820 protein-coding genes, 19 tRNA genes, 3 rRNA genes, 1 other RNA gene, 12 pseudogenes and 2 riboswitches (2 of these 857 cut by a window edge) are annotated in these 922,746 nt (G+C 71.0%); of the genes and pseudogenes, 443 read left to right on the forward strand and 412 right to left on the reverse strand.

Annotated elements, in window-relative coordinates; translation table 11 throughout:
• From B4N89_RS13335 to B4N89_RS13360, 6 genes are all read left to right on the forward strand, one after another.
• On the forward strand, positions 1-333 hold the 3' portion of the coding sequence (locus B4N89_RS13335) for a nuclear transport factor 2 family protein (protein WP_078976058.1). 108 nt of this gene lie to the left of the window's left edge; the window shows 333 of its 441 coding nt (coding positions 109-441); its start codon lies off the left edge, out of view; its stop codon occupies positions 331-333.
• A gap of 57 nt (positions 334-390) precedes the next feature.
• The gene (locus tag B4N89_RS13340) at positions 391-867 is read left to right on the forward strand and encodes a GNAT family N-acetyltransferase (RefSeq protein ID WP_078976059.1); all 477 of its coding nucleotides are present in this window, start codon (positions 391-393) and stop codon (positions 865-867) included.
• Positions 868-982: 115 nt separating this feature from the next.
• Positions 983-1,180: a hypothetical protein gene (locus B4N89_RS13345; RefSeq protein WP_078979342.1), complete on the forward strand. Its 198-nt coding sequence runs from the start codon at positions 983-985 to the stop codon at positions 1,178-1,180.
• Entirely contained in the window at positions 1,164-1,688 is a 525-nt protein-coding gene (locus B4N89_RS13350; RefSeq protein ID WP_078976060.1) for a DUF6879 family protein, read from the forward strand. The genes B4N89_RS13345 and B4N89_RS13350 overlap by 17 nt, the downstream gene beginning before the upstream one ends.
• Positions 1,685-2,518: a helix-turn-helix domain-containing protein gene (locus tag B4N89_RS13355; protein WP_235618602.1), complete on the forward strand. Its 834-nt coding sequence runs from the start codon at positions 1,685-1,687 to the stop codon at positions 2,516-2,518. Before B4N89_RS13350 ends, B4N89_RS13355 begins: the two co-directional genes overlap by 4 nt.
• A gap of 173 nt (positions 2,519-2,691) precedes the next feature.
• A complete protein-coding gene (locus B4N89_RS13360; RefSeq protein ID WP_235618603.1) occupies positions 2,692-3,912 on the forward strand; it encodes a methyltransferase in 1,221 nt (406 codons plus the stop codon).
• Here the strand turns inward: B4N89_RS13360 and B4N89_RS13365 are convergent.
• The 3 genes from B4N89_RS13365 to B4N89_RS13375 form a co-directional block, all read right to left on the reverse strand.
• Positions 3,879-5,210 carry an MFS transporter gene (locus B4N89_RS13365; protein WP_078976063.1) on the reverse strand — a complete coding sequence of 444 codons (1,332 nt, stop codon included), beginning with the start codon at positions 5,208-5,210 and terminating at the stop codon, positions 3,879-3,881. The two genes, B4N89_RS13360 and B4N89_RS13365, sit on opposite strands and share 34 nt — an antisense overlap.
• Positions 5,211-5,430: 220 nt before the next feature.
• Complete coding sequence (locus tag B4N89_RS13370; RefSeq protein ID WP_078979343.1) at positions 5,431-6,576, reverse strand: CapA family protein; 1,146 nt, start codon at positions 6,574-6,576, stop codon at positions 5,431-5,433.
• An 81-nt stretch (positions 6,577-6,657) separates the two neighbouring features.
• Positions 6,658-7,194, reverse strand: coding sequence for a hypothetical protein (locus tag B4N89_RS13375; protein ID WP_078976064.1), 537 nt, complete (start codon positions 7,192-7,194; stop codon positions 6,658-6,660).
• A gap of 232 nt (positions 7,195-7,426) precedes the next feature.
• On the opposite strand from B4N89_RS13375, the gene B4N89_RS13380 reads away from it, so the two are divergent.
• Positions 7,427-8,104, forward strand: a complete 678-nt coding sequence (locus B4N89_RS13380; protein WP_201260836.1) for a DedA family protein — start codon at positions 7,427-7,429, stop codon at positions 8,102-8,104.
• Between the two features lie 150 nt (positions 8,105-8,254).
• Here B4N89_RS13380 and B4N89_RS13385 read toward each other — a convergent pair whose 3' ends face one another.
• Both B4N89_RS13385 and B4N89_RS13390 read right to left on the reverse strand, forming a co-directional pair.
• Positions 8,255-9,481, reverse strand: a complete 1,227-nt coding sequence (locus B4N89_RS13385; protein ID WP_078976065.1) for an LLM class flavin-dependent oxidoreductase — start codon at positions 9,479-9,481, stop codon at positions 8,255-8,257.
• 238 nt (positions 9,482-9,719) lie between these two features.
• Positions 9,720-10,712: a PP2C family protein-serine/threonine phosphatase gene (locus tag B4N89_RS13390; protein ID WP_143657945.1), complete on the reverse strand. Its 993-nt coding sequence runs from the start codon at positions 10,710-10,712 to the stop codon at positions 9,720-9,722.
• A gap of 548 nt (positions 10,713-11,260) precedes the next feature.
• Here B4N89_RS13390 and B4N89_RS52585 point away from each other — a divergent pair.
• Both B4N89_RS52585 and dnaE read left to right on the forward strand, forming a co-directional pair.
• A complete protein-coding gene (locus tag B4N89_RS52585) occupies positions 11,261-11,614 on the forward strand; it encodes a DUF2277 domain-containing protein (protein WP_078976067.1) in 354 nt (117 codons plus the stop codon).
• 207 nt (positions 11,615-11,821) lie between these two features.
• A complete protein-coding gene (gene dnaE, locus B4N89_RS13400; RefSeq protein ID WP_078976068.1) occupies positions 11,822-15,370 on the forward strand; it encodes a DNA polymerase III subunit alpha in 3,549 nt (1,182 codons plus the stop codon).
• Between the two features lie 111 nt (positions 15,371-15,481).
• On the opposite strand, the pseudogene B4N89_RS13405 reads toward dnaE, so the two are convergent.
• Positions 15,482-15,890, reverse strand: a pseudogene (locus B4N89_RS13405) (winged helix-turn-helix transcriptional regulator).
• Positions 15,891-16,119: 229 nt separating this feature from the next.
• Between B4N89_RS13405 and B4N89_RS13410 the strand changes: the two are divergent.
• Positions 16,120-16,980: an NAD(P)H-binding protein gene (locus B4N89_RS13410; RefSeq protein WP_078976069.1), complete on the forward strand. Its 861-nt coding sequence runs from the start codon at positions 16,120-16,122 to the stop codon at positions 16,978-16,980.
• A 92-nt stretch (positions 16,981-17,072) separates the two neighbouring features.
• Here the strand turns inward: B4N89_RS13410 and B4N89_RS13415 are convergent, their stop codons facing one another.
• Positions 17,073-18,275, reverse strand: a complete 1,203-nt coding sequence (locus B4N89_RS13415; protein WP_078979345.1) for a macrolide family glycosyltransferase — start codon at positions 18,273-18,275, stop codon at positions 17,073-17,075.
• Positions 18,276-18,890: 615 nt separating this feature from the next.
• Positions 18,891-20,102, reverse strand: coding sequence for a helix-turn-helix domain-containing protein (locus B4N89_RS13420; RefSeq protein WP_143657946.1), 1,212 nt, complete (start codon positions 20,100-20,102; stop codon positions 18,891-18,893).
• Positions 20,103-20,297: 195 nt separating this feature from the next.
• Between B4N89_RS13420 and B4N89_RS13425 the strand changes: the two genes are divergently transcribed.
• From B4N89_RS13425 to B4N89_RS13435, 3 genes are all read left to right on the forward strand, one after another.
• Positions 20,298-20,495 carry a hypothetical protein gene (locus B4N89_RS13425; protein WP_078976071.1) on the forward strand — a complete coding sequence of 66 codons (198 nt, stop codon included), beginning with the start codon at positions 20,298-20,300 and terminating at the stop codon, positions 20,493-20,495.
• A gap of 233 nt (positions 20,496-20,728) precedes the next feature.
• Positions 20,729-20,977, forward strand: coding sequence for a hypothetical protein (locus tag B4N89_RS13430; RefSeq protein ID WP_078976072.1), 249 nt, complete (start codon positions 20,729-20,731; stop codon positions 20,975-20,977).
• Positions 20,974-21,558 carry a hypothetical protein gene (locus B4N89_RS13435; RefSeq protein WP_078976073.1) on the forward strand — a complete coding sequence of 195 codons (585 nt, stop codon included), beginning with the start codon at positions 20,974-20,976 and terminating at the stop codon, positions 21,556-21,558. The genes B4N89_RS13430 and B4N89_RS13435 overlap by 4 nt, the downstream gene beginning before the upstream one ends.
• A 50-nt stretch (positions 21,559-21,608) precedes the next feature.
• Here the strand turns inward: B4N89_RS13435 and B4N89_RS13440 are convergent, their stop codons facing one another.
• The 45 genes from B4N89_RS13440 to B4N89_RS13650 form a co-directional block, all read right to left on the reverse strand.
• Complete coding sequence (locus tag B4N89_RS13440) at positions 21,609-22,268, reverse strand: hypothetical protein (protein ID WP_078976074.1); 660 nt, start codon at positions 22,266-22,268, stop codon at positions 21,609-21,611.
• Positions 22,265-22,552 carry a hypothetical protein gene (locus tag B4N89_RS13445; protein WP_078976075.1) on the reverse strand — a complete coding sequence of 96 codons (288 nt, stop codon included), beginning with the start codon at positions 22,550-22,552 and terminating at the stop codon, positions 22,265-22,267. Before B4N89_RS13445 ends, B4N89_RS13440 begins: the two co-directional genes overlap by 4 nt.
• A 30-nt stretch (positions 22,553-22,582) precedes the next feature.
• The gene (locus B4N89_RS13450; RefSeq protein ID WP_078976076.1) at positions 22,583-22,837 is read right to left on the reverse strand and encodes a holin; all 255 of its coding nucleotides are present in this window, start codon (positions 22,835-22,837) and stop codon (positions 22,583-22,585) included.
• Positions 22,834-23,673 (reverse strand): N-acetylmuramoyl-L-alanine amidase, encoded by an 840-nt coding sequence (locus B4N89_RS13455; RefSeq protein ID WP_078976077.1) that lies wholly within the window; start codon positions 23,671-23,673, stop codon positions 22,834-22,836. Before B4N89_RS13455 ends, B4N89_RS13450 begins: the two co-directional genes overlap by 4 nt.
• Positions 23,674-23,739: 66 nt before the next feature.
• Complete coding sequence (locus B4N89_RS13460; protein WP_078976078.1) at positions 23,740-24,225, reverse strand: hypothetical protein; 486 nt, start codon at positions 24,223-24,225, stop codon at positions 23,740-23,742.
• Positions 24,226-24,236: 11 nt separating this feature from the next.
• Positions 24,237-26,948, reverse strand: a complete 2,712-nt coding sequence (locus B4N89_RS13465; protein ID WP_078976079.1) for a hypothetical protein — start codon at positions 26,946-26,948, stop codon at positions 24,237-24,239.
• Between the two features lie 14 nt (positions 26,949-26,962).
• Positions 26,963-28,879 carry a phage tail tape measure protein gene (locus tag B4N89_RS13470; RefSeq protein WP_078976080.1) on the reverse strand — a complete coding sequence of 639 codons (1,917 nt, stop codon included), beginning with the start codon at positions 28,877-28,879 and terminating at the stop codon, positions 26,963-26,965.
• A gap of 156 nt (positions 28,880-29,035) precedes the next feature.
• Positions 29,036-29,446 (reverse strand): hypothetical protein, encoded by a 411-nt coding sequence (locus B4N89_RS13475; RefSeq protein WP_078976081.1) that lies wholly within the window; start codon positions 29,444-29,446, stop codon positions 29,036-29,038.
• An 8-nt stretch (positions 29,447-29,454) separates the two neighbouring features.
• A complete protein-coding gene (locus B4N89_RS13480) occupies positions 29,455-29,967 on the reverse strand; it encodes a hypothetical protein (RefSeq protein ID WP_078976082.1) in 513 nt (170 codons plus the stop codon).
• Positions 29,967-30,377, reverse strand: a complete 411-nt coding sequence (locus B4N89_RS13485; protein ID WP_078976083.1) for a hypothetical protein — start codon at positions 30,375-30,377, stop codon at positions 29,967-29,969. Before B4N89_RS13485 ends, B4N89_RS13480 begins: the two co-directional genes overlap by 1 nt.
• Before the next feature lie 4 nt (positions 30,378-30,381).
• Positions 30,382-31,119: a hypothetical protein gene (locus B4N89_RS13490; protein WP_078976084.1), complete on the reverse strand. Its 738-nt coding sequence runs from the start codon at positions 31,117-31,119 to the stop codon at positions 30,382-30,384.
• A 3-nt stretch (positions 31,120-31,122) separates the two neighbouring features.
• Positions 31,123-31,569, reverse strand: coding sequence for a hypothetical protein (locus B4N89_RS13495; protein ID WP_078976085.1), 447 nt, complete (start codon positions 31,567-31,569; stop codon positions 31,123-31,125).
• Between the two features lie 10 nt (positions 31,570-31,579).
• The gene (locus B4N89_RS13500) at positions 31,580-32,182 is read right to left on the reverse strand and encodes a head-tail connector protein (RefSeq protein ID WP_078976086.1); all 603 of its coding nucleotides are present in this window, start codon (positions 32,180-32,182) and stop codon (positions 31,580-31,582) included.
• A gap of 5 nt (positions 32,183-32,187) precedes the next feature.
• Positions 32,188-32,520: a hypothetical protein gene (locus tag B4N89_RS13505; protein ID WP_143657947.1), complete on the reverse strand. Its 333-nt coding sequence runs from the start codon at positions 32,518-32,520 to the stop codon at positions 32,188-32,190.
• Positions 32,517-32,867 carry a hypothetical protein gene (locus tag B4N89_RS13510; protein WP_078976088.1) on the reverse strand — a complete coding sequence of 117 codons (351 nt, stop codon included), beginning with the start codon at positions 32,865-32,867 and terminating at the stop codon, positions 32,517-32,519. The genes B4N89_RS13505 and B4N89_RS13510 overlap by 4 nt, the downstream gene beginning before the upstream one ends.
• A gap of 75 nt (positions 32,868-32,942) precedes the next feature.
• Positions 32,943-34,361, reverse strand: a complete 1,419-nt coding sequence (locus tag B4N89_RS13515; RefSeq protein ID WP_235618604.1) for a phage major capsid protein — start codon at positions 34,359-34,361, stop codon at positions 32,943-32,945.
• A 140-nt stretch (positions 34,362-34,501) separates the two neighbouring features.
• Positions 34,502-35,308: an HK97 family phage prohead protease gene (locus B4N89_RS13520; protein WP_078976090.1), complete on the reverse strand. Its 807-nt coding sequence runs from the start codon at positions 35,306-35,308 to the stop codon at positions 34,502-34,504.
• Positions 35,305-36,471, reverse strand: a complete 1,167-nt coding sequence (locus tag B4N89_RS13525; RefSeq protein WP_078976091.1) for a phage portal protein — start codon at positions 36,469-36,471, stop codon at positions 35,305-35,307. Before B4N89_RS13525 ends, B4N89_RS13520 begins: the two co-directional genes overlap by 4 nt.
• Positions 36,468-36,644 (reverse strand): hypothetical protein, encoded by a 177-nt coding sequence (locus tag B4N89_RS47685; RefSeq protein ID WP_201260837.1) that lies wholly within the window; start codon positions 36,642-36,644, stop codon positions 36,468-36,470. Before B4N89_RS47685 ends, B4N89_RS13525 begins: the two co-directional genes overlap by 4 nt.
• Positions 36,645-36,657: 13 nt before the next feature.
• Positions 36,658-38,184, reverse strand: coding sequence for a terminase large subunit domain-containing protein (locus B4N89_RS13530; RefSeq protein WP_107504166.1), 1,527 nt, complete (start codon positions 38,182-38,184; stop codon positions 36,658-36,660).
• Positions 38,153-38,398 carry a hypothetical protein gene (locus B4N89_RS13535; RefSeq protein WP_078976092.1) on the reverse strand — a complete coding sequence of 82 codons (246 nt, stop codon included), beginning with the start codon at positions 38,396-38,398 and terminating at the stop codon, positions 38,153-38,155. Before B4N89_RS13535 ends, B4N89_RS13530 begins: the two co-directional genes overlap by 32 nt.
• 276 nt (positions 38,399-38,674) lie before the next feature.
• Complete coding sequence (locus B4N89_RS13540; RefSeq protein ID WP_078976093.1) at positions 38,675-38,968, reverse strand: HNH endonuclease; 294 nt, start codon at positions 38,966-38,968, stop codon at positions 38,675-38,677.
• A gap of 3 nt (positions 38,969-38,971) precedes the next feature.
• Positions 38,972-39,223 carry a hypothetical protein gene (locus B4N89_RS49770; protein ID WP_078976094.1) on the reverse strand — a complete coding sequence of 84 codons (252 nt, stop codon included), beginning with the start codon at positions 39,221-39,223 and terminating at the stop codon, positions 38,972-38,974.
• Between the two features lie 16 nt (positions 39,224-39,239).
• Entirely contained in the window at positions 39,240-39,713 is a 474-nt protein-coding gene (locus B4N89_RS13550) for a hypothetical protein (RefSeq protein WP_078976095.1), read from the reverse strand.
• Positions 39,714-40,280: 567 nt separating this feature from the next.
• Positions 40,281-40,511: a hypothetical protein gene (locus B4N89_RS13555; RefSeq protein WP_078976096.1), complete on the reverse strand. Its 231-nt coding sequence runs from the start codon at positions 40,509-40,511 to the stop codon at positions 40,281-40,283.
• Positions 40,512-40,695: 184 nt separating this feature from the next.
• Positions 40,696-41,514, reverse strand: coding sequence for a hypothetical protein (locus tag B4N89_RS13560; protein WP_078976097.1), 819 nt, complete (start codon positions 41,512-41,514; stop codon positions 40,696-40,698).
• Between the two features lie 164 nt (positions 41,515-41,678).
• Complete coding sequence (locus B4N89_RS13565; protein ID WP_078976098.1) at positions 41,679-41,879, reverse strand: hypothetical protein; 201 nt, start codon at positions 41,877-41,879, stop codon at positions 41,679-41,681.
• On the reverse strand, positions 41,876-42,766 hold the full coding sequence (locus B4N89_RS51355) for a hypothetical protein (RefSeq protein WP_235618605.1): 891 nt from the start codon (positions 42,764-42,766) through the stop codon (positions 41,876-41,878). Before B4N89_RS51355 ends, B4N89_RS13565 begins: the two co-directional genes overlap by 4 nt.
• On the reverse strand, positions 42,763-43,011 hold the full coding sequence (locus B4N89_RS48965) for a hypothetical protein (RefSeq protein ID WP_143657948.1): 249 nt from the start codon (positions 43,009-43,011) through the stop codon (positions 42,763-42,765). Before B4N89_RS48965 ends, B4N89_RS51355 begins: the two co-directional genes overlap by 4 nt.
• A gap of 51 nt (positions 43,012-43,062) precedes the next feature.
• Entirely contained in the window at positions 43,063-43,578 is a 516-nt protein-coding gene (locus tag B4N89_RS13575; RefSeq protein WP_078976099.1) for a single-stranded DNA-binding protein, read from the reverse strand.
• A gap of 32 nt (positions 43,579-43,610) precedes the next feature.
• Positions 43,611-43,859 carry a hypothetical protein gene (locus tag B4N89_RS13580; RefSeq protein ID WP_078976100.1) on the reverse strand — a complete coding sequence of 83 codons (249 nt, stop codon included), beginning with the start codon at positions 43,857-43,859 and terminating at the stop codon, positions 43,611-43,613.
• Positions 43,856-45,181 carry an ATP-binding protein gene (locus B4N89_RS13585; RefSeq protein ID WP_078976101.1) on the reverse strand — a complete coding sequence of 442 codons (1,326 nt, stop codon included), beginning with the start codon at positions 45,179-45,181 and terminating at the stop codon, positions 43,856-43,858. Before B4N89_RS13585 ends, B4N89_RS13580 begins: the two co-directional genes overlap by 4 nt.
• Positions 45,181-46,176: a helix-turn-helix domain-containing protein gene (locus tag B4N89_RS13590; protein ID WP_078976102.1), complete on the reverse strand. Its 996-nt coding sequence runs from the start codon at positions 46,174-46,176 to the stop codon at positions 45,181-45,183. The genes B4N89_RS13585 and B4N89_RS13590 overlap by 1 nt, the downstream gene beginning before the upstream one ends.
• A 79-nt stretch (positions 46,177-46,255) precedes the next feature.
• Positions 46,256-47,941, reverse strand: a complete 1,686-nt coding sequence (locus B4N89_RS13595; protein ID WP_235618606.1) for a UvrD-helicase domain-containing protein — start codon at positions 47,939-47,941, stop codon at positions 46,256-46,258.
• A complete protein-coding gene (locus B4N89_RS13600) occupies positions 47,887-48,318 on the reverse strand; it encodes a hypothetical protein (RefSeq protein WP_078976103.1) in 432 nt (143 codons plus the stop codon). The genes B4N89_RS13595 and B4N89_RS13600 overlap by 55 nt, the downstream gene beginning before the upstream one ends.
• Positions 48,315-48,599 (reverse strand): hypothetical protein, encoded by a 285-nt coding sequence (locus B4N89_RS13605; RefSeq protein WP_078976104.1) that lies wholly within the window; start codon positions 48,597-48,599, stop codon positions 48,315-48,317. Before B4N89_RS13605 ends, B4N89_RS13600 begins: the two co-directional genes overlap by 4 nt.
• The gene (locus B4N89_RS13610; RefSeq protein ID WP_078976105.1) at positions 48,596-48,901 is read right to left on the reverse strand and encodes a hypothetical protein; all 306 of its coding nucleotides are present in this window, start codon (positions 48,899-48,901) and stop codon (positions 48,596-48,598) included. Before B4N89_RS13610 ends, B4N89_RS13605 begins: the two co-directional genes overlap by 4 nt.
• The gene (locus tag B4N89_RS13615; RefSeq protein WP_143657949.1) at positions 48,892-49,104 is read right to left on the reverse strand and encodes a hypothetical protein; all 213 of its coding nucleotides are present in this window, start codon (positions 49,102-49,104) and stop codon (positions 48,892-48,894) included. The genes B4N89_RS13610 and B4N89_RS13615 overlap by 10 nt, the downstream gene beginning before the upstream one ends.
• Positions 49,101-50,654: an ATP-binding protein gene (locus B4N89_RS50705; protein ID WP_201260838.1), complete on the reverse strand. Its 1,554-nt coding sequence runs from the start codon at positions 50,652-50,654 to the stop codon at positions 49,101-49,103. The genes B4N89_RS13615 and B4N89_RS50705 overlap by 4 nt, the downstream gene beginning before the upstream one ends.
• Positions 50,651-51,016 (reverse strand): hypothetical protein, encoded by a 366-nt coding sequence (locus B4N89_RS13625; RefSeq protein ID WP_078976107.1) that lies wholly within the window; start codon positions 51,014-51,016, stop codon positions 50,651-50,653. The genes B4N89_RS50705 and B4N89_RS13625 overlap by 4 nt, the downstream gene beginning before the upstream one ends.
• Before the next feature lie 5 nt (positions 51,017-51,021).
• Positions 51,022-51,324, reverse strand: coding sequence for a hypothetical protein (locus B4N89_RS13630; protein WP_078976108.1), 303 nt, complete (start codon positions 51,322-51,324; stop codon positions 51,022-51,024).
• Positions 51,321-51,578, reverse strand: a complete 258-nt coding sequence (locus B4N89_RS13635) for a hypothetical protein (protein ID WP_078976109.1) — start codon at positions 51,576-51,578, stop codon at positions 51,321-51,323. The genes B4N89_RS13630 and B4N89_RS13635 overlap by 4 nt, the downstream gene beginning before the upstream one ends.
• Positions 51,578-52,585: a hypothetical protein gene (locus B4N89_RS13640; RefSeq protein ID WP_078976110.1), complete on the reverse strand. Its 1,008-nt coding sequence runs from the start codon at positions 52,583-52,585 to the stop codon at positions 51,578-51,580. The genes B4N89_RS13635 and B4N89_RS13640 overlap by 1 nt, the downstream gene beginning before the upstream one ends.
• A gap of 217 nt (positions 52,586-52,802) precedes the next feature.
• Positions 52,803-53,039 (reverse strand): helix-turn-helix domain-containing protein, encoded by a 237-nt coding sequence (locus B4N89_RS13645; protein WP_078976111.1) that lies wholly within the window; start codon positions 53,037-53,039, stop codon positions 52,803-52,805.
• Positions 53,036-53,260, reverse strand: a complete 225-nt coding sequence (locus B4N89_RS13650; protein ID WP_143657950.1) for a helix-turn-helix domain-containing protein — start codon at positions 53,258-53,260, stop codon at positions 53,036-53,038. The genes B4N89_RS13645 and B4N89_RS13650 overlap by 4 nt, the downstream gene beginning before the upstream one ends.
• Positions 53,261-53,492: 232 nt before the next feature.
• Here B4N89_RS13650 and B4N89_RS13655 point away from each other — a divergent pair, with 232 nt between their 5' ends.
• From B4N89_RS13655 to B4N89_RS13660, 3 genes are all read left to right on the forward strand, one after another.
• Positions 53,493-53,966 carry a helix-turn-helix domain-containing protein gene (locus B4N89_RS13655; RefSeq protein ID WP_078976113.1) on the forward strand — a complete coding sequence of 158 codons (474 nt, stop codon included), beginning with the start codon at positions 53,493-53,495 and terminating at the stop codon, positions 53,964-53,966.
• A 2-nt stretch (positions 53,967-53,968) separates the two neighbouring features.
• On the forward strand, positions 53,969-54,283 hold the full coding sequence (locus B4N89_RS48970; protein WP_143657951.1) for a hypothetical protein: 315 nt from the start codon (positions 53,969-53,971) through the stop codon (positions 54,281-54,283).
• 130 nt (positions 54,284-54,413) lie between these two features.
• The gene (locus tag B4N89_RS13660; protein WP_078979349.1) at positions 54,414-55,640 is read left to right on the forward strand and encodes a tyrosine-type recombinase/integrase; all 1,227 of its coding nucleotides are present in this window, start codon (positions 54,414-54,416) and stop codon (positions 55,638-55,640) included.
• Between the two features lie 73 nt (positions 55,641-55,713).
• On the opposite strand, the gene B4N89_RS13665 is transcribed toward B4N89_RS13660, so the two are convergent.
• A tRNA-Lys gene (locus B4N89_RS13665) sits at positions 55,714-55,786 on the reverse strand.
• Positions 55,787-55,945: 159 nt separating this feature from the next.
• Entirely contained in the window at positions 55,946-56,929 is a 984-nt protein-coding gene (locus tag B4N89_RS13670; protein ID WP_078976114.1) for an alpha/beta fold hydrolase, read from the reverse strand.
• A 95-nt stretch (positions 56,930-57,024) separates the two neighbouring features.
• On the opposite strand from B4N89_RS13670, the gene B4N89_RS13675 reads away from it, so the two are divergent.
• Positions 57,025-57,708 carry a TetR/AcrR family transcriptional regulator gene (locus B4N89_RS13675; protein ID WP_143657952.1) on the forward strand — a complete coding sequence of 228 codons (684 nt, stop codon included), beginning with the start codon at positions 57,025-57,027 and terminating at the stop codon, positions 57,706-57,708.
• A gap of 118 nt (positions 57,709-57,826) precedes the next feature.
• On the opposite strand, the gene B4N89_RS13680 is transcribed toward B4N89_RS13675, so the two are convergent.
• The 3 genes from B4N89_RS13680 to B4N89_RS13690 form a co-directional block, all read right to left on the reverse strand.
• Complete coding sequence (locus B4N89_RS13680) at positions 57,827-58,699, reverse strand: DUF72 domain-containing protein (protein WP_078976116.1); 873 nt, start codon at positions 58,697-58,699, stop codon at positions 57,827-57,829.
• Between the two features lie 219 nt (positions 58,700-58,918).
• Positions 58,919-60,013 (reverse strand): NlpC/P60 family protein, encoded by a 1,095-nt coding sequence (locus tag B4N89_RS13685; RefSeq protein ID WP_143657953.1) that lies wholly within the window; start codon positions 60,011-60,013, stop codon positions 58,919-58,921.
• A gap of 8 nt (positions 60,014-60,021) precedes the next feature.
• Positions 60,022-60,159, reverse strand: a riboswitch (cyclic di-AMP (ydaO/yuaA leader).
• A gap of 557 nt (positions 60,160-60,716) precedes the next feature.
• Complete coding sequence (locus B4N89_RS13690) at positions 60,717-61,178, reverse strand: winged helix-turn-helix transcriptional regulator (protein ID WP_078976118.1); 462 nt, start codon at positions 61,176-61,178, stop codon at positions 60,717-60,719.
• A gap of 205 nt (positions 61,179-61,383) precedes the next feature.
• Between B4N89_RS13690 and B4N89_RS13695 the strand changes: the two genes are divergently transcribed.
• Positions 61,384-62,748 carry an MFS transporter gene (locus tag B4N89_RS13695; protein WP_101897083.1) on the forward strand — a complete coding sequence of 455 codons (1,365 nt, stop codon included), beginning with the start codon at positions 61,384-61,386 and terminating at the stop codon, positions 62,746-62,748.
• Positions 62,749-62,824: 76 nt separating this feature from the next.
• Here B4N89_RS13695 and B4N89_RS13700 read toward each other — a convergent pair whose 3' ends face one another.
• Positions 62,825-64,510, reverse strand: coding sequence for an MFS transporter (locus tag B4N89_RS13700; protein WP_235618607.1), 1,686 nt, complete (start codon positions 64,508-64,510; stop codon positions 62,825-62,827).
• Positions 64,511-64,748: 238 nt separating this feature from the next.
• On the opposite strand from B4N89_RS13700, the gene B4N89_RS13705 reads away from it, so the two are divergent.
• Positions 64,749-65,255, forward strand: coding sequence for a MarR family winged helix-turn-helix transcriptional regulator (locus tag B4N89_RS13705; RefSeq protein WP_078976121.1), 507 nt, complete (start codon positions 64,749-64,751; stop codon positions 65,253-65,255).
• 43 nt (positions 65,256-65,298) lie between these two features.
• On the opposite strand, the gene B4N89_RS13710 is transcribed toward B4N89_RS13705, so the two are convergent.
• The gene (locus B4N89_RS13710; protein ID WP_078976122.1) at positions 65,299-66,702 is read right to left on the reverse strand and encodes an MFS transporter; all 1,404 of its coding nucleotides are present in this window, start codon (positions 66,700-66,702) and stop codon (positions 65,299-65,301) included.
• Between the two features lie 156 nt (positions 66,703-66,858).
• Between B4N89_RS13710 and B4N89_RS13715 the strand changes: the two genes are divergently transcribed.
• On the forward strand, positions 66,859-67,407 hold the full coding sequence (locus tag B4N89_RS13715; protein ID WP_078976123.1) for a CGNR zinc finger domain-containing protein: 549 nt from the start codon (positions 66,859-66,861) through the stop codon (positions 67,405-67,407).
• Positions 67,408-67,524: 117 nt separating this feature from the next.
• Here the strand turns inward: B4N89_RS13715 and B4N89_RS13720 are convergent, their stop codons facing one another.
• Complete coding sequence (locus tag B4N89_RS13720) at positions 67,525-69,030, reverse strand: MFS transporter (RefSeq protein ID WP_268812504.1); 1,506 nt, start codon at positions 69,028-69,030, stop codon at positions 67,525-67,527.
• Between the two features lie 153 nt (positions 69,031-69,183).
• Entirely contained in the window at positions 69,184-69,561 is a 378-nt protein-coding gene (locus tag B4N89_RS13725; protein ID WP_078976124.1) for a nuclear transport factor 2 family protein, read from the reverse strand.
• Between the two features lie 209 nt (positions 69,562-69,770).
• Here B4N89_RS13725 and B4N89_RS13730 point away from each other — a divergent pair, with 209 nt between their 5' ends.
• On the forward strand, positions 69,771-72,506 hold the full coding sequence (locus tag B4N89_RS13730) for an ATP-binding protein (RefSeq protein ID WP_078976125.1): 2,736 nt from the start codon (positions 69,771-69,773) through the stop codon (positions 72,504-72,506).
• Positions 72,507-72,519: 13 nt separating this feature from the next.
• Here B4N89_RS13730 and B4N89_RS13735 read toward each other — a convergent pair whose 3' ends face one another.
• Complete coding sequence (locus tag B4N89_RS13735; RefSeq protein WP_078976126.1) at positions 72,520-73,290, reverse strand: hypothetical protein; 771 nt, start codon at positions 73,288-73,290, stop codon at positions 72,520-72,522.
• 130 nt (positions 73,291-73,420) lie between these two features.
• Positions 73,421-73,999, reverse strand: a complete 579-nt coding sequence (locus B4N89_RS13740; protein WP_078976127.1) for a TIGR03086 family metal-binding protein — start codon at positions 73,997-73,999, stop codon at positions 73,421-73,423.
• 90 nt (positions 74,000-74,089) lie between these two features.
• Between B4N89_RS13740 and B4N89_RS13745 the strand changes: the two genes are divergently transcribed.
• Complete coding sequence (locus B4N89_RS13745) at positions 74,090-74,884, forward strand: helix-turn-helix domain-containing protein (protein WP_078976128.1); 795 nt, start codon at positions 74,090-74,092, stop codon at positions 74,882-74,884.
• Positions 74,885-74,940: 56 nt separating this feature from the next.
• The gene (locus B4N89_RS13750; RefSeq protein ID WP_078976129.1) at positions 74,941-76,179 is read left to right on the forward strand and encodes a DUF2786 domain-containing protein; all 1,239 of its coding nucleotides are present in this window, start codon (positions 74,941-74,943) and stop codon (positions 76,177-76,179) included.
• Positions 76,180-76,203: 24 nt separating this feature from the next.
• On the opposite strand, the gene B4N89_RS13755 is transcribed toward B4N89_RS13750, so the two are convergent.
• From B4N89_RS13755 to B4N89_RS13765, 3 genes are all read right to left on the reverse strand, one after another.
• The gene (locus tag B4N89_RS13755; protein ID WP_078976130.1) at positions 76,204-76,740 is read right to left on the reverse strand and encodes a winged helix-turn-helix transcriptional regulator; all 537 of its coding nucleotides are present in this window, start codon (positions 76,738-76,740) and stop codon (positions 76,204-76,206) included.
• Positions 76,741-76,838: 98 nt separating this feature from the next.
• The gene (locus tag B4N89_RS13760; RefSeq protein WP_101897084.1) at positions 76,839-79,148 is read right to left on the reverse strand and encodes a DEAD/DEAH box helicase; all 2,310 of its coding nucleotides are present in this window, start codon (positions 79,146-79,148) and stop codon (positions 76,839-76,841) included.
• Positions 79,149-79,356: 208 nt separating this feature from the next.
• Positions 79,357-80,853 (reverse strand): hypothetical protein, encoded by a 1,497-nt coding sequence (locus B4N89_RS13765; RefSeq protein ID WP_078976132.1) that lies wholly within the window; start codon positions 80,851-80,853, stop codon positions 79,357-79,359.
• Positions 80,854-81,102: 249 nt separating this feature from the next.
• Between B4N89_RS13765 and B4N89_RS13770 the strand changes: the two genes are divergently transcribed.
• Positions 81,103-81,405: a fluoride efflux transporter FluC gene (locus tag B4N89_RS13770; protein ID WP_235618608.1), complete on the forward strand. Its 303-nt coding sequence runs from the start codon at positions 81,103-81,105 to the stop codon at positions 81,403-81,405.
• The gene (crcB, locus tag B4N89_RS13775) at positions 81,402-81,752 is read left to right on the forward strand and encodes a fluoride efflux transporter CrcB (protein ID WP_078976133.1); all 351 of its coding nucleotides are present in this window, start codon (positions 81,402-81,404) and stop codon (positions 81,750-81,752) included. The genes B4N89_RS13770 and crcB overlap by 4 nt, the downstream gene beginning before the upstream one ends.
• Positions 81,753-81,758: 6 nt before the next feature.
• Here crcB and B4N89_RS13780 read toward each other — a convergent pair whose 3' ends face one another.
• Positions 81,759-82,118: a metallopeptidase family protein gene (locus B4N89_RS13780; protein ID WP_078976134.1), complete on the reverse strand. Its 360-nt coding sequence runs from the start codon at positions 82,116-82,118 to the stop codon at positions 81,759-81,761.
• 127 nt (positions 82,119-82,245) lie between these two features.
• On the opposite strand from B4N89_RS13780, the gene B4N89_RS13785 reads away from it, so the two are divergent.
• From B4N89_RS13785 to B4N89_RS13810, 6 genes are all read left to right on the forward strand, one after another.
• Positions 82,246-82,318 (forward strand) — tRNA-Glu (locus tag B4N89_RS13785).
• 105 nt (positions 82,319-82,423) lie between these two features.
• A tRNA-Asp gene (locus B4N89_RS13790) sits at positions 82,424-82,498 on the forward strand.
• 44 nt (positions 82,499-82,542) lie between these two features.
• A tRNA-Phe gene (locus B4N89_RS13795) sits at positions 82,543-82,619 on the forward strand.
• 131 nt (positions 82,620-82,750) lie between these two features.
• Complete coding sequence (locus tag B4N89_RS13800) at positions 82,751-83,644, forward strand: phosphorothioated DNA-binding restriction endonuclease (protein ID WP_078976135.1); 894 nt, start codon at positions 82,751-82,753, stop codon at positions 83,642-83,644.
• A 126-nt stretch (positions 83,645-83,770) separates the two neighbouring features.
• The gene (locus tag B4N89_RS13805; protein ID WP_078976136.1) at positions 83,771-84,502 is read left to right on the forward strand and encodes a VIT1/CCC1 transporter family protein; all 732 of its coding nucleotides are present in this window, start codon (positions 83,771-83,773) and stop codon (positions 84,500-84,502) included.
• An 86-nt stretch (positions 84,503-84,588) separates the two neighbouring features.
• Entirely contained in the window at positions 84,589-84,918 is a 330-nt protein-coding gene (locus tag B4N89_RS13810; protein ID WP_078976137.1) for a DUF6401 family natural product biosynthesis protein, read from the forward strand.
• Between the two features lie 3 nt (positions 84,919-84,921).
• Here the strand turns inward: B4N89_RS13810 and B4N89_RS13815 are convergent, their stop codons facing one another.
• The 3 genes from B4N89_RS13815 to B4N89_RS13825 form a co-directional block, all read right to left on the reverse strand.
• Positions 84,922-85,695, reverse strand: coding sequence for a mechanosensitive ion channel family protein (locus tag B4N89_RS13815; RefSeq protein ID WP_078976138.1), 774 nt, complete (start codon positions 85,693-85,695; stop codon positions 84,922-84,924).
• A 922-nt stretch (positions 85,696-86,617) separates the two neighbouring features.
• Positions 86,618-86,824: a developmental transcriptional regulator BldC gene (bldC, locus tag B4N89_RS13820; RefSeq protein WP_020555617.1), complete on the reverse strand. Its 207-nt coding sequence runs from the start codon at positions 86,822-86,824 to the stop codon at positions 86,618-86,620.
• 534 nt (positions 86,825-87,358) lie between these two features.
• Positions 87,359-88,237 (reverse strand): hypothetical protein, encoded by an 879-nt coding sequence (locus B4N89_RS13825; RefSeq protein ID WP_235618609.1) that lies wholly within the window; start codon positions 88,235-88,237, stop codon positions 87,359-87,361.
• A gap of 154 nt (positions 88,238-88,391) precedes the next feature.
• Here B4N89_RS13825 and B4N89_RS13830 point away from each other — a divergent pair, with 154 nt between their 5' ends.
• Together B4N89_RS13830 and B4N89_RS13835 are read left to right on the forward strand one after the other, a co-directional pair.
• Positions 88,392-89,492: a Glu/Leu/Phe/Val family dehydrogenase gene (locus B4N89_RS13830; RefSeq protein ID WP_078979351.1), complete on the forward strand. Its 1,101-nt coding sequence runs from the start codon at positions 88,392-88,394 to the stop codon at positions 89,490-89,492.
• Between the two features lie 239 nt (positions 89,493-89,731).
• A complete protein-coding gene (locus tag B4N89_RS13835) occupies positions 89,732-89,983 on the forward strand; it encodes a DUF3073 domain-containing protein (protein WP_020555620.1) in 252 nt (83 codons plus the stop codon).
• A 195-nt stretch (positions 89,984-90,178) separates the two neighbouring features.
• On the opposite strand, the gene purM is transcribed toward B4N89_RS13835, so the two are convergent.
• The 3 genes from purM to B4N89_RS13850 all read right to left on the reverse strand — a co-directional run bounded on the left by purM (position 90,179) and on the right by B4N89_RS13850 (position 93,746).
• A complete protein-coding gene (gene purM, locus B4N89_RS13840; RefSeq protein ID WP_078976140.1) occupies positions 90,179-91,252 on the reverse strand; it encodes a phosphoribosylformylglycinamidine cyclo-ligase in 1,074 nt (357 codons plus the stop codon).
• Positions 91,253-91,363: 111 nt separating this feature from the next.
• The gene (gene purF, locus B4N89_RS13845; protein ID WP_078976141.1) at positions 91,364-92,920 is read right to left on the reverse strand and encodes an amidophosphoribosyltransferase; all 1,557 of its coding nucleotides are present in this window, start codon (positions 92,918-92,920) and stop codon (positions 91,364-91,366) included.
• Positions 92,921-92,957: 37 nt separating this feature from the next.
• A complete protein-coding gene (locus B4N89_RS13850) occupies positions 92,958-93,746 on the reverse strand; it encodes a maleylpyruvate isomerase family mycothiol-dependent enzyme (protein ID WP_078976142.1) in 789 nt (262 codons plus the stop codon).
• 147 nt (positions 93,747-93,893) lie between these two features.
• On the opposite strand from B4N89_RS13850, the gene B4N89_RS13855 reads away from it, so the two are divergent.
• The gene (locus B4N89_RS13855; RefSeq protein WP_078976143.1) at positions 93,894-94,250 is read left to right on the forward strand and encodes a hypothetical protein; all 357 of its coding nucleotides are present in this window, start codon (positions 93,894-93,896) and stop codon (positions 94,248-94,250) included.
• Positions 94,220-95,089, forward strand: a complete 870-nt coding sequence (locus B4N89_RS13860; protein WP_143657954.1) for a C40 family peptidase — start codon at positions 94,220-94,222, stop codon at positions 95,087-95,089. The genes B4N89_RS13855 and B4N89_RS13860 overlap by 31 nt, the downstream gene beginning before the upstream one ends.
• A gap of 123 nt (positions 95,090-95,212) precedes the next feature.
• Here B4N89_RS13860 and purL read toward each other — a convergent pair whose 3' ends face one another.
• Genes purL through purS form a run of 3 tightly spaced genes read right to left on the reverse strand, consistent with a single transcriptional unit; the run spans position 95,213 to position 98,399 of the window.
• Positions 95,213-97,462 carry a phosphoribosylformylglycinamidine synthase subunit PurL gene (gene purL / locus B4N89_RS13865; RefSeq protein WP_078976145.1) on the reverse strand — a complete coding sequence of 750 codons (2,250 nt, stop codon included), beginning with the start codon at positions 97,460-97,462 and terminating at the stop codon, positions 95,213-95,215.
• The gene (purQ, locus tag B4N89_RS13870) at positions 97,462-98,139 is read right to left on the reverse strand and encodes a phosphoribosylformylglycinamidine synthase subunit PurQ (RefSeq protein ID WP_078976146.1); all 678 of its coding nucleotides are present in this window, start codon (positions 98,137-98,139) and stop codon (positions 97,462-97,464) included. The genes purL and purQ overlap by 1 nt, the downstream gene beginning before the upstream one ends.
• Entirely contained in the window at positions 98,136-98,399 is a 264-nt protein-coding gene (gene purS, locus B4N89_RS13875; RefSeq protein WP_078976147.1) for a phosphoribosylformylglycinamidine synthase subunit PurS, read from the reverse strand. Before purS ends, purQ begins: the two co-directional genes overlap by 4 nt.
• Positions 98,400-98,894: 495 nt before the next feature.
• On the opposite strand from purS, the gene B4N89_RS13880 reads away from it, so the two are divergent.
• The 3 genes from B4N89_RS13880 to B4N89_RS13890 all read left to right on the forward strand — a co-directional run bounded on the left by B4N89_RS13880 (position 98,895) and on the right by B4N89_RS13890 (position 99,673).
• Positions 98,895-99,221, forward strand: coding sequence for a histone-like nucleoid-structuring protein Lsr2 (locus tag B4N89_RS13880; protein ID WP_020555629.1), 327 nt, complete (start codon positions 98,895-98,897; stop codon positions 99,219-99,221).
• Positions 99,222-99,434: 213 nt separating this feature from the next.
• Positions 99,435-99,506, forward strand: a tRNA-Gly gene (locus tag B4N89_RS13885).
• Positions 99,507-99,597: 91 nt separating this feature from the next.
• Positions 99,598-99,673: transfer RNA gene (locus B4N89_RS13890), tRNA-Gly, on the forward strand.
• A 180-nt stretch (positions 99,674-99,853) separates the two neighbouring features.
• On the opposite strand, the gene B4N89_RS13895 is transcribed toward B4N89_RS13890, so the two are convergent.
• From B4N89_RS13895 to B4N89_RS13925, 7 genes are all read right to left on the reverse strand, one after another.
• Positions 99,854-100,756 (reverse strand): phosphoribosylaminoimidazolesuccinocarboxamide synthase, encoded by a 903-nt coding sequence (locus tag B4N89_RS13895; protein ID WP_078976148.1) that lies wholly within the window; start codon positions 100,754-100,756, stop codon positions 99,854-99,856.
• A gap of 73 nt (positions 100,757-100,829) precedes the next feature.
• On the reverse strand, positions 100,830-102,206 hold the full coding sequence (locus tag B4N89_RS13900; protein ID WP_201260839.1) for a hypothetical protein: 1,377 nt from the start codon (positions 102,204-102,206) through the stop codon (positions 100,830-100,832).
• A gap of 192 nt (positions 102,207-102,398) precedes the next feature.
• Positions 102,399-103,679, reverse strand: coding sequence for a phosphoribosylamine--glycine ligase (gene purD, locus B4N89_RS13905; protein ID WP_078976150.1), 1,281 nt, complete (start codon positions 103,677-103,679; stop codon positions 102,399-102,401).
• Positions 103,680-103,722: 43 nt separating this feature from the next.
• Entirely contained in the window at positions 103,723-104,325 is a 603-nt protein-coding gene (locus B4N89_RS13910; RefSeq protein ID WP_078976151.1) for a hypothetical protein, read from the reverse strand.
• Between the two features lie 89 nt (positions 104,326-104,414).
• Positions 104,415-105,137 carry a GntR family transcriptional regulator gene (locus B4N89_RS13915; protein ID WP_078976152.1) on the reverse strand — a complete coding sequence of 241 codons (723 nt, stop codon included), beginning with the start codon at positions 105,135-105,137 and terminating at the stop codon, positions 104,415-104,417.
• Positions 105,138-105,398: 261 nt separating this feature from the next.
• On the reverse strand, positions 105,399-106,751 hold the full coding sequence (locus B4N89_RS13920; RefSeq protein ID WP_078976153.1) for an aspartate aminotransferase family protein: 1,353 nt from the start codon (positions 106,749-106,751) through the stop codon (positions 105,399-105,401).
• A gap of 111 nt (positions 106,752-106,862) precedes the next feature.
• Positions 106,863-108,155 (reverse strand): adenylosuccinate synthase, encoded by a 1,293-nt coding sequence (locus B4N89_RS13925; RefSeq protein WP_078976154.1) that lies wholly within the window; start codon positions 108,153-108,155, stop codon positions 106,863-106,865.
• A 124-nt stretch (positions 108,156-108,279) separates the two neighbouring features.
• On the opposite strand from B4N89_RS13925, the gene B4N89_RS13930 reads away from it, so the two are divergent.
• Positions 108,280-109,221 carry a diacylglycerol kinase family protein gene (locus B4N89_RS13930; protein ID WP_161500716.1) on the forward strand — a complete coding sequence of 314 codons (942 nt, stop codon included), beginning with the start codon at positions 108,280-108,282 and terminating at the stop codon, positions 109,219-109,221.
• Positions 109,222-109,423: 202 nt separating this feature from the next.
• On the opposite strand, the gene B4N89_RS13935 is transcribed toward B4N89_RS13930, so the two are convergent.
• Both B4N89_RS13935 and fbaA read right to left on the reverse strand, forming a co-directional pair.
• Complete coding sequence (locus B4N89_RS13935; RefSeq protein WP_078976156.1) at positions 109,424-109,840, reverse strand: DUF3151 domain-containing protein; 417 nt, start codon at positions 109,838-109,840, stop codon at positions 109,424-109,426.
• Between the two features lie 83 nt (positions 109,841-109,923).
• Positions 109,924-110,946 (reverse strand): class II fructose-bisphosphate aldolase, encoded by a 1,023-nt coding sequence (gene fbaA / locus B4N89_RS13940; protein ID WP_078976157.1) that lies wholly within the window; start codon positions 110,944-110,946, stop codon positions 109,924-109,926.
• A 546-nt stretch (positions 110,947-111,492) separates the two neighbouring features.
• On the opposite strand from fbaA, the gene B4N89_RS13945 reads away from it, so the two are divergent.
• Positions 111,493-112,119, forward strand: a complete 627-nt coding sequence (locus B4N89_RS13945) for a sigma-70 family RNA polymerase sigma factor (protein WP_101897085.1) — start codon at positions 111,493-111,495, stop codon at positions 112,117-112,119.
• Positions 112,116-113,081 (forward strand): hypothetical protein, encoded by a 966-nt coding sequence (locus tag B4N89_RS48975; protein WP_078976158.1) that lies wholly within the window; start codon positions 112,116-112,118, stop codon positions 113,079-113,081. Before B4N89_RS13945 ends, B4N89_RS48975 begins: the two co-directional genes overlap by 4 nt.
• A gap of 34 nt (positions 113,082-113,115) precedes the next feature.
• Here B4N89_RS48975 and B4N89_RS13955 read toward each other — a convergent pair whose 3' ends face one another.
• Positions 113,116-114,495: an FAD-dependent oxidoreductase gene (locus tag B4N89_RS13955; RefSeq protein WP_078976159.1), complete on the reverse strand. Its 1,380-nt coding sequence runs from the start codon at positions 114,493-114,495 to the stop codon at positions 113,116-113,118.
• 160 nt (positions 114,496-114,655) lie between these two features.
• Here B4N89_RS13955 and B4N89_RS13960 point away from each other — a divergent pair, with 160 nt between their 5' ends.
• Positions 114,656-115,321, forward strand: coding sequence for a DedA family protein (locus B4N89_RS13960; protein ID WP_078976160.1), 666 nt, complete (start codon positions 114,656-114,658; stop codon positions 115,319-115,321).
• Between the two features lie 519 nt (positions 115,322-115,840).
• On the opposite strand, the gene pyrE is transcribed toward B4N89_RS13960, so the two are convergent.
• The 3 genes from pyrE to murJ (B4N89_RS13975) all read right to left on the reverse strand — a co-directional run bounded on the left by pyrE (position 115,841) and on the right by murJ (B4N89_RS13975) (position 119,113).
• On the reverse strand, positions 115,841-116,380 hold the full coding sequence (pyrE, locus tag B4N89_RS13965; RefSeq protein WP_078976161.1) for an orotate phosphoribosyltransferase: 540 nt from the start codon (positions 116,378-116,380) through the stop codon (positions 115,841-115,843).
• A 37-nt stretch (positions 116,381-116,417) separates the two neighbouring features.
• Entirely contained in the window at positions 116,418-117,164 is a 747-nt protein-coding gene (locus B4N89_RS13970) for a hypothetical protein (protein ID WP_078976162.1), read from the reverse strand.
• A gap of 89 nt (positions 117,165-117,253) precedes the next feature.
• Complete coding sequence (gene murJ, locus B4N89_RS13975) at positions 117,254-119,113, reverse strand: murein biosynthesis integral membrane protein MurJ (protein ID WP_235618610.1); 1,860 nt, start codon at positions 119,111-119,113, stop codon at positions 117,254-117,256.
• Positions 119,114-119,251: 138 nt separating this feature from the next.
• Between murJ (B4N89_RS13975) and B4N89_RS13980 the strand changes: the two genes are divergently transcribed.
• Positions 119,252-120,445 (forward strand): lipid II:glycine glycyltransferase FemX, encoded by a 1,194-nt coding sequence (locus tag B4N89_RS13980; RefSeq protein WP_078976163.1) that lies wholly within the window; start codon positions 119,252-119,254, stop codon positions 120,443-120,445.
• Between the two features lie 41 nt (positions 120,446-120,486).
• On the opposite strand, the gene B4N89_RS13985 is transcribed toward B4N89_RS13980, so the two are convergent.
• Positions 120,487-122,061 (reverse strand): polyamine aminopropyltransferase, encoded by a 1,575-nt coding sequence (locus B4N89_RS13985; RefSeq protein WP_201260840.1) that lies wholly within the window; start codon positions 122,059-122,061, stop codon positions 120,487-120,489.
• A gap of 124 nt (positions 122,062-122,185) precedes the next feature.
• Positions 122,186-122,692, reverse strand: a complete 507-nt coding sequence (locus tag B4N89_RS13990; RefSeq protein WP_078976165.1) for a DUF2617 family protein — start codon at positions 122,690-122,692, stop codon at positions 122,186-122,188.
• A gap of 231 nt (positions 122,693-122,923) precedes the next feature.
• Here B4N89_RS13990 and B4N89_RS13995 point away from each other — a divergent pair, with 231 nt between their 5' ends.
• Positions 122,924-124,084, forward strand: a complete 1,161-nt coding sequence (locus tag B4N89_RS13995) for a pyridoxal phosphate-dependent aminotransferase (protein WP_078976166.1) — start codon at positions 122,924-122,926, stop codon at positions 124,082-124,084.
• 77 nt (positions 124,085-124,161) lie between these two features.
• Here B4N89_RS13995 and B4N89_RS14000 read toward each other — a convergent pair whose 3' ends face one another.
• The 6 genes from B4N89_RS14000 to B4N89_RS14025 form a co-directional block, all read right to left on the reverse strand.
• A complete protein-coding gene (locus B4N89_RS14000; RefSeq protein ID WP_078976167.1) occupies positions 124,162-124,512 on the reverse strand; it encodes a hypothetical protein in 351 nt (116 codons plus the stop codon).
• Entirely contained in the window at positions 124,509-124,994 is a 486-nt protein-coding gene (locus B4N89_RS14005) for a prevent-host-death family protein (protein WP_078976168.1), read from the reverse strand. Before B4N89_RS14005 ends, B4N89_RS14000 begins: the two co-directional genes overlap by 4 nt.
• A gap of 148 nt (positions 124,995-125,142) precedes the next feature.
• Positions 125,143-125,634: a YbjN domain-containing protein gene (locus B4N89_RS14010; RefSeq protein WP_078976169.1), complete on the reverse strand. Its 492-nt coding sequence runs from the start codon at positions 125,632-125,634 to the stop codon at positions 125,143-125,145.
• 73 nt (positions 125,635-125,707) lie between these two features.
• Positions 125,708-126,802, reverse strand: a complete 1,095-nt coding sequence (locus B4N89_RS14015) for an RNA ligase (ATP) (RefSeq protein WP_078976170.1) — start codon at positions 126,800-126,802, stop codon at positions 125,708-125,710.
• A gap of 1,121 nt (positions 126,803-127,923) precedes the next feature.
• Complete coding sequence (locus B4N89_RS51360) at positions 127,924-128,043, reverse strand: DUF397 domain-containing protein (RefSeq protein ID WP_235618611.1); 120 nt, start codon at positions 128,041-128,043, stop codon at positions 127,924-127,926.
• A complete protein-coding gene (locus tag B4N89_RS14025) occupies positions 128,003-128,920 on the reverse strand; it encodes a helix-turn-helix domain-containing protein (protein ID WP_235618612.1) in 918 nt (305 codons plus the stop codon). Before B4N89_RS14025 ends, B4N89_RS51360 begins: the two co-directional genes overlap by 41 nt.
• Before the next feature lie 157 nt (positions 128,921-129,077).
• Between B4N89_RS14025 and B4N89_RS14030 the strand changes: the two genes are divergently transcribed.
• On the forward strand, positions 129,078-129,467 hold the full coding sequence (locus tag B4N89_RS14030) for a hypothetical protein (protein ID WP_078976173.1): 390 nt from the start codon (positions 129,078-129,080) through the stop codon (positions 129,465-129,467).
• A gap of 186 nt (positions 129,468-129,653) precedes the next feature.
• Positions 129,654-129,986 carry a hypothetical protein gene (locus tag B4N89_RS14035; protein WP_078976174.1) on the forward strand — a complete coding sequence of 111 codons (333 nt, stop codon included), beginning with the start codon at positions 129,654-129,656 and terminating at the stop codon, positions 129,984-129,986.
• Between the two features lie 228 nt (positions 129,987-130,214).
• On the opposite strand, the gene B4N89_RS14045 is transcribed toward B4N89_RS14035, so the two are convergent.
• On the reverse strand, positions 130,215-130,595 hold the full coding sequence (locus tag B4N89_RS14045; RefSeq protein WP_078976176.1) for a hypothetical protein: 381 nt from the start codon (positions 130,593-130,595) through the stop codon (positions 130,215-130,217).
• Between the two features lie 154 nt (positions 130,596-130,749).
• Between B4N89_RS14045 and B4N89_RS14050 the strand changes: the two genes are divergently transcribed.
• The gene (locus tag B4N89_RS14050) at positions 130,750-131,112 is read left to right on the forward strand and encodes a cupin domain-containing protein (RefSeq protein ID WP_078976177.1); all 363 of its coding nucleotides are present in this window, start codon (positions 130,750-130,752) and stop codon (positions 131,110-131,112) included.
• A 60-nt stretch (positions 131,113-131,172) separates the two neighbouring features.
• On the opposite strand, the gene B4N89_RS14055 is transcribed toward B4N89_RS14050, so the two are convergent.
• From B4N89_RS14055 to B4N89_RS14070, 4 genes are all read right to left on the reverse strand, one after another.
• Complete coding sequence (locus B4N89_RS14055) at positions 131,173-132,132, reverse strand: hypothetical protein (RefSeq protein WP_078976178.1); 960 nt, start codon at positions 132,130-132,132, stop codon at positions 131,173-131,175.
• 1 nt (position 132,133) lies between these two features.
• Positions 132,134-132,985, reverse strand: a complete 852-nt coding sequence (locus B4N89_RS14060) for a hypothetical protein (protein ID WP_143657955.1) — start codon at positions 132,983-132,985, stop codon at positions 132,134-132,136.
• Positions 132,986-133,088: 103 nt separating this feature from the next.
• Entirely contained in the window at positions 133,089-134,072 is a 984-nt protein-coding gene (locus tag B4N89_RS14065) for a hypothetical protein (RefSeq protein WP_143657956.1), read from the reverse strand.
• Positions 134,069-134,833 carry a hypothetical protein gene (locus B4N89_RS14070; protein ID WP_078976181.1) on the reverse strand — a complete coding sequence of 255 codons (765 nt, stop codon included), beginning with the start codon at positions 134,831-134,833 and terminating at the stop codon, positions 134,069-134,071. Before B4N89_RS14070 ends, B4N89_RS14065 begins: the two co-directional genes overlap by 4 nt.
• A gap of 630 nt (positions 134,834-135,463) precedes the next feature.
• Between B4N89_RS14070 and dnaK the strand changes: the two genes are divergently transcribed.
• The 5 genes from dnaK (at position 135,464) to B4N89_RS14095 (ending at position 141,607) form a co-directional block, all read left to right on the forward strand.
• On the forward strand, positions 135,464-137,311 hold the full coding sequence (gene dnaK, locus B4N89_RS14075) for a molecular chaperone DnaK (protein ID WP_078976182.1): 1,848 nt from the start codon (positions 135,464-135,466) through the stop codon (positions 137,309-137,311).
• Positions 137,308-137,901, forward strand: coding sequence for a nucleotide exchange factor GrpE (gene grpE / locus B4N89_RS14080; RefSeq protein WP_078976183.1), 594 nt, complete (start codon positions 137,308-137,310; stop codon positions 137,899-137,901). The genes dnaK and grpE overlap by 4 nt, the downstream gene beginning before the upstream one ends.
• A 121-nt stretch (positions 137,902-138,022) precedes the next feature.
• Positions 138,023-139,195, forward strand: coding sequence for a molecular chaperone DnaJ (gene dnaJ / locus B4N89_RS14085; RefSeq protein ID WP_078976184.1), 1,173 nt, complete (start codon positions 138,023-138,025; stop codon positions 139,193-139,195).
• 1 nt (position 139,196) lies between these two features.
• Entirely contained in the window at positions 139,197-139,667 is a 471-nt protein-coding gene (locus B4N89_RS14090) for a heat shock protein transcriptional repressor HspR (RefSeq protein ID WP_078976185.1), read from the forward strand.
• A 110-nt stretch (positions 139,668-139,777) separates the two neighbouring features.
• The gene (locus tag B4N89_RS14095; RefSeq protein WP_078976186.1) at positions 139,778-141,607 is read left to right on the forward strand and encodes a TIGR03767 family metallophosphoesterase; all 1,830 of its coding nucleotides are present in this window, start codon (positions 139,778-139,780) and stop codon (positions 141,605-141,607) included.
• Between the two features lie 117 nt (positions 141,608-141,724).
• Here B4N89_RS14095 and B4N89_RS14100 read toward each other — a convergent pair whose 3' ends face one another.
• Complete coding sequence (locus B4N89_RS14100) at positions 141,725-142,390, reverse strand: nucleoside/nucleotide kinase family protein (protein ID WP_078976187.1); 666 nt, start codon at positions 142,388-142,390, stop codon at positions 141,725-141,727.
• Positions 142,391-142,555: 165 nt separating this feature from the next.
• Here B4N89_RS14100 and clpB point away from each other — a divergent pair, with 165 nt between their 5' ends.
• The 4 genes from clpB to B4N89_RS14120 all read left to right on the forward strand — a co-directional run bounded on the left by clpB (position 142,556) and on the right by B4N89_RS14120 (position 149,827).
• On the forward strand, positions 142,556-145,174 hold the full coding sequence (gene clpB / locus B4N89_RS14105; RefSeq protein ID WP_078976188.1) for an ATP-dependent chaperone ClpB: 2,619 nt from the start codon (positions 142,556-142,558) through the stop codon (positions 145,172-145,174).
• A 372-nt stretch (positions 145,175-145,546) separates the two neighbouring features.
• Positions 145,547-147,775, forward strand: coding sequence for a (Fe-S)-binding protein (locus B4N89_RS14110; RefSeq protein WP_078976189.1), 2,229 nt, complete (start codon positions 145,547-145,549; stop codon positions 147,773-147,775).
• Positions 147,776-147,960: 185 nt separating this feature from the next.
• Positions 147,961-148,920, forward strand: a complete 960-nt coding sequence (locus tag B4N89_RS48980) for a Yip1 family protein (protein WP_143657957.1) — start codon at positions 147,961-147,963, stop codon at positions 148,918-148,920.
• A gap of 304 nt (positions 148,921-149,224) precedes the next feature.
• On the forward strand, positions 149,225-149,827 hold the full coding sequence (locus B4N89_RS14120; protein ID WP_078976192.1) for a bifunctional DNA primase/polymerase: 603 nt from the start codon (positions 149,225-149,227) through the stop codon (positions 149,825-149,827).
• A gap of 32 nt (positions 149,828-149,859) precedes the next feature.
• On the opposite strand, the gene B4N89_RS14125 is transcribed toward B4N89_RS14120, so the two are convergent.
• Positions 149,860-150,357: a phosphoribosyltransferase gene (locus B4N89_RS14125; RefSeq protein WP_078976193.1), complete on the reverse strand. Its 498-nt coding sequence runs from the start codon at positions 150,355-150,357 to the stop codon at positions 149,860-149,862.
• A gap of 124 nt (positions 150,358-150,481) precedes the next feature.
• Positions 150,482-151,063, reverse strand: coding sequence for a dCTP deaminase (gene dcd, locus B4N89_RS14130; protein WP_020557430.1), 582 nt, complete (start codon positions 151,061-151,063; stop codon positions 150,482-150,484).
• A 137-nt stretch (positions 151,064-151,200) separates the two neighbouring features.
• Between dcd and B4N89_RS14135 the strand changes: the two genes are divergently transcribed.
• Positions 151,201-151,274 (forward strand) — tRNA-Gly (locus B4N89_RS14135).
• 62 nt (positions 151,275-151,336) lie between these two features.
• Here the strand turns inward: B4N89_RS14135 and B4N89_RS14140 are convergent.
• From B4N89_RS14140 to B4N89_RS14160, 5 genes are all read right to left on the reverse strand, one after another.
• Positions 151,337-152,491, reverse strand: a complete 1,155-nt coding sequence (locus B4N89_RS14140) for a tyrosine-type recombinase/integrase (RefSeq protein ID WP_078976194.1) — start codon at positions 152,489-152,491, stop codon at positions 151,337-151,339.
• A complete protein-coding gene (locus B4N89_RS14145) occupies positions 152,491-152,706 on the reverse strand; it encodes a helix-turn-helix domain-containing protein (protein ID WP_078976195.1) in 216 nt (71 codons plus the stop codon). The genes B4N89_RS14140 and B4N89_RS14145 overlap by 1 nt, the downstream gene beginning before the upstream one ends.
• A gap of 214 nt (positions 152,707-152,920) precedes the next feature.
• The gene (locus B4N89_RS52590; protein WP_268812509.1) at positions 152,921-153,055 is read right to left on the reverse strand and encodes a hypothetical protein; all 135 of its coding nucleotides are present in this window, start codon (positions 153,053-153,055) and stop codon (positions 152,921-152,923) included.
• Between the two features lie 185 nt (positions 153,056-153,240).
• Entirely contained in the window at positions 153,241-153,483 is a 243-nt protein-coding gene (locus B4N89_RS14155) for a hypothetical protein (protein WP_078976197.1), read from the reverse strand.
• The gene (locus tag B4N89_RS14160; protein ID WP_143657958.1) at positions 153,476-153,967 is read right to left on the reverse strand and encodes a hypothetical protein; all 492 of its coding nucleotides are present in this window, start codon (positions 153,965-153,967) and stop codon (positions 153,476-153,478) included. The genes B4N89_RS14155 and B4N89_RS14160 overlap by 8 nt, the downstream gene beginning before the upstream one ends.
• A 214-nt stretch (positions 153,968-154,181) precedes the next feature.
• On the opposite strand from B4N89_RS14160, the gene B4N89_RS14165 reads away from it, so the two are divergent.
• Positions 154,182-155,561 (forward strand): hypothetical protein, encoded by a 1,380-nt coding sequence (locus B4N89_RS14165; protein WP_078976199.1) that lies wholly within the window; start codon positions 154,182-154,184, stop codon positions 155,559-155,561.
• A gap of 7 nt (positions 155,562-155,568) precedes the next feature.
• Here B4N89_RS14165 and B4N89_RS14170 read toward each other — a convergent pair whose 3' ends face one another.
• Positions 155,569-156,486 carry an aminoglycoside phosphotransferase family protein gene (locus B4N89_RS14170; protein WP_078976200.1) on the reverse strand — a complete coding sequence of 306 codons (918 nt, stop codon included), beginning with the start codon at positions 156,484-156,486 and terminating at the stop codon, positions 155,569-155,571.
• A 1,283-nt stretch (positions 156,487-157,769) separates the two neighbouring features.
• On the opposite strand from B4N89_RS14170, the gene B4N89_RS48985 reads away from it, so the two are divergent.
• Together B4N89_RS48985 and B4N89_RS49490 are read left to right on the forward strand one after the other, a co-directional pair.
• On the forward strand, positions 157,770-159,104 hold the full coding sequence (locus B4N89_RS48985; RefSeq protein WP_143657959.1) for a HEPN domain-containing protein: 1,335 nt from the start codon (positions 157,770-157,772) through the stop codon (positions 159,102-159,104).
• 348 nt (positions 159,105-159,452) lie between these two features.
• Positions 159,453-159,514: transfer RNA gene (locus tag B4N89_RS49490), tRNA-Val, on the forward strand.
• A 65-nt stretch (positions 159,515-159,579) separates the two neighbouring features.
• Here the strand turns inward: B4N89_RS49490 and B4N89_RS14180 are convergent.
• The 6 genes and pseudogenes from B4N89_RS14180 to B4N89_RS14205 all read right to left on the reverse strand — a co-directional run bounded on the left by B4N89_RS14180 (position 159,580) and on the right by B4N89_RS14205 (position 163,471).
• Positions 159,580-160,086, reverse strand: a complete 507-nt coding sequence (locus B4N89_RS14180; RefSeq protein WP_078976203.1) for a tyrosine-type recombinase/integrase — start codon at positions 160,084-160,086, stop codon at positions 159,580-159,582.
• Positions 160,087-160,176: 90 nt separating this feature from the next.
• Entirely contained in the window at positions 160,177-160,374 is a 198-nt protein-coding gene (locus tag B4N89_RS14185) for a hypothetical protein (RefSeq protein ID WP_078976204.1), read from the reverse strand.
• Between the two features lie 299 nt (positions 160,375-160,673).
• Positions 160,674-160,891: pseudogene (locus tag B4N89_RS14190) on the reverse strand (helix-turn-helix domain-containing protein).
• A 214-nt stretch (positions 160,892-161,105) separates the two neighbouring features.
• Positions 161,106-161,240: a hypothetical protein gene (locus tag B4N89_RS52595; RefSeq protein WP_268812510.1), complete on the reverse strand. Its 135-nt coding sequence runs from the start codon at positions 161,238-161,240 to the stop codon at positions 161,106-161,108.
• Between the two features lie 939 nt (positions 161,241-162,179).
• Positions 162,180-162,731, reverse strand: coding sequence for a YceI family protein (locus B4N89_RS14200; RefSeq protein WP_078976207.1), 552 nt, complete (start codon positions 162,729-162,731; stop codon positions 162,180-162,182).
• A gap of 389 nt (positions 162,732-163,120) precedes the next feature.
• The gene (locus B4N89_RS14205) at positions 163,121-163,471 is read right to left on the reverse strand and encodes a hypothetical protein (RefSeq protein WP_078976208.1); all 351 of its coding nucleotides are present in this window, start codon (positions 163,469-163,471) and stop codon (positions 163,121-163,123) included.
• Between the two features lie 185 nt (positions 163,472-163,656).
• Between B4N89_RS14205 and B4N89_RS14210 the strand changes: the two genes are divergently transcribed.
• Positions 163,657-164,577 carry an alpha/beta hydrolase gene (locus tag B4N89_RS14210; RefSeq protein ID WP_078979353.1) on the forward strand — a complete coding sequence of 307 codons (921 nt, stop codon included), beginning with the start codon at positions 163,657-163,659 and terminating at the stop codon, positions 164,575-164,577.
• Positions 164,578-165,170: 593 nt separating this feature from the next.
• A complete protein-coding gene (locus tag B4N89_RS14215) occupies positions 165,171-165,461 on the forward strand; it encodes an MTH1187 family thiamine-binding protein (protein WP_078976209.1) in 291 nt (96 codons plus the stop codon).
• Between the two features lie 87 nt (positions 165,462-165,548).
• Here B4N89_RS14215 and B4N89_RS14220 read toward each other — a convergent pair whose 3' ends face one another.
• The gene (locus B4N89_RS14220; protein WP_078976210.1) at positions 165,549-165,824 is read right to left on the reverse strand and encodes a hypothetical protein; all 276 of its coding nucleotides are present in this window, start codon (positions 165,822-165,824) and stop codon (positions 165,549-165,551) included.
• 605 nt (positions 165,825-166,429) lie between these two features.
• On the opposite strand from B4N89_RS14220, the gene B4N89_RS14225 reads away from it, so the two are divergent.
• Together B4N89_RS14225 and B4N89_RS14230 are read left to right on the forward strand one after the other, a co-directional pair.
• Positions 166,430-167,212 carry a hypothetical protein gene (locus B4N89_RS14225; protein WP_143657960.1) on the forward strand — a complete coding sequence of 261 codons (783 nt, stop codon included), beginning with the start codon at positions 166,430-166,432 and terminating at the stop codon, positions 167,210-167,212.
• A gap of 76 nt (positions 167,213-167,288) precedes the next feature.
• Complete coding sequence (locus B4N89_RS14230; RefSeq protein ID WP_078979354.1) at positions 167,289-167,762, forward strand: RrF2 family transcriptional regulator; 474 nt, start codon at positions 167,289-167,291, stop codon at positions 167,760-167,762.
• On the opposite strand, the gene B4N89_RS14235 is transcribed toward B4N89_RS14230, so the two are convergent.
• On the reverse strand, positions 167,692-168,675 hold the full coding sequence (locus B4N89_RS14235) for a LysR family transcriptional regulator (RefSeq protein ID WP_078976212.1): 984 nt from the start codon (positions 168,673-168,675) through the stop codon (positions 167,692-167,694). The two genes, B4N89_RS14230 and B4N89_RS14235, sit on opposite strands and share 71 nt — an antisense overlap.
• A gap of 134 nt (positions 168,676-168,809) precedes the next feature.
• Here B4N89_RS14235 and B4N89_RS14240 point away from each other — a divergent pair, with 134 nt between their 5' ends.
• Positions 168,810-169,808 (forward strand): nitrilase family protein, encoded by a 999-nt coding sequence (locus tag B4N89_RS14240; RefSeq protein WP_078976213.1) that lies wholly within the window; start codon positions 168,810-168,812, stop codon positions 169,806-169,808.
• 13 nt (positions 169,809-169,821) lie between these two features.
• Here the strand turns inward: B4N89_RS14240 and B4N89_RS14245 are convergent, their stop codons facing one another.
• Positions 169,822-170,808, reverse strand: a complete 987-nt coding sequence (locus tag B4N89_RS14245; protein ID WP_078979355.1) for a zinc-binding dehydrogenase — start codon at positions 170,806-170,808, stop codon at positions 169,822-169,824.
• Between the two features lie 124 nt (positions 170,809-170,932).
• The gene (locus B4N89_RS14250; protein ID WP_078976214.1) at positions 170,933-171,457 is read right to left on the reverse strand and encodes a PadR family transcriptional regulator; all 525 of its coding nucleotides are present in this window, start codon (positions 171,455-171,457) and stop codon (positions 170,933-170,935) included.
• 307 nt (positions 171,458-171,764) lie between these two features.
• Here B4N89_RS14250 and B4N89_RS14255 point away from each other — a divergent pair, with 307 nt between their 5' ends.
• Positions 171,765-172,136 carry a hypothetical protein gene (locus B4N89_RS14255; protein WP_235618613.1) on the forward strand — a complete coding sequence of 124 codons (372 nt, stop codon included), beginning with the start codon at positions 171,765-171,767 and terminating at the stop codon, positions 172,134-172,136.
• Between the two features lie 114 nt (positions 172,137-172,250).
• Here B4N89_RS14255 and B4N89_RS14260 read toward each other — a convergent pair whose 3' ends face one another.
• The 5 genes from B4N89_RS14260 to B4N89_RS14280 all read right to left on the reverse strand — a co-directional run bounded on the left by B4N89_RS14260 (position 172,251) and on the right by B4N89_RS14280 (position 177,423).
• A complete protein-coding gene (locus B4N89_RS14260) occupies positions 172,251-172,547 on the reverse strand; it encodes a hypothetical protein (protein ID WP_078976215.1) in 297 nt (98 codons plus the stop codon).
• Positions 172,548-172,643: 96 nt separating this feature from the next.
• Positions 172,644-173,630 carry a hypothetical protein gene (locus tag B4N89_RS14265; protein WP_078976216.1) on the reverse strand — a complete coding sequence of 329 codons (987 nt, stop codon included), beginning with the start codon at positions 173,628-173,630 and terminating at the stop codon, positions 172,644-172,646.
• Between the two features lie 3 nt (positions 173,631-173,633).
• Positions 173,634-173,939 (reverse strand): hypothetical protein, encoded by a 306-nt coding sequence (locus tag B4N89_RS14270; RefSeq protein WP_078976217.1) that lies wholly within the window; start codon positions 173,937-173,939, stop codon positions 173,634-173,636.
• 455 nt (positions 173,940-174,394) lie between these two features.
• Complete coding sequence (locus B4N89_RS14275) at positions 174,395-175,351, reverse strand: pirin family protein (protein ID WP_078976218.1); 957 nt, start codon at positions 175,349-175,351, stop codon at positions 174,395-174,397.
• A gap of 884 nt (positions 175,352-176,235) precedes the next feature.
• Positions 176,236-177,423, reverse strand: a complete 1,188-nt coding sequence (locus tag B4N89_RS14280; RefSeq protein WP_201260842.1) for an ROK family transcriptional regulator — start codon at positions 177,421-177,423, stop codon at positions 176,236-176,238.
• 231 nt (positions 177,424-177,654) lie between these two features.
• On the opposite strand from B4N89_RS14280, the gene edd reads away from it, so the two are divergent.
• From edd to eda, 3 genes are read left to right on the forward strand one after another with little or no spacing between them, the layout of a single operon-like run.
• Positions 177,655-179,529: a phosphogluconate dehydratase gene (gene edd, locus B4N89_RS14285; RefSeq protein WP_349679007.1), complete on the forward strand. Its 1,875-nt coding sequence runs from the start codon at positions 177,655-177,657 to the stop codon at positions 179,527-179,529.
• On the forward strand, positions 179,526-180,545 hold the full coding sequence (glk, locus tag B4N89_RS14290; RefSeq protein WP_078976220.1) for a glucokinase: 1,020 nt from the start codon (positions 179,526-179,528) through the stop codon (positions 180,543-180,545). The genes edd and glk overlap by 4 nt, the downstream gene beginning before the upstream one ends.
• Positions 180,542-181,162, forward strand: coding sequence for a bifunctional 4-hydroxy-2-oxoglutarate aldolase/2-dehydro-3-deoxy-phosphogluconate aldolase (gene eda, locus B4N89_RS14295; RefSeq protein WP_078976221.1), 621 nt, complete (start codon positions 180,542-180,544; stop codon positions 181,160-181,162). The genes glk and eda overlap by 4 nt, the downstream gene beginning before the upstream one ends.
• 349 nt (positions 181,163-181,511) lie before the next feature.
• Here the strand turns inward: eda and B4N89_RS14300 are convergent, their stop codons facing one another.
• From B4N89_RS14300 to B4N89_RS14365, 14 genes are all read right to left on the reverse strand, one after another.
• Positions 181,512-182,897, reverse strand: coding sequence for a tyrosine-type recombinase/integrase (locus B4N89_RS14300; protein ID WP_078976222.1), 1,386 nt, complete (start codon positions 182,895-182,897; stop codon positions 181,512-181,514).
• A 64-nt stretch (positions 182,898-182,961) separates the two neighbouring features.
• Positions 182,962-183,147 (reverse strand): helix-turn-helix transcriptional regulator, encoded by a 186-nt coding sequence (locus tag B4N89_RS14305; protein WP_078976223.1) that lies wholly within the window; start codon positions 183,145-183,147, stop codon positions 182,962-182,964.
• Positions 183,144-184,298 carry an AAA family ATPase gene (locus B4N89_RS14310; protein WP_078976224.1) on the reverse strand — a complete coding sequence of 385 codons (1,155 nt, stop codon included), beginning with the start codon at positions 184,296-184,298 and terminating at the stop codon, positions 183,144-183,146. The genes B4N89_RS14305 and B4N89_RS14310 overlap by 4 nt, the downstream gene beginning before the upstream one ends.
• The gene (locus B4N89_RS14315) at positions 184,295-185,176 is read right to left on the reverse strand and encodes a bifunctional DNA primase/polymerase (protein ID WP_078976225.1); all 882 of its coding nucleotides are present in this window, start codon (positions 185,174-185,176) and stop codon (positions 184,295-184,297) included. Before B4N89_RS14315 ends, B4N89_RS14310 begins: the two co-directional genes overlap by 4 nt.
• 34 nt (positions 185,177-185,210) lie before the next feature.
• Complete coding sequence (locus B4N89_RS14320) at positions 185,211-185,900, reverse strand: DNA cytosine methyltransferase (RefSeq protein WP_078976226.1); 690 nt, start codon at positions 185,898-185,900, stop codon at positions 185,211-185,213.
• Positions 185,897-186,145 (reverse strand): hypothetical protein, encoded by a 249-nt coding sequence (locus B4N89_RS14325; protein WP_143657961.1) that lies wholly within the window; start codon positions 186,143-186,145, stop codon positions 185,897-185,899. The genes B4N89_RS14320 and B4N89_RS14325 overlap by 4 nt, the downstream gene beginning before the upstream one ends.
• Positions 186,146-186,228: 83 nt before the next feature.
• A complete protein-coding gene (locus B4N89_RS14330) occupies positions 186,229-186,459 on the reverse strand; it encodes a hypothetical protein (protein WP_078976228.1) in 231 nt (76 codons plus the stop codon).
• A 16-nt stretch (positions 186,460-186,475) separates the two neighbouring features.
• Positions 186,476-186,706, reverse strand: a complete 231-nt coding sequence (locus tag B4N89_RS14335) for a hypothetical protein (RefSeq protein ID WP_078976229.1) — start codon at positions 186,704-186,706, stop codon at positions 186,476-186,478.
• A 36-nt stretch (positions 186,707-186,742) separates the two neighbouring features.
• Positions 186,743-187,024 carry a hypothetical protein gene (locus B4N89_RS14340; RefSeq protein ID WP_078976230.1) on the reverse strand — a complete coding sequence of 94 codons (282 nt, stop codon included), beginning with the start codon at positions 187,022-187,024 and terminating at the stop codon, positions 186,743-186,745.
• Between the two features lie 141 nt (positions 187,025-187,165).
• Entirely contained in the window at positions 187,166-189,355 is a 2,190-nt protein-coding gene (locus B4N89_RS14345) for a cell division protein FtsK (RefSeq protein WP_078976231.1), read from the reverse strand.
• 89 nt (positions 189,356-189,444) lie between these two features.
• Entirely contained in the window at positions 189,445-190,074 is a 630-nt protein-coding gene (locus B4N89_RS52995) for an RRQRL motif-containing zinc-binding protein (protein ID WP_321170689.1), read from the reverse strand.
• Entirely contained in the window at positions 190,074-191,444 is a 1,371-nt protein-coding gene (locus B4N89_RS14355; protein ID WP_078976232.1) for a hypothetical protein, read from the reverse strand. Before B4N89_RS14355 ends, B4N89_RS52995 begins: the two co-directional genes overlap by 1 nt.
• A complete protein-coding gene (locus B4N89_RS14360) occupies positions 191,441-191,866 on the reverse strand; it encodes a DUF3307 domain-containing protein (RefSeq protein WP_078979357.1) in 426 nt (141 codons plus the stop codon). Before B4N89_RS14360 ends, B4N89_RS14355 begins: the two co-directional genes overlap by 4 nt.
• The gene (locus B4N89_RS14365) at positions 191,863-192,132 is read right to left on the reverse strand and encodes a hypothetical protein (protein ID WP_078976233.1); all 270 of its coding nucleotides are present in this window, start codon (positions 192,130-192,132) and stop codon (positions 191,863-191,865) included. The genes B4N89_RS14360 and B4N89_RS14365 overlap by 4 nt, the downstream gene beginning before the upstream one ends.
• A gap of 396 nt (positions 192,133-192,528) precedes the next feature.
• Here B4N89_RS14365 and B4N89_RS14370 point away from each other — a divergent pair, with 396 nt between their 5' ends.
• Together B4N89_RS14370 and B4N89_RS14375 are read left to right on the forward strand one after the other, a co-directional pair.
• Positions 192,529-192,861, forward strand: coding sequence for a putative quinol monooxygenase (locus tag B4N89_RS14370; RefSeq protein WP_078976234.1), 333 nt, complete (start codon positions 192,529-192,531; stop codon positions 192,859-192,861).
• A complete protein-coding gene (locus B4N89_RS14375; RefSeq protein WP_078979358.1) occupies positions 192,851-194,095 on the forward strand; it encodes a helix-turn-helix domain-containing protein in 1,245 nt (414 codons plus the stop codon). Before B4N89_RS14370 ends, B4N89_RS14375 begins: the two co-directional genes overlap by 11 nt.
• A gap of 212 nt (positions 194,096-194,307) precedes the next feature.
• Here B4N89_RS14375 and B4N89_RS48995 read toward each other — a convergent pair whose 3' ends face one another.
• The 4 genes from B4N89_RS48995 to B4N89_RS14380 form a co-directional block, all read right to left on the reverse strand.
• Positions 194,308-195,210, reverse strand: a complete 903-nt coding sequence (locus B4N89_RS48995; protein ID WP_143657962.1) for an S-4TM family putative pore-forming effector — start codon at positions 195,208-195,210, stop codon at positions 194,308-194,310.
• A 12-nt stretch (positions 195,211-195,222) separates the two neighbouring features.
• Positions 195,223-196,107, reverse strand: coding sequence for a nucleotidyltransferase domain-containing protein (locus B4N89_RS49000; protein WP_143657963.1), 885 nt, complete (start codon positions 196,105-196,107; stop codon positions 195,223-195,225).
• A 452-nt stretch (positions 196,108-196,559) separates the two neighbouring features.
• On the reverse strand, positions 196,560-198,125 hold the full coding sequence (locus B4N89_RS53355) for a phosphotransferase (protein WP_107504186.1): 1,566 nt from the start codon (positions 198,123-198,125) through the stop codon (positions 196,560-196,562).
• A 103-nt stretch (positions 198,126-198,228) separates the two neighbouring features.
• Positions 198,229-198,519 carry a hypothetical protein gene (locus tag B4N89_RS14380; RefSeq protein ID WP_143657964.1) on the reverse strand — a complete coding sequence of 97 codons (291 nt, stop codon included), beginning with the start codon at positions 198,517-198,519 and terminating at the stop codon, positions 198,229-198,231.
• Positions 198,520-198,942: 423 nt separating this feature from the next.
• Here B4N89_RS14380 and B4N89_RS14385 point away from each other — a divergent pair, with 423 nt between their 5' ends.
• Positions 198,943-199,809 carry a helix-turn-helix domain-containing protein gene (locus B4N89_RS14385; protein ID WP_078976236.1) on the forward strand — a complete coding sequence of 289 codons (867 nt, stop codon included), beginning with the start codon at positions 198,943-198,945 and terminating at the stop codon, positions 199,807-199,809.
• Positions 199,806-200,006, forward strand: coding sequence for a DUF397 domain-containing protein (locus tag B4N89_RS14390; RefSeq protein WP_078976237.1), 201 nt, complete (start codon positions 199,806-199,808; stop codon positions 200,004-200,006). The genes B4N89_RS14385 and B4N89_RS14390 overlap by 4 nt, the downstream gene beginning before the upstream one ends.
• A gap of 48 nt (positions 200,007-200,054) precedes the next feature.
• Here the strand turns inward: B4N89_RS14390 and B4N89_RS14395 are convergent, their stop codons facing one another.
• Entirely contained in the window at positions 200,055-201,128 is a 1,074-nt protein-coding gene (locus tag B4N89_RS14395; protein ID WP_161500717.1) for a PP2C family protein-serine/threonine phosphatase, read from the reverse strand.
• Positions 201,129-201,374: 246 nt separating this feature from the next.
• Between B4N89_RS14395 and B4N89_RS49775 the strand changes: the two genes are divergently transcribed.
• On the forward strand, positions 201,375-202,001 hold the full coding sequence (locus B4N89_RS49775) for a TetR/AcrR family transcriptional regulator (RefSeq protein ID WP_161500718.1): 627 nt from the start codon (positions 201,375-201,377) through the stop codon (positions 201,999-202,001).
• An 84-nt stretch (positions 202,002-202,085) separates the two neighbouring features.
• Positions 202,086-203,789 (forward strand): N-acyl-D-amino-acid deacylase family protein, encoded by a 1,704-nt coding sequence (locus B4N89_RS14405; protein WP_078976239.1) that lies wholly within the window; start codon positions 202,086-202,088, stop codon positions 203,787-203,789.
• A 236-nt stretch (positions 203,790-204,025) separates the two neighbouring features.
• Here the strand turns inward: B4N89_RS14405 and B4N89_RS14410 are convergent, their stop codons facing one another.
• Positions 204,026-204,424: an SseB family protein gene (locus B4N89_RS14410; protein WP_078976240.1), complete on the reverse strand. Its 399-nt coding sequence runs from the start codon at positions 204,422-204,424 to the stop codon at positions 204,026-204,028.
• 206 nt (positions 204,425-204,630) lie between these two features.
• On the opposite strand from B4N89_RS14410, the gene B4N89_RS14415 reads away from it, so the two are divergent.
• Both B4N89_RS14415 and B4N89_RS14420 read left to right on the forward strand, forming a co-directional pair.
• Entirely contained in the window at positions 204,631-206,457 is a 1,827-nt protein-coding gene (locus B4N89_RS14415) for an acyl-CoA dehydrogenase (RefSeq protein ID WP_078976241.1), read from the forward strand.
• A gap of 1,515 nt (positions 206,458-207,972) precedes the next feature.
• On the forward strand, positions 207,973-209,259 hold the full coding sequence (locus tag B4N89_RS14420) for a M18 family aminopeptidase (protein ID WP_078976242.1): 1,287 nt from the start codon (positions 207,973-207,975) through the stop codon (positions 209,257-209,259).
• Positions 209,260-209,322: 63 nt separating this feature from the next.
• Here the strand turns inward: B4N89_RS14420 and B4N89_RS14425 are convergent.
• Positions 209,323-210,771, reverse strand: a pseudogene (locus tag B4N89_RS14425) (thioredoxin-like domain-containing protein); the annotation flags it as partial.
• A 160-nt stretch (positions 210,772-210,931) separates the two neighbouring features.
• Here B4N89_RS14425 and B4N89_RS14430 point away from each other — a divergent pair.
• From B4N89_RS14430 to B4N89_RS14440, 3 genes are all read left to right on the forward strand, one after another.
• A complete protein-coding gene (locus B4N89_RS14430) occupies positions 210,932-211,483 on the forward strand; it encodes an LURP-one-related/scramblase family protein (RefSeq protein ID WP_235618615.1) in 552 nt (183 codons plus the stop codon).
• A 118-nt stretch (positions 211,484-211,601) separates the two neighbouring features.
• Positions 211,602-211,988 carry a sigma factor-like helix-turn-helix DNA-binding protein gene (locus B4N89_RS53360; protein WP_078976245.1) on the forward strand — a complete coding sequence of 129 codons (387 nt, stop codon included), beginning with the start codon at positions 211,602-211,604 and terminating at the stop codon, positions 211,986-211,988.
• Between the two features lie 39 nt (positions 211,989-212,027).
• Positions 212,028-212,282 (forward strand): hypothetical protein, encoded by a 255-nt coding sequence (locus tag B4N89_RS14440; RefSeq protein ID WP_078976246.1) that lies wholly within the window; start codon positions 212,028-212,030, stop codon positions 212,280-212,282.
• A gap of 51 nt (positions 212,283-212,333) precedes the next feature.
• Here B4N89_RS14440 and B4N89_RS14445 read toward each other — a convergent pair whose 3' ends face one another.
• Positions 212,334-213,107: a carbon-nitrogen family hydrolase gene (locus B4N89_RS14445; protein WP_078976247.1), complete on the reverse strand. Its 774-nt coding sequence runs from the start codon at positions 213,105-213,107 to the stop codon at positions 212,334-212,336.
• 149 nt (positions 213,108-213,256) lie between these two features.
• On the opposite strand from B4N89_RS14445, the gene B4N89_RS14450 reads away from it, so the two are divergent.
• Positions 213,257-214,069 carry a maleylpyruvate isomerase family mycothiol-dependent enzyme gene (locus B4N89_RS14450; RefSeq protein WP_078976248.1) on the forward strand — a complete coding sequence of 271 codons (813 nt, stop codon included), beginning with the start codon at positions 213,257-213,259 and terminating at the stop codon, positions 214,067-214,069.
• 54 nt (positions 214,070-214,123) lie between these two features.
• Here the strand turns inward: B4N89_RS14450 and B4N89_RS14455 are convergent, their stop codons facing one another.
• From B4N89_RS14455 to pdhA, 4 genes are all read right to left on the reverse strand, one after another.
• Entirely contained in the window at positions 214,124-215,458 is a 1,335-nt protein-coding gene (locus B4N89_RS14455; protein ID WP_235618616.1) for an MFS transporter, read from the reverse strand.
• A gap of 88 nt (positions 215,459-215,546) precedes the next feature.
• Positions 215,547-216,890 (reverse strand): dihydrolipoamide acetyltransferase family protein, encoded by a 1,344-nt coding sequence (locus tag B4N89_RS14460; protein ID WP_078979360.1) that lies wholly within the window; start codon positions 216,888-216,890, stop codon positions 215,547-215,549.
• Between the two features lie 32 nt (positions 216,891-216,922).
• Complete coding sequence (locus tag B4N89_RS14465; protein ID WP_414646365.1) at positions 216,923-217,924, reverse strand: alpha-ketoacid dehydrogenase subunit beta; 1,002 nt, start codon at positions 217,922-217,924, stop codon at positions 216,923-216,925.
• Entirely contained in the window at positions 217,924-219,375 is a 1,452-nt protein-coding gene (gene pdhA / locus B4N89_RS14470) for a pyruvate dehydrogenase (acetyl-transferring) E1 component subunit alpha (protein WP_201260980.1), read from the reverse strand. The genes B4N89_RS14465 and pdhA overlap by 1 nt, the downstream gene beginning before the upstream one ends.
• A 39-nt stretch (positions 219,376-219,414) precedes the next feature.
• On the opposite strand from pdhA, the gene B4N89_RS14475 reads away from it, so the two are divergent.
• The 3 genes from B4N89_RS14475 to B4N89_RS14485 all read left to right on the forward strand — a co-directional run bounded on the left by B4N89_RS14475 (position 219,415) and on the right by B4N89_RS14485 (position 220,864).
• Entirely contained in the window at positions 219,415-220,071 is a 657-nt protein-coding gene (locus tag B4N89_RS14475; protein ID WP_078976252.1) for a response regulator, read from the forward strand.
• Positions 220,072-220,147: 76 nt separating this feature from the next.
• Complete coding sequence (locus tag B4N89_RS14480) at positions 220,148-220,552, forward strand: type II toxin-antitoxin system RelE/ParE family toxin (protein ID WP_078976253.1); 405 nt, start codon at positions 220,148-220,150, stop codon at positions 220,550-220,552.
• 6 nt (positions 220,553-220,558) lie between these two features.
• Positions 220,559-220,864: a helix-turn-helix domain-containing protein gene (locus B4N89_RS14485; protein ID WP_078976254.1), complete on the forward strand. Its 306-nt coding sequence runs from the start codon at positions 220,559-220,561 to the stop codon at positions 220,862-220,864.
• Positions 220,865-220,918: 54 nt separating this feature from the next.
• Here the strand turns inward: B4N89_RS14485 and B4N89_RS14490 are convergent, their stop codons facing one another.
• From B4N89_RS14490 to B4N89_RS14510, 5 genes are all read right to left on the reverse strand, one after another.
• Positions 220,919-222,289, reverse strand: a complete 1,371-nt coding sequence (locus B4N89_RS14490; RefSeq protein WP_414646418.1) for a flotillin family protein — start codon at positions 222,287-222,289, stop codon at positions 220,919-220,921.
• Between the two features lie 180 nt (positions 222,290-222,469).
• Positions 222,470-222,670, reverse strand: a complete 201-nt coding sequence (locus B4N89_RS14495; protein WP_201260843.1) for a hypothetical protein — start codon at positions 222,668-222,670, stop codon at positions 222,470-222,472.
• A 91-nt stretch (positions 222,671-222,761) separates the two neighbouring features.
• Entirely contained in the window at positions 222,762-223,385 is a 624-nt protein-coding gene (locus tag B4N89_RS14500) for a hypothetical protein (protein WP_078976257.1), read from the reverse strand.
• Between the two features lie 176 nt (positions 223,386-223,561).
• The gene (locus tag B4N89_RS14505) at positions 223,562-224,494 is read right to left on the reverse strand and encodes a metallophosphoesterase family protein (RefSeq protein ID WP_235618617.1); all 933 of its coding nucleotides are present in this window, start codon (positions 224,492-224,494) and stop codon (positions 223,562-223,564) included.
• Positions 224,495-224,750: 256 nt separating this feature from the next.
• Positions 224,751-225,770 carry a LacI family DNA-binding transcriptional regulator gene (locus B4N89_RS14510; RefSeq protein ID WP_078976259.1) on the reverse strand — a complete coding sequence of 340 codons (1,020 nt, stop codon included), beginning with the start codon at positions 225,768-225,770 and terminating at the stop codon, positions 224,751-224,753.
• Positions 225,771-225,974: 204 nt separating this feature from the next.
• Between B4N89_RS14510 and hisC the strand changes: the two genes are divergently transcribed.
• The 7 genes and pseudogenes from hisC to B4N89_RS51370 all read left to right on the forward strand — a co-directional run.
• Positions 225,975-227,081 (forward strand): histidinol-phosphate transaminase, encoded by a 1,107-nt coding sequence (hisC, locus tag B4N89_RS14515; RefSeq protein ID WP_078976260.1) that lies wholly within the window; start codon positions 225,975-225,977, stop codon positions 227,079-227,081.
• Between the two features lie 271 nt (positions 227,082-227,352).
• Positions 227,353-228,789, forward strand: a complete 1,437-nt coding sequence (locus B4N89_RS14520; RefSeq protein ID WP_078976261.1) for a cytochrome ubiquinol oxidase subunit I — start codon at positions 227,353-227,355, stop codon at positions 228,787-228,789.
• 17 nt (positions 228,790-228,806) lie between these two features.
• Positions 228,807-229,844, forward strand: coding sequence for a cytochrome d ubiquinol oxidase subunit II (gene cydB / locus B4N89_RS14525; protein ID WP_078976262.1), 1,038 nt, complete (start codon positions 228,807-228,809; stop codon positions 229,842-229,844).
• An 81-nt stretch (positions 229,845-229,925) separates the two neighbouring features.
• Positions 229,926-233,541, forward strand: a pseudogene (gene cydD / locus B4N89_RS52605) (thiol reductant ABC exporter subunit CydD).
• A gap of 117 nt (positions 233,542-233,658) precedes the next feature.
• On the forward strand, positions 233,659-235,434 hold the full coding sequence (locus B4N89_RS14535; RefSeq protein WP_201260844.1) for a GAF domain-containing protein: 1,776 nt from the start codon (positions 233,659-233,661) through the stop codon (positions 235,432-235,434).
• 98 nt (positions 235,435-235,532) lie between these two features.
• A complete protein-coding gene (locus tag B4N89_RS14540; protein ID WP_078976263.1) occupies positions 235,533-236,627 on the forward strand; it encodes a medium chain dehydrogenase/reductase family protein in 1,095 nt (364 codons plus the stop codon).
• A gap of 92 nt (positions 236,628-236,719) precedes the next feature.
• Positions 236,720-236,899: pseudogene (locus tag B4N89_RS51370) on the forward strand (ATP-binding cassette domain-containing protein); the annotation flags it as partial.
• A 193-nt stretch (positions 236,900-237,092) separates the two neighbouring features.
• Here the strand turns inward: B4N89_RS51370 and B4N89_RS14550 are convergent.
• Positions 237,093-237,686 carry an NADPH-dependent FMN reductase gene (locus tag B4N89_RS14550; RefSeq protein WP_078976264.1) on the reverse strand — a complete coding sequence of 198 codons (594 nt, stop codon included), beginning with the start codon at positions 237,684-237,686 and terminating at the stop codon, positions 237,093-237,095.
• A gap of 112 nt (positions 237,687-237,798) precedes the next feature.
• Between B4N89_RS14550 and B4N89_RS14555 the strand changes: the two genes are divergently transcribed.
• On the forward strand, positions 237,799-238,641 hold the full coding sequence (locus B4N89_RS14555) for a helix-turn-helix domain-containing protein (RefSeq protein WP_078976265.1): 843 nt from the start codon (positions 237,799-237,801) through the stop codon (positions 238,639-238,641).
• 79 nt (positions 238,642-238,720) lie between these two features.
• On the opposite strand, the gene thiC is transcribed toward B4N89_RS14555, so the two are convergent.
• The 4 genes from thiC to B4N89_RS14575 form a co-directional block, all read right to left on the reverse strand.
• On the reverse strand, positions 238,721-240,484 hold the full coding sequence (thiC, locus tag B4N89_RS14560) for a phosphomethylpyrimidine synthase ThiC (RefSeq protein ID WP_078976266.1): 1,764 nt from the start codon (positions 240,482-240,484) through the stop codon (positions 238,721-238,723).
• Positions 240,485-240,635: 151 nt separating this feature from the next.
• Positions 240,636-240,836 (reverse strand): hypothetical protein, encoded by a 201-nt coding sequence (locus B4N89_RS14565; protein ID WP_078976267.1) that lies wholly within the window; start codon positions 240,834-240,836, stop codon positions 240,636-240,638.
• A 152-nt stretch (positions 240,837-240,988) separates the two neighbouring features.
• Complete coding sequence (gene tenA, locus B4N89_RS14570) at positions 240,989-241,654, reverse strand: thiaminase II (protein ID WP_078976268.1); 666 nt, start codon at positions 241,652-241,654, stop codon at positions 240,989-240,991.
• A 107-nt stretch (positions 241,655-241,761) separates the two neighbouring features.
• Positions 241,762-242,079: a cupin domain-containing protein gene (locus tag B4N89_RS14575; protein ID WP_078976269.1), complete on the reverse strand. Its 318-nt coding sequence runs from the start codon at positions 242,077-242,079 to the stop codon at positions 241,762-241,764.
• A gap of 81 nt (positions 242,080-242,160) precedes the next feature.
• Between B4N89_RS14575 and B4N89_RS14580 the strand changes: the two genes are divergently transcribed.
• The 4 genes from B4N89_RS14580 (at position 242,161) to B4N89_RS14595 (ending at position 245,258) form a co-directional block, all read left to right on the forward strand.
• Positions 242,161-242,538: a phage holin family protein gene (locus B4N89_RS14580; protein WP_078976270.1), complete on the forward strand. Its 378-nt coding sequence runs from the start codon at positions 242,161-242,163 to the stop codon at positions 242,536-242,538.
• Between the two features lie 63 nt (positions 242,539-242,601).
• Positions 242,602-243,723: a cystathionine gamma-lyase gene (locus tag B4N89_RS14585; protein ID WP_078976271.1), complete on the forward strand. Its 1,122-nt coding sequence runs from the start codon at positions 242,602-242,604 to the stop codon at positions 243,721-243,723.
• Positions 243,724-243,797: 74 nt separating this feature from the next.
• The gene (locus B4N89_RS14590; RefSeq protein ID WP_078976272.1) at positions 243,798-244,697 is read left to right on the forward strand and encodes a LysR family transcriptional regulator; all 900 of its coding nucleotides are present in this window, start codon (positions 243,798-243,800) and stop codon (positions 244,695-244,697) included.
• A gap of 99 nt (positions 244,698-244,796) precedes the next feature.
• Positions 244,797-245,258, forward strand: coding sequence for an NUDIX domain-containing protein (locus B4N89_RS14595; protein WP_078976273.1), 462 nt, complete (start codon positions 244,797-244,799; stop codon positions 245,256-245,258).
• Positions 245,259-245,279: 21 nt separating this feature from the next.
• Here B4N89_RS14595 and B4N89_RS14600 read toward each other — a convergent pair whose 3' ends face one another.
• The 5 genes from B4N89_RS14600 to B4N89_RS14620 all read right to left on the reverse strand — a co-directional run bounded on the left by B4N89_RS14600 (position 245,280) and on the right by B4N89_RS14620 (position 252,482).
• Positions 245,280-245,948: a response regulator gene (locus B4N89_RS14600; RefSeq protein WP_078976274.1), complete on the reverse strand. Its 669-nt coding sequence runs from the start codon at positions 245,946-245,948 to the stop codon at positions 245,280-245,282.
• Positions 245,945-247,273: a sensor histidine kinase gene (locus B4N89_RS14605; RefSeq protein ID WP_078976275.1), complete on the reverse strand. Its 1,329-nt coding sequence runs from the start codon at positions 247,271-247,273 to the stop codon at positions 245,945-245,947. The genes B4N89_RS14600 and B4N89_RS14605 overlap by 4 nt, the downstream gene beginning before the upstream one ends.
• 23 nt (positions 247,274-247,296) lie before the next feature.
• On the reverse strand, positions 247,297-249,465 hold the full coding sequence (locus B4N89_RS14610; protein ID WP_078976276.1) for an MMPL family transporter: 2,169 nt from the start codon (positions 249,463-249,465) through the stop codon (positions 247,297-247,299).
• Between the two features lie 586 nt (positions 249,466-250,051).
• Complete coding sequence (locus B4N89_RS14615) at positions 250,052-250,708, reverse strand: sensor domain-containing protein (protein WP_143657965.1); 657 nt, start codon at positions 250,706-250,708, stop codon at positions 250,052-250,054.
• 244 nt (positions 250,709-250,952) lie between these two features.
• Positions 250,953-252,482, reverse strand: a complete 1,530-nt coding sequence (locus tag B4N89_RS14620; protein WP_078976278.1) for a DHA2 family efflux MFS transporter permease subunit — start codon at positions 252,480-252,482, stop codon at positions 250,953-250,955.
• 129 nt (positions 252,483-252,611) lie between these two features.
• Here B4N89_RS14620 and B4N89_RS14625 point away from each other — a divergent pair, with 129 nt between their 5' ends.
• Positions 252,612-253,496, forward strand: a complete 885-nt coding sequence (locus B4N89_RS14625) for a LysR family transcriptional regulator (RefSeq protein WP_078976279.1) — start codon at positions 252,612-252,614, stop codon at positions 253,494-253,496.
• Positions 253,497-253,508: 12 nt separating this feature from the next.
• Here B4N89_RS14625 and dnaB read toward each other — a convergent pair whose 3' ends face one another.
• Complete coding sequence (gene dnaB, locus B4N89_RS14630; RefSeq protein WP_101897088.1) at positions 253,509-254,882, reverse strand: replicative DNA helicase; 1,374 nt, start codon at positions 254,880-254,882, stop codon at positions 253,509-253,511.
• Between the two features lie 401 nt (positions 254,883-255,283).
• On the opposite strand from dnaB, the gene B4N89_RS14635 reads away from it, so the two are divergent.
• Complete coding sequence (locus tag B4N89_RS14635) at positions 255,284-256,720, forward strand: MATE family efflux transporter (protein ID WP_235618618.1); 1,437 nt, start codon at positions 255,284-255,286, stop codon at positions 256,718-256,720.
• Positions 256,721-256,783: 63 nt separating this feature from the next.
• Here B4N89_RS14635 and B4N89_RS14640 read toward each other — a convergent pair whose 3' ends face one another.
• The 9 genes from B4N89_RS14640 to rpsF form a co-directional block, all read right to left on the reverse strand.
• Positions 256,784-256,993: a heavy-metal-associated domain-containing protein gene (locus B4N89_RS14640; RefSeq protein WP_078976282.1), complete on the reverse strand. Its 210-nt coding sequence runs from the start codon at positions 256,991-256,993 to the stop codon at positions 256,784-256,786.
• 144 nt (positions 256,994-257,137) lie between these two features.
• Positions 257,138-258,100 (reverse strand): hypothetical protein, encoded by a 963-nt coding sequence (locus B4N89_RS49780; RefSeq protein ID WP_078976283.1) that lies wholly within the window; start codon positions 258,098-258,100, stop codon positions 257,138-257,140.
• Positions 258,097-259,209, reverse strand: coding sequence for a hypothetical protein (locus B4N89_RS14650; protein ID WP_078976284.1), 1,113 nt, complete (start codon positions 259,207-259,209; stop codon positions 258,097-258,099). Before B4N89_RS14650 ends, B4N89_RS49780 begins: the two co-directional genes overlap by 4 nt.
• Positions 259,206-259,664, reverse strand: a complete 459-nt coding sequence (locus tag B4N89_RS14655) for a DUF4188 domain-containing protein (RefSeq protein ID WP_078976285.1) — start codon at positions 259,662-259,664, stop codon at positions 259,206-259,208. The genes B4N89_RS14650 and B4N89_RS14655 overlap by 4 nt, the downstream gene beginning before the upstream one ends.
• The gene (locus B4N89_RS14660; RefSeq protein WP_101897089.1) at positions 259,661-261,259 is read right to left on the reverse strand and encodes a phenylacetate--CoA ligase family protein; all 1,599 of its coding nucleotides are present in this window, start codon (positions 261,257-261,259) and stop codon (positions 259,661-259,663) included. Before B4N89_RS14660 ends, B4N89_RS14655 begins: the two co-directional genes overlap by 4 nt.
• A gap of 158 nt (positions 261,260-261,417) precedes the next feature.
• Positions 261,418-261,864 carry a 50S ribosomal protein L9 gene (gene rplI / locus B4N89_RS14665; protein WP_078976286.1) on the reverse strand — a complete coding sequence of 149 codons (447 nt, stop codon included), beginning with the start codon at positions 261,862-261,864 and terminating at the stop codon, positions 261,418-261,420.
• A 17-nt stretch (positions 261,865-261,881) separates the two neighbouring features.
• Positions 261,882-262,118, reverse strand: coding sequence for a 30S ribosomal protein S18 (gene rpsR / locus B4N89_RS14670; RefSeq protein WP_020557174.1), 237 nt, complete (start codon positions 262,116-262,118; stop codon positions 261,882-261,884).
• A gap of 69 nt (positions 262,119-262,187) precedes the next feature.
• Entirely contained in the window at positions 262,188-262,790 is a 603-nt protein-coding gene (locus tag B4N89_RS14675) for a single-stranded DNA-binding protein (RefSeq protein ID WP_078976287.1), read from the reverse strand.
• A 74-nt stretch (positions 262,791-262,864) separates the two neighbouring features.
• A complete protein-coding gene (rpsF, locus tag B4N89_RS14680) occupies positions 262,865-263,155 on the reverse strand; it encodes a 30S ribosomal protein S6 (protein WP_020557172.1) in 291 nt (96 codons plus the stop codon).
• A 248-nt stretch (positions 263,156-263,403) separates the two neighbouring features.
• On the opposite strand from rpsF, the gene B4N89_RS14685 reads away from it, so the two are divergent.
• The 3 genes from B4N89_RS14685 to B4N89_RS14695 all read left to right on the forward strand — a co-directional run bounded on the left by B4N89_RS14685 (position 263,404) and on the right by B4N89_RS14695 (position 266,232).
• Positions 263,404-263,733, forward strand: coding sequence for a hypothetical protein (locus B4N89_RS14685; RefSeq protein ID WP_078976288.1), 330 nt, complete (start codon positions 263,404-263,406; stop codon positions 263,731-263,733).
• Between the two features lie 220 nt (positions 263,734-263,953).
• Positions 263,954-265,072: a lipid II:glycine glycyltransferase FemX gene (locus B4N89_RS14690; protein ID WP_078976289.1), complete on the forward strand. Its 1,119-nt coding sequence runs from the start codon at positions 263,954-263,956 to the stop codon at positions 265,070-265,072.
• 128 nt (positions 265,073-265,200) lie between these two features.
• On the forward strand, positions 265,201-266,232 hold the full coding sequence (locus B4N89_RS14695) for an alanine racemase (protein ID WP_078976290.1): 1,032 nt from the start codon (positions 265,201-265,203) through the stop codon (positions 266,230-266,232).
• Between the two features lie 132 nt (positions 266,233-266,364).
• On the opposite strand, the gene B4N89_RS14700 is transcribed toward B4N89_RS14695, so the two are convergent.
• Positions 266,365-267,804: a glycosyltransferase family 87 protein gene (locus B4N89_RS14700; protein WP_078976291.1), complete on the reverse strand. Its 1,440-nt coding sequence runs from the start codon at positions 267,802-267,804 to the stop codon at positions 266,365-266,367.
• 149 nt (positions 267,805-267,953) lie between these two features.
• Positions 267,954-270,347, reverse strand: a complete 2,394-nt coding sequence (locus B4N89_RS14705; protein ID WP_161500719.1) for a transglycosylase domain-containing protein — start codon at positions 270,345-270,347, stop codon at positions 267,954-267,956.
• A 535-nt stretch (positions 270,348-270,882) separates the two neighbouring features.
• Here B4N89_RS14705 and B4N89_RS14710 point away from each other — a divergent pair.
• From B4N89_RS14710 to B4N89_RS14730, 5 genes are all read left to right on the forward strand, one after another.
• Positions 270,883-271,542 (forward strand): PadR family transcriptional regulator, encoded by a 660-nt coding sequence (locus B4N89_RS14710; protein ID WP_078976293.1) that lies wholly within the window; start codon positions 270,883-270,885, stop codon positions 271,540-271,542.
• Positions 271,543-271,590: 48 nt separating this feature from the next.
• Positions 271,591-272,670 carry an inositol-3-phosphate synthase gene (locus B4N89_RS14715; RefSeq protein WP_078976294.1) on the forward strand — a complete coding sequence of 360 codons (1,080 nt, stop codon included), beginning with the start codon at positions 271,591-271,593 and terminating at the stop codon, positions 272,668-272,670.
• A gap of 139 nt (positions 272,671-272,809) precedes the next feature.
• Positions 272,810-274,129 (forward strand): MFS transporter, encoded by a 1,320-nt coding sequence (locus B4N89_RS14720; protein ID WP_078979362.1) that lies wholly within the window; start codon positions 272,810-272,812, stop codon positions 274,127-274,129.
• A gap of 133 nt (positions 274,130-274,262) precedes the next feature.
• On the forward strand, positions 274,263-274,763 hold the full coding sequence (locus B4N89_RS14725) for an LppU/SCO3897 family protein (protein WP_078976295.1): 501 nt from the start codon (positions 274,263-274,265) through the stop codon (positions 274,761-274,763).
• A gap of 144 nt (positions 274,764-274,907) precedes the next feature.
• Positions 274,908-275,570 carry an LppU/SCO3897 family protein gene (locus B4N89_RS14730; protein ID WP_078976296.1) on the forward strand — a complete coding sequence of 221 codons (663 nt, stop codon included), beginning with the start codon at positions 274,908-274,910 and terminating at the stop codon, positions 275,568-275,570.
• 63 nt (positions 275,571-275,633) lie between these two features.
• Here B4N89_RS14730 and B4N89_RS14735 read toward each other — a convergent pair whose 3' ends face one another.
• Entirely contained in the window at positions 275,634-277,121 is a 1,488-nt protein-coding gene (locus tag B4N89_RS14735) for a CCA tRNA nucleotidyltransferase (protein WP_414646366.1), read from the reverse strand.
• A gap of 129 nt (positions 277,122-277,250) precedes the next feature.
• Here B4N89_RS14735 and B4N89_RS14740 point away from each other — a divergent pair, with 129 nt between their 5' ends.
• The 9 genes from B4N89_RS14740 to B4N89_RS14780 all read left to right on the forward strand — a co-directional run bounded on the left by B4N89_RS14740 (position 277,251) and on the right by B4N89_RS14780 (position 289,708).
• The gene (locus B4N89_RS14740; RefSeq protein WP_078976297.1) at positions 277,251-277,712 is read left to right on the forward strand and encodes an NUDIX hydrolase; all 462 of its coding nucleotides are present in this window, start codon (positions 277,251-277,253) and stop codon (positions 277,710-277,712) included.
• Positions 277,709-280,129: a DUF6049 family protein gene (locus B4N89_RS14745; RefSeq protein ID WP_078976298.1), complete on the forward strand. Its 2,421-nt coding sequence runs from the start codon at positions 277,709-277,711 to the stop codon at positions 280,127-280,129. The genes B4N89_RS14740 and B4N89_RS14745 overlap by 4 nt, the downstream gene beginning before the upstream one ends.
• Before the next feature lie 52 nt (positions 280,130-280,181).
• On the forward strand, positions 280,182-282,812 hold the full coding sequence (murJ, locus tag B4N89_RS14750; RefSeq protein ID WP_078976299.1) for a murein biosynthesis integral membrane protein MurJ: 2,631 nt from the start codon (positions 280,182-280,184) through the stop codon (positions 282,810-282,812).
• A gap of 521 nt (positions 282,813-283,333) precedes the next feature.
• The gene (locus tag B4N89_RS14755) at positions 283,334-285,040 is read left to right on the forward strand and encodes a protein kinase family protein (protein ID WP_078976300.1); all 1,707 of its coding nucleotides are present in this window, start codon (positions 283,334-283,336) and stop codon (positions 285,038-285,040) included.
• Between the two features lie 85 nt (positions 285,041-285,125).
• A complete protein-coding gene (gene sigM / locus B4N89_RS14760) occupies positions 285,126-285,839 on the forward strand; it encodes an RNA polymerase sigma factor SigM (protein WP_078976301.1) in 714 nt (237 codons plus the stop codon).
• Entirely contained in the window at positions 285,836-286,789 is a 954-nt protein-coding gene (locus tag B4N89_RS14765; protein ID WP_078976302.1) for a zf-HC2 domain-containing protein, read from the forward strand. Before sigM ends, B4N89_RS14765 begins: the two co-directional genes overlap by 4 nt.
• 165 nt (positions 286,790-286,954) lie before the next feature.
• A complete protein-coding gene (gene trxB, locus B4N89_RS14770) occupies positions 286,955-287,902 on the forward strand; it encodes a thioredoxin-disulfide reductase (RefSeq protein WP_078976303.1) in 948 nt (315 codons plus the stop codon).
• Positions 287,903-287,954: 52 nt separating this feature from the next.
• A complete protein-coding gene (gene trxA, locus B4N89_RS14775; protein WP_078976304.1) occupies positions 287,955-288,281 on the forward strand; it encodes a thioredoxin in 327 nt (108 codons plus the stop codon).
• A 248-nt stretch (positions 288,282-288,529) separates the two neighbouring features.
• Entirely contained in the window at positions 288,530-289,708 is a 1,179-nt protein-coding gene (locus tag B4N89_RS14780; protein WP_078976305.1) for an N-acetylmuramoyl-L-alanine amidase, read from the forward strand.
• Positions 289,709-290,201: 493 nt separating this feature from the next.
• On the opposite strand, the gene B4N89_RS14785 is transcribed toward B4N89_RS14780, so the two are convergent.
• From B4N89_RS14785 to rpmH, 8 genes are all read right to left on the reverse strand, one after another.
• The gene (locus tag B4N89_RS14785) at positions 290,202-291,368 is read right to left on the reverse strand and encodes a ParB/RepB/Spo0J family partition protein (protein ID WP_078976306.1); all 1,167 of its coding nucleotides are present in this window, start codon (positions 291,366-291,368) and stop codon (positions 290,202-290,204) included.
• Complete coding sequence (locus B4N89_RS14790; protein ID WP_235618619.1) at positions 291,365-292,297, reverse strand: ParA family protein; 933 nt, start codon at positions 292,295-292,297, stop codon at positions 291,365-291,367. The genes B4N89_RS14785 and B4N89_RS14790 overlap by 4 nt, the downstream gene beginning before the upstream one ends.
• Before the next feature lie 277 nt (positions 292,298-292,574).
• A complete protein-coding gene (rsmG, locus tag B4N89_RS14795) occupies positions 292,575-293,327 on the reverse strand; it encodes a 16S rRNA (guanine(527)-N(7))-methyltransferase RsmG (protein WP_101897303.1) in 753 nt (250 codons plus the stop codon).
• A gap of 82 nt (positions 293,328-293,409) precedes the next feature.
• Positions 293,410-293,961, reverse strand: coding sequence for a protein jag (locus B4N89_RS14800; protein WP_078976308.1), 552 nt, complete (start codon positions 293,959-293,961; stop codon positions 293,410-293,412).
• 68 nt (positions 293,962-294,029) lie between these two features.
• The gene (gene yidC, locus B4N89_RS14805) at positions 294,030-295,196 is read right to left on the reverse strand and encodes a membrane protein insertase YidC (protein ID WP_078976309.1); all 1,167 of its coding nucleotides are present in this window, start codon (positions 295,194-295,196) and stop codon (positions 294,030-294,032) included.
• 2 nt (positions 295,197-295,198) lie between these two features.
• Positions 295,199-295,543, reverse strand: a complete 345-nt coding sequence (gene yidD, locus B4N89_RS14810; RefSeq protein ID WP_078976310.1) for a membrane protein insertion efficiency factor YidD — start codon at positions 295,541-295,543, stop codon at positions 295,199-295,201.
• Positions 295,540-296,043 carry a ribonuclease P protein component gene (rnpA, locus tag B4N89_RS14815; protein ID WP_078976311.1) on the reverse strand — a complete coding sequence of 168 codons (504 nt, stop codon included), beginning with the start codon at positions 296,041-296,043 and terminating at the stop codon, positions 295,540-295,542. The genes yidD and rnpA overlap by 4 nt, the downstream gene beginning before the upstream one ends.
• A gap of 16 nt (positions 296,044-296,059) precedes the next feature.
• Complete coding sequence (gene rpmH, locus B4N89_RS14820; RefSeq protein WP_010849920.1) at positions 296,060-296,197, reverse strand: 50S ribosomal protein L34; 138 nt, start codon at positions 296,195-296,197, stop codon at positions 296,060-296,062.
• 351 nt (positions 296,198-296,548) lie between these two features.
• Here rpmH and dnaA point away from each other — a divergent pair, with 351 nt between their 5' ends.
• The 9 genes from dnaA (at position 296,549) to B4N89_RS14865 (ending at position 309,419) form a co-directional block, all read left to right on the forward strand.
• Positions 296,549-298,540, forward strand: a complete 1,992-nt coding sequence (gene dnaA / locus B4N89_RS14825; protein WP_078976312.1) for a chromosomal replication initiator protein DnaA — start codon at positions 296,549-296,551, stop codon at positions 298,538-298,540.
• An 836-nt stretch (positions 298,541-299,376) separates the two neighbouring features.
• Complete coding sequence (gene dnaN / locus B4N89_RS14830; protein ID WP_078976313.1) at positions 299,377-300,510, forward strand: DNA polymerase III subunit beta; 1,134 nt, start codon at positions 299,377-299,379, stop codon at positions 300,508-300,510.
• Positions 300,511-300,709: 199 nt separating this feature from the next.
• Positions 300,710-301,651 carry a phosphogluconate dehydrogenase (NAD(+)-dependent, decarboxylating) gene (gene gnd, locus B4N89_RS14835; RefSeq protein WP_078976314.1) on the forward strand — a complete coding sequence of 314 codons (942 nt, stop codon included), beginning with the start codon at positions 300,710-300,712 and terminating at the stop codon, positions 301,649-301,651.
• A 19-nt stretch (positions 301,652-301,670) separates the two neighbouring features.
• On the forward strand, positions 301,671-302,825 hold the full coding sequence (recF, locus tag B4N89_RS14840; RefSeq protein ID WP_078976315.1) for a DNA replication/repair protein RecF: 1,155 nt from the start codon (positions 301,671-301,673) through the stop codon (positions 302,823-302,825).
• Positions 302,818-303,333 carry a DUF721 domain-containing protein gene (locus B4N89_RS14845; protein WP_235618620.1) on the forward strand — a complete coding sequence of 172 codons (516 nt, stop codon included), beginning with the start codon at positions 302,818-302,820 and terminating at the stop codon, positions 303,331-303,333. The genes recF and B4N89_RS14845 overlap by 8 nt, the downstream gene beginning before the upstream one ends.
• Positions 303,334-303,724: 391 nt before the next feature.
• Positions 303,725-305,761 carry a DNA topoisomerase (ATP-hydrolyzing) subunit B gene (gene gyrB, locus B4N89_RS14850; RefSeq protein ID WP_078976316.1) on the forward strand — a complete coding sequence of 679 codons (2,037 nt, stop codon included), beginning with the start codon at positions 303,725-303,727 and terminating at the stop codon, positions 305,759-305,761.
• Positions 305,762-305,842: 81 nt separating this feature from the next.
• Positions 305,843-308,470 (forward strand): DNA gyrase subunit A, encoded by a 2,628-nt coding sequence (gene gyrA, locus B4N89_RS14855; protein ID WP_078976317.1) that lies wholly within the window; start codon positions 305,843-305,845, stop codon positions 308,468-308,470.
• Between the two features lie 504 nt (positions 308,471-308,974).
• Positions 308,975-309,295 carry a DUF3566 domain-containing protein gene (locus B4N89_RS14860; protein WP_414646367.1) on the forward strand — a complete coding sequence of 107 codons (321 nt, stop codon included), beginning with the start codon at positions 308,975-308,977 and terminating at the stop codon, positions 309,293-309,295.
• Between the two features lie 50 nt (positions 309,296-309,345).
• Positions 309,346-309,419 (forward strand) — tRNA-Ile (locus B4N89_RS14865).
• A 76-nt stretch (positions 309,420-309,495) separates the two neighbouring features.
• On the opposite strand, the gene B4N89_RS14870 is transcribed toward B4N89_RS14865, so the two are convergent.
• The 3 genes from B4N89_RS14870 to B4N89_RS51375 all read right to left on the reverse strand — a co-directional run bounded on the left by B4N89_RS14870 (position 309,496) and on the right by B4N89_RS51375 (position 311,924).
• Entirely contained in the window at positions 309,496-310,809 is a 1,314-nt protein-coding gene (locus B4N89_RS14870; RefSeq protein WP_143657967.1) for a hypothetical protein, read from the reverse strand.
• 138 nt (positions 310,810-310,947) lie between these two features.
• On the reverse strand, positions 310,948-311,625 hold the full coding sequence (locus tag B4N89_RS14875; RefSeq protein WP_235618621.1) for an XRE family transcriptional regulator: 678 nt from the start codon (positions 311,623-311,625) through the stop codon (positions 310,948-310,950).
• Entirely contained in the window at positions 311,568-311,924 is a 357-nt protein-coding gene (locus B4N89_RS51375) for a helix-turn-helix domain-containing protein (protein ID WP_235618622.1), read from the reverse strand. Before B4N89_RS51375 ends, B4N89_RS14875 begins: the two co-directional genes overlap by 58 nt.
• A gap of 125 nt (positions 311,925-312,049) precedes the next feature.
• Here B4N89_RS51375 and B4N89_RS14880 point away from each other — a divergent pair, with 125 nt between their 5' ends.
• From B4N89_RS14880 to B4N89_RS14885, 3 genes are all read left to right on the forward strand, one after another.
• On the forward strand, positions 312,050-312,868 hold the full coding sequence (locus tag B4N89_RS14880) for an NAD(P)H-dependent oxidoreductase (protein ID WP_078976320.1): 819 nt from the start codon (positions 312,050-312,052) through the stop codon (positions 312,866-312,868).
• A gap of 239 nt (positions 312,869-313,107) precedes the next feature.
• Complete coding sequence (locus B4N89_RS50710; RefSeq protein ID WP_170222265.1) at positions 313,108-313,245, forward strand: DLW-39 family protein; 138 nt, start codon at positions 313,108-313,110, stop codon at positions 313,243-313,245.
• 134 nt (positions 313,246-313,379) lie between these two features.
• Positions 313,380-313,452, forward strand: a tRNA-Ala gene (locus B4N89_RS14885).
• Between the two features lie 86 nt (positions 313,453-313,538).
• Here B4N89_RS14885 and B4N89_RS49785 read toward each other — a convergent pair.
• Positions 313,539-314,147 carry a DUF5324 family protein gene (locus B4N89_RS49785; protein WP_235618918.1) on the reverse strand — a complete coding sequence of 203 codons (609 nt, stop codon included), beginning with the start codon at positions 314,145-314,147 and terminating at the stop codon, positions 313,539-313,541.
• 201 nt (positions 314,148-314,348) lie between these two features.
• Here B4N89_RS49785 and B4N89_RS49790 point away from each other — a divergent pair, with 201 nt between their 5' ends.
• Both B4N89_RS49790 and B4N89_RS14900 read left to right on the forward strand, forming a co-directional pair.
• Positions 314,349-314,879: a peptidylprolyl isomerase gene (locus B4N89_RS49790; RefSeq protein ID WP_161500721.1), complete on the forward strand. Its 531-nt coding sequence runs from the start codon at positions 314,349-314,351 to the stop codon at positions 314,877-314,879.
• A 62-nt stretch (positions 314,880-314,941) separates the two neighbouring features.
• Positions 314,942-315,823 carry a rhomboid family intramembrane serine protease gene (locus tag B4N89_RS14900; RefSeq protein ID WP_078976323.1) on the forward strand — a complete coding sequence of 294 codons (882 nt, stop codon included), beginning with the start codon at positions 314,942-314,944 and terminating at the stop codon, positions 315,821-315,823.
• 238 nt (positions 315,824-316,061) lie between these two features.
• Here B4N89_RS14900 and crgA read toward each other — a convergent pair whose 3' ends face one another.
• Positions 316,062-316,313 (reverse strand): cell division protein CrgA, encoded by a 252-nt coding sequence (gene crgA / locus B4N89_RS14905; RefSeq protein ID WP_078976324.1) that lies wholly within the window; start codon positions 316,311-316,313, stop codon positions 316,062-316,064.
• Positions 316,314-316,443: 130 nt separating this feature from the next.
• Between crgA and B4N89_RS14910 the strand changes: the two genes are divergently transcribed.
• The 7 genes from B4N89_RS14910 to B4N89_RS14940 all read left to right on the forward strand — a co-directional run bounded on the left by B4N89_RS14910 (position 316,444) and on the right by B4N89_RS14940 (position 323,282).
• Positions 316,444-317,193: a DUF881 domain-containing protein gene (locus B4N89_RS14910; protein WP_078976325.1), complete on the forward strand. Its 750-nt coding sequence runs from the start codon at positions 316,444-316,446 to the stop codon at positions 317,191-317,193.
• A 49-nt stretch (positions 317,194-317,242) separates the two neighbouring features.
• The gene (locus B4N89_RS14915; RefSeq protein ID WP_078979366.1) at positions 317,243-317,938 is read left to right on the forward strand and encodes a class E sortase; all 696 of its coding nucleotides are present in this window, start codon (positions 317,243-317,245) and stop codon (positions 317,936-317,938) included.
• A gap of 61 nt (positions 317,939-317,999) precedes the next feature.
• A complete protein-coding gene (locus B4N89_RS14920) occupies positions 318,000-318,266 on the forward strand; it encodes a hypothetical protein (protein WP_078976326.1) in 267 nt (88 codons plus the stop codon).
• A complete protein-coding gene (locus B4N89_RS14925; RefSeq protein ID WP_078976327.1) occupies positions 318,263-318,901 on the forward strand; it encodes an aminodeoxychorismate/anthranilate synthase component II in 639 nt (212 codons plus the stop codon). The genes B4N89_RS14920 and B4N89_RS14925 overlap by 4 nt, the downstream gene beginning before the upstream one ends.
• Before the next feature lie 353 nt (positions 318,902-319,254).
• Positions 319,255-320,337 carry a class E sortase gene (locus tag B4N89_RS14930; protein ID WP_078976328.1) on the forward strand — a complete coding sequence of 361 codons (1,083 nt, stop codon included), beginning with the start codon at positions 319,255-319,257 and terminating at the stop codon, positions 320,335-320,337.
• A gap of 65 nt (positions 320,338-320,402) precedes the next feature.
• Positions 320,403-321,158, forward strand: a complete 756-nt coding sequence (locus tag B4N89_RS14935) for a class E sortase (protein WP_078976329.1) — start codon at positions 320,403-320,405, stop codon at positions 321,156-321,158.
• A 111-nt stretch (positions 321,159-321,269) separates the two neighbouring features.
• Positions 321,270-323,282 carry an NACHT domain-containing protein gene (locus tag B4N89_RS14940; RefSeq protein ID WP_161500722.1) on the forward strand — a complete coding sequence of 671 codons (2,013 nt, stop codon included), beginning with the start codon at positions 321,270-321,272 and terminating at the stop codon, positions 323,280-323,282.
• 80 nt (positions 323,283-323,362) lie between these two features.
• On the opposite strand, the gene pknB is transcribed toward B4N89_RS14940, so the two are convergent.
• From pknB to B4N89_RS14970, 6 genes are all read right to left on the reverse strand, one after another.
• Entirely contained in the window at positions 323,363-325,264 is a 1,902-nt protein-coding gene (pknB, locus tag B4N89_RS14945) for a Stk1 family PASTA domain-containing Ser/Thr kinase (RefSeq protein WP_078976331.1), read from the reverse strand.
• Positions 325,265-325,470: 206 nt separating this feature from the next.
• Positions 325,471-327,000: a peptidoglycan D,D-transpeptidase FtsI family protein gene (locus B4N89_RS14950; protein WP_078976332.1), complete on the reverse strand. Its 1,530-nt coding sequence runs from the start codon at positions 326,998-327,000 to the stop codon at positions 325,471-325,473.
• Positions 327,001-327,034: 34 nt separating this feature from the next.
• Entirely contained in the window at positions 327,035-328,702 is a 1,668-nt protein-coding gene (locus B4N89_RS14955; RefSeq protein WP_078976333.1) for an FtsW/RodA/SpoVE family cell cycle protein, read from the reverse strand.
• Positions 328,703-328,712: 10 nt separating this feature from the next.
• On the reverse strand, positions 328,713-330,302 hold the full coding sequence (locus tag B4N89_RS14960) for a PP2C family protein-serine/threonine phosphatase (RefSeq protein WP_078976334.1): 1,590 nt from the start codon (positions 330,300-330,302) through the stop codon (positions 328,713-328,715).
• A gap of 5 nt (positions 330,303-330,307) precedes the next feature.
• Positions 330,308-330,847 carry an FHA domain-containing protein FhaB/FipA gene (locus B4N89_RS14965; RefSeq protein WP_078976335.1) on the reverse strand — a complete coding sequence of 180 codons (540 nt, stop codon included), beginning with the start codon at positions 330,845-330,847 and terminating at the stop codon, positions 330,308-330,310.
• A gap of 10 nt (positions 330,848-330,857) precedes the next feature.
• A complete protein-coding gene (locus B4N89_RS14970) occupies positions 330,858-331,745 on the reverse strand; it encodes an FhaA domain-containing protein (protein WP_078976336.1) in 888 nt (295 codons plus the stop codon).
• A 387-nt stretch (positions 331,746-332,132) separates the two neighbouring features.
• On the opposite strand from B4N89_RS14970, the gene B4N89_RS14975 reads away from it, so the two are divergent.
• A tRNA-Leu gene (locus B4N89_RS14975) sits at positions 332,133-332,216 on the forward strand.
• 100 nt (positions 332,217-332,316) lie between these two features.
• Complete coding sequence (locus B4N89_RS14980; protein WP_414646368.1) at positions 332,317-333,699, forward strand: DUF2252 domain-containing protein; 1,383 nt, start codon at positions 332,317-332,319, stop codon at positions 333,697-333,699.
• A gap of 326 nt (positions 333,700-334,025) precedes the next feature.
• Here the strand turns inward: B4N89_RS14980 and B4N89_RS14985 are convergent, their stop codons facing one another.
• Positions 334,026-334,613 carry a TetR/AcrR family transcriptional regulator gene (locus B4N89_RS14985; protein ID WP_078976338.1) on the reverse strand — a complete coding sequence of 196 codons (588 nt, stop codon included), beginning with the start codon at positions 334,611-334,613 and terminating at the stop codon, positions 334,026-334,028.
• Between the two features lie 182 nt (positions 334,614-334,795).
• On the opposite strand from B4N89_RS14985, the gene B4N89_RS14990 reads away from it, so the two are divergent.
• Both B4N89_RS14990 and B4N89_RS14995 read left to right on the forward strand, forming a co-directional pair.
• Positions 334,796-335,602 carry a hypothetical protein gene (locus B4N89_RS14990; protein WP_078979368.1) on the forward strand — a complete coding sequence of 269 codons (807 nt, stop codon included), beginning with the start codon at positions 334,796-334,798 and terminating at the stop codon, positions 335,600-335,602.
• Positions 335,603-335,766: 164 nt separating this feature from the next.
• Complete coding sequence (locus B4N89_RS14995) at positions 335,767-336,099, forward strand: rhodanese-like domain-containing protein (RefSeq protein ID WP_078976339.1); 333 nt, start codon at positions 335,767-335,769, stop codon at positions 336,097-336,099.
• Between the two features lie 42 nt (positions 336,100-336,141).
• On the opposite strand, the gene B4N89_RS15000 is transcribed toward B4N89_RS14995, so the two are convergent.
• Entirely contained in the window at positions 336,142-336,831 is a 690-nt protein-coding gene (locus B4N89_RS15000; RefSeq protein WP_078976340.1) for a PaaI family thioesterase, read from the reverse strand.
• Between the two features lie 161 nt (positions 336,832-336,992).
• On the opposite strand from B4N89_RS15000, the gene B4N89_RS15005 reads away from it, so the two are divergent.
• From B4N89_RS15005 to B4N89_RS15065, 13 genes are all read left to right on the forward strand, one after another.
• Entirely contained in the window at positions 336,993-338,639 is a 1,647-nt protein-coding gene (locus B4N89_RS15005; protein WP_078976341.1) for an AMP-binding protein, read from the forward strand.
• Between the two features lie 124 nt (positions 338,640-338,763).
• Positions 338,764-339,588 (forward strand): DUF5819 family protein, encoded by an 825-nt coding sequence (locus B4N89_RS15010; RefSeq protein ID WP_078976342.1) that lies wholly within the window; start codon positions 338,764-338,766, stop codon positions 339,586-339,588.
• Positions 339,575-340,870, forward strand: coding sequence for an HTTM domain-containing protein (locus tag B4N89_RS15015; protein ID WP_078976343.1), 1,296 nt, complete (start codon positions 339,575-339,577; stop codon positions 340,868-340,870). The genes B4N89_RS15010 and B4N89_RS15015 overlap by 14 nt, the downstream gene beginning before the upstream one ends.
• A gap of 74 nt (positions 340,871-340,944) precedes the next feature.
• A complete protein-coding gene (locus tag B4N89_RS15020) occupies positions 340,945-341,706 on the forward strand; it encodes a TrmH family RNA methyltransferase (RefSeq protein WP_078976344.1) in 762 nt (253 codons plus the stop codon).
• Entirely contained in the window at positions 341,703-342,569 is an 867-nt protein-coding gene (locus B4N89_RS15025) for an NTP transferase domain-containing protein (protein WP_078976345.1), read from the forward strand. Before B4N89_RS15020 ends, B4N89_RS15025 begins: the two co-directional genes overlap by 4 nt.
• Positions 342,570-342,592: 23 nt before the next feature.
• The gene (locus tag B4N89_RS15030; protein ID WP_078979369.1) at positions 342,593-343,789 is read left to right on the forward strand and encodes a molybdopterin molybdotransferase MoeA; all 1,197 of its coding nucleotides are present in this window, start codon (positions 342,593-342,595) and stop codon (positions 343,787-343,789) included.
• Positions 343,790-343,896: 107 nt separating this feature from the next.
• Positions 343,897-344,934 carry a potassium channel family protein gene (locus tag B4N89_RS15035; RefSeq protein WP_235618919.1) on the forward strand — a complete coding sequence of 346 codons (1,038 nt, stop codon included), beginning with the start codon at positions 343,897-343,899 and terminating at the stop codon, positions 344,932-344,934.
• 9 nt (positions 344,935-344,943) lie between these two features.
• On the forward strand, positions 344,944-345,924 hold the full coding sequence (locus tag B4N89_RS15040) for an NAD(P)H-quinone oxidoreductase (RefSeq protein WP_078976347.1): 981 nt from the start codon (positions 344,944-344,946) through the stop codon (positions 345,922-345,924).
• Positions 345,925-346,043: 119 nt separating this feature from the next.
• Positions 346,044-346,757, forward strand: coding sequence for a hypothetical protein (locus B4N89_RS15045; protein ID WP_143657969.1), 714 nt, complete (start codon positions 346,044-346,046; stop codon positions 346,755-346,757).
• Between the two features lie 180 nt (positions 346,758-346,937).
• Positions 346,938-347,708, forward strand: coding sequence for a hypothetical protein (locus B4N89_RS15050; protein ID WP_143657970.1), 771 nt, complete (start codon positions 346,938-346,940; stop codon positions 347,706-347,708).
• Positions 347,709-347,834: 126 nt separating this feature from the next.
• Entirely contained in the window at positions 347,835-348,368 is a 534-nt protein-coding gene (locus tag B4N89_RS15055; protein ID WP_078976350.1) for a bacterial proteasome activator family protein, read from the forward strand.
• A gap of 217 nt (positions 348,369-348,585) precedes the next feature.
• Entirely contained in the window at positions 348,586-349,740 is a 1,155-nt protein-coding gene (locus B4N89_RS15060; RefSeq protein WP_143657971.1) for a protein kinase domain-containing protein, read from the forward strand.
• A 413-nt stretch (positions 349,741-350,153) separates the two neighbouring features.
• Positions 350,154-351,722 (forward strand): protein kinase domain-containing protein, encoded by a 1,569-nt coding sequence (locus B4N89_RS15065; protein ID WP_078976352.1) that lies wholly within the window; start codon positions 350,154-350,156, stop codon positions 351,720-351,722.
• 80 nt (positions 351,723-351,802) lie between these two features.
• Here the strand turns inward: B4N89_RS15065 and B4N89_RS15070 are convergent, their stop codons facing one another.
• The 4 genes from B4N89_RS15070 to B4N89_RS15085 all read right to left on the reverse strand — a co-directional run bounded on the left by B4N89_RS15070 (position 351,803) and on the right by B4N89_RS15085 (position 356,168).
• Positions 351,803-352,777, reverse strand: coding sequence for a phosphotransferase (locus B4N89_RS15070; protein ID WP_078976353.1), 975 nt, complete (start codon positions 352,775-352,777; stop codon positions 351,803-351,805).
• Between the two features lie 169 nt (positions 352,778-352,946).
• Positions 352,947-353,750, reverse strand: coding sequence for an HAD family hydrolase (locus B4N89_RS15075; RefSeq protein ID WP_235618623.1), 804 nt, complete (start codon positions 353,748-353,750; stop codon positions 352,947-352,949).
• 880 nt (positions 353,751-354,630) lie between these two features.
• Positions 354,631-355,518, reverse strand: a complete 888-nt coding sequence (locus B4N89_RS15080; protein WP_078976355.1) for an LLM class flavin-dependent oxidoreductase — start codon at positions 355,516-355,518, stop codon at positions 354,631-354,633.
• Positions 355,519-355,568: 50 nt separating this feature from the next.
• The gene (locus tag B4N89_RS15085) at positions 355,569-356,168 is read right to left on the reverse strand and encodes a TetR/AcrR family transcriptional regulator (protein WP_078976356.1); all 600 of its coding nucleotides are present in this window, start codon (positions 356,166-356,168) and stop codon (positions 355,569-355,571) included.
• A 196-nt stretch (positions 356,169-356,364) separates the two neighbouring features.
• On the opposite strand from B4N89_RS15085, the gene B4N89_RS15090 reads away from it, so the two are divergent.
• The 4 genes from B4N89_RS15090 (at position 356,365) to B4N89_RS15100 (ending at position 359,865) form a co-directional block, all read left to right on the forward strand.
• On the forward strand, positions 356,365-357,756 hold the full coding sequence (locus tag B4N89_RS15090; protein ID WP_101897305.1) for an MFS transporter: 1,392 nt from the start codon (positions 356,365-356,367) through the stop codon (positions 357,754-357,756).
• Positions 357,757-357,866: 110 nt separating this feature from the next.
• On the forward strand, positions 357,867-358,655 hold the full coding sequence (locus tag B4N89_RS15095) for a FadR/GntR family transcriptional regulator (RefSeq protein ID WP_078976358.1): 789 nt from the start codon (positions 357,867-357,869) through the stop codon (positions 358,653-358,655).
• Entirely contained in the window at positions 358,652-359,032 is a 381-nt protein-coding gene (locus tag B4N89_RS51380; RefSeq protein ID WP_235618624.1) for a hypothetical protein, read from the forward strand. The genes B4N89_RS15095 and B4N89_RS51380 overlap by 4 nt, the downstream gene beginning before the upstream one ends.
• A complete protein-coding gene (locus tag B4N89_RS15100; RefSeq protein WP_235618625.1) occupies positions 359,026-359,865 on the forward strand; it encodes an MFS transporter in 840 nt (279 codons plus the stop codon). Before B4N89_RS51380 ends, B4N89_RS15100 begins: the two co-directional genes overlap by 7 nt.
• 669 nt (positions 359,866-360,534) lie before the next feature.
• On the opposite strand, the gene B4N89_RS15105 is transcribed toward B4N89_RS15100, so the two are convergent.
• Both B4N89_RS15105 and serS read right to left on the reverse strand, forming a co-directional pair.
• Positions 360,535-361,332, reverse strand: coding sequence for an HAD family hydrolase (locus B4N89_RS15105; protein ID WP_078976359.1), 798 nt, complete (start codon positions 361,330-361,332; stop codon positions 360,535-360,537).
• Positions 361,329-362,606: a serine--tRNA ligase gene (serS, locus tag B4N89_RS15110; RefSeq protein WP_078976360.1), complete on the reverse strand. Its 1,278-nt coding sequence runs from the start codon at positions 362,604-362,606 to the stop codon at positions 361,329-361,331. The genes B4N89_RS15105 and serS overlap by 4 nt, the downstream gene beginning before the upstream one ends.
• Positions 362,607-362,737: 131 nt before the next feature.
• On the opposite strand from serS, the gene B4N89_RS15115 reads away from it, so the two are divergent.
• Both B4N89_RS15115 and B4N89_RS15120 read left to right on the forward strand, forming a co-directional pair.
• Complete coding sequence (locus B4N89_RS15115) at positions 362,738-363,553, forward strand: phosphatase PAP2 family protein (protein ID WP_078976361.1); 816 nt, start codon at positions 362,738-362,740, stop codon at positions 363,551-363,553.
• Positions 363,554-363,583: 30 nt separating this feature from the next.
• A complete protein-coding gene (locus B4N89_RS15120; protein ID WP_161500723.1) occupies positions 363,584-365,245 on the forward strand; it encodes a diacylglycerol kinase family protein in 1,662 nt (553 codons plus the stop codon).
• 23 nt (positions 365,246-365,268) lie between these two features.
• Here B4N89_RS15120 and pheA read toward each other — a convergent pair whose 3' ends face one another.
• On the reverse strand, positions 365,269-366,219 hold the full coding sequence (gene pheA, locus B4N89_RS15125) for a prephenate dehydratase (protein ID WP_078976363.1): 951 nt from the start codon (positions 366,217-366,219) through the stop codon (positions 365,269-365,271).
• A 185-nt stretch (positions 366,220-366,404) separates the two neighbouring features.
• Here pheA and B4N89_RS15130 point away from each other — a divergent pair, with 185 nt between their 5' ends.
• Positions 366,405-367,190, forward strand: a complete 786-nt coding sequence (locus B4N89_RS15130) for an ABC transporter permease (RefSeq protein WP_078976364.1) — start codon at positions 366,405-366,407, stop codon at positions 367,188-367,190.
• Here B4N89_RS15130 and B4N89_RS15135 read toward each other — a convergent pair.
• The gene (locus B4N89_RS15135; RefSeq protein WP_143657972.1) at positions 367,160-367,978 is read right to left on the reverse strand and encodes a BRO family protein; all 819 of its coding nucleotides are present in this window, start codon (positions 367,976-367,978) and stop codon (positions 367,160-367,162) included. The genes B4N89_RS15130 and B4N89_RS15135 overlap by 31 nt on opposite strands.
• 329 nt (positions 367,979-368,307) lie before the next feature.
• Here B4N89_RS15135 and B4N89_RS15140 point away from each other — a divergent pair, with 329 nt between their 5' ends.
• The gene (locus tag B4N89_RS15140) at positions 368,308-368,625 is read left to right on the forward strand and encodes a hypothetical protein (RefSeq protein ID WP_143657973.1); all 318 of its coding nucleotides are present in this window, start codon (positions 368,308-368,310) and stop codon (positions 368,623-368,625) included.
• Positions 368,619-370,235, forward strand: coding sequence for an alpha/beta hydrolase (locus B4N89_RS15145; RefSeq protein WP_078976367.1), 1,617 nt, complete (start codon positions 368,619-368,621; stop codon positions 370,233-370,235). Before B4N89_RS15140 ends, B4N89_RS15145 begins: the two co-directional genes overlap by 7 nt.
• Positions 370,236-370,239: 4 nt before the next feature.
• On the opposite strand, the gene B4N89_RS15150 is transcribed toward B4N89_RS15145, so the two are convergent.
• Positions 370,240-372,315 (reverse strand): FGLLP motif-containing membrane protein, encoded by a 2,076-nt coding sequence (locus tag B4N89_RS15150; RefSeq protein WP_078976368.1) that lies wholly within the window; start codon positions 372,313-372,315, stop codon positions 370,240-370,242.
• Between the two features lie 95 nt (positions 372,316-372,410).
• The gene (locus B4N89_RS15155) at positions 372,411-373,163 is read right to left on the reverse strand and encodes a TetR/AcrR family transcriptional regulator (RefSeq protein ID WP_078976369.1); all 753 of its coding nucleotides are present in this window, start codon (positions 373,161-373,163) and stop codon (positions 372,411-372,413) included.
• 130 nt (positions 373,164-373,293) lie between these two features.
• On the opposite strand from B4N89_RS15155, the gene B4N89_RS15160 reads away from it, so the two are divergent.
• The 3 genes from B4N89_RS15160 to B4N89_RS15170 all read left to right on the forward strand — a co-directional run bounded on the left by B4N89_RS15160 (position 373,294) and on the right by B4N89_RS15170 (position 375,807).
• The gene (locus B4N89_RS15160) at positions 373,294-374,361 is read left to right on the forward strand and encodes an ATP-binding cassette domain-containing protein (protein ID WP_078976370.1); all 1,068 of its coding nucleotides are present in this window, start codon (positions 373,294-373,296) and stop codon (positions 374,359-374,361) included.
• The gene (locus tag B4N89_RS15165) at positions 374,358-375,182 is read left to right on the forward strand and encodes an ABC transporter permease (RefSeq protein ID WP_201260845.1); all 825 of its coding nucleotides are present in this window, start codon (positions 374,358-374,360) and stop codon (positions 375,180-375,182) included. The genes B4N89_RS15160 and B4N89_RS15165 overlap by 4 nt, the downstream gene beginning before the upstream one ends.
• 136 nt (positions 375,183-375,318) lie before the next feature.
• Complete coding sequence (locus B4N89_RS15170) at positions 375,319-375,807, forward strand: MarR family winged helix-turn-helix transcriptional regulator (RefSeq protein ID WP_078976371.1); 489 nt, start codon at positions 375,319-375,321, stop codon at positions 375,805-375,807.
• 62 nt (positions 375,808-375,869) lie between these two features.
• On the opposite strand, the gene B4N89_RS15175 is transcribed toward B4N89_RS15170, so the two are convergent.
• Positions 375,870-376,277, reverse strand: a complete 408-nt coding sequence (locus B4N89_RS15175) for a winged helix-turn-helix transcriptional regulator (protein ID WP_078976372.1) — start codon at positions 376,275-376,277, stop codon at positions 375,870-375,872.
• 65 nt (positions 376,278-376,342) lie between these two features.
• On the opposite strand from B4N89_RS15175, the gene B4N89_RS15180 reads away from it, so the two are divergent.
• Positions 376,343-377,305, forward strand: coding sequence for an NADP-dependent oxidoreductase (locus tag B4N89_RS15180; RefSeq protein ID WP_078976373.1), 963 nt, complete (start codon positions 376,343-376,345; stop codon positions 377,303-377,305).
• Positions 377,306-377,412: 107 nt separating this feature from the next.
• Here B4N89_RS15180 and B4N89_RS15185 read toward each other — a convergent pair whose 3' ends face one another.
• The 7 genes from B4N89_RS15185 to B4N89_RS15215 all read right to left on the reverse strand — a co-directional run bounded on the left by B4N89_RS15185 (position 377,413) and on the right by B4N89_RS15215 (position 385,271).
• Entirely contained in the window at positions 377,413-377,865 is a 453-nt protein-coding gene (locus B4N89_RS15185; RefSeq protein ID WP_078976374.1) for a hypothetical protein, read from the reverse strand.
• The gene (gene efeB / locus B4N89_RS15190; RefSeq protein ID WP_078979373.1) at positions 377,865-379,184 is read right to left on the reverse strand and encodes an iron uptake transporter deferrochelatase/peroxidase subunit; all 1,320 of its coding nucleotides are present in this window, start codon (positions 379,182-379,184) and stop codon (positions 377,865-377,867) included. The genes B4N89_RS15185 and efeB overlap by 1 nt, the downstream gene beginning before the upstream one ends.
• A 1,175-nt stretch (positions 379,185-380,359) precedes the next feature.
• A complete protein-coding gene (locus B4N89_RS15195) occupies positions 380,360-382,165 on the reverse strand; it encodes a copper resistance protein CopC (RefSeq protein ID WP_078976375.1) in 1,806 nt (601 codons plus the stop codon).
• Positions 382,152-382,793, reverse strand: coding sequence for a copper chaperone PCu(A)C (locus B4N89_RS15200; protein ID WP_078976376.1), 642 nt, complete (start codon positions 382,791-382,793; stop codon positions 382,152-382,154). Before B4N89_RS15200 ends, B4N89_RS15195 begins: the two co-directional genes overlap by 14 nt.
• Entirely contained in the window at positions 382,790-383,509 is a 720-nt protein-coding gene (locus tag B4N89_RS15205) for an SCO family protein (RefSeq protein WP_078976377.1), read from the reverse strand. The genes B4N89_RS15200 and B4N89_RS15205 overlap by 4 nt, the downstream gene beginning before the upstream one ends.
• Positions 383,510-383,680: 171 nt before the next feature.
• Complete coding sequence (locus B4N89_RS15210; protein ID WP_078976378.1) at positions 383,681-384,427, reverse strand: YcnI family protein; 747 nt, start codon at positions 384,425-384,427, stop codon at positions 383,681-383,683.
• A gap of 118 nt (positions 384,428-384,545) precedes the next feature.
• A complete protein-coding gene (locus B4N89_RS15215) occupies positions 384,546-385,271 on the reverse strand; it encodes a hypothetical protein (RefSeq protein WP_161500724.1) in 726 nt (241 codons plus the stop codon).
• Positions 385,272-385,569: 298 nt separating this feature from the next.
• Here B4N89_RS15215 and B4N89_RS15220 point away from each other — a divergent pair, with 298 nt between their 5' ends.
• The 4 genes from B4N89_RS15220 to B4N89_RS15235 all read left to right on the forward strand — a co-directional run bounded on the left by B4N89_RS15220 (position 385,570) and on the right by B4N89_RS15235 (position 390,466).
• On the forward strand, positions 385,570-386,010 hold the full coding sequence (locus tag B4N89_RS15220; RefSeq protein ID WP_078976380.1) for an ATP-binding protein: 441 nt from the start codon (positions 385,570-385,572) through the stop codon (positions 386,008-386,010).
• A gap of 70 nt (positions 386,011-386,080) precedes the next feature.
• The gene (larB, locus tag B4N89_RS15225) at positions 386,081-386,866 is read left to right on the forward strand and encodes a nickel pincer cofactor biosynthesis protein LarB (protein ID WP_078976381.1); all 786 of its coding nucleotides are present in this window, start codon (positions 386,081-386,083) and stop codon (positions 386,864-386,866) included.
• A gap of 164 nt (positions 386,867-387,030) precedes the next feature.
• Positions 387,031-388,224: a nickel pincer cofactor biosynthesis protein LarC gene (gene larC / locus B4N89_RS15230; RefSeq protein WP_235618626.1), complete on the forward strand. Its 1,194-nt coding sequence runs from the start codon at positions 387,031-387,033 to the stop codon at positions 388,222-388,224.
• A gap of 91 nt (positions 388,225-388,315) precedes the next feature.
• Complete coding sequence (locus B4N89_RS15235) at positions 388,316-390,466, forward strand: hypothetical protein (protein ID WP_078976383.1); 2,151 nt, start codon at positions 388,316-388,318, stop codon at positions 390,464-390,466.
• On the opposite strand, the gene B4N89_RS15240 is transcribed toward B4N89_RS15235, so the two are convergent.
• Both B4N89_RS15240 and B4N89_RS15245 read right to left on the reverse strand, forming a co-directional pair.
• Positions 390,378-391,874, reverse strand: coding sequence for a hypothetical protein (locus tag B4N89_RS15240; RefSeq protein WP_078976384.1), 1,497 nt, complete (start codon positions 391,872-391,874; stop codon positions 390,378-390,380). The genes B4N89_RS15235 and B4N89_RS15240 overlap by 89 nt on opposite strands.
• 49 nt (positions 391,875-391,923) lie before the next feature.
• Complete coding sequence (locus B4N89_RS15245; protein WP_078976385.1) at positions 391,924-392,685, reverse strand: glycosyltransferase family 2 protein; 762 nt, start codon at positions 392,683-392,685, stop codon at positions 391,924-391,926.
• Positions 392,686-393,238: 553 nt separating this feature from the next.
• Between B4N89_RS15245 and B4N89_RS15250 the strand changes: the two genes are divergently transcribed.
• Both B4N89_RS15250 and B4N89_RS15255 read left to right on the forward strand, forming a co-directional pair.
• Positions 393,239-393,847, forward strand: a complete 609-nt coding sequence (locus B4N89_RS15250; protein WP_414646419.1) for a bifunctional DNA primase/polymerase — start codon at positions 393,239-393,241, stop codon at positions 393,845-393,847.
• A gap of 262 nt (positions 393,848-394,109) precedes the next feature.
• Complete coding sequence (locus B4N89_RS15255) at positions 394,110-394,733, forward strand: hypothetical protein (protein WP_078976386.1); 624 nt, start codon at positions 394,110-394,112, stop codon at positions 394,731-394,733.
• Between the two features lie 348 nt (positions 394,734-395,081).
• On the opposite strand, the gene B4N89_RS15260 is transcribed toward B4N89_RS15255, so the two are convergent.
• Positions 395,082-397,322, reverse strand: coding sequence for an MMPL family transporter (locus tag B4N89_RS15260; RefSeq protein WP_078976387.1), 2,241 nt, complete (start codon positions 397,320-397,322; stop codon positions 395,082-395,084).
• Between the two features lie 159 nt (positions 397,323-397,481).
• Between B4N89_RS15260 and B4N89_RS15265 the strand changes: the two genes are divergently transcribed.
• Together B4N89_RS15265 and B4N89_RS52610 are read left to right on the forward strand one after the other, a co-directional pair.
• Positions 397,482-398,228, forward strand: a complete 747-nt coding sequence (locus tag B4N89_RS15265; protein WP_078976388.1) for a response regulator transcription factor — start codon at positions 397,482-397,484, stop codon at positions 398,226-398,228.
• A gap of 86 nt (positions 398,229-398,314) precedes the next feature.
• Positions 398,315-400,021, forward strand: a complete 1,707-nt coding sequence (locus tag B4N89_RS52610; protein ID WP_078976389.1) for a sensor histidine kinase — start codon at positions 398,315-398,317, stop codon at positions 400,019-400,021.
• A gap of 126 nt (positions 400,022-400,147) precedes the next feature.
• Here B4N89_RS52610 and B4N89_RS15275 read toward each other — a convergent pair whose 3' ends face one another.
• From B4N89_RS15275 to B4N89_RS15285, 3 genes and pseudogenes are all read right to left on the reverse strand, one after another.
• Positions 400,148-401,119, reverse strand: coding sequence for a DUF5926 family protein (locus tag B4N89_RS15275; protein ID WP_235618627.1), 972 nt, complete (start codon positions 401,117-401,119; stop codon positions 400,148-400,150).
• Between the two features lie 141 nt (positions 401,120-401,260).
• On the reverse strand, positions 401,261-401,734 hold the full coding sequence (locus tag B4N89_RS15280) for an ATP-binding protein (protein WP_078976390.1): 474 nt from the start codon (positions 401,732-401,734) through the stop codon (positions 401,261-401,263).
• A 202-nt stretch (positions 401,735-401,936) separates the two neighbouring features.
• Positions 401,937-402,775 (reverse strand): annotated as a pseudogene (locus B4N89_RS15285) (glycerophosphodiester phosphodiesterase).
• 352 nt (positions 402,776-403,127) lie between these two features.
• Here B4N89_RS15285 and B4N89_RS15290 point away from each other — a divergent pair.
• On the forward strand, positions 403,128-404,651 hold the full coding sequence (locus B4N89_RS15290; RefSeq protein WP_078976391.1) for a S1C family serine protease: 1,524 nt from the start codon (positions 403,128-403,130) through the stop codon (positions 404,649-404,651).
• Between the two features lie 112 nt (positions 404,652-404,763).
• A tRNA-Ser gene (locus tag B4N89_RS15295) sits at positions 404,764-404,852 on the forward strand.
• Between the two features lie 196 nt (positions 404,853-405,048).
• Here B4N89_RS15295 and B4N89_RS15300 read toward each other — a convergent pair.
• Both B4N89_RS15300 and B4N89_RS15305 read right to left on the reverse strand, forming a co-directional pair.
• The gene (locus tag B4N89_RS15300) at positions 405,049-405,348 is read right to left on the reverse strand and encodes a hypothetical protein (RefSeq protein WP_143657975.1); all 300 of its coding nucleotides are present in this window, start codon (positions 405,346-405,348) and stop codon (positions 405,049-405,051) included.
• Positions 405,349-405,350: 2 nt separating this feature from the next.
• Complete coding sequence (locus B4N89_RS15305; RefSeq protein WP_078976393.1) at positions 405,351-407,141, reverse strand: serine/threonine-protein kinase; 1,791 nt, start codon at positions 407,139-407,141, stop codon at positions 405,351-405,353.
• Positions 407,142-407,392: 251 nt separating this feature from the next.
• Here B4N89_RS15305 and B4N89_RS15310 point away from each other — a divergent pair, with 251 nt between their 5' ends.
• A complete protein-coding gene (locus B4N89_RS15310; RefSeq protein WP_078976394.1) occupies positions 407,393-409,186 on the forward strand; it encodes a serine/threonine-protein kinase in 1,794 nt (597 codons plus the stop codon).
• 935 nt (positions 409,187-410,121) lie between these two features.
• Complete coding sequence (locus B4N89_RS53000; protein ID WP_321170691.1) at positions 410,122-410,853, forward strand: transglycosylase family protein; 732 nt, start codon at positions 410,122-410,124, stop codon at positions 410,851-410,853.
• Positions 410,854-411,184: 331 nt separating this feature from the next.
• On the opposite strand, the gene B4N89_RS49795 is transcribed toward B4N89_RS53000, so the two are convergent.
• On the reverse strand, positions 411,185-411,361 hold the full coding sequence (locus B4N89_RS49795; RefSeq protein WP_161500725.1) for a hypothetical protein: 177 nt from the start codon (positions 411,359-411,361) through the stop codon (positions 411,185-411,187).
• 137 nt (positions 411,362-411,498) lie between these two features.
• On the opposite strand from B4N89_RS49795, the gene B4N89_RS15320 reads away from it, so the two are divergent.
• The 3 genes from B4N89_RS15320 to B4N89_RS15330 all read left to right on the forward strand — a co-directional run bounded on the left by B4N89_RS15320 (position 411,499) and on the right by B4N89_RS15330 (position 415,003).
• Positions 411,499-412,935: a VWA domain-containing protein gene (locus B4N89_RS15320; RefSeq protein WP_078976396.1), complete on the forward strand. Its 1,437-nt coding sequence runs from the start codon at positions 411,499-411,501 to the stop codon at positions 412,933-412,935.
• A 177-nt stretch (positions 412,936-413,112) separates the two neighbouring features.
• Complete coding sequence (locus tag B4N89_RS15325) at positions 413,113-414,015, forward strand: MmgE/PrpD family protein (RefSeq protein WP_078976397.1); 903 nt, start codon at positions 413,113-413,115, stop codon at positions 414,013-414,015.
• A gap of 379 nt (positions 414,016-414,394) precedes the next feature.
• Positions 414,395-415,003 carry a hypothetical protein gene (locus tag B4N89_RS15330; RefSeq protein ID WP_235618628.1) on the forward strand — a complete coding sequence of 203 codons (609 nt, stop codon included), beginning with the start codon at positions 414,395-414,397 and terminating at the stop codon, positions 415,001-415,003.
• 53 nt (positions 415,004-415,056) lie between these two features.
• Here B4N89_RS15330 and B4N89_RS15335 read toward each other — a convergent pair whose 3' ends face one another.
• The 4 genes from B4N89_RS15335 to B4N89_RS15350 all read right to left on the reverse strand — a co-directional run bounded on the left by B4N89_RS15335 (position 415,057) and on the right by B4N89_RS15350 (position 418,038).
• Complete coding sequence (locus B4N89_RS15335) at positions 415,057-415,644, reverse strand: hypothetical protein (RefSeq protein ID WP_143657976.1); 588 nt, start codon at positions 415,642-415,644, stop codon at positions 415,057-415,059.
• Between the two features lie 140 nt (positions 415,645-415,784).
• Complete coding sequence (locus tag B4N89_RS15340) at positions 415,785-417,014, reverse strand: helix-turn-helix domain-containing protein (RefSeq protein WP_078976399.1); 1,230 nt, start codon at positions 417,012-417,014, stop codon at positions 415,785-415,787.
• A 382-nt stretch (positions 417,015-417,396) separates the two neighbouring features.
• Positions 417,397-417,469, reverse strand: a tRNA-Arg gene (locus B4N89_RS15345).
• A 480-nt stretch (positions 417,470-417,949) separates the two neighbouring features.
• Positions 417,950-418,038: transfer RNA gene (locus B4N89_RS15350), tRNA-Ser, on the reverse strand.
• A 144-nt stretch (positions 418,039-418,182) separates the two neighbouring features.
• Between B4N89_RS15350 and B4N89_RS15355 the strand changes: the two genes are divergently transcribed.
• Positions 418,183-421,554: a PAS domain-containing protein gene (locus B4N89_RS15355; RefSeq protein ID WP_078976400.1), complete on the forward strand. Its 3,372-nt coding sequence runs from the start codon at positions 418,183-418,185 to the stop codon at positions 421,552-421,554.
• Positions 421,555-421,783: 229 nt separating this feature from the next.
• On the opposite strand, the gene B4N89_RS15360 is transcribed toward B4N89_RS15355, so the two are convergent.
• Positions 421,784-422,092 (reverse strand): hypothetical protein, encoded by a 309-nt coding sequence (locus B4N89_RS15360; RefSeq protein ID WP_161500726.1) that lies wholly within the window; start codon positions 422,090-422,092, stop codon positions 421,784-421,786.
• A 444-nt stretch (positions 422,093-422,536) separates the two neighbouring features.
• Between B4N89_RS15360 and B4N89_RS15365 the strand changes: the two genes are divergently transcribed.
• The gene (locus B4N89_RS15365; protein WP_078976402.1) at positions 422,537-424,192 is read left to right on the forward strand and encodes a long-chain fatty acid--CoA ligase; all 1,656 of its coding nucleotides are present in this window, start codon (positions 422,537-422,539) and stop codon (positions 424,190-424,192) included.
• A 54-nt stretch (positions 424,193-424,246) separates the two neighbouring features.
• Here the strand turns inward: B4N89_RS15365 and B4N89_RS15370 are convergent, their stop codons facing one another.
• The 6 genes from B4N89_RS15370 to B4N89_RS15395 form a co-directional block, all read right to left on the reverse strand.
• On the reverse strand, positions 424,247-425,053 hold the full coding sequence (locus tag B4N89_RS15370; RefSeq protein ID WP_161500727.1) for a DUF1906 domain-containing protein: 807 nt from the start codon (positions 425,051-425,053) through the stop codon (positions 424,247-424,249).
• A gap of 138 nt (positions 425,054-425,191) precedes the next feature.
• Positions 425,192-426,373 (reverse strand): lipid-transfer protein, encoded by a 1,182-nt coding sequence (locus B4N89_RS15375; protein WP_078976404.1) that lies wholly within the window; start codon positions 426,371-426,373, stop codon positions 425,192-425,194.
• Positions 426,370-426,819, reverse strand: a complete 450-nt coding sequence (locus tag B4N89_RS15380; protein WP_078976405.1) for a MaoC family dehydratase — start codon at positions 426,817-426,819, stop codon at positions 426,370-426,372. Before B4N89_RS15380 ends, B4N89_RS15375 begins: the two co-directional genes overlap by 4 nt.
• Positions 426,816-427,943: an acyl-CoA dehydrogenase family protein gene (locus B4N89_RS15385; RefSeq protein WP_078976406.1), complete on the reverse strand. Its 1,128-nt coding sequence runs from the start codon at positions 427,941-427,943 to the stop codon at positions 426,816-426,818. The genes B4N89_RS15380 and B4N89_RS15385 overlap by 4 nt, the downstream gene beginning before the upstream one ends.
• Positions 427,943-428,914 carry a bifunctional MaoC family dehydratase N-terminal/OB-fold nucleic acid binding domain-containing protein gene (locus B4N89_RS15390; RefSeq protein ID WP_235618629.1) on the reverse strand — a complete coding sequence of 324 codons (972 nt, stop codon included), beginning with the start codon at positions 428,912-428,914 and terminating at the stop codon, positions 427,943-427,945. The genes B4N89_RS15385 and B4N89_RS15390 overlap by 1 nt, the downstream gene beginning before the upstream one ends.
• Positions 428,915-428,922: 8 nt before the next feature.
• Positions 428,923-430,104, reverse strand: a complete 1,182-nt coding sequence (locus tag B4N89_RS15395; RefSeq protein ID WP_078976408.1) for an acyl-CoA dehydrogenase family protein — start codon at positions 430,102-430,104, stop codon at positions 428,923-428,925.
• A gap of 246 nt (positions 430,105-430,350) precedes the next feature.
• Here B4N89_RS15395 and B4N89_RS15400 point away from each other — a divergent pair, with 246 nt between their 5' ends.
• Positions 430,351-430,956, forward strand: coding sequence for a DUF4291 domain-containing protein (locus B4N89_RS15400; RefSeq protein ID WP_078976409.1), 606 nt, complete (start codon positions 430,351-430,353; stop codon positions 430,954-430,956).
• Positions 430,957-431,001: 45 nt separating this feature from the next.
• Here the strand turns inward: B4N89_RS15400 and B4N89_RS15405 are convergent, their stop codons facing one another.
• Positions 431,002-431,787 (reverse strand): SDR family NAD(P)-dependent oxidoreductase, encoded by a 786-nt coding sequence (locus tag B4N89_RS15405; RefSeq protein WP_078976410.1) that lies wholly within the window; start codon positions 431,785-431,787, stop codon positions 431,002-431,004.
• A 145-nt stretch (positions 431,788-431,932) separates the two neighbouring features.
• Between B4N89_RS15405 and B4N89_RS15410 the strand changes: the two genes are divergently transcribed.
• The 3 genes from B4N89_RS15410 to B4N89_RS15420 all read left to right on the forward strand — a co-directional run bounded on the left by B4N89_RS15410 (position 431,933) and on the right by B4N89_RS15420 (position 435,165).
• A complete protein-coding gene (locus tag B4N89_RS15410) occupies positions 431,933-432,478 on the forward strand; it encodes a nuclear transport factor 2 family protein (protein ID WP_161500728.1) in 546 nt (181 codons plus the stop codon).
• Between the two features lie 309 nt (positions 432,479-432,787).
• Complete coding sequence (locus tag B4N89_RS15415; protein WP_078976412.1) at positions 432,788-434,239, forward strand: amino acid permease; 1,452 nt, start codon at positions 432,788-432,790, stop codon at positions 434,237-434,239.
• Entirely contained in the window at positions 434,236-435,165 is a 930-nt protein-coding gene (locus tag B4N89_RS15420; protein WP_078976413.1) for a universal stress protein, read from the forward strand. Before B4N89_RS15415 ends, B4N89_RS15420 begins: the two co-directional genes overlap by 4 nt.
• A 50-nt stretch (positions 435,166-435,215) precedes the next feature.
• Here B4N89_RS15420 and B4N89_RS15425 read toward each other — a convergent pair whose 3' ends face one another.
• A complete protein-coding gene (locus tag B4N89_RS15425; protein ID WP_078976414.1) occupies positions 435,216-436,394 on the reverse strand; it encodes an MBL fold metallo-hydrolase in 1,179 nt (392 codons plus the stop codon).
• Between the two features lie 429 nt (positions 436,395-436,823).
• Here B4N89_RS15425 and B4N89_RS15430 point away from each other — a divergent pair, with 429 nt between their 5' ends.
• Positions 436,824-438,254, forward strand: a complete 1,431-nt coding sequence (locus B4N89_RS15430) for a PQQ-binding-like beta-propeller repeat protein (protein ID WP_078976415.1) — start codon at positions 436,824-436,826, stop codon at positions 438,252-438,254.
• 118 nt (positions 438,255-438,372) lie between these two features.
• Here B4N89_RS15430 and B4N89_RS15435 read toward each other — a convergent pair whose 3' ends face one another.
• From B4N89_RS15435 to B4N89_RS15445, 3 genes are all read right to left on the reverse strand, one after another.
• Positions 438,373-440,340: a phosphatidylglycerol lysyltransferase domain-containing protein gene (locus B4N89_RS15435; protein WP_078976416.1), complete on the reverse strand. Its 1,968-nt coding sequence runs from the start codon at positions 440,338-440,340 to the stop codon at positions 438,373-438,375.
• Between the two features lie 284 nt (positions 440,341-440,624).
• Complete coding sequence (locus B4N89_RS15440; protein WP_078976417.1) at positions 440,625-441,056, reverse strand: hypothetical protein; 432 nt, start codon at positions 441,054-441,056, stop codon at positions 440,625-440,627.
• Between the two features lie 124 nt (positions 441,057-441,180).
• A complete protein-coding gene (locus tag B4N89_RS15445) occupies positions 441,181-443,334 on the reverse strand; it encodes a bifunctional glycosyltransferase 87/phosphatase PAP2 family protein (RefSeq protein ID WP_235618630.1) in 2,154 nt (717 codons plus the stop codon).
• A 228-nt stretch (positions 443,335-443,562) separates the two neighbouring features.
• Between B4N89_RS15445 and B4N89_RS15450 the strand changes: the two genes are divergently transcribed.
• The 3 genes from B4N89_RS15450 (at position 443,563) to B4N89_RS15460 (ending at position 445,345) form a co-directional block, all read left to right on the forward strand.
• Positions 443,563-444,138 (forward strand): GNAT family N-acetyltransferase, encoded by a 576-nt coding sequence (locus B4N89_RS15450; protein ID WP_078976419.1) that lies wholly within the window; start codon positions 443,563-443,565, stop codon positions 444,136-444,138.
• 205 nt (positions 444,139-444,343) lie between these two features.
• Positions 444,344-444,640, forward strand: coding sequence for a hypothetical protein (locus B4N89_RS15455; RefSeq protein ID WP_078976420.1), 297 nt, complete (start codon positions 444,344-444,346; stop codon positions 444,638-444,640).
• A gap of 156 nt (positions 444,641-444,796) precedes the next feature.
• The gene (locus tag B4N89_RS15460) at positions 444,797-445,345 is read left to right on the forward strand and encodes a transglycosylase family protein (protein WP_078976421.1); all 549 of its coding nucleotides are present in this window, start codon (positions 444,797-444,799) and stop codon (positions 445,343-445,345) included.
• A gap of 4 nt (positions 445,346-445,349) precedes the next feature.
• On the opposite strand, the gene B4N89_RS15465 is transcribed toward B4N89_RS15460, so the two are convergent.
• Both B4N89_RS15465 and B4N89_RS15470 read right to left on the reverse strand, forming a co-directional pair.
• Positions 445,350-445,421 (reverse strand) — tRNA-Val (locus B4N89_RS15465).
• A 43-nt stretch (positions 445,422-445,464) separates the two neighbouring features.
• Entirely contained in the window at positions 445,465-445,812 is a 348-nt protein-coding gene (locus B4N89_RS15470; RefSeq protein ID WP_143657977.1) for a hypothetical protein, read from the reverse strand.
• Positions 445,813-446,006: 194 nt separating this feature from the next.
• Here B4N89_RS15470 and B4N89_RS15475 point away from each other — a divergent pair, with 194 nt between their 5' ends.
• Entirely contained in the window at positions 446,007-447,260 is a 1,254-nt protein-coding gene (locus B4N89_RS15475; RefSeq protein ID WP_078976423.1) for a metallophosphoesterase family protein, read from the forward strand.
• Positions 447,257-450,766 carry a YhaN family protein gene (locus B4N89_RS15480; RefSeq protein WP_161500729.1) on the forward strand — a complete coding sequence of 1,170 codons (3,510 nt, stop codon included), beginning with the start codon at positions 447,257-447,259 and terminating at the stop codon, positions 450,764-450,766. The genes B4N89_RS15475 and B4N89_RS15480 overlap by 4 nt, the downstream gene beginning before the upstream one ends.
• 48 nt (positions 450,767-450,814) lie before the next feature.
• On the opposite strand, the gene B4N89_RS15485 is transcribed toward B4N89_RS15480, so the two are convergent.
• Positions 450,815-451,252, reverse strand: a complete 438-nt coding sequence (locus B4N89_RS15485) for an ATP-binding protein (protein WP_078976425.1) — start codon at positions 451,250-451,252, stop codon at positions 450,815-450,817.
• Between the two features lie 281 nt (positions 451,253-451,533).
• Here B4N89_RS15485 and B4N89_RS15490 point away from each other — a divergent pair, with 281 nt between their 5' ends.
• Positions 451,534-451,740 carry a DUF397 domain-containing protein gene (locus B4N89_RS15490; RefSeq protein ID WP_078976426.1) on the forward strand — a complete coding sequence of 69 codons (207 nt, stop codon included), beginning with the start codon at positions 451,534-451,536 and terminating at the stop codon, positions 451,738-451,740.
• Positions 451,741-451,743: 3 nt separating this feature from the next.
• Here the strand turns inward: B4N89_RS15490 and B4N89_RS15495 are convergent, their stop codons facing one another.
• From B4N89_RS15495 to B4N89_RS15510, 4 genes are all read right to left on the reverse strand, one after another.
• The gene (locus B4N89_RS15495) at positions 451,744-452,325 is read right to left on the reverse strand and encodes a Dabb family protein (protein ID WP_078976427.1); all 582 of its coding nucleotides are present in this window, start codon (positions 452,323-452,325) and stop codon (positions 451,744-451,746) included.
• Entirely contained in the window at positions 452,322-452,624 is a 303-nt protein-coding gene (locus B4N89_RS49800) for an NIPSNAP family protein (protein WP_161500730.1), read from the reverse strand. Before B4N89_RS49800 ends, B4N89_RS15495 begins: the two co-directional genes overlap by 4 nt.
• Before the next feature lie 47 nt (positions 452,625-452,671).
• Positions 452,672-453,580 carry an LLM class F420-dependent oxidoreductase gene (locus B4N89_RS15505; RefSeq protein WP_078976429.1) on the reverse strand — a complete coding sequence of 303 codons (909 nt, stop codon included), beginning with the start codon at positions 453,578-453,580 and terminating at the stop codon, positions 452,672-452,674.
• A 211-nt stretch (positions 453,581-453,791) separates the two neighbouring features.
• Positions 453,792-454,031 (reverse strand): hypothetical protein, encoded by a 240-nt coding sequence (locus tag B4N89_RS15510; RefSeq protein ID WP_143657979.1) that lies wholly within the window; start codon positions 454,029-454,031, stop codon positions 453,792-453,794.
• Positions 454,032-454,208: 177 nt separating this feature from the next.
• Between B4N89_RS15510 and B4N89_RS15515 the strand changes: the two genes are divergently transcribed.
• The 8 genes from B4N89_RS15515 to B4N89_RS15550 all read left to right on the forward strand — a co-directional run bounded on the left by B4N89_RS15515 (position 454,209) and on the right by B4N89_RS15550 (position 462,152).
• The gene (locus B4N89_RS15515) at positions 454,209-455,375 is read left to right on the forward strand and encodes a glycosyltransferase (RefSeq protein ID WP_078976431.1); all 1,167 of its coding nucleotides are present in this window, start codon (positions 454,209-454,211) and stop codon (positions 455,373-455,375) included.
• 87 nt (positions 455,376-455,462) lie between these two features.
• The gene (locus B4N89_RS15520) at positions 455,463-456,140 is read left to right on the forward strand and encodes a GntR family transcriptional regulator (RefSeq protein WP_371863057.1); all 678 of its coding nucleotides are present in this window, start codon (positions 455,463-455,465) and stop codon (positions 456,138-456,140) included.
• Between the two features lie 140 nt (positions 456,141-456,280).
• A complete protein-coding gene (locus tag B4N89_RS15525) occupies positions 456,281-457,405 on the forward strand; it encodes a TIGR03364 family FAD-dependent oxidoreductase (RefSeq protein ID WP_078976433.1) in 1,125 nt (374 codons plus the stop codon).
• A gap of 56 nt (positions 457,406-457,461) precedes the next feature.
• Entirely contained in the window at positions 457,462-458,139 is a 678-nt protein-coding gene (locus B4N89_RS15530) for a phosphonatase-like hydrolase (protein ID WP_078976434.1), read from the forward strand.
• 27 nt (positions 458,140-458,166) lie between these two features.
• Positions 458,167-459,255, forward strand: coding sequence for a 2-aminoethylphosphonate ABC transporter substrate-binding protein (locus B4N89_RS15535; protein ID WP_078976435.1), 1,089 nt, complete (start codon positions 458,167-458,169; stop codon positions 459,253-459,255).
• A 50-nt stretch (positions 459,256-459,305) separates the two neighbouring features.
• Positions 459,306-460,451: an ABC transporter ATP-binding protein gene (locus tag B4N89_RS15540; RefSeq protein ID WP_078976436.1), complete on the forward strand. Its 1,146-nt coding sequence runs from the start codon at positions 459,306-459,308 to the stop codon at positions 460,449-460,451.
• Positions 460,448-461,362, forward strand: coding sequence for a 2-aminoethylphosphonate ABC transporter permease subunit (locus tag B4N89_RS15545; RefSeq protein WP_078976437.1), 915 nt, complete (start codon positions 460,448-460,450; stop codon positions 461,360-461,362). Before B4N89_RS15540 ends, B4N89_RS15545 begins: the two co-directional genes overlap by 4 nt.
• Complete coding sequence (locus B4N89_RS15550) at positions 461,343-462,152, forward strand: ABC transporter permease (protein WP_078976438.1); 810 nt, start codon at positions 461,343-461,345, stop codon at positions 462,150-462,152. The genes B4N89_RS15545 and B4N89_RS15550 overlap by 20 nt, the downstream gene beginning before the upstream one ends.
• 21 nt (positions 462,153-462,173) lie before the next feature.
• Here the strand turns inward: B4N89_RS15550 and B4N89_RS15555 are convergent, their stop codons facing one another.
• The 4 genes from B4N89_RS15555 to B4N89_RS15570 all read right to left on the reverse strand — a co-directional run bounded on the left by B4N89_RS15555 (position 462,174) and on the right by B4N89_RS15570 (position 465,123).
• Positions 462,174-463,043, reverse strand: a complete 870-nt coding sequence (locus B4N89_RS15555) for a spermidine synthase (RefSeq protein WP_078976439.1) — start codon at positions 463,041-463,043, stop codon at positions 462,174-462,176.
• 52 nt (positions 463,044-463,095) lie between these two features.
• Positions 463,096-464,145, reverse strand: coding sequence for a 5'/3'-nucleotidase SurE (locus B4N89_RS15560; RefSeq protein WP_078976440.1), 1,050 nt, complete (start codon positions 464,143-464,145; stop codon positions 463,096-463,098).
• Between the two features lie 130 nt (positions 464,146-464,275).
• On the reverse strand, positions 464,276-464,728 hold the full coding sequence (locus tag B4N89_RS15565) for a hypothetical protein (protein WP_078976441.1): 453 nt from the start codon (positions 464,726-464,728) through the stop codon (positions 464,276-464,278).
• A gap of 101 nt (positions 464,729-464,829) precedes the next feature.
• On the reverse strand, positions 464,830-465,123 hold the full coding sequence (locus tag B4N89_RS15570; RefSeq protein WP_078976442.1) for a hypothetical protein: 294 nt from the start codon (positions 465,121-465,123) through the stop codon (positions 464,830-464,832).
• Between the two features lie 852 nt (positions 465,124-465,975).
• Between B4N89_RS15570 and B4N89_RS15575 the strand changes: the two genes are divergently transcribed.
• The 4 genes from B4N89_RS15575 (at position 465,976) to B4N89_RS15590 (ending at position 471,470) form a co-directional block, all read left to right on the forward strand.
• Positions 465,976-467,499, forward strand: a 16S ribosomal RNA gene (locus B4N89_RS15575).
• Between the two features lie 346 nt (positions 467,500-467,845).
• Positions 467,846-470,973 (forward strand): 23S ribosomal RNA (locus B4N89_RS15580).
• 126 nt (positions 470,974-471,099) lie between these two features.
• Positions 471,100-471,216 (forward strand): 5S ribosomal RNA (gene rrf, locus B4N89_RS15585).
• The 16S, 23S and 5S rRNA genes sit together here, the layout of an rRNA operon.
• 71 nt (positions 471,217-471,287) lie before the next feature.
• Entirely contained in the window at positions 471,288-471,470 is a 183-nt protein-coding gene (locus B4N89_RS15590; protein ID WP_078976443.1) for a hypothetical protein, read from the forward strand.
• Between the two features lie 150 nt (positions 471,471-471,620).
• Here the strand turns inward: B4N89_RS15590 and B4N89_RS15595 are convergent, their stop codons facing one another.
• Positions 471,621-473,459, reverse strand: a complete 1,839-nt coding sequence (locus tag B4N89_RS15595; RefSeq protein ID WP_078976444.1) for a protein phosphatase 2C domain-containing protein — start codon at positions 473,457-473,459, stop codon at positions 471,621-471,623.
• Between the two features lie 582 nt (positions 473,460-474,041).
• Here B4N89_RS15595 and B4N89_RS15600 point away from each other — a divergent pair.
• Positions 474,042-475,202 carry a tyrosine-protein phosphatase gene (locus tag B4N89_RS15600; RefSeq protein WP_078976445.1) on the forward strand — a complete coding sequence of 387 codons (1,161 nt, stop codon included), beginning with the start codon at positions 474,042-474,044 and terminating at the stop codon, positions 475,200-475,202.
• Between the two features lie 131 nt (positions 475,203-475,333).
• Here B4N89_RS15600 and B4N89_RS15605 read toward each other — a convergent pair whose 3' ends face one another.
• From B4N89_RS15605 to upp, 4 genes are all read right to left on the reverse strand, one after another.
• On the reverse strand, positions 475,334-476,215 hold the full coding sequence (locus tag B4N89_RS15605; protein WP_078976446.1) for a SigB/SigF/SigG family RNA polymerase sigma factor: 882 nt from the start codon (positions 476,213-476,215) through the stop codon (positions 475,334-475,336).
• Between the two features lie 250 nt (positions 476,216-476,465).
• On the reverse strand, positions 476,466-477,020 hold the full coding sequence (locus B4N89_RS15610; RefSeq protein WP_078976447.1) for a PH domain-containing protein: 555 nt from the start codon (positions 477,018-477,020) through the stop codon (positions 476,466-476,468).
• A gap of 4 nt (positions 477,021-477,024) precedes the next feature.
• On the reverse strand, positions 477,025-477,192 hold the full coding sequence (locus B4N89_RS50715; protein ID WP_170222223.1) for a hypothetical protein: 168 nt from the start codon (positions 477,190-477,192) through the stop codon (positions 477,025-477,027).
• Between the two features lie 343 nt (positions 477,193-477,535).
• Complete coding sequence (gene upp / locus B4N89_RS15615; RefSeq protein WP_078976448.1) at positions 477,536-478,177, reverse strand: uracil phosphoribosyltransferase; 642 nt, start codon at positions 478,175-478,177, stop codon at positions 477,536-477,538.
• A 265-nt stretch (positions 478,178-478,442) separates the two neighbouring features.
• Between upp and B4N89_RS15620 the strand changes: the two genes are divergently transcribed.
• From B4N89_RS15620 to B4N89_RS15635, 4 genes are all read left to right on the forward strand, one after another.
• Positions 478,443-478,631 carry a hypothetical protein gene (locus B4N89_RS15620; RefSeq protein ID WP_078979378.1) on the forward strand — a complete coding sequence of 63 codons (189 nt, stop codon included), beginning with the start codon at positions 478,443-478,445 and terminating at the stop codon, positions 478,629-478,631.
• 125 nt (positions 478,632-478,756) lie between these two features.
• Positions 478,757-479,224, forward strand: a complete 468-nt coding sequence (locus B4N89_RS15625; RefSeq protein ID WP_101897096.1) for a tRNA adenosine deaminase-associated protein — start codon at positions 478,757-478,759, stop codon at positions 479,222-479,224.
• A gap of 5 nt (positions 479,225-479,229) precedes the next feature.
• Positions 479,230-479,760 carry a tRNA adenosine(34) deaminase TadA gene (tadA, locus tag B4N89_RS15630; protein WP_235618631.1) on the forward strand — a complete coding sequence of 177 codons (531 nt, stop codon included), beginning with the start codon at positions 479,230-479,232 and terminating at the stop codon, positions 479,758-479,760.
• 10 nt (positions 479,761-479,770) lie between these two features.
• Positions 479,771-479,857, forward strand: a tRNA-Ser gene (locus B4N89_RS15635).
• A 253-nt stretch (positions 479,858-480,110) separates the two neighbouring features.
• Here B4N89_RS15635 and B4N89_RS52620 read toward each other — a convergent pair.
• Both B4N89_RS52620 and B4N89_RS15645 read right to left on the reverse strand, forming a co-directional pair.
• Positions 480,111-480,566, reverse strand: a pseudogene (locus tag B4N89_RS52620) (LytR C-terminal domain-containing protein); the annotation flags it as partial.
• A 145-nt stretch (positions 480,567-480,711) separates the two neighbouring features.
• Positions 480,712-481,008 carry a type II toxin-antitoxin system VapB family antitoxin gene (locus B4N89_RS15645; RefSeq protein ID WP_020556786.1) on the reverse strand — a complete coding sequence of 99 codons (297 nt, stop codon included), beginning with the start codon at positions 481,006-481,008 and terminating at the stop codon, positions 480,712-480,714.
• A 168-nt stretch (positions 481,009-481,176) separates the two neighbouring features.
• Here B4N89_RS15645 and B4N89_RS15650 point away from each other — a divergent pair, with 168 nt between their 5' ends.
• Positions 481,177-482,727 carry a helicase HerA-like domain-containing protein gene (locus B4N89_RS15650; protein ID WP_078976451.1) on the forward strand — a complete coding sequence of 517 codons (1,551 nt, stop codon included), beginning with the start codon at positions 481,177-481,179 and terminating at the stop codon, positions 482,725-482,727.
• Between the two features lie 24 nt (positions 482,728-482,751).
• On the opposite strand, the gene B4N89_RS15655 is transcribed toward B4N89_RS15650, so the two are convergent.
• The 3 genes from B4N89_RS15655 to B4N89_RS15665 all read right to left on the reverse strand — a co-directional run bounded on the left by B4N89_RS15655 (position 482,752) and on the right by B4N89_RS15665 (position 487,130).
• Positions 482,752-484,623: an AAA family ATPase gene (locus B4N89_RS15655; RefSeq protein ID WP_078976452.1), complete on the reverse strand. Its 1,872-nt coding sequence runs from the start codon at positions 484,621-484,623 to the stop codon at positions 482,752-482,754.
• Positions 484,624-484,735: 112 nt separating this feature from the next.
• A complete protein-coding gene (locus B4N89_RS15660) occupies positions 484,736-486,205 on the reverse strand; it encodes a DUF2201 family putative metallopeptidase (protein WP_078976453.1) in 1,470 nt (489 codons plus the stop codon).
• Positions 486,206-486,335: 130 nt separating this feature from the next.
• Complete coding sequence (locus B4N89_RS15665) at positions 486,336-487,130, reverse strand: alpha/beta fold hydrolase (protein WP_078976454.1); 795 nt, start codon at positions 487,128-487,130, stop codon at positions 486,336-486,338.
• A gap of 157 nt (positions 487,131-487,287) precedes the next feature.
• Between B4N89_RS15665 and B4N89_RS15670 the strand changes: the two genes are divergently transcribed.
• Positions 487,288-488,139, forward strand: a complete 852-nt coding sequence (locus B4N89_RS15670) for a helix-turn-helix transcriptional regulator (RefSeq protein ID WP_078979380.1) — start codon at positions 487,288-487,290, stop codon at positions 488,137-488,139.
• Between the two features lie 49 nt (positions 488,140-488,188).
• Here B4N89_RS15670 and B4N89_RS15675 read toward each other — a convergent pair whose 3' ends face one another.
• Both B4N89_RS15675 and B4N89_RS15680 read right to left on the reverse strand, forming a co-directional pair.
• The gene (locus tag B4N89_RS15675; RefSeq protein WP_078976455.1) at positions 488,189-489,019 is read right to left on the reverse strand and encodes an isocitrate lyase/PEP mutase family protein; all 831 of its coding nucleotides are present in this window, start codon (positions 489,017-489,019) and stop codon (positions 488,189-488,191) included.
• Between the two features lie 74 nt (positions 489,020-489,093).
• Complete coding sequence (locus B4N89_RS15680; RefSeq protein ID WP_078976456.1) at positions 489,094-489,684, reverse strand: hypothetical protein; 591 nt, start codon at positions 489,682-489,684, stop codon at positions 489,094-489,096.
• Positions 489,685-489,815: 131 nt separating this feature from the next.
• Here B4N89_RS15680 and B4N89_RS15685 point away from each other — a divergent pair, with 131 nt between their 5' ends.
• From B4N89_RS15685 to B4N89_RS15705, 5 genes are all read left to right on the forward strand, one after another.
• Positions 489,816-491,156: a BTAD domain-containing putative transcriptional regulator gene (locus B4N89_RS15685; RefSeq protein ID WP_078979381.1), complete on the forward strand. Its 1,341-nt coding sequence runs from the start codon at positions 489,816-489,818 to the stop codon at positions 491,154-491,156.
• Positions 491,157-491,404: 248 nt separating this feature from the next.
• On the forward strand, positions 491,405-492,724 hold the full coding sequence (locus B4N89_RS15690; RefSeq protein ID WP_078979382.1) for a sensor histidine kinase: 1,320 nt from the start codon (positions 491,405-491,407) through the stop codon (positions 492,722-492,724).
• Positions 492,724-493,368: a response regulator transcription factor gene (locus tag B4N89_RS15695; protein ID WP_078976457.1), complete on the forward strand. Its 645-nt coding sequence runs from the start codon at positions 492,724-492,726 to the stop codon at positions 493,366-493,368. The genes B4N89_RS15690 and B4N89_RS15695 overlap by 1 nt, the downstream gene beginning before the upstream one ends.
• 422 nt (positions 493,369-493,790) lie before the next feature.
• Positions 493,791-494,444 (forward strand): M20/M25/M40 family metallo-hydrolase, encoded by a 654-nt coding sequence (locus tag B4N89_RS15700; protein ID WP_235618632.1) that lies wholly within the window; start codon positions 493,791-493,793, stop codon positions 494,442-494,444.
• Positions 494,445-494,545: 101 nt separating this feature from the next.
• Positions 494,546-495,994: a M1 family metallopeptidase gene (locus B4N89_RS15705; RefSeq protein WP_235618633.1), complete on the forward strand. Its 1,449-nt coding sequence runs from the start codon at positions 494,546-494,548 to the stop codon at positions 495,992-495,994.
• On the opposite strand, the gene B4N89_RS15710 is transcribed toward B4N89_RS15705, so the two are convergent.
• The 5 genes from B4N89_RS15710 to B4N89_RS15730 form a co-directional block, all read right to left on the reverse strand.
• Positions 495,952-496,647, reverse strand: coding sequence for a response regulator transcription factor (locus B4N89_RS15710; RefSeq protein WP_078979385.1), 696 nt, complete (start codon positions 496,645-496,647; stop codon positions 495,952-495,954). The genes B4N89_RS15705 and B4N89_RS15710 overlap by 43 nt on opposite strands.
• Before the next feature lie 5 nt (positions 496,648-496,652).
• Positions 496,653-498,041 (reverse strand): sensor histidine kinase, encoded by a 1,389-nt coding sequence (locus tag B4N89_RS15715; protein WP_235618634.1) that lies wholly within the window; start codon positions 498,039-498,041, stop codon positions 496,653-496,655.
• A gap of 136 nt (positions 498,042-498,177) precedes the next feature.
• Positions 498,178-500,139 carry an FtsX-like permease family protein gene (locus B4N89_RS15720; protein WP_078976459.1) on the reverse strand — a complete coding sequence of 654 codons (1,962 nt, stop codon included), beginning with the start codon at positions 500,137-500,139 and terminating at the stop codon, positions 498,178-498,180.
• A 4-nt stretch (positions 500,140-500,143) separates the two neighbouring features.
• A complete protein-coding gene (locus B4N89_RS15725; RefSeq protein ID WP_078979388.1) occupies positions 500,144-500,851 on the reverse strand; it encodes an ABC transporter ATP-binding protein in 708 nt (235 codons plus the stop codon).
• 246 nt (positions 500,852-501,097) lie between these two features.
• The gene (locus B4N89_RS15730) at positions 501,098-501,595 is read right to left on the reverse strand and encodes a DUF1772 domain-containing protein (RefSeq protein ID WP_078976460.1); all 498 of its coding nucleotides are present in this window, start codon (positions 501,593-501,595) and stop codon (positions 501,098-501,100) included.
• Between the two features lie 422 nt (positions 501,596-502,017).
• On the opposite strand from B4N89_RS15730, the gene B4N89_RS15735 reads away from it, so the two are divergent.
• The 6 genes from B4N89_RS15735 (at position 502,018) to B4N89_RS15760 (ending at position 509,759) form a co-directional block, all read left to right on the forward strand.
• Positions 502,018-502,704, forward strand: coding sequence for a Crp/Fnr family transcriptional regulator (locus tag B4N89_RS15735; RefSeq protein ID WP_078976461.1), 687 nt, complete (start codon positions 502,018-502,020; stop codon positions 502,702-502,704).
• A 155-nt stretch (positions 502,705-502,859) separates the two neighbouring features.
• The gene (locus B4N89_RS15740) at positions 502,860-503,756 is read left to right on the forward strand and encodes a hypothetical protein (protein WP_078976462.1); all 897 of its coding nucleotides are present in this window, start codon (positions 502,860-502,862) and stop codon (positions 503,754-503,756) included.
• Entirely contained in the window at positions 503,753-506,173 is a 2,421-nt protein-coding gene (locus tag B4N89_RS15745) for a hypothetical protein (protein WP_078976463.1), read from the forward strand. Before B4N89_RS15740 ends, B4N89_RS15745 begins: the two co-directional genes overlap by 4 nt.
• Before the next feature lie 126 nt (positions 506,174-506,299).
• On the forward strand, positions 506,300-507,532 hold the full coding sequence (locus B4N89_RS15750; protein ID WP_078976464.1) for a hypothetical protein: 1,233 nt from the start codon (positions 506,300-506,302) through the stop codon (positions 507,530-507,532).
• Complete coding sequence (locus B4N89_RS15755) at positions 507,529-508,065, forward strand: Pycsar system effector family protein (RefSeq protein WP_078976465.1); 537 nt, start codon at positions 507,529-507,531, stop codon at positions 508,063-508,065. The genes B4N89_RS15750 and B4N89_RS15755 overlap by 4 nt, the downstream gene beginning before the upstream one ends.
• A gap of 734 nt (positions 508,066-508,799) precedes the next feature.
• Complete coding sequence (locus B4N89_RS15760) at positions 508,800-509,759, forward strand: M48 family metalloprotease (RefSeq protein WP_161500731.1); 960 nt, start codon at positions 508,800-508,802, stop codon at positions 509,757-509,759.
• A 140-nt stretch (positions 509,760-509,899) separates the two neighbouring features.
• Here the strand turns inward: B4N89_RS15760 and B4N89_RS15765 are convergent, their stop codons facing one another.
• From B4N89_RS15765 to B4N89_RS15800, 10 genes are all read right to left on the reverse strand, one after another.
• Positions 509,900-510,730 (reverse strand): DUF4365 domain-containing protein, encoded by an 831-nt coding sequence (locus B4N89_RS15765; RefSeq protein ID WP_078976467.1) that lies wholly within the window; start codon positions 510,728-510,730, stop codon positions 509,900-509,902.
• Between the two features lie 589 nt (positions 510,731-511,319).
• A complete protein-coding gene (locus B4N89_RS15770; protein ID WP_078976468.1) occupies positions 511,320-511,544 on the reverse strand; it encodes a hypothetical protein in 225 nt (74 codons plus the stop codon).
• Between the two features lie 425 nt (positions 511,545-511,969).
• Positions 511,970-512,134, reverse strand: a complete 165-nt coding sequence (locus B4N89_RS49805; protein ID WP_161500732.1) for a hypothetical protein — start codon at positions 512,132-512,134, stop codon at positions 511,970-511,972.
• A 419-nt stretch (positions 512,135-512,553) separates the two neighbouring features.
• A complete protein-coding gene (locus tag B4N89_RS49015; RefSeq protein ID WP_143657981.1) occupies positions 512,554-513,978 on the reverse strand; it encodes a hypothetical protein in 1,425 nt (474 codons plus the stop codon).
• On the reverse strand, positions 513,975-514,367 hold the full coding sequence (locus B4N89_RS15780) for a hypothetical protein (protein WP_078976470.1): 393 nt from the start codon (positions 514,365-514,367) through the stop codon (positions 513,975-513,977). The genes B4N89_RS49015 and B4N89_RS15780 overlap by 4 nt, the downstream gene beginning before the upstream one ends.
• 974 nt (positions 514,368-515,341) lie before the next feature.
• Positions 515,342-517,087: a Shedu anti-phage system protein SduA domain-containing protein gene (locus B4N89_RS15785; protein WP_161500733.1), complete on the reverse strand. Its 1,746-nt coding sequence runs from the start codon at positions 517,085-517,087 to the stop codon at positions 515,342-515,344.
• Between the two features lie 978 nt (positions 517,088-518,065).
• Positions 518,066-518,269, reverse strand: coding sequence for an N-(5'-phosphoribosyl)anthranilate isomerase (locus B4N89_RS49020; RefSeq protein WP_143657983.1), 204 nt, complete (start codon positions 518,267-518,269; stop codon positions 518,066-518,068).
• A gap of 398 nt (positions 518,270-518,667) precedes the next feature.
• Complete coding sequence (locus B4N89_RS15790) at positions 518,668-519,474, reverse strand: M48 family metallopeptidase (RefSeq protein WP_078976472.1); 807 nt, start codon at positions 519,472-519,474, stop codon at positions 518,668-518,670.
• Positions 519,475-519,478: 4 nt separating this feature from the next.
• Positions 519,479-523,111 (reverse strand): type I restriction endonuclease subunit R, encoded by a 3,633-nt coding sequence (locus B4N89_RS15795; RefSeq protein WP_235618635.1) that lies wholly within the window; start codon positions 523,109-523,111, stop codon positions 519,479-519,481.
• Positions 523,112-523,219: 108 nt separating this feature from the next.
• Positions 523,220-523,462 carry a hypothetical protein gene (locus tag B4N89_RS15800; protein WP_201260846.1) on the reverse strand — a complete coding sequence of 81 codons (243 nt, stop codon included), beginning with the start codon at positions 523,460-523,462 and terminating at the stop codon, positions 523,220-523,222.
• 26 nt (positions 523,463-523,488) lie between these two features.
• On the opposite strand from B4N89_RS15800, the gene B4N89_RS51420 reads away from it, so the two are divergent.
• Positions 523,489-523,773: a Scr1 family TA system antitoxin-like transcriptional regulator gene (locus B4N89_RS51420; RefSeq protein WP_235618636.1), complete on the forward strand. Its 285-nt coding sequence runs from the start codon at positions 523,489-523,491 to the stop codon at positions 523,771-523,773.
• 117 nt (positions 523,774-523,890) lie between these two features.
• On the forward strand, positions 523,891-524,118 hold the full coding sequence (locus B4N89_RS53005) for a DUF397 domain-containing protein (RefSeq protein WP_321170692.1): 228 nt from the start codon (positions 523,891-523,893) through the stop codon (positions 524,116-524,118).
• Here the strand turns inward: B4N89_RS53005 and B4N89_RS15810 are convergent.
• The 6 genes from B4N89_RS15810 to ffs all read right to left on the reverse strand — a co-directional run bounded on the left by B4N89_RS15810 (position 524,092) and on the right by ffs (position 530,930).
• Positions 524,092-525,303: a restriction endonuclease subunit S gene (locus B4N89_RS15810; RefSeq protein WP_078976473.1), complete on the reverse strand. Its 1,212-nt coding sequence runs from the start codon at positions 525,301-525,303 to the stop codon at positions 524,092-524,094. The two genes, B4N89_RS53005 and B4N89_RS15810, sit on opposite strands and share 27 nt — an antisense overlap.
• Positions 525,293-527,950, reverse strand: coding sequence for a type I restriction-modification system subunit M (locus B4N89_RS15815; RefSeq protein WP_078976474.1), 2,658 nt, complete (start codon positions 527,948-527,950; stop codon positions 525,293-525,295). Before B4N89_RS15815 ends, B4N89_RS15810 begins: the two co-directional genes overlap by 11 nt.
• A gap of 88 nt (positions 527,951-528,038) precedes the next feature.
• Complete coding sequence (locus tag B4N89_RS15820; RefSeq protein ID WP_235618638.1) at positions 528,039-528,653, reverse strand: RloB family protein; 615 nt, start codon at positions 528,651-528,653, stop codon at positions 528,039-528,041.
• 68 nt (positions 528,654-528,721) lie between these two features.
• Complete coding sequence (locus B4N89_RS15825; RefSeq protein WP_078976476.1) at positions 528,722-529,984, reverse strand: AAA family ATPase; 1,263 nt, start codon at positions 529,982-529,984, stop codon at positions 528,722-528,724.
• Between the two features lie 697 nt (positions 529,985-530,681).
• Positions 530,682-530,769: transfer RNA gene (locus B4N89_RS15830), tRNA-Ser, on the reverse strand.
• 62 nt (positions 530,770-530,831) lie between these two features.
• Positions 530,832-530,930, reverse strand: an RNA gene (gene ffs, locus B4N89_RS15835) — signal recognition particle sRNA small type.
• A 101-nt stretch (positions 530,931-531,031) separates the two neighbouring features.
• Here ffs and B4N89_RS15840 point away from each other — a divergent pair.
• The 9 genes and pseudogenes from B4N89_RS15840 to B4N89_RS15880 all read left to right on the forward strand — a co-directional run bounded on the left by B4N89_RS15840 (position 531,032) and on the right by B4N89_RS15880 (position 540,333).
• Positions 531,032-533,199 (forward strand): annotated as a pseudogene (locus B4N89_RS15840) (DNA polymerase III subunit gamma and tau).
• A 129-nt stretch (positions 533,200-533,328) separates the two neighbouring features.
• Positions 533,329-533,673, forward strand: a complete 345-nt coding sequence (locus B4N89_RS15845) for a YbaB/EbfC family nucleoid-associated protein (protein ID WP_078976477.1) — start codon at positions 533,329-533,331, stop codon at positions 533,671-533,673.
• A 121-nt stretch (positions 533,674-533,794) separates the two neighbouring features.
• Positions 533,795-534,394, forward strand: coding sequence for a recombination mediator RecR (recR, locus tag B4N89_RS15850; protein WP_078976478.1), 600 nt, complete (start codon positions 533,795-533,797; stop codon positions 534,392-534,394).
• Positions 534,387-535,007: a DUF5063 domain-containing protein gene (locus tag B4N89_RS15855; protein ID WP_078976479.1), complete on the forward strand. Its 621-nt coding sequence runs from the start codon at positions 534,387-534,389 to the stop codon at positions 535,005-535,007. The genes recR and B4N89_RS15855 overlap by 8 nt, the downstream gene beginning before the upstream one ends.
• A 270-nt stretch (positions 535,008-535,277) precedes the next feature.
• Positions 535,278-536,545, forward strand: a pseudogene (locus B4N89_RS15860) (aspartate kinase).
• Positions 536,542-537,609, forward strand: a complete 1,068-nt coding sequence (locus B4N89_RS15865; protein WP_078976480.1) for an aspartate-semialdehyde dehydrogenase — start codon at positions 536,542-536,544, stop codon at positions 537,607-537,609. Before B4N89_RS15860 ends, B4N89_RS15865 begins: the two are co-directional and overlap by 4 nt.
• A 315-nt stretch (positions 537,610-537,924) precedes the next feature.
• Positions 537,925-538,512 (forward strand): SigE family RNA polymerase sigma factor, encoded by a 588-nt coding sequence (locus B4N89_RS15870; protein WP_078976481.1) that lies wholly within the window; start codon positions 537,925-537,927, stop codon positions 538,510-538,512.
• Positions 538,509-539,498 (forward strand): DUF4232 domain-containing protein, encoded by a 990-nt coding sequence (locus tag B4N89_RS15875; protein ID WP_078976482.1) that lies wholly within the window; start codon positions 538,509-538,511, stop codon positions 539,496-539,498. Before B4N89_RS15870 ends, B4N89_RS15875 begins: the two co-directional genes overlap by 4 nt.
• 43 nt (positions 539,499-539,541) lie before the next feature.
• Positions 539,542-540,333 carry an SURF1 family protein gene (locus B4N89_RS15880; RefSeq protein WP_078976483.1) on the forward strand — a complete coding sequence of 264 codons (792 nt, stop codon included), beginning with the start codon at positions 539,542-539,544 and terminating at the stop codon, positions 540,331-540,333.
• Positions 540,334-540,631: 298 nt separating this feature from the next.
• On the opposite strand, the gene B4N89_RS15885 is transcribed toward B4N89_RS15880, so the two are convergent.
• Both B4N89_RS15885 and B4N89_RS15890 read right to left on the reverse strand, forming a co-directional pair.
• Complete coding sequence (locus B4N89_RS15885) at positions 540,632-542,491, reverse strand: S9 family peptidase (RefSeq protein WP_078976484.1); 1,860 nt, start codon at positions 542,489-542,491, stop codon at positions 540,632-540,634.
• A 58-nt stretch (positions 542,492-542,549) separates the two neighbouring features.
• Positions 542,550-543,020, reverse strand: a complete 471-nt coding sequence (locus tag B4N89_RS15890; protein WP_078976485.1) for a cell wall hydrolase — start codon at positions 543,018-543,020, stop codon at positions 542,550-542,552.
• A gap of 374 nt (positions 543,021-543,394) precedes the next feature.
• Here B4N89_RS15890 and B4N89_RS15895 point away from each other — a divergent pair, with 374 nt between their 5' ends.
• The 5 genes from B4N89_RS15895 to B4N89_RS15915 all read left to right on the forward strand — a co-directional run bounded on the left by B4N89_RS15895 (position 543,395) and on the right by B4N89_RS15915 (position 552,326).
• Complete coding sequence (locus tag B4N89_RS15895; RefSeq protein ID WP_201260847.1) at positions 543,395-546,862, forward strand: HelD family protein; 3,468 nt, start codon at positions 543,395-543,397, stop codon at positions 546,860-546,862.
• 159 nt (positions 546,863-547,021) lie between these two features.
• Positions 547,022-549,952 carry an SNF2-related protein gene (locus tag B4N89_RS15900; protein WP_414646420.1) on the forward strand — a complete coding sequence of 977 codons (2,931 nt, stop codon included), beginning with the start codon at positions 547,022-547,024 and terminating at the stop codon, positions 549,950-549,952.
• Entirely contained in the window at positions 549,949-551,277 is a 1,329-nt protein-coding gene (locus B4N89_RS15905) for an SWIM zinc finger family protein (protein WP_078976487.1), read from the forward strand. The genes B4N89_RS15900 and B4N89_RS15905 overlap by 4 nt, the downstream gene beginning before the upstream one ends.
• Before the next feature lie 520 nt (positions 551,278-551,797).
• On the forward strand, positions 551,798-552,055 hold the full coding sequence (locus B4N89_RS15910) for a type II toxin-antitoxin system Phd/YefM family antitoxin (RefSeq protein WP_078976488.1): 258 nt from the start codon (positions 551,798-551,800) through the stop codon (positions 552,053-552,055).
• Positions 552,056-552,065: 10 nt separating this feature from the next.
• Positions 552,066-552,326, forward strand: a complete 261-nt coding sequence (locus B4N89_RS15915; protein ID WP_078976489.1) for a Txe/YoeB family addiction module toxin — start codon at positions 552,066-552,068, stop codon at positions 552,324-552,326.
• A 270-nt stretch (positions 552,327-552,596) separates the two neighbouring features.
• Here the strand turns inward: B4N89_RS15915 and B4N89_RS15920 are convergent.
• Positions 552,597-552,673, reverse strand: a tRNA-Pro gene (locus B4N89_RS15920).
• A gap of 49 nt (positions 552,674-552,722) precedes the next feature.
• Positions 552,723-553,654, reverse strand: a pseudogene (locus tag B4N89_RS15925) (metallophosphoesterase).
• Between the two features lie 157 nt (positions 553,655-553,811).
• On the opposite strand from B4N89_RS15925, the gene B4N89_RS15930 reads away from it, so the two are divergent.
• Complete coding sequence (locus B4N89_RS15930; protein WP_078976490.1) at positions 553,812-554,267, forward strand: GatB/YqeY domain-containing protein; 456 nt, start codon at positions 553,812-553,814, stop codon at positions 554,265-554,267.
• A gap of 172 nt (positions 554,268-554,439) precedes the next feature.
• On the opposite strand, the gene B4N89_RS15935 is transcribed toward B4N89_RS15930, so the two are convergent.
• Complete coding sequence (locus B4N89_RS15935) at positions 554,440-556,794, reverse strand: transglycosylase domain-containing protein (protein WP_235618639.1); 2,355 nt, start codon at positions 556,792-556,794, stop codon at positions 554,440-554,442.
• A gap of 369 nt (positions 556,795-557,163) precedes the next feature.
• On the opposite strand from B4N89_RS15935, the gene B4N89_RS15940 reads away from it, so the two are divergent.
• A complete protein-coding gene (locus B4N89_RS15940) occupies positions 557,164-557,478 on the forward strand; it encodes a WhiB family transcriptional regulator (RefSeq protein ID WP_020554910.1) in 315 nt (104 codons plus the stop codon).
• A gap of 214 nt (positions 557,479-557,692) precedes the next feature.
• On the opposite strand, the gene B4N89_RS15945 is transcribed toward B4N89_RS15940, so the two are convergent.
• The 4 genes from B4N89_RS15945 to B4N89_RS15960 form a co-directional block, all read right to left on the reverse strand.
• Complete coding sequence (locus tag B4N89_RS15945; RefSeq protein ID WP_078976492.1) at positions 557,693-558,874, reverse strand: ArsA family ATPase; 1,182 nt, start codon at positions 558,872-558,874, stop codon at positions 557,693-557,695.
• On the reverse strand, positions 558,871-559,932 hold the full coding sequence (locus tag B4N89_RS15950) for an ArsA-related P-loop ATPase (protein WP_268812511.1): 1,062 nt from the start codon (positions 559,930-559,932) through the stop codon (positions 558,871-558,873). Before B4N89_RS15950 ends, B4N89_RS15945 begins: the two co-directional genes overlap by 4 nt.
• Before the next feature lie 148 nt (positions 559,933-560,080).
• Entirely contained in the window at positions 560,081-561,376 is a 1,296-nt protein-coding gene (kynU, locus tag B4N89_RS15955) for a kynureninase (RefSeq protein ID WP_078976493.1), read from the reverse strand.
• Between the two features lie 22 nt (positions 561,377-561,398).
• Entirely contained in the window at positions 561,399-562,262 is an 864-nt protein-coding gene (locus B4N89_RS15960) for a tryptophan 2,3-dioxygenase (RefSeq protein ID WP_078976494.1), read from the reverse strand.
• A gap of 168 nt (positions 562,263-562,430) precedes the next feature.
• Between B4N89_RS15960 and B4N89_RS15965 the strand changes: the two genes are divergently transcribed.
• The 5 genes from B4N89_RS15965 (at position 562,431) to B4N89_RS15980 (ending at position 565,426) form a co-directional block, all read left to right on the forward strand.
• Positions 562,431-562,883, forward strand: coding sequence for an Lrp/AsnC family transcriptional regulator (locus B4N89_RS15965; protein WP_078976495.1), 453 nt, complete (start codon positions 562,431-562,433; stop codon positions 562,881-562,883).
• Positions 562,884-562,894: 11 nt separating this feature from the next.
• On the forward strand, positions 562,895-563,059 hold the full coding sequence (locus B4N89_RS50720) for a DUF4177 domain-containing protein (protein ID WP_170222226.1): 165 nt from the start codon (positions 562,895-562,897) through the stop codon (positions 563,057-563,059).
• Positions 563,056-563,523, forward strand: coding sequence for a RidA family protein (locus B4N89_RS15970; protein ID WP_078976496.1), 468 nt, complete (start codon positions 563,056-563,058; stop codon positions 563,521-563,523). The genes B4N89_RS50720 and B4N89_RS15970 overlap by 4 nt, the downstream gene beginning before the upstream one ends.
• Before the next feature lie 124 nt (positions 563,524-563,647).
• A complete protein-coding gene (locus tag B4N89_RS15975) occupies positions 563,648-564,523 on the forward strand; it encodes an NUDIX hydrolase (RefSeq protein ID WP_201260848.1) in 876 nt (291 codons plus the stop codon).
• Between the two features lie 78 nt (positions 564,524-564,601).
• Positions 564,602-565,426 carry an MBL fold metallo-hydrolase gene (locus tag B4N89_RS15980; protein WP_078979394.1) on the forward strand — a complete coding sequence of 275 codons (825 nt, stop codon included), beginning with the start codon at positions 564,602-564,604 and terminating at the stop codon, positions 565,424-565,426.
• Positions 565,427-565,493: 67 nt separating this feature from the next.
• Here B4N89_RS15980 and B4N89_RS15985 read toward each other — a convergent pair whose 3' ends face one another.
• The gene (locus B4N89_RS15985; protein ID WP_078976497.1) at positions 565,494-566,168 is read right to left on the reverse strand and encodes a Crp/Fnr family transcriptional regulator; all 675 of its coding nucleotides are present in this window, start codon (positions 566,166-566,168) and stop codon (positions 565,494-565,496) included.
• 217 nt (positions 566,169-566,385) lie between these two features.
• Here B4N89_RS15985 and nth point away from each other — a divergent pair, with 217 nt between their 5' ends.
• The 3 genes from nth (at position 566,386) to B4N89_RS16000 (ending at position 569,711) form a co-directional block, all read left to right on the forward strand.
• Positions 566,386-567,303, forward strand: coding sequence for an endonuclease III (nth, locus tag B4N89_RS15990; protein WP_414646369.1), 918 nt, complete (start codon positions 566,386-566,388; stop codon positions 567,301-567,303).
• A complete protein-coding gene (locus B4N89_RS15995; RefSeq protein ID WP_078976498.1) occupies positions 567,300-568,028 on the forward strand; it encodes an NUDIX hydrolase in 729 nt (242 codons plus the stop codon). Before nth ends, B4N89_RS15995 begins: the two co-directional genes overlap by 4 nt.
• A 498-nt stretch (positions 568,029-568,526) precedes the next feature.
• Complete coding sequence (locus tag B4N89_RS16000) at positions 568,527-569,711, forward strand: MarP family serine protease (RefSeq protein WP_078976499.1); 1,185 nt, start codon at positions 568,527-568,529, stop codon at positions 569,709-569,711.
• A 428-nt stretch (positions 569,712-570,139) separates the two neighbouring features.
• On the opposite strand, the gene B4N89_RS16010 is transcribed toward B4N89_RS16000, so the two are convergent.
• The 5 genes from B4N89_RS16010 to B4N89_RS16030 form a co-directional block, all read right to left on the reverse strand.
• On the reverse strand, positions 570,140-571,060 hold the full coding sequence (locus tag B4N89_RS16010; protein WP_078976501.1) for an alpha/beta fold hydrolase: 921 nt from the start codon (positions 571,058-571,060) through the stop codon (positions 570,140-570,142).
• A 76-nt stretch (positions 571,061-571,136) separates the two neighbouring features.
• Positions 571,137-571,556, reverse strand: a complete 420-nt coding sequence (locus tag B4N89_RS16015) for a phage holin family protein (RefSeq protein ID WP_078976502.1) — start codon at positions 571,554-571,556, stop codon at positions 571,137-571,139.
• 117 nt (positions 571,557-571,673) lie between these two features.
• On the reverse strand, positions 571,674-572,990 hold the full coding sequence (gene nhaA, locus B4N89_RS16020; protein WP_078976503.1) for a Na+/H+ antiporter NhaA: 1,317 nt from the start codon (positions 572,988-572,990) through the stop codon (positions 571,674-571,676).
• 287 nt (positions 572,991-573,277) lie between these two features.
• Positions 573,278-574,612 carry a hypothetical protein gene (locus B4N89_RS16025; RefSeq protein WP_235618640.1) on the reverse strand — a complete coding sequence of 445 codons (1,335 nt, stop codon included), beginning with the start codon at positions 574,610-574,612 and terminating at the stop codon, positions 573,278-573,280.
• 207 nt (positions 574,613-574,819) lie between these two features.
• Positions 574,820-575,845, reverse strand: a complete 1,026-nt coding sequence (locus B4N89_RS16030) for a sulfite exporter TauE/SafE family protein (protein ID WP_101897097.1) — start codon at positions 575,843-575,845, stop codon at positions 574,820-574,822.
• Between the two features lie 250 nt (positions 575,846-576,095).
• Between B4N89_RS16030 and B4N89_RS16035 the strand changes: the two genes are divergently transcribed.
• On the forward strand, positions 576,096-578,444 hold the full coding sequence (locus tag B4N89_RS16035) for a SulP family inorganic anion transporter (protein WP_078976505.1): 2,349 nt from the start codon (positions 576,096-576,098) through the stop codon (positions 578,442-578,444).
• A 146-nt stretch (positions 578,445-578,590) separates the two neighbouring features.
• A complete protein-coding gene (acs, locus tag B4N89_RS16040; RefSeq protein ID WP_078976506.1) occupies positions 578,591-580,576 on the forward strand; it encodes an acetate--CoA ligase in 1,986 nt (661 codons plus the stop codon).
• A 189-nt stretch (positions 580,577-580,765) separates the two neighbouring features.
• Here acs and B4N89_RS16045 read toward each other — a convergent pair whose 3' ends face one another.
• Entirely contained in the window at positions 580,766-581,746 is a 981-nt protein-coding gene (locus B4N89_RS16045; RefSeq protein WP_078976507.1) for an ATP-binding protein, read from the reverse strand.
• Between the two features lie 202 nt (positions 581,747-581,948).
• Here B4N89_RS16045 and B4N89_RS16050 point away from each other — a divergent pair, with 202 nt between their 5' ends.
• Positions 581,949-582,755: an oxidoreductase gene (locus B4N89_RS16050; protein WP_078976508.1), complete on the forward strand. Its 807-nt coding sequence runs from the start codon at positions 581,949-581,951 to the stop codon at positions 582,753-582,755.
• Positions 582,756-583,232: 477 nt separating this feature from the next.
• On the opposite strand, the gene B4N89_RS16055 is transcribed toward B4N89_RS16050, so the two are convergent.
• Positions 583,233-584,039 carry an HAD family hydrolase gene (locus B4N89_RS16055; RefSeq protein WP_078976509.1) on the reverse strand — a complete coding sequence of 269 codons (807 nt, stop codon included), beginning with the start codon at positions 584,037-584,039 and terminating at the stop codon, positions 583,233-583,235.
• Positions 584,040-584,690: 651 nt separating this feature from the next.
• On the opposite strand from B4N89_RS16055, the gene ssd reads away from it, so the two are divergent.
• From ssd to B4N89_RS16090, 7 genes are all read left to right on the forward strand, one after another.
• Positions 584,691-585,782 carry a septum site-determining protein Ssd gene (gene ssd / locus B4N89_RS16060; RefSeq protein ID WP_235618641.1) on the forward strand — a complete coding sequence of 364 codons (1,092 nt, stop codon included), beginning with the start codon at positions 584,691-584,693 and terminating at the stop codon, positions 585,780-585,782.
• Positions 585,779-587,149, forward strand: a complete 1,371-nt coding sequence (locus B4N89_RS16065) for a TadA family conjugal transfer-associated ATPase (protein WP_235618642.1) — start codon at positions 585,779-585,781, stop codon at positions 587,147-587,149. Before ssd ends, B4N89_RS16065 begins: the two co-directional genes overlap by 4 nt.
• Positions 587,150-588,139: 990 nt before the next feature.
• A complete protein-coding gene (locus B4N89_RS49810; RefSeq protein WP_161500734.1) occupies positions 588,140-588,682 on the forward strand; it encodes a type II secretion system F family protein in 543 nt (180 codons plus the stop codon).
• On the forward strand, positions 588,679-589,392 hold the full coding sequence (locus B4N89_RS16075) for a type II secretion system F family protein (protein WP_078976512.1): 714 nt from the start codon (positions 588,679-588,681) through the stop codon (positions 589,390-589,392). The genes B4N89_RS49810 and B4N89_RS16075 overlap by 4 nt, the downstream gene beginning before the upstream one ends.
• Before the next feature lie 82 nt (positions 589,393-589,474).
• Positions 589,475-589,666: a DUF4244 domain-containing protein gene (locus B4N89_RS16080; protein WP_321170693.1), complete on the forward strand. Its 192-nt coding sequence runs from the start codon at positions 589,475-589,477 to the stop codon at positions 589,664-589,666.
• Between the two features lie 82 nt (positions 589,667-589,748).
• Positions 589,749-590,084, forward strand: a complete 336-nt coding sequence (locus B4N89_RS53010; protein WP_201260850.1) for a TadE family type IV pilus minor pilin — start codon at positions 589,749-589,751, stop codon at positions 590,082-590,084.
• A complete protein-coding gene (locus B4N89_RS16090) occupies positions 590,081-590,638 on the forward strand; it encodes an Rv3654c family TadE-like protein (protein WP_268812512.1) in 558 nt (185 codons plus the stop codon). Before B4N89_RS53010 ends, B4N89_RS16090 begins: the two co-directional genes overlap by 4 nt.
• Positions 590,639-592,471: 1,833 nt before the next feature.
• Here the strand turns inward: B4N89_RS16090 and B4N89_RS16095 are convergent.
• A complete protein-coding gene (locus B4N89_RS16095) occupies positions 592,472-594,829 on the reverse strand; it encodes a DEAD/DEAH box helicase (RefSeq protein ID WP_078976515.1) in 2,358 nt (785 codons plus the stop codon).
• 126 nt (positions 594,830-594,955) lie between these two features.
• Here B4N89_RS16095 and B4N89_RS16100 point away from each other — a divergent pair, with 126 nt between their 5' ends.
• The 17 genes from B4N89_RS16100 to B4N89_RS16180 all read left to right on the forward strand — a co-directional run bounded on the left by B4N89_RS16100 (position 594,956) and on the right by B4N89_RS16180 (position 621,796).
• On the forward strand, positions 594,956-595,297 hold the full coding sequence (locus B4N89_RS16100) for an STAS domain-containing protein (RefSeq protein WP_078976516.1): 342 nt from the start codon (positions 594,956-594,958) through the stop codon (positions 595,295-595,297).
• 79 nt (positions 595,298-595,376) lie between these two features.
• Positions 595,377-595,844, forward strand: coding sequence for an ATP-binding protein (locus B4N89_RS16105; RefSeq protein ID WP_078976517.1), 468 nt, complete (start codon positions 595,377-595,379; stop codon positions 595,842-595,844).
• Positions 595,845-596,127: 283 nt separating this feature from the next.
• Complete coding sequence (locus B4N89_RS16110) at positions 596,128-598,482, forward strand: sodium-translocating pyrophosphatase (RefSeq protein ID WP_078976518.1); 2,355 nt, start codon at positions 596,128-596,130, stop codon at positions 598,480-598,482.
• Positions 598,483-598,629: 147 nt separating this feature from the next.
• Positions 598,630-599,400, forward strand: coding sequence for a hypothetical protein (locus tag B4N89_RS16115; protein WP_078976519.1), 771 nt, complete (start codon positions 598,630-598,632; stop codon positions 599,398-599,400).
• Positions 599,401-599,427: 27 nt separating this feature from the next.
• Entirely contained in the window at positions 599,428-600,960 is a 1,533-nt protein-coding gene (locus B4N89_RS16120) for a DUF7059 domain-containing protein (RefSeq protein ID WP_078976520.1), read from the forward strand.
• A gap of 437 nt (positions 600,961-601,397) precedes the next feature.
• Positions 601,398-604,283, forward strand: coding sequence for a type I DNA topoisomerase (gene topA / locus B4N89_RS16125; RefSeq protein ID WP_078976521.1), 2,886 nt, complete (start codon positions 601,398-601,400; stop codon positions 604,281-604,283).
• A gap of 199 nt (positions 604,284-604,482) precedes the next feature.
• Complete coding sequence (gene tmk, locus B4N89_RS16130) at positions 604,483-607,686, forward strand: dTMP kinase (RefSeq protein WP_078976522.1); 3,204 nt, start codon at positions 604,483-604,485, stop codon at positions 607,684-607,686.
• A gap of 127 nt (positions 607,687-607,813) precedes the next feature.
• Positions 607,814-608,998 (forward strand): DNA polymerase III subunit delta', encoded by a 1,185-nt coding sequence (locus B4N89_RS16135; RefSeq protein WP_078976523.1) that lies wholly within the window; start codon positions 607,814-607,816, stop codon positions 608,996-608,998.
• 181 nt (positions 608,999-609,179) lie between these two features.
• Positions 609,180-610,652 carry an alpha/beta hydrolase-fold protein gene (locus B4N89_RS16140; protein WP_078976524.1) on the forward strand — a complete coding sequence of 491 codons (1,473 nt, stop codon included), beginning with the start codon at positions 609,180-609,182 and terminating at the stop codon, positions 610,650-610,652.
• Between the two features lie 118 nt (positions 610,653-610,770).
• Positions 610,771-612,405 carry an alpha/beta hydrolase gene (locus B4N89_RS16145; RefSeq protein WP_235618643.1) on the forward strand — a complete coding sequence of 545 codons (1,635 nt, stop codon included), beginning with the start codon at positions 610,771-610,773 and terminating at the stop codon, positions 612,403-612,405.
• A gap of 162 nt (positions 612,406-612,567) precedes the next feature.
• On the forward strand, positions 612,568-614,121 hold the full coding sequence (locus B4N89_RS16150) for an alpha/beta hydrolase (protein ID WP_078976526.1): 1,554 nt from the start codon (positions 612,568-612,570) through the stop codon (positions 614,119-614,121).
• Between the two features lie 80 nt (positions 614,122-614,201).
• A tRNA-Thr gene (locus tag B4N89_RS16155) sits at positions 614,202-614,275 on the forward strand.
• A gap of 381 nt (positions 614,276-614,656) precedes the next feature.
• Positions 614,657-615,292 carry a DUF433 domain-containing protein gene (locus B4N89_RS16160; RefSeq protein WP_235618644.1) on the forward strand — a complete coding sequence of 212 codons (636 nt, stop codon included), beginning with the start codon at positions 614,657-614,659 and terminating at the stop codon, positions 615,290-615,292.
• Positions 615,292-615,723 (forward strand): DUF5615 family PIN-like protein, encoded by a 432-nt coding sequence (locus tag B4N89_RS16165; protein ID WP_078976528.1) that lies wholly within the window; start codon positions 615,292-615,294, stop codon positions 615,721-615,723. Before B4N89_RS16160 ends, B4N89_RS16165 begins: the two co-directional genes overlap by 1 nt.
• An 839-nt stretch (positions 615,724-616,562) precedes the next feature.
• Positions 616,563-616,967 (forward strand): hypothetical protein, encoded by a 405-nt coding sequence (locus tag B4N89_RS16170; protein WP_078976529.1) that lies wholly within the window; start codon positions 616,563-616,565, stop codon positions 616,965-616,967.
• A gap of 18 nt (positions 616,968-616,985) precedes the next feature.
• A complete protein-coding gene (locus B4N89_RS16175; RefSeq protein WP_078976530.1) occupies positions 616,986-621,440 on the forward strand; it encodes a DUF6531 domain-containing protein in 4,455 nt (1,484 codons plus the stop codon).
• Positions 621,437-621,796, forward strand: coding sequence for a DUF6086 family protein (locus tag B4N89_RS16180; protein ID WP_078976531.1), 360 nt, complete (start codon positions 621,437-621,439; stop codon positions 621,794-621,796). Before B4N89_RS16175 ends, B4N89_RS16180 begins: the two co-directional genes overlap by 4 nt.
• A gap of 105 nt (positions 621,797-621,901) precedes the next feature.
• Here the strand turns inward: B4N89_RS16180 and B4N89_RS16185 are convergent, their stop codons facing one another.
• Positions 621,902-623,050, reverse strand: a complete 1,149-nt coding sequence (locus B4N89_RS16185) for a Dyp-type peroxidase (RefSeq protein WP_078976532.1) — start codon at positions 623,048-623,050, stop codon at positions 621,902-621,904.
• 277 nt (positions 623,051-623,327) lie between these two features.
• Here B4N89_RS16185 and B4N89_RS16190 point away from each other — a divergent pair, with 277 nt between their 5' ends.
• Positions 623,328-624,518, forward strand: a complete 1,191-nt coding sequence (locus tag B4N89_RS16190; RefSeq protein ID WP_235618645.1) for a right-handed parallel beta-helix repeat-containing protein — start codon at positions 623,328-623,330, stop codon at positions 624,516-624,518.
• A 28-nt stretch (positions 624,519-624,546) separates the two neighbouring features.
• Here the strand turns inward: B4N89_RS16190 and B4N89_RS16195 are convergent, their stop codons facing one another.
• Entirely contained in the window at positions 624,547-625,347 is an 801-nt protein-coding gene (locus B4N89_RS16195; RefSeq protein ID WP_078976533.1) for a hypothetical protein, read from the reverse strand.
• Positions 625,348-625,528: 181 nt separating this feature from the next.
• The gene (locus tag B4N89_RS16200) at positions 625,529-628,099 is read right to left on the reverse strand and encodes an SdrD B-like domain-containing protein (protein ID WP_235618646.1); all 2,571 of its coding nucleotides are present in this window, start codon (positions 628,097-628,099) and stop codon (positions 625,529-625,531) included.
• 335 nt (positions 628,100-628,434) lie between these two features.
• Between B4N89_RS16200 and B4N89_RS49815 the strand changes: the two genes are divergently transcribed.
• The 3 genes from B4N89_RS49815 to B4N89_RS16210 all read left to right on the forward strand — a co-directional run bounded on the left by B4N89_RS49815 (position 628,435) and on the right by B4N89_RS16210 (position 634,872).
• Positions 628,435-628,587 carry a hypothetical protein gene (locus B4N89_RS49815; RefSeq protein WP_161500735.1) on the forward strand — a complete coding sequence of 51 codons (153 nt, stop codon included), beginning with the start codon at positions 628,435-628,437 and terminating at the stop codon, positions 628,585-628,587.
• A gap of 176 nt (positions 628,588-628,763) precedes the next feature.
• Positions 628,764-633,779, forward strand: coding sequence for a DUF3320 domain-containing protein (locus B4N89_RS16205; protein ID WP_235618647.1), 5,016 nt, complete (start codon positions 628,764-628,766; stop codon positions 633,777-633,779).
• A 364-nt stretch (positions 633,780-634,143) separates the two neighbouring features.
• Positions 634,144-634,872 (forward strand): Ig-like domain-containing protein, encoded by a 729-nt coding sequence (locus B4N89_RS16210; RefSeq protein ID WP_143657984.1) that lies wholly within the window; start codon positions 634,144-634,146, stop codon positions 634,870-634,872.
• Here B4N89_RS16210 and B4N89_RS16215 read toward each other — a convergent pair.
• Positions 634,839-635,033: a DUF5708 family protein gene (locus B4N89_RS16215; protein ID WP_078976537.1), complete on the reverse strand. Its 195-nt coding sequence runs from the start codon at positions 635,031-635,033 to the stop codon at positions 634,839-634,841. The genes B4N89_RS16210 and B4N89_RS16215 overlap by 34 nt on opposite strands.
• Before the next feature lie 287 nt (positions 635,034-635,320).
• Between B4N89_RS16215 and B4N89_RS16220 the strand changes: the two genes are divergently transcribed.
• The 3 genes from B4N89_RS16220 to B4N89_RS16230 all read left to right on the forward strand — a co-directional run bounded on the left by B4N89_RS16220 (position 635,321) and on the right by B4N89_RS16230 (position 639,357).
• Positions 635,321-636,148: an ABC transporter ATP-binding protein gene (locus B4N89_RS16220; RefSeq protein ID WP_101897099.1), complete on the forward strand. Its 828-nt coding sequence runs from the start codon at positions 635,321-635,323 to the stop codon at positions 636,146-636,148.
• The gene (locus B4N89_RS16225) at positions 636,148-638,694 is read left to right on the forward strand and encodes an FtsX-like permease family protein (protein ID WP_078976539.1); all 2,547 of its coding nucleotides are present in this window, start codon (positions 636,148-636,150) and stop codon (positions 638,692-638,694) included. The genes B4N89_RS16220 and B4N89_RS16225 overlap by 1 nt, the downstream gene beginning before the upstream one ends.
• 474 nt (positions 638,695-639,168) lie before the next feature.
• Entirely contained in the window at positions 639,169-639,357 is a 189-nt protein-coding gene (locus B4N89_RS16230) for a hypothetical protein (RefSeq protein ID WP_143657985.1), read from the forward strand.
• Position 639,358: 1 nt separating this feature from the next.
• Here the strand turns inward: B4N89_RS16230 and B4N89_RS16235 are convergent, their stop codons facing one another.
• Positions 639,359-640,132 (reverse strand): phosphotransferase, encoded by a 774-nt coding sequence (locus B4N89_RS16235; RefSeq protein ID WP_161500736.1) that lies wholly within the window; start codon positions 640,130-640,132, stop codon positions 639,359-639,361.
• A 73-nt stretch (positions 640,133-640,205) separates the two neighbouring features.
• Entirely contained in the window at positions 640,206-640,538 is a 333-nt protein-coding gene (locus B4N89_RS49820) for a hypothetical protein (RefSeq protein WP_161500737.1), read from the reverse strand.
• 285 nt (positions 640,539-640,823) lie between these two features.
• On the opposite strand from B4N89_RS49820, the gene B4N89_RS16240 reads away from it, so the two are divergent.
• Positions 640,824-641,504 (forward strand): HAD-IA family hydrolase, encoded by a 681-nt coding sequence (locus tag B4N89_RS16240; protein WP_078976542.1) that lies wholly within the window; start codon positions 640,824-640,826, stop codon positions 641,502-641,504.
• Between the two features lie 93 nt (positions 641,505-641,597).
• The gene (locus tag B4N89_RS16245; RefSeq protein WP_078976543.1) at positions 641,598-642,311 is read left to right on the forward strand and encodes a L,D-transpeptidase; all 714 of its coding nucleotides are present in this window, start codon (positions 641,598-641,600) and stop codon (positions 642,309-642,311) included.
• 87 nt (positions 642,312-642,398) lie between these two features.
• Here B4N89_RS16245 and B4N89_RS16250 read toward each other — a convergent pair whose 3' ends face one another.
• From B4N89_RS16250 to B4N89_RS16260, 3 genes are all read right to left on the reverse strand, one after another.
• The gene (locus B4N89_RS16250; RefSeq protein WP_078976544.1) at positions 642,399-643,667 is read right to left on the reverse strand and encodes a TerD family protein; all 1,269 of its coding nucleotides are present in this window, start codon (positions 643,665-643,667) and stop codon (positions 642,399-642,401) included.
• Positions 643,668-643,809: 142 nt separating this feature from the next.
• Positions 643,810-644,733 carry a TIGR03619 family F420-dependent LLM class oxidoreductase gene (locus B4N89_RS16255; protein ID WP_078976545.1) on the reverse strand — a complete coding sequence of 308 codons (924 nt, stop codon included), beginning with the start codon at positions 644,731-644,733 and terminating at the stop codon, positions 643,810-643,812.
• Entirely contained in the window at positions 644,723-645,763 is a 1,041-nt protein-coding gene (locus B4N89_RS16260; protein WP_078976546.1) for an SDR family NAD(P)-dependent oxidoreductase, read from the reverse strand. Before B4N89_RS16260 ends, B4N89_RS16255 begins: the two co-directional genes overlap by 11 nt.
• Before the next feature lie 109 nt (positions 645,764-645,872).
• Here B4N89_RS16260 and B4N89_RS16265 point away from each other — a divergent pair, with 109 nt between their 5' ends.
• Positions 645,873-646,289, forward strand: a complete 417-nt coding sequence (locus B4N89_RS16265) for a MarR family winged helix-turn-helix transcriptional regulator (protein ID WP_078976547.1) — start codon at positions 645,873-645,875, stop codon at positions 646,287-646,289.
• Between the two features lie 100 nt (positions 646,290-646,389).
• Positions 646,390-647,370, forward strand: coding sequence for an LLM class flavin-dependent oxidoreductase (locus B4N89_RS16270; protein WP_078976548.1), 981 nt, complete (start codon positions 646,390-646,392; stop codon positions 647,368-647,370).
• Positions 647,371-647,415: 45 nt separating this feature from the next.
• Here B4N89_RS16270 and B4N89_RS16275 read toward each other — a convergent pair whose 3' ends face one another.
• A complete protein-coding gene (locus B4N89_RS16275) occupies positions 647,416-648,174 on the reverse strand; it encodes a hypothetical protein (RefSeq protein WP_078976549.1) in 759 nt (252 codons plus the stop codon).
• A 118-nt stretch (positions 648,175-648,292) separates the two neighbouring features.
• Here B4N89_RS16275 and B4N89_RS16280 point away from each other — a divergent pair, with 118 nt between their 5' ends.
• From B4N89_RS16280 to B4N89_RS16295, 4 genes are all read left to right on the forward strand, one after another.
• Entirely contained in the window at positions 648,293-649,171 is an 879-nt protein-coding gene (locus tag B4N89_RS16280; RefSeq protein ID WP_078976550.1) for a metal-dependent hydrolase, read from the forward strand.
• 138 nt (positions 649,172-649,309) lie between these two features.
• Positions 649,310-650,029, forward strand: a complete 720-nt coding sequence (locus tag B4N89_RS16285; RefSeq protein ID WP_078976551.1) for a DedA family protein — start codon at positions 649,310-649,312, stop codon at positions 650,027-650,029.
• A gap of 54 nt (positions 650,030-650,083) precedes the next feature.
• Complete coding sequence (locus B4N89_RS16290; RefSeq protein WP_078976552.1) at positions 650,084-651,013, forward strand: hypothetical protein; 930 nt, start codon at positions 650,084-650,086, stop codon at positions 651,011-651,013.
• A 212-nt stretch (positions 651,014-651,225) separates the two neighbouring features.
• A complete protein-coding gene (locus B4N89_RS16295) occupies positions 651,226-652,596 on the forward strand; it encodes a C40 family peptidase (protein WP_078976553.1) in 1,371 nt (456 codons plus the stop codon).
• 119 nt (positions 652,597-652,715) lie between these two features.
• On the opposite strand, the gene B4N89_RS16300 is transcribed toward B4N89_RS16295, so the two are convergent.
• On the reverse strand, positions 652,716-653,207 hold the full coding sequence (locus tag B4N89_RS16300; RefSeq protein ID WP_078976554.1) for an inorganic diphosphatase: 492 nt from the start codon (positions 653,205-653,207) through the stop codon (positions 652,716-652,718).
• A 159-nt stretch (positions 653,208-653,366) separates the two neighbouring features.
• Between B4N89_RS16300 and dacB the strand changes: the two genes are divergently transcribed.
• The 11 genes from dacB to B4N89_RS16355 all read left to right on the forward strand — a co-directional run bounded on the left by dacB (position 653,367) and on the right by B4N89_RS16355 (position 663,967).
• Positions 653,367-654,767 carry a D-alanyl-D-alanine carboxypeptidase/D-alanyl-D-alanine endopeptidase gene (dacB, locus tag B4N89_RS16305; protein WP_078976555.1) on the forward strand — a complete coding sequence of 467 codons (1,401 nt, stop codon included), beginning with the start codon at positions 653,367-653,369 and terminating at the stop codon, positions 654,765-654,767.
• A gap of 113 nt (positions 654,768-654,880) precedes the next feature.
• Complete coding sequence (locus B4N89_RS16310; RefSeq protein ID WP_078976556.1) at positions 654,881-656,032, forward strand: zinc-dependent metalloprotease; 1,152 nt, start codon at positions 654,881-654,883, stop codon at positions 656,030-656,032.
• Between the two features lie 310 nt (positions 656,033-656,342).
• On the forward strand, positions 656,343-657,323 hold the full coding sequence (tilS, locus tag B4N89_RS16315) for a tRNA lysidine(34) synthetase TilS (RefSeq protein WP_078976557.1): 981 nt from the start codon (positions 656,343-656,345) through the stop codon (positions 657,321-657,323).
• A 46-nt stretch (positions 657,324-657,369) separates the two neighbouring features.
• The gene (gene hpt, locus B4N89_RS16320; RefSeq protein ID WP_078979398.1) at positions 657,370-657,936 is read left to right on the forward strand and encodes a hypoxanthine phosphoribosyltransferase; all 567 of its coding nucleotides are present in this window, start codon (positions 657,370-657,372) and stop codon (positions 657,934-657,936) included.
• A gap of 306 nt (positions 657,937-658,242) precedes the next feature.
• Positions 658,243-660,297: an ATP-dependent zinc metalloprotease FtsH gene (gene ftsH, locus B4N89_RS16325; RefSeq protein ID WP_078976558.1), complete on the forward strand. Its 2,055-nt coding sequence runs from the start codon at positions 658,243-658,245 to the stop codon at positions 660,295-660,297.
• Between the two features lie 2 nt (positions 660,298-660,299).
• Positions 660,300-660,908 (forward strand): GTP cyclohydrolase I FolE, encoded by a 609-nt coding sequence (gene folE, locus B4N89_RS16330; RefSeq protein ID WP_078976559.1) that lies wholly within the window; start codon positions 660,300-660,302, stop codon positions 660,906-660,908.
• Positions 660,909-661,016: 108 nt separating this feature from the next.
• Complete coding sequence (folP, locus tag B4N89_RS16335) at positions 661,017-661,901, forward strand: dihydropteroate synthase (protein WP_078976560.1); 885 nt, start codon at positions 661,017-661,019, stop codon at positions 661,899-661,901.
• Positions 661,898-662,362 (forward strand): nuclear transport factor 2 family protein, encoded by a 465-nt coding sequence (locus B4N89_RS16340; protein WP_078976561.1) that lies wholly within the window; start codon positions 661,898-661,900, stop codon positions 662,360-662,362. Before folP ends, B4N89_RS16340 begins: the two co-directional genes overlap by 4 nt.
• A gap of 194 nt (positions 662,363-662,556) precedes the next feature.
• On the forward strand, positions 662,557-662,919 hold the full coding sequence (gene folB, locus B4N89_RS16345) for a dihydroneopterin aldolase (RefSeq protein ID WP_078979399.1): 363 nt from the start codon (positions 662,557-662,559) through the stop codon (positions 662,917-662,919).
• Positions 662,916-663,506 (forward strand): 2-amino-4-hydroxy-6-hydroxymethyldihydropteridine diphosphokinase, encoded by a 591-nt coding sequence (gene folK, locus B4N89_RS16350; protein ID WP_078976562.1) that lies wholly within the window; start codon positions 662,916-662,918, stop codon positions 663,504-663,506. Before folB ends, folK begins: the two co-directional genes overlap by 4 nt.
• The gene (locus B4N89_RS16355) at positions 663,503-663,967 is read left to right on the forward strand and encodes a DUF3180 domain-containing protein (RefSeq protein WP_078976563.1); all 465 of its coding nucleotides are present in this window, start codon (positions 663,503-663,505) and stop codon (positions 663,965-663,967) included. The genes folK and B4N89_RS16355 overlap by 4 nt, the downstream gene beginning before the upstream one ends.
• Positions 663,968-664,010: 43 nt before the next feature.
• Here the strand turns inward: B4N89_RS16355 and B4N89_RS16360 are convergent, their stop codons facing one another.
• Positions 664,011-665,159: an ABC transporter ATP-binding protein gene (locus B4N89_RS16360; RefSeq protein WP_078976564.1), complete on the reverse strand. Its 1,149-nt coding sequence runs from the start codon at positions 665,157-665,159 to the stop codon at positions 664,011-664,013.
• A 168-nt stretch (positions 665,160-665,327) separates the two neighbouring features.
• Between B4N89_RS16360 and B4N89_RS16365 the strand changes: the two genes are divergently transcribed.
• From B4N89_RS16365 to B4N89_RS16380, 4 genes are all read left to right on the forward strand, one after another.
• Positions 665,328-666,068 carry an ABC transporter permease gene (locus tag B4N89_RS16365; RefSeq protein WP_078976565.1) on the forward strand — a complete coding sequence of 247 codons (741 nt, stop codon included), beginning with the start codon at positions 665,328-665,330 and terminating at the stop codon, positions 666,066-666,068.
• Positions 666,065-666,739 (forward strand): ABC transporter permease, encoded by a 675-nt coding sequence (locus B4N89_RS16370; RefSeq protein ID WP_078976566.1) that lies wholly within the window; start codon positions 666,065-666,067, stop codon positions 666,737-666,739. The genes B4N89_RS16365 and B4N89_RS16370 overlap by 4 nt, the downstream gene beginning before the upstream one ends.
• Before the next feature lie 50 nt (positions 666,740-666,789).
• On the forward strand, positions 666,790-667,686 hold the full coding sequence (locus tag B4N89_RS16375) for an ABC transporter substrate-binding protein (protein WP_078976567.1): 897 nt from the start codon (positions 666,790-666,792) through the stop codon (positions 667,684-667,686).
• A 177-nt stretch (positions 667,687-667,863) separates the two neighbouring features.
• Positions 667,864-669,840 carry a hypothetical protein gene (locus tag B4N89_RS16380; RefSeq protein ID WP_143657986.1) on the forward strand — a complete coding sequence of 659 codons (1,977 nt, stop codon included), beginning with the start codon at positions 667,864-667,866 and terminating at the stop codon, positions 669,838-669,840.
• Between the two features lie 30 nt (positions 669,841-669,870).
• On the opposite strand, the pseudogene B4N89_RS16385 reads toward B4N89_RS16380, so the two are convergent.
• Positions 669,871-671,021 (reverse strand): annotated as a pseudogene (locus tag B4N89_RS16385) (NADH-quinone oxidoreductase subunit D).
• 70 nt (positions 671,022-671,091) lie between these two features.
• On the opposite strand from B4N89_RS16385, the gene B4N89_RS16390 reads away from it, so the two are divergent.
• The 3 genes from B4N89_RS16390 to B4N89_RS16400 are packed head-to-tail and all read left to right on the forward strand — an operon-like array spanning position 671,092 to position 674,291.
• Positions 671,092-671,589 carry a PH domain-containing protein gene (locus B4N89_RS16390; RefSeq protein ID WP_101897100.1) on the forward strand — a complete coding sequence of 166 codons (498 nt, stop codon included), beginning with the start codon at positions 671,092-671,094 and terminating at the stop codon, positions 671,587-671,589.
• Positions 671,590-671,606: 17 nt separating this feature from the next.
• Positions 671,607-673,001 (forward strand): PH domain-containing protein, encoded by a 1,395-nt coding sequence (locus B4N89_RS16395; protein ID WP_235618648.1) that lies wholly within the window; start codon positions 671,607-671,609, stop codon positions 672,999-673,001.
• Between the two features lie 36 nt (positions 673,002-673,037).
• Positions 673,038-674,291 carry a CaiB/BaiF CoA transferase family protein gene (locus tag B4N89_RS16400; protein ID WP_078976569.1) on the forward strand — a complete coding sequence of 418 codons (1,254 nt, stop codon included), beginning with the start codon at positions 673,038-673,040 and terminating at the stop codon, positions 674,289-674,291.
• Positions 674,292-675,176: 885 nt separating this feature from the next.
• Here B4N89_RS16400 and B4N89_RS16405 read toward each other — a convergent pair.
• Positions 675,177-676,130, reverse strand: a complete 954-nt coding sequence (locus B4N89_RS16405; protein ID WP_078976570.1) for an SAM-dependent methyltransferase — start codon at positions 676,128-676,130, stop codon at positions 675,177-675,179.
• 106 nt (positions 676,131-676,236) lie between these two features.
• Here B4N89_RS16405 and B4N89_RS16410 point away from each other — a divergent pair, with 106 nt between their 5' ends.
• From B4N89_RS16410 to B4N89_RS16420, 3 genes are all read left to right on the forward strand, one after another.
• Entirely contained in the window at positions 676,237-677,415 is a 1,179-nt protein-coding gene (locus tag B4N89_RS16410; RefSeq protein WP_078976571.1) for a sensor histidine kinase, read from the forward strand.
• A 118-nt stretch (positions 677,416-677,533) separates the two neighbouring features.
• On the forward strand, positions 677,534-678,766 hold the full coding sequence (locus B4N89_RS16415) for a sensor histidine kinase (RefSeq protein ID WP_078976572.1): 1,233 nt from the start codon (positions 677,534-677,536) through the stop codon (positions 678,764-678,766).
• Positions 678,763-679,461 (forward strand): response regulator, encoded by a 699-nt coding sequence (locus B4N89_RS16420; protein WP_078976573.1) that lies wholly within the window; start codon positions 678,763-678,765, stop codon positions 679,459-679,461. Before B4N89_RS16415 ends, B4N89_RS16420 begins: the two co-directional genes overlap by 4 nt.
• A gap of 65 nt (positions 679,462-679,526) precedes the next feature.
• Here B4N89_RS16420 and B4N89_RS16425 read toward each other — a convergent pair whose 3' ends face one another.
• Positions 679,527-680,336, reverse strand: a complete 810-nt coding sequence (locus tag B4N89_RS16425; RefSeq protein ID WP_161500738.1) for an SDR family NAD(P)-dependent oxidoreductase — start codon at positions 680,334-680,336, stop codon at positions 679,527-679,529.
• A 204-nt stretch (positions 680,337-680,540) separates the two neighbouring features.
• Between B4N89_RS16425 and B4N89_RS16430 the strand changes: the two genes are divergently transcribed.
• The 12 genes from B4N89_RS16430 (at position 680,541) to B4N89_RS16485 (ending at position 692,122) form a co-directional block, all read left to right on the forward strand.
• Complete coding sequence (locus tag B4N89_RS16430; RefSeq protein WP_078976575.1) at positions 680,541-680,999, forward strand: 2,4'-dihydroxyacetophenone dioxygenase family protein; 459 nt, start codon at positions 680,541-680,543, stop codon at positions 680,997-680,999.
• Positions 681,000-681,033: 34 nt separating this feature from the next.
• Positions 681,034-682,215 carry a cytochrome P450 gene (locus tag B4N89_RS16435; RefSeq protein ID WP_078976576.1) on the forward strand — a complete coding sequence of 394 codons (1,182 nt, stop codon included), beginning with the start codon at positions 681,034-681,036 and terminating at the stop codon, positions 682,213-682,215.
• A 218-nt stretch (positions 682,216-682,433) separates the two neighbouring features.
• Positions 682,434-682,880 carry a hypothetical protein gene (locus B4N89_RS16440; RefSeq protein WP_078976577.1) on the forward strand — a complete coding sequence of 149 codons (447 nt, stop codon included), beginning with the start codon at positions 682,434-682,436 and terminating at the stop codon, positions 682,878-682,880.
• 64 nt (positions 682,881-682,944) lie between these two features.
• Positions 682,945-683,883: a Rossmann-like and DUF2520 domain-containing protein gene (locus tag B4N89_RS16445; RefSeq protein WP_201260852.1), complete on the forward strand. Its 939-nt coding sequence runs from the start codon at positions 682,945-682,947 to the stop codon at positions 683,881-683,883.
• Positions 683,880-684,740, forward strand: a complete 861-nt coding sequence (gene panC, locus B4N89_RS16450) for a pantoate--beta-alanine ligase (protein ID WP_078976578.1) — start codon at positions 683,880-683,882, stop codon at positions 684,738-684,740. The genes B4N89_RS16445 and panC overlap by 4 nt, the downstream gene beginning before the upstream one ends.
• A complete protein-coding gene (panD, locus tag B4N89_RS16455; protein ID WP_078976579.1) occupies positions 684,737-685,168 on the forward strand; it encodes an aspartate 1-decarboxylase in 432 nt (143 codons plus the stop codon). Before panC ends, panD begins: the two co-directional genes overlap by 4 nt.
• Positions 685,169-685,185: 17 nt before the next feature.
• Positions 685,186-686,814 carry an L-aspartate oxidase gene (locus B4N89_RS16460; protein WP_078976580.1) on the forward strand — a complete coding sequence of 543 codons (1,629 nt, stop codon included), beginning with the start codon at positions 685,186-685,188 and terminating at the stop codon, positions 686,812-686,814.
• Positions 686,811-687,701 (forward strand): carboxylating nicotinate-nucleotide diphosphorylase, encoded by an 891-nt coding sequence (nadC, locus tag B4N89_RS16465; protein ID WP_235618649.1) that lies wholly within the window; start codon positions 686,811-686,813, stop codon positions 687,699-687,701. The genes B4N89_RS16460 and nadC overlap by 4 nt, the downstream gene beginning before the upstream one ends.
• A gap of 104 nt (positions 687,702-687,805) precedes the next feature.
• Complete coding sequence (locus B4N89_RS16470) at positions 687,806-688,594, forward strand: type III pantothenate kinase (RefSeq protein ID WP_078976582.1); 789 nt, start codon at positions 687,806-687,808, stop codon at positions 688,592-688,594.
• Positions 688,595-688,685: 91 nt separating this feature from the next.
• A complete protein-coding gene (locus B4N89_RS16475) occupies positions 688,686-689,642 on the forward strand; it encodes a hypothetical protein (protein ID WP_143657987.1) in 957 nt (318 codons plus the stop codon).
• Between the two features lie 236 nt (positions 689,643-689,878).
• Positions 689,879-691,387 carry a bifunctional lysylphosphatidylglycerol synthetase/lysine--tRNA ligase LysX gene (lysX, locus tag B4N89_RS16480; RefSeq protein WP_078976584.1) on the forward strand — a complete coding sequence of 503 codons (1,509 nt, stop codon included), beginning with the start codon at positions 689,879-689,881 and terminating at the stop codon, positions 691,385-691,387.
• Positions 691,388-691,489: 102 nt separating this feature from the next.
• Complete coding sequence (locus B4N89_RS16485; protein ID WP_078976585.1) at positions 691,490-692,122, forward strand: GDSL-type esterase/lipase family protein; 633 nt, start codon at positions 691,490-691,492, stop codon at positions 692,120-692,122.
• A 34-nt stretch (positions 692,123-692,156) separates the two neighbouring features.
• Here B4N89_RS16485 and B4N89_RS51435 read toward each other — a convergent pair whose 3' ends face one another.
• Positions 692,157-692,435 (reverse strand): M23 family metallopeptidase, encoded by a 279-nt coding sequence (locus B4N89_RS51435; protein ID WP_235618927.1) that lies wholly within the window; start codon positions 692,433-692,435, stop codon positions 692,157-692,159.
• On the opposite strand from B4N89_RS51435, the gene B4N89_RS51440 reads away from it, so the two are divergent.
• The 5 genes from B4N89_RS51440 to B4N89_RS16510 all read left to right on the forward strand — a co-directional run bounded on the left by B4N89_RS51440 (position 692,371) and on the right by B4N89_RS16510 (position 695,850).
• On the forward strand, positions 692,371-692,526 hold the full coding sequence (locus B4N89_RS51440) for a hypothetical protein (RefSeq protein WP_235619002.1): 156 nt from the start codon (positions 692,371-692,373) through the stop codon (positions 692,524-692,526). The two genes, B4N89_RS51435 and B4N89_RS51440, sit on opposite strands and share 65 nt — an antisense overlap.
• 576 nt (positions 692,527-693,102) lie before the next feature.
• Complete coding sequence (locus B4N89_RS16495; protein ID WP_235618928.1) at positions 693,103-693,372, forward strand: BlaI/MecI/CopY family transcriptional regulator; 270 nt, start codon at positions 693,103-693,105, stop codon at positions 693,370-693,372.
• 229 nt (positions 693,373-693,601) lie between these two features.
• A complete protein-coding gene (locus tag B4N89_RS16500) occupies positions 693,602-694,501 on the forward strand; it encodes a DUF11 domain-containing protein (RefSeq protein ID WP_078976587.1) in 900 nt (299 codons plus the stop codon).
• Positions 694,502-694,765: 264 nt separating this feature from the next.
• Positions 694,766-695,275, forward strand: coding sequence for an amino-acid N-acetyltransferase (locus tag B4N89_RS16505; protein ID WP_078976588.1), 510 nt, complete (start codon positions 694,766-694,768; stop codon positions 695,273-695,275).
• Between the two features lie 233 nt (positions 695,276-695,508).
• A complete protein-coding gene (locus B4N89_RS16510) occupies positions 695,509-695,850 on the forward strand; it encodes a histone-like nucleoid-structuring protein Lsr2 (protein ID WP_078976589.1) in 342 nt (113 codons plus the stop codon).
• Positions 695,851-695,932: 82 nt separating this feature from the next.
• Here B4N89_RS16510 and B4N89_RS16515 read toward each other — a convergent pair whose 3' ends face one another.
• A complete protein-coding gene (locus B4N89_RS16515) occupies positions 695,933-696,646 on the reverse strand; it encodes an SCO3374 family protein (RefSeq protein WP_078976590.1) in 714 nt (237 codons plus the stop codon).
• Positions 696,647-697,124: 478 nt separating this feature from the next.
• Between B4N89_RS16515 and B4N89_RS16525 the strand changes: the two genes are divergently transcribed.
• Positions 697,125-699,647 (forward strand): ATP-dependent Clp protease ATP-binding subunit, encoded by a 2,523-nt coding sequence (locus B4N89_RS16525; protein WP_078976591.1) that lies wholly within the window; start codon positions 697,125-697,127, stop codon positions 699,645-699,647.
• Between the two features lie 156 nt (positions 699,648-699,803).
• Here B4N89_RS16525 and B4N89_RS16530 read toward each other — a convergent pair whose 3' ends face one another.
• Positions 699,804-701,984, reverse strand: coding sequence for an MMPL family transporter (locus B4N89_RS16530; RefSeq protein WP_078979403.1), 2,181 nt, complete (start codon positions 701,982-701,984; stop codon positions 699,804-699,806).
• 144 nt (positions 701,985-702,128) lie between these two features.
• On the opposite strand from B4N89_RS16530, the gene B4N89_RS16535 reads away from it, so the two are divergent.
• The 4 genes from B4N89_RS16535 to B4N89_RS16550 all read left to right on the forward strand — a co-directional run bounded on the left by B4N89_RS16535 (position 702,129) and on the right by B4N89_RS16550 (position 705,265).
• Positions 702,129-702,815 (forward strand): TetR/AcrR family transcriptional regulator, encoded by a 687-nt coding sequence (locus B4N89_RS16535; protein WP_161500739.1) that lies wholly within the window; start codon positions 702,129-702,131, stop codon positions 702,813-702,815.
• Between the two features lie 71 nt (positions 702,816-702,886).
• A complete protein-coding gene (locus B4N89_RS16540; RefSeq protein ID WP_078976593.1) occupies positions 702,887-703,639 on the forward strand; it encodes an SDR family NAD(P)-dependent oxidoreductase in 753 nt (250 codons plus the stop codon).
• A 143-nt stretch (positions 703,640-703,782) separates the two neighbouring features.
• Positions 703,783-704,823 carry an NAD(P)-dependent alcohol dehydrogenase gene (locus B4N89_RS16545; RefSeq protein WP_078976594.1) on the forward strand — a complete coding sequence of 347 codons (1,041 nt, stop codon included), beginning with the start codon at positions 703,783-703,785 and terminating at the stop codon, positions 704,821-704,823.
• 52 nt (positions 704,824-704,875) lie between these two features.
• Positions 704,876-705,265, forward strand: a complete 390-nt coding sequence (locus B4N89_RS16550; RefSeq protein ID WP_201260853.1) for a tetratricopeptide repeat protein — start codon at positions 704,876-704,878, stop codon at positions 705,263-705,265.
• Positions 705,266-705,274: 9 nt separating this feature from the next.
• On the opposite strand, the gene B4N89_RS16555 is transcribed toward B4N89_RS16550, so the two are convergent.
• The 3 genes from B4N89_RS16555 to B4N89_RS16565 form a co-directional block, all read right to left on the reverse strand.
• Entirely contained in the window at positions 705,275-705,955 is a 681-nt protein-coding gene (locus B4N89_RS16555; protein ID WP_078976595.1) for a lysoplasmalogenase, read from the reverse strand.
• Entirely contained in the window at positions 705,952-706,818 is an 867-nt protein-coding gene (locus tag B4N89_RS16560) for a sterol desaturase family protein (protein ID WP_078976596.1), read from the reverse strand. The genes B4N89_RS16555 and B4N89_RS16560 overlap by 4 nt, the downstream gene beginning before the upstream one ends.
• Positions 706,819-706,971: 153 nt before the next feature.
• Positions 706,972-708,036: a PRC and DUF2382 domain-containing protein gene (locus B4N89_RS16565; RefSeq protein ID WP_078976597.1), complete on the reverse strand. Its 1,065-nt coding sequence runs from the start codon at positions 708,034-708,036 to the stop codon at positions 706,972-706,974.
• A 317-nt stretch (positions 708,037-708,353) separates the two neighbouring features.
• Here B4N89_RS16565 and B4N89_RS16570 point away from each other — a divergent pair, with 317 nt between their 5' ends.
• Positions 708,354-708,821 carry a GNAT family N-acetyltransferase gene (locus B4N89_RS16570; RefSeq protein WP_078976598.1) on the forward strand — a complete coding sequence of 156 codons (468 nt, stop codon included), beginning with the start codon at positions 708,354-708,356 and terminating at the stop codon, positions 708,819-708,821.
• 15 nt (positions 708,822-708,836) lie between these two features.
• On the opposite strand, the gene B4N89_RS16575 is transcribed toward B4N89_RS16570, so the two are convergent.
• Complete coding sequence (locus B4N89_RS16575; protein WP_078976599.1) at positions 708,837-709,073, reverse strand: hypothetical protein; 237 nt, start codon at positions 709,071-709,073, stop codon at positions 708,837-708,839.
• Positions 709,074-709,489: 416 nt separating this feature from the next.
• Between B4N89_RS16575 and B4N89_RS16580 the strand changes: the two genes are divergently transcribed.
• On the forward strand, positions 709,490-711,328 hold the full coding sequence (locus B4N89_RS16580; protein ID WP_078976600.1) for a hypothetical protein: 1,839 nt from the start codon (positions 709,490-709,492) through the stop codon (positions 711,326-711,328).
• On the opposite strand, the gene B4N89_RS16585 is transcribed toward B4N89_RS16580, so the two are convergent.
• Positions 711,252-712,205, reverse strand: a complete 954-nt coding sequence (locus tag B4N89_RS16585) for an A/G-specific adenine glycosylase (protein WP_078976601.1) — start codon at positions 712,203-712,205, stop codon at positions 711,252-711,254. The genes B4N89_RS16580 and B4N89_RS16585 overlap by 77 nt on opposite strands.
• 181 nt (positions 712,206-712,386) lie before the next feature.
• Here B4N89_RS16585 and B4N89_RS16590 point away from each other — a divergent pair, with 181 nt between their 5' ends.
• Positions 712,387-713,253 carry a hypothetical protein gene (locus B4N89_RS16590; RefSeq protein ID WP_078976602.1) on the forward strand — a complete coding sequence of 289 codons (867 nt, stop codon included), beginning with the start codon at positions 712,387-712,389 and terminating at the stop codon, positions 713,251-713,253.
• A 189-nt stretch (positions 713,254-713,442) separates the two neighbouring features.
• Here B4N89_RS16590 and disA read toward each other — a convergent pair whose 3' ends face one another.
• Together disA and radA are read right to left on the reverse strand one after the other, a co-directional pair.
• Positions 713,443-714,552 (reverse strand): DNA integrity scanning diadenylate cyclase DisA, encoded by a 1,110-nt coding sequence (gene disA / locus B4N89_RS16595; RefSeq protein ID WP_235618650.1) that lies wholly within the window; start codon positions 714,550-714,552, stop codon positions 713,443-713,445.
• 350 nt (positions 714,553-714,902) lie between these two features.
• A complete protein-coding gene (gene radA / locus B4N89_RS16600; protein WP_078976604.1) occupies positions 714,903-716,294 on the reverse strand; it encodes a DNA repair protein RadA in 1,392 nt (463 codons plus the stop codon).
• 133 nt (positions 716,295-716,427) lie between these two features.
• On the opposite strand from radA, the gene B4N89_RS16605 reads away from it, so the two are divergent.
• Complete coding sequence (locus B4N89_RS16605) at positions 716,428-717,942, forward strand: BACON domain-containing protein (RefSeq protein WP_078976605.1); 1,515 nt, start codon at positions 716,428-716,430, stop codon at positions 717,940-717,942.
• Positions 717,943-718,039: 97 nt separating this feature from the next.
• Positions 718,040-719,662: a hypothetical protein gene (locus B4N89_RS16610; RefSeq protein ID WP_143657988.1), complete on the forward strand. Its 1,623-nt coding sequence runs from the start codon at positions 718,040-718,042 to the stop codon at positions 719,660-719,662.
• A gap of 22 nt (positions 719,663-719,684) precedes the next feature.
• On the opposite strand, the gene B4N89_RS16615 is transcribed toward B4N89_RS16610, so the two are convergent.
• Positions 719,685-720,428, reverse strand: coding sequence for a hypothetical protein (locus B4N89_RS16615; RefSeq protein ID WP_101897101.1), 744 nt, complete (start codon positions 720,426-720,428; stop codon positions 719,685-719,687).
• A gap of 106 nt (positions 720,429-720,534) precedes the next feature.
• On the opposite strand from B4N89_RS16615, the gene B4N89_RS16620 reads away from it, so the two are divergent.
• The 15 genes from B4N89_RS16620 to B4N89_RS16690 all read left to right on the forward strand — a co-directional run bounded on the left by B4N89_RS16620 (position 720,535) and on the right by B4N89_RS16690 (position 735,239).
• Positions 720,535-721,461, forward strand: a complete 927-nt coding sequence (locus tag B4N89_RS16620; RefSeq protein ID WP_078976608.1) for a Ppx/GppA phosphatase family protein — start codon at positions 720,535-720,537, stop codon at positions 721,459-721,461.
• A 236-nt stretch (positions 721,462-721,697) separates the two neighbouring features.
• A complete protein-coding gene (locus B4N89_RS16625; protein WP_414646421.1) occupies positions 721,698-722,513 on the forward strand; it encodes a sugar phosphate isomerase/epimerase family protein in 816 nt (271 codons plus the stop codon).
• Positions 722,506-723,138 carry a TetR/AcrR family transcriptional regulator gene (locus B4N89_RS16630; RefSeq protein ID WP_078976609.1) on the forward strand — a complete coding sequence of 211 codons (633 nt, stop codon included), beginning with the start codon at positions 722,506-722,508 and terminating at the stop codon, positions 723,136-723,138. The genes B4N89_RS16625 and B4N89_RS16630 overlap by 8 nt, the downstream gene beginning before the upstream one ends.
• A 156-nt stretch (positions 723,139-723,294) precedes the next feature.
• Positions 723,295-725,148 carry a dihydroxy-acid dehydratase gene (gene ilvD, locus B4N89_RS16635; RefSeq protein ID WP_078976610.1) on the forward strand — a complete coding sequence of 618 codons (1,854 nt, stop codon included), beginning with the start codon at positions 723,295-723,297 and terminating at the stop codon, positions 725,146-725,148.
• A gap of 230 nt (positions 725,149-725,378) precedes the next feature.
• The gene (locus B4N89_RS16640; protein ID WP_078976611.1) at positions 725,379-726,155 is read left to right on the forward strand and encodes an ABC transporter ATP-binding protein; all 777 of its coding nucleotides are present in this window, start codon (positions 725,379-725,381) and stop codon (positions 726,153-726,155) included.
• Entirely contained in the window at positions 726,152-726,895 is a 744-nt protein-coding gene (locus B4N89_RS16645) for an ABC transporter permease (RefSeq protein ID WP_078976612.1), read from the forward strand. Before B4N89_RS16640 ends, B4N89_RS16645 begins: the two co-directional genes overlap by 4 nt.
• Before the next feature lie 115 nt (positions 726,896-727,010).
• Entirely contained in the window at positions 727,011-727,820 is an 810-nt protein-coding gene (proC, locus tag B4N89_RS16650) for a pyrroline-5-carboxylate reductase (protein WP_078976613.1), read from the forward strand.
• Positions 727,817-728,464 carry an HAD family hydrolase gene (locus B4N89_RS16655; protein ID WP_078976614.1) on the forward strand — a complete coding sequence of 216 codons (648 nt, stop codon included), beginning with the start codon at positions 727,817-727,819 and terminating at the stop codon, positions 728,462-728,464. The genes proC and B4N89_RS16655 overlap by 4 nt, the downstream gene beginning before the upstream one ends.
• A gap of 102 nt (positions 728,465-728,566) precedes the next feature.
• Positions 728,567-729,766 carry an MFS transporter gene (locus B4N89_RS16660; RefSeq protein WP_078976615.1) on the forward strand — a complete coding sequence of 400 codons (1,200 nt, stop codon included), beginning with the start codon at positions 728,567-728,569 and terminating at the stop codon, positions 729,764-729,766.
• Positions 729,767-729,798: 32 nt separating this feature from the next.
• Positions 729,799-731,001: an acetoin utilization protein AcuC gene (locus B4N89_RS16665; RefSeq protein WP_078976616.1), complete on the forward strand. Its 1,203-nt coding sequence runs from the start codon at positions 729,799-729,801 to the stop codon at positions 730,999-731,001.
• Positions 731,002-731,059: 58 nt separating this feature from the next.
• A complete protein-coding gene (locus tag B4N89_RS16670; RefSeq protein ID WP_078976617.1) occupies positions 731,060-731,878 on the forward strand; it encodes a phosphatase in 819 nt (272 codons plus the stop codon).
• Positions 731,879-732,024: 146 nt separating this feature from the next.
• Entirely contained in the window at positions 732,025-732,228 is a 204-nt protein-coding gene (locus B4N89_RS16675; protein ID WP_020549639.1) for a helix-turn-helix domain-containing protein, read from the forward strand.
• 119 nt (positions 732,229-732,347) lie between these two features.
• Entirely contained in the window at positions 732,348-732,446 is a 99-nt protein-coding gene (locus B4N89_RS16680) for a 30S ribosomal protein bS22 (RefSeq protein ID WP_012854759.1), read from the forward strand.
• Between the two features lie 596 nt (positions 732,447-733,042).
• On the forward strand, positions 733,043-734,080 hold the full coding sequence (locus tag B4N89_RS16685; RefSeq protein ID WP_078976619.1) for an NAD-dependent epimerase/dehydratase family protein: 1,038 nt from the start codon (positions 733,043-733,045) through the stop codon (positions 734,078-734,080).
• Positions 734,073-735,239 (forward strand): lysophospholipid acyltransferase family protein, encoded by a 1,167-nt coding sequence (locus tag B4N89_RS16690; RefSeq protein ID WP_078976620.1) that lies wholly within the window; start codon positions 734,073-734,075, stop codon positions 735,237-735,239. Before B4N89_RS16685 ends, B4N89_RS16690 begins: the two co-directional genes overlap by 8 nt.
• Positions 735,240-735,335: 96 nt before the next feature.
• Here the strand turns inward: B4N89_RS16690 and B4N89_RS16695 are convergent, their stop codons facing one another.
• The 3 genes from B4N89_RS16695 to B4N89_RS16705 all read right to left on the reverse strand — a co-directional run bounded on the left by B4N89_RS16695 (position 735,336) and on the right by B4N89_RS16705 (position 738,715).
• The gene (locus tag B4N89_RS16695) at positions 735,336-736,568 is read right to left on the reverse strand and encodes a DUF5667 domain-containing protein (protein ID WP_078976621.1); all 1,233 of its coding nucleotides are present in this window, start codon (positions 736,566-736,568) and stop codon (positions 735,336-735,338) included.
• 145 nt (positions 736,569-736,713) lie between these two features.
• Entirely contained in the window at positions 736,714-737,499 is a 786-nt protein-coding gene (locus B4N89_RS16700; protein WP_078976622.1) for an ECF subfamily RNA polymerase sigma factor, BldN family, read from the reverse strand.
• A 310-nt stretch (positions 737,500-737,809) separates the two neighbouring features.
• Positions 737,810-738,715 (reverse strand): HAD family hydrolase, encoded by a 906-nt coding sequence (locus tag B4N89_RS16705; RefSeq protein ID WP_078976623.1) that lies wholly within the window; start codon positions 738,713-738,715, stop codon positions 737,810-737,812.
• A gap of 140 nt (positions 738,716-738,855) precedes the next feature.
• Between B4N89_RS16705 and B4N89_RS16710 the strand changes: the two genes are divergently transcribed.
• The 6 genes from B4N89_RS16710 to hemB all read left to right on the forward strand — a co-directional run bounded on the left by B4N89_RS16710 (position 738,856) and on the right by hemB (position 745,268).
• Entirely contained in the window at positions 738,856-739,125 is a 270-nt protein-coding gene (locus B4N89_RS16710) for a glutaredoxin family protein (protein ID WP_078979406.1), read from the forward strand.
• A 302-nt stretch (positions 739,126-739,427) separates the two neighbouring features.
• Positions 739,428-740,171 carry a redox-sensing transcriptional repressor Rex gene (locus tag B4N89_RS16715; RefSeq protein WP_078976624.1) on the forward strand — a complete coding sequence of 248 codons (744 nt, stop codon included), beginning with the start codon at positions 739,428-739,430 and terminating at the stop codon, positions 740,169-740,171.
• Between the two features lie 58 nt (positions 740,172-740,229).
• Entirely contained in the window at positions 740,230-741,558 is a 1,329-nt protein-coding gene (locus B4N89_RS16720; RefSeq protein ID WP_078976625.1) for a glutamyl-tRNA reductase, read from the forward strand.
• Complete coding sequence (gene hemC, locus B4N89_RS16725; RefSeq protein ID WP_078976626.1) at positions 741,555-742,487, forward strand: hydroxymethylbilane synthase; 933 nt, start codon at positions 741,555-741,557, stop codon at positions 742,485-742,487. Before B4N89_RS16720 ends, hemC begins: the two co-directional genes overlap by 4 nt.
• Positions 742,484-744,091 (forward strand): uroporphyrinogen-III synthase, encoded by a 1,608-nt coding sequence (locus B4N89_RS16730; RefSeq protein ID WP_078976627.1) that lies wholly within the window; start codon positions 742,484-742,486, stop codon positions 744,089-744,091. Before hemC ends, B4N89_RS16730 begins: the two co-directional genes overlap by 4 nt.
• 178 nt (positions 744,092-744,269) lie before the next feature.
• The gene (gene hemB / locus B4N89_RS16735; RefSeq protein ID WP_078976628.1) at positions 744,270-745,268 is read left to right on the forward strand and encodes a porphobilinogen synthase; all 999 of its coding nucleotides are present in this window, start codon (positions 744,270-744,272) and stop codon (positions 745,266-745,268) included.
• A gap of 163 nt (positions 745,269-745,431) precedes the next feature.
• Here hemB and B4N89_RS16740 read toward each other — a convergent pair whose 3' ends face one another.
• Positions 745,432-745,908, reverse strand: coding sequence for a MarR family transcriptional regulator (locus tag B4N89_RS16740; protein WP_235618651.1), 477 nt, complete (start codon positions 745,906-745,908; stop codon positions 745,432-745,434).
• 178 nt (positions 745,909-746,086) lie between these two features.
• Here B4N89_RS16740 and B4N89_RS16745 point away from each other — a divergent pair, with 178 nt between their 5' ends.
• The 3 genes from B4N89_RS16745 (at position 746,087) to B4N89_RS16760 (ending at position 748,789) form a co-directional block, all read left to right on the forward strand.
• Positions 746,087-746,881, forward strand: coding sequence for an alpha/beta fold hydrolase (locus B4N89_RS16745; protein ID WP_235618652.1), 795 nt, complete (start codon positions 746,087-746,089; stop codon positions 746,879-746,881).
• Between the two features lie 887 nt (positions 746,882-747,768).
• Positions 747,769-748,200, forward strand: coding sequence for a DUF4260 family protein (locus B4N89_RS16755; RefSeq protein WP_078976631.1), 432 nt, complete (start codon positions 747,769-747,771; stop codon positions 748,198-748,200).
• Complete coding sequence (locus tag B4N89_RS16760) at positions 748,193-748,789, forward strand: TetR/AcrR family transcriptional regulator (protein WP_078976632.1); 597 nt, start codon at positions 748,193-748,195, stop codon at positions 748,787-748,789. Before B4N89_RS16755 ends, B4N89_RS16760 begins: the two co-directional genes overlap by 8 nt.
• Positions 748,790-751,122: 2,333 nt before the next feature.
• Here B4N89_RS16760 and B4N89_RS16765 read toward each other — a convergent pair.
• Positions 751,123-751,497 carry a Rieske (2Fe-2S) protein gene (locus tag B4N89_RS16765; protein WP_078976633.1) on the reverse strand — a complete coding sequence of 125 codons (375 nt, stop codon included), beginning with the start codon at positions 751,495-751,497 and terminating at the stop codon, positions 751,123-751,125.
• Between the two features lie 221 nt (positions 751,498-751,718).
• Between B4N89_RS16765 and B4N89_RS16770 the strand changes: the two genes are divergently transcribed.
• Positions 751,719-753,281: a class I adenylate-forming enzyme family protein gene (locus B4N89_RS16770; protein WP_078979408.1), complete on the forward strand. Its 1,563-nt coding sequence runs from the start codon at positions 751,719-751,721 to the stop codon at positions 753,279-753,281.
• 77 nt (positions 753,282-753,358) lie between these two features.
• Here the strand turns inward: B4N89_RS16770 and B4N89_RS16775 are convergent, their stop codons facing one another.
• Positions 753,359-753,973, reverse strand: a complete 615-nt coding sequence (locus B4N89_RS16775; RefSeq protein WP_078976634.1) for an isochorismatase family protein — start codon at positions 753,971-753,973, stop codon at positions 753,359-753,361.
• A gap of 98 nt (positions 753,974-754,071) precedes the next feature.
• On the opposite strand from B4N89_RS16775, the gene B4N89_RS16780 reads away from it, so the two are divergent.
• The 4 genes from B4N89_RS16780 (at position 754,072) to B4N89_RS16795 (ending at position 758,857) form a co-directional block, all read left to right on the forward strand.
• A complete protein-coding gene (locus B4N89_RS16780) occupies positions 754,072-755,334 on the forward strand; it encodes an amidohydrolase family protein (protein WP_078976635.1) in 1,263 nt (420 codons plus the stop codon).
• Positions 755,335-755,601: 267 nt separating this feature from the next.
• Complete coding sequence (locus tag B4N89_RS16785; RefSeq protein ID WP_078976636.1) at positions 755,602-756,510, forward strand: SDR family oxidoreductase; 909 nt, start codon at positions 755,602-755,604, stop codon at positions 756,508-756,510.
• Between the two features lie 123 nt (positions 756,511-756,633).
• Positions 756,634-757,821 (forward strand): acyl-CoA dehydrogenase, encoded by a 1,188-nt coding sequence (locus B4N89_RS16790; RefSeq protein WP_078976637.1) that lies wholly within the window; start codon positions 756,634-756,636, stop codon positions 757,819-757,821.
• Positions 757,822-757,870: 49 nt separating this feature from the next.
• Positions 757,871-758,857, forward strand: coding sequence for an acyl-CoA dehydrogenase family protein (locus B4N89_RS16795; protein ID WP_078976638.1), 987 nt, complete (start codon positions 757,871-757,873; stop codon positions 758,855-758,857).
• A 192-nt stretch (positions 758,858-759,049) separates the two neighbouring features.
• Here the strand turns inward: B4N89_RS16795 and B4N89_RS16800 are convergent, their stop codons facing one another.
• Together B4N89_RS16800 and B4N89_RS16805 are read right to left on the reverse strand one after the other, a co-directional pair.
• Positions 759,050-759,799 carry a class I SAM-dependent methyltransferase gene (locus tag B4N89_RS16800; RefSeq protein WP_161500740.1) on the reverse strand — a complete coding sequence of 250 codons (750 nt, stop codon included), beginning with the start codon at positions 759,797-759,799 and terminating at the stop codon, positions 759,050-759,052.
• A 285-nt stretch (positions 759,800-760,084) separates the two neighbouring features.
• Positions 760,085-760,873, reverse strand: coding sequence for a hypothetical protein (locus B4N89_RS16805; protein WP_078976640.1), 789 nt, complete (start codon positions 760,871-760,873; stop codon positions 760,085-760,087).
• A gap of 334 nt (positions 760,874-761,207) precedes the next feature.
• On the opposite strand from B4N89_RS16805, the gene B4N89_RS16810 reads away from it, so the two are divergent.
• Together B4N89_RS16810 and B4N89_RS16815 are read left to right on the forward strand one after the other, a co-directional pair.
• Positions 761,208-761,987, forward strand: a complete 780-nt coding sequence (locus tag B4N89_RS16810; protein ID WP_078976641.1) for an SDR family NAD(P)-dependent oxidoreductase — start codon at positions 761,208-761,210, stop codon at positions 761,985-761,987.
• A gap of 281 nt (positions 761,988-762,268) precedes the next feature.
• Positions 762,269-762,457, forward strand: a complete 189-nt coding sequence (locus tag B4N89_RS16815) for a hypothetical protein (RefSeq protein ID WP_078976642.1) — start codon at positions 762,269-762,271, stop codon at positions 762,455-762,457.
• Positions 762,458-762,464: 7 nt separating this feature from the next.
• Here B4N89_RS16815 and B4N89_RS16820 read toward each other — a convergent pair whose 3' ends face one another.
• Entirely contained in the window at positions 762,465-763,331 is an 867-nt protein-coding gene (locus tag B4N89_RS16820) for an AraC family transcriptional regulator (RefSeq protein ID WP_078976643.1), read from the reverse strand.
• A 295-nt stretch (positions 763,332-763,626) separates the two neighbouring features.
• Here B4N89_RS16820 and B4N89_RS16825 point away from each other — a divergent pair, with 295 nt between their 5' ends.
• The 4 genes from B4N89_RS16825 to B4N89_RS16840 all read left to right on the forward strand — a co-directional run bounded on the left by B4N89_RS16825 (position 763,627) and on the right by B4N89_RS16840 (position 766,623).
• Positions 763,627-764,187, forward strand: a complete 561-nt coding sequence (locus tag B4N89_RS16825; RefSeq protein WP_078976644.1) for a dihydrofolate reductase family protein — start codon at positions 763,627-763,629, stop codon at positions 764,185-764,187.
• A 191-nt stretch (positions 764,188-764,378) separates the two neighbouring features.
• Positions 764,379-764,948 (forward strand): GNAT family N-acetyltransferase, encoded by a 570-nt coding sequence (locus B4N89_RS16830; protein WP_235618653.1) that lies wholly within the window; start codon positions 764,379-764,381, stop codon positions 764,946-764,948.
• A 157-nt stretch (positions 764,949-765,105) separates the two neighbouring features.
• The gene (locus B4N89_RS16835; RefSeq protein WP_078976646.1) at positions 765,106-765,651 is read left to right on the forward strand and encodes an AAA family ATPase; all 546 of its coding nucleotides are present in this window, start codon (positions 765,106-765,108) and stop codon (positions 765,649-765,651) included.
• Positions 765,652-765,969: 318 nt separating this feature from the next.
• A complete protein-coding gene (locus B4N89_RS16840; RefSeq protein WP_143657989.1) occupies positions 765,970-766,623 on the forward strand; it encodes a hypothetical protein in 654 nt (217 codons plus the stop codon).
• A gap of 104 nt (positions 766,624-766,727) precedes the next feature.
• Here the strand turns inward: B4N89_RS16840 and B4N89_RS16845 are convergent, their stop codons facing one another.
• The 5 genes from B4N89_RS16845 to B4N89_RS16865 are packed head-to-tail and all read right to left on the reverse strand — an operon-like array spanning position 766,728 to position 771,235.
• Positions 766,728-767,867, reverse strand: coding sequence for an acyl-CoA dehydrogenase family protein (locus B4N89_RS16845; RefSeq protein ID WP_078976648.1), 1,140 nt, complete (start codon positions 767,865-767,867; stop codon positions 766,728-766,730).
• 12 nt (positions 767,868-767,879) lie between these two features.
• On the reverse strand, positions 767,880-768,353 hold the full coding sequence (locus tag B4N89_RS16850) for a MaoC/PaaZ C-terminal domain-containing protein (RefSeq protein ID WP_078976649.1): 474 nt from the start codon (positions 768,351-768,353) through the stop codon (positions 767,880-767,882).
• Positions 768,350-768,877: an FAS1-like dehydratase domain-containing protein gene (locus B4N89_RS16855; RefSeq protein ID WP_078976650.1), complete on the reverse strand. Its 528-nt coding sequence runs from the start codon at positions 768,875-768,877 to the stop codon at positions 768,350-768,352. Before B4N89_RS16855 ends, B4N89_RS16850 begins: the two co-directional genes overlap by 4 nt.
• Positions 768,874-770,040, reverse strand: a complete 1,167-nt coding sequence (locus B4N89_RS16860) for a CaiB/BaiF CoA transferase family protein (RefSeq protein WP_078976651.1) — start codon at positions 770,038-770,040, stop codon at positions 768,874-768,876. Before B4N89_RS16860 ends, B4N89_RS16855 begins: the two co-directional genes overlap by 4 nt.
• A 13-nt stretch (positions 770,041-770,053) precedes the next feature.
• On the reverse strand, positions 770,054-771,235 hold the full coding sequence (locus B4N89_RS16865; RefSeq protein ID WP_078976652.1) for an acyl-CoA dehydrogenase family protein: 1,182 nt from the start codon (positions 771,233-771,235) through the stop codon (positions 770,054-770,056).
• 315 nt (positions 771,236-771,550) lie between these two features.
• Between B4N89_RS16865 and B4N89_RS16870 the strand changes: the two genes are divergently transcribed.
• Positions 771,551-771,814, forward strand: coding sequence for a hypothetical protein (locus tag B4N89_RS16870; protein WP_078976653.1), 264 nt, complete (start codon positions 771,551-771,553; stop codon positions 771,812-771,814).
• 105 nt (positions 771,815-771,919) lie between these two features.
• Here B4N89_RS16870 and B4N89_RS16875 read toward each other — a convergent pair whose 3' ends face one another.
• The 3 genes from B4N89_RS16875 to B4N89_RS16885 form a co-directional block, all read right to left on the reverse strand.
• Positions 771,920-772,705, reverse strand: coding sequence for an SDR family oxidoreductase (locus tag B4N89_RS16875; protein ID WP_078976654.1), 786 nt, complete (start codon positions 772,703-772,705; stop codon positions 771,920-771,922).
• Positions 772,702-773,886 carry an acyl-CoA dehydrogenase family protein gene (locus B4N89_RS16880; RefSeq protein ID WP_078976655.1) on the reverse strand — a complete coding sequence of 395 codons (1,185 nt, stop codon included), beginning with the start codon at positions 773,884-773,886 and terminating at the stop codon, positions 772,702-772,704. The genes B4N89_RS16875 and B4N89_RS16880 overlap by 4 nt, the downstream gene beginning before the upstream one ends.
• Before the next feature lie 117 nt (positions 773,887-774,003).
• Positions 774,004-774,930, reverse strand: coding sequence for an SDR family oxidoreductase (locus tag B4N89_RS16885; RefSeq protein WP_078976656.1), 927 nt, complete (start codon positions 774,928-774,930; stop codon positions 774,004-774,006).
• Between the two features lie 336 nt (positions 774,931-775,266).
• Here B4N89_RS16885 and B4N89_RS16890 point away from each other — a divergent pair, with 336 nt between their 5' ends.
• The 10 genes from B4N89_RS16890 (at position 775,267) to B4N89_RS16935 (ending at position 784,601) form a co-directional block, all read left to right on the forward strand.
• Complete coding sequence (locus B4N89_RS16890) at positions 775,267-776,193, forward strand: cyclase family protein (protein ID WP_078979409.1); 927 nt, start codon at positions 775,267-775,269, stop codon at positions 776,191-776,193.
• A 798-nt stretch (positions 776,194-776,991) separates the two neighbouring features.
• Positions 776,992-777,126: a hypothetical protein gene (locus tag B4N89_RS52625; protein WP_268812513.1), complete on the forward strand. Its 135-nt coding sequence runs from the start codon at positions 776,992-776,994 to the stop codon at positions 777,124-777,126.
• A 65-nt stretch (positions 777,127-777,191) separates the two neighbouring features.
• Positions 777,192-778,574: a hypothetical protein gene (locus tag B4N89_RS16900; protein WP_143657990.1), complete on the forward strand. Its 1,383-nt coding sequence runs from the start codon at positions 777,192-777,194 to the stop codon at positions 778,572-778,574.
• 245 nt (positions 778,575-778,819) lie between these two features.
• On the forward strand, positions 778,820-779,887 hold the full coding sequence (locus tag B4N89_RS16905) for a Zn-dependent alcohol dehydrogenase (RefSeq protein ID WP_078979410.1): 1,068 nt from the start codon (positions 778,820-778,822) through the stop codon (positions 779,885-779,887).
• 185 nt (positions 779,888-780,072) lie between these two features.
• Complete coding sequence (locus B4N89_RS16910) at positions 780,073-780,450, forward strand: hypothetical protein (RefSeq protein ID WP_078976658.1); 378 nt, start codon at positions 780,073-780,075, stop codon at positions 780,448-780,450.
• Positions 780,447-781,691, forward strand: coding sequence for a hypothetical protein (locus B4N89_RS16915; protein ID WP_078976659.1), 1,245 nt, complete (start codon positions 780,447-780,449; stop codon positions 781,689-781,691). The genes B4N89_RS16910 and B4N89_RS16915 overlap by 4 nt, the downstream gene beginning before the upstream one ends.
• Positions 781,692-781,759: 68 nt before the next feature.
• Entirely contained in the window at positions 781,760-782,215 is a 456-nt protein-coding gene (locus tag B4N89_RS16920; protein ID WP_143657991.1) for a hypothetical protein, read from the forward strand.
• A 176-nt stretch (positions 782,216-782,391) separates the two neighbouring features.
• Positions 782,392-783,072, forward strand: a complete 681-nt coding sequence (locus tag B4N89_RS16925; RefSeq protein WP_078976661.1) for a hypothetical protein — start codon at positions 782,392-782,394, stop codon at positions 783,070-783,072.
• Between the two features lie 300 nt (positions 783,073-783,372).
• Complete coding sequence (locus tag B4N89_RS16930; RefSeq protein WP_078976662.1) at positions 783,373-783,840, forward strand: MarR family winged helix-turn-helix transcriptional regulator; 468 nt, start codon at positions 783,373-783,375, stop codon at positions 783,838-783,840.
• 50 nt (positions 783,841-783,890) lie between these two features.
• Complete coding sequence (locus B4N89_RS16935; RefSeq protein WP_235618654.1) at positions 783,891-784,601, forward strand: DinB family protein; 711 nt, start codon at positions 783,891-783,893, stop codon at positions 784,599-784,601.
• Positions 784,602-784,990: 389 nt separating this feature from the next.
• Here the strand turns inward: B4N89_RS16935 and B4N89_RS16940 are convergent, their stop codons facing one another.
• The 3 genes from B4N89_RS16940 to B4N89_RS16950 are packed head-to-tail and all read right to left on the reverse strand — an operon-like array spanning position 784,991 to position 786,252.
• A complete protein-coding gene (locus B4N89_RS16940; protein ID WP_078976663.1) occupies positions 784,991-785,182 on the reverse strand; it encodes a hypothetical protein in 192 nt (63 codons plus the stop codon).
• A gap of 12 nt (positions 785,183-785,194) precedes the next feature.
• Positions 785,195-785,389: a hypothetical protein gene (locus tag B4N89_RS16945; RefSeq protein WP_078976664.1), complete on the reverse strand. Its 195-nt coding sequence runs from the start codon at positions 785,387-785,389 to the stop codon at positions 785,195-785,197.
• Between the two features lie 11 nt (positions 785,390-785,400).
• Positions 785,401-786,252, reverse strand: coding sequence for a helix-turn-helix domain-containing protein (locus tag B4N89_RS16950; protein WP_078976665.1), 852 nt, complete (start codon positions 786,250-786,252; stop codon positions 785,401-785,403).
• Between the two features lie 285 nt (positions 786,253-786,537).
• Here B4N89_RS16950 and B4N89_RS16955 point away from each other — a divergent pair, with 285 nt between their 5' ends.
• The 3 genes from B4N89_RS16955 to B4N89_RS16965 all read left to right on the forward strand — a co-directional run bounded on the left by B4N89_RS16955 (position 786,538) and on the right by B4N89_RS16965 (position 789,452).
• Positions 786,538-786,963, forward strand: a complete 426-nt coding sequence (locus tag B4N89_RS16955) for an ATP-binding protein (RefSeq protein ID WP_078979412.1) — start codon at positions 786,538-786,540, stop codon at positions 786,961-786,963.
• A 426-nt stretch (positions 786,964-787,389) separates the two neighbouring features.
• Entirely contained in the window at positions 787,390-787,737 is a 348-nt protein-coding gene (locus tag B4N89_RS16960) for a DUF485 domain-containing protein (protein ID WP_201260854.1), read from the forward strand.
• Positions 787,738-787,790: 53 nt separating this feature from the next.
• On the forward strand, positions 787,791-789,452 hold the full coding sequence (locus tag B4N89_RS16965) for a solute symporter family protein (RefSeq protein WP_235618932.1): 1,662 nt from the start codon (positions 787,791-787,793) through the stop codon (positions 789,450-789,452).
• Between the two features lie 63 nt (positions 789,453-789,515).
• Here the strand turns inward: B4N89_RS16965 and B4N89_RS16970 are convergent, their stop codons facing one another.
• From B4N89_RS16970 to B4N89_RS16985, 4 genes are all read right to left on the reverse strand, one after another.
• Positions 789,516-790,070, reverse strand: coding sequence for a flavin reductase family protein (locus B4N89_RS16970; protein WP_078976667.1), 555 nt, complete (start codon positions 790,068-790,070; stop codon positions 789,516-789,518).
• Positions 790,071-790,259: 189 nt separating this feature from the next.
• A complete protein-coding gene (locus tag B4N89_RS16975) occupies positions 790,260-791,123 on the reverse strand; it encodes an enoyl-CoA hydratase/isomerase family protein (protein ID WP_078976668.1) in 864 nt (287 codons plus the stop codon).
• A gap of 680 nt (positions 791,124-791,803) precedes the next feature.
• The gene (locus tag B4N89_RS16980) at positions 791,804-793,999 is read right to left on the reverse strand and encodes an acetate--CoA ligase family protein (RefSeq protein WP_078979414.1); all 2,196 of its coding nucleotides are present in this window, start codon (positions 793,997-793,999) and stop codon (positions 791,804-791,806) included.
• Positions 794,000-794,220: 221 nt separating this feature from the next.
• Positions 794,221-795,738, reverse strand: a complete 1,518-nt coding sequence (locus tag B4N89_RS16985; RefSeq protein ID WP_078976669.1) for a class I adenylate-forming enzyme family protein — start codon at positions 795,736-795,738, stop codon at positions 794,221-794,223.
• Positions 795,739-795,956: 218 nt separating this feature from the next.
• On the opposite strand from B4N89_RS16985, the gene B4N89_RS16990 reads away from it, so the two are divergent.
• Positions 795,957-797,117, forward strand: a complete 1,161-nt coding sequence (locus tag B4N89_RS16990) for an acyl-CoA dehydrogenase family protein (protein ID WP_235618655.1) — start codon at positions 795,957-795,959, stop codon at positions 797,115-797,117.
• 333 nt (positions 797,118-797,450) lie between these two features.
• Here the strand turns inward: B4N89_RS16990 and B4N89_RS16995 are convergent, their stop codons facing one another.
• Complete coding sequence (locus tag B4N89_RS16995; protein WP_078976670.1) at positions 797,451-798,101, reverse strand: TetR/AcrR family transcriptional regulator; 651 nt, start codon at positions 798,099-798,101, stop codon at positions 797,451-797,453.
• Positions 798,102-798,105: 4 nt separating this feature from the next.
• A complete protein-coding gene (locus tag B4N89_RS17000) occupies positions 798,106-798,909 on the reverse strand; it encodes an SDR family oxidoreductase (RefSeq protein ID WP_078976671.1) in 804 nt (267 codons plus the stop codon).
• 214 nt (positions 798,910-799,123) lie between these two features.
• Between B4N89_RS17000 and B4N89_RS17005 the strand changes: the two genes are divergently transcribed.
• From B4N89_RS17005 to B4N89_RS17025, 5 genes are all read left to right on the forward strand, one after another.
• Positions 799,124-799,882 carry an enoyl-CoA hydratase family protein gene (locus tag B4N89_RS17005; RefSeq protein WP_235618656.1) on the forward strand — a complete coding sequence of 253 codons (759 nt, stop codon included), beginning with the start codon at positions 799,124-799,126 and terminating at the stop codon, positions 799,880-799,882.
• Between the two features lie 35 nt (positions 799,883-799,917).
• Positions 799,918-800,787: a CoA transferase subunit A gene (locus B4N89_RS17010; RefSeq protein ID WP_078976673.1), complete on the forward strand. Its 870-nt coding sequence runs from the start codon at positions 799,918-799,920 to the stop codon at positions 800,785-800,787.
• Positions 800,784-801,557 carry a CoA-transferase subunit beta gene (locus B4N89_RS17015; protein ID WP_078976674.1) on the forward strand — a complete coding sequence of 258 codons (774 nt, stop codon included), beginning with the start codon at positions 800,784-800,786 and terminating at the stop codon, positions 801,555-801,557. The genes B4N89_RS17010 and B4N89_RS17015 overlap by 4 nt, the downstream gene beginning before the upstream one ends.
• Positions 801,554-802,666, forward strand: coding sequence for an NAD(P)H-dependent flavin oxidoreductase (locus B4N89_RS17020; RefSeq protein ID WP_414646370.1), 1,113 nt, complete (start codon positions 801,554-801,556; stop codon positions 802,664-802,666). The genes B4N89_RS17015 and B4N89_RS17020 overlap by 4 nt, the downstream gene beginning before the upstream one ends.
• Before the next feature lie 236 nt (positions 802,667-802,902).
• Positions 802,903-805,098 carry an MMPL family transporter gene (locus B4N89_RS17025; RefSeq protein WP_078976675.1) on the forward strand — a complete coding sequence of 732 codons (2,196 nt, stop codon included), beginning with the start codon at positions 802,903-802,905 and terminating at the stop codon, positions 805,096-805,098.
• Positions 805,099-805,191: 93 nt separating this feature from the next.
• Here B4N89_RS17025 and B4N89_RS17030 read toward each other — a convergent pair whose 3' ends face one another.
• Complete coding sequence (locus tag B4N89_RS17030; protein ID WP_078976676.1) at positions 805,192-806,358, reverse strand: acetyl-CoA C-acetyltransferase; 1,167 nt, start codon at positions 806,356-806,358, stop codon at positions 805,192-805,194.
• Between the two features lie 191 nt (positions 806,359-806,549).
• On the opposite strand from B4N89_RS17030, the gene B4N89_RS17035 reads away from it, so the two are divergent.
• Together B4N89_RS17035 and B4N89_RS17040 are read left to right on the forward strand one after the other, a co-directional pair.
• Positions 806,550-807,692: an acyl-CoA dehydrogenase family protein gene (locus B4N89_RS17035; protein ID WP_078976677.1), complete on the forward strand. Its 1,143-nt coding sequence runs from the start codon at positions 806,550-806,552 to the stop codon at positions 807,690-807,692.
• Positions 807,693-807,705: 13 nt separating this feature from the next.
• Positions 807,706-808,734, forward strand: coding sequence for an acyl-CoA dehydrogenase family protein (locus B4N89_RS17040; RefSeq protein ID WP_078976678.1), 1,029 nt, complete (start codon positions 807,706-807,708; stop codon positions 808,732-808,734).
• A 123-nt stretch (positions 808,735-808,857) separates the two neighbouring features.
• Here the strand turns inward: B4N89_RS17040 and B4N89_RS17045 are convergent, their stop codons facing one another.
• Positions 808,858-809,634, reverse strand: a complete 777-nt coding sequence (locus tag B4N89_RS17045; protein WP_078976679.1) for an enoyl-CoA hydratase/isomerase family protein — start codon at positions 809,632-809,634, stop codon at positions 808,858-808,860.
• A 135-nt stretch (positions 809,635-809,769) separates the two neighbouring features.
• On the opposite strand from B4N89_RS17045, the gene B4N89_RS17050 reads away from it, so the two are divergent.
• Positions 809,770-811,401: a FadD3 family acyl-CoA ligase gene (locus B4N89_RS17050; RefSeq protein ID WP_078976680.1), complete on the forward strand. Its 1,632-nt coding sequence runs from the start codon at positions 809,770-809,772 to the stop codon at positions 811,399-811,401.
• A gap of 347 nt (positions 811,402-811,748) precedes the next feature.
• On the opposite strand, the gene B4N89_RS17055 is transcribed toward B4N89_RS17050, so the two are convergent.
• A complete protein-coding gene (locus tag B4N89_RS17055) occupies positions 811,749-812,588 on the reverse strand; it encodes an enoyl-CoA hydratase/isomerase family protein (protein ID WP_078976681.1) in 840 nt (279 codons plus the stop codon).
• A gap of 163 nt (positions 812,589-812,751) precedes the next feature.
• Here B4N89_RS17055 and B4N89_RS17060 point away from each other — a divergent pair, with 163 nt between their 5' ends.
• The 3 genes from B4N89_RS17060 (at position 812,752) to B4N89_RS17070 (ending at position 816,453) form a co-directional block, all read left to right on the forward strand.
• Positions 812,752-813,699, forward strand: coding sequence for a TIGR03619 family F420-dependent LLM class oxidoreductase (locus B4N89_RS17060; protein WP_078976682.1), 948 nt, complete (start codon positions 812,752-812,754; stop codon positions 813,697-813,699).
• 35 nt (positions 813,700-813,734) lie between these two features.
• Positions 813,735-814,523: a glucose 1-dehydrogenase gene (locus tag B4N89_RS17065; protein ID WP_078976683.1), complete on the forward strand. Its 789-nt coding sequence runs from the start codon at positions 813,735-813,737 to the stop codon at positions 814,521-814,523.
• 154 nt (positions 814,524-814,677) lie between these two features.
• Positions 814,678-816,453: an N-acyl-D-amino-acid deacylase family protein gene (locus B4N89_RS17070; protein ID WP_268812514.1), complete on the forward strand. Its 1,776-nt coding sequence runs from the start codon at positions 814,678-814,680 to the stop codon at positions 816,451-816,453.
• Between the two features lie 75 nt (positions 816,454-816,528).
• Here B4N89_RS17070 and B4N89_RS17075 read toward each other — a convergent pair whose 3' ends face one another.
• Both B4N89_RS17075 and B4N89_RS17080 read right to left on the reverse strand, forming a co-directional pair.
• Positions 816,529-816,786: a hypothetical protein gene (locus tag B4N89_RS17075; RefSeq protein ID WP_078976685.1), complete on the reverse strand. Its 258-nt coding sequence runs from the start codon at positions 816,784-816,786 to the stop codon at positions 816,529-816,531.
• On the reverse strand, positions 816,783-817,229 hold the full coding sequence (locus B4N89_RS17080) for a hypothetical protein (protein ID WP_143657993.1): 447 nt from the start codon (positions 817,227-817,229) through the stop codon (positions 816,783-816,785). Before B4N89_RS17080 ends, B4N89_RS17075 begins: the two co-directional genes overlap by 4 nt.
• A 264-nt stretch (positions 817,230-817,493) precedes the next feature.
• Between B4N89_RS17080 and B4N89_RS17085 the strand changes: the two genes are divergently transcribed.
• Positions 817,494-820,091, forward strand: coding sequence for a bifunctional FO biosynthesis protein CofGH (locus tag B4N89_RS17085; protein WP_078976687.1), 2,598 nt, complete (start codon positions 817,494-817,496; stop codon positions 820,089-820,091).
• Between the two features lie 150 nt (positions 820,092-820,241).
• Positions 820,242-821,345 (forward strand): ADP-ribosylglycohydrolase family protein, encoded by a 1,104-nt coding sequence (locus B4N89_RS17090; protein WP_078976688.1) that lies wholly within the window; start codon positions 820,242-820,244, stop codon positions 821,343-821,345.
• A 46-nt stretch (positions 821,346-821,391) separates the two neighbouring features.
• On the opposite strand, the gene nagA is transcribed toward B4N89_RS17090, so the two are convergent.
• Complete coding sequence (gene nagA / locus B4N89_RS17095; protein WP_078976689.1) at positions 821,392-822,534, reverse strand: N-acetylglucosamine-6-phosphate deacetylase; 1,143 nt, start codon at positions 822,532-822,534, stop codon at positions 821,392-821,394.
• Entirely contained in the window at positions 822,531-823,496 is a 966-nt protein-coding gene (locus B4N89_RS17100; RefSeq protein WP_078976690.1) for an ROK family protein, read from the reverse strand. Before B4N89_RS17100 ends, nagA begins: the two co-directional genes overlap by 4 nt.
• Positions 823,497-823,731: 235 nt before the next feature.
• Between B4N89_RS17100 and B4N89_RS17105 the strand changes: the two are divergent.
• From B4N89_RS17105 to B4N89_RS17120, 4 genes and pseudogenes are all read left to right on the forward strand, one after another.
• A pseudogene (locus B4N89_RS17105) lies at positions 823,732-824,522 on the forward strand (DeoR/GlpR family DNA-binding transcription regulator).
• Positions 824,523-825,011: 489 nt separating this feature from the next.
• Positions 825,012-826,334, forward strand: coding sequence for an extracellular solute-binding protein (locus tag B4N89_RS17110; protein WP_078976691.1), 1,323 nt, complete (start codon positions 825,012-825,014; stop codon positions 826,332-826,334).
• A 45-nt stretch (positions 826,335-826,379) separates the two neighbouring features.
• Complete coding sequence (locus tag B4N89_RS17115; RefSeq protein ID WP_078976692.1) at positions 826,380-827,294, forward strand: carbohydrate ABC transporter permease; 915 nt, start codon at positions 826,380-826,382, stop codon at positions 827,292-827,294.
• Positions 827,291-828,214, forward strand: a complete 924-nt coding sequence (locus B4N89_RS17120; protein WP_078976693.1) for a carbohydrate ABC transporter permease — start codon at positions 827,291-827,293, stop codon at positions 828,212-828,214. The genes B4N89_RS17115 and B4N89_RS17120 overlap by 4 nt, the downstream gene beginning before the upstream one ends.
• A gap of 108 nt (positions 828,215-828,322) precedes the next feature.
• Here B4N89_RS17120 and B4N89_RS17125 read toward each other — a convergent pair whose 3' ends face one another.
• Positions 828,323-828,667, reverse strand: a complete 345-nt coding sequence (locus B4N89_RS17125; protein ID WP_078979417.1) for a cupin domain-containing protein — start codon at positions 828,665-828,667, stop codon at positions 828,323-828,325.
• Between the two features lie 160 nt (positions 828,668-828,827).
• Between B4N89_RS17125 and B4N89_RS17130 the strand changes: the two genes are divergently transcribed.
• The 3 genes from B4N89_RS17130 to otsB all read left to right on the forward strand — a co-directional run bounded on the left by B4N89_RS17130 (position 828,828) and on the right by otsB (position 830,847).
• Positions 828,828-829,163 (forward strand): DUF3263 domain-containing protein, encoded by a 336-nt coding sequence (locus B4N89_RS17130; protein WP_078976694.1) that lies wholly within the window; start codon positions 828,828-828,830, stop codon positions 829,161-829,163.
• A gap of 9 nt (positions 829,164-829,172) precedes the next feature.
• Positions 829,173-829,874 (forward strand): LytR C-terminal domain-containing protein, encoded by a 702-nt coding sequence (locus B4N89_RS17135; RefSeq protein WP_078976695.1) that lies wholly within the window; start codon positions 829,173-829,175, stop codon positions 829,872-829,874.
• Between the two features lie 121 nt (positions 829,875-829,995).
• Complete coding sequence (gene otsB, locus B4N89_RS17140) at positions 829,996-830,847, forward strand: trehalose-phosphatase (RefSeq protein WP_078976696.1); 852 nt, start codon at positions 829,996-829,998, stop codon at positions 830,845-830,847.
• Positions 830,848-830,860: 13 nt separating this feature from the next.
• Here otsB and B4N89_RS17145 read toward each other — a convergent pair whose 3' ends face one another.
• Positions 830,861-832,138: a M14 family metallopeptidase gene (locus B4N89_RS17145; protein WP_161500741.1), complete on the reverse strand. Its 1,278-nt coding sequence runs from the start codon at positions 832,136-832,138 to the stop codon at positions 830,861-830,863.
• Positions 832,139-832,525: 387 nt separating this feature from the next.
• Here B4N89_RS17145 and B4N89_RS17150 point away from each other — a divergent pair, with 387 nt between their 5' ends.
• Positions 832,526-834,658, forward strand: coding sequence for a HelD family protein (locus tag B4N89_RS17150; protein ID WP_078976698.1), 2,133 nt, complete (start codon positions 832,526-832,528; stop codon positions 834,656-834,658).
• 540 nt (positions 834,659-835,198) lie between these two features.
• Positions 835,199-835,861 (forward strand): metal-dependent phosphohydrolase, encoded by a 663-nt coding sequence (locus B4N89_RS17155; protein ID WP_414646371.1) that lies wholly within the window; start codon positions 835,199-835,201, stop codon positions 835,859-835,861.
• Positions 835,862-835,924: 63 nt separating this feature from the next.
• Here the strand turns inward: B4N89_RS17155 and B4N89_RS17160 are convergent, their stop codons facing one another.
• Complete coding sequence (locus B4N89_RS17160; RefSeq protein WP_078976700.1) at positions 835,925-836,194, reverse strand: DUF4031 domain-containing protein; 270 nt, start codon at positions 836,192-836,194, stop codon at positions 835,925-835,927.
• 89 nt (positions 836,195-836,283) lie between these two features.
• Here B4N89_RS17160 and B4N89_RS17165 point away from each other — a divergent pair, with 89 nt between their 5' ends.
• A complete protein-coding gene (locus B4N89_RS17165) occupies positions 836,284-836,667 on the forward strand; it encodes a hypothetical protein (protein ID WP_078976701.1) in 384 nt (127 codons plus the stop codon).
• On the opposite strand, the gene B4N89_RS17170 is transcribed toward B4N89_RS17165, so the two are convergent.
• The 7 genes from B4N89_RS17170 to thrC all read right to left on the reverse strand — a co-directional run bounded on the left by B4N89_RS17170 (position 836,631) and on the right by thrC (position 844,523).
• Complete coding sequence (locus B4N89_RS17170; RefSeq protein ID WP_078976702.1) at positions 836,631-837,638, reverse strand: ARPP-1 family domain-containing protein; 1,008 nt, start codon at positions 837,636-837,638, stop codon at positions 836,631-836,633. The genes B4N89_RS17165 and B4N89_RS17170 overlap by 37 nt on opposite strands.
• Positions 837,635-839,155 carry a VWA domain-containing protein gene (locus B4N89_RS17175; RefSeq protein ID WP_143657994.1) on the reverse strand — a complete coding sequence of 507 codons (1,521 nt, stop codon included), beginning with the start codon at positions 839,153-839,155 and terminating at the stop codon, positions 837,635-837,637. Before B4N89_RS17175 ends, B4N89_RS17170 begins: the two co-directional genes overlap by 4 nt.
• 279 nt (positions 839,156-839,434) lie before the next feature.
• Positions 839,435-840,004 carry a Uma2 family endonuclease gene (locus B4N89_RS17180; protein WP_078979418.1) on the reverse strand — a complete coding sequence of 190 codons (570 nt, stop codon included), beginning with the start codon at positions 840,002-840,004 and terminating at the stop codon, positions 839,435-839,437.
• A 223-nt stretch (positions 840,005-840,227) separates the two neighbouring features.
• Positions 840,228-841,856, reverse strand: coding sequence for a chaperonin GroEL (groL, locus tag B4N89_RS17185; RefSeq protein WP_078976704.1), 1,629 nt, complete (start codon positions 841,854-841,856; stop codon positions 840,228-840,230).
• Between the two features lie 492 nt (positions 841,857-842,348).
• Complete coding sequence (locus B4N89_RS17190; RefSeq protein WP_020557826.1) at positions 842,349-842,552, reverse strand: cold-shock protein; 204 nt, start codon at positions 842,550-842,552, stop codon at positions 842,349-842,351.
• Between the two features lie 421 nt (positions 842,553-842,973).
• Positions 842,974-843,252 (reverse strand): MoaD/ThiS family protein, encoded by a 279-nt coding sequence (locus B4N89_RS17195; protein WP_078976705.1) that lies wholly within the window; start codon positions 843,250-843,252, stop codon positions 842,974-842,976.
• A complete protein-coding gene (thrC, locus tag B4N89_RS17200; protein ID WP_078976706.1) occupies positions 843,249-844,523 on the reverse strand; it encodes a threonine synthase in 1,275 nt (424 codons plus the stop codon). The genes B4N89_RS17195 and thrC overlap by 4 nt, the downstream gene beginning before the upstream one ends.
• A 16-nt stretch (positions 844,524-844,539) precedes the next feature.
• A riboswitch (SAM riboswitch) is annotated at positions 844,540-844,693 on the reverse strand.
• Positions 844,694-844,885: 192 nt separating this feature from the next.
• On the opposite strand from thrC, the gene B4N89_RS17205 reads away from it, so the two are divergent.
• Both B4N89_RS17205 and B4N89_RS17210 read left to right on the forward strand, forming a co-directional pair.
• Complete coding sequence (locus B4N89_RS17205; protein WP_078976707.1) at positions 844,886-845,863, forward strand: glucosyl-3-phosphoglycerate synthase; 978 nt, start codon at positions 844,886-844,888, stop codon at positions 845,861-845,863.
• Positions 845,864-846,080: 217 nt separating this feature from the next.
• Positions 846,081-847,547, forward strand: a complete 1,467-nt coding sequence (locus B4N89_RS17210) for an alpha,alpha-trehalose-phosphate synthase (UDP-forming) (RefSeq protein ID WP_078976708.1) — start codon at positions 846,081-846,083, stop codon at positions 847,545-847,547.
• 130 nt (positions 847,548-847,677) lie between these two features.
• On the opposite strand, the gene B4N89_RS50725 is transcribed toward B4N89_RS17210, so the two are convergent.
• From B4N89_RS50725 to B4N89_RS17230, 4 genes are all read right to left on the reverse strand, one after another.
• Positions 847,678-848,886, reverse strand: a complete 1,209-nt coding sequence (locus B4N89_RS50725; RefSeq protein WP_201260855.1) for a hypothetical protein — start codon at positions 848,884-848,886, stop codon at positions 847,678-847,680.
• Positions 848,887-848,927: 41 nt separating this feature from the next.
• Positions 848,928-849,986, reverse strand: coding sequence for a DUF916 domain-containing protein (locus tag B4N89_RS17220; RefSeq protein ID WP_101897102.1), 1,059 nt, complete (start codon positions 849,984-849,986; stop codon positions 848,928-848,930).
• A gap of 639 nt (positions 849,987-850,625) precedes the next feature.
• The gene (locus B4N89_RS17225; protein WP_078976710.1) at positions 850,626-852,017 is read right to left on the reverse strand and encodes a hypothetical protein; all 1,392 of its coding nucleotides are present in this window, start codon (positions 852,015-852,017) and stop codon (positions 850,626-850,628) included.
• A 190-nt stretch (positions 852,018-852,207) separates the two neighbouring features.
• Entirely contained in the window at positions 852,208-853,272 is a 1,065-nt protein-coding gene (locus B4N89_RS17230) for a hypothetical protein (RefSeq protein WP_078976711.1), read from the reverse strand.
• A gap of 729 nt (positions 853,273-854,001) precedes the next feature.
• On the opposite strand from B4N89_RS17230, the gene B4N89_RS17235 reads away from it, so the two are divergent.
• Entirely contained in the window at positions 854,002-856,419 is a 2,418-nt protein-coding gene (locus B4N89_RS17235; protein WP_078976712.1) for a helicase-associated domain-containing protein, read from the forward strand.
• A gap of 33 nt (positions 856,420-856,452) precedes the next feature.
• Here the strand turns inward: B4N89_RS17235 and B4N89_RS17240 are convergent, their stop codons facing one another.
• Complete coding sequence (locus B4N89_RS17240) at positions 856,453-857,298, reverse strand: hypothetical protein (protein ID WP_078976713.1); 846 nt, start codon at positions 857,296-857,298, stop codon at positions 856,453-856,455.
• The gene (locus B4N89_RS17245; protein WP_078976714.1) at positions 857,295-858,281 is read right to left on the reverse strand and encodes an ABC transporter ATP-binding protein; all 987 of its coding nucleotides are present in this window, start codon (positions 858,279-858,281) and stop codon (positions 857,295-857,297) included. The genes B4N89_RS17240 and B4N89_RS17245 overlap by 4 nt, the downstream gene beginning before the upstream one ends.
• Before the next feature lie 191 nt (positions 858,282-858,472).
• On the opposite strand from B4N89_RS17245, the gene B4N89_RS17250 reads away from it, so the two are divergent.
• Complete coding sequence (locus B4N89_RS17250) at positions 858,473-860,119, forward strand: DNA repair helicase XPB (protein WP_235618658.1); 1,647 nt, start codon at positions 858,473-858,475, stop codon at positions 860,117-860,119.
• A 36-nt stretch (positions 860,120-860,155) separates the two neighbouring features.
• Here B4N89_RS17250 and B4N89_RS17255 read toward each other — a convergent pair whose 3' ends face one another.
• Complete coding sequence (locus B4N89_RS17255) at positions 860,156-860,365, reverse strand: hypothetical protein (RefSeq protein ID WP_078976716.1); 210 nt, start codon at positions 860,363-860,365, stop codon at positions 860,156-860,158.
• Between the two features lie 191 nt (positions 860,366-860,556).
• Here B4N89_RS17255 and larE point away from each other — a divergent pair, with 191 nt between their 5' ends.
• Entirely contained in the window at positions 860,557-861,981 is a 1,425-nt protein-coding gene (larE, locus tag B4N89_RS53365) for an ATP-dependent sacrificial sulfur transferase LarE (RefSeq protein WP_414646422.1), read from the forward strand.
• Positions 861,982-861,998: 17 nt separating this feature from the next.
• On the opposite strand, the gene B4N89_RS17265 is transcribed toward larE, so the two are convergent.
• On the reverse strand, positions 861,999-862,235 hold the full coding sequence (locus B4N89_RS17265; protein ID WP_078976717.1) for a hypothetical protein: 237 nt from the start codon (positions 862,233-862,235) through the stop codon (positions 861,999-862,001).
• Positions 862,236-862,438: 203 nt separating this feature from the next.
• On the opposite strand from B4N89_RS17265, the gene B4N89_RS53015 reads away from it, so the two are divergent.
• A complete protein-coding gene (locus tag B4N89_RS53015) occupies positions 862,439-862,822 on the forward strand; it encodes a cold-shock protein (protein ID WP_078976718.1) in 384 nt (127 codons plus the stop codon).
• A 51-nt stretch (positions 862,823-862,873) separates the two neighbouring features.
• Here the strand turns inward: B4N89_RS53015 and B4N89_RS17275 are convergent, their stop codons facing one another.
• Genes B4N89_RS17275 through B4N89_RS17290 form a run of 4 tightly spaced genes read right to left on the reverse strand, consistent with a single transcriptional unit; the run spans position 862,874 to position 866,401 of the window.
• Positions 862,874-863,710 (reverse strand): 1,4-dihydroxy-6-naphthoate synthase, encoded by an 837-nt coding sequence (locus tag B4N89_RS17275; RefSeq protein WP_078976719.1) that lies wholly within the window; start codon positions 863,708-863,710, stop codon positions 862,874-862,876.
• A complete protein-coding gene (locus B4N89_RS17280) occupies positions 863,707-864,357 on the reverse strand; it encodes a futalosine hydrolase (protein ID WP_078976720.1) in 651 nt (216 codons plus the stop codon). The genes B4N89_RS17275 and B4N89_RS17280 overlap by 4 nt, the downstream gene beginning before the upstream one ends.
• Before the next feature lie 3 nt (positions 864,358-864,360).
• Positions 864,361-864,822: a hypothetical protein gene (locus B4N89_RS17285; RefSeq protein WP_078976721.1), complete on the reverse strand. Its 462-nt coding sequence runs from the start codon at positions 864,820-864,822 to the stop codon at positions 864,361-864,363.
• A 10-nt stretch (positions 864,823-864,832) separates the two neighbouring features.
• Positions 864,833-866,401 carry an MFS transporter gene (locus B4N89_RS17290; RefSeq protein WP_078976722.1) on the reverse strand — a complete coding sequence of 523 codons (1,569 nt, stop codon included), beginning with the start codon at positions 866,399-866,401 and terminating at the stop codon, positions 864,833-864,835.
• Positions 866,402-866,535: 134 nt separating this feature from the next.
• Here B4N89_RS17290 and B4N89_RS17295 point away from each other — a divergent pair, with 134 nt between their 5' ends.
• Positions 866,536-867,387: a DUF3027 domain-containing protein gene (locus B4N89_RS17295; RefSeq protein ID WP_078976723.1), complete on the forward strand. Its 852-nt coding sequence runs from the start codon at positions 866,536-866,538 to the stop codon at positions 867,385-867,387.
• 242 nt (positions 867,388-867,629) lie between these two features.
• Here the strand turns inward: B4N89_RS17295 and B4N89_RS17300 are convergent, their stop codons facing one another.
• A complete protein-coding gene (locus B4N89_RS17300; RefSeq protein ID WP_078976724.1) occupies positions 867,630-867,887 on the reverse strand; it encodes a hypothetical protein in 258 nt (85 codons plus the stop codon).
• Positions 867,888-868,134: 247 nt separating this feature from the next.
• On the opposite strand from B4N89_RS17300, the gene B4N89_RS17305 reads away from it, so the two are divergent.
• Positions 868,135-871,260 carry a sacsin N-terminal ATP-binding-like domain-containing protein gene (locus B4N89_RS17305; RefSeq protein WP_078976725.1) on the forward strand — a complete coding sequence of 1,042 codons (3,126 nt, stop codon included), beginning with the start codon at positions 868,135-868,137 and terminating at the stop codon, positions 871,258-871,260.
• 323 nt (positions 871,261-871,583) lie between these two features.
• Here B4N89_RS17305 and B4N89_RS17310 read toward each other — a convergent pair whose 3' ends face one another.
• On the reverse strand, positions 871,584-872,297 hold the full coding sequence (locus tag B4N89_RS17310; RefSeq protein WP_078976726.1) for a creatininase family protein: 714 nt from the start codon (positions 872,295-872,297) through the stop codon (positions 871,584-871,586).
• Positions 872,298-872,311: 14 nt separating this feature from the next.
• Positions 872,312-873,646, reverse strand: a complete 1,335-nt coding sequence (locus B4N89_RS17315) for a helix-turn-helix domain-containing protein (RefSeq protein WP_161500742.1) — start codon at positions 873,644-873,646, stop codon at positions 872,312-872,314.
• Positions 873,647-873,770: 124 nt separating this feature from the next.
• Between B4N89_RS17315 and B4N89_RS17320 the strand changes: the two genes are divergently transcribed.
• Positions 873,771-874,424: an ATP-binding protein gene (locus B4N89_RS17320; protein ID WP_161500743.1), complete on the forward strand. Its 654-nt coding sequence runs from the start codon at positions 873,771-873,773 to the stop codon at positions 874,422-874,424.
• Between the two features lie 268 nt (positions 874,425-874,692).
• Here the strand turns inward: B4N89_RS17320 and B4N89_RS17325 are convergent, their stop codons facing one another.
• Entirely contained in the window at positions 874,693-875,118 is a 426-nt protein-coding gene (locus tag B4N89_RS17325; RefSeq protein WP_235618659.1) for a hypothetical protein, read from the reverse strand.
• 1,348 nt (positions 875,119-876,466) lie between these two features.
• Positions 876,467-879,310 (reverse strand): FAD-binding and (Fe-S)-binding domain-containing protein, encoded by a 2,844-nt coding sequence (locus B4N89_RS17330; RefSeq protein ID WP_414646372.1) that lies wholly within the window; start codon positions 879,308-879,310, stop codon positions 876,467-876,469.
• Positions 879,311-879,491: 181 nt separating this feature from the next.
• Between B4N89_RS17330 and serC the strand changes: the two genes are divergently transcribed.
• Entirely contained in the window at positions 879,492-880,610 is a 1,119-nt protein-coding gene (gene serC, locus B4N89_RS17335) for a phosphoserine transaminase (RefSeq protein ID WP_078976730.1), read from the forward strand.
• 115 nt (positions 880,611-880,725) lie between these two features.
• Here serC and B4N89_RS17340 read toward each other — a convergent pair whose 3' ends face one another.
• On the reverse strand, positions 880,726-881,775 hold the full coding sequence (locus tag B4N89_RS17340; protein WP_101897105.1) for a hypothetical protein: 1,050 nt from the start codon (positions 881,773-881,775) through the stop codon (positions 880,726-880,728).
• Between the two features lie 155 nt (positions 881,776-881,930).
• On the opposite strand from B4N89_RS17340, the gene B4N89_RS17345 reads away from it, so the two are divergent.
• Positions 881,931-882,677 (forward strand): 3-keto-5-aminohexanoate cleavage protein, encoded by a 747-nt coding sequence (locus B4N89_RS17345; RefSeq protein WP_078976731.1) that lies wholly within the window; start codon positions 881,931-881,933, stop codon positions 882,675-882,677.
• Between the two features lie 246 nt (positions 882,678-882,923).
• Here the strand turns inward: B4N89_RS17345 and B4N89_RS17350 are convergent, their stop codons facing one another.
• The 4 genes from B4N89_RS17350 to B4N89_RS17365 all read right to left on the reverse strand — a co-directional run bounded on the left by B4N89_RS17350 (position 882,924) and on the right by B4N89_RS17365 (position 887,741).
• On the reverse strand, positions 882,924-883,697 hold the full coding sequence (locus tag B4N89_RS17350; RefSeq protein ID WP_078976732.1) for a maleylpyruvate isomerase family mycothiol-dependent enzyme: 774 nt from the start codon (positions 883,695-883,697) through the stop codon (positions 882,924-882,926).
• A 108-nt stretch (positions 883,698-883,805) separates the two neighbouring features.
• Positions 883,806-885,233, reverse strand: a complete 1,428-nt coding sequence (locus tag B4N89_RS17355; RefSeq protein ID WP_414646373.1) for an MFS transporter — start codon at positions 885,231-885,233, stop codon at positions 883,806-883,808.
• Between the two features lie 48 nt (positions 885,234-885,281).
• Complete coding sequence (locus tag B4N89_RS17360) at positions 885,282-885,683, reverse strand: MarR family winged helix-turn-helix transcriptional regulator (protein WP_235618661.1); 402 nt, start codon at positions 885,681-885,683, stop codon at positions 885,282-885,284.
• 603 nt (positions 885,684-886,286) lie between these two features.
• Positions 886,287-887,741 (reverse strand): NCS2 family permease, encoded by a 1,455-nt coding sequence (locus tag B4N89_RS17365; RefSeq protein WP_078976734.1) that lies wholly within the window; start codon positions 887,739-887,741, stop codon positions 886,287-886,289.
• Between the two features lie 177 nt (positions 887,742-887,918).
• On the opposite strand from B4N89_RS17365, the gene B4N89_RS51460 reads away from it, so the two are divergent.
• Positions 887,919-888,746: a DUF2530 domain-containing protein gene (locus B4N89_RS51460; protein ID WP_235618662.1), complete on the forward strand. Its 828-nt coding sequence runs from the start codon at positions 887,919-887,921 to the stop codon at positions 888,744-888,746.
• A gap of 105 nt (positions 888,747-888,851) precedes the next feature.
• The gene (locus B4N89_RS17375) at positions 888,852-891,191 is read left to right on the forward strand and encodes an HAD-IC family P-type ATPase (RefSeq protein ID WP_078976735.1); all 2,340 of its coding nucleotides are present in this window, start codon (positions 888,852-888,854) and stop codon (positions 891,189-891,191) included.
• Positions 891,192-891,385: 194 nt separating this feature from the next.
• Here the strand turns inward: B4N89_RS17375 and B4N89_RS17380 are convergent, their stop codons facing one another.
• Positions 891,386-892,039 (reverse strand): ATP-binding protein, encoded by a 654-nt coding sequence (locus tag B4N89_RS17380; RefSeq protein WP_078976736.1) that lies wholly within the window; start codon positions 892,037-892,039, stop codon positions 891,386-891,388.
• Positions 892,040-892,152: 113 nt separating this feature from the next.
• On the opposite strand from B4N89_RS17380, the gene B4N89_RS17385 reads away from it, so the two are divergent.
• Both B4N89_RS17385 and B4N89_RS17390 read left to right on the forward strand, forming a co-directional pair.
• Positions 892,153-893,442, forward strand: a complete 1,290-nt coding sequence (locus B4N89_RS17385; RefSeq protein ID WP_235618663.1) for a transcriptional regulator — start codon at positions 892,153-892,155, stop codon at positions 893,440-893,442.
• 246 nt (positions 893,443-893,688) lie between these two features.
• Positions 893,689-894,132, forward strand: a complete 444-nt coding sequence (locus B4N89_RS17390; protein WP_268812543.1) for an NUDIX hydrolase — start codon at positions 893,689-893,691, stop codon at positions 894,130-894,132.
• Positions 894,133-894,243: 111 nt separating this feature from the next.
• On the opposite strand, the gene B4N89_RS17395 is transcribed toward B4N89_RS17390, so the two are convergent.
• Positions 894,244-895,191 carry a threonine/serine dehydratase gene (locus B4N89_RS17395; protein ID WP_078976738.1) on the reverse strand — a complete coding sequence of 316 codons (948 nt, stop codon included), beginning with the start codon at positions 895,189-895,191 and terminating at the stop codon, positions 894,244-894,246.
• 219 nt (positions 895,192-895,410) lie between these two features.
• Between B4N89_RS17395 and B4N89_RS17400 the strand changes: the two genes are divergently transcribed.
• Both B4N89_RS17400 and B4N89_RS17405 read left to right on the forward strand, forming a co-directional pair.
• Positions 895,411-896,964, forward strand: a complete 1,554-nt coding sequence (locus B4N89_RS17400) for an APC family permease (RefSeq protein ID WP_078976739.1) — start codon at positions 895,411-895,413, stop codon at positions 896,962-896,964.
• Between the two features lie 146 nt (positions 896,965-897,110).
• A complete protein-coding gene (locus B4N89_RS17405; protein ID WP_078976740.1) occupies positions 897,111-897,953 on the forward strand; it encodes a (2Fe-2S)-binding protein in 843 nt (280 codons plus the stop codon).
• 223 nt (positions 897,954-898,176) lie between these two features.
• Here the strand turns inward: B4N89_RS17405 and B4N89_RS17410 are convergent, their stop codons facing one another.
• Positions 898,177-899,289, reverse strand: coding sequence for a citrate synthase 2 (locus B4N89_RS17410; protein WP_078976741.1), 1,113 nt, complete (start codon positions 899,287-899,289; stop codon positions 898,177-898,179).
• A gap of 392 nt (positions 899,290-899,681) precedes the next feature.
• On the opposite strand from B4N89_RS17410, the gene pdxH reads away from it, so the two are divergent.
• Together pdxH and B4N89_RS17420 are read left to right on the forward strand one after the other, a co-directional pair.
• Positions 899,682-900,323: a pyridoxamine 5'-phosphate oxidase gene (gene pdxH, locus B4N89_RS17415; protein WP_107504187.1), complete on the forward strand. Its 642-nt coding sequence runs from the start codon at positions 899,682-899,684 to the stop codon at positions 900,321-900,323.
• 433 nt (positions 900,324-900,756) lie between these two features.
• Positions 900,757-900,945: a hypothetical protein gene (locus B4N89_RS17420; RefSeq protein ID WP_078976743.1), complete on the forward strand. Its 189-nt coding sequence runs from the start codon at positions 900,757-900,759 to the stop codon at positions 900,943-900,945.
• A 16-nt stretch (positions 900,946-900,961) separates the two neighbouring features.
• Here the strand turns inward: B4N89_RS17420 and B4N89_RS51465 are convergent, their stop codons facing one another.
• The 3 genes from B4N89_RS51465 to B4N89_RS17435 all read right to left on the reverse strand — a co-directional run bounded on the left by B4N89_RS51465 (position 900,962) and on the right by B4N89_RS17435 (position 903,929).
• On the reverse strand, positions 900,962-901,759 hold the full coding sequence (locus tag B4N89_RS51465; RefSeq protein ID WP_235618665.1) for a hypothetical protein: 798 nt from the start codon (positions 901,757-901,759) through the stop codon (positions 900,962-900,964).
• 8 nt (positions 901,760-901,767) lie between these two features.
• On the reverse strand, positions 901,768-902,514 hold the full coding sequence (locus B4N89_RS17430; RefSeq protein WP_078976744.1) for a sugar isomerase domain-containing protein: 747 nt from the start codon (positions 902,512-902,514) through the stop codon (positions 901,768-901,770).
• Between the two features lie 80 nt (positions 902,515-902,594).
• Positions 902,595-903,929, reverse strand: a complete 1,335-nt coding sequence (locus B4N89_RS17435) for a cryptochrome/photolyase family protein (RefSeq protein ID WP_235618666.1) — start codon at positions 903,927-903,929, stop codon at positions 902,595-902,597.
• Positions 903,930-904,202: 273 nt separating this feature from the next.
• Here B4N89_RS17435 and B4N89_RS17440 point away from each other — a divergent pair, with 273 nt between their 5' ends.
• Complete coding sequence (locus B4N89_RS17440; protein WP_078976746.1) at positions 904,203-904,892, forward strand: metal-dependent transcriptional regulator; 690 nt, start codon at positions 904,203-904,205, stop codon at positions 904,890-904,892.
• A 125-nt stretch (positions 904,893-905,017) separates the two neighbouring features.
• Here the strand turns inward: B4N89_RS17440 and B4N89_RS17445 are convergent, their stop codons facing one another.
• Complete coding sequence (locus B4N89_RS17445) at positions 905,018-905,674, reverse strand: bifunctional DNA primase/polymerase (protein WP_078976747.1); 657 nt, start codon at positions 905,672-905,674, stop codon at positions 905,018-905,020.
• Positions 905,675-906,119: 445 nt separating this feature from the next.
• Here B4N89_RS17445 and B4N89_RS17450 point away from each other — a divergent pair, with 445 nt between their 5' ends.
• From B4N89_RS17450 to purU, 6 genes are all read left to right on the forward strand, one after another.
• A complete protein-coding gene (locus B4N89_RS17450; RefSeq protein ID WP_078976748.1) occupies positions 906,120-907,496 on the forward strand; it encodes a transcriptional regulator in 1,377 nt (458 codons plus the stop codon).
• Between the two features lie 210 nt (positions 907,497-907,706).
• Positions 907,707-909,095 carry a hypothetical protein gene (locus B4N89_RS17455; protein WP_078976749.1) on the forward strand — a complete coding sequence of 463 codons (1,389 nt, stop codon included), beginning with the start codon at positions 907,707-907,709 and terminating at the stop codon, positions 909,093-909,095.
• Positions 909,096-909,281: 186 nt separating this feature from the next.
• Positions 909,282-910,406, forward strand: a complete 1,125-nt coding sequence (locus tag B4N89_RS17460) for a uroporphyrinogen-III synthase (protein ID WP_078976750.1) — start codon at positions 909,282-909,284, stop codon at positions 910,404-910,406.
• 206 nt (positions 910,407-910,612) lie between these two features.
• Positions 910,613-911,455: a hypothetical protein gene (locus tag B4N89_RS17465; RefSeq protein ID WP_078976751.1), complete on the forward strand. Its 843-nt coding sequence runs from the start codon at positions 910,613-910,615 to the stop codon at positions 911,453-911,455.
• Between the two features lie 201 nt (positions 911,456-911,656).
• A complete protein-coding gene (locus B4N89_RS17470) occupies positions 911,657-912,103 on the forward strand; it encodes an SCO4402 family protein (RefSeq protein WP_078976752.1) in 447 nt (148 codons plus the stop codon).
• A 112-nt stretch (positions 912,104-912,215) separates the two neighbouring features.
• A complete protein-coding gene (gene purU, locus B4N89_RS17475; protein ID WP_078976753.1) occupies positions 912,216-913,124 on the forward strand; it encodes a formyltetrahydrofolate deformylase in 909 nt (302 codons plus the stop codon).
• 21 nt (positions 913,125-913,145) lie between these two features.
• Here purU and B4N89_RS17480 read toward each other — a convergent pair whose 3' ends face one another.
• Positions 913,146-913,364, reverse strand: a complete 219-nt coding sequence (locus B4N89_RS17480) for a hypothetical protein (protein WP_078976754.1) — start codon at positions 913,362-913,364, stop codon at positions 913,146-913,148.
• A gap of 425 nt (positions 913,365-913,789) precedes the next feature.
• On the opposite strand from B4N89_RS17480, the gene B4N89_RS17485 reads away from it, so the two are divergent.
• The gene (locus B4N89_RS17485) at positions 913,790-914,983 is read left to right on the forward strand and encodes an RtcB family protein (RefSeq protein WP_078976755.1); all 1,194 of its coding nucleotides are present in this window, start codon (positions 913,790-913,792) and stop codon (positions 914,981-914,983) included.
• 95 nt (positions 914,984-915,078) lie between these two features.
• Here B4N89_RS17485 and B4N89_RS17490 read toward each other — a convergent pair whose 3' ends face one another.
• The 3 genes from B4N89_RS17490 to B4N89_RS17500 are packed head-to-tail and all read right to left on the reverse strand — an operon-like array spanning position 915,079 to position 917,002.
• Positions 915,079-915,618: a DUF1772 domain-containing protein gene (locus B4N89_RS17490; RefSeq protein WP_078976756.1), complete on the reverse strand. Its 540-nt coding sequence runs from the start codon at positions 915,616-915,618 to the stop codon at positions 915,079-915,081.
• A gap of 38 nt (positions 915,619-915,656) precedes the next feature.
• Complete coding sequence (locus tag B4N89_RS17495; RefSeq protein WP_235618667.1) at positions 915,657-916,136, reverse strand: DUF1772 domain-containing protein; 480 nt, start codon at positions 916,134-916,136, stop codon at positions 915,657-915,659.
• 2 nt (positions 916,137-916,138) lie between these two features.
• Positions 916,139-917,002, reverse strand: a complete 864-nt coding sequence (locus B4N89_RS17500) for an NAD(P)H-binding protein (RefSeq protein WP_078976758.1) — start codon at positions 917,000-917,002, stop codon at positions 916,139-916,141.
• 91 nt (positions 917,003-917,093) lie between these two features.
• Here B4N89_RS17500 and B4N89_RS17505 point away from each other — a divergent pair, with 91 nt between their 5' ends.
• Both B4N89_RS17505 and B4N89_RS17510 read left to right on the forward strand, forming a co-directional pair.
• Positions 917,094-918,119: an AraC family transcriptional regulator gene (locus B4N89_RS17505; RefSeq protein ID WP_078976759.1), complete on the forward strand. Its 1,026-nt coding sequence runs from the start codon at positions 917,094-917,096 to the stop codon at positions 918,117-918,119.
• Positions 918,120-918,309: 190 nt separating this feature from the next.
• Complete coding sequence (locus B4N89_RS17510) at positions 918,310-918,867, forward strand: GNAT family N-acetyltransferase (RefSeq protein WP_161500745.1); 558 nt, start codon at positions 918,310-918,312, stop codon at positions 918,865-918,867.
• On the opposite strand, the gene B4N89_RS17515 is transcribed toward B4N89_RS17510, so the two are convergent.
• Positions 918,834-919,706: a carboxymuconolactone decarboxylase family protein gene (locus tag B4N89_RS17515; protein ID WP_078976761.1), complete on the reverse strand. Its 873-nt coding sequence runs from the start codon at positions 919,704-919,706 to the stop codon at positions 918,834-918,836. The two genes, B4N89_RS17510 and B4N89_RS17515, sit on opposite strands and share 34 nt — an antisense overlap.
• Positions 919,707-919,877: 171 nt before the next feature.
• Between B4N89_RS17515 and B4N89_RS17520 the strand changes: the two genes are divergently transcribed.
• Positions 919,878-921,059 carry a hypothetical protein gene (locus tag B4N89_RS17520; RefSeq protein ID WP_143657997.1) on the forward strand — a complete coding sequence of 394 codons (1,182 nt, stop codon included), beginning with the start codon at positions 919,878-919,880 and terminating at the stop codon, positions 921,057-921,059.
• A gap of 32 nt (positions 921,060-921,091) precedes the next feature.
• On the opposite strand, the gene B4N89_RS17525 is transcribed toward B4N89_RS17520, so the two are convergent.
• Together B4N89_RS17525 and B4N89_RS17530 are read right to left on the reverse strand one after the other, a co-directional pair.
• Entirely contained in the window at positions 921,092-921,706 is a 615-nt protein-coding gene (locus B4N89_RS17525) for a DUF2797 domain-containing protein (protein ID WP_078976763.1), read from the reverse strand.
• Between the two features lie 932 nt (positions 921,707-922,638).
• On the reverse strand, positions 922,639-922,746 hold the end of the coding sequence (locus B4N89_RS17530) for an acyl-CoA synthetase (RefSeq protein ID WP_078976764.1). The gene runs 1,470 nt beyond the window's last position; 108 of the gene's 1,578 nt are visible here — the last part of the coding sequence; its start codon lies beyond the right edge, outside the window — the gene reads right to left on this strand; it ends in the stop codon at positions 922,639-922,641.

Here is a 922,746-nt window from a genome sequence, read left to right on the forward strand (position 1 = left end):
ACCGCCGACGCGCTGATCGACTACTCGGCGATGGGCGGCTCCAAGGGCGGCCTGGCCGAAACCAAGGAGTTCCTGGCCTCGGTGATGCCCGGCTTCGGCGCGTACCAGCACCTGATCGCCAACTCGTCGATCACGGTCGACGGCGACACCGCCACGGGCCGCACGATGTGCCACAACCCGATGGTGTTCAAGGGCGAGGACGACGAGACGCCGGGCCCGACGATGTTCTGCGGCCTGTGGTACCTGGACACCTTCACGCGCGTCGACGGCGAGTGGCGCATCTCGGCCCGCAGCGAGGAGAAGTCCTACATGTACATCGCGCCGACGGCCTGACCTGGGGCGGCCGGAAATTGCGGGAGCGGGCCGGCGGGGGCGGGATAGTTTCGAGGCATGATCCGCGAAGCCACCGCAGCCGACGTCCCGGCCATCCACACCCTGATCCGCGAACTCGCCGACTACGAGAAGCTGCTCCACGAGGTCAAGGCCACCGAGGCGCAACTCCACACGGCCCTGTTCGGCCCGACCCCGGCGGCCTTCGCCCTGATCGCCGAGGACGACACCACCGGCGAATCGGTCGGCTACGCCATCTACTTCCTGTCGTTCTCCACGTGGGAGGGCGTCCACGGCGTCTACCTCGAAGACCTGTACGTCCGCCCCGGGGCCCGAGGCGCCGGCCACGGCAAGGCCCTGCTCAAGCACCTGGCCGAGATCTGCACCACCAGGGGCTACGCCCGCCTCCAATGGGCCGTCCTCGACTGGAACTCCCCGAGCATCGCCTTCTACGACTCCCTGGGCGCAATCCACGAAAAGGAATGGCTCGGCTACCGCCTGACCGGCAAGGCCCTGACCACCCTGGCCAACAGCTGACCCGCCCCCGCAACCGTCACGGTTTCCCGTTGTGTCAATCGAATCGTCTTGACGCCCGCTTCGTCACGCCGGGAGCATCATTCGTGACGGTGTGCAACTCGGCGAGGAGCGGTCCATGTCCGTAAAGATCACAAAACTTGTCGGCTCGTGCGAGGAGGACGACTGCCCCACTCTGTATGTCACGGACCGGGGCACTCTGGCCGTGCAGGGGCCGACGTTGCCGGACCACGGCCTGACCATCCCCGCCCACGAAACCCTCGTCGAGATCCCGATCGACCTGATTCGACGGGCTGTTCGTGACGATCTCATCTAGCAGCTACTCCGAGCTATTCACGTCGTTCCAGCGCGAAGCATTTCGACTGGAGACTCTGGACGACTATGGGCGATCGGGCAATGTGGACGCCTATCGCACCTATCTGGCGGGCGGTCCCAAACCCGACGACTACAACTCCCGGTGGCTGTCGAAGGTAGGCGCACACACCCGCGCGGGAAGGCGCATGTACCGGGTCCACATCGTCGCCCGCCCGCTATCTTCGTACCTCCGGTTCGAGTTCGGCTGGGGATATCTGACCAATATGACCGCCGGAGAGGAGTTCTTCATCCTCGACATCACGGATCACCCGAATCCGCTGCCACGCGTCCCGGACTTCTGGCTGTTCGACACCGAAGTCGCCGCGGTCATGAACTACGACGGCGAGGGTGGCTTCAGCGGCGCCGATGTGCTGCCCCGCGACCGCGCGTCGGAGTTTGCGGCATATCGCGACACGGCGCTCTCACACGCCGTGCCCTTCACTGCATGGTGGGCCGAGTACGGCGAGTGAACAAAGGGCAGCTCGGCGCGGCGCTGCGGGCGGTGCGGAAGGCATCCGGCAAGGAGGCCAAAACCGTCGCCCGCAGCGCACTCATGTCCCAGAGCAAACTGAGCAAGATCGAGAATGCCCGACTGACTCCGAGCGTGACCGACGTCGAACGCATCCTCGTCGCCATCGGAGTCTCGGCGGACATCAGGCACGAGTACCTGGAGGCGGCTAGGGAAGCGGCCTCCGAAACCACCGCCTTGCGCCACCTCAAGCGCGTCGGTGCGCACAAGGGGCAGCAGGCGCTGCAAGCGCTCGACGCACAGATGTCGCTGCTCCGGCTGTTTCAGCCGGCGCTGGTCCCCGGGTTGCTCCAGACTCCGGAATACATTCACGCGATCCTCTCCCGCCACGGCCTCGGCGAGGATGTTCTGGCTCGAACGGTCTCCGGACGGCTGGAAAGACAGCAAATCCTCCACGACACCACGAAATCTCTACGCTTCGTCATCACGGAACCGGTGCTTCGATGGCGAATCGTCTCGGCGGGGATGATGGCCGGGCAGATCGACCGCATCGTTTCCGTGTCGCGGCTCGACAACGTGGACATTCGCCTCGTCCCCATGAACGCCCCGCAGACCGACATCGCCAATCACTCGTTCGTGATTCGCGACGATCGTATGGTGACGCTCGAAACCATGCACGCCACGATAGTCGTCACCGATCCGCGCGATATCGACGTGTATGTTCGAAAGTTCGAGGACTTCGCGGCGAAAGCCTTGTGCGACGAGCACATGCGCTCGGCCCTGGAGGGTATTCGAGACGAATTCTTGCGGGAGCGGGAAATCGATCGGTGAGACCGCCGCCTCGTCGCTAACTTGATGGACATCTCGACGATGAAAGGGATGTCCATGGGAAAACACCGCGATCCAGCGACCGATGACGGGCACAAGCCGGAGAAGCCTGTGCCGGCGCCGATTCCGCCGGACAAGCCGGCCAACCCCGGGACGCCGAAGGGGCGGTGGGGTCGGTGAGTGCCGAGGCGCGGGCGTTGTGGCGGGCTCGGATGGGGTTGCTGCGGCGGGTGGAGGAGGTCGTCGGGGAGTTGCCGCAGGTGTGGCGGCAGGCGTTCGTCGGGGTGCCCCGGCACGTGTTCCTTCCCGACGTGGTGTGGCTGCGGCGGCCCGACGGCGACCGGCACGAGCGGTGCGATCGGGTGCGGGAGCCGGAGCGCTGGTGGGCCGCCGCCTACGCGGACGCGCCGGTCGTCGTGCAGATGTGCGACGGCGGGGCGCCCCGGAGCGGCGGGGCCGAGTGGCCGTCGTCGTCCGCGTCACAGCCCTCGATCGTGGCGGCCATGCTGCTGGCCCTCGATGTGGCCGACGGGCACCGGGTGTTGGAGATCGGCACCGGCACCGGCTGGAACGCCGGACTGCTCGCCCACCGCCTCGACGACGACCGGCGCCTCGTCACCGTCGAGGTGGACGTGAACCTCGCCCGGATCGCCGAAGCCCGGTTGGCGGGCCTTGGCCGGCATCCCGCCGTGGTGTGGGGTGACGGCGCCGAGGGGTGGGCGACCGGCGCGCCCTACGACCGGATCCTGTCCACCGCCGCCGTGACCCACCTCCCACCCGCCTGGATCCGGCAGTGCCGGCCCGGAGCCGGAATCGTCACGCCCTGGGCCACCGCGTGGACCACGAACGGCACCCTCGTGGCCACGGTGGACGAACGGGGCCGCGCACACGGCCGGTTCCGCCCCGGCGGGGCGTTCATGCACCTGCGCGGGCACCGCTCACGCATCACCCACGTGGGTGAGGTTGTCGCCCCGGATCACACCCCCGCACCGAGCACGACGACGCTGTCTCCCTGGCAGGTGGCCGGCGGCGACCTCACCGCCGAGTTCGCGATCGGCCTGATGGCGCCCGGCGTCTGGCACCACTGGGACGAGACCCCCGACATCGACGATGTACACACCCGCCTGTGGGTGGGCGACGAGGCCGGCACCTCGTGGGCGAGCGTCGACTACGACGGCCGGCAACTCACCACCTTCGCCGTCCACCACCACGGGCCCCGCCGGTTGTGGGACGAGATCGAGGCGGCGTGGTCCCGATGGTGCGCCGCCGGCCGCCCGGGCGTCGAGGCGTTCGGCTGGACCGTGTCGGCGAACGGCGCCCAACACGCACGAGTGCCCGAGGCCGACGCCGCCTTCCCGACCGCTCACAGCGCCGACGAACCGTCATGGTCGCTGTGAGTCGACCCGCTTCCGGCCGCCGGCGCGGGCGAAGGTCGGTCGCCCACCCGCCCGGCCGGCCGGCTGCGGCGCCCCGAACTCGCGCCGAGCCCCGCCAGAGCGGCGGCCACGAGGACCGGGAGGGCGGCCAGTACGAACAGCAGCGGCAGCGGGGTGGGGGCGATCAGTACGCCCGTGGCCGCCGCGCCGGCCGAGGAGCCGGCGTTGAGGGTGGTGTTGACCCAGGCGCCGACCCTGGTGCGAGTGTCGGGGGTCGCGGCGGCGTCGGCGATCAGGTAGGCCGTGGTGATCGCCGGGGCCACGAAGAGGCCGGTGAGCGTGGCGGCCGCGGCCAGGACGTACAGGTTCGGGGACAGGCCGGCGGCGGCCAGGGACGCGCCCAACCCGAGTGCGAGCAGCGGCAGTCGGCGGTCGGCCGACACCCGCCAGGACACCGCGCCGTGGGCCAGACCCCCGACCGCGCTGCCCACGGACAGGGCGGCCAGGATCCACGCGACCGCCGCCGACCGCCCCCGATCCTCCGCGAACGCGACCGCGAGCAGGTCGATCCCGCCCAGGGCCACACCGACCCCGGCGGCCACCACCACCGCCCGCCACAGGCCCGCGCCACCCGACGCCGAGCCGCCATCGGCCGGCTCCGCCGCCCCGCCACCGCCGCCGGCCGCCCCCACCCGCCGCACCGCCGGCGACCCCGCGAGCGCCATCGTCCCGACCACGATCAAGGACGCGGCCAGTACCACTCCGGCCGCCGCCGGCGCCCACCCCACGAGCAGGCCCACCAGCAGCGGCCCGGAGGCGAACACGATCTCCTCGGCCACCCCGTCCAGGCTGTACGCCCGCTGCAACAGCTCGCGGCTCGGGGCCAGTTCGCTCCACACCGCGCGCATCACCGGCCCCACCGGCGGCGTACAGGCCCCGGCCGCCGCCACCGCGACGCCCACCCCCACCCCCGAGGCCCCCGGCCGCCACGTGGCCACCGCGATCCCGACCAACAACACCGCGTACAGCGCGACCATCGGCGGCAACACCCGCCGCGCCCCGTACCGATCGACCAACCCGGCCCGCATCGGCGACAACAACACGCTCGTCGCCCCGAACAACGCCATCACGGTCCCGGCCACCGCATACGACCCGGTCCCGGACTTCACCGCGAGCAACAACGACAAGGGGATCGTCCCGTACGACAACCGCCCGAGCATCGCGGCCCCGAACGCCCGCCGCGCGTGGGGCAGCCGCAACACGGCGGCATAGGAGGGAGCCGACCCGGAACACATGTCGGCGGAAGGCATGGCTGTCATGGGGGAATTCCTCCGAAGGATCGGCACGGCCCAGCCGCACCGATGCACCTGCGTGGACGCCGAATCGGCCGCGCAACCCGACGAAGGGGCGCGGCCGGTGCGAAGTCCTACGCACACAGGAGGAACATGGCAACCAACCTAGCAACCCCCATCGACCGCCGACAGCAGACTTACGACAACCGCGGGCCGCCATCCGCCGATTCGGGTGCGCCCCGACGCGCTACTTCTTCGGCGTCGCCGTCAGTCCCGTGCACGGGCGCAGGGTGTCCCGGCGGTCCAGGATGCGCTTCGCCTCGGCGCCGGTCACCGGCATCGGCACGCCGCGGTTGTCGATCGAGGCCGGGGTGAACTTCTCCCCGACGACCTTGCCGTCCTTGATGGTCAGCGTCGCGACGCCGGTGTCGTTCGAGTTCGGGTACGGAGAGGTGCCGTACCAAAGGAAGTTGCCGTAGCCGTAGCCCACATACGTGCTGCCCATCCAGCCCGCGCCCTGCATCACGTGCGCGTGCGTGCCCAGGACGGCCGCCGCCCCCGCGTCGGCGAGCTTGCGGGTCAGGCCGGTCTGATCCTTGCTCGGGCACTTGTCGCCCTCGATGCCCCAGTGCATGTACACGATCACCACGTCGGCCTGGGCCTTCGCGTCCTTCACCGCCCGCACCAGCCGATCGGCCTGGAGCGCGCTCGCGATGCCGGGCTTGCCCGCCCCGGCCCGGTAGAGCTGGTTGGTGATGTCCTGCACCTGGCTCGCGGCCACGAACGCGACCTTGACGCCCTTCACGTTCTTGACGAACGGGCGATAGGCCTGATCGGCGTCCTTGCCGATGCCGACCACGCCGATCGGCGGGTTCTGCACCGCGGCGATCGAGTCGTCCAGGCCGACCTTGCCGTAGTCCACCGCGTGGTTGTTGGCCATGCTGACCACATCCACGCCGACCGTCTTCAGCTCCGTCAACGCCTTCGCCGGCGCCCGGAAGTGGTACGTCTTGTTCTCCGGTGTACCGCGCTCGGTGATCGCCGACTCCAGGTTGACCATCGCCAGGTCCGCGTCCGCGAGGGTGCGCCCGATCGGGCCGAGCGCCCCCTCCGCGCCCGCGTTCAGGCGCGGCACCGTGCGCTCGAAGAAGTGCACATCGCCGGCGAGCGCGACGGTGATCTCCGTACCCGGCGCGGCCTGCGCGGGCGGCGGCGCCGACGCGCCGCCCGGGGCCGCCGAGGACCCCGCCGGATCGGGCATCGCGGCGTTCTCCACCTTCTTCGGGGAGCTCCCGGAGTCGCCCGAATCGGACATCAACCCGCACGAGGCGAGACCGGCGATCAGCAGTGGAGCGAGGCCGAGCGCGACGGTCCGGCGGCGGGGTATATGCACGCGGACAAGGTAGCCCAGCAACGTACGCGCCCGTACGCGCGCCGGAGCGTGACGAGAATTACCCCCTCCGCGTGTGACGCGTCAGCCGTTCAGCGCCTCGTAGACCCGGTCGCACAGCTCCGGGTGCATGTCGAAGTAGCCCTCCTCGTCCACCTCGAACGCCCCGGTCCGGAAGCTCTCGGTGACCGTGCGCAGCATCAGCGGGATGGACGCGTACACCATCGGCTCGTCCGCGCCCTGGACGAAACTGGCCACCTGCACCTCCGTCCCGTCCCAGATCGCCGCGTAGAAGTCGGCGGCCGGCGACACGAGCAGCGGCAACCACCGCACCCCCTCCGGCTGGTCCATCTCGACCTCCTCGCGGAACTCCAGCGCCTCGGCCAGGCTGACCAGGACATAGCCCGGTATGAACGACGCCTCGTCGACCAACTGGTCCGGCTCCTCGCGGGTGCCGTCGGCCCAGCCGAACCAGGAGACCAGTTCGGCGGGCACCCCGGCACCCATCCGGGTGTGCACCGCCTCGGCCGGCAGACCGGGCTCCAGGAGGGCCACCACGGGGCGACCGAGACCGACCAGTTCCGCCCGCACGGCGTCCAGACCTTCGTGAACGGCGTCCATGCCACGTCCCTTGCGTTGTTCGGTGTGTGCTGTTCCACTGCCGGATCGTTCGGCCGCGTCGATGTCGAGCCGAGCCGAACCCGGGGGGATCAAGGGTGACAGACGTTCGAGCGATCGGCGCACCATGCCTTGATTCCGCGCGCGCGGGGTAGCCGCCGAGGAGGGCGGCCCACCGAACAGGCATCCGAGGGGGCCGGGAAACGACACCGCACACACCGGCGAGGGAGCGATCGTGGACGCGTGGTTCGACCCGATCATGGACTTCGCGGGCTCTCCCTGGGCCTACCTGATCGTCTTCCTCGCCGCGCTCCTGGACGCGATGTTGCCGATCCTGCCGAGCGAGAGCGCGCTGATCGCGTGCGGCGTGTTCGCCACCGCCGGCGGGTTCTCGCCCAATCTGTTCCTGCTCATCGTGGCCGGCGCGCTGGGCGCCTTCCTCGGCGACAACATCACCTACGCGATCGGCCGCTGGGCCGAACCGTTCGCGAACAAACACATGCTCAACGGCGAGCGCGGACAGCGGGCCCGCAAGCGGGCGGAGCGTTGGCTGGCCGAACGCGGCGGCGTGATGATCGTGGTCGGCCGCTACATCCCCGGCGGGCGCACCGCGGTCGCGCTGGTCGCCGGGATGGTCGAGTACCCGGTCGCGCGGTTCCGGGCGTTCACCGCGATCGCGGCCCTGGCCTGGGCGACGTACGGCGTACTGCTCGGTTTCTGGGGCGGGAGCGCGTTCAAGGACAACCCGCTGATGGGCATCGCGGCCGGGCTGGCCACCGCGGCGGCGATCACCGTCCTGATCGAGGTCGTCCGCCGCGTCGTCACCGCCCGCAACCGGCGCCGCCGCAAGGCCGCCGACACTCGGCCGGGCGGCGGCGACACGCGCGAGGACGCCGAGTCCTCCGTGTCGTAGGCGTCCCCGATCCGCCCGCGACTCCCGATCCCCGCGCCGACACCGGCGACCGAAACGCACGAGGCCACCGGGACGCCCCGATGGCCTCGTGCTCGTGCTCGTGCGTGCGGTCGTACCCGTACCCGTACCGGTGCGACCGATCGATCTCGGCTACGCCGTGGGGTACGGGAGCGGCAGCACCGCGCTCGTCGGCAGCACCTCGACCTTGAGGTCGGGGTCCGGGCCCGCGCCCTGGAAACGGCCGAACTTCGGCACCGCGTTGCGGCGGTACTTGGTGGTCGAGTGCTCCGGGTCCTTGTCGAACTCCGGGATGACCTGGTTGCCGAAGAGCTCGATCATCTCGAGGTTCTCCTCGTGCGTCATGCCGTCGTTGATCCCGAAGACGAGCTGGTCACAGCCCACCTCCTGGTACGCCTTGACCTGCTCGCACACCTCGTCCGGGGTGCCGACCAGCATGTAGCCGCCCTCGATCAGCTGGTCGAGCAGTTCGTCGCCGCCCATCGAGAGGTCGAAGGTGGGCGACGGCCAGGTGATCGCGTCCGCCGACTTCGGCATGGTGTCGTGGTACAGGTTCACCAGGGTGACCAGGTAGCCGCGGCCCTTGCTGAGCGCGATCTCGCGGGCGCGCTTGCGGTCGGACAGACAGATGACGGCGTTCGTCATCATCACGTTGTTGTTCTGGTAGTCGCCGACGATCTCGACCGGGTTCTCGGCGGCTTCCTTGTAGGCCTCGATCCGGCCCTTGAGGTTGTAGACCGGTTCGAAGTTGAACGCGATCGCGCCGATGCCCATCGAGCCGGCCTTGCCGAAGGTGGCCGGGTTGCCGCAGGCCACCCAGATCGGCGGGTGCGACTCGCCGTACGGCTTCGGGTGGATGTCGTGCGGGGTCGGCACGGTGAAGTGGTCGCCCTCGAACGTGTAGTCGGTCTGCGCCCACATCCGCGGGATCTCGCGAACGACCTCGTCCCACTCGGTCTTCGTCGAGTTCTTGTCCATGATGTTGAACGAGGCCATCTCGTGGCTGCCCGCGCCGCGGCCGGTGCCCCACTCGAAGCGGCCCTCGGTGATGTGGTCCATCATCGCGGCGCGCTCGGCGTAGCGGACCGGGTGCTCCTTGCGCGGCGACAGGCTGTTGATGCCGGTCGCGAGGTGGATCCGCTCGGTCTTCGCGGCGACGTAGCCGATGACGACCTCGGGGGCCGACATGTGGCTGTACTCGACCAGACCGTGGTGCTCGCCGAACCAGGCGTACTTCCAGTTGTGCTTGTCGGCCTTGATGGCCAATTCCATCTCGCGCATGAGCACCAGGTGCTCGCTCGCGCGATCGTGAGCGGCCGGACCGGGGGTGTACCCGTTCAGGAAGATGCCGAACTCCACGTGGAGCCTCCCAAATCGCCTGGTTCAACCGGCGCTGCGTACGCCTGTATGAGGTCTGCGTACGGGACAGTATGCGAGCGTCGGCCCGAACTTTGTTTACACGTGGCTAACGTCACGTCAGATGCCAGGCGCCGCCCGGGACATCGAGCTGACGCATAGTCAGATCCTCTCGCGACAAAGGCCGAAGTTCCAGCAAACGCGGGCTTTGTGGCCCTCGACACCCCCGGGCGTGGGGAGTTCAGCGCACCGTCGTACGCGCCAGCAGCAGCGTCACGTCGTCGCGGTGACCGGTCAGATCGGCGAGTCCGAACAGGCGCTCCGCCGTCGCCTCCAGGTCCAGGCCGCGGCTGCGCTCGAAGCGGTGCGCCAGGCGTTCCATGCCGCGGTCCAAGGACAGCTGCGGGCCCTCGACCAAGCCGTCGGTGACCAGGACCAGCGTCGCGCCCGGGGCCACGGTCAGGGTCGTACACGGATACGCCTGGTCCGCGAGCATGCCCAGCGGCAGGCCGCCCTCGACGTCCTCGATCCGCGGCGTCCCGGCCGGATCGGCGAGCAGCATCGGCGGGTGCGCGGCGCGGGCAACCCGGAGCCGGCCGGTCGCCGGCTCCAGGTAGGCCAGCGTGCAGGTGGCGTGGGCCGGACCGGGGAAACGGTCCAGGAAGTCGTTCACCAGCCCGAGGGCCCGGCCGGGGTCGGGGGTGACCACCGCGTAGGCGTGCAGCAGGGTCCGGATCCTGGCCATGATCGGCGCCGTGCCCGCGCCGTGGCCCTGGACGTCGCCGACCACGAGCGCGACCTGGCCGTCGTCGAGGGTGAACACGTCGTACCAGTCGCCGCCCACGCCGAACTCGTCCTGCGCGGGCCGATGCCGCACGGCCAGGTCCAGGCCGCCCACCGGCTCCGGATGGGACGGCGACACGCCCGCGCGAAACGCCTCGGCGAAGTCGCGGTACGGCGGCGGCGCGACCGGCTCGGCGCCGAGCGCGCGGCTGACCCGACCCGCCACGTCCGGCGGCAGCCCACCGGCGGCCGACGCGGCGGCGGCATCCGCGTACCAGTCGGTGCGGATCGCCATCAGCGTATGCGCCTCCTCCTGCCAGGCGTCCGTACTGACGGTGAGGCTGCCGTCCTCCTGCTGATAAACCCGCCACGCGGTGGCCGGGTCATACCGGTGATCACGCGTCCCCGACGAAACCACCAACCGCCCGGCCCCCGAAGCACCGCCGACCACTCACCACTCCTCCCAGCCCACACCACCACAAACCCCAACGCCCCAACCCCAGGAAGGCAACGCCCATTACGCCATCCCACACCAACGAACTCGCGGGGTCGCGGGGTCGCGGGGTCGCGGGGTCGCGGGGTCGCGGGGTCGCGGGGTCGCGGGGTCGCGGGGTCGCGGGGTCGCGGGGTCGCGGGGTCGCGGGGTCGCGGGGTCGCGGGGTCGCGGGGTCGCGGGGTCGCGGGGGAACGACACCCGACAGCCCAAGTCACGGCCCGACCAGGCCCAATTCAGCCCGTCCGGCGCTTGAGGACAAGCGGGCCGCAGGCCGGCACGGAAGCGTCGGGCTCCCGCAGCGGACGCGTCGGGCCGATCAAACCCAGCCCGTCCGGCGCATGAGGACAAGCAGGCCGCAGGCCGGCACGGAAGCGTCGGGCTCCCGCAACCGACCCCGTCCACCCGACCAAACCCAGCCCGTCCGGCGCATGAGGACAACGCCGCCAAGGACGACCCCCGCCGGCCCAGGCCACATGTCGGCCACCCCGCCTAGCCTGAAAGGCATGTGCCGAAACATCACGACGCTCCGCGGACTCGACCCCGTCGCCACCGACGTCGAGATCGAAGCCGCCGCCCGTCAATACGTCCGCAAAGTGAGCGGCGTCCAGACCACGTCCCCCCGCACAGAGGAGGCCGTGGAGCGCGCCGTCGCCGCCATCACCGAAGCCACCAAGACCCTACTGGCCGACCTCCCCGAACGCCGCCAACCCCCACCCACCCTGCCCCCACTCCGCCGCCGCGAAGCCGCCACCCAGGCCGCCCAAGCGCCCGACCACTCCCACGCCCACCCACACGGCCACACCCACGCCCACCCACACGATCACACCCACGCCCCCACCCCCACCAAATCCGCCTAACCCTCCCCAATCCCCCGCCAAACCCGCCCCAATCGCCCCACAAACCCCGCCGCAGCCCACTCCGGGCCCACCCGGATACGGCGAGGAAACGACTCGGAAAAGCCTTGGCCGAGGCACCGCGGACATCGGCCTCGGACACCCGTTTGCCGCCCCCGGCCGCGTTATGGTGGATGGCCCCCGCCGCCCCTCCGAGGAGCCTCACACACCGTGTCTGACTCGTTCGTTCACCTGCATGTCCACACCGAATACTCGATGCTGGACGGAGCGGCGAAGAACGACAAGCTGTTCGCCGAGGTGGCCCGCCAGGGCATGCCGGCGGTGGCCATGAGCGACCACGGCAACATGTTCGGCGCCTACGAGTTCCAGGGCACGTCCAAAAAACACGGCGTCAAACCGATCATCGGCATCGAGGCGTACGTCGCCCCCAGCACCCGCCACGCCCGCCGCCCCGAGTTCTGGGCCCCCGGCGGCAAACGCGCGCCGGGCGAGGACGGCGAAGGCGGCAAGGACGTCTCCGGCGGCGGCCGCTACACCCACATGACGATGTGGGCGGAGAACCCCCAGGGCCTGCGCAACCTGTTCCGGCTCTCCAGCCTGGCGTCCATCGAGGGCTACTACATGAAGCCCCGCATGGACCGCGAGCTGATCGCCGAGCACCACGAGGGCATCATCGCCACCACCGGCTGCCCGTCCGGCGAGGTGCAGACCCGCCTGCGCCTTGGCCAGTACGACGAGGCGATCAAGGCGGCCTCCACCTACCAGGACATCTTCGGCAAGGAGAACTACTTCCTCGAACTGATGGACCACGGCCTCGACATCGAGCGCACCGTCCGTCAGGACCTGCTGCGGATCGCCAAGGAGCTGAACATCCCGCTCCTGGCCACCAACGACTCGCACTACGTCACCGAGGACCAGGCCGACGCGCACGACTCGCTCCTGTGCGTGGGCGTGGGCAAGAACAAGGCCGACCCGAACCGGTTCAAGTTCGCCGGCACCGGCTACTACATCAAGACCTCCGACGAGATGCGCCGGCTGTTCGCCGAGATGCCCGAGTCGTGCGACAACACCCTCGCGATCGCCGAGCGCATCCAGCCCTACGACGAGGTCTTCGCCGAGGTCAACCGGATGCCGCAGTTCGACGTCCCGGAGGGCGAGACCCAGGCGAGCTACCTGCGCAAGAAGATCGCCACGGGCCTGAAGCACCGGTTCGGCGACAACCCGAGCCAGGAGGTGCTGGACCGGATCGAGTTGGAGATGGGCGTGATCACGCCCATGGGCTTCGACTCCTACTTCCTCGTGGTCGCCGACATCTGCCAGTACGCCCGGGACAACGGCATCCCGGTCGGCCCCGGCCGAGGCTCCGCGGCCGGTTCGATGGTGGCCTACCTGACCGGGATCACCGGCCTGAACCCGCTCGACTACGACCTGCTGTTCGAGCGCTTCCTCAACCCCGAGCGGATCAACCCGCCGGACGTCGACATCGACTTCGACGACCGCCAGCGCGACCAGATGGTGCGCTACGTCACCGAGAAGTACGGGTCCGCGTACACCGCGCAGGTCAACACCTTCGGCACGATCAAGGCCAAGGCCGCGATCAAGGACTCCAGCCGGATCCTGGGCTTCCCGTTCGCCACCGGCGACCGGATCACCAAGGCCTACCCGCCGGACATCATGGGCAAGTCGATGCCCCTGGCGGGCATGTTCGACAAGGACCACCCGCGCTACACCGAGGCCGGCGAGATCCGCGCGCTCTACGAGTCCGACCCCGAAGTGAAGATGGTGATCGACACCGCGCGCGGCATCGAGGGCCTGACCCGGGGCACCGGTGTGCACGCCGCCGCGGTGATCCTGTCCTCCACGCCGCTGATCGACCTGATCCCGCTGCACCGGCGGGACAAGGACGGCGTGATCATCACCGGCTTCGACTACCCGTCGTGCGAATCGATGGGCCTGGTCAAGATGGACTTCCTGGGTCTGCGAAACCTGGGCATCATCGACCACGCCATCAAGATCATCAAGGCCAACCGGGGCATCGACGTCGACATCGAGAAGATCCCGCTCGACGATCCGGTCACCTTCGAACTGCTCTCCCGCGGCGACACGTTGGGTGTGTTCCAGCTCGATGGCGGCCCCATGCGGGCGCTGCTCAAACTGATGAAGCCGACCGAGTTCGAGGACATCTCCGCGGTCTCCGCGCTGTACCGCCCGGGCCCGATGGGCATGAACTCGCACATCAACTATGCGCTCCGCAAGAACGGCCAGCAGGAAATCACGCCGATCCACCCGGAGTTGGAGAAGCCGCTCAACGAAGTCCTGGGCCCCACCTACGGTCTGATCGTGTATCAGGAGCAGGTACAGCGCGCCGCGCAGGTGCTGGCCGGCTACAGCCTCGGCCAGGCCGACCTGCTCCGCCGCGCGATGGGCAAGAAGAAGAAGGAAGTCCTGGAGAAGGAGTTCATCCCGTTCCAGGCGGGGTGTCGCGAACGCGGCTACGGCGACGAGGCGATCCAGGCGGTGTGGGACGTACTGGTCCCGTTCGCCGGCTACGCGTTCAACAAGTCGCACTCCGCCGCGTACGGCCTGGTGTCGTACCAGACGGCCTACCTCAAGGCGAACTTCCCCGCCGAGTTCATGGCCGCGCTGCTCACCTCGGTGGGCGACGACAAGGACAAGATGGGGATGTACCTGGCCGACGCCCGCTCGGCCGGCATCCGGGTGCTCTCCCCCGACGTCAACGAGTCGGTGGCCGACTTCACCGCCGTCGGGTCCGACGTACGGTTCGGCCTGCGGGCGATTCGCAACGTGGGCGACAACGTCATCAACGACATCGTCGACGCGCGCACGAGCAAGGGGAAGTTCAACTCCTTCGCCGACTTCCTGACCAAGATCGGCCTGCCCGCCTGCAACAAGCGCGCCGTCGAATCCCTGGTCAAGGCCGGGTCGTTCGACGCCCTCGGGCACACCCGCCGGGCCCTGGTCGACGTGCACGAGCAGGCGCTCGACGCGGTGGTCGGGCTGAAGAAGCAGGAGGCCGCCGGCCAGTACGACCTGTTCGGCGGCGGCGACGAGGCGGCGGACGAGCCGGCCGTCGGGCTCGACTTCACGCTCACCGACCAGGAGTGGCCGCGCAAGCTCAAGCTGGCCACCGAGCGCGAGATGCTCGGTCTGTACGTCTCCGCCCACCCGCTCGACGGCGCCGAGCACATCCTCTCCCGACACCGCGACACCTCGATCACCGAGCTGAAGAACTCCGGCCGGACCGAGGGCAACGTGCAACTCGCCGGGCTGATCACCGGCATCCAGCGCAAGGTGAACAAGAGCGGCTCGCCGTGGGCGATGATCAACCTCGCCGACCACGACGGCGAGATCGAGGTGCTGTTCTTCCCGCAGTCGTACACCCTCGTCGCGCACGCCCTCGAGGAGGACGTCGCGGTCAGCATCAAGGGTCGGCTCAACGAACGCGACGGCGCGCTCAGCGTGTTCGGCTCGGAGCTGGTCCCGCTCGACATCGGCTCGGCCGAACACGGCGGCAAGGCACCGGTATGCCTGCGGCTGCCGACCACCAAGGTCAACGAGAAGCTGGTGAAGGACATCAAGCGGGTGTTGTCCTCGCACCCCGGTGACAACCCGGTGCACCTGATCCTGGAGAGCGCGCGCATGCGCACCCGCTACAACCTGGACTTCCGGGTCAACCCCGAGGGCGGCCTGGCGGGCGAGATCAAGTCGATGCTCGGCGCGGGCGTCTGGAGCATCTGAGTCCGGCCCGGCCGGATCGACCGAGGGGTCGGGGCCACGGGATTCGCTCCCGTGGCCCCGACCCCTCGGGCGTAGTCGATGCCGGCGCCCGCCCGGCGCGGACCGAACGGCTCAGCCGTGGGCCCGGTCGTACTCCTCGCGGGCGAGCAGCACCCGGGCCATGTGGCCCTCCAGGTGCGCGATCAGGTCGAGCAGCTTGGCCGCCGTCGCACTGCCCATGTCGGTCAATGTGTACTCGACCCGGGGCGGGATCGTGCTGTTGCACCTCGCGGAGCACGAAACCGTCCCGCTCCAGCGCCTGCAACGTCTGCGCGAGCATCTTCTCGCTGACCCCGTCCACCCGCCGGCGCAGCGCGTTGAAGCGCATCGGGCCGTCGTACAGCCCGCTCAGGACCAGCACGCCCCAGCGGCCGGTGATGTGCTCCATGGCCGTGCGCGAGCCGCACTCCTTCGCGAAGACGTCGAACTCGAACTCCGGGGTCGGGTCCGGACCGGTCCTGGTCTCGGTCTCGGCTTCCATCGTTACCCCCTTCGTCGACTGCGACCGCCGCTGCCGGCGCGGCTGCGGCTGCGGCTGCATCTGTCGAGGCTACCGCCGTGTCAGTGCTTTCGAAAGTGACGCACTCTCTACATGCAGGCACTCACCAAACAACTGCACACTCTCACAGGTTGCGCTTTCTAAAAGTTAGTGCAATCGTTTTAGCAGCGACCGGGCGACGGGTTCGGTGCGCGGGAGAGAGGAACGCCTCATGATCGTCGTCACCGCAGCCACCGGGCAGTTCGGCCGCCTCGTCATCGACGCCCTGCTCGACCGGGGCACGCCCGCCTCGGAGATCGTCGCGGCGGTGCGCACGCCGGCCAAGGCCGCCGACATCGCCGCCCGGGGGGTGGAGGTGCGCGAGGCCGACTACACCAAGCCCGAGACGCTGGTACCGGCCTTCACCGGCGCGGACAAGCTGCTGTTCGTGTCCTCCAACGGCCCCGAGGCCGACCGGATCGCGCAGCACGCCGCCGTGGTCGCCGCCGCCACCGAGGCCCGGGTCGGCCAACTGCTCTACACGTCGATCTACTCCGCGAGCGACAGCCCCCTCGGCCTGTCCCGGGTACACCGCGACACCGAGGCGCGCATCGCCGCCTCCGGCCTGCCCAGCGTGCTGCTGCGCAACGGCTGGTACACCGAGAACTACACCGGCTCGCTGGCCGGCGCCGTCGAGCGCGGCGCGGTCGTGGGCTCGGCCGGCGAGGGCCGGATAGCCTCCGCCGCACGCGCCGACTTCGCCGAGGCCGCCGCGATCGTGCTGCTCGCCGACGACCAGGCCGGGAAGGTGTACGAGCTGACCGGCGACACCAACTGGAGCCTGGCCGAGCTGGCCGCCGAGGCGGCGCGGCAGACCGGCAAGGAGGTCGCGTACGCGAACCTGCCGGGTGAGAAGTACGGCGAGATCCTCACCGGTGTCGGCCTCCCGGCGTTCCTGGTCGAACTCCTCGTCGACGCCGACCTCCGCGTCTCCGAGGGTGCGCTCGCCGGCGTCACCGGCGACCTGTCCGGGCTCCTCGGCCGCCCGACCACCCCGCTCGCGGACACGGTCGCGGCCACCCTGAAGGGCTGAGCGGCAACCCGGCCCTTCTCACACGACCAGGCGCCCCGGACCCGGCATCGAGCCGGATGCGGGGCGCCTCGTCGTGCGGACCGGTGTCCGGGTCAGCCCAGCTCGGCCTCGATCAGGTCGGCGGCGCGCCCGGTGCCGCCCTCGGCCCTGGCCCGCTCCCGCAATTCGGCCGAGCGGGCGGCCACCGCCGGGTCGGCGGTCAGCGCGAGGAGGGCGCCGCGCAGGGCTTCGGGTGTGGCGTCGGCGGTGTCCAGCCGTCGGGCCACGCCCAGTTCGACCAGGCGGTCCGCGTTCGCGAACTGATCGGCGGCCTGCGGCACGGCAATCATCGGAACCCCGGTCATCAGCCCCTCGCCGCACCCGCCCATCCCGGCGTGCGTGACGAACGCGTCGGCCTGTTCGAGGATGGCCAACTGCGGGACCCAGGCGTGCAGTTCGACATTGCCCGGCAACTCGCCGAGGTCGGCCGGATCGACGTACCGACCGATCTGCAACACCACATGCCACCCCGGCAAATCGCCGAACGCGGCAAGGCAGTTCCGATAGAACTCCGGCTGCCGGGTGAAGGCCGAACCCAGCGAGATCAGCAACACCCGCTCCGCGTCGGCCGGACGGCGCCACTCCCCCTGATCCGCCCGGCGACCCAGGCACGGCCCGACGAAGTCGACCACGTCGGTGTCGACGCGGTCGGCGAACGGTTGCATGGCCCGCGGCACGGTGGCCACGACCCGCCGGGGCCGACCGCCGAAGCGATCCACATCGGTGGTGGTCGCCCCGGAGCGAGCGAGCCAGTCGGCGAACCGGGCCCAATAGGCATCCGCTCCCGGCAGCGCCTTCATCCCCGGCAACACCTCGTCCTCGTAGCCCTTCCAGGCCACGTACGTCGGCGACAACTGCACGATCGGCCGCCCCTGCCCCTCGGCCAACGCCCGAGCCGCGTAGGCACCGATGTCGTACAGGTACAGATCGGCGGGATCACGGTCGTACACCGCACGCAACTGCGGCAACGCCTGAATCGCATCATCCAAAAAGACCCCCATCGCCCCGATCGCGTCGGCGGGCCAGTCATTGTCCGCAACCGGCAACGTCGACCGATACGCCACGAACTCGACCCCGGTCGGCACAACCAAATCGGCAACGGCCGGATCGTTGGCGTAGGTCACCCGATACCCACGGCCCACCAACTCCCGCAAGACCTCGAGACTCGGCAACACATGGCTGACAGCGGGTATGCCGATCATCGCAATATGAGCGGTTCGCGCGTTTCGCGCAGCATGACCAGAACGACGAGACATCAGCACTCTCTCTTCACATCAACGGCGGGATAACACGGCAGCCCGGCAACCCGACCGGCGGCGCAAACCACAAGCGCACACACGCCCGGCCCGGGCAACTCGGAGGCGAAGCCCCTGCCGCGTCAGCCGTACATCTGAAAGAGGTGCATGCCACCCACCGTATCCAGCCCCCCACCACCAACCAACCAATTTTCCGAGCCCGCGGCGCAAGCCGTCCATCCGCATCCACGCAGCCGACCACGAGAAACCAGCCGACAAAGACCGCTCGAGTCGGTCGAGGATCACACCGAGCCGAACCCACGCCCTTCTGAGACAAAGAGCCGACCCGAGGCCGTAGCGGCGGATCACACGACGCCCAGCGATATGTTCCAATTGCGCTCGCACCCGGATGCGCTCCCCGCAGAGCGGAGCCACAGACCATCCTGACCGGCCGGGAAGGACACAGCGGGGTGGGCCGTCAGGGGATCGAACCCTGAACCCGCGGATTAAAAGCTCGCGAGACCGTTGTACGTATCGATTCGCAGGGGTCCGTATCTGTCTCTGACCTGGGCAAACGGCTGATACGAACTGATACGGACAGCGGCGAACTGCAACCATCGCTGCAACCACGCACCATCACGTATCGTCCGCACCAATGCGTGCGGCCAACTCCTCCAGGCGGCCAGGTCGATGGCGCCGCCGCAATTCGCGAACGACCTCGGTAGCCATGGGCTTGTAACGGAGTTGTTCGGGCGCGAGCTGTTCGGCGGCCAGCAACGTCTTGAGCGCCGGCGTGTCTTGACCGAGCTTGCACTGGGCTCGGGCCACCGTCACCAGGTGGCGAGATTCGCGCCCGGGTGACGACATTGCGCCCGGCTTGATCTTGGCATGATGGCGCAGCGCGACTTCGGGCTGGGACAGATCGACACCGGCTGTCGTTGCGATCATCTGGCAGTTTGTTGGACCGAACAACGTCATGTAGTCGTTTCGGTCTCGACCGAGGCGCCGAGCCTGAACCTCAGCCTCGGCCCACAGGCTCCATGTCTGGAGCCCCTTCTCCAGGCGGGCCGCCGCCACGACGCCCTTGAGCGCGAGTCCGCCGTACAGACTCAGGAGTTCCGGCCGAGCCCGGCCGGTCTCGTCGTGGAGCCGGTTCACCTCGGCCTCAGCGACGTGCAGCGCGTCCGCGGTTCGCCCCTGGGCAAGCAGTACAGCGGCCAGATGCCACAGCACGAGAGGCCGCAGCAGCGGATCATCGGCCTGGTCGGCCGCACCGATGGCACGCTCCAAGGCCAAGTGCGCCAGCTTGAGTTCGCCCACCTGCACGAGCAGACTCTTGGTTGCGCAGTAGACCATTGTCAGAACTGCGGCCGTCTTCGCCTTCGATCCAACGCCAGCAGCGGTGTGTGCAGCCTGGCATCGGGCGATCAGCGACGGCAGGCGCTCGCCCATGGTCGCGTACTCGCCGTCTTGGTAGGCGGCCCAAATCGCTTCGGCCTCCTCCCCCAGGACGGAGACGTCGTAGTCCTCGACGCGATCGGTCGGAGCGAAGGACACGAACAGACTCGTCGGCATCAACGCAGCCTCGATCGCGGGGATACCCATGACCTCGGCGTCCGGTGACTGGATCAACATCTGTGGCTGGCCCAGCATGTATGGCAGTTCCACGCCGAGGGCGTCGGCAAATGCCGCTATGGCTGAGATGCGGTCGAGGATCACGGCACCACGTTCGACCTTCGAAATGTATCCGGCCGTTACGCCCATACGCTCGGCTAGGGCGGGCTGAGACAACCCACGCTGACGCCGTGCCCTCGCTACTCGTTGTCCGATGGATGCCCCGTACTCCATGACCACCGCTCCGTGAGGTTGGGTGCTGTGCGTACTCCCTACCTATTCCACGCTACGGGAATGTGCGTGAAGTTCATCGTCGATCACGAGCACCCCTGGTTCAACTTGAACCAGGACCGCCCTCACCAGGCGTGATTACTCGACTCCAGCGGACTAGCGTCGAATGACACCAGCCGCTGCTGCCCTGGAGTCGCGATGACCGGCCGTTCCAGTACCACGTGCACGCTCGGCGACATCACCGTCGAGGCATCGCCGGATCCAGACCGGCCTGTACGCATACACCTCCCGCAGACCGACCTCACCCGCGAGCAGGCTCTGCACCTGCACTTGGTGCTGGGTGCGCATCTCGCCCAGACCATGCGCGCAACGCCAGTGCGGTCGACGGACGGCTGACCCCCGAGCGCCGCACGAACGGCCAACCATCCCCTGGCTATTCGCGCGGCACCCCGGCCGGGGGTCTCCGCATATTCACCCGGCCGGGGCCCAACAGCCGATCGGCGCAGGGACCGATCGGCAACGAAGAGCGCGGTCGGAGGGGCCCGGCTGGAGGTCTACCCCGCGCCGTCCCGACGGCGGCACCGACCGCGCTCCGCGCCTCCACTCCCCACGATGCGACCGAGGGACCCATGAACACCGACATCGAACCCGCGCCCGCGCCGTGGGCGATCGGCGACTACGTGACCATCCGGATCCACGACGACGGCCGCCGCGACCGAGGCACGATCATCTCGATGGACCACGACGGTACGCAGTGGATGGCCACGATCGAGAACATCATCATCCGCCTGGGTACCGAGACCCTGCCCGCCGCCGATCTGCTGGCGTGGGACCACGGTTGCACCCGCTTCGACGACTACGGCGTCATCGCGCCGTGACCGGCACACCCGCCGAACGCCAGGCCGCACTCGATCGCCTTGCCGCCGCGGCCGCCGAACGCACCCGACTCGCCGCCGCCCAGGCCGCGGGCGGCACGATCGGCGACCGCTCCGACCACCGGCGGCAGCTGCTTGCCGCCGCCGTCGAACTGCACGCCGCGATGCTCGACGCTCACCGCGCCCGCGTTCCCGTGGCCGAGATCGCGCTGGTCGCCGGCACTACGGTTCGAGCGATCACCGTCCTCCTGCGGCAGGAGCGCGAGCAGGCCGAACAGCTGGCCATCGACGACGTTGCCGCAGCGGTACGTGCACACGGCACGGCCCACCCGATCACCCACGCCGCCATCGCCGCCGCACATGCCCGCGGCGTCGCCGTGTCCGCCCTCGCCCGCGTCTCGGGCATCAGCCTGGAGCGGATCAGCGCCATCGTCCTGGCAGCGGGCGGCACGCAGGCATCGCCCGCCGAGGTTGCGGCGATGCGCGACGCGCTGATCACCACGATCGTCACCGGGCCCGCCGCCCAGGCCGCCGAGCAGCGGGGCTACGAGCGCCTGGTTCGCGGCGACAACCCCGACCAGTAGCCGGACACGACGAAGCCGGCCCGCCCCCATGTGGGGCGGGCCGTTGTCGTTCATCGCCGACGTGTTGCCGGCTCGGTGCTCGGCGGCAGCGTCGGCGGCGTGGTCGGTGCGGGCACGCCGTCGCGGCGGCACACCAGCGCCGCCGGATCCCACGCCGGGGCCGTGAGCGAGTACCCGGCCGGGCACATCGGGCCGGGCGCGCCGTCCCGGCCGTCCGCTCCTGCAGGACCCGCCGGACCGTCCGCTCCTGCAGGGCCCGCCGGACCGGCAGGACCCGCAGGCCCTGCAGCGCCGTCGACACCGGCCGGACCGGCAACCGATTCACCCGGCGCGCCCGGCTGCCCGCCCGGCCCGGCCGGCCCCGGGATCGAGTCGCCGTCCCGGCCGGGCGGACCGGCAGGACCAGGCGGACCGGCCGGGCCGCGTTCGCCCGCACGCGCCGGCAGGTCCGGCACCGACGCGCCCGGGTCCGGCACCACCGGCGTGCCGCCGGTCGCCTGCACCTGGGCGCGCATCGCCCGGACATCATCCGCCAGCACGGCGACCGCAGCCGCCCGGCGCTCGGACTCCGCCGCGATCCGGTCCGCGCGGCCCGACTCGGCCGACACCCGGATCCACACCAACAGCACCGCGCCGGCCAGAGTCAGCAGCACCGCGACCAGCGCCAGCCAACGCCACTGCCGCGCGAGTACGCGCTGAGTTCGGGTCACGGTCCACCGCCCAACGCCGCCAGCTGCGCGCGCAACAGCGAGCACTCTGCCTCGAGGGCGGCCTTCGCCGACCGCTCGGCGGCCAGCTCGCGCCGCAGATCCTGGACCTGCTGGCGGAGATCACCGCGCTCCTCCTGGAGCTGATCCGTGAGGCTGTTGTAACCGCCGATCACTCCGCCCTCCCGTTGCGCGCGCCCGGACTGCCGCGATCCGTACATGGCCGCCGCCGCAGCCAACGGCGCGCCCACCAGTGCGGCAATCGCCGTGACCATGGCAGCGTCCATGCACGTACCTCCATCACGCCGGCATGCCGATCAGGCAGTCGGCGGCAGCGTGTGCCTGGTCGACGTCGCCGCCTCGGTCAGGCCCGGTCCGGTGGGTCCGACGCCCGAGAGCACGACCGAGGTCAGTACCGACGCCAACGCGGCGGCGCCCGCCACCGACCCGGCCGCGGCCCAGTCGATGTCCAGCAGGCCGATACCGTCCACGCCCGCGACCGCGAGCAGGGACTGGGCGGCCGTGCGCACCGCGCGCTCACCGGTAGCGCGCCAGAACAGCCGAGTCATCATGCGATCACCTTGAATCCGTGCTTGGCGCCGAGGCGCTCCAGTGAGGTGCGGCCCGGGATGCCGTCCGCATCCGAGCCGGTGTAGCCGAGGCGCCGCTGCCACGCGGCGTACGCGCGGACCGTCGCGGTGCCGTAATGGCCGTCCGCCAGGTCGAGCGCCAGCAGGCCCTCGCCGACCAGAGAGTTCTCCACCTGCCGCACGCCGGAGTACGTCACCGGCGTTCCCGCCGCGGCCGGGTTGGACCGCGCCGCCGCCATCAGCCGGGACAGCGAGATCTCGGGACGATCCGGCGGCGTGGTCGGCACCGACCCGCCATCACCGGACGCAATGCCCGGGAACACCAGATCGTGGAACTGCTCGATCCGCGCGCGACCCGGGCACGCCGTCCCGCCCAACGACCACTGGGCGAACAGGCCGTGATAGCCGTAACCCGGGTCGTCCCAGGTGCGGCAGATCCGCAGCGGCAGGTCATGCCGCTCGTGCAGCCACACGCCCAGCCGGATCAGGCTGTCCACCTGCTCATCCGTCCACGGGTCGGTGTGCTCCAGGTTGCTCGCGCTCTCCACGCTGACCGCGCCGGTGCCGTCGGCCCGCCGGTTCGCCGAGGCGTTGGCGTCGGCGCGGGTCTCGGTGCCGATGTACTGCCACAACCCGCCGTCGTACGCGCAGCCGAAGTGCGACTCCAGGTTGGTCGAGTCGTGCCAGTACTCGTACATCCGTTCGCCGGACCACGGCGCGGCGATCGAGTGGAGGATCAACTGGGTGGGGCGGATGGCGGGCTGGGAGTCGGATTCGGGTTGTAGTTCGCGCTTGCGGGCGCCGGCATACCAGGCCATCGGGGTGCCTCCTTGGGGCATGCGAAATGCCCCGGCCGGCGGCGCGGGGCGTTGGTGGTGACTGGGTCAGGCGTGGGTCCAGCGCATCGACAGGCCGGAGGTGACGTCGGAGGTGACGACGGTGTTGAGGGGTCCGCCGGATGCCTGGCTGCCGCGCAGGTCGACGTAGTCGCCGGCGTTGAGGTACAGGTCTCGGGTCGGTGTGGTGGCGACGGTGACCTGGGCGGGTGTGGGTGCGCAGAACGCGCCGTGGCCGAGGACGGGTGCGCCGTTCTTGTAGAGGAACACGCCGCGGGCGCCGGTGCCGTTGACGGCCCAGGCGATGGCGCCGCAGATGGTGTACCAGCCGGTGAGTTGTGCGGTGTAGCGGGTGGGCGCGCCGATGTTCCAGCCGACGTAGGTGTCGACGGCGGGCGTGGGCCAGGTGATGGCCACCCAGGTGGCGGCGGCGATGGATTGGGCCGCGGCCTGGTTGACGGTGAACAGCGGCGGCGGTGAATTGAGCCGGTTCGCGGTGATGCGCATGCCGGGCTGCCAAACCGTGGTGGACACGGGGGTTCCTCCTACAGGGCGACGACGGTCGGCCGGGCCAGGCGCACGTCCGCCCCGGCGTCCTGGGGTTTGACGACGCCGTTGACGGAGCGCACGACGGTGAACGTCTGCGGCGAACTCGCGCCGCTGATCGCGGTGACGGTCATGACTTCGCCGGCGACGCGGATGTCGAACGGCGTCTCGGTGCCGGCGGTGGTCCACAGCGGGCCGTCGGTGACCGCGACGGACAGGGTCGTGGCGGTCGTCGAGGCGGCGGCGGCGAGTTCGGAGCCGTCGGTGTCGACGCGGTCGGTGTCGGCGATGCCGACGGTCCAGGGCCCGGCGGGTGTGCAGGTGAGTCCGAGGTCCCAGCTGTAGGCGCCGATGGTCTCGGTGTAGCCCTGGGCGATGAGGTCGATGGGGTCGGGTGGCAGCCACGCGGGCGGGTGGGCGATGGTGAGGCGGTCGCCGACGTCGAGGGTGATGGCGGCGGCCGTCAGGTGGGGCGCGGCGGCGAGGTCGACGTGTACGAGGGGGTAGCGGGCCTCGTTCCAGGTGCCCAGGTGCAGGCGCCACCCGGCGTGGTCGGCGGGCTGGGTGTCGTCGGCGAGGTTGAGGGTGATCGCCTCGTCGTAGCGGCCGACGCCGGTCGGCGGCGGCAGGGTCGACAGCGGTGTGGTGGTGTCGACGGCGCGCGCGGAGGAGCCGCCGGCGCGGGTGACGGTGACGTCGTTGCGGACCGCCTGGTCGTCGTCGACCGGCTCCAGGGGCGGCGCGACCTCGCCCGGCGCGGCGTAGTCGAGGGCGAGCCGCGGTGTCTGGTTGTAGAGGGAGGTGCGGGGTCGATAGCACAGGGCGACGGTGTCGCGGGCCTCGTACAGCACGCCGCCGTCCGCGTCGGCGGCGTCCTGCAGGAGCGTGAGGAGGGTGTCGGGGCGTTGGGGTCCCATCGACACCTGGTCGTCGACGTTGCCGTAGACCCGGGCGGTGATGCCTTCCTCGCCGGCCAGGCGGGCGATGCGGGCACCGGCCGTCTCGTGGTTGAACCCGTGGTCGGCGAGGGCGTACGCGTCGGTCGTGTCGGTGGCGAAGACGGCCAGGTGCCCGATGCGCGTCTTGTCGAGTTGGGCGCCGAACACGGTGTCGATGCTGGTGATCGCGCCGGCATCACCCGGGTAGGTCCCCGTCAGTTGGCCGGCGTCGCCACCGATGTTGTCCCACCGGATCAGCCAGTCGACGTCGGACCCGTTCTGGGTGACCGACACCTGTTGACGCACCCACCCGCCGAACTTGCCGTCGACGAGGATCGCGATGTTGACGGGCAGTCCGCCGGCATCGTCGAACGCCTGGAGGAAGAACTCGCCGTCGCGGGCGGTGACGTGCCATCGGATGGCGGTGCCGGCGGAGCGCCAGCCGATGATCTCCGACCCGACGGTGGGGATCGAGTCGGCGGGCACGAAGTACACGAACTCGATGCACCATTGCCCGGTCGGCACGGCGGGGGTGGGCACGGTGGCACTCATCGACGCGGCGGCGTTGATCGTGGGCAGCGCCGACGATCCGGCCAGGGTGTCGTCCGCGGCGAACGAGAACCCGTCGACGGCCAGAGGGTCGACGTTCGCGATGGGCGAGTAGGCGCGGGTCGCGTCGCGCTCCTCCTCCATCGGCCAATAGGCCAGGGGCGAGCGCGACGGGATGCGCCGGCGCAGCGTGGAGTCCAGGGGGGACGCGCCCTGGCCGAGGCGGCGCAGGACGCCGGCGGCCTGGAGCGGCACCCACACGTCCCGGCCGGACACGTCCCACCGGGCGGGCCATGCGGACACCTCGCCGACGAAGCGCGTGGCGCGGTTGCCGACCGCGGTGCCGGTGACGCTCCAGGCGCGGCCGGCGGAGTCGACGAACGAGGTGGTGCCGGCGGCCTGGGCGGCGAATTGCGGGTCCGCGACGATCGTGCCGTTGATGCCGTTGCGGACCTGCGCGGCGTGGACCCGGCCGGATGCCGGGGTGAACGTGAACCCGGTCAGGTCGCCGATCTGGAGGGGTGCGCCGCCGGCGACGAGGGCGGTGGTGCCGGTGGTGCCGGTGACGGGCGCGCCGATCATGGTCCAGGGGCCGGCGATGGTCGGCGCCTGGTAGAAGGTGGCCGTGTATTCGCCGGCGCCGTTGTTGACGTCGAGGGTCGCGCGTACCGCCAGGCGATCGGTCGGGGGGAGGTCGATCGCGGTGGTGGTGCCCGGTTGGAGGAACGCGCCGCCGCTGTCGAACCAGGCGAGGTACAGGTAGCCGCGCTGGACCAGGAGCCGCCAGGCGCGGTCGGTTCCGCTGCCCCATTTCGCGATGAGTTCGACGGTGCCGCCGGTGAACCAGTTGTCCAGGGTGGCGTCGAGGCGGATGTCGATGTCGCCGGTGATGTCCAGGGCGGCGGTGTCGGGTGTCGACGCCCGGGCGCCCGCGGTGCCGGGCAGGTCCAGGGCGGTCGGCCCGGCGGCGACCGTCACCCGGATCGGCGTGTTGCGGCCGATGCGCCCGTAGTAGGGGCTCGTCGGGTTCCGCGGCGAGTACTTCCCGGAGCGGTTGTTGAGGGTGAGGGTGCATTTGCCGGCGTCGACGCGGGCGGCCTCGTCGGCGCGGCCGCGGGTAATGGTGATCGCATCGCGCAGGTACACGTCGCCGGTGATGTCGGTCCAGGTGCCGCCGACGCTGAGGTCGACGCGCACAGGCAGCGGGGTCTGCGGAAACGCCACGGTGCTCGCTCCTTTCAGGTGCCGAATGCGACCTGCGCGCTGCCGCGTCCGTCGACGCGGACCATGCGGCGGATCATGCGTTTCAGGTCCTCGTCGGCGCCGGTGACGTCGAGGACCAGGCGCACGGTCCCGTCGCCTCCCCCTCCCGCGCGCGAGAGCGGTGTGACGCGGGCGCCGGTGGGCAGGTCGAGGACTTCCGGGCCGGCGTCGCCGACGACGACCCGGCCGCCGCGGACGATGTCACCACCGCGCGCCAGGTAGGGGATGTCGGGGGTGCCCAGGGTGAACGACGGGATGCTCACGCCCATGAACGAGCCGCCGCCGACGGTGAAACTGAGCCGGTTCCAGCCGCCGATCACGCCGTTCACGGCGCCCCGGAACCCGTCCGAGATGCCGTTCCACATGCCGGCCGTGGCGCTGGTCACGCGTCCCGGGAGCGCGCCGAGCCAGGACATCACGCCGTTGAAGGTGTCGCGGATGCCGTCGCCCATGGCGATGGCGCCGCCGGCGATCCCGTCCCAGACGGCCACGACTCCGGGCCACAGGGTGCCGGTGAACCAGCCCGCGACCGACTGGATCGTCGACCAGGTCGCGTTCCACGCGCCGGTCACGATCGCGCGGAACGTCTCGCTGTGCTGCCACAGGAGCACGATCGTGGCGATCAGGGCGATGATCCCGATGATCACCCAGGTGATCGGGGAGGCGGCCATGGCCGCGTTCCACAGCCACTGCACGGCGGTCGCCGCGGCGGTGGCGCCGGACCACACGACCTGCGCGGCGGCCCAGGCCATCATGCCCGCCTTGACGATCAGGACCGCCGCGGCCAGGCCCGCCAGGGTCAGCAGCACGGGCCGCATGTACTGCTGGTGTGTCTGCCCGAACTGCACGATCACGCCGCCGATGTCGGCGAGTTTCGCCATCGCGGTGCGCTTGAACGCCTCCAGCTTGCGTGACGGGTCCTTCGAGAGGGTGTCCGTCATGCGGGTGGCGGCGCCGGCGGTGTTGTCCATGCCGGTGGCCGCCGCCGCGCTGGCGGGGTTCAGCGCGAACAGGGCGTCGGCCATCACGGTGCCCGGGTCGCCGAACAGCGCCGTGGCAGCGTTGAGTTTCGTGGACTCGTCCTTGGTGCCGCGCAGCGCGTCCAGGGTGATCTGGAGTGCGGACGCGGCGGTCGGCCCACCCTTGGCGATCTTCGCCGCCATGTCGTCGGCGTCCAGGCCGATGCTCTTGAACGCGTCCTTCGCGGCCTGCCCGCCGGCCAGGGCGAGTTCGCCGAACTGGCCGATGGCGTCGGCGACCTGGTCGATGTCGCGGGCGCCGCCCTTGACGCCCTGGGCGAGCAGCGCCATCGCGGTGGTGCCGTCCAAGCCCAATCGTCTGAACTGGGTGGAGTATTCGTTGATTGTGGCTGGCAGGTCGGCCTGCATGCTCTTGGGCAGGGACTGGGCGGCCGAGGTGATCAGGTCGAACGCCTCGGTGCCGTTCTTGGCCAGGCCCGTCTTGATGAGCTGGCCGGCGGCGGTGGCGGTCTCGCCGATGTCGAACTCGAACACCTCGCCCAGGGCCGTGGCCTGTTTGGTCATCCGCACCAGCTCGGCGTCGCTGGTCGTCCCGAGCGAGCTGACCGAGCTGGTCACCCCGATCAGGGCGGTGTTCACGTCCTGGATGCTCTCGCCGAACCCCGCCTTGAACGCGGTGCCCGACAGGCGGGCGACGCGCGCGGCCTGGTCGCCCGTCAGGTCGAGCTGCGCGGCCATCACGCTGTTCGCCCGGCCCATGTCGAGCGAATCGGCGACGCCCTTGCCGAGGGCGCCGGCGATGCCCGCGCTGATCGCGGTGGCGGCGGCGGTGAACTTCTCCTTCATCGCGTTGAGCTGACCCGACGCCCGGTCCTTCGCGATCAGGTTGAACACGAGCGAGGTGTCCGTCATGGTGCCGTCACCTCCGTCGTGCCTTGTCGATCGCTTCGTCGGTGGCCTTCTTGTAGGCGTCGAGCCACGCCAGGACCTCGTCGGTGTCCTCGACGGTCATGGACGCCCACTCCCAGGGCCGGATGCCGAGCAGGTGCGCCGCGTTGCCGAGCTGCCCTAGTCGGCGGTCGGCGGCGGCGCTTTTCCCTCGTGCGCCCGGTCGTCGTAGGCGGTCTCGATCTCGGTGTCCAACTGCGACAGGACCGCGGCGAGTTCGTCACCGCGCAGGTTCTCGACCGCCTCGGCCCGCAGCGTCAGCAGCTCGGCCCGGGAGAACTCCAGCGTGAGTTCGTCCCAGGCGAAATCGACGTCGCCGAATCGCAGTTTGGGGTGTTCGCGGCGCAGGAACGTGAACAACAGCGCACGCCGGCACAGGGCGTGTCCCTCCACGACGTCCTTGGTGAACTGGCCGAACGAGCGGTCCGTCCGGCGCTCCAGGTCCTCCCGCTCGACGGACATCAACCGGCGCGGGTCGTAGCGCCACCGGGTCGGCTCCTCGGCACCCTCGGGGTGGTAGACCAAGTACACGCGTGCTCCTAGGTGGGTGGGATGCGGTTGGCGATGCGGGCGGCCATGGACTCCATGGCGTCGCGGATGGCCTCGGCGTACAGGTGCCCGCGGCGGGCCATCGCCCGGTCGAACCAGTCGAGCGAGCCGCGCTGTTCGTGCCACACGTCGGTCTTGTAGATCTGCGTGCGCCACGTCTCCTGCTGGGTGCGCTTGGGGGCGTTCGCGAACCCGCGGATGTTCGGCGTCTTGCGGGCCTTGACCCGGGCGCCGGACCAGCGGCCGCCCAGCTTGACCTCGTTGCGGATGCGGCGGGCGATCGAGGCCCGCAGCCCGGGGGACGCGGTGCCCATCCCGGCGGACGCCATGCCCATGATTCCCGAGCGGGCGTCCTGGATCGCCGGAGCCAAGGCGGCGCGCAGGTTCTGCGCGAGTTCCTTGCGGAGTTCCTTGCCGTCGGCCTCGGCGCGGATCGCGCGGACGAGGGCGTCAAGGCCGTCGTGACTGACACTGAGGTCGACCGGCGGGTCGGGCCTGGACATCAGGCCGTCGCCCGAGTGACCGCGCCGGACGTGGGATAGGACACCTTCACGCTCGCGTCGTCGCCGACGCCGCCTTCGAGGGGGTTCCAGCCGTTGATCAGCAGGCTGCCGGTGTATTTCGGGTTCGAGGTGCCGACGGCGGCCTGGTCGGCGCGCACCTCGAACGGCACGACCTGGCCCAGGAGCGGCCACATGATCGAGTCCAGTTTGGTCGCGGCGAAGTCCTGCTTGAACTCCAGGGCCACTTCACCGGACTTGAGACCGCCCAGGACTTCCTTCCACCCGAGCGATGCGTAGGTGGTGACGTCCTTGTCCTCGACCTCGACCGAGACCTCGGCCTTCGTGGCGTAGGAGGACAGGTCGTTGGCGTTGATCGAGACGTAGGCGGCGAGCAGGACCATCTTGGGCATGGGGTCACCTGATTCCGAGGGCGGCGGCGAGCATGAACGAGGGGGTGGTGCCGGTGATGGTCCACGCGAGCCGGTAGTAGGTGTCGGTGATCGCGGTCCCGTCGGTGCGCAGCGTCTGGCCGCCGGGCGCGGTCGCCGCGGTGAACGTGGCGCGGGTGGTGGGGCTGGGGAATCCGATGGCGTCGTCCGACTCGACGCGTGCGGTGATGCTCGGGCCGGCGGTGCCGGCGACCGAGAGCACGTGCAGCGCGGCGTACAGCCGCTTCCCGGCGGGCACCGCGCCGAGCTGCATCGCGGTGCCGACGCCGGTGACCGTGCGGGCGGTGCCGGGCGGATGCGCGATGCTGCCGCGCACCAGGGGCCAACTGGATTTGGCGGTGCCCTTCCAGGGCGCGATCTCGCCGACCTGGTCGCCGAGGCCGTAGTCCGCGCGCAGGGCCTGGGTGAAGTAGGCGAGGTCGCCGACGGCGGCGCCCGCCGGGCCGATCGTCCAGGGCCCGATGCCGCCGAACTGGGCCCACGACGCGTCGTCGACCATGCTCGGGTCGCCAGCCTCCCAGTAGCCCTCGGCGGCAATCTCCGCCGAGGACAGGCCGCCCAGGACTTCCTTCCAGCCGCCGGACCCGTAGGTTGTGGCGTCCTTGTCCTCGACCTCGGCGGAGATCTCGACCTTGGTCGAGGCGCCGGTCAGGTCGACACCGGCGGCGAACGCCCGCACGCCGAGCAGGATCATCTTGGTCATGGGTCAGTCACCGTCCCCGATCACGCGGATGGTCAGTTCGGCGCCGACGTACTGGGTACCGGCGTGCTCGTACCAGCGGTAGCCGGCGATGCGGGTCACGTGAAGGTCGTCCGCGAGACCGCCCAGCGCGGCCTCGCCCGGCGCGCCGCGGGCCGCTTCGATCGCCTGCTTGAGGGACGCGGGTCCGGCGCCGGAGAGCATCGCGTCGAGGTGGCGCTGCGCGGATCGGTCGTCGCCGCGGCCGACCAGGACCCTGCACGTGAACTCGACCTGGTCCTGGCCGCGGCCGAAGACACGGTCGAACTCGACGCTGTACTCGCCGACGAAGAAGTGCGGTTCGACCACGCTGTCCGGGGTGTATCCGGAGCACGTGAGCTTGCCGACGCCGGAGGGCAGGACGACGGCGCGGGCGGCGGTGGCGATGGCCGCGCGCACGGCGGAGATCTGCACGTCGAACCTCCTATCCGAAGCCGGGCAGCCGGAGCGCTTCGAGCAGGCCCGCGACGTCCGGGTCGACGCGTCCCAGACGCATGACGCCCCAGTCGGCGGAGCCGAGCACGCCCTCGGGCGAGTCCTTGCGGCGATACAGCCGCAGCGCCTGGATCTGGGTGGCCTGCACGACGTCGTCCGGGATCGCGGGCCATCCCCATCGGGCGGTGACGCGCACCCGGGACAGGCCGTAGCCCGCGTCCCATTCGCCGGTGCGGCGGCTGAGGGCGGTGATCGGCTCCAGGTCCGTGAGGGCGTTGTCGGGCGTGGTCTCGTAGTTCGTCGTCGTGGTCCAGGACCCGGGCCCACCGAGTTCGACGACCAGGCCGTCGAGGCTGCCGATGTCGTCGACCAGGAGGTGTTCGCCGTCGTGGTCGCGCATCGCCCGCAGCGTCGGCCGGTAGATCCGTTGGACGGGTGCCGGGTCGAGCCAGAACCGGCGGCCGGTCAGCCGCTCGACGAACCGGCTTGCGGTGGCGATGGCTTGGGTGAGCAGCGCATCGGCGGTGGTGTCGTCGGGGTCGAGGCGTAGTTGTGCCTTGAGCGCGACGAGGTTGGTGTATTCGTTGGCCATCGGGGTTACTCGTCGGCGTCGTCGGGTGCCCGGCCGCGGCTGCGGCGGCCGCCGGCCGCCCGGCGCGTGCCGATGGGCCCGGTCGGCGTCGGCACGGGAGCGGCGGTGTGTCGACCGGGGTCGGGGGTGCGGTCGACGGGCCCGCCGCCCGGGTCGGTCACCGGCCGGTCGTCGGTGGTGTCGTCGTGGTGCCCGCGCGCCGCCAGCTCCCGAGTGACCTCGGCGGCGCGGTCGGTGCGGTTCTGCGACAGGTAGACGGCGCGTTCGCGCAGCAGGGCGGCGATCTCGCGTCGGGTGCGGTCGTCGGGGACGTCGGGGGTCATGGTGTCCTCGCTCATTCGGGCACCACCAGCAGGACCGCGCGGTAGGTGACGCTGGGCGTGGTGCCGGCGACGGTCGAGGTGACGCGCACGTAGGGCCGGGTGATGGTGGCGGCGGCAATCCGGTTGCCGACGCCGGTGAGTTGGGCGGTGCCGCTGCCGGGGACCGCGGTCCAGTCGGTACCGTTGCCCGACTCCTCGAGGGAGCAGTCCAGGGTCGGTGTGCCGGATGCGGCGGTGCAATGGACGGTCAGTACAACGTCGGCGGCATAACCGGCGGCGGTGACCGGGCTGCCGGTGTGGGTGCCGGTGGTGCGCGCGGCCAGCGGCAGCGCGACGTCACCGGACACGGGGCGCAGGCCCATCGTGTCGGTCTCCTCCCGAGAGGGGTGTGCGTCGGCGGCCGCGGGCCCGAGGGCGGCGGCCGCCGACGTCGCGGATCAGAACGCGGGCGTGACCAGGCCGGTGCCGCCGACCTTCTGCATGCCGTTCGCGTATCGGCCGAAGGTGTACGCGAAGTAGGAGTAGGCGACCAGGAGCACGCCGAGGTTCGCGGCCGCGGCCTGCTCGGCGCGGATGAACAGCGGCGCGTTCGGGTCCTCCCACAGGTGGCACTCGCTCGCGGGGACGACGTACAGCTCGTCCTCGTTGGTGCCGGTGCCGTAGTTGGTGGCGATGTTGTTGTCGACGATCACCTCCAGCCCGCAGGGCAGGACGCCGCGCGGGCCGCTGCCGTAGCTGCTGGCCGAGTCGGCGGTGCCGCTCGCCTGGACGGGCACTCCCGACCAGTTGATCAGCGGCCAGGTGCTCGACATCTGGCTGGAGAGCCAGTACCAACGGCGCGAGTGCATCACCGCGTGCGTGGGCCGGCCCATCGCCAGCAGCGCGGCCTCCACGCCCGCGGCGGCGCCGAGGATCTTCGGGTACATCTCGGCGCCGGTGGGCGTGCCGTCGGTGTACGCCAGCGCAGTGGCCACGTTCGTCAGACCCGTGGTGGCCTGGTTGAGGAGCGTGGCGTCGAGCTTGGTGGCGACCCGGTTGAACAGGTCCTGCATCGTGACGTCCTCGATGCCGGTACCTCGGTCGATCGCCTGCCGGGACACGGTCTGCTGCCCGGCGGCGGTCTGCACCGGCACGGTCAGCAGGGTGTCGTCCATGTTCGTCTCGGACACCGCCGCGTTCTCCGCTGCCTGGATCTCGGCCGAGGACGCGGTGGTGATGCGCGAGATGTTCACGCTCATGCCCTGCTCGGGCAGCTCGTGGCGGTTGCACACGTCGGCGAACGGGCGCAGGGCGGCGGTGGCCGGCGCGTACAGGTCGGTCAGGTACTGCGGCACGGTCAGACCCGCGAACGCGCCGGTGCCGACCGCGCGCGCCATGTACTCCGCGCGCTCGATGCGTTCCTCGGCCATGTGCCGCGACAGCCGGCCGGCCGCCTCGACGTCCTGAAAGAGGAACTGCCGGCTGATGTCCATCAGGAACTGCTTGCCGCGCCGGTCGGTGTCGGGCCGGTAGGTGCGCTCCTCGGTGCCCACCCGGGCGACGCGGTCGTAGGCCGGCGCCCGGGTCTGCGTCGGCGCGACCTCGCGCTGTGCCGCGGCACGTTCCATCTCCTCCGTCTTGATCTTGTTGGCGTTGGCGAGCTTGTTGCCGATGCCCTCGATGTCGGCGGCGGCCTGGTCGCGCGCGGCGAACAGCTCGGCGACGCGTTCGTCCTCCTCGGCGCTCAGCGCCGAGCGCCCGTCCTGCTGGGCCTTCGCCAGGATGAGCTCGATCTCCTTGCCGCACTTAGTGCGGCGCTTCTTCGCGGCCTCCTGCTCGACCTCGATGGAGGCGATGAGGTCGTCGATTCCGGGCATGCCGAAGTCCTTCCGGTGGATCGGGAGTTGGGTGTGATGCGTGACCCGGTGCGGCACGGGTGATCTGCCGGTCCGCGTCGGGGGTCGCGCCTCCGGGCGATCTGCCGGACGGCGTACACGAAGGGGGGCGGTGCGGTGGCTCAGGTCTCGGCGTCGTCCTGGACCAGCAGGCGGGTGCGGACCATCGCGATCGACCGCCCCACGGGCGCTGCGGCCCGGGCGGCGGGCGCCGCCGGCGCCGGGTGTGCGAGCGGGGCGGTGTCGCCGACGTCGCCGCGGCGGCCCAGGAGCGCGTACGCCTCCTGGGCGACCAGCGGCGGCAGGGTGGGGATCGACGCGAGGAATTCGCCGGACCGTGCGCTGATGGAGGTGTGCGGGTTCGCGCCGTAGGTGACCGGGCCGACGTCGCCGCGTTCCAGGTCGAACGCCTCGATGCGGTACTCGGAGTAGTCCGGGGACCAGCGGCCCGAGGTGATGCGGAACATGAACGACTGCTCGCGCACGTCGTCGTCCTCGATCGCCTGCACCAGCAGTTGCACATCGCTGCGCTTGGGGTTGAGCCAGGCCCGGCAGCCGAGGCCGGCGTCGTCGGCCCACAGCTCCAGCCGGCCGTTGCGGGTGCCGGCCATCGGGGTACCGGCGTGGTTGAACCGGAACACGACCTCGGGGTTCGCGGCCAGCGTCGCGTCCGCGGCGCCGGCGGAGACGATCTCGGTGTAGGGGCCGAACATGTCCCACATCTCGTAGCCCTGCTCGAACGCCGACGCGTAGCCCTCGACCTGGTAGTACTGCAAGCCGTCCCGGTCGACCAGCTTGGCGCGGAGCTTCGCACCGAACCGGAGCTCGGGTGTCTCGGGCCGGTCGCGCGGCACCGCCATCGGGGCGGTGCCGGCGGCCGAGCGGCGGGCGGTCGCGGCGGCGGCGCGCAGGCCGGCCGGTGAGGTCATGACAATGCTCCCGATGTCGCGGTGGTCGGTGTGGTCTTGGGTCCGCCGAACAGCCGGTCGAACTCGGCGAGTTGCGCGTCGGTGAACGGCTGCCGGTCCTCCAGCGCACGCGCCTCGGACGGCGCCAGGACGCGGGCCTCGATCTGCGTCCGGATGGCCTGGGCCCGCGCCGCCGGATCCATCCGCAACAGCGCGTCGGAGTTGAGCTTGACGAACCGCGGCCGCGACGTGAGCCGGGACAGCGCGTCCTCACGGCGGAAGATCGCCGGCCCCAGATTCATGATCAGGAACTGGAGGTTGCGTTGGCTGATGTTCGCGTAGGTCATCGAACTGCCGGACACGCCGGCGTCGATCAGGTCGCCCGGCACGTCGAAGAACCTGGCGATGTCCCCGATCCCGAATCGTTTGGCGTCGACCCAGCCTGCGGCGGACGCCTCGGCCTGGATGGGCTTGTACTCCCAATCGTTGCCGGTGACGAACAGGTCCCGGTTCTGCGTGGCGCTCTTGAACCTGCGCTTGGTCTCGTCGGCCTGGTCCGCCGTGATGGTCTTGGCGGTGTTGCGCAGGTGCGCCGAGGGGATCGCCCCGCCGCCGAACCAGTCCAGGGCGAACTGCTGGATCGACAGGTACTCGCCGATCGACCAGGACGCGTACGCCACCGGCGACAGGCCGACCGGCAAACCCGCCACGGTGTACTGGCGTTCGTGCCACACCTCGTCCGGCTGGTACACGGTGCCGCCGATGCGGTACGTGATCCCGTCGGCCCGGTGGAGCACGCTCACATCCGCCAGCGACACCAGGTCGATACGGGCCGGCAGCCCCAACCCGTCCCGGGCGGTGATCAACCCGAAGCAGTTGCCGGCGCGGTCGAGGTCGAACTGGGTGGCGTAAAGCCACTCCTGAATGCCGACCCGGTCGCCGCCCGGGGTGACCAGGACCGGCGGCGTGGGCACCTCGACCTTCAGACCACCGACCCGGCGGTAGACGTCCACCGGCATCGTCGACACCAGGTTCGCCCGCAGCCGCAGACACGACCAGATCGCACTGTGCCGCAACGCGGTCTCGTTGGTGACGGTCGCAATGCCGACGCGCCGATCGGTGCGGGTGGGAATCAACTGGTCGGCGGTGGGGTGCGGGCCGGACCGGCGCGTGAACAGACTCACGACCGCCCACCCCTCCCGGCGACGCGGGCCGCCGCCGAGGAACCGACCAGGACGACGGCGCCGCTCGCGACCAGACCCGCCCACCCGATCAGGGGCACCAACGCCGCGCCCGCGCCCGCGGCGACCAACAGCAGGCCCAGCACGTCGAGCAAGGTGGTGACGACGTCTCGCACGCGCGCTCCCTTCCTAGAAGACCGATTCGAGAACGTCGTAGTCGTCGGCGACATTGGCCCGGGTCAGCAGCGCCCACCGCGCGAGGGTTGCCGCGACCAGCGGCGCGACGTCGACGGACGAGCCGCGACGGTGCCACGCCCACGCATCGCCGACCGGACGCGTACGGGCGCCGTTGACCGCGCCGGTCAGCGGCGCCTGGTCGAGGTGGACGAGCGTGCCCTGGCGCATCGCGTCGGCGAACTGCCCGCACGCCTCGACGACATCGTTGGATCGCACGATCACCAGGTCACCGCGCAACGGCTCGTCCTGCCCGGTCGCCCGCAGTCCGGCAGCGACCAGGTCGTCGATCAGCGCGGCCGCGGGCGACCCGCCGGCAACCGCCACGGCAACCGGATCCCACAACGCGGACAACCGCACCACGGCGGGCACCAGCCAATCCGTGCCCGGCCGTTGGTCGACGATCTCCACGTGCAGGCGGCCGTCCGGCCGCACCGACGCCACCGCGATCGACGCCGTGTCCCGGCGCCCGGCCACGTCGATCGCGAACGCCACATCGACACCGGCCTGCGACCCGGCGTCGACGAGCCCGGCCCATCCACCCCGCGGCACGTTCGGGTCGGCCGCCGGCTGCTTGACCCGGGTCCTGTTCAGGTAGGCACGGTCGAACTCGGCCGGCTCCAGCTTGTCGAGCTCCGAGCGCACAACCGCCTCGGTGACGGTGTGACCGAGCGCCGGCATGCAGGTGCGCCAGGTCGCCGGGTCGTCCCGCCTCAGCTCGGCCGGCGCGTACCACTCGAAGTACGCCGACGCGGGGTGCTCGCCCGTCTCCCACAGTGCCTCGATCAGGGTGCGGCCGGTCTCGCGCTTGCGGTTGAGCCACACGCTCCGGTCGGTGCCCCCGGCCGACGCCCACCACAACTGACCCATGGCCTTGGTCAGCATCGCCGGGGACATCGCCTGCTCCAAGCGGTCGTCCTCGTGGGCGAACGCCTCGTCGATCACACCCAGATCCAGACTCGGCCCGTGGCCGGCGCGCTCCGTGTTGCTGGTAATGCCCAGCTTCGACCGGGTCGACGACCACAGGATCGCCTCGTTGCCGTTCGTCATCCGCGTGCGGTACCGCCGCCGCAACGACGACACGTCGAGCGTGGCCACGAACTCGTCCTCGAACCGCTGCCGCGCCATCCCCCGGGTCTGCGCGGCGTACACCACGTTCTGCCGCTTCCACGCCATGACCCGATGCACCATCAGGGCCAGGAGCTGCTGCGTCTTGCCCTGCTGCCGCGGCACCGACAGACCGACCTCGCGGTGCACGAACACCCCCGTGACCGGGTCCAGTTCCAGGGCGACGTCGAGGACGTACCGCTGCCAGGGCATCGGCGGATACCCGAGCCGGGTCATCACCGCGGCGACCTTCGGCCCCAGGGTCGGCAGCTCGGGCCGCCGCGGCGTACCCCACCGCGGCGGGCACTCCAGGCCGTACAGCTCGCGCAGCTGCTCGGCGAACTCAGTCGGGTGCCGCCAGGTCTCCGAGGCCATCGTCGTCCTCCTCGACCATCCGACCCGCGAGCAGCGCGGCCAGGGTGGCGCGCAGCTCCCTGTTCAGCCCGGCCAGCAACCGGCCGTCCTCGCCGCCGCCCTCGTCGATGCCCCGGGCCATCGCGTAGGCCATCTCGGACAGGGACGCCTCGACGCCGACCAGGTCACCCAGGGCCTCGATGTCGCGCTGGACGGCCTCCTCGACCGGTCCCATGACCTCTCCCCTCACTGTGTGTGGTCCCCGCCCGGCGGCCCGAGCCGGCTCGGGCGGGAGGTCGGCCCGGCGGCGGGCACCCCGCGGCCCGCCGCTTGACGCAACACCGGCCGGTTGGGGCCCCATGGCCGCCCCCGGTCACCCACCCGCCGAGCCCACCTCGGGCATATGCGCAGGTCAGGGGCCTGCGGGCGGCCCGGCGGCGGCCGCCGCGGGGGGAGAGACGCCAGTTTGGGCGTGGGGCTGGGATGAGCCCTCCCCCAAAGAACGGTTGGCTCAGGCCGGACCGGCGTACCAGTCACGCGACGTGACGAGCCGCGAGACCTGGGCCAACGGCCGGTTGCCCTTGAGGTTGTTGCACTTGCGCCCGCAGGTCGGGCAGCCGGCCACCCCATGGATGGGCGCCAGGTTGTCGCGGTCGACGGCGGCGCCGCCCCGGGAGACCGGCACCAGGTGGTCGGTGGCATCCGACCCGGGATGCCCGCACAGGACACAGGTGTCGTCCTCGGCCAGGACACTCGCGCGCAGGGTGCGGTAGGCGTGCGACGTCAGGTCGGACCGGCCGGCCACCGCTCACACCCCGCCGGCCGGCGGCGTCCACCCGAGCAGCACCAGCGCGGCATGCACCTGCGGCGCCAGGTGGACCTCGACCTCGTCCTGGTCGACCGTGACCTCTTGCACCGCGAGGGTGGCGACCAGCCGGGCCGGCCGGTCGACCTCGACGACCAGGTCGACGCCGGCCACCGCATCCGAGACGTCGACGCCGTCGACCACCAGGGCGTGCCGGGTGCCTCGACCGGTCAGGGTCACCGCGTGCGTGGGCACAGCCGAACCTCCTGCGCTACTTCTTGCCGCCCGGGTCGGGACAGTTCATCGCGATGGTCGGCCACTTGTCCGCCTTGACGCTGCCGCCGGTGTACAGCTTCGACGCCGCCTCGTCCTTGATCCAGCGGCCCGAGCACACATACACCTTGGCGTCCGCCGCGCGGACCACGGTGACCGACACGTCCTTGAGACCGCCGCCGATCCCCTTGGCGTAGTCCCGGATCGCGGCCTGCGCCTGGTCGACCGTGGCGTCGGGAACGACCAGGTCGGCCTTCCCGCTGACGGTCTTCTTCGACTCGTTGATCACGGTGTACGCCGGCACCGCCGCAGCGGCCGGCGTGCTCGCCTTCGGCGGATCGGGTGTGACGGTCGCCGGGCCGGCGGCCTTGACCGGCTCGGCCTTGTCGTCGTCTCCGCCGCAGCTGGTGGCAAGGAGGAGCATCGCCGCCAGGGCGGCGGCGGTCGTTGCGTATCGAGCGGTGCGCTGCACTGTGCCCCCAGGGTGTGGATGTCCTGGGTTAGACCGTCGAGGCGGCCTGGGGGTTGTGCGGGCCCGCCGATCGGGGGATGTCAACGGGCCCGGTGTGGCCGTGCGACGGGGAGACGCGGGCCACGACGGGTCAACGACCGTGCTTCGCGTGGGTTACCCAAGTACGACAGCAAGGACCACGACCAGGCCGAACATGACGAACGGCAGGCAGGAAGCGCACCCGGTTCGGTAGTTGCTCTGGGAAGTGCGGCGGATGAGCTCTCGCTTCTGGCGTCGAGTCAGCCCACCTGAGTGGTTCCCGCGCCGGCTACCTCCGTGCTGCCAACAGCGGTTGGACCAGAGGGTGACCCGGCGGCATCGTCGACCGCCTCGTGTCGTTGCGTTGCATTGCCCCATTCGGCCATCGTCGTGGTCACGGATGGGCGGCGTCTCGGGAACGGGCGAGAGCCCCGACCAGGATTGGCTCGGGGCTCTCGGGCTGTTTCCGGGCATGCCGGATTCACAGGCTGTGGATAACTCGGATCAGGTTAGGCGGCGGCGTCCTGCGCGCGCAACTGATCATCGTGGTCAGTAGTCGAACGGGTTGGTGTGGAAGTCGCGTTCCTCGCCCGACCAGGTGTCCGACGCAGACGCGTGGGACAGCGGTTCGCCGTCCTCGCCGCAGTAGCAGGCGTCGCAGGTGGCGCAGGATCCGCAGCCGAGGCATTTTGCGCGGCGGTGGTGGCCGCAGATCGGGTTGACGTCGTTGTCGGGGGCGTGGGTGTCCGGAATGGCGGGTCCGCCGGTGGGGTCGGTCATGGGTAGCCTCTCGTGTCCGGTGGTGTCCGACGCTGTGGCCGGGTGGTCGCGTTCGCGTCCGATCAACGGGTTGGTTATGTCGCCCAGTTCGCCGCCGAGCCGACCGGTTGGCGCATCACATCCGCACGGTTGGCGGATTCGTGTCCGGGCACCGGCCATGCCGTGTCCGACGCCCGGTGTCCGGTCACGCAGCCCCGGGCGTCAGTTCGTCGTACAGCCGGTCACGCTCGCCCTCGGTCAACCCAGGCGCCCGCCCGGCCAGTTCCACGTCGGTCACCAACTCCGGGCGGTCGGCCCGCAGCGGCGCATCGAGCGCGCGGCCGAGGTCGGCCAGATCGTCCCAGCGCCACATCGGCCGACCCTGGATCCAGGTGGACGACGGCGCCTTGCAGATGACCCGGCGGCCGGTGCACTCGATGTGCGGGCCGAGAGGGTGCGCCGGCCGCGCCATCAGTACCGACCCGCACCACGGGCATGGCTGAAGCAGCCGGATCGGGCGGGCGTCGCCCAGGCCGAGGACGGTGAGGATCTGTCGGGCCACGGGGCGGAGGGTGGCGTCGGCCCACTTGACCCACTCGCCGGTGATCATGGCCCGGTACACGGCCAGGTCCGCACACGCCGCCGGGACCGTCCCGGGGTTGCCGGCGGGGCGACGGTAGAGGGCGAGTCCCAGGGCGGTTCGGATCTCGGCCTCGACGTACAGCACCGCGTGCTCTACGACGCGCATGACGTCGAGGGCGCTCAGGTCGGCGGCGGCCGGGGCGGTGCCGCGGCCGAGCACCGACCGTTCCTGCCGCTCGATCCGGTCGCGTTCGGCGATGGCGTCGGCCAGGTGCCGCCCGATGTGGCTGGCGCGCGGCCGGCGGGTGCCGGGTACGGCGGCGGCCCGCAGGTCGGCCCAGTGCTCGGCGATGACGTCGGCCGGCGGAGCGTCGGCCGGCAGGGGGAGGCTGTTCACGTCGTGCTCCTGGTCGTCGTCGTGCTGGTCTCGGTTGTATCTCAAAGCGGAATTGCAGCTGTCATTTGGACAGTTGGGGCGTAGCGTCCGGGGTCCGGCGCGGCTTCCCCCAGGTGGCACACCGGGACGGGGTCCACGGGCCTGCCTACGTGGACCCCGTCTGCCGGGCCCGCGTCGAACCCCCCACGGACGCGGGCCCGCAGCCTGTCTCAGCTTTCGTCGGGCTGGGTACCGATCCACTCGATGCGGGCGCCGGGGTAGGCGTCCAGCAGGGCCTCGGTGGACGTGGCGGCGGTGATCGGGCCGGTGGTCTCGTCCTCCGCGAAGCACCGGCCGGAGAGGGGGAGTTGGGCGCCGTGGAGAATCCGACCGCCGGCGGTGATGATGCGGAACGGCCGTGCGGCGGTCATGACTGGCCTTCGGGGTCGATCCAGGTGATGACGGTGGCGCCGCCGTGGCCGTGGATAGTGATGGCGTCGTCGATGCTGGACCAGTTGACGGTCGAGGGGCGGGCGCCGCGCCAGCGGACGGTGACGGTTCCGTCGGGCCACAGCACGCCGTCGGCGACCCGGCCGGGGCCGGATGCGCCGGTAACGTCGACCCGGCGGTCGAGGTAGAACCGCCGCTGGTCGCCAGCCAGGCGGGCGGCGCCGATGATGTTCTCCAGGGCGGTTGCGAGATCGTCGGCGTCGACGCCCTCGCCGTCGTTGGAGGCGCGGATCCATTCGGCGGTTGTGGTGACCACTGCTGCGAAGTCGGAGCGCACCCTGGCGAGTTCGGCGGTGAGCCGGTCGCGGTCGGCGTCGGCCGCCTCGATGGTCTCCAGCAGCGATTCCAGCGTCGGCTCGCCGTCGTCCGCCAGGTCGTCGTCCTGGTCGCCGTCGCGGGCAGCCTCGATCAGCGCGGTGTCGAGGCGGGCGTTCTCGGCACGCAGCCGCTGGGCCTCGGCCAAGTCGAGCAGGTCGAGGACGTGTCGGTCGGAGATGCGTTCGAGTGCCTGGAACGAGTCGGTCATGGTGGCGTTGACCAGGCCGTCGCCGTTGGGCGGTGTGGCGGCGGTGTGCAGGTCCGCGATGATCGGGGCCAAGTCGAGCCGGCCGGGCGCGGGAGCCGGGTCGAGGCCGCAGCCGCGGCGGATGGCGGCGATGACCGATTCGGCGTCGTCGGGGCGGATGAACACGCCGACGTCGGCGGCGGTGATGACCACGCCGGGGCCCTCGGCCAGGCTGAGCGGTTCGATGGTGAGTTCGTCTCCGGCGTGGTCGGTGTGGTGGTAGCTGGGGATGCGGTTGGTCATGTCCGGTTCCAGGTGGTTTCGATGCGGTGGGCAATGGCGCGTGCGTCGGCCGGGGTGGCGTGGGGTTTCGGGGTGAGTGCGCTTCCGGCGGTCGGCCTGGGCACGACGGTTGTGTCGTCGGGGACGGCGTCGGCGGCGGCGACGGTGAGCGCGGCGAGGTCGCGGGGCCCAATTGCGAGCCGACGGGCGCGGGCGACGTTGCGGAGTGCGTCGCCGATTGAGTGGCGGATACGGGGTGGGGCCATGGTCACCTCCGGGGTGCCGGGCGCCCGGTGGTGGGCGCCCGGCGGGTCGGGTCAGAACGGGGGTTCCTCGCTGCTGTATTGCGCGCGACCGTAGGGCGTGGCCCACGGGTCGTCGGCGGGTGCGCCGCCACGCTGCTGGGTCTGCTGGCCGTAGCCGCCGCCCTGCTGCCGCTGCCCGCCGCCGCCCTGGCCGCCGCCTCCGCGGCTCGCCTTGGTGACCTTGGCGGTCGCCCACTTCAGGGTCGGGCCGATCTCGTCGACCTCCAGCTCCACGACGGTGCGCTTCTCGCCCTCTTTGGTCTCGTAGGACCGCTGCTTGAGCCGGCCCTGGGCGATGACCGCCGAGCCCTTCGCCAGCGATTCGGCGATGTTCTCGGCGAGTTGCTTCCAGCCCGAGCAGCGCATGAACAGCGCGTCGCCGTCCTTCCACTCGTTGGTCTGCCGGTCGAAGGTGCGCGGCGTCGACGCGATCGTGAAGTTCACGACGGCGGCCCCGCTCTGCGTGAACCGCAGCTCGGGATCGGCGGTCAGGTTCCCGACGATCGTGATGGTGGTCTCTCCGGCCATGTGCTGGGTCCTCCTGGGGTGGTGACGGGTGGTCAGGTGGTGGGCGGGATGTGGATGTCGTGCTGCGCGCCATCGGTGCCGTCGTGCGGGCGGGCGCTGACGTGCAGGCCCTCCGAGGCGGTGGCGGAGTGGTAGAAGGCGTAGACCTGGCTGCCGATGCGGCGGGTCCAGGTGGTGACCCAGCCGTCGTGCACCGAGACGGGGCCGAATCGGCCGGGGATCTGGCGGTAGACAGGCCAGGCGCCGGTGGGTTTGCGCGGGCCGATTGTCAGCCGGGTCACGACAGGGCTCCGGTCTCGGACCGCCCGTGGTGGTCCGCGTCGATGGGGGTGTACGGGGTCCAGGGCCATTCGCCCTCGCTTGTCCAGCCGCCGCGCAGGAACCTCGGCCACAGCCGCTCGTCGCGGGCGCCGCGCCAGGGGACGACGCGTCGGGCGCGGTCGTGTTCGGCCGAGGTGGTGTCCTCGACGGGGCGCAGGCCCATGCCGAACTCGGGCCACCTGAGCCAGAGGCTCGACCCGACCGGGGCCAGGCCGCGCGGCCCGAACCCGCTCGCTTTGGCCGCGTGCGCTTCCATGACGAGCGCACACCCGGCGGTTACCCGGGCCTCGGTGAGCGCGATCGTCACTTTCCGCGCGTGCTCTTCGCTGTTCGGATCGCCGGCGTGGAGCTGGTAGATCGGGCCGATCACCAGGAGGTCGGGCATGACGTCCTCGACGCGCCGCATGAGCCAGGCCCGGCCGTCGGCGCGGGTGAGGTCGACACCCTCGGGTCGGCAGTGGATGTGCAACTGGCCGCGCTTCACGGGCTGGTGGATGGCCGAGGCGGTGTTCATCAGGCCGCGGTACCGCCGACGGGACTGGGCCTCGGAGTTCTCGCAGTCCAACACGAGCACCCGCTTCGGGCCGAGCACGTTCGGCTCCCGGCCGAACGGGAGGACACCGGCCGCCGCAGTGACGGCGAGCTGCCGCAGCAGCACCGACTTGCCGCCGCCCTCGCCCGCCGTCCAGATGACGCGGTCGCCGCGCTCGAGATAGCCGGGCAGCACCCAGTCCGGCTCGTCGTCGGCGACCGACAGGAAATCGTGGATGTCCTGCGTCGGCGTGTCCTGGGCTGCCCGGCCTCGGTCACGAACGGCGCGGGTCAGGGCGACCGCACGTTCGGCCAGGTCGTCCGATCGGCCCGCGGTGCCGTAGCCGTCCTGGGTGATCGCGATGCCGGCCTGGACGATTGCCCGCCGCAGGGCCAGGGCCCGGGTGCGGCGGATGTACCAGTCGACCTCGGCGGCGGGCGGCGGCGCGGCGGTCAGGGTGTGGATGTACGGGGCGCCGCCGGCGCGGGTCAGGTCGCCGACGGCCTGGAGTTCGGCCACGACGGTGTGCGCGTTGATCGACTCGCCCTGGTCGGCGAGCCGTTGCATTGCGCGCAGGACGGTTTCGTGGGCGGCGCGGTACAGGTCGCTGGGCTGGACGGTGCGGAGTACGTCTCGGGCGGCCTGGCGGTAGATCAGGCAGCAGCCGAGTAGGGCCTGCTCGGCCTCGATGTCGTGCGGTTCCATCCGGTCGACGGACGTGATCTCGGGCTGGTAGTCCTCGGGGTCCATCAGAACACTCCGTTGTCGGCATAGGTCTGGTGTGCGGGCTGGCGGGCCGCCGTGCGGGCGGCCTCGGCCGCGGCGCGGTCCCGCTGCTCGACGGCCTTGAGCCGGAGCTGGTCGTACTTCTCGCGGAGCTTGGGCATCGACAGGACGTTGGCGCGCCAGAACGAATCGGCCTGGCACCAGTCGATGGCGGCGAGCACCTGGGCGACGGTGCGGCCGTCCTTGTCGAGGAGGAGTCGGGCTTCGGTGCGCCACCGGGCGGTGATCGTTGGCCGCCTGCTGCCGTTCTCGGCGATGCGGTCGGCCAGGTGTCGGCAGATCTGTTCGACGTCGTCGCGGCTCTCCTGGGGGGCGGCCGTGGCCGCCTCCGACGAAGAGGATGGTTCTACTGGTGGTTCATTGATGGTTCGGGGGGCGTTACGCCCGTGACATTCGGGCGTAACGCCCGTGACGTGCGGGCGTTGCGCCCGTGACGGAGGCTGTTCGGGCGTAACGCCCGTGACCGTCACGGACTCTGCGCCCGTGACGGTCACGGGCGTTACGCCTGTGACGGTCATGCCGTCCGGGTTGGTTACGGGCGCAACGCCTGTGACGGTCACGGGCGTTACGCCCGTGACACGATTTGCCCGTGACCGCCGCTGCCGCTCGGCAGCAGCAGCACGATCGCGCTCCCGCAGCGCAACCAGGTCGGCCCAGTCCGTTGCCGGCCGCCGCTGCGAGAGGTCGAGGTCGTACACGACACAGCCGTCCGCCGTAGTGCCGGTGGGCCTGATCAGCCCGGCCGACTCCAGCCGGCGCAGGGCACGCCGTACGGTCGTCGGGTCGTACCCGGTGCGGTACTGGATGCGGGTTCCCGACGGGCGGGCGCCCCGTCCGTCGCGATCGGCGTGCTCGGCCAGGACCGCGAGGACGAACCTCGCGGTCGCGTCCGGCTTGTGGGCGTCGGTCCACACCGTTGGTGCGTCGTCCATTGCCCAGGCCACCGCCTCGTAGCTCACTCGGGGTCTCGCTCTCGTGCTGTCGGGACGGTGGGTTGGCCGGTGGCCGGCGGGTCGGGTCGCCGCCGGCCACCGGGGTCTAGTCGGTGATGACGATCGAGCCGTCGTGCACCCAGTCGAGGGCGGCGCAGTCGAGCGCGTGGCGGGCCCGCGTGACGGAGACGTACGCCAGGCGGGCGTACTCGCGGCGAAGGACCCGCAGCCCGGTGGACGGGTCCGGCCGCGGCGGGGTGAAGTCGCCGTGCAGCACGACGCGCGACCACTCCCGGCCCTTCGCCTTGTGCGCCGTCGACACCACCAGGTCCGCGCGCTGCTCGGTCACCAGCGCCTCGGCGGCGGCGATCATCGCCTCCGCGCCGAAGTCGTCGATGAGCTTGACCAGGACGCGCAGCGACCCGGCTTCCTCCGCCGCGTACTCCTGGAGCTGGGCCCAGTTCGTGAACCCCATGAGGTCGGGGTGATCGGTCGGCTTGCCGTCGAGCAGGTCGAGCGCCGCGTATGCCAGGCTCTTGATCGCTCCGCCGCCGCCGACCAGGGCGACCCGCCGACCGGCGGCCAGGGCCTCGATCACGACGCCGACGGCGCCCGCGTTCGTGCGGCACAGGATCGCGTCGGCCCGGTCGACCGGGCCCACGACCGAGGCGGTCGGCTCGTGTCCGACCAGCCGCAGGGGAGCCGAGATCAGGTTGAGCCACACGTTCGCCTGCTCGGCAACGGCGACGCCGAAGCGGAACGACTGGCTCAGCGTCAGCGTGTCGCCGGGGAACTTCGCGAGGGCATCGTTCGCGCCGCGCCATGCGTAGATGGCCTGCGCGCTGTCGCCGACCGCGATGCGCTGCGCGTGGTCCTGGTCCAGCAGCACCGAGGTCAAGACGTCGTTCGTATCCTGCGCTTCGTCGAGCAGCACGACGTCCGCCGCCAGCCTGGGGCGGCCGAGCGCCCACGCCTTCATGTAGTGGTCGTGCTCCATCCGCAGCACGCCGTCCGGTTGCATCAGGTCGGCCCAGGCCGCGCGGGCAACAGGCAGCCCGAGCCGGGCGATTGCCGTCCGGGTGTCCGGCCGGGTCAGGTTGTCCACGCGCGGGATGTGCGCGGCCGTGATCTCCGGATCGGCCGAGTAGCACCAGCGCTTGACCGTGTCGAGCGCGAACCGCATGACCTTCTTGCTCGTCATCGCCACGACGCGGGCATCGTCGGCCATCACGGCCTCGGTACTGCGGCCGTCCTCGCCGAGGTCGCGGGCCAGGATCTCGCGGACACCGAGCGCCTGGGCGGCGACGTGCGCGGTCTGGTACGGGATGCCCAGGCGGGCCTGGTGCCGGGGGTCGTACGCGAGCGAATGCCCGGTCTTGCAGGTCGCGTTCGACGGGAACGACTTCGCGGCGTCCACGGCAATCGGCTTGTTGTAGGCGATGTACAGCATGCGGGCGCGGCGGTCGGATCGGGCGACCTCCTTCAAGGTGGTTGACTTGCCGCAGCCAGCGCCGGCCTGCACGGTGAGGTCGATCCCGTCGCCGTAGGCGGCGATCACCTCGGCCTGCTCGGGCGTGGGGTCCATTCGGGCGGCCTCCCTGGCGGCGGCGGTTCGGGCGAGGCGGGCGACGGGCGAGTGGTCGCGGCAGCGGTAGCCGTCCATGTATGGCTGCGCGCCGGCACCACACGGCCCGGCTGGCGTGCCCCAGGTGCAGGTGCGGGCGGCGGTCGCGGTGCTCATGCCGCCGCCCTGGAGTGCCAGCGGCAGGCCGAGCCGAGGCAGCCCTGGCATGCGGCCGGCCTGGCGCCGGTCGCGGTCCGGGCTCGCTGCACGGTGCGCGTGACCACGCGCAGCAGCTCGGCGACCTGCTCGGCGGACAGGCCCTCGCGAACCGTCAGGACGTGCACGGCCGCGCGCCGTTCGGCGGGCGTCATGTCCGCCAGCGGGTCACCGGCGACGGCCCGGTCGACGGCCGCCTGGTCGACGTCGTCGGCCGGCCGCCGGGTCGGCCGCGGCCGCGGCCGGGTGGCCCGGACCCGCGCGCGGTAGGCGCGCATCCGCTCGTTGTGGCACGGCCGGCAGTAGTAGCCGCGCTGGTCGGGCCGGCTGCGGTCGCGGTGGAACGCGTCGAGCGGCAGCAGCTGGCGGCAGGTGGTGCACGTTCTCATCGCGCCCCCGCATCCGCCGTGAGGGTGGCGTACAGCGCCTGACAGGCGTCGCAGTCGCACGTGCGGCGCCGGTCGGACCGCTCGCCGGGCGGGGTGATCTCGGGGATCGGCCGACCGGTCGGCGTCCAGGTCGGCAGCAGTACCGGCGTGGGCTGCGGGTCGTAGCCCGAGCAGCGGCACCCGCCGATGGGGTGGCAGCCGCGGCTGGGCTTGCCCTGCGAATCGGATTCGTGCTGGCCCGGGGTATGCCCGCAGGTGCAGCGGTGGATGATCAGGCTCATCGGTGGTCGTCTCCCTCGGCAGGCCAGTACGGGATGGGGCGGTCGGGGAACACGTCGAGGACCAGACGGCAGGCCGGGCACAGTTCGCCGTCATACCGGCCCGGGTCGGGCGTCGGCGCGCACAACCAGCAGCGGTCGAACCGCGGGTCGACCGCGTGCAGCGGCAGCCGCACGGTCGGCGGGGTGATCGGCGGCGGAGCGGCGAGCGCCGACCCGGACAGCCAGCGCAGGATGACCTCGGCCAGCCAGCCTGCGGCCAGGCCGGCGACGACGGCGGCGAGAACGATCGGGATCAGGTCCACGGGTGTACCTCCCGGCAGGTCCAGCAGCGCCAGCCGCCGCGGGTGTGGGTGCCGAGCCGGCGGGTGCCCCGGCAGGTCGGGCACTGCTGGGTGGTCTCGGCGGGCGGGGCCGCGATCCGGTGCGCGCGGCCGTCGGCGGTGGTGGGGGCCGGGCAGGCCGGGACGATGCTGCCCCGACCCGCCACCACCACGGTCGCCGTCACGCCGCCTGCGACGTCGCCGCCGCGTCCGCGTACCGGCCGAGCGTCGGTTCCCACGTGGGTTCGGGCTGCCCCTGGAGGGCGGACAGGGCCTCGATCACGGTCCCGGCCTCGGCCAGCGACAAGTCCTTCATGGTCGCCAGCGGATTGGCCGCCCGGCCGAGGATGCCGGTCACGATGGCCAGCCTGCGCGGCCGGTCACCCGCGATGCCGAGCGCGCCCAGGATCGTTGCGATCGCCGTGCACTGCGCGGGTGTTGCGCGCCGGGTGTCCTGCTGCGTGCCCCATTCGCCAGGCGGCGGCACCTGGCCGGCGGCGGGCGCCGACTCCTGCGCCGGCTGCGGCCGGGCGCCCGCGAGGTCGCCGAGCCGGCCGTCGATCATCCGGTGCAGCGGGATCGTGCCGCCGTCGCGGGTCTCCACGTCGCGTTCGAGCAGGCCCTGATCGGTGGCGGTCTGCCGGCACGCGGCCAACGACACGTGATCGTTCCACCCGACCTTGATCGCGTCGAGCAGGATCGGCAACTGGTCGGCGGGCGGTGCCGGTGCGGCGGCGGCCTGCTCGGGCACGCGCTCCGGCGCCGCCTCGGTGTGCTGCTCGCGCTCCGGCTGCCGCACCGGGTCGGCCGACGGCGGTGGAGACGATGGCGCCTGTGCCGCCGCGCGAACCTGGTGCCCGCGCTCGACGATCACCGCGCCGAGCGTCGTCGGTACACCGGTCACCGGGTGCAGCACCGCCGACCCGACGAGCTGACGGCGGGTCACCTCGGCGTGCAGCTCGCGCAGCCCCTCCCACGTGGCGTCGGCGGCCGCCGCCCGGTCCAGGTACGTTGCCGGGTCGACGACCTCGACGCCGTCGTTCAGCCAGTCGAGCATGGTCAGCGCCAACGATGTGTCCGGCCGGTTGATCACCGCTCCGTTCAGCGCCGGGCACCTGGTCTTGCCGACGACCAACGTGTTCTCCAGGTCCATGCTGGCGACCAGGTCGAACTCGTATTCCAGGCCCTCGCGTTGCTCGGCCTTGGTCCCGACCTTCTTCGGCTCGGGCTTGCCGTTCTTGTTGGTGCCGATGACCCACTCGGACTTGACCCGCATCGTCACGATGACGTGCCCGGGGTAGGCCACCAGGGCATCGATCATGTCGCGCTCGTACGGCCGGGCTTCCTTCCAGCCGCCGAACCCGCCTCCGCTGCCCTTGCGTTGGCCGATGGCGTCGACGAGTTCGAGCATGCCGCCCTTGCCCATCCAGAAGTGGGAGAGCGAGTCGACGACGACGCATCCGTACCCGGCAGATCCGGCGGTTGCGAGTGCGCCGATCAGGTCGCGCGGGTCGTAGGTGGTCATCTGCAAGGTGTCGAAGTCGAAGCCGTCGCCGCTGCTGCCGCGGGCGTACTTGCTGGCGGAGCCGCGCTCGGTGTCGATGACCGCGACCCGGGGCGACAACGCGCCGGCCAGGGTCAGGGCCGTGAAGGTCTTGCCCGCGCCCGACGGGCCTTCCAGCGCGATGCGCGCCTTCGACTTCTCGCGGGTTGCGGGCGTGAACTCGAACGTCATCGGTTGCTCTCCTCGGCGTTGGCCTGGGTGCGGGTGGTGCGGACGTGGTGTGCGGCCTGCTCGGCGTCGAGGAGCAGGCCGACGGTCGGGCACGGCCACGGCACGCGCCCGTAGGCGTACGAGCAGTGCCGGCAGAACAGGCGCCCGTCGGTGCCCTCGTCCCACTCGTGCAGCCCGACGACGGCGGCGACCTGTCCGGCGAGCCGGTCGTGCTCGGCCAGCACCTCGATGCGGGCGTTGTGGTGCTCGACGGCCTGAACAAACAGGCCGTGCTCGACGGCGTCGGTGAACTGACCGAAGACGTGGCGGCCGCGCTCGGTGAACGTCATGGCGCGGACCACCGCGAGGCGGCTGGCGGACATGGGTTTCATCCGGTACTCCCCGGGATGTGGGCGGTGGCGTGCCAGCGGTCGCCGTCGTGCCAGGCCAGGAGCCACACCGCCGGGTCGAGCCCGGCGGCCTGGTCCTCGGCGCGGGCGATCTCGACGGACTCGATCGCGTAGTGCCGTTCGGCGTGGGCGGGCGAGCCGTGCCGGGTCGGCCGCGCGATCGAGCCGGTGATCCAGCCGTCGGCGGCAACGTCGGCCCGGTGCACCAGACCCCAGGCGTAGGCGGTGCGGGGCGGGGCCGCCGCCCCCGTGGTGGGGGCGGCGGTGGTGGGCGCGGTCACCGGCGGGCCGGACGCAGGTCGGCGAGCGCCCGCCCGACGGCGGCGCACCAGGCCGAGCACCAGTCGCGCGGCGGCTCGGACGACGCGGGCACGTCGGTGCGGTGCCAGCCCTCAGCCAGCGCGGCGCCCTCGGCGAGCCGGCCGCAGCCGTCGACCGTGCACCGCTCCACCACCGGCGCGCCGGCGGCCGGGCGGGACGCGCCGACCTTGCCCTTGTTCCATTCCTTCGGCGTGGTCTTCTTGCGGGCGGCCATCAGTGGTCACCCGCCGTGTGCTGCTCGCCGATCGCGACGGCGGCGGCGACCGCCCACGCGCCGATCACGCGGTCGGCGGCGAGCAGCCCGGCCGCCAGGTCGAGGGCGACCCGCCGGCCGCACGTCCACTCGCCCGGTCCGTACAGGTAGGCGCCGGGCCCCGGGTCGTCGGTCGGGCTGATCTCGGTGTCGTCCAGTTCCTCGACCGCCCACGGGACATCGATCACCGTGCGCTCCCACCGGCCGGCGACGCCGACCTGGGCCCAGTCCGGGTGGGGCTGCGGCTCGTCGCCGGCCGGGTCGACCGGGTCCGGCACCACCTCGGCCGTGTGGGCGTCCCACGCTGCGGTGCGCATCGAGCCCACGGGCGCGATGTGCCGGCCGGCATGTCCGGCAGGGAGTACACACGTGGTCTGGTCCGGGTCGTCGAGCGCGGCCGCGCACAGCAGCTGCTCGACGTGCGCCAGGTCGGCGGGCAGCTCACGCCGAGCGGGCAGCGCGGCGAGCAACGCGGCGGCGGCGGCCGGTTCGAGGATGATCTCCACCGGGCCGGCGTCGTCCCGAGTGATGATGGTGAGCGATCCCGGGCCGCGCTCGACGGCGACCGCCGCCGCGTGCGGGATGAGGATCCGACGCGTCGCGGTCTCCGCCGATGAGCCCGCCGACTGCACCCCGACACCGGTGATGGTGACCGGCGTCGGCCCGGCACCGGGCTCGACCCGGCCGCTGCCGGACAGGTCGATCCGCGCCCGGTAGGTGATGCGCCCGTCGCAGCGGTGCGGTGTCGCCGTCACGGTGGCGTCGAGCGCAGCCGCCCACGCCCCCAGGTCCGTCGCGACGTCGGTGTCCGGCCCGGCGGTGCGGGTGCCGACCACGTGCCCGCCCGGGTCAACGGTCCAGGTCAGCCGGGGCAGGGCGGGCCGGGAGATCAGCGCCAGCATGATGCCGGCGGCGCGCACCTGCGCCAGGTCGTCGGCGGGTTCGCGGTCCTCGATACTGTGATTCACGTTCGTACCACCTGTCTGTGAGTGGTCAGTGGTGCGGGCACAGAGGCCGTGCCGTACGCCAGGACCGGGGGCAACCGGTCGCCGTCGGGGCGGCCTCACCCGCGCGAGGTTTCGAACCGGGGTGCGAAATGCGGGATACTCAGGTGTCCCGCTGTCTCCGCAGCCGGTGGGCCGGCCGTCCCAATCCGGGGCGGCCGTCGGCTGTTTCAAGCCGAAATCAGGCGGAGTCAAGGCCCGCCGACTGTTCGAGGTCGGTCCGCTCGGCGGACAGCAGGCTCGCGACGTAGTCGACCAGCGACGTGTACGGAATGAGCCGCCGGCCAGCGAGCATCGTGGAATCCAGGGCCTGTGACTTGATCAGGCCGTAGACGGCGGTCCGACCGATGCCGAGCAGTTCAGCGGCCTCTTCGACCGGGTGCAACAGTCGGTTCGGGATGACTGTCTGCCGGTTCATAGGGCGTCGCCGACCAGGTCGTCCAGGGTCAGGCCGTATGGCGCGCCGAGGCGGATCAGCGTCTTGAGCGACGGCACGGTGCGGCCGTTGAGCGTTCGACTGATGACGCCAGCGGATACGCCGGTGGTGCGGTGGATCGCCTGACCCGTGTGATCGCCCCGCGCGGCGGCAGCCGAGCGCAACCGGTCGGTTCGCACGCTGTAGCTGATCAGAGTCGGCATGTTCACCCCCATATGTAGAGCGGCCACCAGGCTGTTTGCGGCCGTGCAACTACCGTAGACCTCATCTAGCTTGCACGCAAGCAACTACGGCGATCCGACATGGGGGTGCGTCGAGCGAACATTTGTGCGAATGTGGTTCTACGCTGCACGGTTGGCCGGGAACCTACTGCCCGGCAGATTGCATGCGTGCAATGTCGATTTAGCTTGCGCGCATGCGGGCTAGCCTGCATGCATGCGGAGACACGACAGGGACGAAGCGCTAGTGGGCTTCGCTCGATGGGTATACGACCGAGCCGTTGAATGCGGCTACGACCTCGACAGTCCAAGGGGAGGCGGACGGAGCCAGCTGGCGGCAGACGCGGGGATGTCGGCGAGTGCCGTGGGGCGTCTGCTCAAGGCTGAGACCATGCCCGACCTCGACAGCATGATTGGTCTCGCGCGGGCGCTCGATGTCGACGTGCGGGAAATCCTGATTCGGTCCGGAAAGCTAACGGAAGAAGATCTTCCGCTAAATCCCAGACACCCAACTGGCACACGAGTATCGTCGGATGACCAAATTCTGACCCCCGAGGAGGCCGTCACCCGCGTAGGCGTAAAGGACGCGCGGGTGCGAGAAATGGCAGCTTGGATGCTCCGGAAACAGCTCAACGAGGAGTCCGTCCCAGGCGGCCAGGGCGACCTGCTGGGAGGCGACGCGGGAGGGTGATCGTGGGACGTATCGGGGTCGCTGCCGCATTGGCGGTAGCGGTGGGTGGATTCGGGCTCGTGATCGCGGGCGCGACCAACAACCAGCACACGATCGGGAGTCTCGGCGTGCTGGTCGGCATCACTGGACTGACGTGGCTGGCGCTGACCGTGATTCGGGGATGGATCATCGAGCAGCGGGACCGCGAGTACCGAGCCTATTCGGCCGGCTGGAAGTCAAGGGCGGCAGAAGAATTCGCTGCCGAATATATTCCATCGGAAAGAAAGGGCGCAGTTAAGCCCAGTTCGCCGAATCAAGCAAGGGACACTCGCCAGTAGCAGGCCGTTGTTACTGGAAAGATACCTACCTGGATCAGGGGGAGTAATGGCGCGTCAGTCCGGCCGATCCTCGAATGGGAGATCGAGTATCTACCTCGGCGAGGACGGCCGGTGGCACGGCTGGGTGACGATGGGCGTCAAGGACGACGGCAGCCCAGACCGGAGGCACCGAACAGGTAAGACCGAGACCATCGTGACGGACAAGGTTCGCGCGCTAGAGAAGCAGCGCGACGCTGGCCAGGTGACCAAGACCGGCAAGCCGCTGACCGTCGAAGCGTGGATGATCCTGTGGCTCACGACGATCGCCCCACGCTCCGTCGAGCAGTCGACCCTCGACAGCACGTACCGCCCGAAGGTCATGAACTGGATTGTGCCGCGACTGGGGCGGCATCGGCTCGACCGACTACAACCCGAGCACTTGGACGCGTTCTATCTCTGGCTCCGCAACGAGCAGGGGTTGTCCAAGAACACCATCGTGCAGATCCACCGCATCCTCTCGCGTGCCCTCAAGATGGCCGTGGTCCGCGGCAAGGTCGGCCGGAACGTAGCCACACTCGTTGAAGCCCCGTCGGGCGAAGAAGTCGAGATGGCGCCGCTTGCCCAAGAGGAGGCGCGGCGGGTGCTCCAGCTCGCCGATAGTCGCCGAAACGGCGCCCGGTGGTCCGTCGGCCTCGCCCTCGGCCTGCGGCAGTGCGAGACGCTTGGGATGCGGTGGGAGTACATCGACCTCGACGCGCGCAAGATGCACGTCTGGTGGCAGATCAAGCGCACCAGGTTCAGCCACGGGTGCACCGACCCGCGGACATGCGGTACTCGCTACCACCGCGCTGGGTGCGCAGCCGACTGCGCGAAGCACACAAAGTGCCCGCCGGCCTGCCCGCCGGAGTGCGTGGCCCATGCTCGCGAATGTCCGGACCGCAAGGGTGGCGGCTGGCACTTCGCGCGACGTAAGGGCAAGGGCAAGCGCGGTGGCAACCTGACCTTGACCCTCCCGCCCGCGCTCGTACAGCGACTACGAACGCATCGGGCTTCCCAGGCCCGCGAGCAGCTGGCCGCCGGTGACCGATGGACCGACATGGACTTGGTGTTCGCCGGCACCACCGGTCAGCCGATCGAGCCCCATGCCGACTGGGTCGAATGGCGAGACCTGTTGATCGAGGCCGGCATCGATCACGTGCGCGTGCACGATGGCCGGCACACCGCGGCCACGCTACTCGTCGAGCAAGGCGCGACCGCCGAGATCGTCCAGGAAGTACTCGGCCTCTCGTCGATCACGATTGCTCGCCGCTACATGCACATCTCGTCCACGCTCGCGGCCAAGGCAACGGATAGCGTCGGTACAGCCCTCTGGGGGTAACTGCAACCATCTCTGCAACCAGAAACGACCAGGGCATCCCTAGATGATCAAGGGATGCCCTGGTCGTTGAGGGTGGGCCGTCAGGGGATCGAACCCTGAACCCGCGGATTAAAAGTCCGCTGCTCTGCCAATTGAGCTAACGGCCCCGTCGGGCGTCCGGCGGTGATCCGCTTTTTGCCCACCGGCAGCGTACCGGTATCGGATCGAACATGCTGCGAGTATCCCCGGACACGCCGTGACCTGCGCGGATGTGGACACGGGCGTACGACGTAGACCACAACCGACACCATCCCGACAAAGCACCGCTAGGCCTTGCGGAGGCCCGCGACGGCGGTGACCTCTGCGGCTACGTCCGGCCACAGCGCGGCGGGTAGATCGTGGCCGACTCCGGGGTACGTCACCAGGCGTGCGCCGCGGATCGCCTCGGCGGTGGCATGTGCCGCGCGCACCTTGAGGATCGGGTCCTGTTCGCCGTGCAGCACGAGGGTCGGGTGGCGTAGTTCCGACAGTTCGGCACCGTGCCACCGGGCGCCGATCTGGCGGCTCTGCGCCTTCTTGTCGCGCGGCCCGCTGTCGACTTCGGCTTCGACCCATGCCCGGGCGGCCTCCTCGTCGAAGGGGTAGCCCGGGGACGCGACTCCGCGCCACACCGCGAGTGAGGCCTCGATGTCGCCCTCGCGGCCTTCGGGGAACCTGGTGCGGGCCAGCTTCGCCAGAAGCCCGAAGCGCAGATAGCGCAGCACGCCGAGTCCGCTCACGTCGCTGGGGAGCGCGGCCGACGACGTGACGCTGAGCACGCGGTCGGGGTGCCGCAGGCCGATCCGCTGGGCTATGAGCCCGCCCATCGAGTGCCCGAATATGTGCGCTTGCTCCCAACCGAGTTCGTCCATCACGGCGACGGCGTCGTCGGTCATGTCCTCCGAGGTGTACGCCTCGCCGGGTTTGCCGAAGAGCGCCTTGAACGGGTTGCCGGTCTTCGTGTCCGGCATCCGGGTGGACTCGCCCGCGTCGCGCTGGTCGTAGCGGACGACGTCGAATCCGGCCTCCGCGAACGCGTCGACCAGGCCGTCGGGCCACCAGAAGCGGGCGGTGGCGAGGCCCATCACGAGGAGCAGTGGTGCTCCCGAAGAGCCTTCGAGGCGGTCGTACGCGATGGTGACGTCGCCGTTGCGGGCATATCGCGTCGGCGTCCAGGAGCAGGTCACCGGCTGCGTCGGCACGGCTTCTCCGGTCCCGTCGGCGTGTGCGGGCGTGCCCGCCCGGGCGGATCCTCCGGTCGTGGCGGTCATGGCGCACTCCTCTCCGGCAACTGCGATCGTTGTTCGCAGTTACCGGGCACTACTCTACTGCATACATCGTTCGCAGAAAGAGGGAGGCGTGTGCCGTGGCCGCCGACAGCATCTGGCTCCGTCCGGAGCGAGCATCGCGGGGCCCGGCGCCCGGCTACGACCGCGACGCCCTGGCGGCGGCGGGTGTCGCCCTCGCCGACGCCCGGGGCCTCGCCGCCGCCACCATGCGGGCCGTCGCGGACGCCCTGGGCGCGGGTCCGGCCTCGCTGTACCGGTACATCGCCACGCGCGAGGAGCTGGTGGAACTCATGGTCGACCGCGCCCACGCCGAGATCCGGTACCCGGAGCGCACCGGCACGTGGCTCGACGACCTGCTCGCCCTGGCCCGGGAATCGCGCCGTGTCACCCTCGCCCATCCCTGGCTGCTCGACGCGACCGCGACCCGCACGCCGATGGGCCCGAGCACGGTCGCCTTCCTCGAACACGCCCTCGGCACTCTCGCCGACCTGGACGTTCCGACCCGCGACAAGCTGGAGGCCATCGCGGTGCTGAGCGCCGTGGTGTCGGCGCTCGCGCGCGCCGAGGTGGCCCAGTCCCTCGACGGCCGGACGATCCCCGAGTGGCAGCAGGCCCAGGCCGCCTACCTCGCCCACATCGCCGCCGAGGGCCGACACCCGCACCTGGCCGCCGCGTTCACCCACCAACCCCAGATCCCGGAATCGGTGGACGCCCTGTTCACCCGCATCGTGACCGGCGTCCTCACGGGCCTGCTGCGCTAGATCGTGTCCGGGGGGTATTCGCGCCCCTCACCGTGGTCGGCGCCGTTCACCCTCTCGCCGGGTCACCGGCAATGGTCGAATGGTTATCGTCCGTGGTCGGCGGCACGATCAGGGGTCCCTACCCGTCGAGCAGGTCGCGCATGGTTGTGGCTGCCTGGGCGGCTGCGTCGGCACAACAGTTGTTGAACAGCACGTGTACCCGGTCGACGGATTCGGCCAGCGTGCGCACCCGGGGCACCCACTCGGCCAGTTCCGCGCTCGTATACGTGTGGCGGAACCGTTCTTCCTTCGAGCCGCTTCCCCAGGCCGGGTTGCGGCCGTGGAAGCGAACCACCGCCGCCTCGGACGTGGTGGCCACGGCGACCGGCGGGATGGACGTGGGCAGCGACTGCGCCGTGTCGACCGCCACCGCGGCGACATCGAGGCGTTCGAGGAGAGCCGTCGTCTTGGCGCGGTGTTCGTCCTGCCACCAGAGCGGATGCCGAAACTCGACGGCGAGCGGCCATCCCCGGGCCCGCTCGACGCAGTCGTGGAGGAAGCGGGTGGCGGCCGGACCGGGCGCCAAGGACGGCGGGAACTGGAAGAGCAACGTGCCGAGACGTCCGGCTTCGCGCAACGGCAGCAGCGCCCCGCTGAACCGTTGCCAGACCTCGTCCGACAAACGATCGTCGACAGCACCCGGGCGCACCCGTGGCGGCAGCAGCGACCGCAGCTCCGCCGGCAACGAACCCGGTCTGGTGGGATGTCCGGTGAGCAGCGAGAACGCCTTGACGTCGAAGGTGAATCCCTCGGGCGTACGCTCCACCCACAGCAGACTGTTGCGGGTGCTGGGCAGGGCGTAGTAGGTCGCGTCCACCTCGACCACGGGGAACTGACGGGCGTAGTAACGAAGTCGGTGTTCCGCGTCGTCCCGGCATTCGGCCGGATACCAACCGCTGGAGACCAGGGCGGAGTCGGTCCACGAACAAGTGCCCACCGATATACGGTCCATGGTCCACACGCCTACCCCGGTTCCCGAAACCGACGGCACGGCACGGCAACCCGAGATACCGCGTGCTCCGAGGCACCGGCACCGGCAGCAACCCCGACCCCGGCCCCGATCCGCTCGACGCGTCTCGCCGCCGACCACGATCGGTCCGGGAGGTACGTGTTCGCCCCACTCGGACCGATCGTCGTGCCACAAGCACGTGTTCGCCGGCGGTCGCCGGGCCTAGCCGGGTCGGACGGCCGCGTAGAACGACATCGAGTCCAACGGGGCCTCGGTCACGTTCTTGCCGGGGCGCGGGGCGTGGATGATCTTGCCGTTGCCGATGAAGATGCCCACGTGTGAGTTGTCCGGGAAGAAGAACACCAGGTCGCCCGGCTTGAGCGCGTCCTTGGAGATCCGCGGGCCGTCGTTGACCTGGGTCCACGTGGTGCGGCTGAGCGAGACGTTGGCGGCGCGCCACGATGCCTGGGTCAGGCCCGAGCAGTCGTACGAGTCGGGGCCCACACCTCGCGGCGCGTACGGCTTGCCGATCTGGGCCCGCGCGAACGCGATCGCGGCCGCCGCCCGGCCGGACACCGGGACGTCCTTGCCCGTCGTCGGCGGTTGGTCCGTCTTGCCGCGCGAGCTGCGGTCGGTCTCGGTGCGCGAACCCTCGTCGTTCTTGTGGTCGTTCGAGTCGAGGACTTCCTTCTGCTGCTGCGCGGTGAGCGTGTTCAGCAGGCGCTGTGCCTCGGCGAGCTTGTTCTGGATCTCGCCCTTGTGCCGGTTCAGCTCGGTGCGCAGCTTCTCCAGTTCCGCGAGCTGCGAGGAGGCCTCGGTGCGGTCCTGCTGGAGGGCTCGGGCCTGCGCCGCGATCTGCTTCAGCTTCGCGGCCTGCTGGCCGTCGAGCTGGGACATCATCTGCGACTTCTGCAGGTAACCCTCGGGGTCGCCGCTGAGCGCGAGCGAGAGCGACGGCGGCAGACCACCGCTGCGGTACTGGTTGGCCGCCAGGACACCGATCTGGTCGCGCAGCGTGTTGAGCGCGGCCTGTTCCTCGGTGATCCGGGCCTGTGTCTGGTTCGCGGTGCCCTGCTGCTTGGTGATCTGCTCGTCGACGCCGTTGGCGGCTTCGGTGGCCTTGATCGCATCGCTGTGCAGCTGGTTGACGCGGTCCTTGGTCTGCTGGAACGACTGCGCGGGGTCCGCGCTCGCGGTGCCGGCGAAGGTCATCACACCGGTCATCGTCGCGGCGGCCGTGACGACGGTCGCGGCGGTACGCACGGCGGTGCGGGGCTTGGGCTTGCGGTGCTGCCCTGATCGACGCTGGGACGCCACTGGCGGCGGTCTCCTTCCTCGGCCGCCTACCGGGTTAGCTGACGGGTTCGGGCGGAAGAAGGCGCCCTACGGTGCCGAAGCACCGATTCACCCCAAGGGACTGCGAGGGTCCCCGGTTCCGGCTTGCGTCGCGACGACCGTGGTTGCCCACCGTCACCGAAACCCGTCACCGAATTCGGCGGAGGCGATCGTGTCGACCGGGTGGCCGACCTCGAGCCGATCGCCTATCGCAGAACGATAGTCACAGGGGTGTCACGACCCCCACTCCGGGTCTCTGCATTGCCAAACCTTTACCAAGAGTTCCGTTTCACTCGTCGTCGTATCACAGTAAAAGCACTCGGAATCCCGAAAGTCGATCTTGGACCCATTTGGCAGCGATTGATGGCAAGCATCCGGCGCTCGACCTCCACAAACGTGGCCGCGCCCGGGAAAATGGGCCGACCGCGGGGTTACCACCCGCGAGGCTCCGCTGTTTCGACCGGCTTGCCGGTACTTTTCGAACCGGACATTCGCCGGGACGCCGAACCGAGGCGAATACGCGTCGTCGAACAGGCGTGGGGGCAGACCCCCGAACCCGGTTTCGAAAATCGCCCCGCGGACGGTCGTCGGCCGCCGGGTCTCGACCTCCGAACGGTCACAACCCCGGCCGGCGACCGCCGCCGAACCGCCACCGGGATGAGCGCGACCGGCGCCGCGCCGACGACTACCCCGGCACCGACCGTCCCGCCGCCACCAGGTCGCCTTCCGCTCCCGTACGCGCGTCGTACTCCGCCCGCGCCTCGGCGATGCGTTCCTGATGTTCCTCGGTCCAGGTGACCAGCGAGCGGATCGTGGTGTGCAGCGTGGTCCCCATCGGGGTCAGCGCGTAGTCCACCCGAGGCGGCACGACCGGATAGACCGTGCGCCGGACCAGGCCGTCGCGTTCGAGCTGGCGCAGCGTCACGGTGAGCATGCGCTGGCTGATCCCGTCGATCTCCCGCCGCAGCTCGGTGAAGCGCAAGGTACGGCTCTCCAGGATCGCGATCACCAGAAGCGACCACTTGTCGGCGACCCGGTCGAGGATCTGCCGGACCTCGCACCCCTCGCGCACGTCCCATTGGAGGGCGTCGTAGTCCTCCTGGTTACCCGGGCAGGGGGTCGGTTCCTTCGAAGTGCCTTCTTCCATGGAAGTCGATGCTGCCGAAGGATGGGGTCGGTTACAAGAGGGAACCGGGTTCGTCCGAAGAACCAACCCCCCGGTGCCCCGACCTCACCGCGATCCCACCGCGATCCCACCCACCCGCCTCCCGAGGGGCTGCCGCATGTCCACATCCACGTCCGCGCCCGGCAACGCCACCGAATCCGCCCCCGGCAACGCCCCCGCCGTCCGCATGAGCCCCCGCGCCTGGGGCATGCTGCTCGTCCTCTGCGGCGCGATCTTCCTCGAAGGCATCGACGTCGCGATGCTCAATGTCGCGCTGCCCACCATCCGCGAGGACCTGGGGATGTCCACCGGAGGCGTGAGCTGGGTGATGAGCGCGTACGTGCTGGCCTACGCCGGCTTCATGCTCCTCGGCGGCCGCACCGCCGATCTGCTCGGCCGGCGGCGGACGTTCCTCGTCTGGCTGACCGTCTTCCTGGTCTTCTCCGGCCTGGGCGGATTCGCCACCGAGGGCTGGATGCTGATCGTGGCCCGCTTCGTGACCGGCGCCTCGGCGGCCTTCATGACGCCCGCCGGGCTGTCCATCATCACCACCGGTTTCCCGGAGGGGCCGCAGCGCAACCGGGCCCTGCTCTTCTACGCGGGCACCGCCGCGGGCGGCTTCTCGCTCGGCCTGGTGATCGGCGGACTGCTGACCGCGATCGACTGGCGGCTGGTGTTCTTCGTACCGGTCGCGCTCGCCGCGGTGATCCTGGCGGCGGCGTCGGCGCTGATCCCCCGGGACCGGCGGCCCGAGGCCGGCGGGGGCTTCGACCTCGTCGGCGCGATCAGCGTGACCGGCTCGATGTTGCTGCTGGTCTACGGCGTGGTCCGGCTCGAACACCCCGCCGACGGCCGGGGTTGGACGATCGCGGTCTTCGCGGGCGGGGTCGCCCTCCTGCTCGCCTTCGTGGCCGTCGAACGGCGCGCGGCGCATCCGCTGGTACGCCTCGGCATCCTGCGCTCGGGCGCGCTGATCCGGGCGAACCTGGGCGCGCTGTTGTTCGCGGGCTCGTTCTTCGGCTTCCAGTTCATCGCGGTCTTCTACCTGCAGGAGATCCGCGGCTGGTCGACCCTGGAGACCAGTTTCGCGCTGCTCGCGGTCGGGGCGGACGCGGTGCTCGCACCGACGCTGACACCGAGGCTGGTGGAGCGCTACGGGAACCTGCGGGTGATCCTCGGCGGGATGGTGACGGCCGCCGTGGCGTACGCGCTGTTCCTGTCGATCGACGGCGACACCTCCTACGTGGCGATGTTCCCGACGATGCTGCTGCTCGGACTGGCCTTCGCGTTGGCGTACGGCCCGCTCACCATCGCCGCGACCGACGGCATCGACGAGGACGAGCAGGGCCTGGCCGGCGGACTCCTGTACACCGCCTTCCAGTTCGGCGCGGCGCTGGGCCTGTCGACGGTCACCGCGGTCCTGGCCGGTGCGGGCGGCTCCGAGCTGGACGGCTTTCGAACCGCGCTGATCGTGCCGCTGGTGGGGGTGGTGCTGGGCGCCACGGTGACCGCGTTCGGACTGCGCGGGCGGCGGGCGAGGGCGGCGGCCTAGCCGAGTCGCCATCACCGACGAAGCCGCTCGCCCATCGGCGAGCGGCTTCGTCGCGGTGTCCCGGTCGGATCGGGGTTCAGGCCCCGGCCGAGCCCGCCCCCGGACCGGTACCGGCGGCCACCGTCGCGGCGGATGCCTGCGCCGGCACCCGGCCCGACGCGGTTCCCGGTCCCGACGCCCGAACCGCCGTACCCCCGTGCGGCTTCGCCCGCCGAACCCCGATCGTCAGCACGGTGATCACGGCGGCCGCGAACATGCCCACCCCCGCGATCGTCATGCAGACGTGCATCGCGTCCGCGAAGCTGTCGCCGATCGCGCCGAGCGCCTTACCCGTGGGCTCGGGAGCCAGGCCCAGATGGCCGGCCGCCGACAGGCCCTCGTCCGACACGGCCGCGCGTACGTGTTCGCGGTCGGCGTCGGCCAGTCCGGAGTCGGCCAGGTGACCCGGCAGGACCGCGGTGATCCGGCTGGTCAGTACCGCGCCCAGGACGGCCGGGCCGAGCGCGCCGCCGAGTTGGCGCAGCGTGTTGTTGCCCGCGCTCGCCATGCCGGCCAGGTGGTGCGGGACGCTGCTCACCGCGATCGAGGTGATCGGCGTCATGACGAAGGCGAAGCCGATGCCGATCACCATCAACGGGGCGATCAGCGCGGCGAATCCGGTGTCCGTGTCCAGCGTGTTCAGGGACAGCATGCCGACCCCGGTGAGCACCAGACCGCCGGTCAGCAGCAGCCCCGGGGCGATCCGCCCGACCAGCCGGCCGACGATCGGGCCGAACACCACGCCGAGACCGTTCACGAGCAGGAAGCGGTAGGCGATGTCGAGGGCGCTCAGGTGCTGGACGTTGCCGAAGAACAGGCTGAGCGAGAAGACGATCCCGACCAGGCCGAACATGGTCAGCATGATCACCACGCCGGCGCCGCTGAAGGCCCGCGAGGAGAACAGGTCCAGCGACAACATCGGTGCCGCCGAACGGCGCTCGACCCACACGAACGCCACCAGGCCCAGCACCGCGAGCGCGAACGCGGCCAGGACCGGACCGTGCGTCCAGCCGCTGGTGCCGCCCTCGATCACGCCGTAGATCAGGCCGGAGATCGCCACGATCGCGGTGAGCTGACCCGGGACGTCGATCGCCCGGCCGTGCGCCGAGCGCGAGTCCTCCAGGAGCACTACCGCGATGACCGCGCCGATCAGGCAGACCAGCACGGTCGGCGCGAAGATCCAGCGCCAGGAGGCGTGTTCCAGGATCGTCCCGCTCAGCAGCGGGCCCAGGGACATGCCCAGGCCCAGCGACGCGGCCCACGCGGATATCGCCTTGGCCCGGGTCCGGAAGTCGGGGTAGGCGTGGCTGATCAGCGCCAGGCTGGACGTGAGCAGGGCCGCGCCGCCCGCGCCGGAGAGGGCCTGGCCCACCCAGACCTGGGCCACGCTGTGTGCGGTCAGGTTGATGGCGGCGCCGACGGCGAGCAGGGCGAGGCCGGCCAGGAACGCCTTCTTGCGCCCGTACAGGTCGCCGATCAGGCCGAAGGTCAGGATCAGTGCCGCCATGGGCAGGATGAAGAAGTCGCTGATCCACTGGAGATCGCTCGTGGACGCGTCGAGCCCGCGCTGGATGGTCGGCAGGGACACCGCGACCCCGCCGATGGGCACGTACGAGGCGAAGACCCCGAGACAGGCGAGCACCACGGTGAGCGCCGGCCGGGCCACGGCCCGGGTCGGCGGCGGGCTCGTTGCGGACGGGGTGGACTGCGAGGTCGTGGACATGGTGAGACAGCCTTCCGAGTAATCGAAGGCTGTCAAGTTATCAGAAGACTGAGAACTTATATGCATACTTAAAACATGCATACCCTCTGCGAACATGCGCGTCGTCTGGGAACATGCACCTCACCTGCGAACGTGTACGTCGACGTGGCCCTGCCCGGGGACGAACGTGCCCTACGGTGACCGGTGAGGCACCCACGGGGTGCGGACCCCGGCCGTACGAAGAAGGGAAAGACGTGTGATGCCCGCCCACCGGGAAGTCGCCGCCGCCGCGTGGAGCGAGCAGCTGCCCCATCTGCTCTGGCGCGCCCAGCAGTCGGTACAGCGACTGCTCAACGAACGCCTGGAAGGCATCGGCGTCTCGATCAACCAACTGGGCCTGGCCGGACGGCTCGACGAGAACGGCGCGTTGTCCGCCGCCGACCTCGCCCGCGCGCACCACATCACCCCCCAGAGCGTGACCACCGCGATGCTGGCGCTGGAACGTGTCGGCTGGATCGTCCGCCGCCCCCACCCGGTACACAAGCGGGTGGTCCTCTTGGAGCTGACCGAACTCGGCAGCGCGGGCGTCGCCGAGGGCCGCCGCGTGGTCAAGGACGTCGACGGCATGATCAGCCGGACGATCGGCCCCGAGGCGGCCGAGGTGTTCGCGGAGAACCTGCGGATGCTCAGCGCGATCATCGACGGCCCGGACGTCCCCGCGGGCCGGATGTGGCCGGAACCGCCGCACCGAGGAGGGGCCGGGTGACGCAGGGCCGCCACGTACCACCGCGGCTCACCCGGGGACCCGCCTAGCGTGTCCTCGACTCCTTCGTCGGCGTTTCCTCCGACCCGGTCTCCCCTGCCCCCGTCTCCTCCGCCTCGGGCTCGGGCTCGCGGAATGCGGGGGCCAGACGGGCGTCGGTGACCACTCGCAGGTACGGCGGGATCGTCGCGGCGGCGGCCACGGCGAAGGCCAGGAACGCCGCCCGGACGCCGAACCCCTGGGCGAGCACGCCGATCAGGCCCGCGCCGACGGGGATCGCGCCCCATCCGAGCAGACGGGCGGCCCCGCTGTAGCGGCCCATCATGTGCTCGGGGACCAGGTTCTGCGCGATCAACCGGGCGTTGACCGACCACAGCGTGCCGCCCAACCCGCCGACGAACGCCGCGCCGGCGATCGCCCACATCCCGGTGGTCACCGCCGGCACCGCCATCATCACGACCGTCGCGATCAGGTCGGCCAGCATCACCCGCCGGTGGCCCAGCAGCCGGTTCAGCCAACCCACGAGCACCGCCCCGAGCAGCCCGCCGACGCCGAGCGCGCTCAGTACGACCCCGTACTCCCGGGCGGACATGTGCATCGTGTCGTGCGCGACCAGCGGCATCAGCGCCAGCCACGCGCCCCAACTCGCGAACAGCACGGTGAGGATCAGCGTCATCGTGCGCAGGAGGCGATGCCCCCAGAGATAACGCAGCCCCTCGGCGATCTGCGCATTGACCGTGGCGGGCGCATCGGCCGCATCGGCCGCATCCGGCCCGCCGGACCCACCCTCGCCCTCACCCTCCACCCCCGCCCGCCCAACCGCCCGAAACCGCCCGGTGAGCAGCAGCAGCAACAGACTCGCGGCAAGGTACGCCACCCACGTCGCCCCCAACGCCAGCCCGGTGCCCGCCGCCAGCAGCAATCCGCCGACGAACGGTCCGGCGAACTCGTTCGCGGCCGTCTCCGCCCCGGTGATCAGTGCGTTGGCCCGCTCCCGATCGGCCCTCGGGACGATCACCGGGACCAACGCCGCGGTCGAGGTGAGCGCGATCACCTCGGCCACGCCGAGCACGAGCCCGCCGAGCCCCAGCACGACGATGCCGGCCTCGCCGGCCGGCACGATCGCGAGCAACCCCCCGATCGCAAGCAGCCGCAACCCGCCGGCCAGCCACAACAATCCGCGCCGGTCGACCCGATCCACCAGCACGCCCACGTGCAACGCGACCAGCAACCACGGCAGCGACAGGGCCAGCGACACCAGCGTGACCAGCGCCGGCGAATCGGTGGCTCGGGCGGCCAGTACCGGCAACACGATCTTGGTGATGCCGTCGGCCAGGTTGGTGACCACGGTGAAGGCCAACAGGACGGCGGTGTTTCGCGCCCGAGGACCGCCCTCGCGTGGTGCGGCGGATTCGACGACCCGCTCGGTCCGCACATCCCGCAAGGCCATCGCCCACCCCTAACCACCAAAGCCGTTTACTGGTTGACCCGACTCCCGTGGATCCTGGCACCGATCCGCACGGAGCGTCAACCGGTAAAAGCGTTAGCCGGTTAGTCGCAGTAGAGTGGGACCCGGCGGCCGAATCGACCCAAGACGGAGGCGCCGATGCCCGAGGCACCCGCCACGGCCCTGCTCGTCCAGGCGTTCGTGAACACGATCGACGTCGAACTCGGCACCGACGACGTGGACACACCCGTCCGCCTCGGCGCATGGCTGGCCGATCAGGGGCTGCTCGATCCCGACGTCCCGATCGGCCCCGCCGAGTACGCCGCCGCGCTCGCACTGCGGGCCGGACTGCGCGAACGGCTGGGCGTACCGGTCGGGGATCCGCCCGACCCGGACCTGCTCCGACGCGCCGACGAGGTGACCCGCGCCCTGCCCCTGGTCGTCGAACTGGGCCACGACGAACACCCCGCCGCCCTCGTACCGAGCCCTGAACTTCCGCCCTTCCAGCGGGCGTTGGCCGAGCTGACCATCGCCTGGAACACCCTGGTCGGCAGCGGCGAGGCGACCCGCCTCAAACGCTGCCTGGAGCACGGCTGCCGCTGGGTCTTCTGGGACGTCTCGAAAAACCGCAGCCGCCGCTGGTGCTCGATGCGCGTATGCGGAAACCGCACCAAGGCCCGCCGCTACGCGGCCCGACACGCCGAATAGAACAACCCGCGACACCGAACACAGCGGCGGCGGGACCCATCGGGCCCCGCCGCCGCTCGCCACCCACCCGAAGCCTCAGACCGAGGACCTCACACCAACGACCTCATACCAACGACCTCACGCCGGCACCTCCACCCTGCCCACCGACACCCCCGCCTCCGCCGGCTCCGCCGCCGCGCCCACCGCAACCGAGCCCGCTCGCCGCCCCGGCAGCAACTGCACCAGCGCCGCGACCACCGCGCAGAAGGCCGTCAGCAGCCAGAGCCCGTTCACGAACGCGTCCCCGAAGGTGCCCGTCGTCGGCGCGTCGCCCAGCGTGTCGTAGAAGACGATGCCCACCAGCGCCACCCCCAGCGCCCCGCCCACCTGCTGCGCCGTGGACAGCAGGCCTGCCGCCGAACCGGCGTGCCGGGCCCCGATGCCGGCCAGCACCGTCGCCGCCATCGGGCCCATCACCAGCCCCATCCCGAACCCGGTCAGCGCGAGCCCCGGGATCAGCCACAACGTCTCGTGCGTGTTCGACACCGTCTCCACAAGCACCACCTGCCCCGCGCCCTGCACCAGCGCACCGAGGGCCAGCACCTGCCGACCCAGGCCGGCGGCGATCCGCCCCGAGACCGCCGAGGACAGGAAGTACCCGACCCCGAGCGCGATGAACAGCAGCCCCGAGTCCAGCGCCGACATCCCGTGACCCAGTTGCAGGTACAGCGCCAGGATCAGGAAGAACGCCGCGTTCACCAGGCCGTACACCAGCGCCGTCGTGATGCCCACCGAGAACGGCCGCTCCCGGAACAGCGCCGGATCCACCAGCGGCGCGCCACCGTTGCCGGCGAGCCGGCGCTGGTACAGCGTGAACGCGCCGAGCAGCAGCGGGGCGACGCCGAGCGACAGCCACGTCCACAGCGGCCAGCCCTGCTCCCGGCCCTGGACCAGCGGCAACACCACGGCGACCAGGCCGAGCGTGACCAGTACGGTGCCGACCGGGTCGAGCCGGGTGCCACCCTCGCCGCGCGTCTCCGGAATCACCCTCGGGACCAGCACCAGCGCGACCAGCCCGACCGGGACGTTGATCCAGTAGATGCTGCGCCAGTCGAGCCCGAGCACATCGGCCTGGATCAGCGCGCCCCCGATCAACTGGCCGAACACCCCCGCGAAGCCCATCGCCAGCCCGTACGCGGTGAACGCCTTGACCCGCTGCTCGCCGACGTAGAGCACATTGACGATGCCGAGCACCTGCGGCATCAGCAGCGCCGCCGCCGCACCCTGGACCACCCGGGCCGCGATCAGCATCTCCGCGTTCCCGGCCAACCCGCAGCCCGCCGACGCGACGGTGAACAGCGCCAAACCGATCGCGAACATCCGCCGTCTGCCGTAGATGTCCCCCAATCGACCGGCGGTGATCAGCCCGGCGGCGACCGCGAGGCCGAAGCCCGCGACCACCCACTGGGTCGCGGCCGGCGTGGCATGCAGGTCCTCCTGCGTGGCCGGGATCGCGACGTTGACGATGAAGAAGTCCAGCGTGGTGATGAAGATCCCGGCGAGCAGGACCAGCAGCGCGCCCCACGACTGCCGGGGCGTCGAAGTCGCGGCGTCGGGAGCGATGGCCGTCGTGGTGGCGGACATGGTGATTCCTTCCCAGGGGAGAGCGCCCGGCCGGCCCGAACGGACCGACCCGGATGGCGTCGGGAACGCGAAAAAACGTGAAGAAGAAGGAAGAGCAGACGAAACCCGCGGGGCCGAGCTACCGTCGCCCGGCCCCGAGTCCGGCGCGGCGAATCACAACCCCGCCGGCACCTTGTCCAGGAAGCCGTTGACCCGCCCGATCCGGCCGTCCTCGGCGATCTGGATCACGTCGAAGCCGACCACGATGGCCTCCGCGCCCGCCGGGCCGAGGTTCCACGTGAAACGCGCCAGGTCGTGGTGTCCGTCGACGGCGCCGCCCAGGGTGAAGACCAGGCCCGGGAACTGGCTCTGGACCGCGCCGAGCGTGGCGTCGATCGCGTCGTGTCCGAAGGCCGCCACCAGCGGGTCGACGTACCCGGCGTCCTCGGTGTACAGCCCCTCGACCAGCTTGCGCCGGGCGGCCGGGTCGCTCTCGTTCCACACGGCGATGTAGCGCTCGGCCAGGGCGGTGTAGTCGATGTTCGTGGTCATGGCGACCGTCCTTCGTGGGGTGTTCCGGGCTTCCGGCGGTTCCGGCGAGCTCCGTTGCCCATGAACCTACGGAGCCCCGAACCGACGGGAATCGGTCGCGCATAGGTACTTTGGCGCGCAGGAGTCGGTAGGTCCGTACCGGTATCGACACCACACACCCGGACGGACGGGCCGGCCACGGAGCGGGCGGACATGGGGGGCGCATCGGCATGCTGTACGGACGAGACGCCGAGCTGGGCACGATCAAGGAGTTGCTCGCGGCGGCCGAGGAGGGCCGCAGCGGCGTGCTCGTGCTCCGCGGCGAGCCCGGGATCGGCAAGACCGCCCTCCTCGATCGGGTGGTCGCCGACACCGACCTGCGGGTGATCCGCGGCACCGGCGTCGAATACGAGGCCGAACTCCCCTACGCCGGGCTCAGCCTGCTGCTCCGCCCCGCGCTCGGCGGCCTCGACCGGCTCCCCGACCCCCAGCGCCAGGCCCTCGAAGCCGCCTTCGGCCTGGCGGTCGGCGAGCGCTCGGAGCCGATGTTCGTCGGCCTCGCGGTGTTGTCCCTGCTCTCCGAGTACGCCGGCGACGGACCGCTCCTGTGCGTCGTCGACGACGCGCAATGGCTGGACCGCGCCTCCGCCGACGCGCTGGTGTTCGCCGCCCGGCGGCTGTACGCGGAGGGCGTCGCGCTGATCCTCGCCGCGCGCGACGACCGCGACGCCTTCCCGGTCCCCGGCCTGCCCGAACTGCACCTGTCCCCGCTGCCACCCGAGCAGGCCGGCGCGCTCCTGGACGCGCACACGGAGGATCTGAATCCCGCCGCCCGCCACCGGGTGCTCGCCGAGGCCCGGGGCAACCCGCTCGCGCTGCTCGAACTGCCCGTGTCACTGGCCGGCGAACGGGCCGGGGACACCCTGCGGCCGGGGGCGCTGCCGCTGACCAGCCGGCTGCAGATCGCCTTCCACGGCCGGGTCACCCGGCTCGACGAGCGCACCGGGATGTTGCTGCTGCTCGCCGCGTGCGACGACTCCGGCGACCTGGGCGTACTGCTGCGCGCGGGCGCCGCGTTCGGCGCGGGCGCGGCCGATCTGGCCGGCGCCGAGGAGGCGTCGCTGATCGTCGTCGACGACGACCGGCTGCGCTTTCGGCATCCGCTGATCCGCGCCGCCGTACAGCAGCGCGCGCCGATCGACCGGCGCCTGGCCGCGCACCGCGCGCTGGCCGCCGCGTTCGACGCACCCGACCACGCGGACCGGCGCGCGTGGCATCTGGCCGCCGCCGCGACCGGCGTGGACGAGGCGGCGGCCACCGCCCTGGAGAGCACCGGCGAGCGGGCCCGCGAGCGCAGCGGCCACCTCGCCGCCGCGCTCGCCTACGAGCGGGCCGCCCGACTGACCGAGGACGTCGAGGCGCGCACCCGGCGGCTGACCCTGGCCGCCGAGGCCGCCGCCGAGGCGGGCGAATCGGACCGGGCCCGCACGTTCGCCGAACGGGCCCTGACCGGCGCCGCGGACGACGCCGTGCGGGCCCGACTGCTGCACGTCCACGCGCTGGCCGACTTCTGGCAGGGGGCGTTCCCCAGCGCACACGAGCTGCTGCGCCGGGGCGCCGCCCTCGCCGCCGGGTCCGACCCCGAGCGCGCGGCCCGGATGTTGCTCCAGTCCGTGCACACCGCGTGGTACCTGGGCGAGGGACAACTGCGGGAGAGCATCGACGAGTTGGCCGCACTGACCCTGCCCCCGACCGCCCCGGTGACGCCGGTCGCCGCGTTCGTGACCGCCGCCTTCCCGGCCGACGAGCACACCACCGAGCGCCCGGTGCTCGGCGACCTGGTCCGAGTCGCCCACGACTTCGGCGGCGACGAACAGGGCGCCCTCCTGCTCGCCTGCGGCGTCGGACTCACCCTGGGGCAGGACGTCGACGCACACGACCTCGCGACGGTGCTCGCCGCCGACAGCCGGCGACACGGCGGCATCGGTCGGCTGCCGACGATCCTGTTCTTCCGGGCCGAGACGGAGATCTTCGAGAGTCGGCACACCGACGCGCTGGCCACCGCGACCGAGGCCCTGCGGATCGCGCAGGACACCGGACAGCGGCAGTGGATCAGCCAGTTCGAAAGCGTGCTGGCCTACCTCGCGGGCGTCGCCGGCGACGAGGAGGCGGCACACCGGCACGCCGACGCGGCGCTGACCGGCGGCGTCGGCAGCGCGATGGCCGCCGGCGCACCCTGGTCGGCTTGGGCACTGGGCCTGCTCGACCTGGGCCTGGGCCGCCCCGACGCGGCGCTCAACCGGCTGGAGCAGCTCACCCGCGAACCGATGCGCCATCACATCTGCGCGACCCGCTCCGTCCCCGACCTCGTCGAGGCCGCGGTGCGCGCCGGCGACCCCGACCGGGCCCGCGAGCCGCTGGACCGCTTCGAGCGATGGGCGCACCGGGCCGGCCGGCCGTGGGCCGACGCCCTGGTACTGCGCTGCCGCGCGCTGCTCGCCGGCGACGACGCGGCGGAGCAGTCCTGGCTCGCCGCGCTGGCCAGGCACGAGGGCGAGCGCCGGCCGCTGGAGCGGGCCCGGACCGCGCTGCTGTACGGGGAGTGGTTGCGCCGCATGCGCCGCAAGACCGAAGCACGCGACCGCCTGCGTACCGCCCTGGCCGAGTTCGACCGGCTCGACGCCCGCTCCTGGGCCGATCGGGCCCGGACCGAACTGGGCGCGATCGGCGGCAGTGCCGCCCCGCGCGGCCCCCAACCCGCCGGCGTCCTGGCCCTGCTCACCCCGCAGGAGCTACAGATCACCCGCCTCGCCGCCCAGGGCCTGTCCAACCGCGACATCGCCGCCCAGCTGTTCCTGAGCCCGCGCACGGTCGGACACCACCTGTACAAGGCCTATCCCAAGCTCGGCATCGTCTCCCGCACCGAGCTGACCGCGATCCCGGAGCTGACCACCACGACCGGCTGAACCGGCCGGGGCCTCAACTCCCCGCCCGCATCCGACCCGACCATCCCGCGGCCACCTCGCGCAGCGCCGGATGCTCGGCCCCGCCGGCGGCGCCGATGTGCTCGTACACCCCGCGCAGCACCTCCGCGCCGCCGGCCGCCCACAACTCCTCGGCGGCCCGGGTCAACCGGAAGTGGAACCACGCGAAGTTGACCGCGCCGTGCTCGAACGAGCGCTCCATGTCCGCGAGTTCACGCAGCGGGGCGGCCTCGACCGGCAGGTCGTCCACGGTCGAGGTGAAGGCCCGCAGGACCGGCAGCAGATCCGGCTCGACCTCGTGCGCGTAGCCCACCATGGCCAGATTCGCGTGCAGCTCGGCGATCCACATCCCGGGATACGCCGGCCAGACCTGGTCCTGGAACAGGTGGGTCAACTCGTGCACCGCCACCAGGTCGAAGTACGGCCGCAGCGCGAGGGGTTCCCCGTACACCTCGCGCAGCCGCCCGACCGTGCCGGCGCCCAGGTGCGGCCGCAGGCCCGCGTACAGCTCCGCCCCGAACCAGCCGTCGTCGGCGGCCACCCGCAGGTGGTCCCCGCTCCCCTGCGGCGTGCCGTACAGCGGCACCGTCGCCACCGCGTCCCAGTCGTCCGCGTCCGCCACCGACAGCCGCACCCGCGCCGCGAACCCGAGTCGGTCGGCCAACCACGCCGCGGCCCGGTCGACCCGCCCGGCGACGAACGCGGTCCGCCGCTCCGCCCCCGGGCTGTGCCGGACCGTACTCGCGAAGCCGTCGAGTGTCGCCATCGTTGCCACGCATACCTCCGGAGGGGATCGGCGGCCACCATAGGCACAGCCGATCCGCTCCCGCGCGGATTTGCCGACCCGCGACGGTCCTGCCCGGTCGTCGACGACGCGATCGAGCCGCCGGCCCGGGTCAGGGAGTCCAGCGCGGGTCCCGCCCCGAGGCGGCCAGTGCCCGCTCGAACGCGGTCGCGTCCGCGAAGCCCGGCACCTCCTCGGCGAAACCGGCGTACTCGCGGTACATCTGCGCGTAGTTCGCCACCACGGCCTCGATCCCCTCGCCCAGCTCGGTCGATGCCCGGTAGTCCTGCCCCGTCGCCCGGGCCACGTCCCAGCCGTGCAGGACCAGCTCCGCGAGCAACATCGCGGCGATCTCCGGCGCGGGCATCGTGCCGCCCCCGCCGAAGGCGATCTCGCCCTCCCACACCGCCGGATCGGCCCAGGCCGCCACGCCTCGCCCCAGCTGCGCGGCATACGCGTCGGCCCAGTCCGGCTCGGCGACGAAATCGCGCGCGATCAGGTCCTCGGACAACTCCCGGCGCAGCGCCCGGTGCTCCAGGCCGTGCGAGGTGAACACCACCCAGTGGTTGATCAGCGCGCGCAGGTCGTAGTCGGTACACGGCGTCGGTCCGGCGGCGGGCGCGGGGGCGACACCGTGGGCGATCCGGTCGGCTTCGGCGGCTGCTTCGACGAACAGGTGGTGAATATTCATGGAAACGACGCTATGGCGCGCTTCCGCGACCGGTCTTGAACAAACGCGACAGCCCGAGCCGATGTCACCGGCGCCGGCTACCGTGGCCGGATGAGGCTTCCCTATCGCCCTCGCGGGGTGCTGCGCGCCGGCGCCGCGACCTGCCACCGGGTGAGCCTCTACGAGCCGGCCGCCGACCTGGCGCCGTTCGTCGAGCACCACTGGATCGTGCACTGGGATCTGGGCGGGCGGGCGCCCTTCCGGCAGAAGGTGCTCTCGCACCCCAACGTGCACGTGGTCTTCGAGCAGCCGTTCCCGGCCGTCTACGGCGTGGTCCGCGACGTCTTCGAGCGTGAGCTGAGCGGGGTCGGCCACGTGTTCGGGATCAAGTTCCGCGCGGGCGGTTTCCGGCCGGTCCTGGGCGCTCCGGTGGCCACGCTGACCGATCGGGTGGTGCCCGCGGTCGATCTGTTCGGCCCGGCGGTCGTGGCCGCCGGTGAGCGAGTGCTGGGCGCCGCCGCCGAGCCGGAGCGGGTCGCCCTCGCCGAGGCCTGGCTGCGGGCCGCGTTGCCGGCGGCCGACCCCGATCCCGCGGTGGCCGAGACCGCCGCGATCGTCGCGCGGATCACCACCACACCGAACCTGTTCCGGGTCGACGACCTGGCCGAGGAGGTCGGCGTCCCGGTCCGCCGCCTACAGCGACTGTTCGCCGAATACGTCGGGGTCGGTCCCAAGTGGGTGCTCCGCCGGGCCCGGCTCCAGGAGGTCGCCGAGCGGGCCGAACACGGCGCCGGCATCGACTGGGCGGCACTCGCGGCCGACCTGGGCTACGCCGACCAGGCGCACCTGACCCGCGATTTCACCGCCGCCGTGGGCACCGCGCCCGGCCGCTACGCCCGCGCCTGAGCGCCCCGCCCCCAGTCGTGAGCGAAGCCGCGCGCCGGAAATGCAATGCTTGACGGGTGTCCTCCACGCTCGTCGAAACCCAATTCCATGCCGTCCTGAGCGCGTCCGACGACGCCCTGGCGGACGCGATCGACCTCGGCGCCTCCCTGCTCGCGGCCTCCGCCGCCGACTGGCCCGACGTCTCGCGCGCGGTGCTCGTGCTGTACGAGCGCACCGCCGACGGCTGCCGGCGCCGCGGCTGGGAACCCGCCGACGTGGTCCGCGCGGTCACCCGCGACCTGGGCGAGCGACACGGCCCGATCGCCGCCGACCTGGTCGCCGCGCAGGCCCGGAGCTACGCGGGCACCGGCCGCCGGTGGAGCGCCCAGGTGCGCGAGTTGAACGCGACGACCCCGTGGTGGAGCACCGACGACGCCTACCTCACCGAACTGGGCGCCCGCGAGGGCCTGGACCGTTTCGGCACCGCCGCGCGCGTGCTCGAACTGCTCCGCTCGATCGCCCGGCTGCCCGCCATCGAACCGCTCACCGCCGCGACCTTCCGAGAACCCGCGCAGACCCGCCCGGCCACCGGGGAGGAGCGACAACTCGGCCGCGTACGCGCCCTGTTGGCGAAAGCCGAGTCGACCGAATACCCGGAGGAGGCCGAGGCGCTCACCGCCAAGGCCCAGGAGTTGATGACCCGGCACCGGATCGACGAGGCGCTGCTCGGCGTCGGCGCGGACGCGGCGCACACCCCCGGCGCCTGCCGGATCGGTGTGGACAACCCGTACGAGGGCGCCAAGGCGCTGCTGCTCGACGCGGTCGCCGACGCCAACGGCTGCCAGGCGATCTGGTCGAGTTCGCTGGGCTTCTCCACCGTGGTCGGCTTCGATTCCGACCTGGACGCGGTCGAGTTGCTGTACACCTCGCTCCTGGTCCAGGCCACCGCCGCGATGAACCGGGCCGGCTCGCACCTGCACGACTCCGGCCGCGCGCGACGCACCAAGACCTTCCGCCAGTCCTTCCTGATCGCCTACGCCGACCGGATCCGCGAGCGGCTGACCGCCGCCGAGGAGGAGGCCGTCGCGGACGCGAACGCGGCCTCCGACAACCGACTGCTGCCGGCGCTGGCCGCCCGTGAGGTCGCGGTCAAGGAGAGCACGGAGCGCATGTTCCCCACCCGCACCACACACCGCCTGCGCGGCCGGGACGCCGACGGTTGGCGCCACGGCAAGGCCGCCGCCGACCGGGCCGACCTCGGCACCCGCGACCGCCTGGAACGCGGCGACCGCGCGGGCGAGCCGAGCCGAGGCTAGGACGCGGCGAGCGGGCGGGCGCCGCTACCAGGGCGCGCGCTGCGCCGGCACCGTCGACGGGCGGGCCCCGCACCGCCCCTCGGCCACCGCCCGATGCGCCTGACGCGGCGTCATACCCGGTCCGGTCAACGGCTCGACGTCCTCCAGGTGGAGCGGGTCGCCGCATACCGAACAGACCACCTCGGCCTGCGCCTCGTGCCCTCCCGAGCCGCCGTGCCGATAGACCACGGGCGGCCCGTCCTCGTCCGCCAGCCAGGTGTCGCCCCACCGGCCGATCGCCACGAGCACGGGAAAGAAGTCGCGCCCCTTGGCGGTCAGCACGTACTCGTGCCGGGGCCGCCGTTCCTCATAGGGCACCCGGTCGAGCAGACCCTCCTCGACGAGCAGATTCAGCCGCTGGGCGAGCACGTTGCGGCCGATGCCCAGATTCTCCTGAAGATCCTCGAACCGCCGGACCCCGTAGGACGCCTCGCGCAACACGAGGGGCGTCCATCCGTCGCCGAACAACTCGAGGACACGGGCGATGGAGCACGGCCAGGTTCCGAACGAGGTCCGCTTCATGCCGCCACATTACTGAGCGGGGCGGGATCGATACGCAATCGATCCCGCCCCGCTCCATGACGCGACTACAGCACGGTTACCGTGTGATTACACTCCGCTTACACGTCACGCTTCCAACGCGGCTTGCGGTCGCCCGCACCACCGGCCGGACGGTCGTAGTGCCCGTCCCGACGCGGCGCGCGATCGTGCGAACGCTCGCCCGGGCCCGAGCCGTACGACGGACGGTCGCCGTAGGACGGCCGGTCGCTGCCATAGGTCGGCCGGTCGCCACGCGGGGCGCGGTCGCTGCCGTACGCGGGCCGGTCGGTGCGCGGCGCCCGGTCGCCGTACGACGGACGGTCGCCGCGGTAGCCACCCTCGCGCCGGTCGCCACCGCCGTAGGACGGACGCTCACCGGTACGCGGCGCGCGGTCCCCGTACGAGGGACGGTCACCACGCGGGGCGCGGTCGCCGTAGGACGGACGGTCACCACCTCGCGCGGAACGGTCGCCGCCGTACGACGGACGGTCGTTGTACGCGGGCCGGTCGCCACGGGGGCCCCGGTCACTCTGCGGACGGTCGCCGCGGTAGCCGCCCTCACGCCGGTCGCCGCCGCCGTAGGAGGGACGGTCACCGGTACGCGGGCCCCGGTCGCCATAGGACGGACGGTCGCCACGCGGCGCACTCCCACGACGGTCGCCGCCGCGGTCGCCGTACGACGGACGGTCGCCGCGGTCACCGCGGTAGCCACCCTCGCGCCGGTCCCCACGGTCCCCACGGTCGCCCCGGTCCCCGCGGTCGCGGTCCGGGCGCTCGTAGCGCTCGGTGCGCATCGGGACGTCGCCGTTCTTGGCCGCCTCGGCCAGCTCGGCCGCCTTGCGGCGCAGCTCGGCGGCCTCGGCCTTGAGCTCGACGATGCGAAGCGCGAGCCGCTCCGCCTCGGCCTCGGCCTCGACCGCGGCGTCCGCCACGGACTGCGCCTTGACCTCGGACAGCGTGCGCGCGCCGGTCAGCTTGCGCATCTCCGGGTCGTTGGAGCCCTGCACCCGAAGGCGGGTCGGCTCGACGCCGGCGTCCTCCATCAGGCGGTCCACCGTGCGGCGCTGGTGCGGCAGCGCGAGGGTGACCACCGCACCGGCCTCGCCGGCGCGCGCGGTACGACCCGCGCGGTGCAGGTAGTCCTTCGAGTCGGCGGCCGGGTCCACGTGCAGGACCAGGTCGATGCCGTCGACGTGGATGCCGCGGGCGGCGACGTCGGTGGCGACCAGGACCGGCGTGCGGCCCTCCTTGTACTCGGCCAGGGTGCGGGTACGCGCGCCCTGGGTCATGCCGCCGTGCAGCGCCTCGGCGCGGACACCGGCCTCGCGCAGCTGCTGCGCGACGCGGTCGGCGCCGAACTTGGTCCGCACGAAGATCATCGTGCGCCCGCGACGGGCCGCGATGGCCGCCGTGACGTACGTCTTGTCCTTCGGCTGCACCACGAGCACGTGGTGCGACATGGTGGTGACCGAGGACGCGTGCGGGTCCACCGAGTGGGTGACCGGGTTGACCAGGTACTTGCGGACGATCGCGTCCACGCCCTTGTCCAGCGTGGCGGAGAACAACATCCGCTGACCGCCGGCCGGGATCAGGTCGAGCAGCGCGGTCACCTCGGGCAGGAAGCCCATGTCCGCCATCTGGTCGGCCTCGTCGAGGATGGTGATCTCGACGTTGTCCAGCACGGCCGAACCGCGGTCGACCAGGTCCTGGAGCCGACCCGGGGTGGCCACCAGGATCTCGACGCCGCGTTCGAGCGCGAAGATCTGCTTCGGCATCGACATGCCGCCGGTGACGGTCTTCATCCGCAGGTCGAGGATGCGACCGTACGGCTCGAGCGCGTCGTGCACCTGCATCGCGAGCTCACGCGTCGGGGTGAGGATCAGCGCGAGGGGGCGCCGGGCGCGGGCCTTGCGGCCGGAGAGCCGGGTGAGCATCGGCAGGCCGAAGCCCAGCGTCTTGCCGGAGCCGGTACGACCGCGGCCGAGGATGTCCTTGCCGGCCATCGCGTCCGGCAGCGTCGCGGCCTGGATCGGGAACGGGTGGGTCACGCCGCGGCGCGCGAGCGCCTCCACGACGTCCTTGTGCAGACCGAACTCGGCGAAGCTGGGGCCGGTCGGCTCGGGCTTCTCATCGGCCTCGGTCTCGGCCTCGTCCGAAGCCTCGATCCGCTCGTCGGCCTCTTCGTCGTTCTCGACGCCCGCCTCGGCGTCGGTGTCGGTGTCGGTGTCCTCGTCGGCGTCCGCCGCGGACACGGTGTCGTCGTCGTTCGCGACGACCTCGTCGGCAATCTCGATGGCGATCTCGGTGATCTCCGAAGCGACCTCGGTCACCTCGGCTGCCTGCGCATCCGCCACACCCTCCTGCACCTCGGCACCTTCGGTACCGGGCATGGGCGTAGCAGTGTCATTGGCATAGGGGGGCATGCAAAACCTTCCGGATGCGGCCCGTCTCGAAGGTCCGCAGCCGAAATGTGGTCGCACGAGAAAGCGACACTTCTGCGGAGCACCAGAACGAGCCTACGAGGCGCCGCGACTCGTGGCAGCGCCTGGATATGGGCAAAGCGATTCACCAGCGTACCCGATCACTGCGCGTTTACGCCTATCGGGTGCGTTCGTACTCCACCCTCAGACGTGCGTCCTCGTGCACCACGAGCAGCCTCGGGCGCTGCCACGACCAGTGCTCGGGGAGCAGGAACAGCGTCCCCGGGGCACGCCGCAACAAGCGCAGTCCGGTGTAGCGGTAACGATAGGAAGCACCGATTTCTTCCTCGACCGCGATCCCGTCCTCGGACCGCATCCGCAGATCCTGCACCGAGTAGAGCACCACCCCGGTGCGCCGCGGCAGTTGGTGTGCGACGACCCGGCCGTCGTCGCGCCCCGACACCTTCGCGTACGACCCCGACGCCCAGAACAGGCACAGCACCACGACCGCGGCGGTGAGCAGCGCCGGCAGCGACCACGGCCGCCCGCCCGTGGCGGAACCGCGCCGGTGCGCACCGATCCGACGCGAGAGCAGCACCCCGTACGCGCAGATCGACAGTCCGACCGCGAGCGCCCCGGGCAGCAGCAACGGCTCCCAGCGCGGATCCCGCACCGGCCACCGGTGTGCGGCGAGCAGGACCGCGACCGGCACCACGAACCACGCACCGCGCAGCGTACGAACGCACCATCCGGCGATCCGCCGATGCCGGCGCAGCCACGCCAGCAGCCGGGGGTGCGCCATCCGCGCGGCGAGCAGCCCGCCGGTGACCACGAGCAGCGGCCGATACAGGGTGCACAGACCGTCCGCCAGATAATCCCGGGCCGGCGTGCCCAGCACGCTTTCGTCGAACCCGAGGTAGTCGGACCGGGCCTCGGCGCGGGTCCAGCCGAAGTGGTACAGCAGGCCCGCGAGGATCAGCGCGGGCACCACGAAGAAGGTCGCGAACTCCCAACCGGCGCCGGTCGATCGCTCCTCGGGCAGCCCGCGCGCGACCTCGGCGCGGGCGGTCTCGGCGACCCGGCGGCCCCGGTGCGCGGACCGGTGCCGCCGCGCGGCCCGCCGCTCCGTCGCCACGGCCTCGTGTTCGACGCGGGGCGCGCTCGGGATCACGTCGGGTTCGCCGAACCACTCGGCGAGCATCGACACCGGCTCGCCGCGGGAGACCTCCGAAACCTCCGCCACCTCCGCCACTTCGGCCGTGAGGTTGCCGCCGGTGCGGAAGAGGGCGAAGTCCCCCGCCGGGTCGCCGATTCGACCCGGGTGCGGGATCCGGAGGACCGCATGCCCGACGGTCCCCGCATCCCGCGCCCCCGGTTCGGCCGCCGGGTCCGACCCGAAGTCCTCGACGTCGCCGGAGCCGGCGGCGAGCCGGTCGCGCGGCGGCTCCGGACTCCCCCACGCCTCGCCGGCGACCGGTTCGTACGGCTGTGCGCTCGGCACCGGACGCCGGGCGTCGCGAGCACGCGGCACGGCCGGCTGCCCCGCGTGCTCCGGCTCCGCCCGGGGCGTCCCGGGGTCGCGCGCGGCATCGGCCGACCGCCGATCGGGCTCGCCCACGCGGGTCGACGATCCGGTTCCGGGAAACTCGGGCTCGTCGTCGGCGAAGTCCGTCATCGGCCCGATGCCCCCTGGGTGGTCACCGGTTCAGCATGGCCAGGGAGCAACTCCCGCTCCAATTTCGAGACACCGCCCGTCACCCGTTCGGCGGCGGCGCGTGATGGCGCGCCGGGAGCGTGCACGATCCCGGGCGGCAACCGGGCCCGGGAGTACTAGCGTGGCCCGGGTGCCCCCGTTCCGACTCCTCGCCGTGATCTCGCTCGGCGGCGCCATCGGCGCGTCGGCCCGCTGGGGATCGCGGAGGCGATGCCGCACGCGGGGACCGCCTTCCCCTGGGCGACGCTGATCACCAACGTGCTCGGCTGCCTGCTGATGGGCGTCCTGATGGGCGTGACCCCGCCCGACCCGCTGCTGCGCCCGTTCCTGGGCACGGGGGTCCTGGGCGGCTTCACCACGTTCTCCACGTTCGCGGTCGAGACCCGCACCCTGCTCGCGGGCCACGCGTGGCTCACCGCCTGGCTCTACGCGGCCGGCAGCGTGCTCCTCGGCGCGACCGCGGTCCACCTCGGCCTGGCCGCCGTGCGCCGCTCGCGCGGAGCGGCCGGATGATCCCGCTGATGGTGGTCCTCGGCGCCCTGGTCGGCGCGCCCGCCCGCTACCTGACCGACCGATACGTCTCCACGCGGTGGAAGTCGGCCTTCCCGTGGGGCGTGCTCACGGTGAACGTGGTCGGCTCGCTGATCCTGGGCATCGTCACCGGCCTCGCCCCCGGGGAGCGGGTGGCCACCCTCGTCGGCACCGGCTTCTGCGGCACGCTCACCACATTCAGCACGTTCGCCTACGCGACGGTGGAACTGCACACCCTGGGCCAACGCCTGCTCGCCGCCCTGTACGTACTCTTCAGCGTCACCCTCGGCCTGACCGCCGCCGCCCTCGGCTACGCCCTGGCCCGCTGACCCGCCTCAGCCGTACCCGTGCTCATGCAACCAGGCGTCCCCGATCCCGAAGTGATGCGCCACCTCGTGCACGACGGTCACCTCGACCTCCTCGACGACGTGTTCGTACGTCTCGCAGATCCGCAGGATCGGGTTGCGGTAGACGGTGATCCGGTCCGGCAACACCCCGGCGTACCAGTCCCCGCGCTCGGTCAGCGGGATGCCCTCGTACAGACCGAGCAGGTTGGTCCCGTGCTCCCCGGCGGGGTCGGGTTCGTCCTCGACGAAGATCGCCACGTTGTCCATGAGCTTGGTCAACTCGGGCGGGATCCGGTCCAGGGCCTCGGCCACCAGTTCCTCGAACTCCTCGCGCGACATCTCCAACACCCCCTCATTCTGCGGCCTCCGCCCCCGCCCCGCGGGGCCCCGGTTATCCGCTTTGCAAGCGCCGGCGAAAACCCCGTATAGTTCGGGACGTCCCCGACGGCAACAAGACGCCGGACACGGCCAACAAGCCCCCATCGTCTAGTGGCCTAGGACGTCGCCCTTTCAAGGCGGTAGCACGGGTTCGAATCCCGTTGGGGGCACGCACCAACCCCCTCGGGGGCCGCAACAAGCCGGACAGCCAGTACGGTAGGGTTCAACACGAAACACCGCGAGGGAAACCCGGGAAGCCGGGAAGAGATCGCAGAGGTCCTGTGGAGCAGTTTGGAGTGCTCGTCACCCTGTCAAGGTGAAGGCCGCGGGTTCAAATCCCGTCAGGACCGCAAGATGGAAGATCGGGGCGCCGAAAGGCGCCCTGATCCATCGAGGCCAGGTAGCTCAGTTGGTACGAGCGTCCGACTGAAAATCGGAAGGTCGGCGGTTCGACCCCGCCCCTGGCCACCAGGCGTACCGGCCGAACCGGCCTGCAAGCCCCGAAGCCGTTCACATACGGCAACGGGGCTTTTTTGTCGTGCTCGTGCACCGCCGCAGGCGCTCGGGGTCCGCCCGGCAGCGCCCTCCTATGATCCTGGGCCATGGACTGGTTGGCGCGCGCCGCGACGCTGAGGCAGTGGACGAGCAAGGGCGTCCGTGCTCCGCACAAACCCCTGCTGCTGCTCTACGCCCTCGCCCGACACCAGCAGGACGCGGACCGGGAGTTGGCGTACACCGCCGTCGAGGACGACCTCAAGCGACTGCTCGCCGAGTACGGGCCGCGCGGACGCACATCGCCCGCGTACCCGTTCCACCACCTGGTGAGCGACGGGGTGTGGGAGGTCCGCACGAAAGGCGGCCACGGCAGCCCCGGCACCAACGTGGGTGACTTACGAGCGTCCGGCGCCGCCGGGCGCCTCGCCGCGGACCTGCGCTCGTCGCTGCGGAGCGACCCCGCCCTGCTGGGCCGGATGGCGCGTACCGTGCTCGACCTGCACTTCCCGCCCTCGCTCCACCGGGAGTTGTGCGATGCCGTCGGGCTGGAGATCGAGGACGCCGAGACCCGGCCGCTGATTCCGGGGCAGCGGCGCCGCAGCCCGGCGCTGCGCGAACTGGTACTGACCGCCTACGAATACCAGTGCGCGTTCTGCGGCTACGACGGCCGCATCGGCGCCATGCCCGTCGGACTCGAGGCCGCCCACGTGCGCTGGTGGGCCCTCGGCGGCCCGGACGAGGTGGCCAACGCCGTGTGCCTGTGTTCGCTGCATCACAAACTCTTCGACAAGGGCGTCCTCGGGGTGAGCGACGAGCACCGCGTGATGGTCGCGCAACGCTTCGTCGGACACAGCGCCGCCGCCCGCGATCACGTCCTCGCCCTGACCGGGCGCCCCCTGCTCGGCCCCCAACCCGGGGCCTCGCCGATCGCCCCCGATCACCGGTCGTGGCACACGGACCAGGTCTTCCAGGGACCGGCCCGTCCCGCCGCCGCGGCCTGAGCGGCGCGACCACGATCGCGCCGGCCCCCTCCTTCGCCGGCCGGGGGCCGGCCCACCTGGGTGCAGTGTGCGGTTCGGCTTCGTGTCCCTCGGGTTCGCGGCGGCGGCGGTCGGAATACTGCGGGCATGAGTGCCGCTGACGGGTTCGATCGGGCGTTGCCCGCGCATGCTCCGCACGACGAGGGCATGGGGGCGCGGTTGAACTGGTTGCGAGCGGCGGTGCTCGGGGCCAATGACGGGATCGTCTCCACCGCCGGTCTCGTGGTGGGGGTGGCCGGGGCCACCGACGAGCGCGCGCAGTTGCTCACCGCGGGGCTGGCCGGGCTGCTCGCCGGATCGTTGTCGATGGCCGCCGGCGAGTACGTCTCGGTGAGCACCCAGCGCGACGCGGAGCGGGCCGCGCTGGTCCAGGAGCGCCGCGAGCTGAGCGACGAACCCGAGGCCGAGCTCGACGAGTTGACCGGGCTCTACGAGAAGCAGGGGCTCACCCGACCGGTGGCGCGCGAGGTGGCCGAGCAGCTCACCGCGCACGACGCGCTCGCCGCGCACGCCCAGGTCGAGCTGAAGATCGATCCGGACGAGCTGACCAACCCGTGGCACGCGGCCGGCGCCAGCTTCCTCGCCTTCACCGTCGGCGCCCTGTTGCCGCTGCTCGCGATGGTGTTGCCGCCCGCCTCGATCCGGCTGCCGATCACGGTGGCCGCCGTGCTCGGCGCGCTGGTCCTGTGCGGCTGGAGCGGCGCCCGCCTCGGCGGCGCCCCGCCGACCCGCGGGATCGTCCGCACCACCGCCGGCGGGGCCCTGGCGATGGCGGTCACCTACGCCGTGGGCACCCTGCTCGGCGCCAACGGAGTCTGACCGGGATCCCGGCACCGGACACCCGACGACTGATTCGCCACAAAAAGCTGCGGATTGGTGCCGAAAAATATGTTTAAAGTGGAGACATGAGCCAACTCTTCGACGCCGAGCCGCCCTCCTGCCCCCTCGCGGGGGTCGTGGACGCGTACCTGCCCCGGCTCGCGGAGTTCGCCTTCGAGCCGGGGCTGGTCGCCGCGGTGGACCAGCACGCAGCGGCGGTGCGCACCTCGCTGGCCGCCGACGGCGCGGGGTTGATCCCGCGCCAACTGCGCCGCGAGGACCTCGCCGACTATGTGCTGGGGTTCACCGACGTACTGGCCGAAACCGACTGGCGCGAGCCGGTCGGCTACGACTTCGCCGCGTTGCGCCTGACCGCCGTGTGCTGGCTGGTCCGCGAACACGATCTTTTGGGTTGAGCGTCACCGGCGTTCCTCGCGCGTCTGCGCGGGCTGCCCGGCGATCGCGTCACCGCGGCCCCGCTGGTACGCGTTGACGCTGGCCCGCGCGTTGGCGGTCTCGCGCTCGGCCACATCCAGCCAGCGGTCCCAGCGCTGCCGCATCGGCTGGACCAGGCCGCCGCCGACGCCGACGATCATGATGCCCGCGATGGTGGCGAGCACCGCGGTCAGTACCGGACCGGTGATCGCCCCGGCGATGCCGGCCTGGCCGAGCGCGGCGATCACGCCGAGCGCCACGATGAAGGCCCAGGCGATGGTGCCCATCGTCTTGCCGTACGAGACCGCGCCGAGCGCCGAGCGCACGATGTCGCGCACCGCACCGGCGATGGCCATCGCGACGACCACGATCACCAGCGCCACGATGCCGCGCGGGATCCACAGCACGATGGCCCGGAGCATGTCGCTGATCGGGTTCGGTCCGAACACCCCGAAGCCCAACTGCAGCGTCATCAGCAGGATCGCGTAGTAGACGACCTTGGCGATGATCCCGGTGGCGTCGTATTTGGAACCCTCCAGGGTCTTGGCGACCCCGCCGCGTTCGGCCACCTTCTCGAAGCCGACCTTGCGCAGCACCCGGTCGAGGACTCGCGCGATCACCTTCGCGACGATCCAGCCGATCACCAGGATCACGAGGAACGCGATCAGCTTCGGCACGAACGTCGCGAAGGAGGACCACGCGTCCGTGAACCCCTTGCTGAAGTCGACCGACAGCGCAAGATCCTGAGTCTGTGTCATGGCGTCCCTCTTCACTGAGGTCACTGAGGTTTTCGCGCGTCACAGTGGTCACGCGCGTCCCTCAAGTGGTAACACCGGGTACTCGAACCCGCACGCGGAGCATCGCCCACCTACGCCACAGTGATGACCGCGCCGGATCCGGGCCGGCCGATATCGCTCGCACACAGTCACGAAAGCCGGCGCCGTGGCGGAATCCGGATCTTCCTCTTACGCCCCTGATGATCACTCAGCGTGTTCGACTGCCGATTTCGGTCCCGTCCCGTCGAATCCGTCCCGATCGGCGCACCCCCCGCGCCGGCGGAGTCCGATCCGGACCGTCTCCCTCCACCCCGCGAAGTCCGGCTCTGCCGGTGCAGCGCCATGCCCGGCACTCACGGCGTCGAGCCAGGCCCGGCGGCCCCGACGCCCGCCCCACAGCCCCGGCCCGAGGCACCCGCGGCGGAGCCCGCCACGACCCGGCGGACGGCTCGGATGGATGCCTCGCCGCCGTACCGACGTGGTCCCGGTCGGCAGAGGTTCGAACCATTGGCATCAGGCGCCGAAGCACGCTCCGAAAGGGCCCGTGTGACCAAGGTCACTGTTTCGACCGTCGATCGTCTCCATCGACGGCCGGAAATCAACCGTGCATTCTATGTGATATTTTACTGGACATCGTCATGATCAACTGGTGAAGGCGTCGCCTCGGACGGCCCTCGGCACCTCGCCCGACCCGGCTCCGACCTCGGCAAAGGCAGCGCGCCGACCCCGCGGCCCCAACTGCGTCGAAGCCGCGGCCCGCCCGGGCGCACACCGAGCGCACACGGCGGACGGCAGGCACCGACGGACCCCCGGCAGGCGCGCGTACGGGCGCACAAAAGAGTGCTGCACCGGACCCGGCGGGATCCGGTGCAGCACTCAGGGGAAAAGCTTTTCGACGCAGCCCTCAGGCTTCGCTGCGCTGCTGCGGAATGCCCGCGAGCAGGGCGCGGACCTCCACCTCGCGGTAGCGACGGTGTCCGCCGAGCGTGCGGATCGACGTGAGCTTGCCGGCCTTGGCCCAGCGCGTCACCGTCTTGGGGTCGACGCGGAACATGCTGGCAACCTCGGCCGGCGTCAGCAGCGGCTCGGCATCAGGCGTACGAGCGGTCATGAGCGGCCTCCTCGGGAGAACCGAACCAACACGGTTCTTTCTTCAAATTCTGCACCTTGACCCACGATGTCCTAAATAGTTCACGAGGGCCAAGTCGGTTATAGGACGAACGGCTTGTCCTTCACAGTACAAGTACACCATCCGCCGCACCCGGTTGGTCAAACCGCCGGAATTGGCATCCCAGGGTTCAAGCCACGCGATCCCGAAGGACCAGGCATAGCGGACAGTCACATGACTGTGACGATGAGTCACACGGGCCCGGCCGTCCCCTCGCGTCCACCCCGCCCCACCAGCAACGAAGTATCCCCGATGACCCGACCCGGCCAGACCGACTACATCTGGTTTGTCCTTTTCATCATATACGAACCATTCGCTGGCGTATGCACCTTGTTGTGAGTCGATCTCCGACAACCTGGAGAGCTGGGAGTCCCACAACTCGAACCAGCAGGTTGAGAGGCTTTCAGATCGCGGGGTGACTGAACACGAAAGAGTGACGACGGTCACGCCGAAACTTCATGAAATGCGGACGCTTGCTCAGCTCGCGTGCTCCAGGGCGCGTACCGATTGCCAACGCTCCGTAATCCTGCGGTAGGCCGCCGATGCTCGCGCTCCGTCACCGGATCCCAGTGCGGCGATGCCCTCCGCGACGTCCGCGACGGAGGTGTCGGCGGTCGGATCGGGGGCGACCAGCCGCACCAGCCCGCCGTAGTCCAGCTCGACCATCGCGCGCGGGTGGAACTCCTCCAACCACCGGCCGACGCTCTCCAGGCCGGTGATCAGCGCACCGTCCTCGACCGTCTCGCGCAGCACCTTCAGCGCCCGGGCGATCCGGCGCCTGGCCTGGACCATGGGGGTCCGGTAGTACAGCTCCCCGGGCCCGGCCGAGCCGCCCTCGGCCGCGGGCACCACGACCCGCTCCTCCGGCGCGAACAGCACGAACCAGCGCACCGGGACATGCCAGGTGCTGCTGTGGATGTGCGGATGCACGTCGGGGTGCGCCGACTTCCACCGCTCGTGCTCCAGGTGCGCCTGGTCGATGACCAGCCGGGGCCAGAACACGTCCAGGACGGTCGCCGGGTACTCCCGGCGCAGCTCGGCCAGCGCCGTCCAGCAGCGCAGCCGGGTCTGCCGGGGGCAGACGACCGTGACGCCGTCCAGGACCTGCACGTAGGCGTCCTCGCTCTCGTGCGGCGGCGCGATCACCGGAGGGGTGGCCAGAAGGTTCTCCAGGCCGCTGCGGTGCTCCTGCGCGGTGAGACCGGCGGGCGAGGGCGGTTCGGCCGCCGCGGAGGCGCCGGACGGCCGCGTGGCGGCGTACGCGGCCCACCGGCCGCGCTCCGGCTCGGGAAACGCCGCCAGCGGCTCGTACACCCGCAGATACGCCGCGTAGGGGGCAACCACCGAAGTCCGCACGAACGCATCTTGGCACGTCGCCGATGTCCCGAGGTGGAGAAGGTCCAACCCGGTGATCCGCTCGGGTTCTAGGCTTGAACCGCCGCGCAGATCCGCGCGGCGCAGTGTCATCACGTCACCACGAACCCATGGAGTCACCACAGTGACCGACAGCATGGACGGCCCGCACGACACGACGTCGGGCCTGGTGTTCGGCAGGTCGACCGGCCACGAACAGGTCGTCTTCTGCCAGGACCGCGCGAGCGGACTGCGCGCGATCATCGCGATCCACTCCAGTGCCCTGGGGCCCGCGCTCGGCGGGACCAGGTTCCACCCCTACGACACCGAGGAGGAGGCCGTCGCGGACGTCCTCAACCTCTCCCGCGGCATGACCTACAAGAACGCCCTCGCCGGCCTCGACCACGGCGGCGGCAAGGCGGTGATCATCGGCGACCCGGCTCGGGACAAGTCCGAGGTCCTGCTGCGCGCCTACGGCCGCTTCGTCCAGTCCCTGGGCGGTCGCTACATCACCGCCTGCGACGTGGGCACCTACGTCGACGACATGGACGTGGTCGCCAAGGAGTGCGACTTCGTCACCGGCCGCTCCCCCGAGAACGGCGGCGCGGGCGACTCGTCCGTGCTGACCGCGTACGGGGTCTTCCAGGGCATGCTCGCCTCCGCCGAACACCGCTGGGGCGCCCCTACGCTGCGCGGACGCCGAGTGGGCGTCGCGGGCGTCGGGAAGGTGGGCCGGCACCTGGTCGGGCATCTGGTCGCCGACGGCGCCTCGGTGGTGGTCACCGACGTCGACGAGCGGGCGGTGGCCCGGGTGCGGCACGAGCACCCCGAGGTGGACTTCGTGCCCGACACCGACGCCCTGATCCGCATACCGGACCTGGACGTCTACGCCCCGTGTGCGCTCGGCGGCGCGCTGAACGACGACACCGTGCCGGTGCTGACCGCGGCCGTGGTCTGCGGCGCGGCCAACAATCAGCTGGCCCATCCGGGGATCGAGAAGGCGTTGGCCGAGCGAGACGTGCTCTACGCGCCGGACTACCTGGTCAACTCCGGCGGGGTGATCCAGGTGGCCGACGAGCGGCGCGGATTCGACTTCGAACGGGCCAAGCGCAAGGCATCCGGGATCCGCACCACCACCGCGCGGATCTTCGCCCTGGCCGACGAGGAGGGCGTGCCACCGGCCGTCGCGGCCGACCGATTGGCCGAGCAACGGATGGCGGATGTGGGCCGGCTGCGTGACATCTACCTCCAAAGCTGACCGACAGGGTATCGTCAGACCCGGCAAAGGACCCCAGATCAGGCCCCTGACCAGCTGTAACGGCACAGCCCGGTCGGGGTCCGAGCCCCGCTGTCACCCATGCGACGTACCGTCCGGCAGCGGAAGCAGGTACCGTTAATCCCCTACGGGCCGGTTCTCAAGTGCCATCGAACCGTCTCTGACTATGAACGCGTGTCAAGACCCGGGGCCGTGAGCCCCGTCGTTGAGGGGGTCGAGCCATGGGGCGCGGCCGGGCCAAGGCCAAGCAGACAAAGGTCGCCCGCCAGCTGAAGTACAACAGCGGCGGTACGGATCTGAGCCGTCTGGCTGAAGAGCTGGGCGCGTCGTCGCCAACCGACTTGCCGATCGGCAAGCCCGAGGTTGACGACGACACGAGTGAAGACGAGTTCGACGACCCCTACGCGGGGTATTCGGCTCGCTACAACGATGACGAGGACGAGGAAGACGACGGCCGATCGCGCCATCGTTGACCCCGCACCCCTCGTCGTCGGGCACGGGACGAAACACCCTCTTCAGCCGGGGTGCCCGTGCACAGTGACACCGCCCGGTCCGGGACCGAGTAGGACGACTACTCGACCCCGGGCCGTTTGGCGTGTTCGCGAACACGCCCGCGGCCGAGCCGCCGTCCCGTCGCGGGACGACGGCGGGCGCCGCGGGTGCCTTCGTCATGCCCGGTGATCGCCGCTCAGTACGGCCCGGCCGGAACCGGTGACCACGTCGCCGAGGATCCAGGCCGGCACGCCGCGCTCGGCGAGCACCGCGAGGGCCGCGTCGGCCGCGTCGGCGGCGACCACCGCGACCATGCCCACGCCCATGTTCAGCGTCTTCTCCAGTTCGGACCGGGGCACCTCGCCCAGCGCGCCGACCAGGCCGAAGATCGGCGCCGGGGTCCAGGTCGAGCGGTTCAGGCGGGCGTCCAGGTGGGCCGGGAGCACCCGCGCCAGGTTGGCCTCCAGGCCGCCGCCGGTGACGTGCGAGTAGGCGTGCACGTCGGTGCGCCGGGCCAGGTCCAGGCAGTCGAGCGAGTAGATCCGGGTCGGTTCGAGCAGTTCCTCGCCGAGTGTGCGACCCAGCTCCGGGACGTCGCGGTCGAGGTTCCAGCCGGCGACGGCGAAGAACACGTGCCGGGCCAGCGAGTAGCCGTTGGAGTGCAGGCCGGAGGCGGCCATCGCGATCACCACATCGCCCTCGCGCACCCGCTCCGCGCCGAGCAGGGCGTCGGCCTCCACCACGCCGGTGCCGGCGCCCGCGACGTCGTACTCGTTCGGGTCGAGCAGGCCGGGGTGCTCGGCCGTCTCGCCGCCGACCAGCGCGCAGCCGGCCAGTACGCAGCCCTCGGCGATGCCCTTGACGATCGCCGCGACCCGCTCGGGGAAGACCTTGCCGGTGGCGATGTAGTCGGTCATGAACAGCGGTTCGGCGCCGCACACGACCAGGTCGTCGACGACCATGCCGACCAGGTCGTGGCCGATCGTGTCGTGCTTGTCCATCGCCTGCGCGATGGCGACCTTGGTGCCCACGCCGTCGGTCGCGGTGGCCAGCAGGGGGCGCTCGTACCGCTTGAGCGCGGAGACGTCGAACAGGCCGGCGAAGCCGCCCAGGCCGCCGACGACCTCGGGCCGGGTGGCCTTGCCGACCCATTGCTTCATCAGCTCGACGGCGCGGTCACCGGCCTCGATGTCGACGCCGGCCGCGGCGTAGCTCGCGGTGCGGGGGGTGGGGGTGGACTGGTCGCTCACGGCGGCGGCCCTTTCGGGTCGGGGTGGATCCTTGCGGAACGCCCGTCGCGCCCCCGGGAAGGGGGCACGACGCGGCGCACCGAAAACGGAAACTCGCTGGACTGCGGCGGATCAGGGACGACGGAGCGCGTCCTCCGCGCCGCCACCGCCGAGGAGGGCCTGCACGCCGTCCACGTCGGTGCGGACGGACTGCTCGATGCCTTCGAGCAGGTGCTTGCCCAACCGCTCGGGGTCGGGCAGCTCGATCGGGTATTCCCCGTCGAAGCAGGCCCGGCACAGCCGGTCCTTGGGAATGGTGGTCGCCTCGACCATCGCGTCGAGCGAGATGTAGGCGAGCGAGTCGGCGCCGAGCGACTTGGCGATCTCGTCCACCGAGAGACCGTTGGCGATCAGTTCGGCCCGGGTGGCGAAGTCGATGCCGAAGAAGCACGGCCACTTCACCGGCGGCGAGGAGATCCGCACGTGCACCTCGGCCGCGCCGGCCTCGCGCAGCATGCGCACCAGCGCGCGCTGGGTGTTGCCGCGCACGATCGAGTCGTCGACGACGACCAGGCGCTTGCCCTGGATGACCTCGCGCAGCGGGTTCAGCTTGAGCCGGATGCCCAGCTGCCGGATGGTCTGGCTGGGCTGGATGAAGGTCCGGCCCACGTAGGAGTTCTTGACCAGGCCGTTCCCGTACGGGATGCCGGACTGTTCGGCGTAGCCGATCGCGGCGGGGGTGCCCGATTCCGGGGTCGGCATGACCAGGTCGGCGTCGACCGGGTACTCCTGGGCCAGCCGGCGGCCCATCTCGACCCGGGACGCGTAGACGCCGCGGCCCGCGATGGTCGTGTCGGGGCGGGCCAGGTAGACGTATTCGAAGACGCAGCCCTTGGGCTTGGCCTCGGCGAAGCGCCGGGTGCGCAGGCCGTGCTCGTCGACCGCGATCAGCTCGCCCGGTTCGATCTCGCGGATGAACGAGGCGCCGACGATGTCGAGGGCGGCGGTCTCGCTCGCCACCACCCAACCGCGCTCCAGGCGGCCGAGCACGAGGGGCCGGATGCCCTGGGGGTCGCGCGCGGCGTAGAGCGTGGTCTCGTCCATGAAGACCAGCGAGAAGGCGCCCTTGACCTCGGGCAACACCTGCATCGCGGTCTGTTCCAGGGACAGGTCGGGACTGCCGGCCAGGAGCGAGGTGAGCAGATCGGTGTCGCTGCTGGCCTCGATCCGGCCCTGGTAGGGGTAGTTGAGCTCGCCGCGATCGGGGCCCTGCTCGGCGACCAGACGGGACAGCTCACCCGTGTTGGTGAGGTTTCCGTTGTGGCCGAGCGCGATGCTGCCGGTCGCGGTGGCCCGGAAGGTCGGCTGGGCGTTCTCCCAGACGGACGATCCGGTGGTCGAGTAGCGGGCATGGCCTACGGCCATGTGCCCGCGGAGCGAGCCCAGAGTGGTTTCGTCGAAGACCTGGGAGACCAGGCCCATGTCCTTGAAGACCAGGATCTGGGATCCGTTGCTCACAGCTATGCCGGCGGATTCCGTCCCGCGGTGCTGCAAAGCGTAGAGACCGAAATAGGTGAGTTTTGCGACCTCTTCGCCGGGGGCCCAGACGCCGAAGACGCCGCAGGCGTCCTGCGGGCCCTTCTCGCCGGGGAAGAGATCGTGGTTGAGTCGTCCGTCGCCACGTGGCACGTGATCGAGTCTACGACAGGGCCGGATGGGTCGCGGTTCACCCCATCAGTGGCAGGTATCCGGACAAGTCACTACGTTCGCCACTGGCCAGGACCCGACCGTCGTCGACGGCGTCCGCCCAGGTCAGACGGCCGGTGGCGAGGCGGAGCCAGGTCCTTGGGTCGGTCTCGACCACGTTGGGCGGAACGCCCCGAGTGTGCCGGGGTCCTGTGACGCACTGCACTACGGCGAACGGCGGGACGCGGACCTCGACCGCGTGTCCGGGGGCGCGGACGGCGAGCGCGTCGGCCAGCGCGCGGACCACCGTGCCGAGCGCGTGCCGGTCGTGCGGGAAGGGCTCGCCGGTGGCCCGCTCCAGGTCGTCGCTGTGCACGACGCCCTCGACGAGGCGGGTGACGAGCATGTCGGGCAGGCGCATCGGGCCGATCCGGGTGATCGTCGTGCGGGTGTCCGGGACCCCGTCCAGGGCGGCGATCGCGGCGTCGACGCAGTCGGCGGGGGTGCGGCCGGCCTCGGCCATGTCGTCGGCGATGGCGGAGATGACCGAGGCGTAGGCGGAGGTGCCGTTCGCCCACTGCTCGACGGTGATCGGCGGGCCGGTCGGGACGGGTTCGGCGAGCCAGCGCGGGACCGCCTCGACGCTCGCGGCCAGGTGGCCGACCAGGTTGGCGGTGGACCAGCCGGTCAGCCCGGAGGGGGCGGCCAGTTGCTCCGGGGTCAGCCGCGCCGTGACCTCGGCCATCGCGCGCCACTCGGCGATCAGCGCGGTGCGCACCTTGGCCGGATCGACCTTGCGGGGGCGGGGGGCGGCGGGGCGGTTCGTCATGGGTGCAGCTTAGAGGGCGGCCCGCGGATGGGGTGGACGGTTTTCGGCTGCGGTCGGCGGGATTTCGGCCGAGAGTAGGCGATTCGTTTCTGCACGGATTCGGCCCGCGCTCGCCCGCCGCGGCCGGCGTGCCGCGACGCTGGGGGCATGAGCAATTACGGGGATCCCGGCCGGGTCGAGGCGATCGCGGCCGAGTTGGCCGGGGCGGCGGAGCGGGTGCGGCCCGTCTCGACGGCGGTCGACTGGAGCGGCGGGGCGGCGGAGGCGTTCGCGGCTCGGGCGCAGGTCTGGCGGCGGGAGTGCGCGGCGACGGAGCCGGCGGTGCTGGCCGTGGTCGAGGCGCTGCGGGCGCACGCGGCGGCGATACGGGCCGCGCTGGGCCGGATCGCGGCGAACGAGCGGGCGGCTCGGGAGGCGGCGGGGCCGACGGGGTCGGATGCGGTGGAGCGTTTTCCGGCGTCGGGCAGTGCGGCGTGGTTGGACGAGCGGTGGGCGGCGCGGTGATCGCCGGGTTCGCCGCCGCGCCGGGCGGTCTGGTCGCGCTCGCGGGTCGGTTGCGGGCGGTGGCCCGGGAGGTGTGGGCGTTGCGCGAGCGGGTGGCGGCGGTCGATGTCGCGGCGAGCCGCCCACTGGCGCCGGAGACCTTCGAGGTGCTGCGGAGCAGGCTTCGGGAGGCGGTGGAGACGCTGGATCGGGCCGAGCGCGGCGGGGTGGATCTGGCCGATCGGCTGGTCGACAACGCCCGGTCCTACGCGGAGGCGGACCAAGCCGCGGCCAGCCGACTGCTCGACCTGGCGCCGGCGGGCGGGCGGCCCGCGGGGCTCGGGCCGGCCGACGGGTGGATCCGCGCGGGCGAGCCGTCGTTCGCGCCGCCGGAGGTGTACGACGGGCCGTTCGCGGTCCGGCCGATCGGTCGCGGGGCGGGCGTCGTGCGGGTCGCGGCGCCGGGGCCGGACGGCGAGGAGATCGTGGCCCGGGCGAAGCGGTGGGCCGACCTGGGGTTGGGCTACAGCATGAGCGGCTTCCACGACGGCTACCGCACGGACTGCTCGGGGCTGGTCTCGATGGCGTGGGGGCTGCCGCCGCCCGGGCTGACCACGGTGACCCTGCCCGAGGTGTCGCACCCGATCGGCAAGGACGATCTGCGCCCCGGCGACATCCTGCTCAACACCGCCCCGGGCGCGGCCGGCCACACGCTGGTCTTCGCGGGCTGGGCGGACGCGGCGCACACCCGGTACCACGCGTACGAGGAGAGTTCCGGGAAGGGCGCGCACCACGGCACGATCCCCTATCCGTACTGGCCCGGGCACGGCACGTTCCGGCCGTACCGGCTCGGGGCGTAGGGATGGCGGGGCCCGCCGCAGGCACCGGCGGCGCACCGGGACGGCGGCGCCGGGAGACGACGATGCCCGTGAGGGGTGCACGGGGCACCCCTCACGGGCACGGGGAAGTCACCGCTCGGCCGCTCAGCCGAACAGGGCCTTCAGGGTCTGCTCGTGGGCGGTGCGCAGTTCGTCCAGCGCCACCGTGAAGTGGCCCTGGAAGTCGAGCGTGTCGCCGTCGACCACACCGATCCGGGCGCACGGCAGGCCGCGCACCTTGCACATGTCGGTGAAGCGCATCTCCTCGCTCCTGGGCACCGCGACGATCGCCCGGCCCGCCGACTCGCTGAACAGCGCGACGGTCGGGTCGAGGTCCTCGGCCAGCACCACACGCGCGCCGTGGCCGCCGGTCAGGCACGCCTCGACCAGAGCCTGGGCCAGACCGCCGTCGGCGAGGTCGTGCGCGGCGTCGATCATGCCGTCGCGCGAGCCCGCGATCAGGATCTCGGCGAGCAGCCGCTCGCGCTCCAGGTCCACCCTCGGCGGCAGGCCGCCGAGGTGGTCGTGGGCCACCTGCGCCCACGCCGAGCCGGACAGCTCCTCGTGCGTGTCGCCCAGGAGCAGGATGATCTGCCCCTCCTCGGCGAAGCCGACCGGCGTGCGCCGCTCGACGTCGTCGATCACGCCGAGCACGCCGACCACCGGGGTCGGGTGGATCGCCGTCTCGCCGGTCTGGTTGTAGAACGACACGTTGCCGCCGGTCACCGGCGTGCCGAGGATTTGGCACGCGTCGGCCAGACCGCGCGTGGTCTCGGCGAACTGCCACATCACCGCCGGGTCCTCGGGCGAGCCGAAGTTCAGGCAGTCGGTGACGGCCAGCGGCCTGGCACCGGTGGTGGCCACGTTGCGATACGCCTCGGCCAGCGCGAGCTGGGCGCCGGTGTACGGGTCGAGCTTGCAGAAGCGGCCGTTGCCGTCGGTGGCGAGCGCCACGCCCAGGCCGGTCTCCTCGTCGATGCGGACCATGCCGGAGTCCTCCGGCTGGGCCAGCACGGTGTTGCCGAGCACGTAGCGGTCGTACTGGTCGGTGACCCACGACTTGTCCGCCAGGTTCGGCGAGGCGACCAGGTCGAGCAGGGTCGCCTTCAGCTCGTCGGCCGTGCCCGGTCGGGGCAGCCGCTCGGCCGCGTCGGCCTGGAGGGTGTCCTGCCACTGCGGGCGCGCATACGGCCGCTCGTAGACGGGCCCCTCGTGCGCGACCGTGCGCGGCGGCACGTCGACGATCTGCTCGCCGTGCCAGAAGATCTCCAGCCGGTCGCCCTCGGTGACCTCGCCGACGACGGTGGCGATGACGTCCCACTTGTCGCAGATCTCCATGAAGCGGGCCACGTGGGCCGGCTCCACGACGGCGCACATCCGCTCCTGCGACTCGCTCATCAGGATCTCTTCGGGCGAGAGCGTGTGGTCGCGCAGCGGGACGGTGTCCAACTCGACCCGCATGCCGCCGGATCCGGCCGAGGCCAGCTCCGAGGTGGCACAGGACAGGCCCGCGCCGCCGAGGTCCTGGATGCCCGCGACCAGGTGCTCGCGGAACAGCTCCAGGGTGCACTCGATCAGCAGCTTCTCCTGGAACGGGTCGCCGACCTGGACGGCCGGGCGCTTGGCCGGGCCGTCGGCGTCGAAGGTCTCCGAGGCCAGGACCGATACCCCGCCGATCCCGTCGCCGCCGGTGCGGGCGCCGTAGAGGATCACCAGGTTGCCCGCGCCGGACGCCTGCGCGAGGTGGATGTCCTCGTGCTTCATCACGCCCACGCACAGCGCGTTGACCAGCGGGTTTCCCTGGTAGCACGGGTCGAAGACGATCTCGCCGCCGATGTTGGGCAGGCCCAGGCAGTTGCCGTAGCCGCCGATGCCCGCGACCACGCCGGGCAACACGCGCCGGGTGTCGGGGTGTTCGGCCGCGCCGAAGCGCAGCGGGTCCATCACCGCGACCGGGCGGGCGCCCATCGCCAGGATGTCGCGCACGATGCCGCCGATGCCGGTCGCGGCGCCCTGGTAGGGCTCCACGTAGGACGGGTGGTTGTGCGACTCGACCTTGAAGGTCACCGCATAGCCCTGGCCGACGTCGACGACGCCGGCGTTCTCCCCGATGCCCACGAGCATCGCGTCGTTCTCGGGCATCTTGTCGCCGAACTGGCGCAGGTGCACCTTGCTCGACTTGTACGAGCAGTGCTCGGACCACATCACCGAGTACATGGCCAACTCGGAGGAGGTCGGCCGGCGGCCCAGGATCTCCCGGATGCGGGTGTACTCGTCCGGCTTGAGGCCGAGTTCGGCGAAGGGCTGCTCGACGTCGGGGTGTTCGAGCGCGTTCTTGACGGTGTCCAGGCTCATCAGGCGTTCACCAGGCGCTTCAGGATCGAGGTGAAGAAGGGGAGGCCCTCGGTCGTGGGACCGGTCAGCGGCTCCACCGCGTGCTCGGGGTGCGGCATCAGACCGACCACGTTCCCGGCCGCGTTGCTGATGCCGGCGATGTCGCGACGCGATCCGTTCGGGTTGAGGTCCAGGTAGCGGGCGATCACCCGGCCCTCGGCCTCCAGCATGTCCAAGGTGCGCTCGTCGGCGACGAAACCGCCTTCACCGTTCTTGAGCGGAACGGTGATCTCCTGTCCGGGTGCGAAGTCCGACGTCCATGCGGTGGACGTGTTCTCGATCCGCAGCTTTTGGTCCCGACAGATGAAGTGGAGGTGGTCGTTGCGGGTGAGCGCGCCCGGCAGCAGGTGCGATTCGCAAAGAATTTGGAAACCGTTGCAGATGCCCAATACCGGAAGACCGGCCTGCGCCTGCTCGATCACCGATTCCATGACCGGCGAGAAGCGCGAGATGGCTCCGCAACGCAGGTAGTCGCCGTACGAGAATCCGCCGGGCAGGACGACCGCGTCGACCTGCTGGAGGTTCTTGTCCTTGTGCCACAGGGCGACCGGCTCGGCACCGGCGATGCGCACCGCGCGCCGGGCGTCGTGGTCGTCGAGCGAACCGGGGAAGGTGACGACGCCGACGCGGATCGTCACTTCTCCCCCTCCGCCTCGACGCGGACGGTGAAGTCCTCGATCACGGTGTTGGCGAGGAAGGACTCGGCGGCTTCGCGGATGCGGGCGAGGGCGGCCTCGTCGACCGGTCCCTCCAGCTCCAGCTCGAAACGCTTGCCCTGGCGGACGTCGGTGATTCCGTCGAAACCCAGCCGCGGCAGCGCGCGCTGCACGGCCTGCCCCTGGGGATCGAGGATTTCCGGCTTGAGCATGACGTCGACGACGACGCGTGCCACAGGCACTCCCACTGTGATGGTTCGGGCCGGTCGTCCGTATCGCGGGATACGGGGGGTCGGACCCTGCTGCTGGATCGGGTCGGTCGACGCCGGCACCCGATGGATCGGCGGTATCAGGGTACCGGCCGCCTCCGGGCGACCCGTCCCGGCGCCGAGTTATCCACAGCTTCGGGGTTGTCCACAGGGGGTTCGGCCGGATCCGGATGTCAATAAATCGCCTTCAAACGGGCAATGCGCCCCGCCCTGGCTCATCCGACGGCCGACTCGGCGTCGCGTTGTCCACAGGCTGTGGATCAAACCGGCCGACGCTCGGGACACGCCCGCCCTCGCGCGGCGAGAGGAATATCTCGCGTATCGTGAAAACGAATCGCCGACCGGTAAATTAGCGCTTACCGAACCGAAGAACAGCGGACCACACCGCAACGGTTCGCGTTTAGCGCTTAGACTCGGCAATGAAGTTTTGTTTTTCGCCTCGGTGCTATCACCCGAGAGGACACCGCCATGGCCCAGCGTGTAGTCGTCAGCCTGCACGACGACATCGACGGAAGCGAGGCCACGGAAACCATCCGTTTCGGCCTCGACGGCAAGTCGTATGAAATCGACCTTTCGGAAGAGCACGTTCAGCAGATGCGGGATGCGCTGGCTCCTTATCTCGCGGTCGCGCGACGCACCGCGCGCACCGGAAAGCCCTTCCGCCAGACGACCGTCGCCTCCGACCCCGCGGCGGTACGGGCCTGGGCCCGCGCGCGCGGTATGGACGTACCCGCGCGCGGGCGCATCCCGGCCCGGGTCTACGCGGAGTTCGAGGCCGCCAACACCGCGAACTGAGCGCGCCTCCGCACCGGCAACCCACACCACACGTGTCCGGCCCGGCCACCTCTCGGCCCCCGTCCCCGCCTGCGGCCGAGCGGGGCCGGGGCCGCTCCGAAAGAACTTTCCCCGGCAAAACCGGACATCCGTGATGATCCGACTCCGCAGCGTACTGGGCACCCTCGACGGTCCTATAGAGTTCTCTTGCACCCGGGAAACCGGGGAACACACGCAGGCGTAGCTCAGTGGTAGAGCGCCCCCTTTCCAAGGGGGAGACGCAGTGTTCAATTCCTGTCGCCTGCTCTGCTCGACCCCTCGAACCGAGGTCGGTGGCAACCACCTCCGCGGATCGGGTAGGGTTGGGGACACAACGCGGGGCAGTGCCCCGAGTCGTGCGGACGTGGCTCAGTTGGTAGAGCATCACCTTGCCAAGGTGAGGGTCGCGAGTTCGAATCTCGTCGTCCGCTCCACGAGAAGGCCGGATCACTTATGTGATCCGGCCTTTCTGTCGTATGCGCCGGGTCCGGGCCCACGGGATGCGTGTGGGCTCAATGCGGGCTCGATGCCGCCCCGGATACCGCCCCGACCGTCCCGGCCGTCCCGACGGATGTCGGGACGGCCGGAAATCGGCGTCCGTCGAGCTCGATCGATCAGGCCCAGCGGCGGCCGGTCAGTCGCTCGTACACCTCGACGTACTTCTCGTGCGTGCGCGCGACGACCTCCTCGGGCATGTCCGGCGGCGGGGTGTCCGCCACCCGGTCCCAGCCCGACTCGGGCGAGGTGAGCCAGTCGCGCACGTACTGCTTGTCGAAGGACGGCTGGGCGTGCCCCGGTGCCCAGCGGTCGGCGGGCCAGTAGCGGGACGAGTCGGGGGTCAGCACCTCGTCGGCGAGCACCAGGCCGCCCGCCGGGTCGAGGCCGAACTCGAACTTGGTGTCGGCCAGGACGAGCCCGTGCTCGCGCGCGATGTCCCGGGCCCGGCCGTAGACGGAGAGCGTGGCCCGGCGCAGTGCGTCGGCCAGTTCCGCGCCGTGCCGCTCGGCGACATACGCGAAGGAGACGTTCTCGTCGTGCTCGCCGACCTCGGCCTTGGTGGCCGGGGTGAAGATCGGCTCGGGCAACTCGGAGCCCTCGGTCAGGCCCTCGGGCAGCGCGACGCCGCATACCGAGCCCGAGGCGCGGTACTCCACCGTGCCGGACCCGGCCAGGTAGCCGCGCGCCACGCACTCGACCGGCACCATGTCCAGCCGGCGGCACACCAGGGTGCGGCCGGCCCAGTCGGCGGGGGCGCCGGCGGGGACCTCGGTGGACAGCACGTGGTTCGGATACAGGTCCGCCAGCAGGTCGAACCACCACAGCGACAGGCTCGTGAGGATCCGGCCCTTGTCCGGGATCCCGGGCTCCAGGACCCAGTCGTAGGCGGAGATCCGGTCGCTGGCCACCATCACGAGGTTGTCGTCGGCGTCGGTGTACAGATCGCGCACCTTGCCGGTGTGGATGTGGGTCAGGCCGGGAACCTCGACCGGCTCGGGCTTGGTGACGAATCCGCTCACGGAACCAGCGCTTTCTCGGGGTGTGGTGGGGCAGGGGAAGTCTTTCACGGGCCCCACCGCGGACCCGAGGGCGTCAGGCCGCCGACCCGTCGGGGTGGACCGGCTCGCGGGTGGCGATGCCGATCCGGGCCAGCCAGGCGCGCAGCGGGGCGTCGTTGCGCTCGTCGACGGCACGGGTGATCAGCGTCGCCAGGTCGACCGCGCGGCCGGAGCCGTCGACCAGGACCGGGCCGTCCAGCCAGTCCACCGCCGGGTGCATCCGGCCGGTGTCCAGGGCCGCGCACGCCACCACCGCGAACAGGTGGTCGGCGGCCTTGCGGTGGTCCTCGTCCGGATCCCGGCGCAGCACGGCGAGGGCGTCGTCGACGGGGGCCGCGAACGCCGCCGCGCGGGCCCGCCACACCGGCTCGATGACCGCGTCGGGGTAGTCGGCCCACGAGACCGGGTGCGGGGTGGGTCCGTCGGCGAAGATGCCCGCCGCGAGCCGGGAGATCTCGCCGTCCATGGCGGCCGGATCGGCGAGCAGGTCGCCGGCGGCCCGCTCGGCCAGGCGGGCGCCGAACGCGTCGGCGAGCTTGTCCCGCCGGGACAACTCGGTCAGCGCCGAGACCACGCCCGCCATCAGCGCGTCCGGGCGTCGGCCGATGGCCCAGGCGGGCGCGGCGAGCCGGGTCAGCAGGCGGTCCCAGCCGGCGTAGGCCAGGCCGACCTGTTCGTGAGCGGTGGCGCGCAGTTCGGGCTCCAGCGGAATGGCCAGGGCCGCCGCGCCGACCGCGATCTCCCGCTCCATCAGTTCGGCGTGGCCCTGGCACAGGCCGAGCAGTTGGCGGGCGAAGGAACGGGAGAGCCGGCGGGCCGGACGCAGCGGGGCCGGGCCGAGCGGGCGCCGTACGTCGGCGACCGCGTCGAGGCGGCGGACCCAGCGACGGGCACCGGCGACCACCGGTTCGGCGGACGCCTCGGTGCCCGCCACGACGGGGGCGAGCAGGGCCCGCAACTCGCCCACCCGCAACCACCACAGGAACGGCGCGCCGACCACCAGGACGGTGCGCCGGGGCCGGCGGGGGTCGGGTTCCAGCCAGCTGTCGCATTCCGGGCACAACCGGATGCCGTCGGGCACCGGCACGTCCAGGCGCTCGGCCAGTTCGCGCACCATCGTGTGCAGTTCCGGCGCGTCGTCCGGGGCCAGCGCGACCGCCGGGACACCGGTGCGGCGCACCAGCGCCAGATCGAGCGCGACCCAGCCGAGCAGGGCCACGATCGCCACCGCCAGGGCGGCGAGCAGCGTGCCCGGGGCGCTCTCGCCGAAGCTGCGCGAGGCCCAGTACAGCAGCAGGCCGGCGGCCGTCAGCGCGGCCAGGACGGCACCGTTGCGCACCCACAGCACGGCGCGCGCCCGCGCGCGTGCCTCGGCCAGCGCCAGTGGTTCGGCCGACTCGCCCACACGCATCGCCCCCATCCGATCCTGGATCCGGGGATCACTCGTCCGGGTCGTCGGTCACGACCCGCGGTGCTCGCACGATAATGCGACGAGTTCCGGTGTTCAGCCGCTTCGGGCCGAACACCATCCCTGCGAGTGAGATCCGGGGCCGGACGGCTGTGTTGGTTTGAGCCGACCGGTAAGGGGGCCGAACGGCCGAATTCAGCCCTGGGGCGGGTAGCCGGCGACCGAGATCTCGCCCCGGCTCGCCTTGGCGGCGATGTCGGTGCGGTGGTGCGAGCCGGGCAGGCCGATCAGGGCCACCCCCTCGTACGCGTGGTGCCGGGCCTGCTCCAGCGTCGCCCCGGTGCCGGTGATCGAGAGCACCCGGCCGCCGGAGGACAGCACCTCGCCGCCCTCGCCGCGGCGGGTGCCGCCGTGCAGGACGTAGGTGTGCGGGAGCTTGGCGACCTCGGCCAGGCCCTTGATCGGGTCGCCCGTGCGCGGGGTGGCGGGATAGTTCTCGGCGGCCACCACCACGGTCACCGCCGCGCCCTCGTGCCAGCGCAGCGGCTCCAACTCGCCCAGGCGCCCGGTCGCGGCGGCGTGCAGCACGCCGGCCAGCGGGGTGGCCAGGCTCGCCAGCACGACCTGGGTCTCGGGATCGCCGAAGCGGCAGTTGTACTCGATCACGCGCGGGCCGCGCGAGGTGAGCGCCAGGCCGATGAACAACACGCCGGAGAACGGGGTGCCGCGGCGGCGCATCTCGTCCACGGTGGGCTGGGCGACGGTGCGCACCAGGTCTTCGGTCAGGCCCTGGGGGGCCCACGGGAGCGGGGTGTAGGCGCCCATGCCCCCGGTGTTGGGGCCCGCGTCCTCGTCGCCGACCCGCTTGAAGTCCTGGGCGGGCTGGAGGGCCACCACGTCGTCGCCGTCGCAGAGCACGAACAGCGAGACCTCGGGGCCGTCCAGGAACTCCTCGATCACCACCCGGTCGCAGGACGCGGCGTGCGCGCGGGCGACGTCGAGGTCGTCGGTGACCACGACGCCCTTGCCGGCGGCGAGGCCGTCGTCCTTGACCACGTAGGGCGGCCCGAACGCGTCGAGGGCGCGTTCGGCCTCCTCGGCGGTGGTGCACACGTAGCTGCGGGCGGTGGGCACGCCGGCGGCGGCCATCACCTCCTTGGCGAACGCCTTGGAGCCTTCCAGCCGCGCGGCGGTGCCGGACGGGCCGAAGCAGTCGATGCCCCGCGCGCGCACGGCGTCGGCGACCCCGGCGACCAGCGGGGCCTCGGGGCCGACCACGACGAGGTCGACACCGAGGCGCTGGGCGAGGTCGGCGACGTCCCCGGCGTTGAGGGCGTCGACCTGGCGCAGTTCGGCCACCTGGGCGATGCCCGCGTTGCCGGGCGCGCAGTAGACGGCGGACACCGCGGAGTCGAGGGAGAGCGAGCGGCACAGGGCGTGCTCACGGGCACCGCTGCCAATCACGAGGACCTTCACACGGGCAGCCTAGTGGCACGCCCGGCGGCGGATGCCCCCGCGCTCAGGCGAAGACGACCATCGCGCCCAGGGTCACGCTCTCCTGGGCGGCGGCGTACAGGGTCGCCCAGACGAAACGTTCACGGGCGAACGGGGCGCCGTCGTAGGTCGGCGTCGGCCTGGGCGGGTCGAGCAGGTCCACGCCGATGTACGGGGCCAGGTCCTCCAGCTCGCGCAGCATGCCCAGGCTGGAGCCGAGCGGCCCGCCTTCCTGGGGAAGCGGGTCGTCCATCAGCGGTTGCGGGAAGTCGATCGGCAGGTAGGCGCCGGCGTGGTCGTAGTGCCACACCAGGTGGGAGAACTGGGCGGCGGCCTCGAAGGTCTCCAGGAGGCGGTCGTAGTCCTCGCCCAGCCGCTCCACCGGGGTGACCGGGAACCCCGTGCGGTGCAGCAGGTAGGCGCGGCGCAGGTAGTGCAGCGACTCGTGGTCGAACGCGCCCGCGAGCCGCACCTCGGCGGTGCCCGGCTGCCAGGTGCGCACCGGCACGGCGGGCAGGCCCTGGCCCACCAACGCGGCGTCGTAGGCGGCCAGTTCGTCGCGGAACGGATTCTCCGGGTTGTGACACAGCGCGTCCACCAGCGGAACGAGCCAGACGTCGCAATCCACGGTGCAGCTCCCGGTCCTGTCGATCCCACGCGGCGGTTACCGGCGCCACCGTACCGCCACCGCGCCGGGCGGCATCCCACGGGCAAGCGTCAGTGCGCGTCCGCGAGTTCGCGGGCGAGCCGGCGACCGGCCGAGGTGTAGTCGCGCATCAGGGCCATCGATCCCTCCGCGTCCCGCGCGGCGACGCGGTCGGCGAGTTCGCGATAGCGGCCCCAGCCCGACGCGGTCGGCGGGGCGTCGCGCAGGTAGGGGACGATGTACATCCAGGCCTGGACCCGAAAGACCGCGAGCACGTCGGCGAGTCGGCGATTGCCGCTCCAGCGACCCAGTTCGCCGAAGAACCTCCGGTCGAGCAGCGCGACCTCGGACACGTCGCCGTTCCAGTGCGCGCCGTCGAGTCGGGCACCGAGCGCGCGCAGCACCGGCATCGCCTCGTCCGGCGCGGTCCGGGCGATCCGGCCGATCAGCGGCACGCCGAGCAGTCGGCGCGACTCGACGATCTCGGCGAAGTCGGTCCAGGTGAACCGGCAGACCTGGAAGCCGCGATGGTGGCCGCCGAGCAGCAGGCCCTGCGCGGCCAGTTGGATCAGCGCCTCGCGCACGGGGGTCGCCGACACCCCGAAACGTTGCGCGGTCTCGTTGACGGTGAGCGAGGTACCGGCCGGCAGCCGGCCCGTCACCAGGTCGTCGCTCAACACCTCGGCGATCTCCTGGCGCAGGCTGATCCGCCGCAACGGAGCCTGCGCACCGCCGGGATCGGCCGGGCCGGGAAGCAGGCCGCCGTCTAAAACACTGCCCTGTGCCGACTGCACGCGGTCTCTTCTCGCCGGCCGTCGGCACCGTCGCGCCGACGGGCACCCGTCCGATCAAGTCGATCGCGTCGATCATATGAACCGATATCCGATTTGGGGAGCAACGTGCCCATCCGATTTCACCCGGGACGCCGGGCGTCGGCGCCCGAGGGGGTGATCGGGCGCCGAACGCCGGGGGCGGAAACGCGAAAAAGCCGTACCCGCGCCGAAGTCGGCGCGGGTACGGCCTGGTTCACGAAGGGTTGCACGCGGTGCGAAGGGCTACGCGCAGAATGCGTCGGCGACGGTCAGCGCCTCGTCCAGGATGGCCAGGCCCTCCTTGACCTCGCCCTCGGTGCTCGTGCACGGCGGCACCACGTGGGTGCGGTTCATGTTGACGAACGGCCACAGGCCGCGCGCCTTGCACGCCGCGGTGAACTCGTTCATCGGCTGCGCGGCGGGGCCGGCGGCGTTGTAGGCGACCAGCGGCTCGCGGGTCTCCTTGTTCTTGACCAGTTCGATCGCCCAGAACACGCCGAGGCCGCGCACCTCGCCGACACTCGCGTGCCGTGCCGCCATCGCGCGCAGTTCGGGGCCGATCACGCTCTCCCCGAGCCACTTGGCGTTCTCGACGATCTTCTCGTCGCGCATCGCGGTGATCGTCGCGACGGCGGCGGCGCAGGCCAGCGGGTGACCGGAGTAGGTCAGGCCGCCCGGGTAGGGACGCTCACGGAAGGTCTCGAAGATCCGGTCCGAGATGATCACGCCGCCGAGCGGGACGTAGCCGGAGTTGACGCCCTTGGCGAAGGTGATCAGGTCCGGGGTGATGTCCCAGTTGTCCACCGCGAACCACGCGCCGGTGCGGCCGAACCCGGCCATCACCTCGTCGGCGATGAAGATGATCCCGTACTTGTCGCACAGCGCCCGCACACCCGCGAGGTAGCCGGGCGGCGGCACCAGGATGCCGGCGGTGCCGACCACGGTCTCCAGCACGATCGCGGCGATCGTCTGGGCGCCCTCGAACACGATGGTGTTCTCCAGGTGCGCCAGCGCTCGCTCGCACTCCTGCGCCTCGCCGTCGGCGTGGAAGGCGGAGCGGTAGGCGTACGGGCCCCAGAAGTGCACGATGCCGGACACGCCGGTCTCGTTCGGCCAGCGGCGCGGGTCGCCGGTCAGCGCGATCGCGTTGGCGGTGGCGCCGTGGTACGAGCGGTAGGTGGAGAGCACCTTGTGCCGGCCGGTGTGCAGCCGCGCCATCCGGATCGCGTTCTCGTTCGCCTCGGCGCCGCCGTTGGTGAAGAAGACCCGGTTCAGGTCGCCGGGCGCGAGCTCGGTGATCAGCCGCGCGGCCTCGCTGCGGGCGTCGTTGGCGAAGGCCGGCTGGACCATGCACAGCTTGTCGGCCTGGGCCTTGATCGCCGCGACGACCTTGGGGTGCTGGTGTCCGATGTTGGTGTTGACCAGCTGGGACGCGAAGTCCAGGTATCGGTTGCCGTCGTAGTCCCAGAAGTAGGATCCCTCGGCGCCCGCGACCGCCAGCGGGCTGATGAGCCCCTGTGCGGACCAGGAGTGGAAGACGTGGGCGCGGTCGGCGTCGTAAACGGCCTTCCCGGCCGCCGGGTCCAGAGTGCTCATGCGGCCACCATAAGGGCGGGCAAACGCCGTCCGAAGCGGCAGATTGTCAACGATCACGGGGTCCTGCCGACAGTGTGTCGGCAGGACCCCGCGTGGCCTCGATCCGGTGCGCTACTTGCCGCGCAGCAGGCTGTTGATCTCGATGGTCTGCGTACGGCCGGGGCCGACGCCGATCGCCGAGATCGGGGCGCCGGACATCTCCTCCAGGGCCCGCACGTACGCCTGCGCGTTCTTGGGCAGGTCCGCGAAGGTGCGTGCGCCGGTGATGTCCTCGGTCCAGCCGGGAAGCTTCTCGTAGATCGGCTTCGCGTGGTGGAAGTCGGTCTGCGACATCGGCAGTTCGTCGTGCCGCACACCGTCGATGTCGTACGCGACGCAGACCGGGATCTCCTCCCAGCCGGTGAGCACGTCCAGCTTGGTCAGGAAGAAGTCGGTGAGCCCGTTGACCCGCGTGGCATAGCGCGCGATGACCGCGTCGAACCAGCCGCAGCGCCGGTCGCGCCCGGTGGTCACGCCGCGCTCGTGGCCGATCCGGCGCAGCGCCTCGCCGTCCTCGTCGAAGAGTTCGGTCGGGAAGGGGCCGGCACCCACGCGCGTGGTGTACGCCTTGAGGATGCCGATCACTCCGGTGATCTTGGTCGGGCCGATGCCCGATCCGGCGCACGCGCCGCCCGCCGTGGGGTTGGACGAGGTGACGAACGGATAGGTGCCGTGGTCCACGTCCAACAGCGTGCCCTGACCGCCCTCCAGCAGGACGACCTTGCCCTGGTCCAGGGCCTGGTTCAGGACCAGCGTGGTGTCGGCGACGTAGGGCCGCAGCTGCTCGGCGTAGCCGAGGTATTCCTCGACGATCTCCTCGACCTTGAGCTCGCGGCGGTTGTACATCTTGACCAGCATCTGGTTCTTGTCCGACAGCGCGCTCTCGACCTTTTGGGTCAGGATGCCGGCGTCGAACAGGTCCTGGACGCGGATCCCGACCCGGTTGATCTTGTCGGCGTAGGACGGGCCGATGCCGCGTCCGGTGGTGCCGATCTTGCGCTTGCCGAGGAACCGTTCCGTCACCTTGTCCAAAGTGCGGTGGTACGGCGTGATCAGGTGCGCATTGCCCGAGATGAGCAACTTGGAGGTGTCGATGCCGCGTTCGACCAGGGTGCTGATCTCGTGCAGCAGCACCCCGGGGTCGACCACGACCCCGTTGCCGATGACGGGCGTGCACTCGGGCGTGAGGATGCCGGAGGGCAGCAGGTGGAGGGCGTACTTCTGATCGCCGATGACAACGGTATGGCCGGCATTGTTGCCGCCCTGGTACCGAACCACGTAGTCGACGGATCCGCCGAGCAGGTCGGTAGCCTTCCCCTTGCCCTCGTCTCCCCATTGGGCGCCGACGAGTACGAGTGCGGGCATGAGGCGTACACCCCTTCCAGGCGGGGCATGTTTGACAACGGGAGCCCCGGACGGTCCAAGCCCCTTGACGCGATGCGCGGCAAGGGGCTCTTGCGGGGAGAGGTTACCTGAGGAAGGACGACCGGTGTCGGCCGAGCGCTCGCTGCTCGTGATCACGGACCCTGCGGCTCGCTCGGCGGACGGCGAATCCGTCCGGGTCGCGCTCGATGTTCTGCGGGCCTGCGCCCCCAGCAAGATCGTCATTCCCACCGACCCCGCCGACCTGCAGCGCGCTCTCGCGCGGCGGGGGCGTCGGCGTGTCGTGGTGATCGGCGGGGATGCCGGAGTGCATGCCGTCGCGCGGTTACTGGATCGTGCGGGCGAGCTGGGCGAGACCCCGCTGGGCATCGTCCCGATCGACACCGGAAGCGGTCACGGGCTGGCCCGGGCGCTGGGCCTGCCGGCCGAGCCCGCCAAGGCGGCACGCGTGGCACTGGGCGAGAACGAACGTTCCTTCGACCTGATGTCGGACGACCTGGGCGGCCTCGCGCTGCGCTCGGTCCGGATCGGCCACGGCGTGCGCGCCGGCCGCGCCGGGGCGGTCGCCGGTATGTCCGGACGCGGCTGGCGCGGGTTGTGGGACCAGGCCGCGCGGACCGTGTCGAGCACCGTCGGCGCCGCCGTCGGGCCCTCGGGACACCGGCTGCGGATCGAGGCGGACGGCCGGGTGGTGGCAGACACGGATCGCCCCGTGCTGTCCGTGCACCTGGGCTGCGACGGGTCGACCACGCCCGGCCCGATGATGACGGAAGTCACAGTGAACGGGTACAACGGCCGAAACGGAACTCACGGGGCAAATGGCTCGAACGGGGCAGGTACGGCGACCGTGATGATCACCGGCCACCCGGGCGCGTCCCGCTTCGGCCCCCATCCGGCGCTCGGCGCGCCGGTACAACTGCGCGCACACGAAATCACGGTACGCGGCCGCGACTTCACCTACGCCGCCGACGGAATGCCCACCGGCCCGGTCCACCTGCGCACCTGGACGGTACGCCCGACAGGCTGGCGCCTGTTCGTCCCGGCGTGAAACCGCAGCCACGGCCGCAACCAAAACGCCGGCCGGGCAAACCAACAGCCCGACCGGCGCCCGATGCCAAACCGGGCCCATCCGGAGCCGGATACCAAACTCGACCCGACGGGCGTCCGAGAGCCCAAACCCAGCCCGGCCGGCGCTTGAGGCCAGACAGCCCGGCCGGCGCTTGAGGCCGCCTTGGGCGGAGGGCGGGTGCTCAGCCCTCCAGGGCGTTGGCCCCCGTGGCGCTGCTGTCCCGCAGGAAGATGGTGCAGCGCGAGTACTCCTCCTCCTCGCCGATGGCACCCGCGGCCCGCGCAAGCGCGTGCAGGGAGCGCAGGAAGCCCCGGTTCGGCTCGTGCTCCCACGGCACCGGCCCGTGCCCGCGCCACCCCGCCCGCCGCAGCGCGTCCAGCCCGCGGTGGTAGCCCACCCGCGCGTAGGCGTAGGACTCGATCACGCTGCCCCGGCCGAAGGCCTCGTCGGCCAGGTCGGCCCACGCGAGCGAGAAGGTCGGGAACTTCGCGGCCACCTCGGCCGCCGGCACGCCGTCCACGAGCAGCGCCAGCGGCTCGGACTCCTCGGGCAGGTAGGTGGGATCGGGTCCGCCGAAAAGGTTCTGGTCGATGGTCATGGACCCCATGATCGCCCATCACGCGCCGAGGCCCGCGACCTCGTGGTCACGGGCCTCGGCTGCGAATCGTCGCCGATCGCGGACTACTTCATCCGGGTGCCCGCGGAGCGCAGGTCGCGGCAGGCCTCGACGACCCGCTCGGCCATCCCGGTCTCGGCCGCCTTGCCGTACGAACGCGGGTCGTACAGCTTCTTGTTGCCGACCTCGCCGTCCACCTTGAGCACGCCGTCGTAGTTGCGCAGCACGTGGTCGACGATCGGGCGGGTGAAGGCGTACTGCGTGTCGGTGTCGACGTTCATCTTGACCACGCCGTAGTCCAGCGCCTCGCGGATCTCCTCGAGCAGCGAACCGGAGCCGCCGTGGAAGACCAGGTCGAACGGCTTCTCCCGGCCGTACTTCGCGCCGACCGCGTCCTGGAGGTCCTTGAGGATGCTCGGCCGCAGCTTGACGTTGCCCGGCTTGTACACGCCGTGCACGTTGCCGAAGGTCGCGGCCAGCATGTAGCGGCCCTGCTCGCCCAGGCCGATCGCCTCGACGGTCTCCAGCGCGTCGGCCGCGGTGGTGTAGAGCTTGTCGTTGATCTCGTTGGCGACGCCATCCTCCTCGCCGCCGACGACGCCGATCTCCAGCTCCATGACGATCCGCGCGGCGGCGCACTTGACGATCAGCTCACGGGCGATCTCCAGGTTCTCCGCCAGCGGTACGGCCGAGCCGTCCCACATGTGCGACTGGAACAGCGGGTCCTGCCCCTTGGCCACACGCTCCGCGGAGATGTCGATCAGCGGGCGCATGAACCCGTCGAGCTTGTCCTTGGGACAGTGGTCGGTGTGCAGCGCGATGTTCACCGAGTACTTCTCGGCGATCACCTTCGCGTACTCGGCGAACGCGACCGAGCCCACCACCATGTCCTTGACGGTGGTGCCCGACAGGAACTCCGCGCCGCCCGTGGACACCTGGACGATGCCGTCGCTCTCCGCCTCGGCGAACCCGCGCAGCGCCGCGTTCAGGGTCTGGGACGAGGTCACGTTGATCGCCGGGTAGGCGAATCGACCGGCCTTGGCCCGGTCCAGCATCTCGGCGTAGACCTCGGGAGTTGCGATGGGCATGCGTGTGCTCCTTGTTGCTCGAGCCGGCGGTGATATGAGGGTTTCGGACACGGATGGCCGTATCCCCGCTTGCCGCCCATCCTGGCAGACCGACTTGGTCGACACCGCATCCCGTCCGCCACGTTCGGCGGAGCGGAAGGATCTTCCGCACGGACTTTCACTCGGGGCGCAACCATCCCATCGAACACGCATCCTGGTACGTGACAGCAGCAAGCGGAGAGCGGCGGATCACAACCCGCGGAACCCGACGGCGCCCGCTTTCACGGCGCCCGAGGCTCCGGTTCGTCTTCGTTTTCCTCCCACCACCTTCCCCAGGGGACACCCCTGTCATGCACGGGTCCGCGACGAGTGCTCTCGCCGGGACGCCGGCCGATATCGCGCCCACCGATCCGCGCCTCGCGGACGGGCACGGCACGACGAACCGGCCCGGCGCCACCGGGACTTCGAAGGCAGGCGCAACCCGCGGCGAGCCGAGACGTCTCCATGACACGGGCTGTGCACAAGGGGTGGGGACGGTTCGATGACAGCGAAGGGGGCGGCGGGGCCGTGGCGCTGCTGAGCATGCCGGCATTCGGGGGCGACGAGCGATCGCCGGACTCCGCGTCCGACGACGCGACGGCCGAGGCCGCACCGCGTCGACCGCGGCTTCGCATCCTGCGGGGCGGTCGGGAGGAGCCGGCCGCCCGCCCGACCCTGACCCAGCTCTACCACGCCCAACGGCTGGGCATGGTCCGGCTGTCCATCCTGCTCGTGGACGACCTCGGCACCGCCGAGGACGTGGTCCAGGACGCCTTCACCGCGTTGTACCGCCGCTTCGGCGAGGACCTGGTCGACGTCGACAACGCGATGGCCTACCTGCGCACGTCGGTGGTCAACCTCTCCCGCTCGGTGTTGCGCCGGCGCCGCACGGCCCGTGCCTACGTCCCCCCGCACGAGCCGGCCGCCGCCTCGCCCGAGGACGCCGTGGTGCTCTCCGAGGAACATCTGCGGGTGCTCGGCGCGGTGCAGCGCCTGGCCCCGCGACAGCGTGAGGTGCTCGTGCTGCGCTACTGGTCGGACATGACGGAGGCGCAGATTGCCGAAACGCTCGGACTCTCCCGTGGAGCGGTGAAGTCCACGGCGAGTCGTGCCATCGACGCCCTCGAAAAACTCATGAAGGACGAACAGTCGTGACCGAACACAATGCGCGCGACGAATCGGTGGAGGACCTGCTGCGCGCGGCGATGGCGGCGCGGGCGGACACCGTCACCGCGCACCGACTGCGACCGCCGGCCCCGCCGCACGCCGACGGGACCGCGCACTCCCGGTGGAAGACCATCGGACTGCCGCTGTCCGCGGTGCTCCTGGCCGCGGCGGCCGTCGGCGGGGTGTCCCTGGTGGGGGCACCCACCACGAACCGGAGCACGCCGCTCCAGTCCCGGGTCCCCACACCGCTGACCACCGAATCGGGAACCCCCTCCCCCGGCATGACGTCGGCGCCACCGACGCACGTCGCCGCGACCGAGGTCCTGGAAGCGAACGGGACGCCGGAGTCGAGCACGGCGGAGTCGGAGAACACCCCACCGGACAACCGCCCGACGACCCGGCCGCCGTCGTCGAAGCCGGCGAGTACCGCTCCCGGTTCGTCCACCAGGCCCAGGTCCGACGACGTCTCGGCGGTGAAGTTCCGGTCCCGGCCGTCGTGGCGGGTCGTGCGGGAGGACGCCCGGCACGAGTGTGTGCTCGCCGACCCCGCGTATACCGGTGACTGCCTGGGTCACGGCGCCTGGGTCAGCGTCAAACCCGTCCCGGACGTCTCGGGGAGCTGGCCCTCCGAGGGGGCCGTCGACAAGGACGACGGCGGACCGACCCGGCCGTCGTGCCTGCGCAACGGTGTCCTCGTCACGCCTCCGGCGAACAAGGAGCCGACCATGCGGTTGACCACCAAGTCGACGGTGACGGTCGCCGGCCACCCCGCCAAGTACCGCTCCTGGACCGTGACATGCGCCGACGCGGGGTCCTACGACATCCGGCTGTGGTGGCTGGTCGACCAGGGCGTGTACATCCACACCATCGGGCTCCCGGCCGGCTCCGACATCGCCGACCGGGTGGTCGCGTCCCTCGATCTCTCCGGCTACAAACCGCCGACGAGCTGATCCCGACCGGCGCTCGGCGGGGCCCGATCGCCGGTCAGCGATCCTCCGCGACCCGCTGCGCCGCCTTGCGGGCGGCGACCAGGATCGGGTCCCAGACCGGGGAGAACGGGGGCGCGTAGCCGAGGTCGAGGGAGGTGATCTCCTCGACCGTCATCCGGTGGGTGAGTGCGACGGCCGCGGTGTCGATGCGTTTGGCGGCGCCGTCGCGGCCGACGATCTGTACGCCGAGCAGTCGGCCGGTGATCCGCTCGGCGATCATCTTGACCCGCATCGACCGCGCGCCCGGGTAGTAGCCGGCCCGGCCGGTGGACTCGACGGTCGCGGTGACGAACTCGAAGCCGGCCGCCGCCGCGTCCTTCTCGCGCAGGCCGGTGCGGCCGATCTCCAGGTCGCACACCTTGCTGACGGCGGTGCCGACCACGCCGGGGAAGGTGGCGTAGTCGCCGCCGATGTTGGCGCCGATCACCCGGCCGTGCTTGTTCGCGTGGGTACCGAGCGCGATGTGCCGACGGCGGCCGGAGACGAGGTCGAGTACTTCGACGCAGTCGCCTCCCGCCCAGATGCCCTCGGCTCCGCCGCCGACGCCGACCCGCATCCGCAGGTCGGTGGTCAGTCCGCCGCTCGCGCCGAGCGGCAGGCCGGCCGCGCGGGCGAGTTCGGTGGCGGGACGCACGCCCAGGCCCAGGACCACGATGTCGGCCGGGAAACGGCCGTCGGCGGTCAGTACGGCGCTCGCCCGACCGTCGGTCACCTCGATCCCCACCACCTCGGTCTCGGTCACCACGTCGATGTCCATGCCCTCCATGGCCTCGTGCACCAGGGCGCCCATGTCGGGGTCCAGGGTGGACATCGGCTGCACGGAACGGTCCACGACGGTGACCGCCAGGCCCTTGCGGACCATCGCCTCGGCCATCTCGATGCCGATGTAGCCGCCGCCGACCACCACCGCCCGGCGGTGTTCGGGGGCCAGCCAGTCGATCAGCTCGCGGGCGTCCTCCAGGGTCTGCACCCCGTGCACGCCGGGTGCGTCCATCCCGGGCAGCGGCGGCCGGATGGGCACCGCGCCGGTGGCCAGGACCAAATGGTCGAAGCCGACCCGGTCGGCCCTGCCGGTGGCCAGGTCACGGATCTCGACCGTACGGCGATCCAGGTCGAGACCCTCCGCCTCGACACCCAGGCGCAGGTCGATCCCCCGCCTGCGGTGCTCGTCGGGCGTACGTGCGATCAGCGCGTCGGGACCGTCCACGTCCCCGGAGACCAGATACGGGATGCCGCACGCGGAGTACGAGGCGAACCGGCCCCGCTCGATCACCACGATCTCCAGGTCGTCCTCGCCGCGCCGCCGCCGGGCCTGCGAGGCCGCACTCATCCCGGCGGCGTCACCGCCGATCACCACCAGCCGCTCGTTGCCCACGTGCTACCCCTGACTCTGTGTGCGTACGTGTGTCCGCGCGGGTGCGGACGCCGCCGAAAACGGCCGTCGATCGCCGCCGGACGTCCCGACCCGGTAATGATGCGTGCCCCGGAGCGGGGACGGGTGACCACCCGGGCCGCACGCGCACTACCCTCACAAGGTGGAATTCCAAGCTGTCAACGTCCTCGACGCGACGTCCCTCATCTCGACGTTCGGACTCATCGGCATCCTCGCGATCATCTTCGCCGAGACGGGTCTGCTGGTCGGGTTCTTCTTCCCCGGCGACTCGATGCTGTTCCTGGCCGGCGTCGCCGCGTCCTCGTCGGCGGAGGAGATCGTCGGCACCTCCATCTCGCTGCCCTGGCTGCTCCTCGGGGCACCGGTGTGTGCGATCGCCGGTGCCCAGTTCGGCCACTTCCTGGGGGCCCGCTACGGCACGAAGATGTTCAGCAAACCGGACTCGAAGCTGTTCAAGGCCGAGTACGTGACCAAGGCCGAGCAGTACTTCGAGAAGTTCGGCCCGGCCAAGGCGGTGCTGCTCGCCCGGTTCATCCCGATCGTCCGCACCTTCCTGAACCCGGTCGCCGGGGTGCTGGAGATGCCCGCCCGGACGTTCTTCCTCTGGAACGTCATCGGCGGCCTGGTGTGGACCGACGGCATCATCCTGCTCGGCTACAAGCTCGGCGACACGATCGGCAGCAGCATCGACAAATATCTTTTGCCGGGCGTTTTCGTCATCGTGCTCATCTCGGTACTGCCGATCATCATCGAGGTGGTGCGCAGCAAGCGGGAGGCGAAGCGCGAAGCGGCTTCCTCGGGTAACTGAACACATACGCTCCGAAGCGGCGGTGCGCATTGGCGCACCGCCGCTTTTTGTCGTCCCGGAGGATGTTCCGGGCACGACACCGGTAATCGACCGGAATGAAATGCGCGGCCGTACAACCTTTCCGCTTCGTCGTGCGTCGGGCCGCCGAAGGGTCGGCGCAATGCAAAACACCCCGCCCCCGGACGGGGACCGGGAGCGGGGTGGACTCGGAGGGTGCCGACGACGAAGGTGGCCGCCGGGTCGGACGGGGAACCGACCCGGCGGTCCGAGGGGAAAGGGCAGAGGTGTTCAACGCCCCGATCGGCGCAGGACGACTCGGCCGCGAGAGCGCGGCGAGCGCGTGCAGGACGGCATACACGACGAATTCATACTTCCCCCCGGGAAGTCCGGTCGGCGGATGCGCCGACGTCGGAACTGGTTCGACAATATCCGAGACGGCGAAAAAAGCAATGGCCGTCCCGTGAATGCGCAAGGCATCACACGGGACGGCCGACGGCGGAATGCGCGGGCGGGGGGCCGCTAATTCAGTTCGAGGTCTTCCAGGTGGTAGGCGACCCGATACTCGAGGCCGGCCTTTTCCACGGTGGGCGCGGCGCCGCGCTCGACGATCACCGCGACCGCGACGACCTCGGCGCCGGCCTCGCGCAGCGCCTCGACGGCGGTCAGCACCGAGCCGCCCGTGGTGGAGGTGTCCTCGACCGCGAGCACCCGGCGGCCCCGCACGTCCGGGCCCTCGATCCGGCGCTGCAGGCCGTGCGCCTTGCCGGCCTTGCGCACCACGAACGCGTCCAGTCGGCGGCCCCGCGCGGCGGCGGCGTGCAGCATCGCCCCGGCGACCGGGTCGGCGCCCAGGGTCAGCCCGCCGACCGCGTCGAAGTCCAGGTCGGCGGTGAGGTCGAGCATGACCTTGCCGACCAGCGGCGCGGCTTCGCCGTCCAGGGTGATCCGGCGCAGGTCGACGTAGTAGTCCGCCTCCCGACCGGAGGACAGGACGACCCGGCCGTGCACGACGGCCTTGGTCTTGATCTGTTCGAGCAGCGCATCACGGTCGGAGGTCATGGCACGGGAGCCTATCGCCGCGACCCGCCCGGCCCGTTCAGGCTCGGCCGACGCGCTCGCGGCGGGCCCTCACCCGGACCAGGCGCCAGAGCACGACCGCGCCCAGCGCCGGGACCAGTACCCGGATCGCCCGGCGCGCGGCTCGGCCGCTGCCGTGTCCGACCTCGGACCACAGGTCCGCCTCGGAGCCGGTCTCGGCCGGTCGCGGCGGCACGGGCCGGGTGCGCGGCGGCGGCGTCGAGAACGGCTCGGCGAGCGGCCGGACCGGCTCGAACGGCGTGTCGGCCGCCGGCTCGGGCGCGAGTTCGTCGGCCAGCGCGGCGGCGAACAGGTCGGCCGCGCGGGCGAAGGCGACCTGTCGCGCGGTCTCGACAGGGCCGAACTCGCCCGGCTCGGCGGCGAACACGATCCGGGTCTCGCCGGCGTGTTCCGCGTCGTCGTCCTCGGCCGCGGCGAGGTCGTACAGCCGCACCGTGAACTCGGCGTCGAGGCGGGCGGCCGGCGTCCCCTCGCCCCCGGCCGCGCCCGGCTCCTCGACCCCGACCACGGTCGCGATCAGCGCCAACGGCTCGGCCGCGGCGGCGAGCCGCAGCAGGCCGCGGAAGGCGACGGTGTCGGCGCCGACCCGCACCCGCCAGCGGCCGGTCAGCGCGACGCCCTCGGCACCGCCGCGGGCCGGCTCCTCGGGCACCAGGCCCGGAATGCACCGCCCCAGGCGTTCGGCGTCGTGGAAGGTCTCCCAGACAGATCGGACCGGGATCGGCACGACGACTTCGTACTGCATCCGTTCTCCCCCGTTCGTTGGCGGCGGGCCGCCGTCCGGCGACGTGCCCGCGCACCGACCCGGACGGTCGGTGTGTACCGCCCACCCCATCACACCCGCCGGTGCCGCCCGGTCGGTGCGTCGGGGTCGATCACCCTCGGCATCGCGTCCGGGTCCGGGGCCGACCGCGCCGGCTCCTCGGGCAACCACAACCGGCGGGCCCTCGGGTAGGCGACCGGCGCCACGATCACCGCGAACAGCACGACCGCGCCGGCCAGCGCGACCGCGGCCCCCAGCGGCCCGGAGCCGAGCGTATGCGCACACCAGCGGGCCAGGAGCCAGGAGCCGCCCGCGGCGCCCGCGGAGACCAGGGCCAGACCCAGGTGGGTGCGCGCCACCCGGACCGTGTCCAGACCGCGCAGCCGCCGGCGCAGCACCCGGGCGAGCCACACCAGGCCGATCACCTGCGCGACGCTGTATCCGGCGGCCATACCGGTGACCGCCCACTCGGCGGGCAGCGTCCAGTAGGCGATCAGCGAGAACAGCGCGCCGGCCAGGGTCATCGCCACGGTGGCCCGAAACGGCGTGCGGGCGTCCTGTACCGCGTACAGGCCGCGCTGGATCAGGTATTGCCCCGAGTAGGCGATCAGCCCCGGCGCGAACGCGGTCAACATCAGGCCCATCGACCGGGTGTCCGCCTCGGTGGTGATGCCGTGCTGGAAGACCACCGCGGTCACCTGCGGGCCGAGGGCCAGGAACAGGAACGACACCGGCACGATCACCAGCGCGTTCAGCCGCAGGCCCCGGGAGACCAACGCGCGGACCGTGGCGGGGTGTCCGTCGGCCGCCGCACGACTGATCCGGGGCATCAGCATGGTCGCGATCGACACGGTGACCACGCCGTGCGGGACGATCCAGAGCAACTGCGCGTTGGCGTAGGCGGTGTAGCCCACGCCGTGGCCGAGCCCGGACTTCACCGCCTTGTCGGACACCTCGACCGCGAGCCGGGTCACCAGCCAGTAGCCCAGTTGCGAGACACCGACCATGGCGACCGCCCAGCCGGCCATCCGCAGCGGCGCGCCCAGGCCGTGGCCGCGCCAGTCGAAGCGGGGCCGAAAGCGCACCCCCGCCGCGCGCAGGTACGGCACCAGGGTCAGCGCCTGGACGACGATGCCGAGCGTGGTGCCCAGGCCGAGGAGGCGGACCTGCGCCGGGGTGATGCCCTGCGCGTCCCGCACGTCGTGCGCGACCAGCAGGAAGGACCCGAAGACCGCGATCACCACGACGTTGTTCAGGATCGGTGTCCAGGCCATCGGACCGAACCGGCCGCGTGCGTTGAGCACTTCGCCGACCAGCGCGAACATGCCGTAGAAGAGGATCTGCGGCAGGCACATCCGGGCCAGCGCGACGGTCAGCGTGCGCTGGGCGCCGTCGTAGTCGGCGTAGGCGGACACGATCGCGGGCGCCGCGAGCACGCCGGCGAGGGTGAGCACGAGCAGCAGGCAGCCCACCGCGGTGAGGAGCCGGTCGGTGTACCCGGCCCCGCCGTCGGCGTCGCGCCGGGCCGCGCGCACCAGTTGCGGCACCAGGACCGAGTTGAGCGCGCCGCCGACGAGCAGGATGTAGAGGATGTTGGGCACCGTGTTCGCCACGTTGTAGCCGTCGGCGAACAGGCCGGTGCCCAGCGCCGCGACCACGGTGGCGCTGCGGGCGAACCCGGTCAGCCGGGAGACCGCGGAGCCGAGCGCCAGGTTCGCGCCGCCGCGCAGCAGCGATCGGCCGCCGGGTTCTTCGGTTTTGCCCCCTTCGCGCCGACCCGGTGCCCGCTCGACCGAGCGCGCGGGCCCGTGCGCGGGCGCCTCGGAAGCGGGCGGGCGATCCTCCGCGCGAGCGTGCCGGCCCTCCGATCGGCCCGAGACGACATGGCTCACAAACGTCTCCAATTCGGCCGCGTTCGGGGTTTCGGACATGCTCCCCCGTTGTCTGAGTGCCTGGGAGGCCACTTCCGTTGCATCCGAATTTCTCGGTGACGAAACCATTCGCCCACGGGCTCTAAGGGTTTGCGGGGCATCCCCACCCGCATTCCTCCGTCCCCTAGGAGACGTCCCGTGGTCACGCTGCTTCCGGCGCCGCCCGCCCGACCGTCCGTTCCCGCCGCGCCCGCCGGCTCCGTCGCGCCCGCCGGGCCGGCCGACCGGGCGTTGCGGGTCGCCCCGCTGACCGAGGACGCGCACCTCGCGCACCTCGACGAGCGCGGCGACGCGGGGTTCCTGCAGTACCCGTCGTGGGCCGTGGTCAAGGAGGCCTGGCGCAGCGAGGGCATCGGCTGGTTCGACGCGAACGGCGCCGTGGTCGGCACGGCCCTGGTGCTGTACCGCAAGATGCCCAAGGTGCCGTACTGGTTCGCGTACCTCCCCGAGGGTCCGGTGATCGACTGGGCCGACCCGAACCCGCAGCGCTGGCTGGCGCCGCTGATCGAACACATGCGCGCCAGGCACGTGTTCACCGTGCGGATGGGGCCGCCGCTCGCCCACCGGCGCTGGCAGGCGCAGACCGTCAAGGACGCGGTGCGGCACGGGCTCAAGCACCTGGATCGGGTCACCCCGGACGAGATCGTCCCGCTGGGCGCGACGGTCGCCCTGCGGCTGGGCGACCTGGGGTGGCGGACCTCGGGCGACGGCGCGGACGCGCAGCCCCGCTACACCTTCGAGCTGCCGTTCGAGGGGCGGGCCTTGGACCAGGTCAAGGCGGGCTTCAACCAGGAGTGGAAGCGCGCGATCGCCAAGGCGGGCAAGGCGGGCGTGGACATCGCCGTGGGCGGCTACGAGGACCTGCCCGCGTTCTTCGATCTGCTCCAGGTGACCGAGCGCCGCAACGGGTTCCGGCTGGGCCGCGAACTCCCGTACTACCAGCGGCAGTACCGGGCGCTGAACACCGAGGCGGCAGGTCGGATGAAGCTGTACCTGGCCCGGTTCGAGGACCGGCTCCTGGCCGCGCACACGCTGATCACCGCGGGCGAGCGGGTCTGGTACCAGACCGGCGCCTCCACGGACCACGGCCGAGGGGTGCGGCCCAGTCACGCGCTCCAGTGGCGAATGATCCAGGATGTGCACGAGCACGGCATACCGGTCTACGACATGCGCGGGGTCAGTCCGGTGATCGACCCCGACGACCGGCTGTTCGGGGTGCTGCGCTGGAAGCTCGGTACGAACGGGCGCGTGGTGGAGAACCTGGGCGAGTGGGAGTACCCGGTGCAGCCCGCGCTGCACAAGGCGTTCCGCGCCTACATGTCGATCCGCTGAGCGGGTGGGCCACTCGCGGGCCGGGTACTCGCGGGGCCGGGCTACTCGCGGGCGTAGTCGGCGATGCGCGGGTTGTTCAAGGTGGACGGCGGCATCTCCACCCGCGCCTCGTGTGGCGGGAACAGGCTCGCGGGGGCGAGGCGGTCGGCGGCGAGGAACGGTACGACCGCCGGATCCGGCGCGTCGTCGGCCGGCCGCAGCACGGCCCCGGGCGCGAGCACGAGCGCGGCGAGCAGGAAGCCCCGATCGGCCGGGCCCACGGTGATCCGGTAGGGCAGCGTGCGCAGGCCGGCGGCGCGCAGGCCCGCCTCGGCGCACCAGAACGCCCGGGGATGCGCGTCGGGCGCGGGCGCGCGCACCACGATCCGGCCCGCCGGGCGCAGCACGGTGCGGGTCAAGCCGTAGAACTCCTGCGTGTACAGGCGCGCGGCGGCGCCGACGGCGGGCCCGGGCAGATCCGCGACCACCACGTCGAAGCGCTCGGCGGTGGCCCGTACCCACGCGAAGGCGTCCGCGCCGACCACCCGCACCCGGGGGTCGGCGAACGCGTCGCCGGCGAGGGCGCGCAGGGCCGGATCGGTGCGGGCGGACGCGGTCTCGCCGACGTGCGCGACCACGACCACGACGTCGCGCACCGCCGCGTAGCGCAGCACCTCGCGCAGGGCCAGACCGTCGCCCCCGCCGAGCACGAGCACCCGTTCGTGCCGGCCGGCCATCGCCGGGTGCACCAGCGCCTGGGCGCTCTCGCTCGCCCCCGCGGCCGCCACCCGGCGCTCGCCGGCCACGTACATCTCGGGGCCGGCGGCGGTGTGGGTGACCACCACGTCCCCTTGGGCGGACACCACGTCGCCGTCGTAGAGGGCGTCGCGCGCGGCCCGTTCGAAGGCGGGCGTGTACAGCCAGGTACCGGCGAGCAGGGCGAGCACGGCGCCCACCGCGGCGTACATGCCCACCCGTAGGCGCCCCGGCAGGTCGGCCCGGAACAGCCACAACACCACGAGCGTGCCGGCGATCGCGTTGACCATGCCCGCGAGCACCACGGTGCGCAGCTGGCCCAGGTGCGGCAGCAGCAGGAACGGAAAGAGCAGGCCGCCCACCAGCGCGCCCACGTAGTCGGCGGCGAACAGGTCGGCCACCGCGCTGCCCGCCTCCTGCGGCCGGATCCGCTGGACGAGCGTCATCAGCAGCGGGATCTCGGCGCCGATCAGCAGCCCGAGCACGGCCGCGACGGCGATCATCGGCCAGCGGTAGACGTCGTACCAGGCGAACCCGGCGAACAACACGGTCGCGCACATCCCGCCGCACGCGGCGAGCAGGATCTCGGCGGCCAGGAACGCCGGTGCCGCGCGGCGCACGAACGGCTTGGCGACGAGCGCGCCGACGCCCATCGCGAAGACCATCACCGACAGCACGATCGAGGTCTCCACCACCGGATCGCCGCCCAGCGTGCCGCCGAGCGCGGCCAGCGCGAGTTCGTAGACCAGGCCGCAGGCCGCGCAGACGAGGACGGCGAGCAGGACCACGAATCGCGCGGGCCCGGGGGCGATCGCGGTGGAGGGGGATCGGGCGGCCGACGCGCGCACGATCGTGGCGGCGCGCGGCGCTGGGGAGTTCACCCCGAGCACGCTAGGCGCGGAGCGCGCGGGGGTCGCCGAACGCGCCGACGGTTCACCCGATCCGACTACGCGGGGCGGGTGGGCACGCCGGGCCCGCGCCCGCCGGGCCCGCGCCCTTCCGGCCTCACGTCGCGCGGCTCCGGGTGCTCACGATCCGGCATTCCTGCGGGTACGTGTGCCACGTGGACCAGACCGCGCCCGCCCCGCAGCGCTCCACCACCATGGCGGTGACCGCGTACGGCAGCCCGGGATACTCGCCGATCAGGCCGTATCGGTGCCCGGTGGCCAGCGCGACGATCTCCCGCACCCGGGCCGTGAACGCGGTGTCGTCGAGTTGCCGGGTCAGCGCGGTGAACTCGTACTCCCACCGGCCGAGCCGGGTCGCCGCCCGGGCGGGCAGCGGGGTGGCCGCGCCCGGCACGCACGCGACCGTCTCGGACACCGGCTCGCCCCCGCCCGGCTCGGAAGCGATCAGCACCTGGTGCGAGGCGCCGAGCAGGCGCAGGTCCAGCTTCAGTCCTCCGAGGTCGACGTCGCGCGCGGCCAGCGCGGGAAGTGGCGGCAGGCCCAGGCACCAGCCGAGGGCGTCCGCGCGGGTGTCGGTGTACGGGGTGGTGAGTGTGGCGTGCATTTCTCGCGCTCATCTGTCCGGGCAACGGGGAACACCCTCGGGAGGCTCCCGGGGCGACAATCTGCTGCAAACCAGGGGACATGACTCACCGTAGGTGCCCGAAGGCGCACCGTCGTCACCCACGAAGGTGAAAGCCATTCACACGAACGAGTGAAGGGCGCCCTGTGAGCAACGGGGTGTCGCAGGCGAGGATGGGCCCGCAGAGCCGAACCTCGCGAAGGAGCCGTACGGATGAACCGACCCCTGTTGGCCAGACACCTGGACGGCCTCGGCACGACGATCTTCGCCGAGATGTCCGCCCTCGCGCGCACCACCGGCGCGATCAACCTCGGCCAGGGTTTCCCCGACACCGACGGGCCGACGGAGGTGATCGAGGCGGCGGTCGCGGCGATGCGCGACGGGGCGAACCAGTACCCGCCGGGCGACGGCATCCCGGATCTGCGGCTGGCCGTGGCGGAGCACCGGCAGCGCTTCTACGACCAGACCTTCGACCCGGACGGCGAGGTGCTGATCACCACCGGCGCCACCGAGGCGATCGCCGCCGCGCTGCTCGCACTGCTGGAGCCGGGCGACGAGGTGATCGCGCTCGAACCGTTCTACGACTCGTACGCGGCCTGCATCGCGATGGCCGGCGCCCGCCGGGTGGGCGTCACCCTGCGCCCCCCGCACTTCCGTCCGGACCTCGACGAGCTGCGCGCGGCGGTCACCGAGCGCACCCGGGTGATCATGCTCAACACCCCGCACAACCCGACCGGCACGGTGCTCACCCGCGCCGAGCTGGAGGCGATCGCCGCCGTCGCGATCGAGCACGACCTGATCGTGGTCACCGACGAGGTGTACGAACACCTGGTCTACACCGGCGAGCACATCCCGATCTCGACCCTGCCGGGCATGCGCGAGCGCACCGTCACCATCTCCTCGGCGGGCAAGACGTTCTCGTTCACCGGCTGGAAGATCGGCTGGGTGTGCGCGCCGAGGGAGCTGATCGCGGCGGTGCGCACGACCAAGCAGTTCCTGACCTACACCTCGGGCGCCCCGTTCCAGCCGGCGATCGCACACGCGCTGCGCCTGCCGGACACGTACTTCGACGGGCTGCGCGAGGACCTGCGGCACAAGCGCGACCTGCTCGGCGGCGGACTGCGGGCGGCCGGACTGACCGTGTACGAGCCGCAGGGCACCTACTTCACCACCACCGACATCACCCCGCTCGGCTACGCCGACGGCCTCGACTTCTGCCGCAGGCTGCCCGAACTGCGCGGCGTGGTCGCGATCCCCGAGGTGGTCTTCTTCGACAACGAGGAGGTCGGCCGCCCCCTGGTCCGCTTCGCCTTCTGCAAACGCGTCGAGGTCCTGGAGGAGGCCGTGAGCCGTCTCAAGCGACTCGAGCCTTGACCTACGCCTGAACCTCCCACGCACCGACAGGACACCGTGGGCTCCGGCCGGTCCGACGCATGTCGGTCAACCGGGGCTCACTCGGTGTCCTTCGGATGCCGAGGCGAGGCGTACACGAGGATCACCGTGGATGTCTCCGGGCTGACCAGGTAGCGAACCCGGCCACCGCTGGTGATCTCGTACTCCCACTGCTCCAGCTCGGAGCCCTTCCACTCTTTGGTGGCGTGCCGGCCCCGGAGCTGGTGTTGGCGGTCCCAGTTCGATCGAGACTGTGGGTCGGTGCGTAGCGTGTCCAGGCAACGATGCGCGTTCGACAACACGGCTCTGCACAGTTCCTCCCAACCCGTCGCCGCCTCCGTCGTCCCAAAGACGACGTTCCAACCGCTGAGCGGAGGAACACTGACCCGATCCCCCTTCTTGGGACTCACGCACGCACCTCGACGGGGCCGAAGTCATCACCGTCCAGCGGGCGCAGCGACTCCCGAAGCTGCTCAGGGTCGGCATTGATGCGGGCGGTGGCGCGCCAGGAAACTATCGCGCGATGGACGGCCTGCCCCGCCCCCAGCTCGGCGGCGTCGGACAACGCCTCGACGAGCTCGACGGTGAACGCTCGAACCTCCTCCCGATCCAGATGCCTTACCCAGGGGAACACCTCGGGGAGCGCGAGCAGGAGCGATTTGGCACCGTCGTCGTGCTTCATCAGGGCAAGGAAGAGCCGGGAGGCGGTGGTCAGATTCTCCTCGTCGTGCTCTGCCTGCGCGGCTGTGGTGAGCACCATGTCCGGGGCATCCCGATGCGTCACGCGCAGGCGTCCCAGGGCGGCGGCTCTGGCCGCGACGCCCTTGGGGTTGCGGGAAAGATCGGTGAAGGAGACGGATTCCGACTCTGCGCCGAGATGCGTGGTGCTCATACCCGGATTGTACTCAGATCCTGTTCTGATTACCTCGGGAAAGCCCGGGCCGGTCGGGCGATGGTCGGGCCTGCCCGGATGGTGGGGCGCGGGATGGGGCGGTTGCGTGTGGGGGTCGGGTGCCGTCCCCCACACGCGCGGGTTCCGCCTATGCCTCGCCGTCGGTCGCCGGCTTGTCTTCGGGGCCGTACTGCTCGGTGATCCAGTTCGCGAACGAGATGCACGTGCTGATCCACGCGCGCGTGGTGAACACGAACAGCTCGCGGTTGATCCCCGGCTCGCAGTCGAGCTGGGCCTCGCCGATCAGCCGCAGCTGCTCCTCGTGCTCGTGCGTGTAGACCTTGGGCCAGAAGAACTGGCGGTGCCACTCGTCCAGCAGTTCCAGCATCCGCGGCCGGTCGGCCGGGTCGAACGCACGGTCCAGGAACATCCGGACCGTGAAGATCTCCTGCTTGTCTCCGCGCAGCATGAAGTAGACGCGGAAGCCGTCCCAGGGCGCACAGATGTCGCCCTCCTCGTCGGTGAAATGGTTCACCTGGAGTTCGTCGAGGACCTGGTTGATCAGGTCCGCCGACGGCTTGACGACCGGCGCGGCCGGAACGAAGGTCGACCTCGGAAGCGAGGACGGGTCGATGCTCATGAAGGATCCTCTCCAGACGTATCGACGCCATCCTCTCTCATTCGGCCCAGAGCGGTGGGCCCCGAGGGCACGCTCATTCGTACTCGGTGCCGCCCTTGCGCATCAGGTACGACGCGGAGACGATCTTGCCGATCGCGCGCCCCCCGACCACGGCGCTGTACCGCTCGCGCGCCGGGCGCACCACCAGGCCCTCGCGCAGGTGCGCGGCGGTGCCCGAGACGGTTTCCCGGCCCTCGGCCAGGGCCAGCAATTCGGCCTCGTCGTAGGGCCCGGTGTAGAGGGTCGGCACCACCGGCGGCGCGGTCGCGAGGTCGGCGAGCAGGTCGGCCAACTCCTCGGCGTCGACGTGTCGTACCGCGCCGCTGTCGTCCGCGAGCGCGATGTCGAACACCGCGTAGCCGGGCAGCTCGGACCGCCCCTGCGCGCCGTAGCCCAGGTCCTGCACGCCCTGCCCGAACACCTCGCCGAACACACCCACCCGGGCCACCCCGAACCGCGCGGCCAGCTCCGCGGCGACCTCGGGCAACCGGTGCGCGAGCACGCTGCGCCAGTAGAGGTTGTGCTCGTCCCGGACCAGCGCCTGCGACCGGGCGCCGAAGCCCTTGGAGGAGACGAAGCTCTCGCCGGTGCGGGTGAGGTAGGTGTAGAGGCAGGCCGTGCCGTGGATCTTCTCGGTGGCCACCACCGGCTCGCCGGCCGTGAAGAGGTCCGGGTAGCGCCGGATGTTCTCCATGTCGACCCACGGCAGCAGATCGGGCGCGGCCACGATGTCGCCGCTCATGTGCACGGGGATGGGCGGCACCCACTTGACGATGCCGAGCAGCTCGGCGAAGTCCTTGCCGTCGGCGAGCGCGGCGTCGAGGTCGAGGCCGAGCTCGGTCAGCGCGGCGGGCCGACAGACGATGCCCTGCGACAACTCGCCGCGCAGCCGAATGGCCCGCACCCGGTTCCTGGCCGAGCCGGCGAGCTTCCCGGTGAGCCCGAGTTCCTCGATCAGGCCGGCCGGCAACACCGCCTGCTCCGGGATGTAGAGCGCCACGTCGCCGGTGACGTAGACCCCCTTGGCGACGACGGCCCGGTACAACCCGACCTGGGCCAACTCCAACGCATCGGCATTCGGATGCGAATGCACCACCAACCGCTCGACCGTGACCCTGAGCCCGGACATGGCTGCCCCCTTCCCCGTGACCGCCACTGAGGCGGCCGCTTCCCCGTCGGCCCCACGGTCCCAAGGGGCTGGGGGAGGTCGCCAACGAATTACGGGCGGGGTGGGTGGGGTGGCGGCGTAGGTGGGGTGGTCGGGGCTGGCGGCCGTGGCTGAGGGTTCTGGCGAGACGGGTGCATTGCTCACCGAAAACCGGCTGGCAGCGGGGGCGGGGAGGGCGGTCCGGTCGGGTTCTCCGGAGAGCCTTCCCGGGTGGGTCGAGTGCTTCCGGCGGGCGTCGCGCCTTTGGTCACGGGTGGCCGGTGCGGGGCTTGTCCGAGTCGGAGATGGGCCGCCGCCGGCGTTCGGGGCTCCAAGGCTCCGGGCTCCCGACGAGGCGAGCACGTCGGTCGGCGAAAACCGGCTGGCAGCGGCGGAGAGGGCGGGGGCTCGGGTCGAGTCCGCCGAGGGGCCTTCCCGAGTGGGTCGGGGCGCTTTCGAGGGCGTTTGGGGAGGAGTTGGGGTTCGAAACCGGATCTCGGTGGGGTGGTTCTAGGCCTGGTGCTTCGGTGACCTGCGGTTTTGTGGGGTTGGAGTGGAAAGGTGGGTGTCGAGTGCCGGTTTCGTGTGCTCCGGTCTCCTCGACGCCGGTGCAGAGACCGAAACTGCCCGGTAGGTGTCGGTTTCGGGCGCTGTGGCCTTGCAGAGGCCGTTGCAGTGACCAAAAGTGCCCTGTGGGTGTCGAAACCGGATCCCGAGACGCTCGAAACGGCGGCCTCCTGCGTTGACCTGCAGTTTTCTCTCACGCACAGGGCGCGGCGACCCACGGGATCCGGTTTCGTGAAACTCCGTCGCCCACATGCCCTTCGCACCCCGAAAACACCCGGCCGCTCAGCCCACTCGGGAACGCTCCCCGGCAGACCCGACCCGAGCCCCCGCCCTCCCCGCCGCTGCCAGCCGCTTTTCGCCGAGCAACACACCCGTCTCGTCGGGAACTTCGGGTCTCGGAGCACCGAACGCCGGCGGCGGCCGACCTCTGGCGGCGGACCAGCCCCGCACCGGCCACCACGCAATCAAGACGCGACCCCGGCAGACCGGCAGGAAACCCCGCCGACCGACAACGGCCGACGGGGCGTCAGGTCGCACTAATCGCGCAGTGCCGCCGTGAGGGCGCCCCACGACGCCGCAGGGACGACGAGGTGGCCCAGGCTTGGATCTTTGCTGTCACGAACCGGAACGGCGTCTTGGGATGTGGCGACTTCCACGCACTCCGCGCCTTGCTGGTTGCTGTAGCTGGAAGTTCGCCAACCGGTGGGGTGCACGATACATACCTTTCGCTACGGATCTGATCATCGCCTCGGACTCCCGAGCAGACAGGGCCGATGCCCGAAGTTGCTCGTAGGTTAGGCCAAACGCGTCCACCTCTGACCGCCCCTCCCAGAGTCGCCCATCGAATGCACTTTCGGTATACGCGTACCGGTTACCGTCCGCCGTTCGAACGAGCGTCAGAGAGCCACCCATGGCCGCGTGTTCACCCGCATGGAACGGCAAAATCTGGATCTTGGTGCCTGCGCTTGCCTCCTCCAGCAACCGGGCCATTTGACCGCGCATAACGAACGGACTGCCGGCACTCCGGGCCAGGACCGCTTCGTCGAGGATGACCCGGATACGCGGAGGGTCGTCGCCGCGCAGAATGCGCGCTTGGCGATCCAATCGTCGCGAGATACGGTCCCGAAGCTGGTCATCGCTCGTCAGCGCTTGTCCGAGTCGGAGCGTGGCGCGGGCGTACGCCTTTGTCTGGAGCAAGCCCGGCACAATCTGCGCGGCGTAGAAACGCAGGTCGGTTGCCGCCTGCTCTCGGTCCATGTACTCACGGACATAGTCGGGGACCAACTCCCGCTGGCTCGCCTTCCACAGGTCTGTGAGCAGGTCATCGGCACCCAGCGCGGCATCCAGGCGCCAGGCCTGCTCCCACGTCGGCGGACTGCCCGTGCGCCGTTCGATTTGGGTGATGCGCGTGTCGTGCACGTGGATCAAGGCCGCCAGTTGGGCTTGTGTGAGCATGCGCAACTTACGCAGCTTGGTCACACGTGTGGCGAACATATTTGCGGACGATTGTGTGGGGTCGATCGCTTCGGCCAAGTCGTTTAATCCCTCAAGATCATTTATTCCTGATCGATGCGCAAATCAGGTTCTCGCCTGGCCGCATCGTAAGGCGGCCGGTTGATCCTGGGATAGACATTCCGTGTCCACGGAATGTGGCCGGATACCTAACCGCCACAGTGCGAGAGGGACAGGCATGCCCATGACCATGACGAGACAACAGCCGCCCACGGAAGCCGACTTGCGGCGTCGCCTGGCGGCGTCCGACGAGGTGCGGGTCCGGGACACGCGGAGCGGATATGTGGGCACGCTCTATCGCGTGGCCACCGGCTATGTCGTGGCGCTCACGGCCAACAACAGCGCCTACACCATTTCCATGGCGCGCCTCGAAGTGATCGACGACGAGGGCGACATCGGGCAGCCCGAAGCGGTCGCACGCGGCGTGCGCGGGCCCGGCGAGATCGTGGCGGCGCAACCGCTGTCGAACGAAGTGCGGTGCCCCATTGACCGGTTCGGTCCGGAGGTCCGGTGGCGCATGCCCTCCGGCAGCGTGCGACCGGTCGGCCAACCGGAATCCACGCCCTGAACTGCCGTGTCGCCGAACCCAGTTGGTCGTGGCTACCGGCGGCACGACTCCGGGCCCTCTCCGCCTTCCCCCATGGCCCGGTCGGCGGAGAGGGCCACAAGCGGTATCCAGTCAACAACCGAGGGCCGGCGCTCGCTCGCCAGTGATCCGCCGGCCCCCGGCCTCCCCCACCGAAGCGAGGTCGACATGAAACTACCGATCCCATCGCCGGACGAAACAACCCCGATCGGCGGCACCGTCGGGGACGAGGTGAAGCACGCCGACGACGCGCGCCGTCCGGAACAGCCGCCCGGCGTCATCGTGCGGGTGGACGACACCGGCCGGGTGACGGTCCAGCCGTTCGACGCGGCGCGAGCGGAGTGGACCGCCGGCCCGGCGGACATCGTGCCCGACGACGGCGTCTGGTTCCCCACGGACAGCGCCCAGCCGGACAACCTGCTGCCCTTCCCGATCCCGCCCGGCACGATCACCCCGCTCCGCTACGGCGGCCTACGCCCGAAGCCACGCCCCGATCGCTGACCCAGACGACGGAAGCCCCGACCCCCTCCGGGAATCGGGGCTTCCACTCGCTGTTACCCCATGAGTTCCACAACCGTGACCAGCAGCGAGTTATTCGTGACTTGGTAGACCACGATCACGCTGCCGCACGTCGCCTCGCGCCTGTCCTTGTGGTAGGTCGCGGACGATCCGCATCCATAGGGATCCTGGGCGATGCGTGCCATGCCGTTGTCCAGATCCCGGCGCTTGTCAGCGGGCAGACTCAGGCGGGCCCTCTCGCAGGCGGGACTGTACGCGATCGAGTACGACACTCCGTTCCTCCCCCATGATCGTCATTGCGTCAGCTTCGGCGTGGATTCCCTCGACCCAGTCGTGGGTTCGCTCGATTGCCTCGTCGACTTCCGGGCGGGTACGGCGGGCCCATCGGTTAAGGGTCAGAGGCAGGTCTCGTGCCGGTGTGTCCTCGATCGACTTGGTGAATTCCTCGCGCTGGTCGGCGGGCAAGGCGGCCCGAATACCGGCGATGGTGGCCGGGAGTTCGATCAACTCGCCCGTTGCCCATGTGCGCCAGGTACGTCCGTCCGGTTCCGGCCCGTCTTGGTGCCCATGCTCACTGGTGTACTCGTCCATAGACGTCCTTCACTGTGTTATGGACCGGCTACTTACAGTGTGCTTCGCCGAGGGCGTCCGACGGAAGCCGCGGGATCGACGCGGTCGAGGCCGATCCCCCCGCGCCAGGCGAGGCCGCCGACGATTCGCCGCCCACCTGGGACAGGATGGGGCCATGCCGAAATTCATCGAGAAGCCGACCGTGGTCGAGGCCGCCGGGAACATCCCGAAGACCATTCGCGAGTTCGTGGGCCGGGTCAACACCGGCGACGAGGCGCTCAGCATCGCGCACATGACCAGCCCCGGCGGCTGGGAGGAGCCGGGTCAGCGCCCCGAGTTCGACGAGTACACGGTGGTCCTGCGCGGCGTGCTCACCGTGGAGCACGAGGGCGGCACCCAGGAGGTCGCGGCCGGCCAGGGCATCCACACCGCCGCCGGCGAATGGGTCCGCTACAGCACCCGAGGCGAAGAGGGCGCCGACTACATCGCCGTCTGCCTCCCCGGCTTCACCCCGGACACGGTGCACCGCGACGCGTAGGGCGCCATTTCCGGCGGGTCGCAACAGCCGCGACCCGCCGGGGACGCCGAGCGCACCGGGTCAGATCTTGGCGGTGATCGTGGGGAGCAGCTTGGGGAGGAGTTCCCCCTGCCAGCCCTGCCAGGGCGAGTCGGTGCCCTCCTTGCTCAGGGATCCCGAGGCGTCGATCTGCAGGGAGTACTGGCCCTTGCGCATCCGCATGCCGTTCGTCGCGTAGTAGGCGTCGTCGGCGCCGCCCGCGGTGCCCAGGGCCTTGAAGTCGGGCTGGACCCGCTGGGCGCTGTTCTTGCCCAGGTTCCAGATGTAGTCGAGCTCCTTGGGAGCGTCGATGTTGTTGATCTGGATGGTCACCTTGATCACGTTGCTGTAGCCCCAGCCGCGCTTGGTGTTCACCGTGTACAGGCACGTCGTGCTGCGCAGCGCCGGGCCTCGGGACGCGTAGGAGCCGGCCGCCTTGGCGGTGCCCTGCTGCTCCTGGGAGGTGACCTCGGGGATGACCTTGGCCAGCTCCTCCGGGGTGATCAGGTCGCACACGTCCGGCCACGTGGACATGTCGTTCGCCACGGGCGCGAACTTGCCACCGGACTTCGGCGCCGGTGGGGCCGACGGGCGCGACGCCTCCTTCGACGGGGCCGTCGTCGGCGTGTTGTTCACCGCGTTCGGGTCGAAGCTCTCCAGCTTTCGGGCGCTCTCCGTAGGGGGGAGCTTCACCGCCTCGTTCTTCTTGCCGTCCGTGCCGTTGATCAGCAGGGCCGCGACCACCGTCGCCGCGGTGCCGCCGGCGACCACGGCCACCCAGCTGAAGATCTGCTTGCGGCGGTTGGGGCGCGGCGGCTGGGGCGGGTACGGCGGCGGGTAACCGGGCGGGCCGTAGCCGGGCGGCTGTTGGCCGTAGCCGGGCGGCGGGCCGTACTGGCCCGGCGGCGGCTGATGGCCGTAGTTGCCTTGGTAGCCGGGGCCCTGGCCGGGACCGGGCCCCTGATACTGGCCGGAGTTCGGGCTGTTGTACTGGCCGGTCATCTCAGTCGTCCGTCATCTTGATGTTGAGGACGCGCACGAGGGCAGGTCCGGCCTTCTTGGTCCAGGCGTCCCTCGTCTCGGGGCCGCCCGCCGAGTCCTTGGTGTCCGCCTTGAGGTCGATCACCACGTAGTAGGCCGGGGAGTCCGGCTTCGTGCCCTGCTTGAACAGGTTGAGCTTCGTGGTGTCGTTGCGGAAGGCGCTCTGCACGAACAGCTTGTTGGCCAAGTCCTCGAAGCCGGTGTACGGAGCCGCCTCGCTCTTGGCCTTCTCGTACATGTCCTTGACCGGCGCGGCGTCGCCGATCGCCTTGATGGTCATGGTGAGCTTGGCCGGCGTCGCGGGATCCGCGAGATTGGGCAGCTTGATGTTGACCGTGCACTCGAAGTTCTTGGGCGTCTTCGCGGCCTTCCGGCCCTGACGCCCGCCCACGATGCTCGAGTCGGGGATCGCGTTCTGGATCTCCTTGTCGGAGAGCATGTCGCACGCGTCCGGCCAGGTGCCGGTGTCCCCGCTGGCCCGGAACTTGGCGCCGTCGCTGAAGGCCACGCCGGGCGGCGGGGTGTAGCCGTCGGGGAACGCCACCCCGTTCTCCGCCACCGGCTTGTCGCCCTTGTCGTTCTTCTTGTTGATCTCGTCGACGATGTACGAGCCGGCGACGGTCGCCAGCACGCCGCCCACGACCACGCCGATCCAGCCGAGCACGGGCTTGAGCTTGCTGCGGCGCGGCGGCTGGTGGGGCGGCATCGGGCCACCGGGGTACTGCTGCTGGTACATGCCGGGCTGACCGTACGGCTGCTGCTGATGCGGCCCGCCGCCGTACTGGTTCCCCCCGGGGTTCCCGATTCGTACCATCCCCGTGCTCCTCCTGATTACCTGTTCCGACGCGCTGTTCCGATGCGCTGTCGCCGCTGCTGCCGTGCCGCGCGGACCGCGGTTACATCCGTTGCGTCCGGGTCTACATCCGGGCCACGAGGTAACCGATCAGCGTCGGCCCGTACTGCTTCACCCCGTCGTCGTCCGGGAGCCTCGCGCCGCCGGGACCGGTCAGCCCCGAGTGGACGTACAGCTCCACGAAATACGACCCCTTGTAGAAGTAGATGTAGCTGTCGTCGCGGAACGCGTCGTCGGTGCCCAGCTTGGTGCCCAGCTCCTCGAACTCGCCGAACGGCTTGCGTGCCCGGTTCTTCTTGGTGTCGCCGTAGTGGCCCTTGGCGATCACCGGGGTGCTCACCTCGTGCAGTGTGAGCTCGATCTTGGCGTACGACGGATACTTCGGATTGTTCGGGTCCGGTACGGCGAGGTCGAAGTTGCACTGGTTGTCGGCCGCACCCGGGAAGTCGTACTTGACCGACACGGTCGTGTCCGGCTTCCTGGTCTTGACCGTGGCGCCCTTGATCACCTTCCCGATCTGCGCGTCGGACAGCATCTCGCACGCCTTCGGCCAGCTCTTGCCGTCGTTGGTCGCATTGAATCCTGGCCCGGCGTCGGCCGGCGGCGCTGCGGGGAAAACCATCGGGCGTTGCAGGGGCGCCGCGCTCTGGCCTCCGGGGCCGGCGCTCTTGCCACCGCCGGAGGCTCCGGGCGCCACGGGGCCACCGGACGACTGCGGGCCGGACTTCGCGGTGTCCTTCGAGTCGTCGTCCTTCTTCAGGAACAGGAAGCCGCCGACACCGGCCGCGATCAGGACGAGCACGACCGCGATCCACAACACCGGCCGGTTGCCCCCGCGTTGCGGCCCTTGCGGCCCGTACGGCTGCCCGGGCGGCCCGTAGCCGCCCTGCGGCGGGTAGCCGGGCCGGAGAGGCGCATACCCCTGCTGCTGCGGGAATCCCTGCTGCCCGGGCGGGTAGCCCGGATGTTGCGGATACTGCCCGGGCGAGCCGTAGCCGCCGCCGTGCGGCCCGGGTTGTTGCGGCTGCTGCTGCCAACCCCCGCTCACAACCGCTGCCCCACGATCGCGGCCACCGTCGGACCGTACTGGCGCGCCATGGTGTTGTTCTTGAGCGGGTTGCCCTGCGAGTCCTCGAGTTGGGCGAACAGGGAGATCCAGACCCGGAAGCCGTTCTTCGAGATCTGCATGGTGGTGTTGTCCCGGAACGCCGCGTCCACGGCGATCTTGTCGGCCGGGATGTCGTCGTACTGATCGGGATACGCCTTGGACGTGCGCTCCTGGCTGGTCTTCTCCTTGGCGAAGGACGCCTTCTCGTCGGCCGGCGTCTTGTACCCCTGCGAGGTGATGCTGATCCTGGCCGGGTAGTTCGAGGACTGCTGGTTCGGCAGGTCGAGCGTGATCTCGCACTCGTTGTCGTTGACGTTGTTGCCGAACATGTTCGAGATGCGGCCCATGCGGCTCTTGCGCTCGCGGATCGTGCCCTCGGGGATGGCGGTCTTGATCTCTTCGTCCGTCAGCAGGTCGCAGGCCTTGGGCCAGGTCTTCGGATCGACCGTGATGCCGGTGATCTTGGGCCCGCTGATCGGCGGCAGCGTCGCCGGGATCTTCAGCTCGTTGGACATGTCGGTCTTCTTCGGCGCGGCCGCCGCGCTGTTGCTCGGCGCGGCGGTCTTGCCCACCACGACCGGCGCCGGCTTGCTCGCCTCGGCCGCCGGGTCCTTCTTCTCCGTCGGGTCGTCGAAGCCGATCGTCGCGACCAGCACGGACGCCACGACGGCCCCGGTGATGCCGGCGATCCAGGTGCCCATCACCTTGCGGCTGCGCGCCCCCCGCGGCGGACGGCCGTTGGCGTCGAGCTGGATCGGGTTCTGCGCGTACTGCTGGTAGTGGCCGTACTCGCTGTACTGCGGGTACGGGTAGCCGCTGGGCTCCTGGAAGCCGCCCTGTTGGGGCTGCTGCTGCGGAAAACCGCCGGGTTGCTGCGGATAGCCGGCCGGCGGCGGTGGGTAACCCCCTGCGGCGGACCCTGCGGGGGTCCGGACTGGCCCGGCGGGCCGGGCGGCATCGGAGGTACGGGCGGATAGCCCTGACCGTCACTCATGGGGGTCCCCCTAGGATCTCGGATTCCGCCCGCCGTCGGCGCGGCAGGCAGCAGGCGCGCGAACATGCTGCCATGTGCATGCGGAGGCCGCAGAGGTCAAGGGTGTCGTTTGTGGCGACATTCACCTGAATAAGTCTCCCGGGGCGCACAACGTTTCGATGACGCCAAGCATCCGGGCCGCACGGTCGCGTGACGAGATCAAGGCGCCGAATCCGCCCCTCACAGCCGCCGGGGCACTAAAGTTGAGCCGGGAATACTCAAGCGATTTGACCCGTTGAACCGGGCAGCTCATGCTTGAGCGACAAGCACTCAACTCTTCCCCTGGAGGAACCGAATCATGGCACGTGCGGTCGGTATCGACCTCGGTACGACGAACTCCGTCGTCAGCGTTCTGGAAGGCGGCGAGTCGACCGTCATCACCAACGCGGAGGGGTCGCGGACCACACCGTCCGTGGTTGCCTTCGCGAAGAACGGTGAAGTCCTGGTCGGCGAGGTGGCCAAGCGCCAGGCCGTCACCAACGTCGACCGGACCATCCGGTCCGTCAAGCGCCACATGGGGACCACCTGGTCCGTGGCGATCGACGACAAGAAGTACACCGCGCAGGAGATCAGCTCCCGCATCCTGATGAAGCTCAAGCGCGACGCCGAGGCCTACCTGGGCGAGAAGGTCACCGACGCGGTCATCACCGTGCCGGCGTACTTCAACGACGCCGAGCGGCAGGCCACGAAGGAGGCCGGCGAGATCGCCGGTCTGAACGTGCTGCGCATCGTCAACGAGCCCACCGCGGCGGCGCTGGCGTACGGCCTGGACAAGGCCGACGAGCAGACCATCCTCGTCTTCGACCTCGGCGGCGGCACCTTCGACGTGTCGCTCCTGGAGATCGGCGACGGCGTGGTCGAGGTCAAGGCCACCAACGGCGACAACCACCTCGGCGGCGACGACTGGGACCAGCGGGTCATGGACCACCTGGTCAAGCAGTTCCAGAACGCCCACGGCGTGGACCTGTCCAAGGACAAGATGGCCCTCCAGCGCCTGCGCGAGGCGGCGGAGAAGGCCAAGATCGAGCTGTCCTCCTCGATGGAGACCTCGATCAACCTGCCCTACATCACCGCCTCCGCCGAGGGCCCGCTGCACCTGGACGAGAAGCTCACCCGGGCCCAGTTCCAGCAGCTGACCCAGGACCTGCTCGACCGCACCAAGGTGCCGTTCCAGAAGGTCATCGAAGACGCGGGCATCCCGCTCTCGGCGATCGACCACATCGTCCTGGTCGGCGGCTCTACCCGGATGCCGGCCGTCGCCGACGTCGTGCGCGAGCTGACCGGCGGCAAGGAGCCCAACAAGGGCGTCAACCCGGACGAGGTCGTGGCCGTCGGCGCCGCGCTCCAGGCCGGTGTGCTCAAGGGCGAGGTCAAGGACGTCCTGCTGCTCGACGTCACCCCGCTGTCCCTCGGTATCGAGACCAAGGGCGGCATCATGACCAAGCTGATCGAGCGCAACACCACGATCCCGACCAAGCGTTCGGAGATCTTCACCACGGCCGAGGACAACCAGCCGTCGGTGCAGATCCAGGTGTTCCAGGGTGAGCGCGAGATCGCCGCGTACAACAAGAAGCTCGGCATGTTCGAGCTGACCGGCCTGCCGCCGGCCCCGCGCGGGCTGCCGCAGATCGAGGTCACCTTCGACATCGACGCCAACGGCATCGTGCACGTGTCCGCGAAGGACCTGGGCACGGGCAAGGAGCAGTCGATGACCATCACCGGCGGCTCGGGCCTGCCGAAGGACGACATCGACCGCATGATGCGCGAGGCCGAGGCGCACGCGGAGGAGGACCACCAGCGTCGCGAGGCCGCGGAGACCCGCAACCAGGCCGAGCAACTGGTGTACACCACCGAGAAGTTCATCAAGGACAACAGCGACAAGGTCCCGGCCGACGTGAAGACCGAGGTCGAGACGTCGCTGACCGAGCTCAAGGACGCGCTCAAGGGCGAGGACCTGGCCGCCATCCGCGACGCCGCGGAGAAGGTCAGCACCACGAGCCAGAAGCTGGGCACCGCGATGTACGCGAACGCCCAGCCGGGCGCCGAGGGCGCGGCCGGCGCGGGTGACGCCTCGGCCAACACCGCCGACGACGACGTCGTGGACGCCGAGATCGTCGACGAGGACCGCAAGGGCGGTGCTGCGTGACCGAAGGGAACGGCTCGAACCACGGCGCCGTCCCGGGCGACGCCCAAGAAACCGAGTCGAAGCCGGAAACCGGGACCGCCGCCACCGCGGCGGCCCCGGCCCCCGGGGCGGCCGAACTCGCCGAGCTGCGCAACCAACTCGGGGAGCGCACGGCCGACTTGCAGCGGCTTCAGGCGGAATACGCGAACTACCGCAAGCGGGTCGAGCGGGACCGCAACGTGGCGGGCGAGGCGGCCGCCATCAAGGTGCTGAGCGAACTGCTGCCGGTGCTCGACGACATCGGCCGGGCGCGCGACCACGGCGAACTGGCGGGCGGCTTCAAGTCGGTCGCCGAGTCGCTGGAGTCGATCGTGGCCAAGATGGGGCTGCAGAGCTTCGGTTCCAAGGGCGACCCGTTCGACCCGACGGTGCACGAGGCGCTGTTGCACTCGTACGCGACCGATGTCACCGAACCCACGTGTGTGGAGATCCTGCAGCCCGGTTATCAAGTGGGCGAGCGGATCATCCGACCGGCACGGGTGGCGGTCGCGGAACCCACGGCGGAGGCCGAGGGCGGTCCGGAGGAGTCGGGCGAAGCGGCCGGCAGCTGAACCGTCACCGGGAACGAGACGACGAGAAGCGGAGAGGAGGGACGCCGATGCGCGGGTGGTGTGAATCCGGAAACGGGCGCTCGGAGCACGAGGGCACCCCGACCCGATCGGCGAGGGGCGCATGAGTACGAAGGACTACCTGGAGAAGGACTACTACAAGGTGCTCGGCGTCCCCAAGGACGCCGGCACCGCCGAGATCAAGAAGGCGTATCGCAAGCTCGCCGTCGAGTTCCACCCGGACAAGAACAAGGGTGACACGAAGGCCGAGGAGCGCTTCAAGGAGATCTCGGAGGCCTACGACGTACTGGCCGACGACAAGCGGCGCAAGGAATACGACGAGGCCCGGACCCTGTTCGGCAGCGGCGGCGGCTTCCGCGGCGCCGGCGGCGGACCGTCCGGCTCCGGCGGCTTCCCGTTCGACCTCGGCGACATCTTCGGCGGCCAGCAGGGCGGCGCGGGCAACACCGGCGGGCTGGGCGACATCTTCGGCGGCCTGTTCGGCGGCGGTCGCCAGACCGGGCGTCAGCAGCCCCGGCGCGGTACCGACGTGGAGTCCGAGGTCACCCTCGACTTCGCCGACGCGGTCGACGGCGCGACCGTGCCGATCCGGCTGACCAGTTCGGAACCGTGTCGGCACTGCAACGGCACGGGCGCGGCCGCGGGCACCACCCCGCGGATGTGCCCGACCTGCGCGGGCTCGGGCAACGTCAGCCGGCCGCAGGGCGGTTTCGGCTTCTCCGAGCCGTGCCGCGACTGCAAGGGCCGCGGGCTGCTCGTGGACGACCCGTGCATCGTGTGCAACGGCAGTGGCCGGGCCAAGAGTTCGCGCACGATGCAGGTCCGGATCCCGGCCGGGGTCCAGGACGGGCAGCGCATCCGGCTCAAGGGCAAGGGCGCTCCCGGCGAGCGCGGCGGCCCGGCCGGCGACCTGTACGTCGTCGTGCACGTCAAGGCGCACTCCGTCTTCGGACGCAAGGGCGACAACCTCACGGTCACCGTGCCGGTCACCTTCCCGGAGGCCGTGCTCGGGGCCGACGTCACCGTACCCACGCTCGGCGGCATCCCGGTCACGCTCAAGCTCCCCGCGGGCACGGGCAACGGCCGCACGCTGCGGGTGCGCGGGCGCGGGGCGGCACGCAAGGACGGCACTCGGGGCGACCTCCTGGTCACCGTCGAGGTGACGGTCCCTCAGCAGCTGAACGACAAGGCGCGCGAAGCGCTGGAGGCGTTCCGCGAGGCGACCGTCGCGCACGATCCCCGAGCCGATCTGTTGGACGCGGCGAAGGGGGCATGACATGCGACCGGGTGGCTTTGGCGGTGGCGGTGTCGGCGGTGGACACGGCTTCGAGATCGACGAGACCTCTCCGGTCTACGTGATCTCGGTGGCCGCCCAGCTGTCCGGCCTGCACCCGCAGACGTTGCGACAGTACGACCGCCTCGGCCTGGTCTCGCCGGACCGTACGGCGGGCCGGGGGCGGCGCTATTCCGCCCGCGACATCGTGCAGTTGCGCGAGGTGCAGCGGCTCTCCCAGGAGGCCGGCATCAACCTCGCCGGGATCAAGCGGATCCTGGAGCTGGAGAACCAGGTGCTCGCGCTGCGCATGCGCGTGGCCGAGATGGAGCACGCGCTGCACGAGGCGACGGACGCGAGCGCCCGGCGCGAGGCGGCCGTACACGCGTCCTACCGGCGCGATCTGGTCCCGGTCCGACCGCAGGCGGGCACCGCGCTCGTGGTGTGGAAGCCGCGGCGCGGGCGCTCGGACTGACGGCCGCGACGTCGTCGAGGAAGGCGGTACGGCCCCGGCCGTACCGCCTTCCTCGACGCAGCCTCGATGCTTCCTTGATGCGCCTCGCTACGCGTCAGTAGGGTCGCGGCATGAAGCCGAATCGTCGGGACGTCCTGAAGTACTCGGCCGCGAGCGCGGCACTGCTCGGAGTGGCCGCGTGCTCCGACGACGACAAGGACAAGCCCGACGGGAAGTCGAGCGACGCGCCCAAGTCGGGCGCGCCGGCGCCCGCCGGCGCGGCCGGCACCACGCTGGAGCGCACCCTGGTACTCGGCCCGCCCGGACCGGGCGGCTACCGCAAGATCGTCGCCGGACCCGGTGAACCGCACCTGCTGCGCGGCGAGTTGGTCCCCGGCGGCCGCTCGGGCGACAAGGCGAAGCGGCGCTCGCTGGTCGCGTTCACCCAGTTGACCGACATCCACATCCAGGATTCGCAGTCGACCGCGCGCGTGGACTTCCTCGACCGGCACAGCGACAAGGACCAGCCGTTCGCCAAGCTGCTGCCCTTCCAGTCGGCGTACCGCCCGCAGGAGGTGCTGACCGCGCAGATCGCCGAGGCGATGGTGCAGTCGCTCAATCGGATCGGCAAGGGTCCGGCCCTCGGCGCGCCGCTGGCCTTCACGATCTGCACCGGCGACAACACCGACAACATCCAGTTCAACGAGCTGCGCTGGTACATCGACGTGCTCGACGGCGGCAAGAAGGTCACGCCGGACTCGGGCGATCGCAACAGGTACGAGGGCCCGATGGACGCGGTGGCGTACCACGAGCGCTACTGGCACCCCGACGGCACGCCGCCCGGGCAGAAGGACGACGTGCCGCGCGCCCGGTACGGCTATCCCACCGTGCCGGGCCTGCTGGACGCATGCCGGCGGCCGTTCGACGCGACCGGCCTGAAGACCCCCTGGTACAGCGCCTACGGCAACCACGACGGCCTGGTCCAGGGCAACCTGCCGGTCAGCGAACTGCTGGGCAAGGTCGCGGTCGGCGACGAGAAGGTGCTCGACATATCGCCCGGACAGACCGTGGCGGCACTGGCGCTGGGACTGCAGAGCGGCAAACCGGACGCGCTGGCGGCGCTGTTGGCCGGCCCCAAGCGCAAGGTCACCGCCGACCCGGATCGTCGCCTCGTCGACCGCGGGGAGACGATCAGGGAGCACTTCAACACCACCGGCCTGCCCAAGGGCCACGGCTTCACCCAGCAGAACCTGGACACCAAGACCGCGTACTACACCTTCGACCAGGGTCCGGTGCGCTGCCTGGTCCTGGACACGGTGAACCCGTACGGCTCGGACTCGGGTTGCCTGGACCCGACCCAGTTCGCCTGGCTGGAGGACCAGCTGGTCAAGGGCAGTTCCAGCCATCTCGACGAGCAGGGCAAGGTGGTGCGGGGCACCGGCCAGGACAAGCTGTTCGTGCTGTTCAGCCACCACACCCTCGACACGATGACCAACAAGACCGTGCCGTCCGGTGAGCCCGCGCGGATCCTGGGTCCGCAGGTGCTGGCGCTGCTGCTGCGGTTCCCGAACGTGGTGCTGTGGGTCAACGGGCACACCCACGACAACAACGTGAAGCCCTACCCGCGTCCGGCGGGCAGCGCGGTCCCCGGCGGGTTCTGGGAGGTCAACACCGCGTCGCACATCGACTGGCCCTCCCAGGCGCGGATCGTGGAGATCGCCGACAACGCGAACGGGACCCTGTCCATCTTCGGCACGATCATCGACTCGGCCGGCCCGGAATCACACGGCAACAAGATCGACTCCCCACTCGCCCTGGCCGCCCTGGCCCGCGAACTCGCCGGCAACGACTGGCAGGAGCGAGACCGCCCCGACCCCAAGGTCGACGGCCGCCGAGGCCGCCTGGAGGACCGCAACGTGGAACTCCTGGTCCCGGCCCCTTTCAACCCCTCCGGCGCTTGAGAACACCCGAACACGGCCACCGCGTCGCACAACCCAACCAAATCAGCCCGTCCGGCGCTTGAGGACAAGCGGGCCGCGGGCCGGCCGCGGCGACCCTCGCCGACGAGCGTCGTGGGCTCACCACACCACCGTCACCACTCGGGCGCAGCGCGACTTCGAGCGTTTGACCAGTTCGCCGTTGGGGCGGTCGCTGCCCGCGACCCAGGCCATCGCCTCGCCGGGGCTGCGACCGCCCCGGCGCTGGCGCCTGGTCAGCCGCTCGTCGCGCACCCGGTCCGAGGCGTGCACGTACCAGACCTCGGTCATCAGGCAGTAGGCGTCGGTCCAGCCGGGCGCGTCCAGCGCCAGGTAGTTGCCTTCCGTCACCACGATCCGCGTGCCGGGCCGCACCACGTGCCGCGCGGCGACCGGCTCGTGCAACGTCCGGTCGTAGTCCGGCACGTACACGTCCCGATCCACCTCACGCACCACCCGCGCCAGCGTGGTCGCGTAGCCCCACACGTCGAACGTGTCCACCGCGCCCTTGCGATGCAGCCGCCCGATCCGCTTGAGCTGCACGTTCGAGAGGTGGAACCCGTCGAGCGGCACGTAGGCGGCCGTACCGGACCCGACCCGCTGCTCGATCGCGCGCACCAGCCGACCGGCGAGCGTGGACTTCCCGGCTCCCGGCGGACCGGCGAGACCGAGCACGACCCGCTCGGCCTCGGGCGCCGCCGGAATGAGCCGTACCGCCTCATCCGCGAGCGCGTCGAGTGTTTCGAGGGCACCGGACACATCTGGCATGTCCGCAGTGTAAGCATCCCGGGCAGCGCATGGTTGAGTGGAATAGACTCAACTTAGTTGTGGTTTTTCCAGTCAACGAACCGTTCGGGTGCGGTACGTGCGCGGCACGGACGGGATGATGGCCGTGACAGCGCGTGCCCGAAGCGAAGGAGTCGCACACCTCACATGGATGCACAGAAGCTCACCACCAAGGCCCAAGAGGCCCTTTCGGTCGCCATCCGCAAGGCTGCCGCAGCGGGACACCCCCAGGTGGAGCCCGCGCATCTGCTGCTCGCCCTGCTCGAACAGCCCGAGGGGATCGCCGTCCCGCTGCTCGGCGCCGCCGGTGTGGACGTGCCGCTCCTGAAGGTCGCCGTCGACCGGATCGCGGATCGTATGCCGAGCGCGTCCGGCTCGACGGTGGCCGCCCCGCAGCTCGCCCGGGAGACGATGCTCGCGCTGGACGAGGCGGAGAAGCAGGCCGACAAGCTCGGCGACGCGTTCGTGTCCACCGAGCACGTCCTGGTCGGCCTCGCCTCCGGCCGCTCCGGCGCGGTCGCCGAGGCGCTGCGCGAGGCCGGGGCCACCCCGCAGGCGCTGCTCGACTCCTTCAAGGCGGTGCGCGGCAGCACGCGGGTCACCTCGCAGGACCCGGAGAGCACCTACCAGGCGCTGGAGAAGTACGGCCGCGATCTGACCGAGGAGGCCCGCAACGGCAAGCTCGACCCGGTCATCGGCCGCGACTCGGAGATCCGCCGGGTGGTCCAGGTGTTGTCCCGCCGGACCAAGAACAACCCGGTACTGATCGGTGAACCCGGCGTCGGCAAGACCGCCGTCGTGGAGGGCCTGGCCCGGCGGATCGTGGCCGGCGACGTACCCGAGTCGCTGCGCGACAAGCGGCTGATCGCGCTCGACCTGGGCGCGATGGTCGCGGGCGCGAAGTATCGCGGCGAGTTCGAGGAGCGGCTGAAGGCCGTCCTGAACGAGATCAAGTCCAGCGACGGCCAGGTCGTCACCTTCATCGACGAGCTGCACACCGTCGTCGGCGCGGGCGCCACCGGCGACGGCTCGATGGACGCGGGCAACATGCTCAAGCCGATGCTCGCGCGCGGCGAACTGCGCCTGGTCGGCGCGACCACGCTGGACGAGTACCGCAAGCACATCGAGAAGGACCCGGCCCTCGAGCGCCGGTTCCAGCAGGTGTTCGTGGGCGAGCCCAGCGTCGAGGACACGATCGCGATCCTGCGCGGGCTCAAGAGCCGCTACGAGGCGCACCACAAGGTGCAGATCGCCGACTCCGCGCTGGTGGCCGCGGCCACCCTGTCCGACCGCTACATCACCGCGCGCTTCCTGCCCGACAAGGCGATCGACCTGGTCGACGAGGCGGCGTCGCGGCTGCGCATGGAGATCGACTCCTCCCCCGTCGAGATCGACGAGCTGCAGCGCTCGGTGGACCGGCTGCGGATGGAGGAGATGGCGCTCGCCAAGGAGACCGACGCGGCCAGCCGGGACCGGCTGGAGCGGCTGCGCAAGGACCTGGCCGACAAGCAGGAGCAGCTCAGCGGGCTGACCGCGCGCTGGCAGCAGGAAAAGGCCGGGCTGAACCGGGTCGGCGAGCTGAAGGAGCGCCTCGACGCGGCACGCGGTGAGGCCGAGCGGGCCCAGCGCGACGGGGACTTCGAGAGCGCGTCGAAGCTGATGTACGGGCAGATCCCGACCCTGGAGCGCGAGTTGGCCGAGGCCGCGGCGACCGAGGGCGATCGGGGCACGGACGGCACGGCGATGGTCAAGGAGGAGGTCGGCCCGGACGACGTGGCCGACGTGGTCTCGTCCTGGACCGGCATCCCGGCGGGGCGGCTGCTCGAAGGTGAGCGCGGCAAGCTGCTGCGGATGGAGGACGAGTTGGGCCGGCGGCTGATCGGGCAGCAGGCGGCCGTGACGACGGTGTCCGACGCGGTACGCCGGGCCCGGTCCGGGATCGCCGACCCGGACCGCCCGACCGGCTCGTTCCTGTTCCTGGGACCGACCGGCGTGGGCAAGACCGAGCTGGCCAAGTCGCTCGCCGACTTCCTCTTCGACGACGAACGCGCGATGGTGCGCATCGACATGTCGGAGTACGCCGAGAAGCACTCGGTCGCGCGCCTGGTCGGCGCGCCGCCCGGCTACGTGGGCTACGAGGAGGGCGGCCAGCTGACCGAGGCGGTGCGCCGGCGGCCGTACTCGGTGGTGCTGCTCGACGAGGTCGAGAAGGCGCACCCCGAGGTCTTCGACGTACTGCTCCAGGTGCTCGACGACGGGCGGCTGACCGACGGCCAGGGCCGCACGGTGGACTTCCGCAACGTGGTGCTGATCCTGACCTCGAACCTGGGGTCGCAGTATCTGGTGGATCCCATGCTGTCGCCGGAGCGGCAGCGCGAGATGGTGATGGACGTGGTCCGCAACGCGTTCAAGCCGGAGTTCCTGAACCGGCTGGACGACATCGTGCTCTTCGACGCGCTCGGTACGAACGAGTTGGCGCACATCGTCGGTCTCCAGGTGGATCGCCTCGGTGCCCGGCTCAAGGACCGGCGGATCACCCTGACGGTGACCGACGCGGCGCGCGATTGGCTCGCGCTGACCGGCTACGACCCGGCGTACGGCGCTCGGCCGCTGCGCCGGCTGATCCAGACCGCGATCGGCGACAAGCTCGCACGCGCCCTCCTGGCGGGTGAGATCGGCGACGGCGACACGGTTTTGGTCGATCTCGACGAAGCGGGCGACGCGCTGGTCGTGCAACCTCGGAAGCAGGCCGTCAAGACACTGTGATCGGCCGCCTCGGCGGTCGGTGGGCATGGGCGGAATACGCGGCGCCGGGACCTCTTGCGGGTCCCGGCGCCGCGGCATGGCAGCATGCATGTGTACAGATCTGACGGTGCGTCACACAACTGGCGAGCCGGGTGGATCGGTGCGCCGCGTCCGGATCGGCTCGGGAGCCGGTCCGGGGTGGAGTGTGGGGTCCGACAAGATCGTCCGGCGTGGGATAAAGCGGGCAAAACCTGCGAAGCCGATAGCGTCCGGCGTGACAGATATCATCGACGCAGTGGTTAAGTTACCAGTGGGTAAGATGCCCGCACGGCCGTACGCTGTCGGCCGATACACGCCCCGGAAGGGACGTCCCACCGGAGGAGCCGAACGCCCATGCAGCTCGCAGCGATCGTGATCTCGCTGTTCATCAGCGTGATCGGGTTCGCCCTACTCGGGCGCACCGCCGCATACATCTACTCGTTCGTCAAACTCGGACAGCCCGTCCGCGGCCGGACCAACGCGGCCGGCAAGCGTCTGGGCACGATGCTGACCGAGACCGTCGGGCACACCCGGATGCTCCGCTGGGGCATCGTCGGCGCCGCGCACTGGTTCGTCATGGTCGGCTTCGGCGCGCTCATCCTGACCCTGGTCAACGCGTACGGGCAGCTCTTCTCGCCCGAGTTCGCGCTGTGGGGGCTCGGCCACTGGGACCCGTTCGAGGTCTTCACCGAGTTCATGGGCCTGATGACCGTGCTCGGCATCCTGGTGCTGATCGCGATTCGCCAGCTCAGCCACCCGCGACGGGCGGGCCGCAAGAGCCGGTTCGGCGGGTCCAACTTCGGCCAGGCGTACTTCGTCGAGTTCGTGGTCGGTTCGGTCGGCGTGTGCATCATGCTGCTGCGCGGGCTGGAGGGCGCGCTGGCCGGGGTGGACTCGTACGAGCCGGGCTACTGGGTCAGCTACCCGCTGGTCTCCGCGTTCGGCGGCCTCTCCGAGAACTCGCTGGAGAACCTGGTCTACCTGGTCGCCACGATCAAGATCGTCATCTCGATGACGTGGGCGATCACCATCGGCCTCACCCCCACCATGGGTGTCGCCTGGCACCGGTTCCTGGCGTTCTTCAACATCTACTTCAAGCGCAACGCCGACGGCACGGTCGCGCTGGGCGCGCTGCAGCCGATGACCTCCGGCGGCGAGCCGATCGACTTCGAGGACCCCGCCGACGACGCGGTGTTCGGCGTCAGTCAGATCGAGCACTTCTCCTGGAAGGGCCTGCTCGACTTCTCCACCTGTACCGAGTGCGGTCGGTGCCAGTCGCAGTGCCCGGCGTGGAACACCGGCAAGCCGCTGTCCCCCAAGCTGCTGATCATGTCGCTGCGCGAGCACGCCTACGCCAAGGCGCCGTACCTGCTCGCGGGCGGCGGCAAGGACGAAGAGGGCAACGAGAAGGCCACGCCCGAGCAGCTGGCCAAGGTCCCGGCGGCGGCGCTCGCCGAGGCCGAGCGGCCGCTGATCGGCACCGCCGAGGAGAACGGGGTCATCGACCCCGACGTGTTGTGGTCGTGCACCACGTGCGGCGCGTGTGTCGAGCAGTGCCCGGTCGACATCGAGCACGTGGACCACATCGTCGACATGCGCCGCTACCAGGTGCTGATCGAGAGCGCGTTCCCGTCCGAGGCGGCGACGATGCTCAAGGGCCTGGAGAACAAGGGCAACCCGTGGGGCGTGGCCACCAAGGCCCGGCTCGACTGGGTCAAGGAGCTGAAGAAGACCACCGGCATCGAGGTCCCGATCGTCGGCCAGGACATCGAGCCCGCCGAGCTGGAGTACCTGTACTGGGTCGGCTGCGCGGGTGCGCTGGCCGACGGCCCGAAGAAGACCACCAAGGCGTTCGCCGAGCTGCTCGACATCGCGGGCGTCAAGTACGGGATCCTCGGCAAGGAGGAGTCCTGCACGGGCGACTCGGCACGCCGACTGGGCTCCGAGGTGGTCTTCCAGATGCTCGCGGCGCAAAACGTCGAGACGCTGAACGCGGCCCTCGAGGACGCGCCGAAGAAGCGCATCGTCACCACCTGCCCGCACTGCTTCAACACGCTGGCGAACGAATACCCGCAGCTGGACGGGCACTTCGAGGTCATCCACCACACCCAGCTGCTCCAGCACCTGATCGACGAGGGCCGGCTGCTGCCGGTCGGGCCGGTCGACGGCCTGGTGACGTACCACGACCCGTGCTACCTCGGTCGGCACAACAAGGTCTACACGCCCCCGCGCGAGATCATCGCGAGGGTGCCGGGCCTGCGCAACGAGGAGATGCACCGGCACAAGGAGCGCGGCTTCTGCTGCGGCGCCGGCGGTGCGCGCATGTGGATGGAGGAGCGCATCGGCAAGCGCATCAACAACGAGCGCATGGACGAGGCGCTGTCGCTCAAGCCCGACATCGTCTCCACCGCGTGCCCGTTCTGCCTGGTGATGTTCACCGACTCGATCAACGCCAAGAAGCAGGCGGGCGAGGCGAAGGAGGAGCTCCAGGTGGTCGACGTGGCGCAACTGCTGCTCCAGTCGGTCAAGCAGCCGGAGCCGCCGGCCGAGGAGGGCGTCCTGGAGGACGCGGGGGCCAAGTAGCTTTTCCGGGGCGCGCTTCGGTGCGCTCGGTGTGCGGCGAGCGCCGTCGGTTCCCTTGGGGCCGGCGGCGTTCGGTTTTTGGGCGTTCAGTTTTGGGCGTTCGGTTTTGGGCGTTCGGTTTTGTGCCCGAATTACCACCGTCCCGCGACGACGGTGGGGGGTGTGGTGCCGGTACCGTCAGGGGTGTGACTGGCAATGGACCCTACGACCCGTACCGGCAACAGCCCCCGCCTGCCGGGCAGGGTTACCCACCACCTCAGTACGGCGGGGCTTACGGCGACGGGTACGGGCAGCAGCAGGGGCAGCCTGGGCAGCAGGGGTACGGGCATCCCGGGCAGCAGGGACAGCCCGGGTATGGGCAGCCTGGGCAGCAGGGGTACGGGCAGCAGCCGGTTCCGCCGCCTCCGCCGCCGTCGCAGGGTGGGCAGGGCGGATCGGGTGGGCCGGGGGGCTCGGGTTACGGGCCGCTGTCGCTGCCCGACGAGACGAGTCTGTACATCTACGGCGCGCCGCCGGAGGAGTACACGACGGTGACGCCGTCGGTACCTCCTCCGCACCAGCAGCCGCAGCAGTACCAGCCGCCGCCGTACGGCGGGCCGCCGAGGTACCTGCACTGGAAAGAAGTGCTGAGCGGGCTCGTGTTGCGGCCGCTGCGCACCATGAACGAGGTCCGCGACCAGGCGGTGTGGTGGCCGGCGCTGATCATGTCCGCGCTCGGCGGTGTGCTCGCGGTGCTGGCCAACGACGCGTCGCGCAAGGAGATCCTGCACTCGACGCTGAGCACGAGCGTGCCGGCGCTCGGCATCGTCGTGGTCATGGTGCCCGCGTTCTGCGCGCTGCTCGGTCTGGTCTCACATGCGCTGGCCACCCAGTTCGGCGGCAACGGCTCGCCGACGCCGTTCATCACGCTGTCGATGATCGTGGTCTGGATCGCGGACGCGCCGCGCCTGGCGGTCGCGATGTTCGCGCCGGACAAGAACTCGATCGTGACCGGCGTCGGGCTGCTCTCGTTCGTGCTGACGGCGTGGTTGTTGACGACGTTGATGATGCGCGTGCACGAGTTGGCGTGGCCGCGTGCGCTCGGGTGTGTGGCGGTCGAGTTGATTGCGCTGTTGTTGGTGTTGAAGCTGCCGCTGACGTCGTGACGTCGTGACGTCGTGACGTCGTGACGTCGGGGGGCTTAGGGCGGGGCGTGAGTCGGCGGCGCGGGGTCGTGGCCTTGTGGCCTCGTGCACCTGAGTTCGGGGCGGGTGCGGGGGCTGACGCCTGGTCAGGCCGGTGACGAAGCGTGCCGGCAGTGGACCAAGCGGACCGCAAGCGGCACGGTCGGGCCGCGTTGCGGATCTGTTCGGGGGCCGTTTCGGGCGGTGTACTCGTAGGAGTACCGGGAGTACACCTGCCGGACCACGACACTTCGCCGTGGTCGCGGTCGCGAGGAACGGAACGGACATGCTTGTGCGGCAACGCACCCGGGCTGCGCTCCAGGCCGCCGCCCTCTTCTACGTCGTGGATCGCGGTTGGCCCGTGCTGCCCGGCGCCTACGTCGAGGACGGCCGATGTTCGTGCGGCGACGCCGAATGCCCCGACCCGGGGGCGCACCCCGCCGCCGAACCGGGGCTGACCCGGGCCACCCGGTCGACGGACGACGTGTGGGAGTGGTGGAGCGGCAAGCCGTACACCGTCCTGCTGGCGAGCGGGCTGGAGTTCGACGTGCTGGACGCGCCGGCGCAGGTCGGCTACGCGGCGATCCGCCAGCTCGAACTGGTCGGCCTGCCGCTGGGGCCGGTGTTGCAGCTGCCGAGCGGGCGGTTGTTGTTCCTGGTCGATCCGGGTGCGCGCAACCTGTACTGGTACACGGTGGACCACAACGACACGGCCCGGTTCGACGTCCGGCACCACGCGGTCGGCCACTTCGTACCGGCTCCGCCCTCGTCCACGGCGTGCGGGGGGTGGACCCGATGGGCGGTGCCGCCGGACCCGGTCGAGCGGGGGCTGCCGGGGGCGGTGGACGTACTCGGGGCGTTGATGCGGTTCAGCACACAGGCCCGGTGACGCGGGCGACGTCGTCCCGCCCCGCTCGTCGCTCAGGCGTCGAGGATCTGGCCTTGGCGGGTGACCACGGGCGGCTCGACGGACCACGGGAAGTTGATCCAGTCGTCGGTGTGCTTCCACACGTATTCGCACTTCACCAGCGACTGCGGCTTCTCGTACACGACGGCGCAGCGCACCTCGGCCACATTGCCCTCGCAGAAGTCGCGGACCAGGAGCAGCGTCTTGCCGGTGTCGGCGACGTCGTCCGCGATGAGCACCTTCTTGTTCGAGAAGTCCACCACGTCGGGCACCGGCGCGAGCATGACGGGCATGTCCAGCGTGGTGCCGATCCCCGTGTAGAACTCGACGTTGACCAGGTGCAGGTTCTTCACATCGAGCGCATACGCCAGCGCGCCGGCCGCGAACACGCCGCCGCGGGCGATCGACAGGATGATGTCGGGCTCGTACCCGTCCGCCGCGACCTGCATGGCCAGCTCGCGCGTGGCCTGACCGAAGAGCGGCCAGGTGAGGTTTTCGCGCACGTCACTCATGTCCGGAGATGCCTATCTTCTGCTCGGGGGCGTCGGTCGCGGGGCGTGGTGTCGGAGTCGGGCCGAGGTCGGGATCGAGATCGGGTCGTCCTTGACGGTCGTCCAGACCACCCACCCATCCCTCCTAATCGCGGACGTTCGTGCGGTGGAAGTCCTTGAACGACCGGGAGGGGGTCGGCCCGCGCTGCCCCTGGTAGCGCGACCCGTACACCGAGGACCCATACGGAAACTCAGCCGGCGACGACAGCCGGAACATGCACAGCTGGCCGATCTTCATCCCCGGCCACAACTTGATCGGCAAGGTCGCGACGTTGGACAGCTCCAGCGTCACATGCCCGGAGAAGCCCGGGTCGATGAACCCGGCGGTCGAGTGCGTCAGCAGCCCGAGCCGCCCCAACGAACTCTTCCCCTCAAGCCGCGACGCGACATCGTCCGGCAACGACACGACCTCGTAGGTCGAACCGAGCGCGAACTCGCCCGGGTGCAGAATGAACGGTTCACCCTCCGGCGGCTCGATCATCCGCGTGAGATCGGGCTGCTCGACGGCGGGGTCGATGTGCGGGTACTTGTGGTTCTCGAAGACCCGAAAGAACCGGTCGAGTCGAACGTCCACACTCGACGGCTGAACCATGGCCGGCTCGTAGGGATCGATCCGAACCCGACCGCAGTCGATCTCCGCGCGAATGTCCTTGTCCGATAGAAGCACGGGCAAAGCGTAATCGCAGCTCCCCGGATCCACCCAAACGCTCCCGCACCGCTCCGCACCCACCGCCGGAACGATGCTGCGACCACACTCGACCATCCGGTAGAGTGACGGTGCAGCGCTCCAAGGAGTCCTGTGTTGCGGGCGTAGTTTAATGGTAGAACATGAGCTTCCCAAGCTTAGAACGCGAGTTCGATTCTCGTCGCCCGCTCCATATGTAAAGGCCCAGGTCACGGACATAATCCGTAACCTGGGCCTTCGCCGTTCCCAGGGCTCCTACGCCTCGCGTGCCAGATCCGTGCCAGATTGGGGATGATCTTGGGGCCGAGATTTCTTGATCCGCTTCGCGATCGAGTCCGCGATGGCTTGGTCCCGGCCAGCGCGAGCGTGTTGATAGATGAGCGCGGCGCGTGACGTCGACTGGCCCATGCGATCCATCAGCTCTCGGAGGGTGGCGCCGGTCTCGGCGGCGAGGACGTTCCCGGTATGACGTAGATCGTGGAAGTGGAGGTCAGTCACTCCGAGGTGATGGGTCCCGCGGCGCCATACCCGGGTGAAGTTGCAGCGACGCAGGGCTGCCCCCTTCGGACCGACGAAGAGCAAGCCGTCTTCTTCCTTCTCCGCGAACCACTCCACTTGCCGACGCAGGTCGAGGAGTATCGGCGCGGGGATGGTGACGGTGCGCTTGCCGGCGGCCGACTTCGGCGGTCCGGTGATGCGCTTGCCGTTGCTCATCTCGATTGCGGAGACGTCGATACGGATGGCGCCTGCGTCGAGATCCACGTGATCGCGACGGAGGGCCACGAGTTCGCCCCAGCGCAGGGAACCGAAGGCCGCAAGGAGGACGAGAGCCCGGTAGCGAGGCCCGACGCCATCCGCGAGGGTGAAGACCTGTTCGAGGGTGAGGATCGGCCGCTCCGGAGCCTTCTCGTCGCCGCCGCCCTTGATGCGGCAGGGGTTGCGGCGGATCAGGCCGTCGTCCACGGCGGTGTTCATGATCGCGCGCATGAGCCGGTACGCCTTGGCGGTGGTCGACAGGCCGACGCCGCCTTCCAGGCGAGTGGCGCGCCAGCGGCGTACGTCCGCCTCCTTGATAGTCGGGATGGCCGCCATGCCAAAGGTGGGCATCAGGTGCAGGCGAAGCAGGATGCTGTACAACTCACGCGTGCGCGGTCGGAGGTTCGGCCGCTCCTTGATCCAGGCGATGGCGAACGTACCGAAGACCAAGTCGCCGCGCGGGTCGATCCAGTCGCCGCGCCGCATCTCCGACTCGGTGTCGGTCAGCCACTCTTCGGCGGCCGTCTTGGTGGCAAAGGTCTTGTCAGCTGTCAGCAGTTGGCCATCCGGCCCGGGGTATCGCGCCTGCCACTTCTTGGACGGAAGTTGACGGACCGCCCCGAAACGACGGCGCCGCCCCTTGTTGTTGGCCATCAGGCCGCCTTTCCATGAGTTCTGCCAGGCTCCACGAGCCCAGCGCGAATGAAGGCGTCGACCGCGTCCGCCGGAATCCGGACATGGCGGCCGATCCGAATGAAGGTGATGCGTCGCTCTGCGATGAGGCGACGGACGAAGCGCTCGCCGACATTGAGCCGGTCGGCGGCTTGGGGGACGGTCAGGAGCCGTCCGGGAGTGCTCTTCTCGCTCACGGGAGCAAGTCCCCTCGCAGGTCTGGACTGGTCAGGTCGCGTCCTGTTGGGCCCGTCTGCGTGGGGACCTCGGCTCTGTTGTCTCGACACCGTTTGGGCGTTTGGTCGGTGCGAGCCGGCCTGTGGCGGCCGTTGCCGAATATCGGTCGGGTGGTGCGTTGGTCCGGCCGGGTGCGCGGGGGGCCGTTTTGCGCACCCGACCGGGGTGTGTGGGTCAGGCTGCTTCGTCGTGGGCGGCGAGGTGATCCAGCTCGGCACAAAGGCCGTTGGCGAGGAGCGCGGCCAGGCGGTGGACTGCGTCGGCGGGGACGGGGCCGAGGTTGACCAAGCCGTCACCGTGGACGTTCACTTCCGCCTTGAGCGCTCCGAAACCGTCGTCCAGACCGGCTGTTGTGAGGCGTTTGGCGAGTTCAGTCGTGGCGTTGTTCGCCGTGCGCTAGCCACGGACATAGGGGATGCCGGCGTCCAGGACCTCGGCAGGTGGTGCGCAGGTTCGAGCGTTGTCGGCTGCGGGGCGCATGGCGCTACCTCCTGTCAGGCGGGGTTCTTCTCTGCTGTGGCGAGGAGTTCGGCGAGCCTGGTAGCGGCTTCCGGCGTGGTGCGGCCGAGTTCGACGTAGCCGTGCCCGAAGGCGTTGACGTCGGCACGGAGGTAGGGGAAGTGCTCGGCGAGGCCGACGGCGATCAAAACGTCCCGTAGGGCAACGACGGCGGACCGCGCTTCGTACCAGGCCGTGGTGTCGATGGGCGACCAGGAGGCCGCGTCCGGTTCACTCATCGTCCGTTCCCTCGGCTGCAGCAGTCAGGTTGCGCAGCGCGATGAGGAGATAGACGGTGAGCACCGCGACCGCGTCGCGATTGAGGGTGGATTCCTCCGTGGGCTTGCTGAGCCACTGGTAGCGATCTCCGGCTTCGGCATCTCGGCCGGGGACCACCAGATACCCGCCTGTCGAGAGGTAGCGGTACGGCACCTCCCCTCGCAGAACCCTCAACGCGCCCGCGAAGAAGGGCTCCCCGACCGGCGCGATAAGGAAGGCGACCTTCCGCGCCTGGTGGTCGATGACGGACGGCGGAGCCAGGGAACCGAGACGCCGATACCAGTCGACCGCTTCGATGCCCAGCCGGTCCGCCACGATGACCGCGTCCACGACGTGGCCGGTCGCCCACAGCCGAGGCGCCCGGGGGTGTCCGGTCCCGGCCGAGGTGCCAAGGGCTGCGAGCAGCCAACCACCGGCGGATTCACTCGCCTGATGAAGCGTCATGTTCATCTCCCGAAGCCCGCCGGTCGTTCCGCCGGGCATCACCACGATGCGACGGCGGCACCGGTCCGAGGCAGACGGCAAGGGATGACAAGGGGTGACACGGCTTGTCACCTCAGCGCGTGTCAACGAGATCAACTCACTGCGATTCTTTGACGATGCTTCGTGTGCGCGAGCACGATGGCTGGATCTGGCTCCGTTTCCGGGGAGGCGATTCGTGGTGTCGGCCACCACGCCGTATCAAGCCAATCTCCTACGCGCGGCCCGAACTCACCTCGGCTGGAAAAAGCCCCGTCTCGTCTACGCCCTCCGCCAAGCCGCCGCGCAGGAGGGTCGCTCCCTAGCCACCGACACATCACTCCTGCGAAGCATCGCCCGCTGGGAGAACGGCCAGACCTACCCCGCCGACTACGTCGAACTGCTGGTGAAGGTCTACGGTCAGCCAGCACACCGACTCGGGTTGGCCGACGCCCCGGCCGCTCCAGAGGCCCCAGGCACGGTCTACCCCAGCACTCCCACGGACGGCATCGAAGCACTTGCAGCGCTGTGGCGTGCCGATCTCGCGCCTGATAGCGACATGCAAGCGCTGGCCCCGGACCCGACTGCCTGGAACGCGGCACCGCTGGCGTGGCTCGTTTCCGGGCAGCAAGAGCAGCTGCCGAATTCACGAACCCAAACACAGGTGGGGGTGTCGGACGTCGAAGCCGTCCGTGCAACGGTCGACGTTTACGCCGACTTGGACAACCGCTTCGGGGGAGGGCACGGCCGCCGAGCGTTGATCCAATACCTGGACGGCGACGTCGCCGAGTTGCTGACCGCGCGCAGCACGGAGCCCGTGGGCCGCGCTCTGTTCGGCACGGTCGCCGAAGCCACGCTCCTCGCCGGGTGGATGAGCTACGACAGCGGGCACCACGGCTTGGCCCAGCGCTACTTCATCCAGGCCCTCCGCTTGGCCCAGGCCGCCGCAGATCGCCGTCTCGCAGGAAGCGTCCTCTCCGCGATGAGCCATCAGGCCACCTACCTCGGCCGCTTCACCGAGGCAGCCAACTTGGCCCGCGCCGCCCAACTCGGTACAACAGGCCACGCAACGCCGACCCTGACCGCGCAGTTCCTCGCGATGGAGGCCCGAGCACTCTCCCGCGTCGGCGACCACGCCGGATGCCACACGGCCTTGACCCGGGCAACGACGATCTTCGAACGCACCAACCCGGGTGAAGACCCGGAGTGGATCGGCTACTTCGACCAGGCGGAGCTGTCCGCCGAGCTGGGCCACTGCTTCCGCGACATGCACCAGGCCCAGCAAGCCACCACATACGCGGAACTGTGTCTTGGCGGCACGGACGGCCGCTACGTCCGCAGCGACTTCTTCGCGACCATGGTCTTGGCGGAAGCCCACCTGACGGCCGGAGAACCCGAACTCGCCTGCCGCAGCGCCCTCACCGCGCTGAGGCTCGGACGGCAGCTCAAGTCCGCCCGATGCGTGACCTATCTATCCGAATTCCGCACAAAGTTGGCGGTGTTCGCAACCTCAGCTTCAGTTACCGAATTCCTGGAAGAGGCCGAGAGCCACCGCCTGTGGCAGCAGACCGCGAGTTGATCCGGCTTCAGAACGGCTTCCACCCGTGCCGGTCGGCACCGCTCCGCAGGTCCGACATACGCCGCTCGACCTCCGCCTTCACCGCAGCATCGCCGGCCATGTTCTGCGTCAGCCACACGGTCATCATCAGCTCACGCATGTCCGCCAGGACCGGGTAGCCGTACCAGTTCATGACGTCGAACCCATACGCGTGCACGAACGCCTCGTACTCGGCCCGCGTGTGCCACCCGTACCGCTCGTAGTACATCGCGGTCAGCACCAGGTCCCACTCACGTGGCCCGAGCGCGAACCCGTCCAGGTCGATGAGGACAGCCCGTCCCGCTTCGTCGACGAGCGCGTTCCCGACGTTCGCATCCCCGTGCACGAGCCCGAAGGGAAGCACGAACTCCAGAGCGTCGTACCGCTTACGCAGGTCCTCGGCCCGCTGCCGCAGAAACGCCCGGTCGTCATCGCCCAACGCCACCGCGGCATCGATCCGCCCCCAGGTCGCCGCCAACGGCTCCAGATACGGCACCCCCAGCGACTCCGGCTCCTCCAGCCAGTGCAACCGCCGCAGCAACTCGGCCAACGCGACCACACCAGCGAACCGCTCCTCGTCGGCCACCAGCTCCCAGAACGTCACCACCCGCCCATCCACCACAAGCGGTTGCCGAATCCTCGAAACGACGCGCACCGCTGGGAACCCCACATCGGCAAGCCACCGAGCAGCAGCAACAGTCCGCTCATGCTCATCGACCCGGTCCGCCGACCGAGCCACCCGCACCACAACCGGATCACCCAGTCGAAAGACAGCGTTCTCCCCAAGCCGCAGCAGAGCCGCCCCCTCAGCACTCAGCCCGGCCACGGCACACGCCGAGCCCAACACCTCCCGAGCACGCTCCACAGTGAACGCCCCACCGGCCCCAGACACCCCGCCATCCGCCATACCGCGAAGCTACCCGCATCCCACGCCCTGTCGATCCACCAACGGCGCCCAATCGACCATTGCCGAATTTGGCTCTACAGGATCAAGCGGCACGCGTCCCGCGCGCCGACGCCCGGTTGGGCTGGGGGCCGCGCCGGGCGTGCGGCGTGGCCGCCGGTCCCGGTGCGGCCCCCAGCCCAACCGGGCGCTCAGCGTCGGTCGGGTCCGCCGCGAGCGAGTCTTTACCTTCGCGCCGATCGGCGGGGACCCCTGCCGGAGCAAGGACAGAGGGCCGAGGGGGACCAAAACCGGGTGGGGATGCCTGCGGCCCCCCTCCGCCGGGCAGCGTACGGCCCCCTGACCATGCTCCGGCCCCGCCAATCAACGCGAAGGCAAACACTCACCCGCAGCTCAGCGCGACAGCTGCGTTCGCCCGGAACCCTTGCACCCCCGGGCTATTGGGTCTCCCCTCGGCCAGACGCCGAAGGCACCCATGTTTGTGAACGGCGCGCTTTGGCGCCGCTTGGCTGCGTGTGCTGACGTCTAGCTGCGCGTGAAGCGCACCCACGCCGTTCCCGATGAAGCCCCGCTGTGCCAGCAACAGGGCATTTTGCCGGCGAGTCAATGAGGAATTGCTTAGAATCGTGGCCACCGGATCTCGCGGAACTTTGCACATCTTCCGCTCAACGTCACTTGTGAAAACGAGGCTCAGGGTTGCAAGTTGATTCATTCACACAGGTTGCATCCGTCTTCTCGCCTGTAGCCGTCGCCGTGATCGCCGGGGTCTTCGCAGCACGCGCCAGTCGACGCCTACGGTCAGATGTCATCATGGCTCGCCTAGTGGCTGAAATTTCGGCCATCGAAAGCATGCCTGCTGGGACTACCGGCAGGTCCGAACTTGAGGCCCAAAGGCTCGCCACGATCCGGAGATACAAAGAGACCTGTCAACGAGAGGACACATTCAAGCGAGACGCAGCCGGATTAACTCTCGGACTTATTTTGGGTGGAGGTGGAATCGCCCTTGGAACATGGGCAGCCAGTCAAGGTGGACCTTATCTTTGGTGGTGGGCGCTAGCCTTCCCTGCGATCGTGCTGGGAGTCCCAGGATTCTTCCATGAACTTGCTGGAGGACGCAGCAGGAATCAGGTCGCCCCTACCCCTTCAACTCCGCCCACCAGTTCACAGCCCACGAACCCCTGAGCGGAGTTCACTCACAAGCCTATCGGCAAGCACCCTGGATTGCACTTACTCCTCCGAAAAAGCCAACCGTCTGATTTCAGCCCACTATCGATCTGGATGCGTTTATGGATAAATTGCTCTCGAATATCAGGGATGGAGTTATCGGCGAATTCAGAATTGTAAACCACAAGGGAGAGCCGAAGAATCACATCAATTATGGATATCTGGAAGGGACATCCGACGGTCTGTTGCAGCTGAGGGTGGTGGACACAGGAAAAATCTTCCCCTTGCCGGATGACGAAGAACGATTTCCTGAATCGATCATTGGCACAACCGAGTCAGGGCAAGTACTTCTGATGCACCCCACATGGCGCAATAGCACATATGCCGGAGGGCCCAGCATCTCAAACAGTCGATTCAGATTCAAGACTGTAATCTGTGGCCCTACCGGCCAATTGGCGAGAACTCCTACCTTTACAGCGGCGCGGGTATTCTTTCCGGGCATTGCCCGCTGGGCCGGACTGCGCACCTATGACGAGAAGATCGAGCAGCGCGCTGACGGCCGCATGTACGCAGTAAGTATCGAGCTCTTCTCTCCCCAGGAGACTTCGATTGAGATTTCACGAGGGATGCGAATCCACCTGTCCGGCCATTGGGAGTACTCGGGAGGAGATAGAAAAGAGATCTACGCTCCGGTGCAGATTGGATGCGAATCAGATTCACCATCCAATCTAACTGACCTGCTACGCCCTTTGTTGAGAATCCAAGATCTGCTAAATATAAAATTCAACTCATACGTGGCGGCAGATGGGGGGCAAGTCGTTCTTTCACATGGATCAGTCCCTGACAAGAAGCCAATACTATGGACGACTCCCCTGATGCACGGGCCACCAGGAACACGCCTTCGCGATGCCAACTCCAGTCCTGCGCTCCCGTTGCAGCAGATTGGTGGGCTACCGGGGATTCGACGATGGCTCAGGCTCTACGATACGCATCCGCGTTCGGTAAAAGCTGTAGTCGACCGGTTTCGGCGAGGCAATACATCCCCTGAAACGAGGCTACTTGAAACAGCAACCGGGCTAGAGTACTGGGTCTCATCTCACAAAAGACAAAAGGTTCAATGGGCCAAAACATCACCACAATCTCTGGCCGTTGCGCGCAATGTAGGAGTTCCATTTCGCGATTGGATTGGCGACGTCAAAGTTTGGTCCGATATTTTCTGGGATGCCTACAACGGACTCAAGCATAATGTCCGATACAACCCCGACCCAATCGACATTCACGTATTGGCCGAGAGCGGACAATTCTTGCTCACCGCCGCTTTGCTGAAACGAATCTCGCCGGACAATATAGCAATTCAGTCGCTTTTTGAGTCCAGACAGGCGTATGGCATTAGAGACGAGGTAAGAACGTTGATTCGGAACCCTCCGCCTAATATTCGCCAACCGAGGGGGAGATAATCCCTCTAAGGGAACCGCCAGACCAACCATCCTCCTGGGAGGCGAGACTGGCCCGGCTTGCGTACCAGAACGGCGCAATTCAAGGTCCTGATGAGCGCTCAGAGCATCAGCGAACGCGCGGGGCAGGTGGAGGCTGCCCAGGTCGCAGGCAGGACCACAAGCTTCCCCTCCAAGGCTTCTGAAGTCGCGAGCGCGCGCGGCAACGGCACTACAGGCCAGGAAGGCGTACTGCTCGCCGTGCCAGATGCGTGCCAGAACGGGTGGGAAATCGCGGTCAGCAGAGGGTACTGACGGGCTGTCGAGCCGGGTAGTACTGGCGAGGATGCGGGGCTGGTCAGGGCGCATTCACGGGCATCGCTGGAACGGCGCTTCACAAGCTTAGAACGCGAGTTCGATTCTCGTCGCCCGCTCGTTTGATGAAGGCCCAGGTCACGGACATGATCCGTAGCTTGGGCCTTCGTCGTCTCCGGAACCCCTACGCCCCGCGCCAGATCCGTGCCGGCTTGGCGATGATGTGATCCCGGGGCCGAGACTCCTTGATCCGCTTCGCGATCGGATCGGCGATGACTTGGTCCCAGCCGGCGCGAGCGTGCTGGTAGATGAGCGCAGCTCGCGACGTCGCCTGGCCCATGTGGTCCATCAGCTCACGGAGCGTGGCGCCGGTCTCGGCTGCGAGCACGTTGCCCGTGTGGCGCAGGCCGTGAAAGTGGAGATCGGTGACGCCGAGATGGCGTGTCCCGCGTCGCCACACCCGAGTGAAGTAGCAGAGGAGAGCGGCGCCCTTCGGGCCAACGAAGAGCAAGCCGTCCTCCTCCTTCTCTGCGAACCGCTCCACGTGCCGATGCAGATCGAGGAGGATCGGCGCGGGGATGGTGACGGTGCGTTTGCCGGCGGCCAACTTCGGCGGGTCCGTGATGCGCTCGCCGTTGCTCATCTCGATGGCGGAGACGTCGCTGCGGATGGTGCCCGCGTCGAGGTCCACGTGATCGCGGCGGAGGGCGGCGGCACACAACCGTCCACGAGCGTGAAGACCTGTTAGAGGGTGAGGATCGGCCGCTCCCGAGCCTTCTCGTCACCGCCACCCTTGATACGACAAGGGTTCCGGCGGATCAGACCGTCCGTCCGCGGCGGTGTTCATGATCGCGCGCATGAGGCGGTACACCTTGGCCGTGGTCGACAGCCCGAGGCCCCTTTCGAGCCGAGTGGCACGCCGGCGGCGTACGTCGGCCTCCTTGATCGCCGGAATGGCTGCTTTGCCGAAGGTGGGCATCAGGTGAAGGCGGAGCAGGATGCCGTACAGCTCACGTGTGCGCAGCCGGAGGTTTCGGCCGCTTCTTGGTCCAGGCCATGGTGAACGTACCGAAGACCATGTCGCCGCGCGGGTCGATCCAGTCGCGGCGTCTCATCTCTGACTCGGTGTCGGTCAGCCACTTTTCGGCTGCCGTCTTGGTGGTGAAGGTCTTGTCAGCGTCCGCAGTTGGCCATCCGGCCCGGGGTATCGCGCCTGCCACTTGTTGGGCGGTTGGCGGACCGCCCCGAAACGACGGCGCCGTCCCTTGCTGTTGGCCATCAGGCTCCCTTTCCATGAGTTCGGGCAGGTTCGACAAGACCGGTGCGAATGAAGGCGTCGACCGCGTCCGCGGAGATCCGGATGTGGCGGCCGATCCGAACGAAGGTGATGCGTCGCTCTGCAATGAGAGGCGACGGACGAAGCGCTCGCCGACGTTGAGCCGGTCGGCGGCTTGGGGGACGGTCAGGAGCCGTCCGAGAGTGCTCTTCTCGCTCATGGGAGCAAGTCCCTTCGCAGGTCCGGGCTGTCAGGTCACGTCCTGTTGGGGTCCGTCTGCGTGGGGACCTCGGCTCTGTTGTCTCGACACCGTTTGGGCGTTTGGTCGGTGCGAGCCGGCCTGTGGCGGCCGTTGCCGAATATCGGTCGGGTGGTGCGTTGGTCCGGCCGGGTGCGCGGGGAGCGCTCTGCGCACCCGACCGGGGTGTGTGGGGTCAGGCCGCTTCGTCGTGCGCGGCGAGGTGATCCAGCTCGGCGCAGAAGCCGTTGGCGAGGAGCGCCGCCAGGCGGTGGACTGCGCCGGCAGGGACGGGGCCGAGGTTGACCAAGCCGTCACCGTGGACGTTCACTTCCGCCTTGAGCGCTCGGAAATCGTCGCTCAGGCCGGCTGTTGTGAGGCGTTTGGCGAGTTCGGTCGTGGCGTTGTTCGCCGTGCGCAGCCACGGACGTAGAGGATGCCGGCGTGCAGAACCTCGGCTTGTGGCGCGCAGGTGGCGAGCCGGCGACGTGACCTTTGGCCGCGACCGGGGCGCGCTCGTTGCGTGGGACACCCGTTGGTGCTGCGCTCCGCAGCCGTTTCCGAAGCGAAGCCCGAAAACGTGTGGACCGCCGCGAATTGGCCTGTGAGGGTTTGGCGCATGGATCCCACTGCTGTGGAGCAGGCGCGACGGTCGGATGAGCGTCTGACTCAGGCGAGCAGACAGGCGCAGCCTGTCTGGGAGTCGAGCCACGATCACGATGCGTTTCGGCGGTTCCTGGACGACCAAGGTTGGGGTGCCGCACTGACGATCGCTGTGATTCGCAGGGTGCTTGGATGCGAACTCAAGGACGCCATGGACGTCTACGACTCGTACTGCGCCCGCACGCGGGAGGACGTAGCCGGTTCGTGAAGGTCGGAACCACGCGAGGATGGCCGCCAACGACGACCCGCACGCTGCAAGCAAGGTCGCGCTGGATGGGCACTCACCTTGCACCGAACACGATCTTTCGTGCCAGATGCGTGCCAGAAGAGGCGGGGTATCGCGGTCCTTGGCGGACACTGACGGGCTGTTGCGCTCATCGTGGCACCACAGGGGCGGGGCTGGTCAGGGTGCGTTCGACGGTCCGGGTGGAACGGCGCTTCGCGGGCTTGGAACGCGAGTTTGATTCTCGTTGCCTGCTCGTTGGATGAAGGCCCAGGGCATGGACTCGCTCCGAGCCTGGGCCTTCGTCGTTTTCGGGTCCGCTGCGGCGTGTTGCGGGCTTTGGGGGGTGTTGCGGCTACCGGGTGGGGGCGTTGGGAGGTGGGGTCAGGGTTGTTTGATGGCGGAGATGTCGAATTCCAGGACGACCTTGTCGCCTACTAGGACGCCGCCGCCTTCCAGGGCCGCGTTCCACTTCAGGCCGAATTCCTTGCGGGAGATGGTCACGGATCCCTCCAGGCCTACGCGGAGGTTGCCGTATGGGTCGACCGCGTTGCCCGTGTACTCGAAGTCGATGGTCAGGGAGCGGGTGACGTCCTTGACTGTGAGGTCGCCGGTGACGCGGTATTCGGTATCGGAGTCCGCCTCGACGGAGGTGGTCCGGAAGGTGATTTCGGGGTAGTTGGGGACGTCGAGGAAGTCGTTGGTGCGCAGGTGCTGGTCGCGCTGTTCGACGCCGGTGTGGATGCTCTCGGTCTTGATCACCAACTGTGCACTGGACTTGGTCGGGTCGCTGCCGTTCAGGTGGGCGGTGCCTTCGAAGACGCCGAACGAACCGCGGACCTTGGTCACCATGGCATGGCGGGCGACGAAGCCGATCCGGGTGTGGGCGGGGTCGAGGACGTAGTCCCCAGTGAGTTCGGGGAGGGTGGCGGTCATGGTGAACGGATCTCCGTGGGGTCGGGATCCCGGCGGCGGTTCGCCGGGATTGTCTCCTGATCCACGCTAGGTGTGATGGGTGCCTGCGTCGCCCGGACGCGCGGGGAGTGCACTCCGAATGGTGACCACGGGCCGACGCCACCACTGCGGCTCGTGGTCGGCACCGATGCGAACAGTTCACGGGGGTGGGGCGAGGCGGGTCGTTTCCGTTGAGGGTGGGTTGCGGGTGAGTTGCGGGTGGGTTGAGGGTGGGAACAGTTGGGTTTTTTGGGGGCTTGCGGGTGTGGTTTGTGGTTTTGGTTCGGGGCTTTGGGGGCCTGTGTGTGGCTGCCCCTGGAGGGGTCGGCGGCTCGGCGCCGCTTCGGGTGGCGCGGTGGGTGGGGCTGAGGTCAGTGGAATTCGTGGATTAGGTGGATTTGGCCGACTATGTGTTTGTTGAATTCTTCGAGGTCTTCGGCTGGGACCCAGAGTTCGAGGATGGTTTTGCCGCCTGCTTGGCGGACCGGGTAGCGGATTACGTATTCGGTTTCGATTTGGAAGCGGGTTACGTAGCCGGAGCCGGAGGCGGGGACGTTCCAGTCTCTGGCGATTTTGATTGCGTAGTCCTCGTTGAGGACCGGGTAGAAGATCGGCTGGTCGGGCAGCCGGGGCGGCCACGCGGTCCAGCCGGACGCGCGTACGAGCTCCAGCTCGGCCGGGCCGGTCGGCCGCCAGAGGGTCGTCGTGGGGATGGCGTTCATGGGGTTATGGTGCGGCCGCGGGTGGGTGGGGTGGAAACGGATTTTCGCAGGTGGGGCGGGGCAGGGCGGTGTGGGGCCAGGGCGTGGTTCGGGTGGGGCGGCGGGCGAGTGACTTCCGCCTCGATGGGGTGGGATCTGACGGGGCGTCATGGAAGTTGGCGGCGGGCGCTGCTAGCTTCCGCGGCATGGATCACCGCATAGACCCCGAATTGCTCGCTGTCCTCCCGTATCTGCCGACCGTGGACATCGCCGAGCCGGCGGCGTTTCGGGCTGCGCAGCGGGCTCGGGCCGCCCAGCCTTTGCAGCGTCCGGACGGGCTTCTGGTCGAGGATCGGGTGGTGGCCGGGGGTGTGCCGGTGCGGATTTACACGCCGAAGGCTGCGGCCGAGGCCGGTGGGGTGCTTGGGGTGTTGGTGTGGTTCCACGGTGGCGGGTTCGTGTTCGGGGACATGGACAGCACCGATGGCAGTTGTGTGGCGACCGCTCTTGAGGTGGGCTGCGTCGTGGTGAATGTGGAGTATCGGCTTGCGCCCGAGGATCCCTTTCCAGCGGGCTTCGACGATGCGTGGGCGGCGCTTCGGTGGGTGGCGGAGCATGCGGCGTCGATCGGGGCGGATGCGGGGCGGATCGCGGTCGGTGGGGTGAGCGCGGGTGGCGGGTTGGCTGCGGCGTTGGCCTTGCGGGCGCGGGACGAGGGTGGGCCCGCGCTGGTGTACCAGGTGCTGGACACGGCGGTTTTGGATGATCGGTTGGACACGCCCTCGATGCGGGAGTTCGATGCGACGCCGTTGTGGAGTCGTCCGCAGGCGGAGTTGAGTTGGCGGTACTACTTGGCGGGGGCGGAGGCGAGTGCCTACGCGGCGCCGGCGCGGGCCGAGGATGTGGCGAACCTGGCGCCCGCGTACATCACGGCGAACGAGTTCGATCCGTTGCGTGATGAGGCGATCGAGTATGCGGTGCGGTTGATCCGGGCAGGTGTTCCGGTCGAGTTGCATCACCGGCCGGGTACGTTCCATGGCTCCAACGCGATCCCGTCGGCCGAGGTCTCGCGGCGGGCGCTCGAGGACATTCGGCGGGCCCTGCGGGCGGCTTTTCGGGCCGGGTGAGGGCGGGCGGGGCAGGCTAGGCGGGGGCGGGTACCGGGGCCGCCGGGTACGGGGCGGACCTCCGAACGGCGCGGCCGGGCATCGGGCATCGGGCATCCGATTCGGGTGCTGGAACCTTGGGAGGGGTCTCTGGCACCGGGGCTCAGGCGACAGGTGCCCGACGTCGCGGGCTCGAAGTGGGGGCTTGAAGCCGGTTGTCGGGCGTCGGGCTCGGGCGTCGGGCGCGGACGTCTGGCCCGGGCGACGGGCTCGGAGGTTGGGCTCGGGCGTCGGGCCCGGGCGACGGGCGCGGGCGTCTGGCCCGGGCGACGGGCGCGGGCGTCTGGCCCGGGCGACGGGCGCGGGCGTCTGGCCCGGGCGACGGGCTCGGGCGACGGGCTCGGACGTCGGGTTCGGACGTCTGGCCCGGGGGTTGGGCTCGGGGGTTGGGCTCGGGGGTCGGGCTCGGAGGTCCGGGCGCGGGGGGCGACGGGCTCGGGGGCGGGCTTGGGGTTCGGGGGTGAATGGGGCCTGGTCGGTGGGGCTTTGGAGGTTGTGGGGACCGTTCGTCCTACGCTGGGGGCGTTCGGGGACGGGCTTTGGAGGGTGTTGTTGTGATCGTTGCGTTTTCGGTGTCGCCGCTGGGTGTCGGTGAGGATGTCGGGGAGGCGGTGGCGGCTGCGGTGCGGGTGGTGCGGGCCAGTGGGCTGCCGAATCGCACCGATGCCATGTTCACCTCGATCGAGGGTGAGTGGGACGAGGTGATGGCCGTGGTCAAGGAGGCCGTCGAGGCGGTCAAGGCGCACTCGAACCGGGTGAGTCTGGTACTCAAGGCGGACATCCGCGAGGGGGTCGTCGACGGGCTGACGGCCAAGGTCGAGACGATCGAGCGCTATCTGGCGTAGGCAAGCGGGTCGATCCCGATCCGGCGGCAGAAGGCGAACGGCGGACGGGCTGTCCTGGAGATTTGGCGTGCGGCAGGTGGGTTCGTCTCACGCTCGCGACCGCGACCGCACGGCCGGTACCACGGGCCCGAGTTCGAGCAGGCGCTGCCGGGTGTGCTGCGTGCCGTGGTCGATACCTTCCCGGCGTACGACCCCGAGGTAATCCCACGCGGCGTCGCGCGCGGCGAGCGGCTTCGGCGGGTGTGGCGCATCCGGATCGGGGCCGCCGCGTGTGCGGTGGCCGTCACCGTGGTGGGTGCCGGGGGCGCTGGAGACCGATGCGTCGGCGGCCTCTCGGCGCACGCTGCCGGACGCCGAGATCAACCACGACGACTATCCGGGGATCGTGATGGAAGCGAATATCACACAACCGAAGGCCTCGCGCCCCGAACCGGGCTTGACCGCGGACCAGTTGGAGGAATCGCCGCCAATCCGCTCTGGACGCGCTGAGATCCGACGGGGCGGCGCGGAGTGCGTTCGGCGTAGGCGAACGGGTATCTCCCGAGCCGGATTTCGAGCCGGTCACGCACCTCCTCGTCCGCCGCACCAGGCGCCGCCCCACCGGACACGTACCGCACCACCGTCCGCCGCGTGGCCTGTCCGAAGTGCGTGAAACCGGTTGTACGGAACGCGACTTCGACACGTCGGGCGTTTGTGCCCGTGAGACCGTCGATGCGGTTTTCCGTTGTACGGACACGGTGCCCTTCTAGGACCCACTAGGCCGGCCGCCCCTTCGGGGCGGCGGCCGGCCCTGGGTGGGAAATCGCCCGGGAAAACGTCACTCGGGTGGGTGATTGACGGCAACTGCCGCAGCACTGTGTGCTGTTCCGTGTCCGAAGCGTGAGCTTCCCAAACGTGAGTCGGCCCCCGTCGGTGCAACAACACCGATGCGAGGGCCTGACCATCAACGAGAGGCTAACCCCCCTCGCATGGCTAATTCCCAGCGTACTGATGTCCCCGTCCCTGTCGAGAACCCCGCCGCCGCCGTGTTGGCCCGATTCGGCGGTCTCTCCGGATGGGCGTTCGAAGCCGCCATTCGGTACGAGGCCGCGCCTCCCGGCACTCCGATCTCGATCGAGACCATCCGCGAACTCCTCGGCGTGGGAACCCACATCGCCCGCCGTGTGCTCCAGGAACTCACCGACGCCGGCATCGCGGTGGCCAAGCGCTTAAGGGATTCGGCGACCGGGCGCCTGCTCGGTCGTCTCACGGAGTGGTCCGGGCCGCGTGCGGTTCGGGGCGCTCCCGAGGCAGGCTCACCGTCCGCGCCGACGGCCGACCCCGAGCCGGATCCCGCCGTACGCGCCCTCGAACTGCTCCGTTCGCTGGCCGACGTGGACGAACGACTGGCTTTCAAGGACCGGGAGTTGCGTACCCTCGTGCCGTTCGTCCTGGCCCGCTTCTCGGACGGCGCGACGGACGACGAGGTCTTCCGGGAGTTGACCGACGACCTACCGTCACCGAGCCGCGAGCTCAAGACCGGCTTGCTGCACTTCCGCCTGACCCGTACTCCGCCGCCACCGGCGGCACCCAAAATCCCGGCCCAGTCGCGCCGCCCGCGCCTGGTCGAGTGCGCCGACTGTGGGCGCCCCGGCCCCGACCTCGTTCCCGGCGATCTGTGCCGCCACTGTCGCACCGGCACCGCGCCCGTTCCGCTCGACGGCTTCGCCCGGGCGAAACGGCTGATGCAACTCGCCGACCTGCCGCTGTGACCGTCGCGGAAGGAGCCATCCGAGGGAGCCGAGGTTGTCCCGGGTATTCTGGATGGGTAGCGTCCAGCATATGCAGATGAGCGAAGGCGTGGAGTGGGCGCTGCACAGCTGCCTGAACCTGGCGTGGGCCGAATCGGGCACGGCGGTGACGGCCACGAAGCTGGCCGCCTTCTACGGCCTGCCCGCCGCGTACCTGAACAAGCAGCTCCAGGCCCTCGCCCGCGCCGGCATCGTCACCTCGACCTCCGGACCGCGCGGCGGATTCCGGCTGGCCAAGGCCCTGAAGGACATCACCCTGATGGACGTGGTCGTCGCCATCGAGGGCCCCGACGCGGCCTTCCGCTGCCAACAGATCCTGCGCAGCGGCCCCGACGCCGACCCGACGGCCGACTACCGCACCGCGTGCGTGATCGCGCAGGCGATGTCCCGCGCCGACCTGGCCTGGCGCCGCGAACTCGCCGCGCAGACGCTCGCCGACATCAGGGCGACGGTGGAGTCCCGCTCCCCCGACACCCCGGAGCTGACCCGGAACCGGCTGGCCGCGAGGTAGATCCGCGCCGCCGGACGAGATCGCGCACGACGGCGAGGAAGTTGTCCCGCACCCGCGTACCCCGCGCCGGGTCCCACACCGCGCCGATCCGCCAGGAAACCGCGCCCGCGCCCGAAGCAACGCCCGACCCCCCGCCCTCGATCGCCGTCACCACCACCGAAGGCGACGCGATGTCCGCCGCCCCCGCCGGCACCAGCGCCACCCCCACCCCCGCCGCGACCAGCGCCAACACGGTCTGGAGGTCGGACGCCTCCTGAACCGGCTCCGGCCGGGCATCGAACTCCCGCTCGAACAGCTCGATCTGCCGCACCAGCCCCGGCCCCTTCGCCCGGGTGAGCCGCACCACCGGACGCCCCCGCAACCACGCGGCGACCCCCACCGGATCCGTCGGCGGCGGATCCGCGTCCCGGGGCGCCGCCACCGCGAGCGTGTCGGTCAGCACCACCAACCGGGCCAGGTCGTCCGGCGCCGGCAGCCGTACGAAGCCCACGTCGAGATCGCCTCCGCGAACCGCCTCGATCTGACTCGCGGAGGACATGTCCTCCAACGAGATCTCCACCCCGGGAAAGCGCCGGCGGAAGGCCGCCACGGCCTGCGGCGCGAGATCGATCCCGGACAGCCCGAACCCGACCGCCAGACTGCCCGCCTCCCCGCGCCGGAACTGCCCGGCCCGCCGGCTCAACTGGTCGGCCCGGCGCACCAGTTCACGCGCCTCCGGCAGCAGCGTGGTGCCCAGCCGGGTCGGCTCGGCACCGTGCCGCCCCCGGGTGAACAGGGCGCCGCCGACCTCCGCCTCCAGCGCCCGGATCTGCTTGCTCAACGCGGGCTGGGTGATCGACAACCCCCGCGCCGCAGCCCCGAACGCGCCACAGTCGGCCACCGCGACCAACGCGCGCAGCAGCCGGATGTCCATGGCGGGAGTCTAGGCGGCGATCCATTCCGTCTGGTTATCGAAGCACCCCGAGGTTTCATTGGACCGGAATGCCGAAGAACGGCTGTGATGGACGTCGGGACGACCATCAGCCACCCCACGGACAGGAGTCGTCGATGTCGACGGAGCAACTGCGCTGCGCGTCGGTACAGTTCGAGCCGCGCCCGGACGACAAGGCGTACAACCTGGCCCGCGTCGAACACTTCACCCGGCGTGCCGCCGCCGACGGGGTGCACCTCGTCGTGGTCCCCGAGATGTCCCTCCTGGGCTACTGGCATCTGCGCCGGCATCCCGCGGAGCGGCTGCGCGAACTCGCCGAGCCGGTCACCGGCCCCTCCGTCACCCGTGTGAGTGAGCTGGCCGTCGAGCTGGGCGTGGCCAGCGGCCTGGGCTTCCTGGAGCGGGACGAGGTCGACGGGCGGTTGTTCAACTCGTACGCGGTCTGCCTCCCCGACGGCCGGGTGCACCGCCATCGCAAACTGCACGCGTTCGAGCACGAGGCCGTCTCCAGCGGCGACCGGTACACCGTCTTCGACACCCCGTGGGGTGTGCGGGTCGGCATCCTCGTCTGCTGGGACAACAACCTCGTCGAGAACGTGCGGGCCACCGCCCTGCTCGGCGCCTCGATCCTGGTGGCGCCGCACCAGACCGGCGGTACCGACTCGCGCAGTCCGCACGGGATGCGGCCGATCCCGCCGGCCGTGTGGGAGAACCGCCACCGGGACCCGGCCGCCGTCGAGGCCGCGTTTCGCGGCGACAGCGGCCGGGGGTGGTTGCTGCGCTGGCTGCCCTCGCGGGCCCACGACAACGGCCTGGCCCTGATCTTCAGCAACGGGGTGGGGCGCGACGACGACGAGGTCCGCACCGGCAACGCGATGATCCTCGACCCGTACGGCCGCATCCTCGCCGAGACCTGGGCCGCGGCGGACACGATGGTGACCGCGGACGTCGACCTGTCCCTGATCCCGCTGTCCACCGGCCGGCGCTGGCTCAAGGGCCGCCGCCCCGACCTGTACGGCGTCCTCACCCACCACTTCGGCGACGAACGCGACCCCAGGACCGCCCGCTTCTCGCCGGACCCGGCGGCGGTGGCTCCGACGGCCCTCCCGGATTGAACCCGGGGCCCGCTCAGCCCTCGGTCAACCCGACGAGTTTGCCGACCGCACGGCCGAGTTCCATGTCGGTGTGCGCGCGGCGGATGTCGTCGAGGCCGTAGGTGTGGATCGGCCCGAGGCTGATCCGCCCGGCGGCGATCTCGTCGAGGTGGTGCTGCAGCACGTCGGCGGGCAGATCGCCGCTCTCGCCGCCGTACGCGGTCAGCCGAACCCCCTTCGGGAGGTAGCCGATCGGATAGAAGTCGGGCACGATCCACTCGTTGGACAACATCCCGGTGAAGCACACCGTCCCGTGCACCCGGGTGGCGGCGAGGGTGTCCGGCAGGGTCGGCGTCCCGACCAACTCCAGGGCCGCGTCCACCCCTTCGGGGTACAGCGCGCGAACGGCCGGGGCGAGGGCGCCGTCGTCGATCAGGACGTGGTCCACCCCCTGGTCGCGCAGCACCTCGGCCTTCCCGGCGCTGCGCGTGGTCGCGAGCACGGTGGCGCCGATCTCCTTGGCCAGCGCCGCCGCGGCCAGGCCGACCGAGGAGGTCCCGCCGCGAATCAGCAGGCTCTGCCCGGCGCGCAGGTCCAGCCCGGTGGTCAACGAGCCGTACGCCGTCTGCAACGTCTCCGGAACCGCGCCGATCACGTGCCAGGGCAGGTCCGACACGAACCCGATCACCTGGTCCACGGGTACGAGCGTGTACTGCGCGTAGCCCCCGTCGTAGGTCCGCCCCATGTCGCCCATCATGGTGACCACCTGCCCCCCGACCACGAGCCCGCCTTCGGCGTCGGCCGGATCCAGCGCGTCCACCACCCCGACCGCCTCGATCCCGGGCACTCGGGGGAAGGTCACGCCTTCGGCCAGGCCGAGCCGGGTGTGCAACTCCGAGCGGTTCAGCCCGAACGCCTTCACCGCGATCCGCACCCACCCCGGCCGCACCTCGGGCACGACCCGGTCACGCAGCACCAGGTTCTCCACCGGCCCGGGCCCGGTCAGCACCACGGCCCGCATCGTCGCGGCCACTTCCACCTCCACGGCAAGGGATCAAGACACAACGTCGCAGGCGTAACGGGGCGCGGGGACGCCGGCATTCCGCTTGGCCGCCGTCGATGTGGTGGGCACCGACCGTCCGGCGTCACGTCGTGGGCGGCGTCACCTGCTCCGCCGCCCACTCCGCCCAGTCGCGCTGCATCTGCGACAAGCGCAGGCCGTACTCCAGGGCCACGCGGCCGTACACCGACAGCGGGCTGCCGTCCCACGGCACGTTCGCCTCCAACGCGCGCAGACCCGCGTTGCGCTCGGCCGCGACCTCGGCCTGCGCGGTCAGGTATGTCCGGGCCTCCTCCGGGGCGAGGGTGTCGAGGAAGAAGACGCGCAGGAGCATGCTGCTGCGCCTGACCCGCTCGGGCTCGACCTCGACCAGCCAGTGGCGCAGTTCGGCCCGCCCGCTCTCGGTGATCGAGTACTCCTTGCGACCGCGCGGACCCTCCGCCGTCACGTCGAGCAGACCCTCGGCGGAGAGTTTGCCCAGCTCGCCGTAGACCTGGCTCTGGGTGGCGGGCCACGCGTTGGCCAGCGACGTTTCGAAGGACTTCAGCAGGTCGTAGCCACTGGCCGACCGATTCGCGAGGAGTCCGAGGAGTGCGTGACGGAGGCTCATGACGCGAACTTTACCACTCTGGATTGACATGTCGAAGTTGGAACGTCAAAGATTGACCTGTCAGCAACGGAGGGTTCCGCGATCCACGCGACACCGACGGTGCGCCCGGTCCCCACGGTCGAACAGAGGAATCCCATGAACTACGTCCGCAACTTCGCGCCGTGGATCGTCTTCGCCGCCATCCCCTCGACCCACTGGCAGTGGGGCGCGCTCGCCGCGCCGGCCGCCACCGTGCTGATCGCCGCCCCAGGACCGCCGGGCGGGGCGCGGGGTCGACCTGCTCGCCCACAGCACCGCGGTCTTCTTCGTGGTGCTGACCCCGGTCGCGTTCGCCGTGCCCGACTCGGGCTTCCACCGCTATGTAGGGGCGGCCTCGTTCGCCTGGTTGGCGCTCACCGCCTGGGGCTCGATCGCCGCCGGCAACCCGTTCACCCTCGTGATCGCCCGGCGCTCCACCCCGCGCGAGGTCTGGGGCCTGCCGATGTTCCGCCGGGTCAACGTGGTGATCTCCGCCGCGTGGGCCGCGAGCTTCACCGTCACGGCGATCGCGCTCTACCTGATCAGGGCGAACGACGTGGCCGGCGGGGTGGCCGTCGCCGTCCAGGCAGCCGGATTCGTGCTCCGGGCGATGTTCACGGCCCGCTACCCCGCGCTCGTCCAGGCCCGGTACGCCGGATGACACCGGCCGCCCCCGCGAACGGCGTACGACAAGGCGCCGACCGCGGGCACGGTGCGGAGGAGCGCCTCGACGGGCCGGGCGACCCGCTTCCGGTGCGGATCGCCCGGGTCCGACTCAGCTGAACGTGTCGCTGACCGCGTTGACGCCGGCCGTCACGAAGTGGTCGACCAACTCGGAGAGCGAGGACGCGACCTGCGTGCCGGACAACATCACGCCGGCCACGAACGCCAGGATCAGGCCGGTGAGCTTGTAGCCCTTGTGCGTGACCATGTAGAAGAGGATGAAGATGATCAGGATCGGGACCCCGACGGTCACCCCACGACCGACACTGCTCGTCTCGGTCGTCACCGCCTGGAAGTTGGCGATGGATTCGGGCGCGGCAGCGGCCACGGCGCTCAGCGACATGTGCATGATTCCCCTCCGGTCCTGCGGTCGTCCGCCGGTCCCTGTTTGCCTTGGCGTACCCGTGATATGACGGTTCGTAAGCTACTCACGTCGCACGCACCGTCACCCGCCACCGATGGGGATGGTCGCCCCGGCCATCAGGCCGGCCAACACCCAGGCCCAGCGCATGAGTCGCACCAGGGGCCATTTGGCGCTGATGATCACGATCCAGAAGCCGGCCATCAGCCACAGGCAGAAGGCCGCCATGAAACCTGCCTCATGGGAGCAGTTCACCAGGAGCCCGGCACCGTAGTAGGCGGCCAGGCCGGCGGGAACCAGCATGATCAGGTCGGTACCGCTGAACGGCCGGGAGGGTCCGATGATGCCGCCGGGGCCGCCCGTGAACGGCGGCGGCACTCCCGGCTTGTCCGAAGTCCCGCCCTGCGCGCCGGAGTCGGCCGGGCCACCGGTTTCGTCCCCGGCCGCGGAGCCGCGGCGGACGAAGCGGGCCAGGCCGGACGCCGGACCACTCGCGGTGGCGGGTGCGGTGTCGCCGGCGCCGACCGCCCCGGCCGCGCCCACCGCGCCCGTCCCGGCCGCCTTGGCGGACGGGCGCCACGGCAGCTTGCGCGCGGGTGGGGCCGGAGTCGCCGGTGCCGCGGGAGCGTTGTTCCGCCCCGGGTCGCGGGGTTTCATCACGTGCCGCACCGCGGGGCGCGGGGAACGGCCGGCGGGGTCGGTGCCGTGCTCGGCCGGACGTGCCCGGGTGCCCTCCGAGTACCGGGCCGAGTCGGGGCGTTCGCCGGCGCCGGGCCGCGCGGGGCGCGCGGCGGGACCGCTCTTGCGCTCCGTCGTACGCCGGGCCTCGATCGCGGCCGCCGCGTCCCGCTCGCGCTTCCGACGCTCCCGTAGGTCGCGCCGCCACGATGGCTCTTCGTCCTCGGGTCGAGGGCTGCGCGACGCGCGGGCGGATCCGCGCGCGGGCTCGTCGCGAGGTGCGGGGAATGCCGGCTCCTCGTCCTCGGGGTCCGAGAGATGCCGCCATCGCCGCAGGTCGCCGAGCCGAAGTCCGCGTGCCTCGGGGGGCGGTGGCGGTTCGTAGCCGCTCATCGCCTATCCACCTCCCGACTGACGTGGGCACGGCTTGCAGGACCGGCTGTGCCGGTATGCCGCCAGTATCCACGGCGCCGCGATCGCGAGGGCGAAGAACTCGCCGTCTCGTGCCCGGCCGCGCACATGCAGAACGACCGCGAACAGGGCGGCGGTTCCCAGGATGAGCATGGTCAGCGCGTTGGAGTGCACGACGCGCAGTGCCAGCCAGTTCGCGGACGAGGTCCGGGTCTTGACCGTGCGTTCCATGAACTTCTTGCGCCAGTCGTCGGCCATCAGGGCCTCCGGGATCCGGCGCCGGCGGTCCATGAAGGACTCGCGAAAGCGCCCGCGGACGACCCGAGCGGGAACGGACCGGTTCCGATCGGCCGATCGGCGAAATACGAAGCGTGGGGCGGCCGTCGGTCACCGTCGCCGATGCCGTGTGCCACCCGGGAGGGCCGGGACATACGCGGACTCCTCTCGTCCGGTGTCACATCGCGCCCGTCGACCGGAGCCACAGCGACCCGGCGGCGGAGCTCACGGTGGTGAGGTGACGGCTCCACTCCTCTTTCCGCAGACCGCGCCCGGAGCGCGGCAAACCGTTACGTTCCATTTGACCTTGTTCAGTGTGGCCAGTGGGCGGGACAGCGTCAAGGGGCGACCGGTCGGCTGCATTGCGTAGCCCACGCGCTCGCCCCTTCGAGGCATTCCCTTGCACTCTAAGGGCTCTGACGATGCGTCAGATTCCCCGCCGACGATCTTCGGCCACTGTTGAGACGCCGTCAGATCCGGTCCGCCGGGATCCGGCCCATGCGACCGGCCTTGAAGTCGTCGAACGCCTGCGCCAGTTCCGCGTGGGTGTTCATCACGAACGGGCCGTACCAGGCCACTTCCTCCCCGATCGGTTGCCCGCCGAGAACGATCACCTCGAGATTGGGCTTGTTCGAATCCTGGCGGGCGTCCGCCTGGAGGTCGATGGTGTCCCCGGCACCCAGGACCGCGAGCCGGCCGGTTTCGATCGGTCGCCGATCGGTTCCGACGGTCCCGGCACCGGAGAGGACGTACACCAGCGCGTTGTAGTCCTTGCGCCACGGCAGCGAAAGTCGCGCGCCCGGGTTGAGCGAGGCGTGCAGCAGGGTGATCGGGGTGTGCGTGATGCCCGGACCGTCGAAGCCGCCGACGGAGCCGGCGATCAGCCGGACCAGGGCGCCGCCGTCGTCCGAGGCGAGCAGCTTGACGTCGCCCGCGCGGATGTCCTGGTAGCGCGGGTCGCTCATCTTCTGTACGGACGGCAGGTTGACCCACAGCTGAATGCCGTGGAAGAGCCCGCCACTGGTCACCAGCGCCTCCGGCGGCGCCTCGATGTGCAGCAGACCGGAACCGGCGGTCATCCACTGGGTGTCGCCGTCGGTGATCACGCCACCGCCGCCGGCGGAGTCCTGGTGGACGAACTCGCCGTCGAGGAGGTAGGTGACCGTCTCGAAGCCCCGGTGCGGGTGCCACGGGGTGCCCTTGGGCTCGCCCGGGGCGTACTCCACCTCGCCCATCTGATCCATCATGATGAACGGGTCGAGGTAGGTCTGGTTGACGCCCGCGAAGGCGCGCCGCACGGGGAAGCCCTCACCCTCGACGCCGCTCGGGGCGGTGGTGACGGCGAGTACGGGACGCGGACGGGCTTCGAGTGCGGGCTCCGGCAGACGCGGCAGAGCCAGCGGGTTGGCAACGGTGACGGCGGGCATGGCCTGCTCCTCGAGACGAGTACGGTCCGGCTTTCCCGGCCCTTGGACGGCTCAACAGTAGTTGCCCGCTCAACATTCCCCGCGCGGAGGGTTCGATTCGGGGGCGGTTTGGGCGCGGGCGCGCGGGCCCGGATGCGCCCGTCGTGGCGGCGAACGGGGGGCGCGTCGGGGTACGCGTCCGCCGCGCGGCCGGGATCGGTCGCCGTACCGCGCCGTGGTGCACGTCCGCTACGCGGCCGGGGAGCGGGTCGGAGTTGCCGCGAGCGCGGCAGAGCGCTGGAGTGTGGTGGTCTGCGGGACGCGCCGAGTTGCGGTTCACGCCGGGGCGCGCCGGGAGGTCGGGTCCGCTGCGGACGAGGTGGCGCGGGGCCGTGCGGCAGCCCGGCGGGACGCGGCGCGGGTCGTTGCGTGCGCGTCCGCTTTGCGGCCTCGGCGAGCGGAGGCGGCTGGGCCGCCGCGGGCGAGGGCACGGTGTCATGCGGCGGCCCGACGGCGCGGCAGGACGCGGCGTGGTCGCTACGGTGCGCGACTGCCCTGCGGCCGAAGCGGGTGCCGGGCTGCTGCGGGCGGGGGCGCGCTGTCGTGCGGCTGCACCGCGGGACGCGGCGACGTCGCTACGGCGCGCAATCGCTAGGCGGTCGGGGCAGGGCGGGGGCCGTGCGAGCGGGTGTGCCGGGTCGTGTGGTCGGCGGCGGGGTGGCGTGGCTCGGTTGACGTGGTGTGGGTCGCTGCGAGCTTCGGTGGGCAGCGCGGGGAGGCGCTGCGCCCTGGGGTTCGGCTGGGTGGGCTGGGGGTTGGGGTGCGTACCCGCGTCGATGCGTCACCCGGGCGCCCGCCGGCCCTCCCGGGCTCGGTCGCGTTTTGGTGGCCGGCTCGGCTCGGGTTCAGGCCGGGAGGGCTCGGTTCACGCTGGGGAGGGCTCGGTTGCCGGCGAGGCGGGCGAGGGTGGTGTCCACCGAGTCCGGGGACAGGATCTGGTCCAGGGCCATGAACGCGCAGCCCGTCAGGCCCGCGGCCTCGCCCAACACGCTCGGCACGATGCGCAGTTCGCGCGTGGCCACCGCCGTGGACCGCCGATAGACCACCTCGCGCACACCGGCCAGCAGCGGATCGCCCGCGTCGGCGAGGTCGCCGCCCAGCACGACCACCGCCGGATTCAGCACGTTGACCACGCTCGCCAACACCTCGCCGAGCATCCGCCCCGACTCGCGCACCAGCCGCACCGCCTCGGGCTGGCCGGCCGCCGCCAGGGCCACCACGTCGCGCACGCTGGAGACCTCGCGGCCGTCCGGGAAGCGCGCCCCGTGGGCGGCCAGCGTCTCGATCAAGTGCCGCCCGCTGGCCAGGACTTCGAGGCAGTCCACGTTGCCGCACCAGCAGCGCACCCCGGTACCGCCGGCAACCGGGATGTGCCCGATCTCGCCGGCCGCGCCGAGCGCGCCCCGGTAGACCTTGCCGTCGGCGACTATCCCGGCACCGATACCCGTGGACGCCTTGACGAAGACCAGGTCGCCCGCGTCGGCCCGGGCCCGGTACTCGCCCAGCGCCATCACGTTCACGTCGTTGTCCACGTACACCGGTACCGGCAACCGGCGTTGCAGGGTCGGCGCTATCGCCACCCCGTCCCATCCCGGCAGCGTCGGCGCGCCCGCGGCGCGCCCGGTGTCCAACTCGACCGGCCCGGGCACCGCGACCCCGACCCCGCGTACGCGGCCCGGGTCGAACCCCTCCTCCGCGAGCATCGTGTCGATCCAGTCCGGCAATCCGGTGAGCACCGCGTCGGGCCCGCCCTGCGCGGCCATCCGGGTCTCCCGGCTGGCCAGCACCCGGCCGGTCAGATCGCAGACCGCGAGTTGACCCCGGCTGCTGCCGAGCGAGGCCGCCAGTACCAGGCCGCCCTCGGGGTTGAGTTCGAGGCGGATCGGGGGCCGGCCGCCGGTGGACACGCCGTCGGCGCGTTCGGCGAGCAGTCCGGCGTCCACCAGTTCGTCGATCCGGGCCGCCACGGCGGATCGGGACAGCCCGGTGAGCCGGGCGACGTCCGCCCGGGTCTCGGCATCACCGTCACGCACCAGGCGAAGTACCTCGCCTGCACTGCTGTGCGGGATGGGATTCGCGCGTCGGGCCATGCCATCCAGTGAACCAGGGCGGCTTTCCCTCGGTCAAAGCCCTAAGTTCACTACTTCGACACCCGAGCGTCACTCTTTTGCTTGCCAAGAAGCAAAAGTACCCCTAGTTTGGTACCCGAACCGGCAGAGCCAGCCGAAGACAGCAGGGGCACGAAGATCGTGAGCGAGCAGAGGATCCACCCGACGGTGGCCGCAGTGACGGAGCGCATCGCGCGCCGCAGTGCAGCCACGCGTTCCGCGTACCTGGAGCGGATCCGAGCGGCGGCCTCCGAGAAGCCCGCGCGCGGTCAGCTCGGCTGCGCCAACTTCGCCCACGGCTTCGCCGCGTGCTCGCCGAGCGAGAAGCTGAGCCTGCGCGGCACCGGTCCGCAGGGTCCGGTGAAGCCGAACGTCGCGATCGTCTCCTCCTATAACGACATGCTCTCCGCGCACCAGCCGCTGCGGACCTACCCCGAGCAGCTCAAGGCCGCGGTCGCCGCGGCCGGCGGTGTGGCCCAGTTCGCCGGCGGCGTGCCCGCCATGTGCGACGGGATCACCCAGGGCCGCGCGGGCATGGAGCTGTCCCTGTTCAGCCGCGACGTGGTCGCGATGGCCGCCGCGGTGGCGCTCGCGCACGACATGTTCGACGGCGCGCTGATGCTGGGCGTGTGCGACAAGATCGTCCCCGGCCTGGTGATCGGGGCGCTGTCGTTCGGACACCTGCCGACCATCTTCGTGCCCGCCGGTCCGATGTCCTCGGGCCTGCCGAACAAGGAGAAGGCCCGGGTCCGGCAGCGCTTCGCCGAGGGCAAGGTCTCCCGCGAGGAACTGCTCGACGCCGAGGCCGGCGCCTACCACGGCATCGGCACCTGCACCTTCTACGGCACCGCGAACACGAACCAGCTGGTGATGGAGGTGCTCGGCCTGCACCTGCCCGGCGCCAGCTTCGTGCACCCCGACCAGCCGCTGCGCAAGGCGCTGACCGACGAGGCGGGCCGCCGGGTAGCGGCCACCACCTCGCTCGGCGACCCGGCCTCGCTGATGCGCGAGTACACGCCGATCGGCGAGGTGCTGGACGAGAAGGCCTGGGTCAACGCGGTCGTCGCGCTGCTGGCCACCGGCGGCTCCACCAACCACACGCTGCACCTGGTCGCGATGGCCGCCGCCGCCGGGATCACGCTCACCTGGGACGACTTCGCCGAGCTGTCCACGGCGGTGCCGCTGCTGACCCGGATGTACCCGAACGGTCCGGCGGACATCAACCACTTCCACGCCGCGGGCGGCACCGCGTTCCTGATCGGCACGCTGCTCGACGGCGGGCTGCTCAACGAGGACGTGCGCACCGTGGCCGGCGACGGGCTCGCCCGCTACCGCCGCGAGCCGCGGCTCACCGACGACGGCTCGATCGTGTGGGTGGACGGCCCGACGGAGAGCCTGGACCTGGACGTACTGCGGCCCCACGACAAGCCGTTCGCGCCCGACGGCGGACTGCGGATGTTGCACGGCGACCTCGGTCGCGCGGTGATCAAGGTGTCCGCGGTCGACCCGTCGCACCACGTGGTGAGCGCGCCCGCGCGGGTGTTCGACGGACAGGCCGACTTCCTGGCCGCGTTCGAGCGCGACGAGTTGAACCACGACCTGATCGCGGTGCTGCGCTACCAGGGTCCGCGCGCCAACGGCATGCCGGAGCTGCACAAGCTGATCCCCGCGCTCGGGGTGCTCCAGGACCGGGGCCACCACGTGGCGCTGGTCACCGACGGCCGGCTCTCCGGCGCGTCCGGCAAGATCCCGGCGGCGATCCACTGCACTCCCGAGGCGGCGGTCGGCGGCCCGATCGCGCTGATCCGCAACGGCGACATCGTGACCGTGGACGCGGTCGCGGGGACGCTGACCACCGAGGCCGACCTGAGCGGGCGCCGGCCCGAGGGCGCGGCCCCGAGCGACGCCGAATGGGTCGGCACCGGGCGCGAGTTGTTCACCGCGCTGCGCGCCGGGGTGGGCCCCGCCGACCTGGGCGCGGGTGTGTTCGGCGCGGTCGCGGCCGCGGCTTTCGACGGAGCGAGCGCGTGAACCCGACCGTGGCCCCACCGACCCCCGACCGCCCGTGGCTGGTCGCCGACATCGGCGGCACCAACGCCCGCTTCGCCGTGCTCACCGAGCCCGGCGGCCGACCCGAGCACGTGCTCGGGCTGCGCAGCGAGGACCACGTGGACCTGGCCGCGGCGATCGAGGACTACCTGGACCGCTCCGGCGCGGCCCGGCCGAGCGCGATCTGCGCGGCGGTCGCGGGCCCGGTGCACGGCGACCGGTTCCGGCTGACCAACGGCGCGTGGGTGTTGTCCATCGCGGAGACCCGGGTCAAGCTCGGCGTGCCGGACCTGTACCTGATCAACGACTTCGAGGCGCTGGCCCTGTCGCTGCCGCACCTGGCCGGCGAGGACCTGATCGTGGTCGGCGAGCGCCTGCCCGACCCGACGCTGCCGATGGCCGTACTCGGCCCCGGCACCGGGCTCGGCGTGGCCGGCCTGGTGCCGATCCCGGGCGGCGGCTGGGTGCCGCTGCCGGGCGAGGGCGGGCACGTCCTGCTGCGCCCGGCGCACGGCCCCGACGCGGCGGCCCTGGAGGTGCTGCGCGACGAGCGCGGCGGCCTGGGCACGGTGACGGCCGAACACGTGCTGTCCGGTCCGGGACTGTGCCGGCTGCACCGCTGCACGGCGGCGGTACACGGGGTCGTGGCCGAGGCGCTGAGCCCGGCCGACATCTCGGCCCGCGCGCTCGACGGCTCCGACAAGGTGTGCGTCGCGACGGTCGAGACCTTCTGCCGACTGCTCGGCACGTTCGCCGGTGGGGTGGCCCTGACGATGGGCGCTCGCGGCGGTGTCTTCCTGGCCGGGGGCATCCTGCCCCGGATCACCGAGATGCTGCTGGAGAGCGAGTTCCGGATGGGCTTCGAGACCAACCCGACGATGGCGCCGTACCTGCACCGCATCTCCACCGCGCTCGTGGTGGCCCCGCATCCGGCTCTGCGCGGCGCGTCCGCGTGGCTGGAGGCGCGCAGCACTCGACCCCTGGAGGTGGCGGCGTGAGCACGTCCGCTCTTGACCTGGCACCGGTGATCCCGGTGGTGATCGTGGACGACGTGGAGTCGGCCGTACCGCTGGCGCGCGCGCTGGTGGCGGGCGGGCTGCCGGCCGTCGAGGTCACCCTGCGCACGCCGGCCGCACTCGGCGCGATCGAGCGGATCGCGGCCGAGGTCGAGGGCGCGTTCGTGGGCGCGGGGACGGTCCTGACGCCGGACCAGGCGAAGGCGGCGGCCGAGGCCGGCGCACGCTTCCTGGTCACGCCGGGCTGCACCGAGACGCTGTACGGGGCCCTGGTCGACACCGGGCTCTCGTTCCTGCCCGGGACGTCGACGGTGTCCGAGGTACTGCGGCTGCGCGAACTCGGCGTCCGGGAGATGAAGTTCTTCCCGGCCGAGGCCGCGGGCGGTGCGCCGTACCTGAAGTCGCTGGCCTCGCCGGTGCCGGACGTGCGCTTTTGCCCGACGGGCGGAATCACCCCGGCCTCGGCCCCGACCTACCTGGCGCTGCCCAACGTGGCGTGCGTCGGCGGGTCCTGGATGCTTCCCGCGGACGCGGTCGCCTCGCGCGACTGGTCCCGGGTGGAACAGCTCGCCCGCGAAGCCTCGGGGCTGCGCGGGTAGCAAAAACGTCCCCTGGCGCGCTCTGCCCTGAGGTGCGCCAGGGGCACGGACCGCGGATGGTGGGTCGTATGAGGGTTCGACCCACGAACGAGCAGGTCGTATGAGGGTTCGACCTGCGGAGACCGCGAATAGGGACCCGCTCTTCGGCGAGGAGAGCGGGTCTCTTCTTTTGTCCGGATTTCCCGGGGTCGGGAGGCGCACTCCTGACCTCGGGAAACCTGGTTTGACCTGCGATTTCACTCCGCCCGGCGGCTCACGATCCGAGATGCCGTGAACGTCGGGCTTGTCTCACTCTGTCTCACCTTGATTCGCGTCCTGACCAGCGCTTGCGGGCCATGCGCGGGCCGCGTCAGGACTTCGGCGTCTTCCACGCGTTCAGGGTCGCCGTGATGCGGTCGTTGTCCTGCTTCACGGTCCCGTCGATGCACTTGGCGTAGACCTTCAGCAGAACGTCAACGCTTTGGCCGGCCCGCCGGGCAACCTCGGTCGGTGCGACACCGGAGTTGAGCCACAGGGACACGCACGCGTGCCGCAGGTCGTACGGGCGCTTCGCGAGCGGTGAGGCCACCTGTACGGGCGTCAGCACCTGCTCCCGAGCCCTGGCCCACTCCAGGCGGTACGCCTTGTCCTGGACAAGGCCACCGACGGCGCTGCGGAACAGCCGGCCATCGGGCGCCGTCCCGTAGCGGTAGACGTGCCACCGGAGCATCGCGACGAGTTCCGGCGGGATCGGGATCGAGCGCGACGCCGATCGGGCGCGGGACTTCAGCCCGCGGTCGTCGTGCGCGTCGCCGCTGTCGGTCCAGGCGGTACCGACGCGCGGGCCGGACTTGCAGGGCCTCAGCTCACCCCATCCGTGTTTCGGCAGGGTGCACTGGTCGGCGCGGAGCTTGACGACCTCGGCGCATCGCATGCCCGCGAAGTAGATGCAGCCAAAGAACGCGGCCAAGTGCCGTCCGCGCCGGCCCTGTGCGTAGACCCGCGCCAAGAGGGCGTGTGCCTGAGTGGGATTGACCACGCAGGCCGGTTCGACCTGGTTGTCATCGTCGTCGCGTTCCCACGAGACCTTGTCGAGCGGGTTGCGGTCCAGGCGCTCCTTCTCGATCGCGTAACCGACCGCCGTACGGAAGACCGCCCGCTTGTTGATGAACGTGGACGCGGCAGCGCGTTTGCCGTCCAGCCGCACCGACATGGCGCCGAGCACGGCACGCACGGAGTCGGCCTTTTCGAGGCTGCGGACCGGCAGGGAGTTGGCCTCGATCCACGCGAGCATTTCGCGGGCCTGTGCAGGCGGCTCCTCCTTCCACCGGTGCACGTTGAACCCCCAGAGGTAGAGCACCTGATACAGCTGCGTCGGGTCGGGCCCACGGGCGTCCTTGGCGGTCAGGGCAACCGTCGCCGTCGACAGGCCGACAACGAGCCCCATGCGCCTCTTGGCAGAGCTGCGCGGCCACTTCATCTCGATGAAGTCGCGAGCGTGGGCGTACCAGGTGACCTCGGTACGCGCGGCTTCGATGGCGCGAACCTCGGACATGGGCAGCCCGGATTCGGCGTCGAACGGCTCACCGCGGTTGATCGCCGCTTTGAGTTCTGCGCGACGCCCGTCGGCCATGGTCTTGTTCGCGTGCGTCGATCCGAACTCTTCGGCGCCGACCCGCCAACGGACCTCGGCAGTCTTGCGCCCGTTCCGGTTGCGAACGGCCCAGATACGGACGTCGAACGAAGGGGTGGGCATGCGGTGTTCTCCCCGAGAATGGCGCCGGGGCGTGGCGAGTAGCCACGCCCCGGCGGTTGGCGGATCAGGCGGATTTCTTGAGGCCGGCCCACCAGGCGTCAAGGTCGGCCCGGTGGATTCGAAGGTGACCGTTGGGCAAAGGGGTGATCTCGGGAGCCTCGCCGCGAGCACGCATCCGATAGAACGCGGCGCGGGACATGCCGATCTCCTCAAGCACCTCGGACAACTTCAACGCTGCGGGTCGCTTCACTTGCCCTCGCTTTCGTCGGTGCCGGACAGTCCGGACAGGTCGTATCCGAGCTGTCCGGGGTGATTGCGCAGGTCAGGCGGGGTAACCGGACACCCGGACAGCTCGGACACGTCTGTCCCGGTGGCTGTCCGGGTGGCGGTGTCCGGGTAGTACCGGCCGCCGGGGTCCTTGGTGAGTTGTCCGGCGTCGGCCATGCGTGCGCAGGTGCGGCGCACGGTGTCGGGGTCGACGTCGGGCAGCGCGGCGGCGATGTCCTTCGGCCGCGCCCCGGGGTTGGCCCGGACGTGGCGCAGGATGACCGCGCGGGTGTCGCCCATCGTGTGGTCGGACGCGGGTCCGTCAAGGAGCTGCCATGCGCCGGTTTCGGGCTTGAACGACAGGGCGTATTCGGCTTCGTCCACGTCGCGGCCGGTGACGTGAAGGATGCTGTCGGCCTGTCCGCGGGCGCGCTTGAGGACGAGTGTGGCGTCCGCCGCTCCGGCGAGTCCGTTGGTGCCGGACACCTCGGCGAGGAAGTCGTCACTGCCCGCCTTGCGGACGTGGTGGACGAGCACGACCGCCACGCCGAAGCAGTCGGCCAGGGCCTTGGCGCGGCCCACCGCGGCATAGTCGGCGTCGTAGGCGGATGCCCCGGGTGCGCTGTTGCCGCGCATCTTGGCGAACACGTCGATGACGACCATGCGAGCGTCCGGGTGGCGCTCCAGCCAGTTCGCGATGGCCTCGCTTCCGCCCTGGGGAAGCGGCGGACACGACGTCGCGAGCGTGAGCCCGTGCGGGGCCGGGCGCCCGGCGAGTAGCTTGCCCATGCGGGACTGGAGCCGCCGGGCGGTGTCCTCAAGCGCCAGGTAGAGCACCGGCCCGCCGTCGACCGGGATCGTGTCGAACGCGAGGCCACCGGCCGCCACACACAACCCGAGTCCGAGCGACATCCACGACTTGCCGACCTTCGGCGGGCCACAGAGCAGGCTCACGCCCTCGCACAGGATCCCGGGCACTGCCCAGCGCGGTTCGGGGAAGTCCATGCCCATGAGTTCGTCGGCGGTCCACGCGGTCTTGATCCGGGCCGGTGCCGCGGGCGCCTGCGCGCCGTCGTCCGAGGTGGGGACGGCGCGCAGGTGCTCGGCCAGAGCCGGATGCGGGACGGCGGTCATGCGGCAACCGTGCGCGGCCGGGCCCGACCCTTGGCGAGGCCGGACCGGATCGTGCGCCGGGCCTCGCCCTCGCCCTGACCGACCCGCATCGCCGCGGTCAGAAGCCAGTCGGTGACGTCGTACTCGGAGAGCGCGCCACCGGCAACGAGCTGACCCAGGGCGACGGACGAGTGGTAGAGCGCGATGTTGTGCCCATGCGGCGGCGAGTCGAGCACCGCGTTCACCTGCCCGGTGACCGCAGCGTTCAGGTAGGCCGTGCGCCGGTCGATGGCGACCGGGATGCTCATCGGCTCCTGCGGCGGTAGCGGTGCGGGCCGCAGGAGTTCGGCGAGCCACTTCGGGAGCGGGGCGGGCGGGGCGTCGTTGAGGATCGCGTACGGGGCGCCGTCGATGAGACTGCCGGGGCCGACGACGTAGCCGCCGACCGCGCGGGTGTCGACCTTCCACCCGAGCTTTCCCGCAGTGTTGCGGAAGTCGACGCCCTCGGGTGCGAGGAAGTACAGGTGCTGCCCACCGGTCGGCGTGCCGACCGTGAACGTGTCCCCGGGGCAGGGCTGTTCGGCCGCAGCGGCAAGCAGGGTGAACACGTCGGCGCCGTCGGTGGCGCCCTGCTCGGCCCACTCGGCAGGCGGAACGTCGGTGTCGGTCTTGGGCTTGTCCAGGTCGACAACCACCAGGCGCGTGGGCCCGGTGGCCAGGCCGATGTTGTACGCGCCGTGGTCCCAGCACCGTGCGATGCGCTCGGCGTCGGTCGTGGCGCGCTCCTGCCACCCGCTCACGGCGGGCTTCTTGCCGTTCGGGACGAGCGGGAAGACGTGCCACCCACGCTCGGCGAGCGCGAGCGCCGCGGCCTTCAGGGTCGGGTTCGGTCGGGTCATGGTGTCCCTCCGGTCCGGTTTCGTGGGGAGTGCGCTACGCGGCGCTTGCAGTCGATCGGGAGCGGTCGGCGAGGAATTGACGGCCGACGAGGTGCGTGTACGCGGGCGGGATCGCTTCGGCGATTTCGCGGCGGACATCGGTCCAGTCGATGCCCATGGCGGCCTGCCATTGGGCGACGGTGCCCTTGCCACCCCCGTCGCCGTAGACGGCGAAATACGGGCCCGTGAACCACTCGCCGTGACGCATTCCGGCGACACGTCCGCGGTGCGGCCGATGTTCGAGAGCGGTGATGGTGAAGCCGTGAATCTCGAAGTAGCGGTGCCGGATGACGGCGAGGTCGAACATCTCCCCGCACAACCGCAGATCGCGTCGTACTTCGGCGCCGGCGACGTTCTCGATGACGAATGGCACGCCGGTCGCGGCGAGGGTGTCGCGGGTGGGTGCGATCAGCCGCGGGTAGGTCCGGCCGCGGTTGGTGCCCTTGGTGAGCGAGCACGCGTCCTGACAGGGCGGCGAGGCGTGGACGAAGTCGAAGTCCGCGGCGTGCGCTTCGGCGTACTCGATCGCGTCGGCACGAACGAACGCGTCACCGCAGTAGTTCGGCTGCTCGGCGATGTCGACACCGGTGACGTGGAACCCGGCGAGCTGGTAGCCGCGGGCCGCGCCGCCGGCGCAGCAGAACAGGTCGAGCAGGCGCGGCCGGTCGGCCCGGGCGGTACTCACGAACCCTGCTCAGTCGGTGCGCCGGCACGGGCGATGAGCGAGGCGACGGTCAGGACGGTGGGGTTGTCCCAGTCGCCGAGCCAGTCGACCATCAACCTGTCGTACGCACCGAGTTCCACGCCCGCGTCGGCGAGGACGCGGTACAGCAGCGCGCGCCTTTCGTTCGCGGTCCGGTGGGCGTTGCCCCACGGCGGGGTGTCCAGCGGTCCGGGCGGAACGGACATTTCCCGAATGGGCTCTGTCATGCTGGATGTCTCCTGTTTCCTGTTGGCTGCGGGAGCCCGAGGCGGCCGGCGACTTGCCGGAAGACGGTCGCCTCGGGGCGGGTCTAGAACGGCGGTTCGGTGCTGTACGCGGTATGCGGAAGGCGCCCGTACGGGATGCGGATGCGAGGCCCGTCGTTGCACGGGCACGCGACCATGTCGGGGTCTTCCGGGTGAGCGGCGTTGCCTTCCCACCACCCGCCCTCGCCGTAGCAGAGGTCGCAGTTGGGGTCGGCGCCGCGCTCGATGTGGACGGCGCGGTGCTCGCGGTAGACGAACCAGCGGCGGATGCGCATGTGGTGTGGTCTCCGTTCAGCCGAGGGCGGAGGTGAAGGCGTCGATGGCGCCCGCGACGAACGTTCCGGTGGAGTCGTTGAGCGAGGCGGCGAACGCTGTGGCGGAGAGGTTGACGCCGGCAACGAACAGGCAGAATCCGGCGAGCTTGGGCGCCTTGTTGCCGGCGAGCAGGAGGAACGCGGCGGCGAGCAGGATCACGGGCAGGCCGATGACGACGGTGGAGCCACCGGCGGCGAGAGTGTTCACGGTTGGTCTCCTGACTGGTGGTCGAAGGAGCGCGGGTCAGCGAGTGCCGTCGGCGTGGATCCGCCGGGCGTGGTTGTGGATGCGGCGGCCGATGCGCAGGCGGGCGCCGGTGCCCTTGCAGCGGCGGCAGGGCTTGCGGATGCGGCGCTTGGGCTTGGTCGGCGTGCCGTTCGCGGCGCGGCGCTTGTCCCGCCAAGGGATGTGGTTGCCGGTGCCGTCGCACCGGCGGCACGGGCCGAACGGCGAGATCAAGCACAGCAGGGTGTAACCCACGGTCACAAGCAGGGCGGCGATGGTGGCAAGTGCGGCGAGTGCCATGAGGAGCCTCCTGAAGCCTGTTTCGGGGTGTGCGAGGGGAAGGCCGCTAGTCGATAGCGTCCTGATCAGGTGCTGTTTGGGTCGCTAGCAGGGTCGCTTGCGCAAGCGAGGGTTCGTGCTTGCGCAAGCGACCGGCTGAACCTAGTCGGCGACGCGGTTTCGGTTGCGCTCCGTGATTGCGGCGGCGATGTGCTCCCGGAGGATGCCGCGCCGGTTGACGGTCTTGCCGTCCACCCGTCGGCTGATCTGCTCCGTGGCGATCCCGTAGGGCTTGAGCGCGTTGGTGAGCTGTTCGGCCTTGGGCTTGGGCTCCAGCGCGGCCCACGGGCCGTACGTCTCGGGGCTCAGTTCGGCGAGGCGGTCCACGATGGTCTCGGACCACACCTTGTCCTCGCCGCGGCCGAGCACGGCGGCGACGTCGTCCAGGATCGAACCCGACTCGGCGCCCGGGGCGGCCTCGCCGATCGCGTCGCCGGACAAGGTCCCCTCGTCGGTGCGCAGGGCGAGCGCGCGGGTGAGGATGACCTCGGCGTCGGAACCATCGGCAAGGTAGGTGCGCACGATCCCGGCTTCGTCCGTCATCCCGCGCAGCACGCCGACGCCCTTGTGGGAGCGCAACAGCCGTGAGGCGTCGAGTCCTTCGCTGTACGCGCCCGCGCCGAGGACGACGTCCGAGACCTGCCAGGAACCGACCTTGAGGCTGAAGCGTGCCTGGTGCTGGTCGCGCAGAACGGAGGGGCACGCCTTGTCGTCCGGCTTCTGCGTGGCCACCAGCACCGACACACCGACCGCCGGGGCCACCCGTGCCAGGTAGACGAGCAGTTCGAGGATCAGCTTCCCGTGTGTGGGGTGCTGAAGATATTCCTGGACTTCGTCCACGATCACGACCGTGAGCGGCATGTTCAGGCGCTTGTTCCGGGAGATCTCCGGGGTCAGCTTGCCCTCGGGGCACACGTTCAGTGGCATCTCAGACAAGCGGTGGTAGCGGTCCTCCACGTCCGCCTTCAACTCGGTGAGGGAGTCCACGAAGTGCTCGACAGGGTCGACCCCGTCACGCGGGACGATGCCGAACCCGATCCGGTGGGCGATCTTCCTGAAGCCGCGCCAGTCCGGCGACGCCTTCCCGTCGAAGAGCACGATCCGCACGAACGGGTCCAGCGCCGCGGCGAGCGCGATGGTGCGTGCCGAGAACGTCTTGCCCTGCCGGGGCACCGCGCCGACCAGCAGCGACAGCCACAGCATGGTCACCATCACCTCGTTGCCGCGTTCGTCGCGGCCCCACGGGATCGGCTTCCAGAAGTCCACCCGATCCGTGTGCAGCAGGGGCGTACGCCCCGGGGAGACTGCGAGCGGGTCCGTCCCGGCCACCCACATCGACACCCGCCGGGCGCTGGAGACGTCCTTGTCGAGGAACACCTGAGTGGGTGCCACGTCGATGCCGGACGCGAGACGGTCCTGTGCGTTGAGAGCGTCGGCGAACGTCTTGCCGTAGGGCAGGTCGACCACCACCCGCCACCCGTCGCCCTCCTGCACGATCGGCCGCGGGAACGCGATCCCCTGATCCTTGGTCGTCAGCCCGGCCGACACGAACGCCCGAACCACGATGTCCGAGGTGAGCTTGCGCGCCCGGAACTTCACCCGCGCGCCCTCGATCACCGGACGATCCGCCGGAGTACCGGCCCAACCGAGCACGGCCACGATCGCCGCCGCGGCGAGGACGTCCACCCACGCGGGCGCCAGCACCCACACCGCGAGCGCGAGTGCCAGGCCCAACGCGCCCGCGAGCACGGCGATCGTGGCGCGCAGCTTCACCCGCCCATTGCGCTGCCTCGACAACCGCAGGTACTCGGCCGCGTCACCGGCCTGCACCGCGGCGGCACGGATCGGCGCGCCCTCGGCGTCGAAGACCCACCGGCACGTGGACGCCGACCAACGCCACGCACCCCGCGGCGCGTACGCGGTGAGCTTGGCCGAGTACAACGGCACGCGCACCAAGTGGTAGGCGCCGGTCTCGCGGTAGTGGTGGACCAACCAGCGGGCGAACGCCCGGCGTTCGGCGTCGACCGTGAGCCACGGCGGCAGGATCGGCCGGCGCGCTTCGTCCTTGGCCTTCATCATCTCGGCGAGCGAGAGCGGGTAGACCTGCTCCGGCAGGTCGACCACCTGACCCTCGGCCACGTCGTCCGACTCGGCCGCCTCGCGGTCGGCGTCGGGCAGTTCGGCCACCCACTCGCCGAACGCGTCCCGGTCGCGCTTGCGCAGCGGGATCACCTCGGCGTCAGCCGGATCGATAGTGGTGCCTTCAGGGCCGTTCACGGTTTCCTGCGTCATGCTGGTTGTCTCCTCATCGGGGAGAGCGGGCACCGGCGGTTGCTGCCAGGCGTGGCCGGTGCCCGCACGAATCAGGTCGTGGCGCGGTTCTAGCGGTACGGGTTGGACGCGTGGTCGCCGATCGCGTCGCGCCACGCGGTGTAGGTGTCCGCGTCGACGTACAGGCCGGTGATCTGCGTGGCCTGCGCCGCCGCGAGCGCGAGGGTGGCGTGAACCTGGGCGTGGGCGTAGATGACCCCGGCGTGCCCGGGGTGCGCGTCGCCGCAAGAGACGAACTCAAGCAGGCGTTCGGCTTCGCGGTAGTGCTCGGCGCCGGTCACGGCGACTCCCATCGGGTTCGAAGAGGCAGGGCTGCTTTCGGAGTCCGCGCACGGCACGCACGCGCCGAGTCGGACGGAGATCACGTAACCCCGGTCGATGCGGCAGGTGGGGCAGGTACGGCGGGCGCGCATCGCGGCGGCGAGCGCCCGGTAACGGCCCTCGGTCATCGGCCGAACCGGGCGGGCCCGGTCGACGCGGTACAGGTAGGCCACCCGCACCCCGCGCGCCTTGGACTGCCACAGGATCTGCGCGACCGGATCCTGACCACCGGGCCGAAGTCCTTCGGCGCGGAGCTGACGGCGAGTCATCAAGCCGTCGGGCGCGGCCCGCCATGGGTAGGTCGGCGTGCCGTAGCGGGCGCCGGTCGGGTCCCAGAAACGTGCCCGGAACCGGGCCATCACGCGCTTCCGGTCGCGGTGTCGGGGTCGACCACCAGGTGCAGTCCGGCGGCCGACCGTTCGGCCAACAGCGCGTCCCGCAGCGTCCGGCCCTTGGCGGCCGACGTGCGGACCGCCTTGCGCACCGCCTCACCGGTCAACCGGTCGACCGGCCAATCAGCCGTCGCCTTCCGCGCCAGGGCAAGGAGTTCGTCACTCGTGCGAACGCGCTCGGTCGACTTCGCCGCCGTCGGAACCTTCCCGGTCGACCTGCGCGGACGCGCACCAGTCGACCGACCCACACCCGACTCGGCCTTGTTGTTTTGCGACGAAATATGCTGATCAGGGGTCGACTGCTCAAGGTCGGTCGGGGTGGTCGTGTGGACCCTGCCGAGCAGTTCGGCGACCGGCCGCGCCGAGTCGAACGCGAGGATCAGCGCGTCCCGGACAGCCTCGTCGGAGTCGAGCACCGATCCGCCCGGCGCGATGTCGGCGAGCGTCGCGGTCGGCGTCTGGAGCACCGACAACGCGACCGGGTCGACACCCGACTCGGGCGCGTCGGCGAGCAGTTCGCCCACCCGCCGAACCGCCTTGTGGTGACGCTTGAGCGTCCGCCGGGTCACGCCCGGGTCGGCCCCGTGGATCGCTCGCCACGCGATGATCCATGCCGCGTCGTCGGTCAGGCCGGGCACGGACGCGAGTAGGTCGCGCATGCGCCGACTTACCCGGCGGAACCGCGCCTTGCGGTACAGCTCGGCGCGCAGCTGCGCGCCGGTCTTCCCGCCCGCATGCTCGGTCTGGCTGTGTGCGTAGGACTCCCACAGCAACACGCCGAGCATCGACGCGATCCCCAGCACCGTCGCGAGCGGAACACTTCGGTGGTAGGTGTGCGCGACGTTCAGTGCTGCGGCGGCGAGCGCCGAGCCCCAGGTGATCACGCGGTACAGCCCGGCCGGGCGGCCGGCCTCGATCGCCTTGGACGCCATCGCCGCACCGGCCCACGCGGCGCCCTCGGACATCGCGGTCACCAGCACCGCAAGCGCCGGGTGCATGCCGAGCGCAAGATAGAACGACATCTGCGCGGGCCACGCCGTGCCCACCGACGCGACCATGATGGCGGTCACCATCACGAAGTCGCGCCGAGCGAGCACCCCATCGAACCGCTTGCGCCACCGGTGGTTGCGCTCCGCACGGGCGGTCGCCTTGTCCTGCTCGGCGTCGGCCCGAGCGGTGCGCTCGGCATCGCGTTGAACGGCGGCGATCCGCGCGACGGCTTCGGCCTGGGCGAGCGCGGATGCGGCCTGCTTGGCCTGCGCGGCGGCCTGGGCTTCGGCGACCTTGGCCTTGTCGAGCTGTCGGCCTGCGCGCATCGAGTAGACGGTGTCGGTCACGACGTCACCCCCGTGATGATCAGGGCGGCGACGAAGAGCCACCCGATGTGCCAGGACTGATCGAGCAGGTACGGCGCCTGCGGGTCGCGCTCCCACCACGTGCCCTTGCCGACCCGCCGGGCCAGCCCGGCGAGCGTGTGTCGGCGGTCCGCCCACCAGTGCGACAGCGCGTCGACCACCAGGCCGACGACGACCGCGAACAAGTTCAGCGGCAACGCGAACACCAGCCACGCGGCGGCGAGGAACACCACCTTGACCGCCGTCAACGACACGACGTGCCGCGCGGCCCAGAAGCGGCCCGACCAACCGGCCGCACCCTTGCCCAGCGCTTCCCGATCCGTCTGCACCCAGTGGTCACCCACCATGTGCGCGGCATAGAGCGCGAACCCGACGGCGGCGAACGCGCCCGGATCGGCGCTCACGCGGCCCACCGCCGAGCCACGAAACGACGACTCGGCATGACCAGCACACGCGCCGACTCGCACAGCAGCCGCTCGGCGTAGTCGGCCAACTCGGGCGCCTCGCGCCGCAGCGCGGTCAGGATGTCGCACGCGGCGTCGACCCGAGCCGCCCGCTCCTCGGCGGACTCCCCGTCGACCCCGAGGAACAGTTCCGGGTCGACGCCGAGCGCCAACTCGGTGAACTCGAAGTTCGTCACGGCCAGACGGCCGTTCACAATGGTTCTCACGGTCGTACTCCCCACATCGGAGTTGCGACCCACGGGGCGCCCGCCTTCCGCCAAGTCCGCGGGCGCCCCGGCACACATCGGTGTGCCCCGTCTTGAGAGACGAGTGGCCGTGGCCCCCGACGCACGCGTGATGCCGCGCGCCGAGGACCAAAAGCACTCGTTTCGATCTCGTTCGTCACTCTGTTGAGTTCTCAAGGACCGAGCTGTCCCGGCGCTTACGGGCGTACGGCCGAAGCCGCCTTCCCTGGCAGATCGCACAGTGCTCTGCGCCGCTTCAGTAGATGAAGCAACACTGCGAACGTACTCACAGAAAAACTGCGAGTCAAGAGAAACTGTTAGTCGCAGGAAAACAGCGAGCGTGTGAGACTGGCTGTTGCCCTGTGAGAGGAGCGAGACGTGGCCTTCGGCCTGAACGTGCGCTTCACTGCCCGCGACGAAGCGGCAGTGGAAGCCTTTGACGCCCTGGTGGCAGAGACCTTGGTCGGCATCCGGGAACTCGAACCCGGGACGCTCATCTACGTGAGTCACACCGTGGAGGGGCAGCCGCTTCAGCGGATCTTCTACGAGCTGTATGCGGACCGGGCCGCCTTCGATCGGCACGAGCAACAGCCGCACGTCCGGCGATTCCTTGCTGTTCGTGAGCAGTACATCGACGCCGTCGAAGTGGACTTCCTGGAGTCCGTGGACGGCAAGGGTGTTGTACAAGGGGAGGTGGCCGGTGGCGTCTGATGATGAGCGCAAGGCTTTCGGGGCGCGGGTCGCAGCGCTCCGGAAGCAACGCGGCATCAAGCAGACGGAATTGGCGACCGCGGTCGGTCGTACACCAAGTTGGGTGTCCCAGGTCGAGCGCGGCGTACAGCCCGTTTCGCGTCTCGATGTCCTACAACTGCTGGCCGACGCGCTCGGCGTCTCGGTCCAAGCGCTGAACCCCGATGCTCCGGTGACGTCCGTACCGCCACCCGCGGTGCCGGAGGGACCGAACGATCTCGATACCGCGCGTCTGACCATCTCCGGTCACCCAGCGCTCGGCGCCTTGCTGGCAGGCAGGGCGGCAACGGCTGAGCCATCCACGCTCGCCGACCTAAGTGGCCAAGTTGACGAGTTGTGGGAACTGACCCACACCGCGCGGTTCGCCGAACTCAGTGCTCAGGTTGGGCCGTTGGTCGATCGCCTGGAAGCAGCGGTGCGAACCGCGCCCAATGCCGACCGGCCCGCGCTGCATGCCCTGCTCGCGCGTGTCTACCAGGCACTGGCCGCGGCCTTCGTTCGCCAAGACGAAGCCGATGCCGCGTGGATCGCTGCGGACCGCGCCATTCGTGCCGCCGAGCAGTCCGGTGACGTACTGCCGGTGTTCGCAGGCATCTACCGTCTTGCTCAAGCTTTCGTGAGGCTCAAGCGTTTGGACCAAGCCGAGCACGCTGCGGCAACCGCCATTCGAGCGCTGGAATCGCACGGCGATGCCGAGTTGTCCGTACCGGAAGGGCTCTCCGTGCTCGGATCGCTCCGCTTGATCCTGGCGTTGGTCCATGCCCGCTCCGGCAATCGCGACCAGGCCCGTGCCGAGATCAGCGAAGCGCGATCCGTCGCCCGGCGCATCGGAGCGGACCGCAACGACTTCAACCTTGAGTTCGGCCCGACGAACGTGGAAATCCAAGCTGTTTCCACTGCCGTGGACCTCGGCGACGCTGGCGAGGCACTGGACATCGGTGCACGCATCAACGCCGAAGTGCTGTCCCCGGAGCGCCGCTCACGACTCCTGATGGACCTTGGCCGCGCCCATGCCCAACGACGACACGTCGGCGAAGCAGTCGAGCACCTGCTTCGCGCCGAAGAACTCGCCCCCGAAACCGTCCGCAGCCACACCGCGTCCCGCGCCGCCATTCGCGAACTGACCCTGATCGCCGGGCGCACGGCTCCACCCGAACTCGTCGGCCTTGCCGAGCGGTCGGCAGCGCTGGACTAGGTCGGTTGGTGTCCCGCGTGTCCGGCTGTCCGGTTATACGCTCTGACCTGGGAAGGAGCGTCGGACACTTGGGACTGTGAGTGTCCGGAGTGTCCGAGCGCGAGAGCCGCTGAAACCCCCACGTGTTTCAGCGGCTCTTGTGCAACCTAAAGAGTCCGCGTCAGGCCGATCGAAGCCGTGGTGCGAATATCTGGTGTTGTTTTAGCATCGGACTAGGGTGTCCTGCCGTGCCGGATCGCATCTTCGATTAGATGCTCGGCGCTCTCCTGCATAAGCGTCTCATTGCGGGTGCGTCGCAAGTTGTCGAGCCAGTCGGGAATATGGGCGTTGCTTTGCCGGGAACTCAAGATCAAGTCTTGCACTGATCGACAGTTCTCGATCGTCACAGCGGAGCGGTCCCGCATACCTCGGTCCCACAGCGCCAGTACTTTAGCCTCTGTCTTGGCCTTTGTGTCTGCACTTTCACGGTTAGATGTGATCATTTCAACAAGTTCGCGCCCTGGCCCCAGAAAGGGAACAAGGACTGCGGTCAGGGCTTCGGCTGTTGAGAGATCGGCGATCAACATGACGGCGACGCCTACCAAGACCAACAAGACCATGGCACCTGTCAGACACGCGGCGTAGAATCTGTGCATCGACGAACCCCACCCGAGGTTGCTTCGCTGACAGATAAGTACATCCAGGGGGCGAACTACGTTACGGGTGTCCGGGTACCAGTCTTTCGTGCGCTTCCCTCGATATCGGGCTGCGGCCTCCGCAACAACAGTTGGCGAGGGGCGGTCGGCGGCGAATTCGTTCCATGGGAGGTTAAAGACATGCGTGTCGAATTCCTCCTGCACGTACGACGCCTCCCGACGCCGGCGCTTCTCTCTACCGCTCGCCACCACAGACCAGAGGAAGGCTACCGCGCCACCGATCGCCCCGACCGTTAGACGAATATTTTGGAATGAGAGCGCAACGACGACAGTTGCGACACCGAGCGCGAGCACGGTTAGAACCCGTATGTCGTGGATGTGCTTTGCATCTGTGTAGAGGCGGGACTGGGCCGCCAAGAGTCGCTGAGAGTGGGTGGTGTTCTGGGCAATAGCGATGGGCGTCGATTGAGGAGTGGCCATATTGTCCTCGACTTAGGAGGAGGTTTCGCAATATGGGAATCCGCCGCCCCAAATGGCTTGCAGGGCCTGATTCATCTCCCATCTTCTCGACTCCCCGGATAGCCATGAAGATTCGGCCGTATCAAGGTTTTTCTTCAATGTACGGAGCCTTGCCATCGCGGTGAGTCGACTACTCTCGCTGGAGTACGCCGTGATGCGGGACACAAGTTGGGTTGGGTCGTTCATTGCTGCAAGTTCGGTGCTGATCATTCTCCCGACGATCGCGCGAAGCGCGCTAAGTGCCCAGATGCTGTCGTTATTCTTCCCGTACTCGGCGCAGCGCATCTCAAGGTAGAACGACGAGATCGGCACTCCGTGCTCATACTTCCAGGCCTTGAGCAACCTGGCGATCTTCCGAACGTTGCCGAGGTGATTGCTGTCCATCTTGGCAACAAATTTATTGTGTGCCTGAGGTGCGGCCTCGCGCCACCCACCACCAGAAGCCGGGATCGCAACCACTCTTTTCTCGTCACTATTGCCACGCAGCAGATAGGCTGGGGTGATCTCATAGTTGGTCACAATGCCGGTGAACCGCAACGTTACAGTAGGGCGATCTACGGCTACGCTATTTGCCTCCCACAGCTTTGCCTTCAGGATATAGCGCATTTTTTCCAGAATTGTGGTTGAGGAGAGAGGCTTATCTTCATAGTGAATGCGGGCCATATAGTCGACATCGCTGTGTGGCATGACTGCTGTACCGTGCTGGAATGATCCACTCTGAAAGAATGAAAGCAGACGGAATTCGGCACTCAAAATTTCATGGATTCGCTGACGGTACCGGCGAACCTCGGCTTTTGCCCAGTCCTTCGGAGCGCGTTCAGCCAGGTACTGGTCTACTGCTTGCCAGAGTGCAGTCATCTGCTTCCCCTCACCTGTCGTGAAGACTCTAAAGGTCTCCGACGACAACGGCGATGGACTCCAAGCGATTTGGAGCCGTCCGACTGTCCAGACATGGCTGCGACCAGCACGAACAACTCGGACAAGATCGAATGAGGCTGTCCGGCCTGTCCGGTACCTCAGGGTCAAGGGCTTGCTGAAACATCCCGGTGTTTCAGCAATCTTCCCGCCCGCGTTCGCAAGTCTCATGCCGATCGGACGTAAGGCGGCGGATGGGTAATCCATGGGTGAGGGCGACGAAGTCGCTCCTTCATCTGTTCTTTGCCCTGGTCAGCGGCTTGACGCCCCGATCCGTGGCGCGGGCTGTAATTTGACTCCCTCTCGGGTCCTGCCAGCAGCCCCGGCAACCATGATCATGGGCCATGTGCGGGCCTCTGGGCCATCCATCAGACCGATACACCCGTTGTCGCAGGTCAGACTGGCTTTCGACGAGTGATCGCCTCTGTTCGGCGAGGAGAGCGGGTCTCTTCTTTTTTGGGCGCTTCGCGCCGGCTCGCGAGGGACCACTTTTTTCTCTCCCCCGCTTCGCTCCTCCGAGAAAAAAGCGGCCCCTCGCTCGGGGCCGTGTGCCCCTCCGCTTCGCTCCGGGTCACCCGGCCCAAGTTTTGCGGCTCCGCCGCTCTCCGCGCTTCGCGCGTCGATCGCGTTGGCGGCCTGGGTCGTGGGCGCTGACGCGCCGGAGCGGGTGGCGGACCGGGGGCCGAAGGGGGAGTCGGCCCACGCCAGGCCTGCAGCGACGCACCCCTTCCGGCTGCGAAGCAGAGGCGCATCGAGCCAGGACGGGCACCTACACGCGAAGCACCACTCCTGGGCCGCGTGGTGGACGTGCAACGTGGCGCGTGGCGAGGGGACTTGGTGGTGGGGGACTGATGCGCGATTACGCCATTACCCCTGCCGCGCGGGCTGCCACGGTCCAGTCGTGGGTGGGGTGCTTGGTGGCGGCGGCGAGGTCTGCTCGTCGTGTGGCCTGGTGCCGGTCTTCGTTCGCGCCGGTGGTGAGGCGCCTGCGGCGTCGTGCGGCGAGTTCTGCCGGCGTCATCAGGTAGGGCGGGACGACCGTTGCCGAGTCCTGCGTCGGTGGGGCGTCGAAGGCCGGCACGGGCGGGATGAAGTCGCGCCATCTGGGGCGGGGTTGGGGCCTCGGGGTGGTGGGGCGGCACGGGCGGGGGCGTTTCGGTTCGGCTGGGTGCGCGTGCTTTTCGGTCGGTGCCGACGGGGCGCCGAGTTTGCGCATCCGTCCGACCAAGGTGGCGATAAGGTGCTTCACGTCGTCGGCTCCTGTTCAGGCTTGGCTGTCGGCCGATCCCGGGGCCGTTCCAGCGGTCGCCGGGGCTTGTTCGTTGGTTACCGGGTGAGCAGCGAATTCCACCGTTCGGCCTGGCCGGGTAGGTTTCGCGCGTTTGCCTCCGCCATCGCGCCGGTGACGAACGCTCGGATGCCCGCGTTGGATGCCGCACGCCATGTCGGGAACTGTCGTAGCCACGCATGCCCCAGTCCACGAAGCAGGCGCGTTTGCCGTTCCCGTGGTCTCCGATGAGCACGTTCCACGGGTTGAGGTCGGTGTGCAGCAGGTGTGTTCCGCCGAGTAGGGAGCGTTCGGCGGGGGTGAGGTGTTGCGCCCACCGGTCGGCGAGCGGGGGGAGGGCGAGTGCGTGCGGTGCGCGGGTACGGCCCGCTCGGCTCAGGGCGTGGGCGAGGGGGCACAGGTCGGTTCCGTTGGGGGTCACGTCGGCGTACCGCCCGGTCACGTGGGTGAACAGGAGTACGTCCCAACCGGGGGGCGTGAGGTGTGCGGCTTTGTCGTTCGTGTCCGGCGTGCCCTTGACGAACACCCGGCGCCCCGGCGCCCGCAGCACGGCCGTGAAGGGTGAGGTCAGCCCCTCGGCAAGCGGTTCCGCCGTGTGTACCGGTCCTGTGACCGACTCGATCTCCGCCCGGACGGGGGCGGGTAGTTCGGTCCATGACCAGCGGTGCTCCATGGATTGCCTTTCGTGTCGGTCATGGAAGCGGGTTGTCTACTCGGATGGTGTGGGCCCCGCCCGGTGTTCATCCCTGAGCATCCGGGCGGGGCGGACGTGGGGGTCAGCGCGGCGGCTCGACCCGGTACGGCTCGGAGCCCTTGAGCGGGTACGGCATGCCGCCGGGCGGCACCACCATGACGACCTGGTCGTTGTCGAGCCCGGCGCAGTCCTCGGCTCGTTCGACCCGCCCGGCCGGGTAGGTGTCATGGCCGCGCCCGGGTAGCGGGGCGACCCAATCGCCGAGGGCGTGGCCCGGCGGCGAAAGGGGCTCACGCGGGGGCAGTTCCCACGCCGTGACGATCGGTACGGCTTCCCCGTCCGCACCGACGACGAAGCTCGCTTCGCGGCTCACGACAACCATCCACGAGGGTCACGTCGAACCACCAGTCGGGGATACCGGGCACGAACCCGCCGGATGATCCACCCTCGGATGGCGTACTGATCCGGACTCAACGTCCGCACCATGTCGGGAGAATGCGCCGGTTGTCTCATGTCGCTCCCTTCCAGACCAAGCGTCCCGACGCCGGGACCACGCGCGATCGAGACCGGCGTCGGGACGGTTCAAGGCGCGACGAAGTGGCCGCCCGAAAGGGCGCACCGATCTCCCGGGGTCACCGGTGTGTGTCGGTGATGTCGCTGTATGTAGCCTGCTCGTTCATGATTGATAGTGCAAGTCCCTACTTCAGAGACCCCCAATTTGGATGCGCTGACCTTGTTGCGCCCTCCGTCGCCCGGCAGACTGCTGCCCGAATGGGCAAACCCTGGGAGGGCGCTGGTGACCGTCAACCGCAACCCGACCGTCCGCCAACGGCGGTTGGCGCGGACGCTGCGCGAGATCCGACTCGGTGCGGGCAGGACCATCGCCCATGCCGCAGAGACACTCGCGTGCGCGGAGTCGAAGATCAGTCGCATCGAGGGTGGCCAGTCGGGCATCCGCCTCGTCGACCTTCGCCTTCTTCTCGACTCATATGGCGTTGACGACGCGGACGTGCGTTCTCGCTTGGAGGAGCTCTCGAAGGACAGTCGACAGCGGGGTTGGTGGAATCGCTATGCCCAGGACCTCAATCCCATGTACGCCGACTACATTGCCCTGGAGGCCGACGCGTCGGAGTTCCTGAGCGTCCAACCCTTCTTGATCCCGGGACTTCTTCAGACCGAGGGCTACACTCGCGCGGTCGTCAGGGCTCAGATGCCGGAAGTGACGGATGATCAGGTCGACACCTTGACGAAAATTCGCCAGGAGCGCCGCTCGGTCCTCACTCGGCCGGACCCGTTGACGGTATGGGTCGTGCTCTCGGAATGGGCGCTCGGTCAGGAGATCGGCGGTCGTGAGGTCATGAAGGAACAGCTGAGCTACGTGATCGACATGGCCAGTGAGCCCAACATCAATCTCCAGGTCCTCCCGAAGACCTCGGAAGCTCACGCCGCGCTGTTCGGACCGTTCGTCATCCTGACGTTTCCCGATCCCGCCGAGACTGACGTCGTCTACGTGGACGGCATGGTCAGTACCATCTACATCGAAGAACCCGACGAGGTCGTCAAGTATTCAGCGCTGGCACGCCGCGTCGTCGCCGACGCGCATCCGTACAAGAAGTCACTCGCGCTGATAAAGAGCGCCGTCATTGAGATGGGTTCCAAATGATCGAGAAAACTCGGATAACCAGCTCCGATTTCGCGTGGCGGAAATCCTCGTACTCCGGTGCGCAGAGCGAGTGCGTAGAAGTCGCAGCATTCGAGCACACCACGGCAATTCGGGACAGCAAGGATCGTGGCCGGGGGCATCTCGCCGTGTCGAACGGGTCGTGGCAGGCGCTCGTGGACGCCGCGATCGAGGGTTGATCCCCCGTTGGCGTGGTGGGGGCCGGCCCGTGTCCGCAGGTGCGTGGGCTACGCCGACTGGTGGGTTGGTTCCAGGGTTCGTGCCGGTTTGACGACCTTGAGCAAGGGGCCCGTGAGGGTGACCGCCAGCATGGCGGCGTCGTCTTCCAGTTTGCCGCCGACATGGGCGATGAGGGCCTGTTCGACGGCGTCCAGCATTCCGGCGGCGTCGTTGTGGGCGTGGGTGGCCAGGTGGCGGGCCAGGGGGTAGAAGGCGCCGGTCGTGTTGCGGGCCTCCGTGACGCCGTCCGTATGCATCAGGAGGACGTCGCCGGGGCGGAACGGGACCTGCTCCACCGTGCGCGCCGTGGCCGCCGGGAGCAGGCCCATGCCCAGCGGCAGGCCCGCCTCGGCGATCACCTCGCCGACCGTGCCGCCGCGCACGAGCAGCGGCGACGGATGGCCGCACGCCAGCACCTGCATCGTGCCCTCGCCGGGGCACAGCTCGACCATCACGGCCGTCACGAAGTCCTCGGTGCCCAGTTGCCGGTTCAGGCTGCGATCCACCCGCGTGCCGACCTCCGCCAGGGTCGGCGCGTCGTAGGCCGCCTCGCGGAACGCGCCGAGCGTACGGGCCGCCATGTCGACCGCCTCCAGGCCCTTGCCGCGCACGTCGCCGAGCAGCACGCGCACCCCGTACGGGGTCTCCAGCACCTCGTACAGATCGCCGCCGATCGACGCCTCCTCGGCCGCCGCCCGGTACCGGACCGCGAAGCCGAACCGGCCGATCGCCCGGGGCACCGGCCGCAGCAGCGCCCGCTGGGCCACCTCCGCCACCGACTGCACCCGATGCAGCCGGGCGTCCTGGCGCCGCCGCTCCCAGCCGACCCAGCACCCGAACAGCGTCACGATCAGGATGGCCGCCGAGACGCCGGTGGTGGACTTGTCCCCGCCACCGCCGTACACGTGCGGGTTCAGCAGGAGCCGGGTCGCCAGTGCCACCGCGCCGGCCGTCGCCGTCAACCACGGGCGGTAGGCCATCGCCACCACCGCCGGGACCGCGATCAGCACCGCGTGCATGTCCAGGTAGTCCGGGGCGAACGCCCGACTCACCAGAACCGCGACGTAGAGGCCCACTGCCACCGGAACTGCTCGACGAGCGGGAAGCGCCAGGGCAGGCATGTATTCGGGACCTTTCGTCTTTCGTTGTCGCGCAGGAGGGGACGGGCCGACGACCAACGCCATCCATGGTCACCCGTACCGAGGTACACGGACAGGGGCGAAGGTCCCATTAGGTTCAAAACGTATCGAAACCTTGCCAAACAGGCACTTGACAGTGCCGCCATTCGGGTCGGAGGCCGGGCCGCGACCAGGCCCTATGCTGCGCCCATGCCCCGTGACTCCGGCCCCACCAGGCGCCGCATCGTCGAGGCCGCCGAGATCTTGTTCGCGCGGCACGGTCTCGACGTGCCGTTGCAGGACATCACCCGCGCGGCGGGGCAGCGCAATGCCGGTGCGATCCACTACCACTTCGGCGGGCGCGAGGGTTTGTTGCGGGCGATCGTCGAGCAGCACGTGCCGGTCGTGTACGCCCGCCGCCAGGCGCTGCTCGCCGCGGCCCGTGAGCGGCCGGAGCGGCTGTCCGGGTTCGCCCGCGCGATCGTGCTGCCGATCACCGAGTTGCTGAACGGCTCGCCGGCCGACCGGGCCTACCTCCAGATCTCGGTGGAACTGCTGCGCGACACGACCTCGCCGGTGACCCCGCTGCTCGGCGGGGAGGACGTACAGGACGTGGTGGACGCGGTGGCCGCGGCCCGCCCCGACCTGGCCGCGACCGCGCTCCAGGCCCGCACCTTCCTGGTCACCCAGATGGTCGGCATGTTGTGCGCGGCGCGCGCCGCCCGGCACGACCGCCCGCCGCGACCGGACGGGATCGCGCCGACCGGGCTGCTCGGCCCAGAGGCGTTCGACGACCACCTCACGGCGATCGTCGCCGGCGCCCTCGCCGGCGACTGAGCCGCGCCCGGCCGGGAATCCCTTGACTCCTTGTCCCTCTCGTATTAAACACAGCCTTTAATTTACGAGAGAGGGACGCACGCCATGGCGAACCACGACCTGGTCATCAAGGGCGGCATCGTCGTCGACGGCTCCGGCAACCCGCGCCTTCGCGCGGACGTCGCGATCACCGACGGCGTGATCACCGCGATCGGACGCGTCCCCGCCGAGGACGCGGATCGGGTGATCGACGCGACCGGGCTGATCGTCGCGCCCGGCTTCATCGACCTGCACACGCACTACGATGGCCAGGTCTTCTGGGACCCGTATCTGACCACGTCCGGCCCGCACGGGGTGACCTCCGTGGTCACCGGCAACTGCGGCTTCGGCTTCGCCCCGGTACGCGAGGACATGCGCGATCGCGCGATGTTGTCGATGACCGCCGTCGAGGACATCCCCACCGAGACCCTGCGCGAGGGCATGCCCTGGGACTGGGTCACCTTCCCCGAGTACCTGGACAGCGTCGAGCGCACCCCCAAGGCGGTCAACGTACTGCCCTACGTCCCGGTGAACCCGCTGCTGATCTGGGTGCTCGGCCTGGAGCGGGCGAAGGCCGGCGCACTGCCCACGGACGCCGAACACGCCGAACTGGCCCGCCTGTTGACCGAGGCGATGGACGCCGGCGCGGGCGGCTGGTCGGCGCAGTGCCTGGGCGAGCCGGGCAACCCGAACGGCCGGCTGATGCAGGGCGACTTCGACGGTACGCCTATGCCCACCGACATCATGTGGCCGCAGACCCGCCTGGCCCTGGCCGAGGCGCTGGCCGGACAGGGCCGAGGCTTCATGCAGGTGTCCGGTACGCAGATCACCGAGGAGGAGTACGAACACCTCGTCGAGGTCAGCGGCCGGCCGCTGATCTGGAACGCGGTGATCGCCAACTCGCGCAGCGGCGGCCTGTACAAGCGCAAGATCGAGTGGCTGCGCCGCTGCCAGGAGCGCGGCATCCCGATCTACGGCCAGGCGATGACCACCGACGTCCCGGTGCCGTTCAGCTTCCTGTACGGCGGCGTGTCCACCCGCCCGCCGGTGGCCACGATCTTCGCGGCCGAGACCGTCGAGGCCAAGATCGCGCTGCTGAACGACCCGGCGATCCGCGCCGAACTGCGGGAATTCGACCCGCTGTTCTACCACCTGTACCCGGACATGAAGCTGCACCGCACCTTCACCGACGAGTACAAGCCGTACGAGGGCCTGTCGTTCAAGGAGATCGGCGCACGGCTCGACCGGCATCCGGTGGACGTGCTGTGCGACGTCACCATCGCCGACGGGCTGACCACGGAGGTGCACACCGGCCAGTTCAACGCCACGTTGGAGGGCCTGAAGGAACTCGTGGACTACGAGTACCTGTTGCCCGGCCTGTCCGATGGCGGCGCACACCTCAAGACGCTGAGCGCGGGCATGTACGGCACCGAGTACATCGTCGAATACGTCCGCAAGCACGCCTGGACCTCACTGGAGCAGGCCCACTGGCGGTTGTCCGGACTGCCCGCCCGGTGTGCGGGCTTCACCGACCGCGGCGTGCTGCGCGTCGGCGCGGCGGCCGACATCATCGTCTACGACTACGACGAACTGGCCTACGGTGACCCGAAGTTCGTCCACGACCTGCCCGGCGGCCAACTGCGTACCGTGATCGACGCGAAGGGCTACCGGCACATCCTGGTCAACGGCCGGGTGACGGTCGAGAACGACGAGCCCACCGGCGTGCACAGCGGCGAACTCCTGCGCCACGGAAGGGCGAACCCCCGCTGACCCGAACGCCCCCGCCGACTCGTACGCATGGATCCGCCCCGCGCCCGGGTAGGCATGCGTCACCGCGAACACGGACGAGCCAAGGGGGCGCGATGTCGAGAAAGACCCGCAAGCGCAAGTCCCGTCGCAAGCACCGGGCCAACCACGGACACCGCCCGGCCTGATCGCACCGACCCGGACGCGCCGGCCGTCATCGAGGATGACCGCCGGCGCATCCGGCCGTTTCGGCGCCGGCGTCAGCCGTACATCCGCCGCATCGCGAAGGCGATCATCTGCTCTATGGCCTTGGCGTCGAACATCACCCGGTGCTCGCCGTCGAGGTCGAGCACGAAGCCGTAGCCGTTGGGGAGCAGGTCGAGCACCTCGGCGCCGGTGACGGTGAAGTGTCTGGACTCCTCGCCGGCGTACTTCTTGAGTTCGGCGAGGGAGCTGAACATCGGGATCACCGGCTCGGGGGTGTTGTGCAGGGCCAGGAAGCCCGGTCGATCCCCCCTCGGGCAGAAGACCTTCGACGCGATGAAGATGGACTGGAAGTCCTCGCCGTTCATGACGCCCGTGGCGAACGCGCGCACGGCGTCGGTGAGCGCCGGCGCCTCCGCCCGGGCCTGGGGTTCCTCGGTTGCGTAGCCGTACACACCACGAGGCTAGCGGGTCCGCGGCCCGGGTTTGAGCCCTTGGTCGAGGCGGTCACATGTACCTGGTGGTAACCCGATGGGAACCTCTCGGGGATTGAAAAAGTTACCCATGGGTACGATCATTATGTTACCGACCAGTACACTGGTTTCGGACGAGCAGTCCAGTCAGCGCAGTACACCGGACGCAACCACGGGCGGAGCCTGTCATGGGTCACTACAAGTCGAATCTCCGCGACCTGGAGTTCAACCTGTTCGAGGTCTTCGGGCGCGAGCAGGTCTATGGCACGGGTCCGTTCGCGGACATGGACGTCGAGACGGCCAGGTCGATCCTGTCCGAGGTCGAACGCCTCGCCGTGAACGACCTCGCCGACTCCTTCGCGGAGGGCGACCGCAACCCACCCGTGTTCGATCCGGCGACGCACTCGGCCACGCTGCCCGAGGCGTTCAAGAAGTCGTACAAGGCCTACATGGACTCCGAGTGGTGGCGCCTCGCGCTCCCGGAGAGCATGGGCGGCACCAACTGCCCGCGTTCGCTGCGCTGGTCGGTGGCCGAACTGGTGCTCGGCGCCAACCCGGCGCTGTGGATGTACGCGGCGGGCCCCGACTTCGCCCAGGTGCTGCACACGCTCGGCACCGAGGAGCAGCGCAAGGTCGCCGGCTTCATGGTCGACCGCCAGTGGGGCTCCACGATGGTGCTGACCGAGCCCGACGCGGGTTCGGACGTCGGCGCGGGTCGGACCAAGGCGGTGCGGCAGGAGGACGGCACCTGGCACATCCAGGGCGTCAAGCGCTTCATCACCTCCGGTGACCAGGACATGACCGAGAACATCATCCACCTGGTGCTCGCGCGCCCGGAGGGTGCGGGCCCCGGCACCAAGGGCCTGTCGCTGTTCGTGGTGCCGAAGTTCCACTTCGACCCGGAGACCGGCGACCTCGGCGAGCGCAACGGCGCCTTCGTCACCAACGTCGAGCACAAGATGGGCCTCAAGGTCTCCACGACCTGCGAGCTCACCTTCGGCGAGCACGGCATCCCGGCCGTCGGCACCCTGGTCGGCGAGGTGCACAGCGGCATCGCGCAGATGTTCAAGATCATCGAGTACGCCCGGATGATGGTCGGCACGAAGGCCATCGCCACGCTGTCCACCGGCTACCTCAACGCGCTCGAGTACGCGAAGGAGCGCTACCAGGGCGCCGACCTCGCGCAGATGACGAACAAGGCCGCGCCGCGCGTGCCCATCACGCACCACCCGGACGTGCGCCGCTCGCTGCTCACCCAGAAGGCGTACGTCGAGGGCATGCGCGCGCTGGTGATGTACACGTCCTCGTGGCAGGACCGGATCGAGGGCGCCGCGCTGGCCGGCGGCACGGACGAGACCGCGGACCGGGTCAACGACCTGCTGCTGCCGATCGTCAAGGGCTACGGCTCGGAGAAGTCCTACGAGCAGCTCGCCCAGTCGCTGCAGACCTTCGGCGGGTCGGGCTTCCTCCAGGAATACCCGATCGAGCAGTACATCCGCGACGCCAAGATCGACACCCTCTACGAGGGCACCACCGCGATCCAGGGCCAGGACTTCTTCTTCCGGAAGATCGTCCGCGACCAGGGCAAGGCGCTGACCGTGGTGGCCGGCGAGATCCAGGAGTTCATCGCCGCGAACGCCGAGGGCGAGCTGGCCGCCGAGGTCAAGCTGCTCGCGACCGCCGCCGAGGACGTCCAGGGCATGGTCGCCGCGATGATCAACCAGCTGATGGCGTCCGAGCAGGAGATCGACTCGATCTACAAGGTCGGCCAGAACACCACCCGCCTGCTGCTGGCCGCCGGCGACCTGGTGGTCTCGTGGCTGCTGCTGCGCCAGGCCTCGGTGGCACTCACGAAGCTGGCCGGCACGCCCGGTCGCGACGAGGCGTTCTACCAGGGCAAGGTCGCCGCCGCGAAGCACTTCGCACGGGAGATCCTGCCGCTGCTCACCCCGCAGCGGCTGATGGTCGAGCAGATCGACAACACCCTGATGGAGCTTTCGGAGGCGGCTTTTTAGCTGGGACGGGACGGGCCTGGCCGGGCCGGACCTGGCTGGGCCGGACCTGGCTGGGCCGGGCCACAGGACACGACGAGGCGCCGCCTTTCGCTGGGGAGCGAGGGGCGGCGCTTTGTGGTGGGTGGGGGTGGGTGAGGGGGCTTGGGTGAGAGGGGCTTGGGCGGGCCGGGTCGCGCGGGGAGTGACTGGCGGGAGTTCGAGACGCGACGGGAGCGGAGGGTGGGGGCGGGGTGGCGCGGTGACAGATGGGTGGGGCCGAGTCGCGCGGGGAGAGACGGGTCGGGCCCAGTCGCGCGGGGAGAGACCGGTCGGGCCCAGTCGCGCGGGGAGAGACCGGTCGGGCCCAGTCGCGCGGGGAGAGACCGGTCGGGCCCAGTCGCGCGGGGAGAGACCGGTCGGGCCCAGTCGCGCGGGGAGAGACCGGTCGGGCCCAGTCGCGCGGGGAGAGACCGGTCGGGCCCAGTCGCGCGGGAGAGACCGGTCGGGCCCAGTCGCGCGGGGAGAGACCGGTCGGGCCCAGTCGCGCGGGGAGAGACCGGTCGGGCCGAGTCGCGCGGGGAGCATTGGGCCGGGGCGGGGTCGTGTCGGCGGCGGCGGCTTTTTATTGGGCGCTCCGCGCCGGCTCGCGAGGCACCGCTTTTCTGCTCCCCCGCTTCGCTCCTCCGCAGAAAAGCGGCACCCCGCTCGCGGCTGTGCGCCCCTCCGCTTCGCTCCGGGTCGCCCAGCCTGAAAAAACAAGCGGCGGCTCCGCCGCTCTCCGCGCTTCGCGCGTCGATCACCACCTCGGCCCCACTCGTGGGCGCTGACGCGCCGACGGGATGCACCAACGACTCGGGTCACCGGGCAAGGCCCACATCGCGGCGGTGGCCAGGCGGGGTGGGACGCGCGTCGTGTCGCGAGCCTGGCCTCCCCGCCCCTCACCCCCGTGGCGCGTCAGCGCCCACGACCCGGGCCGCCCACGCGATCGACGCGCGAAGCGCGGAGAGCGGCGGAGCCGCGGTGTTGTGGGTCGGATGGCCCGGAGCGAAGCGGAGGGACAGCCGACCCCGAGCGAGGGGCCGCTTTTCTGCGGAGGAGCGAAGCGGGGGAGCAGAAAAGTGGTGCCTCGCGAGCCGGCGCGGAGCGCCCAATAAAAAGCCGCCGCCGCCACCACGACCCCGGCCCACCCGATCCGCTCACCTCACGACCCCGGCTCCCGCACTCCACCCGCCTCGCTCAACGCCCGCCCCACCCACCTCGCGACTCCCGCCCGCCGCCACCCGCTCCACGCCCCTGCCCCCGCACCACCCGCCTCGCTCACCGCCCCACCCCACCCACCTCGCGACCTCGGCCGCGTACTCGGCTCCCCTCGCGGCTCGACCCCGTCCCCCACCCCCCGCGCGCCCGCAAGCCGGCTGAACCGAACCCGCCCGCTCGCCCTGCCCCGCCCGCTCCCGTCATGCCCAGGCGTAGTCTCGACCGCGGACAACCGTCACGATCCTCGCGGCCGAACGGGCCGCGCAGCTTGGAGTACGCATGCCCTCGCCGCGCTTCGACCGGAGTCACACCGATGATCTGATCGCGTTCATCGGCGCCAGTCCGTCCCCCTACCACGCGGCCGCGAACGTGGCCGAGCGGCTGGAGGCGGCGGGCTTTCGGCGGCTCGAGGAGACGGCCGCGTGGGACGGTGAGGCGGGCGGGCGCTACGTGCTGCGCGGGGGCGCGATCGTGGCCTGGTACGTGCCGGAGGGCGCGGAGAGCACGCGCGGCTTCCGGATCGTCGGCGCGCACACCGACTCGCCGACGCTGCGGGTCAAGCCGCTGCCCGACACCGGCGCGGCCGGCTGGCGGCAGATCGCCGTCGAGGTGTACGGCGGCCCGCTGCTGAACTCCTGGCTGGACCGCGACCTCGGCCTGTCCGGCCGGATCGTGCTGCGCGACGGCGGCGAACGCCTGGTCTTCGTCGACCGGCCGCTGCTGCGGGTGCCGCAGTTGGCGATCCACCTGGACCGCGCGGTCAACGAGGCCGGGCTGCAACTGGACAAGCAGCAGCACATGACCCCCATCTGGGGGCTCGGCTCGGTCGACGAGGGCGCGCTGATCCGGTTCGTGGCCGAGGAGGTCGGGGTGCCGGCCGGCGACGTCACCGGGTGGGACCTGATGGTCCACGACGTGCAGAAGCCGAGCTACCTGGGCCGCGATCGCGAACTGCTCGCCGCGCCGCGCCTGGACAACCTGCTGTCCGTACACGCGGGCCTGGCCGCGCTGCTCGCCGCGGCGCACGACGGGGCTGCGCACATCCCGGTGCTCGGCGCGTTCGACCACGAGGAGACCGGCAGCGATTCCACCACCGGCGCGGGCGGGCCGCTCCTGGAGACGGTGCTCACCCGGGTCGTCAGCGCGCGTGGCGGCTCGCTGGACGACCGGTCCCGGGCGTTCGCGGACTCCTTCCACCTCTCCAGCGACGTCGGTCACGCGGTACACCCGAACTACATCGGCCGACACGAGCCGGGCCACCACCCGGTGCCCAACGGCGGCCCGATCCTGAAGGTCAACGCCAACCAGCGCTACGCCACCGACGCGCGCGGCCGGGCCGTGTGGACCGCCGCGTGCGAGCGCGCGGGGGTGCCCGCGCAGGTCTTCGTGGGAATCAACTCCCTTCCCTGCGGGACCACGATCGGCCCGATCACCGCGACCCGACTCGGCATCGAGACCGTCGACGTCGGCGCGGCGTGCCTGTCGATGCACTCCTCGCGCGAACTGTGCGGCGCCGACGACCCGTTCCTGCTCGCCTCGGCCGCCGCGGCGTTCCTGGAGGGCTGAGCACGGGCGTCCGGGGGAGCGGCCGCGACGCGCGGCCGCTCCCCCGGCCCGCGGCTACGTGTGCGGCAGGCGGAATTTGCGGACCCGGTGGGCCGAGGACTCGACCACGGTCAGGTACAGGTCCTCGTCCATGTCGGCCACCACCGCCACCGCGGCCGGCTCCTCCAGACCGGTGAGCAGGGTCGACACGAACCCGTCCGCGGGGTCGTAGCGCCGCACCGCGCCGTTGTAGGTGTCCGCGATCACCACCGAGCCGTCCGGCAACGTGTCCACGCCCAGCGGGTGTTGGAACAGCGCGTGCTCGGCCGGGCCGTCGCGCAGGCCGAAGTCGAACAGGCCGCGCCCGACCACCGTCTCGATCCCGCCGTCCACGAGCCGGCGCAGCGCCGAACTCTCCGCGTCCACCAGCCACAACGTGTGCCCGTCGGGGGAGACCGCCAAGCCCGAGGGCTGGGCGAGGCAGGCGGTGTCCACCGGGCCGTCCTCCATTCCCTCGTCGGTGGTGCCGGCCAGCACCCCGACCCCCTCGCCGACCGGGTCGAACTCCCAGAGCTGGTGGACCCCGGCCATCGCCACGATGATCCGGCCGCCGAACCACGCCACGTCCCACGGGCTGGACAGATCGATCGTGCGGGCCGCGCCGTGGTCGTCCGCGCCGCTGCGGCGCTGCCGGCCGGTGCCCGCGACGGTGCGGATCGACCCGGTGGCCAGCGAGACGCCGCGCAGCGCGTGGTTGGCGGTGTCGGCGACCACCACGTCGTAGCGCACGTGTGCGGCCACCTCGGGCGGCAGCAGCGCCATGCCGTGCGGCTCGGCCAGCATCGCGTGCCGGGGCCCGCCGTCGAGCAGCCCGCGCCGCCCGGTCCCGATCCGGCGCAGCACCGTACGCCCGTCGTCGGAGAGTTCGGCGAGCGAGTGGTGGCCGGTGTCGGCGACCAGGAGCGCCCCCGACGGCAGCCGGAGCACCTGGCCCGGAAAGCGCAGGTCGGTGCGCGGGGTCTCGGGGCGGTCGACCTCCTCGGTGGACCGGCGCAGCGTGCCCTTGCCGTCGTGCTCGGCGACCAGGTCGGCGATCAGCGTCTCGATCTCGCCCGCGTGGCCCTCGCCGGACAGGTGCGCGACCACGTAGCCTTCGGGATCGACGACCACCAGGGTCGGCCACGCGTGCACCGCGTACTGCTTCCAGGTGCTCGATTCCGGGTCGTCCAGGACCGGGTGGCTCACCTCGTGCCGCTGTACCGCGCACACCACCGTGTCGTGTTCCGCCTCGTGCTCGAACTTGGGCGAGTGCACGCCGATCACGGTCAGCACGTCGCGGTGGCGCTCCTCCAGGCCGCGCAACTCGGCCAGCACGTGGTGGCAGTTCACGCAGGCGGAGGTCCAGAAGTCCAGCAGTACGATCCGCCCGCGCAGTCCGGCCAGCGTCGGGCCCGGTCCGGCGGTGTTGATCCAGCCGCCGGAACCGGACAACTCGGGGGCCCGGACCCTGGCTCGACGCGCGGTGCTGCTCATGATTCGAAGTGAACCATCCACCTCGGCCGCGAGCCGCCGGCCCGCGCGGATACGGGCCGCACCCCACCCAACCGGGTGTATCCGTACCGCCGCACGCCGGCGTGCCGAAGACGACTGAACGCCGGCATATCGGGCAGTCTGCCGACAAGGTGAGGCGACCGTGGAGGCACCAGTGTTCGGGGACGAGTACGACGGCAGCACTCAGCTCTACCCGGGGATTCCGCCCGGCCGCTATCTCGTGCGGGAGAAGATGTTCGCGATCGGCGACGACTTCTGGGTCACCACCGAGGACGGCGAGAAGGTCTATCTGGTCGACGGCAAGGCACTGACCCTGCACGACCGGCTGGAGCTCAAGGATTCCGCCGGCACGGTGTTGGCCACCGTGAAGAAGAAGATCGTCAGCATCCATCATTCGATGAAGGTGCAGGACGCGACGGGCGAGACGGTCGCCACGGTGCGCAAGAAGATGTTCACCCCGCTGCACGAGGCGTTCACGGTGGAGCTCGCGGTCGGGGTCGAACTCACGGTGCGCGGCGACATGTTCCACCACGAGTACGGGATCTCCGGACCGAACGGGCCGGTCGCCCAGATCACCCGCAAGTGGCTGCGGGTGCGGGACACCTACGGCATCGACATCGCGCCCGGCTGGGATCACGCGTTGATCATCGCGATCGCGGTGTGCGTGGACCGGTTGAGCGACGACGAGGACTGAGCCCGCGCGGAGCCCGCCGACTCGCCGACGGTTCGGCGGTTCGGCGGTTCGGCGGTTCGGCAGGTTCGGCATGGAACCGCCCGCCCCCACACGTCTGTTCGGGTGAAAGGGGGCACGGTTGAGATCCCGGCGGGCGGCGGTGGTGCTGCGCTACTGGGAGGACCGTCCGGAGTCCGAGGTCGCGCAGATCCTCGGTTGTGCGGTCGGTACGGTGCGCAGCCAGACGTTCAGGGGACTCGCCCGACTTCGCAGGGATCCGCAACTGACCGAATCTGTTCCCGGAACAGACGGATTCCCCCTCGACTTCGGACACGGAGGTGCGGCCATGGCCTACGACGGCACCGCACTGAGGGAGGCGTTCATGGCGGAGATCGAGGCGGCGCGGTTGACCCCGCCGACGGCCGACGCGGCGATCCGCGGCTCGCGCAGGCGCCGTTGGCGCGGGCTCACGTTCGGCGCGGGCACGGTGGCCGGGAAGCCGTGGAAGTTCCGGGCCTGGACGTAAGGCTCCGAGCGCACCTGTTTCCAAGAGGTCGAGCAGCAGGTGTTCAGCGAGTGGCCGCAGGCGTGCGACACCCTGCCGGGCCGAACCGCGAAGGACAGGGCGGACGACCGCAACCGTTTCGGCGGGGGCGGCGCAAGCGGACCGCGCAAGGACCCGGTGGTGTTCCGGCCCGTGCAGATCGACCCCGACACGCGCGTCTACGTCCTCGTGGTGACCGCGCGCAAGACCGACCCCGCCTTCGACCCGAAGGCGTACGACGCTGCGGGCAAGGAGATCAAGAACACCCACCTGTGAGCCGACCCCGCGGCAGCGCGCCGCAGGATCGGCTCCGACGAAACGCGCGGCTCAGAACACCCGGTTCTGCAGGACCGGGAAGTCCTCGCGGGTCTTGGCGACCAGCGCCGGGTCGATCTCGGCGGTCAGCACGGTCTGTTCGGTCCCCGCCTCGGCGACGATCTCGCCCCACGGGTCGATCACCATGCTGTGTCCGCCCATCGCCTGACCACCCTGCTCGCCGGTGACGTTGCAGGCGAGCACGAACATCTGGTTCTCGATCGCGCGGGCGCGGGACAACACGCGCCAGTGCTCGACCCGCCGCGCCGGCCACGCGGCGGGCAGCACCAGCACCTCCGCGCCCGCGTCCAGGATGCGGCGGAACATTTCCGGGAAGCGCAGGTCGTAGCACGTCGCCAGGCCCACCTCGGCCCACGGCATGCGGACGTGCGCGGTCTCGGTGCCGCGCGAGATCAGCGCGGCCTCGCCGCCGGTGAAGCCGAAGCGGTGGATCTTGCGGTAGGTGCCGCGCAGCGTGCCGTCGGGGTCGAAGACCAGCGACGTGTTGTAGAGGTTGTCGTCGGCCCCGCGCTCGATGATGCTGCCGGCGTGCAGCCAGACGCCGGCGTCGCGGGCCGCGCGGGCCATGCTCTGGGCGGCCGGGCCGCGCACCCCCTCGGCGTCCGCCTCCCAGCCGTCGTAGACCCAACCCGTGTGCAACCACAGTTCGGGCAGCACCACCAGGTGGTCGCCGCGTCGGCTGCGGACCAGGGCGGACACCTCGGCCAGACGGTCGCGGGCGGGCACCGCCGGGTCGACGTCGAGTTGTACGAGCGAAACGCGCACTTTCCCCTCACCTACACCGCTTGCTTCCCGCGAACGGGCTGACCGCAGGATCTTTGGCAGCGTAACGTGCCTGCCAGGATCCCGGACCACGTCAAAGCAACGGTCGCTCCCCTCCATTCGACCGGTGACGCAGCGACGAGAGGTAGTACGTGACCATCGACCTGAAAACGCACGTCGACGCCTGGGAGCACTCGGTGCGCTCCCTCAAAGATCTGGTCTCCACCCTGACCGAGGGCCGGTGGAGCAGCCCGACCGAGTGCCCGGGCTGGTCGGTCCGGGACGTGGTGTCCCACGTGATCGGCATCGAGTCGGAACTGCTCGGCGATCCGCGGCCGATCCACACGCTGCCGCGCGATCTCCGGCATGTGCACGACGAGTTCAGCCGCTACACCGAGATACCGGTGGACGTGCGACGCTGCCACACCTCGCCGGAGATGACCGGCGAGTTGGAGTATGTGATCCTGCGCCGGCGCCGGATGCTCGACGAGTGCGACCGGGCGCCCGACGACGAGGTGCGCGGCATCATGGGCCGCAGCGTCCCGTACCACTTCCTGCTCACCCAGCGGGTGTTCGACGTGTGGGTACACGAGCAGGACGTGCGGCGCGCGATCGGGGAGCCCGGCAACCTGGACTCGCCGGCCGCGCTGATCACCCGCGACTTCCTGCTCGCCGGGCTGGCCCGGGTGGTGGCCAAGGACGCCAAGGCGCCGGCGGGCGCGTCCGTGGTGTTCGACGTGACCGGGCCGGTGGAGTTCATGCGCACGGTCACCGTGGACGAGAACGGCCGGGGTCGGCTCGACGGTCGGGTCCCGCTCGGGCCGCTGGTGTCGATCGGCACCGACTGGGAGACGTTCGTGCGGTTGATGTGCGGTCGGGTCGCGCCGCACCGGGCCGAGGTACGGATCGAGGGCGACCCCGATCTCGCCCAGCGCATCCTGGGCGGCATGGCCGTCACGCCCTGACCGTCGCCCGTGCGCGGGGGTGTCCCGAGTGCGGTGCGGCGATCGGGCCCGGTCTCAGCCCGCGTCGGGCACACTCTCGCGTTCGCGCGTGCTCCGGGCCACCACGCACACCGGTTCGGGTCGCCGTTCGCGGCCCGCGGCCTTGCGGGCGTAGCGCAGCACCTGCACGACGCCCAGGAGCAGCGGCACGGCCTGCACCGCCATCGCCACGCGGTACGCGTTCAGGCCGTGCTCGCCGCCGCCGGGCTCGACCAGGTCCAGGACCAGGCCGATGGCGAACAGGCACAGGGTCGCGGCGGCGAATCCGCCGACGTTGACGATGCCGGACACGGTGCCCAGGCGCTGCGGCGGATTGCCCGCCCGGGCGAACTCCATGCCGACCAGGGACAGCGCGCCGCCGGGCCCGATCACCAGGGCCAGCAGGACCAGGAGCCACATCGGCGAGGGCTCGCTCGGGATCAGTACCGCGGCCCAGGCCGCGGCGGCGAGCACGGGCTGGCCCACGCACAACACGAGCCGACTGCCCGGCCGGCGGGTCACCAGCGGGCCGACCACCAGGCACGCGAGCATGTTGATGCCGATGGCGACGGTGAGCAGCGCGCTCGCGGCGCCCTTGGACAGGCCCTGGCCCTCGACCAGGAACGGGAAGCCCCAGAGCATCAGGAACACCTGCGGCAGGCAGCCGCACGCCCAGTGCGCCCACAGGCCGAGCCGGGTGCCGGGCTCCGCCCACGCGGCCCGGACCTGGGACCACATGCCCGGACCGCCGGTCGGCCGGGTGCGCACCGGGGCACCCGGGTTGTCGCGCAGCACGAGCAGGAGCACCACCAGGACCACTACGCCGACCCCGGCCGAGGCGGCGAAGGTGCGGCTCCAGCCGAACGCGTGCAGCGCCCCGGCGAGCGGGCCGGCGCCGGCCAGGTTGCCGGCCATCCCGAGCAGCGCGGTCAACTGGGTCAGCACCGCCACCCGGTTCGGCGGGAACCACACCGCCACCACACGCAGCACGCTCACGAACGTCATCGCGTCGCCCATGCCGACCAGGACTCGGGCGAGCACCGCGCCCGGGAAGCCGTGCGCGAAGGCGAAGGCGAACTGTCCCGCCGTCATCAGCACCAGACCGCACCCGAGCACCCGCTTGGCGCCGAACCGGTCGGTGAGCGCGCCGACGGGTATCTGCAGGCCCGCGTAGACGAGCAACTGCAACATCGGGAAGAGGGAGAGTTGCGACGCGGAGACGTGGAAGCGCTCCTGGGCCTCGATCCCGGCGACGCCGAGGCTGCTGCGATGGAACACCGCGACGACGTACACCGAGGCCGCCACCGCCCACATGATCCAGGCGATTCGGCCGCCGAGCCGGGTGGGCACTGGGTCCGCAGTTGGCTTCACAGTACACATACCTTATCGGACGCCGTCGGACATACGTCCGGCCGGGCCCCGAACAGGGCCCGGCCGGACGAAGTCCGCAACCCGCGGATCAGCCGCGTACGAACAGCAGTTTCGGCCACTCCAGCATCTGCGCCACGTCGGCCAGCACGCGCGAGCCCAACTCGCCGTCGACCATGCGGTGGTCGAACGACAACGACAGCGTGGTCACCTGCCGGGGCTTGACCTTGCCCTTGTGCACCCACGGCTGCTCGCGAATCGCGCCCACCGCCAGGATCGCGGCCTCGCCCGGATTGAGGATCGGGGTGCCGCCGTCCACCCCGAACACGCCCACGTTGGTGATGGTGACCGTGCCGCGGGCCAGGTCGGCGGGCGAGGTACGGCCCTCCCGCGCGGTGGCCACCAACTCGGTGAGCGCGCCGGCGAGCGCGGTCAGGCTCTTGCCGCCCGCGTCCTTGATGTTCGGCACGATCAGACCGCGCGGGGTGGCCGCGGCGATGCCCAGGTTGATCCGGTCCCGGACGACGATCTCCTGGCTCGCCTCGTCCCAGGAGGCGTTGATCTCCGGGTGCCGGGCGATCGCCACCAACAGCGCCCGGGCGACCAGGAGCAGCGGACTCACCTTGGTGTCCGCGAAGTCGGGCAGCTCGCGCAGCTTGCGCACGAGTTTGACGGTGCGGGTCACGTCCACCGTCACCCACTCGGTGACGTGCGGCGCGGAGAACGCGCTGGCCACCATCGCCTGCGCGGTCGCCTTGCGCACCCCCTTGACCGGGATCCGCCGCTCGCCGGCGATCGTCTCGCCCGGCCCGGTCGCCGGGAAGGTCTGCGACACGGGCGCGGGCGCCGGGCGGGCGGCGGCGTGCACGTCCTCGCGGGTGACGGTGCCGCCGGGGCCCGAGGGCTGTACCGACGCGAGGTCCACGCCCAGGTCCCGGGCCAGCTTGCGGACCGGCGGCTTGGCGAGGGCGAGGGAGCCGCCGGCCGGGGCGGGGCGGGCCGCTCCGTTCGTCGGCGTCGCGGCGTCGGCCCTGCGGGGTCGGCGTTTGCCGCTGCTGGTGCGGACGCCGTAGCCCACGAGCACCGCAGTGCGGGTCTCCTTGCCTGCCTCCTTGGCCGGCTCCTTGGTCGGGGCCGGCTCGGCGACCGGCTCCGGGACGAGGTCGGCCGCGAGGGCCCGCTCCCGCTCCGGCTCGGCCGCGGCCACGGCGGTGCCCGCGGGCGCGACCGCGATGATCGGCGCGCCGACCGCGACCGTGTCGCCCTCGGCGGCGAGCAGTTCGGTCACCACCCCGTCGTATGGACACGGCAGCTCGACCAGCGCCTTCGCCGTCTCCACCTCGACCATGACCTGGCCGTCGTGCACCTCGTCGCCGACCTTGACGTGCCAGACGACGATGTCGGCCTCCTCCAGGCCCTCGCCGACGTCGGGCATCAGGAACTTCTTCACCTCGGACACGGGGTTCCTCACCAGGCCAGGGAGCGGTCGACGGCATCGAGCACACGGTCGAGGTCGGGGAGGTACTCCTCCTCGACCCGCGACGGCGGGTACGGCGTGTGATAGCCGCCGACCCGCAGCACCGGCGCCTGAAGGTGATAGAAGCAGCGCTCGGTGACGGTCGCGGCGACCTCCGCGCCGATGCCCAGGAACGACGGGGCCTCGTGGACGACCACCAGGTGTCCGGTGCGCTTGACCGACTCCTCGATCGCGTCGAAGCCCAGCGGGGACACCGAGCGCAGGTCGATCACCTCCAACTCGCGCCCCTCCTCGGCGGCCGCGGCGGCGGCCTCCAGGCAGGTGGCCACCATCGGTCCGTAGGCGACCAGGGTGCACGCGTCACCGGAGCGCACCACGCGGGAGTCGTACAGCGGTCCCGGGGTCGCGGCGGTGTCCACCTCGGCCTTGGTCCAGTAGCGCCGCTTGGGTTCCAGGAAGATCACCGGGTCGTCGGAGGCGATCGCCTGCTGGATCATCCAATAGGCGTCGACCGGGTTCGAGCACGACACCACGCGCAGGCCCGCGGTGTGCGCGAAGTACGCCTCGGGCGACTCGCTGTGGTGCTCGACCGCGCCGATGCCGCCGCCGAAGGGGATGCGGATCACGATCGGCAGCCGCACGTAGCCCAGGGAACGGGCGTGCATCTTGGCGAGCTGGGTGACGATCTGGTCGAAGGCGGGGAAGACGAAACCGTCGAACTGGATCTCCACGACCGGCCGGTAGCCCGCGAGGGCGAGGCCGATCGCGGTGCCGACGATGCCGGACTCGGCCAGCGGGGTATCCACCACCCGGTCCTCGCCGAAGTCCTTCTGCAGGCCGTCGGTGACCCGGAAGACACCGCCGAGCTTGCCGATGTCCTCGCCCATGATCAAAACCTTGGGGTCGCTCTCCAGGGACCTGCGCAGCCCCGTGTTGAGCGCCTGCACCATCGACATCTGACGGGTCGTGCCCGTCGACTGTGCGGGAGCCATCAGTGCCCGTCCTCCCCGGCGTCGACGAAGGACGCGTGATAAGCCTCGAACTCGGCCCGTTCCCGTTCCACGAGCGGGTGCCGCTCGGCATAGACGTGCGCGAACATCGACGCCGGATCCGGGTCCGGCATGGTGCGTACGCCATTGCGCACGCGCTTGCCCAATTCCTCGCTCTCCGCCTCCAGATCGGCGAAGAACTCGGGGCTGCCGATGCCCTGCTTGTGCAGGAACGCCTTGAGGCGTTCGATCGGGTCCTTGAGCTTCCACTCCTCGAGTTCCGCGCTGAGCCGATAGCGGGTCGGGTCGTCGGAGGTGGTGTGCGCGCCCATGCGGTAGGTGAACGCCTCGATCAGCATCGGACCCTCGCCGCGCCGGGCCCGGTCCAGGGCCGCCCGGGTCACCGCCAGGCACGCGAGCACGTCGTTACCGTCGACCCGAACTCCGGGAAAGCCGAATCCGGCGGCGCGTCGATACAGCGGCACCTTCATCTGGCGTTCGGTCGGTTCGGAGATCGCCCACTGATTGTTCTGGCAGAAGAACACCACGGGGGCGTTGAACACGGCCGCGAAGGTGAATGCCTCGTTCACGTCGCCCTGGCTGGAGGCGCCGTCGCCGAAATACGTGACGACCGCGCTATCGCTGCCGTCGCGCTGCACGCCCATCGCGTATCCGACGCCGTGCAGACTCTGTGCGCCGATGACGATCGTGTAGAGGTGGAAATTGTTCTCGCGCGGATCCCAACCGCCGTTGTTGACGCCGCGGAACATGCCCAGCAGATTCAGCGGATCGACACCGCGACACCAAGCGACGCCGTGTTCACGGTACGTGGGAAACACATAGTCGTTCGAACGCAGTGCGCGCCCCGAACCGATCTGCGCGGCCTCCTGGCCGAGCAGGGAGGCCCACAGGCCCAACTCGCCCTGCCGCTGGAGCGCGGTGGCTTCGGCGTCGAAGCGGCGCACCAGCACCAGGTCGCGGTACAGCGCCAGGTATTCGTCGTCCGAGAGGTCGACCGCGTAATCCGGATGCTCGACCCGCTCGCCCTCCGGGGTGAGCAACTGGATCAGTTCGGGACCGGCTCCGGAATCGGGCGGAGACAACGTCCCGTCCGTACTGTCCACTGCCACGTTCTCTCCTCCGTCTGTCCGGTCCGCGGGGTCGCCGTGGACCGGGTCCGGATCGCCGGGCCCGGTTCCGCGCGGGGTGTGCGCGGCTACCTTGATGTGCAGACACGGCGATTGGTGGCTGTACTTCCTAGGATTTCCTAGGAATTCCCGAGGAAATCCGGGAGGCGCCTGCGCACAGGCATGCGGTTCGGAAACCGCACATGGCAACGTTACCCACCGGTCCGGCCTACACGTAGTGGCGACCGGCCCGAACGTGGCGCCCCGCTTTGTGGTTCTGCGACAAATGGCCGGCGTGTCGGGCGTGATCCGCCCGTGCGGCGGCATCACAGGGCGACCGCCGAGTGCGCGTGGGAACCTGTACAAGTGACTGATCAGGGAAGCATCCGGGTATTTCTCCTCGATGATCACGAAGTGGTACGCCGGGGCGTCCACGAGTTGTTGTCGATCGAGGCGGACATCGACGTGGTCGGCGAGGCCGGCACCGCCGCCGAGGCGCTCGCGCGCATTCCGGCGACCCGGCCGCAGGTCGCGGTGCTCGACGTCCGACTGCCGGACGGCAGCGGGGTCGAGGTGTGCCGCGAGATCCGCTCGCAACTGCCCGACGTGCGCTGCCTGATGCTCACCTCGTTCTCCGACGACGAGGCGCTGTTCGACGCGATCATGGCGGGCGCGTCCGGCTACGTGCTCAAGGACATCCGCGGCTCGGACCTGGTCGGCGCGGTCCGCGACGTGGCCGCGGGCAAGTCCCTGCTCGACCCGGCGGCCACCGCCCGCGTGCTGGAACGACTGCGCGGCGGCAATCGCGGCGACGAACGCCTGGCCGCGCTCAGCGACCAGGAGCGCCGGATCCTGGACCTGATCGGCGAGGGCATGACCAACCGCCAGATCGGCACCGAGATGCACCTGGCCGAGAAGACGGTCAAGAACTACGTCTCCAGCCTCCTGGCCAAACTCGGCATGGAACGCCGCACCCAGGCAGCCGCGTACGTGGCCCGCCAGAAGGCGGAGAAGCGCCGGTAGCCGGCGGTGACGCTCCGTCCCCGCCACGTACGTCCGCCACCTTGCCCCGAATATTAGCCAGTGCTAATATCTGTGCGTGGGTGAACCATACGAACTGCGCTTTTTCACCGATGTATTGGACTGGATCCAGAGGCTGGCGAAGGAGGATCCGGAAAGTCACATACACGTGATCGCCGCGCTCGAGCGACTTCAGGAGATCGGTCCCGCCCTCCGTCGGCCAACGGTGGGAGCGGTCGAGAAGAGCCGCTATCGGAACATGCGAGAACTGCGCCCGAGGAGCGGTGGAACGGTCAGCATCCGACTGCTCTTCGTCTTCGACCCGGCTCGTCGAGCCGTCTTCCTGGTCGCCGGGAACAAGGCAACCGGCGGGCGCTGGGCATCTTGGTATCCCAAGGCAATCAGGGAGGCAGACGACAAATACGCCGCCTATCTCGAAGCACTCAAAGCAGGAGAAGCCGGACCGCCGGCCAAAGGAAGGTAACGCACGATGAAGCTCGGTGGCATGGCCGATCTGACGGCCGACATCACTCCGGAACAGCGCGAGCGGATCGACGCGATCAAGATGGACATGGTCGACGCCGAGCGCGGGCACGAGCTCGCCGCCCTCCGCAAGTCCCAGGGGTTCACCCAGGCACAGGTAGCCGCCGCGATGGGTGTCACTCAGGGGCGGATCAGCCAGATCGAACGTGGCGCGGCCCGACTCGACACGGCAACGATGGCGGCGTATTTGAATGCCATCGGTGGTGAATTGACGATACTGGCCACGGTCGGGAAGTTGTCCGTACGGCTGTAGTGACCAACCCGAGCACGATTCGCAGTGCCCGGGTCCGGTCCCTACATGGGTCGGTCAGTTCTCCGAGGACTTGGTGGGGAATTCGGGGGCGTGGGAGTCGTCGAGTTCGACCTCGATGCGGACCGAGTCGGTCGGCAGGGGGTCGGGCTGTGCGGCAGGGCCACCGGTGCCGTTCGTGTTCGCCAGGAGTTGGCGGGCTATGCCCAGGCCCGTGCCGCCCATGGTGAGGGCCTTGGCGAAGAGGTCGCCGAGGCCGTCGCCGCCGTTGAGCAGGACCATGTGGTCGACGTTGCCGAACGCCTCGGCGCCGGCGCGGACGATCTCCGGCCAGTTCTCGGCGAGTTGCTGGGCGACCACGGCCTCCTGGTTCTCGGCGAGCGCCGCCGCGCGGGCCGCGATGGCCGCCGCCTCGGCGAGCCCCTTGGCCTTGGCCGCCTCCGCCTGCGCCTTGCCGGTGGCCAGCGTGGCCTCGGCGGCGGCCAGGCCGCGTACCTTGGTCGCCTCCGCGTCGGCGATCGCGGCCAGTTCGGTCTCGCGGGCGTTCGCCTCGGCCGCCGAGATGCGCGCGTCGCGCTCGGCCTGGGCGCGGGTGCGGATCTCGTACGCCTTCGCGTCGGCCGGCTTGCGGACGTCCGCCTGGAGCTGTTGCTCGCGCCGCATGGCCTCCAGCTCGGCGACCCGGGTCTCCTGGACCACCACCTCCTGCTTGGCCGCCGCGTCGGCCAGCGGCCCCGCCTGCCGCGAGCGCGCGGTGGCCTCGTCCCGCTCGGCCTGGTAGCCGGCCTGCTGTATCTCGCTGTCCCGGGTGGCCTGGGCCATCCGCGCCTTGGCCTCCTGCTCGGCCTCGGTAGCCTTGCGGGTGGCCAGCGCCTCGGCGATCCGGGCGTCGCGGACCACCGCCGCGGTGTGCGGCGCGGCCATGTTCTTGATGTAGCCCGTCGGGTCGTCGATCTCCTGGATCTGCAGGCTGTCCACGATCAGCCCGAGCTTTTCCATGTCCGACCCCGACGCCGCGCGCACATGCGCGGTGAGCTTCTCCCGGTCCCGGATCATGTCCTCGACGGTCAGCCCGCCGACGATCGAGCGCAGATGGCCGGCCAGCACCTTGCGGACCCGGGACTCCATCTGCTTCTGCTGGTCCAAAAAGCGCCTGGCCGCGTTGGCGATCGAGACGTAGTCGTCGCCGATCTTGAAGATGACCACGCTCTGCACCCGCAGCGGGATGCCCTGCGTGGTCACACATTCGACGCTGAGCTCGGCCTCGTTCAGGTCGAGCGAGAGCTTGCGGACGGCCTGCACGAACGGCAGGACGAGCGTGCCGCGCCCGGTGACGATCCGAAACCCCATGCCCTCGCCGAGCCCCTCGGTGTGATGCCGGGAACCGGAGATGACCAGCGCCTCGTTGGGCTCGGCGACGCGCCACATGAGCTTGAAGACCACGACCAGGACGATGAGCAGACCGAGCACGATGAGCACGGTGTAGAGCACGGAGCATTCCCCCTTCGGCCTGACTCGGAGTGTCCTCGCCGGGCGGAGGGCCGCCAAGAGGGAGCTCCCCAGGGGCAGTTGCGCCCGTCTCGGAGCCGGGCCCCACCGATGCGCGGCTCAGCCGAAGGCCGGCGCCACGTACACCGTGCGCGGCGGCAGATACTCCACGATCACCACCAACTCCCCCACGGCGTGCTCCTCCCCGGGCAGCGCGGAGTACGCGAGGAACGCCTCCACCCCACCGCGTACCTCGATCATGACCTCGCCCACCAGACCGGGGCCGATTCCCCCGGTGACCTTGCCACGTTTGCCGACCATGTCGCCCATTGTGTGGCCCGGTCGCCCGACCCGGTGCCGCCGGCGCGATCCGGTCCGCCCGCCCGAGGCGGGCGGACCGGTGTCGGCGGCATCAGCCCAGGAGCGTGGTGCCCTCGTCCGAGGCCTCGCGCAGGCGCGAGCGCATGAACGGCAGGATGCCGCGGTGCAGGATCGCCCGGCGCCATTCCTCGCGCGCCAGGTACACCTCGACCTCCCCGGTCGGCCGCGCCCGGTTGCGCGCGGCCACCGCGAGCATGGCGAGTCCCCCGATCGCCGCCGCCCCGAGCGAGATGCCGATCGCCGCGATCGAGGCGAGTTGCATCGTGTGCTGCATGCCGGGGTCGTCCATCGTGAGCGGCAACAGCACGTAGCCCACGATCAGGAAGACGACCGCCGAGATGCCGGCCACGATCACCGCCATCGCCGTGGCGAGGGCGAACCAACCGAAGCTCTCGCCGGCCTCGATCATCGAGGCGCCGAAGTCCGGTCGGATGCCCGACTCGAAACGCTGCTCCGTACGTTCGTACCGGTCGTATTCGTCGCGCGCCGTCTCGGCGATCGACGGGGTCGCGTCCAGCGTGGCCGTCCGCAGTTGCTCGACGTTCAGGTTGGGTACCGCCGCGAGACCGGAGAGGGTTTCCTCCAGGTGCAGTGCGTCGTCGACGAACTGCTCGTACTGGCGGCGGTGCTCGTCACTTCCAAACCAGTGTTGCATCGGATCCCCCGAATGAGGCCGCGCGGGCGTGTCCCGCGTCCGCCGGGCCCGTCAGGGGACCCGTGCAAGCTGTCGGTGGATCAACGACCCGCAAAAGCACCTGACGGTGTCGAGGCGGATACCTATTGATGATAGGGTGCACCCCCGCCTTTTGGGCAGGGAGTTCCCTACGACGGTCACTCGTCCCCGGCGTCGGCGGCGAGATCGCCCAGGTCGTACTCCCGACCCTGCGTCTCCTCCAACGCGCTGGGCAGCACGCCCGGTTCGGGGGCGGTCAGCGGCAATCGCGCGACCAGGCACGGCCCGCCGAGGTAGATCCCGCCGTCCAGGTTGACCGCCTGACCGTCGGCGTACACGCGCGGTCCGGTGATCGTCGAGGGGTCCTCGCCCGTCTGGTACGGGATCGGGGTGTGGCCGTGCACGATCCGCCGCCCGCCCAGTTCGCTGAGCAGGTCGGCCGCCGCGTACGGGCCGACCTCGCCCATGAACGCGCCGCGCCGGGTCAGGTTGCGGAACAGGTCCCACCAAGAGAGCGGGTCCGGCTCGCGCAGTATGTCCGCGACGGTGCCGTCCACCTCCTCGATGGTGTCGCCGTATTCGAGGTAGGCGTTGCTGTCGGAGTGGATCAACAGGTGCCCGTCGACCACCGCGGCCACCGGCTGCCCGGCCAGCCAGTCGGCCTGTTCGTCGGTGAAGCGCTCCAGGTCGGACTGCATGCCGCCGTTGCGCAGCCAGATCTCACGGAAGGTGGTCGAGCCGCCCGCGACCGGCACCGGGTGATCGCCGAAGCGGAACACGCCCAGGAGCAGGATCTCGTGGTTGCCGAGCAACATCCGGGTGCTGCCGCCGGCCTCGGCCGACTCGCGGGCCAGCGACATGGCCAGTTCGACCACGCCGATGCCGTCGGGGCCGCGGTCGGTGAAGTCGCCGAGGAACCACAGCCGCGAGCGTCCGCCGCTCCAGTGCGCGTCCTCGTCGATCAGGTCCCGGGCGCGCAGGGCGGCCTTGAGCTCCTCCAGATGACCGTGGACGTCGCCGACCACGTACAGCGGGGCGTCCTGCTCCGCCGCGGCGCCCATCGGGGCCGGTGTAGCCGAGACGTTGCTCACCAGAAGGGTCCTTTCTTCAGATCGGCACCACCGTACGGCGGCGGTTCCGACACCCGTTGTGAACCAAGACGCACAACAGCCGGGTTCGGCTGCGGCTCACCCGGTCCGATTCGGATGATTCCTGGACCGTATCTCTCGTGCGGGCACGGTGGAACGGACCACGCTCAATTGTGCGTGGACCCGCGGCCGCCCGACCCGGCGCCCCACCCCCGGGTGCGGCCGGGCACCGAGCACCGGCCCGGGGCGAACACACCGATCAGCGGCGAGTGGAGGAATCCCGGACGGACAGCCGGGTGGGCACGGTGCGCTGGGCGGGCAGCAGCGGCCCCGCCCCGGGGTCATCGATCACCCCGACGAGCAGCTCCACCGCCCAGGCGCCGGCCAGGGCCGGTTGCAGGCTCAGCGAGGTCACCGACGGGTCGGCCCCCTCGCCGCAGCAGGCCAGGAGCAGGTCGTCGGGCACCCGCAGGGCACGCTCGCGGGCCGCGTCCAACAGCTCGGGCGCGCAGCCCTCGTGCAGGCCGAACACCGCGTCGGGCCCCCGCTCCAGCAGGCGGGCCGCGGCGGCCCGGCCCGCGCCGGGGGTGCGGGCCTCGTACTCCTCGGTGATCGGCGGCACACCCCGGTCCGCGCACCACGCCCGATATCCCGCGACACCCTTGTCGGCGCCGGGTCCGTCGGCGGCGGCGAGCAGGCCGATCCGCTCGGCGCCCGCGTCGGCGAGGTGGTCGAGCACCGAACGCACGGCCGCCACGTGGTCGTTGTCCACCCACCCGAAGACCGGAGTGGAGCCGGGGTGGCCGCCGCTGACCACGGGCACACCCCGACGCAGCAGTTCGTGCACGAGCGGATCGTCGTCGGCGGGGTCGACGACGATGGTGCCGTCGAGCGCGACGTTGCCCCAGACGTCGTGCGGCGAGGACGCGGGCAGCACGACGAGCGCGTAGCCCAGATCGAGCGCGGTCGCGGTGGCCGAGCGCACCAGCTCGGCGAACCAGGCGAACTCGGTGAGCGCGAACGGCTCGGTCGAGCGCATGGTCGTGGTCAGCCCGAGCAACCCCGAGCGGCCGGTGCGCAGGGTGCGCGCGGCGGCCGACGGGCGGTAGCCCAGCCGGTCGGCGACCTCGCGCACGTGCACACGGGTCGTGTCGGGCAGTCGGCCCTTGCCGTTGAGCGCGTCGGAGACGGTCGTGATCGACACCCCGGCAGCCGCTGCGACGTCCCGGATGCCCACCCGGATCCGCCGCCCCACACGCGGTACATCTGGCGCTGTCATCGTCACGACACTAGGGCGAATGGGCCGCCCTGGCCGGGTTCATGTCATTGCTTTACGAAGAAACGTATCGCCCCATACCTGCCCCTGAACGTTCGGCGCAGGCCACCCTCCGTCCGGGAGTCCCCTCCGGGGCCGGCGGATCATAGGGTGAGACGACCGGGACGTGCGCCCAGGCACCCCGACCAGTATGCGAGGAGGACGGGCGTGACCGAGCACAACGCCCCAGGCACCGACGACGGCACCACCCCCCGGTTCCGGGCCGCCCTGGCGGCGGTGCCCGCCTACAAGGCGGGCCGACCGCCCGCGGTGGCCGAGGGTCTACCGGCGTACAAGCTCTCGTCCAACGAGAACCCGTACCCGCCGCTGCCCAGCGTGCACAAGGTGGTGGCGGACGCGGTCGGCGAGATAAATCGCTACCCGGACCCGGCGAACGCGGAGCTGGCCCAGACGCTGGCCGAGCGGTTCGGGGTGCCCGCGTCGCACATCGTGGTGGGCAACGGTTCGGTGACCGTGGCCCAGCAGTTGGTCAACGCGACGGCCGGCGAGGGCGACGAGGTCGTCTTCGCGTGGCGCTCGTTCGAGGCGTACCCGATGCTCGTGCTGCTCGCCGGGGCGACGCCGGTGATGGTCCCGCTGCTCGCCGACGAGAGCCACGACCTGGACGCGATGGCCGCCGCGATCACCGAGCGGACCCGACTGGTCTTCGTGTGCAACCCGAACAACCCGACCGGCACGGTGATCCACCGCGCCGAACTGGAGCGGTTCCTGGACCGGGTCCCGCGCCACGTGGTGGTCGTGCTGGACGAGGCGTACCGCGAGTTCATCCGGGACGAGCGGGTGCCGGACGGGGTCGAGCTGTACCGCGAGCGACCCAACGTGGTGGTGCTGCGCACGTTCTCCAAGGCGTACGGGCTGGCCGGCCTGCGGGTGGGCTTCGCCATCGCGCACGAGGCGGCGGCCGACGAGTTGCGCAAGACCGGGATGCCGTTCGCGGTGAACCGGCTCGCCCAGGTGGCGGCGATCGCCTCGGTCGGCGCCGAGGCCGAACTCCTGGAGCGGGTCGAGGCGTTGGTCCAGGAGCGGACCCGGGTGCTGGAGACGCTGGTCGGCCAGGGCTGGACGGTGTTCGACTCGCAGGCCAACTTCGTTTGGTTGCGGCTCGGCGAGCGCACCGGCGAATTCGCCGCGATGTGCGAGGCGGCCGGGGTCACGGTGCGCCCGTTCGAGGGCGAGGGTTGCCGGATCACGATCGGCGAGACCGAGGCCAACACGATCTTCCTGGAGCAGGCGGCGCGATTCATGGAGAAGTAGCGCCCGAGAGCCGAAATGAGCCCCTTCGGGCACCCCCCTCCAGGGTGCCCGAGGGGGCTCGCTAGTGTTTGTGAACGGATGCACAAGCTCGACTTTGTGAACCCATTCACAAAGTTGTGCTGTCGAACCCGCGCATCCATCCCGGTTCATCCGGGTTCGTCCGGCGAGGTGTCGGACGAGGGGCGCGGGCGCGGCCGTGCATCGTGAACCAAACGTGCCCCGCGCGCTCGCGGGCGGGGCACGACCGGCGATCAGGAGGAATGAGGGGCCCATGGACCTCGCCGTCGAAACACTCGACGTAGCCCGGTGGCAGTTCGGCATCACGACCGTCTACCACTTCCTCTTCGTGCCACTGACGATGGGTTTGTCCATCCTCGTCGCCTGCCTGCAGACCGCGTGGGTGCGCACCGGCAAGGAGCACTACCTCCGGGCCACCAAGTTCTGGGGCAAGCTCTTCCTGATCAACTTCGCGCTCGGCCTGGTGACCGGCATCGTGCAGGAATTCCAGTTCGGGATGAACTGGTCCGACTACTCGCGCTTCGTCGGCGACATCTTCGGCGCCCCGCTGGCGATCGAGGCGCTGGTCGCGTTCTTCCTGGAGTCGACCTTCCTGGGATTGTGGATCTTCGGCTGGGACCGCCTGCCGAAGAAGATCCACCTGGCCACCATCTGGGCCGCCGCGATCGGCACGATCCTGTCGGCCTACTTCATCCTCGCCGCCAACTCGTGGATGCAGCACCCGGTCGGCTACCGGATCAACCCGGAGACCGGCCGCGCCGAGCTGACCGACTTCGTGGCGGTGCTCACCAACAACACCGCGATCGCCGCGTTCCTGCACATCCTCCCGGCCGCGTTCCTGGTCGCCGGCGGTTTCCTGATCGGGATCAGCTGCTGGCACCTGCGCAAGCGCAACGAGGTCGCGGTCTTTCGTCCCTCGCTCCGGCTCGGCCTGTGGGTCTCGGTGCTCGCCGGCGTCGGCCTCGCGCTCACCGGTGACATGCAGGGCAAGCTGATGTACGAGCAGCAGCCGATGAAGATGGCCTCGGCCGAGGCGCTGTGGGAGACGTCCAAGCCCGCGCCGTTCTCGATCTTTTCCTACGGCGACGTCCAAAAGGGTCACAACAAGGTCGCCATAGAGGTCCCCGGCGCGTTGTCCTTCCTGGCCAAGAACGACCTCGACGCCGAGTTGCCGGGGATCAACGACCTCCAGGAGCAGTCGGTGGTCAAGTACGGCCCCGGCGACTACCGGCCCAACATCTTCGTCACCTACTGGTCGTTCCGGCTGATGATCGGCGTGGGCATGGTCACCGCGGGCATCGGCCTGGTCGGACTGTGGTTGACCCGGCGCAAGCGGGAGTTGCCGAGCAACCCGTGGGTGTACCGGGTCGGCCTGTGGACCATCGCGTTCCCGTTCGCGGCCAACTCGTTCGGCTGGATCTTCACCGAGATGGGCCGCCAGCCGTGGCTGGTGTTCGGGGTGCTCAAGACCGAGGCGGGGGTGTCGCCGAGCGTGTCCACGGGTGAGGTGCTCACCTCGCTGATCGTGTTCACCCTGCTCTACGGCGCGCTCGCGGTGGTCGAGCTCGGCCTGATCCGGCGCTACGTCAAGGCCGGACCCGAACCGATCAAGCCGGCCGCCGACAAGCACCCCGACGATCCGTCGGGCGGGGGCGAGGACGCCGACCGGCCGCTCGCCTTCGCGTACTAGGGGAGAGGGAGAGGGTCATGGGACTCAACGAATTCTGGTTCCTGCTGATCGCCGTGCTCTGGGTCGGCTACTTCTTCCTCGAGGGCTTCGACTTCGGCGTCGGCATCCTGACCAAGGTGCTGGCCCGGAACGAGACCGAGCGGCGGGTGCTGATCAACACCATCGGTCCGGTCTGGGACGGCAACGAGGTGTGGCTGATCACCGCGGGTGGGGCGACCTTCGCGGCGTTCCCCGAGTGGTACGCGACCCTGTTCAGCGGCTTCTACCTGCCGCTGCTGCTGATCCTGGTGGCGCTGATCCTGCGCGGGGTGGCGTTCGAGTACCGCGCCAAGCGCGACGAGGACCGCTGGAAGCGCGGCTGGGAGCAGGCGATCTTCTGGGGCTCGCTGGTGCCGGCGTTCCTGTGGGGCGTGGCGTTCGCGAACATCACGCGCGGGGTGAGGATAGACGGGAACAAGGAGTACGTCGGCGACCTGTTCGACCTGCTCAACCCGTACGCCCTGCTCGGCGGCGTGGTCACCACGGTCCTGTTCACCTTCCACGGCGCGGTGTTCGTCGCGCTCAAGACCGACGGCGACATCCGGGGCCGGGCGCGCGCGCTGGCCGGACGCCTCGGCCTGGTCACCGCGGTGCTCGCGGCGGCGTTTTTGATCTGGACCCAGGCCGAGCACGGCAACGGACGTACCCTGGTCGCGCTGATCGTGGCGGTCGCGGCCCTGGTCGGCGCGCTGGCGATGAACCGGATCGGGCGCGAGGGCTGGGCGTTCGCGATGTCGGGCGTGACGGTGATCGCGGCGGTGGCGATGTTGTTCCTGTCGCTGTTCCCGAGCGTGATGCCCTCCAGCCTGGACTCGGCGTGGGATCTGACCATCCACAACGCGTCCTCGACGCCGTACACGCTGAAGATCATGACCTGGGTCGCCGCCTTCATGACCCCGGTGGTGCTGTGCTACCAGGCGTGGACGTACTGGGTGTTCCGCAAGCGGATCAGCACGAAGAGCATCCCGACCAAGCCGGCGTTCGGGGCGGCGGCGGCCGATCTGGTGGGGAAGTAGGGGTTGGGCGCAGGGGCCGGCGCGCCGCCGGCCCCTGCGCGGTGACCCGACGACGCAACGACGTATCGAAGAGAGCGGATCGTGAAGCCTGTTGACCCGCGCCTGCTGACCCACGCCCGAGCCACCCGGGGCTTTTTGGCCCTGACGGTGGTGCTGGGCACGGCGGGCGCGGGTCTCGTGCTCGTCCAGGCGGCACTGCTCGCCCGGGTGATCGTGGCGGCGTTCGAGGAGGGCGCCGGGGTCGGCGACCTGTGGCCGGAGCTGGGCCTGCTGGCCGGCGTGGTCGCGGCCCGCTCGGCGATCTCCTGGCTCACCGAGGTGGTCGCGCACCGGACCTCGGCGGCGGTGAAGTCGCAGTTGCGCGAACGCCTGCTCGCGCACGTGGTCCGGCTCGGCCCGGCCTGGCTGAACCGGGAGCGGTCGGGTGAGCTGACCACGCTCGCCACCCGGGGCGTGGACGCGCTCGACGGCTACTTCGCGCGTTATCTGCCGCAGCTGGTCCTGTCCGTCACGGTGCCGGTGGCGGTGCTCGCGCGGGTGGTGTTCGGCGACTGGATCTCGGCCGCCACGATCGTGGTCACCCTCCCGCTGATCCCGCTGTTCATGGCGTTGATCGGGATGGCCACGCAGAAGTACATGGACCGGCAGTGGAGCGTGCTGAACCGGCTGGCCGGACACTTCCTGGACGTGGTCGCCGGGCTGCCGACGCTGAAGGTGTTCGGGCGGGCCAAAGCCCAGGCCGCGTCGATCCGGACGATCACCGACGACTACCGCCGGGCCACCCTCAAGACCCTGCGCATCGCGTTCCTGTCCTCGTTCGCCCTGGAACTGCTCGCCACCATCTCGGTCGCGCTCGTCGCGGTCGGCGTGGGCCTGCGCCTCGTGGACGGGGACCTGGGCCTGGAGACCGCGCTCGTGGTGCTGATCCTGGCTCCCGAGGCGTATCTGCCGCTGCGTCAGGTCGGCGCCGAGTATCACGCGAGCGTCGAGGGGGTCAGCGCCGCGGAACGGGTGTTCGAGGTGCTGGAGACCGCGCCGGACGCTCCGGCCGGGACCGCGCCGGTGCCGGATCCGCGCTCGGCCGACGTGGTGCTGCACGGGGTGACGGTGCGCTACGAGGGACGCGCGGACGCCGCGCCGGCGGACGTCGACCTGACCGTGCGGCCCGGCGAGACGGTGGCGCTGACCGGTCCGAGCGGGTGCGGGAAGTCGACCCTGCTCGCGGTGCTGCTCGGCTTCGTGCGGCCGACGTCGGGTCGGGTCACGGTGGGCGGGGTGGAGCTGGCCGACCTCGATCCGCGGGCGTGGCGGGCACACATCGCGTGGGTGCCACAGCGGCCCTACCTGTTCGCGGGCACGATCGGGGCGAACGTACGGCTGGCCCGGCCGGACGCGAGCGACGCCGAGGTGGACCGGGCGCTGGCCGACGCGGGGGCGGCCGACTTCGTGGCGCGCGCGGGGGGCTCGCCGCGCCGCTGGGCGAGGACGGGGCGGGCCTGTCCGCCGGACAGCGGCAACGCCTCGCGCTGGCCCGGGCGTTCCTGGCCGACCGCCCGATCCTGCTGCTCGACGAGCCGACCTCGAACCTGGACGGGGACAGCGAGGCGGCCGTCGTCGACGCGGTCGGCCGGTTGGCGGCGGGACGCACGGTGATTCTGGTGGCACATCGACCCGCGTTGTTGCCGTTGGCGGATCGGGTGGTGGGCGTGGCGGGCCCGTCGGCGGGTGCCCCGGTCGCCGGGGGTCTCCGGTCGGGGCGCACGCGGCGGTCGGGGCTCGGGCCCGGGCGGACACGATGCGCGCGGCGGAGGCGGCGGGTGATGTCGCGGCGGTGTCGGCGGGGCCGGCTGCGGAAGCGGTGGGCTCGGCCGGATCGGTGACCGCGTCGGGGGCCTCGGGCTCGGACGGTTCGTCCGCCGTAGCGCCCGACGCACCGGCTCCCGCCGCGGCCGGTCCCGGGCGGCGGCTGCTCGCGCTGGCCCGGCCGTTGCGGGGGCGGCTCGCGCTGGCGGTGGTGTGCGGGGCGCTCGCGCTCGGTAGTTCGGTGGGGCTCATGGCCACCTCGGCGTGGTTGATCTCACGGGCGTCCGAACATCCGCCGGTGCTGACGCTGATGGTCGCGGTGACCGGGGTTCGGGCCTTCGGCGTCTCGCGCGCGGTGTTCCGGTATGCCGAGCGGCTGATCGGGCACGACGCGGCGTTTCGGATCCTGGCCCGGTTGCGGGTTCGGGTGTACGAGCGGCTGGAGCGGTTGGCGCCGACGGGGCTGCCCGCCTTCCGTCGCGGGGATCTGCTGTCCCGGCTGGTCGCCGACGTGGACGCGGTACAGGACTTCTTCCTGCGGGCGCTGTTGCCCGCCTGCGTGGCGGCGGTGGTCGGCGCGGGCGCGGTACTCACCGTCGCCCTGGTGCTCCCGGAGGCCGGCGCGGTGCTGCTCGTGGGTCTGCTCGCCGCCGGCGTGCTGGTGCCGTGGCTGGCCGCCCGGGTCGCCCGGCGGGCCGAGCGCCGGGTCGCGGCCGTCCGGGGCGAGCTGTCCGCCGCCGTGGTCGACCTGCTGCGCGGCACCCCCGAATTGATCGCCGCCGGCCGCGCCCCCGCCCGACTCGCCGAGGTGGCCGAGGTGGGCGCCCGGCTGCGGGCGACCGAGGCGGGCCAGGCCCGGGGCGCGGGCGTCGGCGCGGGTCTGGCCGCGCTGGTGGCCGGCGCGACGGTCTGGGCCTCGGTCCTGGTCGGCGTCGCCGCGGTGCACGCCGACCGGCTGGGCGGCGTGCTGCTCGCGCTGGTGGTGCTCACCCCCCTGGCCGCGTTCGAGGCCACCGTCGTGCTGCCCGCCGCGGGCCGGCACCTGGAGGCGTCGCGGCGGGCCGCGGCACGGGTGTTCGAGGTGCTGGACACCCCGGAGCCGGTGCGCGAACCGGTCGCGCCCGTCGCGCTGCCCGCCGCGCCGCGGCCGTTGCGGGTGCGCGATGTGTCCGCCCGCTGGACCCCCGACGGCCCGCCGGCCCTGATCGGGGTCGACCTCGACCTGACGCCCGGCAAGCGGCTCGCGGTGGTCGGGCCGAGCGGGTCGGGCAAGACCACGTTGGCCCATGTGCTGCTGCGCTTCCTGGAGCCGGCGGCGGGCACGGTGACGTTGGGCGGTGTACCGCTCGGCGAGGCGGCCGGGGACGACGTACGCCGGGTGATCGGGCTGTGCGCGCAGGACGCGCACGTCTTCGACAGTTCGCTGCGGGAGAACCTGCGGCTGGCCCGGCCGGACTGCGACGAGGAGGCGATGCGGGCGGCGCTGGCCCGGGCCCGGCTCCTCGACTGGGTCGACGGCCTGCCCGAGGGGTTGGACACGATGGTCGGCGAACACGGCGCCCGCCTCTCCGGCGGCCAGCGGCAACGGCTCGCGCTCGCCCGCGCGCTGCTCGCCGACTTCGAGATCCTGCTCCTGGACGAGCCGGCCGAACACCTCGACCTGCCCACGGCCGACGCGCTGACCGCCGACCTGCTCGACGCCACCCGGGGCCGGACCACCCTCCTGGTGACCCACCGGCTCACCGGCCTGGACGCGGTGGACGAGATCGTGGTCCTGGCCGAGGGCCGGGTTCGCCAACGCGGCACGTGGGCGGAACTGAGCACCGCGCCCGGGGAGTTCCGCACGCTCCTGGAACGCGAGCGCGCCGCGGCGCCGGTCGCGGCGGGCGCCTGAGCGGGGCATCCCACCCGCCCGCCCCGGGCGGGCGCGGGACGAGTCGGCCGCGGATCCGTACGCGTGTCCATGCGGTTTGACCGCTTTCCGGCCGATTCACCCCCGTACGCTTTACCCATGGCGAACGGCGGCGACAGCCCGGAGGACCCCGAGCGGACCCAGCGCCCCGACCCGCCCCGGCGCCCCGACCGAGCGGACGACACCCGCGACGCCCACCGGCCCCCCGAGCCGGGCCCGCTCGCCCTGGACGACCTCGTCGCCGGGGTGGTCGAACGGCTCGGCTCGGCCGCGACCACCGGGAACCGGCTCCAGGGCCTGCTCGAAGCGGTGATCGCGGTCGGCGCCGACCTCGACCTGCACACCACGCTGCGCCGGATCGTCGAGGCCGCCGCCGAACTGGCCGACGCCCGCTACGCCGCGCTCGGCGTGATCGGCGGCGACAACAACCTGTCCGACTTCATCACCGTCGGCATCGACCCGGCCGACCGCGAGCGCATCGGCGAACTCCCGCACGGCCGGGGCATCCTGGGCCTGCTGATCGACCGTCCCGAGCCGCTGCTCCTCGACGATCTGACCCGGCATCCGGCCTCGTACGGCTTCCCGCCGAACCATCCGGCGATGCACTCGTTCCTGGGCGTGCCGATCCGGGTGCGCAACGAGGTGTTCGGCAATCTGTACCTGACCGAGAAGCGCGGTCGACCCGACTTCGGCATCGAGGACCAGCAGGTGGTCCGGGCACTCGCGGCGGCGGCCGGCGTCGCGATCGAGAACGCGCGCCTGTTCGAGAGCGCGGCCCGCCGGGAGAAGTGGATCATGGGCTCGGCGGACGTCACCACGGCGCTGCTGAGCGCGCAGGACCCGGACGAGGCGCTGGTCGTGGTGGCGGAGCGGGCCCGCAGCCTGGCCGAGGCGGACTTCGCCGCGATGTACCTGCCCCAGCCCGACGGCTCCTACCTGGTCGAGGTCACCTCCGGCGAGGACCTGGCGGGCCTCGGGGGCACGGTGATCGAGAAGGGCACCCCGCTCGCGGAGGCGATCAACGCCGGGCGCAGCATCTTCATCGAGGACATGAGCACCGACCCGAACGTGATGGTGGCCAAGTCGCGCTGCTTCGGTCCGGGCCTGTTCGTACCGCTGATCGCCAGCGATCGCATCCTCGGCGCGCTGGAGTTGGACAAGCGCGTCGGCGCGGTGCCGTTCAACGCGACCGAGCGCTCGATGGCGCAGGCGTTCGGCGGCCAGGCCGCGATCGCGCTGATGCTGGCGGGCGCGCAGCGCGATCGGGAGCGGCTGGCGGTGTTCGAGGATCGCGACCGGATCGCCCGGGACCTGCACGACCTGGTCATCCAGCGGCTGTTCGCGACGGGGATGATGCTCCAGGGCGCGGCCCGGCTGGCCAAGGTACCGGGTGTGATCACCCGGGTCGATCAGGCGGTGGACGAGCTCGACGCGACCATTCGCGAGGTGCGCAGCACGATTTTCGCGCTGCAGAATCCGCCGCGCGAAGGGGCGACCGGGGTCCGGGGGCGGGTGTTGCGCGAGGCGAGCGCGGCGGCGCCCGCACTCGGCTTCGATCCGACGGTCACCTTCGCCGGACCGGTCGACTCGACCGTGCCGGACGAGGTCGCCGAGCAGCTCCTGGCCGCACTGCGCGAGATCCTGTCCAACGTGTCCCGCCACGCGCACGCGTCGCGCGTCGAGGTGAGCCTGGTGGTGGCCGGCGGCTCCGTCGCCCTGGCGGTCACCGACGACGGCGTGGGCATCGCACCGGGCGGCCGGCGCCGCGGGCTGGCCAATCTGGCGGGCCGGGCCGAGGAGTTGGGCGGCCGGGCCGACTTCGGCCCGGGGCCGGACGGGCTCGGGACGACGGTGACGTGGTCGGCGCCGATCTAGCCGACGGGTTTCGCGGGGAACCTTGACGGACTACGGGTATGCACTTAAGTTAGATGCTATAACGAAGGTGATTGCGAGTCACTAATCAGGGAGATGCCATGACCATCAGTGCGATCGAGACCACGACCCCGTCCGCGTCCACCCCCCAGGGCCGGCCCTCCACCGAGACCGCGACCGAGATCGTGCTCCCGGGCATCGTCGACCCCTCGGGTCTGCAGGTGCGCGAGCGCCCGGTGGCCGAGCCCGGCCCCGGGGAGGTGCTGCTCGCGGTCGAGGCGTCGGGGGTGTCCTTCGCCGAGCAGCAGATGCGCCGGGGCAAGTACTACGACCAGCCGCCCTTCCCGTTCGTGCCCGGCTACGACCTCGTCGGCACGGTGTTGCGGGTGGGCCCCCGGGTGAACGCCTCCCTCGTCGGCCGCCGCTTCGCCGCGCTGACCAAGGTCGGCGGCTGGTCGAGCCGGATCGTGCTCCCGGTCGCCGACCTGGTCGAGGTGCCCGAGGAGGTCGACCCGGCCGAGGCGGAGACGGTGGTGGTCAACGGGATCACCGCGTGGCAGATGTTGCACCGCGTGGCGAGGGTGCGTCGGGGACAGACGATCCTGGTACACGGCGCCAATGGCGGCGTGGGCTCGACCCTGGTCCAGCTGGCCACGCACGCGGGCATCCGGGTGATCGGCACCGCGTCCCCGCGCCACCACGACGCGGTACGCGCGCTCGGCGCCGTCCCGCTCGACTACCGCGCGCCCGATCTGGCGTCCCTGGTGCGCGAGTCGGCCCCCGACGGCGTGGACGCGGTGTTCGACCACGTGGGCGGGGACGGCATCGTCGATTCGTTCCGACTGATCGCCCGGGGCGGCACGCTGGTCTCCTACGGAACGGCGGCCACGAAGGACCGGCCCGGCTCGTCCCGGCTCCCGGTGCTCCGGCTGATCGCCCGTCTGCTGTGGTGGAACCTGCTGCCCAACGGCCGGCGCACCCACTTCTACAACATCTGGGCGGGCAAGCGCCGCCGGGCCGCCTTCCAAGCCCGCCTGCGCGCCGACCTGACCGAGGTCCTCGCCCTGCTCGCCGAGGGCACCATCACCCCCCAGGTGGCCGCCCGCATCCCGCTGACCCGGGCCGCGGAGGCGATGACACTGGCCGAGTCGGGCACGATCACCGGCAAGGTCGTCCTGATCCCCGACCCGCGCTGACCGCGACGCCCCCGACACTCCTCCGCAAGTGGCAAGTCGGGTTCGGCCCTTCGACCGAAGACCGGGAGATCGGCGGCGTCGATGCCTTCGGCATGACTTCGACGCCCCCACACCCCCCGGCGACAGCGGTCCACGAACTGACCAAACGCTACGGCCGTACCACCGTGGTCGACCATCTCTCCTTCACCGTGCGAGCGGGGGTGGTGACCGGATTCCTCGGCCCGAACGGGGCGGGCAAGACGACCGTGTTGAAGACGATCGTCGGACCGGCCCGGCCCACCGCCGGGCACGTGACCTTCCAAGGCGGTCCGGTGCCTCGCGACGCCCGCGCGCCGGGCGTGCACATCGAGCCGTGCGGCGCCCATCCCGGCCGCACCGGACGGGCCCACCTGCGGGCGTCGGCGCTGCCGGCCGGCCTGCCGGCCACCCGGGTCGACGAGGATCCCGGGCCGTCGCCGTCGCGCCTCATGCCGGGTACGGAGTCGTCTCCCGCGCCGACCGGAGCGCGTGCGCCCACCACGACAGCTGGTCGAGCAGGACCTTGGCGTAGCCCGCGGCCTCGGGGTCGGTCGGGTGGTCGTCCTGCCACGTGAGGAAGTAGTTCGGGAAGGCCAGGCCGTCGCGGATGGTCACCGCGTGCAGTTCCGTCAGCACGTTCTCCAGGTGCAGCACCGCGTGCCGGCCACCCGCCGCGCCGCCGTAGCTGACGAAGGCCACGGGCTTGGCCGTCCACTGGGTGAAGTGCCAGTCGATGGCGGCCTTCAACGACGCGGGATAACTGTGGTTGTACTCCGGCGTGACCAGCACGATCGCGTCGGCACTCGCGAGGGCCGACGTCAACGGCGCCATCCCGGCCGGACGCGGGTACTCGTCGGCGGGGGCCTTGGGTGATGCCGCGGGCAGCGCCAACGGGATGTCGATGTCGGCCAGGTCGACGACATCCACCTCGAATCCGCCGTGGGCACCGACCTGTTCGGTGAACCACGAGGTCACGACCGGGCCGAATCGGCCTTCGCGAACACTTCCGACGATGATCAGCAGCTTGGGCTTGTTCTCCATGCCCACCACGATCCGGCCGCGCCGCGGGGGCAACCAGACCGCGCTCAGGCCGGCCCCCGGGGAGCCACGCTGAGCCCTCCACCGGCGGTGATCGGCGGCCTATGCTCGCGGCATGAGTACGCCGTTGGGGGACTTCATCCGCGCCAAACGCGACAGCGTGCAACCGGAGTCACTGGGCCTGCCCGACCGCGGCCGACGCAGGTCGCCGGGACTGCGGCGCCTGGATCTCGCCGCGCGGGCCGGCATCAGCGTCGAATACCTGACCCGCATCGAACAGGGCCGGGACCGCAACCCCTCGGTGTCGATCGTGAACGCGCTCGCCGACGCGCTCAGCCTCGACCCGGCGGAACGTGTGCACCTGCGCTACCTCGCGAAGATCACCGGCGGCGAATGCACCGCCCATCCCCGGCCCGCGCCCACGCCGGTGACCCGGGAGGTGCGCCCGACCATCCGGGAGACCCTTCGCCTCCTCGAACCGGGCATCGCCGCGGTGAGCAACCGGCTGGGGTTCGTGCTCGCCCACACCGCCGGCTACGCGTCGGTCATGGGCGCGAGCGGTTTGCTCGACGCCGACGCCCCGAACCTCACCCGCTACGTGTTCACCGACCCCGCCGCCCGGACCTTCTTCGTCGACTGGGACGTCGTCGCGGACGAGCAGGCCTTCGACCTGTGGCTCGCCCCCTCGGCCGAGGGCTCCCAGTGGATCACCGACGAACTCGGACCCCTCGCCGGACCCGAGTTCACCCGACGCCTGAACCGACACGTGGTGCCCGCACGCGGCGTACTTCGCCTCGACCACCCCTCGGGCCACCGACTCGAGCTCAACCGGGAGACGCTCGAACTGGCCGGCGACGACCAGCAGTTGGTCATCTTCCTGCCGGCGAACGAGGCGACGGCGACGAGTCTGGAGCAACTGCGCCGGCCGGACACCGGCCGTCTCCGGGCGATCTCCTAGGGCGGCTCGACCACCATCCGGCGGGGGACCGCGGATTCCCCGAAACCGAGAACCGGGATCCGCGGCCCCTCGCCGCGACTCAGTCGGCCAGCGGCAGATACACCCGATTGCCCGCGGCGGCGAACTCCGCGGACTTGGCGCGCATGCCCGCCTCGGCCTCGGCTTCGACCGCCACGACCGCCACGCCGTCGCCGTGTTCCGCGCGGATGTCGTGGGAGATCCGCATCGAGCAGAACTTCGGCCCGCACATCGAGCAGAAGTGGGCGGTCTTCGCCGGCTCGGCCGGCAGCGTCGCGTCGTGGTACGCCCGCGCCGTGTCCGGGTCCATCGCCAGGTCGAACTGGTCCTGCCAGCGGAATTCGAACCGGGCGTCGGAGAGCGCGTCGTCCCACGCCTGCGCGCCCGGGTGGCCCTTGGCCAGATCGGCCGCGTGCGCGGCGATCCGGTACGCGATCACGCCCGCCTTGACGTCGTCCCGGTCCGGCAGGCCCAGGTGCTCCTTCGGCGTCACGTAGCAGAGCATCGCGGTGCCCCACATCCCGATCATCGCCGCGCCGATCGCCGAGGTGATGTGGTCGTAGCCGGGCGCCACGTCGGTGGTCAGCGGGCCCAGGGTGTAGAACGGCGCCTCGTCGCAGATGCGCTGCTGGAGATCGACGTTCTCCTTGATCTTGTGCATCGGCACGTGGCCGGGGCCCTCGATCATCACCTGGACGTCCATCGACCGGGAGATCCGGCCCAGTTCGCCCAGCGTCTCCAACTCGGCGAACTGCGCCGCGTCGTTGGCGTCGGCGATCGAGCCCGGACGCAGGCCGTCGCCGAGCGAGTAGGTCACGTCGTACGCGCGCAGGATCTCGGTCAGCTCGGCGAAGCGCGTGTACAGGAAGTTCTCTTGGTGGTGCGCCAGACACCAGGCGGCCATGATCGAGCCGCCGCGCGAGACGATCCCGGTCTTGCGCCGCGCGGTCAGCGGCACATAGCGCAGCAGCACGCCGGCGTGCACCGTCATGTAGTCGACGCCCTGCTCGCACTGCTCGATCACGGTGTCCCGGTACAGCTCCCAGGTCAGTTCCTCGGGCTTGCCGTTCACCTTCTCCAGCGCCTGGTACAGCGGCACCGTGCCGATCGGGACCGGCGAGTTGCGCACGATCCACTCGCGCGTGGTGTGGATGTCCTTGCCGGTGGACAGGTCCATCACGGTGTCCGCGCCCCAGCGGATCGCCCACACCAGCTTGTCGGTCTCCTCCTCGATCGAGGAGGTCACCGCCGAGTTGCCGATGTTCGCGTTGACCTTGACCAGGAAGTTCTTGCCGATCGCCATCGGCTCGATCTCGGGGTGGTTGATGTTCGCGGGCAACACCGCCCGCCCGGCGGCGATCTCGTCCCGCACCATCTCCGGGGTCAGGCCCTCGCGGACGGCCACGAACTCCATCTCCGGGGTGATCAACCCGCGCCGGGCGTAGCCGAGTTGGGTCACCGCCTCGGATCCGGCGGCCCGCCGGGGACGCACCCCCGCGCCCGGCACCGCGAGCCCGGCCGGGGTAAGGTCGGCGATCCGGCCGTCGTAGCGCTCGGTGTCGCCGCGCTCGTCGATCCACGCCTCGCGCAACGCGGGCAGACCGCGCCGCACGTCCACCTCGAAGGCGGGATCGGTGTACGGGCCGGACGTGTCGTACAGGCGAACCGTCTCGCCGTTGGTCAGGTGCACCGTACGCACCGGGACGCGCAGGTCCTCGCGCGATCCGGCGACATAGCCGCGGTGGTGGGCGGGGGAAATCGGACCGCTGGTGACCGTCTGCGCGGCGGTGCCGACAGCGGACAGCGAAGTGTCGTGCGAGGTCATGGAAAGGCTCCCTACGCCGGCATTACCCGGTCAGGTTCTGCGGTCGGCGCGGCCTCAGCGCCCTCTCAGCCCGGTGCCCCGAGCTCCCGTGTATCTCCGTGTGGTGCGCCCCCACCCTGGCACACCGCAGACCGCACGACCAGCGCCGGGTTCACTCCAGCGGATCGCGCGGTCCCCGACCGGTCACCGCCGTACGGGCGAGCACGACCATGCCGATCACCACGAACAACCCCACGACACCCTTGACGAGGACCATCAGGAAGGCCGAGAACAGCCAGATCAGCAACCAGCACAGCAGCACCAGCGCCAGCACCGGAACGCCGATGCGCGCCCACCGCGGCCATGTCTCCATCGTCCAACCCCCAAGTCACGCGAACCCACGCGAGACGTGCACACCAGGGGAGCACATTCCCCGGGAGGACACGCCCTACCCGGGAAGCCCGGTTCCGCTCCGCGCGACGGCGGCCCGACGTGCGCCGGGCCGCGCGACGCCGTACCCCGTGCTCAGACCGGCCAGCGCTCGCCTCGCCACGCGGCGTCCCAGAACATCCACTCGTAGCGCGCGGTGGTCGCGAAGTGTTCCAGCATCCGGGCCCTCTCGCCCGCCGACAGGTCCTCGCCGATCCGGTCCACCAGGTCCAGGACCGCGCGCACCGTCTCCTGGAACTCCTCGGCGCCGTACGTGGCTATCCACCGCCCGTACAGCTCGTCGGGCGAACCCTTGGCGAGCAGCGCGTCACCCACCCGGGCGTAGATCCAGTAGCAGGGCAGCACCGCCGCCACACCCTCGGCGAACGAGCCGTTGTGCACGGTGGCCATCAGGTAGCTGACGTAGGCGCGGGTGCTGGGCAACACCGGCTCGGTCGCCGTCGCGTCGGCCACCGAACTGCCGAAGTCGACCATGAAGCCCTCGTGCAGCGACCGCTCCGCCGCGATCGCCCCGGCCGCGTCCTGCGCGAACTGCACGGTCGTCGCCTCGTCCGGCGCCTTGGCCGCGCACACCGCGAGCGCCCTGGCGTAGTCGCGCAGGTAGTGCGAGTCCTGCACGACGTAGTGCCGGAACGCCTCGCGCGGCAGCGTGCCGTCGGTGAGCCCGTGGATGAAGGGGTGGTCGAGGATCGCCGCGTAGACGTCCTCGATCGACGCCCAGAGTTCGTCGCGCAGTGCCATCGGATGTACTTCCCGTCGTCGGATCCCGAGATGCGATTGTCGTACACGGCCGGCCGGCGGGCGGAACCACCGACGGCCGGGCGGGCCCGGCGCGGCCGGTCGCCCGCTCACGCCTCCGGCGGCGAGAAGAACACCAGCACGCGCAGCGGTTCGGTGATCCGGTGGAAGTGGTGCGGCACCTTGGCCGGCACGTACACCACGCTGCCGCGCGCGACGGCGGTCGACTCGTCGCCCACGGTGAGCGTGGCCCGACCGCTGATCACCACGTACGCCTCGTCCTGCCCGTGCGGCTTCTGGGTGTCGGTCTCGCCCGGCTCCAGGGCGTACAGGCCCATCGAGAAGTTCCGCTCACGCAGGAAACTCAGGTAGGCGCCCTGTTCGAAGGCGCGTTCCGCGTCCAGGTCGTCGAGGCGGAAGACCTTCATGTGACCAACTCCTTACCGACACGAGCAGACTTATCCTCCAGGCACGAGCGGGAGAGGCCCGCCGGGTGCCAGCATCAAGATATGAAAAGCCTGTTCATCAAACTTGTCGCCAACGCACTGGCCATCTGGTTCGCCGGCTGGTTCGTGTCCGGAATCGATCTCGCCGACGGTGCCTCGGCCGGCACCAGGGCCAAGACGATAATTTTCGTCGCGCTCATCTTCGGGATCGTCAACGCGATAATCAAACCGATCGTGAAGCTGCTCTCCCTACCGCTGTTCGTACTCACCCTCGGCCTGATCACCTTCGTGATCAACGCGCTGATGTTGTGGCTGACCGAGGCGATCTCCAACAAGCTCGATCTCGACTTCCACATCGACGGCTTCGGGGCGGCGCTGCTCGGCGCCCTGGTGATCGGCCTGGTCAGCTGGTTCCTGAGTCTGGTCCTGGACCGCGACTGACAACCGCCCGCCACGATGGATCGGCACGAGGTTTCACGTGAAACAGGCAGCGAGGGAGTCGTGATGGCCGACGAATGGAGCGACGGGACGCGCGCGGTCCGGGTGGGCAGCCCCGGCCACGCCCCGGGCGACCCCTTCCTGCCCGGGCCGGTGTTCGCCGGCACCTACCACCTGCCCGGCGAGCCGACCGGGCCCTACCAGTACGGGCGCTACGCCAACCCCACCTGGGCCGGCCTGGAGACCGCGATCGGCGCGTTGGAGGGCGCAGCCGACACGGTGACGTTCGCGTCCGGGATGGCCGCGGTCTCGGCCGTCCTGCTCGGCCTCACCGGGCCGGGCGACGTGGTCGTGCTGCCCTCTGACGGCTACCCCGCCACCCGCACGGTCGGCGCGCACCTGGCCGAGCGCGGGGTCGAGGTGCGCACCGTGCCGACCGCCGGGGACGACCTGGAACGGGCCCTGCCCGGCGCCCGACTGGTGTGGCTGGAGACCCCGAGCAACCCGGGCCTGGATGTATGCGACATCCGCCGCGTCGTGGAACTCGCGCACGCCGGCGGCGCCCTGGTGGCGGTGGACAACACGCTGGCCACGCCGCTGGGCCAACTCCCGCTCGCGCTGGGCGCGGACATCTCGGCGGCGAGCGGCACCAAGGCGCTGACCGGGCACAGCGACGTGCTGCTCGGCTACGTCGCCTGCGCGAGCGCCGAACTCGCCGAGCGGGTCCGGTCCTGGCGCTCGCTCACCGGTGCGGTGCCCGGACCGATGGAGGCGTGGTTGGCGCATCGCTCGTTGTCCACCCTCCAGTTGCGGGTGGAACGGCAGGGCGCCAACGCGCTGGCCGTGGCCGAGGCGCTGCTCGCCCGCCCCGAGGTCACCGACGTCCGGCACCCCGCGCTCAAGGGCGATCCGTCCTACGATGTGGCCACCCGTGTGATGCGGCGGTTCGGCTGCGTGGTGAGCTTCACGCTCGCCGACGCGGACACCGCTCGTCGCTTCCTGGGCGCCCTCGAACTGGTCGCCGACGCCACCAGTTTCGGCGGCGTGCACAGCACGGCCGAGCGACGTGCGCGCTGGGCCGGGAACGATGTCGCGGAGGGGTTCGTCAGATTCTCGGCGGGCTGCGAGGACACCGCGGATCTCGTCGCCGACGTGCTGCGCGCCCTGGACGCCGCCTCCCCGGGCTGACCTGCGACTTCGGGCAAGATCACGTGATGTCCCCGGCTCTCGGGAGTGGTCGGGGGACACGAGACGGGGGACCCGTGGACCTGACGCTGTTGCGCACTTTCCTGGCCGTGCACCGCGCGGGCTCCTTCACCCGGGCCTCCGCGTCGCTCGGACTGTCGCAACCGGCGATAACCGCGCAGATCCGCACCCTGGAAAAGCAGGTGGGCAAGCAGCTGTTCGAACGGCTGCCGCGCGGGGTGGCGCCCACCGGCCCCGCCGACGACCTGGCCCGCCGACTCGCCCCGCACCTGGACGCGATCGAGGAGATCGCCGCCCGCGAGCTGCGCGGCACCGACCCGATGCGGCGCACGGTGCACCTGGGCGGTCCCACCGAACTGACCGCGCTGCGCGTGTTGCCGTCGCTGGCCGACCTGGTCCGGCGCGGCCTGCGGTTACGGGTGACCCTGGGTCCCGGCGACACGCTGTTGGCCGGGCTCGCCGCGGCCCGGCACGATCTGGTCATCTCCGACGTGCGCCCGCGCGCCCGCGGGATCGTCGGCACGCCGGTCACCGACGAGGAGTACGTCCTGGTCGGCGCGCCGAACTGGGCCTCGCGGCTGCCGCAGAGCCGGATCCGGGCACAGGGCCCGGCCGCCCTGGAGGGGGTGCCGCTGGTCGGAGAGGCCGAGGAGCAGCCGCTGATCCGGCGCTACTGGTCCACCGTGTTCGATGCCAAGCCCACCGCGCCCGCCGCGGTGACGGTGCCCGACCTGCGCGCCGTCCTGGAGTGTGTGCGTGCCGGGCACGGCATCGCGGTGCTGCCGCGCTACCTGTGCGCCGAGGCGCTGGACCGGCGCGCGGTGGTGGCCCTTTTGGAGCCCGAACTGCCGCCGTTGCACACGGTGTTCCTCGCGGTGCGCGAGGGCACGCTGAGCCAACCGCACATCGCGCATCTGCACGGCGAGCTGATCGCGCGCGCCGCGCGCTGGGCATGATCCCTTCGCGTGGGGTGAGACAGGCATAAACCGGCCGCTCCGTCGGAAAGCAAGTCTCAGACGGGGGGCCACGCCTGGCGAGAAAGCAGAGGCACGACGATGCGTTCAGTGGTGAAGCGGACGGCACGCGCGATCCTCCTCGACGAGGAGGATCGGATGGTGCTGATCAAACGCACGAAGCCGGGCAGCCCCCCGTACTGGATCACCCCCGGCGGCGGCGTCGAGCCCGAGGACACCACGGTCGTCGAGGCGCTGCGGCGCGAGGTGTTCGAGGAGTTGGGCGGCAAGATCGGCCGACCGGTGCCCGCGTTCGTGGACACCGTGCCCGAGCCCGGCGGGGTCAAGATCCAGCACTTCTTCGCCTGCCGGCTCGAATCGATGGACCCCGCGCTGCGGCACGGGCCCGAGGTGGACGAGCCGAACGGCGAGTACGACATCGTGCGCGTACCGTTCACGCCGTCCGGACTGGCCTCGGTCGGGCTGGTGCCGGCCGGCCTCGCGGCCTATCTGCGGGCCAACGTCGAGGGCATCCACACCCTGCTCGCGGGCGATCTGGGCTGACGCGCGCCGGGACGCGGGAGGTCAGCCGCGTCCCGGTCGAACCATCCCCGACTCGTAGGCGATCACCACGAGTTGCGCGCGATCACGCGCGCCGAGCTTGACCATCGCCCGACTGACATGGGTCTTGGCGGTCAGCGGTGAGACGAACAGGTGCTCGGCGATCTCGTCGTTGCTCATCCCGGCCGCGACCAGCGACAACACCTCACGCTCGCGGTCGGTCAGCGCCTCCAGCCGGTCCGGGGCGGCCACCTTGGGTTCGGGCTGGGACAGGAAGCGGGCCACCAGGGCGCGGGTGGCGCCCGGCGAGAGCAGCGCGTCTCCCGACGCGACGGTCTTGATCGCCTTGAGCAGGTCCTCTGGGTCGGTGTCCTTGACCAGGAACCCGCTGGCCCCGGCCCGCAGCGCCTCGAACACGTACTCGTCGACCTCGAACGTGGTCAGCACCAGCACCCGCACTCCGGCGAGATCGTCGTCGCGCACGATCCGCCGGGTCGCCTCCAGACCGTCCATGCCGGGCATCCGGATGTCCATCAGCACCACGTCCGGGGTGGTCTCCCGGGCCAGCGCCAGTGCCTCGGTGCCGTTCGCCGCCTCGCCGACCACCACCAGCTCCGGGTCGCTGCCGACCAGCACCTTGAAACCCGAGCGCACCAGCAGTTGGTCGTCCGCGATCAGCACGCGCACCGTCATGAGGACTCTCCTTCGCGGCGCGCCGGCGGCGCGCCCTTGTGGTGCGGCAGCACCGCGTGTACCGAAAACCCGCCGTTGGGGCCGGGGCCCACCGCGAGCGAGCCGCCCACGGCGACCGCCCGTTCCCGCATGCCGAGCAGGCCGTGGCCGGTGCCGTCGGCGCCGCCCGTATGCCCCGGCTCGGGGGTGCCGCGGCCGTCGTCGAGCACGTCGACCTCGACCGCGTACTCCCCGTAGACCACCCGCACGATCGCGGTGGCCCCGTCGCCGGCGTGTTTCATCGCGTTGGTCAGCGACTCCTGGACGATCCGGTACAGGGCCAGGCCGACCGGTGCGGACGGGGTCCGGTCCCGGCCGGACTCCTCGAGCAGCACCGGCAACCCCGCGTTGCGGTAGGACGCCACCAGCGATTCCACGTCGTCCACCCCGGGGGTCGGCTCGGTGGGCAGGTCGTTGTCGCCGTCCTGGCGCAGCACGCCCAGCGTGGTGCGCAGTTCGGCCAGCGCGTCGCGGCTGGCCACCTTGATGTGTACCAGCGCCTCCTTGGCCTGCGGCACGTCGCGATCGATGACGTGCGCGGCCACGCCCGCCTGGATGTTGATCATCGCGATGCTGTGCGCGACCACGTCGTGCAGCTCGCGGGCGATCCGCATACGTTCGGCGGTGACCCGGCGCCGGGCCTCGTCCTCGCGCTCCTGCTCGGCGCGGGCGAGGCGGGCCTGTACCTCCGCCCAGTAGGCCCGCTTCGCGCGGACCGCCTCGCCGATCGCGACCGGCAGATACATCCAGATCCCGGACAGGTACTTCTCCGGGGACAGGAACCCGTCGGGGGTCAGCCCTATCCGCATGCCGGTGTGCAGCAGGGCCACGGCCGAGGCGATCAGCACCGAGCGGCGCAGCTGGCCGCGCGCGGCCACGGTGTACAGCGCCACCATGGTCGGGATCAGGATCGGCCCGTCGAGGCCGTCGGCGGCCAGGTAGAAGATCTGGCCCGCCTCGGTGAGCGCCAGCACGGTCAGCGGCCAGCGCAGCCGGCCGAGCAGCACCAGGCAGGTGAGCGCGGCGATGGCCAGGTTGAACGCGTCCGGGCTGCCGGTGGTGTCCTGCCGCCTGGTCGACCCGATCGCGCCGCCGATCACGCACAGCAGCACCGTGGCGACCAGCAGCAGCTCGCCCAGCCACGGCCGACAGCTCAGCCGCCGGGCGAAGGGCCTGGGCAGCGGCAACAGCGAGGGCTCGACCGACTCCCCGGTCCGGGTGCCGTTCCCGGCGCCGGACGCGGGAAGACCCCGCACGGCAACTCGCGCGGGGCCTTCCGCGGCCATCTGCTCTCCTCGGTCCTACCGGGTCATCGGTCCCCGGCGAACACCGGCTTCCTGTCCTCGTCGCCCCGGCCGACCGGCCCCGTCGCCCGGTCGCCGTGTCCCGGCCACCACGCGGCGTGCCCGATCAGGGCGGTCACCGAGGGCACCAGGAACATCGACATCACGAACGCCGAGATGCAGATCCCGACCGAGACCGCGAAGCCCATCTGGGTCATCATGTCGATGCCCGCCATCATGAGCGACGCGAACGTTCCTGCCAGGATGACACCCGCGGCGGCGATCGAGGGACCCGCGTGCTCGACGGCCAGCGCGGCGGCCTGCCTCGGCTCGTGTCCCTCCTTGGCCTCCTCGCGCAATCGGGCGACCATCAGGATGTTGTAGTCGGTGCCGATGGCGACCACGAACATGTAGATCATCACCGGCAGCATGAACATCACGCCCGAGTTGCCCGCCAGCGTCTGGAAGACGAGGACCGTCGCGCCGATCGTCGAGATGAAGCCCAGGACCACCGCCAGCATCAGGTACCACGGGGCCACCACGCTGCGCAGCAGCAGGCCCAGCACCAGCGCGATCAGCAGACCGGCGACCGGGAAGATCACCGACAGGTCGCGGTTGGTGGCCTTGCGGATGTCGGTGAAGGCCGCGGTCTGGCCGCCCACCATCGCCTTGGTGCCCTCCGGCCGGTGGGCGTGCGCGAAGTCGCGCAGCGGGTCGATGGTGTCCAGCGCCTTGTTCGCGAACGGGCTCTCCTTGAGCACGATGGCGATCTCGGCGGACTTCCCGTCGCCGCTGACCTTGACGTGCGAACCCTTCGCGTCCTCGCCGGCCTCGTTCAGGTCGCCGACGCCCTTGACGTCCTTGAACGACAGGGCGAAGCGCTCCGCCGCGCCCTTGTCGATCGGCTTGCCGTCGGTGCTCTCGAGGTAGATCTGCGTCGGGTTGAGCGTGCCCGCCGCGAAGTCGAGCTGCATGTCCTTCATCGACTTGGCCGACTCGGTGTCCCCGGGCAGCTGACCGAGTTGGTCGTAGTCGGCCTTGAAGTTCAGCGCGCCGGCGGCGAAGGCCACCATGACCACGCCGGCAACCAGGGCCACCGCGACCGGCTTGCGCCCGACCAGGCCGCCGATGCGGTGGAAGGCGGTGCCCTTGGGCTGGTGCTGCCAGGTCTTGGACGGCCAGAACACCTTCGGGCCGATCAGCGACACCACGGCGGGTACCAGGGTCAGCGCGGCGATCGCCATCACGATCACCGCGATGGCCAGACCCGGGCCCATCGACTTGAACGAGCCGAACGTGGCGAGCAACATCGCGCCGAAGGCGATCACCACGGCGCCGGCGGCCGAGGCGATGGCCTCGCCCACCCGCTCGACGGAGACGATCATCGCCTCCTTCTTGTCGTCACCCGCGCGCAGTCGTTCCCGGTAGCGGAAGAGCAGGAAGAGGATGTAGTCGGTGCCGATGCCGAACAACACCACGATCAGGATCGTGTTCAGCGACTGGTCCACCTGCAGTCCGGTGGCCTTGCCGACGATGGCGATCACGGGCGAGGCGACCATCGACACCAGCGCGACCATGATCACCGGCAGCAGGGCCGCGATCGGACTGCGGTAGATCGCCAGGAGCAGCACGATGATCAGCACGATCGTGACGATGCCGACGATCGCCTCGGCCTTCTTGAAGGCGTCCTCGTTGTCGACGTTGATCGCCACGCTGCCGGTGAAGCCGAGCTTGAGGTCGGTCTTGTCGAGCATCGGCTTCGCCTTGTCGCGGAGCTTCTTCAGCGCCTCGTTGACGAACTTGTCCTGCTGTTCGCCCTTGATGTAGGCGGTGCCCAGGGCGATCCGGTCCTTGGCGGCGCCCGCCTCGACCTTGCTGACGTGCTCGACGCCGGCCGCGCCCAGGTTGCCGGTGATCTCCTTGACCCTGGTCTTGTCGGCCTCGGTCAGGTTCTTGCCGTCGGCACGCTTGAAGACCAGCAGCGCGGTCTGCTCGGTGGACTGCGGGAAGGCCTTCTCGGCGAGGTCTTGGGCCTGTACGGACTCGTACTTGCCGGGCAGGAAGCTCGACTGGTCCTGGTTGGTCAGATCGCTCAGCTTCGGCGCGAACATGACGAGGGCGATCGCGGCTATCAGCCAGGCCGCGATCACCTTCCAGGGGTTGTGGACGACGAGCCTGCCGAGTCGTCCGAACATTGATCTCTCCTCGGTCGCGTGCGCGATCCCGCGGTGTGACCGGCCCCCGAGGACGCCTTGTGATCCGATTCACAAGGCGTGCCGATCGCCGCACGAACCGAGAGAACGCTGGTGGTGTCAGCTTCGACGGTAGGCAGGCGGCGCCGGCCACTTCAAACGAAATCGGGCCCCGGAGCACAAGTTCCGCCCCGGGGACTACAGGGACGCACCACGCTCGCAGACGCCCCCACGACCACCTACTCCAGCGGGAGTAGACACATCTCGTGCCCGCGGATGAACGTCTGTGCGGACGGGTGGGCACGAAGACCCGACACGAAGACCCAGCACGAACCCACCGCACGCCAAGCGCGACCGGACACGATCGGACCCATGCGGCGGGCCCCGAACAGACCCCGTGCCCCGGGACCCGCCGTAGGGGAAGCGAGCGGTCCGCGGCCTTCCGGGGGAGGGAGCCCGTGGACCGCCGCCGCCTCCCCGCCACACCCGCCGCCCGTCGGGAACCCGGCCACGCACGCCGCCGCACGCCGGGGCGGAGGGCGTCCCGGCGGGCGGCGGCTGTCGAAGGGGCGGGGTTCGCGGTCGGCGGCTACGCGGCAGCGGGGTAGGCGACCGGCATGACGCTCCGCTCCGGCGCGGACACCGGGCCCAGCAGGCTCCGGGTCCACCGCGCGTGCGCCCGCAGCAGTGCCGGCCCGGACAGGAATCCGACGACCAGCGCCGCCGCGCCCAGCGGCACCGCGTACAGCGCGTCGGTCGCGTCCCGGACGTGGATGAAGCCGTACCAGAGCGAGCCGCCGGCGTCGTCGATCGGCTCCCGGATGAACGGCATCACCAGGCCCTCGACGCCGAACACGAGCAGCGCGAGCGGCAGTATCGCGAGCAGCGTGCCGACCACCGGGTTCAACAGCGTCCACAGCAGGTCCCGCCAGGTGGCCGGGTCGGCCAACAGCGCCGCATTGCGCCGCCACAGCCCGGCGATCCCCCGCGCGGGCGGCACGGCGCGGTACGGCTGCTCGATCTCGACACCCGACCAGCGCGCGGCCTGCCCGCGGGCCTGCCGGGCGAGCAGCCGGGTGGCGTAGACCACCGGCGGCAGCACAAGCAGGCCCACCCCGGTGGGAACCACCCCGATCGCGGTCGCGGTCACCGTGAACAGCGCGACCTGCGGCACCGCCTGCGACACCATCGCCAACCCGCGCAGCGGTGCCGCGACCCTCGCACCCGGCGTCCCCGTGCCGTCCATGATCGCGATGTCCTCTCGCCGTCCGTCCCCGCGCGGCCCCTCCGGCCCCGCATCCACGAGTCTGGTTCCGCGCGACCCGAGAAGCACTGCGCCGACCCCCCGACCCGGGGTGGGCCCAGCCCCACCTCCGGCGCCGGACTGCTCCACACCGGCGACGCCTGGGCGATGCGTCACCTGTACGTGGAGAACATCCGGGGATCCGAGGGCCGTGATCGGCGCCTGACCCGGGCCGAACGGGGCGGCCTCAGTTCGCCGCCGGCGCCGCGAGCGGGGTGGCCTCCCGGGGGGTGGCCCGCGGCTTCGGGCCGGGCCGCATCAGGATCGTGACGAGCACCGCGGCCACCACGCCGACCAGGCCCGCCACGAGGTAGGTCGCCTGGACGCCGGCCACCGCCGCCGAATGCGCGGCGCCGTCCACCAGCGTTCGGTGCTCCGGCGCGGCGGCGTGCACGAGGGCGTCCGTCCGTCCGCCGGCGATCGTATGCGCGGCGCCCGCCGGATCGGCCAGGCCGCGCCCGGACAGGTCGGCCCGCGCCCGGGCGGTGAACACGCTGCCCAAAACCGCGATACCGAACGCGAAGCCCAACTGCCGGGTGGTGTTGACCGCGCCGGCGGCCATCCCGCCCCGCGTCGCCGGCACCGACGACATCGACACCGAGCCCAGGATCGGCGTGGCCATCCCCACCCCCACGCCGACCAGCGCGAAGCCCGGCACCAGCGCCGGCCACCCCGCCGAGCCGTGCAGGAGCGCGGCGGTCAGCAGCCCACCGGCGCCGACCGCGAGCAACCCACCGCCGATCACCAGGTCGGGACGCCGACCGTGCAGCACCCGGCCGAACACCGCGGAGACCACGAACGCGACGATCGACATCGGCAACCCGGTCAGCCCCGCGCCGATCGGACTCATCCCGCGCACGGTCTGGAGCCAGATCGAGGTGTAGGAGAAGCCGGCGAAGGCCGCGAAGGTGAGCAGGAAGCCGGCGAGCAGCACCCCGACGAACGTGCGGTTGCGCAGCAGTGCGAGGTCGAACAGGGGTTGCCCAAAGCGCACTTCGATCACCGTGAAGCCGGCGAGCGCGACGACCGAGACGACGAGCAGCCACCGGACTCCGGCGTCCGACCAGCCGTCCTCGTTCGCCCGGATCAGCGCGTACGTGGCGGCGGCCGCCGCGACGGTGAAGCCGACCATGCCGGCGAAGTCGAGCCGACCCGCGACCGTCGGCCGCACAGGCGCCAGGACCCGCAGGCACAACACGATGGCCACCGCGCTGACCGGCAGGTTGACGAAGAAGATCCAGCGCCACGACACCCCCTGGGTGAGCAGCCCGCCCAGGATCGGGCCGACCGCTGCCGAGGCGCCCGCGACCGCTCCCCAGACGCCGTACGCGCTGCCCCGATCGCGCCCGGCGTAGGCGCTGTTGAGCAGGGCGAAGGTGGTGGCGAACATCGCCGCCGCGCCGCCACCCTGTACGGCCCGCGCACCGATCAACACCCCCGTGCCGGGGGCGAGCCCGCACGCCAGGGACGACAGTGCGAAGAGCGCGAGTCCGCCGACGTAGATCCGCCGGTGGCCGAAGCGGTCGGCGATCGAACCGGCGCCGAGCACGAGCGCGGCCAGGGCCAGGGCGTAGGCGTCGACGACCCATTGCAGCGCCCCGAAGGACGCGTCCAGGTCGCCGACCATGTCCGGGAGCGCGACATTCACGATCGTGACGTCGATGAGCAGCATGAACGTGCCCAGGCACACCGTGATCAGGGGCAGCCACTTGCGCATGTCGATACCTGTTTCCGGCGAGGGCGGCGGGGCGGGGGCAGGCCCGGTGCGGCTCCCCGACACCCAGTCTGGAGAGCGCCCTACCAGAAATCCAACAGATTGAAATTATGAAAGCTAGAATCCACAGTCATGGAACTGAGGCAGCTCGAATACTTCGTCGCGGTCGCCGAGGAGCGCAACTTCACCCGGGCGGCGGAGCGGGTGCACATCAGCCAGTCGGGGGTCAGCGCGCAGATCCGACAGCTGGAACGCGAGCTGGGCGCCGAGCTGTTCGAGCGCTCGGCGCGCGGCGTCACGCTCAGCGTGGCGGGAAAGGCCGCGCTCGAATACGCCCGCGCCGCACTGGCCGCCGCCGGGTCGGTGGGCCAGGCGGTCGGCGAGGTGACCGACCTGATCCGCGGCCGAGTCATCATCGGCATGGTCGTCGGCTGCACCATCACCCCGCTGTTCGACGCCCTGGCCGCCTTCCACCGGGCGCATCCCGGGGTGGAGATCGCGCTCCGGGAGAACAACTCCGACGCCCTCACCCACGACGTCCGTACCGGGGCCACCGACCTGGCCCTGATCGGAGTCGCCGAAACCACGCCCGAGGACCTGGAGGCGATGACGATCATCGACGAACGCCTCGTCGCGATCTTCCCGCCCGACCACCCGCTGGCGGCCCGCTCCCGGATCACCCTGTCCGACGTGACCGCCCACCCGATCACCTGCATGCCCCCGGGCACCGGCCTGCGCACCGTCCTCGACCGGGCCTGCGCGGCCCGCGACCTGCACCCCAGGATCACGCTGGAGGCCGGCGCGGCCGACGCGATCGCCGACCTCACCGCTCGCGGCCTGGCGGTCGGCGTCCTCAGCCAATCCATGGCCTCCCGCTACGCCGACCGCCTGCTCGCCCGCACCATCGCCGACGTCAAAACCCCGGCCCTGCTGGCCCTGGTCTGGAAACACACCCACAACCCGGCCGTCCGAGAACTCCTCACCCACACCCGCAGGGCCTTCGCCCCGACCCCGTGACCGACCCGGGTCTCAGCTCTGGGCCATGTCCACGAAGCGCGAGTAGTGCCCCTGGAACGCCACGGTGATCGTGGCCGTCGGGCCGTTGCGGTGCTTGGCCACGATCAGGTCCGCCTCCCCGGCCCGGGGCGATTCCTTCTCGTACGCATCCTCGCGGTGCAGCAGGATGACCATGTCTGCGTCCTGCTCGATCGAACCACTCTCGCGAAGGTCGGAAACCATCGGCTTCTTGTCGGTGCGCTGTTCGGGGCCACGGTTGAGCTGGGACATCGCGACCACCGGGACCTCGAGTTCCTTGGCCAGGAGCTTCAGGTTTCGCGACATCTCGGAGACCTCCTGCTGCCGGTTCTCGGCCCGGCGCGAGCCGCCTGACTGCATCAGCTGGAGGTAGTCGATGATCACCAGGCGCAGGTCGTGCTTCTGCTTGAGCCGGCGGCACTTGGCCCGGATCTCCATCATCGACAGGTTCGGCGAGTCGTCGATGTACATCGGCGCGGCGGTGACCTCGCCCATCTTGCGCGACAGGCGGGTCCAGTCGTCGTCGGTCATGCTCCCGGACCGCATGTGATGCAGCGCGACCCGCGCCTCCGCCGACAACAGGCGCATCATGATCTCGTTGCGCCCCATCTCCAGCGAGAAGATCACACTGGCAAGACCATTCCTGATCGAACAAGCGCGCGCAATGTCCAATCCGAGCGTTGATTTGCCCATGGCGGGGCGGGCGGCGATGACGATCATCTGGCCGGCGTGGAGGCCGTTGGTGAGGGAGTCCAGGTCGGTGAAGCCGGTGGGGATGCCGGACATCTGGCCGCCGCGGGAGCCGATCGCCTCGATCTCGTCGAGGGCGCCCTCCATGATGTCGGCCAGCGGGGCGTAGTCCTCGGTGGTGCGCTGCTCGGTGACCTTGTAGACCTCGGCCTGGGCGTTGTTGACGATGTCGTCGACCTCGCCGTCGGCCGCGTATCCCATCTGCACGATCCGGGTGCCCGCCTCGACCAGGCGGCGCAGCACCGCCTGTTCGCGCACGATCCGCGCGTAGTACTCGGCGTTGGCCGCGGTCGGCACGGACGAGATCAGGGTGTGCAGGTACGGGGCGCCGCCCACCCGGCCGATCTCGGTGCGCTTGGTCAACTCGGCGGCGACGGTGACCGCGTCGGCCGGTTCGCCCCGGGCGTACAGGTCCAGGATCGCGTTGTAGACGAGTTCGTGGGCGGGCCGGTAGAAGTCGACCGGCTTGAGGTTCTCCACGACGTCGGCGATCGCGTCCTTGGACAACATCATGCCGCCGAGGACCGACTGTTCGGCCGCGATGTCCTGCGGCGGGGTCCGCTCGAATCCTTCGCGGGCCGGTTCGGGCCGGGCCTCTTCGAACTCGGAGACGCTCATGCCCGGGGTCTCCTTTCGACAAGGCTCGCGCGAGATCGCACCGCAATTCCCGTGTCCTTCATACGCCACACGGCCGACAGAATCGCCGCACGACGCGGCATGCGGCCCTTCACCGTACGGGTGGACCCCGAGCCGGCCAAGGCGGTCATACACAGGGCCTGTGGATAACTGTGGACAACCTGTGGAGAGAGACGGGTCCAGCTGTGCACAAGCTGTGCGCAGTCGACCGTCCACGCTTCGCAATCATGTCCACAAACCGCCTCTGACCTGCGACTTCTCTATCCACCGGCTGTGTATGTGAAAAACTGTTGGGCGAATCATGCGGCTATCGCCCCACGTGTGCACCCGCGTACGCCCCGCGCTCGCCGGTAATGACCAGAACGGCATTGTGCCCCTTACCTGTGGATGACTACCGTGGACGGGTGCCGTCCACCCCCTCCTCGCCGACGAACCCTCCGGCGACCGATCCACAGCCGCTCGATGCACAGCCGCTCGATCCACCGCCGGCCACCGCGCCCGCGCCCACCCCCCGGCCCCGGGCGCACGACCGCGACATCCTGCGGCTGGCCGTCCCCGCGTTCTTCGCCCTCGTCGCCGAGCCGCTGTTCGTGCTCGTCGACTCGGCGATCGTCGGCCGCCTCGGCACCCCGCAACTGGCCGGACTCGGCGTCGCGGGCGCGATGCTGACCACCCTGGTCAACCTGTGCGTGTTCCTCGCCTACGCGACCACCGCCGCCGTCGCCCGGCTGCTCGGCGCCGGCGACCCGCGCGCCGCGATCCGCCAGGGCCTGGACGGCGTCTGGCTCGCCGCGCTGCTCGGCCTCGCGCTGACGGTGGTCGGCCTGGTCACCGCCCCGTGGATCGTCGCCGCCTTCGGCGCCTCCGACAGCGCCGGCCCGTACGCGGTCACCTACCTGCGGATCGGCTCGCTCGGCGTACCGGCGATGCTGATCGTGCTGGCCGCCACCGGCGTGCTGCGCGGCCTCCAGGACACCCGCACCCCGCTCCTGGTCGCGGTCCTCGGCTTCTCCGCCAACCTGCTGCTCAATCTCGGCTTCGTGTACGGCCTGCACTGGGGGATCGCCGGATCCGCGTGGGGCACGGTGATCGCCCAGACCGGCATGGCCGCGGTCTACCTCGTCACCGTCGTGCGCGGCGCCCGTCGGCACGGCGCATCGCTGCGCCCCGACCTCGCCGGCATCCGCGCCTCCGCCGGCGCCGGCGCACCGCTGTTCGTGCGCACCGTCAGCCTGCGCGCGATCCTGATCGGCGCCACCGTGGCGGCGACCCGCATGGGCGACACCTCGATCGCCACCCACCAGGTCGCCTGGCAGGTGTGGACCTTCCTCGCCTTCGCCCTCGATGCCCTCGCGATCGCCGCCCAAGCCATCGTCGGCCGGGCCCTGGGCGCGGGCGACGCGACCGGTGCCCGCGCCGCCACGCGCCGGATGCTGGTGTGGGGGGTGTGGACGGGGGCGCTGTTCGCGATCGTGGTGGTCGCCGCGCGCCCGCTGTACATCCCGCTGTTCACGGCCGACCCGGCGGTGCGCCACCTGCTGGCCGGCACGCTGCTCGCGGTCGCCGTGCTCCAGCCGGTGGCCGCCGCGGTGTTCGTCCTGGACGGGGTGCTGATCGGCGCGGGCGACGGGCGCTACCTCGCACTGACCATGCCGCTCGTGCTGGCCGCGTTCGGTGCGGCCCTGGGCACGGTGCTCGCCCTCGGCGGCGGCCTGATCGCGATGTGGTGGTGGGCGATCGGCACCTTCATGCTCGCCCGCGTGATCCTGCTCGGCCATCGGGTCCGCGCCGACGCGTGGTTGGTGACCGGCCGCCGCTGAGCGCGCCCACTCCCGAGGGCGAACCCGCCGTCCCGCCGGTGCGACCGACGGGACGGCCTCGCCTCACGCTCCGACGACCTCGTAGCCCGCCTCGACGACCGCCGCACGCACCGCGTCGGGGTCCACCGGCTGCGCCGACGTCACGGTGACCAGACCCGAGGCCAGTTCGACCGCGACATCGGTCACGCCCGCCACCTCGGAGACCTCCTCGGTGACGGAGGACACGCAGTGACCGCAGGTCATTCCACTGACGGTGAAGGTGGCGGTGCTCATGACGGTGATCCTTTCCTCGACGCGGAGACCATCGTCGGCTCCACGATCGCGAACCTATACCCCTAGGGGGTATGAAGGCAAGCCGATCCGACCACTCTTTCGAGCGATGCCACAACCCGCCCGAACCGGTCCGCCCCCGCCCGCTCAGTCCGTCAACCGCGCCGACCGCACCGGCTCGCCCACCGGCCGCCCCACCCGGAACACCGCCAACGGCACCGCCCCCACCCGACCCGCCACCTCCTCCGCCGTCCGCGCGCAGTCGATCAGCTGGCTGAGCGGATGCGTCGCGTAGCCGTGCCGGGCCAACGTCAACCAACACCGGAACAACCCCCGCCCCGGCTCCAGCAGTTCGGCCGCGTCCCCGGGCGCGGCCGGCGCGGTCGCCACCAGCACACTCCCGTCGTAGCGCAACACCCCCCGCGAGGAAGCCGCCAGCACCCGTGCCAGCCCGACCGGACGCAACACCCGATACACCCCCGGCCGCAACACCGCGTGCAGCGCCCGCGCCTCCACCCCGGACAACGCCAACGCCCGCCCGGTCAACCCGTCCCGCGCCGACTCCCGCTCCGCCCGCAACCGCAACCACCGGCGCAACTCGCCGACCAGCGCCGGATCCCCGAACATCCACCGATCCGCCTCGTCGAGCAGCGGCGCCAGTTCCCGCGTCCCACCCCGCCACAGACCCGCCGACCCGGCGAACGCGTCTCCCGCCTCCGCGAACACCGCGTCCGGCAACGCCCCCGGCTCGTACGCCCCCCGCGCACTGCGCCGCCCGGTCAAGTCCGCCGCCGTGAACGGCGTGCGATAACACTCGTCCGCCCGGACGAACCGGGCCACCATTCCCCGCCCACGCTCCGCCGCCCCCGCGTACTCCACCCGCAACGGCACCCCCAGCGCCGCCGAGGCGATCGAGAACGCCTCCACGAACGCCCCCAGCCCCAGGAACAGGTCCCGCCGCCCGGGATCACCGACCGGCAACGCCCGCGCCGGATCCCAGGACAACGCGTAGCCCAGAGCGCCACTCGGCGCCAGCGTCCACGGCTGGGTGTTGTGCGCACTCGGCGCCCGCCCGGCCAGCCGGAGCAGATCCGCGAGTTCGGTGCTCATCGGGCACTCCCGACCGGCTTCGTGTAGAAGGTGTGCCCGTGCAACTCCCGCCCGCCGATCCGGCGGTACTGCGCCGCCGACGCCTTGTTGTCGTCCTCGACCCATGTGCTGCGCAACGTGTCGTAGCCGCCCGCCCGCAGCGCCCGATACTGCTCCCGTGCGAGCAGGGTGAGATAGCCGCGCCCCTGGGCCCCGGGCACCGTGCCCTTGATGATCAACACCGCCTCCCGGCGATAGCGCCCCCGCGTCGCCAGCAGCCGCACCTGGTTGCCCACGTGCAGATCGCCGCGGATCCGGATCAAGAACTCCGAGATGTCCGGCACCGCGAGGGTGAACGCGACCGGCTCGCCGGCCCGCTCCAGCCACAACAGCAGCGACTCGTCCAGCAGATACGCCAAGCCCTCGGTCTGCGCCCGCAGTTCGTCCAGCGCGATCGGCGTGTAGTAGCCCAACTGCGCGAAACTCGCGTTCAACATCGTGTGCAGGATCGGCAGTTGCTCGGCCAACCGACGCCGAGAACCGCGCCGGATCACCAGGTGCTCGGCGGCGATCCGCGCGTCGTCAAAGACATAGGTCGCCGCCGGATCGTCCACCCGCTGGGCCAACCCCGGACAGATCCACGTCGACGCCGAGAACCGCCGAGCGAACCCGGCCCGTTCGTAGGTCTCCGGATACCGCGCCGGATTCCACGCCGAGTCCACGAAGCCGCGCTCGGTGAACCCCGACGTGATCACCCCGCCGGTCTGGTTCGGCAACAGCGCCACCGGCCCGAACAGGCTCTTTGCCCCCGCCCGCACGGCCCGCTCCTCGATCAGCTCCACCAGCCGGGCGAACACCGCCGGGTCCTCGGCGAACTCGGTGAGCCCGAACAGCTGATGCCGCCCGCCCACCTTGGCGTCGAACCGCGCCTCGGTGTGCGTACAGGTGCGCCCCACCGCCCGCCCGGCCCGATCGCGCACCAGATACAGCTCGATCCCCGCCCGCGCCCACCGCCGCACCTGATCGCGCAGCACCGGCACATAGCGATCCCTCGGGTGCAGCCGCAGCGGCAACGCGCAGAAGTCGCGCAGCGCGCGCCGGGACCCCACCCGCTCCACGGTGAGCGTCACGACCTCTTCGCCTTCCGGTGCACCGGCGGGCCGCTCTCCTCGCGGCCGATCGGGGTGAACTCCTCGATGTGCGCCATCTCGCGCCCCTCGGCCCGCCACTCGCCGTTGCTGTACCCGCCGGGCTGCGCGTCGAAGATCCGGATGAACCCCGCCGTGCCGTTGCGATCGCCCCGGTCGGTCATCCAGCACATCAGATCGCGGTGCGCGCTCGTACGGGCGAACCGCATCAGCGCCTCACGGTCGGCGAACACCGCGATGGTGCCCAGCGTGAACGGCCCCTGCAGGTAGACCTTGTGCCAGCGGTAGCCGTCCATGCGCTTCATCGTGCGCACCATCCGCAACCACGGCCGGGCCAGCGAGAGCAGCGAACGCGGACCGCTGTAGTGCGTGGCGCCGATGAACATCGCCTCGCCCCGCGCCTGCGGCGGCGCCGCCGAGAAATCGGTGGTCCTCATCGCTGCTCCCCTTCCACGGATCCCACGGATCCCACGGATCCCACGGGTCCCGCCGATTCCGCGGGCTTGACGAGATAGACGTTCTTGATCCGGGTGGTGCCGCGCAGGAACGGCCCGGTCCGGAAGTCGTGCACCAGCACCCGTACATCGGCCGCCGTCGGGTCCTCCGCGAGCGACTGCGCGAAGTCCCGGCTGACCCGGGCCAGATGCCGCACCACACCCTCCCGGCAGACCAGGGCGAGCTTGTCCCGATCCGCCTCGTCCAGCGAGGTCCCGTCGCGCAGCTGCAGGTTGACCACCGGACGGCTCTCCAGGTCGGCGTACTCGTCGACGGTCAGGCAGAACCCCTCCAGGTGCGCCGCCATCGGGTTGTCCCGGTAGAGCCCGTACTCGACGTCCTGCGGATAGATGTTCGCGCCCATGTAGGAGATCGTGCTGTCCTTGCGGCCGAACAGCAGCAGCAGCGGCAGCCGCATGCCCTCCACCCGCGCCGCGCGCTCCCAGTCGGCCCACGCCTCGCGGTCCGGCCGGATCATCTCCTCGACCTCCGGGAAGGTCAGCAGCCGACCCTCGTCGCCGATGTTGTAGCGCACCTTCGGACTCATCACCGCGGTCGAGTTGATCGTGCAGATCACCTCGTCCTCGGCGTTGGTCTCCAGGTAGGTCTCCAGCGGGTTGTACTGGAACACCATCGGCACCCGGCCCTCGTCCGGCCCCAGCATCCGGGTGCGCAGCCGCTCGTCGGTCAGCAGCCGCTTGCGCAGCCACACCGTCGCGTCGCTCTCGCCGGCCATCCCTATCGTCAGGTCGGAGGCGCCGTAGCCGGAGCGCACCTTGACGAAGCGCTCCTCCAGGTAGTCGCGCAGCGCCTCGGTCATGCCCTCGCCGCCGACGAAGCCGTACATCCGGTGCCGGGTCCAGTCGAAGCCGTCCGCGTCCAGCCGGTCGCGCAGGTGCTTGAGGAACGGCGGGTACGCGGTGACCAGGTAGGTGAAGCGCGGCCCGAAGTGGCGCAGCGTGTCCACGATCTTGTCGATGTCGGGGCCGGTGTTCTTCACCATCGCCACGCGCGCCATCGCGATACCGGTGTTGGTGCCGGTCGCCCACGCGCCCATCGAGTAGGCGTTGATCACGAACAGCTTGCGCCGGGGGAAGACCATCGACGTGTAGCCGGCCACGTTGCGGTGCACCGACTTGAGTTCGCGGCGCGAGCGCAGCCAGTTGTGCGGCGTGCCGGAGGAGCCGGACGACTCGTCCACCACGGTCCCGGCCACCTCCAGGGCGCCCAGCCAACAGCGGCTGTCCTCGGGATACGCCTTGACGTAGTTCTCCTTGGACGTCTCCGGGTACGACGCGAGGTCGAACCAGCGGAAGCGCCACCGGTGCCGGCGCAGGAAGTCGCGGTAGGCGGGCACATCGAGCGCGGCGAACTGGCAGGTCATCCACGCGTGTCGACGGGCGAACCGCTGCATCCACGGCCGATAGTGGGTGGCCGTCCAGCGCCACACCACGGGATGGACCCGGTAGAGCTGATACAGCCCGGTCAGCGCGAAGCTGACCACGCGCAGCAACCACTGTCGGATGAATCTGGCCATGACCGCCCGCCCCTTTGCCCCGCCGGCCCACCCGGCGCGTACGTCCAGACTGGGCCTCGGGAGGTGGGCGCGACATGAGTACCACTACTCATTCGGTACTCGGAAAACGCCGAACGGCCCGACCCCGCAAGGGGGTCGGGCCGTTCGGATGGTTCGGGTCAGGCGGGCACGACGTCGAGGTCGAGCGCGGCCGACACCTCCTGGTGGAGGCGAACCGTGATGCGGTGCGACCCGACGGTCTTGATCGGAGTACCGATCTCGACGCGCCGCTTGTCGATGTCCGGACCGCCGGCGGCCTTGATGGCCGCCACGACGTCCGCGACGGTGACCGAGCCGAACAGGCGGCCCGTGTCGCCGGCGCGCGTCTGGAGCGTCACCTTGAGGCCCGCGAGCCGACCCTTGACCTCGGTGGCCTGGTCGAGCGTGCGGATCTCGCGAACCTTGCGGGCGCGACGGATGGCCGCCACGTCCTTCTCCCCGCCGCGGCTCCAGCGGATCGCGTAGCCGCGCGGGATGAGGTAGTTGCGGCCGTAGCCGTCCTTGACCTCGATGATGTCGCCGGGCTCACCGAGACCGGTCACCTCGTGGGTGAGGATGAGCTTCATGACAAGATCACCCTTTCTCAGCGAGCAGTGCTGGTGTACGGCAGCAGCGCCATCTCGCGGCTGTTCTTGACGGCCACGGCGACGTCACGCTGGTGCTGCGTGCAGTTACCGGTCACGCGACGAGCGCGGATCTTGCCACGGTCGGAAATGAACTTCCGCAGCAGGTTGGTGTCCTTGTAGTCCACATAGGAGATCTTCTCCTTGCAGAACACGCAGACCTTCTTCTTAGGCTTGCGCGCAGGCGCCTTCGCCATTGTGCTCTCCAGATCGTTTCAGAAGTCTTCAGCTCGGGTCGCGACCCGCCCCTTGTGCCGTTCTCCGGCCTAGAAGGGGGGTTCGTCCGAGTAGCCGCCCGGCGGGGGACCCCAGCCCCCCGCGCCGCCGCCGCCCTGCTGCTGGCCGCCCCCTGCGGGGGTTGCCCACGGGTCGTCGGCGGGTGCGCCACCGCCCTGCTGGGGACGACCGCCGTAGCCGCCGCCTCCCTGCTGACCGCCGCCCTGCTGACCGCCGTAGCCGCCACCCTGCTGACCGCCGCCGTAACCACCCTGGCCGCCGCCACCGCGGCTCGCCTTGGTGACCTTGGCGGTCGCCCACTTCAGGGTCGGGCCGATCTCGTCGACCTCGAGCTCCACGACGGTGCGCTTCTCGCCCTCTTTGGTCTCGTAGGACCGCTGCTTCAGCCGGCCCTGGACGATGACGCCCGTGCCGCGCTGGAGGGATTCCGCCACGTTCTCGGCCAGCTGCTTCCAGGCCGAACAGCGGAGGAACAGCGCTTCGCCGTCCTTCCACTCGTTCGTCTGACGGTCGAACGTGCGCGGCGTGGACGCCACGGTGAAGTTCGCGACGGCGGCACCGCTGGGCGTGAAGCGCAGTTCCGGGTCGGCAGTCAGGTTCCCGACAACAGTGATGATGGTCTCGCCTGCCATGCTGACCCCTTCGCTGATTTCAGCGCAGTGCTGCGTTTCGTCGTGCGGTGCGATTGGTGGTGCGCGAGCTCGGACTAGCGCTGGTCGGGACGCAGGACCTTGGTCCGCAGCACCGACTCGTTGAGGTTCATCTGACGGTCGAGTTCCTTGACGGTCGCGGGCTCCGCGGCCAGGTCCACGACGGCGTAGATGCCCTCGGACTTCTTCTTGATCTCGTACGAGAGCCGACGACGGCCCCACGTGTCGATCTTCTCGACCTTGCCACCGTCGTTGCGGATGACATTGAGGAACTGCTCGAGCAGCGGCGTGACCGCGCGCTCTTCGAGGTCCGCGTCGAGGATGACCATGAGTTCGTAGCTACGCATGTGAACACCCACCTCCTGTGGACTGGATCGGCCACGGGATCTCCGTGGCAGGAGGGCTTGCGTAAATCGCCGCCACGCCAAGGCGGCCCCTTGGGCGAAACGCTCAGGGGGTGCCGAGAGTGCAGCGGACGGTACAGCGTACCCGGACCGGCAGACAGTCTCGAAATCCGAGCATGACGCCGGTCACGCCAGGGGATGGATATATGGACAAATTGGTCCGTCCCGCAGTCACTCACCGGAGGTGTGTGATGGCACATCCGATCCGCCGTACAGCGCCGGCCGCGCCCGCCGCCGGGGCGCACCGGCCCCGGCTGACCCTCAACTCCGACGGCCGTGCCCATCCCCGCGAGAACGCGCTGGTCGCCGCCGTCGTGCTGTTCGCGCTGGTGGCCGGCATCTGCGCGTTCTTCAAGGGCATGCACATCCTGGGCGCGTGGACCGCGCTGGCCGGCGTGGGAACCGGCCTGGTCAGCCAGATGTTCTCGGCGACCACGGAGGAGCGGGTGGTCACCGTGCTCGCGCTCGGCGTCTCGGCCGTCGCACTGTTCATGAACATGTTCCACGGCGGCCTGTACTGACCCGCCGCACCGCCCGCCCGAAGCGGCCCGCCGGACCGGCATCCGGCGGGCCGCTCGCGGTCCGCGACCCCGCCGCGCGCCGCCGATCCGGGCGCCCGCTTCGCCGGTGAAGGTCCGCATCGCCCCCGTACCGTCCCGCCTGCGACGCCCGACACGATCCATGGCGCCCGCAGGCGCAGTAACCTCTGTCACGGCCGAACCGATATCGAGGAGCTCTTACATGTCTTTGCGCCTGAGGACGCTCACCGCCGAGGAGCACCTGGCCTTCATCAAGGGCAGGCCCTCCGTGAGCTTTCTTCAGTGCCCCTCCTGGGGTGCGGTGAAGAGTGAGTGGCGATCCGAGAGCATCGGTTGGATCGACGAGTCGGGCGCCGTCGTGGGCGCGGCACTCGTGTTGTACCGGCAGCTGCCGAAGATAAAGCGCTACCTCGCCTACATGCCCGAGGGCCCGGTCATCGACTGGTTCGACGGCGACCTGCGGCGATGGCTCGACCCGATGCTCGCGCACCTGAAGAGTCGGGGCTCGTTCTCGGTCAAGATGGGTCCGCCCGTGGTGATCGCCCGCTGGGAGGCGGAGACGATCAAGAAGGCGATAGCGGCCAAGTCGGCCAACCGGCTGCGTGACCTGACCCCCGACTGGACCGACGAGCGCGGCTCCGAGCTGGAGCGGCAACTGCGCGGCCTGGGCTGGCAGCAGGACGCCTCGGGCGGGGCCGGGTTCGGCGACGTGCAGCCGCGCTACGTCTTCCAGGTGCCGCTGGTGCGGCGCAGCCTCGACGACGTGCACGCGGGCTTCAACCAGCTGTGGCGGCGCAACATCAAGAAGGCCACGAAGGCCGGTGTCGACGTGGTCCAGGGCGGCTACGACGACCTGCCGGTGTTCCACGAGGTCTACAAGGTCACCGCCGTGCGCGACCACTTCACCCCGCGCCCGCTGGCCTACTTCCAGGGCATGTGGAAGGCGCTCAACGCCGAGGACCCCGAGCGCATGCGGCTGTACCTGGCCAAGCACGAGGGAGAGGTGCTCGCCTCCACCACGATGGTCACCGTGGGCGACCACGTCTGGTACTCGTACGGCGCGTCCGCCAACCACAAGCGCGAGGTCCGGCCCTCGAACGCGATCCAGTGGCGGATGTTGCGGGACGCGTACGCGCTCGGCGCCTCGGCCTACGACCTGCGCGGCATCAGTGACACCCTGGACGAGAACGACCACCTCTTCGGGCTGATCCAGTTCAAGCTCGGCACCGGCGGCCAGGCCGTCGAATACCTCGGCGAGTGGGACTTCCCGCTCAACAAGATGCTGCACAAGGCACTCGACATGTACATGTCGCGCCGCTGACCGCTCGGCCGGCGGCACCCCGAGTCGCCGGCCGCACGTGGTCACCGCGACGCAGCCCACGTCGCGTGCTCCGCCTTCGCCCCGCGTCCCCAAGGCACGCCCCACACCCGGAAGGCCCCGAAACGCCCATGTCGCTCACGCTCTACGTCGATGCCGCCCGGTGGCGCAAGCACCAGGACGAGGTCCGCGACACGTTCCCCGGCCTGGTGCCGGTGATGAAGGGCAACGGCTACGGGTTCACCAATCCGAGGCTGGCCGAGGAGGCCACCCGGATGTGCGTGGACACCGTGGCCGTGGGGACCACCTACGAGGCCGCGCTGGTCAAGGACTACTTCGACGGCAAGGTCCTGGTGCTCACGCCGTATCTGCGCGGCGAGGAGGCGGTGCCGCTGCCGGATCGCACCATCCGCACGGTCTCCTCCGTGCAGGCGGCGCGGGACCTGGTGGGCTGCCGGATCGTGGTCGCGTGCATGACGACGATGAAGCGCGACGGGGTCACCGAGGAGGAGTTGGTCAAGCTCCGCACCGGGATGGACGACGTCCGGTTGGAGGGCTTCTCGCTGCACCTGCCGCTGGATCATCCGGACGGCTACGACCCGGTCGTCGAGGTGACGGGCTGGGTGGAGCGGCTGCGTGCGGCACGCCTGCCGGTGCGGACGATGTACGTCAGCCACCTGACCGCGGCCGAGTTGGGGGTGCTGCGCGAGCGGTACCCGGACACCGAGTTCCGGCCTCGGATCGGTACCGACCTGTGGCTGGGCGACCACGACGCGCTGGCCAGCCGGGGCACGGTGCTCGACGTGGTGCGGATCGCGCGCGGCGAGCGGTTCGGCTACCGCCAGCGCAAGGCGCCGAGCGACGGGCACCTGGTCGTGGTCAGCGGCGGCACCGCGCAGGGGGTCGGCCTGGAGGCGCCCAAGACGGTGCGCGGGGTGATGCCGAGGGCCAAGGGCGTCGCGCGCGCCGGGCTGGCCACCGTCAACCGTTCGTTGTCCCCGTTCACCTGGGCGGGCAAGCAGCGCTGGTTCGCCGAGCCGCCGCACATGCAGGTCAGCCTGCTGTTCCTGGCCAACGACGTGGCCCCGCCCAAGCCCGGCGACGAGTTGGAGGCGGCGCTGCGGCACACCACGACGCACTTCGACCGGATCGCGATCCGCTGATCCGGGCGCGCGTCCGCCGAACCGGCAGGACCCGAAGGACCCGAAGGACCCGACGACACAGCCGAACGGCCTCGGGGCGGCGATCCCACCGCAGCCCCGAGGCCGTTCGTCGTCGCGCCGTCGCGCCGTCGCTCAGAAGCCGGCCCGCACCGGGATCGTGCCGGGCACGAACACGTCGGGCGCCCGGTCCAGCACACCGCCCGAGGGGTCGTCGCTGCCGTCCGCGCGCACCGGGTCCCGCTCCGGGCGCAGGATGTCGCGCACCACCACCAGGCAGATGTACGCGGTGCCGAGCAGGTGCAGCAGGATCACCACGTGGTACGCGTTCTGCGACAGGCCCTTGCCGGAGAACGAGGCGATGTACATCCACACGCCCAGGAAGTACGTCACCTCGCACGCCTGCCAGATCAGGAAGTCCCGCCAGCGCGGTCGGGCCAGTACCACCAGCGGGATCAGCCACAACACGTACTGCGGCGAGTAGACCTTGTTGGTCAGGATGAACGCGGCCACGATCAGGAACGCCACCTGGGCGAAGCGCGGCCGGCGCGGCGCGAACATCACCAGCGCGGCGATCGCGAGGCAGCACAGCACCAGGCTGAGCGTGACGTAGGTGTTCAGACCCTCCAGGGTCTTGCCGTCGCGCTGCTGGATGATCAACCAGATCGATCCGTAGTCGGCGGGTCGGTCCTGGCTGAACGTGTAGAACAGCTTCCAGCCCTCGCGGATGTGCAACCCGCCGTCGAAGTCGAGCATCACCGGCAGGTTGACCACCAGCCAGGACACCAGCGCGGCGGCGGCCGTCTTGGCGAAGGCGACCAGCCGTCCCGAGCGCAGACACAGCAGGAACAGCGGCGCGAGCAGCAGCACGGGGTACAGCTTCGCCGCGGTCGCCAGGCCGATCAGCACGCCGGCGACCACGACGTTGCGCCGCGCCCACGACCACATGGCCACCGCGGTCAGCGCGACCGCGACCAGGTCCCAGTTGATCAACCCGTTGAGCGCCAGCGCCGGCGCGCACGCCACCATCGCCGCGTCCCAGGGTCGGCGCCCCGACGTGCCCTTGACCGCGATCACGGTGACCACCGCGCAGGCCATCATGATCAACGCGTTGATCATCACGAACCACAGCTGTTCGTCCCGGAGATCGCCGTCGGTGAGGTCCCCGGCGGCCCGGGCCAGGGTGCCCGCGAAGGCCATCACCCCGCCGGTGATCACCGGATACTCCAGGAACTTCATGTCCTTGTCGCCGGTCTCCTGGAAGTACGGGATCTTCCCGTCCGCGAGACCGCGATTGACGTACAGGTGCGGCATGTCGCTGTAGCAGGCGTGCGAGTACTGCGTGCTGCCGGCGAACCAACCGCCGTCGTAGCAGGGCTTCTTCTGCACGATCCCGAGCGCGAAGCAGGCCACCGCGAGCAGGACGAGCACCCGCACGGGGCTCCACCAGCGGTTGCCCACGAATCGGATCCGGCGCCCGGCCGGCCCGCCGACGACCTCGCTGCCCGCCCGGACCACCGGGTCGTCGAGGCTCGGCAGGACGGGTTCGGTCGATGTCGGCGTCATGGCGCCCATCCTCTCGCGCTCCACGAGGAGGCTGCCCTCGCCGGCCGGTATACGACAACGCGTGCCCCACCGCGGCGGCGGTGGGGCACGCGTAAGGCTAGGCCCTGTCCGGAGGGGTTCGCCGATTTCCCGGCGTCCGGTACGGCGCCCGGGCGGGTCTAGCCGCCGCTGGATCGGCCGCCGATGATGAAGCCGTTGGCACCGCCTCGGCTGCCGGGCCCCCCGGGCCCGCCAGGGCCGCCGCTTTCGGTGTTCGTCGGCTTGCCGGTGTTCGTCGGCTTGCCGGTGTTCCCGCCCCCTCCGGGGTCACCGCTGCTGCCGTGCGAACCGCCACCGGGCGCGGTCGTCGTCGCCGGCGGCGTGGTCGGCGGCGCGCTGGACGTCGGCGGCGGGGTGCTGGGCGCCCGCGTGGTCGGCGGCGCGGTGGTCGGCGGCGGCGACGTCGCCCTGTCCTTGTTGTCGAATTTCTCGCCGGGCAGGCTGAAGTCCGTGGACGGCATTCCTTGGAGGGCGCTCTTCATGTACGCGGTCCAGAGCTTCGTGGGGATGCCACCACCGTGCACGGATTCGTCCCCACCGCCCAAGCCCTTGAGGGAAAGGTGGCGGTGGGTGTTCGGGTCCTCGCGGAACAGCGCCACCGAGGTGGCCAGGTTGGGCGTGTAGCCCACGAACCACGCGGAGAGGTTGCTGTCCGTGGTACCGGTCTTGCCGGCCACCGGTCGGTTCAACGCCTTCGCCTCTCGGCCGGTGCCGTCGTTCAGCGGCGGGTTGTCGACGACCCGCCGCATGACCTGGTTGACCGTGTCCGCGACGTTCTTGTCGAAGATTTGCTCGGTCTTGTGCTTGGGCAGATCGACCTTCGAACCGTCGTGCGTGATGTCCTTGACGAAGTACGGTTCCGCGTGAAGCCCGCGCGCCGCGAAGGTCGCGTACGCCTCGGCCATGTCCATCGCGCTCGGCTGGGTGACGCCGAGGGTCACCAGCGGGGTCGTCACGAAGTCGTCGAGGGTGGGCGGTAGGCCGGCGTCGATCGCGGCCTTCTTGACGTTCTCGGGTCCCACGTCGGCGGCGAGTTGGAGGAAGACGGTGTTCGCCGACTTCTCCATGGCTCTGGTGATCGAGATGTTGCCGTACATCGTGTCACCCTCGTTGGGGGTGAGGACGTCCTTGCCCGTTTGTGGGTCCTTGTAGTTCTGCCCGTTTCGCATCTTGATCGGGATCTTGCTGTCGCCGTTGTACATGCTGTCCGGGCCGATGGGTTTGCCGTCCGCGCCGCCGGTGCGCAGCGCCGTCGCGAGGGTGAACAGCTTGAACGTCGAACCGGCCTGGACGTCGCGTCTGACCGCGTCGTTGAACTCCTGCTGGACGAAGTCGGCACCGCCGTACAGCGCGACCACCGCGCCGTCGCCGGGCACCATCGAGGCCAGGCCGGTACGGACGTAGCGGTCCGACTCGCGTTCCGGTTTCAGATCCGCCCTCAACTCGTCGTTGACCGCCGCGACCGCCGCGTCCTGCTTGGCCTTGTCGAACGTGGTGACGATCTTGAACCCGCCGCGGGCGAGTTCCGCGTCGGGTATCACGTTGTTGGCCTTGAGGTACTGGTCGGTCACCTTCATCAGGTAACCGGCCTGACCGGCCTTGTTCGCGGCCGGCTTGGGCTTGATCGGCATCGGGAACTGGAGCGTGTCGCGCTCCGCCTTGGTCAGCCAGCCCTCCTTGACCATGCCGTCCAGCGCGTACGCCCAGCGGCCCTTGACCTTCTCCAACTGGCCCGGGAACTCGATCACGTCGTAGATGCCCGGCGCGTTGAGCAGGGTGGCCAGGTAGGCGCCCTCGGCCACGTTCAGGTCGCCGACGTTCTTGCCGTAGTAGGCCTGCGCGGCGGCCTGGATGCCGTACGCGTTGCGGCCGTAGAAGGCGGTGTTGAGGTAGCCGACGAGGATGTCGTCCTTGCGCATCTGCCGGTCGACCTTCAGCGCGATGAAGATCTCGCTGAACTTGCGCTTGAAGGTGCGCTCCTGGGTCAGGTACGTGTTCTTGACGTACTGCTGGGTGATGGTCGAACCACCCTGCGTGTCACCGCCCTTGACCATGGTGACCCCGGCCCGCAGCAGGCCCTTCGGCGAGACGCCGGAGTCGCTGTAGAAGGAGCGGTTCTCCGCGGCGATCACGGCCTTCTGCACGTGCTTGGGAATCTGGTCCACCGTCACGTTCTGCCGGTTGACCTGCCCGGTGCGTCCGATCTCGGTGACGCCGTCGGAGTAGTAGTAGATGTTCGACTGATAGGTCGTGTTCGCGTTCGGGTCGGGCACCTTGACCATCGCGTACGCCAGGGCCGCGAGCCCCATCAGCGACGCGAGGAAGAACAGGATCATCGCCAGGATCTGCTTGATGGACGGCAGCCAGCGACGAATGCCGGTCTTGCCGTACCTCGGGTAGTCGATGAACCGCTTCCTCCGGGGCGGACCGGCCTCGGAGCGGGATCGGCCGCCGGCCGCCCCGCCGTTGGCGGCCCGCCGGCCCCCGGCGCGGGCGGCCGCTCGGGCCTCCACGCGCGAAAGCGGGCGTTCCTCGTCGCCCCCTCCGGGCCCGTCGGGCAACGACGAGCCGCCGGGTGGCGTTCCGCCGCCTCCGGGCCCTCCCGCGCCCCCCGAATGCGAGCCACCGCGCCCCTCGGGGCGCGGCTGCGGTGATCTACGGCGATGTTCACTCATGCGTTCGCTACTCCTCGGCCGTACGACGCGGAGGTCGGACGCACGGGTCGTGGCTCTCCGTTCCCCAGGACGCAAGCGCATGGGAAGCGGTTCCGCAGAAAGCGGGGCTTGAGGTACCACACGGCGGAACAGACTACGCGGATCCGCTTTCGCGACCTCACTGTGACCTGCCTGTGACCCGAGTCACCGGCGGCCGCCTTGCCACCACACGGCAAGGAGACCTATCGTCTCGATGTATCGGTTCGATACATCGGGCCGGTACATCGAGCCGGGGGCGCAGGAGCCCCGGCCGGACGAAGGTCGGCTGTGACCGTATCCCACGGTCGCGCCCGTGCCCATGTCCGGCTCGGTCCGCAGTGGATGGAGGAAGGCGATGAGCAGGCGCGGTGGCGTCCTCGAATTCGCGATCCTCGGTCTGCTGCACGACTCCCCCATGCACGGCTACGAGTTGCGCAAGCGGCTCAACACCGTGCTCGGTTCGTTCCGTGCCATCGCCTACGGCACCCTCTATCCGTGCCTGAAGTCCCTGCTGGAACGGGGTCTGCTCGCGGAGGAGGTTCCGGAGGTGACGGCACTCGCCGGCAGCAAGCGGTCCCGGATCGTCTACCAGCTGACGGCACAGGGCAAGGAGCACTTCCAAGAACTGCTGTCCGAGTCCGGGCCCTCGGCCTGGGAGGACGAGAACTTCGGCGTGCACTTCGCCTTCTTCGGTCGAACCGACCACGAGGTGCGCATGCGTATCCTCGAGGGTCGGCGCAGCCGGCTCGAGGAGCGTCTCGACCGGGTGCGCGGGTCGCTGACCCGGACACGGGAGAAGCTCGACGGCTACACCCTCGAGTTGCAGCGACACGGCTTGGAGTCGGTCGAGCGCGAAGTGCGCTGGCTGAACGAGCTCATCACCGCCGAGCGGCACGCCGGAGCGACTCCGGACCCCGCCGGCCCCGAAACCCCGGTCGACACGTCGAAGGACGCCGACCGGCTTCGGACCCCCACCCAGGACGTGGCCTCGGACCCGTCCGCATCCAACAACTGAGGTCGCCGGTTCGTGGCGGCTTCGTCGAGATCACAGGGAGCAACCGGAATGGGTTCGGTTCGCGTAGCCATCGTCGGCGTGGGCAACTGCGCCGCTTCGCTGGTGCAGGGCGTCGAGTACTACAAGGACGCCGACCCGAACAGCCGCGTCCCCGGCCTGATGCACGTGCAGTTCGGCGAGTATCACGTGCGTGACGTCGAGTTCGTGGCCGCTTTCGATGTGGACGCCAAGAAGGTCGGCTTCGACCTCTCCGACGCCATCGGTGCCAGCGAGAACAACACGATCAAGATCTGCGACGTGCCGCCGTCGGGCGTCACCGTGCAGCGTGGGCACACCCTGGACGGTCTCGGCAAGTACTACCGCGAGACCATCGAGGAGTCGACCGACGCCCCCGTCGACGTGGTCAAGGTCCTCAAGGACCAGGCCGTCGACGTCCTCGTCTGCTACCTCCCGGTGGGCTCCGAGGACGCGGCGAAGTTCTACGCCCAGTGCGCCATCGACGCCAAGGTCGCGTTCGTCAACGCCCTCCCGGTCTTCATCGCCGGCACCAAGGAGTGGGCGGACAAGTTCACCGAGGCGGGCGTGCCGATCGTCGGCGACGACATCAAGTCGCAGGTGGGCGCCACGATCACGCACCGCGTGATGGCGAAGCTCTTCGAGGACCGCGGTGTCCTGCTCGAGCGCACCATGCAGCTGAACGTCGGCGGCAACATGGACTTCAAGAACATGTTGGAGCGCGAGCGCCTGGAGTCGAAGAAGATCTCCAAGACGCAGTCGGTCACCTCGCAGGTCGACCGCGACCTCGGCTCGGACAACGTGCACATCGGCCCGTCGGACTACGTCGCGTGGCTCGACGACCGCAAGTGGGCGTACGTGCGCCTCGAGGGTCGCGCCTTCGGCGACGTGCCGCTGAACCTGGAGTACAAGCTCGAGGTCTGGGACTCGCCGAACTCGGCCGGTGTCATCATCGACGCCGTGCGCGCGGCGAAGATCGCCAAGGACCGCGGCATCGGTGGCCCGATCCTGTCGGCGTCCTCCTACTTCATGAAGTCGCCGCCGGTGCAGTACTTCGACGACGAGGCCCGCAACGCCGTCGAGTCCTTCATCAAGGGCGACATCGAGCGCTGACCCGCTCCGCTCGACCCGCACCTCCGCGGTGCGTTCGAGTGACCGAAGGCCCGACTCCCCTCCAGGAGTCGGGCCTTCGGCGTACCCGCGGCGGTGCCCGTTTCGGGTGCGGCGTCCGCCGCCGGCTACGGTGGGCGCCGTGGCCCTCATCCGTGATCTGCGCTCGCTGCTGAAGCTGCGCGACTTCCGTCGGCTCTTCGCCACCCGGCTGACCTCGCAGCTGTCCGACGGTGCCTTCCAGGTGGCCATCGCGGGCCAGGCGTTCTTCTCGCCGGAGAAACAGACCTCGGCGGCGGACATCGCCGCCGCGTTCGCGGTGCTGCTGCTGCCCTATTCCCTGGTCGGGCCGTTCACCGGGGTCCTGCTCGACCGGTGGCGGCGGCGGCAGGTGCTGGTGCTGTGCAACCTGCTGCGGGCGGTGCTGGTCGCGCTGACCGCGGGTCTGGTGCTGCTCGGGGTGCCCGATCCGGTCTTCTACGCGGCGGCCCTGGTGGTGCTGTCGGTGAATCGGTTCGTGCTCGCCGGGTTGTCCGCGTCGCTGCCGCGCGTGGTGCCGGCCGAGCGGCTGGTGACGGCGAACTCGGTGTCGCCCACGGCAGGCACGGTGGCGGCGGCGGTCGGCGGCGGGGCCGCGGTGCTCGTGCACACGTTCCTGGCCGAGGGTTCGGGGGCCACCGCGCTGGTGATCGTGGTGTCCGGCCTGCTGTACCTGGGCTCGGCGGCGGTCGCCGCGACGATGCCGAGCGATCTGCTCGGGCCCGATCCCGACCGGGTGTTGCCGGATGTGCGCCGGGCGCTGCGCTCGGTGGCCCGGGGGCTGCGCGAGGGGGCGGTGCATGTGTGGCGGCGCCGGGCGCCCGCGCACGCGTTGGCCGCGATCACCGCGATGCGGTTCTGCTACGGCGTGCTGACCGTGATGACGGTGCTGCTGTGCCGCAACACGTTCAACGATCCGGGCGACACCGACGGCGGTCTCGCGACCTTCGGGATCACGGTGAGCGTGTCCGCGCTCGGCTTCTTCGTGGCGGCCGTGATCACGCCGGGGGTCACCGCGCGAATCGGCGTCCCGGCCTGGATCGGCGCGTGCGCGCTGGCCGGGGCGGTGTGCCAGGCGGCGCTCGGGCTGCCGTTCCTGTTCGCGCCGATGGTGGCGGGCGCCTTCCTGCTCGGGGTGACCTCGCAGGGCGCCAAGATCGGGGTGGACACGATCGTGCAGACCACCGTCGACGACGCGTACCGGGGTCGGGTGTTCTCCGTCTACGACGTGCTCTTCAACGTCGCGTTCGTCGGCGCGGCCGCGGTCGCCGCGCTCGGACTGCCCGACGACGGTCGGTCCCCGGCGGTGCTGCTGGGGGTCGCCGGGGTGTACGCGCTGACCGGAGTCCTGTACGGCCTGGCGTCGCGCCGCCACCCTCCGGTGATCATCGAGGGCTCACCGACGGGAAACGGCCGGCCGTAATATCCCTTTCATAACCGGGCGAGGCATTTGATCCGCCGTACATCCCCAAGAAATTACCCGTGGGTAGTGCAATGACGAGGCCGAGGTTCTAATCTGCACATCCAGCGATTTTCGGCACCTCTGGAGATACTCCATGTCCAACGACGCCGGTCCGGGTGAAAACAATCCTTTGCCGTACAGACCGGCATGGACCGAGAACACTCCGCCGCACGGGCACGAGCTCGCCGCCCGCGAGCCGGCGGCCCCGCACGCCCCGGTGGCCGGTCGCCCGCGGGTCGACGGGCGCGCGAGCCGGCGGGCGGCCGAACGCCCGCGGCGCGGCCGCGCGGCGCTGATCGCGACCGTGGCCGTGCTGCTGATCGGCGGCGGAACCGCCGCCGGCGGCTGGTGGTACGTGCACAAGGACGACGGCGACGGGGTCCGCGTCCACGAGGGCGACTGCCTGCGGGACAAGACGAGCATCGACGCCGACCCGGTCCCGTGCGAGGACCCGCAGGCCCGCTTCATCGTGGTCGAACGGGTCCGGGACACGACGGACACCGACGTCTGCGACTCGCTGCCGGGCGACCCGATCGCGCTGGCCTCGGATCCGGCGCAGGACCGCTTCGTACTGTGTCTCGCGGCACGAAAGTAATTCGCGTCACCTGTGAATAGCGCCTTATGCCCGTTATTCCGCTCACATTCGACCGGTGTAAGGGGAATCCCCGCTGCGCGTGTCCGGCCGGACCCCTAGTGTTCCGGACTGTCTCACCAGTCCCCTGCAACGGAGATCGCCCCCATGTCCAATCCCTTCCCGCCCGGCCCCAACGGCCCGCAGCAGCCGAACCAGGGCTGGAACCAGCAGCCCGGTCAGCAGCCGCCGCAGGGCGGGTGGCAGCAGCAGCCGGGCCAGCCGCAGCAGGACTGGGGGCAGCAGCCCGGTCAGCCGGGCGGGTTCCCGCCCGCCGGCCAGCCGGGCTTCTACGGCGGCCCGCCGCCGCCCCCGCCGCGCAAGAGCAAGCTGAAGAAGATCCTGATCCCGATCGGTGTGCTCGTCGTGCTGGGCATCGTCGCCGCGATCGCGCTGAACGCGTTCAAGAAGGACGACGCCACCACGGCCAAGGCGGGCGACTGCCTCGAACGCATCGAGGGCGGCATCGGCAAGTCCAAGATGCCGAAGATCGCCAAGTGCGACTCGCCCGACGCCAGGTGGAAGATCCTCAAGAAGGTCGACGGCAGCTCGGACAAGAGCAAGTGCGAGGGTCTCCCCGACAACTCGGGCTACTTCGCGACCTTCTACTGGACCGGTTCCAAGAAGGGCGTGGTCTGCATGGCCTTCACCTCCAAGACGACGCTGTCCGACCTCAAGGCGCTGGACCCGATCTCGACGATGAGCGCCACCGAGGCGGACTTCCAGGCGGCCAAGAAGGAACTCGAGGAAAAGGGCGCCAAGTTCGAGTAGGCGCCCCGAACCCGCACGACGCCGAAGCCCGCCGGTAGTCCCACCGGCGGGCTTCGTGCGTGCTCAGGCCGGGGCGTTCGCCGTCCACCACTCGCGCAGCGCGGCGACGGCCGTCTCGTGGTCCATCGGGCCGTGTTCCAGGCGCAGCTCCAGCATGTGCCGGTAGGCCTTGCCGACCAGCGGGCCCGGCGGCACCTCCAGGAGCTTCATGATCTCGTTGCCGTCCAGGTCCGGCCGGATCGAGTCCAGCTCCTCCTGCTCGGCGAGCTGCGCGATCCGCTCCTCCAGCGAGTCGTAGGCCCGGGCCAGCGTGGCCGCCTTGCGCTTGTTGCGGGTGGTGCAGTCCGAGCGGGTCAGCTTGTGCAGCCGATCGAGCAGCGGCCCCGCGTCGCGCACGTAGCGGCGCACCGCAGAGTCGGTCCACTCGCCCGTGCCGTAGCCGTGGAAGCGCAGGTGCAGCTCGACCAGGCGGGTGATGTCGTCGGTGACGTCCTTCGGATACTTCAATGCCTTGAGCCGCTTGCGGGACATGTGCGCGCCGACCATCTCGTGATGGTGGAACGAGACCCGGCCGTCCGCCTCGAAGCGCCGGGTACGCGGCTTGCCGATGTCGTGCAGGAGCGCGGCCAGGCGCAGCACCAGGTCCGGCTCGCCCGGCTGCTCCAGCGCCATCGCCTGTTCGAGCACGATCAGCGTGTGCTCGTACACGTCCTTGTGCCGGTGGTGCTCGTCCACCTCCAGGCGCAACGTCGGAAGCTCGGGCAGCACGTGCTCGGCCAGGCCGGTGGTGACCAGCAACTCCAGGCCCTTGCGCGGGTGATCGGACACGATCAGCTTGTTCAGCTCGTCGCGGACCCGCTCGGCGGAGACGATCTCGATCCGCTCGGCCATGTCCGTCATCGCCGCCACCACCTCGGGCGCGACCTCGAAGTCGAGCTGCGCGGCGAAGCGCGCGGCCCGCATCATCCGCAGCGGATCGTCGCCGAAGGACGCCTCGGGCGTGCCCGGGGTGCGCAACACGCGCGCGGCCAGGTCGGCCAGCCCGCCGTGCGGGTCCACGAACGTGATCCCCGGCAGCGCCACCGCCATCGCGTTGACCGTGAAGTCGCGCCGGACCAGGTCGTCCTCGATCGAGTCGCCGTAGGAGACCTCCGGCTTGCGCGAGGTGCGGTCGTACGCCTCGGAGCGGTAGGTGGTGATCTCGATCTGGTAGTCCGGCGAACCGGCGAGCCGCTTGCGGCAGCCGACCGTGCCGAACGCGATGCCCACGTCCCACACCGCGTCCGCCCAGGGGCGCACGATCGCCAACACCTGTTCGGGGCGCGCGTCGGTGGTGAAGTCGAGGTCGTTGCCCAACCGGCCGAGCAGGGCGTCCCGCACCGAGCCGCCGACCAGCGCGAGCGTGTACCCGGCCGCTTCGAAGCGGCGGGCGAGGTCGTCGGCGACGGGGGCGACGCGCAACAGTTCGGTGACGGCGCGGCGCTGGACGGCGCTCAGCTCGCCGCCGGCCGGCGGGTCGTCCGGGAGGGGTGTGTTCTTGGCGTTCGGCACGGGAGACAAGGTTACGGGTCGAGGCCGCGGCTCTCGCGCGCATTATGCCGAGGCGCCCCTCGCGCGCGGTCGGCGTGCCGACGTGATCATGGCGTGATGGCGTGGCGCATGTCGCACTAAGCTTGGCGGATGCCTTCCGAGACCACGCCGCCGCGCCGTCGGCTGCAGGTGGTCGAGGAGACCTCGGCGGGCGGTCTGGTGATCGATCGGCTCACGTTGCGCGCGGCGTTGATCGCCCGCCGGGACCGACGCGGCCGGCTGCTGTGGTCGCTGCCCAAGGGGCACATCGAGGACGGCGAGAGCGTGGTGGACGCCGCGCTGCGCGAGGTCGAGGAGGAGACCGGCATCGTGGGTCGGGTGCTGGCTCCGCTCGGCGTGATCGACTATTGGTTCACCGCGCCGGACCGGCGGGTGCACAAGACCGTCCACCACTACCTCATGGAGGCGGCGGGCGGGGATCTGTCGGACGACGACATCGAGGTCGAAGCGGTGGCTTGGGTTCCGCTCGGCGCGCTCTCCGCGCGCCTCGCCTACCCCGACGAACGGCGGTTGGCGACACTCGCCCCGGAGCTGTTGGCGGACAGCGCGTGAGCGATCGCCGGATCCGTTCCGAGGCCGGGATGCCGCCGCGACGCGGCCGAGTGGCCGGTGTACTGCTGCTGGCCCTGCTGCTCGCCGTCGCACTGCTCGGGGCGCTGCCACCGACCGTCGTACGCGCCGCCGACGGCGACGGGATCCGAGTCCTGATCACCAGGATGACCCCGATCGCCAAGCCCGGCGGCACCATCACCATCGAGGGCCAGGTACTGAACAGCGGCTCCAAGCCGCTCGACGCGGTGGAGCTGGCGGTGCGGATGCGCACCTCGGAACCGCTCTTTCGCAGCGGCATCTCCTCGCCCGAGGAGGGCCAGTCGAACGGCTCCCTGGTGCGCGACGTCAAGCCGGTGACCGTACGCGTGCCGGCCTCCGGGCCGGGCCAGCCGTGGTCGTTCGCCGTGCGCGCCGACGCGCTCAATCTGGGCGAGGCCGGCGCGTACCCGCTCGCGATCGAGGCGCGGGTCGGCGGGCGCGTCGTCGGCTCCACCCGCACCTTCCTGCCGTGGATCGGCAAGAACGGCCTGAAGAACGTACCGAAACTGCGGGTCGGCATGATCTGGCCGCTGGTCGACCGACCGCACCGCGACGGCACCACGCTCGGCGACGAGGGTCAGACGCCGGTGTTCCGCGACGACGACCTGGCCGCGCTGTTCGCCCCGGGCGGGCGGTTGTACGAACTGGCGGCCATCGGCGGTGGAATGAAGGTCGACTGGGCGATCGACCCCGAACTGCTCGACTCCGCCGCCGAGATGGCGGGCGGATACCGGGTCGCGCCGCCCGGGAGCCTGGAGCCGGGCAAGCCGAAGAAGACCAAGGACGGCAAGCCGCCGCCCGAGGAGGACACGGCCAAGGCGACGCCGAACCAGATCTCGAACACCCTGGCGGGCGGCGGCGGTCAGACCGCCGCCGGGTGGCTGGACCGGCTCAAGGGCGCCATCGGCTCCCAGCCCGTGATCGGCCTCCCGTACGGCGACCCCGACATCGCCGCCGTGGCGCACGCGCTCGACGCCGGCAAAACGGACCTGCGTCCGCAGTTGACCGAGGCCCAGCTCGAATCCGCCGCCGTCTTCCAGCGCGTCCTGGGCAGGCCCGCGCGCGCCGACGTGGCCTGGCCCGCCTCCGGCGCGCTGGACCCGTCGATCGTCTCCCTGGCCGGCAACAGCGGCGCCGGCACGGTGATCACCGCCGGTGCGAGCCTGCCGCCGACCAAGGACCTCAACGTCACACCGCTGGCCACCGCGTCGCTGCCGGGCAGCGACAAGGGCACCGCGCTGGTCACCGACCCGGACATCGACACGCTGCTGGCCGCGGACACCAGGGCGCCGGGCCAGGCGGTGCTGACCACGCAGCAGTTGCTCGCCGAGTTGCTGACCATCGTGCTGCAGGAGCCCACGCTCAAGCCCACCCGCAGTGTGCTGATCGCCCCGCCGCGGCTGATGGACACCGCGCTGGCGGGCGTGCTGCGCGACGTGATGGCGGCGTCGGCCGAGTGGGCGCAACCCACCAGCCTGACCGAGTTGGCCGCCGAGCCCGCCCCGCTGCCCGCCCGCAAGTCGGTCGCCTACCCCAAGAACGTCCGCGCCTTCGAGCCGAGCGCGCAATACCTGGCGGAGACCGACAACCTGGCCGGGTCGATGCAGACCTTCGCCTCGATCCTGACCCGGCCCGAGCGGGTGACCGGCCCGTTCGACCCCGCGCTCCTGCGCATGTTGTCCACCTCGTGGCGCGGCGACGCGCAGGGCGCGGATCGCTACCGACTGGGCGTGACCCGGGGACTGCGCGAGCTGGAATCGCTCGTCTACATCATCCGCAGAACCGGGGTGACCCTGTCCGGCGACGAGGGCAACATACCGGTCACCGTGGTGAACAACCTCCAGCAGCCGATCAACGTGCGGGTGGTGGTCACCTCGCACCAGCCCAACCGGCTCAAGCTGGGCGATCCGGCCACCGTGACGGTGCCCGACGGTCGCCGACTCGAAGTGCCGATCTCGGCGAAATCGGCCGCGAACGGCAAGGTCATGGTCGACGTGGCGCTGCTCACCCCGGACGGGCGGGCGGTGAATCCGGCGCAGTCGTTCTTCGTGAACACCACCACGATCGACGCGCTGACCCGATGGATCATCGGCGGCCTCGCGTTCCTGCTCGCGGTGTTCTCGCTCCGCGCGTTCCTGCGCAAGCGCCGGGAGGCGGCCCTTGCCGGGGACACGCGCGGCGAGGATGGTGAGGACGACCTCGATCCGCCGGCGGAATCCGATCCCCCGGACGACGCGGCCGGGGACCGGATCCGGCCGAAACCGGAGTGGTCGCCGCCGCCTCCGGTACACCCGTACGCCGGCGGGAACCGACCGCCCGATCCGGCCGACCCGCACGGACACACACCGTTGGGATCCACGACCGACCGCCCCGAATGAGAAAGTGGGCACCGGACACTCAACCTGACCGAGAAGACGAGGGCCCGCCCGCATGAGCGACCGGAGCGACGAACGTCAGCCGTACACCGGCGGCTCCGCCGAGCCGGACGACGGCGCGCACGACGATCCCTACCGGGGTCGGCCGCCCGCCGACCCCTACCTGCAGCAGTACGTCGATCCGTACGGGCAGCCGGCCGATCCCTACGCCGCGCAACCGCCGGATCCGTACGCGCGCCCCGGGGAGCAGGGCTATCCCGACCCCAACGCGCACCCGGGTTACGGCGAGCCCGAGTACCCGCAGCAGGGCTATCCGAGCCAGGGCGGCTACGGCGCGGGCCCCGAACCGGTCTACGGGGATTCCTACGGCGCGCAGTCGGGCGGCGGCTACGACCCGTACGGACAGCAGCAACAACGACAGCCGCCCGCGCAGGACGGCGGGGCGTGGTTCCGGGACGAGTTGAGCGACCCGCCCGGCAACGACCCGTACGTGGGCGTGGACGAGATCTTCACCCCCGAGCCGGCGCCGTACGACCCCTCTCGGCAGTACGACCCCGCCCAGCACTACGACCCCTCCGGCGCGCCGCAGCAGTACGGCGACAACGGCGGCTACGGCTCCGGCGACCCGTACGGCCAGCAGCCACAGGCGCAGAACTACGCGCAGCAACCGCAGCAGCAGCCGCAGCACCAGCAGCAGGCGTACCAACAGCAGTCGTACGTTCCACAGCAGCCGAGCCCCCAGCAGGGCCAGGGCGGCTGGGGCGACTACGACCGCCCGGGCGGCTGGCTGATGGACCAGACGCTGACCGGCATCAACCTCGGCCTCGCCGGCGACATCGCGGGCATGCCCTCGTACACCGAGGCCTACCAGCGCTACGAGACCCAGCACCGGGCCGAGGCGGCCGCCGCGTCGATGTCGGCGAGCGCCGTCCTCGACGCCCCGCCGGTCCCGGTGAACCCGTCCACCTCGCCCGTCTATCGGATGCCCGGCTCGGGCGCCGAGGAGCGCATGGCCGGCATCCCGGTCGGCGGCGGTGGCAGGAAGGGCAGCAAGCTCGGCGGGATAATGCGGTCCTCCGCCGTGATGGCGGCGGGCACGATCGTGTCCCGGATGACCGGCTTCGTCCGCAACCTGGTCGCCGCGGCGGCGCTGGGCACCGCGATCCTGGCGAACACCTACAACGTCGCCAACACGATGCCGACGCTGTTGTACATCCTGGTCGGCGGCGGCGCGCTGAACGCGGTGTTCGTACCGCAGCTGGTGCGGGCCATGCGCCAGGACGACGACGGCGGCGAGGCGTACGCGAACCGCCTGCTCACGCTGGTGATGACGGTGCTGGCGGGGTTGGTGATGCTGGCCTGGTTCGGCGCGCCGCTGCTGATCCGGGCGTTCGCGAACTCGCTGGCCAAACACCATCAGGACTACGAACTAGCGATCACCTTCGCGCGCTACTGCCTGCCGATCATCTTCTTCATGGGCCTGCACGTGCTGTTCGGGCAGATCCTCAACGCGCGCGAGCGCTACGGCCCGATGATGTGGACCCCGGTCCTGAACAACATCGTCATCATCGCGACGTTCGGCCTGTACATCTGGGTGGCCGGCACCCAGAAGAACACCGGGCAGAACTCGGACACCATCACCCCGGACGAGATCCGGCTGCTGGGTCTGGGCACGCTGCTCGGCATGGTCGTGCAGTCGATGGCGATGATCCCGTATCTCAAGTCGGCCCGGTTCCGCTTCCGGCCGCGCTTCGACTGGCGCGGCTCGGGGATGGGCAAGGCGCTCGGTCTGGCCAAGTGGACGTTCCTGTTCGTGCTGGCCAACCAGGCCGGCTACCTGGTGGTGACCCAGCTCGCCACCGCGATCGACGTCGACGCGAGAGACCAGAACATCCAGTTCGGCGTCGGCTTCACCGCCTACAGCAGCGCGCTGCTGATCTGGCAGCTGCCCCAGGCGGTGATCACCGTGTCGGTGATGACCGCGATGTTGCCCAGGATGAGTCGCGCCGCCGCCGACGGCGACGAGGCCAGCGTGCGCGGTGACATCTCCTCCGGCCTGCGCCTGTCGGCGGTGGCGATGATCCCGTGCGCGGTGATCTTCGTGGCCCTCGGCCGAGACATCGGCGGCTTCATCTTCGCGCCCACCGGCGAGCAGAGCGCGCACTGGATCGGCTACATGCTGATGGCGCTCGGCCTGGGCCTGATCCCGTACTCGGCGCAGTACGTGCTGCTGCGCGGGTTCTACGTGTACGAGGACACCAGGACACCCTTCCTGAACACCGTGTGGATCGCCGGCGCCCAGGCGGCCTTCGCGGGCCTGGCCTATGTCGCGCTGCCCACCAAGTGGGCCGGTGTCGGCATCGCGGGCGGCTACAGCCTCGCCTACCTCGTCGGCGTGCTGCTGGCCGCGCAACGGCTGAAGAAGCGGCTCGGCGACCTGGACGGCCGCCGGGTGACCCGGACCTACACCCGGCTGCTGATCGCCGCCGGGGTCGGCGGCGCCGCGGCGTTCTTCGTGGCCCGGGTGTGCACCGGACACTTCGGCTCGGCCATGGGCGGCTCGGCGATCGCGGTGGGCGCCGGGATCGTGACCATGTTCGTGGTGTTCTTCATCGCGGCGAACCGTATGCGCGTCGAGGAGATGAGCGCGATGACCGGGATGATCAAGGGCCGGCTCGGCCGCTGACCGCGTCGCGCGGGCGACCGTACGACCCCGCCCGCCGGATTCCCACCGGGAATTCGGCGGGCGCAACGGTGTGGGATGCACCACCATGGGGCGAGTGAGGGTGTGGCTCCCGGTGAAACGGGGGTAATGCTCCCGATACGCCGGTCTCGGTTTCCTTTCGGATCTTGCGAGGAGGCAACCCGAGACGGGGTCCGGGAGTCTCAAGGTATGTAGAGGGCGTCCCTGACCAACGGCCCGAGAAGCCTCACCTCTACGATGAGTGTGCCGACGAGGAGGATGAGGCCGAGGTGACGGACCGAACCGCAGGATCCGTCGACCTAGCGACGGGTGAGGCAAACCCCGTACCGACAAAGGCTTCTGACACATCGTCGGACAAACGTGTCGGTTCGGACGAGAAGACCTCCGGAACCACCACGGTTTTGCCCATCGGTTCCGAGCCCGAATCGCCTTCCGGTTCTCCGTCCGACGCAGAGGCGGCGACCGAGACTGCGGGAAATGCCGACGCAGCGGCCGAACCGGTCGTGCGCGAGCCGACGGCCGACGGTGACAGCGGCGCCGGCACCGGCGGTGCGGGCGACACGAACGCCGACGCACCGGCCGCGCCCGCACCGGCACCGGAGCCCCCGGCCCCCCGGGTCAGCCGAGGCACCCGACTCGCCGAGCGCTACCGACTCGAACACCGCCTGTCCCAGAACGGCCGCAGCGAGACCTGGCGCGCCGTGGACGAGAAGCTGCGCCGCGCGGTGGGCGTACACATCGTCCCCGCCGGCGGTGAACACGGTCGGGCGGTGATCGCCGCCGCCCGCGCCGCCGCGCTGATGGGCGATCCCCGTTTCGTCCAGGTCCTCGACTGCGCCGAACAAGACGGCCTGATCTATGTGGTGAAGGAGTGGCTGCCCGACGCGGACAACCTCACCAAGGTCTTCGAGAGCGCCCCGCTGCCGCCGCACGAGGTCTACGAACTCACCCGCGCCCTCGCCCAGGCGATGTCCGTCGCACACCGCGCCGGCCTGTCGCACCTGCGGCTCACGCCGGAGAACGTGCTGCGCATGCACACCGGCCAGTACAAGATCGTCGGCCTGGCGGTCGAGGCGGCGCTGTACGGGCACGACACCGACGACGCGGCCCGCGACGACACGCACGCGGTCGGCCGGCTGATGTACGCCGCGCTGACCCGACGCTGGGTCGAGGGCACCGAGTACGGTTTGCAGGCCGCGCCGTTCACCGGCGGCAGGCTGTGCGCGCCCGGCCAGATCCGGGCCGGCGTGGACGACACGCTCTCCGCCCTGGCGATGCGCGCGCTCGGCCACGAGGTCAAGCACGAACCGGCGTTCGGGACACCGGCCGAGTTGTCCGCGGCGATCACCGCCATCCCGGAGATGCACCCGCCGGAGCAGAACACCATCGTCGGCGGCCCGGAGCCGGACGAGTACCCGATCTACAACCCGACGCCGAACCGCACGGTCTACGCCTCGGCGGGCTACTCCGGCGGCGGAGGCGGCCCGCTCGGCCCGGCCCGACCGCCGGTCACCCCGCCGCCGCCGCTGGGCGGCCGCTTCGGCGCCGCGGTCAAGGGCGCGGTCGCGGTCCTGGTGGTGCTCGCCATCGTGCTGGTGACGTGGCAGGTGGCCAGCCATGTGGGCGACGGCGAGAAGAAGGAGCCACCGCTGAAGACGCAGGGCGGTGGCACGTCGAGCCCGCCGACCCAGGCACCGGTGGCTCCGACACCCACGCGGCAGGCCCTCCCGACGCGCGGCACGGAGATCTCGATCGGCGGCTCGCCCGTCGACCAGGACGACGTGGCCAAGACCTACGACGGAAACCGCGAGACGTACTGGCAGACCAACATGATGAAGGACGGACCGACGGTCGACTTCAACGGCCGCAAGGGGTACGGGATCATCTACGACCTGGGTCAACCGATGGACGTCCGCGGCCTCGACCTCGCGCTCGGCACCGGCGGAACCTCCACCACGATCACGCTCAAGGCCGCGCCCGGGGCCGGATCGATGCCGTCGAGCCAGGACGCCTTCACCACCTCCGTGGGCAGCAAGTCGACCGATGGGGCCGAGGTGAGCATCCGCTCCGACAAGGCGGTCAAGACCCAGTACGTACTGGTGCTGATGACCGCGATGCCCGAGGTTCTCCACGACGTCAGCGGCTACCACATCTACACCCCGGGGCATCAGAACGCCTGGCGCGAGATCACCTTCACGGTCAACAGCTGACCTTGTCCGAACGATCGAGCCGGACCTCCCGCACGCCTGCCCGCATCGCATGCCAGGATGACCCCGGGCCCAGGGGAGGTAGGCGGTGAGCACCGAGCGCAACGGATCGGCGTACGCGGACGTCACCGACGCCGATCTGCTCACCCGGCACACCCACGGCGACCCCGACGCGTTCGGCGAACTCGTGCGCCGGCACCGTGATCGGCTGTGGGCGGTGGCCCTGCGCACCCTGGGGGACCGCGAGGAAGCCGCTGACGCCCTCCAGGACGCCCTGGTTTCCGCCTACCGTGCCGCGGGAAGGTTCGAGGGCCGCGCGGCCGTCACGACGTGGCTGCACCGGATCGTGGTCAACGCCTGCCTGGACCGGGCCCGCCGCCGCGCCGCCCGGCCGGCCGTACCGCTGCCCGAGGATCTGGACCAGCGGCTGCCCGCGCCCGCGCAGGAGGATCCGGCGGTCCGGGGCGAGACCCGCGAGGCGCTGCTCGCCGCGCTGGCCACCCTCCCCGCCGAACAGCGCGCCGCGCTCGTCCTGGTGGACATGGAGGGTTATCCCGTCGACGAGGCGGCCAGGATCCTCGACGTCGCGTCCGGCACCATCAAGAGTCGCTGCGCCCGCGGTCGGGCCAAGCTCCTGCCCCTGGTGCGGCACCTGCGCGAGAGCGGGCCACCGGGCCCGGCCGGGTCCCCGGGGAACCCCGCGGCCGGACAATCCGTCCCATCGACGGACGACCGCCCACGAGCCGGCGGTCCGACCCCGGACCCGGGCGGCGCGAGCATGGAGGGAGGTGGCACACGATGAGCGCACACATCGACGTCGAGGTGCTGTCCGACCTCGTCGAAGGACTGCTCACCGCGGCCGAGGCGGCCGCGCTCGACGCGCACCTCGCCGAGTGCGCCGAGTGCCGCGACACCCGCGACGCGCTCGCGGAGGTGCGGGAGCTGCTCGGCGGACAACCGGCCGAGCCGATGCCCGCCGACGTGATCGCCCGGATCGACGACGCGCTGGCCCTGGCCGCGCTGCCGCCGCCGCGCCCCGCCGAGCCGCCGAAGCCGCTGCCGGTGCCCGTGCCGGTGTCGGTGCCGGTGTCGGTCGTGACTCCGCCGCGCGCACCGAGCACACCGCCGACCGAGCACGTCGTGGTCCCGCTCGACCGGGCCCGCCGGCGGCGGCGCGGTCCGCTGCTCCTGGTCGCCGCCGCCGCGGCCGCGGTGGCCCTGGGCGTCACGCTCGTGGTCGACACCGGCGACAACGGCGACTCGAACCACCGGGGGTCGACCGCCGTCAAGGGCAACGCCGACGCGTCCGCGCCCAAGGCCGCCGCCAACCCGACCGGCAAGTCGGGTGAGCGTCCCGGCGCGGGCGCGGACGAGCGCACGCCGCAGACCCCGCTGACGGCGTCCACCGCCCCGCCGACGGTGTACACCGCCGCCGGACTGACCGACCAGGTCTCGCTGCTGCTGCACCGCGCCGACCGCGCGCCGCGCGAGCTGCCCGCGTGCGTGGCCGCCGCCGTGGGTCCCGACGCGCCGCGGGCGTTGGCCGCCGATCCCGGCAGCTATACCGGCAAGCCCGCGTGGGTGGTGGTCCTGCCCGGCCCGAACACCGACCGGGTCCGGGTGTACATCGTGGACGCGTCGTGCGTCCCGCGCGCCGGCGCCGACGGCTCGGCGAGCCCCCCGGCCGCCGTACCCCCCTCGACCGGGTTCGCCGGCTCGCTTCTGCTGAGCACCGAGGTACCGAGAAGGTGATCCCCGGCACGCCGCACCCGCGGCGTTGTGACCCGGGAATGGTGCGCGCCTAGGATCCGTTGTCGAACGAGACACCGCATCTCTCGGGGCGCGGGTTTCGCAGACCCGCACAGCCGACGCCGACCACCGGCACGAGGCTCGACAAGGAACCAGGGAAGGCTCAGCGTGAGCGACGTCCGCAACGTGATCATCATCGGATCCGGTCCGACCGGGTACACGGCCGCCGTCTACGCAGCGCGCGCGGACCTGAAGCCGTTGGTCTTCGAAGGCGCCGTCACCGCGGGCGGGGCGCTGATGAACACCACCGAGGTCGAGAACTTCCCCGGCTGGCCGGACGGCATCATGGGTCCGGACCTGATGGACAACATGCGCAAGCAGGCCGAGCGTTTCGGCGCCGAGCTGGTGCCGGACGACATCGTCGCCGTCGACCTCGCGGGCGACGTCAAGACGGTCACCGACAGCGCGGGCACGGTACACAGGGCGCGCGCGGTGATCCTGGCGACCGGGTCGGCCTACCGCAAGCTCTCCCTCCCCAACGAGGACGCGCTGTCCGGTCGCGGGGTGTCCTGGTGCGCCACCTGCGACGGCTTCTTCTTCCGCGACCAGGACATCGCGGTGGTCGGCGGCGGCGACTCGGCGATCGAGGAGGCCACGTTCCTGTCCCGCTTCGCCCGCTCGGTGACGGTGATCCACCGCCGCGACGAGCTGCGCGCGAGCAAGGCGATGCAGCATCGGGCGTTCGCGAACGAGAAGATCTCGTTCGCGTGGAACAGCGAGGTCGCCGAGATCCGGGGCGACGGCAAGCTCAGCGGCGTGCAGCTGCGCGACACCGTCACCGGCGAGCTGCGCGACCTGGCGGTCACCGGCCTGTTCATCGCGGTCGGCCACGACCCGCGCACCGAGCTGGTGCGCGGCCAGATCGACCTCGACGACGAGGGCTACATCAAGGTCGACGCGCCGACCACGCGGACCAACCTCACCGGCGTCTTCGCGGCGGGCGACGTCGTGGACCACACCTACCGCCAGGCGATCACCGCGGCCGGCACCGGCTGCGCGGCCGCCCTCGACGCGGAGCACTACCTCGCCTCGCTCGCCGACGGCGCGAGCGCCTGACCCGCAGCCCGTCCTTCGTCCGTCCCACCCCCAGCACACCGAGGAGCAACCCATGGCCGGGGCCACCCACACCGTCACCGACAAGACCTTCGACACCGACGTCCTGATGAGCGACAAGCCCGTGCTCGTCGACTTCTGGGCCGAATGGTGCGGCCCCTGCCGCCAGATCGCCCCGGCGCTCGAGCAGATCGCGGCGGAGAACGGCGACAAGCTCGCCGTGGCGAAGCTGAACATCGACGAGAACCCGGAGATCACCACCCGCTACGGCGTGCTGTCGATCCCCACCCTGCACGTGTTCCAGGGCGGCGAGATCGTCAAGACGATCGTCGGCGCCAAGCCGAAGGCGGCCCTGCTGCGGGAGCTCGACGGGCTCATCTGAGCCGATCCGCATCGGCCGTGTGCGAAGGGCGCTTCCCGGAACCGGGAAGCGCCCTTCGCGCGTGTCAGGGCGTACCGGCCGGCGACGAGGACCGGGCCGCGCGCCACACGCACCGCGGGAGCGCGTGCCCGACCCGCCCCCGGCGCGCGATGGGAATCGAGGCCCCCGGACCCCCGCTCCGGTACGGGAGGGACCGGATGCGCGCGTACGATCGAGTGTTGCGTCAAAACTCGGGAGGACTTCTTTCCATGACCATGCAGCGGCGGTACCGACGCGGTGACACCGGCCCCGCAGTGGCCGAGATCAGGTCCAAACTGGTGCTGCTCGGCCTCCTGCCCGCCGGTGCCCCCAGGCCGACCGACACCGGCGATCCGGACGGCCTCGGCGGCTACGCGGACGCGGTGTTCGACGACTCCGTGGACCTCGCCGTCCGGCACTTCCAGCAGCAGCGCGCGATGACCGTGGACGGCGTCGTCGGCCCGGAGACCTACCGTCACCTCGACGAGGCACGGTGGCGACTCGGCGACCGCATGTTGTCCTACTCGGCCGGCCACCTCACCGTCGGGGACGATGTGGCCACCCTCCAGCAGCGGTTGCTCGACATGGGCTTCGACTGCGGCCGGGTGGACGGCATCCTGGGCCCGGCCACCGAGCGCGCCCTGCGCGAATTCCAACGCAACTACGGACTCGGCGCGGACGGTACGTGCGGACCGGCCACGTTCCGAGCCCTCGACCGGCTCGCGCGCACGGTCGTCGGCGGCCAACCGCACGCGATGCGCGAGTCCGAACTGCTGCACCGCTCCGGCCCGTCGCTGGCCGGCAAGACCGTGGTGATCGACCCGGGCCACGGCGGCGCGGATGCCGGCGTGGTCGCACACGGCCTGACCGAGGCCGAGGTGATGTGGGACCTGGCCCGACGCCTGGAGGGCCGCCTGTCCGCCCTGGGCGTGCGCGCCTACCTCACCCGGGGGCCGGCCGAGGACGGCATCGGCGAGGAGGAGCGGGCGGCCTTCGCCAACGCCACCGACGCCGACCTCGTGATATCCCTGCACGCGGACCGCAACGACAGCCCGCGGGCCGCCGGCGTCGCGTGCTACTACTACGGCAGCGGCAGCGACCGGTACGGGCGACGCTCGCCCACCGGGGAGCACTTCGCCAGCCTGGTCCAGCGCGAACTCGTGGCGCGTACCGGCATGGTGGACGGTCGCACCCACGGCAAGGCGTGGACACTGCTCCGGCGCACCCGGATGCCCGCCGTGCGCATCGAGATGGGCTACCTCACCAACGTGGACGACGCGGCCCGGCTGGCCTCGTCGGAATTCCGCGACCACGCCGCCGAATCGGTCGTGGTGGCCCTCCAGCGGCTCTACCTGCCGCCGGACGAGGACGTGCCCACGGGGATGCTGCGACTGCCCGTCTTCACCTGACCGTCCGCGCCGGAGCGGACGGCGGACGATCACCACACACCGGATCGATCCCTCCCGAGCCCGCTCCGCGCCCCACCGACAGCGGCCAACCGCCCGGCCGCGCCCGGGCGGTCCGATCCGTCGGGCCGCCCCGATCCACCGGCCATCGTGAGCCCTGCGGCAGCGCATGGACCGGGATCGCGGGGCCCGCAGGCGTCCACGGCGGCGGACCCGGTACCCGCGGGCGCGGCGAGCCACCGAGCAGGCCGCCGACGAACCCGCCGACGGCGCCCACGCCCAGACCCGCCAGGATCCAGCGCTTCGACCTCATCGTCCCTCCAGGGGCGCGGACAGGTTTCAGGTTTCAGGTTTCACGTGAAACATCGGCACGCCGCGATCTCCGCGGCGGCACGTTTCACGTGAAACACAAACAAGGAAGGGGCCCGCGGTCAACGACCGCGGGCCCCTTCCCATGTTCCTTTACCGACCCGCTACGGGCCCTTGGCAATACCGCCTACGGGACGAGCACCGAAGTCTCCGCGTCGTCCGTGTCGTTCGCGGCGGCCGACGTCGCATCGGCTCCCGTCCCCTCCACCGGTGCCGGAACACCGGCCGGCGCCGCGTCGCGAGGCCGCCCGGCCTGGCCCGGCACCTCCCGCTCGGCGAGCTGCCTGGCGAACTGATCACCCTCGCCCGGCGCCATCGAGGCGAGAATGCGCTCCAAGTCCTCGACCGAGGCGAACTCGACGACGATCTTGCCCTTCTTCGGACCGAGCACCACCTTCACCTCGGTCTCGAACCGGTCCTTGAGCCGATCCGCGAGATGGTTCAGCGCGGGTGCCACGATCGCGCCCGGACGCGGCTTCTGCGGCTTCGGCGTCGCCGCCGGCTCCTCGTTGTTGATCGTGCGCGCGATCTCTTCGACCGTACGCACCGTCATGCCCTCGGCGATGATCCGCTTCGACAGCTTGATCAGCTCGTCGGGCCGATCCAGCAGGGCGAGCAACGCACGCGCGTGCCCGGCGAGCAACGTGCCCGCCGCCACCTTGGTGCGCACCTCCATCGGCAGCCGCAGCAACCGCATCGTGTTGCTCAGATGCGAACGCGAACGACCGATACGATCCGCGAGCTCCTCCTGCTTGCACCGGAACTCCTCCAGCAACTGCTGGTAGGCCAAAGCCTCTTCGAGCGGGTTCAGCTCGGCGCGGTGCAGGTTCTCCAGGAGCGCGTCGAGCAGCATCTTGTCGTCGTTGGTCACCCGTACGATCGCCGGGATACGGGTCAGCCCGGCGATGCGGGAGGCGCGCAACCGGCGCTCGCCCATCACCAGTTCGTAGCTGCCCTCGTTGGTCGAGCGCACCACGACCGGCTGGAGGACGCCCACCTCCCGGATCGACTGCACCAGTTCGGCCAGCGCGTCCTCGTCGAACACCTCGCGCGGTTGCCGCGGGTTCGGCTCGATCAGATCGACGAGCAGTTCGGCGTACAGCGCGGCCGGCGGAGCCGGTTCGGTCTTCGGCGCATCCTGCAGCGGCACCGAGGTCGGCGACAGGGCCGACTCGTCCGTCGCTATTTCCGCCATCTTCCGCAGGGTCGCCGCGGCGGAGGAGGACGGCTTCAACGGTCGGGCCGGGATGAGCGATTCGAGCCCCTTGCCCAATCCCCTGCGTTGTCCGCTCATACTTCCTCCTTCGCCTTCGCCACACCGCGCAGCGCCATCTCCCGAGCCGCTTCAAGATACGACAACGCCCCGGTGGATCCCGGATCGTAGGTCATCACGGTCTGCCCGTAGCTGGGCGCCTCGGAGATGCGGACCGAACGCGGGATCGCGGTGGGCAACACCTCGTCCGGGAAGTGATCGCGCACCTCCTGGGCCACCTGCGAGGCCAACCGGGTCCGGGCGTCGTACATCGTCAGCAAAATCGTCGAGACGCCGAGGCTCGGGTTCAGGTGTGCGCGGACCAGTTCCACGTTGCGCAACAACTGGCCCAGCCCCTCCAGCGCGTAGTACTCGCACTGGATCGGGATGACCACCTCGGCGCCCGCGACGAGCGCGTTCACCGTCAGCAGACCGAGCGAGGGCGGACAGTCGATCAGGATGTAGTCCAGCGGCTGCTCGTAGGCGGCGATCGCGCGTTGCAGCCGGCTCTCCCGGGCGACCAGCGAGACGAGTTCGATCTCGGCCCCGGCGAGGTCGATCGTGGCCGGGGCACAGAACAGGCCCTCGACGTCGCGCACGGGCTGCACGACCTCGGCCAGGTCGCGGCCTTCGACCAGCACCTCGTAGATCGACGGCGTGCCGGCGTGATGGTCCACCCCGAGCGCGGTGGAGGCGTTGCCCTGGGGGTCGAGGTCTATCACCAGCACGCGCGCGCCGTGCATCGCCAGCGCGGCCGCGAGGTTCACGGTCGACGTGGTCTTGCCGACGCCGCCCTTCTGGTTCGCGACCACCATGACGCGGGTGCGCTCGGGGCGGGGCAATCCCTCCGAAGCGCGCCCCATCGTCTCCACGGCCTGTCTGGCCGCTCGGGCGATCGGGGTGTCTTCGATACCGGGCGCCTCTGTTTCACGTGAAACGTCGACGGCGGCACCCACACGGGGTGCCGGCATCGAGGCTGTCGGATACTCGGACGGCAACGGTCCACTCTCCTCTCCTGCCGCGGCGACATGGGAACTCGGGCCGACGGAATGACCACGCACTGCGGCGGCACCCTCAGAGGGTGTCACGTTCCGGCGCGCCTCATCAGGTGAGTAGAAGCGTTTCCACGGAAGGCGTTTCACGTGAAACACGATCCCGGGTGTGGTCGGGGGACGGCGTTCGCGACACACCCCGAGCGGGCAGGAACGGCGTTTCAGCCGTCCGGCCCAACCCCTGGGGCGAGTTCGCCTACTTGACCGGGCGGCGTCGGGCGGGCTTGGCGGTTCGGCGCGCCTTGGCCGCCTTCGACTCCCTGGGTGCCACGGTGCCGATCCGTACCCGGACGACGGTGGTCAGCGGATCCACGATCCCGGCACCCGCGTGCGCGACCGCCCACGACACCGCGCCGAGCTTGCGCAGGTCCGCCTCCGACTCCAGCAGTTCGTCGGCGGCCGAGTCGCCCTTGAGCGCCAACATCTCGCCGCCGGAGGCGAGCAGCGGCAGCCCCCATCCGGCGAGCTTGGCCAGCGGCGCCACCGCCCGCGCGGTGACCACGTCGGCCCAGGTACGCCCGCGCACCTCCTCGGCACGGCCCCGCAACACCCGTACGTTGTCCAGGCCCAGCTCGTCCACCACCTCGTCGAGGAACGTGGTGCGCCGCAGCAGCGGCTCGACGAGGGTGATCCGCAGGTCCGGACGGACCAGGGCGAGCGGAATGCCGGGCAGGCCACCGCCCGAACCGACGTCGTGCACGATCGCGTTCTCCGCGATCAATTCGGCGACCACCCCGCAGTTGAGCAGGTGCCGCTCCCAGAGCCGGCCGACCTCGCGCGGGCCGACCATGCCGCGGCGCACGCCGGGGCCGGCCAGCATGTCGGCATAGCGGATCGCGCGGTCGAGGTTGGCCCCGAAGAGCCGCCCTGCCGCTTCCGGAGCCTCGGGCGCGCGTTCGTCCGCCGGCGGGTCGGGGGTCGTGTCGTCCTGACGTTTCACGTGGAACATCATCCCAAGAACGGCGCCGGCCCCACCTGTGGTGCAGGTGGGGCCGGCGCGACGGTTGGCGGAAACGGATCCGGGGATCCGATCAGGCGGGCAGGACGACAACGCAGCGATTGGGCTCCTCGCCCTCCGACTCGCTGCGCAGTCCGGCCTCCGCGACGGTGTCGTGCACGACCTTGCGCTCGAACGGGGTCATCGGCTCGAGCTTGAGGGAGGTACCCGCGGCCTTGACCCGTTCCACCGCTTCGCCGGCGATCCGCGCCAGGTTCGCCCGCTTGGCGGCGCGGAACCCGTCCACGTCGAGCATCAGCCGGCTGCGCTCGCCGGTCTCCCGGTGCACCGCGAGTCGGGTCAGCTCCTGAAGGGCCTCCAGGACCTCACCGTCACGACCGACGAGGCGCTTGAGGTCGGCGCCGGAGGATTCGCTTTCCTCGCCCGCGATCACCGAGACCGACGCGCGCCCGCCCTCGACGTCCATGTCGATGTCGCCGTCGAGGTCGGCGATGTCGAGCAGGGCCTCCAGGTAGTCCGCGGCGATCTCACCCTCCTGTTCCAGACGGCTGATCTCCTCCGCGGTGAGCGTGATCCGACGCGACGCGGCGGGGAGGTCGACGGCGGGGGTCGTGCCTTCCGTCACAGGGGAACTCCTTTGTGGACGAGTGAGCGAGTCGTGGGGGTGGGCGGCGGCCGGCCCGTCGAGGGCGGTCACTTCTTCCTCGGGTGCTTCCGGCCCTGTGGCTGCCGGCGCGGACCGGCGTTGCGCGCACCGGAGTGCGGCGTCCGCGCGGTGGAGCCCTTGACCGCGCCGTTCGACCTGGCGGGTGTGCCGGAGCCGTTGCGCGTCGCGGTGTCGGCGTCGGCGCTCTCCTCGGCGTCGGCACCGGCCGCCTCCGCCTCGTCCCGGGCCCGAGCCTTGCGCTGCGACTTGGTCAGTCGGGTGGGCTGCTGGCGCCGGGCGGCCTGAGCCTTGATCTCGGCCTGCTGCGCGTCGTACTCCGCCTGGTCCATCAGCTTGCCGTCGGGCAGCAGCACCTTGCCCTGCTTGCGCGCCTTCTCCGCCAACTTCTCCTGCCGCACCTTGAACGCCGGGCTGCCGGGAGTGGGGTTGCGGTTGATCACGAACAGCTGCTGGCCCATCGTCCACACGTTGGTGGTGAGCCAGTAGACGAGCACACCGACGGGGAAGTTGATGCCGAAGACCGCGAACATGATCGGGAACGCGTACATCATCAGCTTCTGCTGCTTCGCGAACGGGTTGCCCACGAGCGAAGCGGGGTCGGTGTTCTTCGTCATCAGCTGGCGCTGGGTGAAGAACTGCGACCCGGACATCAGGATGATCATCACGACCGTGACGATGCGGACCGTGGTGAGGTCGGCTCCGAGGCTGGAGATCTTGCTCGCCGAGTCGGTGAACTTGGCGGCGATCGGCGCACCGAAGATGTGCGCCTGCTGGGCGCTGTTCACCAGGTCGCGGTCGATGACGCCGACCGTCCTGTTCTGCGACACCCGCTGGAGCACGTGGAACAGGGCGAAGAAGAACGGCGACTGCACCAGGATCGGAAGGCAGCTCGAGAGCGGGTTGGTGCCCGTCTCCTTGTAGAGCTTCATCATTTCCTGGGACTGCCGCTCGCGGTCGTCCTTGTACCGCTTCTGGACTTCCTTGATGCGCGGCTGGAGTGCCTGGAGCCCACGGGTCGCCTTGATCTGCTTCACGAAGAGCGGGATCAGGCAGATCCGGATGACGACCACGAGGCAGACGATGGACAGCCCCCACGACCAGCCGCTGTTCTTGCCGAAGATCGGGCTGAACAACGAGTGGAATTGGACGATGATCCACGAGACGGCGGTATATAGGGGGTTAAGAATCCCCACGGTCAAGCTCCTCGGGCGGTGGTGTTCGCACCGGGCGCGGGCTCGGTACGGCCGGTGCTGGACGTCTGCTGCCGCTCCTGCGGCTCCGACTCCGAGCGCGACTTCCGCTCGGGAAGTCGCCACGGTCGGCGTGTGCGCGGCGGCACAGGATCGACACCGCCAGAGTTCCAGGGGTTGCAGCGCAGGATGCGCCACACGGTGAGGTAGGTGCCCTTGAAGGCACCGTGCACGGACATCGCCTCATACCCATAATGCGAGCACGACGGGTAGAAGCGACACACCGGCCCCAGCATCGGGCTGATCGTCCACTGATAGACCCGAATGAACCCCATGAACAGGTACTTCACGCCGTCGCTCCCGGCTTGGCCGCGGGCCCATCCGCTCGAACCGCGACGGGGCGCCCGGACCGGCCCAGGAGCCGGTCGAACGCTGCGTCCAGATCCCGTGCCAGGTCGGAATGGTCCGCCTGGGCTGCGGGTGGCAATGCCCGTACCACGACCAGGCTACCTGCCGGAAGCAGGGCCATCCGATCGCGTATGAGGTGGCGTAGCCGACGCTTGACGACGTTACGGACAACAGCGGGGCCGACGGCCTTGCTCACGACGAAACCCGCACGCGGTGGTGGAGCTTGCTCCACTTCCGCGTGCGGGTCCTCTGCCACAGATTGGCGCAGGGTGTCCGGCTCGGACGGCCGCGCGGTCACCGGGGTGCGCGCGGGCGCGCCGAATCCGCTCGTCTCCTGGCGATGCAGGTGGACGACCAGGCTCGGACGGCCGGCTCGACGCCCGCGGCGAACCGCGATCGCGAAGTCCTCGCGCCGCCTCAGCCGGTTATCGGCAGGCAGCACGGAGAGATCCGCGAACTCAGGCGGAAAGCTCCGCGCGGCCCTTGCGGCGACGGGCAGCAAGGATGGCGCGACCGGCACGGGTGCGCATGCGCAGCCGGAACCCGTGGGTCTTCGCCCGGCGACGGTTGTTCGGCTGGAAGGTGCGCTTGCTCACTCGGGGGCTCCAGGATTTGAATCGTGGGCCGGCAGAAAAGACCGCCGGCCACCACCGTACGTCCGCATCGACATGATCTCGGACATGCGGCAGCGGTCGTCAGACAACTAGACCGGCCCACGGTACGTACCAACAGGCGACGGGGTCAAATGGGGGATCCGGGGCACGTCGCCCACCTGCGGAAACGCCCCATCGGGCAGGCTGTACACAGGCTGTGGACAACGGCTTGAGCAGGTGGATGGCCGCCACTACCGTGAACTGGTGGAGTCGGACCGGAGCGCTCGCTCCCGGGGTCCGGGACACTGGGAGCCCTCCCGAGACCTGCGTCGATGCAATGAAAGAGCGTGCACTGTGGCTGACATCACCAGCGACCTCGCCGCAGTCTGGGCACGGTTCCTGGAACGACTGGCCACCGACGACTCGGTCACGGCCAAGGACAAGGGATGGCTCCAGCGCACCCAGCCGCTGACCCTCTTCTCCGACACCGCACTGCTCGCGGTGCCGAACGAGTTCGCCAAGGAAGTGCTGGAGACCCGGCTCCGCCAGGTGGTGACGGACGCGCTGAGCCACGGTTTCGGGCGGCCGATCCGTTTCGCGGTCAGCGTCGAGCCGGGTGCGGGCGAGCCGGAGCAGGTGCCCGAGCGGCACGAGCGCTCGCCCCGGCACGACGACTACAACCCCGGTCCGTACGGGCGTCCCGCCTACGGCGACCGCTACGGCCGCGACGGCTACCCCCAGGAGCCCTACCCGCAGGAGCCGTACGGCCAGCCGCCCTATCGCCCGGACCGCGACCCGTACGCCGAGCCGCAATATCAGCAGGACTACCCGCACGAGCGCTACGCGCCCGGACCGTATCGGGATCAGCGCGATCCCCGGGACGCGCGCGATCCCCGCGAGTCCCGCGAGCAGCGTGATCCCCGGGAGTCGCGCGAGGGCAGGGACGGTCGGGATCCGCGCGATCGGGACCACCGGGACGCCCGCGATCCGCGTGATTCCCGTGATCAGTACGGATATGGCGGCGGGCAGAGCGGCTCCTCCGATCATCCGGGAATTCCGCCGTCCGACGGGACGCTCTTCGCCGATCGCGAGGACCTGTTCGGGGCGCCCGGCTTTTCCACACCTCCCGTCCACAGCTTTGTGGATAATTCGACACATCAATCCGGCGACAGAGAGCCGCTTCCGGGCGCCCCACAGCCGCCGCAACAGGCGCCGCCGCACCAGCCGCCCTCGGTACCGCCGGCCGACGCGCCCGGGAATCGGCCGCTGCGGCTGGCCCGGCCGGGCACCGGTCGCGAGCACGGGGTGGTCGAGCACGAGCCCGCCGCGCGGTTGAATCCCAAGTACCTGTTCGAGACCTTCGTCATCGGCTCCAGCAACCGGTTCGCGCACGCGGCCGCGGTGGCCGTGGCCGAGGCGCCCGCGAAGGCGTACAACCCGCTGTTCATCTACGGCGAGTCGGGACTGGGCAAGACCCACCTGCTGCACGCGATCGGGCACTACGCGAAGAGCCTGTATCCGGGCACGCGGGTGCGCTACGTGAGCTCGGAGGAGTTCACCAACGAGTTCATCAACTCGATCCGCGACGGCAAGGCCGACGGCTTCCGCCGCCGCTATCGCGACGTCGACGTCCTGCTGGTGGACGACATCCAATTCCTGGAGACCAAGGAGCAGACCCAGGAGGAGTTCTTCCACACCTTCAATACGCTCCACAACGCGAACAAGCAGATCGTCATCTCGTCGGACCGGCCGCCCAAGCAGCTGGTGACTCTGGAGGATCGACTGCGCAATCGTTTCGAGTGGGGGCTGTTGACCGACGTCCAGCCGCCCGAATTGGAGACTCGGATCGCGATTCTGCGCAAGAAGGCGATCCAGGAGGGGTTGAACGCGCCGCCGGACGTGCTGGAGTACATCGCCAGCAAGATCTCCCGGAACATCCGCGAGCTGGAGGGCGCGTTGATCCGGGTGACCGCGTTCGCGAGCCTGAACCGGCAGCCGGTGGACCTGCAGCTGACCGAGATCGTGCTCAAGGACCTGATTCCGGACAGTGCGGGGCCCGAGATCACGGCGACCACGATCATGGCGCACACCGCGGCCTACTTCGGGTTGTCCGTCGAGGACCTGTGCGGCACCTCGCGCAGCCGGGTGCTGGTGACCGCGCGCCAGATCGCCATGTATCTGTGCCGCGAGTTGACCGACCTGTCGCTGCCGAAGATCGGCGCCCAGTTCGGCGGGCGCGATCACACCACGGTGATGCACGCCGACCGCAAGATCCGCTCGCTGATGGCGGAGCGGCGGTCGATCTACAACCAGGTGACCGAGTTGACGAACCGAATCAAGAGCTGATTCGAGCCCCGATCACCCGCTCGGGCCGGCCGGCGTTCCCTTTTCGGGGCGCCGGCCTTCTTGCGTGCGGTGTGACCTTCGTCTCATCAGCCCCGGCGGGGGCGAGTTATCCACCGATCGGCGCCGAGTCGGGCGTCCACACCATGGGGACGACCTGTTTACCGTCGAGTTCCCCACAATGGCTGCGGGAACCTGGGGACAACGCCGGCGAGCCGGCAGGTCAGGTTCCTGTGGTGATGTGGAGCGGAGTCCTCCACAGACTGTGGATAACTTTCCCGTGACGCACCGTCCATCGTCGTGTTGTCCGGTTGTCCACGTCCCGTCCACCGGAAATCGCGGCTTGTCCCCAGGTTGTCCACGGATCTGTCCACAGTCGGGCCGGTTTCACCCCTTACGGTGAATCCCGAGCCGAACGGCGTCCGCAGGGGGTGGGGACAAGTGGCCTCCGACCTGGGGATTGATTGGGGACAACCGGGGGTAAGGCTGGGGACGGTCTGTGGAGCCAATTCGGGCATCCACAGACACAGGGGGTTTATCCACGGGTCCACCCACACCCCGAAGTGGATAAAAAAGCGCCTCTGACCTGCGCATATACCGGTTATCCACGGTATCCACACCCCCTACTACTACGACCACGCGTAGTTCAAGAGCGACCCACGGAAAACGGTCGGGGCGGGCCGAATCTGTGGACTGCGGGTTTGCCGGGGGCTGCGCGGGCTGTCGGCGCGGTGCGTCAGACTGTGTCTCGGTGGTAGGCCCCGACGGCCCGACACCGACGCCGAAACGAACGGCGACCAAACGACAGACGGCCGGCAACGGCAGGAGGCGGTGAACCGGTGAAGTTCCGGGTCGAGCGTGACGTTCTCGCTGATGCGGTGGCGTGGACCGCGCGGAGTCTCCCGGCGCGGCCGGCGGTTCCCGTCCTCGCCGGATTGCTCCTGGAGGCGGCGGACCAGCGGCTGACGCTGTCCAGCTTCGATTACGAGGTCTCCGCCCGCGGCGGCGTCGAGGCCGAGGTGGACGAGCCGGGCCGGGTGCTGGTGTCCGGGCGACTGCTCGCCGACATCTCCAAGAGCCTGCCGAACCGCCCCGTCGAGGTGTCCACCGACGGGGCCAAGGTGACCGTGGTCTGCGGCAGCGCCCGCTTCACCTTGCCCACTCTCCCCGTGGAGGACTACCCGGCGCTGCCGGAGATGCCCACCGCCGCGGGCGCCGTCGAGGGCGACGTCTTCGCCGCCGCCGTGGCCCAGGTGGCCATCGCCGCCGGCCGCGACGACACGCTGCCGATGCTGACCGGTGTCCGGGTCGAGATCGAGGGCGACCTGGTCACCCTGGCCGCCACCGACCGATACCGGCTCGCGGTCCGCCAGTTCCACTGGAAGCCCGAGGCCGACGGCCTCTCCTCGGCGGTGGCCCTGGTGCCCGCCAAGACGCTCAACGACACCGCCAAGTCGCTGACCCAGGGCGACAGCGTGCAGATCGCGCTGTCCGGGGACAAGATCGGCGAGGGCATGATCGGCTTCGAGGGGTCGGGCCGGCGCACCACCACCCGCCTGCTCGAAGGCGAATTCCCCAAGTACCGCGCGCTGTTCCCGGAGCAGTCGGAGACGGTCGCCACCGTCGAGACCGCGCCGTTCGTGGACGCGGTCAAGCGCGTGTCCCTGGTCGCCGAGCGCAACACCCCGGTGCGGCTGTCCTTCTCCGACGGCCGACTCGTGCTCGAAGCCGGCTCCGGCGACGAGGCGCAGGCGTCCGAGGCGATCGAGGCGGGCCTGGAGGGCGAGGAGATCTCGATCGCCTTCAACCCGACCTTCCTGCTCGAAGGGCTCAGCGCGATCAACTCCCCGGTCGCCCAGATCTCCTTCACCACGTCCACGAAGCCCGCCGTGATGACCGGCAAGCCCGACGTGGAGGCCGAGGCCACCGACGAGTACCGCTACCTGATCATGCCGGTGCGGCTCTCCGGCTGATCCGGGCGGCGCCGAACCGGGCCGGGACGCGGCCGGGTTCGGCGCCGCGCCGGTGCATACCCCGCGGCCGCACGGGCAACCGCTACCCGCGTACCGTCGACGCGGTGAAAGCCCCCGCCCCTACGAGGGCTCCGGGGGTGCGGAAGCGGCCTCGGCGGTGCCCCACCCGGCATCGCAGCAGCGAACGAAGGATTTCAGGATGCAGCTCGGACTCGTCGGCCTCGGCAAGATGGGTGGCAACATGCGCGAGCGGTTGCGCCGCGCGGGCCACACGGTGGTGGGCTACGACCGCAACCCCGACGTGGCGGACGTCCACAGCCTGGGCGAACTTGTGGACACGCTCGCCGAGCCGCGCGTGGTGTGGGTGATGGTGCCGGCGGGGGCGCCGACCCAGGCCACCATCGACGAGCTCGGCGAACTGCTGTCCCCGGGCGATGTGGTCGTCGACGGCGGCAACTCCCGCTGGACGGATGACATCAAGCACGCCGAGGCGCTGGCCGGCAAGAACATCGGATTCGTCGACTGCGGCGTCTCCGGCGGCGTGTGGGGCCGGGACAACGGCTACGCGCTGATGTGCGGCGGAGACGCGGCCGACATCGCCAAGGTGCAGCCGATCTTCGACGCGCTCAAGCCCGAGGGCCCGGCCGGCTTCGTGCACGCGGGCAAGGTCGGCGCCGGGCACTTCGCCAAGATGGTGCACAACGGCATCGAATACGCGCTGATGCAGGCCTACGCCGAGGGCTGGGAACTGCTCGAGGCCGCCGACGTGGTCACCGATGTGCGCGAGGTCTTCCGCAGCTGGCAGGAGGGCACGGTCATCCGTTCCTGGCTGCTCGACCTGGCCGTGCGCGCGATGGACGACGACGAGCACCTGGAGGGCCTGCGCGGATACGCGGAGGACTCCGGCGAGGGCCGCTGGACGGTCGAGGCGGCGATCGACCACGCCGTACCGCTGCCCGCGATCACCGCGTCGCTGTTCGCCCGGTTCGCCTCCCGTCAGGACGACTCGCCGCAGATGAAGATGGTCGCCGCGCTGCGCAACCAGTTCGGTGGGCACGCGGTCACCGCCGCGTCGACGCACAAGGGCGCCGACGCCCCCGGCGCCGACGTCACGCCGCCGAAGGAGGCCGACGCGGGCTGATCCGGCAGCCCGCCCGCCCATGCATGTAGCGCACCTGTCACTCGTCGACTACCGGTCGTACGCCCGGGTCGAGGTCCCCCTCGAACCGGGCGTGACGGCGTTCGTGGGGCCCAACGGCCAGGGCAAGACCAACCTGGTCGAGGCGATCGGCTACCTGGCCACGCTCGGCAGCCACCGGGTCGCCTCCGACGCGCCCCTGGTCCGGCTCGGCGCCGAGCGGGCCTATGTCCGCGCGAGCATCGTCCGCGAGGACGGCCGCAGCGCGCTGGCCGAGTTGGAGATCAATCCCGGCAAGGCCAACCGGGCCCGGATCAACCGCTCGGCCGCCACCCGGCCGCGCGATCTGCTCGGGCTGCTGCGCACCGTGCTGTTCGCGCCGGAGGACCTGGCCCTGGTCAAGGGCGACCCCGGGGAGCGCCGCCGGTTCCTGGACGAGTTGCTGACCGCGCGCACTCCCCGGCTGCTGGGGGTGCGGCAGGACTACGACCGGGTGCTCAAGCAGCGCAACACGCTGCTGCGTACCGCGGCGCTGGCCCGTCGGGCGGGCGGCGGCCGCAGCGGGGCGCTGAGCACGCTCGACGTGTGGGACGAACACCTGGCCGCGACCGGTGCCGAGTTGACCGCGGCCCGGCTGGACCTGGTCGCCGCGCTGCAACCCCTGGTGGACAAGGCGTACGACGCGTTGTCCACAGGCGGTGGACCGATCGTGCTCGACTACCGCAGCTCGATGTCGGAGGACCCGCTGCCCGCGGATCGGGCGGGGATCCACGCGGTGCTCACCGCCGCGATCGCCGCCGGGCGGGCGGCGGAGGTCGAGCGCGGACAGACCCTGGTCGGCCCGCATCGGGACGATCTCGTGTTGCGGCTGGGCCCGTTGCCCGCGAAGGGCTACGCCAGCCACGGCGAGTCCTGGTCGTACGCGCTGGCGCTGCGGCTGGGCTCCTACGAACTGCTGCGCGCGGACGGGGGCGAGCCGGTGCTGGTGCTCGACGACGTGTTCGCCGAGTTGGACGTCACCCGTCGGGCGCGGCTGGCCGAGATGGTCGCGCACGGCGAGCAGGTGCTGGTCACGGCCGCGGTGGCCGAGGACGTACCGCCCGCGCTCGTGGGCGCGCGCTACGACGTGGCCGCAGGTGAGGTGCGAAAGGTCGAGGAGGGGGTCGAGGGTGAGTGACGAGGGCCACATCCCGTCCGCCCCGGGGAACGCCGGCGCGGCCGAGCCGACGCGCGGCATCGACCTGGCCCGTGCCGCGCTGACCCAGGCCCGGGCCCAGGCACGCACCCGGCACGACCTCCGGCAGGACCAGGACCGGGCCCGACGTGGCTTGAAACGCAGCGGCTCCGGACCCGACGACCGCGACCCGCAGCCGCTGCGACAGATCATGGGACGCCTGGTCAGCGAACGCGGCTGGCAGACCCCGGCGGCGGTGCACGGCGTACTCCAGCGCTGGCCGGAAATCGTCGGCGCGGCGCTGGCGGCCAACTGCCGTCCGGAACGTTTCGAGGACGGCGAACTCGTGGTGCGCGCCGAATCCGACAACTACGCCACCCACGTGCGCTGGCTCGCGCCGAAACTGCTCGCCCGGCTCAACCAGGAGCTGGGCGACGGCACCGTCACCTACATCCGCGTCCTCGGTCCGGCCCAGGAGCGCCGCCGGGGCCAGTGGCGCGCCCAGCCGTAGGCGGTTTCCGGCCACGGGCCACGCGGTCTGCGCCGATTGACTCGGGTGCGCGACCCTCGGCGACCGCGCCGGCGGGGGCGATGTGTCCGGTGTCATACCGGTCTGACACGCTGTCACCATCCGAGTCGCCCGCGCCGCGTGGACAGGCATGAGAGCGATTCGGGACCCCGGGGCAAGTGGGGGGACATGCGACAGGGCACATCAGGGCGCCACACGCGGATACAGGGCCCTTGGGAACCCATCTTTGTGTCGCCCCGACCGGTAGACTGGACCAGCAATACCGCTCATGCGGATCCTGTTTCGACTTCCGCGGCTCCGTGCCCGGGGGCGCGTCGGGCCGGCTGTCTGCCCCTCGACGCACCCTGCCGTTCCTGCTCCCGGGCAGGGAGCCGTGCTGTGCCAGAAAGGGCGCTTCGTGGCCGATTCCGGCAACCCCAAGGAGAATGACGTGGCCGGCTCGCCGGAAACCCCTGCCGCGAGCAACGGGCAGTCCTACGGCGCGAGCGACATCCAGGTCCTGGAGGGCCTCGACGCGGTCCGCAAGCGCCCGGGCATGTACATCGGTTCCACCGGTGAGCGCGGTCTGCACCACCTCGTCTACGAGGTTGTGGACAACTCGGTCGACGAGGCGCTGGCGGGGCACGCGACGCACATCGAGGCGACGATCCTCGCCGACGGCGGCGTGCGCGTGGTGGACAACGGCCGCGGTATCCCGGTCGACATGCACCCGGTGGAGAAGAAGCCCGCGGTCGAGGTCGTCCTGACCATCCTGCACGCGGGTGGCAAGTTCGGCGGCGGCGGCTACTCGGTCTCCGGCGGTCTGCACGGCGTCGGCGTCTCCGTGGTCAACGCGCTGTCCTCGCGCCTGGCGGTGGACATCCGCCGCGACGGCTACCGCTGGACGCAGGACTACAAGCTGGGCACCCCCACCGCGCCGCTGGAGCGGCACGAAGCGGCCGTCGAGACGGGCACCACGGTCACCTTCTGGGCCGATCCGGACATCTTCGAGACCACGGTCTACTCGTTCGAGACGCTTTCCCGGCGCTTCCAGGAGATGGCCTTCCTCAACAAGGGCCTGACCATCTCGCTTCGGGACGAGCGCCCGGACCACGTGGACGAGAAGGGCGAGCAGCTCTCGGTCACGTACCACTACGAGGGCGGCATCGCCGACTTCGTGCGCTACCTCAACTCGCGCAAGGGCGAGCTGGTCCACCCCTCGGTGATCGACATCGAGGCCGAGGACAAGTCGCGCACCATCTCGGTGGAAGTCGCGATGCAGTGGAACTCGCAGTACACCGAGGGCGTGCACAGCTTCGCGAACACGATCCACACGCATGGCGGCGGCACCCACGAAGAGGGCTTCCGGTCCGCGCTGACCGCGCTGATCAACCGCTACGCGCGGGAGAAGAAGCTGCTCAAGGAGAAGGACGAGAACCTCGCCGGCGAGGACATCCGCGAGGGTCTGACCGCGATCATCTCGGTCAAGCTCGGCGACCCGCAGTTCGAGGGCCAGACCAAGGACAAGCTGGGCAACACCGAGGCGAAGACGTTCGTCCAGCGGGTGGTGCACGAACACCTCACCGACTGGCTCGACCGCAACCCGAGCGAGGCCGCGGACATCATCCGCAAGGGCATCCAGGCGGCCACCGCGCGGATGGCGGCGCGCAAGGCGCGCGACCTGACCCGGCGCAAGGGCCTGCTGGAGACCGCCTCGCTGCCGGGCAAGCTCAGCGACTGCCAGAGCAACGACCCGTCCAAGTGCGAGATCTTCATCGTCGAGGGCGACTCGGCCGGCGGCTCGGCCAAGTCCGGCCGCGACCCGATGTACCAGGCGATCCTGCCGATCCGCGGCAAGATCCTGAACGTCGAGAAGGCGCGGATCGACAAGATCCTGCAGAACACCGAGGTCCAGGCGCTCATCTCGGCCTTCGGCACCGGTGTGCACGAGGACTTCGACATCGAGAAGCTGCGCTATCACAAGATCATCCTGATGGCGGACGCCGACGTCGACGGCCAGCACATCAACACCCTGCTGCTGACCTTCCTGTTCCGCTTCATGCGCCCGCTGGTCGAGGCCGGCCACGTGTACCTCTCCCGGCCGCCGCTGTACAAGATCAAGTGGAGCCGGGACGACTTCGAGTACGCCTACTCCGACCGCGAGCGCGACGCGCTGCTCGAACTCGGCCGCCAGGCGGGCAAGCGGGCCAAGGACGACTCGATCCAGCGCTTCAAGGGCCTCGGCGAGATGAACGCCGAGGAGCTTCGGGTGACCACGATGGACATCGACCACCGCGTCCTGGGTCAGGTCACCCTCGACGACGCGGCCCAGGCCGACGAACTGTTCTCGGTGCTCATGGGTGAGGACGTCGAGGCCCGTCGCTCGTTCATCCAGCGCAACGCCAAGGACGTCAGGTTCCTGGACATCTGACCGGCCGGGGCATCCGCCTGCCGGCGGATATCCACATCCGAGTCGGCCCCACGTCACAGCTCGAAAGGACATTGACCAGCAATGGCCGATGAGAACACCCCGGCGCCCGAAGGCGACCAGGAGGACGCGGTGAACAGCACCGGCGGCCTGCGGATCGAGCCGGTCGGGCTCGAGACCGAGATGCAGCGCAGCTACCTCGACTACGCGATGAGCGTGATCGTCTCGCGCGCCCTGCCCGACGTGCGCGACGGCCTCAAGCCGGTGCACCGGCGCGTGCTCTACGCGATGTACGACGGCGGCTACCGGCCCGAGAAGGGCTTCTACAAGTGCGCCCGCGTCGTCGGTGACGTCATGGGTACGTACCACCCGCACGGCGACACCTCCATCTACGACGCGCTGGTGCGCCTGGCCCAGCCGTGGTCGATGCGCATGCCGCTGGTGGACAGCAACGGCAACTTCGGCTCGCCGGGCAACGACCCGGCCGCGGCCATGCGGTACACCGAGTGCAAGCTCAAGTGGCTGTCCATGGAGATGCTCCGGGACATCGACGAGGAGACCGTCGATCTCCAGGACAACTACGACGGCCGCAACCAGGAGCCGACCGTCCTGCCGGCCCGGTTCCCGAACCTGCTGGTCAACGGGTCCGCCGGCATCGCGGTCGGCATGGCGACCAACATCCCGCCGCACAACCTGCGCGAGGTCGCGTCGGGCGCGCAGTGGTTCCTGCAGAACCCGGACGTGTCCGCGGAGGAACTGCAGGACGCGCTGATCGAGCGGATCAAGGGCCCGGACTTCCCCAGCGGCGCGCTGGTCGTCGGCCGGCGCGGCATCGAGGACGCGTACCGCACCGGGCGCGGCTCGATCACGATGCGCGCGGTGGTCGAGGTCGAGGAGATCCAGAACCGGCAGTGCCTGGTGGTCACCGAACTGCCGTACCAGGTCAACCCGGACAACCTCGCGCAGAAGATCGCCGACCTGGTCAAGGACGGCAAGATCGGCGGCATCGCCGACGTGCGCGACGAGACCTCATCGCGCACCGGGCAGCGCCTGGTGATCGTGCTCAAGCGCGACGCGGTGGCCAAGGTCGTGCTGAACAACCTGTACAAGCACACCCAGTTGCAGGACACCTTCGGCGCGAACATGCTCGCGCTGGTGGACGGTGTGCCCCGCACGCTCTCGATCGACCTGTTCATCCGCAACTGGGTGGACCACCAGATCGAGGTGATCGTCCGGCGGACCCGCTTCCGGCTGCGCAAGGCGGAGGAGCGCGCCCACATCCTGCGCGGTCTGCTCAAGGCCCTCGACGCGATCGAGGAGGTCATCGCGCTGATCCGGGCCTCGAACACGGTGGACGAGGCGCGTACCGGCCTGATCGGACTCCTGGAGATCGACGAGATCCAGGCCAACGCGATCCTGGAGATGCAGCTGCGTCGCCTGGCCGCGCTGGAGCACCAGAAGATCACCGCCGAGCACGACGAGCTGATGGCGAAGATCACCGACTACCAGGCGATCCTGGCCTCGCCGGAGCGGCAGCGGCAGATCATCAGCGAGGAACTGGCCGCGATCGTCGAGAAGTTCGGCGACGACCGGCGCAGCCAGCTGGTGCCCTTCGACGGCGACATGTCCATCGAGGACCTGATCGCCGAAGAGGACATCGTCATCACCATCACCCGGGGCGGCTACGTCAAGCGCACCCGGACCGACCTGTACCGCTCGCAAAAGCGCGGCGGCAAGGGTGTGCGCGGGGCCCACCTGAAGCAGGACGACATCGTCGACCACTTCTTCGTGACCACCACGCACCACTGGATCCTGTTCTTCACGAACAAGGGCCGGGTGTATCGGGCGAAGGCGTACGAACTGCCGGACACCGGTCGCGAGGCGCGTGGGCAGCACGTGGCCAACCTGCTGGCGTTCCAGCCCGACGAGAAGATCGCCCAGGTGCTCGACCTGCGCGACTACGAGGTCGCGCCGTATCTGGTGCTCGCCACCAAGGCCGGTCTGGTGAAGAAGACCGCGCTCAAGGAGTACGACACCAATCGCTCGGCCGGCGTGATCGCGATCAACCTGCGCTCGGACGAGGCCGGTGACGACGACGAGGTGATCGGCGCCGAGCTGGTCTCCGCGGCCGACGACCTGCTCCTGGTCAGCAAGAAGGCGCAGTCGATCCGGTTCACCGCCACGGACGAGTCGTTGCGGCCGATGGGTCGCGCGACGTCCGGGGTGAAGGGGATGAGCTTCCGCGAAGGCGACGAACTGTTGTCGATGAACGTGGTGCGCGAGGGCACGTTCGTGTTCACCGCCACCGATGGGGGCTTCGCGAAGCGAACCAGTGTGGACGAGTATCGCGTCCAGGGTCGTGGGGGCCTCGGCATCAAGGCCGCCAAGATCGTCGAGGACCGCGGGTCACTCGTCGGGGCGCTCGTGGTGGACGACACGGATGAAATCCTGGCCATCACCCTCGGCGGCGGAGTGATCCGTACCCGCGCCGCGGGTGTCCGGCACACCGGACGTGACACGATGGGTGTGCAGCTGATCAACCTGGGTAAGGGCGACGCCGTTGTCGGCATCGCACGTAACGCCGAACCTGAGCCCGAGGCCGAGATCGACCCTGACGAGGTCGATGGGGCCGAAGCCGGTGCGGCCGATGGCACGCACGAGCCGACCTCCACCATCGCAGGGGAGGTTGCGCCCGGCGGGCAGGAAGGGTGACGCGTGAGCACAGACCGGAAGTCGGCCGGCGGGAGAGGCGAGCGCGCCGACCGGGGTCGAACCGGCGGGCGCGCTGACAGCACGGGTCGCAGCGAGGCGGCGCCGCCGGACGCGGTGCCGCCGAGGCCGGCCGGTCCACCTCCCGCGCACGGGGCCGGTGCCTCCCGGGACGCGGCGGCGCATCCGCCGCGTCCCGCGGGGCCGACCCCGTTCGCGTCCCCCTTCCCTGCCGCGGCCGCGGCGAGCGAGGGTACGGAGCGGCCGCCGGCCGCGGTCAACGGCAGGCCGGCCGCGGCCCGTCCGACGGCGGGCGGCACGATCACCACGCCGCGCCCGACCCGGGGCACCCCGGCCGGCGGGGCCCCGTCGGCCGCTCACCAGCCGGGGCAGCCCATGGCGCAGCAAGGGGGGCGGCCCGGATCGGGCTCGGAGCCGCAAGCGCGGCCGAGCGCGCGCACGAGGCGGGCCCGACTGCGGGCGGCCCGGGTGGATCCGTGGTCGGTGATGAAGGTCGGTTTCCTGCTGTCCCTGGCACTGGGCGTGGTGCTGATGGTGGCGGTGACCGTGTTGTGGCTGGTGCTTGACGGCCTCGGCGTATTCGCCTCGGTCGGCGACACGGTGAAGGAGGCGACCCAGTCGGAGAACAACTCCGGCTTCGACCTCCAACACTCCCTGTCCCTGAAGAACACGCTCTTCTTCAGCGGCATCGTGGCCATCGTCGACGTCATCCTGGTGACCGCACTGGCCACCCTCGGCGCCTTCCTCTACAACCTCACCGCATCCTTCACCGGAGGCATCGAGGTCACCCTGGCGGAGGAGGACTAAGGATTTTGGTGGCGGGCAAGCGGTGCGGTACGCTCTCTGAGCACGCACGCGGGCCTATAGCTCAGACGGTTAGAGCGCTTCCCTGATAAGGAAGAGGCCACAGGTTCAAGTCCTGTTAGGCCCACTTACGTACATGCGAGTCGAGGGTCCTTTCCCATGCATTGGGGAAGGGCCCTCGATCGTTTTGGGGTGAAAAGGGTTCAGGCGGCGGAGTTCGAAGGGTCTGTTGTCGGGGTGGCGGTGGGGCTGGGGGGACGGCGGGTTTGGCGGCCGAGGTAGGTGGACCAGGCTTCGGGGCCGCGGCTCATTTGTACCTCGGGGTCGTCGTCGCGGAGTCGGGTCAGGTGGCGCCGCGCGGCCGAGAGGGCTTCGCCGGGGCCGGGTACGAGTTCCCGTAGGGCGACGATCGACGGGCCCACTCGACGCGCGTCGTCTCCGTTGGGAATGCGTAGCCACGCCGCGTGGGCGCAGTCGGTGGGGCCGACGACGGTCGTGTGGTCGTGGGGCAGGCCCCGCATGCGTCGGCGGGCGACGTCTCGGTACAGCTCGCAGGCCTGCAGGTAGCGGCCGGCCATCGCCGACGCCCAGGCGTGCACTTCCCGAGCGGCCCATGAATCGGGGTGGTCGACCCCCAGGGTGGTCGCCAGGCGGCTGTCCAGCTCCTGGGCCACGAGGACGGCCACCGCGTGGTCACCCGCTTCACTGGCCGTGCGAATCCGGGTGAGATCTCCCGTGTACGTCGCCGGGTCGGACGGTTGCAGGAGTATCCGCGTGGGCGGCTCGGCGGTCGTGGCCCCGGAGGCGGCGAGCGCGGCCGGCGGCGCCCCGGGGTGGACGTTCTCCAGGCGCAACCCGGGCATGTGCGGTACGAGTTCCACGGTGTCGACGGCCAGGCCCGCCCGTTCGACCACCGCACGGTGGATGTCGGACGGATGCACCTCGGCAGGCGCCCGGGGTACGCCCCGCGACAGCACGGCGGACAGTGCGCGGGTGAACGGGCTTGTACCGTCCGCCGACTTGGCCGGCGGGTTGATCACGCCCCACACCGGAAGGCTGTTCGTCAGTGGCACCGGGGCGCCGTCGCGTAGTCGGGCCCAGCTCTGTGTGTCGGTGGCGAAGTCCGCGATGACCAGTGTGTGGCTGTGGGGCCGCGAACGAAGCGCGTTCACCAGCCACTCCCACGGCAGGCCGTCATAGCGCACGCTCCGCGGTGTGGAGTCCCGAAGACCGAGGTGCGCGGCGTCGGTGCGATCGAACATCAGCAGACCCGAGACGTACACGACCACGGGCCCGGGGATGCGCGCCGCCGCCTTGATGCGGCTCAACACCGCGTGCGGGTTGACCGCGTCATCGATCTGAACCACATCGACACCCGAGGCGCGAGGAGCGAAGCACGCCGGAGGTATCTCGGTCATCGCGCCCAGGTTGGCGCCGGTGCCGCGCAGTTGTCGACGGGACGCACGACCCCGTGCGCTCTCGATCAACAAGAGGTGGCCCCGTACAGCAAGGGTCATCTTCACCCTCCGTTGCTGAGATCAAGAGGAGAGCGAAGCTATCAAGTGCCGTCGTCGTTGGATAGCGATGTCGAACCGACAGGCCGTGTCCGTCCGGATGCGCCGCATCGGAGCGTGTTCCCGGTCGTCGGGGCTCGATCAAATCGGAGAGGCTTCGGTGGCTTCGGCCGGGTCGGGGGTGGTTGCCTGTGCGACGAGTGTGGCCAGGCGGGACAGGGCGGTTGCCGCCGGGGAGTTCGGGCGGGCGCGGAAGACGTGGATCTCCAGGGCGGTGTCACCGGTCGGGGTGGGGACGCGCAGCGTCTCGTAGTCCAGATGCATCGGGCCGACCGCCGGGTGGTGCACGCTCTTGTGGCCGGCGCCGCAGACCAGCACCTTTCCGGTGGCCCAGATCCGCCGGAAATCGGCGCTGTGCGTGGAGAGTTCGGTGATCAGCGCGGCCAGCTCCGTGTCGTCGGGGTAGCGCCCGGCCGAGACCCGCAGTTGGCCCACCGCGTCCTCGGCCCGTTCCTCCCACTCGGGGAACACGAGGCGGGAGCCGGGGTCGAGGAAGAGGAACCTGGCGTTGTTGCGGTCGCGGCGGCCCGGGTCGGCCAGGCCGCCGACGAGTTCGGCGCCCAGGTCGTTCCAGGCCACCGTGTCCAGGCGGTGGTTCGTGGCGAAGGCCGGGAGCCGGGTCAGCGAGTCCAGGATCTGTTGGATCAGCGGGCTGACCCGGGCCGTTGGCGCGGGGATGCGGCGGGTGCCGGCCAGCGTGATCAGGTGTCGGTGCTCGGCGGCGTCGAGGCCGAGCGCCCGGGCGAGTGCGTCGAGCACCTCGGGGAGGGCTGGGTGGCCCGACCCTGTTCGAGGCGTACGTAGTAGTCGACGCTGATCCCGGCGAGCTGGGCCAACTCCTCGCGGCGCAGGCCGCGGACCCGGCGTCGATGGCCGCCGACGAGCCCGACGTGCTCCGGTGCGACGCGGCTTCGGCGGGCCCGCAGGAAGCCGCCCAGCGCGCGCCGGGCATCGCCGACGCCTTCGACCTCGTCGTCGGTGTGCGCCGCGGGCGGGGCCGCCACCCCGGTGCGCCGCTCGGTGCCGGTCGTACGCTCGCCCTGCTCCACCCCGTTCATGCGGTCAAGTATGCGCGGGCACCGCCCGGACCGGCCCTGTGTGGTCCTCGTGATACCAGGAACGGGGTTCCGCCGGTTGAACCGGGTCCTGGCTACCCGTTCGCGCCCGGAGGACCGTTGGTCCCATGAACCCCACCACACCGCAGACCGGCCGGCCCTCGCCCTCGACCTCGCCGCGAAAGGTCCTCGTCGTCGCCGCCCATCCCGAGCCGCGCTCGCTCAACGGCGCGCTGACCGAGTTCGCCGTCGAGCGGCTGCGGGCGGCGGGGCACCACGTGCGGGTGTCCGACCTGTACGCGATGAAGTGGAAGGCGGCCGTGGACGGCGACGACTTCCCGGAGCACGTCGCGGACGACCGCCTTCGGGTGATGGCCGAGTCGCAGCGGGCCACGCTGGCCGGGCGGCTGGCCCCGGAGATCGCCGCCGAGCAGGAGAAGGTGCTCTGGGCGGACGCGGTCGTCCTGCAGTTCCCGATGTGGTGGTTCTCCGCGCCGGCGATGTTGAAGGGGTGGATCGACAGGGTGTTCACCGCCGGATTCGCCTACGGTCCGGAGGTCCCGCCCCCGTACAGCGAGGGCGCGTTGGCCGGGCGGCGGGCGTTGTTGTCGGTGACGGCCGGCGCCCGGGAGACCGCGTTCTCCGACCGGGGCATCCACGGGCGGTTGGCGGAACTGCTCTTCCCGCTCCAGCACGGGTTGTTCTGGTTCGCCGGCCTGACCCCGCTGGAGCCGTTCGCGGTGTTCGGTTCGAACGACGTCTCGCCGGAGCGGTTCGAGGCGGCGAAGGAGGAGTACGGCCGACGGCTGGACGCGCTGTTCACCGACGAGCCGGTGGCCTTCCGCTCGCTCGTCGGCGGCGACTACGACCGCGAGATGCGGTTGTTGTCGGGCATCGAGGAGCCCGGGACGAGCGGGATCGACTTGCACGTGCGGTCGGGTGCCTGAGTCCGGGGTCCGGTCGCGCCCGATCGGCCGGTACGCGGGGGTGGTTCGAGGCCGTGAAACGGGCGGCGACCTGCGCGGACCGGCTCCGCCGGAGGCCGACGACCTGCGCTCGGACCACGACTTTCGGTATTGGTCGGTGCCTCGGTCCACCTGTTATTGTCGAGCCCGACCCGACCGCAGCGCCCACGGCACGCGGACAGGTGCACGAACGTCACTCGCAGGACGGAGAGGCCACGCTGATGAAGAAGCTGATCCTGGTGGCTTTGGCTGCTGTAGCCGGCCTGTTGGTCTACCGGCAGATTCAGGCGGATCGGGCCGAGCAGGATCTGTGGACCGAGGCGACGGACGCGGTTCCGGCGGGTACCGGCACTCGCTGAGCAGATCGTGCGGGAGACACCGCAGAGGCTTGACCCCACCCGGGGAGTGCCACGTTTCACGTGAAACGCCGCCATTCCCCGGGTGAGGTGTCGTGAAATCGCGGCCCGGTTGCCGCTAACCTGGTTCGGTACGAGGGGCCTTAGCTCAGCTGGTAGAGCGCTGCCTTTGCAAGGCAGATGTCAGGGGTTCGACTCCCCTAGGCTCCACGCGGGATTCATCCAAGAATCCACAGCTCGCGATACGACGAAGGGCCCGGCATGATGCCGGGCCCTTCGTCGTGTGCTCGGGCGGGTCAGTCGGTGTCCCGCTTCGGGGCGGTCGAGCGGAACTCGTCCTCGGTGAGCTTGACCTCGTCGTCGAGGGAAGCGGGAGTGCGCGGGGTGGTGGCGGAGCCCTGGAGGGCCTCGTCGGGTTCGTCGGTCAGCCACTCCGGCCGGGCGTTGCGACGGCGCCACCACGAGAAGGCCGCGAAGCCGCCGCCCGCGACGAGCGTGATCAACAGGAACTTGCGGCCGCGCGCCCGACGCCGCTTGGCGCGGCCGACCCGGGCGACGTCCTCGGCGCTGATCTCGCCCTTGAGGACGGACAGTGCGGCGCCGGCCCGCAGGCGGGCCTCGTCGCGGACGGGCTCGGCGGCGCCCCGGGCCTGGTCGACCGCCGAGTGCACACGCGGAACAACGTCGTGGCGGACCCGATGGCGGGCCGTCTCCACGGCGTGCCCGACGTGCGGTGCGGCCGTCTCCTTGGCGTTCACCAGCGCGGGTACCACCTTGTCGCGGGTGGTCTCGACCGCTCGCTCACGCGCCGCGCCCGCGTAGTGGATCGCCGCCTCCTTGGCATGCGCGGCGTGTGGGGCAAGCCGGTCCCTCGTCCTGCCGGTTGCCTCGCGTACCGGATCCATGCGGGTCACGACATCCTCCTCCTCGCCGGGTTCATCCGCTATCTGTTCCCGACGATCCCGGGATCATGCGCCGCGTATCGGCGCGGGATCCGTACGGTGGAACGGTGTCCGCGACGGTCTCGTGGCAGGAGCCGCCCGCGGCATGCGAGGATTTCGAGGATTCAAGAAGACCGTCCGTGTAACCGTAGGGAAGGCGCATCAGTGGCCGAGGAACTTTTCGCCACCATCAAGACCAACCACGGGGACATCCGCATCCGGTTGTTCCCGAACCACGCACCGAAGACGGTCGCGAACTTCGTGGAGCTGTCGCAGGGGCAGCGCGAGTGGGTCCACCCGGCCAAGGGGCAGAAGACCACCGACCGCCTCTACGACGGCACCGTGTTCCACCGCGTCATCTCCGGCTTCATGATCCAGGGCGGTGACCCGCTGGGCACCGGCACCGGTGGCCCCGGCTACCGCTTCGCCGACGAGTTCCACCCCGACCTGGCGTTCTCCAAGCCGTACCTGCTGGCGATGGCCAACGCCGGACCGGGCACCAACGGTTCGCAGTTCTTCATCACCGTGGGTGCCACGCCGCACCTGAACAACAAGCACACCATCTTCGGTGAGGTCGCCGACGGGGAGAGCCGCAAGGTCGTCGACGCGATCGCCGGTACCCAGACCGACATGCGCGACCGTCCCGCCTCCGACGTCGTGATCAACACGGTCGAGGTCGAGACCGTCTCGTCCTGAACCCCGAGCGCACGGGCCGGGGCCTTCGGGTCCCGGCCCGCGGCGCGTGCCTGAAGGTGAGCATGAGCCCCGACGAGCAGCAGCCGAGCGCGACCGGTCCGGCCGGTCCGCCCGTGTGTTACCGGCATCCCGATCGGGAGTCGAACATTCGCTGTACGCGCTGCGAGCGGCCCGTCTGCGGCGATTGCATGGTGAGCGCGTCCGTCGGCTTCCAGTGCCCGGACTGTGTCCGGCAGGGCAGTCGGCAGGTACGCGAGGCGCGCACCGTCGCGGGTGGCCGGGTCGCGCCCACGACCGCGACCGCGATCGTGACCAAGACCCTGATCGGGCTCAACCTCGCCGTCTTCGTGCTGGTCCAAGTCGTCGGCAACACGTTCGTGGACCGGTGGATACTGGTCGGCCGCTTCTTCATGGGCGGCGAGTGGCAGGGTGTTGCCGAGGGCCAGTGGTACCGCCTGCTCACCGCGACGTTCCTGCACCAGCAGTTCTGGCACATCGGGTTGAACATGCTCGGCCTGTGGATGCTGGGGCCGCCGCTCGAGGCGGCGCTGGGCCGGAGCCGGTTCGTCGCCCTCTACCTGGTCGCGGGTCTGGGCGGCAGCGCGCTGTCGTATCTGATCGCCGAACCGAACCAGGGCTCGCTGGGCGCCTCGGGCGCGTTGTTCGGGCTGTTCGGCGCGATGATCGTGCTCGGTCGGCGGATGAACTACGACCTGAAACCGCTGATCATCCTGCTGGCGCTGAACCTGATGATCACGTTCCTCAACATGAGCACGATCGACTGGCGCGCACACCTCGGGGGACTGGTCGCGGGCACCCTCGCCGCGATCGGTGTGGTCTACGCGCCGGCGCGGCAGCGGACCCTGGTCCAGGTGGGCAGCCTGCTCGCGGTGTTGGCGATCGTCGTGGCGATCGTGCTGATCCGGACCGCGCAGATCGTCTGAGGCAAGAGAGCAAGAGGCAGCCGGTACGCGACCCCGGGCGCCGTCCGAAGCCCGAGCGTGGTCACTCGATGAGTCCTACCAATGACCCGGAGTGATGAATCCGGGATGCGAGCCGTTACCCACATCCCGGCCGGTCGTTGGACCGTAATGGGTTATCCACAGGATCTGCCCAGTTATCCCCACTGTGGATAACTCTGTGGAGTCTCCCCGGGAGAACTCGCTGAGCTGCGCGGACGCGCTACTTCCACTGAGTGGAGACGCCGAAGCCGGCGGCGATGAAGCCGAAGCCGACGACGATGTTCCAGTTCTTCAGGGACTCGATCGGGAAGCGCATGTCGGTCACGTAGAAGACCACGATCCACAGCAGGCCGATCGCGAAGAGAGCCAGCATGAACGGCGCCACCCAGCGGCGCGAGTCCAGCTTTATGGTCGTCTTCTTGACCGGCGGCGGGGTGAAGTCGTCCTTCTTACGGATCCGGGACTTCGGCACGAGAGTCTCTCCTGTCGATGTAGCCGGACGAGTGGGTGCGCAGCACACGCGACACGATCCGGTGATGTGTCGGTTAGCGTAGTCGCTGTCAGGTCCGGAAGGAGGGTACGGCGACGTGCGTATCTTCGCCATGCGGCCGTCCGGGATGTCCTGGCGTGCGATCGTACCCCGATTGTCCGCACTCGTGGTGTTCGCCCTGGCCGGTCTGCTCTTCTGGATCAGCGCCGACACCTCCCACGGCACCAATCTGCGCAGCGACGCGCAGATGCTCAAACTCTCCGACGTGATCCGGGATCAGGGTCGGCGCAACGAGGGTGCCCAGCAGGACCTGTCCAAGCTGCAGCGGGACGTGGACGGGCTGGTCCAGGAGCAGGCCAACGACCCCCAGGCGCGCGGTCGCATCGACGCGGTCGCGGACCCGGCCGGGGTCACCCCGGTCTCCGGCGAGGGCCTGACGGTCACCCTGACCGACGCCCCGCCCGACGCCAAGTCCCGCGTGCCCGGCGTGCGCGAGCCCACCGCCGACGACCTCGTGGTGCACCAGCAGGACATCCAGGGCGTGGTGAACGCGCTGTGGAACGGCGGCGCGCGGGCGATCCAGATCATGGACCAGCGGATCGTGGCCACGTCCGCGGTGCGCTGCGTCGGCAACACGCTGATCCTGCACGGCCGGGTGTACTCGCCCCCGTACGTCATCTCGGCGGTCGGCGACATCGGCGCCCTGCGACGTGCTCTGGACCAGAGCAAGAGCGTGTCCAACTACACCGACTACGTCGAGGCGTTCGGCCTCGGGTGGAAGGTCGAGGACCGCAAGCGCATCGATGCGCCGGGGTATACGGGCCCGCTGGGCCTGGAGTATGCGAAAGTCTCCGGGACGTGATCGGCAGCGGTGAACCGAGGGGAGTCTGACGACAGTGTTGCGGACCACGATGCGAGGCCTCGGGGAGGTCTTCATCACACTGGGCGTCGTCATCCTGCTGTTCGTCGTCTATCAGCTCTACTGGACCGGCGTGCTGGCCGATCGTGCGCGGGCAGACGAGATGCACAAGCTCGACGAGGCGCGCAAGCGGATCGGGGCGACCGCGCCCAAGGACGTGCCGGTCGCGCAGGTGCCCGCGGCGCAGGCCCCGTACGAGGACGATGAGCCCTTCGGGACCATGTACATCCCCCGTTTCGGTGACGGTTGGTACAAGACGATCCGGCCCGGGGTCACGCCCAAGGAGCTGCAGAAGGGCCTGGGTTGGTACAAGGGCAGCGCGCAGGCGGGTCAGGACGGCAACTTCGCCATCGCGGGGCACCGCAAGACGTACGGCGACCCGTTCCTGAACGTGCCCAAGCTGCAGGTGGGCGACAAGGTCGTGATCGAGGGCATCACCGAGTGGTTCGTCTACTCGATCGACAAGCCGGTCAGCCTTCCCGGGGACAAGGCGGTCCTGAAGACCGTTCCCGAGGATGTGCACGTGCTCGACCCGGTGCCGGCGAAGGCCTATACGACGGCCGGGAAATACATCACCCTGACCACCTGCGAACCCGAGTTCGGCAGCACGCACCGGTTGATCGTCTGGGGTCACCTGGAGTCGCGCACCCCGCTGTCGTCCGGTCGGCCGGCGGCGTTGCAGGGATGAGCGGAGCGGGGATGAGCGAGTCGAACCGCGCGGGCGGCGAGCGAGAGAGGGCCTTGGCCTGATGTACGGCTGGATCTGGCGCACCCTGCCGGGGAACGTGTGGGTGAAGCTCCTGCTCTCCCTGGTCCTGGTGCTGGCCATCGTGTACGCGCTGTTCACGTGGGTCTTCCCGTGGGCCGAACCCCTGCTGCCGTTCAGCGATGTGACGGTCGATCAGGACAGCGTGACGAACACCACCGGACCCGGCGGCGCGCCGCGTCCGGCGGGTGCGACCTCGGCGGGGTCAGCGGGGTCGCCCTCGTCGCTGCCGGGAGGACTGCCGGGATGAGCGCGCGCATTCTCGTCGTGGACAACTACGACAGCTTCGTCTTCAACCTCGTGCAGTACCTCTATCAACTCGGGGCGACCTGCGAGGTGCGGCGCAACGACGCGGTGACCGTCGAGGAGGCCGAGGAATTCGACGGCGTACTGCTGTCCCCGGGCCCCGGTACACCCGAGGGTGCCGGGATCTGCATGGAGATGGTGCGCCGCGAGGGCGGCCGGGTGCCGGTCTTCGGGGTGTGCCTCGGGATGCAGTCCATCGCGGCGGCGCACGGCGCTACCGTTGGCCGGGCGCCCGAGCTTCTCCACGGCAAGACCAGCCCTGTGGTGCATGAGGGGGCGGGCGTCTTCGCCGGCCTGCCGTCGCCGTTCACCGCGACGCGCTATCACTCGCTCGCGGTGGATCCGGACACGATTCCGGCCGAACTGGAGGTGACCGCATGGACCGGGACCGGCGTGATCATGGGCCTGCGGCACCGCGACCGACCGGTCGAAGGCGTGCAGTTCCACCCGGAGTCGGTGCTGACGGAGTACGGCCACCGGATGCTGGCGAACTGGCTGGTGAGCTGCGGGGACCCGACGGCGCCGAACCGGTCGGCGGGTCTGGCACCCGTCGTCGGGCGCACGCCGCTCCCGGCCTGACGGAGAGGTCGATACCCGACGGCGGGTACGGGGCGGGCGCGGCCGGGCCGTACGGGTCGGGGGGCGCCTCGTACGGTCCGGACGGAGGCGGTTCCCACGCCTCGGGCGGCGGTGGACGGCACGGAGCGGGCGGCGGCCGGCACGGGGCAGGCGGCGGCGGGCGGCACGGGGCGGGTGAACCGGCCCCGTATGCGCCCGAGGACTATGCGCGGGACCTGGTCGACCCCGGCTTCACGGCACCGCCCACAGCGGCCCTTCCGGCGGTTTCGGATCCGGTTCCGGGCGGGCGCGCGGCCCGTCGGCGGGCCGCACAGCGGCAGCGGGCCGAGTCGGTCGAGGAGACGGCGGTCTTCATGCCGCCGGCGGCGCCGGCGGCGGCACCTCGGGCGCTGCCGGGGGCGCGGGCTGCGGCGGGTGCGCCGGACACGGTGGGCGCGACGGACGCCGCGGACGCGTCCGACGCGATCGATGCGTGGTTTCGGACCGACGCGGGGGTGGTGAGCGCCGATCCGGTGCTCGACCCGGCGTATGCGCCCGCTCCGGAGGCTGTTCCGCGGTCGACGCCGACGCCGGCCGCGGCGGACGGCGGCGCGGTCGTACCCGGCGGGCGGGCGGAGCGGCGCAAGGCGCAGCGGAAGAAGGCCGGCCGCGGCGGCTCCCGTCCGCCGGCCCGCCCGGAGCCGGCCGCGGGCGCCGGACGCGCCGCCCGGCGGCGGGCGGCCAAGCCGTCGACGGGCGCGCGGATACTGACCGCCGGCGCCCGCCTCGTGGGGGAACTCGCGATGACGGTGGGCGTACTGCTGGTCCTGTACGTGGTGTACCTGACCTGGTGGACGAACATCGTGGCGGCGGAGAAGGCCCGGAACGAGGCGCACGACATACAGCAGAGCTGGAACGACACGCCCGGCCAGGTGATCGACCCGCGCAACCCCGGCCAGTACGTCGCCCCGAACAAGGGGTTCGCGCTGTTGTACATCCCCCGGATCGGGATGGAGAAGCAGGCGATAGCGGAGGGCACCGACCGGGGCAAGGTGCTCAACAACGGCCTGGTGGGCCACTACACCGACCCGAAGACGGCGATGCCGTGGGATGCCCAGGGCAACTTCGCGGTGGCCGCGCACCGCAACGGGCACGGCGAGCCGTTCCGCTACATCAACAAGCTCAAGCCCGGCGACAAACTGGTCGTGGAGACCGCGACCACGTACTTCACGTACACCGTCGACGCGGACCTGCCGCAGACCTCGCCGTCGCACATCCAGGTGATCGATCCGATCCCCGACAAGGGGCCGTACACCAAGCCCGGCCGCTACATCACGCTGACCACGTGCACGCCGGACGGCGCCTCGACGTATCGCCTGATCGTCTGGGGCCACCTGGAGGAGGAGCGGCCGCGTTCCCAGGGCAAACCGGACGCGCTGCTGTCCGGGGCGAAGTGACGGCGCATCACATTCCGGTCTCCGGGTCCTGACCGAACTTCTTGTCTGTGCCAAGCTGTCGACCCATGGGCGCTGTACGCAAAACCATTCGCGTCGGGGCGGAACTCCTCCTGACCCTGGGCCTGGTCGGCCTGCTGCTGTGTGTGCACCAGCTCTACTGGACCAACTTCGAAGCCCGGGCGGAGGCCCGCAACGAGGTGGAACAACTGCGCAAGGACTGGGCCAGACAGGGCACGCCCGAACCGCCCGCCGCGCAGCCGCCCACCGACGTCCTGGACGGCCCCACCGACGTGAGCGTGGACGGCGGCAAGGACGGCCAGAAGGTGGTGGGTTCGCACACCATCCGCGGCGAGACGCTGGCCATCCTGTGGATCCCCAGGCTCGGCTCGGGCTGGTACCAGCCGATCATCGAGGGGTCGAGCCTGGCCTCGCTCTCGAAGGGTGTCGGCCACTACACGTACCCGCCCTACGTCGGCCCCGGCGGCGCCGGCAACTTCGGCCTCGCCGGCCACCGCAACGGACACGGCGAGCCGTTCCGCCACCTGAACAGCCTGCGGGCGGGCGACAAGGTCGTGGTCGAGACCAAGTCCCAGTGGTTCACGTACACGATCGTCAAGGGCCCGTTCATCACCAGGCCCTCCAACGGCTCGGTCCTCACCGCCCGACCCCCGGATCTGGGCGGGCCCGCAGGGCGCAGCCTGATCACCCTGACCACGTGCGATCCGGAGTTCACCTCCAAGAACCGCATGATCTATTGGGGCGAACTCACCACGACGGACCCGAAACAGGGCGACGCGAAGCCGGCGGCCCTGCGCCGCTGAGCGCGGGGCGGGTGGGGGCGGTGCGGGGCGCCGGGAGGGTGTCGTCACGGTTCGGCACCGACGCCGACGATCGGGCGCCGGCGAGTGCCCACCGCGGTGATGATGCGCGGCATGGGGCGAGCGCGAACGGGGCGGGCGGCGTTGATCTACCTCGTCCTCCAAGTGGTGGCGGTGGCGTTGGCGCTGTGGATGAGCAAGCAGTTCCAGGTGGCGCGGTTGTCCGCCACCGCCGTCACGCTGACGCCGACGTTGCCGGGCGCCTACCTCGCCTGGCTCGCCTACCGCGACGATCGCCGCGAGGGCGCGGACCCGAACGCCAAGGCCGAAGTGCTCGCCGCCGCCGTCAGGGCCGAGGAGACCCGGCAGCGCGCCCAGTTGACCGGTGACGGCGCACACCGCATCGACCTGGCCTTCCGATACCACCGGGAACCGGCGAACAACGCCACGGGAGCCGCCGCCGGCGGCCGTCTGTCCACGGTCACCGACTACTACCGAGGCGTACGCCCCGCCCGCCTGGTCGTCACCGGCGCACCGGGCGCGGGCAAAACCGTGCTCGCGCTGGACCTCGTCCTGGGTCTGCTCACCGACCCGGCACGCACCGACGCCGACCCCGTCCCGGTACGCATCTCCCTGGCCGACTGGAACACCGAACTCCCCCTGGCCACATGGCTCACCGACCAGGTCCACCGGCGCTTCCGCGACCGGGGCATCAGCGCGGCCGACGCCGCCACCCTGGTCGAGCGGCACCGGATCCTCCCGGTCCTGGACGGCCTGGACGAGATGGACGCCGACACCACCGCCGTGCCGCGCCGCCGCGCCGTGGCCGCGCTGCGGCACCTCAACGCCTACCAGGACGCGGGCGGCAGCGCGCCCGTCGTGCTCACCTGCCGCACCGCGCAGTATCGCCAACTGGCCGCGCTCGACGTACGGATGCGCGAGGCGGCCCGCATCGAGATCGACCCGATCACCCCCGCACAGGCCGACGCCTACCTGACCAGCCGCAGCACCGACCCCACCCGTTGGCAACCGGTCGTGGCCGCCCTGTACGCCGCGCCGACGGGCACCCTCGCCCGCTCCCTCGACACCCCCTGGCGCCTCAACCTCGCCACCACCGTCCACGAGGAACGCGACCCCGACACGCTGCTCCCGGTACACGACCCGGCGGACCTGTGCGCCCTGGCCTCCCCCGGCGTGGTCCGCGACCACCTGCTCGGCCACTACCTGCCCGCCGCCGTCCGCCGACACCCCACCCGGCCCGGCCGGCACAGTCCCGAGCAGACCCACCGCCGGCTCGCCGAACTCGCCGGCCACCTCGCCCGCACGACGCCGACCCCCGGCACCGACCTCGTTCTGCACGAGTTGTGGCCCATGGCCGGCCGCCTGCGCGTGCGCGTCGCCGACGCACTCGCCGCACTCCTGACGATCGCGATCCTCGGCACCCTGGCCCTGGCGCTCGTCGGCTTCTCCGCAAGCGAGCCGAGCGACGCCGCCATACCGGCCCTGGGCGCCCTGGCCGCTGTGGTGCTCGCAGCCCGTGCCACGATCCCGGAACCCAAAATCATGCGCCTGCACCGGCTGTACGTCTCCGGCTCCTACCGCGTCCGGGTCATTGCCGGCGTCCTGACGGGCGTGTTCGTGATCGTGCTCGCGGTCGCCGTCGCGATCCGGTTCGCCGGCGGGTTCGTGGGAACGATCGCGGAAGGGGTCGTGATCGCGCTCGGGGTCGGCGGCACGGCGGGTCTGGTGGTGGCATTTGCGGGGCCCCTGACCGACGCTCCTCCCAACGACCCCCGCCGTCCGGTGCGGGACGATCTTGTGGTCGGGCTCGCGTTCGGGGTCGGGGTCGGGTTCACGTACGGGCTCGTGTTCGGAATTACCGCGGGCTTCGTGGGCGGGCTCACCACCGGGTTGGCGATCGGCCTCCCGGTCGGTCCGTACCTGTTCGCGGGCGCCGGCCGCCGCTACCTCGTATTCCTGTGCTGCGCCCGGCGCCGACTGCCTTGGCGCCTGGGCGCGTTCCTGCACTGGTCCTACGACGCCGGCCTGCTGCGCATCTCCGGCACGGCCTACCAATTCCGCCACCGCGAACTCCAGGAGTGGCTCGCAACCCACCCCGACCCCTGACCCGAACCCACCGAAGGCCCCACGGCCGAGGCCCCGGGAGCGTTCGGCTCTCGGGGCCTCGGTGCGGGGGTGCCTTCGGGTCAGTTCGGCCAGTTGCCGTGGCCGCCTCTCAGGTCGCCGCCCATGAGCGGGTTGCTGCCGCTGCCGCCGCCCTGGTTGTTGCCGCCGGACGGGGGCGGGCTGCTGGTGCCCGTGTTGCCGCCCGGGGTGCCCGTGGCCGGAGGGGCCGTGGTGGCCGGGGCCGGGCCCTTGGAGACGGTCAGGTTGATCGTGCCGCCCTCGTTGACCTTCGAGCCCGCGTTCTCGCTCTGCTTGAACACCTGGCCGGCCGGCTTCTCCGTCGTGTACTGGTCGGAGGACTTGGTGACCTTGAACCCGAGGTTCTCCAGCTTGGCCTTGGCGTCGTCGTAGCTCAGGCCGATCACCTGCGGCACCTGCACCTGCGTCTTGCCGGTGAAGATGTTGAGGGTGACCTTGTCGCCCTCGTTCAACTCGGCACCCGCGTCGGGGCTGGTCGAGCAGACGGTGTCCCGGGTGCAGTTGGTCAGCGTCTGGCTGCGCACGGGGTCGGCCAGGAGGCCGGCGTCCTTGAGCTTCTTGGTCGCGTCCTCCTCGGAGGCGCCCTTGAGGCCCGGCGGGACGGTGGTCTTCTTCGGGCCGCCGAAGGCCCAGACCTGGATGGTGTCGCCCTTCTTGGCGCTGCCTCCGGCCGTCGGGGTCTGCTTGCAGATGGTCCCCTTGGTCCCGGTGGCGTCCTTGGGGCACTGCGACGGGTCGTTGTTCATGTTGATCTTGAACCCGGCGTTGTCCACCGCCTTGGTGGCTTCCTCCAGGGTCTTGCCGGTCAGGGTGGGCACCGCCGCCGACTTGTCCTCGCCGTCGCCCATCAGGGTCTTGCCGATGAAGAAGGCGGCGACCAACACCGCGATGCAGGCCAGCGCCAGCAGGATCCAGGCACCGCCCCGGGACTTCTTCGGCTCGTCCCGGCGGCGGTCGTTGTCGTCGAGTTCGTACTGCCCGCCGGCCGGGCCCTGACCGTGTGCCGGGATGACCTGGGTCGCCCCGCCCGCCGTCGGCGGCAGGTACTGCGTCGCCGGGTCGGCCCCCATCGGCGCGGCCATCACGCTCGGCGCGCCCACCGGCAGGCCGTGCAGCGCCCGCTCGATGTCGGCGCGCATCTCGTCGGCGCTCTGGTACCGGTTGTCCGGGTTCTTCGCCAGCGACTTGAGCACGATCGAGTCGATGGTCGGCGAGACCTCCGGGTCGAACGTGCTCGGCGGCAGCGGGTCCTCGCGGACGTGCTGATAGGCCACCGCGACCGGGGAGTCACCGATGAACGGCGGGCGTTCGGTCAGCAGTTCGTAGAGCAGGCAGCCGGTGGAGTACAGGTCGGTCCGGGCGTCCACGGTCTCGCCGCGGGCCTGCTCCGGGGACAGGTACTGGGCGGTGCCGATCACGGCCGCGGTCTGCGTCATGGTCATGCCGTTGTCGGCCATGGACCGCGCGATGCCGAAGTCCATCACCTTGACCGTGCCCTGCCGCGTCAGCATGACGTTGGCGGGCTTGATGTCGCGGTGGATGATCCCGTTGCGGTGGCTGTACTCCAGCGCCTGGAGCACGCCGGCGGTCATCTCCAGAGCCCGTTCCGGCAGCAGCCGGCGGCCGGAGTGCAGCAGCTCGCGCAGCGTCGAGCCGTCCACGTACTCCATCACGATGTACGGGATCGAGATCCCGTCGATGTAGTCCTCGCCGGTGTCGTAGACCGCGACGATCGCCGGGTGGTTCAACGAGGCGGCCGACTGCGCCTCGCGGCGGAACCGGGCCTGGAACGTTGGGTCACGGGCGAGATCGGCGCGCAGTGTCTTGACCGCCACACTGCGTCCCAGACGAATGTCACGGCCCATGTACACCTCGGCCATGCCACCACGGCCGAGGACCGCGCCGATCTCGTACCGGTCGCCGAGGCGACGCGGCTCTTCCATAACTTCCAGCCCTTCCCTTACCGGTCCACGGCCTTCGGTCTTCGGCCGGCCGGTACCGCGGCGATTGCCCCGACGGTCCGGCACGTTCTCCGACACGGTACCGGTGTGGCGGCCCGGCGGGCCGTCACACCCGAGCCACGAGGGCACGTCGATATCTGATTGCAGTAGTGCTCGGAGTGACTATCGGGGTGATCGTGTGCCATGGCTCACTTCTTGACCACGGCTTCCATGATCGCCTTGGCGATCGGGCCGGCGAGCTGGCCCCCGGCGATGTCGCTGCGGTCGATCTCGGTGTCCGGCTCCACCACGACCGCGACGGCCACACTCTTGCCGTCCGGGCCCTTGGCGTACGAGACGAACCACGCGTACGGCTTCTTGCCGTTGTTGAACCCCTGCTGCGCGGTGCCGGTCTTGCCGCCGACCTCGACGCCCGGGATCGCGGCCGGCTTGCCGGTGCCGTCCTTGACGACGGCCTGCATCATGTCCCGCAGCTGTGCCGAGACCTCGGGCGAGACCGCCTCGCTGATCATCTGCGGTTGGGTCTTCTCCAGCACCGAGAGGTTCTGCGCCCGCAACTCGTCCACCACGTACGGCTTCATCACCTTGCCGTTGTTGGCGATCCCGGCGGCGACCATGGCCATCTCGATCGGGGTGGCCGCCACGCTCTCCTGGCCGATCGAGGCCCGCATGAGCTGTCCGCCGTCGTTGCTGCCCGGGAACAGGCTGGGCTTGGCCCGCGTGGGGATGTCGAGCGGATTGGTGTTGACACCCTTGCCGAAGTTGTTGAAGCCGAACTTCTCGGCCTGCTCCTTGAGCTTCGCCTCGCCGACGTCGGTGCCGAGCTGGGCGAAGACGGTGTTGCAGGACAGTTCGAGCGCCCGCTGCAGGGTGGCGCCGATGCAGCCCTGGTGCGAGGCCTCGCTCAGGCCCTGGTTCGAGGACGGGTAGAACAGCGTGTCGCCCTTGAGCGGGACCGCCGGCGCCTCGTTCGGCTTGGCCTTGCCCTCGGACAGCGCCGCCGCCGCGGTGATCAGCTTGAAGGTCGACCCGGGCGGATAGGTGTAGCGCAGCGCCCGGTTGTCCATCGGCATCTTCGGGTCGAACTTGGTGTCCGGCTTCTTCAGCTTCGGATTGGTGTCCAGGGTCATCTGGTCATACGCCTCGGCCACCGCGTTGCGGTCGTTCTGGGCCAGCACGTTCGGGTCGTAGGACGGCGTGCTGACCATCGCCAGCACCTTGCCGGTGTCCGGGTCGAGCGCCACCGCCGCGCCGGTCTTGTCCTTGAGGCCGTTGTACGCGGCCTCCTGCGCCTTGGCGTTGATCGTCAGCGCGACGTTGCCGCCCCGGGTGCCCTTGTTGGTGACCGTGTCGAGCACCTTGCGCACGAACAGCCGGCTGTCCTTGCCGCTGAGGATGTCGTCGTCGAGGTTCTCCAGCAGGTTGCTGCCGACGAACGGCGAGATGTAGCCGGTGACCGGCGCGTACATCGGGCCGAACTCGTACTTGCGCAGGAACTCGTACTGTTTGTCGTCGGTCTTGACCGAGCTGGTGATCGGCTTGTTCTCGACCAGGAAGTCGCCTCGCGGATGCGAGTACTTCTCGTAGATCGCCCGCTTGTTGTGGCTGTTGTTCGCGTAGTCGTCGGCCTTGACGACCTGGACCCAGTTGGCCCGCAGCATCAGTGCCGCGACCAGGATCAGACAGAAGACGGAGACCCGCCTCAACGGTTTGTTCACGGTGTTTCCCTCCCCTGGACGTGCGGTGCGGCGGTCACGGGTTCGGCCCGCCGGAGCCGCCCTGGCCCGGAGGGCCGAATGGAGCTCCGCCACCGGGGTTCGGCGGGGGGACGAATGGTCTGGGTGGCGTTCCGGAGCCGCCCGGAGGCGGGCTGCCGGGGCCACCGGGGGCGCTCGGCACCCCGCCCGCCACGGTCAGCGCCTCGGGATCGGGAGCCGAGGAACCGTCGGCGGGCGTCGCGCTCGGCGGCGGGGTGGTGCCCCCGGCCGGAGTGCCGTCGCGGCCCGAGGCGTGCGAGCCGCGACGAGGAGCAACTCCCGCGCCCGGGTCGAAGGTTCCGGCGGGCGGTGCGGGCCGGCGGGCGGTGTCGCTGATCCGGATCAGGATCGCCACCAGCGCCCAGTTGGTGATCACGGACGAGCCGCCCTGGGCCAGGAACGGCATCGTCATACCGGTCAGCGGGATCAGGCCGGTGACACCGCCCGCGACCACGAAGACCTGGAGCGCGATGGTGACCGACAGACCGGCCGCGAGCAGCTTGCCGAACGGGTCGCGCGCGGCCAGCGAGGTACGCAGACCACGCTCGATCAGCAGCGCGTACACCATGAAGATGGCCATCATCCCGGCCAGGCCCAACTCCTCGCCGACCGTGGTCAGGATGAAGTCGCTGCGCGCGGCGAAGCCGATCTCGGTCGGGTGGCCCTGGTTGAGGCCGGTGCCGAGCAGGCCGCCGGTGCCGTAGCCGAACAGGGCCTGGGCCAGCTGCTCGGACTGTACCGACCCGCTGCCGTTGTAGGCGGCCAGCGGATCCAGCCAGGCCGCCACGCGGTCGTGCACGTGCGGTTCGAGCGTGCCGACCACGACCGCGCCGCCGATGGCCATGAACAGACCGAACAGCAGCCAACTCGTGCGCTCGGTGGCCACGTAGAGCATGACCACGAACAGCCCGAAGAACAGCAGCGAGGTGCCGAGGTCGCGCTCGAACACCAGGATCAGGATGCTCAGCAGCCACACCACCACGATCGGGCCCATGTCCCGACCGCGCGGGAAGTACAGCCCCATCACCTTGCGGCTGGCCAGCGCGAGCGCGTCGCGTTTGGCCATCAGGTAACCCGCGAAGAAGATCGTCAGCACGATCTTGGTGAACTCGCCGGGCTGGAAGTTGAACGGGCCGAGCCGGATCCAGATCTTCGCGCCGTACATGTCGCCCGGGAACGGGATCGGCGACACGAGCAGGACCAGCGCGAGCGCCATGAACGTGTACGTGTAGCGCTGGAGCAGCCGGTGGTCCTTCAGGAGCACCACGATGCCCACGAACAGCCCGATGCCGATCGCCGAGTACATCAGCTGCGAACCGGCCGCCGCGGTGCCGTGCCTGCCGCCCAGGCCGATGCCCTTGACGATGTCCAGGTCGAGCCGATTGATGAACATCAGGCCCATGCCGTTGAGGAACGTGGCCAACGGCAGCAGCAGCGGGTCGGCGTACGGCGCGAACTTGCGGACCAGCAGGTGCGCGATTCCCGCGAAGACGCCGAGGCCGAAGCCGTACTTGATCACGCTGCCCATGGGCAGTGACCCGTCCCCCGCCAGTCCCACGTTGGCGTAGGCCAGCATCGGCACCAGGACCGCGAATCCGAGCATCATCAACTCGGTGTTGCGGCGATTCGGTGCGGCTTGGGGGGTGATCGTCGTGTTGCTCACGGCGCTCCCCTCAGTTCGTTCCGGCGGTTCCGGCCGGTCGCGGATAACACTGCTTGGCCAACTCGGCCTCTTCGGCGCTCAGTCCCGCGCCGGGTGCCTCCGGTGTCGCCGCCGGTGGTGTCGTACTCGGTGGTGCCGAACTCGGGGGGGCACTCGGGCTCATGGTCGTGCCGCCCTTGCCCCGACCACCCGGCTCGGTGGGCGGCGCGGTCGAACTCCGGCCGCTGCGCGAGGCCGTGGTCGAGGTGTGCTTGGCGGCGGGCAGGTTGGTCTGCAGCGCCGCGGGGAGGCCCTGGACCTGCTGGGGGAACGCGTCCACGCTGCCCGCCGGCTGGGCGCCCGGGTTGCCGGGAGTCTCGTTCTTCCTCATGTCCTGCGCCGCGTACGACCTGCGGCACACGTCGGCCTGCCGCTTGAGCCGGTCGATGGTGTGCCGGGCCTCGCTCAGACTGGACGCGTCCAGCGTGCTGTTGACCGCGTCCCGATTGGTCTGGCCGAGCAGCGACAACTTCAGGTCGTCGTAACTCTGGTACGTGCTGGCGAGGTTGAGGCCCAGGATCTTCGAGTCGATCCCCCGGTAGATCGCTACGTGGTCTCCTTTGTCGGCCACGAAGTATTGCGTCTGGGTCCAGTAGTAGGCGCCGCCGAGCGCCGCCACCAGCACCGCGACGCCGCCCCAGACGGGCAGCGTCTTGCGCAGGGTGGACTTCGGCTTGGGCTTGCGCCGGCTGCCCGGCTCGGAGACCAGGGCCTCGGTCTCGTACTCGCCGGCGGTCAGCTCCCGGGCCCGGGAGGCCGGGGTGGTCGGCAGCGTCGTGGTGTCGTCCACCACGGCCGCGACCGCCCCCACCACGATCGGGCTGTCGGAGGGCTGGTCGGAGGGGTCGACCACGTCCGCGACGATGCAGGTGATGTTGTCCGGGCCGCCGCCGCGCAGCGCGAGCTGGATCAGCTCCTGGACCGCGTCGTTCGGATTGCCGTAGGTGAGGAGGGTGGTCTCCATCGTCTCCCGGCTGACCACCCCCGACAGGCCGTCGCTGCAGATGAGGTACCGGTCGCCGGGCCGGGCCTCGCGCACCGACAGGTCCGGCTCGACGTGGCCGCGCCCGTCCAGCGCGCGCATCAGCAGCGAGCGCTGCGGATGGTGGTCGGCCTCCTCCTCGGTGATCCGACCCTCGTCGACCAGGCGCTGCACCCAGGTGTGGTCCTGGGTGATCTGCTCCAGGGCGCCGTCACGCAGGAGGTAGGCGCGGGAGTCGCCGATGTGGGCGAGGCCGAGTCGGCTCCCGGTCCACAACAGCGCGGTCAACGTGGTCCCCATGCCCTCGAGCTGGGGATCGTCGTCGACCATCACGCGCAGTCGGTCGTTGGCACGATCGACCGCCGAACGCAGCGCGTCGAGCAGGTCGGCCCCGGGCACGTCCTCGTCGAGTTCGACGATGGTGGACAGGACTTCGGAGCTGGCGACTTCGCCCGCTGCCTGCCCGCCCATGCCGTCGGCGACCGCGAGCAGGCGAGGACCGGCATACCCGGAGTCCTCGTTGCCTTCTCGGATCATGCCCTTGTGGGATCCGGCGGCGAAGCGGAGAGAGAGGCTCATTCAGGCTACCTGCGCAGCTCGATAACGGTCTTGCCGATGCGGATCGGCGCACCGAGCGGCACGGGGGTCGGACCGGTCAGGCGCGTACGGTCCAGGTAGGTACCGTTCGTCGACCCGAGGTCTTCGACCACCCAGCTGCCGTCGGGCGCAGGGTAGATGCGGGCGTGCCGACTCGACGCGTAGTCGTCGTCCAACACGATGGTCGAGTCGTGCGCCCGGCCGATGGTGATCTGCTGATCCGTCAGATTTATCGTCGTGCCGGTCAGCGAGCCTTCGGTGATCACCAGTTTGCTCGGGCTGTTGTTGCGTTGGCCGCGGCGGGGCCGGGCCTGCTGCCGCTGCGGAGGCGGGGCCGGCTGCGCCTGCGGAGGCGGAGTGGCACCTCCTCCGGCTGCGGCCGGCGCGGCGGTTCTGCGCCGCGTGGGTCGTTGGGTCACGCGTGTGCCGAAGAGGTCGCTACGGATCACCTGTACGGCGACGATCACGAACAACCACAGCACAGCGAGGAAACCCAACCGCATAACGGTGAGGGTCAGCTCAGACATGCGCCCGTTGTCACCCCTCGGCTTGGCGGAACACGACAGTGGTGCTGCCGAGCACGATGCGCGATCCGTCCCGCAGGCCGGCACGTTGGCAGTGCTGGCCGTCGACGACGATCCCATTGGTCGAACCGAGGTCCGTGATCGACGCCGGGGCGCCTACGCGGATCTCGGCGTGGTGCCGCGAAACGCTCGGATCGTCGACGCGAACTTCCACATCGGTGCTGCGGCCCAACTTCACGACCGGGGCGGTGAGCTCGTGACGCACCCCGTTGACCTCCAGCCAGGTACGCAGCCGCGGTGCCGGCGGCGGAGTCTGACCGTAGCCGGCCTGCTCCCCCGGCTGTGGCCGGGGCGGCGTTCCCGGGGTCCCGGGCGGGCCGAAGGGGGGTGGTGCGGGCACCCCGGGCGGGGGTGGCCCGCCGGGTCGACCGTATCCATAACCCTGCGGTGGCTGCTCGGGTTGCGGCCCCCCGCCCGGGAAGGGCGATGCCTGCGGGGGCTGCTGCTGCTGTTCCAGGTGGGACTGGCTGCCCGCGAGTGCCTGACTGCGCACCCGGTACAGACCCGTGTCCAGATCGTCGGCATGTTCGAAGTGGACCTCGACGGGGCCGATGAACGAGTAGCGCTGCTGTTGCGCGTAGTCGCGCACCACGGTCGCCAGCTCACCGCCGAGTTGCTGCACGTACGGGCTCAGGCGCTCATAGTCGTGTTGTCCGAGCTCGACGACGAAGTCGTTCGGGACCATGGTGCGGTCTCGGTTCCAGATCGTCGCGTTGTTGTCGCACTCGCGCTTGAGCGCGCTGGCGATCTCGACGGGCTGGACATCCGACTTGAACGCCTTGGCGAAGGCGCCGTTGACCAGGCCCTCGAGCCGTTGCTCGAACTTCTTCAGGGGACCCACGGGCACCTCCTTCCGTACGCGATCGGCCGGTCCGGTCCTACAGTCTGCTCACTGATCGTATCCACGCGTGGGAAACGGGCGCGGTTCCCTACCGTGGCCACTGTAAGGAGTGTTGGCTTCCACAGGGATTCCTACACCCTGTCGACCCCTCGGTGGCTCGCTTGCAGTAGTTGTGCCGCGACCGTGTGCGTGGCCCGGGTCGAAGCCCGTTCACCGTACGGTGCAGGGCAAGCATGCCGGAGAGGCGGGGGTCGTGGGGATCCCGGTACGGAAAGATGAACCGTTGGTTGCTCAGGGTGGCCATACGGATGCTCATGGTGTGAGCCATGGGGGCTGCGGGTAAGGATTCGTAATGGGCCTCGGGCCCGTGCTAATCTTTGATTGCTCGCGCGGGTGGCGGAATAGGCAGACGCGCTGGATTCAGGTTCCAGTGCCCGAAAGGGCGTGGGGGTTCAACTCCCCCCTCGCGCACCGAGCAAAGGCCCCAGGTCATCGACCTGGGGCCTTTTCGTATGTCGGGCCGTGTGTCGTGCATGGCCGGTCGTGGGCTGCGTCCGGGGAGGATCGGTACATGTCGGGGACTTCGATGGGGCGGGAATTTCCCGTTCCGGGTTTTCGGGACAGGTCGGATGTCGCGTCCAAGGCGCTGGGCAAGGGCCTGCGCAAGCGGGTGTCGCGGTCCGCGCACGCGGCGTTCGAGCCGGCGGTGGATCGTCCGGACGTGGTGGAGAGCGTCGAGCGCTCCAACGTCGGGCGGCTCGAACACCTGGTGCCGTTGCGGATCGGGCGGATGGCGGCCTCGCCGTTCGCGTTCCTGCGCGGGGCGGCCGGGTTGATGGCGGCGGATCTGGCGGCGGAGCCGGTGACGGGGCTGACCGCACAGATATGCGGTGACGCGCACGCGGCGAACTTCGGGGTGTTCGGCACGGCCGAGGGTCGGCTCGTGATGGACCTCAACGACTTCGACGAGACCGTGCAGGGACCGTGGGAGTGGGACCTCAAGCGGCTGGTGGCCTCGCTCGTGGTGGCGGGTCGGGTCGGCGGGCTCGACGAGGACGCGTGTCACACGGCGGCCTACGACGCCGCCGCGTCGTATCGCAGGACGATGGCGCTGCTCGCCGGGATGCCGGTGCTTCAGGCCTGGAACGCGATCGCCGACGACTCGCTGGTGGCGCACGCGGACGCGGACGAGTTGTCCGGGCTGCTGGCGCAGGTCACCGCGAAAGCGCGGCGCAACACCAGCGCGCGGTTCGCGGCCAAGTCGACCGCGCGGCGCTCCGACGGCACCTGGCACTTCGTCCCCGATCCGCCGGTGCTCACCGCGGTGGACGACGACCTCGCCCGCGCGGTGGCGGGCGGCCTGGAGAGCTACGTGGACACCCTCTCCACCGAGCGGCGGCCGCTGTTGGCCCGGTTCGCGGTGGAGGACGTGGCGTTTCGGGTGGTCGGTACCGGCAGCGTCGGCACGCGGGCCTATGTGGTGCTGCTCCTGGGCAACGGTGACGAGCCGCTGGTGCTGCAGGTGAAGGAGGCCCGTCCGTCGGCGCTGGCGCCGTATCTGCCGCCCACCCGGGTCGAGCACGAGGGGCGTCGGGTGGTGGTCGGGCAGAAGTGGATGCAGGCCGGCACCGACGCGCTGCTCGGCTGGACCTCGATCGACGGGCGCGACTTCATGGTGCGGCGGTTCCGCAATATGAAGGGCAGCATCGACGCGACGCTGCTGGCCGCGCACGAGATAGACGACTACGCGCGGATGACCGGCGCGCTGCTGGCCCGGGCGCACAGCCACTCGGTGGACCCGCAGGTGTTGGCCGGCTACTGCGGGAAGAACGACCGGCTGGAGGACGCGTTCGCGCGGTTCGCGGTGCGATATGCGGATCGGACGGAGGCCGACCACGAACAACTGCTCGCCGCCGTGCGCTCGGGACGGCTGCCGGCCGAGACCGGGGTCTGACCGGGGCGACCGAGCCGGAGGCGTGGGACGACTCGGGGCGATTCCCTCGTGCGCGTTGCCGCGCACGAGGGCTTCGTGTCGTGGACCGGCCGGCGGGGTGTTCCGGCGCGGTCGCCGCTCCCGGCCGCGCCTTCGGGGCGGAAAGCGGGCGGGGGACGGGGGCGTGCGGGCGGCGGGAGCATGGGGTGTGCCGGCCGCCGCGTGTGCGGGGTGCCCGGGGGAGGGCGAGCCCCGACCGTGCCTTCCTTCGAGGAGAGCGCGCCGGAAGGACGGCACGTTCGTGGGCATGCCGGATGAAGGGTGGACCCTTCATCCGGCCGTGCGCACTATGACTGCTTCATCGACGCGATGGACGCTCGCGTGAACTCGATGAGGTGCTTGCGCCGGTTCGCCCGGGCCTCCTCGGACTCCGAGTCGGCCCCGAGCAGTACCCGCGACATCTGCGGCATCGTCTGTTGCCAGGCGGCGACGCCGATGAGCGAGTAGAGCAGCTGGGCGACGTCGGGCGAGGGCTTCACGCCGAGGTGATCGGCGAACTCCTGAAGTTTCGCGGCGTAGCTCGTGACTCGCCGCTCCTCGTCCGGAACCGGGTCGTGCCCGTAGTACAACGCCTCCCACACCAGCAGCCGGAGCAATTCCGGGCGGGCGCAGTAGAAGTCGTACACCTGGGCGATGTACTCGGCCGGGTCGTCGTTGGGCATCGTGACGACCGTGTTGAGCTCTTGGAGCGACTCCGTCAGCACGTGCTGGAAGAGCTGCTCCTTGTTGCCGAAGTACGCGTAGATGCGCTCCTTGTTCACCCCGGCGCGCAGGGCGATGCGGTCGACGCGGGCGCCGGCGATGCCGTGCTCGGCGAACTCCGCGCGGGCGGCGTCGAGAAGTTTGGCTCGGGTGCGTGCGGTGTCGGGCGGCATGGCTGGATCTTATCCCCTCTAGCCAACTGCTTTGTTGGATCGACTGGCCAGGGACGGCCTGACCATGCTGCCCTACCACATAGGCTGCTGGGGGGTGTTGCGAGTGATTTGATCTTCAAAGTCCGGCAGAGGTGCCCGCCGGCCGGTGTCGCGCGGGAACAGAACAGCACACAAGGGACGTGATGGACGAGGTCAGCGCGCCGACCCCCTGGTCGGACCCCGAAATCGCCGAGTTGGAGCGACAGGTCGCCGCCGAGGAGACCGCGTTGCTCGACGACGAAGTGGATGTGACGACCCTTCAGGTCGAGCTGGACAACCTGGCGATCGTGCACCACCGCCGGCTCGGTCCGCTCTACGAGCGGCTGGACGAGTTGGACGCCTTGATCGCGGAGGCGATCGCGGCGCACACCGGCGATCCCGCGGACATCCGGCGCGCGGTCGAATTGCGTGGTGTGGTCACGGACATGCCGGACTTGGACTCGCTTTTGGGCGCCCTCGACGGGGCGCCCGGCGCGGAGGGCGGTTCGGCCGAGGAATCGATGCCGGTGCCGGAGGTGCACCGGGTCAGCCCCGGCGCCGAGGCGCGCAAGCTGTTTCGCGAGCTGGCCCGCCGGGCGCACCCGGACCTGGTCCAGGATCCGGAGGAGAAGCAGCGCCGGGGTGCCTTCATCGCCCGGGTGAACGCCGCGTACGCGCGCGGCGACGTGACCGAGCTCCTGGCGTTGGGTACGGAATGGGCCACGTCTCCGGAGGGTGCGAGCGGTCCGGGCACCGAGGGCCGGGGGCAGTGGTTGCGCAGCCGGCTGGCCTGGCTCACCCATCGCCGGACCGAGTTGGCCGGGCTGCGCGAGGAGCTGATGGCGGGTGCGATGGGGCAGCTGCTCCAGCTCGCCCCCGACGATCCGGACGGTCTGCTCGAACATCTGGCCGACCAACTCCTGCACGACATCGCGGAGAAGGAGAAGGTGCTCGGCACCCTGGTGCCGTGATCGGCCGCCGCGGCCGGTGCCCGGGCCGCCCCCGTCCGCGCGTGTGTCGGGGGGACGAGCGGGCGGTTCGCCCGTTCGGGGCACCTGTGCGCGGCGCCGATGACCGACAATGTGCGATGAGCGCGGCCGGACGGGTTCCGGGCGCCTGACCTCCCGGAGATCCGATGCACATGTCGCCCCCGCCGGCCGTGGCCGCCGCCGCGGTTCCCGACGACGCCTTCGTACTGGACGTACGGGAGGCGCACGAGTGGGACGCCGGTCATGTGGCCGGCGCCCGGCACATCCCGATGAGCACGCTGCTCGACCGGATCGACGAGGTGCCGCACGACACCCGGGTGTACGTGATGTGCCGGGTCGGCGGCAGGTCCGCGCAGGTCACCCACTATCTGGGCGAGCAGGGCTGGGACGCGATCAACGTGGACGGCGGGATGCTCGCCTGGGAGGCCGCGGGGCGGCCGATGGTGAGCGAGACCGAGGCCGCGCCGGCGGTGGTCTGAGGCCCGCCGCGCCGCCGCCTCCGCTCGGGACGGCCGTTCGGCTCAGGACCGCCGTTCCGCGATGAACACCGCGGTCGCCTCGGCGGTCACCTCCCCGTCGGCGCGGATCTCACCGGTCGCGAAGCTCTTGCGTCCTTCGCGACCGGTCCAGCGGCCGGTCAGCTCCAGCGGTACGTCGTAGGGCGTCGCCCGGCGGTAGCGGATGTCGAGGCCGGCCGTCAGCCCCGGCGCCCCGGCCGCGGACGCGGCCACCCCGAGGAGCTGGTCCAGGATCACCGCCACGATGCCGCCGTGCGCACGCGCGGGCGGGCCGCCGTGTGCCGCTGTCAGCGTGCATCGGGCGTGGATCTCCACCGGAGCGGGCTCCGCCGCGGCGTCGGGCCTGGGGGTGACCTCGGCGAACACCAGCCGGGGCGCCTGCGGGTTGAGCCGTCCCGAGCCCATCTGGGTCAGATGCTCCAGCCGCCCGTCCGGGTACCGGATCAGCGAGACCGCCTGCGGGCGGCGGGCCGCGCCGAGCAGCGCGGTCAGCTCGGCGATCCGCCCGGCCGCGTCCGCGCGCACCGCCGCGTCCACGTCGGTCCACACCACCGCCTCGACCAGATCCCGCACCCGGTCCGCGAGGTCGAGCGCTTCCGGGGTCACGCTCTCCGGCCCGGGCAGGGTGCCGGCCATCAGTTCGGCGAGGGCGGTGGCCGAGGCCGGCGGCAGCGGCCTGGTGTTCGAGTTCATGCCCGTCCCTTCGGAACGCTTGCTGGAACCTGCCGAGAACGCCCATCCCTCACGACGCGGTTCTTGATCTTGCCAAGAATGCGGGCCAAGGATATGACGGTGCATCAGATCTAACGGTCTATCAGACCCGGCGGGGCCGGATCGCGGTGAGGGAGTGCGGCATGGTGACGATCGCGGAACTCGTACATCGCCAATGGGGCGACGAGCGGACCGGGCTGCACTTCGAGGACCTGACCTGGACGCACGACCGGATCGCCCGCGACGCCGCCGCCCGGGCCGCGCTGCTCGCCGACCTGCTGCCGCGCGGAGTCGAGCCGCACGTGGGCGTCCTGCTCGACAACGTGCCCGAATTCCCGCTCTGGTTGTCCGCCGCGGCGGTGGCGGGAGCCACCCTCGTGGGAGTGAACTCGACACGCCGCGGCGCGGAGTTGGCGCGCGACATCACCCACGCCGAGTGCGCCGTCCTGGTCACCGAGCGGGCGCACCTGCCGCTGCTCGACGGATTGGAACTGGGCATCCCGGCGCAGCGGATCCTGGTGGTCGACGACCCCGGCTACGCCGACCTGCTGCGGCCGTACGCGGACGCCGCGCTGCCCACCCGGAGCGTCGAGCCGTCGGACCGGCTGCTGATCGTGTTCACCTCCGGCTCCACCGGCGCGCCCAAGGGGGTCATCTGCTCGCAGGGCCGGTTGGCCGGCGCGGGCAGCGCGCTGACCGCGCAGTTCGGCTTCGGCCCGGACGACGTCAACTACGTGTGCATGCCGATGTTCCACGGCAACGCGCTGATGGCGAACTGGGCGCCGGCGCTGCGTGCGGGCGGCGCGGTCGCGCTGCGCCGCCGATTCTCCGCGTCGGCGTTCCTGCCCGACGTCCGCCGCTACGGCGCGTCCTACTTCACCTACGTCGGGCGCGCGATCTCGTATCTGCTGGCCACCCCGGAGCGGCCCGACGACCGGGACAACCCGCTGCGCGCCGGGTTCGGCACCGAGGCGGGCGCGGTGGACATGGCGCGCTTCGAGGCGCGCTTCGGATGCGCGCTCACCGAGGGATACGGCTCCTCGGAGGGCGGGATGAGCGTCAACCGGCGGCCCGGCACGCCCCCGGGCGCGGTCGGTCCGTGTCCGGAGCACGCCGCGGTGCTCGATCCGGCGACCGGCGAGGAGTGCGCGCGGGCCGAGTTCGACGCGGCGGGTCGGCTGGTCAACGGGGACGCCGCGATCGGAGAACTGGTCAACACCGGGCGCAGCGGGTTCGAGGGCTACTGGCGCAACGAGCAGGCGTCGGCCGCCCGGTCCCGGGACGGCCGCTACTGGACGGGCGACCACTTCTACCGGGACGCGGCCGGGTACCTCTACTTCGCCGCGCGGGCGGACGACAAGCTGCGGGTGGACGGGGAGAACCTGGCGGTGGCCACGATCGAGGGCATCCTCGCCCGCCACGCGCCGTTCGAGGTGGTGGTCGTGTACGGGGTGCCGGACCCGGTGACCGGAGACCTGGTGATGGCGGCCGCGCAGGTGCGCGAGGGGGCCGCCTTCGACCCCGGGGAGTTCGCCGCGTTCATCGCCGAACAGCCGGACCTGGGCACCAAGATGGCGCCGACGTTCGTGCGGGTGGTGGACACGGTGCCGACCACCGCGACCAACAAGGTGCACAAGGTCGGATTGCGCCGCGAGGGATTTCGCACGACGGACGAGGTGTGGTGGCGTCCCGAGCGCGAGGGGGCCTATCGCCCGCTCGACGACGCCGGGCGGGAGGAGCTGATCGGGCGCTACCGCGCGCACGACCGGGAGCACGTGCTGGACCTGTGAGCCGCGGTCGCGAAAGCCGTGGGGAACGGGTGGTCGGCGGGAGTTTCGGTACGCCCCGCCGACCGGACCCGGTAGCGTGCCGGGCGCACGGGTCCGGATCGGACCCATCGACCACGGGAGAGGCATGCAGTCGCCTGACGACGCGGTGCCCGGGCAACCGGTGGATCGGTCGAAGCCGACAGTCGGGTCCGAGGCGGCGGCGCTGGGCACCGCGACCGGCGGACCGACGACTGATCCGGGTCCGGCACCCGGCACACCATCGCCCGCCGTCCGCATCCCGGAACAGGCGGGGGAGCGTTCTGCCGTCGACGTGCCGACGGACACGGCGGTGCCCGCCGACGAGCGCCGGTCGATCGCGGTGCGCTCGGTCACGGCGGTGTTCGCCGTCCTCGCGATCCTGGTGACCCTCGTCCACGTCTTCTTCGTGTTCCTGCACGTGGCGCCGAGCAACGCGCTGAGTCAGGAGTACCAGAAGGAGACCGGCACCTGGATCTACCCCTACTTCGAGCAGAACTGGGCGCTGTTCGCGCCCAATCCGATGTCGGAGAACTTCCGCGTGCAGGCACAGTCGCGGGTGCGCGGTCCGGACGGCGCGGTCGTCGAGTCGGACTGGTCCGACCTGACCCTGGACGACCTGAACCACATCCGGGGCAATCCGTATCCGAGCAAGGCCGACCAGAACATGATCCGGCGCGCCTGGTCCAGCTACGCCGACAGCCACGACGCCAAGGACGAGTCGGCGATCGGCAGCCGCGGCCCGCTGACCCAGCGCTACCTGCGCCGGATCGTGGTGCACCGCTTCCAGGACGCGGGCCTGAACCGCTCGCTGGAGTCCATCCGGATCCGGGTCGCGACCACGGCGATCGGCAAGCCCGACGCGAGCCCCGGGCCGACGACCTCGTACCGCACGCTCGGCTGGTGGGAGACGAAGCCCGATGACTTCCGGTGAGTCGCGGCCGCCCGACGCGGCGAGCCCGTTCCATCGCGTGGAGGACGCCGCCGGCCGCGCGCTGGTCGGGGCCCTGGACGCGATCAGTACACGTACCTTCGCGGTGCACCAGGCGGCGCTGCTGCGGATCGGCTACGGCCTGGTGTTCCTGGTCGGCCTGCTCCGCGAGTACCTCAACCGCCGGGAGATCTGGGGCGATCGGTCGGCCTGGTCGCCGGACATGGCCCGGGAGTTGCTGAACGGCATCGAGGGCGTGAGTCTGCTGCTCGAAAGCGACTCGCGCTGGTGGTTCGAGGGCGTCTACCTGGCCGCCATCGTGGTCAGCGCGCTGTTCGTGCTCGGCTGGCACACCCGGGCGACGGGCGTCTTGTTCGCCGTCATGGTGGTGTCGTTCAACAGCCGCTCCATCCTGATGACCGACGGCGGCGACACCGTCCTGCTGCTGATGTCGATCTACCTCGCCTTCACCGCCTGCGGACGGGTGTGGTCGCTCGACGCCCGCCGGGCCCGCCGCACCGGGGTGCGCCCGGGCACCGGTCCCGGGCACGAGGTCGGGGTGCTCGTCGGGCTGATCGCCATGGTCGTGCTCGGCACCACCTGCCGGGCCGACTCGTGGGCCGTGCACCCCGAGTTCTCCTTCGCGTTCGTGTGCCAATGGATCTGGCTCCCCGGGATCCTCGTGGTCTTCGGCGCGCTGTGGCGACTGCCGCGCGAGGTGGAGCAGGTACGGGCCGGCCTGGTCACCGCGGTGCACAACTGCGCGCTGTTCGTGATCGCCGCCGAGGTGTGCTTCATCTACGGCGCGGCCGGTCTGTACAAGGTGCAGGGCTCGTACTGGCAGGACGGCACGGCGATGCACTACGTGCTGAACCTGGAGTACTTCGCGCCGTGGCCCGGGGTCAGCCACACACTCGCCGCGAACACCGAGATGGGCGTCGTGCTGGCCTACCTGACGGTGTTCGTCCAGGTCGGCTTCGTCTTCATGCTGTTCGCGAAGCGGGTCAAGTACGTCGCGATCGTGATCCTGCTCGGCATGCACTTCGGCATCGCCGTCCTGCTCGGCCTGCCCGCGTTCTCCGCGTCGATGTCGGTGGGCGACGCGCTGTTCCTGCCCACCGCGTTCTTGATCTGGACCCGCTCGCGGGTGATCGGGCGGCTCGCGGCCCGGCTGCGGCGCGGGCCCGCGCCGCCGGCGGAGGCGCCGGCCGATCCCCGGCCGCCGGCCGTGCCGCCCCCGTCCGACGGGCCGGCGGGGTTGTCGCCGACCGCGACGCGCGCCTGACCGAAGCCACCGTGCCCCGCCCGACCCGCGCCGCGCCGGTCGGGCGGGGGCGCGCCGGGTCCTAGGCTGCTGCCATGGACCCCCACGACGTCGATGCCCGGGCGCGCCGGCTGGCCGCGGAGCCCGGGGTGGTGCTGCTCGACGGCTTTCACGCGGTCAAGCACGCGCTGCGGTTCGGCGCGGAGGTTTCCCTGGTGATGACCACCGACCGGGCCGCGGTCCGCGCGCTCGCCGACGAACTCGCGGCCGACGTGGGCGAACACCTGGACGAGACGGCGATCGAGGTGTCGGAGCCCCTGCTGCGCGAACTGGTTCCGCGCGGCAGCCCCACCGGAGTGCTCGCCTTCGCCCGGCGTCCCGGACCGGCGCCCCCGGGCGAGCGCGCCGCGCCCGTCGTGCTCCTGGAGAATCCGCGCAACCTGGGCAACGTCGGCGCGGTGATCCGGCTGGCCGCCGGGTTCGGCGCCGCCGCCGTGCTGACCACCGGCGACCTCGACCCGTGGCATCCGCACGTGATCCGGGGCAGCGCGGGACTGCACTTCGCCACCGGGGTGGCCCGGGTCGACCTCGACGAGCTGCCGGACGGGCCGCTGTTCGTGCTCGACCCCGAAGGCGACGACCTGCGGGCCACCGACATCCCCGACGACGCGGTCCTCGCCTTCGGCACCGAACGACACGGCGTCTCCGCGGCGTTGCGCGGACGGGCCGACCGACGTGTGGCCATCCCGATGCGGCCGAAGGTCTCCAGCTACAACCTGGCCACCAGCGTCGGCATGGCCCTCTTCCGCTGGTCCTGCACCTCCGCGAACGCGCCGGCACGGGCGGAGGCGACGTGAGCGGCCACGACGCCATCGTGCTCGCCGGCGGCGCGGCCCGGCGGCTGGCCGGCGCGGACAAGCCGGGCCTGCTCGTGGCCGGTGTCCCGCTGCTCGACCGGGTGCTCGCCGCGGCGGCCGGCGCCGAGCGCACCATCGTGGTGGGCCCGCGCCGGCCGACCCGCCGCGAGGTGGTGTGGGTGCGCGAGGACCCGCCCGGCGGCGGCCCGGTGGCCGCGCTCGCCGCCGCGCTGCCCGCCGTGCGGGCCGACGCGGTGGTCCTGCTCGCGGCCGATCTGCCGTTCCTGTCCGCCGCGTTGCTCGACCGCCTGGTGGCCGCGCTCGGTCCCGACCGGGAGCCCGACGCGCCGGCCGGCGTGGTCGCGGTCGACGCCGACGGGCGCGACCAGTACCTGCTCGCCGCCTACCGCACCGCCGCGCTGCGCACCGCGCTCGCCGGCCTGGGCGAGCCCGCCGGGGCGGCGCTGCGCCGGGTGGTCGGCCCGCTCGCGACGCGCCGGATCCAGGCCGGTCCCGACGCCGCCTTCGACTGCGACACCTGGGCGGATGTGCGCGACGCGCGAGCACGGTCGGGGAGGATGGACACAGCCCCGAAGAGGAGAGACATGACTGGCCTGGACGAGTGGACCGAAGCGGTCAAGCAGGAACTGGGCATCGAGTTGGACGTGGACATCGCGGCGCTGCTCGACATGACCCGGGTGGCGGCGCACAACGTGCAGCGACCCGCCGCGCCGCTCACCTCCTTCCTGGTCGGTTACGCCGCGGCCATGCGCGGCGGCGGCGCCGACGCGGTGGCCGAGGCGTTGCGGCAGGCGCGCGAACTCGCCGAGCGTCGGGGCCCCGACGCCGAACCGGACGCCTGATGGTTCCTCGGGAGAGCCGGACCGTGCCGCGCCCCGAACCGCACGCGCCGGTGCCGTCGGCGCTCGGCTGGCCGGAGGCCCGGGCCACCGCGCGCGCGGCCGGGCGACCGCTGCCCGCGGTCTCGCGCACCCTGCACCACGCGCGCGATCACGTGTTGGCGCGGCCGATCGTCGCGCTCACCGACCTGCCCTCCTTCGACACCTCCGCCATGGACGGCTGGGCGGTCGCCGGTCCCGGGCCGTGGCGGGTGCGCGGCCGGTTGCTCGCGGGCGACCCGGGTGGAGAGATCGGGGTGATGCGCGACGGGGACGCGGTGGAGATCGCCACCGGCGCGCGGGTGCCGCACGGGGCCACCGCCGTGCTGCGCAGCGAACAGAGCCGGGTCGAGGGGCGCACGCTCTTCGCCGACGCGCACATCCAGCAGGGCACCGACATCCGCGCGTGCGGGCAGGAGTGCCGACGCGGCGACGAACTGCTGCCGGCGGGCACCACGGTCACTCCCGGGGTGACCGGCCTGGCCGCCGCGTCCGGCTACGACGAACTGGTCGTGGTGGACCGGCCCCGGGTGGAACTGCTGGTGCTGGGCGATGAGTTGTTGGATTCCGGGCTGCCTCGGGAGGGCCGGATCCGGGACGCGCTGGGCCCGCTGATCACGCCGTGGTTGCGCACCCTGGGCGCCGATCTGCTGCGGGTGCGCCGGGTCGGCGACAATCCGGACACGCTGCGCGCCCACGTGAGCGGGTCGCGGGCCGATGTGGTGATCACCACCGGCGGTACCGCCGACGGTCCGCGCGACCACGTACACGGGCTGCTCGCCGAATTGGCCGCGGACGTCCTCGTGGACGGCGTCGCGGTGCGTCCCGGGCATCCGATGTTGCTCGCCCACCTGCCGGGCGAACGCCCTGGCGCCGGGCGGTATCTGGTCGGCCTGCCGGGCAATCCGCTGGCCGCGGTCGCCGGCATGCTCACCCTCGCGGTGCCGCTGCTGCGCCGATTGTCCGGGCGGCCCGAACCGCGCCCGCGCCGGATCCGGGCCGGTGCCGACATCGCCGGTCACCCGCACGACACCCGCCTGGTGCCGATGCGCGGGGATCGGCCGCTGGCCTTCGCCGGACCGGCGATGTTGCGCGGGCTCGCGGTCGCCGACCGGATCGCGGTGGTGCCGCCGGGCGGGGTGCGCGCCGGCGATCCGGTCGAGGTGCTGGCGGCGCCCCGGTGAGGACGGTGCGTGTTCCCGACGACCGCCCGGCCGATCGGCGCGGGCCGCGCGGCGCGCTGACCCGACCGCTGCCGGCGCTGCGCAAGCGAGCCGAGGGGCCGGCGGGCCTGGCCGGTCAGGCGGGCGCGACCGTCCACATCCCCAAGGACCGACCCGGGCCGCTGGTGCAGGTGTTGCGCCGCTTCGGGATGGCGCTGCTGGTGCTGGCGTTGACGATCCTGGTCGTCTACGTCGACAGCGACGGCTATCGCGACACGGTGGACGAGCACGTCTCGTTCCTCGACGCGGTCTACTACGCGACGGTCACCCTCTCCACCACCGGCTACGGCGACATCACCCCCGCGAGCGACGGCGCCCGCCTGGTGAACGTGGTGCTGATCACCCCCCTGCGGGTGGTCTTCCTGATCATCCTGGTCGGCACCACCCTCGAGGTGCTCACCGAGCGCACCCGGGAGCAGTTGCGGCTCAACCGTTGGAGGTCCACGTTGCGCGACCACACCGTCCTGGTCGGCTACGGCACGACGGGATACAGCGCGGTGCACACGCTGATGGCACAGGGCGTCTCGCGCGAGAACATCGTCGTGGTCGACTCCGACCCCGAGGCGGTCGCCGAGGCGAGCGACGACGACCGGCTCGTGGTGGTCTCCGGCGACGCGACCCGGGCGGAGGTGCTGCGCCGGGCCGAGGTCGAGCGGGCGCGGAACATCATCGTGTCGGTCAATCGGGACGACACCGCGGCCCTGGTCACGCTGACCGCACGGCAGTTGAACCGGCGCGCGTGGATCGTGGTCGCCGTGCGCGAGGACGAGAACGCGCCGCTGATCCGGCAGAGCGGCGCCGATTCGGTGGTCACCACCGCCAGCGCCGCGGGCCGGCTGCTCGGGGTCTCCATGCTCAGCCCGAACGTGGGCGAGGTGATGGAGGACCTGATGCACTACGGCGAGGGCATGGACCTGGTCGAGCGGCCGCTCGACAAGCACGAGACGGGCAAGTCGCCGGGCGAGTGCGGTGATCTGGTGGTGGCCGTGGTGCGCGGACACCGCACGCTGCGGCACGACGATCCGGAGGCGGCGGTGCTCGGCGCGGGTGACCGACTCGTGGTGATCAAGACCCATAAGCCCCGTCCCAAGCCGGGTGACTCATAGGCTGGGGGCATGTACGCCATCACGATTGCCGAGCCGGGCGGACCCGAGGTACTGACCTGGGGCGAGGTCCCGGACGAGAAACCCGAACCCGGCGAAGTCCTGGTGGAGGTGGCCGCCACGGCGGTCAATCGGGCCGACCTGATGCAGCGACAGGGGTTCTACCGGCCGCCGCCGGGCGCCTCCGCATACCCCGGTCTGGAGGCGTCGGGCCGGATCGTCGAGGTCGGCGCGGGCGTGTCCGGCTGGGCCGTCGGCGACGAGGTGTGCGCGCTGCTCGCGGGCGGCGGCTACGCCGAGCGGGTGCGGGTGCCCACCGGCCAACTGCTCCCGGTGCCCGAGGGGGTGGACCTGATCTCGGCGGCGGCGCTGCCCGAGGTGGTCTGTACGGTCTGGTCGAACGTGTTCATGGTGGCCCATCTGCGCAAGGGCGAGAACTTCCTGGTGCACGGCGGATCCAGCGGCATCGGCACGATGGCGATCCAACTGGCGAAGGTGGCCGGCGCGCGCATCCTGACCACCGCCGGATCGGCCGCCAAGCTGGAGCGCTGCCGCGAGTTGGGTGCCGACGTGACCATCGACTACCGCGGCGAGGACTTCGTGGCCCGCGTCGCGGAGGCCACCGCCGGCGCCGGGGTCGACGTGATCCTGGACAACATGGGCGCGAAGTACCTCGACCGCAACGTGGACGCGCTCGCGGTGAACGGGCGACTGGTGGTGATCGGGCTCCAGGGCGGCACCCGGGGCGAATTGGACCTCAACAAGCTGTTGATGAAGCGGGCCGCGGTGGCCGCGACCTCGCTGCGGGCCAGGCCGGTCGCGGAGAAGTCGGCGATCGTGGCGGCGGTGCGCGAGCACGTGTGGCCGCTGGTGGCGGCCGGGCGGGTCGTGCCGATCGTGGACCGGGTGATGCCGGTGGCCGAGGCGGCCGACGCGCACCGCGTGCTCGAGGAGAGCGGACACATCGGCAAGGTCGTGTTGCGGGTGCGCTGACGGGAGCTTGCGGGGGAGGTGGGCCGATCTGCCGCCGGACGAATGAAAATCGGATGAACGCACCGGTGCGGCGTATGTCGCTGGATGGGACTTTTGTCGATTTTCCTTAATCTGACGACATGCCTACCCCCGGCGGCTTCGCGCGTCGACTGGCTGCCGGGTGCGTGTGCGCGGCGGTCCACGTCCTCCCCGGCTTCGCCGCGCTCGCGAGCGCGGCGCCCGTACCCCCGCCCGTCCCGGTCGACGGATCGGCGCCGCCCGCGGAACAGGCCGCCACCGACGCGGGATCACCGGCGGGCCCGCACGGTCGCGCGCCCGCCGCACCCGGGTTGCGGCCCGATCCGCCGGTGTCGCCGCAGGAGCCGGTGGTGCCCACCACGCCGGCCGAACCCGCGCCGATCACCGACGCGCCCACCCAACAGGAGTGGGATCGGCTGCTCGACCGGCTGGCCCGACACGGTGTCCGGCCCGTGACCGACGAGTCGGGGCAGGCGGTCCTCGACGTCGAGCGGGAACTCCTGCTCACCGGGGGGACCGAGGGTCTGGACGCGCTTCGATCCTGGGGGGCGGAGATCACCGGGGACGATCGACCCGGGGTGTACGCCGTGCGCTCCGGCGGGCGAGTCGTCGCGTGGTATCTGGTGGAGGCCGGGCCGAACACCTCGACCGACGCCTCCGCTCCCGCCACCCCTCCGGCCTTCGATGCGCCGCCCACCCTGCCCAGAACCGGCCCAAGCGTTGTGAATTTGACTCTGATCGCCCTCGGAGGAGCCGGTATCGTCTGCGCCGGTGGACTGCTCGTCCGGTGTTCCCCTGCGCCGCGACGACGCTGAGCGGCAGGACGGGCGTCGGTCCCGCCGGGCAGACTGTGTGTCTGGCGCATCGCGGATGAAGGGTGCAGGCTCGTCGAGGATGCGGATCGGGATACGGGGTTACCTTCCGGCGACGTCCGTCCGATGGTGGGGGGAGGAGGCGTGATGTGGTCGATCCGCGGGTTTCACCGGCGGATTCCGGTGGCACCGACGATCATCGCGTTGGCCCTCATCACGCTGCTCGTGCTCACCAACGTCTGGGGCGCCGGACCCGGGGTCCGGGCCCGGCACGACGGGGCCGCGCCGAGTCCGGCCGACATCCCGCCGCAACTGCCCGCCCAGGACCAGAGCATCGAGGCCACCCCCACCCCGACCGGCGGCACTTTGCCAGCGCCCGCCGGGCAGCCGAACGCCGGTGGTCAGCCGGTCCCGGTGCCCACGATGACGGTGACCGAGACCATGGCCCCCCGGGCCGCACAGGACACCGGTTCCGGCAATCGGCCCGCGACGGGCGGTACCTCGTCCCCCCTCGGCGAACCCGCCACCGGCGGATCGGGCGGCACCCCCACCACCGGCGGCGGCGATCCGGGCAGCCCGCCCCCGCTGGGCCAGCGCTTTCGGGTGACCGACCTGCGGATCGTCGCCGACCGGGCGAACGGCTCCTACGTGTGGTGCAACGGGCTCGAACAGATACAGCTGATCGGGACCGTGCTCGTGGACGGGGTCGGCCCCGGCGACGTGGTCTATCAGTGGGTCTACGACAAGGTGCGGGTGTTCCCGCCGGACATCATGCGCTTCACCGGCTCGGGGCCGCGCCAGCAGAGCCTGTCCGTGCCCTGGCCGATCCCGCCGCAACTGCTCGGTGAGGTCAGCGGCGTGGTGCAACTACTGATCCTGCAGCCGGTGGCCAACGCCCAGACCCAGCGCTACACGTTCGACTTCCGCTGCCGGGGCCCGTTCTCCGGCAACTGACTCCGAGCCGGCCCGGTCGTCGTGCCGCCGCTGCTCGCGGGCCTGCTCGCGGCGCTTTTGACACGATCGCGCGCGGTGCTGCGCGGGAGGACGGCATAACCCCCCGGCGCTCCTAGGATGAGATGCATGGATACGCCGAACAGCGAAGCGAATGGTGAGAACCCGCAGGTGGTGATCGTCGGGCCGGATGGCATGGCGCTCGGCGGCGGCCTCGGTGAAGAGGGCGGTGAACTCGCGGTGACCGACATGGTCGAACAGCCCGCGAAGGTCATGCGCATCGGAAGCATGATCAAGCAGCTCCTCGAGGAGGTGCGCGCGGCTCCCCTCGACGAGGCGAGCCGGGTGCGCCTGAAGGAGATCCACGCCAGCTCGATCAAGGAACTGGAGAAGGGGCTCGCCCCGGAACTGGTCGAGGAGCTGGAGCGCCTGTCGCTTCCGTTCACCCACGACTCGGTGCCCAGCGAGTCCGAGCTGCGGATCGCGCAGGCACAATTGGTGGGATGGCTCGAAGGGCTGTTCCACGGCATCCAGACCGCGCTGTTCGCCCAGCAGATGGCGGCGCGCGCGCAACTGGAGACGATGCGTCGGGCGCTGCCGCCCGGCGTGGGACCCGGGGGACAGGGCGAGCCGCCGCACACCCAGTCGGGTCCGTATCTCTAGCCTTCGGCATCGTCCGGAGCCCTCGGGATCGTCCGGACGACGGGTCCGGGCCCCCACCGTCGCGGGGCGGATCGGGGCGGCGCCTGCCCGGCGCCGCCCCGGTGCGCTCGCGTCGGGTCTCTGACAGGCTGTCGGCGGTACGACGGGAGCGCTGTTCGGTAGGTCGACTCGCGGGGCCGTCGTGCCCGAGTCGTGAAGCGTGGAGGGCGGCCTGACGGTGACCGTTTCGGGGGACCCGGCTCGGGCGAGCGGGCGCGTCTTCGGTGGCGGGCGATATCGCACCGGACGGCGGATCGGCGGCGGCGGGATGGCCGTGGTGCACGAGGCACACGACCTGATGCTCGATCGGCTCGTCGCGGTCAAACGGCTGCGCAGCGATCTGGCCGAGGACACCGTCGCGCGTTCGCGCTTCGCCCGCGAGGCCGAGCACGCGGCGGCGCTGGACCATCCCACCATCGTCCGTGTGTTCGACACCGGTGCCGACCCCGGCGAGGACGGGGTGCTGGTGCCGTGGATCGTGATGGAGCTGGTGCGCGGGATCACCCTGCGCGACCTGCTGGAGGCGCACGGCCCGGTGCCCTGGCCGCGCGCGCTCGCGATCACCGCCAAGGTGCTCGACGCGCTGGAGTACAGCCACGATCGTGGCCTGGTGCATCGCGACATCAAGCCGGTCAACGTGATGATCACCCCGGACGGCGCGGTCAAGGTGATGGACTTCGGCATCGCCCGCGCACTGTTCGTCACCGACGGCGCGCTGACCGACCCCGGTCGGATCATGGGCACGCCGCAATACTTCTCGCCCGAGCAGGCGTTCGGGCATCCCGCCTCCACCCGCAGCGACCTGTACTCGGTGGGCTGTCTGTTGCACGAGCTGCTGGTCGGTGTGCCGCCGTTCGACGGCGGGACCGCGGTACACATCGCGTACCGGCACATGCGCGAGGACCCGACCCCGCCGTCGGCGTACCGCCCCGATCTGCCGGGCGCGATAGACGACCTGGTGCTGCACGCGCTGCGCAAGGACCCGCACCTGCGCTTCGACACCGCCGGGCGGATGCGCGAGTCGGTGCGGCGGATCCTGCCGGAGAACGTCTGGGACTCGGTCCTGTACGGCGCGGGCGGGCCGCCGCGGCCGGCCGGGCCGGGTCCGGGACCGGCGCCCGTGCCGGGGCCGATGGGGCACCGCCCGGGCCGCCCGCCGATCGGTGGCCCGCCGTGGGCGCGGGTGTTGTCCGGCTTCGGGCCGCGGGCCCGTTCGGCGGGCGCGCACAGCGCACCGGGCGGGCACGGTCGCCGGGCCGGCGCCGGTGCCGCGTTCGCGGCGACGGTGCTCGGTGTACTGGCCGTGCTCGCGTCCATCCTGATGTTGCGCTGAACCCGAGGCCGCGCGCCCCATGGGTCGCCCGGCCCGGACGCCGGGGTCGGCCCGGCCCGCGGAAGCCCTCGGCCGGGAGTCCGGAATCCCGTTACCATGGGCTCTCCGCACCGGAGTACCGCCGATCCCGGTATCGTTTCGGGACTTGACGCGAGGATGCACCACATTTCATCAGCACATGGGCGCGGGCCGCAGCCCCGACGCCACGTGAGGGGACTGTCGAGGATGATCGCCGAGTCCCCGGCCACAACCCCGACGCCCGAGACGGCGTGCCTTTGTGGCCGGCCGATCGTTGGAACCGTCGTGCTCCCCCGCTCCCGTGGTGTTTTCCGCTCTCCCCTGCTCGCGGCGGACCGCATCGCCACAGTTCGGCGGCCCCGAGCGGGTCGCCCCGACGTGCAGGGCGAGGAGCGATGACCGCGCCGAAGGGACCGGACGACCGCGAGGCGTCCGGCACACAGGTGAAGACGGTCGGATCCGGCCGCTACGAACTCGGTCGCCAACTCGGTCGAGGCGGCATGGCCGAGGTGCTGATGGCCCACGACGTGCGGCTAGGCCGCACGGTCGCGGTCAAGACGCTGCGCCCGGACCTGGCCCAGGACCCGGTCGCCCGCTCGCGGTTCGGCCGCGAGGCGCAAAACGCCGCGTCGCTGAACCACCCCGCGATCGTGTCCGTCTACGACACCGGCGAGGACCGGGTCGGCGACGAGTTGGTGCCGTTCATCGTGATGGAGTGCGTCGAGGGTCGCACCGTTCGGGAACTGCTCGGCGAAGGCAATCCGATACCGCTGGAACAGGCGCTGCGGGTCACCGAGGGGATCCTGGAGGCGCTGGAGTACAGCCACCGCCACGGCATCATCCACCGCGACATCAAGCCCGCGAACGTGATCATCACCAACTCGGGCGCGGTCAAGGTGATGGACTTCGGGATCGCCCGCGCGATGCACAGCGCGGCGACCACGATGACCCAGACCGGCATGGTGATGGGCACGCCGCAATACCTGTCGCCGGAGCAGGCCCTGGGCCGCACCGTCGACGCGCGCAGCGACCTGTACTCCAGCGGTTGCCTGCTCTACGAACTGCTGGCGCTGCGTCCGCCGTTCAACGGGGACACCCCGCTGTCCGTGGTCTACCAGCACGTGCAGGACGATCCGCGCCCGCCGTCGATGATGGATCCGCGCGTGCCGCCGCACCTGGACGCGATCGCGTTGAAGGCGCTGGCCAAGAACCCCGACGATCGTTACCAGACGGCCGACGAGATGCGGATGGACATCCGCCGCGCGCTGGCCGGTCAGCAGGTCTCGGTGGCGGTTCCGCCGCGGGTGCCGACCCAGCAGGGTCAGCGGCCCGAGTTCGGCTCGTGGAGCCAGGTGGCCCCCGGGGCGACGGCGGTGTCGCCGCAGACCGGATCGACCGAGGCCACCGCGGCGATGCCGCCGCTGGCGGGCCGGCCCGCCGACGGCACGCGGCAGCCGGGGGCCAACGACGGCGGCACTGGGCAACTGCCGATCGTGGCACCCGCCTCGGGGCGGCCCAAGCGCAAGTTGCCGCTCTACCTGGTGGCCGCGCTCGCGGTGGTCCTGATCGCGGTCGGCGCGGTGTTCCTGGTCAAGGGCTTTCCGGGCGACGACGACAGCCCGTCGAAGACGGACGAGAAGCAGAGCGGCCAGACCAACGGCGGCGAAGGCGCACAACCGGCGGCGTCGGTCGGTGCCACCACGGACACCAACAGCAAGCCGACCGCGAGCACGCCGCCGAGCAGCCCGCAGCAGACCCAGCGGACCACCTCGACGCCGACGAACACGTGGCGGGATCCGGGCGGGACGTCGTCGGGGCAGACACACGCGCCGAGTTCACCGCCGCCCACCAAGCCGTCGGAGACGAACAGCCAGCCGGCCTCCCCGCCGCCCACGAAGCCCGGCGACACCACCAAGGGCGGTTCGGGCGGCGGGTCGCCGCCGGCGACCGGCAGTTCCAACTGACATCCGAGAACCCGGAACCCCGCGCGGGTCACCATCGGTGACGCGCGCGGGTTCTCATTTCCGGGAGGGCGCTCGGCCGCTCAGCCCAGGAAGGCTTCCAATACCTCGTCGTAGGCCATCGTCCACCACACGATCAGCGCGGCGGAGGCGGGGAACAACGGGGCACAGCGCGGGTCGTGTTCGAGGTAGTGCCGGGTGAGCATCCAGAAGTCGTTCAGCCGCTCCCACCACAACCGGTGCACGGCGGCGGCGAGTTGGGTCGGCCCCGGATCCAGGATCGCCCGATATCCGGCGACGAAGCCGCGCACCCGGTCGAGGTCGAGCGTCCCCGAGATGCGGTCGGTGAAGAAAATCAGCGCGGCCCGGACCAGTTCCTCGGTGTGGGGCAGCGCGGCGAGCCGGTCCCAGTCGATGATCGCCACCGGGTCGTTGTCCCGGTAGAGCACGTTGAGCGGGTGGAAGTCGCCGTGCACGTAGCCGGTGTGCGGCGCGTCGTGGTCGCGCGGTCGCCGGTGCGCGTGCCGCAGCAGCAGCGCGCGCCGCTCGATCAGGCGCAGTTCGGCGAGCCGGTCGAAGGAGTCGTTCTCGGGTCGGGCCCGGATCCCGGTGAGCAGGCGCTCGATGGTGACCAGGGATTCGTGCGGGTCGGCGGTCGGGACGAGGAGCGGCTGCTGGATGGGAGGCAACAGACGCGGCAGCGTGACGTGTACGCCGCCGAGCAGCGCGCCCACCCGCGTACACCCCCGGGCGTCGAGTTCGGCGCCGCGCCGATGGATGCCGTCCACCCAGGGATACAGGGCGAACCAGCGGCCGCGCGAGGACAGTACGGTGCGCCCGCGCCGGTCGGTCACCGGTGCGATCGCGGGTATGCCGCAGGCGGCGAGCCGCTGCGTGGTCCGGTGCTGGAATCGGATCGTGTCGGGTCGTTGGTCCAGATAGTGCTTGAGAAACCAGCGTCCCCTGGTGGTGACGACCTCGTAGCCTCGGTTGAGCAGGCCCTCGGCGATGGGCCGGAACGAGAGAGCCTGGCCGACCCGATAGCGGTCGATCGTCACAGCCAGTGGGGACCCTGGCCGAGAGGGGGAATACACAGCGTCAATCTATGTCACGGTGAGCAATCACGTAACTACTCTGTGCAACCTTCACGCGTAAGCGTGTCTTTGGCGTCACGCGTTCGTGGAGCCGGTTGGTCCGTACACCGAAACCGGCCGCCATGCCGCCCCCTCAGCCGAACAACTTTTCCAACACCTCGGCCACGCCGTCGTCCTGATTGCTCCCGGTATGCCGGGTCACCGCCGCCAGTACGTCGGGATGTGCATTGGCGACCGCGTAGGCCTGTCCGGCCCAGGCGAGCAGCGGCAGGTCGTTGGGCATGTCGCCGAACGCCACCACGTCCTCGGTGCGGATACCGCGCTGCGCGCAGAACCAGGCCAGCGTACTGGCCTTGCTGATGCCGAGGGCACTGATCTCGACGAGAGCGATCGAGGAAGAGTGGGTGAACTCCGCGTACGCCCCCGCCCGGTCGCGGGCCAGCGCGAGGAACACGTCGGGGTCGAGGCTGTGGTGTCGGGCGAGCAGCTTGAGCACCGGGCCGGTCAGCAACTCCTCGACCGGACCCACCGCGTGCACGATCGACACGTCGCGCTCCAGCGCGGGATAGGTCGGCTCGTGCATGAAGCCGGTCTCGGTCTCCACCGCGAAGGTGACGTCGGGCACCGCCTCGCGCAACAGCCGACTGACCTTGCGCGCGGCGGTGACGTCCATCGTGTGGGTGCCCACCACCCGCTCGCCGCGCAGGTCGTAGACCACCGCGCCGTTGCCGCAGATGGCCAGTCCCCGGTGGCCGGTGACCTCCGCGACGCGCTTCATCCAGCGGGGCGGCCGGCCGGTGACGAAGACCACCTCCGCACCCGAGGACTCCACCAGCTCCAGAGCGGCGAGCGTACGCGCGGAAATGGACCCGTCGTCACGCACGATGGTGCCGTCGAGGTCGGTGGCCACTAGACGTGGGCGATTCGTGATGGTCACGGGTACATCCTCGCTCGAAAACGATTCTCCGAGCACGGCGGTCCCCACCCGGGCCGGGTGGGGCCTGCGGCGTCGCGCCGGGGCTGGGTGGGGGCCGGGGCGTCGCGCCTGGCCGGGTCGGATCCGGCGGCAGCACACCGGGCCTGAGTCGGAATCGCGGTGTTGCTTTTTGTTGGGCGCTTCGCGCCGGCTCGCGAGGCACCGCTTTTCTGCTCCCCCGCTTCGCTCCTCCGCAGAAAAGCGGCACCCCGCTCGCGGCTGTGCGCCCCTCCGCTTCGCTCCGGGTCGCCCAGCCCAAAAAACAAGCGGCGGCTCCGCCGCTCTCCGCGCTTCGCGCGTCGATCACCACCTCGGCCCCACTCGTGGGCGCTGACGCGCCGACGGGATGCGCCGACGACTCGGGTCGCCGGGCAAGGCCCACATCGCGGCGGTGGTCAGGTGGGGTGGGACGCGCGTCGTGTCGCGAGCCTGGCGTCCCCGACCGCTCGTCCCCCGTGGCGCGTCAGCGCCCACGACCCGGGCTGCCCACGCGATCGACGCGCGAAGCGCGGAGAGCGGCGGAGCCGCGGTTTTGTGGGTCGGATGGCCCGGAGCGAAGCGGAGGGACAGCCGGCCCCGAGCGAGGGGCCGCTTTTCTGCGGAGGAGCGAAGCGGGGGAGCAGAAAAGTGGTCCCTCGCGAGCCGGCGCGAAGCGCCCTACAAGAAGCAACGCGGCGCCCGCGACTCCGCCCGCCCACGGGCTTTTTTCGCGAGTCGGGCGTTGCGACCGCCACCCCCGCGGCGCGCCGGCGCCCACGCCCCAGGCCACCCACGCGATCGACGCGCGAAGCACGGGAGCAGAAAAGTGGTCCCTCGCGAGCCGGCGCGAAGCGCCCAACAGTCAGCCCAGCTGCCCCAAACCCTCACACGCGATGCGCTCGAACACCGCCTGGTCCGCCGCAAAAACCGAATCCGGAATCGGCCAGTGAATGGCCAATTCGGTAATGCCCAGCTCCCGGTAGCGCCCCGCGTAGTCGACGAACGCGTCCATCGAGTCGAGTGGGCGCTCCAGGGTCGAACCCTGGAGGAGGACCCGCTCCAACTCCTCCGGCTTGCGGCCCTCGCTCGCGCAGATGTCGGACAGCCGGGCCAATTGCTCGGCGATCACCTTCGGGCAGACCTCGGCCGGCACCCCCTTGGGGTCGCGGGTGTCCCCGTAGGTGATCCATCCCTGGCCGTGCCGGGCGGTCAGGCGCATCCCGCGCGGCCCGGTGGCCGCGAGGTACATGGGCACCCGGGGCCGCTGCCGGCCGCCCGGGATCATCCGCACGTCCTCGGCGGTGTAGTAGGTGCCCCGGGAGGTCACGGCCGGTTCGGACAGCAGCCGGTCGAGCAGGGGGACGAACTCGGCGAGCCGATCCGCGCGCTCCTTCGGGGTCCACGGCTGCCCGCCCAGGGCGGTGGCGTCGAAGCCGTTGCCGCCCGCGCCGACTCCCGCGATCAACCGGCCGCCGGAGATGTCGTCGATGGCGGCGAGGTCCTTGGCGAGGGTCACCGGGTGGCGGAAGTTGGGCGAGGTGACCATCGTGCCCAGGCGCAGCCGCTCGGTGGCCGCGGCGGCGGCGGTGAGGGTGGGGATCGCGCCGAACCAGGTGTGCTCCCGGAAGCTGCGCCAGGACAGGTGGTCGTACGTGTACGCGGCGTGGAAGCCCAGGTCTTCGGCCTGTCGCCAGATCTTTCGGCCCTCGGTCCAACGGTGGATCGGGAGGATCACAGTGCTCAAACGCATCCGTCGACCATACGTGCCCGGTCGGGTCGCCCCCGCGGGCCGGCCTGCCGCTACCGCACGAACGCCCCCGCCCGGGTGGCCGCCTCGGCCGCCGCCGCCGCGCGGTCCGCGCTCGCCTCGTCGAGCGGGTCGCCACTGGCCAGGAGTCGGTAGTACAGCGGCGCCGACACCGCCCGGATCACCTCGTGCGGATCGGTGCCCACCGGCGCCTCGCCGCGCTCGATCGCGGCGGTCACACACGGCGCCCATTCACCCACGCGCGTGGCGTAGAAGGCGTGCAGCGCCGCCGCGGTCCGCGCGTCGCAGGTCGCCGCCGCGATCACCGCCTTGAACAGCGCGCCCTGGCGCTCGTCCACCAGCGTGCGGCGGACCAGGTGCGCGTTGGTGCGCAGGTCGCCGAGCAGCGAGCCGGTCTCGGTTCGCGACACCGAGCTGTCCGCCATCTCCACCAGCAGGTCCGCGACCAGGCCCGTGGCGCTGCCCCAGCGCCGGTACACGGTGGTCTTGCCGACCTCGGCGCGCTGTGCCACCTCGGCCAGGTCCAGTCCGGCGAAGCCCCGCTCGGCGAGCAGGTCCCCGGCCGCGCGCAGGACCGCCTCGCGCACCCGGGCGGTGCGTCCACCGGGGCGGACGGTGCCTTCCGATGTCATAACGGGACTCCTGTTCCATTAAGTCGATCCATCGTGCTACCTTCTGAGCATCTTAACGGGAAAGAAGACCCGTTAACACGTCGGATCCGCTCGGGAGGCGCACATGTCCACGCTCGATCACCGCACCAGGCCCGTCGAGGCCCCACCCGTCACCCCTGCCGAGCCGACCGACGCGGCCGGTTCGACCGGCGCCCGGATGACCGGGCAGCAGAAGCTGGTGCTGACCCTGCTGCTGGGCGCCCAGTTCATGATCGCGGTGGACTTCTCGATCCTGAACGTCGCACTGCCGGTGGTCGGCGAGGGTCTGGGCTTCTCGCTGAACAACCTCCAGTGGGTGGCCACCGCGTTCGCGCTGACCGCCGCCGGCTTCACGCTGCTGTTCGGCCGGGTGGCCGACCTGTTCGGCCGCAAGCGCCTGTTCCTGGGCGGCATGGCCCTGCTCGGCGCCTCCTCCGCCCTGGGCGGTTTCGCCACGTCCCCCGAGATGTTGCTGATCGCCCGGGTGCTCCAGGGGCTGGCCACCGCGGCGGTGACCCCCGCCGGTCTGTCGCTGCTGACCACCGCGTTCAAGGAGGGGCCACAGCGGGATCGGGCGCTGGGTCTCAACGGTGCGCTGATGTCGGCCGGCTTCACCGCCGGCGCGGTGCTCGGCGGGCTGCTCACCGATCTGCTGTCCTGGCGCTGGGCGTTCTTCGTCAACGTGCCCGTCGCCGCGCTGGTGCTGATCCTCGCGCCGTCCGCGATCACCGACTCGCGGCCCAGCGGGCGGCCCCGGCTCGACGTGCCCGGCGCGATCGCGGTCACCGGCGGTCTGCTGGCCCTGGTGTTCGGCCTCACCCAGGCGGGCGCCGAGGGCTGGGGGCAGCCCACCACGCTCGGCGCGCTGGCCGCCGGTGCGGTGCTCCTCGTCGCGTTCTGGTTCATCGAGCAGCGCTCCACCTCGCCGCTGGTCCCGGTCGGCATCATGAAGCGCCGCACCGTGCTGTGGGGGAACATCACCGGCCTGATCGCCTTCGTCACCGAGACCTCGCTGGTCTTCCTGCTCACGCTCTACCTGCAGGAGGTCCTGGGCTACTCGCCGCTGGCCACCGGGCTCGCCTTCGGTGTCCTGGGCATCGGCACCGTGCTCGGCGGCACCCTCGGCGGGCGGGTGGTGGGCCGCTTCGGCACCCGCACCACGATCGTCGCGGGCGGCGTGGTCCAGGCGCTGGCCACCCTGTCGCTGGTCGCGCTCGGCAACTCCGGCGGCTGGATCTGGCTGCTGCTCGCGGCCACCTTCGTCGGCGGGGTGGGCAACATGCTGATGATCGTCGGCTTCATGATCACCGCGACCTCCGGCCTGCCGGACGCCGAACAGGGCCTGGCCACCGGCCTGGCCACGATGACCCAGCAGGTCGGCATCACGATGGGCATCCCGATCATGAGCGCCATCGCCACCGCGCGGATGAGCTCGCTCGGCGACACCGGGCCCGACGCGGTGTTGTCCGGGGTCGCCGTCGCGATCCTGGTCGACTCGGCCCTGGTTCTGCTCGGCGCCCTGCTCGCGGCGGTGTTCCTGGCGCCGCGCCGGGACCGCGACCGGGTCTGAGGGTGGGGCCGGGTCCGAGGTGGGGGCGGGAACGCCCCCACCTCGGTATCGCATGTGGTGTGCAGCTACTTGTAGGATGACTGGGCAACCCCACGAATCCAGGAGGGTCCATGTCGCTCCAGGCCGCCGGCAGACGCTCGCTCGTCGACGACGCGATCGACCAGCTCCGCGCCCAACTCACCGCCGGGACCTGGCCGGTCGGCTCGCGCATCCCCAGCGAGAGCGTGATCGCCGAGCGGCTCCGGGTCGGCCGGAACACGGTGCGCGAGGCGATCCGGGTGCTGGTGCACGCGGGGATGCTGGAGTCCCGCCAGGGCGACGGGACGTATGTACGCTCCCTCACCGACCCGGGCGACCTGGTCCGCCGGATCGAGCACGCGGACCTGCGGGACATCTTCGAGATGCGTCGGGCGCTGGACGTGGAGGCCGCCCGGCTCGCCGCCCAGCGGCGCGACCTCGCCGACCTGGAACGGATTCGCCGCGCCCTGGCCAGGCGCGGCGCGGCCGACGGCAGCGCGGACACCCCCGAGCCGCACGACTTCGACCGCGGCGAGGTCGCCGAGGGCGAGTTGGACGACCTGGTCGAGCAGGACGTGGCCTTCCACACCGCGATCGCGATCGCGTCGCACAACTCGGCGATGGTGGCCACGTACCGCTGGTTCAGCGACTCGCTGTGGCGCGCCATCCGCACGGTGGTCGGCGACGGCACCCTGCCGGACGCGTCGCACGCGCTGCACGTGGCCCTGGCCGACGCGATCGAGGCGGGCGATCCGGACGCGGCCGAGCGGGCCGTACGGGAGATCCTCGAGCCCGCCGTGGTGGCCCTGGACACCCTGCTGCACGACCGTGCCCCGCACGACCCCCCGACCGAGCACCATCCGATGGAGCACGACGCATGAGCACGACCGACCTGCGGATATCCCCGAACGCCAAGACCACCGCGAAGGCCGGCGGTGGCGCGCTGTTGCTCGCGGGCATCGTGTTGATCGCGCTGAACATGCGGGCCGGACTGTCGAGCGTGTCGCCGCTGGTGGGCGAACTGCGCGACGTGTTCCACCTGTCGGCTACCACGGGCAGTCTGATCACCGCGATACCCGTGTTGTTCCTGGGCCTGATCTCGCCGCTCGCGCCGGTCGCGGCGCGGCGGTTCGGCACCGAACTCGTGCTGCTCGGCGCGCTCGTCGTGGTGGGCGCCGGGATCCTGCTGCGGATGGTGCCCGCGCTGGGCGCGCTGTTCGCGGGCGGTGCGCTCGTGGGGGCGGGATCGCGGTGCTGAACGTGCTGATGCCGGGTGTGGTCAAGCGCGAGTTCCCGGATCGGGCCGCGGTGATGATCGGGGTCTACAGCGCGGCCATGGTGCTCGGCGCGGCGGTCTCGGCGGGTGCGACGGTGCCGCTGGAGAACGCGATCGGGCACGGCTGGCAACCGGCCATGGGCTGCTGGGCGCTGCTCGCCGTCGCGGCGGTGGCGGTCTGGCTGCCGCACGTCCGGCGCCGGCGCGGGGCCGCGGCGGGCGCGATGCCGCATGTGGCGGGGCTGTGGAAGTCGCCGCTGGCCTGGCTGGTGACGGGCTTCATGGGTCTGCAGTCGCTGCTGTTCTATGTGCTGCTGGCCTGGATGCCGACGATCCTCACCGACCACGGGATGAGCAAGGGCACCGCGGCGGCGATCTTCGCGTTCAACACCTTCGTGCAGATCCCGTCCTCGCTCGCGGGGTCGATCATCGCCGGCCGGATGCGCAACCAGAGTGCGCTGGTGGTCGGTTCGGTCGGTCTGGTCGCGGCCGGGTACGTGGGGCTGATGCTCGCGCCCACGGGCGGGGCGTGGCTTTGGGCGGTGCTGCTGGGGCTGGGGCAGGGCGGTGCGGTGTCGCTGGCGCTGACCCTGATCGTGTTGCGGTCGCCCGATTCGAATACGGCGGCGCAGTTGTCCGGGATGGCTCAGGCGGTCGGCTACGTGGTGGCCGCGTTCGGGCCGTTGGCGGCCGGGGCGCTGCGGCAGGTCACCGGGGGGTGGACGGTGCCGATCGTGGTGATGCTGGTGCTGTGTGCTTGTGCGGTGGGGTGCGGGGTGGGGGCTTCGCGGCCCGGGCATGTGCGGGTGGGGTGAGGGGTTTTTGTGCCCACCCGCCCGGCCCGTTGCGTGAGCCGGGAAGGCTGCGGATTTCGGGCATCGGGGGCGCCCTCTGGGGCCTCGCGGCCGGATGAGGTGCCTCGGGCCTCCGGCCCGGGCTCCGCGCTCGGGCTCCGATCCCACACGCGGACTCCGGCCCGGGTGTCGGGCTCCGGGTTCGGGCGTTGGGTTCGGGCGTTGGGTTCGGGCGTTGGGCTCGGGGTTGGGCTCTTGGCCTGTGTTCGGGCCCGGGCGCGGGTGTCGGGCTCCGGCTCGGGTCCGGGTGTCGGGCCGGGGCGTTGGAGTCCGGTTGTCGGGTGTTGTGGTCTGGGGCCGGCTCGGGGGGTTCGGCTCCGCTCGGGTCCGGGTGTCGGGCTTGGGCGACGGAGTCCGGGCCTCGGGTGTTGTGGTTACGGGTCGGGCTCGGGGGTCCGGCTTCGGCTCGGGCCGCCCGGGTGTCGGGCTTGGGCGATGGAGTTCGGGCCTCGGGTGTTGGGGTCAGGGGTCGGGCTCGGGTGTCCGGCTTCGGTTCGGGCCGCCCGGGTGTCGGGCTCTGATGTTGGAGTCCGGGCCTCGGGTGATGTGGTTGCGGGTCGGGCTCGGGGGCCGGGCTTCGGCTCGGGCCGCCCGGGGGTTGGGCTCTGGTGTTGGAGTTCGGGCCTGGGGTCAGGGGGTGGGGAACAGGCGTTCCAGGACTACCGCTACGCCGTCCTCCGTGTTGGACAGGGTGACCTCGTCCGCGACGGCGAGCAGTTCGGCGTGGGCGTTGGCCATGGCCACCCCGTGGGCCGCCCAGCGGAACATGGTGACGTCGTTGGGCATGTCGCCGAACGCGATGGTGTCCGCGGCCCTGGCCCCGAGCCTGCGCGCCGCCAGGGACAGGCCGACCGCCTTGCTCAGCCCCACCGGCAACGCCTCGACGATGCCGGTACCGGCGTGCGTGAGGTCGACCAGACCGGCGCAGATCTTCCGGGCGCACGCGGTCAACCGGTCGTCGTCGTAGTCCGGGTGGTACAGGTAGAGCTTGAGGATCGGCTCGGACCACAACTCCTCCCGGTCCGCCACGGTCTGCACCGGCAGCAGGGACTCGTAGCGGTAGCCGTCCTCGATCACCACCCGACCGGCCAGACCGTCGCGGCTGACCGCGAACCGTACCCCGCCCAGTTCGGCGGTGAGTCGTTCCACGGCCAGCCGGGCCAGTTGCCGGTCCAGGGTGACCGAGGTCAACAGCCGGTCCTCGCCCGCGTGGTAGACCTGCGCACCCTGACCGCAGACGGCGAGCCCCCGGTAGCCGAGCGCGTCGAACACCGGACGGGTCCATCCCACGGCGCGGCCCGTCACTATCACGTGCCGCGCACCGGCCTCGGCGACCCGGACGAGCGCCGCGCGATTGCGCGCGGAGACCGTGTGGTCCTCGCGCAGGAGCGTGCCGTCCAGGTCGGTCGCGACCAGGGTGAAGGTCACGCCTGCACCGGTTCGAGGACCTCACGACCCCCGAGGAAGGGCCGCAGCGCCTCGGGGACGACCACCGAGCCGTCCTCGCGCTGGTGGTTCTCCAGGATCGCCACGATGGTGCGGGGCACCGCGCACAGCGTGCCGTTGAGCGTGGCGAGCGGGCGGGTGCCCTGTTCGTCGCGCATCCGCACCTGGAGCCGGCGGGCCTGGAACTCGGTGCAGTTCGAGGTGGACGTGACCTCGCGGTACTTGCCCTGGGTCGGGATCCACGCCTCGATGTCGAACTTGCGCGCGGCGGACGCGCCGAGGTCGCCCGACGCGACGTCGATCACCCGGTAGGGCAGTTCGAGCCGGTTCAGGAACTCCTTCTCCCACGCGAGCAGGCGGCGGTGCTCCGCCTCGGCCTCCTCCGGCGCGACGAAGGAGAACATCTCCACCTTGTCGAACTGGTGCACCCGGATGATGCCGCGCGTGTCCTTGCCGTACGTCCCGGCCTCACGGCGGAAGCACGGCGAGAAACCGGCGTAGCGCAGCGGCAGTTCGGCGGCCGGGATGATCTCGTCCATGTGGTACGCCGCGAGCGGTACCTCGGCGGTGCCCACGAGGTAGTAGTCGTCGGCCTCCAGGTGGAACACGTTCTCCGCGGCCTGGCCGAGGAACCCGGTGCCCTCCATCGCCGCCGGACGCACCAGCGCGGGCGTCAGCATCGGCGTGAACCCGGCCTCGGTCGCCTGCGCGACGGCCATGTTGACCAGCGCCAGTTCGAGCAGCGCGCCGACGCCGGTGAGGTAGTAGAAGCGCGAGCCGGACACCTTAGCGGCCCGCTCGACATCGATCGCCTTGAGCATGCGCCCGAGTTCGACGTGGTCGCGCGGCTCGAAGCCCTCGACCGCGAAGTCGCGCCGGGCGCCGATCTCCTCGATCGTGACGAAGTCCTCCTCGCCGCCGACCGGTGCGTCGGGGTCGATGAGGTTGGCCAGCGACTTGAGCAGCCGGTCGGTATCCGCCTTGGCCTCGGCCTGCTCGGCGTCGGCCGCCTTGACCTCCGCGGCCAGCGTCTGGGCCCGGGTCAGCAACTCCTGCCGCTCGTCGCCCTTGGCCTTGGAGACCTGCTTGCCGATCGACTTCTGCTCGTTGCGCAGCGCGTCGAACCGGGAGCCGGACGAGCGGCGGAGCTCGTCCGCGGCGAGCAGCGCGTCGACGATGGTCTCGTCCTCGCCGCGGGCACGCTGCGAAGCGCGGACACGGTCGGGATCCTCACGGAGCAGTCGCAGGTCGATCACGGGCAAAGCCTACCGGGGCCCCGCCAACGGATTTCGCGACCGCGGCGTCCCGGCACGATCGCGGGCGTTCCGTGTACGACTTCGGCCGCGGAAGTGAACGTACGGGACCGGATTCGGGTTATGAATGAACAATGACCTCCTCCCCAGGCTGGGTCGGCAGGCGCCTCGACCCCGACCGGCGTTTCGGGCTCAGGATGACCCTGGCCGCGCTCGCCCTGCTCATCGGCGCGTTGCCGTTCGGGGTGCTGGCGGCTCTGGTGGAGACCAAGTGGTCGCCGCTGCTCGACCTCGACCGGGACGTCGCGACCGACCTCAACGACTGGGTCCGCGCCCACCCCGCCTGGCAGCACACGCTGCTGTTCCTGACCGACTGGGTCTGGGATCCCAACGTGTACCGGTTGCTGGTCGCGATCATGTGCGGGTGGTTGTGGTGGCGCGGCGCGCGGCGGCTCGTGGTGTGGGCCGCCACGAGCATGCTCCTCGCCGGGCTGCTCGGCGCGCTGCTCAAGTTCGTCTTCACCCGGGCCCGGCCGAACCTGCCGCATCCGGTGCACCACTCCGACGGCTGGTCCTTTCCGTCCGGACACGCGCTGACCGGTGTGGTCGGCCCCGGCGTGCTGCTGCTGGCGCTGCTGCCGCTGATTCCCCGCGTGTGCCGGCCGTTCGCGTGGGTGCTCGCGATCGGCTCGGCGGTGGGCGTCGCGTTCACCCGGGTCGCGCTCGGCGTGCACTACGTGACGGACGTGGTGGGCGGCTGGGTGCTCGGCCTGATCGTGCTCGCGGTGACCTCCGCGGTGTTCGAGTGGTGGCGCCGCGACGCCGGACTGCGCGCGGTGGACGCCACCGACGAGGGCTTGGAGCCGGAGATCGACGGCGACGATCCGGATCCGGAGATTGCACACATTCACCCCGGAACCGACCGTGACTCCCCGCACGGGCGGAACTGAACGATCCATCGCCGGGTAAGAATGTCGGTCATGCTGACCGAAGCAGGACGGTTCCTGCGCCGTATCGTCCTGCCCCTCGCCATATTGACGTTCGTCATGGTGGGCCTCGGTCTGCTCGTCACCAGGACGCTCGACGGCGTGTGGCCGTTCACCGCCGAGGACGACCTGGAGCGCACCCTCGCCGAGCACCGCTCGGGGACCTGGAACGACGTCACGCACGTGTTCTCCACACTGGCCGATACCGGTGTGATCATCGCCACCACGCTGGTCGCGGTGGTGCTGATCCGGATCGTCTCCCGCTCCTGGCGGGGCCCGCTGTTCCTGGCCGGTGCGGTGGCCGGGCAGGCGCTGGTGTTCTGGCTCGTACAACTCTTCGTCTCGCGTGATCGCCCGGGCGTCCCGCGCCTGGAGCAGGCCGCCGCGACGTCGAGCTTCCCGTCCGGGCACACCGGCGCCGCGTTCGCGCTCTACGGCGGGCTGGCCGTGCTGCTGGCGAGCCGACTGCGCCCGCGCGCGGCGGTGGTGTCGGTCTGGGTGCTGCTCGGCGCGATTCCGCTCGCGGTCGCCGGGAGCCGGATGTACCGGGGCATGCACCACCCGAGCGACGTGCTGACCTCGCTGCTCTACGCCGGTGTCGTGCTGGTCGTGATGAACCGCGCGCTGCTGTCCCCGAAGTCGATCTGGGGGTACTGGGGACGTCGCGCCCGACGCGAGGCGCCGACGGGGGCCGGCGGCGGGCGGCCGCGGGCGGCCGTGGTGGTCAATCCGATCAAGCTGGACATCGCCGAATCACGCACCCGGATCGACCGGATCATGCACGACACAGGGTGGGCCGAGCCGCTGTGGCTGGAGACCACGGTGCTCGATCCGGGGGCCGGGGTGACCGCGAAGGCGCTGGCCGAGGGGGTGGACCTGGTGATCGCGGCCGGCGGTGACGGCACCATCCGCGAGTGCGCCGGCGCGCTGGCCGGTACCGACACCCCGCTCGCGGTGATCCCGGCCGGCACCGGGAACCTGCTCGCCCGCAACCTCGGCCTGCCGATCGACATCGCCGACGCGCTGCACGTGGCCCTGCACGGGCGCGATCGACGGATCGACCTGGGCATGGTGGAGGGCAACGCGGAAGCGGACGGGGACACCGGGGCCGGCGCGGCCGAATCCCGCTGCTTCACCGCGATGGCCGGCATCGGCCTGGACGCGGCGATGGTCGCGGACGCGCCGGACGCGCTCAAGAAGAAGGTCGGCTGGCCCGCCTATGTGGTATCCGGCGCCCGGCACCTGCGCGACCGGCGGATGCGGGTGACGCTGACCGTGGACGACGGCGAGCCGATTCGCCGGCGGGCCCGGATGGTGCTGGTGGGCAACGTCGGCGCGCTCCAGGCCGGCATGCAACTGCTGCCCGGGGCCGCGCCGGACGACGGCCTGCTCGACGTCGTGGTGTTCGCGCCGTACGGGATGACCGGCTGGGCGCACGCCACGGTCCGGGTGATAGGCCGGCGGCGCGACCAGGAACCGGCCGTGGTGCCGGTCAAGCAGCAACGGCTGCGCCCGATCGAGCACTTCACCGGTCGCACGGTGCTGATCGAGACCGATCGCCCCGAGCCGCGCGAGGTGGACGGCGACCCGATCGGGCCCGGCACCCGACTGGCGGTCCGGGTCCGGCCCGGGGCGCTGACGGTGCGCGTCCCCTGAGCCGGATCCGGCTGGCGGTCGGGTCAGATCTCGCCGCCGCCGCGAGCGCGCGCGAGCCACTCGGCGGCGTTCGCGAACTCGGCGTCGGAGGTGCCGCGGCGCAGCTGCGGCCGGACCCGGTCGGCGCGCGGGTAGGAGCCGAGGAAGCGTACGGCCGCGCACACCCGGCGCAGCCCCATCAGGGCCTCGCCCACCCGGGCGTCGGCGACGTGGCCCTCGGCGTCCATCGAGAAGAAGTAGTGGCCGAGGCCGTCCCCGGTGGGGCGCGACTCGATCCGGGTCAGGTTGACGCCGCGGACCGCGAACTCCTGGAGGATCTCGAGGAGCGCGCCGGGGTGGTCGTCGACGATGTAGGCGACCACCGTGGTGCGGTCCGCGCCGGTGGGCACGGTGGGCCGGTCCGGGCGCTCGACCAGGACGAACCTGGTGACCGCGCCCTCGACGTCGTGGATGTCGGTGACCAGCGGCACCAGACCGTACGGGCCGGCCGCGAACTCGCCGGCCAGGGCCGCGTCGTAGCGGCCGTCCTGGACCAGGCGCGCGGCGTCGGCGTTGGACGCGGACGAGAACCAGTGCGCGTCGGGCAGGTGGGTCGCGAGCCAGTTGCGCACCTGCGGCTGGGCGTGCGAGTGGCTGGAGATGGTCTTGATGTCGTCCAGGGCGGTGCCGGGGCGGACGAGCAGCGCGAAGGCGATCGGCAGCAGGATCTCGGCGGTGATCACCAGCGGCGCGCCGGTGGCCAACTCGTCCAGCGTGATGGACACCGCGCCCTCGACCGAGTTCTCCAGCGCGACCACGGCGCCGTCGGCGTCGCCCCTGCGCACCGCGTCCAAGGCGACCGGCACCGACTCCATCGGCACGGCCTCGGCGTGCTCCGCACCGGGCAGCATGCGCAGGGCGGCCTCGGTAAAGGTGCCCGAGGGGCCGAGGTAGGTCCAGCGGGGCGCGGCTGCGGGGGTGGGGGCGTCGGACATGTCGTCACTGTACTGAGCCGGCCGGTGTGCTCGTCGTGCGTCCCGTGGTGTGGACGAGGGGCGCGGGCGTGGTGGGCGAACGCGTTGTGGACGAGGCGGCACGTGGTGGGGGACGCGGGGCGCGGTGTGCACGTGGTGTGCCCGCCCGCGCTGCGCGGTATCGCCGAGAGGGTGAGGCTTGGCCTGTGGAAAACGCCTCGACGCTGCTGCCGGTGACCCCGGCGCTGGGGGTCGTCGCCGTGCTGCTCCTGGCCGCCGCGACGGCGGTGGCGGCGCTTGCGCGGCTCGGCCACGGGCGGGCGGTGGTGCTGTCCGGGGTGCGGGCGACGGCGCAGTTGCTGGCGGTGTCGTTCGTCATCACACACGTGGTGGACCGGCTCGGGTTCGCGGCGCTGTTCGTGGTGATGATGTACACCGTCGCGGCGCTGACCGCGGCCGGGAGGGTGACCGCGACGCGCCGGTTGTTCTGGCCGGCGGTGCCGATCGTGGTGGCGACGGGGCCGACCCTGGTGCTGCTGTGGGCGAGCGGACTGGTGCCGGCGAAGGGCATCGTGCTGATCCCGGTCGCGGGGATCCTGATCGGCGGCGCGATGACCGCGACGGTGCTGGCGGGGCGCCGGGCGCTGGAGGAGTTGACACAGCGTCATGGCGAGGTCGAAGCCGCTCTGACCTTGGGTTTCACCGATCGGGACGCGGCGATGGAGATCTGTCGGCCGGCCGCTTCGGGGGCGCTGATCCCGGCCCTGGACCAGACCAGGACGGTGGGGTTGGTGACCCTGCCGGGGGCCTTCGTGGGGATGCTGCTCGGTGGTGCGACGCCGTTGCAGGCGGGAGCGGTGCAGTTGTTCGTGTTGGTCGCGCTGCTACAGGTCCAGGCGGTCGCGGTGGCCTTGACGATCGAGTTGGCGGCGCGGGGACGGCTGGTGCGGGCGGCCTCGGGTCAGGGGGCCAGGGGCGGCTCGGGCACGTAGCGGTAGGTCTGCCCGCGCACCGCCGAGCGCATGGTCGAGTCGCTGACGCCGTACTCGCGGGCGAGCCGGTACACCGACACCCCGCCCCGAGCCCGACGCCGGCAGGCGGCCACGTCCTCGGGGGTGAGGCGGCGTCGATCGCCGGGTGTGGGGAAATCCACGGGCCTGTGGATAACCCTGTGGATATCGCTGTGGACAACCTGGGGATCGTTGTGGGTTTCCGAGGTGGGAGGGGTCGTGTTACGGGTGTCTGTGGACAACGGGGCGGCCGACTCGAAGCCGGCGGTGAGGCGGGCCACGGCCATGGTGTTGATCTCGACGGCCTTGGTGAGGTCTCCGGTGCGCTCGGCGAGATCGGCGATCGAGCCGATGGCGCGGGAGAGGAGCGCGTCCATGTTTTCGCTGGTGGCGGGCGTGTAGCGGCCGGTGCGGCGGATGGTGGGGAGGACATCGTGGGTGACCCAGCGGCGGAAGGGTTTGGCCTCGGGCTTCTTGCTGCGCAGGATCAGCGTGTAGAGGCCGGACTCGCTGACGAAGGTCATGTTCGGATTGCCCCGATTAATTCCGTAAGGATTGCTTACGCTATTCCCCTGACCTGCGGTTTTGCTGACGAATACCGTAAGCTTCTCGTCCGGGTCCAGGATGCTGACCGCCGCGCGTGAGTTGCTGTGCCGCAGGACCTCGCAGACGTCGGCCGCGCAGAACCAAGGCTCGCCGGCGATCATCACCACGCGCACCTGGCTGCATCCGGCGAACGTGAAGATCTCGACCGCGTTCTCGTCACCCATCCCGGTCCCCTGCATGTTTGAAATCGATTATCACGTTTGCCCGAATAACTCCGTGCCATATTGACACGGTATCCACCTGACCTGCGGTTTTGTGGGCGGTTCCCAGCCTGCGGCATGCGCTGCGGCGCGACCGCTCGGAGCGACCCGCGTCCCCCGAATGGCCTATTGCGTTCGCTCGTACGAGTGAACGGGGCGTGGGTGGTCGGTTTTCGGAGTCGAGAGGCAGGTTTGTTCGCTCTCGGGGGATTCGCGGACTGGCCCGCCGGTTGTCTGGGCTCCACGGCTATCGTTGATCTCACGGTGTGACCGGACGACCACGGGGAGGGGTCTTGGCTGGTGGTGGGGGTGCTTCGGCGCGGGTCCGGGTGGAGACCGGGGCGTTGCGGCAGGGGGCGGGGGTGGCCCGTGATGTGGCGGAAGGGTTGCGGCGGGCGGTCGGTGGGCTCGATGGGGTCGTCGCCGGCTGCCCGGGGTTTGCGATCGTGGCGGCGGTCGAGGCGGTGACGGCCGCGTGGGTGGCGCATGTACGGGCGCTCGCCGAGGGTTTCGCCGGGATGGGCGACCTTCTCGTGGCCGACGCCGACGCGCATGATCGGGCCGATCGGGCGGCGGCCGGTGTGTTCGCCGAGGGTGGGCGCCGATGGTGACGGTGGCCGGCCTGCGGGACGCGGCATTGGGCGGGCTTGATCGGGCGGTGGCCGAGTGGGCCGAACTGGCCGCCGCGTTGGACGCGTTGGTCGGGCGCGCGACGACCGGTGTGGGTGGACCGTTGCGCGCCTCGCACTGGACGGGCGCGGATGCCGACGCGGCGGCGCGGACGGTGGCCGCGCGCGGTGAACAGGTCGCGGTGGCGGCGCAGGAGGCCCGGTGCGTGCTGACCGTCCTGGACACGGCCGCCGAGCAGCTTCGGGCCGCCCAGCGCGAGGTGCGGGCCCGCCTGATGGAGGCGGCGGGCGCCGGGTTCACCGTGTCCGAGGACGGGCGGGCCGCGCCGGCCGACGCGGGTCGGACGGCCGACGCGGCGACGGTCGAGCGGCGCCTGGCCGAGCCGGTTCGGCGGGCGGCCGAGATCGACGACCGCTGTGCGCGGGCGCTGGCCCGGTTGCATCCGACCCCGGCGCCCGACTGGGCGGACACGGCCGCCGACCGCGTGGCCGTGACGGCGTTGGCGGGGTTGCGCCCCGGCACGATCCCGAAGGGCGATCCGGCCGCGGCGGCCCGCTGGTGGGCGGGGCTGAGCGCGACGGACCGGGCGCGGTATCAGGCCGCGTACCCGGCGCTGCTCGGCGCGACGGACGGGCTCCCGACGCAGGTGCGGGACCGGGCCAACCGGGTCGCGCTGGCCGAGGCGAAGGCCGCCGTGACCGCCGAACTCGCGACGGCCCGGGCCGAGCGGGACGCGGCGGGTCGGGTCGATGACGCCCGCCGGCGATTGCGGGTCACCGACCTCAAGGGCCGCCTGGCCGCGATCGGGTCGCTGGAGGCCGTCCTCGGCTCCGCCGCCGACCTGTTCCTGATGGGCTTCGACGCCCGGGACGACGGCCGGGCGATCGTGGCCATCGGCAACCCCGACCGGGCCGCCCACACCGCCGTGTACGTCCCCGGCACCGGCGCGCGCTTGGCGCACATCGGCGCGGACGTCGCCCGGATGCGCAGCCTGTGGCAGGCGGCCGGTCGGCTGACGGACCCCGGCGAGGTCTCGGCGATCACGTGGGTCGGCTACGACGCGCCGGACACCCTGGTCCACGCGGTGTCCACGTCCTACGCGGACACCGCCGCGCCGGCCCTCGCGACGTTCCTGCGCGGCGTCGGGGTGGCCCAGGGGATCGAGACGAACCGGCATCTGACGGTGATCGGCCACAGCTACGGCTCGGTCGTGCTCGGGCAGGCCGCCCAGCGCGACGAAGGGCTGTTGGTCAAGGACGTGATCGTCGTCGGCAGCCCCGGCATACACGTGACCCGCGCCGCGGATCTCGACCTCGACCCGCGGCACGTCTGGGTGGGAGCCGCGCACGACGACATGGTCGTCGCCCTCGGCTCCGGAGCGCACGCCCCCGCCGTGGACGGCGGGGGCGGCAGACCCCGGCGGGTCACCCCGGACGACGCGGGGTTCGGCGCCAACCGCTTCACGACCGACGGCGCCGAGGGCCACAGCGAATACTGGTCCACGCGCCGGCCGACCGCCCTGGACAACCAGGCCGCGATCGTCGTCGGGAACTACGCGGCCGTCCGACTCCTGTGGGGAGCGCGTCCGTGACGGGTCAGGGCGTCACCGGCGGCCGGGCCGGCCGCAGGCGGAAGGTCGCCCAGAAGAGCACGGACAACACGGCCGCCCCGGCGAAGAGGTACATCGAGCGCAGCCACATGGTCCGAGTGGTGCCGCCGGCGACGCCCGTGGGGTCGAGCAGGGTCAGCGTGAACAGGAACAGGGCCGCCACGTAGATCGCCGCCCAGGCCCAGCGGTTCCATCGCCACAGCGCGTGGCCGTCCATGAAGCGCATCGGGAGCAGGCCGAAGACCAGGCCGACCACCGAGGCCACGAAGCACTGGGTGAGCAGGTCCTCCGCGAGGACCCACCCGAAGGGGGCGCCGTCGGAGTCGTTCAGGACGTGGGTGACCGGGATGCGCCACACCCACGAGACCACCGCGAGGCCGGCCAGCGACCACGAGCCGAGGGCGATCGCGCGGCCCTCGTCGGCCGGCGACAGTCGGCGCAGGCCCGCCGAGGTGAAGGCCAGGAACAGGCCGTACACATAGCCCGGCGCCATCCCGAGCAGTCGCGACGCCGCCGCGAGGAGTACCGCGACGACCAGCGCCCCCGGCACCAGGTGCGGCAGGGCACGGATGCGCGAGATCCGGCGCCGGTACGCCTCGGCCGGACCCTCGTACACCAGCACCCCCAGCGGCACCGCCGCCACCAGCGCCAGGGCCAGCGCACCGGTCCCGGCGTTCCAGCCCGTGCCGGGTTCCACCGCCACGCACGTGGCCGCCGAGAGCACGACGAAGGCGAGCACCTGCAACTCGGGCACCCGTGGCTGTGATCGTGGTCGGGCCGCCCCCGGCCGCAGTCGGCGCCGGATGCGCAGCCGGTTCTCCGCCCACGTGCGGTTGAACAACTCCGCCGAGAAGCCCAGCACCGGCAGCGCCGCCAGCGCGGTCGCGCCCGCCACGACCACCGGCCGGGGCTCGTCGAACAGATCGGCCGGACTCGGCAGGTTCACCGCCGCCTCCGAACGGTCCCCGACCGGCTCCGCGTCCTTCGTCGCGGCCACCACCGCGAGCTGCACCGACACGTCGCCGTCGTAGCCGGCCCCACCCACACAGGCGACCGTCAACGCGCCCGCGCCATCCGCCAGTCCGCTCGGCACGGTGACCTCGCCCGCGAACCGCCCGTCGGCCGCCACCGGCACCCGCCCGAACTCGTTCGTGCCGTGCCGCACGCTCAATGCCCCGGCCCCGCCGTCGACCGGCCGTCCGCATCCGACGAACCCGCTGCCCTCGACCCGCAGCGGCCGACCCGCCGTCGCCAGCGCGGGGGTCACGGTCAACTTCGGTTCGGGAACCCGGAAGTCGGTCCGCAGCGTGCCGTTGTCCGGCATCCCGGGGCCCTGGGCGAAACAGCTCACGGTGATCGGCCGCGGTCCGCGCGTCGGGCCCTCGGGCACGATGAAGCGATACGAGGTGCCGGCCGGGTCGAAGATGCTGAGCTTGGCGAGGAAGTGCCCGTCCCACGTCACCCGGGCGTCGTCGTCCGCGTTCGACTGGCCGCAGCGCAGATTGGTCCACAACGTGACCTCGGTGCCGGGCAGCCCGGTGGCGGGCTCCACGAGGATGCGCCGGGCGCGCAGGTCGGCCGGCGGGCTCGCGGTCTCCTCCTTGCGGAATTCGTTGATCTCGATCGGCGTCTGCGCGAGGTCGTTCTCCTGGCCCGGGCAGCGCACCACGATCCGGTTCACCGCCTGGACGATCTGCCCCGTCGCCCCGTTCGAGCTGTAGACCGGGGTGGGTATGACGTGCCGAAAGGCGATCGAGTGGCCGGCGTCCACCGGCAGCCCCGCGGCGAGCAGTTCGTCGTACTCGCCGGAACTGCCGCCGTTCACCGACGCGAGGTACACATCCACCGTGTTCGTGGGGCAGCCGGTCAGCCCGGAACCCCGGATCGTCACCGTGTCCCCCGGCCGCACCGCCCCGGTCGGCCCGCTCACCGTGGGCCCGTCGGCCGCCGACGCCGCCGATCCGCCCATCCCGATCGGCGCGAGCGTCAGCGCGATCGCCCCGATTCCGCACCCGACCGCCACCCGGAGCGCGGTTCGCCGCCGCGCCGGTGTCTCGTCCATGATCCCCGCCGTCCCCGACCCCCGTGGCCGAGCACCGATGATGGCGCCGGCGGGCCCGGCCCACAACCGTTCCCGGCAGGGGCCACCCTCCCGGGTCAGGTCCGGCGCTCGATGAACGCCTCCAGGCCGTCCAGAAGCAGGCCCAGTCCGAACTCGAACTCCCCCTCGCCGTCCGGGGTGAAGCTGTCCTGGGACAGCGCGGCCAACTCCGGGTAATTCCCGCTGGTCATGGCCGCGTTCAGGATCGGGGCCTGGGCCGCCCAGAACTGTTCGTCGCTCACCCCGGTGCGCTGCGCCGCGTGTTTGGCGTTGAAGTGGGTGCGGGCCATGCCGCTGACGTAGCCGCCGTCGATGATCGTCAGGACGGTCATCTTCTCCCGGTCGCTCAGCGCCGCGTCGCCGATCGCGGAGAGGGTGAGCTCCAGGGCCCGGAGCGAGTTGGGGCCGAGCACCGGTCGCGCCTGGTCGACGTTGAGCAGCCACGGATGCCGGTTGTACATCTGCCAGATCCCGCGCGCGACCTGCTCCAGCGCGCCGCGCCAGCCGAGTCCGGGCGCAAACTCGGTGTCGCAGGGGCTGTTGACCCTGTCGACCATCAGGTCGAGCAGTTCGGCTTTGCCGGGCACGTAGCGGTAGAGCGACATCGTGCCCGCCCCGACCTCGGTGGCGACCCGCCGCATGGACAGCGCGTCCAGCCCCTCGGCATCGGCGACGGCGATGCCCGCCGTGACGATCCGGTCCAGGGTCAGCGCCGGCTTGGGGCCGCGGGTCGGCTTCCGGTCCAGGCCCCACAGCAGTTCGAGACTGCGGGCCAGGTCGCCGCTGCCGGTGTGGTCGGTGCTCGTCATGGTGTCCCCATGGTAGGAGCCTCGCCCGCACCGGCCCGGATCGGCGTACGGGCGCGCATGTCACCGCCGAATTTAAAACTGGGTACTGCGTACGCGCATCGGGTACGGTGTACTCGGTTGAAGGAGGCTGATGGAAACGACGAGTCACGCGGTCCTCGCCGAGGGCCTGACGAAGCGGTACGGCACCAAGTGCGCCCTCGACGATTTCGATCTCACCGTGGCCCCGGGCACGGTCCAGGGGCTGCTGGGGCCCAACGGCGCCGGCAAGACCACGGCGGTCCGGATCCTGTCCACCCTGCTGCGCCCCGACGGCGGTCGCGCGCTGGTCGCCGGGCACGACGTGGCCGTAGATCCCAGGCGGGTGCGCCGGCACATCGGCCTGGTCGGCCAGAACGCGGCGTTGGACGAGGCGGTGACCGGGCGGCGCAACCTGAACCTGTTCGGCCGCCTGTTCCACCTGGACAAGCGCCGCGCCGCCCGCCGCGCGGACGAACTGCTCGAACGCTTCGACCTGGTCGAGGCCGCCGATCGGGGCGTCAAGCACTACAGCGGCGGCATGCGCCGGCGGCTCGACCTGGCCGCGAGCATGATCCTCGCGCCCACCGTGCTCTTCCTCGACGAACCGACCACCGGGCTGGACCCGCGCGCCCGCAACGAGGTCTGGCAGGCGGTGCGTTCGCTGCTCGCGGGCGGTACCGCCGTGCTGCTGACCACGCAGTACCTGGACGAGGCGGACAAACTCGCGGACCGCATCGCGGTACTGGACCGGGGACGCAAGATCGCCGACGACACCCCGGAGCGGCTCAAGCGCGAACTGGGCGGCGACCGGATCGAGGTCGTGGTCCGCGAGGCCGCACACCTGCAGCCCGCGCTGCGGGTGCTGGCCCTGGTCACCGAGTCCGGCGGCGAGCCGCTGGTCGACGCCGAGGAGCGGCGGGTGACCGCCCCGGTGGGGGACCGGGTCGCGGCACTGACGCATGTCGCGCGGACATGCCAGGAGGAGGGCATCGCGATCGAGGACATCGGCGTACGCCGACCGACCCTGGACGAGGTCTTCCTGCGCCTGACCGGGCATCGGGCACACGAGGGCGACCCGGATCCGAGCACGCCGACGCGGCCCGATTCCTCGGGTGCGGGCGATCCGGGCGACGCGATCGACCCGTCCGCGCCGTCCGGGAAGGAGGTGGCGCGCCGGTGAGCGCCGTGACCGTACCCGCCGAGGCCCCCGAGCGTCGGCTCTACTGGGCGATCGCGGACTGCCTGACCGTGGTCCGCAACGAACTCGTCCACATCGCCCGCCAACCGAGCATGCTCGCCTGGCAGTTGGGCTTTCCGATCGTGTCCGTGCTGCTGTTCGTGTACGTCTTCGGCAGCGCCATGGACGTGGGTGGGAGCGTCGACTACAAGGACTACGCGCTGCCGGGGATGTTCGCGATGACCATGGCGCAGGGATTCATGAACACCGCGACGATCGTCGCCTTCACCCGGCAACTCGGTGTGATGGACCGCTATCGCTCGATGCCGATGGCCCCCTCGGCGGTGGTCGGCGGGCGCGGGGTGGCCGACGTGCTCGGGGCGAGCCTCGATCTCGCGGTCCTGGCGTCGATCGCGCTCGTGGTCGGGTGGCGACCGCCCGGCGGCGTGCCGCGGATCCTGGCCGCGTTCGCGCTGCTCCTGCTTCTTCGCTTCGCGATGACCTGGGTCGGGGTGTACCTGGGACTGCTGGTGCCGAACGCGGAGGCGGCGGGCAACCTGTTCGCGGTGGCCCTGCCGTTCGGCATCGTCTCCAGCGTCTTCACCCCGCCGTCGATGATGCCGCAGTGGCTGGGCACGGTGGCGATGTGGAATCCGGTCTCGTCCACCGCGAATGCGATCCGGGACCTGTTCGGCGAACCGGCCCCGCACGGCGGCAGTTGGATCGAGACGCACGCGCTGCCGATGGCGATGGTCTGGCCGCTGGTGATCACCGCGATCTTCCTCCCCCTCGCGGTGCGGCGGTTCCAGGCGCTGGGGCGCTGAGTCGGGCGGTCGCGCCGGGCCCCGTGGGTCGGTGGGCCGATGGGCCGGAGACTGCGGGCCACAGGGCTCGGTGTGATCGCCGATAGATCTATTACGAAACAATCTGTCGTCTTACCTATCTTGTTACGCTGAACGCATGACCACCGACCCCCTTGCCCCCACCGTCCTGGATGTGACCGGCATGGTCGTGCACGCCGGGCACGTGCTGAACACGCGGCTGGCGGCGGCCCTCGCGGCGATCGACGTCTCGCCGCGCAACTACTGCGTGCTCGTACACGCCGTCGACCGCGACCTGACCCAGGCCCAGGTGGCCGAGCTGTCCGACCTGGACAAGACCACGATGGTGGTCACGATGGACGAGTTGGAGCGGGCCGGGCTGGCCGAGCGCCGGCCCGCGCCGAGCGATCGCCGGGCGCGGATCATCGTGGTGACCGACGCCGGCCGCGACCTGATCCGGGCCGGGCGCGGGATCGTCGACGGCGTGCACGACGAGGTGTTGGGCACGCTGCCCGAGGACGAACGCGCGATGTTCCTGTCCGCGCTGTCGCGCCTGGTCGGCGGCGTGCTCGCGAAGCCGGTCGAGTCCGAGGTGAACGTACGCCGGGCCAGGACACCCAAGCGCTAGCGCGACCGGCCGCGCCGAGGTCCCCGCCGTCGGTCGCGGCGGGGACCTCGGCGCGGGTCCGCTCAGAGCGCCTCGACCCGGTGCGCCTCCGCCTCCGCGTAGGCCAGCTTCGCCGCCGCGATCTCGTCGATGTGGCTCTCGGACCAGTTGCGGATCTCGGCCATCAGGCCGCTCACACTGGTCCCGAGTTCGGTGAGCGAGTATTCGACCTGCGGCGGCACCGTGGCATGCACCGTGCGGCGGACCAGGCCGTGCCGTTCCAGGTCCCGCAGGGTCTGGGTGAGCATCTTCTTGGTGATCCCGCCGAGCCGCCGGCGCAGCTCCGCGTAGCGCAGGGTCTGCGGGTGGAGGGCCCCGACCACCAGCGCGACCCACTTGTTCGCGATCAGGTCGAGCACGGCGCGGGAGGCGCAACTGCTGAGGTAGACGTCGGCGCCGCCGAAGGGGCGCAGGTCGGGAGGGGTATGCATGAGGTACCCAGGTACCAGGAAGGTGCCTTCTTCACAATGGTGACCGCCACGTCGATGCTTGCCGCATGACGACGAACACGATCGACACGACGGCGAAGATGCGCAAGGCACACCAGGACACGCTCGGCGGCCCCGAGGTCCTGCGCGTGATCGAGACCGGGATACCCGCGCCCGGACCCGGCGAGGTACTGGTCGAAGTGCGCGCCGCGGGGGTCAACCCCATCGATACCAAGATCCGGGCCGGCGGCATGTGGCTGGTGCCGCCGTTCACGCTCGGCTGGGACGTGTCGGGCGTGGTCGCCGCGGTCGGCGCGGACGTCTCGCGCCTCGCGGTCGGCGACGAGGTGTACGGCATCCCCGACTTCCCGCATCTCGCCGGCGGCTACGCCGAGTTCGTGGTGGCCTCGGAGCGCTCGTTCGCGCCGAAGCCGAGCACCCTCGACCACGAGCACGCGGCGGCCCTGCCGCTGTCCGGCTCGATCGCGTGGCAGGCCCTGGTCGAGGTCGCGCAGGTGGGTCCGGGTCGGCGGGTGCTGATCCACGCGGCGGCGGGCGGCGTCGGGCACCTGGCGGTACAGATCGCCAAGTCGCGCGGCGCGTACGTGATCGGCACCGCGAGCGCGGCCAAGCACGCCCTGCTGAGCGAACTGGGCGCGGACGAGGTCGTGGACTACACCACCGTCGACTTCGCTACCGCCGTGCGCGACGTCGACGTGGTTTTGGACCTGATCGGCGGCGAGTACGAGGACCGCTCACTGGCCACGCTGCGGCCCGGCGGCATCCTGCTCAACATCACCAACCCACCCGCGGCCGACGCCACCGCGGCCAAGGCCGAGGCGGCCGGCGTCCGGGGCGTCACGGTCGACCTGGACCCGAACCCCACCCGGCTGACCCGGCTGGCGGAGCTCGCGGACGCGGGCGAGCTGCGCCCGATCGTGGCCGAGACCTTCCCGCTGGACGAGGTGGTCAAGGCGCACGAGACGGCCGAGGCGGGCCGCACCACCGGCAAGATCGTGCTGATCCCCTGAGCGGCCGACCCGCGCCCGCGCGGCGCACCCCGGCGGTGCCGTGGTCGGACTCCCCGGCCGCGGCGCCGCGGCCGAAGCGGGCCGCGCACCGAACCGGCTCGCGGCGGCTACTCGGTGATCTCGATCGTGCCCGCCATGCCGCTGCCCACGTGATACATGCAGTTGAAGGTGTACGAACCCGCCTTGCCGAAGCTCAGCTTGATGTCCTGCGACGTGCCGCCCTCCGACGGTGCGACCGGGGCGCCGCCGGGCAGGATCATCTGATGCGGGGTGATCCCGGTGTCCGCGAGGGTGATCACCAGCGGCCCGGTCCGGGCCCGGATCACCGACGGCGAGAAGCGCAGCTTGTCGTCCACCCGCAACACGATCCGCTGCACACCGTCGGCGCCCAGCGCCGCGACACCCTCGGACGCGGCGGCGGTCGCCTCGGCCTCGCTCATGTGCGAGCCCGGCCCGCCCTCCGCGCCCCAACTGCCGCAGCCGGTGAGCAGGAACGGCAGGGCGAGCGCCCCGACCCACCCTCGACGCCGCCTCGACGTCGACTCCGCGCGCCTCGGCATCAGCCCTCCAACAGGGATTGACCGACGTATCCGCCCGGGGCGCACCCCGGCGGGACGACGAAGATCGCACTGGCCTCGTGCCGCAGGAACGGGGACAGCGCGTCGCCCCGGGCCAGCTTGCGCTGGATCGGTACGAAGCCGTCGTCCGGGTCGTGCTGCCACGCGACGAACAGCAGCCCCGCGTCCGGCGCGCCGTCGGTGCCGAACCCGTCGTGGTAGGAGTAGCCGCGGCGGAGCATCGTCGCCCCCCGGTTGAACTCCGGCGCCGCCACGCGCATGTGGGCGTTGGCGGTGATCACCAACTCGCCGTCGGGACCGCGCTTGCCGAAGTCCGCCGCGCTGTGCTCGCCGCCACCGGTCAGCGGCGCGCCGGTGTCCTTGCTCCGGCCGATCACCCGCTCCTGATGAGCCTTGTCGATGCCGTCCCAGGAGTCCAGCAACATCCGGATCCGGCGGAAGACCACGTAGGAGCCGCCGACCAGCCAGCTCTGCTCGGCCCCGGCGCCGACGAACACCTTCTCGTCGAACTTCGGGTCGGACTGCTTGGGGTTGTTGCTGCCGTCGATCTGCCCCATCAGGTTCCGGTGGGTCATCGGCTTGGCCGTGGCACCGGGCGATCGGGCGAAACCGTTCATCTGCCAGCGGATCCGGGCCACGCCCTTGGCCGACTTCTGCAACGCGCGGACCGCGCCGAAGCCGACCAGGCCGTCGTCCGCGCACACCTGGACGAACAGGTCGCCGTCACTGCGCGCCGGATCCAACGCGTCGTCGGGGAACGGCGGCAGCGGCTTGAGCGCCGCGGGTCGCCGGGCGGCGAGCCCCAGCTTGTCGAACAGACCCGCGCCGAACCCGAAGGTGACGGTCAACGAGCAGGCCCCGGCGTCGGCCGCGACCTGGTCGTCACCCGGCGCCGACTGCCCGGTGGTGAGCCGCGCGGCGGTGTCCGACCAGCGCCGCATCAGCGCGGCGACCGCGGCCCGGTCCGCGCCCGGCTCCAGGTCCCAGGCCAAAAAGACCGCCTTGGCCTGGGCCGGAGTGGTGATGCCGGCCTGATGTTTCCCGTGAAACGGCACCACGGTGGCGCCGAGCCGGGTCATGGCCGGGCCGCCGTCGTCGCCGGACTCGCCCGCGAACGCCACCGCGCCGCCGGTCGCGCCGACCACCAGACCGCCCGCGCCGGCCGCGCTCGCGACACCGACGAAACGACGCCGCGAGACGTCGACGCCGGTACTGCCTCGACCGGCGGGCGCGTCCACCCCGTCGGGCGACCCGCTCGCTCGATCGGCGGGCTCGCTCGTTCGCTTTCGGGGGCTGCTCATCACGTCGTCCCTCACAGGTTCCACCACGTCTTCCACCGCGCCGCGCGCACCGACCGGCACGTCGGACTCGTTCGTCGTCACCCCGCCCGACTCGGTCGGCTCGGCGGACTCGACCCGCTCCCCCGCGCCCGCCGGCACCGCCCGGTGCGATCCGCGCCGCACCACCACGACCAGGGCCAGCGCCGTGCCGAGCCCGGCGCCGAGGACCAGCACGGTCAGCGTGCGATCGAGCCCGATACCGCCCACGAACGGCGACGACGAGCGCCACAACACCGGCAGGTCGTACCCGGCCGCCCGCAACGCCAGCACACCGAGCGCGGGCGCGGCCAACCACGCCCCGCCCATCCGGCGCCGGACCAGCAGCACCGCGCCCGCGAACGCCACCGCGCTCGACAACAGTTGCAGCAGGTTGCCGCCGAGGAAGGCGCCCGCCCACGCCCCCACGCCACCCGCCCGAGCGCCCGCGACCAGGGCCAGGTGCAGCACGCTCGCCGCCGCGACCACCCCCGCGAGCAGGCCGTGGCCGAGCAGGGCCCGGCGCCGGAGCGGCGGCAGCCACGCCGCCGCGAACACCAGCGCCGCGAGCCCGATCGAGCCGACGATGCCCGGCCACGGACTCGGCCCCGGCACCCAGCGCAACTCGCCGGTCGCGGCCACCTCGCGGTCGCCGATCCGCATCGGCACGGTCCAGGACTGGACCTTCTGCGCCCGGTCCGGATCGGCCATCACCCTTGGTGGCAACCGCTGTTGCACGATCCAGTGCACCCGCTGGTCGTACCAGCGCGCGACCGGCTCGGCGGAGATCCGGTGCCACTGCGGCGCGCCGGTCGGTTGCAGGTTCGACTTCTCGTCGACCGAGCCCCACCGCTCGCTGCTGAGCTGCACGGCCGGGGACTGCCGGTTCTCGAACACCCCGTCGGGGCCGATCCGCAGGAACGGCTCGCTCATGTAGCCGAGCACGATCACGTCCTGCGGACCGGTGTTGCGCACCTGCATGCGCGCGCCGTTCTCGATCACCCGCACCGTCAGGCCCGGCGCGAGATCGCCCGGCGAGGTCATCACCGTGTGGAAGTTGCTCGGCCCCTGGCCGGACAACTCCTGCGCCACCGCGCTGCCGGCCGGCGCCAGGCAGAGCAACACCCCGACGCACAGCAGCAGGACCCGGCGTACGTGCCTCACCTGACCTCCACGGGCACCGTCACGGTGGTCCGGTCGACATCGGAGGTACGGATCGCGAACGACAACTCCCAGCGACCGGCCATCGGCATGGACAGATCGCCCAGCCAGTGCCCGGGACCGCCCCGGCGCACCCGGACGTCGGCGCCGTCGATGCCCTTGCCCGGCAGCGCCATCGACACGGTCAACTCCTCGACCTCGCGGATTCGTCCGATCGGGTCGGCGAAGTAGATGTGCAACTCGTTGGGGCCGACCCGGGCCGGGTCGACGGTGATGTCGAGTTTGCCCTTGCCCGCCGCGCCGCCGGCGTCGAACGCGACGCTGCGGCTGACCGGTCCCGCCGCCTCCACCTGCTTGCGCTCGTGCTCGGTGCGGCCCGGTTCGGTGTCGGTGAGCACCGTGGTGACCCCGAGCACCGCGATGGCCAGCGCGGCCTCGATCGCCACCGCCTTGCGCAGCACCGCCCACTTCGGGCCGCCCGCCGCGCCCTTGCCGATCGGAGACCGCCCGGCCGTCGCCTCGATCTGCCGCATCAGCCAGCGCCGGGACACCCAGGCACCGGCCAGCATCAGCAGCACCAGGTCGACCTTGAACACCAGGAGCAGGCCGAACGTGGTGTCGAACAGCGCGGCGAACGAACCCACCTGCCGCCAGGACGCGTACAGCCCGGTGGCCACTAGCACGCACACCGACACGAACGCCGTCCGGGAGAAGACCCGTACCGAGGGCACGTCGAGCCCGGTGCCCGGCGCCGGATCGCCCGGCCGCACCACCAGCGTGACCACCATCGCCAACCCGCCCAGCCAGGTGGACATCGCCAGCAGGTGCACGACGGCCGCGGCCATCGCCAGTTCCACCTGACGGCCCACCGACGCGTGGTCGGCGATCGGCCAGGTGATCGCGATCGCGGTGCACAACACCGCCCAGCCGCCGACGACGATCCGCCGGGTGCGCGCCGAGGCGTCCGCGAGCGCGGCGATCAACCAGCCGAGCAGCGCGCCGGCAACGCCCAGCAGCAACACCCGAGCCGCGATCGCCTTGCCCAGCTTGGTGTCCAGGGTGGCCCGCAACACGTCCGCGTCGAACGCCGACGACAACCCCAGCCCGGACGCGTTCGGGCCGTGCAGCATCAGCACCGCGAGCGAGGACAGCAGCAGCCCGCCCCACGCGCCGGACACGAGCAGCCAGACCCGGAAACGACCCATCGCGGCGGGCCGGGCGATCAGCAGGAACAACACCGCGCCGCCGAGCACCGCGAAGGACAGATACGCGCCCCCCGTCGCGGCCCGTTCCAGTACGTCGGTCGCGGTGGAGCCGTCGTCGGTCAGATCACCGACGTTCACCCCGCCCGAGGCCTGGCCGATATTGAAGGTGAACGCGCCGGAGATCGGGTGCGAGTCGGCCGAGACCGCCCGCCAGGCGACGGTGAAGGTACCGGTCGGCAGGCCGCCCCGGAGCGGGGTGACCACGGTGGTGTCGCCGTCGGGGCCGTGCTTGGTCTGGTTGTTGTCCACCCGGGTACCGCTCGGGTCGAACACCTTGACCCCGCCGAGCCCGATCTCCACGCCCTCGCTGAACCTCAGCGTGACCGAGGCGGGCGCGGTGGTCAGGGTCGACCCGGACGCCGGATTGGACGACTCCAGGACGGCGTGCGCGGACGCGGCCCCGGCGCCGCCGAGCACGAGCGCGGCGAGCAGCACGGGCAGCGCGAGCACCCACGCGAGCACCCGCCGGCCGCCCCCGGCGCGCACCGGGGACGGGACCGACGCCGGGACCGGCCGGCCGGCCGGGTCAGTGGCCCGCATGACCCGTGTGGTCTTCCGCGGGCGCGCCCGTCGTCGAAGCGGGCGGCGCGGCGGGTGTGCCGGTCCCCGATGCGTCCGGCGCGGACGCACCCGGGGCCGGCGCGTCGCCGGGCCGCTCGGTCACCCCGAGCACCGGCACCTGCACGGTGACCGGTCCGGTGTGTTGGAACGTGAGCGTGAGCGGCACGGTGTCGCCCTTCTTCACGGACGTGTTCGGATTCATGAACATGATGTGGTTGCCGCCGCGGGCCAGGACACCCTTGCCGTGCGCGGGCACGTCCAAGCCCGGCATGTGCTGCATCGAGTTCCCGCTCGTCCGGTGCAGCATCACCTCGCCGGAGAGCGGGCTGGCCACCGAGAGCAGGCGGTCGGCCGTGTCTCCGTCGTTCTGCACGATCAGATAGCCCGCCGCGACGTCCGCCGAGGAGGGTTGCGGGATGTACGGGTCGACGATGCGCAGCCGGGGCGCGCCCTGGGCGGCGCCCGCGGCGGTCTTGCGGTCGTCCGTTTTCGTCGACGAGGAGGAGCCGGAGTCGGCGCAGGCCACCAGCACGCCGCCGATCCCGAGCGCCAGCACGCCGCCGACCGCGAGCGGGACGGCCTTGCGGGGGAGGGGGAAGAGCTTCACTTCTTGGTGTCCTCGGGGTGGATCAGCAGGGGCAGGTCGTGCGCGAAGTCGTCGGACGAGTTGCCGTTCGGCGTGCCGTCCGGGGTCAGCCCGCTGCTCGCGCTGTACATGACCGGGCCCTGGTTGTCCGGGCCGAACGCGATCACCTGGGTGCCGTGGGTGCTGACGACCTTGCCGTCGGGACCGGTGGTCGCCGGGTCGATGGAGACGCCGACCTGGCGCGCCGCGGCCTGGATCTTGTCGAACGGGCCGGTCAGTCCGACGAACGACTTGTCCAGCGAGTCGAGCCATTCGCGCAGGGCCGCCTGGGTGTCCCGCTCCGGGTCGGTGGTCACGAACACCACGTCGACCGTGGCCCGGTCCTGCGGGGGCAGCTTGCCGAGCGCGCGCACGATGTCGCCCATCACGGTGGGGCACGCGTCCGGGCAGTGCGTGTAGCCGAAGTAGAGCAGGGTCGTGCGCCCGGCCGTCTTGGCCCGGAAGTCGTACGGCTGTCCCGAGGTGTCGGTCAGCGTGAGTTCGGGCTTGGTCCACGGCGGGTCGACCGCGATGCCCTTGTACTTGGACTTGCTCTCGCGCACCTTCACCGGGGCGCCGCTGTCGCTCTTGCCGGAGTCGTCGCAGCCCGTGGCGAGCAGCAGCCCGGCCGCGGCCAGGGCGGCGAGGCGAAGGCCGGTGCGGCGGCTCCGGCCGAGGGACTTGCTTGCGTTGCTCATCGTTCTCCAGGTCGTTGCTGCCGGGGGGCTCGTGCCCGACGCGTCCGGCGTCGGCGCGGGCCCGGTGGCCCGGGTCGCGGGCACGGAGCACATCCGTGCGGGCGACCCGGGCCGGGACGTTCGCGCCGCGGACCGCGGTGGCGACCGCGGTCCGCGGCGGGACCGCGAGGATCAGGCCGAGCCGGGGCGCCGCGACGCGCGCAGGACGGCGAACACACCGGCACCCAGGCCGAGTACGCCGACCACGATGCCGACCACGCCGAGGGTGCGCGCGGTGGAGTCGTCACTGCTGTCCTCGGCGACCGCGGCGACGCTCGCCTTGCCGTCGGCGGGCTTGGTCGCCGCCGCCGTGGCGGGCGCCGTGGCGCCGGCCTTGGCGGTGAGCTTCAGCACGGGCGCGGGGTACTGCGGCTCCTTGCCGTCGGCGCCCGCCAGGTCGATCCAGCGCACCACCTCGCCGCTGTCGTAGGTCTGCACCGCCTTGAACACCAGCTTGTCGGTGTCGGTGGGCAGCTTGCCCATGGACACCTCGAAGTCCTCGAACGTGCCCGGGTTGACCCGGGTGCCGGCGTCCGCCGTCCAGGTGATCTTGGAGACCACCTCGGTGAGCGGCTTGCCGTGGTTGTCGATCGGGGTGGTCAGCTTGGTCTTCTCGACCTCCGCCTTCCAGCCGGGCATCGCCCGGGTCTGCACCGAGGTGAGCGGCTTGTCGGCGGGCAGGGTGACCTCGAGCTTGGTGGTCCCCGCGTCGTCGCGCTCGTTGGGGACCCGGAAGGCGACCTTGGCGTACGAGCCCTGGTCGGCGGTGCCCGGCTGCACGGTCACATGCGCCGAGGCGGAGCCGGCGAACAGCAGTACGCCGGCACCGGCCGACGCGGCGATCACGGACAGGCGGCGACGCGTGGTGGACATGGTCATGGGATGTCTGCTCCATGGATGATCCGCCCGCGGGCGCACGAGGGCACCCCGCGGTACGGGTGGGGACGACGGGAAGGCGGACGCGCGCCACCGCCGATCCGGCACCCGGAGGGCGGGATCAGCGGGCGAGCGCGTACTCCACCGGCGGCCCGCGCCGGGTCACCGCGTGCCGGAGCAGGAGCTGATCCGTGGCCGGGTCCGCCGCCGCACCGGTGCGCCGGGCGCGGCCCGGGGTCGCGGCGACCGGGACGACCGGGCCGAACAGCACCGCGAGCACCACCCGCAGCGGCGCCGACGCCAGCGCGATCAGGGCGAACAGCGCGGCCTCGCCGCGCCGCAACCACCAACCGGTGAGCAGAGCCGCGACCAGGTGCGCGCACAGCATGCCGGTGCCGCCGTCGAGCAACATCGGCCCGGAGCCGGACATGTGGTGGTGTCCGCCGGCCGGTTCGCTCGTGAGCAGCGTCGGATCCACCCGGGTGCTGCGCACGATCGCCTCGGGCGTCCAGCCGGCCGGCAGCAGGATGTGCCCGGCGGAGTCCCGGGGCCCGCACAGGAGCCGGTCGAGCAGACCGCCCGACGCCGAGCCGTTCGCGCCGGCCGTCCCGGCGGCCCGCGCGGCGACCGCCGACGCGAAGAGGGTGTGCAGCGCGAGTTGGCCCACCGCGAGCAGCGCGGTGATCGAGCCGAACGAGCGTTGCCGGCCCGCACCGGCGAAGGCCGACACGAACACCACGCCGAAGCCGGCGACCGGTGCCCACAGCGGCAGCGGCTCGGTCGACATCCACGCGTGACCGCATGCCGCGAGCGCGGCGCAGACCGCCGAGAACACGGCGGCGCGCACGGCGCGGAAAGGTACGGACACGGCCTGCATGACGCCTTATCGTCTCATCGCGCGACGCGCCTTCGACCCCGGGGCCGAAAACTTCCCGTCCGCCCCGATGGGCGGCCGAACCCGTACCCGACGGCCCGCGAGGTCCGCGCGATACGGCCGAACGAATCGTCTTTACAGCGTATTGACGACCGATCGCGCGAGGTGCGCATACCGGGACCGGGCGGCGGCAATAAAACCAGGTGTGCCCTGCCCGTCGGTTCGATGGGCCGGATTCGGCCGGAGTTCCGGAGATGTGGAAAGGCCGCTCATGGACATGAGGTGGACTGTCCACCTGCCACGGGATACGGCGAGCGTGCCGATGGCGCGCAGACTTCTTGTCGGCGCGATGGAGACGGCGGGGGTGGATCGCGAGATCGCGATGGAGATCGGCCTGGCCCTGTCCGAGGCCTGCGCGAATGTCGTGGAGCACGCCAGGGGCGGACCGTATTCGGAATACCAGATCCGGGCCGGTATCACCGGTGACTGCTGTCGGGTCGAGATCATCGACGGCGGCCCGGGGTTCCCGGTGGAGCGTCTGCGCGGCCTGTCGGCGATGGCCGGCCCCGGTGCGGAGAACGGCCGAGGTCTGATGCTGATCCGGGCGATGACCGATCACATGCAACTGAGCAACCATCCGCGGCGCGGTGCGGTGCTGCGCTTCGAAAAGACTTTGCGTTGGCGCAAGGACGCGCTGGTCCCGGTCTCCTGACCGGCCTGCGGCGCGGCCGCAACGGGTGGGCGCGGCGGGCATGTTCGCGTCCAGGGCTACGATCGGGGCAGTGAACCGGGCCGAGGTGAGGGAACTGCTCGACCGCGTGGCCGCCGGAGAGGCGGGCGTGGACGAGGCGCTCGACGACCTCGTACGGGCGCCGACGGCGGGTTTCGCCGATCTCGGCTTCGCCCGGGTGGACACCCACCGGGAACTGCGCACCGGAGACCCCGAGGTGGTCTTCGCGGCCGGGAAGACCCCGGAGCAGACCGTCGCGTTGTTCCACCGGCTGCGCGCGGGGAGCCGGCGTCCGGCGTTCGCGACACGCGCGTCGGCCGCCGTGGTCGACGCGGTGTACGCGGCGTTTCCCGGCGAGGCGTACACCGACGACAGCGGCACGTGCGTCGCGGTGGGCGAGCCGCCCGCCACCCGCGGCCTGGTCCGGGTGGTCTCGGCGGGCACCTCCGACGTGGCGGTCGCCGGCGAGGCCGCGTTCACCGCGCGGCTGTTCGGCGCCGAGGTGGAGCGGATCGAGGACGTGGGCGTGGCCGGCATCCACCGACTGCTCGCGGTGCACGCCGAACTCGACGCCGCCGACTGCCTGGTGGTGGTCGCGGGCATGGAGGGCGCGCTGCCGAGCGTGGTGGCGGGCCTGGTCTCGATACCGGTGCTCGCGGTACCCACCAGCGTGGGCTACGGCGCCTCCTTCGGCGGACTGGCCGCGCTGCTCGCGATGCTCAACTCGTGCGCGCCCGGGGTCGCGGTATGCAATATCGACAACGGATTCGGCGCGGGCGTGTTCGCCGCCCGGGTCGCGCGCGCCGCCGGCCCGAAACGAGGCGGCGCGACGCCGTAGCCGGTCACCGAATATTCGGAAGAACGCGAATTTCGGGTGTATCGCCGACTGCGCGGCAAAATGCGCAACCATCGACAAGAAACCGGTCGCTTTCGGTCGCTTCTTCGTTTTTCCGGCAGGGCCCCCCGACGGCTGCGAAAGTGGCCGCGACGGGAGGTGTCCGCTTGGCCATCGCATGGTTTCAGTGCCAGGCCGGTGCGAGCGGCGACATGCTGCTCGGGGCCCTGATCGACGCCGGCGCCCCGCTGGAGGCCGTCCGGCAAGCCGTCGACGCGGTGGGCGTCGAACCGATCCTGATCACCGCCGAGCGCACCGATCGACACGGGATCGCGGCCACCCGCGCCCGGGTCAAGACCGTGCACAGCCACGTGCACCGCACCTGGCACGACGTGCGGGTCCTGCTCGATCGCGCCGATCTGCCGGAGCCCGTGCACGAGCGCGCGCACGACGTGTTCGACCGGCTCGCGCGCGCCGAGGCCCGGGCGCACCGGTGCCTGCCGGAGGAGGTGCACTTCCACGAGGTCGGCGCGCTCGACGCGATCGCCGACGTGGTCGGTACGTGTACCGCGCTGCACGCGCTCGGGATCGAGGAGGCGGTCGGCTCGCCGGTCGCGCTCGGCAACGGCAGCGTGCGGGCGGCGCACGGGGTGCTCCCGGTCCCGGCGCCGGCCGTGCTCGAGCTGATGCGGATGGCCGCGGCCCCGGTCTACGCGGGCCCGGCCCCCTACGAGATGTGCACGCCCACCGGGGCGGCCCTGCTCACCTCGGTGTGCCGATCCTGGGGACCGCTGCCGGCGCTGCGGATCACCGCCGACGGGACCGGCGCGGGCAGTCGGCGGGTCGAGGAGGTGCCCAACATCCTGCGGGTCGTGCTCGGTGAGCGCTACGCGGCCGAGCGGGAGCGTCCGGCCGGCGAGGACGTACTGATCGAGACCAACGTGGACGACCTCGATCCGCGTCTGTGGCCGGCGGTGCTGAGCAAACTGCTCGCGATCGGCGCCGGCGACGCGTGGCTGGTGCCGATCCTGATGAAGAAGGGCCGGCCCGCGCACACCCTGTGCGTCCTGGTCCCGGCGGACCGGGTGGACGCGGCGCTGCACACGGTGTTCGTGGAGACCTCGACGATAGGCGCGCGGATCGTGCCGGTGGCGAAGCGGGCTCTGGACCGCGAGTTCGGCACGGTCCGGGTGGAGGGCCTGCCGGTGCGGGTCAAGACCGCGATGTTCGAGGGCCGGGTGGTCAACGCCCAGCCGGAGTACGAGGACGTGGCCGCCGCGGCGGCCACGCTCGGCCGCCCCGTCAAGGTGGTGATGGGCGCGGCGACCGCGGCGGCGTACGCGGCCGGTCTGCTGCCCTGAACGTGGCGGCGTTCGGCGACGCATAGCCTGGGGCGGCCATAACGACCATTCAGTCCCCGTGTAGGCCGCGTACGTCGAGGAGCAGGCACCCGTGATCGCTCGTCCCCTCCGGTTGCTGCTCGCCGTGCTTCCGGCGCTGATCGTGCTCGCGGCGCTGCCCGCGCGCGCCGGTGCCGCACCGGCCCGCGCGGCCGGCGCCGACCATGTCGTCCTGCTCGGGATCCCGGGGCTGAGCTGGGCCGACATCGACGACCGGGGCACCCCGGCGCTGGCCGCGCTGGCCGGTCGTTCGACCTCGGCCGCGATGTCGGTACGGACCGTGCATCCGCGCGCGTGTCCGGTCGACGGGTGGCTCACCACCGGCGCGGGGGCACGCTCGACGGACAACCGGACCAGCGCGAAGAGCGCCGAGCCGTGTGCCGAACCGCTGCCGCCGACACTCGCCCCGGACGGGTCGGCGACCGTGCCGAACATGCGCGCGATCGTGAAGCGCAACGACTCGTTCGGCTACAACCCCCGGTTCGGGCAGGTCGCCGCCTCGGTCGCCGAGCACGGCGGGGCGGTCACCGCGGTCGGCCCCGGCGCGGCCTACGCGAGCGCGGACGCGACCGGTCGGGTGCGCGCCGACTACCGGCCGGACCCGGCCGCGGTGGACACCGCCCTGATCGAGCGCTCCGCGCTGACCCTGGTCGACCTCGGCGGCCTGACCGGCCCCGGGATCGCGCGCGCCGACCGGCTGCGGGCGGTGGATGCCCAGGTGGCCCGGATCGCCGCCCTGGCGCCGCCGCGCACCCAGCTCGTGGTGGCCGGCCTCGCCGACGACACCGGCACCCCGCACCTGCGCGCGCTGCTCGTGTCGGGCCCCGGCACCTCGGCCGGCCATCCCTTCGACTCCGGCTACCTGACCGCGACCTCGACCCGCGACGACGGCATGGTCCAGCTCACCGACCTGGCCCCGAGCCTGCTCGCGCCGCTGGGCATCGACGCGCCGAGCGAGCTGGTCGGCGCGGTGTACACGCGCGTCTCCGGAGCCTCCGGGCAAAGCGCGATCGACGAGTTGGGACTGTTCGACGTCGGCGCGCAGGCGTCCCGCACGGTGCGCGAGGCCTGGTACTTCTTCACCTGGATCACCCTGCTGCCGCTGGTCTGCGCGGCGGTGGCGCTGTGGCTCGCGATCCGGTTCGGCCGCCGGGGACGCACCCGGGCGCGCGCCGCGGTGATACGCGCCGCGACCGGGATCGGGGTGTTCTTCGGCGCCATCCCCGGCGGGTCCTTCCTGGTCGGTCTGGTGCCATGGGAGAAGAGCGGCGACCCGGCGTGGACGCTGCTCGGGCTCACCGTGGCGTTCGCCGCCGTGCTGACCGCCGGCGCGCTGCTCGGTCCGTGGCGCCGGCATCCGTACGGCCCGGCCGGCGCGGTCGCCGCGGCCACTGCGGCAATCCTGGCGGGCGACGTGATGCTCGGCTCACCGCTCCAGATGAACACCCTGTTCGGGCTGTCCCCGCTGGTCGCGGGCCGTTTCTACGGCTTCGGCAACGTCGCCTGGACGATCTTCGCGATGGCCGTGGTGCTCGCCGTCGCGTGGCCGACGGCGCACCTGCTCGCGGCCGGCCGGCGGCGGGCGGCGGTCGTGGTGCTCTCGGTGGTCGGGGCGGCGGCGGTCCTGGCCGACGGATGGCCCGCGTTCGGCAGCGACTTCGGCGGCGTGCTCGCGCTGATCCCCGGCCTGGCGGTGCTCGGCCTGCTGCTCACCGGCGCCCGGATCTCCTGGGGCAGGGTCGGCCTGGTCGCGCTCGGCGCGGTCGTGGTGATCGGCGTCATCGCGGTGCTGGACTGGCTGCGCCCGGCGGCGAGCCGCTCGCACCTGGGCCGATTCGTCCAAGAGGTCGTCGACGGCGCCGCCGGCGACACGCTGCACCGCAAGGTGATGGGCAACCTGCACTCGTTCACCTCGCCGTTCACGCTGTTGATCCCGGTGGTGTTCGTCCTGCTCGTGCTCGCCGTGCGCGATCCGCTCACGTGGCGCGCACCGGCCCTGGCCCGGGCCTTCGCGGCGGTGCCGTGGCTGCGCTCGACGCTGATCGCGTGCTGGGTGACCGCGGTGGTCGGCTACGCGGTGAACGACTCCGGCATCCAGATCCCGGCGGTCGCGCTCACGATCGCGGCACCGCTGGCGATCGCGGTGATCGCGGCCGTGGAGGCCCGCCCCGAAGCCGTGGAGGCTCGCCCGCGCGTCGACTGACCAGCACCACAGCGACCAGGATCGCCGCGCCACCCCACGGGCCGACGGTGCCGCGCACGGTGCGCTGGAAGGTGTCCACCGCGTCCGGCAGCGGGACCACCCGGCCCGGGACGTAGGCGCACACCAGGAGCGTGGTGCGGGCCAGGAGCAGCCCGTCCAGCGCGGACGGGGCCAGCAGCACCAGCGGCGCCCACGCGGCCACGTCGTACCAGGGCAGGCTGTACGGGGTGGTGAGCAACCAGGCCAGGGACAACAGCGCGGCCGCGGCGGCGCTGTCGCGCAGGACGCCGTCCATCGCCGCGGGCCGGGCCCGGGCGGTGGTGCGGGCCAGCAGCCACACCACCAGCGCGCCCAGCACCCAGCCGAGCAGCCCGATCAGCGAGCGCGCCGTGTCGTGCCCGAAGGCGGCCTCCATCGGCTTCAGCACCAGCCGCAGCGGGACCGCGAGCGAGACCAGCTTCGTGTTCTCCCGCATCTGGTCGAACGCGCCGAGCCCGACCGGCAGATAGGTCGCCACCCCCACCGCGAGCGCCGAGCCGAGCAGCGCGGCGAGCGCGCGCGGCCGCCCGCGCAGCCCCCACGCGAGGGCGAGGACATACAGCCCGAGCGACACCTTCGCCGCGCAGGCCAGCCCGACCAGGACACCCGCGAGCACGGGCGAGCGGCGCACCGCGAGCAGCGCGCCCACCGCGAACACCAGCGCGAACGCGTCCAGATGGCCGGCGCCCACCGCGACGAACAGCAGCAGCGGATTGAGCGACCACAGGATCGCCACCCGCGCCCGGGCCGTGCGATCCGGGCCGGCCGCCCGCTGGAGCAGCAGCCCGGTCAACACGAACGCCGCCGCGCCGAGCAGGGTCAGCACCAGCACGATCGTGTGCACCGAGGAGCCGCCGACCCGGGCGGCGAGCCACTGCTCGGCCGTGGCCACCGGCCCGTACACCGACGGCACGTCCGTCCACGGCGCCTCGACCGCGCGGCCGACCGGATCGCCGTCGCGCACCAGCGTCGCGGCGGTGTCCCGATACGGGTCGCCCCCGCCCGCCGCGAGTCGGCCGTAGGCGGCGTAGACCAGGTGGTCGGCCGACCCCATCGGCGGCACGCACACCACCGCGAGCGCGGCCACCGCCCCGCCGACGGTGAGCCGACCCGGATCCGGCGCCCAGCCGCGCCCTAGTTCGCGCAGCGCCAGGCCCAGGCCGAGCGCGCCGAGCAGGGCCGACGCGAGCAGCAGCCCGGTGACCGTACCGGCGGCGGGACGGGCGGTGAACCGATACGGCGGCAGCCACGACGGCCCGCCCGGCAGCGGCGGCTGCGCGGCGGAGGGCCCGAGCAGCCCGGTCAGCACGAGCAGGCCGATCGCGAGCGCGCACAGGCCGAGCGCGATACACCCAAACGGGTGTTCCACGTGAAACATCGACCGCCGAGGTGCCCGGGTGGGCCGTGCGGTCACCGGTTCAGCCACGCCCGCGGATCGCCCCGGGCAGCGCCCCGGCCGCACCCCGCGCGGCCAACGCGCGGGCCACGTGCGCGTACTGCCGGGCCCGATGGCGCTGCGCGGCGAAGTCGGTGCCGGTGACCCGGTGGTGCAACTCGACCTCGACCTCCTGGACGGCGAACCCCTTGCGGACCAGGTCGATGGTCAGCCCCGTCTCCACGCCGAACCCGTCGGCGAGCGGCAGCGCCGCCTCGAACGCCTCGCGGGTCAGGCAGCGCTGCCCGGACAGCGGCTGGGTCGCGGCGAACCCGCTGGCCCGGGCGATCCCGTCCCGGGCGGCGCGTACCACGAACCCGTGCCCGCCGCCGGCCCGCGCCTGCGGTGGCAACACCGCGATGGTCATCGCCGCCTTCCCGGCCCGTACCGGCTCGACCAGCGCCGCCGCGGCGGCGGCCGTACCCTCCAGGTCCGCGTCCAGGAACAGCAGGTGACGCGGGTGTTCCCGGTCCTCGCGCAGGTCGATCGCGGCGACCACGGCGGCGCCGGTCTCCATCGCGCCGGCCTTGCCGCGATTGCGCCCGTGTCGGGCGATCACCGCGCCGGCCGCCCGGGCGAGCCCGGCCGTGTCGTCCGCGGACCCGTCGTCCACCACCACCACCAGATCCACACCCACGATCGAGCGTGCCGCGTCGACCGTGGCCGTGATCCGCCGTGCCTCGTCGTATGCCGGAATCACCACGGCCGTGTCGCCGGTCGGTGTGCCGGTCGTGTGCTCCGCCATGGCGGAATCCTACGAGTCGCTCGCCATTGATCCGGATGCCGCGGGTTCCACCCGTACTGCCCAACGTCGCGGCGCGGCGGCGTGAAGGTCCGAGGGGATGGGGGTACAACGGAAGGGAGGCACATCGCGGGTATGCTCCAGGAGATCCTGTGATCGCGGTCTCGTGACATCTGCGGAACCTCCGAGGGCCGGCCGTTCGTCGTCCTCGGTGAGGAGTGCCGGCTCAGGCGCGGTGTCGATTCGGACGCGGTGCCGGCGCAGGCAGAGACCAACCGACCCAACCGCAGCGCAAACCGCAGCAACGGATGGCACAACGGTCCGCTCGGGAGCCCCCATCTCCCGCCTCGGGACCGAGTCGCGAGGGCAACACCCGTACCGGGCGCCGTAATTCGCCACCCCTGCGCCACCTCGCGCCATGTGCCGCCAAGCGGCCTCGTCATGGTCGGCTGCGGAGTACCTGAGTATCACGCATAGTGCTTCCACGTTCACGGAAAGGAACGAGCGCATGCTGCGCGAGATCCTCGGAAGACGACGGAGGGAACGCACCGCACTGATGTCGGCCGTGCTGACGTGTGCGAGATGGCGCTGGCCCGTGGTTCCCGGCGTCGGATACGACCGCTGGTCGGGCGTGTGTCGATGTGGTGCGACCGATTGCCGCGTGCCGGGCGCCCATCCGGGTGAACCTCCCCTGCTCGCGGCCACCTGTGACGAACGTATGGCGCGTTGGTGGTGGCAGCAGTCACCGGACGCGTCGGTGATCCTGGCGACGGGTGGGCGGGTGGCGGCGTTGAGTGTGCCGTCGGAAGCCGGTGCCCGCTCGCTCGACCAACTCGCCCGGCTCGGTGTGCGTACCGGACCGGTCGTCGCCGCGCCGGGCCGCTACGCGTTCCTGGTGGAACCCTACGAGTTGGGCGAACTGGGTGATTTGCTGGACCGATACGGGCTCGATCGGTACGGCACCGTGCCCTCGACCCTGCGCTTCCACGGCGACGGCGGCTATCTCGCGCTGCCGCCGTCGCGGGTGCAGGGCGGCCAGTTGCGCTGGGCCCGACCACCGGCGCCGTCGGGTGATCCGACGGCGGGCGGGCCGTGGTTGCCCGCCGTGGCGGACCTGGTCCGCACGCTGGTGGACACCTGCCAACACGCCGAGCCCAGAGCCTGATCCGCAGAGCCCGATCCGTACAGCCCGATCCGTCCGAGCCCGACCCGTACAGCCCGACCCGCGAAGCCCGACCCCGGGTGCGAAAAGGGCGCGCCGTCACGCGGTGGAGTGATCGTTGTGGCGTAACCGCAACATGTGGTGATCGCTGCACGTCGTGGCGGCGCGATAGGCTCGGCGCGCCGATCATTCCGGCCCCGTTCCGCACCGAAGTCCCGCTCGTCGGGCCGGATGTGGGAGGGGGCTTCGCGCGCTAGGAGACACCATGCAGCGCCCACGCACCGGTCACGTCCGCACCGTGGCCCTGGGCGCGGTCGTGGGCCTGTGCCTCGTCGTCCCGCTCGCCGCCGCATCCGCGGATTCGGTGGGCCCGGACAAGGGCCGCCACACCGCCGACTCGGGGCCGAACACCCGCCCGAGCGCGAACAAGGCCGCCGATTTCGGCAACGGTATCGCCGAGGGCGATCGTTCCGGCTCGGCCGGACTGCTCGAACTGCTCGGCGGCAAACCCACCGCGAAGTCCGGCACTCCGGCGGCCATTTCCCCGTCCGCAGGCACCGAGAGTGTGTGCGGCAAGGCGATCGACGGTCCCAAGGGCGTCCGTGCGCAGACCTGTGTCGAGCGCGACGGCTCGGAGGCCTGGGGCCGGGTCTACTACCGAAACCCCACACCCGACCCGCTGCTGCTGGTGATGAGCGTGCTCCAGCCCGGCGGCACCACGCTGCGGGTGACCTGCACGGTCGAGGCCAAGGACACCGAGGGCCGCTGCGACGGCCCGCGCGTGCGTACGGCCAAGAGTCTCGACGGCTGGTCCGCGGTGGCCGAGTTGGCCTCCAAGGACGGCCTGAACAAGCTGCTCCGCTCGGGCTCGGCGACCGCTCAGCGCTGAGCCGCGGCACCGCGACACGCCGGTCCGGCATTCCGCCGAATCCGACCGGGGCAGCGACCGACGAATGCGGAGAATTCACCGTGGAACGGGGGAAAATTCCCCGGTCGGTCGATGCGGAAAGCGCGCGCCGCGGAAGCGGGAAAAGACCCGGAAAATCGAAAGGCCCGGCCGCTGAAGACGGGGGATGCATCAGCGACCGAGCTGCTTCAAAGGTAACAACAAGCCGGCGGATCTCCAATCCGGGGCCCTCGTCGGCCGGTCGTGTCCGTGCCCGCACGCCCGTTTGCCGGGCGTGCGGGCGATTTTCGGGCCGGCGCCGATGCCGGCGCGCCGATCGGATCCGGTCCGCTATCGACCGGCCGGCACCATCTCCTCGCGCGGATCCTCCTTGGCGCCCGCCGAGTCGCCGACGGGCCGCTCGGGCGGATCCACGGCCACGTGCGGCAACACCCGGTCGAGCCATCCGGGCAACCACCAGTTGGCGCGGCCGAGGAGATGCATCAGGGCGGGCACGAGCAACATGCGCAGGATGAACGCGTCCAGCGCGACCGCGCCCGCCAGGCCGAGCCCGGCCATCATCGCGCCGCGGTCGCCGCTGAGCACGAACGAGGAGAACACGAAGATCATGATGAGCGCGGCCGAGTTGATCACCCGCCCGGTACCGGCCTGACCCACGCGTACCGCCCGGGCGTTGTCGCCGGTGTGCAGCCACTCCTCGTGCATACGGCTGACCAGGAAGACCTGGTAGTCCATCGAGAGCCCGAACAGCAGCGGCAGCATGATGACCGGCAGGAAGGAGATGATCGGCCCCTCCTTGCCCAGCCCGAGCAGGTCCATCCCCCAGCCCCACTGGAAGATCGCGACCAGCAGGCCGAACGACGCGCACGCGGCGATCAGGTTCATCAGCGCGGCGGTCAGCGGTACCAGCAGGCTGCGGAAGGCGATCAGCATCAGCAGCGCGCCCAGTCCCACGATCAGGGCGATGAACCCCGGCATGCGGTCGCCGACCACGGCGGCGAAGTCCTTCTGCAGCGCGGTCTCGCCGCCGATGTGCACCTTCAGCGTGCTGCCCTCGGCGGCGGTGGGCACGGTGCGCTCGCGCAGGGTGTCGATCAGCTTGTCGGTGGCCTCGGCCTGCGGCGAGGTCGACGGCACGACCTGAATGGCCCGGGTCTCGGCGGCGAGGCCGCCGGCGTCGGCGGGCACCGGCGCCTCGACCACGCGCACCACGCCGGGGGTGCGGCGGACGTCGGCGATCAGCGTGTCCAGCGCCTGCCGGTCCCGCGGACCGTGCAGCTCGGCGACCATCAGCAGCGGGCCGTTGAAGCCCGGACCGAAGCCCTCGGCGAGCATGTCGTAGGCCTGCCGCACGGTCTGGGAAGTGGGTTGATTGCCCTGGTCGTTGGCGCCGAGCCGCAGCGACAGGGCCGGGATCGCCAGCAGCCCCATGACCACCAGCGCGACCAGCCCCAGGGTGCGGGGGCGACGCTGCACCAGGCGGGCCCAGCGGGCGGCGGTGCGCCCGACCTCCTCGCTCGGCAGGGCACCGCCGGCCGCCGACCGCTCGGCCGACTGTCGACGTTCGCGGCGGCTGAGCACACGCGGGCCGAGCAGGCCGAGCAGCGCGGGCAGCAGGGTGGAGGAGGCGAGCACGGTGAGCACCACGACGAGCGTGGTGCTGATCGCGATGCCGTCGAACAGGGTGATGTCGACGGTGAACAGCGCCAGCAGCGCGATGCATACCGTGCCGCCGGCGAACACCACGGCCCGGCCCGAGGTGTCCAGCGCCCGTACCGCGGCCTCCTCGGGAGAAAGCCCGGCCTTGAGGCCGTTGCGATGCCGCGTCACGATGAACAGGGCGTAGTCGATGCCCACGCCGAGACCGATCAGGCTGCCCAGCAGTGTCGCGGTCTCGGGGATGTCGGTGACGTGGCTGAGCAGGATCACCGACGCGATCCCGGTGCCGACCGCGAACACCCCGCTGATCAGCGGGAGCAGCATCGCGAACAGGGATCCGAAGGCGAGGAAGAGGATGACGCCCGCCGCGACCACACCCACCGTCTCGGCGAGTCCGGCCGGCGGTTCCTGGGCGGCCTCGATCGCGGGCCCGCCGAGTTCGACGCGCAGTCCGGGCGCCCGAGCCGCCTCGGCGCGCTCGATCAGGTCCTCGAGATTCCCGGTCTCCAGCTCGAACTGCTGCTTGACGAAGGTGACCTGGGCGAACGCGATCCGGCCGTCCTTGCTGACCTGGGCGGCGCCCTCCGCGTCGTACGGACCGACCACACGGCCGACGTCGGGCATCCGCGCGATGTCGGCCAGCAGCGCGGTCATCCGGTCGCGGACCGCGGCGTCGTGCACGCTGCCCCGCTCGGTCTGCCACACCACGTTGTCCACATCGCCGGACGCGTCGGGAAAGGCCTTTTGCAGGCGCTCGTACGCGGTCGACGACTCGGTCCCGGGGATCTTGAACACGTTGGAGTACGCGCTGCCCGCGGCCGCGCTCGCCGCGACCGTGCCGAACAGCGCGGCCGCCCACAGCAGCAGCACCGTCCACCGGTGTTTGAGACACCATCGCGCCCAGGCCGCCATAGTCGATTCCTTTCTCGTGCGGGCCTCGCGGCCCGGTCGTGCGTCCTGGGCCCAGACTGGTTCGGCGCGGCGGGGCGCCCGGCGGGCGCGTGGTCGACTCACAGGAAGCTCTCAAGCTGTCCCATGGGGTTCCGCAAACTTCCCCCGGATACTGGGCACATGAGCAGCAGTCAGCCGCGCGCGGGCGCCACGGTCCTGGTCGTCGAGGACGAGCCGAGCATCGCCGACGTCCTGGCGATCACCCTGCGGTTCCACGGCTTCGAGGTGGTCACGGCCGACGGCGTGCACGCGGCCCTGGCCGCGGCCCGCACGGCGCGGCCCGATGTCGTGCTCCTGGACATCTCGCTGCCCGACGGCGACGGTCGCCAGGTGTGCCGCGTGCTGCGCGCCGAACGACCGGAGATCGCGGTCGTGTTCCTCACCGCCCGGGACTCGCCCGCCGACGTGGTCAAGGGGCTCACCCTCGGCGGCGACGACTACATCACCAAGCCGTTCAACGTCGACGAGCTGGTCGCGCGCACCCGAGCGGTGCTGCGGCGCACCCGGCCGACGCCGGACGAGAGCACGCCGCCGCCCCCGCCGCCGCCCGTACTGCGGCACGGCGACCTGGAGTTGGACGAGGCGACGTACACCGCGCGCCGGGGCGGTCGCGGCGTGGAGCTGACCCCGACCGAGTTCGCGCTGCTCCGCCACCTGATCCGGCACGGCGACCGGATCGTGCCGAAGGAGCAACTGCTGCGCGAGGTGTGGCGGTACGAGCACGTGGTGGAGTCGACGGTGGTGGAGACGTACATCTCCTATCTGCGCCGCAAGCTCGACCCGCTCGTGCCGGACGGGCCGCCGCTGATCACCACGCGGCGGGGCGTGGGCTACGGGCTGCGCCGGACGGCGGACCGCGGTATATGAGCGGCGGGCGCGGGGAGCGGGGCGACGTGGGCGGATCGGGCGGGCGGGTGCGCGGGCCGTTTCGCCGTCGCGAGAGGAAGCCCGGGATGGACGGCTGCAACGAGATCGTGCCGCCGGGCACGCGGAGTCGGAGGTTCCCGCGCCGCGCCCGGCAGCGTCCGCACATCGTCGCCATGCGGGCACACTTGGCGCTGAGCAGCATCGCGGTGCTCGCGATCGGACTGGCGCTGCTGATCTGGATCAGCATGATGGGCATTCGGCACTACCTGGAGTCCCGGGTCGACGAGGACCTGACCGCGGGCCGGACCGGCATCGAGCGCACCGGCATCAACACCGCGCAGATGTCCCTGCTGTCCTCGATGGCGAGCCTGCGCGAGGCGCTGATGTCGGCCGGTCTCGACGGCAAGACCTTCGCGGTGGTGGACGCGCGGGGCACCGCCCTGTCGGTCGGCGCCCGGCCGCCCGATGCCCTGCAGCGGGCCCTGGCGGCGATGGTTCGGAATCCGGGCGACCCGGCGTGGCACGACCGGCCGCGCGCCATCTCGCTCGCGGGCGAGCACTACCGGGTCGTCTCGGCGCGCCTCAGCGACGGCAACCACATCCTGCTCGCCCGCTCGACCGAGGACGTCGACGGCGTGGTGGACAAGGTGGTCCACTTCGAACTGCTGGCCGGAGGCGCCCTGTTGGTGCTGCTGGGCGCCTTCATGTACTTCGGTGCCCGGTGGCGGCTGCGACCCCTGGAGGACATGGTCGAGACGGCTTCGGGCATCGCCGAGGGCGGTCCGGACCGGCCCGACCTGTCCGCGCGGGTGGGGACGCGCAAACGTTCGTTCAGCGAGGTCGAGCAGCTGCGGACCGCGTTGAACGCGATGTTGCAGCAGGTCGAGTCGGCGTTCGAGATCCGCGAGCGCGCGGCGTCGCATCTCAAGCGGTTCGTGGCCGACGCGTCGCACGAGCTGCGTACGCCGCTGGCGGCGATTCGCGGCTATCTGCAGCTGTACGAGAAGGGCATGCTGGCGACGGAGGAGGAGCGCACCCGGGCCCTGGGCCGGATGGCGGCCGAGGCCGAGCGCATGGCCCGGCTGGTGGACGAACTGCTGGCGCTGGCCCGGCTGGACCAGCGTCCGCGGTTGTTGTCGCGGCCGATCGACCTGGTGTGCGTGGTACGCGACGCGGTCGCCGACCTGAGCGCGCAGCAGCCGGATCGGCCGGTGCACGTGGACACGCCCGAGGCGTGTGTGGCGTTGGCCGACGAGACGACGCTGCGCCAGATCGTCGGCAATCTGCTGGCCAACGTGCGGACCCATACGCCGGTGTCCGCGGCCGTGTACGTGTCGGTCTCGCCGTCCGAGGGCGAGGGCGACGGCGGGGAGCGGCGGGTCGTGTTGCGGGTGCGCGACGAGGGGCCGGGGATGCGACCGCAGGATGCCGAGCGCATCTTCGACCGCTTCTTCCGGGCCGCGCGGGAGCACGGCGCGAACGGCACGGCGAGCGGCGCCGGTTCGGACACGGGCAGTGGGCTGGGCATGGCCATCGTGTGGGCGGGCGTGGCCGCCAACCGGGGCGAGGTCCGAATCGAGACCGAGCCGGGGGCGGGCCTGACCGTCGTGGTCGAGCTGCCGGCGGCGGCCGTGGGGGCACGGTCGGAGGACGACGCGTCGCCTTCCGGGACGAAGGCGGAGGCCGTCCGAGTGAAGGCGGAGGCTGCCGAGGCGAAGGGCGAGGGCTTCGGGGTGGAGGGCGCGGTCGCGGGCGCGCCGTCGCTGGTGCCCCGGGTCGCGGAATCCGGCTAGGGCGCCGTCCGGGCCTACTGCCGGTGTTCGGCGTGGGTGTACCTGCGGGTGTACGTCACGCGAGCACCCGGATCGGGGTCGATCCGGGTGCTCGCGTGCGGGTCGGGCCGGGGTGGTGGGGCCGGTTCAGTTCAGGGTGATCTGGCGGTTCAGCAGACCGTTGCGGGCGCTGCGCTGACGCGGCGTCAGCGGGCTGGTGTCCGCCATCGCCGCGGCCAGCCGTTCACCGAACTCGCGCGCCGGCTTCTCCACGTCCTCGGCGGACATCGAGGTCGGCAGGTCCCACACCGGGACGAGCAGCCCGTGCGCGCGGAACGAGCCGACGAAGCGGGTGCCCTCGCCCAGGCTCGACTCGCCGGCCGCGTGCAGCCGGGCGATGGCGTCGAGCAGTTCCTCCTCCGCGTGCGGCATCACCCAGCGCAGGTGGTTCTTCTCGGTGGTGCCGCACCAGTACGCGGCGTCGACCGAGGTCAGCCGTACGGTCGGCATCGCCGCGGCGTTCGCCCGCTCCAGCGACGCGCTCACCTCGGCGTTCATCGCGGTCGGGTCGTCCACCCAGAAGTCGAAGCCCTGGTGGACGGTGATCTCCAGCGGGTGGGAGGGGTCGAGCAGGTCCTGGAGGCGGTCGCCGGACTCGGGCAGCGGACCGGGGGCCACCGACGTGCCGTCCTCCTGCGCGAGCGCGCGCTCCAGCGCGTGTGCCAGGTCCCGGGAGACGTCACCCGAACTGGTGTGCGTCTGCAGGCCGACCAGGATGGTGCCGTCGGCGCGACGCAGCGCGGGCCAGGCCATCGGCAGCACGGTCGCCAGCGTGACGGTCTGCTCGGCGTGCTCGCCGGTGAGCTTGAGCTGCGCGGTCGCGGCCGGGACCAGTTCGCGCAGCGCGATCCAGTCGCACTCGTTCGGCAGTCCCTGGAAGGGACGCAGGACGAGCGTCTCGGCGGCGGAGGCCGCCTCGCGCCCGTGACACGCCTTGTACCGGCGGCCCGAATTGCACGGGCAGGGTTCGCGACCGCCGACGGCCGGGACGGATCCCGTGGCGGCTGCGGTCTGGGTCTTGTTGCCGGTGTGGCCCTTCAGCGCGGCCTTCTTGCCCATGCTGCGGTCTCTCCGCCTCGGTGTCGGGGGGATGGTGGTCGACGACTCACCGGATCCGAGGGTACTGAGTTCCGCGGGCATGGGGTGACGCTCGAACACGTGGCCGAGGGAGGCGGCGCGGTCGGGGCCCGGGTGGGCGGGTCAGTCGAGCGGGTCCACCGCGTCCAGGTCGAATTCGTCCCACAGGCGGTCGGCGGCGCTCGACTCGATCGGGACCAGCGCCCACACGGTGACCTCGTCGGGGGTGCCGCGTACGCCCCAGTCGGCGGCGAGGGTGCCGATGATCGACAATCCTCGGCCGCCGTGCGCGCTCAGGGACGGACTGGCCTGGCGCGGACGGGTCGAGCTGCCGCCGTCGGTGACCTCGATGGCGAGAAGGCCGTCGGGGCGCACCCACCACGCGGCGCGGACGTTGCCGGAGGGCAGCGCGCGGGCGTGCCGCAGCGCGTTGCTCAACAATTCGGAGAGGATCAGCACCGCGTCGTCCACGACGCCCCGGGCGATGCCGCGGTCGTCGAGGTCGGTGGCGAGACGGTGCCGAGCCGCGGACACCCCGACCGGAGCGTGCGGTACCAACACCGCCGCGGAATCGGGCACCCCACGGGCCACGACCATTGCCACCCCCGGCCTCCTTCGTGCACACGCCTGCCTCGCGCACATGTCTCGCGCGTCGGGCTTGAGATGCCCGATGCCGGCGGACGGGAAACGGCGGCGCGGCACGCGCTCCGACTCGCCCAGGGGCGTATAGGGGTATGCGATCCCGCCAAGACGGATATAACGCCCCGAAAGGCTACCAGCGTACGCCCCCCAATAGGGGCTAACCGGACAGCTGGGACAGGACCTGTCGTGGCCGATTCGTGATGATGGCATCCACGCCGAGCCGCAGGCACAGCTCGACATCCTCGGGGGTGTCCACGGTCCACACGTGTACCCGGTGCCCGGCGCGGTGCAGGCGGGCGACGTAGCGCGGATGGGCCCGGACGATGTCGATGCTGGGGCCGGCGATCCGCACCTCGCGGGGCAGCGTGCCGTCGCGGAAGAGCAGCGGGACGTGCTCCATCAGGAACACGGTGGGCAGCGAGGGCGCCATCAGCCGCATCCGGCGCAGGGACAGCTGGGAGAAGCTCATCACCCGGATCAGCGACGGGTCCTCGTCGGCCGGCTCGGACAGGCCGAAGCGCTCCAGCAGGTCGACCAGCCGGCGCTCGACCAGACCCGCGTAGCGGGTGGGGTGTTTGGTCTCGATCGCCAGGCGCACCGTGCGCGGCGCGTCGACCACGAGTTCGAGCAGGCGTTCCAGGGTGAGAACGGACCTGCGGTCCCAGTCGGGTGCCTCCGGCTCGTCCGGGTGTTCGCGTTCGACGCCGGATTCCCTGCCGGACTCCTTCCAGGAGCCGAAGTCGAGTGCGGACAACTCCGCGAGCTCCAGCGTCGAGACGATGCCCCGGCCGTTGGAGGTGCGGTCGACCTTGCGGTCGTGGACGCAGACCAGGTGGCCGTCGGCGGTCAGTCGGACATCGCATTCGAGTGCGTCGGCGCCGTCCTCGATGGCCTGGAGATAGGCCGCGAGCGTGTGCTCGGGGCGGTGTCGGAGGCGCCTCGGTGGGCGACGACCTGCACGTTGGCGCGCAGTGGGCGCGCTCCGGTGGTGGACACGCCACAATCGTGCCATCCCGAGGTGAGCGTGGGGTGACGCCGGGATGTCGGGCGGTGGCACGGGTCGGGCTCGTGCGGGTCGCGGGTGGCGCCCCGGGTTCGGGCGGGGGGTGGCCTGTGTGGGGTCCGGATCGGCTTCCGTAGGGTTGAGGATCGGCTTTCGGCGTGACGGGGTGGTGGAAATTCCGCTGATTTCCGCGCGGTTTTCGTTCCGGTGCGGGCGGTCCGACCTGCGTGGATAACCCCGGGATAAGGGGCGTGGGCGGCTCGGGCCGTCGGCGCTTACGGTGTTCAGACAGCGCGTCGGGAAGTCTGTGAGCACAACGATTCCGAAGTGTGTGGGAGGAAGACCGTGAGTGACGATCGCGACGTGACCGGCGAAGTCGGTTCACCGGTGCCGGGGGAGGCCCACGGATCGTCTCCCGCCACACCGCAGCCGGCTCGCCCGGAGGGGCGCTCCGACGTGTCGGCGGAGCCGGAGTTCCGGGCCGAGGTGCCGGTCAAGCCGGTGCAGGCGCCCACCGTGGGACAGCCGCAGGGCGAGGCGGTGCCGCCGACGCCGGTCGGGCCGCCGACCGCGCAGTTGCCGCCGACGGGTGAGCCGGGCGCCGAGGTGCCGGCGGCGTTCGCGGCCGGGCCGGGTGCGGGAGGTGCGGGGGCTCCGCCGTTCGGGACGGGCGGTGCCTATCCCGGCTACCCGGGCTACCCGGGCTTCGGTGCGCCGCCCAAGCCGAAGCGCCGCCCCTCGGGGATCCTGGTCGCGGCCGTGGTGGCCGCGCTGCTCGCCGGCGGGGTCGGCGGCGGCGTGGGCGCGTGGATCGTGGACCGCGACGACAAGCCGTCCTCGGCCGGCGTCAGCCCGTCCTCGTCGCCGGTGGACCCGGCCTCGCTGAACCGCTCGCCCACGAGCGTGGCGGGCATCGCCAAGCAGGCGGTCCCCAGCACGGTGACGATCAAGACCAAGGGCAAGGTGTCCGGGCAGGGCACCGAGACCGGCACCGGGGCCGGCTTCGTCTACGACAAGCAGGGCCACATCCTCACCAACAACCACGTGGTGTCGCTGGCCGCCGCCGGGGGCGAGCTGTCGGTGACCTTCTCCGACGGCACCACCAAGCCGGCCAAGATCGTCGGCCGCGCCGAGGGCTACGACCTCGCCGTGATCAAGGTCGACGACATGCCGGCGAGCGTGCAGCCGCTGCCGCTCGGCGACAACGACAAGGTCGCGGTCGGCGACCCGGTGATCGCGATCGGCGCGCCGTTCACCCTCTCCAACACGGTGACCACGGGCATCGTGAGTGCCAAGGACCGCCCGGTGGCCTCCGGGGACCAGCAGAAGGTCTCCTACATGAACGCGATCCAGACCGACGCGGCGATCAACCCCGGCAACTCCGGCGGCCCGCTGCTGAACGCGGCCGGCGAGGTGATCGGGATCAACTCGGCGATCCGCTCCACCGGTGGCGGCGGCCAGTCGCCGTTCGGCCAGCAGCAGGAGTCCGGCAGCATCGGCCTCGGCTTCGCCATCCCGATCAACCAGGCCCGGTGGGTCGCCGACATCCTGATCCAGGGCAACAAGCCGGTCTACGCGCAGATGGGCATCCTGCCCGACTCGCGCTACACCGGCACCGGCGCGCAGATCGTCGCCCAGAGCCCCAACGGCCAGGACCCGGTCACCGCCAACGGCCCCGCGGCCAAGGCGGGCCTGAAGCCCGGCGACGTGATCACCAGGCTCAACAACCGCGCGATCGGCTCCTACGAGGACCTGTTCAGCGAGATCTGGAGCCACCGCCCCGGCGACAAGGTCAAGGTCACCTACCAGCGCGACGGCAAGGAGGCCACCACCGAGGTCACCCTCGGCCAACGCGTAGGCGACAACTGACCCCCACCCCCCACCTCGGCCGTCCGAACGGGTCGCCCCGGAATCCCCGATGATCCCAGGCATCGCTCATGAGAGACTGATGCCGCCCACACCCCAACGGGGTCGCGGCACTGGAGGACTCGCCTAGTGGCCGATGGCGGCAGTCTTGAAAACTGCTAGCAGGGGTGACTCTGCTCGTGGGTTCGAATCCCACGTCCTCCGCAGGAAGCAGTAGAACAGCGGGAACGTGCAGGTCGGCGGCACTTGGTCGAGGTGACTCGAGCGAGTGCCGCCGACCTTTTGCGTGGGGCACCGGTCCCGCCTTGGTCGAGGTGTGCGTCCCGTGGTGTTGTGTGCGGGGTTCGGCGGTTGTGCCGTGTGTTGGGGAGGGTGGTCGGCCGGGCGGGGGAGATACGTTTCAGGGGACTCGCCACTGTTGGGCCGGGTTGCCGGGGGTGCAGGTGACTACCGATAGCGGTTTGCCGTTGCCGTTGTTGGTGAGGCAGGTCTGGCCGCCGAAGTCCTTGATGTAGACCGCGCCCGATGTCGGGGCGGTGGTCAGGCTCCAGTTGGTGGAGTAGCCGAAGCCGATGGCGAGTTCGGCGCGGTTGACGTTTCCGTACGGTTGGCCGAGGGCCGGGCCGTTCAGGCTGCAGGTGTTGAAGGAGTCCCAGGTCGAGGTCGAGTGCACCCAGCCGTATCGGGTGTGGCCGCCCATGATCACCTCCTTGCCGGCGGTGGGGCCGTCGGCGGCGAGGCCGATGGGCAGGCCGTCGGCGACGCTGGTGATCGCGCCCCACTTGGTGCCGCCGCAGCCCTGGGGGCGGATTGGGCCGGGGGCGGGGCGGGGGTGGTGGGCTTGGGCTTGGTGCCGGTGCCTGCGCTGCTGCCTCCGCTGCCGTTGCCGGCGCCGCCGCCCGGGGTGCCGCCCGCGCCGTTGGACGTGGACGTGTTGGGGGCGCCGCCGCCGGTTTCGGGTGGCGGCGTGCCGTTCGGCGGTTGGTTGCCGGTGGGGTTGCCGCTCGGGGCGCCGGGGGTGGGGTTCGAGGGGGTTGGCGAGCCCGCGACGGGATCGGCGGACGTGCCTCCGGACGTGCGGATTTCGGCTGGGGAGGATTTTGCGTCGGCCGCGTTGGGGGTTCGGTCGGCCTGGGCCTGGGAGGGCTTGAGGTACAGGACGGTGACGATGACGCCGGCGATTACGCCGAGTACCAGGAGTACGGCGGCCAGGCCGTGCCGCTTCCAGGCTCGGGGGGCCGAGGACACGGGCGGTGCGGCGGGTGGGCCTGCCTCGGTGGCGGGCGCCGGGGGCGGAGTCGGCGTCGCGGCGGGGGTGGGGGCGTGATCGGCGGCACCGGGTGGCGCGGGCGCAACGGACTTCGGCGCAGTGGGCTTCTCGTCGGTGGAGGCGGGTGTCACGGACGGATCCGGCTGCGCGGTGGAGGACGCCGGGGTCGGAACGGGCGGCTCGTCGGCGCGCATGGGGGGTGTGCCCGGTGGGTTCTCGGAGGGCGTGGAGGGCGTGGAGGGTGTGGACGGTGTGCCCGGTGGGTTCTCGGGCGGCGCGGGTGGTGAAGCCGGTTGTTTCCCGGCGGCCCCGGGCGGGTCGTGGGTGGTGAGCGCGGCGACGGGCGGCGTCCGTGTCGGCTCCGGTGTCGGTGTCGGCGTCGGGATCGACGCACTCGCCATCGCCTCGCGTGCCGCCGTCGCCATGTGTGCCGCGTCGGGGAAGCGATCCTCCGGTGCCTTCGCCAGCGCCCTCGCCACGAAGGCGCGGACCGGCTCGGGGAATTCGGCCGGGAGTTCGGGCGCGGGCTCGCGGATGTGCCGGAGTACCACCTCGAATACCGCGTCGCCCGTGAACAGCGGCTCCCCGGTGAGCAGTTCGTAGCAGAGCACGCCGATCGCGTACTGGTCGGACGCGGGCACCGCCCCGAGTCCCCGGGCCTGTTCGGGGGCGATGTAGCGGGCCGTGCCGAGCACCGAGTGCGACGCGGTGAGCCTGGTGCCCGCCGTCGTGGAGTGGGCGATGCCGAAGTCGGTGACCGTCACCCGGTCGTCGGCGCCGATCATCAGGTTCGACGGCTTGACGTCGCGGTGCACGATGTCGCGCCGGTGGGCCGCGTGCAGCGCGTCCAGGGCCTGGGCGACGATGCCGAGCGTGCGGTCGACGGGCAGGGTGGCGGCGTCGTCGGCGGCCAACAGCGCGTCCAGCGGCAGGCCGTCGACGAGTTCCATCACGATGTAGGCGACGCGCGGCTCCGCTCCGCTCTCGCCGTAGTCGTGTACGTCGACGATGCCCGGGTGGTCGAGTGCCGCCAAAACCTTGGCCTCACGCCGGAACCGTTCGGCGAACCTGGCGTCCTCGAGCAGCGCGGGCAGCAGGATCTTGACCGCCACCCGCCGTTCCAGCACGCCGTCGTCGGCGCGCCACACCTCGCCCATGGCACCACCGCCCAGCCGCTCGGCCAGCGTGTAGCGGTCGCCCAGCACCGTGCCCCGACCCCACATGCCCCGTTCCCCCGTAGGCTCCAGAGTTTCCGCGCGTCGGCGACGCACGATTCGTCGGGGGCGCTCTCTCCGGATCCGGAACCCGGAAGTGCCCTCGGCAGGCGATCATTTCATCGCACCGTGACACCGGGGTCGCATGGGACTCCCTCGACCGGCTTCGGGATCATGGATCCGGTCCCGTCGCCGACGGCTCGCGGTCGCGTCGAGGCCGGGACAGGCCCGGGTTCGGGCGGACTGAACGGGGAGTGCACATGATCGATCCGTTGCTACCCGACGACCCTCGCGACGTCGCCGGATATGTGCTGCGCGGCAGGCTCGGGCAGGGCGGCATGGGCAGCGTCTACCTGTCGCATACGCGCGGCGGGCAACCGGTCGCGCTCAAGGTGGTCCGGCCCGATCTGGCCCGGGACGCCGAGTTCCGCAGGCGGTTCGAGCGCGAGGTGCAGGCCGCGCGGCGCGTGCACGGGCCGTACACGGCGCCGGTCCTGGACAGCAACACCGACGGCCCGCTGCCGTGGCTCGCCGGCGCGTATGTCGCGGGCCCGCCGCTGTCCGAGGCCGTTCGGGTACACGGGCCGCTGCCCGTCGAATCGGTGCTGCTGCTGGTCGCCGGTGTGGCGGAGGCGCTCGAGGCGGTACACGCGGCCGGCGTGATCCACCGCGATCTCAAGCCGTCCAACGTGCTGTTGGCCGCCGACGGGCCGCGCGTGATCGACTTCGGCATCGCCCGGGCGGCGGACACCACCGCGCTCACCGGCTCCGACGTGATGGTCGGCACACCCGCGTACATGTCGCCGGAGCAGGTACTGGGCAAGCCGGTGGGGTTCGCGAGCGATGTGTTCTCGCTCGCGCTGGTCGGGCACTATGCCGCGACCGGGGACCACCCCTTCGGGCAGGGCCACGCACAGGCGTTGATGTATCGGATCGTCGGCGAGGCCCCGGACCTGAGCGCGAGCCCGGCGGTGCTGCGCGACCTGTTCGCGGCGTGCCTCGCGAAGGAGCCCGCCGAACGGCCCTCGCTCGCGGACGTGATCGAAGGTTGCCGACGCGGTGCCGACGTGACCGTCTTCGTGCGGGGCGCGAACTGGCTGCCTGCGGGCATCGTCCGGGAGATCGCCGAGCGGGAGGCAGCCCCGTCGCCGGCCGCCGTGGACCTGGCGGTGCCGGCCGGCCCGGCGATCCCACCGCCGCCGAAGCCGGCCGACCGGCCGTGGGTCCCGCCACGGCCGTCGACCTCGCCGGCGCCACCGGTACGACCGCCGATGGTGGGCCCGGGGCCGTACGCGGCCGGCTCCGTCGGCTTCCCCGGCCCGCCGCCCCCGTCCCCGCCGGCCCACCCCCACCCCGACGGCGCCACCCGCCGCCGCCCGTGGCCCCGCATCGTGATGGCCGCGGTCGCGGCGGTGGCCGTGGTCGTGGCCGCCGTCCTGATCGTCCCGCCGCTGCTGGACGGTGACGGGGGCGGGGACGGCGGCAAGGACTCCGGGTCGGCCGACGGCTCCAAAACCGACCCCGCCACCGGTCTGAAGCAGATCCACTCGAAGGTCTCCAAGGTGATCGAGGCACCCACGATTCCCGCCGCCTCGTTCCTCGAAAACGACGTCTGCAAGGGAGGTTTCGCCACGCGGATCGACCTGGAGAAGCTCTCGGTCACGCCCGGCCTGCCGGACGCCGAGGACCGGGAGCTGCTGCCGACGACCACGCTCAAGTACGTGGCGTGCCATACCGAGTCGGGTACCGACGCCGACCGTCCGGTCACGGCCGAGCTGCGGTTCCTGGATCCCCGAGCCGTCGCGGGCCTGGTGAGCAGCCCCGACGCGAGCGCCGCGGAATGCCGTACCGCCGCCCGCACCGCGGCATTGCCCAGTTCGGTGCCGCTGACCGTGCTCAATTCGAGCGTCGCGGCGGGCAAGGTGGGGTTCTGCGTCGAGACCACTCGGCAGACCCTGGTGCTGGTGTGGCTCACCGGGGTCCGGGACGCGGACGCCGGACACGGCCTGCGTACCTTCACCATCGCCGCCACCCAGTGGAAGCCCGGATCGTGACGGCGCCCCGACCACGGCGCCGGCGGTCACCGCTCCGCGCCGGGGCGCACCGGATCCCCGTGGAGCACGACGGAGCCCGGGTGGCGCACACCTATATATAGGGGTGCGCCCGGCGCGACTTTCGACGCGAGGGAATCCGCTTTCCCGACGGCCCGGATCGTGATAACACCGGCCCTTTCCCGGGGCCCCGTCTTCCGGAAGGATGTCTTCCGTGCCGGTGTCCTTCGAAAGGGCGGCAAATAGCCCCTCGCAGGGGTGAAAGTGGCGCGGGTCACAACTCCGGATGTGGCCTGGATCGCATTCGGCATACTTTTCCGGCCGGTGGCGGTCCGCTCTCGCAGCGTACATATGCCCAGGTTGGAAAGGGTGTCCCGGCCTGCTGCCGGCCGGTTATACCCGCTGTGCCCACCGACTGCCACGGTCGTATTTGTGATGCCGCTCACTCCACACGTGTAAGTCGGACATAAAGGTGTTTAAGGCTCCCCCGAAATACCGGACCCGAGGCGCTCACACCCGTGCTCGATCGATCGCAGACGGTGATAATTCGACACTGGGTCACCGGGCGAACGCGCAGCGTGTAGAGCCGGTGGTCAAAACGGGCAAAAGGTTCCCAGGTTTGCGGCCCGGTAAACGCGAATCCGGCCCGGAAGGGGCTCCCGAGCGGTGCGCCCGGCTTTTCCGCTACCTATCCTGACCTGCGTAAATGCAAGAGCGGGTTGATAAGGGCCGGATCACCTGTTTATGGTCCTGGCGATGTGCAAATCGCACCTCCTGGGTTCTCGCCGGCACGGCATGGCGGAACTCGCGGTCTGGGAGGGCCGCGGGGTTGCGGCATCGGACATCACGCCTGTGGCGTGAACGTTCGGTTCCGGACGGGGGTGATCCGCAAGGATCGCGCCGGTCCATCCGCCCCAGGGGAATTCCGAGAGGAATGTATGTCTCTCCGCAACGCTTTCGGTCGCACCAACACGCACCGCGGCATGGGCCGTACCCAGCGCCGCCTGCGCACCGCGACCATCGTCGGCGTCGTCGCCGCCACCCCGCTCGTCGGGCTCGCGACCGCGACCTCGGCCGGCGCTGCCACGACGTCCACCTGGGACAAGGTCGCCGAGTGCGAGAGCGGTGGCAACTGGTCCATCAACACCGGCAACGGCTACTACGGCGGTCTGCAGTTCACGCAGAGCACGTGGCGCGCCAACGGCGGTACCGGCAGCCCGCAGGGCGCCTCGAAGGCCGAGCAGATCCGGGTCGCCGAGAACGTGCTCAAGTCCCAGGGTCCGGGCGCCTGGCCGGTGTGCTCGAAGAAGGCCGGTCTGACCCGCGGTGGCGGCAGCCCCGACTCGGGCAGCACCACCCCGAAGAAGGCGTCGACTCCGAAGAGCACGACTTCGAAGACCACGCCGAAGAAGGCCGCCGTCGCGCCGCAGAGCGAGACGCCGAAGAAGTCCGCTCCGGTCACCAAGTCGGAGCCGACGACCGCCAAGGTCGAGACCACCACCACGGCGACCGAGGGCACCTACGTCGTCAAGACCGGTGACACCCTCAGTGCGATCGCCGCGGCGAACAACGTGAGCGGTGGCTGGCAGTCGCTGTACGCGAAGAACCAGGGCGTGGTCGGCACCAACCCCGACATGATCCTCCCGGGCCAGAAGCTGGTCCTGCGCTAGAACCACCCGGGGCCGGGTGTCCCGAACGGTTCGGCGTACGCCGTGTGACGATCGCGACGCGGTGCACGGCGGTCGAGTGAAGAGCGCGAAGACGGTCGGGGGCGGCCGCATCTCCTGTGTGCACACCGGGAGATGCGGTCGCCTCCGGTCGTTGGGAAAGCGGTTGAGGGAAAGACGGCCGCCTGCGGCCGTCGCGGGGACATGTTTCCGGTTCGTTCACCACGGCACCGGCAGCACTACGGCGTGCCGTGGAGGGGACGGAACGTCGCGGGGACCCCGGGCCTGTCTTCGACAGGCCCCGGCGGTCCGTCGGTCGGCCCGGGCGGCACCGTCAGGTGCGGCCCGGGCCGCGCTGCGTCGCGGCCGCCTCGGCGGCGCACAGGGACTCCAGGCGGCGGGCGATCGAGGCCGCGCGCTCGACCAGCAGTCGCGCACGCTCGTGCTCCGCGTCGCTCCACTCGCCGGGGTCCGCGCGATGGCCGCCCGGATGATGACCGTTGTTGCCCATAACCGCTTGGTTCCCACCTGATGGGGAAAATCATTCACGATGTGCCGGCCGATCACTCGTGACGCCGATCACGTCCACCACCGAGGCGGGGCGTACACCTCTGCGGGAGGCCGCCCGTTCGGGCCACACTGGCGACCATGACGACTTTGATCGCCGGGGCGAACATCCCGGTTCCCGCGGGTCCGTTGACCCTGGTGATCCGCCGTACGGCGGACGCGCCGAGTGTGGACGCCTCGGCGCTGCTGCTCGGATCGCACGGCAAGGTGCGTACGGACGCCGACTTCGTGTTCTACAACCAGCCGACCGGCGCGGACGGCGCCGTGCGCCACGTCGGTGCGCACGCCGAGGGCGAGAGTGTGCGGGTCGATCCCGGTGCGCTGCCCGGTGATGTGGAGCGGGTGGTGCTGGCCGCCTCCGTGCACGAGGGCACGTTCGCCGGGGTGGGCGGGCTGACACTGGTGGCGCTGGACGCCGCGGGCGCGGTCGCCGCGACCTTCGAGGTGCGGGCGGGCGGCGCCGAGACGGTGATGGTGCTCGGCGAGTTGTACCGGCGGCAGGGCGCGTGGAAGTTGCGCGCGATCGGGCAGGGGTACGACAGCGGGCTGGCCGGGCTCGCGAGTGATTACGGCGTGGACGTGGGCGAGGAGGACGACGCCGCGGCGGACGGAGCGCCGGTCGAGGCCGCGGCCGCGGTGCCCGTCGGGACGCTGCCGGTGGTGCCGGTGGGCGGTCCGCCGTTGGGTGTCACGCCCGGGTGGGCGCCGCCGCCGTACAGCGACGAGCCGACCATGCGGCTGCCCGCGCCCTCGGAGGACCCGCAACTGGCCGCACTGCCGCCGGAGATGGGCGCGCGGATCTCGTTGCGCAAGGAGGCGGTGCGGATCTGCCTGGAGAAGAAGGGCCTGCACGGAGCGCGGGCCCGGGTGGCGATCGTGCTCGACCGCTCCGGCTCGATGCGCGCGCTGTATGCCGGGGGCGCGGTGGGGCGCCTGGTGGAGCGCATGGCACCGATCGCGGCCCGGCTCGACGACGACGGCGAGTTGGACGCGTGGATCTTCGCCGACGAGTACGCGCCGCTCGACCCGGTGCGGATCCCGGAACTGCCGCGCTGGATCGCGGACAACGTCTACATCGACGGCGGTGGCCGCCGCCCGCAGTCGCCGCCGCTGCCGGACGGATCGCAGCGTTCGCCGGACCTGCTGGCCGGGGTGTACGGCGGCAACAACGAGCCGGCGGTGATCGAGGACATCATCGCGCGCTACCGGCGCGAGCCGGGCGCGCCGGTGCTGGTGCTGTTCTTCTCGGACGGCGGGGTCAACCGGAGCAAGCAGATCCAGCGGCTGTTGACGGACGCCGCCGGGCTGCCGATCTTCTGGCAGTTCGTCGGCCTGGGTCGGTCCAACTACGGGATCCTGGAGCGGATCGACACGATGCCGGGGCGGCTGGTGGACAACGCCGGGTTCTTCCAGGTGGACGACATCGACCGGATCTCCGACGTCGAGTTGTACGAGCGCATCCTCTCCGAGTTCCCGCAGTGGCTGACGGCGGCGCGGACGGCGGGCGTGGTGCGCTGAATCGGGGCGCGGGCGGGTTCACCTACGCCGTGTATCGCGCGTGATGTGCCTGTGCGGCACGCCGTGTGCCCGACGTGATTGGGGGCTGACGCGACGTCACCGGGGCGGTCACAATGGGACATTGTGTCGTCCTTTCACACCACGTCGTCGGGCGGTCGAGGCACGCGGAGGGGTTCCATGGCGATATCGGGCGAATTCGCCGAGTGGGCCACCGAATTGACGATGCGTCATATACCGGTGACGGTACGACGGGCGACGGGTCGGCGAATCCTGACGGCGATCGCGGGCGGGGTCGGCGCGGCCCGGGTGGGCACCGTCGACCCGGCCGTGCACGTCGCGGTCGGCATCGGCGGCCCGCCCGAGGCCGAGTTGATCGGCCATGCCGCCGGCCGGCTCGCGGCGCCCGCCGCCGCACTCGCGAACGGGATGCTGATCGGCGCGGCGGGCCCCGACCCCGCCGATATCCCGGCCGGCGCGATGGCCGTGGTGTTGCCGGTGGCGCTGGCGGTGGGCCAGGAGGTCAAGGCGCGCGGCGACGAGGTGTTGGTGGCGGTGGTCGCCGGGCACGAGATGGCGTGCCGGCTGGGCGGCCGGGACGGCTCGCCCTCGATCGGGATGCTCGGCGCCGCGCTGGCGGCGGCCCGGCTGATGACGCTCGACTCCCGCCGGATCCGGGACGCGGTGGGCATCGCGGGGGAGTTCGCGGGCGGCCCGGTCGGCCGGGGCGGCACGGTCGGGGTGGCCGAGGGGGTCGCGGCCGGCAACGCGGTGATCGCCGCCCGCCTGGCCGCGTCCGGCGCGAGCGGCCCGGTCGGCGGCATCGACGAGTTGTGCCGGGCCCGACTGCTGCGCCCGGAGGCGGTACTCGACGGCCTGGGCGGTCTCGCCGGCCGCTGGGTCTGCGAGGCGCACCCGGCGGCCGAGGTGACCGACTACCAATTCGACCTGGAAACCTGCGAACTCCTCGGCGGCCGGCGCCGCGACGCCAGGGCCCTGGTCGCCGAAATCCGCGCCCTGGCCTTTGCTCCGTCCCTCGACTCGATCCTGTCCCTGACGGTAAAGGTCGCAGCGGGTACCTGACCATCGGCGCACCCTTTCGGAGCCATTGGCCCGACGACCCGATCGGCAGCTCTCGGCCCACGGGAAAGATATGGATTTCCCGAACGAGTCGCGGATCACACGAACGCCCACCGAGGGTTGGCGCAACGCCCCAACTCCCGCATGAGGCACGGCTGTTGTTCCAGGCCGCCGCGGGCCGAACGATCCCTCCGAGAAGCCTGCGCATGCCCCTGGCCGGAAATCGGAGGGTCGACGTATTCCGGCCCGAGTGGTTCGGTCGATCATTTCACGAGTTTTCTTCACCACGCCCGATCAAGGTGCGCGCCGTCCTACTCTCGGCTGGTCCTCGATCGTCAGGGGATATGGATATCGAGCGAGCACATCGATGGGACTGGTGTAAATGAACGGCACATTCCGTCAATTGTGGAGCCACCCGATGATCGCGGGCGTCCGGAGCCGGGTCGCCGCGATGTTCGGAGCGGTCGTCCTACTCGCGGCCGTCGTCCTGACCGGTACGGCGACGGGTACGGCTGCCGCCGCGACGCAGACGTCGCCCGCCGCGCGCGAGGGCGGGTGGTCCTGTTCGGGGGCGCCCGTGCCGGCCGGATACGTCATCACCGCGTACGACCGCACCGGCTGCGACGGCCGAGGATCCTGGTTCCAGCAGCCGGCTCGCGACGGGCTCTGGACCTGCTCGGGCTCGCCCATCGTGACGGGCTACGTGATCACGCAGTACGACCGCGACGGATGCAGCGGCATCGGCGCCTGGTTCCACCGCCTCGCGCGCGACGGCATGTGGACCTGCTCGGGCTCCCCGATCGTGTCCGGCTATGTCGTCACGCAGTACGACCGCAACGGCTGTGGCGGCATCGGCGCCTGGTTCCACCAACTCGTCCGCAACGGCATCTGGACCTGCCCGGGTTCGCCCATCCCGCCCGGCTACCGCAGCACCACCTACAACGCGACGGGCTGCAACGGCCTCGGCGCCTGGTACACGATCCGCGCGTAACGCCCTCGGCGACACCGCGCCCGCCCGGCCCGGGCGGGCGCGGTGTCGCCGCGTCACCAGTCGCAGCCCCAGTCGATGTGGCGCAGGGGGCCGCCGATGTCGTGGCGGGTGACGCGGTGGGTGTTCTCCAGGCCGCGCAGGTGGAGCAGTCGCCGGTCGTCGAGCAGCCGGGCACGCTCGGGGGAGACGTCGCCGACGATGAACCACGACGTCGGCCCACGCTTCGGGGTGAACCACCCACACTCGTGATGCGGCCACCCGTCGGTGAGCGAGGCGACCACGGCGAGGCCCCGGCCGGATTCGAGGCGCCGACGGGGCAGGCGGGTGAGCCCGATCTCGCGAAACACCACGGCCAGAGCGGGCCGCCCCTCGGCCGTGGCGCCGGTGACGTCCAGGACATACGACGCCGCCTCGGCCACGAAGAGCGCTTCACTCACCAACTCGGTGACCATCAACCCGACATCGCCCCGCCGCTCACCACCGATGCCGACCTGGTCACCCACCTCCCACACAAGACGCCGAGCAACCCCCGCCGCGTCGGGAACGGCCGGCAGCGACCGCGACACGACCACGAGCGCGCTGCACGGGCGCGAACGAGGCGGAACGCTCGGGGCGTCGGTGATGAATCGGATCTCACTCATTGGTCACCTGGCACTGCCGGCTTTGGAGTGGCGCTCCCGACTGCACGCACTCGCGGTACCAGGAGACTCCTGCGAAAGATCACGTCCTTCCAGATGCGCAGTGGGGTAGTAAGTGCACCTTCGAAGTCGATCTATCCCATCTAGACCGCGATGCCCAGGTCATCCGCAATGGATACCAGCTCGGTCGGCATCCGGCGCTTGCGCTTCTCGACCAGCCTGCTGGTCACATCCTTCGCGAACGGCTGAACACGGAACCAGTCCGGCGCGCCGTTGCGGACCTCGATCAGGGTTTCGAGGGCTTCGCCGGTCTCCTTCATCTCCAAGTAGGCATTGGCCACGTCGAGTCGATGCCGGGAGTAGTCCTCGACGGTTGCCGCCGACCTCGCCGGTACCGACTTCGCGATCTTGAGGACACGCCGTGCGTCGCCTTGTACGGACGCCTGCTCGGCCAGCTTCATGGAGACCAGGGGTGTGCCGAAGTCACGGTGTTCATAGGCGAGTCGACCCGATCCCGGTCCGATGCGGACAGCCGCAGCTCGCGCCGTCCTGAACAGCTCCGTGGCGACGTCCGGGCGGTTGTTTCTGGTCGCCGCCGATGCCGCCTGCAGCAGGAGCCAACCATAGGTCCCCAGTTGCCAGGGCGTCGCGGTGCGAAACCTGGGTTCGATGGCGTCCGACAGTGCGACGGCCAAGTGCTCCGCTTCGTCCAGGCGGCGCTCCCTGATGAGGAGCCACGTGGTGGTGATGCCCACGGAACCCTCCAAGACGATGTCGCACGAGTCCTGGGCGAGACGAACAGCCTGCGTCAATGCCGCGTGGGCGAGATCCCGGTAATGAAGTTGGATCAGGAACCGACCCGTCAGCCGATACGCGGTGGACAGCGAACGCAGGGCCGAAGCCCGTTCTTCATCGGTTTCCATATGCCGAAGGGTCGACTGCGCATCCGCCAGCAGCGTCGGCAACGTACGTGCCGATGTGTTGAAGTCGGTGGCGTCGGCAAGGCATACGGCCTGTGCGACGGACTCCCGCAGCGCGGTTGCGTCCGGTGCTTCGCCGGTCTCGTCCGTCGAGTCTGGGGCGGCTCCGGGAACGGGATTGAGAATCTGCCGCAGGCGCAGCAGTCCATCAGGCTCGACATCGGGCGTGCCGGCCGTCGCGGCCGGCGTCGTGTCGAGCAGGGCCGTGGTCGGCACCCCCAGCGCGGCGGCAAGCTTGTGCAGCGTGGCGAGTCGCGCACTCAACCGATCGCCGCACTCCAGCTTGCGGATGACTCCCAGCGAGACACCCGACGCCTCGGCCAACTGCTCCTGGGTCAGCCCACGCCTACGGCGTGCCCGGCCGAGCGCTTCACAAATGGTGCGATCTGCCATGGTCTTCTTCCCCGATCGACCGAAAACTTCCCTCCGACCCACCACGGTACGTCCGGCACATTCGTTGTGGAAATGATCTTTTCCGGGCACTCGGAGGAGGCCGCGTCACCCGAAGTCGAGTCGACTCGTGCAGAGTTCGCCACCGTTGCGGACCGGCAGTGTTGCCGAGGAAACGGCGACGCGCACGCTGCCGGTCGAGGTCTGCGCCGATTCCTGTGGTGCCTCCGGCTTCGCCAGGGTGCCCAACCGAGAGAAGGCGGCTTCGGAGACCAATTGCGACGTTGCTCACCTGTCGGGCCGGCGGCCGTCTGCACAGGGTCGGGAAACGCGAAACAGGTCAGTCCCTGATTCAGGGGCTGACCTGTGCTTTGGCGCAATCTTGTGCGCTCGGCAGGATTCGAACCTGCAACCTTCTGATCCGTAGTCAGATGCTCTATCCGTTGAGCTACGAGCGCTTGGTCGGCTTGACCGAGGTCAACAATACATGGTCCCCCGCTCGGGGTGAAATCCATTGTCCGGTGGTGGTGTGAACTGGGCATTTCGTGAGCAATGGGGTTCGGTTGGTGTGGGATCCGCAGCCGAACGGGTGAGGGTGTGTGAGGGGGTTCCGGTGAGCGGCGGGCCCATGGGTCGTGCGGACGGGTGGTGCGGCGCGCGTGGGTGTGGCCGGGTTGTGTTCGCTGCCGGCTGAATTGGGCCTTTCGGGCATGTCGGCGGACGGGGGTATGGCGGGTGTGATCGGTCGAGGGGAAGCTGCGGTGGTGTTCGCCGGGATGGCGGGTGTGCGCGGGTCCGGGTGCGAGCCTCGGATATGAGCCCTATATCGGACATCGTGACCCGAGTCGTGACCCGGGGTCGCCGTGTAGTCACGGAAAGGTCACGGCGATGGACGCGAAACAGCCCGCCTGGTGGGACCAGGCGGGCTGTTCGTCGAGCGGAGGCTCCGGGATTTGAACCCGGGATGGGGATGAACCCAAACCGCATTAGCAGTGCGGCGCCATAGACCGGACTAGGCGAAGCCTCCATCGGTGTTTGCCGACGAGGAACAGATTACTAGGCTCGTCAACGTGACTGCAAAAACAATGGGATAGTCGGTCGTGACATGCCCCGGCGGCGACGGGCAAGATGGCCGTCGCGCAGTCCGAGGACCGGAGGAGGTACGCGCTTCGTGAGCAGCAGGCCATCCCGAGGCGCTGCTCGCCTCGCCGCCATACTCGACGCCCTGCCGGACGCCCTCCTGCTGGTGAATCGCAACGGCACCGTCGTCAACGCGAACGCCATGGCACTGGAAGTCCTGGAGGCGCCGGGCACTCCCGTGGTCGGTCGCGGTCTCCTCGACCTGCTCCCGTCGTTCGACCACCGGCGCATCCCGGGGTCGGTACGGGCCAACGACACCCGCGACACCCGGACCAAGCCGACCCGGATGTCCGCGCACCGCACCGACGGCGGGGTCTTCCCGGTCGAGGTGACCAGTGCCAACCTGCCGGCCGGGTACGACGACGAGTTGCTGATGATCGTCGTGCGCGACCTCACCGGCAAGGTCGACGTCGAGGCCGAACTCGCGCGCCAGCAGCGGCAGACCGAGATGATCCTGCGCGCGGCCTGCGAGGGCATCATCGGCATCGACGCCGAGGGTGACATCGTGCTGGCCAACCCGGCCGCCGCCCGGATCCTCCGCCACCGGGCCAGCGACCTCGGCGGCCGGAACGTGCACGAACTGCTCATGCACGCCCGCGCCGACGGCTCCCCGCTGCCCGCCGAGGAGTGCCCGCCGCTGGTGACCCTGGGCAACGGCCGCCGGCAGCGGCTGCGCGACCAGGTGTTGTGGCGCGGCGACGAGGGCTTCGTGACGGTGGACATGATCACCGCGCCGATCCTGCTCGGCGGCACCGTGGTCGGCGCCGTGATGACCTTCAGCGACACCGCCCGCGAGAAGTCGCTCGGCGAACGTCGGGCGCAGTTGGCCGAGTTGGTGGACACGGAGATACTGGGCCGACTCCAGGCGGTACGCGGCCGGCTGAAGAAGGTGGCCGACGGCGGAGCCGGCGACGTCGGCCATGGCGCCCGCCGGATGGTGCGTCAGGTCGCGGGCGAGTTGGAAAGCCTCGAGGAACTCGCGAGCGAGGTGCTCGCCCACCAGGCGGACGACGCCGACCCCGCCCCGGCATCGGACGACGCGGACACCCCGGCCGAACCCGAGCGGGCGCCGACCACGGTGGACGACCTGGTCGACCGCGCCATGGAGACGGTGACCTATCTCGCCCGGGGCGCAGGCGTGGAGTTCGCGGTCAACGCGTCCCCCGTCGGCGTACGGGTGGACGTCGACGCGATGACCCGCGCCCTGGGCCACCTGCTCGCGGACGTGGTCGCGGCCGGCCCCGAGGGCTCCACCGTCGTGGTCGCGGCGGCCCAGCGCGGCAACCTCGCCCGGATCGAGGTACGCGGCCCCGAGAGCCGCAACAGCGGCGTCCGCGTGCCGCTCGCCCGCGCCGTGGTCGAGGCGCACGGCGGCACGGTCGAGTCGCACACCGTGGCCGGCCGGGGTAGCACGTACGTCGTCGAACTGCCCGCCGACGAGGAGGCCGCCGAACTGGTGGTCAGCTCCGGCGAACACCGCGCGGCCAAGGGCCGCCGCGCCCGCCAGTCCGGCCGCCCGGACCCCGGCGCCGACAAGGCCGGCAAGGACGACAAGGACAACAAAGCCGCCGAGAACGACAAGACGGACGAGGCGGCCAAGGCCGACGAGGACGAGCGGGGCGCGGCCGACCGGGCGGACGGCGACGAGGCGGCGAAGACGGGCGAGGCCGCCGACGGTGCTCCGAAGCAGGCCGACGAACCCGACGGCTCCACGCCCGCCGCGGACGAATTCCCCGACCCCGTCGACTCCGACACGGACGCCGCGACCGCGTCGCAGCAAACGGCCCCGGCGACTTCCGACCGCCCCGCCGCCCCCAAGCGTCGAATCGGCTCCGCCGTCGCCCCCCGCAAGCCCGCGACACCCGCAACTGCCGCCGCACCGGCAGCCGGCGACCGCGAGACCGTCGACCGCGACCCCGAGGACCGCCCCGCCCCCGGCGCCGGCGTCGAACTCGCCGTCCGCGGTCGAGGCGCCCAGCCCCCACGGGCCCGCCTGGAGCCGGTCGGCTCGTCCACCCCGCCCGTACCCGCGCCCCCGCCGCCCGGCTCTGTCGCCCCCGCGCCGCAGGGCCCGTTCGCCCTGCCGGCCGGCACCGTCGCCCCGGTGCCGTTGGTGCCCGCGAGCGGCGGCTCCGACGAGGGCCGGCACGAGCGGCCCGACGCCGAGGCGTACGACGAGGCCGAGGAGGCCGCGCGCAACAACAGCGGCGCGTTCGAGGCGGTCTACCCGCCCCGTTCCCGCCGCGGCCGCGCCGCCCGCGAGCTGCCCGAGGCCGCGGAGAACCCCGCCGGAGCGTCCGGTTCGCACCGCGGCGTCGCGCACCAGGACCCGTCCACCGGTCCGGGCCGGCAACCCGCGACCCCGGCGACGCCCGCCGCCGGCGGCCGGCTCAACGGCGTGCACACCCCGCAGGGCGCCCAGGCCCGACGCCGCCTGTCCACGCCGCCCGCGCCGATCCCGGCGCAGAACCGCGCGGCCGACCCGACCGGGCGCGGCACCAGCGTGCAGGACCGCCCCGGCCGCCCGGCCGCCGCCGACATGCCGACCGAGGTGTTGCCGCCGATCCCGGCCGCGCCGGACCAGCCGATCCCGTTCCAGGGCCGGCGGGCCGGATACCCGGCCGGCCCGCCCGGTGACGCCGAGGCGATGTCCGGCGCGGACCTGCCGACCATGGTCAGCCCGGCGCCGGACGGACAACCGCGTCGCCTCCTGGTCTGGCCCGAGCCGGACACCGCGACCGCGGGCGCGCTGACCGCGCGCGGCTGGAGTCCGCTCCTGGTGCGCTCGCGCGAGGAGGTCGACGCGAGCGTGCCCGTGCAGCCGGCCGCGCTGTTCGTGGACCCGCTCACCGGCCCGATCACCCGTACCGCGCTCCAGTCGCTGCGCACCGCCGCGACCGCCGCGCGGATCCCGGTCCTGGTCACCGCCGGCCTGATGCAGGCCACCCGCGACGCCGCGTTCGGCGCCGACCCGGCCGTACTGCTGCGCTCGCTCGCCCCCGCGGACAGCGCCGGACACGCCTCGCGGGTGCTGCTCGTCGAGGCCAATCCGGACATCGCGGCGGCGTTCACCGCGTCGCTGGAGCGGCGCGGGATGGACGTGGTGCACGCGGCCTCGGAGAGCGAGGCGGTGTCCAAGGCGTCCAGCGTCGAGCCCAACCTCGTGGTGCTGGACCTGATGCTGGTGCGCCGGCGCCGGATGGGCGTGGTCGACTGGCTGCGCAACAACACCCGCCTGCACTCGACGCCGATCGTCGTCTACACCACGCTCGATCTGGTCGAGCACGACCTGCACCGGCTCCAGACCGGCGAGACCGTGCTGTTCCTGGCCGAGCGCTCGACCCGCGAGGACGTACAACAGCGCATCGTCGACCTGCTCGGCAAGATCGCCTCACCCAAATAGACGACGACCCCGAGCACTGCGCCCACCCCGGCCGAGCAAACCGGGCAAACCAAGCAAGCCCGGCGCACCGAGTACACCGAGCAAACCGGGCACACGGCCCCGCCCGATCACCCGCCCCGCCGCCCGGGCACCCCGGCCCGGCAGCGCGAGATCGTGCACGTCCGCACCCGGATCGCCGGCACCCGGGGCCCGCACGGCACCCGCCTTATCCGCACCGACCCGCAACGCCTCACCATGCCGCCGGCCCCCGCGCATGCAGTCGGCGACTCATCTCACCGACGGTCAGCGCCAGTTCGGTACCGAGGTCGATCGCCTGCGGGTGATCGTGGTGTTCGCGCATCCACCAACACATGACCTGCACGATAGGCCCGGCGGACTCCGGATGTCCGATGATCGCGGTGCGCGCGCACAACGGCCGGGCCGGACCGTCCCGGCCGATGTGGAACCAGTAGCCGTTTCGGAAGCCGAGCACGGGGTGGCCCAACGCGTCCGGCAGCACGACGTCGTACGGCGGATGCGGTTCGGATCGGACCTCCAACGGGTACACGAGATGCCCTCCAGGGGGACGTCGAGGGCTCGCCGGTCCCCCTCCGGAAGAGCGGAAAAACGGGAGTTACGGAATGCTCGCGGCGTTCCATGGAAAACGACGTTCCATCCGGAGCAACCGGGACACCGTCGCATTCTTCCGTCCGGCTAGCCCGATCGGCCGATCGCCACGCCTGGTTCACCCGTACGGGCGCACGGCGGATCGCGACGGGCGCGTGAGTCGGCGCGTGATCCGGGGTCGACCCGGAAACCGAGAGCCACCCCGTCCGCAAACCGAGCCACCGGTCCGCAAACCGAGCCACCCGCCCGGAGACCGAGCCACCCCGCCCGCAAACCGAAACGTGCCGCTCGAAGGGCTGACAACGACCCGATGGGCGAGAAAGAATCCCCTACACCTCGACCGGTCCCCGTCCGGCGAACGCAGGGAGGCTCCACTGTGCTGAGCACGATGCAGGACGTGCCGCTGACGATCGCTCGCATCATGCGACACGGCACCACGGTGCACGGCGGCTCGAAGGTGGTGACCTGGACCGGCGGCACACCGCGCCGGACCACCTACGCCGAGATCGGCCGACGATCCGCGCAACTGGCGCACGCCCTGCGCGAACTCGGCGTCACCGGCGACGAGCGGGTCGCCACGTTCCTGTGGAACAACCAGGAGCACCTGGAGTGCTACCTGGCGATCCCGTCGATGGGCGCGGTGCTGCACACGCTCAACCTGCGGCTGCCCCCCGAGCAGCTGGTCTACATCGCGAACCACGCCGACGACCGGGTCCTGGTCCTGGACGGCTCACTGGCCGCGCTCGCCGCCCCGCTGCTGCCCATGCTGAGCACCGTCGAACACGTGGTGGTCACCGGCGCGGACACCGACCTGGCCCCGCTCGCCGACTGCGGCAAGCAGGTGCACCGCTACGACGACCTGCTCGCGGGCCGGCCGACCGAGTTCGACTGGGCGGAGGACATCGACGAGCGCCAGGGCGCCGCGATGTGCTACACCTCCGGCACCACCGGCAACCCCAAGGGCGTCGTCTACAGCCACCGGTCGACCTACCTGCACAGCATGCAGGTGTGCGCGATGGAGGGCTTCGGCCTGGGCTCCGGCGACCTGCTGCTGCCGGTCGTACCGATGTTCCACGTCAACGCGTGGGGCCTGCCGTACGCGGCGATGTTGTGCGGCGCGTCGATCCTGATGCCGGACCGGTTCCTCCAGCCGGAGCCACTGGCCACGATGATCGCCGCCGAGAAGCCGACGTTCGCCGCCGCGGTGCCGACCATCTGGACCGGGTTGCTCGACTACCTCGACGTACACAAGACCGACGTGTCCTCGCTGAAGGAGGTCGTGGTCGGCGGTTCGGCCTGCCCGCCCGGCCTGATGCACGCGTTCGAGGAGCGGCACGGGGTGCGGATCATCCACGCGTGGGGGATGACCGAGACCTCGCCGCTGGGCTCGGTGGCCCGCCCGCCGGCCGGGACGACCGGCGACGAGGCGTTCTCGTACCGGATCTCGCAGGGCCGCCTGCCCGCGTCCGTGCAGGCCCGCCTGGTCGGCCCGGACGGCACCGACATGCCGTTCGACGGCGAGGCGGTGGGCGAACTGCTGGTGCGCGGACCGTGGATCGCGGGCGCGTACATCGGCGACGAGGGCTCGGCGGACGCCAGTGGCGGCGGCCGGTTCAAGGACGGCTGGCTGTACACCGGCGACGTCGGCACGATCACCGCCGACGGCTTCTTGCGGCTGACCGACCGGGCCAAGGACGTGATCAAGTCGGGCGGCGAGTGGATCTCGTCGGTCGAGTTGGAGAACACGCTGATGGGCCACGAGGACGTGGTCGAGGCGGCCGTGGTGGGCGTGCCCGACGACAAGTGGGGCGAACGCCCGCTGGCGACGGTGGTGTTGCGCGAGGGCGCGGAGACCACCGTCGAACAGTTGCGCGACTACCTCGCGGGGCAGGTGGCCCGCTGGCAGGTGCCCGAGCGGTGGAGCCTGATCGCCTCCGTACCGAAGACGAGCGTCGGCAAGTTCGACAAGAAGGTGATCCGCCGGCAGTACGCGGAGGGCGCGTTGGAGGTCAGCGAGGTCGACCGCGGCTGAGCCGGGCATCCGTCGGCCGGGCCCACCCGGGCCCGGCCGACGGCCCGGTGGTGCTCAGAACACCCCGACCGGCGCGTCCACCGCGTTGCGGTCGATGGTCAGGGTCCGACCGCCGTAGGTCTCGGTGACGTTGCCGCTGTACTGGTGCACCCGGCTGCCGTGCCAGTACCCGTCGGGCAGCGCGCCGTCGCCGCTGGTCACCGGCTTGTCGTCCCAGCGGGCGTACCAGATCGCGTCCGGGATCGAGCGGTTGCCGACGGCCTTGACGAGGTCGGCGACCCCGGAGTCCAGGCTGCTGTAGTAGCCGGCCACGAAGCCGTGCTCGCGGACCCGGTCGGACCACGCCGAGACGAAGTCGAGCACCGCTGTGCGGCACGCGGCGTCGGTGTTGTCGTACGCCTCCATGTCGAACCAGACCGCGCTCCCCGGCCGGAACCCGAGCGCGGTGCTGCGGTCCACCATGTCGTCGGCCTCCGCGACGCCCTGCTCCGCGGCCCGTGCCGGGTCGACCCGGTGCGGCTTGCGCGTTTGCGAACACGGCGCTTGCAGGCCGACCTGGATGGGCAGGAAGTCCCAGCCCTGGCGGTGCACGGCGGTGACCCAGTCGCGGGTCAGCCGGGTGCTCTTGCAGGCCCGGTTGTCGCCCGCGACATAGATGCCGACCACCTTGTACGGCGACTCGCGCCAGGCCTGCATGGTCTCCACGGTGGGTGTCTCGCAGGTGTCGAAGCCCGGACCGGAGACGAAGAAGGACCTCCCCGACCGTGTCGCGGCACCCTCGGCGAGCCCGGCGGGCAGCAGGCCGAGCACGGCGATGAGCAACACGGTCGAGGCGATCCGACGAGTGAGCAGAGGACGCACGAGACCTCCTGGCATGGCGGGAAGGGGCTCCCACCACGCTGGGCATGACCGGCGGCGAAACCGACGGACCGCCCGGGCGACACGCCGAAGCGTCACCCGGGCGGCCCAGTGGGCGCCGCGGTGGGCGTCGGCCGGCCGCTACTCCACGCCCAGCACCAGTCCCGACGTCGGCACCCCGGTGCCCGCCGTCACCAGCACGTTGTGCACGTTCTCGACCTGGTTGACCGAAGTGCCCCGGATCTGCCGCACCCCCTCGGCGATGCCGTTCATCCCGTGCAGGTACGCCTCGCCCAACTGCCCGCCGTGCGTGTTCGTCGGCAGCTTGCCGCCCAGTTCCAGGCCGCCGTTCGCGACGAACGCCGGCGCCTCGCCGCGCCCGCAGAAGCCGAACTCCTCCAACTGCATCAGCACGAACGGGGTGAAGTGGTCGTAGAGCACCGCGGTCTGGATGTCGTCGGGGGTGAGCCCGGACGTCTGCCACAGCTGCTTGGCGACCACGCCCATCTCGGCCAGGCCGGTCATCCCGTCCCGGTAGAAGCTGGTCATCTGGTCCTGGAGGCGGCCCGCGCCCTGCGCCGCCGCGTTGATGATCGCGGGCTTTTGCTTCAGGTCCCTGGCCCGCTCGGCGCTCACCACCACGATCGCCTGCGCGCCGTCGGTCTCCTGGCAGCAGTCGAGCAGGCGCATCGGCTCGACGATCCACCGCGAGTTTTGGTGGTCTTCCAGGGTGATCGGCTTGCCGTGGAAGTACGCCTTCGGGTTGTTCGCCGCGTGCTTGCGGTCGGCCACCGCGACGTGGCCGAACGCCTCGGTGGTCGCGCCGTAGACGTGCAGGTAGCGCTGCGCGAACATGGCCACCCACGAGGCCGGGGTGAGCAGGCCGTGCGGCATGTTCCAGCCCAGGCCCACGCCCTCGACGGTGGGGTCGCGCTGGAGCACGCCGGAGCCGAAGCGGCGGCCGGAGCGCTCGTTGAACGCGCGGTAGCAGACCACCACGTCGGCGACGCCCGTGGCGACCGCCATCGCGGCCTGGGCGACGGTGGCGCAGGCCGCGCCGCCGCCGTAGTGGATGCGGCTGAAGAAGGTCAGGTCGCCGATCCCGGCCGCGGCGGCGACCGCGATCTCGGGGTTGGTGTCCATGGTGAAGCTGACCAGGCCGTCCACCTCGGACGGGGCGATCCCGGCGTCGGCGAGCGCGGCGCCCACCGCCTCGACGGCCAGGCGCAGTTCGCTGCGGCCGGACTCCTTGGAGAACTCGGTCGCGCCGATCCCGGCGATGGCGGCCTTGCCGCGCAGGTTGTCGGCGTGCTTGAGGCTCACGCGTCGGCTCCTTCCGGCAGCTTCACCGTGACCGTGCCGGTGACGTGGTTGCCGAGCTTGTTGGCGCCGACGACCGCGATCTCCACGAGCGGGGTGCCGTCCTCGGCGGTGGGCTTGGCGGTCACCGTGCCGGTCAGGGTCATGGTGTCGCCGGGGTAGTTCGGGGCGCCGAGCCGGATCGCGACCTTGCGCAACTCGGTCTCGGGACCTCCCCAGTCGGTGATGTAGCGCCCGACCAAGCCGTTGCTGGTCAGGATGTTCATGAAGATGTCCGGCGAGCCCTTGTCCGCGGCCAACTGCGGATCGTGGTGCACGTCCTGGAAGTCGCGGGTGGCCAGGGCCGTGGCCACGATCAGCGTGCGGGTCAACGGGATGACCAGCGGCGGCAGTTCGTCGCCGACGGACACCTCCGCGTGGGTCAGGCTCGCCGGGTTCGCGGTGGTCATCGGTTGCCTCCCTGGGCGGGCACGCGGGCGAGCAGGTCGCCGAGCGCGGCGAGGTGCTGGATGCCGCTGCCCAGGGTCACGTCGATCTGACGGCCCCACAGGAAGTGGCGGTGGATCGGATGGTCGATGTCGGAGCCGGTGCCGCCGTGCAGATGCTGGCACGCGTGCACCACCCGCTTGCCGGCCTCGGAGGCGTACCAGCGGGCCACCAGCGCCTGCTCCGTGGCCGCCTCGCCGCGGTCCATGCGCCACGCTGCCTCCAGCGTGGTGACCCGGATGGCCTCGGTGTCCATGTACGCCTCGGCGGCGCGCAACATCACGCCCTGCTTGGTGGCCAGCGGCTTGCCGAACTGCTCGCGGGTGTTCACGTGTTCGACCGTGCGGGCCAGGCCGCGCTCGCACACGCCCACCTGCTGCGCGGCCAGCGCGACCCGTGCGCGGTCGACGATCCAGGCGGCGATCTCCGCGCCCGCCTCGGCGGTACCGAGCAGCGCGGCCGGCGCGTCGGCAAGCGTCAGGTTGCCCGACGCCCACGGCGCGGTGGTCGGCGCGGCCTCGATCGCCACGCCCGCCGCGTCGGCGTCCACCGTGAACACCGCGAGCGCGCCGTCCAGCGACGCGGTGACCAGGACCCGGTGGGCCACGGTCAACCACGGCACGGCCCGCTTCGCCCCGTCGAGCCGAAAACCCGCCCCCTCGCGCCGGGCCGTCGTCCTCGGCACCGCCGGCAGCGCGGCGCCGACCTCGGCGAGCGCGCCGGCCACGATCCGCGAACCGTCCAGCAGGCCGGGCAACTCGCTCTCGACCGCCGCCGGCGTACCGAACCGGAGCAGTGGCAGCAGCCCGTAGACCACCGTGTCCAACAGCGGGATCTGCGCGGTGAACCGGCCCTGCTGCTCCACCAGCAGCGCGAGCCCGACCAGGCCCAGGTCGCCGCCGCCGTGCTCCTCCGGGATCAGCGCGCCGACCAGGCCCGCCTCGGCGACCCGGCCCCACAGTTCGGCGTCCAGGTCCGCGCCGGACTGGGCGAGCTTCTTCAGTCGCTCGTCGGTGGACTGGTCGGCGAAGATGCGCTCGGCCAGCGAGACCAGGTCCCGCTGGTCCTCGGTGAGGTTGAAGTCCATCAGTTCTCCCCGACCACTCGGAACGCGGGCACGGTCAACTCGGCGTCGTGGGTCACGAACTCGACCTGCACCCGCTGTCCGATCCGCACCTCGTCGTGCGCCACGCCCAGCACGTTGCCGAGCATCCGGACACCCTCGTCGAGTTCGATCAGGCCGACCGCGTAGGGCATGTCGAACGCCGGGAACTTCGGGTAGTGCATGGTGACATGCGAGTAGACGACGCCCGCGCCGGCCGATTCGACGCTCTCCCACTCCAGCGACGCGCAGTGGTTGCAGCCGGGCGCGAACGGGAAGCGCGGGGTGGCGCAGGCCGTGCACTTCTGAAAGAGCAGCTTTCCCTCGGCCACGCCGTCCCAGTAGGCCCGGTTGTCCTTGTTGACCACCTTGCGCGGGCGCAGCGCGCGCTCCGCGGGCGCGGCCTTCGGCTTCTTCCGGTGCGGCGTGTAGCGCAGGATCCGGAAGCGGTGCGTGCCGACCAGCTCGCGGCCGGCCTCGCCCGCGACGTAGATGTTGACCAGTGTGGTGATGAAGTGGCCGACGCCGAGGCCCGTGGTCTTCTCCTCGGACACCGTCTCGATCAGCTGGTCGTACTGCACCACCTCGCCCAGCCGCAGCGGCCGGATGTACTCCTGCTCGCAGTTGGTCGCCACGACCGAGCCGAAGCCGTTGTCGGTGAAGTGTTTGTACAACTCGCCGGTGACCGTGTTGACCGTCAGGCCCGCGTCCATCCCGCGCATGATCCACACCTGGAGCATGGTCGCGGGCGCGACCACCTCGCCGAAGTGGGTCGCCGCGGCGGCCTCGGGATCGGTGTAGACCGGGTTCTTGTCGCCCATGGCCTCGGCCCAGTGCCGGATCATCGGCCCGTTGACCGGATCGAGCGCGAGCACGCCCGACTGGTCGTGCACACCCTCGTACTTCTTGACGACCGCGAGGAAGGCGGCCTTGTCCCGGCTGGTGGTGTCCGTCATGTCGTCCTTCACCGCTTCACTCGCGTCATGCCAAGGCGGACCATGGCGACGATCTCCCGCTGGACCTCGCTGACGCCGCCGCCGAAGGTGTTGATCTGGGCGCGGCGGTTCATCGCCTCCAGGAGTCCGTCACCGAACGCGCCGGGCGACCTCGGTCGCAGCGTCGCGTCGGGGCCGACGATCTCCATCAGGTTGCGATACACCTCGATGGCACCTTCGGTGCCGAAGAACTTCACGCCCGACGCGTCACCCGGGTTGAGCGTGTTGTTGCCGACGTCGTGCACCAGGCGCCAGCTGAACATGCGTACGGCGGACAGGCGCGCGTAGGTCTCGGCCAGCTTGAGCCGCACCCACGGCTGGTCGATCACCTTGACGCCGGGTTCCACCTCGGTCTCGCGCGCCCACGCCAGCACCTCGGCGAAGAAGTCCTCGGCCTGCATGCCGAGCGCGGCGAGCGCGACCCGCTCGTGGTTGAGCTGGTTGGTGAGCAGCTTCCAGCCCGAGTTCTCCTCGAACACCAGGTTGTCGTAGGGCACCCGGATGTCGTCGTAGTACGTCGCCGTGGTGGTCATCCCGCCGACGGTGACGATCGGGGTCCAGGAGAAGCCCGGGTCGGTGGTCGGCACCAGGATCATCGTGATGCCCTTGTGCTTGGGGGCGTCCACGTCGGTACGGCAGGCGAGCCAGATCCAGTCCGCGCCCTGGGCGGTCGAGGTGAAGATCTTCTGCCCGTTGATCACCCACTCGTCGCCGTCGCGCACCGCACGGGTGCGCAGCGAGGCCAGGTCGGTGCCGGCCGAGGGCTCGCTGTAGCCGATCGCGAAGATGATCTCGCCGGCCAGGATGCGCGGCAGGTAGTAGCTCTTCTGCGCCTCGGTGCCGAACTTCATCAGGGTCGGGCCGACGGTGTTGAGGGTGACCATCGACACGGGCGCGCCGGCGCGATATGCCTCGTCGAAGAAGATGAACTGCATCTCCGGGCCCTTGCCCTGCCCGCCGTACTCGGTCGGCCACCCGATGCCGAGCCAGCCGTCGGAGCCCAGTCGTCGGCGCACCCGCCGGGTGGTCGGACCGCCTGCCTCGCCCTCGCGGTCGAGGTCCGCGCGGACGTCGGGGGTGATCAGCCGGGTGAAATAGTCCCGCAGCTCTGCCCGCAGAGCGTCCTGCGCCGGGGTCGGGGCGAGATGCACGTCACTGCTCCTTCACGTGCGTGGATCGCGTGGTCGCGACGCGGGTCGACGCCCGCCGGGCACGGAAGGGTCGCGGTCGGGTCTGCCCCGCGCTGCACATCGATACGGACCGGGAACGCGTGTCGCCCGGCACGTCGAATCTCTCCGACTCGGGATCGCTTGTCAATATCAAGCATTTTTTCGGTGTCGGCCGACGCACGGAAAACGGGTGGTTCGGGCCAGGTCGGGGCCGCCACACTTGCGCGCATGGACATACCCCACCGGCAGATCCGCGCGCTCTGGAACGAGGACACGATCACCGTGTACCAGGCGTACAAGCCGCAGATCGCCGACGCGGCCGTCCGGGACGGGCGATTTCCGGACACCTGGAGCCGGGAGCGGATGACCTGGGTCAAGCCCAGCTTCACCTGGATGATGTACCGCTGCGGGTGGGCCACCAAGCCGCGCCAGGAGCGGGTGCTCGCCCTGGAGATCGACCGCGCGGGTTTCGAGGCGGCGCTCGCGGGGGCGTGCCTGAGCCACTACGAGCCCGACACCTACCCCGACCGCGACGCCTGGGGCCGGCGGCTGCACGCGACCACGGTGCGGATCCAGTGGGATCCCGAACGCGACCTGGACCTGCGGCCGTTGGCACATCGTTCACTGCAACTCGGCCTGGCCGGGTGGGCGACGCGCGCCTACGCCGACGAGTGGACACGCCGGATCACCGACGTGACCGCGCTCGCACATCGGGTGCACGACCTGGTCCGCGCCGGTGATCACGACGCCGCTCGGGCGTTGGTGCCGGTGGAGACGGCGTATCCGCTGCCGGCGGAACTGGTGCCGGTGATCGGGGCCTCGCCGGTGGGCTGAGGATGCCGCGTCACCGGCCTTGCCCGGAGCGGGGCGGCGGCCGGCTCAGTGCACGGTCAGCCCGCCGTCGATGCTGACGATCTGGCCGGTCATGAAGCTGCCCGCGTCGGATGCGAGCAGCAGGGCCAGGCCGGTCATCTCCTCCGGCGCGGCGATCCGGTTCAGCGGGGCCGCGCCCCGCATCCGGGCCATCGTCTCCGGGCCGGTCTTGCGGACCATGTCGGTCTCCACCGCGCCGGGGGCCATCGCGTTGACCCGGATGCCGTGCTCGGCCAACTCGCCCGCCATGGTGCGGGTGAACGCGACGAGCCCGGCCTTGCCCGCGGCGTACAGACCCTTGCCCTCGGCACGGGTGAACACGGCCGCGCTGACCACGTTGACCACCGAGCCGCGCCCGGAGGCGATCAGGTGCGGCAGCGCGTACTGGACCAGGAACACCGGTCCGCGCAGGTTGACCGAGAACGACTTGTCCCACGCCTGCGGGGTGATCGCGCCCAGCGGCTGGGCCAGTTCGTTGGCCGCGTTGTTGACCACGATGTCGATGCCGCCGAAGTGCGCGACGGTCGTGTCCACCAGCACGGCCAACTGCTCCAGTTCCCCGCAGTGCGTGGCCACCGCGAGCGCCCGGCCGCCGGCGTCGGTGATCTCCTTCGCCACCGCCTCGCAGGCGTCCGCCTTGCGGCTGGCGATCACCACCGAGGCGCCCGCCGCGGCATAGGCGTGCGCGATGGCCCGCCCGATCCCCCGACTGCCCCCCGTGACGATCGCCACCCGACCGCTCAGGTCGAACATCGCGTTCGCGTCCCGTACTTCGTTCGTGTCGCCGCTCATCGGCCACCCGTCCCGTCCGCCACCTCGGTGGCTCGTCCTCCGTGCGTGCCCGTCGATGCGACACGTGTGTGCAGATTTGTATTGCACAGTCAACTACTTCGGGGCAAGGTGTCGGGCGAATCGACGACCTGCGGAAGGCACGTACATGACGGGGCTGATCGACGCACGACGCACCTGGGAACTCGCCGAGAAACGACTGGCCGAGGAGAGCGATCCGCGCCGCCGCGCGATCCTGACCACGCTGGTCGCGCACATGCACGCCGAACACGAAGGCGATCTCGACGCGCTGATGGCGACCGTCGCGCCGAACGCGTGTTATCACCAGTGGGGCGCGTCACCGGTGGACAGGGCCCCCAAGTCCTATGCCGAGGTCCGCGAGTTCTATCGTGCCGTGGTCGAGAACGACTGCGGCCGACTCGCCCACCACATCGACCGGTTGACGGTGGATCGGGACACCGTGGTCACCGAGGGGATCCTGCGGATCGCCTACCCGGGCCGGGTCCTGGTCGGGATGGGTCGATCGGTGCCGGACGTCGACGCGTTCTACCTGTACGAGACCCGAATGGCGATCGTGTGGGGCTTCGACGAGCAGGCGCTCGTGGTGTGCGAGGACAGCTACTCCACCGGCGACGGGTTCGCCGACATGCGCCGACTCGGGCCGGAGGAGGTGCCCGCGCGGATGGGCGTCTGACGGCGTGTCACCGGGGCGGCGCCGGCTCCCCGGCCCACCATGGGACCCCCGCGGGCCGACCCCGGCGGGTTGCGGTAGCGCTGCGGTCCTGTCGTTTGTCCACAGGAGTCGCACGGCATCCCCCACATATTTCCACAGCCTGTGGATAACTTATGCACAGTCGCAATCCCGATCTGTCGGCGGCCCGGCGGCGGCCGGACCGCCGATCGACGCCCGCGGGCCCGGGCCGAATGGCTGAAAGGCCGTTCGAGCGCCCCTTGTCGGGGCACCCCTCCCTTCTCGGACCGTGTTTTTCCAGGGAGGCCGGATTTGCCCGCCAGTCATGTCGCACCCCGGTCGCGCTCGGGCGTGCTGCGGACGAAGCCCGTGGACGCCATCCTCGCGGAGAGCGGCGGCGGCGAGGGGGAGGGCGGTCTGCGGCGCTCCATGGGGCTGCTCGAACTGACCTTCTTCAGCGTCGGCGCGACGCTGGGCACCGGGATCTTCGTGATCCTGGCCGAGGCGGTGCCCAAGGCCGGCCCGGCGGTGGTGATCTCGTTCGTACTCGCCGCGGTCACCGCGCTGTTCTCGGCGCTGTCCTACGCCGAACTGGCCGGGACCATCCCGGTGTCCGGCTCGTCCTACTCCTACGCGTACGCCACGCTCGGCGAGGGCATCGCGTGGGTGTGCGGGTGGTGCCTGCTCCTGGAGTACGGCGTGTCCATCTCCGCCGTCGCGGTCGGCTGGGGGCAGTACGTCAACGAACTGCTCGACTCCGCCTTCGGGGTGAGCCTGCCCGACGTGATCAGCCAACCCCCCGGCGACGGCGGCACGTTCAACGTGCCCGCGGTCGTCGTCGTGCTGCTCGCGGTGGTCCTGCTGGTGCGCGGGGTGTCGGAGAGCGCCGTGGCCAACACGATCATGGTCTTCATCAAGCTGATCACCCTCGTGTTCTTCTGCGCCATCGCGTTCACCGCGTTCAAGCACGGCAACCTGACCCCGTTCGCGCCGCTGGGCGCGGCCGGGATCAGCGCCGGCGCGTCACAGGTGTTCTTCTCCTACATCGGCTTCGACGCCGCCTCCACGGCCGGCGAGGAGGCCAAGAACCCGCGCCGCGACCTGCCGCTCGCGATCCTGATCTCGCTCGGCATCGTCACCATCGTCTATGTCGCGGTCGCCCTCGCCGCGCTCGGCGCCATGCCGTGGGACCAATTCAAGGGCAGCGAGGCGACACTCGCGCAGATCGTCACCGACGTCACGGGCGGCTCGTGGGCGTCGACCATCCTGTCCGCCGGAGCGATCATCTCGATCGCCAGCGTCGTGCTCACCGTGCTCTACGGGCAGACCCGGATCCTGTTCGCGATGGCCCGCGACGGCCTGATCCCGCCGATCTTCGCCAAGGTCAACAGCCGTACGCAGAGCCCGGTGGCCAACACGCTGATCACCGGCGCGTGGGTGGCCCTGCTGGCCGCCCTGGTCCCGCTCGGCCGGCTCACCGAAGCCACCAGCATCGGCACCCTGTTCGCCTTCACCCTGGTCAACATCGGAGTGATCGTGCTCCGCCGCACCCGTCCCGACCTGCCGCGCGGCTTCACCTCGCCGTTCTTCCCGATCACCCCCCTGCTGGGCGTGGGCTTTTGCATCTACCTGATGGCCCGGCTCTCCGGGACCACCTGGCAGGTCTTCCTGGTCTGGATGGCGGCCGGCGTGGCGATCTACTTCCTGTACGGCTACCGCCACTCGCGCTGGCGCGCCGAAGCCGGCGCCGAGGCGGACCGGTGAGCGCGGACATGCGGATCGTGGTGGGCTGCCGGCCCGAACCGCGCGGGCAGGACGCGCTCGCGCTGGGCGCGCTGCTCGCCCGCCAGGCGGGTGCCCGCGTCGTGCTCGCGCACGTCCGCCCGCCCGCCCAGCCCGGCGCCGGGGTCGGCGCGGTGGACGCGGAGTGGCGCGCGTTCCTGCGCGAGGAGACCGATCGACTGCTCGACGACGCGGAGCGGCAACTGCGGGAGCGGGACCCGGACCTGCCGGTGGAGCGCGCGATCGGCGACAACCGGGGCAGCGGCCGCGGACTGGCCCGGATCGCCGAGGAGCACGGCGCCGCGCTCGTGGTGATCGGTCCGGCGCCGGGCGGCCGGATCGGCCGGGTCGCGCTCGGCAGCACCGCGGACCAACTCCTGCACGGCTCACCGGTGCCGGTGGTGCTGGCGCCGCGCGGCTTCGCCGAACACCCGCCGCCGCGCGTCGCCCGCTGCACGATCGCCTACCAGCGCGCCCTGCAGTCGGCCCAAGTGGCGGCCTGCGGCGTCGCGTTCGCCCGTCTCCTGGATGCCGACGCGCGGCTGCTCACGCTGGTGTTGCGACCGGTCCGGCTCTACTCGGGCAAGCAGCACCAGACGGCCGAGCAGCAGGTGTTGCGCGCCGTGCGCGAGCAGGCCCGGCAGGACCTCGCGGCGGCGATCGCCGACCTCGACGGGGCGGTCGACGGCGAAACGGTCGAGGGCGACGACGTACGTGCCGCGCTCGACGCCGTCACCTGGGCCGACGACCTGCTGATCTGCGCCTCCGGCACGGTCGGCCCGGTCAGGCGGGTGTTCGTCGGCGACGTTTCGCACAAGATCGTCCGCAACGCCCGCACCCCGGTCATGGTCCTCCCGCGCGGCGTCCGGGCCGACGCCTGGAAGGCACCCGCCCCGTCCGCGCCCTGACCTCCGGCGCCCGCCGTCCCCGGCCGGCGGGCGTACCCGCGCTCGGCGCCTCAGCCCGCCGGCACCGCAGACCCGCTCGACACCGCCGGAATTCCCACCGGCTCCACCGCCGCCCGCTCGGCCGGCGCCGTCGACGCCCAGCGCTCCGGCGCCGCCGACACCTCGCGCCACCACGGCTCCACCTCGGCCCCGTCCACCAGGGCCGGTTCGAACAGCGCGCCGGGCCGAGGGACCACAAGCCCGGTGCCCAGCGCCCGAGCCGCCGCCACCGACCGCTCGGCCGGCTCCTCCCACGCGTGCGGCGCCAGATCGAACGTGCCCCAGTGCACGGGCAACATCAGCCCGCCGCCCAGATCCGCGTGCGCCTGCACCGCGCCCTCCGGGTGCAGATGCACCTCGGGCCACGCCTCCGCGTACGCCCCGGCCTGAATCATGGTCAGGTCGAACGGCCCATGCTCGCGGCCGATGTCGGCGAAGCCCGGAAAGTAGCCGCTGTCCCCGCTGTGGAACACCCGGTGTCGGGGCCCGGCGACCACCCACGACGCCCACAACACGGTGCCGAGCACCCGCGCGCCTCGATTGCAGTAGTGCCGCGCGGGCGTCGCGGTGAAGGTGAGCCCGGCGACCTCGGCCGACTCGTGCCAGTCCAACTCGGTGATCCGGTCCTGCGCGACGCCCCACCGCTCCAGATGCGCGCCGATCCCCAACGGCGCCACGAACAGCACCCGCTCACGCCGGGCCAGCGCCACGATCGTGGCCAGATCCAGATGGTCGTAATGGTCGTGTGAGACGACCACGACGTCGGGGTCGGGCAGATCGGCGAAGCGCACCGGCACCGCGTGCAGCCGAGCCGGGCCGAACGCCGCCGACGGCGAACATCGGGTGCTCCACACCGGGTCGAACAGGACCCGCACCCCGTCGATCTCCACGAAGACGGTCGCATGCCCCAGCCACGACGCCCGCAGCCCGGTCACCGGTGCCTTCGCGAAGTCCGCCGCCGACGCGGTGACCAGGGGAATCGCCCCGGCCGGTCGACGCAGTCCGGACGCGGCCCGCTGCGCGCGCATCATCTTGCCGAGCGCGCCCGGACTGCCGCGGCGGGTCGGCACGGGATTTCGGAACGCGCCGTCGCGGAAGTGCGGCGACCTGCGGACACGTTCCAGGCGCTTGCCGGCGGGTCTGGCGCCGAACGCCGCGGGAGCCAATGACGAGAAGACGTGCCCGGCCACATGGACTCCTCGGGCAGGCGGGGTCTTGGGCCGACCGTACGGGGGTCGAACCGGCGACCGGTGATCGGGACGAGTGGAGATTAACCCCCCGCCCGACGCTGAAACGTCGTCCACGGGGAGGGGCCGCGGCCCCGGTGATCCTCCCGCCGGAGTAGGGGTCGGGAGTACGTCGAAGCACTTTGCCCGACAACGAACCCGTCGGTCCGGGATGCGCCGGCCGGGTGAACGGACCCGCCCGACCCGGGGGGAATGGGCACCGCGTCCGGGCAACCACCCGCCCGCCCCCACGCTGTCGGCCGACGTGAGTAGTGTTCGAGTCGTCGCCACCGGGGATGACGGGGCATCAGCCCCCTTGCAACGGCACGGTTTTCCCGCCCCGTCGTGGACGTTCGGCATCCCCCAACCCACTCAGCGGAGCCAGGAGTCGTCATGCCCGAGACCCGTACCTACCTTGAGCTGTCCGAGGAAGGCGACGGCGCGCACAAGTACTACGAAGTGGTCGTCGACGGCTGCGACGTCACGGTCACGTACGGGCGAATCGGGGCCAAGGGCCAGACCGGGACGACCACCCACGCGACGCCGCAAAAGGCCGAGGCCGACGGCAAGAAGAAGGTCGCCGCGAAGCTGCGCAAGGGCTACGAGCCGGCCGTCCAGGGCGTGCGCAAGCCCAGGGCGATCACCCGCCGCGAGATAGTCTCCCGGCCCAGCACCGCCCGCAACTCGGCGCCGGTGTTGTGGCGCTACCGCACCGGCTCCTCCGCGTTCGGCATCTTCGTCGACTCCGAACGGGTCCTGGTCGGCAACCAGCGCGGCGACGTCTGGTTCCTCGACCACGCCGGCAAGGTCACCGGCCGCTACCAACTGCCCGACGGCGTCAAGTGCATCGTCGCGGACGACTCGTGGATCTACGCCGGGTGCGACAACGGCAACGTGTACGACGTCGGCGGCAAGGCCCCGCGCGTGGCCTACGAGATCACCGACAACATCGACATCTACTGGCTGGACATCCACGACGGCGTGCTCGGCGTGTCCGACTCCAACGGCGGCTGCACCACGATCGACCACGAGGACGAGTCGCTCTGGGCCGCGGCCACCAACGGCACCGGCGCGTGGATGGTGCGCTGCGACGAGAACGCGATCTACCACGGACACAGCGCCGGGGTGCAGGCGTTCGCGGCCGGCGACGGCAAGGAGTTGTGGACCACCAAGACCAGGGGCGGGGTGCTCTTCGGCTGGCAGGAGCGCGACGACGTGTACGCGGGCACCAGCGGCAACAAGGTGCACCGGATCGCCAAGTCCGACGGCAGCATCCGGACCACCTACGACTGCGACGCGTCGGTGTTCTCCTGCGCCACGGCCGAGAACGGGAAGTACGTGTTCGCCGGGGACAGCTCCTCGACGGTGTACTGCTTCGCCGAGGACGGCAAGCGGCTGTGGAAGCTGGGCACCACGTGCGGCTCGGCCTTCTCCATGCAGTACCACGACGAGAAGTTGTACATCGTCACCACCGACGGCTCGCTGGCCTGCATCGACGTGAGCGAGGCGGCGATCGCGGCGGCCCAGGACGGCACCGTGCCGCAGGTGCGCGACGTCAAGGTGGCCGCGATGGAGGCCGTGGTGCCGACCACCGAGGTGGCCACCACCACCGAGGCCGGCACCGGCGTGGTGGTCGAGTGCGTCGACCAGGGCAACGGCCGGCTGCGGGTGCACGTGGTCACCGCGGGCTACGAGAGCGGCTGGAACGTGCAGTTCCCGAAGGACGTGCGGGTCGCGGGTGCGCGCTACGTGGTGGACGAGGTCAGCCCGGCCGAGCGCGGCGGGTTCTACCGCGTCCGCGGCGAGATCCGCCGCCTGGTCTGAGCCGACCCGGAGGACCCCGAAGCCCCGAAGGGCACCGAGGAGGACCCGAACGACCGAAGGGCGGCACCCCCGCGAGGGTGCCGCCCTTCGGCGTGGTCGGCGTGGCCGGACCCGGTGCTCAGGGCCGCTTGTGCTCGGCCGGCTCGCGCTGCTCCGCGGCCCAGCCGTCCAGCGGCGGCGTCGCTTCGGCGGCCTTGCGCTTGGTCATCGAGGCCACCCGCTGCTCGTGCCGGGCGCCGAACAGCTGCGGCAGCGTCGGCGTGGTCAAAAAGCCCTCGGCCCGGGCGCTCGCGATGCCGATCCGCGGCAGCTCGCTCGCCTTGCGGAAGCAGATGTAGCGCGGCTCCCAGATCGGGCGGTACTTCTCGTTGGCCCGGTACAGCGACTCGATCTGCCACCAGCGCGAGAAGAACACCAGGACGGCGCGCCACAGCCGCAGGACCGGCCCGGCGCCGAGCTTGTTGCCGCGCTCGAACACCGAGCGGAACATCGCGAAGTTGAGCGAGATGCGCTCGATGTCGATCGGCGGGGACGCCTCGGCGGGGGCCTCGGCCTCCGGCTCGGCGGCCGGCTTGCCCTTCCCCTTGCCGCCCTTGGCGGGCTTCGCGTTCGCCGCGGCGTACGCCTTGGCGCCCTCTATGACGTCGAGCACCATGAACTCGATCAGCCCGTTGTCCGACTCGCGGTCGCGGCGCATCAGGTCGAGCGAGACGCCCTTGGCACCCCACGGCACGAAGCTGAGCACCGCGCGCAGCCGTCCCTCGTCGTCCATGCACTCGACCATCAGGCAGCGCCCGTCGTCGGGGTCGCCGAGCCGGCCGAGCGCCATTGAGAAGCCGCGTTCGGTCTGCCCGTCGCGCCAGTGGTCGGCGAGGTCGAGCAGTTCGCGCATCTCCCCCTCGGGGATGTCCTCGTGGCGGCGCACCCGGGTGGTGTACCCGGCGCGCTTGACCCGGTTGTACGCCTGCCGGACACCGCGCATCGCGCGGCCCTCCAGGCTGAACTCGGACACCTCCACGATCGCCTCGTCACCCAGCTCCAACGCGTCCAGACCGTGCCGGGCGAAGATCGTGCCGGCCTCCTCGCTGGCCCCCATCACGGCCGGCACCCAGGCGCGGTCCTCGGCCTCGGCGAGCCAGCGGTCGATCGCGCCGGGCCACGCCTCGGGGTCGCCGATCGGGTCGCCGGAGGCGAGCGAGACACCGCCCACGACCCGGTAGGCCACCGCCGCCTTGCCGCTCGGCGACCACATCACCGCCTTGTCCCGACGCAGCGCGAAGTAGCCGAGCGAGTCCCGCTCGCCCTGCTTGTCGAGCAGCTCGCGCAGCAGCACCTCGTCGTCGGGGGTGAGCAGTTCGCGACCCTTGGGCGCGCGGAAGAGCACGTAGAGCACCAGCAGGAACAACATCACGCCGGCCACGTTGATCACGATGTCGACCCAGCGCGGCACCGAGACGCTGCCCAGGTCGCTGTCCGGGGCGAGGGTGAAGATGCGCAACACCGCGTACAGGATCCGGTCGCCCATGCTGGAGTCGGCGATCCGGTCGGTGGCGTTGACCAGCGTCGAGCCCAGGACCACACCGACCACCGCGCCGCCGGCCAGCACCAGGCCGGCCTTGAGCACGTTGCCCCGGTCGCCCTTGGCGCCGAACTCGGCGAAGCTCAGCAGCAGCGCGACGCAGATCACGAACGTGAGGATCGTGGAGAACCAGTTGAACGGGTGTTGCCGCAGGTCGTCGAACCACAGCGCCCAGATGTAGACCGCGGTGGACGGGACGAGCAGGATCGCCGTGAACGCCCAGGCCGCCCGCTTGCGGCGGGCGAGCATGATGGCGAGGAACGCGGCCAGCGCGGCCGACGTGAAACCGGACGTGACCAGGAACGGCGTGTAGTACTCACCCGTGTCGTGGTGTCGCACCCGGTCGCGCAGCGGCACCGAGACGGCCGACACGAAGTCGAGTGCCGCCACGATCCGCAGGTACCAGATCAGCACCCCCGCCGAGATCCCGCGCACGCGCTCGGCAGCCGGGGTGCCGGTGCCGTTCTTGTTGTGGCCGTTCGCGGCGGCCCGCGTCGTGGCAGACACCGTGCTCCTCGATTGTGGGGTGGTGGAAGAGTCTCGTTCCCTATGTCCAGAATTGCGACTCTTCGTAACGCTCGCAGAACAGCGTAGACACCCACGAAGTCATTTGGATGCGCACGATGGCCCTTTGGTACCTCATCCCAGGGAGGGATACCCGATCGTTTGCTAATCCCAATGGTGGACAAGCGCGGTTCGGACATACGGCGGGGCCGGTGCGGCATCAATGGACACGCCGCACCGGCCCCGCCGGTTTCACCGGGCTCTCAACCGAATGAGAACCGGTTCGATCAACCCCCGATCGGGAGTCCGCCGAGGGAGGGCACGGCGGGCAGGGACGGCGCCGCGGGGACGCCGCCGGCGGCGAGCTGACCGGCCGCGGGGGCGGCCTGGCCGACCGTCTGACCGGCGGCGGGAGCGGCCGCGGCAGCGCCGTCGCCGACCGTCTTGTTCGCGTTCGCCGCCGTGGTACCGGCCGTCTGACCTGCGGCCTTCGAGGCTGCGGGGACGGTCTTGGACGCCGTTGCGCCGGCCACGTTGCCGGCGCCCTCGGAGGCCGCGGGGACCTTGTCGGCGAGGCCGCCGACGTCCGGCTGGGTCAGCGCGCCGAGGCCACCCGTGGGCAGGTCCGCCGCGTGCGCCGCGGACGCGCCCAGGATCGGCGCGGCGCCGGCGGCGATCAGCAGGGCGGCCTGGGCTACGCGGCGCGAGATGTGCGTCATGGTGCTCCTCGTGGTGTCACGGTGAGGTCGGGCCCCTCCGGCACCGACCACACTGACTACCGCTCGAAGCACGATCGGGTTGCGGGCGCTGTTGGCAAAGTGTTGGCAATGAGCAGGCGTGTCGTCATGATTTGCGACTGACCGGCCGTTTGTCGGGATCATCCCGCGAATCGGAATCATCCGGCTTTGACTCCGACGAACGAGTGATCACAGCCGACTTCCCGGCGCCGACCGTCACCGGCGTGCTAATCGCGTCGGCGGCTCCGATTCCCTCTCCGGGTCCGGCTTCCGCCGTGTCGGCGACGGGCACGGCGACCGGGTCGACCGAGAAGGCCGAGCGCCCGGTCAGCAGGTACTGGACCAAGAAGCCCAGGGTGACCACCGCCGCGCCGCCGACCGCGTCCATGATCCAGTGGTTGGCGGTGCCCATCACCACGATCGTGGTGGACAGCGGGTAGAGCAGCCCCAGCCAGCGCCAGCCCTTGGGCGCGATGGCCAGGATCATCAATCCGCACCACAACGACCAGCCCACGTGCAGCGAGGGCATCGCCGCGTACTGGTTGGAGATCTTGGTCAGCGCGCCGAAGTCCGGATTGTTCAGGTCCTGCACGCCGTGCACGGTGTCGATGTAGTCGTAGCCCGGCATCAGCCGCGGCGGCGCGAGCGGGTAGAGCCAGAAACCGACCAGGCCGGTGAGCGTGGCCACGCTCAGCACGGTGCGCGCCGAGCGATAGGCGGCGGGCTTGCGCACGTACAGGATGGCCAGGATGGTCAGCGGCACGATGAAGTGGAACGTCTCGTAGAAGAAGTTCATGCTGCTCTGCAGCCAGCCGATCTCGGCCACGAAGTGGTTCAGGCCGCGCTCGACGTCGATGTGCAGGAACTTCTCCAGGTCGATGATCTGCTGCCCGTGGTCCTCGGCGACCCGGCGCTGGTCGGGCACCGAGGCGCGGATGAACGAGTAGACCTGGTAGCCGACCCGGATCATCAGCAGTTCGAGCAGCAGGTTCGGCCGCGACAGCGGACGCCACCCGAACGGCAGCGCCGGGATCCAGGCGAACCGACTCGTGTCCGCGACCCCCTGCGGCATCGCCCGCGGGCTCCACTTGGCCGAAGCCCTGGTGATGAACGGCACCGCGCACGCCGAGGCGATCGCGAGCAGCAGCGGCCCGTTGTCGGCGATCGTGCGGACGGCGGCCAGCTTGTTCCAGACCAGCGTCTTGCTGTCGAAGGTCATGATCATGAAGACCGCGACCGGCCACACCATGCGGTCCGTCTGCCTGGCGCCGAGCCGGGCGACCGCGACGAACAGGATCCACAACTGCTGGTGCTGCCAGGACACGGGGGAGACCGCGACCATCACACAGCCGGCCAGCGCGGCACCTAGCAGCGCCTGTCCGTCCTTGGCGTAGGCCACCGCGCGCGGCACGCCGAACCACAACACGGCGGCGGACAGCAGCACCACGAGCGCGATCTCCAGCGGCCCGGACAGGCCGACCCGCAGCAGCAGACCGTGCAGCGACTGGTTGGACAGCGCGTCGGCGTCGCCGCCCAGGCCCGCGCCGGCGACGTGGTGCACCCAGTACGTGAAGGAGTCGTGCGGCATGGTGACCCAGGCCAGCGCGGTACAGCCGAGGAAGGTGGCCGTCGCGTTCGCGGCCGCGCGCTGCTTGCCGGTCAGCCACAGGTACACGGCGAACAGCAGCATCGCCGGATGCAGCGCGGCGGCGACACCCATCGCGATCGACGCGACCCGGCCCGGGGCGGGTCTGAGCATCGCCGGCAGCGCGAGCAGGACCGGGAGCAGGCTGAGCTGGCCGAGCGACAGGTTGCCGCGCACCGGCAGGGACACCACGAGCAGGGTGATGATCAGCGGCGTCGCGAGCAGCCGGGCGCGCCGGGTGCGCAGGCCGGGCACCGCCCGGGCGACCACCACCGCGATCGCGGCCACGATGAGCAGGGTCGCCACCGTCCAGGCCACGCCCAGCGTGTTCTCCGCCGCCCGGGTGAGCGGGCGCAGCACCCAGCCGGCGAAGGGTGTGCCTCCGAAGGTGGTGCCGCGTGCGTCGGCGTCGTAGAGCGAGCCCGGCAGGTGCAGCACGCCGTTGGGACCGAGCCACGCGTCCAGGTCCGGCAGCCTGCGGTCCTCGGGTCGGTCGAGTACTTCGTTGGCCTGTCGGACGGCGACGCATGCGGCGAGCAGCCACAGACCCACCAGGGCCAGGGAGAGCCTGGTCCTCCGTATGTCCAGTAGCCGGCGAACGCCTGCCCTCACCATGTACGGCTTCTCCCGCTTTCCTGGAATTTCTGCTTTTCCCGGGTTCGGTCCGGATTCGTGGCCGGATGGCCCCCGATTCGTGGCGGGGCCATCCGGTTGCCGGCTCCCGGACACCTTGTCACCGCCCGACCGCGATCGAAAGCGGAGGGCTCCTCTCGGAACCCACGCCGTACGCTCGGGGGACGGCATGGAACACATTGCCGAATCGACGAGGGGCGAGAGACAACCATGGTGCCGCAGGACGCGTCGACCCGAACGCAGGAGTCCCCCGACGCGGTGGTCGCCGTCGGTTTCCGGCAGGCCGGACCGGCGGATATCCCTGCCCTGCTCGAACTGGTCGAATCCGCCTACCGCGGTGAGGCGAGCCGCGAGGGCTGGACCACCGAGGCCGGACTCCTGGAGGGGCAGCGCACCGACGCGGACGGTGTCGCGGCGGTGGTCGAGGGTGCGGACAGTGTGATGTGGATCGCCGAGCGGGACGGCGTACTGCTCGGCTGCTGCCAGTTGGAGCGGCATCCGGACTCGGTCGTGTACTTCGGCATGTTCGCCGTGCGCCCCGGTCGCCAGGGCGGCGGTCTGGGCCGAGCGCTGCTCGCCGAGGCGGAGCGCGTCGCGGTGCGGCGGTGGGATGCCAAGCGCATGCGGATGACCGTCCTCCGCCAGCGCGAGGAGTTGATCGCCTGGTACGAGCGGCGCGGCTTCGCCCGCACCGGGGCGCGCACCCCGTTCCCCTACGGCAACGAGCGGTTCGGCAGGCCGCTGCGCGACGACCTGGAGTTCGAGGAGCTGACCAAGGACCTGTGAGCCGCGCGGGCGCGGCCGGGCGGTCGGCGCGGCGTGTCCGTCCGGCGGCCCGCGCGTCGGCGGCGGTCCGAGCGGGGACTCCCTCGAATCGGTGCTCACTTTGCCCGGACTTCGGTGGACCGGCTCCGGCCCGTCCGGATCGTGACAGCATGGATGTTCGGGGACAGTTCGCCCCCGGCACCGGTCGCCTTGGGGGTCGAAGCCCGTGTCGCACCACGAACCGCCGCCGTATCCGCAGCAGCCGCACCGACCGCCGCCGACGCAGGGCGGCGGTCGCCGCGGCAACCCGCTGATCATGCTGGTGATCGCGCTCGTGCTGGTGGCGGGCGTGGTGACCGCGGTCATCCTGATCAGCCGCGGGGACAGCGACGACGACAACCCGAAGAAGACCCCCTCGACCCAGGGGCCCGAACAGCCGGGCCTGCCCTCGGGCGTGTTGCCGAGCGGGTTGTTGCCCTCCGACCTCGACTTCCCCACCGGCCTGGTGCCGGAGCTGCCGTGAGGGGTGGCGGATCGACGGGCCGTTTTCCGGCCCGGCCTCGGCCGGGGTGACCCGACCGCCCGGTGGGGCGCGGGCGTTGCGACAGCCGGGTGATTCCGCGGCCCGCCCCCGGCGGGGTCCCCGGATCCGCGCGCGGGCTGCCTACAGTCGGCTGACATGGCCAAGCTGATCATCCGATCGTCCGTGGTTGTCCTGCTCGCCGGTGTCCTGGGCGCCGGGCTCGTCGTGGGGCCGGCCGCGCCCGCCGAGGCGGTCTCGGACGACGTCTGGGACCGGCTCGCCGAGTGCGAGAGCAGCGGCCGGTGGAACCTCGACTCCGGCAACGGCTACTACGGCGGACTCCAGATCCTGCCGAGCACGTGGGTCGAGGCGGGCGGACAGGAGTACGCCGATCGCCCGGACCGGGCCACCCGCGAGGAACAGATCGCCGTCGCCGAGACGATCCTGGACATGCAGGGCTGGGAGGCCTGGCCGCAATGCGCCCGCCAGATCGGGATGCTCGGCTCGCGGTACACGGTCAAGGCGGGCGACACGCTCTCCTCGATCGCGCGCGACCTCGGCGTGATCGGCGGCTGGCAGGCGCTCTACGCGGCGAACCGGGACGTGATCGGCCCGGACCCGGACCGCCTGGAGCCGGGCACGGTCCTGAACGTGCCGAAGGCCGCTCGCAGGAGCGGCCCTCGATTGATCGGGATCACGAAGTGATCGGTGCTCACGACTGGGATCGAACCAGTGACTTCCTCGGTGTGAACGAGGCGCTCTCCCGCTGAGCTACGCGAGCGTGCGTAGTTGCGTGCCCATCTTAACCAGTAGTGGCGCCGGGGTTAACCGGCCCCGGGTGAGTGGGTCGCCCCCTCCCCGTGACGGGGCGGCCCGCTCGTACTCACCGCCGAGTGGCGCAGACTCCAGGGTGCGGCCTTCGGCGGACTCGATTCAACCGGTTTTCCCCGCCCGGTCCGGCCGCGCAGCGCCACCAGCAGACCGGACAGGCCGAACACCAGCGTGGCCAGTGGCGCCGGTTGCCGCAGCAGGCCGATCAGGTTCGGATTCGCCGGGAGCCCGGACCGATGGACCGCCGCCAGGCACAGGACGGCGCCGGCCACCGCACAGAGCGCACAGGTGACGAGCGGGGTCGGGATCGGGTGCCTGCGGTCGGTCTGTCGAGCTGTCACGGTGAACTCCCGGACGGGCTTGGCGCGTTTCCTCCAGCCTGGCCGGACGGCCGCCGCGCGACCAGGTAGGTGCCTGGCCGATCGGGGGTGGGGCCAGCCCCACCCTGTGCCGGGTCCCGCCGAAACCGCCACCGTGTCGGTGCCGTGTGCCTATCCTGGCTGCCCGTGATCGCCGACCGGAGGCGCCCCGCTTCATGAAGCTGTTGCATGCCGCCGACCTGCACATCGACAGCCCCCTTCGCGGCCTCTCCGGCTACGAGGGCGCGCCTGCGGCACAGATCCGCGGCGCGGCGCGGCGGGCCGTGGTCAACCTCGTCGACCTGGCGCTCACCGAGGCGGTCGACGCGGTGCTGCTCGCCGGCGACATCTACGACGGCGACTGGAAGGACTACCACACGGGGTTGTTCTTCGGCGTGCAGATGCGCCGCCTGGAGGAGGCGGGCATCCGCGTCCTGCTGGTCGCGGGCAACCACGACGCCGACAGCCGGATCACCCGGGAGTTGCGGCTGCCGGCCAACGTGCACCGCTTCTCCACCGCGCGCCCCGAGACGGTCGTCTTCGAGGACCTGGGCCTGGCCGTGCACGGTCAGGGCTTCGCGGTCCGGGACGTGACCGACAACCTCGCGCTGGCCTATCCCGCGCCGCGCGGCGGGATGTTCAACGTCGGCCTGCTGCACACCGCGCTCACCGGCGCCGAGGGGCACGCCACCTACGCGCCGTGCAGCGTCGGCGATCTGGTCTCGCGCGGCTACGACTACTGGGCGCTCGGCCACGTGCACGCGCGCGAGGTGGTGCACGAGCGCGAGCCGTGGATCGTCTTCCCGGGCAACATCCAGGGCCGGCACGCGCGCGAGACCGGGCCCAAGGGCGCGACGCTGATTACCGTCGACGACCACGGCCGGGCCGCCGTCGAGCACCGCGACCTGGACGTGGTGCGCTGGGCCCGCCTCGACGTCGACGCCTCGGCCGCCGGCGGTGTCGACGACGTGCTCGACCTGGTCCGGCGCGCCCTGGCCGAGCAGCGCGGCGCGGCCGGCGACCGCCTCCTCGCCGGCCGGGTGCGGATCACCGGCGCCACCGACGCGCACGAGGCGCTGTGGCGCGACGAGCGCCGATTCGTGTTCGAGACCCGGGCGCTGGCCGCCGAGTTCTCCGGAGTGTGGCTGGAGAAGATCCGCCTGGAGACCCGGCACGCCGACCTGGCCGACGCCGGGTTCGAGATGCCGACACTGGTGGAGGACCTGGCCCGCACGGCCAAGGCACTGCGCGCCGACCCGACCGCGCTGGAGCAGCTGGTCCGAACCGTGCCCGGGATGCGCACGCTGGATCCGAAGGTCGCCGAGGAGGGCATAGCCCCCGCCGACGCGGCCTGGCGCGCCGACATCTTCGAACAGGCCGTGGAACTGCTCACGGCGCTGGTCACCGGGACCGACGGGGAGCACGCGTGAGGATCGACCGGCTCGACCTGATCGCGTTCGGCTGCTTCACCGACCGCCACATCGAACTCGGCGCCCCGGGCGTGCACGTGATCAGCGGCCCGAACGAGGCCGGCAAGTCCACCGTGCGGCACGCCCTGGACCAACTGCTCTACGGGATGGACCGACAGACCTCGTACGACTTCGTACACGCGATGCGCGACCTCAAACTCGGCGCGCTGGTGCGGGACGAGCACGGGCGGGTGCTCGACGTGGTGCGGCACAAGCGCGACCGGGACCCGCTCACCCGCGCCGACGGCTCGGTCCTCGCCGAGGCCGAGCTGACCCGGATGCTGGCGGGCGTGGGTCGCGACGACTTCCGGCAGGTGTTCGCCCTCGACCACGCCGGGCTGCGCGCGGGCGGGGCCGAACTGCTGCGCGGCGAGGGCGACGTGGGCCGGGCCCTGTTCGAATCGCGCTCCTCGGCCCGGCTCGGCGAGGTGCTGGCCCGCATCGAGGAACGTGCCGCGCAGTTGTACAAGGTCCGCGGCAAGAACCAGCGGATCAACGCGGGCCTGGTCGAACTGGGCCGGCTGCGCAAGCGGGTGCAGGACGACGGCCTGGCTCCCGCGGTCTTCGGCGAGGCGGTCGAGGAGAGCCGGCGCGCCGAGGAGGAGCGCGACCGGCTGGGCCGCGACCGCAGCGACGCGCGGGTCCGGTTCGAGCGCCTCGACCGGGTCCGCCAGGCGCTGCCGGTGCTGGCCAAGCGGGCCGAACTGGACGCCGCGCTGGCCGAGACGAGTGCGGGTGGACCGCCGGTGGGCGCCGACGCGGCGGCGACGCTGGCCGCGCTCGACGCGCGCGCCGCGGAGACGGCGGCGGAACATGCGCGGGTCGAGCGGGAGTTGGCCCGGGCCCGGGCCGAGTGGGCCGAACCGGGGGCGGATCGAGACCTGTTGGCGGCCGGCGCCGCCGTGGACGCGCTGCACGCCGACGTCGCGGCGATCCGCGACGCGGTCGAACAGGCCGACCACGCCGACGCCGAGGCCACCGAGGCCCGGGGGGTGGCCGCCGAACTGCTGGCCCGGGTGCGCCCGGACCGCGCCCTCGACGACCCGACCGCCTACGAGCTGCCCTCGGGCGTGGCCGCGCGGGTCACCGCGCTGCGCGACGACCTGACGGTGTGCGAGGCCCGGCTCGCCGGCGCCGTCGAGCAGGTCGCGCACCGCCGGGCCCGGCTCGACGCGGCGCGCGCGGCCTGTGCGGCGATCCCCGAGCCCGCCGACCCGGCCGCGCTGCGCGCGCTGCTGCGGTCGGTGCCGGGCGACCCGGTCGAGGACGTCGCGCGCGACGAGCGCCGGTTGGCCGAACTCGACCACGAGGCGGCCGATCTGCGGGCCCGACACGGCCTCGGCGACCCGGACGTGTGCGCCCCCGACCACCCGGCGCGGCTGCGGCTGCCGGGGCGCGAGTGGGTCGCGGATCGAGTGGGCCGGCTGCTGCGGGTCCGGGCCGAGCTGGACGAGACGGCGGCGGCCGAGCGCGCGTTGGTGAGCGAGCACGACGGGCGCCGCCGCGAACTGGCCGTGTCGTCCCTGGCCGATCCGCCGCCCACCCCCGCCGACTGGGCGGCGGCCCGGGCCGAGCGCGACCGGCTGTGGACGCTGATCTGCGCGAGCCCGCCGCTGACCGACGACCGGATCGACGGCTACGAGCGGGCGGTGGCCGCGGCGGACGAGATCGCCGAACACATCGCGCGACGGGCCGAGGACGCGGTGCGGCGCGGCCGGTTGGAGGCCGACCTCGCACACGACGAACGCACGCTGGCCCGGCTGGCCGAGCAGCGGGCGGCGGCGACCGAACGCGCGGCCGAACTCGACGCCGACTGGGCCCGCGCGTGGGCACCGAGCGGTCTGCCCGCCCCCGACCCGCACGACGCCCTCGCCGTCCTGGACGCGATCGGCGAACTGGCCCGGGTCGAGGTCGAGGCGCGGGGCGTGCGCGATCGGCTGGCCGCCGGCCGGGCCCGGGTCGCGGCGCTGGTGGCCGATTTCCGGACCGCGCTGGCCGAGTCCGGCGCGCCCACCGGGACCAGCACCCTGCCCGCGTTGATCGCGCAGGCCGACGCGCGCCGCGACGCGCTGGCCGACGCGGTGCGCGAGCGGGAGGCGGCGGTCGCGGCGGTGCGCGAGGCCGAGGCCGAACTGGCCGAGGCGGTCGCCGAGTCGGAGCGGGCCGAGGGCGAGCGGGCGGCCTGGGAGCGGCGCCGGCACGAACTGGCGGGCGAGCTGGACCTGCCCGAGGGCGGCCCGGACACGATCGCCGCCGCGGTGGCCACGCTGGCCGAGGTTGCGGCGGCGCTCGGCCGGGCCGACGAGGCGGACCGACGGCGCGTCCGCGCGGCCGATCGGGTGGCCGAATTCGGCGCCCGCGCGGCAGAGGCGTTCCTCGCGTGCGGGCGTCCGGCGCCGAGCGAGCCCACCGGCCGACCCGCCTTCACGGCGGTCCTCGACCTGCACCGCGAACTCACCGCGGCGCGCGGCGTGGAGGCGGCCCGCACCGGCCTCGCCGAGCGCATCGCGCACCTGGAACGGGCGCTGCGCGCCGGCCGCGACGCCGCGGCCCGTACCGAGGCCGAACTCGCCGCGCTGGTCGTCGCGTCCGGTGCCGCCGACCTCGGCGACCTGCGCGCCGCGGTGGAGCGTTCGGCCCGGGTGCGCGACCTCGAAGCCGCGCTGGCCGACCACCGCGCGCTGCTGTCGCCCGAGGTCGAACAGGAGGCCGCGCGCTACGCCCCCGACGAACTCGACGTGGAGATCGAGGACGCCGCGCGCCGTGTCGAGGAGGCCGACGCCGCGTACGCGGCCGCCGGCGAGACGCTGGGCCGGCGCCGGCAGAGCCTGCTCGACCTGGAGCGCGAGTCGGTGGCCGCCGCCCGGGCGCAGGAGGAGGTGGCCGGCACGGTCGCCGCGATCGCCGAGGACACCGAGGAGTTCGTCCGGCTGCGGCTGGCCCGCGAGGTGCTGCTCCGGTGTATGGAGGACTACCGCAAGGAGAACCAGGCGCCGGTCCTGGCCCGGGCGGAGGAGGTCTTCACCGCGCTCACCGGGGGCCGCTTCGACCGGCTGCTGGTGGAGACCGAGGGGCGCAAGGGCGCGCCGGTGTTGCGCGCGCGGCGCGCGGGCGGTGCCGGGGACGCCGGGGCGGGGGCCGACGTGCTCGGGGTGGACGAGATGAGCGAGGGCACCCGCGATCAGCTCTACCTGGCGCTGCGGCTGGCCTCGCTCGACGCCTACGCCGACGCCGGGCGGGCGATGCCGATCGTGCTCGACGACGTGGCGATGACCTTCGACGACGGCCGCACCCGGGCGATGCTCGCGGTGCTGGACGCGATGGCCGACCGGTTCCAGGTGGTGGTCTTCACCCACCACCCGCACCTGGGCCGGCTGGCCGTGGACACGCTCGCGCCGGGCCGGGCGCACGTGCACCAACTGCCGGTCCACGTCCCGCCGCCCCGGGCGGGCGTACCCGGGGGGTGACCCGGCGGCGCGGGCCGGCGTGCGGGTCGACGCGGGCCCGGCGGCGGATCAGGCGGTCATCGCGAGCCGGAAACGCACACACTTGCCGCCGGGCTCGGGCACCGCTTCCCAGCCGTCGGACAACGATTCGACCAGCATCAGGCCGCGGCCCGTGGTGTCGTCGTCGGCCGCCTCGACCACCTGGGGCGTACGGGCGTCGGTGTCGTGCACCTCGATCCAAACGCAGGCGGCGCCGTCGGGCGCGCGGTCTCGGCGGACCACGACGCTGAACGGGCGTCCGAGACCCGCGTGACGCACGGCATTGGTCGCCAGTTCGGAGGCGAGAAGTACGGCGGTGTCGGACAAGGAGTCGAGATCCCAGACCCGCAGCGCCACGCGGACATGCTCCCGCACGGCGGACACGCACGCGGGCATCGCCGGCAGCGTGATGGTCGGGCTGACCTCGTCCGCCTCGTCCGTCACTTCCGGATCGGCCAGGGTGGTCATGCGGCTACCTCCTGTTGCGTGGGCTGCGATTGCCCCCGCAAGCGGCCCCGCCCCGTCCCGTCGCTTTAAGTGATCTTGTAAGCGCGTAAAGTGAGGGTGCTCGGTAGGATGCTCCACGAAACCCGGCGGTGCAACTCTCGCCGCCACTTCGGTGTCCGCGTGTACACGGTTCACCCGATCGGGCGATGTCCCTGACCCTCACACGGAGGTCGGCTCCCTCCCGGGGGAGGGGTTCGTGTCGCCCGGCGGCGGAACCTCGACAAGTCAGGAGTGACGGGCCGATGGCGACCTGGTCGCAGGAAACCTACGCACCGACGTGGCGACGGAGCTCCTACAGCAGCGTGCAGGGAAACTGCGTCGAAGTGGTGAACCGTCGGCCCAGCGAGGTGGTGGTGCGCGATTCCAAGCAACGCGCCTGCGCGGTCCTGCGGTTCACCGATCGTGAATGGTCCCACCTGTTGGTTGCCCTTGTCGCGCACCGGATTTGACGATCAGTCAGGCCGCATTCCGGGGAGATCTTCGATGAGCACCGAGGACTCGCTCCAGCGGAAGACGTGGGCCAGTACGGGTTCCACGATCGACCCGGGTATCTCGCCGTCGAACCAGCGGTCCACATGCGCCCAGTGATACGGGTTCAGCAGATATTCGCCGGTCAACCCCTCGATCGTGGCGTACTCCTGTTCCCAGGCGTGTGTCCACGCGGTGTCGCCCCCGATCGGGTCCACTCGGGACAGCGCCCAGGAGCGGATGGTCCCGATGTGCTCGGGCATCGCGATGAGATCCGACTCGAATTCCGCGAGCACGTCGGCGGGGGTGCCCGCGCGCACGGTCAGCAGCAGGGTGCGTTTGATCCGCGGTCCGGTCAGCGGCACGAACCCGGCGCGCACCGGCCGCAGGGCGATCGCGTCGGCGGACGCCGGCAGTTCCGGCCGGGCGTCGGCGCGCAGGTCCCACGACCAGCCGAGCCCGCCGACGCTGCCGGGCAGATCCGGCCCCGCCGACGGATCCGCAGCCGCCGTTGCCGAAAATCCGGGAGCGGGCGGGCCGTCCGCCCGGACCAGCCACCGCCTCACGCGGACACCCCCACCCCGGCCTCGGCCGGTTGCAGTGCCCGCCGCTGCCGCTCCAGCGCGTAACCGTCGGTGGCCGCCCAGAACGCCGCCACCTCCGGATCGGCCGCCGCGGCCCCGCGCATCGCGTAGAACGCGCGGATCCCCGGCAGGACCCACAGGATGTGCACGGTGGTCGCGTCCCGGCCCGCCGGCGAGCGCCAGACCCGCTCCAGGCGCATCCCGCGTCGTTGTGCGCCAGGCAGGTAGCGATCATGGAACTGGCCCAGCCACCAGGCGACCTGATCGTTCGTCAGGGTCACGTGGTCGAGGATGCTCACGGTTTCCGAGGCGGGCGTCTCGGGGGTGTTCAAAGCTTGTCCGCGATGGTCTCGCGGTAGTGCGCGATCCGCTCGCGCAACACCCGCAGCCCCCGCGACCCGGCCAACTCGGCCGGGTTGGGGGCGAACACCAGGCGGCTCGCGCCCGCTTCGGTGAACCGGCGCACCCAGTTCGGGTCGTACTGGAGGTCGCGATCGCACGAGCCGGGCCACGCGGTGATCTCCACCGCGTCCGAGGCCCGACCGGCCGCGGCCATGCTCGCGCGCAGCACCTCGGCGCGCGCCTCGAACTCGTCGGGGGCGATCGTGTACGGGAACCAGCCGTCGCCGATCCGGCCGGCCCGGCGCACCGCGGGCTCGCTGTTGCCGCCGAGCACCACCGGCACCGCGCCGCGTGCGGGGCGCGGCAGGCAGTGCACCCGCTCGAACGTGGTGAACCTGCCGCGGAACGAGGCGGGCGCGTCGGCCCACAGCGCGCGCATCGCGCCCACACACTCCTCGAGCCGGGCGCCGCGCTCGGAGTACGCCGCGCCGACCGCGGCGTACTCCTCCTTCTGCCAGCCGATGCCCAGGCCGAGCATCAACCGGCCGTCCGAGTGCCGATCGATGGTGGCGGCCCGCTTGGCCAACACCACCGGACTGTGCAGCGGCGCGACCACCATCGCGGTGCCGAAGCGCAGGGTGCGCGAGGCGCCCGCGAGGAAGGCGATGGTCTCCAGCGGGTCGGGCATCGGCACCACACCAGCCGCGCTCGGCGTGCGACCGGAATCCGAATACGGGTACAGGGGCTCGTAGTCCTCGGCGACCACGACGTGTTCGACGGTCCACACGGACTCCACGCCGCACTCCTCCAGCGTGCCCGCGAAGTCGCGCAGGAAGCCGCCGGAGGTGATCAGACCGTCCGCGAAGGGCGCCATCACGCCCAGCTTGATCGTCATTCTGACGCCCTTTCAGATCCCGTGCCCGCACCCTGCCCCGGCGGGCGTGCGAGCGCAAGACCCGACCGACGGTGTCGTTGGACACGCGGCCGAGGGGTCGTCCGGGCGGTACGTGCGCGGCCCGCCGCATGCCGCGTGCGCCCGCCGTCGGGGTGCGGGCGCACGCGGTGACCGCGGGCGGGTCGGCCGGCGCCGAAGGGCGGGAGGCGACCTACGAAAGCTCGACCAACTCGTCGTGGCGGTACAGCGGGCGCAGGCCGTCCGCGAAACGCACCGAATACCACTGGTACGGGGACAGCGGCGGCCGGTGCGCGTCCGCGAACACCTCGCAGACCTCGCCGATGTGCCCGGTGCTCAGGCCCACCTGCACCCGTACCCGAGTGCCGACCTCGAATCCCTGCCAACGGGTCGCCCCGCCCCCGCGAATCTGCTCCCGGTCTCTCGTGGTCACGTCGCCCATGACGGGCACCGCCCTTCTGCCGATGGGTAGTTCCTCGACTGTCGAGACAGCTCCCCTACCCGATATCGGTCCCGGCGGTCGCCCGCTTGACCGGAGGACTCCGTTCGCGCGCGGACTTCACCCGGAAGGAGCGCCCGGGTGGCGCGGCGGAGCCGGCAGGCTTCCGATGTGGACGTCTTGTTGTGGATCACCGCCGTTTCCGGTCTCGCCTGGGTCTATCTGACGCTGTTTCACGGCTGGTTCTGGCGCACCGACGTGCGTCTGGCGCGGCCCGCCGCGCCGCCCTCGGGCAGCGGGTCGGTGGCGGTGATCGTGCCCGCGCGCGACGAGGCCGCGGTGCTCGGGGAGAGTCTGCCCGCGCTGCTCGCGCAGGACTTCCCCGGCCGGGCGCGGGTGGTGCTGGTCGACGACGGCAGTACCGACGCGACCGCCGAGGTGGCCCGCCGACTGGGGGCCGATGCCATGGTGCCGCTGACCGTGACCTCACCCGGGGAGCCGCCCTCGGGCTGGACCGGCAAGTTGTGGGCGCTGCGGCACGGCGTGGAGTCGGTCGGCGAGGTGGACTGGATCCTCTTCACCGACGCGGACATCGCGCACGCGCCCGATTCGCTGGCCCGGCTGGTCGGCGAGGCCGAGCGGGACCGGCTCGACCTGCTGTCGGTGATGGCCCGGCTGCGCACGCACACCCGGTGGGAGAAGGTGATCGTGCCGGCCTTCGTGTACTTCTTCGGCAAGCTCTTCCCGTTCCGCCGGGTGAACCGGCCGACGTCCCGGGTGGCGGCCGCGGCCGGGGGATGTGTGCTGGTGCGGCGCACCGCGCTGGAGCGGGCCGGCGGGGTGGCGGCGATCCGGGACGCGGTGATCGACGACGTGTCGCTCGGTACCGCGCTCAAGCGCTCCGGCGGCCGGATCCGGCTGGTGCTCGCGGACGGCCCGGCGCGGCACGTGGACAGCGTGCGGCCCTATCCGGGGCTGGCCGACCTGTGGAACATGGTCGCGCGCAGCGCGTTCGCCCAGCTCCGGCACTCGTGGCTGCTGCTCGTCGGCACCGTGGCGGGCCTGGCGCTGGTCTATCTGGCCGCCCCGGTCGCGCTGGTCGTCGGGCTCGTCGGCGGCGATGTGCCGCTCGCGCTGCTCGGGCTCGCGGTGTGGGCGCTGATGACCGCGACCTACGTACCGATGGTGCGCTATTACGGACGGCCGGCGGCGGAGGCGGTGCTGTTGCCGGCGGCGGCCACGCTCTACCTGGGGATGACCGTGCACTCGGCGGTGCGGCACGCGCGGGGGCGCGGGGCGGCGTGGAAGGGTCGAACGTACCCGGCGCCGGCCGAATAGGCTCCCTTCGTGCCCAGACCGGACTCCACCGCCCGTCCCTATCGCGACGGCGTTCCCGAACACGGCCGCGTGCCCAAGTCGCACACGGTGAAGATGCGCCTGCTCCAACTCATGGACGAGTTGGGCGAGGACGCCCTGCTGCCCTCCGAACGCGAACTCGCCGCCGACTACGGCGTCGCCCGCTCCACGCTGCGCGCGGCGATCGGCGAGTTGGTGATGGAGGGCCGGCTGCGCTCGGCGCGGGGGCGCGGCACCTATGTCGCGCCGCCGAAGCTGATGCAGCCGGTGAGCATGGGCAGCTACACCGAGGCGGTGCGCTCGATGGGGCTCACCCCCAGCCGACGGGTGGTCACCCTCGAACACCACGTCGCCAAGCCGGACCTGGCCGAACGGCTGCGGATCCGGGCCGGCGACCTGACCGTGCACGTGGAGCGGGTGCTGCTCGCCGACGACGAGCCGATCGGCCTGGAGAGCACCTACCTGCCGCTGGACCGGTTCCCCACGATTCTGGACGTGCTGCGCCCGGAGGGTTCGCTGTACAGGTGCCTGCAGGACGACCTGGGGGTGGTCTTCGCGGAGATGCACGAGACGGTGGAGACCGTCTTGGCCGCGCCGCGCGAGGCGCTGCTCCTGGAGACCAACCCGGCGCTGCCGATGCTGCTGGTCATGCGCACCTCCTACGACCCGCAGGGGGTGCCCATCGAGCGGGTGCGGGCACTGTTTCGTGGTGATCGGATGGGATTCGCGACGCGTATGCGGGCCTGATCGACCGTCTTTGATAACGACGAGGTAACAGGTTCGGACCTTAACGGACTGTTCACCCGGACGACATACCGCCTCCGTGTGCTCGGCATCGGCCACTCCCAAGCTGGTCGCATTCGCCCCCGAGAACACGGAGGAAGCCGGTGCGAGTCATTGTCGTCGGAGGTGGCGTGCTGGGCACCATGCACGCCTGGCAGGCCGTCGAGCGAGGCCACGAGGTCGTGCACATCGAGCGCGAGCGCGAGGCGCGCGGTGCTTCGGTGCGCAACTTCGGCCTGGTGTGGATCGGTGGCCGGGCCGGCGGCGACGAACTGGACACCGCCCTGCGGGCCCGCGAGATGTGGGAGCGCGTCGGCGCCGACGTGCCCGGCATCGGCTTTCGCCCCAACGGTTCGCTCACCGTGTGCCGCGGCGCCGAAGAGGTCGCGGTCGCCGAGGCGGCGCTCGCCCTGCCGGATGCCGCCGAACGCGGCCTGAAGCTGCTCACCCCGGAGGAGGCACGCGGCCACAACCCGGCCCTGCGCGGTGCCTTCGACGCCGCGCTGTGGTGCGAGCGCGACGGCGCGGTCGAGTCCCGCGTCGCGCTGCCCGCGCTGCGCGAGCGCATGGCCGGCTCCGGCCGGTACACCTGGCTGCCCGGCCGCGAGGTGCGCGACCTGCTCCCCGCCGGCACCGGGGTGCGCGACGACCACGGGCAGGTGCACGAGGGCGACCTGGTGGTGCTGTGCACCGGCGCGTGGCTGAGCGGCCTGGTCCGCGAGCTGGCCCCGGAACTGCCGGTGCGCCGGGTGCGCCTGCAGATGATGCAGACCGACCCGCTCGACGAGGCGCTGACCACCTCGGTCGCCGACGGCGACAGCTTCCGCTACTACCCGGCCTACGCCGGCGCCGCCCTCGAGGCGCTGCGCGCCGCCCGCCCCCAGGCGCCGGTGCCCACCGAGCACCGCATGCAGTTGCTGATGGTCCAGCGCCTCGACGGCGGGCTGACCATCGGCGACACCCACGAGTACGACGAGCCGTTCACCTTCGACGTCGACTCCGCGCCCTACACGCACCTGGTCGAGGTGGCCGAGGCGCTGCTCGGCCGCCCGCTGCCGGCCGTGCGCCGCCGCTGGGCCGGGGTGTACGCGCAGACCGTCGACACCACCCGCGTCGTGCACCGCGAACAGGTCGCCCCCGGCACCTGGCTGGTGACCGGCCCCGGCGGGCGCGGGATGACCTGCTCGCCCGCGATCGCGGAACGCACCGCCGACACCCTCGGCCTGTGACCCGGCCGCCCCTTCCCGCCCCACCCGTCGTCGCAAGCCCCCACGGAGCACCACTCATGACGAACTATCAGCTCGCCGTCCTGGACATGGCCGGCACCACCGTCGCGGACGACGGCCTCGTGGTCGAGGCGTTCACCCGCGCGATCGGCGCGGTCGGCGTCGAACCCGGCACGGCCGACTTCGAGCGCAAGCTCGGCTACGTCCACGACACCATGGGCGAAAGCAAGATCACCGTCTTCCGGGCCCTGCTCGACGGCGACGAGGAGCGCGCGCGGGCGGCCAACCTCGCGTTCGAGAGCGCCTACGCCGACCTGGTCGCCGAGGGCCGCTGCGCGCCGATCGAGGGCGCCGAGGACACCATCCGCGCCCTGCGCGCGGCCGGCGTCAAGGTCGCGCTGACCACCGGCTTCGGCCGCCCCACCCAGGACGCGATCCTCGCCGCGCTCGGCTGGGCCGACCTCGCCGACCTCACCCTGTGCCCGGCCGAGGCCGGGCGCGGGCGGCCCCACCCCGACCTGGTGCTCACCGCGGTGCTGCGCCTGGGCGTGGACGACCTGCGCGCGGTGGCCGTGGTCGGCGACACCGCGTTCGACGTCCTCACCGGACTGCGCTCCGGTGCCTCCATCGCCGCCGGTGTGCTCACCGGCGCGCACGACCGCGCCGCGCTCGAAGCGGCCGGCGCCACCCACGTACTCGGCTCCATCCGCGATCTTCCCGCCCTGCTCCAGGGCTGATTCGACGTCTCGAAAGGGCGATTCCCCATGCGACGCATCCTCGGCCTCACCGCCGCCGCCACCGTGGTCGTGCTCGGCGCGAGCGCCTGCGGCGGGACCGGCGGGAGCGGCTCGGACGACACCAAGCCGGCCGCCAACGCCGCTCCCGGCGGCGCGCCCGCCAAGGGCTCCGGCAGCGTCACCGTCTACTCGGTGGACGGCCTCGCCGACTGGTACACCAAACGTTTCGCGGACTTCGAGAAGAAGACCGGCGTCAAGGTCAACCTGGTCGAGTCCGGCTCCGGCGAGGTGGTCACGCGCATGGAGAAGGAGAAGGGCAACCCGCAGGCCGACGTGGCGATCACGCTGCCGCCGTTCATCCAGCGCGCCGCCCAGGCCGACCTGCTCACCGCCTACACCCCGGCCGGCTCCGACAAGGTGCCCGCCACCGGCAAGGACGCCCGGGGCCGGTTCACCGCCGTGGTGAACAACTACGCCTCCTGGATTTACAACCCGGACACCGCCAAGCCCGCGCCGACCAAGTGGGCCGAGCTCACCGACGGCCGGTTCAAGTCCAAGCTCCAGTACTCCACGCCCGGCCAGGCCGGCGACGGCACCGCCGTACTGATCCAACTCCAGCACCTGTACGGCAAGCAGGGCGCGCTCGACTACCTCAAGCGGCTCGAGTCCAACAACGTCGGCCCGTCCTCGTCCACGGGCAAGCTCCAGCCCAAGGTCGGCAAGGGCGAACTCAGCGTGGCCAACGGCGACTTGCAGATGAATCTCGCGTCGATCCACAACGACAAGTCCAACTTCAAAGTGTGGTTCCCGGCCGACGACGCGGGCAAGGCCTCGACGTTCGCGCTGCCCTACTTCATGGGCCTGTCCTCGGGCGCCCCGCACGCCGACAACGGCCGCAAGCTGATGGACTACCTGCTCTCCACCGAGGCGCAGACCTCGGTCTCCGCCGACGCGCTCGGCCTGCCGGTGCGCGAGGACGTCAAGCCGACCGACGCGAACGCCGCCGAGATCGCCAAGGCCCTGGAGGGCGTGGAGATCTGGGCGCCGGAGTGGGACACCGTCCTCAAGGACCTGGACGCCGACCTGGCCGCCTACAACAAGGCCGTCGGTCGCTGAACCGCCGGCGCACACGTCCGGAATCCACCGCGGACAGGGAGGCAACCCGCATGACCGCACCAGCCATCGAGCGCACCGCGTCCGCCGTCGCGAGTGCCGCGCCGACCGAATCGGCGATCGGCATCCAGGATCTGACGGTCCGTTACGGATCGGTCACGGCCCTGGAAGGGCTGACCCTGGAGGTCGCCCGAGGCGAGACGGTGGCCCTGCTCGGGCCCTCGGGCTCGGGCAAGTCCACCGCGCTCAAGGCGGTCGCGGGTTTCCTCCGGCCCGCCTCGGGCCGGATCACCCTGGCCGGACGCGACGTCACGTACGAGCCGCCGAACAAGCGCGGCATCGGCGTCGTGGTGCAGAACTACGCGCTGTTCCCGCACATGCGGGTCGCCGACAACGTGGCGTTCGGGCTCAGGGCCCGCCGGGTGTCGCGCGCCGAGGTGGGCCGCCGGGTCACCGAGGCGCTGGACATGGTGGGGATGGCCGGCTACGCCCGGCGCTATCCCCGCGAGTTGTCCGGTGGGCAGCAGCAACGTGTGGCGATCGCCCGGGCATTGGCCATCCGACCGCCCGTTTTGCTCCTCGACGAGCCGCTGTCCGCGCTCGACGCCACGCTGCGCGCCGACCTGCTCGGTGAACTGCAACGGCTGCGCGGCGAGTTGCCCGACGTGGCGATCATGTACGTGACGCACGATCAGACCGAGGCGCTGGCGCTCGCCGACCGGATCGCGGTGATGCGGGACGCGCGCCTCGTCGACCTCGACGCGACGGACCGGCTGTACCGCCGGCCGCCGAGCGAGTTCACCGCGTCCTTCCTGGGCGCGGCCAACCTGCTCGACGCGCGGGTGCTGGCGGATTGCACGGCCGCGGACGACGCGGTGCGCGTCGCGGTGGGCGGGCTGACCGTCGCGGCCGACCCCACCGGGGCGTTCGCCGAAGGTGCGCGGGCGCTGCTCGTGGCCCGTCCGCACACCCTGGCGGTGACCGAAGTCGACCGGGCGGACACGCTGCCCGCACGACTGGTCGCCACCCAGTGGCGCGGCGCCGACTACCGGCTGACCTGCGTGCTGGAAGGCGACGGCGAGCGGGAGATCCGGATCGACGTCACCGACCTGGCCGCGGTGCCCGCGCTCGGCGAGCGGTTGGGCGTCGCGCTGCCCGCCGAGCCGTGCGTCCTGGTTCCGGCGGGAGCGGGCGGATGACCGCGACCCTGACCGAGCCGCCGATCGTGACGAAGCCGACCCCGGCTCCGGCCCGCGAGCGGCGGGGCCGCGGCGGTGCGACGCGCGCGTTGTGGGTACTCCCGCCGCTCGTGCTCGCCGCCGGGTTCTTCCTCTATCCGCTCGCGCTCGTGGTCAAGCAGTCCTTCGTCGACAAGAACGAGAACGTCGGCCTGGATGTGTGGCGCGACGTACTGAACTCGCCCTCGTTCGGCGACGCGCTGTGGAACACGGTCAAGATCGCCGTGTTGTCCACGCTCGGCTGCCTGGTGGTGGGCTTCTTCCTGGCCCTGGTGTTGTCCTTCGTGCCCTTCCCCGGCTCGCGCGCGGTGAGCAGGATCGTGGACACCGTGTTGGCCTTCCCGTCCTTCCTGATCGCGCTCGCCTTCACCTTCCTGTACGGCACGGCGGGCGTGGTCAACGCGGCGGCGGACAAACTCGGCCTGGGCGAGCCACTGGTCGGCTTCCTGTACTCGCCCTGGTGTGTGGTGCTGGCCGAGATCACCTTCTACACCCCGTTCGTGATGCGCCCGCTGCTCGCGGCCTTCGCGCTGGTGCCCCGGGAACGCCTCGACGTCGCGGCCTCGCTCGGCGCGGGCCCGCTGCGGGTGATCCGGCAGGTGCTGCTGCCCGAGGCCTGGCCCGCGCTCGCGGCCGGGGGCAGCCTGACCCTGCTGCTCACCCTCAACGAGTTCGGGATCGTGCTGTTCATCGGCGCCAAGGACGTCACCACGCTGCCGATGCTGGTGCACGCCAAGGGCGCGGTCACCTTCGACTACCCGGGCGCGTGTGTGGTCGCGGTGGTCGAGGTCGCGCTGTCGCTGACGCTCTACACCGTGTACCGATTCGTCTTCTCCCGGACAGGAGCCGGCCGTGCTGGTCTGGTCGCGTAGCGGACGCGCCCTCGTCTGGGCGCTGTTCGCACTCGTCTTCGCCCCCCTCGTGCTCGCCCCGCTGGCGATCCTGGGCATCGCCGCCTTCGCCGGCGACTGGAACAGCGTGCTGCCGGCGTCGTGGACGAGCGAGAACATCCGCGAGGCCACGGCGGGCACCAACTCCGACAGCCTCGTGGTGAGCGTCGAGACCGCGCTCGGCGCCTCGCTGATCGCGATCGTGGTCGGCACGTGGGCGGCGATCGCCGCGCGTGGTGCGCCGCGCTTCGTACGCCGGCTCACCGACGCGGTGTTCCACCTGCCGGTCGCGGTGCCCTCGGTGGTGGTCGGGCTCGGCATGCTGGTGGCCTTCAGCGACGGTCCGATCCTGCTCAACGGCACGAAGTGGATCGTCATCGCGGCGCACGCGGTGCTCGTGGTGACCTTCGCCTACTCGACGGTGTCGGCGGGGCTGGATCGCACCGACGCGGCCTTCGCCGAGGTCGCCGCCTCGCTCGGGGCGAGCCCGGCGCGGGTGCTGCTGCGGGTGCGACTGCCGATGTTGCTGCCCTCGATCACCGCGGCGGCCAGTCTGGCGATCGCGCTGTCCATGGGCGAGGTGGGCGCGACGATCATGGTCTATCCGGCAGAGTGGCGCACCCTGCCGGTGTCGATCTTCACCCTCACCGACCGGGGAAAGGTGCTCCTGGGCTCCGCGGTCACCGTGGTGCTGCTGGTCGCGACCCTGGTCGTGCTCATGGTGGTCGGCCTGCTCAAGGGCCGGGTGGAGGAGCGCCGGCGGCGACGGTAAGGGGTCCTGGCCGGCCATCGCTCAGTTCTTGCCGAACGTGCGCGCGGGCGGGGCCGGCGACGCGACCGCCGTGGTGTCGTGGACCACGGCCGCGCCGCCGGTGAAGTCGGCCAGCGCCGGTCCGTGCTCGACCCGGCCGGGGAACGGATCGGCGGCGGTACGCCGGGCCAACGCGGCGATCGGCAGTTCGCCGTGCGAGGCGACCAGCACGACGTTGCCGAACCGCCGCCCGCGCAACACCGCCGGATCGGCGACGAGCAGCAGGTTCGGGAAGACCGACCGGATCGTGGCGACCTGCGTGCGCACGAAGAAAAGCGGCCCGCCGTCGGCCAGATTCACCGCGTACACCCCGGCGGGGGCCAGCGTCCGGGCCACCTCGCCCACGAACTCGGCCGAGGTCAGATGCGCGGGCACCCGCGAGTCGGCGAACACGTCCACCACGGCCAGGTCGAACGCGGCGTCCGGCGCGCGGGCGGCCACCTCGCGGGCGTCACCGGTCCGCACCCGGATCTGCCAGGTGCGATCCCACGGCAACGCGCGCCGGACGAACGCGACGAGTTCCCCGTCCAGCTCCACCACCTGCTGCCGCGAACGCGGCCGGGTGGCGGCCACGTAGCGGGGCAGGGTCAGCCCGCCGCCGCCGAGGTGCAGGACCCGCAGCGGCTTGCCGGCGTCCGCGATGAGGTCGACCAGGTGGCCAAGCCGGCGGACGTACTCGAACTCCAGCCAGGTCGGATCGTCCAGGTCCACATGCGACTGCGGCGAACCGTGCAGCCGCAGCGTCCAGGCCCCGGCCCGATCCGGATCGGGTTCGAGCTCGACATCGCCGGACGCCACCTCGGCACGGACCGGCTCGGGGGCGCGACCGCGTCGACGCTGCTTGTCTGCCATCGATCCAGTATCGAGCCGCCGCGCGCCCCGTCCTCGCGGTAGGTCGCCGGCGTCAGCGGCCGGTGGTGACGAACCGCTCCAGACGATCGTCCTCGCCGCCGCGAAGAGTACGGTCGCCGGTCACGGCCGAGACGGTGATGTTCCCCTTGTTCAGTTCGGTCCAGTCGGCCCGCCGCTTGGTCTCCGGACGGCAGAAGGTGCCGGGCGACGCGCAGTCGCCCTGGCCGATCGCGAACGTGTCGCCGTCGGCCTCGGCCGTGTACCGGATCGCGACCACGGTTTCGGTGCCGATCTCGGTCCAGACCGGTCGGCCGATCCGCTCGCCCGGCACCACGTTCGGGTGGTTGATGTCGACCACGTACCGGTCCGACAGCACCTTGCGGTCCTTCAACTGCGCCACGTACGAGGGCAGGAAGTCGGCGAACGCCCGGTAGGTGGCCGGGGTCACCTTGAACGACTCCATGTCGAAGCCGCCGCTGAGCGCGATCGCCGGCTTGCCGTTGTCGTTCGCGGCGATGGCGGCGCCCAGCGTGCCCGAGTCGTTGGTGACCGAGGCGACGTTGGGACCGGAGTTGATGCCGGTGAGCACCAGGTCGGGACCGCTGTGCCAGCCGACCTTGGCGGCCAGGCCACCGCGCAGGGCCAGCCGTACGGTGTCCACCGGTGTCGCGCTCGGGGTCGTCGGGCCGCACGCGGCGCTGCCCTTGCACACGCCGAAGACGGCCCCCTTGCTCGGCGCCCCGGCACAGTCGCCCTCGAAGCCGGTCGGTAGTGCGGTGCGCCTGGACACGGTGAGCGCGCCGCCGCCGGTGGCCGCGGTACCGAAGCCGCTCATGTACTGCCACGGCGCCATCACCACGACGTCCGCCCCTGCGGCACACAGGGCCCGGCGTACCTCGTAGATCCCACGGCCGTCGGCGCCGTCCGGCTTGGCGTTCTGCATCGAGTCGTCGTTGCTCAGCAGGATCCGCATGCCGGCCACGGAAGGGCGGTGGTCATCGTGCTTCGGGGCGGCGTCGGCGCTCCCGGTCAGGGCCAGGAGCAGGGCGCCCGCGCCGAGGGCGGCGGGCAGGGCGGCGATGCGCTTCCGCTGGAGCTTCATGGTTCCTCGACTCGACTTCGTACCGAATACGGAGGAATCGGTCGGCGAGCGTTCACGACTCGAACACTCGCCGCCGATTCGGGTGCGAGTGAACGTAGAAGCCGAACCTAGTGAGTGAAAGGTTTGAGATCTAAACGTTACCGATGAGCTTCAGCCGGGGGCTCTCCGCAGGCGGCAGGGCCTGCCACGAACAGCTCTCCGCGGCAAAGAAGCACTGCGATCGACCGACGACGTCGCCGGCGTCGACCGGCTCGTAGGCTCCGGGCCCGTCGACCGGATCGAAGTCGAGATAGAACAGATCGCCGTAGGCCTCGTCGGGAAATCGCGAGAGCACCGGGTCGAAATAGAGCATTCCGGAGAAACCCTTGCCGTGTTCGACTCGGTAGTCCCGAAGTCCCGTAAGAGTGAACTCCACGGGAATCCACGGCCAGCCGTGTTCCCGATCCCTGGCATCGACCAGCACACGGGCGGTGGCGCCGTTCGGACTGAACGGATCCTCGATGTGGACGCGGGTGACACACCCGTTCCCGAAGTCGAACAAGCCCAGGAGGTCGCCCAGGCTGTCCGGGGTGAGCAGCGACATGGGGTCCTCCGGTCGGTGGCGGCGCGATGCGGTCCTTGCACCCATCATCGCGACTGGTGCGCCGCCACCGTACGGAAGTATCGAGCCGATCGTGATCGGGCTCAGACCCGGCGGGCCAGGCGCTCCAGCAGCGCCGCGACCCCGAGGTACACGAGAACGGCCAGGCCGCAGTTCACCGTGACCCGGACCTTGACATTGTCGGGGGTGAAGAAGTCCTTCGCCCAGCGGGTGAGCCAGTCCGACCAGTCGGCGATCGTGTCCACCGCGTCGTTGGCGGGATTGGCTTCGAAGACGAACAGAACGATGTGCAGGACGATGATGACCACGATCACTGTGACCACGGCGCGGATGACGGTCACGATCGGGTTCGCTCGTCGTGCTCGGGAGGTCACCATGCCGGGAGTCTGCTCGCGTTCGAACACCCGAAACGGAGCCTGTGCGCGCCGGTTTGCGGTCGGGACCGGGCACCGGTAAGGTCCTCCAAGTTGCCCGACAGGGAGACCTGAGACAGACGCGAGCCTAGGCGCTTGCGCTGGCTGGTCCCGGGGCGGCGAATCCGATCATCCGAACGAAGCGTGCTGCGCCCTGCGCATCACGCGAGTAGTTCTGTGCTCGGGTGCCCCCGCAGATTGCCGGAACGCGAATTGCCACCGATTAGACGGTGGGAAATGCGATCCGCTAATGTTCGGGGGTCGCGGAAAGCAGCGGGAAGAACAAATTTCCGAAGCCGAAGCGGCGAGCGAAGCGGGCCGGAAGACCTGCTAGGCTCGAAGGGCCGGAAGCCGAAGAAACGAAAGTTTCACAGGCGGAAAGCGAACGGACGAAAAGCGGGTCGGAAGATCTGCTAGAGTCTGAAAGGCGGAAAGCGCGGGGACGCGCCGGATGCCGAAAGCGAGGAAAGCGAAGCGGCCGAAACGGTGTGCTAAGCTGGAGACGCGAAAGCGAAACAAAAGAAACACAAACGAACGTCAAACGCCCGGAGGGCGCGGTTGATTCCGCACCAAAGGAAGCGTCCGTTCCTTGAGAACTCAACAGCGTGCCAAAAGTCAACGCCAAAGAAACACCCCCGGCGCTGAGCGTGTTCCCCGTTCGGGGAGTCGCGGTCGGTGTTGGTGGTTCCTTTGAAGAAAATCCTGGGTCCTGTCAGTGGGCCCAGGTCACAGCAAGGACGCGGGCGGCATACCCGGATCATTCCTCCGGGAGAGTCGCCGCTCACTTATTGTGTTCCACCGGATTACCGGTGAACATCAATGGAGAGTTTGATCCTGGCTCAGGACGAACGCTGGCGGCGTGCTTAACACATGCAAGTCGAACGCTGAAGCCCTTCGGGGTGGATGAGTGGCGAACGGGTGAGTAACACGTGGGCAACCTGCCCTGCACTCTGGGATAACTTCGGGAAACCGGAGCTAATACCGGATAACATCCTCCTCCGCATGGTGGGGGGTTGAAAGTTCCGGCGGTGCAGGATGGGCCCGCGGCCTATCAGCTTGTTGGTGGGGTAGTGGCCTACCAAGGCGACGACGGGTAGCCGGCCTGAGAGGGCGACCGGCCACACTGGGACTGAGACACGGCCCAGACTCCTACGGGAGGCAGCAGTGGGGAATATTGCGCAATGGGCGAAAGCCTGACGCAGCGACGCCGCGTGAGGGATGACGGCCTTCGGGTTGTAAACCTCTTTCAGCAGGGAAGAAGCGAGAGTGACGGTACCTGCAGAAGAAGCACCGGCTAACTACGTGCCAGCAGCCGCGGTAATACGTAGGGTGCGAGCGTTGTCCGGAATTATTGGGCGTAAAGAGCTCGTAGGCGGCCTGTCGCGTCGGATGTGAAAACTCGGGGCTTAACCCCGAGCCTGCATTCGATACGGGCAGGCTAGAGTTCGGCAGGGGAGACTGGAATTCCTGGTGTAGCGGTGAAATGCGCAGATATCAGGAGGAACACCGGTGGCGAAGGCGGGTCTCTGGGCCGATACTGACGCTGAGGAGCGAAAGCGTGGGGAGCGAACAGGATTAGATACCCTGGTAGTCCACGCCGTAAACGTTGGGAACTAGGTGTGGGCGACATTCCACGTCGTCCGTGCCGCAGCTAACGCATTAAGTTCCCCGCCTGGGGAGTACGGCCGCAAGGCTAAAACTCAAAGGAATTGACGGGGGCCCGCACAAGAGGCGGAGCATGTGGCTTAATTCGACGCAACGCGAAGAACCTTACCAAGGCTTGACATACACCGGAAACATCTGGAGACAGGTGCCCCTTTTGGTCGGTGTACAGGTGGTGCATGGCTGTCGTCAGCTCGTGTCGTGAGATGTTGGGTTAAGTCCCGCAACGAGCGCAACCCTCGTTCTGTGTTGCCAGCATGCCTTTCGGGGTGATGGGGACTCACAGGAGACTGCCGGGGTCAACTCGGAGGAAGGTGGGGACGACGTCAAGTCATCATGCCCCTTATGTCTTGGGCTGCACACGTGCTACAATGGCCGGTACAATGAGCTGCGATACCGCAAGGTGGAGCGAATCTCAAAAAGCCGGTCTCAGTTCGGATCGGGGTCTGCAACTCGACCCCGTGAAGTCGGAGTCTCTAGTAATCGCAGATCAGCATTGCTGCGGTGAATACGTTCCCGGGCCTTGTACACACCGCCCGTCACGTCACGAAAGTCGGTAACACCCGAAGCCGGTGGCCCAACTCGCAAGAGGGGGAGCCGTCGAAGGTGGGACCAGCGATTGGGACGAAGTCGTAACAAGGTAGCCGTACCGGAAGGTGCGGCTGGATCACCTCCTTTCTAAGGAGCACATAGCCGAATGTGGCCATCTGTGCCACACGGTTGCTCATGGGTGGAACGTTGACTATTCGGTTCGTGATTCGACACGGGATCGCAAGTACTGCTCTTCGGAGCGTGGAAAGCGTGGTCGTGGAGGAGATCGGGTCGGGCACGTTGTTGGGTCCTGAGGGAACGGGCCCGGCCCTGTCAGCCAGTCGTGGCTGGTGGGGCCGGTCTGTTGTCTCGGGAAGGTTCCGATCCTCGGACGATCCTCGAACCGCCGGTCTTCAGACTGGTAGGCGTCGGTCTTCAGGTCCGTGGGAATCGGTTGTTGTTTGAGAACTGCACAGTGGACGCGAGCATCTGTGGCCAAGTTGTTAAGGGCGCACGGTGGATGCCTAGGTACCAGGAACCGATGAAGGACGTGGGAGGCCGCGATAGGCCCCGGGGAGCTGTCAACCGAGCTGTGATCCGGGGGTGTCCGAATGGGGAAACCCGGCAGTCGTCATGGGCTGTCACCCGCACCTGAATATATAGGGTGTGTGGAGGGAACGCGGGGAAGTGAAACATCTCAGTACCCGCAGGAAGAGAAAACAACCGTGATTCCGAGAGTAGTGGCGAGCGAAATCGGATGAGGCTAAACCGGTCACGTGTGATACCCGGCAGGGGTTGCGTGATCGGGGTCGTGGGAGTGTGCTTGATCGGTCTGCCGGCCGGTCGGCGAGTCAGAAACCGTATGTGTAGTCGAAGGACATGCGAAAGGTCCGGCGTAGAGGGTAAGACCCCCGTAGACGAAACATGTACGGCTTGCTTGCGCATTTCCCAAGTAGCACGGGGCCCGAGAAATCCCGTGTGAATCCGGCGGGACCACCCGCCAAGCCTAAATATTCCCTGGTGACCGATAGCGGACTAGTACCGTGAGGGAAAGGTGAAAAGTACCCCGGGAGGGGAGTGAAATAGTACCTGAAACCGTGTGCCTACAAGCCGTGGGAGCGTCGTCATCCGCGCTAGTCGTGTGGTGGCCGTGACTGCGTGCCTTTTGAAGAATGAGCCTGCGAGTTTGCGGTGTGTGGCGAGGTTAACCCGTGTGGGGTAGCCGTAGCGAAAGCGAGTCCGAACAGGGCGGTTGAGTCGCGCGCCCAAGACCCGAAGCGGAGTGATCTAGCCATGGGCAGGGTGAAGCGCGGGTAAGACCGTGTGGAGGCCCGAACCCACCAGGGTTGAAAACCTGGGGGATGACCTGTGGTTAGGGGTGAAAGGCCAATCAAACTCCGTGATAGCTGGTTCTCCCCGAAATGCATTTAGGTGCAGCGTCGTGTGTTTCTTGCCGGAGGTAGAGCACTGGATTGTTGATGGGCCTCACCAGGTTACTGAGATAAGCCAAACTCCGAATGCCGGTAAGTGAGAGCGCGGCAGTGAGACTGCGGGGGATAAGCTCCGTGGTCGAGAGGGAAACAGCCCAGAGCACCGACTAAGGCCCCCAAGCGTGCGCTAAGTGGGAAAGGATGTGGAGTCGCAGAGACAACCAGGAGGTTGGCTTAGAAGCAGCCACCCTTGAAAGAGTGCGTAATAGCTCACTGGTCAAGTGATTCCGCGCCGATAATGTAGCGGGGCTCAAGCGCACCGCCGAAGTCGTGTCATTCGTATGTTAGCCAAGCCTTCGTGGTTCAGGTGTACGGATGGGTAGGGGAGCGTCGTGCAGCGAGTGAAGTCGCGGTGGAAACCAGTGGTGGACGCTGCACGAGTGAGAATGCAGGCATGAGTAGCGAATCACACGTGGGAAACGTGTGCGCCGGATGACCAAGGGTTCCTGGGGCAGGCTAATCCGCCCAGGGTAAGTCGGGACCTAAGGCGAGGCCGACAGGCGTAGTCGATGGACAACGGGTTGATATTCCCGTACCCGCTACGATGCGCCAGCGCCGAACCTCGTGATGTTAAGGCCGTGAAGCCGCCGGGATCCTTCGGGTGATCGGATGGGTGGAGCCGCCGAACCAATCGGGTAGTAGGTGAGCGATGGGGTGACGCAGGAAGGTAGTCCAGCCCGGGCGGTGGTAGTCCCGGGGTAAGGGTGTAGGGCGTCGTGTAGGCAAATCCGCACGACATACAGCCTGAGACCTGATGCCGACCCGATTGTGGGGAAGTGGATGATCCTATGCTGCCGAGAAAAGCCTCTAGCGAGTGTCGTGGCGGCCCGTACCCCAAACCGACTCAGGTGGTCAGGTAGAGAATACCAAGGCGTTCGGGTGAACTGTGGTTAAGGAACTCGGCAAAATGCCCCCGTAACTTCGGGAGAAGGGGGGCCATTGTTGGTGATCCCTCTTGCAGGGTGAGCTGGTGGTGGCCGCAGAGACCAGCGAGAAGCGACTGTTTACTAAAAACACAGGTCCGTGCGAAGTCGTAAGACGATGTATACGGACTGACGCCTGCCCGGTGCTGGAACGTTAAGGGGACCGGTTAGCTCTTCGGGGCGAGGCTGAGAACTTAAGCGCCAGTAAACGGCGGTGGTAACTATAACCATCCTAAGGTAGCGAAATTCCTTGTCGGGTAAGTTCCGACCTGCACGAATGGCGTAACGACTTCTCGACTGTCTCAACCACAGGCCCGGTGAAATTGCACTACGAGTAAAGATGCTCGTTTCGCGCAGCAGGACGGAAAGACCCCGGGACCTTTACTATAGTTTGATATTGGTGTTCGGTTCGGCTTGTGTAGGATAGGTGGGAGACTGTGAAGGGGACACGCCAGTGTTCTTGGAGTCGTCGTTGAAATACCACTCTGGTCGTGCTGGATGTCTAACCTGGGTCCGTGATCCGGATCAGGGACAGTGTCTGATGGGTAGTTTAACTGGGGCGGTTGCCTCCCAAAGGGTAACGGAGGCGCCCAAAGGTTCCCTCATCCTGGTTGGCAATCAGGTGTCGAGTGTAAGTGCACAAGGGAGCTTGACTGTGAGACCGACGGGTCGAGCAGGTGCGAAAGCAGGGACTAGTGATCCGGCGGTGGCTTGTGGAAGCGCCGTCGCTCAACGGATAAAAGGTACCCCGGGGATAACAGGCTGATCTTCCCCAAGAGTCCATATCGACGGGATGGTTTGGCACCTCGATGTCGGCTCGTCGCATCCTGGGGCTGGAGTAGGTCCCAAGGGTTGGGCTGTTCGCCCATTAAAGCGGTACGCGAGCTGGGTTTAGAACGTCGTGAGACAGTTCGGTCCCTATCCGCTGTGCGCGTAGGAGTCTTGAGAAGGGCTGTCCCTAGTACGAGAGGACCGGGACGGACGAACCTCTGGTGTGCCAGTTGTTCTGCCAAGGGCATGGCTGGTTGGCTACGTTCGGGAGGGATAACCGCTGAAAGCATCTAAGCGGGAAGCTTGCTTCGAGATGAGGACTCCCACCAGCTTCGGTTGGGTAAGGCCCCCGAGAGACGATCGGGTTGATAGGCCGGGTGTGGAAGCCCTGTGAGGGGTGGAGCTGACCGGTACTAATAGGCCGAGGACTTGTCCTCAGTTGCTACGCGTCCACTGTGTGGTTCCCGAACCGCAATCGGTTTCGGGGAACCTGTTTGATAATTGAATCACCGCATGTGATTTCTGGTTCACCGAACGGCCCCGTGTTGTGGGTTCGATGGTTTTCCGGTGGTCTTGGCGGAGAGGAAACGCCCGGTCTCATTCCGAACCCGGAAGCTAAGCTCTCCAGCGCCGATGGTACTGCACTCGAAGGGGTGTGGGAGAGTAGGACGCCGCCGGAATCTACGTGTGAAAGGCCCGTCCCGAAAGGGACGGGCCTTTTGCGTTTTCCGAGGTGCGGTATGGTCTGCGCATGCCTGACAACGAGATGGATCCTGCAGCCAGTACTCAGATGTTCCGGGCTTTCGTCGCCGAGGACCGCCCCGCGGCTCCCGGCGAACCGGCCCGGCGCGGCACCCCGCCCGTGCTGATGATTGCCGGGGTCGTGATCGCGATCATCGTGGTCGCGGCGGTTGTGCTCATTGCCGTCACCTGACCCACCTGTCGGTCGATACCGACCGTCATACCAACGGGCCGACATATCGCGGGCGGGACCCCATCCCTCCGGGTCCCGCCCGCGATATGCATTCCGCGAATACTTCGGTATCCAATCCGGTTTTCGCGGTTCGCCGCTCGATTCCTCCGGTCAGGGCGACGGCCACAGCGCGACGACGCAGCCGTCTTCCTCGCGCTGCCGCAGACCCTCGTCCACGTCGCGCAGGTAGTCGAACAGGGACGGCGGGGTCCGCCAATCCTCGGCCAGGCGCGGGGCGAGACCGGCGGTCGGCCGGCCGAGTGCCTCGGCGAAGCCGCCGGTCATCATCACCAGTACGTCGGTGGGCCGCCACGTGGTTCGGCAGATGCGCAGCTGGTCGTCGCCGGCCTGGTCGGGAATCGCCGCCGGCGCGCCCTCCATCGAGGTGTCCCGGATGCCCAGCGGCGCGCGCCAGCCGCCCTGGGCCAGGCGGAGCACGGTGCTGTCGCCGAGTACGGCCATGTCGACCCGGTCGTCCTCCAGCGGATCGGCGGCGGTGACCAATATCGCCAGGCGGGTGGCGGGTTCCGAGCGCCCCAACTCGTGTGCGCGATCGGCGGTTCCGGTCAGGCGGGAGCGCAGGTCCTCCTCGACCTCGGCTTGGACGCCCGCCCAGTCCCAATTCTCGTGCCGTTCGCGCGCGACCATCCGCGCGACGGTGCGGTAGGCGCTGCGGACCGCGATCTGGGCGGCGAGTTCGGAGGCGTGCGCGTTGTCGACGCCGTCGCAGATGATGGCGATCGTCCAGCGGGCGCTCGGGTCCGGGCCGACCGCGAAGCAGTTCTGCCGGGGCAGGCCCTGCTGCTGGTGCAGTTCGCCCCGAACTCCGGCGGCGCGCACGTTCAACCGGCCCAGCCGGCCGCCGTCGACGACCATGCCGCCGCCGTCGGCGAGGGCGGGAGGTGGGAGCATGCGCAACATCCTTCGCGGGACCTCGTCGGCCGGGTTGTCCGCGGGCGCGGAGCGGTGGGGCGTGCGCTGGGCCGGGGGCACCTTCAGGAACGAGGTGCCCGCATCGCCGGCGTCGTCCGGGGCGGGCTCGCCGCCGACGTCGCGCCGTCGTTCCGCCGGTTCATCCCCGAGCGCGGGGCTCGCGTCGATCGACGAGTAGCCGTCCGACTCCACGGTCGGCGCGGGCCGGTGCTTGGGGATCGGCGGGTAGTTCGGCCGGCGCTCGGCGGACGGGCTCGGGCCGGGGTCGAGCGGGTCGACCGGATCCATCGGATCGGCGGGCTCGATGTCGTCGTCGGGCTCCGGCCGCCACTGCTGCGGGTCCTCGCGGCGCCCCGGACGGGCGCCGCCGCGCGGCGGCGGCAACACGCCCTGCGCGTCGCGGTGCAACCGGTCGGGCGGCATCGTGTCGCCGGGGATGCTGTCCGACATCGGCGTGCCCGGAGGCGGCGACGAGCCGAGCATCACGTCCTCCCAGTGCGAGGAGCCGGTGCGCCGTCGATTGCGGCCCGACGCGGGCGGCGCCGGATCGTAGTCGGCGTCGTAGTCCTGGCCCTGGTCGCGCCCGTAGTCGTACACCCCGGCGTCGGCCTCGTACGGATCGCGGCGGCCGAAGCCGGGCCGGCGGTCGTACTGATCCGGCTCGTCCTCCTCGGCCGGCGCGCCGAACCCGAACCAGTTGGCCACCCGACGGGCCCGCCCGGAGCGGCGCCCGCCCTGGTCCGGCGGCGCCGGGTCCGGGAAGCCCGGCGGTCCGGAGGGGGCCTCGATCTCGCGGTCGTACAGCGGGTCCGGCCGACGGTCGTAGTCCGGGTCCGCCCGACGGTCGTAGTCCGGGTCCGCCCGACGGTCGTAGTCGGGGTCGGGCCGGCGATCCCAGTCGGGTTCGGGGCGTTCGCGATCGCCCGGACCGGAGCGCCGGGGGCCCTGGGCTCGCGGGACGGGCCGGCCCGGCGAACCATCGCCGGGGGTGTGGCGCTTGCTGGTACCGTCCGGCACGGCTTCCTCCTTCGCGTCGGGCCGGCCGGCGAGCCGGTCCCTTCGGGTCGCCGGTGAGTGGACGTCCTCCCACCCGTGCGACCGGTATCAACAGGTATAGCGTGCACGGCCCGTGCCCGTGGGCGCACGCGCGCGCGTTGGTCCCCACTTTGCCCCAGGTCCGCCCGGCGACCGGGCGGATGGCGGCCTTCTACCCGGAATCCCGTCGCTCGGTACCTATTTGACGGCGTATCAGGGAAACTCCCGAACCGGGTGCCGACGTTCCCCGCCGAGGGCGCGGATGTCGGCGATCGGGCGCCCCCGGTGGTGTGTTCGGTGGGCTTTGTGCCGAAGTCGCCTGCGGATGCGCCGGATTCGGGCGACGAGCGCGTCGGCGTCGGGGCACTGCCTCGCCCGGTGATCGGTGGATCGGGGCAACCGGTTCGTACGGTGACCCATCGCACCATCCCTCCATACGGCACCGTCTGGAGTCGGCGCCCCGTCGTCACTACAGTGTGTCCGTCGCTCGGCAGCGACGACCGGTTGTTTTCCCAGGTCGTTCCCGGGCGATCACGAACACTTCCTCCTCGGGAGCACAACCGCATGCGCATACGCACCACCCGCCTCGCGACCCTCGCCGTCACGGCGGCGCTCACGCTCGGCGGCACCGTCGCGGTCGCCTCGTCCCCTGCCTCGGCCGCCACGGGCAACGGCGACTCCGGCGTCTCGGCCCGCGCCGGTGTCGGCGCGGTCACCGGGGCCTCGGCCACGGTCGGCCCGGACGGCACGTACACGATCACCTGGACCGACCGCCGGCCCGGCCCGATGCGCGTGTACGCGTCCACCGACGCGGACCGGTTCACCCGGCTCGTCGGCACGACCAAGGGCACCTCGCTGACCGTGTCCGGACTGGACCCGGCCAAGCGCTGGTACTTCGACATCACCCCGGCCGGCCCACGCGCCGGGGTGGTCACCGCACCGCGCTCGCTCGGCCTGCAGAGCGCGCCCAACGCCCGGGACCTGGGCGGCTACCGCGCGGACTTCGGCCGGACCGTGAAGTACGGCCAGGTCTTCCGCACCGACGCGCTCGGCAAGCTCACCGACGCGGACGTGGCCCGCCTGGGCGGCCTGGGCCTCGACGTGTCCGCCGACTTCCGTACCGACATCGAGATCACCGGCAACGGCGACAACCGGCTGCCCGCGGGCACCCCGGTCAAGAACCTGCCGATCGCCGACGGCAACCTCACCGCCATCACCAACGCCGCGGTGGGCAGCCGGGATCCGATCAGGCAGCAGGAACTGCTGGGCGACGGCAAGGCCGCCGCCGCGCTCGAGAACGTCTACCGGGGCTTCGTCGACGACCCGGCCCAGCGCGCGCAGTTCGCCACCGTCCTGCGCGACCTCGCGGACGGCAAGAAGGTGATCTACAACTGCACGGCGGGCAAGGACCGCACGGGGTGGATGAGCGCGATCGTGCTCAAGACGCTGGGCGTCGACGACGCCACCGTGCAGGCGGACTTCCTGGCCAGCAACGACACCCTGCGGGCGCGCAACGAGGCGACGAAGGCGGGCCTGAAGGCCGCCGGGCTGATGCAGGACCCGAGCCTGATGGACCCGCTGCTGTACGTGCAGAAGTCGTACCTGGACACGGCGTTCGCCCAGGTGCAGAGCAAGTACGGCTCGTTCGACGCGTACCTGCGCAAGGGCCTGAACATCGACCCGATCACCGAACTGCGGCTCCGGGCCAGGCTGCTCACGGTCTGAGCCGCCGCCCGACCCCGGCCCGCCGGGTGCGGGCGGTCTCGATCGGCGCCCGGCCGGGCCCCTGATGATCCGTCAGGGGACTGGCCGGGCAGCGGCCGAGGCCGCGCGCACCGCGGTGGTGCCACGGTTGCTCAGGCGGACAGGTCGGCGCGCAGCCGCGCCAACGCGCGGGCGAGCAGGCGCGATACGTGCATCTGGGAGATGCCGAGGCGCTCGCCGATTTGAGACTGCGTCATGTTGCCGAAGAAGCGCAGCATGATGATCTGCCGGTCGCGGGGGCTCATCCGGGCCAGCAGCGGCCGCAGCGCCTCGCGATACTCGACCCCGTCGAGCGCCTCGTCCTCCTGGCCCAGACGGGCGATCAGCGCGTTGTCGCGATCGTCGTCCAGATCGTGCGCGTCCAGCGACGCGGGCGAGTAGGCGTTGGCCGCCTCCATGCCCTCGAGGATCTCCTCGACCGTCAGGTTCAGGTGCTTGGCGAGTTCGACCACGGTCGGTGCCCGGTCGTACTTGTGGTTGAACTGCTCGGTGGCCTCGGCGAGCGCGAGCCGCAACTCCTGGAGCCGGCGGGGCACCCGCACGCTCCACGAGGTGTCCCGGAAGAACCGCTTGATCTCGCCGATGATCGTCGGCACGGCGTAGGTCGGGAATTCGACGCCGCGATGCGGGTCGAAGCGGTCGATCGCCTTGATCAGCCCGATCGTGCCCACTTGGAGCACGTCCTCGTACTGGTCGGTGCGACTGCGGAAGCGGTTCGCGGCGAAGCGCACCAGGGGCAGGTTCAGCTCGACCAGGGTGCTGCGCACGTAGGCGTGCTCGGCCGATCCCTCGACGACATCGGTGAGGCGGAGCAGGAGGGTTCGGGACAGCGTGCGCGTGTCCTGGGGGGTGTCGGTGCCGGAACCCCGGAGCGCGCGGGCGCGGGGGATGCCGGTACGGGGAAGGCGCGCGGGCGCGGCGCGGTCGGCGGTCGAGCCGGCTGTGCCCTCGTGGGAAGCATCTCGCAGCAGCACTGGAGAGCCCACCTCCTCGTCGGTCCTGGAGCGGAACCTGTCCGCTGCCGGCCATGGTGGAACGGCAGCCCGTCGTTCGGTACCCCCTTACCGGTGCGGGTCACCGCCCCAAACCCCTTGCGACATCCCCGATTTGTCAGGTGATGCGGGTGTATCTAGCGGCATGTCGACAGTACGAAAGCCGCGAATCACCGCAAAGAAAATTCGAGGTTTTACCAGCCGTTTCGCATTACTCGTCGGTCTTTGGCGATCAGTCGACATTCGGGCCGAACAGTTGATCGCACACCTTCAGGTAGACGGCGTCGGGTCGAGGGACGAACTCGACCTCCCTGAGCGGTTGATCCTGCCCCGCGGATTCCATGACGAACGTCCCGTGCCCGAGCAATCGGCCGCCGGGGCTGCGTCGGTAGCTCATGTCGGTCACCTGGGTCAGCGGCAGCATGTTGACCCGCCGCCCGATCAGCCCGGTGGCCAGGATGATGCGCTTGTCGGTGACGATGAAGTAGTCGTTGCGCCAGGTCAGTATGTGACCCGAGCACCACAGCAGCAGGCCCGTGCCGACCGGCCACACGCCGTACTTCACGATCAGGTTCGCGGGCGTGAAGTACCACAGCAGCAGCGCCAGGAAGGCGACCCCGAACACGGTGACCGCCAGCGGACCGATGATGATCGCCCAGTGCCGGCGTACGGCTATCGCGCAGGTCTCGCTCGGCAGCAGGTAGCGGCGTATCGCGTGGGTCTCGGTGGTGGAGCCGTCGGCCGGCGCCGGCTCCGGCCCCGACGCCGCGCTCGCCGCTCGGCGCACGGCCTCAGCCCGTGAGCCTGCTGATCTGGTCGCCGCACCACTTGGCGGCGGAGGACATCGCCTGGAACCACTGCGCGACCAGGTCGGAGGCCTTCTCGGGCGTGGCGATGATCGTGTAGATGACGAAGACGATCAGGAGCAGCGTCAGGATCCGTTTGGTCTGCCCCGCCATGTCCCCGCCTCCCCTATGAGGTGTCGGGGAGAAACAATAGGGGAGAGGGAGCGGCCGCGGGGGACCGGCCACTCTCTCTCCCCTGTGGGACCCCCGCCGGAGCAAAGGTGGGTCGTACCTTCGCAGCATCGGCAAACAGTCCCGGGGTGCCTGCGGGGCTCCTGCCCAGCCCCGGGCACACCTCCAGCATGCGCCGAGGCGTGGCCGTGCGCATCCGGCGTTCGGCCTGTCGGGGCGGGGCCTTGGTCCCGCGCGGGACACGGGCCGCGGGATCGGCCCCGAACAGCCGTACGCGGTGCGTGGCGGGGTGGGCTCGGGGCTGCGGCCCGGGTCGCGGCCGGGGTCAGCCCGCGGTGCCGTACAGCCGGTCGCCGGCGTCGCCGAGGCCCGGGACGATGTAGCCGTGCTCGTTGAGCCGCTCGTCGATCGAGGCGGTGACCACGGTGACGTTGGCCTCGGTGTCCGCGAACGCCTCCTGCATCACCTCGACCCCCTCGGGGGCGGCGAGCAGGCAGATCGCGGTCACGTCCAGCGCGCCGCGCTCCAGGAGCAGCTTGGTGGCCGCGATCAGAGTGCCGCCGGTGGCGAGCATCGGGTCGAGCACGTACGCCTGCCGGCCGCCGAGGTCGTCGGGCATGCGGGTGGCGTAGGTCGACGGCTCGAGGGTGTCCTCGTTGCGGATCATGCCGAGGAAGCCGACCTCGGCCGTCGGCAGCAGGCGCACCATGCCGTCCAGCATGCCCAGACCGGCGCGCAGGATCGGCACCACCAGCGGCCGGGGGTAGGAGAGCTTGACGCCCGTGGTCTCGCTGACCGGGGTGCTGATCGCGACCGGGTCGACACGCACGCCTCGGGTCGCCTCGTAGGCGAGTAGCGTGACGAGTTCGTCGGCGAGCCTCCGGAAGGTGGGCGAGTCGGTGCGCCGGTCGCGCAGCGTGGAGAGTTTGTGGGCCACCAGAGGATGGTCGACGACGTGAATCCGCATGGAGCGACAGTAGCCCGCCGGCCCCTCCCGCGACCCTGCGGGGTTGTCGGTTTCGGGGTGTGTTCGGTGGCATTCGTCGGCCGTGCGCGGGCCCGGCGGGCGGTCCGGGCCGGGTGGTTGTGGGAATCCCGGGTAAATTGGGGTCGTTGAACCGGTTTGTGAACACCCATCCGGCCTGGTCCGGCGGTGTGATGACTGAGCCGGCGTGTCTCGGGAACCACTGCCACGTCGGTTTCGGTGGATTTTCGAGTCCAGGGGCGTGGTGATGGAGAGTCGGGAACCTCGAACGACGGCGGCCGAGCGCCGCGAGGCGGAGGCCGCGCGCCGTCGCCGGCGCACTCTCTTCCTGCGTGAACTCGCCGAGGCGCGCGAGTTGCGGGCCCGGATCCAACCGCGGCGCGCACGCAACGAGCGGCTGCGCCAGATGATGCGGATGCGTACGTTCCGTTACTGAAAACGATCCGCCTGCGATCGTCGCGGCGACCTTGTTCGTCAACGTGCGCCAATTCCCGTCGTGGTGGTCCGGTATCTGCCACGATGCGAGAGACAACGCCGAAGCGAACGATCTTGGAGAGTCCCGTGGCGTACTTCGCCGCAGTGCTCGTACGTACAGACGAGCAGTGGGAGGCCCGTGAAGCCGACCTCGACGACGTCGAGGACTCGGTGGGGATGACCGCCCTGGCACGGTCGGCGGCGGTGGACGACGAACCGGTACTGCTGTTCGTCGAACAGGAGGACACCTGGTTCGCGGTCGTCCGCGTGGACGGTGAGGAGGACCCGCGCATCTACGTCTCCGACGTGGCCGCGGTGTCCCGCAGCGCCTACGCGGACGCGTTGCTGACGGCCGATGTGCTCGACGGCCTGGAGGAGGACGACGAGGCCGTGCTGCCGACCGGTCCGGCCGGCGACGAGACGGTCCTGGTGGACCTGGGGGTGTCGGCCCAACTGCTGGCCGACCTCGCGGGCGAGGCGGGGCTGCCCGCAGACGCCATCGCGGTGATAGCGGAACGTCTGGGCTGCGCGGACGAGTTGGAGACGGTCCGCTGAGCACGATGCCCCCACCGGTGCCCGAGCCCCGTTTCGACCCCGCGCTGCGACGGTACGAGCCGGCCATGCGGCTGGCCCTGGCCGAGGCGGCGCTCGCGGTGGACACGGGAGACGTGCCGGTGGGGTGCGTGGTGCTCGGCCCGGACGGCGCGGTGCTCGGCCGCGGCCGCAACGAACGCGAGGCGCACGGCGACCCGACGGCGCACGCGGAGATCGTGGCGCTGCGCGAGGCCGCGAAGGCCGTCGGGGAGTGGCGCCTGTCCGGGTGCACCCTGGTGGTCACCCTGGAGCCGTGCACGATGTGCGCGGGCGCGATCGTCCTGGCCCGGGTCGACCGCGTGGTCTTCGGCGCCTGGGACCCCAAGGCCGGCGCCGCCGGCTCCCTGTGGGACGTACTGCGCGACCGCGGCCTCAACCACCGCCCGGAGGTCGTGGCCGGCGTCGCGGCGGCGGAGTGCACCACGATCCTGCGCGACTTCTTCACCCTCAGCCGCACCGACGAATCCGGTTACGAACCACACCCCGGCATCCGGTAAGCTCTCTCTCGGTAGCGTGTCCGAGTGGCCTAAGGAGCACGCCTCGAAAGCGTGTGATGGTGCAAGCTATCCGTGGGTTCAAATCCCACCGCTACCGCTCTTGCAAGACGAAGGCGCCATCCGGATTTCGGGTGGCGCCTTCGGCGTTTTCGGGGGTTCGGCGGGGGCTGCCGCCCCTTTGGGCGGGGGCGGCAGCGGGGCTTCGGGTCAGCAGCCGGGGTTTGGCTGGGCGGGGGTGGGGGCGGCGGGGCCAGGATGGCGGCGGCGGCCTCCGGGGTGGCCAGGTCGGTCCACGCGTCGCCGATGGCCAGGTCCACCGAGCCGTCGGTGCGCTGGTCCTCCTTGTCGGTGGCGCCGGCGACCTGGGCGGCGACCACCTTGGCGGGGGTGGCGCCGGGGAAGCCGTGGCGGATCTCGGCGGTGGCCGCGATCGGCGCGTTCAGCGGGTCGTTGGTGACCTTGCCGATGGTGAATCCGCGCGTCTTGAGGGCTTCGGCGACGGTCTTGGCCAGGCCGGTGCGCTTGGTGGCGTTGTAGACGTTCACCGTGATCGTCTTGGGCTCGGGCAGGGGTGCGGCCTGGGTGGGCGGCGGGGCCGGGGCGGTGGGCGAGGGGCAGGCCGCGGCGGTGCCGCCGTCGTCGGACGTGAAGTGGTACACGCCCCAACCGGCGGTCGCCAGGACCACCAGGCCGACCACGATCGCGATCACCACGGGCATGCGTCGCCTGCGCCGCGTCATCCGCGGATACAGCTTGCCAGTGATCTTGTACTGGCCTCCCATGCCGCGGGGAGTGAGCATGCTCATCGGTGTGCCCCCGTCCTCCTCCTGCACGGCATGGCCGTGGTCCCGGTCGCCATGGAGTCGAGGTTAGCGCCGACCTGGCACCTTGCGTATCCGGGCACGGCCGTACTCGTGACGACCACCTGATCGGGCCGCCGAGGTTGCGTGCTCAGCCGAGTTCGAGCACGCGCGCGTGCAGTACCTGGCGTTGTTGGAGGGCGGCTCTGACCGCGCGATGCAGGCCGTCCTCCAGATACAGGTCGCCCTGCCATTTCACGACGTGCGCGAAGAGATCGCCGTAGAAGGTCGAGTCCTCGGCGAGCAGCGTGTCGAGGTCGAGTTGCCGCTTCGTCGTGATGAGTTGGTCCAGACGCACGGGCCGCGGGGCGATGTCGGCCCATTGCCGGGCACCCGACCTCCCGTGGTCCGGGTACGGTTTGCCGTCACCGATCCGCTTGAAGATCACAGGCTCAGCCTACCGGGATCGTGGTCCCCGAACCCCCACCCTGTGCCGAAGCGAGGGAGCGGCGTCGCGGATCGGGTCGGCTCGGATGGCCGATCCGCCGGGGCAATCGGGATATTTCCAGCGCTATCGGTGTATTCGCTTCCCGGGTCCCGGCGAGCGGAGGAGCGCATGACCGAGCAGGACGACACCATCGCGACCATCACGGCCGGGTACACCTTCACCGGACCCGCGGTGGAGTTGGGTGCCGCCGTCGTCGCGGGCACCGCCCACCCGCGGGCGCAGGTGCGTGTCCCGCTCGGGGTGCTCAACCGGCACGGGCTGGTCGCGGGCGCGACCGGCACCGGCAAGACCAAGACGCTGCAACTGATCGCGGAGCAACTGTCGGCGCAGGGCGTCCCGGTCTTCCTCGCCGACGTCAAGGGCGATCTCTCCGGCATCTCCGCGCCGGGGGAGCCCGGGGAGCGGGTCGCCGCGCGGGCGGCCGAGGTCGGTCAGGACTGGCAACCGGCCGGATGCCCGGCCGAGTTCTACGCGCTCGGTGGAATCGGTCCCGGGGTGCCGATCCGGGCCACCATCACCGACTTCGGGCCGACGCTGCTCGCGAAGGTGCTGGATCTGAACGAGACGCAGGAGTCCTCGCTCGGGCTGATCTTCCACTTCGCCGATGAACGCGGCCTGGAACTGGTGGATCTGAAGGACCTGCGCGCGGTGATCCAGTACCTGACGGACGATCAGGGCAAGGCGGAGCTCAAGCGGATCGGCGGCCTTTCCGCGGCCACCGCCGGGGTGATCCTGCGCGCGCTGATCACGTTGGAGAACAACGGCGGCGCGGCGTTCTTCGGCGAACCGGCCTTCGACACCGCCGACCTGCTGCGCACCACCCCCGACGGGTACGGCGTGGTCTCGCTGCTCGAACTCGCGGCGGTTCAGGACAAGCCGCAGTTGTTCTCCACCTTCCTGATGTGGCTGCTCGCCGACCTCTTCCACGATCTGCCCGAGGTCGGCGACCCGGATCGACCGCGCCTGGTGTTCTTCTTCGACGAGGCGCATCTGCTGTTCTCGGGGGCGTCGAAGGCGTTTTCGACCGCGATCACCCAGACCGTGCGGTTGATCCGGTCGAAGGGCATCGGGATTTTCTTTGTCACGCAGACGCCGCGGGACGTGCCCGCCGACGTGCTCTCCCAGTTGGGCAATCGGGTCCAGCACGCGCTGCGCGCCTTCACGCCGGAGGACGCCAAGGCGCTCAAGGCCACCGTGTCCACGTTCCCGCGTTCGCCCTACGACTTGGACCAGGTGCTCACCCAGGCCGGCACCGGCGAGGCGGTGGTGACCGTGCTCGGCGAGAAGGGCGCGCCGACGCCGGTGGCCTGGACCCGGCTGCGGGCGCCGCGGTCGCTGATGGCGCCGATCCCGGAGGAGGCGATGCGGACGGCCGTGGCGAACTCGCCGTTGTTCCCCGCGTACGGCGTCGCCGTCGACCGGGAGTCGGCGTTCGAGAAGCTGACGGCGGTTCAGGCGCAGGTCCGACCCGAGGAGGCCCAGGCGCCCGCGCCCGACGAACCCGCGCGCGGGCGGGCCCGGGAGGAGAAGCCGAAGACCGGGATGGTCGAGCAGATGATGGGCAACTCGGCGGTGAAGTCGATGTTGCGCTCGATGGGCACCCAGATCGGCCGGGAGATCACCCGCAGCCTGTTCGGCACCGCCCGCCGCAAACGCTGACGGGCGGGCCGACGAGGGCAGGGCTCAGCGGCGCGGCATCTTCGCGAACGCCTCGATCCAGAAGCGCTGTTTGTCCACCGACTGGCCGACCAGATAGCTGGAGCGCAGCTTGGGCGGCAGACCGGCGAGCAACTGCGCCACGGTGTCCATGTGTTCGCGCAGCTGGGACAACTCGGCGTTGGCCAGCACCTGGTGCACGATGTCGGTGTCGTCGGTGCCCTCGCCGGACTCCTCGTTGGCGGCGTCGAGGCGGCGCACCCATTCGTCGAGGTTGGCCGAGATGTCGCCGAGGCCGGTGGCCGGGTTCTCCGCGAACCTGGCCTCCAGGGCGTTCAGCGGCACGGGCGCGTATTCGCCATCGCCGAGGTAGACCTTGGCCATCTCCAGCGGCAGGTCGCGCTGGTGCAGCTTGATCAGCCGCTCCAGGGTGCGCTTGGTGATCCAGTCGCGGCCCTCGTCGTCGATGTCGTTCTTCCACCACTCCAGCACCGTCTCGGCGACCGGACCGTAGGTGGCGATCAGCCACTCGTTGGCCGGGATGTCCTCGGGACGGATGGTCAGCGACGCGGTGAAGCGGGTGGCCTGGGCGATGTTGTTGCGCGAGACGAGCATCTTGCGGCCGAGGTGGTACGGCGGGTTCTGCAGCGCTATCTGGGCGCGCAGGCCGGGGATCGGGCGGCCCGCGATGGACCACTCCTGGGTGACCTCCATCAGCTTGGCGAAGGTGGACTTGTCCTTGGGCCGGTTGTACTCGTCCCAGACGATCACCTTGGTGCCGGGATCGGTGAACTTGGCCGCCAGCAGGTTCTCCAGCGAGCCGTCGGGGGTGGGCACGGGCGCGCACAGGTCCTCGACGTTGGTCACCGGCAGCGAGAAGTAGAGCGGATCGTGGCCGAGTTCGGCGCGCACCACCTCGCGCACCACCTCCGTCTTGCCGCAGCCGGGCGGACCCTGGATCAGCACCGACCAGCGGCGGTGGATCGCCTCGCGGACGATCCGGCGCACCGCGTCGGGGGTCTGGTCGGGGTTGCGCACGCCCAGGCCGGAGGCGATCCGGTCGAGCACCTCGTCGGTGCGGTCCGGGCCGGGGGAGCCGTCCTTCTTGGTCTCGGTCAGCGCGAGCCGCTCGCCGTTGACCAGCGGCAGCCCCCACACCAGCGGGAAGCCGGCCAGCGCGCAGTCGATCACGTGCTCCAGCGTGCGCGGGGACATCAGTTGGCGCAGCGCCGGGGACAGGCTGGTCCACACCTGGAAGACCTGGGTCAGGTCGGTGCCGGCGAAGCGCTCGGCGAGCTTGTGGCGCCACGCGGTGTCGGTCGCGGTGATCTTGACCGTGACCATGCGGTCCAGGATGGCCAGGTCGGTACGCCGGGTCGCGGTCTCGGCCAGCGACTCGTTGTCGGTGAGGAAGACCCCCACGCAGCCGAGTTCGCGCAGGTCGTGTTCGCCGAGCGTCCAGTTGCAGGCGATCTGCATGAGTTGGGACTGGATCGTCTCGCCCGCCTGCAACGCGTCGTCGATCAGCAGCACGAAGCGTTTACCGGGCCGCAGTTGACGCATGATCAGCTGACGCAGCACCAGTTCGCCGGTGCGCGTGTCACGGACCGGCGCGTTGATCAGCAGGTCGTCGGGGGTCAGGTTGGCGGCCGGGACGAAGACCAGGACCGTGTCCTCGTGCCGGTCCGGGATGTGGCTGAAGAACGTGGCCGTCTTGCCGATGCCGTGTTCGCCGAAGATCTGCCCGGTCTGGCCGAGGTCGATCATCGCGTCGATGAACTCCTCGAGCCTGGACACGCCCTTCCAGCCCTTGGGGCGCTCGGGAAAGGTGGCGGTGGCCTTCCACTTGGGCTCGGACGCGGGTCGGCCGGCGCGCGTGGTGTCAGCGGTGATCGTCATGGTTCCTTCCGGGGGCGGCCGCACGGCGTGCTGCTGCGGAGGGCGCTTCGGCCGGGGGCGTCGGTCGGCGCGGGCATCGGTCGGCGAGGGATGTCGGCATCGGCGGCCCCGATCAGGAGTCCCCGGTGACGACGCGGTGACAGTCCATGGGCGGGTCGTGCCGCTCGGGCCAGTCGTCGCCGCCCTCGGTGATCAGCCAGATCCACTTGTCGGGGTCGGCGGGGGTGATCGGCGGCGCGTAGCCGTCGGTGAGCATCACCACCGCGTCCACCGACTCCTCGAACCGGCCCGATCCCTCGATCGCCAGCCGGCCCTCGACGTAGTCGGCGACGTTTTGGAAATTCGTCCCGCCGCCGCCGAGCACCCGCTCGCCCGGCTTGAACGGCATCACCGTGCCGTCGAAGCTGAGCCAGTGCGTCTCCACGCCCTCGGCCTTGCCGACCAGTTCGGTCAGCCAGCTCACCACCTGGTCGGGCATCGAGCCCGAGGTGTCGTAGGCGATCACCACGACCTTGGTGCGCTCCAGGCCGCGTCGGGCGAGCATCGGGTCGTGGCCGAGCGCGGCGAGCAGCGCGCCGCGCTTCTTCGGATAGACCAGCCGCTCGCCCTCGCGCAGCTTGGAGGCCAGCACGTCGACCAGCCACTGCTGCCACCACTGGACCCGACGGGTGCGCTGGGTCTCGCCGCGCAGGAAGCCGGCCCCCAGATCGCCCCAGAGCTTGGAGGTGCGGTCGGTGGCGCCGTCGGTGCGGGAGAGCAGGTCGAGCAGTTCCCGCCGGGCCAGCCGCTCGCCCCGCCGCGCCGCCAGCAGCACGCTGCGCAGCACCTCCGAGGCCACCCGGTCGACCGTCTCGCCGTCCATGCCGTCGTGGAGCCCGGTGCCCTCGCCCAGGATCACGTGCACGCACAGCGGGGGCGGGACCGGCGGGTGCTTCATGCGCTTGAGCTCGGCGTAGACCGTCGCGTCGGTGTCCACGAAGTCGTCGTAGCGCAGCGACTCCAGGCCCTGGTCCCGCAGGTCCTCGACGTAGGCGCGGTGGATCTCGCGCGGGTCGATGCCGGTCGGTTCGCCGATCTGCGCGCCGGTGTCCGGGTCGGTGTCCGGGTCGGTGCGCCGTACGATCGGCAGCGACGTGCGGCCGAGGCGGGTCATCGCGACATGGTTGATGGTCACCTCGGCGGCGAGCGTGAACACCGGGTCGGCGCGCAGGTCGGCCTCGGCGAACAGGTGCCGCTGGATCAGGTGTCGTGCCTCGTGGAAGAGCACGAACTTGACCCCGTCCAGGCCCAGATCGCAGAAGAACCGCGGGTTGTAGAGCAGCAGGCAGGTGCCGTCGCCGGAGGCCATCACGGCGGCCGTGTCGATCGCGGTGGTCGGGATGTGGTGGTGGCACTTGGTGTACAACCACGAGGCGATGACCGAAAGTTCCATGCCGAAATCGAGCAGCGCCTCTTCCTTGAGCTTGCGGGCGCGCGCGATCACCTCGTCGTCGGCCGGTCGCCACGCCTCCAGCGCCCGACGGTCGGTCAGGCTCACGATCGGTGCCCGCGGGCCACGTTCGCCGTACGCCACGTCCGTCACCTCCCCTCGGTGTCCCCCGATGATCCCAGTGCCGACCGACACCCGCTCGGGTGGTCCGGACACCGCCGCCCGTTCCACATTGTGGGCCGGACCAGGGGCGAGGGTCAGCGGGTTTTCCCGCGTTCGCGCCTCACTCGGCGGCGATGAACTCGCGGACCCTCGCGACGAACTCGTCCTGCTTCTCGAACATCACCACGTGTCCGGCGTCGATCTCGACGTACGAACTGCCCGGGATCGCGTCGTGCAGGGCCCGGCTGTGCTCGACCGGGATGGTGGCGTCCTGTACGCAGCCGACGACCAGCGTCCGGGTCCGGATCAGCGGCAGCAGTGGGCGGATGTCGAGGGCCACGTCGTAGTCCACGTGCCGCAGTGTGCCCGGGGTCGGCGTCATGTTGTGCGTCATCGCCTCGACCGCGTCGCGACCGATCGAGTTCAAAAAGCCCCGGCCGAAGCCGGTCATCGTCACGAACCGGGAGAACGACTCGGCGTCGGTGTCGCCGAGCCGCCGCCACAGCGCGAACGTGTTGCGCAGGTATTCGTCGCCCTCGGTGTACGCCCACCCGGCGACCAGGATCAGCCGGCGCACCAGGTCCGGCCGCAGCGCGGCGACCGCGGCGACCACGGTCGCGCCCATCGAGAAGCCGAGCAGGTCCACGGGGCCGAGGCCGGCGTCCTCGATCACCGCGATCACCTGGTCGGCCAGGATCTCGACGGTCAACTCGCCGCCGTCGTCGACGGTGGCGTCGGTCCCGGACAGGTCCGGGGCGATGACCACCCGGTCCCCGTCCAGCAGGGGGATGGTCGAGCCCCAGGTCACCGGCGCCCCCACGGACCCGGTCCCGTGCACGAGCAGCAGCGCGGGGCCGTGGCCGGAACCGGAGACGGCGTAGTGGACCTGGGCGTCGGCGACCTTGACGACGGGCATGGCGAGCTCCTTCGGGAAACGGCTGGTGTCGAACGACGTCGGGCATCGGCTCCGACACCCGAACCCTGCCGCCGGGGCCTTCGGCCCGGGAGAGCACCGCCGACCCTGGGATCGGCGGTCCCACTCCGGCGATGCGGCGATGCGCGACCATGGGCGCATGAAGATTGATCGGGACCAGCTCGCCGACTTCCTGCGGCGCTCCCGGGAGCGGGTCTCGCCCCAGGCGGCGGGGCTGCCCGCCGGGCCTCGGCGGCGTACGCCCGGCCTGCGGCGGGAGGAGGTGGCGCAGCTCGCCGGGATGTCGGCCGACTACTACATCCGCCTGGAGCAGGCCCGCGGGCCGCAGCCGTCCACGCAGATGCTCGGTGCGCTGGCCCGGGCGTTGCGGTTGAGCGACGACGAGCGGGACCACCTGTACCTGCTGGCCGGGCATCGTCCGCCCGCGGCGCGGACCGCCGGCGACGAGGTGGCGCCGGCGCTGCTGCATCTGCTGGAGCAGCTGGACGCCACGCCCGCGCAGGTGCTCGACGACCTCGGTGACGTGTTGGCCCAGAACGCGATGGCGCAGGCCCTGCTCGGCGGGGTGTGTACGGTCTCGGAGCACGGCCGCAACGTGGTGTGGCGGTGGTTCGGCGATGCCCGGCAGCGGGCCGCGTATCCGCCCGAGGAGCACGAGTACTACAGCCGGCTGCACGTGGCCGACCTGCGCGCCGCCGCCGCGCACCGGCCGGACGACGCGGCGGTGACGCGGCTGGTGAGCCGGTTGCGCGAGGCCAGCGACGAGTTCGCCGAGTTGTGGGACCGGCACGAGGTGGCGGTGCGGCGGCACAGCCGGATGCGGGTGCTGCACCCGGTGCTCGGTTTGGTGGAGGTGGACTGCCAGGTCCTCGTCACTCCCGAGGACAACCGCCGGGTGGTGCTGTACACCCCGGCCCCGGGCGGTGACCTGGCCGATCGGCTGGCCCTGCTGCGCCGACCGGTGGGCGGCGACACCCTGGCGTTCGGCTGAGTCGGCGGCGGCCGGCCCGAGGTCGGCCGGGCCGCCGTCGAGGCTCGGGTCAGCGGGCGAGCAGCGCGTTCAGATCGCCGTACGGGATCGCGTCGGTGAGGCCGGTGTAGGTGCCGCTGTCGTACAGCTCCCGCGCCGCGCGGCGGACCACCGCGTAGGCGGCCTCGGCGACGGCGGAGCCCAGGCTGACCCGGGCCACGCCGAGCCGGCCGAGTTCGGCGACGTCGGGGGCGCCGGGGCCGGCCAGGATGTTGAGCGGGGCGGTCAGGGACGCGGTGAGCGCGGCGATGGTGGGCGGGTCGACCACGCCGGGGACGAAGATGCCGTCGGCGCCGGCGGCGAGGTAGGCGCTCGCCCGGTCGAGCGTCTCGCGCAGGCGGTCGGCGGGCTCGCCGGTGCCTCGGAGGTAGGTGTCCACCCGGGCGTTGAGGTAGAGCGGGACATCGGCGGCGTCGGCGGCGGCCCGTGCGGCGGCGATGCGCTCGGCCTGGTCGGCGATCGGGCGCAGCGGGGTCGGGCCGCCGTGCGAGGCGTCCTCCAGGTTGATCCCGACGGCGCCGGCGGCGAGCACGCCGCGCACGGTCTCGGCGACGCCGGCCGGGTCGACGCCGAATCCGCTTTCGATGTCGGCGGTGACCGGTACCTCGACCGCGGCCACCACGCGGGCGATCAGTTCGAGGGCCCGGTCGCGGCCGAGGAGGTCGCCGTCGGCGGCGCCCAGGCCCCAGGCGACGCCCGCGCTGGTGGTGGCCACCGCGCGGGCGCCGGCCTCGACGACCAGGCGGGCGCCGGCGGCGTCCCAGACGTTGGCCAGTGCCAGGGGCGCGGAACTCGTGTGCAGGGCGCGGAAGGTCAGGGCGGTGTCACGCGGGCTCGTCATGGCCCCACTCCACCATCCGGACCGGGCCGCGGCCGGCGGTTTTCCGCCGGCGTCCCCCTCGGGCGGCGCCGTGCCTATCGGGCCACGCGGGCGCAGATGTCGTCGGTGCCGCCGTGCAGCATGGTCAGGGTCTTGGTGCGGTCGGCGGTGATGTCCAGGATGTACGCGCCGTCGATGGTGTAGACGCCGCGCGGTACGTTGCCGCCGTTCGCGCGGAAGGTGGTGAGTACGGGGCCGAGCACCAGCCAGCGTTGGGACCCGTCGGGGCGATATTCGACGACGGCGCTGCCCCCGGCGTCGGCGTCGAAGTGGCTGCCGGTGGCGGTGTTGGTCACCCGCATGACCAGGGGACCCTTGTACGCGACCCGTTTCGGGGTGCCGTCGGGGTGGGTTTCCAGGACACGTTGCACCACCTCGTCGAGGATCGCCTCCGCGTGTACGGGGAAGTCGCAGCGGGCGCCGGCGGGGTAGTCGAACGACGGGGTGGGCGGGGCGGGTTCCCAGACGGAGGGGGCCTCGGTCGAGGTGTCGGCGGTGGTCGTGGTCATGGTCTCGGTCGTGGTCTCGGCCGCGGTCGGGGTGCGGTCGGCGGCCGACGCGGGTGCTGTTGCGGCGGTGCCGCAGAGGGCGGCAAGTACCGTCAGGGTGAGGAGGGTTCGGCGCATGGGCTTCCTTTTCGGGTGGGGTCGAGTGCGGTCGGTCCGCCCGATGCGGCCGGCACCGATCCGGGGGCACCGCCCAGCCTCGGCCCCCGTGCTGACCGGATTCTCACCACGCGGGCCCGGTGGAGGTGGTCATGGAGTTTCGGTTGCTCGGTGCGTTCGAGGCGTGCCACGAGGGGCGTAGCGTGCTGGTGGGCACCCGCCGCCAGGAACGGTGTCTGCTGGCCCTGCTGCTTCTCGACGCCGGGCGCGTGGTCACCACGGAGCGGCTGATCGACCTGATGTGGCAGGGGAGTTCGCCCGCCTCGGCGCGCGGCACGGTGCACACCTACATCGGTCGGCTGCGGGCCCGGCTCGCGCCGTACGGGTTGCGGATGCGGACCCGGCACGGCGGTTACACGGTGGACGCCGACGCGCACGCCGTGGATGTACGGGAGTTCCTGGACCTGGTCGGACGGTCGGGCGGTGCCGCGGATCCGGCGGAGCGCATGCGGTGTCAGGATCGAGCGCTGGCGCTGTGGCGTGGGCCGCTGCTCGCGGACGTGATCGACGATCGGCTGCGCGGTCGGCTCGCCGGGCGGCTCGACGAACTGCGGGTGTCCGCCCTGGAACAGCGTGCCGAGGCCCGGCTCGCGATGGGGTTGCATGATCGGGTCCTGGCCGATCTGGCGCCGGTGGCCGATGAGTTCCCGGCTCGGGAGCGACTGGTGGCGGCCCGGATGACGGCGCTGTGTCGCGCCGGGCGGCGGGCCGAGGCGCTGGAGGCGTACCGGCATACCCGCAAGGTGTTGGTGAGCGAGATGGGCATCGAGCCGGGAGCGACGCTGACCACGCTGCACGAGCGCATCCTGCGCGGTGACCCGCGCCTGGATCGGCCCTCGGCGCCGGTGTACGCCGTGCGGGTCGGGGAGGAGTGGCTGCCCTGGAACACGAGCGGGCATCCGGCGCTGGAGTTCTGCAACACGTACGCGGGCTGGGGCGGCCCCGAGCACCCGGGGGCGGACTGGCTGCGCGGCTACGCCACCCTCGCGGTGTGGACGGGGCATCTGGACCTGGCCGACGAGCGGTTGGTCGTGGGGCTGCGTCGACGGGCGCGGGAGCGGCCCGACGAGGCCGCCGCGGCACTGGCGCGGGCGAGGGAGTTTCGGGCCGATCTGTACGCCTGCCTGACCGACCCGCAGGACGTGCGCGCGTTCAACGCGGTGGCCGAGACGGCCCGGGAGGCGGCCGGGGCGGCGGTGTTCCGGCGTGGCGAGGACGGGCTGGGGCGGTGGCGGCTGTCGCCGGCGGCGGGGTTGGCGCTGCCGCTGTACGCGGTGGCCCGCAGCGCGGCCGAACTCCTGGCGGACCCGCGCCGGTTCCTCGTCCGCAGGTGCCCGGACGAGGCGTGCGGCTGGCTCTTCCTGGACACGAGCGGGCGGCGTCGCTGGTGCAGCCTGGCGATCTGCGGCAACCGGTGTCGGGTCGCGGAGTGATCGACGGCGGCCGGGGGCCGAGGCCGGGGGATTCGTAGGACGCGACCGATCGTGTCGATGCCGAGAGCGTGCGCGAGCCGCGTTTGCGCGCGAGCCGCGTCTGCGCGCGAGCCGCGTCTGCGCGATAGGGCCGGCTTCTGCGGGTTCCGGCCGACGGGGGTTGTCCGGGGGCGTCTGGGGGTGTGCCCTACCTCCGGTGCCCGGGATACCCGCTGGGCACGGTCGTTTCCGGCGGCGAGGATGTGGTCATGATCCAGACGAACACATCATCCCTGGCGGCGTCGTCGCCTGAACTGCGGCAGGAGTCGAGCGCGTTTCGACTCTTTCTGCGCCGACTCGGGTTTGTCCTGGGCGGGTTGCCGCTGGGTGTCGCCGCGTTCGTCGTCGGGCTCGGCGGGTTCGTGATCGGCGCGGTGGGCTCGGCCCTGGTGTTCGGAATCCCGGTCCTGGTCGGGGTGTTGGCCGCGGCCGGGTGGTTCGCGTCGGTGGAGCGGCGGCGGGTGGAGGCGGTGACCGGTCGGGCGTTGCCGCCGCACGGTTACCGGGCGTCGGCGGGTACGGGCTTCAAGGCATGGCTGCGCGCGCTGCGCGACCCGCAGTCCTGGCGCGATCTGACGCACGCGGTGGTGTCCTTCCCGCTGCGGGTGGTGGGCTTTTGTCTCGCGCTGACCTGGACCGTGGGCGGGCTGGGGGAGGTGCTGTACGTCGCGTGGTCGTGGCCGATCCCGCGCGACGAGGGCAAGCAGGGTCTGCTCGACCTGATGTTCGGCGTCTCGTCGCGGGCCGCCGACATCGCGTTCAACACCGGGATCGGTGTGGTGGTGCTCGCCACGGCGGCGCCGATGCTGCGGGCGCTGGTGGCGGTCCAGGCCGGACTGGCCCGGATGTTGCTGACCAACGAGACGGCGGCGTTGCAGTTGCGGACCGAACAGCTCGCACAGGGCCGGCGCAGCGCGGTGGCGGCCGAGGCGAACACGCTGCGCCGGCTCGAACGGGATCTGCACGACGGGCCGCAGCAGCGGTTGGTGCGGCTCACCATGGACCTGGAGACGGTGGCCCGTCGGCTCGACGACGACCCCGAGCGGGCCCGGCCGCTGGTCGCCGACATGATCTCGCAGAGCCACGAGGCGTTGACCGAACTGCGGGCGCTGTCCCGGGGGATCGCGCCGCCGATCCTGGCCGACCGGGGCCTGGTGCCGGCGCTGACCGCGGCGGCGGCGCGGTGTCCGGTCCCGGTGGCGCTGACGGCCGAGTTGCCGGAGGGGCGGCGGTTCGCCCCGGCGGTGGAGAATACGGCGTACTTCGTGGTGGCCGAGGCGCTGACGAACGTCGCCAAGCACGCCGGGGCCGAGCGGTGTTGGGTGCGGGTGCGGGTGGACGAGCGGGTGTTGTCGGTGGAGGTTCGCGACGACGGGCGCGGCGGGGCGCATCCGGGCAAGGGACACGGCCTGGCCGGTCTCGTCGACCGGTTGGCCGCAGTGGAGGGCCGGCTCGACGTGGTGAGCCCGGTCGGTGGGCCGACCACGCTGATCGCGGAGGTTCCGTTGAGTGGGGTGGGGGAGCGTTGATGCGGGTGGTGCTGGCGGAGGATTCGCTGCTGCTGCGGGAGGGCCTGGTCCGCCTCCTCGAGGAGACCGGCGCGGAGGTGGTCGCGGCGGTCGGCGACGGCCCGTCCCTGGTGGAGGCGGTGACCGCGCACCGGCCGGACGTGGCGGTGGTCGACGTCCGGATGCCGCCGACCTTCACCGACGAGGGCCTGCGGGCGGCCCTGCGGATCCGCCGCGAGGTGCCGGGGACGGCGATCCTGGTGCTGTCCCAGTACGTCGAGGAGAGCTACGCCGGCGACCTGCTGGCCGACGGCGGCGGCGTCGGCTACCTGCTCAAGGACCGCGTCTCCCGCCTGGACGAACTCTCCGACGCGCTCACCCGCGTCGCGGGCGGCGGCACCGTCCTGGACTCGGAGGTCGTCTCCGCCCTGTTCACCCGCCGCCGCGACGACCCGCTGGCCGCGCTGACCCCACGCGAACGCGAAGTCCTCGCTTTGATGGCCGAGGGCCGCCGCAACACCGCCATCGGCCGCACCCTGTCCCTCACCCAGGGCACGATCGAAAAACACATCTCCGCCATCTTCGACAAACTCGCCCTCCCCCCATCCGACGACGACCACCGCCGAGTCCTCGCAGTCCTCACCTGGCTCCGCACCAACCCCTGACGGGGTGCGGCGCGGCGTCGAGATGGTTCGACTCGACGGGGGAATCGAGGTGGCGGGTGCGGGAGCATCGAGAGGTTACGGGTTTCTGACAGGTCTCTGACATCGGGCGGCGACGCTGGTCCGCGGGTGCCGGTTGGTGCCCGTACGGCTCCGCTGGTCGCGGTCTCTTGTCGAGGAGTGCCTCCCGCATGGCGATATCCACCCGTGTCCGGCGCGCCGCCGGGGTATTTGGGCTTTGTGTGGTTTTGTCGGCCGTGCCCGCCGGTGGGGCGGCCGCGGTTGCGGCGACGGGTGCGCCGCAGGGGCCCGTGGTGACCACTTCGCAGGTCATGTCGCATCTTGGGGCGTTGCAGGTGATCGCGGATCGCAGTGGTGGGAATCGGGCCCATGGGACGGTGGGGTTTGGGCGATCGTTGGTGTATGTGAAGGGGGTGCTGGACGAGGCGGGCTTTCGCACCGGCCTTCGGCCCTTTACCCACAACGGCGTCGTCGGCTACAACCTCGTCGCCGACTGGCCGGGCGGTGATCCGAACCACGTCGTACTCGTCGGCGCCCATCTCGACAGCGTCGCGACCGGGCCCGGGATGAACGACAACGGCTCGGGTGCGGCCGCCGTACTCGCCGCCGCCGTCGCGACGGCGAAGTCGGACGAGGCGCCCCGGCGCCGGCTGCGGTTCGCGTGGTGGGGCGCGGAGGAGGAGGGGCTGGTCGGCTCGAAGTCCTATGTACGCGCGCTCTCCCCGGCCGAGCGTCGGAAGATCGACGTCTATCTCAACTTCGACATGACCGGCGGCAAGAGCGTGCGTCAGTGGCTGGTCGTCCACGACGACCCCCGGGCCACGGACGCGTTCGAGGCGTACTTCGTGGCCCAGGGCCTGCCCACCTTCGATATCGGCATCGGCGGGTCGGACCACGTCTCCTTCAACGCCGCCGGCATCCCGGTCTCCGGCTTCACCAGCGGTATCGACGAGTGCTACCACAAGGCCTGCGACCGCATCGAGAACGTGGATCCCGAGACCGAGACGGTCAGTGCCAACACCATCCTGGCCGTGACCCGGCAACTCGCCGCCCACTGAGCACCGACCACTCGACCGCTGGACCACGCGGTCACTTGATCACGCGGTCACGCGGTCACTCGATTGCTCGATCACCGCGACCTCGGCTGGGAGCAGAACAGTTGCGCATCATACGTACAAGCCACCACCGCTCCGTTCCGGCAGCTCTCCTCGCGGCCTGTGCGCTGCTGACGGCCGTGCCCGCCTCGGCCGCCGCCGGTCCCGGCGGCGGATCCGGCGTGGGTGACCCGTACTTCCCCGACGACGGCAACCCCGGTTACGACGTCCTGGACTACGACGTGCGGGTGGCCTATGACCCGGCCCGCCCCGACCACCTCTCCGGCGACACCACCGTGACCGCGACGGCCACCGATCGGCTCGACCGCTTCCACCTGGACCTGGAAGGCTTCGAGGTCGCCTCGGTCACCGTCGACGGCAAGCCCGCGAGGTCCTTCTCCCGCAGCGGAGCCCACGAGTTGGTGATCACCCCGGCCCGGCGGCTCGTCAAGGGCACGAGGTTCGCGGTGCGCGTGCGCTATTCCGGCAAGCCCGTCGGCGCGAGTTGGCACCGCCTGCCCGGCGGCGCGGCGAACGTCACCGGCGAGCCGCACTCGGCCACCGCCTGGTACCCGGCCAACGACCACCCGTCCGACAAGACGACGTTCCGGCTCACCGCGACCGTGCCCGAGGCCTGGACCGTGATCGGCAACGGCCGTCCGGGGCGGACCACTTCACCGGGCAGGGGGTGGAAGACGTACCGCTGGTACGAGGACAGTCCACTCGCCACGTACGTCAGCACCATCGCCATCGACAAGTTCACCGTCCGCACCTCGCAACTGCCCGACGGCACACCGGTGATCAACGCGTACAGCCCCGGCGTCCGCATCGATCCCGCTGCCGAGGCCCAACTGCCGGAGATCGTCGACTTCCTGGCCTCGAAGTTCGGCCCGTACCCCTTCTCCTCGGCCGGCCTCCTCGCGGTCAACGGCGACCCCTCCGCTCCGGGCAAGTCCGGCGCGATCGAGACGCAGAGCCGCCCGACGTTCATCGGCGCGCCCTTCGACAGCTCGCTGGTCCACGAGTACGCCCACCAGTGGTTCGGCAACAGCGTCTCGTTCACCGACTGGCGCGACGGCTGCCTGGCCGAGTGCGTCGCCCAGTACGCCAACCAACTGTGGGACGAGCACGGCGGCGCCGACCTGGACACCGGTTTTTACCCGTACATGCTCGAAGAGAGCCGCAACGACCCGCAGTTCTGGTCCACCAGGCTCTACGACCCGGGCCAGGGCCGGGAACTCGACGGCGCGTTGTACTTCAAGGGCTCGATGATGATGCACGCGCTACGCCGAACCGTCGGCGACACGGCCTTCTTCGACATCCTGCGCCAGTGGCAACAGGCCCACCGCAACGGCAACGCCTCCTGGCCGCAATTCGAGGCGTTGGCTCGGAAGATGGCCCCGGGCAACGACCTGGCGGGCTTCTTCGCCGCCTGGGCCCACGGTACGACGGCCCCGGCGGACCCGTACCTCTACCCGGGCACGCTCGGCCCGTTGAAGCCGAACCGGCCCTGAACCGAGGGGGTTTCGGACGCGCCGAGGTAGGTCAGGACGGCGAGGACGCGGCGGTTGGTGTTGTCGTCGGGCGGGAGGTCGAGCTTGGTGAGGATGTTGCGGACGTGTTTGCCGACGGCCGGTTCGGAGATGTCGAGGGCGCGCGTGATGGCGGCGTTGGACAGGCCCTCGGCGATCAGGGCGAGGACCTGGCGTTCGCGCGGTGAGAGTGCGGCGACGGGTTCGGCGCGGCGGCGCAGGAGGCGGGTGACGACCTGGGGGTCGACGGCGGTGCCGCCCGCGGCGACGCGGCGCAGGGTGGCGGCGAAGTCCTCGACGTCGACGATGCGGTCCTTGAGGAGGTAGCCGATCGCGCGTCCGCCACCGCCGGCGAGCAGTTCGGCGGCGCCGTCGGGCTCGATGTACTGGCTCAGGACCACGATCGGCAGGGCCGGGAACGTGCTGCGCAGCGCGAGTGCGGCGCGCAGGCCCTCGTCGGAGAACGCCGGGGGCATGCGGACATCGGTCAGCACGAGATCGGGGACCCGCTCGTGCACGGCGGCGGTCAGCGCCGCGCCGTCCGGGACCGCGGTCACCTCGAAGCCGAGGCGTTCCAGCAGCCCCGTGAGGCTTGCCCGGAGCAGGACGGTGTCCTCGGCCAGGATCAGGCGCATCGGGTTCACCGGTCGTCCTCCCGTGAATGCGGCGGGCACGGGATCGTCACCCGCACGAGGGTCGGCCCGCCCGGCGGGCTGGACACCCGGATCGTGCCGTCGACGACCGCGACCCGGTCGGCGAGTCCGGTCAGCCCGGTGCCGTCGGCGAGGCGGGCGCCGCCGCGTCCGTCGTCCTCGACGTCGACGGTCAGCCGGCCGTGCCGCACGCGGGCGGTGAGCCGGATGGTGTCGGCGGCGCTGTGCCGGAGCGCGTTGGCCAGTGCCTCGGCGGCGGCGAAGTACGCGGCGGTCTCGACCGCTTGCGGTGGGCGGTGCGGCAGGTCGATGTCGGTGTGCACGGGCAGCGGGCAGAACTCGGCGAGTTCGTACAGGGCCGCGCCCAATCCCCGGTCGGTCAGTACCTGGGGGTGGATGCCGCGGATCAGTTCGCGCAGGTCGGCCATCAGGGTCTTGGCCTGGTCGTGTGCCCTGGCGACGGCCTGCCCCGCCGGGGAGTCGGCGGGCAGGTCCATCCGGGCGAGGCCCAATTGCAGGGTCAGGCCGAGGAGTTGCTGCTGAGCGCCGTCGTGCAGATCGCGTTCGATGCGGCGGCGCTCCGCGGCGAAGCCGTCCGCGAGGCGCGACCGGGAGCGGGTGACCTCGACGAGGCGGGTGGCGAGCGGGTCGGGGCGGGGCTCGACCAGGGTCCGGGACAGGGCGGCCTGCGCCCGGACGAGGGTGGTCAGGACCACGATGCCCAGGATGCCCGCAGCGAGCCCGGCGGCGCAGTACGGGAGCGCGTCGGGGACGCTGCGCGCGTGGCCGATGCCGAGTGCCACCGGGCCGCCGCTGCTGCGCGCCACCACGAGCGGCGCGGCGAGCCATACCGAGCACAGGACGACCCAGGTCGCCGCGAGCAGTACCAACCCGGGGCCCGCGACGGCGACCAGGTACCCGGCGGCGACCTCCCGCCAGGCGCGGGCCGTGGTGTACCTCGCGCGGAGCCGAACGGCACCGGGGCGCGGCTCGGGATCGCCCGGCTCGGTCGGCGCGGGTGCCAGGACGCGCAGCCGGCGGCGTTCGAGCGCGGCCAGCGGAGCCGCGGCCAGGGGCGCGACGCCGACGGTAAGGAGGATTCCGAACGTCAGGAGCGCGGCACGGCGGACGGCGTCCTCCCACGAGGAGATGTCGGCCGGCCGGGTGCACGCCATCAGCAGCGGTGTCGTGAGCGTGCCGAGGATCACCAGGGCGAGGAGGCCGACCGGCAGGCCGAGGGCGAGGTAGGCGAGCCGGCGCAGCCGCCGCTGCGGGCCCGCGCCGGCGGTGCGGTCGGCGGTGCGGTCGGGGGTGGTGCGGTCGGGGGCCTCGCGGGTTCCGGGCCGCCGGCGGCGAAGCAGGGTGTACGACGGCACGGCGGTCCTTTCGTGATCGGCGGCGGCGGTGCGCACACCGTACCCACCGAGCCGCCGGGTCCGAGCGCCCCTGCCTCGGCATTGCGGCCGCGGGGTCGGCGCCGCCCGAACGGCGCGCTGCGACGGGCCGCGGCCCTCACGTACGCGCCCCGGCGAGCCGCACCGGCCGCTCCCGCGTCGCCGTTCGCGCGGTTCCCACGGCGGCCACCGCCGCCACGGCGAACGCCGCCGGCACGATGGTCGCCAACATCCCCCACGGCACCACCACGATCGCCGTCCCCGTCGCGGCCGCCGTGCTCCTGGCCGTGCCGGCCATCCCCGCCGCCGCGACGAGACCGCCGAGCAGGAGGCCGATCGTGGTCACGGCACATGCTTCGACGAGCGCCATCCGTACCACCTGCGGGCGTTCGAGGCCGCCCAGCCGGAGGACCGCGAACTCGGCGCGGCGTTCGGCCGTGGCGATGACCAGCGCGTTGACCACGCCGATCAGGGCGTAGACGCCCGCGAGTCCGAGCAGTACCGCGAAAATCTTGTCGTTGCCGTCCTGCTGCGCATCGGCTCTGCCCTGCGCCCATCGCGCCACGGTGGTCGACTCGCCGAGTCCCGCCGCGCGGATACGCTTCGCGACCTCGGCGACGGATGCGCCCGGCGCGACCATCAGCACGGATTCCGCCGGCGCGGCGGCGACGAGATCGGCGGGCAGTGCCTCGCGCGGAATCAGGAACTCGTCCCCGATATCCAGGGTTTCCGGAAGTACCGCGACCACCCGCAGGGTGCGCTCGTGGCCCGCGACATCGACGCTGACGGTGTCGCCGACACGCGGGGGACGGTAGCCCTCGGCGGGCACCGCGGAGCCGACGGCCACGGTGTCGCCGCGAAGGTCGGCCAGCGAGCCGGACGCGGGCGCGAGCGTACGGGCCCGTGCGTAGGCGGCCGGGTCGACGGCGATCACCCGCTCGTCGAACACGTGCGGCCGCGCCGCCTCGGCGCCGTCGCGGCGAACCTCGGCGGTCACCGGCACCGGTACGGTCAGCCGGGTCGACACGTCCGCCACGCCGGGGATCCCCGCCAACCGCGCCGCCCGCGCGCCGTCCACCGACGTGACGACGAGGTCGCCGCGGGTCAACCGCTCCTGCTCGACACCGATCGACCGCGCCAACACCCCCAGCGCGCCCGACAATCCGAGGACCAGCGAGACGAGAGTGATCAGCGGCGCCGCGACGGCCGCGTTGCGACGCACGCCGTCACGGATGTTCGCCTCGGCCAACGCACCCAGCGCGCCGCGCCGCAACATCAGGCCGAACACCCTTGCCACCAGCGGCACGACCAGCGGAGCGAGCGCCGACAGCGCCACCGCGCCGACGACCGCGAGCACCATCGCGATGGTGACCGCGCCGATCATGTCGGCGGCCTGCGCGCCGACGGCGAGCACGATCGACAGGGCCAGGCACGACAGGCCGACACACCACCGGCCCGGCGTCATCACGCGAGCCGCCGCGCCGGTGTCGTACATGGCCTCCAAGGGGCGGATGCGTCCCGCGCGCCGAGCCGCGTTCCACGAGCCGAGCAGGGCGATGCCCGTTCCGGTGGCGCCCGCGACGAGCACGGCCTTCCAGTCCCAATACGTGGGTCGGAACCCGGCCGGTACGAAGCCGACGTGTTCCAGCAGCCGTGCCTGGACCCACGTCGCGACCAGTCCCAACGGAGCGCCGCACAGCGCACCGACGACACCCAGCAGCAGCGACTCGGCCGCGAGCAACCGCCGCACCTGGCCGCGACCGCCACCCAGTACGCGCAGCAGAGCGAGGTCCCGGCGGCGCTGGGCGACCGCGAAAGCGCAGGTCGAGCCGACGACGAAGACCGCGAGGAACACCACGAGCGGGACCTGAAGCCCCATCAGCATCGCCGCACCGACGAAGCCTTCGCGCATCTCGTTGCGTTCGGCGTGCGGCAGATCGGACGGGATGACCGGATCGGACACCGACATCAACACCAGCAGCGACGCCTGGACGAGCGCGACGCCCAGCGCGATGGCGACCAGCGCACCCGCGAACAACTGCTTGCGGTCGCGCAGCGTGCTCAGGGAAAGCGTGAACATCGGCTCACACCTCCAGCGACACGAGGCGATCGGCGATGTGCCGCGCGGACGGCCGCTCGATGCGATCGACCACCCGCCCGTCCGCGAGGAACACCACGGTGTCGGCGGCCGCGGCGGCGACCGGATCGTGCGTAACCATGACGATCGACTGCCCCGCGTCGTCGGACATGCCCCGCAACAGCCCCAACACGGTGCGGGCGGACGCCGAATCGAGCGCGCCGGTCGGCTCGTCCGCGAACAGCACCCTGGGCCGGGTGACCATCGCCCGCGCCAGCGCGACGCGCTGCTGTTGCCCACCCGACAATTCGCGGGGGCGATGCCGTCCCCGGTCGGCGAGCCCGACGTCGGCGAGCGCGGACCGGACGTCCTCGCGCCGCACCCTACGTCCCGCCAGCCGCAGCGGCAGCGCCACGTTCTGCTCGGCGGTCAGGGAAGCGACCAGGTTGAAGTTCTGGAACACGAACCCGACCGTGCCGCGCCGTAGTCGGGTCAGCCGCCGGTCGTCCGCGCCGGTCAAGTCCTCGCCGAGGAGGGTGACGCGGCCCGAATCCACCGTGTCGAGCCCGGCGGCGCAGTGCAGCAGCGTCGACTTGCCCGACCCCGACGGCCCCATCACCGCGACCCAGGTCCCGGCCCGGAGCGACAGGTCCACACCGTCCAACGCCCGCACCCGCGCGTCGCCGCCGCCGTACCCGCGCACCGCCTGCCGCATCTCCAGGACCGGTACATCGGGCCGTGCCGGACCGGGCCGTACCGGCTCCGAACCCCTCGGCGCGTACTCCACTCTGCCGCCCACGTCGTCCTCCCGGCCCTCGCGCGCCGCCACGGTGCGGGCGGTACTCGAAGTCCATCAACACGGGCCGCCGAGGGCACTCGGGGAGGCAGGCGGATCCCGGGTATCCCTAGGCATACCCGCCGGCGACGATCCGCGCGGACGCGTCGACGTCCCGCCGTCCCGCTAGCGGTGCGCGCCGTGCACGATCAGCGCCCAGGCCAGACAGGCGAACGCCGCCGTGTGCAGGCACGCGCGGACGATGTTCCAGGCGACCCACGTGCCCTCGAACTCCGCCCGGACCGCCGCCGGTTGCCCGACCCGGCCGCGATCACCGGCATCCGCCAGCCGGTTGTTGAGGGGCACGTTGACGCCGGCGGTGACCACGAAGGCCACCAGGTACAGCGCGAGCGCCGCGAGCACCCACGGCAACACGGGCCGGCCCTGGTCGCGCCAGGCCTGGACGGCGGCCAGACCGAGGAGGGGGATCGTGCCCATGAACGGAAGCATGAAGGCCGGGTTGAGGATGGCCTTGTTGATGTCCCGCATCGCCTCGACGAACGTGTGGTCGGACGACCGGCCGAGACCCGGCATGACCGAGTAGGAGAAGGCGGCGAACAGTCCGGCCATCAGCCCGGCGAAGACAACGGCGGTGAGCAGCACGCCCGTCTGCAGGTGTTCCATGGTGCGTCCTCCTGATTGCCGGCCACATCGACGACGCGGCCACGAGGGCGTCGCCGCAGCTCAACCATCGGACCCGGGGCGCACCGCCGACAACGGCCGTTTCCGCAAGGCGCGTTAACCTGACGGTTAACGCCACGGCTGTGGGCCGGGGTGGCGCCGGCTGAGGCGTGCCATCGCGGCTCAGACACGAGCTGTGTGGGCCGCCCGATACCGGCTTTCGGAGCCGGGCGGCGAAGTACCGGCCGGAGCCCGCTTCTTGGCGATTCGGCGCGCTGTCCGGACGCGTGTCCGAGGCTCTTCGGACAATTCCGTCCGACAGGTTGCCCGGTTCCTGGCAGGATGCCAGCCCAGTGGGGTGCGGTGCCGCCGCGGTGGGTACGTCGGGGCGAACCGGGGTCGAATGCGGTGACGAGAGGCAGTCGATGGAGTTCGAGGATCGGGTCCCGTTCGTGGTCCGGCTGGAGTCCGAGGATCGGCAGGCCCTCTTCGCGCGCGGAACCCGCCTGGTTTTCCCCATACGCCAGGTGCTTCTGCGCCAACACGAGCCTTCGGCGCACGTGCTGATCCTGCTCTCCGGTTGGACGAAGGTCACTTCGGCCGCAGCGAACGGCTACGAGGCGCTGCTGGCACTGCGCGGGCCCGGCGACATCATCGGAGACGGTGCGGCGGTCAGCGGACGGCATCGGTCGGCGACCGTCACGGCTTTGAAGCAGGTGGAGGCATTGGCTGTCGAGACCGAGCAGTTCAACGCCCTTCTCGACGAACGGCCGGGCATCACCAAAAAGTTGCTGGCGCTGACCGCGGACAGGACTCGTGACAGCGACCGTCGGCGTGTGCAGTACGCGGCCATGAACGTGCAGGAACGACTAGCACTGCTCCTCCTGGAATTGATGCGCGGTCACGGTCGGGACTCCCAGGAGGGGGGGGTGCGACTCACTCCCGGGCTCACCCAGAGTGAGCTGGCGGGTTCCGTGGGCGCGTCCCGGGAAGCGGTCGCGCGTCTGTTGAAAGACCTGCGCGAGCGCGGAATCGTGCGCACCGAGCGCCGCAGCCTGGTGGTCATCAGGCCGGAGGCGCTTCGGAGGATGGCGCGCCATGACGTTCGCTGAGCGGGCACTCGCCCGGCCGGACGGCAGGTCCCGTTCTGTGCAGACGGTCACAGTTCGACAGTGCCGGTTTCCATCGCGCGGCAACCGTCTCCTCTGACACCGTCTCGGGTATCCAGCCGGGCCTTGGGAGCCCGTTCCTCCAGCGGAAGGCAGCCATGGGTGAGCCGGTAAACCGAACGATTCTGCTCTTCGACACCGAGCGGTTCAGTCATCGCGACGACGTCGTACAGGCAGTCCTACGGCGGAGTCTGAACGCGATCGTCGACCAGACACTGGTGGCCGCCGGTGTCGAGGCGACGCTCCAGTACCGCGAGGACCGCGGCGACGGCATGATCGTGCTGCTCGGCGCCGATGTGGCCAAGACAGCCGTTCTGCGCTCCCTCCTGACGCTCACCCCCGAGTTGCTGCACGACCACAACCGCCTCGCCTCACGTAGCGCGCAGATGCGGCTGCGGATGGTGTTGGCCGCCGGTGAGATCACGCACGACCCGCACGCCGGCACCGTCGGCGGGATCGTCGGGCACGATCTGAACCAGGCATGTCGGCTGCTCGACTCGGACGCGCTGCGTACCGCGTTGGCCGAACGCACGGACGAGGAGAGCGTGCTGATGGTCAGTACGCAGGTCTACGAAGGTGTGGTCCGGCACGGTTATCGGGGGGTTCGGCCGGAACATTTCGAACGTATCGAGCTGGAGGTCAAGGACGGTGTGGTCGGCGCGTGGCTGCACAACCGGCACGGGGCAGCGGGTGGTTCGCAGACGGGGGATCCGAGTCGGACTGCTCGACCCCGGTCCGCTTCACACGCGGCGGTGGGCACGGAAGGAACGGGCACGGCAGGCGACGTTCCACAGTCATCCCGGGCGCAGGCCCAAGAGCGGCCTGTAGGGGCGGTGTTCCATTTTCACGGGACCCCAGAGGTACACGGATCCATCGTCGGCGGCGACCAGCACGGAGTCAGCGGAGGTCGGGTCACCGGTGATGTCGTCCTCGGCGGCGTCGTCACCAAGGGAGCCCCGGCTTCCGACAGCGAGGACGGCAGGAGGTCGTCGTGAGTCCCGCACAGGGGGCACAGGCTCCCGGACGCGATGGGGTCGCGACGGAACCGGGCCGCGAGTCCACGCCGCCGGAGCCCGCCCCGACACCCGGTGACCCGGAAACGCCCGCGGCCCGAGAGCAGCTCGATCACGACGACGAGGGCGACACCGGCGGCGAACACGCGTGGGACTCGCGACGCGATCTGTACCGGCACAGCCCCGGCATCATGCTGGACCACTCCGCGCGGCTGGGCGGCTCGCTTGTCGGCGGGGATCAGCACGGAGTGAGCGGCGGTCATGTCACCGGCGACGTCATCCTCGGTGGCAGCAAGATCGAGTACCACCTCGGCGGTGACGGCGAAGAGACGTCCGGCGAGATCCCGGTCGCCGAGGTCGAGGCGCTCGCCCTGAGCTTTGTTCATTCGACGACTCCGCAGGACGAGGAGTCCGACCGGGTGCCGGCCTCCTGCGGCGAGGCCGACGGCCCATGGCGATCCGACAGTCCCTTCGGCTTGGCACTCGACCGCCTCCGGCGGCAGCGGGTCGCGGTCATCTCCGGCCCGGCGACGACCGGTCGCCGTACCGCCGCTCTCATGTTGCTGCGTGCCGCCGGATCCACCACGTATCGGGCGCTGGATCCCGCGCTCTCGCCCGGGCGCTATGCCGGGGAACTTCGTTCTCGATGCGGGCACTTGCTCGCCGACTTCGCAACCAGCGCCGAACGGCCGCTGCGTGAACACCACGTGCGGGCCCTGAGCGAGAAACTGCACGCCACCGAGAGCCACCTTGTCATCGTGGTCGGGCCTCACCCGGTCGTTCAAGGCGTCGACTTCGTATCGTGGCAGCTGCCCGAGCCCGATCGGATTCTGTGCGGACACTTGCGTCACAAGGATCTGGGCGGACGGGCGATCGAGGACTTACTTGCCTTACCTGCGGTTCGGTCGGTGCTCGCGCACCGGCGCCCCGTGGCCGAACTGGCGCGATTCGCCGACCGCATCGCCCAACACGCGTGCGGTGCCCTCTCGTTGGACGGCCTCGCCATGTTCGGCTACTACGCCGCCGAGCGGCAGGTGCGACGGTGGTTCGACGGCACGGATCAGACCCTGCACGACAAGGCGTTCCTGGTTGCCCTGGCCGCCTTCGACGAGGCCCCCTACGCGTTGACCGCCGAGTTGAGCGATGCCTTGTTCGGGCTCTTGCAGCGCATCGAGAATCCCGACGAGCCGGCCTGTATCCCCGTCTTCGGTACCTCCAGCGCCCAGCGTGTCGAGCTCGCTCAGGCGGACCGCTACCAGGAGGCCGAGCAAACCGAGTGGGGGCCGGTACTTCAGACGAAGATCCAGTTCCGGGACCGACTCACCGCCATCACCCTGCTCCGCGAGGTCTGGACCGGACATCCGTCGGCACGTCCCGCCATGGTCGCGTGGCTGCGAAGGCTGGCATTCGATCCTCGTCCGCTCGTTCGCAACCGTGCCGCCTCCACGACCGCCGTACTGGCCCAGGCGGATCTTCCCTCGACCATGGCCCTGCTCATCCAGCCCTGGGCGGCCGATCGACGATTCCGCGCCCGGCTCGCCGCCGCGAGCGCGCTCGCCCTCGCCCATCACCTGGGTGCCCCGCACGTGCCCCACATTCTTCGGGAGTGGTGTGCCGCGCCCGATCACCACATGCGCCGGACGGCCGTACGCACCTACGCACTCGTGGGCGAGACCTTTCCCGGGCACGCCCTCACGGCGTTGATCGAGGCTGTGCGCGCCCTGGAGTCACGAGGCAGCGGTCCGGCTCGTGCGTGGCCCGAGGAAATCGACGAGATCGCCCAATCCGCCGCGACACTGCTGCTCGCCGCAGACCAGTACACGGCCTTGTCGGAGGACGGCGGGCACGCCGACGGCGCGCAGGGCACCGAGGTCGCGGGTGGCCCCGGTGTGGGTGCCGCAGCGGACACCGCGACCGGGCTGTGGCCCAGGCTGGTGCCGTTGACACGCCACAGCGCCACGCGGGAGTTCGCCCTGCGCACGGTCATCCACGCGTGTGGGCCCACGGACGGCCCGCCCGACACCGGACGTCCGCTCCTGCTCGACCTCTTCGCCCGCGCGCGGAGTGCACCGGCGACTCCGGGTGCCTTCCTGCGGCAGTCTCTCGCAGCCCTGTGGCGCAGCATCCTCAACGATCCGATGTCCTCGGTATCCGGCCTCGAAGCCATGCGCCGATGGATTCGGGCCGCCGACCGCGACCCGGATGCCGAACGCGCCCTCGCGGAGCTGCTCCCGATGCTGGCCGTCACCGCCGAGGACGCGAAACGGCTCGTCTATCTCGTGGACAACCTGCGCGGCGGGGACAGCGAGCAGGTCCCGCCGGCTGTCGCGCGGCGACTTCGCGCGACGTTGCCGGTGCCGGGACCATCGGCGCGACCGTCCTCCGATCCGACACCGTAGGCGCGGCCGACACGACACCAGCCTGAACCGATGCCGATCGCCCGCACTGGTTCGACCCGGCCCCGGCCGACGCGACGAGCCCGCACCGGTTCCTGCCGTCCGGACCCTCTCAAGGAGAGCCAACGCATGATGAGCCCGCCCCCGCAGTGGGAACAGAACGCGAACCGGGACACGCACATCGTCGACCCGGTGGTCACCATTCAGGAGCTGTCACGCTTCAAACCGCTGCGCACCACCAGAATCGACTACGCCCTGGTCTTCACCACCGCCAAGGGAGGTCTCGACACCTTCCTGCCGCCGCATCGTCCGAGCCGCGCCGAAATTGCCACCCGCCGCTGGACCAGCGTCTACTCGGTGGACGTGGGCCTGCACGAGGCCCGGGCCGTGCTCGCGCTGCCCAGCAGCAACGACGCCTTCCCCTTCGAGGTCACCATGGGCTGCGACTGGCAGGTCGCGGACCCGGCGGCGTTCGTCGCCAGTGGCGAACGCGATGTCCCCGCCATGGTGCAGCGGCTCGTCGACGGTCTCATCAGGCCCGTGCTGCGCGCGTACGCGATGGAGGACAGTGCCGTTGCGGAGAAGGACGCACAGGGCGTGCTGGCCGCGGCCGGTCCGCTGGGTAGCGCGGCCGGACTGCGCGTGCGGTGCGGCATTCAGGTTCGGCGGGACGAGGCCGCCCTGGAGCATGCTCGGAAACTGCGCGAGATCGAGTTCGCCCGGCAAACGCTCGATCCGCAGCACACGCTGCTGATGCGGGAGGAGGAACTGGCGGCGGAGCGTGCGCTCGCGCAGGGCCGACACCGGCATCTGATCGAACTGCAGACCCAGAACCTGGACCACCAGAGGGAGTTGGTTCGCGGCGAGCAGGAACTGGAACGACAGGCGATCGAGGCGCAGAAGATCCGGTACTACACCCATTACCTGGAGCGAGGCGGACCGAGCGCGATGGCGTTCCAACTCGCACAGCGCCCGGAAGACGCGCGTCTGGTCATGGAGAACCTCCGGCAGGATCAACTCAACGCTCTACAGGCCCAATTGCAGGTTGCGCTGCAAGCGCTCGGCGGCGGCCCCGGCGGGTTGGAGGAACACCAGTTGGACGAACCGCGCAGACTCGCGGCGAACGTCATCAGGGAGGTTCTGAGCGCGAGACTCGGGCCCATGGCACCCGGCGGGGAGCCCGTCGTGGAGGAGGCGTCGTCCGAGACCACGAGGATCGAGTCCCCCGCAGATGCCGATGCCGATGCCGAGGTCGTCACGGCCGCTCCGGTGGAGGCCGGCTTGGACACCGGCGATGCGCCGCCGCAGGACGCGGGTGCCGTGTTCGGCTACCGGGTCCCGAATCCGCCGCCGGTCCCATGACGCCCGCAGGGCAGGCGCCGGACCCTCCCGCGCGAACCTTCGACCTGCGTACCGCCGAGCGGCTCCTGAAGGACCTTCGGCAGGAGGCGGCCAGGGTGGACACCAAAAGCTCCGTGCTGGTCGGAGCCCAGGGCATGGTTGCGGCCGTGCTCGTCGGTGTGCTCAGCACGCGTGGTTGGCATCCCGGCGGACTGGCCGCGCTCGGCCAGTGGTTGTGGTGGACCGGCACGGCGTGCCTCATGGTCTCGCTGTCCGCCCTTTTGATGGCGGTGACCCCGCGTTACCGGGCGCGCGCATGGCAGCCGGGAATGCCCATCACCCACTTCGCCGACATACGGAGCGCCGCCGGCCACAGGCCCACGGCGCTGGGGGAGGCACTGCGGGACACCGAGCGCGCCCCCGAGGCCACGATTCTCGTCGCGCTCACGGAGAACAGCCGGATCGTGGCGGGCAAATACCGGTCGTTGCGCATCGGTACGGCCTGCTTCGTGGCTGCACTGATCCTGCTGCCGGGCTCCCTCCTTGCCGCGTAAACGACGGCGCGCCTTTTCCGGCATCCAGGACGATCCCCAGGAGATCCACTGCCATGTCTGCGTACGAGCCGGACGCAGTTTCGGACCCGAGCCCGAACACCGGGGCGGGACCGACCCCTCCGGATACGGGGGCCGGAGCAACTCCTCCTCCGGATACCGGGGCCGGAGCAAGTCCCCGGAGAGACGGACCGCCGCCCTACCCGAGCGCTGTCACACCGCAGGGCGGGGACGGCACCGCGCCCGCGTGCCCGGAGCGGCCGCCTGTATACCCCGGCTTCGGGACGGACGTGGAGGCACCACCGGCATACCCGGGCACCGCTATGCCGGTGGGGGCCGACGAGCCTCCGGAGTACCCGGGCGTGGGGAGGCCGGTGGGGGCGGACGTGCCCCCGGAGTACCCGGGTGCGGCGATGCCGGCGGGGGTCGACGTGCCCCCGGAGTACCCGGGCATCGCCATGCCGGTGGGGGCGGACGCGCCTCCGGAATACCCGGGTGCGGCGATGCCGGCGGGGGCCGACGTGCCGCCGGAGCACCCGGGGCCCATTCCGCCACCACGCGCGGCGCGGTCGGTACCGTCGCCCGCCGGAGCCGGTCGGGCGTCGCCGAGCGCTCCGCACGTGTCGCCCACAGGTACGCCGACCTCGAACACCGTGGTACCGCCTCCGCAGTCGCCGGCGCACATCGAGATCAGCCCCCGAGTCAGTGCCGATGAAGGTGGTTCCGAGCAGGACGACTTGGCGCTGTTGTCGGGACGCAGGCATCTCAAAGCGCGTCAGCGTGGCGTAGACCGCGCCGCGCTCTGGCAACTCGTGGTGACCCTGCCAACCGCATTGGTCAGTCTGTTCGTCGTGGCGGCCGTGTTCACCGTGATCAGCCCGGTCCTCGGGGCGCTCATGATGGTCGCCTGGCTGTTTTCCGGGCCTCTGGTCTTCCACCGGCGTACAGAGGCGGCCATCGCCCGACATTTCATGGGCATGTGTCGTCCAAGCCCGGCGGACGCGCGGCGCCTGGAGGAAGTATGGGGGGAGGTGACTCGTAGGGCAGGTGTGCGACAAGAGACCTATGAGCTGTGGATTCAAGAGCGCGGGGAACTCAACGCCACCGCGGCGGCGGGTCACATCGTCGGCGTGACCAGGCACGCGATGGACCGGTTGCCCAACTCCCAACTGGCCGCGATCCTCGCCCACGAGTTGGGTCATCACGTCGGCGGCCACACCTGGGCCGGGATGCTCGCCGACTGGTACGCGCTCCCGGCCCGGACGCTGGGGCGGTGGATCATCGCCGGTCTCTCCAAGCTCGTGTCCTCGAGGAACCGGCACGGCCTCGCCTGGGGCGGTTGTCTTTCCCTGCTCCTCCTGCTGTTTCTCTACACGCTGGCCTTCACGCTGGGGATGTGGTGGCTGGTCCTGCTCGTCGCGGTCACCCCACTGCTCATCTCATGGCTCCACCGCCGTGCCGAAGCCAGAGCGGACGACTACGCGTGCGGCCTCGGATTCGGCGCCGAACTCATGGCAGTACTCGCCCAGGAGCACCAAAACCGAACCACACCGCCCCCAACCGCCCCGTGGCCAAACTCCACTCCCGCCCACCCATCCCACCCCGGCACCGCACACACCAGGGTCAAGGGAGCCCACCGAGACTACGCAGCACGCCTCCGACACCTACAGCAAGGCATCCATCCTCCAAAACGATGACGTCCAAGGCAACGTCGGCCCCTCATCGATCTACCAACGGGGGCCGACGCTTCGCCTGTTCAGACCGGCGGAGGATACGAGAACGGATCACAAGAGGACCCGGGCGGACATTTGTTCTTGATCAGGTGTGCGTGTGTCGACTATCCCACCTTTGCGTCCCGCCGAGCCCACTCTGTTGCGGAGAAACAGGAGGCAAGCCACAGCGCCTCGGGCATGTTGAGGATCACTCCACTGATGACCGAGACAGGCGTGAGCCGCCGGAGTTCCTCCGGGAAGTCTCCGCCGAAATCGAGCCCCTGAGACCAGGCCCCTGGCATGAGTAGTCCGCCAGGCGTGATTCGGATCGGATTCCAGTCGAGGTCGCTGTGAAGGAGGGTAGCGTACGGCTCCCCGCGGCGCTGCCAGAAAATCAACTGCTCGTCAAACTCATTGACCCAATGTAGGACATGATCCGCAGGGTCGAAAGCAACTCCTGCCATCTCGCCGAGATGACTCAAGACGGCGTTCCGACCTCGGTACCCGCCAACGTACGCGCGGGCCCTATCCACAAAGCTCGCCACGGTAGTGGTGTCCAGCACAGAAGTCGCCGGAAGCCTGATGGTGCGCGGCCTAGAGCCTTTGTGTCGTCCACTACGGAGCTGTTCTGTGGCGTTCGCCCAGTACAGCTGCGCCGTATCCGGATCGAAGACAACACAGAACACGGGCACATTTCCATTTGCCCAAGTCTCGTAATGTTGTCGCACTGGCACGGCGTAACCATATGATCGTCGCCATGAGGTACCTCCCTTGACCTGCATCTTGATGACGTCATTGGTTACGCGCCCGGCGTTGGCGAAGGTGACGAACAGATCCTCGCCATAGTCGTTCTGCCCCGAGATCTCTTCTACGACGTGGTCCTGACTCTGCAGGAGGGTGCGCAAGGCGTTAACTGCCGCCTGCTCCATCCGTCGCCCGCTGGGAACCGTCGTCATGCCCCTACCCCTCACCCCGGTGACCGTCTGCTCACTGTGCCATTCGGGACGGACACCGGAAGGTGCTTCTGGTGGCCGCTAGGGTCCGGGAGGGACTCTTCACGAGTTCGGCGCACCTTAGGCATCGCGCTTCCGCTGCCTGGCATCCCCGACCGGATCGCGGACTCGGTCACGGGGTGGATGCCGGGCGGATCGACACTCATGCGGGCGCGGTACATGCACGTCACGGCCGATGCCGACGAAGGTTGCCGGGCCAGGCGGGAGCCGCACTCTGGGGCGCCCCGGAAGGCGCCCAAGACCCCAAGTGAGACGGAAACTGAAACAGGCAACGACGAGCGCCCCGACCGCATGGCAGTCGGGGCGCTCGTTTTGCCTTTTCAGGCTGGCGGAGGATACGAGATTCGAACTCGTGAAGGTGTGAACCCAACACGCTTTCCAATTGATCGCCTGCCTGTCCAACCCCGTCCCTAAAGGTTCTGACCTGTGGCGGAGCAGGTGCGGCCTATCCCTATGGACTCCGGTGTACGCCAATGAATGAGACCAGGATTGAGACCACGGGCGCCCGGGCGGAGCGCCTACGCCATGAGGCTCACTGCTCGACCAGATCTGGACGCCACTGCCGCACCTCGTCGTCGAAGCGCCCATCGGCGACGTCTCTCAAGGCCGTTGCGTATCCGACCTCGAGCGCCTGCCCAACCAGCTTTCGGATCTTGTCAGGGACATGGAGGAGGGCATACCCAGCACCTGAGCAGAGGTTGGCCATGGCTTCGTGCGTGGCCTCAGCGTGCTCGGCGTCGACGCTGCCGGAGTGCATGATCGATCTGGCTTCATAGCGACCTTCCCTCACAATGAGTCCCTTTTACGACCAAGCCCAGGTCATCAGGGTTCCAGAGCTGCATGGCGATCGCTTGGTAGAGGGCTCCGCGCTTGTCGATGTCAGCAGCCTTGAACTCCTCATGGGCGTGGGAACTTGAGCTCCGAATCCTTGATGAAGCCCAGGAATCTGGGATTCTTTTCATCGGACTGGGGATCCAGGCTGACTACAAGCAGATTCCGACTGAAGTACCGTGGGCGCTGCAATGCGGCGAGTGCCAATGGAGTCGATAGATCAGCGAGATATCCGTGAATCCGTCAAAATCTCGAAACCGACATCGGACTCCAACTCCTGCATATGGACTGGTGCTGCAGAGGAGATTCCCAATCGTTTCGTCGGATCTGTAGTGAACGTTTGACTCAACACTAGGACAGGCCGTTCTCCCCGGGTTCTTGTTCCGTGTCCAGTTGCCGCCACAACCGTTCCGCGATCTCCACCAACGTTCCCTCTCCGGGTACCCGCCACTGCTTGGGTCCTTGGACGGCACTCCACTGTTCCCGCCACTCGGCCTGCTGCCAGATCTGGTTCACCAGTCCAGTAGGCGAGTAGCGTCGGCCATCCACCTCCCAAAGGATCGGTGCCTTACGATCGTTGAGCCAGGTGGCTCGGCGGCGACGTGGATCCTCGTCGAGCCAGGCACCGATGGCGCGTTCCTCCGTGTCACTAGGTGCGTAGGCCAGTGGGGTGCCGTCGGAGATGAGGTCGTGGTCCACCAGAAGGTGGATGGTCGGCGGGCGCTTCGCATGCTTCTTGTGGTCGGCTGCTACCAAACCGGTGTAGGTAGCCCTACGCGCCGCTCCTCCAGCACGCGGCCGCACCTGTACCGATGAGGCCACACGTGACCGTGTGAATGGGCCCGGTAACGCATCCGGGGATCACGAGGCCTGCACATGACCAATCGATCCGACCGCAGGTGCTCGACGTATGCCAGCCGACCACGATTCTGAACCTACGACTCGAACAATGGAGGTTGGTTCCAGGGCGAAATCGTCTGCTGGTCGTCGTCCCCGAGGAACGACATCAGCTTCTCGTCTTCGTCGCTGGAGAGGTCGTAGAGGAGGCGCGCTGTGGTCCCGATCAGCTCGTCCAAGGGAACTTGGCTGCGAGCACCCCGAGCGCTGGATACGTGGTGACTAAAGCTGCACCGAAGAACTGCTCCTGAGCGCGTGGGTGCATCGGCTTCGATAACCGCTTCTTCCTGCCCAAGCGCCTGGCTGATGCCGATGAGCTGGGTGTCGTGTACGACGTTGTCCCCAGGGCCGTCGTATCCGATGAGACGATCGGTCACGACCATCCTGATCGACGACAGCGCGATCGAGAAGCGGTCGGCGCGGGCACGGACCACATCCAGCGGTGGCTCGTCGAATGTTTCAGCCGCACCTACATCCCTGCGTGTCTGGGCTACGTAGGCGCGGAAGCGGGGTGTTTGGAGCATTAGCTGCCCGCGATCCACTGTCCATCGCCATGGACCGGTCGGTGACCCGGAAGTCGTCCCTGGAGCGATCAAACAGACACGACTCTGCCAGTGCCGGACCGCCGGACGCATGAGGTGCTGGAGGTTTTCGGGATCTCGCACCGGTGTGCGCAAGAGAAGTGGCAGGCTGATGAGGGCAAGCAGCCGGTTCCAGAACTCAGTGTCGGGAATCTCCTCGGCATCGAGTATGTAGCCCAGCGTGGGTTCGTCCAGCCATCCTGATCGGCGGATCGTTCCCGGGAAGCTGGTGAGCGGTGCACCACCTCCCTGCCAAAGAGCGGCCATGAATGCCGTTATGCGGTCGGCCACTTGCGGAACCATCTGCGTGGACACCGCCTCTACGGCAGTCCGAGTAGGACCGGCCCGTCCGTCGCGGGCCGCCGCGACACCAGTGCTCACAGCTGTGGCGAACTGGGCCGCCGCCGGCCCATCCAGAACGCCTCGGCCGCCTTCGACAACTGAACTCGAGATCAGCCGAGGAACGCTGGGACTGTCCTCGACCGGCACCAACTCGCCGAATGCGTTCGTGTCCAGCAACAGTGCCTGCCGCTCTGTCGCCTCGGATCGGAGCCCAGTCGCTTCCTCGACGGCCGCGAACTGACCCAGGGACAAGACCATGGGGCGGTCCTTGGTCTGCAGTCGCGTGATGTCTTCCTGAAGCTCAGCCGGGTTGTTCGTTGTTCGTAGGTATACGTATCGATCCGGTGTGCGAGCGGCCTGGGGCCAACGAATCACCATGTCCGGGGCGAACGTGTGGTTGAAGAAGCTTGTCGCGATGACTTCTGCTCGTGGTTCCATACGTCGTAGCTGTCGGCCGACGACCTCCTTCACCCGGGCAAACGGCCGCCGCGGTTCGGCCTCGTCCATCGCTGCCATGATCGCCTGCGACGCCTGATTCACCACTGTTCCCCCTTGCGGATGAGCTCGGCAGCCACGATGGCTTCCCAGTCCTTCAAGGGCACCAGCGTCTCTTGCTTCTCCGACAGGACGATCAGCCAAAGCCGGGCCGCGACCTGTGCCACGACGTCGGGGTCGATGACTGCGTCGGCTGCATCGCGATCGAGCCCGAAGACACGTTCGCTATGGAGCAACACCGCCTGTTCGACCTGCTTGGGTGAATCCAGCTGCGACCAGGTGTTGGCCCGGAACGGAGCCCACGTGATCCACATCAAATGGTCGCTCAGCAGGTGGTCCGCTTGGCGAGCTACGTAGCACTTGGCGACGAACTCGTCGAATTGTGCGCCTTGGTCACTGGGCTTCTGGTAGTTCTTTACCTCGGCGCAGAACATGTCGCCGTGATACGGAGCGCCTCTCATCGATCCACCGAGGTCGAAGGAGAAAGTCTGCCCACCGTGGGGCCACGCCAACGTCAACCGCCGTGCACACGAGGGAGAATCCGTGTTGGCATAGGCACCAGAGATCCTCATGGTGCCCTCAAGCCACATCTTCGCCCTGCGAGCGCCCGAGAACCCTTTGAGGTGGGCGTCCTCCCCCACTGTCACGCATTTGAGGGTAGAGGAGATTCGCGGTCATGCAAGGCGCATATGGCAGCAACCGCAACTGGCGGGATCGGCCCACCGCCGTAGAGGCGACCAATCATCGGCTCACCGTCGCTGGCTGACGTACAGGCGGGGACTTGCCAAGTGGGAGGCGTTGTGTTCGTGCTTCCAAGCCGAAGGTGTGTCCCGCCCGCGTTCGCGTCGGCGTGAGATCGGGACGGACCCCCGTGCCGCGCGGTGACCGCCGTCGACGATGGCTCGGGCAGGTGCTGACGGCGGCCTCGGCCAACAACGACCACGACGTGAGCATCGGTGCCGATATCGACCTGGTAGTTGGTGGGGTAGTGGTGGTTCTTTGGACGTTCGGCCACGGCGTGGTTGCGGGTGGGGACCAGGGTGCCGTCGACGATCGGAACGGTGCCTTTGCGGAACCGCACGAGCCTGGAGTGCGAGTTTCAGGCCGGGGTCGTCGGCGATCCAGCCTGCGGCCGACTTCGATATGCCGAACAGGGGGGCGAGTCGGCGCAGCTCCGGGTTCGCTCGCCGGCATTCGGTGACCATCAGACCCCGATCCTCCATCGGCAGTGCCGACGCCTGGCGCTTGTCGACCCGATCGACTTTGTCGCGACGAAGTGCTGTCATGAGTCTGCCGAACCGGCGTGGGCTCAGCCCCGTGAACGGGGTCGTACAGGACGGCTCCGACGCCGTGATTACGCCAGCCACATCAAGATCACCCTGCCTGCGACCAGCACTACGGGACAACGCTAGACCATCCTTATGGAACTGCCGGATGTCACTGTGCAGTTCGCTTGTGTAAGGTCGAGCATTCGTTCAGCCCGGTTAACGAGTTGATCGTAGGTGACTACGTCAATGCGTGTCATGTGACTCGCGTAGGTTCGCAGGATCTCTGCGATCTCGCTGGGCGTAGCCCGGTGTGCCGTGAAGGCACTATGCCCGATTACGACGGTCATCGAGGCTCTGCGGCAGTCAATGCCGAATTCCGCCAGGATCGTGTGACGCTGTTCGTCGAGGCTGACGAGGTAGTTCATGGCCTGATTGACCGCCTCATGGACCTCGATCCCCGGAATCCGATGATTACGAAGCCTTTTGACCAGGTTCTTGATCTCAGCCTTCTTGATTTCGACACCGTGCAATGTTCCGTCCGGACGAATCAGAGACAGGTCGAGCTGGTCAAGGACGGTCAGCCTGCGACGGGCCGTGCCGCTCAGGAAATCGCCGCCAAAGATCCAGGTCATGTTCTCCAGGATCGCTTGGAGTTCGGCTTCGCTGGTCCCGTGGGCCTCGGAAGCCGCCTTCAGGCGAGCCAGGTCCGTGCGGCGACGCGCCTGCTCTATCAACGTGGTCAGGGCACGAGCCTCGTCGATCCCGGCGGCAGTCAACGCGCCGGTCGGATCGCTCCTGAGCACCCTCAGCAGCTTGTGTACGGTGGAGCGGGAAGCCTTGCCGGTCACTAAATCGTCAGCATTGTTGACGGGGCTTCTTTCGGATGTTCGCTGTCGATCAGGAGGGTAGGTGGTAGTGAGTTGGATGCCGATTGTGGTGCGCGTTGCCGTGATGAAGAGGTCGGGATCATCGGCGAACGCGCTCACCCCGTCGAGTTGATGAAGGCGCAGGAGTGGAACCTGGTTGACAAAGTTTTCGCTGTAGAAAGAGGCAGTCTTGTCGTCATGCGTCTTGGCTATGACCCAGCGTTCGATCGGACGCTCCTGGTCGACGGCGAATTCGCCTAGATAAAGAGCAAACTTACCGCGCCTTTCGAAGACTCTCAGGGGGATGCCGCGACGCACATGGGTCAGGATTGCTCGATTCTCTGAGGAAATGCTGTAGCGGTCCTCGATACCAGGGACGATCAGGGCACCATCCACCCATAGCGGCGAAATCTCCGTAGGCGAAGAATTGCGGGTGAGGAAGAGCAGCGTATTGGGAGTTAGGGCGCTGGAGGTGAGCGGAGAACTGCGGTTGCCTCCGTAGACATCGTGCACCTGTCGCTTCGGGACGACCATTCCCGCATCGATGTTCCAAGAGGCCGGCCATGGGACCGTCGGTAAGGCGGGATCAGTGATAAGGTCGACGAATCGCTGCCACAGTTCGGGCGGAAGCTCCAAAGCGCTGAGGGTTCGCATGATCCAGTGCACCGAGCGAGCTGAGCGAGCGTGTTTGGCCACGTCTCCAAGGCCGGATTCGGCGAGTTCGGGGGCCCCGATTGGCTTTCCCAGCCGCAGTCGGTCGAACGACAAGGTGACTTCCACGTTCGCAGGCGGCTCGACCGGTGTAACGCCGGCACTGGCCGCGCGGGTCACTCTCCTGATCTCGTCCTCGGAGGGCGTGCTGCTGCGGACCGTGCCAAGACCGACTACGCCGCCGCCACGCCCGGGACGCCACATGACCACCGGATCTCCAGTTCGGACGTCGGCGCGGGCCAGAGCGCGGATGCGTGGATCCCAGGCGTCAATGGCTGAATCTGAGTTGGCCCTCTTGTCCTGCGCCACATAGAGCCACTGTCGCAATTTAGTCATCTTGTTCCAGGTGCGAGTAGATATCAATAGACGTATGCCTGCCATGGTGACCCGAGGCACCGACAACTCGGTGATGATCCGCCCCTGTGGATGTCTCTTGCGCAACTGCTGTTCGTACGCCGGGCGTTACGACTCTGCTGTGTACTCCTTGACAGCCCCGCGAATTCGGATGCCCTCCATGCGGCAGGGTGACGGCTCTCCGGCGGGTGGGTCGACGTATCCGCGTGAACCACCGTGAACGCGGGTGGCCGGGACCGCGTCAAAGTAGGGCTGACCGGGGGTGTGTTCCCGGGCCAACTGCAACCACAACGACGTCAGCCCCGACCGGCGAACCGATCGGGGCTGACGTTTTGCCTGTTCAGGCTGGCGGAGGATACGAGATTCGAACTCGTGAGGGGGTGAACCCAACACGCTTTCCAACTGTTCGTCCGGGTGTTCAGGTGGGTCCGTCAGGCTCCTGGCCTGCGGTGGAGAGGCTTGATGGGCGACGGCCGTACGGTGGTGAACGGGCGTGAATGCAACTGGAACTGCAACTACCGACGGCGCGTCCTGCCTGGTCGGAGGCGGATTCCGTGGCGACCGACCACGTCGTGAGCCGAGCGCGCGCGACACGTTGTCCCGAAGTGACCCGAGGGTGAATGGTGGACGGTTGAGAAACAGGATGCGGGGACCGGTGGGGTGGCCAGCGTCCCGGGGTGGCCACCCCCGCTGAACGTCGGAGTGCGCATCCCGGGCCTGACGCTGGCCGGCGCGCCCGATGACCTGCTGGCGTGCCCGGTCGGACCCGCCGCGTGAACGACGGCCCCTCGATGCGAACTACGGGCAGGGCGGTCGCTGAGGTTGTCCAACGTGGTCAACGAGCTGCTAGTGGTTGATCTCGGGTGCTCGTGGTCAGGGCGGTTGCTGTACTCATGCTGTACAGCACCGGTCAGGCGGGCACTCAGCGTTGTGTCAGCAATGAATCCTCAGTTCGCCTTCGTTGCAGAGGATGACAACCTGATCACCCGTCTCAAGGACGTGGAAGTGGCGCTCGCGTGCGATGCCGATGATCTCTTCCAACGACGCCATACGCTCTACGTCGTAGATCGACCGACGCACGACTCCTCCCCGATCTGCCGCTGCTGCCCTGAATATCTGATCAACCCATGTACTCATGGTGGCAAGCTAGAGTTTGCGCAAAGCACCTCGCTGGCGGTCATGGAAGTCTGCGGAGCTATCGGGGGGAACGCGACATCACCCTTCCATTTGAACCTCAGCCGCCTCCGCCCTTGCTTCCATCCCGTCTGCCGTCGGCCCGCACTTCTGTGGAGCGGGCGTGGTTCAGGGCGTCAAGGTGGAGCGCCCTGCTGGACGTACGACCTTGACGCCCTGGGCCGCGGCTGCTCGGCTTGCCCGGGTCGATGGCAGGTGGGATCGGAGCCACCTCCCGCACCCCCAAGAACGTGCAGACGCCGGCGGTGCCCCCTCCATCTCGGAGCCTGAGCGCCCCCGCCGGTTCGACGGGCTTCATCCTCCACGCCGACCAGCTGTGACGCCAAGGACGAAAGCCTGCTTCAGTGCAGGTCTCCCATCCACATCCGCCGCCCCACCTCGTCGAGCTCGGCCCGCCGGGCCGCGTACTCGGGCAGGGCGAGGCCCAGGAGCCGCCAGAAGGCGTCCCCGTGGTCCGGAACTCGGACGTGTGCGAGTTCATGCGCGATGACGTAGTCGACCAGGTGCATGGGCAGCTGGAAGAGCGGCCAGCCCAAGGCCATCAGCCCCGGCCCGCCCCCGCGCGCATCCGGCCGGTACAACCCCCAGCGGTCTTGGAGGTCGCGCACCTCCAGCTCCGGTTCGGCAACCGCCATGCGAGCCGCCCATGGCTGGAACCGGTTGACGGCCCAGGCGCGGCCGACCCGGGCGTACCAGTCGACGAGGGCCGCCCGCCCTGCCGGCGGATGCTCGGCGAGATGCCCGGCCATCACGAGCCGCCCGGCCATCAGCCGCACCCGGCCGTCCTCGGAGGAGCCGTCGGAGATCGCCAGTCGGTAGGTCCTGCCCAGGTAGCGGAACACCTCGCCGTCGGCCAGGTGCTTGGCCGGGTGCAGGGACCTGGTCCGCTCCCGCTCGCCAAGCTTGGTGACCAGCCAATGGCGGTGGGCCCGGACGAAGTCCTCGGCCTCCACCGCCGTGCGGTCCGGCGGGGTGTGCAGGGTCAGGGTGGCGTCGGGCTCCACGGTCAGCGCGAACCGCTTGCGCCGGGGGTGGGCGCGGACCCGCAGTGAGAACCCGTCGATGTCGATCGACACACCCCCCGGGAGGCAGACGTCTGCCAGGGTGTCCTGGCTGCTGTCGGCATGCTTCTCGGCGGGTGCGGTCACCCTCCTATTCTCCTCTCGCCCTGCCCAGGAACTGGCGGCGGTTGTCGTTCGCGAAGGAGGCGAGTCGCTCGGCCATCGCCTTCAGCGGAGCCCAGTCCTTGTCCGCGGGCCGGAGCCCGCCAGCCAGTAGCCTTCCCTGGATGACCCCGGCCAAGGTAGCCAAGTCCTGGCTCTGCCCCTGGTAGGACACCTTCACCATGGTCTCGGCCGCCACGTCGCACAGCTGACCGACGAGCGGGCGGAGGTCGTCCCCGGTTTTCCTGACCTCGGTGCTGTCCGCCATGAGCTGGACCAGCAGGCGGTAGGTCCTCTGCTCCAGCGGGCTGAGGCCGGCGACCTCCGGGTCCTCCTCGTGCTCCTGCCTGGCCTCCTCGATCAGACGTGCGAACTTCTCGGCCTGCTCTTCGAACCGGTCGGGAGTGGTCCGGAGGATCTCCTCAAGGCGTTCCGACAGGCGCTGGTACTTCTCCGGGTCCTCCCGCCGGACCCGCTCCTCCAGGTGGAACCGCAAGGCGTGCCCCATCTCGGCCGCAGCCTCGCGGGGCGGCAGGCCGCGCACCGCGTCGTCGAAGCCGTCTGCGGTGATCCAGACCGGCGGGATCGCCTCCTCGATCTCCGGCCCCTCCAGATGGTCGGCGATCATGGCCCGGACCTTCCGGCCGTATCTGCGGAGGGTGAACGTGCCGCCCTCGGCGTCCCGGAACAGGCGTCGCACGCGCTTCTGGAGCAGCCCCCAGTGCCGGGCGTCGTTCACGTACTCGAGGGCAGCCTCGTGTGGCAGTACGCGTTCCATCGTGTCCAGGAAATTTTGCAGTGCCGTGTCGAACGCGAGCCGGGTGCGCTCGTCCTCGAACCGGTCCAGGGCGGCACGCAGTCGCACCGGGTCGGTCAGGTCGGCGTCCGTGACACCGAGGTCGCGGAGGAGGCCGCGCACGGCGGCGGCAGCGGGTTCGAGACTTTCGATCTCCACCGACATGCTGCGCATCGTGTCGTGCTGGTCGGCCTCCCGGTATCCGGCCAGCGCCTTGTTCAGATGGCCGAAGACGCCGTAGTAGTCGACGACGTAGCCGATCTCCTTACCTGGGTGCGGGCGGTTGACGCGGGCGACGGCCTGGAGCAGTTCGGCGCCGCGGATCGGGCGGTCCAGGTAGAGGACCTGCTCGCGGGGGGCGTCGAAGCCGGTGAGCAGCATCGACTTCACGATCAGCATCGCGATGGGACTGTCGGGGTGCACCGGGTCGGGCACGGCCCCGCGCCGGGACGCGTGGGGCTCTGTGACGGCGTGGGACCAGGGATGATCCGCGTTCCGGTCGGCGGCCTCCGCTTCGGGAGTCGTAACCGGCGGAGTCACCGCCGTCGCCTGGGCCCACACCGAATCGGGGGGCAGCAGCGGGAACGCCTTCTGGAAGCGCGCGATGTACGCCTCCTGCCGCCTGGAGTCGGTCCACTCCGCCCACTGGCCGTGCTTGCTGCCGGTGCTCGGAGAGATGACGGGCACGAAGTCGATCCGGCGCAGCAGGGCCCGGAACTGGTGGGCCTGGTGCAGATAGCGCAGTCGGCCCTCCAGCCTCTCCGGCGGAGTGCCGGCGACCGACTCGGGGTCGTACCCCTCCAGTTCCTCCAGCAGCCGGTCGCGGGCCGCCCGCAGAGCGTGGTGGTACTCCACGGCGGCCTTCCGGCTGACGGCCGCGACCTGCGCCTTGAAGCCGCCGGGCAGCACGGTGGTCACCCAGTGCTCCAGCATGTCCTCAGCCTTGGCCGCGATCATCGGCTCGGACTCGGCGACGTCGCTTCCGGTGGGCCACCGCTTCAGCAGCGCGGCCTTCTCCTCCGGCGTGCGGTCGCGGACCAGGTCGTCAAACCGGCGGTCGAGGCCCGCCCCGTCCTTGACCTCGCCCTCCCCGGTGCGCCCCTCGTAGCGGATGCGGACGACGACCTCGTCGTGCTCGGCGTCCTCCATCCGGTACTCGTCCAGGAAGCCGCGCGGGGAGTCACCGCGCCCGAAGATCCGGCGGGTATCCTCCTCCCGCCCGGTAGTGATGGGCGTTCCGGTGAACCCGATCTTCGCCGCGTTCGGGACGGCCTTGCGCAGAGCGGCGTGCAGCACGCTGGTGTGCGAGCGGTGTGCCTCGTCGACCAGGACGAGGATGGCGGGGGACGTGTTGCACTCGGGAAAGTTCGGCACGGGCGGCGCCACCTCGGCGCGCTTCCCGGCGCGGGTCCGCTCGGCCTCCGCGTACTCCTCCGCCAGGTCGCGGCCGTCCTCGTCCTGCTCGGCGTCGCCGGAGAAGGTGAGCCCGACCCCGTACTTCTGGATCATCCCGAAGACGACCCGCCGGCCGCCCGCTCGCAGCAGGCCCTCCAGTTCGGTGCGGGTGTCAGCCGTCACGACCTCGGACCCGCTCGTGTCCAGCGCCTCGGTGAGCTGCGTCTGCAACTGGGTGCGGTCGGTGACGACCACGACGGTGAACTCGCTCAGCCTCGGGTGCGCGTGGACCCGCCGGACGAGGAAGGTCATGGTCAGGCTCTTGCCGGAGCCCTGGGTGTGCCAGATGACGCCGCCGCGCTCGTCCTCGGTCGTCGGCCCGCTCCGGGGCCGCCCGTCGAGCAGCCGCCGTACAGCCTTCTCGGCGGCCCGGTACTGCTGGTGGCGGGCAACGGCCTTGACGGTCAGCGTGGCGCCGGAGTCGGTCTCGACGGGCAGCTCGATCACGTAGTGCCGCACGATGTTGAGCAGCGCCGCGGGGCGCAGCACCACGCCTACCAGCTTCTGCTGCTCGCCGAGTGCGGCCAGCGCGGACCCGTCGGCAGCCGGCACGAGCCCCGCCGTGAGGAGTTCACGCCGCAGGGTGCTGCCGTCCTCGGGCTCGACGCTGCGCCAAGGGTGGAAATGCTCGGGGCCGGAGGTGACAGTCCCCAGGTGGGCGGTCTCACCGCTCGCCGCGACGAGCAACTGCACGGTGCGGAAGAGCTCAGGTACGCCGGCGGGCCGGGTGGGCCCCTCCGCCGGACGGGCCCGCGCTCCCTCCTCTACGACCGGGTTGCCCGCGTAGTGCCGAAGGTCGAGAACAGCCTCGCGGACGGGCTCGGCGAGGTCGGGACTCTTGCATTCGACGGCGACGAGCGGGATGCCGTTCACGAAGAGGACGACGTCCAGGACGGAGTCCTTGCCCGCGCGGTTCCTGACCCGGAGCTGGTCGACCACGGTGAAGTCGTTGAGACCGACCCGGTCGGGGTGCCACTCGATGTACTGCACCGTGGCCGACGCCCCGCCGTGCCCGGCAGAGGGCTTGCTCAGCACGAGTCCGCTGAGCAGCAGCCCGGTGGCCGCCAGGTTGGCCTTGACGATCCCCTCTCCGAGCGGCACGCGGACGAGTGCCGTGATGGCGCGGTCGACGTCGCTCGCGCCCATCCAGGGCACGCCGTCCAGGGCCCGGGTGTTGATCCGGCGCAGGGCCGGGTCGAGGAGGTCGGCGAGCAGGGGCCTGTCGACGTCGAGGGTGCCGATCTCGCGGCCCGGCCGGTGCGTCCACCCCATCGCCTTGAGCTGTGCGACCAGCGGCCGCTCCACCTCGTCCCGCTCCACCTGCATCACCACGAACCCGCGCCTCTCCCCGTACGTCCACTGGAGATCCATTCTGCGCGGCGGGATGGGGGCGCGCGAGGAGTACGGGAGAGAGAGCGGCGAAAAGGGGTGCGGACGTACCAGAATGCGGTGGTACGTCCGCGCGGAGACTCGTTCCGGTCAGCGCTCAGCGGCGCCTTCGCGAGGGTCCCTGGCCTCCTCTCTTCCCGCTCCGGAGCCGGAAGGCGGGTGGCCCCTGTTGTGGGTGATCCGGACGACGCCCCGCAGGGCCTCGGTCATCCGGTCGCCCAGGAAGCCGAGCTGTACGGAGGTGGCGCGGATGTCGGCCAGCAGGTCGGCGGCACGGGCGAGCAGCCGGGCGGCCATCTCGAGTTGGAGGCTCTCGACGGTGTCGGCGGTCAAGGGTTCTCGACACATTCGCCACGCCTGTGGTTTGGGTTCTCCTGGACGAGGCAGCGTTGCATCGCGCAGTCGGAGGGCCGAGGGTCATGGTGGAGCAGATCCGGCACATGGTCTGCCTGATGGAGGCCAGCCGGGTGCGGGTTCATGTGATGCCGTACAGGATTGGCGCTTACCCTCTGCTGCAAAGCATGCTCACACTGATGTCGTGGACCAACAACCGGTCGCATACTCGGAGGGGCTCCAGATGGGCAGGCTTCGCGCCTCTCCGTCTGTGGTCACCCGACTCCAGGCCATCTACGATCTTGCGCTGAGCGACGCGCTGTCGCTAACCGAGTCACTCGTCGACATGACTGAGCGCAGCGTTCCGGACAGCTCCGCGTGGGAGGGCTGGCGCAAGTCCTCGTACAGCACCGCCGGGCAGCAGCTGCGTGGAGGTATCGGATACCTTCCCCTCGGGCGTCTCCGTCCCCGTCCCCGTCCGCGACTCCGAGACCCCGGATGGCCCGGCGGTCGTATTCCCCGCGCCGAGCTGGTCCGCGTTCGTTACGGCCCTGCGATCCCCTCTCCCGCTGACGCTCGGACCCCCGCAACCGCGTCGGGGGTCGCTCTACTCCTCAGCCCCCGACCACCTAAACGGCAACCCGCCCGGACAGTAGATCGTCTACTAGACCCGCTTTGAGCTGACGAAATTTGGCGAGTTCGTCAGCCTCGCGAGCAATTTTTCGATCACAAGTCGCAAGCACAGCCACGCCTTGCCTCTGCCTGACCAACGAAGGCAACGGAATTTCGATGCTCTTCAGCTCTTCTTGAGGCAGCTGGAACTGACCACTGGTTCCGCGAAACTTGGACACGATTTGCCGTCGTACATGAGGGGCAACCAAAACCGCCCCAAGGTAGGCGGGGTCTAGAACTCTGGCATCAGCCACCAATCGCATCACGAGATCAGAAAGCATGATTCGGCGAGGAGCCTCATCGACCACACAAACCGATCCCACGAGACGAGCGGATCCATTGACGCGCACCATTAGCACGTCACCGCGGGAGATCTCTAGTTCGGGACGCACTCTGACCTGCGACAGAATGCGCTTGATTTTTTGAGCGTCGAAATTTCCCGATGTCACGGCTCCAAGACGCATCACACCCCACTCTCCTGGATTCGGCACACCCTCCGGCCCCATTGAAGGAACGCCGACCTCCAACCGATCCAACAGCTCCCGCAACGGAGTCATGGGACTGTCGGATCGACCGCCAGCCAGAGAGAGCAGCATCCCTTCCCGCACGCTGCGCAGCTTGGCGATCGACGCCTCGATGCCGCGTTCCAGCTCCGCAAGGCTTGCGAGCACGTCGACGATCCGCTGTTGCGCAGAAATGGGGAACAGCGGGAACCTCAGGTTGCCGAACCTGCTCCCGCCAAGATGCGAGATGCTCGTCTTCTCAGCAATGCCGGCGAACACCGCGTTCGCACGCCACCAGACGAACACCGCTTGCGCGAACGCAGGCAGCACCACAGATCCGGGCCGAAACCGGATCAGAGTGTTCTGAAAACAGTAGGCTCCAGGTTCGCCGTCGTACAGCGCACTCCGCCCAACCATCATCAGGTTCTCCTGCCCTTCATTCAGCAGGATGTCGCCCGGCTTCAGGCCATACGTTGCGCGTTCGGCCGATGAGAACGCCATCGTATTGACGTCGGAGTAATCGATGCGTCCCTCATAGACGTTCGCGACTCGCAGGTAGGGCCATTGCCCGTCCCCCGCTCGGCTCGCCGGAGACAATTGCTTGCCCATGCGGACGTCACCGAGTTCCCTCACGGGAATGTACCGAACGGACGCGTCACTCCGCATAACCCAGCTCCCTCAGGAACCCGTCCAGCTTCGACGTCGCCCGCTCGCCGTCTGCGCGGATCTCGGCCAGCGAGACCGCGTACTTGCGCTCCCACGTCTCGTAGGACGTCGTCAACTCCCGCTGCCAGCGGACCACGTGGCCGTTCAACTTCGACGCGAGGTCGTCGCAGAGAAGGGCGAGGACGACCCGGCGCTCCTCTGCCGCATCCAGCGCCGCGCGCGTACGGAACAGACGGGGCGGCTCCTCGCCCAGGGTGGGCGGGTCGCTCGGGTAGGGGAACCAGAAGTCCGCTTCCAGGCGCTTGACCACCGCGCCCGCCTTCGCGCGGTCCTTCTTCACGACGGCGATCTCCGCCAACAGCTCCACCAACTCCTCCACCGAGAGGGTGATTTCCTCGACGTCGGTGTCGGACTCCTCGTCGCCGTCGCCGTCGCCGTCGGCCTCCGCCGAACCCGCCGAGCCACCCCCTGCCGCCGGCTCCTTCGGCAACCGCCCGTTGAGTTCCTTCCACTTCGCGTCGAGGTCCGCCTTGCGCGCGTCCGCTTCCTTCAGCTCCGTCAGGAAGTCAGGGGCGATCGCGGCGACGAGCTTGTGGTCGTACGCCTGACGCCGCTCCGCGGCGGTCCGCTTGCGCTCCTTCTTCGTGCGGGGGTCCTGTTCGGGGGCGAGCAGGGTCTCGACGTTCTCCACCCAGCCGTCGATCACGCCCGTGAACCCGTTCTCCGACAGGGCGAGCAGGTCGTATTTGGCCTCGTGCCACCACCCGGCGACCGCGCCCGCGAGCGCGTACCGGTCGAGGAGGCCGACCTGGGTGAGCCGGTCGACGAAGGAGTCCATCAGCGAGCCGCGCGCCCGCATCAGCGCGGCCTTGCGCTCGGAGGCCGTGGACGCGGCGAGCAGTTCCGGTGTCGCGGCCACTGCTTCCAGGTGCTTCGCCTCCGCCATCCACCACTCGGCGAACGCGGCCCGCAGCTCCTCTTCGCGCGGCCGGGCCAGCGCGCCAAGGTCGGGGCGGGCTTCGACCGGCCAGAAGTCCAGGTAGTCGGCGTCTACGGGCGAGCGCTCCGTGAACAGGTCGTCCGCCCCGATCCCGTACGCGTCGAGCAGTTCGCTCTTCGCCTCGATCTCGGCGCGCGGCACCCCTCCGACCAGGTGCGCCCTGACGTCTTGCGGCTCGGGTGGCGGCGTGTTGTCCACGTAGCGGCGGATGTTGAGGTTGTCGCCGTTCTCGGCGAGCTCCTCGCGGGTCACGACGCTCGAGAAGCCGGGCACTTCGGCGAACGTCCGAAACGTGGTCGTGATCTTCTCGGCGTGCTCGGGCAGCAGCACGTTTTGCGCCCGCTCGGCGTGGTACTCGCGGTCCGCATTGATGAACAGGACCTTCCCCGCGCGCTCCGGCTCGTCCTCCCCCCTGTCCCGGTCCTTGCAGCCAGGCGGGCGCAGCACCAGGATGCAGGCCGGGATGCCGGTGCCGTAGAAGAGGTTCGGGGCGAGGCCGATGACCGCCTCCACGGCGTCCTCGTCCAGCAGCTTCGTGCGGATCTGCTGCTCGCCGCCGCCCCGGAACAGCACGCCGTGGGGCATGACGGTGATGACCATGCCGCCGCGCCCCTCCTTCTTGGTCTCCCAGAGCATGTGCTGGAGGAACATCAAGTCGGCCTTGCCGCGCTCGCTGGTTAGGCCGTAGGAGGTCCGCTCGGTCCTGTGCGCCAGGTCCGTGGCCGTGTAGTCCATCGAGAACGGCGGGTTGCTGAGCACCCCGTCGAAGCGGTCCGCATCCGAGGTCGGGACATGGGTCGGCCTTGCCAGGGTGTCGCCGGTGGTCAGATCGAAGCGGCGTACGCCGTGCAGGACCATGTTCATCGTGGACATGATCCAGGAGCCGCTGTTGGCGTCCTGGCCGGCGAAGAACATGTCGGAGGTGTCCCCGCCGTGCTCCTCCACGTACTCCGCGGCGTGGATGAGCATGCCGCCCGAGCCCACGCACGGGTCGTAGATCCGCATACCCTGGGTGGGGGCGAGGAGTTCGACCATCATGCGGACCACGGCGCGCGGGGTGTAGAACTCGCCGCCCTTGCGGCCGGCCGAGTCGGCGAACTCTTTGATCAGGTACTCGTAGGCGGCGCCGATCAGGTCGGGGAACTCGAAGTCGTCCGTGCGCAGCCGGACCCGGCCGAAGTGCGCGATGAGGAGTTCCAGGCGCTTGTCGGCCAGCGTCGCCGTGCCTGCGGCGGCGCCGGAGCCGCCGATGCGGTTGAAGTCCAGGTGGTCGAAGAGACCCGTCAGCTTCTCGTTCTGCCCTTCGAGCAGTTGCAGGGCGGGGCGCAGCACGCTCTCGTTGATGTTGTGCTTGACGCCCGAGAGCTCGTGCCACCTGGCCTTCTCGGGCACGAACAGCACGTCGCGTTCGCGGTACGGGGCCTCTTGCTCCAGAAAGGCGTCGAGCTCTTCGCCGTCGAAGCCCCAGTCCCTCCTCGCCTGCTCCCCGATCCGCTCCCGGGCCGCCTCGAACTCGTCGTTGGCGCGCTTCAGGAAGAGCAGCCCGAAAATGTAGTCCTTGTACTCGGAGGCGTCCATCGTCCCCCGGAGGATGTCGGCTGCGGCGAACAGGTGCCGCTCCAACTGGGCGAGCGTGAGCTTGGCCACGTACGACTCCCTACGACCTGAGATGGCGGTCCGACCCTATGGCCGCCCCGCCCCATCCCGAAATCAGCGGGCCGGTCTGCCGGGGACGTCAGTAGGAGGCGATGCCGAGTACGTCCTCGACGAAGGTGTGCATGTCCGTGTACGGGTCGCGGTTGAACTTGGGCACATGGTCACCGTGCTGATCGTTCATGCGTCGCGCGTTGTCCCGGGCCTCTGCGAACCTGCCGAGAACCTGGCCGGGAAGGACGAGCTTCGGATTGGCGGCGTCCTCACTGCCACGCTGGAAGGGCAGCCGGTCGGCCACGAGATCGCACACCCCCTCGAACGAACCGGTGACCGCTTTGTAGTGGGCAAGCCGCCACACCTCGAAGCACGGATGCGAGAAGGCGACATGAACACCGGCCTCCTTGGCCAGTTTCATCGCCTCGGGGACCCGCGGATGGTTGTCGTGGTCGAAGACGCACCAGACCTGCGGCTGGGCGGCAGCGCCCTTCAACTTCGCGCGCTTGGCTTCGCGGGTCTTCTCGCGCAGGAAGTCAGCCGCCATCTCGACGAGGTCGATCGGCTTACGGTCTACCTTCTTCTTCCGGTTGGCGATGCGCAGCTCGACCTTGGCGGCCGGGTTCTTCAGTACCCCCACCTCAGTGATGATGTCGAAGTACGAGGGCTCGGTCACCTCACCCTCGGTGAATACGAAGACCACCCGTCTCCGCTGTCCCGACCCCCTCGAGGACCGTCCCAACGCGTCGGTTCCCCGCTGCGGCCGTGCCATCAGCCCTGCCCCGCCCCTCCGTACGCCCCGGTCTCCCGCGCCGTCGCCAGCCGCCGGGCGATCTGCCCCTCGAGCAGGGACGGAACGCCGCCGAACGCTCCCGCGAGGTAGGACTGGGTGAGATCCTCCTCCTCGCCCGGGTCCGCGTCCGTCAGCGGGTAGAGCTCGGTCGCCCCGTCCTTGTCCTTCTGTGTCAGCCACACCTGTCCGGGTTCCAGCAGTCGCCCCCCGCTGGGGGTGGTCAGCATCGTCGCGTCATGGGAGGTGAAGACGAGCTGCGCACCATTGGGGTTCGCGAGGGGGTCGTGGAAGAGCCGCACGACTTCGGCGGCGAACCGGGAGTGCAGGCTCGCGTCGAGCTCGTCGATGAGCAGCACCGCGCCCTCGTCGAGGGCCAGCAGCAGCGGGCCGAGGAGGGCGAACCAGGAGCGGGTGCCGTAGGACTCCTCCGACCAGTCGAAGGCCACGTCCCCGCCCGCCGACCGGTGAGTCAGTTTCACCGAGCTCTTTCCCGGGCCCTCCTGCACGACGGAGGCCCCGGTGATGCCGAGGTCCGCGACCCTGAGCAGCTCCTGGATCCGCTGGGCGCGGTCCCCGGCGAGTTCCCGGGTGGTGAAGGTCTCGCGCTGAGGGCGTTCGGCCTCCGGGTCGATCGACCACAGATTGCGCCGGAACCAGTGAAAGAGCGGGGAGAGCTGCGCATGGTTGTCCGTGCCGGCCGTGGAGAGCAGCAGGGCGTTCGGCCGGGTGCGGCGCACGAGTTGGGACCGATCACGGATCCGGCTACCCGGCCACTTGTAGACCTCGGTCCGGGACGCGTCGCGGTCCATCCACTCCTGGCGGCGGCCGTGCGGGTAGCTGTGCAACCACTCAGATTCGACCCGGTCCGAGCCAAGCTCGAAGCCGTACGTCCAGCGGACGGAGTCGATCAGGATGTCGACCTCGAAGAAGGACGGTTCGTTTTCGCTCTTCGGGTGCAGCGCGAAGACGTGGCGGGGGACGCCCTCGTAGGACGCCCAGCGAGCGTAGGAGTTGAGCACCGCGTGCCGCATGTCGCCGAGAGCGCTGAGCACGTTCGACTTGCCGGAGGCGTTCGCACCGAAGACGGCGAGGAGCGGGAAGACGGCCACGGTTCCGCCGCCCGCCAGCTCCACCGGGTTCGCCGACCCGTCGCCCCCGCTCTTGCCCTCGGGCGCGATGAAGGACAGTTCCTGTTCGTCGCGCAGGGACCGCACGTTCGCCACGCGGAATCTCAGCAGCACACCGTCCTCCTCTCCGCGCTCAGCGTAGTCGCGGCCACTGACATCGGCCCGGCGATTGGCACCTGGCCTGCGGTGGCGTGCCGCTTTCGTCGACCTGTGAGTCCTTGACTGGTGGCATATTTTCGATGACCGGCGTTGCGGGTGATGCCTTTGCGGCCGATTCGTCAGCTTCGAGGGTGGTCATTGCCGCACGGCGCTGCTCGCGCTGAACCCGATCGCGTCGTGTTCGCTTGTCCCGCGCGTTGTTCTTCTTGCGTCCCTGCCCCATGCCCGCACTGCTCCTCGGCCGGTGTATGACGAGCACTGAATCTTCCACAACACCCCGACCCCGTGGCGCATTTTGCGACCTCTCAACCCGTCCGGGCACCCACAACCACGGCAGTACATTTCGGTATAAGGGCGAATCGGTGCGTGTTCTGCCACAACCGGCACACGGGCTGGCTTCCCACGCCGTGCAACCGACGGCATGGACTGCCGCAGAATCCGCCGGTCGGCTCGTGCGTGCTCAGTCGTCGTCGGTGGGCCGTGATGGTGGGGGTATCAGCGACCGAACTGCTGTGAATGCCGCCGAACGCTGATGGCCACGAGACAGCCGAAGGGCACTGTTTTGGGAGCCAACTGCAACCAGAACTGCAACCACAACGACGTCAGCCCGGATCGTCGGAACGATCCGGGCTGACGTTTTGCCTGTTCAGGCTGGCGGAGGATACGAGATTCGAACTCGTGAGGGGGTGAACCCAACACGCTTTCCAAGCGTGCGCCCTAGGCCACTAGGCGAATCCTCCGTGCGGAAGCTTACAGGAGGTCGGTGGGTGCTCGCGCACCCCTATTCGAGTGCGGGCCGGGATGCTGTGAACCCCCCGTGCACCCGGCAGAGCCTCCCTATCCTTGCTGCCTTCCGGCCCTGGGGAGGTTCAGGAGGGTACCGCCGCACGGGGGGTCCGGGGCCTACAGTACCCGACTCGGGTCCCGGTTCGGGCGCGGGTGGGGGTGTGGGGGTGGTTCGGCGTTCCGCGTCTGTCGTTCGGCCCGGCTATCGTCGGGGGCGTGTCGCTCGCCCTCTACCGTCGCTATCGACCCGAGACCTACGCAGAGGTCATCGGGCAGGAGCACGTGACGGAACCCCTGATGCAGGCTCTGCGCAACAATCGCGTCAATCACGCCTACCTCTTCAGTGGGCCGCGAGGGTGTGGCAAGACCACCAGTGCGCGCATTCTCGCCCGGTGTCTCAACTGTGAGCAGGGGCCTACGCCGACGCCCTGTGGTGAGTGTCAGTCGTGTCGGGATCTGGGGCTCGGTGGGCCCGGCAGCATCGACGTGATCGAGATCGACGCCGCGTCGCACGGTGGTGTGGACGACGCGCGCGACCTGCGCGAGAAGGCGCATTTCTCGCCGGTGAGTTCGCGCTACAAGATCTACATCATCGACGAGGCGCACATGGTCACGTCGGCGGGCTTCAACGCGCTGCTCAAGGTGGTCGAGGAGCCGCCGGAGCACCTGAAGTTCATTTTCGCCACCACCGAGCCGGAGAAGGTCATCGGGACCATTCGGTCCCGGACGCACCACTATCCGTTCCGGTTGGTGCCGCCCGGTGTGCTGCGCGATCACCTGGCGTCGGTGTGCGAGGCCGAGGGGATCAAGGTCGAGCCCGCCGTGCTGCCGCTGGTCGTGCGGGCGGGGGCCGGGTCGGTTCGGGACTCGATGTCGGTGATGGATCAGTTGCTCGCGGGGGCCGCCGACGACGGGGTCACCTATGCGATGGCCACCTCCCTGCTCGGATTCACCGACCGGTCGTTGCTGGACGACGTGGTCGAGGCGTTCGTCGCGCAGGACGGCGGGGCCGCGTTCGAGCTGGTCGACCGGGTGATCGAGGGGGGCTACGACCCGCGTCGGTTCGTGGCCGACCTGTTGGAGCGGCTGCGCGACCTGGTGATCCTGGCCGCGGTGCCCGACGCGGCCGACAAGGGTCTGATCGACGTGCCGGCCGACCAGATGGAGCGGATGGTTCGGCACGCCGCCGAATTCGGCCGGGCCGGGCTCACCCGGGCCGCGGACATCGTCAACACCGGCCTCACCGAGATGCGCGGCGCCACCGCGCCGCGGCTGCAGCTGGAGCTGATCTGCGCCCGTGTCCTGCTGCCCGCCGTGGACTCCGGTGAGCAGGGTCTGCAGACGCGCCTGGAACGCCTTGAGCGCCGGGTCTCCGTCGGCGGCCTCCCCGCCGCGCCCGCCGGCCCGGAGCCCGCCCGCGCCGACGCGCCCGCGCCCGCCGCCCGACAGCACGCCGCCGCCCCGGCCCCGGCTCCTGCCCCGACCCAGGCCCCACCGCCCCCCGTACAGCAGCCGCAGCAGCAGCCGCCGCCCCGTCAACCTCAGCCGCAACAGTCGCAACAACCCGGCGCCTGGCCCCAGGCCCGCGCCGCCGGCTCCGGCCTGCCCTCCGCCCAGGGCCGCCCGCCCGCTCCCGAGCAGCCCCAACCCGCGCAGCAGCCCCAGCCCCACCAAGCCCAACAGCCCACGCCCCACCAGGCACCCCCGCCCCCGCCGGCGACCTGACCCGTGTCCACGAGATGTGGCCGCAGATCCTCGACGCCGTCCGAGCCCGCAACCGGGTCGCCTGGATGATGCTCCAGACCGTCACCGTCGCCGGATTCGACGGCACCACGCTCACCCTCGCGTTCGAGCAGGCCGGCACCCGCGAGGGCTTCCGCAGCAGCGGGCGCGACGAGATCGTGCGCCAGGCCGTACTGGACGCGTTCGGCCTCGACTGGCGCATCGACTGCGTCGTCGCCGGCGAGGGCACGGCCGCCCCCACCCACCGCCCCGCCTCCGCACCGGCCCCGGCCCCGATGCCCTCGGCCGACCGGCAGCCCGCCGCCCCGGCAGCCCCGGCCGCCCCCGCGCCCGGCGCCTGGCCCGGCACCCCGCCGCCGGCGCCCGCAGCCGCGCCCGCCCCGCCGCAGGCCCAGGCCCCGACCCAGGCCGCCACCCAGCCCCGCCCCCCCGCCGCCGCCCCGCCGCCGCAGGCGCCGCCCGCTCGCCCGCAACCCCAGCAGGCCCCGCCCCCGCCGCCCCCCGAGCCGGACTTCGACATCCCCGAGGACTTCGGCCGCTACGACGACGAGGACCTCGCCGACGACGGCGGCCAGTCCACCCACGAACTGCTCGCCCGCGAGCTGGGCGCGACCATCATCGACGAGTCGCCGACCACCTGACCCCGCGAACAGTGCCGTCGCCGCGCGTCGGCCCCGCCCGGAGCCGTAGGCTCGACCGCAGGACGGGCACGCTGAAGCGGGCCGCCCGAGGCGGTGCGAGGCCGCGTGCGAGCGACGAAGGGTGTCCAGGTGTTTCCCGGTGGTGGCCAGCCCGACATGCAGCAGCTGCTGCAGCAGGCGCAGAAGATGCAGCAGGACCTGATGGCGGCGCAGGACGAACTCGCCCGTACCCAGGTGACCGGGAGCGCCGGTGGCGGCCTGGTGACCGCGACCGTGTCCGGGGCCGGCGAACTGCTGGCTCTGGAGATCTCGCCCTCCGCGGTGGATCCTGAGGACACGGAGACCCTCGGCGACCTGATCGTCGCCGCGGTGCGCGACGCGAACCGTGCCGCCCTGGAGATGCAGTCCCAGCTGATGGGCCCGCTCGCCCAGGGCATGGGTGCCGGCGGCCCGCTGGGCCTGCCCGGCATGTGAGCCGGATCCGCCCGACCGAAAGCCGAACCCACCGACAAGCACCCACCGACCACGAACCCGCCGACCACGAACCCCCCGACAACGAACGCACCCACAACCGGAACGAGCAGGGAGACGGTAGGTGTACGAAGGCGTCGTACAGGACCTCATCGACGAGCTGGGCCGACTGCCCGGTGTAGGGCCGAAGAGCGCGCAACGCATCGCCTTCCACCTCCTGGCGGCCGACCCGGCCGACGTCCGGCGCCTCGTGCACGCGCTCACCGAGGTCAAGGACAAGGTGCGGTTCTGCGTCACATGCGGCAACGTGGCGGAGTCGGAGCAGTGCCGAATCTGCCGCGATCCGCGACGCGACGCCGCGGTGATCTGCGTGGTCGAGGAGTCCAAGGATGTCGTGGCGATCGAGAAGACCCGCGAGTTCCGGGGCCGCTATCACGTGCTCGGCGGCGCGATCAGCCCGATCGAGGGTGTGGGCCCCGACGACCTGCGGATCCGTGAGCTGATGACCCGGCTCGCGGACGGCACGGTGACCGAGTTGATCCTGGCCACCGACCCGAACCTGGAAGGAGAGGCGACCGCGACGTATCTGGCTCGCCTGTGCAAGCCGATGGGTCTGCGGGTGACCCGGTTGGCCAGCGGGCTGCCGGTGGGGGGCGACCTGGAGTACGCCGACGAGGTCACGCTCGGGCGTGCCTTCGAGGGGAGACGACTGCTCGATGTCTGACGACCTGAACGAATTCACCAGTGAGATCGCCGACCAGATCGACAGCTTCGTCCTGGCCGTCACAGAGGTGGCCAAGGGCGAGGAGCCGGAGCAGGCGGTGTCGATGCTGCTCCTGGAGGTCTCGCAGCTGATGCTCGCGGGCGGCCGGCTCGGCGCGATCGCCGACGTGGTGCCCGACGACCGATTCGAACCCGACTCCGGCCCGGACCCCGACGTCGACGCGCTGCGCTCGGCGCTGTCCCGGCTGCTGGAGCCGATCGACGTCTACTACGAGGTCTTCGACCCGTACGTGCCCAAGTCCAAGCCGGTCGCCGCGCGGCTGTCCGACGACGTCGCCGACGTGGTCGCCGACCTCGCGCACGGGCTCGCCCATCACCGGGCCGGGCGCAACCGGGAGGCGCTGTGGTGGTGGCAGTTCTCGTACCTCTCCAACTGGGGCGCCACCGCGAGCGCCGTGCTGCGCGCGCTGCAGTCGGTGGTCTCGCACGCGCGGCTGGACGATCCGATCATGGAGAGTCTGGACCCGGCCGGACAGGCCATGGCCGACGAACTGGTCGACGAACTCGCCGAACAGCTCGACGAGGCCGTGGTCCTCGGCGGCCCGCACACCTGAGCCCGCACAGGCACGCCCGCCTACGCACGCCCGCACACGTACACACACCCACACGCACACCCGACCACACCCGCGCACGGGGGAGTCCCACCCCGGGCCCGGCGTAAGGCGGGCACCACCGCACCCGGCGGCGCCCGGTGCCCCACATGGGCGTTCGGTTCCGACTGTTCGCTTAGTGATACGTACGTCTCACAATGTGAATAAAGCTTTGACCACTGTGCGGCCTAGTTAGACTGTGCCGACCGCACAGATATCAAGCGAGGAGCGCACGTGGGCCTTGTCGTGCAGAAGTACGGCGGCTCCTCCGTCGCCGATGCCGAGGGCATCAAGCGCGTGGCCAAGCGAATCGTAGACACCAAGAAGCAGGGCCACGAAGTGGTCGTGGTGGTGTCCGCGATGGGCGACACGACGGACGAGCTGATCGATCTGGCGCAGCAGGTGAGCCCCATCCCTTCCGGGCGCGAACTCGACATGCTGCTCACCGCGGGTGAGCGGATGTCGATGGCGCTGCTGGCGATGGCGATCAAAAACCTGGGCGTCGACGCACGGTCGTTCACCGGCAGCCAAGCCGGTGTGATCACCGACGCGGTCCACAACAAAGCGCGCATCATCGATGTGACGCCGGGACGGATCCGCTCCGCGCTCGACGAGGGCGCGATCGCGATCGTGGCCGGATTCCAGGGCGTGTCCCAGGACACCAAGGACATCACCACGCTCGGCCGCGGCGGCTCGGACACCACCGCCGTCGCGCTGGCCGCCGCGCTCGACGCCGAGGTCTGCGAGATCTACACGGATGTGGACGGCATCTTCACCGCCGACCCCGCGTGGTGAAGAAGGCCCGGAAGATCTCCCGGATCAGCTACCAGGAGATGCTGGAGTTGGCCGCGAGCGGATCCAAGGTGCTGCACCTGCGGTGTGTGGAATACGCCCGCCGCTACGACATGCCCGTGCACGTGCGGTCGTCCTTCTCGGGACTCGTCGGCACTTGGGTGACGGATGAACCCGAAGGGGACGACATGGAGCACGCGATCATCTCCGGGGTCGCCCACGACACCAGCGAAGCGAAGATCACGGTGGTCGGGGTCCCGGACAAGCCGGGCGAGGCGGCCAAGATCTTCCGCCTGGTGGCGGACAACGAGATCAACATCGACATGATCGTGCAGAACGTCTCCGCGGCCTCCACCGGCCGCACCGACATCTCCTTCACGCTGCCGATGTCGGACGGGCAGAACGCGATGACCGCGCTGACCAAGGCCCAGGCCGAGATCGGCTTCGAGTCGCTGCGCTACGACGACCAGATCGGCAAGATCTCGCTGGTCGGCGCCGGCATGCGCTCGCACCCGGGCGTGACCGCCAAGTTCTTCGAATCGCTCACCGGCGCGGGGGTGAACATCGAGCTGATCTCGACCTCCGAGATCCGGATCTCGGTGGTCTGCCGTGCCGACGGCGTTCCGGCCGCCGTCCAGGCCGTGCACACCGCGTTCGGCCTGGACGACCAGTCCGGCGAAGCCGTCGTCTACGGAGGTACCGGCCGATGACCCGCAAGGACAAGCCCACCCTGGCCGTCGTCGGCGCCACCGGCGCGGTCGGCACGGTGATGCTCGAACTGCTCTCCACCCGCCAGGACGTGTGGGGCGAGATCCGCCTGATCGCATCGGCGCGCAGCGCGGGCAAGAAGCTCGTCGTGCGCGGCGAGGAGGTCGAGGTGATCGCGCTGAGCGAGGAGTGCTTCGACGGCGTCGACGTCGCGATGTTCGACGTGCCCGACGAGGTCTCCGCGCACTGGGCGCCGATCGCCGCGAGCAAGGGCGCGGTCGCGGTGGACAACTCCGGCGCGTTCCGGATGGACCCCGAGGTCCCGCTGGTGGTGCCCGAGGTCAACGCCGCCGCGGCGCGCGTACGGCCGCGCGGCATCATCTCCAACCCGAACTGCACGACGCTGACCATGGTCGTCGCACTCGGGGCGCTGCACGCCGAACTGGGCCTCAAGGAGTTGGTGGTCGCCTCGTACCAGGCCGCGTCCGGCGCCGGTCAGCCCGGTGTCGACGCGCTGCGCGAGCAGCTCGGCAAGGTCGCGGACAGCCGTACCCTGGGCACCCAGCCCGGCGATGTGCGCCGCGCGGTGGGCGACTTCGGCCCGTTCCCGGCGCCGCTCGCGCTCAACGTGGTGCCGTGGGCCGGCTCGCTCAAGGACGACGGCTGGTCGTCCGAGGAGCTGAAGGTGCGCAACGAGTCCCGCAAGATCCTGGGTCTGCCCGACCTGAAGGTGCACACGACCTGCGTGCGCGTCCCGGTGATCACCACGCACTCCCTCGCGGTGCACGCCGTGTTCGAGAACGAGGTGTCGGTGGCCCGGGCGCACGAGATTTTGGACGGCGCCCCCGGCGTCGTGCTGTGCGACGACCCGGAGAACGGCGAGTTCCCGACGCCGGCCGACGTGGTCGGTACCGACCCGACCTGGGTCGGCCGGGTGCGTCGTTCGATCGACGACCCGTTCGCGCTGGACATGTTCATGTGCGGGGACAACCTGCGCAAGGGCGCGGCGCTGAACACCGCGCAGATCGCCGAGGTCGTCGCCGCCGAGCTGACCGAGCGCGACTAGGGCCCGTCCGCGAACCGACGCGGCAGCCGGCGCCCCCTGTGGGGACGCCGGCTGCCGCGTGTGCGGGCTACGGGTCCCCGCTGCGGTCGCACCGCGAACCTTTCCGCCACGAACCTCTCCGCAGCGGACGTTTCCGTCGCGGACCTTTCCGCAACGGACCGTCCCGTCACGGACCTTCGCCGCCCCGAGTAGCTGACTGCATGTCATCCGGCCCACTACGGTGGGCGGACGTGTGGCTGAAGCCGACGACCGTCCCCGGATCGCAGGCGTATACAACCTTCCCGGGGGGTCGGGTGTCCAACAGTCGTGGCAGAAATGGTCGTGAGGGCGGAACCGATGCTGCGCCCGGTTCGCATACCCGTGGTCGGCGCGCTGGAACAGGACGTTTCGGGAGCTTCCGTGTCCTCTGACGCGGGCGTCTCCATCGACGTCCTCACCGAGACCTACCGCGCGCACTATGGTTCGTTGTTGCGCTTGGCTTCCCTGTTGCTCGACGACACCGATTCGTGTGAGGACGTGGTGCAGGAGTCGTTCGTCCGGGTGCACACCGCCCGGCACCGGTTGCGCGAGGCCGACAAGACGCTGGCCTACCTGCGGCAGACCGTGGTGAACCTGTCCCGGTCGACGCTGCGGCGGCGGATCATGGGCATGCGGCTACTCTCCAAACCGGAACCGAACTCGGCCAGTACCGAGGACGGTTCCCGACACGTAGCGGAACGCGACGTGCTGGTAAGGGCGTTGCGCGAATTGCAACGGCGGCAGCGCGAAGTGATCGTGCTGCGCTATTACGCTGATCTGACAGAGGCTCAGGTGGCCGATCTGCTCGGGCTGTCGGTCGGCTCGGTGAAGGCGTACGCCTCACGCGGACTGGAAGCCCTCCGGGCCCGGATGGAGACGCCGTGAAGAACGACCCGGGGACCCTCGGTCCCGACCCCGACGACCTCGCGGCAGAGGTACGCCGGCGGCTGCACCAGGCCGTGTCCGACGTGCAGCCCGCGCCGGACGCCCTCGACCGGCTGCGCGCCGCCGTGCCCGCCCGCCGCAGACAGCGTCGGATGGCCACGCTCGGCGCCGCCGGGCTGGCCGCGGTGATCCTGGCCGGCACGCCCGTCCTGCGCACCGCGGTATCCGACGACGACGGCTCCAGGTCGAATGTCGGCGGCGTCCGCCCGTCCTCGTCGTCGGTCAACGCGACCGAGCCGCTGCCGGGGCCGAGCGAGGGGGTCAGCGCGGGCCTGCCGGGCGCCGGGCAGACCCATCCCGCCTCCCGCGGCAGCAGTCCCACCAGCGGATCCGGTTCCTCGGTCCCGCCCACCAGCGGGCAGACCGCGGGCACCGGAACGGGGCAGAGCACGCCGCCGTCCTCGAGCGCGTCGCCGAGCGGGTCGGTGCCGCCGGTCAAGCCGCCGCCCGCGTGTCGGACCGTCGACATGTCCGGGGAGGAGGCGCGTCTGGGCCCGGTCCGCGCCGACGGGCTGGCGTACGGCGTGCTCCAGGTGCGCAGCAACGCGGCCAAGGACTGCGTGGTGACCGGCCCCGGCGTGGTCGTCGTGGTCTCCCCGCCCGGCAATCCGATCGTCCAGGTGACGGTGGTCCAGGCGCCGAGTCCCGACACCGCGACCGCGCTGCCGGTGCCGTCCTCGTCCGCCCAGGGCATCACGCTGCGACCGGGGCAGGCGTACGAGTTCCAGTTCGCGTGGAAGCCGCAATCCCCGGGCGCGGACGGCACGTGCGCCGCCGACGCGCCCAAGGCGCCGGTGCCCGCGCTCGGCTACGCGCTCGCCGCCAACGACTTCAACGTGGCCAAGGTGACGCTCACGCCGACATGTGGCGGCACCGTGTACCGCACCGACATCTACCGGACCGGGGAGTACGCGCGCGTGGGGTGACACCCGGGATCGGCCCCCGTCGGCGGACGGTTACCGTTGGGGGGTGTACCGGTTCCTGCTCCAGCCGCGCTGGCTGGTCTTCCATGTGATCGTGCTCGTCGCGGTCCCGGTGTGCGCGGCGCTGGGATTGTGGCAGTTCCACCGCTACGGCGAACACAAGCGGAGCGGGGACGGCGGCGAGCAGGTGTCGGCGGCGCCCGCGGTGCCGCTCGCCGAACTGCTGCCGCCGGGCGCCAGGGTCGAGGGCGGCGATCGCGGCCGCTCGGTCACGGTGACCGGGAGCTATGACCCGGCGCACCAACTGGTGGTGCCGGGGCGGCGCCACGACGGGCGTACCGGGTCGTACGTGGTCACCCCGCTCCTTGTGGCCGGCGCACCCGCGGTGGTGGTCAACCGGGGCTGGGTCGAGGGCGCGACCGCGCCCGTCCCGCCCGCCGGCACCGTCACCGTCACCGGTCGACTGGAGTGGTCGGAGGCCGAGCACACCTCCGACGTCGATCGGGCCACGAACCTGGGGCCCGGTCAGCTGTCCATGATCAGCACGCCCGAGCTGGTCAACGTGCTGCCCTATCCGCTCACCGACGGCTTCGTCGCGCTGACCGCGCAGACCCCGGCCGCCGACTCGGCCGCGCTGGTGCCGATGCCGCCGGCGAAGGCGTCCGAGGGTGGCGGCATCTCGGGGCGGGCGTGGCAGAACCTCGGATACACCGCGCAGTGGTTCGTGTTCGCCGGTGCCGCGGTGTTCGTGTGGTGGCGCGTGGTGCGCCGGGAAGCGGACGAGCGCGCCGAGGAGCAGGAGGCGAAGCTGCTCGCGGAGCTGGGCGTCGAGACCTGAGCGCCGGGCGCGGCACGAGCCCGGCCCGAGCGACCGAGGCCCAGCGAGCCGAGCCCGGGTGACCGGGGCGAGGCCGGAAGTGGGCGAGCCGAGCCGCCGGAGGTGCTGCGGAGCCCCGGCGAGCGGGTGAGCCGGAGCACGCCGAGCAGCCGGGCCCGCGAGGCTCCGGGGCCTCACCGGACGCCGGGCCTTCGCCGGTGGACAGACCCGGCGCCCGGCCGCGCCGCACCGAGCCGAGTCCCGGCCCGACCGCAAGACCGCGCGGGCGGGCCGAACCGGTCGGCCCGCCCGCGGCGACCTACGCGGGGTTGCGCACCGGCAGGCCGATGACCCCGTCGACGAAGGCGAACTCCTGGCGCATCTGCCGGATTCGCTCCTCGACGACCAGCGAGCCGTGCCCCGCGTCGTAGCGGTAGACCTCGTGCGGCTTGCCCAACTGTTCCAGCCGCTCGACGTAGTTCTCGATCTGCTTGATCGGGCAGCGCGGGTCGTTCTCGCCGGCGCTGATGTACACCGGCACCCGGACCTGCTCGACGTAGGTCAGCGGCGAGGAGGCGGCCCAGCGCTCCGGGACCTCCTCGGGAGTGCCGCCGAGCAGCGTGCGGTCCATCGCCTTCAGCACGTCCATCTCGTCGTGGTAGGCGGTGACGTAGTCCGCCACCGGCACCGCGGCCAGGCCCAGGGCCCACGCCTCGGGCTGCACGCCCAGGCCGAGCAGGGTCAGGTAGCCGCCCCACGAGCCGCCGGAGAGCACGATGCGCTCCGGGTCGGCCAGGCCCGACTCGACCGCCCACGCGCGGACCGCGCCGATGTCCTCCAACTCGATCAGGCCGATCCGCACCCGCAGCGCGTCGGTCCAGTCCTTGCCGTAGCCGGTCGAGCCCCGGTAGTTGACCCGGACCACCGCGAAGCCGTGGTCGACCCAGGCCGCGACGTCGGCGGCGAAGTGGTCGCCGTCGTGCGCGGTGGGCCCGCCGTGGATGTTGAACACGGTCGGGAACGGCCCCTCGCCCGCCGGCTTGGACACCAGCGCGTGCACCCGGCCGCCGGGGCCCTCGACCCACGCGTCGGTGACCGGGACCGACCCGGGCGGGCGTTCGCCGGGCGGGGTGAGCAGCACGCCGCCCGCGGTCGAGCGCAATTCGGCGGGGGTCGAGCCGCTGGACCAGTGGTACTCGACGCTGCCGTCGGGCCGCGCGCCGGAGCCGCCGATGGTGCCGGGCGGGGTGTCGATCCGGGCGAGTTCGCCGCTCTCGAGGTCGTAGCGGTACAACTCGGAACGCCCGTGCTGCTCATGGTCGATCAGCAGCGCGCGGCCGTCGGGATACCAGTCGCCGGACACCTCGCCGGGCAGCCCGAGGTCGAGTTCGGTCTCGGTGCCGGACAGCGGCTCCCACAGCAGCAACTCGTCCCGGCCGCGCCGCTGGTGCACGACCAGCAGGCGCTGGTCGCCGGCGACGGGGGAGAAACCCATCGAGGACAGGTCGGAGTCCGGCCGGCCCCCCTCCGGGCCGTCGTGCAGGTCGGCCACCGGCGTGCCGTCCAGGCGCAGGACGCGCAGCGACGAGCGCATCGCGTCGCCGTGCTCGTTGTGGGCGATGACCAGGTGCGTGCCGTCCTCGGACAGCCCCGACAACCAGGCCGACTCGGCGTGCCGGTACACGGTCACCGGCTCGGCGCCGGGGCTCACGACGTGGATCGAGGAGCCCTCGTCGTCGCTCATCCGGCCGACCACCACGGTGCCGTCCATGGCGAGGCCGAGCCCGCCCGGGTAGGACGGCGCCAGGCCGGGCACGGCCGGCTCGTCCGCACCGCCGTCGAACGGCTGGCGCATCCAGATCCCGAACTCGTCGCCGTCGGTGTCCGCGAACCACCAGATCCAGCGCCCGTCGGGGCTGATCCGGGCCGACGCGGTGCCGTTGGGCCGGTCGGTCACCCGGCGCTGCTCGCCGGTGACGCGGTCCCACGCGTACACCTCGAACGTGCCGGAGGCGTTGGAGACGAAGACGGACTTCGCGGGCGCGTGGTCGGCCCAGCGCGGCAGGCTGATCCGAGCCGCCCGGTAGCGACGTTCCCAGGCGGGGACGGTCGGCGCGGGCTGGGCGATCGACGGTGTGGTCTCGACGGTGTCGGCGGCGGTGTTCTCGGGAGCGGGCATATCGCCATTCAACTACGAGCGGGCCCGGTTGTGTTCCGTCACCGTGAGACGCGACCCGTCACGCTCCGGGGTTGGCGGGTCGGTCCCCGGCCGCGCGACACCGCTTCGCCCCGAGCAGCCGGGCGTACTGCGGCCGCGCCGCAAAATCGGCAAACCCCCAGATCGCGGGCCGCCCGACCTCCCGACACAGGTGCAACACCCGATCGGGCCCGAGGTACACCCCGACATGCGCCCCGTACCCCGGAGCCCGATCGGGTCGCGGCCCGCCGTCGAACAGGAGCAGGTCCAACGGCGCGAACTCGTCGACCCGCGTGGTCGTGCTCTCATCGGCCCACAACTCCGACGACCGCAACGCCGGCGCGTGAAGCCCGTGGTGGGCGAGGAACGCGTAGGCGTAGAGCTGACAGTTGGCCCCGGCGATCAGGTCGCCCGGCGCAACCGCGTGCGGGTGACGGGCGTAGACGTACGGGACGGCGCGAAAGCGCGGCGGAAGTACGGCCGGTGACGGTTCGTGAGAGCGGTCGGTCATATCCGGGATCCAACCCTGTTGGGATCGCACCTTCCACCTCCGCCACTACGCACAGCATGCCGAACGCCCGCCGTCGGCAAAGGCACGGGCGGCGGCGCCCGGGCCGAGGTCCTCTGCCTTCGCACCTGTACAGAAGCGGAAACCGCGCGCCACGCCAGGGCCGTGTGGGGCATGCTCAGCCAGGGATGTCACTACCACCACTACGAACTCGGGCCCGCCGAGCACCAGTTGTGGATGTGGCGTGCAGAGGTGGGCCGGATCCTGCCCCCGTTCGGGCGCCGGACCGATCTTCGCGCGTCGCCACTCGCCGAGACGTCGGCACGGAGCCGGGATTCGACGCGTCGCAGCGTGGATACGCTGCCTGGAGGGGATACGTGGGAACGAATTCACGGGACGCGGTCATCGCCGTCGAACAAAAGGCCGTCGATCACGCATACGCGTGCTACGAACGGCAACTGAGGCAGCTGACCGAGCAGTCGCCGGCCTCCGCATCGGCCAGCGGCAAGGACTCGATCGTCACCAAGGCCGACGCCGACAGGAAGGCCGCCGCGTACGGTGGCCTCGCGGGCGAAGCCCTGGTGATCAGTCGCGTGGACGTCCACGATCCGGGTGAGCCGCACCCGGAGACCTGGTACGTCGGACGGCGCACCGTGGCGGACCCCGAGACCGGGGACCGGCTGGTGGTCTCATGGACGACACCCTTGGCCGTGAAGTGGCACAACGCCCGCCCCGAGACTCCGGGTGAGCTGCTCTTGCGGAGGCAGTTGCGCTGCGTCGAGCGCACGGTCGAGGACTACTTCGACGAGATCTCCCGGGACTCCCCACTCGCCGTCGGTGTTCGGGACGGGGAACCGGTGATCGGCCCCGACGAGGTCCCGGTTCCCCCCACCATCACCGACGAACCGGCGGTCGACGACGGCCCGGCCCCCCGTTTCGTGCCCTCGCCCCGTGACGTCTCCGGCCGTCTTCGGAGAAAGCCCACGCAGGTGGACGAGTTCCTGCTGCGCGAACTCCACCGCTCGCGCAGCGGGCGTATGCGCGACATCGTCGAGACCATCCGACGCGATCAGATGGCGCTGGTCACCGGGTCGCCGACGGGTGTGCTCGTCGTGCAGGGCGGTCCGGGAACCGGAAAGTCCGCGGTCGGCCTGCATCGCGTGACCTGGCTCGTGAACAACGACCACTTTCGGGCGCAGGACATCCTGGTCGTCGGTCCACACCAGGGATTCCTCGACTACGTGGGTCGCGTCCTGCCCACCCTCGGCACGCGGAACGTCACATCGGTTCAGCTTGCCCGTCTGTGGGCCGGCGACATCCGCGGCACCGACTCCGCGGCGACGCGGTTGGTCAAGTCGGACGACCGGATGGTGACGGTCCTGCGGCGACGCGTGGACTCCGAGCGCAGGCCCGGCGCCCTGGACGCTCTGTTCACCGCGCCCTCGGACGATCGGGACGAAGCCGCGTTCATGGTCACGATAGGTAGTACGTCGCTGCGTCTGCCGCGGTCGGAGGTACTCGCACTCCTTCATGCCTCGGACGAGGCCGGCGGGGCCTACCGGGTGCGTCGCGACCGGTTCCGCCATGTGTTGGTGGATCGACTGTTGAACGCCTTGACCGAAGTCGCCCCGCGGCGCGGACGTGAGGCGACGGTGCGCCGCGACCTGGAGCGCAACAGGCACGTGGTGACCCTCGTCGAGCGGGCCTGGCCGACGCTCAGCCCGGAGGAGGCGCTGCGGAGCCTGTTCGACTCCGCGGACAGGCTCCGCGAGTGCGCGTCCGGGATCCTCGACGAGGCCGAGCAGGCCGCGTTGCGCAGGCCGAGGGCCAAGAGCGCGGCCGAGGAGGCGTGGACGCTCGACGATCTGGTCTGCCTGGAGGAACTGCGCCTGCTGATCGCGGGCGAGACACCACGACACTACCGACACATCGTGGTGGACGAGGCCCAGGATCTGACACCCATGCAGGCGAGGTCGTTGCGGCTGCGCTGCCCGACCGGCTCGATGACCGTGCTCGGCGACCTGGCCCAGGCCACCGGCCCGCACTCCTACGAGGACTGGGATCGGCTGGGTGCGCTCTTGACCGACCGGGGCGAATGGCGTGCGACCGAACTCGACATCAGTTACCGGGTCCCGGCCCAGATCATGGAATTCGTGGCCCCGCTGGCGCGGGCCATGGCGCCCTCGCTCACCTACCCGACAGCCGTACGGCGGGCCGAGGGCGAACCGGTGAGTCTGATGCCGACGGATTCGGATGAAGTGCCCGACGCGGTTCTCGCGCGCGTGCGCCGGCTCAACGGTACGGACGGTACGTCCCCGAGGTCGATCGCCGTCGTCGTACCGGACGATTCCCGGTGGTCGGCCGAGATCGAAGCGACTCTGGACCGCGAGGACGCCCTGACCCCGGAACAGCGCGCGACGGTGTCCGTGCTGGTCGCGAGCCGGACCAAGGGGATGGAGTTCGACCACGTCATCGCCTTGGACCCGGCGGCCATCGTGAACGGTGAATCGGCGGGCGCGCGGAAGCTGTACGTGGTCTTGACGCGCAGCACGCAGAGCCTGACCATCCTGCACACCTCGCCGCTGCCCGAGGTTTTGACCGGCGGCGGCCATCCAGGGGAGGTCGTGGCGGCCGGGGACGCTCAAACGGCGCCGGACACGGCCGAAGCGGTGACCCCTTCGGCGCCCGACACGTCGCAGAGCCCGAGCGAACCGGCAATCGGCGACCGAATCCGGGTCCGGGTCGTCGCCGGCAAGGGCTCCTACCGGAAGGTGCAGGCCATCCACCCGGCAACGACGCACCCCCTGTACCTCTTCGTGCGACACGGCGCCCCGCCCCCGCCGATCGGCGCGGACCTCGACTGCTGGGTGGTGCGTGTCGAGGCACGCCGCAGTCTGGTCTCGGCCAGTGAACACGGTCGCAAGCCGATCTCCCCGGGCATGGCGCAACGCTACGTTGCGGCGCTCGGTGTGCTGTCCGAACTCGCGCAGAACGAGGGCGAGTTCCCGCCGGACGCTGCCTCTCGCCTGGCGGAGCTGAGGGGGATGGCGAACCGGTGCCTGCGCCGAGACCAGTCGGACTGGTTGATCGTGTGGCGCCTGCTCGGATCACCCGATACCGAACGCCTGACCGTCTTGCGCGACCTGGCCCAGCGCACCCGCGATGCGATCGGCAGGGGCGCCCCCGACCTGTCCACCGAACTTCGCTCCGATCCGGCGTCGACCGACTGGGCCGATGCCTTGTCCGCGGCCCGAGCCGCGCTGCGTGCGCGCCCCGACGAAGAGGTCGGGGTCGACACGCCTTTGGACCTGGAACCACGAACGCCCGAACCCCGGACCGAGAGTGCGGCGAAGGACATCGAATCCCACCATGACCAACACATCCCGCACCCCCCGCAGGCCACGGTGAACCCCATGCTCCTGGACGAGTTGGCGATCGCGTCCGAGGCCGACCGGAACTGCAACACACACGAGGCGGTGCGCCACGAACTGAAGGCGGCTCTGTTGCGCGCGGGGCTGCGGCCGTCCGACTCGCCCACGGTCGACGTCAGCCGGGACGGCGGCGACGGGCACTTCGTGTACGAGGTCCTCGGCGCCGGGTGCTCGGCCTACCCCGATCTCCGAGCCGGCGCCGCGCGCCTCCTGGAGATCGACCACACGTCGCCTCGCAAGGCCGACCGCCTCTACCTCGTGCTCTCCGAACCTCCCGCCCAGGACTGGGCCGCCGACACCGTACGCGGGGTCTTCGGCATCCATCTCCTGTGGCGAACTCCATCCGGTTGGGACGGCCCCGACATCGCGAGGGCCCTGGGAGTGGGAGGTGCCGCGGCCCCGCAGGACTCTTGAGGGGGACAAGCCCGCCGTGGGCTGCCGGAGTCCTGAGCGGGGCGTCACCCGGATCGGGCGTCTCCTCATCGTTTCGCGTGTCGCGGTGGGTAGCCTGGGTCGACGGGGTGTGGTGGAGCAACGCCGTTGCGGGTGGTCGTGGGAGTGGGTGTGCGGGACGTGGGTGCGGTGGCGCGGGCCCGCCCGTCGGCGGAGGCGGAGCGGAATCGACCGGCTCCCCTCATCCCGGCCCTCGCCGCGGGTGAGGCGGTGTTCCTTCCGGCGGATCCGCCCCGCATGGGCCGAGTGGCGTTCTGGGTGCCCGGTGGTGAGCCACCGGATCTCGGCGTGGAGCCGGAGGAGCTCACGGTGGTTCGCCCGCACGGCACTTCCGTGCGCCGGACCCGCGTGATCGCCGCCGTGCTTCCGGTGGGGCAGGCGTTGCCGCTGCTGACTCGCTGCCGCGCGCTCGCCGCCGACCATGACGAGCCGGCGTCGACCGGCGCACCGCCGGCCGGGAACGCCCCGCGTAGCGCCGCGTTTTGGGGCGCCGCCGCCCTGTACGGTCTGTGGCTGGTCGCCCGGGGCCGGGTCTTGCCCGGAGTCTCGCCCGGCGGCTTCGACGCGTGGCGCGTCGGCCCCCTGGACGTCGAGGACCATGAGCGGCTGGCCTCCCTGGCCGCCGCCATGCCCCCCGAGGCCCGCGCGGTCGCGATCCCCGAACGCTCTCCTCTCACGCTCCCGGCGGTCGAGCCGCTGCTGCGAGCCTTCCTGGACGCCCTGGCCGATGCGCTGGCCCGCCCGCCTGCCGCTCGGCACGTGACCGGTGGCGCGGCCTTTGCGGTACACGTACCGCAGAACGTCCCCGAGCAGCGCGGGTGGGCGGCGGAGGTCGCGGCCGGCCGTGACGCGGGTCTGACCGTCTTGCTGCGGTTGGAACTGGACGGCGCGGACTCCTTCCGGGCCGTGGTCCAACTGCGCAGCCTGGCGGATCCCACGATGCTCGTCGACGCCGCGGACCTGTGGTCGGGGACGCACGGGGCACCCGAATCGTTCGGTCCACGGGCTCGGGTCGACACACTGCTGACGCTGCGCCGAGCCGCCCGGGTGTGGCCTCCGGCGGGACGGTTGCTGGACGCCGCCGCGCCCGTCGATCTCGAGTTGACCGACCAGGAGGCCCAGGCGCTACTGGGCGACGCCGCCGAGAGTCTGGCCGCCGCCGGTGTCGCCGTGCACTGGCCCAAGCAACTGGTCCGCGAACTGACCGCGTCCGGCGTACTGGAGCCCGCTCGCCGACAGGGGACGCGGTCCTCGGCTGAGTCCTTCCTGTCCTCCGGCGAACTGCTGGACTTTCGCTGGCGAGTCGCGCTCGGGGACCGCGAACTCGACGAGGAGGAACTGGAACGGCTGGTCCGAGCACATCGACCGATCGTCCGGTTGCGCGACCAGTGGGTGGTCGTGGACCCGGAGTTGGTCCGTCGACTCCGACGAAGCGCGCGGGCCGAGACCGCCCCGGCCCCGCTCACCGCGATCGACGCCCTGGGCGCCGCGCTGACCGGCAGCGTCGAGGTGGACGGGGTACAGGTGGCGATCAGCGCGAGCGGTGCACTCGAGGAACTGCGCTCGCGGATCGCCGACCCCGAGGCCCGCACCGCGCGCGAACCCCAGGGGCCGCCGAAGGCCCTGACCGCGACCCTGCGCGACTACCAACTGCGCGGTGTGAACTGGCTGTACCGGATGACGGCCCTCGGTCTGGGTGTCTGCCTCGCCGACGACATGGGTCTGGGCAAGACCGTCACCCTGATCGCGCTTCACCTGCGCCGCCAGGAACGCGAAGCCACCGCCGGTCCGACCCTGGTGGTGTGTCCCGCCTCGCTGCTCGGCAACTGGGAACGGGAGATCGGGCGCTTCGCACCCGCGACGCCGGTGCGCCGTTTCCACGGCACCGGCCGCGACCTGGCCCACCTCGACGAGGACTCGGCCGGCGGCTTCGTCCTGACCACCTACGGAACCATGCGCCGCGACGCCGGCCGCCTCGCCGAGCACTCCTGGGGGCTGCTCGTCGCCGACGAGGCCCAACACGTGAAGAACCCGCACGCGCACACCGCTCGGGCGCTGCGGACGATCCCCTCGCGCGGGCGGGTCGCGCTGACCGGCACTCCGGTGGAGAACAATCTGTCCGAACTGTGGTCACTGCTCGACTGGACCACACCCGGTCTGCTCGGCACCCTCACCTCCTTCCGCGACCGCTACGCCCAGGCCGTCGAGGGCGACCGCGACGAACAGGCCGCTCATCGTCTGGCCGCGCTGGTCCGGCCCTTCCTGCTGCGCCGACGCAAGTCCGACCCGGGGATCGCGCCGGAACTGCCGGCCAAGACCGAGACCGACCAGCCGGTGCCGCTCACGAAGGAACAGGCGTCCCTGTACGAGGCGTTGGTCCGCGAACTGATGGCCGAGATCGAGGCGAGCCAGGGCATCGCCCGACGCGGCCTGGTGCTGAAGCTGCTCACCGGTCTGAAGCAGGTCTGCAACCACCCGGCGCAGTTCCTGAAGGAACCGGCCGGCACGAAGCTCCCCGGCCGCTCGGGGAAGCTGGAGGTCCTCGACGAACTCTTGGACACCATCCTGGCCGAGGGCGGCTCGACCCTGGTCTTCACCCAGTACGTGGCCATGGGCACTTTGATCGAGCGCCACCTGGCCGACCGTGGCGTGGACACTTTGTTCCTGCACGGCGGTATCGCGGTCAAGCGCCGCGAGGAGATGGTCGACGCCTTCCAGAACGGCGAGAAGAAGGTATTCCTGCTGTCCCTCAAGGCTGCCGGGACGGGCCTGAACCTCACCCGGGCCGGACACGTCATCCACTACGACCGCTGGTGGAACCCGGCGGTGGAGGACCAGGCCACCGACCGCGCGTACCGGATCGGACAGACGCAGCCGGTCCAGGTGCACAAGCTCATCGCCGAGGGAACGGTCGAGGACCGGGTGGCCGAGATGCTGCGGCGAAAGCGGGAGTTGGCCGAGTCGGTGCTGGGCTCGGGGGAGGCGGCCTTCGGTGAGCTGAGCGACAGCGAACTGGCCGAGCTTGTCGCACTGCGAAGGGGGCGGCGATGACCGGACGGACGGGGCCGGCCGGCCGTACCTTCGAAGCGCTGCCGTCGACCAAGGGCAGCCGCGCCCCCTTCGCCGAGTCCTGGTGGGGCCGCGAATGGCTGCGTTCCCTGGAAGAGTCCTCCCTCGACTCGGGCCGGCTCTCCCGCGGCCGGACCTACGCGCGCGGTGGCGCGGTCGGGGCGGTCACCGTCGCCGCCGGCTCGGTCGCCGCCATGGTGCGCGGCAGCCGACCCGCCCCGTACCGCGCCAAGGTCCGCGTCGAGCAGTTGACGGACCGGCAGTGGGACCGCCTGCTCGACGTGATCGCCGAGCGGGCCGCGAACATCGCCGCGCTGCTCGACGGCGACATGCCCGCGGGCCTCGCGGACGACGCCGCGGCCGCCGGCGTCCCCCTGCTGCCCGGCGCCCGGGACCTCGACCCCGCGTGCTCCTGCCCCGACTGGGGCTACCCCTGCAAACACGCCGCAGCCCTGTGCTACCAGGTGGCCCGGCTACTGGACCGCGACCCGTTCGTCCTGCTCCTGCTTCGAGGACGGGGGGAGCACGAGTTGATGGACGAACTCGGCCGCCGCAACACGGCGCGCGCGGTGGCGGAAGCCGCCGCGAACCAGGCGCTCACCGGCGCCGGCGTGGGGCCGGCCGGGGGAGCGGGGTCGGCCGCGCCGCCGGCCTCCACGGGCGATCCCGCCGGGGCCGCCTTCGCCGCCCGAACCACGCGGGCACCCCTGCCCGCTCCGCCGCCGGTTCCCGAAGTACCCGGCCACGGACCGGCGTTGGTGGGCTCCGCCGACCCGGCGGCGGGCCTGGACCCGGCCGCACTCGAACTACTCGCCGCGGACGCCGCGACGCGTGCCCAGCGTCTGCTGGCGGCCGCCATCGCCCCCCGGCACGCCGATTCCACCCCACCCGCTCCGCTCACCGAGTGGCAGGACGCCGTCCGCCTCGCCGCCAACCACCCGACCACGGATATCCCGGCCCGGATCGCCGCGAACTGTGGCCGCACCCCGGCCGAACTCACCGCGGCCGTCCACGCCTGGCGCCACGGCGGGGCGGCATCCCTGGACGTCCTGGAAAACCCCTGGACCCCACCCACCGGCCGCCTGGACCGCGCTCGCGAGGCGCTGCGAGCAGACTGGGCCGACGGAAAACCACCCCGAATCCGCACCTGGCGCAACCGCTGGACCATCGACGGCCACAACGCCCAGCTACGCCTGAGCCGAGACGGCCTGTGGTACCCCTACGCCAAAAAGCAGGACACCTGGCACCCGACAGGCCCCCCGGACCCCGACCCCACCATCGTCCTGACAGCCCTCCTCGCCCAGTGAGGCAACCACAACGCCGTCGGGCCCCAAGACCGCAACAGCGAGCCGCACCTATACAGCCACACCAAAAGAGGCCCTACCGGATCTCTCCGATAGAGCCTCTACACCACTGGTCGGGGTGGCGGGATTCGAACCCACGACCTCTTCGTCCCGAATCAGGGGCAGGCTGGTTGCTGGAGTCATCTGCGCAGGTCAGAGGCGATGCCAGGTTCATTGACGGTCACTGTCGGCGGGCCTGGTTGCGGTACTTTGCTGCTGTACTTTCACCCGTTGTCCGCTGGGACTCAGGCCGAGGGTGAGCTCGTCGAGCGCATCGGCCGGGATCGCAGGCCGACCATCCTCCCATCCCGCTCGTCGCGCTCCCACGAAGCGGCGTCAGGTGCTCGTGCTGTCGGGGGAGCAGGCTACCCATCCGCAGCGATCCGCCGCCGCCGGCGGCTGCCCGGTCGCGGTAATCGTCCAACCGCTTGCCGCACCATGAAGGTCGACGTACAGTTTCTTGTACGACGAGGAAGGGTCGGCTATGAAGACCATGACGTACTCCGAGTCTCGCGCGCGGTATGCCGAGGTGCTCAACTCCGTCAACGACGACCGCGAAGAGGTTGTCATCACTCGAGCCGGACACGACCCGGTCGTCATTGTCTCCCTTGAGGACTACGAGTCCCTGAAGGAGACGGCTTACCTGTTGCGAAGCCCTGCGAACGCCCGGCGCCTACTCGCGTCCATCGACGAGTTGGAGAGCGGCGGCGGTACCGTACGCGAGCTGACGACCGACGCATGAGGGCCGGCGAATGAAGATCACCTTCTCCTCCCGCGCGTGGGAGGACTACCTCTGGTGGCAGCTTCAGGACCGGAAGATTCTGAAGCGCATCAATACGCTTATCGCGGACATCTCCCGGAACGGCAACGAGGGGATCGGCAAACCGGAACCGCTCAAGCACGGGTTCCAGGGCTACTGGTCGCGCCGTATCAACGACGAGCACCGACTGATCTACAAGGCCGGCGAGGACACGGTCCTCATCGCACAGTGCCGCTACCACTACGAGAGCTGACGCGACCCCAGCGGATCGAGCGCGGTCCCGTAGTCGGATTCATCAGCCCACGGCACTTCTCCCAGTGGGCGATCAGGTGGGCGAACCCCCGCCTCACCGCTTGGGTCAGCCGTAGAGTTCCCGAACCGCCGTTCGCGGTGGGGAAGGTCGGCGAACAGGCGCAGCCGCCAGTGGATGAAAGCCGCGGGCAACCAGCGTGGTTGCTGTACTTTCGTGCCGGAAACGCGTCAGAGACCCCATCGGATTTCTCCGATGGAGCCTCTGTACCACTGGTCGGGGTGGCGGGATTTGAACCCACGGCCTCTTCGTCCCGAACGAAGCGCGCTACCAAGCTGCGCCACACCCCGATGCTGCGCGTTCAGCTTAGCGGGTCGGGGGGCTGAGGCGAAATCCGGTTTAGCGCGGGGTCGGGGCGGCGGTGCTGCCGGTGGACTGACGGGGGGTCAGGGTGAGGAGGGTGGCCTCGGGGGGCAGGCGAAGCGGAAGCGGGCGTAGCGGGAGGTGCCGCAGCCGGCGGAGACGTGGAGGTAGGCCTCGCGGTCGGCGGACAGGTGCTTCGACAGGCCCTTGGCGCGCTTGCGGTCGAGGTCGCAGTTGGTGGTCAGGGCGCCGTAGAAGGGGACGCAGACCTGGCCGCCGTGGGTGTGGCCGGCGATCACCAGCGGGTAGCCCTCGGCGGTGAAGGCGTCGAGGGCGCGCAGGTACGGCGCGTGCACCACGGCCAGCGAGATGTCGGCGCTCCGGTCGGGGCCGCCGGCCACCTGCTCGTAGCGGTCCCGGTCGATGTGCGGGTCGTCCAGGCCGACCAGCTCGATGTCCAGGCCGTCCACCTTGAGCCGGCCGCGCGCGTTGTTGAGGTTCGCCCAGCCCGCCGCGTCGAAGCCGTCGCGCAGGTCGGTCCACGGGTTCTCCCGGCCGAGCCGCCGCGTGCCGTCGTCACGACGCAGGTAGCCCGTGGGGTCCTTGGGGCGCGGGCCGTAGTAGTCGTTGGACCCGAACACGTATGCCCCGGGCCGACCGAGCAGCGGGCCCAGCGCGTCCAGCGTCTCCGGCACCGCCTCCGGGTCGGACAGGTTGTCGCCGGTGTTCAGCACCATGTCGGGGTGCAGCGCGTCGAGCCGGCGCAGCCACTCCTGCTTGCGGCGCTGCCCGGACACCATGTGGATGTCGGACACCTGAAGGATCCGTACCGGCCGGGCGCCGCGCGGCAACACCGGCACCTCGACCCGGCGCAGACGGAACGAACGGGCCTCGTAGGCCGCCGCGTAGGTGAGGCAGGCGGCCCCGGTGGCGGCTACGGCTAGGGGGAAGGCTGAACGCGGTCGCATCCCTCCATGCTGGCAGAGCCGACCGGTGCTCGGCAGTCTCGGCGGCGCACCCGATGTCGCGGGACGACGGGCGGGTCGGGGCGGGAGTGGTCGGGACGCACTCCGAGCGCGGTAATTCGGTACGGCCACACCGGCCACGGCTGCGACACTTGACCCCATGAGCACCCTCAAGAGCCGTTTGCAGAGCGACCTGACCGCGGCCATCCGGTCCCGGAACGAACTGGTCTCCTCGACGCTGCGCCTCACCCTGACCGCGATCACCAACGAGGAGGTCGCGGGCAAGACCGCCCGCGAGCTGTCCGACGACGAGGTGCTGAAGGTCATCGTGCGCGAGGCCAAGAAGCGTCGAGAGGCCGCCGAGGCCTTCGCGAACGGCGGCCGTACCGACTCCGCCGCCCGCGAGCGCGCCGAGGGCGAGGTCCTGGCGGCCTACCTGCCGGCGCAGCTGTCGGACGACGACCTTCGCGCGATCGTCGCCGACGCCATCGCGCAGAGCGGCGCCGCCGGCCCGCAGGCGATGGGTCAGGTCATGAAGGTGGTCCGCCCCAAGGTCGGCGACCGGGCCGAGGGCGGCCGCATCGCCGCCGAGATCAAGAGCCAGCTGGCCGGCTGACCCCACGCGGCCGACCGCACCGGGCCGGCCGCTTCGCCCGACCCCCGCTCCACACGCCGATGGTGGTGCCCCCGAACACATCGGGAGCACCACCATCGACATTTCCACGAGCGATCACGAGCGATCACAAGCGCTTACGAACGATCACGAGCGACCCCCGCGACCACCCCGCTCAGAACCCCTCGAAATCCCCACCCCCGACATCCCCCGTGCTCGGCGGCCGAGTGTGCCCCGGCGGCCGCTGCGTCTCCGGGGGCTTGGTGGCGCCGCCCCCGCCCGTGGGCGGCGTGGTCGGCGGCGTCACCGGCGGAGTCCACGGCGTCCACGGCGGCCGGGTGCTTCCGCCGCCCGGCGGCCGGTTCTGGTCGCGCTGGTTGGGCTTGCCGTCGTCCGGCTTCTTGTTGGGATCGGGCTTCGGCGGGATCGCGCCCGGCGGCGGGGCGGCGAAGTCCGGCGCGTCCACCCCCTTGAGCGCACCCGACATCGCGCTCTTCCAGATCGGTCCGGGGACCTGCCCGCCGTAGACCTTCTCGTACGTGGTCCCGGCGATCTTGATGTCGACCATCTCGACATCGTTCTTGGCGCCACCGATCCACACCGCGGTGGACAGGTTCGGCGTGTAGCCGACGAACCAGGCCGCCTTGCGCTCGTTGGTGGTGCCGGTCTTGCCCGCGTTGTCGCGGTCCTTGAGGCCGGCCTGGGTGCCGGTGCCGTCCTCGACCACTCCCTTGAGCAGGGTGTTGATGGTGTCCGCGGTGGACTGCTTCATCACCTGCTTGCAGCCCGCCTGGGGCACGGACAACTTGGTGCCGTCGAGCTTGGCCACCTCGGTGACCGCGATCGGCGTGCAGTACACCCCGCGGCTGGCGAAGGTCGCGTACGCCGCCGCCATGTTCATCGGCGCGATGGTGTTGGCGCCGAGCGTCATGCTGGGCACCTGCTTCAATGCCTCGCCGTTGCCCTGGTGCACACCCATCTGATCGGCCAGCGTCGCGATCGGACACAGCCCCACGTCCTTGGACAGCAGGACGAAGTAGGTGTTGATCGACTTCTCCAGCGCGGTCTGCATGTTCCAGGTGCCGGTCTCGCTGCGGCTCTCGTTCTGCGGTTGGTACTTGGCGTCGCGCGTCGATTCGCCGCAGGTGCGGAACTTCTCCTTCCGCATGTCGATGTCGTAGCCGGTGGAGTACTCCTGGTCGACCTTCATCCCGTTCTCCAACGCCGCCGCGGCGGTGATCGGCTTGAACGTGGACCCGGTCTGGAAGCCGTACGTCGAGCCGCCCATGTTGTGGTCGACCGAGTAGTTGAGCGTGGTCTCGTAGTCGCCGAACCCGTACGGCCGACTCTGCGCCATCGCCTTGATCTTCCCGGTGCCCGGTTCGACCATGACGACCGCGTCGGCGACCGGGTCCTTTTGGAGTACGCCCTTGGTTGCGGCGGTGTAGGCCGCCTTCTGGGCCTTTCGGTCCAACGTGGTGGTGATCCGCAGGCCGCCCTCGCGCCACATCTTGTCGCGTTCGTCCTTGTTCGCGCCGAATGCCGGGTCGTTCTTGACCACCCGTTCGACGTAGTCGCAGAAGAACGCGGCACCGTCGATCTGGTCGGCGGTGATGCAGCCGTTGGGCAACGGCTGGGTCTTCAGGTTGAGTTCGGTCGCCTTGGCCGCGTCGGCCTCGGCCTGGGTGATGACCTTCACCTCGGCCATGCGCTGCAACACGATGTTGCGCCGGTCCCGCGCGGCGTTCGGGTAACCGATCGGGTCGTACGCCGACGGCGCCTGCACCACGCCGGCCAGGGTGGCCGCCTCGGGCAGGGTCAGATCGGCGGCGTGCTTGCTGAAGTAGCGCTGCGACGCGGCCTCGACGCCGTACGCCTGGCGGCCGAAGAAGGTGATGTTGAGATACCGGGTGAGGATCTCGTCCTTCGACAGCCGTTGCTCCAGACCGATCGCGTACTTCAGCTCCTTGATCTTGCGGGAGACCTCCTGGGCCTGGGCCTTGGCCACCTTGGCCGGGTCGTTGCCGGCCTCCTCCACGAAGATGTTCTTCACGTACTGCTGGGTGAGACTGGATCCGCCCTGCTTGGATCCGGTGCCACCCGACTGCTGGTTGCGCAACAGGGCACGCAGGGTGCCCTTGAGGTCGATCGGACCGTGCTCGTAGTATCGCGAGTCCTCGATCGCCACGATCGCCTGACGCATGATCGGCGCGATCTGGTCGAAGGTCCGCAGAATGCGATACCGGTCGTAGACCATCGCGAGCTGGTTGCCCTCGGAGTCGAGGATGTACGACGGCTGCGAGAGGAACGGCTGGTCCAGATCGCCGGGCAGGTCGTCGAAGTTTTCCGACGCCGCCTTCGCGGACAGGCCGAGGCCGCCCACGAACGGCAGCGCGACTCCCGCGACCAGGGCGCCGGCGAGGATGCTCGCACCCACGAACGCGGCGAACCGTCCCACGAAGCCCAGCGGGGATCGTGGACGGTACGAACCGCGTTTCGGGCGGGCCGAGCCGGAGGAAGTTCGGGCCATGGCCGACAGCCTACGTGCCGAAACACCCTACGCGGCGAAGGGACTTCGCTTAAGCTGGCCGAGCAGCCGGGGGATTCGTGTCATCACGCATTTCACTCTTTGGAGTGAAAGTCGCCGGATGTCGGGTCCCGCTGCCGTCTCTCGTGCCTCCGACGTGCCCTCTTCCGAGTGAAGCCCGGACCCAAAGCGCAAGAGCATTCACCCGGACGGGTGGGTCCATATTTGCGCATAGTCCTTCCGGGCCATCGATGACTGCCCGCGCAGGGGCTGTTGCGCGTGCCCAGGGTTTCGTACCGTCCTGCTTGGCATCGGGAATTCCCGGCGCCGCCGTTGGGGGAGCCTCGAAAATCGGGAGAGGACGGCACCAGCATGAGCTGGGTTACCGACTGGAGCACGCAGGCCGCCTGCCGGAGTACCGATCCGGATGAGCTGTTCGTGCAGGGGGCGGCGCAGAACCGCGCCAAGGCGGTGTGCACCGGATGTCCGGTCCGCACCGAGTGCCTGGCCGACGCGCTGGACAACCGGGTGGAGTTCGGCGTCTGGGGCGGCATGACCGAGCGGGAGCGGCGCGCGCTGCTGCGCCGCCGGCCGATGATCACCTCGTGGCGTCGGCTGCTGGAGACCGCGCGCGAGGAGTACGAGCGCGACATCCACGGAGACGAGGAGTTCCGGGTCGCCGGCTGAACACGTGTCGGCACACGTGGCGCAACACGTGTGGACGACCCGGGGTCGGCACCCTCGAACACCGCCGCATCCGCAACGCCATCGCGCGCGAACGTCACCGCCCGCCGGGGCCGGGAGTCAGGCCCGGGCCCCGGCGGGGTGGTGACGAGACGTCGGGCGGTGGGTCACCGCGGCCCGGATCACCCGGGCCCGCGGGTCCGGCCCGGCCGCGAGGTCAGCCGGAGCCCAGGCTCTCGCCGATGACGCGCAGACCCGCCAGGTCGTGCACGTCCCCGGGCAGTGCCGGGACCTCGGTCACCCGTACCTCGGGGTGGATCGACGTGAAGCGGGTCCGCATGCGCTCCTCGCGGTCGATCACCCGCAGCCGCTCGGCGTGCAGCGTGAGCAGCCCCGCGACCAGCCGCAGATCGGCGGGTTGCGGCGCGTCGTCGGCCGATTCCCCGCTACCGGGGTCGCCGAGATCGTCGGCCCGCTCGGTCAGCGACTCGGCCGCCGCCAGGCTCCGCTCCGCGGACAGCCGCCCCGCGCTCGTGGCGTGCACCCGGTTGAGCACCAGACCGGCCAACGGCATGCGCTCGGTGCCGAGCCGGTCGACGAAGTACGCGGCTTCACGCAGCGCGTCCTTCTCCGGCGCGGCGACCACCAGGAACGAGGTGCCCCGCGCCTGGAGCAGCCGGTACGTCGCGTCGGCCCGCTTGCGGAAACCGCCGAAGGTGGTGTCGAGCGCCGCCACGAAGGTCTGGATGTCGGTCAGCAGGTGGGTGCCGACCACCTTGCTCAGCGCGCCGGTCATCATGCCCATGCCCGCCGACAGGAACTTCAGCGCGCCGCGTCCGCCGACCTTGGCGGGGGCGGACAGTATCCGGATCAGCCGGCCGTCCAGGAACGAGCCCAGCCGCTGGGGGGCGTCCAGGAAGTCGAGGGCGGAGCGACTCGGCGGGGTGTCCACCACGATCAGGTCCCACTCGCCGGTCGCGTGCAACTGGCCCAGCTTCTCCATCGCCATGTATTCCTGCGTGCCGGCGAAGCTGGAGGACAACGACTGGTAGAAGGGGTTGTCGAGGATCTGCCGCGCGCGCTCGGGGTCGGCGTGTTGTTCGACGATCTCGTCGAACGTGCGCTTCATGTCGAGCATCATCGCGTGCAGGCTGCCGCCCTTGGTCTCGTCGACGTCGACGACCCGGCGGGGCGTGTTGTCCAACTCGGTCAGCCCCATCGACTGGGCGAGTCGGCGCGCCGGGTCGATGGTCAGCACCACGACGTCGCGACCACGTTCGGCCGCGCGCAGCCCGAGCGCCGCGGCCGTGGTGGTCTTGCCCACGCCGCCCGAGCCGCAGCACACCAGGATGCGGGTGCCCGGGTCGTCGAGCAGCGCGTCGATCTCCAGCCTGTTCATGCCATCCCCTGCTCGCGCAGCGCTTCGGCGAGGCGGTACAGACCGCCCAGATCCATTCCGTCGGCCAGCAGCGGCAGTTCGTAGACCGGCAGATCCAGGCCGCGGACCAGGGCCCGGCCGGTGCTCTCCAACTCGATCCGGCTCGCGTGCTCGTCGGCCTCGCCGAGCAGCGAGGCGACCAGCGGCCGGGTGGGCTTGATCCCGCCGGCGAGCAGCCCGGCCTCGAGCAGTTCGGGCGTCAGCCGCCGGCCGGTGTCGCTCTCGTCCTCGGCCTGGAGCGGCGGGCGGGCCATGTTGATCACCACCCCGCCGGTGGGCAGGCCCGACGCGCGCAGTTCGGCGACACCGTCCACGGTCTCCTGGACCGGCATCTCCTCGAGCAGGGTCACCAGGTGCACCGCGGTCTGCGCCGAGCGGATCACCCCCATCACCGCCTCGGCCTGGGTGTGGATCGGGCCGAACCGGGCCAGCCCGGCCACCTCGGTGTTGACGTTGAGGAACCGCGCGATGCGCCCGGTCGGCGGCGCGTCCATCACCACCGCGTCGTAGGCGAACGCCCCCTGCACCCGCCGCCGGGCCGACTCGCACGCCTTCCCGGTCAGCAGCACGTCGCGCAGACCGGGCGCGATGGTGGTGGCGAAGTCGATCGCGCCCAGCTTCTTCAGGCCCTTACCGGCCCGACCCAGGTGGTAGAACATGTCGAGGTATTCGAGCAACGCCTCCTCCGGGTCGATGGCGAGCGCGTACACCTCGCCACCCCCCGGGGCGACCGCGATCCGGCGGTCCTCGTAGGGCAGATGCGGACAGTCGAAGAGCTGCGCGATGCCCTGCCGACCCTCGACCTCCACCAGCAGCGTGCGCCGCCCGCCGGTGGCCAGTGCCAGGGCGAGGGCGGCGGCCACGGTGGTCTTGCCGGTCCCGCCCTTGCCGCTGACCACGTGCAGGCGCACGCCCTCCCAATCGGCGTCGCCGTCGGTCGTGCGTGCGCCCGCCGGCCACGTCGTCACGGCAGCCGCCCGGCGGGACGGGACGGCGCGCTCGGCTCGGGGCGGCGGCATGCCCGGATCCCTGCCCTCGAAGGCTTGCGCCATTCGGCCGCACGCGTGCAACCGCCGGACCCGTGTGACCTCGCACCCAAACTCACGAGTCGAGCCTAACCACCCGCTCCCCGCCCGGTCGGAGGTGATCCCCCCGGGGTGACCCGCGTCACGTCACCGTCGACCGAACGGCGTAGCGCGCGTCCTTGTACGCCCCCGTCTCCAGGATGTCTCCGAGCACCCGCGCGGCCTCGACCACGTCGGCGTGTCCGATGTAGAGCGGGTTGAAGCCGAAGCGCAGCACGTCCGGCGGTCGCACGTCGCCGATCACCCCCCGGTCGATCAGCGCCGCCATCACCGCGTGCGCCTCGGGGTGGCGCACCGCGACCTGGCTACCGCGCCGGGCGTGCTCGGTCGGGGTCAGCGTCTCCAGGCCCAAGTCGTCCACGCAGGCGATGAACAGGTCGGTCAGCGCCAGGCCCTTGGCCCGCACCTCGGCCATGGACACCCCGTCGTAGGCGTCGAGCGCGGCCTCCAGGGCGAGCATGGACAACAGCGGTGGCGTGCCGATCCGGGCCCGCTCGATGCCGGGCGCCGGGGCGTAGCCGGCCTCCATGCCGAACGGGTTCGCGTGCCCGTGCCAGCCGGTCAGCGCGGGCTCGAACGCGGCGATGTGCCGCTCGGCGACGTAGACGAACGCCGGCGCGCCGGGTCCACCGGACAGGTACTTGTAGCCGCACCCCACCGCGAGGTCCACCTCGTGCGCGTCCAGGTCGATCGGGAACGCGCCCGCGGAGTGGCACAGGTCCCACAGGGCCAACGCGCCGGCGGCGTGCGCGGCGGCGGTCAGGCCGGGCAGGTCGCGCAATTCACCGCTGCGGTAGTCGACGTGGTTGTACGCGATCACCGCGATCGTGTCGCCGTCCGCGCGCAACACCTCGGCCGCCTCACCGACCGGCACCCGGCGCACCTCGGCACCGAGCAGGCCGGCGATCGAGTCGGCCAGGTAGAGGTCGGTCGGGAAGCTGTCCGGGTCGGCCAGCACCACGCGGCGCCCCGGGCGCAGCCGCAGCGCGCCCGCGATCGCGTTGAAGATCTGTATCGACGTCGAGTCGCCGCAGACCACCCGGCCGGGCGCGGCGCCGATCAGCGCGCCGATCCGGTCGCCGATCCGCGCGGGCGCGCCCCACCAGTCGTTGGCGTTCCAGGAACGGATCAGGTCCGTGCCCCACTGCCGGTGCACCGCGTCTCGCAGCGCCTCGGGCACGCCGGCGGGCAGTGCGCCGAGCGAGTTGCCGTCGAGGTAGATCACGCCCTCCGGCAGCAGGAACCGCTCGCGCACGTGCGCCAGCGGATCGGCGGCGTCGAGGCCGGCCGCGGTGGTGCTCCGCCCGGCCGCGAGGCCGGAGGTCGAGCGTTGGTCCGACGAATCGTCGGCGACCGCGTTCAACAAGGAATCCGACATGCTCCACCAGTCTTTCGATGAATCAGGACTTCGATGGTTCGACCAAGGTGCGCATGGTCCACAACTCGGGAAAAACACGCACGCGTACGGTCTGTTCCAACCAAGAAGCGCCGGTCGAACCGCCCGTTCCCGGTCGATTCCCCAGCGCTCGCAGTGTGGCGGCCAGGTGTCGCTCGCGCCAGCGGGTCCAGCGCTCGGAGATGTCGGTCAACACCTCGCCGAGGGCGACCAGATCGTGCACCCCGTCGGTGTAGGCGTCCGCCCACGCGCGTTCCACGTCCTCCGTCGGCGCGTAGGGCCGGCTCGGGTCGGGCCGCCCGCTCGCGGCCTTGCGCAGGCCACGGCGGGCGAGCAGGTCGAGCGCGTGGTCGTACAGGCTCGGCGCCCGCAACGCCCGATCCAGCTCCGCGTGCACGTCCGGGGCGCCCACGTAGCCCCGCAGCACTCCCGCGCGCTTGATCCCGAGCAGGAACTCCAGGTGCCGGTACAGGTACGACTGGAAGCCGGACGCCTCGCCCAGCTCCTCGCGGAACGCGCCGAACTCGCCGGGGGTGAGCGTGGCGAGCAGGTCCCACGTGGACACCAGCACGTCCAACTCGCGCACGCTGCGCCGCAGCGTGTCGGTCGCGCCCGCCACGTCGTCGGCGTCGAGCCGCTCGCCCGCGATCGTCCACTCGTGCCGCAGCAGTGCGAACAAAAGTTCCATCACCTGGGACGCGATCAGGAACGACATCTCGGCGGGCACGTCGGTGCGGGTGCGCTGGAGGGACAGCAGGCTCTCGAGCCGCACGTAGTCCGCGTAGGGGATCGCGTCGGGTCGCCGCGCGTCCGGCGGGTGGACGCCGTGCGCCGGTTCGCTCCGGGGCGTCGGTGCGCCGACCGCCATACGTCCACCTCTCACGCCGGGCCCGCCGGGGGCCGGTCGGGGAGTGCCCACATGCAATCGTGCGACGGCTCGGTTGGGAATGGGTGTCGAACCTCGGAACGGCGGATTCGGTTTACGCTCGCAACGTGTCGGACGGCATACCCTCACGATCGTGAACGGAGGGCGAACATGGACGCGATCGACCGCAGACTGCTCGCCGAACTGCAACGCGACGCCCGGACCTCGCTCAACGAACTGTCCCGGCGGATCAACCTCTCCGCGCCGGCGGTGGCCACCCGGGTGCGCCGGCTCGAACACAGCGGCGTGATCACCGGCTATCACGCGCACGTGGACCCGGCCGCGGCCGGCCGCGGCGTGGTCGCCCTGGTCCGGATGAACTGCTACGGCCCGGGCTGTCTGCTGCGCCGCGACGCGGACACGGTGCGCGAATGGCCCGAGGTGCTCCAGGTGCACCGGGTCACCGGCGACGCGTGTTGCCTGCTGATGGTCGCGGTCGCCACCATGGCCGACTTCCAGGTGCTCATCGACCGGCTCGCCGAGCACGGCAAACCCTCCAGCACGATGGTGTTGTCCTCGCCGGTGGCGTGGCGCCCCGTCGAACCGCCGGAGGTGTCGGTCTAAAGTCTGGACCCATGACGAAGTGGGAATACGTGACCGTCCCCCTGCTGGTGCACGCGACCAAGCAGATTCTGGACAACTGGGGCGACGACGGCTGGGAACTCGTCCAGGTGGTGCCGGGTCCGAACCCGGAGAGCCTGGTGGCCTACATGAAGCGGGCGAAGCAGGTGGCGGCGTGAGCGAGGTACACCCCGAACAGCGCATCATCGACCTGGGCCTGACGCTGCCCGGCGTGGTGCCCCCGGTCGCGGCCTACGTGCCCGCGATCCGCACCGGCAACTACATCCACACCTCCGGCCAGTTGCCGATGATCGAGGGCAAGCTGCCGGCGACCGGCAAGGTCGGCGCCGAGGTCACCGCCGAGGAGGCGAAGGAGCTCGCGCGGCAGTGCGCGCTCAACGCGCTCGCGGCGGTCAAGGCCGAACTCGGCGACCTCGCGCTGGTACGCCGGGTGGTCAAGGTGGTCGGCTTCGTGGCCAGCGCCCCCGACTTCACCGGGCAGCCCGGCGTGATCAACGGCGCCAGCGAACTGCTCGGCGAGGTCTTCGGCGAGGCGGGTCGGCACGCGCGCAGCGCGGTCGGCGTGGCGGTGCTGCCGCTCGACGCCCCGGTCGAGGTGGAGATCCTCGTCGAGGTGGTCTGACCCGAACGGCGCACGCCCATGCCGAGAGGCGCGCGGAGCGGACCCGCACCCGAAAGGGGCGGGTCCGCTCGGTTTCAGGGGGTCAGGGATGGAACTTGACTCGGTCAGGCGTACGATCCGGCGCATGGCCGAAACGGGGAGCACGCAAGCCGGAAACGCCCAGGCGGGCATGCCCGCGTCCTGGGTCGAGCGGGCCCGCGCGATTATCGCCGGCGAGGCCGAACCGGTGCCCCCGCGCCGCGCGGCGACCGTGGTGCTGCTGCGCGAGCGCCCCCGAGGGGCCGAGGCCTATCTGCTGCGCCGGCACACCACGATGAAGTTCGCGGCCGGGATGTACGCCTTCCCCGGCGGCGGGGTCGACCCCCGTGACGCGGACTCCTCGCCCGCCTGGGCCGGACCCGAACCCGCCGAGTGGGCCGAACGGCTGGGCACCACGGTCGCCGAGGCCCGCGCGATCGTCTGCGCGGCGGTCCGGGAGACCTTCGAGGAATCCGGCGTGCTGCTCGCCGGGCCCGACCCCGGCACCGTGGTCTCGGACACCACCGGCGCCGACTGGGAGGCCGACCGCGCCGCGCTGGTGGCCCGCGAGCGCACCTTCACCGAGTTCCTGGCCGGCCGCGACCTGGTGCTGCGCTCCGACCTGCTCGGCGCGTGGGCGCGCTGGATCACCCCCGAATTCGAGGATCGGCGCTACGACACGTGGTTCTTCGTCGCGGCGCTGCCCGCCGGACAACGCACCCGCGACGTCTCGGGCGAGGCGGACCGGGTCACCTGGGCCCGCCCCGCCGACGCGCTGGCCCAACATCGTGCGCAGGAGATGGCGATGTTGCCCCCCACCATCGACACGCTGCGCCACCTGGCCGAACTCGCCGACCCCGCCGCGGCGCTGGCCGCCGCCGCGGACCGCGAGATCAGCCCGATCATGGCGCGGGGACGTTTCGACGGGGACCGCCTCGTGCTCGAATGGCCCGGCATCGCGGACCCGTTCGGTCTGCGCTGAGCCGCGTCGGCGCCCCGGGGGCCGATTCGCAACGATCCACCGTTCGGTCCCGGGCACCCGAGGTACAGGATGGCGACCATGAACGCACAGCCCCTGCCGGGCAACCCCCGCGCCGGCATCGGCGGACCCGCGAGCGCGCGGGTGACCTGTCTGCTGGCGCCCAACCCGAGTGCGATGTCGCTCGACGGCACCAACACCTGGATCGTGGCCGAGCCCGGCGCGGACACCGCCGTGGTGATCGATCCGGGCCCCGACGACGAGGGCCATCTGCGCGCGATCGTCGCCGCGGTCGAGGCCGAGGGCCGCCGGGTGGGCCGGATCCTGCTCACCCACGGCCACCCCGACCACTCGGCGGGCGTGGCGGGCCTGAAGGCGCTCACCAACGCGGTGGTGCACTCGGTCGACCCGCAGTGGCGCTACGGCGGCGAGGGCCTGACCGACGGCCAGGTGATCGACGACGGCGGGCTCGACCTGCGCGTGCTGGTCACACCCGGCCATTCGGGTGACTCGGTGTGCTTCGTGGTGGCCCAGGACCGGTTCGTGATCACCGGCGACACCGTGCTCGGCCGCGGCACCACGGTGGTCGCGCATCCCGACGGCCGCCTGGGCGACTACCTGGACTCGCTGCGCCGGCTGCGCGCGCTGGCCGAATCCGGCGAGATCACCGCCGTACTGCCCGCGCACGGCCCGATCCTGGACGACGCGGCCGGCGTGCTCGACTTCTACCTGGCGCACCGGGCGGCCCGGCTGGCCCAGGTCGAGGCCGCGGTCGCCGCGGGCGACACCACCGCGGAGGAGGTCGTCCGGCGGGTCTACGCCGACGTGGACCGGGACGTGTGGTGGGCCGCCGAGATGTCGGTCCGCGCCCAATTGGAGTACCTGGCCGAGCGCGCCGACGCCTGAGCGCGCCGCCGCCCGAACACGACCGTGGGCCCGCCGACGGCGGGCCCACGGTCGATGTGTCGAAGTGCTACCGCGAGCGGCGCGACAACCGCTCGACGTCCATCAGGACCACCGCACGCGCCTCCAGCCGCAGCCAACCCCGGCTCGCGAAGTCGGCCAGCGCCTTGTTGACCGTCTCCCGCGAGGCGCCGACCAGCTGGGCCAGCTCCTCCTGGGTGAGGTCGTGCGCCACGTGGATGCCCTCGTCGGCCGGCACGCCGAACCGGCGGGACAGGTCGAGCAGCGCCTTGGCCACCCGGCCGGGCACGTCGGAGAAGACCAGGTCGCCCAGGCTCTCGTTGGTCCGCCGGAGCCGACGGGCTATCGCCCGCAGCAGCGCCGCGGCGACCTTGGGCCGACCGGTCAGCCACGGCTGCAGGTCGGAGTGGCCCAGGCCGAGCAGCCGCACGTCGGTCAGCGCGGTCGCGGTCGCGGTACGCGGTCCGGGATCGAACAGCGACAACTCGCCGAACATCTCGCCCGGGCCGAGCACCGCGAGCATGTTCTCCCGGCCGTCGTTGGAGCTGCGGTGCAGCTTGATCTTGCCCTCGATCACCACGTAAAGCCGGTCGCCCGGGTCACCTTCGTGGAAGAGCGAGTCCCCGCGCTCGAGCCCGACCTCCGTCATGGAGGCCCGCAGCTCGGCGGCGTCCTCATCTTCGAGCGCCGCGAACAGCGGAGCCCGCTGCAAAACGTCGTCCACGAGGTTCCTCCTAGGCCGGCCTGGTCGACACCAATGAAGCCGGACGGTCAAACAGTGCGATCGGTCACAGTCTGACGCACCGGTACCCGCAATCATCACGCGGGGTGGCCTGGATCACGAACGGGCGGATCCACAGTAACCGGACATGTCGCTCCTGTGATCGAGCGTGTGCGGACTGCTCGACCGTAGTGCCCGCGCATCTGCGTACTCTGGCCGGGTGTCGAGCAACGAGACGGAGCCCGCGCCGCGCAGGTCGCGAGGCACCGCGAAGGTCGTGAAAGCCGCGAAAGCCGGGAAGGGCGAGTCCCGCCTGGCCCTGGTGCGCCGTGCGCGCCGGATCAACCGCGAGCTGGGCGAGATATACCCGGGCGCACACTGCGAACTCGACTACGGCGACGCGTTCCAACTGCTGGTCGCCGTGGTGTTGTCCGCGCAGACCACCGACCGCCGGGTCAACACGGTCACCCCGGCGCTGTTCGCCCGCTTCCCCGACGCCGCCGCCATCGCCGCGGCGGAGCCCGCGGAGCTGGAGTCGATCATTCAGCCGACCGGGTTCTTCCGGGCCAAGACCCGCTCGCTACAGGGCCTGGCCCAGGCGATCCTGGACCGCTACGCCGGCGAGGTGCCTGGCCGGCTCGCCGACCTCGTCACCCTGCCGGGGGTCGGCCGCAAGACCGCCAACGTGGTGCTGGGCGAGGTCTTCGACGTCCCCGGGATCACCGTCGACACCCACTTCGGGCGACTGGCCCGCCGCTTCGGGTGGACCACCGACGACGATCCGGTCCGGATCGAGACGGAGGTCGGCGCGCTCTTCCCGCGCCGCGACCTGACCCTGCTCTCGCACCGGGTGATCTTCCACGGCCGCCGGGTGTGCCACGCCCGCCGGCCCGCCTGCGGGGCCTGCCCGATCGCGCCGCTGTGTCCGGCCTACGGCGAGGGCGAGACGGACCCGATCAAGGCCCGGGCCCTGCTCAAGTACGAGATGGCCGGACAGCCCGGCCAGCGGCTCAAGCCGCCGGCCGAACCGGTGCTGGGCAGGCCGGTCGAGCAGGCCGAGCCGACGCGGGATGCACCAAAGGCACCAAGGGCACCAAGGGCACCAAAGGCACCGAAAGACGAGGGGGACGCCGGGTGACGCAGACCGGGACCGGGATCCAGACCTGGGCCGAGGCCGATCTGCCGGAGTGGCTGCGCCCGGTGGCGCGCGCCGCCCGGACGGTCACCCCCGAACAACTCAGCCGCTTCCTGCCGCCCGCCGAGGGCGGCCGGCGCTCCGCCGTACTGATCCTGTTCGGCGAGGGCCCCGAAGGACCCGACCTGCTGCTGCTCCAGCGTGCCGCGACGCTGCGCTCACACGCGGGCCAGGCCGCCTTCCCCGGCGGCTCGGTGGATCCGGGCGACGACGGGCCCGAGGGCACCGCGCTGCGCGAGGCGCAGGAGGAGGTCGGGCTCGACCCCGCCGGGGTGCGGATCTTCGGCCGACTGCCCGACCTGTACATCCCCGTCAGCGACTTCGTGGTCACGCCCGTGCTCGGCTGGTGGCACCGGGAGAGCGAGGTGGCCCCGGGCGCGCCCGAGGAGGTCGCGCGGGTGTTGCGGGTGTCCATCGCCGAACTCGCCGACCCGGCCAACCGGGTCCGGCTGCGGCATCCCGGCGGCCATCTGGGACCGGCGTTCGAGGTGCAGGACCTGGTGGTCTGGGGGTTCACCGCGGGGCTGATCGACCGGGTGCTGCACCACACCGGGTGGGAGCGGCCGTGGGACCCCCGGCGGGAGATCGCCCTGTCCGACGCCGAGGATCGACTGGCGCGGCGCGGCTTCGATCCGTACGAGGAGACTGCGTCGGAGCCTGGGGGATGACTTGTTGGGCGCTTGCGCCGGCTCGCGAGGGGACCGGGTGCGAGCCTGGGGGGTGACTTGTTGGGCGCTGTGCGCCGTGCGAGGGGACCGGGTCCAGCATGAGGGATGACTTGTTGGGCGCTTCGCGCCGGCTCGCGAGGGACCACTTTTTTCTCTCCCCCGCTTCGCTCCTCCGAGAAAAAAGCGGCCCCTCGCTCGGGGCCGGGTGCTCCTCCGCTTCGCTCCGGGTCACCCGGCCCAAACTTTGCGGCTCCCGCCGCTCTCCGCGCTGCGCGCGTCGATCGCGTGGGTGGCCCGGGTCGGGGGCGCTGACGCGCCTGGGAGTGGCCGCGGCGGGGGCGTTGGGGTGTTTGGGGTGGGGATGTGGCCAGGGGGTTCGCGTTGTGCGGGGGTGGGCTGATGGTGCGTCAACAGCGGGTTCGTACGGCTGTGTCACCGGTGTTCGACGAACCGGCACGGCTGCGGACAGCGCGGGCTCGCACGTGAGAACGTGAGCGCGTGAATGTCCTGGACCTGTTGCTGCTCGCCGCCGCGGTGGCCTTCGCCATCTCCGGATACCGGCAGGGCTTCATCGTCGGCGTGCTCTCGTTCCTGGGCTTCATCGGCGGCGGCGTGTTCGGCATGTGGCTGGTGCCCTCGCTGCTGAACCGGTTCGAGCCGGGGCTCGGGCCCTCGATCGCGGCGATCTGCGTCGTGCTCGTGCTGGCCACCGCGCTCCAGGCGTTGACCACCGCGGCCGGCAACCGACTGCGCCGCCAACTCACCTGGCGACCGGCGCGCCTGGTGGACGCGGCCGGCGGCGCGATCGTGAGCGTGTGCGCGCTGTTGATCGTGGTGTGGCTGATCGGCTCCTCCGTCGCGGGCGCGTCGATGCCCACCGTCTCGCGCGAGGTGCGCTCGTCCCAGGTGCTCGGCGGCGTGCAGAAGGTGTTGCCCCGGGGCGCGGACACCTGGTTCTCCTCGTTCGGCAACCTGCTCGATCGCAACGGCTTTCCGCAGGTGTTCAGTCCGTTCGTGCGCGAGGACATCCCGCAGGTGCCGCCGCCGGACCCCAAGTTGTTGTCGATGCCCGCGGTCCGGGACAGCCAGGACAAGATCGTCAAGATCGTCGGCACCGCGAAGAGTTGCGGCAAGGTGATCGAGGGCTCCGGCTTCGTCTACGCGCCGCAGCGGGTGATGACCAACGCGCACGTGGTCGGCGGCGTGCGCAAGCCGACCGTGCAGATCGGCGGCGAGGGCCGGGCGTACGAGGCGGAGGTCGTGCTCTACGACTGGAAGCGCGACATCGCGGTGCTCAAGGTGCCCGGACTCAAGGCCACCCCACTGCTGTTCGAGCCCAAGGTGGAGAGCGGCGCGGACGCGATCGTGGCGGGCTTCCCGGAGAACGGCGCCTTCCACGTCGAGGCCGCGCGCGTGCGGGCCCGGATCCAGGCCGGCGGTCCGGACATCTACAAGCGCGGCACGGTCAGTCGCGACGTCTACTCGCTCTACGCGAAGGTCCGCCAGGGCAACTCCGGCGGACCGCTGATCTCGCCGAACGGCAAGGTCGCCGGGGTGATCTTCGCCAAGTCGCTCGACGACGAGTCCACCGGATACGCGCTCACCGTCGAGGAGGTCCGCGCGGACGCCGAGGCGGGCGCGGTCGCCGACCGCCCCGTGGACACGCAGAGTTGCGCGATGTGACGTCGAACCGCCGGGCCGCCGGCCCACGCGGGCCCGTGACGGGTCAGCGCGGGAAGCGCAGACGCAACGTCAACCAGCGCGCTCGCCGGCGCAATATCCCCATCAGCCCCGGGAAATGATCCTCCCGTTCGGCAACCGCGCCGGCCGGCGCCCCTCGCTCGTGCTCGAACCCTTGGGTACCGGTGGTGTGGATCTCAACCATGAGGGTCTCTGCCGTCTCCGACCGGGTGTCCCCGGCCCCCGCCGCCATGCTCGGAGCGTTGTACGTCCGGCTCATACGGGGTCGCCTACCCGGGCCACCGACGGCGTAATCGCGCCGCCCGCCGGGCCGGAAACGATTCCCGAGCCGACTCGGGGCGATCCGTACGGAAGTGTCGGATATGCCCATCGAGATCACACAACGAAGACCCGAAAGCGCTGTCGGAACTTCAACGCTCGGGTTCCGGATCCTTCAGCCAGCCCAGCAGTTCCTCGGTGAACATCGCGGGTTGTTCCTCGTGCGGGAAGTGCCCGACGCCGTCCAGCAGTCGCCAGCGGTACGGCGCCTCCACGTAGCGCCCGGAACCGGCCGCCGTGCGCGGCAGGATCACCGGATCGAGGGCGCCGTGCAGATGCAGCGTGGGCACCTCGACGGGAGCCTTCATCCGGGCCGAGTACTGGATGCCGTCCGGGCGCGGGATGGAGCGGATCAGCCACCGGTAGTGCTCGGCCGCGCAGTGCGCGGTGCCCGGCACCAGCATCGCCTGGCGATAGCGGGTGAACGACTCGTCGACCGGCCGGCCCGGCGCCGACCACGCGCGCAGCATGTCGCCCACCATCGCCGCGTCGTCGCGGATCAGTTGCCGCTCGGGCACCCACGGCCGCTGGAAACCGAAGATGTGCGAACTCGCCGCCATCTGGTGACGGTCCGTCAGCAGCGCGCCGCGCAGTCGCCGGGGGTGCGGCATCGACACCGCGACCAGTCGGCGGACCACCTTGGGCCGCAACACCGCGGCGGTCCACCCCAGGTAGGCGCCCAGGTCGTGGCCGACCACGATCGCGTCCGGCTCGCCGAGTGAGCGGATCACCCCGGTCACGTCCAGGGCCAGGGTGATCGGATCGTAGCCGCGCGGGGTGCGGTCGCTGCCGCCGTAGCCGCGCAGGTCCATCGCGACCGCGCGGTAGCCGGCCCGGGCCAACGCCTGCATCTGGTACCGCCAGGTCCACCAGAACTGCGGGAATCCGTGCAGCAGCAGCACGACCGGTCCCTCGCCCGTCTCGGCGATGTGGAACCGCGCGCCGTTGGCGGCGATGTCGCGGTGCGTCCAGGGCCCGGCCACGTTGACCACGGTGCTCTCGGGAACCGTCATGCCGAGCAGGGTTGCACACTCGCGATCGCACTCCTGTTTCCGCGCCCGGTTTCCCCGGCCCGGGCGCGCCGCGGGGTCAGCCGACGTTCTTGAGCGTGGTGATCGTGTCCTGGGTGGTGGTGATCGTGCGCTCCGGCGGCCGGACCTTCTTGAACGACGCGATCCCGTAGTACCCGAGCGCGCCCGCGAGCAGCAGGTAGAAGCCGCCGACGATCAGGAAGCTCCACGCCACACCCAGTCCGAGGGCGTGGATTCCGTACACGACCGCGAAGCTCAGGAAGACGAACGCGAACACGCCGACGAAGGCCGCCGCGCCGAACGCGCCGCCGCCCTTCGCGACGTTGACCACGCTGACCTTGACCTCGCTCTTGGCGAGCGCGATCTCGCTGCGCACCAGGGTGGACATGTCCTTGCTGGCGGACGAGAACAGCTCGCCGAGGGATCGCTGTGCGTCGACGGGCACGTCCTGGGCCGGGGACCTGTCGGTGCCTGCCATGGTCACTCCTCGTACCGGTATGGATAAGCCGAACCCCGATCATGCCCTGCTGCGGCGATACGTATCCACCGGGGCACGTCGTACGAGTGTTTCGGATGGGAAACGAAGCAATCCGGACTACGCGAGCTTGTCCCGGCGCAGCCGATCGGCGTCGCCTTGATACACGTCGGGGATACCGTCGCCGTCGTCGTCGCGGTTCTCCTCGGCACACAGCCGGGCGTAGGTGTTGTTGCGTATCCGCAGGACGACCGTGGCCGCCGCGGCGGAGAGCACCGAGCCGATCAGGACCGCGGCCTTCGCCTGTTCGGTGAGCACCGGGTCGTCGGTGAACGCGAGTTCGCTGATCAGCAGCGACACGGTGAAGCCGATGCCGGCCAGCATGGACATGCCGAACACGTCGGGCCAGGCCAGGTCGTCGCTGAGTTGGGCCCGGGTGAACCGGGCGACCAGCCAGGTGCCGACGAAGATGCCGACCACCTTGCCCGCCATCAGGCCGAGCAGGACGCCGAGCGTGGGCCGGTGGGTGAACACGTCGCCGAGCACCGGGCCGGAGACCGCGACACCCGCGGACAGCAGCGCGAAGATCGGCACCGCCAAGCCGGCGGAGACCGGCCTGACCAGGTGTTCGACGTGCTCGGCGGGCGAGGTGCGCTCGTCCCGGTCCGGGACCACCCGCATCAGCAGGCCCATCGCCACACCGGCGACCGTCGCGTGCACCCCGCTCTCGTGCATCAGCGCCCAGATCACCAGCGCGAGCGGTACGTAGAACCACCAGCCGCGCACCCGCCGGCGCTGAAGCAGCCAGAAGACCACGAGCAGCGCGAATGCTCCGGCCAGGGCGAGGAAGTTCACCGAATCGGTGAAGAAGATCGCGATGATCAGGATCGCGCCCAGGTCGTCCACCACGGCCAGGGTGAGCAGGAACGAGCGCAGCGCGGACGGCAGGTTGGTGCCGATCACCGCGAGTACGGCGAGCGCGAACGCGATGTCGGTCGCGGTGGGGATGGCCCAGCCGTCCGGCGAGCCGCCGCCGGTGTTCACCGCGAAATAGAACAGCGCGGGGGTGAGCATCCCGCATCCGGCGGCGACCACCGGCAGGATCGCCTGGGCCGGATTGCGCAGGTCGCCCACCACCAACTCGCGCTTGAGTTCGATGCCGGCCACGAAGAAGAAGACGGCGAGCAGCCCGTCGGCGGCCCAGGTGCTCAGCGACAGGTCGAGGTGCAGCGCCGAGGGGCCGAACCGGAAGTCGCGCAGGTCCTGGTAGGCGTCGCTCCACCCGGTGTTCGCCCAGACCACCGCGACCACCGCCGCGATCAGCAACAGCGCGCCGCCGACCGTTTCGGTGCGCAGCGCGTCGGCGATGAAGTTCCGCTCGGCCAGGGTGGACGGACGCCGAAAGAACTTGTTGCGTGGTGCGGACTCGGCACCCACGGGACCTCCAGGTCGGCTGCGGCTCGCGGGCGTATACCGCCCTGCGAAAACGACAAAACAGCGCCGACCAGACTTCCCGGCATGTCTCCCGACGGGGAAGACCCACGACGCGGGAGCGGTGCGAACCGCACCCGGTCCCCGTCAGTGTATCGACAAGATTTTCGATCCTGCCGAGTCGATGCGGGACGCGGCGCGCATCATGGCCCGCCGCGGGCGGCAACACGAGGGCCCCGTACCGAGGTTGCGCTCGGTACGGGGCCCTCGTGAAGCAGCGTGTCGCCGGTCGGTCAGTCCTGTCGGCGCGTCGGCAGCGCGTTCTCCTCGACGGACAGCGCCCGGTTCGCGGCGGGCTTGTTCGGGCCCTGCGCGGCGGTGATGATCGAGTTCCAGTCCGCCGGAGCCTGGCCCACGCCCAGCCCCTGGAGCTTGGTGATCACCGCGGGGTCCTGCCCCTCGAGCCAGTCGGTCAACTGACGGAACGTCACGCAGCGTACGTCGGCCTTGGTGCAGACCGAGGTCACCGTGTCCCGGACGGCGTTCATGTAGATGCCGCCGCTCCAGTCCTCGAAGTGATTCCCGATGAACAGTGGAGCGCGGTTGGTGGTATAGGCGCGCTGGAATCCGTTCATGTAGAACTCGTGGGCCTCTTTCTCCCACGCGTCCTTCTTGGACGGGTCGTATTTACCGTGCCGCTGCTCCTGCTCGTACATGATGTTGTAGTCCATGGAGAGCTGCGACTTGTTCGGGTCACCCGGCCACGGCAGCGACTGCAGCGGGAAGTCCCAGATTCCCGTCTCCTTGCCGCGCTTGGGCCACACCTGAAGACCGCCGGCCGAACTCGCGTCGTAGCGGAATCCCATCTCCTTGCCCGCCCGCATCAGGTTCGTCTGGCCCTCCAGGCACGGCGCGCGGCCACCGATGAGCTCCTTCCCCGGTGCGTAGTCGAACGGCAGCGGCGGAAGGTCGGCGTAGCCGGTGTTGGTCTTCCAGTTCTGGACGAATTTCACCGCCTGCTCGGTTTCGTTCTTCCAGTCGGCCGGGCTCCAACTCTTGCCGCTCGTGGCGCTGTTGCAGAAGTGGCCGTTGAAGTGCGTACCGACCTCGTTGCCCTTGAGCCAGACCTCGCGCATCTGGATGATCGTGTTGCGCACGGTTTCGTCGGACATGAAGTTGATGTCCGACTGGCCCGCGGTGTGCTTCGGGCCGGTGTACATGGCCTTCTTCGCCTTCGGGAGCGTGTAGATACCGCTCAGGAAGTACGTCATCTGGGCCTTGTTCGCCTCGGACAGCTTCAGGAATTGCGAAACCAGCTTGTTGCCGTCCTCGGCCGCGCCATCCCACGAGAACACGACGAACTGCGGCGGTTTCTCCCCCGGCTTGAGCTTCTCCACCTTGGGCTGGTTCGGCTGGGGACCGGTGTCGGCGGTCGAGCCGTCACCGATCGGTTTGACCGGACCCCTCGGTTTGTCCGATTCCTTACCCGGATCGCTCGGATTTCCGCTGCCAGGGTTCTTTGCAGAGGAGTTGCCGGAATCTTTCCCGTCCTTTGCGAAAACCACGAAACCGATAGCGGCCAGGACTGCGACAACGACGAGCACCGCAGCGCCGCGGACAGTTCGCACAGTTCACCTCTTCCCATGGACATGCCGGACCGGGCTGTATTCCCTATCGATACATACGCACGCCGAGGTCACCCGGTTGCGTGCGTCCCCGGTCCGCTTCCCCGCGTACCCGGGCCGGGATCCATCGGATCGTCCGGAGCGCGTGAGCGCGGACACATCACCGTACGGGGCGTCGGGCCCCGGAAGCGATCCGGCGTCACCCTCCGGTCACGGGTCGGCGCGGAACTCGATCCGCCCGCCGTACATGCCCATCGCACAGGTCCAGTCGATCGTCCCGGGGTGCGGTACGCCCAGGTCGATCGTGGTCTCGCCGGTCACCGGCAGGACCTGCTGCCGATCGCGCGCGGGCAGGACGAAGCCCCGGGTGCAGCCGGTGGTGTGGTCGGTGCGCAACACCAGGACGGTGGGTACGCCGGCCCGGGCCAGCGCACGGGCCGGGTGGTAACCCTCGTTCGCCACTCGGACGGTGACGCGCTGCACACCGTCGGGCCCGGTGCTCGCCGCCGCGTGGTCGACCGCGCCGCGGGCCGTAGGAGTCCACCAGCCGGCCAGGCGCAGTCCGGAGCCGACCGTCCACGCGGCCACCACGAGCACCAACACGCCCAGGGCGGCGGTCAGTCGCCCGCGCAGCACCCGACCCGACGCGCCCACGAGCAGCCCCAGGACGGTGAACAGCGGGATGGTGCCGAGTACGAATCCGGTCAGCACGGCGGCGCCGCCGAGCGCGTTCTGCGAGGTGACGGCGACCAGTTCGGCGCCCAGCGTCACCCCGCACGGGACGAACACGGTGGCCGCGCCCAGGAGCAGCGGCCCGCGCCCGGCGCCGCGGGTCGAACCCCGCGGCAACAACCGGGCCACGCCGGGCACGCCGAGCATGGCCGATCCGAACAGCGCCATCAGCGCGGCGGCCAGGAGCATCAGGACCGCCCGGGTGCTCGGCGCCGGTTGGATCGCGCCGCCGAGCAGGCCGAGCAGTGCGCCCAGAACGGCGTGGGCGAGGAGCTTCGCGCCCAGGAAGGCGGCCAGCGCGCGGGGGAGCGGGCGGCGCGAGGGAGGCGCGGCGCAGTCGGCGGCTCCGGTGCGGTCGGCGCAATCGGTGGGCCCGATGACCGAGGTCGGCCCACACGGGCGAACCGCGCCGACCAGAAGGCCGCCCTGGACCGCCGCACAGGACGCGCCGCCCGCGGCGAACCCCGCACCGAGCCCGGTCGCGAACAGCGTGAGCACCTGCACGGCACCACCCCCACTCCGGGGAGATTACGGGCCATCACACACAGTGTGGAAGGTGCGCGGTGTGAAACATCTGTTTCACCCATATGGGTGCACATTTTACGTTCCGAAAAGGATAGCCTTACCGTGACGAGATAAATACTCAGAGTCAAGTCGGCCTATCCGGCCCGGACACTCTGCTTTCGACCCGCGCGCCGCCACCCCTGCGGCAGCCATGCCCGCCATGACATGACTGACCCCGGAGGACACGGACATGCCCGTTGCCCCTGTCGCCACGCCCGCGCCGGTTTCCAGGGCCGCGTCCGCGCGGGCCGATCTCGGTGCCTCGCTGGTGGTTTTCCTGGTCGCCGTTCCGCTCTCCCTCGGCATCGCGCTCGCGGCCGGCGCCCCGCTCGGCGCCGGCATCATCTCGGCCGTGGTCGGCGGCATCGTGGTCGGCCTGCTCGGCGGCGCGCCGCTCCAGGTGAGCGGCCCCACCGCGGGCCTGACGGTGATCGTGGCCGGTCTCGTACAAAACCACGGCTGGCGGGTGACCTGCCTGGTCACCGTCGGCGCCGGCCTGCTGCAGATCCTGCTCGGCGTGGCCAGGGTGGCCCGGGCCACCCTGGCCCTGTCGCCGGCCGTCGTGCACGGTGTCGTGGCCGGCATCGGCGTGGTGATCGCGCTGGCCCAACTGCACGTGGTCCTGGGCGGCGCGCCGCAACACTCGGCCTGGGAGAACCTGCGCGAACTGCCCCGTCAGGTCGCGGGCCTGCACACCCCCGCGGTCGCCGTCGGGATGATCACCGTGGCCCTGCTGCTCGGTTGGCCGCTGCTCGGCCGACTCCCCGGCCGCGGCGCGGCGTTGCGCCGAGTGCCGGCGCCGCTGGTCGCGGTCTCCCTGGCCACCGCGTGCGCGAGCGTGCTGCACCTGGACGTGGCGCGGGTGGACCTGTCCTCGGTCGTGTTCACCACCCCGGTGCTGCCCCCGTCGGGCGCGTGGGGCGCGATCGCGGTCGGCGTGGTCAGCGTGGCGCTGGTCTCCGGGATGGAGTCGCTGCTCTCGGCCGCGGCGGTCGACCGGCTGCACGACGGGCCGCGCGCCCGACTCGATCGTGAACTGATCGGCCAGGGTGTGGGCAACGTGGTCTCCGGCGCGATCGGCGGCTACCCCGTCACCGGCGTGGCGATCCGCTCGGTGACCAACGTGCGGGCCGGCGCGGTAACTCGGGCCGCGACGATCCTGCACGGTGTGTGGGTGATGGTGTTCGTGGTCCTGCTCGGCACGCTCGTCGAGCGCATTCCGCTCGCCGTGCTGGCCGCCCTGGTGATGGCGGTCGGCCTCCAGATGGTCAGCCTCGCGCACATCCGGCATGTACACCGCCACCGCGAATTCCCGGCCTACGCCGCGACGATCGCGGGCGTGGTCCTGGCCGGGGTGCTCCAGGGTGTGCTGCTCGGCGTGGTGGTCGCGGTGTGCACCGCGCTGTACCGGCTCAGCCGCAGCACCGTGCGGGTCCACCCCGGCGACGGGGTGCTGCACGTGGAGGTGCACGGCTCGCTCACCTTCCTGTCGGTGCCGCGACTGTCGCGCGTGCTCGCCAAGTTGCCGCCCGGGGAGCACGTGGTGGTGGACATGACGGTGGACTACCTCGACCAGGCCGCGTTCGAGGCCGTGCACTCGTGGCGTGCCGGCTACCTCGCGCGCGGCGGCCGGGTGGACATCGAGGAGATCCACGACGGTTGTTACGAGCGGGCCGCCGGCGGCGCCCCGGGGCCTCGGCGCTCCCGACTGACCCCGTCGCCGCGCTGGTTCGCGCCGTGGTGGCACTGGCAGCGCGCGTGTCCGCGCGAGGACGGCACCGCGTCCCAGGCCCTGGTGGCCGGCGCCCGCGAGTTCCGGCAGCGCACCGCGCCCCTGGTCCAACCGTTCCTGGAACGACTCGCGCTGGAGGGGCAGAAGCCGGCGCAACTGTTCATCACCTGCGCCGACTCGCGGATCGTGCCGAACCTGATCACCGCGAGCGGTCCCGGCGACCTGTTCACCGTGCGCAACGTCGGCAATCTGGTGCCGCGCGGCGACACCTCCCGGGTCGACCCGGGCACGGGCGACGCGTCGGTGGGCGCGGCGATCGAATACGCGGTGTCGGTGCTCGGAGTGCGCAGCATCACCGTGTGCGGGCACTCCGGCTGCGGGGCGATGAAGGCGCTGCTCGACAAGGTCGGCACGGTGCCGGACCCCGGATCGGGGTCCGGTGCCACGCCGCACCTGGATCGCTGGCTGCGGCACGGCGACGCGTCGCTGGCCCGCTTCACCGCCGAGTCCGCGCCGACCGTGACCGGTCGTACCGTGCCGCCGGTGGAGCGGTTGTGCCTGACCAACGTGGTCCAGCAACTGGACAACCTGCTCGACCACACGGTGGTCGCGCAGGCGGTGGCGGCGGGCCGACTGCGGTTGTTCGGGCTCTACTTCGACCTCGCGTCCGCGCAGATGCACCTCTACGACGCGGTGCGTGGCGACTTCGGTCCGGTGGACGCGGAACGGGCCGAGTCCGGGGCGCTCCCGGAGGTCGTCCCGACGGGCGCCGAAGATCACACTTTTCCGGCCCTCAACCCCGGATAGCCGGCCCGTACCCTCGCCCGGTCGGCCACGATGCGTCCTGTGTCTCGAAGTGGTCTAAACCAATCTCCGTGCTCCTCTTGCCGGCTCGGGCCGGTCCCTGATGAGCTACGGCAGAGAAGAGACCGCAGCCGCACGGAGGAGTACGCGTGAGCAACGCAGACCGGAACACGGGAGACAAGGCCGGCGAGGCACTGTCGAACCTGCTGCGCGAGGAGCGCCGCTTCGCACCTCCGCCCGCGCTCGCGGCCGACGCCAACGTCAAGGCCGACGCGTACGACCGGGCGGAGGCCGATCGGCTCGGCTTCTGGGCCGAGCAGGCCCGGCGGCTCGACTGGGCGGTCGAGCCGCAGGAGACGCTGGACTGGTCGACGCCCCCGTTCGCGAAGTGGTTCGCCGACGGCAAGCTGAACGTGGCCTACAACTGCGTCGACCGGCACGTCGAGGCGGGTCACGGCGACCGGGTCGCGATCCATTTCGAGGGCGAGCCGGGCGACACCCGCACGCTCACCTACGCCGACCTCAAGCGCGAGGTCTCCAAGGCGGCCAACGCGCTGACCTCGCTGGGCGTCGAGGCGGGCGACCGGGTGGCGATCTACCTGCCGATGATCCCGGAGGCGGTGATCTCGATGCTGGCGTGCGCGCGCATCGGCGCCCCGCACTCGGTGGTCTTCGGCGGCTTCTCCGCGGACGCGGTCTCCTCACGTGTCACCGACAACGACGCGCGGATCGTGATCACCGCCGACGGCGGCTACCGGCGCGGCAAGCCGTCGGCGCTCAAGCCCGCCATCGACGAGGCGCTGACGTCCTGTCCGGACGTGCGCAACGTGCTGGTCGTGCGGCGCACCGGCGGCGACGTCGCGTGGACCGAGGGCCGCGACATCTGGTGGCACGACCTGGTCGACGCGCAGTCGGAGGAGCACGAGCCGCAGCCGTTCGACGCCGAGCACCCGCTGTTCATCCTGTACACGTCGGGAACCACCGGTAAGCCCAAGGGCATCCTGCACACCTCCGGCGGCTATCTGACCCAGGCGAGCTACACCCACCACGCGGTCTTCGACCTCAAGCCCGAGACCGACGTGTACTGGTGCACCGCCGACATCGGCTGGGTCACCGGACACTCCTACATCACCTACGGCCCGCTCTCCAACGGCGCCACCCAGGTCATGTACGAGGGCACGCCCGACACCCCGCACCAGGGCCGCTGGTGGGAGATCGTGGCGAAGTACGGGGTCACGATCCTGTACACCGCGCCCACCGCGATCCGCACCTGCATGAAGTGGGGCGACGACATCCCCGCCAAGTTCGACCTGTCCTCGCTGCGCATCCTGGGCAGTGTCGGCGAGCCGATCAACCCCGAGGCGTGGATCTGGTACCGCGAGCACATCGGTGCCGGGAAGACCCCGATCGTGGACACCTGGTGGCAGACCGAGACCGGCGCGATCATGATCAGCCCGCTGCCGGGCGTCACCTCCACCAAGCCGGGCTCCGCGCAGCGCGCGCTGCCGGGCATCTCGGCCAAGGTCGTCGACGACACCGCGACCGAGGTCGGCAACGGCGGCGGCGGCTACCTCGTCCTGGACCAGCCGTGGCCGTCGATGCTGCGCACCATCTGGGGTGACGACCAGCGGTTCAAGGACACCTACTGGTCGCGCTTCGAGGACCTGTACTTCGCCGGCGACGGTGCGAAGAAGGACGACGACGGCGACATCTGGCTGCTCGGCCGGGTCGACGACGTGATGCTCGTGTCGGGCCACAACATCTCCACCACCGAGGTCGAGTCGGCCCTGGTGTCGCACCCCAAGGTCGCCGAGTCGGCGGTGGTCGGCGCGACCGACGCGACCACCGGGCAGGCGATCGTGGCGTTCGTGATCCTGCGCGGCAGCGCCTCGGAGTCGGCCGAACTGGTCGCCGAACTGCGCGAGCACGTCGGCAAGGTGCTCGGCCCGATCGCCAAGCCGAAGCGGATCCTGCCGGTGGCGGAGCTGCCCAAGACCCGCTCCGGCAAGATCATGCGCCGACTGCTGCGCGACGTGGCGGAGAACCGCACGCTCGGCGACGTCACCACGCTGACCGACTCGTCGGTGATGGACCTGATCTCGTCGCAGCTGCCGTCGGCCCCGACGGAGGACTGAGCGGTACGGAGTGGATGCGGGGCGGTCCGTCTCTGGTGGGCGGGCCGCCCCGCGTCGTGGGGATCGGGGCTTCGGAGCCGGGCTCGGGGTCGCGCTTCGGACGGGGCGTGTCGAACCGGCGCTTCTGCGAGGCGTTTCGAACCGGTGCTTCGGGCAGGAGGCCCCGGGTCGGTGTCTCGGACCGGTGTCTCAGACCGGTGTGGAGATTGCCTGCGGACCGAGGACGAACGTCGAGTCGACCTGCTCGGCCAGGTCGACGCCGGTCTTCGCGTTGGCCCAGCCGCGGGCGTTCCGCAGGTGGAACTCGACCATCTGCGCGGTGTATCGCCCCCAGTCGCGGCGCTCGAAACCGGCGTCGGCGGCGTCCACCAACTCGTCCAGCGCGGCCCGGTTGACCGGTTCCAGGCTGTCGAAGTCGGGGGAGTGGCCCTTCTCCAGGGCCCGTACGTAGTCGGACTGCACGGTCCAGGTGAGCAGGTCGTCGCCGACGTGCTCGCGCAGGAACTCGACGTCGTCGGGGCCCTGGACCTTGTTGCCGACCACCGCGAGCGAGACGCCCCAGTCGCGGGCGTAGTCGCGGTATTGCCGGTAGACGCCCACACCCTTGCGGGTCGGCTCGGCGACCAGGAAGGTCAGGTCGAACCGGGTGAACAGCCCGGAGGCGAACGAGTCGGAGCCGGCGGTCATGTCGACCACCAGATACTCGCCCGCGCCGTCGACGAGGTGGTTGAGGTACAACTCCACCGCGCCGACCTTCGAGTGGTAGCACGCGACACCGAGATCGGACTCGGCGAACGGCCCGGTCGCCATCAGCCGCAGTCCGGGCAGGCCGGGCACCTCGCGCGCGCACGCCGCGTGGATCGGGTTGTCCTCGGTGAGTCGGATCAGCCGCGAACCCCGGCCCGGCGGGGTGGTCTTGACCATCTGCTCGGTCGAGCCGATCCGCGGGTTGTCGCCGCGCAACCAGTCCTTGATCGTGGGCAGGCGGGCGCCCATCGCGGGCATCGCCGCCGCGGCCTGCTCGTCGAGGCCGAGCGCGGCGCCGAGGTGCTGGTTGATGTCCGCGTCCACGGCGACCACCGGACGGCCGGCGGCCACCAGATGCCGGATGAACAACGACGAGAGCGTGGTCTTGCCGCTGCCGCCCTTGCCGACGAAGGCGATTTTCACGGCCTCTCCCTTGATATATGAGTTTGACAATCGTTTTCGATAGGATCATCCGTTGCGGACCGTGATCACGTCAAGTCGGAAAGTAGTCGCAGTGTCGGCCGGGAGAGTGTCGGCCGGGAGGGCGTCACCACGCGCGGGCGCGGTCGGGCTCGGCGCGGGCCCGCGTCACGGGGAATTCCCGGCCCGGCGTAGGGTCGCTCGGGTGAGCACCGCAACCGATCCCCTCGCCGCCCTCGCGCTCCTGCCCGGCGTGCCGGAGTCCGTCGAGGACACCCGCACGGCGGTGGACCGGCTGCTCGGCCACCGCACGATGCGCCGCCGCAGCATGGACATCAGTGCCGAATCCGCGCTTCGGGGCGCGCGGGCCAGTGCCGCCCTGGAGGGCGTCGACTGGTCGCTGGAGGAGATTCGCCGGCGAACCGACTACTCGTCCTCGCTCGACGACGGCGGTGCGGTGGTCGCGGGCGCGTTGCGGCTGTCCGCCGAGATCGGCACGCTCCTCGGCACCTGGGGGCACAGTCCGCTCCAGGTGCTGGCCCGGCTGCACGTGGTCGCCGCGGCCGACGCGGTGCCCGCCGAGGTGCTGGGCCGGCCGCGTCGGGACGACGAGTCGTCGGCCGGGCAACTTCCGGCGGACGAGGTGGCGGCCCGGCTCGACGGGCTGTCCCGACTGCTGCTCGCGCCGTCCGCCGCGCCCGCCGTCGTGGTCGCCGCGGTCACCCACGGGGAGATCCTGAGCCTGGCCCCGTTCGGCTGGGGCAACGGGTTGATCGCCCGCGCCGCGCAGCGGATCGTGCTGATCACCCGGGGCCTGGACCCGAAGGGCGCGGCGGTGCCGGAGGTCGGCCACCTGGAACTGGGCGTGGATGCCTACGCCGAGGCGCTGCGGGCGTACGAGAGCGGTACCGCCGAGGGCGTGGCGACCTGGATCCGGCATTGCGCGGAGGCGATGACGTTGGGCGCGCGCGAGAGCGTCGCGGTGTGCGAAGCGGTGATGCGCGGGATCTGACGCCCGGCGGAGCGGGGTCGGCTCGGGGCGGGGGCGTCTCGGATGGGCCCGGCCCGGCCCGGCTCGGTGCGGTTCGTTGCGGCGGGTTGTTTCGGGTTGTTTCGGACTGTCTCGGGTCCGGACGTACGAGACGGCGGCGCCCGCGAGGACGCCGCCGCTGTGTCACTTCCGCCGGGGTATCAGGCGCGTACCCGTTATGACGATCGGCCCCTGCATGCGCATCCACGGGGGGAAGAACATGCAGGTCGTCCGACGCGTTCGGCCCCTACGAGGGTCGGTCGCACGTGGGTTCCCGGCGGTCGTGCTCGATCCGTCCCGGCCACCCGGGTGAGCGGGGGCCGTACGGGCCGTTGGTCCCTTTTCTAGTGGGTTGCCGAGAGGAGGGGAACCCCTGACCCAAGATCTTTACTTTCGGCCTTTGTCGGATTTGCTCCGCTGTCGGCGATCGTCCGGCGTCACCGCGGCCTTGCCGCGTGGTCAGCGGCGCTTCCTGGCGAGGTACCAGACGAAGCCGGCCGCGGTGGCGCCCGCGCCGATCGCGGTCGCGGCGAGCACGGGGCGCGAGGGCACCGAGAGGCTGGGCACCCGCTGGCGCAGCGCCACGGGGCGGCTGAAGACCAGTACGGGCCACCCGCGGGCGGTCGCCTCGCGACGCAGGCCGCGGTCCGGGTTGACCGCGTACGGGTGGCCGACCTCCAGGAGCATCGGCAGGTCGGTGACCGAGTCGCTGTACGCGTAGCAGGAGGTGAGGTCGTAGCCCTCGGTGCGGGCCAACTCCTTGACCGCCGCGGCCTTGTTGGGCCCGTACGCGTAGAAGTCGATCTCGCCGGAGTAGCGGCCGTCCTCGACCACCATCCGGGTGGCCACCACGCGGTCCGCGCCGAGCATGTCGCCGATGGGCTCGACCACTTCGGCCCCGGACGAGCTGACGATGACCACGTCGCGGCCGGCCGCGTGGTGTTCCTCGATCAGCGACGCGGCCTCGTCGTAGATGATCGGGTCGATCATGTCGTGCAGGGTCTCCGCGACGATCTCGCGCACCTGCTGCACGTCCCAGCCGCGGCACAGCGCGGACAGGTATTCGCGCATACGCTCCATCTGGTCGTGATCCGCGCCGCCGACGAGGAAGACGAACTGGGCGTAGGCGCTCTTGAGGACGGAGCGGCGATTGATGAGTCCGCCGTGGTAGAAGGATCTGCTGAACGCCAGCGCACTGGACCTGGCGATGATGGTCTTGTCGAGGTCGAAGAAGGCTGCTGTCCGCTTCGGCGCCTGGGTTTCCACAGTTCACGAGGATAAGGGCAGCCATTCGGCGTAAACTCCGCGTCGTGGGTTTGCTAGAGAACCCCCTCGGGTACATCCTGGAAGTCACGGATCGTTCGCGACCGTGCTAACCCGGTCCGACTCCTCCCCCCCCGAGTCGGCCGCGGAGACGACCCCCGCTCTCCCCCCCGGCGGGGGTCGTCGCTTGTCCGGGGGGCTTTTTTGCGTCCCGATGCGAGTGGACGCGGGTTTTGTTCGGGCGTAGTCGCCGGGGTGGTAATCCCCGATGCGGGTCGGTTCCCTCGTGATTGTCGGCGGTTGTCGGCGGTTGTCGGCGGTTGTCGGCGGTTGCTGGCGGTTGCCGGCGTTGCGCGTTGTCGCGGGGAATCGGGGCGGATTTCGGGGTCGCGGGTGGGCGACGGCGCCGGGGCCATGCCGTGGGGTGGGTGGGCGCGAGGGCCCGTGGGGGTGGGCCCTCGGGTCGGGGTCGAGGTCGGGGTGGGGTCGGAAGGGCTCGGGTGTACCTCACGCGAGTGAATCCGTGATCCACAGTCGCGGGCTTGTCCACAGGTGGGAACCACCCGCTCGGCGGAGCGCGCGATCGCCGCGACGGTTGGGGTCAGTTCCCGGGAGGGCCGGTTCGGCCGGACCTCCCCGACCCCTGGAGGTTCCGTGGCAGCCCTTTCTCCACCTCGGCCGGCTCGTCCGCTCCTGGTGACCGGCGATCCGGCCCTGCTCGACGAACTGCTGCGGCTGTGCGCGGTGGCCGGGATCGAGCCGGAGGTGCAACCGGACGCGGGTGCGGCGCGGGCCGCCTGGCCGGGGGCGCCGTTGGTGATCGTCGGCGACGACGTGACGCCGGGGTTGGCCCGGTGCGGGCTGCCGCGCCGTGAGGACGTGGTGCTGATCGGCGACGACCTGGACGACGGCGACGTGTGGCGGCGGGCGGTGGACGTGGGCGCGGACCATGTGGTGTTCCTGCCCGACGCGGAGCACTGGATCGTCGATCGGCTCGGCGATGTCGCCGAGGGCACCGGGCCCGACGCGCACACCATCGCGGTGCTCGGCGGGTGCGGCGGCAGCGGGGCCAGCACGCTGGCCTGTGCGCTCGGGGTGGCGGCGGTGCGGACCGGGCTGGCCACCGCGCTGGTGGACGTGGACCCGCTGGGCGGCGGCCTCGACGTGCTGCTCGGCGGCGAGGACGAGAGTGGGCTGCGCTGGTCCGATCTGGCGAGTGCGCGCGGGCGGATCGACGGGGGTGCGCTCTCCGATGCGCTGCCGCACCTGCACGGGTTGACCGTGTTGTCCTGGGATCGGGACCGGCCGCCCGCGATCCCGCCGGAGACGGTGCGCTCGGTGGTGCGGGCGGTGCGCAGACGGCACGACGTGGTGGTGCTCGACGTGCCCCGGCATGCCGATCCGGCGACGGCGGAGGCGCTGCGGCTGTGCGACACGGGGCTGTTGGTGGTGCCGGCCGAGGTGCGGGCGCTGGCCGCGGCGGCGCAGGTTGCCGGCCGGGTGGGGTCGATGGTGCGCGACCTGCGGGCGGTGGTGCGGCAGCCGAGTTCGTCGGGGCTGACCTCCGAAGCGGTCGCGCGGGGACTGGGGCTGCCGCTCGCGGGGGAGTTGCGGCCCGAGGCGGGGTTGGCGGCGGCCACCGAGCGGGGTGATCCGCCGGGGCTGCGCACGCGGGGGCCGCTGGCCCGGTTCTGCCGCGACTACCTCGCGGGCAATCCGGCCGGCGTGGCGCGGGAGGCGGCGTGAGCGCGCGCGAGATGCCGCCGATGCCGCCGTTCCCGCCGCCGGGCGCGCCGCCGCTGCCGCCGAGGGGCGTGCGGTCGGGGCGGGTGCCGCAGCCGCCGCCGTGGCCGGTGCCGGCGCCGCCGGTCGGGGGCACCGGGGTCTTCTCCGCGCCGCAGCCGCGACCGGTCGCGGTGCCGGTCGCGGAAGCCGGCCCGGTGATCGCTCCGCCGCCGGATCCGGAGTTGGTCGAGGCGGTGCGGGCGCGGTTGGCCGCCGGTGGGCACGAGCCGACGCCCGCGGCGGTGGCCGCGGCGTTGCGGGCCGAGGGGCGGGTGCTCGGTGAGGCGGCGCTGCCGGACCTGGTCCGGGCGCTGCGGTCGGAGATCGCCGGGGCCGGACCGTTGGACGTGCTGCTGCGCGACCCCGAGGTGACCGACGTGCTGGTCAACGCGCCCGACGAGGTGTGGATCGATCGGGGCGCGGGCCCGCAGCGCACGCCGGTGACCTTCGCCGACGACGCGGCGGTGCGGCGGTTGGCCCAGCGGTTGGCGAGCGGGGTCGGGCGGCGGTTGGACGACGCCTCGCCGTACGTGGACGCCACGCTCGCCGACGGTGTGCGGCTGCACGCGGTGTTGCGGCCGGTCGCGGTGCGCGGTACGTGCCTGTCGTTGCGGGTTCCTCGGCGTACCTCGCTGGGGGTGGCCGATCTGGTGCGGGCCGGCTCGTTGTCGCCGGCTGCCGCCGAACTGCTGTGTGCGGTGGTCTCGGCGCGGGCCGCGTTCCTGGTCTCGGGCGGTACCGGGTCGGGCAAGACCACGCTGCTGGGGGCGTTGCTGGGTTGTGCGCATCCGGCCGAACGGCTGCTGCTCGCCGAGGACTCGGCCGAGCTGACGCCGCGTCACCCGCATGTGGTGCGGCTGGAGTCGCGGCCGGCCAACGTCGAGGGCGCGGGCGAGGTCACCCTGCGCGACCTGGTTCGCCAGGCCCTGCGGATGCGGCCGGACCGGCTCGTGGTCGGCGAGGTGCGGGGTGCCGAGGTGGTGGAGCTGCTCGCGGCCCTGAACACCGGGCACGAGGGCGGCTGCGGCACGGTGCACGCGAACTCGGCGGCCGATGTGCCTGCGCGGTTGGAGGCGTTGGGGGCGCTGGCCGGTCTCGGCCGGGACGCGGTGCACAGCCAGGTGGCGGCCGCGCTCGATCTGGTCGTGCATGTGGTGCGCGAGCGCGACGGGTTGCGGCGAGCGGCCGAGGTCCATGTCCTGGAACGGGACACGGCGGGCTGGGTACGACCGGTGCCGGCGGTGAGCTTCGAACGCGCCGGCGGCTGCCGCCCGGGCCCGGGCCACGGCAGGTTGGCCGCGCTGCTCGCGGGGTGGTGGCGCGGATGACAACGACCTCGAAGGCCGGCGGGTCGGCCCGACTGGGGCGTCCTCAAGCGCCGGACGGGCTGGGTGGGTTGCGTTCACCGGTTCGGGTGGCGGTTTTCGGGGGTCTGCGGCGGGCGTCCTCAAGCGCCGGACGGGCTGGATGGGGTTGTGTTCGCCGGTTCGGGTGGCGGTTCCCGGGGCCTGCGGTGGGCGTCCTCAAGCGCCGGACGGGCTGGTGTTCGCCCGTTTGGGCGGCGGTTCGCGGGCGCCTGCGGTGGTTGTCCTCAAGCGCCGGACGGGCTGGGTGGGTTGCGTCCACCGGTTCGGGTGGCGGTTTCCGGGGGCCTGCGGTGGGCGTCCTCAAGCGCCGGACGGGCTGGATGGGGTTGTGTTCGCCGGTTCGGGTGGCGGTTCTCGGGGGCCTGCGGCGGGCGTCCTCAAGCGCCGGACGGGCTGGGGTGGGTTGCGTCCACCGGGGGGTGCGGTGGTTGTCCTGATGCGCCGGACGGGTGGATGAGGTCGTGTTGGCCGGTTCGGGCGGTGGTTTTTGGGTGCCTGCGGGGGGCGTTCTCGGGCGCCTGGGTGGGTGGGGGTCGCTGGGGTGGTTGGGGCGGTGGGGCGGCTTGGTTGTGGGTGGTGTCGGGGGTGTGGGAGCCGTGCGGGGCCGGATGGTGGTGGGGGTGTTTTTGGTGGCGGTTGGGTGGAGGTGGGTGGGTGATTTACGTGGTAATGGGGGCGTTTGGGGTTGGTGGGGTGGTGTGGTGGTCCATGGATCGGGTGGGGCCTGGGCGGGTGGCTGGGGTGTTGGGGGTTTCGGGCGAGCTCCGGCGTGGGTGGGGGGCTTGGGTGGGGGTGGTTGGGCGGCGTCGGTCGGTTGTTGCGGTGTTGGCCGTGGGGGGCTTGGTGGCTCTGGCGCTGGGGTCCGCGGTGCCTGTGCTGGTGGCTTTGCCGGGAGCCTGGGTGGTGCGACGGCGGCGGGATCGTGCCCGAGGTGAGCGGGATGCCGGGGCGGTGCGTTGTGGCGTGGTGCGGCTGTGTGCGGCGCTGGCGGGGGAGTCGCGCGCCGGGCGCACACCGGCACAGGCGTTGGCCGCCGCGGCGCATGCGGTGGATGGGCCGATCCTGGCCGTGGTGGGCGAGGCGATCGGGACCGCCCGAGTGGGTGGCGACGTGCCGGACGCGCTGGATCGTGCGGCGGCCGCGCCCGGGGCGGCCGGGCTGCGTCGGATCGCCGCCTGCTGGCGGATCGCGACCGGGCGAGGCGCCGGGTTCGCACCGGCCCTGGAACGGATCGCGGCGGGTCTGCGGGCCGAGGAGGACGCCCACGAGGAGGTGATCGCCGAACTCGCCGGGGTCCGCTCGACCGCGCAGGTCCTGGCCGCGCTGCCGGTGTTCGGTCTGTTCCTGGGCAGCGCCCTGGGGGCTCGGCCGGTGGAGGTGTTGTTGCGCACGCCGGTCGGGATCGGGTGCCTGTGCGCGGGGCTATCGCTCGTGGTGGTCGGTCTGGAGTGGACCGATCGCCTGGTGGCTCGAGCCGGTCCGGTGCCGGGATGAGCGCGACGGCGGTGCTGGTGGCGGTCGTCGCGGCGGCGGGCGGCGCGGCCGGCGCGGTGCGGGGGCGGGGCCCGGAGCTCCGCCGGCCGTCGGCGCGGGGGCGGGATCCGGCGCTTGGTCGGCGGGCCGCGGCGGGGCTCGGCGGGGTTGCGGTGTTCGCGCTGCTCGGAGGCTGGCTCGGGGGTGCGGCCGGGCTCGTGGTGGCGGTCGTCCTGAACCGGCGGCTGACGGGCCTGGAGTCGCGGTCCGGACGGGCCCTGCGGGATCGGCTGCGGGCCGATCTGCCGCCCGCGGCCGACCTGTTCGCGGCGTGCCTGGTGGCGGGCAGCACACCGGCGGACGCGGCCGATGCGGTCGCGCACGCGGTCGGCGGGCCGCTGGCGGGCCGACTGCGGCCGATCGTGGCCTCGTTGCGGCTCGGTGGCGACCCCGGGCGGTGCTGGCTCGGGCTGACGGACGACCCCGTACTCGCGCCGCTGGGGCGGGTGTTGGCCCGGGCGGCGACCGGGGGTGTGCCCGCGGCGGTCCTGGTCGCCGGGATGGCCGACGAGCAACGGGCCGAGCAGCGCCGGGCGGCGACTTCGGCCGCCCGCCGGGTGGGGGTGCGCGCCACGATCCCGCTCGGATTGTGCTTCCTGCCCGCGTTCCTGCTGGTCGGGGTGGTCCCGATCGTGATCGGCCTGAGCACGTCGCTGCTGCGGTCGAGGTGAGTCGGCGAGGGCTTCAACCGAAAAACCCACATTAATGCAGGTTTCATGCAGTTCCGTATCGATGAGGGGGAGACTCATGCGCATGTTGATTCCGAGCGCACGTCGAGTGTGGTCGTGGCTGCGTGTCGACACCGGGATGACCACCGCGGAATACGCGGTCGGCACGGTCGCCGCAGTGGCGTTCGGCGCGGTGTTGTTCAAAATCGTGACGAGTCCGGGAGTCGCTGCAGCGCTCGCCAAGGTGATCACCAAGGCGCTCGATGTCTCGTTCTGAGGCTCGCGACGAGGCGGGAACGGGTGCGCGTGCGGATGCCGGCCGCGCGGCGATGCGGGTGCTTCGCGGGGCGGACGGATTCGTGACCGCGGAGACCGCCGTGGTGTTGCCGGTCCTGGTGGTGGTGACCGCCGTGCTGACGGCCGGGATCGGGGCCGCCACCGCGCAGATCCGCTGCGTGGACGCGGCCCAGGCGGGGGCGCGTGCGCTGGCGCGGGGCGAGCCGACCGAGGTCGCGGTGGCGCGGGCCACGGCCGCCGGGCCGACCGGTGCGCGGACGGGGGTGTCCGGTGGGGACGGCCTGGTGCGCTTCCGGGTCACCGCCGAGGTCGGCGTGCCGGGTGCGGCCTGGGCCGGGATCACGTTCCACGTGGAACATACGGCGGTGGCGGCCGTCGAGGCGGAGGCGCCGCCGTGAGGGCAGGCCGGTCGGGACAGGAGGGCTCGGCCACGTTGTGGGTGCTTGCGTTCGCGCTGGTCCCGATGTGCGCGGCGGCGTTCGTCTTCGTCTTCGCCGGAGCGGTCGCGGCCCGACACCGCGCCGGTGCCGCCGCCGACCTGGCCGCACTGGCCGCCGCAGCTCGATCCGCCGGCGGCTCCGGCCCCGACGAGGCCTGCGCCTGGGCCCGCCGAGTGGCCCGAGCCCAGCAAACGAGTCTGACAAGCTGCCGCCTCACCAACGGCTTCGCCGAGGTCCGAGTATCGGCCCCCACCCGAATCGGCACAGCCCACGCCACCGCCCGAGCCGGCCCGGCCGCCGAACCACCGCAGCCCACCCCAACCAGCCCACCCACTCGACACCCGGCGTCCCCGCACGAGCCCCAGCCGAACCGAACGGCGCCGAACCGCCCAAAAAACAACCACCAACCACGCCGACCGACCCCGTCCCGGCCGCGGCACGGGTCGCGGGAGGGGTGCGCCGACCCGCCCCGTGGCCGGGTGCGATGCGCGTCTGCTTCGCAGCCGGGATGAAGTCCCACGCCGCAGGCGGCGACGCGTGTCCGCCACGCGGCCCGACGGTGTGGCGCTGCGCACATGGCACCCGTCCGCCACGCGGCCGAGGCAGACGGCCAACTCCCGACTTCACCCGCCCAGGTCGGCCCCCCACTGGGCGCGTCAGCGCCCACGACTCGGGCCACCCACGCGATCGACGCGCGCAGCGCGGAGAGCGGCGGAGCCGCCAGTTTTGGGCCGGATGGCCCGGAGCGAAGCGGAGGGACAGCCGGCCCCGAGCGAGGGGCCGCTTTTCTGCGGAGGAGCGAAGCGGGGGAGCAGAAAAGTGGTCCCTCGCGAGCCGGCGCGAAGCGCCCAACAAGAAGCAACGCTGCGGAACACGACCCGGGTCTCGTGTCGTGTTCGGGTCGCGACCCGGGTCTCGTGTCGTGTTCGGGTCGCGACCCGGGCCCCGTGCCGTGTTCGGGTCGCGACCCGGGCCCCGTGCCGTGCCGGGTTGCGACCGAGGCCCCGTGCCGTGTTCAGGTTGCGATCGAGGTCTCGTGCCGCGTTCGGGTTGCGACCGGGTCTCGTGCCGTGTCGGGTCGCGACCCGGGCCTTATGCCGCGTTCGGGTTGCCACCGAGGTCTCGTGCCGTGCCGGGTTGCGACCAGGGTCTCGTGCCGTGTCGGATCGCGACCGAGGCCCGTGCCGTGTCAAGTCGCGATCCGGAGTTCCGTGCCGTGTCGGGTCGTGTCCGGGGTCTCGTGTCGTGTTCGGGTCGCGACCGGGGCCTGTGCCGTGTCGGGTCGCGACCGGGGTCCCGTGTCGCGTTCGGGTTGCGACGGGGGTCCCATGCCGTGTCAGGTCGCGACCGGGTCCCGTGCCGTGTCGGGTCGTGTCCGGGGTCTCGTGTCGTGTTCGGGTCGCGACCGGGGCCTGTGCCGTGTCGGGTCGCGACCGGGGTCCCGTGTCGCGTTCGGGTTGCGACGGGGGTCCCATGCCGTGTCAGGTCGCGACCCGAGGCCCGTGCCGTGTCAAGTCGCGACCCGGAGTCTCGTGCCGTGTTCGGGTCGCGACCGGGTCCCGTGCCGTGTCGGGTCGCGACCGGGTCCCGTGCCGTGTTCGGGTCGCGTCCGGGGTCTCGTGTCGTGTTCGGGTCGCGACCGGGGCCTGTGCCGTGTCGGGTCGCGACCCGGAGTCCCGTGTCGCGTTCGGGTGGCGACGGGGGTCCCGTGCCGTGTCGCGTTGCGACCGGGGTCCCGTGTCGTGTTCGGGTCGCGACCAGGGCCTGTGCCGTGTCGGGTCGCGACCCGGAGTCCCGTGCCGCGTTCGGGTGGCGACGGGGGTCTCGTGTCGCGTTCGGGTCGCGCCCAGGCCAGTGCTGTGTCGGGTCGCGACCGGGGTCCCGTGCCGTGTTCGGGTGGCGACGGGGGTCCCGTGCCGTGTCAGGTCGCGACCCGGGCCTGTGCCGTGTCAGGTCGCGACCAAGACCCCGAGCCGTGTTCGGGTCGCGACCGGGGTCCCATGCCGCGATCGGATCGCGACCGGAGTCCCGTGTCCTATCCGGCCCACAACCCAAAGTCCCGTGTCCTATCCGGCTCACAACCCAACACCCCATGCCCTGTTCGGCTCCCCACCCCCGCCCCGTCGCTGCGTCCGAGTCGCGATCCCGGTGCCATCGGACCACCTCTGACCACCCCCGCCCACCGCGCTCGTCCCATCCGATGTGCTTCGCCGGGCCACCCCTATGGCTCGCTCGGGGTTGGCCACCCCCGGGTCGGTTCACCGCTCGACCGGCCCCGGCCGGCTCCCGCCCGCCCCACCCCGGCCGGGCCCCGCTCACCCCCGCCCCGCCCCGCTCCGCCCCGCTCAGCCACTCCCTCCGCCCGTGCCCCGGGCCTCCCCCAGCAGCGCGTCCAGCAGGGCGATCGCTGCCGGCTTGTTCAAAGGCTGGTTGCCGTTGCCGCATTTCGGGGACTGGATGCAGCTCGGGCAGCCGTGGTCGCATTCGCAGGAGGCGATGGCCTCCCTCGTCGCGGTCAGCCAGGTGTCGGCGGTGACGTAGGCGCGTTCCGCGAAGCCGGCGCCGCCCGGGTGGCCGTCGTAGACGAAGACGGTCGGCAGCCGGGTGTCCGGGTGCAGCGACGTGGACACCCCGCCGATGTCCCAGCGGTCGCAGGTGGCGAACAGCGGCAGCAGGCCGATCGAGGCGTGCTCGGCGGCGTGTGCGGCGCCGGGCAGGTCGGTCGGGTCGATGCCCGCCTCGGCGACCTGCTCGGGCGTCACCGTCCACCACACGGCCCGCGTGCGCAGGCAGCGTTCGGGCAGGTCCAGCTTGTGCTCGCCCAGCACCTCCCCGGTGACGATCCGCTTGCGCTGGAAGGAGACCACCCGGCCGGTCACCTCGACCGAGCCGAAGTGCAGGCGGGCCGCGCCCCACTCCCGGCTGCGCACCGTCTCCAGGATCCGGATCTCGGTGACCTCGCGCGCACTGGTGGTCCAGTCCGGATTCGCGGGCCGCACCAGCGCCACCCCCTCGCCGAGGTCGAGCTCGCGGACCAGGTAGGTGTCACCCTGGTGCAGGTGTACCGCCCCCGGGTGCACCGCCGAGTGCGCGGCGGGCGCGTCGACCGTGCCCAGGATGCGGCCGGTGTCCTGCTCCACCACCCGCACCGCCGGCCCGCCCGCGCCGCGGATGTCGGTCAGGTCGGTGGCCCGCTCCCGGCTGGTCCAGTACCAGCCGGTGGACCGCCTGCGCAGCAGCCCGCGCCGTTCCAGACCCGGCAACAACTCGGCGGCCACCGGCCCGAACAGCTCCAGGTCCTCGTCGGTCAGCGCGAACTCGGCCGCGGCCGCGCACAGGTGCGGGGCCAGCACGTACGGGTTGTCCGGATCGAGCACCGTCGCCTCGACCGGCCGATCGAACAGCGCCTCGGGATGGTGCACCAGGAACGTGTCCAGCGGATCGTCCCGCGCCACCAGCACGGCCAGCGCCTCCCGCCCGGCCCGTCCCGCGCGCCCGGCCTGCTGCCACAGCGAGGCCCGGGTGCCGGGGTAGCCCGCGATCAGCACCGCGTCCAAGCCGGAGATGTCCACCCCCAACTCGAGCGCGGTGGTCGCGGCCACCCCCAGCAGGCTGCCGTCGTGCAGCGCCCGCTCGATCGCCCGCCGCTCCTGGGGCAGGTAGCCCGCGCGATAGGTGGCCACCCGGTCGGCCAACCCCTCGTCCACCCGGGCCAGGCGGTCCCGGGCGATCACCCGCACCACCTCCGCGCCGCGCCGCGAGCGCACGAACGCCACCGTGCGCACCCCGTCGAGCACCAGGTCGGTGAGCAGATCGGCGGTCTCGGCGGTCGCGGTACGCCGTACGGGCGCCCCGTGTTCACCCTCGTGGCCGGTCAGCGGCGGCTCCCACAGGGCGAACACCAGTTCGCCGTGCGGCGAGCCGTCCTCGGTCACCGCGACCACCGGCGCGCCGATCAACCGCTCCGCCGCGACGGCCGGATCGGACACCGTGGCCGACGCCAGGATGAATACCGGCTCCGATCCGTACCGGCGACACACCCGACGCAACCGACGGATCAACTGGGCCACATGCGAGCCGAAAACCCCGCGATATGTGTGGCATTCGTCGATCACCACGTAGCGCAGCGTGCGCAGAAAGGAACCCCACGAGCGGTGCCCGGGCAACAGCGCGCGGTGCACCATGTCGGGATTCGTCAGGACGTACGACGCGTGCGCGCGAACCCATTGGCGGACCTCCACCGGGGTGTCACCGTCGTACGTGGCGGTGCGGACACACCCGAGCGCGGGATTCGCGGCGCGCAACTCCTCGACGGCGCGCGCCTGATCCGAGGCCAGCGCCTTGGTCGGAGAGAGGTAGAGTGCGGTCGCACCGCGCCCGCTGGGCGCGCCCGCGCCCTCGACCAGGGTCGTGAGAACCGGCAACAGATAGGCGAGGGACTTGCCCGAGGCGGTGCCGGTGGCGATCACGACCGAGCGGCCGGATGCCGCAACAGAGGCGGCGCGGGCCTGATGTTCCCACGGCAGTACGATACCCGCGCCGCGAAACGCGTCGCCCACCTCCGGCCGAACCCAATCGGGCCAGGCCGAGGTGACGCCTTCGCGAGCGGGTATGTGCCGGACGTGCGTCACTCGTTCGGGTCGATCCCGACCCGCCACAAGGCGGCCGAGAAGACCTTCCGGGGGGCGTGTACTGGGCTGCATCGGGCACCAGTGTTACATCCAATGTCGCGGGATTCATCGTCCCCTAGTGCCCATAAGTGGTTGAATGCCTTGGCGGCTGCCGATCCATGGGGGGCGACCGCTCAAGAGCAAGGTGCTGGAGGATCCGTGGACTTGTCCCTGTCGACCCGAACCGAGGGCGGTCGTACGATCGTCGAGGTGGGCGGCGAGATCGATGTATACACCGCACCCAAGCTGCGCGAGCAACTGGTGGAACTCGTCAACGAAGGCCAGTTCCACCTGATCGTCGACATGGAAGCAGTCGACTTCCTGGACTCGACCGGGCTCGGCGTGCTGGTGGGCGGCCTGAAGCGGGTGCGTGCCCACGAAGGGTCGCTGCAGTTGGTGTGCACTCAGGAGCGCATCCTGAAGATCTTCCGCATCACCGGCCTGACCAAGGTCTTCCCGATTCATCCGTCGGTGGCCACGGCCATCGAGGCGTCCGACTGACCGACCGTACGTCCTGACCGGACGCACATCGCACCCGCGCGAATCCGGGCGGGTGCACGCACGGCTGGGGGAACGAACCATGGCCATCGTCGAGCTGCGCTTCAGCGCGCTGCCCGAACACGTCCGCACGGCGCGGCTCGTCGCCGCCGCCGTGGCGCGGCGAGCGGGGGTTGCTGAGACGGTGCTCGACGAGGTGCGCCTCGCCGTCGGCGAGGCGTGTTCCCGCGCCGTCGGGATGCACCGGAGCCGGGCGGACGACGACCGCCCGGTCACGGTCACCCTGGACGACGGCGACGGCCGCTTCAGTATCGAGGTCAACGACGGCGTGCCGCAGCCGGCGTTGACCGAGGCGGGCCTCGCGGAGGGGGCCGGGCTGGTGCCCGACCTGTCCGCGAACGGCTCCGGCCTCGACCTGATCGAGAACGAGATGGGTCTGGCCGTGATTCTCGGCCTCGTCGACGATCTCGACGTGCGGGCCGGCGCCGAGGGCGGCGTGATCCGCATGTCGTGGCCCTCCGGCGCCAAGTCCGCCGAGACCGTGGGCTGACCCGGGGCCCGTCCGGCCCCGCCCCGCTCCACCACGTCACCCCGCTCCACCGCATCGCCTCCGGGACACCCGGGGGCGATTTTCGGCGTTCCCGTGTATCCCGATTTCCGGGTCGTAAAACCTGATTCCGGATCGATACGCCGATTTTGGGAATCGCGCCCGGATTTCATCGGTAATTTGATCCGATCATGGCGATTCCCATGGTCTGATCTTGATCATTTGCATACACTCCTTTCGCATTGAGAAGTCCCGATCTGAAAGTGCTCCTAGCCAAGGAGGACGAATGTCCGGGATCCACCCCTCCGAACTCCAACTCGCCTCGGACGTGTCCGTGTCCGGCGGCAATCTCACCTATGTCGTGATCGTCGCGGTGATCGCCCTCGGTGCCCTGGGCGTCGCCGCCGGACTCGTGCGTCAAGTGCTCGGCGCCGACGAGGGCACCGATTCCATGCGCCGGATCGCCGTCGCGATCCAGGAAGGCGCGGCGGCCTACCTCACCCGGCAGTTCCGCACGCTCGCCGTGTTCGCGGCGGGTGTCTTCTTCCTGCTCATGCTGTTGCCGGCCGACGACTGGAACCAGCGCATCGGCCGCTCGCTGTTCTTCCTGGTGGGCGCGGTCTTCTCGGCCGTCACCGGGTACGTCGGCATGTGGCTCGCGGTGCGCAGCAACGTGCGCGTGGCCGCGGCCGCCCGAGCCGGCGCCGGCAGCCGGGACACCGCGATGCGGATCGCCTTCCGCACCGGCGGGGTCGCCGGCATGTTCACCGTCGGCCTGGGCCTGTTCGGCGCCGCGCTCGTGGTCATCCTGTACCGCGAGAACGCGCCCAAGGTGCTGGAGGGCTTCGGCTTCGGCGCGGCGCTGCTGGCGATGTTCATGCGCGTCGGCGGCGGCATCTTCACCAAGGCCGCCGACGTCGGCGCCGACCTGGTCGGCAAGGTCGAGCAGGGCATCCCCGAGGACGACCCGCGCAACGCCGCGACGATCGCCGACAACGTCGGGGACAACGTGGGCGACTGCGCGGGCATGGCCGCCGACCTGTTCGAGTCGTACGCGGTCACCCTGGTCGCCGCGCTGATCCTGGGCAAGGCGGCGTTCGGTGACGCGGGCCTGGTCTTCCCGCTGATCGTGCCGGCGATCGGGGTGCTGACCGCCGTGGTGGGCATCTACACGGTCGCCCCCCGTGCGGGCGACCGCAGCGGGATGAGCGCGATCAACCGGGGCTTCTTCGTCTCGGCGGTCATCTCGCTGATCCTGGTCGCGGGCGCCGCGTTCCTGTACCTGCCGAGCAAGTTCTCGGACCTGGACGGGCTGACCGACCAGGAGATCCTCGCGCACGACGCCGACCCGCGCGTGTTCGCGCTGGTGGCGGTGCTGATCGGGATCGTGCTCGCCGCGGTCATCCAGCAGTTGACCGGCTACTTCACCGAGACCAGCAGGCGACCGGTGCGCGACGTCACCAAGACCTCGCTGACCGGTCCGGCCACGGTGATCCTCTCCGGCATCGCGCTCGGTCTGGAGTCGGCGGTGTACGCGGCGGTGCTGATCTCGGTCGCGGTGCTCGGCGCGTATCTGCTCGGCGCCGGCATCGTCATGCTCGCGCTGTTCGCGGTGGCGCTGGCGGGCACCGGTCTGTTGACCACGGTCGGGGTGATCGTGGCCATGGACACCTTCGGGCCGGTCTCCGACAACGCGCAGGGCATCGCGGAGATGTCCGGCGACGTCGAGGGCGAGGGCGCGCAGGTGCTCACCGAACTCGACGCCGTCGGCAACACCACCAAGGCGATCACCAAGGGCATCGCCATCGCGACCGCCGTGCTCGCGGCGACCGCGCTGTACGGGTCCTACCGGGACGCGGTGCGCACGGCCGTGGACGAGGCGGGCGGCCTGGACGCGGCGTCCAAGCTCACCTCGCTCTCGTTCGCCACCGACATCACCCAGCCGAACAACCTGGTCGGGCTGATCCTGGGCGCGGCCGTGGTGTTCCTGTTCAGCGGCCTGGCGATCAACGCGGTCTCCCGCGCGGCGGGCGCGGTGGTCTTCGAGGTGCGCAACCAGTTCCGCACCCGACCCGGGATCATGGACGGCAGCGAGTCGCCCGAGTACGGCCGGGTGGTGGACATCTGCACCCGCGACTCGCTGCGCGAGTTGGCCACGCCCGGACTGCTCGCGGTGATGGCCCCGATCGCGGTCGGCTTCACCCTGGGCATCGGCCCGCTGGCCGCGTTCCTCGCCGGGGCGATCGGTACCGGCACCCTGATGGCGGTCTTCCTGGCCAACTCCGGCGGGGCCTGGGACAACGCCAAGAAGATGGTCGAGGACGGCAGCTACGGCGGCAAGGGCTCGGCCGCGCACGAGGCCACCATCATCGGCGACACGGTCGGCGACCCGTTCAAGGACACCGCCGGCCCGGCGATCAACCCGCTGCTCAAGGTGATGAACCTGGTGTCGCTGCTGATCGCGCCGGCGGTGGTCAAACTGAGCATCGGCGCGGACGAGAACGGCGCCCTGCGGGCCCTCGCGGCGGCCTTCTCGGTCGTGGTGATCGTGGGCGCGGTCTGGTACAGCAAACGCAAGTCGGTGGTCGTCGGCGACGGCGACGCGGACCGCGAGGAGCAGCCGACCAAGGCGGCGGCCTGATCCTTCGATCCGAGGTACGTACGGGCGCGGAACCGGAGAAACCGGGACCGCGCCCGTGCCGCGTCCGGGCCCGCGGTTTGACCGGACACCTTCACGCTGTGCGAGTCTGCGTCCGGCTCCGAGGGAAGTCCGAACGAAGGTGGAAGCGTGTCGAGGAAGTTCCTGGTGGTCTCCGCGCTGGTCCTGGCGTCGGCCCTGACCGCGTGCGGCGGCGGCGACGGCAAGAGCGACGAGGACAAGAAGAAGCAGGCCGACCTGAAGGCGTGGGCCGCCAAGGTCTGCGCGACGGAGGTCACGGCGCGGATCGACGAGGCCCGGGCGGCGCTCGCCGACGTGGACAAGGTGGTCCCCAACGAGCCGCCCACGACCCTGCGCACCCGGCTCGCGGTGGACGTGTCCCGGCTCGCGGACGCGGACAACGCGCTGGCCGACGCGATCGACAAGGCGTCCATACCGGCGGTGCCCGACGGCGCCACGCTGCGCATGTCCGTGGTCGACGAACTGCGCAACGCGGCCAAGGGCTGGACCGGGATCCAGCACCGGATCGAGGGCCTGGCGACCGACCAGCAGAACGTGTTCGCCGACGGGCTGCGCTCGCTGGGGCCGGAGATCGACGCGCTGCGCGCGTCCTCGAACACCGCGCTGAACAAGCTGCACCGCGGCGAGGCGGGCAAGGCGCTCGCGTCGGTGCCGGGCTGCGCGGCGGGCAAGGCCGATGTGATCCCGACCGCGCCGGCGACCTCCGTGCCCACCACCGGCGCGTCCCCGAGCGGCACGCCGAAGGGGTCCACGGCGCCGAGTTCGCCCGCCGCGTCCGGATCCACCGCGCCGAGCAGCCCGCCGCCGTCGAGCGCCGGCACGGACTCCTCGTCGCCGCCGCCGAGCGGCACCACGAGCGCGCCGCCGGCGACGGGCTGACGTGCGGGCCGACCGGCAGCGGGCAGGATGGTGCGCGTGACCATGAACGACACCTCACAGGTGGCCCGCCTCCGCGAGGCCCTGATCGCGGCCGGCTACACCGTCGACGGCTGCCTCGACGCGCTCGGCCCGCAGGCGTACGCGGCGCTGTCGCGCGGTGAGACCGTGCCCGCGCTGCGCGCGCTGCGGGCCGACGCGGCGAGCCCGCTCGCGGTGCTGATCCGGATGTTCCTGCTCCAGACCTCGGCGCCCGAGGCGCACGTGCGGCGGGCCCTGCCGCTCGAGGAGGCGCTCTCCGGCGGCCTGTTGGCGCGGGACGGCGACGCGGTGCGGCCGCTGGTGGACATCCGGCCCTACGGCGAGGCGGACACCGACTGGTGGGTCGTGTCGGACCTCGGCGCGGGCATCGGCGGGGTCAGCGGCCCGATGCGCGCCGATCACGTGCTCGGCATCGGCGGCGCCTCCACCACGCTCGCCGGGATCACCGTGCGCGAGCCGGTGGGCCGCGCGCTCGACCTGGGCACCGGGTGCGGCGTCCAGGCCCTGCACGCGTCGCGCCACGCCGAGTCGGTGCTGGCCACCGACGTGAACAAGCGGGCGCTCGACCTGACCCGGCTGACCATGGCGCTGTCCGGGGTGGGCAACGTCGGCCTCGCCGAGGGCAGCCTGTTCGAGCCGGTCGAGGGCGAGCGGTTCGACCTGATCGTGTCCAACCCGCCGTTCGTGATCACCCCGGTGGGTGAGCGGTACACCTACCGCGACGCGGGCCTGCCCGGCGACGAGGTGTGCCGGCTGCTGGTCGCGCAGGCGCCCCGCCACCTCGCCGACGGCGGCTACTGCCAACTGCTGGCCAACTGGCAGCACCTGCGCGGGCAGGACTGGCGGGACCGGCTGGCCGCCTGGCTGGCGCCCACCGGGTGCGACGCGTGGGTGGTCCAGCGCGACGTCCAGGACCCGGCGCAGTACGCCGAGCTGTGGTTGCGCGACTCGGGCGACCACCGCGGCGAGGCGTACGCGCAGCGGTACGACGCGTGGCTGGCGGCGTTCGAGCGCGACGGCGTGGAGGGGATCGGATTCGGCTGGATCACGCTGCGCGCGTCGGGCGCCGACACACCGACGGTGCGCGTCGAGGACTGGCCGCACGCGATCGAACAACCGCTCGGCGCGGAGGTGCACGCCTGGTTCGACCGGCAGGACCGGCTCGCCCGGACGGACGACGACGGGCTGCTCGACGTCGCCTTCCGACTCGCGGACCACGTGGTCCAGGAGCAGACCGGCGCGCCCGGCGCGGAGGACCCGGAGAGCGTGGTGCTGCGTCAGCGGCGCGGGATGTGCCGGGCGGATCGGGTGGACACGGTCGGCGCGGCGCTGGCCGGGGCCAGCGACGGGCGGCTTCCGGCCGGCGTCATCGTGGACGCGATCGCCCAGTTGCTGGAGGAGGACCCGGCCGCCCTGCGCGACGCGGTGCCCGGCGAACTGCGGGGTCTGGTGGCCGACGGATTCCTGCTCTTTCCCGAGGTCGGCGACGCCCCGGCGGCGCGGTCGCACACCGCCGACTGAGCGCGGCTTGGCCCGGTGCACCGTGATCCGGGCCGACACGCCTGTACAGTCGCAGGTGTTGTCCCCACCGGATGCTCCTTGCCGTTGCCAAGAAAATGTGTTGTATGGAGGCGGCGGCTCCCGACTCGGCCGCGAACCACGCCCGGCCGCGAACCAACGGGGTCGGGAGGCGGGAACCGCGATGCGCGCGTTACCGTTCGAGGGGCGTGGGACCCGGCCGTCGGAGAGTAATCGCCGGATCCGGGGGGACCGTCCGGACGGACAGCCGCGCCGGGACGACTCCGCGACGCAAGCCGAGCAGTACCGGTTTGACACACGGGGCCGACCACCGGTCACGCTCCGCCACAGGTCAACCGCAACATGAATACGAATCCCGCAGTACGGCCCTGCCCGATCGGGCACGGCCGCAGCCGACGACGATGGAGAGAGAAGCGAAGGTGTCCCCGAGCAGCGAGACCGCGCGCGACGGCCTGAGACTCGTCATTGTCGAGTCCCCGGCCAAGGCGAAAACGATCAAGGGCTATCTCGGCCCCGGTTACGTGGTCGAGGCGAGCGTGGGACACATCCGCGACCTGCCCAACGGCGCCGCCGAGGTGCCGGCCGAGTACGCCGGCAAGCCGTGGGCCCGTCTGGGTGTCGACGTCGACGCCGACTTCGAGCCGATCTACGTGGTCAACGCGGACAAGAAGGCCCAGGTCGCCAAGCTCAAGAAGCTCCTCAAGGACGCCGACGAACTCTTCCTCGCGACCGACGAGGACCGCGAGGGCGAGGCCATCGCCTGGCACCTGCTGGAGGTCCTGCGGCCCAAGGTGCCGGTGCACCGCATGGTGTTCCACGAGATCACCAAGGACGCGATCCGCACCGCGGTGAACAACCCCCGCGAGCTCAACCAGCGCCTGGTCGACGCGCAGGAGACCCGGCGCATCCTGGACCGCCTCTACGGCTACGAGGTCTCGCCGGTCCTGTGGAAGAAGGTCGGCCCGCGCCTGTCGGCCGGCCGCGTGCAGTCGGTGGCCACCCGCCTGGTGGTCGAGCGCGAGCGGGAGCGCCGCGCGTTCACCTCGGCGTCCTACTGGGACCTGCTCGGCGTGTTCGGCACCGGCCGCCCCGGCGACCCGACCGACCCCAGCACGATGAACGCGCGCCTGGTCTCCCTCGACGGCAAGCGGGTCGCCTCGGGCCGCGACTTCGGCCCCGACGGCAAGCTCAAGAACGCCGGCGTGCTCCAGTTGGAGGAGGCCGGCGCCCGGGCGCTGAGCGCCGCGCTCGAATCCGCCGCGTTCTCGGTGCGCGCCGTCGAGCGCAAGCCCTACCGCCGCTCTCCGTACGCGCCGTTCCGCACCACCACGCTCCAGCAGGAGGCCTCGCGCAAGCTCGGCTACGGCGCGAAGCGGACCATGCAGGTCGCGCAGAAGCTGTACGAGAACGGCCACATCACGTACATGCGTACCGACTCCACCACGCTGTCCGACACGGCCGTCACGGCCGCCCGGGCGCAGGTGCGGGACCTGTACGGCGCCGAATACCTGCCGGACGCGCCCCGGGTGTACGCCGGCAAGGTCAAGAACGCGCAGGAGGCGCACGAGGCGATCCGTCCCTCGGGCGAGAGCTTCCGCACCCCGGCCGAGACCGGTCTGTCCGGCGACGAGTTCCGGCTGTACGAGCTGATCTGGATGCGCACCGTCGCGTCGCAGATGAAGGACGCGATCGGCCAGTCGGTCACCGTGCGCATCGGCGGCATCGCCCAGGGCGCGGACCTGCCCGGGCGGGACGCGGAGTTCACCGCGAGCGGCAAGATCATCACCTTCCACGGCTTCCTCAAGGCGTACGTCGAGGGCTCCGACGACCCGGACGCGGAGCTGGACGACCGCGAGCGCCGGTTGCCGATGGTCACCGAGGGCGACGCGCTGAGCGCCGACCAGCTCACCCCGGAGGGCCACGCGACCAAGCCGCCGGCCCGCTACACCGAGGCGTCGCTGATCAAGGAGCTGGAGGACCGGGAGATCGGTCGTCCGTCGACCTTCGCCTCGATCGTCGGCACCATCCTCGACCGCGGCTACACGTTCAAGAAGGGCACCGCGCTGGTGCCGTCCTTCCTGGCGTTCGCGGTGGTCGGGCTGCTCGAGGGCCACTTCGCCACGCTGGTCGACTACGACTTCACCGCGAAGATGGAGGACGACCTCGACCGGATCGCGCGCGGCGAGACCGAGGCCGTGCCGTGGCTGCGCAGGTTCTACTTCGGCGACGAGAGCCGGCCCGACGAGGACCACCTCGGCGGCCTCAAGGCCCTGGTCACCGACCTCAGCTCGATCGACGCCCGCGAGGTCAACTCGTTCCCGGTCGGCGAGGGCATCGTGCTGCGGGTGGGCCGCTACGGTCCCTACGTCGAGCGCGGCGACCGGCGTGCCGACGTACCCGACGACCTGCCGCCGGACGAGCTGACCGTGGCCAAGGCCGAGGAACTGCTCGACAAGCCCAGCGGCGACCACGAGTTGGGCGTCGACCCGGTCAGCGGCCACATGATCGTGGCCAAGGACGGGCGCTACGGCCCGTACGTGACCGAGGTGCTGCCCGAGCCCGAGGCCCCCGCCGCGCCCGCCCCGGCCGCGGACGGCGCCAAGGCCGACGGCGCCAAGCCGGCGAAGAAGACCGCCAAGAAGGCCGCCGCGAAGAACGGTCCCAAGCCGCGCACCGCGTCGTTGTTCAAGTCGATGTCGCTGGACACGGTGACCCTCGACGACGCGCTGCGGCTGTTCACCCTGCCGCGGGTGGTCGGCAAGCACCCGGAGACCGGGACCGAGATCACCGCGCAGAACGGCCGCTACGGCCCGTACCTCAAGATGGACACCGACTCGCGCTCCCTGGAGAGCGAGGACCAGCTGTTCACGGTGACCCTCGAGGAGGCGCTGGCGATCTACGCCCAGCCCAAGGCGCGCGGTCGGGCCGCGGCCAAGCCGCCGCTCAAGGAACTGGGCTCCGACCCGGTCAGCGGCAAGGCGGTCACGGTCAAGGACGGCCGCTTCGGCCCGTACGTGACCGACGGCGAGACCAACGCCACGCTGCGCGCGGGCGACGCGGTCGACACGATCACCCCCGAGCGCGGCTACGAGCTGCTCGCCGAGAAGCGGGCCAAGGGCCCGGCGAAGAAGACCACGAAGAAGGCGGCGGCCAAGAAGGCGCCCGCGAAGAAGGCGACGGCGACGAAGACCGCCGCGAAGAAGACGGCCGCGAAGAAGTCCGCGGCCGACGGCAAGACCACCAAGGCCGCCGCCGCGAAGGCGACCGCGAACGCCGGCGCGAACAACGCCGCCGACGAGGCGTGACGCGGTAGGACCGAGGTAGGGATGTCCCCGGCGGGGACGTCCCGGTACGAATCGATCGGGCGGCGCCGGCGGGATCCGGCGTCGCCGCGGTCGGTTGCGGCGACGGCCACGAGCCCTGTGCTACGGTCCCGCCGCCGGAACTCGGGGATCCGGTCCAGGTTGCCGTTTCCCGTCAGATGACGACGTTAGGGTTCTCCGTATGACGAACGCGGAGCAGCAAGCGCCGGATTCGGCGATACCGCCCCGTCAGGTCGAACCGACGGAGAGCGTCGGGGGCGTGCTGAGCATCCGCCCGTTCCGACGCTTTTGGTTCGCGGTCGCGGCCTCCGCGCTCGGTGACTGGCTCGCGCTCCTCGCGCTGACCTCGGCCGCGCTGTGGACGGTCGAGGGCGACTACCGCAAGCACGCCACGGCGGTCGCCGTGGTGTTCGCGCTGCGGATGGTGCCGGCCGCGCTGACCGCCTCGGTGGCGGGCGCGATCGTGGACCATCTCGATCGGCGCTGGACGCTGGTCACGTGCGACGTGGTCCGGGCCCTGGTGCTCGTGTCCGTGCCGTTCGTGGACCGCATGTGGTGGATCTGGGGCGCGACCGCGGTGGTCGCCGTGATCGGCGCGCTCGCCGGGCCGGCGCGTGATGCCACCGTGCCGAACCTGGTGCCCCGGCAACGGCTGGGCACCGCCAATCAGTTCAACCTGGTGACCTCCTACGGCGCGGCCCCGGCGGCGGCGCTGTTGTTCATCCTCGGCGCGCTGGTCGGCACCGCGTTCTCGCACGACGTGTCGATGTTCGTCGAGCACCCCTCGAACCTGGCGTTCTACCTCGCGGGCGCGGTGTTCCTGCTCGCCGCGGTCTTCGCGTTCCTGATCCGGATGCCCACGCGCGGGCGTTCGGTCAGCACTCGGCGGCCCAATCCGTTCAAGGTGCTCGCCGACGGACGCCGGGTGTTCGGCCACGGCCGGACCGCGCGCGGTCTGATCGTCGGGATGGTCGCGCTGTTCCTGGCGGGCGGCGCGCTCGTGTCCACCGCGCCGCTGCTCGTGGTCGGGCTGCACGGGGGCAACGCGGCGTACGGCACGGTGTTCCTGATGCTCATCGCGGGTGTCAGCGCGGGCATGTTGTGGGGCCCGAGGGTGGTGCCGGCGTTCAGTCGGCGGCGGCTGTACGGCATGGCCGTGATGTGCGCCGGGCTGACCCTGCTGATCCTGGGCGCGGTCGCCAACGTGGTGATGGCCGCGGTGCTCGCCGCCGTGCTCGGGGTGTTCGCGGGCGTCGCCTGGGTCACCGGATACACCATGTACGGCCTCGACTTCGGCGAGGACATGCGAAGCCGGGCCTTCGCGTTCGCCCAACTGATCGTGCGCGTCGTGCTGTTCGTGGCGCTGGTGGCCGGGCCGATCGCCGCGGGCTACGTGGGTGTGCGCTCGTGGGTGATCGCCGACCGGTTCACCTTCGACTACAGCGGTGCCGCGCTGGTCCTGGGCGGCACCGGCGTGCTCGTGGTGATCCTGGGCTGGATCGCGCTGCTGAGCGTGGACGACCGGCGTGGTGTGCCGATCCTGCGCGATCTGGCCGCGGCGACCCGCAACGAGGACCACATCACCGGCCGACCGGCCGGCGCCACCGGCTTCTTCATCGCCCTGGAGGGCGGCGAGGGCGCGGGCAAGTCGACCCAGGCCAACGCGATCGCGGCCTGGATACGGGCCAAGGGCCACGAGGTGGTGGTCACCCGCGAGCCCGGCGCGACCGAGGTCGGCAAGCGGCTGCGGGCGATGTTGCTCGACCTGGACGGCGATCCGGTCGACCCGCGCACCGAGGCGCTGCTGTACGCGGCGGACCGGGCCGAACACGTGCAGACCGTGATCCTGCCCGCCCTGCGGCGCGGCGCGATCGTGATCAGCGACCGCTACATCGACTCCTCGATCGCCTACCAGGGCGCCGGGCGTTCGCTGGGCGCGCGCGAGATCGGCCGGGTCTCGCGCTGGGCCACCGACGGGCTGCTGCCCGACCTGACCATCCTGCTCGACCTGGACCCGGCGGTCGGACACGCGCGCTTCACCGAGGCGCCCGACCGGATCGAGTCCGAGTCGAGCGAGTTCCACCTGCGCGTGCGGCACGCGTTCCTGGACCTGGCCGCGCACGACCCGGACCGCTACCTGGTGGTGGACGCCGACCAGGAGCCGGACGCGGTCACCACGCCGATCCGACACCGGCTCGACCGCGAACTCCCGCTCTCCGAGCAGGAGAAGCGCCAGGCGTTGGAACTGGCCAAGCGGATGCGCGAGGAGGACGCCCGGCGCAAGGCCGAGCAGGCCGCCCGCGACGCGGAGAAGGCCGCGCTGATCGCCCGACTGCGGGCGGAGAGCGAGGAGCGCCAGCGGCAGGCCGAGCAGGCCCGGCTGGACGAGGAGTCGGCCCGGATCGCCGAGGAGGAGCAGCGGTACGCCGAGGAGCAGGCCCGCCGGATCGCGGCCGAGGCCGACGAGCGGGCCCGCGCGGCGGCCGAGGCGGCGGAGGAGGCCCGGCTGCACGCGGAGTCGGAGCGGCGCCGGCTGGCGCTGGAGGCCGAACGGCGGGCCGAGGAGCAGCAGCGGCTCGCCGAGGAGGCCAAGGCCCGGGCCGAGGAGGCCAGGGTGCGCGCCGAGGAGGAGGCCGAGCGCCGGGACGAGCAGCGCCGCCGACTGGAGGAGGCGTCGGCGCTGCAGGCCGAGCAGGCGCGGGCCGACGCCGAGGAGGAGCGCGAGGCCGCCCTGGAGCGGCAGCGGACGGCCGAGGAGGAGCGCGAACGGCTGGAGGCCGAGGCGGCCCGCGAGGTCGAGCGCATGCGCGCCGAGGAGGCCGTGCGGGTGGCCGACGAGCGGCGGCACGCCGAGGAGCGCCGCCGGGCGGAGGACGCCCTGCGCCGTGCCGAGGCGGATCGCCGGCGGGCCGAACGGGAGGCGTCCCGGGCCGCCGATGCCGCCGCGTCGGCGCGGGCGCGGGCCGCGCAGGAGGCCGCCGCGCTCGCGGCGGAGGCCGGTCCGGTGCCCGACACGGACATGGTCGAGACGCCGGTGCACGGCATTCGGCGCCCCGACCCCGCCCTCGCGGACACCCCCGTGCACGGCATCCCGAAGGTGTCGTCGGACGACGCCGACACCACCGAGTTGCAGCAGATCCGGCTGCGCGAGGCGGCCGAGGACACCCGGGAGATCCCGCAGGCGAGCCTGGACGAGACGCACGCGCTGCCGGTGCTGACGCCGCCGGCCGCCGGGAACCAGTCGCTGGCCGACGATCTGCTCGGGCCCTGGCGGGCCGAGGACGACGCGGAGGCGCCCGAGGGCGGCGACGCGGAGGGCTCGTCCGCCGCGGACGCGGCGCAGGAGGCGGGGCGCAAGCGACGCTGGCGCCGCAACAAGTCCTGAGCACGAGTCCCGGCCCCGGTTCCGCCGGGGTGTCGCGGACGACCGGTACCGGGGCGACGTGGCGTCGATTGTCACGGCGCCCCGGTACGGTCGTATCGGGCACACCGGAACGAGGAGACAAGAGCGCGTGACCGTCTGGGACGACCTCGTCGGGCAGGATCGGGTCGCCGAGCAGCTGCGCACCGCGGCCGGCGCGGCCCGGGCGGTGCTCGCGGGCGAGGGCGTCGGCGGGATGACCCACGCGTGGTTGTTCACCGGCCCGCCCGGGGTGGGCACCGCGACCGCCGCGCGCGCGTTCGCGGCGGCGTTGCAGTGCGTCAGCCCCGATCTGGCGCTCGGCGCCGAACCGGGTTGCGGACACTGCGACGGCTGCCACACCGCGCTCACCGGCACGCACGCCGACGTCGACGTGGTCGCCACCGAACTGCTCTCGATCGGCGTCAAGGAGACCCGCGACCTGGTGCGCCGCGCGGCGATGACGCCGGCGGGCGGGCGCTGGCAGGTGATCGTCCTGGAGGACGCGGGGCGGCTCACCGAGGGTGCGGGCAACGTCCTGCTCAAGGCGATCGAGGAGCCCGCCGACCGCACCGTGTGGCTGCTGTGCGCACCGTCCCTTGAGGACGCGCTGCCCACGATCCGCTCGCGGTGTCGCCATGTGGCGCTGCGTACTCCGCCCGCCGGGGCGGTGGCCGATCTGCTGATGCGCCGGGACGGGATCGACCCGGCGATGGCCGCGTTCGCCGCGGCGGCGTCCGGCGGCGACATCAAGAGCGCTCGCCGGCTGGCGCTCGACGAGCAGGCCCGGGGGCGGCGCGCCGATGTGCTGCGGATCCCGATGGTGGTCGGCGACATCGGCCTGGCGATGGCCGCCGCACAACGTCTGGTGGACGCGGCGGCGGAGGACGCGAAGCAGGTCGCGGCGGACCTGGACGGGCGCGAGACCGAGGATCTGCGGGCCGCGCTCGGCGCGGTCGGCGGCGGTCGCATGCCCAGCGGTACGGCGGGCGTGATGAAGGAGTTGGAGAACAAGCAGAAGAAGCGCGCCACCCGCACCCAACGCGACTGCCTGGACCGCGCGTTGGTGGACCTGACCGCCTTCTATCGGGATGTGCTGGCGGTGCAGCTGCGCGCCGCGGTCCCGTTGGCGAACGACGTGTTGCGGGCGGACCTGGACACGGTGGCCCGGACGTCCACGCCGGAGGCGACGCTGCGGCGGATCGAGGCGATCCTGGCCTGCCGGCGGGCGATCGACGCCAACGTCGCGCCGCTGCTCGCGGTCGAGGCGATGGTGTTGACGCTGCGGACCGGCTGAGGGCGTACCGGCTGAGGGCGTTACCGACCCGGGGCGGACACCGGTTCACTCCTTGGGGCGGAGGTGTTCGCCGGGCGGAACCCGAAACCCCCGCTTGGACGTCATCGTGGGAGAGTTCCCGGGAACACGAGGGAACATTGTGACGGGTGAGGCTCGGAAGGACGGTGCGGGGTTGCGTTCCGTGACCAGGACGCTCAAAGGTCTGCTGATCGCGGTGACCCTCGGGGCGGTTGTCGTTCTCGTGTTGCGGGCGCGCAGGAGCCGTGACGCCGTTTCGACCGCCGGCGCCGGTCCGGAGGGTGAACCCGGGCCTCGGCCGGTCGAGTTGCCGCCGGTCGTGCCACACGTGTCGGTGCGGGAGCGGGCGATGGCGCCGGTGCGGGAGGTCGCGCCCGTTCGGGAAGTCGGCTCGGGGGCGGCGGACGCTTCGGGGTCGGCGGTCGCCTCGGGGTCGGCGGTGGCTTCGGGGTCGGCGGTCGCTTCGACCTCGGACGGGCGGGATGCCGGTGCGGCCGGGGCGACGCCGCAACGGGCCGAGGCGCCGCTGCCGTTCGCGCCGGTCGGGCTCGCCTCCTCGACACCCGCCGCGTTGGCCCGGCACGAGCCGGTACGACCGCCCCGGACCGATGCCGCCCCGGCCGACCCGGCGCCACGACGCGGTCGGCGCGGAGTGCGCTCGCCGCTGGGTGTGGGTCTGCTCGCCTTCGCGGTGATCGCAGCCGGGGTCGGCGGTGCCTTCGCCTACCGCAACATGTCCCACGACGACGCGCAGAACGTCGCCGCCACCGGGGTCGACCCGTCGGCGGAACCGGTGGCGCCCCCGGGCCAACCCAAGGTCGCGCCGCAGAAGTTCACCAAGGTCGGCACCAAGTCGGGTGGCACGCTCAACCGGATGACCGTCACGGGCCGGCAGTCCGCGGTCACCGCCGACGTGTGGGTCTGGCTGCCGCCGGGCTACGACACCCCCGCCAACCAGGGCCGCAACTACCCCGTCCTGGTCGCCCAGTCGTCGCTGCCGGGCGTCGAGTCGAACAGCTTCGTGGACGACTCGTCGGCGTTCCTGGGCAAGCTCGCCTCGGGCATCGAATCCGGCACCGTCCCGCCGTACATCGTGGTCGCGCCCGAACTGATGCCCTACCCCAAGCAGGACGTGGAGGCCGGCCTGACCACGGCCAAGGACACCGAGTGCAGCGACATCCCGAAGGGGCCGAAGATGGCCACCTTCCACAACGAGGACGTGCGCGAGGCGGTGCTCACGACCTACCGCGCGAGTGCCGACCGCGCGTCCTGGGCGCTGATCGGAGACGGCTCGGGCGGGCTGTGCGCGGTCAAGTACGCCCTGCAATATCCGCAGTATTACGCGAGCGCGGTCAGCCTGTCCGGCCGCACCACGCTCAAGTCCGCGCTGTGGGGCGGCGATGCGGCGGCCAAGACGGCGAACGACCCGGTCCGCCTGCTCGACGCGCGACCCGACGTGGCGATCATGCTGTCGGGCCATTCGGGTACCACCGGCAGCGAGTTCGCCGCGAAGGCGAAGGCCCCGACCACCGTCAAGGCGGTCGCGGGCGCGGGCGGCGCCTCCACCGACATCACGCGTCAGTTGCCCGACGCGCTCACCTTCCTCGGCCGCAACACCAGGAGTCCGGCCGCGTGACGGCGCGCGTGACGGCGCGCGGCGGGGCTCGGTACGCGGGTCGCGGCGAAAGCGTCGCGGCCCCGGTGTACCGGGTCCCGTTCGTGCGTCGGGGTGCGTCGGATGGTAGGCAGTACGGGTGAAACGAATACCCCGAGTGGGGCTCCTCGGCCGTGCGATCCCGGTCGCGCTCGCCGTTGCGACCGTCGCCGGCTGTTCCGTCGCGTCCGACCTCGGCGACGCCGCGGGCGGTGGTCGCACCAGTGCGTCGAGCCCCGCCTCGGGCGCCGCCAAGGCGCCGGCCACGCCCGGTGACCCCAATCCGGAGCTGGCCCGCTTCTACACCCAGCGGCCCACCTGGAAGTCCTGCGAGAGCGAGGACGACGACGAGCGCAGCCAGGCCAAGGCCTTCCGCTGCGCGACCTTCACCGTGCCGCTGGACTACAGCCGGCCGACCGGCCGGACGATCGACATCGCGGTCACCCGCAAGAGCGCGGCCAAGCCCGGGCAGCGGCTCGGCTCGCTGCTGATCAACCCGGGCGGCCCGGGCGGCTCCGGGGTGACGGCGGCGTGGTGGATGTCCGAGAGCACCATCGGCAAGCCGCTCCAGGACGTCTACGACCTGATCGGCTTCGACCCGCGCGGAGTCGACCGCAGCGCGCCGGTGAAGTGCATGACCGACGCCGAACGCGACGCGTACGTGGCCGAGGACCTGCCCGAGGACCCGGTCCGCGCCGAGGCCCGGGCCAAGGAGCGGGAGCGGGCCTACGCGGCCGAGTGCCAGAGCCGATCCGGCGAACTGCTGCCGTTCGTGGGCACCGACAACGCTGCCCGCGACATGGACGTCCTGCGCGCGGCGCTGGGCGACGAGAAGCTCAACTACATCGGCTTCTCCTACGGCACCTATCTCGGTGCCACCTACGCCGAACGATTCCCGACCCGCACCGGCCGGCTGGTCCTGGACGGCGCGGTCGACCCGGCCGCGGACAACCTGAGCCAGGCGGTCGAACAGCAGGTCGGCTTCGACCGTTCGCTGCGCCGGTTCGCCGAGGACTGCGCGGCGCGCGCGGGCTGCGCGCTCGGCAACGACCCGAAGACCGCGCCGCGCAAGGCCGCCGACTTCCTGGACGGCCTCCAGGAGCATCCGCTGGTCGCCGGCCGGGGCGGCCGGACGCTGACCTCCAGCCTGGGCTGGACCGGTGTGGTCAGCCTGCTGTACGGCGACAAGGAGACCGCGTGGAAGTATCTGCGCGACGCGCTCGCCGACGCGATGGTGCGCAAGTCGCCGGACGCCCTGCTGTTCTACGCCGACAACTACAACGGTCGCGACGAGCGGGGACACTACGACAACAGCGCCGACGCGTTCGTGGCGATCGGCTGCGCGGACGGCGCGGGGGAGGCGCCGACGCCGGCGCAGGTGCAGGCGGCGCTGGCCCGGCTCAAGGCCGAGGCACCGCTGCTGTCGCGCGATGTGACCGCGGAGGACCTGACCGGGGAGAACTGCGAGAGCTGGCCGTTCCGGTCGCCGGCCAAGCCGCACGCCATCCGGGCGCAGGGGAGCGCGCCGATCCTGGTGGTGGGCACGACGGGCGACCCGGCGACGCCGTACGCCTCGGCCGAGAAGCTGGCGGGGCAGTTGGCGGACGCGACGCTGTTGACCTTCGAGGGTGAGGGGCACACGGCGTACGGAGGCAACAGCCCGTGTGTGGACGGCGCGGTCGAGGGGTTCCTGTTGCGCGGGACCATGCCGCCGAAGGGGAAGCGGTGTAGCTGAGGGGTGTGGGGCGCGGCCCGGTCGGCGGTGCCCTCGGGTCGCCGGCGGTCGGGTCGCCGGCGTCTTTGTGCCGCCGCGGCGTCGTTGGGGAGTATCGCCGGCCTGCGTGGTTACCCTCCCCAGAGGTGCACGGTCGGTCTGGGCTACTGGAGGAGCGGTCGCATGATGCGCAGTTCGTGCGCGAGGGTCGCCGCCGCGGCGGTCGGACTGCTCCTGGTGGCGGGGTGCTCGTCGGGTTCGTCGTCGAAGTCGCCGGACCGGGTCGCGGACACCGCCACGGCGCCGGCGACCGGCGTCTCGGGCGGCGGCGGGGGCCCGGAGTCGGCGCCGCCGACCGCGGCGGTGGCACCGATCGGCTGGACCCCGTGTACCGGCGGGTTCCAGTGCGGCACGCTCCAGGTGCCGCTGGACCATGCCAAGCCGGACGGGCCGAAGATCCGGATCGCGGTCATGCGCAAGCCGGCGACCGGGGGGAACCGCATCGGCTCGCTGGTGCTCAACCCGGGCGGGCCGGGCGGCTCGGGGCTGGACTTCGCGCAGTACGCGGCCACCCGATACCCGGCCGAGCTGCGCAAACGCTTCGACATCGTCGGCTTCGACCCGCGCGGCGTCGGCCGCAGCACCGCGATCGGCTGCCTGGCCGACAACGCGATGGACGCCTTCACGCAGCTCGACGCGACGCCGGACACCCCGGCGGAGGAGCAGGCCTGGATCGACGGGGAGAAGGCGTACGGCCGGGCCTGTACGGACCGCTCGGGGGACCTGCTCGGCCATGTGAGCACGGTCGACGCGGCCCGTGACATGGATCTGCTGCGGGCCGCGCTCGGCGACCCCAAGCTGTACTACCTGGGCGCGTCCTACGGCACCTTCCTCGGCGCGACCTACGCCGAGCTGTACCCCCAGCGGGTCGGCCGCCTCGTGCTGGACGGCGCGATGGACCCGAGCCAGTCGGCGATGGCCGCCAACAAGGTGCAGGGCGGCGGCTTCGAGACCGCGCTGGCGGCGTTCCTGGACGACTGCGTCGGCGGCGGCTCGTGCTCCCTCGGCGCGACCAGGGAGGCCGGCCTGGCCAAGATCCGCGGCCTGCTGCAACAGCTCGACGCGCGCCCCCTCCCGGGCGACACGACCCGACGGGTCACCGAGTCGATCGCGACCACGGGCATCCTGTCGCCGCTCTACTCCAAGGACCAGTGGCCGGACCTGCGGCGCGCGCTCGACGCGGCGCTGCGCGGGGACGGACAGCGGCTGCTCGACCTCAACGACCAGTACTACGAGCGGGGCGCGGACGGCCGGTACAGCAACCTGATGTCCGCCAACGCGGCGGTGAACTGCCTGGATTCCCCGCCGGCGGCGACGACCCGGGAGGACGTCGAGCGCGATCTGCCGGAGTACGTGGCCGCGTCGCCGACCTTCGGCCGCAACCTCGCCTGGGCCGGTCTGGCCTGCGCGTCCTGGCCGGTCCCGCCGACCGGGAAGCCGCACCCGATCCGCGCCGAGGGCGCCGCCCCGATCCTGGTCGTCGGCACCACCCGCGACCCGGCAACGCCGTACTCCTGGGCCCAGTCCCTGGCCGGCCAACTGGCCTCCGGCACCCTGCTGACCTACGACGGCGACGGCCACACCGCCTTCGGCCGAGGCAGCGACTGCGTCGACCGCGCGGTCGTCGACTACCTCACCCAGTCCACCGTCCCCCCCAAGGGCAAGACCTGCCGCTGACCCCCACCAAACGCGCGTGTCGACCACCCCGACGGGTGTGTACACTCATTCCCTGTCGCCACCACAAGGTGGAGAGACAAGCCGCCTTAGCTCAGTCGGCTAGAGCGACGCACTCGTAATGCGTAGGTCAAGGGTTCGACTCCCTTAGGCGGCTCACTATATGGACAGGTAAGACCCCGTTGACCTGGGGTTTTACCTGTCCATTGTGTTTTCTTGAAAAAGTAAAACTACATACAGTAGGAGAATGGTCGCCTAGGATCATGCTATGGGGACGAGTTGGGGGGACGCAAGAGTCCGCTCTTGTCATGATTTACGAGATCTATTCCTGGGTACAGGGAGATGCTTTTGTCCGATTGTCGGATGGAGCTGCTCGCTGAGTCTCACATTGCATTGCGCTCACCGGGGCCGTTCGATCGTCCGGCCGATGATCGTGTCCGCGTCCGGTTCGGCCAGTAGGCTGTGCCCGCACGGGGGAGAAGGATCGTTTCCTATGTCCCCGGGTATTGAGTATGCGAGCGATGGAAGGGGGCGGAGCATGGCTTATTCGACGCGGATGGCTGCGGCCCTTTCGGGGGCGACCGCAGGCCAGATCCGGCACTGGCGCTATGACACCGGTCACGGCCCGGTCTTGGTCCCCGAGCTCGCGTCGAGGCCCCGTGCCCTCTATTCCTTCCGTGACGTCCTGGCCCTGCGTGCCGTCGTGTACCTCCGTCGCGAGGTGTCCCTCCAGAAGGTCCGCACCGCACTAGGCACCCTGCGCGGTTTCGGCGAACTCGAGCACCTGTCCTCGTACTCCCTGGCCACCGAGGGCGACACGATCGTCCTGGTCACCGAACGGGGTGGCATAGACCTGGTGAAGAAGCCCGGTCAGGTACTCCTGGCGACCATGGCCGAGATCCTGGAGCCTTTCTCTACCCGGCCCGGCGTCGTCGTTCCGCGCCTCTTCCAGCCGCGACGCCACCTCACTGTCGACCCCCGCACCCAAGGCGGAGTGCCGGTCATCGCTGGCACGCGGGTCCCGTACGACGTCGTCGCCGAACTCGTCGAGGACGGCATCACACCCGACCGCGTCGCGGACTACTACCCGGCGGTCGGCCCCGAAGCAGCCCGGGACGCCGTCGACTTCGCCTTGTACGTCGACAGCTTCGGGCAAGGGGCTCAAGCCGTCTGATGCGCATCCTCATCGACGAGAACACCGCTGTACAACTCCTGGAGATCTTGCGGCATCTCCTGCCCCAGCACGAGGTACGGCACGTCACCGAGATCAAGTGGTCCGGGAAGAAGGACGTCCCCGTCCTCCTGGATGCCGGCAAACGCGGCTTCGACGTCTTCATCACCAAGGACGCCCACCAACTCGACGACCCCGATGAGACCGACGCGATTAAACGCTCGCGCCTGCACCACGTCCGCTACGGCCAGAAAGAGCGAGGTCTCGCGGGCCTCGCCCTCGCCATTGGTGCCGTCGTCGCGGCCACACCGAGCATCATCAAAGACCTCGAACAGTGCGAGGGTCAACGCTTGGTTCACATCGCCGGCCTCAACCCCAAGCACCGCTACGAGATCGCCGACCCACGCAAGGAGCCACCCCGATATTGGCGATGACTCTCGCCAACTTCGCTGCACAGATTGAGATGACCGGGCAAACCGAGCCCGTTACGAAGGCCCGCGCCACCACGTCGCGGCGCCGTCAAGTCCGCTGGTCCGCGCACCAGCTTGAACAAGGCGTTCGAGGCCGGTGCGCACTGGCTAGCGCAGGTGCGTGCCCCTCGTCGCGACGACCGCGGGACTGCGACCTTCCCGAGGCGTCCCAATCGACTGCGGGAGCCGCGTTGGCCTCGCCGCCGCAGTGTGGTTCACCCGGCCTCCGGCGGAGGGTCGACGAGCACCAAAACATGCGTGCTTCGGCCCTTGATGGAGTGAATAGGAGCCTACTTGCGTGGGAATGGCGATACTCCGCCGCCCGGAACGCTGCGCAAGCAATCGCCTGGGGAGATGTTCTCAACCTCTTCCCCTGGGGACGCGCGTGTCCCTGATGGGGACGCTCAGGGGACGGGATAGGAAGGTTTGATGCCTAAGGATCGGGCAAGGCCGGGGCAGCGCAGGGCACTTGACCTCGTGCATTGCCGAAAGGCGGGGCAAGATCAGGAACGATCAGGGTGAACCTGTGGGCGCTCGTAATGCGTAGGTCAAGGGTTCGACTCCCTTAGGCGGCTCCCTCAAGGCCCAGGTCACATACCCCGTGACCTGGGCCTTTTCGTTCCCCGACTTTCGGGACACGCGCGCCACCCGCGGTCCCGTGGGAGGGTGGCGGCGAAGCCGGTCCGCACGCCCCGCCACCTGCCTCCTGTCGGCCGGGGATGATCACTGCCCGTGTCCAACGAGTCCGCTAGTGTCTCCTGGCATCTGCGTTCGAGTCGGTACGACCTCGGGGACGGCTTCTCATGGACGAAGGCACCGGTGACGGCGGCGGTTTCGAGGTCACCCTCGACCACCTGCGCAAGACCGTCGACCCACTCATCGCATCGCTGCAGGTGGCCGATCAGATCTGGAAGGACGACGGCCAGATGGCCGCCGGGATCGAGCGTTGCGAGTCGGAGAAGATCACCAACTGTGTGCGGCGCTTCCTTCACGACTGGGGCCACGCCATGGGGGTGGTGGTCAAGCAGGGCACGTTCGTCGCGAGCGCGTTGCAACAGGTGATCGCCAACTACGAGTTGGCCGAGCGAAACGCCGAAGCGGGCTTCCGGCCGGTCTCGCCGCCCGGGCCGATCGAGCGGGTTTCGCAGCAGGCCGGACTGCCCCGGGCCGCCAATCCGCTCGCCCCGAATCCGCCGGCTGCGAAGTAGGGGAAAGGGAGCGCACGCATGGGCAGGAACAGCATTCCGGAATGCCCGGTCGTCACAGACCTCATACCGGGTGACCCGTCCGTTCTCGACGCTCTCGCCGACACGCTCTCGCGCTACGCGGCCTCGTCGGTCGAGTCGGCCGGCCGGATGCGTCCGCTGGCCAACGTGGAGGAGTGGGGCGGTCCGGCCGCAGAGGGCTTCGTCGGGCAGATGAAGGACCTGCCCAAGACCATGGACAAGGGCGTCAAGCACTTCACCGACGCCGCGAACGCGTTACGTGGCTACGCCGCGACGTTGCGCCAGGCCCAGGCCGAGGTCGCCGGTCGCATCATTCCGGATGCCAACTCGGCGCGTGCGTGGTCGGCTCAGTGGAAGCTGGATCGCGAGGCCGTCAAGAATGGCACGCTCCAGCAGTCCATGCCGGACAAGGATCTCGGCAAGGAGCGCCTCGACGAACTGGCGGACGAGCTGGGGGCGATCCGCAAACGCCTCGAGGGCGTCGAGGGCAACTGCTGCGACATCCTCCTCAAGGGCCGGGACGCCGCACCGTCCGGTGGCGACCCGATCACCACCTCCCTCAAGGCGTTCGGCGGGGGTGCCAAAGACGGTGTGACGGGCCTGTTGCAGACCGCCCAGATGCTCAACCCGGGTCGTGCCTATGCGGAACCCGGTGCCTATGGCACCGATCTCCTGAACATAGCGCGCGGCTTCCAGCGGGTCATCAACGATCCGGAGGGCTTTGCGAAGGACTTCGTCAACTGGGACGAGTGGCGCAAGAATCCGGCCAGGGCGCTCGGATTGGCTGTGCCCGACCTCACGCTGTCGGTGCTCACGGGCGGGGCCGGCAAGGGCGCCGGTCTTCTGAAACCCGATTTGCCCGGGAAGCCGGACGCGCCCAAGGCGCCGGACCCGGTGGACCTCACGAAGAAGGGTCGGCCCTGCGACTCACGCGAATCGTGCGGCGACCCGGTAGATCCCGTCACGGGAGAGGTGACGCTGACCGCGACCGACGTGTGCTTGCCAGGGGCGCTGCCCCTCGTGCTGGCACGCAGCCACGGATCGGCCTACCGTCATGGCCGCCGCTTCGGCAGGTCATGGGCCTCCACGCTCGACCAGCACATCGAACTGGACGCGGCCGGGGTGGCGTTCCACGCGTCCGATGGCGTGACCTTGCGGTATCCGGTGCCCGAGCCGGGACAACTCGTCCTTCCCTACACCGGCTCCCGATGGCCGATGGCCTGGGACGGGGAGCCGGGCGGCGTGATCGTCATCAGCCAACCGAAGCTCGGGAGGACGCTTACGTTTCGCCCCACAACCCAGGGGTCGACCATCCTCGACCTCGAATCGATCATCGACCGCAACGGCAATGCCATCGCCTACGACTATGACGACCAAGGCGTTCTGATCGGTGTACGGCACAACGGTGGCTACCACATCGCTGTGGACTCCGAGGCTGACCGGATCGTCGGCTTGCGCCTGCTCGACGCCCATCCGGAGACGCATTTTCGGTCCCCTGGTGACGAACTGCCCCTCGTCCGCTTTACATACAGCGAAGCCGGAGAACTGGCAGGCGTGATCGACTCGTCGGGTGAACCCCAGTGTTTCGCCTACGACGACGAGCACCGCCTGACGTGCTGGCAGGACCGCAACGGCACGACGTACCACTACGAATACGACGCCGGTCGCTGCAGTCGCACCCGCGGCCCGGACGGCTTTCTGGATGCCTCGTTCCATTATGACGACGAACGGCGTGTCACCTGCCACACCAACTCTCTCGGTGATGTCACCAAGTTCTTCTACAACGAATGGTCACAGGTCGAACGAATAACCGACCCGCTGGGCAACTCCGTCACCAAGGAATGGGATCGGCAGCATCGACTACTCGCTCGGTATGATCAGCTGGGCCGGGCGACCCGATTCACGTATGACGAATTAGGCAACAAGACACGGGAAATACGTCCGGACAACACGACGATCACCGCCGAGTACGATCCTATGTGCCTGCTCGTCCGGTTTGTCGGAGCGGGCGGAGCGGTCTGGTCGTTTTCGTACTCGGAAAGCGGAAACCTGCGCACCGTGACGAACCCGGTGGGGGCCACCACCTCCTACACCTCGGACCCTTCGGGCAACATCGACTCGATCACGAACGCTCTTGGTGCAACGACGCGGGTGGTGCACGACGCGGCCGGCCTGCCGGCGAAGGTCATCGATCCGCTGGGGGCCGTCACAGCCTATGCGCGCGATGCCCTGGGGCGCGTGACTGTCGAAACCGGTCCGGACGGCGCCGTCACCCGCAGGAGGTGGACGGTCGAGGGGAGGCCGGCCGGGAACGACCTTCCGGATGGCTCCCACGAGACGTGGGTCTGGGACCCCGAAGGCAACCTCATCGAGCGGCGGAACCCCGCAGGTTCGGTCACCCACTACGAAATATCATATTTCGACCTACCGTCCTCGCGTACCGAACCCGACGGCGCCCGATACGAATTCTCCTACGACACCGAACTGCGGCTCACCGGTGTGGTCAATCCTCTGGGGCAGAGGTGGAGCTACGAATATGACCCCGGGGGCCGCCTCGTGGCCGAGGTGGATTTCGACGGGCGTGAAGTGACGTACCGGCACGATCCGGCGGGCCGGCTGGTTCTCCGTAGCAACGGGGCAGCCGAGGCCGTGACCTATGAGCACGACGCCTCGGGTCGAGTGATCTCCCAGCGTCATGTCGATACCGGTCGTACCACGGCTTTCACATACGATCCTGCGGGGCGTCTGACCCGGGCGACGAACCCGGATGTCGATGTTGCATTCACTCGAGATGCCCTCGGTCGTGTAACGGCGGAAACCAGCAATGGTCGCACACTTTCCAGTGCATACGATGCCCTGGGCCGCCGAACCAGGCGGGAGACCCCCTCGGGGCATGTCAGCGAATGGACCTATGACCTTGCAGGCCGCCCTGTGCTCATGCGGAGCGGTGCTCACCTTCTGGAATTCGCTCACGATACGGTGGGTCGTGAAATCGAGCGCCGTTTCGGCGAGCGGGTGGTATTCCATCAGGAATGGGACTCGGCTGATCGTGTCCTGGTACAGGCGATCACCCTTGGTGACCCTCGCAGCGCAGTCGAGAAGGCATTGGATCCTGCTCGAAAAACGGGTGAGATCAATCGTCGTGCGTATTCCTATCGTGCCGACGGCCATGTCTCGACCATTGATGACACGGTAACCGGTCTCACGTCGTACGATCTCGATGCAGTCGGCCGAATTACGGCGGTAACCGGGCGGGAGTGGGGCGAACACTACGCCTATGACGCTATCGGGAACCAAGTCGGTGCCGCCTGGTCGGGCGGGGGTTCCGGCGCTCAAGGACCTCGCAGTGTTGCCGGCACCCGAATTGCAAGGGCGGGTCGAACCCATTACCGGTACGACGATCAGGGGCGAATAACCGGTTGTACACGAAAAACGCTCTCGGGTAAATCGAGAGTGTGGATCTTCGTTTGGGATCCGGACGACCGCCTGACCGACGTCACGACCCCGGACGGGGTGCGATGGAATTATATATACGACCCGCTTTCTCGTCGGACCTCCAAGCGTCCGGTCGACCGTGAGGGTAACCCCGGAGATTCGGTCGAATCGGTTTGGGATGGTACCTGTCTTTCGGAGCAGGAGGAACGCGAGGCGAGTTCGGGACATCGTTCGGCCACGACATGGATCCACCTCCCCGGAAGCCATCGTGTCGTAGCCCAGAGTCGACGCCGGACGGGCGACGTCGCGATACCGGAAGGAGGCAACAACCCTCGTTTCCATGCCGTCGAAACCGATAGAGTCGGGACCCCTGTCCAGTTGGTCGATGAGAATGGGAGGGTGGTTCGGCGTCCTCGGGCTTCTGCATGGGGAGCGGTCGGGTCGGAAGGCGCTGGTGACGAATCCTTTCCACTGCGGTTCCCCGGCCAATACTTCGATCCCGAAACCGGGTGGCATTACAATCTTTTTCGTTACTACGATCCCGAATCGTCGACATATGCTTCCCCCGACCCATGGGGCCTGGCTCCGTCGTCACACCCCTATGCCTACCCGAGAAATCCGCTTTCGCTCACGGATCCACTGGGACTCGTGCCCCACGAGTGCACAGGGCCCGGAAGTCTCGAAGGCAAGAGTGATCAGGACGTCTACGATCCCGCCGTGCCGAACAACGGCAGGAGGATCACGGACATCGATCACGTGGAGAATGGTGTGCTGTGGGAGCTGAAAACGGCTATAGGCGCCGGAAACATCGAAGAATGGATACCCAAACACATCACTAAAAAAATGACTGCCTATCTGGATGCACGCCAACATCTCCACGGTTACGAGCAGGCCCCCATCGGTCTCCGGTTCACGCGATCCGGAGCGGAACCGGCGTTTCGCCGAGAGGTGGAGAATGCAGTGAATCAGTTCCGGGCCGAGCATCCCGGTGTCGATGTGAGATTGGAATGGGCAGAATGAGCTGCTTCTTCGATATCGCCGGTGAGACCGTGTGGAATCCATCGCTGAGTGCGGGGAAACTCTTTGCTTCTGCCGTCGGGAATCTTGCTCAGCTCTATGGTCTCGATTCGGGTATCGTCGATGATTCATCGGATACCTATGAGATCGACCGGGAGGTCTTTCTGTCTTTTGCGGAGAGGATCTTCGATCGCTACTTCGCTACGTCTCATCCGGAGTATCGACTTCTGCTCCGGGGCGTACTTGTGATGTCCTTGGCTCTCTTGGAAAGAGGTGGGGTGATCCTGCGGGCGACGACCGCCGAGCAGGCCGAACTATTGGGTGAGGTGCACGAGCGCAGCGTGCGACTGCCGGTCTGAGTGGGTCGGGTGGCGACGCGGGGTGTGCGCCGAGAATCCGCAGAGACACAACGCCGTTGCGCTTGTTGCTGTGCGCTGGTGGGTGTTCGTGGTCGGTGTTCCCGGTCATGTCCAGAGGCGGTTGCCTAGGGGTTCGTCTGCCGTGCTGCCCGGGAGGATGTAGGCGACTGCTGAGGAGCGGTGTTCGAGGTAGGGGTTCAGCGCGTCTCGGGCTGCCAGGCGGGATTGGACTCGGGTGAACAAGGCTGGGTCGCGCATGTAGGCGCAGAAGAGGAGGCCTCTGTCGGTGGGGGCGTCGTCGTAGTTGTAGCTGCGGCGGAGCATGCGGGCGCCGGCGTCGAGGCGGGGGCTGGTGAGGCGGACGTGGGCCGTGGCCGGGATGATGTAGGAGCCGTCCGGGTTTTTGGCGTAGATGTCCGGGTCGTCGTGTTCGGTGGTGCCGGTCAAGGGGACGCCGTCGGTGGCTCGGCGGCCGATCATCTTGTTTTGGTGGTCCTGTGGGACGGCGGCGAAGGCGGCTACGTCCATGTGGATTTTGCGGAACACCAAGGTGGTTGCGTGTTCGTGGGCGCCCGGTGGGCCCCAGACCCAGCGTCCGGCGGTCGGGTCGTCGGGGTTGGCGGTGCCGTCCTTGAGGCCGAAGAGGTTGCGCGGGGTGATGCCCGGTGGGGTGTGGGGCAGGAAGCCGGATTGGGTCCAGCGGGGGACGGCGCCAGCGGACTGCGCGGCGGCGGTGGCCAGTTCGGCGACGATGGTGAGCGTCCAGCGGTCGGCGGCGCAGAGTTGGAGCAGTATGTCGCCGTTGCTGCGGGCCGGGTCCAGGCGGTCGCCGGGGAAGGCGGGCAGGTCGGCCAGTTCGGCGGGCACGTTCAGGGCGAGGCGGGTCGCGAGGCCGACGCCGACGCCGACGACGCAGGCCAGGCGGGTCGGCTCTCCGGTGTGCAGGCGCGGGTCGGGCAGTGTGCCGGCGGCCGCGCCGGACAGGGTGTGGGTCAGTGCGGCGAGGATGTTGCGCAGCGTCTCGCGGTCCGCGCCGGCGGTCGTCGGCGGGACGTCGAAGGACAGTATGTGGGTGGTGGGTAACTGAGGCCCCGTCACACCGGCTTGGCGCAGGCCGTGGAAGGGGATCGCGGCCGTCGGCGGGGCGTCGGACGCGGTGTCGCGGCGCCGTGGTCGGCTCGCCTGCGGTTCCGCCGCCGCGCCCAGCGTTGCGGCCAGTGCCGCTCCGGTCGCGAGCAGGGCTCTGCGTCCCAAACCGGATGTGGCAGGTCGCGCCTGCTCCTGTCGACTTTCCGGGTCGGTATGCATGGGCGACATTGCAGACGATAGAACACCTGTCATGCAACTCCAGTCTCCCGCACGTTCGTTACGCCCCGAGACGTCTCGCTCCGCGGGTCGGCGGTCGAGGACGACGGCGCTGCGCTGCCTGTCGGTGGCGCTTGTGTGTGTCGCGCCGACGGTCGCGGGCTGCTCGTCGTCGACGGACTCCGAGACGTCGGCCGGCAAGCACCCGCCAGGCACCGTGCTGCGGGTGCCGCAGGACTTTCGCACGGTGCAGAAGGCCGTGGATGTCGCGCGTGAGGGCGACACGGTGCTGGTCGATCCCGGCGTGTACCGGGAGAGCGTGCGGGTCACCAAGCCGCGCCTGGTGTTGCGCGGTACGGATCGCAACGCCGTGGTCCTCGACGGCGGCGTGCGGCTCGCCAACGGCATCACGGTCACCGGTGCGGGCTCCGTGGTGGAGAACCTCACCGTCCGCGGCTACCTCGCCAACGGCGTCCTGTTCACCGGCGTCACCGACGAGCGGCTGCAGGGGCGGGGCGCGGGCGGCTCGGCGTACAACCCGCTGGACACCGCCCGCTTCCCGATGCTCCAGGGATTTCGGGCCACCAAGGTGACGGCGTACAACAACGGGCTCTACGGCGTCTACGCCTTCGACGCGCGCGGTGGTGTCATCGAGGACTCCTACGCGTCCGGGCAGGCCGATTCCGGCATCTACGTCGGCCAGTGCAAGCCGTGCGACACGCTGGTACGCGGCAACACGGTGGAGCGCAACGCGGTCGGCATCGAGATCACCAATGCCTCTGAGGGCCTGTCGGTGCTCGGCAATCGGGTCGTCGGCAACCGCGTCGGAGTCACGGTGAACTCCAACGACCTGGAGGCGCTCGCGCCGCAGCACGGCGCGGTGATCGCCGGCAACGTGATCACCGACAACAACGCCTCGGATACGCCCGAACAGGCCGACGGAGGCTTCGGGATCGGCATCGGGATCGGGGGCGGCCAGGAGAACCGCGTCGCGCGCAACCTCATCCGGGGCAACCGCGCCGCCGGGGTCCTGATCACCGATCCGGCCGGACACCCGGCCGTCGGCAACCGCGTCGAGGGCAACCGCGTCACGGACAACGGCGCCGACCTGGTGACGGCCTCGGTCGATCCCGGCAACTGCTTCACCGGCAACTCGCCCGCCACCCAGAGCCCGAGCGGCCTGGAGGACCTCGCCGGGTGCGGCGTCACCCCGCGCCGGGCCGTCCCGGCGGGTCGGGTCGTCGCCGTACAACCGCCGCCCGGCATCGCGTTCCACGCCGTACCCGCCCCGCCCGCGCAGCCCTCGCTGCCCGACCCGACGGTGCCCGGCCGGCCGGCGACGGACCTGCCCGGGGCGGTCGACCCCGAACGCTACGCCCTGCCGACCGACGCCGCCGCGATGCCGCAACCACGCTGAGCGCCCCGCCGCCGTCGACGCGGCGGGGTCAGCCCGCGATCCACGGCGCCTCGGGCATGCGTACCTTGTCGTCGCGCCCGGCTATCTCCACGGTGGTCGGGGTGCCCAGACCCGGCATGCGCATCGTCGCCCGTCGCAGGCCGCCGTCCCCGTCGACCCAGTAGGTCAGCGGCGACAACTCGCCGGCGGGCGCCCCGCCGCGCGCGGCGTCCTGGGCGCGCGGACCGGAGAACCTGTCGTAGGTCCGGCCCTGGATGCGGTCCCGGCCCAGCCAGCGTGCCCCCGACTGGGCGAGCAGCATCGGGTTGTCGGGCCGGTCCGCGCCGAGTTGGATCAGCAGCCGCAGCCCGGAGTCCAGGGGGTCCGCGGTGAAGGCGCGCGAGGACCAGCCGGAACGGGGGATGTGCTCGGCCTGCTGCCACGGCGGCCCGTCGACGCCCGCCGGCACCGGCGCCAGTCCCAGCCCGGCGCCGTCCCACACGATCAGGCCGCGATCGAGTCGACCTGCGGCCCCGGTGACCTGATAGCCGCCCACGGCGCGGTGGTTGCGGTAGTCCACGACCGCCTCGACCCGGATCGTGACGCCACCCCCCTCGGCGGCGGTGAGCGTCACCGCGACCGGACTGGCCTGGTACAGCGTCAGCCGCGACAGCGCCAGGCGGCCCGCCTCGTCGATGGTCACCGCCCGGTCCGCGTCGCCACCGTCGGAGAGCGCCCGGTGCACGGCCAGCCCGCCCGCCGTACTCCCGCACAGCGCGACCGCCACCAGGGCCGCGATCCAGAGCCGCCGCCGACGCGGCGCGCGGTCGCCGGTCTTCTTCCGGGCCATGCGGATGCCTTCTCTCACATCGATCAACACACGGGCGGGCCCGTGGACCATCGGTCCGCGAACCCGCCCGCTCCATCTCTTTCAACAGCCCCGACAGCCCGACAGCCCGACAGCCGGCAACCGCAGGCTGCCGGCCCGGCGATCGGCGGCCGGTATCGAACGCCGCCCGCCGACCCCGGAGTTACTGCTGCCGCGCCCCGCGCCTACGGAACAACACCAGCGCTCCGCCGCCCAGCGCGATCATCGCCGCCGAGACGCCGAAGACCAGTGGCAGGTTCCCGCCCAGACCGGTCCGAGCCAGCGGCCCCGACGAACCACCGTGGTTTCCGCCCGACGAGGACGGAGCAGATGTCGTCGGCGCGCTCGTCGTCGGCGGAGGCGTGGTCGGCGGCACCAGCTTGTTGACCGCCGTCACCTCGACTCCGGCGTCCAGGTTCTGCGCGTTCAGCACGAGCGGGCCGAGCACCGGCTTCTCCGGAGGGGCGTAGCCCTCGGGAGGGCTGATCTCCTTCCAGAAGTACGTCCCGGGCAGCACGTCGCGCTTGCAGAGGCCGTCCGTCCCGGTCGTGCAGGGCTCGCCGACCTTCGTGTCGGGAGTGGTCCCGTCGGACTGCAGGCCCTCGGTCCCGTTCGTCTCCCGCCACAACTCGAACTTCGCCCCGGCCAGCGCCTTGCCGTCCTGGTCGTGTTTGACCAGGCGCACCGCGCCCTCCTGTTGGCGGAATCCGAAGTCGTACGTATGGTCGTTCTCGCCGGGTCCCCCGGTGGTCAGCGCCCGTTCCGGATAACGCCCGCCGGTCGGGACCTTGCCCTTGGAGTCCACGAAGCGGTTGTCGCCGACACCCTCGTCGGTCGGCACCCACTGGTACAGCGGCCCGTTCGCCGCGTAGTCGGCCGGGTTGTCGAGCCGGATCGTGTACTTGGTCTTCGGCTTCAGACCGCCGGGCACGTTCGAGTCGTCGAAGTAGTACTCACCACGCGCCGACGTCTTCGTCGTCCCGACCACCTTGCCGGACTCGTCGTAGAGGTTGACGGTGGCGCCGGGGACCGGACGCTGCCCCGGGCTCTGGACGCCCTTGCGCTCGGGGTCGTACCAGACCCGGTTGCCGATCTGGAGCGGTGCCTGGTCGCAGAGCACCTCCAGGTCGCCCATCGAGGCGCCCTTGCCGAAGGAGGCGTTGCCATCGGTGTTCAGGCGAAGACCGTCGGCCGCCTTCCGCTTACCGTCCCGCCCGATGAACATGATGCCGGCGCTCCACGCGGTGTCCGTGGGGTCGACACCGGCGGTCGCGACGAAGTCCTCGACCTTCGACAGGGCGAGGCCGGCGTAGGACGCGTTCGGGTGGCCGCCGTTCATGGTGTTCGTGTCGAAGAATCGCTCGCCCCGCTTGTCCTTCCCACAGCCGAGGTTCACGTCCATGACGTACTTGCCCTCGGACAGGCAGGCCTTGTTCAGGTCGCCGCCGGCCACCATCGCGATGCCGGTCGTGGGGTCACCGGGCCGGAAGAACGCCGCCGTGCGATCGGTGAATCGGTCGCGGAACGCCAACACCATCGAGCCGTCCGTCTCGAAGGCGATGTCGGCCAACTCGGGCTCGGGGTTGGCCATGGAGCCGGTACACGTCTGCCCGTTCTGCTGCGTGGGGAACGTGCTCGTCCAGGGGAACCAGCCCGCCCCGGGACAGACCCCGCCCGTGGGCTTGCGCGGGTAGTCCAGGAGTTGGTCGAGGACGGCCTTGCCGAAGGCCCCCTTCGCCGGGTCGAAGGGCAGGACCACGGCACGCATGTCCGAGAGTTTCCCGGTCGACTCGCCCGAGCAGACGCCGCCGACGTATCCGACACCGTCCTGCAGTCCCAGGCCGAACGGCCGCCAGTCGCCCGGCGCGGGGCAGCCCGGGTCCGGGATGGCGTACGAGGCCGCCGGCGCCGTCGCGGTCGCCGCAGTGGCGTCATACCGGTACAGCTTGCGGTTCGCGAGGTTGACCACGAACAGGTCGCGGCCGTCGTCGGAAACCTCCAGGTCGCCCAGGCTCTCCTTGCCGGGCGCGGCGAGGAAGGCGTCGTCACTGGTGCCCACGCCGTGCGCCGAGGTGCCGGCGTCCGGGACGGTCGTGAACAGCGACGTCTTCTTCGTGGCGACGTCGGTGACGTAGATCCCGCCGGCGCCGCCGGGGCCATATGCGGTGTCGCGCTTGGCCAGTGCCGAACTGAACAGCCGCTTCCCGGGCTTGCTCCAGCCGATGCCGTACAGGTTGCCCGTCTCGGCGGTCGTGGACAGGTTCGTCACGTTCGTGTTCGTGCCGCGGGCGTTGAACGGGAACGTCACCAAAGTCCGCGAGGACGTCGGTTCGTTCGTCGCGGGCTGGCAAGCGGTCGCCAGCGGCGCGTTCTTCTGGCAGTAGTCGCCGGGGCTCCACAGCCCCGTCGTGTACTCCACATTCTTGCCGTTGCCGAGGTCGACGAACTCCTCGTTGCTGCTCAGCTCGTTCGGTCCGCCGCCCAAGCCCTTCCGCGACGCGAACGCCGGGAACAGCACACCCGGCTTCGGATTCACCACCTGAATCCGGTACTTGCCCGACGGCGTCCGCGCCGTGCCGGGCTCCAGTTCGACCACGCCGTTGGCGCCCGTCACCTTGGTGACCTTGGCGCCGTCGTCGTTGGTGAGCGTCACCGTGACGCCGCCCATGCCCGGTTCCAGGGCGGGACTCCATACCCCGGTGGTGTCCACGGCCCGCACGACACGGACCGTCACCTTCCCGTCGTCCGTCAGCGGATACGCCGGCGATGCCGCCAGTGCCAAACCGCCGAATGAGACGGCGAGGGCCGCGAGTCCGCCTATGGAACGACGCGCGCGTACCGCCGAACGTGGTCGGCGTCCTCCCTGCGCGGCGCCGTGCGTCCGTTCACTTAAAGGTGTCATACCTACTCTCATTATCTCAAAGGGTCCGACGTGCGATCCCCCCACGGATCGGCCGTGACCCGGTTTGTTGGCCGAAGCCTAAAGGGGATTCGGCAGGCCCATGACGGCAAGTCGAAGTTGACGTTGAACCCTTTTTCCCGCCGCTGTCGCGGGCGCGTGGAGCCCAAATGAATCCGATCCGGACGGCGATGACTAATTCGGATTCGCATGGCGGCCGGATCGACGCCACCGCCCACGGGGCGGGCACGCCGCGCCCGGACGTCGGCATGGCCGCCACCTTGGTGACAGCGGCCGACCGGCCGACGGTGGCCGGCCCCTGACCGGCATCCCGGGGCTCGTGCGGCCGACGGAAAGGCGAGCGAGCCGGACCGACACTGGTGCGTCCGGCCGCCAACGCTGAATACTTACCGCGGCTGGGGGGCCGAGGTGTGTCGCCTCCTGAGCGTTTCCGTTCCGGAGGTATGTCCCCGTGCCCGATTCGCCTACGACCGGAGCCGTGCGGTACGGCAGCGGTGGCTCCGCGACCGGCAACGACCCCGGTCTCGATCGGTTGAAGACCGTTCTGAGTACCTGGCAAAGTTCCCTACTCGACCTCGGCGGCCGGAATCGCCTGCTGAACTTTCGTCACACGAGGGTCGCCACCCTGGAAATCAGGATGCCGGATGCCTCCGCCGTACAGGCCGGGTTGGCCCGCGGGTGGTCGTTCGCCCCGGTCGAGGGCGACGAGCCCGTCATCGACGGTGCGGGCACGCAGGAAACCCCGGTCGACGGCGAGACGTACTACACGTACGACGGCCCCATGACGATCGGCGGTACCGAGCGTGCCGCCGGCCTGGTGACGCAGAAGAACACGCAGGCCGGTCTGGACGCATCGCTCTACGAACTGCGGCAGAAGTCCGGCCAGATGTACAACGACTACGGCCTGTGGGTGCTGTGGCTGGGCATCGGGATGCTGGACTGGCGGGAGGCGGGTGCCGAGACGACGAGTTCCGCTCCTGTGCTGCTGGTACCGGTGGAGCTTCGCCGGGACGACCGAAGGCGGACGCGCCTGTATCCGGCGGAGGGCCAGGACGCGATTCACAACCCCGCGCTCGCGGTCAAGCTGGAACACCTGGGCGTCGACTGGAGCCCCGTGGCGGACTGCGACGCCATGGATCCCGAGGCGATCCTGTCGGCGGCCCGGGAGGTCGTGCGGTCGCAGGAAGGCTGGTCGGTCGACGAACGTGTGGTACTGGGCCTCTTCGCCTCCCATAAGGAGGCCATGTACCAGGACCTGCAACAGAACAGAGAGCGCATACTGGCTCATCCGCTGGTACGAGCCATCGGCCTCGGACCCGACGCGGGGTTGCCCGATGACGTGATCGGTTTCGACCCACCCGAGATCGACCGGATCGATGAGACGCGGATGCCCGAGCAGACGCCACTCGTGCTCGATGCGGACTCCTCACAGCGGCAATGCATCGCCGCCGCGCTCGACGGCCGTTCCTTCGTCATGAGCGGTCCGCCCGGCACGGGCAAGAGCCAGACGATCACCAACATGATCGCCACGCTCATGCATGCGGGGCGCACGGTGCTGTTCGTCAGCGAGAAGGCCGCAGCGCTCGACGTCGTGCGGAACAGGCTTCGAGGCGTCGGCCTCGGGGACTTCGTGATGGCCTTGCACAGCGGCGATACCGGTAAAAAGGCCGTGGCGAGGGAACTCGAACGGGTGCTGACCACCGAAGTGCGGATTACCGGCGCGGCCGAGCACGAGCTCGATCGGGCCCGGCGACTGCGTGAGGAACTGTCGGCCTACGCCGCGGCGATGAACCAGATCCGTGAGCCGCTCGGTCGTTCCCTCCACGATGTGTTGGGTCGTCTGGTCCTCCTGGAACAGGCGGGTACTCCGCAACTCACGCTGGGCGCCAGGAGTAGCGACACGGTCCGGCGATTGGGCGCAGGGCAGCTTCGGTCGCTCGTTGAAGCGGCCGGCGCCGTGAGCAGAGCCTGGCGTCCGGCCGCCGACCGCGAGGCTTTCGTTTGGCACGGGCTGAAGAAGGACGCCACACCCTCCACCCGTCTCGCCGAGGCAAACGACGCGCTCGCGGACCTGCGCACGATCGTCGAACGTCGCCCGTTCGAGGCCACGACGCCCGAGCCGCGCACCGTGCGCGAGATACGCAAGGCCGTGGCGACGTTGGAGGCCGGGCTGCCTCGACGGGACCCGGCCGTGGCCGGCTCGGTCGGCAGCGCCCTGGGGGACGATCTCTCCAGCCGTCTCGCCCGGTTGGCCGAGCTCTTCGGACTGCCCAAGCCGGAGACCGTCGAGGCGACGTTCGTATTACTGGAACTCTCCGACCTGGCCTCCGCATCGGTGCGGCCGCCCGAGCGATGGTTCGACCCCGAGGGACTTCGTGAAGCGCACCAAGCCGCCGGCGAGTTGCAGTTCGCCCTTGCCGCCTGCGCAGCCGCCCGTGCGGCGGCGGAGGACCTCTTCGGCGAACAGGTCCTCCACGCGGAGGAGTTGCCTGGCCTGATCGAACGATTCTCCGAACGCCACCGGGGTGTGTTCGGGCGGCTGACCGGACGGTATCGCGAGGATCGGGCGGCGGTTGCCGCGTTGAGCCGTGCCGGTACCTGGGACAAGGCGCTGCCCAGACGCCTGGGCGATGCCCTGGCCTGGCAGCACGCCGCGGCCGAGGTTGCTCGATTGATGTCACACCACGCCGAGGCGCTGGGTGGCTGTCTGCCCCGCGACGAGGATGCGCTGCCGACTCTCCGCCTGGCGCTGTCCAGGGCGGACCGCATAGCGGAAATCGCCCGAGGGACCGACGACAGAGAGGCGCTGGTTTCCCTACTGGGTGCCTGCTCCGACCCGGACCCACAACCAGGGCTGATCGCTCGTGACATTCGCGGTCTGCTGACGGTCTGGTGTGACGTGGCAACGCGCCGCGCCGATCACTGGTCGGAATCCTCGATCGCGCTGCTGGATGTTTTCGTGGAGCATCGCCGGGTCGGATTGTCCGCTGCCCTGTGGGGCACTTTCGAGCAGGCCCGGGAGGTCCTCGACGAGCTTCGGGCGGATGCCCATGGGCCGGAGGAATGGCAGGCATACCGCGCCGGGCTGGATGTTCTGGCGCGTTACGGTGTCGATGACCTCGTCCCGCGTGCCGTGGAGCGACACGTTCGGTCCGAGCAGTTGCCCGCCGTCGTGGAGCAGGCAGTGCTGAAGTGCTGGGCCGACGATCTACTTGCCGGTGACCCCCGGCTTGCCATCACGCGTTCCGCGGACCTGGACGCGCGGGTGATGGATTTCCGGGAAGCCGACCGCCGTCTCGTCGCCGCCGCGAGCGGAGCCGTGATCGAGGCGTGCAACAAGCGCCGACCGCGCCGGCACACCGGAGGCGCTGCCTTGTTGATCAAGCGACAAGCAGAGCTGAAGCGGCGCCATCTGCCGGTGCGTGAACTGCTGAGCCGGACCCGCGAGGTTGTCCGGCTGATCAAGCCGTGTTTCATGATGAGCCCTTTGACGGTGAGTCAACTGCTGCCGGCGGATCATCATTTCGATGTCGTGATCTTCGACGAGGCATCACAGGTCCGCCCTGCCGACGCCATCAACTGCATATATCGGGCGAACTCGCTGATCGTGGCGGGCGACGAGAAGCAATTGCCGCCCACGACCTTTTTCGATGCGGCGGTGGAGGACGATTCCGACCAGTACGACGAGGACGTTCCCGACAGCTTCGAATCACTTCTGCACGCTTGCAAGGCGGGTGCTCTGCGCGAGTTGTCTTTGCGCTGGCACTACCGCAGCCGTCACGAGGATCTGATCACCTTCAGCAACAGATCTTTCTATGACAACTCCATGGTGACTTTTCCGGGAGCGGTGGAGTACGGCAACGACATCGGTGTCGAGTTCTTTCACGCGTCCGGTGTGTACGACCGGGGTGGTCGGCGGGACAATCGTGCGGAGGCGGATTTCGTCGCTCGGCGCGTCATCCATCACTTCGACACCCGACCCGATCGCACGCTGGGGGTCGTCGCGCTTTCCCAGGCCCAGGCGTCGGCCATCGATCAGTCCGTTCGACAGGCCCGACTGCGGCGTCCCGACCTGGATCACTGCTTCACCGAGGACCGGCTCGACGGGTTCTTCGTCAAGAACCTCGAGTCGGTCCAGGGTGATGAGCGCGACGTCATGATCATGTCTATCGGGTACGGCCCCGACGAGCACGGTCGGCTCGGTGCGAACTTCGGGCCTGTGAACAAGGAGGGTGGTTGGCGTCGACTCAATGTCGCGGTGACCCGGGCCCGCTTTCGTATGGAGGTCGTGGCGTCCTTCCGAGCCGGTGATCTGGCGGACGGCGCGAATCAGAGCGTTCAGCACCTCAAGCGGTATCTGGAGTACGCCGCGCAAGGGCCCGCCGTCCTGGCGCAGGACGTCACGCATGTCGACGCCGAACCGGACAGTCCGTTCGAGGAGTCCGTCCTCCGAGTACTGCGCGACTGGGGCTACCACGTGCGGCCACAGGTCGGCGTTGCCGGGTACCGCATCGACATCGGCGTCCGTCACCCGGAGCTTCCCGGCGCCTACATGTTGGGCATCGAGTGCGACGGGGCGATGTATCACTCGTCGAGGACGGCTCGTGATCGTGATCGATTGCGGGAGGAGGTACTCGCGGGGCTGGGTTGGCGGCTCCACCGCATCTGGGGCACCGACTGGTATCGCGGACGTGCGGCCGCCGAGCTGAGGTTGCGTGAAGCGGTGGAATCGGCGGTGTGGCGGGAGCCGACGCCGGACCTCGCGGTGGCGGGTTCGGCAGTGACCGTCCTGCGCGATGAGGAGCGGGTCACGAACGCCGGGATGCCCGACCGGCCCTGCGATGAGCCGATCCCGTCCGAAGCTCGAGAAACCGAGAGGTTGTTGCCGAGGATGACGGTGCCGCCCGAGCACGAGCGTGTTCCGGTCGAGACCGAGTCCGACCGCCCATGGAGCTCTCCGTACGAAACATGGGAGGCGAGCGCCTCCTCATCATACGAACTGCACACTCCGGAAGCCCGGCCCGAGCTGCTGATCGTGCTGAAACGGGTAGTCGAGGTCGAGGGCCCGATTCATGAGGAACTGTTGGTGCAACGCGCCCGGGAGGCATGGGGTGTGGCCCGGGCAGGCAACAGGATCCGCGACAATGTACGGGAAGTGGTGCGTGCTCTCGTCCGTGCGGGACGGATCGTGGTCGCCGGCGACTTTCTGGACCTGGCCGGTAGGCAGGTACCGAACGCGCGATTTCCACAGGACGGTTGCCCCCCGCGCAAGGCCGCGCACATCGCCCCGGTCGAACGGCAACGTGCCCTTTACGAACTGGCCGCCGAATGCCCTGGCATGTCACGGGAGGAACTGGTGCGGCACGCATGTGAGTTGTTCGGCTGGCGACGCATGGGCCGGGACATCCGGGGCTTCCTGGACTCCGACATCGACGAACTGCACCGCCGGGGGAGGTTGCGGGATATGGACGGGCGCATCACGGCGGAGGGATGACCCGCCGGGCGGGCCTGCCCTGCCCCGGCCACCTTGACGCCGTATGGTTTGTCGGCCCGTCGTCGGGCTCGGGCTTGCGATGGGGGTCGGTGACCCGACGCGCCGCACACGGGCATATGACGGCCCACTCGTCTTGCGCGGTGCCACGCCTTGGTGCCGTCCGTCACCGGGTCACGCACCGGCCCTGGCACACGTGAGCGATTCGGCCTCGCGAGGTCGTCCTCCGCGCCACGCGTGCGGGTGAAGCTTCGGGCGGGGGGCGTGCCGCGAGGGGGGACGGGGCGGTCGGGGGCCCAGGATCGGGGCGGTCGACCCGAGATCGTGCCGGCTTCGGCCGGCGGGATCGCCAGTGCCGGAGGTACCCGTGTCCACCGCGTCCCCCACCCGAGTGCGCCGTGCGGGCGCCGCGGTATTCGCCTGCTGTGTCGTGCTGTTCGGGCCGGCGAGTGCGCGGGCCGACGTGCCCACCGATCGGGTGCGGCCGGTGGCGGACCCCCAGCCGGTGACGAACCCCCGACCCGTGGCGGACCTTCGGCCGATCCCGCCGCCCGTGCCGCCGGCGCCGCCCGGGCTGCCCGGGCCGCGTGCCTTCGCCGACGTGGTGGGCACCCGCGCCGGGCAGTCGGTGAATGTCGCGGTCCTGGCCGACGACACCGGCGAGGGGCTCGTCGTGCTCTCGCACACCAACCCCGAACACGGTCTGGTCTTCCAGGCCGAGGACGCGACCGGGACGGACGCCGTGTTGCGCTACACCCCGGGGCCGGGCTTCGTCGGCCGGGACGACTTCCGCTACACGGTGAGCGACCGGTTCGGGCGGCAGGCCACCGCGAACGTGCGGGTCGAGGTGACACCGGCCACCGGCCGGGTACGGGAATCCACCGCGAGCCGCGTCGTGGACCGACTCCGCACCGCCCCGACCGACGCGGCGAGCCGGCCGCGCTCGGCCGGGGCCGGGTCGGGCGGACGGGTGCTGCTCGTCGTGTTCCTGGGCTCGGCCGTGCTCGGCGCCGGCTTCCTGGCCCTGGTCGCGCGGCGTCGTCGGCCGCGCGCCCGGGCGGCTCACGCCTTCCGGTCGCCCTGGGCCGATCGGTAGACCCCGTACAGCACTTCGGCGATCCCGAGGATCAGCAGCACCACGCCGAGCTTTCCGGGTTCGAACACGGGTGGGTGCACATCGTCGGCGAACAGCTTCAGGCCCGCGCCCACCAGCGCGGTGACCACGCCGGCCACTATCGAGCCGCGTGCCTTGGCCACGGTCCGCCTCCTCCACTCGACCTGCGGATACGCCTACGAGGCTAGGGCCGCGTCCGGCGTCGGCACGCCCTCCCTCGGGACGAAGCGGCGTACACACTTCGGCCTAGAAGCGCGGGCCTGCGACGCGCGGTGCGCGGCGGTCGCACGTCCCGAAGAGCCGATCGCGGGTAGGGGGTCTATCCCTACCACCAAGTGGCCGGCCCACCCCATGGGCGGGCGCTTCGGGCACTTCTAGCGTGGATTCGACGCCGCCCACGGGGAGCGGCCGAGCCGGCTGGAGGGTCACCGTGGGCGGGCAACCGACACGCGAGCGGGAGTGGGACACGAGCGGAGCGAGGCATGCCGACGCCGGGGAACCGGCGGTCCGGCTCGACGCGGTTCGCAAGGTCCACGGGAAGGGCTCCGCCTCGGTCGCCGCGCTCGACGGGGTCTCGATCGCCTTCACGCCCGGCTCGTTCACCGCCGTGATGGGGCCGTCCGGCTCGGGCAAGAGCACCTTCCTGCACTGCGCGGCCGGCCTGGACCGGCCGACCTCGGGCGCGGTCACCGTGGCCGGGCAGGATCTCGCCGAGCTGAACGAGAACGCGCTGACCAAGCTGCGTCGGGAACGGATCGGCTTCGTCTTCCAGGCGTTCAACCTGCTGCCCACGCTCACCGTGGAGCAGAACGTCACCCTGCCGCTGCGCTTCGCCGGCAAGCGGGCGAACCGGCACCACATCGCCGAGGTGATCGCGCGGGTCGGCCTCACCGACCGGGCCCGACACCGCCCGCACGAGTTGTCCGGCGGCCAGCAGCAACGGGTCGCCATCGCCCGCGCGTTGGTGGTCCGGCCCGCCGTGCTGTTCGCGGACGAGCCGACCGGCGCGCTGGACACCCGGACCGCGGCCGAGGTGCTCGGGCTGCTCCGGGAATCGGTACACGTCGACGGCCAGACCATCGTCATGGTCACCCACGACCCGGTCGCCGCGTCCTACGCCGACCACGTGGTCTTCCTCGCCGACGGTCGGATCGCCGGCCGGCTCGCCGCGCCGACCGCGGACGCGATCGCGGACCGGATGACCCACCTGGGCGCCTTCGAGGCCGGCCCGGGTCGGTCGGTGGGCGGGGTGCGCTGATGTGGGGACTCGCGCTGCGCACGCTGCGCTTTCGGGCGGGCAGCTTCGTCGCGACCTTCGTCGCGCTGTGTTTCGGTGCCACCGTGGTGATGGCCTGTGGCGGTCTGCTCGAGACGGGCGTTCGCAACAACGCCCCGCCGCAACGCCTGGAGCGGGCCTCGTTGGCGGTGATCGGCGACCCCACCTACACCGGCCCGCGCGACGGCGACGGAGACCGCGAGCGGGACTACGCGCTGGGTGAGCGCGTCCCGTTGGACGAGGGCATGGTGGAGCGGGTGCGCGGCGTCGCCGGGGTGCGAGCGGCGGTCGGCGAGCGTACCTTCCGCACCGCGCTGATCGGTCCCGACGGCAACCGCAGGGCCCAGGGACACGCGTGGGAGTCCGCCCAGTTGACGCCGTACACCCTGGCCGGGGGCGCCGCGCCGGCCGGGCCGGACGAGGTGGTCCTGGACACCACGCTCGCGCGCCGCGCGGCGGTCGGGGTGGGCGACCGGGTCCGAATCGCCGCACACGGCGGGGCGCGCGCCTACCGGGTCAGCGGAATCGCCCGGCCCGCGCGCACGGTGCCGCAGGCCACGATGTTCTTCGCCGCGGCCGAGGCCGACCGGCTGTCCGCGCCCACCGGCGCCGTCGCGGACATCGCGATCGTGGCCGCGCCGGGCACCGACCTCGGCGCGCTGCGCAAGGCGGTGTCCCGCGCGGTGCACGACGAGCGGACCCGGATCCTGGCCGGGGACGATCGCGGCGCGGTCGAGCATCCCGAGATCCTGGCGAACAAGTCCGACCTGATCGCGCTGTCCGCGGTGTTCGGCGGCCTGGCCGTCGCGGTCGCGGTGTTCGTGGTGGCCGGGACGATCGGGCTGTCCGTACAGCAGCGGCGGCGCGAGTTCGCGCTGATGCGGGCGATCGGCGCCACCCCGCGCCAACTGCGCCGGATGTTGCTCGGCGAGACGCTCCTGGTCACCGTGCTCGCGGCGGGCGTCGCCTGGTTCACCGGCCCGGCGGCCGGGCGGGTGCTCTTCGATCGGCTGGTCGCCTCGGGCATGGTCGCCGAGACGGTGGAGTTCGAGCAGGGCTGGATCCCGGCGGTGGCCGCGGCGGGCGCGGTGCTGCTGACCGCGCTGGTCGGCGGGCTCGTCGGTGCCTGGCGGACGGTGGCCGCCAAGCCGACCGAGGCGCTGGCCGAATCCGCCTTCCGGCAGCGCTGGTTCAACTGGTTCCGGTTCGTGCTCGCGCTGATCGCGCTGGCCGGCGCCACCGCGCTGGGCCTGGTCACGATGTACGTGCTGGAGGGGCCCATGGCGGGGAGCACCGCGGGTCCGGCGGTGATCTGCGCGACGATCGGGCTGGCCCTGCTCGCTCCCGGATTGACCAAGCTGCTCGTCTGGATCCTGTACCGGCCGCTGGGCGCGCTGACCGGGCGGTCCGGGCGGATCGCGATGCTCGGCGCGCGGGTCACCTCGGTCCGCATGGCCTCGGCGGTCACCCCGATCATGCTGGCGGTCGCGATCAGCACCGGGGAGTTGTACCTCCAGACCACCACGACCGGACAGGCCGAGCGGGTGTACACGGAAAGCCTGCGGGCCGACGCGGTGCTGACCGCCGCGGTGGGCGGCGTGGACCCGGGCCTGGCCGAGCGGGTGCGGACGATCCCGGGCGTGGCGAGCGCGAGCGCGTACACCGCGAGCGCGGGCTTCGTGGAGAACCCGCGTGTCACGCCGGACAGCCGGCACGGGGTGCCGATGCGGGGCGTCGACGTGGACACGGGCCTGGCAACGGTCGGGGTGACGGCCTCCGCCGGCTCGCTGGCCGAACTGCGCGGCGACACGGTGGCGTTGCCGAGGGCACTGGCCCGGTCGATCCATCGCGGGCTCGGCGACACGATCCGGCTGCGACTCGGCGACGGCGCCTCGGCGGACGTCCGGGTGGTCGCACTGTTCGAGAGCCGGCCCGGCTACGACACCATGCTGCTGCCGGTGTCCCTGCTCGCGCCGCACACCACGGACGGGCTGCCCGCGCAGATCCTGGTCCGCGCGGCCGAGGGCACCGACCCCGACCGGCTGGTCGCCGCGCTGGGCGCCTGGGCCAAGGAGTACCCGGGGTTGCGGGCGGCCTCGCGCGAGGCGCTGCTCGAAACGCACGCCGAGGAGTCGAAGACCCAGGCGTGGGTCAACTATCTGATCATCGGCATGCTGACCCTGTACACCGCGTTGTCCCTGGTCAACTCGCTGATCCTGGCCACGCACAACCGCCGCCGCGAGTTCGGGCTGCAACGCCTGAGCGGCGCGACCCGCGGCCAGATTCTGCGGATGTCGGCGGTCGAGGCGACGCTGACCACGCTGATCGGGGTCCTCCTGGGCACCGCGGCGGCGGCCGCGGCGGTGGTCCCGTTCAGCCTGTCGCTGACCGATTCGTGGCTGCCCATGGGCTCGATCCGGATCTACGCGGCCGTGGTCGGCACGGCGGCGGTGCTGACCTTCGCGGCGACGCTGCTGCCGACCTGGAGGGTGTTGCGGACGAACCCGGTGGCGGTGGCGCAGGGCTGACCGGCCCGGTCGCCCGGGCCGGGGCGGCGGTCGACGTACCGTAGTACCGGCCGTGTTCAGGCCACCGACCGCTCGCCGCCGGGATCCACGTCCAGCACGCGCAGACAGAAGCCGACCATCGCCTCGGCCCCGGTGCCGCGTGCGGCCGGCCGGGGAGAACCGTTTCGCTCACTTACAGGACTGCGCGTTGCCGGGTGGTTCGTCGCCGACGGTCGCGACGAACGATCGGCTCGGTGGCGGGTGCGATCGAGGTCGGACACGCCGGGTGAGGCATCCGGGTGATGATTCGTGACTCTTGCTCCGGTTCTTTCTAGCCTCGGGCCGAGACACCGATCGGGGATCGAGGCCGTCGAGCGCCGAGGCCGTGTCCTCGGTCCTGCCGGGACTGCGCCCCCGGCAGGATCGGGGAGACGGTCCCGACCGGCGGTGCTCGGCGGCATGCGCACGAACCGGACCGCGCAGAGGAGCACATCGATGACCGCCCCGAGCCGAGCCCCCGGGCACCCCGCGCCCGACCCGCTCTTCGAGCACACCCCCGATCCGCTGCGCTACACGCGGCTCGCCGCTCCGATGCGGGCGCGTCGGGGGCCGATGCCCGCCGGCGTCGCGGCGGTGGCGACCGTGGCGCTCCTGGTCTGGGCGATGCGCCCGAAGCGTCGGTAGCTCACCGGGTCGCGGCGTCCTTCGCCCACGCGTGCAACAGCCGCCGGGTCGCCTCGTTCGCGCCGGGCCCGTACCTGGCCGGCGCCGTCGCGGCGATCACGGCCCGGACGTCCGCCTCGGCGAGCCCCGCGCCTCGCGCGTACTCGGCGGGCAGCGCGGCGTCCAGCGCCTCGGCGACCTTCGGCTCGGCGACGTGCGCGAGGATCAATCCAGCCAGGTCCTCGCCCGGCAGTCCGTAGCCCGCGTGCGACCAGTCGAGCAGCACCACGTCCTCGTCCCGCGCGATCAGGTTGCCCGGCCGCAGGTCGAGGTGGCACAGCAGGTACGGGAGTTCGGCGACCCGGGTCGCCAGCGGCCCGACGGGGGACGGACGTTCGAACAACCAGGACGGCCCGAGCGGCTCGGTCGCGGCCTGCGCGGCGCCCAGGCGGTGGGCGAAGTCGGCCCAACGGTCGGGATCCCACTCGGTCCCGGCCACACCATGGACGTAGTCCAGCCACAGCGCCACCGACCCGTCGCCGCGCTGATCCACCCGCAGCGTCCGGGGCGCGGTCAACCCGTGCGCGGCGTAGACACCGGCCGCCAGACCGCTCTCGTACGCCTCGACCTCCCGGGCCCAGTAGCGCGGATTGGCCGGCGCCGTGCCGTCCGGTGTGGCCAGCTTGAGCACCGCGTCGGCATCGCTGCCGAGCACGTGCCAGATGTCGGAACGGGTCGACAGCGGGGCGGCGTCCAGGGGCGAGCCCAACTCGGGCGGGACGGATTCGATGCGCACCGGCGGCGGTGCGGCGGACTCGGACAGGGTCGACTCCGGGGCGGGATGTACCGGTCGATGGTGGACCGGTACGTCAGCGGAAGGCCGGGGCGCGGGGTGGGCGTCGGCGCCCGATGTGGTGGCGGTAGCCGAGTACCGACGCGTGTCGACGGGCGTGCCGGCCGCGGCCCGAGCGCACCGTGTGGTGGTCGGTCGGTCGGCGCTCGGCCGAGCGCCCGAGCGGCGCCGGAACCGGGAGCGGGATCGGCGCGGCGGCGGCCGGTTCGATCGCGGGGCGCGCGGTCGACGGCGGATGCGGTGGCGCGGGTGAGGTCAGCGGCCCGAGCAGGCGGTCCTCCAGCCAGGCGAGTCCGGGTATCAACAGGAACATCACGATCGGTGCAAGCAGAGCTAGGACCAAGTACATGAGTGCCGCCTGGGGTGAGCTCGTCCGGGCCGTAGTAGCCCCCTAGCCGGTGGCGAACGGCGCAAACGTGACGGTTAGGCAACGAAGGCCGTTTCCCCGCGGCTGCCGACGATCGCTTCCGATCGATATCTGCGCTATGTGGGTGACCGATCAGCGCAACGTGATCATGAGACGAAGGCCCGCACGACCACGAGGCACACGCGCCCACGGCTACGCGGCGCACCCGCCCGATCCCCCGCCGAGAACTCCTCGACGCCGCGTCGCCGTGCCTGACAGCCTGGCCGCATGGCGAACCACGGTACGACGCTCGACTGCGACGCGATCCTGTTCGATCTCGACGGTGTGCTGGTGGACTCCCACCCCCTGATCGAACGCATCCTGCGTGCCTGGGCCGCCGACCGCGGCGTGGATCCGGACGTCGCGGTCGCCGCCTCGTACGGCCGCCGGGACATCGACCTCGTGCGCGTGGTCGCCCCCACGCTGGACGCCGAGGCGGAGGCCGCGTGGATCGTCGAACGCGAGGAACGCGACTTCACCGGCATCGTGCCGATCCCCGGCGCGGTCGGCCTGCTCGCCGCGCTGGCCCCGGCGCGCTGGGCGATCGTCACCTCCGGCACCCGCCGGGTCGCGCGGGGGCGCCTGCGCGCGGCGGAGTTGCCGGAACCGGTCCACATGATCACGGCGGAGGACGTCACCGAGGGCAAACCGGCTCCCGAGGGCTATCTGCGCGCCGCCGAGCTGCTGGGCGTACCGCCGCACCGCTGCCTGGTCGTCGAGGACGCGGAGAGCGGAGTAGGCGCGGCCGAGGCGGCCGGGATGCGCTGCCTGGGCATCGGCGCGGCGCTGGCCGACAGCCGGAGCGGCGCCGCGCTCGACGCCTGGGCCACGGATCTGCGATCGATCGATCCCGAACAGGTCACGGCCGAACACGTCCGGCTTAACATCCACCCGAATGGGTCAAACTAGGGACGCAACCTCTCGGGCCCCCATGGCGTCTACAAGGGTGCACGACTCGGGGAACACCACATTTTGGTTTGGGTCGGGAGAGGCCACCACTCGATGAAGAAGACACGTATATCCCTCGCGGTCGCCGTGACCGCGGTGCTGGCCCTGTCGGCCTGCGACTCCGGCTCGTCGAGTGATTCGACCGCCAAGGCGGGCACACAGTCGAACCTGCCCACCACCGTCTCGTCCGCGCCCGTCACCCCGAGTGCGGAGAGTACGCCCCCCGCCACGTCGGCCGCGCCGAGCAGCAGCGCCCCGACCAGCGCGTCGCCGACGGCTCCCGCGACGTCCGCGAAACCGGCCACGAGCAAGCCGCCGACTCCCAAGCCGCCGACCACGAGCAAGCCCCCGACGACGACCAAGCCCAAGCCGCCGGCCGCGCAGGCGGGCCTGGACGAGCGGTGCCTGACGGGTCGGGCGATCTGCATCGACAAGCGCACCGACCGGCTCACCTGGGTGATCGACGGCAAGGTGCAGTATTCGACCGCCGTGCGCTTCGGCTCGGCCGAGACGCCGACCCGTGAGGGCGCGTTCAGCATCAACTTCAAGAGCCGCGACCACGTCTCGACGATCTACCACACGCCGATGCCGTTCGCGATGTTCTTCTCCGGCGGCCAGGCCGTGCACTACTCGGCCGACTTCGCCGCCAACGGCTACAACGGCGCGTCGCACGGCTGCGTCAACGTCCGGGACAAGGGCCTGGTGCAGCGGCTCTTCAACGAGACCCGGGTCGGCGACAAGGTGATCGTCTACCGCTCGGCCAAGTAGGCCGCGCGTTCACCCATCCCGGCGTTGGGGACCGCTCGGCGGGCACGGCCGAGCGGTCCCGACCCCCGGGGGCCCCGCGCACCGTGCTCAGCGCTCGCGCGGGGCGCGCACCGTCTTGAACTCCGCCGGGCCCGCGCCCATCTCGAACGTGCCGTCCGGATAGAGCATCGGGCGGCGCTCCTGCATCAGCTTGGAGTACTTCTCCACGTGCTGGATCGAGACGCCCTCGGGGTCGGTGAAGTCGACCAGCGCGATCGCCACCCAGAACACCGCCCGCTTGTTGTTGAACAGCGGCACGTTCACCGTCGAGCCCTGGCCGTCGGTGACCTCGGCGTGCGCGCCGTACGACTTGAAGCTGCCGAAGCCGTTCTCGACCGCGCTGTAGGCGCAGATCAGCACGTAGCCCTGCTGGTCGGGCCGGGTGATCCGGACCGTCTCGCGGCCGGGTACGCGCGAGTCGCCGTCGAGCTTGATGTAGGGCGCGGAGTTCAGGCTGCCCAGGTCGCGGTAGTAGATCACCCCGTCGCTGTCGCCCTTGTTCAGCGCGCCCAGCTTCGATCGGGGCACGTAGAGCGCGTACAGGTCCAGGTCGGCGCCGGACTTGCGGCGGGCGTCGTTGCCGCCGTCCCAGACCAGGGACGCGGTGACGGTGATCGAGCGGTCGTCCTTGTCCATGCTGATCGTCGCCCGGCCGCCCTTGGCCAGGTCGACCCGGCCCAGCGGCTCCTTGGCCATCGAGATCGGCGCGGGCGCGGCGGGCGCGGGTGCGGCGGCGGGCTCCTTGACCAGGGCGTGCACCGGCGCGGCGGGCGCGGGAGTCGGCTCCGGCTCCGGTTCGTCCTCCACCGAGATGCCGAAGTCCGTGGCGAGCCCGGCCAGTCCGCTCGCGTAGCCCTGGCCCACCGCGCGCACCTTCCACGCGTCGCCGCGCCGGTACAACTCGACCAGCACCGCGACCGTCTCGCCGCCCTCGAACGCGCCGGCCGGGTAGGCGATCCGCGCGTCGCCGGAGGTGGTGAGCGCGCCCAGGCCGGGCACCTGGCCGAGGGTGGCCCCGGGCCGGTCCGCGTCCGCGCTCACCACGACCACCACCTTGGTGATCTCGGCCGGCAGCTTGGCGAGTTCCACCGCGACGTGCGTGGTCCCCGAGGGTCCCGCCGTGGTGCGCACCGCGCCGTCGCCGCCGACGGGATTGTTGAAGAACACCAGGTCCTCGTCGGTACGCACCTTGTGCGCGTCGGTCAGCAGCACGGCGGACACGTCCACGACGTCGGCCGAGGCCCACCCGATCGAGACCTCGGCGCGGTCGCCGGTCAGGGGCGCGTTGGCGCCGGTGGGCAGCGTGACGTCGGACATGGCGGGGCCTCCCGGTTGGACAAAGACGCCGTATCGCGCCGTTGTCCAGGGGAACGACCCTCCCGGCGACGACGTTCCGCAAACCTGAAACTTTACCCAAGCAGGGGTAAAGTCCCAGGTGACAAGCCTGTCCCGGGCTCGGTCAAACGCCCGACACCACCTTGTCGAACGCCTTTCTGGCCTCGGCGAAAAAGGCGGGCGCGCCCTCGGGCCCGGCGCAGAACACCTGGATCGGCAGATGCACGGCGGTGGCCCCGGCGGCGATCACCTCGGCCGCGCCGGCCATCGTGCGCGACAGGTCGAACCGGCCCGCGTCGTCCTTGACCAGCGGCAGCGGCCCCTGCACCCGCAATGCCCCCGGGTCGCGGCCGGCGTCGGCGAGGGCGGTCCGGATCCGCGCCACGTCCCGGGCCATGTCGGCGGTGGACAGGCCCATGATCGGGATCCAGCCGTCGCCGCTGCGCACGATCCGCGCCAGGTTGCGGGTGTTCAGCGTGCCGCCGATCCACAGCGGCACCCCGCCGGGCTGGACCGGCCGCGGCGCGCAGTAGGCGTCGGTGAAGTTCACCGTCTCGGACGCGAACGACGCGGGCAGGTCGGTCCACAGCGCCTTGCAGGCCGCGAGCGTGTCGGTGAGCAGTCGGCCGCGGTTGTCCCAGTCGATCCCGGCGGCGTCGTACTCCTCGCGCTGCCATCCCGTGGCCACGCCCAACTCCAGGCGCCCGCCGGAGAGTTGGTCCAGCGTCGCGGCGGTCTTGGCGAGCAGGGCGGCCCCGCGCAGCGGGGCGACGAGGATGCCGGTGGCGAGGCGCACCCGCGAGGTGACGGCGGCGATCGCGGCGAGCAGGGTGAGCGGTTCGGGCCAGTCCGCCTCGGGCGGGGTGGGGAAGCGGCCCCAGGAGTAGTTCTGCGTGTTCGGGCCCATCACCACGTGGTCCACCAGCACGATGCGGTCGATCCCCGCGTCGTCGGCCGCGCGACCGACGTCCGTGAAGCCGCGCCAGTCGCCGGCCGGCCAGCTGCCGAAGTTGGGCAGGCCGATGGAAAGTTGCACGTCAGTGCTCATCCGGATGCTCCGTCGAATCGGTGTCGGTGTCGGTGTCGGTGTCGGGCGTGGTGCCCGTGTCGGGCGCGGTGTCGGAGGCGCGGGGGTGACGGGGGCCGGGACCGGCGCCGGGTTCCGCGATCGGGCGCGGTGGTCGGTTCGGTCGCGGTGGGTGCGTCGGTCGCGTGGGTACGGGTGCCGGCGTCGGCGGGGCGTACGGGTCGCGGCCCGCGAGCGCCGCGTCGATCACCGCGTCGCCGAGCGCGGCCCGGGCGTACTTCTCGAAGGAGGGCGCGCGGCGCAGCTCGTTGCCGCCGTCCACGGCCAGGCTCTGCCCGGTGGTCCAGGACGACTCGGGGCCGGCGAGGTGGCGGACCGCCTCGGCGATGTCCTCGGGCAACCCGGTCCGGCCCAGCGGCTTGTTGGCCAGGAAGCCGGCGATCATCTCCTCGTCCGCGAAGATCCGCGCGTCCTCCCGCGAGCGCACCAGGCCGGGGCGGACCGCGTTGACCCGGACGCCGGCCGCGCCCAACTCGTCGGCGGCGGCCCGGACCAGCGCCTCCAGGCCCGCCTTCCCGGCCGCGTAGCCGCTCAGGAACGGCATGGTCAGCCGGGCCGCTGTGGAGGAGACGCAGACGATCGAGCCACCGCCGCGCGCGGCGATCACCGGCGCCGCGTACTTGATCGCCAGGAACGCGCTGTGCGTGTTGCGGTGCAGGTCGGCCAGGAACGCGTCATCGGCCATGGCCAGGATCGGCGCGGTGCTCCCGCCGCCCACCGTGGCCACGCACACGGCGAGCGCCGGGCCCGCCGCGCGGACCGCCTCGCGGACGCCGTCGGTGGTGCAGGCGTCGACCGCGACGTGCCGCACCTCGGTCCCGGCCGGCGCCCCCGCGCGCAGCCGTTCGGCGGTGGCGGCGAGCGCGTCGGCCCGGCGGGCGGCGAGCGTCACCGAGCAGTCGTCCGCCAACAGGCGGGCCGCACAGGCGGCGCCGATGCCGCCGCTGCCACCGGTGACCAGGGCCATGCGGCCGGCCAGGATCGCGGGCATGGGCGGGCTCCTCCAAGGGCGACCAGGGGGGCTGACGATCTGTCAGCTCACGGCAGACGTTACACCTCGAATCATTCGAGTTGTAACGAAGTTCGGCTAGAGTGTGGCCATGACCACGCCGGAGGGCGAGCTGCCCGGACTGACCGCGCTGCTCTACGCGGCCACCGCCCGCCTCGACGCGCACTTCGCGGCCTGCGCGGGAGCGATCGGGCTGACCGCGTCCCAGGCCAACGCGGTGCACGAACTCGCCGAGCCGCTGGGCATGCGCGAGCTGGGCCGCCGGATGTGCTGCGAGCCGCCGAACGTGACCTTCGTGGTGGACCGGCTGGTCGAGCGCGGCCTGGTCGAGCGCCGACCGCACCCGAACGACCGCCGGGCGAAGTTGATCGCACTCACTCCGGAAGGCGCCGAACTGCGCGCCCGCCTGTTCGCCGGCCTCGCCGTGGACCCGCCGCTGTCCGGGCTGGCGGACGCCGACCGACGGGCGCTGCGGGTCCTGCTCGACCGGGCCCTGAACGACGACTGAGCGCCGACCCTGGTTCTCCTCGACCCCGGCCACTAACCTGACGCGCCATCAGACAGTGCGGTGTCGCCCACCCCGGTGGCGCCGGGGACAGGAGTACGGCATGGCTGTGTTCGCGCTGCGTTTCGACTTCCGGAATCCGGCCTTCGCCGGGACGACCATGGGAGAGCGCTACGCCGCGGCACTCGACATGGTCGAGTGGGCCGACGAGCGCGGATTCTTCATGGTCACGCTGTCCGAGCACCACGGCTTCGCCGACGGATACCTGCCCGCCCCGCTCCAGTTCGCCGCCGCGATCACCGCCCGCAGCCGGAACATGGGCGTCACCATCGCCGCGATCCCCGCGCCGCTGCACGACCCGCTGCACCTGGCCGAGGAGTTGGCGGTGCTCGACCTGCTCAGTCAGGGTCGGGTGAACGTGGTGCTCACCAACGGTTACGTGGACACCGAGTTCGCGATGTACGACGTGCCGATGCGCGAGCGGGTCAAGCGCACCGTGGAGACCGTCGAGACGCTGCGCAAGGCGTGGACGGGGGAGGAGTTCGAGTTCCGCGGCCGGACCGTGCGGGTGACCCCCGCGCCGTTCCAAAAGGGCGGTCCGCCGATCATCCTCGGCGGCAGCGTCGAGGCGGCCGCCCGCCGGGCCGCGCGGATCGCCGACGGGTTCATGCCGTCCACCCCGGACATCTGGGAGTTCTACCGGGACGAGAAGGTCGCACTCGGCGAGGAGGACCCGGGCCCCTACTTCGGCGGCGACACCGGCTTCTTCCACCTCTCGAACGACCCCGACCGGGACTGGGACCGGATCGCGCCGCACGCGCTGCACGAGGTCAACGCCTACGGCGAGACGATGGCCAGGGCGGGCACCGCCGGGGTGGGCGGCTACGCGAGCGTCACCGACGCCGACGCGCTGCGGGCGGGCGGGCAGTACCGGGTGATCACCCCGGAGACCCTGGTGGCCGAGTTGAAGGCCCAGGGCGACGCGGCGTTCGCGATCCTGCACCCGATGATGGGCGGCATCCCGCCGGAGTTGGCCTGGGAGAGCCTGCGCCTGTTCGAGAACGAGGTACTGCCGAACCTGTAGCGGGCGCCGGGCGGCGGGCGACCCACCCCGGCCGCCCGTCGTCGGTCAGCGGTGCGGCGCGCCCGCCACGAAGTCCTTGGTGTGGTCCCACCACGTGCGCCGGTCGGGCGGGAACCGGCGCAGCGAGCGGGCCAGCTTGGTGTCCGCGTGCGGCGAGGTCCGCCCCGGGCCCTCCTTGTAGCGCCAACGCGCCCACGGCGACTCGGGCTTGGCGATCCGCACCGCCGAGACCATCGCCACGAACGGGACGAACACGCCGATCAGCCCGGTGGCCACCTTCCCCTTGGCCAGCGCGCACAACGCGAAGGCCAGGTTGAACACCACGATCACCGCGGCCACCGGCTTGCTGTCGCCGTCGCCCAGGCCGAGCGGGTTGGCACCGACGAACAGCAGTACGCCCATCGCGGCGGTGATCAGTACGGCGTCCACCGACTTGCGCCCGTCCGCGGCCCAGTACACGTCGTCCAGGTGTACGAGCAGCGCGAACTCGTCCAGGGTGAGTGCGGCGCCCATCCCGAAGAATCCGGCCAGCACCTGCCGCAGTGCGCCGCCCGGTTCGTAGGCGAACTCCAGCGCGCCCGCGATCAGCATCAGGAAGATTCCGTAGACCTGGTGGTGCACGTGCACCTTGCCGACCACCATGTTCCGGAACGGGCCCTTGCCCGCCCGGATCAGCCGGGTGATCAGCCTGGTCACCGCGAAGGTGAAGATGAACGCGACGAGCATCCAGCCGACGCCGTGGGGCCCGGCCTCGGCGTCGCCCGCCAGCCGAGCGGTGGTCGAGATCCAGCCCTGGTGCTGCACAGCCCGTCCCTGCTCGTGAATTCCGTGTGAGGAGGATTGTCCATGATCGAATGGACCGCGTGGCGCCATCGCCACTCCCGCGTGATGGCGACCGGATCGAATCGAGGTTAGGACGCGCATGGCCCTCCCCACGACTTCCACCGAGGTGACCTTCCCGGTCGGTGCCACCACCGGCGAAGCGCCGATCCTGGCGGCGCCCGTGCTGCCGGACGGGCGCACCGCCCTGGTGGTCGGGCGTACGCCGTTCCACCCGCTCGACCACACCTGGCCGGACCAGCCCGCGGACACGGGGGTGATCCGGGTGGCGGGCGCGGAACTGCCGGTGGTGGACTGCCTGACCGGCGGGGTCGGTCCGGACGGGACGTTCGCGGTCGGCGAGGCGATCCCGGTGCGGCGCGGTGACGAGGACTGGGCCTGGCTGGCGCTGCACGTGGTGGACCCGGCCCCGGGCGACCCGGCCGACCTGGTCGGCGCGGCGGCCGAACTCGTGGTCGACGCCGAGCGCCGGGCCGCGCTGAGCGCCGCGCACACCGCGTGCCACCTGCTGGCGTTCGCGCTGAACGCGGTGCTCGCGCCGCGCTGGCGCAAGGAGGTGCGCACCGACAGCCTGGGCCGCCCGGACTTCGACAACCTCGCGATCACCCGGTCCCGGCTGACCGAGGCGGGCAGCCGGGACGACTACCGGATCGGCAAGTCGCTGCGGAAGAAGGGCTTCACCGCGGACACGCTGGCCCGGGACCTGCCCGGGATCCGCGACGAGGTCGAGGCGCTGCTCGGCGAGTGGTTGAAGACCGACGCCGGGGTCCGGATCGAGGTGCCGGCCCCGGCGCTGACCGCGCGTCGGGTGTGGCACTGCGGGCTGCCCGACGGCGACGCGCACGTCCCGTGCGGCGGCTCGCACCTGGCCCGACTCGGCGAACTGCGCTCATTGGCGGTCGAGTTGACCCTGGAGGAGGACGGTGCGCTGGTCGCGCTGACCCGGCCCGAGCGGGTGTGAGCCGCAGTCCGATTCGGGTCCTCGGGAACCGGTCCCCCGGTGCGGACGTTACCTTCGGAAGGAAATCTCTTTACCCAACCATGACCTGGTCGGGGGGCTTCCGCTGTCCGCCATCGCCCGCTCCGGGAGGCACGTGCCGTGCAAACCATCGCCCTGGGTCCCTCGTTCCTGGATCCCGACAAGCTGATCTCCACGTTCGGCCTGATCGGCATCCTGGTCATCGTCTTCGCCGAGTCGGGCCTGCTGATCGGCTTCTTCCTCCCGGGCGATTCGCTGCTGTTCACCACCGGCCTGCTGGTGTCCGACGGCAAGTTCTCACAGCCGCTGTGGCTGGTGTGCCTGCTCCTGTGGACCGCGGCGGTGGTCGGCGACCAGGTCGGCTTCCTGTTCGGCCGCAAGGTGGGGCCGTCGCTGTTCAATCGGCCGAACTCACGCTTCTTCAAGCGGGAGAACGTGGAGAAGGCGCACGAGTTCTTCGACCGGTACGGCCCGCGCTCGATCGTGCTGGCCCGGTTCGTCCCGATCGTGCGCACCTTCACCCCGATCGTCGCGGGCGTGGCCCGGATGAAGTACCGCACCTTCGTCGTCTACAACATCGTCGGCGGCTTCCTGTGGGCGTGCGGGGTCACCGTGCTCGGCTACTCGCTGGGCCAGGTCGACTTCGTCCGCGACAACATCGAGTTCATCCTGATCGCCATCGTGCTGATCTCGGTGATCCCGGTGGCGATCGAACTCCTGCGCGCCCGCTCGACGTCGCGCACGCGGGCCGCGGCCGAGCCGACCGCGTCGACCGAGCCGCCGGCCCCGGCCGCGGGCCGGGGCCGGCACCGGGCGGGCGACGACCGGCGGGACGGGTAGGACGGCCGTTGCCACTGGGCCGTACGGGTGCCGGGCGCCAATAGAGTGCACGCCATGCGTGCTCAACTTCTGGCCCGGGCGACCCTGCCGTCCCTGTGGAGTCTCGACCGCATCCCGGGGGCGGCGGCCTGGCTCGCCCACGGCGTGGACGGTTCCCTCGTCGTGCTCGACGACTCGTTGGCGGTGGTCCGCGAGATCCGGCTGCCCGAGGACTGGAAGGGGGGCCACTCGGTCACCCCCGACCTGGCCCGCTTCGTCGCCTCGACACCCGACCGAGTCGTCGTGCTCGGCGCCGACGGCACCGAGGTGTGGTCCCACCCGCACGTGCCCTGGCAGTCCGAGGAGGCCGGGTCGAGCGCGGTCACCGCGGCCGGGATCTGGGCGGTGGTCCGCACCGCCGAGGGCGACCGGTGCGTGCTGTTCGACGCCGCGGACGGCGCGCCGCGCGCGATCCGGCCGGTGGCCCCCGCCACCGTCGGCTCCGAGTTGATCCCGCACCCCGACGGCGTACACCTGGGCCTGGCCGCGTCGCACACGGACGACGCGTACCGGATCTTCGTCCTGGCCTCGGCCGGTTCGGAGGAGGTCGCCGAGGTGCCGCCGGGGGACAGCCGGGTGCTCACCGACATCCACGCGTCGGGGCTGATGATGCTCACCACTCCGATCGAGGCCGGCCCACTGTCCCTGGTGCGCTTCCCGGACGGCGCGGTGATAGCGGCCCGACCGGGCGAGCAGGTCTTCCCCGACCCGGACGAGGTCTTCGACATCTACGCCGGCTTCCTGCGCCGCGACCTCGTGCTCGCGGCCTCCTCGGGCGAGCGGCACGTGCTCTTCTCGGTGCCGGATCTGCGCGCCGTCGCGGAGATCGAGTACCCCGAGGACGCGCCGCGCGAATGGCTCGTGGTGCGCTCCGACGGCATCTGGCTGACCGCCGACGCGGAATCCGGGACGGTCTGCGCGTGGACGCTGGAGTCGGGCGGCTGACCCGACGGCCGTGGCCGATCGGGAGCCCGATCGGCCGCGGCCGTGACGCGAGTTGGTACCGATGTTCGAGTCGGCTTCCGCGCACTGAGCCCATTGGCGGGAAATATGTCGCTTATGGTGCGTTTGTGACTACGGGTGGCTAGCGTGAGGAGACCTGCCCGGAATCGGAATCTCCGGTTCCCCTCGGTGCCCGCCGCTTGGAGGGAGACCGCATGCCTCGCCGATCGTTCATCCGCGCCGCAGTCCCTGCCGGACTCGCCGCCGTCCTCGTCCTCACGCTCACGCCCGAAGCCCTCGCCGACGACCCGGGCGGCGCCGGCTACCCCGGCGCCGACCAGGTGCGCCGGGCCCACGACGCGGTCACCGGCAAGGCCGACGACATCGCCCGGATCGAGGCCGAACTCGATCGCGAGGCAGGCGACCTGGCCCGGCTCGACATCCGCGCCGACGCCGCCGTCGAGGAGTACAACGGCGCCGTGGTGCTCCGGCGGCAGGCCCAGGACCGGGCCGCCGACGCCGACGTGTACCTGCGCACCGCCGACGCCCGCCTGACCCGGGCCCGGGACGAACTCGGCCGACTGGCCGCGCAGACCTACCGGATGGGCGGCGGCGCGGGGCTCGGCGCCTTCCGGGCGATGCTCGGCGCCGGCTCGCCCGGCGACCTGGTCTCCCGGTTGGAGAGCCTGCGGCGGATCTCCCAGGACGGCGACGACACGCTCCGGCGCGGCATCGCCGCCGTGCACGACGCCGCGGCCGCCAAGACCGACGCCGAACACAGCGCGGAAGCGGCCGGCCGGGCGACCGAGGCGGTGCGCGCGGCCAAGGACCGGGTCGAGGCCGAACTCGCCGCCCAACAGGGCCGGGTCCACGAGATCACCGCCCGGCACACCACGCTGCTGGCCGAGTTGGCCACGCTGAAGCAGTCCTCGATCGACCTGGAGACGCAGCGCCGGGACGGCCGCGCCGCCGAGGCGCAACGACGCGCCGAGGAGGAGGCCCGGGCCCGGGCCGAGGCCGACGCGGCCCGCGAACAGGCGCGCCGGGAGAAGGAGGAGGCCGACCGGCGGGCGGAGCAGGCGCGCCCGGCCGAGGCGGCGCGCGAGCAGGAGGCGGCCCGACCCGCGAAGCCGGGCACCGCCGCCGAGCCCGCCGAGCGGGTCGACGCCGTGGCCGCGAGCAAGCCCGCCCGCCCCGGCGACAAGGCCGCGGCCGACCCCGCCGGCGCGACCGCCGCGATCGCGTACGCGAAGGCCCAACTCGGCAAGCCCTACGTCTGGGGCGGCGAGGGGCCGAGCGGCTTCGACTGCTCCGGCCTGGTCATGCAGGCCTGGCGCCGGGCGGGCGTGAAGATGGCCCACTTCGCCGCCACCCAGTACTTCGAGAGCACGCCCGTGTCGTACAAGAACCTGCGCCCGGGCGACCTGGTCTTCTGGACCGAGACCAAGAGCGCCTCCGACATCCACCACGTCGCGATGTACCTGGGCGGCGGCAAGATGATCCACGCGCCGCGCACCGGCGACGTGGTCAAGATCAGCAACCTGTTCTACATGGGCACCCCGGACTACTACGCCCGCCCGTCCTGACTCCGCACGCGCGGACCGCCCCCCGACGCGCGGACGCGACAAGCACGGACGCCGATCGGCGGCAGCACCCCGAGAGGTGGCTGCCGCCGATCGGCGTTCGTCCGGGTCGGGCTACCGGGTCAGTGGTGGCCCTGCTCGGTGAGCCGCTTGCGCGAGGCCTCGACCTCGGCCTCGGCGTCGTCGCGGCCGACCCAGTTCGCGCCCTCGACCGACTTGCCCGGCTCCAGGTCCTTGTAGACCTCGAAGAAGTGCTGGATCTCCAGGCGGTCGAACTCCGAGACGTGGTGGATGTCACGCAGGTGCTCCACGCGCGGGTCCGTCGCCGGCACGCACAGGACCTTGTCGTCGCCGCCGGCCTCGTCCGTCATCCGGAACATGCCGATGGCGCGGCAGCGCACCTGGACGCCGGGGAAGGTCGGCTCGTCCAGCAGCACCAGCGCGTCCAGCGGGTCACCGTCCTCACCGAGGGTGTCCTCGATGAAGCCGTAGTCCGCCGGGTAGCGCGTCGAGGTGAACAACATGCGGTCGAGCCGGATGCGACCCGTCTCGTGGTCCACCTCGTACTTGTTGCGCGATCCCCGGGGGATCTCGATGGTGACGTCGAACTCCAAGGCTCCTCCATGTGCTGCGCCGGGACCGTTGCCGGGACCGTTAGGGTCGTTCTGTCCGCGAGGCCGAACCCGGCACAGGTCCCGGACAGAACCTGATCTGCACTCAGTGTCTCGCATGGCCGGTGGTCCGGCGGAAGGGGATGGTCTCGCGTGCCCGGCATGAGGAGCAAAGCGATCGCCGCGGCGTTGGCGGCCGTGCTGCTGGCCGTGCTCGTGACCCTCGTCCACGGATCGTGGAAGGGCGAGCGACTGGGCGCCCGGGCCGACGACGGCTCCGGTCGGGTCGCCGCGACGGCCGCGCCGCCCGTGCTCGTGCCGGTGTCCGGGGACCCGGCCGGAGCGACTCCGACCGAGGCCGGCATCCGGGCCGTGCTCGAGCCGCTGGGCCGTACGACCGCGCTCGGCGCGCCGCCCGCGGTCGCGGTCGTCGACGCGCTGACCGGACGCCTCCTGTACGGCGCCAACCAGGACCGCGCGGCGACGCCCGCGTCCACCACCAAGATCACCACGGCGGTGGCCGCGCTCACCGCGCCCGGCCCCGACCACCGGATCACCACCCGCGTGGTGCCCGGTCCGACGCCGGGCACCATCGTCCTGGTCGGCGGCGGAGACCCCACGCTGACCGCGCTCGACGGCCGGCAGTACAGCGGCTATCAGCCCGCGCGCCTGTCCGACCTCGCGGCGGCGACTGCGGCGGCGCTCAAGGCGAGCGGGACCACCCAGGTCAAGCTCCAATACGACACCTCGCTCTACACCGGCCCCGCGCTGCACGCGATCGGCGTCAACGAGAACATCGCCCCCGTGGTGTCGCTGATGGTCGACGAGGGCCGGGTGGACCCGACGGTGGTCGGCAAGGAGAGCAACCGGGTGCCCTCCCCGGGCGTCGACGCGGCGAAGAAGTTCGCCACGATGCTCAAGACCGCGGGCGTCACGGTCGACGGCGCGCCGACCCCCGGCACCGCGCCCGGCGGCGGCGCGCCCGAACTCGCCTCCGTACAGTCCCCGCCCCTGTCCGCCATCGTCGAGCAGATGCTCACCGTCAGCGACAACGACCTGGCCGAGGCGCTGCTGCGGCAGGTCGCGATCGCCAAGGGGCAGCCCGCGAGCTTCCAGGGCGGCACCGCCGCGGCCCGGCAGGTCCTGGAGGGCCTGGGCGTGACCTACGGCGCCTCCAACCTCAAGGACGGCAGCGGCCTGGACAAGGAGAACCGGCTCACCCCGCTGACCCTCGTACAGACCCTCTCGACCGCCGCGTCCGGCACCCACCCCGAACTGCGCCGGGCGCTGACCGGACTGCCGATCGCGGGCTTCACCGGCACGCTGACCGATCGGTACGGGCCGAACAGCGGCGCCGCCGACGCGGCCGGCGTGGTCCGGGCCAAGACCGGCTCGCTGACCGGGGTCAGCACGCTGTCCGGCCTGGTACGCGACCGGGACGGCCGACTGCTCGCCTTCGCGATACTGGCCGACCGCTTCACCGGCGACCCCGATCCGGCCCGCGCCGCGATCGACCGGATGGCCGCGGCGCTGGCCGACTGCGGCTGCGGCACCGCCGGCTGACCCGCATTCGTCCCGCCGGCGCGACGGTCCGCGGCCCGGCAAAACCGGAACCCGATCCGAACGCGGACCCCGGATCCTCTTTCGACGCCGCTTCGAGCACGTAACGTGGCCGTATGACGAGCGGCAACGGTGCGGACATGATCGATTGGGACCTGGCCGTGGCGACGGCGAACCGGCTCGTGCGGCCGGGACCCGACGTCGGGCGGGACGAGGCACGGGCCGTGGTCGCGGAATTGCGCGCACACGCCAAGACGTCCGAGGAGCACGTACGGGCCTTCACCGGACTCGACGCCGGCGACAACGACACCCCGGTCCTGGTGGTGGACCGACCCGGCTGGGCCCGCGCCAACGTGCAGGGCTTCCGGCACGTATTGCGCCCGCTCCTGGACAAGGTGGAGGAGCGCCGCGAGACGCTGCCGGGCGGCGCGGCCCTGGGCGCGGTGGGCGGCAAGGTGACCGGCCTGGAACTGGGCACCCTGCTGGCGTTCCTGTCCTCGCGCGTGCTCGGCCAGTACGAGACCTTCGCCCCGCAGACCCCGGGCGCGAGCGGACGCGGCCCCGGCCGACTGCTCCTGGTCGCCCCGAACATCGTCCAGGTCGAGCGCGAACTGGGCGTGGATCCACACGACTTCCGGCTGTGGGTGTGCCTGCACGAGGAGACCCACCGCACGCAGTTCACCGCCGTACCGTGGCTGCGCGACCACCTGGAACAGGAGATCCACGGGTTCCTCGGGCAGACCGAGGTGGATCCGTCCGCCGTGCTCGGCCGGTTGCGCGAGGCGGTCTCCGCGTTCGCCGGCGCGCGCCGCGGCGAGGGCGACGGTGACGGCGCCTCGCTGGTCGAACTGGTCCAAACACCCGAGCAGCGCGAGATCCTGGGCCGGATCACCGCGGTGATGTCGCTCCTGGAGGGGCACGCCGACTTCGTGATGGACGGGGTCGGACCGCAGGTCATCCCCACCGTCACCGAGATCCGGGAGAAGTTCGCCGAGCGCCGCGCGCAGGGCACCGGGCGGCTGGACCAGGCACTGCGCAAGCTGCTCGGGATGGACGCGAAGCTGCGCCAGTACCGCGACGGCGAGCGGTTCGTGCGCGAGGTCGTCGGGCGGGTCGGCATGGAGGGCTTCAACCGGGTGTGGACGTCGCCGAACACCCTGCCCACCAAGGCCGAGGTGGCCGACCCGGGCTCCTGGGTGGACCGGGTGCACGGCAGGGCGGGCACGACCGGCGAGGCCGAAGCCGAGGGACCGACCGACGCGGAGTGATCCGGGCGCGGCGATCCGGGCCCGGTGCCGAGAGCCGGCCGATCGGGCCGGGGAACGTGGCCGCCCGACCGTCCGGTCCCGGCGGCCGGAAGCGGCCGGCCGGAACCGGGCCCGGGCGGGGCGCCGGGTGCCGCGCGGCCGATCGCCGGCCCGCCCGCGTCCTCATCCGGGCGACATCCGGCGGTGTCTGCGGTCCGAGCCGCTTCGGGTGACGTAGCGTGGGCAAACCAATTCTCTTCGGCACATCTCGCGGAGGCCGCGACCTCCGCTGACCGGCCGAACCGGACGTGCAAGGAGGTGTCGTCGAGCCGTGGGACCCCATCCCGCCGTGGCCGCCACCAGGGTGGCCGTCCGCAATACCCTGCGCGACCTGCAACCGGGGAGTCTCGTCCTGGTCGCGTGCAGTGGTGGCGCGGACTCGTTGGCGCTCGCAGCGGCCACCGCGTTCGAGGCCCCGCGCGCGGGGCTGCGGGCCGGCGCCATCACCGTCGACCACGGCCTGCAGGCGGGCTCGACCCGTCGCGCCGTGGACCTGGTCGCCCGGCTGCGCGAGCTGGGCCTGACGCCCGTCGAGGCGCTCGGCGTCACGGTCGGCACCCGGGGCGGCCCCGAGGGCGCCGCGCGCCTGGCCCGATACACCGCCCTGGACACCGCCGCCCGCACCCACGGCGCCGCGCTCGTGCTGCTCGGACACACCCTGGAGGACCAGGCCGAGACCGTCCTGCTCGGGCTGGCCCGGGGCTCCGGCGCCCGGTCCCTCGCGGGCATGCCGCCGCTGACCGGCCACTACCAGCGCCCGTTCCTGGACCTGGGCCGCGACATCACCCGGCAGGCCTGCGTCGCGCAGGACCTGCTGCCCTGGGAGGACCCGCACAACGCCGACCCCGCCTACACCAGGGCGCGGGTGCGGCACGAGGTGCTGCCGGTCCTGGAGAAGGCGCTCGGCCCCGGCGTGTCCGAGGCGCTGGCCCGCACCGCGCGGCTGTTCCGCGACGACGCGGAGGCGCTGGACCAGTGGGCGGACCGGGCCCAGGCCGACGTCACCTCCGACGACGGCGAGCTCGAGGTCGCCGGGTTGGCCGAACTGCCCGCCGCGGTGCGCCGCCGGGTGCTGCGCCGCACCGCGGTCGTCGCGGGCAGCCCGTCCGGCGCGTTGTTCGCGCGCCACGTGGAGGCGGTGGAGAAGCTGGTCATCTCGTGGCACGGCCAGGGCCCCATCCACCTGCCCGGGGGCGTCGAGATACGCAGGCGGTGTGGCAGGCTTCTCTTTCACCGGCCGGCTCAATCCTGACCGGTGCTCGCGGGGCTCTGTCGACAACTTCGTAGTAAGGCATGTGGTGGACGAGAAGGACATGGGCGCCGACCTCGAAAGGGTCCTCGTCACGCAGGAGGAGATCGAGGCGAAGCTCGTCGAGCTCGCCGAGCGGATCGACGAGGACTACCGGGGCCAGGACCTGCTCCTCGTGGGCGTGCTCAAGGGCGCCGTCATGGTGATGGCCGACCTCGCCCGGGCGGTGCACTCGCCGGTCAAGATGGACTGGATGGCGGTGTCCTCCTACGGCTCCGGCACCAAGTCCTCGGGCGTCGTGCGCATCCTCAAGGACCTCGACGCGGACATCGCCGGTCGGCACGTCCTGGTCGTCGAGGACATCATCGACTCGGGCCTGACCCTGTCGTGGATGCTCGCCAACCTCACCTCGCGCGGCCCCGCCTCGCTGGAGGTGTGCGCGTTCTTCCGCAAGCCCGAGGCGGCCAAGGTCGACATCCCGGTCAAGTACGTGGGCTTCGACATCCCCAACGAGTTCGTGGTCGGCTACGGCCTCGACTACGCCGAGCGCTACCGCAATCTGCCGTTCGTGGGCACACTGGCCGAGCACGTATACGGCGGTTCGAAGCCGACCTGACCCGCTCGGGCACTCGGATCGCGACTTCGGGTTTGCGCGATCGACATCCGGTTGCAGCATCCGGGAACAAGGGGAACGTTTCCCCTCGTTGGAGGGTGCGTCGGGGGTCGATCCACGAAGGCGCGCATCGCGAGTGAACGCGCGGCGCGTTGGCGTGCGGACGCCCGGTGTACCGTCTAACGCAACGACATCCGATCAGCACGGGCGACCGTGCCGGGCGATACCGGACAGGCAACGTACCCGGGGCCATGAGGCGCCCGGGTCAAAAGTCGGCAGGAGGGACGGGGCGTCTGCTGCCCCGCATCGATGGACGTCAAGCGCTATTTCCGCGGGCCGGTCATGTGGATCGCGCTGGCCGTCATTGCTGTGATCCTCCTGATGCAGCTCGTCTCCTCTTCGAGCGGCTTCAAGGGTGTCGACACCGGCAAGGCGATCCAGGCGATCCAGAACGACCAGGTCAAGTCAGCCAAGCTCATCGGCGGCAACGATCAGTCACTCGAGCTCACCCTGATCCCCGGGGTGAAGGTCGACAAGCACAACAAGATCAAGACCTCCTACATCGACGAGCAGGGCGTGGAGATCCAGCGCCTGCTCCAGTCGAAGTACGAGCAGGGCAAGATCCAGGACTCGTACACGGTCAAGCTCAGCAAGCAGAGCACGATCGTCAGCATCCTGTTCTCCCTGCTGCCGTTCGTGCTCATCGTCGTGGTCTTCCTGTTCCTGATGAATCAGATGCAGGGCGGCGGCTCCCGAGTGATGAACTTCGGGAAGTCCAAGGCCAAGCTGATCTCCAAGGACACGCCGAAGACGACCTTCGCCGACGTGGCGGGTGCCGACGAGGCGGTCGAGGAACTGCACGAGATCAAGGAGTTCCTCCAGGAGCCCGCCAAGTTCCAGGCGGTCGGCGCGAAGATCCCCAAGGGTGTGCTGCTCTACGGCCCGCCCGGAACCGGCAAGACCCTGCTCGCCCGCGCGGTCGCGGGTGAGGCGGGCGTGCCGTTCTACTCGATCTCCGGTTCCGACTTCGTCGAGATGTTCGTCGGTGTCGGTGCCTCCCGGGTGCGCGACCTCTTCGAACAGGCCAAGGCCAACGCGCCGGCGATCGTCTTCGTCGACGAGATCGACGCGGTCGGTCGACACCGCGGCGCGGGCATGGGCGGCGGCCACGACGAACGCGAGCAGACGCTCAACCAGCTGCTGGTCGAGATGGACGGCTTCGACGTCAAGGGCGGCGTGATCCTGATCGCCGCGACCAACCGGCCCGACATCCTGGACCCCGCGCTGCTGCGCCCGGGCCGCTTCGACCGGCAGATCGCGGTCGACCGCCCCGACATGCAGGGCCGCTGGGACATCCTCAAGGTGCACGCCAAGGGCAAGCCGGTCACCGAGGACATCGACCTCAAGGCCGTCGCCCGGCGCACCCCCGGCTTCACGGGTGCCGACCTGGCCAACGTGCTGAACGAGGCGGCGCTGCTCACCGCCCGCTCCGACGCCAAGCTGATCGACGCGTTGGCGATGGACGAGGCGATCGACCGGGTCGTGGCCGGGCCGCAAAAGCGCACCCGGATCATGAGCGACAAGGAAAAGAAGATCACCGCGTACCACGAGGGCGGCCACGCCCTGGTGGCCCACGCGCTGCCGAACACCGACCCCGTGCACAAGATCACCATCCTGTCCCGGGGCCGGGCGCTCGGCTACACCATGGTCCTGCCGGAAGAGGACAAGTACTCCACCACCCGCAACGAGATGCTCGACCAGCTCGCCTACATGCTGGGCGGGCGCGCGGCGGAGGAACTGGTCTTCCACGACCCGACCACCGGCGCCTCGGACGACATCGAGAAGGCCACCGGCCTGGCCCGCTCGATGGTGACCCAGTACGGCATGACCGAGCGGCTGGGCGCGATCAAGTTCGGCAACGACGGTGCCGAGCCCTTCCTGGGTCGTGAAATGGGTCACCAGCGCGACTACTCCGAAGAGGTCGCGGCTATCGTCGACGAAGAGGTCAAGCGGTTCATCGAGACCGCCCACAACGAAGCGTGGGAGATCCTCGTCGAGAACCGCGACGTGCTGGACAACCTGGTGCTGGAGCTGTTGGAGAAGGAGACCCTGGACAAGGCCCAGGTCGCCGAGATCTTCGCACCGGTCACCAAGCGTCCGGCCCGCCCGGCGTGGACCGGCTCCAGTCGGCGTCAGCCGTCCAGCCGGCCCCCCGTGATGACGCCCCGCGAGCTCACGCTCTCCGGCGGCGGCAGCGACAATGGGATTCTCAACGGCGGCGCGACCTCCGCGACGGGCACCACGACGGCGTCCGGTGGGGCGGTAACGCACCCCGAACCGCCGTCCGATTCTCCGGAGAACTGAACGTGACGATCGACCCGGTCACCTTCGACGGCCGTCCCGCCGTGGGTGAATTCGACCAGGATCGCGCCGAGCGCGCGGTTCGGGAGCTGCTGCTCGCGGTCGGGGAGAACCCCGACCGCGAGGGCCTCAAGGACACCCCGGCGCGGGTGGCCAGGTCGTACCGGGAGATCTTCGCGGGACTCCGGCAGGAGCCGGAGGACGTGCTGACCACGACCTTCGACCTCGGCCACGACGAACTGGTCCTGGTCAAGGACATCGAGGTCTACAGCACCTGCGAGCACCACCTGGTCACCTTCCACGGCGTCGCCCACGTGGGCTACATCCCGTCGGAGGACGGCCAGATCACCGGCCTGTCCAAGCTGGCCCGCCTGGTCGACGTCTACGCCAAGCGGCCGCAGGTGCAGGAGCGGCTGACCACGCAGATCGCCGACGCGCTGGTGAACATCCTGCGCCCGCGCGGGGTGATCGTGGTGGTCGAGTGCGAGCACCTGTGCATGACCATGCGCGGCATACGCAAGCCGGGTGCGCGCACGCTCACCTCGGCCGTACGCGGCCAGTTGTTGAACGCTGCCACCCGGGCCGAGGCGATGAGCCTGATCCTGAGCCGGTAGCGACCCGAGGGCACCCGGTCGCGAGCCGACGAGGTGCCGATAACAAGTCGCGACGCAGTAGTCGGGGGTTGACCGGGCAGTGCCCGGTCAACCCCTACTCTGTTCCCCATGACAGCGACGACCGGCCCGCGCCACCGGGCTCCCGACCGCCCGCCGAGGGTGCGCGGCCTGCCCGAGTTCGGCCGGTGCGCGGTCATGGGTGTGGTCAATGTGACCCCCGATTCGTTCTCCGACGGCGGCCTCTGGTTCGACGCGAAGGCCGCGATCACGCGCGGGCTCACGCTGATCGAACAGGGGGCCGACCTGATCGACGTGGGCGGCGAGTCCACCCGCCCGGGGGCCGGTCGGGTGGACGCCGACGAGGAACTGCGTCGGGTCGTGCCGGTGGTGCGCGAGCTGGCCGCGGCCGGCGCGGTGGTCAGCGTGGACACCACCCGGGTCGAGGTGGCGAGCGCGGCGGTGGCGGCCGGTGCCCGGCTGGTCAACGACGTCAGCGGCGGGCTCGCGGACCCGGCGATGGCCGCCTACGTGGCCGAGAGCGAAGTGCCCGTCGTGGTCATGCATTGGCGCGGACACTCGCGGGGGATGCAGGAGCAGGCGGTCTACTCCGACGTGGTCGCCGAGGTGCGCGCCGAACTCGCCGAGCGGATGGACAAGGTGGTCTCGGCCGGGGTACACCCCGACGCGATCGTGCTCGACCCCGGCCTGGGCTTCGCCAAGACGGCCGAACACAACTGGCCACTGCTCGCCCACCTGGACGCGCTGCACGACCTGGGCCGTCCGCTGCTGGTGGCCGCGTCCCGCAAGACCTTCCTGGGCCGGCTGCTCGCCGCCGAGGACGGCACACTGCGCCCGCCCCGCGGGCGCGACGACGCGACGGCCGCGGTCTCCGCGCTGGCCGCCGCCGCGGGCGCGTGGGCCGTCCGTGTGCACGAGGTGCCCGCTTCGCTCGACGCGGTCAAGGTGGCGGCTGCCTGGCAGGAGGCCCGATGAACCCGATCGACGACCAGACGTCGCCCGAGGCGGACGCGGTACGTGAGGTCAACCTCGCGCTGTGGACGGCCGTCGAGGAGGGCGACATCGACGCCCTCGGCGCGATCTGGGCCGACGGCGCCGACGCGCCGAGCGTGACCTGTGTGCATCCGGGCTGGCCCGCGCTGCACGGACGCGCGGAGATTCTGCGCTCCTACGCGCTGATCATGGCCAATACCGCGTACGTGCAGTTCTTCCTGACCGACGTCGAGGTCAAGCTGGCCGGTGAGGTCGCGGTGTTGTCCTGCACGGCCAACATGCTGACCGGGATGGCCGAGGAGGACGGCGGCGACGAGACGGGCTTCGCCGGGGGCCGCGCGGTGGTCACCAACGTCTTCCGGCGCACCCCCGCGGGTTGGCGCCTGTGGCTGCACCACGCGTCCCCGGTGATGGCGGAGGTCGACGCCGAAGAGGAGATCTGACCGATCCCGACCGCTTCGAGGTGTCGTTCGGGTGCGTTCGAGGCACCCGGACGACGGAACCTGTCGGGACCGCTGGGTACATTCGTACCGCACAGAGGTGGTCCGGCCGTCGGCGCGACCGCCCCTCGACCGGAAGGGCGACCGACCGTTCGGGGTGCGCAGTGATGGGATACGCGCCGAGGAGGCGACTGATGCTGGACCGCGTCTCGCTGCGGGGGCTGAAGGCCCGCGGCAACCATGGAGTGTTCGCGAAGGAACGCGAAGAGGGCCAGACGTTCGTGGTCGACGTCGTGCTCGGAGTGGACACCCGGCCGGCCGCGCAGGCCGACGACCTCACGCTCACGGTCCACTACGGCGAGGTCGCCGAGGACGTGGTCGGCGTGGTCCAGGGCGACGCGGTGGACCTGATCGAGACACTGGCCCAGCGGATCGCCGACGTGTGCCTGGCCCGGCCGCTGGTGCAGGAGGTGGAAGTGATCGTGCACAAGCCCGACGCCCCGATCACCGTCCCGTTCGACGACGTCACGGTGACCATCGTGCGGGGACGCGACCGATGACCGACACCTCCGCCGCCCGGACCCCGCGCGAGCCGGCCCCGGAGCGTCCCGCCGAAACCACCGCGCAGCGCGCGCAGCTGTCCTGGAGCCGGGTCGTGCTCGCGCTGGGCAGCAACCTGGGCAACCGGCTCGAGACCCTGCAGGGCGCGATCGACGAGATCGCCGACACCCCGGGGGTGACCCTGCTGCGGGTGTCCCCGGTCTACGAGACCGACCCGGTGGGCGGTCCCGAGCAGGGCACCTACTTCAACGCGGTGGTCGAAGTGCGCACGCTGCTCACCCCGGATCTGATCCTGGAGCGCGCCAACTCGATCGAGGAGGCGTTCCAACGGGTCCGGGTCGAGCGCTGGGGACCGCGCACGCTCGACGTGGACGTGATCTGGTTCGAGCACGTGACGCAGGACGACCCGCGGCTGACCCTGCCGCATCCGCGCGCGCACGAGCGTTCGTTCGTGCTCGCGCCCTGGCACGACATCGACCCCGAGGCGGAACTGCCCGGCCACGGCCCGATCGCCGACCTGCTCGCGCGGGTGGGCCCGGCCGGTGTGCACCGTCGTGACGATCTGGAGCTGACCGCAGACCGATGAAGCCCACGCGCCCGCTCGTCCTGCTCGCCCTCGCGCTGGGGGCGGGCGGCATCGCGTATGCCGGAATCGACCTGTGGGACTCGCGCGGGACACCGCCCGTGGTCCCGATCCTGGCGCCCATCGTGCTGTTGTGCCTGGCCGCGGTCGCGCTGGCCACCGCGTTGTCCCTGCGCTCGCGGCTGAAGGCGCAGCGCGAGCGGCGCCCGAACGCGCGCGCGGTGGACCCGCTGGTCGCCGCGCGAGCGGTGGTCTTCGCCAAGGCGGGCTCGCTGGTCGGCGCCCTCGTGGTGGGTCTGTACGGCGGCTACGCGCTCTACCTCTCGCACTTCCTGGAGGTCACCGAGCGCTCCGCACAGGCCCAGCGGTGCGCCTTCGCGGTGGGTGCGGGCGTGCTCCTGGTCGGCGGGTGCCTGTTCCTGGAGCGCATACTGCGCGTGCCCGAGGACCCCGAGGACAAGTGAATCCCGGGCCGGTACCCACCATCCGGTAGGCGGTGCGGGCCGCTCACCCCTCGATGGTGTCCAGGACGACCTCGGCCGGCGGGATGTCCCGCTCCTCGGCGCCGATCGACCGCCGCAGCGCCTCGTGCAGCCGCGCCGGGGTCAGCACACCCACGAACCGGTCGCCGTCCACCACCGCGATCCAGCCGGCGTCGTGCTGCAACATCTCGCCGAACGCCTGCTTGAGCGAGGCGTGCACGGGCACCCACGCCTCCATCCGCCGGGCCCGGTCGCGCACCGTGCCGGTGCCCACCCGGTCGTCCACCCAGCCGTGCAGGTCGCCCGCGTCGTCGAGCACCACGGCCCAGCGCGAGCCGGCCGCGCGCAACTTCGCCAGCGCCTCCGGCATCGGGTCGTCCAGGTGCACGATCGGCGGCAGTTCGAGGTCGTCGGGGGTGATCTCGGTCACCGACAGCCGCTTGAGCCCGCGGTCGGCGCCGACGAAATCGGCGACGTAGTCGTTGGCGGGCGCGCCGAGCACGCTGGAGGGCGTGTCGAACTGCTCGATGCGACCGCCCATCGAGAACACCGCCATGCGGTCGCCGAGCCGCACCGCCTCCTCGATGTCGTGGGTGACGAACAGGATCGTCTTGCGCAGCTCCTGCTGGAGGCGCAGGAACTCGGTCTGCAGGTGCTCGCGCACCACCGGGTCCACCGCGCCGAACGGCTCGTCCATCAGCAGCACCGGCGGGTCGGCCGCGAGCGCGCGGGCCACGCCGACCCGCTGGCGCTGACCGCCGGAGAGCTGGTGGGGGTAGCGGTCGCCGAGTTTCGCCGGGTCCAGGCCGACCAGCTCCAGGAGTTCGACGCCGCGCGACCTGGCCTTCTTGCGGTCCCAGCCCAGCAGGCTCGGCACGGTGACGGTGTTCTCCAGCACGGTGCGGTGCGGGAACAGACCGCCGGACTGGATCACGTAGCCCATCCGCCGGCGCAGCTTGACCGGGTCGGCCCGGGTGATGTCCTCGTCGTCCAGGAAGATCCGCCCGGACGTGGGCTCGATCAGCCGGTTGACCATCTTCATCGTGGTGGTCTTGCCGCAGCCGGACGGGCCGACCAGGGTGACCAGCTCGCCCGTGGCGACGTCCAGGGACAGGTCCGCCACCGCGTCGGTGCCGTCGGGGTACCGCTTGGTGACGCGGTCCAGCCGGATCATGGGGGCCCTCCGGGGCATGGCAGGCGGTCGTGGCAGGTGTCCGGAGACCCGAGTGTTTCCCGGCCCCCAGGGGAGGCAACGTACCCGGGTGCCCTCCCTCGCACACCGGGTGTGTCCGCCGTCACGGGCATGTGTGTCCGACCGCCGGGGTACTGTCCGCGAGTGATTGTGGCCTCCGGTGACTGCCTGAAGCGCAACTCGTGGATCTGCGGGAAGTACTTCGACGAGTACTCCGGGGAGATCACCGACGCGTTGCGCGAACACGTCTATCTGACCGTCGTCTCGGTGGCGATCGGCGTACTCGTCGCGTTCCCGATGGCCCTCGCGGCCCGGCGGTGGCGCCCGGCGGGCAGCGTGCTGCTCGGCTCCACCACGATCCTGTACACGATTCCCTCGCTGGCGATGTTCGCGATTTTGCAGCCGTTCACCGGGCTGACCGAGACCACCGTGATCATCGGTCTGGTGCTGTATTCGCTGACCATCCTGGTCCGGAACATGCTGGCCGGTCTGCGGGCGGTGCCGCCCGATGTGGTCGAGGCGGCGAAGGGGATGGGCTACGGGCCGGGACGACTGCTCTTCCAGGTCGAACTGCCGCTCGCGCTGCCCGCGATCATGGCGGGCGTGCGGGTCGCCACGGTGTCCACGGTCGCGCTCACCACGGTCGGCGCGATCGTCGGCTCCGGCGGCCTCGGCAACCTCATCTACTCGGGCATCGACACGCTGTTCAAGGCGCAGGTGCTCACCGCGTCGGTGCTGTGCGTCGCGCTGGCGATCGTGGCGGACCTGCTGTTGCTGGGCGTACAGCGGTTGTTGACGCCGTGGGAGCGGGCAGGCGGCCGCAAGCGGCGGTTGCCGTACGTGTCCGCGCCGACCGCCGAGGTCGACACACGAGCGGGGGCCGCGGCGTGAACGTACTGGGAGACGCCTGGGACTGGTTGGCCGACGGCGCGAACTGGAGCGGCGAGAGCGGGGTGTGGAACCGGCTCACCGAACACGTCCTGCTGACCGTGGTGTGCGTGCTGATCTCGGTCGCCATCGCCTTGCCGATCGCGCTGTGGCTGGGCCATCTGGGCCGGGGCGGCGCGCTCGCGATCAACATCTCCAACATCGGCCGGGCCATCCCCACGTTCGCGGTGCTCGTACTGCTCGGGCTCAGTCCGATCGGCATGGGCGACACCGCGACGATCATCGCGCTGGTGCTGTTCGCGATCCCGCCGGTGCTCACCAACGCCTACGTCGGCATGCGCGGCGTGGACCGGGACGTGGTCGAGGCCTCGCGCGGCATGGGCATGACCGGCGGCCAGATGTTGTTGCGCGTCGAGCTCCCGCTCGCGCTTCCGTTGATCATGACGGGAATTCGAACGTGTGCCGTTCAGGTTGTTGCCACGGCAACACTCGCGGCACTGGTCGCGGGGGGCGGTCTCGGGCGCATCGTCACGGCCGGTTTCGACCTGCAGGACAACGGTCAAGTAGTCGCGGGGGCCATCCTCGTGGCCGCGTTGGCTCTGGTGGTGGAGGGCCTGTTCGCGCTCGTGCAGCGGTTCACGGCCCGGACACCGCGTGGCGGTGTGACCTCGTGAGAACGGAAAGGGCGGTGCATCGCATGCCGAAGCGGCGCGGTGGAACGGGTATGACGGTCGGTGTGGCGGCGGGACTCTCGCTGGTCTTCCTGGTGGGCGCGACGGGGTGTTCGTCCTCGGACGACGACAAGACGACGGTCGGGTCGGCCGGCTTCACCGAGTCCGAGATCCTGGCGCAGATGTACAAACAGCTGCTCGACAAGGGCGGGGTGAAAGCGAGCATCAAGACGGTGAAGAACCGTGAGCTCTACGAACCCGAGCTGGAGAAGGGCAAGATCGCGGTGGTGCCGGAATACGCGGCGACCATGGCGGAATTCCTGAACCGCAAGAAGAACGGTCCCGACGCGGCCCCGGTCGCCTCGCCCGATGTGACGGCCACCGTCGCCGCGTTGAACACGCTCGCGGGTCCGGCCGGGCTCAAGAGCGGCGAACCTTCACAGGCGGTGGACCAGAACGCGTTCGCGGTGACCAAGGACTTCGCCGCGAAGTACAACCTCAAGACCCTGTCGGACCTCGGCAAGGCCGGCGTCGACGTGAAGATCGCGGCGGGCGAGGAGTGCAAGACGCGGCCGTTTTGCGCGCCGGGCCTGGAGAAGACGTACGGCATCAAGGTCTCCGGCGTGGATCCGCTCGGCGTCGGTACCACCGCCGCCAAGCAGGCGGTCAAGAACGGCAGCGACCAACTGGTCCTGACCACCTCCACCGACGCCACCCTGGATCAGTTCGGCCTCGTCGTGCTCGCCGACGACAAGAAGCTGCAGAACGCCGACAACGTGCTTCCGGTGGTCAACTCGGGCAAGGCGGACAAGATCCTGCCGCTGGTGAACAAGCTCGCCCCGGTGCTCACCACCGAGGACCTCACCGCGCTGAACAAGCAGGTCGACGAGGACCGCAAGAAGCCGGCCGATGTGGCGAAGGCCTACCTGAAGTCGAAGAACCTGATCTGATTTTTCGGCAAAACCTCTGCACCGGCAAATCCCCCGACGCCGGCCGGACTTGCATATGGCCGGTCGGCGTTCGGGGCCGTGCGGAGCGGAGTTGCGCATGGCGAAGGCGGAAAACGACACGCGCGGCCGAGAGCCCCCGCACCGAGCCGAACACCGTGTGCGCGCTAACGTCTCCATATGCCCCGTGGACGCCATCGCTCGGTCTCGACCGCCACACGCATATCCCTGCTTGCCGCCATATGCGCACCGGCGCTGGTCGCCGCCGTGCTGGCGGTCGTCGCGGGGGGTGCGGACACCCTTCGAATCGCCGTGCTGCTCGGTGTGTCGTCCGCCGTCGGCGCGGTCGCGTGGGTGGTTCGCGGGAGCACCGCACACCAGCGGCGCCTGGCCGAGGAGAGCATCGCGCGGCGTCGCGAGCGCGAGCGCATGGCCGAGGAACTGCGGCTGGCCGTCGAGCGGGCCGAGGAACACGGGCTGGTTCTGGACGTGGCCGCCGAGCATCTGACGTCGCGCCCCCAGCAGTTGACCCCCGATCTGTTCGCACGGGCCTCGGCCGTGCTCGATCTGCTGGACCGCCGCGGTGGCGGGGCCCGGCCCACGGCGCCGTCCATCGTGCCGGCCGTGCGGCGGCCCCCGGTGTCCTCGCCGGACCTGGTCCGGGCCTACGCCGCCTCGATGTTCGGCCCGGGCGCGCGGTCGGGGGCGCGGCCTCCGGTCGCGCCGGCGGCCGCGGTCGCGGCGGCTGCGCACGAGGCGGTGCGGGGGGACGAGCGGCACGCCGCGCCTGCGGCGAGCGGGCGGGCGATGCCGGAGGCGGGTTCCGCGCCCCGGGCGGCCGGCGCGCCCCAGGCGGCCGGCGCGCCCCGGGCGGGCGCCGCGGCCGAGTCCGCGCACACGACTGAGCCCGAGTCGGCGACCGCGCCCGCGTCGACGCCGGTGTTCGGCGCTGTACGTGCGGCTGCGCCCGAGTCCGAGTCCGCGCCTGTGACCGCGTCGACGCCGGTGTTCGGGGACGCGCGTGCGCCCGAGTCCGAGTCCGTGCCTGCGACTGCGTCGACGCCCGGGATCGGGAGTGCTCGCGAGGCCGGGGCCGCGACCGAGCCCGAGTTCGACGCCGCGCCTGTGACCGCGTCGACGCCGGTGTTCGGCGCCGCGCGTGCGCCCGCGACCGCGCCGACGCCCGGGTTCGGGGTCGCGCGTGTGGTGGGGACCGTGCCCGAGTCCGATGCCGGGCAGGCGTCGGTGTCCGGGTTCGGGAGTGCGGGTGTGCCCGCGACTGCGGCAACGACCGTGCCTGCGAAGGCGGTTGATGCCGAGTCTGTACCTGCGGCTGCGGCAACGCCCCCGGCCGCGAACGCGCTTGGGGCCGAGACCGGGTCGGTCGGGGCGGGCGTCGAGTCCGAAGCGCCGGCTGTCGTGGCCGCGCGTCCTGCGGCGCCGATCGCGCCGCCGACCGAGCTTCCGCGGTACACCGAGGCCGTTCGCGCCGCCGAGCAGTCGGCCGGCGCGGGCATCCCGCCCGAGGCATCGGCGCCCGTCACGGAACCGCGTGCCGCCGAGGCGCCGGCCGACCCGCTCGCCTCCACCGACGTCCCGGTCACCGGGAGCCCCGCGGATGTACCCGCCGCGACCGAAGCCGCGGCGGACGCGCCCGTCGTCGGGAGCCCCGCGAGCGTGCCCGTCGCCGCCGAGACCGCCGAGGTGACCCGGATGGTGCGGGACAAGGTGCTCGAGGTGACCCGTCGGGTGGCCGGCGCCGGTGCGTCCGGCCGGTTCGACTTCTTCGCGCCGCGTGCGCCCCTGGCCGAGCCGGAGGCCACCGGCTTCCTCACCGACGAACTGTTCGGCTCCGATGCGCGCTACGACGCGCTCATCGCCGGCCGTCCGCACGCGGACCCGGTCGAGCAGGCCGACGTCGCGCCCGAGACGGACGACATCGAGGCCGACCGGATCGCCGACCCGGTGCACGCCGAGGCCGCGGCCCCGGCCGCACAGCCCGCACCGGTACACCGCGGCCAGGGCGTGCGCTTCGCCCCCACCGAGCCCGGCCGGGCCCCCGCCGGAGCCGCACAGCGCAAGCCGCTCCCGGTGGACCTCACCGCGCACGACGACACCGAGGAGATCCCCCGCATCGACATCCGCAAGCACGCCTAGGAAGTGCCGGGCGGATCCCGGCGGGTCCGCCTACTTGTCGATGTCGCCGACGACGAAGAACAGCGAGCCCAGGATCGCCACCATGTCCGCGATCAGGCAGCCCGGCAGCACCTCGCCGAGCACCTGCACGTTGTTGTACGACGCCGAGCGCAGCTTGAGCCGCCACGGGGTCTTCTCGCCCCGGGACACCAGGTAGTAGCCGTTCAGGCCGAGCGGGTTCTCGGTCCACGCGTACGTATGACCCTCGGGTGCCTTGAGCACCTTCGGCAGCCGCAGGTTCACCGGCCCCTGCGGGAGGCCGTCGAGCCGGTCGCAACACGCGTCGGCGAGGTCCAGGCTCACGTGCACCTGCTCCAGCAGGCATTCGAAGCGGGCCAGGCAGTCGCCCTCTTCGCGGGTGACCACGCGCAGGACGTCGGTCAGCTCGCCGTAGGCGAGGTACGGCTCGTCCCGGCGCAGGTCGAAGTCGACCCCCGAGGCGCGCGCGATCGGCCCGCTGACCCCGTAGGCCGCCACCACGGCCGGCGTCAGTACGCCCACCCCCGGGTGCGGGCGCGGAAGATCTCGTTGTCGGAGACCAGGTCGTCCAGCCGGGCCAGCCGGGTGCGTACCGTCGCCACCGCGTGCCGCACCCGCCCGGTCCAGCCCGCCGGCAGGTCCTCCTTGAGACCGCCGACCCGGTTGAACATGAAGTGCATACGACCGCCGGAGATCTCCTCCATCACCGCCTGGATCTCCTCGCGCTCGCGGAACGCGTGGAAGATCGGCGTGATCGCGCCCAGCTCCAGCGGATACGAGCCGAGGAACATCAGGTGGTTGAGCACCCGGTTCAGCTCGGCGAGCAGGGTCCGCGCCCACACCGCGCGCTGCGGCACCTCCATGCCCAGCATGCGCTCCACCGCGAGCACGACGCCCAGCTCGTTCGCGAACGCGCTCAACCAGTCGTGCCGGTTGGCGAGCATCACGATCTGCCGGTAGTCGCGAACCTCGAACAACTTCTCCGCGCCCCGGTGCATGTAGCCGACGATCGGCTCGGCGGAGACGATCCGCTCGCCGTCGAGCACGAGTCGCAACCTCAACACGCCGTGCGTGGAGGGGTGCTGGGGCCCGATGTTGAGCACCATGTCGGTCGTGTCGAGCTGGTCGGCGCCGATACCCACGCCCACGGTCCTGGCGGTCATGGACCCTGAGTCTGCCAGTAGTCCCGGCCTCCTTCGCACCCTTGTGTGCCCACCTGGGAAGGTTGCCCCTATGAAACCGGCCGACGACGCCCTGGCGCCCCCCGACCTCGACTGGCGTTCCGTTTCGGAACAGCTGTACCGGATGCGTCGGGCGCTGCTGTTCGGCGTGTGCATCCTGTTCGCGATACTCGGCGGCGGCCTGCTCGGGTGGCTGGTCGTGTGGTGGGCGGGCGCGGTGTTCGTGGTGGGCGTGGCCGGCTTCGGGGCCTGGGCGCTCCCGTTGATCCGGCGCAACCAGCGTTCGTGGCGCTACGCGGAGCGGGCCGACGACCTCCTGATCGAACACGGTGTGCTGCTGCGCCGGCTGGTGGTGGTGCCGTACGGGCGGATGCAGTTCGTGGACGTGGCGGCGGGTCCGCTGGAGCGGCACTTCGGGATCGCCACGGTGACCCTGCACACCGCGTCGGCCTCCTCCGACGCACGGGTGCGCGGCCTGCCGCCCGCCGAGGCCGCGCGGTTGCGCGATCGGCTCGCGGCGCTGGGCGAGGCCCGATCGGCGGGGCTGTGACCGGCGGCGAGCGACCGGTGGAGCCGTCGGTCGAGCGGCCGGTCGAGCAACCGGGCGATCGGTCGGGCGCACCGACCGTCGAGCCGCGTCGGCTGCACCCGCTGACCCCGCCCGCGCGCGGCTGGGTGGTCATCGCGGCCTGTCTCGGCGTGGTGGTGCACAACGTCAACTCGGGTTGGGCGACCCCGAGTCGGCTGATCATCGGGCTCGGCGTGGTGGTGCCGCTCGCGTTCGCCTACGGCTATCTGTCGTGGTGGTTCACCACGTTCCGGATCGAGGGCGACGACCTGCGGATCGATTCCGGGATGGTGTTCCGCCGAACCCGGCACGTGCGCCTGTCCCGGCTCCAGGCGGTCGACGTGGTGCGTCCGCTGGTGGCCCGGCTGTTCGGGCTGGCGGAGTTGCAGTTGCAGGTGGCGGGCGGGGACAAGGCCGAGGCGAGTCTGTCCTACCTGGGCGAGGCCGACGCGCAGCGGTTGCGGGCCGAACTGCTCGCGCGCGCCGCCGGGGTGCGACCGGACGTGGGGGAGGCGCCCGAGCAACCGCTGGTGGCGGTGCCGCTGTCGGCGGTGGTCGGCTCGGTACTGCTGTCGGTGGGCACGTGGGCCGCGTTGGCGCCGAGCGTGGCGATCCTGGTATTGGCCCTCGTGCTGCACGAACTCGCTTTCGTATTCGGGACGTTGCCGCTGTTCCTGGCCGCGTGGCAGTTCACCGCGGGCCGGGTGATCCGCAACTTCGACTTCACCGTGGCGCGCTCGCCGGACGGGTTGCGGCTGCGGCACGGCCTGCTGGAGCAGCGGCATCAGACCGTGCCGCCCGGTCGGGTCCAGGCGGTGCGGATCGTGCAGCCGTGGTTGTGGCGGTTGCCCGGCTGGGTCCGGGTCGAGATCAATGTGGCCGGCTACGGCGGCAAGGACACGGACGCCAAGGAGACGATCCTGCTGCCGGTGGCGCCGCGCGCGGTCGCCCACGGGCTGCTCGGACAGATCCTGCCGGGTGTGGCGATCGACACGATCGAACTGATCCCGGCTCCGCGCCGGGCCCGTTGGCACGACCCGGTGGGCTGGTCGGCGTACGCCTACGGCGCGGACGCCGAGGTGTTCGTCGCGCGCAGCGGGCGCTTCCACCGGATCCTCGATGTGATCCCGCACGCGAAGGTGCAGAGCGTACGACGCACCCAGGGGCCGTGGGAGCGCCGATTGGGCCTGGCCACGGTGCACCTGGACTCGACCCCGGGCCCGGTGCACGTGCGGGCGGCCCGACGGGACGCGGTGGAGGCGGACACGATCGTCGCGGAACAGGCCGAACGCTCGCGTACCGGGCGTCGTGGAGCAGGCACGGAACGTTGGATTCAGGGAGAATCTGACAGCTCGTCAGGTTCCGCCTCTTCCCTCGGCGGAGGTGCCGGTTAATATCTGACGCATCGTCATATTCGCAGGGAGGCAGCGATGAGTCAGGTCGAGTCGAAGGGTGGGGCCCCGCTCGCGGGGGTTCGCATCATCGAATGTTCGATGCTGGGACCGGCCGCGATCACCTCGTCGCTGGTGGACCTCGGCGCCGAGGTGATCAAGATCGAGCCGCCCCAGGGGGACTACATCCGCGACATGACGTGGCCGATCGTGGAGGGCACCTCGCTGATGCACCTCCACGTCAACCGCGGCAAGAAGTCGCTGGTGTTGGACCTGCGCAAGCCGGAGGCGATCGAGACCTTCAAGGCCCTGGTCAAGGACGCGGACGCGGTGATCGAGGCGATGCGGCCGGGCGGGCTGGCGCGCCGCGGGATCGGCTTCGAGGACCTGCGCAAGATCAACCCGAGGATCGTCTTCTGCACGATCTCCGGCTACGGCGCCACCGGCCCGTACCGGGACATGCCCAGCCACGGTGTGGCCTACGACACCTGGGCCGGGGTGGTGAAGCCCGCGATCGACGAGGACGGCTTCCCGTACCTGCCCGAGCACGCCTCGATCGGCATCCACGCCGGTCCGATGTTCGGCGCGCTCGGCGTGCTCGCGGGCATCATCCGGGCCCGGGCCACCGGGGAGGGCGCCATGATCGACATCGCCCAGTCGGACGCCGCCGCGTCGATGGACTGGCTGCGCAGCGAGACCTGGAAGGCGTACGAGCGGCCCGAGTCCGAGGTGACGGGGAACAAGTCGGACGGCTACACCCGGCGGGCGCCCGGCACCGGTGGCATGGAGAAGGGTGTCCGGTACCAGATCTACGCGACGAAGGACGACCGGCACGTGCTGTTCATGGCGTCCGAGCAGTCGTTGTGGAAGAACTTCTGCGAGGCGGTGGACCGGGCCGACCTGTTCGAGCGCTGGCCCGGCTCGAAGTACGCGGACCACGCGGTCGGCAACGTCGAACTGCGGGGCATCCTGCGGGACATCTTCGCCACGCGGACCGCGCGCGAGTGGATCGAGTTCGGCAACGAGGCGAACACGCCGATCGCGCCGGTGAACACGCCGCAGACGATCGCCGAGGACCCGCAGTTCCGGCACCGGTTCCCGTGGATCGGGCAGGACCGGCTCGGCTGCGAGCAGTTGCCGTCGCCGATCAAGTTCGTCGGCGAGACGCTTCCCGTGCCGGAGCGGGCGCCGACGGTGGGCGAGCACAGCGCCTCCGTCCTCGCGGACCTGCTCGGGTACGACGAGGCCAAGATCGCCGAACTCCGCGCAGCGGGCGCCCTCGGCACGAGCTGACCCTCCACGACGTGGGCCCGACCCCCGCCGCCCCGGCCGGCCCCGCACGCGGGCCTCAAACGCCGGCCGGGCTGGATGGGGCCCGCCCCCGGCCCGGTCGCGCGTGCGGGCCTCGAACGCCGGCCGGGCTGGATGTGGGGCGCGCCCCCGGCCCGGCCCCGCGCGGGCCTCAAGCGCCGGCCGGGCTGGATGGGGCGCGCCCCCGGCCCGGTCGCGCGTGCGGGCCTTGAACGCCGGCCGGGCTGGTGGCTTGGGTGCTCGAGTCGGGCTCGTGTGTTGGTTGGGCTGGGGTGGCCTCAAACGCCGGCCGGGCTGGATGGGGCGCGCCTGTGCTGTGTGGTGAGGTTGGGCTCATGCCCGGGCCTTGTTCCGCGCGCGGGCCCCGAATCCGGCCGGGCCGGAGTGGGCTTGTGGGTCGGGTCGGGCTCGTACGTCGGTGGGTTGGGGTGGCCTCAAACGCCGGCCGGGCTGGATGGAGCACGCCTGCGCTGCGTCGTCAGGTTGGGCTCGTGTCCCGGCCTTGCCCCGCGTGTGGGTCTCGGATGCAGACGGGCTGGACGGGGCGCGCCTGCCTTGCATGGTGAAGTTGGGCTCACGTCCCGGCCTTGCCCCGCGTGTGGTCTCGGATGCCGGCCGGGCTGGATGGGGTGCGCCTGCCTTGGGTGGTGAGGTTGGGGTTATGCCCCGGGGTTGGGGCGCGTTCGTGCTTTGGTCCCGGCTTCGGCCGGTCGTGCGTGGGCCTTGAATGTCGGTCGGGTTGGAGGGGCGCGCTCGTGCCTCGGCCGGGCTTGGCCTCATGTGTTGTCCGGTGCGCCCCGGCCTGGTGTGGCCTTGCGTTTGGGTCGGCCGGTCCGGGGGTGGTGGTGCGTGTCCTCTGGTGCCGGGTTACGGGGGCGGGGTTGTTTGGGTCAGCCAGTGGAAGTCGCCGAGGCCGCCTTGGGCGGTGAGTTCGCCGGCTTCGCCCGCGTCGCGGAGAGCGGACAGGTACGCGGTCGGGTCGGTGCGGGCGAGTGCGTAGGGTGGGCGTTGCCCGGTTACGCCCAGTGCGCGCAGCGCATGGCGCTGGGTGGTCAGGACCGTGCCCCCGGCCCCCGCGGCCTCGCCCGCCGCCGCCACCGCGTCCATCGCCACATGGCACGTCACGTCGCACGTGCCGTCCGGCACCGGAGGCACCTGGCGGCCCTGCCGATACCCCGCGAGCGACCCGTACGGCGGCCGCCCCTCGCCCACGTGCCCGTAGTCGATCGCGACCGCGACCCCCCGCTCCAGCCGCCCGACCGCCCGCGCCCACGCCGCGTCCCGGGGCGCGCCGATCTCCGCCCGCCGCCCCGGCCGCGCGTCCCCCAGCGGCCACCACCGCTCCAGCCAGCGCGCGTCCTCGCCACCGACCGGCGCGCCGAGCCGCTCGTGACCGGTGCGTACGTCCACCTCGACCACCCGCACCACCCCACGCGCGTCCACCTCGACCACGTCGACGGGGATGTTGTCCAACCACTCGTTGGCGACCAGCAGCACATTTCGGCCGGCCGGGATCTCCGGCCCCCACCCGATCGACGGCGGCAACACCTCGGGGCGGTCGGCGACGTCGACGCCGACCGACTCCAGATGCGGCGCGATCCGGCACAGCGCGATCAACAACTCGCCCCGCCCCGCGCCCACGTCCACCACGGTGTCCAGGCCCGAGGCCGCCGCGAGGTCGGCCAGCGCCCGGGCGAACAGCGGGGAGGCGTGTACCGAGGTCCGGAAATGCCCGGCCGGGCCCTCGGCCCGGCGGTAGAAGCCCTCTGCTCCGTACAGCGCCCGACGGGTGGCTTCCTGCCAGGTCAGCCATCGTTCCATCGCACCCGACGGTACCGGCCCGCCGACGCTGCCGTGCGGTCGAGGTCGGGTCCGTGGTGATCCGTCCGGAGTGGGGCGAACGTGTGTGCCCGTCTACCCTGCCTGTGTGCATCACCTGTACGCCTGGCTCCGGAGGCGCCCCCTGCTCGTGGACGGGGCGTGGGCGCTGCTGCTGCTCATGTTCGGCGTGTTCGAGGTGATCATCGATCAACCCGGCCCGCCCGACGTACCGCACCTGGTCGCGCTCGGCGCGATGTCGCTGGTGCTGCTGATCCGCCGGCGCAATCCCACCCTCGCGCTGGTGGCCACCCTCGTGATCGGGGTCTTCCAGCTCTTCGACGACGTGGCGCCCGGCCTGGAGGCGCTGGCGATGCCCGCGATCGCCTACAGCGCCGCCGCGTACAGCCCGCGCTGGGCCTCGCGCACGGCGCTGGTCGGCGGCGTGCTCGCGCCGATCGCGGCGGTACTGCGCTGGTGGGACAACCCGGACGTGGGGATGACCGGGGTGGTCTTCTTCACGCTGCTGCTGATGGGTCCGTTCGTGATCGCCTGGGTGCTGGGCGATTCCATGCGCACCCGGCGGGCCTACTACATGGAATTGGAGGACCGGGCCGATCGGCTGGAGCGCGAGCGGGACCAGCAGGCGCAGATCGCGGCCGCCGGCGAGCGGGCCCGGATCGCGCGCGAGTTGCACGACGTGGTCGCGCACAACGTGTCGGTGATGGTCGTCCAGGCCGACGGCGCCGCCTACGCGCTCGACAACGCGCCCGAGCTGACCCGCGAGGCACTGGGCACGATCTCCTCGACCGGACGCGAGGCCCTGGCCGAAATGCGCCGCCTGCTCGGCGTGTTGCGCTCGCAGACCGAGACCGACACCTACGTCCCGCAACCTGGCGTCGAACAGCTGGAGGACCTCCTCGACCGGGTCCGCAGCGCCGGCCTCCCGGTCGACCTGACCGTGCAGGGCGTGCCGGTGGAGCTGTCCCAGGGCGTGGCGCTGACCGTGTACCGGATCGTCCAGGAGGCGCTGACCAACACCCGCAAACACGGCGGCCCGAACGTCAAGGCGCTGGTGCGGCTGCGCTACCTGGGCGACGACGTCGAGCTGGACGTCGGCGACGACGGGCGCGGCGCGGCGGCGCCCGGTGACGGGATGGGGCACGGCCTGGTCGGCATGGGCGAGCGGGTCGCGATGTTCGGCGGCCGACTGGAGACCGGGCCCGCGCCCGGCGGCGGTTGGCAGGTGCGCGCGCTGCTGCCGGTACGACCCGCGGACGGCGCCTGAGCCGATTCGGCCGGCCTCCGGGGCGAGACGCGCCCGTCGCGGGGTGCGACTTGTGGCGGAGGGATGATTCGGTAAGTCGGTGGACGCGCCTCGGGCGGGGCCCACGTAGCGTCGAAGTGTGCAACGAATCTATGCGTGGCTGCGAGCACACCCCCTGTGGGTCGACTCGGTGTGCACGATTCCGGTCTTCGGCCTCGGTGTGCTTCAGGTCTTCTCCGACGGTTCGAGCACGGACGCCCCCACATGGTGGTGGCTGCTGCTCACCACGCTGCTCAGCCTGGGCATGATGCTGCACCGGGTGCGCCCGTTCACCGCCACCGCGCTGGTCGTGGTCGGCGGCTTGATGCAGCTGGTCTGGGACAACACGATCACCGCCGCCAACTACGCGATGCTCGTGTCGTTGTACACCGCCGCCAAATCGGGCCCGCGCTGGCTCTCCCGGGCCGGCCTGGCGATGACCCTGATCGGGCCGGCCGTACTGCTCGCCCGCTTCCCCTCCTCGGCCGAATCCTCGTTCAAGGCCAACCTCTTCGGCCTGACGTTCACCGTGGTCCTGCTCGCCATCGCGTGGGTGCTGGGCGATTCGATGCGCACGCGGCGGGCGTTCTACGCCGAGTTGGAGGAGCGGGCCACCCGGCTCGAGTTCGAGCGCGACCAGCAGGCGCAGATCGCCGCCGCGGCCGAGCGGGCCCGGATCGCTCGCGAGTTGCACGACGTGGTGGCGCACAACGTGTCGGTGATGGTGGTGCAGGCCGACGGCGCGGCGTACGCGATCGACGCGGCGCCGGATCGGGCCCGGGAGGCGCTGGGCACGATCGCGGCGACCGGGCGCGAGGCGCTGGCCGAGATGCGCCGCCTCCTGGGCGTGCTGCGCTCGCAGACCGAGACCGAGGCGTACGTGCCGCAGCCCGGCGTCGAGCAACTCGACGAACTGGTCGAGCAGGTGCGCACCACCGGCCTGAACGTGGAGCTCACGGTCGCGGGGGTGCCGGTCGAATTGCCGCAGAGCGTGGCGCTGACCGCGTACCGGATCGTCCAGGAGGCGCTGACCAACACCCGCAAGCACGGCGGCCCCGACGTCACCGCGAAGGTCGGTGTCGGCTACGGGGAAGCCGGCCTGGAGATGGAGATCAGCGACGACGGGCGGGGCGCGGCGGCGCCGGGCGACGGGATGGGGCACGGCCTGGTCGGCATGCGCGAGCGGGTCGCGATGCTGGGCGGCCGGTTGCGGACCGGCCCCACCGTCGGCGGCGGGTGGTCGGTCAGTGCGATGCTGCCCTACGCCGGCCGGCCCGATTCCGCGTCCGCCGCCGCAGGCCCGTCCCGAACGACTCTTCAAGGAGCCCAGTGAGCATCAAGGTGATGCTGGTAGACGACCAGGAATTGTTGCGGACCGGCTTCACCATGGTGTTGCAGGCGCAGCCGGACATGAGCGTGGTGGCCGAGGCCGGCGACGGCGTCGAGGCGCTCGACAAGCTTCGGCACGTGGACGTCGACGTGGTCCTGATGGACGTGCGGATGCCGCGCATGGACGGCGTCGAGGCGTGCCGACGGATCTGCGCGGACGGCGGGGAGAACGCCCTGGTGCTGCCCGAGGGCCGGGTGCGGCCCAAGGTGCTCATGCTGACCACCTTCGACCTCGACGAGTACGCGTTCGCCGCGCTCAAGGCCGGGGCGAGCGGCTTCCTGCTCAAGGACGTACCGCCGCCGGAGCTGCTGTCCGGGATCCGTGCGGTGGCCTCGGGCGACGCGGTGGTGGCGCCGAGCACGACCAAGCGCCTGCTCGACCGGTTCGCGCCGATCCTGCCCAGCGACCACGAGCCCCGCCCGGACGTGGTGGACGCGCTGACCGAGCGCGAGCTGGAGGTGATGATGCTGGTCGCCCAGGGCCTGTCCAACGCGGAGATCGCGCAGCGGCTGTTCCTGTCCGAGGCCACCATCAAGACCCACGTCGGTCGGATCCTGATGAAGCTCGGGCTGCGCGACCGGGTCCAGGTCGTGGTGCTGGCGTACGAGACCGGCCTGGTCAAGGCCCGCGGCCGGTAGCGTCCCGGGCGCGCGCGGGCCGGCCGCCCGGCCCGCGCGCCCCCCTGCCCGGTCGGCTCGCTTGATCAGTCGGTGTAGAAGCCGCCGTCCGGGTGCAACATCTCGCCGGTGAAGTAGGACGACTGGTCGCTCGCCAGGAACAGCGCCGCGTTGGCCACCTCGCGCGCGGTGCCCATCCGGCCCAGCGGCACGCTGCCGAGCAGCCGCTGCTCCAGCTCCGGCACGCCGCGCAGGACCGCGGTCATGTTGGTCTCGATGAAGCCCGGGCCGATCGCGTTGACCCGGATCCCGGCCGGGCCGAGCGCGAGGGCGGCCTGCTTGGTCAGCATCCACACACCCGCCTTGGACACCGCGTAGCCCGGTCCGCCGGTCTCGGAGTGGCGCGCGGCGATCGAGGCGACGGTGATGATCGAGCCGCGCCGGCCCCGGGCGACCATCCAGCGGGCGGCCGCCTGGACCGCGAGGAGCGTGCCGGTCAGGTTCACGTCCAGCACCCGCTGCCACTCGGCGAGCGGGCTGTCGGTGAACCGCCTGATCGGGTCCGACTCGACCGGGGCGGCCCGCCGGCGCCGGCCGCCGACGTGGTCGGCCGTGGTGATGCCCGCCGCGGTGACCAGCACGTCGATCGCGCCGAACGTGTCGATCGCGTGCTGCATCACCGTTCCGGTGTCGGTGGGACTGCTCGGGTCGGTGTGCATGTAGGTGGCCCGCCGGCCGCGCTTCTCGACCGCCTCGATGGTGTCGATCGCGGCCTCGTCGCGCACGTCCGCGACCACGATGTCGGCGCCCTCCTCGGCGAAGCGCTCACAACACGCGCGGCCGATCCCGTCGGCGCCGCCGGTGACCACGGCGACCCGTCCGTCGAGCTGTCCCATCTCCGCTCCCCATCCCCTGTACCCGTCCCCTGCGCCCGTCGCCGCACGTGTCCGCGCGGGTACGCGTGCGATCGATGGTGTTGCCCATCCTGCGCGGCCCTCGAAACTCGGCGCCGTTCGAGGCATGCTGTTACACCGTTACAGACATGCGCCGCCGCGGACGCGGCGCCCGTCCCGAGGACCCGCCATGACCAAGGAGATCGCATGACCACCACCGCACCCGGCCGCCCCGCCGTCCACCTCGGCGCCGACGACCTGCCGTTCGTCGACATCGGCGGCGGCAACAAGCTCAAGGTGTTGTGCGTCAAGGAGGACGAGGGGCTGTGGATCGTGGAGAACGTCTTCCAGCCCGGCTTCGCGGTCGAGACGCACCGGCACACCGGGCCCGTGTACGGCTACACCACCTCGGGCGCGTGGAAGTACGCCGAGTACGACTACGTCAACCGGGCCGGCTCGTTCCTGTTCGAGCCCGCCGGATCGGTGCACACGCTCACCTGCGTGGAGCCGGACACCCGGGTCTGGTTCCAGATGTACGGCGCCAACCTCAACCTGGACGCGGACGGGAACATCACCTCCGTGACCGACGGTCCCGGCACGTTGCGGGCCTACCGCGCACTGTGCGAGGCACAGGGTTTCGGCCGGCCGAACGTGCTGGTGGGTTGAGGATGCGCACGCGTCGAGGGTGCGAGGGGGCACGATGACCGCCACGGCCGAGCGGGCCGAACCGGACCTGTACCGCCCCGAGCGGTACGTGGACGGCCCGCCGCACGCGCTGTTCGCCGAGTTGCGCCGGACCCGGCCGGTGTACTGGCAGGACATCCCGGGGCAGCCGGGCTACTGGGCGGTGCTGCGGCACGCCGACGTCGAGTACGTGTCGCAGCACCCCGAGATCTTCTCCGCCGAGGCCGGCGGGATCCTCGTCGAGGACCTCGAACCGGACCGCCTGGAGGCGCTGCGCGGCACGCTGCTCTCGATGGACCCGCCACGGCACCGGGCCTACCGCAAGCCGCTGGTCAAGTCCTTCACCGCACGGGTCGTCGGCGGCATGGAGGACCGGATCCGGGCCATCTGCCGGGAGATCCTGGCCCGGGTCGGCGGCGGCGAGGTCGAGTTCGTGCACGACGTCACCTCCGGGCTGCCCACCCAGGTGATCGGCGAGCTGATGGGCCTGCCGGCCGCGGACTGGGCCCACATCCACGCGCTCGCCGAGCGCAACACGGCGGGCGAGGGCGGCACGGCGGCGATCGAGATGGCCCGCTACGCGATGGGTTTCGCGGCGCGGCGCCGGATCGAGGAGCCGCGCGCGGACATCACGTCGCTGATCCTGGAGTCCGAGTTCGACGGCAGGATGATGACCGACCTCGACTTCGGCCGGTTCTTCGTGCAGTTGGTGACCGCGGGCAACGACACCACCAAGACGATGCTCTCCGCCGGATTGGACGCGCTGCTCGCCCACCCCGACCAGCTCGCCGCGCTGCGCGCGGATCGTGCGCTGGTGCCGGGCGCGGTGGAGGAGATCCTGCGCTGGGCCAACCCGCTGCACTACTTCCGCCGCACCGCCACCCGGGACACCGAACTACGCGGCGTGCGGATCGCGGCGGGCGAGAAGGTGGCGATGTACTACACCTCGGCCAACCGCGACGAGGAGGTTTTCGCCGACCCGCAACGCTTCGACATCACCCGCAGGCCCAATCCGCACCTGTCGTTCGGCTTCGCCGAGCACTTCTGCCTGGGCGTGCACATCGCCCGACTGGAGGGCCGGGTGTTCTTCGAGGAGCTGCTCGCGGCGCATCCCGTGATCGAGCGGACCGGCGAGCCCGAGCGGTTGTGCTCCAACCTCAACAACGCGCTCACCCGATTGCCGGTGCGGCTGGGGTAACGATCGACGACCGCGGGTGATCCCCGGGCGGGCCGGGCCCGTCCGGGGCCTCGGCATGCGCTCTTCCCGGTTTCCCGGAGCGTGACAGGCATGCGACACCGGTCGAAAGGGGACACATAGACGATCGACTCGGGGAAGGCGAAGAGGGCCGAATCCTCGCACCTGGTCCGCACTGGTTCGTACTCGGTCCATCGACACCGGTCTCCGGGAGGCTTCCCATGGGCAGCCGTCAACTGGTCATACGCGCGGGACGCCGCTGTGCGCTCGCGGTCGCCGCGGTCGGCATCGTCGCGGCGGCCGGGGCCCTGGACGCCGGCCCGGCTCCCGCTCCGTCACCCGAGCGCAGTAGCGCCGTCGCGACGGTGGAATCCGCCCCGTCCGCCGCCCGGGGCACCGGGGCGGCCCCGTCCGCCTACTCGTTGCAGACCCAGGGCGGTCCGCGCAGCGTGCGGGTCGCGCGGGTGGTCACCGGCACGATGCTGCTGACCGGCCTCGTGCTCACCGCGCTCGGCGCGATCGGCATGCGCGGACCGGAGCTGATCCGGCGCAAGGTCGCCCTGCGGGCCTCCTACGCGGCCGGGGCCTCCCGCTACCGGTGGTCGGCGCCGAGTCCGCGGCCGGCCCACCCGCCGACCATCCCGGGGACCGGCCCGCCCGGCGCGTGAGTACCCTGATCGGGCCAGTACTCGTCCGGTACCCGCCGCGGACTGGAACGGAAGGCTCGCTCGCGTGAACAACGACATCACCGCACGCCCGTATCCGCACGGCCGCTCGCCCGACCCCGCCGACCGCCCCGCGCGGCTGCGCGTGGGCGTGGTGGGCACCGGCCGCGTCGGCCCGACCCTCGCCGCCGCCCTCGCCCTCGCCGGGCACTCGGTGGTGGCCGCCTCCGGCGTCTCCGAGGCATCCCGGCGCCGCGCCGAGGAACTGCTCCCCGGTGTCCCGCTGGTCACCCCGCAGGAGGTCATCGCGGCCTCCGACCTGACCCTGCTGACCGTGCCCGACGACGCGCTGGAAGCCCTGGTCCACGGCCTGGCCGAGACCGGGGCGATCAAGGCCGGCCAACTCCTGGTGCACGCCTCCGGCCGCTACGGCGTCGGCATCCTGGAGCCGGCCACCCGCGCCGGCGCGCTGCCGCTCGCGCTGCACCCGGTGATGACCTTCACCGGCAGCACCGTCGACCTGGAACGACTGGCCGGCTGCTCCTTCGGGGTCACCTCGCCCGAGGTGCTGCGGCCGGTCGCCGAGGCGCTGGTGGTGGAGATGGGCGGTGAGCCCGAGTGGATCGAGGAGCAGGACCGCGCGCTCTACCACGTGGCCCTGGCCAACGGCGCGAACCACCTGGTCACCCTGGTCGCGCAGTCGATCGAACTGCTCGGCGCGGCCGGCGTGCGGGCCCCGGGCCGGATGCTCGGGCCGCTGCTCGGCGCCGCCCTGGACAACGCGCTGCGCGCCGGCGACCACGCGCTGACCGGTCCGGTCGCGCGCGGCGACGCGGGCACGGTGGCCGCGCACGTGGCCGAGTTGCGTCGGGTCTCGCCCGAGGCGCTGGCCGCCTATGTGGCGATGGCCCGGCTGACCGCGGACCGCGCGCTCAACGCCGGGCTGCTCAAGGCCGAGGCGGCCGAGGCGCTGCTCGGAGTGCTGGCCGAGGGAGGCCGACCGTGACCGATGTGCGACTGGCCCGGACCGCGGCCGAACTCGCCGAGGACACCCGCCCGCACGGGCTGCGCGCGGTGGTGATGACGATGGGCGCGCTGCACGAGGGGCACGCCGCGTTGATCCACGCCGCGCGCGCGTTCGTCGGCTCGGCCGGACACGTGGTGGTCACCGTGTTCGTCAACCCGCTCCAGTTCGGCGCGGGGGAGGACCTGGACCGCTACCCGCGCACCCTGGACGCCGACCTGGAGGTGAGCGCGCGGGCGGGCGCCGACGTGGTGTTCGCGCCCTCGGTGGACGAGGTGTACCCGGGCGGCGAGCCGCAGGTGCGGATCACCGCCGGACCCACCGGCTCCGTCCTCGAAGGCGCCTCCCGCCCCGGCCACTTCGACGGCATGCTCACCGTGGTGGCCAAGCTGCTGCACCTGACCGACCCGAAGATCGCCTTCTTCGGGGAGAAGGACGCCCAGCAACTGGCGCTGATCCGGCGCATGGTGCGCGATCTGAACTTCCCCGTCGAGATCGTGGGCGTGCCCACCGTCCGCGAACCCGACGGGCTGGCCCGCTCCAGCCGCAACCGCTACCTCTCCGCGTCCGAGCGGGAGGTCGCGCTCTCCCTCGGGCGCGCGCTCGACGCGGGTGCCGGGCGCGCCGCCGACGGCGCGGCCGCGGTGCGGGCCGCGGCCGAGGGGGTGCTGCGGGCCGTCCTCGAGCCCGACTACGTGGAGTTGGTCGATCCCGACGACTTCACCCCGGTGGCCGCGGACCACGCAGGCCCGGCGATCCTGGCGCTGGCGGCCCGCGTCGGCTCCACCCGCCTCATCGACAACGCCCGCCTGACGATCACGGGAGTCCCCCGGTCATGATGCGCACGATGTTCAAGTCCAAGATCCACCGCGCGACGATCACGCAGGCGGACCTCCACTACGTCGGATCCATCACCATCGACGAGGATCTGCTCGAAGCCGCCGACATCCTGCCCGGCGAACTGGTGCACGTGGTCGACATCGACAACGGCGCCCGCCTGGAGACGTACACGATCGCGGGCCCGCGCGGCACCGGCGTGATCGGCATCAACGGCGCCGCAGCACGGCTGGTGCACACCGGCGACCTGGTGATCATCATCGCGTACGCGCAGGTCACCGACGCCGAGGCGCGGGCGATGAAGCCGCGTGTGGTGTTCGTCGACGCGGCCAACACGATCACCGGCACCGGGCACGACCCGGCCGAGGCGCTGCCCGGCGGGGAGACCGTGCGCGGCGACCGGGTGGCCCCCGCTCGGACCGCGCCGTGAACGCGCCCGCACAACCCATGCGCCTGGCCGCGCCCGCTCCCGGCTGGACCGTACGGGCCGACGTCATCGTGGTCGGCTCCGGCGTTGCCGGCCTGACCGTCGCGCTGCGGGCCCGGCGGGCCGGCCGGGTGCTGTTGGTGACCAAGGGCCGGCTCGACGAGGGCTCCACCCGCTGGGCGCAGGGCGGGATAGCGGCCGCGCTCGACGAGGGCGACAGCCCCGAACAGCACCTGCGCGACACGCTCGTGGCCGGCGCCGGGCTGTGCCTGGAGGACGCGGTCCGGGTGCTGGTCACCGAGGGCCCCGACGCGGTGCGCCGACTGATCGACACCGGCGCCGAGTTCGACCGGGGCCCCGACGGAGACGTGCTGCTCACCCGCGAGGGCGGCCACCTGCGCAACCGCATCGTGCACGCGGGCGGCGACGCGACGGGGGCGGAGATATCGCGCGCGCTGGTCGCCGCGGTGCACGCCCTGCCCGACATCGAGGTGATCGAGAACGCCCTCGTGCTCGACCTGTTGAAGGACGAGAGCGGGCGGGCCGCCGGGGTCACGCTGCACGTGATGGACGAGGGCACGCGCGACGGGGTCGGCGCCGCGGTGGGCCGGGCCGTCGTGCTCGCCACCGGCGGCATGGGCCAGGTGTTCTCGTCCACCACCAACCCCTCGGTGTCCACCGGTGACGGGGTCGCGCTCGCGCTGCGCGGCGGGGCCGAGGTCACCGACCTGGAGTTCGTGCAATTCCACCCGACCGTGTTGTGGTTGGGCCCGGACGCCGAAGGACAACAGCCGCTGGTCTCCGAGGCGGTGCGCGGCGAGGGCGCGCACCTCGTGGACGCGGCGGGCGTACGGTTCATGACCGACCGGCATCCGCTCGGCGAACTCGCCCCGCGCGACGTCGTGGCCAAGGGCATCATGCGTCGGATGGCCGAGACCGGCGCCGAGCACATGTACCTGGACGGCCGGCACTTCGGCGCGCAGATGTGGAAGCACCGCTTCCCGACCATCCTGGCCGCGTGCCTGGCGCACGGGATCGACCCGGTGACCGAGCCGATCCCGGTTGCTCCCGCCGCGCACCACGCCAGTGGCGGGGTCCGCACCGACCTGCACGGCCGCACCAGCGTGCCGGGGCTGTACGCCTGCGGGGAGGTGGCCTGCACCGGCGTGCACGGCGCCAACCGGCTCGCCTCCAACTCGCTCCTGGAGGGCCTGGTCTTCGCCGAGCGCATCGCCGCCGACCTGGCCCGGGACCTGCCGCCGTTCGCCGAGCCGCTCGCCCCGAGCGCACCCACGGGGCTGCTGGGCGAGGCGGTGCGCCTGCCGCTGCAACGCGCGATGACCTCGGGCGCCGGGGTGTTGCGCAACGCGGCCGGGCTGGCCGCGACCGAGGCCGCGCTGACCGGCCTCGCGGCGCGCGCCGGCGACGATCCGTGCACGTCGACGTGGGAGACCACCAACCTGCACCTGGTCGCGAGCGCGCTCACTCGTGCCGCGCGGCTGCGCGAGGAGACGCGCGGCTGCCACTGGCGCGAGGACCACCCCGACCCCGACGACACGGCATGGCGCGGCAATCTGGTCACGACGCTGCGCGATGGCGAGCTGCGGGTCGCCTATCAGGCCCACGAACCGAAGGAGTCCACCGCGTGAGCACCGACCAGCTGTCCGCCGACCTCACCGCGCGCCTGGCCGAGGCCGGGCTCGACCCGCTCGCCGTCGCCGCGCTCGTGGCCGCCGCCGTCGCGGAGGACCTGGCCGGCGGCGTGGATGTCACCTCGGTGGCCACCATTCCGGAAACCGCGCGCGGGCATGCCGACTTCACCGCCCGCGCCGCGGGTGTGGTCGCGGGCCTGCCGGTCGCCGAGGCGGTCCTCGAACTCGTCTGCGGCGCCGACCTGGTGGTCACCCGGCACGTGCGGGACGGCGACGCGGTGGCGCCGGGCACGGTGCTGTTCGGTGCCGAGACGGGCACCCGCGCGCTGCTCACCGCGGAGCGGGTGGCGCTGAACCTGCTCTCCCGGCTGTCCGGGGTGACCACCGTCACCCGTGCGTGGGTGGACGCGGTCGACGGCACCGGCGCCGCGATCCGGGACACCCGCAAGACCACGCCGGGTCTGCGCGCGCTGGAGAAGTACGCGGTGCGCTGCGGCGGCGGGATCAACCACCGCATGTCGTTGTCCGACGCGGCGATGGTCAAGGACAACCACGTCGTCGCCGCGGGCGGCGTCGCGGAGGCGTTCAAGGCCGTGCGGGCGGCGTTCCCGGACCTTCCCGTCGAGGTCGAGGTGGACCATCTCGAGCAGATCCCGCCGGTCCTGGACGCGGGCGCCGACCTGATCCTCCTGGACAACATGAGCCCCCGACAGATGCGCGAGGCGGTGGCCCTGGTCGCGGGCCGGGCCCGACTCGAGGCCAGCGGCGGGCTCACCCTGGAGACCGCCCGCGAGGTCGCCGAGACCGGTGTGGACTACCTCTCGATCGGCGCGCTGACCCACTCCGCCCCGATCCTGGACATCGGTGTGGACCTGCGCGCCTGAGCGACCGGTACCGTTCACCGGATCAGCCGTCCCCGCTCCTCCCGCCCTCCCGAAGCCGCGCTCCGTCCCCCACGGCCCGAGCCAGAACACCAAGGACGCCCACGATGTTGCTCACCATCGACGTCGGTAACTCGCATACCGTGCTCGGCCTGTTCGACGGTGACGAGATCGTCGAGCACTGGCGCATCTCGACCGAGGCCCGGCGGACCGCCGACGAACTCGCGGTGACCCTCGCGGGACTGCTCGGCCAGCATCCGCTGATCGGTGCCGAGGGCGTCGACGGCATCGCGATCTGCTCCACCGTGCCGTCCGTGCTGCACGAGATGCGGGACATGGTGCGGCGCTACTACGGCGACATCCCCACGGTCGTGGTCGAGCCCGGGGTCAAGACCGGCGTGCCGGTCCTGATGGACAACCCCAAGGAGGTCGGCACCGACCGGATCATCAACGCGCTTGCGGCGGTCAAGCTGTACGGCGGCCCGTGCGTGGTGGTCGACTTCGGCACCGCGACCACGTTCGACGCGGTCAGCACCAAGGGCGAGTACGTCGGCGGCGCGATCGCCCCCGGCATCGAGATCTCGGTGGACGCGCTGGGCGCCCGGGGCGCGCAGTTGCGCAAGATCGAGCTGATGCGCCCGCGCAGCGTGATCGGCAAGAGCACGGTCGAGGCGATGCAGGCCGGCATCCTGTACGGCTTCGCCGGCCAGGTGGACGGCGTGGTCAAACGCATGGCGGCCGAGTTGTCCCCGGACGACCCGGACGCGGTCACGGTGGTGGCCACCGGCGGCCTGGCCACACTGGTCCTGGGCGAGGCGTCGGTGATCGACGTGCACGAGCCGTGGCTGACCCTGATCGGCCTGCGGATGGTGTACGAGCGCAACGCGGCGGTCTGAGCGGGGCGCGGGTCGGATTCGTGGTCCGAGTCGGAAAAACACAAGCATGAAATAAGCCGGATTGTCCGGCTCGCCGCATACAGTGCGGAGTATGCCGACGCCACATGGTGACCAGGGGATGGCCTTCAGCGCGCACGAGGTGCGGGTGCTGCGTCGGGCGCTGACCGTCGCGCTGCGCGGCGGGCGCGACTCGGTCGACTTCTGGCTGCTGGGCCGGGCGATCGGCGAGGCGCACGACGAGCGGGAGCGGCTGCGCGCCTTCATGACGGCCGAACTGCGCCGCTATCGCGCCGCGTTGCCGGGGAGCGCGGCCACGTTCCTGTCCTGCCTGCGCAACGCGGTGGACGAGATCGCGCACGTGCCGTCGGCCGAGGACCTGGCCGCGCTGCGCACGGTCGTCGACCTCCCCTGCGGCGAACGCGAACGGGCAAGCCGCGCGGCCCTGTTGCGCCGCTGCACACACCTGGCCGAGGCCGCCCTCGACCAACGCCTCACCGCAAGAGCCCACCACCGAGCCGCCGCCGAAGCCCACCGCGCCACCCGCCCGGACCCGTTGGACATCCTCATCCCGGGCCGCCCGCGAGTTTCCCATGGCACGCCCGCGGTGGTGGCGACCCGCGCCACCCGCGACCGCGAGGCGCCCTCGGCAGCCCCCGAGCCCGAAGCCCCCCGACCCACGACGCCCGAGGTGGCCGTCACCGAACCGATGGCCACCGAGCCCAGGGGAACCACGCCGGAAGCCGCCGAGTACACAACCACCGAGTCGACGACGCCCCGCGAAGCCACCGAGTCGGAGGCCGCCGCATCCGAAGCCCCCGAGCCCGCCGGACGCGACAGCGCCACGCCCGAAATCGCCGAAGACAGGACTCCCGAACTCCAAGCGGCACCTGAAGTGCCCGAACTCGAAGCACCCGAGAGTGCGGCCGTCGCGCCGAGGCCATCCACCACGGCCGAATCCCCGCCCGCGGCGGTGATTCCGCACCGCCGCCAAGGCCGCGTTCTGGGCCAACTCCCGGCCCCCGATGTCCTGCACACCGGCACGGGCTGATTCCCCGTGGGGCGGACCAAGGTCGCGGTGCAGGTGGGAACCCCGGTCGTCACGGATACGAGGGTGCCGCACGAGGTCATCGAGGTCGGGGCGAGCACACCCGCAGCCCCCGCGCCGCGTTGTCGGTGCCCACGGGGTCGAGAACGTGTGGGATCACACGCTCACCGGCTCGACGCCGCGCCCGTGTCGGGGAGAACCGGTTCGAGGGTCGGACGGTCGGTCGGTAGCCTTGTCCTGTGACCGAGCAGAGCGCAGCGCAGCCGCAGATCGACGACCTTCCCGAGCAGATGCGGGTTCGCCGCGACAAGCTCGATCGGCTTCGGGCCGAGGGGACCGACCCGTACCCGGTCGGTTTCCCCCGCACCACCACGGTGGGCGCGTTGCGTGCGGAGTTCGACGGTCTCGAAGCCGATGTGGAGACCGGGCGCCGGGTCGGCGTCACCGGCCGGGTCGTGCTGTACCGCACCGGCGGCAAGCTGTGCTTCGCCACGCTGCGCGACGGGGACGGCGACATCCAGGTGATGGTCTCGCTGGACGGCGTCGGCGCCGAGTCGCTGGCCGCCTGGAAGAGCGACGTCGACCTGGGCGACCACGTCGGTGTCGAGGGCCAGGTGATCACCTCCCGGCGCGGCGAGTTGTCGATCATGGTCGACTCCTGGGCGATCACGTCCAAGTGCCTGCGTCCACTGCCGGACAAGCACAAGGGCCTGACCGACCCCGAGGCCCGGGTCCGGCAGCGTTACGTCGACCTGATCGTCAACGACGAGTCGCGGGCGATCCTGCGCACCCGCAGCCGGATGGTGCGCGCCATCCGCGAGTGGTTCGACGCCAGGGACTTCCTGGAGGTCGAGACGCCGATGTTGCAGCCGGTGCACGGCGGCGCCACCGCGCGCCCGTTCGTGACCCACATCAACGCGTACGACATGGACCTGTACCTGCGGATCGCGCCGGAGCTGTACCTCAAGCGCCTGGTCGTCGGCGGCGCCGAGAAGGTCTTCGAGATCAACCGCAACTTCCGCAACGAGGGCGCGGACTCCACGCACAACCCCGAGTTCACCATGCTCGAGGCCTACGAGGCGTACGGCGACTACAACACGGTGGCCACCCTCACCCGCGAGGTCTACCAGCATGTCGCGCAGGACGTGTTCGGCTCGCAGATCTTCCGCTACGGCGACCGCGAGGTGGACATCTCGGGCGACTGGCGCGAGATCACCGTCTACGGCTCGGTCTCCGAGGTGCTAGGCGAGGAGGTCACCCCCGAGACGCCGATCGAGGCCGTGCGCAAGCTCGCCGACGCCCGCGAGATCGAGCACGACAAGTCCTGGGGCCAGGGCAAGCTGGTCCAGGAGATCTTCGAGGCGCTGGTCGAGCACACCCTGATCGAGCCGACCTTCGTCCGCGACTACCCGATCGAGACGTCGCCGCTGACCCGCCAGCACCGCAGCGTCGCCGGCGTCGCGGAGAAGTGGGACCTGATCGGCTTCGGCATGGAACTGGGCACCGGCTACTCCGAGTTGGTCGACCCGGTCGAGCAGCGCCGGCGGCTCACCGAGCAGTCACTGCTTGCCGCGGGCGGCGATGTCGAGGCCATGCGGATCGACGAGGACTTCCTGCGCGCGCTGGAGTTCGCGATGCCGCCGAGCGGCGGCGTGGGCATGGGCATCGACCGGATGATCATGGCCTTCACCGGTCGCGGCATCCGCGAGACGATCCTGTTCCCGCTGGTGAAGCCGACCACCGACTGATCGACACGGCGGGAGCCCCCTCGGTGACGGTTCGTCGCCCCCGAGGGGGCTCCTGTCGCATTTCCGGGCGCGTCACCCGTTCGTACGCATAGGGTCGGCCGCATGGAAGCAGCAGCCCCCGATCTCCGGATCTGCGTCGCCGGCGACTCGTTCGTACAAGGTGTCGGCGACCTCTCCGGCGGCGGATGGGTCGGCCGCCTCGCGGCCGAGTCCCGTCGCCGCGGCCGGCAGGTGACCGCGTACAACCTGGGCGTGCGGTACGAGACCTCGGCCGACGTCGCCGAGCGCTGGTACGGCGAGGCCGTACCGAGGATGCGGCACGCCGACGGTACCGGCATGGTCTTCGCGTTCGGCGTCAACGACGTGCGGATCGACAACGGCCGCCCTCGGGTCGCGCACGCCGACAGCGTCGCCAACCTCGACGCGATACTGGACACCGCGACCGGCGCCCGCTGGACCTGCCTGGTGGTCGGCGCGCCGCCCGTCCCCGGCGAGCCGGACTCCGGCGAGGCCGCGCTCGCGCTGGAGGACGCGTACGCCAAGACCTGCGCCGCGCGGGGCATCCCGTTCGTGCCGATACAGCGTGCGCTGCGCGAGGACCCGCAGTGGTGGGCCGCCATCGAGGCGTACGGCGACGGGGCGCACTGCGACGCCGTGGGCTACGCCAAACTCGCCGCGCTGATCGCCGACGGCGGCTGGTGGGACTGGTTGGACTCGCTGGCCCCGGGGCGCTGAGCGCGGCGGCCGACCCGCCGCGCCCGTCGCCCGGTCAGGGCTTGACGCCCCGGCCGGTCAGCCACGTGTTCGGGTCCACGGCCGAGCCGCCGCCGGGGTGCACCTCGAAGTGCAGGTGCGGGCCGGTCGAGTTGCCGGTCGTGCCCACGTAGCCGATCACCTCGCCGGCGGCCGCCGGGCCGGAGGTCTTGGCGAACCGCGACTGGTGGCAAGACCAGGTCCGGGTGCCGTCGGGGTGGGTGGGCACGATGCGGTTGCCGAAGGCGCCGGCCGAGCCGGCGGAGGTTACCGTCCCGGCCGCGGCGGCGCGGATCGGGGTGCCCGAGGGGGCGGCGAAGTCCAGGCCGGTGTGCGTGTGCGCCCAGCGTGCGCCGCTGTTGCCGAAGCGGCCGGTCAGCGTGTAGCCCGAGGTCGGCAGGACCCACCCCGAGGCGGCCCGCTCCGCGTCCGCCCGCGCCGCCGCGCCGTCTCCGGATCCGCGCTCGCCGCATCGGCCGCCCGCTGCCCGGTCGAGTCCGTCCCCGTGCCCTGGACGCCGACGGTGACCGACACGGCCGACAGGGCGAGGCCGGAGACCACGACGACCGCCCGCCCCGGACGCGTGCCGCGCAGCCGGGCACGACGGTCGACGGGCGTGACGGGGACTTCGGTGGGCGGGGCTGTGGGGGAGTGCGGCACGAATACCTCGGGATGTCGACGACGAGGCCGACATCAGTGGTAATAATCCGCCGCATATCCACCTAGTAGTAACGGAGCGGACACTACGCTCTCGCGTACTAGTGGCAATCCACACCCGCGTCGACCGACGCCCCCCGACCCGCCGGGGCCGAGCCCCCGGTTCGAAGTCGGTCGATCCCGGACGAAACTCCGCTACGACGCCGCATAGGAGATATCGCGGCAGGCGTGACGCAGTTCACGGCACGAGAAGGTTTCCCGAGGGGCCGGACAAAAACCGACCAGGCGAACTCGAAGCCCAGGTGATGCTCCGGATTTGGCGGCGCAACAGCCCCGCGTCGGTGCGCGAGGTGCAGGAGGCGCTGCTGCCCGATCGAGAACTCGCATATACGACCGTGATGACCGTGCTCGACAAGTTGTTCCGCAAGGGCCTGCCGCGCCGCCGGTTGGCCGGCAGGGCCTATCTCTACGAAGCGGTGCACTCGCGCGACGCCCATACCGCCGAGTTGATGCGCGCCGACTGGATCTCCGGCGGGAGTCGAGCGGGCGCCTGGTGCACTTCGTCGAGGGCATGACGCCCGAACAGATCGGTGCGTTGCGCGACGCACTGCGTGTCGCGCTGCCGTGAGCCGATTCGCGCGAGCCTCGGCACTTCCCTGGGCTGATCGAGGGCCTTTTGCTTCGTTCGGCGCAATCCGCAGCGTCTTCGAGGCGCAACTCTGCGTAATCATATTAATGATCTAGGTAAGAAAAGCGGACTTCCGCGCAGTGGGACGGAAGCAGTGGAACGGAAAGTGGGCCGACATGATGCGAGCGAAAACCCGAGCGGGACGTGCCCTCGCGGCGGTCGCCATCGGGGCGACCGTCGCGGTGGGCGCGAACACGGCCGCGGTCGGTACGGCGGCCGCGACCCCCGCGCCGCGATACCGGCCGCATCCCGTCGCGCCCGCCCACGCCGGCGACTCCTCCGCCGATTCCTACGAGACCTGGTACACGAGTTCGACCAAGACTTGGTCGGGAGGTTCCTACACGGGCCCCAACGGCTGGACATGGTGGTCCTCCACACGCGATTTCGCCCCCTCGGTCCGAACCGCCCTCGACGACGCCATGGCCGACCTGCGGGCCCGGCTCGACGGCCTGCGGGCGACACTCGCCCTACCGCTCCAGGGCTCGCTCACCGATCCGATGAGCCGGTTTACGGGCTCGCCGAGCGTGGCGCCGGAGTCCACCCGATCGCCGCTGCCGATCCTCCCGGCCGAGCCGCCCGTCCCACCGTCGTCGCCGATCGACCCCACCGCGCCGCCGAAACTCGAACTGCGCCGCGCGGCCGACCCGGCGCAGGCCAAGCCCGGCGACCGGATCACCCACACGGTGACCGTGCGAAACGACGGCGGCACCGAGGCGAACTCGGCGATCGTGCGCAACTCGTTGCCGGCGGGCGTGAAATCGGTCGAATCCAAGCCCTCGCAGGGTGAATTCGACAGCGCCACCGGAGTGTGGAAGACCGGTCGGATCAAGCCCGGCGCCGAGGTTTCGCTGATTCTCGTGCTCACCGTGCCGGAAGGCGCGGCCGGATCCGAGATGACCGCGAGGTCGAGTTTCGTCAGCGCGCCCGGTGCCGAGCCGGTGATCCGCAACGCGTGTACCGACGACGCCACGGCGGCCTGTGCGAGCACGCGCGTGGCCGATTCCCGGACACGGTAATGGTCGGGGAAATCCGGCCATATCCGGCCTGATCACTCCACAAGGGCACGGTTCGGAAGCCGGGGCTATCGGCCCCGGATGTCGGGTCGGATGTTGTCGGCGCCGGATCTCGGCACCGCATGTATGAAGAACGCGTGGCCCGGGGGCGGGAAACCCCGCCCGGGCCTTCGCGTGTCCATCCGGGTGTTTCCCCGGCACCGGGGCGGCTCGGTGGTAAACCGGGCGGAGCGGCGATGCCTATCGTGATCGCGATAGCGTCAGCCCATGGAAGTGACGATCCGACGTGCCAGAACGTCCGATGTGCGGGCCATTCGGCGCCTTGTGGATGGGTACGTGGGGCTACGCATCCTTCTCGACAAACCCACGGTCACCCTCTTCGAAGACGTGCAGGAGTTTTGGGTCGCCGAGCGGGACGACGACAGCGAGGTGGTCGCCTGCGGAGCCCTGCACGTGATGTGGGAAGACCTCGCCGAGGTGCGCACTCTCGCGGTGGATCCGGTGTGCACCGGCCACGGGGTGGGCCACCTCTTGCTCAGCAAACTTCTGGAGACCGCGCGTTGGCTCGGCGTTCGACGGATATTCTGCTTGACCTTCGAGGTCGACTTCTTCGCGAAGCACGGCTTCGTCGAGATCGAGGAGACACCGATCGACGGCGATGTCTACAGTGAACTGATGCGTTCGTACGACGAGGGCGTCGCCGAGTTTCTGGATCTGGAACGCGTCAAACCCAACACCCTTGGCAACACGCGGATGCTGCTCCATCTCTGGCAGTGATCTCGATCCGCGTAGACCGGACGAGTGTGGCGGAGATCGCGCGACCGGTGCCGGCCGACCCCTTGACGCTTCTTGCCCGCGACGGTGTGGTGTGCGGTGAAGTCGTGACCACAAACCCGGTAACGTATTGCCGACTCGATGGGGTTCCGCGTCCGTGGGTTTGTTTTTTCCCGCAGAAAGCGGTTTCCTTTTCTTGAGCTCGTTGTGAACCCTCCCGATGAAAGGGAATCCTGGTGGCACAGAAGGTCCAGATTCTTCTCGTTGACGACCTCGACGGCGGCAAGGCCGATGAGACGGTGACGTTCGCGCTCGACGGTGTCTCCTACGAGATCGACCTGAGCGCCACGCACGCAGAGCAGCTTCGCGCGGCGCTGACGGCCTACGTCGACGCCGGCCGCAAGACCGGTGGCCGGGTCGCCGCCCGTCGCGGCGTTCGCCAGGTGGTCAAGGGCGGTGCCGCCTCGGGCGACACCGCCAAGATCCGCGCCTGGGCCAAGGAGAACGGCTACGACGTGAGTGAGCGCGGTCGTGTGCCGGGCAACATCCGCGACGCCTACGAGAAGGCCCACGCCTGATCGCCGACGCCGTCGACGAGCGGTGCCCTCCCCCGGTACGTACCGGGGGAGGGCACCGCTCGTGTCGTTGTACGCCCGGCTGTCAGGCGGCGCCGGGACGGTGGAGCGTCAGCAGCCTCGGCTCGCGCACCCGCGGCCGTGGAAACAGCCGTACGTGCTGGCAGGCGTGCGCCAGCGTGCCGATCAGCCGGGTGACGTCGGGGAAGCGCACGTCCACGTGCAAAAGCGCGGCGGACGCCGCGAGGGCGTCTACCGGGGGCATCCGGCCGGGGTCGACCGGGGGCCGCACCCAGCGTGCGTGCTCCCACGACCGGGGCCAGGGCGAGCGCCACGTGGCCGGCCACGGGGACGGCGCGGCCACCGTGTCGCCCTCGCCGTACGCGCGCAGGTCCAGGTCCAGATCGGCCCAGTCCAGCCAGTCCAGGAGCGCGGGCAGGTCGCCCGCCACGCCGGGGGCGACGAAGAACTGCGTGCGACCGGTGCCGGTCGCCGCCACCGGCCCGACCGGCAGCCCCTGGCGTTCGACCCGGTCCAGCGCCCATGCCCCGGCCGCGCCGGGTACGTCCAGGACGTCGAACCGCACGCCCGCGGCCAGCCGCACGGCGGCCCGCGGCGCGTTTGCCCAATACGCCGAGAGCAGCCGCGGATCGGTGGTCGCGGCCGTGACCGGGTCCGCCCGCTCGACCGTCCCGGGAGCCGCGGGCCAGCCCAGGGCCCGCGCATACCACAGGGCCTCGTCCAGCGGACCGGGTACGACGGGCGTCGAACGGGACGCGAAAACAAGCGTGGCTGCCATACCGTGTTCAACTCCGGGACGACGGCGAGGTTACGAAAGGTGATATGCCAACCGCGATGAGTGACATGGTGCGAGGGCTCGCCGCGCGGCGCCGCCCCCGGCGCCGGCACGGTCGCGTACGCACCGGTCGTGACCTGCCGGTATACAGCAGGTGTCGTCCGGGGTATGACCCGAACATGGAGGGGAGACGGGGAAGCGCAGGCGATGACGGCGGCCGGATCCGGTGCGATCGGCGGCGAAACCGGCGATCGAAAATGCCGCGTTCGCTTCTGGCGTACTCGGAATCGGCCTCAGTACGTGGCCGGCGGGAACATCGTCTCGCACCATCGGGTTTGACTAGTTGTCCAAGGCGGTCCGCAACACGTGGGTCGCCCGTCTTCACGGACGAATCGAGCGGTCCTGCGTGCAGGACTAGCATGCGGAAGGACAGGGAGGGGACCGTCCCCGATCTGCACGACCGCTCTGAGGAGCGATAACGATGTTCGAGAGGTTCACCGACCGCGCGCGGCGGGTTGTCGTCCTGGCTCAGGAGGAGGCCCGGATGCTCAACCACAACTACATCGGTACTGAGCACATCCTCCTTGGCCTCATCCACGAGGGTGAGGGCGTCGCTGCGAAGGCCCTGGAGAGCCTCGGCATCTCGCTTGAGGCAGTGCGTCAGCAGGTCGAGGAGATCATCGGCCAGGGTCAGCAGGCCCCGTCCGGTCATATCCCCTTCACGCCCCGTGCGAAGAAGGTCCTCGAGCTGTCGCTGCGCGAGGCGCTTCAGCTGGGCCACAACTACATCGGCACGGAGCACATCCTCCTGGGTCTGATCCGCGAGGGCGAGGGCGTCGCCGCCCAGGTCCTCGTGAAGCTCGGCGCCGACCTCAACCGGGTCCGCCAGCAGGTCATCCAGTTGCTCTCCGGCTACTCGAGCGGCAAGGAGTCCGCGACCCCGGGCGGCAGCGGGCAGGAGGGCACGCCTTCGACGTCCCTCGTGCTCGACCAGTTCGGGCGCAACCTGACCCAGGCGGCCCGCGAGGGCAAGCTCGACCCCGTCATCGGGCGAGAGAAGGAAATCGAGCGGGTCATGCAGGTGCTGTCCCGCCGCACCAAGAACAACCCGGTCCTGATCGGCGAGCCCGGCGTCGGCAAGACCGCCGTCGTCGAGGGCCTGGCCCAGGCGATCGTCAAGGGCGAGGTGCCCGAGACGCTCAAGGACAAGCAGCTGTACACACTCGACCTCGGCGCGCTCGTGGCGGGCTCCCGCTACCGCGGCGACTTCGAGGAGCGCCTGAAGAAGGTGCTCAAGGAGATCCGCACCCGCGGCGACATCATCCTGTTCATCGACGAGCTGCACACGCTCGTCGGCGCGGGTGCCGCCGAGGGCGCGATCGACGCGGCGAGCATCCTCAAGCCGATGCTGGCCCGAGGCGAGCTCCAGACCATCGGTGCGACCACGCTGGACGAATACCGCAAGCACCTGGAGAAGGACGCGGCGCTCGAGCGCCGGTTCCAGCCGATCCAGGTCGCGGAACCGTCCCTGCCGCACACCATCGAGATCCTCAAGGGTCTGCGCGACCGCTACGAGGCGCACCACCGCGTGTCGATCACCGACCAGGCCCTGGTGGCCGCGGCGACGCTCGCGGACCGGTACATCTCCGACCGGTTCCTGCCCGACAAGGCGATCGACCTCATCGACGAGGCCGGTTCGCGGATGCGCATCCGTCGGATGACCGCGCCGCCGGACCTGCGCGAGTTCGACGAGAAGATCGCCAACGTGCGTCGGGACAAGGAGTCCGCGATCGACGCGCAGGACTTCGAGAAGGCCGCGTCCCTGCGCGACAGCGAGAAGAAGCTGCTCGCCGACAAGGCGAAGCGGGAGAAGGAGTGGAAGGCCGGCGACATGGACGTCGTGGCCGAGGTCGACGAGGAACTGATCGCAGAGGTTCTCTCGACCGCCACCGGTATCCCGGTCTTCAAGCTGACCGAGGAGGAGTCCGCGCGACTGCTCCGCATGGAGGACGAGCTGCACAAGCGGGTCATCGGCCAAAAGGACGCCATCAAGGCGCTCTCCCAGGCCATTCGGCGCACCCGCGCCGGACTCAAGGACCCGAAGCGTCCCGGTGGTTCGTTCATCTTCGCCGGCCCGTCCGGCGTCGGTAAGACCGAGCTGTCGAAGACGCTGGCCGAGTTCCTGTTCGGCGACGAGGACGCGCTCATCCAGCTGGACATGAGCGAGTTCTCCGAGAAGCACACGGTCTCGCGCCTGTTCGGTTCGCCGCCCGGATATGTGGGTTACGAAGAGGGTGGCCAGCTCACCGAGAAGGTCCGTCGCAAGCCTTTCTCGGTGGTCCTGTTCGACGAGGTCGAGAAGGCCCACCCGGACATCTTCAACTCGCTGCTGCAGATTCTGGAAGACGGTCGGCTGACCGATTCCCAGGGTCGGGTGGTGGACTTCAAGAACACCGTCATCATCATGACGACCAACCTCGGCACGCGGGACATCTCGAAGGGCTTCGGCCTCGGTTTCTCCGGATCGTCCGACGTCAAGACCGGTTACGACCGGATGAAGGCGAAGGTCAACGAAGAGCTGAAGCAGCACTTCCGTCCCGAGTTCCTCAACCGTGTCGACGACACGATCGTCTTCCACCAGCTTTCCGAGGAAGACATCATCCAGATCGTCGACCTGATGATCGCCAAGGTGGACGAGCGGCTGCGCGACCGGGACATGGGCATCGAGCTCCGTCCGGCCGCCAAGTCGCTGCTCGCCAAGCGGGGCTACGACCCGCTGCTGGGTGCCCGTCCGCTGCGTCGCACGATCCAGCGCCAGATCGAGGACAACCTCTCCGAGAAGATCCTCTACGGCGAGCTGCGTTCGGGGTCGATCATCGTGGTCGACACCGAGGGCGAGGGCAAGGACGAGAAGTTCACCTTCGAGGGCATGGAGAAGGCACCGCTGCCGGACGCGCCGCCCGTCGAGGCGACCGGCTCGGGCCCGAACCTGACCAAGGAGTAGTCGCCGGCGCGAGCCGACGCGAGGTGTGACGAAGGGGCCGCCCCCGGGATGCGAATCCCGGGGGCGGCCCCTTGTGGTGTGCCGCACCCTCCCCCGCGTGACAGGGTGCGGCGGTACGTGAGCGAGACTGGCGGCCGCTGCGGCGACCGGCACGGGTCAGCGCACGACGCCCGGCGCGTCCGTGTGGCTCTCCGCGCCCGCCCGGGCGTCCGGCGCCGTGCCGGATCCCGGGGCCGACTCGTGCAGGCCCACCCGCGCGTGCAGCCTGCGCAGCACCGGCGGGGCGTACCACGCGTGCCGGCCGAGCAGGCGCATCGCGGCGGGCACCAGCACGCCCCGGACCAGCGTGGCGTCCAGGAGGATCGCCAGCGCCGCGCCGAAGCCGAACAGTTGCAGGAAGCTCACCGTGCTGGTCAAAAACGCCACGAAGGTCACCGCGAGCAGCGCCGCGGCCGTGGTGACGATGCGACCGGTGCGACCCAGACCCTGCCGGACCGCGTCCGCGTCGGACGCGCCCGCGTCGTGCAGCTCCTTGATCCGGCTGGTCACGAACACCTCGTAGTCCATGGACAGCGCGAACGCGATGCAGAACAGCAGCACCGTCATCGAGGTGTCCATCGGCAGCGGGGTGAAGCCGAGCAGGCCGGACAGGTGCCCGTCCTGGAAGACCCACACGGTGATGCCGACCGCGGCCGTGATGCTGAGCCCGTTCAGGAGCAGTGCCCGCAGCGGTTGCAGGATGCTCCCGGTGAACAGGAACAGCAGGACGAAGGTGCTCAGCACGATCAGCCCGAAGGCGAGCGGCAGGCGGTCGCCGATGGAGGCCTTGGTGTCGACCAGGCGGGCGTCGGTGCCGCCGACCAACGCCTCGGTGGCGCTCGGGGCGGGCACCGCGCGCACGTCGTGGACCAGGTCCTGTGCGGCGTCCGACTTGGCGGGCAGCGTGGTGATCACCGAGATCAGCCGCGCGTTCGGGCGGATCCGGTCGGGGCCGGCGGTGTCCACCCGGGTCACCCCGGGCAGGGCGGCGAGTCGACCGGCGTAGGCGTCCACCGGGGCCTGGGCACCGGCGCCGAGCAGGACCACGTCGAGCGAGCGGGTGTCGTCGAGGCTGTAGTCCGCGCGCAGCGTGTCGCCGACCTGGCGGGCCTGGGTGCTGGTCGGCAGGACCCGCTCGTCGGGCGTGCCGAAGGTGACCCCGAGCAGCGGCGAGGCGGCGAGCAGCAGCACCGCGACCACGGGCAGCGCGGTCAGCACGGGCCGGCGGGTGACGAAGCCGGCGAGTCGGGACCAGATCGGCGCCTCGGCGCCCTGGACCCCCTTGATGCCGCGGATGCGCATCGACTCCACGCGCGGGCCGAGCACGGTCAGCAGGGCCGGGGCGACGATCAGCGCGGCGAGCGCGGAGATGACCACCACGCCGATGCCCGCGTAGGCGAACGAGCGCAGGAAGTATTGCGGGAAGACCAGCAGCACGGCGAGCGCGGCGGCCACCGTCGCGGCGGAGAAGACGATCGTGCGCCCGGCGGTGCGCACGGTGCCCACCACCGCGTCGTGCAGGTCGTGCCCGGCGTGCAGCAGTTCGCGGTGTCGGGCCACGATCAGCAGCGCGTAGTCGATGGCCAGCCCCAGGCCCAGGGCCGTGGTGAGGTTGATCGAGAAGATCGACACGTCGGTGAGGCTGCCGAGGACGAACAGTTCGGCGAACGTGCCCATGATCGCGACGAAGCCGATCACCAGCGGCACCAAGGCCGCGATCAGGCTGCCGAACGCGAGCACGAGCAGCAGCAGGGTCAGCGGTACGGCGATCGACTCGGCGATCGCGAGGCTGGTGCCGACCTGGCCGTTGACCGCCGGGCCGATCGCGGCGTCCCCGCCGATCCGGACCCGCAGCGGGCTGTCGGCGGGCAGGCGGGCGCTCTCGGGAAGTTCGGCGATGTCGTCCTCGGCCGAGTGGGCGACGAGCAGCGCGCCGCGTCCGCCGTCGGCCTCGAGGCCGGGCGCGTTGGTGGTCCAGTAGGAGGCCACCTGGTCGAAGCCCGGCGCGGCGGCGAGGGCGGCGGTGAGCCGCCGTCCGGCGTCCGCGACGGCGGGGGTGTCCACGCCGGAGCCGTCCTTGGCCCGGACCTCGATCACCAGATTCGGGCGACCGCCGAACGTGTCCTCGATCTCGTCCCGGGCCCGGCTGGAGGCCGAATTCGGCGCGTCGAACCCGCCGGACTTCAGCTTGCCGAAGGCCCCGAAACCCACCCCGGCCGAGACGAGCAACACCAGTGTGGCGACCACGAGCACGGCGCGCGCTCGGCGGAAGACGAGGTCCCCTAGTCGTTCGAGCATGATCATCGACCTTCCATGCGAGCCGTGGGGAACGGACGGTGCGGAGTCCGGCGAGCCATGTTGACGCCGATAACAATGTTGGCATTGATAACTTGGCACCGAATGTGCGCGGTGTCAACATGGGGCTGGATCGAACGGAGAACCATGCCAAGCGAGCGAGCCGCCGGTGCGCGGAGCCGACGCGGGTATCACCACGGCGACCTGCGGAACGCGTTGACCGAGGCCGCAGTGGAGCGGGCCCGGGCGGCCGGTCCGCAGGCGATCGTGCTGCGCGAGGCGGCCCGGGCGGCGGGGGTGTCCTCGACCGCCGCCTACCGGCACTTCGCCAACCACCACGAGTTGGTCGTGGCGGTCAAGGACCACGGCTTGGCGCTGCTCGCGGCGACGATGCGGGCCGAGTTGGCCAAGGGCGAGCCCTGCCCGGACCCCGGTGACGAGGCGATGCGCCGATTGCGCGCGGCGGGTCTGGGCTACGTGCGCTTCGCGTTCGCCGAACCCGGCCTGTTCCGCACCATCTTCTTCGGCGGGGCCGAGGACGAGCCGATGGTCGGCCGGCGGCAGACGGCCGAGGTGGCGGGCGACGACGGGGAAGCGTCCGGCGTGCCCGACGTGTCGGACGAGTCGTACGCGCTGATGTCCGAGGCGCTGGACGAACTGGTCGCGCTGGGCCGCCTCCCGCAGGAGCGGCGCAGGTACTCGGACGTGGTGATGTGGTCCGCGGTGCACGGCTTGAGCGTGCTGCTCCTCGACACCGAACTGGCCCGACTCCCGGACGACGTCAAGGCCGACATCGTCAGCCGCGGCCTCGACGTGGCGCTGAACGGCCTGTAGCGCCGGCCGGCGTCCCCCGATAGGCCCTCTCCGGCGGGCGGGCGCGGTGGTCGGCTTCCAGGATCGAAGGCATGAGTGCCGACTTCGCCGCCAGGACCGCCATCGTCACCGGCGCCGCCTCCGGGATCGGCGCGGCCGTCGCCCGGCGGCTCGCGGCCGACGGTGCCCGGGTCGTGGTCGCCGACCTCGACGACGTCGGCGCGGCCCGCGTCGCCGCCGAGATCACCGAGGCCGGCGGCACCGCGCGCGGCATGCGGGTGGACGTGGCCGACCCGGACTCCGGCGCGGAACTGGTGCGCGCGACCGTGGCGGCGTTCGGCGGTCTGCACCTCGCGGTCAACAACGCCGGCGTCACCGGCCCGCACGCGCCCACCGGCGAATACCCGGCGGACGGCTGGCGCGCGGTGATCGACGTCGATCTCGGCGGTGTCTTCCACGGGATGCGCCACCAGATCCCGGCGATGCTGGAGAGCGGCGGCGGGGCGATCGTCAACGTGGCGTCGATCCTGGCCGTGGTCGGCTTCCCGAACGCGGCCGGCTACGTGGCCGCCAAACACGGCGTGCTCGGCCTGACCCGGACCGCCGCGATCGAGTACGCGCAGCGCGGGATCCGGATCAACGCGGTCGGCCCGGGCTTCGTCGAGACCCCGCTGCTCGACGACGCCGACCCGAAGGCGCGCGCCGCGCTGACCCGGCTGCATCCGATGGGCCGGCTCGGCACCCCCGAGGAGGTCGCCGAGCCGGTGGCCTTCCTGCTCTCCGGCCGGGCCTCGTTCATCACCGGGAGTTACCACCCGGTCGACGGCGGCTACACCGCGCCGTAGCCGGGGAGACGGGATACCCCGCCCCGGTAATCCATCCGGTTGGCGGGTCATAGTCTGGAATCGACGTAGCCGGCCCACCGTGCCACCCGAGCACCAGCCATGTCATCCGCATGGGGGCCGGTACGCCGGAAAGGGAGAAACCCATGAAGGCCGTCCAATACGTCGAGTTCGGCAAGCCGGTCGAGGTGCGGGAGATCCCCGCACCCGAACCGGGCCCCGGGCAGGTACTGCTCCGGGTCACCGCCGCGGGCGTCTGCCACTCCGACATCTTCGTGATGAGCCGCCCGCCCGCCGACTTCGGCTTCGCCGCCCCGCTCACCCTCGGCCACGAGGGCGCCGGCGTGGTCGCCGCGCTCGGCGAGGGGGTCACCGGGCCGAACATCGGCGACGCCGTCGTGGTGTACGGGCCGTGGGGCTGCGGCACCTGCCACGCGTGTGCGCAGGGCCGGGAGAACTACTGCCCGCGCGCCGCGGAACTCGGCATCCGCCCGCCCGGCCTGGGCGCCCCCGGCGCGCTCGCCGAGTACCTGCTGATCGACGACCCGCGCCACCTGGTCCCGATCGGCGACCTGGACCCGGTGCGGACCGTCCCGCTGACCGACGCCGGGCTGACCCCGTACCACGCGATCAAACGCTCGCTGGACAAGCTGTACGCGGGCAGCACCGCCGTGGTGATCGGCGTCGGGGGCCTGGGCCACATCGGGGTGCAGTTGCTTCGCGCGCTCTCCGCCGCGCGGGTGATCGCGCTGGACGTGAGCGAGGACAAGTTGGAGTTGGCCCGGGCCTCCGGCGCGCACCTGGCGATCACCTCCGACGCCAAGGCCGCCGACATCGTCCGCGAGGCCACCGACGGACGCGGCGCGCAACTCGTGCTCGACTTCGCCGGCGTACAACCCACCGTGGACCTCGCCGCGAAGTGCGCCGCCGTGGAGAGCGACCTGACCATCGTCGGCATCGGCGGCGGCACCCTCCCGGTCGGCTTCGGTCTGATCCCCTACGAGTGCTCGGTGAGCACCCCCTACTGGGGCTCGCGCGCCGAACTGATCGAACTGATCGACCTGGCCCGCCGCGGCGCGGTGCAGGCGCACGTGGAGACGTTCGCGCTGGACGACGCCCCGGAGGTGTACGACCGGCTGCACCACGGCCGGATCAACGGCCGCGCGGTACTGGTCCCGGGCTCCTGAGCGGGAGCCACGCACTCGCGGAATACCCGGCCGGGGTATTCGGTTCTGCTCGGTGTCCGACGTCGTCACGAGCATCGCGAAGGGAGCCGACGTGACGCTGACCCTGGAGACCTACCGCATGGCCGAAGGACTGGTCGAACAGCGCGAACCGCTGCGCGCGCTGCGCCTGTTGGAGCCGGCCCTCGACGAGGAGCGCGACAACGTCGCCGTGCAGCAGCTGGCCGGGCGGGCGTACTACCTCTCGCTCCAGCTCCGCCGGGCCGAGGCCACGCTGCGCCGGGTGATCGAACTCGACCCGTGTGACGCGTGGGCCACCCACGCGCTCGGCCGCACCCTGGAGCGGGCCGGCCGAGGCGCCGAGGCGGCCCCGTACCTGCGGCTCGCGGCGGCGATGAACCCGGAGCCGGAGTACATCGCGGCGGCGGCCAGGTACGCCGACTGATCGACCCGCTCAACCCGACGCGGCGGTGGACCGAGGGTCCGCCGCCGCGTCGGCGTGCCGGCCGGGCAACGGCCGGCTCGCCCAGGTGAGCGCCAACAGCAGTTGCCCGGCCACGTAGGTGGGCATCACCAGCGCCGCCTGACCCGGAAACAGGCCGACATCGGCCAGGCCGAGGGCGATCACCGCGTCGGAGCCCAGGAACAGCGCGCCGCCGAGTCCGGTGCGCCGGCCCACCCCGGCCGCGCACACGGCCATCGCGGTGAGCAGGAGGCTGTAGCCGAGTACCGGCACCAGCAGATCGCCCAGTCCGCCGCACACGGCGGCCATCATGACGCCCCAGGCGAGCAGGTACCCCGCCGGCAGCCACGGCGACAGTGTGATCCCCATCCGCCGGAAGGCGAGCAGGTAGCACACATGCCCGACGGCGAACCCGGCCATCCCGACCAGGAACGTGGCCTCCCGATCCACCAGCAGCCCCACGTCGCCGACGAACCCGCCCACGAGCGCGCCGATCGGCAGCCGCAGATCGTGCTCGGCGCCGGGCCGTGCGGCCACCCACACGAAGGCGATCAGCACCGGCATCAACAGCGGCTTGGTGACCCAGCGGGCCCCGTCCACCTCCGCCGCCGCGAGCACCGAGTCGGCGACGCCCAGCATCAGGTAGGCGGCGAGCAGCGCACGAGCTCTCACGCCGCGGCCTCGGCGGTGGCGCCCGCCGGGGCCGTCGACGCGGCCGGCGCGGGCTGCCAGCCGGGACCGCGCAGCACCCGCCCGAACCGCACCCGCCAGGTACGCGCGGCGCGCACGTCGCGCGCGATCGCCGCGTATTCGTGGAAGGCCACCCGCAGCGGGTTGTACGTCCCGATGTTCTTGGTCAGTCCGTAGTTCACCGGCTCACCCTCGGGCTCGAAGCTGCGGAACAGCCGGTCCCACACGATCAGGATGCCGCCGTAGTTGCGGTCCAGGTATCGCGGGTTCGAACCGTGGTGCACGCGGTGGTGCGACGGGGTGTTGAAGACGTACTCGATCGGTTTCCAGAGCCTGCCGATCCGCTCGGTGTGGATCCAGAACTGGTACAGCAGGTTGATCGAGAAGGACGTGACCACCATCGCGAAGGGGAAGCCGAGCAGCAGCATCGGCCCGATGAACACGATGTGGTGCACACCGGTCCAGGGCTGCCGCAACGCGGTGGAGAGGTTGTAGTGCCGACTGGAGTGGTGCACGACGTGGCTCGCCCACAGCAGCCGTACCTCGTGACCGGCGCGGTGCTCCCAGTAGTAGAAGAAGTCGACGCCGACGATGACCAGGACCCACGTCCACCACGTGTGCGGGAGCCGCAACGGGGTCAACTCGTGCAGTCCGTCCCAGGCCAGGACGGTCAACAGGCCCCAGCCGAGGCCGGCCGCGATGCTGCCCAGGCCCATCGTCAGACTCGTCGCGGTGTCCTTCACCGCGTACCCGCGCTCGTCGTCGTCGGGGGCGAAGCGATACGACGCCCACTCGACGGCCAGGAGGAGGGTGAAGGCCGGAATGGCGAACACCGTGAGGTCCATGCTCGGACCCTACTGGCGAGTAACGCCGGGTGGAAGAGGTGATTTCCCGCGATTTTCCCGGGCCGCGCGAGCCCGCGCGGCCCGCGCGAAAGCCCCCGATCGCCGCCGGAGGGATGTACCGGGGGTGATCGGGGGCTTCCCGTGGTGCCGGTGCTACCGCTTCTTGTCGAGCCGTTCGCCCTTGCCGTCGAGGACCTGCACCTTGTCCCCGTCGTGCAGTTCGATCCGCTCGCGGCGGACCTCCTCGGTCACTCGCTGCTCGCCCTGCACCTGCTTGGAGACGAGTCGGATGCGCTCGACCGGGACGACCTCCTTGTGGACGACGACCCGCTCGGCGTGCAGCACGATCTCGAGCGCGCTTTCCTTCATGTCGGGGCCCGCGAGCGCGTCGCGGCGGTTGGAGTCGTCGATCGGTTCGCGGACGATCTCCCATTCCTCGTGCATGACCGGGACGACCTTGTCCACCCGTTCGGTCTCGACCACCTTGCGCAGCGCGGCGCGGCCGGCCTCGATCGTCTCCACGTGCACGTCGAGCCGTTCCTCGGAACGGGTCATCCAATCCATGCCGGCCTTGCCGGAGGTCGCCGCGGTCCGGGCGGTGCCCGAGGCGGCGGAGGCGGGCCGGGTCGTGGCGCCGGCGGTCCCGGTGTCGGTGCGCGCGGTCCGTCCGCTCATGGCGCCGGCGGTGCCGGCGGCCGCGGTGGTCGGCGCGCCCGCGGCCCGGGCCGACGGATCGTTCGTCCGTACCGACGGGTCGTGCTTGCCGGTCAGCTCCTCGTAGCCGTCGTCCGAACCGGCGAGCTGGGACTTGGACATGTCGGACCGGTGCCGGGTGCCCGCGGCGGCGGCCGTACCGGCGGCTCCGGCGGTGCCTTCGGTGGTCCCGGTGCGGGTCATGCCGCCCGAGGGGGTGACGCTGTAGTGGCGGTAGAGACGGGCCTCCTCCTCCGGCGACAGGTGCTCGTCGGTACCCAGACTGGGCGCCTCCTTGACCAGCTCCTTGTCGAACGGCACACGCAGGTCGTCACCCTGCATGTCGGCCGGGCCCAGCGGTACGAAGCTCTCGCGTCCGCCGAACATGCCGGTCTTGACGGTGACCCACTCCGGCTCGCCGGTGCGGTCGTCCAGGTACACCTGGCCGATGGTCCCGATCTTGCTGCCTTCGGAATCGACGACCTTGCGGCCGATCAGTTCCTGCGGGGTGACATTCGTCTTCACGAGCCAACGCTCCTGTTCCCGGAGTCGCGGCGGGGGTGCCGCCGGCCGGAGGTAGTCGTGTGGGAGCTTCGTTCTCCAGCAGACGGCGAATCGGACGAAGCGACAACCGGAGGGGGTCCGGGCGGGGTCGGGCGGCAGCCCGGCGCGGCGCCGTCAACTGGGGGAATACGATCCGCGCCGGCTCGTGCGGGGGTCGGCGGAATTTCACCCGAGTGGGTGAATGGGCAGGAGGTCGGCGCGGGGTTGCCCCGGCGGTGCGCGGGGGTGGGGCGGCCGGGTGTCGTGCCCCGGGCGGTCCCGATTTGTAGGCTCTCGGCATGACCATGACCATCCGCCCGGCGACCGCCCGGGATCTGTCGGGGTTGCTCGCGCTCTACGCCGAATTCCATCCCGGGGACGTGCCGCTGCCGATCGAGCAGGCGCATCCGATCTGGGCGGACATCGCCACCCAGCGCGGGCGCACGGTGCTGGTCGCCGACCTCGACGGGACGGTCGTGGGCACCGTCGACAGCGTGGTGCTGCCCAACCTGACCCGGGGCGGGCACTCGATCATGTTCGTGGAGAACGTCGTGGTCGCCGCGTCGCATCGCCGGCGGGGCATCGGCGGGCGGCTGATGGCCGCCGCGCTCACCGCCGCCGGCGACGCCGGGTGCTACAAGGTGCAACTGCTCGCCGCCGGCGGCGCCGACGCGCACGCCTTCTATCGGGCCTGCGGGTTCGACGCCATCGCCCAGGGGTTTCGGCGTTATCTGCGACCCGTCGCGAGTGGCGCCGCGCCCGGTTGAGGGAGGCCGCCCGGGTCAGGTGCCGGTGCGCCAGGGGCCGCCCGTGGAGCCCTCGGGGGGATCGGTCGGGCCGTTGCGCAGCCAACCGGTGCCCCGGCAGTGCGGACAGCGGGTGCCCGCCCAGATCGTCGACACCTCGCGGTGCCGACTGCGATACACCCGGCCCGAGGTGTCCAGCCCGGTGCCCTGGCAGCCCATGCACTGGATCGCGTCGCCCGATCCGTGCTCGTCGTGGCCGGCGTCCTCCGTCACCGCGTCCCCCTTCGCTCTCGGTGTACCGCCTACGGCGCGGCCGGATCGCGTTGCGTAGCCGCCGCGTGCACACCCAGTATTCGCTTGTCGAGGGCCGAGCGCCGGCATTCCGGGCAGAACCCCGCACCGGGTTGCGGGCGGCCGGGGGAGCGGGGCGCGCGGTGAAGGGCCGGTCCGGGCCCTCGACCCTCGGGCCGTCGATCGGTCGGGCCGAGGCGGGCGGGTAATGCGTTCGCTCGGTTATTTCGTTACGTTGGAAAAGAATAGGCCCGCAAAGACGATGTCGGGCGCGGTGGATCGATACAGTTTTCGATCCCATTGCCGGGCTTCGGGCAGGGGTAATTCGAACAGGTATTTCACCGATGTTATTATCGCGCGGATCGAAGTGCGAACCACAAGAGCTCGGGGGCAGGACGATGGGCGTAGAAAGCGCCTTGGTCGAGGATCACGCGGTCGAGGGCGCGAAGGATTCCGGTCCGGAAATATCGCCACATAGACCGTGGTATCGGCCGGACGCACGGACCGGATGGGCGCTCGCCGTCGTCCTGGTCCCCGCCCTGCTGCTCGGCGTGGCCGCCTTCGGGCGGCGCTGGATCGGCGACGACGGACTGATCTTCGTCCGCGTCTCCCAGCAGATCCTGGACGGCAACGGACCCAATTTCAACGTGGGCGAGCGGGCCGAGGCGGCGACCTCGACGTTGTGGCCGTGGCTGCTCGCGCTGGTCGGCGGGGTGACCGGGATCGACCTGGTGGCCGTCGCGGTCTACGGCTCGCTCGGCTGCGCGGTCGTCGGCCTGGCGCTGGCCTCGGCGGGCACTCGCCGGCTCTACCGCGACCTGCCCGGCGGCGGATGGCCGCTGCCCGCCGGCGCGCTCGTGATCGCCGCGCTCCCGCCGTTCTGGGACTTCGCCACCTCGGGCCTGGAGATGGGCCTGATCTTCGTCTGGCTGGGCACGAGCTGGTGTCTGCTGGTCCGGCTGGACCGGGACACCTCGTTCGCCCGCCAGGCGTGGACCTCGTTCGCGCTCGGCATGGGTGTCCTGGTGCGGCCCGACCTCGCGCTCGGCACGGTCGTGTTCGCGGTGGCCGCCTGGCTGCTGCTGCGCCCGACCCGGAAGCGGCTGGCCGTGCTCGCGGCGTGCGGCGGGCTGTTGCCGGTGCTCTACCAGCTCTTCCGGATGGGCTACTACGGCGTCCTGCTGCCCAACACGGCGATAGCCAAGGAGGGCACCAAGACCGACGTCGGGCGCGGGTGGACGTACTTCGAGGACTACGCGAGCCCGTACAACATCTGGGCGCCGCTGCTGCTGACCGTGGTCGCGGTCGGTCTCCTGGCGACCGTAGGCCGCTCGGTGGGCGACTTCGAGCGCTATCGCATCCGGGTCCTGACCGGGACCGCGCTGGTCGCGGGCACGGTGCTGCTCGGCTATGTGATCGTGGTCGGCGGCGACTTCATGCACGCCCGGCTGCTGCTGCCGGGCACCTTCGCCTTCCTGCTGCCGGTCCTGGTGCTGCCGCTGCAACGGCTGTACGCGAGCACCGCGGCGGCGCTCGCGGTGTGGTCGCTGGTCTGCGCGGCCGCGATGCGGGTGCCGTACCAGGGCTTCGGGCCGAAGAACATCGAGGACACCCGCACCTGGTACACGGCCTGGACGGGCGACTCGAATCCGGTCACCGCGGCGTCCTACCGGGCGGCGTTCGTGAAGCGGCTCGAAGGGGTCGGCAGGGAATGGCAGGCGGATCGGGTGACACCCGGCGCGCAGTTCGTCTATCTGACCTACTACCACGAGCCCGACAAGTTCTGGATGTTGAACTTCGACTTCCGGTCGGCGCCGCTCGAATACCATGTCCCGGTCACCGATTCGGTCGTCTACGGCGCCCTCGGCCAGCCCGCCGTGCTGGTGCCGACCTCGGGGCTGGCGATCGACATCTTCGGCCTGGCGAATCCGCTCGGCGCGCACCTCGACCTCGACTATCGGACCCGGTCGGGGCACGACAAACTGACCTACATCGAATGGATTCTGGCCGACTTCACCCGGCCGGGCACCCCGCTCGACCTGCGCAATGTCGACCCGGCAAAGGTCGAGGCGGCCCGTCGGGCGCTGAATTGCGGCGGAATTCGAGAACTTCAGGAAGCGACCCGCGAGCCCATGTCGTTGTCCCGGTTCTGGAAGAATTTCACCGGCTCGGTGAAACGGAATTCGATGCGGATTCCGACGAATCCGATCGACGCGGAGAAGAAGTACTGTCACTGAGCGGACCGGCCGGCAGGCGGTACACGCCCGCCGCCAACGGCTCCACCAGACCGTCGGCGACCAGCCCGTCCAGCGCCCGCGCGCGTTGGACGGGTTCGTCCCACACCGCGTCCAACGCGGCCTGGGCCACCGGTTCTGCGCTGTCCCGCAACACCGCGAGCAGTCGGCCCCGGACCTGGCGGTCGGTGCCCGCGTACGTCTGCCCCCGTCGCGGCGGACCCGTGTAGGCGGGCTTGCCGGCCAGGCGCCACGCGCACAACGCCGCGATCGGACACCCCACACACTTGGGCGACTTGGCCGTGCACACCAGCGCGCCGAGCTCCATGATCGCCACCGCCCAGGTCGACGCCGTCTCGGCGGCGGCGGGCAACAGCGTGCCGGCGGTGCGCCGTTCGGCCGGCGTGGTGGCCTGCGGCGGATACTCGACGCCGTCGATGGCCCGGCCGATCACCCGGCGCACGTTGGTGTCCAGCACGATGTGCCGCTGTCCGAACGCGAACGAGGCGATGGCGGCGGCGGTGTACTCGCCCACCCCGGGGAGCGCGAGCAGGTCCGCGTGTTCGCGCGGGACCTCGCCGTCGTGCCGGTCGACCATCGCGGTCGCCGCGCCGTGCAGGCGCAGGGCGCGGCGCGGGTAGCCGAGCCGGCCCCACATCCGCACCGCCTCGCCCGGTTCGTCGGCGGCCAGTGCGGCGGGGGTGGGCCAGCGCTCCAGCCAGGCCGTGTAGACCGGCAACACCCGGGCCACCGGGGTCTGTTGCAGCATGAACTCGCTGACCACCACCGCCCACGCGGACGCGTCGGGGGTGCGCCAGGGCAGATCGCGGTTGTTGGCCGAATACCAGTCGAGGATCGGCTCGTGCAGTGCGTGTGACATCTCCCCCTGATCCTCGCACGTTACGGGGGGTCACTCGGGCGAGTGACGGTGGCTTCTGCCCGCAAATGCCGGAATAGGCCCGCGACCAGGGCTTCTTCGGTCGCGACACGGCCGGAAAATCCAACGCTTCGGACGGTGTGGCTACACCGGACGGCGTAACGATCTCCCCTAGAGTTTGCGCGTGGACTCGATGCGCCGTCCCGTGGGTCACCTGCCGTCAACCGTCTATTGGCGTCGGCGGGTCGTCGTGCTGCTCGCCCTCGCGCTGTTGATCGCGCTGGTGGCCTGGGCATGCACTGCCGGTGGGGACTCCGACGACAAGAAGAACGCCTCGGACAAGAAGCCGATTCCGTCCGGTTCGGTCTCGCCCGATCCGAGCGCCATCACGCCCGGGGCCAACCCGACCAACGGCGCCAACCCGCCGATCCCGGGCGGGAGTACGGGCACGCCCGGCGGCACCTCCGGCACGTCCTCGGGTACCTCCGCCGGTACGTCGGCCGGCGCCTCCGGTCAGCCCGGCGGGCAGAGTGGCCAGACCGGCCAGTCGGCGGGCGGCGCGGGCACCCCGGGCGGCGGCGCGGTCCCGGGTGGCGGCAAGCCGGCACCGGGCGGCGGCACGTGGTGCACGCCGGCCATGATCCGGGTGCAGATCCAGCCGGTGGAGGCGGGCAAGAGCGCCTACAACGCCTCGCAGAACGTGGCGCTGAAGGTGATCGTCACCAACGAGTCGGGTCCCACCTGCTACGTCGACCTCGCGCCGAGCCACGCCTACATCGAGGTGTTGTCCGGCAGCGAGCGGCTGTGGAGCTCGGCCGACTGCGCGGCCGGCCCGGGCACCGACGTGCGCCAGATCCAGCAGGGCGCCTCGCAGGCCGTCTCGATCACCCGGGACTGGGCCTGGACCCGCTCGAACGCCGCACAGTGCGCCACCAACGGCGGGCAGACCAAGGCCGCCCCGGCGGACAAGGCCGCCTACCGGGCCAAGGGCGTGCTGGCGGGCGTGGAGCCCTCCGGCGAGTTCGTCTTCACCGCCACGGTCGGCAAGTAACGGCGTGGCGGCCGGTGCCCGCTCCCGCCGCCCACCGGCGGCGGGGCGGCACGGCGGCCGGCCGACACGGACCCGAACGCACGACGCGAGCGCACGATCCGAACACCCGACGAGAACGCGGGACGAGAACGCGACGGCAAGGGCCCCGGCGCCGAGCGCCGGGGCCCTTCCCGTGTCACCGCCGAGTGCTCAGACGTAGCGCTCCAGGATCGAGGACTCGGCGAGGCGGGACAGGCCCTCGCGGACGCTGCGGGCCCGGGCCTCGCCCACGCCGTCCACCGCCTGGAGGTCGTCCACGCTGGCCGCGAGCAGCTTCTGCAGGCCGCCGAAGTGCTCCACGAGCCGCTCGATCACCACCGGTGGGAGCCGGGGGACCTTGGCGAGCAGTCGGTAGCCGCGCGGGCTGACCGCCGAGTCCAGGACCTCGTGGCCCGAGGTGAAGCCGAGCGCGCGGGCCACCGTCTGCAGGTCGAGCAGATCGGCGTGGGCCAGGCCGTCGAGTTCGTCGAGCACGTCCGCCTCGGTCCGGCCGCGCTTGATGGCGCGCTCCGGCACGTAGTCGCGGGCGACCAGCTTGCGGTCGTCCTCGACACCCGCGATCAACTCTTCGAGCTGCAGCGAGAGCAACCGGCCGTCGACCCCCAACTCGGTGACGTAGCCGTCGATCTCGCGGGCGATCAGGCGCACCATCTCCAGCCGCTGGGACACCGCGCACACGTCCCGAACGGTGACCAGGTCCTCGATCTCCAGGGCGGACAGCGTGCCCGACACCTCGTCGAGGCGCAGCTTGTAGCGCTCCAGGGTGGCGAGCGCCTGGTTGGCCCGGGACAGGATCGCCGCCGAGTCCTCCAGGACGTGTCGCCGACCGTTCACGTAGAGCGCGATCAGGCGCATGGACTGGCTCACCGAGACCACCGGGTAGCCGGTCTGCTTGTTGACCCGCTCGGCGGTGCGGTGCCGGGTGCCGGTCTCCTCCGTCGGGATCGACGGATCCGGGACGAGTTGCACGCCCGCCCGGACGATCTTCGTGCACTCGCGGTCGACCACCACCCCGCCGTCGAGCTTGCACAGCTCGCGCAGCCGGGTCGCGGAGAACTCGACGTCGAGCACGAAGCCGCCGGTGGACAGCGCCTCCACCGCCTTGTCGAAACCCAGCACGATCAGGCCGCCCGTGTTGCCCCGGAGGATGCGCTCCAGGCCGTCGCGCAGGGCGGTGCCCGGGGCCACGGACTGCAGCGCCGCCCTCACGAGAGCCGCGTCGGCGCTCGTCCCCTTGTCGGTCCGGTCATTCGTAGCCACAGAACTCCCCGTGGTCGTTGCCATCCTCGGCCGGCCATCGGCCGTCACCCGGGCATTTGCTCCGGTATGCACGGCCGGGAGCGCCTCAGGACCTGCGGACGACACAGGTCGGCCGCTACGTCGGAAGATCGGTGGAAAAGTCTAGTGCCTCCCGGCCGCCGACCGGTCGCCGCAACCGACTCGAAGCCGGATTTCGGCACGGGTCGCGCGCGCCGCTCCGCGTGTCGAGTATGTCCGAGGCGGCACATGGTCACTCCTCGGGGCACCCGGAAAGTTGCCGGACGGCGCCCGGGAGCGGGGTCGGGCGCGCGGGGGAGGGTGGCGTGGGCCCCGTCGGCGGGCCCCGCCGATCATGTGCGGTCGTCCCGGCGCTCGCGTGCGGAGACCAGGTTGAACGCGCGCAGCGCCTCGCGGATGTCGGCCACCTCGATCACCTTCATGCCCTTGGGGATCTTCCCGGGATCGGGCGGCACCAGGGCGTGCGTGAAGCCGAGCCGGAACGCCTCGGCGAGCCGGCGCTGCACGCCGGTGGTGCGGCGGATCTCGCCCGCGAGGCCGACCTCGCCGATCGCGACCAGCTTGGTCGGCAGCGGATGGTCGGCGGCGGCGCCCGCGAGGGCCAGCGCCGCGGCCAGGTCGGCGGCCGGTTCGGTGAGCTTGACGCCGCCGACGGTGGCGGTGTGGATCTCGGTCTTCTCCAGGCGCACCCCGCCGCGCCGCTCCAGGACCGCGAGCACCATGCCGATCCGGGCCGAGTCCAGGCCCGAGGTGGCCCGTCGCGGGGTGGGGATCTGGGACGGGGCCACCAGCGCCTGGACCTCTACCACCAGGGGCCGCTTGCCCTCCAGGGTCACCGTGACGCAGGTGCCGGAGACCGGTTCGGCGCGCTGGGTCAGGAACAGGCCGCTGGGGTCGGTCAGGCCGGTGATGCCCTCGTCGTGCAGTTCGAAGCAGCCGACCTCGTCGGCGGTGCCGTAGCGGTTCTTGATCGCGCGGACCAGGCGCAGTCGGGCGTGCCGGTCGCCCTCGAAGTGCAGCACCACGTCGACCAGGTGCTCCAGCAGGCGGGGGCCGGCGATCGAGCCGTCCTTGGTGACGTGGCCGACCAGCACGGTGGCGATGTTGCGTTCCTTGGCGATCCGGATCAGCGCGCCGGTCACCTCGCGGATCTGCGACACGCCGCCGGGGGCGCCGTCGATCGCGGGCGAGGCGATGGTCTGCACCGAGTCGACCACCAGCAGCGCGGGTTTGACCGCGTCGACGTGGCTGATCAACGCGGCGAGGTCGGTCTCCGCGGCGAGGTAGAGCTCCTCGTTCAGCGCGCCGATCCGGCCCGCGCGCAGGCGGACCTGGGCGGCCGACTCCTCGCCGGTGATGTAGAGGGTGCGGGCGGCCGGCGAGGCGGACTTGCTCGCCACGTCGAGCAGCAGGGTGGACTTGCCGACGCCGGGCTCGCCCGCGAGCAGTACGACCGCGCCCGGGACCAGGCCGCCGCCGAGCACCCGGTCCAACTCGTCGACGCCGGTCGGGCGGAACCGGGCCTGCTGTACGTCGATCCGGCCGATCGGCAGCGCCGCGGTGGTGACCGGTCCGGCGGCGATCGAGCGGGCCTTGGGCGCGCCGAACTCCTCGACCGTGCCCCACGCGTGGCACTCGTTGCAGCGGCCCAGCCATTTCGGCCCGGTCCAGCCGCACTCGGTGCAGCGATACGACGGGCGATCCTTCGTGGTGGTCCTGGCCATGCCAGGAACCGTAACGGCCCGCGCCGACAGTGGAGGCGCGGTCGGGATCGACCACGGGCGGAATGTCTTGATCCTGTCACCGGGTGGGCAAAGCGATGGTGGCGGTCGGGCGTTGTGCCTACCGTGTGGCGGCATGGTGGGGGACGGTGCGGTGCGGGAATCCGGGACGACGGACGAAACGGGCGCGGTGCCCGACGCGGTGGCGTTGTACGACACCCACGGTGACGCGTTGTTCGGCTTCTGCGTGGCGCTCGGGTACCAGCCTCGGGTCGCCGAGCGGGTGGTGCGCGAGACGCTGGCGGTCGCGCCGGAGCGGATCCGCGCGTTGCGCGACCCGCGCCGGAGTCGGGCGCTGTTGTACGCGCTGGTCCGGGTCGTGGCCGAACGGGCGGCGGGAGAGCGGGCCGGTCCCGGGGTGGTCGAGCAGGTCCTGGCCGCGGGTGGCGCGGGGTGGTCGGTGCCCGATCGGCGCCGATTGGCGCCGCTGGTGCCGTACGCGCTGTGGGCGGTCGACGAGGACGAGCGGATCGCCCTGGACCTGTCGGCGCGGCACCGCCTGAGCGACGCCGAAGTGGCCGATGTGCTGGGCGTGTCCGAGCGGCGGGTGGCGCGGCTGCTGGCGCGCGGGCCGGTCCGGTTCGAGCAGGCCCTCGCGGTGTACGCGGTGGCCACGCACGCGCGGCGGGACTGCCCCGAACTCGCGTTGCTGCTGCCGGACGCGGGGGCCGCGGTCGAGGCGGGGCTGCGGCAACCGCTGTACCTGCACGTCGACTCCTGCCCGGACTGCCTGGCGCTGCGCCCGGGGCCGGTGGAGGTGCGGGCGCTGCTCGCGGGCGGCGGGTCGGCCAAGGCGCCGTACGCGATCCGGATGGCGCTGCGGGCGGACGGCTCGGTCGAGTCGGCGGATCCGGTCGAGCGGGGCGGCTTTCCGAAGGGCACGGGTCGGCCGAGGTCGCGGGTGCCGGTGGTGGCCGCGTGTGCGACGGCCGTCGCGCTGGTGTTCGGTACGGCGGTGCTGTCGCGGCCGGGGGCCGAGCACGACACGCCGATCGCGCTGAGTACGGCGCCGCTTTCGGAGCGGCCGCCGGCGCTGCATCCGGCCGAGTCGCCGGCCGCCGCGGCGAGTGTGGTCCCCGGTACCGCGCCCGCGCCGTCGACGGCGCGGGCGGTGCCGACCTCGGCGCCGAGCACCCGGTCCGCCGTCGCGAAGCCGACCGCGCGGCCGAGCCGAGGCGCCAAGCCGTCGACGAGCGGTGGCGCCCCGGTTGCGGGCGGGTCGTTGACCCTTCCGCGGGCGGGCGGCACCGGCGAGGGCAATCCGGCGGCGCCCGGCACGCTGTCCTGGTCCCGCTCGACGGTGGACCTCGGCGCGGACGGCGCCGCGCAGACCGTCCGGCTCACCGCCACCGGCGGGCCGGTCGCCTGGTCGCTGGCGGTGTCGGAGAACGACTGGCTCACCGTGAGTTCCCGGGCCGGCACACTGGCCAACGGCCAGTCGATATCGATCACGATCGCGGCGAATCCGGACAGGGCACCGGCCACCACGTGGGCAGTGTCCGTTTCGGCGAATCCGACCGGTGTTTCGCTGAACGTCACCGGAGGACCGGCTTCGCACGAAAGTGCGACGAGCGAATTCCAGCAAAGGTGACGGATATTCACTCGAAAGTATGATTGTCGACCTCGAAAGGCGTATGAAAGTGCAAATCGCCTGAGTCGGAGGCTCTCCGACACCTACGTTCACGAACGTGACGGATTCGGTAACCGGCCGGGCATCGGCCCCCGCCGCGGTGCTTTCGTGGGGACGCGCCGCCTACGACGCCTATGCCGAAGGGCTCTACACCTACTGTCTGTCGGTGCTGCGCGATCATCGGGCGGCCGCGGAATCCCTCCGCAGCACGTTCGTGCTCGCCGACCGTCACATCGGCCGACTGCCGGACCTGGACCTGCTCAAACCGTGGTTGTACGCGCTCGCCCGCTACGAGTGCCTGGTCCGCCTGGACGCCCACGTGCGGGTCGGCACCGGACCCGCCCGGCCCGAGGACGTACGGGTGGTGTGGGCGCACGAGCGCAGCCTGCCGCCGCTGGCCGGCGACGCCGACGAGCCGACCGACCTGTTTCCCGGCACCGAGGCCGGGCGCGTCCCCGGGCGGCGCGGCGACCTGGACGAACTCGCCTGGCCCGACGCGGTGGGATTGTCGCCGGAGCGGCGCGAGGCGCTGGAGTTGTCGGTCCGGCACGGGCTCGATCCGCGCGGCCTGGCCGCCGTGCTCGGCTGTGACGAGCAGCACGCCCGCAGCCTGCTCCTGTGCGCCGGGCGCGAGGTGGACCGGACCCGGGCGGCGGTCGCGGGCGCCGAGGCCTCGCACAGCTGCCCCGAGGGTCAGGAGTTGGCCACCGGGCGGCTCACCTCGGCGCTGCGCGAACGATTGATCGCGCACGTGGAGACGTGTCGGCGGTGCGGGCCGCACGTGCGCCGCGCGGCGACGCTGCTCGCGCCGACCACGGGCGCCGCGGCGGTGCCGGTCGCCCTCGCCCTGGTCGCCCCGCCCGCGGCGCTGCGGATCGAGGTGCTGGGCGAGGTGGGCAAGGGCCGCTCCGCCCAGCGGCCGCCGGAGATCGCCCGCCGGGTCGCCGAATTCGACCGCGCCGGCTTCCCGGTCTTTCCGGCCCGGGTGGTCGAGCGCGGCAATCGCCGCCGGGCCACGGTGATCGCGGCGGTCGTGGTGGCCGCCGTGGTGGCCGCGCCCGCGCTGGCCCTGTGGCAGGCGTCCGGCGGCTCGGCCGCCGGGCCGACCGCCAGGGTGGTCACCATCGCGTCGGCGCACGTGGACACCGCCGACGGGACCGGGTCGAGTGTGCCCGCGGCGCCGACGGCCTCCCCGGCCGCGACCGCCGTACGGCCCGGTGCCGGCGGCCCGTCGCACGGGCGCGGCTCGGCGCCGGCCGCCGTCGCGCCGCCCGTACCGCCACCGGACCGGATCGCGCCGGGCGTCGTGTTCGTGCCGCCGCCCGGCGACCCCGCCCCCGTCCCGCCGCTGGTCACGGCCGGCCACACCGGGGATCGCACCGTGATCACGCTGCGCAACGTCGGCGCCGTCCCGGTCGACTGGCAGGCCCGGACCGGGGCGGCCTGGCTGCGCCTGAGTCGACCCCACGGCACGCTCGCGCCGGGGCAGGAGGACACCGTCACGATCTCGGTCGTCGCCGGGAAGGCGCCCCGGGGCTCGTGGTCGGCCAGGGTGGTCATCGAACCCGGCGGCACCGCGGTCACCATCGAGGGCAGCACCGGCGACCCGGCCACGTCGAGCCCGCCGCCGACCGGCACGCCTCCCAGCACACCACCGCCCGGCCCGACCGCCGGCAGCTGAGCCGGGCCCGGTCCCGCCGCGATCAGTCGAGCGGATCCGCCGGGTGCGGCGCGATCGGCCGACCGCCGGCCAGCCGGGCCCGGCACGCCTCGACCAGGACCGCGTAGGCCGCCTCGCCCATCAGCTCGCGCAGCTCCGGCCCGTAGGACTCGTACACCGGCTCGCCCGCGCCGTGCGCCTCGGTGCTCCCGGTGCACCACCAGTGCAGGTCGTGGCCGCCCGGGCCCCAACCCCGGCGGTCGTACTCGCCGATCGTCACCATCAGCACGCGCGTCTCGTCCGGGCGGTCGATCCAGTCGTAGGTCCGCCGCACCGGCAGCTGCCAGCACACGTCCGGCTTGGTCTCCAGCGGATGCACACCCTCGCGCAGCGCGAGCGCGTGCAGCGAGCACCCGGCGCCGCCGGCGAAGCCGGGCCGGTTCAAGAACACGCACGCGCCGTCGACCAGCCGGGTGCGCTTGTCGCCGTCCTCGAACTCGCTGACCCCCTTTCGGGCGGCCAGGTCGTGGAACTGCCAGGTCTGCGGGGTCAGCCGTTCGGCCCAGGCCAGCACCCGCTTCTCGTCGTCCTCGTCCGACCAGTGCGCGCCCAGCGAACAACACCCGTCGGGCGCCCGCCCGGCCACCACGCCGTGGCAGCCGGCACCGAAGATGCACTGCCACCGCGAGGTCAACCAGGTCAGATCGCAGCGGAACAACTGATCGGCGTCGTCGGGGTCGGAGAACTCGAACCAAGCACGCGGAAAATCCAGGTCTACCTCGGGCACACCACCAGCGTAGAGGGCCGGGTGCGATGTCCGGTTCGGCAAAGGCGTGGCAAGCGAGGGAACGCCCCCGCTCACCCGCCCGGGTCGACGGATTACCTTCGACACCATGCGACTCGGTGTTCTCGACGTGGGCTCGAATACGGTCCACCTGCTCGTGGTCGACGCCCATCAGGGTGCTCGGCCCCTTCCCGCGTACTCGCACAAGCGTGAGCTGCGCCTGGCCGAGCTGCTGGAGCCGGACGGGAGCATCGCCCCGCACGGCATAGATCTGCTGGTCCGCACGATGGCGGCGGCGCTCGAGGTGGCCGAGGACAAGGGCGTCGAGGACCTGCTGCCGTTCGCCACCTCGGCGGTGCGCGAGGCGGCCAACTCCGAGGCGGTGCTCGACCGGGTGCGGCGCGAGACCGGGGTGGACCTCCAGGTGCTCACCGGCGCGGACGAGGCCCGGCTGACCTTCCTGGCGGTGCGCCGCTGGTTCGGCTGGTCCTCCGGTCGGCTGCTCGTCCTGGACATCGGCGGCGGCTCGCTGGAGATCGCGGCGGGCGTGGACGAGGAGCCGGACGCGGCCGCCTCGCTGCCGCTGGGCGCGGGCCGGCTGACCCGGAACTGGCTGCACACCGACCCGCCCACGGCGGACGAGGTACGGGTGCTGCGCAAGCACGTGCGGGCCGAGATCGCCCGCACGGTCGCCGAGTTCAGCCGCCTCGGCCGACCCGACCACGTGGTGGCCACGTCCAAGACGTTCAAGCAGCTCGCCCGGATCGCCGGTGCGCCGTCCTCGGGAGAGGGCCCCTACGTCAAACGCTCGCTGAGCCGGACCGGGCTGGCCGACTGGCTGCCCCGACTGGCGACGATGACCGCGACCGAGCGGGCCGCGTTGCCGGGGGTGTCGGTGGGACGCGCGCCGCAGTTGGTGGCGGGCGCCATAGTGGCCGACGCCGCGTTGGACCTGTTCGACGTGAACACGCTGGAGGTCTGTCCGTGGGCGCTGCGGGAGGGGATCATCCTGCGCCGGCTGGACTGGATGGACTGAGACCCGCCGGCGGACGCCGGATCGGGATGAATAGGGCCGATCGGGGCGGATCGGGGCCGAGGGGGTCGAGCCGGGCGGGGCGTCGGGTGGCGATTCGGTTCGGATCGGACGCGCCGATGCGGCGGGACGCGGTCGATCCGGCCGTCGATGGTTCTACTCTGGGCGACGTGGCCGACCACGACATACTTCCGGGTACGGGGTCCGACCCGGCCGCGGCGCGCGTGCCGGACGCGGTGTTGCGGGTGCCCGACGCCAAGATCGCCCTGTCCACCGCCTCCGTGTACCCCGAGTCCACCGCGGACGGTTTCGAGATCGCGGCGCGGCTCGGCTACGACGGCGTCGAGGTGATGGTCTCGACCGATCCGGTCAGCCAGGACATCGAGGCGCTGCGCCGGTTGTCCGACCACCACGCGGTGCCGATCCTGTCGGTGCACGCGCCCTGTCTGCTGATCACCCAGCGGGTGTGGGGCACCGACCCGTGGGCCAAGCTGGTGCGCGCGCGGGACGCGGCGGTGCGGCTGGGCGCGCGCACGGTCGTGGTGCATCCGCCGTTTCGCTGGCAGCGCAGCTACGCCCGCGACTTCGTGCGCGGGATCGAGCGCATGGCCGGCGAGACCGACGTGCTGTTCGCCGTGGAGAACATGTTCCCGCTGCGCTACCGGGACAAGGAGGTCGCGGCGTACGCGCCGGACTGGGATCCCTCCGACGAGAATTACCGGCACTTCACCCTCGACCTGTCGCACACCGCCACCTCGCGCTCGGACGCGCTGGACATGCTGGCCCGGATGGGCGACCGGCTCGGGCACGTACACCTGGCCGACGGCAGCGGCTCGCTCAAGGACGAGCACCTGGTGCCCGGACGCGGCACCCAACCGTGCGCGGAACTCCTGGAGCACCTGGCCCGCACCTCGTTCGCCGGCGCGGTCGTGCTCGAGGTGAACACCCGCCGGTGCGGCAACCGCGCCGAGCGCGAGGCCGACCTCGCCGAGGCGCTGGCGTACACCCGGCTGCACCTGGCGGCCGAGGCCGGGGCGGAGCGCCGGCATGGCTGACCCGAAGACCGCCGCCGACGCGCCCGGCGTCCGGCGGCGCGGTCCGGGCCGGCCGCCGGGTCGGCGCGGGGACGCCTCGCAGACCCGGACGGGGATCCTGGAGGCGGCCCGCACCGAGTTCGCCGCGCGCGGCTACGCGGGCGCGTCGGTACGGGCGATCGCCCGGGGCGCCGGGGTGGATCCCGCCCTGGTGCACCACTACTTCGGCTCCAAGGACCGGGTGTTCATCGCGGCCATGGACCTGCCGCTGGACCCCGAGACCCTGGTCGGCACGGTGTTCGCGCACGGGGTCGAGGAGGCGGGCGGGCGGCTGGCCGAGTCGTTCGTGGCGTTGTGGGAACACCCGGACACCGGCACCCGGCTGCTGGCCATCCTGCGCACCGTGGTGCTGGAAGGGGGCAGCAACCCGGCCTTTCGCGAGTTCGTCGGCGCCGAGTTGACGGCTCGCCTGGCGGAGCGGATCGGCGGCCCGGACGCGGCGCTGCGCGCGAACCTGTGCGTGAGCCAGATCCTCGGCGTCGCGCTGACCCGCTACGTGGTGTGCCTGGAGCCGATCGCCTCGACGCCCGGAGCCGAACTCGTCCGCCGGCTCGGGCCGATCCTCCAGCGCCACCTGAACGGTTGACCGACCGTCGCGCGCCCACCCGCACGACGCCCCGGCCGGCCCGGCGCGCGGCCCGCCGGCGGTCGCATCGTGGACGGCCGCGCCGTCGATTCCGGCCGCGGACGTAAGCTCGAAAGCACCCGGATCCACCGGTGAATTGCTGAGAGGGTGTGTGCAGTGCCGCAACTCAGGTCTCGGACGGTCACCCACGGTCGCGAAATGGCGGGCGCCCGCGCGCTCCTCATGGCCGCAGGCGTCAAGCGTGCGGACTTCGGCAAGCCGATCATCGCGGTCGCCAACAGCTTCACCGAGTTCGTACCGGGGCACACCCACCTCCAGCCCGTCGGCCGCATCGTCTCCGAGGCGATCTCCGCCGCCGGCGGCATCCCGCGCGAGTTCAACACGATCGCCGTCGACGACGGCATCGCGATGGGCCACTCGGGCATGCTCTACTCGCTGCCCTCGCGCGAGCTGATCGCCGACGCCGTCGAATACATGGTCAACGCGCACCAGGCCGACGCGATCGTGTGCGTGTCCAACTGCGACAAGATCACCCCCGGCATGCTGATGGCCGCGCTGCGGCTGAACATCCCCGCGGTGTTCGTCTCCGGCGGTCCGATGGAGGCCGGCACCGCGGTGATGGTCGACGGTCGGGTGCGTCCGCACCTGGACCTGATCACCGCGATCTCCGACTCCGCGTCGGACACGGTCTCCGACGAGGACCTGGAGCGGATCGAGGACGCCGCGTGTCCGACCTGCGGGTCGTGCGCGGGCATGTTCACCGCCAACTCGATGAACTTCCTGGTCGAGGCGATGGGTCTGGCGCTGCCGGGCAACGGCTCGGTGCTGGCCACGCACACCGCGCGCAAGGCGCTGTACGAGGGTGCGGGCCACACGATCGTGGAGATCACCAAGCGCTACTACGAGCAGGACGACGAGAGCGTGCTGCCGCGCAACGTGGCCACCCGCCAGGCGTTCGAGAACGCGATGGCGATGGACATCGCGATGGGCGGTTCGACCAACACGATCCTGCACCTGCTCGCCGCCGCGCAGGAGGCCGAGCTGGACTTCACCATGGCCGACATCGACGCGCTCTCGCGCCGGGTGCCGTGTCTGGCGAAGGTCGCGCCGAACAACGCGCCGTACCACGTGGAGGACGTGCACCGCGCGGGCGGCGTGCCGGCGCTCCTGGGGGAGCTGTACCGGGCCGGGCTGCTGCACGAGGATGTCACCTCGGTGCACGCCGACTCGCTCGCCGAATGGCTCAAGACCTGGGACGTGCGCGGCGGTTCGCCCTCGGCCGAGGCGGTCGAGCTGTTCCACGCGGCCCCGGGCTGCGTGCGCTCGGCCACCGCGTTCAGCCAGTCGGAGCGCTGGGACTCGCTCGACCTGGACGTGGCCTCGGGCTGCATCCGCGACGTGGCGCACGCGTACAGCAGGGACGGCGGCCTGGGCATCCTGTACGGCAATCTCGCCGAGGCGGGCTGCGTGGTCAAGACCGCCGGCGTGGACGAGTCGATCTGGACCTTCTCCGGCCCGGCCGTGGTGGTCGAGTCGCAGGAGGAGGCGGTCGACGCCATCCTGACCAAGCGGGTCAAGGAGGGCGACGTGGTGGTGGTCCGCTACGAGGGCCCCAAGGGCGGCCCGGGTATGCAGGAGATGTTGTACCCGACGTCGTTCCTCAAGGGTCGCGGGCTCGGCGCGAAGTGCGCGCTGATCACCGACGGGCGCTTCTCCGGCGGCACCTCGGGGCTGTCCATCGGACACGTCTCGCCCGAGGCGGCGGCCGGGGGCGCGATCGCGCTGGTGCGCGACGGCGACATCATCACCATCGACATCCCCAACCGCCGGATCGAGCTGGAGGTCTCCTTCGAGGAGCTGGCCGAGCGGCGCGAGCACCTGCTGCACGACCTGGGCAAGTACCGCCCGGCGAAGCGTGAGCGGGTGGTCAGCACGGCGCTGAAGGCGTACGCGGCGATGGCCACGAGCGCGGACAAGGGCGCGGTGCGGGACGTGTCGCTGCTCGACTGAGACACGGCATTTCCCGAAGGGGCGTCCCGGCTGCGGCCGGGGCGCCCCTTCGGCCGTAGACGGTGGCACACCACGGCTCGGGGGCGTCGCGGTCCCCATTCCACCGGCGCCGAGGCGTTCGAGCACCTCGTACGGTCCGATGCGCGCCAACGGCGTGCCCCCCTTTGCCGACTGGGGGAAATCGTACGGAATCGCTTGACGGTGTGTCGGGGGAAGCGCATATTCAACACATGATGAATTATGGCGGGGACGCCATCCGAGCCGAAGGGCTGCGGGTCGTGCGCGGCGGGCGCGTGGTGCTCGACGACGTCTCGTTCGTCGTGCCGCGCGGGAGTGTCACCGGGCTGCTCGGCCCGAGCGGGTGTGGCAAAAGCACGCTGATGCGGGCGATCGTCGGCGTGCAGGCGCGGGTGAGCGGGCGGCTGGACGTGCTCGGGCGGCCCGCCGGGCATCGGCGGCTGCGCAGCGCGATCGGCTATGTGACGCAGGCGCCGTCGGTGTACGCGGATCTGACCGTGCGGGAGAACCTGCGCTACTTCGGCCGGCTTCTCGGCGCCTCGGCCGACGACCTCGACCGGGTGTTGCGCGAGGTGGACCTGACCGCTCGGCAGGACGCCGCGGTGGCCCGGCTGTCCGGTGGGCAGCGGGCCCGGGTGTCGCTGGCCGCCGCACTGCTCGGGACACCGGAGCTGCTGGTCCTGGACGAGCCGACGGTCGGTCTGGACCCGGTGTTGCGCCGCGACCTGTGGGGCCTGTTCCACCGGCTCGCCGCCGACGGCGTCACGCTGCTGGTGTCCAGCCACGTGATGGACGAGGCCGAGCGCTGCGAGCGGCTGTTGCTGCTGCGCGACGGCGCGCTGCTGGCCGACGACACCCCCGAGGCGCTGCTCGCCCGTACCGGGACCCGGGACGCGGAGGCGGCCTTCCTGGCGCTGGTCGACGCCGCGGCCGAACCGCGACCGGGCGCATCGACCGCGACCGCATCGGCCCCGAGGAGCGCGTCATGACCGGCACCGCCACCGCCACCACCGCCACCGCCCGCCGGGTGCTCGGCCAGTTGCGGCACGACCCGCGCACCGTCGCGCTGATGCTCCTGGTGCCGTGTGTGCTGCTCACGCTGCTGTACTGGCTCTACGACGACCGGCCGGAGCAGTTCGACCACATCGGCGGGCCCCTGCTGGGGATCTTCCCGTTCGTGGTGATGTTCCTGGTCGCCTCGGTGGCCACGCTGCGCGAGCGCTCGACCGGGACGCTGGAGCGGCTGCTCACCATGCCGATCGGCAAGATGCAGCTGATCGGCGGCTACGCGCTCGCGTTCGGGATCGTCGCGGTACTCCAGGCGGCGGTGGCCACCGGGCTGGCGATCGGGCTGCTCGGTCTGGACGTGGTCGGGCCGACCTGGCTGATCCTGTGCGTCGCGGTCCTGAACGCGCTGCTCGGGATGGCCCTGGGCCTGCTGGTGAGCGCGTTCGCCGACACCGAGTTCCAGGCGGTGCAGTTCCTGCCCGCGGTGATCCTGCCGCAGTTCCTGCTGTGCGGGCTGTTCGTGCCGCGCGATCGTATGCAGCCGGTGCTCGAAGCGGTCTCCGACGTGCTTCCGCTGTCCTACGCGGTGGACGCGATGACCCGGCTGTCCACCGAGCACGACGTCTCCGGCCCGCTGCTTCGCGATGTCGCGGTGATCGCCGGCTGTGTGCTCGCCGCGCTCGGGCTCGGGGCGCTGACCCTGCGCCGACGCACTGCCTGAGCGGCCCGGGAGCCGCGCCGGGGCCCACCCTCGGACACGTGTCCGTACCGTACGGTGGCCATCGTGGGCACCTGGCGTGTCCCGACGGACCAGGAACGCGAGAAAGTGTGGGGCCATGGCTCAGCGGGTCGCCGTCGTCGGCACCGGGAAAATCGGTGAAGCGCTGTTGTCCGGGATGATCCGGGCGGGCAAGAGCCCCGACGACCTCCTCGTCACCACCCGTCGCGCCGAGCGGGCCGAGGACCTGCGCCGCGGCTACGGCGTCGAGGCGGTGAGCAACGCCGAGGCCGCCAAGGCCGCCGACATCCTGATCCTGACCGTCAAGCCGCAGGACATGGGCGCGCTGATGGACGAACTGGCCCCACACGTACCCGCCGACCGGCTCGTGGTCAGCGGCGCTGCGGGCATCACCACCAAGTTCCTGGAGGCCCGCCTGGCCGCGGGCACCCCCGTGGTGCGCGTCATGTCCAACACCCCCGTGCTGGTGGACGAGGGGATGAGCGCGATCTCCGGCGGCGCGCACGCCACCGAGGCGCACCTGGAGCGGGTCGAGGAGATCTTCGGATCGGTCGGCAAGACCATCCGGGTCCCGGAGAAGCAGCAGGACGCGGTCACCGCGCTGTCCGGCTCGGGCCCGGCCTACTTCTACTTCCTGGTCGAGGCGATGACCGACGCCGGCATCCTGCTCGGCCTGCCGCGCGCCGCCGCGCACGACCTGATCGTGCAGGCCGCGATCGGGGCGTCGGTGATGCTGCGCGACTCGGGCGAGCACCCCACGCTGCTGCGCGAGGCGGTGACCTCGCCGGCCGGCACCACGATCGCGGCGATTCGCGAATTGGAGAACCACGGCGTGCGGGCCGCGCTGCTCGCCGCCCTGGAGGCCGCGAGCAACCGTTCGCAGGAGATCGCCGAGGGCCTGTCGTGAGACCGGAGCTGGTCCTGTTCGACAACGACGGCGTGCTGGTGGACAGCGAGCCGATCGCCAACCGGGTACTCGCCGCGCTGCTCACCGAACTCGGCGTGCCCACCGCCTACGAGGACTCGCTGCGCGACTACCTCGGCGGGACCATGGCCCGGGTGCACACGATCGTCCGCGAGCGGGACGGCGTGACGCTGCCCGAGGATTTCGATCACGTCTACCACGAGCGGGTGTTCGCCGGATTCCGGGCGGAACTCGAAGCGGTGCCGGGGGTCGTCGACGTACTGGCCGCGCTGGACGCCGCGGGCGTGCCGTACTGCCTGGCCTCCTCCGGTACGCACGAGCGGATCCGGCTCGCGCTGACCCGCACCGGGCTGATCGGGTGCTTCCCCGAATCGGTGATCTTCAGCAGCCAGGACGTCGCCCGGGGCAAACCCGCGCCGGACCTGTTCCTGCACGCGGCGGCGACCATGGGCGTCGATCCCGCGCGCTGCGTAGTGGTCGAGGACAGCCCGCTGGGGGTCGAGGCCGCGCGGGCGGCCGGGATGACCGTGTACGGCCACGCCGCGATGACTCCGGCGGAACGACTCGCGGACGCCGACGCGCTGTTCAAGGACATGGCCGACCTGCCGGAACTATTGGGCATTTGACGGATTTCGCCGGGTTTTGTCCGGTCGGCGAATCTGACGGTTCATCAAAAGATCTCCTCGGGCCCTGTCCGTGGAAGTGACCCGTCGGTAGCGTGCTCGCCCATGCGGGTGAGAGAACCGGCCGCCGGGTCGGCCAAGGACGAGACGCTGCGCCGTGCGCGGTTCAGCCTGCTCGCGTGTTTTTTGATCCAGGGCGCGTCCTTCGCGCTGCTCGTCACCCGGATCCCGGCGATCCAGCGCCGCTACGACATGGGCGACGGCACGCTCACCGCGGTGCTCTCGGTGGTGCCGATCGTCGCGGGCGTGGGCAGCGTGATCGCGGGTGCCCTGGCCCGGCGGTTCGGCAGTCGTACCGTGCTGCGGGTGTCCCAGCCGATCGTCTGCGCCACCCTGATCGGGGTCGGCGCCGGGGACGGGCTGTGGCAGTTGGCCGTCGTGCTCTTCGTGTTCGGGCTGTCCCTGGGCGCGGTGGACGCCACGATGAACATGCAGGGCGTGGCGATCCAGGCGCGAGCGGGCCGCAGCATCATGCTCGGCTTCCACGCCTCGTACAGCCTCGGCGGCCTGGCCGGAGCGGGCGCGGCCGGGCTGTGCGCGTGGGGCGGGGTGCCGCTGGTCGCGATGTACGCGGGCGCCGCCGCGCTCACCGTGCCGGCCCTGCTCGTGGTCGGCCCCGGCTACCTGCGCGCGGACGACGCGCCGGCGGTCGCCGATCCGGAGCGGCCGCGCCGCACCCTGCCCTGGCGTCCGCTGATCCCGCTGTGCCTGGTCATGACATTCGCCTACATCGGCGACTCGACGGTGGCCAACTGGAGCGCGGTCTACCTGGAGAAGGTGCTGGACAGCTCCGAGGCCTTCGCGGTGGTCCCCTACATCGCGTACATGGTCACCACCCTCGTCGGCCGCAGCGTCGGCGACCTCGCGGTGCGCCGCTGGGGCATGGTCGAGGTGGTCCGCGGCGGCGCGGTGGTCGCGGCGGCCGGCTTCGCGGTCGTACTCGCCGCTCCGCACGCCGCGGTGGGCCTGCTCGGCTTCGTGATCCTGGGCGTGGGGCTGTGCGTGCTGGTCCCGCAGACCTTCGCCGCGGGCGGACGGCAGTCGCCGGAGGACGCGGACGAGGCGGTCGCCCGGCTCAACATCTTCAACTATGTCGGCTTCCTGATCGGCACCCCGCTCGTGGGCGGGATCGCCGACCTGGCCTCGTTCCGCCTGGCGATGCTCGTGCCGCTGTTCCTGGTGCTCGCCGTGCTGCCGCTGGCCCGCGCCTTCGCTCCGCACGGTGAACCCGCTCACGACCGATGATCGGGAACCGGCCCGGACGGTAGCGTGACCGCATGAGTCGAGCGGTGCACGTGCTGTGGGACGACGGGATGACCGGGTACGACTTCGGATCGTGGCACCCGATGAACCCGGTCCGGCTGCGCCTGACCATCGACCTGATCCGCGCGTTCGGGCTGCACACCCTTCCCGAACTGCGGGTGTGCGCGCCGAAGTCGGCGACCGAGGCGGATCTGGCCTTGGTGCACACCGACGCGTACACCGCCGCCGTGCGCGCCGCCTCCCTCGACCCCCGGATCGCCGACGGCACCTTCGGGTTCGGCACCGAGGACACCCCCGCCTTCGCCGGGATGCACGAGGTGTCCGCGCTGATCGCGGGCGCCTCGATCGCCGCGGCCGAGGCGGTGTGGCGGGGGCCGGAACACCCCGACGGCGCGGACCACGCGATCAACTTCGCGGGCGGGCTGCACCACGCGATGCCCGACGCCGCGGCCGGGTTCTGCATCTACAACGACCCGGCGCTCGCGATCGCGCGCCTGCTCGAACTCGGCGCCGAGCGGGTCGCGTACGTGGACATCGACGTGCACCACGGCGACGGTGTGCAGCGGGCGTTCTGGGACGACCCGCGCGTGCTCACGATCAGCCTGCACGAGAGTCCGCGCTTCCTGTTTCCCGGCACCGGCTTCGCGAGCGAGGTCGGCGGGCCGGCCGCCGAGGGCTTCGCGGTCAACGTCGCGCTGCCGCCCGGCATCGCCGACGCCGCGTGGTTGCGCGCGTTCGACGCCGTGGTGCCGCCGCTGCTCGCGGACTTCCGCCCCGACGTGCTGGTCAGCCAGCACGGTACGGACACCCACGTGGACGATCCGCTGGCCCACCTCGCGCTGAGCCTCGACGCGCAGCGCACCGCACACGCCGCGCTGCACGCGCTCGCCCACGAACACGCCGGCGGGCGCTGGATAGCCACCGGCGGCGGGGGCTACGCCACGGTCGACGTGGTGCCGCGCTCGTGGACGCACCTGGTGGCCGAGGCGGCCGGCCATGCCATCGAGCCCACCCGCGAGGTGCCGCTCGACTGGCGCGAGGAGGTTCGGATGCTCACCCGCCAGGCCGGTCCGCACCGGATGACCGACGGTGGGACCGGCGATTTTCGGCCGTTTTCCACGGGCTACGACCCGGCGGACCGCACCGACCAATCGATTCTGGCCACTCGGCGGGCGGTCTTCCCGGCGCACGGCCTCGACCCGATGTTCGACCTGTGACCCGGTGGTCCCGACGCCTGCGGTGACCCCGACCGACCCGTGACCCAAGGAGCTGTGCGTGACCGTTGCGGTTCCCACCCCCTCGGAGCTTCGCTCCCATCTCGTGCGCGGCCGGATCGCCGGCGACGTGGCGACCACGAGGGAGAACAACCTCCGGCACTACCGACTGATGAGCGAGCGGCATCCCGGCCATCTGTTCGGCCTGGAGCCGGACGGTCGGTGGACCGCGGACGACGTACTCGCGCTGATGGTGCGCCGTTGCGGAGTGGTGGCCGATCCGGCCCACCGCAGCGGGCAGGACACCATCGACCCGGATCTGACCGTGGCCGCGCTGGACGCGTACGCGGACCGGATCGCGCTCGCCGCCGAGCGTCGCGAGCGGGTGATCGTGGCCACGGGCCACCCGAACGGGCTAGGCGATTGGTACCGCACACTGGCACGCGTGTTGCGCGAGGCGGGGTGTACGCTCCTGCGCCCCGCCGCCGGGTGGAGCTATCGCACGCCCACGGCCGAGGGCGGGCAGGGTCGCGCGATCCGGTATCGGGACGACGTGGCGATGGTGGTGGACGACGCGGGAGATTTCCGACACACCCACTCCGCGCGCGGGATCCGGGCGATGCTGGCCGAGTTGGCGGCCGGGTCCGAGCCGCTGCCGGATCTGCTGATCGGCGACCACGGTTGGGCCGGAGGCGCAGGTCAGGCGGGGGTTGCGGCGATCGGCCTCGCGGACTGCAACGACCCCGCGCTGTTCGTGGCGGCCGAGGAGGGGCGGGTCGAGGTGGTCGTTCCGCTGGACGACAACGTGGCGCCACACCTGTACGAACCGGTCATGGCGTATCTGCTCGATCGGTCCGGACTGTCCGGAATCGATCGGTAAAACAGCCTGATGGGCGATTCAGGTGGGATAACTACTCCTCTTCCCCACTGGTACCACACGCCACTACTCTGGAGGGACGCACGTGCGTGTGGCAGTCGCCGGAGGGGAAGCCGGCGCCCGACGCGTGCTGAATGGTTCGGTGCGTCATGGCTTCTGGAGAGAGGCCTCTCAACGAGGTCAACTTCTTGACTGTGGCCGAGGTGGCCGCGGTGATGCGGGTGTCCAAGATGACGGTGTATCGCCTGGTCCACAGTGGCGAGATGCCGGCCATCAGGGTTGGTCGGTCCTTCCGAGTTCCGGAGCAGGCCGTCCACGACTACCTGCGAGACTCCTACGTGGAAACAGCGTAGGGGGGCATTACGGACCGCCTCGTTTAGAGGTGGGCCGGGGCGGCGAGTAGGCTGACCCCCAGTTGTGCGGGCTGATCCGGCTCCGCGCGGTAGAAACGTCACGTGAGCGAGGGTTGTCGGTGGGCTCTGTCATCAAGAAGCGTCGCAAGCGCATGGCGAAGAAGAAGCACCGCAAGCTTCTCAAGAAGACGCGTGTGCAGCGTCGCAACAAGAAGTAGGCATCCCACCGGCTTGCGCCGCTGAAGCCTTGGGCGACCGCCCGCCGCGCTCCCGTTCGGGGGCGCGACGGGCGGTCGCCGTGCGTTCGGGCGCGTGCGCGCGCGGGGGGACGGTCGCGCCGGGGGCCGCGCCCCCGCGCCCCGGGCTGCGGCGCCCTGGGCCCGGCCCCTCGGCCCTGGTGGCCCAGGTCGGAGGTGCTCCGGGTCCGGTCTCCGCCGGGCCTTGGTGCTCCGGGGCGTGGATGTCCCGGGTCTGGTCTCCGCTGGGGCTTGGTGCTACGGGTCCTCGTGTCCTGGGCCCGGCTCCTTGGCCCCCGGTCCTGTTGCCCCGGGCCCTGGATGCCTCCGGGTCCGGTCTCCGCCGGGGCTTGGGGCTTCGGGGTCTGGTGTTCTGGGCCCGGCTCCCGGGCCTTGGTGGCCCTGGGGTTTTTGGGCCCTGGCGCCGTGGGCCCGGCTTCCGGCGCCTTGGCCTCGCGCCCTGGGGTGGTGCTCGGGGTCGGCGCTTCGGGTTTTTGGGGTGCGTACGGTTACGTTGGGGGGCGCTTACCGTAGGGGTTCGCGTTGTGTTGGTGCGGGCTGGTTGGGGAGGGCGCAGCATGGGGCGTGTCGTCCTGGTTACCGGGGTTGCCGGGGATCCGGGGGCCGGGTTCGTGCGGATGATTCGCGATGAGCCCGATGTCGACCGAGTGATCGGGGTCGACATGGTCGCGCCCGCTTCGGAGCCGCCGGCCGGGGTGGACTTCGTGCTCGCCGATATTCGCAACCCGATGATCGCCAAGGTGGTCGCCTCGGCCGCGGTGGACACCGTGGTGCACCTGAGTCCCAGTGAGTTGCCGCCGGTCCGGGGCGGAGCGGTCTCGATCAAGGAGACCAACGTCATCGGCACCATGCAGCTGCTCGCCGCGTGCCAGAAGGCGCCGTCGATCCGCCGCCTGGTGGTGCGCTCGACCACCGCCGTCTACGGCGGTTCGCCGCGCGATCCCGCGCTGTTCGCGGAGGACACCGAACCGCGCGTGCAGCCCTCGGCCGGCTGGGCCAAGGACGCCGTCGAGATAGAGGGCTACGTGCGCGGCTTCGCCCGGCGCCGGCCGGATGTCGCCGTCACCGTCCTGCGGTTCGCGCCGCTGCTCGGGCCGCGCACCGACTCGCCGATGGGCGCCTACTTCGCGCTGCCGGTGCTGCCCACGCTGCTCGGCTACGATCCGCGTCTGCAGTTCGTGCACGAGGACGACCTGCGCGAGGCGCTGCGGATCGCGATGCTCGCCGATCGACCGGGCACGTACAACATCGCCGCCGAGGGGGTGCTGTTCCTGTCCCAGGCGGCGCGCCGACTGGGCCGACCGGTGGTGCCGTTCCCGGCGGCGGCGGTGGGTCTGGTCAATCAGGGTTTGCGGCGCGCGGGTTCGGTGCACCTGTCCGCCGAGCAGGTGCGCCTGCTCACCCACGGGCGCGTGGTGGACCCCGCGCGGGCCCGGGAGAAACTGGGTTTCGTCGCGGCCAGGAGCACGGCCGAGACGTTCGCCGACTATGCCGAGGGTCGTCGTTCGACCGGCCTGCTCGACCCGAGGCGCCTGGCCCAGGTGCCCGATCGACTCGCCGACCTGCTGCTCACCAGGAGGAACCCCGATGGGTGAGGCCCGCATCATTCCCTTCGACGGCGCCGCTTCCGGAGCGCGCCCGCCCGCGCCCCGGTCGGGGCGTCGGCCCACCAGGCCCGCGCGTGCGGTCCGGGTGCCCGAGCCGGTCGAGGGTGAGGTGCCGGTGCGATCGATCGAGGCGCGGTCGGGTCGAAAGCCGGCGAAAGCCGAGCCGGCGGCCTCGGCGGACGCGGTCTCGGCCGAGGCGGGGCCCCGGCGCGCGCCGGGATCCGGGCGCTCGTTGTTCGGGTCGCTCGCGGGCGCGGTCGGCGGGGTGGTGGGCGGTGCCGCCGCCGGGCTCCTCGACGGCGTGGCGGGACCGGGCTGGGAGGATCGGGCCGCCGACGGACTGGCGTTCCTGCGCCGCCGGATCACCGGTGAGTACGAGGTGGACGAGTTCGGCTTCGATCCCGAGCTCAACGACAAGTTGATGGCCGCGCTGCGGGTGGTCTACGAGCAGTACTTCCGGATCGAGGTCAGCGGCCTGGAGCACATTCCGGCCGAGGGCGGCGCGCTGATCGTGGCCAACCACTCCGGCACGCTGCCGGTGGACGCGCTGATGACGCAGGTGGCGGTGCACGACCACCACCCGGCTCGGCGCAATCTGCGGCTGCTCGCCGCCGACCTGGTCTTCCAGTTGCCGCTGGTGGGCTCGGTGGCGCGCAAGAGCGGACACACCCTCGCGTGCCACGCCGACGCCGAACGGCTGCTCGGCAAGGGCGAATTGGTCGGCGTGTGGCCCGAGGGCTACAAGGGCCTGGGCAAGCCGTTCGCCGAGCGGTACAAGCTCCAGCGCTTCGGGCGCGGCGGCTTCGTGTCCGCGGCGCTGCGCACCGGGGTGCCGATCGTGCCGTGCTCGATCGTGGGCGCGGAGGAGATCTACCCGATGGTCGGCAACGCGCGCACCCTCGCGCGCCTGCTCAACCTGCCGTACTTCCCGATCACCCCGACCTTCCCGCTGCTCGGCCCGCTCGGCCTGGTGCCGCTGCCGACGCGGTGGCGGATCGAGTTCGGCGCGCCGATCCACACCGACGCGTATCCGGACGAGGCGGCGGACGACCCGATGGTCGTGTTCAACCTGACCGACGAGGTGCGCGAGACCATCCAGCACACGATCTACCGGCTGCTGATGCAGCGGCGGTCGGTCTTCTTCTAGATCGGTTCCGTACACCGGGTTCCACAACCGGAACACGAAAGGCGGCGCGTGGACGGTGGTCCGCGCGCCGCCTTCGGTGTGTGCCCACCGGCTGGGTCAGCTGTGTGGCTCCTCCTCGGCGGGGCCGAGCAGGTTGAGCCCGATGCCCGGCAGGCCGGGCAGCAGGGGCGGGAGGATCTGACCCTTGGGCGTCTTCGCCGGGGCCGGGGTGTTGCCGGAGCCGTCGGACCGGTCGGAGGGGTTTTCCGCCGGAGCGCCGCCGAGCAGCGGGATGTTCAGCCCCGGGAGAAGGCCGCCGTCCTGCTGCGGCTGCTGTCGCGGAGCGGCACCGCCCGTCGTGGTCGAGCCGCCTTGCGGCGGTGCGCCGTTGGTGGCGCCGCCGCCCAGGCCCGGGAGCCTCGGCACGAGCGGCAGGCCGCCGGTGCCGGGCGCGCCGCCCGGACCGGTGCCGGGGGCGACCGGCGCGCCGTCGGTGTGCCCACCGGTGCCCGGCTTCGCCGAACTCCGGCCGGGGGTGCCCGCGATCGGGGCGACCTGCTCGTTGATCGCGGTGAGCAGGGTGCGGACCCGGTCCCGTTCGGAGTGCAGCTCCGGCGGGAGTCGGTCGCCGATCCGCTCCATGCGCTCGTTGCCGGAGCGGGCGAAGTCGGCCAGGTTGCGCATCGACCCGTCGCTGCCGCTCTTGCGGAAGTGGTCGGTGAGCAGCGCGCGGCCCTTGTCCGCTTCGTCGCGCCAGTCGTCGAGCACCTGCCGCAGATGCCGCACGGTCTCCTTGTCGGGATTTCGCCCGGCCCGCTTGAGCAGCCGTTCGGCCTCGCCCATTCGGGTGTCGGCCTGTTGCAGGTAGCGCTCGCCGCGCTCGTGGTCGTTGTCGGCGAGCGAGATCTTGAAGTCTTCGACCGTGCGCTTGACGCCGTAGGTCAGGTCGCCGGGCAACGCGTCGGAGCTGGCGTAGGCCACCCCGCCGAGACCGCCGCCGGTGACCACCACGAACGCGCCGGCGATGGCCGCCCGCCGCCGCCAGCGCACGGTGCGCGGCGGGGCCTGCGACTCCCGACGGCGATGCGCGCCGCGCGGTGCGGGCACGGTGGCCGCACCCTCGGTCGCGGGCAGCGCCGCAGCCTCGTCCAGCAGCCGTTGCCGGAGCGCGGTGCGAAAGTCCGCGCTCGGTACGGGTGCCGCCGAGGACCGCTCGCGCAGCATCTCGGCGGTCCGCAGCAGCGGGACCAGCGCGGGCAGTGGCTCCGCCGATCGGTTGTCGCGGTCGTTCTCGTCGAGGGCTCGCGCGAAGGCGCTCGCGGGTCGCCGATCCAGGGCCGCAATGCTCACAGGCCGCACCTCCTCTCCCCGGATGTCCGTCCAGGGAAGTCTCCGGGTCGGGGGCCACAGGGCGGCTCCCCGCCGCAACGATCCCCGAAGGGGGTCGCTATCGGGAAGAACGAGCCGCGGGCCCCGAAGGTTACGGAAGTGTGATTCACCGCACGTCCTCGGGCAGGAGACGGGCGAGCGTCCGTACGGCGCGGTACTGCAACGTCTTGATCGCCCCCTCGTTCTTACCCATGATCTGTGCGGTCTCCGCGACCGAAAGACCCTGCAGGAAGCGCAGGGTCACGCATTCCTGCTGCTGGGGGTTGAGCTTGTGCACGGCGTCGAGCAGGGCCGCGTTGGACAACGATTCCAGGACGCAGTCCTCGGGGCTGGACTCGACCTCGTTGGCGTCGAGCATCTCCCCGGTGGTGACCTCCAGGCGGAACCGGCTGGACTTGAAGTGGTCGGCGACCAGGTTGCGCGCGATGGTCACCAGCCAGGCGCCGAAGTCGCGACCCTGCCAGGTGAAGGTGCCGATCCGGCGCAGCGCGCGCAGGAAGGTCTCGCTGGTCAGGTCCTCGGCGACGGCGCGACCGCCGACCCGGTAGTAGATGTACCGGTAGACGGTGTCGAAGTAGTTGTCGTAGAGCTGGGCGAACGCGTCGCCGTCGCCGTCCTGGGCGAGTTCGACGAGGGCCATGATGCGGCGGGCCTCGCCGTCCGGACCCGGGCCCCGGGTGTAGCCGGAGCCTCGGGTGGGACGGGTCGGTTCGGTGGTGCCGGCGCGCGACGCGAGGGCGAGGCCCACGGGCCCGGCCGAACTCGCGCGACAGACACCGGCGCCGTAACCGGCTGTGGCGGCGAAACCGACGGACGGGGGGGCGAAGCTCGCGCACACCGCCGCACGCAGTGTCGCCAGCCCGGACACGTCAACCCGGACGATTCGGTGCACGGGACTCCCTGTTGCTTCAGCGGTAATTACGTTCGGTGCGGAATCGATCACCCATAGTAGGGAACTTGGATACCGCTGTGCGCCGATCGAGAATAACGCTTAGTAAAGGAAGGGATACCAAGTGTGCCCATCGGCGTTGTGAAGCTACCGGGAACGACCGCTGATGTGTGCTCTTTGCGTGTTTGTCGGGTTGCCGCGTGTCAGGTGTGCTATATGCGGACAACTTGCCGCCCGTCAGGCGGCGTGAGGCACCCGGGACGGACCCCCTCGCCGCAGGTCGCGGGGGGTGTGCCGGGCCGGGGCCGGGCGCTCAGATCCGGGTCGGCACCCGCCGCCGGACGGCGGTTCCGGCGGCCACGGCGCCCGCGACCGCGCCGATCCCGGCGGCGGCCGGCAGGCCGATCCGGGCGGCCTTGCGGCCGGTGCGGTAGTCCTTCACGCGCCACCCGTGCGCCCGGGCGTGGCGGCGCAGTCGGGCGTCCGGATTGACCGCGCACGGATCGCCCACCAGGGTCAACATCGGTATGTCGTTGGCCGAGTCGCTGTAGGCCGAGCAGTCGCCCAGGTCCAGCCCCTCGCGGGCGGCGAGCGCGCGGACCGCCTGCGCCTTGGCCTCGCCGTGCAGCAGTTCGCCGACCAGGCGGCCGGTGTACACGCCGGCGCGGGTCTCGGGCACGGTGCCGAGCGCGCCGGTCAGGCCGAGGCGGCCGGCGATGGTGTCGGCGATCTCGATCGGCGCGGCGGTGACCAGCCAGACCTGGCGGCCCGCGTCCAGGTGCATCTGGGCGAGTGCCCGGGTGCCCGGCCAGATCTTGTCCGCCATGCACTCGTCGAAGATCTCCTCGCCGATCGCCCGGATCTCCTCGACCGTGTGCCCCTTGGCGAACGACAGCGCGCTCTCCTGCGCGTCGCCCACGTGCCCCATGTGCTCCCCGCCGAGCCGGAACCTGGCCTGCTGCCAGCCGAACCGGGCTATGTCGCGGGTGGTCAGGAACCGGCGCGCGTACAGGCCCCGGGCCAGATGGAAGATCGACGCGCCCTGCATGACGGTGTTGTCCAGGTCGAAGAACGCGGCGCCGATCCGCGCGGGCGCATCGGCCTCACCGGGGGCGCGCGCCGGGGCGCTCGCGTGCGCTGCGGCCGCCGCCGCCTCGCCCGCCCGCACGGCGTTGTCGTGGTTGTTCTCGGTCCTCGATCGCCGGCGCAAGAAAACCATGGTGCCGAGCGTAGTAGGACCGTATTGCGCTGGTGTGGCGCCGGTCTTGCGGGCGTGCGCCCCATCGGTGAAGCGCCGCCTCCGGCTCGGGTCGGGAGGTGGTCTCCCGGTCGGCCTCCGGTGGGGTGACAATCGAGGACGTGAATCCTTTCCGCCGCCGCCCCGACGCCGCGACCCGCTCCGTGACGCTGTTGAGCAAGCCGGGCTGTCACCTGTGTGACGACGCCCGGGTCGTGATCGAACGGGTGACCGGGGAACTGGGGGTGACCTGGACCGAAGTCGACATCACGCGGGACGCGGACCTCCAGCACAAGTACTGGGAGCAGATCCCGGTGACCCTGGTGGACGGCAAGCAGCACGATTTCTGGCGGGTGGACGAGCGGCGGCTGCGCAAGGCGCTCGGCGGCTGATTCGGTCCCATGGCCGGTCCGCTTCGATCCGACCCGATCGCGCTCGGTCGTGCGCCGGAGGAGGGGGCCGACCGGGGGACGAATCGCCGACACGTACGGTGGGGAGGTGGATGCGATGGGTCACCACGACTACGCACGGGCCATGCTCGAGTCACCTCATGTGATCGAGTTCACGCCAGGCTTCGGAACCAAGGCGTGACGAGCATCACGACAGGCGCGCAAATCGGACACCTACTTTGTGCGTACGTTCACAAAAGCCTAACCTGGCAATCGAAATCCCAGGTCCCACCCACAGGAGCAGCGTGGCTACAGGGCGTACCGAGCGACCGGCGCAGCGGGGACGTGGCATCCCCGAGGCGACGGTGGCGCGGCTTCCGCTGTACCTCCGGGCGCTCAGTGCGCTGTCGGAGCGGGGTGTTCCCACGGTCTCGTCCGAGGAACTCGCCGCTGCCGCCGGGGTGAATTCGGCGAAGCTGCGCAAGGACCTGTCGTATCTCGGCTCCTACGGCACCCGCGGGGTCGGTTACGACGTCGAGTATCTCGTGTACCAAATCTCGCGTGAACTCGGGCTCACCCAAGACTGGCCGGTCGCCATCATCGGCATAGGAAATCTGGGTCACGCCCTCGCCAACTACGGCGGGTTCGCCTCGCGCGGCTTCCGGGTCGCGGCCCTGTTGGACGCCGATCGGGCGGTCACCGGGCAGCGGATCGCGGGCATGGCGGTGCGGCACATGGACGACCTCGAGCAGATCGTGCGCGAGGACCACGTGTCGATCGGCGTGATCACCACGCCGGCACCGGCCGCACAGGAGGTGGCCGATCGACTGGTCGCCGCCGGCATCACGAGCATCCTGAACTTCGCGCCGACCGTGCTCTCGGTGCCCGAAGGGGTGGACGTGCGCAAGGTGGATCTGTCCATCGAGTTGCAGATCCTGGCCTTCCACGAACAGCGCAAGTCCGGTCTCGACCCCGTCGCGGGGCCGGTCCCGGCGCGACCCTCGAAGCCCGGGGAACGCGGCGACCTCCCCGAGGTGATGCCCGCGTGACCGGCTGTCGCACGGGTATCGCGCCCGCGAACACGGCGATCAACGGTAGGAAGACACCATGAGTGTCCTGGCGGTCGGCCTCAGCCACCGAACGGCCGAGGTCGGACTCCTGGAGCGGGTCTCGGTGACCGGGGCGGCCCAGGAGGCGCTTCTGCACGACCTGGTGGCGGCCGAGCCGGTCGGCGAGGCGGTGCTGCTGTCGACCTGCAACCGGGTCGAGGTCTACGCGGACGTGGACCGCTTCCACGGTGGTGTCACCGAACTGGGCAACCTGCTGTCGCGGCACACCGGGGTGCCGGTGTCCGAGCTGACCCCGTGTCTGTACGTGCACTACGAGGACCGCGCGGTCCAGCACCTGTTCTCGGTCGCCTGCGGGCTCGACTCGATGGTGGTCGGCGAGGGGCAGATCCTCGGCCAGATAAAGGCCGCGCTCGCGCTCGCGCAGACCCACGGCACCGCCGGACGGGTCCTGAACGAGTTGACCCAGCAGGCGCTGCGGGTCGGCAAGCGGGCCCACACCGAGACCGGGATCGACCAGGCCGGTCGGTCGTTGATGACCGTCGGGCTGGCCCAGGCCGAGTTGTCGATGGGCCCGATCGGCGGATGCCGGGCGCTTGTGGTGGGCGCGGGCTCGATGAGCGCGCTGGCCGCCAAGACGCTGCACCGCGAGGGCGTGGGCCACATCGTGGTCGCGAACCGCACCTACGCGCGTGCCGAACACCTGGCCGAGTCGGTCTCGGGTCGGGCGGTGCCGATGTCGGCGCTGCCCGAGGCGCTGGCCTCGGTGGACCTGGTGGTCTCCTGCACCGGCGCGGCCGGCCTGGTGATCGGTCGGGACGAGATCGAGGCCGTGCTCGCCGCGCGGCGCGAGCGTGGGGTCGAGCAGCCGTTGGTGCTGATCGACCTGGCGCTGCCGCGCGACATCGACTCGGGCGTGCGCGAGCTCGACGGTGTGGTGCTGATCGACCTGGAACTGCTCGCCGAGGTCTCCGCCGGTACGGCCGGCGAGGCCGACGTGGAACTGGTGCGCAAGATCGTCTGCGAGGAGGTCGCGGCGTTCGCGACCGCGCAGCAGGCGCAGCAGGTCGCGCCGACCGTGGTCGCGCTGCGCAGCATGGGCTCGGACGTGGTCCGGGCCGAGCTGGAGCGCCTGGTCGGGCGGGTGCCGGAGATGGACGAGCGGGTGCGCGCCGAGGTCGAGCAGACCGTACGGCGCGTGGTGGACAAGCTGCTGCACGCGCCGACCGTGCGGGTCAAGCAGTTGGCCGGCGAGCCCGCCGGCTCGTCGTACGCCGACGCGCTGCGGATGTTGTTCGATCTCGACCCGGGCACCCCCGAGGTGGTCCGCCGGGCCGACACCCCCGACAGCGTGGAAGGTGTGGCGTGACCGAGGCACCGTTGCGACTGGGCACCAGGCGAAGCGCCCTGGCGATGGCCCAGTCGGGTCAAGTCGCCGAGGCCGTCACGCGCCTGACCGGCCGCGCCGTCGAACTGGTGGAGATCACCACCCAGGGCGACGTCTCGCGCGAGCAGCTGACGCAGATCGGCGGCACGGGCGTGTTCGTCAACGCGCTGCGCGACGCGCTGCACGCCGGCGAGGTCGACTTCGTCGTGCACTCGCTCAAGGACCTGCCCACCGGCAAGCCCGACGGCATCACCCTCGCGGCCGTCCCGCGGCGGCACGATCCGCGCGACGTGCTGGTGGCGCGGGACGGACTCGCGCTGGCCGAGTTGCCGGCCGGATCCCGGATCGGGACCGGCTCGCCGCGCCGCGCCGCGCAGTTGCGACTGCTCGGTCTCGGCCACGAGATCCTGCCGATCCGCGGCAACGTCGACACCCGGGTCGGCTACGTACGCTCCGGGAAGCTCGACGGCGTCGTTTTGGCCAGGGCCGGCCTCGGCCGCCTGGACCGCGCGGAGGAGGTCACCGAGACCTTCGATCCGCTCCACATGCTGCCTGCCCCCGGTCAAGGGGCATTGGCCGTCGAGTGCGCGGCACACGATGCCGCCCTCGTCGAACTGCTCGCCGGTTTGGACGACTCGGACACCCGAGCCGCCGTACTGGCCGAGCGCACGCTGCTCGCCGTCCTGGAAGCCGGATGTTCGGCTCCGGTCGGCGCCCTCTGCGAGGTCGCCGAAGGCGAGCAGGTCACCGAGCTGTACCTGCGGGCCGTAGTCGCGAATGTCGACGGCACCGACAGCGTACGGTTGTCCGCCACCGGAACCCTCGACGAGGCGGAGAAGATCGGGCGCGAACTCGCGGCCGAACTCCTCGCCCGAGGGGCCTCCGGTTTGATGGGGGAGCGCGTCCCTTGAGCCCCAGAGCGAAGAAGAAGCCCAGCGGCATCGTGACCTTCGTGGGTGCCGGTCCCGGCGACCCGCGACTGCTCACACTGCGGGCCATCGAGGTGCTGGCAGAGGCCGACGTGGTGGTCGCCGACGAGGCGACGCTGCGCCAGGTCCTGTTCCACTGCAAGAGCGGGGTCGAGGTCCTGGACCCGGTGACCGGCGACGACGGGGAACTCCTGTCCGCCGTGGCCCGGGCCAAGGTCGTGGTGGCCGCCGCGCGATCGGGCAGGCAGGTGGTCCGGGCCGTGGCCGGCGACCCGTGTGTGGACCAGTCGGTCATCGACGAGGTCACCGCGGTCGCGAAGGCGAAGATCGTCTTCGAGGTCGTGCCGGGTGTGCCGGTCAGCACGGCCGTGCCCACCTACGCGGGTATCCCGCTGCACCCGACCAAGGGCAGCGGCGGGGTGCGCGTGCTCGACATGGCCGAGGGCACGATCGACTGGGCCACGGTCGGCTCCGTCGAGGGCACCCTGGTGCTGCGCGGTGCGCTGGACTCGATCGCGGAGATCGCCCAGGAGCTGGTCGCGGGCGGGCGCAAGCCGGCCACGCCGGTCGCGGTCACGATCAACGGCACCACCACCGAGCAGCGCACCCTGGTGAGCACGCTCGCCCAGGTCGCCTCCGACGTGCGGGCCGCGAAGATCACGCTGCCGGCCGTCGTGGTCGTCGGCGAGGTGGTCGCCCAACGCGACACTCTGTCGTGGTTCGAGACCAAACCGCTGTTCGGGTGGAAGGTGCTGGTCCCACGGACCAAGGAGCAGGCGGTCACGCTCTCCGAGCAGCTGCGCTCGTACGGCGCGGTGCCGCACGAGGTGCCGACCATCGCGGTCGAGCCCCCGCGCACGCCGCAGCAGATGGAGCGGGCGATCAAGGGCCTGGTGACCGGTCGCTACGAGTGGATCGCGTTCACGTCGGTCAACGCCGTGCGCGCGGTGCGGGAGCGGTTCGAGGACTACGGCCTGGACGCGCGCGCCTTCGCGGGCATCAAGGTGGCGGCCGTGGGCGAGGCGACCGCGCGGGCGCTGGTCGAGTTCGGCGTGAAGCCGGACCTGGTTCCCTCGGGCGAGCAGTCGGCCGCGGGGTTGCTGGAGGACTGGCCGCCGTACGACCCGGTCTTCGACCCGATCGACCGGGTGTTCCTGCCGCGCGCCGACATCGCCACCGAGACCCTGGTGGCCGGTCTGGTCGAGCTGGGCTGGGAGGTCGACGACGTCACGGCGTACCGCACGGTGCGCGCGGCGCCGCCGCCGGCGGACACCCGCGAGGCGATCAAGGGCGGCGGCTTCGACGCGGTCCTGTTCACGTCGTCCTCGACGGTGCGCAACCTGGTCGGCATCGCGGGCAAGCCGCACGCGGTGACGGTGATCGCGTGTATCGGCTCGGCCACGGCGAAGACGGCCGAGGAGCACGGGCTGCGCGTGGACGTACTGGCGCCCGAGCCGTCGGTGTCCGCGCTGGCCGAGGCGTTGGCAGAGTTCGGAACCGCGCGACGGGCCGCGATGATCGAGGCGGGCGACCCGGTCACCCGACCGAGTGAGCGGCGACCGGGGTCGCGGCGCAAGGCCAAGTAGTCGTGGGGATCGAAGGCCGGGTAGTCGTAAGGATCGAAGGCCGAGTAGTCGTAGGGATCAGTCGTCGGGAACGAAGGCCGAGTAGTCGTCGGGATCGAAGGCTGAGCAACCGTAGTGATGTGGGAAATCCGCCGGCTGTGGTGGTTTCGGCGGATCGGTGAGAAAGGCCGATTGGCTCATGTCGTACCAGGCTGACGCATCGTCAGGGTTTCCCGCGCACCGTCCTCGGCGGTTGCGCACGTCCCCGGCGATGCGCCGGCTGGTCGCGGAGACCCGGCTGCATCCCGCCGACCTGATCCTGCCGATGTTCGTGCGCGAGGGCGCGAGCGAGCCGATGCCGATCTCGTCGATGCCGGGCGTGGTCCAGCACACCCGCGATTCGCTGCGCAAGGCCGCGCACGACGCGGTCGCGGCGGGCGTCGGGGGGCTGATGCTGTTCGGCATCCCGTCGGTCAAGGACGCGGTCGGCTCGGCCGGGTTCGACCCCGAGGGGGTGCTCCAGGTCGCGATCCGCGATGTGGTGGCCGAGGTGGGCGCGGACACCGTGGTGATGTCCGACCTGTGCCTGGACGAGTTCACCGACCACGGGCACTGCGGGGTCCTGGCGGCCGACGGCTCGGTGGACAACGACGCGACGCTCGAGGCGTACGCGCGGATGGCCGTGGTGCAGGCCGACGCGGGTGTGCACATGGTCGGGCCGAGCGGGATGATGGACGGTCAGGTCGGGGCGGTCCGGCGGGCGTTGGACGGCGCCGGGTATCAGGACGTGGCGATCCTGGCCTACAGCGCGAAGTACGCGTCGGGGTTCTTCGGTCCGTTCCGCGAGGCGGTCGAGTCGACGCTGCAGGGCGACCGGATGACGTACCAGCAGGACTCGGCCAACTCCGACGAGTCGGTGCGCGAGGTGCTGCTGGACGTCGCCGAGGGTGCGGACCTGGTGATGGTCAAGCCGGCGATGTCGTACCTGGACGTGGTGCGGCGGATCGCGGACGAGGTGCATGTGCCGGTGGCGGCGTACCAGGTCAGCGGCGAGTACGCGATGGTCGAGGCGGCGGCGGCGAACGGCTGGATCGACCGGGATCGGGTGATCATGGAGACGCTGACGTCGATCAAGCGCGCGGGGGCGGCGTCGATCCTGACGTACTGGGCGACCGAGGTGGCGCGGCGGGTGCGGTAGGGGGTGTGGTGGATCACCCGTTCGGGTGGTGGCGGGTCGGGCTGTGTTTGCGCGGCTCGGGGGCCTCGTACGGTTGTCGGGGAGCTGTCCGCTACCGGCGACCGTGATTCCCACTGGGGCGAAGAGGTGTCTTCCGATGGTGATTGCTACGCATGAGGCGGGCTCAGGCGCGCAGGCGGGACAGGGCTGCCGGGGGTAGGTGGCGGGCCAGGACGGCCAGGGCTGTGGTGACTTCGGCGAGGGTCTGTTCGTCGGTGGTGGCGAGGGCTCGGGTCAGGGCGTCCTCGATGCCGGCGGTGCGGACTTCGGTGACTCTGGGGGACGGGGTGGCGGCCGTGCGGACCAGGAGGCGGCGGCGGTCGGTGGGGTCCTGGGTGGTTTCGATCGAACCGGTTTCCTTGAGGCGGGCCACGGCGGTGGAGACCTGGCTTTGCGGCAGGCCGGTGCGGCGGGCGATCTCGCCGATGGCGCTGTCGGGGTGGGCGGCGATGTCGCTCAGGGCGATCAGGATCGAGCGCACGTTGCCGGGGTGAGGGGCGGTGCCGACCTCGGGGGCGGGTAGGGCGTCCTCGCCGATCTTCATGAGGGTGCGGCCGAGGAGGAAGAGGTCGACTGGGGTCATGGGGGTGGGGGACGTCATGGGCCGATAGTACATCGGAAAAGATGTATCGATGTTGATGCATCTGGATCGATGGATTACGGTTGCGGTCATGGATGGGCGGTGGTGAGTCGGTGCCGTTTTCTGCGACGACCTCTGGGGGATTCTCATGGCAGCGAACCTGGCCACCGGTGCGGTGTTGTCCGTGCCGGGTGCGGAGTTGTACTACGAAGTGCGGGGCTCCGGGCCGCTGTTGCTGATCGGGGAGAGTGGGGAGGGGGATGCCGGGCGCAGTGTGGACATGGTTGATCGGCTGGTGGCCGATTACACCGTGGTGACCTACGACCGGCGGGGGCTTTCCCGAAGTACGTTGGCCGACCCGGCGGCGCCGGTGAGCATCGGGGATCACGCCGACGACGTGGCGCGGTTGTTGGCCGAGGTCGCCGATGGGCCGGCGATGATGCTGGGGCTCAGCATGGGCGGGTTGATCGGGCTGCGGGTGGCGGCGACCCGGCCGGAGTTGCTGCATACGTTGATCGCGCATGAACCGGTCGCGCCGTGGTTGCTCTCCGATGCGGAACGCGACGCGCATCGGGGTGAGTTGAGCGCGATCCGGGAGGTGCATGCGCGGGCCGGGATGGGTGGTGCGTTTCCTGCGATCACGGCTCACCTGGGCATCGAGCCGGGCGTCGAGGAGCGTGAGCCGGGTCTGACCGCGCAGCCGATGAACGCGCGGCGGATGGCGAACTTCGATTTCTTCATCGGGCGGGAGTTTCCGGCGGTTGTGGCCGACGCGCTGTCGCCGGATCCGGTGCGCTCCTCGGCGACGCGCATCATCCCCGGAGTGGGTGCGACCACGGGGCGGCGGGTCTTCACGCGGCGGTGTGCGGTGGCGCTGGAGGGGGTCGTCGGGGTTGGGGCGGCGGTGTTTCCGGGAGGGCACAACGGCAATCTGACGCACCCGCGGGCGTTCGCGGCGGCGGTGCGGGGGGTGTTGGGGGGCGTGGCCGGCTGAGGTGGGCCGGCGGTGGGGCGGAGTTGTCGGCGGGGTCGGCGGGGCGGGTTGGTGGGTCACTCGTACGTGGGGTTTTCCGGGGTTCGTTCGGGGTGATTCGGTGGGTCGGGTCAACCTTGCGCCATGGCCGACTCTCGGGTTGTGGCGCGGTTCCCGGTGGTGGCGTGTGTGTGCTTGCCGGTAGTCGGGGGTTGCGGTTCGGCGGGGGCCGAGGGGTGCGGGCGGCGGGCGGGCGTCGTGGTCGAGTCCGGTGGGGATTCGGGCGGGGGGCGGTGTGGGGTGCGCGTCGGGTGGACGGGTGTGGGGTACGCGCCGACGGGTGTGGGCGGTGGCCGGGGTCGGGGTGACGGAGGGGCGGCGGTGCGGGGCGAGGGCGTTGGTAAGCCGCCGACGAAACCGGCGCATCCGCGACCGCCTCGGCCACCGGCGACCAAGCCCCCGAAACCGCCTGCGCCGAAGCCGCCGGTGTTGGGGGAGGCGGGGGTGCGGCCGGCGATGACGAGGCCGGCGGGGTTGGGGCCGCGGGCGACGGTGCCGGGTGGTGGGGGCTTGGTTGGTTTGGGGGCCGGGGTTGGGCGTCCTGTGGTGGATCGGGCGTTGGGGTCGGGGCGGCGGCCGTTCGGTGTGTCGGTTCGGGTGGATGGGCCGGTGTGGCCGGAGGTGGGTGGGTTGAGGGTGGGCGGGTTGGCGGGGTGGCCGTTTTTCGGGTTTGTGTTCGCTATGGGGATCGGTATTGGTATCGCGGTCGGGGGCGGCGGGCGGGATTCGGTGGGCTTGGAGCGCTCTTGATGGATGTGGATGCCGCCGGAGAGCTTGACGGCTAATGGTGTTAGCCAGATGATGGACGCAGGCGGCTAACATCGTTAGCCACGACGGGTGGAGGCGGCATGAGCACCATCGTGGGCACGGGAATCCGCGGTTCGGCGGCGCTTCGGTGGACGCGGCGCGGAGCGTGGGGCGTACTGGCGCTGTTCTTGGCGGCATTCGCGGTGTTCGAGAGCGTGAAGTATGGCTTCGCCACCTCGGCGGCGGCGTTGGTCTTCTTCGTGCTGCCCGACCTGACCATGTTCGTCGGAGCCGGGGACGCGCTGCGGGACGGCACGCACGAGCGGGGCCGGCTGCAGGTGCGCGCGGTGCCGTTCTACAACGCGTTGCACCGGGCCTGGGTCCCGCTGATCGTGCTGGTCGGCTACTCCGTCGGGCCGATCGAGTGGCCGCCGCTGTTCACCGCCGGCCTCGGCTGGCTCACCCACATCGCGATGGACCGTGCCGCCGGGTACGGACTGCGCACTCCCGAAGGGTTCCGTAAGCATGTCTGACGTTTCGTACGTGTCCGCTCCTCCGGTCGGCGGTCGGGCGCGGGAGATCGTGGCCGCCGCGCGGGAACTCCTGGAGGGGGAGGGGCCGGAGGCGGTGTCGATGCGGCGGATCGCGGAGCGGATCGGGATCAAGGCACCGTCGTTGTACAAGCACTTCGCGGACAAGTCCGCGGTGGAGAGCGCGTTGATCGCGCAGGCGATGGCGGAGCTGGCGGAGGCGCTGGAGGCCGCGGAGGCGGCGTCGGCGGGCTCGGCGGGCTCGGCGGGCTCGGCCGGGTCGGCGGCGGGGGGTTCGCGGCTGGAACGGATCACGGCGTTCGCGCGGGCGTATCGGGCATACGCGCTTGCGCATCCGGATCTGTATCGGTTGATGAGTGGGCAGCCGTTGGATCGAGCCGCGTTGCCGGAGGGGCTGGAGGAGCGGGCGGCGGCGCCGTTGATGCGGGCCATGGGGGGCGATCACGACGCCGCGCGGGCGGTGTGGGGGTTTGCGCACGGGATGGTCGCGCTGGAGTTGGCGGGCCGGTTTCCGCCGGGGGCGGACCTCTCGGGGGCATGGGCCAGGGGCTGCGGGGCCTTTGCGGGGTGAACCCGACCTTGTCCGGCGACCCTCCCACGCGAGCCGGTCAGGGCCTCCTCGGCCTCAATCGCCGGCCGGGCTGGTGGGGTCTTGGTTGGTTGGGGGGTGCTTGGCCGGGGCGGCCTCAAACGCCGGCCGGGCTGGGTGGGCTGGGCGGTGTGTGCGTCGGCCGCCTCAAGCGCCGGCCGGGCTGATGGGGCTCATGGGCGGTTGCGCGTTGCTTGGTCGGGGTGGCCTCAAACGCCGGCCGGGCTGAGTAGGTTGGGCAGTGCGGGAGATCGGCCTCAAGCGTCTGGCGGGTTGGGTCGGTTGGGCGAGTGGTGCATGGGGCTCGAGGCTCGCTCGGACTGAGTGGGTGTGGGCCTACTGAAATTGCGCTTTCGGTTGCGGGGACTGGTGCGGGGTTGGCCCGGCACCAGGCGCGCCGCTGGCGTGCGGGGGCTCCGGGACTTGGGGTGCCCGGCGAGATGGCTCGTGGTCGGCGAAAACGGGCCAGCAGCGGCGGGCGAGGAGGGGGCTCGGGTCGAGCCCTTCGGGGTGCCTTTGGTCCGGGTGCTTCCGGCCGGCGTTGCGCTCGTGGTGGCGGGTGGCCGGTCCGGGGTCCGTCCGAGTCGATGGTGGGCCGCCGCCAGCGTTCGGGGCTCCGAGACTGCCGGTTCCCGACGAGACGGGCGCGTTGGTCGGCGAAAACCGGCTGGCAACGGCGGGCAGGGAGGGCGGTCGGGTCGAGTCCGCCGGGGTGCCTTTCCGAGGGGGTCGGGTGGCTTGGGGTGCGATGGGCGGGTGGGTGACGAAGGGTTGCGAACCCGGATCGCCTGGAGGGCTGTTGACTCGGTGTGAGAGAAAACCGCAGGTCGGTGCGGGCGGGCGGCTGTTGCGGGCGCCTCGGGATCCGGATTCGGCCCCTGCTGGGCACTTTCGGTCCTCGCGACAGCCCTTGAGGGGTTGCAATGCCCGAAGCCGGCTCCGATCGGCCGGTTTCGGTCCCCGTCCTGGCATCGAAGGGGCCGGAGCACACGAAACCGGCACTCGACACGCACCTTTCCGCCCCACTTCTGCAAAACCGCAGGTCGCCGAGGCTCAAGGTCCACGACCACCCGGCCGGGATCCCGTTTCGAAGCCCACCCCCTTCCCACCGCACCCCGAAGCCACCCGAAGGCGCCCCGGCGGACTCGACCCGAGCCCCTCCCTGCCCCGCGCTGCCAGCCGGTTTTGACCGAGTAACGCGCCCGTCTCGTCGGGAACCGGCAGTCTCGGGGGCCCCGCACGCCGGCGGCGGCCCACCATCGACTCGGACAGGCCCGGCACCGGCCACCCGCGACCACAAGCGCAAGGCGGGTCGGAAGTGCCCGGCCCACTCGAAAAGGCTGCCCGGGGGATTCGACCCGACCGCACTCCCTGCCCCCGCTGTCAGCTGGTTTTCGCCGACCCACGCGGCCGTTTCGTCGGGGGCCTCGGGTCTTGGAGCCCCGAGCGCCGGCGGCGGCCCACCATCGACTCGGACGGACCCCGGACCGGCCACGCGCCACCGAAGGCGCAACGCCGGCCGGAAGCACCCGGCCCACTCGGAAAGGCGCCCCGGCGGACTTGACCCGAGCGCCCTCCCCGCCCGCCGTTGCCAGCCGGTTTTCGCCGACCAATGTGCCCGTCTCGTCGGGGGCCTCAAGTCTTGGAGCCCCGAACGCTGGCGGCGGCCCACCATCGACTCGGACGGACCCCGGACCGGCCACCGGCGACCACAAGCGCAGGGCGCGCCGGGAACACCCCACTCACTCGAGAAGGCACGCCGAAGGACTCGACCCGAGCGCCCTCCCTGCCCCCGTTGCCAGCCGGTTTTCGCTGACCAATGTGCCCGTCTCGTCGGGGGTCTCAAGTCTTGGAGCCCCGCGCGCCGGCGGCGGCCCACCATCGACTCGGACGGGCCCCGGACCGGCCACCGGCGACCACAAGCGCAGGGCGCGCCGGGAACACCCCACTCACTCGAGAAGGCACGCCGAAGGACTCGACCCGAGCGCCCTCCCCGCTCCCATTGCCAGCCGGTTTTCGCTGACCAATGTGCCCGTCTCGTCGGGGGCCTCAAGTCTTGGAGCCCCGCGCGCTGGCGGCGGCCCGCCATCGACTCGGACGGGCCCCGGACCGGCCATCCGCCACCGAAGGGGCAAGGCGCGTCGGGAACACCCGGTCCGCTTGGGAAGGTGCCTCGGCCTGCTCGACCCGAGTGACCTTCCTGGCCGTTGCCGGCGGCCGGTTTTCGGTGAGCAATGCGGTTGGCTCGTTGGGAGTTCTCCGTCTCGGCGGCCCGCACGCCGGTGGTGGTTCGGCCCCGGTGCCGGGGCGAGCTGTCAGGGTTGGTTGGGGCAGGGGGAGGCGTTGGATTTTCTGGTGGGGCGGGGGGATGGGGAGTGGTATACGAGGTTGTTTTCGGTCCAGGACTTGTAGGTGCGCAGTGGGCGGCAGGGGATCGGGCCCAGGGAGCGGCCCGTGGCTATTTCGAAGGTGGCCTTGTGGGCCGGGCAGGTGAGGTGTTCGTTGGTCAGGGTGCCCCTGGAGAGGATGGCGCCGGCGTGGGGGCAGCGGTCCTCGAAGACGTGGACCGTGTCGCCGTGGCGCAGGATCGCGACCGGGGGGCTGGTGCCGACTCGGGTCGGGACGTCTTCGGGGAGGCTCGCGAGCGGGCCCAGGCACACCGGTGGGCGCTCCCGGCGGAAGGGTGACATCGTGCCCCCGGGGTTGGCGGTATCGCCCCAGGTTAGGCAGTACGGCCTTGCTTCGCCAGTATGCGATCAAGGTCGCCGAGATCCGGTTGTGATCCGCGTGACCATGCGAAGTCTTTCTTCCCGCAAAGCTTCTGACGTACCGTCAGGTCAATGCCCCGGGGCTTCGGCTTCGCCATGCCCCGGCGATGTACCCCGGCCCCGGCTTCCCGCGCGGAGGACACGTGTCTGACCCGATCTACGACGCCACCACTCTCTGGGAGCTGGTGGAGCGCCGCGCGGCGGCGTCTCCCGATGTACCCATGCTGCTCGATCCGGAGGACCGCAGGGTCACCTTCGGTGGGTTCAAGGCGTGGGCCGAGCGCGTGGCCGCGGGCTTCCACGCGCTCGGCGTCACCGCCGGGACCCGTGTGACCTGGCAGTTGACCACGCGGATCGAGTCCATCGTGGTCTCGTTCGCGCTGGCCCGGCTCGGCGCGGTGCAGAACCCGATCATCCCGTTCTACCGGGAGAAGGAGGTCGGGTTCTGTCTGCGGCAGACCGGGGCCGAGTTCTTCCTGTGTCCGCGCGAGTGGAAGGGCTTCGACTTCGTCGCCATGGGCGAGGCGCTGGCCAAGGAGCTGAGTCCGGCGCCGCGCGTCATGGTCGCCTACGACGAGCTGCCCGAGGGCGATCCGGCCGACCTGCCGCCCGCGCCGACCGACGGCGACGAGGTGCGCTGGCTCTACTACACCTCCGGGACCACGTCCGACCCGAAGGGCGTCCAGCACAGCGACTCGACGCTGCTCGCGGGCGGCAAGGGGCTGGCCGTCGCGCTGGACATGTCGCAGAGCGACATCGGCTCGATCGCGTTCCCGTACGCGCACATCGCGGGCCCGGACTACATCGTGACCGTGCTCGCCTCGGGCTTCCCGGCGGTGATCGTGGAGAACTTCGACCCGGCGGGCGTGGTGCCGGTGTACAAGCGGCTCGGCGTCACCATGGTCGGCGGCTCGACCGCGTTCTACGTCGCGTTCCTGAACGAGCAGCGCAAGCAGCCCGGCGAGAAGATCATCCCGACCCTGCGGATCGTCTCCGGCGGCGGTGCGCCCAAGCCGCCGGAGCTGGTCGGCGAGGTGCGCGACGAGATGCGGGCGATCCTGTGCCACGGGTACGGGATGACCGAATCGCCGATGATCGCCCAGGGCGGACCGTACGACTCCGAGGACCAGCGCTCGTACACCGAGGGCAAGCCGGTCAGCGGCATCGAGGTGCGGATCGCGCGGGCGGACGGCTCCGTCGCGGACGTCGGCGAGGAGGGCGAGGTCAGGCTGCGCGGGCCGATGGTGTTCAAGGGATACACCGACCCCGCGCTGACCGCCGACGCGTTCGACGAGGACGGCTTCTTCCGCACGGGCGACCTGGGTCGACTGCGCGCCGACGGACACCTCTCGCTGACCGGTCGGCTCAAGGACGTGATCATCCGCAAGGGGGAGAACATCTCCGCGCGCGAGATCGAAGACCTGCTGTTCGCCCACCCGAAGGTCGCCGACGCGGCGGTGATCGGCCTGGTCGACCGCGAGCGCGGAGAGCGGGTCTGCGCCGTGGTGGAGCGCCAACCGGGTGAATCCGACCTGGAATTCGCCGAGATGGTCGGCTACCTGCGCGAGGCCGGGCTGATGACGCAGAAGATCCCGGAACAATTGGAACTGGTCGACGCGCTGCCGCGGAACGAGACGCTGCGCAAGGTGCTGAAGTTCAAGTTGCGCGAGGAGTACGACAAGAAGCCCTGGACACCCCGGCGCTGACCGACGGTTCGACGAATCCGGCCACCCCGAACCGCTGCTGATGCCCCGTCATCGAATTGGTGACGGGGCATCAGGGGTCAGGCCCAGGCGGCCAGTACGGCGTCCACCGTGGTGATCGTCGCGATCGCGTTGAAGGTGTTGGCGAGTACGGCCTCGGCGTATTCGGGGGGAAAACCGGCCACCGCCTCGCGCGGTACGACGAATTGGAATCCCGCGTTCACCGCGTCCATCGCGAAGTTGAGCATGCCGACGTTGAGCGAGACGCCGACGCCCACGACGGTACGCACGCCCAGGTTCCGCAGCACGGCGGCGAGTCCGGTGTCGGCCATCGGGCCGAGCCCGTGGTAGCGGGAAAGCACCAGGTCGGAGGGATGGACGGTGATCCCGTCGGCCACCGCGGCGGCGTCCGAGCCGGGGGCCAGGAGCACCGGCGCCTTGGCCGCGGCGCCGAACATCCGGGCGTTGGTGTTGGCGCCCCGGCCGTCCGGGCGGCGCACCGCCAGGCAGTGCACGACCGGAACCCGCGCCCGGCGAGCGGCCTTGGCGAGCCGATCGACGGCCGGAATCAGCCCCCCGGTGTGCGCGGTCAGCGCGGGGAACACCGCCTGCGTGCCGATCACTCCGTTCTGGCATTCCTGGGTGATCAACGCGGTGTGTCCGGGGTCGATCAGTTCTTCGAGACGCAGGGCCATCCGTGATTCTCCTGACGTTGAGTCAGCTTGTGGTTCCCTCCGCCCAGAGATTACGCTAAATCTGACGGTCCATCAGATTTAGTGAGCGGGAGGGGCCGATGAGCACCAACCAGCCCGGACAGGCTGCCACGCAGTCCGGAAACTCCTTCGGTGAACTGCCGAAGATCATCAGCGTCGATGACCATGTCATCGAGCCGGCACACCTGTTCGAGCGCTGGTTGCCGAAGAAGTACCACGAGCGCGGCCCGAAGCCGGTCACCACGGGCATCGGTCGGTTGGAGTACACCGGGGCGAGTTACAAGATCACCACCGATCCGAACGGCCCACCGGCCGACTGGTGGTTCTACGAGGATCTGCGCTTCCCGTACAAGCGCAACATCGCCGCGGTCGGGTTCAGCCGGGACGAGATGACCCTCGAAGGCATCACGCGCGGCGAGATGCGGCCCGGACTGTACGACCCGGCCGAGCGGCTGAAGGACATGGACGTCAACCATGTCGAGGCATCGCTGTGCTTCCCGACCTTCCCGCGCTTCTGCGGCCAGACCTTCTCGGAGGCCGCGGACAAGGAGGTCGCGCTCGCGTGCGTGCGCGCCTACAACGACTGGATGGTCGAGGAGTGGTGCGGCGACTCCGGCGGGCGGCTCATCCCGCTGATCATCATCCCGCTGTGGGACGTGCACCTCGCCGTCGAGGAGATCAAGCGCAATCGGGCACGCGGGGTCACCGCCGTGTGCTTCTCGGAGATCCCGGCCTTCCTCGGCCTGCCCAGCATCCACACCGGCTACTGGGACCCGTTCTTCGAGACCTGCGCCGACCTGGGCGTGACGATCAACATGCACATCGGTTCGTCCTCGACGATGCCGGCCGCCTCGCCGGACGCGCCGGCGGCGGTCCAGGCGTCGCTGAGCTTCAACAACGCGATGGCCTCGATGGCCGACTTCATCTTCGCGGGCATCCCCGCGCGGTTCCCGAAGATCAAGCTGGCCTACTCCGAGGGGCAGATGGGCTGGATCCCGTACGCCCTGGAGCGGATGGACGACGTGTGGCTGGAGCACCGGGCCTGGGCGGTCACCGGTGAGGTGTTGCCCGAGGCGCCGTCGTACTACTTCCGGCGGAACATGTTCGCCTGCTTCTTTCGGGACCGGCACGGGGTCAACTCGCTCGATGTGATCGGCGAGGACAACGTCACGTTCGAGACCGACTACCCGCACGTCGACTCCACGTGGCCGCACACGAAGAAGATCGCCGAGGAGCACCTGGCGGGGCTGGGAGCGGAGACCGTTTACAAGATCATCCGGGGTAATGCGATCCGGATGCTCGATCTTGATCTCGATCGGGACCGGGTGCGTGTGGGGGCTTGAGGCAGCCGATTGCTGCGGGCCGGTTCGGGGTGCTTCCGGTGGTGTGATCCGGCTCGGGTTGGCTCAGCTCGATTTGGGTGGGATCGGGTGGGTTCGGGTCGGCCCGGCTCGGTTCTTCGGTACGGACGTGCCGCGTGGTCATGGCAGTGGCTCGCGGTGCGGTGGTAGGGGGCGGCTCGTCGATTCTCTCGGCGGGCCGCTTCCGAGGTATTCGACGCGGGTCGGTCCTCGGTACGGCGTCGGTCTTCTACACCAGAGGGGCCTGGAATGAGTGGGATCTGCGAGGGGCGCGTCGTCATCGTCACCGGTGCCGGCGGCGGCATCGGGCGCGAGCACGCGCTGGCATTCGCCCGCGAGGGCGCGCACGTGGTGGTCAACGACATCGGTGCCTCGCGCCAGGGCGACGGGCGTTCGCTCGGGCCGGCCCAGCAGGTCGTGGCCGACATCGAGGCGCTGGGCGGCAAGGCGGTGGTCAACGCGGACGACGTCGCCGACTGGGAGGGCGCGGAGCGCTTGGTGCGAACCGCCATCGACACGTTCGGCCGGCTGGACGTGGTGGTCAACAACGCGGGCTTCCTGCGCGACCGCATGCTCGTCTCGCTGGGCGAGGACGAGTTCGACGCGGTGATCCGGGTGCACCTCAAGGGGCACTTCGCGGTCATGCGGCACGCCGGCGCGTATTGGCGGGCCCAGGCGAAGGCGGGCGTCGAGGTCGACGCGCGGCTGATCAACACCACGTCGGGCGCGGGGCTGATGGGCTCGGTCGGACAGGGCAACTACGCGGCGGCCAAGGCCGGGATCACCTGCCTGACCCAGATCGCGGCGGTGGAGATGGGCCGCTACGGGGTGACGGCCAATGCGATCGCGCCGGCCGCGCGCACCCGGATGACCGAGGAGGCCATGCCGGACCTGGTGCGCAAGCCCGAGGACGGCGGCTTCGACTTCTACGACCCGGCGAACGTGTCGCCGCTGGTGGTCTGGCTCGGTTCGACCCAGTCGCGGGAGGTGACCGGGCGGGTCTTCGAGGTCGAGGGGGACAAGGTTTCCGTCGCGACCGGATGGCAGCACGGCCCCGAGGCCACGGCGGGCCGGCGATGGGAGCCGGCCGAGCTGGGGCCGGTGGTGGCGAAGCTGCTCGACGAGGCGCCGACGCCGACTCCGGTGTACGGGGCCTGAGTTCCGCGGGGCCGTCGCGTCGGGTCGTTTGCGGTTCGGCCGCTGCGGTCGGATGCCGCGGTTCGGCCGTCTTCGTTCGGTTTTTCGTTTGCCCGTTCCCAGTTCGACAGGGAGTCGACGACCATGGACCTGCGGTACACCGAGGCCGAGGAGGGCTTTCGCGCGGAATTGCGCGCGTGGCTCGATCAGGCCGTCCCGTTGCTGCCACCCAAGCCCGATCGCAACGACTGGCCCGGGCGGCGCGCCTACGACACGGCGTGGCAGCGGTTGTTGTTCGACGCCGGATACGCGGGCCTGCACTGGTCGGTCGAGGCCGGCGGCAAGGGCGCCACGCCCACCGAGCACCTGATCTTCCTGGAGGAGACCGAGCGGGCCGGCGCGCCCTACGTGGGGGCGAACTTCGTCGGCCTGCTGCACGCGGGGCCGACGATCGACGCGGCCGGCACCGACGAGCAGCGGCGGCGGTATCTGCCGGGGATCCTGCGCGGTGACGACGTGTGGTGCCAGGGCTTCTCCGAGCCGGGAGCGGGCAGCGACCTCGCCTCGCTGCGCACCCGGGCGGTTCGGGACGGCGACGACTACGTGGTCAACGGCTCGAAGATCTGGACCTCGCACGCCGAAGTGGCCGACTACTGCGAGATGTTGGTGCGGACCGACCCGGACGCGCCCAAGCACAAGGGCATCACCTGGTTGATCGTGCCGATGGACACGCCGGGGATCACCATCCGGCCGCTGGAAACGGTGATGGGGACCTCGGAGTTCGCCGAGGTGTTCTTCGACGACGTACGGGTGCCGGTGGCCAACCGGGTCGGCGAGGAGAACGACGGCTGGCGGGTCACCATGGTCACCCTGTCGTTCGAGCGCGGTACCGCGTTCGTCAGCGAAGTGGTGGCGTGTCAACGGCTGTTGCACGAACTGGCGGCTCTGGCGAAGAAGGTGACGCGACGTCAGGAAACCGCCTGGGACGATGTCGCGTTGCGGCGCGAACTGGGGCACCTGACCGCCGAGTTCGAGGCGTTGTGGGCGCTGACCAAGTGGAACGTGTCCGAGGCGCAGCGGTCCGGGGTGCCCGGGGTCGGCGGCTCGGTGTTCAAGCTGCGCTTCTCCGAGACGAAGCAGAAGGTGTACGAACTCGCGCACCGGCTGCTCGGACGGGCCGCGCTGGCGGTGGACGACGTCGCGGGGCTGCCGGGCGCGACGCTGATGGACGAGCGGCTTTCGTCGCTGTCGTACACGATCGCGGCGGGTACGTCGCAGATCCAGCGCAACATCGTGGGCGAGCGCATCCTCGGTCTGCCGAAGGAACGGTGAGCGGGGTCGTGGGATTTCGGCCGAGGTCGAGCGAGGAGGTGATCGGGACATGGATTTCCAGCTGAGCGAGGACCAGCGCGATCTGCGGTCCGGGGTAAGGGAGTTCTGCGAGGGCCGGTTCGACCGGGAGCGGATGCGGGCGCTGGTGGACACCGCGCCGGTGCCCGGCATGGTGGATCGTGCGCTGTGGCGGGAACTGGCCGAGACCGGGTTCTTCTCGCTGCGGATCGCCGAGGAGGCCGGCGGGGTCGGACTCGGAGTGGCCGAGGCGGTCTTGGTGTACGAGGAGGCCGGGCGGGCGTTGTTGCCCGGGCCGCTGGTGGCCACGCATCTGGCCGCGTCGTTGCCGGGGCGGCTGGGCGAGGAAGCGGCCGCGGGTGACGTGGTGGTCGGGCTGATCGACGGCGAATCGTGGCCGCTGCTCGTGGAGCATCTGGACGCGCTCGATTGTTTGTTGGTGCTGACGGACGACGGCATTCGGCGGGTGGATCCGGCTTTGGTGCGAGGGACGTCGGTCGCGCATCCGGTGGATCCGTTCACGCCGGTGACGGCGGTGGACGAGTTGCCGGTCGGCGAGGCGGTGGCCGATGCGCGGGTTGTGGCGGAGTGGCGGCGGGTCGGGGCGGTGCTCACGGCGGCGCTGCAGCTGGGCATTGCGGGGCGGCTCACCGAGTTGGCTACGCGGTATGCCAAGGAGCGCGAGCAGTTCGGTCGGGTGATCGGGGGTTTCCAGGCGGTCAAGCACCTGTGTGCGGACATGCTGGTGCGGACCGAGATCGCTCGGGCGGCGGTGTACGCGGCGGCGGTGACGTTGGATGATCCGGCCGTGGGGGATGCCGAGGTAGCGGTGTTGACGGCGAAGGTGATGGGGGACGACGCGGCGACGCGGAACGGGAAGGACGCCACGCAGGTGTATGGGGGGATGGGGTTCACCTGGGAGGTGGACGTGCATCTGTATGTGAAGCGTTCGTGGGTGCATGCGACGCAGTTCGGGGCGGCGGAGGAGAACGAGGCGGCGTTGGCCGCCACGCTTTGATCGCAAGGAAACGGCCGAGGGCCTCGGCGGTCGGGCGGCCTTGTCACCCACCGGACGCACTGCCGGGGTTTTCCACTGGGCGGCACCGCCCGGTGCCGCCCCGGCACCGGGCTCGGTCCCATCCGATCCCGCCGTCCTGCCTCCGAGCCGAGCCCTCCGATTCCCGGAGGGTGTGCGGCCGAGAGGGCGGAACTATGGGCGGGTGGATCGTCGGATTCGGACGATGTCGTGGTCGTGGGTGATGGTGAAGCCGGTGCCGTCCGGGTCGGCGAAGTGCTTCAGGACGTACTGTTCGAGGTCTTTTCGGGTGGGCCGGGTGGGGCGTTCGGCCAGGTCCGGGACGTTGGCCATGAACTCGGCCACCGCGAGGGTGTCGGCGAGGTTGTCGGCGTGGAAGCGGACCGGCAGGGTTTCGAGGGTGCAGGACCCGACCAGGTCTTCGTGGCCGGTGCGGAGTGCGTTCGCGGTGCTCGACAGGTCGAAGCGGATGTCGAAGAAGTGCCTGACCAGGCGCATGCATTCGTTGTTCGGGTTCTGGAGGATGAGGACCAGTTCGCCGCCCGGCCGGACCCAGCCGAGCAACCGGCGCACCGTGGGCAGATACTGCGACGCCGGCAGGAAGTAGAACATGTGCGAGCACAGCGCGAAGTCGGCGAGGACCCCCGGCTCGGCCGTCTCGACGGGATCGCTCAGCACCTCCGCCTCCGGGTAGGTGCGGCGCAGGGCGTCGCGCATGTACTTGCTGGGTTCGATGGCGACGGCGCGCTCGAAGTGGCTGCCGAGGTATCGCGTGGTCGCCCCGGAACCCGCTCCGATGTCGAGGAAAACCGAGCGCCGAGGCAGCCGTTCGACCAGGGCGAGCAGGTGGGCGTGGGTGACGGCCTTCTCGTCCGAGCCGGCGAGGAAGAGCTCGAAGGCTCGACGGTAGTCGTCGGTGGTCACATCGAGGACGCGGATCGGGTCGTCGGGCGATGGGGGTTGGGACGGACCGGCTTGGGACGGACCGGCTTCGGACGGATTGGCTTCGGACGGTGGCAACGCCATGTCGGTTCGGCCTCCCGGTGTGGAACACCCCGCTGATGGTTCTGTCGTTGCCGGTCGCTGTGCGTCCGGCGGGGATTACGCTACGGGATGTCGGCGCGGGCGGGACGACGGGACGTCCGGGCGGGTCGCCGGGCCGACCGGACGCCGTCCTCGCTCGCGTTCGGGGCCGACCTTTCTTCGGAGTCAGCTGCGGCTTGGGGGCGTGGCGGCCGTCACCAGGTCGACCTGCTTGCGGAGGAGGGCCTCGCCCGGAGGTTGTGGTGTGGCGCCGGTGAGATTGACGTACGTGACCCGTATCAGCGTGCTGCCCACGCGAACCAGGACGATCGAGTGCGCCCATGCCTGGCCCGTGTCCTCGACCCGGGTGACGATCTCGATGCCCATGCTGTCGTCACCCAGGCGGGGACGGGCGATTTCTCGTGTGGTCACCCGGCCGAACATGCCCTCCCGCTCGTACCGCTCGTCCGGGCACCGGGGCAGCAGATCCCGAATCGCCGGAATGATCCGTTGTGCGTCATCGGCGGACAGGGACGTCAGTGCGGAACCCGCGAGCGCGTACGACTTCCCGCCGGGGGCCGGTTTCCGAGCCACGATCGAGGCCGCGCCCAGGACCGGGTAGACCCCCGACGACGGGTTCATCAGCATCGACAGGCGCTCGCAGCCGGTGGACTCCGCTTTCTTCTCGTCGCCCTGGTCGTTGTCGAAGACGCTGATCCAGCCCGCGGGCAGGTCCGTCTCCCCGACGAGGAGACGCTTCAGTTCGATCGCCGACAGGCGGGGGGCGGCGTCGGGCGCGGTCTTGCGCGCGGACGGCGTCGGGGTGGCGGTGACGCCGGGTGTCCGCGGGGAGGCGTCGCGGGCGATCGATTCCGCCGCGCCGTCGCATGCCGTGGCGGTGGTCAGCAGAACGATCGTCAACAAGCCGGTGAAGGCGCGCGGGCGCGGACGGATCAGCGGGCGCAGGCGTATCAAGGAAGGACCTCCGCGAGGGACGGCGACGGGGAGGCGGGTTCGGGTGCCGGGTGCCGGGTGCCGAATCGGTTGAAGGTGCCCGCCGGTTGCTTCGCTTGGCGAGCTGCCCCGTCGATCCGCCGTTCGAAGCCTCTGCGGTGCAGCGTAGCGGTCCGGCCCTCGGGGCCATGATCCGCCTCCGGGTGACCCGTCGCAGTGCTCGACGTGGCCGGCGCGGACCGCCGGTTTGCCCGTTTGGGCAGGTCGGGCGCGGATCCATTGACAGTTCCGGAGTCGGGGGCTACATCTGACTGATCGTCAGATCAGCATCAGCTCGGCAGCTAGGGAGCCAGTCATGGAGCGCGACTTCGGGAGCCGGGCGGGGGCGGTCGTGGTCGTCGGGGCCGGGGGCGGGATCGGGGCCGCGATCTGCCGGATGTTCGCCGAGCGGGGGGCGGACCTGGCGGTCACCTATCGCAACGGGGCCGCGGCGACCGAGGCCGTCGCCGAGGAGGCCCGGGCCGAGTACAAGCGGCGGGCTCGCGCGTGGCGGGTCGATCTGACCGACGCGGATGCGGTGGCGGCGTTCGTGGCGGAGGCGGCGGCGGAGTTCGGCGGGGTGCACACGGTGGTGTACGCGGCCGGGCCGCACGTACCGATGCTGCACCTGAGTCGGGTCACCCCGGCGCAGTACCGCGAGCAACTGGACGGCGACGCGGCCGCGTTCTTCAACCTGGTCCACCCGTCGCTGCCGCACCTGCGCGCCGCGGGCAACGGCAGCCTGGTCGCGGTCACCACGGCGGCCACCAGTCGATTCCCGGTGCGGGACGGCCTGTCGTCCTGTACGAAGAGCGCGGTCGAGGCCATCGTGCGCGGCATCGCGGCCGAGGAGGGCCGCTTCGGGGTGCGCGCCAACTGCGTCGGCCCCGGCATGCTCACCGACGGCATGGCCGCGCGGCTGATCGACAGCGGCGACCTCGACGACCGAGCACTCGACGTGGCCCGTCGGAACATCCCGCTGCGACGCTTCGGCGGCGCGACGGACATCGCCGAGGCGGTCTGCTTCCTGGCCTCCGACCGAGCGGGCTTCATCAGCGGCCAGAAGCTGGACGTGGACGGTGGCTACGGCGTCTGACGGCCGGTGGCCGGTGGTCGCGGGCCGCAGGATGTGGGAGGCGGTGCGCGCCGGCGCTCACGGTGTCCCGGCCGACGGGCACCGGCTCGTACCGCGTCACCATGGGCGGCGACACCGACCCCGACGGGGGCGGGCAGCGGCAGGAGTGGGGAGCGGGAGCACACGGCGTTCGAGATCGACCTGCCGCTGGGTGCGGATGCCGAGGCGGCGGCGTGGGCCGGCGAGCTTGCCGAGATCGGATCCGGCGGCTCACCGGCTGTCCCGAGGCGGGGATTCTCGATGTGCCCGACGTGGTCACCCACCAGGGCGAGCCACTCCACGTCGACTGTGTGATCGGCGTGGAGTGGCTTCGGGTGGTTCGGGACCTGGCCGGCCGCTGGTACGTCGGGGAGTCCCTGTCCGAGACGGATGACATCGAGTGCTGGGAGTGTTGCGGCCCTGACCTCGGTGTCGCCCTGAGCTTTTGGTGAACCCGGCTCAGGACGCGGTGGGTTCCACCGGGATCCACAGGGCCGCGTCGGCTCGGGTGCCGTCCTGGGTGGGGCGGACGCGGAGGATTTCCGGGCCCGGGCGGCTGCGGTACGGGTTGGACGGGAACCACTGGGTGAAGATGTCGCGCCACAGGTATTGCAGGGCCTGCGGGTACGGGCCGGAGTTCTCGAAGACCGCCCACGTGCCGGCCGGGACGGCCAGTGCGTCGAGGTCGTCGGGGACCTGATTGCTCGTCACGACGCCGTGCCAGTAGTCGAGTTCGGTACCCTCGGCGCGGCTGGGGTCGAGGTCGTCGGTGACCGCGACGATCCCGTCCGGGTCCTGGTCGGACAGGGACTTGATGCGGGCGGTGGTCTCCTGGTCGATGCCTCCGACGAAGGCGGCGATCGCCGGGTTCACGCCCTCGTGGACGAGCGGGACCCGGGCCCTCTTGCCGACCACGTGGAACGCGTCCTTGTGCACGATCCGATATCGCATGCTGCTGCTCCCCTCGACGACGAGTCGGAAGGACATCCGCGGCTGTGCGCTGAGGGCCGCACCGGTACGCCGGGCCTCGCCGGGGCCCACGCCGTGCACGGCGCGAAACGCCCGGGCGAACGCCTCGCCCGAGGAGTAGCCGTGGCGGACCGCGACCTCCAGGAGGGTGCGTTCGCCGGCCAGCACCTCGGCGGCGGCCAGGGTGAGCCGTCGGCGTCGGATGTACTCCGACAGCGGCATCCCGGCCAACGCGGAGAACAGGCGGCGGAGGTGGTACTCCGACGTCATCGCGATCCGGGACAACTCGGCCACGTCGATGTCGCGGTCCAAATGCGACTCGATGTGGTCCAGGGCCTGGTTCAGCTGCTCCAGCACTGCGGATTCCTTCTTCCCTTCTGCGTTCGTGCGTTTCTGCGTCAATGCGTTCTTTCGTTGCGTCGACAACGTTAGGAAGGGTGGGGCAGGGCGGACCCGACATCCTGTGCCCGGTTCGGTCGGGTGGGCGGCCGGGTGGTGTCGTCGCCGTCTGGGAGTGTGGGGCGAGCCGCGTGTGGGGATCTGGGCGGGGAACGGTTGAGGTGAATTGTGCCGTTTCCGGCGTGTGTGACGAGTGGCCGGCCGCACGCGGTGTGGTTCCGTCCGGTCGGTGACGAGTTCGGTGAGGTGTGCGATGCGGAAGATCGTGTATTGGTCGTCGATGTCACTCGACGGCTTCATGGAGGGGCCGAATCGGGAGATCGATTGGCACCTGGTCGACGACGAGCTGCACGCACACATCAACGAGCGGCTGCGGACGATGAGCGCCTTTCTTCAGGGGCGGGTCGTGCACGAGTTGATGGCCGACTTCTGGCCGACGGCGGACGCCGATCCGGAGAACACCGGGCCGATGGTCGAGTTCGCCGCGATCTGGCGGGACATGCCGAAGATCGTGTTCTCGCGTACGTGGGAGCGCACCGACTGGAACACCACGATCAAGCGGGAAGTGGTGCCCGAGGAGATCATGGCGCTCAAGGCGGAGCCGGGCGGCGACATGGTGGTGGGCGGTGCGGACCTGGCGGCTACGTTCCAGCGGCTGGGCCTGATCGACGAGTACGTGGTGTACGTCTACCCGGTGCTGATCGGCCGCGGCAAGCCGATGTTCCGGCCGACGGACGACAAGACGAACCTGCGACTGGTGGAGAACCGGGCCTTCGGGAACGGGGTTGCGCTGCTGCGGTATCAGGTCCGATGAGGTGGTGGTGATCGGAGGGCCGGCGGCGGGTGGTTCGTGGCACGGTGCTCCTGTGCTTTCGCGTTCCTGTGCCCCCGTGCGCCCCGCCCGGAGCGCGGGTCTCCGCGCGGCTTGCGGGTGTCGGTCCTTGGGGACGGGTGGCCGATGTAGCCCCGTTGCGGAGCGGCGGTGTGCAAACGATCATGGCGGTCATGGCGCAACCGAGGCAGATCATCGAATGTGGAGACTTCGTCCTGCGGCGTTGGCGGGCGCGGGACGACTTCGCTGCGGCGTTCACGTTGATCGATGAGTCCGTGGACCACCTTCGCCCTTGGGAGCACTGGGTGACTCGGCACAGCGAGGAGTACACCCGCAAGCTGCTCGAGCGGTTCGAGACGGGCTGGGCCAACGGTGACGTGTACAACTACGCCATCGTCCGGGACGGCACTCCCGTGGGCATGTGCCAGACCTACCGTGCACCCGAACCGCAGGGCCGTCGCCTGGGCTACTGGCTGCACCCCGCCGCGACCGGCAAGGGCATCGCGACCAGGGCGACCGCGGCACTGGTCGAAGAGACGTTCAGGTTGCCGGAGTCGGAGTATGTGGAGATCACGCACGACGTGGCCAACACCGCCAGCGAGGCGATACCGCGTCGGTTGGGCTTCACCGAGATCCGGCGCGAACCGGGGACGCCGCCGGTGGCTCCCTCCGGCACCGGGATCGACGTGGTCTGGCGGTTGGACCGCCCAGGGGAGTTCGCCGAGGACGCCGTGGGCGGTTGAGGCTTCGAACTCCCCGGGTGAGGTGGGGAGTTGCGGGATCGGTATCGGCCGGCCGGGCCTTGGGCAGGTTTCGGATTCCGATGTGGATTCGGGCTCGCGGGTTTCCGGGTTCGGGGTTCCGCGTTCGGTTTGAAGGCTCACTACGAGGGGGTTCGCGGTGCGGGAGCTCGATTCGGCGATCGTGCTCGTCACGGGCGTCATGGCGGCCGGGAAGTCCACCGTCGCCCAGTTGTTGGCCGAGCGGCTGCCGTGTTCCGTACACCTGCGCGGCGACACGTTCCGGCGGATGATCGTGTCCGGCCGGGAGGAGGTCACCCCTCGGCCGTCCGTCGAGGCGACGGAGCAACTGCGGCTGCGCCACGCGGCATCCGCGGCGGTCGCGGACATGTATGCCCGGGCGGGGTGGACCGTCGTCGTCCAGGACGTGGTGCTCGGCGAACACCTCGCCGCGTTCGTGGACGCCGTGGCCACACGGCCCCTGTACGTCGTCGTCCTCGCCCCGACCCCCGAAGCGGTGACGGGTCGGGAGGCCGGCCGTACCAAGACCGGCTACGGCGGCCCCTGGACGGTGGACGCCCTGGACGGGGCCCTGCGCCGGGACACCCCACGCCTCGGGCTGTGGCTGGACACCTCCGACCTGACCCCGGACCGGACGGTCGACGGCATCCTCGCGGACCTGGCCACCGCCCGCGTGGCGGGTTGATCGACGGCGGCATCCGCCTCCTCGACGAGCCGACACCGGGTCTTGGGCGGATCGCGCACGGCGACGTCGAGCTTTCTGCCGCCGAGCGTCACCATCGACGTGAACTCGTCCCGTGAAGCCCGTCCTTGGGCATGCCGAATCGCATTGGTGCGTCTTCGGCACCTCACGGGTGGACGAGCCACGATCTCGGACGGACCGGAGCCGTTCGGTACCGGGCCCGGGGGGAGCGGGAATTCGTGGGTCGTAGGCTCAACGTGCGCGGATTCGTCGCGTGTTCGCTTCCTGGAGGAATCGTTGCGCCTGTTCATGGTGCCTGTTGTGGGTGCCGTTGCGTTGGTCCTGGCCGGATGTACCGCCGAGCGTGCCTCCTCGGCTCGGGTCTCGGCTGCTCCGAGTGTGGCCGCCGAGGCCGTTCCCGCCGCGGCGCAGACCACGCCGCCCGAAGAGGTGGCTCGGATCGTGCGTACCGGGATCGAGCGGGTGCGCTCGGCCTCGTCGCTGCACATGGTCAAGACCGCCGAGAGCGACAACAGTTCGCCGACCGTGATGGATCTGCGGATGGTCGCGGGCAAGGGCAGCCGCACCAGTGTTCGGGAGGGCGACTTCGCGATCGAGGAGATCGTGATCGGTAAGGACCTGTTCAGCCGTGACGGCCGCGGCCCGTGGGAGCGGTATGCCGTCGACCCGGAGCACCCGTCGATGTCGAGCGGGGACGTCGACGGGATACCGACCTACGCCCAGGTGCTCTATGAACAGGCCGCCCACCCGGAGGCGTTGACCATCGTGGAGCCCATCGAGATCGACGGCGTGCGCTGCTTCGGTGTGCAGAAGGGCACGCTGATCGCCTACTTCACGCCCGGCGACCACGGATATCTGCGCCGGTGGACGCAGCGCACCCCGATCACCCACCTGACCACCGACATCACCGAACTCGACAAGCCCATCGACCTGAAGCCCCCCACCGGCCTGTAAGGCGCGCTGGGGCGGCCCGCGGACGACCGAAGGCGGCACCCGCTGTGTCGCGGGTGCCGCCTTCGGCCGGATGACGTGGCGTGCCGTGCCGCCGGGCAGTGGCCTCAGCCCTTGTCGAGCACGTCCGCCGCGATCAGGTCCTCCAGGTAGCGGTCGTCCCACCAGTTGAGTTGCAGGGACTTGGCGCGCCGGAAGTACAACTGCACGTCGCATTCCAGGGTGAAGCCCATCCCGCCGTGGACGTGTACCGCCAGGTCCGTGACCTCGCGGTAGGTGCGGGCGGCGAAGAGCTTGGCCATCGGGGCCAGGCGGGCGGTGTCGCGGCCCTTGTCGCGGGACCAGGCGGCCTCCCAGACCAGGGTCTCGGCGCCGTCGACGGCGGTCGAGGCGTCGGCCAGGTTGTGGGCGATCGCCTGGAAGGCGCCGAGCGGCTTGTCGAACTGCTTGCGGTGCTTGGCGTATTCGACGGTGATCTCGAGAGCGCGCTTGGCGCCGCCGACCGCCTGAGCCGCGAGCAGGATCAGGCCGTCGTGCAGGACGTCCGACCAGACCGGCCAACCGGCCCCGGCCGTGCCGACCAACTCGCCGCGCACATCCGCCAGTTCCACCCGGTACTGGGTGTCCGAGGCGATCGTCTGCTGCTGGGTCGTGGTGACCCCGGCCGCCTTCGGGTCGACCAGGAACAGCGACACACCCTGGGCGGGATCGCCCGGGGTGCCCGCGGTGCCGGTGCGGGCGAGCACGAGCAGGACGTCGGCCGCCGCCGCGTAGGCGACGTGCCGCTTCGTGCCGGACAGCAGGTAGCCCTCGCCGTCCGCGCGGGCCGCCAGCGCGACGCCCTTGCCGCCGAAGCCGCGGTCCGGCTCCAGCCACGCCACGCTCGCGATGGTCGTGCCCGCCGCGATGCCCGGCAGGTACTTCTCGCGCTGTTCGTCGGACCCGGCCGCGGCCAGCACACCGCCGACCAGCACCGAACTGACGAAGTGCGGAGTCGGCGCGAGGGAGCGGCCGAACTCCTCGTAGACCACGGTCGCGTCGAGCGTGGTCATCTCCGACCCGCCCCACTTCTCGGGCAGCGTCAGACCGGTCAGGCCGGACTCGCCGAGCTTCTTCCAGAAGTCCTTGGGGTACCCGACCGGGTCGTTCTCCAGCTCGCGAACGACGGTGAGGTCGGCGTGCCGGGCCGTCAGGCCGCGCACGGTCTCCCGGAGGATGTCCTGTTCCTGGGTGAAATCGAGGTCCATCGCGCGTCTCCTCTAGGGCTTCCAGCGCTCGCCGCGCCGGTCCCACGGGTTGTCGTCGGGGGTGGTGGGCAACGCGATTCGCGCGGTGGCCGTGGTGCGGACCGCGCCGTCGACGGTCAGCGAGATCTCGGCCCGGACCCAGCCGCAGCCGGTCTCGTCCACCGAGACGTCGTCCACCGTGCCGGTGAGCAGCATGTGGTCGCCCGGGAAGACCGGCTTGGTCATCCGGAACACCATCCGGCCGATTCGGCCTTTCGGGCCGGTCCAGTCGTTGAGGTAGCGCTCGAACCAGGCGGCCTGGTTCGGGGTGTTCAGGAAGATGTCCTGTACACCCTGGCGCTCGACCGCGAACTTGTGGTCGTGGTGCATCGGCCGCCAGTCGCGGCTGGCCAGTGCGCCCAGGATGACCGTGGTCGCGGTGACGTCCACGCCGAAGGTCGGCAGCGCGTCGCCCTTGGCCAGTCGATCCAGGATCAGGTCACTCATGCGCCGGCCTCCCGACGGTAGCCGTAACCGGTGTAGGACTCGGTGCCGAGCAGGGCGCCGTCCTGGTTGTGGTACTCGACGTCGATCACCCAGAAGCGGCCGATCCCGAGCTTGGTGCGCTTTTCCGGGCTGACCGACCGAAGCACCTGACGCGACGTCACGATGTCGCCGAGGCGTACCGGTTCGTAGAACACGTTGGTGTTGTCGGTCATGATCGCCTCGGGCAGTTCGAAGCGGATCTTGAGGTCGAAGTGCACCTGGAGGGACAGTTGCTCACCCTCCGCGCCGGGTGCCCAGTAGTGCGGCCGGGCCCACGCGGACAGCAGGCTGAGCGGGGCGATGTGGCCACCCGTCAGCTCCGCCGCGACCGCGTCGTCCCAGAACAGCGGATTGCCGTTCTGCACCGACGCGCACGAGGTCCAGATGTAGCCGCGTTCGGCGGGGAAGTCAGCCCGCTTCTCGTACTGGACCTTGCCGATCAGCGCCGCCACGTCCTCGGGCAGCGCGGTGTCCTGTGCCGTCATGCGACCACTCCTGAAGCACGAAGCTCGGCCACCCGGTCGGGGGAGTACCCGGCCGAGGCGAGCAGCTCGTCGGTGTCGGTGATCCCGGATTCGCGGACCGGGTACGGTTCGGTCGGCGCCTGCTGACCGGCCAGTACCGGGCCCACCTGGCGGAACTCGCCCTGGGCGGGGTGGGTTGCGGTGGTGAACGCGCCGCGGGCCAGATACTGCGGGTCGGCCAGCAGTTCCGGTACGGACGACACGGCCGACACGCAGGTGTCGGCGGGGGCCAGCTCGGCCACCCAGTCGTCCCGGTCGCGGCCGGCGAACACCGTCGAAAGGTCCGCCCGGATGGCGTCCTGCGCGTCGTCGTCGAGCTGGCGCGACGCCCACTTGTCCAGCCCGGTCAGCCGGCACAGGTTGGCCCAGAAGCGGCCCTCGATCGCCGCCACCGCCAGCCACTTGCCGTCCCGCGCGCGGTAGGTGTCGTAGCACGCGTAACGGCCCGTCAGAATGCCGTGCCGCGGCTCCGGTTCGACGCCGGTGGCCAGGTACTCGTCCACGCCCAGCGCCATCAGCGCAAGCATGCCGTCGGCCACCGAGACGTCCAGGCGGGCGCCGTCGCCGGTGCGCTGCCGGCGGAACAGCGCGCCCAAAATCGCGATCACCGCGTGCATCCCGCCGCCCGCGCTGTCCGCCACGGTCGCGCCCGGGATCGGCGGTCCGCCGTCGGCGCCCGGCCCGGACACGTGCAGGAAGCCGCCCACGCCCAGGTAGTTCAGGTCGTGGCCGGCCTGCTGGGCGTACGGGCCGTCCTGGCCGAAGCCGGAGGTGGAGCAGTAGACGATCGAGGGGTTGCGGGCCGAGGCCGCGTCCGGGCCGATGCCCAGGCGGTCCACCACGCCGGGGCGGAAGCTCTCGATCACCACGTCGGCGCCCTCGACCAGGGTCAGGAACGCCTCGCGGCCCTCGGGCGCCTTCATGTCGAGCAGCACGCGCCGCATGCGCCGGTGTGCGCTGTACGAGTAGTAGGGCGGCGCGATCTGCACGCCGCTCCGGGCCGGGACCGGGCCGACCTTGATCACGTCGGCGCCGTAGTCCGCCAGCCAGCGCGAGGCACGGGCGGCGGGGCCCACGCTCGCCAGGTCCAATACGGTGACGCCTTGCAGGAACTCTCCGGACATGACCTCGACCCCGTCAGAAGTTCTTGGGAAGGCCGAGACCGCGCCGGGCGATGATGTTCTTCTGCACCTCGGAGGTGCCGCCGCCGATCGTGTCGAGCACGGTGTAGCGGTAGGTCGAGTCGGCGCGACCGGTCATCGGCGCGTCCTCCGTGCCCACCCGCAGCTGGGTGCCCGGCGAGGCGATGTCCATCGACGCGTTCGCGAGCCGCTTGGACAGCTCGGTGGCGTAGAGCTTGTAGCCCGACGCCTCGACCGTGGGCGGTTTTCCGCCACCTGCCGCGGCGGCCACCACGCGCAGCCCGAGCAGGCGCGCCACGGCGGCCTCGGTGACGAGCGTGGCCAACTGCTTGCGCACGATCGGGTCCTCGCGCAGCGGTTCGTCGTCGCGCGTGGCCTCCTTGACGTACTCGGTCAGTACGTTCAGCCGCTGCTGGATCGGGGCGAACGAGAACATCGTGAAGCGTTCGAGGTCGAGCGCCTGGGAGATGTACTGGAAGCCCTTGTTCAGCTCGCCGACCACGTACTCGTCGGAGACCCAGACGTCGTCGAAGAAGACATCGTTGGTGCGCTCGTCGCCCATCGTCCAGATCGCCCGGACGGTGATGCCCGGGTGGTCCATCGGCACCAGGAACAGCGTGATGCCGTGGTGCTTGGGCGCGTCGGGGTCGGTGCGCGCGCCGACCCAGTACCACTCGGCGAAGTGCGCGGAAGTGGTCCAGGTCTTCTGGCCGTTGAGGCGCCAGCCCGCGCCGTCGCGGACCGCGCGCAGCTTCATCGAGGCGGCGTCGGAGCCGGCCTCGGGCTCGCTGTAGCCGACCGCGAACTCGACCTCGTTGTTCAGGATCTTGGGCAGGAACTCGGCCTTGAGCTTGTCGCTGCCGTGCGCGAGCAGGGTCTTGCCGATGATGCCGACGCCCTTGCCGATCTGCGGTCCACCGCGCCCGGCGAGGGCTTCGTTGAGCAGGTATTCGTAGACCCCGTCGCCGTCCTGGCCGCCCCACTCCTCGGGCCAGGTGATGCCGAGCCAGCCTTGGTCGGCCATCTTGCGCATGTAGGCGCGGCGTGCGGGGGTGTCGACGACCTGGGCCATGTTCTCCCGGGTGACATCGAACACTTCGGGGTCGGGATTGGCGTCGAGAAACCGCTCGACCGTCTCGCTGAACGCGGTCTGGTCGGGGGAGAAGTCGAAGTCCACGGGTCGCCTTTCGGGGCGCGCCCATGCCGGCAGCCTCACCTGTGTACGTGCAGGTGAGGCAGCCGGCACAGAACCTGACGGATAGTCAGATCAAGGTAACACCGGCCTGGGTTCATTTCGAGTGGCGGTCGGCAAATGATGTGTGGGCCCCGTCTCGTCGGGTTCGGGGCGGCCTGCGGTTCGGCGCCCGCGTACGCGCCGGGGCGTGCGGGGGCGCCGGGGCGGGCATGATCACGCCAGGGCCGACGAACCGGTTCTGGACAAGTCCGGAAAAGTTACGGCGCGTCCGCGATCGACCACCTATCGTGGGTGGACATGAGCGGAAATGCTTGCCCGCAATGCGGTCGGGAGCACCCGTGGTGCGAGGCCGAGTGGTCGGCGTTCGAACCCGACGACGCGACCGGCCCCGACCCGGACGAGACCGACGCCGACGGGCCGCCCTACCGGGTCGCCGAACTCCTGCCCGACATCCTCGATTTCCTCGCCCGCGGCAGCCGCGGGCCCGACTGGGCGGGCGCGCGCCGACGCCCGGTCGGGTCGCTGCGCGGGTTGATACCCCGTCCCAGGACCGGGTGTTGACGCAGCGTCAGCGGTACGCCGCCGGGCACCGTGGCTGCGGTGCCGGAACTGACGCTGCGTCAAGAAGTGGCGGCGCGCGGTGATCCCGCCCGCCGTGGCGACGACCTATGCCCGCTGTGAGCTGACCGAGACCACCTCGCCGGTCATGTACGACGAGTAGTCGGAGGCGAGGAAGACCATCACGTTCGCCACCTCCCACGGCTCGGCGGCGCGGCCGAACGCCTCGCGCGAGGACAGCTCGTCGAGCAGTTCCTCCGACGACGCCTTCGCCAGGAACGCGTGCATCGCGATGCTCGGCGCGACCGCGTTGACCCGTACCCCGAACTCCGCCGCCTCCACCGCCGAGCAGCGGGTCAGCGCCATCACGCCGGCCTTGGCCGCCGCATAGTGCGCCTGGCCCTTCTGCGCCCGCCAACCCAGCACCGAGGCGTTGTTGACGATCACGCCCTTCCCGCGCGGCCGCATGTGCCGCAGCGCCGCCCGGGTGCAGCGGAACGTGCCGTTGAGGGTCACGTTCATCACCAGGTCCCACTGCGCGTCGGTCATGTCGACGACGTTGGCCTCGCCGCCGAGCCCGGCGTTGTTGATCAGCACGTCGATGCCGCCGAGTTCGCGCGCGGCCGTGTCGATCAGGTTCCGCACGTCGTCCTCGACGGTGACGTCGCACGGCACGGCCAACGGCCGCGACCCGATCAGCTTGGCGAGTTCGTCGGCGGCCTCGCCCAGGCGGCGCTCGTGCTTGTCGCTGATCGCGATCACGGCGCCCTCCTCGGCGGCGCGCTTGGCGGCGGCGAAGCCGATCCCGGTGCCGGCCGCGGCGGTGATCAGGACCGTCTTGCCGGTCAGCAGGCCGTGGCCCTCGACGTAGGTGGGGGCGGCGGTGGGGCTCACTTGGCGTCTCCTCGCGGTTCACGGGGCATGCCGAGGACGCGCTCGGCGATGATGTTGCGCTGCACCTCGTTCGACCCGCCGTAGATGGTGTCGGACTTGGTGAACAGGAACAGGCGCTGCGCCTCGGACAGTTCGTACGGTGCCGCGGCGGCCAGAGTGGACTCGACGCCGGCCACGTCCATCGCCAGCGTGCCGAGGCGTTGGTGCCATCCCGCCCACACCAGCTTGGCCACCGAGGCGGCGCCGGGATCGGGCGAGCCGAGCGTGCGCAGCGCGTTGCAGCGCAGCACCTTCAGGTCGATCCAGCTCTGCAGCAGCCGGTCGCGCAGGATTGGGTCCGCGATGGCGCCGTTGGACTTCGCCTCGGCGACCACCTTGTCCAACTCGATCTCGAAGCCGATCTGCTGGGCCAGCGTGGACACCCCGCGCTCGAACGCGAGCAGGCCCATCGCCACGCTCCAGCCCGCGCCCACCTCGCCCACCACGTGCTCGGCGCGCGCGTGGGCCTTGTCGAAGAACACCTCGTTGAACTCGCTGGTGCCGGTGAGCTGCACGATCGGGCGGATCTCGATGCCCGGCTGGTCCATCGGCGCGAGCAGGAAGGTGATGCCCCTGTGCCGCTGTGAGCCGGGATCGGTGCGGGCGAGCACGAAGCACCAGTTCGCCTCGTGGGCGAGCGAGGTCCACACCTTCTGGCCGGTGATCAGCCAGTCGCCCGACTCGGGGTCGATCGCGGCGGAGGTGCGCAGGTTGGACAGGTCGGAGCCGGCGCCCGGCTCGGAGTAGCCCTGGCACCACAGCTCCTCGCCGCGGGCGATGGCGGGCAGGAAGCGGGCCTTCTGCTCGTCGGTGCCGAACGCGAGTACGGTCGGGCCGAGCAGGTTCTCGCCCATGTGGTTGACCCGGCCGGGCGCCTGGGCGCGGGCGTACTCCTCGCCGAAGATCACCTGCTGCATCAGCGACGCCTCGCGGCCCCCGTACTCCCGGGGCCAGGCCAGGCCGATCCAGCCGCCCTCGCCCAGGCGCAGTTCCCACGCCCGGCGGATCTCGAAGTGCTCGTGTTCGCTGCCGGGACCGCCGGTACCGACCGCCGCGGCGAACTCCCCGGAAAGGTTCTCCCGGAGCCACGCGCGGACCTCGGCCCGGAACTCCTCGTCTTCGGCGCTGTACCGGAAATCCACAGCCAGTCCAATCTCGTCGCCGCGTCGTCGTCGGAACGGGACGACGGCCGCGCGCGCGGGGTCGGGGGACCGGGTCGGTGCGCACCGACCCCGCGCGCGTCGCCTGTCGGGGTCGCGTCAGTTGCCGGCGGCGGCCGCGGCTTCGGCGGCCTTCTTCTTCGCCGCGGCGGCCGCGTACTCCTTGAGCTGGGCGAGCACCGGCATCGGATCCTGGCCGATCTGGGTCGGCAGCTTCTCGGCGATCTCCTCGGCCGTCCAGCGGTCGGCCGCGTACATCGTCTTGATCTCGTGCGGCTGGTCCCACAGCGCGATCTTGGGTCCGGCGGTCGTGTACACCTGGCCGGTGATGTTCTTGGCGTGGTCGGAGAGCAGGAAGACCACCAGCTCCGCGACGTCCTCGGGGTCGCCGATCTCCTTGAGCGTCTGCGGGACACCCTCGGACATCCGGGTGCGGGCCACCGGCGCGACGCAGTTCGCGTTGACGCCGTACTTGTTCAGGCCCAGCGCGGCGGAGCGCACGAAGGAGACGATGCCGCCCTTGGCCGCGGCGTAGTTCGCCTGGGCGACCGAGCCGAGCGCGTACACCCCGGAGGTGAAGCCGACGATCGAGCCGAAGCCCTGGGTCTTCATCACCTTGGAGGCGGCCTGGACGACGGTGAAGGTGCCCTTGAGGTGGGTGGCGATGACGCTGTCCCACTCGTCCTCGGTCATGTTGAAGAGCATGCGCTCGCGCAGGTTGCCCGCGACGGTGACGACGCCGTCGATGCGGCCCCACTTCTCGACGCCGGCCTGCACGATGCGCGCGCCGCCCTCCATCGTGGCCACGGAGTCGGCGACCGCGACGGCCTCGCCGCCCAGCGCCTCGATCTCCTTCACCACGGCGTCGGCGACCTCGCTGGTCGGCGCGCTGCCGTCCATGGCGACGCCGTAGTCGTTCACGACGACCTTGGCGCCGTGCGCGGCGGCGGCGAGCGCCACGGCCCGGCCGATGCCCCGGCCGGCGCCGGTGACCGCGATTACCTTGCCCGTGAGGAAGTCACCCATGTGTTGTCCGCTCCTTGTCGGTGGCCTCGCCAGTAGGCCCCGGGAATCGAGGGCCGAGGCCCAGGTCGGGTCGGTCGTGGCGCGTCCGGTTCGGTCGGTGCGGCCGGGGCCGCCGGTCCCGCCGGGCGCGGGCGTACAACAGCCTCGCGGCCTTGCGTACGCAAGGTGCGCGGCCTGTGAGAACGCCCTCTCGACATTATCTGACGATCCGTTAGTTTTCCTGGGTAGAGTGCCGCAGCACACAGCACGGCGCACGCTTCCCGGATTCGTTCGAGAATGTGCCCGTCGGTATTCGTGCCCGTCGGCACGTGTCACCACCGCCTGGAGGAGGCCCCCATGTCGCTGCCCCCCGAGTTCCACGAACTGGCCGCACGCGTGAACAACTGGGGCCGCTGGGGCCGGGAGGACGAGATCGGGACGATCAACCTGATCACGGACGACGTGGTCCGGGCGGCGGCCGGCTGTGTCCGCACCGGCAAGCGCTTCTCGCTGGCCGTCGAGCTGCGCGAGGACGGCATCCAGAACGGGATGATCCCGGGCCGGGACAACCCCAAGCGCACCACGTTCCTGGTCAACCACGAGGTCTTCGGCCCCGGGACGGTGGCCACCAGCGACGACGCGGTGACGATGGGCATCCAGGCGGGCACGCACTGGGACGGGCTGACCCACGCGACGTACGACGACCGGCTGTACAACGGCCACTCGGCGAAGGAGATGGTCACCGCCGAGGAGGGCGCGCGCAGGCTGGGCATCCACAACGTGAAGACCCTGGTCTCGCGCGGGGTGCTGTTGGACGTGGCGCGGGCCAAGGGTGTGGACATGCTGGCGCCGGAGTACGCGGTGACGCCGGCGGACCTGGAGGCGGCCGAGGAGTTCGGCGGCGTGAAGGTGCGCGCGGGCGACATCGTGCTGGTGCGCACCGGGCAGATCCGGCAGTACTTCGCGGGCGAGAAGGACATGTACTTCTACGGCCCCGGCCTGTCGGTGCGCACGCCCGAGTGGTTCCACGCGCGCGATGTGGCGGCGGTGGCGAACGACACCGTGACGTTCGAGGTGTTCCCGCCGGAGATCGAGGACTGCTTCATGGCGGTGCACGCGCTGCACCTGGTGGAGATGGGCATGCTCCAGGGCCAGAACTGGAACCTGGAGGAGCTGTCCGAGGACTGCGCGGCGGATGGCGTGTACGAGTTCTTCCTGGAGGCGTCGCCGGAGCCCTTCGTGGGGGGCGTGGGGACGCCGGTGAACCCGGTGGCGATCAAGTAGCGGACCGGCCACGTCCCGAACACACGTAGATCGCACGGCGCGCGGGCCCCGGACAGGATCGGCCTGTCCCGGGGCCCGCGTGCGTTCCGGGCACCGCGACGAGGCCCGGAACGGCGGCGGTCCCACTTCGTCGAGGAAACCCGGGGCACGACCCGGGCGCCTCGTCGTCCCCTCGCGAACGACCGCCACACTCAGGGTGATCAGTGTCGGACGGCCCGTCAACACCCTCGGGGCGCCGATTTCACGCGACAGATCACGATTCGTCCGCGCCGCGATGCGCGCGACACAGCTGTCACTTTGGCAACTCCCACACCGCCGTGCCCTCGCGGCGCCGTGTCACCGGTGCGGTGCGGCGCCACAAAGCTCTCGGTAGTCGGCAACTGCTGGACACGCGTTACCCGGCGCCGCTCGCCGGCAAGCTTTTTGGTCGCGGCGGTCGTCTCGGCTCAACGCCGCGCTGGCAAAGGCCACTTCGCGGATACGATCAGCGCTGGGGCGTGAGCCCCGGGCTGCGAGGCGGAGTTGGCACGTGCGGTCGGTGGGGCGAGCGTTGATCCGCACACGGGGGTTGATCGCGGCACCACGACGGGAGAGTCCGCATGGACCACGCGCGATGGCAGCTTGCTCGGGAGCGGCGCCGCGCGACCGGCGATGCCGAGCCGCCCGAGGTCGCGGCTGTGCGGATGGGGATCCGGATCGCCTTCGACTTCGGGCAGGCGGTCTACGAGCGGCGGACGGCGTTGGGCGTTTCGCAAGGGGAGTTGGCCCGCCGAGCGGGAGCTGACGCGGAGGCAGATCATGCGGCTCGAACCGGGCGGCACGGTGCCCACGCCGGGCTTGGCTGCTCGATTGGCGGCGGCGCTCGACGCGTCGGTGCGCGTCACCCTGGACGGGGACGCGTTGGGGGTCGTGCTCACGCCGCACGCCGGCTGAGGTACTAGGGGACGGGGGCGGTTGTGGTCGATGGGCTGGTTGCCGGTGTGCTGCGGAATCCTGCGGTGCCCCGTGAGGTGGTGCTGCGGGCGGTGGCTGCGTACGAGTGGCCGGGAGCTTCAGCGGCGTTGGCCGAGGTCGAGCACTTGCCGCAGGACGTGATCGAGGTGATGGTCGGGCATTCCGATCGCCGGGTGCGGGTGGCGTTGGGGAGCAATCCGCATGTGGATCCCGTGCAGCGGGCGCGTCTGCTCACCGACCCGGATTGGCGCGTGGTGGCGCGGACGCTGAGGGGTGGTCGGCATCCCGATGGGGATCCTCGTCCGCTGCCGGACGAGGGGTATGCGCGGTTTCTCACGTGGGTGATGTCGTCGCGGAGTGATGCCGGTGATCGCATGTTGACCCAGGACGAGATGCTTCAGGAGTTCCTGGCCGCTCGTGACACGCCGTCCCACATCTTTCGATCGTTCGTGAGGCGGCCGGAGCCGGAACTGCGGTCGATGGCGTGCGGGTGGTGGGAAGTGCTGCCGCCTGACGAGCGGCGGGCGCTGATCCACGATCCTGTGCGGGAGGTGCGTGAGCGGGCCGCGAGGGTGGAGGCCGACGTGCGCCGCCGCCTCACCGGCATCGACTGGGCACCGGTCAACCGCGGCAGCGAGTCGGCGATTTCGTGCCGGCTGCTCGCGCGTGTTGATGCCGAGCGGATCGTGTGGGGTGATGCGCCGGCGCACTATCGGTACTACGCCGCCGGGAATCCACATCTGCCGGTCGATCTGGTGGCGGTGCTGGGGCGTGATCCCGATCCGGCCGTGCGATACCGGGTGTCGATGAGACCGGAGTTGACGGAGGGTCAGCGGGCGGGGATCGATTATCGGGTGCCGGAGTTGGAGGATCTGGACGACGCGATGCGCTACGACGCGTGTCCGGCGGCCGGCACGCCCGAAACGTGGGCGCGGTCGGCGCATCCGGGGGTGCGGCGGATCGCGGCGTGTTCGGGCGGGCTTTCGGGGGAGGCGCGGGACCGCCTGGTGCGCGACCCCGACCTCGGGGTGCGGGTGCTGACCTGTCGTCACCAGGCGGGGGTTACGCCGGAGTTGCTGTTGCGGGCGTATCGGGACTATCGGGGGCGGGATCGGGGGCGGCTGACCTGGCGGCCGGGGTTCCCGACGCGTGGCCTTGCCCGGTTCGCCGACGATCCGGATCCCGGGATGCGGGAGTTGGTGCTTCGGGATCCGGATGCGCCGATCGAGGTGGTCGTCCGGTTGCTCGCCGATCCGGAGCGGTGTGTGCGGACGGCCCTCGCACGGCACCCGGCGTTGGCGGGTGAGCGGTTGCTCGCGTTGTTGGACGATCCGGAGCTCGGGCCCTGCGCGGCGGCCAATCCCGCGCTTCCGGTCGCGGTGATGCATCGGATTCTCGATGCCGCCGGCGTGCCGCGCGTGCCGTGAAGTCGCCGCCGCGGCACCGGCGGTGAACCGCGCGTAGAGGTGACACGTGTGTGATTACGGGCTGATCAGAGGCGGTGTCGGGGTGATACGAGAGGACTGTCACAACCGGCTGACTGCTCATCAGTTCCGGGCTAGAGTGCGCGCGGGTACGCGTGCGCGCTCGGAATTCGGTTCCGGAGACGGTCGGGTCGGTCAGCCGTCGAGCGCCCCGGCTCGTCAGCCCATTTCCGATGGAGGAGGAACCGGTGAAGGGCGTTCTTTTCGACGGCAAGGAAGCCTCGATCGTCGACGACCTGGAGGTGCGCGCACCCGGGGCCGACGAGGTCTTGGTCAAGATCGGCGCGGCCGGTCTGTGCCACAGCGACATCTCGGTGATCAACGGCACCATCCCCTTCCCGCCCCCGGTCGTGCTCGGGCACGAGGGCGCGGGAGTCGTGGAGGCCGTGGGCGAGTTGGTGTCCCACGTCAAGCCCGGCGACCACGTCGCGCTGTCCACGCTGGCCTCGTGCGGCGCCTGCCGCGAGTGCGACCGGGGCCGGCCGACGATGTGTGCCAAGAGCTTCGGCCGGCTCAACCAGCCGTTCACGCGTGGCGGCGAGCCGGTCCACAACTTCGCGGGCCTGTCGGTGTTCGCCGAGCAGATCGTGGTCAAGGGCGTCCAGGCGGTGAAGATCCCCAAGGACATCCCGTTGGCCTCCGCCGCGCTGATCGGCTGCGGGGTGCTGACGGGTGTGGGGGCGGTGCTCAACCGGGCGAAGGTACAGCCCGGCGACACGGTCGCGGTGATCGGCACCGGCGGCATCGGGCTGAACGTGATCCAGGGCGCGAAGCTCGCGGGCGCGGTCCGGATCGTGGCCGTCGACGCGAACCCGGCGAAGGAGGCGGTGGCGCGCGAGTTCGGCGCGACCGACTTCGTCGACGCGCGTGCGGTGGAGGACTCGGTCAAGGCGGTACAGGGACTCGTCCCGGGCGGCGTGGACCACGCGTTCGAATGCGTCGGGCACGTCGCGGTGATCCGCAACGCGATCGACATGCTCGGCCGGGCCGGCCAGGCGATCATCCTCGGCGTCGCGCCGTCGGACGCCGAGGCGTCGTTCCACGTGTCCTCGATGTTCCTGGACAAGTCGATCATGGGCTGCCGCTACGGCTCCTCGCGCCCGCAGTACGACATCGCCCGCTACGCCGACCTGTACCGGACCGGCGCCCTCAAGCTCGACGAACTGGTCACCCAGACCTACGCGTTGGACGACTTCCACCAGGCGGTGGAGGACGCCGAGGCGGGCAAGGTCGCCCGGGGCGTCTTCGTCTTCTGACGTCGGTCTCCGCGGCCGGCGTCCCGGTGGGTTCGGCCGGCGATCACTCCGGCGTCGAAGCGCGCCCCTCCTGGTCGAGGGGCGCGCTTCTTCCTTTTTGATCATGGCCGATTCCGGAGTTTTTCATTGCCCTCTACAACGGACGGGATATAGTTTCTGCCACGCTGCGAACCGGGGGGATTGCGATGGCGGAAAAGTTCTCTGTCGACTTTGCGTGGCTGGATGCACTGATATCCGGATTCGACGGCTCGGTCCAAGCGACGAAATGGGCGCTCGACGCGCTCCACGAGACCGGCCCGATTCGCACCGGGCACAAAGATCTCGACACCGCCTGTGATCATTTCAAGGACAAGTGGTCGAGGCGGGTCAAGGATTTCCAGGACCGGATCGGAGAATTCCGCGCCGCCGTCGATCTGTCCAAGCAGGCCTACGCCGTGACCGATGAGCAGACGGCCACCTCCATGAGCACGCTGCGATCCGCGTTGGCTCCGAACGGCTCGTCCGCACCCACCGGGGCCACGACCGCGCCTTCGCCGAGCCGGATCGGGGAGGCGTTCGCGTGAGCTCGGCCGAGAAGGAGTTCCCGGGGCTGCGCTTCGATCCGGCACCCGGGTTGTTGCCGGCGCTCGCGCTGCTGGCCGAGAAGGTGCGGCAGGCCTCGGGGCAGGTGGGCAATGTACGCACCGAGATGGAGAAGACGCTGCGCGATCCCGGGGCCTGGAGCGGGCTGGCCGGCGGCAGTTGCCACGATGCCGTGCAGCACATCTATCCCGAGGTGTGGATCATGCACGACGCCCTGTCCGGCGTCGAACGCACCATCGGCGAATGGTCGTTCCTGCTCGCCGAGTATCAGCGCTCGCGTACGGAACTGGAGGCCCAGGCGGTGGCGGCCCGGGCCCGGGTGAAGCAGATGGAGGGGAATCCGGACGTCGATCTGCGGCTTTTCGAGGTGATGACCACGTCCGGGAAGGAGCAGGAGGCCCTGCTCGCGCGGCACGCGGAGGCAAAGAAGGCGCTGGCGCAGGCCGAGGACGACCTGGACGCGATTCTCGATTCCGCAAAGGATCTGAAACGGCAGCACGACGAATCGGCCCGGAGTATCGCCAAGCGCATTCGGGAGATCGCGGACCACCCGCCGGACCGCAACACGACGAGCTTCGGGGGCTCCAACCTCATCCCGCCCTACTTCACGAAGCCGCCGGTCGCTCGGGAGGACACCGGCCCCAAGCGCGAATTCGACGTCACCGACCCCACGGCCAAGGACCGCGCGACCGAACTGAAGGCCATGGCCATGGTCGTGGCGCAGGACGGGTACTTCGGCAACGAGCGTGCGGCCTCCTACATGAAGTACTGGCTCGAAGGCAACGGACGGGACCTCCAGTTCGACGCGCAGGAGTTTGTGAAGGCGGATCCCGGGTTTCAGCAGATCCTCAACGACACCATACGGGCGAAAGGGCCGAGTGGTAATTTCGATACCGGATGGCAGGGCGGCAGCGTCGCCCGGGACATGCAGAACGGACCGGTCACGCCCGAGTTGCAGGATTTCTATTACACGATGAACGGCTATCAGTATCGGATCGTCGGGACCGACTTCAAGATGGTCAACGGCCATCCGGAGGGCACGATCCGAGTCGACATCTACAAGCGCTACAACTGGGGCAACCCCGAGGGGGGCGTACCCCGAAGCGACATCAAGGGCGTGCCGCAGAACGACCTGGCCCGACTCAACGAGACGGGCTTGGCCCACGACTTCGACATCGTGGGCAGCACGACGATGTACGTCGCCCCGGGATTGGCCGGATGACGTCGGCGGGCGCGGCGAGGAGGGGCGCCCGGCGCGCCCTGTTCCTGGCGGGGGCTTTCTGTGCGGGCATGCTGATTCTCGGCCTGCTGGGCTATGGGGTGCTGCGCCTGTTCCTGTGGCATCCGTGGTCGGACGACGATCGCGACTCGCGTGCCGACCCGGGGAGCGGCGATGTTTCGCTGAGCAAGTCCCTGCGGTTGACCGGCCTTACGCTGCCGCCAGGGGCCACGAATGTGCGTTATTACGTGAAGGCAAACATGCGGGGGACACTCGTACAGCTCACGTACCGGGTCCCCTGCGGCAGGGTCCCGGGGGTATTGGCGGAGGCGAAATTGACCACCCCCGTCGCGATGGACGCCATCGGCGCGCAGAACGTCCGCCATTTCGCCGAACGCCACGGCTGGCGCCCCGACACGGGCACCACCACGGCGCTCACCGACACGAAGACGTGGCCCACGACGGCCCTGGTGAACACGCCGCCGGGGGCGGTGGACTGCTCCTTGTATCTGGATGCTTTCAATTGACGACCGTCGGCGCCATGACCGCCGCTACGGCGGTCGGACCGGGAGCGACAGGCTGGTGTGCCGGGGGAGTTGGGGTGTCGGGGGGATTGCGTGGGCTGATTTTTCGGACCTTGGGTCCGTGCGGGCGGTCGGGTGCGAGACTCCGTGGGGACGCGACGACCTAGGGGGTTCAAGGCATGGTGACGGATGCCTTTGGCGAATCGGGCCCGGCCGAAGCCGGACGTGGGCAGCGAGTGCTCGACCTTTTGGACAAGGCCATACAGGCCCAGAGCCCACTGGTTCGCAAGAACATAGCCCGGGCTCGTCAGCGGAACCCGGAGGCGACACCGGCACAGATGATCCGCAGCCTGGAGCGGATGTATGTCAGTGCGCTGACGGGCACGGGTGCGGCAGTCGGGGGAGCCGCGGCCGCGCCCGGCGTCGGCACGGGAGTCGCCCTGGCACTGTCGGCGGGTGAGACGCTTTCGTCTTTGGAATTGAGTGTCCTTTTCGCTCTCTCGATCGCCGAAGTCCACGAAGTTCCCATCGACGAGATCGAGCGCCGCCGAACGATCGTGATGGGCATCATGCTCGGTGGGACCGGCTCCGCCACCATTGCCAAGGTCGCGGAACGTACGGGCCAACACTGGGGGCGTCAGGTTGTCGCCAAGGTGCCGGTCGAGACTTTGAGGCAGATCAACAGGATCCTGGGGCGGAACTTCGTCACGAAGTACGGGACCAAGCAGGGAATCATCGTTCTCGGTCGAGTGGCGCCGTTCGGTATCGGCGCTGTGATCGGTGGTGGTGCCAATGCCGCCATGGCCGCCCTGAATGTGCGGGCGGCTCGCCGCGCATTCGGTCCACCCCCGACGTCGTAGCGCTCGCGCACGCGCGGCACGGCCGGCGGCGGGTGCCGGTGTGGTGATGGGTGGGTCGAGGCGGTGGCCTCGAGCACCAGCCGGGCCCCGGGGCGGGTGGCGAAGTCGCGAACCCGCTCCGGAGGTGGGCCGTGATCGATGGCCGTCCCTGTCCCGGGAGGGCTTCGCCGGGTCAGGGCGTGCGGTTGCGGATGCCTCATGCCGTGGGTCCTTGACTTCAAGTTGACTTGAAGTCCTACGGTCGCCGCATGACCTGCACGGTGTGCGGGCATCGCGCCGAAGTACACAGGAGGACGTTCCATGACCACTCAGCAGATGTCCGATGCCGAACTCGCCGGACAGCCCGCGGGGTACTGGACCGGGCTCGCCTACGAGGCGGTCATCGGGTACATCCGGGCTCGGCAGGCCGAGAAGGGCTACACCCAGCCGCAGTTCTGGCTGCTGCGCAATCTGTCGGTGAACGACATCTCGCCCGACGGCGCGGGGATGACCGTGCCGGAACTGCGGGTGGCGATGGCCTCGTATCTTCGCCCCGAGGACGACCTGGCGGCGGAGTCTGCGGTGCTCGTGGAGCGCGGCTGGTTGACCCGCGATGACGAGGGCCGCCTGCACCTCACGGAGGCGGGCGAACAGGCCCGTGTCGACATCGCCCGCAACGCCCCCGCGATCCGTGCGGCCCTCCACGAGGGCATCGACGACGCGGACTACGTCACGACGCTCAAGGTCCTCCAACGCCTGATCCACAACGCGGGCGGCCCGGTCGCCTGACGCGCACGGGCCTGGGCCGGATGCCGTACCCGCAGTACACAATGCTCGGCATGGCGCGTTTCGAGAATCAGGATCTGACCGACGCCGAGTTTCGCGACTGCGACCTGACCCGCGCCCGACTGATCGGCGTGGTGGCGCGGGACGTCGTGATCGACGGGCTGGTCGGCAACTTGGTGGTCAACGGCGTGGAGGTGACGTCCTACGTCGAGGCGGAGCTGGACCGGCGGTATCCGGTTCGGTTGCTGATGCGCTCGGATGACCCGGCCGATCTGCGGATAGCTCTTTCTCAGCTACGGGATGACTGGGCGAGGACGGTCGAGCGGCTCCGTGCGATGGCCGCGGGCTCCGAGCACCGGCGGGTCGCCGGCGAGTGGTCGGCGGTGGAGACCCTGCGCCACCTGGTTTTCGTGCACGACTCGTGGTTTCGCCGCTGCTGCCTGGGATCGACTCAGCCCTTCTCTGCGATCGGGTTGGCGTCCGACTTCGTGCCCGATCAGGAGGAACAGGGCCTCGACCGAGCGGCGAACCCGGGTCTCGACGAGGTACTGGCCGTGCGCGGCGAACAGTTCGCCGAGCTGGAGCGTTGGCTGGTGAACGTGACGGTCGACGAGCTGTCCGCGATCGCTCCCGTTCCTGCGGGATCGGGCTGGCCGCCGTACGCCGTGGGCAAGTCGGTGGTGGAGTGTCTGCGGGTGGTGCTGAACGAGGACTGGGCACACCACGGGTTCTGCGTCCGTGACCTCGACATGCAGGAACGCTGAGCTGGATCCTTGAGCTGTGCGACGTGCTGTTGTGCGCGGACGGGCCGGTGCGGACGCCGGCTGCCGAAGACGCCCGTCGCTCCGCGTGACAGCCGACGATGTGGAACTAGCCGAGAGCTGTCCCGTTTCGCCAAGTGAGGCCGCGCTGCGGGGCGTTACGGTCCTCGGATGGAGTTCTTGGGCCCGCCTCGGGCAACTCGTTTTCGGGGTTCGGCAGGAGTGGGTTCCGGCAACAGGCCGTGTCGCGCTCGAACTGGACTTCTCCTCGGACGGCGTCCGCTGCGAGACAGCCCGGCGGGCCCCTTGGCGCCGATGCCGTGATCTGCCGTGGCCGGTGTGATCACGGCGTCGGAGCTTTCCTGATCCTTCAGGCCGCACACGGACGGCTGTCAGAGCAGGTGGTCGGCTTTCCCGGCTTTGATGTCGCGGATGAGGGTGCGGAGGGCGTCGACGGTGTCGGTGAGGTAGGCGTCCTCGTGCCCGGCGACGGCGATGTAGGCGTTGCCGTCGCCGTCGGTGCCGAGGCGGAAGCAGTTGTTGCCGGTGGCGCAGAAGGGGTCTTCCCAGGTGACGTCGGGCATTGATGCTCTCCCTTACTGGAGCAGGTGGTCGGCTTCGCCGGCTTTGATGTTGCGGATGAGGGTGCGGAGGGCGTCTATGGAGTCTGTGAGGTAGGCGTTCTCGTGCCCGGCGATGGCGATGTAGGCATTGCCTTCGTTGTCGGTGCCGAGGCGGAAGCATGAGTTGCCCTCGGCGCAGAAGGGGTCTTCCCAGGTGATGTCAGGCATTGATGATCTCCTCACAATTGGCGCGCGATCTTGTGGATGAAATCGCGGGACTGCTCGGGGGGCAGGGCCAGATGCTCCGACCAGTCCAGCTGCGCTCGATACTTGGCCAGTTGGTTCTCGGCCCACATGAACGTCGGTCCGTGTGAGCTGTCGATCTGGACGGTGTCGAGCAGCGGAACCGGCCCTTCGGCGTAGAGGACGCTTTGGCCGGCGCCAGGAAACGCGCCCGCCTCGAACGGGATGACACGCAGGGTGACGTTGGGCCTCTCGGCAACGTCGATGAGATGTGCCAACTGCGCACGCACGACGTTGTCGCCGCCGAATCGCATCCGAAGCGCCGCTTCATGGACCACCGCACGAAACGTGGGTGGATCTTGTCGGTCCAGAACCTGTTGCCGTTCGGCGCGATGGGCGAGACGGAGCCCGACTTCGTGATCGGGAAGCAAGGGAACTGCGACTCGGAAGACGGAGAGGGCGTGGTCGGACGTCTGGAGGAGCCCGGGAATGTGCACGGTGTTCGCGACACGCATCCCGATTGCGGAAGCCTCCAACTCGGCGATGTCCAGCAAACCCTGGGGCAGCTTGCCCCGGTAGTGATCCCACCAGCCCTTGGCATCGGACTCCGCCATCGCGACAAGCGCTTCGAGGTAACGCTCGTCGGTGCAGCCGCAGTTGCAGGCCAAGGTTCGCAGCCGCTCGGCGCTGATCGAACGTGAGCCCGACTCCATGTTGGAAATCTTCCCCCGATCAACGCCCAGCAGCCCTGCCGCGTACTCGGCGGACATGTCTGCCGAGGTTCGCATCCGCCGCAGTTCGCCACCCAAGCGTTTCTGCCGCTCGGTGAGCACTGTCCTGGAGGCCATGCCGCTCCTTCTCTCTGCCGTCTGGAGCAGTCTGCCCTGCCCACGGGTGCGGACGTAGCCAAGATTGGTTCATTAGTCTCGTCTGGGTGGCAAATTTGCCCCGCCGTGTTCTACGCTCGGTACTGTTGAACCTACGCAAAGCGATGCCGGAAGTGCACCGCGTGAGCATGCTCGCCTGTTCCGGGGTGGGTATGTCGCGCTCGGGAGGTAGGCCACCGGTGTTGTCGGCGGCGCGTGTTCGGCGCGCTCCGTGCCCATCACGACTGTTTTGTCGAGGAGTTGGCCATGTCCGAAACGCTCTGTTCCGACGACCGATGTACGCCTCCGATTCCCGTTGTTCCGTCGCACTGGAGCCTTCCCGCCGAGCCTGCCTCGGTGCGGTGTGCTCGGCGGGCTGTCGTCGGGGCGCTTCCGCCTGGCTGTTCTGCCGAGATGGTGGATGAACTGGTGCTGTTGGCCTCCGAATTGGTGACCAACGCGGTGCGCTACGGGGCGCGGCGGCCGGTCGAGATGGTGCTCTGGTTCGTGGACGGGTACTTCTGGCTCGCCGTTTCCGATCACGGGTCCGGGCGGCCCCGGATCGGGTCGCCGGGGCGGCGGGACTGTGGTGGGCGCGGGTTGTTGCTCGTCGATCGGGTCGCCGATGTGTGGGCCGTGGTGGCGCGGCCCGGGTGCGGCAAGTCGGTCGTGGTGGGGATGCGGCGGCGGTGACCGGCGGTGCGCCGGCCCGACGGGTTGGGTGGGGAAACAGCCGGATCAGAGGATGGTGATCGAGGGCCTTCGAGTGTGATTGCTATTGGCAAAGGCGGGCCGAAGTGGGCTACTTCGGTGGTGGTCCGGTCGAAGTTCGGGTCGTCGGAGGCAAGTTCGATCGAATCTGTGGGCTCTGGGAATGCATGGGTTATCCGCGTAACCCGCCAGTCCCGCTTTCAGTTGATCGGATAGGTTCCGCGCGTCCCGGCGGCGCCTCTAAACTCGCTCCGCTGCGGCCCCAGGTCCCACGGACCGCGGTTTGGTACCCGATCGGCGCCTCGGGCCACGCGCGGGGTGTCCGCTGGAGAGGAGCCCTACCGCCCCATGCCGACTCCGCACAAAGATCCGCAAGATCGTCCCCCAGAGCAGGAATCCGAGCCGACGGTGGAATCCGTCTCCGTCCCGGCTCCGCGCGCGCCGTACGTCGACGACCGCACCGGCTACCTGGAAATGGAACAGGATCCGAGATTCGGCGCGCTGAAACGGCGTCAACGGTCCTTCATCTTCCCGGTCACCGTCGCATTCCTCGGGTGGTTCCTGCTCTACGTGGTCATGTCCGCCTACGCGCGCGACTTCATGGCCAAGGAACTGATGAACCACATCAACGTCGCCCTGGTGTTCGGCCTGCTCCAGTTCGTGTCGACGTTCCTGATCGCCTGGGCCTATTCGCGATTCGCGCGGACCCGACTCGACCCCGTCGCCACCGAACTGCGAGAGGAACTCGAAGCGTGAACCTTTCTCTCGAACTCGCCGCGAAGTCCAGCAACCGAGGTTGGACGTTCGCGATGTTCGCCATACTGGTCGTGGTGACTCTCGGCATCACCTTCTGGGCCAGTCGCAAGAACCGCACGGCGGCCGACTTCTACGCCGGCGGTCGCTCGTTCACCTCGCTCCAGAACGGCCTGGCCATCGGCGGCGACTACATGTCGGCCGCGTCCTTCCTCGGCATCGCGGGCATCCTGGCGCTGTCCGGCTACGACGGGTTCCTGTACTCGATCGGCTTCCTGGTCGCCTGGCTGGTGGCGCTGCTCCTGGTCGCCGAACCGATGCGCAACTCCGGCCGGTTCACCATGGCCGACGTGCTGGCGAACCGGATGCGCGAGCGTCCCGTGCGGATGGCCGCGAGCGTGTCCACGATCGTGGTGTCGATCTTCTACCTGATCGCGCAGATGGTCGGCGCGGCCTCGGTCGTCTCGCTCCTGCTCGACGTCAAGAGCGACGCCGCGCAGATCTCGGTCATCGCCGCGGTCGGCGCGCTGATGATCGTGTACGTCACCGTCGGCGGCATGAAGGGCACCTCCTGGGTGCAGATCGTCAAGGCCGGCCTGCTGATGGTGGGCGCGTTCGTGATGTGCGTGTGGGTGCTGGCCAAGTTCGACTTCAACGTGGCGGACCTGCTCGGCACGGCGGCGAGCAAGTCCGGGTCGGGTGAGTCGTTCCTGCAGCCGGGGCTCAAGTACGGCGCCACCGACGGCTGGTCGAAGATCGACCTGATCTCGCTCGGTCTGGCCCTGGTGCTCGGTACGGCGGGCCTGCCGCACATCCTGGTCCGCTTCTACACCGTGCCCAACGCCCGCGTCGCGCGCCGCTCGGTGACCTGGGCGATCGGCATCATCGGGGTGTTCTACCTGATGACCCTGATCCTGGGCTTCGGCGCCGCCGCGCTGATCGGCAGCAAGGAGATCAAGAAGGCCGACCCGAGCGGCAACACCGCCGCGACCCGGCTCGCCGAACACCTCGGCGGCGGCGCGGGCACCACCGGCGGCGCGCTGATGCTGGCCTTCATCGCCGCGGTGGCCTTCGCGACCATCCTGGCCGTGGTGGCCGGGCTCACCCTCGCGTCGTCCTCGTCGTTCGCGCACGACCTGTACGCGAACGTCTTCCGCAAGGGCCGCACCACCGACAAGGACGAGGTCAAGGTCGCGCGGATCTCGGCGCTGGTGATCGGTACGGCCGCGATCGTACTGTCGGTGTTCGCCCGCGAGTTGAACGTGGCGTTCCTGGTCGCGCTGGCGTTCGCGATCGCCGCCTCGGCGAACCTGCCGGCGATCCTGTTCTCGCTGTTCTGGAAGAACTTCAACACGCGCGGCGCGGTGTTCGGCATCTACGGCGGCCTGGTCACCTCGGTGCTCGTGGTGCTGTTGTCCCCGATCTGCTGGGGCGGGGCCACCGATACGAAGCCCGCGATCAAGCAGTTGACGGCCAAGCAGGCGTCCGATTGCGACGTCTCGAAGGACCGCAAGGATGTGGGCAACGCCACGGCGCTGTTCAGCTGTACGACGCCGGCGCCCATCCCGCTGGAGAACCCGGGCATCATCTCGATCCCGGTCGGCTTCGCGTGCGCCGCGATCGGCGCGATGTCGGGCCGCCGGCGGCGTACCGACGACGACGACCGCAAGTTCGCCGAACTCGAGGTCAGGGCCCTGACCGGAGCCGGCGCGCACTGAGCGCGCACCGCCACGGTCTCGGACTCCGGTCCCGGCGGCTCGCGCCCGGGTCCGGGATCGTGGCTATGCGTTGCGGCTGGGGTGGCCGAAGCGGCCCTTGTAGAACAGCAGCGGCGCGCACTCCACGCGGGGCGCGTCGAGGGCCTGGACCCGGCCGATCACGATCTCGTGGTCGCCGCCGTCCACGACGCTCTCCAGCGTGCAGTCGACCCAGGCCAGTACATCGTCCAGCCTCGGCGATCCGGTCGGCGTCGGGGCGTGGGAGACGCCGGCGAACTTGTCGGCGCCGCTGACCGCGAAGGCGCGGCACAGGGCTTCCTGGTCCTCGGCGAGGACGTTGACGCAGAAGCGGCCGCCCGGGCGGATGCGCGGCCAGGTGGTGGAGGTCTTGGCGACGAAGAAGGTGACCAACGGCGGGTCGAGCGAGAGCGAGGCGAAGGACTGACACGCGAAGCCCACCGGGGTGTCGCCGTCGAGCGCGGTGATCACCGTCACGCCGCTGGCGAAGTGGCCGAGGACGTGTCGGAACGTGGCGGCCTCGACGATGCCGTCGCCCTCGGGCAGGGCGATCGCGGCGGGATCCGCCGGCTTCGTGCTCGCTGCGTCGATCTTGCCCATGATGGACTTCCTCGCAGGTGTCTAGGGGCGTCGGGTCTGTGACGCTACGTCACCCGATTTCCTTGCGTCAATCAAAGGAGAGGGGGTCCTTCGTCACATCTGACGACTCGTCAGTTGCCTTGTGGCGCAAGGCACATCCGCCCGTCGGCGGGCCGTGGTGGGGGTCCTCGGCCGGCCGTCGGCGTGCGATTACCAGCCGTAGTACTCCGGCTTGCGGCGCTCCATCAGCGACGCGACTCCCTCGTTGGCGTCGCGGGAGGTCATGTTCGCCTCGACGATGCGGGCCTCCTCGTCGAAGGCCGTCGTGCGGTCGCTTTCGAGGGAGCGGTTCACCAGGTGCTTGGTGAACGCGTACGCCCGGGTGGGGCCCGTGGCCAGGCGCTCGGCCCACTCGCGGGCGGTGGCGTCGAGTTCGTCGGCGGGGACGACCTTGTTCACGACGCCGATTCGGAGCGCCTCGGCGGCGGGGAGGTCGTCGCCGAAGAACATGAGTTCCTTGGCCTTCTGCGGGCCGACGAGGCGGGGGAGGAGGTAGGCGCTGCCGCCGTCCGGGACCAGGCCGCGGCGGGTGAAGATCTGGATGAAGCGGGCCGAGTCGGCGGCGATCACGAGGTCGCAGGCGAGGGCGAGGCTCATGCCGTAGCCGGCGGTGGTGCCGTTGACTGCTGCGAGCACGGGCTTTTCGCAGTCCAGGATCGCGGTGGTCAGGCGTTGGACGCCGGTCTTCATCATGCGGGTGGCGTAGCCGGTGGGGCGGGCGGGGGGTTGGGGGGTGTCGTCGGCCGCGTTCGTGTCCGCGTCTTTGGTGGCGGCCAGGAGGGACTTGGTGCCGGGGCTGCTGCGGAGGTCCATGCCGGTACAGAAGTGCTTTTGGCCTGCGGCCGTGAGGATGACGGCTCGGATCTGTTCGGTTGCGGAGGCCTCTGCCAGGAGCTCGATCAGGAGTTCGCGTTGGGACCAGGTGAGGGAGTTGCTGGCCGCGGGGCGGTTGAGGGTGAGGGTCAGGACGCCGGCGTGCACGCTGTGCAGCAGGTCTTGGTCGGGGGTGGTCATCGTGGCTCCTGTGTGTGGTTGGTCGTCCTCAAGCGCCGGACGGGCTGGTGTTGGGTTGGCCTCAAGCGCCGGCCGGGCTGGGAGGGTTTGTGTCCGACGTTGGGCGGTGCTCTGGTTGGGTTGGCCTCAAACGCCGGCCGGGCTGAGTGGCCTCAAGCGCCGGCCGGGCTGGAAGGTTTGTGTCTGACGTCGGGTGTTGGTCTGGTTGGGTTGGCCTCAAGCGCCGGCCGGGCTGGGAGGGATTGTGTCCGACGTCGGGTGTTGGTCTGGCTGGGTTGGCCTCAAGCGCCGGCCGGGCTGGAAGGTTTGCGTCTGACGTCGGGTGTTGGTCTGGTTGCGGTGGCCTCAAGCGCCGGCCGGGCTGAGTGGCCTCAAGCGCCGGCCGGGCTGGAGGGTTCTGGTCTGGCGTCGGGTGGCGGTTTGGTTGCGGTGGCTTCAAGCGCCGGCCGGGCTGGGTGGGTTGTGTGGCGTCGAGTGTTGGTTTGGGTGGTGGTCTCAAGTGCCGGCTGGGGTGTTTGGCTCGGTCGGTGTTTGAGGGGCGTGGCTGTGGTTGGGTGGTTGCTTGGGGTGCCTGGCCGTTCGGGTTTGCTTGGCCCTCTCGGTTTCGTCCGGCTCGCCCCCGAAGCCGACCGGGGCTGTCTGGCGCGGTCGGCTTCGTTCGGGTGGCTTCGGCCGCGGGGCTATTTCGCCACTGCTAGGGCGTCCAAGGCGACTGTGCCGCCGCCCCTTGGCATGACCATCAACGGGTTGATGTCCAACTCGGCTATCTCGTCGCCTAGTTCCAACGCCATGCGTTGTACTCGCATGACCACGTCGACGAGGGCGTCCAGGTCGGCCGGGGGTTGGCCTCGGAGGCCCTGGAGGCATTTGAGGCCGCGGAGTTCGCCGAGCATGCGCTTGACCTCGTAGGCGCCGAACGGCGGGACGCCGATGGCGATGTCGTCGAAGACCTCGACGAAGATGCCGCCGAGGCCGACCGAGACCGTCGGGCCGAACAGGTCGTCGTGGGAGATGCCCACCACCATTTCCACGCCGCGGTCCACCTGTTGGCAGACCAACACGCCCTCCAGGCGTCCCGCGCCCGCCTCCTTGGCCGCGTCGGTGATCTCGCGGTACGCGTCCCGCACCTGGCTCGCCGAGCGCAGGCCCAGTTTGACCAGGCCCAGGTCGCTCTTGTGCGGCAGTTGCGGGCCGCACGCCTTCATCACCACCGGGTAGCCGATCAGCCCCGCCGCCCGCACCGCCGCCGCGGCCGAGGTGACCAGTTGCTCGCGCGGCACCCGGATCCCGTACGTGCGCAGCAGTTGCTTCGCCGAGTGCTCCGACAGCGGCTTGCCCGAGGACAGCAGCCGCTTCGCCTTCGCCGCTGCGGGCGAGGCGGTGCGCGGCACGTCCTCGAACGGGGACGAGTACTGGGTGCGGAAGCGGTGGTAGTCGAAGTAGGCCCGCAGCGCCCGGACGCAGTTGCCGAAGGTGCGGAAGACCACGACCCTGTTCGACTTGAGGAGTATCTCGCGGTAGGCGTCCTCGTCGCCCACCGGCGAACCCCACACCACGCAGACCACCTTGTCGGTCGCCTCCGCCGCGTCCACCAGGTCCTGCGCGAGCCGGTCGCTCATCGGCGGGAACGCGCCGGTGATCGGACAGACCAGCACGCCGATCGCCGGGTCGGCCAAAATCGTGTCGATGATCTTCCGGCCGCGCTCGTCGCCCGCCGGATGCCCGCCGTTGTCCACGGGGTTGGACACGGTCAGATACGGCGGGATCCACTCGTGCAGCTTCTCCTGCGTGGCCCGCTCCAACTGCGGTACGGACAGGCCCTCGGCGGCGGCGAGGTCGGCCATGTGCGCGCCGGTGCCGCCGGAGATCGAGTACACGCACACCCCCTGCGCGAGCGGGGTGCGGGTACGCGCGAACAACTGCGACGTGTCGATGAGTTCGTCGAGGCCGTCGACCCGGGTGACCCCGTACTGGCGGAACACCGCCGAAGCGGTGCGGTCGCCGCCGGTCAGCTTGCCGGTGTGCGACTGGGCCATGCGCGCGCCGGTCTCGGTTCGGCCGACCTTGACCACCACCACCGGTACACCCTGCCGCGCCGCGTGGTCGGCCGCCAGCGCGAAGGTGCGCCCGTCCTTGAACCCCTCGACGTAGGCGGCGATCACCCCGACCTCCTCCTGGTCGGCGAAATGCCGCACGAAGTCCGCGATCTCCAGGTCGGCCTCGTTGCCCACCGGCGCCCAGTGCGAGACCCGAATCCCGATCTCCTGCGCCGCGAAGACCGGTCGACCCTGGTGCCCGCTCTGGGTGATCAGCGCGATCGCGGGACCGTCGAGGTCGGTGCGGAACTCCTCGAACGCGTTCAGGTTCGTGTTCGGCCCGAGCAGCCGCAGCGAACCGCCCGAGGTGAGTTGGGCCAGCCGGGCCTGGGCCTCGGCCCCGGCGTTGCCCGCCTCGGCGAAGCCGGCCGCGAATACGACCGCGAAACCCACGCCGGCGCCCGCCAGTTGCTCCAGCACCTCGGCCGGGTCGCCGACCAGGACGACCGCGAGGTCGACCGGTTCGGGCACCGCCGAGATGTCCGCGTGGCACGGCCGGCCGGCGATGCGTTCGTGCTTGGGGTTGACCGGGAACAACCGAGCGCCGACCCGCTCGGCCCACGCGATCAGCTGTGCGGTGATCCGCGCGCCGGGTCGGCCCTCGGTGTCCGAGGCCCCGATCACCGCCACCGTGCGAGGTCGGAAGAAGCGGTCCAGGTCGGCGGGGCGGAGCGCGAGTGGTCGGCCGGTCACGTCGAGTTCGGCCGACGGATCCGCGTTCGCGGTGACGCTGGTTCGAGTGTGCCCCGGGAAGTGGTGTCCTCTGCTGTCGTGAAGCATCATCGCGCCCGTCCCTTTTTCGATCTTTCGTCGCCGCCAGATCCGATCGAAGCCCGATCGAGGCCGGAATCGAGCTGACGGTTAGTCAGTTAGCTTGCTGATGGGACGTCAGGGCTGTCCACTGTCTCACCGGCCCGGTCCCGACGCATCTGTCCGATCACCTGGACATTTGCTGACTTGGTCAAACATGTTGCGGATATCTGCTGGTCATCGCGCGGTTACTAAACGTCCCCGAAGGACTTTTCCTGCTGGGTCAGGGATCTGCGGTCCACTTTGTCCATGCCGGTCAACGGCAGCGCCGGCACGATGCGGATCGCCTCGGGGAGCTTGTGGGCGGACAGCCGGGTGGCCGCGAATGCGCGCAACGCGGCCAGTGACGGCTCGGATGCGGCACGTGACACCACGACCGCGACCCCTATCTCGCCCATCACCCGACTGGGTCGCGGGATCACCGCGACCGAGGCCACATCGGGATGGTCGAGCAGGACCGCCTCCACCTCCTGCGGATACACGTTGTATCCGCCGCGGATGTACATCTCCGTCATCCGCCCGGTGATCCGCAGGCAGCCGGCCTCGTCGATCCGGCCGAGGTCGCCGGTACGCAGCCTGCCCTCCGCATCGAGAGCCGCGGCGCTCGCCGCGGGGTCGCGCCAGTAGCCCGCCATCACGGCGGGCGATCGCAGGCAGATCTGCCCCTCCTCGCCCGCCGGTCGGATCGCGCCGGTCTTCGGGTCGCGGATGTCCACCTCGGTGCCCGGTCGGGGGCGGCCGACCGTGTACAGCGCCTCGGAGTCGGGGGCGTCGAACGCGGTCAGCGTGCCCAGCCCCCCGGATTCGGTGGAGGAGTAGCGAATCGAGTAGCCCGCCCCGAATCGGGTCCGGGCCTCGTGCACGAGGGGGGCGGGGGACGGCCCGCCTCCGACGATCAGACCGCGCACGTGGGCGAGGTCGTAGCGCTCGAACTCCGGGCGGCCGAGCAGGAGGGAGACCTGCGCGGCGACGCCGCCGAGGTAGGGGATGCGCTCGCGCGCCACCACGCGCAACGCGTCCTGGGCCCGCCAGCGGCCGAGGATGTGCAGGGTCGCGCCGGACTTGAGGTAGCCGGCCAGCTTGGTCATGAAGCCGACGTGCGGCAGGCCGGTGGCGACCAGTTGCGGGCCGCCTTCGCCCCAGCGGTCGCCGGTGTCCATCGCGGTGATCGCGGCGATCTGCCGGGAGGTGAACAGGGCGCCCTTCGGAGTGCCCGTGGTGCCCGAGGTGAATACGACCGTCTCGGGCAGGTCCGGGTCCTGATCCCCCGTCACCGGCGGCGCGGGCGGGATCGCGTCGAGCCGCAACTCGGCCCAGACGTTCGCCGCGTCGGCGGCCGGTACGCAGCGCACGACCTCGGGGCCGGCCGGGATGCCGTCGAGCAGGTCCTCCCCGGCGAGCACCAGGTCCGGCGCGGCGCGCTCCAGGATCGCGGCGCGTTCGGTGGGGGTGTAGCGCGGCCCCACCCCGGTGGTGATCGCGCCGAGTCGGGCCAGGGCGGTGTAGGCGATCACGTACTCGAGCCCGGACGGGAGCACGAGGGCGACCAGATGCCCGGCCCGCACACCGCGTGCGGCCAGGCCCGACGCGACCTGATCGGTGACCGCGTCCAGGCCGCCGTAGGTGAACCCGCTTCCGCCGTGCACGAGGGCCCGCCGCTCGGGAAAGCGTCGGGCGGCCTCACGAAGCACCTGGGCGAGAACGGTCACAACGGGTCCCTTCGGCCTGCGCGCGAAGTATCGGCGTGGGGGGTGGTGTATGCCACACAACACGACACGCCCGGGGTAAGGCGACGTTTCAGAGGTGTGACGAAAGCAATGTTCTAAACGTATGACGGTGTGTCAGATACTGGTGCTCGCGGGCTGCCGGATCGTCAATGGGGCCGACCGGAACTCGGGCCGGGCGACCGATCCGGACCCCGCGCGACATGAGTGTCAAGGAGTTGCGCCACGTGGACGTCGAGTTCAGCGACGAGCAGCAGGAGATTCGCAAAGCGCTACGGGACGTGTTCGATCGGCACAGCGATTCGCCCGCCGTCCGGGCGGTGATGGCCACCGAGACCGGCTACGACGCCGAGGTGTGGCGACGCGTGTGCGAGCAGACCGGGTTGGCCGGTCTCGCGATTCCGGAGCAGTACGGCGGGGTCGGGTTCGGCTTCACCGAGTTGGTGGTGGCGCTGGAGGAGATGGGCCGCGCGCTCTTCCCCTCGCCGTTCCTGGCGTCGTCGGTGCTGACCGCGTACGCGCTCGTGCACGCGGGCGACGAGGCGGCGCGGGCCGAGTACCTGCCGGGGCTGGCCGCCGGTGAGACGCTGGGCGCGCTCGCGCTGGCCGAGCCGGGGCGGCGGGACGTGCGCGCGGTGGAGATGGCGGCGCGGGCCGACGGTGACGGCGACGGGTGGCGCCTGGACGGCGTCAAGACGCACGTGATCGACGGCTTGATCGCGGATCTGATCGTGGTGGGGGCGCGGGTCGATGGCGACTTGGCGCTGTTCGCGGTGGATGGGAACGCCGACGGGCTGACGCGGACGGCGCTGCCGACGCTGGACCAGACGCGCAAGCAGGCTCGGTTGACCTTCGCGGACACGCCCGCCCGGCTGTTGGGCGAGGTCGGCGCGGACGCGGCCCTGGAGCGGGTGCTGGCGCTGGCCGAGATCGCGGTGGCGGCGGAGGCGGTCGGCGGGGCGGCGCGGTGCCTGGAGGCGACCGTGGAGTACACGAAGGGGCGGGTGCAGTTCGGCCGGCCGATCGGGTCGTTCCAGGCGATCAAGCACCGCTGCGCGGATCTGTACGTCGAGGTCGAGACGGCGCGCTCGGCGCTGTACTACGCGGCGTGGGCGGCCGCGGAGGCGGAGGCGTCGGGGCTTGGCTCGCCGGGTGAGCTGGCGGTGATGGCGCCGTTGGCGATGACGACGGCGACCGCGGCGTACCGGCATGTCGCCGAGGAGATGATCCAGTTGCACGGGGGCGTCGGGTTCACGTGGGAGTACGACTGCCACCTGTACCTGAAGCGGGCGATCACCTCGGCGCACTTGCTCGGGGAGCGCGGGTTGCAGCGTGAGCGGATCGCCGCGCTCGCGGGGATCTAGCCGAGGTCGGCTCGCCGTCCTCAAGCGCCGGACGGGCTGGTTTTGCTTGGTTCGGATCCGTGGGTTGCGGTTTAACCCGTTGTCCTCAAGCGCCGGACGGGCTGGGGTTGCTTGGTTCGGATCCGTGGGTTGCGGTTTAACCCGTTGTCCTCAAGCGCCGGACGGGCTGGGTTGCTTGGTTCGGATCCGTGGGTTGCGGGTGAACCCGTTGTCCTCAAGCGCCGGACGGGCTGGGGTTGCTCGGCTTGGGTCCGAGGGTTGGGGCCGCGCCCGGTTGTCCTCGAGCGCCGGACGGCTGGAGTCGGGCCGTCCGGCGTTTGAGGACGCACGGTGCTACCGCGTGGGGGGCTTCTTGCCTGTGACGCCCATGTAGACCAGCGTGGAGAGTGCCGGGCGGACGTCCTTCATCTTGATGTTCCAGGATTCGAAGCCCTTCTGGTGGCCGGCCACCGCCGCCAGCATGGCGACCAGCGTGCCCGCCATCGCGTTGGCGTGCACCTCCTCGCCGACCTTGCCCTTGGCCTGCATGTTCTCGATCGCCTCGGTGAGCGAGCCGGTGACCGCCGTGAGGATCTTCTGGCGCACCTTGTAGAAGCGCTTGTCGCCCTCGGCCGACGCGAGGTCGACGACGCGCAGGATCGGCTCGTAGTCCCGCCAGAACTCCAGGAATCCGTCGGCCAGGGCCTCGGCGGCGGCGTAGCCGCCCTTGCCCGCCCAGCTCTGGTCCTCGGCGAGGGTCTTCAGCCGCTGGCCGTCCTTGGCCATGTCGTTGGCGATCTCCAGGATCGCGCTCTCGACATCCTGGAAGTACTGGTAGAAGGTGGCGGGAGAGGTGCCTGCCATACGGGCGACGTCGATGACCTTGACGTCCCGGTACGGAGACGTGTCGAGCATCTCGCGGAGGCAGTCGAGCAGCTTTTGCCGCGTCGCCTGTCCGCGTCGCCCGGCGACGCGGCCGTCGACGGTGCGAACTTGTCCTGTCATGCCGTCAGTTTACGGGCGCATGATCCGTACCGCTGTCCGCCGCACGGAGGAAAGCGGGCATTTCCCCGCCGCCGTGCATGAGCAGTTCCGCTCCGCTGACGTACCGTGACATCGGCGACGCGAGGAACAGACATACGTCCGCCACATCGCTCGGATCGGCCATGCGTCCGAGCGGGATGGTGTCCGCGACGCGCTGTACGCCGGCCTCGTCCCCGTAGTGCAGGTGGGCCTGTTCGGTCCGGACCAGGCCCACGACCACCGAGTTGAGGCGGATCTTCGGCGCCCACTCGACCGCGAGCGAGCGGGTGAGCGAATTCATCCCGGCCTTGGCCGCGCCATAGGCCGCGGTGCCCGGTGAGGGGCGTACGCCGCTCACGCTGGAGATGTTCACGATCACCCCGCCGGTTTCCTGACGGTGCATCAAGCGGTGGGCGGCCTGGGCGAAATACAGCGGGCCGAGCAGGTTCAGCTCGATGATCGCGCGGGAGAAGCGCGGCGACGCGGTGGCCGCGTCGGTCTGCGGCGCGCCGCCCGCGTTGTTCACCAGCACGTCGAGCCGGCCGAACCGCTCCTCCGCGAACGCCACCGCCGCGAACGCGGTGTCGGGGTCGCGCACGTCGGCCGGGGTGAACACCGCGCCGCGTTCGCCGACGCTCGGCAGCGTGTCCGGCGCCTGGCGCGAACACACCACCACGTCGGCGCCGGCGGCCAGGAAACGTTCGCTGATGCCCCGTCCGATGCCCTTGCCGCCACCGGTGACGAGGACGACGCGTCCGCCCATGTCGAGCGGGTCGGTGGCGGAGGTCATGGCGGCTCCCGGAGGTCTGCGGTGTCGTGGGCGCCACGCTCGGTTCGTCTGGCGTGGGTCGCTCGGGGTCAACTATGGTGGCAGAAATCTGACGATCAGTCAGATCGGGTGGTGATGTGCCTCTCACGACCGGACGGCCGCGTCGGCCGCACCCGCCGGTACCGGGCGCATGACCGGCCGATCCGACGCACGCGGCCGAATGGATCTGGTTGCCATGGCTATCCGTTACGAGGTGCGTGAGGGCATCGCCGAGGTGGTGCTCGACGCACCCCCCGTCAACGCGCTCACCGTCGCCGGCTGGTTCGAACTCGCGGACCGGCTCCGCGAGGCGAGCCGCGACCGGCAGGTCCGGGTCGTGGTGCTCCGGGCCGAGGGACGCGGCTTCAACGCCGGCGTCGACATCAAGGAGATGTCGAACACTGAGGGCTTCGACGCGCTCGTGGGGGCCAACAAGGGCTGCTACGACGCGTTCGCGGCGGTGTACGACTGCGAGGTACCGGTGATCGCCGCCGTACACGGGTTCTGCGTCGGCGGCGGCGTCGGCCTGGTCGGCAACGCGGACATCGTGATCGCCTCGCACGACGCGTTCTTCGGCCTGCCCGAGGTGGACCGCGGTGCGCTCGGCGCGGCTACCCACCTGGCCCGGCTCGTCCCGCAGCACCGCATGCGGCAGATGGTCTACACGTCGGAGAACGCCCCGGCGGCCGAACTGCACGCGTACGGCTCCATCTACAAGCTGGTCGACCGGGACAAGCTGGTCGAGACCGCGTTCGAGGTCGCCCGCACGATCGCGGCCAAGAGCCCGACGGTGATCCGCGCCGCGAAGGCGTCGCTGAACGGCATCGACCCGGTCGACGTCAAGCGCTCGTACCGCTACGAGCAGGGCTTCACGTTCGAGCTGAACCTGACCGGCGTGTCGGACGAACTGCGCGACGCCTTCACCGAGGGCCGCGAAGCGGACACCTCGAAGTGACGCGGACCTCGAACCAGAGACGGGAGCAACCATCCATGGCCGACAAGCGCATGACGCCCGATCAGGTCGTCGCACGACTCTCCGACGGAATGACCGTCGGGATCGGCGGGTGGGGGTCGCGGCGCAAGCCGATGGCCCTGGTCCGGGCGATTCTGCGATCCGACCTGAAGGACCTGACCATCGTCTCGTACGGCGGTCCCGACGTCGGACTGCTCGCCCGCGCCGGCAAGGCGCGCAAGCTCGTCTACGCGTTCGTCTCGCTCGACTCGATCCCGCTGGAGCCCAACTTCCGCCACGTCCGGGAGAATGGTCTGGTCGAGGCGGTCGAGTACGACGAGGGCATGTTCCTCACCGGGCTGCGCGCCGCCGCCCAGCGGCTGCCGTTCCTGCCCACCCGCGCGGGCCTGGGCTCGGACATCCTCACCGTCTCGCCGCACCTGAAGACGATCGAATCGCCCTACGACGACGAGACGTTGGTCGCGATGCCCGCGCTGAACCTGGACGTCGCGCTGATCCACGCCAACGTCGCCGACGAGCGCGGCAATGCCGCGCTGACCGGCCCGGACCAGTTCATGGACGACCTGTTCTGCCTGGCGGCGGAGAAGGCGTACGTCTCGGCGGAGCGCGTGGTGCCGAGCGAGGAACTGCTCAAGGCGGCGGGCTGTGTGCACACGCTGACCGTGCACCGCTACATGACGCACGGCGTGGTCGAGGCGCCGAACGGGGCGCACTTCACCGAGTGTCCGCCGGAGTACGGCCGTGACGAGGCGTTCCAGAAGGCGTACGCGACGGCCGCCGCCGACCCCGAGGCGTGGGCCGCGTTCGAGCAGCGCTTCCTGAAGGTCGAGAGCGAAGCGGCGTACCAGGCCGCCGTCGCGGAGTTCGCGAAGGAGAACGCCAAGTGAGCACCGACACCCTGACCGACGCGACGCGCGCCGACGTGTGCGTGGCCGCCGTCGCGGACTGCTTCCGCGGCGACGGCGAGATCATCGGCAGCCCGATGGGCACCATCCCCACCATCGGCGCCCGGCTGGCCCGCGCCACCTTCGAGCCGGACCTGATGTTGTCCAACGGCGAGTCGTACTTCTTCGAGGGCGACGCCCGACTGGGGGCCAAGCCCGACGAGTTCGCCGTGGTCGGCTGGATCCCGTACCGCCAGGTGCTCGACGTGCTCGCGTCCGGGCGCCGGCACGTGATGATGGGCCCGGTGCAGATCGACGCGCACGGCAACGCCAACATCTCCGCGATCGGCGACTGGGCAAGGCCCAAGCGCCAGGTGCTCGGTTCGCGCGGCGGGCCGGGCAACACGATCAACCACACCACCAGTTACTGGATCCCCAAACACTCGGCGCGGGTGCTCACGCCGAAGGTGGACATGGTCTCCTGCGTCGGCTACGACCGGGCCGCGGCGACCGGATCGGCGGGTCGTTTCCACGAGATCCGACGGGTCGTCACCAACCTGTGCGTGCTCGACTTCGAGACCGACACCAAGGTCATGCGGCTGCGGTCGGTGCACCCCGGGGTGAGCGTCGACGAGGTGGTCGAGGCGACCGGCTTCGAACTGGTGGTCCCGGCCGAGGTGCCCACCTCGCGGGTGCCGTCGGACGAGGAACTGCGCATCGTGCGCGAGGTGTTGGACCCGCGCGGAATGCGGCTGCGCGAGGTGCCGGCGTGAGCGGGGCGGACGGCGTGGGCGGAGCGGCAGCCCGCCCGCACCCGGCCCTGCGCAACGGCTTCACCGCGAAGTTCGGCGTCGAGTACCCGATCGTGCAGACCGGCATGGGCTACGTGTCCTACCCGAGCCTGGTCGCGGCCACCGCCGAGGCGGGAGGTCTGGGCATCCTGGCCTCGGCCACGATGACCTACGAGGAATTGGTCGCGGCGATCGCGGCGGTGAAGAAGCGCACCGCCAAGCCGTTCGCGGTCAACCTGCGCGCGGACGCGCCGGACGCGGCCGAACGGATCGACCTGATGGGCCGCGAGGGCATTCGTGTCGCGTCGTTCGCGCAGGCGCCGAAGAAGGACCTGATCGCCCGGGCGCACGACCTCGGCATGCTGGTGGTGCCCTCGATCGGGGCCAAGCGGCACGCGCAGAAGGTCGCCGAGTGGGGCGTCGACGGAGTGATCGTGCAGGGCGGCGAGGGCGGCGGCCACACCGGCTCGATCCCGACCACGCTGCTCCTGCCGCAGGTCACCGACGTGCTCCGGGGCAGCGACGTCACGGTGATCGCGGCCGGCGGCTTCTTCGACGGGCGCGGCCTGGTCGCGGCGCTCGCGTACGGCGCCGACGCGATCGCGATGGGCACCCGCTTCCTGCTCACCTCGGACAGCCCCGTGGGCAACGCGGTCAAGGACGTCTACCTCGCCACGGACGTCAACGGCACGGTGGTGTCCAAAGAGGTGGACGGCGTCCCGCACCGGGTGCTGGCCACCGACTTCGTCAAGCGGCTCGAACAGCGCTCGGTGCTCGCCCGCTATCCGCGCTCGATCGCCAACGCGCTGCGGTTCCGCAAGCTCAGCGGCGCCAAACTCACCGACATGGCCCGCGAGGGCCTGGCGATGAAGAAGTCGCAGGGGTTGAGCTGGCCGCAGGTGCTGATGGCGGCCAACACGCCGATGCTGCTCAAGGCCGCGATGGTGGACGGCCGACCGGACCTGGGCGTGATGGCCTCCGGCCAGGTGGTCGGGGTGATCGAAGACCTCCCCTCGTGCGCGGAGTTGATCGACCGGATCACCGCGCAGGCGAGCGGGATCCTGTACGAGCTGGAGGCCGCCCGGGTCTGACCTGGTGCCACCCCCACCGCCGGCACCGCCCCTCGTGGGCGGTGCCGGCGGCATGTCCGGCCGTATTGGGCCGAGTTCGCCGGAAACGACCCCGCCTCGCCGTCGCCCCTCGCCGGTTTGGGGGTGGGTCTGGACCCACCCCTGCTCGGGGTCCCGGCGCAGTGTTCCGCGACCGGTCGGCCGACAGACTCGAACTGTCAGCGGGAAGCAGAGCGCATTCAAGAGGGGACCTGACAATGGCCAAGCAGCCGGCGACCGTTCGCGTCGCACGATGGAGCGCCACCCATCCGTGGCGGGCGATCACCATGTGGATCGCGTTCGTCGCCATCTGCCTGGTCGTCGGCGGTGCGGCGGGCACCGAGAAGACCACCAAGGCCGACATGCGCACCGGCCAGTCCGGCCGGGCCGACGCGATCGCCAAGCAGTACGGTCTGGACGGCGCGGCGAGCGAGAACGTGCTGATCACCGCGAAGAGCGGCGCGCTGGACCGGACCGCGGCGAACAAGATCGCGGCCGAGGTCACCACCAAGCTGAAGGCACTGCCCGAGGTCGCCGAGGTCGCCGAGCCGATCCCGGCCACGAACGGCAAGGCGCTCCTTGTGCCGCTCACCATGAAGGGTGACGCCGAGAAGGCCAAGGACCACATCGACCCGTTGCTGAAGGCGACGGCGAGCGTCCAGAAGGAACACCCCGACCTGCGGGTCGAGGAGATCGGTGACGCCTCGCTCGGCAAGGGCATCGAGGATCAGATCGCCGAGGACCTCGGCAAAGCCGAACTGTTCAGCCTGCCGATTACGTTGGTCATCCTGATGGTCGCGTTCGGCGCGATGATCGCCGCCGCGGTGCCGGTGCTGTTGGCCATCTCCGCCGTGGGTGCCTCGATCGGCCTGTACGGCCTCGCCTCCACGCTCGTGCCCGACGCGGGCACCGTGTCCAGCATCATTCTGATGATGGGCATGGCGGTCGGCGTCGACTACTCGCTCTTCTACGTCAAGCGCGAGCGTGAGGAGCGGGCCAAGGGCCGCGGCCGGATCGACGCGATCGAGATTGCCGCCGCCACCTCCGGACACGCCGTGGTGGTCTCCGCGATCGCGGTGATCGTCTCGATGGCCGGCATGTACATCGCCGACGACGCGATCTTCTCCAGCCTGGCCACCGGCGGCATCATCGTGGTCGCGGTCGCCATGGTCGGCTCGCTCACCGTGCTGCCCGCGCTGCTCGCCAAGCTGGGCAACAAGATCGACCGGCCCCGGGTGCCGATCCTGTGGCGGCTGACCGCCCGCGCGGACCGCGAGCCGCGCGTGTGGAAGGCCATGCTGCGCCCGGCGCTGAACCACCCCAAGGCCACTCTGCTCGTGTCGGTGATCGCCCTCGGCGCGCTGGCCCTGCCGGCCTTCGACATGAAGCTGCAGAACACCTCCGACGACGACTTCCCCCGCTCGATGGCCACGATGCAGACCTACGACCGGATGACCGACGCCTACCCGAGCAAGCACAGCCCGTACAACCTGATCGCCCTCGCCCCGGCCGGCAAGGAGAAGGAGACCCGCGCCGCGCTGGACAAGGCGATCGCGCAGACCCGCACCAACCCGCTGTTCGCCAAGGACCCGGTCGAGGTGCTGGTCTCCCAGGACGGCCGCGCGTTCAAGGCCGACGTGATCGTGCCGCACATCTCCAGCTCCAAGGAGGCCAAGACGGCGCTGAAGCAACTGCGGGACACCGTGCTGCCGAACACCGTCGGCACCGTGGCGGGAGCGGAGTTCGCGGTCTCCGGCGAGACGGCGCTGAACAAGGACTTCGCCGACCACGTGCAGGACAAGTTGCCGCTGGTGATCGGCTTCGTGCTGCTGCTGACCTTCGTGATGATGTCGGTGACGTTCCGCTCGGTGGTGGTCGCGCTCACCGCTATCGCGATCAACCTGCTCTCCGCGCTGGCCTCCTTCGGCTTCCTGGTCGTGGTCTTCCAGCACACCTGGGCCGAGAAGTACCTGGACTTCCACTCCAGCGGCGCGATCATCTCCTGGCTGCCGCTGTTCCTGTTCGTGGTCCTGTTCGGCCTGTCGATGGACTACCACGTCTTCGTGGTCAGCCGGATCCGCGAGGCGGCCATGCAGGGGATGTCCACCAAGGCCGCGGTCGAGCGCGGCATCACCAGCTCGGCCGGCGTGATCACCAGCGCGGCGATCGTGATGGTCTCGGTCTTCGGGGTCTTCGGCACGCTGAGCATGCTCGACATGAAGCAGATGGGCGTCGGCCTGGCCGCCGCGGTCCTGATCGACGCGATCGTGGTCCGGATCGTGATCCTGCCCTCGCTGATGACCATCCTGGGCCGGGCCAACTGGTGGCCCAGCCGCGTCCCGCGCGTCCACGCCCCGCAGCAGGTCGCCCAGTACCCGACGTACGAGCGCCAGGGATACCAGCGGCAGTTCTGATCCGGCACCTCCCCCCAGCGAGCGCGGCCACCGTTCCCCCCGGTGGCCGCGCTCCTTCGCGTGTGCCCGGCGAAGCGCGCGGGCGGAAGGGGGTCAGCCCAGGCGTTCGATGATGGTGACGTTGGCCTGGCCGCCGCCCTCGCACATGGTCTGCAGGCCGTAGCGGCCTCCGGTGCGCTCCAGGTGGTGCAGCAGGGTGGTCATCAGGCGGGCGCCGGTGGCGCCGAGCGGGTGGCCCAGGGCGATCGCGCCGCCGTTGGGGTTGACCTTCTCGTGCGGGGCCTTGATGTCCTTCATCCAGGACAGCACCACCGGTGCAAACGCCTCGTTGATCTCGACCGCGTCGATGTCGTCGATGCCCAGGCCGCACTTGGCGAAGGCGTACTCCGTGGCCGGGATCGGTGCGGACAACATCTCGATCGGGGACGCGCCGCGCACGCTCATGTGGTGGATCCGGGCCCGCGGGGTGAGGCCGTAACGCTTCAGCGCCCGCTCCGAGACGATCAGCAGCGCCGCCGCCCCGTCGGAGATCTGCGACGCGACGGCGGCGGTCATCCGGCCGCCCTCCATCAGCACTTTCAGCTCCGCCATCTTCTCCAGGGTGGTGCCCCGGCGCGGCGGCTCGTCGACCGCGACCACGGTGCCGTCCACGTCGATCGGCGCGATCTCCTTCTCGAACCACCCGTTGTCGATCGCGTGGATCGCCCGCTCGTGCGACGCGAGCGCGAAGTGCTCCATCTCCTCGCGGGAGATGTCCCACCGCTTCGCGATCAGCTCGGCGCCGTGGAACTGGTCGACGGGCTCGTCGCCGTAGCGCGCCGCCCAGCCCTTGGAACCGGAGAACGGGTCGGTGAACCCGAGCGGCTTCGCCGAGGTCATCGCCGCGCCGATCGGGATCTGGTTCATGTTCTGCACGCCGCCGGCGATCACCACGTCCTGGGTGCCGGACAGCACGCCCTGCGCGGCGAAGTGGATCGCCTGCTGCGAGGAGCCGCACTGCCGGTCGATGGTGACCCCGGGCACCGCCTCGCTGTAGCCGGCGGCGAGCCACGCGGTACGGGCGATGTCGCCCGCCTGCGGGCCGATGGTGTCCACGCAGCCGAAGACCACGTCCTCGACCACGTCCGGGTCGATGCCGCTGCGCTCGACCAGCGCGGTGAGGGCGTGCGCGCCCAGGTCGGCCGGATGCACCCCGGACAGGCTGCCCTTCTTGCGGCCGACCGGCGTACGGACCGCGTCGACGATGTATGCCTCGGCCACTGGGGCCTCCTTCGATCTCGTTGTTTCCGCGGACGACCCGCCTCGGTCCGCGTGTTCGATCACACGCCGCGCACGCTGTCGCCACACCGCGTACAGCAGCTAACCTGACGACCCGTCAGTTATGCTACCCGTGTCCGACCGGGTTTCGACCTGTGTGTCCTCGGTCTCACACCCGTCGAGGGAGTCGCCCAGTGGATCTCGAATTCACCGAGCAGGAGCAGGAGTTCCGCCGGGAGGCGCGCGCGTGGCTGACCGCCAACGTGCCCGCCGAGCGCCTGCCGTCGATGGACACCCGCGAGGGCTTCGAGGCCCACCGCGCGTGGGAGCGCAAGCTCTTCGACGCGCGCTGGGCGGTGGTGTCCTGGCCCCGGGAGTACGGCGGCCGCGAGGCGGGGCTGACCGAGTGGCTGATCTTCGAGGAGGAGTACTACCGCGCCGGCGCCCCCGGCCGGGTCAGCCAGAACGGCATCTTCCTGTTCGCCCCGACGCTCTTCGAGTTCGGCACCAGGGAGCAGCAGGACCGCTACCTGCCCGCGATGGCCGCCGGCGAGGAGATCTGGGTCCAGGGCTGGTCCGAGCCCGAGGCCGGATCCGACCTGGCCAACGTGCGCTCGCGCGCGGAGCGGGACGAGGAGCGCGGCGGCTGGCGGCTCAGCGGCCAGAAGATCTGGAGCTCGCGCGGCACCTGGGGACACCGCCTGTTCGGCTTGTTCCGTACCGACCCGCAGGCGCAGCGACACCGCGGCCTGACCTACTTCATGGTCGACCTCGCCGCCGAGGGCGTGACGGTGCGGCCGATCCCGCAGCTCGACGGCGAGCCGGGCTTCGCCGAGGTCTTCCTCGACGACGTCTTCGTCCCCGATGCCGACGTGCTCGGCGGGGTGGACGAGGGCTGGAAGATCATGATCGCCACCACCGGCAGCGAGCGCGGCCTCAACCTGCGCAGCCCGGGCCGCTTCGCGGCCCCCGCGAACCGGCTGATCGAGCTGTACAAGCGCGACCCGCGCCCGGCCGAGCGGGACGCGGTGGTGCGGGCCTGGATGGACGCCGACGCGTACCGGCTGTTCACCTTCGGCACGGTCACCAAACTCCAGGCGGGCGGTGCGATCGGCGCCGACTCCTCGATCAACAAGGTCTTCTGGTCCGAGATGGACGTCGAGCTGCACGCGACCGCGCTGCGCCTGCTCGGCGAGGCGGGCGAACTGGACGACGGCGACGGCGGCTGGCTGGACGGGTTCCTGTTCGCGCTGGGCGGCCCGATCTACGCCGGCACCAACGAGATCCAGCGCAACACGATCGCCGAGCGCATCCTCGGCCTGCCCCGAGCGAAGTAGAAGGGTTCCGACGATGCGCCTCGCATACACCGAAGACCAGGAACTGTTCCGCGACACCGTCCGTGACTTCCTCGCCGACCGGTGCACCACGGCGGACGTGCGCGCCGCGTGGGCCGCCGACACCGCGATCTCCGCGCGCTGGGTCGAACTCGCCAAGGTCGGCGTGACCGGCATCGTGGTCCCGGAGGAGCACGACGGCCTGGGCATGGGCGACGAGGAACTGGCCGCCGTGCTGGTCGAGGCCGGCCGGGCCGCGCTGCCCGAACCGCTGCTCGAATCCGCGGTCGCGGCCGGGCTGTTCGCCGAGTTCGCGCCCGACGCCGGGTGGTTGGCCGAGATCGCGGCCGGTCGGGCGGCGGCCTCCGTGCTGCTGCCCGGGCAGCGCCTCGCGGTCGAGGCGGCGGCCGCCGACGTCCTGGTGATCGGCCTGGCCGACGGCGACCTGCACGTGGCGACGCCGGCCGACTGCGTACTGACCGCGCAGCGCTCGGTCGACCGCAGCCGCAAGCTCTTCACGGTCGACTTCACGCCGACCGCACGCACCCTGGTGGCCTCGGACACCCAGCGTGCACTGGCCCGCGCGGCGGACCGGGGCGCGCTCGGCGCCGCGGCGCAACTGCTCGGCCTGACCCGGCGGATGCTGGACACCACCGTCGAGTACGCCAAGCAGCGGGTCCAGCGCGGCGTGCCGATCGGCTCGCACCAGTCGGTCCAGCACCACCTGGCCAACGTGCTGATCAAGCTGGAGTTCGCCCGCCCCGTGGTGCTGCGCGCGGCCTACTCGCTGGCCCGCGACCTGCCCTCTGCGGCCCGTGACGTGTCGATGGCGAAGATCTACGCGGGCGAGGCGGCCGACCTCGCGGCCCGCAACTGCCTCCAGGTGCACGGCGCGATCGGCTACACCGAGGAACACGACCTGCACCTGTTCATGAAGCGCGCCTGGGCGCTGGGCACCGCGTGGGGCGACGCGGGGGTGCACCGCGACCGGATCGCGGCGGACCTGCTCGGCGACGCGCCTGCCCCGCCCACACCCGCGTTCTGACCCGCCCCTTGGACTGACGACGTTTCAGGCGGCCGTCGTCACGCGCGAACGCCCCCGGTTCCCTGGTGGAACGGGGGCATTCGTGTTTCCGGAGCGGTGGCCGCGTCCCCGGATCACGTGGCCTCAGCGCACCCGGAACTCCTTGCTGCGGCTCTGGAACAGCCCGGCCTGCTCGGACCAGTCCAGGTTGCCCAGTTCGATCAGGTGCGGGGCCATGGTCAGGGCCTGCGCGCGGGTCAGGTCGCGGGCCGCCCAGATCGCGCGGATCGAGCCCTGGACGCCGTGCGGGGGATAGGAGGCGATGGTCTCGGCGGCCCAGCGGGCGGTGTCGAGCAGGTCCGCGGCGGGCACGACCTGCGAGACCAGGCCCGTCTCGTACGCCCGCCGGGCGCTCATCCGCTCGGCGTTGCCGAGCAGGGTGAGCCGCATGACCTCGCCGAGCGGCATGCGCTGCGCCAGGTGCATCGACTCGAACCCGGAGACCATGCCGTACGTGGTGTGCGGGTCGAAGAACGTCGCCCCCTCCGCCGCGATCGCGAACTCGCACTCGCCCAGCAGGTAGAACGCGCCGCCGCAGGCCATCCCGTTGACCGCGACGATCACCGGTTTCCACAGGTCGGAGAACTTCGGGCCGACCCGGAGCATCGGGTCGTCCATCATGTACGGCGACGACGGCTGCGGGATGTCCACACCGCGGTCGATGCCCGTGCAGAACGCCTTGTCGCCCGCGCCGGTGAGCACCACGCAGCGCACGTCGTCGTCGTGCCGCAGGTCCCGCCACAACGTGTGCAACTCGTCGATCATGGTGATGTCGAACGCGTTGTGCCGGTCCGGGCGGTTCAACGTCACCCACGCGACGCCGTTCTCCTGCTCGTAGCCCAGCGTCTCGAACTTGCGCATAGCTCAGCCCTCAATCATCGGTCGCCACCGCTTCGCGGTGGTGTGCGTCTCGATCGCCGCGATGCCGCTTCCCTCGCCGCCATGATCTGACGTACCGTCAGGTTCAATCAACCTCTGGCCTCTCCGGGAGCGATCATGCAAGGGGACCTCGAGTGGGGCAGCATTCCTGCTCTCGTCGACAGCGCGGCGGACCGCTTCGGTGACCGTGAGGCCGTGGTGGACGGCAATGTACGGGTCACCTACACCGAACTGCGGGACCGCGTCCGGCGCGCCGCGGCCGCCGCCATCGCGGCCGGCGTCGGCAAGGGCGACCGGGTCGGCGTCTGGGCGCCGAACTCGCTGGACTGGATGGTGGCCGCGCTCGGCGCGCTCACCGCCGGCGGCGTCGTGGTGCCGATGAACACCCGGTACAAGGGCGCCGAGGCCAAGTACGTGCTGGCCAAGACGCACGCCAGGCTGCTGTTCGTCTCGGGCACCTTCCTCGGCTCGTCCTATGTCGCGATGTTGCGCCAGGCGGCCGGCGGCGCCGCCGAGGGCCGGCCCTTCGCGGACCTGCCGGACCTGGGCCGGGTGGTCGTACTCGCGGACACCGCGCCGGACGACTGCGTCTCGTGGGCCGACTTCCTCGCCGGCGGCGAGGGGATTCCCGCCGCCGAGGTGGACGCCCGCAAGGCGAGCGTGGCCCCGGACGACACCGGCGACATCATCTTCACCTCGGGCACCACCGGCGCGCCCAAGGGCGTGATGACCACGCAGGCACAGACGTTGCGGGTGTTCGATACCTGGGCGTCGGTGGTCGGCGTCACCGAGGGCGACCGGTATCTCGTGGTCAGCCCCTTCTTCCACACCTTCGGGTACAAGGCCGGGATCATCGCGAGCCTGATCAAGGGCGCCACGCTGATCCCGCAGGCGGTCTTCGACGCGGATGCCACGATGGCGCTGATCCAGCAGGAGAAGGTCACGGTGCTGCCGGGCGCGCCGACCATCTACACCTCGCTGCTGGACGCGGTGGCGCGGGAGGGGGCGAGCGGCTACGACCTGTCCTCGCTGCGGCTCGCGGTCACCGGGGCGGCGGCGGTGCCGCTGTCCCTGGTCACCCGGATGGCCGAGGAACTGGGCTTCGACTCGGTGCTCACCGCGTACGGGCTGACCGAGTCGTGCGGCACCGCCACGATGTGCCGCCAGGGGGACTCGGCCGAGACCATCTCGTCCACCTCGGGCCGGGCCATCCCGGGCGTCGAGGTGATCACGGCGGACGCGGACGGCAAGCCGACTGCGGTCGGCGAGTCGGGCGAGGTGTGGGTGCGCGGATACAACGTGATGACGGGCTACTTCGAAGACGCCGAGGAGACCGCGAAGGCGGTGGACGCGGACGGCTGGCTGCACACCGGCGACGTGGGCGTCCTGGACGAGCAGGGCAACCTGCGGATCACCGACCGGATCAAGGACATGTTCATCGTCGGCGGCTTCAACGCCTATCCGGCGGAGATCGAGTCGGTCCTGGCGGGGCACCCGGCGATCTCGGAGGCCGCGGTGGTCGGCGTCCCGGACGCGCGGATGGGCGAGGTCGGCAAGGCCTACCTGCTGCTGCGTCCCGGTGCCGAGGCCACCGCCGACGAGATCATCACGTTCTGCCGCCGCGAGATGGCCAACTACAAGGTGCCGCGCACGGTCGAGTTCGTCACCGAACTTCCCCGCAACCCGGGTGGCAAGGTCCTGAAGTTCGAACTCCGGGCCAGGGCGGCCGAAGAGGCGGCCCGCCGCTGAACCCGCGCGCGCCCGCCGAGCCGCCGGTCCTCGGGGCCGAGCGGCCGGCGGCTCGGCGGGCGGCGCAACGGCAAAACGCCCGTGTCGACCGAGGTCGAGCACGAGCGTCAGGCGGATGAAAACCTACGAGGTGGGCTCCCTGCGCCGGCATTGTCCGTTCAGGTGCTAGGGGTCGCCTTCCGGTCCATCGGACTTTCGGGCCTCTCAGCCTGACCGTCGGACCTCGGTCAACCGCTCCGAAGCCGCTGTTCGGTCCAGCTCCCTCGCTCGCCCCGTAGGCTTCTTTCAGGATACTTCCGTTCAAACCGGACAACAAGGGGTTTGCCGAACGGATCGTCGGCCGGCGCCTATCTCCCTTCGAACTCCGCCGACCGGCGGGCGGCCTTGGCCGCGTAGCCCGCCACCGAGTCGTCCGACACCAGGGTGAGGGCCGCCGACATCGCCGTCAGGCCGAGGGCCGCGTCCAGGTTGGCGTCGGCGAAGGTGTCGATGCTGCGTTTGATGCCCTGTACGGCCAGCGGTGCGTTGGCCGCGATCTCCTCGGCCACGGCCCGTGCGGCCTTGTCCAGGTCGGCCGCCGGCACCACCTCCTGGACCAGGTTCAACCGGGCGGCCAGCGCCGCGTCGATCCGTCGCCCGGTCAGCGACAGCAGCTTGGCCCACCCGGCGCCGGCCTCGCGGGCGATGCGGATGTCGCCGCCGGCGTCCACCGCGACCCCGATCTGCGCCTCGGGCAGCGCGAACCGCGCGTCGTCGGCCGCGATCCGGATGTCGGCCATCAGCGCCAACTCGAACCCGAAGCCCAGGCAGTAGCCCTGCACGCCCGCCACCACCGGCTGCGGCAGCCGCGCGAAGGCGCGAAACCGCTCGTGTACCCAGCGCAGACCCTCGTAGTAGTTGCGGGTGCGCTCCGCCCCCGAGCGCCCGGTGATCGCACCGCCGGGCGCGGTCACGTCGATGCCCGCGCAAAACGCCCGCCCCTCGGCCCGCAGCAGGACCACCCGGATCCGCTCGTCGAAGCGGATCCGGTCGGCCATGATGCCCAACTGCCGGGTCGCCTCCCAGCTCCACGCGTTCAACTTCTCCGGCCGGCACAGGGTCAACGACGCGATGCCGGTGCCTTCGTCGACCTCCAGGCGCATGCGTTCCTCGGCCGCGTCGATGCTCGGGTCGGTGGTGTTGATCACGGTCCGGTTCCTCCTGGAGCGGTCTTTCGGCCTTGTCTGACGACCCGTTAGATCGGAGTATGTGACACGCGTTCGGCACAGTCCATCGATGTCCGTCGATCTCGCCCGACCACTTTTCTCCGAGCCCCCACTCGACCCCTCTCGCACTTTCGGAGGCACTCCCATGGCCGCGATCCTGCCCCCGGGCACCCTGCACGTCGGCATGCAGTTGCCCATCCAGTCGCAGAGCCGGCTGTACGCGGAAGCCTGGGAGGACGGCGCCGGACCCGACGAACTCGCCGCGCTCGCCCGCGCCTGCGACCGGGCCGGCTTCGCCTACATCGCGGTCTGCGACCACACCGCGATCCCGCGCAGCCACGCCGGCGCGATGGGCACCGAGTGGTGGGACACGATGACCACGCTCGGCTGGCTCGCCGGGGTCACCGAGCGGATCCGGCTGATCAGCCACGTGTCGGTGCTCGCCTACCGGCACCCGATGATGTCCGCCAAGGCGTTCGCCACGCTGGACCGGATCTCGAAGGGCCGGGCCATCGTCGGCGCCGGCGCGGGCCACGTCGAGGCCGAGTTCGAGATGCTCGGCGTCGACTTCAAGACCCGGGGCAGGGCGCTGAACGAGGCACTGGAACTGCTCGACCTGGCGCTGCGCGAGGAGTACGTGACCTTCGCCGGGCAGCACTGGCGGGTGGACGACATGGGCGCCCGGCCGCGTCCGGTGCAGACTCCCCGTCCGCCGATCTGGATCGGCGGCTCGGCGGGCGCCGCGCTCAAGCGGGTGGCCAGGTACGGCGACGGCTGGCTGCCGCAGGGCAGCCCGCGCGAGACCTACCCGGCGCAGCTTGCCGAACTGCGGCGCTACCGGGAGGAGTTCGGCCGTGCGGACGAGCGCCTCGACATCGGCGCGATTCCCGAGATGATCTACGTCGGCGAGGCCGGCTGGGACGTCGGCGCCCACACCCTCACCGGGAGCGCGGACAAGATCGCCGAGTCGCTGCGCTGGTACGGCGAGCAGGGCGCGAACCAGATCCAGGTCCGCTTCCGCAGCCGGGACCTGGCCGAACTGCTGGACCAGATCGCCCGGTTCGCCGCCGAGGTGGCTCCCCACCTGTCCTGACGCACCATCAGTCCCGTTCTTCGAAAGGTCTTCGCATGGGCAAGCTGGACGGCAGGGTGGTCCTGATCACCGGCGCGGCACGCGGACAGGGTGTGGCGGAGGCCCGCCTGTTCGCGGCCGAGGGCGCGCGGGTGGTCCTCGGCGACATCCTCGACGAGGCGGGTGAGGCGGCGGCGAAGGAGATCGGCGACGCTGCGCGCTACGTCCACCTGGACGTGTCGAGCGAGGACGACTGGCGGCGGGCGGTGGAGGCCTCCGTCGCCGCGTTCGGCCGGCTCGACGGACTGGTCAACAACGCCGGGATCCTGGCCTTCGAGCCGATCGAGGAGATGTCCCGGGAGGCATATCTGCGGATCGTCGAGGTGAACCAGCTCGGTACGTTCCTGGGCATGAAGGCGGCGCTGCCCGCGATGCGGGCGGCCGGCGGCCCGGGCACGATCGTGAACATCGCCTCCTACGCGGGCCTGGCCGGCATGGAGGGCCTGGTCGCGTACGCCTCGACCAAGGGCGCGGTCCTGGCGATGACCCGGGTGGCCGCCCTGGAGGCCGCCCCGCACATCCGGGTCAACGCGATCTGCCCGGGCGGCGTCCGTACTCCGATGACCAATCCCGGGGACATCGAGGGCCTGCCCTCCCGGCCGCCCGCCCCGGGCGAGCCGGACCCGGTGAGCGAGGTCTTCGGCGGCATACCTCTGGCCCGCATCGGCGAGCCCGACGAGATCGCCACCGCGGCGCTGTACCTCACCGGGCCCGACAGTTCCTACACGACCGGCACCCACATCGTCGTCGACGGCGGCTGGATGGCCGGCGTGAAGCTCTTCTGATGCCGTTGGCGGCGCATCAGGATATGCCTCTGGAGCATATCTCGGGTGAGCCCCGTCTCATCCCGTGCGGACCCCTGGCGACCCCCGATATCTGACGTACCATCAGCTTCGTGGAGCGGCCGGACCACGCGTGCGGACGGCGTGCGCCGGCCGCGTGCGCAGGCAACACCGAGGGCAGCGACACCGAGGGCAGAGGAGCTTCGCCATGCTGGACCACGTCATCACCGGAGCCACCGTCGTCGACGGGACGGGCGCGCCGTCCTTCCTGGGTGACGTGGGCATCAGGGACGGCCGCATCGTCGCGGTCACCCCCGCCGGCGGCATCACCGAGGAAGCCGCGAGCACCGAGAACGCCGAGGGCCTGGTCCTGGCTCCCGGCTTCGTCGACCCGCACACCCACTACGACGCCCAGCTGCACTGGGACCCGTACGCCACCCCCTCGGTCAACCACGGCGTGACCACGATCATCGGCGGCAACTGCGGCTTCACCCTCGCGCCGCTCAAGGCCGAGGACGCCGACTACACGCGCCGGATGATGGCCAAGGTCGAGGGCATGGCGCTGCCCGCGCTGGAGAACGGCGTGGACTGGAGCTGGGAGACCTTCGCCCAGTACCTGGACAAGCTGGAGGGCCGGATCGCGGTGAACGCGGGCTTCATGGCCGGCCACTGTGCGATCCGCCGCTACGTGATGGGCGCCGACTCGGTCGGCAAGGAGGCCACGCCCGAGCAGGTCGCGGCGATGGTGGCGGAACTGGGCAAGGCGATGGAGGCCGGCGCGCTCGGCTTCTCCACCGGCCAGTCCAACCACACCGACGGCGACGGCAACCCGGTGCCCTCGCGGCATGCCACGCCCGCCGAGATCCTGGCGCTGTGCGAGGAGGTCGGCAAGCACGAGGGCACCCAGCTCGAAGTCATCGTGACCGGCTGTCTGGACAAGTTCTCCGACGACGAGATCGACCTGCTGGTCAAGATGACCACCACGGCCGGCCGCCCGATGAACTGGAACGTGCTCACCGTCGACTCGGCCGCGCCCGACCGCGCGCCCCGGCAGATCCACGCGTCGGAGAAGGCCAAGGAGGCGGGCGGGCGGATCGTGATCCTGACCATGCCGGTCCTGGTCCCGATGAACATGTCGTTCCTGACCTACTGCGCGCTGAACCTGATCCCGGGCTGGGGCCCGATCCTGTCCCTGCCGGTGCCCGAGCGGATCGCCAAGCTGCGCGACGCCGACGTGCGCGCACAGATGTTGCGCAACGCGGACAGCCCCGAGGCGGGCGTCTTTCGCCGACTGGCCGACTTCGGCCGCTACGTGATCGGCGACACCTACTCCGAGGCGAACGAGGGCCTGTCGGGGCGGGTGGTCGCCGACATCGCCAAGGAGCGCGGCCAGGACGACTTCTGGACGCTGATCGAGATCTGCATCAACGACGACCTGCGCACGGTGTTGTGGCCGATGCCCACCGACAACGACCAGGCGTCGTGGGACCTGCGGCAGCAGGTGTGGGACAACGAGCACGTGATCCTGGGCGGCTCGGACGCCGGCGCGCACCTGGACCGCATGTGCGGCGCGACCTACACCACCCGCTTCCTCGGCGACATGCTGCGCGGGCGCAAGCTGGTGTCGTTGGAGCGCGCGGTGCAGATGCTCACCACCGAGCCCGCCGAACTCTTCGGCCTCAAGGACCGCGGCCGAATCGCCGAGGGTTTCCACGCCGACCTGGTCCTGTTCGACCCGGCCACGGTCGGCTCCGGCCCGGCCCGCCTGATGCACGACCTGCCCGGCGACAGCCCGCGCCTGACGAGCGAGTCCACCGGCGTGGTCAGCGTCCGCGTCAACGGTGTGGAAACCATCCGCGACGGCCAAACCACCGGCGCCGCCAACGGCACCCTGCTGCGCAGCGGCAAGGACACGCGCACGGTTTCGGTCTGACCGCCCCGAGACCCGGCGGCGTACGGGGGTCCTCCCGTACGCCGCCGCTTTACGGCCGGACGGCGAGCATGGTGGTCAGGCGGGTAGGTAGGTCACCTGGAGCACCAGGACGCTTTCGCTACGCACGACGATCAGATAGCGGAACATGCCACTCTCGGGGTACGCGGTGCCCATCGGGGGATTCGGTCCCTGGTAGGTCGCGCCGTCGAGGTAGAGCGCCTCGGCGGCTCTGACGATCTCCTCGGCTCTGGTTTCGACCTGGGCGATGAATGCTTCGGGAGCTCCGCCGACGACGCTTTGTTCGTCGGGGTGGTATTCCCAGCTCCAGCTCATGTCTCGACTGCGGCGTATGCGGCGCGCATCAGTTCCTCGGCGACCCGAACACCTCGGGCACGGATCTCGGCGTCGTCACTGATGGTGTCGACCTGCTCGGCGCGGTGGTAACGGAACGCGAGATCGGGGTGGCGCTCGATCTCGACGACCGCGGCCCAGTGGCGGAGCCATGCCCGCAGGGGGTCCAGGCGGTTGATCTTCAGCGCGGTCGCGGTGGCCTCGCGTTGGGAGCGGTCCATCTCCGGGAGCCAGTGTGGGGCCAGCAGCGCGACCGCGCGACGTAGCCCCTCAATGGTGCGCTCTGGGCGGGGCATGACCGGTGTGCCGTATTCGGACTCGGCGGTCGGCATCGCAGGCTCCCTTCCGATCGGCATGACACGGGCGAACCCGGCCCGCCATTCACTGTAGTCGGCCCTATCGATGTCGATCACGGTCTCGGACATCCTCACCCTCCCGCAGGCGCTCGTTCGCCGGCCGCTTCGAACGGTTCAACGATCTAGCGGTCCCGAGGTCACCCGAACGGACCTGCGCCGGGCTCGGGACGACCCACGTGACGTGCGACACGAGTCGGGATGGGCATGGATCGGGGCCGCCTACGCTTGGTTCTTTCGGGGGCGACGTCGGGTCGGCTCCCGTGTCTCGGTGGGGCGGAGCAGATCTCGCCCGCCGATCCAACCCGAGCAGTAGCGACGACAGCGAGGTGTCGCATGACCCCGACTCCCAACGAGGGACGTCCCACCGAGAGTTCGATGCGGCGCGCGCTGCGGCGCGCCCGCGACGGGGTCATGCTCGACGTCTCCGAGGCGGCCGTGCTCCTGCACGCCCGCGACGCCGATCTCGACGACCTGTGCGCCTCGGCCGCGCGCGTGCGGGACGCCGGCCTGGAGGCGGTCGGCCGCACCGGCGTGATCACCTACAGCCGCAAGGTGTTCATCCCGCTCACCCGGCTGTGTCGGGACCGCTGCAACTACTGCACCTTCGTCACCGTCCCGGGCAAGCTCCGGCGCGAGGGCCACGGGATGTTCCTCAGCCCCGACGAGGTGCTCGAGATCGCTCGCGACGGCGCCGCGCTCGGCTGCAAGGAAGCCCTGTTCACCCTCGGCGACCGGCCCGAGGACCGCTGGCCCGAGGCCCGCGAGTGGCTGGACGCGCACGGATACGACGACACGCTCGCCTATGTGCGGGCGATGTCGATCCGGGTCCTGGAGGAGACCGGCCTGCTGCCGCACCTGAACCCCGGGGTGCTCTCCTGGACCGACTTCCAACGGCTCAAGCCGGTCAGCGCGTCGATGGGGATGATGCTGGAGACCACCGCGACCCGGCTGTGGTCCGAGCCCGGCGGTCCGCACTACGGCTCGCCCGACAAGGAACCGGCGGTGCGGCTGCGGGTGCTGGAGGACGCCGGGCGCTCCAACGTGCCGTTCACCACGGGTCTGCTGATCGGCATCGGCGAGACGATGACCGAGCGGGCCGAGTCGATCTTCGCGATGCGCGGGATCGCCCGGCAGTACGGCTCGATTCAGGAAGTCATCGTGCAGAACTTCCGCGCCAAGCCGGACACGGCGATGCGCGGCACCCCCGACGCCGACCTGGTCGAATTGGCCGCCGCGATCGCCGTCTCGCGGATCGTGCTCGGGCCGAAGATGCGCATCCAGGCGCCGCCGAACCTGATCGGCGACGAGTACGCGCTGATGATCGGGGCCGGGATCGACGACTGGGGCGGGGTCTCGCCGCTCACGCCCGACCACGTCAATCCCGAACTCGCCTGGCCACAGATCGAGTTCCTGGCGGCGCGCACCGCCGAGGCGGGCTTCACGCTGCACGAGCGGCTGAACGTGTACCCCGAGGTGATCCTGCGCGGCGAACCGTGGGTGGACCCCCGGGTGTTGCCGCACGTACGCGCGCTGTCCGACCCGGAGACCGGTCTCGCGATCGAGGGCCGCAACCCCGAGGGCCTGCCCTGGCAGGAACCCGAGGACATCTTCGCCGCCGCGTCCGGCCGCACCGACCTGCACGTGACGATCGACACCACCGGCCGCACCACCGACCGGCGCGACGACTTCGACAACGTCTACGGCGACTGGGACGCGCTGCGCGAGCAGGTCGCCGCCGGCCCCGCCGGATCGGTGGTCCGGCTCGACTCGGAGGTGCGCGAGGCACTGGCCCAAGCCGCCGCCGACCCGACCCGGCTGACCGACGACCAAGCCCTCGCGCTGTTCCACTGCGACGGCCCTGCCATGGACGAACTCGCCCGGATCGCCGACGACTTGCGTCGCGAGGTGAACGGCGACGAGATCACCTACATCGTCAACCGCAACATCAACTTCACCAACGTCTGCTACACCGGCTGCCGGTTCTGCGCGTTCGCCCAGCGCCGCACCGACGCCGACGCGTACACCCTCTCCCTGGACCAGGTGGGCGAGCGGGCCGAACAGGCGTGGGCGGTCGGCGCGACCGAGGTCTGCATGCAGGGCGGCATCCACCCCGACCTGCCCGGAACCGCCTACTTCGACATCGCCCGCGAGGTCAAGAAGCGGGTCCCGGGGATGCACGTGCACGCCTTCTCGCCGATGGAGGTGGTCAACGGCGCGACCCGCACCGGGATGTCCATCCGCGACTGGCTGACCGCCGCCAAGGAGGCGGGCCTGGACACCATCCCCGGCACCGCCGCCGAGATCCTGGACGACGACGTGCGCTGGATCCTGACCAAGGGCAAGCTGCCCGCCGCGACCTGGGTCGAGGTGGTCAAGACGGCGCACGAGCTGGGCATCCGCAGTTCCTCGACGATGATGTACGGCCACGTGGACACCCCCGCGCACTGGCTCGGCCACCTGCGCCTGCTCGGCCGGATCCAGGACGAGACCGGCGGCTTCACCGAGTTCGTCACCCTGCCCTTCGTACACACCAACGCCCCGGTGTACCTGGCCGGCATCGCCCGCCCCGGCCCGACCCTGCGGGACAACCGGGCCGTACACGCGATGGCCCGCATCCTGCTGCACGGCAAGATCGACAACATCCAGACCAGCTGGGTCAAGCTCGGCGTCGAGGGCACCAACCTGATGCTCCAGGGCGGCGCCAACGACATGGGCGGCACGCTCATGGAGGAGACCATCTCCCGGATGGCCGGCGCCGACAACGGCTCGAAGAAGTCGATCGCCGAACTGGAGGCGATGGCCGCCTCGCTCGGCCGCCGCGCCCGCCAGCGCACCACCACCTACGGCGAGGTGGACGCCGAGCGGCAGGCGATCGCCCGGCGCCACGACGAGGACGTCGACCGGATCATGCTGCCGATCCTGACCAACTGAGCGACGGCACACGCGCCCGCGCGGGCCGGAGGGCGACCCGTTCGCCTCCGGCCCGCGCCGCTTTCCGCGGTGCTCTCGGATGCGTGTGCGACACCCCGGCGATCCCGCGCCGGTACGCTGCGGTGGGGCTTCGGGGGAGGGAGAACACACATGGCCGCACTGTGGTCCAGGGACCGTTTGCAGGACTTTCGGGCACGGGTACGGGGCTGTCTCGTCGGCGGCGCGATCGGGGACGCGCTCGGTGCCGGGATCGAGTTCCTGAGCCTTGCGGAGATCCGCGAACAGCACGGATCCGACGGGGTCACCGGCTACGTGACGGCGTACCACCGACACGGCGCGATCACCGACGACACGCAGATGACCCTGTTCACGGTGGAGGGGCTGATCCGCGCGCACGTGCGCCGGGACACCGGGGCCTGGCATCCGCCGACCGACCTGCACGGCGCCTACCTGCGCTGGAAGGCCACCCAGAGCGAATGGGGCCCCGACGAGCGCAAGGACGAGGGCTGGCTGGTTCGCGAGGAGTGGCTGTACAGCTCGCGCGCGCCCGGATCCGCGTGCCTGCGCGGGCTGGAGGACGAGAGCGTGATGGGCACGCTGGAGCGGCCCAAGAACCCCGACTCCAAGGGGTGCGGCGCGGTCATGCGCTCCGCGCCGTTCGGCCTGCTGGTCGGCTGGCGGCCCGAGCTGGTCTTCCAACTCGCGGTGGAATGCGCGGTGTTGACCCACGGACACCCCACCGGCTACCTCGCGGCGGGCGCGTTCGCGGTGATCGTGCACGCGGTCATGCAGGGCGCGCCGTTGGAGGAGGGCGTACGGATCGCCCTGGAGCTGGTGAAGTCCCGTCCGGAGCACGCAGAGACCGCGCACGCGATCGAGGCGGCGTCGGCCGCGGTGCGCGCCGGGGTGCCCTCGGCGGAGCGGGTCGAGGCGCTGGGCCAGGGCTGGACCGCCGAGGAGGCGCTGTCGATCGGGCTGTACTGCGCCCTGGTGGCCCCCGACATGCGCACCGGACTGCTGCTCGCGGTCAACCACGGCGGGGACAGCGACTCGACCGGGTCGATCTGCGGCAACCTGCTCGGCGCCATGCACGGCGACACCGTGCTGCCCGCCGACCTGGTCGCCGAACTCGAGGGCCGCGGTGCGATCCTGCAACTGGCCGACGACTTCGCGATGGAGATGACCCAGGGCACCACGCTGCACGGCCCCGAGGCGGGGGAGACCTGCTGGACCCGGCGCTACCCGCCGACCTGAGCGCCGGCCGCCCCGGACACTGCCCGAGGCGGCCGGATCGCTCCGATCAGGGTCGGCGCTCGTCCACCCACGCGCCCGCGACCATCACCGCGCGCACCCGAAGCGCGTCGTCCAGGACCACCAGGTCGGCCTGCTTGCCCGGCTCCAGCGTGCCGATCCGGTCGGCCAGGCCGAGCGCCCGCGCGGGCGTGGCCGAGAGCGAGCGCACCACGTCGGCGATCGGCAGGCCGCCCGCGACGCCGTTGCGCAGCGCCCCGTCCAGGGTCAGCGTGCTGCCCGCGATCGAGTCGCCGCCGGCCAGCCGGGCCACCCCGTCCACCACGTCCACGGTCATCACGCCCAGCGGGTAGACGCCGTCCGGCATGCCCGCCGCGCCCATCGCGTCGGTGATGAAGGCGACCCGGTCCGGGCCCGCGCTCGCGTACGCCAGGTTGACCACGCTCGGGTGCAGGTGCACGCCGTCGTTGATCAACTCCACCACCGCGTCGCTGTCCTGGAGCAGCGCGGTGACCGGCCCCGGCTCGCGGTGGTGCACGCTGCGCATCGCGTTGAACAGGTGGGTGGCCACGCTCGCGCCCGCGGCCAGCGCCGCGTGGGTCTCCCGGTGCGTGCCGTCGGTGTGCCCGACCGCGGCGATCACGCCCTCGTCGGCGAGCCGGCGCACCAGTTCGACCCCGCCCGGCAGCTCCGGGGCCAGGGTGACCATGCGGATCGCGCCGTTCGCCGCCTTGAGCAGCGTGCCGACCTCGTCCCGGTCCGGCGCGCGCAGCTGGGTCGGGTCGTGCGCGCCGCAGCGGGCCGCGCTCAGATAGGGCCCCTCCAGGTGCAGCCCCGCCAGCAGGCCGTCGTGCACGAGCGGGGAGAGTGTGGTCACGATCCGCAGCAGGTCCGCCGGGGACGCGGTGACCAGGCTGGCGACCGTGGTCGTGGTCCCGTGCGAGCGATGGAATTCGGCCACCCGCAGCGCCTCGTCGGGATCGCCGGAGGTGTACGAACCACCTCCGCCGCCGTGCACGTGCATGTCCACGAAACCGGGGACGATCCAGCCGCCCGCGACATCGACCACCGGCTCCGAGCCGTTCGGCCGACCGGGGCCGGCGAAGCCGATCCGTTCACCCACCACGTGCACCGAGGCGCCGTCGACCACCCCGGAGGGCAGCACCACGCGCGCATTGCCGAGCACCGTCACCCGCGCACCTCCAAGGTGTCCCACGCGATCAGTCCGGCGCCTCGGCAACCGGCCTCGTCTCCGAGTGCCGCGGTGACCAGCGGCGGCACGTGTTGGACCACGGCGCGCTCGGCGAGCAGCGTCCGCAATGGGTTGAACAACTGCTCCCCGGCAAGCGAGAGTCCGCCGCCGATGACCAGCAACTTCGGGTCGTACAGGGCGAGTCCGGTGAGCAGACCGTCCGCGAACGCGGACAACCCCTGACCCCACACCGCGGCCGCGACCCGATCGCCCGCGGCGACCCGGGCGACCACCTGGGCCGCGCTCAGCGGCGGGTCGTCGCCCGGCGCGGCCTCGGCAAAGGCGTGCGCGATCGCGGGTCCGGAGAAGTGCGCCTCCAGACAACCGACCGCCCCACACGTACATTTACCCCCGCCGGGGCGCACCGTGATGTGCCCGATTTCGCCGGCCTGCCCGTGCGCGCCCGGGTAGGGGCGACCGTTCAGCACCAGCACCGAGGCGAGCCCGGTGCCGATCGCCACGAACAGGAAGTTGTCGCAGTCGCGCCCCGCGCCCAACCGGCCCTCGGCGAGCGCGCCGGTACGCACGTCGTGGCTCAAAGCCGCCGGCAGCCCCAGCCGGTCGGCGACCAGCGAGCGCAGCGGCACCTCGCGCCACTGGATGCTGGCCGACCACACCGCCACGCCCGCCGCGTCGTCCACGATGCCCGGCACCACCACACCCGCCGCGCGCGGCACCCCGCCGAGTTCGACCGCCCGATCGCGCAGCGCCTCGGCGAAGTCGACGATCCCCGCGACCACCGCGTTGGGGCCGTCGGTGCGTCCGGTCGGACGCCGCTCGGAGTAGACCAGGCCGCCGTTCGCGTCGACGACGCCGCCCTTGATGTCGGTGCCGCCGACGTCGAGTGCGACGACGCAGTCCGCGCCGGACAGGTCGGACGGCGTGATGTTCACGTGCGGCATCGGCGTCTCAAGTCTGGTAGATGGGGCAGATTGTCGGCCCGAGGGCGGGTGGATCCGAGAATGCGCGTTTGTGCTCACTGGATAGCAGTTGAAAACATGAACATGCAACAGCATCGTTGAGTGAGCGCAACCTCACCGAAACCCCCACGCGTGACACGCGCGGGTGGCCGGGGAGGATGGTCGCAACGATCCGACACGGGTCGGGCAGGCTGTCGGACCGGGCGGGAGGTCGCGGGTGAGTCGTTACGAGCGGTGGGGTGCACTCCTCGAATTGCTGGCCAAGCACGGCCGGCTGGAGGTCGAGGACGTGGCCTCGGAGCTGGACGTCTCGCCCGCCACGATCCGCCGCGACCTGGACCAGCTCGCGCAGCAGCAGATGTTGACCCGCACCCGGGGCGGCGCGGTCGCGCACGCGGTCTCCTACGACCTGCCGCTGCGCTACAAGACCGCCCGACACGCGTCCGAGAAGCAGCGCATCGCGCAGGCGGTGGCGGCCCTGGTCAAACCGGGGGAGACGGTCGGGATCAACGGCGGCACCACGATGACCGAGGTGGCCCGCGCGCTGGTGGCCCGGGCCGATCTGTACACCGAGGGCGACTCGTCCGCGCAGGCGTTCACCATCGTCACCAACGCGCTCAACATCGCGGGCGAACTCGCCGTGCGGAGGCACGTGAAGATCGTGCTCACCGGCGGCGTGGCGCGCCCGCAGTCGTACGAGCTGATCGGCCCGCTCGCCACCGGGATCCTGCGCGAGGTGGCGCTGGACGTGGCCATCCTGGGCGTCGACGCGATCGACGTCGAGCACGGCGCGAGCGCGCACCACGAGGGCGAGGCGAGCATCAACCAGTTGATGGCCGCCGGCGCCGGTCGGGTCGTGGTCGCCGCCGACTCGTCCAAGTTGGGCCGCCGCGCGTTCGCCCGGATCTGTCCGCTGGACCGGGTCGGCGTGCTCGTGACCGACACCGCCGCCCCGAGGAGGCGACCGCGGCCTTCGTGGACGCGGGCGTGCGGGTCGTCCGCGTCTGACGCGCGGTTCGTTCGGGTCCTTCGGGTCCGTTCGGGTCGTTCGGCCCGAGACCCGCCAAAACCCCGGCCGAAGCTTCGGGCATCGTCGCCTGTCAATGCTGCCGAAACGTTATTCCAACCAACTCTTCGGCCGGCGGAACGCAAAATCCGCCCACAACCGGAATGGATCATTCGAAGAAGCGTCGATGGACCACTTCAAGATCCAATAGGCGTCCTCCGGGCCGGTTCCGCGCGTCCGCGCCCGCACGGGTAACGAATTGCCCGGCAAACTGCCGCGACCTCTCCAACCAATCGCAGGATTGGTGTAGACCTTTCTTCCGGCGAGGTGTTGACTGCCGACACGGCGAGTCCGCAAAATGCTCGATGCTGCTCAAGAGTTTTCTCAAAATCCGTGTTGCGAACAGTTTTGCGCATGTGTACGCATGGGGTTGCGCCACGAAACCCTGCCCAACGGTCCTGTTTTCCCGAAGGCATGAAGGCGGTTCTGCGATGAAGCGGCACCAGATGGCATTGGCGGCGACAGGACTGTCGGCCGCACTGCTTCTGTCAGCGTGTGGTGGGTCGGACGACGACAGCGACGACAGCAAGGGGGCGACCCCCGGCGCCTCCGCGCCCGGCGCCGCCGGCGCCCCGAAGGACGGCACGATCAAACTGGTCGTGGCGGACTACGGCAGCGGCGACGGCAGCATGCAGAAGTACTGGAACGGGGTGATTTCGAGCTTCAACGCGAAGTACCCCGGGATCAAGGTGAACCTGCAGGTCATCAACTGGGATGACATCGACAAGCAGGTCGCGACCATGGTCCAGAACAACGAGATGCCCGACCTGCTGCAGACCGGCGGTTACGCGGACAAGGTCGTCGACGACCTGCTCTACCCGGTCGACGAGATCATGTCCCCCGAGACCAAGGCCGACTTCGTCGAGTCCTTCACTCCGGCCGCGACCGTGAAGGGCAAGCAATACGGCATTCCCTTCACCTCCAGCACCCGGCAATTGATCTACAACACGGATCTGTTCACCAAGGCCGGCATCACCGAGCCGCCGAAGACCTGGGACGAGCTCAAGGCCGCCGCGACCAAGCTCAAGTCCGCCGGCGTGGCGACCCCCTTCGGCCTGCCGCTCGGCAAGGAGGAGGCCCAGGGCGAGTTCATGAACTGGGCGCTCGGCAACGGCGGCGGCTACCAGACCAACGGCAAGTACACGGTCAACAGCCCGGCCAACGTCGAGGCGCTGAACTGGGTCAACGACAACCTGGTCAAGACGGGTCTGACCGAGTCCAACCCCGGCACCAAGAACCGCAAGGACGTCTACACCGACTTCTACGGTGGCAGCGTCGGCATGGTGAACAGCAACCCCACCATGATCGCCACGCTGAAGAAGGACTACCCGAACCTCAAGTACGCGACGGCGGCCATCCCCGGCAAGACCGGCCCGCTGAACGAGACGCTGGGTGTCTGCGACTGGATGATGGCGTTCAAGAAGAACGGCCACAAGGACCAGATCAAGGCGTTCGTGGACCACGCGTTCAGCACCGAGCAGCAGATCAAGTTCCAGGAGCAGTACAGCTTCCCGCCGGTGACCAAGTCGGTGATGGCCAAGATGACGGCCAACCCGAGCAACGCCGGCCTCAAGCCGTACATCGACCTGCTGCCGAAGGCGAAGTTCTACCCGCTCAACGACGTCGCGTGGGACGTGCTCTCGCCCAAGATCAAGGAGCAGCTCGGCAGCGCGGTCTCCGGCAAGTCCCCCAAGGACGTGCTCGACCAGCTCCAGAAGGAAGCCGAATCGGCCGTCGCCCAGCAAAAGAGCTGACGCCCCACCGGACAAGTCCGCGCACCGAACGAGGAGGACGGCCCCGTGGCCGAAACCGCCGTACGCAGAGCGCCTTCCGTGGGCACCAGAGTCAAGAAGGCGCTCGCCCCGCTGCCGTGGATCGGCCCGGCCGTCCTCCTGATCGGTCTCGTGGTCCTGTGGCCCGTGGTCGTGATGGTCTGGAGCTCCTTCCAGCGCATCCGCCGCACCGGCATCGTGGTGGGACCCAACGGCACCGACAACTACACCAAGCTGTTCGACGAACCGGACTTCGTGGCCGTGTTGTGGAACACCGTGGTCTGGGTGCTGGTGGTGGTCGCCGTCACGCTCGTGTTGTCGCTGTTCCTGGCCCAGCTGTTCAACCAGCACTTCCCGGGCCGACGCTTCGCCCGCTGGGCGATGATCGTGCCGTGGGCGGCGTCGGTCTTCATGACCGCCGTCGTGTTCAAGTGGATGCTGCACGAGACCCACGGCGTGATCAACACGCTGATGGTCGACCTGCACCTGATGGACGCGGGCAAGGACTGGCTGGGCAGGCCGTCCACCGCGATGCCGTGGATGATGGCGGTCGCCGTCTTCGTCTCGCTGCCGTTCACCACCTACACCCTGCTCGCGGGGCTGCAGACGGTGCCCGGTGAGGTGTACGAGGCGGCCCGGATCGACGGCGCGTCCACGTGGCGCACCTACCTGTCGATCACCCTGCCGCTGCTCAAGCCCGCGATCCTGGTCGCGGTCGTGATCAACCTGATCAACGTGTTCAACTCGTTCCCGATCATCTGGGCGATGACCAACGGTGGTCCGGGCTACGAGACCGCGACGACCACGGTGTTCATGTATCAGCTCAAGGCGTCGGACATCGGCGAGAGCGCGGCGATGTCCGTGGCCAACTTCGCGATGATCATCATCCTGGTCGCGTTCTTCCTCGTCGTCAGCCGCGGGAACAAGGAGACCGACCGATGAGCACCGTCGTGACCGCCGAGCCGGACGCCGGCGCCCCGCAAGGGCCCGCCGGCGTGGCCGGCGGCAAGGGGACCAGGCGCGGGAAGCCCGTACTCGGGGGCTCGAAGTACAGCCAAAAGCAGCTGTGGTTCGGCGCGCTCGCGTGGGTGATCGCGATCGTGTTCGTGGCGCCGTACATCGAGATGGCGATCACCGCCCTGCGGCCGAAGGACGAGCTGACGAGCGACGGCTACGTGCCGTCGAAGTTCGAGTGGGCCAACTTCGTCGACGTCTGGGACAAGTCCACGCTCGGCGACAACCTCAAGGTCTCGTTGCTGGTCGCGGGCATGTCGACGCTGCTCGTGCTCGTGGTCTCGCTGCCCGCGGCCTACTACACCGCGCGCAAACGGTTCCGCGGCCGGGGCGTGTTCCTGATGCTGGTACTGGTCACCCAGATGTTCCAGCCGACCTCGCTCCTGGTGGGCCTGTACCGCGAGTTCTACATCCTGGATCTGCTCGACTCGTACTGGGCGCTCGTGCTGGTCAACGGCGCGTTCAACCTGGCCTTCTCGGTGTGGATCCTGACCGCCTACTTCAGCGCGATCCCGGTCGAGCTGGAAGAGGCCGCGATGATCGACGGTGCCTCCCGTCTCGGGGCACTGCGTAGGGTCACGCTGCCGCTGGCGATGCCGGGCATCGTCACCGCGGTCATCTTCACCTTCATCGCGGCGTGGAACGAGTTCACCGTCGCGCTGGTCCTGGTGACCACCCCCGACAAGCAGCCGTTGACGGTCGGGATCAACAGCTTCCTCGGCGCCTACCGGGTCGAGTGGCAGTACCTGTTCGCCGGGTCGGTGGTGGCGATCGTGCCGGTGGTGATCCTGTTCGCGTACATCGAGAAGCACGTCGTATCGGGGTTGACGGCAGGGTCGGTGAAGTAGGTCGGGGGCGGCCGTCCGGGACGTCTCGGGCGGTCGTGGTCGGCCCTGGACGACGCGAAGCCCACAGGTCTCGGGGGCCTGTGGGCTTCGGCGTGTCCGGGCGGGCGGTTACGGCAGGGTGATGTGGTACGCCTTGCGCAGCGTCTCGTGCACGGTCCACACCGTCTCGTCGCCCTCCTGGAGCACGCACGCGTCGCCCGGACCGACCTCGATCGTCGCGCCGCCGCGGATCTCGATCGTGGCGCGGCCGGAGACCACCACGAACAGCTCGTTGGCCTCGGTGTCGGTCACCACGCCCGGGGTGATCTGCCAGATGCCGCGGATCTGCCTGCCGTCCTCGGACTCCCACAGGACCTTGCCCGAGACCTCGGGCGTGCCGGAGACGATCTGCGCCGGGTCGAGCGGGTCGGCTTCGAGCTCGGCGGTGGGGATATGGACGGCAAAGGTAGACATGCGGCGGAGCATATAGGCCAACCGGACGGCCGCCGCTCGCGGGTGATTCGTGGGCTTTTCCGGCGAATGCCCGCGCCGGTGCGGTCCTGCGTCGGTATCGGCGGGCAGAATGCCCGAGAGCGGGTCGACGGGCCCGCCCGAGGCACCGAAGGGAAGACCGATGGGTGAGGAGCACGACGTGCGGCCGGAGCCGCCCGGAATTCCCGGGCAGGGCGCCGCGGCGACCGCACCCGACGCGACCCCGGCCGGCGGCCTGTCCGAGCGGGACCGGGACATCCTCGAATTCGAGCGCCAGTGGTGGAAGCACGCCGGCGCCAAGGAACGCGCCGTGCGCGACCGCTTCGGCTTCTCCGCGACCCGCTACTTCCAGGTGCTCAACACCCTGCTCGACCGGCCCGAGGCGCTCGAACACGACCCGATGCTGGTCCAGCGGCTGCGCCGGCTCCGCGAGGCCCGCCAGCAGGCCCGCTCCACCGTGCGTCGTACCGGGCACTGAGAGGCCGGGGTGTTCACGCGCCGCAAGGACGAGTACGACGTATTCGACGGCTTCGGCCGCTACGGCCTGATCTGGACCAACGAGGACCCGGGAGCACCCGATCCGGAGCAGGCCGCCCCGGAAGAGGGGGAGGCCGAGGGGGAGTCCGGGCGCGACCTGATCGGCGGCCTGCGGATCGACGACTCGCCCGTGCCGACCCGGTCCCGGCGCAGTCTGATCGTGCCGGCGGCCGTACTGGCGGCCCTGGCCCTGGCCGGCGCGCTCGCCATCGCCCGGGAGGAACCCGCGACGCGGGCGGCGGCGGATCGGGGCCGGCCCACATCGGCGGCGCCCGCACCCGCGCCGGTGTCCGCCCGCCCGGTACCGCCCGCCCACGCGCCCCCGGTCCCGAGGGGCAGCCGAGGCGAGGTCGTCCTGCTCGACCAGACCAAGGTCCCGGCACTGGCCAAACGCATGGCCCGCCGCCTGGAGGCGGCCGGCTGGGAGGTGACCGGAACCGACACCTTCCGCGGCGCCGTCCCGGCGACCACCGTCTACCATCCCGCCGACCTGGCGGCGCAGGCCCGAGCCCTGGCCGAAGCACTCCCGGGCATCACCCGCGTCAAGCCCGCCTTCGCCGGCATCCCGCGCCACCGCCTGACGGTGATCGTGGTCGACGACCAGGTGGTCCCGTTGGCGGATCGGGTGCTGGGGTCGTTGACCACGTGGTAGCGAGGGGCGCGGGGGGAGAACGGTGCGCGCGCGGGGCTCGGCGGGAGCGCGGTGCGCGAACGAGACTCGGCGGCGTGGCCGGGAATCCGCGTCGCGCCCCGGTCGCGTTAGGTTGGTCGGCATGACCTCGAACCGGTCCACGCTGCCCGAACCCACCACGCCGGCCGGCCGAATCGGCCTCGCCGCGCTGCTCGACGCACCCGCGCGGGCGGTCGTCGCACTCGACTTCGACGGCACGCTCGCCCCGATCGTCGACGATCCCGAGCACGCCCGGGCCGATACGCGCGCGGTCCTGGCGCTGTCCCGGCTGACCCCGCATCTGGCCGCGGTGGTGATCGTCACCGGGCGGCCCGCCGCGGTCGCGGTGGAGTACGGCCGCTTTCGCGGGGTCGCCGGTCTGGAGAACCTCGTCGTGCTCGGCCACTACGGCCTGGAGCGCTGGGACGCGGCGACCGATCGGGTCAGCGCTCCGGAGCCGCCGCGCGGGGTGCACGAGGTGCGGCTCGAACTGCCCGACCTGCTGCGCTCGCTCGACGCGTGGAACACCACGTGGACCGAGGACAAGGGCAGCGCGCTGGCCGTGCACACCCGCCGCGCCCCCGATCCGCAGGCCACCCTCGACCTGCTGCGCGGCCCGCTCGGCGAACTGGCGAAGCGGCACGACCTGGTCGTCGAACCCGGGCGCTACGTGCTGGAGTTGCGCCCCCGGGGAATGGACAAGGGGCGCGCGCTCACCGGCTTCCTCGCCGAACGCCGGGCCGCGATGGTGTTGTTCGCCGGGGACGATCTCGGCGACCTTGCCGCGTTCGAGGCCGTCGAGGAGCTGCGTGGCCGGGGCGTGGCCGGGCTCACCGTGTGCAGCGGCTCGGCCGAGGTGCACGCCCTCGCCGAACGCGCCGACCTGGTGGTGGCCGGGCCGGAGGCGATCGCGGACCTGCTCGGCGCGCTCGCCGACGCGGTGGAGGGCGGCTGAGGCCACCGGCCCGTCACGCGCCCTCCTCCCCGCACGGTTCCGGCGCGCCGTCCGTGATCGCGAAGCGGGCCCGGGGGTCGAGCAGCAACGTGGCCTTCACGCCCTGCGGTTGAGCCGTACGCACGGTCAGGTCCGGGGAGACCCGGATCCCGTGTTCGGTCAGCGCCGCGCGCGCCGTCGCGAATTGGGCCGGGGTCAGGCGGTAGGCGCAGGGTGGTTCGAGCGGCGCCGCCCAGGTCCCGGGCAGGTTGTCGGCGCCGTCCAGGTAGACCCGTTCCGGGCCGCGCGCGGACCGGGCGCGCGCGGCGCGGATCGCCGACGTGACGGCCTCGCCGCGTTCGGCCGCCATCCGGAGCGTGGCGCGGGCGGCCACCAGGTGCGCCCCCACCCGACGGCGATGGAGCAGGGCCGCGTCACCGCGCTCCAGGGCCGATGTGGGGTTGGCGTCGACCTCGACCAGGACCGCGACCGCGGAATCGAGCGCGGCCGCGTTGCGCAGCAGGCGTTCGTCCCCGTCGCCGCCGAGTCGACGACCCGTCGCGTCCACGCCGTACACGTCCGACGCCCACCCCGCCGCGCGCAGCGCCGAACCGATCCGATCGCGCGCCAACTCCTGGGCCAGGCCGCGTAGTTCGGGGTCCACGTTGAGATTGCGCGGCCACAGGTACAGAGTCGGCGCGGCGGGGGCGTCCGTCGGCGCGTCGAACTCGTGCAGGTCGTGCACGATGTGCGGGCGCGTCTCGCGCAGCACCCGCCGCAGGGCCCGCGCCTCGGGCGAGGCCACCGCCAGATGGTCGCGGTTGAGGTCCACCCCCTCGGCCGTTCCCCGGGTGCCCGCCGCCAGCCCGTCAGGGTTGGGCGCGGGCAGCACCAGGACGGTGACCCGCTCGAGGAGTCGGCGACCGGCGGCCGAGCGGTCGTCGGCCAGGTCCCGGACCAGCTTCAGGCACGCCTCGCGGCCGGCCGGCTCGTCACCGTGCTGGCCGCAGACGAACAACACCCGGATCGGCTCGGGCACCGTGCGCGCCCCGGACACCGTGATCAGCTCCACATCGCGGCCGCGCGCACTGCCGCCCACCCGGGTCACCGTCACCCGCGCCGGCGCCCAGCCGGCGCGATCGGGGCCCGGCGCCGCCGCGATCAGCTCGCGCAGGAGGTCCCGCTCCTCCGCCGGGGTGGTCCAGGACAGGCCGCCCCGGCGCTCGAACCCCGTGGTGATCCGGCCGCCGCGGCCGCCGCTCGCCGGCGCCGGGCCGAGCGCGACGCCGGCCACCAGCGCCACCAGGAGCATCGATCTTGTCGCCCGCGTCGTCCACGTCCGCCATGTCCGCCACGCCCTCATCGTCGAACCACCGTCCCCTCCCACGGGCAAGTCCCCAGACCCCTGCGGGACTTGCCCGAATTCCACACCCGGAACAGCGGGAATCGCGCACCCGGGACACCGAGCATGGCCCGGCAAAGGGAGTTGATGGCAGAGCCCGACTGGCCTAGGCTCGCTGATTCCGCTGCCCCACCCAGTGCAGTGATCGGGAGCCGTGATCGGTGCCCGGCACCGGTGGGCCGCGCGGGCCGCCACCCGAATCGGGCATCCGGCCCGTGCCCTCGCAGGGGCGCACCAGGACGGGCCGCCGAGCCCGGCCGGGCTCCGATATGTCAGCGCCACGAATCGGAGACAGTCATGTCCGCGCCCGCCGCCGTCCCCGACCCCGCCCCGCCCGCCGACCGGGTCGAGGCGAACCCCGGCACCGATGCGCTCGCCGTCGAACGCGCCTACCTGGACGCCTCCCGCGCCGCCCTGCGCCGCATGCGCGAGGAGACCGAGGCGCTGGACCTGCGCGACGTCGGCGCCACCGCCGTCGCCACCGAGACCGCCCGGCACCTGATCGCCAAGCGGCTCGCCGCGCTCGGCGACCACGCCGGATCCCCGCTGTTCTTCGGCCGGATCGACGGCCGCTTCGCCGACGGCGTCGAGGGTGTCGAGCCGATCGAGGTCACCGCCGACCCGGACAAGACCGTCGAGTCGTTCTGGATCGGCCGCCGGCACGTGCACGACGAACTCGGCGACCCGATGGTGGTGGACTGGCGCGCCCCGCTGTCCCGGTCCTTCTATCGGGCCAACCGGGCCGACCCGCTGGGCGTCGAACTGCGCCGCCGGTTCGGCTGGACCGCCGGCGAGCTGACCGCGTTCGAGGACGAGCACCTGACCGACCCCGACGAGGCGGAGAGCGCCAGTGGGATCCTCGCGGCCGAGATCGAGCGTCCCCGCGTGGGCCCGATGCGCGACATCGTCGCCACCATCCAGCCCGAGCAGGACGAGATCGTACGCTCCGACCTCGGCCACACGCTCTGCGTCCAGGGCGCGCCCGGCACCGGCAAGACCGCCGTCGGCCTGCACCGCGTGGCCTGGCTGCTCTACGCCTACCGCGACCGCCTCGCCCGCAGCGGCACCCTCGTGGTCGGCCCGAACCGCTCCTTCCTCGACTACATCCAGCAGGTGCTGCCCGCGCTCGGCGAGGTCGAGGTCGGTCAGACCACCGTCGAGGACCTGGTCACCCGCACCTCCAAGATCAAGGTGCGGGCCCTCGACGAGGCGGTGCCCGGCACGATCAAGGGCGACGCGCGGATGGCCGAGGTGTTGCGCCGCGCGGTCTGGTCCGGTCTGAGCGACCCGCGGGAGTCGGTCGCCGTGGTCCGCGACTCGCGCACCTGGCGGCTCGCGGTGTACGAGGTCGAGGAACTGGTCACCGCGCTGCGCGGACGCGACGTGCGCTACGGCGCCGCGCGCGACATGCTCCGGCAGCGGATCGCGCACGCGTTGTTGACCAAGATGGAGGAGCGCGGCGAATCCCCCGACGACCGGGTGCAGGACGCGGTCGCGCGCAGCCGCCCGGTCAAGGCGGCGGTCGACGCGATCTGGCCGGCGGTGGACCCGCTCAAGCTGGTCTTCCGGCTGCTGAGCGAACCCGCGTTCCTGGCCGCCTGCGCGGACGGCATCCTGACCGCCGACGAACAGGCCGCGATCGGCTGGGCCAAACCGCCGCGCTCGGCGGGCGCCGCGCGCTGGACCGTGGCCGACGCGGTGCTCGTGGACGAGACCGCCGACCTGCTTCACCGCACCGGCGGCTACGGGCACGTGGTGATCGACGAGGCGCAGGACCTGTCCCCGATGCAACTGCGCGCCGTCGGCCGGCGCTGCCCCACCGGCTCGGCCACCGTGCTCGGCGACATCGCGCAGGGCACCACCCCGTGGGCCACCCCCGGGTGGGCCGAGACACTGCGCCACCTCGGACACGAGGGAGCCAGGATCGAGGAACTGACCCGGGGCTTCCGGGTGCCGCTGCAGATCCTGGAGTTCGCGAGCCGGTTGTTGCCGCTGATCGCTCCCGGCCTGGCGCCGGCGTCCTCGGTCCGACAGGCGGCGGGCGCCCTGGAACTGCGCGCGGTCGAGCCGGACGAATTGGCCGCGCGGTCCGCCGAGGCGGCCGTCGAACTGCTCGACCACGAGGGCTCGATCGGCCTGATCTGCGCGGACGCGCGGGTGCCCGAGATCGCCGCCGCACTGCGGGCGACCGACATCGCGCACCGGGTCCTGGGCACGGACGGCGACACCGACGCGCCCCGTATCAGCGTGGTACCGGCATCACTCGCCAAGGGCCTGGAGTTCGACCACGTAGCAGTCGCCGAACCCGCCGAAATCGTCGACGCCGAGGCCCAGGGCCTACGCCGCCTCTACGTGGTACTCACCCGCGCGGTCTCCGGCCTGATCGTGGTACACGCGGCCCCCCTACCCACCCCATTGGCAACCCCCTGACCGCAACCCCGCCCGACAGACCCCACCAGACCCCGCCCGAGTCCCCACCGGCACACCACCCGGCGACCCGCCCACGCCATGGGCCGCCCACGGATCGACGCGTCGATCACCACCTCGACCACCGTCGTGGGCCCTGACGCGCCGACGGGATGCACCAACGACCCGGCCCACCGGGCAAGGCCCACATCGCGACGGTGGCCAGGCGGGGCGGGACCCACGTCGCCACACGAGCCCGGCGTCCCCGACCGCTCGTCCCCCGTGGCGCGTCAGCGCCCACGAGGGGGGCCGCCCACGCGATCGACGCGCGAAGCGCGGAGAGCGGCGGAGCCGCCGCTTGTTTTTTGGGCTGGGCGACCCGGAGCGAAGCGGAGGGGCGCACAGCCGCGAGCGAGGTGCCGCTTTTCTGCGGAGGAGCGAAGCGGGGGAGCAGAAAAGCGGTGCCTCGCGAGCCGGCGCAAAGCGCCCAACAATACGAGTGAACCGCGTGTGTCGAACCGGTTGGTGGTCGGCTTCGCTCGCTCGTTCTGCCATGCTGGCCACGTGGAACGCATCCAGGAGTCCGCGACCGTGACGCTGCGGGACCAGTGGGCCCGGCTCGTCGGTGAGCACGCCGAGGCCGGCGCCGTCGTCGAGAGCCTGCTGGCGCGCTATGCCGAGCCGCACCGCCGCTATCACGACACCGACCATCTGCGCACCGTGCTCGACCTGATCGGCGAACTGGCCTACGAGGCCGACGACGCCGACGCGGTCATGCTCGCCGCGTGGTTCCACGACGCGGTCTACGACCCGGCCCGGGCGGACAACGAGGAGCGCAGCGCGCGCCTCGCCGAGCGCGGGCTGCGCGAGGCGGGCGTGGCGCCGGCCCTGGTGGCCGAGACGGCGCGCCTGGTCCGGGTGACCGCGGAGCACGCGCCCGGTGAGCACGACCGCAACGCCCACGTGTTGTGCGACGCCGATCTGGCCATCCTGGCCGCCGACCGGGAGCGCTACGAGGCGTACACCGCGGCGGTGCGCGAGGAATACGCGTTCGTCCCGGACGAGGCGTTCCGCGCCGCCAGGGCCGCCGTACTGCGCGACCTGATGTCGCTGCCCCGGCTGTTCCACACCCGCCTGGGCGCGGCGCGCTACGAGGAGGCGGCCCGCTTCAACATGCGCGCCGAACTGGAGCGCCTGGAAGGCAGCATCCCGCGCCAGCAGTCCTGAACCCGGCCCGCCGGATCCCGGCCCCGGCTCGGCGCCCGGAGCCCGCGGCGCCCCGGCTGCGGGTCAGCGCGGGCTGTAGCGCTTGCGCCGCCGCAACCCCGCCCGGGTCAGCCGCAGCACCAGCTCCCGGCTGGAGACCGGCTCGGCTCCCCGCTCCAGCGCGAGGGCGTACAGATCGGCCGGCACGTCGTAGTGGTCCCGGTCGAACGCGCGTTCCGGCGCGCCGAGTTCGCGCGCGAACTCGTGCAGCTCGGCATGCGAGACGTCACTGACGAGGTGCGACCACAGCCGCCCGCGCCCGGGCCAGGCCGGGGGATCGATGAGAAGAGCCACGGGCTCGATTCTCGTACACATTCCGTTTGCGCCGTGATCGGGCGCCCGCCGGGTCCGCCGTGATCGCCGGGATCGCCCACACTGGGCACATGAGCAAGGATCCCACCGACGTCGCCCTGCTGACCGCCCGCGCCCTGGTCCTGGCCGACCTGCGTACGCACGGCGCCGAGACCCCCGAGACGGTGACCGTCGTCGAGCACGCCCTGGTCGAGCGCAAGTGGTGGGTCGAGCAGTGGCCCGACGGCGCCGCCTTCGTGCCCGGCCTGATCGGCCAGGACGTGCAGGAGGCGCTGGCCGAGCAGGGCCGGGTGTGGCCGCCGTGCCCGCTGCACGACGACCACCCGCTCTACCTCGAACCCGAACTCGGCGAGGATCCGCACTGGGTCTGCGAACGGGCCGGCACCGTGATCGCCCCGCTCGGCGCGCTGACCTCGACTCAGCCGCCGAACGAGCGCGCGGTCAGGGACGCGTAGATCGGCCGGTCGGCACCCACCGCGTACGCGCCGACCCAGCCCTCGCCCTCGGCCCGACCCACGGTGACCCCGGCGTGGGCGGCCTCTCCGGTCGTGGTCACCACCTGGTCGGCACCGGCGCCCAAGGCCACCTCGGCCCGCCGCTGCTCCTCGGCGTCGGCGGCCCGCAGCGCCTCGGCGAGCACGTCGTACGGGTCGCCGGCCGCCGCGCCGTCGCCGCCGGGCAGGGTCAGCACGGTCCGGCTCGGCGGCGGATCGGCCGGGTCGTGCAGGCCGTGGCGGATCGCCTCCGCGCCGTAGCAGAACCGGATCAGCGGCGCCCACATCGCCGACCAGTACGCGCGTGAGGGTGCCCGCTCGATCCCGGCGATCTCGCCGTCGAGCAGCACCACCGCGCCCACCTGGTCCGGCTCGCACTCGAACTCGGCGACGAAGCGCTCCAGTTCGAGGGCGTAGTGCTTGGTGAACAGCGCCAGGTTGCCGGTCTCGGCGAGGCCGGCGGAGGCGTTGAACCGCTGCACGGCCGGCCACAGCCGGCTGTACCCGTCCGCGTCGGCACTCGCCGAGGCGGCGGCGCGCAGCGTGAGCGGCAACACGGCGAGCGGCTGCGGCCCCGACGGGATCAGCCCCGGCTGGGTCTGCTGCACGCACATCGCCGCGTCGAACGCCAACTCGCCCGAGGGCTCGACCAGCGCGGCCCGGGGCATCGCGTGGTCCTGCGCGCCGCGCTTCACCAGCACCGCGAGGTGACACGGGACCAGCGCGACATGCGGGCCGTGGTTGACGAAGGTGAGCGTGCCGTAGCCGCTGGTGCCGATCCACAGATCGGTGGGCACGGTGACGGTCGGCGCGTCGACGGTGTCGCCGAGCAGCGGCAGCACCTGCATACGACCGACGCTCTGCACCCGCCCGAGGGTGCAGTCGGCCAGCAGGTCGCCGATCGGCAGCGTGTCGTGGGCGAGGGTGGTCATGCGGTCACCTCCGGGTGGGCCAGGCGCAGCAGCGCGGGGACGGCGGCGGTCGGATCGGTGGCCAACATCAGTCGGCACCAGGCGAGTTCGAGGGCTTCGGGACGGTGCACGGGGGCGAGCGGCAGGTCCGGCGCGTAGCCGCGCAGACCGGCCGCCTCGGCGGCGAGGACGGGGCAGAGCTGGACCACCGGCACCGCGACGCCGAGGGTGCGCGCCGCGTCGAGCACCTGGGCGAACCGGCCGGCGGGCGCGTTCTCGTAGCCGTCGCCGACCACCACGATCAGCTCCGCGCCGGTACGCAACGCGGCGACCAGGGCTTCGGCGGCGGCGGTCGGCCCGGCGGGGTGGACCAGCCGGCCGTCCGGGACGCCGCCGATCCACACGTCGTGGCAGGTGCCCGCCGCCGCCCGCAGTGCGTCGCGCAGGGCGAGCACGGCGGCGATCGGCCGCAGCGGCTGGTCGGTGCCGCCACGCATGGAGGCGGAACCGTCCAGGACGAGGGCGACCCGGCGGCCGGCCAGGTCCAGCCCGGCCGCGGTGTGCGCGGCGCGCCGGTCGAGCGCGGCGGCGACCTCGGCGGTCATGCCTTCCGCGAACGCGTACAGGTACAGCCGGACCGCGTCGTAGCGGTCGAGATCGACCTCGACCGTCACACCCGCCCGAGCGGCCTGCCGCTGCCCGGCCAGCCGCTGTCCGACGGTGAGCCGGGCGGCGGTCAGCTCCAGGACGCGGGCCGGCTTCGCGTCCGGGTGGTACCGGCCGCGCAGCCCCTCCAGGGTTTCCAGCGGCAGCGCCGCGCCCGCGTCCAGGTCGGTGCGGGCGGCCCGATACGCGACCGGGAGCGGCAGCGTGTACGGCCCCTCGGCGCCGAGCACGAACGCGACGCACTCGCGAACCGCGGCGGGATCGGCCCGGTCGACCGCCCAGCGGTCGATCTCGCGGGCGAGGATGCGGTGTTCCTTCGAGTCGAGTTCGCCTCCCGCGAGGTGCTTGGTCAAGATCGCGCGCAGGATGCCGCTCAGCCGCAGACCCCACGCGTGCCGCAGGGCGGTGGCCAGCTTGTCCCGGTAGCGCACCGACCACAGCTCCAGGGAGGTGGAGCCGAGCACGGTGCGCAGGATCAGTCGGCGCACCCGCGCGTTGTTCACCCGCCGCTCGGCCAGCAGGGCGAACAGCTTGAGCCGGCGCGGCACGGTCAACGCGGCCACCGCGGCGTACACCGTGTCGCCGTCGTCCTCCCGCGCGGGCGTGCCGAGCAGGTGCAACACGCCGAGCTGCCGGCTGCGGTCGGTGGCCCCGGGGGAGCACACCAGACCCGCGTACAGCCGCCGGTCCAGCGCGGCCATCGTGCGGTGCGCGTCCTCTTCGAGGGCGAGCTGCTCGTCGCGGGTGTTGTAGAAGGAGGCCCGTCCGGTCGCGGCCACGGCGACGTCCAGGAAACGTACGACGGTGGCGGCGGCCTCGGCACGGGCGGGATTGTCGGCGCTGAGCGCGCGGCTGATCTCGGTCTCGGTCATCGAAATGGGCTCCCCCGTGGGCACCCGGGGCAGGTCGCGGGTCCGGTGTCGGTCTCGGTACGAAGCCGGGACCGCTTCCAACCCATGGGAAACGGCACTGTACGAACACGCAGTTCCCCGGGTGCGATGGCACGCGACTTCGGGCAGGTCACGGGTCCCGGATAGGGATTCGAACCCCAAGCACCCCAAAAGCGCTTGTACGCCAAGACAGAAGGAACACGTAGTTCCCGAAGTCGCGTCACGAGCCTACGAGCGAGCGGCCGGCGATGCCGGCGAATATCACCGTGAGGGGAAGTCCGAGGTGTCCAGGTCGATGCCGAACGGCGCGGGGACGGCGACCGGTCCGCCGAAGTCGACGCGCTGGATGCGCTGGTAGACCTTGCCGTCCGGCTCGGAGTACAACGTCGCCGCAGGACCGTCCTTGTCCCACCGATCGACGAGCAGGTAGAGCGGAATCGGTCCGTGTGCGTATGCCCGCAGCTTGTCGACACGGTCGGTGCCGGCATTGCTCGGAGAGGTGATCTCGGCGACGAGAAGGACCCGATCCGCCGGGGTCGGCGTGGCGACGTCTTCCCGTGCCATCACCACCAGGTCGGGAATACACAGCCGGCCGACCGACATGATCTCCACGCCCAGATGCTGAAAGACACCGCATCCTTCGGGGACGGCTCGGCGCAGCTGCCAATGAAGGTCGTCCGCGATCAATTCATGCCTGTGCCCCGGCGGCGGCGACATCGTGATGTTCTCTCCGTCGAACTCGGCGCGCCATCCTTCGGGCACGTCCAATCCCTGCCACATGGTCACGATTTCGCGCCAGGTGGTGCTCACCTCGATCACGGGTGCGGGCATCTCGTCCACCTCGCCTACCTCGATCCATGCCGTACAAGAACGACGCTACGGTCGCTCGGAGACCATTTCAGGGTAAGTCGCCGGTGCCACTCGAACGAGCGAACACGCTTCGAACAGTGGCGGGTGTGCCCGGTGGCATACGAAAGAGGCGGCCCCCCGAAGGGGACCGCCTCTCGCGTGGAGCTACCGACCGGGGAGGTCGGGACTGCCGATCCTCAGCGGATCAGAAGTCCATGCCGCCCATGTCCGGGGCGCCGCCGCCGGCCGGAGCGGCGTTCTTCTCCGGCTTGTCGGCGATGACGGCCTCGGTGGTCAGGAACAGCGCGGCGATCGACGCGGCGTTCTGCAGCGCGGAACGGGTGACCTTCGCCGGGTCGATGATGCCCTCGGCGATGAGGTCCACGTAGTCGCCGGTCGCGGCGTTGAGGCCGTGACCCGGGGTCAGGTTGCGCACCTTCTCCACAACCACGCCGCCCTCGAGGCCGGCGTTGACCGCGATCTGCTTGAGCGGGGCCTCGACGGCCAGGCGCACGATGTTCGCGCCGGTGGCCTCGTCGCTGTCCAGCTCGAGCTTGTCGAACGCGATGGTGGACGCCTGGAGCAGGGCCACGCCACCACCGGCGACGATGCCCTCCTCGACGGCGGCCTTCGCGTTGCGCACCGCGTCCTCGATGCGGTGCTTGCGCTCCTTGAGCTCGACCTCGGTCGCGGCACCGGCCTTGATGACCGCCACGCCGCCCGCGAGCTTCGCCAGGCGCTCCTGGAGCTTCTCGCGGTCGTAGTCCGAGTCGGAGTTCTCGATCTCGGCGCGGATCTGGTTGACCCGACCCGCGACCTGGTCCGAGTCACCGGCGCCGTCGACGATGGTGGTCTCGTCCTTGGTGACGACGACCTTGCGGGCGCGGCCGAGGAGTTCGAGACCGGCGGTGTCGAGCTTGAGGCCGACCTCCTCGGAGATGACCTGGCCACCGGTGAGGATGGCGATGTCGCCGAGCATGGCCTTGCGACGGTCGCCGAAGCCCGGAGCCTTGACGGCGACGGACTTGAAGGTGCCGCGGATCTTGTTCACGACGAGCGTGGCCAGGGCCTCGCCCTCGACGTCCTCGGAGATGATCATGAGCGGCTTGCCCGACTGCATGACCTTCTCGAGGAGCGGGAGGAGGTCCTTCACCGAGGTGATCTTCGAGTTGACGATGAGCACGTAGGCGTCTTCGAGGACGGCCTCCATGCGCTCCATGTCGGTCGCGAAGTAGGGCGAGATGTAGCCCTTGTCGAAGCGCATGCCCTCGGTGAGCTCGAGCTCGAGACCGAAGGTGTTGCTCTCCTCGACGGTGATGACGCCTTCCTTGCCGACCTTGTCCATGGCCTCGGCGATCATCTCGCCGATCAGCGGGTCGGCGGCGGAGATCGAGGCGGTGGAGGCGATCTGCTCCTTCGTCTCGACGTCCTTCGCGAGCGCGAGCAGCTGCTCGGAGACGGCCTCGACGGCCTTCTCGATGCCGCGCTTGAGGGCCATCGGGTTCGCGCCGGCGGCCACGTTGCGCAGGCCCTCGCGGACGAGCGCCTGGGCGAGGACGGTCGCGGTCGTCGTACCGTCACCGGCGACGTCGTCCGTCTTCTTGGCGACCTCCTTGACCAGCTCGGCACCGATCTTCTCGTACGGGTCCTCGAGCTCGATCTCCTTGGCGATGCTCACACCATCGTTGGTGATGGTGGGCGCACCCCACTTCTTCTCGAGCACGACGTTGCGGCCCTTGGGGCCCAGCGTGACCTTGACGGCGTCGGCGAGCTGGTTCATCCCGCGCTCGAGGCCGCGGCGCGCTTCCTCGTTGAACGCGATGATCTTGGCCATGTGGTGAAGTCCTCCCAGAACGGGGGTGAGTGCCGGACCGCACAGGTGCCCGCGACGGACGACCCGACCACCGCGAGGATCCCTCCCTCACGGGTGCCGAGCCTCACCGGCCCGGTCCGTTTCTGTCACTCTCACATCCAGAGTGCTAACGCCAATGATTAGCACTCGACCATGCCGAGTGCAAGCGCAACGACCCCTCTCGACCCACTCGCGCGTACACCGCGCGTGTCGCACGCCCCACCGCCCCCCGGCCCCACCACCCGACCCCCGCACGGGTTCGGGTCGGCGGCCCCGCGCCGCGATCGTGTTCCGTCGTGCCCGCGTGCTCGGGCCCGGACGTGCAACGACCGGGGCCCGGCCCCCGCTTGGCGGGAAGGCCGGGCCCCGGTCATTGATCCGACAGGATCGGGCGTGTGTGTGCCGCGATGTGTCGTGCAGTCCGTGGTGTGGACCGTTTCAAGCAGAGGAGCAGAGGAGCGCATGGCTCCCGGTTCAGGCGGTGACGCGGACCATGTCGGCCTGCGGCCCCTTCTGCCCCTGCGAGATCTCGAACTCGACTCGCTGCCCCTCCTCGAGCGTCCGGTACCCGTCCATCTGGATCGCGCTGTAGTGGACGAAAACGTCCGCCCCACCGTCGACCGCGATGAAGCCGTACCCCTTCTCCGCGTTGAACCACTTGACGGCGCCCTGAGCCATTCCTAACTCCCCTGTTACTGGCCCTTTCACGGATACTGCACGCCGCAGCTCCGGGTTCGTATCCAGAAGGACCCGGCCCTCTGCTACGACCGCGGCTGAATGTATCCGGACGGATGCCCGGAGCAACAGGTCAATCGGACGAGAATTCCCGAGCGAATAAAACGCGCATTCTTCGCGAGTCTCCGGGAAAGCCGTATTTCAATCCACCAGGAAAACGACTTTCCACACATATCGGATGTGATCCCGACCACGGGTTTACCGACGCGCCGCCGCCAAAGGCGGGAAATGGAGCCGGTTAAACCCCGGTTACGCACAACCTCCGACAGGAACGAAGAAATCCGCCGCGCGGTGCTCCGGCGGCGGATTTCTTCGTTCCGTTTCGGGCCCGATCAAGGAAGATCGGGACGCTCGGCCTATCGCGTCAGCAACCCCCGGCGACCGCCGGGATGATCGAAACGGTGCCCTTGTCGGGGATCGCCGTGGCGAGCCCGTCGGCGAAGCGCACGTCCTCGTCGTCCACGTACAGATTCACAAAGCGACGCAGCTTGCCCTCGTCGTCGAGGATGCGCGCGCGAATTCCGGTGTGGTCCTTTTCCAGGGAGTCCAGGACCTCGGCGAGCGTGGTGCCCTCGGCGGACACCTCCGCCGCCCCGCCCGTGTAGGTGCGCAGGATGGTCGGGATGCGAACGGAGACGCTCATGCGAGGCCGGCCTTTCGGAAGGAGTCCAGGGTGGGTCGAATGGTCGCGGTGGGTCCGGTCGTCGGCGTGACCGCGTCCAACGTCTTGAGGCCGTCGCCCGTGTTGAGCACGACCGTCTCGGCGTCCGGATCCAGCGCGCCGGACTCGAGCAGCTTGCGCAGGCAGCCCACGGTGACCCCGCCCGCGGTCTCGCCGAAGATGCCCTCGGTACGGGCGAGCAGCTTCATCGCCTCGACCACCTCGACGTCGTTCACGTCCTCCACCGCGCCGCCCGTGCGCTTGCACACGTCGAGCACGTAGGGACCGTCGGCGGGGTTGCCGATCGCGAGCGACTTGGCGATCGTGTCCGGCTGCACCGGGCGGATCACGTCGTGCCCGGCCTTCCACGCGGCGGCCACCGGGGAACACCCCGTCGCCTGGGCGCCGAAGATCCGGTACGGCGCGTCCTCGACCAGACCCAGCGCGATCAACTCGCGGAAGCCCTTGTCGATCTTGGTCAGCTGCGACCCCGACGCGATGGGAATGACGATCTGCTCCGGCAGTTTCCAGCCGAGTTGTTCGGCGATCTCGTAGGCGAGCGTCTTGGAACCCTCGCCGTAGTAGGGCCGCAGGTTGACGTTGACGAAGCCCCAGCTCTCGCCGGCCGGGTCGCCGATCAGCTCCGAACAGAACCGGTTGACCTCGTCGTAGGTCCCCTCGATGGCGACCAGCTCGCCGCCGTAGACCGCCGCCGTGACGACCTTGCCGGCCTCCAGGTCGGCCGGGATGAACACACAGCTGCGCAGGCCCACCCGGGCGGCGGCGGCACCCACCGCGCCGGCCAGGTTGCCCGTGGACGAGCAGGACAGCGTGGTGAAGTCGAAGGTGCGCGCGGCCTCGACCGCGATCGCCACCACGCGGTCCTTGAAGGAGTGCGTCGGGTTCCCGGAGTCGTCCTTGACGTGCAGGTTGCGCACGCCCAGCTCGCGGCCCAGGTTCTCGGCCCGGACGAGCTTGGTGAAGCCGGGGTTCAGGCTGGGCCGGGACGCGACGTCCGCGGACACCGGCAGCAGCGGCGCGTAGCGCCAGATGTTGTGCGGCCCGGCCTCGATCCGCTCCCGCGTCACGGTGCCGAACTCGTAGGCGACCTCCAGGGGGCCGAAACAGGACTCGCAGGCGTACTTCGGGCCGAGCTCCGTGCGCTCTCCGCACTCGCGACACGACAGCGCGACGGCCGGACCGAAGGAGGTGGGGGTGGCGCTGGTGGTGCGGGTGGCGGTGGGTGTCGCCATGGCGAGGGCCTTTCTGTCCTCATCTTTACCCGTGGGGTCCCACGGGCCGGACTTGGCACCTGTCCGAATCGTCGGCCGCTCGCTCGCGCCGAAAGCGCGTCACGAGGAATGACGATCGGATGGTTGCCGGGGCTTCAACGGGCCGTTCCCTCTGCCCCTCTGGATGAGCTGCTATGGCGGTGGACACACCCTTCGCCGGGTGGCCGGTCCGCGTTTGTCCGGTCCGACGTGCGATCGTCGTTACCGGTGACGACGACTGTAACCGAACCGGTGCCGCGTCGATCATCCGGTCCACCTCGCGAGACGATAAAGGGTGGAACGACCGAGGCCGGAACACCGGCGACGACAGGGGATCTTCGAACGTGACGCACGAGGTGGGCGACTGGCTCCGACGGCGGTCCTCCGCAGCCGCCGACTGGCCCGTCGACAGGCTTGTCGACGCCAAACGCGACACCCGGGTCAGCGTCGTCCTGCCCGCGTTGAACGAGGCGGCGACCGTCGGCGACATCGTCAAGGTGATCCGGACCGAGCTGGTCGAGCGGGTACCGCTGGTGGACGAGCTGGTGGTGGTCGACTCCGGCTCCACCGACGACACCTCGCGGGTGGCGGCCGACGCGGGCGCGCGGGTGGTGCACCGCGACGACATCCTGCCCGCGCTCCCGGCCGTGCGTGGCAAGGGCGAGGTGCTGTGGCGCTCGCTCCTGGTCACCGACGGCGACATCGTCGCGTTCGTGGACGCCGACCTGAAGGACTTCTCGGCGGACTTCGTTGCCGGGATTCTCGGCCCGCTGCTCACCGACCCCTCGGTCCAGCTGGTCAAGGCCATGTACGACCGGCCGCTGGAGATCGGCGACACGATCGTGCCCGCCGGCGGCGGCCGGGTGACCGAGCTGGTCGCCCGGCCCCTGCTCAACCTGCACTGGCCCGACCTGGCCGGCTTCGTGCAGCCGCTCGGCGGTGAATACGCCGCCCGCCGCACACTGCTCGAACAGCTGCCCTTCCCGTGCGGCTACGGCATCGAGACCGCGATGCTCGTGGACACCCTGCGCCTGGTCGGCCTGGACGCGATGGCGCAGGTGGACGTCGGTGTGCGACGGCACAACCACCAGGACGAGGCGGGCCTGGGGCGGATGGCGGCGGAGATACTCCAGGCCGTCGAGCGCCGACTGCGCCGCGGCCCCGCGGGCGCGCACCCGGCCGAGCCGAGCACCGTGCTGACCCAGTTCGAACGGGACGAGGCGGGCTTTCGGGTACGCACCCACGACATCGCCGCCCGGGAGCGACCGCCGATGGCGACGGTGCCGGAGTACCGCGCGCGAACCCGACTGGTCGGGCGCTGAGCCGTTGACCCGGGGTTTCGCCGCCGTTTCCCCGCTGTTCGGCCCCGGTTCACGGCTCGGTGGCCGAAGGTTCACCGCAAATTCGTGAGACGTCGAAGAGCCACACGCCCATCACGCGGGGTAGTGGACCGTACGCGTGATACTCGCCACACCGTTCGGGCCGAGGGCACGTTTGGGTCCGGGTTTGCGCATCGGGATGCGTGGCTAGGGTCGGGGCATGAGTGCTCCCCCTCCCGCCGGTGTCCTGGTCGCCTCCAATCGCGGTCCCGTGTCCTTCTCCCTGGAGGACGACGGCACGCTCACGGTGCGGCGGGGCGGCGGCGGACTGGTGTCCGGGCTGTCCACCGCCGGGCAGGGCACCGGCGCGGTGTGGGTGTGCTCCGCGCTCGGCGAGCCCGACCGCACCGCGACCCGCGCCGCGCCCTCGGGCCGGCTGGATCTCGCCGGTCACGACACCGGCGGGCTGGCCGTGCGGATGCTCGACATCGACCCCGGCACGTTCGCGCGGGCGTACAACGCCATAGCGAACTCGACCCTGTGGTTCGTCCACCACCTGCTCTACGACACCCCCTCCAAGCCGGTCTTCGACGCGCGCTTCCGCAGGGAGTGGGCCTCCTACGAGGCGTACAACCAGGCGTTCGCCGAGGCCCTGGCGGAGGAGGCGGCCGAGGGCGCCAAGGTGGTCGTACAGGACTACCACCTGACCCTGGTGCCGGTGCTGCTCCGCCGACTGCGTCCCGACCTGCGGATCGGCCACTTCGCGCACACCCCCTGGGCGCCGCCGGACTACTTCCGGCTGCTGCCCGACGACATCGCCCGCTACGTGCTCGAAGGGGTGCTCGGCGCGGACCACGCCGGATTCCATTCCCGGCGCTGGGCGCTCGCCTTCCTGGACTGCTGCGCCGACGTGCTGGGCGCCGCGGTGGACCGGGACGCGATGACCGTCACGCACGCGGGCCACGTGACCGAGATCGGCGTACACGCGCTGGGCGCCGACGCCGAGTTCCTGCGCGAGCGCGCGTCCCGGGCCGACGTGGACACCCGCCTCGCCGGGCTGCGCGAGGCGGTCGGCGACCGTCGGGTGATCGTCCGGGTGGACCGTACGGAGTTGTCCAAGAACATCGTCCGGGGCCTGCTGGCCTACCGCGAACTGCTGCGCACCCGACCGGAATGGCTCGGCCGGGTGGTGCACGTGGCGTTCGCCTACCCGTCGCGGCACGACCTGCCGGAGTACCGCGAGTACACCGCCGCGGTGCAGCGGGTGGCCAAGGAGATCGACGACGAGTTCGGCACCGGCGACTGGCAGCCGCTGATCCTGCACGTCAACGACGACTTCCCGCGCTCGCTCGCGGCGTATCGGCTGGCCGACGTCGCGTTGGTGAACCCGATCCGGGACGGGATGAACCTGGTCGCCAAGGAGGTGCCGGTGGTCTCCCTCCTGGACGAGGGGCACGGGGGTTGCGCGCTGGTGCTCTCCCGGGAGGCGGGCGCGTGCGAGGAGTTGGGCGAGGACGCGATCGTGATCAACCCGTTCGACGTCTCGCAGACCACGGAGGCGCTGCACGAGGCGCTGACGATGGACACCACCGACCGGCTCCAGCGCACCAAGCGGCTGGCCGCGGCGGCGGTGGCGCTCAATCCGCAGCAGTGGTTTTTGGAGCAACTGGACGCGTTGGACGCGTAGGACGCGTAGGACGCGTTCGAGAGGTGACTGGGGCGGCCGGGTGGCCGGGCCGCCATACGCCGGCCGAACCGCGCGGTTCGGCCGGCGTATGTGGCGGCGGGCCGGGTGCCGGGTGCCGGGTGTTCGGTGCTCAGGCTGCGGTCGGCCCGGCGGCGCGGCGTCGGCGGGTGATCACCACCGCTACCGTGCCGGCGGCGACCAGGGCCGCGCCGACGGTGCTCGCGGCGGCCAGACCGGCCGGGCCGGTGAGCGCCAGGCTGCCGCCGCCGGACGTGCCGCCCGAGCCGCCGGTGGATCCCGCGGCCCCGCCGGCGGTGCCCGAGGTGCCGGCCGACGTGGTGCCCGAGGTGCCGCCCGTGCTCGTCGAACCGGCGGTGCCGGCACCCGAGTTGCCGCCGGTGGCGCCCGCGCTCGTCCCGGCGGTCGGAGTCGAGCCGCCCTTGAAGGCGACCTTCACGAAGGCGTCCTGGCTGCGGTCGGGGGAGCCGTGCGCGGCCATGGTCAGCACGTAGCACTCGGTCTTGAGGCAGTCGACGTCCTTGCCCGCGCCGTTCTTGTACGCGGCCTTGACGTCGGTGAGCGTGACCGAGAACGTGCCGTCCGGGTTGATCCCGTCCGCGCCGTACGCCTTGATCCACTTCGAGGCGCCGTAGTTGCCCGCGTTGGTGGTCCAGTCGGCCTCCTTCGGGCCGAACACCACGTAGATCCCGTTGCCGCTGCCGGCCGCGTAGCCGGAGCCCTTGACGGTGACCGACGCGCCCGCCGGATCCAGGCCGGTGCTCGGGGTCACGGTCAGCCGCACCCCACCGGCCGCCCGAGGCGCCGCGGCCGGCGCGGCCTGTGCCGCCGTGGCGGCGCGCAACGATCGGGGCGCGGCGGCGGTCGGCGCGGGCGCGGCGAAGGTCAGCGCGACCTTGGCGGCGGGCCCGCCCTCGGCCCCGACCCGGACCTCGAACGCCGGGGCGTCCGGGGCGAATCCGGTGCCGACCACGAGCGGGGTCGCGACGAAGCCGTTGCCGTCGGCGGTGAGCACGCGGCTGCCCTTGGAGTCGATGGTGTCGCCGCCGTACAGCGCGACGGTGACCTTGGCGCCGGGAGCGAAGCCGCGGGCGGTCACGGTGATCTCGTCGCCGCCCGGGGCCAGTTCGGCGCCGCGCGAGACGGTCGCTGTGGGGCCGGCCGACGGGGTGGTGGTCGAAGGTGTCGAGGTCGACGGGGCGGCGCCGACGGCCGGTGCGGTCAGGATGCCGGCGGCGGCGACGGCCAGGCCGACGGCGGCGGCCGCGGTGAGCATGCGCGGGGCGCGCGGGGCGACGGGTGGAGTGTGCTGAGTGAACATGGCTGCTCCTGAAGGGGTTTCGGGCGACTCGACGGCGGTCGTCAGCCGGTCGGGTCGGCGGTGGCTTCGGTGCGGGTGTCGGCGGGCTTCGACCCGTCGCCGGCCTCGGTGGATTTGCCGGCCTCGGCGGACGCCGTGCCCTCGGTGGTTGCCGCGCCTTCGGCGGCGGTGCTTTTGTGGCGCCGGACGACCCGAATGAGCCGGCCGATCAGCGCGGAGAGCAGCAGCACGATCGCGCCGAGGAGCAACCACGGCGGCGCCCATATGGCGGTCGACTCGGTGGCCGAGGTCGCCGGATCGCCCGTCACCTTCACATCGGCCGTGAGGCGCCCGGCCGGGACGACGCCGGCGAAGCGCTGCACCACCTCGTGCGTGGCCCCCGGCAACAACTCGGGCAGCGTGGTGTGCTTCGGGCCGCCCAACCGCCAGCCGCCGAGGCCGGAGATCGTGGTCTCCACCCGGGCGGTGGTGCGTACGTTGCCGGTGTTGCGGACCCGGTAGCGCACCACCGCCTCGGCGCCGCCGAACATCGCGAGCGGGTTGTCGTAGGACACCCGCAGGTCCTCGATCGCCAGCCCCGGCAGCGCGGGACCGGCCACCCGCAGGTACACCCGCGCGCCGACCCGCCGGTCCACGTCGAACCGCTGCTCGCCGGGCCCGGTCGCGGCGGCCTTGATCGAGGCGACGATGGCGCCGGTGTGATCGCCGGGCGTGGCGCCGGCCGGGACGGTCAGCCGGAACGGGATGTCCGCGCGCTTGCCCGGCGCGATCGTGTACGACTCGGCGTCGAAGCCGATCCACGAGCCGACGTCCCTGGGCTGCTCGGCGCCGGTCAGCAGGGTCATTCCGCCGTCCACGGCGAGCACCGCGTCGGTGGCGTAGACGCGCAGGGTCAGCGGCTCGGCACCGAAGTTGGACACGCCGACCACGTCGACCAGGGTCTGTCCCGGTGCGGCGGTCAGCACGAAGTGGTCGCGCCCGTTCGTTGGTTGCACACCCCAGGTGAACTCGTCGGCGGCTCGGGCGGGGGCGGTGAGGGCGACGAGGGAGAGCGCGGCGGCGAACAGCACGCCGAGCAGGCGGGCGAGGGGGGCGGGCATCGCGGGACTCCAGTGGGCGGCTTCGCTGCGGGGATGGGTCGAGTGGGGTGGTTGGGGTCTTGCGGGGGTCGCGGCGCGGGCCAACTGATCAGCCGGAGTCGTGTCCCGCAGCGTGGGTTTTTGTTGGGCGCTTCGCGCCGGCTCGCGAGGGGCCACTTTTCTGCTCCCCCGCTTCGCTCCTCCGCAGAAAAGCGGCCCCTCGCTCGGGGCCGGGTGCCCCTCCGCTTCGCTCCGGGTCACCCGGCCCAAGTTCTGCGGCTCCGCCGCTCTCCGCGCTTCGCGCGTCGATCGCGTGGGTGGCCTGTGTCGTGGGCGCTGACGCGCCATGGGGGTGTGTGTGCGGTCCTTGTCGTGATGGGTCGCGCCGGTCGGGTCGGGGGCGGGGCACCCAGCCCGAGCTCTGCGGCTCCGCCGCTCTCCGCGCTTTGCGCGTCGATCGCGTGGGTGGCCTGTGTAGTGGGCGCCTGCGCGCCGCGGGGTGCGCGCGGTCCTTGTCGTGATGGGTTGCGGGGCCGGTCGGGTCGGGGGCGGGGCTTGTGGAACCGCAGCCTTCGAGGTGAACGCAACGGGTGGAGCGGGTGGGTGCACCGGGTCGGCCGGGAGGGCGTCGACGCATGCCGACGCCCGCCCGAACCTGGGTCAGATGAGTGTGAGCGTGAGTGTGCCCGTGTACGTGCCGGGGACGGTGAGGCCGGGGACGCCGAGTTTGAGGGCGCCGCCGCATTCGAAGGAGCCCGCACTGGCGCCGGGCGCCGACGAGCACAGCGTGCGTGCTCGGCCGAGGCCGGTGCCCGGGTCGGCCTGGGCGCCCGGGGTCACCGAAGCGGTGGTGCCCCCGGTGGGGAGCGTGCCGGTGACCGACTTGGCGGTGGGGGTCCAGCCGAGGTTGTCGCCGACGATCCGGCCGCCGGCCGAGGTCAGGTCGCTTGCCTGGCCGGTCAGCGTCCACCCGGCATTGGTGCCGCGTGCGTCGGAGACGGTGAGCGGGTTGAGCGCGCCGCCGGTGAAGGCGTCCTTGCCGTTGAGGGTGACGCCCGGGAGTGCGACGTCGGTGCCGCCGACGCCCAGGGTCAGCGGGCCGCCCTGCACGTCGGTGGTGATCACCTGGTAGCCGGTGCCGGGGCCCGGGTTGGTCGGGGCCTTGAACGCGACCGGGACGAAGGTGTCCTGGCTGCGGTCCGGCGAGCCGTGTGCGGCGAAGGCGACGACGTGGCAGGTGGTGACGGCGCAGTCGTACTCGACGCCGTCCTTGTTCTTGTACTTGGCCTTCATGCCGTCGAGGGTCAGCGAGAAGCTGCCGTCGGCGTTCAGCTTGGCCTGGCCCGGCGAGTTGCCCGGGGTGGTGCGCACCCACTTGGTCGCCTGGTACGGCGCGGGGTTGGTGTTCCAGTCGGCGCCCTTGGGGCCGAACGCGACGTAGACGCCGTTGCCGCCGTCGCGCACCGGGTCGAAACCGGTGCCGGTGACGGTGAAGTTCTGGCCGTCGGGGTTCGCGCCCGTGGCCGGGGTCACCGTGAGCTTGGGCGCCGGCGGTGGGGTGGTGTTCTTGAACGCGACCGGCGTGAAGGTGTCCTGGCTGCGGTCGGTCATGCTCGCGCCGTGCGCGGCGAAGGTGACGACGCGGCACTCCTGCTTGAGGCAGTCCACCTCCTTGCCGTTGCCGTCGGTGTACTTCGCCTTGACGTCGAGCGTGGTGGTGAAGGCGCCGTCGGCGCTCATCTTGCTGCCGGCGACCCACGCCTGGGCGCCGTAGGCGCCCGCGTTGGTGTAGTAGTCGTCGATCTTCGGGCCGAACAGGACGTAGACCCCGTTGCCGGAGTTGCGGGTCTTGTCGAAACCGGTGCCGTTCACGGTGATCGTGGCGCCGTCGGGATCGATGCCGACGCTGGGCGACACGCTCACCGCCGGGGTCCCGGCGGCCTGCGCGGGCGAGGCGAGGCTCACGCCGGCCACGGCCAGGGCGCCGGTCGCGCCGATCGCCCCCCAGCGGATCAGGCGGCTCGCGGGCCTGTGCCGCGTTCCGTTGGTCATCCTTGGCTCCTCCATCTGGCAGTGTGCACAGGGCGGCGCCCGGACCTATTAGCGGTAGGTCCGGGCGCCGTCCGTACGGAGAAAGGTAAGGCTAACCTAATTAATGGAATCGTAAAGAGCAGAAATCCCGCTTCCGGCGGGGGAGTACGTCACACCGGGGCGGGTCGCGACACGGGCCGTGTTCTTGTGCCTACGCGGTGAGTCCGCGCCGGTTCAGCCGCCACAGCAGATACAGCGACGTGGCGATCGCGGCGACCCGGACCATCGCCGGCAACAATTCGCCGAACCGGTCCCAGGCCTCGTCCCGGGTCAGGTCGGTGCCCAGGTGCCCGGTGGCCCGCAGCCACATCCCGATGGCGAAGGCGAGCGCCGTCGTGCCGGGGATGTAGAACGCGGCGAACCGTCGTTCCTTGAGCGACCACGCGGCCGCGGTGAAGACCACGAGCAGGCCGAGCACCACCACCACGGTCGAGGCGACGATCGCCCCGACCGTCATCAGCGCGATCGCGAACACCTCGCGCAGTTGGGTGCGCAGCGCGCCCGGACCGCCGAACACGCCCAGGACCGGGGTGGGTTCGGTCAGCGAGGTGTCGTCCCAGCCCGCCGAGGGGTCCGAGGCCACGCCGATCGGATACGCCGGCGCGTGCAGCGAGCCGTCGCCGTACATGTCGGGGGTCGGCCGCTCCGGCATGTCGCCCTCCGGGGGCGAGCGCCACCACAGCGGCTCCTCCTCCGGATCCGCGGGCGCGGCGGGCTTGGTCGCCGTGCCGGCACCGGCACCGCCGGCCGCGGTCTCGGCGAGCGTGGGCGGACCGCCCTCGGGGGAGACCCGGGGCGCGGGCGGGGTGGGCGGTGGGGACGCGGCGGGCGCGGGCGCGGCCGGCGGCGGTCGAGACGGATCCCGTATGGCCGGGATCGGCGTGGCATCGGCGCGAAAGCCCATCTGGCGGGCCACCGTCGCATGCCGCGACCCCCGCATCGACATCGCGCCGACCCCGTCGTCGGCGCCGCTGTCGCGCAGGTCGCCGAGCCGGTACAACTCCTGGCCGACCACCGCCTCCGGCGTGCCGAGCCGATCGAGGACGACCTGTACCGCGCCGGGGTTGTGCGCGTTCAGCCGCTCGCGCTCGCTGTTGATCTGGCTGCGCAGCCGCTCCACGAGCCGGGCCCGGTCGGCGGGACGGAGTCTGCGCTGGGCCGCGTCACCGACCTCGCCCAGGTATTGCAGAACCAGATGATCGCTCTCGAAGTTCACGCCCCCACCTCACCCCCGCCGAAGGTTCGTCTGCGTCGGTGCCGCGTCCGCCGCGTCATGCGTCGGTAAAGCGACAACTCAGCGTAGGGGTGCGGGCGTTAGCGGAGCGAGAGGTTGGCGGAAATGGTGATCGTAAGGGTGTGCGCGCGCGGCGGCTTTCGCGGCTCGATCCGGGCCCGTGATCGGGGTCGCGGTCGGCCTCCATGCCGCTGTGGATTCCGGACCCGCGCCCGGGTCGGCGCCCGGGTCGGCGCCCGGGTCGGCGCTCGGGTCGGCGCTCGGGTCCGCGCCCGGGTCGGCGGCCGTGCCGCCCTGAGTTCGGGAGCCGTGCCCGGGTTCGCACCGGGTCGGCGTTCGGGTTCGTGCCCAGGTCGGCGGCCGTGCCGCCCTGAATTCGAGAGCCGTGCCCGGGTTCGCGCCCGGATCGGTGTCCGAGTCCTTGCCCGGGTTCGCACCCGGGTCGGTGTCCGGGTCCGTGCCCGGGTCGGGTGCCCGTGCCGCCCTGGGTTCCAGGGCCGCGCCCGGAGCCCGGCGCCTCCGGGGTCCGCGCCCGAGTTCGCGGCTGTGTTGGGCCGGGTGCCGGCCGGGCGTTCGGGCTGTGGGGGCGGGGGCGCGTAGGCGCTCGTGACCGGTTTCGGGGGGCCGATCCGGGCGGTTGCGCGCGGCGGGTGGGCGTTCGGATTCCGGGAGCGGTGATCGTCGGCGGGCGGACCGTCTAACGTTGATGGGATGACCACAGCTGCGTCGCCCACCCGTGCCGAGGCGGATCGGGCCGCCGAGTCCGGTCCCCGGACGCTCGCCGAGGATCTGCGCGGACGCACCGACGCGGACCTCGGCGCGTTGTTGCGCGCCCGGCCGGACCTGACCACGCCGGTCCCGGTGGACCTGACCCAGCTCGCCACCCGGGCCACCACCCGGGCCTCGATCGCGCGCGCCCTGGAGCGCCTGGACCGGTTCACCCTCCAGGTCGTCGACGCCGCGGTGGTGCTGCCCGACGGGTTCGCCGTGTCCCGGCTGCACGCGCTGATCGGCACCGCGCCGGACGAGGTCGGGCGGGCCGTGGCCGCGCTGCGCGAGCAGGCCCTGCTGTGGGGGCCCGACGACGCGCTGCGGGTGGTGCGTACGGTGCGCGACCTGGTCGGCGCGAGCCCGGCGGGGCTCGGCCCGACGCTGGCCGGCGCGCTCGCCGCGACCGCGCCGTCGCGGCTTCAGGACGTGCTCGCCGACCTCGGGCTGAACTCCACCCACGACGCGGTCTCCGCGATCGCCGCGATCACCGACCTGTGCACCGACCCGGCGCGCCTGGACGCGCTGCTCGGCGGGGCCCCGGAGGCCGCCCGCGAGGTGCTGGACAAGCTGGTCTGGGGCCCGCCCACGGGCAGTGTGCGCGGCGCCGACCGGCCGGTGCGCGCCGACGCGGCCCGCACCCCCGTGGAATGGCTGCTGGCCCGGGCCCTGCTCGTGCCCGCCGGGCCGGACGCGGTGGTGCTGCCCCGTGAGGTCGCGCTGCACCTGCGCGGCGGCCGGGTGCACCGGACCCCGCTGCCCACACCCCCCGAGCTGCCGGTGCGCGCGTTCGATCCACAGGCTGTGGACGACCTGGCGGCCGGCTCCGCGTTCACGGCGGTGCGGCGGATCGAGGACCTGCTCGAGGCGTGGAGCGCCGGCGGTCCGCCCGTGCTGCGCGCCGGCGGCCTGGGCATGCGCGACTTCAAGCGCGCGGCGCTCCAGCTGGACGTGCCCGAGGCCGAGGTCGCGCTGTGGCTGGAGGTGGCCTACGCGATGGGCCTGGTCGCGGGCGACGGCGAACCCGACGAGCAGTGGCTGCCCACCCCCGCCTACGACACCTGGCGGCGCACTCCGGTGGGTACCCGGTGGGCCGCGCTGGCCGGCACCTGGCTGGAGACCACCCGGGTGCCCGCCCTGGTCGGCACCCGCGACGACAAGGACCGCCCGGTCGGCGCACTGGGCACCCAGGTCGACCGGACCGCCGCGCCCGAGGTGCGCCGCCGGATCCTGGCCACGCTCGCCGCCCTGCCGCCGGGCTCGGCCACCGACGCCGACTCGCTGCTCGCGCACCTGACCTGGCACCAGCCGATCCGGGCCGCGCGCCTGCCCGAGGCGCTGTTCCGGGCCATGCTCGACGAGGCCGAGCTGCTCGGGATCACCGGCCGCGGCGCGTTCGCCGACTACGCCCGCCCGCTCGTCGAGGGCCGGGTCTACGAGGCGGGCGACGCGCTGACCCCGCTGCTGCCGGAGCCGCTGGACCACGTCCTGCTCCAGGCCGACCTCACCGCCGTGGCCCCGGGCCCGCTGGTGATGGACCTCGCGCACGAACTGCACCTGGCCGCCGACGTGGAGTCCACCGGCGGGGCGACGGTGTACCGCTTCACCGAGGAGTCGGTGCGCCGCGCGCTCGACGCCGGCCGCACCGCGACCGACCTGCACCACCTGCTGGCCACCCACTCGCGCACCCCCGTGCCGCAACCGCTGAGCTACCTCGTCGACGACGTCGCCCGCCGGCACGGCCGGATCCGGGTCGGCACCGCCGCCGCCTTCCTGCGCTGCGACGACGACGCGCTGCTCGGCGAACTGCTCGCCGATCGCCGCGCGGCCGGGCTGCGCCTGCGCCGCCTGGCCCCGACCGTGCTCGCGGCCGAGTCCGCGCCCGATACGGTCCTGGAGAAGCTGCGCGCGATGGGCCTGGCCCCGGTCGCCGAATCGGCCACCGGCGACCTGGTCCTGACCCGCCCGGACACCAGACGCACGCCACCCCGCTCGGCCCCGCCCCGCGTCGCGGGCGAACCGCCGACCCCGACTGAGGCCCTGCTGACCGCGGCGGTGACCGCGATCCGCGCGGGCGACTCCGCCGCCACCAGCCGCGCCGACACCACCCCCGAACGCGACGGCGAACCGGTGGAACTCCCGCGCACCTCCGCCGCCGAAACCCTCCTCGCGCTCCAGGCCGCGCACGCCGACCGCCGCGCGGTGTGGATCGGCCACGTCACCCGCGAGGGCCGAGCCACCCAGCACATCGTGATCCCGCTACGCCTGGAGGGCGGCTACGTCACCGCCCACGAACAGGCCACCGGCGAGATCCACACCTACCCCCTGCACCGCATCACCGGCGTCGCCGAGGTGGCCTGAGCCGGACCGGCCCGGGGCCCGTCCGTCCGGCACTCACATCTCCCGCCGCCCGATGCGCCACACCGCGAACCACACGCACAGCCCGGAGATCAGCAGCGCCGTCACCAGGTTGTCCGTGTACTCGCCGGCGGAGTGTCCGCGCAGCAGTTCGATCGGGGCGGTGCCCAACTCGGTGGGCTGCCAGGACCGCAGCGGCCGCCAGAGCGACGCGAGCGGCATCAGGCTGACGACGAGCAGGCCCGCGCCGAAGATCGCCACCGGCCGGCGCAGCAGCGCGGCCATCCCGGCGACCACGCTGAGCTGGACGACCGTGCCCATCAGCCCGTAGAACGCGCCGTAGAGCACGAGGCGCGCGGACAGCGAACCGAACATCCAGTGCACCTGGGCCCACGCGATCAACATGCCCAGCACGTAGGCGATCGCCACCGCCGTCAGGGTCACCGTGTAGCGGGGCAGCACCAGGTCGCGCGCGTGGTGCATACGGGTGCGATGGAACGCGGCCAGGCCCGCTCGATGGTCCACCGCGAGCGCGCTGGCCATCAGCGCCAGACCGACCAACAGGCCGACCTGGGCGCTGCCGTACACGTACACCGCCATCCCGCTGTCGGCCCGCATCCCGGTCGCCGGCGGCACGCCTTCGATCCGCAGCGCCTCCAGAATCTGGTCGCGGTGCCGGGCGAACACCGGGCCCACCAGCCCCACGCCCGGAAAGGCCACGAGGAGCAGCAACCACCGCCGGGTACGGGTCAGCCGCAGCCACTCCAGCCGCCACAACCCCAACCGGCGCGGCCCGCGCGGGACCCGGTCCGGCGCGGCCACCACCGTCGGCGCCGTCGGCGCCGACGGCGCGGGCGCCTGGACGGCCCCCGAGCGCGTCATCGCGGACCTCCGGTGATGGACAGGAATGCCGCCTCCAGGTCCGACTCCTCGGGCGCGACCGACACCACCCGTGCCGAGCTGCGGCTGAGCACCTCGGCCAGATGCCGCTCGCCCGCCTCCAGCGAACGCGCCTCCACCCGGAACAGCCCCGGCCGCAACGACGACACGCGCGCCACCCAATTCTCCGCCGCGAACGCGCGCAGCAGTTCCGTACCCCCGCCGCGCACCCGCACCAGCCAACTCGGTCGCATGTGCGTGTCCACGAGTTCGGCGGTCGAGCCCTGATACAACAGCCGACCCGCGCGCACCACGCCGACGTGATCGCACACCCGCTGCACATCGGCCAGGATGTGACTGGAGAAGACCACCGTGGTGTGCTCGCGCATGCTCGCCACCAGGTCCAGCACATCGGCCCGACCCCGCGGGTCGAGGGCCGAGGTGGGCTCGTCCAGGATCAGCAGTTCGGGGTCCGCGACCAGGGCCGCGGCCAGTCCCAGGCGCAACGTCATGCCGCGCGAGAGCGAGCCGGCCTTACGGTCGCCGCAGCCGGACAGGCCGGTGCGGTGCAGTGCGACCTTCACCTTCTCCCGGGGCAACCGCCGATCGACGAGGTTTCCGGCCAACTCGACCACCTCGGACGCGGTCAACCACGGTTCGAACTCGGGCACATCCGTCGACACCGCGACCCGGCGCCGATCGACACCGAACACCACCTCGCCCGAGTCGGCCCGCCGGGTGCCGCCCATGATCGACAACAGCGTGGTCTTGCCCGCGCCGTTGGGTCCCACCAGGCCGTACACGCAGCCGCGCGGCACCGTCAGATCGATTCCGAAGATTCCGGTGCCACCGCCGTAATCCCTGGTCAGGGCGCGCGTGAGCACGGCGGGGCCAGTCGGTTCGCCGGTGTGCTCGGGGGTCTCGACGGCGGTGCGACCGGGACGGGGGGCCCGATCGTCGGAGGCCGACGACATTGGTTGCGCCATCAAGTATCCAGGGTAGGTAGGCCGGCCGGTTTGTGTGTTCCTCCGTAAGGATGGGTCTCGCGCTCCTCCCTGGGCAGTACGGACCCCGGACCCTGCTCCCGATGGGGACGAGCGCCTTTCGGAACACGCGCACACCGCGAATGGTTGACACTTGTTGGTCCCGTCCCCTCCACCCGCGGAAAGGTTGGCCCGTGCCCGACGGCCCGCTGATCGTCCAGTCCGACAAGACCCTGCTTCTCGAAGTCGGGCACGAGGCCGCCGCCGAGTGCCGCCGGGCCATCGCGCCGTTCGCCGAGTTGGAGCGCGCTCCCGAGCACGTGCACACCTACCGACTGACCCCGCTCGGCCTGTGGAACGCGCGCGCCGCGGGCCACGACGCCGAGCAGGTCGTGGACGTGCTGCTGCGGCACTCGCGCTACCCCGTGCCCAACGCGCTCCTGGTGGACGTCGCCGAGACGATGGGCCGCTACGGGCGCCTGCAGTTGTCCAGGCACCCCACCCACGGCCTGGTGCTGACCACCACCGACCGGGCGGTGTTGGAGGAGGTGCTGCGCAGCAAGAAGATGGCGCCGCTGGTCGGGGCCCGGGTCGACCCCGACACCGTGATCGTGCACCCCTCCGAACGCGGCCAGATCAAGCAGGTGCTGCTCAAACTCGGCTGGCCCGCCGAGGACTTCGCGGGTTACGTGGACGGCGAGGCGCATCCGATCGAGCTGGCCGAGGACGGCTGGAGCCTGCGCGCCTATCAGCAGGAGGCGGTCGAGGGTTTTTGGCACGGCGGCTCGGGCGTGGTGGTGCTGCCGTGCGGCGCGGGCAAGACGCTGGTCGGCGCGGCGGCGATGGCGACCGCGAAGGCGACCACGCTGATTCTGGTGACCAACACCGTCTCGGCTCGCCAGTGGAAGTCCGAGCTGGTCAAGCGCACCTCGTTGACCGAGGACGAGATCGGCGAGTACAGCGGCACCCGCAAGGAGATCCGGCCGGTGACCATCGCCACCTACCAGGTGGTGACCACGCGGCGAAAGGGCGTGTATCCGCACCTGGAGCTGTTCGACTCCAGGGACTGGGGCCTGATCGTCTACGACGAGGTCCACCTGCTGCCCGCCCCCATCTTCCGGTTCACCGCCGACCTGCAGGCCCGGCGCCGGCTCGGCCTGACCGCGACGCTGGTGCGCGAGGACGGCCGCGAGGGCGACGTGTTCTCGCTGATCGGTCCCAAGCGCTACGACGCGCCGTGGAAGGAGATCGAGAACCAGGGATACATCGCGCCGGCCGACTGCGTCGAGGTCCGGGTGACCCTGACCGAGACGGAACGTTTGGCGTATGCGACCGCCGAGCCCGAGGAGCGCTACCGGTTCTGCGCGACCACCGCGAGCAAGACCCGCGTGGTCAAGGACCTGGTCGAGCGGCACCGCGGCGAGCAGACCCTGGTGATCGGCCAGTACATCGACCAACTCGACGAGCTGGGCGAGGTGTTGGACGCGCCGGTGATCAAGGGCGAGACCACCAACAAGGAACGCGAGCGGTTGTTCGACGCGTTTCGCTCCGGCGCCGTGCAGGCGCTCGTGGTCAGCAAGGTGGCGAACTTCTCGATCGACCTGCCCGACGCCACGGTGGCGATCCAGGTGTCCGGGTCGTTCGGCTCGCGGCAGGAGGAGGCCCAGCGGCTCGGCCGGGTGTTGCGGCCCAAGGCCGACGGCCGGGGCGCGCGGTTCTACTCGGTGGTCGCCCGGGACACCATCGACCAGGACTTCGCGGCGCACCGGCAACGTTTCCTCGCGGAACAGGGCTACGCGTACCGGATCGTCGACTCCGACGACGTGGACACCCAGATGTAGCGGATGCGCCAGCGCCGGGGCCGGCCGGGCGCGGGGTCACGGCACCGCGTGCCGGCCGAGCAGGGTGACCCGCACCGCGGTGCTCGTGAAGATCCACGTGCCGCGCGCGATCCGCGCACTCGTGTACGCGGGCCTGCGCAGCCGGGCACGGACCAGGTCGGCGAACGGGGTCGCGGCCGGGGCCGAGCCGCGCAGCGCGGGCATCCGCAGCGAACGGTGGGCGGGGAGATGCGTCATCGTGCTCATGTCCTCGACGCTACGACGGCCGACATAACGCACGCGTCAGCATCCGGGCGCCCGTCGCGCTACCCCTTCCGGGTGACGACCCCCCAGGGGTCGCCCATGCGGCCGACCCGCCCGGATCGGGGGCGGGCGCCGGGAAATCGGCCATCGGCATGCGCCGTGCCGCGTCGTAGGCTGAACGGGTGAATGCCCTCATCGTTGGCTTCGACCTGGACATGACGCTCGTCGATTCGCGCCCCGGCATCGGGGCGGCGTGGTCCGTGCTCGCCGCGGAGACCGGTGCGGCGATCGACATCCCGCTGGTCGTCTCCCGGCTCGGGCCGCCGCTGGAGGTCGAGGTGGCGAACTGGTTCCCGGCGGCCGAGGTGAGCGCCGTCGCCGCGCGCTATCGCGAGATCTATCCGCACCACGCCGTGCACGGCACCGACGTGCTGCCCGGTGCGCGCGAGGCGCTGGCCGCGGTGCACCGACACGGCGGTCGCACCATGGTGGTCACCGGCAAGCACGAGCCCAACGCCCGGCTGCACCTGGATCATCTGGACCTGGCCGTGGACCACCTGGTCGGCGATCTGTGGGGCGAGCAGAAGGGCGTGGCGCTGCGCGCGTCGGGGGCGGGGGTGTACGTCGGCGACCATCTCGGCGACCTGATCGGGGCCCGGGCGGCCGGCGCGATCGCGGTCGGGGTGGCCACCGGGCCGATCTCCGCCGAGGACCTGCGCGCGGCCGGGGCCGACGTGGTGCTTTCGGACCTGACCGGCTTTCCCGCGTGGCTGGACGCGCACGTGGCCGACCTGCGGCTGGGCGCGCTGCGCGAGCGGTTGGCATCGTTGGGGAGCGTCGCGGTGGCGTTCTCGGGCGGCGCCGACTCGGCGTTCCTGCTCGCGGCGGCGGTGCGCACCCTGGGGGCGGCCCACGTGCTCGCGCTGACCACCGACTCGCCCGGCCTGCCGGCCGCCGAACGCGACGCCGCGCGGGCCTTCGCCGCGGAGCTGGGGGTGCGTCACGAGCTGGTGCCCAGCGACGAGATGGCCCGGGCGGGCTACCGCGACAACAACGGCGACCGGTGCCGGTTCTGCAAGACGGAGCTGATGGCGGTGCTCGCCCCCGTGGCCCGCGCGGCGGGGATGGCGCACATCGCCACCGGGACCAACGCGGACGACGCGCGCGTGGGCTTTCGGCCCGGGATCGCCGCGGCGGCCGAGGCCGGCGCGGTCACCCCGCTGCTCGACGCCGGATTGACCAAGACCCAGATACGGGCGATCAGCCGGACCTGGGGACTGCCCACCTGGGACAAGCCGGCCGCGGCCTGCCTGTCCAGCCGGGTCGCCTACGGGGTGGCGATCACCCCGGCTCGGCTGGCCCGGGTGGAACGCGCGGAGACCGCGTTGCGGATGGTGCTGGCCCGGGACGGCATCGCGGTGCGCAACCTGCGGGTGCGCGATCTGGGGCAGTTCGCGCGGATCGAGGTGGACGCCGCGCTGAGCACCGCCGTGGCCGACCACGAACCGGCCCTGGCCGCGGTCCGGGACGCGGGCTTCGCCCGGGTCGAGGTGGATCCGCTGGGCTATCGAGAGGGCGCGATGAACGAACTGCTGCCCGACCCGGAGCTGTACCGCTGAGCCGACACCGCCGCGGGTCAGAGCAGCTTCGGCACCGGACGGCGGCGGCTGCGGATCGACCTGACCAGACCCGCGGCGGCGATCGCGAAGCCGATCGGCATCAGCGCGCTGAGCAGATACACCGCGGTCGGCAGCGCGTGCGCGCCGATCAGCATGGGGGTGACGGTGGCGAGCGTGGCGACCGTACCGAGGGCGAAGAGCAGCGCGCCGACGCGGACGAGCCGGTCGCCGGGGCCTGCGGATGCGTTGGACACCGTCCCAGGGTAGATGCCCCGATCCGGGCCGCTCGCGCGTGGGGCGGGATCCCGATGTCCGGCCGAGAAGGCGACCATTAGCCTGGACGAGTGAACGGGGTCACTACGCGTTCCCGCTCGGATTCGATGTGTGCGCCCCACCCAGCCTGGTAAATGCTCGTAAAAGTCCCGACGAAGCCGTCCCGACACGATCGAGGTCTCCCGTGCCCACCGGCAAGGTCAAGTGGTTCGACACCGACAAGGGCTTCGGGTTTTTGTCCCGGGACGACGGAGGCGACGTGTTCGTGCACGCGTCGGCACTGCCGCAGGGCCTGGACACGCTCAAGCCCGGCACCCGGGTCGAGTTCGGGATCGTCGAGGGGCGCCGCGGCGAACAGGCCCTCTCGCTTCGCGTCCTGGACCCGCGCCCCTCCGTCGTCGCCGCGAGCCGCAAGAAGCCCGACGAGATGAGTTCCATCATCCAGGACCTGCTCAAGGTCCTGGAGGGGGTCGACAAGACGCTGGAGCGCGGCCGTTACCCCGACAAGCGGGCCACCGCGAAGGTCGCCGAACTGCTGAGAGCCGTCGCCGACGAACTCGACACGTGAGTACGCGCGCCGGGTGGGCCACGCGGCCCGCCCGGCGATCTCCCCTACTGCCTAGGGGAGTTCCAGGGCACCGGCCGGGACGGGCGGGACCAGGCCCTCGGCGGCGGCGCGATCGAGCAGCGCGGACACCGCCGCGTGGCCCTCGGTGCCCAGGTCGCGGGTGAACTCGTTGACGTACAGGCCGATGTGCCGATCGGCGACCGTCGGATCCATCTCCTGGGCGTGTTCCAGGACATAGGCGCGCGACGCGGTGGGGTCGGCCCAGGCGTGCTCGACCGAGGCGCGCGCGGCGGCGGCCAGGGCCGAAAGGTCCAGTGAGCGCTTGGCGATGATCGCGCCGAGCGGGATCGGCAGGCCGGTGTCCGCCTCCCACCAGTCGCCCATGTCGGCGAGGCAGGTCAGGCCGTACCGCTGATAGGTGAAGCGCGCCTCGTGGATGACCAGGCCCGCGTCCACCACGCCGTCGCGCACCGCGGGCATGATCTCGTGGAACGGCAACACCCGGATCTCGCCGACCCCACCGGGCACGTGCCGCGCCGCCCAGAGCCGGAACAGCAGGTACGCGGTGGAGCGTTCGCTCGGCACCGCCACCACCTTGCCCGCCAGCGCCTCGGGGGTGCCCGCGCCCAGGCTCAGCACGAGCGGGCCGCAACCACGCCCCAGCGCCCCGCCGCACGGCAGCAGCGCGTACTCCTCCAGCACCCACGGCAGCGCCGCGTAGGACACCTTCAGCAGATCCAGCTCGCCGCGCTCGGCCAGACCGTTGGTGATGTCGATGTCGGCGTAGCGCACCTCGACGGGCGGCGCGTCCGGGAGCAGGCCGTGCGTCCAGGCGTGGAAGACGAACGTGTCGTTCGGGCACGGCGAATAGGCCAGCGACAGGGTCACGGCGTCAGGCTCCCTTCGAGCGCGGCGAAGGCCGCGGTGAGTGCGCGCAGCGCGTCCGGGATGCGCCAGGCCGCACGATCGCGCGGGCCCACGGCGTTGGAGACGGTGCGCAGTTCGAGCATCGGCACCGCGTGGGCCGCGGCGGCGGTGGCCACGCCGAAGCCCTCCATGCCCTCGACCGCGGCGCCCGCGTGGCGGGCGGCCAACTCGGCGGCGCGCTCGGCCGTTCCGGTCACCGTGGAGACGGTGAGCGCGGGGCCGGTGGCGAGCGGGACGCCGGCCGCGCGCAGGATGTCACCCACGTGGGTGACCAGTCGCGGGTCCGCCTCGAACCCGCTCGTCCCGAAGCCCAGTTCCTCGATCGGCACGAACCCCTCGGCGGTCTGCGCCCCCAGGTCGGCCGCCACCACCCGGGTGGCGAGCACGGTCGAGCCGACCGGCGCCACCCCCGGAAAGCCGCCCCCGATCCCGGCATTGACCACCAGGTCGTAGGAACCCCGCGCGAGCGCCGAGGCGGTGCCCGCGGCGGCCGCCGCCGGGCCCGCGCCGACGGCGAGCACGTCGGGCCCGGGTATGCGCCACGAACGCGCACCGCCGAGCACGGCGTCGCGCTCGGCGGCCACGGCGGTGATCACCAGGATGGGCAAGGGTTACTTCTTCGCGACCTTGAACGACCAGATGCCCCGGTAGCCCTGCTTGCCGTCCGGCTGCACGACCTGCACCAGCAGCGGCTCGCTCTCCTTCTCCGGCGTGCCGTAGCTCAGCCGCAGGCCCGAGTAGTACGTGGTCTTGATCGGCGACTGGGTCTGCGGCTTGCCGTCGACCAGGAGCACCCAGCCGTCGTCGGCGAGTTCCTTGTCCACGCCGATCGAGAAGCCGCCGCCCTCGGAGACCGAGAGCTTGGTGACGCCGTCGGTCTTGTTCAGGCAGCCGTCGACCTTCTTCTCGTCGATCGTGCCGTCGTCCTTGTAGCACTCGGCCTCGGTGTGGACCGACGTCGTCCCGCTGACCATGGTCACGATCGGCGTGGGCTTGTCGATGTTGCAACCCGTCAGGGCGAGCGCGCCCAGGACGGCGGCGCCGGCGAGGGCGGCAGGGCGGCGAGTCTTCATGATCCGAAGATTACCGGGCGGTGCGCAGCCGCATGCCGGGGGACCGCTTGCGGCGCGCCCGGCGCGTCGTCAGTTTGCGGCCCACGACCACCAGCGCCAAGGTCAGCACGCCGGCCACCACGCTCATCCCGAGCGTGCCGTTCAGCGGCAACGCGATGCCGACGCCGCCGCCGACCACCCACGCCACCTGGAGCGCGGTCTCGGTCCGGGCGAAGGCGGAGGTGCGCACCGCCTCGGGGATGTCGCGCTGGATCATCGCGTCCAGCGACAACTTGCCCAGCGCCTGGGCGAGACCGGCCACCGCCGCCACCGCGAGCACCGTGACCAGGCTGTACATCACCGCCGCCCACGCCGCGCAGGACGCGGACACGAGCAACACGGCGGTGATGATCACCTCCGGCGCTCGGGACTTGAGCCACGCGCCGAGCGCGGTGCCGATCGCGTTGCCGACCGCGGCCGCGATCACCACCGCGATGGTGGCCTGAGTGGCGGACAGGTCGGCGACCGGGTGCTTGCGCATCAAAAAGCCCAGGAACATGATCAGGAACCCGGAGAAGCCGCGCATCGCCGCGTTCGCCCACAACGCCTGGACCACCGACGGGCCCACGCTGCGCAACCGCCGCGAGGTCTTGACCCGGACCGGCTTGCGCCCGGATTCGCGCTCGCCGCCCGCCGCGGCCGGGTCCTCGCCCGACTCCTCGGCCCGGGGCTCGGGCACCGTCTCGGTGCTCGTACCGGCCTTGCCGCCGCGCAATTTGGCCAGCGACACCTTGCGCTCGTGTTCGACACCGGGGGCCTCGGCGGTGAACGACGCCCGGTCCTCGCCCTCGGCCGAGTCGACCTTCGACGGCAGCGAGAAGGACAGGATCGCGCCGAAGGTGAACACCACGCAGGCGCCGTACAGGATCCCGGGCGTGCCGAACGCGTATTTCAGGCCGCCCGCCACCGGCGCCGCGCCCATCGTGCCGATCAGGCCGAACATGGTGATCCGCGAGTTCGCCTTGACCAGCGAGACCGAGCGCGGCTGGAGCCGGGGCACCACCGCGCTGCGGCTGACCCCGTACACCTTCGAGGACACCAGCACACCGAACGCCGCCGGGTACAGCTCCAGGCCGCCGTCGTTCACCGAGCCGGCCATCAGCCAGCACAACCCCACCCGGACCAGCATCGCCAGCGCCATCGCGAAGCGGCGACCTCGGCGCATCCGGTCCAGGATCGGCCCGAGCACCGGGGCGAGCAGCGCGAACGGCGCGAGGGTGATCAGCAGGTACATCGCCACCCGGTCGCGCGCCTCACCGGTGGGCACCGAGAAGAACATCGTGGTGGCCAGGGCCATGGTCACCAGCGCGTCGCCCGCGTTGTTGATCAGATGCAGCTCGATCAGCTTGGCCAGGCCGCTCTCGCCGGCGCCCTTGGCCCGGGCCGCGCCGCGAAGTTTGCCGAAGCCGCCGGTGAACAGGCCACCGAACAGACCGAGCGCACGACGCCCCGGACCTCGGTTCCTGCCGGACGACCCGCGGGTGGAGCCGGGCGCGCGAATGCTGCGCCGTGATGCGGTACTGGTCTTGGAGGCTGCCACGCCGGGATCCTGCCCTTGCTCCCTCGGATGATGCGGTCGCGACACGCCGGGAAGGGGCCGCTCCGCGCGCCCGTTCGGGAATCGGACGTGTTTTGAGGGTATCGGCGGTGGAGACCTTCGACGCGTGAGAGAGAATCACTCTCGTGAGTGCCGCGACCCGTAGTCGAACCCCGGACCGCCTCTGCGCAGAGGCGGTTGATCTTGCCTTCGCCGCTGCCGAGGAAGCCGCAGGTCAGGACTCCGTCGGCGAGCATCTGGGTGTACAGGTGGATGGTGATCGCCTGGTCACCCACCTGTTCGCGTGCCGCGAGTCCGCCTACCACGGCTGGCGCTGGGCGGTGACCGTTGCCCGGGCGCCCCGCGCCAAGCTGGTGACCGTGGACGAAACGGTCCTCGTACCCGGCCCCGAGGCGCTGCTCGCGCCCGCGTGGGTGCCGTGGAACGAGCGCCTTCGTCCCGGCGACCTCGGCGTGGGCGACCTGTTGCCCACCGACGCCGACGACCCCCGTCTCGAATTCGGTTACACCGGAGCGGACGAGACAGAGGAGGAATCGACCGAGCCGATCGGGCTCGGCCCCAAGGCGGTCGCGTACGAGCTGGGGCAGGGGCGCGTGCGCGTCCTGTCCCCGGTCGGACGCGATCTGGCCGCCGACCGCTGGGACGAGCACTTCGGCCGAGCCACGCCGATGGCCCAGGCCGCGCCCGCGCACTGCACGAGCTGCGGCTTCCTGGTCAAGGTCGGCGGGCCGCTCGGGCAGGCGTTCGGCGTGTGCGCCAACGAGTATTCGCCCGCCGACGGCCGGATGGTCTCGCTGGCCTACGGCTGCGGTGGCCACTCGGAGGCCGCGGTCATGCCCGCCGCGACGCCTGCGGCCGAGCTGTCCCTGGACGAGTACCGGATCGAGACCGTGCGGATCCGCCCGGTCGAGAGCGCGGTGGACGAGGACGGCATGGAGCCCGGAGAGGACCAGTTGGGCCACTCCTGATCGACCGCGAGATGCAATCAATCGGAATCACGCCGAATGATCCGAACATCCTGAACGTCCTGAACCTGAACATCCTGAACATCCTGAACATCCGAAGCGTGCGATCGGACTCGGGTCCTGTCCGGCGGACACGGCCCGGTCCGGTCGACCGCACGACGAAGCCGCCACCGGATCGGTGGCGGCTTCGATGCGTTCCCGAGATCGACTCGGTTCGCGCGGTCGACTCGGTTCCCGGGGTCGACTCAGCGAGCCGTACCCCGGTAGGCGACCGGGCCCTCGCCCGGGAACTGCGCGGCGCCCTGGAAGCTCGCGCCGTCGTCGAAGAACGTGATCGACCCGCTGCCCTGCGGGCCCGACCAGGTGATCTGGGTGCCCGTCGCCGGACGTGCCTTGTCCGGCACGACGGCGTTGCGCGTCTGGAGGACGATCGCGAGGTCCGCGTCGTCGTGCCAGGGCGCGTTGGGTGCCCCGAACTGGATCTGCGTGCGGTAGGTAGCCACGTTGTCCCCTTCCGTAGCCGACTGGGGGTTGCCCCCGCGGATGTGTCTACCGGCGGAGCCACCGGGTCGACCAGAGGATTGCCGTTTGTCTTTTGTGTGGGTTTTGTGTGACTGGATCCACTGCCTGTCCGCATCGTCCCCACGCCGTTTCGCGCGGCTGTCCACGGACCGGGATCGCCGGGCGGCCGCGGCGTCGGAAACGCAATAGGGTTCCGGCCACATCCGCGATCGAGGGACGGCGCACGGCATGGGCATCGACGACCACTTTGGCACCGCTTCGCTTCGGCGAGCCGTACTGGACGCGTGGGGCGCGTCGCCCGCACGTTTTCGGGAGGACGCGAACGCCGAGGAGGAACTCGCCCTCGGCGGCTATCGCGATCGGCTGGTGGTCGAACTCGCGCAGAACGCCGCCGACGCCGCCGCCCGGGCCGGCGTGGTGGGCCGCCTCCGGCTGACCCTGCGTGACGGGGTCCTGGTCGCGGCCAACACCGGCGACCCGCTGCACGCGCCGGGCGTCGAGGCGCTGTCCACGCTGCGCGCCTCGGCCAAGCGCGACGACGGGCCGGAGGCGGTCGGCCGGTTCGGGGTCGGCTTCGCCGCGGTGCTCGCGGTCACCGACGAGCCGTGCGTGCTCTCCCGGACCGGCGGGGTGCGCTGGTCCCTGCCCGAGGCCCGCGACATGGTCGCGGAACAGGCCCGGGACAACCCCGGACTGACCGACGAACTGGCCCGGCGCGACGGCGGCGTGCCGGTGCTGCGACTGCCGATGCCGGCCGAGGGCACCCCGCCGCAGGACTACGACACGTGCGTGGTGCTGCCGCTGCGCGACGGCGCCGCGGTGGACCTGGCCGCCCGGCTGCTCGCCGAGGTCGACGACGCGCTGCTGCTCACCCTGCGCCGGCTCGGCGAGATCGTGATCGAGACGCCGGAGGGTGTGCGGACGCTGACCTGCCGGACCGACGGCGGCGCCCTGGTGGTGACCGACAACGGCGTGCAGACCCGCTGGCGCGTCGCCGAGGACGGCGGCGCGCTGGAGCCCGCGCTGCTCGCCGACCGGCCCACCGAGGAGCGCCGGCGGGCCGCCTGGTCGGTGTTGTGGGCGGTGCCGCTGGACGCCGCCGACCATCCGCGCCGGCCGAGCGTACGGCCCGTCGTGCACGCGCCCACGCCCACCGACGAGCCGCTGGGCCTGGCCGCTCTGCTCGTCGCGTCCTTCCCGCTGGACCCGACGCGCCGGCACACCGCGCCCGGCCCGCTGCGCGACTTCCTGATCGAACGGGCCGCCGAGACCTACGCCGGGCTGCTCGGCACCTGGCCGGTGACCACCACCGCCGTGCTGAGCCTGGTGCCGGGGCCGACCGGCGAGGGGGAGTTGGACGGGCTGCTGCGCCGGGCGGTGCTCGATCGGCTCGCGGAGACCGCGTTTTTGCCGGCCGCGGCGCCGGGGGTCGGGTCCTCGGATGCCTCGGCCGCGTCCGCCGGCTCCGCCGCGTCCGTCGTTGAGGCGGAACCCGACAACCGGGACGCGCTGTTGCTCGACCGGGGCACCGCGGCGCGCGACCGCGGTCTGCTGCGCCCGCGCGACGCGGTGTTGATCGAGACGGCGGGCCCGCGACTGGTCGAGGCGTTGGCCCCGGTGGTGGCCGGGCTGCTGCCGGCGGGCCTGGATCGCAGCGCCGCGTTGCGGGTGCTGGGGGTGCGCCGGTTGCCGCTGGCCGAGGTGGTCGACCAGCTCGCGGGGATGGAGCGGGAGCCGGCCTGGTGGCGGGACCTGTACGACGCCTTCGACCCGGCGGCCCGGGACGCGCTGGGGGCGTTGCCGGTGCCGCTGGCCGACGGGCGGATCGTGCGCGGGCCGAGGGGGGTCCTGCTGCCCTGCCCGGAGAGCCCGGACCCGGCGGTGCTCGACGTGCTCCGGCTGCGGGTGGCCCACCCCGACGCGACGCACCCGCTCCTGGAACGGCTCGGCGCGATCCGGGCCACGCCGCGCGCGGTGCTGGCCGATCCGGCGGTGCGGGCCGCGGTCACCGAGGGCGAGGAGGGCGACGACATCGCCGACGCGGTCCTGGAGCTGGTCCGGGCCGCCCGGATCGCCGCCGGCGACGAATCGTGGCTGGCCGCGCTGCTGCTGCCGGACGTGGACGGCGACGCGGTCCCGGCGGGCGAGCTGATGCTGCCCGGCAGCCGGATCGCCGCGGTGGTCGAGCCGGACGCGCTCGGCGTCGCGCACCCGGACCTGGTCGAGCGCTGGGGCGAGGACGTGTTGGAGGCGGTCGGCGTACTCGGCACGTTCGGCCTGGTCCGGGAAGAGGACGTGGTCCTCGACCACGACGGCTGCGACCACGACTTGGACGCCGAGGACGACTGGCTCGACGACGTGCTCGACCACCTGCCGGACCAGGGCGTGCCGCCGGTGCTGGCCGGGTTCGCCGCGGTGCGTGACCTGGACCTGGTCGCGGACGACGCGTGGGACGAGGCCCTGGAGGTGCTGGCCGCCCCGCCGCTGCGGAACGCGGTGACCGAGCCGGCGCACGTGCTGCTGCCGGACGGCGGCCGGGCCCGGGTGCCGTCGTACACCTCGTGGTGGCTGCGCGGGCACCCGGTGCTGGACGGCCGCCGCCCGGCGGGGCTGCTCGCGCTGGACGGGGACCGGCTGCTGCACGGCCTCTACGACCGGGTCCGGGCGAGCCTGGATCCGGTGTTCCTGACCGCCCTGGGCGTGCGTACGACGCTCCCGGCGCTGCTGGCCGACCCGGACGGCCCGGACGAGCTCCTGGAGCGCCTGGCGGATCCGGATCGGGCGGTGACCCGGGACCAGTTGCGGGCGCTGTACACCGCGTTGGCCGAGGTGACCCCGGAGCGGCTGTCCGCGCCGACCGAGCTGCGCGGCGTCTGCGGCGGCCGGATGACCGTGGCCGACGTCGCGGACGCGCTGGTGGGCGACGCGCCGGACCTGGCGGCGCTGGTCGCGGACGACGCGACGCACGTGGTGCTGCCGGTGCGCCCGGACCGGGCGGAGGCGCTGGCGGACCTGCTGGACGTACCGCTGCTGTCCGAGACCATCCCCGGCAAGGTGCTCTCCGAGGGCACCGTGCACGAGGTCCCGGACGACGTGCTGGCGGCGATGCCCGACGCGCCCAAGGAGTACGTCGAACACGAGGAGCTGATCGTCTCCGGCCCGGACGGCACCGAACTGGAGGCGGACTGGCGCTACATCGACGGCAAGGTGCACGCCACCACGTTCGAGGGCGTCGCCCGAGGCCTGGCCTGGGCCGCCGGCGAATGGCACCGCCGCTTCGAGGTCGAACAACTCCTCACGCACCCGGAAAACGCCGCCCACTTCGCCACGGAACGCGACTTCGACGGCGTCTGACCCCGCAGGGGACGGGGCGGCTCCACCACAAGCCGCCCCATCCGGATCGCGGATCGCCCAGACCTACGGCCGCCCCGACGGCACGACCCGCGCATCGTCGTAGAACACGCCACCACCATCGCGCCGGCCGCCCTTCGCCACAGGCGCGTACACCTGGCCCAGAGCGAAAAGGTCGCCACAATCCTCAGCAGCACCAACACGAACCGGGTCGACCTGGTCCGACCACCCTCACACCGCGGGGCCGGGACCACGCCGCTCCAGGCGAATCACCGGCCCGGAACGCGATGGAGTCCGTATGCCGTGGCCTGTGTCCGCCCGCCGGCTCAGCCGCCTGCCAGGATCTCCAAGTGAGCCCGTGCGGAATCGGAGAGGCTCGCCATGATCGCCTTTCCCTTGCCGGCGGTGGCCAGCGAAGGGTGTCCGATGATGCCGTTCCGGGTGTAGCCGGCCATGCCGAGGGTCAACAGGAACGGGCGATCGACAGCCGAGTGGTCAGTGTCCCCGATGCCGTCTCGGACAAGGTCGGGAGCGCCGTGCAGGAGCAGGGAAACCTCCAATTCCCCGCCGTGCATGTCCTCGGCGCCATCGCTCTCCAACTCAGCTTCCTCGCGGGCGCGTTGCCAGTCCTCGCGGGCCGGAAACAGCGCGACGCGAGAACCCGTTACGTTGGCCTCCTGGACCACGTTGGACAACACGTAGTTGCCGCCGTGTCCGTTCACGACCAACAGACCACCGATACCTGACGCCTGAAGGCTGCGCCAGACATCGCTGACCACCGCGTACAGAGTTGTCGCACTGATGCTGACCGTGCCGGCCATCGAAGCGTGCTCGTGACTGCACGAGATTGTGATCGGCGGCAGGAGAAATAGGCCGTGGTCGTCGGCGATTCGACGGGCGATGAGGCACGCGATCACCGTGTCCGTGGTCAACGGCAGGTGGTCACCGTGTTGCTCGAAGCTCCCGACGGGAAGGACGGCCACACGCGGCTTTGCAGCCCGCACGTCCGCTGTGGTGGCGTTGGTGATCAAGGCATCCATAAGCTCAGCTTGGCTCATCGAATTGCGTCCGGGCGAGATGTGATCAGGTCACTTACCTGTCGAAATCGCTCACGAAAGACGGCGATGGTCGGCGAGTTCGGGCACGTCGTCAAGCTCTTGGCAACCGCAGCCAACTCGGTGAGGGCCCGGACGGACTCCGTATCGCACGTGATGAAAAGCGCCTTGGTGGCGGGGGCGAGCCCGGATTCCGGCTCGCCACCGACCGCGTATGCCCTGGCCAGGCGCGAGAGGTAGACGGCTTGGTCGTTGCGATACGACCTCGGCAACACCGCGAGTTCTGCCTCGAACAAGGCTGCTGCGTGCTGCGGCCTGCCCATGTCGATCAGGCAGTTGGCACGCTGTATCTCGATGTATGTAGGCGTGCAATACGACGTATCGAGCGTCGCACCGGAGTCGAATGTGTCGGGGACGGCTGCCAACTCGTGCGCCTCGTCGAACTTGATCAGAGCGAACTTCACGTTGCCCAGGAGCGCGTGGCCCTGGGCCTCCTGTTGCGCCGCCAACGCCCGAACGGTCCGCGTCAGCTCCGGCTGCCGCTGGGCCGCACGGGCGAATCCGACTGCCTGGTTGCCATTGCGGCGCGAGGTTGCCTGGTTGCTCTTGCGAAAGAGCACGTAGGCGACCATCAGGTCGTCGCCGATCTGTTGGGACCATTCCATCGCCCGATCCGACCAGTATGTCGCCGCCTGAAGATTCCCGAGATCCTGATGGAGCCAGCCCAGAAACTCGGCGACTCTGGCACCCACGCCGAGCAACTCCTTTGATTCCGCCCCGCAGACCTCGTATTGCATGCGCTCGATGCGTCGGGCGTTACGGGCGGTCGTGTCGAGTACGTGACGTGCCCCCATCAGGTTCGCTGCCTGGTACTGGCTGGGAAGGGCGGCACGAATCTGCTCCGCGAGAAGCACCGCATCGATACTCGCGCCGTCCTCGGAACCGCCCCACAACGCGTGCGCCTCCGAGAAATCGGGAGATGGCAGCCCGGACCCGACCGGTTTCCGTTCATGCGTCACCCCGACTGTTGTCGCTTCCGCAGGCCGTTCCCACGGCCGCGTGGCGAGGCCGAACAACTCCCCCGGGATGCGGAGTCCGTCCGCGATGCGCTCGATGACGTCCATCGCGGTAATCCCGCGACGCCCCGCCAATACGTCACCCACTCGTCCTGGCGTGAGATCGCACGCGCGAGCGATCTGGGACGGATGGATGCCCGCCTTGCTCTTGATCAGCTTGAAGACCGCCTGGAAATCACGTTGCTCACAAGCCCGCATGAACTCGGGATGGCGCGGCAAGTGGCTTGGTACTGCGGGCGGTTGAAAGCGCGAAACCATGGCGGCTTCTCCGTCTCGACCTCGATCACCTGGCGCACTTACCCGCGAACTCCCCGTGAGTTTACCCCGTTGGGGTAATCCATCGGGTCTTCTCGCCATGACTCGGAATGCCGATCCTCACGACATGACGAGAACACGAACGGGGCGGGCGGGCCTGCGGCACGTAATCAAGCGGGATCCGTCGCAGAAGGCCGAACAGGATGTCGCTCCGGAGCAGGCGTGGTCGGAGGCGGAGGGGTTGTTGAGTCCTGGGGAGCGGTGGTTGGGGGCGGTGCTTCGGGGGCCGGGGTGGGTGCCGGTGTGGGTGCGGCAGCGGGTGTGGGAGGCGCATCCGGAGGCGGTGCGGGAGGTGCGGGCGTTGACGTGGGCGGCTTTGGCGGATTGGAATCTGTTGGAGTTGACCGACGATGCGATGTTGTGTGCGTCGGAACTCGCGACCAACGCGATCGTGCACGCGGGGATGCCGGACCATCAGGCCGGGTGGGTGCGGCGGTCGTTCACGGTGCGGTTGTCGTTTTGGCCGAGGCGGGCTGTGGCGATCGAGGTTCGGGATGGCGATCCTCGGCCGCCGGTGGTGCCGGGGCGGTGGGTGTTGGAGCCGTCGGCGGCGGCTCCGGAGCGGATCGGTGGGTCGTTGCGGGGGTTGCGGATGGTGGAGGCGGTGTCGGATCTGGTGTCGTGGTCCCCGGTGGGCACCGGCGGCAAGACGGTGTGGTGCCGGTTCGACCTCGAACCACGCGGCCTGGCACGGCCGTTCACGATGACCGGCAACCGCTGACGGCCGCTGATGCGAATCGGGAAGGAGATCGCGATGGATGCGACGACAAGCGACCCGATTGATGCCGCCGCGACGCGATCCGTGACGAATGGCACCGGCGAGGACGTCACAGTCGCCGAACTGCGTGCCCGGGCCGCCCGGCGAGCTCGGCTTGTGCGGGCCGCGCGGGAGTGGGATCACGATGGGTGGTGGCGGCTCCATCGGGCGGAGAAACGCGGCAGCACGTAATCCCGCGTCGTCTGCGACCACTTCGTCATGGGTGTCCGGGTCAGGCAACGGTGGGCGGTTCGGCGGTTGCGTCGATTCCCGATGCTCGGAGTCGGCGGGCCAAGTGCTCGACCTCGGGGAGCGTGCCCGAGTGGGTGCCGGTCAGCGCCCGCTCCAAGGCGGCTCGGACATCCGTGAGGTCGAGGCCCAGTTCGGCGCGCAGCACGCGCATGACCTTGGCCCCCTGCACGGGTGGGGCCACCCGCAACGTTGCGTGCCCGTGTTCGGCGAGCAGCCGATTCCGCAGGTGGGCGGGCAAGTCGCCATCGCAGATCGCCACCGCGAACCCGCACGTCGCGCACAGGCATTCGACATCCCACCGCAGCTCATCGCCCACCAACGCCTGGACGCCCCACCACTCCGCCTGCGCCGCACAGTCCCGGCACACGGCGAAATACCTGATCGACGCCAAGACCACCTGCTGCACAACCCCACCCTTCGACAAGAACGAGGCGAACGGCACGCCCAGTCACAGCCGCTCCCACATCGCCCCGTCACCCCTCGCACCCCGCCGCTCGACCGCGCCCCGCCACCCAACCGCACAGCCGCAAGCCCCGACCCTCTCACCCCTCGCCTCATGCCCGACTCCCGCGCGACCGCACAGCCTCAAGCGCCGCCCGCAAGCGCCCTGCTGCCGGGTTGCATCCCGCCGCTGGACCCGCTGCCCGGCCGCGCCGTCTCAGGCTTGGCCTCACGCCCCGTCGCTCGAGTGCAGAACCTCCGCCAAGAGCCCGGCCAGGCATTGTGGGCGGCGGTTGCCCACGCGGTATCTGGGCCGGCAGCTGTAACCGTCGGCCAGTGTGATGGCGTTAGGGACGGCCGCCAAAAGCGCCGGGAGGAGGCGGGCTGGCCGCCACTGCCCCCGACAGGTCCGTGCGCCGTCTCGTAGCCAAAGTCGCCCGTCAGGCCGCAGCAGCCGCCCGCCAAGTCACCGGTCAGCGGCTCACGCGTAGCGGGGGTTGGGCGGGAGTTGGGGTCGGAACCGGATCTCGGTGGGTGGTTCTGGCTTTCGAGCTTCGGTGACCTGCGGTTTTACGTGGTCAGGGTGGAAAGTCGGGCGTCGAGCGCCGGTTTCGTGCGCTCCAACTCCCCAAGACCGCTGTGGAGCTCGGAACTACACAGCGGGCGTCGGCCTTGCGTGCTGCGAACTCAGAGGGAGACCGCCGAGGAGACCGAAGCCGCCCCGTGGGCGTCGAAACCGGATCCCGAGCCGCTCGAAAAGGCGACCTCTTGCACTGACCTGCGGTTTTCTCTCGCGCGACGGCTGCGGCACCCCACGGGATCCGGTTTCGTGAACCTCCGTCACCCACCAAAGCCCGAAAACAGCCGGCCACCAACCCACTCGGGAAGGCCCCCGGCAGACCCGACCCGAGCCCCCAACCCTCCCCGCCGTTGCCAGCCGCTTTTCTCCGACCAACACACCCGCCTCGCCGAAAACCCCACCCATCTCCGACTCGGACCGGCCCGGGACCGGCCACCCGCAGCCCAAGGCGCAACGCCCGCCGAGGACTACCCGGCCCGCTCGGGAACGCAAGCCCGGCAGACCCGACCCGAGCCCCCTCCCGGGCCGCCGCCGTTGGCCGCTTTTCCGCGATCAACACACCCGCCTCGCCGAAAGCCCCAGGTCCCCGAGCCCCGCACGCCGGCGGCGGCCCACCCGGCGACTACGACCGACCCCAACCCGCCCGCCCCGGAAAGCACCCCGGCGGACTCGAGCCGGCCCCGGCCCATGACGCGCGTCGGCGCCGAGCCTCACCCCACCCGCCCGGATCGCGTCAAACCCCCCGCGCCCCGTCGCCCGTGTGCAGGGCCTCCGCCAGAAGCTCCGCCATGTGGCGGGGGTGGCGGGCGCTTACGTGCGTGATTTGGGTGTGGCAGCTGAAGCCGTCGGCCAGGGTGATGGCGTCCGGGGCGGCCGCCGACAGTGCCGGCAAGAGGCGGTCGGCTGCCACCGCCCTCGACAGGTCGCCGTGCGCCGCCTCGTAGCCGAAGTTGCCGGCCAGGCCGCAGCAGCCGCCCGCCAGGTCGCCGGTCAGGCCGGCTCGGGCGCGTAGGCGGCGGTCGGCGGCGTCGCCGAGTACCGCGTGCTGGTGGCAGTGGAGTTGGCCCGTCACCTCGCGGTTCACGGCCGGCGGCGACCAGTTCGGGGCGTACTCCTCCAGCGCCTGGGCGAAGGTCCGCACCGACTCGGCCAACCCCGCCGCCTCCGCGCCGAGCAGTTCCGGCACATCCGTGCGCAACGCCGCCGCGCAGGACGGTTCCAGGCCGACGATCGGCAGCCCGGCGTCCAGCGCCGGCCGCAGGATCCGCATCGTCCGACGCATCACCCGCCTCGCCACGCCCAGTTGCCCCGTCGACACCCACGTCAGCCCGCAGCACACCGACCCCGGCGGCACCACCACCTCCAACCCCGCGGCCTCCAGCACCTCGACCGCCGCGCGCCCCACCGAAGGCCGGAAGCGGTTGGTGAACGTGTCCGGCCACAACACCACCCGAGGCCGCGAACTCCCCACCACTTGCGGCCGATCGCGCCACCACCGGGTGAACGGCACGGCGGCGAACGGCGGAATCTCCCGGCTCCGATCCAGCCCGGCCGCCCCCAACGCCGCCCGCCGCACCACCGCCACCCCCGTCGCCGCGTTCACCGCGCCCGCGAGCCCCGGCACCGCCCCCACCGCCCGCGCCCACAGCGGCAGGTTGCCCAGCGCGTAGTGCGCCGCCGGCCGCACCCGGCCCCGATAGTGGTGGTGCAGGAACTCGGCCTTGTACGTGGCCATGTCCACATCCACCGGACAGTCACTGCGGCAGCCCTTGCAGGACAGGCACAGGTCGAGCGCGTCGCGCACCTCGGTGGACCGCCACCCGTCGGTGATCACGTCACCGATCAGCATCTCGTGCAACAACCGGGCCCGGCCGCGCGTCGAATGCGCCTCCTCGCCGGTGACCCGGAACGACGGACACATCACCCCGCCCGACGCGTTCCCCGCCGACTCGCGGCACTTGCCCACGCCCACACACCGCCGCACCGCCGCCGCGAAGTCGCCGCCGTCGGCCGGATAGCCGAACTCCACCGACACCGGAGTACGCATCCCGGTGAACCGCAGATCGCCGTCCACAGGGTGTGGACGAACCAGGACGCCCGGATTCAACAGCCCCGCCGGATCCCAGATCGCCTTGAACCGGCCGAACAGTTCGACGATCTCCGGCCCGTACATCCGGGGCAGGAACTCGGCCCGGGCCTGCCCGTCCCCGTGCTCCCCGGACAACGACCCCCCGTGCGCGACCACCAGATCGGCCAGGTCGCCGGCGAAGGCCCGATATGCGGCCACCCCGCGCGTGGTGAGCAGGTCGAAGTCGATCCGGATGTGGACACAGCCCTCACCGAAGTGCCCGTACGGCAGCCCTCGCAGCCCGTGACGACCCATCAGCTCGGCCAACGCCCGCAGGTACGCGCCCAGTCGCTCCGGCGGCACGGCCGTGTCCTCCCAGCCCGGCCACGCCTCGGAGCCGTCCGCCATCCGGGTCGCGGTGCCCGACGCCTCCTCCCGGATCCGCCACAGCGCCCGCTGCCCGGCCGGATCGGTGACCACCAGCGACGGCCCGCCGCCGGCCAACTCACGTGCCCTCCCGGCCGCCTCGGCAACCGTGTCCCCGCCCACCTCGACGAACAACCAGGCCGCACCCGGCGGCAGTTCCACCCCACGTGCGGAGGACGCCAACGCGACCAGACCAGCGCTCAGGCTCTCCACCGTCAACGGCCCGTACCGCAGCAGCGTCGGGGCCGCGTCGGCCGCCGCGAAGTCGTCGGCATAGCCGAGCACCGCCAACACACGGGCCTTCGGCGCCTCGACCAGGCGCACGCCCGCCCCGAGCACGACCGCGCAGGTCCCCTCCGTACCGACCAGCGCCCGCGCCAGGTCGCGCCCGTGCTCTGGCAGCAGCCGATCCAGCGGGTAGCCGGAGACCCGTCGCGGCAGGGCCGAGAAGCCCCGCCGGATCAGCGCCAGGTTGGCGTCGGCCAGCGCGAACGCAGCCGCGTGGATCTCGCCCGCCCGCCCCGTGGTGGGCACCGGCTCGCCCCGCCCGACGCGCATCCGGGTGCCGTCCACCGTCGCGATGTCCAGCCATTCCACATTGGCGCTCGTCCGGCCCCACGCGACCGAGTGCGACCCGCACGCGTCGTTGCCGATCATGCCGCCGAGCGTGCAGCGGCTGTGCGTGGAGGGGTCCGGGCCGAAGGTCAGCCCGTGTCGGCCCGCCGCGCGGCGCAGGTCGTCCAGCACCACGCCGGGCTCGACATGCGCGATCCGGGTCGTCGGGTCGATGGCGTGGATCCGGTTCAGGTGCCGCGCGAGGTCGAGCACCACGCCATTGCCCGTGGCCTGGCCGGCGATGCTGGTGCCGCCGCCGCGCACCGTCACCGGCGCGCCGAGTTCGTGGCACACCGCCAGCGCGGCGACCACGTCGTCCGCGTCCAGCGGGAAGACCGCCCCCGGCGGCACGTGGCGGTGGTTGGAGGCGTCCATCGAGTACAGCGCCCGGGTCTGCGCGTCGAACCGGACCTCCCCGCGCACCCGCGCCCGCAACGCCTCTTCGAGATCCCCGAGCTGTGTCGTCACCCCGCCATCCTCGCCCGAACCGACCCCGGCCCGGACGCCGGACGCCCGACGCCCGATGAAAAGGCATGCCGCACCCCCACCGTCCACCCGTCGAGACCGCAGCCGGCCGAATGTCGGCCACATTCGTCTCATTGTGCGGAATACAGATCACCCACGAAACGGACACGACTACGCTCTTGGCGTGGCCGAGATCCAGATTCCCGCAGCGCTCATGCCCGCCGACGGCCGGTTCGGTTCGGGCCCGTCCAAGGTACGTCCGGAGGCGCTCGCCGCCCTCGCGGCGACCGGTACCTCCCTCCTGGGCACCTCCCACCGGCAGGCGCCGGTGAAGAACCTGGTCCGCCGGGTCCGCGAAGGTGTCGGCAGCCTGTTCTCCCTCCCCGAGGGCTACGAGGTGATCCTGGGCAACGGCGGTGCCACCGCCTTCTGGGACATCGCCGCGTTCGGCCTCGTCGACCGCAAGTCGCAGCACCTGTCGTTCGGCGAGTTCTCCTCGAAGTTCGCCGGATCGGTCAAGGCCGCGCCGTGGCTGGACGAGCCCACCGTGATCAAGTCCGAGCCGGGCACCCACCCGCTGCCGCAAGCCGAGGCGGGCGTCGACGTTTACGCCCTGACCCACAATGAGACCTCGACCGGCGTCGCCATGCCGATCGCCCGGCCGGCCGGCGCCGACGCGGGTTCGCTGGTCCTGGTCGACGCGACCTCGGCCGCGGGCGGGCTGCCCGTGGACGCGGCCGAGACCGACGTGTACTACTTCGCGCCGCAGAAGAACTTCGCCGCCGACGGCGGTCTGTGGCTGGCCGCGTTCTCGCCGGCCGCGCTGGAGCGGGCCGGCCGGATCGCCGCCTCCGACCGCTACATCCCGCCGTTCTTCGACCTGGCCACCGCGATCGACAACTCGGTCAAGGACCAGACCTACAACACGCCGGCGCTGACCACCCTGTTCCTGCTCGCCGACCAGCTCGACTGGATCAACGGGCAGGGCGGCCTGGACTGGGCCGTCGCGCGCACCGCCGACTCCTCGGGCCGGCTGTACGCGTGGGCCGAGAAGTCCGCGTACGCGAGCCCGTTCGTGGCCGACCCCGCGGCACGCTCGCAGGTCGTCGGCACGATCGACTTCGCCGACTCGGTCGACGCCGCCGCGGTGGCCAAGGTGCTGCGCGCCAACGGCATCGTGGACACCGAGCCCTACCGCAAGCTGGGCCGCAACCAGCTGCGCGTGGCGATGTTCCCGGCGGTCGAGCCGGCCGACGTCGAGGCGCTGACCGCGTGCGTCGACTTCGTGATCGAGCAGCTTTGACTCGGATCAAGCAGCGCTGACTCGGATCAAGCAGCTCCGATCCACACCGACGGCGCGTGAACGGCCGCCGCCTCCGACGCCCCGACGGGAGTCCGAGGCGGCGGCCGTTCGGCGCTCAGTCCCGGTTCCGCCGCCGACCGAGTCGGCGATACGCGAAGAACAGCAGCACCAGACCCGCCACCGCGACGAGCCCCGGCCCGTACGTCTTGGTCTTGTCGGCGGCGGAATCGCCGTCGCCTTCGGCACTGCCGCCCGTACTGCCCGCCTCGTCCGACTTCGCGTCCGACTTCGCCCCGCCGCCCGGGGCGTTGCGTACCGAGTCGGGTCGGTTGTCGCCCTTGAGCTCGACCCGGCGCACCTGGCTGCCCTTGCCCTCGCTGCCGAACAGCAGCGTCCGGCCGTCCGCGCTCCACGCCACCGACTCGCCCTGGCGCTGGAGCGGCACGCTGACCGGACCCACCTGCTTGCCCGGCGCGGAGAACACGGTGGCGGAGAAGTAGCCGCGCAGCACGAACCGCGACCCGTCGGGGGCGAACGCGCCGTCGGTCACCGTCGAGTCGCCGGCGGCGATCCGCCGGAACGTGTTGATCCCGGTGGCGGACAACTGCTCCGGCTGCTCGTAGAGCCCGCCGTCGGACTCCTTGCTGGCGATGTAGAGCTTGTTCGTCCTCGGGTCCATCAGCATCGCCTCGGCGTCGCGCGGCCCGTTGTCGTACTTCACCCGGAACTTGGTCGGCTTGACCGTCGCGTCGGCCAGTGTCGCGGGTTCGGCGAAGCGGTAGATCCACACCTCGGGCCACTTGCCGTGGAAGTTGTCGCCGATGTCGCCGACGAACACCGCCGGCTTGCCCGCGTCGTCCTTGCCGACCGTGATCGCTTCCCAGTCCCGCGCGTCCACGCCCGACAGCGTGATGGTCGCCTTGGTGGCGCCGTCCTTGCCGATCGCGTAGATCCTGGGCGAGTCCCCGCTGTCGTTGTGCGTCCAGTAGACGTCGGGATGTTGCGCGCTGGCCACCAGGCCGCTGGATTCGCCGATGCGCTCGTCCTTGATGGTGAACGCCACATCGGAATCGGCCGTCGCCGCCGCGGGCAGCGCGACCACCAGGGCCAGGGCCGCCGGGAGCGCGCCCAGGACGCGCAGCCGGCCTCGTATCACGCGCTTCACGCGTACCGCCGTGTCATGGGTCCAGCCTGCCGGCCCGGTCCGGGCTCCCGTTCGACTCCTCCGGTCAATTTGCGACAGCTCGGCCGAATCCATTGCGGTTGCCGTGGATCGGGGATGGGATGGGGGCTCGTGGGCGTCGGCATCGGGAGTCTTCCATGACACTGATCAAGGCCTGTCTGAACGGAACGCGGCGCCCCGAGGAGCACCCGGCGCTACCGCTGACCCCGGCGCAGATCGCCGCGGACAGTCGGGCCGCGGTGGCCGCGGGGGCGTCCATCGTGCATGTGCATCCGCGGGATCGCCGGGGCCGCGAGAGTCTGGCGCCGGACGTGCTGACCTCGGTGGTCCGGGCGATCCGGGGCGCGGCGCCCGGTGTGCCGATCGGGGTGAGCACCGGTGCGTGGATCGAGGCGGACGCGGCCGCCCGGCTGGCCTCGGTGCGCTCCTGGACGGTGCTGCCCGACCTGGCCTCGGTCAATCTGGCCGAGGAGGGCTCGGTCGAACTCGCGTACACGCTGGCGCACCTGGGGGTCGGGGTCGAGGCGGGGGTGTGGACGGAGGCCGACGCGGAGTTGCTGGTCGAGCGGGAGTTGGCCGCGGTGTGCACGCGGATCCTGATCGAGGTCGAGGGCGTCGAACCGGGGGACGCGCTGGACGAGGCGGGGCGGATCCTGGCGGTCCTGGATCGGTACGAGGTCGCGGTGCCGCGTCTGCTGCACGGCGCCGACGCGTCCGCGTGGCCGCTGCTCGACGCGGCGATCGCGGCCGGTCTGGACACCCGGATCGGGCTGGAGGACACCCTGCTCGACCCGGACGGCCGTCGGGTCCCGGGCAACGCGGCGCTGGTACGGATCGCCGCCGACCGGGCCCACGCGGCCCGCCCGGCGGGGAACCCGCGCTGACCAAAGGTGTCGGCGCCGGCCGGACCGGCCTCGCCGGGTCGGGGGCTCACGAGCCCTCGACGCCCCGCCCTACCGCATCAACGCGCCGATGATCACGGCGATGAGCAGGAGGGCCAGAGTGGCCGTGACGACGCGGGTTCGGGTGCGGGGATTCACGCCTCAGAGCCTACGCGGCGCGAACGCCCGGCCGAATTCCGGTCGGCCGCTCGCGCCGCGGGGTCCGCGGGCCCGCCCCGAGTCGTCGGGTCAGACCATGGAGGCGGCCAGGCGGCGACGGAAGGCCGCGAGCACGGTGCGGTCGCCGGTTCGCGAGACGACCGTGCCGGGCCGCCGGCCCCACAGGTAGAGCAGCAGTTCGGCGGGCTCGCCCGTCACCGCCGCGTCGGAGAAGCCCGGCTCGCGGGAGATGCTGACGCCACCGCGCCGCATGGTCAGCCGCCAGTGGTGCCGGTTGCTGTGTACGCCGATGGTGCGCCCGCTCGCGCCGTCGCGTGCGCCCCCGTCGTAGTGCGCCGGGAGCAGTACGCCCAGCACCTCGTCGATGCCGTCCAGGGCCTGCTGGGCGTCCAGCGGTCCCGGAGTGCCGACCGCCATCTCGATGTCGGCCCGGTGTACCGCCGCCTCGCGCGCCATTCGGCGGACCAGGAAGCCGGCCGTGCCCGGCCCGGGCCCGTCGCTCTCCAGGACCTCCGGGGCGGCGGTCTCGGGCAGGTCCGCCTCGACCGGGTCGCACGGGTCCCGCCTGGCCATTTCCGCCACGAGCGCGGCGTGCGCCCGGGTGTAGGTGTCGAGCAGATCCCCCTTGCCGTTCGGGTCGCCCGGCTGTGGGCGGCCCTCCGGACGACCGTCCGAGCGCAGTTGCCCGGTGGCGTCGGTGTACATGAGCACGGAATGTCGTACGACGTCGGCGACCGTCCAACCGGGACAGGACGGTACCGGCGCGTCCATGTCCGTGACGGCCGCCTGGCCCAGGCGGAGGCCCTCCGCCTGGAACAGGTGCTGGAACCGCACGTAGTCCATTCGTCAAGGATTCCAGCGGTTCGGGTGACGTGTCGATGGCCTGCGTCACCCCAGAGCGTGAATCCCGTGTCAAGAAAAGGTGTGTCGCACAGATGTGCTGACTCTGTGTCAGATCTTGACCGCAGGATTGCCGAACCCCGACCGTGTCGCCGTGACGCCGGCGCCGGCGGGGGTCGTCGGAACGGTTGGAGAAGCGGCGGCGGTCGGAGCGGTGGCCGGCGCGGTGGTCGGAGCGGTCGCGGCGGCCGGGCGCAACGCGCGCACCATCGCGCGCGGCCGCAGCCGGATCCCGCTGTGCCGGGCCAGCAGTGCACCGACCGTGAGCGCGGCGATCAGCGAGATCAGCCCGCCCGCGAACAACCCGACGCGCGGACCGAAGCTCTCCGCGAGCCAGCCGATCAGCGGGCCGCCCAGCGGAGTGCCGCCCATGAAGACGAGCATGTAGATGCCCATCACCCGACCGCGCATCGCCGGATCGCTGCCCAACTGCACGGTGGAGTTCGCCGCCGTGTTGAACGTCAGACCGGCGATCCCGATCGGTACGAGCAGCAGCGCGAAGCTCCAGTAGCCCGGCATGAACGCGGCGGCCGTCTCCAGCAGGCCGAACACGATGGCCGCGCCGACCAGTACCCGCAGCCGGGTGCGCCCGCGCTTGGCCGCGAGCAGCGCGCCCGCCAGCGAGCCGACCGCGAACACCGTGTTGAGCAGCCCGAACGAACCGGGCCCGGCGTGGAAGACGTTGTTGGAGAACCCCGCGAGGGTCACCGCGAAGTTGAAGCCGAAGGTGCCGATGAACCCGACCAGGGCGATCGCCACCAGCAGATCGGGCCGCCCGCGCACATAGCGCAGCCCCTCCCGCAACTGGCCCTTCTCGCGCGGCACCACCGGCATCGTGCGCAGTTCCGCCTCGCGCATGGCCAGCAGGCCGAGCAGGACCGCGATGTAGGACACCGCGTTGAGCGCGAAGACCCAGCCGGTGCCGATCGCGGTGATCAGCAGACCGCCGACGGCGGGGCCGACGATGCGGGCGAGCTGGAAGTTGGCCGAGTTCAGGCTGACCGCGTTGGCCAAGTCCTTGCGCCCGACCATCTCGATCACGAAGGACTGCCGGGCCGGGTTGTCCACGGCGGTGGCCAGGCCCAGACCGAAGGCGAGCAGCCATACGTGCCAGACCTCGACCGCGCCGCTCAGCACCAGGACGGCCATCACGGCGGCGAGCAGGCCCATCACGGTCTGCGTACCGATCAGCAACACACGCTTGCGGTAGCGATCCGCGATCACCCCGCCCCACAGGCCGAACAGCAGCATGGGCAGGAACTGCAGGCCCGTGGTCACGCCCAGCGCGGTGGTACTGCCGGTGAGCTGCAACACCAGCCAGTCCTGCGCGATGCGCTGCATCCACGTGCCGGTGTTCGACACGGTCTGGCCGGCGGCGAACAGTCTGAAGTTGCGGTTTCGTAGTGATGAGAAAGTGCCGGCTGTCGCCGCCACGGGCTCCCCCTTCGTCGTACGGATCGGCCGAGGCCGGATGTGCATCCGTCCCTGAACCGAACCGACCGCGACGCGGGGCGCGCCGCGCGCCTGCTACGCCTGCGCCAGTTTCTCCAGCACCGGCAGGGCCGCGCGCAACGCCTCGTTCTCCTCCGGCGTGAGCCGCGCCAGGTGTTCCGCCAGCCAGGCGTTGCCCAGTCGGCGGTTCTCCTCCACCACGGCGGCGGCGGGCTCGGTCGCGGAGACCACGACCTGCCTGCGGTCGTCGGGGTGCGGCTCGCGCCGGACCAGGCCGCGCTCCTCCAGGCCGGCGATCACCCGGGTCATCGACGGCGGCTGCACCTTCTCCTGCCGGGCGAGTTCGCCCGGAGTCATGGCGCCGCGCACGACGAGCACGGTCAACACCGAGAGCTGTGTGGGGCTCAGCGTCTCGTCGGCCCGCTGGTTGCGCAGGCGACGAGAGAGTTTCAGCACCGAGGCACGGAGGGCTGCCACCGTGGCACGGTCGGGTTCGGACGGGGACACGTTTTTAGCTTAACTCTTTACTCTCGCTAACTTCCAATGCTTTCCCCACCGGGGATATTCCGGCACCCCGGAACGCCCGCCGCAGCGACGGAACGAACCCACCTGGAGGGGACAAAACCGAGGCAACCGAAACGCGCCCGACCGAAGCGAGCGCAGGTGGGCGGGGGCGGGGGCGGGGGCGCGGGGCACGAGGCAGAGCGCGTGGCCGACGTAGGCGTGATGTGGACCCCGGGCGAGCGGGCCCGGCGTGGGGCGGGCGGCGGGTGTGGGCAGCACGGGTGCCGGTCGGCGACTGCGCGTGGGCGGGTGCGGGTGGGCGGGTGCGGGTGGTGCTCCTGCCGGGCGTGAGGCAGAGCGGGGTCGGCCGATGCAGGCCCGAAGCCGGGCGCCGCGGGGTGGGCGGGGTGGGGCGGATGCCGCGCAGGCGGTGAGGGCTCGGCACCGGTGTGAAGCGAGGCGGGCGGCGGTCCGTGCGGGTTGGGTGCCCGGGGCGTTCCGCACGACCTGTGTGGGCGGGGGTGTCGGTGGGGAGTGGGGCCGGGCGGGCTTCGGGGGTGCCGCGCGGGCTGTGGGCTACTTGACGCCGAGTACCTGTTCGATCGGGTCGATGGCGAAGTGGACCACGAACAGGGCCGAGACGATCCACAGGAGCAGCGGGATCTCCCGGGCTTTGCCGACCGCCGTGCGCAGCACCACGTACAGGATGAAGCCGGCGCCGATCCCGGTGGTGATGCTGTACGTGAACGGCATCAGCGCGATCGTCACGAACGCCGGGGCGGCGACCGTCAGGTCGTCCCACTCGATGTGCTTGATCTGGGTCATCATCAGCGCGCCGACCACCACGAGCGCCGGCGTCGCGGCCTGCGCGGGCACCAGCTTGGCCAGCGGGGTGAACAGCAGCGCGAGCGCGAACAGGCCGCCGGTGACCAGGTTGGCGAGTCCGGTCCGGGCGCCCTCGCCGACCCCGGCGGTGGATTCCACGAAGACCGTGTTGGACGACGCGGAGGCACCGCCGCCGGCGATCGCGCCGACCGACTCGACGGTCAGGATCCGGCCCAGGCCCGGCACCTTGCCCCGCTCGTCGAGCAGCCCGGCCTCGCGGCTGACGCCGATGATCGTGCCCATGCCGTCGAAGAAGTTGGACAGCAGCAGGGTGAAGATCAGCAACGACGCGGTGATGAAGCCGACCCGGCCGAAGGCGCCGAAGAGGTCGACGTCGCCGATCAGCCCGAAGTCCGGCGTGTCCACCACACCGTTCGCCTCGGGCGCGGTCAGCCCCCACGCCGCCTTGTCCAGGCCGGCGGCGTGGTGCACGATCACGGCGAGCACCGTCGAGGCGACCATGCCGATCAGGATCGCGCCGGGCACCTTCCGTACCACCAGCACGAACGTGAGCAGCAGCCCGAAGCAGAAGATCGCCGCCGGCCAGCCCTCGAGCGTGCCGCCCGCGCCGAGCGCGACCGGGACGGTGGAGTTCGCCTTGTCCGGCACGCGCGTCACGATGCCCGCGCTGACCAGGCCGACCAGGGTGACGAACAGGCCGATGCCGACCCCGATCGCCTGCTTGAGCACCAGCGGGATGGCGTTCATGATCGCCTCGCGCAACCCGGTGGCGGCCAGGATCAGCAGGCCGACGCCCTCCAGTACGACCAGGCCCATCGCCTCGTCCCAGGTCGTCTGCGGCGCGATCTGGAACGCGACCATCGCGTTGATCCCGAGCCCGGCGGCCAGCGCGAGCGGCATGTTGCCGATCAGGCCCATCAGGATGGTCATCACGGCGGCGACCAGCACCGTCGCGGTGACCAACTGCGGCTGGGACAGGTGGTTGCCGAACTTGTCGGTCGCGCTGCCGAGGATGATCGGATTCAGCACGATGATGTAGGCCATCGCGAAGAACGTGGCGAGCCCGCCGCGGATCTCCCGCAGCGGCGACGAGCCGCGCTCGGAGATCTTGAAGAAGCGGTCGAGGCCGTTCCTCGGCGTGGCGGGGACCTCGGGGACGGTCACGGCGGGGGCCTGGCGGGGCATGCGAATCCTCGGAGCGTGGGAACGGGTAGTCAAGACACGCACACGGCACGAGGGGGACGCGTGCCGGGAGACCCCAAAAGGGTGCCAGAGACCACAGCCGAAACGGGAACCGGTCTCTCCGCTTGTGCGTCGGGGCGTGCGCCGGCCCGGTGCGGCCCGCCAAGTAGCCTTGTTTTCGTGAGCAGGCACGGGAGCGGGAAACGACGGCGCACCTCGCCGGATCCGGACGACACGGGCGTGGCGCGGACGGATTCGGCCGCGACGCCGGATCCGGTCGACGACACGTTCGACGCGGGCGCCCCCGACAGCGGTGAATACGCGGCGCACGGGAGCGAGCCCTACCCGGCGACGGATTACGGCACGGCGGACTACGGCTCCTCGGACTACGGCCCCTCGGACTACGGCTCGGCGGATTACGGATCCGGGCAGTACACCGCGACGTCAGGCGAGTACGCCGCGACCTCCGGGGAGTACGCCTCCACCTCCGGGGAGTACACCGCCGCGAATTCCGCCGACTACCCGCAGACCGACTACGCGGCCCCCGAGGCGGCCTACGGCTCCGGCGGCTACCGGGCCGCCGTACCGAACTTCGAGCCCGACGCGTACGACTCCGGGAACCACACGACGCCCGAGTACGGCGCGAGCGCCTACGACCCGGCGACCGACCCGGCCCTGGGCGGGGGAACCGCCGAGCTCGCCGCCGTCACCGATGCCGTGGAGCCTGCCGGTGGCGCCGACGGGCCCGCGCCGTCCGCCGACCGGGAACCGTCCGACGCGGACACCGGTATGCGGCCCGCCCCGCCCCCGCTCGAAGGCGACATCATCAAGCTCGTCGCCGTCGGCAGCGTGATCTGGTTCGCGTTGTTCGTGGTCGCCTGGTTCATGCGCGACTCGCTCACCGACGACGGTCGCGACTGGTGGCCGTGGTGCGCGCTGGCCGGCTCGGGCCTGGGCCTGTTCGGCCTCTGGTACTGCCGCCACCTGCAGAGCGCGCGCGACGACTAGGGTGCGCCGGCCGGCCCTCCCCCGTTCCGGACGTCCGGTGAATGTGCTCGACGACCCGCCCCGAATAACCACAAAATCCGACATTCACTGACGTAACGTCAGGGTATGATCGATGCCCCCGCCACCATTCCCGGGCTGACCGACGCCGAGGTCGCCGAACGTGTCGCGGCCGGCCGGGTCAACGACGTGCCGGGCCGTTCGAGCCGCAGTGCCTCGGCGATCGTTCGGGGCAACGTCTTCACCCGGTTCAACGCGATCATCGGCACGTTGTTCGTGGTGATCCTGATCGTCGGCCCGATCCAGGACGGCCTGTTCGGCCTGGTCATCGTCGCCAACACGGCGATCGGCATCATCCAGGAACTGCGCGCCAAGCGCACGCTGGACACCCTCGCCGTGATCGGCGAGGCCAAACCGCGCGTGCGCCGGGACGGGCACACCGTCGAGGTGTCCGCGCGCGAACTGGTCCTGGACGACGTCTGCGCGCTCGGCGCGGGCGAACAGGTCCTGGTGGACGGCGTGGTGGTCGAGGCTGACGCGCTCGAACTGGACGAGTCGCTGCTGACCGGCGAGACCGATCCGGTCCACAAGGAGGTCGGCGACCCGGTGATGTCCGGCAGCTTCGTGGCCGCCGGCAACGGCGCGTACCGGGCGACCAAGGTCGGCGGCGACGCGTACGCCGCCCGACTCGCCGAGGAGGCGGGCCGGTTCTCCCTGGTCGACTCGGAACTGCGCCGGGGCCTGGACCGGATCCTCACCTACGTCACCTGGCTGATGATCCCGGTCGGGATCCTGCTGATCATCAGCCAACTGCGCACCGACGACGGCCTGCCCAACGCATTGCGCGGCATGGTGGCCGGGCTGGTCACCATGGTCCCCGAGGGGCTGATGCTGCTCACCTCGGTCGCGTTCGCGGTCGGCGTGGTGCGGCTGGGCCGGAAGCAGTGCCTGGTCCAGGAGTTGCCGGCGATCGAGGGGCTGGCCCGGGTGGACGTGGTGTGCCTGGACAAGACCGGCACGCTCACCGAGGGCGGTATGGACGTGGCCGAGGTCCGCACGCTCGACGACTCCCTGCCGGTCGACCAGGCGCTCGGCGCCCTCGGGACCTCCGACCCGCGCCCGAACGCGAGTCTCCAGGCGATCGTGGACGCCTACCCGGCACCGCGGGGGTGGTCGATCACCGACGTCGCCGCGTTCTCCTCGGCCCGCAAGTGGAGCGGGGCGAGCTTCGCCGAGCACGGGACCTGGCTGCTGGGCGCGCCCGACGTACTGCTGCCGGAGGGGCACCCGGTACTGGCCGACGTGGACGAACTGGGCGCGAAGGGGCTGCGGGTGCTGCTCCTGGCGACCGCCGACGAGCTGGGCGACGAGGCCGGCGCGCGGGCCCAGCCGGCCGCGCTCGTGGTGCTCCGGCAGCGGCTGCGCCCGGATGCCGCGGAGACGCTGCGCTACTTCGCGGACCAGGGCGTGGCGACCAAGGTGATCTCCGGGGACAACGCGCTCGCGGTCGGCGCGGTGGCCGCGGAACTCGACCTGGCGGGCGCGGACCACGCCGTGGACGCCCGCCGACTGCCCGAGGACCGCACCGAACTCGGCCGGGCGCTGGAGGAGAACACGGTCTTCGGCCGGGTCACCCCGCAGCAGAAGCGGGCCATGGTCGCGGCCCTCCAGGCCCGCGAGCACACGGTGGCGATGACCGGCGACGGCGTGAACGACGTCCTCGCGCTCAAGGACGCCGACATCGGGGTGGCAATGGGATCGGGCAGCGGGGCGAGCCGCGCGGTCGCCCAGATCGTGCTCCTCGACAACCGCTTCGCCACGCTGCCCTCGGTGGTGGCCGAGGGGCGTCGGGTGATCGGCAACATCGAGCGGGTCGCGAACCTGTTCCTGGTCAAGACCGTGTACGCGCTACTCCTGTCACTGCTCACCGGTGTCGCGGGCGTGGTCTTCCCGTTCCTGCCCCGCCACCTCACCCTGATCGGCTCGCTCACCATCGGCGTGCCGGCCTTCTTCCTGGCCCTGGCCCCCAACGCCGAACGCGCCCGCCGGGGCTTCGTCCCGCGCGTCCTGCGCTTCGCGATCCCCGGTGGCGTGGTGGCCGCGGCGGCCACGTTTTTGTCCTACTGGCTGGCCCACCTGAACAGCGGCACCGACCTGAAGGAGGACCGCACCACCGCGGTGATCACCCTGTTCCTGGTCGCGATGTGGATCCTGGCCATGGTCGCCCGCCCCTACGCCTGGTGGAAGATCGCCCTGATCGCGGCGATGGCGGCAGCGTTCCTGTTCACCCTGTACGTCCCCTTCGCCGCCGACTTCTTCGCCCTCTACCCCCAGGACCAGGGCAACAACGGCACCGCGGTCGGCATCGCCATCGTCGCCGCCGCCCTCCTGGAGGCAGGCTGGCGCGTATCGGGCTGGATCCGCCGCCGCACGGGCGACGACGGGTAGACCCGCCCCCTGGTCGACGGCCCAGACCGGCACGGGCGGCCGAACACCGGCCGGGCCGGATCTCGGCGCACCGAGCGGCGAGCCGATCCCCGCACAAGGGTCCGGATTCGCGGACGCCGGCCTCCAGGCGCCTGCCAAGCGGCCAAGCCCGAGCGGCCGGCGGCGACAGGGGTCAGGAACCGCCACGGTGGCCTTCAGCGGTTGCCGGTCATCGTGAACGGCCGTGCCAGGCCGCGTGGTTCGAGGTCGAACCGGCACCACACCGTCTTGCCGCCGGTGCCCACCGGGGACCACGACACCAGATCCGACACCGCCTCCACCATCCGCAACCCCCGCAACGACCCGCCGATCCGCTCCGGAGCCGCCGCCGACGGCTCCAACACCCACCGCCCCGGCACCACCGGCGGCCGAGGATCGCCATCCCGAACCTCGATCGCCACAGCCCGCCTCGGCCAAAACGACAACCGCACCGTGAACGACCGCCGCATCCACCCGGCCTGATGGTCCGGCATCCCCGCGTGCACGATCGCGTTGGTCGCGAGTTCCGACGCACACAACATCGCGTCGTCGGTCAACTCCAACAGATTCCAATCCGCCAAAGCCGCCCACGTCAACGCCCGCACCTGCCGCACCGCCTCCGGATGCGCCTCCCACACCCGCTGCCGCACCCACACCGGCACCCACCCCGGCCCCCGAAGCACCGCCCCCAACCACCGCTCCCCAGGACTCAACAGCCCATCAGCCTCCGACCACGCCTGCTCCGGAGCCTGGTCCGACTTTTCCCGCTCGGTCGACTCCCGCTTGATCACGTGTCGAATTCGCCTCTGCCCCGCCTGTGTTCCGGCCATGGGGCGAGCATGGTCGGCCCGGGGGATCGTTGATCAGCCCACGATGGGGATGCTCCCCGTGGGTAGACTCGCCACACGGTGTGACGAAGCAGCGACCAGGAGGTCTGCGAGTCGTGACGACCGACGCAACGCCCGCGGCGCTGCCGCGTCACGTGCTCGACCGCGAAGACGTGCGCCGTGCCCTGCGTGATCACGACTTCGGCACGGTCTTTCGGTTGGCTCGCAAATACGGCGGCATCAGCTACCAGAAGATCGCCGACGCGTGCGATATCAAAGCCGAACGGGTCGGCACCCTCGCCTGGGGCGAGGGCCGCGTCACCACCGTCGAGAAGATGCGAAGCATCGCCGACGCCCTCCGAGTGCCCGGGGCCATGATCGGCATCGCGCCACGCGACTGGGAATCGGCCCCCGGGTCTGCGGCGGGCGCCCCGGAGATCTCGGTGACGGATGACGAACTCGACGCGGTGGAGTTGAGCCGCCGGGCCGCCGCGAGCGACGTGGGCGAGGAGACGCTCAACCGGCTGGAGAGCGCCTTCGACGAACTGGCAGTCGACTATGCGCGGCTGCCCCCGCGTGATCTCCTCGTGCGAACACGCCGGTATCTGTCCTATGCGTCGCACCTGTTCGACGCCCGCAAGACACTGGCCGAGCATCGTCGTCTGGTCACTGTCGCCGGCCGGTTGTCCCTCATCGGCGCGACGCTGCAGATCGACCTCGGTCGGCACGAGGCGGCCACGGCCGGTCTGGGAACGGCCGTGGACCTGGCCAGGCAGGCCGACCGGCCCGAACTCGAAGCGTGGTGCCATGAAACAGACGCCTGGAGGGCGCTCGTCCGAGGCGACCACCGGCGCTGCCTGGAGCTTTCCCAAGCCGCCAAGGCCCTGGCACCGAAGGGAAGTTCGGTGGCCATCCAGGCGACCGCCCAGGAAGGGCGCGCGCATGCCCGGCTGGGCCTGCCTCGGGAAACCTACGCCTCGATAGCGCGAGTCCACGCGTACGTGTCGCGACTGCCGCCGACGGACCGCCCGGAGCACCACTACCACTACGACCCCGATAAATCGACGTCCTACACCGCGACCACGCTCTCCTGGCTCGGCGACCCGGCCGCCGAGGACTACGCACGCGAGGTGATCGCCCGGCTCGCGCCGGCCCCGGACCGTGAAATGACCCGCCGAGCCGCCGTCGCCCACCTCGACCTGGCCCTGATCCTGCTCACCCACGACCGCCTCGACGAAGCCTGCGCCACCGCCCGCCGCGCGATCCGCTCCGGCCGAGTCGCCCCCTCCAGCCACTGGCGAGCCCTCGAAATCGTCAAGACCATCGAAGCCCGAGGACTCCCGGAAGCAGCCGAACTCCGGGCCGCATACGAAGAGCTGAAGCGACCCCGTACCGAGGCCACTTGAGATGTTCGGCAACGAGCGCAGGATTCTCGCCGCCGATCGCCTTGTTCCACGGGCGATGACTTCGATGATTCTGATGGTGCCTTGCGTGTTCGGGGCGCCCAAGCGGCAATCGACCGTGGGAGGACCACCCGCGTGCGGTGGAAGAGTTACGGACGCCGTCCTGTCTACCGAAGCGACTACGTCGACGTGTGGGTCGACGATGTCGAGATCCCCGGGGTGGGGAGGGTGGATCATCACGTGTTGACGATGCCTCGGGCGTCGAATACGGCCGTGGTGACCGACGGGGACGAGCGGATCCTGATGTTGTGGCGGCACCGATTCATCCCCGACGCCTGGGGATGGGAGGTGCCGGCCGGCTGGTCGGATCCCGGAGAGGATCCCGAGCAGGCCATTCGGCGGGAGATCGAGGAGGAGACCGGTTGGCGTCCCGGGCGGGTGGAGCGGATGACCGCCTACAACGCGCTCTCGGGCATCTCCACGATGCGCTTCACCGGTTTCCACGCCACGGACAGCCGCTACATCGGCCCGCCGACCGACCCGAGCGAGGCATCCCGGGTCGAATGGCTTCCGATCGGGAAGGTCGCCGAGTTGGCGGCGACCGGTGCGATCTCGGATGGGCCGTCCCTCACCGCGATCGCCTACTACCTCGGCATCCACCGGCCGAGGCACGGAGGCAACCAACGGGACTGACGTGCGGTCAGGACGGGCACGGACCGCTTCGGCCCGACGCACCCTGGCCGGCTCGCTCGTCGAGGGTGGCGACCGACCCCGCGCGGATGGTCGCCACCTCGGGGGTGTCGGCTAGACCAGATCGCCCGGGTCGGTGTTGGCGCCGCACAGTATGACGGCGACCTTTTCGCCCTCCGCCGGGGTGTACGCGCCCGTCGAGAGGGCGGCCAGGGCGGTGGCGGCGGCGTGTTCCACGACGATGCGGAAGTTGTCCCACAGGGCCTGGCGGGATTCGATGATGGCCTTGTCGGAGACCAGGACCGAGAAGGCGCCGGTGCGGCGGGCGGTGGCCAGGGCCGTGGTGGACACGCGGCGGGCGCCCAGGGAGTCGGCGGCCACCGAGTCGACCGGGACGTCGACCACCTCGCCCGCCTCCAGGGCCGCGTTCAGGGCGCGGCAGTTCTCCGGCTCTACCGCCACCGTGCGGATCCCGTGTTCCTCGGCGGCGGTGGCCACGCCCGCGAACAGGCCGCCGCCGCCCACGGCGACGATGATCGTGTCCAGCTTGCCCGGCACCCCCGCGACCAGCTCCGGGACCAGCGTGCCGGCGCCCGCCGCGATCAGCGGATTGTCGTACGCGTGCGACGACAGCGCGCCCGTCTCCTCGGCGAACCGCGCGGACGCCTCCAGCGCGTCCGCGTACTCCCGCCCCACGAGCAGCACGTCGGCCCCGTACGAGCGCAGCCGCTCCACCTTGATCCGCGGCGCCGTCTCCGGCAGGAACACCGTCGCGCGCACCCCCGCGCTCCGCGCCGCCCACGCGCAGGCCAGTCCCGCGTTGCCGCCGGAGGCGATCACCACGCCGGCCTCGGGCATGGTTCCCGCCTCGATGTGCGCGGTGGTGAAGTTCGCCGCGCCACGCGCCTTGAACGACCCGGTGTGCTGGATGTACTCCAGCGCGAGCCACACGTGCGGCGAGGGGTGGATGGGCATCAGGGTGACCGGCTGGGTCAGCCCCACGATGCGCTCGGCGGCGTTCCTGATGTCGCCATAGGTCAGTTCCGGCGTGGCGGTATCCATGACGACCGACCCTATGGCCTGCCGACCCGCCCGGCCCCGACACCGGGCGGGGTCGATCCGGTGGCAATGCGGGAAGGCTCCCGCACGGCGTGTCACGGTACCGACAGCGCAAGGGGCGAATCGGTCCGATCCCTGACAGGCTGTCAATTGTGACGGTGTGGCCCCGGGGTCGAAGCTGACTCGCCATCAGTTCTTTCCCACGCACGGTAGGGAGGTGGGATGTCCGGCCACTCCGACGCGGGACAAACCCCCGAGGTCGAATCCCCGGCACCACCGCAGGTCCAACGCCTGAAGGCGAATTCGGTCGGGCTCGTCGGTGTCGTGTTCATGGCGATCGCCACCGCCGCGCCGATCACCGCGATGACCGGAAACCTGCCGATCGCGGTCGGCTTCGGCAACGGCGTCGGCGCCCCCGCGGGCTACCTGTTCGCGACCCTGGTGCTCAGCGTGTTCTCCATCGGCTACGTCGCGATGGCCAAGCACATCACCTCGGCGGGCGCCTTCTACGGCTACATCTCACACGGCCTGGGCCGAGTCGTGGGCATGGCCTCCGGACTGCTCGCGGTGCTGGCGTACGTGGTTTTCGAGGCCTCCATCGTCGGCATCTTCGCCTACTTCGCGGACACCACCGTCAACGCCCAGTTGGGCGTCGACCTCAACTGGTCGATCTACGCCCTGGGCATGCTCGCGATCACCGCGCTGCTGTCCTGGTTCGACATCCACCTCACCTCGCGCCTGCTCGGCGTACTGCTGGTCGCCGAGGTCGCGGTGCTCGCCGCGATGGCGATCGCGGTGCTGGTCCAGGGCGGCGGCCCCGACGGGCTGTCCGCCGAGCCGATCAACCCGGCCAACGCGTTCAAGGGCGCGGCAGGGCTCGGTCTGTTCTTCGCGTTCTGGTCGTGGGTCGGCTTCGAGTCCACCGCGATGTACGGCGAGGAGTCGCGCAACCCGAAGAAGGTCATCCCGCGCGCCACGCTGATCTCGGTGATCGGCGTCGGCCTGTTCTACGTGTTCGTCTCCTGGATGGCGATCGACGGCAGCGGCCTGGAGAAGTCGAAGGAGATCGCGAGCGGATCAGCCCCGCTGGACGTCTTCTTCGGCCCGACCGGGGACTTCATCGGCGGCTGGGCGGTGGACTGGTTCCAGTGGCTGCTGATCACCGGCTCGTTCGCCTGCGGCATGGCCTTCCACCAGTGCGCGGCGCGCTACCTGTACGCGATCGGCCGTGAGGGCTTCATCTCCCGCAAACTCGGCAACACCCATCCGGTGCACGGCTCGCCGTACTTCGCCTCGTTCGTGCAGAGCATCATCGCCACCGGCATCGTGCTGCTGTTCCTGTTCACCGATCAGGACCCGTACATACACCTCTACACGCTGCTCGCGATCCTCGGCACGATGGCCATCCTGATCGTGCAGACGTTGTGCTCGTTCGCGGTGATCGGCTACTTCCACGTCGGAAAGAACCATCCCGAGACGGCGCACTGGTTCCGCACCTTCCTGGCCCCGCTGCTCGGCGGCGTCGCGATGATCGCGGTGGTGGTGCTGCTCCTGCAGAACATGGAGACCGCCGCCGGCGCCGCCTCCGACTCGCTGCTGTTCAAGCTCACCCCGTACATCGTCGGCGGCGTCTTCGTCGGCGGCATCGCGCTGGCGCTGTACATGCGGGCCCGGAGCCCGGAGCGCTACGAACTGATGGGCCGGATCATCCTGGAGGAGGCCGGCGAACGGGTCGACGACGAACCCGCCGACGCCCCCGTGTCGGTACGCTCCTGACCCCGCGCGCCGGGTCGTTCGCGGGGCGCGCGCGTGGATCGTGCGCCCCGCGAACGGCTCCGCCGGAAGGGTGGAGCCGGCTCCGAGGGGGCGATGTCGGGCCGACCCGTGTGGACACGAGGTTAGGCAAGGCTTACCTTCTGGTCATGACCGTGCTCGATCTTCATCAGCCCGCCCCGTGCCCCGCGTTCGCGGAGACCTTCCGCGCGCTCGGTGCCGCGTGCCCGCTGATCACGGTCGAGCCCGGACGCCCCGCCGTCGGCATGCTGCACGCCTCGCGGATGGCCGAGGACCCCGACGTGCTCGCCGAGATGCTGGCCGCCGAGCGCACCCGGATCGGCGCGACCCTGGCGGCCGAGCCGCGCGACGACGCGGTCGCGATGTGGGCGCTGCACGGCTACGCCTGGTACGCCTGCCTGATGCTGACCGGCCCGTGGTTCCTGCGCCGCCGGGTCCCGCTGGTGGCACTGGACGAGGTGTGGATCGCGCCCGGGTCCGAGCGGGTGGGCCGCTCCTTCACGGTCACCTCGAACACCTTCGCCTGCCTGCCCGACGACCCCGACGCGAACGCGCCCGGCGCGCGCGTGGTGGCCGACGAGGCGGCGCTGCGGGCGCTGCTCCTCGATCGGGTGGCCGAACACGTGGAGCCGCTGCTGGCGGCGTTTCGACCGCATCTGCGCCGGGGGGAGCGGGTGTTGTGGTCGATGGTGGCCGACGAGGTGGTGAGCGGCGTCTGGTATCTGGGCCGCACCCTCGGCGAGGGCGATCGCGCGGTGCGTGAACTGGGCGAGTTGCTTCCCGGTGATGTCGGTCGGTTCAAGCGCGAGGCGGGGTTTCGGGTGCTTGCGGGGACCGAGGGGCGCAGTCACTGCAATCGCACGCAGAGCGTGTGCTGTCTTTGGTACACGCTGGATCCGGCTGCGCTGTGCAGTACGTGTCCGCGGGCGTCGGATGCGCGGCAGGTGGCCATTCTCGAGGGCCGCGGCTGAATCCCGCTTCGCGGGGGGATTGTGCCCACCCGCCCACCCGTTGCGCTGTGGGCGGAGGCTGCGGATTTACGGCAGTGGGCGGGCCGATCGGGCCTCGCGGCCGAGGGTCGGCTTCGGGTTTCGGGTTCGGGTGTGGCGAAGCCCCGCTTCCTCGGGTGGAGCGGGGCTTCGTTCGGGGGTTCGGGGCGGCAGCGATCCGTGCTCGGTGATCGATGCCCGCCGATCAGTGCTTCAGGTTGCGGACCGTGTCGTCGTAGCCCGCGACCTCGGTGATCGGGCGGGTGCCCGGGCCGATGTAGCGGGCGGCCGGGCGGACCAGGCGCGAGGTGCGCTTGTGCTCCAGGATGTGCGCGCTCCACCCGGCGGTGCGGGCGCAGGTGAACATCGAGGTGAACATGTGTGCCGGCACCTCGGCGAAGTCCAGCATCACCGCGGCCCAGAACTCCACGTTGGTGGCCAGGATCCGGTCCGGACGGCGAGCCTGGAGCTCCTCCAGCGCCGCCTTCTCCAGCGCCGCGGCCACCTCGTAGCGAGGCGCCCCCAACTCCTTGGCCGTGCGCCGCAGCACACGCGCACGGGGGTCCTCGGCGCGATACACCCGGTGGCCGAAGCCCATCAGGCGCTCGCCCCGGTCCAGGACGCCCTTGACGTACGCCGTGGCGTCGCCGGTGCGCTCGATCTCCTCGATCATGTGCAGCACGCGCGAGGGCGCGCCGCCGTGCAGCGGACCGGACATCGCGCCGACCGCGCCGGACAGACACGCCGCGACGTCGGCACCGGTGCCGGCGATCACGCGCGCGGTGAACGTCGAGGCGTTCATGCCGTGCTCGGCCGCCGAGGTCCAGTAGGCGTCGACCGCCTTGACGTGCTGCGGGTCCGGCTCGCCACGCCAGCGGATCATGAAGCGCTCGACGATCGTCTGCGCCTTGTCGATCTCGCTCTGCGGCACCATCGGCTTCTCCAGGCCGCGGGCCGACTGGGCGACGTACGACAGCGCCATCACGGCGGCCCGGGCGAGGTCGTCCCGCGCCTGGGCGTCGTCGATGTCGTGCAGCGGTTTCAGACCCCACACCGGGGCGAGCATGGCCAGCGCGCTCTGCACGTCCACGCGGACATCGCCGGAATGGATGGGAATCGGAAACGGCTCGGCCGGCGGCAGGCCGGGGTTGAACGCCCCGTCCACCAGCAGGCCCCACACATTGCCGAACGAGACGTGGCCGACGAGGTCCTCGATGTCCACACCTCGGTACCGGAGCGCGCCACCCTCCTTGTCGGGTTCGGCGATCTCCGTCTCGAACGCTATGACTCCTTCGAGCCCGGGTACGAACTCGGACATCAGGCGGCTCCTCATGCGATCTCGACTGACTTGTGGCCGGGTCCTTCATACCCCGCCCCGCCACACCGTGTCTTCCCCCGAACGAGGCCGGGGAGCAGGGTGCCGATCAGGCTTCGCACCTGGGATCCACCGGTGATTCGGGGAGGTGTTCCGGTCGGTCCGGGCGAGGCCGGGATGGTGCCTCGCCTGAAGGTATGGGCCGATCGAAGTCCGTTGTTCAGGATATCTCTCGATATCGAGACGACCTACTTCGGAGCACGCCTGGACGAGTGAGGTGGGGCACAAACCCGCCCGGGACGGGATTGCCGGACGTCACCCGGTCGGGGGTGGTCGTGCCGCCGGTCGGCCCCGAGTGGTACTCGTTGTCCGTGGAGTTCACCGAGCTTGCCGCGATGCGCCGGCAGTACCGAGGCGAGGGCATCGACGTCGGCGCCCTGCCCGCGACCCCCTTCCCGCTGTTCACCACCTGGCTGACCGAGGTGGCCGGGGCCGAGCTGCCCGAGCCGAACGCGATGGTGGTGGCGACCGCGACGCCGGACGGGCGGCCGAGCACCCGCACGGTCCTGCTCAAGGAGTTCGACGAGCGGGGCTTCGTCTTCTATACGAACTACGGCTCGCGCAAGGGCGTCGAACTCGGCGCCAACCCGGCGGTGAGTCTGCTCTTCCCGTGGCACGCGCTGGCCCGTCAGGTGATCGTCACCGGCTCCGCCGAACGGGTGTCCCGGGAGGCGACCGCCGAGTACTTCCGCTCCCGACCGCGCGGTTCGCGGATCGGCGCCTGGGCGAGCGAGCAGTCGCGGCCGGTCGCCGGGCGCGAGCAGTTGGAGAAGCGGTACGCGGAGGCCGAGGCCGGGTTCGCCGACATCGAGGACATCCCGGTGCCGGAGTTCTGGGGCGGCTTTCGGGTGGTGCCCGAGACGGTGGAGTTCTGGCAGGGGCGGGAGAACCGGATGCACGACCGGCTGCGCTACTTCCGCGAGGGCGGCGACGGTGGCGGCGGCGCGTCGTGGCGGGTCGAGCGACTGAGCCCGTGAGGCGGGCTCGGTGGAACACAGGGCGCGGTGAGCAAGGTCCGCTCGGCAAGGCCCGGTAAGCGGGTCCCGTGAACGGGGCCGGAAACGACAGCGACCCGCAGGTCGCTTCTCCGTCCACCTCGGTGAGGTGGGTCGAAGGCCGGGGGACGATCCCGGCGACCTGCGGGTCGGGTGTCTGCCTGGTGTTGCCGGCCGCCTGCCTGCGTCCGTCGCGGTGCACTCACGACGGGGCCTGCCGAGCCGGTAAACCGGAGTGGCGGCTAGCGGGCAGCCACCTCACGCGTCCGAATGCTATGCAACTTCAGACCACCTCCTCTCCCGTGTGCCAGTGAGATTAGATCGGCGTCGGGGCGCGTGCAACGGATTTACGAGGTGCCGGATCCCACACCGGATCCAGGAATAGATGCAGGGCACACCGGACTTGGCTGTGGGGATGCCCTGTGCCCCGAACACGGTGAAGAAGCCCTCCGGGCGCATCGCCGGATCCGTGCTCGTGGACGTGGGTCCGCTGCGCGGGTTCCCCGATTTCCGCCGCCTGTGGTTCGGCCGGATTCGGCCTGCTCGGCGGGCGATCGCGGACAGCGACTTCCGATGCTGCGACGGGCGCGACCCGAAGCCGTAGCGTGCGGTGCGAACCGTCAGACGCGCGGCGCGATCCATACCTGTTCGGCGTGGGCGGCCGGGCGGCCCTCGGCGTCGTAGAGCGTGGTGGCGGTGTGGACCTTGCGCCCGTCCCGGCCCAGGAGCCGGCCGAGCACCACGCACGGCTCGTCCGGATAGGGCAGCGCGTACACGTGCGCGGTCATCCGGCCGAGCAGGAGCGCGGTGTCGCGGTCGATCCCGGTCCAGCCGCCGGGGCAGTCCAGCGCGGCCCACACGAACTCCGGCGCCACCTGGCCCGTGTCCGGCGCGACCAGCGAGGCGTGCGGGGTCCAGACGCACGCGTTGGTGTCCGGGCGGTCGGCGAGCATCCCGGGGAACAGCCGCAGACCGTCGCCCTCGGCCCGACCCGGGCCGCACACGAAGCAGTCGGTGTACGGGTTCCACGCCGCGAAGCCCGGGAAGGACCGGCTCGCCTCGGCCGCCTCGGCGGGGGTGACCGGGTCGATCGGGGCGGGCAGCGGCAGCGCGGGGTCGACCGGGATCGCCTCCGCGATCGCCCCCGCGTCCTCCGTCAGGGTCAGCGTCCCGCTCGCCGCGTCGTGCGCGAGGGCCAGCGCACGGTCCAGCGGCACCGCGCGGCGCAGCGTCACGGCCACCCCCGAGGCGAGGCCGCCGACCGCGCGTGCGGCCAGCAGACCGGCCAGGTAGCCGCCGTTGCCCATGCCCGGCGGCCCGTTGAAGCGGCCGGGGACGACCAGCGGGGCTGGGCGGGGGTCGGCCCCCTCGGGGGAGGGGGTCTGCTCGGGGGAGTGGGACCGTGCGTTGGGATGCACTGCCGGGTTCACCTCAGATAGAAGATCCGGTCCGCGTGTTCGGCCAGCAACCGCTCGTTCCACGCGTTGCCGCCGTCGATGTTCGCGGACATGAACACCGGGGGTTCGATCCCCCGGGAGACCAGGTGGCCGATCACGCCGACCATGAGTGTCTGCATCACCGCCGAGCACACCACACCCGAGGTCGGGCCGATCCGCTGGGGCACGCCCTCCACGTCGAGCGCGGCGTCGCCGACCGCGATGGCGGTGTCCAGGACGATGTCGCAGTTGTCCAGGACCCGGGTGCCCGACGGGTGCCGCGCCGGTTCGGCCTCGCTGGCCTCGACCGAGGTCAGGCCGATCACCAGCGCGCCGCGCTCGCGCGCTTGGCGGGCCAGCTCCACCGGCAGCCCGTTGCGTCCGGACAGCGAGATCACCACGAGCGCGTCGCCCTCGCGCACCCCCGCGCCGTCCAGCACGGGACCGGCCAGCTCGGCCAGCTTCTCCACCGCGCTGCTGACGGTGATCGGACGCACGGTCAGCTCGTTGCCGGGGGCGATCAGCGGGTTGGCCAGGATCAGGCCGCCCGCGCGGTAGACCACGTCCTGCGCGGCGAGCGCGGAGTGCCCGCCGCCGAACACGAACAGCCGGCCGCCCTCCGCGAGTGCGCCGGCTACCCGGTCGGCGGCCCGGTCGATCGTGGGCAGTTCGACGTCCCGCAGCCGTTCCAGCAGCCCGATCGCCGCGTCGAGGTAGCGTGCGCCCAGCTCGACCATCCCCGGTCCTCCCGTTCGTCAGGAACTTCGTCCTCGGAGCTTCGTATACGGATCCGCCGTACGAACGCGGATCCGGCACCCTACCGCCGGATCGCCTGGTAGCGGTCGAGAGCGACGCGCCTTTCCTCGGCGTGCTCGACGATCGGATCGGGATAGCCGTCGACGCCGATCCGCCACGGCTCGTGCACCGCGCGGCCCGCGATGTGCCGCAACTCGGGCACGTAGCGGCGCACGTAGTCGCCCTCGGGATCGAACCGGCGGCCCTGCTGGATCGGGTTGAAGACGCGAAACCACGGCGACGCGTCGGTGCCGCAGCCCGCGGTCCACTGCCAGCCGTGGCTGTTGGACGCCGGATCACCGTCGACCAGGTGCCGCATGAAGTGCGCCGCGCCGCGCGTCCACTCCTGGTGCAGGTCCTTGACCAGGAACGACGCCACGACCATGCGCACCCGGTTGTGCATCCAGCCCTCGGCGAGCAGTTGCCGCATGCCCGCGTCCACGAAGGGGAATCCGGTTTTGCCCGCGCGCCACGCGTCGAAGAGCGCGTCGGCGTCCGGGCCGGTGTCGTAGGCCATGCCGGCCATGTCCCGGTTCAGGTATTCGTGCACGGTCTCGGGGTGGTGCCAGAGCACGTCGCCGTAGAACTCGCGCCAGGCCAACTCGGACCGGAACGTGGTGTCGGGGCAGTCGGCGAGCAGCGTGCGCGGGTGGATCTCGCCGAACTTCAGGTGCACCGACAACCGCGAGGTGCCGGGCAGGTCGGGCCGGTCCCGCAGCTCCCGGTAGCGGTCCAGGCCGTGCGCGCGAAATCCCCGCCAGGCGGCCAGCGCCGCCCGCTCGCCCGCCTCGGGCAGGTCCACCCCGGCCGGTTCGGGGGCGGTCGGCGGGTCGTCCGATGCGGCGTGCGCCCAGGCGAGGTCGGTCGGTCGCGGCAGCGGCTCGCGCCATCCGTGCTCGGCCCACGCGCGCTGGAAGGGGGTGAACACCCGATACGGCGTCCCGTCGGCCTTGCGCACCCGGCCCGGGGCGACCGCGTACGGCGATCCGGTGGCGCGGAACGGCACGTCCAGGGCCTCGGCCACGGCCGCGTCCCGGATCCGGCCGTAGGGACCGAAGTCCGCCGTGACGTGCACCTCGGCGGCGCCGCTCTCGCGCACCAGCGCGGGCAGCACCCGGGTCGGCTCGCCCGCGCGCACCACCAGCCGCCCGCCCGCCTCGCGCAGATCGGCGTCGAGGGCGTGCAACGAGCGGGCCAGGTGCGCCCGGCGCGCCGGCCCCGCGGCGTCCCACACCGCCGGGTCGAGCACGAACAACGGCAACACGCGGGCGGGCGCCCCGTCCCCGGTACCGGGAAAGCCGGTGCCGGCGGCGGCGTGCAGCGCGGGATGATCGGACAGCCGCAGATCGCGACGCAACCAGAGAACATGGATGCGGCGAACTCGATCGGTGGATTCCGCGGGGCCCGAGGTCTTCCGGGATGGCAATGGCATATCGGAACGTTATGACCGTACGCACCCGACAACGTGTACCCACCGGGGCTGGGCACACGTACGGATGACGCGGCACAGCGCACGGGACGGCGTGCGCCGGGACAGGCCGCGGGGGACCCGATCGGCCGGACGTCCGCATCGGCGGTCCAGGTGCGTCAGAATTGCACGGCAGGACCACCAAGAACGGAGCCGCTGGTCGTGAGTGGACTCATCGACACCACGGAGATGTACCTCCGGACGATTTTCGAGCTGGAGGAGGAGGGTGTGGTCCCGCTGCGGGCGAGGATCGCGGAGCGGCTCGAGCAGAGCGGGCCGACCGTGAGCCAGACCGTGGCACGCATGGAGCGGGACGGGTTGTTGACGGTCGAGGGCGACCGTCATCTGGAACTGACGGCCGAGGGGCGGGGAATCGCGACGCGGGTCATGCGCAAGCACCGACTCGCCGAGTGCCTGCTCGTGGACGTCATCGGATTGCCCTGGGAACAGGTGCACGCCGAGGCGTGCCGTTGGGAGCACGTGATCAGCGAGCAGGTGGAGCGCCGCCTGCTCGAACTGCTGCGCTATCCGAAGGAATCGCCCTACGGCAATCCCATCCCGGGCCTGGAGGAACTGGACCGGGAACTGCACGCCGACTCCTTCAAGGAAGGCGGCCTCGTCACGCTCCTCGAGTCGGCGGGGCCGGAAGGCAAGAACGTCGTGGTGCGACGGCTCGGCGAGCCGCTGCAGACCGACGCGCAGTTGATGTACACGCTGCGCCGGGCCGGGATTCGTCCCGGTGCGGTGGTGAGCGTGCACGAGTCGGCGGGCGGCGTGATGGCGGGCAGCGGTGGCGAGGCCGCCGAGCTGCCCCCCGAGGTCGCCTCGCACGTGTTCGTGGCGGCGCGCTAGTCGCGGCTCGCCGGCCGCGGCGCGCGTCGCTCGCGGCCGGCCGGCCGTGGTTCGCGCAAGGGCCCTCGCCACCGAGTCACCTCGGCGGCGAGGGCCCTTCGCCGTGCGTCGCGAGCGTGCGCCGGCTAGCGCGCATCGGCCATGGCCCGGCCGCAGGCGTACGCGATCGGGCTGACCAGTTCGCGGGCCTCGGGGAGCCAGCGGTTGAGCTCGGTGGGCTCGCGCGCCCACGCGGCGCTGCCGGAGGTGCCCATGCGCGACGGCGGGGCCACCACCCAGTCGCCCTCGCCCTTGGGGATCAGGTCGATCGCACCGATGCCCCAGCCGATCCGGCGCAACATCTCGCCCATCTTGTCCCGCGCGCCCGGCAGTACGAGGAACTGCAGCCGCCGGGTGGGAGTGGCGATCACCGGGCCGAGCGGCAGGCCCATCCGCTCCAGCCGGGCCAGCGCCAGACAGCCGGCCTGCTCCGGGACGTCGATCACGTCGAACCCGCGCCCGGTGGGCAGCAGGATCGCCGCGTCGGGGTGCTCGCCCCACCAGCGCCGCACCAGCGCGGGCGAACTGGCCGCCTGTACCGCCCAGTCGCGCAGGATCGGATGCGCGCCGGGGGTGGCGCACCCGGGATGGCCGCAGTCGCACCGACGCCCCGCGCTGTGCTCGACCACCGAGGCGCCGGGGACCACGTCCCAGTGCCGGTCCTGGGCGTAGCGGACTGCGGTCTCTACAAGCGTGTCGCGGGCGATCTGCCGGGCCCCCAGGGTGTCTTCCACGTGCTGCACAACTGTGGGACCACAGGATGGTTACGGCCGGGTGAGGGCGCACTCGCGGCCACCCGTACGGCGCACCGGCACCGGCACCGGGTCGCACGTCGCGCGGGCGCGCGCCGGCCGACGGAAACCGGGTGATCAGGGGCGATGGGATCATCGCCGGCCATCCGGCGCAAGGGGGGCGCATGGGTGCAGATCGGGGGGCGCAGTGAAGGGTGCCCTATCCGCTGCTCTATACGGGTCACTACGCTCCGTACGCGGATGAACCATCGTCCGACTGCCGGGCGGCAACGGCGATTCCCCGTACCACGGGGACCCGGCGGACGGGCGACGTCCGCTCGACACGCACAACGGACTCATCAGGCATCGGGCGCGCACACGACGGGACCGGGCAAGCCCCCGTCGCGCCGATCCCGCATGTCGCGAACCCGCACCAACGGTCGGGGAGGGAACACCGATGGCCGCGCGAACGCAGGCGACGAGGCAGCCCAACGAGAGGTTGACGGCACTGATCCAGGAGGCCGGCTGCTCGAATGCGGGGCTGGCCCGACGGGTCAACATGTGCGGGGCCGAACACGGCATGGACCTGCGCTACGACAAGACCTCGGTGGCGCGCTGGCTGCGCGGTCAGCAGCCGCGCGGCGCGGTGCCGAACCTGATCGCCGAGGCGATCGGGCGCAAGCTCGGCCGGCCGGTGACCGTCGAGGAGATCGGCATGGCCGACGGTCGCAGCCTGGCGACCAACGTCGGCCTGCAGTTCGCCGCGACGCCCGCGGGCACCGTCGAGGTGGTCACCGAACTGTGGCGCAGCGACGTCAACCGGCGCGACTTCCTGCTCAACTCCTCGGTTGCGGTGGCGGCCCTGGTCGCGCCCAGCCGGGACTGGCTGATCACCGAGCCGGATCCGCAGGTGGCCCGGATCGGCGGGCCGCGCGTGGGCGTCTCGGACATCGAGGCGGTGTGCGCGACCACCGACATGTTGTCCGCGCTCGACCACCGCTTCGGCGCCGGGCACATCCGCCCGGTCGTGGTGCACTACCTCGGCAGTGTGGTGACGCAGCTGCTCAACGGGACCTATTCCGACGAGACGGGACGCGCCCTCTTCGCGGCCGTGGCCCGGCTCACCGAGCTGGCCGGCTACATGGCCGTGGACACCGGCCAGCCGGGACTCGCCCAGCGCTACTACATCCAGGCGCTGCGGCTGACCCAGGCCGCGGGGGACCGGGCCTACGGGGGCTATGTGCTGGCCGCCGGGATGAGCCATCTCGCGGGCAGCCTGGGCAATCCGCGCGAGATCACCCAGCTCGCCCGCGCCGCGCAGGAGGGCGCCAAGCACGAGGCCACGCCCACCACCCAGGCGATGTTCCACGCCGCCGAGGCACGCGGGCACGCGCTGCTCGGCGACGCGCGCGCGTGCGAGGGCTCGTTGGCCCGGGCCCAGTCCGCGATGGACCTGGCGGCGCCGGACGAGGACCCGGCGTGGATAAGCCACTTCTCGCAGGCGTACCTGTCGGACGAGTTCGCGCACTGCTACCGCGACCTGGACCGGCCCCGGCAGGCGGAGGCCGCGGCCCGGGAGGCGCTGGACGGGCACGCCGACACGCGGGTGCGCCGGCGGGCGGTCGACACGCTCCTGCTGGCCACCGCGCACCTGCAGCAGAACCGGCTGGACGAGGCGTGCGCGGTCGGCGCGGAGGCGCTGGACCTGGTGGGCCGGCTGCACTCGGCGCGCGGGCTCGAATACCTCAAGGACTTCCAGCGCCGGCTGGAGCCGCATCGGGACGAACTCGTGGTCCGGGAATTCGCCGAGGCGGTGCACGCGGTCCCGGTCTGATCGCCCGACACCGCCGCCCACCTGCGGCGGGTCGGCTCACCGGGGTTGCCGAACACCCGTGCCGGGGCCCCGGTCGCGGCACGCGCCGCTGTTCGTCACTCGAACGACTGAGTTACCGTCGGGCGGACCGGGGGAGCGGCCGCCGGACGATCCGGCCGGTCGCGCGACGCCCCGGTGCGACGGCTTCGAGGCGACGAACGGGTGGGTGGCATGGGATCCGGTGCAGCGGACGGCGGCACGGGCGGACACGGTCCGAACGGCGGGCAGCCGGGGCCGTCGCCTTTCGGCCCGCTCGAACTCCCGCGCGACGAGACCGAGGTGTTGCCGAGGTTCGACGACTACGCGGATCAGGGGCCGCCGGAGCAGTACGGGCAGGGGGCGTACCCGGGGCAGCAGCAGCCGTATCCCGGGCAGCAGCAGCCGTATGCGGGGCAGCAGTCGTTTCCGGGCCGGCAGGGCTACCCGGGGCAGCAGTCGTATCCGGAGCAGCAGTCGTATGCGGGGCAGCAGCAGCCTCCGGCGCCGCAACAGCACGATTCGAACGGGCTGTTTCGGCCCGGGCCGGGGCAGCCGCAGCCGCCGGGCGCGCCCGGGCAGGTGCCGCCGCGGCCGATGCATACGCCGCCGAGCGGGGCCGCGGTCGGCGCGCCCCTCGCGCCGCCCGGGACCGGGCCGCAGCCGGCCGGGCCGGCCGACCCCACCCAGGTGTTCGAGGTGAGCCTGTTCCGGGACGAGGTGGCCGGCCCGCCGGCCGCCGGCACGGGGCCGGTGGGCATTCCCGCGCCGCCGATACGCCCGGCCTACTCGGGGCAGCCCGCGCCGCCGTCCGGCGGGTATCCCGCCGCGCAGTCCGCCGGGTACGCCGCGCCGCAACCGGCCGCCCCGCAGTACGGGCCGCGTACCGTCCCGCCCGCCGACCACGGCGGCCCCGGCCCGGGTCCGGGCCGCAACCGGACGCCGCTGATCGCCGCCGGTGTCGGGGCGCTCGTGGTGGTCGCGGCGATCGGAGTGTTCGCCAGTGGGGCGTTCGGCGACGACGACAAGGGCGACAAGGCGGACAAGGGCGCCGCCGCGACGGCCGGTCCGAAGCCGGAGTCGTCCGGGAGCGCGGCGCCGTCGGCCTCGGCGCCGCCCGCCAAGGCGAACGAGAGCGCCGCGCAGGCGTCCGCCGTGGACCGCCTCCTCCAGTCGGGGGCCGGCTCCCGACAGGTCGTGTCGCAGGCCGTGCAGAAGATCCAGAAGTGCGACGACCCCGCCGCCGGCGCGCAGTCGCTCAACGAGGCGGCCCTACAGCGCGATGAGCAACTCGCGGGCCTGGACAAGCTGAACACCGACAAGCTGACCCGCGGCGCCGACCTGGTCGCCGGACTGCGCGAGGCGTGGACCGCCTCCGCCGAGTCCGACCGCGAACTCGCGGCCTGGGGAACCGAGATGGCCCACGGCGGCTGCAAGGACCACAAGGCGGAGTACACCGACCACAAGCGCGCCGCCGACCGCGCGGGCGGCCGGGCCACCGCCGCCAAGAACAAGGTGGTCGGCCTGTGGAACCCGATCGCGGCCGACAACAACCTCGGCAAGCGCGGCGCCGGCGACTTCTGAGCGCCCGCCACGCCGGGCCCGCCGCGCCTGCCACGCCGCCACGCCGCCACGCCGCGCCGGCGACCCGGACCGCGTGGGCCGCTCGCACCGGCGCAGGCCCCGCCGACCCGCCCATCGACCCACGCGCTAACTCCCGCGTGACCGTCCGGCAACAGGGACGTAACACACGTCGGCGAGTCTCACCCCATGGAGACAGGCACGGGGGCCGCGCCGCTGGTCGGGTTCACCATCGGCGTCACCGCGGCCCGGCGCCGCGACGAACTCGCCGCGCTGCTCCGGGACCTGGGCGCCAAGGTGGTGGACGCGCCCACCGTGCGGATCGTCTCGCCGGCCGACGATCCGATCCTGCGCCGGGCCACCGAGCGGGCCCTGGACCGCCGACTCGACTACGTGGTGGCCACCACCGGGGTGGGCTGGCGCGGCTGGTTCGGCGCCGCCGAGGGGTGGGGGCGCGGCGCCCGGCTGGCCGGCGCCTGTCGGGCCGCGGTGGTGCTCGGATGCGGGCCCAAGGCGACCACCGCGGTGCGCGCGAGCGGGCTGCGCGAGGTCTACTCGCCCGGCTCGGACTCGCGCGGCGAGGTATTGGCCTGGCTGCTCGAGCGCGACCTGCGCGGGCGGCGGATCGCCGTCCAGGAGCACGGCGCGCCGGCCCAGGGCTTCGCCGACCGGCTGCGCGAACGCGGCGCCGAGGTGGTGGAGATCCCGGTGTTCCGCTGGGGACCGCCCGACGATCCGGGCGCGGTGCGCAGGCTGGTCGAGCAGACCGTACGGCACGAGGTGCACGCGCTCGCCTTCACCAGCGCGCCCGCCATCGGCGCGTTCCTGGAGACCGCGGCGGCGGCCGGCCGGCACGCCGAGGTGCTGGCCGCGCTGCGCGCCGATGTACTGCCGGTGTGCATCGGCCCGGTGTGCGCGCGTCCGCTGGCCGACGTGGGCGTCGAGTCGGTGTGGCCCGAGCGCGGGCGGATCGGCTCGCTGGTGCGCACGATCGCCGAGGCGCTGCCCGCGCGGGCCCGCCGGGAGCTGGACACCGGCACCCGGCGACTGGTCGTCCAGGGCAACGCGGTCCTGGTCGACGGGCGGACCATCTGGCTGCCCCCGGTCCCGGGCGCCGTGTTGCGCGCCCTCGCCGAGAAACCGGGCTGGGTGCTCGGCCGGCCCGAACTGCTGCGCCGGGTGTGGGCGGACCCCGGGACCGACGAGCACGCCGTCGAGGCGGCGATCGCCCGACTGCGCGCCGCGCTCGGACCGTACGCGGACCTGGTCCTCACCGTCACCAAGCGCGGCTACCGCCTGGCCGTGGATCCCTGACCTCGGGTCGGGCACGTCCCGTCCCGACCGAGGCGCCCGTCATGGGCGAAAGCTGCCGGTCGGGGCGCCGGCAAAGCGGTATATTTCCTCCGCACACTACCCCCCGCCTGGTAGGAGCCGAGGACCAACCCGCACCATGGCTGGGTGACAGGGGGTGAACACGAACCTTGATACGCATACGGAAGCGCACACGACTGTCCGCGGTCGTGCTTCTCGCCACCACCGTGGCGGGAGCCGCGGCGTGTACCGGATCACCGGACGCCGGCAAGGTCGCCGACACGGTCGCCACCGCGGGACCGAGCGCGGCGCGGATCGGCACGCCCGCGCCGAGGACCGTCGCGGCGGACGGCGCACCCGCGACCGTGCCGCCGGCCGGCACACCCGCCACGGTGCCGCCGGTCGTGCCGCCCGCCGCCGCCGGCGACACCCCCGAGTCGGGGGCATACGGAAGCGAGCTGCTGACCCACCTGCGGACCACCGTGCACGGGGGCCACGTCACCAAGGTCCGGGTGGTCAGCTCGTACAAGGTCTACAAGGTCACGCTGGAAACCGACCTGGTCCGGGGCAACGGCTCGGACACGCAGGCCGAGGAACTGGTCCGGGACCGGGCGGGCAAGCTGCTGACCGAGACCGCGCAGTGGGCCGAGGACCATCCGGCCTTGTGGGTGGGCGGGATCGAGATCCTGGACTCGGACCGCGACGCGATCGACTTCCGGCTCGGCGCCGAGCGGGACGACCGCAAGCCGGCCGCGGACGACTACGGGGCCGCGATGCTGGCGGCGCTGCACACCACCGCGGAGGGCGCGCACCTCCAGCAGGTGCGGCTCACGCTGGACCACAAGGGCAAGTACGAGGTCGCGATCGACACCGACCTGTCCTCGCACCTGCCGGGGGACTATTCGACGGAGGCCGCGCAGGTCTTCAACAGCGCGGCCCGGATCCTGCTCGCCGCGCAGAACTGGATGCGCGACCACCCGGGCTTCGCGGTGGCCGCGCTGCGGGTGTTCGACGACGAGCGCGGGCTGATCACCATCAAGGTGGTGGACTGACCGCGCCGGACCGCGGGGACCGGATCGATCCCGCCGGCCGGGCCGTCGCCCCGCCGGCGGGATCGATCCGGTCTGCGGCATGATCGGTGGCGATTCGAGGTGATCCGGGCGATCCCGACCGGATCCGATCGGGATCGGATCCGGAACGCGACCGGATCGGATCGGTGAAACCGAAGCGGGGACAGGGGAGGAGGCGCCACGATGGCAGGTATGCGCCAGAGCACCGTTCCGTGGTGGCGTTGGCGGGCCCAGGTCCGCTCCGCGCTGCACATGTTCGGCGACCCGACGTTCCAGCGCGAGTCCTGGCTGGCCGGCCGCCCGGAGTACGGCTCGATCACCGACGCCGTCTATCGCCTGGTGGGCGACTCCTGGCTGGATCGCTGGTCCGCGACCACCTACATCGGCGCTCTGGTCACCGACGCCGAGGAGGCCGCCCTGGTGGACGCCGCCGTGCGGGAGATCCTGGGCGTGCTGCACGACGTCGGCGAGGACGCCCCCGCGCCCGCCTACCTGACCCATCCGCGCTGGCCGGACGTGGTCGCCGCCTCGCGCGCCGCGCACGTGGCGCTGGCGCGCGCGGACGAGGACGACCCCGACGCGCCGCCGGACTCGCTCGCCGTGTTGCGTATCCGTACCGGTGGGCGCTGAGCCCGCACCGGACGTGGGATCCTGTACGACCGGCCGCCGCGCCACGTCGACACCGCGCACCTCGGCGGTCGGTGGGTGGACCCGGGCAGACATCGGAAAGAAGGGCGCGTCCATGACCGAGCAGACCCAGCAGCCTCTCGACGGCACCGACGCCGGCGACGCGTCGACGGGCGCCGGCCAGTACGTGCTCACGCTGTCCTGTCCGGACAAGCGCGGCATCGTGCACGCGGTGGCCAGCTTCCTGATGATGACCGGCTGCAACATCGTGGACAGCCAGCAGTTCGGCGACCGCGACACCGGGCTGTTCTTCATGCGCGTGCACTTCACCGCCGAACCGGGCGTCGAGTTGGACGCGCTGCGGGCGGGCTTCACGGCGGTCGGCGCGTCCTTCCACATGGACTGGCAGATCCACGACGGGGACGCGCGGATGCGCGTGTTCGTGATGGTCAGCAAGTTCGGGCACTGCCTCAACGACCTGCTGTTCCGGAGCAGTATCGGCGCGCTGCCGATCGAGATCGTCGGCGTGGTGTCCAACCACCGCGACTTCGAGGAGTTGTCCCGCTCGTACGGGGTGCCCTTCCACCACATCCCGGTCACCCGCGAGACCAAGCCCGAGGCGGAGGCGCGGCTGCTCGCGCTGGTGCACGAGCACGACGTGGAACTGGTGGTGCTGGCGCGCTACATGCAGGTCCTGTCCAACGACCTGTGCAAGCAGCTCGAGGGCCGCGCGATCAACATCCACCACTCGTTCCTGCCGAGCTTCAAGGGCGCGAAGCCGTATCACCAGGCGCACGCGCGCGGGGTGAAGCTGATCGGCGCGACCGCGCACTACGTCACCGGCGACCTGGACGAGGGCCCGATCATCGAGCAGGAGGTCGAGCGGGTGGACCACGCGGTCACCCCGGCGGGGCTGGTCGCGGTCGGTCGGGACGTGGAGTGTCAGGCGCTGGCGCGCGCGGTCAAGTGGCACTCGGAGCGGCGCGTGTTGCTCAACGGGACCCGCACGGTCGTCTTCACCTGACCCCGCCCGCCCCGGGGCGGTTCACCTGACGCTGAGGACGAACGCCGCCGAGCCGACCAGGGCCGCGGCGGCGCCGGCGATCCACCCGGCCCGGGCGGGTCGGGGGAACTCGGTGCGCTCCAAGGGTCCGTCGCCGTCGAAGTCGCGGACCACCGGAGGCACCCGCTGCCGATGCCGATCGCGCCCGAACACGACACAGGCGACGGCGGTGATCCACGCGGCTACCCCGACGACGAACATGCATCGGGAATGTACGCCCGCCCGGGGCGGGTGTCACAGCGGCGCGCGGTGTGTCCCGGGGGCGTGCGCGGGGCTCGCCGCCCACGCCGGAAAACCCTTTGCGGGGTGCGGCGTTGCCGTGGCTTGATGGAGGCCGAGCCAACGACGGGGCCTCCGTGTGTCCTGTCCCGTAGGGAGAGGAGCGAGCCGGTGCGGTTCCGTGACTTCGGCCGACGCCCCGCCAGGGGCGCCTCGGCCCGCCGCGTGTAACCCCTGCTTCGTTCCCGCTCCGCGGGTCCCGCAGTCGCCAACCCTGCGGTCCCCGCCACCGGCTGCCCCGTGGCGCACCCGGGCCCACTACCCGGCGTGCGCCGGGGCGGCCACCCGAGACTTCGAGCCGCCGTGCTCACGTTCGACCACCATCCACTCAGGAGAGTGACCCACCCATGTCGTACACCGAGGTCCCCGGCACCCGGGTACCGATTCGCATGTGGACCGACCCGGCCGCGGTCGAGAGCCAGGCCATGGAGCAGCTCCGCAACATCACCACCCTGCCGTGGCTGCACGGCCTCGCCGTGATGCCCGACGTGCACTACGGCCGCGGCGCCACGGTCGGCTCGGTCATCGCCATGCGCGACGCCGTCTGCCCGGCAGCGGTCGGCGTGGACATCGGCTGCGGGATGAGCGCGGTGAAGACCTCGCTCACCGCCGCCGACCTGCCCGACGACCTGTCCCGGGTGCGGTCCGAGATCGAGCGGGCCATTCCGGTCGGGATGGGGATGCACGGCGAGGAGGTTGACCCGAGCAGGCTGTACGGCCTCGGGTCGGCCGGCTGGGCCGACTTCTGGGGGCGCTTCGACGACGTCGCGGACGCGGTGAAGTTCCGTCGGGACCGGGCCGCGAAGCAGATGGGCTCGCTTGGCGGAGGAAACCACTTTGTAGAGCTTTGTGTCGATACATCCGATTCTGTATGGCTCATGCTGCACTCGGGCTCGCGCAACATCGGCAAGGAACTGGCCGACCACCACATGTCGGTGGCCAGGTCGCTGCCGCACAACCAGGGCATCGTCGACCGCGACCTCGCGGTGTTCGTGAGCGACACCCCGGAGATGGCGGCGTACCGCTCCGACCTGTACTGGGCGCAGGAGTACGCGGCGCGGAACCGGGCGATCATGATGGCCCTGTACCAGGAGGTGATCCGGCGCGAGTTCCGCAAGGCGCGGGTGACCTTCGAGGAGACGATCAGCTGCCACCACAACTACGTCTCGGAGGAGACGTACGACGGGGTGGACCTGCTGGTGACCCGTAAGGGCGCGATCCGCGCGGGGGCCGGCGACCTCGGCATCATCCCGGGGTCGATGGGCACGCGCTCCTACATCGTCCGCGGTCTGGGCAACGAGGCCGCGTTCAACTCCGCGTCGCACGGCGCCGGTCGCCGGATGAGCCGCAACGCGGCCAAGAAGCGGTTCACCGTCGCCGACCTCGCCGCGCAGACCGAGGGCGTCGAGTGCCGCAAGGACTCCGGCGTCGTGGACGAGATCCCGGGCGCGTACAAGAAGATCGAGCATGTCATGCGGCAGCAGCAGGATCTGGTCGAGGTGGTCGCGGAACTGCGTCAGGTGGTCTGCGTCAAGGGCTGAGACCCGGGTCCGCCGCCGTGAGGTGAGAGACGGAGCGCGAGACGGCCGAAGGCCCGCCCGGGATCGGGCGGGCCTTCGGCGTGCGGCGGATGGGCTCAGGTGGTGCGGGTGGTGCGGGCGAAGAGGTGGGTGGCTCTGGTGAGGGTGGCCAGGGCGGCGGTGGTGAACAAGGTGCGGGCTATGTTCCAGGCTATCCAGGTGTTTTCGACGTCTTCGCGGAGCTTGGCCGGGTCGGCGATCTTCGCGGGGTCGCCGGCGTCGTCGATCTTGTTGTTGAGCGGGATGTTGCCGCCCATGGTGATCAGCATGCCGACGAAGGCCAGGGCGACGCCGGCGATGATCCAGCGGGCGGCCTCGGGGGTGCCGAGCTTTCGGGTCCGCACGATGGAGACGACGCCCAGGACCGGGGCGCCGAAGAAGCAGGAGAAGAAGACCGGGTTCTCGATGCTCCTGTTGACCTGCTGGAGGAAGTCGATGAAGGTGCGGTCGTCGACGTGGGCCAGGCCCGGCATGATCGCGACCGCGAAGCAGAAGTAGACGCCGGCGACGAGGCCGGTGGTGACCAGGGTCGCGCCCAGCACGATGGCGGCGGTGCGGGTCGATGGTGTGGACGAGTGCGTGGATGGCCGAGTCATGCCGGGGTCCCCGTTTTCGGATGGGCGGTGTCGAGAGGTCAGCGGGTGAGGGACAGGATCAGACAGACCGCGGCGGCGATGCCGCCCAGTGCGCGCAGGTGGTTCGCCCGGGTCCACTCGGTCGAGAACGTGGCCCAAAGGCGCTCCTCCGCCCGCGAGTTCGGCTCGACCCGGTCCAGCGCGTCGTTGCGCGGCACGTGGTAGCCGGCGGTCAGCCCGAGCGGGCCGATCAGGTAGCACAGCGCGCCGGCGATCAGGTAGCCGGAGTACGCCCCGTCCCAGGAGACGAGCGCGGTCACGCCCAGACCCGCGCAGAGCAGGGAGGTGCCCAGCAGGCCGATCATCAGGGGCGGCTTCGGGGCCTCGACGTTGAGCGCACGCATGGCCGCGGCCCCCTGGTTCGCCGGGAGCCGGCCCAGACCGGCCATCACGAAGGAGGAGAAGCCGTAGAAGACTCCGCCCATCGTGGCGCAGCCGACGGCCGTGACCAGGGTCAGGACGAACAGGGGGCCGCTCATGGTCACACCTTCCAGACACCGCGGGCGGCGGCGTCGCGCACGTAGTCGGAGAAGTCGCGGGGGTCGCGGCCGAGCGCGCGGCGCACCCCGTCGGCGACGTGCGCGTTGCGTCCGTCGAGGACCTCGCCGAACAGGAAGGCGAGGAGGTCGACGACCTCGGCGGGAACCCCGTGCTCGGTCAGCGCCGCGCAGTACGCCTCCAGGGGCACCTGGACATAGCCGATCTCGCGGCCGGACGCGCGGGCGATCTCGGCCACCGCGTCGGCGAAGGTCAGCAGTCGCGGCCCGGTCACCTCGTACACCTGCCCGGTGTGCCCGTCCTCGGTGAGCGCGGCGACCGCGACGTCGGCGATGTCCTCCACGTCGATGAACGGCTCGCCCACCGCTCCCACGGGCAGCGCCAACTCGCCCTCCAGGAGCGGGCCGAGGAACTCGCCCTCGTCGAAGTTCTGGGCGAAGAAGGAGGCCCGCACGACGGTCCAGTGGGCGCCGGAGGCACGCACCCGGGCCTCGGCGTCCTGCGCCTCGGGCTCGCCCCGGCCGGACAGCAGGACCAGGTGCCGCACGCCGCTTTCGGCCGCGAGGTCGGCGAACGCGCCGACCGTGTCCGCGCCGCCGGGGGTGGCGATGTCCGGCTGGTAGGAGATGTACACCTTCTCGACGTCGCGCAGCGCCGGGGCCCACGTGGTGCGGTCGGTCCAGTCGAAGGGGATCGGCGCGGAGCGCGAACCGAGGCGGACCGTGCGGCCCCGCTCGATCAGTTTGGCGGCGATCCGGCGGCCGGTCTTGCCGGTTCCGCCCACCACCAGCGTGGTGGTGTAGTCGGTGCCGGCGGTGTTCGCGAGGTGCTGCTCGTTCGTCGTCATGGCTCTATTCAAGGGCCTTGCGGTGAGAGTGAACATCGCTGAAGCGCCCAATAACATGTTTGATCGTCTCGATCTTCGCTAGGATTCGGGCATGGATGCTCTCGCGAGCCTGCTCAACGGACCCCGGGCGCAGGGCGCCTTCCTGCTGCGTTCGATGCTCACCGCGCCGTGGTCCATGCGCATCCACGACGAGGCGCCGCTGACCGTCGTGGCGGTGGTGCGCGGCCACGCGTGGATCGCGCTGGACCGCGGCGAGTCGCAGCGACTGACCGCCGGCGACGTGGCGATCGTGCGCGGGCCCGACCACTACCGGGTCTCCGACGAGCCGGACACACAGCCGCAGATCATCATCCATCCCGGCCAGCGCTGCACCACCCCCGAGGGGCGGGACCTGGCCAAGGAGATGGCGCTCGGCGTGCGTACATGGGGCAACAACGCCGACGCCGAGACGATCATGCTGACCGGGACCTACCAACTGGCCGGCGAGGTCAGCCGTTCGCTCCTGGAGGCGCTGCCCGCCCTGGCGGTGATCCGGGCGGACGACGTGGACTGCCCGGTGATCCCGCTCCTGGCCACCGAGATCGTCAAGGACGAGGCGGGCCAGGAGGCGGTCCTGGACCGGCTCCTCGACCTGCTGCTGATCGCGATGTTGCGCTCGTGGTTCGCCCGTTCCGGGACGGACGCGCCGGGCTGGTACCGCGGCTACCGCGACCCGGTGATCGGCCACGTGTTGTGCCTGATCTACAACAACCCCGAACAGCCTTGGACGGTCGCGTCGTTGGCCGCGTCGGCCGGAGTCTCCCGGGCCGCGCTGGCGCGGCGGTTCAGCGAACTGATCGGCGAGCCGCCGATGGCCTTCCTCACCGCCTGGCGGCTCTCGCTGGCCGCGGACCTGCTGTGTCAACCGGAGGCCACGGTCGGGGCGGTCGCGGAAAAGGTGGGCTACGGCGACGCGTTCGCGCTCAGCACCGCGTTCAAGCGGGTTCGGGGGATGAGCCCGCGCGAACACCGCACCCGGGCCCTGCGCCGCGAGGGGGTGGGCATCGACGGATCGCGCCACCAGCGGGCCGAGGAGGGGCGGGCCACCCCCGCCGATCCGGCGTCGCCGCCCCGGTGAAGCGCGGCCGGAACAGCGCGCCGCCGCCCGACGCGGCCTCGGCGGACCGATACCGGGTCTGCGGCCCAGGCCCGACGGCGACCCGCGGCCCGTGCCTCCGATCGGGTGATCGGCTGATCAGGCTGGGCGGGTACGAACTCCGCTGTACAGGCACTCGTATCGCACATCGAACGAACCGAACGGCACGCGCGTGACGACTCGCATCACGGTCGCCGAGACCGAACGACTGGTCCTGACCCGGCCCCACCCCGACGACGCGGCGGCGGTTTTCGCCGTGCACGGTGATCCCGAGACCAACCGCTACAACCCGACGGGGCCGATGCCGTCGGCCGAGGCGGGCGTCGAGTTCCTCCGGACGATGATCGAGGACTGGGAGCGGGACGGGATCGGCTATTGCGCGGTCGCGCCACGCGAGCGCCCGGGCGAGGTGTTCGGCTTCGCCGGGACCCGGTTGACCCGGCGGCTGCGTCCCGACGGGGTCCCGGTGTTCAACCTCTACTACCGCTTCTCGCCGGTCGCGTGGGGTCGGGGCCTGGCCCGGGAGGCGGTCGACGTCACCGTGGCGCTGGCCCGGCGTACGCTGCCGACGATGCCGATCTTCGCGCTGATCGACGCGGACAACGTGCCGTCGCCGGCCCTGGCCCGCCGGGTCGGTTTCCGCCCGAGCGACGCGTTCGTCGACGTGGAGGGCCGGGACGTGTACCTGCTGCCTCGTCAGGACTCGGTCGCGGAGACGGTCGACGCCTGACCGGCGGCCCGCTCGGCGAACACCGTGCGGGCGACGGCGATGCCGTTGAGCGCGGCGGGGAAGCCGGCGTAGCCGACCATCTGGGTGATCGTCTCGACCACCTCCTCCTCGGTGCCCCCGACGTTGAGCAGACCGTGGATGTGCACCGCGAGTTGCGGCGCGACCGTGCCGAGCGCGGTGCACATCGCGACCGTGGCGAGTTCGCGGGTGCGCAGGTCCAGGCCGGTGCGCGAGTAGACGTCGCCGAAGGCGAACTCGATGACGTAGCGGCCCAGATCGGGGGCGATGTCCTCGAGCGAGGCGATCACCTGCTCGCCGGCGTGCCCGTCGATCTCGGTGAGCGCGGTCAACCCGCGCCGGTAGCGGTCGGCGGTGGCCTCGGCGGCGTCCGGCCCCTCGGTGGCGACCTCGGCCTCCTCGGACACGGTGTCCGGGTACGCCTCGAACACCTCGCGTGCCACGCCCAGTCCGTTGAGGGCTGCCGGGAAGCCGGCGTAGAGGCAGACGTGGATCAGCGTCTCCACGATCTCGCGCCGCGTGCAGCCGACGTTGAGCGCGCCGGCCAGGTGGAAGCGCAACTGCGGCGCCGCGTTGCCGAGCGCGGCAAGCCCGGCGACGGTGGCCAACTGCCGCTCGCGCAGCGTCAGTCCGGGCCGTGTGTAGACGTCCCCGTAGCCGAACTCGACGACGAACCGGGTCAGGTCCGGCGCGATCTCGGCGAAGCCGTCGAGCACCGTCGACTGCTCGGGGCCGGCGACCTGCCGAAGGACGGCCAGGCCGCGCTCGTAGCGGTCGTTCGGGCCGGCGAGGGTGGCGGTGGTGTTTCCCGTGCTGTTCATGATCGGGAGCCTACGAGTTGGAGTGAACTCAAAGTCAAGGCGCGCACATGTGTCCGGTTCAGGTGTCCGTGCCGACAATGCTCCGTGTCCGCGAGATGCCGTTTCGGCGGCAAACCATGATCCGGGTCACATGCGCCCGGACCTGTCGGTTGGCGCGGATATCTTGCTCCGATGTCTGATCAGAGGGGGAACCGGGACGCAGGCGACGGCCGCGACCGGATGGATGGACAGGCGGGGGCCGGGTCGGGTGGGGCCGACCCGAACGACCCGTTCGCCGGGTACGTGTTCGACGAGGACTTCGTCCGGGGCGCCACCACGACCGAGGGGTCCGCGCGGGCGCGCATGCTCGCCCGGAAGTGGGCGAACGAGCCGCCGCAGCACACCCCGTGGCGGGCCGACGGGCCGAGCCGCCCGCCGCGTCGGCGCCGGTGGAGGACCGTCCTGTTGACCGTCGCGGTGCTCGCGCTCGTGGCCTTCGCCGCCGCGCCGGACCGGGTGTTCGGCTGGTTCGGCACGTCGAACACGGGCGCGTCCGATGATCCGATGGTGCAGCCGGCGGTCAGCGGGGTGGCCACCTCGGTGCCCTCGGCGGGGGGTCGCCGGGGTGTCGATCCGGACCGGCCCACCCGGAAGAATCCGTTCGCGGGCTCGCCGGCCGTGAACTACGCGGACAACGAGGCGGGCCTGACGCTGCCCGAGGTCAAGAAGGTGCCCGGGTACAGCGCGGCCGAGGTCACCGAGGCGCTGGACCTGACCCGGCGGCTGCTGATCGCCGGCAACCTGGACCGCGACGTGCTCGCGGGCGGGCGTCCGGCCGGCTATCTCGCGCTCCTGGATCCGGCCGTCGGTGAGGTCGCACGGATCGAGGAGGCGCTGCGGGCGAACCGCTGGGAACCGGACAACCCGGTCTCGTGGGTGACCAGGTTCGATCCCAGGGAGATCGAGCAGGTCGGCGGGGTGGTCAAGGTCAACGGCATCACGAGCTACGACGTCGACGGCGAGGGCACCCTGACGGTGCACGCCGACTACTCGTTCGTCTACCCGGTGGCCAAGGTCGGCAGCGGGGCCGACGCGACGGTGACCCGCTCGGTGGTGCGCCGGGTGCTGGAGACGAAGGTGTATCGCGGCCCCCGCTATCAGGCGACGCCGCGCGGCCGGATCGCGCCGGCGAGCGTCGGGTTCGACGCCGCGAACAGCTCGTGCACGCGCCTGGACGGCTTCGTGCGGCCGGAGTTCCCGGACGACGACTCGGCGGGGCCCTCGGGTACGTCGAAGACGGTCGACCCGTACGACCGCAGCAAGCCCATCGAGGACGGGGTGCCGGGGGAGTGTGGTCGGGTGAGCCGGGTCTGACGGTGTCGGGGGTCGGGTGTCGGCGGGGCGGTCTAGAACAGGCCCTCCTGGATCGAGCCGTCCGGTGCGCGGCCGGTGTCCAGGGGTTTGAGGGTGAGGCCGGAGGGGGCGCCGCGGGCCGGGGTGAGGTGCCATCCGGTGAGCAGGCGCAGGTCCACGAACAGCGGGCCGGTGTCCGTGGTGATCAGTGCGTCGTGGCCCGCGACGCAGGTCAACTCGCCGTAGAGCAGCGCGTTTTCGGTGAGGCCGGTGACCTGGTCCCGGGTCGGCGGCGGGGCGTCGGTCAGGCCGTAGAAGCGGCTCAGGTCCTGCACGTCGCACGGGGCGGGGGTCATCGTGTCCGGGAGCAGAGGGGACAACCGGGCGTGGGCGGCGGTCAGTTCGGCCGGGGAGTCCAGCTCGCGCGGGCGCCACCAGGCGGTGGTCTTGGCGCGGTGGGGGATACGTTCGCGGACGGTGCCCGTGGCGGAGCACCGGCGTTCGGTGCCGCGAACCGGGATCAGCGGGCCGTGGCCGAGCCAGGTGAACATCGGCGCACCCTGGTCGGCGAGGCGTGCCGCGCGGCGTTCGGTGGCGGTGAGGCCGACCTTGACCAGGCCGGGGCCGAACCAGGCGAGGTAGAGCGAGAACGGGCGCGGGTCGTCCATCGCCTGGTCGCGCGCGAGTTTGCGGCCGGGGTCGGCGAGCGCGCACGCCTCGCACTGCGAGCGGGGGCGGTCGCGGGCAGCGGGGCGAGGGTGGGGCAGGGGGTGCGGCCGGACTTGCGGCGGATGCCGACGCAGGTGCGGGGGCCGGTCAGGCGCCAGCCGGCGGGGGTGCCGAGGGGCAGCGGTTGATGGGACTGTTCGTCGCCGGGGCCGGTCAGGGCGAGGTGGGCGCGGCCGTCGTGCCAGTGGATGCCGGTGGCGAGTAGGCCGGTTCGCTGGTGGGGGACGGTCATCGCCACACGATACGCGAAGGCGCAGGGGGCGGGTCCTCATGCGCCGGATGGGCTGGGTGGGGTCGGGGCGCGGTGTGGTTGCGTGGTGCGTTGGTGGCTCCGGGCCGGCCTGCGGCCCGCCTGTCCTCATGCGCCGGATGGGCTGGGTGGGTTCGGGGCGCGGTGTGGTTGCGTGGTGCATTGGTGGCTCCGGGCCGGCCTGCGGCCCGCTTGTCCTCAAGCGCCGGACGGGCTGGGGTTGGTTGGGTTGGGTGCTTTGGTGGTGGCCTGCCCGGTGCCCGGTGCCCGGTGGCTCCGGGCCGGCCTGCGGCCCGCTGTCCTCATGCGCCGGACGGGCTGGGAGGGTTCGGGGCGCGGTGTGGTTGCGTGGTGCGTTGGTGGCTCCGGGGCGGCCTGCGGCCTGCTTGTCCTCAAGCGCCGGACGGGCTGGGGTTGGTTGGGTTGGGTGCTTTGGTGGTGGCTCGACCGGTGGCCGGTGGCTCCGGGCCGGCCTGCGGGCCGCTGTCCTCATGCGCCGGACGGGCTGGCTTTGGTTGGGTTGGGTGCCTGGGTGCCTTGGTGGTGGTTTGGCCGGTGCCCGGTGGTTTCGGGGCCGGCCTGCGGGCTGCTTGTTCTCGGGCGCTGGATGGGCTGGTGGGGTTAGGGGGTTGTTGTTTGGGCTGTGGATTTGGCCCAGCGGTAGTCCGGTTTGCCGGCTGGGGTGCGGGGGATTTCTGGGACTACCACCAGGTTGCGGGGGGTTTTGTA

It is taken from the genome of Embleya scabrispora (genome assembly GCF_002024165.1).
In the GTDB taxonomy this organism is placed as follows: Bacteria; Actinomycetota; Actinomycetes; order Streptomycetales; family Streptomycetaceae; genus Embleya; species Embleya scabrispora_A.

Excerpts from the sequence above, each read along its gene's own strand:
- B4N89_RS13340 (WP_078976059.1), top strand. The coding sequence starts at position 391 with ATGATCCGCGAAGCCACCGCAGCCGACGTCCCGGCCATCCACACCCTG.
- B4N89_RS13345 (WP_078979342.1), top strand. The coding sequence starts at position 983 with ATGTCCGTAAAGATCACAAAACTTGTCGGCTCGTGCGAGGAGGACGAC.
- B4N89_RS13365 (WP_078976063.1), bottom strand. The coding sequence starts at position 5,210 with ATGACAGCCATGCCTTCCGCCGACATGTGTTCCGGGTCGGCTCCCTCC.
- B4N89_RS13375 (WP_078976064.1), bottom strand. The coding sequence starts at position 7,194 with ATGGACGCCGTTCACGAAGGTCTGGACGCCGTGCGGGCGGAACTGGTC.
- B4N89_RS52585 (WP_078976067.1), top strand. The coding sequence starts at position 11,261 with ATGTGCCGAAACATCACGACGCTCCGCGGACTCGACCCCGTCGCCACC.
- B4N89_RS13410 (WP_078976069.1), top strand. The coding sequence starts at position 16,120 with ATGATCGTCGTCACCGCAGCCACCGGGCAGTTCGGCCGCCTCGTCATC.
- B4N89_RS13415 (WP_078979345.1), bottom strand. The coding sequence starts at position 18,275 with ATGTCTCGTCGTTCTGGTCATGCTGCGCGAAACGCGCGAACCGCTCAT.
- B4N89_RS13420 (WP_143657946.1), bottom strand. The coding sequence starts at position 20,102 with ATGGAGTACGGGGCATCCATCGGACAACGAGTAGCGAGGGCACGGCGT.
- B4N89_RS13425 (WP_078976071.1), top strand. The coding sequence starts at position 20,298 with ATGACCGGCCGTTCCAGTACCACGTGCACGCTCGGCGACATCACCGTC.
- B4N89_RS13430 (WP_078976072.1), top strand. The coding sequence starts at position 20,729 with ATGAACACCGACATCGAACCCGCGCCCGCGCCGTGGGCGATCGGCGAC.
- B4N89_RS13445 (WP_078976075.1), bottom strand. The coding sequence starts at position 22,552 with ATGGACGCTGCCATGGTCACGGCGATTGCCGCACTGGTGGGCGCGCCG.
- B4N89_RS13450 (WP_078976076.1), bottom strand. The coding sequence starts at position 22,837 with ATGATGACTCGGCTGTTCTGGCGCGCTACCGGTGAGCGCGCGGTGCGC.
- B4N89_RS13455 (WP_078976077.1), bottom strand. The coding sequence starts at position 23,673 with ATGGCCTGGTATGCCGGCGCCCGCAAGCGCGAACTACAACCCGAATCC.
- B4N89_RS13470 (WP_078976080.1), bottom strand. The coding sequence starts at position 28,879 with ATGACGGACACCTCGCTCGTGTTCAACCTGATCGCGAAGGACCGGGCG.
- B4N89_RS13480 (WP_078976082.1), bottom strand. The coding sequence starts at position 29,967 with ATGTCCAGGCCCGACCCGCCGGTCGACCTCAGTGTCAGTCACGACGGC.
- B4N89_RS13485 (WP_078976083.1), bottom strand. The coding sequence starts at position 30,377 with ATGCCCAAGATGGTCCTGCTCGCCGCCTACGTCTCGATCAACGCCAAC.
- B4N89_RS13490 (WP_078976084.1), bottom strand. The coding sequence starts at position 31,119 with ATGACCAAGATGATCCTGCTCGGCGTGCGGGCGTTCGCCGCCGGTGTC.
- B4N89_RS13500 (WP_078976086.1), bottom strand. The coding sequence starts at position 32,182 with ATGGCCAACGAATACACCAACCTCGTCGCGCTCAAGGCACAACTACGC.
- B4N89_RS13505 (WP_143657947.1), bottom strand. The coding sequence starts at position 32,520 with ATGAGCGAGGACACCATGACCCCCGACGTCCCCGACGACCGCACCCGA.
- B4N89_RS13510 (WP_078976088.1), bottom strand. The coding sequence starts at position 32,867 with ATGGGCCTGCGCCCCGTGTCCGGTGACGTCGCGCTGCCGCTGGCCGCG.
- B4N89_RS13515 (WP_235618604.1), bottom strand. The coding sequence starts at position 34,361 with ATGCCCGGAATCGACGACCTCATCGCCTCCATCGAGGTCGAGCAGGAG.
- B4N89_RS13520 (WP_078976090.1), bottom strand. The coding sequence starts at position 35,308 with ATGACCTCACCGGCCGGCCTGCGCGCCGCCGCCGCGACCGCCCGCCGC.
- B4N89_RS13530 (WP_107504166.1), bottom strand. The coding sequence starts at position 38,184 with ATGGCCTCGGAGACCTGGCGGCACCCGACTGAGTTCGCCGAGCAGCTG.
- B4N89_RS13535 (WP_078976092.1), bottom strand. The coding sequence starts at position 38,398 with ATGGGACCGGTCGAGGAGGCCGTCCAGCGCGACATCGAGGCCCTGGGT.
- B4N89_RS13555 (WP_078976096.1), bottom strand. The coding sequence starts at position 40,511 with ATGACCGACCCCACCGGCGGACCCGCCATTCCGGACACCCACGCCCCC.
- B4N89_RS13565 (WP_078976098.1), bottom strand. The coding sequence starts at position 41,879 with ATGACCGCCGCACGGCCGTTCCGCATCATCACCGCCGGCGGTCGGATT.
- B4N89_RS51355 (WP_235618605.1), bottom strand. The coding sequence starts at position 42,766 with ATGACCAACCGCATCCCCAGCTACCACCACACCGACCACGCCGGAGAC.
- B4N89_RS48965 (WP_143657948.1), bottom strand. The coding sequence starts at position 43,011 with ATGGCCCCACCCCGTATCCGCCACTCAATCGGCGACGCACTCCGCAAC.
- B4N89_RS13575 (WP_078976099.1), bottom strand. The coding sequence starts at position 43,578 with ATGGCCGGAGAGACCACCATCACGATCGTCGGGAACCTGACCGCCGAT.
- B4N89_RS13585 (WP_078976101.1), bottom strand. The coding sequence starts at position 45,181 with ATGGACCCCGAGGACTACCAGCCCGAGATCACGTCCGTCGACCGGATG.
- B4N89_RS13595 (WP_235618606.1), bottom strand. The coding sequence starts at position 47,941 with ATGCCAGGGCTGCCTCGGCTCGGCCTGCCGCTGGCACTCCAGGGCGGC.
- B4N89_RS13600 (WP_078976103.1), bottom strand. The coding sequence starts at position 48,318 with ATGAGAACGTGCACCACCTGCCGCCAGCTGCTGCCGCTCGACGCGTTC.
- B4N89_RS13605 (WP_078976104.1), bottom strand. The coding sequence starts at position 48,599 with ATGAGCCTGATCATCCACCGCTGCACCTGCGGGCATACCCCGGGCCAG.
- B4N89_RS50705 (WP_201260838.1), bottom strand. The coding sequence starts at position 50,654 with ATGACGTTCGAGTTCACGCCCGCAACCCGCGAGAAGTCGAAGGCGCGC.
- B4N89_RS13625 (WP_078976107.1), bottom strand. The coding sequence starts at position 51,016 with ATGTCCGCCAGCCGCCTCGCGGTGGTCCGCGCCATGACGTTCACCGAG.
- B4N89_RS13635 (WP_078976109.1), bottom strand. The coding sequence starts at position 51,578 with ATGGCCGCCCGCAAGAAGACCACGCCGAAGGAATGGAACAAGGGCAAG.
- B4N89_RS13645 (WP_078976111.1), bottom strand. The coding sequence starts at position 53,039 with ATGAACCGGCAGACAGTCATCCCGAACCGACTGTTGCACCCGGTCGAA.
- B4N89_RS13650 (WP_143657950.1), bottom strand. The coding sequence starts at position 53,260 with ATGCCGACTCTGATCAGCTACAGCGTGCGAACCGACCGGTTGCGCTCG.
- B4N89_RS13655 (WP_078976113.1), top strand. The coding sequence starts at position 53,493 with ATGCGGAGACACGACAGGGACGAAGCGCTAGTGGGCTTCGCTCGATGG.
- B4N89_RS13660 (WP_078979349.1), top strand. The coding sequence starts at position 54,414 with ATGGGCGTCAAGGACGACGGCAGCCCAGACCGGAGGCACCGAACAGGT.
- B4N89_RS13670 (WP_078976114.1), bottom strand. The coding sequence starts at position 56,929 with ATGACCGCCACGACCGGAGGATCCGCCCGGGCGGGCACGCCCGCACAC.
- B4N89_RS13680 (WP_078976116.1), bottom strand. The coding sequence starts at position 58,699 with ATGGACCGTATATCGGTGGGCACTTGTTCGTGGACCGACTCCGCCCTG.
- B4N89_RS13690 (WP_078976118.1), bottom strand. The coding sequence starts at position 61,178 with ATGGAAGAAGGCACTTCGAAGGAACCGACCCCCTGCCCGGGTAACCAG.
- B4N89_RS13695 (WP_101897083.1), top strand. The coding sequence starts at position 61,384 with ATGAGCCCCCGCGCCTGGGGCATGCTGCTCGTCCTCTGCGGCGCGATC.
- B4N89_RS13700 (WP_235618607.1), bottom strand. The coding sequence starts at position 64,510 with ATGTCCACGACCTCGCAGTCCACCCCGTCCGCAACGAGCCCGCCGCCG.
- B4N89_RS13705 (WP_078976121.1), top strand. The coding sequence starts at position 64,749 with ATGCCCGCCCACCGGGAAGTCGCCGCCGCCGCGTGGAGCGAGCAGCTG.
- B4N89_RS13710 (WP_078976122.1), bottom strand. The coding sequence starts at position 66,702 with ATGGCCTTGCGGGATGTGCGGACCGAGCGGGTCGTCGAATCCGCCGCA.
- B4N89_RS13715 (WP_078976123.1), top strand. The coding sequence starts at position 66,859 with ATGCCCGAGGCACCCGCCACGGCCCTGCTCGTCCAGGCGTTCGTGAAC.
- B4N89_RS13720 (WP_268812504.1), bottom strand. The coding sequence starts at position 69,030 with ATGTCCGCCACCACGACGGCCATCGCTCCCGACGCCGCGACTTCGACG.
- B4N89_RS13725 (WP_078976124.1), bottom strand. The coding sequence starts at position 69,561 with ATGACCACGAACATCGACTACACCGCCCTGGCCGAGCGCTACATCGCC.
- B4N89_RS13730 (WP_078976125.1), top strand. The coding sequence starts at position 69,771 with ATGCTGTACGGACGAGACGCCGAGCTGGGCACGATCAAGGAGTTGCTC.
- B4N89_RS13735 (WP_078976126.1), bottom strand. The coding sequence starts at position 73,290 with ATGGCGACACTCGACGGCTTCGCGAGTACGGTCCGGCACAGCCCGGGG.
- B4N89_RS13740 (WP_078976127.1), bottom strand. The coding sequence starts at position 73,999 with ATGAATATTCACCACCTGTTCGTCGAAGCAGCCGCCGAAGCCGACCGG.
- B4N89_RS13745 (WP_078976128.1), top strand. The coding sequence starts at position 74,090 with ATGAGGCTTCCCTATCGCCCTCGCGGGGTGCTGCGCGCCGGCGCCGCG.
- B4N89_RS13755 (WP_078976130.1), bottom strand. The coding sequence starts at position 76,740 with ATGAAGCGGACCTCGTTCGGAACCTGGCCGTGCTCCATCGCCCGTGTC.
- B4N89_RS13760 (WP_101897084.1), bottom strand. The coding sequence starts at position 79,148 with ATGCCCGGTACCGAAGGTGCCGAGGTGCAGGAGGGTGTGGCGGATGCG.
- B4N89_RS13765 (WP_078976132.1), bottom strand. The coding sequence starts at position 80,853 with ATGACGGACTTCGCCGACGACGAGCCCGAGTTTCCCGGAACCGGATCG.
- B4N89_RS13770 (WP_235618608.1), top strand. The coding sequence starts at position 81,103 with ATGCCGCACGCGGGGACCGCCTTCCCCTGGGCGACGCTGATCACCAAC.
- crcB (WP_078976133.1), top strand. The coding sequence starts at position 81,402 with ATGATCCCGCTGATGGTGGTCCTCGGCGCCCTGGTCGGCGCGCCCGCC.
- B4N89_RS13800 (WP_078976135.1), top strand. The coding sequence starts at position 82,751 with ATGGACTGGTTGGCGCGCGCCGCGACGCTGAGGCAGTGGACGAGCAAG.
- B4N89_RS13805 (WP_078976136.1), top strand. The coding sequence starts at position 83,771 with ATGAGTGCCGCTGACGGGTTCGATCGGGCGTTGCCCGCGCATGCTCCG.
- B4N89_RS13810 (WP_078976137.1), top strand. The coding sequence starts at position 84,589 with ATGAGCCAACTCTTCGACGCCGAGCCGCCCTCCTGCCCCCTCGCGGGG.
- B4N89_RS13815 (WP_078976138.1), bottom strand. The coding sequence starts at position 85,695 with ATGACACAGACTCAGGATCTTGCGCTGTCGGTCGACTTCAGCAAGGGG.
- bldC (WP_020555617.1), bottom strand. The coding sequence starts at position 86,824 with ATGACCGCTCGTACGCCTGATGCCGAGCCGCTGCTGACGCCGGCCGAG.
- B4N89_RS13830 (WP_078979351.1), top strand. The coding sequence starts at position 88,392 with ATGGACGGCCCGCACGACACGACGTCGGGCCTGGTGTTCGGCAGGTCG.
- B4N89_RS13835 (WP_020555620.1), top strand. The coding sequence starts at position 89,732 with ATGGGGCGCGGCCGGGCCAAGGCCAAGCAGACAAAGGTCGCCCGCCAG.
- B4N89_RS13850 (WP_078976142.1), bottom strand. The coding sequence starts at position 93,746 with ATGACGAACCGCCCCGCCGCCCCCCGCCCCCGCAAGGTCGATCCGGCC.
- B4N89_RS13855 (WP_078976143.1), top strand. The coding sequence starts at position 93,894 with ATGAGCAATTACGGGGATCCCGGCCGGGTCGAGGCGATCGCGGCCGAG.
- purL (WP_078976145.1), bottom strand. The coding sequence starts at position 97,462 with ATGAGCCTGGACACCGTCAAGAACGCGCTCGAACACCCCGACGTCGAG.
- B4N89_RS13880 (WP_020555629.1), top strand. The coding sequence starts at position 98,895 with ATGGCCCAGCGTGTAGTCGTCAGCCTGCACGACGACATCGACGGAAGC.
- B4N89_RS13900 (WP_201260839.1), bottom strand. The coding sequence starts at position 102,206 with ATGCGTGTGGGCGAGTCGGCCGAACCACTGGCGCTGGCCGAGGCACGC.
- B4N89_RS13920 (WP_078976153.1), bottom strand. The coding sequence starts at position 106,751 with ATGAGCACTCTGGACCCGGCGGCCGGGAAGGCCGTTTACGACGCCGAC.
- B4N89_RS13925 (WP_078976154.1), bottom strand. The coding sequence starts at position 108,155 with ATGCCCGCACTCGTACTCGTCGGCGCCCAATGGGGAGACGAGGGCAAG.
- B4N89_RS13935 (WP_078976156.1), bottom strand. The coding sequence starts at position 109,840 with ATGACCATCGACCAGAACCTTTTCGGCGGACCCGATCCCACCTACCTG.
- fbaA (WP_078976157.1), bottom strand. The coding sequence starts at position 110,946 with ATGCCCATCGCAACTCCCGAGGTCTACGCCGAGATGCTGGACCGGGCC.
- pyrE (WP_078976161.1), bottom strand. The coding sequence starts at position 116,380 with ATGACCTCCGACCGTGATGCGCTGCTCGAACAGATCAAGACCAAGGCC.
- B4N89_RS13970 (WP_078976162.1), bottom strand. The coding sequence starts at position 117,164 with ATGCAGTACGAAGTCGTCGTGCCGATCCCGGTCCGATCTGTCTGGGAG.
- murJ (WP_235618610.1), bottom strand. The coding sequence starts at position 119,113 with ATGTCCGAAACCCCGAACGCGGCCGAATTGGAGACGTTTGTGAGCCAT.
- B4N89_RS13990 (WP_078976165.1), bottom strand. The coding sequence starts at position 122,692 with ATGCACGCCACACTCACCACCCCGTACACCGACACCCGCGCGGACGCC.
- B4N89_RS13995 (WP_078976166.1), top strand. The coding sequence starts at position 122,924 with ATGAACCGACCCCTGTTGGCCAGACACCTGGACGGCCTCGGCACGACG.
- B4N89_RS14005 (WP_078976168.1), bottom strand. The coding sequence starts at position 124,994 with ATGAGCACCACGCATCTCGGCGCAGAGTCGGAATCCGTCTCCTTCACC.
- B4N89_RS14010 (WP_078976169.1), bottom strand. The coding sequence starts at position 125,634 with ATGAGCATCGACCCGTCCTCGCTTCCGAGGTCGACCTTCGTTCCGGCC.
- B4N89_RS14015 (WP_078976170.1), bottom strand. The coding sequence starts at position 126,802 with ATGTCCGGGCTCAGGGTCACGGTCGAGCGGTTGGTGGTGCATTCGCAT.
- B4N89_RS14030 (WP_078976173.1), top strand. The coding sequence starts at position 129,078 with ATGCCCATGACCATGACGAGACAACAGCCGCCCACGGAAGCCGACTTG.
- B4N89_RS14035 (WP_078976174.1), top strand. The coding sequence starts at position 129,654 with ATGAAACTACCGATCCCATCGCCGGACGAAACAACCCCGATCGGCGGC.
- B4N89_RS14045 (WP_078976176.1), bottom strand. The coding sequence starts at position 130,595 with ATGGACGAGTACACCAGTGAGCATGGGCACCAAGACGGGCCGGAACCG.
- B4N89_RS14050 (WP_078976177.1), top strand. The coding sequence starts at position 130,750 with ATGCCGAAATTCATCGAGAAGCCGACCGTGGTCGAGGCCGCCGGGAAC.
- B4N89_RS14055 (WP_078976178.1), bottom strand. The coding sequence starts at position 132,132 with ATGACCGGCCAGTACAACAGCCCGAACTCCGGCCAGTATCAGGGGCCC.
- B4N89_RS14060 (WP_143657955.1), bottom strand. The coding sequence starts at position 132,985 with ATGGTACGAATCGGGAACCCCGGGGGGAACCAGTACGGCGGCGGGCCG.
- B4N89_RS14070 (WP_078976181.1), bottom strand. The coding sequence starts at position 134,833 with ATGGGCACCTGGATCGCCGGCATCACCGGGGCCGTCGTGGCGTCCGTG.
- dnaK (WP_078976182.1), top strand. The coding sequence starts at position 135,464 with ATGGCACGTGCGGTCGGTATCGACCTCGGTACGACGAACTCCGTCGTC.
- dnaJ (WP_078976184.1), top strand. The coding sequence starts at position 138,023 with ATGAGTACGAAGGACTACCTGGAGAAGGACTACTACAAGGTGCTCGGC.
- B4N89_RS14090 (WP_078976185.1), top strand. The coding sequence starts at position 139,197 with ATGCGACCGGGTGGCTTTGGCGGTGGCGGTGTCGGCGGTGGACACGGC.
- B4N89_RS14095 (WP_078976186.1), top strand. The coding sequence starts at position 139,778 with ATGAAGCCGAATCGTCGGGACGTCCTGAAGTACTCGGCCGCGAGCGCG.
- B4N89_RS14100 (WP_078976187.1), bottom strand. The coding sequence starts at position 142,390 with ATGCCAGATGTGTCCGGTGCCCTCGAAACACTCGACGCGCTCGCGGAT.
- clpB (WP_078976188.1), top strand. The coding sequence starts at position 142,556 with ATGGATGCACAGAAGCTCACCACCAAGGCCCAAGAGGCCCTTTCGGTC.
- B4N89_RS14110 (WP_078976189.1), top strand. The coding sequence starts at position 145,547 with ATGCAGCTCGCAGCGATCGTGATCTCGCTGTTCATCAGCGTGATCGGG.
- B4N89_RS14120 (WP_078976192.1), top strand. The coding sequence starts at position 149,225 with ATGCTTGTGCGGCAACGCACCCGGGCTGCGCTCCAGGCCGCCGCCCTC.
- B4N89_RS14125 (WP_078976193.1), bottom strand. The coding sequence starts at position 150,357 with ATGAGTGACGTGCGCGAAAACCTCACCTGGCCGCTCTTCGGTCAGGCC.
- B4N89_RS14140 (WP_078976194.1), bottom strand. The coding sequence starts at position 152,491 with ATGGCCAACAACAAGGGGCGGCGCCGTCGTTTCGGGGCGGTCCGTCAA.
- B4N89_RS14155 (WP_078976197.1), bottom strand. The coding sequence starts at position 153,483 with ATGAGTGAACCGGACGCGGCCTCCTGGTCGCCCATCGACACCACGGCC.
- B4N89_RS14160 (WP_143657958.1), bottom strand. The coding sequence starts at position 153,967 with ATGACGCTTCATCAGGCGAGTGAATCCGCCGGTGGTTGGCTGCTCGCA.
- B4N89_RS14170 (WP_078976200.1), bottom strand. The coding sequence starts at position 156,486 with ATGGCGGATGGCGGGGTGTCTGGGGCCGGTGGGGCGTTCACTGTGGAG.
- B4N89_RS48985 (WP_143657959.1), top strand. The coding sequence starts at position 157,770 with ATGGATAAATTGCTCTCGAATATCAGGGATGGAGTTATCGGCGAATTC.
- B4N89_RS14185 (WP_078976204.1), bottom strand. The coding sequence starts at position 160,374 with ATGCCCACCTTCGGCAAAGCAGCCATTCCGGCGATCAAGGAGGCCGAC.
- B4N89_RS14200 (WP_078976207.1), bottom strand. The coding sequence starts at position 162,731 with ATGACCGCCACCCTCCCCGAACTCACTGGGGACTACGTCCTCGACCCC.
- B4N89_RS14205 (WP_078976208.1), bottom strand. The coding sequence starts at position 163,471 with ATGAACGCCATCCCCACGACGACCCTCTGGCGGCCGACCGGCCCGGCC.
- B4N89_RS14210 (WP_078979353.1), top strand. The coding sequence starts at position 163,657 with ATGGATCACCGCATAGACCCCGAATTGCTCGCTGTCCTCCCGTATCTG.
- B4N89_RS14225 (WP_143657960.1), top strand. The coding sequence starts at position 166,430 with ATGGCTAATTCCCAGCGTACTGATGTCCCCGTCCCTGTCGAGAACCCC.
- B4N89_RS14230 (WP_078979354.1), top strand. The coding sequence starts at position 167,289 with ATGAGCGAAGGCGTGGAGTGGGCGCTGCACAGCTGCCTGAACCTGGCG.
- B4N89_RS14235 (WP_078976212.1), bottom strand. The coding sequence starts at position 168,675 with ATGGACATCCGGCTGCTGCGCGCGTTGGTCGCGGTGGCCGACTGTGGC.
- B4N89_RS14240 (WP_078976213.1), top strand. The coding sequence starts at position 168,810 with ATGTCGACGGAGCAACTGCGCTGCGCGTCGGTACAGTTCGAGCCGCGC.
- B4N89_RS14245 (WP_078979355.1), bottom strand. The coding sequence starts at position 170,808 with ATGCGGGCCGTGGTGCTGACCGGGCCCGGGCCGGTGGAGAACCTGGTG.
- B4N89_RS14250 (WP_078976214.1), bottom strand. The coding sequence starts at position 171,457 with ATGAGCCTCCGTCACGCACTCCTCGGACTCCTCGCGAATCGGTCGGCC.
- B4N89_RS14260 (WP_078976215.1), bottom strand. The coding sequence starts at position 172,547 with ATGCACATGTCGCTGAGCGCCGTGGCCGCTGCCGCGCCCGAATCCATC.
- B4N89_RS14265 (WP_078976216.1), bottom strand. The coding sequence starts at position 173,630 with ATGAGCGGCTACGAACCGCCACCGCCCCCCGAGGCACGCGGACTTCGG.
- B4N89_RS14270 (WP_078976217.1), bottom strand. The coding sequence starts at position 173,939 with ATGGACCGCCGGCGCCGGATCCCGGAGGCCCTGATGGCCGACGACTGG.
- B4N89_RS14275 (WP_078976218.1), bottom strand. The coding sequence starts at position 175,351 with ATGCCCGCCGTCACCGTTGCCAACCCGCTGGCTCTGCCGCGTCTGCCG.
- B4N89_RS14300 (WP_078976222.1), bottom strand. The coding sequence starts at position 182,897 with ATGCCCACCCCTTCGTTCGACGTCCGTATCTGGGCCGTTCGCAACCGG.
- B4N89_RS14310 (WP_078976224.1), bottom strand. The coding sequence starts at position 184,298 with ATGACCGCCGTCCCGCATCCGGCTCTGGCCGAGCACCTGCGCGCCGTC.
- B4N89_RS14315 (WP_078976225.1), bottom strand. The coding sequence starts at position 185,176 with ATGACCCGACCGAACCCGACCCTGAAGGCCGCGGCGCTCGCGCTCGCC.
- B4N89_RS14325 (WP_143657961.1), bottom strand. The coding sequence starts at position 186,145 with ATGACAGAGCCCATTCGGGAAATGTCCGTTCCGCCCGGACCGCTGGAC.
- B4N89_RS14330 (WP_078976228.1), bottom strand. The coding sequence starts at position 186,459 with ATGCGCATCCGCCGCTGGTTCGTCTACCGCGAGCACCGCGCCGTCCAC.
- B4N89_RS14340 (WP_078976230.1), bottom strand. The coding sequence starts at position 187,024 with ATGGCACTCGCCGCACTTGCCACCATCGCCGCCCTGCTTGTGACCGTG.
- B4N89_RS14345 (WP_078976231.1), bottom strand. The coding sequence starts at position 189,355 with ATGACGCAGGAAACCGTGAACGGCCCTGAAGGCACCACTATCGATCCG.
- B4N89_RS52995 (WP_321170689.1), bottom strand. The coding sequence starts at position 190,074 with ATGGCCCGGTTCCGGGCACGTTTCTGGGACCCGACCGGCGCCCGCTAC.
- B4N89_RS48995 (WP_143657962.1), bottom strand. The coding sequence starts at position 195,210 with ATGGCCACTCCTCAATCGACGCCCATCGCTATTGCCCAGAACACCACC.
- B4N89_RS49000 (WP_143657963.1), bottom strand. The coding sequence starts at position 196,107 with ATGACTGCACTCTGGCAAGCAGTAGACCAGTACCTGGCTGAACGCGCT.
- B4N89_RS53355 (WP_107504186.1), bottom strand. The coding sequence starts at position 198,125 with ATGGAGCACCGCTGGTCATGGACCGAACTACCCGCCCCCGTCCGGGCG.
- B4N89_RS14390 (WP_078976237.1), top strand. The coding sequence starts at position 199,806 with ATGATCGAGAAAACTCGGATAACCAGCTCCGATTTCGCGTGGCGGAAA.
- B4N89_RS49775 (WP_161500718.1), top strand. The coding sequence starts at position 201,375 with ATGCCCCGTGACTCCGGCCCCACCAGGCGCCGCATCGTCGAGGCCGCC.
- B4N89_RS14405 (WP_078976239.1), top strand. The coding sequence starts at position 202,086 with ATGGCGAACCACGACCTGGTCATCAAGGGCGGCATCGTCGTCGACGGC.
- B4N89_RS14415 (WP_078976241.1), top strand. The coding sequence starts at position 204,631 with ATGGGTCACTACAAGTCGAATCTCCGCGACCTGGAGTTCAACCTGTTC.
- B4N89_RS14420 (WP_078976242.1), top strand. The coding sequence starts at position 207,973 with ATGCCCTCGCCGCGCTTCGACCGGAGTCACACCGATGATCTGATCGCG.
- B4N89_RS14460 (WP_078979360.1), bottom strand. The coding sequence starts at position 216,890 with ATGCCCGACGTCGGCGAGGGCCTGGAGGAGGCCGACATCGTCGTCTGG.
- B4N89_RS14465 (WP_414646365.1), bottom strand. The coding sequence starts at position 217,924 with ATGGCTCCCGCACAGTCGACGGGCACGACCCGTCAGATGTCGATGGTG.
- pdhA (WP_201260980.1), bottom strand. The coding sequence starts at position 219,375 with ATGCCGCCGCACGGGCGGATCACGCCCGACACGCCGGCCATTTGTCGC.
- B4N89_RS14485 (WP_078976254.1), top strand. The coding sequence starts at position 220,559 with ATGAAGCTCGGTGGCATGGCCGATCTGACGGCCGACATCACTCCGGAA.
- B4N89_RS14490 (WP_414646418.1), bottom strand. The coding sequence starts at position 222,289 with ATGTGGCGCGTCGCCGAGCCCAACGAGGCGCTGGTCATCTCCGGTTCC.
- B4N89_RS14495 (WP_201260843.1), bottom strand. The coding sequence starts at position 222,670 with ATGGTCGGCAAACGTGGCAAGGTCACCGGGGGAATCGGCCCCGGTCTG.
- B4N89_RS14500 (WP_078976257.1), bottom strand. The coding sequence starts at position 223,385 with ATGCAACACTGGTTTGGAAGTGACGAGCACCGCCGCCAGTACGAGCAG.
- B4N89_RS14510 (WP_078976259.1), bottom strand. The coding sequence starts at position 225,770 with ATGACAGCGCCAGATGTACCGCGTGTGGGGCGGCGGATCCGGGTGGGC.
- B4N89_RS14520 (WP_078976261.1), top strand. The coding sequence starts at position 227,353 with ATGGACCTCGCCGTCGAAACACTCGACGTAGCCCGGTGGCAGTTCGGC.
- cydB (WP_078976262.1), top strand. The coding sequence starts at position 228,807 with ATGGGACTCAACGAATTCTGGTTCCTGCTGATCGCCGTGCTCTGGGTC.
- B4N89_RS14535 (WP_201260844.1), top strand. The coding sequence starts at position 233,659 with ATGGCGAACGGCGGCGACAGCCCGGAGGACCCCGAGCGGACCCAGCGC.
- B4N89_RS14540 (WP_078976263.1), top strand. The coding sequence starts at position 235,533 with ATGACCATCAGTGCGATCGAGACCACGACCCCGTCCGCGTCCACCCCC.
- B4N89_RS14550 (WP_078976264.1), bottom strand. The coding sequence starts at position 237,686 with ATGGAGAACAAGCCCAAGCTGCTGATCATCGTCGGAAGTGTTCGCGAA.
- B4N89_RS14555 (WP_078976265.1), top strand. The coding sequence starts at position 237,799 with ATGAGTACGCCGTTGGGGGACTTCATCCGCGCCAAACGCGACAGCGTG.
- thiC (WP_078976266.1), bottom strand. The coding sequence starts at position 240,484 with ATGACCTCGCACGACACTTCGCTGTCCGCTGTCGGCACCGCCGCGCAG.
- B4N89_RS14565 (WP_078976267.1), bottom strand. The coding sequence starts at position 240,836 with ATGGAGACATGGCCGCGGTGGGCGCGCATCGGCGTTCCGGTGCTGGCG.
- tenA (WP_078976268.1), bottom strand. The coding sequence starts at position 241,654 with ATGGCACTGCGCGACGAACTCTGGGCGTCGATCGAGGACGTCTACGCG.
- B4N89_RS14575 (WP_078976269.1), bottom strand. The coding sequence starts at position 242,079 with ATGAAGGTCTTCCGCCTCGACGACCTGGACGCGGAACGCGCCTTCGAA.
- B4N89_RS14580 (WP_078976270.1), top strand. The coding sequence starts at position 242,161 with ATGAAAAGCCTGTTCATCAAACTTGTCGCCAACGCACTGGCCATCTGG.
- B4N89_RS14585 (WP_078976271.1), top strand. The coding sequence starts at position 242,602 with ATGGCCGACGAATGGAGCGACGGGACGCGCGCGGTCCGGGTGGGCAGC.
- B4N89_RS14595 (WP_078976273.1), top strand. The coding sequence starts at position 244,797 with ATGCGTTCAGTGGTGAAGCGGACGGCACGCGCGATCCTCCTCGACGAG.
- B4N89_RS14600 (WP_078976274.1), bottom strand. The coding sequence starts at position 245,948 with ATGACGGTGCGCGTGCTGATCGCGGACGACCAACTGCTGGTGCGCTCG.
- B4N89_RS14605 (WP_078976275.1), bottom strand. The coding sequence starts at position 247,273 with ATGGCCGCGGAAGGCCCCGCGCGAGTTGCCGTGCGGGGTCTTCCCGCG.
- B4N89_RS14610 (WP_078976276.1), bottom strand. The coding sequence starts at position 249,465 with ATGTTCGGACGACTCGGCAGGCTCGTCGTCCACAACCCCTGGAAGGTG.
- B4N89_RS14615 (WP_143657965.1), bottom strand. The coding sequence starts at position 250,708 with ATGGACGGCACGGGGACGCCGGGTGCGAGGGTCGCGGCACCGCTGCGC.
- B4N89_RS14620 (WP_078976278.1), bottom strand. The coding sequence starts at position 252,482 with ATGCGCAAGTGGCTGCCCCTGATCACGGTGTGCCTGGGCACGTTCATG.
- B4N89_RS14625 (WP_078976279.1), top strand. The coding sequence starts at position 252,612 with ATGGAACTGAGGCAGCTCGAATACTTCGTCGCGGTCGCCGAGGAGCGC.
- dnaB (WP_101897088.1), bottom strand. The coding sequence starts at position 254,882 with ATGAGCGTCTCCGAGTTCGAAGAGGCCCGGCCCGAACCGGCCCGCGAA.
- B4N89_RS14640 (WP_078976282.1), bottom strand. The coding sequence starts at position 256,993 with ATGAGCACCGCCACCTTCACCGTCAGTGGAATGACCTGCGGTCACTGC.
- B4N89_RS49780 (WP_078976283.1), bottom strand. The coding sequence starts at position 258,100 with ATGAGCACCGAACTCGCGGATCTGCTCCGGCTGGCCGGGCGGGCGCCG.
- B4N89_RS14655 (WP_078976285.1), bottom strand. The coding sequence starts at position 259,664 with ATGAGGACCACCGATTTCTCGGCGGCGCCGCCGCAGGCGCGGGGCGAG.
- B4N89_RS14660 (WP_101897089.1), bottom strand. The coding sequence starts at position 261,259 with ATGGCCAGATTCATCCGACAGTGGTTGCTGCGCGTGGTCAGCTTCGCG.
- rplI (WP_078976286.1), bottom strand. The coding sequence starts at position 261,864 with ATGAAGCTCATCCTCACCCACGAGGTGACCGGTCTCGGTGAGCCCGGC.
- rpsR (WP_020557174.1), bottom strand. The coding sequence starts at position 262,118 with ATGGCGAAGGCGCCTGCGCGCAAGCCTAAGAAGAAGGTCTGCGTGTTC.
- B4N89_RS14675 (WP_078976287.1), bottom strand. The coding sequence starts at position 262,790 with ATGGCAGGCGAGACCATCATCACTGTTGTCGGGAACCTGACTGCCGAC.
- rpsF (WP_020557172.1), bottom strand. The coding sequence starts at position 263,155 with ATGCGTAGCTACGAACTCATGGTCATCCTCGACGCGGACCTCGAAGAG.
- B4N89_RS14685 (WP_078976288.1), top strand. The coding sequence starts at position 263,404 with ATGGCACATCCGATCCGCCGTACAGCGCCGGCCGCGCCCGCCGCCGGG.
- B4N89_RS14690 (WP_078976289.1), top strand. The coding sequence starts at position 263,954 with ATGTCTTTGCGCCTGAGGACGCTCACCGCCGAGGAGCACCTGGCCTTC.
- B4N89_RS14695 (WP_078976290.1), top strand. The coding sequence starts at position 265,201 with ATGTCGCTCACGCTCTACGTCGATGCCGCCCGGTGGCGCAAGCACCAG.
- B4N89_RS14700 (WP_078976291.1), bottom strand. The coding sequence starts at position 267,804 with ATGGGCGCCATGACGCCGACATCGACCGAACCCGTCCTGCCGAGCCTC.
- B4N89_RS14710 (WP_078976293.1), top strand. The coding sequence starts at position 270,883 with ATGAGCAGGCGCGGTGGCGTCCTCGAATTCGCGATCCTCGGTCTGCTG.
- B4N89_RS14715 (WP_078976294.1), top strand. The coding sequence starts at position 271,591 with ATGGGTTCGGTTCGCGTAGCCATCGTCGGCGTGGGCAACTGCGCCGCT.
- B4N89_RS14725 (WP_078976295.1), top strand. The coding sequence starts at position 274,263 with ATGTCCAACGACGCCGGTCCGGGTGAAAACAATCCTTTGCCGTACAGA.
- B4N89_RS14730 (WP_078976296.1), top strand. The coding sequence starts at position 274,908 with ATGTCCAATCCCTTCCCGCCCGGCCCCAACGGCCCGCAGCAGCCGAAC.
- B4N89_RS14740 (WP_078976297.1), top strand. The coding sequence starts at position 277,251 with ATGCCTTCCGAGACCACGCCGCCGCGCCGTCGGCTGCAGGTGGTCGAG.
- murJ (WP_078976299.1), top strand. The coding sequence starts at position 280,182 with ATGAGCGACCGGAGCGACGAACGTCAGCCGTACACCGGCGGCTCCGCC.
- B4N89_RS14765 (WP_078976302.1), top strand. The coding sequence starts at position 285,836 with ATGAGCGCACACATCGACGTCGAGGTGCTGTCCGACCTCGTCGAAGGA.
- trxA (WP_078976304.1), top strand. The coding sequence starts at position 287,955 with ATGGCCGGGGCCACCCACACCGTCACCGACAAGACCTTCGACACCGAC.
- B4N89_RS14780 (WP_078976305.1), top strand. The coding sequence starts at position 288,530 with ATGACCATGCAGCGGCGGTACCGACGCGGTGACACCGGCCCCGCAGTG.
- B4N89_RS14785 (WP_078976306.1), bottom strand. The coding sequence starts at position 291,368 with ATGAGCGGACAACGCAGGGGATTGGGCAAGGGGCTCGAATCGCTCATC.
- B4N89_RS14790 (WP_235618619.1), bottom strand. The coding sequence starts at position 292,297 with ATGCCGGCACCCCGTGTGGGTGCCGCCGTCGACGTTTCACGTGAAACA.
- rsmG (WP_101897303.1), bottom strand. The coding sequence starts at position 293,327 with ATGTTCCACGTGAAACGTCAGGACGACACGACCCCCGACCCGCCGGCG.
- gnd (WP_078976314.1), top strand. The coding sequence starts at position 300,710 with ATGCAGCTCGGACTCGTCGGCCTCGGCAAGATGGGTGGCAACATGCGC.
- recF (WP_078976315.1), top strand. The coding sequence starts at position 301,671 with ATGCATGTAGCGCACCTGTCACTCGTCGACTACCGGTCGTACGCCCGG.
- gyrA (WP_078976317.1), top strand. The coding sequence starts at position 305,843 with ATGGCCGATGAGAACACCCCGGCGCCCGAAGGCGACCAGGAGGACGCG.
- B4N89_RS14860 (WP_414646367.1), top strand. The coding sequence starts at position 308,975 with ATGAAGGTCGGTTTCCTGCTGTCCCTGGCACTGGGCGTGGTGCTGATG.
- B4N89_RS14870 (WP_143657967.1), bottom strand. The coding sequence starts at position 310,809 with ATGACCCTTGCTGTACGGGGCCACCTCTTGTTGATCGAGAGCGCACGG.
- B4N89_RS51375 (WP_235618622.1), bottom strand. The coding sequence starts at position 311,924 with ATGAACGGGGTGGAGCAGGGCGAGCGTACGACCGGCACCGAGCGGCGC.
- B4N89_RS14880 (WP_078976320.1), top strand. The coding sequence starts at position 312,050 with ATGAACCCCACCACACCGCAGACCGGCCGGCCCTCGCCCTCGACCTCG.
- B4N89_RS50710 (WP_170222265.1), top strand. The coding sequence starts at position 313,108 with ATGAAGAAGCTGATCCTGGTGGCTTTGGCTGCTGTAGCCGGCCTGTTG.
- B4N89_RS49785 (WP_235618918.1), bottom strand. The coding sequence starts at position 314,147 with ATGGATCCGGTACGCGAGGCAACCGGCAGGACGAGGGACCGGCTTGCC.
- B4N89_RS14900 (WP_078976323.1), top strand. The coding sequence starts at position 314,942 with ATGAGCCCCGACGAGCAGCAGCCGAGCGCGACCGGTCCGGCCGGTCCG.
- B4N89_RS14910 (WP_078976325.1), top strand. The coding sequence starts at position 316,444 with ATGCGGCCGTCCGGGATGTCCTGGCGTGCGATCGTACCCCGATTGTCC.
- B4N89_RS14915 (WP_078979366.1), top strand. The coding sequence starts at position 317,243 with ATGCGAGGCCTCGGGGAGGTCTTCATCACACTGGGCGTCGTCATCCTG.
- B4N89_RS14920 (WP_078976326.1), top strand. The coding sequence starts at position 318,000 with ATGTACGGCTGGATCTGGCGCACCCTGCCGGGGAACGTGTGGGTGAAG.
- B4N89_RS14925 (WP_078976327.1), top strand. The coding sequence starts at position 318,263 with ATGAGCGCGCGCATTCTCGTCGTGGACAACTACGACAGCTTCGTCTTC.
- B4N89_RS14930 (WP_078976328.1), top strand. The coding sequence starts at position 319,255 with ATGCCGCCGGCGGCGCCGGCGGCGGCACCTCGGGCGCTGCCGGGGGCG.
- B4N89_RS14935 (WP_078976329.1), top strand. The coding sequence starts at position 320,403 with ATGGGCGCTGTACGCAAAACCATTCGCGTCGGGGCGGAACTCCTCCTG.
- B4N89_RS14940 (WP_161500722.1), top strand. The coding sequence starts at position 321,270 with ATGGGGCGAGCGCGAACGGGGCGGGCGGCGTTGATCTACCTCGTCCTC.
- pknB (WP_078976331.1), bottom strand. The coding sequence starts at position 325,264 with ATGGAAGAGCCGCGTCGCCTCGGCGACCGGTACGAGATCGGCGCGGTC.
- B4N89_RS14960 (WP_078976334.1), bottom strand. The coding sequence starts at position 330,302 with ATGAGCCTCTCTCTCCGCTTCGCCGCCGGATCCCACAAGGGCATGATC.
- B4N89_RS14965 (WP_078976335.1), bottom strand. The coding sequence starts at position 330,847 with ATGTCTGAGCTGACCCTCACCGTTATGCGGTTGGGTTTCCTCGCTGTG.
- B4N89_RS14980 (WP_414646368.1), top strand. The coding sequence starts at position 332,317 with ATGTCGGGGACTTCGATGGGGCGGGAATTTCCCGTTCCGGGTTTTCGG.
- B4N89_RS14985 (WP_078976338.1), bottom strand. The coding sequence starts at position 334,613 with ATGCCGCCCGACACCGCACGCACCCGAGCCAAACTTCTCGACGCCGCC.
- B4N89_RS14990 (WP_078979368.1), top strand. The coding sequence starts at position 334,796 with ATGGACGAGGTCAGCGCGCCGACCCCCTGGTCGGACCCCGAAATCGCC.
- B4N89_RS14995 (WP_078976339.1), top strand. The coding sequence starts at position 335,767 with ATGCACATGTCGCCCCCGCCGGCCGTGGCCGCCGCCGCGGTTCCCGAC.
- B4N89_RS15000 (WP_078976340.1), bottom strand. The coding sequence starts at position 336,831 with ATGAACTCGAACACCAGGCCGCTGCCGCCGGCCTCGGCCACCGCCCTC.
- B4N89_RS15005 (WP_078976341.1), top strand. The coding sequence starts at position 336,993 with ATGGTGACGATCGCGGAACTCGTACATCGCCAATGGGGCGACGAGCGG.
- B4N89_RS15010 (WP_078976342.1), top strand. The coding sequence starts at position 338,764 with ATGCAGTCGCCTGACGACGCGGTGCCCGGGCAACCGGTGGATCGGTCG.
- B4N89_RS15015 (WP_078976343.1), top strand. The coding sequence starts at position 339,575 with ATGACTTCCGGTGAGTCGCGGCCGCCCGACGCGGCGAGCCCGTTCCAT.
- B4N89_RS15020 (WP_078976344.1), top strand. The coding sequence starts at position 340,945 with ATGGACCCCCACGACGTCGATGCCCGGGCGCGCCGGCTGGCCGCGGAG.
- B4N89_RS15040 (WP_078976347.1), top strand. The coding sequence starts at position 344,944 with ATGTACGCCATCACGATTGCCGAGCCGGGCGGACCCGAGGTACTGACC.
- B4N89_RS15045 (WP_143657969.1), top strand. The coding sequence starts at position 346,044 with ATGCCTACCCCCGGCGGCTTCGCGCGTCGACTGGCTGCCGGGTGCGTG.
- B4N89_RS15055 (WP_078976350.1), top strand. The coding sequence starts at position 347,835 with ATGGATACGCCGAACAGCGAAGCGAATGGTGAGAACCCGCAGGTGGTG.
- B4N89_RS15065 (WP_078976352.1), top strand. The coding sequence starts at position 350,154 with ATGACCGCGCCGAAGGGACCGGACGACCGCGAGGCGTCCGGCACACAG.
- B4N89_RS15080 (WP_078976355.1), bottom strand. The coding sequence starts at position 355,518 with ATGCGTTTGAGCACTGTGATCCTCCCGATCCACCGTTGGACCGAGGGC.
- B4N89_RS15085 (WP_078976356.1), bottom strand. The coding sequence starts at position 356,168 with ATGACATCGGAAGGCACCGTCCGCCCCGGTGGACGCACCGCCCGGGTG.
- B4N89_RS15090 (WP_101897305.1), top strand. The coding sequence starts at position 356,365 with ATGACCGGGCAGCAGAAGCTGGTGCTGACCCTGCTGCTGGGCGCCCAG.
- B4N89_RS15095 (WP_078976358.1), top strand. The coding sequence starts at position 357,867 with ATGTCGCTCCAGGCCGCCGGCAGACGCTCGCTCGTCGACGACGCGATC.
- B4N89_RS51380 (WP_235618624.1), top strand. The coding sequence starts at position 358,652 with ATGAGCACGACCGACCTGCGGATATCCCCGAACGCCAAGACCACCGCG.
- B4N89_RS15115 (WP_078976361.1), top strand. The coding sequence starts at position 362,738 with ATGACCTCCTCCCCAGGCTGGGTCGGCAGGCGCCTCGACCCCGACCGG.
- B4N89_RS15120 (WP_161500723.1), top strand. The coding sequence starts at position 363,584 with ATGCTGACCGAAGCAGGACGGTTCCTGCGCCGTATCGTCCTGCCCCTC.
- pheA (WP_078976363.1), bottom strand. The coding sequence starts at position 366,219 with ATGTCCGACGCCCCCACCCCCGCAGCCGCGCCCCGCTGGACCTACCTC.
- B4N89_RS15135 (WP_143657972.1), bottom strand. The coding sequence starts at position 367,978 with ATGGGTGACGAGAACGCGGTCGAGATCTTCACGTTCGCCGGATGCAGC.
- B4N89_RS15145 (WP_078976367.1), top strand. The coding sequence starts at position 368,619 with ATGGTGACGGTGGCCGGCCTGCGGGACGCGGCATTGGGCGGGCTTGAT.
- B4N89_RS15150 (WP_078976368.1), bottom strand. The coding sequence starts at position 372,315 with ATGGACGAGACACCGGCGCGGCGGCGAACCGCGCTCCGGGTGGCGGTC.
- B4N89_RS15155 (WP_078976369.1), bottom strand. The coding sequence starts at position 373,163 with ATGACGAGCACCGACCACACCGGCAGCGGCGACCTGGCCCGCAGTCTC.
- B4N89_RS15160 (WP_078976370.1), top strand. The coding sequence starts at position 373,294 with ATGGAAACGACGAGTCACGCGGTCCTCGCCGAGGGCCTGACGAAGCGG.
- B4N89_RS15170 (WP_078976371.1), top strand. The coding sequence starts at position 375,319 with ATGACCACCGACCCCCTTGCCCCCACCGTCCTGGATGTGACCGGCATG.
- B4N89_RS15175 (WP_078976372.1), bottom strand. The coding sequence starts at position 376,277 with ATGCATACCCCTCCCGACCTGCGCCCCTTCGGCGGCGCCGACGTCTAC.
- B4N89_RS15180 (WP_078976373.1), top strand. The coding sequence starts at position 376,343 with ATGACGACGAACACGATCGACACGACGGCGAAGATGCGCAAGGCACAC.
- B4N89_RS15185 (WP_078976374.1), bottom strand. The coding sequence starts at position 377,865 with ATGCCGAGGCGCGCGGAGTCGACGTCGAGGCGGCGTCGAGGGTGGGTC.
- efeB (WP_078979373.1), bottom strand. The coding sequence starts at position 379,184 with ATGAGCAGCCCCCGAAAGCGAACGAGCGAGCCCGCCGATCGAGCGAGC.
- B4N89_RS15195 (WP_078976375.1), bottom strand. The coding sequence starts at position 382,165 with ATGCGGGCCACTGACCCGGCCGGCCGGCCGGTCCCGGCGTCGGTCCCG.
- B4N89_RS15205 (WP_078976377.1), bottom strand. The coding sequence starts at position 383,509 with ATGAGCAACGCAAGCAAGTCCCTCGGCCGGAGCCGCCGCACCGGCCTT.
- B4N89_RS15210 (WP_078976378.1), bottom strand. The coding sequence starts at position 384,427 with ATGACCATGTCCACCACGCGTCGCCGCCTGTCCGTGATCGCCGCGTCG.
- B4N89_RS15220 (WP_078976380.1), top strand. The coding sequence starts at position 385,570 with ATGGACATGAGGTGGACTGTCCACCTGCCACGGGATACGGCGAGCGTG.
- B4N89_RS15245 (WP_078976385.1), bottom strand. The coding sequence starts at position 392,685 with ATGGCGGAGCACACGACCGGCACACCGACCGGCGACACGGCCGTGGTG.
- B4N89_RS15250 (WP_414646419.1), top strand. The coding sequence starts at position 393,239 with ATGTCGGCCGTGCTGACGTGTGCGAGATGGCGCTGGCCCGTGGTTCCC.
- B4N89_RS15255 (WP_078976386.1), top strand. The coding sequence starts at position 394,110 with ATGCAGCGCCCACGCACCGGTCACGTCCGCACCGTGGCCCTGGGCGCG.
- B4N89_RS15260 (WP_078976387.1), bottom strand. The coding sequence starts at position 397,322 with ATGGCGGCCTGGGCGCGATGGTGTCTCAAACACCGGTGGACGGTGCTG.
- B4N89_RS15265 (WP_078976388.1), top strand. The coding sequence starts at position 397,482 with ATGAGCAGCAGTCAGCCGCGCGCGGGCGCCACGGTCCTGGTCGTCGAG.
- B4N89_RS52610 (WP_078976389.1), top strand. The coding sequence starts at position 398,315 with ATGGACGGCTGCAACGAGATCGTGCCGCCGGGCACGCGGAGTCGGAGG.
- B4N89_RS15275 (WP_235618627.1), bottom strand. The coding sequence starts at position 401,119 with ATGGGCAAGAAGGCCGCGCTGAAGGGCCACACCGGCAACAAGACCCAG.
- B4N89_RS15280 (WP_078976390.1), bottom strand. The coding sequence starts at position 401,734 with ATGGTCGTGGCCCGTGGGGTGCCCGATTCCGCGGCGGTGTTGGTACCG.
- B4N89_RS15300 (WP_143657975.1), bottom strand. The coding sequence starts at position 405,348 with ATGGGCGGCCACACCCGATACGGCTGGGTGCACTCGACCTCGACCTGG.
- B4N89_RS15305 (WP_078976393.1), bottom strand. The coding sequence starts at position 407,141 with ATGTGGGGTCGGGGCACGGTGCTGGGCGACCGCTACACGCTGGCCGAG.
- B4N89_RS15310 (WP_078976394.1), top strand. The coding sequence starts at position 407,393 with ATGATCGATCCGTTGCTACCCGACGACCCTCGCGACGTCGCCGGATAT.
- B4N89_RS53000 (WP_321170691.1), top strand. The coding sequence starts at position 410,122 with ATGTCTCTCCGCAACGCTTTCGGTCGCACCAACACGCACCGCGGCATG.
- B4N89_RS49795 (WP_161500725.1), bottom strand. The coding sequence starts at position 411,361 with ATGGGCAACAACGGTCATCATCCGGGCGGCCATCGCGCGGACCCCGGC.
- B4N89_RS15320 (WP_078976396.1), top strand. The coding sequence starts at position 411,499 with ATGACGACTTTGATCGCCGGGGCGAACATCCCGGTTCCCGCGGGTCCG.
- B4N89_RS15325 (WP_078976397.1), top strand. The coding sequence starts at position 413,113 with ATGGCGATATCGGGCGAATTCGCCGAGTGGGCCACCGAATTGACGATG.
- B4N89_RS15330 (WP_235618628.1), top strand. The coding sequence starts at position 414,395 with ATGAACGGCACATTCCGTCAATTGTGGAGCCACCCGATGATCGCGGGC.
- B4N89_RS15335 (WP_143657976.1), bottom strand. The coding sequence starts at position 415,644 with ATGAGTGAGATCCGATTCATCACCGACGCCCCGAGCGTTCCGCCTCGT.
- B4N89_RS15340 (WP_078976399.1), bottom strand. The coding sequence starts at position 417,014 with ATGGCAGATCGCACCATTTGTGAAGCGCTCGGCCGGGCACGCCGTAGG.
- B4N89_RS15380 (WP_078976405.1), bottom strand. The coding sequence starts at position 426,819 with ATGACCACCGCGAACCCGGCGAGCCTGACCCACGCGGAGGTGTCCGTC.
- B4N89_RS15385 (WP_078976406.1), bottom strand. The coding sequence starts at position 427,943 with ATGGACTTCAACCTCACCGAGGACCAGCGGGACCTGGTCTCGCTGGCC.
- B4N89_RS15390 (WP_235618629.1), bottom strand. The coding sequence starts at position 428,914 with ATGACGGACACCACCAGCCGGGACAAGGCCGCCTTCCTCGCGGTCGTC.
- B4N89_RS15400 (WP_078976409.1), top strand. The coding sequence starts at position 430,351 with ATGGACATACCCCACCGGCAGATCCGCGCGCTCTGGAACGAGGACACG.
- B4N89_RS15405 (WP_078976410.1), bottom strand. The coding sequence starts at position 431,787 with ATGAGCGGCGACACGAACGAAGTACGGGACGCGAACGCGATGTTCGAC.
- B4N89_RS15410 (WP_161500728.1), top strand. The coding sequence starts at position 431,933 with ATGACGGGGCTGATCGACGCACGACGCACCTGGGAACTCGCCGAGAAA.
- B4N89_RS15430 (WP_078976415.1), top strand. The coding sequence starts at position 436,824 with ATGCCCGAGACCCGTACCTACCTTGAGCTGTCCGAGGAAGGCGACGGC.
- B4N89_RS15440 (WP_078976417.1), bottom strand. The coding sequence starts at position 441,056 with ATGACGCACATCTCGCGCCGCGTAGCCCAGGCCGCCCTGCTGATCGCC.
- B4N89_RS15445 (WP_235618630.1), bottom strand. The coding sequence starts at position 443,334 with ATGGTGAGGGCAGGCGTTCGCCGGCTACTGGACATACGGAGGACCAGG.
- B4N89_RS15450 (WP_078976419.1), top strand. The coding sequence starts at position 443,563 with ATGGTGCCGCAGGACGCGTCGACCCGAACGCAGGAGTCCCCCGACGCG.
- B4N89_RS15460 (WP_078976421.1), top strand. The coding sequence starts at position 444,797 with ATGGCCAAGCTGATCATCCGATCGTCCGTGGTTGTCCTGCTCGCCGGT.
- B4N89_RS15475 (WP_078976423.1), top strand. The coding sequence starts at position 446,007 with ATGAAGCTGTTGCATGCCGCCGACCTGCACATCGACAGCCCCCTTCGC.
- B4N89_RS15485 (WP_078976425.1), bottom strand. The coding sequence starts at position 451,252 with ATGACCACCCTGGCCGATCCGGAAGTGACGGACGAGGCGGACGAGGTC.
- B4N89_RS15490 (WP_078976426.1), top strand. The coding sequence starts at position 451,534 with ATGGCGACCTGGTCGCAGGAAACCTACGCACCGACGTGGCGACGGAGC.
- B4N89_RS15505 (WP_078976429.1), bottom strand. The coding sequence starts at position 453,580 with ATGACGATCAAGCTGGGCGTGATGGCGCCCTTCGCGGACGGTCTGATC.
- B4N89_RS15530 (WP_078976434.1), top strand. The coding sequence starts at position 457,462 with ATGACGAACTATCAGCTCGCCGTCCTGGACATGGCCGGCACCACCGTC.
- B4N89_RS15535 (WP_078976435.1), top strand. The coding sequence starts at position 458,167 with ATGCGACGCATCCTCGGCCTCACCGCCGCCGCCACCGTGGTCGTGCTC.
- B4N89_RS15540 (WP_078976436.1), top strand. The coding sequence starts at position 459,306 with ATGACCGCACCAGCCATCGAGCGCACCGCGTCCGCCGTCGCGAGTGCC.
- B4N89_RS15545 (WP_078976437.1), top strand. The coding sequence starts at position 460,448 with ATGACCGCGACCCTGACCGAGCCGCCGATCGTGACGAAGCCGACCCCG.
- B4N89_RS15555 (WP_078976439.1), bottom strand. The coding sequence starts at position 463,043 with ATGGCAGACAAGCAGCGTCGACGCGGTCGCGCCCCCGAGCCGGTCCGT.
- B4N89_RS15560 (WP_078976440.1), bottom strand. The coding sequence starts at position 464,145 with ATGAAGCTCCAGCGGAAGCGCATCGCCGCCCTGCCCGCCGCCCTCGGC.
- B4N89_RS15565 (WP_078976441.1), bottom strand. The coding sequence starts at position 464,728 with ATGTCGCTGCTCACCCCGGACAGCCTGGGCGACCTCCTGGGCTTGTTC.
- B4N89_RS15570 (WP_078976442.1), bottom strand. The coding sequence starts at position 465,123 with ATGGTGACCTCCCGAGCACGACGAGCGAACCCGATCGTGACCGTCATC.
- B4N89_RS15590 (WP_078976443.1), top strand. The coding sequence starts at position 471,288 with ATGCCTGACAACGAGATGGATCCTGCAGCCAGTACTCAGATGTTCCGG.
- B4N89_RS15600 (WP_078976445.1), top strand. The coding sequence starts at position 474,042 with ATGCGCATACGCACCACCCGCCTCGCGACCCTCGCCGTCACGGCGGCG.
- B4N89_RS50715 (WP_170222223.1), bottom strand. The coding sequence starts at position 477,192 with ATGGCGGGGCAGACCAAACGGATCCTGACGCTGCTCCTGATCGTCTTC.
- upp (WP_078976448.1), bottom strand. The coding sequence starts at position 478,177 with ATGCGGATTCACGTCGTCGACCATCCTCTGGTGGCCCACAAACTCTCC.
- B4N89_RS15620 (WP_078979378.1), top strand. The coding sequence starts at position 478,443 with ATGGAGAGTCGGGAACCTCGAACGACGGCGGCCGAGCGCCGCGAGGCG.
- tadA (WP_235618631.1), top strand. The coding sequence starts at position 479,230 with ATGCCCCCACCGGTGCCCGAGCCCCGTTTCGACCCCGCGCTGCGACGG.
- B4N89_RS15650 (WP_078976451.1), top strand. The coding sequence starts at position 481,177 with ATGACCGAGCAGGACGACACCATCGCGACCATCACGGCCGGGTACACC.
- B4N89_RS15655 (WP_078976452.1), bottom strand. The coding sequence starts at position 484,623 with ATGACGATCACCGCTGACACCACGCGCGCCGGCCGACCCGCGTCCGAG.
- B4N89_RS15665 (WP_078976454.1), bottom strand. The coding sequence starts at position 487,130 with ATGCCCGTCGTCAAGGTCGCCGACGCCCAGGTCCACTACGCCGTCTCC.
- B4N89_RS15670 (WP_078979380.1), top strand. The coding sequence starts at position 487,288 with ATGAAGATTGATCGGGACCAGCTCGCCGACTTCCTGCGGCGCTCCCGG.
- B4N89_RS15675 (WP_078976455.1), bottom strand. The coding sequence starts at position 489,019 with ATGACGAGCCCGCGTGACACCGCCCTGACCTTCCGCGCCCTGCACACG.
- B4N89_RS15680 (WP_078976456.1), bottom strand. The coding sequence starts at position 489,684 with ATGCGCCGAACCCTCCTCACCCTGACGGTACTTGCCGCCCTCTGCGGC.
- B4N89_RS15685 (WP_078979381.1), top strand. The coding sequence starts at position 489,816 with ATGGAGTTTCGGTTGCTCGGTGCGTTCGAGGCGTGCCACGAGGGGCGT.
- B4N89_RS15690 (WP_078979382.1), top strand. The coding sequence starts at position 491,405 with ATGATCCAGACGAACACATCATCCCTGGCGGCGTCGTCGCCTGAACTG.
- B4N89_RS15695 (WP_078976457.1), top strand. The coding sequence starts at position 492,724 with ATGCGGGTGGTGCTGGCGGAGGATTCGCTGCTGCTGCGGGAGGGCCTG.
- B4N89_RS15710 (WP_078979385.1), bottom strand. The coding sequence starts at position 496,647 with ATGCGCCTGATCCTGGCCGAGGACACCGTCCTGCTCCGGGCAAGCCTC.
- B4N89_RS15720 (WP_078976459.1), bottom strand. The coding sequence starts at position 500,139 with ATGTTCACGCTTTCCCTGAGCACGCTGCGCGACCGCAAGCAGTTGTTC.
- B4N89_RS15725 (WP_078979388.1), bottom strand. The coding sequence starts at position 500,851 with ATGCGGCAGGCGGTGCGCGGGTACGGCGGCGGCGACGCGCGGGTGCGG.
- B4N89_RS15730 (WP_078976460.1), bottom strand. The coding sequence starts at position 501,595 with ATGGAACACCTGCAGACGGGCGTGCTGCTCACCGCCGTTGTCTTCGCC.
- B4N89_RS15735 (WP_078976461.1), top strand. The coding sequence starts at position 502,018 with ATGGAGTTCGAGGATCGGGTCCCGTTCGTGGTCCGGCTGGAGTCCGAG.
- B4N89_RS15740 (WP_078976462.1), top strand. The coding sequence starts at position 502,860 with ATGGGTGAGCCGGTAAACCGAACGATTCTGCTCTTCGACACCGAGCGG.
- B4N89_RS15750 (WP_078976464.1), top strand. The coding sequence starts at position 506,300 with ATGATGAGCCCGCCCCCGCAGTGGGAACAGAACGCGAACCGGGACACG.
- B4N89_RS15755 (WP_078976465.1), top strand. The coding sequence starts at position 507,529 with ATGACGCCCGCAGGGCAGGCGCCGGACCCTCCCGCGCGAACCTTCGAC.
- B4N89_RS15765 (WP_078976467.1), bottom strand. The coding sequence starts at position 510,730 with ATGACGACGGTTCCCAGCGGGCGACGGATGGAGCAGGCGGCAGTTAAC.
- B4N89_RS15770 (WP_078976468.1), bottom strand. The coding sequence starts at position 511,544 with ATGCACTCCGGCAGCGTCGACGCCGAGCACGCTGAGGCCACGCACGAA.
- B4N89_RS15780 (WP_078976470.1), bottom strand. The coding sequence starts at position 514,367 with ATGTTCTGCGCCGAGGTAAAGAACTACCAGAAGCCCAGTGACCAAGGC.
- B4N89_RS49020 (WP_143657983.1), bottom strand. The coding sequence starts at position 518,269 with ATGAGTACATGGGTTGATCAGATATTCAGGGCAGCAGCGGCAGATCGG.
- B4N89_RS15795 (WP_235618635.1), bottom strand. The coding sequence starts at position 523,111 with ATGGATCTCCAGTGGACGTACGGGGAGAGGCGCGGGTTCGTGGTGATG.
- B4N89_RS15810 (WP_078976473.1), bottom strand. The coding sequence starts at position 525,303 with ATGCGGAGTGACGCGTCCGTTCGGTACATTCCCGTGAGGGAACTCGGT.
- B4N89_RS15855 (WP_078976479.1), top strand. The coding sequence starts at position 534,387 with ATGTCTGACGACCTGAACGAATTCACCAGTGAGATCGCCGACCAGATC.
- B4N89_RS15865 (WP_078976480.1), top strand. The coding sequence starts at position 536,542 with ATGACCCGCAAGGACAAGCCCACCCTGGCCGTCGTCGGCGCCACCGGC.
- B4N89_RS15870 (WP_078976481.1), top strand. The coding sequence starts at position 537,925 with ATGGTCGTGAGGGCGGAACCGATGCTGCGCCCGGTTCGCATACCCGTG.
- B4N89_RS15885 (WP_078976484.1), bottom strand. The coding sequence starts at position 542,491 with ATGCCCGCTCCCGAGAACACCGCCGCCGACACCGTCGAGACCACACCG.
- B4N89_RS15890 (WP_078976485.1), bottom strand. The coding sequence starts at position 543,020 with ATGACCGACCGCTCTCACGAACCGTCACCGGCCGTACTTCCGCCGCGC.
- B4N89_RS15905 (WP_078976487.1), top strand. The coding sequence starts at position 549,949 with ATGACCGGACGGACGGGGCCGGCCGGCCGTACCTTCGAAGCGCTGCCG.
- B4N89_RS15910 (WP_078976488.1), top strand. The coding sequence starts at position 551,798 with ATGAAGACCATGACGTACTCCGAGTCTCGCGCGCGGTATGCCGAGGTG.
- B4N89_RS15915 (WP_078976489.1), top strand. The coding sequence starts at position 552,066 with ATGAAGATCACCTTCTCCTCCCGCGCGTGGGAGGACTACCTCTGGTGG.
- B4N89_RS15930 (WP_078976490.1), top strand. The coding sequence starts at position 553,812 with ATGAGCACCCTCAAGAGCCGTTTGCAGAGCGACCTGACCGCGGCCATC.
- B4N89_RS15935 (WP_235618639.1), bottom strand. The coding sequence starts at position 556,794 with ATGGCCCGAACTTCCTCCGGCTCGGCCCGCCCGAAACGCGGTTCGTAC.
- B4N89_RS15940 (WP_020554910.1), top strand. The coding sequence starts at position 557,164 with ATGAGCTGGGTTACCGACTGGAGCACGCAGGCCGCCTGCCGGAGTACC.
- B4N89_RS15945 (WP_078976492.1), bottom strand. The coding sequence starts at position 558,874 with ATGAACAGGCTGGAGATCGACGCGCTGCTCGACGACCCGGGCACCCGC.
- B4N89_RS15950 (WP_268812511.1), bottom strand. The coding sequence starts at position 559,932 with ATGCCGCCGCCCCGAGCCGAGCGCGCCGTCCCGTCCCGCCGGGCGGCT.
- kynU (WP_078976493.1), bottom strand. The coding sequence starts at position 561,376 with ATGTCGGATTCCTTGTTGAACGCGGTCGCCGACGATTCGTCGGACCAA.
- B4N89_RS15960 (WP_078976494.1), bottom strand. The coding sequence starts at position 562,262 with ATGGCGGTCGGCGCACCGACGCCCCGGAGCGAACCGGCGCACGGCGTC.
- B4N89_RS15965 (WP_078976495.1), top strand. The coding sequence starts at position 562,431 with ATGGACGCGATCGACCGCAGACTGCTCGCCGAACTGCAACGCGACGCC.
- B4N89_RS50720 (WP_170222226.1), top strand. The coding sequence starts at position 562,895 with ATGACGAAGTGGGAATACGTGACCGTCCCCCTGCTGGTGCACGCGACC.
- B4N89_RS15975 (WP_201260848.1), top strand. The coding sequence starts at position 563,648 with ATGGCCGAAACGGGGAGCACGCAAGCCGGAAACGCCCAGGCGGGCATG.
- B4N89_RS15980 (WP_078979394.1), top strand. The coding sequence starts at position 564,602 with ATGAACGCACAGCCCCTGCCGGGCAACCCCCGCGCCGGCATCGGCGGA.
- B4N89_RS16010 (WP_078976501.1), bottom strand. The coding sequence starts at position 571,060 with ATGACGGTTCCCGAGAGCACCGTGGTCAACGTGGCCGGGCCCTGGACG.
- B4N89_RS16015 (WP_078976502.1), bottom strand. The coding sequence starts at position 571,556 with ATGGCAGGCACCGACAGGTCCCCGGCCCAGGACGTGCCCGTCGACGCA.
- B4N89_RS16035 (WP_078976505.1), top strand. The coding sequence starts at position 576,096 with ATGCCCGTTGCCCCTGTCGCCACGCCCGCGCCGGTTTCCAGGGCCGCG.
- B4N89_RS16075 (WP_078976512.1), top strand. The coding sequence starts at position 588,679 with ATGAGCGCGACGGCGGTGCTGGTGGCGGTCGTCGCGGCGGCGGGCGGC.
- B4N89_RS16080 (WP_321170693.1), top strand. The coding sequence starts at position 589,475 with ATGTTGATTCCGAGCGCACGTCGAGTGTGGTCGTGGCTGCGTGTCGAC.
- B4N89_RS16095 (WP_078976515.1), bottom strand. The coding sequence starts at position 594,829 with ATGCAGCCCAGTACACGCCCCCCGGAAGGTCTTCTCGGCCGCCTTGTG.
- B4N89_RS16105 (WP_078976517.1), top strand. The coding sequence starts at position 595,377 with ATGGCCATCGTCGAGCTGCGCTTCAGCGCGCTGCCCGAACACGTCCGC.
- B4N89_RS16110 (WP_078976518.1), top strand. The coding sequence starts at position 596,128 with ATGTCCGGGATCCACCCCTCCGAACTCCAACTCGCCTCGGACGTGTCC.
- B4N89_RS16120 (WP_078976520.1), top strand. The coding sequence starts at position 599,428 with ATGGTGCGCGTGACCATGAACGACACCTCACAGGTGGCCCGCCTCCGC.
- tmk (WP_078976522.1), top strand. The coding sequence starts at position 604,483 with ATGACGAACGCGGAGCAGCAAGCGCCGGATTCGGCGATACCGCCCCGT.
- B4N89_RS16150 (WP_078976526.1), top strand. The coding sequence starts at position 612,568 with ATGATGCGCAGTTCGTGCGCGAGGGTCGCCGCCGCGGCGGTCGGACTG.
- B4N89_RS16160 (WP_235618644.1), top strand. The coding sequence starts at position 614,657 with ATGGCTTATTCGACGCGGATGGCTGCGGCCCTTTCGGGGGCGACCGCA.
- B4N89_RS16165 (WP_078976528.1), top strand. The coding sequence starts at position 615,292 with ATGCGCATCCTCATCGACGAGAACACCGCTGTACAACTCCTGGAGATC.
- B4N89_RS16170 (WP_078976529.1), top strand. The coding sequence starts at position 616,563 with ATGGACGAAGGCACCGGTGACGGCGGCGGTTTCGAGGTCACCCTCGAC.
- B4N89_RS16175 (WP_078976530.1), top strand. The coding sequence starts at position 616,986 with ATGGGCAGGAACAGCATTCCGGAATGCCCGGTCGTCACAGACCTCATA.
- B4N89_RS16180 (WP_078976531.1), top strand. The coding sequence starts at position 621,437 with ATGAGCTGCTTCTTCGATATCGCCGGTGAGACCGTGTGGAATCCATCG.
- B4N89_RS16195 (WP_078976533.1), bottom strand. The coding sequence starts at position 625,347 with ATGGCCCGGAAGAAGACCGGCGACCGCGCGCCGCGTCGGCGGCGGCTC.
- B4N89_RS49815 (WP_161500735.1), top strand. The coding sequence starts at position 628,435 with ATGAATCCGATCCGGACGGCGATGACTAATTCGGATTCGCATGGCGGC.
- B4N89_RS16225 (WP_078976539.1), top strand. The coding sequence starts at position 636,148 with ATGTGGGGACTCGCGCTGCGCACGCTGCGCTTTCGGGCGGGCAGCTTC.
- B4N89_RS16230 (WP_143657985.1), top strand. The coding sequence starts at position 639,169 with ATGACCGCCCCGAGCCGAGCCCCCGGGCACCCCGCGCCCGACCCGCTC.
- B4N89_RS49820 (WP_161500737.1), bottom strand. The coding sequence starts at position 640,538 with ATGTACTTGGTCCTAGCTCTGCTTGCACCGATCGTGATGTTCCTGTTG.
- B4N89_RS16240 (WP_078976542.1), top strand. The coding sequence starts at position 640,824 with ATGGCGAACCACGGTACGACGCTCGACTGCGACGCGATCCTGTTCGAT.
- B4N89_RS16245 (WP_078976543.1), top strand. The coding sequence starts at position 641,598 with ATGAAGAAGACACGTATATCCCTCGCGGTCGCCGTGACCGCGGTGCTG.
- B4N89_RS16250 (WP_078976544.1), bottom strand. The coding sequence starts at position 643,667 with ATGTCCGACGTCACGCTGCCCACCGGCGCCAACGCGCCCCTGACCGGC.
- B4N89_RS16255 (WP_078976545.1), bottom strand. The coding sequence starts at position 644,733 with ATGAGCACTGACGTGCAACTTTCCATCGGCCTGCCCAACTTCGGCAGC.
- B4N89_RS16260 (WP_078976546.1), bottom strand. The coding sequence starts at position 645,763 with ATGCCCGCGATCCTGGCCGGCCGCATGGCCCTGGTCACCGGTGGCAGC.
- B4N89_RS16265 (WP_078976547.1), top strand. The coding sequence starts at position 645,873 with ATGACCACGCCGGAGGGCGAGCTGCCCGGACTGACCGCGCTGCTCTAC.
- B4N89_RS16270 (WP_078976548.1), top strand. The coding sequence starts at position 646,390 with ATGGCTGTGTTCGCGCTGCGTTTCGACTTCCGGAATCCGGCCTTCGCC.
- B4N89_RS16280 (WP_078976550.1), top strand. The coding sequence starts at position 648,293 with ATGGCCCTCCCCACGACTTCCACCGAGGTGACCTTCCCGGTCGGTGCC.
- B4N89_RS16290 (WP_078976552.1), top strand. The coding sequence starts at position 650,084 with ATGCGTGCTCAACTTCTGGCCCGGGCGACCCTGCCGTCCCTGTGGAGT.
- B4N89_RS16295 (WP_078976553.1), top strand. The coding sequence starts at position 651,226 with ATGCCTCGCCGATCGTTCATCCGCGCCGCAGTCCCTGCCGGACTCGCC.
- dacB (WP_078976555.1), top strand. The coding sequence starts at position 653,367 with ATGAGGAGCAAAGCGATCGCCGCGGCGTTGGCGGCCGTGCTGCTGGCC.
- B4N89_RS16310 (WP_078976556.1), top strand. The coding sequence starts at position 654,881 with ATGACGAGCGGCAACGGTGCGGACATGATCGATTGGGACCTGGCCGTG.
- ftsH (WP_078976558.1), top strand. The coding sequence starts at position 658,243 with ATGGACGTCAAGCGCTATTTCCGCGGGCCGGTCATGTGGATCGCGCTG.
- folP (WP_078976560.1), top strand. The coding sequence starts at position 661,017 with ATGACAGCGACGACCGGCCCGCGCCACCGGGCTCCCGACCGCCCGCCG.
- B4N89_RS16340 (WP_078976561.1), top strand. The coding sequence starts at position 661,898 with ATGAACCCGATCGACGACCAGACGTCGCCCGAGGCGGACGCGGTACGT.
- folK (WP_078976562.1), top strand. The coding sequence starts at position 662,916 with ATGACCGACACCTCCGCCGCCCGGACCCCGCGCGAGCCGGCCCCGGAG.
- B4N89_RS16355 (WP_078976563.1), top strand. The coding sequence starts at position 663,503 with ATGAAGCCCACGCGCCCGCTCGTCCTGCTCGCCCTCGCGCTGGGGGCG.
- B4N89_RS16360 (WP_078976564.1), bottom strand. The coding sequence starts at position 665,159 with ATGATCCGGCTGGACCGCGTCACCAAGCGGTACCCCGACGGCACCGAC.
- B4N89_RS16375 (WP_078976567.1), top strand. The coding sequence starts at position 666,790 with ATGACGGTCGGTGTGGCGGCGGGACTCTCGCTGGTCTTCCTGGTGGGC.
- B4N89_RS16380 (WP_143657986.1), top strand. The coding sequence starts at position 667,864 with ATGCCCCGTGGACGCCATCGCTCGGTCTCGACCGCCACACGCATATCC.
- B4N89_RS16390 (WP_101897100.1), top strand. The coding sequence starts at position 671,092 with ATGAAACCGGCCGACGACGCCCTGGCGCCCCCCGACCTCGACTGGCGT.
- B4N89_RS16400 (WP_078976569.1), top strand. The coding sequence starts at position 673,038 with ATGAGTCAGGTCGAGTCGAAGGGTGGGGCCCCGCTCGCGGGGGTTCGC.
- B4N89_RS16405 (WP_078976570.1), bottom strand. The coding sequence starts at position 676,130 with ATGGAACGATGGCTGACCTGGCAGGAAGCCACCCGTCGGGCGCTGTAC.
- B4N89_RS16425 (WP_161500738.1), bottom strand. The coding sequence starts at position 680,336 with ATGGGACAGCTCGACGGACGGGTCGCCGTGGTCACCGGCGGCGCCGAC.
- B4N89_RS16430 (WP_078976575.1), top strand. The coding sequence starts at position 680,541 with ATGACCACCACCGCACCCGGCCGCCCCGCCGTCCACCTCGGCGCCGAC.
- B4N89_RS16435 (WP_078976576.1), top strand. The coding sequence starts at position 681,034 with ATGACCGCCACGGCCGAGCGGGCCGAACCGGACCTGTACCGCCCCGAG.
- B4N89_RS16440 (WP_078976577.1), top strand. The coding sequence starts at position 682,434 with ATGGGCAGCCGTCAACTGGTCATACGCGCGGGACGCCGCTGTGCGCTC.
- panD (WP_078976579.1), top strand. The coding sequence starts at position 684,737 with ATGATGCGCACGATGTTCAAGTCCAAGATCCACCGCGCGACGATCACG.
- B4N89_RS16460 (WP_078976580.1), top strand. The coding sequence starts at position 685,186 with ATGCGCCTGGCCGCGCCCGCTCCCGGCTGGACCGTACGGGCCGACGTC.
- B4N89_RS16470 (WP_078976582.1), top strand. The coding sequence starts at position 687,806 with ATGTTGCTCACCATCGACGTCGGTAACTCGCATACCGTGCTCGGCCTG.
- B4N89_RS16475 (WP_143657987.1), top strand. The coding sequence starts at position 688,686 with ATGCCGACGCCACATGGTGACCAGGGGATGGCCTTCAGCGCGCACGAG.
- B4N89_RS16485 (WP_078976585.1), top strand. The coding sequence starts at position 691,490 with ATGGAAGCAGCAGCCCCCGATCTCCGGATCTGCGTCGCCGGCGACTCG.
- B4N89_RS51440 (WP_235619002.1), top strand. The coding sequence starts at position 692,371 with ATGCGGTTGCCGAAGGCGCCGGCCGAGCCGGCGGAGGTTACCGTCCCG.
- B4N89_RS16495 (WP_235618928.1), top strand. The coding sequence starts at position 693,103 with ATGCTCCGGATTTGGCGGCGCAACAGCCCCGCGTCGGTGCGCGAGGTG.
- B4N89_RS16500 (WP_078976587.1), top strand. The coding sequence starts at position 693,602 with ATGATGCGAGCGAAAACCCGAGCGGGACGTGCCCTCGCGGCGGTCGCC.
- B4N89_RS16505 (WP_078976588.1), top strand. The coding sequence starts at position 694,766 with ATGGAAGTGACGATCCGACGTGCCAGAACGTCCGATGTGCGGGCCATT.
- B4N89_RS16515 (WP_078976590.1), bottom strand. The coding sequence starts at position 696,646 with ATGGCAGCCACGCTTGTTTTCGCGTCCCGTTCGACGCCCGTCGTACCC.
- B4N89_RS16525 (WP_078976591.1), top strand. The coding sequence starts at position 697,125 with ATGTTCGAGAGGTTCACCGACCGCGCGCGGCGGGTTGTCGTCCTGGCT.
- B4N89_RS16530 (WP_078979403.1), bottom strand. The coding sequence starts at position 701,984 with ATGCTCGAACGACTAGGGGACCTCGTCTTCCGCCGAGCGCGCGCCGTG.
- B4N89_RS16535 (WP_161500739.1), top strand. The coding sequence starts at position 702,129 with ATGCCAAGCGAGCGAGCCGCCGGTGCGCGGAGCCGACGCGGGTATCAC.
- B4N89_RS16540 (WP_078976593.1), top strand. The coding sequence starts at position 702,887 with ATGAGTGCCGACTTCGCCGCCAGGACCGCCATCGTCACCGGCGCCGCC.
- B4N89_RS16545 (WP_078976594.1), top strand. The coding sequence starts at position 703,783 with ATGAAGGCCGTCCAATACGTCGAGTTCGGCAAGCCGGTCGAGGTGCGG.
- B4N89_RS16560 (WP_078976596.1), bottom strand. The coding sequence starts at position 706,818 with ATGGACCTCACGGTGTTCGCCATTCCGGCCTTCACCCTCCTCCTGGCC.
- B4N89_RS16570 (WP_078976598.1), top strand. The coding sequence starts at position 708,354 with ATGACCATGACCATCCGCCCGGCGACCGCCCGGGATCTGTCGGGGTTG.
- B4N89_RS16580 (WP_078976600.1), top strand. The coding sequence starts at position 709,490 with ATGGGCGTAGAAAGCGCCTTGGTCGAGGATCACGCGGTCGAGGGCGCG.
- B4N89_RS16585 (WP_078976601.1), bottom strand. The coding sequence starts at position 712,205 with ATGTCACACGCACTGCACGAGCCGATCCTCGACTGGTATTCGGCCAAC.
- radA (WP_078976604.1), bottom strand. The coding sequence starts at position 716,294 with ATGGCCAGGACCACCACGAAGGATCGCCCGTCGTATCGCTGCACCGAG.
- B4N89_RS16605 (WP_078976605.1), top strand. The coding sequence starts at position 716,428 with ATGGTGGGGGACGGTGCGGTGCGGGAATCCGGGACGACGGACGAAACG.
- B4N89_RS16620 (WP_078976608.1), top strand. The coding sequence starts at position 720,535 with ATGCGACTCGGTGTTCTCGACGTGGGCTCGAATACGGTCCACCTGCTC.
- B4N89_RS16630 (WP_078976609.1), top strand. The coding sequence starts at position 722,506 with ATGGCTGACCCGAAGACCGCCGCCGACGCGCCCGGCGTCCGGCGGCGC.
- B4N89_RS16640 (WP_078976611.1), top strand. The coding sequence starts at position 725,379 with ATGATGAATTATGGCGGGGACGCCATCCGAGCCGAAGGGCTGCGGGTC.
- B4N89_RS16645 (WP_078976612.1), top strand. The coding sequence starts at position 726,152 with ATGACCGGCACCGCCACCGCCACCACCGCCACCGCCCGCCGGGTGCTC.
- proC (WP_078976613.1), top strand. The coding sequence starts at position 727,011 with ATGGCTCAGCGGGTCGCCGTCGTCGGCACCGGGAAAATCGGTGAAGCG.
- B4N89_RS16660 (WP_078976615.1), top strand. The coding sequence starts at position 728,567 with ATGCGGGTGAGAGAACCGGCCGCCGGGTCGGCCAAGGACGAGACGCTG.
- B4N89_RS16665 (WP_078976616.1), top strand. The coding sequence starts at position 729,799 with ATGAGTCGAGCGGTGCACGTGCTGTGGGACGACGGGATGACCGGGTAC.
- B4N89_RS16675 (WP_020549639.1), top strand. The coding sequence starts at position 732,025 with ATGGCTTCTGGAGAGAGGCCTCTCAACGAGGTCAACTTCTTGACTGTG.
- B4N89_RS16685 (WP_078976619.1), top strand. The coding sequence starts at position 733,043 with ATGGGGCGTGTCGTCCTGGTTACCGGGGTTGCCGGGGATCCGGGGGCC.
- B4N89_RS16690 (WP_078976620.1), top strand. The coding sequence starts at position 734,073 with ATGGGTGAGGCCCGCATCATTCCCTTCGACGGCGCCGCTTCCGGAGCG.
- B4N89_RS16705 (WP_078976623.1), bottom strand. The coding sequence starts at position 738,715 with ATGGTTTTCTTGCGCCGGCGATCGAGGACCGAGAACAACCACGACAAC.
- B4N89_RS16720 (WP_078976625.1), top strand. The coding sequence starts at position 740,230 with ATGAGTGTCCTGGCGGTCGGCCTCAGCCACCGAACGGCCGAGGTCGGA.
- hemB (WP_078976628.1), top strand. The coding sequence starts at position 744,270 with ATGTCGTACCAGGCTGACGCATCGTCAGGGTTTCCCGCGCACCGTCCT.
- B4N89_RS16740 (WP_235618651.1), bottom strand. The coding sequence starts at position 745,908 with ATGACGTCCCCCACCCCCATGACCCCAGTCGACCTCTTCCTCCTCGGC.
- B4N89_RS16755 (WP_078976631.1), top strand. The coding sequence starts at position 747,769 with ATGAGCACCATCGTGGGCACGGGAATCCGCGGTTCGGCGGCGCTTCGG.
- B4N89_RS16760 (WP_078976632.1), top strand. The coding sequence starts at position 748,193 with ATGTCTGACGTTTCGTACGTGTCCGCTCCTCCGGTCGGCGGTCGGGCG.
- B4N89_RS16765 (WP_078976633.1), bottom strand. The coding sequence starts at position 751,497 with ATGTCACCCTTCCGCCGGGAGCGCCCACCGGTGTGCCTGGGCCCGCTC.
- B4N89_RS16775 (WP_078976634.1), bottom strand. The coding sequence starts at position 753,973 with ATGGCCCTGCGTCTCGAAGAACTGATCGACCCCGGACACACCGCGTTG.
- B4N89_RS16780 (WP_078976635.1), top strand. The coding sequence starts at position 754,072 with ATGAGCACCAACCAGCCCGGACAGGCTGCCACGCAGTCCGGAAACTCC.
- B4N89_RS16785 (WP_078976636.1), top strand. The coding sequence starts at position 755,602 with ATGAGTGGGATCTGCGAGGGGCGCGTCGTCATCGTCACCGGTGCCGGC.
- B4N89_RS16790 (WP_078976637.1), top strand. The coding sequence starts at position 756,634 with ATGGACCTGCGGTACACCGAGGCCGAGGAGGGCTTTCGCGCGGAATTG.
- B4N89_RS16795 (WP_078976638.1), top strand. The coding sequence starts at position 757,871 with ATGGATTTCCAGCTGAGCGAGGACCAGCGCGATCTGCGGTCCGGGGTA.
- B4N89_RS16810 (WP_078976641.1), top strand. The coding sequence starts at position 761,208 with ATGGAGCGCGACTTCGGGAGCCGGGCGGGGGCGGTCGTGGTCGTCGGG.
- B4N89_RS16825 (WP_078976644.1), top strand. The coding sequence starts at position 763,627 with ATGCGGAAGATCGTGTATTGGTCGTCGATGTCACTCGACGGCTTCATG.
- B4N89_RS16830 (WP_235618653.1), top strand. The coding sequence starts at position 764,379 with ATGGCGCAACCGAGGCAGATCATCGAATGTGGAGACTTCGTCCTGCGG.
- B4N89_RS16845 (WP_078976648.1), bottom strand. The coding sequence starts at position 767,867 with ATGGACCTCGATTTCACCCAGGAACAGGACATCCTCCGGGAGACCGTG.
- B4N89_RS16850 (WP_078976649.1), bottom strand. The coding sequence starts at position 768,353 with ATGAGTGACCTGATCCTGGATCGACTGGCCAAGGGCGACGCGCTGCCG.
- B4N89_RS16855 (WP_078976650.1), bottom strand. The coding sequence starts at position 768,877 with ATGACGGCACAGGACACCGCGCTGCCCGAGGACGTGGCGGCGCTGATC.
- B4N89_RS16860 (WP_078976651.1), bottom strand. The coding sequence starts at position 770,040 with ATGTCCGGAGAGTTCCTGCAAGGCGTCACCGTATTGGACCTGGCGAGC.
- B4N89_RS16870 (WP_078976653.1), top strand. The coding sequence starts at position 771,551 with ATGAGCGGAAATGCTTGCCCGCAATGCGGTCGGGAGCACCCGTGGTGC.
- B4N89_RS16885 (WP_078976656.1), bottom strand. The coding sequence starts at position 774,930 with ATGGGTGACTTCCTCACGGGCAAGGTAATCGCGGTCACCGGCGCCGGC.
- B4N89_RS16890 (WP_078979409.1), top strand. The coding sequence starts at position 775,267 with ATGTCGCTGCCCCCCGAGTTCCACGAACTGGCCGCACGCGTGAACAAC.
- B4N89_RS52625 (WP_268812513.1), top strand. The coding sequence starts at position 776,992 with ATGCGGCTCGAACCGGGCGGCACGGTGCCCACGCCGGGCTTGGCTGCT.
- B4N89_RS16910 (WP_078976658.1), top strand. The coding sequence starts at position 780,073 with ATGGCGGAAAAGTTCTCTGTCGACTTTGCGTGGCTGGATGCACTGATA.
- B4N89_RS16920 (WP_143657991.1), top strand. The coding sequence starts at position 781,760 with ATGCTGATTCTCGGCCTGCTGGGCTATGGGGTGCTGCGCCTGTTCCTG.
- B4N89_RS16925 (WP_078976661.1), top strand. The coding sequence starts at position 782,392 with ATGGTGACGGATGCCTTTGGCGAATCGGGCCCGGCCGAAGCCGGACGT.
- B4N89_RS16930 (WP_078976662.1), top strand. The coding sequence starts at position 783,373 with ATGACCACTCAGCAGATGTCCGATGCCGAACTCGCCGGACAGCCCGCG.
- B4N89_RS16935 (WP_235618654.1), top strand. The coding sequence starts at position 783,891 with ATGGCGCGTTTCGAGAATCAGGATCTGACCGACGCCGAGTTTCGCGAC.
- B4N89_RS16940 (WP_078976663.1), bottom strand. The coding sequence starts at position 785,182 with ATGCCCGACGTCACCTGGGAAGACCCCTTCTGCGCCACCGGCAACAAC.
- B4N89_RS16945 (WP_078976664.1), bottom strand. The coding sequence starts at position 785,389 with ATGCCTGACATCACCTGGGAAGACCCCTTCTGCGCCGAGGGCAACTCA.
- B4N89_RS16950 (WP_078976665.1), bottom strand. The coding sequence starts at position 786,252 with ATGGCCTCCAGGACAGTGCTCACCGAGCGGCAGAAACGCTTGGGTGGC.
- B4N89_RS16955 (WP_078979412.1), top strand. The coding sequence starts at position 786,538 with ATGTCCGAAACGCTCTGTTCCGACGACCGATGTACGCCTCCGATTCCC.
- B4N89_RS16965 (WP_235618932.1), top strand. The coding sequence starts at position 787,791 with ATGTTCGCCATACTGGTCGTGGTGACTCTCGGCATCACCTTCTGGGCC.
- B4N89_RS16970 (WP_078976667.1), bottom strand. The coding sequence starts at position 790,070 with ATGGGCAAGATCGACGCAGCGAGCACGAAGCCGGCGGATCCCGCCGCG.
- B4N89_RS16975 (WP_078976668.1), bottom strand. The coding sequence starts at position 791,123 with ATGACCACCCCCGACCAAGACCTGCTGCACAGCGTGCACGCCGGCGTC.
- B4N89_RS16980 (WP_078979414.1), bottom strand. The coding sequence starts at position 793,999 with ATGCTTCACGACAGCAGAGGACACCACTTCCCGGGGCACACTCGAACC.
- B4N89_RS16990 (WP_235618655.1), top strand. The coding sequence starts at position 795,957 with ATGAGTGTCAAGGAGTTGCGCCACGTGGACGTCGAGTTCAGCGACGAG.
- B4N89_RS16995 (WP_078976670.1), bottom strand. The coding sequence starts at position 798,101 with ATGACAGGACAAGTTCGCACCGTCGACGGCCGCGTCGCCGGGCGACGC.
- B4N89_RS17000 (WP_078976671.1), bottom strand. The coding sequence starts at position 798,909 with ATGACCTCCGCCACCGACCCGCTCGACATGGGCGGACGCGTCGTCCTC.
- B4N89_RS17005 (WP_235618656.1), top strand. The coding sequence starts at position 799,124 with ATGGCTATCCGTTACGAGGTGCGTGAGGGCATCGCCGAGGTGGTGCTC.
- B4N89_RS17010 (WP_078976673.1), top strand. The coding sequence starts at position 799,918 with ATGGCCGACAAGCGCATGACGCCCGATCAGGTCGTCGCACGACTCTCC.
- B4N89_RS17025 (WP_078976675.1), top strand. The coding sequence starts at position 802,903 with ATGGCCAAGCAGCCGGCGACCGTTCGCGTCGCACGATGGAGCGCCACC.
- B4N89_RS17040 (WP_078976678.1), top strand. The coding sequence starts at position 807,706 with ATGCGCCTCGCATACACCGAAGACCAGGAACTGTTCCGCGACACCGTC.
- B4N89_RS17045 (WP_078976679.1), bottom strand. The coding sequence starts at position 809,634 with ATGCGCAAGTTCGAGACGCTGGGCTACGAGCAGGAGAACGGCGTCGCG.
- B4N89_RS17050 (WP_078976680.1), top strand. The coding sequence starts at position 809,770 with ATGCAAGGGGACCTCGAGTGGGGCAGCATTCCTGCTCTCGTCGACAGC.
- B4N89_RS17060 (WP_078976682.1), top strand. The coding sequence starts at position 812,752 with ATGGCCGCGATCCTGCCCCCGGGCACCCTGCACGTCGGCATGCAGTTG.
- B4N89_RS17065 (WP_078976683.1), top strand. The coding sequence starts at position 813,735 with ATGGGCAAGCTGGACGGCAGGGTGGTCCTGATCACCGGCGCGGCACGC.
- B4N89_RS17075 (WP_078976685.1), bottom strand. The coding sequence starts at position 816,786 with ATGAGCTGGAGCTGGGAATACCACCCCGACGAACAAAGCGTCGTCGGC.
- B4N89_RS17080 (WP_143657993.1), bottom strand. The coding sequence starts at position 817,229 with ATGTCCGAGACCGTGATCGACATCGATAGGGCCGACTACAGTGAATGG.
- B4N89_RS17085 (WP_078976687.1), top strand. The coding sequence starts at position 817,494 with ATGACCCCGACTCCCAACGAGGGACGTCCCACCGAGAGTTCGATGCGG.
- B4N89_RS17090 (WP_078976688.1), top strand. The coding sequence starts at position 820,242 with ATGGCCGCACTGTGGTCCAGGGACCGTTTGCAGGACTTTCGGGCACGG.
- B4N89_RS17100 (WP_078976690.1), bottom strand. The coding sequence starts at position 823,496 with ATGCCGCACGTGAACATCACGCCGTCCGACCTGTCCGGCGCGGACTGC.
- B4N89_RS17110 (WP_078976691.1), top strand. The coding sequence starts at position 825,012 with ATGAAGCGGCACCAGATGGCATTGGCGGCGACAGGACTGTCGGCCGCA.
- B4N89_RS17120 (WP_078976693.1), top strand. The coding sequence starts at position 827,291 with ATGAGCACCGTCGTGACCGCCGAGCCGGACGCCGGCGCCCCGCAAGGG.
- B4N89_RS17125 (WP_078979417.1), bottom strand. The coding sequence starts at position 828,667 with ATGTCTACCTTTGCCGTCCATATCCCCACCGCCGAGCTCGAAGCCGAC.
- B4N89_RS17130 (WP_078976694.1), top strand. The coding sequence starts at position 828,828 with ATGGGTGAGGAGCACGACGTGCGGCCGGAGCCGCCCGGAATTCCCGGG.
- otsB (WP_078976696.1), top strand. The coding sequence starts at position 829,996 with ATGACCTCGAACCGGTCCACGCTGCCCGAACCCACCACGCCGGCCGGC.
- B4N89_RS17145 (WP_161500741.1), bottom strand. The coding sequence starts at position 832,138 with ATGCTCCTGGTGGCGCTGGTGGCCGGCGTCGCGCTCGGCCCGGCGCCG.
- B4N89_RS17150 (WP_078976698.1), top strand. The coding sequence starts at position 832,526 with ATGTCCGCGCCCGCCGCCGTCCCCGACCCCGCCCCGCCCGCCGACCGG.
- B4N89_RS17165 (WP_078976701.1), top strand. The coding sequence starts at position 836,284 with ATGAGCAAGGATCCCACCGACGTCGCCCTGCTGACCGCCCGCGCCCTG.
- B4N89_RS17170 (WP_078976702.1), bottom strand. The coding sequence starts at position 837,638 with ATGACCACCCTCGCCCACGACACGCTGCCGATCGGCGACCTGCTGGCC.
- B4N89_RS17175 (WP_143657994.1), bottom strand. The coding sequence starts at position 839,155 with ATGACCGAGACCGAGATCAGCCGCGCGCTCAGCGCCGACAATCCCGCC.
- B4N89_RS17180 (WP_078979418.1), bottom strand. The coding sequence starts at position 840,004 with ATGCCCGCACCCGTGATCGAGGTGAGCACCACCTGGCGCGAAATCGTG.
- groL (WP_078976704.1), bottom strand. The coding sequence starts at position 841,856 with ATGGCCAAGATCATCGCGTTCAACGAGGAAGCGCGCCGCGGCCTCGAG.
- B4N89_RS17190 (WP_020557826.1), bottom strand. The coding sequence starts at position 842,552 with ATGGCTCAGGGCGCCGTCAAGTGGTTCAACGCGGAGAAGGGGTACGGC.
- B4N89_RS17195 (WP_078976705.1), bottom strand. The coding sequence starts at position 843,252 with ATGAGCGTCTCCGTTCGCATCCCGACCATCCTGCGCACCTACACGGGC.
- thrC (WP_078976706.1), bottom strand. The coding sequence starts at position 844,523 with ATGGCGACACCCACCGCCACCCGCACCACCAGCGCCACCCCCACCTCC.
- B4N89_RS17210 (WP_078976708.1), top strand. The coding sequence starts at position 846,081 with ATGAGTGCTCCCCCTCCCGCCGGTGTCCTGGTCGCCTCCAATCGCGGT.
- B4N89_RS50725 (WP_201260855.1), bottom strand. The coding sequence starts at position 848,886 with ATGTTCACTCAGCACACTCCACCCGTCGCCCCGCGCGCCCCGCGCATG.
- B4N89_RS17220 (WP_101897102.1), bottom strand. The coding sequence starts at position 849,986 with ATGCCCGCCCCCCTCGCCCGCCTGCTCGGCGTGCTGTTCGCCGCCGCG.
- B4N89_RS17225 (WP_078976710.1), bottom strand. The coding sequence starts at position 852,017 with ATGACCAACGGAACGCGGCACAGGCCCGCGAGCCGCCTGATCCGCTGG.
- B4N89_RS17235 (WP_078976712.1), top strand. The coding sequence starts at position 854,002 with ATGACCACAGCTGCGTCGCCCACCCGTGCCGAGGCGGATCGGGCCGCC.
- B4N89_RS17240 (WP_078976713.1), bottom strand. The coding sequence starts at position 857,298 with ATGACGCGCTCGGGGGCCGTCCAGGCGCCCGCGCCGTCGGCGCCGACG.
- B4N89_RS17245 (WP_078976714.1), bottom strand. The coding sequence starts at position 858,281 with ATGGCGCAACCAATGTCGTCGGCCTCCGACGATCGGGCCCCCCGTCCC.
- B4N89_RS17255 (WP_078976716.1), bottom strand. The coding sequence starts at position 860,365 with ATGAGCACGATGACGCATCTCCCCGCCCACCGTTCGCTGCGGATGCCC.
- B4N89_RS17285 (WP_078976721.1), bottom strand. The coding sequence starts at position 864,822 with ATGAAGACTCGCCGCCCTGCCGCCCTCGCCGGCGCCGCCGTCCTGGGC.
- B4N89_RS17305 (WP_078976725.1), top strand. The coding sequence starts at position 868,135 with ATGGGCATCGACGACCACTTTGGCACCGCTTCGCTTCGGCGAGCCGTA.
- B4N89_RS17310 (WP_078976726.1), bottom strand. The coding sequence starts at position 872,297 with ATGGATGCCTTGATCACCAACGCCACCACAGCGGACGTGCGGGCTGCA.
- B4N89_RS17315 (WP_161500742.1), bottom strand. The coding sequence starts at position 873,646 with ATGGTTTCGCGCTTTCAACCGCCCGCAGTACCAAGCCACTTGCCGCGC.
- B4N89_RS17320 (WP_161500743.1), top strand. The coding sequence starts at position 873,771 with ATGACGAGAACACGAACGGGGCGGGCGGGCCTGCGGCACGTAATCAAG.
- B4N89_RS17345 (WP_078976731.1), top strand. The coding sequence starts at position 881,931 with ATGACACTGATCAAGGCCTGTCTGAACGGAACGCGGCGCCCCGAGGAG.
- B4N89_RS17350 (WP_078976732.1), bottom strand. The coding sequence starts at position 883,697 with ATGGACTACGTGCGGTTCCAGCACCTGTTCCAGGCGGAGGGCCTCCGC.
- B4N89_RS17355 (WP_414646373.1), bottom strand. The coding sequence starts at position 885,233 with ATGCACATCCGGCCTCGGCCGATCCGTACGACGAAGGGGGAGCCCGTG.
- B4N89_RS17365 (WP_078976734.1), bottom strand. The coding sequence starts at position 887,741 with ATGCCCCGCCAGGCCCCCGCCGTGACCGTCCCCGAGGTCCCCGCCACG.
- B4N89_RS17375 (WP_078976735.1), top strand. The coding sequence starts at position 888,852 with ATGATCGATGCCCCCGCCACCATTCCCGGGCTGACCGACGCCGAGGTC.
- B4N89_RS17380 (WP_078976736.1), bottom strand. The coding sequence starts at position 892,039 with ATGGCCGGAACACAGGCGGGGCAGAGGCGAATTCGACACGTGATCAAG.
- B4N89_RS17390 (WP_268812543.1), top strand. The coding sequence starts at position 893,689 with ATGCCTCGGGCGTCGAATACGGCCGTGGTGACCGACGGGGACGAGCGG.
- B4N89_RS17395 (WP_078976738.1), bottom strand. The coding sequence starts at position 895,191 with ATGGATACCGCCACGCCGGAACTGACCTATGGCGACATCAGGAACGCC.
- B4N89_RS17400 (WP_078976739.1), top strand. The coding sequence starts at position 895,411 with ATGTCCGGCCACTCCGACGCGGGACAAACCCCCGAGGTCGAATCCCCG.
- B4N89_RS17405 (WP_078976740.1), top strand. The coding sequence starts at position 897,111 with ATGACCGTGCTCGATCTTCATCAGCCCGCCCCGTGCCCCGCGTTCGCG.
- B4N89_RS17410 (WP_078976741.1), bottom strand. The coding sequence starts at position 899,289 with ATGTCCGAGTTCGTACCCGGGCTCGAAGGAGTCATAGCGTTCGAGACG.
- pdxH (WP_107504187.1), top strand. The coding sequence starts at position 899,682 with ATGCGCCGGCAGTACCGAGGCGAGGGCATCGACGTCGGCGCCCTGCCC.
- B4N89_RS17420 (WP_078976743.1), top strand. The coding sequence starts at position 900,757 with ATGCCCTGTGCCCCGAACACGGTGAAGAAGCCCTCCGGGCGCATCGCC.
- B4N89_RS17430 (WP_078976744.1), bottom strand. The coding sequence starts at position 902,514 with ATGGTCGAGCTGGGCGCACGCTACCTCGACGCGGCGATCGGGCTGCTG.
- B4N89_RS17450 (WP_078976748.1), top strand. The coding sequence starts at position 906,120 with ATGGCCGCGCGAACGCAGGCGACGAGGCAGCCCAACGAGAGGTTGACG.
- B4N89_RS17455 (WP_078976749.1), top strand. The coding sequence starts at position 907,707 with ATGGGATCCGGTGCAGCGGACGGCGGCACGGGCGGACACGGTCCGAAC.
- B4N89_RS17460 (WP_078976750.1), top strand. The coding sequence starts at position 909,282 with ATGGAGACAGGCACGGGGGCCGCGCCGCTGGTCGGGTTCACCATCGGC.
- B4N89_RS17470 (WP_078976752.1), top strand. The coding sequence starts at position 911,657 with ATGGCAGGTATGCGCCAGAGCACCGTTCCGTGGTGGCGTTGGCGGGCC.
- purU (WP_078976753.1), top strand. The coding sequence starts at position 912,216 with ATGACCGAGCAGACCCAGCAGCCTCTCGACGGCACCGACGCCGGCGAC.
- B4N89_RS17480 (WP_078976754.1), bottom strand. The coding sequence starts at position 913,364 with ATGTTCGTCGTCGGGGTAGCCGCGTGGATCACCGCCGTCGCCTGTGTC.
- B4N89_RS17485 (WP_078976755.1), top strand. The coding sequence starts at position 913,790 with ATGTCGTACACCGAGGTCCCCGGCACCCGGGTACCGATTCGCATGTGG.
- B4N89_RS17490 (WP_078976756.1), bottom strand. The coding sequence starts at position 915,618 with ATGACTCGGCCATCCACGCACTCGTCCACACCATCGACCCGCACCGCC.
- B4N89_RS17495 (WP_235618667.1), bottom strand. The coding sequence starts at position 916,136 with ATGAGCGGCCCCCTGTTCGTCCTGACCCTGGTCACGGCCGTCGGCTGC.
- B4N89_RS17500 (WP_078976758.1), bottom strand. The coding sequence starts at position 917,002 with ATGACGACGAACGAGCAGCACCTCGCGAACACCGCCGGCACCGACTAC.
- B4N89_RS17505 (WP_078976759.1), top strand. The coding sequence starts at position 917,094 with ATGGATGCTCTCGCGAGCCTGCTCAACGGACCCCGGGCGCAGGGCGCC.
- B4N89_RS17515 (WP_078976761.1), bottom strand. The coding sequence starts at position 919,706 with ATGAACAGCACGGGAAACACCACCGCCACCCTCGCCGGCCCGAACGAC.
- B4N89_RS17520 (WP_143657997.1), top strand. The coding sequence starts at position 919,878 with ATGTCTGATCAGAGGGGGAACCGGGACGCAGGCGACGGCCGCGACCGG.
- B4N89_RS17525 (WP_078976763.1), bottom strand. The coding sequence starts at position 921,706 with ATGGACGACCCGCGCCCGTTCTCGCTCTACCTCGCCTGGTTCGGCCCC.